The 904,602-nt window shown below is 70.3% G+C and carries 825 protein-coding genes, 1 tRNA gene, 46 pseudogenes and 2 riboswitches (1 of these 874 cut by a window edge); of the genes and pseudogenes, 355 read left to right on the forward strand and 517 right to left on the reverse strand.

The window, feature by feature from the left end; translation table 11 throughout:
• Window positions 1-13 precede the first annotated feature (13 nt).
• Complete coding sequence (locus tag OHB04_RS00585; RefSeq protein WP_326685771.1) at window positions 14-1,336, forward strand: dihydrolipoamide acetyltransferase family protein; 1,323 nt, start codon at window positions 14-16, stop codon at window positions 1,334-1,336.
• A gap of 73 nt (window positions 1,337-1,409) precedes the next feature.
• Here the strand turns inward: OHB04_RS00585 and OHB04_RS00590 are convergent, their stop codons facing one another.
• Complete coding sequence (locus OHB04_RS00590; RefSeq protein WP_326685772.1) at window positions 1,410-2,789, reverse strand: aspartate aminotransferase family protein; 1,380 nt, start codon at window positions 2,787-2,789, stop codon at window positions 1,410-1,412.
• A gap of 24 nt (window positions 2,790-2,813) precedes the next feature.
• Window positions 2,814-4,325, reverse strand: a complete 1,512-nt coding sequence (locus tag OHB04_RS00595) for a CoA-acylating methylmalonate-semialdehyde dehydrogenase (protein ID WP_326685773.1) — start codon at window positions 4,323-4,325, stop codon at window positions 2,814-2,816.
• A gap of 152 nt (window positions 4,326-4,477) precedes the next feature.
• Between OHB04_RS00595 and OHB04_RS00600 the strand changes: the two genes are divergently transcribed.
• Window positions 4,478-6,085 (forward strand): PucR family transcriptional regulator, encoded by a 1,608-nt coding sequence (locus tag OHB04_RS00600; RefSeq protein WP_326685774.1) that lies wholly within the window; start codon window positions 4,478-4,480, stop codon window positions 6,083-6,085.
• A gap of 267 nt (window positions 6,086-6,352) precedes the next feature.
• Here OHB04_RS00600 and OHB04_RS00605 read toward each other — a convergent pair whose 3' ends face one another.
• Window positions 6,353-7,282, reverse strand: a complete 930-nt coding sequence (locus OHB04_RS00605) for a quinone oxidoreductase family protein (RefSeq protein ID WP_326806499.1) — start codon at window positions 7,280-7,282, stop codon at window positions 6,353-6,355.
• 110 nt (window positions 7,283-7,392) lie between these two features.
• Here OHB04_RS00605 and OHB04_RS00610 point away from each other — a divergent pair, with 110 nt between their 5' ends.
• Entirely contained in the window at window positions 7,393-7,836 is a 444-nt protein-coding gene (locus OHB04_RS00610) for a MarR family winged helix-turn-helix transcriptional regulator (RefSeq protein WP_326685776.1), read from the forward strand.
• A gap of 510 nt (window positions 7,837-8,346) precedes the next feature.
• Here OHB04_RS00610 and OHB04_RS00615 read toward each other — a convergent pair.
• Window positions 8,347-9,009, reverse strand: coding sequence for a class I SAM-dependent methyltransferase (locus tag OHB04_RS00615; protein ID WP_326685777.1), 663 nt, complete (start codon window positions 9,007-9,009; stop codon window positions 8,347-8,349).
• A gap of 431 nt (window positions 9,010-9,440) precedes the next feature.
• Between OHB04_RS00615 and OHB04_RS00620 the strand changes: the two genes are divergently transcribed.
• On the forward strand, window positions 9,441-10,667 hold the full coding sequence (locus tag OHB04_RS00620) for an MBL fold metallo-hydrolase (RefSeq protein ID WP_326806500.1): 1,227 nt from the start codon (window positions 9,441-9,443) through the stop codon (window positions 10,665-10,667).
• Window positions 10,668-10,804: 137 nt separating this feature from the next.
• On the opposite strand, the gene OHB04_RS00625 is transcribed toward OHB04_RS00620, so the two are convergent.
• Window positions 10,805-10,972 carry a hypothetical protein gene (locus tag OHB04_RS00625; RefSeq protein WP_326685779.1) on the reverse strand — a complete coding sequence of 56 codons (168 nt, stop codon included), beginning with the start codon at window positions 10,970-10,972 and terminating at the stop codon, window positions 10,805-10,807.
• Between the two features lie 842 nt (window positions 10,973-11,814).
• Here OHB04_RS00625 and OHB04_RS00630 point away from each other — a divergent pair.
• The 4 genes and pseudogenes from OHB04_RS00630 to OHB04_RS00645 all read left to right on the forward strand — a co-directional run.
• Window positions 11,815-12,090: a hypothetical protein gene (locus tag OHB04_RS00630; RefSeq protein ID WP_326685780.1), complete on the forward strand. Its 276-nt coding sequence runs from the start codon at window positions 11,815-11,817 to the stop codon at window positions 12,088-12,090.
• A gap of 399 nt (window positions 12,091-12,489) precedes the next feature.
• Window positions 12,490-12,723 carry a hypothetical protein gene (locus OHB04_RS00635; protein WP_326806501.1) on the forward strand — a complete coding sequence of 78 codons (234 nt, stop codon included), beginning with the start codon at window positions 12,490-12,492 and terminating at the stop codon, window positions 12,721-12,723.
• Window positions 12,724-12,875: 152 nt separating this feature from the next.
• Window positions 12,876-13,340, forward strand: a complete 465-nt coding sequence (locus OHB04_RS00640; protein WP_326685781.1) for a hypothetical protein — start codon at window positions 12,876-12,878, stop codon at window positions 13,338-13,340.
• Between the two features lie 520 nt (window positions 13,341-13,860).
• Window positions 13,861-14,226 (forward strand): annotated as a pseudogene (locus OHB04_RS00645) (DUF1152 domain-containing protein); the annotation flags it as partial.
• Between the two features lie 57 nt (window positions 14,227-14,283).
• Here the strand turns inward: OHB04_RS00645 and OHB04_RS00650 are convergent.
• Window positions 14,284-15,246 carry an IS481 family transposase gene (locus tag OHB04_RS00650; RefSeq protein WP_326693403.1) on the reverse strand — a complete coding sequence of 321 codons (963 nt, stop codon included), beginning with the start codon at window positions 15,244-15,246 and terminating at the stop codon, window positions 14,284-14,286.
• Between the two features lie 131 nt (window positions 15,247-15,377).
• The gene (locus tag OHB04_RS00655) at window positions 15,378-16,289 is read right to left on the reverse strand and encodes a MerR family transcriptional regulator (RefSeq protein ID WP_326806502.1); all 912 of its coding nucleotides are present in this window, start codon (window positions 16,287-16,289) and stop codon (window positions 15,378-15,380) included.
• Between the two features lie 436 nt (window positions 16,290-16,725).
• Here OHB04_RS00655 and OHB04_RS00660 point away from each other — a divergent pair, with 436 nt between their 5' ends.
• Together OHB04_RS00660 and OHB04_RS00665 are read left to right on the forward strand one after the other, a co-directional pair.
• A complete protein-coding gene (locus tag OHB04_RS00660) occupies window positions 16,726-16,941 on the forward strand; it encodes a hypothetical protein (RefSeq protein WP_326685783.1) in 216 nt (71 codons plus the stop codon).
• A gap of 69 nt (window positions 16,942-17,010) precedes the next feature.
• A pseudogene (locus OHB04_RS00665) lies at window positions 17,011-17,778 on the forward strand (transposase); the annotation flags it as partial.
• A 72-nt stretch (window positions 17,779-17,850) separates the two neighbouring features.
• Here the strand turns inward: OHB04_RS00665 and OHB04_RS00670 are convergent.
• Together OHB04_RS00670 and OHB04_RS00675 are read right to left on the reverse strand one after the other, a co-directional pair.
• Window positions 17,851-18,774, reverse strand: coding sequence for an RNA polymerase sigma-70 factor (locus OHB04_RS00670; protein ID WP_326685784.1), 924 nt, complete (start codon window positions 18,772-18,774; stop codon window positions 17,851-17,853).
• A 143-nt stretch (window positions 18,775-18,917) separates the two neighbouring features.
• Entirely contained in the window at window positions 18,918-19,391 is a 474-nt protein-coding gene (locus tag OHB04_RS00675) for a carboxymuconolactone decarboxylase family protein (RefSeq protein ID WP_326685785.1), read from the reverse strand.
• Between the two features lie 176 nt (window positions 19,392-19,567).
• On the opposite strand from OHB04_RS00675, the gene OHB04_RS00680 reads away from it, so the two are divergent.
• Entirely contained in the window at window positions 19,568-19,954 is a 387-nt protein-coding gene (locus tag OHB04_RS00680; protein ID WP_326685786.1) for a DoxX family protein, read from the forward strand.
• 240 nt (window positions 19,955-20,194) lie between these two features.
• Here OHB04_RS00680 and OHB04_RS41630 read toward each other — a convergent pair whose 3' ends face one another.
• Complete coding sequence (locus tag OHB04_RS41630; RefSeq protein WP_442814765.1) at window positions 20,195-20,539, reverse strand: DUF6191 domain-containing protein; 345 nt, start codon at window positions 20,537-20,539, stop codon at window positions 20,195-20,197.
• A 150-nt stretch (window positions 20,540-20,689) separates the two neighbouring features.
• On the opposite strand from OHB04_RS41630, the gene OHB04_RS00685 reads away from it, so the two are divergent.
• On the forward strand, window positions 20,690-21,346 hold the full coding sequence (locus OHB04_RS00685) for a maleylpyruvate isomerase N-terminal domain-containing protein (protein ID WP_326685787.1): 657 nt from the start codon (window positions 20,690-20,692) through the stop codon (window positions 21,344-21,346).
• A gap of 281 nt (window positions 21,347-21,627) precedes the next feature.
• Here OHB04_RS00685 and OHB04_RS00690 read toward each other — a convergent pair whose 3' ends face one another.
• A complete protein-coding gene (locus tag OHB04_RS00690; protein ID WP_326693132.1) occupies window positions 21,628-21,864 on the reverse strand; it encodes a hypothetical protein in 237 nt (78 codons plus the stop codon).
• Here OHB04_RS00690 and OHB04_RS00695 point away from each other — a divergent pair.
• The 4 genes and pseudogenes from OHB04_RS00695 to OHB04_RS00705 form a co-directional block, all read left to right on the forward strand.
• A pseudogene (locus OHB04_RS00695) lies at window positions 21,826-23,342 on the forward strand (ABC transporter transmembrane domain-containing protein); the annotation flags it as partial. The gene OHB04_RS00690 and the pseudogene OHB04_RS00695 overlap by 39 nt on opposite strands.
• Window positions 23,343-23,604 (forward strand): annotated as a pseudogene (locus OHB04_RS41635) (ABC transporter ATP-binding protein); the annotation flags it as partial.
• Window positions 23,594-23,929: pseudogene (locus OHB04_RS00700) on the forward strand (ABC transporter ATP-binding protein); the annotation flags it as partial. The pseudogenes OHB04_RS41635 and OHB04_RS00700, both read left to right, overlap by 11 nt.
• Window positions 23,930-23,985: 56 nt before the next feature.
• Window positions 23,986-24,056: riboswitch (cobalamin riboswitch) on the forward strand.
• A 180-nt stretch (window positions 24,057-24,236) separates the two neighbouring features.
• On the forward strand, window positions 24,237-25,364 hold the full coding sequence (locus OHB04_RS00705; protein ID WP_326685788.1) for an MFS transporter: 1,128 nt from the start codon (window positions 24,237-24,239) through the stop codon (window positions 25,362-25,364).
• A 123-nt stretch (window positions 25,365-25,487) separates the two neighbouring features.
• Here the strand turns inward: OHB04_RS00705 and OHB04_RS00710 are convergent, their stop codons facing one another.
• On the reverse strand, window positions 25,488-26,732 hold the full coding sequence (locus tag OHB04_RS00710; RefSeq protein ID WP_326685789.1) for a cytochrome P450 family protein: 1,245 nt from the start codon (window positions 26,730-26,732) through the stop codon (window positions 25,488-25,490).
• Window positions 26,733-27,390: 658 nt separating this feature from the next.
• Window positions 27,391-28,542, reverse strand: a complete 1,152-nt coding sequence (locus OHB04_RS00715; protein WP_326685790.1) for a S1 family peptidase — start codon at window positions 28,540-28,542, stop codon at window positions 27,391-27,393.
• A gap of 636 nt (window positions 28,543-29,178) precedes the next feature.
• Here OHB04_RS00715 and OHB04_RS00720 point away from each other — a divergent pair.
• The gene (locus tag OHB04_RS00720) at window positions 29,179-29,400 is read left to right on the forward strand and encodes a hypothetical protein (protein ID WP_326685791.1); all 222 of its coding nucleotides are present in this window, start codon (window positions 29,179-29,181) and stop codon (window positions 29,398-29,400) included.
• Window positions 29,401-29,448: 48 nt separating this feature from the next.
• Here the strand turns inward: OHB04_RS00720 and OHB04_RS00725 are convergent, their stop codons facing one another.
• From OHB04_RS00725 to OHB04_RS00735, 3 genes are all read right to left on the reverse strand, one after another.
• Complete coding sequence (locus OHB04_RS00725) at window positions 29,449-29,619, reverse strand: hypothetical protein (protein ID WP_326806503.1); 171 nt, start codon at window positions 29,617-29,619, stop codon at window positions 29,449-29,451.
• A 120-nt stretch (window positions 29,620-29,739) separates the two neighbouring features.
• Window positions 29,740-31,101, reverse strand: coding sequence for a hypothetical protein (locus OHB04_RS00730; protein WP_326806504.1), 1,362 nt, complete (start codon window positions 31,099-31,101; stop codon window positions 29,740-29,742).
• Window positions 31,102-31,379: 278 nt separating this feature from the next.
• Window positions 31,380-31,616, reverse strand: coding sequence for a chaplin (locus tag OHB04_RS00735; RefSeq protein ID WP_326685794.1), 237 nt, complete (start codon window positions 31,614-31,616; stop codon window positions 31,380-31,382).
• A gap of 227 nt (window positions 31,617-31,843) precedes the next feature.
• Here OHB04_RS00735 and OHB04_RS00740 point away from each other — a divergent pair, with 227 nt between their 5' ends.
• Window positions 31,844-32,989: a pyridoxal-phosphate-dependent aminotransferase family protein gene (locus tag OHB04_RS00740; protein WP_326806505.1), complete on the forward strand. Its 1,146-nt coding sequence runs from the start codon at window positions 31,844-31,846 to the stop codon at window positions 32,987-32,989.
• Between the two features lie 58 nt (window positions 32,990-33,047).
• Here the strand turns inward: OHB04_RS00740 and OHB04_RS00745 are convergent, their stop codons facing one another.
• Window positions 33,048-33,692, reverse strand: coding sequence for an HD domain-containing protein (locus OHB04_RS00745; RefSeq protein WP_326809377.1), 645 nt, complete (start codon window positions 33,690-33,692; stop codon window positions 33,048-33,050).
• Window positions 33,693-33,748: 56 nt separating this feature from the next.
• Window positions 33,749-34,195 carry a nitroreductase family deazaflavin-dependent oxidoreductase gene (locus OHB04_RS00750; protein WP_326685796.1) on the reverse strand — a complete coding sequence of 149 codons (447 nt, stop codon included), beginning with the start codon at window positions 34,193-34,195 and terminating at the stop codon, window positions 33,749-33,751.
• A 216-nt stretch (window positions 34,196-34,411) separates the two neighbouring features.
• On the opposite strand from OHB04_RS00750, the gene OHB04_RS00755 reads away from it, so the two are divergent.
• Together OHB04_RS00755 and OHB04_RS41640 are read left to right on the forward strand one after the other, a co-directional pair.
• The gene (locus OHB04_RS00755; RefSeq protein WP_326685797.1) at window positions 34,412-34,627 is read left to right on the forward strand and encodes an EF-hand domain-containing protein; all 216 of its coding nucleotides are present in this window, start codon (window positions 34,412-34,414) and stop codon (window positions 34,625-34,627) included.
• 213 nt (window positions 34,628-34,840) lie between these two features.
• Entirely contained in the window at window positions 34,841-35,377 is a 537-nt protein-coding gene (locus OHB04_RS41640) for an SAV_915 family protein (RefSeq protein ID WP_442814766.1), read from the forward strand.
• 30 nt (window positions 35,378-35,407) lie between these two features.
• Here OHB04_RS41640 and OHB04_RS00765 read toward each other — a convergent pair whose 3' ends face one another.
• The 6 genes from OHB04_RS00765 to OHB04_RS00790 all read right to left on the reverse strand — a co-directional run bounded on the left by OHB04_RS00765 (window position 35,408) and on the right by OHB04_RS00790 (window position 41,709).
• On the reverse strand, window positions 35,408-36,088 hold the full coding sequence (locus tag OHB04_RS00765) for a peptidoglycan-binding domain-containing protein (protein WP_326685798.1): 681 nt from the start codon (window positions 36,086-36,088) through the stop codon (window positions 35,408-35,410).
• 207 nt (window positions 36,089-36,295) lie between these two features.
• A complete protein-coding gene (locus OHB04_RS00770) occupies window positions 36,296-37,660 on the reverse strand; it encodes an MFS transporter (protein ID WP_326685799.1) in 1,365 nt (454 codons plus the stop codon).
• A 53-nt stretch (window positions 37,661-37,713) separates the two neighbouring features.
• Window positions 37,714-38,634, reverse strand: coding sequence for an amidohydrolase family protein (locus OHB04_RS00775; protein WP_326806506.1), 921 nt, complete (start codon window positions 38,632-38,634; stop codon window positions 37,714-37,716).
• A 140-nt stretch (window positions 38,635-38,774) separates the two neighbouring features.
• Window positions 38,775-39,458 (reverse strand): 4-carboxy-4-hydroxy-2-oxoadipate aldolase/oxaloacetate decarboxylase, encoded by a 684-nt coding sequence (gene ligK / locus OHB04_RS00780; protein ID WP_326806507.1) that lies wholly within the window; start codon window positions 39,456-39,458, stop codon window positions 38,775-38,777.
• A gap of 23 nt (window positions 39,459-39,481) precedes the next feature.
• The gene (locus OHB04_RS00785) at window positions 39,482-40,507 is read right to left on the reverse strand and encodes an amidohydrolase family protein (RefSeq protein ID WP_326685802.1); all 1,026 of its coding nucleotides are present in this window, start codon (window positions 40,505-40,507) and stop codon (window positions 39,482-39,484) included.
• Window positions 40,504-41,709 carry a 4-oxalomesaconate tautomerase gene (locus OHB04_RS00790; protein WP_442814767.1) on the reverse strand — a complete coding sequence of 402 codons (1,206 nt, stop codon included), beginning with the start codon at window positions 41,707-41,709 and terminating at the stop codon, window positions 40,504-40,506. The genes OHB04_RS00785 and OHB04_RS00790 overlap by 4 nt, the downstream gene beginning before the upstream one ends.
• A gap of 279 nt (window positions 41,710-41,988) precedes the next feature.
• Here OHB04_RS00790 and OHB04_RS00795 point away from each other — a divergent pair, with 279 nt between their 5' ends.
• The gene (locus tag OHB04_RS00795; RefSeq protein WP_326685804.1) at window positions 41,989-42,648 is read left to right on the forward strand and encodes a GntR family transcriptional regulator; all 660 of its coding nucleotides are present in this window, start codon (window positions 41,989-41,991) and stop codon (window positions 42,646-42,648) included.
• Window positions 42,649-43,273: 625 nt separating this feature from the next.
• Window positions 43,274-44,302 (forward strand): 2,3-diaminopropionate biosynthesis protein SbnB, encoded by a 1,029-nt coding sequence (gene sbnB, locus OHB04_RS00800; protein ID WP_326685805.1) that lies wholly within the window; start codon window positions 43,274-43,276, stop codon window positions 44,300-44,302.
• A gap of 262 nt (window positions 44,303-44,564) precedes the next feature.
• Here the strand turns inward: sbnB and OHB04_RS00805 are convergent, their stop codons facing one another.
• Entirely contained in the window at window positions 44,565-45,143 is a 579-nt protein-coding gene (locus tag OHB04_RS00805) for a helix-turn-helix domain-containing protein (RefSeq protein WP_326685806.1), read from the reverse strand.
• 133 nt (window positions 45,144-45,276) lie between these two features.
• Between OHB04_RS00805 and OHB04_RS00810 the strand changes: the two genes are divergently transcribed.
• On the forward strand, window positions 45,277-45,957 hold the full coding sequence (locus tag OHB04_RS00810; RefSeq protein WP_326806508.1) for a class I SAM-dependent methyltransferase: 681 nt from the start codon (window positions 45,277-45,279) through the stop codon (window positions 45,955-45,957).
• 53 nt (window positions 45,958-46,010) lie between these two features.
• Complete coding sequence (locus OHB04_RS00815) at window positions 46,011-46,520, forward strand: DinB family protein (protein ID WP_326806509.1); 510 nt, start codon at window positions 46,011-46,013, stop codon at window positions 46,518-46,520.
• Between the two features lie 254 nt (window positions 46,521-46,774).
• On the opposite strand, the gene OHB04_RS00820 is transcribed toward OHB04_RS00815, so the two are convergent.
• Both OHB04_RS00820 and OHB04_RS00825 read right to left on the reverse strand, forming a co-directional pair.
• Window positions 46,775-47,350: a transglycosylase SLT domain-containing protein gene (locus tag OHB04_RS00820; RefSeq protein WP_326685809.1), complete on the reverse strand. Its 576-nt coding sequence runs from the start codon at window positions 47,348-47,350 to the stop codon at window positions 46,775-46,777.
• Between the two features lie 424 nt (window positions 47,351-47,774).
• Window positions 47,775-48,875 carry a cation diffusion facilitator family transporter gene (locus tag OHB04_RS00825; RefSeq protein WP_326806510.1) on the reverse strand — a complete coding sequence of 367 codons (1,101 nt, stop codon included), beginning with the start codon at window positions 48,873-48,875 and terminating at the stop codon, window positions 47,775-47,777.
• Between the two features lie 82 nt (window positions 48,876-48,957).
• Here OHB04_RS00825 and OHB04_RS00830 point away from each other — a divergent pair, with 82 nt between their 5' ends.
• Entirely contained in the window at window positions 48,958-49,317 is a 360-nt protein-coding gene (locus tag OHB04_RS00830; protein WP_326685811.1) for an ArsR/SmtB family transcription factor, read from the forward strand.
• Between the two features lie 238 nt (window positions 49,318-49,555).
• Here the strand turns inward: OHB04_RS00830 and OHB04_RS00840 are convergent, their stop codons facing one another.
• The gene (locus OHB04_RS00840) at window positions 49,556-50,107 is read right to left on the reverse strand and encodes a CGNR zinc finger domain-containing protein (protein WP_326806511.1); all 552 of its coding nucleotides are present in this window, start codon (window positions 50,105-50,107) and stop codon (window positions 49,556-49,558) included.
• A gap of 89 nt (window positions 50,108-50,196) precedes the next feature.
• Between OHB04_RS00840 and OHB04_RS00845 the strand changes: the two genes are divergently transcribed.
• The 7 genes from OHB04_RS00845 (at window position 50,197) to OHB04_RS00875 (ending at window position 57,729) form a co-directional block, all read left to right on the forward strand.
• Window positions 50,197-50,889: a haloacid dehalogenase type II gene (locus OHB04_RS00845; RefSeq protein WP_326806512.1), complete on the forward strand. Its 693-nt coding sequence runs from the start codon at window positions 50,197-50,199 to the stop codon at window positions 50,887-50,889.
• Between the two features lie 238 nt (window positions 50,890-51,127).
• Window positions 51,128-52,063 (forward strand): polysaccharide deacetylase family protein, encoded by a 936-nt coding sequence (locus OHB04_RS00850; protein WP_326685814.1) that lies wholly within the window; start codon window positions 51,128-51,130, stop codon window positions 52,061-52,063.
• Window positions 52,064-52,144: 81 nt separating this feature from the next.
• Window positions 52,145-53,164 carry an HAD-IIA family hydrolase gene (locus OHB04_RS00855; RefSeq protein WP_326685815.1) on the forward strand — a complete coding sequence of 340 codons (1,020 nt, stop codon included), beginning with the start codon at window positions 52,145-52,147 and terminating at the stop codon, window positions 53,162-53,164.
• 28 nt (window positions 53,165-53,192) lie between these two features.
• A complete protein-coding gene (locus OHB04_RS00860; protein WP_326806513.1) occupies window positions 53,193-54,536 on the forward strand; it encodes a M20 metallopeptidase family protein in 1,344 nt (447 codons plus the stop codon).
• The gene (locus tag OHB04_RS00865) at window positions 54,533-55,060 is read left to right on the forward strand and encodes a GNAT family N-acetyltransferase (RefSeq protein ID WP_326806514.1); all 528 of its coding nucleotides are present in this window, start codon (window positions 54,533-54,535) and stop codon (window positions 55,058-55,060) included. Before OHB04_RS00860 ends, OHB04_RS00865 begins: the two co-directional genes overlap by 4 nt.
• 409 nt (window positions 55,061-55,469) lie before the next feature.
• Window positions 55,470-56,480 (forward strand): pyridoxal-phosphate dependent enzyme, encoded by a 1,011-nt coding sequence (locus OHB04_RS00870; protein ID WP_326685818.1) that lies wholly within the window; start codon window positions 55,470-55,472, stop codon window positions 56,478-56,480.
• 139 nt (window positions 56,481-56,619) lie between these two features.
• Entirely contained in the window at window positions 56,620-57,729 is a 1,110-nt protein-coding gene (locus OHB04_RS00875; protein ID WP_326806515.1) for a hypothetical protein, read from the forward strand.
• On the opposite strand, the gene thpD is transcribed toward OHB04_RS00875, so the two are convergent.
• Window positions 57,707-58,621 (reverse strand): ectoine hydroxylase, encoded by a 915-nt coding sequence (gene thpD / locus OHB04_RS00880; RefSeq protein ID WP_326806516.1) that lies wholly within the window; start codon window positions 58,619-58,621, stop codon window positions 57,707-57,709. The two genes, OHB04_RS00875 and thpD, sit on opposite strands and share 23 nt — an antisense overlap.
• A 578-nt stretch (window positions 58,622-59,199) precedes the next feature.
• Between thpD and OHB04_RS00885 the strand changes: the two genes are divergently transcribed.
• The 3 genes from OHB04_RS00885 (at window position 59,200) to OHB04_RS00895 (ending at window position 61,744) form a co-directional block, all read left to right on the forward strand.
• Window positions 59,200-60,072, forward strand: coding sequence for a glutamate ABC transporter substrate-binding protein (locus OHB04_RS00885; protein ID WP_326685821.1), 873 nt, complete (start codon window positions 59,200-59,202; stop codon window positions 60,070-60,072).
• Between the two features lie 122 nt (window positions 60,073-60,194).
• Entirely contained in the window at window positions 60,195-60,842 is a 648-nt protein-coding gene (locus OHB04_RS00890) for an amino acid ABC transporter permease (RefSeq protein WP_326685822.1), read from the forward strand.
• A complete protein-coding gene (locus OHB04_RS00895; RefSeq protein WP_326806517.1) occupies window positions 60,839-61,744 on the forward strand; it encodes an ABC transporter permease subunit in 906 nt (301 codons plus the stop codon). The genes OHB04_RS00890 and OHB04_RS00895 overlap by 4 nt, the downstream gene beginning before the upstream one ends.
• Window positions 61,745-61,814: 70 nt before the next feature.
• On the opposite strand, the gene OHB04_RS00900 is transcribed toward OHB04_RS00895, so the two are convergent.
• Window positions 61,815-63,155: an MFS transporter gene (locus tag OHB04_RS00900; protein WP_326806518.1), complete on the reverse strand. Its 1,341-nt coding sequence runs from the start codon at window positions 63,153-63,155 to the stop codon at window positions 61,815-61,817.
• Between the two features lie 365 nt (window positions 63,156-63,520).
• Here OHB04_RS00900 and OHB04_RS00905 point away from each other — a divergent pair, with 365 nt between their 5' ends.
• From OHB04_RS00905 to OHB04_RS00920, 4 genes are all read left to right on the forward strand, one after another.
• Window positions 63,521-64,594 (forward strand): NHL domain-containing protein, encoded by a 1,074-nt coding sequence (locus OHB04_RS00905; protein WP_326806519.1) that lies wholly within the window; start codon window positions 63,521-63,523, stop codon window positions 64,592-64,594.
• Window positions 64,595-65,253: 659 nt separating this feature from the next.
• Window positions 65,254-66,246, forward strand: a complete 993-nt coding sequence (gene dhaK / locus OHB04_RS00910; protein ID WP_326685826.1) for a dihydroxyacetone kinase subunit DhaK — start codon at window positions 65,254-65,256, stop codon at window positions 66,244-66,246.
• A 141-nt stretch (window positions 66,247-66,387) separates the two neighbouring features.
• On the forward strand, window positions 66,388-67,095 hold the full coding sequence (gene dhaL / locus OHB04_RS00915) for a dihydroxyacetone kinase subunit DhaL (RefSeq protein WP_326685827.1): 708 nt from the start codon (window positions 66,388-66,390) through the stop codon (window positions 67,093-67,095).
• 2 nt (window positions 67,096-67,097) lie between these two features.
• A complete protein-coding gene (locus OHB04_RS00920; RefSeq protein WP_326685828.1) occupies window positions 67,098-67,511 on the forward strand; it encodes a PTS-dependent dihydroxyacetone kinase phosphotransferase subunit DhaM in 414 nt (137 codons plus the stop codon).
• 58 nt (window positions 67,512-67,569) lie between these two features.
• On the opposite strand, the gene OHB04_RS00925 is transcribed toward OHB04_RS00920, so the two are convergent.
• Both OHB04_RS00925 and OHB04_RS00930 read right to left on the reverse strand, forming a co-directional pair.
• Entirely contained in the window at window positions 67,570-68,070 is a 501-nt protein-coding gene (locus tag OHB04_RS00925) for an NUDIX hydrolase (protein ID WP_326685829.1), read from the reverse strand.
• A 40-nt stretch (window positions 68,071-68,110) separates the two neighbouring features.
• On the reverse strand, window positions 68,111-68,287 hold the full coding sequence (locus OHB04_RS00930; protein ID WP_326685830.1) for a hypothetical protein: 177 nt from the start codon (window positions 68,285-68,287) through the stop codon (window positions 68,111-68,113).
• Window positions 68,288-68,458: 171 nt separating this feature from the next.
• Between OHB04_RS00930 and OHB04_RS00935 the strand changes: the two genes are divergently transcribed.
• Window positions 68,459-69,628, forward strand: coding sequence for a sensor histidine kinase (locus OHB04_RS00935; RefSeq protein WP_326685831.1), 1,170 nt, complete (start codon window positions 68,459-68,461; stop codon window positions 69,626-69,628).
• Window positions 69,629-69,637: 9 nt separating this feature from the next.
• Here OHB04_RS00935 and OHB04_RS00940 read toward each other — a convergent pair whose 3' ends face one another.
• Together OHB04_RS00940 and OHB04_RS00945 are read right to left on the reverse strand one after the other, a co-directional pair.
• Window positions 69,638-70,294, reverse strand: a complete 657-nt coding sequence (locus OHB04_RS00940) for a hypothetical protein (RefSeq protein ID WP_326806520.1) — start codon at window positions 70,292-70,294, stop codon at window positions 69,638-69,640.
• A 199-nt stretch (window positions 70,295-70,493) separates the two neighbouring features.
• A complete protein-coding gene (locus OHB04_RS00945) occupies window positions 70,494-71,294 on the reverse strand; it encodes a glutamate racemase (RefSeq protein WP_326806521.1) in 801 nt (266 codons plus the stop codon).
• A gap of 83 nt (window positions 71,295-71,377) precedes the next feature.
• Here OHB04_RS00945 and OHB04_RS00950 point away from each other — a divergent pair, with 83 nt between their 5' ends.
• Window positions 71,378-72,532: a glycosyltransferase gene (locus OHB04_RS00950; protein WP_326806522.1), complete on the forward strand. Its 1,155-nt coding sequence runs from the start codon at window positions 71,378-71,380 to the stop codon at window positions 72,530-72,532.
• A gap of 27 nt (window positions 72,533-72,559) precedes the next feature.
• Here the strand turns inward: OHB04_RS00950 and OHB04_RS00955 are convergent, their stop codons facing one another.
• Window positions 72,560-73,981 (reverse strand): TerD family protein, encoded by a 1,422-nt coding sequence (locus OHB04_RS00955; RefSeq protein ID WP_326685835.1) that lies wholly within the window; start codon window positions 73,979-73,981, stop codon window positions 72,560-72,562.
• Between the two features lie 406 nt (window positions 73,982-74,387).
• Between OHB04_RS00955 and OHB04_RS00960 the strand changes: the two genes are divergently transcribed.
• Window positions 74,388-75,029 (forward strand): DUF6643 family protein, encoded by a 642-nt coding sequence (locus tag OHB04_RS00960; protein WP_326685836.1) that lies wholly within the window; start codon window positions 74,388-74,390, stop codon window positions 75,027-75,029.
• Window positions 75,030-75,179: 150 nt separating this feature from the next.
• On the opposite strand, the gene OHB04_RS00965 is transcribed toward OHB04_RS00960, so the two are convergent.
• From OHB04_RS00965 to OHB04_RS00975, 3 genes are read right to left on the reverse strand one after another with little or no spacing between them, the layout of a single operon-like run.
• Window positions 75,180-75,572 (reverse strand): DUF779 domain-containing protein, encoded by a 393-nt coding sequence (locus OHB04_RS00965; RefSeq protein WP_326685837.1) that lies wholly within the window; start codon window positions 75,570-75,572, stop codon window positions 75,180-75,182.
• A complete protein-coding gene (gene exaC / locus OHB04_RS00970) occupies window positions 75,572-77,095 on the reverse strand; it encodes an acetaldehyde dehydrogenase ExaC (protein WP_326806523.1) in 1,524 nt (507 codons plus the stop codon). The genes OHB04_RS00965 and exaC overlap by 1 nt, the downstream gene beginning before the upstream one ends.
• Window positions 77,096-77,151: 56 nt before the next feature.
• Window positions 77,152-78,471 (reverse strand): helix-turn-helix domain-containing protein, encoded by a 1,320-nt coding sequence (locus tag OHB04_RS00975; RefSeq protein WP_326806524.1) that lies wholly within the window; start codon window positions 78,469-78,471, stop codon window positions 77,152-77,154.
• Window positions 78,472-78,573: 102 nt separating this feature from the next.
• On the opposite strand from OHB04_RS00975, the gene OHB04_RS00980 reads away from it, so the two are divergent.
• A complete protein-coding gene (locus OHB04_RS00980) occupies window positions 78,574-80,985 on the forward strand; it encodes a phosphoketolase family protein (RefSeq protein WP_326806525.1) in 2,412 nt (803 codons plus the stop codon).
• A 45-nt stretch (window positions 80,986-81,030) separates the two neighbouring features.
• On the opposite strand, the gene OHB04_RS00985 is transcribed toward OHB04_RS00980, so the two are convergent.
• Together OHB04_RS00985 and OHB04_RS00990 are read right to left on the reverse strand one after the other, a co-directional pair.
• Window positions 81,031-82,416, reverse strand: a complete 1,386-nt coding sequence (locus OHB04_RS00985; RefSeq protein ID WP_326685841.1) for a family 2B encapsulin nanocompartment shell protein — start codon at window positions 82,414-82,416, stop codon at window positions 81,031-81,033.
• Between the two features lie 61 nt (window positions 82,417-82,477).
• Window positions 82,478-83,902 carry a family 2B encapsulin nanocompartment shell protein gene (locus tag OHB04_RS00990; protein ID WP_326685842.1) on the reverse strand — a complete coding sequence of 475 codons (1,425 nt, stop codon included), beginning with the start codon at window positions 83,900-83,902 and terminating at the stop codon, window positions 82,478-82,480.
• A 547-nt stretch (window positions 83,903-84,449) separates the two neighbouring features.
• Between OHB04_RS00990 and OHB04_RS00995 the strand changes: the two genes are divergently transcribed.
• Both OHB04_RS00995 and OHB04_RS01000 read left to right on the forward strand, forming a co-directional pair.
• Window positions 84,450-85,052, forward strand: a complete 603-nt coding sequence (locus OHB04_RS00995; protein ID WP_326685843.1) for an Rv1733c family protein — start codon at window positions 84,450-84,452, stop codon at window positions 85,050-85,052.
• A gap of 185 nt (window positions 85,053-85,237) precedes the next feature.
• Entirely contained in the window at window positions 85,238-87,709 is a 2,472-nt protein-coding gene (locus OHB04_RS01000; protein ID WP_326806526.1) for a right-handed parallel beta-helix repeat-containing protein, read from the forward strand.
• Here OHB04_RS01000 and OHB04_RS01005 read toward each other — a convergent pair.
• Window positions 87,679-90,258: a hypothetical protein gene (locus tag OHB04_RS01005; protein WP_442814768.1), complete on the reverse strand. Its 2,580-nt coding sequence runs from the start codon at window positions 90,256-90,258 to the stop codon at window positions 87,679-87,681. The two genes, OHB04_RS01000 and OHB04_RS01005, sit on opposite strands and share 31 nt — an antisense overlap.
• Before the next feature lie 219 nt (window positions 90,259-90,477).
• Here OHB04_RS01005 and OHB04_RS01010 point away from each other — a divergent pair, with 219 nt between their 5' ends.
• Window positions 90,478-91,341 carry a DeoR/GlpR family DNA-binding transcription regulator gene (locus tag OHB04_RS01010; protein WP_326685845.1) on the forward strand — a complete coding sequence of 288 codons (864 nt, stop codon included), beginning with the start codon at window positions 90,478-90,480 and terminating at the stop codon, window positions 91,339-91,341.
• Between the two features lie 90 nt (window positions 91,342-91,431).
• The gene (locus tag OHB04_RS01015; RefSeq protein ID WP_326685846.1) at window positions 91,432-91,905 is read left to right on the forward strand and encodes an SRPBCC family protein; all 474 of its coding nucleotides are present in this window, start codon (window positions 91,432-91,434) and stop codon (window positions 91,903-91,905) included.
• Between the two features lie 38 nt (window positions 91,906-91,943).
• On the opposite strand, the gene OHB04_RS01020 is transcribed toward OHB04_RS01015, so the two are convergent.
• On the reverse strand, window positions 91,944-93,086 hold the full coding sequence (locus OHB04_RS01020) for a PLP-dependent cysteine synthase family protein (protein ID WP_326692552.1): 1,143 nt from the start codon (window positions 93,084-93,086) through the stop codon (window positions 91,944-91,946).
• A 123-nt stretch (window positions 93,087-93,209) separates the two neighbouring features.
• Here OHB04_RS01020 and OHB04_RS01025 point away from each other — a divergent pair, with 123 nt between their 5' ends.
• Window positions 93,210-93,518, forward strand: coding sequence for a hypothetical protein (locus tag OHB04_RS01025; RefSeq protein ID WP_326685847.1), 309 nt, complete (start codon window positions 93,210-93,212; stop codon window positions 93,516-93,518).
• Window positions 93,519-93,677: 159 nt separating this feature from the next.
• Window positions 93,678-94,307 carry an ATP-binding protein gene (locus tag OHB04_RS01030; protein ID WP_405807640.1) on the forward strand — a complete coding sequence of 210 codons (630 nt, stop codon included), beginning with the start codon at window positions 93,678-93,680 and terminating at the stop codon, window positions 94,305-94,307.
• 20 nt (window positions 94,308-94,327) lie between these two features.
• Here OHB04_RS01030 and OHB04_RS01035 read toward each other — a convergent pair whose 3' ends face one another.
• The 5 genes from OHB04_RS01035 to OHB04_RS01055 form a co-directional block, all read right to left on the reverse strand.
• Window positions 94,328-96,910 carry an ABC transporter permease gene (locus OHB04_RS01035; RefSeq protein WP_326806528.1) on the reverse strand — a complete coding sequence of 861 codons (2,583 nt, stop codon included), beginning with the start codon at window positions 96,908-96,910 and terminating at the stop codon, window positions 94,328-94,330.
• A complete protein-coding gene (locus OHB04_RS01040) occupies window positions 96,907-97,827 on the reverse strand; it encodes an ABC transporter ATP-binding protein (protein ID WP_442814769.1) in 921 nt (306 codons plus the stop codon). The genes OHB04_RS01035 and OHB04_RS01040 overlap by 4 nt, the downstream gene beginning before the upstream one ends.
• The gene (locus OHB04_RS01045) at window positions 97,824-98,144 is read right to left on the reverse strand and encodes an SHOCT domain-containing protein (RefSeq protein ID WP_326806529.1); all 321 of its coding nucleotides are present in this window, start codon (window positions 98,142-98,144) and stop codon (window positions 97,824-97,826) included. Before OHB04_RS01045 ends, OHB04_RS01040 begins: the two co-directional genes overlap by 4 nt.
• A 279-nt stretch (window positions 98,145-98,423) precedes the next feature.
• Window positions 98,424-99,032, reverse strand: coding sequence for a GNAT family N-acetyltransferase (locus OHB04_RS01050; protein ID WP_326685852.1), 609 nt, complete (start codon window positions 99,030-99,032; stop codon window positions 98,424-98,426).
• A 4-nt stretch (window positions 99,033-99,036) separates the two neighbouring features.
• Window positions 99,037-100,269 (reverse strand): ROK family protein, encoded by a 1,233-nt coding sequence (locus OHB04_RS01055; RefSeq protein WP_326685853.1) that lies wholly within the window; start codon window positions 100,267-100,269, stop codon window positions 99,037-99,039.
• A gap of 17 nt (window positions 100,270-100,286) precedes the next feature.
• Here OHB04_RS01055 and OHB04_RS01060 point away from each other — a divergent pair, with 17 nt between their 5' ends.
• Complete coding sequence (locus OHB04_RS01060; protein ID WP_326685854.1) at window positions 100,287-101,522, forward strand: MFS transporter; 1,236 nt, start codon at window positions 100,287-100,289, stop codon at window positions 101,520-101,522.
• A 107-nt stretch (window positions 101,523-101,629) separates the two neighbouring features.
• Window positions 101,630-102,481, forward strand: a complete 852-nt coding sequence (locus tag OHB04_RS01065; RefSeq protein ID WP_326685855.1) for an alpha/beta fold hydrolase — start codon at window positions 101,630-101,632, stop codon at window positions 102,479-102,481.
• Window positions 102,482-102,557: 76 nt separating this feature from the next.
• Here the strand turns inward: OHB04_RS01065 and OHB04_RS01070 are convergent, their stop codons facing one another.
• The 3 genes from OHB04_RS01070 to OHB04_RS01080 all read right to left on the reverse strand — a co-directional run bounded on the left by OHB04_RS01070 (window position 102,558) and on the right by OHB04_RS01080 (window position 105,336).
• Window positions 102,558-103,223, reverse strand: a complete 666-nt coding sequence (locus OHB04_RS01070) for a response regulator transcription factor (protein WP_326685856.1) — start codon at window positions 103,221-103,223, stop codon at window positions 102,558-102,560.
• A gap of 38 nt (window positions 103,224-103,261) precedes the next feature.
• Window positions 103,262-104,539 (reverse strand): sensor histidine kinase, encoded by a 1,278-nt coding sequence (locus OHB04_RS01075; protein ID WP_442814770.1) that lies wholly within the window; start codon window positions 104,537-104,539, stop codon window positions 103,262-103,264.
• A gap of 83 nt (window positions 104,540-104,622) precedes the next feature.
• Entirely contained in the window at window positions 104,623-105,336 is a 714-nt protein-coding gene (locus tag OHB04_RS01080) for a TetR/AcrR family transcriptional regulator (protein WP_326685858.1), read from the reverse strand.
• A gap of 202 nt (window positions 105,337-105,538) precedes the next feature.
• On the opposite strand from OHB04_RS01080, the gene OHB04_RS01085 reads away from it, so the two are divergent.
• Entirely contained in the window at window positions 105,539-106,030 is a 492-nt protein-coding gene (locus OHB04_RS01085; RefSeq protein ID WP_326685859.1) for a nitroreductase family deazaflavin-dependent oxidoreductase, read from the forward strand.
• Between the two features lie 467 nt (window positions 106,031-106,497).
• Here OHB04_RS01085 and OHB04_RS01090 read toward each other — a convergent pair whose 3' ends face one another.
• A complete protein-coding gene (locus tag OHB04_RS01090; protein WP_405807069.1) occupies window positions 106,498-107,928 on the reverse strand; it encodes a geranylgeranyl reductase family protein in 1,431 nt (476 codons plus the stop codon).
• Window positions 107,929-108,009: 81 nt separating this feature from the next.
• Here OHB04_RS01090 and OHB04_RS01095 point away from each other — a divergent pair, with 81 nt between their 5' ends.
• Window positions 108,010-109,491 (forward strand): dipeptidase, encoded by a 1,482-nt coding sequence (locus OHB04_RS01095; protein WP_326806530.1) that lies wholly within the window; start codon window positions 108,010-108,012, stop codon window positions 109,489-109,491.
• An 85-nt stretch (window positions 109,492-109,576) separates the two neighbouring features.
• Here OHB04_RS01095 and OHB04_RS01100 read toward each other — a convergent pair whose 3' ends face one another.
• Together OHB04_RS01100 and OHB04_RS01105 are read right to left on the reverse strand one after the other, a co-directional pair.
• Window positions 109,577-110,614, reverse strand: a complete 1,038-nt coding sequence (locus OHB04_RS01100) for an NUDIX hydrolase (protein ID WP_326685861.1) — start codon at window positions 110,612-110,614, stop codon at window positions 109,577-109,579.
• Between the two features lie 262 nt (window positions 110,615-110,876).
• A complete protein-coding gene (locus OHB04_RS01105; RefSeq protein ID WP_326685862.1) occupies window positions 110,877-111,455 on the reverse strand; it encodes a TIGR03086 family metal-binding protein in 579 nt (192 codons plus the stop codon).
• A 132-nt stretch (window positions 111,456-111,587) separates the two neighbouring features.
• On the opposite strand from OHB04_RS01105, the gene OHB04_RS01110 reads away from it, so the two are divergent.
• Window positions 111,588-112,532 (forward strand): DUF6597 domain-containing transcriptional factor, encoded by a 945-nt coding sequence (locus OHB04_RS01110; RefSeq protein ID WP_326809382.1) that lies wholly within the window; start codon window positions 111,588-111,590, stop codon window positions 112,530-112,532.
• A gap of 142 nt (window positions 112,533-112,674) precedes the next feature.
• On the forward strand, window positions 112,675-113,001 hold the full coding sequence (locus OHB04_RS01115; RefSeq protein WP_326685863.1) for a hypothetical protein: 327 nt from the start codon (window positions 112,675-112,677) through the stop codon (window positions 112,999-113,001).
• A 104-nt stretch (window positions 113,002-113,105) separates the two neighbouring features.
• Here the strand turns inward: OHB04_RS01115 and OHB04_RS01120 are convergent, their stop codons facing one another.
• The 6 genes from OHB04_RS01120 to OHB04_RS01145 form a co-directional block, all read right to left on the reverse strand.
• Window positions 113,106-113,297 carry a hypothetical protein gene (locus tag OHB04_RS01120; protein ID WP_326806531.1) on the reverse strand — a complete coding sequence of 64 codons (192 nt, stop codon included), beginning with the start codon at window positions 113,295-113,297 and terminating at the stop codon, window positions 113,106-113,108.
• A gap of 318 nt (window positions 113,298-113,615) precedes the next feature.
• Window positions 113,616-114,827 (reverse strand): erythromycin esterase family protein, encoded by a 1,212-nt coding sequence (locus OHB04_RS01125; RefSeq protein ID WP_326806532.1) that lies wholly within the window; start codon window positions 114,825-114,827, stop codon window positions 113,616-113,618.
• Between the two features lie 350 nt (window positions 114,828-115,177).
• Window positions 115,178-116,038, reverse strand: a complete 861-nt coding sequence (locus OHB04_RS01130) for a carbohydrate ABC transporter permease (protein ID WP_326685866.1) — start codon at window positions 116,036-116,038, stop codon at window positions 115,178-115,180.
• 149 nt (window positions 116,039-116,187) lie between these two features.
• The gene (locus tag OHB04_RS01135) at window positions 116,188-117,201 is read right to left on the reverse strand and encodes a carbohydrate ABC transporter permease (RefSeq protein ID WP_326685867.1); all 1,014 of its coding nucleotides are present in this window, start codon (window positions 117,199-117,201) and stop codon (window positions 116,188-116,190) included.
• Between the two features lie 6 nt (window positions 117,202-117,207).
• Window positions 117,208-118,554: an ABC transporter substrate-binding protein gene (locus tag OHB04_RS01140; protein ID WP_326806533.1), complete on the reverse strand. Its 1,347-nt coding sequence runs from the start codon at window positions 118,552-118,554 to the stop codon at window positions 117,208-117,210.
• 173 nt (window positions 118,555-118,727) lie between these two features.
• The gene (locus OHB04_RS01145) at window positions 118,728-119,672 is read right to left on the reverse strand and encodes an ROK family protein (protein ID WP_326685869.1); all 945 of its coding nucleotides are present in this window, start codon (window positions 119,670-119,672) and stop codon (window positions 118,728-118,730) included.
• Between the two features lie 275 nt (window positions 119,673-119,947).
• Between OHB04_RS01145 and OHB04_RS01150 the strand changes: the two genes are divergently transcribed.
• On the forward strand, window positions 119,948-120,949 hold the full coding sequence (locus tag OHB04_RS01150; protein ID WP_326692555.1) for a LacI family DNA-binding transcriptional regulator: 1,002 nt from the start codon (window positions 119,948-119,950) through the stop codon (window positions 120,947-120,949).
• A gap of 124 nt (window positions 120,950-121,073) precedes the next feature.
• On the opposite strand, the gene OHB04_RS01155 is transcribed toward OHB04_RS01150, so the two are convergent.
• Both OHB04_RS01155 and OHB04_RS01160 read right to left on the reverse strand, forming a co-directional pair.
• Complete coding sequence (locus OHB04_RS01155; protein WP_326806534.1) at window positions 121,074-121,211, reverse strand: hypothetical protein; 138 nt, start codon at window positions 121,209-121,211, stop codon at window positions 121,074-121,076.
• Between the two features lie 115 nt (window positions 121,212-121,326).
• The gene (locus tag OHB04_RS01160) at window positions 121,327-121,788 is read right to left on the reverse strand and encodes a nuclear transport factor 2 family protein (RefSeq protein WP_326806535.1); all 462 of its coding nucleotides are present in this window, start codon (window positions 121,786-121,788) and stop codon (window positions 121,327-121,329) included.
• A 371-nt stretch (window positions 121,789-122,159) separates the two neighbouring features.
• Between OHB04_RS01160 and egtA the strand changes: the two genes are divergently transcribed.
• The 4 genes from egtA to egtD all read left to right on the forward strand — a co-directional run bounded on the left by egtA (window position 122,160) and on the right by egtD (window position 126,763).
• Entirely contained in the window at window positions 122,160-123,638 is a 1,479-nt protein-coding gene (gene egtA, locus OHB04_RS01165; RefSeq protein WP_326685871.1) for an ergothioneine biosynthesis glutamate--cysteine ligase EgtA, read from the forward strand.
• Window positions 123,635-124,978 (forward strand): ergothioneine biosynthesis protein EgtB, encoded by a 1,344-nt coding sequence (egtB, locus tag OHB04_RS01170; protein WP_326806536.1) that lies wholly within the window; start codon window positions 123,635-123,637, stop codon window positions 124,976-124,978. The genes egtA and egtB overlap by 4 nt, the downstream gene beginning before the upstream one ends.
• A gap of 64 nt (window positions 124,979-125,042) precedes the next feature.
• A complete protein-coding gene (gene egtC / locus OHB04_RS01175; RefSeq protein WP_326685873.1) occupies window positions 125,043-125,795 on the forward strand; it encodes an ergothioneine biosynthesis protein EgtC in 753 nt (250 codons plus the stop codon).
• Entirely contained in the window at window positions 125,792-126,763 is a 972-nt protein-coding gene (gene egtD, locus OHB04_RS01180) for an L-histidine N(alpha)-methyltransferase (RefSeq protein ID WP_326685874.1), read from the forward strand. Before egtC ends, egtD begins: the two co-directional genes overlap by 4 nt.
• Before the next feature lie 99 nt (window positions 126,764-126,862).
• On the opposite strand, the gene OHB04_RS01185 is transcribed toward egtD, so the two are convergent.
• Window positions 126,863-128,719 (reverse strand): serine/threonine protein kinase, encoded by a 1,857-nt coding sequence (locus tag OHB04_RS01185; protein ID WP_326806537.1) that lies wholly within the window; start codon window positions 128,717-128,719, stop codon window positions 126,863-126,865.
• Window positions 128,720-128,817: 98 nt separating this feature from the next.
• Window positions 128,818-130,104 (reverse strand): DUF6986 family protein, encoded by a 1,287-nt coding sequence (locus OHB04_RS01190; protein WP_326685876.1) that lies wholly within the window; start codon window positions 130,102-130,104, stop codon window positions 128,818-128,820.
• 339 nt (window positions 130,105-130,443) lie between these two features.
• Between OHB04_RS01190 and OHB04_RS01195 the strand changes: the two genes are divergently transcribed.
• Entirely contained in the window at window positions 130,444-130,887 is a 444-nt protein-coding gene (locus OHB04_RS01195; protein WP_326806538.1) for a subtilase-type protease inhibitor, read from the forward strand.
• A 109-nt stretch (window positions 130,888-130,996) separates the two neighbouring features.
• Here the strand turns inward: OHB04_RS01195 and OHB04_RS01200 are convergent, their stop codons facing one another.
• From OHB04_RS01200 to OHB04_RS01210, 3 genes are all read right to left on the reverse strand, one after another.
• Complete coding sequence (locus OHB04_RS01200; RefSeq protein ID WP_326685877.1) at window positions 130,997-131,959, reverse strand: electron transfer flavoprotein subunit alpha/FixB family protein; 963 nt, start codon at window positions 131,957-131,959, stop codon at window positions 130,997-130,999.
• Window positions 131,960-132,016: 57 nt separating this feature from the next.
• Window positions 132,017-132,802 (reverse strand): electron transfer flavoprotein subunit beta/FixA family protein, encoded by a 786-nt coding sequence (locus tag OHB04_RS01205; protein ID WP_326685878.1) that lies wholly within the window; start codon window positions 132,800-132,802, stop codon window positions 132,017-132,019.
• 230 nt (window positions 132,803-133,032) lie between these two features.
• Window positions 133,033-133,416: a TlpA family protein disulfide reductase gene (locus OHB04_RS01210; RefSeq protein WP_326685879.1), complete on the reverse strand. Its 384-nt coding sequence runs from the start codon at window positions 133,414-133,416 to the stop codon at window positions 133,033-133,035.
• 179 nt (window positions 133,417-133,595) lie between these two features.
• Here OHB04_RS01210 and OHB04_RS01215 point away from each other — a divergent pair, with 179 nt between their 5' ends.
• The gene (locus tag OHB04_RS01215) at window positions 133,596-134,315 is read left to right on the forward strand and encodes a lysophospholipid acyltransferase family protein (protein ID WP_326685880.1); all 720 of its coding nucleotides are present in this window, start codon (window positions 133,596-133,598) and stop codon (window positions 134,313-134,315) included.
• A 121-nt stretch (window positions 134,316-134,436) separates the two neighbouring features.
• Here the strand turns inward: OHB04_RS01215 and OHB04_RS01220 are convergent, their stop codons facing one another.
• From OHB04_RS01220 to OHB04_RS01235, 4 genes are all read right to left on the reverse strand, one after another.
• Complete coding sequence (locus OHB04_RS01220) at window positions 134,437-135,012, reverse strand: transglutaminase-like domain-containing protein (protein WP_326685881.1); 576 nt, start codon at window positions 135,010-135,012, stop codon at window positions 134,437-134,439.
• 73 nt (window positions 135,013-135,085) lie between these two features.
• Window positions 135,086-136,201 carry a threonine aldolase family protein gene (locus OHB04_RS01225; protein WP_326685882.1) on the reverse strand — a complete coding sequence of 372 codons (1,116 nt, stop codon included), beginning with the start codon at window positions 136,199-136,201 and terminating at the stop codon, window positions 135,086-135,088.
• A complete protein-coding gene (locus tag OHB04_RS01230) occupies window positions 136,180-136,962 on the reverse strand; it encodes an SDR family NAD(P)-dependent oxidoreductase (protein WP_326685883.1) in 783 nt (260 codons plus the stop codon). Before OHB04_RS01230 ends, OHB04_RS01225 begins: the two co-directional genes overlap by 22 nt.
• A 35-nt stretch (window positions 136,963-136,997) precedes the next feature.
• Window positions 136,998-138,401 carry a DUF6421 family protein gene (locus OHB04_RS01235; RefSeq protein WP_326685884.1) on the reverse strand — a complete coding sequence of 468 codons (1,404 nt, stop codon included), beginning with the start codon at window positions 138,399-138,401 and terminating at the stop codon, window positions 136,998-137,000.
• Between the two features lie 362 nt (window positions 138,402-138,763).
• Between OHB04_RS01235 and OHB04_RS01240 the strand changes: the two genes are divergently transcribed.
• A complete protein-coding gene (locus OHB04_RS01240; protein WP_442814771.1) occupies window positions 138,764-139,414 on the forward strand; it encodes a glycerophosphodiester phosphodiesterase in 651 nt (216 codons plus the stop codon).
• A gap of 48 nt (window positions 139,415-139,462) precedes the next feature.
• Here OHB04_RS01240 and OHB04_RS01245 read toward each other — a convergent pair whose 3' ends face one another.
• On the reverse strand, window positions 139,463-140,014 hold the full coding sequence (locus OHB04_RS01245; protein WP_326806539.1) for a GNAT family N-acetyltransferase: 552 nt from the start codon (window positions 140,012-140,014) through the stop codon (window positions 139,463-139,465).
• A 44-nt stretch (window positions 140,015-140,058) separates the two neighbouring features.
• Here OHB04_RS01245 and OHB04_RS01250 point away from each other — a divergent pair, with 44 nt between their 5' ends.
• From OHB04_RS01250 to OHB04_RS01265, 4 genes are all read left to right on the forward strand, one after another.
• Window positions 140,059-140,451, forward strand: a complete 393-nt coding sequence (locus OHB04_RS01250) for a VOC family protein (RefSeq protein ID WP_326685886.1) — start codon at window positions 140,059-140,061, stop codon at window positions 140,449-140,451.
• Window positions 140,452-140,631: 180 nt separating this feature from the next.
• Window positions 140,632-141,300 (forward strand): DUF5134 domain-containing protein, encoded by a 669-nt coding sequence (locus OHB04_RS01255; RefSeq protein WP_326806540.1) that lies wholly within the window; start codon window positions 140,632-140,634, stop codon window positions 141,298-141,300.
• A 142-nt stretch (window positions 141,301-141,442) separates the two neighbouring features.
• Window positions 141,443-142,381 carry a M56 family metallopeptidase gene (locus OHB04_RS01260; RefSeq protein WP_326806541.1) on the forward strand — a complete coding sequence of 313 codons (939 nt, stop codon included), beginning with the start codon at window positions 141,443-141,445 and terminating at the stop codon, window positions 142,379-142,381.
• A gap of 127 nt (window positions 142,382-142,508) precedes the next feature.
• The gene (locus OHB04_RS01265; RefSeq protein ID WP_326806542.1) at window positions 142,509-143,207 is read left to right on the forward strand and encodes a phosphatase PAP2 family protein; all 699 of its coding nucleotides are present in this window, start codon (window positions 142,509-142,511) and stop codon (window positions 143,205-143,207) included.
• Between the two features lie 102 nt (window positions 143,208-143,309).
• On the opposite strand, the gene OHB04_RS01270 is transcribed toward OHB04_RS01265, so the two are convergent.
• Window positions 143,310-144,116 (reverse strand): SAM-dependent methyltransferase, encoded by an 807-nt coding sequence (locus tag OHB04_RS01270; RefSeq protein WP_326685890.1) that lies wholly within the window; start codon window positions 144,114-144,116, stop codon window positions 143,310-143,312.
• A gap of 73 nt (window positions 144,117-144,189) precedes the next feature.
• On the opposite strand from OHB04_RS01270, the gene OHB04_RS01275 reads away from it, so the two are divergent.
• Window positions 144,190-144,975: an HAD family hydrolase gene (locus tag OHB04_RS01275; RefSeq protein WP_326806543.1), complete on the forward strand. Its 786-nt coding sequence runs from the start codon at window positions 144,190-144,192 to the stop codon at window positions 144,973-144,975.
• 191 nt (window positions 144,976-145,166) lie between these two features.
• Window positions 145,167-145,796 carry a TetR/AcrR family transcriptional regulator gene (locus OHB04_RS01280; RefSeq protein WP_326685892.1) on the forward strand — a complete coding sequence of 210 codons (630 nt, stop codon included), beginning with the start codon at window positions 145,167-145,169 and terminating at the stop codon, window positions 145,794-145,796.
• 166 nt (window positions 145,797-145,962) lie between these two features.
• Here the strand turns inward: OHB04_RS01280 and OHB04_RS01285 are convergent, their stop codons facing one another.
• Window positions 145,963-147,450 (reverse strand): LVIVD repeat-containing protein, encoded by a 1,488-nt coding sequence (locus OHB04_RS01285; protein ID WP_442814772.1) that lies wholly within the window; start codon window positions 147,448-147,450, stop codon window positions 145,963-145,965.
• A 215-nt stretch (window positions 147,451-147,665) separates the two neighbouring features.
• Here OHB04_RS01285 and OHB04_RS01290 point away from each other — a divergent pair, with 215 nt between their 5' ends.
• The gene (locus OHB04_RS01290; protein WP_326806544.1) at window positions 147,666-148,472 is read left to right on the forward strand and encodes a DUF305 domain-containing protein; all 807 of its coding nucleotides are present in this window, start codon (window positions 147,666-147,668) and stop codon (window positions 148,470-148,472) included.
• A 114-nt stretch (window positions 148,473-148,586) separates the two neighbouring features.
• On the opposite strand, the gene OHB04_RS01295 is transcribed toward OHB04_RS01290, so the two are convergent.
• Window positions 148,587-149,315 carry a DUF6214 family protein gene (locus OHB04_RS01295; protein ID WP_326685894.1) on the reverse strand — a complete coding sequence of 243 codons (729 nt, stop codon included), beginning with the start codon at window positions 149,313-149,315 and terminating at the stop codon, window positions 148,587-148,589.
• A 190-nt stretch (window positions 149,316-149,505) separates the two neighbouring features.
• Between OHB04_RS01295 and OHB04_RS01300 the strand changes: the two genes are divergently transcribed.
• From OHB04_RS01300 to OHB04_RS01320, 5 genes are all read left to right on the forward strand, one after another.
• Entirely contained in the window at window positions 149,506-150,951 is a 1,446-nt protein-coding gene (locus OHB04_RS01300; RefSeq protein WP_326806545.1) for an FAD-dependent oxidoreductase, read from the forward strand.
• 235 nt (window positions 150,952-151,186) lie between these two features.
• Complete coding sequence (locus OHB04_RS01305; protein ID WP_326685896.1) at window positions 151,187-152,296, forward strand: WD40/YVTN/BNR-like repeat-containing protein; 1,110 nt, start codon at window positions 151,187-151,189, stop codon at window positions 152,294-152,296.
• A 60-nt stretch (window positions 152,297-152,356) separates the two neighbouring features.
• Window positions 152,357-153,034 carry a uracil-DNA glycosylase gene (locus tag OHB04_RS01310; protein ID WP_326685897.1) on the forward strand — a complete coding sequence of 226 codons (678 nt, stop codon included), beginning with the start codon at window positions 152,357-152,359 and terminating at the stop codon, window positions 153,032-153,034.
• A 35-nt stretch (window positions 153,035-153,069) separates the two neighbouring features.
• Window positions 153,070-154,083: an N-acetylglucosamine kinase gene (locus OHB04_RS01315; RefSeq protein WP_405807038.1), complete on the forward strand. Its 1,014-nt coding sequence runs from the start codon at window positions 153,070-153,072 to the stop codon at window positions 154,081-154,083.
• A 154-nt stretch (window positions 154,084-154,237) separates the two neighbouring features.
• A complete protein-coding gene (locus OHB04_RS01320; RefSeq protein WP_326685899.1) occupies window positions 154,238-155,242 on the forward strand; it encodes a hypothetical protein in 1,005 nt (334 codons plus the stop codon).
• Window positions 155,243-155,463: 221 nt separating this feature from the next.
• Here the strand turns inward: OHB04_RS01320 and OHB04_RS01325 are convergent, their stop codons facing one another.
• The 4 genes from OHB04_RS01325 to OHB04_RS01340 form a co-directional block, all read right to left on the reverse strand.
• A complete protein-coding gene (locus tag OHB04_RS01325) occupies window positions 155,464-156,573 on the reverse strand; it encodes a lactonase family protein (protein WP_326685900.1) in 1,110 nt (369 codons plus the stop codon).
• 296 nt (window positions 156,574-156,869) lie between these two features.
• The gene (locus OHB04_RS01330) at window positions 156,870-158,381 is read right to left on the reverse strand and encodes an FUSC family protein (protein ID WP_326685901.1); all 1,512 of its coding nucleotides are present in this window, start codon (window positions 158,379-158,381) and stop codon (window positions 156,870-156,872) included.
• Between the two features lie 206 nt (window positions 158,382-158,587).
• A complete protein-coding gene (locus OHB04_RS01335; RefSeq protein ID WP_326806547.1) occupies window positions 158,588-159,841 on the reverse strand; it encodes an SLC13 family permease in 1,254 nt (417 codons plus the stop codon).
• Between the two features lie 53 nt (window positions 159,842-159,894).
• A complete protein-coding gene (locus tag OHB04_RS01340) occupies window positions 159,895-161,067 on the reverse strand; it encodes a PrpF domain-containing protein (RefSeq protein ID WP_326806548.1) in 1,173 nt (390 codons plus the stop codon).
• Window positions 161,068-161,237: 170 nt separating this feature from the next.
• Between OHB04_RS01340 and OHB04_RS01345 the strand changes: the two genes are divergently transcribed.
• Window positions 161,238-162,206, forward strand: a complete 969-nt coding sequence (locus OHB04_RS01345) for a LysR family transcriptional regulator (RefSeq protein WP_326685904.1) — start codon at window positions 161,238-161,240, stop codon at window positions 162,204-162,206.
• 234 nt (window positions 162,207-162,440) lie between these two features.
• Complete coding sequence (locus tag OHB04_RS01350) at window positions 162,441-163,832, forward strand: DUF4832 domain-containing protein (protein WP_326806549.1); 1,392 nt, start codon at window positions 162,441-162,443, stop codon at window positions 163,830-163,832.
• Between the two features lie 78 nt (window positions 163,833-163,910).
• Here the strand turns inward: OHB04_RS01350 and OHB04_RS01355 are convergent, their stop codons facing one another.
• From OHB04_RS01355 to OHB04_RS01375, 5 genes are all read right to left on the reverse strand, one after another.
• Entirely contained in the window at window positions 163,911-164,345 is a 435-nt protein-coding gene (locus tag OHB04_RS01355) for a pentapeptide repeat-containing protein (RefSeq protein ID WP_326685906.1), read from the reverse strand.
• 270 nt (window positions 164,346-164,615) lie between these two features.
• On the reverse strand, window positions 164,616-165,665 hold the full coding sequence (locus OHB04_RS01360) for a zinc-binding dehydrogenase (RefSeq protein ID WP_326806550.1): 1,050 nt from the start codon (window positions 165,663-165,665) through the stop codon (window positions 164,616-164,618).
• Between the two features lie 14 nt (window positions 165,666-165,679).
• The gene (locus tag OHB04_RS01365; protein ID WP_326685908.1) at window positions 165,680-166,450 is read right to left on the reverse strand and encodes an SDR family oxidoreductase; all 771 of its coding nucleotides are present in this window, start codon (window positions 166,448-166,450) and stop codon (window positions 165,680-165,682) included.
• A 20-nt stretch (window positions 166,451-166,470) separates the two neighbouring features.
• A complete protein-coding gene (locus OHB04_RS01370) occupies window positions 166,471-167,538 on the reverse strand; it encodes a D-2-hydroxyacid dehydrogenase (protein WP_326806551.1) in 1,068 nt (355 codons plus the stop codon).
• Window positions 167,535-168,173 carry an RraA family protein gene (locus tag OHB04_RS01375; protein ID WP_326806552.1) on the reverse strand — a complete coding sequence of 213 codons (639 nt, stop codon included), beginning with the start codon at window positions 168,171-168,173 and terminating at the stop codon, window positions 167,535-167,537. Before OHB04_RS01375 ends, OHB04_RS01370 begins: the two co-directional genes overlap by 4 nt.
• Window positions 168,174-169,054: 881 nt before the next feature.
• Between OHB04_RS01375 and OHB04_RS01380 the strand changes: the two genes are divergently transcribed.
• From OHB04_RS01380 to gdhA, 8 genes and pseudogenes are all read left to right on the forward strand, one after another.
• Window positions 169,055-170,431, forward strand: a complete 1,377-nt coding sequence (locus OHB04_RS01380) for an MFS transporter (protein WP_326685911.1) — start codon at window positions 169,055-169,057, stop codon at window positions 170,429-170,431.
• 21 nt (window positions 170,432-170,452) lie between these two features.
• Window positions 170,453-171,268, forward strand: coding sequence for a LamB/YcsF family protein (locus OHB04_RS01385; protein WP_326685912.1), 816 nt, complete (start codon window positions 170,453-170,455; stop codon window positions 171,266-171,268).
• Between the two features lie 22 nt (window positions 171,269-171,290).
• A complete protein-coding gene (locus OHB04_RS01390) occupies window positions 171,291-172,028 on the forward strand; it encodes a 5-oxoprolinase subunit B family protein (RefSeq protein ID WP_326806553.1) in 738 nt (245 codons plus the stop codon).
• A complete protein-coding gene (locus OHB04_RS01395) occupies window positions 172,025-173,029 on the forward strand; it encodes a biotin-dependent carboxyltransferase family protein (RefSeq protein ID WP_326806554.1) in 1,005 nt (334 codons plus the stop codon). The genes OHB04_RS01390 and OHB04_RS01395 overlap by 4 nt, the downstream gene beginning before the upstream one ends.
• Window positions 173,030-173,101: 72 nt before the next feature.
• Complete coding sequence (locus OHB04_RS01400) at window positions 173,102-173,899, forward strand: SDR family oxidoreductase (protein ID WP_326806555.1); 798 nt, start codon at window positions 173,102-173,104, stop codon at window positions 173,897-173,899.
• A 22-nt stretch (window positions 173,900-173,921) separates the two neighbouring features.
• Window positions 173,922-175,091 carry a pyridoxal phosphate-dependent aminotransferase gene (locus OHB04_RS01405; protein WP_326806556.1) on the forward strand — a complete coding sequence of 390 codons (1,170 nt, stop codon included), beginning with the start codon at window positions 173,922-173,924 and terminating at the stop codon, window positions 175,089-175,091.
• A 32-nt stretch (window positions 175,092-175,123) separates the two neighbouring features.
• Window positions 175,124-175,711, forward strand: a complete 588-nt coding sequence (locus tag OHB04_RS01410) for a TetR/AcrR family transcriptional regulator (protein ID WP_326685917.1) — start codon at window positions 175,124-175,126, stop codon at window positions 175,709-175,711.
• A gap of 223 nt (window positions 175,712-175,934) precedes the next feature.
• Window positions 175,935-177,280, forward strand: a pseudogene (gene gdhA / locus OHB04_RS01415) (NADP-specific glutamate dehydrogenase).
• Between the two features lie 13 nt (window positions 177,281-177,293).
• Here gdhA and OHB04_RS01420 read toward each other — a convergent pair.
• The gene (locus tag OHB04_RS01420; protein ID WP_326685918.1) at window positions 177,294-178,607 is read right to left on the reverse strand and encodes an NAD(P)-binding domain-containing protein; all 1,314 of its coding nucleotides are present in this window, start codon (window positions 178,605-178,607) and stop codon (window positions 177,294-177,296) included.
• A 95-nt stretch (window positions 178,608-178,702) separates the two neighbouring features.
• Window positions 178,703-180,031: a carboxylate--amine ligase gene (locus tag OHB04_RS01425; RefSeq protein WP_326685919.1), complete on the reverse strand. Its 1,329-nt coding sequence runs from the start codon at window positions 180,029-180,031 to the stop codon at window positions 178,703-178,705.
• Between the two features lie 208 nt (window positions 180,032-180,239).
• Here OHB04_RS01425 and OHB04_RS01430 point away from each other — a divergent pair, with 208 nt between their 5' ends.
• Complete coding sequence (locus OHB04_RS01430; protein ID WP_326685920.1) at window positions 180,240-181,367, forward strand: glycoside hydrolase family 26 protein; 1,128 nt, start codon at window positions 180,240-180,242, stop codon at window positions 181,365-181,367.
• Between the two features lie 71 nt (window positions 181,368-181,438).
• On the opposite strand, the gene OHB04_RS01435 is transcribed toward OHB04_RS01430, so the two are convergent.
• From OHB04_RS01435 to OHB04_RS01475, 9 genes are all read right to left on the reverse strand, one after another.
• Complete coding sequence (locus OHB04_RS01435) at window positions 181,439-182,770, reverse strand: GNAT family N-acetyltransferase (RefSeq protein WP_326685921.1); 1,332 nt, start codon at window positions 182,768-182,770, stop codon at window positions 181,439-181,441.
• Between the two features lie 44 nt (window positions 182,771-182,814).
• On the reverse strand, window positions 182,815-183,585 hold the full coding sequence (locus OHB04_RS01440; RefSeq protein ID WP_326806557.1) for a lipopolysaccharide biosynthesis protein: 771 nt from the start codon (window positions 183,583-183,585) through the stop codon (window positions 182,815-182,817).
• Window positions 183,582-184,802: a glycosyltransferase gene (locus OHB04_RS01445; RefSeq protein WP_326806558.1), complete on the reverse strand. Its 1,221-nt coding sequence runs from the start codon at window positions 184,800-184,802 to the stop codon at window positions 183,582-183,584. Before OHB04_RS01445 ends, OHB04_RS01440 begins: the two co-directional genes overlap by 4 nt.
• Entirely contained in the window at window positions 184,799-185,584 is a 786-nt protein-coding gene (locus tag OHB04_RS01450; protein ID WP_326809383.1) for a polysaccharide deacetylase family protein, read from the reverse strand. Before OHB04_RS01450 ends, OHB04_RS01445 begins: the two co-directional genes overlap by 4 nt.
• Window positions 185,585-185,795: 211 nt before the next feature.
• Window positions 185,796-187,523 carry a lipid II flippase MurJ gene (locus OHB04_RS01455; RefSeq protein WP_326806559.1) on the reverse strand — a complete coding sequence of 576 codons (1,728 nt, stop codon included), beginning with the start codon at window positions 187,521-187,523 and terminating at the stop codon, window positions 185,796-185,798.
• Window positions 187,520-188,914 (reverse strand): O-antigen ligase family protein, encoded by a 1,395-nt coding sequence (locus OHB04_RS01460; protein WP_442814773.1) that lies wholly within the window; start codon window positions 188,912-188,914, stop codon window positions 187,520-187,522. Before OHB04_RS01460 ends, OHB04_RS01455 begins: the two co-directional genes overlap by 4 nt.
• Window positions 188,915-188,916: 2 nt before the next feature.
• The gene (locus OHB04_RS01465) at window positions 188,917-190,500 is read right to left on the reverse strand and encodes a sugar transferase (RefSeq protein ID WP_326685925.1); all 1,584 of its coding nucleotides are present in this window, start codon (window positions 190,498-190,500) and stop codon (window positions 188,917-188,919) included.
• Window positions 190,497-191,687: a glycosyltransferase gene (locus OHB04_RS01470; RefSeq protein ID WP_326685926.1), complete on the reverse strand. Its 1,191-nt coding sequence runs from the start codon at window positions 191,685-191,687 to the stop codon at window positions 190,497-190,499. The genes OHB04_RS01465 and OHB04_RS01470 overlap by 4 nt, the downstream gene beginning before the upstream one ends.
• Window positions 191,688-191,748: 61 nt before the next feature.
• A complete protein-coding gene (locus OHB04_RS01475) occupies window positions 191,749-192,837 on the reverse strand; it encodes a DUF3344 domain-containing protein (RefSeq protein ID WP_326806561.1) in 1,089 nt (362 codons plus the stop codon).
• A gap of 859 nt (window positions 192,838-193,696) precedes the next feature.
• Between OHB04_RS01475 and OHB04_RS01480 the strand changes: the two genes are divergently transcribed.
• Complete coding sequence (locus tag OHB04_RS01480; RefSeq protein WP_326806562.1) at window positions 193,697-194,428, forward strand: HAD family hydrolase; 732 nt, start codon at window positions 193,697-193,699, stop codon at window positions 194,426-194,428.
• A gap of 16 nt (window positions 194,429-194,444) precedes the next feature.
• Here OHB04_RS01480 and OHB04_RS01485 read toward each other — a convergent pair whose 3' ends face one another.
• A complete protein-coding gene (locus OHB04_RS01485; RefSeq protein WP_326806563.1) occupies window positions 194,445-195,791 on the reverse strand; it encodes a DUF2716 domain-containing protein in 1,347 nt (448 codons plus the stop codon).
• 127 nt (window positions 195,792-195,918) lie between these two features.
• Window positions 195,919-196,749, reverse strand: coding sequence for a LysR substrate-binding domain-containing protein (locus OHB04_RS01490; RefSeq protein WP_326685930.1), 831 nt, complete (start codon window positions 196,747-196,749; stop codon window positions 195,919-195,921).
• Window positions 196,750-196,824: 75 nt separating this feature from the next.
• Between OHB04_RS01490 and OHB04_RS01495 the strand changes: the two genes are divergently transcribed.
• The 4 genes from OHB04_RS01495 (at window position 196,825) to OHB04_RS01510 (ending at window position 199,345) form a co-directional block, all read left to right on the forward strand.
• Window positions 196,825-197,229: a DUF5997 family protein gene (locus OHB04_RS01495; protein WP_326685931.1), complete on the forward strand. Its 405-nt coding sequence runs from the start codon at window positions 196,825-196,827 to the stop codon at window positions 197,227-197,229.
• Window positions 197,230-197,626: 397 nt separating this feature from the next.
• The gene (locus OHB04_RS01500) at window positions 197,627-198,136 is read left to right on the forward strand and encodes a GNAT family N-acetyltransferase (protein WP_326809384.1); all 510 of its coding nucleotides are present in this window, start codon (window positions 197,627-197,629) and stop codon (window positions 198,134-198,136) included.
• A gap of 11 nt (window positions 198,137-198,147) precedes the next feature.
• Window positions 198,148-198,858, forward strand: coding sequence for a maleylpyruvate isomerase family mycothiol-dependent enzyme (locus OHB04_RS01505; RefSeq protein WP_326806564.1), 711 nt, complete (start codon window positions 198,148-198,150; stop codon window positions 198,856-198,858).
• A gap of 133 nt (window positions 198,859-198,991) precedes the next feature.
• Window positions 198,992-199,345, forward strand: coding sequence for a hypothetical protein (locus OHB04_RS01510; RefSeq protein WP_326806565.1), 354 nt, complete (start codon window positions 198,992-198,994; stop codon window positions 199,343-199,345).
• Window positions 199,346-199,366: 21 nt separating this feature from the next.
• Here the strand turns inward: OHB04_RS01510 and OHB04_RS01515 are convergent.
• Window positions 199,367-199,645 (reverse strand): annotated as a pseudogene (locus tag OHB04_RS01515) (transposase); the annotation flags it as partial.
• 179 nt (window positions 199,646-199,824) lie between these two features.
• Window positions 199,825-200,081 (reverse strand): annotated as a pseudogene (locus tag OHB04_RS01520) (helix-turn-helix domain-containing protein); the annotation flags it as partial.
• 379 nt (window positions 200,082-200,460) lie between these two features.
• On the opposite strand from OHB04_RS01520, the gene OHB04_RS01525 reads away from it, so the two are divergent.
• Window positions 200,461-200,814: a hypothetical protein gene (locus OHB04_RS01525; protein ID WP_326685934.1), complete on the forward strand. Its 354-nt coding sequence runs from the start codon at window positions 200,461-200,463 to the stop codon at window positions 200,812-200,814.
• Between the two features lie 181 nt (window positions 200,815-200,995).
• Here OHB04_RS01525 and OHB04_RS01530 read toward each other — a convergent pair.
• A pseudogene (locus tag OHB04_RS01530) lies at window positions 200,996-201,103 on the reverse strand (MarR family transcriptional regulator); the annotation flags it as partial.
• Between the two features lie 112 nt (window positions 201,104-201,215).
• Window positions 201,216-201,500: a hypothetical protein gene (locus tag OHB04_RS01535; RefSeq protein ID WP_326685935.1), complete on the reverse strand. Its 285-nt coding sequence runs from the start codon at window positions 201,498-201,500 to the stop codon at window positions 201,216-201,218.
• A gap of 312 nt (window positions 201,501-201,812) precedes the next feature.
• Between OHB04_RS01535 and OHB04_RS01540 the strand changes: the two genes are divergently transcribed.
• The 4 genes from OHB04_RS01540 to efeU all read left to right on the forward strand — a co-directional run bounded on the left by OHB04_RS01540 (window position 201,813) and on the right by efeU (window position 206,271).
• Window positions 201,813-202,619 carry an SAM-dependent methyltransferase gene (locus tag OHB04_RS01540; protein ID WP_326685936.1) on the forward strand — a complete coding sequence of 269 codons (807 nt, stop codon included), beginning with the start codon at window positions 201,813-201,815 and terminating at the stop codon, window positions 202,617-202,619.
• Window positions 202,620-202,821: 202 nt separating this feature from the next.
• Complete coding sequence (gene efeO / locus OHB04_RS01545; protein WP_326806566.1) at window positions 202,822-203,973, forward strand: iron uptake system protein EfeO; 1,152 nt, start codon at window positions 202,822-202,824, stop codon at window positions 203,971-203,973.
• A gap of 56 nt (window positions 203,974-204,029) precedes the next feature.
• Window positions 204,030-205,310, forward strand: coding sequence for an iron uptake transporter deferrochelatase/peroxidase subunit (gene efeB, locus OHB04_RS01550; RefSeq protein WP_326685938.1), 1,281 nt, complete (start codon window positions 204,030-204,032; stop codon window positions 205,308-205,310).
• Window positions 205,311-205,380: 70 nt separating this feature from the next.
• Complete coding sequence (gene efeU, locus OHB04_RS01555) at window positions 205,381-206,271, forward strand: iron uptake transporter permease EfeU (RefSeq protein WP_326685939.1); 891 nt, start codon at window positions 205,381-205,383, stop codon at window positions 206,269-206,271.
• A gap of 39 nt (window positions 206,272-206,310) precedes the next feature.
• On the opposite strand, the gene OHB04_RS01560 is transcribed toward efeU, so the two are convergent.
• Complete coding sequence (locus OHB04_RS01560; RefSeq protein WP_326806567.1) at window positions 206,311-207,948, reverse strand: amidase; 1,638 nt, start codon at window positions 207,946-207,948, stop codon at window positions 206,311-206,313.
• Between the two features lie 229 nt (window positions 207,949-208,177).
• Between OHB04_RS01560 and OHB04_RS01565 the strand changes: the two genes are divergently transcribed.
• From OHB04_RS01565 to OHB04_RS01585, 5 genes are all read left to right on the forward strand, one after another.
• Window positions 208,178-209,284, forward strand: coding sequence for a glycoside hydrolase family 43 protein (locus OHB04_RS01565; protein WP_326806568.1), 1,107 nt, complete (start codon window positions 208,178-208,180; stop codon window positions 209,282-209,284).
• Between the two features lie 296 nt (window positions 209,285-209,580).
• Window positions 209,581-210,609, forward strand: a complete 1,029-nt coding sequence (tdh, locus tag OHB04_RS01570; RefSeq protein WP_326685942.1) for an L-threonine 3-dehydrogenase — start codon at window positions 209,581-209,583, stop codon at window positions 210,607-210,609.
• Window positions 210,610-210,689: 80 nt separating this feature from the next.
• On the forward strand, window positions 210,690-211,889 hold the full coding sequence (locus tag OHB04_RS01575; protein ID WP_326806569.1) for a glycine C-acetyltransferase: 1,200 nt from the start codon (window positions 210,690-210,692) through the stop codon (window positions 211,887-211,889).
• Window positions 211,890-211,893: 4 nt separating this feature from the next.
• Entirely contained in the window at window positions 211,894-212,814 is a 921-nt protein-coding gene (locus OHB04_RS01580) for a LysR family transcriptional regulator (RefSeq protein WP_326685944.1), read from the forward strand.
• A 160-nt stretch (window positions 212,815-212,974) separates the two neighbouring features.
• Entirely contained in the window at window positions 212,975-213,484 is a 510-nt protein-coding gene (locus tag OHB04_RS01585) for a class I SAM-dependent methyltransferase (RefSeq protein WP_326806570.1), read from the forward strand.
• Here the strand turns inward: OHB04_RS01585 and OHB04_RS01590 are convergent, their stop codons facing one another.
• From OHB04_RS01590 to OHB04_RS01605, 4 genes and pseudogenes are all read right to left on the reverse strand, one after another.
• On the reverse strand, window positions 213,485-213,784 hold the full coding sequence (locus OHB04_RS01590) for an acyl carrier protein (RefSeq protein ID WP_326809385.1): 300 nt from the start codon (window positions 213,782-213,784) through the stop codon (window positions 213,485-213,487).
• Window positions 213,781-214,059: an alpha/beta fold hydrolase gene (locus tag OHB04_RS01595; RefSeq protein ID WP_326693133.1), complete on the reverse strand. Its 279-nt coding sequence runs from the start codon at window positions 214,057-214,059 to the stop codon at window positions 213,781-213,783. The genes OHB04_RS01590 and OHB04_RS01595 overlap by 4 nt, the downstream gene beginning before the upstream one ends.
• A gap of 46 nt (window positions 214,060-214,105) precedes the next feature.
• A pseudogene (locus OHB04_RS01600) lies at window positions 214,106-214,330 on the reverse strand (2,3-dihydroxybenzoate-AMP ligase); the annotation flags it as partial.
• A gap of 125 nt (window positions 214,331-214,455) precedes the next feature.
• A complete protein-coding gene (locus OHB04_RS01605) occupies window positions 214,456-214,728 on the reverse strand; it encodes a DUF5132 domain-containing protein (protein ID WP_326685946.1) in 273 nt (90 codons plus the stop codon).
• A gap of 210 nt (window positions 214,729-214,938) precedes the next feature.
• Between OHB04_RS01605 and OHB04_RS01610 the strand changes: the two genes are divergently transcribed.
• Window positions 214,939-215,151, forward strand: coding sequence for a hypothetical protein (locus tag OHB04_RS01610; RefSeq protein ID WP_326685947.1), 213 nt, complete (start codon window positions 214,939-214,941; stop codon window positions 215,149-215,151).
• A gap of 120 nt (window positions 215,152-215,271) precedes the next feature.
• On the opposite strand, the gene OHB04_RS01615 is transcribed toward OHB04_RS01610, so the two are convergent.
• Window positions 215,272-215,538 (reverse strand): DUF5132 domain-containing protein, encoded by a 267-nt coding sequence (locus OHB04_RS01615; RefSeq protein ID WP_326685948.1) that lies wholly within the window; start codon window positions 215,536-215,538, stop codon window positions 215,272-215,274.
• 576 nt (window positions 215,539-216,114) lie between these two features.
• Between OHB04_RS01615 and OHB04_RS01620 the strand changes: the two genes are divergently transcribed.
• From OHB04_RS01620 to OHB04_RS01635, 4 genes are all read left to right on the forward strand, one after another.
• Window positions 216,115-217,263: an amidinotransferase gene (locus OHB04_RS01620; protein ID WP_326806571.1), complete on the forward strand. Its 1,149-nt coding sequence runs from the start codon at window positions 216,115-216,117 to the stop codon at window positions 217,261-217,263.
• 845 nt (window positions 217,264-218,108) lie between these two features.
• Window positions 218,109-219,095, forward strand: a complete 987-nt coding sequence (locus OHB04_RS01625; protein WP_326806572.1) for an MsnO8 family LLM class oxidoreductase — start codon at window positions 218,109-218,111, stop codon at window positions 219,093-219,095.
• A 200-nt stretch (window positions 219,096-219,295) separates the two neighbouring features.
• The gene (locus OHB04_RS01630) at window positions 219,296-220,513 is read left to right on the forward strand and encodes an MFS transporter (protein ID WP_442814774.1); all 1,218 of its coding nucleotides are present in this window, start codon (window positions 219,296-219,298) and stop codon (window positions 220,511-220,513) included.
• A 125-nt stretch (window positions 220,514-220,638) separates the two neighbouring features.
• Window positions 220,639-221,469, forward strand: a complete 831-nt coding sequence (locus tag OHB04_RS01635; protein WP_326806573.1) for a S1 RNA-binding domain-containing protein — start codon at window positions 220,639-220,641, stop codon at window positions 221,467-221,469.
• 123 nt (window positions 221,470-221,592) lie between these two features.
• On the opposite strand, the gene OHB04_RS01640 is transcribed toward OHB04_RS01635, so the two are convergent.
• Entirely contained in the window at window positions 221,593-222,000 is a 408-nt protein-coding gene (locus OHB04_RS01640) for a MerR family transcriptional regulator (RefSeq protein ID WP_326685952.1), read from the reverse strand.
• A gap of 49 nt (window positions 222,001-222,049) precedes the next feature.
• On the opposite strand from OHB04_RS01640, the gene OHB04_RS01645 reads away from it, so the two are divergent.
• Both OHB04_RS01645 and OHB04_RS01650 read left to right on the forward strand, forming a co-directional pair.
• Window positions 222,050-222,934: an NAD(P)-dependent oxidoreductase gene (locus OHB04_RS01645; RefSeq protein ID WP_326806574.1), complete on the forward strand. Its 885-nt coding sequence runs from the start codon at window positions 222,050-222,052 to the stop codon at window positions 222,932-222,934.
• A 376-nt stretch (window positions 222,935-223,310) separates the two neighbouring features.
• Entirely contained in the window at window positions 223,311-224,945 is a 1,635-nt protein-coding gene (locus OHB04_RS01650; protein WP_326806575.1) for a pectate lyase, read from the forward strand.
• 194 nt (window positions 224,946-225,139) lie between these two features.
• Here OHB04_RS01650 and OHB04_RS01655 read toward each other — a convergent pair whose 3' ends face one another.
• The 4 genes from OHB04_RS01655 to OHB04_RS01670 all read right to left on the reverse strand — a co-directional run bounded on the left by OHB04_RS01655 (window position 225,140) and on the right by OHB04_RS01670 (window position 229,050).
• Window positions 225,140-226,003: a hypothetical protein gene (locus OHB04_RS01655; RefSeq protein ID WP_326685955.1), complete on the reverse strand. Its 864-nt coding sequence runs from the start codon at window positions 226,001-226,003 to the stop codon at window positions 225,140-225,142.
• A 207-nt stretch (window positions 226,004-226,210) separates the two neighbouring features.
• Window positions 226,211-228,118: a S9 family peptidase gene (locus tag OHB04_RS01660; RefSeq protein ID WP_326806576.1), complete on the reverse strand. Its 1,908-nt coding sequence runs from the start codon at window positions 228,116-228,118 to the stop codon at window positions 226,211-226,213.
• Window positions 228,119-228,406: 288 nt separating this feature from the next.
• Window positions 228,407-228,919 (reverse strand): hypothetical protein, encoded by a 513-nt coding sequence (locus OHB04_RS01665; RefSeq protein WP_326685957.1) that lies wholly within the window; start codon window positions 228,917-228,919, stop codon window positions 228,407-228,409.
• Window positions 228,916-229,050: a hypothetical protein gene (locus tag OHB04_RS01670; protein WP_326685958.1), complete on the reverse strand. Its 135-nt coding sequence runs from the start codon at window positions 229,048-229,050 to the stop codon at window positions 228,916-228,918. Before OHB04_RS01670 ends, OHB04_RS01665 begins: the two co-directional genes overlap by 4 nt.
• Window positions 229,051-229,343: 293 nt before the next feature.
• Here OHB04_RS01670 and OHB04_RS01675 point away from each other — a divergent pair, with 293 nt between their 5' ends.
• Window positions 229,344-230,525 carry a hypothetical protein gene (locus tag OHB04_RS01675; protein WP_326685959.1) on the forward strand — a complete coding sequence of 394 codons (1,182 nt, stop codon included), beginning with the start codon at window positions 229,344-229,346 and terminating at the stop codon, window positions 230,523-230,525.
• Window positions 230,526-230,582: 57 nt separating this feature from the next.
• On the opposite strand, the gene OHB04_RS01680 is transcribed toward OHB04_RS01675, so the two are convergent.
• From OHB04_RS01680 to OHB04_RS01690, 3 genes are read right to left on the reverse strand one after another with little or no spacing between them, the layout of a single operon-like run.
• On the reverse strand, window positions 230,583-231,404 hold the full coding sequence (locus OHB04_RS01680) for an ABC transporter ATP-binding protein (protein WP_326685960.1): 822 nt from the start codon (window positions 231,402-231,404) through the stop codon (window positions 230,583-230,585).
• On the reverse strand, window positions 231,401-232,414 hold the full coding sequence (locus OHB04_RS01685; RefSeq protein WP_326685961.1) for a FecCD family ABC transporter permease: 1,014 nt from the start codon (window positions 232,412-232,414) through the stop codon (window positions 231,401-231,403). Before OHB04_RS01685 ends, OHB04_RS01680 begins: the two co-directional genes overlap by 4 nt.
• On the reverse strand, window positions 232,411-233,469 hold the full coding sequence (locus OHB04_RS01690) for an ABC transporter substrate-binding protein (protein ID WP_326806577.1): 1,059 nt from the start codon (window positions 233,467-233,469) through the stop codon (window positions 232,411-232,413). Before OHB04_RS01690 ends, OHB04_RS01685 begins: the two co-directional genes overlap by 4 nt.
• A gap of 75 nt (window positions 233,470-233,544) precedes the next feature.
• Window positions 233,545-233,756, reverse strand: a riboswitch (cobalamin riboswitch).
• Between the two features lie 248 nt (window positions 233,757-234,004).
• Here OHB04_RS01690 and OHB04_RS01695 point away from each other — a divergent pair.
• The 3 genes from OHB04_RS01695 to OHB04_RS01705 all read left to right on the forward strand — a co-directional run bounded on the left by OHB04_RS01695 (window position 234,005) and on the right by OHB04_RS01705 (window position 237,171).
• Window positions 234,005-234,949 carry an RNA polymerase sigma-70 factor gene (locus OHB04_RS01695; protein ID WP_326806578.1) on the forward strand — a complete coding sequence of 315 codons (945 nt, stop codon included), beginning with the start codon at window positions 234,005-234,007 and terminating at the stop codon, window positions 234,947-234,949.
• 93 nt (window positions 234,950-235,042) lie between these two features.
• Window positions 235,043-236,239 (forward strand): NAD(P)/FAD-dependent oxidoreductase, encoded by a 1,197-nt coding sequence (locus OHB04_RS01700; protein ID WP_326685964.1) that lies wholly within the window; start codon window positions 235,043-235,045, stop codon window positions 236,237-236,239.
• 311 nt (window positions 236,240-236,550) lie between these two features.
• Complete coding sequence (locus OHB04_RS01705; protein ID WP_326685965.1) at window positions 236,551-237,171, forward strand: DUF6058 family natural product biosynthesis protein; 621 nt, start codon at window positions 236,551-236,553, stop codon at window positions 237,169-237,171.
• Here the strand turns inward: OHB04_RS01705 and OHB04_RS01710 are convergent.
• Entirely contained in the window at window positions 237,161-238,075 is a 915-nt protein-coding gene (locus OHB04_RS01710; protein WP_326806579.1) for a LysR family transcriptional regulator, read from the reverse strand. The genes OHB04_RS01705 and OHB04_RS01710 overlap by 11 nt on opposite strands.
• 127 nt (window positions 238,076-238,202) lie before the next feature.
• On the opposite strand from OHB04_RS01710, the gene OHB04_RS01715 reads away from it, so the two are divergent.
• Window positions 238,203-239,714 carry an MFS transporter gene (locus tag OHB04_RS01715; protein ID WP_326806580.1) on the forward strand — a complete coding sequence of 504 codons (1,512 nt, stop codon included), beginning with the start codon at window positions 238,203-238,205 and terminating at the stop codon, window positions 239,712-239,714.
• A 74-nt stretch (window positions 239,715-239,788) separates the two neighbouring features.
• Entirely contained in the window at window positions 239,789-240,355 is a 567-nt protein-coding gene (locus tag OHB04_RS01720) for an ester cyclase (protein WP_326806581.1), read from the forward strand.
• A gap of 244 nt (window positions 240,356-240,599) precedes the next feature.
• Here the strand turns inward: OHB04_RS01720 and OHB04_RS01725 are convergent, their stop codons facing one another.
• From OHB04_RS01725 to OHB04_RS01745, 5 genes are all read right to left on the reverse strand, one after another.
• A complete protein-coding gene (locus OHB04_RS01725; protein WP_326685969.1) occupies window positions 240,600-241,517 on the reverse strand; it encodes a carbohydrate ABC transporter permease in 918 nt (305 codons plus the stop codon).
• Window positions 241,514-242,431 carry a carbohydrate ABC transporter permease gene (locus tag OHB04_RS01730; protein WP_326685970.1) on the reverse strand — a complete coding sequence of 306 codons (918 nt, stop codon included), beginning with the start codon at window positions 242,429-242,431 and terminating at the stop codon, window positions 241,514-241,516. Before OHB04_RS01730 ends, OHB04_RS01725 begins: the two co-directional genes overlap by 4 nt.
• Window positions 242,428-243,867, reverse strand: a complete 1,440-nt coding sequence (locus OHB04_RS01735; protein ID WP_326806582.1) for an ABC transporter substrate-binding protein — start codon at window positions 243,865-243,867, stop codon at window positions 242,428-242,430. The genes OHB04_RS01730 and OHB04_RS01735 overlap by 4 nt, the downstream gene beginning before the upstream one ends.
• Before the next feature lie 3 nt (window positions 243,868-243,870).
• Window positions 243,871-244,695, reverse strand: coding sequence for a PfkB family carbohydrate kinase (locus OHB04_RS01740; protein WP_326806583.1), 825 nt, complete (start codon window positions 244,693-244,695; stop codon window positions 243,871-243,873).
• A gap of 358 nt (window positions 244,696-245,053) precedes the next feature.
• Window positions 245,054-246,088, reverse strand: coding sequence for an SIS domain-containing protein (locus OHB04_RS01745; RefSeq protein WP_326806584.1), 1,035 nt, complete (start codon window positions 246,086-246,088; stop codon window positions 245,054-245,056).
• A 176-nt stretch (window positions 246,089-246,264) separates the two neighbouring features.
• Between OHB04_RS01745 and OHB04_RS01750 the strand changes: the two genes are divergently transcribed.
• Window positions 246,265-247,344: a LacI family DNA-binding transcriptional regulator gene (locus OHB04_RS01750; RefSeq protein ID WP_326685974.1), complete on the forward strand. Its 1,080-nt coding sequence runs from the start codon at window positions 246,265-246,267 to the stop codon at window positions 247,342-247,344.
• A gap of 280 nt (window positions 247,345-247,624) precedes the next feature.
• Here OHB04_RS01750 and OHB04_RS01755 read toward each other — a convergent pair whose 3' ends face one another.
• Window positions 247,625-247,972, reverse strand: a complete 348-nt coding sequence (locus tag OHB04_RS01755) for an AfsR/SARP family transcriptional regulator (RefSeq protein ID WP_442814775.1) — start codon at window positions 247,970-247,972, stop codon at window positions 247,625-247,627.
• A pseudogene (locus tag OHB04_RS41645) lies at window positions 247,929-248,135 on the reverse strand (BTAD domain-containing putative transcriptional regulator); the annotation flags it as partial. The pseudogene OHB04_RS41645 and the gene OHB04_RS01755, both read right to left, overlap by 44 nt.
• On the opposite strand from OHB04_RS41645, the gene OHB04_RS01760 reads away from it, so the two are divergent.
• Together OHB04_RS01760 and OHB04_RS01765 are read left to right on the forward strand one after the other, a co-directional pair.
• Window positions 248,034-248,486 carry a hypothetical protein gene (locus OHB04_RS01760; protein ID WP_326806586.1) on the forward strand — a complete coding sequence of 151 codons (453 nt, stop codon included), beginning with the start codon at window positions 248,034-248,036 and terminating at the stop codon, window positions 248,484-248,486. The pseudogene OHB04_RS41645 and the gene OHB04_RS01760 sit on opposite strands and share 102 nt — an antisense overlap.
• 486 nt (window positions 248,487-248,972) lie before the next feature.
• Entirely contained in the window at window positions 248,973-250,526 is a 1,554-nt protein-coding gene (locus OHB04_RS01765; protein WP_326806587.1) for a phytoene desaturase family protein, read from the forward strand.
• Between the two features lie 241 nt (window positions 250,527-250,767).
• Here the strand turns inward: OHB04_RS01765 and OHB04_RS01770 are convergent, their stop codons facing one another.
• Window positions 250,768-251,469 (reverse strand): TetR/AcrR family transcriptional regulator, encoded by a 702-nt coding sequence (locus OHB04_RS01770; RefSeq protein WP_326806588.1) that lies wholly within the window; start codon window positions 251,467-251,469, stop codon window positions 250,768-250,770.
• A 236-nt stretch (window positions 251,470-251,705) separates the two neighbouring features.
• Between OHB04_RS01770 and OHB04_RS01775 the strand changes: the two genes are divergently transcribed.
• Together OHB04_RS01775 and OHB04_RS01780 are read left to right on the forward strand one after the other, a co-directional pair.
• Window positions 251,706-252,809 carry an FAD-dependent monooxygenase gene (locus OHB04_RS01775; protein ID WP_326806589.1) on the forward strand — a complete coding sequence of 368 codons (1,104 nt, stop codon included), beginning with the start codon at window positions 251,706-251,708 and terminating at the stop codon, window positions 252,807-252,809.
• Window positions 252,810-252,893: 84 nt separating this feature from the next.
• Window positions 252,894-253,385 carry a DUF6640 family protein gene (locus OHB04_RS01780; protein WP_326806590.1) on the forward strand — a complete coding sequence of 164 codons (492 nt, stop codon included), beginning with the start codon at window positions 252,894-252,896 and terminating at the stop codon, window positions 253,383-253,385.
• 10 nt (window positions 253,386-253,395) lie between these two features.
• Here the strand turns inward: OHB04_RS01780 and OHB04_RS41650 are convergent.
• The 10 genes and pseudogenes from OHB04_RS41650 to OHB04_RS01825 form a co-directional block, all read right to left on the reverse strand.
• Window positions 253,396-253,536 (reverse strand): annotated as a pseudogene (locus tag OHB04_RS41650) (hypothetical protein); the annotation flags it as partial.
• Between the two features lie 53 nt (window positions 253,537-253,589).
• Window positions 253,590-253,937 carry a hypothetical protein gene (locus tag OHB04_RS01785; protein WP_326685980.1) on the reverse strand — a complete coding sequence of 116 codons (348 nt, stop codon included), beginning with the start codon at window positions 253,935-253,937 and terminating at the stop codon, window positions 253,590-253,592.
• Window positions 253,938-254,093: 156 nt separating this feature from the next.
• Window positions 254,094-254,303, reverse strand: a complete 210-nt coding sequence (locus tag OHB04_RS01790; RefSeq protein ID WP_326685981.1) for a hypothetical protein — start codon at window positions 254,301-254,303, stop codon at window positions 254,094-254,096.
• Window positions 254,304-254,366: 63 nt separating this feature from the next.
• Window positions 254,367-254,906 (reverse strand): nucleoside deaminase, encoded by a 540-nt coding sequence (locus tag OHB04_RS01795; RefSeq protein WP_326692563.1) that lies wholly within the window; start codon window positions 254,904-254,906, stop codon window positions 254,367-254,369.
• 123 nt (window positions 254,907-255,029) lie between these two features.
• Entirely contained in the window at window positions 255,030-255,824 is a 795-nt protein-coding gene (locus tag OHB04_RS01800; RefSeq protein WP_326685982.1) for a class I SAM-dependent methyltransferase, read from the reverse strand.
• Window positions 255,825-255,878: 54 nt separating this feature from the next.
• Window positions 255,879-257,066 carry a cytochrome P450 gene (locus tag OHB04_RS01805; protein WP_326685983.1) on the reverse strand — a complete coding sequence of 396 codons (1,188 nt, stop codon included), beginning with the start codon at window positions 257,064-257,066 and terminating at the stop codon, window positions 255,879-255,881.
• A gap of 158 nt (window positions 257,067-257,224) precedes the next feature.
• A complete protein-coding gene (locus tag OHB04_RS01810; protein WP_326806592.1) occupies window positions 257,225-257,551 on the reverse strand; it encodes a ferredoxin in 327 nt (108 codons plus the stop codon).
• A 5-nt stretch (window positions 257,552-257,556) separates the two neighbouring features.
• Window positions 257,557-258,813 (reverse strand): cytochrome P450, encoded by a 1,257-nt coding sequence (locus OHB04_RS01815; protein WP_326685985.1) that lies wholly within the window; start codon window positions 258,811-258,813, stop codon window positions 257,557-257,559.
• A gap of 17 nt (window positions 258,814-258,830) precedes the next feature.
• Window positions 258,831-262,232 carry an amino acid adenylation domain-containing protein gene (locus tag OHB04_RS01820; RefSeq protein ID WP_326806593.1) on the reverse strand — a complete coding sequence of 1,134 codons (3,402 nt, stop codon included), beginning with the start codon at window positions 262,230-262,232 and terminating at the stop codon, window positions 258,831-258,833.
• Between the two features lie 49 nt (window positions 262,233-262,281).
• Window positions 262,282-262,791: a pyridoxamine 5'-phosphate oxidase family protein gene (locus OHB04_RS01825; RefSeq protein ID WP_326806594.1), complete on the reverse strand. Its 510-nt coding sequence runs from the start codon at window positions 262,789-262,791 to the stop codon at window positions 262,282-262,284.
• 495 nt (window positions 262,792-263,286) lie between these two features.
• Between OHB04_RS01825 and OHB04_RS01830 the strand changes: the two genes are divergently transcribed.
• Window positions 263,287-264,156 (forward strand): SAM-dependent methyltransferase, encoded by an 870-nt coding sequence (locus OHB04_RS01830; RefSeq protein ID WP_326685988.1) that lies wholly within the window; start codon window positions 263,287-263,289, stop codon window positions 264,154-264,156.
• 100 nt (window positions 264,157-264,256) lie between these two features.
• Window positions 264,257-265,438, forward strand: a complete 1,182-nt coding sequence (locus tag OHB04_RS01835; RefSeq protein WP_326806595.1) for a methyltransferase — start codon at window positions 264,257-264,259, stop codon at window positions 265,436-265,438.
• Window positions 265,439-265,552: 114 nt separating this feature from the next.
• Here OHB04_RS01835 and OHB04_RS01840 read toward each other — a convergent pair whose 3' ends face one another.
• Complete coding sequence (locus OHB04_RS01840) at window positions 265,553-267,916, reverse strand: ABC transporter ATP-binding protein/permease (protein WP_326806596.1); 2,364 nt, start codon at window positions 267,914-267,916, stop codon at window positions 265,553-265,555.
• A 243-nt stretch (window positions 267,917-268,159) separates the two neighbouring features.
• Between OHB04_RS01840 and OHB04_RS01845 the strand changes: the two genes are divergently transcribed.
• A complete protein-coding gene (locus OHB04_RS01845) occupies window positions 268,160-269,017 on the forward strand; it encodes a class I SAM-dependent DNA methyltransferase (protein WP_326685991.1) in 858 nt (285 codons plus the stop codon).
• 69 nt (window positions 269,018-269,086) lie between these two features.
• On the opposite strand, the gene OHB04_RS01850 is transcribed toward OHB04_RS01845, so the two are convergent.
• Window positions 269,087-269,524, reverse strand: coding sequence for a secondary thiamine-phosphate synthase enzyme YjbQ (locus OHB04_RS01850; RefSeq protein WP_326806597.1), 438 nt, complete (start codon window positions 269,522-269,524; stop codon window positions 269,087-269,089).
• 72 nt (window positions 269,525-269,596) lie between these two features.
• On the opposite strand from OHB04_RS01850, the gene OHB04_RS01855 reads away from it, so the two are divergent.
• Entirely contained in the window at window positions 269,597-270,805 is a 1,209-nt protein-coding gene (locus OHB04_RS01855; protein WP_326806598.1) for an NAD(P)-binding domain-containing protein, read from the forward strand.
• A 62-nt stretch (window positions 270,806-270,867) separates the two neighbouring features.
• Here the strand turns inward: OHB04_RS01855 and OHB04_RS01860 are convergent, their stop codons facing one another.
• From OHB04_RS01860 to OHB04_RS01885, 6 genes are all read right to left on the reverse strand, one after another.
• The gene (locus OHB04_RS01860; protein WP_326685994.1) at window positions 270,868-271,887 is read right to left on the reverse strand and encodes a LacI family DNA-binding transcriptional regulator; all 1,020 of its coding nucleotides are present in this window, start codon (window positions 271,885-271,887) and stop codon (window positions 270,868-270,870) included.
• Between the two features lie 69 nt (window positions 271,888-271,956).
• Window positions 271,957-273,036 (reverse strand): rhamnose ABC transporter substrate-binding protein, encoded by a 1,080-nt coding sequence (gene rhaS, locus OHB04_RS01865; protein ID WP_326806599.1) that lies wholly within the window; start codon window positions 273,034-273,036, stop codon window positions 271,957-271,959.
• Window positions 273,037-273,074: 38 nt separating this feature from the next.
• Window positions 273,075-274,109 (reverse strand): ABC transporter permease, encoded by a 1,035-nt coding sequence (locus tag OHB04_RS01870; protein WP_326806600.1) that lies wholly within the window; start codon window positions 274,107-274,109, stop codon window positions 273,075-273,077.
• Window positions 274,106-275,068 (reverse strand): ABC transporter permease, encoded by a 963-nt coding sequence (locus tag OHB04_RS01875; protein ID WP_405807637.1) that lies wholly within the window; start codon window positions 275,066-275,068, stop codon window positions 274,106-274,108. The genes OHB04_RS01870 and OHB04_RS01875 overlap by 4 nt, the downstream gene beginning before the upstream one ends.
• 80 nt (window positions 275,069-275,148) lie before the next feature.
• On the reverse strand, window positions 275,149-276,687 hold the full coding sequence (locus OHB04_RS01880; protein WP_326806601.1) for a sugar ABC transporter ATP-binding protein: 1,539 nt from the start codon (window positions 276,685-276,687) through the stop codon (window positions 275,149-275,151).
• Between the two features lie 191 nt (window positions 276,688-276,878).
• Window positions 276,879-277,025, reverse strand: coding sequence for a hypothetical protein (locus OHB04_RS01885; protein WP_326685999.1), 147 nt, complete (start codon window positions 277,023-277,025; stop codon window positions 276,879-276,881).
• On the opposite strand from OHB04_RS01885, the gene OHB04_RS01890 reads away from it, so the two are divergent.
• The 7 genes from OHB04_RS01890 (at window position 277,018) to OHB04_RS01920 (ending at window position 288,417) form a co-directional block, all read left to right on the forward strand.
• The gene (locus OHB04_RS01890) at window positions 277,018-280,155 is read left to right on the forward strand and encodes a family 78 glycoside hydrolase catalytic domain (RefSeq protein ID WP_326806602.1); all 3,138 of its coding nucleotides are present in this window, start codon (window positions 277,018-277,020) and stop codon (window positions 280,153-280,155) included. The genes OHB04_RS01885 and OHB04_RS01890 overlap by 8 nt on opposite strands.
• 319 nt (window positions 280,156-280,474) lie before the next feature.
• Complete coding sequence (gene rhaI / locus OHB04_RS01895; protein WP_326686001.1) at window positions 280,475-281,686, forward strand: L-rhamnose isomerase; 1,212 nt, start codon at window positions 280,475-280,477, stop codon at window positions 281,684-281,686.
• Window positions 281,683-283,827, forward strand: a complete 2,145-nt coding sequence (locus OHB04_RS01900) for a bifunctional aldolase/short-chain dehydrogenase (RefSeq protein WP_326686002.1) — start codon at window positions 281,683-281,685, stop codon at window positions 283,825-283,827. The genes rhaI and OHB04_RS01900 overlap by 4 nt, the downstream gene beginning before the upstream one ends.
• A gap of 159 nt (window positions 283,828-283,986) precedes the next feature.
• Window positions 283,987-285,528, forward strand: coding sequence for a rhamnulokinase (locus OHB04_RS01905; RefSeq protein ID WP_326686003.1), 1,542 nt, complete (start codon window positions 283,987-283,989; stop codon window positions 285,526-285,528).
• Entirely contained in the window at window positions 285,519-286,271 is a 753-nt protein-coding gene (locus OHB04_RS01910) for a (Fe-S)-binding protein (protein ID WP_326686004.1), read from the forward strand. Before OHB04_RS01905 ends, OHB04_RS01910 begins: the two co-directional genes overlap by 10 nt.
• 20 nt (window positions 286,272-286,291) lie before the next feature.
• Window positions 286,292-287,776: a LutB/LldF family L-lactate oxidation iron-sulfur protein gene (locus tag OHB04_RS01915; protein WP_326692564.1), complete on the forward strand. Its 1,485-nt coding sequence runs from the start codon at window positions 286,292-286,294 to the stop codon at window positions 287,774-287,776.
• Window positions 287,773-288,417, forward strand: coding sequence for a LutC/YkgG family protein (locus OHB04_RS01920; protein WP_326686005.1), 645 nt, complete (start codon window positions 287,773-287,775; stop codon window positions 288,415-288,417). The genes OHB04_RS01915 and OHB04_RS01920 overlap by 4 nt, the downstream gene beginning before the upstream one ends.
• Window positions 288,418-288,612: 195 nt before the next feature.
• Here OHB04_RS01920 and OHB04_RS01925 read toward each other — a convergent pair whose 3' ends face one another.
• The 4 genes and pseudogenes from OHB04_RS01925 to OHB04_RS01935 form a co-directional block, all read right to left on the reverse strand.
• Window positions 288,613-289,209: a histidine kinase gene (locus OHB04_RS01925; RefSeq protein WP_405806962.1), complete on the reverse strand. Its 597-nt coding sequence runs from the start codon at window positions 289,207-289,209 to the stop codon at window positions 288,613-288,615.
• Entirely contained in the window at window positions 289,176-289,997 is an 822-nt protein-coding gene (locus tag OHB04_RS41655) for an ABC transporter permease (RefSeq protein ID WP_405806961.1), read from the reverse strand. The genes OHB04_RS01925 and OHB04_RS41655 overlap by 34 nt, the downstream gene beginning before the upstream one ends.
• A 209-nt stretch (window positions 289,998-290,206) precedes the next feature.
• Window positions 290,207-291,125, reverse strand: a pseudogene (locus OHB04_RS01930) (ATP-binding cassette domain-containing protein).
• 272 nt (window positions 291,126-291,397) lie between these two features.
• Window positions 291,398-292,507 carry a LysR family transcriptional regulator gene (locus OHB04_RS01935; protein ID WP_326686007.1) on the reverse strand — a complete coding sequence of 370 codons (1,110 nt, stop codon included), beginning with the start codon at window positions 292,505-292,507 and terminating at the stop codon, window positions 291,398-291,400.
• A 186-nt stretch (window positions 292,508-292,693) separates the two neighbouring features.
• On the opposite strand from OHB04_RS01935, the gene OHB04_RS01940 reads away from it, so the two are divergent.
• The 4 genes from OHB04_RS01940 to OHB04_RS01955 all read left to right on the forward strand — a co-directional run bounded on the left by OHB04_RS01940 (window position 292,694) and on the right by OHB04_RS01955 (window position 296,423).
• Complete coding sequence (locus OHB04_RS01940) at window positions 292,694-293,284, forward strand: hypothetical protein (protein WP_326806603.1); 591 nt, start codon at window positions 292,694-292,696, stop codon at window positions 293,282-293,284.
• A 246-nt stretch (window positions 293,285-293,530) separates the two neighbouring features.
• Window positions 293,531-294,295, forward strand: coding sequence for an MBL fold metallo-hydrolase (locus OHB04_RS01945; protein WP_326806604.1), 765 nt, complete (start codon window positions 293,531-293,533; stop codon window positions 294,293-294,295).
• A 74-nt stretch (window positions 294,296-294,369) separates the two neighbouring features.
• The gene (locus OHB04_RS01950) at window positions 294,370-295,176 is read left to right on the forward strand and encodes an ABC transporter ATP-binding protein (protein WP_326686010.1); all 807 of its coding nucleotides are present in this window, start codon (window positions 294,370-294,372) and stop codon (window positions 295,174-295,176) included.
• Between the two features lie 80 nt (window positions 295,177-295,256).
• A complete protein-coding gene (locus OHB04_RS01955) occupies window positions 295,257-296,423 on the forward strand; it encodes a questin oxidase family protein (protein WP_326686011.1) in 1,167 nt (388 codons plus the stop codon).
• A gap of 108 nt (window positions 296,424-296,531) precedes the next feature.
• On the opposite strand, the gene OHB04_RS01960 is transcribed toward OHB04_RS01955, so the two are convergent.
• Window positions 296,532-297,044 carry an O-acetyl-ADP-ribose deacetylase gene (locus tag OHB04_RS01960; RefSeq protein WP_326686012.1) on the reverse strand — a complete coding sequence of 171 codons (513 nt, stop codon included), beginning with the start codon at window positions 297,042-297,044 and terminating at the stop codon, window positions 296,532-296,534.
• Window positions 297,045-297,225: 181 nt separating this feature from the next.
• Between OHB04_RS01960 and OHB04_RS01965 the strand changes: the two genes are divergently transcribed.
• Window positions 297,226-298,527 carry an exo-beta-N-acetylmuramidase NamZ family protein gene (locus OHB04_RS01965; RefSeq protein WP_326686013.1) on the forward strand — a complete coding sequence of 434 codons (1,302 nt, stop codon included), beginning with the start codon at window positions 297,226-297,228 and terminating at the stop codon, window positions 298,525-298,527.
• A 189-nt stretch (window positions 298,528-298,716) separates the two neighbouring features.
• Window positions 298,717-299,091 carry a VOC family protein gene (locus tag OHB04_RS01970; protein WP_326686014.1) on the forward strand — a complete coding sequence of 125 codons (375 nt, stop codon included), beginning with the start codon at window positions 298,717-298,719 and terminating at the stop codon, window positions 299,089-299,091.
• A 331-nt stretch (window positions 299,092-299,422) separates the two neighbouring features.
• Here OHB04_RS01970 and OHB04_RS01975 read toward each other — a convergent pair whose 3' ends face one another.
• Window positions 299,423-301,342: an ABC transporter ATP-binding protein gene (locus tag OHB04_RS01975; RefSeq protein WP_326806605.1), complete on the reverse strand. Its 1,920-nt coding sequence runs from the start codon at window positions 301,340-301,342 to the stop codon at window positions 299,423-299,425.
• A 205-nt stretch (window positions 301,343-301,547) separates the two neighbouring features.
• On the opposite strand from OHB04_RS01975, the gene OHB04_RS01980 reads away from it, so the two are divergent.
• A complete protein-coding gene (locus OHB04_RS01980) occupies window positions 301,548-301,985 on the forward strand; it encodes a MarR family winged helix-turn-helix transcriptional regulator (RefSeq protein WP_326686016.1) in 438 nt (145 codons plus the stop codon).
• Between the two features lie 215 nt (window positions 301,986-302,200).
• Window positions 302,201-305,173, forward strand: a complete 2,973-nt coding sequence (locus OHB04_RS01985) for an FAD-binding and (Fe-S)-binding domain-containing protein (RefSeq protein WP_326806606.1) — start codon at window positions 302,201-302,203, stop codon at window positions 305,171-305,173.
• 91 nt (window positions 305,174-305,264) lie between these two features.
• On the opposite strand, the gene OHB04_RS01990 is transcribed toward OHB04_RS01985, so the two are convergent.
• Window positions 305,265-306,629, reverse strand: a complete 1,365-nt coding sequence (locus OHB04_RS01990) for an alpha-amylase (protein WP_326806607.1) — start codon at window positions 306,627-306,629, stop codon at window positions 305,265-305,267.
• Between the two features lie 329 nt (window positions 306,630-306,958).
• On the opposite strand from OHB04_RS01990, the gene OHB04_RS01995 reads away from it, so the two are divergent.
• On the forward strand, window positions 306,959-308,368 hold the full coding sequence (locus tag OHB04_RS01995) for a Gfo/Idh/MocA family protein (RefSeq protein ID WP_326806608.1): 1,410 nt from the start codon (window positions 306,959-306,961) through the stop codon (window positions 308,366-308,368).
• A 135-nt stretch (window positions 308,369-308,503) separates the two neighbouring features.
• Here the strand turns inward: OHB04_RS01995 and OHB04_RS02000 are convergent, their stop codons facing one another.
• Window positions 308,504-309,346 (reverse strand): L,D-transpeptidase family protein, encoded by an 843-nt coding sequence (locus OHB04_RS02000; protein WP_326686020.1) that lies wholly within the window; start codon window positions 309,344-309,346, stop codon window positions 308,504-308,506.
• Between the two features lie 121 nt (window positions 309,347-309,467).
• Between OHB04_RS02000 and OHB04_RS02005 the strand changes: the two genes are divergently transcribed.
• Both OHB04_RS02005 and OHB04_RS02010 read left to right on the forward strand, forming a co-directional pair.
• On the forward strand, window positions 309,468-311,483 hold the full coding sequence (locus OHB04_RS02005) for an ABC transporter ATP-binding protein (protein ID WP_326806609.1): 2,016 nt from the start codon (window positions 309,468-309,470) through the stop codon (window positions 311,481-311,483).
• A complete protein-coding gene (locus OHB04_RS02010; protein WP_326806610.1) occupies window positions 311,452-313,299 on the forward strand; it encodes an ABC transporter ATP-binding protein in 1,848 nt (615 codons plus the stop codon). The genes OHB04_RS02005 and OHB04_RS02010 overlap by 32 nt, the downstream gene beginning before the upstream one ends.
• A 14-nt stretch (window positions 313,300-313,313) precedes the next feature.
• Here the strand turns inward: OHB04_RS02010 and OHB04_RS02015 are convergent, their stop codons facing one another.
• Window positions 313,314-314,111 (reverse strand): metal-dependent hydrolase, encoded by a 798-nt coding sequence (locus OHB04_RS02015; RefSeq protein ID WP_326686023.1) that lies wholly within the window; start codon window positions 314,109-314,111, stop codon window positions 313,314-313,316.
• Window positions 314,112-314,322: 211 nt separating this feature from the next.
• On the opposite strand from OHB04_RS02015, the gene OHB04_RS02020 reads away from it, so the two are divergent.
• Together OHB04_RS02020 and OHB04_RS02025 are read left to right on the forward strand one after the other, a co-directional pair.
• Complete coding sequence (locus OHB04_RS02020; RefSeq protein ID WP_326806611.1) at window positions 314,323-316,851, forward strand: DEAD/DEAH box helicase; 2,529 nt, start codon at window positions 314,323-314,325, stop codon at window positions 316,849-316,851.
• A gap of 52 nt (window positions 316,852-316,903) precedes the next feature.
• Entirely contained in the window at window positions 316,904-317,818 is a 915-nt protein-coding gene (locus OHB04_RS02025) for an acyl-CoA thioesterase (RefSeq protein ID WP_326686025.1), read from the forward strand.
• An 83-nt stretch (window positions 317,819-317,901) separates the two neighbouring features.
• On the opposite strand, the gene OHB04_RS02030 is transcribed toward OHB04_RS02025, so the two are convergent.
• The 4 genes from OHB04_RS02030 to OHB04_RS02045 all read right to left on the reverse strand — a co-directional run bounded on the left by OHB04_RS02030 (window position 317,902) and on the right by OHB04_RS02045 (window position 320,416).
• A complete protein-coding gene (locus OHB04_RS02030; RefSeq protein WP_326686026.1) occupies window positions 317,902-318,891 on the reverse strand; it encodes a DUF6397 family protein in 990 nt (329 codons plus the stop codon).
• A gap of 100 nt (window positions 318,892-318,991) precedes the next feature.
• Entirely contained in the window at window positions 318,992-319,384 is a 393-nt protein-coding gene (locus OHB04_RS02035) for a roadblock/LC7 domain-containing protein (protein ID WP_326686027.1), read from the reverse strand.
• 92 nt (window positions 319,385-319,476) lie between these two features.
• Window positions 319,477-320,058, reverse strand: a complete 582-nt coding sequence (locus tag OHB04_RS02040; RefSeq protein WP_326806612.1) for a GTP-binding protein — start codon at window positions 320,056-320,058, stop codon at window positions 319,477-319,479.
• Window positions 320,039-320,416 carry a DUF742 domain-containing protein gene (locus OHB04_RS02045; protein WP_326806613.1) on the reverse strand — a complete coding sequence of 126 codons (378 nt, stop codon included), beginning with the start codon at window positions 320,414-320,416 and terminating at the stop codon, window positions 320,039-320,041. Before OHB04_RS02045 ends, OHB04_RS02040 begins: the two co-directional genes overlap by 20 nt.
• A 284-nt stretch (window positions 320,417-320,700) precedes the next feature.
• On the opposite strand from OHB04_RS02045, the gene OHB04_RS02050 reads away from it, so the two are divergent.
• Window positions 320,701-321,309 carry a class I SAM-dependent methyltransferase gene (locus OHB04_RS02050; RefSeq protein ID WP_326686030.1) on the forward strand — a complete coding sequence of 203 codons (609 nt, stop codon included), beginning with the start codon at window positions 320,701-320,703 and terminating at the stop codon, window positions 321,307-321,309.
• Between the two features lie 37 nt (window positions 321,310-321,346).
• Here the strand turns inward: OHB04_RS02050 and OHB04_RS02055 are convergent, their stop codons facing one another.
• Window positions 321,347-322,300, reverse strand: coding sequence for an oxygenase MpaB family protein (locus tag OHB04_RS02055; protein WP_326686031.1), 954 nt, complete (start codon window positions 322,298-322,300; stop codon window positions 321,347-321,349).
• A gap of 93 nt (window positions 322,301-322,393) precedes the next feature.
• On the opposite strand from OHB04_RS02055, the gene OHB04_RS02060 reads away from it, so the two are divergent.
• Window positions 322,394-323,179, forward strand: a complete 786-nt coding sequence (locus OHB04_RS02060) for a hypothetical protein (protein WP_405806946.1) — start codon at window positions 322,394-322,396, stop codon at window positions 323,177-323,179.
• Window positions 323,180-323,218: 39 nt separating this feature from the next.
• On the opposite strand, the gene OHB04_RS02065 is transcribed toward OHB04_RS02060, so the two are convergent.
• The gene (locus tag OHB04_RS02065; protein WP_326686033.1) at window positions 323,219-323,401 is read right to left on the reverse strand and encodes a hypothetical protein; all 183 of its coding nucleotides are present in this window, start codon (window positions 323,399-323,401) and stop codon (window positions 323,219-323,221) included.
• 306 nt (window positions 323,402-323,707) lie between these two features.
• Here OHB04_RS02065 and OHB04_RS02070 point away from each other — a divergent pair, with 306 nt between their 5' ends.
• Together OHB04_RS02070 and OHB04_RS02075 are read left to right on the forward strand one after the other, a co-directional pair.
• Window positions 323,708-326,602, forward strand: coding sequence for a DEAD/DEAH box helicase (locus OHB04_RS02070; RefSeq protein WP_326806614.1), 2,895 nt, complete (start codon window positions 323,708-323,710; stop codon window positions 326,600-326,602).
• Window positions 326,603-326,643: 41 nt separating this feature from the next.
• Window positions 326,644-328,011: an SWIM zinc finger family protein gene (locus tag OHB04_RS02075; protein ID WP_442815068.1), complete on the forward strand. Its 1,368-nt coding sequence runs from the start codon at window positions 326,644-326,646 to the stop codon at window positions 328,009-328,011.
• 114 nt (window positions 328,012-328,125) lie between these two features.
• Here OHB04_RS02075 and OHB04_RS02080 read toward each other — a convergent pair whose 3' ends face one another.
• A complete protein-coding gene (locus OHB04_RS02080; RefSeq protein ID WP_326692565.1) occupies window positions 328,126-328,926 on the reverse strand; it encodes an SGNH/GDSL hydrolase family protein in 801 nt (266 codons plus the stop codon).
• Between the two features lie 298 nt (window positions 328,927-329,224).
• Window positions 329,225-329,842, reverse strand: coding sequence for a hypothetical protein (locus OHB04_RS02085; protein ID WP_326686036.1), 618 nt, complete (start codon window positions 329,840-329,842; stop codon window positions 329,225-329,227).
• A gap of 274 nt (window positions 329,843-330,116) precedes the next feature.
• Between OHB04_RS02085 and OHB04_RS02090 the strand changes: the two genes are divergently transcribed.
• Window positions 330,117-333,152 carry a glycoside hydrolase family 2 TIM barrel-domain containing protein gene (locus tag OHB04_RS02090; RefSeq protein ID WP_326806616.1) on the forward strand — a complete coding sequence of 1,012 codons (3,036 nt, stop codon included), beginning with the start codon at window positions 330,117-330,119 and terminating at the stop codon, window positions 333,150-333,152.
• A 99-nt stretch (window positions 333,153-333,251) separates the two neighbouring features.
• Here the strand turns inward: OHB04_RS02090 and OHB04_RS02095 are convergent, their stop codons facing one another.
• The 3 genes from OHB04_RS02095 to OHB04_RS02105 form a co-directional block, all read right to left on the reverse strand.
• The gene (locus tag OHB04_RS02095) at window positions 333,252-334,097 is read right to left on the reverse strand and encodes an SAM-dependent methyltransferase (protein ID WP_326686038.1); all 846 of its coding nucleotides are present in this window, start codon (window positions 334,095-334,097) and stop codon (window positions 333,252-333,254) included.
• A gap of 110 nt (window positions 334,098-334,207) precedes the next feature.
• Window positions 334,208-334,444 (reverse strand): DUF397 domain-containing protein, encoded by a 237-nt coding sequence (locus OHB04_RS02100; RefSeq protein WP_326686039.1) that lies wholly within the window; start codon window positions 334,442-334,444, stop codon window positions 334,208-334,210.
• Between the two features lie 3 nt (window positions 334,445-334,447).
• Window positions 334,448-335,275 (reverse strand): helix-turn-helix domain-containing protein, encoded by an 828-nt coding sequence (locus OHB04_RS02105; protein WP_405807633.1) that lies wholly within the window; start codon window positions 335,273-335,275, stop codon window positions 334,448-334,450.
• 182 nt (window positions 335,276-335,457) lie between these two features.
• Between OHB04_RS02105 and OHB04_RS02110 the strand changes: the two genes are divergently transcribed.
• From OHB04_RS02110 to OHB04_RS02130, 5 genes are all read left to right on the forward strand, one after another.
• Window positions 335,458-335,955: an ATP-binding protein gene (locus OHB04_RS02110; protein ID WP_326686041.1), complete on the forward strand. Its 498-nt coding sequence runs from the start codon at window positions 335,458-335,460 to the stop codon at window positions 335,953-335,955.
• A gap of 85 nt (window positions 335,956-336,040) precedes the next feature.
• Window positions 336,041-336,859, forward strand: coding sequence for a basic amino acid ABC transporter substrate-binding protein (locus tag OHB04_RS02115; protein ID WP_326686042.1), 819 nt, complete (start codon window positions 336,041-336,043; stop codon window positions 336,857-336,859).
• Complete coding sequence (locus OHB04_RS02120; protein WP_326686043.1) at window positions 336,856-337,635, forward strand: amino acid ABC transporter permease; 780 nt, start codon at window positions 336,856-336,858, stop codon at window positions 337,633-337,635. Before OHB04_RS02115 ends, OHB04_RS02120 begins: the two co-directional genes overlap by 4 nt.
• Before the next feature lie 59 nt (window positions 337,636-337,694).
• Window positions 337,695-338,477 (forward strand): amino acid ABC transporter ATP-binding protein, encoded by a 783-nt coding sequence (locus OHB04_RS02125; RefSeq protein ID WP_326809387.1) that lies wholly within the window; start codon window positions 337,695-337,697, stop codon window positions 338,475-338,477.
• Window positions 338,478-338,886: 409 nt separating this feature from the next.
• Window positions 338,887-339,936: a sigma-70 family RNA polymerase sigma factor gene (locus OHB04_RS02130; RefSeq protein WP_326806617.1), complete on the forward strand. Its 1,050-nt coding sequence runs from the start codon at window positions 338,887-338,889 to the stop codon at window positions 339,934-339,936.
• Window positions 339,937-340,142: 206 nt separating this feature from the next.
• Here the strand turns inward: OHB04_RS02130 and xylA are convergent, their stop codons facing one another.
• Window positions 340,143-341,309, reverse strand: coding sequence for a xylose isomerase (gene xylA, locus OHB04_RS02135; protein ID WP_326686045.1), 1,167 nt, complete (start codon window positions 341,307-341,309; stop codon window positions 340,143-340,145).
• Window positions 341,310-341,425: 116 nt separating this feature from the next.
• On the opposite strand from xylA, the gene xylB reads away from it, so the two are divergent.
• The 9 genes and pseudogenes from xylB (at window position 341,426) to OHB04_RS02180 (ending at window position 348,239) form a co-directional block, all read left to right on the forward strand.
• Entirely contained in the window at window positions 341,426-342,877 is a 1,452-nt protein-coding gene (xylB, locus tag OHB04_RS02140) for a xylulokinase (protein ID WP_326686046.1), read from the forward strand.
• Window positions 342,878-343,002: 125 nt separating this feature from the next.
• Window positions 343,003-344,253, forward strand: coding sequence for an ROK family transcriptional regulator (locus OHB04_RS02145; RefSeq protein WP_326686047.1), 1,251 nt, complete (start codon window positions 343,003-343,005; stop codon window positions 344,251-344,253).
• 304 nt (window positions 344,254-344,557) lie between these two features.
• Complete coding sequence (locus tag OHB04_RS02150) at window positions 344,558-345,235, forward strand: N-acetylmuramoyl-L-alanine amidase (protein WP_326686048.1); 678 nt, start codon at window positions 344,558-344,560, stop codon at window positions 345,233-345,235.
• Window positions 345,236-345,944: 709 nt separating this feature from the next.
• Window positions 345,945-346,256 carry a hypothetical protein gene (locus OHB04_RS02155; protein ID WP_326686049.1) on the forward strand — a complete coding sequence of 104 codons (312 nt, stop codon included), beginning with the start codon at window positions 345,945-345,947 and terminating at the stop codon, window positions 346,254-346,256.
• A 55-nt stretch (window positions 346,257-346,311) separates the two neighbouring features.
• Window positions 346,312-346,455 (forward strand): hypothetical protein, encoded by a 144-nt coding sequence (locus OHB04_RS02160; protein WP_326686050.1) that lies wholly within the window; start codon window positions 346,312-346,314, stop codon window positions 346,453-346,455.
• A 114-nt stretch (window positions 346,456-346,569) separates the two neighbouring features.
• A pseudogene (locus OHB04_RS02165) lies at window positions 346,570-346,719 on the forward strand (DUF4239 domain-containing protein); the annotation flags it as partial.
• A 771-nt stretch (window positions 346,720-347,490) separates the two neighbouring features.
• A complete protein-coding gene (locus tag OHB04_RS02170) occupies window positions 347,491-347,769 on the forward strand; it encodes a winged helix-turn-helix domain-containing protein (RefSeq protein WP_326806618.1) in 279 nt (92 codons plus the stop codon).
• A gap of 9 nt (window positions 347,770-347,778) precedes the next feature.
• Entirely contained in the window at window positions 347,779-347,958 is a 180-nt protein-coding gene (locus tag OHB04_RS02175) for a hypothetical protein (RefSeq protein WP_326806619.1), read from the forward strand.
• 35 nt (window positions 347,959-347,993) lie between these two features.
• Entirely contained in the window at window positions 347,994-348,239 is a 246-nt protein-coding gene (locus tag OHB04_RS02180; protein WP_326806620.1) for a hypothetical protein, read from the forward strand.
• On the opposite strand, the gene OHB04_RS02185 is transcribed toward OHB04_RS02180, so the two are convergent.
• From OHB04_RS02185 to OHB04_RS02195, 3 genes are all read right to left on the reverse strand, one after another.
• On the reverse strand, window positions 348,236-348,532 hold the full coding sequence (locus OHB04_RS02185; RefSeq protein ID WP_326806621.1) for a hypothetical protein: 297 nt from the start codon (window positions 348,530-348,532) through the stop codon (window positions 348,236-348,238). The two genes, OHB04_RS02180 and OHB04_RS02185, sit on opposite strands and share 4 nt — an antisense overlap.
• A 255-nt stretch (window positions 348,533-348,787) precedes the next feature.
• The gene (locus OHB04_RS02190) at window positions 348,788-348,976 is read right to left on the reverse strand and encodes a hypothetical protein (RefSeq protein ID WP_326806622.1); all 189 of its coding nucleotides are present in this window, start codon (window positions 348,974-348,976) and stop codon (window positions 348,788-348,790) included.
• A 119-nt stretch (window positions 348,977-349,095) separates the two neighbouring features.
• Window positions 349,096-349,794, reverse strand: a complete 699-nt coding sequence (locus OHB04_RS02195; RefSeq protein WP_326806623.1) for a hypothetical protein — start codon at window positions 349,792-349,794, stop codon at window positions 349,096-349,098.
• 237 nt (window positions 349,795-350,031) lie between these two features.
• Here OHB04_RS02195 and OHB04_RS02200 point away from each other — a divergent pair, with 237 nt between their 5' ends.
• The 4 genes from OHB04_RS02200 to OHB04_RS02215 all read left to right on the forward strand — a co-directional run bounded on the left by OHB04_RS02200 (window position 350,032) and on the right by OHB04_RS02215 (window position 351,066).
• Entirely contained in the window at window positions 350,032-350,304 is a 273-nt protein-coding gene (locus tag OHB04_RS02200; RefSeq protein WP_326806624.1) for a hypothetical protein, read from the forward strand.
• 71 nt (window positions 350,305-350,375) lie between these two features.
• On the forward strand, window positions 350,376-350,594 hold the full coding sequence (locus OHB04_RS02205; protein ID WP_326806625.1) for a hypothetical protein: 219 nt from the start codon (window positions 350,376-350,378) through the stop codon (window positions 350,592-350,594).
• Between the two features lie 41 nt (window positions 350,595-350,635).
• The gene (locus tag OHB04_RS02210; RefSeq protein WP_326806626.1) at window positions 350,636-350,866 is read left to right on the forward strand and encodes a hypothetical protein; all 231 of its coding nucleotides are present in this window, start codon (window positions 350,636-350,638) and stop codon (window positions 350,864-350,866) included.
• Window positions 350,854-351,066: a hypothetical protein gene (locus tag OHB04_RS02215; RefSeq protein WP_326806627.1), complete on the forward strand. Its 213-nt coding sequence runs from the start codon at window positions 350,854-350,856 to the stop codon at window positions 351,064-351,066. The genes OHB04_RS02210 and OHB04_RS02215 overlap by 13 nt, the downstream gene beginning before the upstream one ends.
• A 58-nt stretch (window positions 351,067-351,124) precedes the next feature.
• Here OHB04_RS02215 and OHB04_RS02220 read toward each other — a convergent pair whose 3' ends face one another.
• The 40 genes from OHB04_RS02220 to OHB04_RS02415 form a co-directional block, all read right to left on the reverse strand.
• On the reverse strand, window positions 351,125-351,568 hold the full coding sequence (locus OHB04_RS02220; protein ID WP_326806628.1) for a DUF4031 domain-containing protein: 444 nt from the start codon (window positions 351,566-351,568) through the stop codon (window positions 351,125-351,127).
• Window positions 351,569-351,576: 8 nt separating this feature from the next.
• The gene (locus OHB04_RS02225; protein ID WP_326806629.1) at window positions 351,577-352,626 is read right to left on the reverse strand and encodes a tyrosine-type recombinase/integrase; all 1,050 of its coding nucleotides are present in this window, start codon (window positions 352,624-352,626) and stop codon (window positions 351,577-351,579) included.
• A 4-nt stretch (window positions 352,627-352,630) separates the two neighbouring features.
• Complete coding sequence (locus tag OHB04_RS02230) at window positions 352,631-352,858, reverse strand: hypothetical protein (protein ID WP_326806630.1); 228 nt, start codon at window positions 352,856-352,858, stop codon at window positions 352,631-352,633.
• A gap of 156 nt (window positions 352,859-353,014) precedes the next feature.
• Window positions 353,015-353,473, reverse strand: a complete 459-nt coding sequence (locus tag OHB04_RS02235) for a phosphatase domain-containing protein (protein ID WP_326806631.1) — start codon at window positions 353,471-353,473, stop codon at window positions 353,015-353,017.
• Window positions 353,474-353,759: 286 nt separating this feature from the next.
• Window positions 353,760-353,954, reverse strand: coding sequence for a hypothetical protein (locus OHB04_RS02240; protein WP_326806632.1), 195 nt, complete (start codon window positions 353,952-353,954; stop codon window positions 353,760-353,762).
• Window positions 353,951-354,310: a hypothetical protein gene (locus OHB04_RS02245; protein ID WP_326806633.1), complete on the reverse strand. Its 360-nt coding sequence runs from the start codon at window positions 354,308-354,310 to the stop codon at window positions 353,951-353,953. Before OHB04_RS02245 ends, OHB04_RS02240 begins: the two co-directional genes overlap by 4 nt.
• A complete protein-coding gene (locus OHB04_RS02250; protein ID WP_326806634.1) occupies window positions 354,307-354,747 on the reverse strand; it encodes a hypothetical protein in 441 nt (146 codons plus the stop codon). The genes OHB04_RS02245 and OHB04_RS02250 overlap by 4 nt, the downstream gene beginning before the upstream one ends.
• Window positions 354,747-355,103, reverse strand: a complete 357-nt coding sequence (locus OHB04_RS02255; protein ID WP_326806635.1) for a hypothetical protein — start codon at window positions 355,101-355,103, stop codon at window positions 354,747-354,749. The genes OHB04_RS02250 and OHB04_RS02255 overlap by 1 nt, the downstream gene beginning before the upstream one ends.
• 45 nt (window positions 355,104-355,148) lie before the next feature.
• On the reverse strand, window positions 355,149-356,075 hold the full coding sequence (locus OHB04_RS02260) for an N-acetylmuramoyl-L-alanine amidase (RefSeq protein ID WP_326806636.1): 927 nt from the start codon (window positions 356,073-356,075) through the stop codon (window positions 355,149-355,151).
• An 84-nt stretch (window positions 356,076-356,159) separates the two neighbouring features.
• A complete protein-coding gene (locus tag OHB04_RS02265; protein WP_326806637.1) occupies window positions 356,160-356,792 on the reverse strand; it encodes a hypothetical protein in 633 nt (210 codons plus the stop codon).
• A 9-nt stretch (window positions 356,793-356,801) separates the two neighbouring features.
• Window positions 356,802-357,539 carry a hypothetical protein gene (locus tag OHB04_RS02270; RefSeq protein WP_326806638.1) on the reverse strand — a complete coding sequence of 246 codons (738 nt, stop codon included), beginning with the start codon at window positions 357,537-357,539 and terminating at the stop codon, window positions 356,802-356,804.
• On the reverse strand, window positions 357,536-358,633 hold the full coding sequence (locus tag OHB04_RS02275; RefSeq protein WP_326806639.1) for a DUF5047 domain-containing protein: 1,098 nt from the start codon (window positions 358,631-358,633) through the stop codon (window positions 357,536-357,538). The genes OHB04_RS02270 and OHB04_RS02275 overlap by 4 nt, the downstream gene beginning before the upstream one ends.
• Before the next feature lies 1 nt (window position 358,634).
• Entirely contained in the window at window positions 358,635-360,881 is a 2,247-nt protein-coding gene (locus tag OHB04_RS02280) for a hypothetical protein (RefSeq protein ID WP_326806640.1), read from the reverse strand.
• Between the two features lie 3 nt (window positions 360,882-360,884).
• Window positions 360,885-365,432: a hypothetical protein gene (locus OHB04_RS02285; protein ID WP_326806641.1), complete on the reverse strand. Its 4,548-nt coding sequence runs from the start codon at window positions 365,430-365,432 to the stop codon at window positions 360,885-360,887.
• A 453-nt stretch (window positions 365,433-365,885) separates the two neighbouring features.
• Complete coding sequence (locus tag OHB04_RS02290) at window positions 365,886-366,359, reverse strand: hypothetical protein (RefSeq protein ID WP_326806642.1); 474 nt, start codon at window positions 366,357-366,359, stop codon at window positions 365,886-365,888.
• Window positions 366,302-366,637 carry a hypothetical protein gene (locus tag OHB04_RS02295; protein ID WP_326806643.1) on the reverse strand — a complete coding sequence of 112 codons (336 nt, stop codon included), beginning with the start codon at window positions 366,635-366,637 and terminating at the stop codon, window positions 366,302-366,304. Before OHB04_RS02295 ends, OHB04_RS02290 begins: the two co-directional genes overlap by 58 nt.
• An 84-nt stretch (window positions 366,638-366,721) precedes the next feature.
• A complete protein-coding gene (locus tag OHB04_RS02300) occupies window positions 366,722-367,285 on the reverse strand; it encodes a phage tail tube protein (protein ID WP_326806644.1) in 564 nt (187 codons plus the stop codon).
• Window positions 367,286-367,367: 82 nt separating this feature from the next.
• Window positions 367,368-367,769 carry a hypothetical protein gene (locus tag OHB04_RS02305; protein ID WP_326806645.1) on the reverse strand — a complete coding sequence of 134 codons (402 nt, stop codon included), beginning with the start codon at window positions 367,767-367,769 and terminating at the stop codon, window positions 367,368-367,370.
• Window positions 367,766-368,002: a hypothetical protein gene (locus tag OHB04_RS02310; RefSeq protein ID WP_326806646.1), complete on the reverse strand. Its 237-nt coding sequence runs from the start codon at window positions 368,000-368,002 to the stop codon at window positions 367,766-367,768. The genes OHB04_RS02305 and OHB04_RS02310 overlap by 4 nt, the downstream gene beginning before the upstream one ends.
• Window positions 368,003-368,012: 10 nt before the next feature.
• The gene (locus OHB04_RS02315) at window positions 368,013-368,315 is read right to left on the reverse strand and encodes a hypothetical protein (protein ID WP_326806647.1); all 303 of its coding nucleotides are present in this window, start codon (window positions 368,313-368,315) and stop codon (window positions 368,013-368,015) included.
• 68 nt (window positions 368,316-368,383) lie between these two features.
• Window positions 368,384-368,737, reverse strand: coding sequence for a hypothetical protein (locus tag OHB04_RS02320; protein ID WP_326806648.1), 354 nt, complete (start codon window positions 368,735-368,737; stop codon window positions 368,384-368,386).
• Window positions 368,734-369,297 (reverse strand): mobile element protein, encoded by a 564-nt coding sequence (locus tag OHB04_RS02325; protein WP_326806649.1) that lies wholly within the window; start codon window positions 369,295-369,297, stop codon window positions 368,734-368,736. Before OHB04_RS02325 ends, OHB04_RS02320 begins: the two co-directional genes overlap by 4 nt.
• Window positions 369,275-369,505 (reverse strand): hypothetical protein, encoded by a 231-nt coding sequence (locus tag OHB04_RS02330; RefSeq protein ID WP_326806650.1) that lies wholly within the window; start codon window positions 369,503-369,505, stop codon window positions 369,275-369,277. The genes OHB04_RS02325 and OHB04_RS02330 overlap by 23 nt, the downstream gene beginning before the upstream one ends.
• Window positions 369,506-369,618: 113 nt before the next feature.
• Window positions 369,619-369,831 (reverse strand): hypothetical protein, encoded by a 213-nt coding sequence (locus OHB04_RS02335; RefSeq protein WP_326806651.1) that lies wholly within the window; start codon window positions 369,829-369,831, stop codon window positions 369,619-369,621.
• 10 nt (window positions 369,832-369,841) lie between these two features.
• Window positions 369,842-371,152: a phage major capsid protein gene (locus OHB04_RS02340; protein ID WP_326806652.1), complete on the reverse strand. Its 1,311-nt coding sequence runs from the start codon at window positions 371,150-371,152 to the stop codon at window positions 369,842-369,844.
• Between the two features lie 8 nt (window positions 371,153-371,160).
• Complete coding sequence (locus tag OHB04_RS02345) at window positions 371,161-372,045, reverse strand: HK97 family phage prohead protease (protein WP_326806653.1); 885 nt, start codon at window positions 372,043-372,045, stop codon at window positions 371,161-371,163.
• 2 nt (window positions 372,046-372,047) lie between these two features.
• Entirely contained in the window at window positions 372,048-373,949 is a 1,902-nt protein-coding gene (locus tag OHB04_RS02350) for a phage portal protein (protein WP_326806654.1), read from the reverse strand.
• Window positions 373,950-373,975: 26 nt separating this feature from the next.
• The gene (locus OHB04_RS02355) at window positions 373,976-374,194 is read right to left on the reverse strand and encodes a hypothetical protein (RefSeq protein ID WP_326806655.1); all 219 of its coding nucleotides are present in this window, start codon (window positions 374,192-374,194) and stop codon (window positions 373,976-373,978) included.
• A 12-nt stretch (window positions 374,195-374,206) separates the two neighbouring features.
• Window positions 374,207-375,781: a terminase large subunit gene (locus OHB04_RS02360; protein WP_326806656.1), complete on the reverse strand. Its 1,575-nt coding sequence runs from the start codon at window positions 375,779-375,781 to the stop codon at window positions 374,207-374,209.
• Window positions 375,782-375,890: 109 nt separating this feature from the next.
• Window positions 375,891-376,355 carry a phage terminase small subunit P27 family gene (locus OHB04_RS02365; RefSeq protein ID WP_326806657.1) on the reverse strand — a complete coding sequence of 155 codons (465 nt, stop codon included), beginning with the start codon at window positions 376,353-376,355 and terminating at the stop codon, window positions 375,891-375,893.
• A gap of 114 nt (window positions 376,356-376,469) precedes the next feature.
• Complete coding sequence (locus tag OHB04_RS02370; RefSeq protein ID WP_326806658.1) at window positions 376,470-376,859, reverse strand: HNH endonuclease; 390 nt, start codon at window positions 376,857-376,859, stop codon at window positions 376,470-376,472.
• Window positions 376,859-377,185 carry a hypothetical protein gene (locus OHB04_RS02375; protein WP_326806659.1) on the reverse strand — a complete coding sequence of 109 codons (327 nt, stop codon included), beginning with the start codon at window positions 377,183-377,185 and terminating at the stop codon, window positions 376,859-376,861. The genes OHB04_RS02370 and OHB04_RS02375 overlap by 1 nt, the downstream gene beginning before the upstream one ends.
• Before the next feature lie 9 nt (window positions 377,186-377,194).
• Window positions 377,195-379,237, reverse strand: a complete 2,043-nt coding sequence (locus OHB04_RS02380) for a glycerophosphodiester phosphodiesterase (RefSeq protein WP_326806660.1) — start codon at window positions 379,235-379,237, stop codon at window positions 377,195-377,197.
• A 70-nt stretch (window positions 379,238-379,307) separates the two neighbouring features.
• Window positions 379,308-379,691, reverse strand: a complete 384-nt coding sequence (locus OHB04_RS02385; protein ID WP_326806662.1) for a helix-turn-helix transcriptional regulator — start codon at window positions 379,689-379,691, stop codon at window positions 379,308-379,310.
• A gap of 168 nt (window positions 379,692-379,859) precedes the next feature.
• Complete coding sequence (locus OHB04_RS02390) at window positions 379,860-380,102, reverse strand: hypothetical protein (RefSeq protein WP_326806664.1); 243 nt, start codon at window positions 380,100-380,102, stop codon at window positions 379,860-379,862.
• A gap of 112 nt (window positions 380,103-380,214) precedes the next feature.
• Entirely contained in the window at window positions 380,215-380,475 is a 261-nt protein-coding gene (locus OHB04_RS02395) for a hypothetical protein (protein ID WP_326806665.1), read from the reverse strand.
• A 253-nt stretch (window positions 380,476-380,728) separates the two neighbouring features.
• Entirely contained in the window at window positions 380,729-380,956 is a 228-nt protein-coding gene (locus tag OHB04_RS02400; protein WP_326806666.1) for a hypothetical protein, read from the reverse strand.
• 124 nt (window positions 380,957-381,080) lie between these two features.
• Window positions 381,081-381,377, reverse strand: coding sequence for a hypothetical protein (locus tag OHB04_RS02405; protein ID WP_326806667.1), 297 nt, complete (start codon window positions 381,375-381,377; stop codon window positions 381,081-381,083).
• 11 nt (window positions 381,378-381,388) lie between these two features.
• Window positions 381,389-382,102, reverse strand: coding sequence for a PP2C family protein-serine/threonine phosphatase (locus tag OHB04_RS02410; RefSeq protein WP_326806668.1), 714 nt, complete (start codon window positions 382,100-382,102; stop codon window positions 381,389-381,391).
• A gap of 103 nt (window positions 382,103-382,205) precedes the next feature.
• Entirely contained in the window at window positions 382,206-382,700 is a 495-nt protein-coding gene (locus tag OHB04_RS02415; protein WP_326806669.1) for a hypothetical protein, read from the reverse strand.
• Between the two features lie 113 nt (window positions 382,701-382,813).
• On the opposite strand from OHB04_RS02415, the gene OHB04_RS02420 reads away from it, so the two are divergent.
• Window positions 382,814-383,032, forward strand: a complete 219-nt coding sequence (locus tag OHB04_RS02420; protein WP_326806670.1) for a hypothetical protein — start codon at window positions 382,814-382,816, stop codon at window positions 383,030-383,032.
• A gap of 164 nt (window positions 383,033-383,196) precedes the next feature.
• Here the strand turns inward: OHB04_RS02420 and OHB04_RS02425 are convergent, their stop codons facing one another.
• From OHB04_RS02425 to OHB04_RS02490, 14 genes are all read right to left on the reverse strand, one after another.
• Complete coding sequence (locus OHB04_RS02425) at window positions 383,197-383,454, reverse strand: hypothetical protein (RefSeq protein ID WP_326806671.1); 258 nt, start codon at window positions 383,452-383,454, stop codon at window positions 383,197-383,199.
• Window positions 383,451-383,753 (reverse strand): hypothetical protein, encoded by a 303-nt coding sequence (locus tag OHB04_RS02430; protein WP_326806672.1) that lies wholly within the window; start codon window positions 383,751-383,753, stop codon window positions 383,451-383,453. The genes OHB04_RS02425 and OHB04_RS02430 overlap by 4 nt, the downstream gene beginning before the upstream one ends.
• A 185-nt stretch (window positions 383,754-383,938) precedes the next feature.
• Window positions 383,939-384,394 carry a hypothetical protein gene (locus OHB04_RS02435; protein ID WP_326806673.1) on the reverse strand — a complete coding sequence of 152 codons (456 nt, stop codon included), beginning with the start codon at window positions 384,392-384,394 and terminating at the stop codon, window positions 383,939-383,941.
• The gene (locus tag OHB04_RS02440) at window positions 384,391-384,594 is read right to left on the reverse strand and encodes a DUF4236 domain-containing protein (protein WP_326806674.1); all 204 of its coding nucleotides are present in this window, start codon (window positions 384,592-384,594) and stop codon (window positions 384,391-384,393) included. Before OHB04_RS02440 ends, OHB04_RS02435 begins: the two co-directional genes overlap by 4 nt.
• Window positions 384,594-384,869: a hypothetical protein gene (locus tag OHB04_RS02445; protein ID WP_326806675.1), complete on the reverse strand. Its 276-nt coding sequence runs from the start codon at window positions 384,867-384,869 to the stop codon at window positions 384,594-384,596. The genes OHB04_RS02440 and OHB04_RS02445 overlap by 1 nt, the downstream gene beginning before the upstream one ends.
• Window positions 384,866-385,207 (reverse strand): ParB N-terminal domain-containing protein, encoded by a 342-nt coding sequence (locus tag OHB04_RS02450; protein WP_326806676.1) that lies wholly within the window; start codon window positions 385,205-385,207, stop codon window positions 384,866-384,868. Before OHB04_RS02450 ends, OHB04_RS02445 begins: the two co-directional genes overlap by 4 nt.
• A gap of 189 nt (window positions 385,208-385,396) precedes the next feature.
• Complete coding sequence (traB, locus tag OHB04_RS02455; protein ID WP_326806677.1) at window positions 385,397-387,406, reverse strand: plasmid transfer protein TraB; 2,010 nt, start codon at window positions 387,404-387,406, stop codon at window positions 385,397-385,399.
• A gap of 59 nt (window positions 387,407-387,465) precedes the next feature.
• On the reverse strand, window positions 387,466-387,612 hold the full coding sequence (locus OHB04_RS02460) for a hypothetical protein (protein WP_326806678.1): 147 nt from the start codon (window positions 387,610-387,612) through the stop codon (window positions 387,466-387,468).
• A gap of 1 nt (window position 387,613) precedes the next feature.
• Window positions 387,614-388,135 (reverse strand): plasmid transfer protein TraA, encoded by a 522-nt coding sequence (traA, locus tag OHB04_RS02465; protein ID WP_326806679.1) that lies wholly within the window; start codon window positions 388,133-388,135, stop codon window positions 387,614-387,616.
• Window positions 388,136-388,167: 32 nt separating this feature from the next.
• Complete coding sequence (locus OHB04_RS02470) at window positions 388,168-389,172, reverse strand: hypothetical protein (RefSeq protein WP_326806680.1); 1,005 nt, start codon at window positions 389,170-389,172, stop codon at window positions 388,168-388,170.
• A gap of 99 nt (window positions 389,173-389,271) precedes the next feature.
• Window positions 389,272-389,472 (reverse strand): hypothetical protein, encoded by a 201-nt coding sequence (locus tag OHB04_RS02475; RefSeq protein WP_326806681.1) that lies wholly within the window; start codon window positions 389,470-389,472, stop codon window positions 389,272-389,274.
• The gene (locus tag OHB04_RS02480) at window positions 389,472-389,672 is read right to left on the reverse strand and encodes a hypothetical protein (protein ID WP_326806682.1); all 201 of its coding nucleotides are present in this window, start codon (window positions 389,670-389,672) and stop codon (window positions 389,472-389,474) included. Before OHB04_RS02480 ends, OHB04_RS02475 begins: the two co-directional genes overlap by 1 nt.
• Window positions 389,672-389,893, reverse strand: coding sequence for a hypothetical protein (locus tag OHB04_RS02485; RefSeq protein WP_326806683.1), 222 nt, complete (start codon window positions 389,891-389,893; stop codon window positions 389,672-389,674). Before OHB04_RS02485 ends, OHB04_RS02480 begins: the two co-directional genes overlap by 1 nt.
• The gene (locus OHB04_RS02490) at window positions 389,890-390,201 is read right to left on the reverse strand and encodes a hypothetical protein (protein WP_326806684.1); all 312 of its coding nucleotides are present in this window, start codon (window positions 390,199-390,201) and stop codon (window positions 389,890-389,892) included. Before OHB04_RS02490 ends, OHB04_RS02485 begins: the two co-directional genes overlap by 4 nt.
• Before the next feature lie 243 nt (window positions 390,202-390,444).
• Between OHB04_RS02490 and OHB04_RS02495 the strand changes: the two genes are divergently transcribed.
• From OHB04_RS02495 to OHB04_RS02515, 5 genes are all read left to right on the forward strand, one after another.
• Window positions 390,445-390,699, forward strand: coding sequence for a hypothetical protein (locus OHB04_RS02495; RefSeq protein WP_326806685.1), 255 nt, complete (start codon window positions 390,445-390,447; stop codon window positions 390,697-390,699).
• 126 nt (window positions 390,700-390,825) lie between these two features.
• Entirely contained in the window at window positions 390,826-391,464 is a 639-nt protein-coding gene (locus OHB04_RS02500) for an NUDIX hydrolase (RefSeq protein WP_326806686.1), read from the forward strand.
• Entirely contained in the window at window positions 391,461-391,868 is a 408-nt protein-coding gene (locus OHB04_RS02505) for an NUDIX hydrolase (RefSeq protein WP_326806687.1), read from the forward strand. The genes OHB04_RS02500 and OHB04_RS02505 overlap by 4 nt, the downstream gene beginning before the upstream one ends.
• A 121-nt stretch (window positions 391,869-391,989) precedes the next feature.
• Window positions 391,990-392,322, forward strand: a complete 333-nt coding sequence (locus OHB04_RS02510) for a hypothetical protein (RefSeq protein ID WP_326806688.1) — start codon at window positions 391,990-391,992, stop codon at window positions 392,320-392,322.
• Entirely contained in the window at window positions 392,319-392,582 is a 264-nt protein-coding gene (locus OHB04_RS02515) for a hypothetical protein (protein ID WP_326806689.1), read from the forward strand. The genes OHB04_RS02510 and OHB04_RS02515 overlap by 4 nt, the downstream gene beginning before the upstream one ends.
• A 340-nt stretch (window positions 392,583-392,922) precedes the next feature.
• Here the strand turns inward: OHB04_RS02515 and OHB04_RS02520 are convergent, their stop codons facing one another.
• The 30 genes and pseudogenes from OHB04_RS02520 to OHB04_RS41660 form a co-directional block, all read right to left on the reverse strand.
• Entirely contained in the window at window positions 392,923-393,135 is a 213-nt protein-coding gene (locus OHB04_RS02520; RefSeq protein WP_326806690.1) for a hypothetical protein, read from the reverse strand.
• A 52-nt stretch (window positions 393,136-393,187) separates the two neighbouring features.
• Window positions 393,188-393,379 carry a hypothetical protein gene (locus tag OHB04_RS02525; protein ID WP_326806691.1) on the reverse strand — a complete coding sequence of 64 codons (192 nt, stop codon included), beginning with the start codon at window positions 393,377-393,379 and terminating at the stop codon, window positions 393,188-393,190.
• On the reverse strand, window positions 393,376-394,011 hold the full coding sequence (locus OHB04_RS02530; RefSeq protein WP_326806692.1) for a hypothetical protein: 636 nt from the start codon (window positions 394,009-394,011) through the stop codon (window positions 393,376-393,378). The genes OHB04_RS02525 and OHB04_RS02530 overlap by 4 nt, the downstream gene beginning before the upstream one ends.
• A 51-nt stretch (window positions 394,012-394,062) precedes the next feature.
• Window positions 394,063-394,371 (reverse strand): annotated as a pseudogene (locus OHB04_RS02535) (HIT family protein); the annotation flags it as partial.
• A gap of 78 nt (window positions 394,372-394,449) precedes the next feature.
• The gene (locus OHB04_RS02540; RefSeq protein ID WP_326806693.1) at window positions 394,450-395,277 is read right to left on the reverse strand and encodes a hypothetical protein; all 828 of its coding nucleotides are present in this window, start codon (window positions 395,275-395,277) and stop codon (window positions 394,450-394,452) included.
• A complete protein-coding gene (locus tag OHB04_RS02545) occupies window positions 395,274-395,726 on the reverse strand; it encodes a hypothetical protein (protein WP_326806694.1) in 453 nt (150 codons plus the stop codon). Before OHB04_RS02545 ends, OHB04_RS02540 begins: the two co-directional genes overlap by 4 nt.
• The gene (locus OHB04_RS02550) at window positions 395,726-395,878 is read right to left on the reverse strand and encodes a hypothetical protein (protein ID WP_326806695.1); all 153 of its coding nucleotides are present in this window, start codon (window positions 395,876-395,878) and stop codon (window positions 395,726-395,728) included. Before OHB04_RS02550 ends, OHB04_RS02545 begins: the two co-directional genes overlap by 1 nt.
• Window positions 395,875-397,464 (reverse strand): DNA cytosine methyltransferase, encoded by a 1,590-nt coding sequence (locus OHB04_RS02555; RefSeq protein WP_326806696.1) that lies wholly within the window; start codon window positions 397,462-397,464, stop codon window positions 395,875-395,877. The genes OHB04_RS02550 and OHB04_RS02555 overlap by 4 nt, the downstream gene beginning before the upstream one ends.
• Window positions 397,464-397,676, reverse strand: coding sequence for a hypothetical protein (locus tag OHB04_RS02560; protein WP_326806697.1), 213 nt, complete (start codon window positions 397,674-397,676; stop codon window positions 397,464-397,466). Before OHB04_RS02560 ends, OHB04_RS02555 begins: the two co-directional genes overlap by 1 nt.
• Window positions 397,673-398,170 (reverse strand): hypothetical protein, encoded by a 498-nt coding sequence (locus OHB04_RS02565; RefSeq protein ID WP_326806698.1) that lies wholly within the window; start codon window positions 398,168-398,170, stop codon window positions 397,673-397,675. Before OHB04_RS02565 ends, OHB04_RS02560 begins: the two co-directional genes overlap by 4 nt.
• Complete coding sequence (locus OHB04_RS02570) at window positions 398,167-399,525, reverse strand: DnaB-like helicase N-terminal domain-containing protein (protein WP_326806699.1); 1,359 nt, start codon at window positions 399,523-399,525, stop codon at window positions 398,167-398,169. The genes OHB04_RS02565 and OHB04_RS02570 overlap by 4 nt, the downstream gene beginning before the upstream one ends.
• Window positions 399,525-399,803: a hypothetical protein gene (locus OHB04_RS02575; protein ID WP_326806700.1), complete on the reverse strand. Its 279-nt coding sequence runs from the start codon at window positions 399,801-399,803 to the stop codon at window positions 399,525-399,527. The genes OHB04_RS02570 and OHB04_RS02575 overlap by 1 nt, the downstream gene beginning before the upstream one ends.
• 586 nt (window positions 399,804-400,389) lie before the next feature.
• Window positions 400,390-400,692: a WhiB family transcriptional regulator gene (locus tag OHB04_RS02580; RefSeq protein WP_326806701.1), complete on the reverse strand. Its 303-nt coding sequence runs from the start codon at window positions 400,690-400,692 to the stop codon at window positions 400,390-400,392.
• Window positions 400,665-401,114 (reverse strand): helix-turn-helix domain-containing protein, encoded by a 450-nt coding sequence (locus tag OHB04_RS02585; RefSeq protein WP_326806702.1) that lies wholly within the window; start codon window positions 401,112-401,114, stop codon window positions 400,665-400,667. The genes OHB04_RS02580 and OHB04_RS02585 overlap by 28 nt, the downstream gene beginning before the upstream one ends.
• The gene (locus OHB04_RS02590; protein WP_326806703.1) at window positions 401,114-401,287 is read right to left on the reverse strand and encodes a hypothetical protein; all 174 of its coding nucleotides are present in this window, start codon (window positions 401,285-401,287) and stop codon (window positions 401,114-401,116) included. Before OHB04_RS02590 ends, OHB04_RS02585 begins: the two co-directional genes overlap by 1 nt.
• Complete coding sequence (locus OHB04_RS02595; RefSeq protein ID WP_326806704.1) at window positions 401,284-401,661, reverse strand: hypothetical protein; 378 nt, start codon at window positions 401,659-401,661, stop codon at window positions 401,284-401,286. The genes OHB04_RS02590 and OHB04_RS02595 overlap by 4 nt, the downstream gene beginning before the upstream one ends.
• A complete protein-coding gene (locus tag OHB04_RS02600) occupies window positions 401,658-401,864 on the reverse strand; it encodes a hypothetical protein (protein WP_326806705.1) in 207 nt (68 codons plus the stop codon). The genes OHB04_RS02595 and OHB04_RS02600 overlap by 4 nt, the downstream gene beginning before the upstream one ends.
• Before the next feature lie 66 nt (window positions 401,865-401,930).
• The gene (locus tag OHB04_RS02605; protein ID WP_326806706.1) at window positions 401,931-402,875 is read right to left on the reverse strand and encodes an ATP-binding protein; all 945 of its coding nucleotides are present in this window, start codon (window positions 402,873-402,875) and stop codon (window positions 401,931-401,933) included.
• Window positions 402,872-403,720, reverse strand: coding sequence for a PD-(D/E)XK nuclease-like domain-containing protein (locus OHB04_RS02610; RefSeq protein ID WP_326806708.1), 849 nt, complete (start codon window positions 403,718-403,720; stop codon window positions 402,872-402,874). Before OHB04_RS02610 ends, OHB04_RS02605 begins: the two co-directional genes overlap by 4 nt.
• Window positions 403,717-404,358 carry a 3'-5' exonuclease gene (locus OHB04_RS02615; protein ID WP_326806710.1) on the reverse strand — a complete coding sequence of 214 codons (642 nt, stop codon included), beginning with the start codon at window positions 404,356-404,358 and terminating at the stop codon, window positions 403,717-403,719. Before OHB04_RS02615 ends, OHB04_RS02610 begins: the two co-directional genes overlap by 4 nt.
• Before the next feature lie 110 nt (window positions 404,359-404,468).
• Window positions 404,469-404,849, reverse strand: coding sequence for a hypothetical protein (locus tag OHB04_RS02620; RefSeq protein ID WP_326806712.1), 381 nt, complete (start codon window positions 404,847-404,849; stop codon window positions 404,469-404,471).
• On the reverse strand, window positions 404,849-405,085 hold the full coding sequence (locus tag OHB04_RS02625) for a hypothetical protein (RefSeq protein ID WP_326806713.1): 237 nt from the start codon (window positions 405,083-405,085) through the stop codon (window positions 404,849-404,851). Before OHB04_RS02625 ends, OHB04_RS02620 begins: the two co-directional genes overlap by 1 nt.
• A complete protein-coding gene (locus tag OHB04_RS02630) occupies window positions 405,072-405,461 on the reverse strand; it encodes a DUF4326 domain-containing protein (RefSeq protein WP_326806714.1) in 390 nt (129 codons plus the stop codon). Before OHB04_RS02630 ends, OHB04_RS02625 begins: the two co-directional genes overlap by 14 nt.
• On the reverse strand, window positions 405,458-405,664 hold the full coding sequence (locus OHB04_RS02635; protein WP_326806715.1) for a hypothetical protein: 207 nt from the start codon (window positions 405,662-405,664) through the stop codon (window positions 405,458-405,460). Before OHB04_RS02635 ends, OHB04_RS02630 begins: the two co-directional genes overlap by 4 nt.
• Window positions 405,661-406,350, reverse strand: coding sequence for a hypothetical protein (locus tag OHB04_RS02640; protein WP_326806716.1), 690 nt, complete (start codon window positions 406,348-406,350; stop codon window positions 405,661-405,663). Before OHB04_RS02640 ends, OHB04_RS02635 begins: the two co-directional genes overlap by 4 nt.
• Window positions 406,347-407,012: a hypothetical protein gene (locus OHB04_RS02645; protein ID WP_326806717.1), complete on the reverse strand. Its 666-nt coding sequence runs from the start codon at window positions 407,010-407,012 to the stop codon at window positions 406,347-406,349. Before OHB04_RS02645 ends, OHB04_RS02640 begins: the two co-directional genes overlap by 4 nt.
• Complete coding sequence (locus OHB04_RS02650; RefSeq protein ID WP_326806718.1) at window positions 407,012-407,227, reverse strand: hypothetical protein; 216 nt, start codon at window positions 407,225-407,227, stop codon at window positions 407,012-407,014. Before OHB04_RS02650 ends, OHB04_RS02645 begins: the two co-directional genes overlap by 1 nt.
• Window positions 407,224-407,673 carry a hypothetical protein gene (locus OHB04_RS02655; RefSeq protein ID WP_326806719.1) on the reverse strand — a complete coding sequence of 150 codons (450 nt, stop codon included), beginning with the start codon at window positions 407,671-407,673 and terminating at the stop codon, window positions 407,224-407,226. Before OHB04_RS02655 ends, OHB04_RS02650 begins: the two co-directional genes overlap by 4 nt.
• 86 nt (window positions 407,674-407,759) lie before the next feature.
• Window positions 407,760-408,005 (reverse strand): hypothetical protein, encoded by a 246-nt coding sequence (locus OHB04_RS02660; RefSeq protein WP_326806720.1) that lies wholly within the window; start codon window positions 408,003-408,005, stop codon window positions 407,760-407,762.
• A 2-nt stretch (window positions 408,006-408,007) separates the two neighbouring features.
• On the reverse strand, window positions 408,008-408,247 hold the full coding sequence (locus tag OHB04_RS41660; RefSeq protein WP_442814776.1) for a helix-turn-helix domain-containing protein: 240 nt from the start codon (window positions 408,245-408,247) through the stop codon (window positions 408,008-408,010).
• A gap of 163 nt (window positions 408,248-408,410) precedes the next feature.
• Here OHB04_RS41660 and OHB04_RS02665 point away from each other — a divergent pair, with 163 nt between their 5' ends.
• From OHB04_RS02665 to OHB04_RS02690, 6 genes are all read left to right on the forward strand, one after another.
• Window positions 408,411-408,848 (forward strand): helix-turn-helix domain-containing protein, encoded by a 438-nt coding sequence (locus OHB04_RS02665; protein ID WP_326806721.1) that lies wholly within the window; start codon window positions 408,411-408,413, stop codon window positions 408,846-408,848.
• Window positions 408,849-409,263: 415 nt separating this feature from the next.
• On the forward strand, window positions 409,264-410,550 hold the full coding sequence (locus tag OHB04_RS02670; protein WP_326806722.1) for an integrase: 1,287 nt from the start codon (window positions 409,264-409,266) through the stop codon (window positions 410,548-410,550).
• 35 nt (window positions 410,551-410,585) lie between these two features.
• Window positions 410,586-411,353 (forward strand): bestrophin-like domain, encoded by a 768-nt coding sequence (locus tag OHB04_RS02675; RefSeq protein WP_326806723.1) that lies wholly within the window; start codon window positions 410,586-410,588, stop codon window positions 411,351-411,353.
• 244 nt (window positions 411,354-411,597) lie between these two features.
• Window positions 411,598-413,958 carry a glycosyl hydrolase family 95 catalytic domain-containing protein gene (locus OHB04_RS02680; RefSeq protein ID WP_326686052.1) on the forward strand — a complete coding sequence of 787 codons (2,361 nt, stop codon included), beginning with the start codon at window positions 411,598-411,600 and terminating at the stop codon, window positions 413,956-413,958.
• A gap of 77 nt (window positions 413,959-414,035) precedes the next feature.
• Window positions 414,036-415,901, forward strand: a complete 1,866-nt coding sequence (locus OHB04_RS02685) for an alpha-L-fucosidase (RefSeq protein ID WP_326806724.1) — start codon at window positions 414,036-414,038, stop codon at window positions 415,899-415,901.
• 167 nt (window positions 415,902-416,068) lie between these two features.
• Entirely contained in the window at window positions 416,069-417,523 is a 1,455-nt protein-coding gene (locus OHB04_RS02690) for an acyl-CoA synthetase (RefSeq protein WP_326809388.1), read from the forward strand.
• A gap of 65 nt (window positions 417,524-417,588) precedes the next feature.
• On the opposite strand, the gene OHB04_RS02695 is transcribed toward OHB04_RS02690, so the two are convergent.
• From OHB04_RS02695 to OHB04_RS02710, 4 genes are all read right to left on the reverse strand, one after another.
• Window positions 417,589-418,644: an LLM class flavin-dependent oxidoreductase gene (locus OHB04_RS02695; protein ID WP_326806725.1), complete on the reverse strand. Its 1,056-nt coding sequence runs from the start codon at window positions 418,642-418,644 to the stop codon at window positions 417,589-417,591.
• 82 nt (window positions 418,645-418,726) lie between these two features.
• Window positions 418,727-419,404, reverse strand: a complete 678-nt coding sequence (locus OHB04_RS02700) for a response regulator transcription factor (RefSeq protein ID WP_326686055.1) — start codon at window positions 419,402-419,404, stop codon at window positions 418,727-418,729.
• A 54-nt stretch (window positions 419,405-419,458) separates the two neighbouring features.
• Complete coding sequence (locus OHB04_RS02705) at window positions 419,459-420,784, reverse strand: FAD-dependent monooxygenase (protein ID WP_326806726.1); 1,326 nt, start codon at window positions 420,782-420,784, stop codon at window positions 419,459-419,461.
• A gap of 156 nt (window positions 420,785-420,940) precedes the next feature.
• On the reverse strand, window positions 420,941-423,622 hold the full coding sequence (locus OHB04_RS02710; RefSeq protein WP_326806727.1) for an excinuclease ABC subunit UvrA: 2,682 nt from the start codon (window positions 423,620-423,622) through the stop codon (window positions 420,941-420,943).
• 82 nt (window positions 423,623-423,704) lie between these two features.
• Here OHB04_RS02710 and OHB04_RS02715 point away from each other — a divergent pair, with 82 nt between their 5' ends.
• Window positions 423,705-425,186 (forward strand): lipase maturation factor family protein, encoded by a 1,482-nt coding sequence (locus OHB04_RS02715; protein WP_442814777.1) that lies wholly within the window; start codon window positions 423,705-423,707, stop codon window positions 425,184-425,186.
• A 37-nt stretch (window positions 425,187-425,223) separates the two neighbouring features.
• Here the strand turns inward: OHB04_RS02715 and OHB04_RS41665 are convergent.
• Window positions 425,224-425,421: pseudogene (locus OHB04_RS41665) on the reverse strand (MarR family transcriptional regulator); the annotation flags it as partial.
• Window positions 425,422-425,734: 313 nt separating this feature from the next.
• Between OHB04_RS41665 and OHB04_RS02725 the strand changes: the two are divergent.
• The 4 genes and pseudogenes from OHB04_RS02725 to OHB04_RS02740 all read left to right on the forward strand — a co-directional run bounded on the left by OHB04_RS02725 (window position 425,735) and on the right by OHB04_RS02740 (window position 431,799).
• Window positions 425,735-427,196: pseudogene (locus OHB04_RS02725) on the forward strand (MFS transporter).
• Between the two features lie 132 nt (window positions 427,197-427,328).
• Window positions 427,329-429,242 (forward strand): flavin-containing monooxygenase, encoded by a 1,914-nt coding sequence (locus OHB04_RS02730; protein WP_326806728.1) that lies wholly within the window; start codon window positions 427,329-427,331, stop codon window positions 429,240-429,242.
• A gap of 2 nt (window positions 429,243-429,244) precedes the next feature.
• Entirely contained in the window at window positions 429,245-431,029 is a 1,785-nt protein-coding gene (locus OHB04_RS02735) for a hypothetical protein (RefSeq protein ID WP_326692569.1), read from the forward strand.
• Window positions 431,026-431,799 carry an SDR family NAD(P)-dependent oxidoreductase gene (locus OHB04_RS02740; protein WP_326806729.1) on the forward strand — a complete coding sequence of 258 codons (774 nt, stop codon included), beginning with the start codon at window positions 431,026-431,028 and terminating at the stop codon, window positions 431,797-431,799. Before OHB04_RS02735 ends, OHB04_RS02740 begins: the two co-directional genes overlap by 4 nt.
• Window positions 431,800-431,972: 173 nt before the next feature.
• Here the strand turns inward: OHB04_RS02740 and OHB04_RS02745 are convergent, their stop codons facing one another.
• The 10 genes from OHB04_RS02745 to OHB04_RS02790 all read right to left on the reverse strand — a co-directional run bounded on the left by OHB04_RS02745 (window position 431,973) and on the right by OHB04_RS02790 (window position 462,908).
• The gene (locus OHB04_RS02745; protein ID WP_326686061.1) at window positions 431,973-433,034 is read right to left on the reverse strand and encodes a glycosyltransferase family 2 protein; all 1,062 of its coding nucleotides are present in this window, start codon (window positions 433,032-433,034) and stop codon (window positions 431,973-431,975) included.
• Window positions 433,035-433,503: 469 nt separating this feature from the next.
• Window positions 433,504-433,725: an MbtH family protein gene (locus OHB04_RS02750; RefSeq protein WP_326686062.1), complete on the reverse strand. Its 222-nt coding sequence runs from the start codon at window positions 433,723-433,725 to the stop codon at window positions 433,504-433,506.
• Between the two features lie 165 nt (window positions 433,726-433,890).
• The gene (locus OHB04_RS02755; protein WP_326806730.1) at window positions 433,891-450,543 is read right to left on the reverse strand and encodes a non-ribosomal peptide synthetase; all 16,653 of its coding nucleotides are present in this window, start codon (window positions 450,541-450,543) and stop codon (window positions 433,891-433,893) included.
• Complete coding sequence (locus OHB04_RS02760) at window positions 450,540-455,177, reverse strand: non-ribosomal peptide synthetase (RefSeq protein ID WP_326806731.1); 4,638 nt, start codon at window positions 455,175-455,177, stop codon at window positions 450,540-450,542. Before OHB04_RS02760 ends, OHB04_RS02755 begins: the two co-directional genes overlap by 4 nt.
• A gap of 61 nt (window positions 455,178-455,238) precedes the next feature.
• Complete coding sequence (locus OHB04_RS02765) at window positions 455,239-456,444, reverse strand: cytochrome P450 (protein ID WP_326686065.1); 1,206 nt, start codon at window positions 456,442-456,444, stop codon at window positions 455,239-455,241.
• Between the two features lie 356 nt (window positions 456,445-456,800).
• Window positions 456,801-458,240, reverse strand: a complete 1,440-nt coding sequence (locus tag OHB04_RS02770; protein ID WP_326686066.1) for a phytoene desaturase family protein — start codon at window positions 458,238-458,240, stop codon at window positions 456,801-456,803.
• A gap of 150 nt (window positions 458,241-458,390) precedes the next feature.
• Window positions 458,391-459,743, reverse strand: a complete 1,353-nt coding sequence (locus OHB04_RS02775; RefSeq protein ID WP_326686067.1) for a cytochrome P450 — start codon at window positions 459,741-459,743, stop codon at window positions 458,391-458,393.
• A 165-nt stretch (window positions 459,744-459,908) separates the two neighbouring features.
• On the reverse strand, window positions 459,909-461,465 hold the full coding sequence (locus OHB04_RS02780) for an FAD-dependent monooxygenase (protein ID WP_326686068.1): 1,557 nt from the start codon (window positions 461,463-461,465) through the stop codon (window positions 459,909-459,911).
• Window positions 461,466-461,811: 346 nt separating this feature from the next.
• Entirely contained in the window at window positions 461,812-462,699 is an 888-nt protein-coding gene (locus OHB04_RS02785) for a 3-hydroxyacyl-CoA dehydrogenase family protein (protein ID WP_326686069.1), read from the reverse strand.
• 53 nt (window positions 462,700-462,752) lie between these two features.
• Window positions 462,753-462,908, reverse strand: coding sequence for a hypothetical protein (locus OHB04_RS02790; protein ID WP_326686070.1), 156 nt, complete (start codon window positions 462,906-462,908; stop codon window positions 462,753-462,755).
• A gap of 257 nt (window positions 462,909-463,165) precedes the next feature.
• On the opposite strand from OHB04_RS02790, the gene OHB04_RS02795 reads away from it, so the two are divergent.
• Window positions 463,166-466,246: a lantibiotic dehydratase gene (locus tag OHB04_RS02795; protein ID WP_326806732.1), complete on the forward strand. Its 3,081-nt coding sequence runs from the start codon at window positions 463,166-463,168 to the stop codon at window positions 466,244-466,246.
• Between the two features lie 3 nt (window positions 466,247-466,249).
• Here the strand turns inward: OHB04_RS02795 and OHB04_RS02800 are convergent, their stop codons facing one another.
• From OHB04_RS02800 to OHB04_RS02920, 25 genes are all read right to left on the reverse strand, one after another.
• Complete coding sequence (locus OHB04_RS02800; RefSeq protein WP_326686072.1) at window positions 466,250-467,848, reverse strand: AMP-binding protein; 1,599 nt, start codon at window positions 467,846-467,848, stop codon at window positions 466,250-466,252.
• A gap of 51 nt (window positions 467,849-467,899) precedes the next feature.
• Complete coding sequence (locus tag OHB04_RS02805; protein ID WP_326686073.1) at window positions 467,900-468,601, reverse strand: 2-hydroxychromene-2-carboxylate isomerase; 702 nt, start codon at window positions 468,599-468,601, stop codon at window positions 467,900-467,902.
• A gap of 15 nt (window positions 468,602-468,616) precedes the next feature.
• On the reverse strand, window positions 468,617-469,360 hold the full coding sequence (gene fabG / locus OHB04_RS02810) for a 3-oxoacyl-ACP reductase FabG (RefSeq protein WP_326686074.1): 744 nt from the start codon (window positions 469,358-469,360) through the stop codon (window positions 468,617-468,619).
• Window positions 469,357-469,890, reverse strand: coding sequence for a 3-hydroxyacyl-ACP dehydratase FabZ family protein (locus tag OHB04_RS02815; RefSeq protein WP_326806733.1), 534 nt, complete (start codon window positions 469,888-469,890; stop codon window positions 469,357-469,359). Before OHB04_RS02815 ends, fabG begins: the two co-directional genes overlap by 4 nt.
• Window positions 469,887-470,276: a 3-hydroxyacyl-ACP dehydratase FabZ family protein gene (locus tag OHB04_RS02820; protein ID WP_326686076.1), complete on the reverse strand. Its 390-nt coding sequence runs from the start codon at window positions 470,274-470,276 to the stop codon at window positions 469,887-469,889. Before OHB04_RS02820 ends, OHB04_RS02815 begins: the two co-directional genes overlap by 4 nt.
• On the reverse strand, window positions 470,276-470,536 hold the full coding sequence (locus OHB04_RS02825) for an acyl carrier protein (protein ID WP_326686077.1): 261 nt from the start codon (window positions 470,534-470,536) through the stop codon (window positions 470,276-470,278). Before OHB04_RS02825 ends, OHB04_RS02820 begins: the two co-directional genes overlap by 1 nt.
• A gap of 50 nt (window positions 470,537-470,586) precedes the next feature.
• The gene (locus OHB04_RS02830) at window positions 470,587-471,744 is read right to left on the reverse strand and encodes a beta-ketoacyl synthase N-terminal-like domain-containing protein (protein WP_326806734.1); all 1,158 of its coding nucleotides are present in this window, start codon (window positions 471,742-471,744) and stop codon (window positions 470,587-470,589) included.
• 46 nt (window positions 471,745-471,790) lie between these two features.
• Window positions 471,791-472,186, reverse strand: coding sequence for a hypothetical protein (locus tag OHB04_RS02835; protein ID WP_326806735.1), 396 nt, complete (start codon window positions 472,184-472,186; stop codon window positions 471,791-471,793).
• Between the two features lie 3 nt (window positions 472,187-472,189).
• A complete protein-coding gene (locus OHB04_RS02840) occupies window positions 472,190-472,597 on the reverse strand; it encodes a hypothetical protein (protein WP_326686080.1) in 408 nt (135 codons plus the stop codon).
• A gap of 1 nt (window position 472,598) precedes the next feature.
• Window positions 472,599-472,925, reverse strand: coding sequence for a hypothetical protein (locus OHB04_RS02845; protein WP_326806736.1), 327 nt, complete (start codon window positions 472,923-472,925; stop codon window positions 472,599-472,601).
• Window positions 472,922-473,926 carry a thioesterase family protein gene (locus OHB04_RS02850; protein WP_326806737.1) on the reverse strand — a complete coding sequence of 335 codons (1,005 nt, stop codon included), beginning with the start codon at window positions 473,924-473,926 and terminating at the stop codon, window positions 472,922-472,924. Before OHB04_RS02850 ends, OHB04_RS02845 begins: the two co-directional genes overlap by 4 nt.
• 48 nt (window positions 473,927-473,974) lie before the next feature.
• Window positions 473,975-474,823 (reverse strand): alpha/beta fold hydrolase, encoded by an 849-nt coding sequence (locus tag OHB04_RS02855; protein WP_326686083.1) that lies wholly within the window; start codon window positions 474,821-474,823, stop codon window positions 473,975-473,977.
• Window positions 474,823-475,842 (reverse strand): beta-ketoacyl synthase N-terminal-like domain-containing protein, encoded by a 1,020-nt coding sequence (locus tag OHB04_RS02860; RefSeq protein ID WP_326806738.1) that lies wholly within the window; start codon window positions 475,840-475,842, stop codon window positions 474,823-474,825. Before OHB04_RS02860 ends, OHB04_RS02855 begins: the two co-directional genes overlap by 1 nt.
• On the reverse strand, window positions 475,842-477,017 hold the full coding sequence (locus OHB04_RS02865) for a beta-ketoacyl-[acyl-carrier-protein] synthase family protein (protein WP_326686085.1): 1,176 nt from the start codon (window positions 477,015-477,017) through the stop codon (window positions 475,842-475,844). Before OHB04_RS02865 ends, OHB04_RS02860 begins: the two co-directional genes overlap by 1 nt.
• Window positions 477,014-478,246: a beta-ketoacyl-[acyl-carrier-protein] synthase family protein gene (locus OHB04_RS02870; protein WP_326686086.1), complete on the reverse strand. Its 1,233-nt coding sequence runs from the start codon at window positions 478,244-478,246 to the stop codon at window positions 477,014-477,016. The genes OHB04_RS02865 and OHB04_RS02870 overlap by 4 nt, the downstream gene beginning before the upstream one ends.
• Window positions 478,247-478,275: 29 nt before the next feature.
• The gene (locus tag OHB04_RS02875; protein WP_326686087.1) at window positions 478,276-478,527 is read right to left on the reverse strand and encodes an acyl carrier protein; all 252 of its coding nucleotides are present in this window, start codon (window positions 478,525-478,527) and stop codon (window positions 478,276-478,278) included.
• Between the two features lie 161 nt (window positions 478,528-478,688).
• Window positions 478,689-479,768, reverse strand: a complete 1,080-nt coding sequence (locus OHB04_RS02880) for an HAD-IIIC family phosphatase (RefSeq protein WP_326686088.1) — start codon at window positions 479,766-479,768, stop codon at window positions 478,689-478,691.
• A gap of 15 nt (window positions 479,769-479,783) precedes the next feature.
• Window positions 479,784-480,917 (reverse strand): acyl-CoA dehydrogenase family protein, encoded by a 1,134-nt coding sequence (locus tag OHB04_RS02885; RefSeq protein ID WP_326806739.1) that lies wholly within the window; start codon window positions 480,915-480,917, stop codon window positions 479,784-479,786.
• Entirely contained in the window at window positions 480,907-481,200 is a 294-nt protein-coding gene (locus OHB04_RS02890; protein WP_326806740.1) for an acyl carrier protein, read from the reverse strand. The genes OHB04_RS02885 and OHB04_RS02890 overlap by 11 nt, the downstream gene beginning before the upstream one ends.
• A gap of 99 nt (window positions 481,201-481,299) precedes the next feature.
• The gene (locus tag OHB04_RS02895; protein WP_326686091.1) at window positions 481,300-481,968 is read right to left on the reverse strand and encodes an O-methyltransferase; all 669 of its coding nucleotides are present in this window, start codon (window positions 481,966-481,968) and stop codon (window positions 481,300-481,302) included.
• Entirely contained in the window at window positions 481,961-483,136 is a 1,176-nt protein-coding gene (locus OHB04_RS02900) for a cytochrome P450 family protein (protein ID WP_326686092.1), read from the reverse strand. Before OHB04_RS02900 ends, OHB04_RS02895 begins: the two co-directional genes overlap by 8 nt.
• Window positions 483,133-487,257: a type I polyketide synthase gene (locus tag OHB04_RS02905; RefSeq protein WP_326806741.1), complete on the reverse strand. Its 4,125-nt coding sequence runs from the start codon at window positions 487,255-487,257 to the stop codon at window positions 483,133-483,135. Before OHB04_RS02905 ends, OHB04_RS02900 begins: the two co-directional genes overlap by 4 nt.
• Before the next feature lie 47 nt (window positions 487,258-487,304).
• A complete protein-coding gene (locus OHB04_RS02910) occupies window positions 487,305-492,602 on the reverse strand; it encodes a type I polyketide synthase (RefSeq protein ID WP_326806742.1) in 5,298 nt (1,765 codons plus the stop codon).
• A 28-nt stretch (window positions 492,603-492,630) separates the two neighbouring features.
• Entirely contained in the window at window positions 492,631-493,893 is a 1,263-nt protein-coding gene (gene ccrA, locus OHB04_RS02915; protein ID WP_326686095.1) for a crotonyl-CoA carboxylase/reductase, read from the reverse strand.
• A 784-nt stretch (window positions 493,894-494,677) separates the two neighbouring features.
• Window positions 494,678-495,658 (reverse strand): LuxR C-terminal-related transcriptional regulator, encoded by a 981-nt coding sequence (locus tag OHB04_RS02920; protein WP_326806743.1) that lies wholly within the window; start codon window positions 495,656-495,658, stop codon window positions 494,678-494,680.
• Window positions 495,659-496,781: 1,123 nt separating this feature from the next.
• Between OHB04_RS02920 and OHB04_RS02925 the strand changes: the two genes are divergently transcribed.
• Window positions 496,782-497,261 carry a hypothetical protein gene (locus OHB04_RS02925; RefSeq protein WP_326686097.1) on the forward strand — a complete coding sequence of 160 codons (480 nt, stop codon included), beginning with the start codon at window positions 496,782-496,784 and terminating at the stop codon, window positions 497,259-497,261.
• A gap of 680 nt (window positions 497,262-497,941) precedes the next feature.
• Here the strand turns inward: OHB04_RS02925 and OHB04_RS02930 are convergent.
• Entirely contained in the window at window positions 497,942-499,270 is a 1,329-nt protein-coding gene (locus OHB04_RS02930; protein ID WP_326686098.1) for an NAD(P)/FAD-dependent oxidoreductase, read from the reverse strand.
• Between the two features lie 239 nt (window positions 499,271-499,509).
• Here OHB04_RS02930 and OHB04_RS02935 point away from each other — a divergent pair.
• Window positions 499,510-499,586: transfer RNA gene (locus OHB04_RS02935), tRNA-Pro, on the forward strand.
• A gap of 125 nt (window positions 499,587-499,711) precedes the next feature.
• Here the strand turns inward: OHB04_RS02935 and OHB04_RS02940 are convergent.
• Both OHB04_RS02940 and OHB04_RS02945 read right to left on the reverse strand, forming a co-directional pair.
• On the reverse strand, window positions 499,712-500,242 hold the full coding sequence (locus OHB04_RS02940; protein WP_326806744.1) for a site-specific integrase: 531 nt from the start codon (window positions 500,240-500,242) through the stop codon (window positions 499,712-499,714).
• Between the two features lie 142 nt (window positions 500,243-500,384).
• Window positions 500,385-500,867, reverse strand: coding sequence for a hypothetical protein (locus OHB04_RS02945; RefSeq protein ID WP_326686100.1), 483 nt, complete (start codon window positions 500,865-500,867; stop codon window positions 500,385-500,387).
• An 875-nt stretch (window positions 500,868-501,742) separates the two neighbouring features.
• Here OHB04_RS02945 and OHB04_RS02950 point away from each other — a divergent pair.
• Entirely contained in the window at window positions 501,743-502,153 is a 411-nt protein-coding gene (locus OHB04_RS02950) for a P-loop NTPase fold protein (protein ID WP_326806745.1), read from the forward strand.
• Between the two features lie 201 nt (window positions 502,154-502,354).
• On the opposite strand, the pseudogene OHB04_RS02955 reads toward OHB04_RS02950, so the two are convergent.
• Window positions 502,355-502,689: pseudogene (locus tag OHB04_RS02955) on the reverse strand (transposase); the annotation flags it as partial.
• A gap of 39 nt (window positions 502,690-502,728) precedes the next feature.
• Between OHB04_RS02955 and OHB04_RS02960 the strand changes: the two are divergent.
• On the forward strand, window positions 502,729-502,824 hold the full coding sequence (locus tag OHB04_RS02960; RefSeq protein ID WP_442815069.1) for an aldehyde dehydrogenase family protein: 96 nt from the start codon (window positions 502,729-502,731) through the stop codon (window positions 502,822-502,824).
• Window positions 502,825-503,075: 251 nt separating this feature from the next.
• Here OHB04_RS02960 and OHB04_RS02965 read toward each other — a convergent pair whose 3' ends face one another.
• The 3 genes from OHB04_RS02965 to OHB04_RS02975 form a co-directional block, all read right to left on the reverse strand.
• The gene (locus OHB04_RS02965; RefSeq protein WP_326806746.1) at window positions 503,076-504,386 is read right to left on the reverse strand and encodes a replication-associated recombination protein A; all 1,311 of its coding nucleotides are present in this window, start codon (window positions 504,384-504,386) and stop codon (window positions 503,076-503,078) included.
• A gap of 100 nt (window positions 504,387-504,486) precedes the next feature.
• On the reverse strand, window positions 504,487-504,855 hold the full coding sequence (locus tag OHB04_RS02970) for an MmcQ/YjbR family DNA-binding protein (RefSeq protein WP_326806748.1): 369 nt from the start codon (window positions 504,853-504,855) through the stop codon (window positions 504,487-504,489).
• Complete coding sequence (locus OHB04_RS02975; protein ID WP_326686104.1) at window positions 504,852-505,247, reverse strand: MmcQ/YjbR family DNA-binding protein; 396 nt, start codon at window positions 505,245-505,247, stop codon at window positions 504,852-504,854. Before OHB04_RS02975 ends, OHB04_RS02970 begins: the two co-directional genes overlap by 4 nt.
• An 88-nt stretch (window positions 505,248-505,335) precedes the next feature.
• Between OHB04_RS02975 and OHB04_RS02980 the strand changes: the two genes are divergently transcribed.
• Window positions 505,336-506,250: a helix-turn-helix domain-containing protein gene (locus OHB04_RS02980; RefSeq protein WP_326806749.1), complete on the forward strand. Its 915-nt coding sequence runs from the start codon at window positions 505,336-505,338 to the stop codon at window positions 506,248-506,250.
• Window positions 506,251-506,285: 35 nt separating this feature from the next.
• Here OHB04_RS02980 and OHB04_RS02985 read toward each other — a convergent pair.
• Window positions 506,286-506,861: pseudogene (locus OHB04_RS02985) on the reverse strand (aldo/keto reductase); the annotation flags it as partial.
• On the opposite strand from OHB04_RS02985, the gene OHB04_RS02990 reads away from it, so the two are divergent.
• The 4 genes and pseudogenes from OHB04_RS02990 (at window position 506,769) to OHB04_RS41675 (ending at window position 507,849) form a co-directional block, all read left to right on the forward strand.
• Window positions 506,769-507,218: a hypothetical protein gene (locus tag OHB04_RS02990; protein ID WP_326686106.1), complete on the forward strand. Its 450-nt coding sequence runs from the start codon at window positions 506,769-506,771 to the stop codon at window positions 507,216-507,218. The pseudogene OHB04_RS02985 and the gene OHB04_RS02990 overlap by 93 nt on opposite strands.
• A 39-nt stretch (window positions 507,219-507,257) precedes the next feature.
• Window positions 507,258-507,536: pseudogene (locus tag OHB04_RS02995) on the forward strand (transposase); the annotation flags it as partial.
• Window positions 507,491-507,655: pseudogene (locus OHB04_RS41670) on the forward strand (transposase); the annotation flags it as partial. The pseudogenes OHB04_RS02995 and OHB04_RS41670, both read left to right, overlap by 46 nt.
• Window positions 507,656-507,732: 77 nt before the next feature.
• Window positions 507,733-507,849 (forward strand): hypothetical protein, encoded by a 117-nt coding sequence (locus OHB04_RS41675; protein ID WP_405806893.1) that lies wholly within the window; start codon window positions 507,733-507,735, stop codon window positions 507,847-507,849.
• A 63-nt stretch (window positions 507,850-507,912) separates the two neighbouring features.
• Here OHB04_RS41675 and OHB04_RS03005 read toward each other — a convergent pair whose 3' ends face one another.
• The 9 genes from OHB04_RS03005 to OHB04_RS03045 form a co-directional block, all read right to left on the reverse strand.
• Window positions 507,913-508,704 (reverse strand): SDR family NAD(P)-dependent oxidoreductase, encoded by a 792-nt coding sequence (locus OHB04_RS03005; protein ID WP_326686107.1) that lies wholly within the window; start codon window positions 508,702-508,704, stop codon window positions 507,913-507,915.
• Between the two features lie 163 nt (window positions 508,705-508,867).
• Window positions 508,868-509,680 (reverse strand): sugar phosphate isomerase/epimerase family protein, encoded by an 813-nt coding sequence (locus tag OHB04_RS03010; protein WP_326686108.1) that lies wholly within the window; start codon window positions 509,678-509,680, stop codon window positions 508,868-508,870.
• 251 nt (window positions 509,681-509,931) lie between these two features.
• Window positions 509,932-510,696, reverse strand: coding sequence for an SDR family NAD(P)-dependent oxidoreductase (locus tag OHB04_RS03015; protein WP_326686109.1), 765 nt, complete (start codon window positions 510,694-510,696; stop codon window positions 509,932-509,934).
• Between the two features lie 44 nt (window positions 510,697-510,740).
• Window positions 510,741-512,117: an MFS transporter gene (locus OHB04_RS03020; protein WP_326686110.1), complete on the reverse strand. Its 1,377-nt coding sequence runs from the start codon at window positions 512,115-512,117 to the stop codon at window positions 510,741-510,743.
• Between the two features lie 173 nt (window positions 512,118-512,290).
• On the reverse strand, window positions 512,291-513,274 hold the full coding sequence (locus OHB04_RS03025) for a Gfo/Idh/MocA family protein (protein WP_326686111.1): 984 nt from the start codon (window positions 513,272-513,274) through the stop codon (window positions 512,291-512,293).
• A complete protein-coding gene (locus OHB04_RS03030) occupies window positions 513,271-514,182 on the reverse strand; it encodes a sugar phosphate isomerase/epimerase family protein (protein ID WP_326686112.1) in 912 nt (303 codons plus the stop codon). The genes OHB04_RS03025 and OHB04_RS03030 overlap by 4 nt, the downstream gene beginning before the upstream one ends.
• Window positions 514,182-514,721 (reverse strand): VOC family protein, encoded by a 540-nt coding sequence (locus OHB04_RS03035; RefSeq protein WP_326686113.1) that lies wholly within the window; start codon window positions 514,719-514,721, stop codon window positions 514,182-514,184. Before OHB04_RS03035 ends, OHB04_RS03030 begins: the two co-directional genes overlap by 1 nt.
• A complete protein-coding gene (locus OHB04_RS03040; RefSeq protein ID WP_326686114.1) occupies window positions 514,718-515,716 on the reverse strand; it encodes a LacI family DNA-binding transcriptional regulator in 999 nt (332 codons plus the stop codon). Before OHB04_RS03040 ends, OHB04_RS03035 begins: the two co-directional genes overlap by 4 nt.
• Window positions 515,709-516,704 (reverse strand): Gfo/Idh/MocA family protein, encoded by a 996-nt coding sequence (locus OHB04_RS03045; RefSeq protein WP_326686115.1) that lies wholly within the window; start codon window positions 516,702-516,704, stop codon window positions 515,709-515,711. The genes OHB04_RS03040 and OHB04_RS03045 overlap by 8 nt, the downstream gene beginning before the upstream one ends.
• A 160-nt stretch (window positions 516,705-516,864) precedes the next feature.
• Here OHB04_RS03045 and OHB04_RS03050 point away from each other — a divergent pair, with 160 nt between their 5' ends.
• Both OHB04_RS03050 and OHB04_RS03055 read left to right on the forward strand, forming a co-directional pair.
• A complete protein-coding gene (locus OHB04_RS03050) occupies window positions 516,865-517,506 on the forward strand; it encodes a bifunctional 4-hydroxy-2-oxoglutarate aldolase/2-dehydro-3-deoxy-phosphogluconate aldolase (protein ID WP_326686116.1) in 642 nt (213 codons plus the stop codon).
• Window positions 517,493-518,116: an AAA family ATPase gene (locus OHB04_RS03055; RefSeq protein WP_326686117.1), complete on the forward strand. Its 624-nt coding sequence runs from the start codon at window positions 517,493-517,495 to the stop codon at window positions 518,114-518,116. Before OHB04_RS03050 ends, OHB04_RS03055 begins: the two co-directional genes overlap by 14 nt.
• Here OHB04_RS03055 and OHB04_RS41680 read toward each other — a convergent pair.
• Window positions 518,092-518,289, reverse strand: a pseudogene (locus OHB04_RS41680) (ArsR family transcriptional regulator); the annotation flags it as partial. The gene OHB04_RS03055 and the pseudogene OHB04_RS41680 overlap by 25 nt on opposite strands.
• On the opposite strand from OHB04_RS41680, the gene OHB04_RS03060 reads away from it, so the two are divergent.
• Window positions 518,263-518,448, forward strand: a complete 186-nt coding sequence (locus OHB04_RS03060; RefSeq protein ID WP_326686118.1) for a hypothetical protein — start codon at window positions 518,263-518,265, stop codon at window positions 518,446-518,448. The pseudogene OHB04_RS41680 and the gene OHB04_RS03060 sit on opposite strands and share 27 nt — an antisense overlap.
• Before the next feature lie 275 nt (window positions 518,449-518,723).
• Here the strand turns inward: OHB04_RS03060 and OHB04_RS03065 are convergent, their stop codons facing one another.
• Window positions 518,724-519,284 (reverse strand): TetR/AcrR family transcriptional regulator, encoded by a 561-nt coding sequence (locus OHB04_RS03065; RefSeq protein WP_326686119.1) that lies wholly within the window; start codon window positions 519,282-519,284, stop codon window positions 518,724-518,726.
• A gap of 138 nt (window positions 519,285-519,422) precedes the next feature.
• On the opposite strand from OHB04_RS03065, the gene OHB04_RS03070 reads away from it, so the two are divergent.
• From OHB04_RS03070 to OHB04_RS03080, 3 genes are all read left to right on the forward strand, one after another.
• The gene (locus OHB04_RS03070; RefSeq protein ID WP_326686120.1) at window positions 519,423-520,115 is read left to right on the forward strand and encodes an SDR family oxidoreductase; all 693 of its coding nucleotides are present in this window, start codon (window positions 519,423-519,425) and stop codon (window positions 520,113-520,115) included.
• A 693-nt stretch (window positions 520,116-520,808) separates the two neighbouring features.
• The gene (locus OHB04_RS03075) at window positions 520,809-521,654 is read left to right on the forward strand and encodes an IS5 family transposase (RefSeq protein WP_326686121.1); all 846 of its coding nucleotides are present in this window, start codon (window positions 520,809-520,811) and stop codon (window positions 521,652-521,654) included.
• On the forward strand, window positions 521,651-522,049 hold the full coding sequence (locus OHB04_RS03080) for a hypothetical protein (protein ID WP_326686122.1): 399 nt from the start codon (window positions 521,651-521,653) through the stop codon (window positions 522,047-522,049). Before OHB04_RS03075 ends, OHB04_RS03080 begins: the two co-directional genes overlap by 4 nt.
• A gap of 71 nt (window positions 522,050-522,120) precedes the next feature.
• On the opposite strand, the gene OHB04_RS03085 is transcribed toward OHB04_RS03080, so the two are convergent.
• The 6 genes and pseudogenes from OHB04_RS03085 to OHB04_RS03110 form a co-directional block, all read right to left on the reverse strand.
• Window positions 522,121-522,936 carry an NAD-dependent epimerase/dehydratase family protein gene (locus tag OHB04_RS03085; RefSeq protein WP_326806750.1) on the reverse strand — a complete coding sequence of 272 codons (816 nt, stop codon included), beginning with the start codon at window positions 522,934-522,936 and terminating at the stop codon, window positions 522,121-522,123.
• Entirely contained in the window at window positions 522,933-523,400 is a 468-nt protein-coding gene (locus tag OHB04_RS03090) for a MarR family winged helix-turn-helix transcriptional regulator (RefSeq protein ID WP_326806751.1), read from the reverse strand. The genes OHB04_RS03085 and OHB04_RS03090 overlap by 4 nt, the downstream gene beginning before the upstream one ends.
• A gap of 13 nt (window positions 523,401-523,413) precedes the next feature.
• Window positions 523,414-523,794, reverse strand: coding sequence for a hypothetical protein (locus tag OHB04_RS03095; protein WP_326809608.1), 381 nt, complete (start codon window positions 523,792-523,794; stop codon window positions 523,414-523,416).
• Window positions 523,795-523,826: 32 nt separating this feature from the next.
• Window positions 523,827-524,300, reverse strand: a pseudogene (locus OHB04_RS03100) (MFS transporter); the annotation flags it as partial.
• Complete coding sequence (locus OHB04_RS03105; protein WP_326806752.1) at window positions 524,207-524,482, reverse strand: hypothetical protein; 276 nt, start codon at window positions 524,480-524,482, stop codon at window positions 524,207-524,209. The pseudogene OHB04_RS03100 and the gene OHB04_RS03105, both read right to left, overlap by 94 nt.
• Window positions 524,479-525,429, reverse strand: a complete 951-nt coding sequence (locus OHB04_RS03110; protein ID WP_326686126.1) for an NADP-dependent oxidoreductase — start codon at window positions 525,427-525,429, stop codon at window positions 524,479-524,481. Before OHB04_RS03110 ends, OHB04_RS03105 begins: the two co-directional genes overlap by 4 nt.
• A gap of 96 nt (window positions 525,430-525,525) precedes the next feature.
• Here OHB04_RS03110 and OHB04_RS03115 point away from each other — a divergent pair, with 96 nt between their 5' ends.
• Complete coding sequence (locus OHB04_RS03115) at window positions 525,526-526,095, forward strand: TetR/AcrR family transcriptional regulator (RefSeq protein ID WP_326809390.1); 570 nt, start codon at window positions 525,526-525,528, stop codon at window positions 526,093-526,095.
• A 77-nt stretch (window positions 526,096-526,172) separates the two neighbouring features.
• Here the strand turns inward: OHB04_RS03115 and OHB04_RS03120 are convergent, their stop codons facing one another.
• The 7 genes from OHB04_RS03120 to OHB04_RS03150 form a co-directional block, all read right to left on the reverse strand.
• Window positions 526,173-526,625 (reverse strand): PQQ-dependent sugar dehydrogenase, encoded by a 453-nt coding sequence (locus OHB04_RS03120; protein ID WP_326809391.1) that lies wholly within the window; start codon window positions 526,623-526,625, stop codon window positions 526,173-526,175.
• Window positions 526,626-526,803: 178 nt separating this feature from the next.
• Entirely contained in the window at window positions 526,804-527,055 is a 252-nt protein-coding gene (locus tag OHB04_RS03125) for a hypothetical protein (protein WP_326686128.1), read from the reverse strand.
• Window positions 527,056-527,304: 249 nt separating this feature from the next.
• Complete coding sequence (locus OHB04_RS03130; RefSeq protein WP_326806753.1) at window positions 527,305-528,489, reverse strand: sensor histidine kinase; 1,185 nt, start codon at window positions 528,487-528,489, stop codon at window positions 527,305-527,307.
• A gap of 23 nt (window positions 528,490-528,512) precedes the next feature.
• On the reverse strand, window positions 528,513-529,217 hold the full coding sequence (locus OHB04_RS03135; protein WP_326806754.1) for a response regulator transcription factor: 705 nt from the start codon (window positions 529,215-529,217) through the stop codon (window positions 528,513-528,515).
• Window positions 529,186-529,536 carry a glycosyltransferase gene (locus OHB04_RS03140; RefSeq protein WP_326806755.1) on the reverse strand — a complete coding sequence of 117 codons (351 nt, stop codon included), beginning with the start codon at window positions 529,534-529,536 and terminating at the stop codon, window positions 529,186-529,188. Before OHB04_RS03140 ends, OHB04_RS03135 begins: the two co-directional genes overlap by 32 nt.
• 887 nt (window positions 529,537-530,423) lie before the next feature.
• Window positions 530,424-531,512 carry an amidohydrolase family protein gene (locus OHB04_RS03145; protein ID WP_326806756.1) on the reverse strand — a complete coding sequence of 363 codons (1,089 nt, stop codon included), beginning with the start codon at window positions 531,510-531,512 and terminating at the stop codon, window positions 530,424-530,426.
• A gap of 997 nt (window positions 531,513-532,509) precedes the next feature.
• The gene (locus OHB04_RS03150; RefSeq protein ID WP_326686133.1) at window positions 532,510-532,923 is read right to left on the reverse strand and encodes a hypothetical protein; all 414 of its coding nucleotides are present in this window, start codon (window positions 532,921-532,923) and stop codon (window positions 532,510-532,512) included.
• Between the two features lie 74 nt (window positions 532,924-532,997).
• On the opposite strand from OHB04_RS03150, the gene OHB04_RS03155 reads away from it, so the two are divergent.
• Together OHB04_RS03155 and OHB04_RS03160 are read left to right on the forward strand one after the other, a co-directional pair.
• Window positions 532,998-533,678, forward strand: a complete 681-nt coding sequence (locus tag OHB04_RS03155; RefSeq protein WP_442815071.1) for an alpha/beta fold hydrolase — start codon at window positions 532,998-533,000, stop codon at window positions 533,676-533,678.
• Between the two features lie 117 nt (window positions 533,679-533,795).
• A complete protein-coding gene (locus tag OHB04_RS03160; RefSeq protein WP_326806757.1) occupies window positions 533,796-534,167 on the forward strand; it encodes an antibiotic biosynthesis monooxygenase family protein in 372 nt (123 codons plus the stop codon).
• Between the two features lie 364 nt (window positions 534,168-534,531).
• Here OHB04_RS03160 and OHB04_RS03165 read toward each other — a convergent pair whose 3' ends face one another.
• From OHB04_RS03165 to OHB04_RS03190, 6 genes are read right to left on the reverse strand one after another with little or no spacing between them, the layout of a single operon-like run.
• Window positions 534,532-536,187 carry a (2,3-dihydroxybenzoyl)adenylate synthase gene (locus tag OHB04_RS03165; RefSeq protein WP_326806758.1) on the reverse strand — a complete coding sequence of 552 codons (1,656 nt, stop codon included), beginning with the start codon at window positions 536,185-536,187 and terminating at the stop codon, window positions 534,532-534,534.
• Window positions 536,180-538,240: an acetate--CoA ligase family protein gene (locus OHB04_RS03170; RefSeq protein ID WP_326806759.1), complete on the reverse strand. Its 2,061-nt coding sequence runs from the start codon at window positions 538,238-538,240 to the stop codon at window positions 536,180-536,182. The genes OHB04_RS03165 and OHB04_RS03170 overlap by 8 nt, the downstream gene beginning before the upstream one ends.
• Complete coding sequence (locus OHB04_RS03175; protein ID WP_326686137.1) at window positions 538,237-539,790, reverse strand: FAD-dependent monooxygenase; 1,554 nt, start codon at window positions 539,788-539,790, stop codon at window positions 538,237-538,239. The genes OHB04_RS03170 and OHB04_RS03175 overlap by 4 nt, the downstream gene beginning before the upstream one ends.
• A gap of 16 nt (window positions 539,791-539,806) precedes the next feature.
• Window positions 539,807-540,529, reverse strand: a complete 723-nt coding sequence (locus OHB04_RS03180; RefSeq protein WP_326686138.1) for a maleylpyruvate isomerase family mycothiol-dependent enzyme — start codon at window positions 540,527-540,529, stop codon at window positions 539,807-539,809.
• Window positions 540,526-541,353 carry a fumarylacetoacetate hydrolase family protein gene (locus tag OHB04_RS03185; protein ID WP_326686139.1) on the reverse strand — a complete coding sequence of 276 codons (828 nt, stop codon included), beginning with the start codon at window positions 541,351-541,353 and terminating at the stop codon, window positions 540,526-540,528. Before OHB04_RS03185 ends, OHB04_RS03180 begins: the two co-directional genes overlap by 4 nt.
• Window positions 541,350-542,426 carry a cupin domain-containing protein gene (locus tag OHB04_RS03190; RefSeq protein WP_326686140.1) on the reverse strand — a complete coding sequence of 359 codons (1,077 nt, stop codon included), beginning with the start codon at window positions 542,424-542,426 and terminating at the stop codon, window positions 541,350-541,352. The genes OHB04_RS03185 and OHB04_RS03190 overlap by 4 nt, the downstream gene beginning before the upstream one ends.
• Window positions 542,427-542,545: 119 nt before the next feature.
• Here OHB04_RS03190 and OHB04_RS03195 point away from each other — a divergent pair, with 119 nt between their 5' ends.
• Window positions 542,546-543,313: an IclR family transcriptional regulator gene (locus OHB04_RS03195; protein ID WP_326686141.1), complete on the forward strand. Its 768-nt coding sequence runs from the start codon at window positions 542,546-542,548 to the stop codon at window positions 543,311-543,313.
• A gap of 334 nt (window positions 543,314-543,647) precedes the next feature.
• Here OHB04_RS03195 and OHB04_RS03200 read toward each other — a convergent pair whose 3' ends face one another.
• The gene (locus OHB04_RS03200) at window positions 543,648-544,610 is read right to left on the reverse strand and encodes an amidohydrolase family protein (RefSeq protein ID WP_326686142.1); all 963 of its coding nucleotides are present in this window, start codon (window positions 544,608-544,610) and stop codon (window positions 543,648-543,650) included.
• 694 nt (window positions 544,611-545,304) lie between these two features.
• Here OHB04_RS03200 and OHB04_RS03205 point away from each other — a divergent pair.
• Both OHB04_RS03205 and OHB04_RS41685 read left to right on the forward strand, forming a co-directional pair.
• On the forward strand, window positions 545,305-546,369 hold the full coding sequence (locus tag OHB04_RS03205) for a quinone oxidoreductase family protein (RefSeq protein ID WP_326686143.1): 1,065 nt from the start codon (window positions 545,305-545,307) through the stop codon (window positions 546,367-546,369).
• Window positions 546,370-546,778: 409 nt separating this feature from the next.
• The gene (locus OHB04_RS41685; protein ID WP_442814778.1) at window positions 546,779-546,901 is read left to right on the forward strand and encodes a hypothetical protein; all 123 of its coding nucleotides are present in this window, start codon (window positions 546,779-546,781) and stop codon (window positions 546,899-546,901) included.
• A gap of 191 nt (window positions 546,902-547,092) precedes the next feature.
• Here OHB04_RS41685 and OHB04_RS03215 read toward each other — a convergent pair whose 3' ends face one another.
• Window positions 547,093-547,635: a dihydrofolate reductase family protein gene (locus tag OHB04_RS03215; RefSeq protein ID WP_326686144.1), complete on the reverse strand. Its 543-nt coding sequence runs from the start codon at window positions 547,633-547,635 to the stop codon at window positions 547,093-547,095.
• A 67-nt stretch (window positions 547,636-547,702) separates the two neighbouring features.
• Here OHB04_RS03215 and OHB04_RS03220 point away from each other — a divergent pair.
• Window positions 547,703-547,843, forward strand: a pseudogene (locus OHB04_RS03220) (IS630 family transposase); the annotation flags it as partial.
• 30 nt (window positions 547,844-547,873) lie between these two features.
• Here the strand turns inward: OHB04_RS03220 and OHB04_RS03225 are convergent.
• Window positions 547,874-548,116, reverse strand: a complete 243-nt coding sequence (locus OHB04_RS03225; protein ID WP_326686145.1) for a hypothetical protein — start codon at window positions 548,114-548,116, stop codon at window positions 547,874-547,876.
• Between the two features lie 313 nt (window positions 548,117-548,429).
• Between OHB04_RS03225 and OHB04_RS03230 the strand changes: the two are divergent.
• Window positions 548,430-548,937, forward strand: a pseudogene (locus OHB04_RS03230) (TetR/AcrR family transcriptional regulator).
• Between the two features lie 260 nt (window positions 548,938-549,197).
• On the opposite strand, the gene OHB04_RS03235 reads toward OHB04_RS03230, so the two are convergent.
• The 7 genes from OHB04_RS03235 to OHB04_RS03265 form a co-directional block, all read right to left on the reverse strand.
• Window positions 549,198-550,085, reverse strand: coding sequence for an SDR family oxidoreductase (locus OHB04_RS03235; protein WP_326686146.1), 888 nt, complete (start codon window positions 550,083-550,085; stop codon window positions 549,198-549,200).
• A gap of 65 nt (window positions 550,086-550,150) precedes the next feature.
• Entirely contained in the window at window positions 550,151-551,254 is a 1,104-nt protein-coding gene (locus OHB04_RS03240) for an alcohol dehydrogenase catalytic domain-containing protein (protein ID WP_326686147.1), read from the reverse strand.
• On the reverse strand, window positions 551,254-552,243 hold the full coding sequence (locus OHB04_RS03245) for a hypothetical protein (RefSeq protein ID WP_326686148.1): 990 nt from the start codon (window positions 552,241-552,243) through the stop codon (window positions 551,254-551,256). The genes OHB04_RS03240 and OHB04_RS03245 overlap by 1 nt, the downstream gene beginning before the upstream one ends.
• Window positions 552,244-552,339: 96 nt before the next feature.
• Window positions 552,340-553,083 (reverse strand): hypothetical protein, encoded by a 744-nt coding sequence (locus OHB04_RS03250; protein ID WP_326686149.1) that lies wholly within the window; start codon window positions 553,081-553,083, stop codon window positions 552,340-552,342.
• Between the two features lie 88 nt (window positions 553,084-553,171).
• A complete protein-coding gene (locus OHB04_RS03255) occupies window positions 553,172-554,011 on the reverse strand; it encodes a fumarylacetoacetate hydrolase family protein (protein ID WP_326686150.1) in 840 nt (279 codons plus the stop codon).
• The gene (locus OHB04_RS03260; protein WP_326686151.1) at window positions 554,008-554,652 is read right to left on the reverse strand and encodes a VOC family protein; all 645 of its coding nucleotides are present in this window, start codon (window positions 554,650-554,652) and stop codon (window positions 554,008-554,010) included. The genes OHB04_RS03255 and OHB04_RS03260 overlap by 4 nt, the downstream gene beginning before the upstream one ends.
• Entirely contained in the window at window positions 554,612-555,100 is a 489-nt protein-coding gene (locus tag OHB04_RS03265) for a nuclear transport factor 2 family protein (protein WP_326686152.1), read from the reverse strand. The genes OHB04_RS03260 and OHB04_RS03265 overlap by 41 nt, the downstream gene beginning before the upstream one ends.
• Before the next feature lie 171 nt (window positions 555,101-555,271).
• Between OHB04_RS03265 and OHB04_RS03270 the strand changes: the two genes are divergently transcribed.
• A complete protein-coding gene (locus tag OHB04_RS03270; RefSeq protein ID WP_326686153.1) occupies window positions 555,272-556,972 on the forward strand; it encodes an FAD-dependent monooxygenase in 1,701 nt (566 codons plus the stop codon).
• Window positions 556,973-556,982: 10 nt separating this feature from the next.
• Here OHB04_RS03270 and OHB04_RS03275 read toward each other — a convergent pair whose 3' ends face one another.
• The 5 genes and pseudogenes from OHB04_RS03275 to OHB04_RS03295 form a co-directional block, all read right to left on the reverse strand.
• A complete protein-coding gene (locus tag OHB04_RS03275) occupies window positions 556,983-557,567 on the reverse strand; it encodes a TetR/AcrR family transcriptional regulator (RefSeq protein ID WP_326686154.1) in 585 nt (194 codons plus the stop codon).
• 212 nt (window positions 557,568-557,779) lie between these two features.
• Window positions 557,780-558,028 (reverse strand): zinc-binding dehydrogenase, encoded by a 249-nt coding sequence (locus OHB04_RS03280; protein WP_326692572.1) that lies wholly within the window; start codon window positions 558,026-558,028, stop codon window positions 557,780-557,782.
• Window positions 558,029-558,133: 105 nt separating this feature from the next.
• Window positions 558,134-558,301, reverse strand: a pseudogene (locus OHB04_RS03285) (aldo/keto reductase); the annotation flags it as partial.
• A gap of 27 nt (window positions 558,302-558,328) precedes the next feature.
• Complete coding sequence (locus OHB04_RS03290) at window positions 558,329-559,864, reverse strand: aldehyde dehydrogenase family protein (protein ID WP_326806760.1); 1,536 nt, start codon at window positions 559,862-559,864, stop codon at window positions 558,329-558,331.
• A 287-nt stretch (window positions 559,865-560,151) separates the two neighbouring features.
• Window positions 560,152-560,943, reverse strand: coding sequence for an SDR family NAD(P)-dependent oxidoreductase (locus OHB04_RS03295; protein WP_326686156.1), 792 nt, complete (start codon window positions 560,941-560,943; stop codon window positions 560,152-560,154).
• A gap of 72 nt (window positions 560,944-561,015) precedes the next feature.
• Here OHB04_RS03295 and OHB04_RS03300 point away from each other — a divergent pair, with 72 nt between their 5' ends.
• The 4 genes from OHB04_RS03300 to OHB04_RS03315 all read left to right on the forward strand — a co-directional run bounded on the left by OHB04_RS03300 (window position 561,016) and on the right by OHB04_RS03315 (window position 564,556).
• Entirely contained in the window at window positions 561,016-561,471 is a 456-nt protein-coding gene (locus tag OHB04_RS03300) for a MarR family winged helix-turn-helix transcriptional regulator (RefSeq protein WP_326686157.1), read from the forward strand.
• A 922-nt stretch (window positions 561,472-562,393) separates the two neighbouring features.
• Window positions 562,394-562,786, forward strand: coding sequence for a nuclear transport factor 2 family protein (locus OHB04_RS03305; protein ID WP_326806762.1), 393 nt, complete (start codon window positions 562,394-562,396; stop codon window positions 562,784-562,786).
• Between the two features lie 20 nt (window positions 562,787-562,806).
• Window positions 562,807-563,505: a type 1 glutamine amidotransferase domain-containing protein gene (locus OHB04_RS03310; protein ID WP_326806763.1), complete on the forward strand. Its 699-nt coding sequence runs from the start codon at window positions 562,807-562,809 to the stop codon at window positions 563,503-563,505.
• A gap of 181 nt (window positions 563,506-563,686) precedes the next feature.
• Window positions 563,687-564,556 (forward strand): helix-turn-helix domain-containing protein, encoded by an 870-nt coding sequence (locus tag OHB04_RS03315; protein WP_326686160.1) that lies wholly within the window; start codon window positions 563,687-563,689, stop codon window positions 564,554-564,556.
• Between the two features lie 35 nt (window positions 564,557-564,591).
• On the opposite strand, the pseudogene OHB04_RS03320 reads toward OHB04_RS03315, so the two are convergent.
• Window positions 564,592-565,044: pseudogene (locus tag OHB04_RS03320) on the reverse strand (helix-turn-helix domain-containing protein); the annotation flags it as partial.
• A 351-nt stretch (window positions 565,045-565,395) separates the two neighbouring features.
• Between OHB04_RS03320 and OHB04_RS03325 the strand changes: the two are divergent.
• The gene (locus tag OHB04_RS03325; RefSeq protein ID WP_326686161.1) at window positions 565,396-565,626 is read left to right on the forward strand and encodes a hypothetical protein; all 231 of its coding nucleotides are present in this window, start codon (window positions 565,396-565,398) and stop codon (window positions 565,624-565,626) included.
• A 111-nt stretch (window positions 565,627-565,737) separates the two neighbouring features.
• Here the strand turns inward: OHB04_RS03325 and OHB04_RS03330 are convergent, their stop codons facing one another.
• The 4 genes and pseudogenes from OHB04_RS03330 to OHB04_RS03345 all read right to left on the reverse strand — a co-directional run.
• Window positions 565,738-566,607, reverse strand: coding sequence for a helix-turn-helix domain-containing protein (locus tag OHB04_RS03330; RefSeq protein ID WP_326806764.1), 870 nt, complete (start codon window positions 566,605-566,607; stop codon window positions 565,738-565,740).
• A 347-nt stretch (window positions 566,608-566,954) separates the two neighbouring features.
• Window positions 566,955-567,956, reverse strand: coding sequence for an aldo/keto reductase (locus tag OHB04_RS03335; protein WP_326806765.1), 1,002 nt, complete (start codon window positions 567,954-567,956; stop codon window positions 566,955-566,957).
• Between the two features lie 128 nt (window positions 567,957-568,084).
• On the reverse strand, window positions 568,085-569,074 hold the full coding sequence (locus tag OHB04_RS03340) for an aldo/keto reductase (RefSeq protein WP_326809393.1): 990 nt from the start codon (window positions 569,072-569,074) through the stop codon (window positions 568,085-568,087).
• A gap of 187 nt (window positions 569,075-569,261) precedes the next feature.
• A pseudogene (locus tag OHB04_RS03345) lies at window positions 569,262-569,951 on the reverse strand (NAD(P)-dependent alcohol dehydrogenase); the annotation flags it as partial.
• 384 nt (window positions 569,952-570,335) lie between these two features.
• On the opposite strand from OHB04_RS03345, the gene OHB04_RS03350 reads away from it, so the two are divergent.
• From OHB04_RS03350 to OHB04_RS03360, 3 genes are all read left to right on the forward strand, one after another.
• Entirely contained in the window at window positions 570,336-571,406 is a 1,071-nt protein-coding gene (locus tag OHB04_RS03350) for an NADP-dependent oxidoreductase (protein ID WP_326806766.1), read from the forward strand.
• Between the two features lie 148 nt (window positions 571,407-571,554).
• Window positions 571,555-572,541, forward strand: coding sequence for an aldo/keto reductase (locus tag OHB04_RS03355; RefSeq protein ID WP_326806767.1), 987 nt, complete (start codon window positions 571,555-571,557; stop codon window positions 572,539-572,541).
• 185 nt (window positions 572,542-572,726) lie between these two features.
• Complete coding sequence (locus tag OHB04_RS03360) at window positions 572,727-573,221, forward strand: hypothetical protein (protein ID WP_326686166.1); 495 nt, start codon at window positions 572,727-572,729, stop codon at window positions 573,219-573,221.
• A gap of 80 nt (window positions 573,222-573,301) precedes the next feature.
• On the opposite strand, the gene OHB04_RS03365 is transcribed toward OHB04_RS03360, so the two are convergent.
• Window positions 573,302-574,570, reverse strand: coding sequence for a CoA transferase (locus OHB04_RS03365; protein ID WP_326806768.1), 1,269 nt, complete (start codon window positions 574,568-574,570; stop codon window positions 573,302-573,304).
• A gap of 397 nt (window positions 574,571-574,967) precedes the next feature.
• On the opposite strand from OHB04_RS03365, the gene OHB04_RS03370 reads away from it, so the two are divergent.
• Window positions 574,968-575,840: a hypothetical protein gene (locus OHB04_RS03370; protein ID WP_326686168.1), complete on the forward strand. Its 873-nt coding sequence runs from the start codon at window positions 574,968-574,970 to the stop codon at window positions 575,838-575,840.
• On the forward strand, window positions 575,837-576,664 hold the full coding sequence (locus OHB04_RS03375; protein WP_326686169.1) for an HpcH/HpaI aldolase/citrate lyase family protein: 828 nt from the start codon (window positions 575,837-575,839) through the stop codon (window positions 576,662-576,664). The genes OHB04_RS03370 and OHB04_RS03375 overlap by 4 nt, the downstream gene beginning before the upstream one ends.
• Before the next feature lie 272 nt (window positions 576,665-576,936).
• Here OHB04_RS03375 and pntB read toward each other — a convergent pair whose 3' ends face one another.
• Both pntB and OHB04_RS03385 read right to left on the reverse strand, forming a co-directional pair.
• Window positions 576,937-578,355: a Re/Si-specific NAD(P)(+) transhydrogenase subunit beta gene (pntB, locus tag OHB04_RS03380; protein ID WP_326686170.1), complete on the reverse strand. Its 1,419-nt coding sequence runs from the start codon at window positions 578,353-578,355 to the stop codon at window positions 576,937-576,939.
• A gap of 8 nt (window positions 578,356-578,363) precedes the next feature.
• A complete protein-coding gene (locus OHB04_RS03385) occupies window positions 578,364-579,899 on the reverse strand; it encodes a Re/Si-specific NAD(P)(+) transhydrogenase subunit alpha (protein ID WP_326806769.1) in 1,536 nt (511 codons plus the stop codon).
• Between the two features lie 348 nt (window positions 579,900-580,247).
• Here OHB04_RS03385 and OHB04_RS03390 point away from each other — a divergent pair, with 348 nt between their 5' ends.
• The 3 genes from OHB04_RS03390 to OHB04_RS03400 are packed head-to-tail and all read left to right on the forward strand — an operon-like array spanning window position 580,248 to window position 584,371.
• Window positions 580,248-581,036, forward strand: a complete 789-nt coding sequence (locus tag OHB04_RS03390) for an electron transfer flavoprotein subunit beta/FixA family protein (RefSeq protein WP_326686172.1) — start codon at window positions 580,248-580,250, stop codon at window positions 581,034-581,036.
• Between the two features lie 55 nt (window positions 581,037-581,091).
• The gene (locus OHB04_RS03395; RefSeq protein WP_326806770.1) at window positions 581,092-582,054 is read left to right on the forward strand and encodes an electron transfer flavoprotein subunit alpha/FixB family protein; all 963 of its coding nucleotides are present in this window, start codon (window positions 581,092-581,094) and stop codon (window positions 582,052-582,054) included.
• Between the two features lie 31 nt (window positions 582,055-582,085).
• Window positions 582,086-584,371, forward strand: a complete 2,286-nt coding sequence (locus OHB04_RS03400) for a (Fe-S)-binding protein (protein WP_326806771.1) — start codon at window positions 582,086-582,088, stop codon at window positions 584,369-584,371.
• 27 nt (window positions 584,372-584,398) lie between these two features.
• Here OHB04_RS03400 and OHB04_RS03405 read toward each other — a convergent pair whose 3' ends face one another.
• From OHB04_RS03405 to OHB04_RS03465, 13 genes are all read right to left on the reverse strand, one after another.
• Complete coding sequence (locus OHB04_RS03405) at window positions 584,399-585,466, reverse strand: amidohydrolase family protein (protein ID WP_326686174.1); 1,068 nt, start codon at window positions 585,464-585,466, stop codon at window positions 584,399-584,401.
• A gap of 31 nt (window positions 585,467-585,497) precedes the next feature.
• Entirely contained in the window at window positions 585,498-586,835 is a 1,338-nt protein-coding gene (locus tag OHB04_RS03410) for an MFS transporter (protein WP_326686175.1), read from the reverse strand.
• A gap of 147 nt (window positions 586,836-586,982) precedes the next feature.
• Window positions 586,983-587,777, reverse strand: a complete 795-nt coding sequence (locus tag OHB04_RS03415) for an enoyl-CoA hydratase/isomerase family protein (RefSeq protein ID WP_326806772.1) — start codon at window positions 587,775-587,777, stop codon at window positions 586,983-586,985.
• On the reverse strand, window positions 587,770-589,344 hold the full coding sequence (locus OHB04_RS03420; RefSeq protein WP_326806773.1) for a class I adenylate-forming enzyme family protein: 1,575 nt from the start codon (window positions 589,342-589,344) through the stop codon (window positions 587,770-587,772). Before OHB04_RS03420 ends, OHB04_RS03415 begins: the two co-directional genes overlap by 8 nt.
• A 49-nt stretch (window positions 589,345-589,393) precedes the next feature.
• Window positions 589,394-590,173 (reverse strand): SDR family oxidoreductase, encoded by a 780-nt coding sequence (locus OHB04_RS03425; RefSeq protein ID WP_326686178.1) that lies wholly within the window; start codon window positions 590,171-590,173, stop codon window positions 589,394-589,396.
• Window positions 590,174-590,248: 75 nt separating this feature from the next.
• Window positions 590,249-590,998: an SDR family NAD(P)-dependent oxidoreductase gene (locus OHB04_RS03430; RefSeq protein ID WP_326686179.1), complete on the reverse strand. Its 750-nt coding sequence runs from the start codon at window positions 590,996-590,998 to the stop codon at window positions 590,249-590,251.
• Between the two features lie 65 nt (window positions 590,999-591,063).
• Complete coding sequence (locus OHB04_RS03435) at window positions 591,064-591,423, reverse strand: carboxymuconolactone decarboxylase family protein (RefSeq protein ID WP_326806774.1); 360 nt, start codon at window positions 591,421-591,423, stop codon at window positions 591,064-591,066.
• The gene (locus tag OHB04_RS03440) at window positions 591,420-592,274 is read right to left on the reverse strand and encodes an aspartate/glutamate racemase family protein (RefSeq protein WP_326686181.1); all 855 of its coding nucleotides are present in this window, start codon (window positions 592,272-592,274) and stop codon (window positions 591,420-591,422) included. Before OHB04_RS03440 ends, OHB04_RS03435 begins: the two co-directional genes overlap by 4 nt.
• Window positions 592,264-593,226 (reverse strand): NAD-dependent epimerase/dehydratase family protein, encoded by a 963-nt coding sequence (locus OHB04_RS03445; RefSeq protein ID WP_326686182.1) that lies wholly within the window; start codon window positions 593,224-593,226, stop codon window positions 592,264-592,266. The genes OHB04_RS03440 and OHB04_RS03445 overlap by 11 nt, the downstream gene beginning before the upstream one ends.
• Window positions 593,226-594,437 (reverse strand): acetyl-CoA C-acetyltransferase, encoded by a 1,212-nt coding sequence (locus OHB04_RS03450; protein ID WP_326686183.1) that lies wholly within the window; start codon window positions 594,435-594,437, stop codon window positions 593,226-593,228. Before OHB04_RS03450 ends, OHB04_RS03445 begins: the two co-directional genes overlap by 1 nt.
• Window positions 594,438-594,460: 23 nt before the next feature.
• Window positions 594,461-595,204: an SDR family NAD(P)-dependent oxidoreductase gene (locus OHB04_RS03455; RefSeq protein WP_326686184.1), complete on the reverse strand. Its 744-nt coding sequence runs from the start codon at window positions 595,202-595,204 to the stop codon at window positions 594,461-594,463.
• Window positions 595,205-595,320: 116 nt separating this feature from the next.
• Window positions 595,321-596,481, reverse strand: coding sequence for an MFS transporter (locus OHB04_RS03460; protein ID WP_326686185.1), 1,161 nt, complete (start codon window positions 596,479-596,481; stop codon window positions 595,321-595,323).
• A gap of 401 nt (window positions 596,482-596,882) precedes the next feature.
• Window positions 596,883-597,632 carry a FadR/GntR family transcriptional regulator gene (locus OHB04_RS03465; RefSeq protein WP_326686186.1) on the reverse strand — a complete coding sequence of 250 codons (750 nt, stop codon included), beginning with the start codon at window positions 597,630-597,632 and terminating at the stop codon, window positions 596,883-596,885.
• 383 nt (window positions 597,633-598,015) lie between these two features.
• On the opposite strand from OHB04_RS03465, the gene OHB04_RS03470 reads away from it, so the two are divergent.
• From OHB04_RS03470 to OHB04_RS03485, 4 genes are all read left to right on the forward strand, one after another.
• Complete coding sequence (locus OHB04_RS03470; protein WP_326806775.1) at window positions 598,016-598,981, forward strand: NAD-dependent epimerase/dehydratase family protein; 966 nt, start codon at window positions 598,016-598,018, stop codon at window positions 598,979-598,981.
• 77 nt (window positions 598,982-599,058) lie between these two features.
• Entirely contained in the window at window positions 599,059-600,543 is a 1,485-nt protein-coding gene (locus tag OHB04_RS03475; RefSeq protein ID WP_326686188.1) for an aldehyde dehydrogenase, read from the forward strand.
• Window positions 600,544-600,617: 74 nt separating this feature from the next.
• A complete protein-coding gene (locus OHB04_RS03480) occupies window positions 600,618-601,496 on the forward strand; it encodes an NAD(P)-dependent oxidoreductase (RefSeq protein ID WP_326806776.1) in 879 nt (292 codons plus the stop codon).
• Between the two features lie 667 nt (window positions 601,497-602,163).
• Window positions 602,164-602,898 carry a FadR/GntR family transcriptional regulator gene (locus OHB04_RS03485; protein ID WP_326686190.1) on the forward strand — a complete coding sequence of 245 codons (735 nt, stop codon included), beginning with the start codon at window positions 602,164-602,166 and terminating at the stop codon, window positions 602,896-602,898.
• Between the two features lie 217 nt (window positions 602,899-603,115).
• On the opposite strand, the pseudogene OHB04_RS03490 reads toward OHB04_RS03485, so the two are convergent.
• The 6 genes and pseudogenes from OHB04_RS03490 to OHB04_RS03515 all read right to left on the reverse strand — a co-directional run.
• Window positions 603,116-604,835, reverse strand: a pseudogene (locus OHB04_RS03490) (SpoIIE family protein phosphatase); the annotation flags it as partial.
• 229 nt (window positions 604,836-605,064) lie between these two features.
• Window positions 605,065-605,394, reverse strand: coding sequence for a carboxymuconolactone decarboxylase family protein (locus OHB04_RS03495; protein WP_326806777.1), 330 nt, complete (start codon window positions 605,392-605,394; stop codon window positions 605,065-605,067).
• A 336-nt stretch (window positions 605,395-605,730) separates the two neighbouring features.
• Window positions 605,731-606,561 (reverse strand): ABC transporter ATP-binding protein, encoded by an 831-nt coding sequence (locus tag OHB04_RS03500; RefSeq protein ID WP_326806778.1) that lies wholly within the window; start codon window positions 606,559-606,561, stop codon window positions 605,731-605,733.
• A 3-nt stretch (window positions 606,562-606,564) separates the two neighbouring features.
• Window positions 606,565-607,344, reverse strand: coding sequence for an ABC transporter permease (locus tag OHB04_RS03505; RefSeq protein ID WP_326806779.1), 780 nt, complete (start codon window positions 607,342-607,344; stop codon window positions 606,565-606,567).
• On the reverse strand, window positions 607,341-608,174 hold the full coding sequence (locus tag OHB04_RS03510; protein WP_442814779.1) for an ABC transporter permease: 834 nt from the start codon (window positions 608,172-608,174) through the stop codon (window positions 607,341-607,343). The genes OHB04_RS03505 and OHB04_RS03510 overlap by 4 nt, the downstream gene beginning before the upstream one ends.
• 314 nt (window positions 608,175-608,488) lie before the next feature.
• Window positions 608,489-608,875 (reverse strand): cupin domain-containing protein, encoded by a 387-nt coding sequence (locus tag OHB04_RS03515; protein WP_326806781.1) that lies wholly within the window; start codon window positions 608,873-608,875, stop codon window positions 608,489-608,491.
• Window positions 608,876-609,088: 213 nt separating this feature from the next.
• Between OHB04_RS03515 and OHB04_RS03520 the strand changes: the two genes are divergently transcribed.
• Window positions 609,089-610,018, forward strand: coding sequence for an ABC transporter substrate-binding protein (locus tag OHB04_RS03520; protein WP_326809394.1), 930 nt, complete (start codon window positions 609,089-609,091; stop codon window positions 610,016-610,018).
• Between the two features lie 364 nt (window positions 610,019-610,382).
• Complete coding sequence (locus OHB04_RS03525) at window positions 610,383-611,342, forward strand: aldo/keto reductase (RefSeq protein WP_326806782.1); 960 nt, start codon at window positions 610,383-610,385, stop codon at window positions 611,340-611,342.
• A 612-nt stretch (window positions 611,343-611,954) separates the two neighbouring features.
• Here OHB04_RS03525 and OHB04_RS03530 read toward each other — a convergent pair.
• The 8 genes from OHB04_RS03530 to OHB04_RS03565 all read right to left on the reverse strand — a co-directional run bounded on the left by OHB04_RS03530 (window position 611,955) and on the right by OHB04_RS03565 (window position 620,547).
• Window positions 611,955-613,148 carry an acyl-CoA dehydrogenase family protein gene (locus OHB04_RS03530; RefSeq protein ID WP_326806783.1) on the reverse strand — a complete coding sequence of 398 codons (1,194 nt, stop codon included), beginning with the start codon at window positions 613,146-613,148 and terminating at the stop codon, window positions 611,955-611,957.
• Window positions 613,149-613,438: 290 nt separating this feature from the next.
• Window positions 613,439-613,990 carry a cupin domain-containing protein gene (locus OHB04_RS03535; RefSeq protein WP_326686197.1) on the reverse strand — a complete coding sequence of 184 codons (552 nt, stop codon included), beginning with the start codon at window positions 613,988-613,990 and terminating at the stop codon, window positions 613,439-613,441.
• 79 nt (window positions 613,991-614,069) lie between these two features.
• Complete coding sequence (locus OHB04_RS03540) at window positions 614,070-615,533, reverse strand: aldehyde dehydrogenase (protein ID WP_326686198.1); 1,464 nt, start codon at window positions 615,531-615,533, stop codon at window positions 614,070-614,072.
• A gap of 90 nt (window positions 615,534-615,623) precedes the next feature.
• On the reverse strand, window positions 615,624-616,790 hold the full coding sequence (locus OHB04_RS03545) for an acyl-CoA dehydrogenase family protein (RefSeq protein WP_326806784.1): 1,167 nt from the start codon (window positions 616,788-616,790) through the stop codon (window positions 615,624-615,626).
• A gap of 4 nt (window positions 616,791-616,794) precedes the next feature.
• The gene (locus tag OHB04_RS03550) at window positions 616,795-617,571 is read right to left on the reverse strand and encodes an enoyl-CoA hydratase/isomerase family protein (RefSeq protein ID WP_326806785.1); all 777 of its coding nucleotides are present in this window, start codon (window positions 617,569-617,571) and stop codon (window positions 616,795-616,797) included.
• Window positions 617,559-618,761: a CaiB/BaiF CoA transferase family protein gene (locus OHB04_RS03555; RefSeq protein WP_326686201.1), complete on the reverse strand. Its 1,203-nt coding sequence runs from the start codon at window positions 618,759-618,761 to the stop codon at window positions 617,559-617,561. Before OHB04_RS03555 ends, OHB04_RS03550 begins: the two co-directional genes overlap by 13 nt.
• 56 nt (window positions 618,762-618,817) lie before the next feature.
• Complete coding sequence (locus OHB04_RS03560) at window positions 618,818-619,774, reverse strand: acyl-CoA dehydrogenase family protein (protein WP_326686202.1); 957 nt, start codon at window positions 619,772-619,774, stop codon at window positions 618,818-618,820.
• Entirely contained in the window at window positions 619,771-620,547 is a 777-nt protein-coding gene (locus OHB04_RS03565) for an enoyl-CoA hydratase-related protein (RefSeq protein ID WP_326686203.1), read from the reverse strand. The genes OHB04_RS03560 and OHB04_RS03565 overlap by 4 nt, the downstream gene beginning before the upstream one ends.
• 269 nt (window positions 620,548-620,816) lie before the next feature.
• On the opposite strand from OHB04_RS03565, the gene OHB04_RS03570 reads away from it, so the two are divergent.
• Window positions 620,817-622,340 (forward strand): 3-hydroxyacyl-CoA dehydrogenase, encoded by a 1,524-nt coding sequence (locus OHB04_RS03570; RefSeq protein ID WP_326806786.1) that lies wholly within the window; start codon window positions 620,817-620,819, stop codon window positions 622,338-622,340.
• Window positions 622,341-622,481: 141 nt separating this feature from the next.
• Here the strand turns inward: OHB04_RS03570 and OHB04_RS03575 are convergent, their stop codons facing one another.
• The 5 genes from OHB04_RS03575 to OHB04_RS03595 form a co-directional block, all read right to left on the reverse strand.
• Complete coding sequence (locus tag OHB04_RS03575; protein ID WP_326806787.1) at window positions 622,482-622,829, reverse strand: inner-membrane translocator; 348 nt, start codon at window positions 622,827-622,829, stop codon at window positions 622,482-622,484.
• 309 nt (window positions 622,830-623,138) lie between these two features.
• Complete coding sequence (locus OHB04_RS03580; protein ID WP_326686206.1) at window positions 623,139-624,050, reverse strand: ABC transporter substrate-binding protein; 912 nt, start codon at window positions 624,048-624,050, stop codon at window positions 623,139-623,141.
• A 94-nt stretch (window positions 624,051-624,144) separates the two neighbouring features.
• Window positions 624,145-625,878 (reverse strand): ABC transporter permease, encoded by a 1,734-nt coding sequence (locus OHB04_RS03585; protein ID WP_326686207.1) that lies wholly within the window; start codon window positions 625,876-625,878, stop codon window positions 624,145-624,147.
• On the reverse strand, window positions 625,878-627,062 hold the full coding sequence (locus tag OHB04_RS03590) for an ABC transporter ATP-binding protein (RefSeq protein WP_326806788.1): 1,185 nt from the start codon (window positions 627,060-627,062) through the stop codon (window positions 625,878-625,880). Before OHB04_RS03590 ends, OHB04_RS03585 begins: the two co-directional genes overlap by 1 nt.
• Before the next feature lie 685 nt (window positions 627,063-627,747).
• Complete coding sequence (locus OHB04_RS03595) at window positions 627,748-628,965, reverse strand: ROK family transcriptional regulator (protein WP_326686209.1); 1,218 nt, start codon at window positions 628,963-628,965, stop codon at window positions 627,748-627,750.
• Window positions 628,966-629,226: 261 nt separating this feature from the next.
• Here OHB04_RS03595 and OHB04_RS03600 point away from each other — a divergent pair, with 261 nt between their 5' ends.
• From OHB04_RS03600 to OHB04_RS03640, 9 genes are all read left to right on the forward strand, one after another.
• Complete coding sequence (locus OHB04_RS03600; RefSeq protein ID WP_326806790.1) at window positions 629,227-630,570, forward strand: ABC transporter substrate-binding protein; 1,344 nt, start codon at window positions 629,227-629,229, stop codon at window positions 630,568-630,570.
• Entirely contained in the window at window positions 630,567-631,487 is a 921-nt protein-coding gene (locus OHB04_RS03605; protein ID WP_326686211.1) for a carbohydrate ABC transporter permease, read from the forward strand. The genes OHB04_RS03600 and OHB04_RS03605 overlap by 4 nt, the downstream gene beginning before the upstream one ends.
• Window positions 631,487-632,377 carry a carbohydrate ABC transporter permease gene (locus OHB04_RS03610; RefSeq protein WP_326806791.1) on the forward strand — a complete coding sequence of 297 codons (891 nt, stop codon included), beginning with the start codon at window positions 631,487-631,489 and terminating at the stop codon, window positions 632,375-632,377. Before OHB04_RS03605 ends, OHB04_RS03610 begins: the two co-directional genes overlap by 1 nt.
• Window positions 632,378-632,534: 157 nt before the next feature.
• On the forward strand, window positions 632,535-635,522 hold the full coding sequence (locus tag OHB04_RS03615) for an alpha-mannosidase (protein ID WP_326809395.1): 2,988 nt from the start codon (window positions 632,535-632,537) through the stop codon (window positions 635,520-635,522).
• 24 nt (window positions 635,523-635,546) lie between these two features.
• Window positions 635,547-637,436 carry a glycoside hydrolase family 2 protein gene (locus OHB04_RS03620; RefSeq protein ID WP_326806792.1) on the forward strand — a complete coding sequence of 630 codons (1,890 nt, stop codon included), beginning with the start codon at window positions 635,547-635,549 and terminating at the stop codon, window positions 637,434-637,436.
• Window positions 637,433-639,241 carry a sulfatase gene (locus OHB04_RS03625; protein ID WP_326806793.1) on the forward strand — a complete coding sequence of 603 codons (1,809 nt, stop codon included), beginning with the start codon at window positions 637,433-637,435 and terminating at the stop codon, window positions 639,239-639,241. The genes OHB04_RS03620 and OHB04_RS03625 overlap by 4 nt, the downstream gene beginning before the upstream one ends.
• Before the next feature lie 36 nt (window positions 639,242-639,277).
• A complete protein-coding gene (locus tag OHB04_RS03630; RefSeq protein ID WP_326809396.1) occupies window positions 639,278-639,931 on the forward strand; it encodes a 5-oxoprolinase subunit PxpA in 654 nt (217 codons plus the stop codon).
• Entirely contained in the window at window positions 639,928-640,647 is a 720-nt protein-coding gene (locus OHB04_RS03635; protein WP_326806794.1) for a carboxyltransferase domain-containing protein, read from the forward strand. Before OHB04_RS03630 ends, OHB04_RS03635 begins: the two co-directional genes overlap by 4 nt.
• Before the next feature lie 49 nt (window positions 640,648-640,696).
• Complete coding sequence (locus OHB04_RS03640; RefSeq protein ID WP_326692578.1) at window positions 640,697-641,176, forward strand: hypothetical protein; 480 nt, start codon at window positions 640,697-640,699, stop codon at window positions 641,174-641,176.
• Between the two features lie 163 nt (window positions 641,177-641,339).
• Here OHB04_RS03640 and OHB04_RS41690 read toward each other — a convergent pair.
• The 6 genes and pseudogenes from OHB04_RS41690 to OHB04_RS03665 all read right to left on the reverse strand — a co-directional run.
• Window positions 641,340-641,573: pseudogene (locus OHB04_RS41690) on the reverse strand (hypothetical protein); the annotation flags it as partial.
• A 236-nt stretch (window positions 641,574-641,809) separates the two neighbouring features.
• Window positions 641,810-642,544 carry an SDR family NAD(P)-dependent oxidoreductase gene (locus OHB04_RS03645; protein ID WP_326686216.1) on the reverse strand — a complete coding sequence of 245 codons (735 nt, stop codon included), beginning with the start codon at window positions 642,542-642,544 and terminating at the stop codon, window positions 641,810-641,812.
• Window positions 642,545-642,917: 373 nt separating this feature from the next.
• Window positions 642,918-643,514, reverse strand: a complete 597-nt coding sequence (locus OHB04_RS03650; RefSeq protein WP_326692580.1) for a TetR/AcrR family transcriptional regulator — start codon at window positions 643,512-643,514, stop codon at window positions 642,918-642,920.
• A gap of 75 nt (window positions 643,515-643,589) precedes the next feature.
• Window positions 643,590-643,891, reverse strand: a pseudogene (locus OHB04_RS03655) (transposase); the annotation flags it as partial.
• A gap of 325 nt (window positions 643,892-644,216) precedes the next feature.
• Window positions 644,217-644,705 carry a hypothetical protein gene (locus tag OHB04_RS03660; protein ID WP_326806795.1) on the reverse strand — a complete coding sequence of 163 codons (489 nt, stop codon included), beginning with the start codon at window positions 644,703-644,705 and terminating at the stop codon, window positions 644,217-644,219.
• Window positions 644,706-645,193: 488 nt separating this feature from the next.
• Window positions 645,194-645,829 (reverse strand): TetR/AcrR family transcriptional regulator, encoded by a 636-nt coding sequence (locus OHB04_RS03665; protein WP_326806796.1) that lies wholly within the window; start codon window positions 645,827-645,829, stop codon window positions 645,194-645,196.
• Between the two features lie 67 nt (window positions 645,830-645,896).
• On the opposite strand from OHB04_RS03665, the gene OHB04_RS03670 reads away from it, so the two are divergent.
• Together OHB04_RS03670 and OHB04_RS41695 are read left to right on the forward strand one after the other, a co-directional pair.
• Window positions 645,897-646,664: an SDR family oxidoreductase gene (locus tag OHB04_RS03670; protein WP_326686219.1), complete on the forward strand. Its 768-nt coding sequence runs from the start codon at window positions 645,897-645,899 to the stop codon at window positions 646,662-646,664.
• 145 nt (window positions 646,665-646,809) lie between these two features.
• The gene (locus OHB04_RS41695) at window positions 646,810-647,127 is read left to right on the forward strand and encodes a transposase family protein (RefSeq protein WP_442815073.1); all 318 of its coding nucleotides are present in this window, start codon (window positions 646,810-646,812) and stop codon (window positions 647,125-647,127) included.
• Here OHB04_RS41695 and OHB04_RS03675 read toward each other — a convergent pair.
• Entirely contained in the window at window positions 647,110-647,676 is a 567-nt protein-coding gene (locus OHB04_RS03675; RefSeq protein ID WP_326686220.1) for a hypothetical protein, read from the reverse strand. The two genes, OHB04_RS41695 and OHB04_RS03675, sit on opposite strands and share 18 nt — an antisense overlap.
• Window positions 647,677-647,890: 214 nt before the next feature.
• Here OHB04_RS03675 and OHB04_RS03680 point away from each other — a divergent pair.
• Window positions 647,891-648,270: pseudogene (locus tag OHB04_RS03680) on the forward strand (transposase family protein); the annotation flags it as partial.
• Between the two features lie 611 nt (window positions 648,271-648,881).
• On the forward strand, window positions 648,882-649,337 hold the full coding sequence (locus tag OHB04_RS03685; protein ID WP_326686221.1) for a hypothetical protein: 456 nt from the start codon (window positions 648,882-648,884) through the stop codon (window positions 649,335-649,337).
• 377 nt (window positions 649,338-649,714) lie between these two features.
• Here the strand turns inward: OHB04_RS03685 and OHB04_RS03690 are convergent, their stop codons facing one another.
• Complete coding sequence (locus tag OHB04_RS03690; protein WP_326686223.1) at window positions 649,715-650,320, reverse strand: hypothetical protein; 606 nt, start codon at window positions 650,318-650,320, stop codon at window positions 649,715-649,717.
• Window positions 650,321-651,085: 765 nt separating this feature from the next.
• Here OHB04_RS03690 and OHB04_RS03695 point away from each other — a divergent pair.
• Window positions 651,086-651,682, forward strand: a complete 597-nt coding sequence (locus tag OHB04_RS03695) for a hypothetical protein (RefSeq protein ID WP_326686224.1) — start codon at window positions 651,086-651,088, stop codon at window positions 651,680-651,682.
• Window positions 651,683-651,834: 152 nt separating this feature from the next.
• Here OHB04_RS03695 and OHB04_RS03700 read toward each other — a convergent pair whose 3' ends face one another.
• The 4 genes from OHB04_RS03700 to OHB04_RS03715 all read right to left on the reverse strand — a co-directional run bounded on the left by OHB04_RS03700 (window position 651,835) and on the right by OHB04_RS03715 (window position 656,323).
• The gene (locus OHB04_RS03700; RefSeq protein ID WP_326686225.1) at window positions 651,835-652,077 is read right to left on the reverse strand and encodes a hypothetical protein; all 243 of its coding nucleotides are present in this window, start codon (window positions 652,075-652,077) and stop codon (window positions 651,835-651,837) included.
• A 132-nt stretch (window positions 652,078-652,209) separates the two neighbouring features.
• Window positions 652,210-652,746 carry a hypothetical protein gene (locus OHB04_RS03705; protein WP_326686226.1) on the reverse strand — a complete coding sequence of 179 codons (537 nt, stop codon included), beginning with the start codon at window positions 652,744-652,746 and terminating at the stop codon, window positions 652,210-652,212.
• Window positions 652,747-653,526: 780 nt separating this feature from the next.
• The gene (locus tag OHB04_RS03710) at window positions 653,527-654,606 is read right to left on the reverse strand and encodes an NAD/NADP octopine/nopaline dehydrogenase family protein (RefSeq protein WP_326686227.1); all 1,080 of its coding nucleotides are present in this window, start codon (window positions 654,604-654,606) and stop codon (window positions 653,527-653,529) included.
• 151 nt (window positions 654,607-654,757) lie between these two features.
• On the reverse strand, window positions 654,758-656,323 hold the full coding sequence (locus OHB04_RS03715) for an AbgT family transporter (protein ID WP_326686228.1): 1,566 nt from the start codon (window positions 656,321-656,323) through the stop codon (window positions 654,758-654,760).
• A gap of 340 nt (window positions 656,324-656,663) precedes the next feature.
• On the opposite strand from OHB04_RS03715, the gene OHB04_RS03720 reads away from it, so the two are divergent.
• On the forward strand, window positions 656,664-657,335 hold the full coding sequence (locus OHB04_RS03720) for a GntR family transcriptional regulator (RefSeq protein ID WP_326686229.1): 672 nt from the start codon (window positions 656,664-656,666) through the stop codon (window positions 657,333-657,335).
• A 161-nt stretch (window positions 657,336-657,496) separates the two neighbouring features.
• Here OHB04_RS03720 and OHB04_RS03725 read toward each other — a convergent pair whose 3' ends face one another.
• Window positions 657,497-658,957 (reverse strand): amino acid permease, encoded by a 1,461-nt coding sequence (locus tag OHB04_RS03725; protein ID WP_326686230.1) that lies wholly within the window; start codon window positions 658,955-658,957, stop codon window positions 657,497-657,499.
• A gap of 640 nt (window positions 658,958-659,597) precedes the next feature.
• Between OHB04_RS03725 and OHB04_RS03730 the strand changes: the two genes are divergently transcribed.
• Window positions 659,598-660,995 (forward strand): NAD(P)-binding protein, encoded by a 1,398-nt coding sequence (locus OHB04_RS03730; protein WP_326686231.1) that lies wholly within the window; start codon window positions 659,598-659,600, stop codon window positions 660,993-660,995.
• A 549-nt stretch (window positions 660,996-661,544) separates the two neighbouring features.
• Here the strand turns inward: OHB04_RS03730 and OHB04_RS03735 are convergent.
• Window positions 661,545-661,970, reverse strand: a complete 426-nt coding sequence (locus tag OHB04_RS03735) for a MarR family winged helix-turn-helix transcriptional regulator (RefSeq protein WP_326686232.1) — start codon at window positions 661,968-661,970, stop codon at window positions 661,545-661,547.
• Between the two features lie 163 nt (window positions 661,971-662,133).
• On the opposite strand from OHB04_RS03735, the gene eno reads away from it, so the two are divergent.
• Window positions 662,134-663,441, forward strand: a complete 1,308-nt coding sequence (gene eno / locus OHB04_RS03740) for a phosphopyruvate hydratase (protein ID WP_326686233.1) — start codon at window positions 662,134-662,136, stop codon at window positions 663,439-663,441.
• 74 nt (window positions 663,442-663,515) lie between these two features.
• Here the strand turns inward: eno and OHB04_RS03745 are convergent, their stop codons facing one another.
• The 4 genes and pseudogenes from OHB04_RS03745 to OHB04_RS03760 form a co-directional block, all read right to left on the reverse strand.
• The gene (locus tag OHB04_RS03745; protein ID WP_326806797.1) at window positions 663,516-664,157 is read right to left on the reverse strand and encodes a hypothetical protein; all 642 of its coding nucleotides are present in this window, start codon (window positions 664,155-664,157) and stop codon (window positions 663,516-663,518) included.
• Window positions 664,158-664,168: 11 nt separating this feature from the next.
• Entirely contained in the window at window positions 664,169-664,525 is a 357-nt protein-coding gene (locus OHB04_RS03750; protein WP_326806798.1) for an ATP-binding cassette domain-containing protein, read from the reverse strand.
• Window positions 664,522-664,913, reverse strand: a pseudogene (locus OHB04_RS03755) (GntR family transcriptional regulator). Before OHB04_RS03755 ends, OHB04_RS03750 begins: the two are co-directional and overlap by 4 nt.
• 181 nt (window positions 664,914-665,094) lie before the next feature.
• Window positions 665,095-665,730 carry a hypothetical protein gene (locus tag OHB04_RS03760; RefSeq protein WP_326806799.1) on the reverse strand — a complete coding sequence of 212 codons (636 nt, stop codon included), beginning with the start codon at window positions 665,728-665,730 and terminating at the stop codon, window positions 665,095-665,097.
• 276 nt (window positions 665,731-666,006) lie between these two features.
• On the opposite strand from OHB04_RS03760, the gene OHB04_RS03765 reads away from it, so the two are divergent.
• Window positions 666,007-666,585, forward strand: a complete 579-nt coding sequence (locus OHB04_RS03765; RefSeq protein ID WP_326806800.1) for a dihydrofolate reductase family protein — start codon at window positions 666,007-666,009, stop codon at window positions 666,583-666,585.
• Between the two features lie 165 nt (window positions 666,586-666,750).
• Here the strand turns inward: OHB04_RS03765 and OHB04_RS41700 are convergent.
• Window positions 666,751-666,981 (reverse strand): annotated as a pseudogene (locus OHB04_RS41700) (pYEATS domain-containing protein); the annotation flags it as partial.
• Between the two features lie 1,031 nt (window positions 666,982-668,012).
• Window positions 668,013-668,585 (reverse strand): TetR/AcrR family transcriptional regulator, encoded by a 573-nt coding sequence (locus OHB04_RS03770; protein WP_326806801.1) that lies wholly within the window; start codon window positions 668,583-668,585, stop codon window positions 668,013-668,015.
• 80 nt (window positions 668,586-668,665) lie between these two features.
• On the opposite strand from OHB04_RS03770, the gene OHB04_RS03775 reads away from it, so the two are divergent.
• Both OHB04_RS03775 and OHB04_RS03780 read left to right on the forward strand, forming a co-directional pair.
• Window positions 668,666-669,439, forward strand: coding sequence for an SDR family oxidoreductase (locus OHB04_RS03775; RefSeq protein WP_326686240.1), 774 nt, complete (start codon window positions 668,666-668,668; stop codon window positions 669,437-669,439).
• 35 nt (window positions 669,440-669,474) lie between these two features.
• Window positions 669,475-669,843 (forward strand): VOC family protein, encoded by a 369-nt coding sequence (locus OHB04_RS03780; protein WP_326686241.1) that lies wholly within the window; start codon window positions 669,475-669,477, stop codon window positions 669,841-669,843.
• Between the two features lie 26 nt (window positions 669,844-669,869).
• Here OHB04_RS03780 and OHB04_RS03785 read toward each other — a convergent pair whose 3' ends face one another.
• The 5 genes from OHB04_RS03785 to OHB04_RS03805 form a co-directional block, all read right to left on the reverse strand.
• Window positions 669,870-671,105: an epoxide hydrolase family protein gene (locus OHB04_RS03785; protein WP_326686242.1), complete on the reverse strand. Its 1,236-nt coding sequence runs from the start codon at window positions 671,103-671,105 to the stop codon at window positions 669,870-669,872.
• 347 nt (window positions 671,106-671,452) lie between these two features.
• The gene (locus tag OHB04_RS03790; RefSeq protein ID WP_442815074.1) at window positions 671,453-672,688 is read right to left on the reverse strand and encodes a vWA domain-containing protein; all 1,236 of its coding nucleotides are present in this window, start codon (window positions 672,686-672,688) and stop codon (window positions 671,453-671,455) included.
• A 143-nt stretch (window positions 672,689-672,831) separates the two neighbouring features.
• Window positions 672,832-674,169, reverse strand: coding sequence for an AAA family ATPase (locus OHB04_RS03795; protein WP_442815075.1), 1,338 nt, complete (start codon window positions 674,167-674,169; stop codon window positions 672,832-672,834).
• Between the two features lie 165 nt (window positions 674,170-674,334).
• Window positions 674,335-675,828 carry a hypothetical protein gene (locus OHB04_RS03800; RefSeq protein WP_326806802.1) on the reverse strand — a complete coding sequence of 498 codons (1,494 nt, stop codon included), beginning with the start codon at window positions 675,826-675,828 and terminating at the stop codon, window positions 674,335-674,337.
• 199 nt (window positions 675,829-676,027) lie between these two features.
• Window positions 676,028-676,396: a hypothetical protein gene (locus OHB04_RS03805; protein WP_326686246.1), complete on the reverse strand. Its 369-nt coding sequence runs from the start codon at window positions 676,394-676,396 to the stop codon at window positions 676,028-676,030.
• Between the two features lie 815 nt (window positions 676,397-677,211).
• On the opposite strand from OHB04_RS03805, the gene OHB04_RS03810 reads away from it, so the two are divergent.
• From OHB04_RS03810 to OHB04_RS03820, 3 genes are read left to right on the forward strand one after another with little or no spacing between them, the layout of a single operon-like run.
• A complete protein-coding gene (locus OHB04_RS03810) occupies window positions 677,212-679,221 on the forward strand; it encodes an ABC transporter ATP-binding protein (protein ID WP_326686247.1) in 2,010 nt (669 codons plus the stop codon).
• Window positions 679,218-680,102: an NUDIX hydrolase gene (locus tag OHB04_RS03815; protein ID WP_326806803.1), complete on the forward strand. Its 885-nt coding sequence runs from the start codon at window positions 679,218-679,220 to the stop codon at window positions 680,100-680,102. Before OHB04_RS03810 ends, OHB04_RS03815 begins: the two co-directional genes overlap by 4 nt.
• Window positions 680,099-681,493 carry a phosphotransferase gene (locus tag OHB04_RS03820; RefSeq protein WP_326806804.1) on the forward strand — a complete coding sequence of 465 codons (1,395 nt, stop codon included), beginning with the start codon at window positions 680,099-680,101 and terminating at the stop codon, window positions 681,491-681,493. The genes OHB04_RS03815 and OHB04_RS03820 overlap by 4 nt, the downstream gene beginning before the upstream one ends.
• Window positions 681,494-681,660: 167 nt before the next feature.
• Here the strand turns inward: OHB04_RS03820 and OHB04_RS03825 are convergent, their stop codons facing one another.
• The 3 genes from OHB04_RS03825 to OHB04_RS03835 form a co-directional block, all read right to left on the reverse strand.
• Window positions 681,661-682,938 carry an NAD(P)/FAD-dependent oxidoreductase gene (locus OHB04_RS03825; protein WP_326686250.1) on the reverse strand — a complete coding sequence of 426 codons (1,278 nt, stop codon included), beginning with the start codon at window positions 682,936-682,938 and terminating at the stop codon, window positions 681,661-681,663.
• 48 nt (window positions 682,939-682,986) lie between these two features.
• A complete protein-coding gene (locus OHB04_RS03830; protein WP_326686251.1) occupies window positions 682,987-684,291 on the reverse strand; it encodes an MFS transporter in 1,305 nt (434 codons plus the stop codon).
• 72 nt (window positions 684,292-684,363) lie between these two features.
• Window positions 684,364-685,614: a M24 family metallopeptidase gene (locus OHB04_RS03835; RefSeq protein WP_326806805.1), complete on the reverse strand. Its 1,251-nt coding sequence runs from the start codon at window positions 685,612-685,614 to the stop codon at window positions 684,364-684,366.
• 378 nt (window positions 685,615-685,992) lie between these two features.
• On the opposite strand from OHB04_RS03835, the gene OHB04_RS03840 reads away from it, so the two are divergent.
• Both OHB04_RS03840 and OHB04_RS03850 read left to right on the forward strand, forming a co-directional pair.
• The gene (locus tag OHB04_RS03840; protein WP_326686253.1) at window positions 685,993-687,012 is read left to right on the forward strand and encodes a LysR family transcriptional regulator; all 1,020 of its coding nucleotides are present in this window, start codon (window positions 685,993-685,995) and stop codon (window positions 687,010-687,012) included.
• Between the two features lie 375 nt (window positions 687,013-687,387).
• Window positions 687,388-687,858 (forward strand): hypothetical protein, encoded by a 471-nt coding sequence (locus OHB04_RS03850; RefSeq protein ID WP_326686254.1) that lies wholly within the window; start codon window positions 687,388-687,390, stop codon window positions 687,856-687,858.
• Between the two features lie 130 nt (window positions 687,859-687,988).
• On the opposite strand, the gene OHB04_RS03855 is transcribed toward OHB04_RS03850, so the two are convergent.
• From OHB04_RS03855 to OHB04_RS03885, 7 genes are read right to left on the reverse strand one after another with little or no spacing between them, the layout of a single operon-like run.
• The gene (locus OHB04_RS03855; RefSeq protein ID WP_326686255.1) at window positions 687,989-688,291 is read right to left on the reverse strand and encodes a hypothetical protein; all 303 of its coding nucleotides are present in this window, start codon (window positions 688,289-688,291) and stop codon (window positions 687,989-687,991) included.
• 33 nt (window positions 688,292-688,324) lie between these two features.
• Window positions 688,325-689,182: a phosphogluconate dehydrogenase C-terminal domain-containing protein gene (locus tag OHB04_RS03860; protein WP_326806807.1), complete on the reverse strand. Its 858-nt coding sequence runs from the start codon at window positions 689,180-689,182 to the stop codon at window positions 688,325-688,327.
• A 2-nt stretch (window positions 689,183-689,184) separates the two neighbouring features.
• A complete protein-coding gene (locus OHB04_RS03865; RefSeq protein ID WP_326686257.1) occupies window positions 689,185-690,000 on the reverse strand; it encodes a sugar phosphate isomerase/epimerase family protein in 816 nt (271 codons plus the stop codon).
• On the reverse strand, window positions 690,000-690,761 hold the full coding sequence (locus OHB04_RS03870) for a triose-phosphate isomerase family protein (RefSeq protein ID WP_326686258.1): 762 nt from the start codon (window positions 690,759-690,761) through the stop codon (window positions 690,000-690,002). The genes OHB04_RS03865 and OHB04_RS03870 overlap by 1 nt, the downstream gene beginning before the upstream one ends.
• Entirely contained in the window at window positions 690,761-691,234 is a 474-nt protein-coding gene (locus tag OHB04_RS03875; protein ID WP_326686259.1) for a ribose-5-phosphate isomerase, read from the reverse strand. The genes OHB04_RS03870 and OHB04_RS03875 overlap by 1 nt, the downstream gene beginning before the upstream one ends.
• Window positions 691,235-691,289: 55 nt before the next feature.
• Window positions 691,290-693,023: a dihydroxyacetone kinase family protein gene (locus tag OHB04_RS03880; RefSeq protein ID WP_326806808.1), complete on the reverse strand. Its 1,734-nt coding sequence runs from the start codon at window positions 693,021-693,023 to the stop codon at window positions 691,290-691,292.
• A complete protein-coding gene (locus OHB04_RS03885; protein WP_326806809.1) occupies window positions 693,020-694,396 on the reverse strand; it encodes an MFS transporter in 1,377 nt (458 codons plus the stop codon). The genes OHB04_RS03880 and OHB04_RS03885 overlap by 4 nt, the downstream gene beginning before the upstream one ends.
• 256 nt (window positions 694,397-694,652) lie before the next feature.
• Here OHB04_RS03885 and OHB04_RS03890 point away from each other — a divergent pair, with 256 nt between their 5' ends.
• Window positions 694,653-695,402, forward strand: a complete 750-nt coding sequence (locus OHB04_RS03890) for a FadR/GntR family transcriptional regulator (protein WP_326686262.1) — start codon at window positions 694,653-694,655, stop codon at window positions 695,400-695,402.
• A 272-nt stretch (window positions 695,403-695,674) separates the two neighbouring features.
• On the opposite strand, the gene OHB04_RS03895 is transcribed toward OHB04_RS03890, so the two are convergent.
• Window positions 695,675-696,634: a DUF3152 domain-containing protein gene (locus tag OHB04_RS03895; protein ID WP_326686263.1), complete on the reverse strand. Its 960-nt coding sequence runs from the start codon at window positions 696,632-696,634 to the stop codon at window positions 695,675-695,677.
• 302 nt (window positions 696,635-696,936) lie between these two features.
• Here OHB04_RS03895 and OHB04_RS03900 point away from each other — a divergent pair, with 302 nt between their 5' ends.
• From OHB04_RS03900 to OHB04_RS03930, 7 genes and pseudogenes are all read left to right on the forward strand, one after another.
• Window positions 696,937-697,926 carry an extracellular catalytic domain type 1 short-chain-length polyhydroxyalkanoate depolymerase gene (locus OHB04_RS03900; protein ID WP_326686264.1) on the forward strand — a complete coding sequence of 330 codons (990 nt, stop codon included), beginning with the start codon at window positions 696,937-696,939 and terminating at the stop codon, window positions 697,924-697,926.
• A gap of 200 nt (window positions 697,927-698,126) precedes the next feature.
• On the forward strand, window positions 698,127-698,417 hold the full coding sequence (locus tag OHB04_RS03905; protein ID WP_326686265.1) for a hypothetical protein: 291 nt from the start codon (window positions 698,127-698,129) through the stop codon (window positions 698,415-698,417).
• A 44-nt stretch (window positions 698,418-698,461) separates the two neighbouring features.
• Window positions 698,462-699,118 carry a DUF5819 family protein gene (locus OHB04_RS03910; protein WP_326686266.1) on the forward strand — a complete coding sequence of 219 codons (657 nt, stop codon included), beginning with the start codon at window positions 698,462-698,464 and terminating at the stop codon, window positions 699,116-699,118.
• Window positions 699,119-699,138: 20 nt separating this feature from the next.
• Window positions 699,139-700,215, forward strand: a complete 1,077-nt coding sequence (locus OHB04_RS03915) for an HTTM domain-containing protein (RefSeq protein ID WP_326686267.1) — start codon at window positions 699,139-699,141, stop codon at window positions 700,213-700,215.
• A 167-nt stretch (window positions 700,216-700,382) separates the two neighbouring features.
• Window positions 700,383-701,222: an SGNH/GDSL hydrolase family protein gene (locus OHB04_RS03920; RefSeq protein ID WP_326686268.1), complete on the forward strand. Its 840-nt coding sequence runs from the start codon at window positions 700,383-700,385 to the stop codon at window positions 701,220-701,222.
• A 339-nt stretch (window positions 701,223-701,561) separates the two neighbouring features.
• Window positions 701,562-702,209, forward strand: a complete 648-nt coding sequence (locus OHB04_RS03925) for a GntR family transcriptional regulator (protein WP_442814780.1) — start codon at window positions 701,562-701,564, stop codon at window positions 702,207-702,209.
• A 334-nt stretch (window positions 702,210-702,543) separates the two neighbouring features.
• Window positions 702,544-702,794: pseudogene (locus tag OHB04_RS03930) on the forward strand (transposase); the annotation flags it as partial.
• Between the two features lie 144 nt (window positions 702,795-702,938).
• On the opposite strand, the gene OHB04_RS03935 reads toward OHB04_RS03930, so the two are convergent.
• From OHB04_RS03935 to OHB04_RS03960, 5 genes and pseudogenes are all read right to left on the reverse strand, one after another.
• Window positions 702,939-703,499, reverse strand: a complete 561-nt coding sequence (locus OHB04_RS03935; RefSeq protein WP_326686269.1) for a GNAT family N-acetyltransferase — start codon at window positions 703,497-703,499, stop codon at window positions 702,939-702,941.
• Window positions 703,500-703,955: 456 nt separating this feature from the next.
• Complete coding sequence (locus tag OHB04_RS03945; protein WP_326686270.1) at window positions 703,956-704,459, reverse strand: SRPBCC domain-containing protein; 504 nt, start codon at window positions 704,457-704,459, stop codon at window positions 703,956-703,958.
• A gap of 244 nt (window positions 704,460-704,703) precedes the next feature.
• A complete protein-coding gene (locus tag OHB04_RS03950) occupies window positions 704,704-705,198 on the reverse strand; it encodes an SRPBCC domain-containing protein (protein WP_326686271.1) in 495 nt (164 codons plus the stop codon).
• A gap of 256 nt (window positions 705,199-705,454) precedes the next feature.
• On the reverse strand, window positions 705,455-705,997 hold the full coding sequence (locus OHB04_RS03955; RefSeq protein WP_326686272.1) for an NADPH-dependent F420 reductase: 543 nt from the start codon (window positions 705,995-705,997) through the stop codon (window positions 705,455-705,457).
• A 56-nt stretch (window positions 705,998-706,053) separates the two neighbouring features.
• Window positions 706,054-706,985 (reverse strand): annotated as a pseudogene (locus OHB04_RS03960) (NAD-dependent epimerase/dehydratase family protein).
• Between the two features lie 137 nt (window positions 706,986-707,122).
• Between OHB04_RS03960 and OHB04_RS03965 the strand changes: the two are divergent.
• Both OHB04_RS03965 and OHB04_RS03970 read left to right on the forward strand, forming a co-directional pair.
• Entirely contained in the window at window positions 707,123-708,064 is a 942-nt protein-coding gene (locus tag OHB04_RS03965) for a LysR family transcriptional regulator (protein ID WP_326806810.1), read from the forward strand.
• A gap of 63 nt (window positions 708,065-708,127) precedes the next feature.
• A pseudogene (locus OHB04_RS03970) lies at window positions 708,128-708,292 on the forward strand (IS630 family transposase); the annotation flags it as partial.
• Between the two features lie 52 nt (window positions 708,293-708,344).
• Here OHB04_RS03970 and OHB04_RS03975 read toward each other — a convergent pair.
• The 3 genes from OHB04_RS03975 to OHB04_RS03985 are packed head-to-tail and all read right to left on the reverse strand — an operon-like array spanning window position 708,345 to window position 710,925.
• Window positions 708,345-708,734, reverse strand: a complete 390-nt coding sequence (locus OHB04_RS03975) for a cupin domain-containing protein (protein ID WP_326686275.1) — start codon at window positions 708,732-708,734, stop codon at window positions 708,345-708,347.
• Entirely contained in the window at window positions 708,731-709,522 is a 792-nt protein-coding gene (locus OHB04_RS03980) for a carbon-nitrogen hydrolase family protein (protein WP_326806811.1), read from the reverse strand. Before OHB04_RS03980 ends, OHB04_RS03975 begins: the two co-directional genes overlap by 4 nt.
• 23 nt (window positions 709,523-709,545) lie before the next feature.
• A complete protein-coding gene (locus OHB04_RS03985; protein ID WP_326686277.1) occupies window positions 709,546-710,925 on the reverse strand; it encodes an MFS transporter in 1,380 nt (459 codons plus the stop codon).
• A 139-nt stretch (window positions 710,926-711,064) separates the two neighbouring features.
• Between OHB04_RS03985 and OHB04_RS03990 the strand changes: the two genes are divergently transcribed.
• Entirely contained in the window at window positions 711,065-711,751 is a 687-nt protein-coding gene (locus OHB04_RS03990) for a DUF2848 domain-containing protein (protein WP_326686278.1), read from the forward strand.
• Window positions 711,752-711,984: 233 nt separating this feature from the next.
• On the opposite strand, the gene OHB04_RS03995 is transcribed toward OHB04_RS03990, so the two are convergent.
• From OHB04_RS03995 to OHB04_RS04020, 6 genes are all read right to left on the reverse strand, one after another.
• Complete coding sequence (locus tag OHB04_RS03995; protein WP_326806812.1) at window positions 711,985-712,545, reverse strand: hypothetical protein; 561 nt, start codon at window positions 712,543-712,545, stop codon at window positions 711,985-711,987.
• 40 nt (window positions 712,546-712,585) lie between these two features.
• Window positions 712,586-713,365 carry an SDR family NAD(P)-dependent oxidoreductase gene (locus tag OHB04_RS04000; RefSeq protein WP_326686280.1) on the reverse strand — a complete coding sequence of 260 codons (780 nt, stop codon included), beginning with the start codon at window positions 713,363-713,365 and terminating at the stop codon, window positions 712,586-712,588.
• A gap of 20 nt (window positions 713,366-713,385) precedes the next feature.
• Complete coding sequence (locus OHB04_RS04005; RefSeq protein WP_326686281.1) at window positions 713,386-714,219, reverse strand: SDR family NAD(P)-dependent oxidoreductase; 834 nt, start codon at window positions 714,217-714,219, stop codon at window positions 713,386-713,388.
• A 190-nt stretch (window positions 714,220-714,409) separates the two neighbouring features.
• Window positions 714,410-715,777, reverse strand: a complete 1,368-nt coding sequence (locus OHB04_RS04010; RefSeq protein ID WP_326686282.1) for an MFS transporter — start codon at window positions 715,775-715,777, stop codon at window positions 714,410-714,412.
• 239 nt (window positions 715,778-716,016) lie between these two features.
• Window positions 716,017-716,895 (reverse strand): polysaccharide deacetylase family protein, encoded by an 879-nt coding sequence (locus tag OHB04_RS04015; RefSeq protein ID WP_326686283.1) that lies wholly within the window; start codon window positions 716,893-716,895, stop codon window positions 716,017-716,019.
• 23 nt (window positions 716,896-716,918) lie between these two features.
• Window positions 716,919-718,016: an asparaginase gene (locus tag OHB04_RS04020; protein WP_326806813.1), complete on the reverse strand. Its 1,098-nt coding sequence runs from the start codon at window positions 718,014-718,016 to the stop codon at window positions 716,919-716,921.
• Between the two features lie 221 nt (window positions 718,017-718,237).
• Between OHB04_RS04020 and OHB04_RS04025 the strand changes: the two genes are divergently transcribed.
• On the forward strand, window positions 718,238-719,308 hold the full coding sequence (locus OHB04_RS04025) for a LacI family DNA-binding transcriptional regulator (RefSeq protein ID WP_326686285.1): 1,071 nt from the start codon (window positions 718,238-718,240) through the stop codon (window positions 719,306-719,308).
• A 70-nt stretch (window positions 719,309-719,378) separates the two neighbouring features.
• On the opposite strand, the gene OHB04_RS04030 is transcribed toward OHB04_RS04025, so the two are convergent.
• Window positions 719,379-720,137, reverse strand: a complete 759-nt coding sequence (locus OHB04_RS04030) for an SDR family NAD(P)-dependent oxidoreductase (RefSeq protein ID WP_326686286.1) — start codon at window positions 720,135-720,137, stop codon at window positions 719,379-719,381.
• A 133-nt stretch (window positions 720,138-720,270) separates the two neighbouring features.
• Window positions 720,271-721,491 (reverse strand): PucR family transcriptional regulator, encoded by a 1,221-nt coding sequence (locus OHB04_RS04035; RefSeq protein WP_326686287.1) that lies wholly within the window; start codon window positions 721,489-721,491, stop codon window positions 720,271-720,273.
• Window positions 721,492-721,651: 160 nt separating this feature from the next.
• Here OHB04_RS04035 and OHB04_RS04040 point away from each other — a divergent pair, with 160 nt between their 5' ends.
• From OHB04_RS04040 to OHB04_RS04060, 5 genes are all read left to right on the forward strand, one after another.
• Window positions 721,652-722,824 (forward strand): thiolase domain-containing protein, encoded by a 1,173-nt coding sequence (locus OHB04_RS04040; protein ID WP_326806814.1) that lies wholly within the window; start codon window positions 721,652-721,654, stop codon window positions 722,822-722,824.
• A complete protein-coding gene (locus tag OHB04_RS04045) occupies window positions 722,821-724,416 on the forward strand; it encodes an AMP-binding protein (RefSeq protein ID WP_326806815.1) in 1,596 nt (531 codons plus the stop codon). Before OHB04_RS04040 ends, OHB04_RS04045 begins: the two co-directional genes overlap by 4 nt.
• Window positions 724,417-724,481: 65 nt before the next feature.
• Entirely contained in the window at window positions 724,482-725,378 is an 897-nt protein-coding gene (locus OHB04_RS04050) for a PCC domain-containing protein (protein ID WP_326686290.1), read from the forward strand.
• Between the two features lie 19 nt (window positions 725,379-725,397).
• A complete protein-coding gene (locus tag OHB04_RS04055; RefSeq protein ID WP_326686291.1) occupies window positions 725,398-726,441 on the forward strand; it encodes a 2-keto-3-deoxygluconate permease in 1,044 nt (347 codons plus the stop codon).
• Between the two features lie 5 nt (window positions 726,442-726,446).
• Window positions 726,447-726,698 (forward strand): hypothetical protein, encoded by a 252-nt coding sequence (locus OHB04_RS04060; protein WP_326806816.1) that lies wholly within the window; start codon window positions 726,447-726,449, stop codon window positions 726,696-726,698.
• A gap of 118 nt (window positions 726,699-726,816) precedes the next feature.
• Here OHB04_RS04060 and OHB04_RS04065 read toward each other — a convergent pair whose 3' ends face one another.
• Entirely contained in the window at window positions 726,817-727,482 is a 666-nt protein-coding gene (locus tag OHB04_RS04065; protein WP_326686293.1) for a GntR family transcriptional regulator, read from the reverse strand.
• Between the two features lie 94 nt (window positions 727,483-727,576).
• On the opposite strand from OHB04_RS04065, the gene glyA reads away from it, so the two are divergent.
• The 6 genes from glyA (at window position 727,577) to OHB04_RS04095 (ending at window position 735,308) form a co-directional block, all read left to right on the forward strand.
• Window positions 727,577-728,902: a serine hydroxymethyltransferase gene (gene glyA, locus OHB04_RS04070; RefSeq protein ID WP_326806817.1), complete on the forward strand. Its 1,326-nt coding sequence runs from the start codon at window positions 727,577-727,579 to the stop codon at window positions 728,900-728,902.
• On the forward strand, window positions 728,899-730,119 hold the full coding sequence (locus OHB04_RS04075) for a sarcosine oxidase subunit beta family protein (RefSeq protein WP_326686295.1): 1,221 nt from the start codon (window positions 728,899-728,901) through the stop codon (window positions 730,117-730,119). The genes glyA and OHB04_RS04075 overlap by 4 nt, the downstream gene beginning before the upstream one ends.
• A 34-nt stretch (window positions 730,120-730,153) precedes the next feature.
• Window positions 730,154-730,450, forward strand: coding sequence for a sarcosine oxidase subunit delta (locus tag OHB04_RS04080; protein WP_326686296.1), 297 nt, complete (start codon window positions 730,154-730,156; stop codon window positions 730,448-730,450).
• Complete coding sequence (locus tag OHB04_RS04085) at window positions 730,447-733,422, forward strand: sarcosine oxidase subunit alpha family protein (protein WP_326686297.1); 2,976 nt, start codon at window positions 730,447-730,449, stop codon at window positions 733,420-733,422. Before OHB04_RS04080 ends, OHB04_RS04085 begins: the two co-directional genes overlap by 4 nt.
• On the forward strand, window positions 733,415-734,044 hold the full coding sequence (locus tag OHB04_RS04090) for a sarcosine oxidase subunit gamma (RefSeq protein WP_326806818.1): 630 nt from the start codon (window positions 733,415-733,417) through the stop codon (window positions 734,042-734,044). Before OHB04_RS04085 ends, OHB04_RS04090 begins: the two co-directional genes overlap by 8 nt.
• Window positions 734,045-734,552: 508 nt before the next feature.
• Window positions 734,553-735,308 carry a response regulator transcription factor gene (locus OHB04_RS04095; protein WP_326806819.1) on the forward strand — a complete coding sequence of 252 codons (756 nt, stop codon included), beginning with the start codon at window positions 734,553-734,555 and terminating at the stop codon, window positions 735,306-735,308.
• A gap of 6 nt (window positions 735,309-735,314) precedes the next feature.
• Here the strand turns inward: OHB04_RS04095 and OHB04_RS04100 are convergent, their stop codons facing one another.
• Window positions 735,315-736,094, reverse strand: coding sequence for a hypothetical protein (locus OHB04_RS04100; RefSeq protein ID WP_326806820.1), 780 nt, complete (start codon window positions 736,092-736,094; stop codon window positions 735,315-735,317).
• A gap of 296 nt (window positions 736,095-736,390) precedes the next feature.
• On the opposite strand from OHB04_RS04100, the gene OHB04_RS04105 reads away from it, so the two are divergent.
• The 7 genes from OHB04_RS04105 (at window position 736,391) to OHB04_RS04135 (ending at window position 742,289) form a co-directional block, all read left to right on the forward strand.
• Window positions 736,391-736,516, forward strand: a complete 126-nt coding sequence (locus OHB04_RS04105; protein ID WP_326686302.1) for a lasso RiPP family leader peptide-containing protein — start codon at window positions 736,391-736,393, stop codon at window positions 736,514-736,516.
• An 89-nt stretch (window positions 736,517-736,605) separates the two neighbouring features.
• Window positions 736,606-736,731: a lasso RiPP family leader peptide-containing protein gene (locus OHB04_RS04110; protein WP_326686303.1), complete on the forward strand. Its 126-nt coding sequence runs from the start codon at window positions 736,606-736,608 to the stop codon at window positions 736,729-736,731.
• Between the two features lie 88 nt (window positions 736,732-736,819).
• The gene (locus tag OHB04_RS04115; protein ID WP_326686304.1) at window positions 736,820-738,655 is read left to right on the forward strand and encodes an asparagine synthase-related protein; all 1,836 of its coding nucleotides are present in this window, start codon (window positions 736,820-736,822) and stop codon (window positions 738,653-738,655) included.
• Complete coding sequence (locus OHB04_RS04120) at window positions 738,652-738,909, forward strand: lasso peptide biosynthesis PqqD family chaperone (RefSeq protein WP_326686305.1); 258 nt, start codon at window positions 738,652-738,654, stop codon at window positions 738,907-738,909. The genes OHB04_RS04115 and OHB04_RS04120 overlap by 4 nt, the downstream gene beginning before the upstream one ends.
• Window positions 738,906-739,361: a lasso peptide biosynthesis B2 protein gene (locus OHB04_RS04125; protein WP_326686306.1), complete on the forward strand. Its 456-nt coding sequence runs from the start codon at window positions 738,906-738,908 to the stop codon at window positions 739,359-739,361. The genes OHB04_RS04120 and OHB04_RS04125 overlap by 4 nt, the downstream gene beginning before the upstream one ends.
• A complete protein-coding gene (locus OHB04_RS04130; protein ID WP_326686307.1) occupies window positions 739,361-740,404 on the forward strand; it encodes an LLM class flavin-dependent oxidoreductase in 1,044 nt (347 codons plus the stop codon). The genes OHB04_RS04125 and OHB04_RS04130 overlap by 1 nt, the downstream gene beginning before the upstream one ends.
• A gap of 112 nt (window positions 740,405-740,516) precedes the next feature.
• Complete coding sequence (locus OHB04_RS04135) at window positions 740,517-742,289, forward strand: ABC transporter ATP-binding protein (protein ID WP_326809398.1); 1,773 nt, start codon at window positions 740,517-740,519, stop codon at window positions 742,287-742,289.
• 361 nt (window positions 742,290-742,650) lie between these two features.
• Here OHB04_RS04135 and OHB04_RS04140 read toward each other — a convergent pair whose 3' ends face one another.
• Entirely contained in the window at window positions 742,651-743,523 is an 873-nt protein-coding gene (locus tag OHB04_RS04140) for a glycosyltransferase family 8 protein (RefSeq protein WP_326686308.1), read from the reverse strand.
• A gap of 268 nt (window positions 743,524-743,791) precedes the next feature.
• Here OHB04_RS04140 and OHB04_RS04145 point away from each other — a divergent pair.
• Window positions 743,792-744,388 (forward strand): annotated as a pseudogene (locus OHB04_RS04145) (hypothetical protein); the annotation flags it as partial.
• A complete protein-coding gene (locus tag OHB04_RS04150) occupies window positions 744,385-745,227 on the forward strand; it encodes a class I SAM-dependent methyltransferase (RefSeq protein WP_326686309.1) in 843 nt (280 codons plus the stop codon). The pseudogene OHB04_RS04145 and the gene OHB04_RS04150, both read left to right, overlap by 4 nt.
• A gap of 269 nt (window positions 745,228-745,496) precedes the next feature.
• Here the strand turns inward: OHB04_RS04150 and OHB04_RS04155 are convergent, their stop codons facing one another.
• A complete protein-coding gene (locus OHB04_RS04155) occupies window positions 745,497-746,432 on the reverse strand; it encodes an AraC family transcriptional regulator (RefSeq protein WP_326806821.1) in 936 nt (311 codons plus the stop codon).
• A 190-nt stretch (window positions 746,433-746,622) separates the two neighbouring features.
• Window positions 746,623-747,531: a zinc-binding dehydrogenase gene (locus OHB04_RS04160; protein WP_326806822.1), complete on the reverse strand. Its 909-nt coding sequence runs from the start codon at window positions 747,529-747,531 to the stop codon at window positions 746,623-746,625.
• Between the two features lie 799 nt (window positions 747,532-748,330).
• Between OHB04_RS04160 and OHB04_RS04165 the strand changes: the two genes are divergently transcribed.
• Window positions 748,331-748,588: a hypothetical protein gene (locus OHB04_RS04165; RefSeq protein WP_326806823.1), complete on the forward strand. Its 258-nt coding sequence runs from the start codon at window positions 748,331-748,333 to the stop codon at window positions 748,586-748,588.
• Window positions 748,589-748,727: 139 nt separating this feature from the next.
• On the opposite strand, the gene OHB04_RS04170 is transcribed toward OHB04_RS04165, so the two are convergent.
• Window positions 748,728-749,069, reverse strand: coding sequence for a winged helix-turn-helix transcriptional regulator (locus OHB04_RS04170; RefSeq protein WP_326686313.1), 342 nt, complete (start codon window positions 749,067-749,069; stop codon window positions 748,728-748,730).
• Window positions 749,070-749,322: 253 nt separating this feature from the next.
• On the opposite strand from OHB04_RS04170, the gene OHB04_RS04175 reads away from it, so the two are divergent.
• Entirely contained in the window at window positions 749,323-750,075 is a 753-nt protein-coding gene (locus OHB04_RS04175; RefSeq protein WP_326806824.1) for an SDR family NAD(P)-dependent oxidoreductase, read from the forward strand.
• A gap of 226 nt (window positions 750,076-750,301) precedes the next feature.
• Window positions 750,302-751,627, forward strand: coding sequence for a phytase (locus OHB04_RS04180; protein WP_326686315.1), 1,326 nt, complete (start codon window positions 750,302-750,304; stop codon window positions 751,625-751,627).
• 103 nt (window positions 751,628-751,730) lie between these two features.
• Here OHB04_RS04180 and yicI read toward each other — a convergent pair whose 3' ends face one another.
• The 8 genes from yicI to OHB04_RS04220 all read right to left on the reverse strand — a co-directional run bounded on the left by yicI (window position 751,731) and on the right by OHB04_RS04220 (window position 762,267).
• Complete coding sequence (gene yicI, locus OHB04_RS04185) at window positions 751,731-754,172, reverse strand: alpha-xylosidase (RefSeq protein WP_326806825.1); 2,442 nt, start codon at window positions 754,170-754,172, stop codon at window positions 751,731-751,733.
• Complete coding sequence (locus OHB04_RS04190) at window positions 754,169-755,635, reverse strand: GH1 family beta-glucosidase (RefSeq protein ID WP_326686317.1); 1,467 nt, start codon at window positions 755,633-755,635, stop codon at window positions 754,169-754,171. Before OHB04_RS04190 ends, yicI begins: the two co-directional genes overlap by 4 nt.
• Window positions 755,632-756,498, reverse strand: a complete 867-nt coding sequence (locus OHB04_RS04195) for a carbohydrate ABC transporter permease (RefSeq protein WP_405806784.1) — start codon at window positions 756,496-756,498, stop codon at window positions 755,632-755,634. Before OHB04_RS04195 ends, OHB04_RS04190 begins: the two co-directional genes overlap by 4 nt.
• A gap of 5 nt (window positions 756,499-756,503) precedes the next feature.
• On the reverse strand, window positions 756,504-757,469 hold the full coding sequence (locus tag OHB04_RS04200; protein WP_326686318.1) for a carbohydrate ABC transporter permease: 966 nt from the start codon (window positions 757,467-757,469) through the stop codon (window positions 756,504-756,506).
• Between the two features lie 10 nt (window positions 757,470-757,479).
• Entirely contained in the window at window positions 757,480-758,691 is a 1,212-nt protein-coding gene (locus OHB04_RS04205; RefSeq protein ID WP_326686319.1) for a sugar ABC transporter substrate-binding protein, read from the reverse strand.
• 156 nt (window positions 758,692-758,847) lie between these two features.
• The gene (locus OHB04_RS04210; protein ID WP_326686320.1) at window positions 758,848-759,861 is read right to left on the reverse strand and encodes a LacI family DNA-binding transcriptional regulator; all 1,014 of its coding nucleotides are present in this window, start codon (window positions 759,859-759,861) and stop codon (window positions 758,848-758,850) included.
• A 181-nt stretch (window positions 759,862-760,042) separates the two neighbouring features.
• The gene (locus OHB04_RS04215) at window positions 760,043-760,726 is read right to left on the reverse strand and encodes a hypothetical protein (RefSeq protein WP_326806826.1); all 684 of its coding nucleotides are present in this window, start codon (window positions 760,724-760,726) and stop codon (window positions 760,043-760,045) included.
• A gap of 56 nt (window positions 760,727-760,782) precedes the next feature.
• Window positions 760,783-762,267 (reverse strand): MFS transporter, encoded by a 1,485-nt coding sequence (locus OHB04_RS04220; protein ID WP_326686322.1) that lies wholly within the window; start codon window positions 762,265-762,267, stop codon window positions 760,783-760,785.
• A gap of 168 nt (window positions 762,268-762,435) precedes the next feature.
• On the opposite strand from OHB04_RS04220, the gene OHB04_RS04225 reads away from it, so the two are divergent.
• Window positions 762,436-763,887, forward strand: a complete 1,452-nt coding sequence (locus tag OHB04_RS04225) for an aromatic amino acid ammonia-lyase (RefSeq protein WP_326806827.1) — start codon at window positions 762,436-762,438, stop codon at window positions 763,885-763,887.
• Between the two features lie 59 nt (window positions 763,888-763,946).
• Here the strand turns inward: OHB04_RS04225 and OHB04_RS04230 are convergent, their stop codons facing one another.
• Complete coding sequence (locus tag OHB04_RS04230) at window positions 763,947-764,195, reverse strand: hypothetical protein (protein WP_326806828.1); 249 nt, start codon at window positions 764,193-764,195, stop codon at window positions 763,947-763,949.
• A 558-nt stretch (window positions 764,196-764,753) separates the two neighbouring features.
• Between OHB04_RS04230 and OHB04_RS04235 the strand changes: the two genes are divergently transcribed.
• Together OHB04_RS04235 and OHB04_RS04240 are read left to right on the forward strand one after the other, a co-directional pair.
• Window positions 764,754-765,041, forward strand: coding sequence for a hypothetical protein (locus OHB04_RS04235; protein ID WP_326686325.1), 288 nt, complete (start codon window positions 764,754-764,756; stop codon window positions 765,039-765,041).
• 49 nt (window positions 765,042-765,090) lie between these two features.
• Window positions 765,091-765,249: a DUF7196 family protein gene (locus tag OHB04_RS04240; protein ID WP_326686326.1), complete on the forward strand. Its 159-nt coding sequence runs from the start codon at window positions 765,091-765,093 to the stop codon at window positions 765,247-765,249.
• A gap of 744 nt (window positions 765,250-765,993) precedes the next feature.
• On the opposite strand, the gene OHB04_RS41705 is transcribed toward OHB04_RS04240, so the two are convergent.
• Window positions 765,994-767,424, reverse strand: coding sequence for an Ig-like domain repeat protein (locus OHB04_RS41705; RefSeq protein ID WP_442815076.1), 1,431 nt, complete (start codon window positions 767,422-767,424; stop codon window positions 765,994-765,996).
• On the opposite strand from OHB04_RS41705, the gene OHB04_RS41710 reads away from it, so the two are divergent.
• Window positions 767,354-767,542, forward strand: a complete 189-nt coding sequence (locus OHB04_RS41710; protein ID WP_442815131.1) for a hypothetical protein — start codon at window positions 767,354-767,356, stop codon at window positions 767,540-767,542. The genes OHB04_RS41705 and OHB04_RS41710 overlap by 71 nt on opposite strands.
• A 2-nt stretch (window positions 767,543-767,544) precedes the next feature.
• Here OHB04_RS41710 and OHB04_RS41715 read toward each other — a convergent pair.
• A pseudogene (locus OHB04_RS41715) lies at window positions 767,545-767,997 on the reverse strand (Ig-like domain-containing protein); the annotation flags it as partial.
• On the opposite strand from OHB04_RS41715, the gene OHB04_RS41720 reads away from it, so the two are divergent.
• Window positions 767,927-768,115, forward strand: a complete 189-nt coding sequence (locus OHB04_RS41720; protein ID WP_442815131.1) for a hypothetical protein — start codon at window positions 767,927-767,929, stop codon at window positions 768,113-768,115. The pseudogene OHB04_RS41715 and the gene OHB04_RS41720 overlap by 71 nt on opposite strands.
• Before the next feature lie 2 nt (window positions 768,116-768,117).
• On the opposite strand, the pseudogene OHB04_RS41725 reads toward OHB04_RS41720, so the two are convergent.
• Window positions 768,118-768,867: pseudogene (locus OHB04_RS41725) on the reverse strand (Ig-like domain repeat protein); the annotation flags it as partial.
• Between OHB04_RS41725 and OHB04_RS04255 the strand changes: the two are divergent.
• A complete protein-coding gene (locus OHB04_RS04255) occupies window positions 768,782-768,973 on the forward strand; it encodes a hypothetical protein (RefSeq protein ID WP_326809609.1) in 192 nt (63 codons plus the stop codon). The pseudogene OHB04_RS41725 and the gene OHB04_RS04255 overlap by 86 nt on opposite strands.
• Here OHB04_RS04255 and OHB04_RS41730 read toward each other — a convergent pair.
• Window positions 768,973-769,725: pseudogene (locus tag OHB04_RS41730) on the reverse strand (Ig-like domain repeat protein); the annotation flags it as partial. The gene OHB04_RS04255 and the pseudogene OHB04_RS41730 overlap by 1 nt on opposite strands.
• Here OHB04_RS41730 and OHB04_RS41735 point away from each other — a divergent pair.
• A complete protein-coding gene (locus OHB04_RS41735) occupies window positions 769,646-769,831 on the forward strand; it encodes a hypothetical protein (protein WP_405807668.1) in 186 nt (61 codons plus the stop codon). The pseudogene OHB04_RS41730 and the gene OHB04_RS41735 sit on opposite strands and share 80 nt — an antisense overlap.
• Here the strand turns inward: OHB04_RS41735 and OHB04_RS41740 are convergent.
• From OHB04_RS41740 to OHB04_RS04310, 8 genes and pseudogenes are all read right to left on the reverse strand, one after another.
• Window positions 769,831-771,210: pseudogene (locus OHB04_RS41740) on the reverse strand (Ig-like domain repeat protein); the annotation flags it as partial. The gene OHB04_RS41735 and the pseudogene OHB04_RS41740 overlap by 1 nt on opposite strands.
• Before the next feature lie 783 nt (window positions 771,211-771,993).
• Entirely contained in the window at window positions 771,994-772,995 is a 1,002-nt protein-coding gene (locus OHB04_RS04280) for a proline racemase family protein (protein WP_326686328.1), read from the reverse strand.
• Window positions 772,995-773,933 (reverse strand): dihydrodipicolinate synthase family protein, encoded by a 939-nt coding sequence (locus OHB04_RS04285; protein ID WP_326686329.1) that lies wholly within the window; start codon window positions 773,931-773,933, stop codon window positions 772,995-772,997. Before OHB04_RS04285 ends, OHB04_RS04280 begins: the two co-directional genes overlap by 1 nt.
• A 98-nt stretch (window positions 773,934-774,031) precedes the next feature.
• Window positions 774,032-775,546, reverse strand: coding sequence for an FAD-dependent oxidoreductase (locus OHB04_RS04290; RefSeq protein ID WP_326806829.1), 1,515 nt, complete (start codon window positions 775,544-775,546; stop codon window positions 774,032-774,034).
• Window positions 775,543-775,863, reverse strand: a complete 321-nt coding sequence (locus OHB04_RS04295; RefSeq protein WP_326686331.1) for a (2Fe-2S)-binding protein — start codon at window positions 775,861-775,863, stop codon at window positions 775,543-775,545. The genes OHB04_RS04290 and OHB04_RS04295 overlap by 4 nt, the downstream gene beginning before the upstream one ends.
• Window positions 775,860-777,164, reverse strand: a complete 1,305-nt coding sequence (locus OHB04_RS04300) for an NAD(P)/FAD-dependent oxidoreductase (RefSeq protein WP_326686332.1) — start codon at window positions 777,162-777,164, stop codon at window positions 775,860-775,862. Before OHB04_RS04300 ends, OHB04_RS04295 begins: the two co-directional genes overlap by 4 nt.
• A 118-nt stretch (window positions 777,165-777,282) precedes the next feature.
• The gene (locus tag OHB04_RS04305; protein WP_326686333.1) at window positions 777,283-777,906 is read right to left on the reverse strand and encodes a helix-turn-helix domain-containing protein; all 624 of its coding nucleotides are present in this window, start codon (window positions 777,904-777,906) and stop codon (window positions 777,283-777,285) included.
• Window positions 777,907-778,162: 256 nt separating this feature from the next.
• Window positions 778,163-778,635, reverse strand: a pseudogene (locus tag OHB04_RS04310) (FAD-dependent oxidoreductase); the annotation flags it as partial.
• 5 nt (window positions 778,636-778,640) lie between these two features.
• Between OHB04_RS04310 and OHB04_RS04315 the strand changes: the two are divergent.
• Window positions 778,641-779,168, forward strand: a complete 528-nt coding sequence (locus OHB04_RS04315; RefSeq protein ID WP_326686334.1) for a TetR/AcrR family transcriptional regulator C-terminal domain-containing protein — start codon at window positions 778,641-778,643, stop codon at window positions 779,166-779,168.
• A 178-nt stretch (window positions 779,169-779,346) separates the two neighbouring features.
• Here the strand turns inward: OHB04_RS04315 and OHB04_RS04320 are convergent, their stop codons facing one another.
• The gene (locus OHB04_RS04320; RefSeq protein ID WP_326686335.1) at window positions 779,347-779,592 is read right to left on the reverse strand and encodes a hypothetical protein; all 246 of its coding nucleotides are present in this window, start codon (window positions 779,590-779,592) and stop codon (window positions 779,347-779,349) included.
• A gap of 753 nt (window positions 779,593-780,345) precedes the next feature.
• Here OHB04_RS04320 and OHB04_RS04325 point away from each other — a divergent pair.
• Together OHB04_RS04325 and OHB04_RS04335 are read left to right on the forward strand one after the other, a co-directional pair.
• The gene (locus OHB04_RS04325; RefSeq protein WP_326806830.1) at window positions 780,346-781,890 is read left to right on the forward strand and encodes a hypothetical protein; all 1,545 of its coding nucleotides are present in this window, start codon (window positions 780,346-780,348) and stop codon (window positions 781,888-781,890) included.
• Window positions 781,891-783,487: 1,597 nt separating this feature from the next.
• The gene (locus OHB04_RS04335; protein ID WP_326806831.1) at window positions 783,488-783,847 is read left to right on the forward strand and encodes a hypothetical protein; all 360 of its coding nucleotides are present in this window, start codon (window positions 783,488-783,490) and stop codon (window positions 783,845-783,847) included.
• Here OHB04_RS04335 and OHB04_RS04340 read toward each other — a convergent pair.
• From OHB04_RS04340 to OHB04_RS04350, 3 genes are all read right to left on the reverse strand, one after another.
• On the reverse strand, window positions 783,844-784,659 hold the full coding sequence (locus OHB04_RS04340; RefSeq protein WP_326686339.1) for an SDR family NAD(P)-dependent oxidoreductase: 816 nt from the start codon (window positions 784,657-784,659) through the stop codon (window positions 783,844-783,846). The genes OHB04_RS04335 and OHB04_RS04340 overlap by 4 nt on opposite strands.
• 94 nt (window positions 784,660-784,753) lie before the next feature.
• A complete protein-coding gene (locus OHB04_RS04345) occupies window positions 784,754-785,512 on the reverse strand; it encodes an SDR family NAD(P)-dependent oxidoreductase (RefSeq protein ID WP_326806832.1) in 759 nt (252 codons plus the stop codon).
• 96 nt (window positions 785,513-785,608) lie between these two features.
• Window positions 785,609-785,875 (reverse strand): Atu4866 domain-containing protein, encoded by a 267-nt coding sequence (locus tag OHB04_RS04350; RefSeq protein WP_326686341.1) that lies wholly within the window; start codon window positions 785,873-785,875, stop codon window positions 785,609-785,611.
• A 140-nt stretch (window positions 785,876-786,015) separates the two neighbouring features.
• On the opposite strand from OHB04_RS04350, the gene OHB04_RS04355 reads away from it, so the two are divergent.
• Window positions 786,016-786,867, forward strand: a complete 852-nt coding sequence (locus OHB04_RS04355; protein WP_326686342.1) for a helix-turn-helix transcriptional regulator — start codon at window positions 786,016-786,018, stop codon at window positions 786,865-786,867.
• A gap of 160 nt (window positions 786,868-787,027) precedes the next feature.
• Window positions 787,028-787,375, forward strand: a complete 348-nt coding sequence (locus OHB04_RS04360; protein WP_326686343.1) for a PRC-barrel domain-containing protein — start codon at window positions 787,028-787,030, stop codon at window positions 787,373-787,375.
• On the opposite strand, the gene OHB04_RS04365 is transcribed toward OHB04_RS04360, so the two are convergent.
• Window positions 787,369-787,611, reverse strand: coding sequence for a hypothetical protein (locus tag OHB04_RS04365; protein WP_326806833.1), 243 nt, complete (start codon window positions 787,609-787,611; stop codon window positions 787,369-787,371). The two genes, OHB04_RS04360 and OHB04_RS04365, sit on opposite strands and share 7 nt — an antisense overlap.
• A gap of 80 nt (window positions 787,612-787,691) precedes the next feature.
• Window positions 787,692-788,264, reverse strand: coding sequence for a TetR/AcrR family transcriptional regulator (locus OHB04_RS04370; protein WP_326686345.1), 573 nt, complete (start codon window positions 788,262-788,264; stop codon window positions 787,692-787,694).
• Window positions 788,265-788,348: 84 nt separating this feature from the next.
• Here OHB04_RS04370 and OHB04_RS04375 point away from each other — a divergent pair, with 84 nt between their 5' ends.
• A complete protein-coding gene (locus OHB04_RS04375) occupies window positions 788,349-789,302 on the forward strand; it encodes an NADP-dependent oxidoreductase (RefSeq protein WP_326806834.1) in 954 nt (317 codons plus the stop codon).
• A 168-nt stretch (window positions 789,303-789,470) separates the two neighbouring features.
• On the opposite strand, the gene OHB04_RS04380 is transcribed toward OHB04_RS04375, so the two are convergent.
• Both OHB04_RS04380 and OHB04_RS04385 read right to left on the reverse strand, forming a co-directional pair.
• Entirely contained in the window at window positions 789,471-789,842 is a 372-nt protein-coding gene (locus tag OHB04_RS04380; protein ID WP_326686347.1) for an iron chaperone, read from the reverse strand.
• A gap of 294 nt (window positions 789,843-790,136) precedes the next feature.
• Window positions 790,137-790,595, reverse strand: coding sequence for a MarR family winged helix-turn-helix transcriptional regulator (locus tag OHB04_RS04385; protein ID WP_326686348.1), 459 nt, complete (start codon window positions 790,593-790,595; stop codon window positions 790,137-790,139).
• An 85-nt stretch (window positions 790,596-790,680) separates the two neighbouring features.
• On the opposite strand from OHB04_RS04385, the gene OHB04_RS04390 reads away from it, so the two are divergent.
• The 3 genes and pseudogenes from OHB04_RS04390 to OHB04_RS04400 all read left to right on the forward strand — a co-directional run.
• Window positions 790,681-791,058: a VOC family protein gene (locus tag OHB04_RS04390; RefSeq protein ID WP_326686349.1), complete on the forward strand. Its 378-nt coding sequence runs from the start codon at window positions 790,681-790,683 to the stop codon at window positions 791,056-791,058.
• Window positions 791,059-791,060: 2 nt separating this feature from the next.
• Entirely contained in the window at window positions 791,061-792,014 is a 954-nt protein-coding gene (locus OHB04_RS04395) for a DNA-3-methyladenine glycosylase family protein (protein ID WP_326686350.1), read from the forward strand.
• Window positions 792,015-792,413: 399 nt separating this feature from the next.
• A pseudogene (locus OHB04_RS04400) lies at window positions 792,414-792,629 on the forward strand (Tn3 family transposase); the annotation flags it as partial.
• A 47-nt stretch (window positions 792,630-792,676) separates the two neighbouring features.
• Here the strand turns inward: OHB04_RS04400 and OHB04_RS04405 are convergent.
• A complete protein-coding gene (locus OHB04_RS04405; protein ID WP_326686353.1) occupies window positions 792,677-793,435 on the reverse strand; it encodes an SDR family NAD(P)-dependent oxidoreductase in 759 nt (252 codons plus the stop codon).
• A 148-nt stretch (window positions 793,436-793,583) separates the two neighbouring features.
• Here OHB04_RS04405 and OHB04_RS04410 point away from each other — a divergent pair, with 148 nt between their 5' ends.
• From OHB04_RS04410 to OHB04_RS04420, 3 genes are all read left to right on the forward strand, one after another.
• Window positions 793,584-794,237, forward strand: a complete 654-nt coding sequence (locus OHB04_RS04410) for a TetR/AcrR family transcriptional regulator (RefSeq protein WP_326806836.1) — start codon at window positions 793,584-793,586, stop codon at window positions 794,235-794,237.
• Window positions 794,238-794,638: 401 nt separating this feature from the next.
• Window positions 794,639-794,806 carry a hypothetical protein gene (locus OHB04_RS04415; RefSeq protein WP_326689767.1) on the forward strand — a complete coding sequence of 56 codons (168 nt, stop codon included), beginning with the start codon at window positions 794,639-794,641 and terminating at the stop codon, window positions 794,804-794,806.
• Window positions 794,807-795,110: 304 nt separating this feature from the next.
• Window positions 795,111-795,272 carry a hypothetical protein gene (locus OHB04_RS04420; protein ID WP_326686356.1) on the forward strand — a complete coding sequence of 54 codons (162 nt, stop codon included), beginning with the start codon at window positions 795,111-795,113 and terminating at the stop codon, window positions 795,270-795,272.
• Between the two features lie 6 nt (window positions 795,273-795,278).
• Here OHB04_RS04420 and OHB04_RS04425 read toward each other — a convergent pair whose 3' ends face one another.
• The 3 genes from OHB04_RS04425 to OHB04_RS04435 all read right to left on the reverse strand — a co-directional run bounded on the left by OHB04_RS04425 (window position 795,279) and on the right by OHB04_RS04435 (window position 797,821).
• The gene (locus tag OHB04_RS04425) at window positions 795,279-796,040 is read right to left on the reverse strand and encodes a dienelactone hydrolase family protein (RefSeq protein ID WP_326806837.1); all 762 of its coding nucleotides are present in this window, start codon (window positions 796,038-796,040) and stop codon (window positions 795,279-795,281) included.
• Between the two features lie 134 nt (window positions 796,041-796,174).
• Window positions 796,175-796,588 (reverse strand): Tn3 family transposase, encoded by a 414-nt coding sequence (locus tag OHB04_RS04430; protein WP_326806838.1) that lies wholly within the window; start codon window positions 796,586-796,588, stop codon window positions 796,175-796,177.
• 60 nt (window positions 796,589-796,648) lie between these two features.
• A complete protein-coding gene (locus OHB04_RS04435) occupies window positions 796,649-797,821 on the reverse strand; it encodes an epoxide hydrolase family protein (RefSeq protein WP_326686359.1) in 1,173 nt (390 codons plus the stop codon).
• Between the two features lie 103 nt (window positions 797,822-797,924).
• Here OHB04_RS04435 and OHB04_RS04440 point away from each other — a divergent pair, with 103 nt between their 5' ends.
• Window positions 797,925-798,500, forward strand: a complete 576-nt coding sequence (locus OHB04_RS04440; RefSeq protein ID WP_326686360.1) for a CGNR zinc finger domain-containing protein — start codon at window positions 797,925-797,927, stop codon at window positions 798,498-798,500.
• A gap of 287 nt (window positions 798,501-798,787) precedes the next feature.
• Here OHB04_RS04440 and OHB04_RS04445 read toward each other — a convergent pair whose 3' ends face one another.
• On the reverse strand, window positions 798,788-799,846 hold the full coding sequence (locus OHB04_RS04445) for an aldo/keto reductase (protein ID WP_326686361.1): 1,059 nt from the start codon (window positions 799,844-799,846) through the stop codon (window positions 798,788-798,790).
• A gap of 120 nt (window positions 799,847-799,966) precedes the next feature.
• Here OHB04_RS04445 and OHB04_RS04450 point away from each other — a divergent pair, with 120 nt between their 5' ends.
• A complete protein-coding gene (locus tag OHB04_RS04450; RefSeq protein WP_326806839.1) occupies window positions 799,967-800,797 on the forward strand; it encodes a helix-turn-helix transcriptional regulator in 831 nt (276 codons plus the stop codon).
• 178 nt (window positions 800,798-800,975) lie between these two features.
• On the opposite strand, the gene OHB04_RS04455 is transcribed toward OHB04_RS04450, so the two are convergent.
• Window positions 800,976-801,125 (reverse strand): hypothetical protein, encoded by a 150-nt coding sequence (locus OHB04_RS04455; RefSeq protein ID WP_326806840.1) that lies wholly within the window; start codon window positions 801,123-801,125, stop codon window positions 800,976-800,978.
• 14 nt (window positions 801,126-801,139) lie between these two features.
• Between OHB04_RS04455 and OHB04_RS04460 the strand changes: the two genes are divergently transcribed.
• Window positions 801,140-802,351: an L-talarate/galactarate dehydratase gene (locus OHB04_RS04460; protein ID WP_326806841.1), complete on the forward strand. Its 1,212-nt coding sequence runs from the start codon at window positions 801,140-801,142 to the stop codon at window positions 802,349-802,351.
• 24 nt (window positions 802,352-802,375) lie between these two features.
• On the opposite strand, the gene OHB04_RS04465 is transcribed toward OHB04_RS04460, so the two are convergent.
• Window positions 802,376-802,867, reverse strand: coding sequence for a GbsR/MarR family transcriptional regulator (locus OHB04_RS04465; RefSeq protein ID WP_326806842.1), 492 nt, complete (start codon window positions 802,865-802,867; stop codon window positions 802,376-802,378).
• 135 nt (window positions 802,868-803,002) lie between these two features.
• On the opposite strand from OHB04_RS04465, the gene OHB04_RS04470 reads away from it, so the two are divergent.
• From OHB04_RS04470 to OHB04_RS04480, 3 genes are read left to right on the forward strand one after another with little or no spacing between them, the layout of a single operon-like run.
• Window positions 803,003-804,565, forward strand: coding sequence for a GMC family oxidoreductase (locus OHB04_RS04470; protein WP_326806843.1), 1,563 nt, complete (start codon window positions 803,003-803,005; stop codon window positions 804,563-804,565).
• Window positions 804,566-804,610: 45 nt separating this feature from the next.
• Window positions 804,611-806,035 carry an aldehyde dehydrogenase family protein gene (locus OHB04_RS04475; RefSeq protein ID WP_326686366.1) on the forward strand — a complete coding sequence of 475 codons (1,425 nt, stop codon included), beginning with the start codon at window positions 804,611-804,613 and terminating at the stop codon, window positions 806,033-806,035.
• Window positions 806,032-807,186 (forward strand): amidohydrolase, encoded by a 1,155-nt coding sequence (locus tag OHB04_RS04480; RefSeq protein ID WP_326686367.1) that lies wholly within the window; start codon window positions 806,032-806,034, stop codon window positions 807,184-807,186. Before OHB04_RS04475 ends, OHB04_RS04480 begins: the two co-directional genes overlap by 4 nt.
• Before the next feature lie 81 nt (window positions 807,187-807,267).
• Here the strand turns inward: OHB04_RS04480 and OHB04_RS04485 are convergent, their stop codons facing one another.
• Both OHB04_RS04485 and OHB04_RS04490 read right to left on the reverse strand, forming a co-directional pair.
• A complete protein-coding gene (locus OHB04_RS04485; protein WP_443069755.1) occupies window positions 807,268-808,233 on the reverse strand; it encodes a formylglycine-generating enzyme family protein in 966 nt (321 codons plus the stop codon).
• Window positions 808,230-809,804 (reverse strand): sulfatase-like hydrolase/transferase, encoded by a 1,575-nt coding sequence (locus OHB04_RS04490; protein ID WP_405806754.1) that lies wholly within the window; start codon window positions 809,802-809,804, stop codon window positions 808,230-808,232. The genes OHB04_RS04485 and OHB04_RS04490 overlap by 4 nt, the downstream gene beginning before the upstream one ends.
• A gap of 272 nt (window positions 809,805-810,076) precedes the next feature.
• Here OHB04_RS04490 and OHB04_RS04495 point away from each other — a divergent pair, with 272 nt between their 5' ends.
• The 4 genes from OHB04_RS04495 to OHB04_RS04510 all read left to right on the forward strand — a co-directional run bounded on the left by OHB04_RS04495 (window position 810,077) and on the right by OHB04_RS04510 (window position 814,101).
• Window positions 810,077-811,348, forward strand: a complete 1,272-nt coding sequence (locus OHB04_RS04495; protein WP_405806752.1) for an ROK family transcriptional regulator — start codon at window positions 810,077-810,079, stop codon at window positions 811,346-811,348.
• 16 nt (window positions 811,349-811,364) lie between these two features.
• A complete protein-coding gene (locus OHB04_RS04500; RefSeq protein ID WP_326686370.1) occupies window positions 811,365-812,180 on the forward strand; it encodes an ABC transporter permease in 816 nt (271 codons plus the stop codon).
• Window positions 812,177-812,959 (forward strand): ABC transporter ATP-binding protein, encoded by a 783-nt coding sequence (locus tag OHB04_RS04505; protein WP_326686371.1) that lies wholly within the window; start codon window positions 812,177-812,179, stop codon window positions 812,957-812,959. Before OHB04_RS04500 ends, OHB04_RS04505 begins: the two co-directional genes overlap by 4 nt.
• Before the next feature lie 158 nt (window positions 812,960-813,117).
• Entirely contained in the window at window positions 813,118-814,101 is a 984-nt protein-coding gene (locus OHB04_RS04510) for an aliphatic sulfonate ABC transporter substrate-binding protein (protein ID WP_326686372.1), read from the forward strand.
• 148 nt (window positions 814,102-814,249) lie between these two features.
• Here OHB04_RS04510 and OHB04_RS04515 read toward each other — a convergent pair whose 3' ends face one another.
• Window positions 814,250-814,963 carry a GntR family transcriptional regulator gene (locus tag OHB04_RS04515; RefSeq protein WP_326806844.1) on the reverse strand — a complete coding sequence of 238 codons (714 nt, stop codon included), beginning with the start codon at window positions 814,961-814,963 and terminating at the stop codon, window positions 814,250-814,252.
• A 138-nt stretch (window positions 814,964-815,101) separates the two neighbouring features.
• Here OHB04_RS04515 and manD point away from each other — a divergent pair, with 138 nt between their 5' ends.
• The 6 genes from manD (at window position 815,102) to OHB04_RS04545 (ending at window position 822,981) form a co-directional block, all read left to right on the forward strand.
• Window positions 815,102-816,310, forward strand: a complete 1,209-nt coding sequence (manD, locus tag OHB04_RS04520) for a D-mannonate dehydratase ManD (protein WP_326806845.1) — start codon at window positions 815,102-815,104, stop codon at window positions 816,308-816,310.
• Window positions 816,307-817,785, forward strand: coding sequence for a mannitol dehydrogenase family protein (locus OHB04_RS04525; RefSeq protein WP_326806846.1), 1,479 nt, complete (start codon window positions 816,307-816,309; stop codon window positions 817,783-817,785). Before manD ends, OHB04_RS04525 begins: the two co-directional genes overlap by 4 nt.
• A 106-nt stretch (window positions 817,786-817,891) precedes the next feature.
• Window positions 817,892-819,283, forward strand: coding sequence for an MFS transporter (locus tag OHB04_RS04530; protein WP_326686376.1), 1,392 nt, complete (start codon window positions 817,892-817,894; stop codon window positions 819,281-819,283).
• Window positions 819,280-820,314, forward strand: coding sequence for an L-idonate 5-dehydrogenase (locus tag OHB04_RS04535; RefSeq protein WP_326686377.1), 1,035 nt, complete (start codon window positions 819,280-819,282; stop codon window positions 820,312-820,314). Before OHB04_RS04530 ends, OHB04_RS04535 begins: the two co-directional genes overlap by 4 nt.
• Before the next feature lie 109 nt (window positions 820,315-820,423).
• Window positions 820,424-821,875, forward strand: coding sequence for a cytochrome P450 (locus OHB04_RS04540; RefSeq protein WP_326686378.1), 1,452 nt, complete (start codon window positions 820,424-820,426; stop codon window positions 821,873-821,875).
• Window positions 821,872-822,981: a cytochrome P450 gene (locus OHB04_RS04545; protein ID WP_326806847.1), complete on the forward strand. Its 1,110-nt coding sequence runs from the start codon at window positions 821,872-821,874 to the stop codon at window positions 822,979-822,981. Before OHB04_RS04540 ends, OHB04_RS04545 begins: the two co-directional genes overlap by 4 nt.
• Before the next feature lie 143 nt (window positions 822,982-823,124).
• Here OHB04_RS04545 and OHB04_RS04550 read toward each other — a convergent pair whose 3' ends face one another.
• Both OHB04_RS04550 and OHB04_RS04555 read right to left on the reverse strand, forming a co-directional pair.
• Window positions 823,125-823,709, reverse strand: coding sequence for a flavin reductase family protein (locus OHB04_RS04550; RefSeq protein ID WP_326686380.1), 585 nt, complete (start codon window positions 823,707-823,709; stop codon window positions 823,125-823,127).
• Complete coding sequence (locus OHB04_RS04555; RefSeq protein WP_326686381.1) at window positions 823,706-824,155, reverse strand: ester cyclase; 450 nt, start codon at window positions 824,153-824,155, stop codon at window positions 823,706-823,708. Before OHB04_RS04555 ends, OHB04_RS04550 begins: the two co-directional genes overlap by 4 nt.
• 255 nt (window positions 824,156-824,410) lie before the next feature.
• Between OHB04_RS04555 and OHB04_RS04560 the strand changes: the two genes are divergently transcribed.
• The 5 genes from OHB04_RS04560 to OHB04_RS04580 are packed head-to-tail and all read left to right on the forward strand — an operon-like array spanning window position 824,411 to window position 829,058.
• Window positions 824,411-825,550, forward strand: coding sequence for an LLM class flavin-dependent oxidoreductase (locus OHB04_RS04560; RefSeq protein WP_326806848.1), 1,140 nt, complete (start codon window positions 824,411-824,413; stop codon window positions 825,548-825,550).
• A complete protein-coding gene (locus OHB04_RS04565; protein ID WP_326686383.1) occupies window positions 825,547-826,149 on the forward strand; it encodes an amino acid synthesis family protein in 603 nt (200 codons plus the stop codon). Before OHB04_RS04560 ends, OHB04_RS04565 begins: the two co-directional genes overlap by 4 nt.
• A gap of 5 nt (window positions 826,150-826,154) precedes the next feature.
• Window positions 826,155-826,706 (forward strand): amino acid synthesis family protein, encoded by a 552-nt coding sequence (locus OHB04_RS04570; RefSeq protein ID WP_326692585.1) that lies wholly within the window; start codon window positions 826,155-826,157, stop codon window positions 826,704-826,706.
• Window positions 826,703-827,584, forward strand: coding sequence for an alpha/beta fold hydrolase (locus tag OHB04_RS04575; protein ID WP_326806849.1), 882 nt, complete (start codon window positions 826,703-826,705; stop codon window positions 827,582-827,584). The genes OHB04_RS04570 and OHB04_RS04575 overlap by 4 nt, the downstream gene beginning before the upstream one ends.
• Window positions 827,556-829,058, forward strand: a complete 1,503-nt coding sequence (locus tag OHB04_RS04580; protein ID WP_326686385.1) for an aldehyde dehydrogenase — start codon at window positions 827,556-827,558, stop codon at window positions 829,056-829,058. The genes OHB04_RS04575 and OHB04_RS04580 overlap by 29 nt, the downstream gene beginning before the upstream one ends.
• 90 nt (window positions 829,059-829,148) lie before the next feature.
• On the opposite strand, the gene OHB04_RS04585 is transcribed toward OHB04_RS04580, so the two are convergent.
• The gene (locus OHB04_RS04585) at window positions 829,149-829,874 is read right to left on the reverse strand and encodes a GntR family transcriptional regulator (protein ID WP_326686386.1); all 726 of its coding nucleotides are present in this window, start codon (window positions 829,872-829,874) and stop codon (window positions 829,149-829,151) included.
• 192 nt (window positions 829,875-830,066) lie between these two features.
• Here OHB04_RS04585 and OHB04_RS04590 point away from each other — a divergent pair, with 192 nt between their 5' ends.
• Window positions 830,067-831,578: a purine-cytosine permease family protein gene (locus OHB04_RS04590; protein WP_326686387.1), complete on the forward strand. Its 1,512-nt coding sequence runs from the start codon at window positions 830,067-830,069 to the stop codon at window positions 831,576-831,578.
• A gap of 315 nt (window positions 831,579-831,893) precedes the next feature.
• On the opposite strand, the pseudogene OHB04_RS04595 reads toward OHB04_RS04590, so the two are convergent.
• A pseudogene (locus OHB04_RS04595) lies at window positions 831,894-832,456 on the reverse strand (TSUP family transporter); the annotation flags it as partial.
• Window positions 832,457-832,748: 292 nt separating this feature from the next.
• On the opposite strand from OHB04_RS04595, the gene OHB04_RS04600 reads away from it, so the two are divergent.
• Window positions 832,749-833,816 carry a terpene synthase family protein gene (locus OHB04_RS04600; RefSeq protein WP_326686388.1) on the forward strand — a complete coding sequence of 356 codons (1,068 nt, stop codon included), beginning with the start codon at window positions 832,749-832,751 and terminating at the stop codon, window positions 833,814-833,816.
• Between the two features lie 156 nt (window positions 833,817-833,972).
• Here the strand turns inward: OHB04_RS04600 and OHB04_RS04605 are convergent, their stop codons facing one another.
• Window positions 833,973-835,442 (reverse strand): cytochrome P450, encoded by a 1,470-nt coding sequence (locus OHB04_RS04605; protein ID WP_326806850.1) that lies wholly within the window; start codon window positions 835,440-835,442, stop codon window positions 833,973-833,975.
• A 92-nt stretch (window positions 835,443-835,534) separates the two neighbouring features.
• Complete coding sequence (locus OHB04_RS04610) at window positions 835,535-837,121, reverse strand: NAD(P)/FAD-dependent oxidoreductase (protein WP_326809400.1); 1,587 nt, start codon at window positions 837,119-837,121, stop codon at window positions 835,535-835,537.
• Between the two features lie 580 nt (window positions 837,122-837,701).
• On the opposite strand from OHB04_RS04610, the pseudogene OHB04_RS04615 reads away from it, so the two are divergent.
• Window positions 837,702-838,189 (forward strand): annotated as a pseudogene (locus OHB04_RS04615) (RNA polymerase sigma factor); the annotation flags it as partial.
• Window positions 838,190-838,496: 307 nt separating this feature from the next.
• Here the strand turns inward: OHB04_RS04615 and OHB04_RS04620 are convergent.
• Entirely contained in the window at window positions 838,497-839,000 is a 504-nt protein-coding gene (locus OHB04_RS04620; protein WP_326686390.1) for a DUF6924 domain-containing protein, read from the reverse strand.
• Between the two features lie 255 nt (window positions 839,001-839,255).
• Entirely contained in the window at window positions 839,256-840,005 is a 750-nt protein-coding gene (locus OHB04_RS04625) for a DUF4232 domain-containing protein (protein WP_326806851.1), read from the reverse strand.
• A gap of 745 nt (window positions 840,006-840,750) precedes the next feature.
• On the opposite strand from OHB04_RS04625, the gene OHB04_RS04630 reads away from it, so the two are divergent.
• A complete protein-coding gene (locus OHB04_RS04630) occupies window positions 840,751-841,509 on the forward strand; it encodes a glutamate racemase (RefSeq protein ID WP_326809401.1) in 759 nt (252 codons plus the stop codon).
• Between the two features lie 174 nt (window positions 841,510-841,683).
• On the opposite strand, the gene OHB04_RS04635 is transcribed toward OHB04_RS04630, so the two are convergent.
• Complete coding sequence (locus tag OHB04_RS04635) at window positions 841,684-844,227, reverse strand: Hsp70 family protein (RefSeq protein ID WP_326806852.1); 2,544 nt, start codon at window positions 844,225-844,227, stop codon at window positions 841,684-841,686.
• A 264-nt stretch (window positions 844,228-844,491) separates the two neighbouring features.
• Here OHB04_RS04635 and OHB04_RS04640 point away from each other — a divergent pair, with 264 nt between their 5' ends.
• The 4 genes from OHB04_RS04640 (at window position 844,492) to OHB04_RS04655 (ending at window position 847,220) form a co-directional block, all read left to right on the forward strand.
• Window positions 844,492-845,328: an alpha/beta fold hydrolase gene (locus OHB04_RS04640; RefSeq protein WP_326686393.1), complete on the forward strand. Its 837-nt coding sequence runs from the start codon at window positions 844,492-844,494 to the stop codon at window positions 845,326-845,328.
• A gap of 16 nt (window positions 845,329-845,344) precedes the next feature.
• Entirely contained in the window at window positions 845,345-846,226 is an 882-nt protein-coding gene (locus tag OHB04_RS04645; protein ID WP_326806853.1) for a helix-turn-helix domain-containing protein, read from the forward strand.
• Window positions 846,223-846,642: a helix-turn-helix domain-containing protein gene (locus OHB04_RS04650; protein WP_326686395.1), complete on the forward strand. Its 420-nt coding sequence runs from the start codon at window positions 846,223-846,225 to the stop codon at window positions 846,640-846,642. The genes OHB04_RS04645 and OHB04_RS04650 overlap by 4 nt, the downstream gene beginning before the upstream one ends.
• Window positions 846,643-847,013: 371 nt before the next feature.
• Entirely contained in the window at window positions 847,014-847,220 is a 207-nt protein-coding gene (locus OHB04_RS04655) for a hypothetical protein (RefSeq protein ID WP_326806854.1), read from the forward strand.
• Window positions 847,221-847,482: 262 nt separating this feature from the next.
• Here OHB04_RS04655 and OHB04_RS04660 read toward each other — a convergent pair whose 3' ends face one another.
• Complete coding sequence (locus OHB04_RS04660) at window positions 847,483-848,043, reverse strand: GNAT family N-acetyltransferase (protein WP_326806855.1); 561 nt, start codon at window positions 848,041-848,043, stop codon at window positions 847,483-847,485.
• A gap of 432 nt (window positions 848,044-848,475) precedes the next feature.
• On the opposite strand from OHB04_RS04660, the gene OHB04_RS04665 reads away from it, so the two are divergent.
• The 4 genes from OHB04_RS04665 (at window position 848,476) to OHB04_RS04680 (ending at window position 855,812) form a co-directional block, all read left to right on the forward strand.
• On the forward strand, window positions 848,476-850,152 hold the full coding sequence (locus OHB04_RS04665; RefSeq protein ID WP_326806856.1) for a bifunctional cytidylyltransferase/SDR family oxidoreductase: 1,677 nt from the start codon (window positions 848,476-848,478) through the stop codon (window positions 850,150-850,152).
• Window positions 850,149-851,969 carry a CDP-glycerol glycerophosphotransferase family protein gene (locus OHB04_RS04670; protein ID WP_326806857.1) on the forward strand — a complete coding sequence of 607 codons (1,821 nt, stop codon included), beginning with the start codon at window positions 850,149-850,151 and terminating at the stop codon, window positions 851,967-851,969. Before OHB04_RS04665 ends, OHB04_RS04670 begins: the two co-directional genes overlap by 4 nt.
• Window positions 851,962-854,643, forward strand: coding sequence for a CDP-glycerol glycerophosphotransferase family protein (locus OHB04_RS04675; protein ID WP_326686400.1), 2,682 nt, complete (start codon window positions 851,962-851,964; stop codon window positions 854,641-854,643). Before OHB04_RS04670 ends, OHB04_RS04675 begins: the two co-directional genes overlap by 8 nt.
• Before the next feature lie 83 nt (window positions 854,644-854,726).
• Window positions 854,727-855,812 carry an acyltransferase family protein gene (locus OHB04_RS04680; RefSeq protein WP_405806729.1) on the forward strand — a complete coding sequence of 362 codons (1,086 nt, stop codon included), beginning with the start codon at window positions 854,727-854,729 and terminating at the stop codon, window positions 855,810-855,812.
• A 276-nt stretch (window positions 855,813-856,088) separates the two neighbouring features.
• Here the strand turns inward: OHB04_RS04680 and OHB04_RS04685 are convergent, their stop codons facing one another.
• The 3 genes from OHB04_RS04685 to OHB04_RS04695 form a co-directional block, all read right to left on the reverse strand.
• A complete protein-coding gene (locus tag OHB04_RS04685; RefSeq protein ID WP_326686401.1) occupies window positions 856,089-856,661 on the reverse strand; it encodes a TetR/AcrR family transcriptional regulator in 573 nt (190 codons plus the stop codon).
• 70 nt (window positions 856,662-856,731) lie between these two features.
• A complete protein-coding gene (locus tag OHB04_RS04690) occupies window positions 856,732-858,144 on the reverse strand; it encodes an amidase (protein WP_326806858.1) in 1,413 nt (470 codons plus the stop codon).
• Window positions 858,131-858,364 carry a hypothetical protein gene (locus OHB04_RS04695; protein WP_326806859.1) on the reverse strand — a complete coding sequence of 78 codons (234 nt, stop codon included), beginning with the start codon at window positions 858,362-858,364 and terminating at the stop codon, window positions 858,131-858,133. The genes OHB04_RS04690 and OHB04_RS04695 overlap by 14 nt, the downstream gene beginning before the upstream one ends.
• 100 nt (window positions 858,365-858,464) lie before the next feature.
• Between OHB04_RS04695 and OHB04_RS04700 the strand changes: the two genes are divergently transcribed.
• Entirely contained in the window at window positions 858,465-859,367 is a 903-nt protein-coding gene (locus OHB04_RS04700) for an MBL fold metallo-hydrolase (protein ID WP_326686405.1), read from the forward strand.
• Between the two features lie 84 nt (window positions 859,368-859,451).
• Here OHB04_RS04700 and OHB04_RS04705 read toward each other — a convergent pair whose 3' ends face one another.
• On the reverse strand, window positions 859,452-860,366 hold the full coding sequence (locus OHB04_RS04705) for a serine hydrolase (RefSeq protein ID WP_326686406.1): 915 nt from the start codon (window positions 860,364-860,366) through the stop codon (window positions 859,452-859,454).
• Complete coding sequence (locus OHB04_RS04710) at window positions 860,363-861,235, reverse strand: LysR family transcriptional regulator (protein WP_326686407.1); 873 nt, start codon at window positions 861,233-861,235, stop codon at window positions 860,363-860,365. Before OHB04_RS04710 ends, OHB04_RS04705 begins: the two co-directional genes overlap by 4 nt.
• Before the next feature lie 123 nt (window positions 861,236-861,358).
• On the opposite strand from OHB04_RS04710, the gene OHB04_RS04715 reads away from it, so the two are divergent.
• Window positions 861,359-863,002 carry a penicillin-binding transpeptidase domain-containing protein gene (locus OHB04_RS04715; protein WP_326806860.1) on the forward strand — a complete coding sequence of 548 codons (1,644 nt, stop codon included), beginning with the start codon at window positions 861,359-861,361 and terminating at the stop codon, window positions 863,000-863,002.
• 29 nt (window positions 863,003-863,031) lie between these two features.
• Window positions 863,032-863,985 carry a class A beta-lactamase gene (gene bla / locus OHB04_RS04720; RefSeq protein WP_326686409.1) on the forward strand — a complete coding sequence of 318 codons (954 nt, stop codon included), beginning with the start codon at window positions 863,032-863,034 and terminating at the stop codon, window positions 863,983-863,985.
• A 7-nt stretch (window positions 863,986-863,992) separates the two neighbouring features.
• On the opposite strand, the gene OHB04_RS04725 is transcribed toward bla, so the two are convergent.
• Window positions 863,993-865,000: a DMT family transporter gene (locus OHB04_RS04725; protein WP_326686410.1), complete on the reverse strand. Its 1,008-nt coding sequence runs from the start codon at window positions 864,998-865,000 to the stop codon at window positions 863,993-863,995.
• A gap of 223 nt (window positions 865,001-865,223) precedes the next feature.
• Between OHB04_RS04725 and OHB04_RS04730 the strand changes: the two genes are divergently transcribed.
• Both OHB04_RS04730 and OHB04_RS04735 read left to right on the forward strand, forming a co-directional pair.
• Window positions 865,224-865,616, forward strand: coding sequence for a DUF2267 domain-containing protein (locus tag OHB04_RS04730; RefSeq protein WP_326686411.1), 393 nt, complete (start codon window positions 865,224-865,226; stop codon window positions 865,614-865,616).
• Between the two features lie 77 nt (window positions 865,617-865,693).
• Window positions 865,694-867,073: a PP2C family protein-serine/threonine phosphatase gene (locus OHB04_RS04735; protein ID WP_326686412.1), complete on the forward strand. Its 1,380-nt coding sequence runs from the start codon at window positions 865,694-865,696 to the stop codon at window positions 867,071-867,073.
• 167 nt (window positions 867,074-867,240) lie between these two features.
• Here OHB04_RS04735 and OHB04_RS04740 read toward each other — a convergent pair whose 3' ends face one another.
• The 7 genes from OHB04_RS04740 to OHB04_RS04770 form a co-directional block, all read right to left on the reverse strand.
• On the reverse strand, window positions 867,241-868,401 hold the full coding sequence (locus OHB04_RS04740; RefSeq protein WP_326806861.1) for an NAD(P)/FAD-dependent oxidoreductase: 1,161 nt from the start codon (window positions 868,399-868,401) through the stop codon (window positions 867,241-867,243).
• Window positions 868,402-868,412: 11 nt separating this feature from the next.
• On the reverse strand, window positions 868,413-869,900 hold the full coding sequence (locus tag OHB04_RS04745) for a sodium:solute symporter family protein (RefSeq protein ID WP_326806862.1): 1,488 nt from the start codon (window positions 869,898-869,900) through the stop codon (window positions 868,413-868,415).
• A gap of 86 nt (window positions 869,901-869,986) precedes the next feature.
• Complete coding sequence (solA, locus tag OHB04_RS04750; RefSeq protein WP_326806863.1) at window positions 869,987-871,153, reverse strand: N-methyl-L-tryptophan oxidase; 1,167 nt, start codon at window positions 871,151-871,153, stop codon at window positions 869,987-869,989.
• A gap of 93 nt (window positions 871,154-871,246) precedes the next feature.
• On the reverse strand, window positions 871,247-871,960 hold the full coding sequence (locus tag OHB04_RS04755) for a GntR family transcriptional regulator (RefSeq protein WP_326686416.1): 714 nt from the start codon (window positions 871,958-871,960) through the stop codon (window positions 871,247-871,249).
• A gap of 112 nt (window positions 871,961-872,072) precedes the next feature.
• Window positions 872,073-872,807: an SDR family oxidoreductase gene (locus OHB04_RS04760; RefSeq protein WP_326686417.1), complete on the reverse strand. Its 735-nt coding sequence runs from the start codon at window positions 872,805-872,807 to the stop codon at window positions 872,073-872,075.
• A 150-nt stretch (window positions 872,808-872,957) separates the two neighbouring features.
• Window positions 872,958-873,677: a hypothetical protein gene (locus tag OHB04_RS04765; protein WP_326686418.1), complete on the reverse strand. Its 720-nt coding sequence runs from the start codon at window positions 873,675-873,677 to the stop codon at window positions 872,958-872,960.
• Window positions 873,674-873,838: a hypothetical protein gene (locus tag OHB04_RS04770; protein WP_326686419.1), complete on the reverse strand. Its 165-nt coding sequence runs from the start codon at window positions 873,836-873,838 to the stop codon at window positions 873,674-873,676. The genes OHB04_RS04765 and OHB04_RS04770 overlap by 4 nt, the downstream gene beginning before the upstream one ends.
• A 302-nt stretch (window positions 873,839-874,140) precedes the next feature.
• On the opposite strand from OHB04_RS04770, the gene OHB04_RS04775 reads away from it, so the two are divergent.
• The 4 genes from OHB04_RS04775 to OHB04_RS04790 all read left to right on the forward strand — a co-directional run bounded on the left by OHB04_RS04775 (window position 874,141) and on the right by OHB04_RS04790 (window position 879,914).
• Window positions 874,141-875,514, forward strand: a complete 1,374-nt coding sequence (locus OHB04_RS04775) for a hypothetical protein (protein ID WP_326806864.1) — start codon at window positions 874,141-874,143, stop codon at window positions 875,512-875,514.
• A 398-nt stretch (window positions 875,515-875,912) separates the two neighbouring features.
• Window positions 875,913-877,208 carry a cytochrome P450 gene (locus tag OHB04_RS04780; RefSeq protein ID WP_326806865.1) on the forward strand — a complete coding sequence of 432 codons (1,296 nt, stop codon included), beginning with the start codon at window positions 875,913-875,915 and terminating at the stop codon, window positions 877,206-877,208.
• A gap of 14 nt (window positions 877,209-877,222) precedes the next feature.
• Window positions 877,223-878,728: a M28 family peptidase gene (locus OHB04_RS04785; protein WP_326806866.1), complete on the forward strand. Its 1,506-nt coding sequence runs from the start codon at window positions 877,223-877,225 to the stop codon at window positions 878,726-878,728.
• 94 nt (window positions 878,729-878,822) lie between these two features.
• Entirely contained in the window at window positions 878,823-879,914 is a 1,092-nt protein-coding gene (locus tag OHB04_RS04790; protein ID WP_326806867.1) for an aspartyl/asparaginyl beta-hydroxylase domain-containing protein, read from the forward strand.
• 48 nt (window positions 879,915-879,962) lie between these two features.
• On the opposite strand, the gene OHB04_RS04795 is transcribed toward OHB04_RS04790, so the two are convergent.
• The 12 genes from OHB04_RS04795 to OHB04_RS04850 form a co-directional block, all read right to left on the reverse strand.
• Window positions 879,963-880,514 (reverse strand): flavin reductase family protein, encoded by a 552-nt coding sequence (locus tag OHB04_RS04795; RefSeq protein ID WP_326806868.1) that lies wholly within the window; start codon window positions 880,512-880,514, stop codon window positions 879,963-879,965.
• A complete protein-coding gene (locus OHB04_RS04800) occupies window positions 880,511-881,404 on the reverse strand; it encodes an alpha/beta hydrolase (RefSeq protein ID WP_326806869.1) in 894 nt (297 codons plus the stop codon). Before OHB04_RS04800 ends, OHB04_RS04795 begins: the two co-directional genes overlap by 4 nt.
• Window positions 881,401-882,552 carry an LLM class flavin-dependent oxidoreductase gene (locus tag OHB04_RS04805; RefSeq protein ID WP_326806870.1) on the reverse strand — a complete coding sequence of 384 codons (1,152 nt, stop codon included), beginning with the start codon at window positions 882,550-882,552 and terminating at the stop codon, window positions 881,401-881,403. The genes OHB04_RS04800 and OHB04_RS04805 overlap by 4 nt, the downstream gene beginning before the upstream one ends.
• A 64-nt stretch (window positions 882,553-882,616) precedes the next feature.
• Entirely contained in the window at window positions 882,617-883,858 is a 1,242-nt protein-coding gene (locus OHB04_RS04810; protein WP_326806871.1) for an acyl-CoA dehydrogenase family protein, read from the reverse strand.
• Window positions 883,855-886,362, reverse strand: a complete 2,508-nt coding sequence (locus tag OHB04_RS04815; RefSeq protein ID WP_326806872.1) for a molybdopterin-dependent oxidoreductase — start codon at window positions 886,360-886,362, stop codon at window positions 883,855-883,857. The genes OHB04_RS04810 and OHB04_RS04815 overlap by 4 nt, the downstream gene beginning before the upstream one ends.
• Window positions 886,363-886,493: 131 nt before the next feature.
• A complete protein-coding gene (locus OHB04_RS04820) occupies window positions 886,494-887,639 on the reverse strand; it encodes an ABC transporter ATP-binding protein (protein ID WP_326806873.1) in 1,146 nt (381 codons plus the stop codon).
• A complete protein-coding gene (locus tag OHB04_RS04825; protein WP_405806697.1) occupies window positions 887,636-888,805 on the reverse strand; it encodes an ABC transporter ATP-binding protein in 1,170 nt (389 codons plus the stop codon). The genes OHB04_RS04820 and OHB04_RS04825 overlap by 4 nt, the downstream gene beginning before the upstream one ends.
• Complete coding sequence (locus OHB04_RS04830; protein ID WP_326806874.1) at window positions 888,789-889,757, reverse strand: ABC transporter permease; 969 nt, start codon at window positions 889,755-889,757, stop codon at window positions 888,789-888,791. The genes OHB04_RS04825 and OHB04_RS04830 overlap by 17 nt, the downstream gene beginning before the upstream one ends.
• Complete coding sequence (locus OHB04_RS04835) at window positions 889,754-890,866, reverse strand: ABC transporter permease (RefSeq protein WP_326806875.1); 1,113 nt, start codon at window positions 890,864-890,866, stop codon at window positions 889,754-889,756. Before OHB04_RS04835 ends, OHB04_RS04830 begins: the two co-directional genes overlap by 4 nt.
• Entirely contained in the window at window positions 890,863-892,455 is a 1,593-nt protein-coding gene (locus tag OHB04_RS04840; RefSeq protein WP_326686433.1) for an ABC transporter substrate-binding protein, read from the reverse strand. The genes OHB04_RS04835 and OHB04_RS04840 overlap by 4 nt, the downstream gene beginning before the upstream one ends.
• Window positions 892,456-893,027: 572 nt before the next feature.
• Window positions 893,028-893,870 (reverse strand): hypothetical protein, encoded by an 843-nt coding sequence (locus tag OHB04_RS04845; RefSeq protein ID WP_326806876.1) that lies wholly within the window; start codon window positions 893,868-893,870, stop codon window positions 893,028-893,030.
• A gap of 143 nt (window positions 893,871-894,013) precedes the next feature.
• The gene (locus OHB04_RS04850; protein WP_326806877.1) at window positions 894,014-894,553 is read right to left on the reverse strand and encodes an RrF2 family transcriptional regulator; all 540 of its coding nucleotides are present in this window, start codon (window positions 894,551-894,553) and stop codon (window positions 894,014-894,016) included.
• 202 nt (window positions 894,554-894,755) lie between these two features.
• On the opposite strand from OHB04_RS04850, the gene OHB04_RS04855 reads away from it, so the two are divergent.
• The gene (locus tag OHB04_RS04855; protein WP_326686436.1) at window positions 894,756-895,301 is read left to right on the forward strand and encodes a cupin domain-containing protein; all 546 of its coding nucleotides are present in this window, start codon (window positions 894,756-894,758) and stop codon (window positions 895,299-895,301) included.
• A gap of 151 nt (window positions 895,302-895,452) precedes the next feature.
• Here the strand turns inward: OHB04_RS04855 and OHB04_RS04860 are convergent, their stop codons facing one another.
• Window positions 895,453-896,382, reverse strand: a complete 930-nt coding sequence (locus OHB04_RS04860) for a zinc-binding dehydrogenase (protein ID WP_326686437.1) — start codon at window positions 896,380-896,382, stop codon at window positions 895,453-895,455.
• A 142-nt stretch (window positions 896,383-896,524) separates the two neighbouring features.
• Between OHB04_RS04860 and OHB04_RS04865 the strand changes: the two genes are divergently transcribed.
• Window positions 896,525-897,169: a TetR/AcrR family transcriptional regulator gene (locus OHB04_RS04865; RefSeq protein ID WP_326686438.1), complete on the forward strand. Its 645-nt coding sequence runs from the start codon at window positions 896,525-896,527 to the stop codon at window positions 897,167-897,169.
• Between the two features lie 107 nt (window positions 897,170-897,276).
• Window positions 897,277-899,211: a glycoside hydrolase family 15 protein gene (locus OHB04_RS04870; protein ID WP_326686439.1), complete on the forward strand. Its 1,935-nt coding sequence runs from the start codon at window positions 897,277-897,279 to the stop codon at window positions 899,209-899,211.
• Window positions 899,212-899,302: 91 nt separating this feature from the next.
• Here the strand turns inward: OHB04_RS04870 and OHB04_RS04875 are convergent, their stop codons facing one another.
• Window positions 899,303-899,770, reverse strand: coding sequence for a response regulator transcription factor (locus OHB04_RS04875; protein WP_326686440.1), 468 nt, complete (start codon window positions 899,768-899,770; stop codon window positions 899,303-899,305).
• 161 nt (window positions 899,771-899,931) lie between these two features.
• Between OHB04_RS04875 and OHB04_RS04880 the strand changes: the two genes are divergently transcribed.
• Complete coding sequence (locus OHB04_RS04880) at window positions 899,932-900,369, forward strand: cold-shock protein (protein ID WP_326686441.1); 438 nt, start codon at window positions 899,932-899,934, stop codon at window positions 900,367-900,369.
• Window positions 900,370-900,939: 570 nt separating this feature from the next.
• Here OHB04_RS04880 and OHB04_RS04885 read toward each other — a convergent pair.
• On the reverse strand, window positions 900,940-901,578 hold the full coding sequence (locus tag OHB04_RS04885) for a LysM peptidoglycan-binding domain-containing protein (protein ID WP_326686442.1): 639 nt from the start codon (window positions 901,576-901,578) through the stop codon (window positions 900,940-900,942).
• Between the two features lie 801 nt (window positions 901,579-902,379).
• On the opposite strand from OHB04_RS04885, the gene OHB04_RS04890 reads away from it, so the two are divergent.
• Together OHB04_RS04890 and OHB04_RS04895 are read left to right on the forward strand one after the other, a co-directional pair.
• Entirely contained in the window at window positions 902,380-903,141 is a 762-nt protein-coding gene (locus tag OHB04_RS04890) for a DeoR/GlpR family DNA-binding transcription regulator (RefSeq protein WP_326686443.1), read from the forward strand.
• Between the two features lie 177 nt (window positions 903,142-903,318).
• Window positions 903,319-904,602: the 5' portion of an ABC transporter substrate-binding protein gene (locus OHB04_RS04895; RefSeq protein WP_326806879.1), read on the forward strand. 93 nt of this gene lie beyond the right edge of the window; only the first 1,284 of its 1,377 coding nucleotides appear in the window; it begins with the start codon at window positions 903,319-903,321; its stop codon lies off the right edge, out of view.

The raw sequence follows: 904,602 nt of genomic DNA on the forward strand, positions 1-904,602 counted from the left end.
CCTGGAGGACACGATGCTCGTAACCAGACACTTCCATCTCCCCGACGTCGGCGAGGGGCTCACCGAGGCCGAGATCCTCGACTGGCGTGTGGGACCCGGCGACGCGGTCGGCGTCAACGACACCATCGTGGAGATCGAGACGGCGAAGGCAGTGGTGGAGCTGCCCAGCCCGTACGCCGGGACCGTCACCGAACTCCTCTGTCCCGCCGGCGAGGCAGTGGCCGTCGGTGCGCCGATCATCGCGTTCGAGGTCGAGGACGACAGCGCCCAGCAGGCGGAGATCGAACCCGACACCACGCCCCAAGAGCCCGTCGGTGCGCCCGGCCAGGACGGGCCGCCGCCCGCCCCCGCCCGCGAGCCCGTCCTGGTCGGCTACGGTCCGGCGCACGCACAGACAGCCCGACGCCCGCGAAAGAGGAAGCCCGAGCCACCGGCCGTCACACCTTTCCTTCCTTCCACCCGGAAAGCTCTCGCCACCCCGCCGGTGCGCAAGCTCGCCCGCGACCTCGGAGTCGACCTGAGCCTCGTGACCGCCACCGGCCCGTCGGGACGCATCACGCGCGAGGACGTCCACCGCCTCGCCGAGAAGCAGGCCACCGCGCCGAACGCCCCAAAGCTCCCCGGTGACCGCGCTGACAACGTGACGCGCACGCCGATTCGCGGAGTGCGCAAGCACACCGCGGAGGCCATGGTCAAGAGCGCCTTCACCGCTCCACACGTCACGGAATGGGTCACCGTCGACGTGACCCGGTCCCTCAAACTGCTGAAGAGGGCGCGTGCCGACAAGGCGTTCGAGGGTGTGCGCCTGACACCGCTGTGTCTCGTCATCAAGGCGGCGTTGACCGCCATCGCGCGGCATCCCGGGATCAACGCGAAGTGGGATGCCGCGGCCGGTGAGATCGTCCAGTACCCCGATGTCGGCCTCGGCATCGCCGCGGCGACTCCGAGAGGGCTCATCGTCCCCAACATCGCCGCGGCCCAGCGGCTCTCGCTGAGTGAGATCGCCTTGGCACTCACCGACCTCATCGACCAGGCCCGCGCCGGCAAGACGCCACCCGAGCGGATGAGAAACGGGACGTTCACGATCACCAACATCGGGGTGTTCGGTATCGACGGCGGAACACCGATCCTCAACCCTGGCGAAGCAGCGATCCTCTGCTTCGGCCAGGTGCGGCGAACGCCGTGGGAACACAAGGGACACATACGGCTGCGCGACACCGCGACGCTCACCATGTCGTTCGACCACCGCCTCGTCGACGGCGAGCTCGGTTCGCTCGTCCTGCGCGACATCGCCCGGTTCCTCGAGCGGCCGGACCTGATGGTGCTTGACCACTGACGCGGTCGCGGCTGAACGGCCAGGCAAAGCTTGGCCGTTCAGCCGCGACCGGAAGGGCGCGCCGTGACGCTTCTCAGCGGGAGGAGTCCTCCAGCTCGCCCTGGACCAGGGCATCGACCCGGCCGAGGACCTGGTCCAAGATGCTCAGTCCTTCGCGAGCCTCCGGCTCGGTGACCGTGCACGGCGGCACGAGGTGAAGGCGATTGGAATTGGCGAACGGCAGCATGCCGAGTTCCTTGGCGGTGCGGACGGCTTCGGCCATTACGGGACTGCTGCCCCCGGTCGGTGCCACGGGCCGGCGAGTGTCGCGGTCGGTGACGAGTTCGACGGCCCAGAAGACCCCACGTCCCCGGACCTCCCCGACACTGGGGTGCTTTTCGGCGAGCCGGTCGAGTTCGGGGCCGATCACATCGGTGCCGATACGGCGGGCGTTGTCGATGATCCCGTCGCGTTCCATGACGGTGATGGCGGCGACGGCCGCCGCACAGGCCAGCGGATGCCCGGAGTAGGTGAGGCCGCCCGGGTAGGGGCGGTGTGCGAAGTGTTCGGCGATCCGCTCCCCCATCACGACGCCACCGAGCGGTACGTAGCCGGAGTTGACGCCCTTGGCGAAGGTCAGCAGGTCGGGTACGACGCCCTCGTCGTCGCAGACGAACCAGGAGCCGGTGCGGCCGAACCCGGTCATCACCTCGTCGACGATGAGCACGATGCCATGCCGGTCGCACAGCTCCCGCACCCCGGCGAGGTAGCCCGGCGGGGGCAGCATGATGCCCGCGGTGCCGGGGACGGCCTCCAGCAGGATGGCCGCGACGGTCTGCGGGCCTTCCAGCTCGATGACCTGTTCAAGATGAGCGAGCGCGCGCCGGCACTCCTCCGCCTCGGTCGTCGCGTCGAAGTGGCTGCGGTACAGGTACGGGCCGAAGAAGTGGACCACGCCGGAGTCGCCGTTGTCGTTGGGCCAGCGGCGCGGGTCTCCGGTGAGGTTGATCGCGGTCTGCGTGCCGCCGTGGTAGGAGCGGTAACGGGTCAGGACCTTGGGGCGGCCGGTGGTCAGGCGGGCCATGCGTACGGCGTGCTCGTTGGCGTCGGCGCCGCCGTTGGTGAAGAAGACCCGGTCGAGGTCGCCGGGGGCGCGTTCGCAGATCAGGCGGGCCGCTTCGGAACGCTGGTCGTTTGCGTGCTGCGGGGCGACGGTGGCCAGGGTGCGGGCCTGGTCGGCGATCGCTTCCACCACGTAGGGGTGCTGGTGGCCGACGTTGGTGTTCACCAGCTGGGAGGAGAAGTCGAGCAGCCGGTTGCCTTCGCCGTCCCAGATGTAGGAGCCCTCGGCGCGGGTGATCACCATCGGGTCGAGGCCGGCCTGGGCCGACCAGGAGTGGAAGACGTGGCGGCGGTCGAGCTCGTAAGTCCGCGCGACGGCACGGGTGTTCAGCTCGGGCTGGACAAGGGTCATGGCGGGCCTCCTTCAGAGGGGTCTTCAGGCGGTCTGCGGGAAGCCGAGGTTGAGGCCTGCCTGGCTGGGGGCCCGCCAGCGCGTGGTGACGACCTTGCCCCGGGTGAAGAAGTGCACGCCCTCGGTGCCGTGCGCGTGGGTGTCCCCGAACAGGGAGTTCTTCCAGCCGCCGAAGCTGTAGTAGGCCATCGGTACCGGGATCGGCACGTTGATGCCGACCATGCCGACCTCGACCTCGTTCTGGAAGCGGCGGGCGGCACCGCCGTCGTTGGTGAAGATCGCCGTCCCGTTGCCGTACGGGTTGGAATTGATCAGTTCGAGGGCCTCGTCGTAGGACTCCACCCGCAGGACGGACAGGACGGGCCCGAAGATCTCGTCCGTGTAGCAGCTCATGTCGGTGGTGACGTGGTCGATCAGCGTGGGGCCGAGCCAGAATCCGTCCCGGCCGCCGTCCGCCCGTACCTGGCGGCCGTCCACGACCAGGCTCGCGCCGCCCTCCTCCGCCTGGGCTGCCTTCTCGACGTAGGAGGCCACCCGGTCGCGGTGCGCGGCGGTCACCAGCGGCCCCATGTCGCAGCCCTGGGTGCCGTCGCCGGTCCTGATGTCGCGGGCCCGCTCGGCGATCTTCGCGACCAGCTCATCGGCGACGCCGCCGACCGCCACCACGGCCGAGATCGCCATGCAGCGCTCCCCCGCCGATCCGAACCCTGCGTTGACCATGGCATCGGCGGCCTGGTCCAGGTCGGCGTCGGGCAGGACGACGGCGTGGTTCTTCGCCCCGCCCAGCGCCTGGACCCGCTTGCCGTTGGCCGTGCCCGTGGCGTACACGTACTGGGCGATCGGGGTGGAGCCGACAAAGCTGATGGCCTTGACGGACCGGTGGGACAGCAACTCCTCGACCGCCGCCTTGTCGCCCTGCAACACGTTGAAGACGCCCGGGGGCAGCCCCGCCTCCTCCCACAGCTCGGCCATCCACAGCGCGGCCGAGGGGGCCTTCTCGCTCGGCTTGAGCACGACGGTGTTGCCGGCCGCGATGGCTACGGGGAAGAACCACATGGGCACCATCGCGGGGAAGTTGAACGGCGCGATGATGCCGACGACCCCGAGCGGCTGCCGGACCGAGTGCACGTCCACCTCCGTCGAGGCGCTCTCGCTGAAACCGCCCTTGAGCAGGTGCGGAATGCCACAGGCGAACTCCACCACCTCCTGGCCGCGGGCGACCTCGCCCAGCGCGTCGGACAGGACCTTGCCGTGCTCACCGGTGATGATCTCGGCAAGCTCGTGCTTGCGCTGGTTGAGCAGCTCGCGGAAGCGGAAGACGATCGCGACGCGCTTGGCCAGTGACGTGTCCCGCCAGCCCGGAAAAGCGGCAGTGGCCGCCTCGATCACGGAGCGGGAGTCCGCCTCGTGGGCCAGGGCCACCTCGCGCGTCACCGCGCCGGTCGCCGGATTGGTCACCGCGGCGGCACGTCCACTCGTGCCGGGGAACGCCTTGTTGTTGGCCCAATGCCCGACACAGGCAAGATCGCTGGTCACTGCTGCCTCACTCTCGCTCGATCACTCGCTGCACACGGAGCCGGCAACCCGGCGACCGGCACGGCCGCCCGTCCACCGGCCCGGCTGTGAGGCTGCCAGGACATACGCCGACAGTCTGTACAGCACTGAGAGAGATTCCTTACGATGCGTAAATGCAGCCGACCGTCCGGGAAGTCCTCCAGCTGTCCGCCCTGGCCACCGGGCGGCCACGCGTCGTCGGCGGTCGCGACCACCTCGACCATCCGGTCCGGTGGGTGCACAGCAGCGATCTCCCCGACCTCACCGATCTGCTGGAGGGCGGAGAACTCGTCCTGACCACCGGCCCCACGCTGGCCAACGGCGCGCCCCGGGCCGAGGCCTACCTGAGCATGCTGGCCGCGCAAGGTGTGGCCGGCCTCGTCATCGAGCTCGGCACCCACCTCACAGCCGTGCCGGAACACCTGGGAGCTTTCGCCGACTCCCTCTCGCTGCCCGTGGTGACCCTGACCGAGAGAACCCGTTTCGTCGAGGTCACCCAGCAGGTGCACCGGCTGATCGTGGCCGACCAGTACGAAGAGGTCGAGTTCGCCCGCACCACCCACGAGGTCTTCACCTCGCTCAACATGTCCCGGGCCTCCACCACGGACATCGTCACGCGCGCGGCGCAGACCCTGGGCGCCCCGCTGGTCCTGGAAGACCTCAGCCGGCACGTGCTGGCCTTCTGCGCCCTGGACACCTCGACCACAGCGCTCCTGGACCAGTGGGCCGACCGCTCCCGCCTCCACGACGCGGCGGCCGGCCACGCGGACGCCCCCGCCTGGTCGGCCGTCCCGGTGGGCGTCGGCTCGGAGCGCTGGGGCCGGCTCGTCCTGCCCACCCAGGCCTCCGATCCGTCCCGCGCCCGTATGGTCCTGGAACGCGCGGCGCAGTCCCTCCAGCTGCATCGGATGATCCAGCAGGAGCGCGACGCCCTCGTGGTCCAGGCACTCGGCGGCCTCCTCGACGACCTGTTGAGCGCCCGCTTCAACGAGGGGGACGATGAAAAAGAGGCCATGGCCCGCGCGACCGCCCTCGGCCTCACCCCCAGCAGCCGGTACGCCCCGCTTTCCGTCCGCATCCCCCAGCGCCCCGGCACCGACGCACTGGCACAGGGCGAGGCCGACCGGCGGCTCCTGACCGCCGTCCGCCAGTCAGCCGCCGCCGTCGGCGGCAGCGCCATCGCCTCCATCCGCCGCGAGGGAACCGTCTCGGCGATCATCTCGTGCCTGCCCAAGGGAGCCGACCGGACGCTGGATGCCGTGTGCAGAGGGCTGCGGGACCGCCTGACCGGCCGGAGCGGCACCGAAGGCTGGGCCGCAGGCACCGCCCCCGCCTCCGCCAGCCTCATCGGCGCCGCACACGGTCTCACCGAGGCGGAACATGTTGCCGACGTCGGCCTGACCATGCCCGAAGCGCACCGTCTCTACCGGTCGACCGACGTACGTCTACGCGGACTTGTCGCACTGCTCCGTGGCGACCACCGCCTCCAGGCCTTCGCGGAGACCGAACTGGGCCGCCTGCTCGACCACGACGCCCGCACGGGCGAGAACCTCCTGGCCCTCCTGCGCACCCACCTGGACTGCTCCGGCTCCAAGACACACACCGCCCGCCTCACGGGCCTGAGCCGCCCCACCCTCTACAGCCGCCTGCGCACCCTGGAACGCATCCTGGGCGTCTCCCTCGAGTCCGCCGAGTCACGTACTTCGCTCCACACCGCGCTCATGATCATCGATGCCCGCTGAGACAGTCGGGAGGCTCGCAGGGGTAGCCGTACGGGCTGTCGACGTCGGCGGGACACAGCGGGGCATGGACGCCCGCCTGGAAGAAGAACCGCAGGTGGCAGGGCACACGGCACCTCGCCGCGTTGTCGAAGCAGCCAAGTAGGCCCAGCACGAGGACGCTCCTGCGCCGTGCGATGCTCCCCAGCCGCCGCTGGGAGGCGCCCCCTGTGGGAGGTGCCCCTGCATCTGACGACGCGGCCTGATCCACGAAGATCCAAACGAGCGGCCCTAGCCCCGGGGGACCAGAACGACCTTGCCGAGGTTGCGGCGGGAGTGGATGATCTCGTGGGCTCGCGCCGCTTCGGCGAGCGGGATCTCAGCGGATACGCGGGGGCACAGCGTGCGGTTGCGGTGGCGTTCCCACAGCTCGTCGAGCCAGCGCGCGTACACCTCGGGCTCGCCCCGGGCGATGGCCGCCATCTGGAAGCCGATGGCCGAGGCGCTCCGGATGAGCAGTTCGTACGCGTCGACCGTGCCGCCGCCCGAGCTGTAGGCGACCAGACGGCCGCTGGGGGCCAGTGCGCGCACCGCGGGGCCGAGGAGTTCTCCGCCGACCCCGTCGATGACCATGTCGACCGGATCGCCCCAGGACTCGTTCCCGTAGAGCACGACCTCGTCGGCGCCGAGTGCGCGGACGAACTCCGCTTTGTCCGCACTGCTGATGGCCGCGATCACGCGGGAGGCCCCGCCTGCCTTCGCGTACTGCAGTGCGAGGGTACCGACCGCACTGGCCGCTGCGGTAACCAGGACGGCGTCGCCGGGTTGGGGGCGGCCGGCCTCGTAGGCGCCGCGTGCCACCAGGCCGCTGCGGACCAGGGCCACCGCGTCGACGCTGGTCGCCCGGTCGGGAATGGCGGAGGCCATCGCCTGGTGGATGAGGGCCAGTTCGGCATAGGCGTGGGAGAAGCAGAGCCCGGTGACGCGGTCGCCCACGGCGAAACCGGTGACGCCTTCACCGACGGCGGCGACGGTGCCTGCTACCTCGCCGCTGAGCGGGACGGGCTCGGCGCCCTCGCGCACCTTTCGTACGGTCGGCAGCGTGACACCGACCGCTTCGGTACGGACGAGCAGCTCACCCGGCCCGGGTACCGGAACGGGGGCCTCCTCGGTGAAGAGAACCTCGGGGCCACCGCTGACCTCATAGCGAACACGACGCATGGACACCTCCGGGTATGACACGGCTCCAATAATCATTGGTATTCCCAATGGATCGCCAGCGTAGAGAGAGGTCATTGGGAAGTCCAATGACTTCGGGATAGCCTGCTTCCATGACCCCCACCGAACGCCCGCATGCCCTGGCACACGTCCAGTCCCTGCCGAGCTGGCTGGCCGGCCGGGTAGCGGCGCGCGGCCGGAGCCTGGTCGCCGAGGCGATCGCAGAGGAAGGACTGCGGCTGCCGCATCACGCCGTGCTCGCGGCTGTGTGCGAGTACGGCCCGGTCGCCCAGGCGGATTTGGTGCGCCGGCTGGGCTTCGACGCGAAGGACGTGGTCCTCCTGCTCAACCACCTGGAGGAAGCCGGGCTTGCGGTGCGGGAACCCGATCCGCAGGACCGTCGCAAGAACGCCGTGACGGTGACGCCGGCGGGCGTGCGGACTCTGGAGCGGTGCGCGGGGCTGGCGGAGCGGGCCAACGACGAGCTCCTGGCGCCGCTCAGCGCGGCGGAAGGCCGGCAGCTGATGGAGTTGCTGACCCGGGTGTACGAGGCGTAGCACCGCTCTTCGTGTCTTCTCGGCTGCCGGGGACGGCTGCCGAGGGCCGCTTCTGCCGTGACGCTGGAGGAAGACGGCAACTCGCTCCGGTGAGGGCTCGAAGCCAGTGGTGACACCGCCCGTCCCGGCTCCTGGGCGAGTGACCGACCGAGGGTCCTGCGGCGGAGAGTCTCCGGCGCAAGGCCATCCGCGCCGCTCGACCCTCGACACGTTCCCTGAACGGCCTCTCAGACGGTTGCCGCAGCCGCGCCACGACCGGCGTACTCGGAGCCGGTGACCCTGCCGGGACGGTCTTCCCGCACCACGGCGTTGGAATGACGGTGCCGAGCGATGTCGCCGTCTTGAAGAACCCGCTCGCTCTGCCGTTTTCCCTGTACGGGAGCCACGTCATGATGAGCTTCATCCCGGTGGAGAACTCCACGCCCGCGAAGAGGCCGATCAGACCTTGCGCTGTCAGGCCGAGGGGGATCGAACGGTGACGCCGTGGATGGGATGCGGTCACGCGTCCGGTCAGGCAGCCCCTGACCAGGCTTTGCGGGCGAGCAGTTGAACCTCCCGGAACTGCCGTCGGTCGGTGGGCTGAGGCTCGCGAACCGTCCGGGCCACCTCCGCCAACCCGGACTCGCGCAGCATCGCGGCGAGGTGATCAGGCCACCACCGGTAGGCCGGCGCGACTGCGTGATCGAAGACCTGCGTCGGATGAGAGGGATCATCGCTTGCCGAAAAGCCGACCAGAAGGTGGCCGCCGGGTGCCAGCACACGGTGGAACTCCGCCAGGATGACGGGGAGTTCCGGCGGCGGCGTGTGGATGATGGACCAACGTGAGAGTACGCCGCCCAGCACGCCGTCAGCGATGTTCAACCCGGCCATCGAGCCCACGTCGAACCGCAGGCCCGGATAGGCCTGTCGAGCCAACTCGATCATCGCAGGAGAGGCATCAACACCAAACGCCGCCAGCCCCAGCTCGTCCAGATAGGCGGTGACATAGCCAGGCCCACACCCCAGGTCCGCGACCTGACCGTCCCCACTCGCACTTACGACCTCGGCGAAAACACCCAAGATCCCACGGTCCAGGGGACTGTCACGCAGCGCGTCACGGAACAGCTGCGCATAGGTGAGGGCAGCAGCGTCGTAAGACTCGCGGGTGGCACCGAGGGCATCGTGTTCGACCATGCTCGCAACAGTAGTTCCCTGGCCCCGAGGCGAGCCGAGAGAATCACGATCTTCCCTCCCGCCCGTTCGCCCGTTCGCCCGTCGACACTGGCGGTTGCTGAGGTGCGCCGGCTCGCACCTCTCCTCGATGCGAACGCCGGAGTGCGCCGCGGCGTTTCGACACCCGCCCGGTCCCAGAACGCGGCTTCTTCATCGGTGCCGATGTGACCGCACCCGCAGGGGCGTCATCCACGTCCGCCGCGGCAGCTCCGCCGGCGGGTACGGACGGACACGCTCCCCCGCGAAGGCCGCGAACGGAGGGCTCGGCAATTTTTCACCCGCCCCGGTCGTTGCGGCTGCGGGGGCCTTGTCGAACCCGTGCCCGCGAGGACCCCGTCGCTCCCTGGCCCAAGCCCAGGTGAGGGAATGAAGCGAAGATCCCAGGAGGTCCCGTGGCCAGCTCAGGCAACCCGCAACCGGCACTCTCACGGCTGCGGTCGCTGCGGCCCGCCGCATTCGGCGCCGATCCCACCGGTGAGCGGATGGAGCGGATCCGCCGCTCTCCCCATTTCAGAGGGAAGACGTTCCAGAACCCCGAGGGGACCCCGGCGGTCGAGGCCCCCGGTTCCAAGGCCGAGTTCGCGAAGGTCTACTTCCGTAAAGAAGCGCGCCGACGCCGGCGCCCCGCAGCGCCCATACCGCTCCACACCACCACGTCCCAGGACCTCGCCCGGCCTCCGGCCTCCGGGCTGCGGCTCACCTGGATGGGCCACTCCAGCGTGCTCGCCGAGATCGACGGCCGACGGGTCCTCTTCGACCCTGTATGGGGCCGGCGCTGCTCCCCGTGCACCTTCGCCGGGCCGAAGCGGCTGCACCCGGTTCCGCTGCCGCTGACCTCGCTGGGCCCCCTGGACGTCATCGTCATCTCCCACGATCACTACGATCACCTCGACCTGCCCACGATCAAAGAGCTGGCCTCGACGGACGCGGTCTTCGCGGTACCCCTCGGCGTGGGGGCGCACCTGGAGCGCTGGGGCGTCCCGGCAGACCGGCTGCGGGAGCTGGACTGGGCCGAGTCGACGCACGTCGGCGGCCTGCGGCTGACCGCGACCCCGGCCCGGCACTTCTGCGGCCGTGGCCTGCGCAACCAACAGCACACCCTCTGGGCGTCCTGGGCCGTCGAAGGGCCATCAGGTCACCGGATCTACCACAGCGGCGACACCGGTTACTTCTCCGGATTCCGGGACATCGGTGCCGCGCACGGCCCGTTCGACGCGACCATGATCCAGGTCGGTGCGTACAGCGAATACTGGCCCGACATCCACATGACACCCGACGAGGGCATGCGGGCACACCTGGACCTCCAAGGAGGCCGACCCGCCGGGGTGATGCTCCCGATCCACTGGGCCACGTTCAACCTCGCGCCGCACCCATGGGAAGAGCCCGGCGAGGGCACCGTCAAAGCGGCCACTCGGGCGGGCGCACGGGCGGCACTGCCGCGCCCCGGGGAGCCCTTCGAGCCCACCGCTGAGCACATTCCGTCCGCGCCGTGGTGGCGGGCCGCCGCTCAGACCCCGGCCGAGGACCACTCCACCGGCTTGCCGGCCCCAGGAGCCGCACAAGAAACCACAACCACCGAGCCGGGCCCGGACACTCATGAGGCGGTCACGACGTCGTAAGGGGGGCGAGACCTGCGGCGGGCTGTTGGCAGTGCTTGTCAGGTGGTCTCGTCATGGTGGGTGTCCGTTGAAGAACCTGCGGGCCCGGCTGGCGTGGCGGCGTGGGTAGTTGCCGCCTCATGTGGGGAGTTGCCGCCTCAGCGGAGAAGTGCCCCGCGCACTCTCAGGCCGTAGGAAGCGCGCAGGCGGTGCAGTTCCCACAGGCCCACCACGGTCACCGAGACCGGCGCTCCCATGAGCATGATCACCCGCAAGGACGCGGGAACGCCCGCGTAGGCGCCGGTGAACACGTCGACGAGCAGCATCGAAGCGGTCTTCGGCAGCCTCGCCCTGGTTCTGTGCGAGGCGGTACGAGAAGGACACCCAGAGGAAGGCACCCAGACCCACTACGGTTCGGACCTTTTGGATGTGTCTCACCCGGACGTCCTCCACCCACCCGGGCCGCGACGGCAGAAAGACCCGCCTCCCCACCCCGATCGGTCCCACCGCGCGCCATGCCCGCCTGAGCGGCCCGGCCCGCCGCACCGGCACTGGGCGGAGGGGTAGGGACGCGGGGGCGGATACCGGTAGCCGGGATGCGGGGGGCGGATACGGGTGGCCGGGCGGTGGGGGCGGTGGGATGTACGGAAGGGGAGGGGATGGTTGCACAACCACCACGAGGCCGGCGCAGGTGCAGCGCCTCGCGGTGGCGCCCCGGGGCAAGATTGGGGAGGTTGCCAGGCCGTTGCTGCCGTTGCTGCCGTCGACGGGGGGCGTCCGCAGGCCGGCGGGGTCGCGAACATCGATGACGAGGCGGTCTTCACGCGATCACCTAGGTGTTGGTCAGCGGCTGCGTCTGGCGGGCACTGCCCCCCGGGCTTCGCCGTACAGTCCTCACCTCCTGTCGTCGGTCACCCCTTGTCTGACGGTCCTGTGCCTGGCTCATGAGATGTGCAGGAGGAGCGCGGGGAAGATGTGACCCGGGTCACCTCACATGCCAGTGGCAGCTGCCCCGACCCCCGCTACTCTCTTCGATGTCACCACGGGGGTCCGCCAACTGGCGGTGCACAGCAGGGACATGAGGGAATCCGGTCGTTGCCGCGGGCCTCTCGCCGTGCCGTGTGCGCACTCCCATGGCGTCGTCCGTGTCCTACAGGGAGGAATCCGTATGAGATCCCGTTCGGCCCGTCTCGCCGCCACCGCCGCGGCGGTGGCGATCCTCGGCACCCTGGCCACCGCCGCCCCGGCCGCCGCCGCCACGTCGACGCCCGCCACGGCCGGCACCGCCTCCGTCCAGGGGGCCAACGCCTGGCACTTCATTGACTGGTACCCCAGCAAGGAGGCATGCGAAAGGGGCGGTGCGTACTACCTCCGCCACGGTTACAGCGGCTACCGCTGCGAGATGGACCTGACGCGCGGCTGGGCGCTGATGGTCGCGGACTGACACCTGAGGGCCGGACCGGGTTGACACTGTTGACAAAGGGTCGGGCCCTTGCACGTGACGTCGGTCTTCGCCGCCTTGTTGTGGATGGTGAAGGCCGACGGTTGCGTTTGGGGGAGCGTGCCGGTGTCGCTGCCGGAGCGCGGGCTGGGCAAGGTGCGGCTCGTCCGCGTGGCTGCACAGCGGTCTTCTTTGAGCCCCCTCCAGCAGATCAGGACGCAGGCGGGTGAGACCTGGGACGCGGTTGTCTTTCCGGCCTTGAGGGCCGCGTTTCCGCTGCTCAGGCGGGGGGCCGGGGCCCCGTGGGAGTAGCGGCCTGTCCTGCTGCCGCTCTCCGGAAGGTTGTGGATGCCGTCGGTGGTCGCTCTGCTGGAACAGCGTGAGCGGGGTGCTCGCCTTCGCGTGCACGAGCTGCGTGAGGAGGCCGATTGTATCCAGGCCGAGTTGGCGGTGACCGAGCAGGAATGGCAGGAGTGGGTGGTCGCCCGCAGGCGGGTCGATACGGTGCCGGCTCCGGACGGCGGCGGCACGGCCGGCACGGAGATCACCCTCCGATGCGCGGGATGCGGATGCGCCCTCGACGCCCCGGGATGTGGTGAAGCCGACTTCACACGCGCGATGTGGGTCGAGGACTGAGAGGACAGCCTCAGTCGCCCCCGTCGCCCTGGCGGAACGGAACCGGACTCTGACTTTGTCACAGCAGCTCAACCGCTCCGCACGTCCGGGCAGTTGCTGCGATTTGCTGGTTAGGGTCCCCCTGGAATCACTGGCAGATCAGGGGGGTTTTCATGAGGCTCAAGCGTGTGGGCCGGCTCGGCACCACCGGCGCGTTGGTCGCCGCAGCGTTCGGCGCGTCGATCGTCTTCACTCCGTCGTCGGCATCAGCAGCAAGCGATTGGAAGTGTCACGGCACCGCAGTCAAGCGCTGCGCCACCGTCTGGTGGGACGAGACCGCCGACACCTACCGGGCGCGGGCGAAAATCACCGATGCCGCCGGTGGCGGCACCTACAAGGTGGCGGTCTCCAACGTGAAGCTTCAGCGCACCAGCGGCGCTGACTTGATTACGGTGCGCACCGCCAGGGATGACGACGGCTGGCATGACACCGAGGACTTGGCCGGCACCACCACCATCGACCCGTGTACCTGGCCACGGGAGAGTTTCAGGGTAGTGGCGACGTTCAGCTGGAAGGGGACGGGCTCCGGCAAGGAGACCTGGCGTCCCAACAACTCGTGGGGCCACCTCTGCGACTGACCCGCCGAGCGCGTCCGTCCCACACCGACCGGCGCGGGACGGACGCGCTTCCCTCGGCGCATGCGCCAAGCGCCCCGCGAGCGCAGCGGCGGCAGGCCACGAAGCCGAGACGGCCTGTTGAGCGAACTCCTGAAGCGAGTGTCGGAGTGACTCCAGGCATCCCCGCCGCGCGACGTCTGTTCGTCCAGACAGCTCGGCTGAGGCCGGTGGCCGGCGCGCGGGGCACACGCGCGCCTGGTCGTTCGGCGCTCCCGGCGTCGTGGCGAGCTGTCTGCGGCTGAGGTCCATGCGGGGCGGCTGCGGTACAGCAGCGGAGTACAGCAACCAGAGCAACCACCGTCGTCCGGCGCCGCCTCTCCTGCACCTCGCGGCAGCCGCGATGAGCGTCCCCGCCCCACCCACCTACAGTTTGTAAACAGAAGGTCTGTGTCACACCCGTGCCAGAAGACCCGTTGCCGTCTTCGCGCGCGGTCTTGCGCTCGGTACGTACGAGTGCATCCGGTCCGGCGGCCACCTCTGTCTGCCGTTCGTCGTCGCGGGAAGTACGAGGAGACCAGTTCGACAGCCTCTCCCTCGTCCTCGACGAGGAGGCGGCGAACAAGCACAATACGGCCTCAAGGCCCTCACACCCACCGCCTACGCAGTACCGCGCGACGCGCGGCCGGTGGCCCCCGCCGGCTCGACACTGCCCAGACTCGCAGCGGAGCGCCCTCACACTTTCGCTCTGATCGACCCGCACGCGGGTGTACGGGGAATCACGCAGCAGCTGCAAGAACTCACCGAGCACCTGGGCCCCGACGCGATCGAGCTGCTGGACGTCGGCGGAGACATCCTCGCCAAGGACGACGAGCCCACGCTTCGCAGCCCTCTCGGCCACGCCCTCACCCTCGCGGCGTGCTGCCAGCTGTCCGTTCCGGTCAGTCTTCTGATCGCGGGCCCCGGGCTAGGTGTGTTGTTCGGGGAGGTTGGTGATGCGGCTGGCTGGGGTGTGGCCGCTGATTCCGGTGTGGGGTCGGTGGTAGTTGTACCAGTCCAGCCAGTCGGGGAAGGCTGCCTGTCGCTGGGCGTCTGAGGTATAGGGCTGGTGGTAGGCCCATTCGTCGAGCAGGGTGCGGTGGAAGCGTTCGACCTTGCCGTTGGTCTGTGGGCGCCATGGTCGCGTCCAGCGGGGAGAGATGCCCAGCTCGTGGCAGGTCTGGCGCCAGGTGTTCTTGGTGTAGGCCCAGGCGTTGTCGGTCAGGACACGTTCGACGGTGACGCCTTGTCGGGCGAACCATGCCGTGGCCCGTTGGAGGAAGTCCGCGCAAGTCGGGGCCGTCTCGTCGGGCAGGTCTTCGGTGTAGGCCAGGCGGGAGTGGTCATCGAGCGCGGTGTGGAGGTAGGCGTATCCCATGCCGTGGCGACGGTCCTTGTTCGGGCTGCCCGCGGCCCGGCCGAGGACTTTGTGGCCGCCGCCGTCGGGGATGCGGCCGAGTTTCTTGACGTCGACGTGGATCAGCTCGCCGGGGCGGGAGCGCTCGTAGCGGCGGACGGGTTCACCGGTGGCCCGGTCGAGGACGGCCAGGGCGGGCGAGTCGTGACGTTGGAGGATGCGGTGGGCGGTGGAGGCGGCGACGCCGGTCCGTGCGGCCAGGCGCAGCGGGCCGATCCGGTGCTCGCGCCGCATCCGAAGCACGCGGGCCTCCTTATGAGGCGGTGTCTGCCAGGGGCAGCGGGCAGGGCGGCTGGAGCGGTCGTACATGCCCGTCTCGCCGTGCCGGCGGTAGCGGCCGGCCCAGCGGGCGGCGGTGGTGTGGCTGACCTGGAAGCGCTCGGCCGCCCTGCGTACCGGCCAGCCGTCCTCGACGACACACCTGGCCAGACGCAGCCGACCGGTCGGCGTCAACGGGGCGTTACGGTGGATCACGAGGGCCTCCTGCACTCGGCGGTAGATGTCGCAATCCACACCGAGCCAGAAGGCCCTCACCTCGTTCAAGCACCCACCACGGGCGTGTCACCCGTCACCAACGTCCCGGGACAACACAGCTAGGCCGTGTTTTAGGTAGCGGGTGAGTCTTGGGCGGATAGTTCTTCGGTCAGTTCCATACAGCGCAGGCGGGCTGGGGAGAAGTCGTAGGGCATCTTGCCGATGGCTTCGAACACGCTCATGGAGTCAGCCTCCCGCCTGCCAGAGCTGAGGTCGGCCTCGTCCTCGCCGTCAGCGGCGGTAGCAGGGTGCAAAGTGTCCCAGGCGTCGAAGAGGGCATCGTCGTCCTTCCCCAGGCCAGACTCCTCGATAACGGCCTGCAGGGCGCTTTCGAAAGCGTGCCGCTCGACGGCCACATGAACCACCCGTGGATCATCGACGGCGACGCTGTCATCGAGTGCCTCCTCGGCGTCATCGATGCGGTCGGAGTCCTCCCGCAGAGTGGGATGCGTGGCCAGGACGACGAAGCGGGTGGCCTGGACGGCCGCGCCGAGCGGGCCGAAGATCCGCTCAGTGACCAGCAGACTGTCCAGGTCCGCCTGACGCAAAGAGCCCTCGGGCAGGCTCTTGAGGCGTTCGGTGACGAAGTCGGAGAGCAGGCCCATCCGGCTGCCTTCGGTGCGCATCCGCTGCACAGCGGTCCGCTGCCGCCGCAATTCCGCCTCCTGCTCGGCGAGGGTTTCCTCCAACCGCTCCAGGATGCCCGCGATACCGTCTCCGCTGTCCGCACCGGCGGAAGCCGTGCCGGTGGTAAAGGCGTCACGGATGTCGTCCAGGGCGATCCCGGCGTCGGCCATCTTGCGAATCCACAGCAGGCGGATCATGTCCTCGTACCCGTAGCGGCGGCGGTCATCGCCGCCCCGCTCAGGCTCGGGGAGCAGGCCGATCTCGTGGTAATGGCGAATCGCCCGTGGCGTGCTGCCGGCGAAGGCTGCCGCGTCACCGATCTTGACCTGGCGGGGTGGCATGAAGGACGAACGCATGAGCAGGGACCTTTCCTCAAGGGATCGGGACGTAAGTCCACCGGACCACATGCCGCTACGGAAGGTGCAACCCCATACACCCCGCCTCGCGCCAATGCCAGGAAATGCGCCCTTCCTCCGTAATGACCGCAGGCCCGTCCCTTCCTGCTGGGGCATCCGCACGACGGCAGACTGAGGGTTCACAGCCACTGATGAATCGCCGCGACCTGAACCGTCGCCCCGAACCGAACCGCAAGTTTGTCCAACCGGGTCGCCACGGCCCGGTGCTGCTTGAGACGGCTGATCCCGCATTCGACCGCGTGCCGGGCCTTGCAGCCCTCGCGGTCGAAGACGGGCGGATGCCCGACGTCTGCCGGATGGAAGGGTCAAGGCCTACGACTCCGAGGATCTGTACTGGGCGGGCACCGCCCCACTGCCGTGGCTGACCGCAGAAGAGGTGGCGGAGCACGGCGGCCAAGGCAGCCTGCGGGCTCGGGAGATCAACATAGATGCTGGCTGGTACGCCGGCGCCGGCTTCCGCGTCGTCGTCCTCGACCCCGACTGGGACCATGAGCGGGCTTCCCACACCACTCCTTACCTCGACGAATTTGTCGCCACCCTGGAGGCGTGGATGCGGATGATCACTCAGCAAGATGAGTTCCCTCAGCCGTGAGCTACACCCTCCGGAAAGTCTCCTCAGAGCTGTCCCGTGAGCGATCTTGATGTGCGGCAGTCCTGGACTGTGGCTGGTGTAATCATGGCGTCGGAGTCTTCTTGGATCGCCCCGTTTTACCGGGCTGAGCCCGCGTACCTTCGGAAAGTTGGTGACTCAACTACGCTGCGAGGGCGTCGACGCGCCGGGACGTGGCCGGCCCTGGAAGCTCCCGCTTCAAGACCGGGTGCTGCTGGTGGCCGCGTACTGGCGCACCAACCTGACGCTGAGGCAACTGGCGCCGCTGGTCGGGGTGTCGAAGTCGGCGGCGGACCGGGTCGTCGACCACCTCGGACCGAAGCTCGCGCTCCCGCCGCGGCACCGCTTCCGCAAGGACGACGTGCTGATCGGGGACGGCACCTTGGTACCGACCCGCGATCACACCGTGGCTGAGCAGTCGAAGAACTATCGGTACTCGACGAACCATCAGGTGGTCGTCGACGCCGCCCCCGGCTGGTGGTCGTGGTCGGCCTGCCACTGCCGGGCAACCACAATGACTGCCGGGCCTGGGCCGAGTCCGGCGCGAAGGACGCCGTCGGGAAGACCGCAACGATCGCCGAAGGCGGCTACCGCGAAACGGGACTGGTCATCCCTCACCGCCGTCGCAGCGCGGACGAAGAACTTCCCGACTGGAAGCAGGCACACAACAAGAGCCACAAGCAGGTCCGGGCCCGCGTCGAGCACGTCTTCGCCCGTATGAAGACCTGGAAGGTCTTGCGCGACTGCCGCCTCCGCGGCGACGGCGTGCACCACGCGATGCGCGGCATAGCCCGCCTGCACAACCTCAACCTCGCCGGATGGACGAACCGGCCAACCTGCGCCGCTGACATGAGCTGCCGGTGGACGAGCCGACCCACGCCTGTCCCGAGGTCACTTCGTCCGCTGGCGGGCCTGCTTCACCTCGCGGTCGATGGCCCAGGCGTCAGCGACCGGTCCGAGGTGGCCGAGCTTGTCGGGGTTGATCACCGAGCGGATGGTCTGGATCTGCCCATCGAGCACGTCGAGGGCCAGAGCATGGAGGACCTTGCCGTCCGGGTCGCGGAAGATCGCGCCGGGCTGGCCGTTGACCTCGTGCGGCTCGAACATCACGTCGATCCGGGCCATCAGCGGGAAGACGGAGGCCAGCAGCCGGGCCACGTTCTCGGCGCCGACGACGGCCTTGGCCAGCTGCGGGGCCTTTCCGCCGCCGTCCCCGGCCATCGACACGTCGGCGGCGAGCAGATCCCGAAGGCCGGCGACGTCGCCTTCGCGGAGGGCGTCGAAGAACCGCGTCGCCAGCTCCTCACGCTCGTTGCGGTCCGCTTCGAACCGCGGCCGCCCGGCCTCCATGTGCCGCCGTGCCCGTACCTGCAGCTGCCGGCACGCCGCCTCCGAACGCCCCACCGCCGAGGCGATGTCGTCGAACCCGAAGCCGAACACCTCCCGCAGCACGAAAACCGACCGCTCCAGCGGGCTGAGCCGCTCAAGCAGCAGCAACGCCGCCATCGACACCGAGTCGGCCAGCTCCGCCGAGCGCGCCGGATCCTGATACGGATCGCTGAGCAGCGGCTCGGGGAACCACGGGCCGATGTACTCCTCCCGCCGCACCCGCGCGGAGCGCAGTACGTCGATCGAGATCCGAGTCACCGTGGTGGAGAGAAACGCCTTGGCCGACGTGGGAAGGGTGGGCGAGCCGTCGAAGCGCAGCCATGTCTCTTGCACCGCGTCCTCGGCCTCGCTCACGCTGCCCAGAATCCGGTAGGCGATCGAGAACAGGAGTGGCCGCAGTTCCTCGAATTCCTCGACCTTGTTCACGCCGCATCTCCCTTGAGTTCCCGCCCGGCCGCGGTTCCCGACGCGGGCACATTCTGGTGATCTTGCGGTCCTCGGCGGGGCGCTGTCACAGGCCCCGGGCACGGGGCCTGTGACAGCGCCCCGGGCGGGTCGTCCATGGCCATTCAGTGGAACTGCCCGACCTCGTAGTCGCCGCCCTGCTGATGGGCGATGATATTCATCCGGGTCGCCATGTTCATGAAAGAGACCAGGAGCACCAGAGCGGGTAGCTGCTCCTCGTCGTAGTGCTTCGCGGCACGTTCCCACACCTCGTCGCTGACCCCGCCGGCCGCGTCCGCGACCCGCGTTCCCTGATCCGCCAGCTCCAGCGCGGCACGCTCGGCCTCGGAGAAGACCTTGGCCTCCCGCCACGCCGCCACCAGGTTCAGGCGCACCGCGGTCTCGCCGGCCGCGGCGGCCTCCTTGGTGTGCATGTCGACGCAGACGGCGCAGCCGTTGATCTGGCTCACGCGCAGGGCCACCAGCTCCTGCGTCGCGGCAGGCAATGTCGACTCCTTGAGCGTCTTGCCCGCCGACATGAGGTACTTGAGGGCCTTTCCGGCCGTCGGGCTGGCGAAGTAGTTCAGTCGCGCGTCCATGATGTGCTCCTCCGTGCTCGTCAGTGGCTACACACCAGGGACGAGACAGCCCGACGCCCTGTGACACGGAGGCGTGCGATCCACGTCTCCCGGCCTCGAACGCCCGCAGGCGTCACAGGCGAGGGCGCTGTCTCGTCCCTGGGGGAAGCAGACAATCCCCGTTCAAGGAGCTGTTGATGGACCTCGCACTCTGGATCGTCGCCGGACTGATGGCCGCCGTCTGCCTGACCGGCAGCGCGAAGATGTTCGTGCCCAAGGAAGAACTGGCCGTCGTGGGCGGCACCGCCACCCGATGGGTTGAGGACTTCAGCCCCGGTGTCCTCAAGGCCATCGGCGGCGTCGAGCTCCTGGCCGCGGTGGGCCTGGTACTGCCCGCCGCGCTCGACATCGCGCCGGTACTGATGCCGCTGGTCGCGACCGGACTGGTGCTGCTGTTTGCCGGCGCGCTGACCATGCGCCTCCGCCGTGGCGAGAGAGCGACGATCGCGGGCGACATGGTCTACCTCGCTCTGGCCCTGTTCCTGGCGTGGGGCCGCTTCGGCCCCGATTCCTTCACCGGCTGACCACTCAGCTCAGGGCGAGCCGGTTTGCCGAAGGCACGCGGGCTCATCCCGGTGAACGGGCTCCACAACGGCTCCGGCGCCGTGACCATGCCGGCCGCGACCCATGTTCACCACACGTCGAGATCACTTGCGGGACAGCCCTCAGCATCACCATCAGCAAAATCGACCGCTCCGGATTGAGCTCTGCAACGACCGAGGCGCGCCGCCGGGCGCACCGCGACCGCCCCTCGCCGCAGGCGGTCAGCGGCCGGGGCGGGTGCGGTAAAAACGAGCTCTGCCGGCGTCGAGATCTATGCCGGTCCTCTCGGGTGCGCCATCCTCCTCGTCCTCCCGAAGGACCAATTCGATGCGCTGTTCTTCCAGTTGAACTCGCTTGCCCGGGTAGATCAACGCGTGGAGCTCCTCAACCGCTGTCGCTCCCACGCCCCTGGCCCTGGCCCTGGCCCCGGGGTCGGGATCCCTGAAACGACCTGGGAACCACCCTCGCCGCTGAGCCAGCTGAGCCGCCTTCCGACGTGCCGCCAGCACAAACAAAGGCACAACGAGCACGAGCACGACAAGCTGACTGGTCAACAACTGGAGCATTCGGTGACAACGCCCGGACTTCCGCACGTGTTCCGGCGGCCTGATCGCGAAGGTCAAAGAGGCCGCATCCGTCACCTCGGTCGTCCGGGTACGCGAGGCGCCGTTCAAATGCGGTTGTCCGCGATTGCGGCACCGCACTAGCGTGCCTGCGTGGATCTCTTCTCACGCTCTTGGGCGGCATTGCGCACGGCGGTCGCCGAACTCCCGGACGAGGACTTCGCGCAGCCGTCGGGCTGTGCCGGCTGGCTCGTGCGGGACCTGGTGTGTCATCTGGTCATCGACGCTCAGGACGTTCTGATCACCCTCGTGACCCCCGCCGAGACGGAACCGACCCGCGACGCGGTGACCTACTGGAACGTCGCCGAAACGCCGCCGGCCGGCGACGACCCGCTCGACGCGCTGATCCCCCGGCTGGCTGCCGCGTACGAGGAGCCCGGACTGCTCAAGTTCCACCTCGACGACGTCGGATCCGCCGCCGGCCGCGCCGCCGAACTCGCCGACCCCGGCCTCCGGGTCAGCACCCAGGACATGGTCCTCACCGCGGGTGACTACCTCTCCGCGTACGTCCTGGAGTGGACGCTGCACCACCTCGACCTGGTCGCGCACCTCCCGGGGTTGGCTGAGCCGCCCGCGGAGGGGCTCGCCCGGACCCGTGAGATGCTGGGGAAGATCGCGGGGGCCGCGTTCCCCAAGTCGTTCTCCGACACGGACGCGCTGCTGGTCGGCACGGGACGGCGTGCCCCGACCGACGCGGAGAAGGCCGAACTGGGCGAGCTGGCCGCGCACATCCCGCTCATCCTCGGGTGATCGTCCACCCGGACGTGGGCTTCGGGGTCATGTCATGTCAGGTCCGCCGCGGCAGCACCGGGCGGCGGCAAGTACGGGCGCACCTCTCTTAGTTGTGGTCGCGCCTCGCTCCGTTCCGCCTGTCAGGGGCCTCCCCGGTCAGGTGGGGGCTGTCGTGGTCACCGGGCGGCCGGGGCCGGGGTCGGCGCCGCCGTCACCGGGCCGATCCCCATGCCGATCGAGAGCCCCCGGACGGGGACGCGAGACCCCCGCAGGCAGCCGCCACCTGTCCCCCAAAAATATTAGGTCAGCCTTACCTCTCCCAATGGGGTGGAGGGGAGGGCGTCATGGGTGTGGCACCACGGTGGGGCGACCTCGAACGCCCGTCCGGCCGAGCCGGTCGCTACGTCCTGCGCGGCGTCGTCGCCGGTGAGCGGCGCGATGTCGCCGTCGGCTGCGCGCTCGGCGCCGTGCACCAGATCGGCGAGGCCCTCATCCCGGTGCTGATCGGCTTCGTCGTCGACCGCGCCGTGGTCCACCCCGACGGCGCCTCGCTCGCCCGCTGGGCCCTCGTCCTCGCCGTCGTCTACGTCTTCCTCTCCGGCGGCTTCCAGCTCGGGCCCGCGCCGGCGAGCGGGCCGCCGAACGCGCTGGGCACACGCTGCGGATGCGGCTGGTGCGGCGCGTGCTCGCCCCGTACGGCGGCGCGGCCACCGGTCGGCCGCCGGGCGCGCTGGTCACCGTCGCCACCGAGGACGCCCGCCGCGCCGGTGCCGTATCCCTGGCGCTGCCGCTCGGGTTCGCCGCGGTCGTCGGCCTGGCCGCCGGAGCCGTGCTGCTGCGCGCCTCAGTGCCGCTCGGCGTGCTGATCCTGCTGGGCACCCCGGTGCTGATGGGCCTGGGGCAACTGCTCGCGCGCCCGCTGGAGCACCGCAGCCACGTCGAACAGGAGCGCGCCGCACACGCCTCGGGCATCGCCGCCGACCTCGTCGCGGGCGTCCGGGTGCTCCAGGGCCTCGGTGCCCAGCGCGCGGCTGCCGACCGCTACCGCCGCACCAGCCGCGCCGCGCTCGGCGCGACCGTACGCGCGGCGCGCGCCGAGGCGGTCCAGACAGGTCTGATGCAGGCGCTGACCGGTGTGTTCATCGCCTGCGTCGCGCTGGTCGGTGGCCGGCTCGTGCTCTCCGGCTCGACGGCCGGGCGAGTTGGTGGCTGCCGTGGGGCTGGCCCTCTTCCTTCCGGGTCCGCTCCAGGTCATCGCGTGGGCGGGCGCCGACATCGCCCGCTCCCGTGCCTCGGCGGACCGTATCGCGACGGTGCTGTCCGCCCCCGGCGATCTTCCCGCGGCCCCCGCAGGCCCGGTCGACAGCCCTGCTGACGCGGGCTCCGCGGACGCCGGCTCGCGGGGCGGGCTACGGCTGCGCGGGCTCACCCACGGAGGGCTCGACCGCCTCGATCTTACGGTCGAGCCCGGGGAGTTCCTCGGTGTCGTGGCCACCGAGGCGGCCCACGCGGAGGCACTCGTACACTGCCTCGCCCGGCAAGTGGACCCGGGCGCCGGGCGCCTCGAACTGGACGAGGTGCCGTTCACCGACCTGGCCCCGCGTGAGCTGCGGGCGCGCGTACTGGTCGCCGAGCACGGCGCTGACCTGTTCGCCGGATCGCTGCGGGAGAACGTCGCGGCGGCGGGCGGGGACCCCCGGACGCGGCACTGGCAGCGGCTCTGGCCGCGGCGGGTGCCGACGAGGTCGCGGCGTCCCTGGACGGCGGCGTGCACGCGCCCGTCGGCGAGCGCGGCCGGGCGTTGTCCGGCGGCCAGCGACAACGGGTCGCACTGGCACGGGCCCTGGCCGCCGGCCGGGACGTGCTGGTCGTCCACGACCCGACGACCGCCATCGACTCCGCGACGGAGTCCCGTATCGCCGCCGGGGTCCGCGAGCTGCGCCGGGGCCGTACCACCGTGCTGGTCACCAGCAGTCCCGCGCTGCTGGCCGTCGCGGATCGCGTCGCACTGATCGTGCGCGCCTACTCGTTGGAGGAGGAGCACACCGAACGGGTCGCCCGCCGCTCGCGGGAGGCGGTCGCGCTCAGCCTGCGCGGCGTCCGGCTGGTGCTCGGCTTCTACGGGCGGCTGCACGTGGCCGAATACCCGGGTCTGGTCGCCGTGCTGTGCGCGGGCTTCGTGCTGGGTGCGCGACAACGCCGTGTCGGTGGGCACGGCGACCGCGGCGGCGCTCTACTTCCACAACCTGTTCGGGCCGGTGAACGCCGCCTTGGTGCCTCGACCTCGCCCACCAGATCGACGTGCTCGACCTCGTCGTCGACCTCGACCGGCACGAGGGCCGCACCATCGTGATGGTGCTGCACGACCTCAACCAGGCCTGCCGCTACGCCGATCACCTGGTCGCCATGAAGGACGGCGAGATCGTCGGTGAGGGCACGCCCGACCAGGTGATCACCGCCACCTCTGTCGCGGAGGTCTTCGGGCTGAGCTGCGAGGTGACCACCGACCCGGTCGCCGGAACGCCGCTGGTGATCCCGAAGGGCCGCCACCACGGGGCCGGGGCGCAGGGGGCACGGGGACCTCGCCGCGCGAACGCCTGACCGGATGGCGCGGAATGCGGATACTCCTCGGGTGACGCCCTCCGGTGACGCCCTCGGGGAAGCCGGTGCGAATCCGGCGCGGACCCGCCGCTGTGACCGGCACCGACCGCGGCCTGGCCGGAAGGTCGCGCGGCACTGATCGTCGACGGTGAATCCTCTCTCATCAGACTAATTGGCTCAATGGTGTCTAAATATTGCCCAGTTGGTCTGTGATGGTCTAAATCCCCTTACTCTGGATCGTTATCCGCCCGGCCGCTCCCCGCGTTTTGGGCCGGGTCACGACCCGCCGCACGAGAGGGGTGCCCCTATGCGCGGGCTGCGCTGGGCCGCCGCTCTCGGCAACGCCGACTGGCATGTGGGCGCTCCGCTGCTGGTCGCGCTCGCAGCCGCCTGGCACACCGACATCGCCACCGTCACGGCGGGGATCGCCGCCTATCCGCTGGGACAGGGGCTCGCCCTGCCGCTGTGGGGCTGGCTGGCCGACCGCTACGGGCCCGGGCACTGTCTGCGCGCCGGACTGGCGCTGGCGACCGCGGCCTCCGTGGGTTCGGCGCTGTGTCCGGGGCCGGTGTACTGGGTTCCGCTGCGTGCCGCCGCCGGTGCGGGCTTCGCCGCCGTCACACCCTCGATCTCCCTGTTCTACGAGACGCTGCGCCCGGCAGGCGACCGGCAACGAGCCTTCGCCACCCTCACGACCGTCACCGCGACGAGTGCGATCGCCTCCCCACTGCTCGCTGACATGGCCCTGCGGTGCGGCTCGTGGCGGCCCGCGTTCGCCGTGATCGCCGTACTCACCGCGGTGACGGCGTGCCGGGTGAGCACCGCGCCTCCGGCAGCCGCGGTAGAAGTCACCAGCACCGAGGCACCGGCGGGGACGATGCGGACGTGGCCCTCCTCCACGTACCTGACGGTGATCGGTCTGGGCGCGGCCGAGGGCGCCGTGATGCTCGGGCTGCCCGCGCTCCTCTCCCCCGCCCTCGCCATGGCGGGCGCGGACACGTCGACCTCCGCCGTGCTGGTTCTGTACGCCACAGGCGTGCTGGTCAGCACCCTGCTCCTGCGCCGGCACGCCCGGGCATGGGGCCCGAAACGGCTTCTGGTGACCGGGGGTTGGCTGGGCGCGGCCGGTGCGGGCCTCCCGGCTGTGCTGCCGGGAGCCACCGTCTTGATGCTCTGCGCGGTACTGCTCGGCGTCGCGTGGAGCTACCTCCACACGACGTTGCAGACCTGGTTGCCCCGGCTCCTTCCCGCTCCGGCTCGCGCCCGTGCCGCCTCCCTGTTCTCCGCGGCGGCGCTGCTCGCGAGCTCGGCGGCGGTGGCGCTCACCACCTCCCTGCTCCAAGACGGCCGGCACACAGCCGTGTTCGCCACCGGCGCGGCACTGTGCGGCGCGCTCACGTGCTGGACGGTGCTCGTGGCCCGCCGGTGGACGTGACCGCCGGCCCGCTGCTCGAGGGATCCGACGACGGCCCGGAACGACAGGCGCTCGCCCCGGAGTTCGAGTCCCGCGGGCCGGGAGGGTCGGCCAACGCCCCTGTCGTGGCCGGGCAGTCCGTGGTCAGGCGGTGGGAGCCGGGCGGAGCCGCACCGGGAGGGTGCGGTGGCCGTTGGTTATCAGCGAAGGGATCAGCTCCAGTTCGTCCGCCGGGACCGCCAGCTCCGCCAGGGGGAAGCGGGCGAAGAGCTCCCTCAGCGCCGTGGTGGCCTCCAGGCGGGCCAGCGGAGCGCCGAGGCAGAAGTGGACGCCGTAGCCGAAGGCCAGATGCTCCGGACCCGGCGCCGTGCGGGTCAGATCGAAGGCGTCCGCGCTCTCGCCGTGCCAGTCAGGGTGCCGGTTGGCCGCGGCGTACGAGGCCAGGATGGGTTCTCCGGACGCGATGACCTGTCCGTCGGGCAGCGGGATGTCACGGACGGCGTACCGCAGCGGCAGGTGTTTCACCGCCGACTCCAGCCGCAGGGTCTCCTCCACGACATCGTCCCAGGAGGCGCGCCCCTCCCGGACATGGGCGAGCTGGTCGGGGTGGCTCAGCAGGGCGGTGATGGCCTGGTCCAGGAGGTTGACGGTGGTCTCGTAGCCCGCGCTGATCATCAACAGCAGCGTGTCGCGCAGTTCGCTGGTCGTCAGCGCCGACTTGTCGCCTTCGTCGTCCTGCGTCGCGAGCAGCAGTGAGGTCATGTCCTCGCCGGGCTCGGCACGCCGGGCGGCGATCATCTCCTCCAGGACGGCGTAGAGGCTGACCGTGTTGGCGGCTGCCTCCTCGGAGGTGAGGGTGGTGGAAAAGACCCCGTCGACGAGGGAGCGGAAGGCTTCGCGCTGGGCTTCGGGCACACCCATGAGATGGCTGATGACCCGGATGGGAAGCGGGTAGGCGAAACGTTCCCGCAGATCGGCCGGCTCACCGGGCGGGAGGCTCGCCAGCTCGTCCAGCAGGTCAGCGACGAGCCGCTCGACCGTCTCCTTGAGCGCGGCCACGCGCCGGGCGCTGAATGCCGGGGCGACCAGCCGCCGCAGCCGCCGGTGTTCGCTGCCGTAGGCCGTGAACATGTTGTCGACAGCGACCCACAGCGCGAGCGGCCAGCGGGAGACGGCCTCCTCGTAGCCCGGCCAGTGCTGCCGGGCGTCCTTGGAGACGTCCGGACCGGTCAGCAGCTTCTTCAAGAGCAGGGGATCGGTGACCGACCACGCCGTGACGCCGAGGATGTCCACGCGAGTGGCCGGTCCCCGCGCGCGCAACGCCTGGTGCTCGGCGTCGGGATCGGCACTGGTCGGGTCGAGGACGAGGAGGTCGGGCTGCTCGGACACGGGAAAATCTCCGTTTCGGCACACGGGACAGGACGGATGGCGGGGACATCGCGGGTGCTCCCCATGCCTCCGGGCAGGAGACCGGGGCGCGAGGGAAGGGCCCTTGTCGTCACGCCCGCTCATCCCCGAGCACACCTTGCATCCATGCCCCGTCGATACCAGCCGTAGGCATGGGATTACAGCTGTCCCACGGGGCGGCCGGACCAGGGCAGGGCGGGCGTCCGGGAGACCAAGTCGGCGCGTGCGTCGGGAGGTTGTGCCGGGCGGCGAGGTGTGTGCGCCGCCCGGCGTCCTGGCGTCGCGCACGAGGAGGCCAGGGGCTCCCGCGCCGCTGCCGGCGCCCCAAGGGTGCCGGCAGCGGCCACTTCGCCGCCTCGCCGCCCGGCCGCCGCACACGCCCGCGCACTCGCCCCGTACCGGCCGGAAGCAGGAGAACGAGTACCTGCCACCGGCAGGGTGCGGCCGGCGCCGACGGATCGCCCCGGAGCGGCGGCAGGCAGGGAGGGAGCGGCCACGCAGGCTCCCGCGACGGTATCCAGCTCGCGGGGCCCCGGGGCCGCGCCCGGCCCGACGCGGCCCCGGCCCCCGTTGACGACGACCCGACGGCCCCCGCCCACGGCCCGGTCGGACCGTGCGCAGGAGCAGGCCGAATGCGGGGTCAGGCCGTGTGCAGGGTCAGGCCGTAGCGGGCCAGGATCTCGTTGATCGGCTGGTACCAGGTCTCGCCTCCGCTGCCGCAGTTGCCCCAGCCGCCCGACGTCACGCCCTGGGCCTGGTCGCCGCTGATGAAGGAGCCGCCGGAGTCGCCGGGTTCGGCGCAGGCGTTTGTCTTGGTCATCTGGTGCACGGCGCCCTGGCTGTAGTTGACGGTCTCGTTCTTGGCCAGCACGCTGCCGCAGTGCCAGTGGGAGGTGGATCCCGAGCGGCAGATGGACGCGCCGATCGGCGCCTCGGCCGAGCCGCGCACCAACTGGTCGGACACCGTGCCCCAGCCCAGGACCACCGGGACCGTCCACCAGCCGCTGCCGACGCTGACCCAGGCGTAATCGTTGTCGGGGAACGAGGAGCCCTGGAAGGTACCGATGTGCGACCTGTCCCAGCCGGAGACCGCCGCGCCGGACCCGCCACAGTGACCGGCCGTGACGAATCCACCGTGCACCGAGAAACCGATCGAGCAGCGGACGTTGCCCGTGTAGTAGGGGTCCCCTCCGACGGTTCCGGCCGCGAAGGTGCTGGGCCGGTGAGTCGTCGTCTTCACGGTGAGCGGGCCGGTGTCCCGGGCCTTGGTCAGGAAATCCTCGACCGCGCCGGTACGCCGCTGTTTGGCCAGGACCTCGACGACGATCCGGTTGGACTTCGGATCCACATGCCAGCCGGTCACGCTCCGGGGGGCTTTGAGCGCGTCGAGGCGCTTCTTGGCCGCGTCGAGCTGCTCGGCGCCGCGCTCGACGATCTTGACCTTCGCCCCGGCCGCCCGCACGGTCTCGGCCTTGCTCCGGCTGGTCAGGGCGACGGTCAGCCGGCCCGTGTCAGGCGTGAACCACGAGCCGCCGTACGACGATCCGGCAGCTCGCCGCGCCTTTCGCTCGACGGCGGTCGCCTTCTTCTCCGCCTTCAGCCGCGCCCGGGCCTGGTCGCTGGTGAGGCCGAGGTCGCGGTGCATGGCGGAGAGCAGACCTTCGGTTGCCGGGGCTTTGCCGGCCGGCGCGGCCTCGTCCGTGGCCGAGGCGGGGATCAGCCCGGCCGTCGTCCATATTCCGGCGGCGAGGAGTGCGGACAACGCCGCGTGTAAAACCTTCGTGCGTCTCATGGGTTGGCCCTTCGTTGTTCCAGCTTCGTGGGGGTGGAACAGCAAAGCCTGGGAGCGCTCTCAGGTGATGCTCGGAGCGGAGCCTAACGAAGGACCACCCACAGGTCCAGGCCAATGCGGTGCTGAATCCTCCGGCTGTCCGGGGCTCGGACGCGCAGCCGCGCCGGAGCCCAACGCGCCGCGCTCATCGGTATTGCCGAGCAGGCCCCGGCCGGGAGGGGGCCCGCTGTCCCGCTCCCGCGCCGCCGCACGAAGACGGGCCGGTCGCTTCTCGGCGCCGACGGCATCGGAGAGACCGACGGCACCCCGATGCCATGAGGGCATGAGGAACAGCGCGTCGCGCGGGGAGAGTTGGCTCCCGGCGATCAGCCCTCGCGGTAGACCGGAGGCCGAACGGCTTGGGCCCGCGACAGGAGCCGGGTAGGGGCCGTGGGCCGGGGCTCCTGCCGAAGGGGCGATGATCGAGGGGTGGAGAAACGTATCGACCTTGATCGGGCGGCGGCCCAGGTTGGGGCCCGGCGCCGACAGTGGGAGACCCGCGGACTGGCAGTCGGGCCACTCAGCTGGCGGGACGGGGCCGCGGAGTGGCCTCAGCCTCTGGAGCCGGACCGGTCGCGGGTGCGGGAGCCCGACTCTGTGGGGGTCCGCGTTGCCCTGCACCCGGCGTCGGAGCTGATCGTGGTGCTGTTCCAGGGCGGCTGGGCCGACGTCGACTTCGTCGCGGACTTGACGGGCTTGGACGGAGCCGACGTCGTCAGCGAGAACCCACGGGTGAGCTCACCCACGCTGTTCGGGGAGCTGCTCGACGACTACGTGCTGCGGGCGTTCGGCGCGCCCGGGGCCGGGACTCCCGCGTGAAGAGGAGTCGCCGCCTGAAGCCGGTGGTCAGCGAGCGCCCGCCGGTGGTCAGCGGGCGCCGCCGAGCAGGAGGCCCAGAACCTTGCCGACGGACTGGAGACTCGCCTGTTCCTTCTGGGTGAGAGGGGCACCGGGGTCGTCGGCGGCCACGGCTGTGCCCATGGACAGAACCGTCGCGCACATCAGGGCAGCCAGCGTGGCGGATACTCGGCGCATCATCAAACACTCCCCAAGAGAGCTGGGCTGACAATCAGTCCATCCACCCTCATGTATCGCGACCCGCCCGACCTGCATCCCGCTCTTCTCGCCGGCCGGGTCCACCTCAACGGACCAGGGAGTCTAGGAAGAGGAGACGGCCCCCGGGAGGGACTCCAGGCGTTCTTCCAGCAGGCGGACGGCGCCGGGCTGGCGGCCGGGGACCTGCCGGCGGAGGGAGAGAAGGGTGGGGGCCAGGCGGCGGGCCGCTGCCGGGTCCCGCAGCTGCTCCCACTGGTGGTGTGCTCGGTCGACCGCCGCCTCGACGTCCTGGGCATCCGATGCCTCGCCGCGTTCCACACGCACACGCGCCGCCGCCATCCACAACTCGCAGCTGCGGGCCGGGTCTTCGGCCAGGCGGGCCAGGTCCGCGCGTACCTCCAGCCAGTGCAGGGCGCCGTCGGAGGCCGCTCCCTCCGCGCGTAGCGCGGCGCCCTCCCAGGCCGCCGCTATCGAGGCCGCCTCACCATGACGGCCCGCCCGGGCAGCCGAAAAGATCGCTTCGTGGGGATCGGCGGGCGGGCCCTCTTGCGGGCCGTTGTGGTGGCCGTTGTGCGGCCCCGTCTGCGCGCTGCCGTCCGCCCCCGTCCCCGCAACCGGGATATCGCCGTACATGCCGCCCGTGCCCGCAGGGGCGGGCGGCGGGCCCGAGGCCGGCTCTTGCACGGGCTCCGGGACGGACGCCGGCGCCTGTGCCGGGCCCGGCACGAACCCCGATCCCGGCCCGGGTGCCGGTACCGGACCCAGAGGAGCGTCCATGGGCTGAGGCGCCATCGGCCGGCCGCCTGCGACACCGCCCGCCCCGGGGCCCATCGCCCCGGCCGCCAGGAACACGGCGTCCGCGGGGCCCGCCAGGGCGGCGGCCTGTTCGTGGAGCTGGGCCAGGGGCGGGCGGGCGCCGCTGCGCCACACGCGGACGAACTCCTGGATGTAGGCGGGCGCGGCGGCCGGGCCGCCGGACTTGCGCCGCCAGCGGGACGGGGCGCCGGCGGGGAAGACCCTGCCGTACATGGCTACGCCCTCTCCCATCGGCAGACCCTCACGGCCCAGCAGCTCCCACGCGGCGGGGCCTGCGGCGAGGTCGACGAGGAGCGTGGTGGTGCCTGGCGCGCGGGCCGCGAGTTCGTGCGTCAGCCAGGCCCAGGGCAGGGCGCTGTAGCGGATCGTTGAGGGATTGGTGCGGGCCAGTGCGAGGTGGATGCCGCCCCGCTTGGGGTCGGCGTGCAGCTCTCCGACGATGACCATCGTGAGCGGGCCCTCTGCCGCGGCAGCCGCGCGGAACCGTACCAGCACCGCCTGCGGGTCGACCGGGTCCGCGAGCTCGATCACGCTGGCCGACTCCGTGCCCGTGAACACGCCTGCGGGCACCGCGGCCAGGCCGGGCAGCGCCGACGCGGCGTCCAGCAAACGTGCTTCGGATGCCGGAGCAGCAGCCAGAAGCAGCACCGTCCCCAATACACCCTCCCCCATTGTCCCCACACCAGCACCCTAACCCCGTGGCGGGCGGTGTGGGACGCCGGATGCCCAGGTGACCGTGGGGAGGCCGGCCGTGCCGGGCGCTCCAGCCGGGTTTGTGCGGGATGCGTGGTGTCGCGGGACCGAAGTGTCCGGGGCTCTGGGGGCGGACGCGCGGACGCCCCGCCGTTGTGGCGGGGCGTCAGAGCGGCCGGAGCCGTGGCCCGGAGGCGGAGGACCGTCAGGGCCCCCAGGTGCGTGGCCCGGTCTCAGCCGTTCTTGCAGCGGTTCCCGATCGCGGGGTTGAGGAGCCCGATGATGTTGACGGTGTTGCCGCACACGTTGACCGGAACGTGCACGGGGACCTGGACGACGTTGCCGGAGAGAAGCCCAGGCGAGTTGGCTGCGCCGCCCTGGGCTCCAGAGTCGGCAGACGCGCCGGCCGCCCCGCCGAAGACGGCGGTGGCTGCGAGCGCTGTGGCGATGACCGCGGTACGGATGCGCATGGCGATCCTCCCTTACTGTAAGTGCAGAGTCGGGCCGAACAATGCACGGATCGGCGGGTGCGGAAACCGCTAAGGGGGCGAACGGTCCAAGCGGGTCACCCGATCGTGGTCAGGTTCCGGGGTCCGGGGTGCCGGGAGGCGGTGCTGGGGGTGCCGGCGGGGCGGACGTACAGTCGGGCATTACCCGGGCCGTGGCCGATGCGGCTCGTCATCGCTGGAAGGCGACCGTGACTGCGAACAACGAGCACCTGTCCCTGCTGGATCTGCCGCCGCTCGGTGCGGGCCGCTTCGCGGCCATCGAGGACAAGCTGGCGTCCCTCATGCGGACGCGCTCCGACGTCGTGACCATGCAGGGCGAGGCGCTGCTGCCGCTGGAGGCGTGCATCCGCTCGGCGGCCCGGCCCGGCAGTACGGCGCTGAACGTGGTGACCGGTCCCTACGGGGAGACGTTCGGGGGCTGGCTGCGCGCGTGCGGGGCCGAGGTGGTCACGGTCAGCGCGCCGTTCACGGGTGCGGTCGCCCCGGAACAGGTGGCCGAGGCCCTGCGGGAGCGTCCCGAGATCACTCTGGTCAGCCTGGTGCACGCGGAGGCGGCCACGGGCAACACCAATCCCGTCGCTGAGATCGGTGCTCTGGTGCGCGAACACGGCGCGCTGCTCATGCTCGACGCGGTCGCCTCGGTGGGTGCCGAGCCGCTGCTGACCGACGAGTGGGGCGTGGACCTGTGTGTCATCGGGGGCCAGAAGGCGCTGGCGGGGCCCGCGGGAGTGTCGGCCGTCTCGGTGAGCGAGCGTGCGTGGGAGCGGATCGCGGCCAATGAGCGGGCCCCGCGCCGTTCGTATCTGTCGCTGCTGGACTGGAAGGAGCGGTGGATCGACGCGGGCCGCAGCGCGCTTCCGCACGCTCCGGCGCAGTTGGAGATGCTGGCGCTGGAGCAGGCCGTGGACCGGGTGGCGGCCGAGGGGCTGGAGGCGGGTGTGGGCAGGCACCGGGCTGCCTCGGCGGCGCTGCGCGCGGGGGTGCGCGAGCTGCCGGGACTGGCCCCGTACGTGCTGCGCGACGAGGATGCCGCGCCTGCCGCGACGACGGTGCGTGCCGAGGGGGACGTGGCGGCGGGTGAGGTGGTCGCGGCGGCGCTGGCGGCGGACGCGGATGTTCCGCTCCAGGGCGCGGCGGGCCCGCTGGCCAAGGAGATGCTCCGGGTCAACCACTACGGCCGGGCCGCCGACCGCGCGGTCGTGCTGGCCTGTCTGGAGGCGCTGGCGGCGGGCCTGAGCGCGCTCGGTGTGCTGCGGGGCCAGGACGGCACGGGCACGGCGGAGCGGGCGGTGACCGTCGCGGGCGCGGCGTGGGACGAGACCGTGGGGCGGTAGCCCCAGGCGGTGAGGGCCCGGGGTGAGGGCCCGGAGCGCGGACAGCTGGGGGGGGCGGCTATTCGGGCCAGGGCGAGTCGAGGATGACGCGTACGAAGTCGCCCCGCTGGAAGTGCGGGTCGTAGTGGGCCAGGACGTCGGCCTTGACGTTGCCGAAGGCGGTCTCCGGCTTGGGTCCCACGCCGTCGGCGAAGGCCCGCAGGATGCGCTGCTTGAAGCCGGGCCGCGGATGCATGGCGACGACGGCGGCGCGGTCCTCCTCGCCGATGTCGTCGAAGCCGATGCCCAGGACGTCGTACTCCACCCCCGCCGTCACCAGCGCCACCTCCGGCTCCATGAACGCGGGGATGCCGGGGGTGGTGTGCAGGGCGATGGCCGTCCACACCCGCCGGACGCTGTCCTCGGGGACCTGGCGGGCCTGGAGGAAGCGGCGGGCCTCATCCGCGCTGTCGACCTCGAAGCGGCGCCCGCTGTCGTGGAACTCCTCCCCCAGGCCCAGATCGTGGAAGAGGGCCGCCACGTAGAGCAGTTCGGGGTCGAAGCTCAGGTCGCGGTTGCGTCCTTGCAGCGCTCCGAAGAAGAAGACCCGGCGGGAGTGGTCGAAGATCAGGTCGCTGGTGGTGTCGCGTACGAGGTCGGTGGCCTCGGCCGCCAGCCGTGAATCCGGGACCTGTACGCCCCCGGGTCCGTGCCGCTCGCTCATCGTCCTCACCCGCTTCTCCTGGCCCCAGGGCCCGGCTCGGTTGTGCAGCTGTGGGGTCAGTGGCCGCCGGGGGTGGGCTCCAGGACGAAGACCGGGATCTCGCGGTCGGTCTTGCGCTGGTAGTCGGCGTAGTACGGGAATGCCTCGACGGCGTGCTGCCACCACACCGCCTTCTCCTCGCCGGTCACCTCACGGGCCGTCATGTCCTGCCGCACCGGCCCGTCCTGGAGCTCGACCCGGGGATCGGCGACGACGTTGTAGTACCAGACCGGGTGCTTGGGGGCACCGCCCAGGGAGGCGACGACGGCGTACTTGCCCTCGTGCTCGACCCGCATGAGCGGGGTCTTGCGGAGCTTGCGGCTCTTGGCGCCGTGCGTGGTCAGCACGATGACGGGCATGCCGAAGATCGTGGTGCCCTCCGTTCCGCCGGAGCGCTCGTACTGCTCGACCTGGTCGCGCGCCCGCTGTTCCGGACTCGGCTCGTACTCACCGTGAAGCGGCATGCTGATTCCCGTCCCTCGTCTGCTCGGCTGCCCGTCAAGGTTCCGCACGGCACACGCGTCGTCCGTGCGGTGCTGACTCCCCCCGGCTTATCACGCCGGGCCGATTCGTACACCTACGCCCGCGCGGACGGCCGAGGGTCCGGCGGCGGGATAGCGTACGGGGGCGTGCGCTGAGCACGTGTGTTGTTGTTTGTCGACTCGGAGGAAGTAACTCTCGTGGCCGGTATAGAGGACGCGCGCAAGACGTTTGACAGGTTCGACAAGAACGGGGACGGGTTCGTCACCGCGGTGGAGTTCCAGCAGGCCATGGTGGAGCTGGGCGACAGGCACTACACCGTGGGGCTGGCCGAGGCCATTCTCAAGACGCGGGACGGCAACGGCGACGGCGTGCTGTCGTTCGAGGAGTTCTTCGAGAGGGCCAAGGAGGTCTGAGAACGGCGGCGCCGGCGCTGACGGCCCGCACGGCCCCGCGGGACCCCGCGAGGGGCCGTCGCGCCGTCAGCGCCGCGTCGGCGGACGGGCCCCCGGCGCCGGCATCGTGGCAGAGCCGGGCGGCCACCCCGCGGTTTGGGCATAACGTCACTGGTGATGCCCCGGCCGCCTCCCCGCACCGGGGCTTCCTTCCGCACCGCCAGGAGGAGTCCCATGGACCAACCCCGTCCCGCCGTCGGCCCGTCGTCCGTCCCCCGGTCCGCCGGCGACCCGCTGTTCGTCCCCGTCCGGCGCGGGCCCGACGGGTGCGCCGGAGCCCGGCTGTTCCGTACGCCGGTCGGACACCGTACGGCGGTCGGCTTCACCAGTGAACGGCGGCTGACCGCCGCGCTGGGTCCCGCACAGCCTTGGCTCAGGCTCTCCGAGCCCGCCCTCCGCGCCCTCGCCTCGCCCCTGGGTGTCGGCTCGGTGACGGTCGACCCGCTACAGGTCGGGCGCGCGGTGCGCGGCCCGGTGACGGCGGAGGGCCCCTTGATGACGGCCGGCCCCGTGGGCGGGCGGGGCCCGGCGACCATCCGCGACTTCTTTCCGGTACAGACGCAGGCGCCCGAGCGGGAGCCGCAGGGCACGGCAGCGGGCGCACTGGGTGCAGGCTCCGGCTCCTTGCCGAAGCCGAGGCCGGAGCAGGGGCCAGGGCTGGAGCCGGTCAGCACTTCGACGGTGAACACCGCGACGGAGGCCGCCCGATGAGCCTCCCCACGCGCCCGCGACTCCCGGCGGTTAGGGGATGGGCTCGACGGACGGCGCTTCTCGGGCGAGGAGGTCGCGGGCGAACTGCTCCCACTGCGCGTACCTGTCCGGGTACGCGGAGCGCTGCACCGCCTGGCACACCTCGCCGGGCGGCATCGATTCCCAGCCGCCGATCTGGAGGAGTCCGGGATTGGTGCCGAACGGGGCGACGCCGTAAAAGGATTTCGAGGAGGTGACGACGTCGGTGATCTGCTCGGGCGTTCCCCATCCGGTACTGGGACGCTGCTGGAAGATTCCCAGGGAATCGTGGTCGACCGGTTCGGTGTAGTTGATGAAGTTTGATTCCTGCATTGCCGTCATCAACGCGATGACCTGCCCCTGTTCGGGGATTTGGGCGCCTTTTCCGACACCGATGACGGTGCGGGCGTTCGCGAGCTGCTCGGGCCCCAGGTCGGCGGCCGAGCGGAAGACCTGACGCCGTTCGCTGTCAGGTGCGCCGAGCAGGGCTTTCGCGGTGGCCGGGTCGGCCTCACCCGTACGGTTGAGGCCGTGGTCGGCCTGGAACCGTTCGAGTCCGCGCCCGTCCCCCGGCGTGGGTGCGGAGGCGGCGGTGGAGCCGGGAGACGCGCTGACGGCATGCGGGGCGAGGAGGAGCGGCCCGGCCGCGAGAAGTGCGACGGCCGCCCCTTTCGCCGTTCTTTTTTTCGGCATGCTGAACGGTGACGGGAACCCGTTTTCCTTGTCAAGGGACACGCGCAGCAAGGGAATTGACGGCGATTCACTTTCACCCGGACTTCTCAGCCGAATGGCCGCATGTCATTGCCGGGCGCCGGAATGACCGGAATTCTCAACGCAAATGGTGCCACCTTGGGCTTCTCCACAGCCATGGAACGGACCGGGGAGGACGGCCGCGTCCTCTCAGGACTTCGCCGGTTGTGCCGGGGTGCGTTCCTGTCCGGGTGCCGGCTGTTTCTGGCGCGTCCGGGGGCCGAAGACGGCCAGCGTCACAGCGCCCAGGAGCCAGCTGCCGGTGATGAACAAGAAGACGCTCTGGTAGCCCGTGCCGTTGTAGAGGGCCGCGATGATCAGTGGGCCCGCGGCGTTCGAGAGGCGGCCCAGGCCGTAGGAGACACCGGTGCCGAGCGAGCGTCCGTGGGTGTCGAACAGTTCGGGCGAGTAGGCGTAGGCCAGTGCCGTGTAGCCGCGCTCGAACATGTTGACCAGGAATCCGAAGACGACGATCAGGACCGGGTTGAAGGTGAGTCCGTACAGGAGACCGCAGATCGCGATGACCGTACCGAAGACGACCAGGCACCACTTGCGCTCGAACCGGTCGGTGACCAGCGCGGCCAGGAAGGAACCGAGCGGCGCGCCGACCGTGGTGAGCGCGACGTAGAAGAGCGATTTCTCGACGCTGAGGCCCTCCTGCGCGAGCAGGGTCGGTGCCCAGCTGGAGTAACCGAAGAAACCGATGGTCTGCGTCACCCACAGCACGGTGAGCAAGCCGGTGGGGAAGAGGTATTTCTTCTGGAGCAGGAAGCGGAGCGACGCCTTGCCCGGACGTGTCTCGTCGACCGGCGGGGCGGGCGGGGGAAGCGGCCCCTTCTCCGCCGTGACCTCCGCCTCGATCTCCGTGAGGATGGCGTCGGCCTTGGCGTACTCCCCCTTGCTCTCGTACCAGCGGGGTGATTCCTTCATCCGCCTGGCGAACAGGACGAAGAGGATCCCCAAGGCACCCCACAGGTAGACGAGCCGCCACGACCAGTCGTTGACCGGCACGACCAAGCTGGCGATGAGATTGGTGACCGGCGTGCCGCAGATGCCGATGACGATGGCGTACGCCTGGTACTTGCCACGGTTGGCGGCCGGAAACAGCTCGCTGACGTAGATCACCGCGACGACCGTCATCGCGGACAGGCCGGCGGAGGTGAGGACACGGAACACGCCGAGCGAGACGATGTCCCACGAGAAGGCCGAGACGAGCGAGAACACGCCGAACCACACCGTGGTCAGGGTCAGCGCTTTCTTCCGGCCCCAGCGGTCGGAGATCCAGCCGGCCACCACGGAGCCGAGGAACATGCCGACGAACGACAGCGAGGTGACGTACGCGACCTGGTCGACCGTGACGCCCCACAGCTTGACCAGCCTCGGAGCGGTGGTGGCGAAGCTGTTGATGTCCGCGAATTCGAAGAAGTAGGCGAAGGAGACGGCCACCAGGGCGAACTTGTGGAATCTCGCGATGGGCAAGCGGTTGAGCCGGTTCAGCGCATTGGAGTGCTGCATGGGGACGCCCTTGTCGGAGGAATGGCGGGGCGGGGGCGGAACGGAGCGGACGGTCAGGGGCACTCGTCGGGCCAGTACAGGCGCGTCGGGTTGTGGACGAGGAGCTTGTCCCGCTGATCGGCGGTGACGGCGACGCGGAGTACGTGGTCGGTCAGAAGTCCGTCGTCGGGCATGTGGCCGGTGAGATTGGGGTGCGGCCAGTCGGTGCCCCACAGGGCCGAGTCGGGGAACTCTTCGACGACCCGGCGGGCGAAGGGCACCACGTCGCGGTAGGCGTCACGCTCTCCGTCCAGGGCGGCGGGCCCGGTGACGGTGAGCCGTTCGGGGCAGGTCACCTTGACCCAGACGTCGTTGCGCTCGACGAAGCGCAGGAAGCGGCTGAACTCCGCCCCTCCGGCCGCCTCACGGACATCGGGACGGCCCAGGTGGTCCACCACGAGGGGGGTGGGCAGCGTACCGAAGAACGTTTCCAGTTCCGCCAGTTCGGCGCCCTCGAAGTAGAGGACGACGTGCCAGCCCAGCGGCGCGATCTTCTCCGCGATGACGGCGAGATCGTCCTTGGGGGCGGTGCTGACGAGGCGTTTGAGGAAGTTGAAGCGCACGCCGCGGACACCCGCTTCATCCAGCGCGCGCAACTCGGCCCCGGTGATGTCCGGGCGTACGGTCGCGATACCGCGTGCCCTGCCGCCGGATGCCCGCACGGCGTCGGTCATCGCGCTGTTGTCCGCCCCGTGGCAGGTGGCCTGGACGATGACGTTGCGGCTGATCCCGAGGTGGTCGCGCAGCCTGAAGAGCTGGTCCTTGCCCGCGTCGCACGGGGTGTACTTGCGCTCCGGGGCGAAGGGGAAGGTGTCCCCCGGCCCGAACACGTGGCAGTGCGTGTCGACGGTACCCGGCGGGAGCGCGAAGGAGGGCCGGGACGGATTCTGATACCAGTCCAGCCACCCTGGAGTCTTGGTGAACTGTGAACTCATCGAGTTCCCTGCCTTTCTCACTCGGCCGGTCTCCTTCGACCGGCTGGTGCCTGACGTCCGGCTGCCGGGCCTGCGGCTGCCCCGGCGCCGCGTGTCAGCCGACGCACCTTCGGGGGGGGGCAGCCGACGTGCCTTCGGGGTCAGTCGACGTACCGGAGACCGGCGGCGGCGAGCGGCTCACGCATCGCGTACATGTCCAGGCCCAGTTCTCCGGCCGCGAAGCGGCTGCGCTTGTCCTGCTCGTTCGCCTCGCGCCGGGCCGCTTCCCCGGCCACCTCCCCGGCCCGCTCGGCGGGGACGACCACGACGCCGTCCACGTCCGCGACGACCACATCGCCGGGGCGGACGAGAGCGTTGGCGCAGACGACGGGGACATTGACCGATCCCGGGGTCGCCTTGACGGTGCCCTTGGCGTTGATGGCCCGGCTGAAGACGGGGAAGTCCATCTCCTCCAGGGCCGTGACGTCGCGGCAGCCACCGTCGATGACCAGGCCCGCTCCGCCCTGGGCGCGCACGGACGTCGCCAGCAGTTCGCCGAAGAATCCGTCCTCGCACTCGGTGGTGCAGGCCGCCACGAGGATGTCGCCGTGCCGCAGTTGCTCGGCGGCCACGTGCAGCATCCAGTTGTCCCCCGGCTGGAGCAGCACGGTGACGGCGGTGCCGCAGAGGGCTGCGCCGGGGTAGACGGGCCGTATGTAGGGGCGCATCAGACCGGTGCGTCCCATCGCCTCGTGCAGTGTGCTGACGCCGAACGGTGCCAGCGCGTCGACGTCCTCGCGGGCGGCGCGGGTGATGCCGCGGTGGACGACCCCGATGTCGGTCATGGCTCGGTGCTCCTTCCGCCCGGTCAGCGTCCCTGCTGCGTCAGCAGGGCATCCAGGCGTGGGTAGACGGTGCGGGCGTTGGCTTCCTGGATGCCGGTCAGATCCGTGTCGGAGAGTCCGGCGGCCTCGGCGTAGCGGCGGGTGTCGTCGAAGTGGTGGCCGGTGGCGGGATCGATGTCGCGGACCGCGCCGATCATCTCCGAGGCGAAGAGGATGTTGCGTGCGGGTACGACCTCGAACAGGAGGTCGGCGCCCGGCTGGTGGTAGACGCAGGTGTCGAAGAAGACATTGCCCAGCACATGGTCTTCGAGCGGTGGTTTCCCCAGCGCCATCGCCAGCCCCCGGAAGCGGCCCCAGTGGTACGGGACGGCGCCACCACCGTGCGGGATGACCAGCCGCAGGGTCGGGAAGTCCCGGAACAGGTCTCCCTGGACCAGCTGCATGAAGACGGTGGTGTCGGCGTTCAGGTAGTGCGCACCCGTCGTGTGGAACGCCGGGTTGACGCTGGTGCTCACGTGGACCATCGCCGGTATGTCGTACTCGGCCATTTTTTCGTAGACCGGGTACCAGGAGCGGTCGGTGAGCGGCGGGGCCGTCCAGTGGCCGCCCGACGGGTCGGGGTTGAGGTTGAGGGCGACGGCTCCGTACTCCTCGACGCATCTGGTCAGCTCCGGGACGCAGGTCGCCGGGTCGACGCCCGGTGACTGCGGAAGCATGGCCGCGGGGGCGAAGCGCTCCGGGTAGAGCCGGCTGACGCGGTGGCACAGCTCGTTGCAGAGGGCCGCCCACCGTGCGGAGGTCTCGAAGTCCCCGATGTGGTGGGCCATGAAGGAGGCCCGCGGCGAGAAGACCGTCAGATCGATGCCGCGTTCGTCCATCAGCCGGAGCTGGTTCGGCTCGACGCTTCGGCGCAGGTCGTCGTCGCTGATGCGCAGCTCCCCGGGGCTCGGGGCCGCGGCCGGGTCCGTGAGTCCGGCGATCTGCCTCTCGCGCCACTCCCCCAGCGCCGGTGGCGCGGTGGTGAAGTGGCCATGGCAATCGATGATCATCGCTTGGGCTCCTCGGGGTATGCGGGGTCGTGGGGCCACAGGCGGCCGGGAAGGAGGACCTCACCGGCCATGATCAGTCGCGCGGTGCGGACCAGGGCCGACTTGGTCACGCGCGGCGGCTCGTACGCTGCCGGTCCCGGCCCGGCTCCCGTCTCCGTGCCGTGGGGGGACCCGAGTGCGAGGCCCAGCTCGACGCTGAACTCACCGGCCGGGTGCTCCACGGAGACGGCGACATCGGTACTGTCGGCACCCTCGGCGCCATCGGTGCCATCGGTGCCCGTGGCGGAGGCAGGCGGGCGGATCAGCGCGTGCGCGACCGTTCCGTCCAGTACGCAGGCGGTGGCCACGGTGACGGCGGCCAGGACCCCGATCGACTCGTGGCAGACATGCGGGATGAAGCTGCGTGTGCTGATCGTCCCGCCATGGGCCCCGGGAGCGACGAGGGTCATCTTGGGATAGTTCTTGGCTGTCACATCGCCGAGCCCCATCAGCTCGCCGCAGGCCAGGCGCAACGCTTCGAGGCGGGTCTTGAGTTCCGTGTCGGCGTTCAGCTCGGCGACGGACTCGTAGCCGGTACGGCGCAGGGCGGAAGCCTCGGCGATCACCAGCGGCTGGCCGTTGTCGATACAGGTGACCTCGATGGTGCCGATGCCTTCGACGGCTACGGGCTCGCGGGTGCGGCCGGTAGGCAGCAGGGCGGAGCACACGGAGCCGGCGGTGTCGAGGAAGTTGACGGTGACGGGTGCGGCGCTGCCGGGGACACCGTCGATGCGGGTGTCACCGGCGTACGCCACGTAGCGCCCCGACTCGCCTTGGGGGGTGGGAACGGTGATCTCCGCCGTCAGGCCCGTGTTGAGAGTGCGCACCCGAGCCGTGGTCGTGTCGCCCCGGGGAGTCAGCAGGCCCGACTCGACGGCGAACGGGACGACGGCCGCCAGCATGTTGCCGCAGTTGGGCGTGGTGTCGACGAGGTCGCTGCCGGGCTGGAGCTGCGCGAACCGGAAGTCGAGATCGGCGTCGGCACGGGTGCTGAGGCCGACGATGCCGGCCTTGCTGGTCAGCGGAGTACCACCGCCCAGGCCGTCGATCTGGCGGGGATCCGGCGAACCCATGGCCGCCAGGAGCGCGGCATCGCGGTTCGCGCCGTCGGACGGCAGGTCGGTGGCGCGGAAGAACGGTCCGCGTGAGGTCCCGCCGCGCATGAACCAACAGGGGACCGCCACCTGCTCGCCGCGCCGTCGCGGACGGGAGCCGCCCGTGGACCGTGGCCGGATCGACGTGGGTTGCACCGTTGTTCTCCCTGCTCCGCTGCTCGTGCCGCTCGTGCCGCTGGACCGTGCTGGCTGATTAACGTCAACCTAACCTTCGACAAGATTGTTGACAATATCGTCGCCCAAAAATTTCCCGGCATCGTCAGCGAAGGCTCCACGCTGGATAGAATCCGTGCGACCAAGGGCATCTGAGAAGCGAGGACGGCAGACGTGGCGGACAACCGGGTGACCGGCCAGGAGGGACGGCGCGTGGTCAGCACGGGCATCCGACGGGCACTGTCGTCGGGAGACATGGTGCCGGGACAGCGGCTCGTCGAGCAGGAGCTGGCGGAGACGTTCCGCGCCACTCGCAGCTGCGTCCGCGAGGCGTTGCAGGACCTCGCCGCAGAGGACCTGGTGGAGCTGATCCCCCGCCGTGGGGCCCGGGTCCGGGCCGTCTCCGTGGACGAGGCGGTCCAGATCACCGAATGCCGCGCCTCCCTGGAGGGACTGTGCGCGCGACGGGCGGCCGGTGTGGCCACCGAGGAACAGCGGGACATCCTGCGCGAGACGCGGGAGAACATGAGCAAGGCCGTCGCCGCCGGTGATCCGGAGACCTATTCCGCCCTGAACCGCCGGCTGCACGATCTCATCGCGGAGATCAGCGGACAGAAGGTGGCACAGGGCCTGCTGGACCGGCTCAACGGACAGATGGTCCGCTACCAGTTCCGCCTCTCACTGCGCCCCGGCCGCCCCGCCCAGTCGCTTCCCCAGCACCTGGCGATCATCGACGCCATCCTGGCCGGCGATCCCGAGGCGGCGGAGGCCGCCTCCCGGGCCCACCTCGACAGCGTCGTCGAGGCACTGCGGGCCACTCCCGGCGAGAGCTGAACCCGCGCCGGACGCGCGTCAGGGGGCGCCTTCTCCGTGGCGTGCGGCACGTGGAGGGCGGCCCGCCGCCGTGTCGATCGCGTCGTCCAGCATGTCCCCGGGAGCGGAGCAGACCGTCGATCATCCGGTCGATGCGCTGCCGTTCCACGGTCAGGTCTGCCACCGGTTGTGGGCAGGCGCTCGTGGTCGGTCCGCCCTCCGGCCAAGGCAGGGTCCCGCAGCCGGTGCCCGCGCCCGGTCAGCCGGCCGCCGTGCGTGGCGAGTTCCCGGCGCGGGGTGCGCCGTCGGGCGGCGCCGAGCCCGACACGATCGGGATGTGCCACCGGATGGCCGCCAGGGGCTTCCTGTCCGGCGGTCCCACGGGGACCGTTGTCGGTGGGGCACGCACTGGCTGCGAGAGAAGTACCCGGTCGAGGACCCGGTGGCGGTGGCCACCTTCCCGGAACTCGGCGAGCCCCATCTCGACCCCGTCTGCGAACAGGGCGGGCTGCGCGGGCATTTCGGGCGGCCCGGCCGGTCCGGCCTCCCAGGCCTCCCCGGCCGAGCACGCCCGGCGTACCGGGAGCGCCCGCCCCCGCAGGCACCCGCCCCATCCCGAGCCCACTCACACCCTGGAGCTGGAGACATGTCCCAAGCCCCCTCGTTCGCCGTGATCTCCGGGGAACAGGTCGCCGCCGCCCTGCACGGCAGGGAAGAGCAGGTCATCGCGCTGGTGGAGTCCGCCTACCGGACACACGGAGAGGGCCGGACCGTCAATCCGGACTCCTGCTTCCTGCGCTTCCCCGACCGGCCCTCCTCCCGCATCATCGCGCTGCCCGCCTCGGTGAAGGGCGAGGTGAACGTGCACGGCATCAAGTGGATCTCCTCGTTCCCGGAGAACGTCGACGCCGGTATCCCGCGCGCCTCGGCGGTGCTCATCCTCAACGACCCCGATACCGGCTACCCGTTCGCCTGCCTGGAGAGCTCCATCATCAGCGCGGCGCGCACCGCGGCCTCCGCCGCGCTGGCCGCCAGGACGCTCGCCGGACGGCGCGGGGTACGCCCGCGCAGCGTCGGCCTCCTCGGTGCCGGCCTGATCGCCCGCTACATCCACACATATCTGGCGGGCAGCGGGCTGTCGTTCGACGAGGTGGGCGTCTTCGACCTGCGGCGGGATCACGCCGAGGGATTACGCGACCACCTGCTGCGCACGAAGACCGGCGCCACCGTCACCGTCCACGACTCCGCCGATTCGCTGCTGACCTCGTCGGATCTGATCGTGCTGGCCACCGTCGCGGGCGAGCCGCACATCCTCGACCCCGGGCTCTTCGCCCACCGCCCGCTGGTGCTGCACATCTCGCTGCGCGACCTGGCGCCCGGGATCATCACTGCCTCCTGCAACATCGTGGACGACGTCGACCACTGCCTCAAGGCGAACACCTCGCCGCACCTCGCCGAACAGCGGACCGGCAACCGGGACTTCCTCGACGGCACTCTCTTCGACGTACTCGAAGGCAGGGTCGCCGTCCCGGCCGACCGCCCCGTGGTCTTCTCACCCTTCGGGCTGGGCGTGCTCGACATGGCGGTGGCGAAACACGTTTACGACACGGTCGCGGCATCCGGAGAACTCGCCACCGTGCCCGGCTTCTTCCACGAAATGCGGCGCCACGGCTGATGCCCTCCGGCGTACGCCGGTCCGACCGCCTCGGCCTCGCAGGGAGGTGCGAGCCGGGCGATTCCGTCAGCTGTCCGCCCCCGTCTTCGGACAGCTGACGGAAGCCGGAGCCTGGATCGTCCGGCAGAAGCCGCCCGTTGGCGCGTTCCCCGTGGTGTCCGTCTCGGACGTGTGGCGCCGACCATGTCGGAGCGCTGCCGTCCAGGTGGCGGGGAGATCCCGCCGCCGTGCGTCGAACACGGCCGGCGGCGGGCTGGGACGGTCAGTGCCCGGACGGTGCCAGATGTGCGCGCTCTCCCTGCGCGCCGAACAGGGCGAGCAGCTCCGCGGTCCGGCTGTCGGCGCTGCCGATCCAGTGCGGTATGCGGGTGTCGAACTCCGCGGCCTCGCCGACGCCGAGCCGGAACTCCCGCTCGCCGAGCACGAACCTGACGTGTCCGTCGAGGACGTAGAACCACTCGTATCCCTCGTGGGTCTGGAGGTTCATCGTGGGTGCCCGGCCGGCGGGCGGATAGATCACCTTGTAGGCCTGGATACCGCCGGTCTGCCTGGTCAGTGGCACCATCACCAGCCCGGATCGCCGCACTGGTCGCAGGTGGACGCGCGGGTCGCCGGTGGGCGGGGCCGCGACGAGATCATCGAGCGGGACGCCGTGCGCCCGGGCCAGCGGCAGCAGCTGCTCCAGCGTGGGGCGGAGCTTGCCGTTCTCAAGACGGGACAGGGTGCTCGCCGTGAGGCCGGTTTCGTCTGCCAGCGCCGCCAGCGTGGCGCTCCGCGCCCGGCGCAGGGCACGCAGACGCGGCCCGACTCCGGCCAGAACATCTTCTGCGGGGTTGTCCATGCCCCGATGATGCGGATCCGCAATTTTTCTTGCAAGAGCGGAACGGCGGTGTCGATGCTGTCGGTACATCACCGGCGTCGAAGGCGCGTATCGGATCACGCCCGGCACGTCGGCCGACGAAGGGGCAACTCAGATGGATTCCACCCCACACCGGCGTCCCACCGCCGACGCCGCGGGCGACCAGGGCACGCCGGACGGGGACGCCGAGCTGTTATGGGAGCGGCACTACCGCACGCAGCGCGCCTGGGACACACGCGTCAACCCGCTGCTCGCCGAGACCGCCGCACCGCTGCGCCCCGGCGCCGCCCTGGATCTGGGCTGCGGCGCCGGCGGCGACGCCATCTGGCTCGCCCGACGGGGCTGGCACGTCACCGCCGTGGACATCTCCACCACCGCCGTCGAACGAGTGCGGGAACGTGCCCGCGATCTCGGCGTCGGGGACCGGGTCGTCACCGAACAGCACGATCTGGGCGGCAGCTTCCCGGCCGGCCAGTTCGATCTCGTCTCCGCCCAGTACTTCCACACGCCGCTCCCGTTGCTCCGCGGCCGGGTTCTGCGCACCGCCGCACGGGCCCTGCGGCCCGGCGGTCTCCTGCTGATCGTCGACCACGGCTCCACCGCGCCCTGGTCATGGAACCAGGACCCCGGCATCCACTACCCCGCACCCACCGAGATCGCCGCCGAACTTGATCTCGACCCCGCGCGCTGGTCCGTCGTCCGCGCCGACATGCCCCACCGCCGGGCCACCGGACCCGCTGGTGAGACCGCCACCGTCATCGACAACGTCCTGCTCCTCCGGCTGACCGCCGGATGATCGCCCGATGACCGCCGGAACCACACGACATCACATCGGAACGGAGTGACTCGATGCCAGGAAACCGTGCGCAGCGATCCCGGACCCGGGCGAAGGACACCGGACCTCCGCAGACCGGCGCCGATGAGAAGGCCACTCTGCGAGGCTTCCTCGACTATCTGCGGAACTCGGTGGCGGACAAGGTCGCGGGCGTGCCGGAACCGCAAGTCCGAACGGGCGGAGTGCCCTCGGGCACCAGCCTTCTCGGGCTGCTCAAGCATCTGGCGTTCGTCGAACGGTTCTACTTCCTCGGCGAGGACGCCGAGGACTGGCATGCGACCATGCGGCCGTCCGCGGAGGACAGCGTCGACGGCGTGCTCGCCGACTACCGGAAGGCCGTCGAGCGAGCGAACCAGGTCATCGACGCCTGCCCGGACCTGACCCTTCCCGCTCCGCGCCCCCCGCGCCGGGGGGCGGCACCGTCGATGCGGTGGGTCCTGGTGCACATGATCGAAGAGACCGGCCGGCACGCCGGCCACGCCGACGTCCTCCGCGAGCAGATCGACGGATCCACCGGCCGCTGACAAGCCGGCTACCGGAGCACGGGGAACGGGCCGCCTGGTCATCGGTCGGCAGCGGGGATCTGGGCGATCACCGCGTGACGGGTAACCCGGCAGCGTCTGCCTACGGCTGAGGAAACGCGTGCTGCCCGGCGGCCCCGAGGAGGGGCAGCCGGGCAGTCTCCGGCGGGCGTTCGCCGGGATACAGGAGCAGCCCTGTCGTGGTGACAGGGCTGCGCGGGGTTGCGGGGCCGGGTGAGCTCGTCCGCTCAGGACACTCAGTAGGCGGAGTCGACCTTGTCCATGGAGCCGTAGCGGTCGGCCGCGTAGTTGCAGGCGGCGACGATGTTGGCGACCGGGTCGGTCAGCTTATCGGCGGTGCCCTTGACGTGGTACTGGTCGAAGGTCGGCTGGATCACCTGGAGCAGACCCTTGGACGGGGTGCCCTTCTTGGCGTTGACGTCCCAGCCGTTCATGGCGTTCGGGTCGCCGGCCGACTCACGGATGATGTTGCGCTTGATCCCGTCGTAGGAGCCGGGAATGCCGTGCTTCTGCATGATGGAGCGCGCCTCGCGGATCCAGCCGTCCAGGTTGTCCGAGGACCCCTTGGCCTTGCTGGTGTGCGCGTCGGCCTTGGCGGCCTTCGTGGCCTGGGCGTCGACGTGCTGGGCGGTGGTCGAGGCGGCCTGGATGCTCACCGGCTTGTCAGCGGGCTTGGCCGGGGTCTCGGCGGCGTGGGCGGTACCGGAGAGGGTGGCGGTCGCGATGGCAGCGGCGCCTACGGCGGTGCCGCCGACGGTGGCGAGACGGGCGAGCTTGGCGTTGCGGATGGTGCCGGTGATCGCAGTACGCATTCGAGCGGAAAGCCTTTCGCAGGGGACGTGGCGGTCGCGGGTGCCGGGAGAGGCGGTGGCGGACCGGGTTCGTTCCCGACGCCGTGCGACCTGGCCCCCACCGTGGAGGGCACCCCCCGAAGGGCACAAATATGTGACGTACTATCCGTCTTCGTCCGATTTTGATGACCGAGCCAACCCGGGACACCATGCAACCGTCCGGGGCATATCGGACATACGAAGCCGCTTCGTGAGTGACGTGGCTCCTATGGGTCGCTTCACAATCCAGGGCCCTCACTCTCACCGCACGTCGGCGCACATAAGCGCACCGTCGACACAACAGACCCCCTGGCCGCCGGGACTCACCGCCCCGGCGCCACGGCGACGACGGCTTAGGGGCTGTCGCGCGGACGGAGCCCCGCGTACATGTCGGTGCGTGACGGGGTCAGGCCGGGGCGTGGTGGGCCAGGACGTGATGGGGGTCGCGCTCGTCGGAGGCGGGAGCGGCATCGGCGTGGACGAGGGCCGCGGTCAGTTTGGGTACGGCGTGGAGCAGGGCGTGCTCGGCCTCGACCGCGATCCGGTGTCCGTCGCGGACGCTGAGGTGACCGTCGATGACGATGGAGACCTCCGCGCGCAGGCGGTGGCCGATCCAGCGCAGCCGCAGCTCGCCGACCCCGGTCACACCGGGGACCGTGCGCAAGGCTTCTTCGGCGGCATCGACCAGGGCGGGGTCGACGGCGTCCATCACGCGGTGGAAGACCTCGCGGGCGGCGTCCCGCAGCACCAGCGCGATCGCCGCGGTGATCAGCAGTCCGACCACCGGATCGGCGAGCTGCCAGCCCAGAGCCGCTCCCCCCGCGCCGAGGAGGACGGCCAGCGAGGTGAAACCGTCGGTACGCGCGTGCAGCCCGTCGGCGACCAGCGCGGCCGAGCCGATCCGGCGGCCGACCCGCGTCCGGTAGCGCGCCACCCATTCGTTGCCGAGGAAACCGAGCACGGCCGCGGCGGCGACCGCTCCCGGATGCTCCATCTCCCGCGGGTGCAGCAGCCGGTCGACGGCAGTCCACGCGGCAAAGACGGCCGAGGCCGCGATGGTCGCGACGATGACGAGGCCCGCCAGGTCCTCGGCCCGCCCGTACCCATAGGTGAAGCGCCGCGTCGCCGCCCGGCGGCCGAGGACGAAGGCCACCCCCAGCGGGAGAGCGGTCAGCGCGTCGGCGGCGTTGTGCACCGTGTCTCCCAGCAGCGCCACCGAACCGGACACTGCGACGATCACCGCCTGGACGACCGCCGTGGCACCCAGCACGACCAGCGAGACCCACAGCGCCCGCATGCCCTGCGCGGACGACTCCAGCGCCGCGTCCAGCTTGTCCGCCGACTCGTGCGAATGCGGCGTCAGCATGTGCCCGAGCCGGTGCCTCAGCCTCGCGAGCCGGCCCTCGGCACGACCGTGCTCGTGGCTGTGGTGGTGCTCGTGGTCGTCCGTGTGCTCGCGGTCGTCCTCGTGCTCGTGCTCATGACGGCCGTGGGGGACGGGACTCATACGGCTCCTCCTCGTGCGGCGGGCGGACAGGGCGCGGCTGCCGCAGTTGGACACGGGGCGGCGCCGGATCCATTATGTGCAAATGAACGCACGCATGCACCTATCAACCGCACATGATGCGCACCCGCACAGCCCTGGCGAGGAACAGTTCGCCCTGGCCGCCGAACTCCTCGCACTCCTCGGCGACCGCACCCGACTCGTCCTGCTGCACGCCCTGGCGCAGTCCGAAGCCGACGTCACCACGCTCACGGAACTGTCCGGCGCCCAGCGCCCCGCCGTCAGCCAGCACCTGGCCCGCCTGCGGATGAGCGGACTGGTCGTCACCCGCAAGGACGGCCGCCGGGTGATCTACGCCCTGACCGACGGGCACCTGCGCCGCGTCGTGAACGAAGCGCTCAGCCTCGCTGACCACCGGCTCACCGACCGCCCCGCCCACGACTGACCGGGCATTGACCGGGCGGAGTGCGTGGCCGAGTGCGCGGCGGACACGGTCGCGCGTCGCGGCTGTCCCCCTGGGGCGCCGGGTGCGCTACGCACTCGCAGACGCCCGTCTCGGCCACACGCTTGACGAGCTGCGCACCGCAGTCCCGCTGGAAGGACGCCGCACCCGCGAACAGTGACCGCCGCTCTGGACATCGAGCCTCTCCCCGGGACGAGAAACCCAGCGGCGCGGCCGGCCCTTACCCCTCGGCTGCGGGCGAAACTCGCCTGCGAGCTCGATAGGCCGCGGCCTTGACGCGGTTGCCGCACTCGTCCATCCCGCACCAGGTGCGCCGGGCGCCGCGCGAGCGGTCGAGGTAGATGCGAGTGCAGTCGGTGCGACCGCACTCCTTGAGACAGGCGTGGGGATCGGCGAGCACGGCGATACCGCTTCTGGCCAGTTGGGAGAGCACCGCGCGGAGGTCTCCCAACACACGCAGCCCCGCGTTGCTGAGCTCGACCGTGGGCATCGGCCCGGCGGCCATGTCGTTGACGATCTCAAGGTTGCCCGGGTCGAAGGGCCGAGCGAGCACGCGGTCGAGGGCGAGTCGGTAGGTCGCTTCTCGCAGTGACAGCGCGGACTCGAAGGTCGCGGAGTCGGCGGTGACACGGTCGGGGAGCTCGTCACATTCGGCCACCCACCGCTCAAGGTCTGTGGGCCCGGCCAGGACGTCGACGGGCTCGTCTCGACGAGACCCCAGGGTGCCGGCCAGATCGAGGGCCGGGTTGCCGCTCACGAACGCGAAATACACGTCACCATCTTGACCGGTGACGGGGCCGATGACAAGGTCGTCACCGGTTGAACAGGTGACGGCCAACACGAACAGGGACAGAGGAGCGCATGGCTGAGATCCGCGACATCGAGGTCGTCGTCTTCGACGTCCTCGGAACACTGGTCGACGAACCCAGCGGGCTCCGAGCGGGAATCCGCGACGCGGTGCCCATGTCCGACGATACGGCTGTCGACGAGCTGCTCACCTCCTGGCAACAGCACGTCGAGATCGAGCAGCAACGCATCTCGCAAGGGCACCGCGCGTACGTCAACACCGAGATCATCGACCGAGAGGCCGCTCAACGGGTGGCCGACCAGGCCGGAGTCGCCGATCCGGCGGCCATCGCCCGGCTGGCCTCAGCGGGCCGGCGCCTGCCCCCCTGGGGCGACTCCGTCGCCGGTCTCGAACGGCTCGCACAGCAGCTCCCCGTGCTGGGGCTCTCCAACGCGAGCCGCACCGCTTTGCTGCGACTCAACGCACATGCCGGACTGCGCTGGCACCAAGCTCTCTCCGCCGAGGCCGTCCTGGCCTACAAGCCGGCGCCGGAGGTCTACCAACTCGCCATCGACACCGCGGGATGTCCCCCGGAACGCGTGCTCATGGTGGCCGCCCACGCCTGGGACCTCCGCGCCGCTCAGGCGAGGGGCATGCGGACCGCCTACGTCCAGCGACCGGGCGGGGATCCGCCGGCGGGCTCCGATGACTTCGACCGGCGGTTCGACGGGCTCGACGAACTGGTCACCGCGCTGACGGCGAGGTAGCCGGGCCGATCCGCACTCCTCTCCCCCGGCCCCGCCCCGCCCCGCCCCCAGTCGATGTCACCGCGCCCTGCGACGCTCGCATTCTGTCCAGTTCGCGCTCCTGCCGAGGCGTCGACGCGCTGTCACCATGACGATGACGCCACCCCCGCACCACCCACTCCCGCACCATCCATGGCCCGCCCGCGCGGGCCGTGTCCCGAGTACGAGCGGCACACAACCGCCGTCGTGAGGAGTCGAGATGGAGCCGCCCGGACCACAGGGACACCCGCACACCCGGCAAGAGCGACTCCCTTGGCAGTGGGAGGAGCACGAGTGGCGCCGGCACGTGGAGCGCGCCCGCGCCGGCCGCAGCCTCAAGCCCGCCGTGTGGCCACAGGGCGCCAGGGTCGCGGTGGCCCTGTCCTTCGACCCGGACCACGAGACGATCCCTCTCCGTGACGCCGAGACCAGGCCGGGGAAGCTCTCACAGGGCGAGTACGGGGCCCGGGTGGGCGTACCGCGCATTCTGGCGCTGCTGGAGCGGCACTCCATCCCCGCGACCTTCTTCATGCCCGCTGTATGCGCGTTGCTGCGCCCGGATGAGGCGCGCGGCTACACCGACCGGGGCCATGAGGTCGGCATCCACGGCTGGATCCACGAGCGGAACATGCTGCTGGAGGCCAAGGACGAGCGGGAGTTGACGTTCCGCTGCGCGGACACGCTGGAGCGGCTCTCGGGGCAGCGCCCGCAAGGCATCCGCACGCCCTCGTGGGACTTCAGCGACCACACCCTTGCCGTGATCCGGGAGCTGGAGCTCCTGTACGACTCGTCGTTGATGGCCGACGACGACCCCTACGAGGTCCTGGCCGACGGAGAGCGGACCGGACTGGTGGAGCTGCCACCGGAGTGGATCCGCGACGACGCGGTCTACTTCACCATGGACCGGTACACGGATGTGCGCCCGTACGCCGTCCCCCGGCAGGTAGGAAGCATCTGGCGCGACGAGTTCGACGCGGCGTACGCGGAAGGCGGGATGTTCCAGATGACGATGCATCCCCATGTGATCGGCCACCGGTCACGGATGGTCGTGCTGGAGGACCTTCTCTCCCACATCGCGGGGCACGAAGGCGTCTGGTACGCCACACACGCCGAGGTGGCGGCGTATGTCAAGAATCAGGCCGGGCTCGGTGCCTGAGGAAGTGGGGCTGTGCCAGGACGACTTCAGGCAGCTGTGCCAGGACGGCATCGGACAGGCTGTGCCGGTACGGCATCGGACATGACGTACCTCTCCCCCGACCCGGAAGCCGGGCTCCCGCTGGCCCAGCGGTACGACGCCGCCCTTGTCGACCTCGACGGTGTCGTCTACGTCGGATCCCGCGCCGTGGAGCACGCGGTTGACTCCCTGACCCGGGCCCGGAGGTCCGGGATGCGCCTGGCCTACGTCACGAACAACGCCTTCGGCGCTCCCCCTGCCCTCGTCGGGCGGCTGAACCAGCTCGGTGTGCCCGCGGCCGAGCGGGACATCGTGACCTCGGCACAGGCCGCCGCGCGACTCGCCGCCGATCGCTGTCCGCCCGGCGCGCCGGTACTGGTCGTCGGAGGTGAGGCTCTCGTCGCCGCCGTGCGGGCCCGGGGTCTGCAACCGGTGGGCTCCGCCGATGACCGGCCGGTCTGCGTGATACAGGGATTCGCGCCGACGGTCGACTGGCACGACCTCGCGGAGGCGGGTTACGCGGTCGCCCGCGGGGCCTCGTGGATCGTCACCAACGCCGATCGCACGGCGCCCACCTCCAGGGGAACGGCCCCCGGGAACGGGGCCCTCGCCGACGTGGTCGCCCTCGCCACGGGTGCGGCTCCCACCGTGGCGGGCAAACCCTCCACCGCGCTGCTGCGAGAGGGCGCGGCCCGTACCGGCGCCCGGCGTCCGCTGATGGTCGGGGACCGGCTGGACACCGACATCCAGGGCGCGCACCGGGCCGGTTACGACAGCCTGCTGGTCCTCACCGGCGTGACCACACCCGCGGCTCTCCTGGCCGCACCCGCCTCGTGTCGCCCCACCCATCTGGCCGCCGATCTGCGGGGGCTGCTGACGCCGGGCCGCCAGGTGGCACCGCGCGCGGACGGTTACGCGTGCGGCGGCTGGGTCGCCGTCGTCCAGGAGGGTGAGCTGATGCTGTCCGGGCGGGGGGATCCGACCGACGCGCTGTGGGCCGCCTGCGCCGCCGCCTGGTCGTCACCCGTCCCGCCGACGACGGACAAAGCCCTGGCCGCCATGGCGTCGGGGGTCCGGTCGTGAGTCGCCTGCCCTGAAAGGAGCGCGCGTCATGCCACCCGCCGACGGCGCGGACACGGAGCCCGTGTCCCCCACTTCTCCGGCCCCGACGGTCCCGGCCAAGGTGGCCCCGACGGCCGCGGCAGCTCCGACGGCTTCGTCGTCCCCATCGTCCCCCGCGTCACCGGAGAGCGCTCTGCTGGCAGCGGCCCGGCAATACGCGGCCGGCGCCGTCTCCCTGCGCCGGTCCTTGCACTCCGTACCGGAAGTCGGCCTTCAGGTGCCGGAGACACAGCGACGCGTCCTGCGCGCGCTGGACGGCCTCGGCCTTGAGATCCGCACCGGGCGGCGGCTCACGTCAGTGACCGCCCTGCTTCGCGGAGCGCGGCGGGGACCGACTCTGCTGCTGCGTGCGGACATGGACGCGCTACCGGTGCACGAGAGCACAGGGCGGGAATTCGCCTCGCGGGCTCCCGGTGTGATGCACGCCTGCGGACACGACGCGCACACCGCCATGCTGGCGGGGGCCGCGCGGCTGCTCGCCGGACGGCGGGGGGAGATCGCCGGGCAGGTCGTCTTCATGTTCCAGCCCGGCGAGGAGGGCTGCCACGGCGCCCGCCACATGATCGATGAGGGTGTGCTCGAATGCGACGGCCGCCCGGTGGATGCCGCGTTCGCGCTGCACGTGATGCCCGGCCTGCCCAGCGGCACGCTCCACCTGCGGCCCGGCCCGCAGATGGCCGCCTCCGACAGGTTCCGTGTCGTGGTCCGCGGCCGGGGAGGTCACGCGTCCGCTCCGCACGACACCGCCGACCCGGTGCCGGTGGCCTGCGAGACCGTGCTGGCCCTCCAGACCGCGATGACCAGGAGAGTCGCCGCGGCGGACGCCGCGGTCCTCACCGTCAGCGGGCTGAGCGCGGGCTCGCTCCCCGGAGTCATTCCCGAGACCGCCGAGCTCACCGGGACCCTCCGGACCGTGTCGGCGAGCACCCGCGAGTTCCTGCACACACTGCTCGTCCAGGTGGCCGACGGCGTCGCCGCGGCACACGGTGTGCGGGCCGAGGTGGTCATCGAGCAGGGCTACCCTCCGACGGTCAACGACGCCGGGTTCACCGACTTCGTGCTGCGCGCGGCGGCCGATGTGCTCGGCCCCGGCCGCGCCCGCGTACTTCCGGATCCGGGGATGACCGCCGAGGACTTCTCGTACGTGCTGAACGAGGTCCCCGGTGCGCTGGCCTTCCTCGGAGCCTGCCCGCCCGGCCTGGCGCCGGAGCGGGCTCCGGCCCTGCACTCCAGCCGCGCGGACATCGACGAGGGCGCCCTCGCGGCCGGCATCGCCTGCCACTCCGCCGTGGCGCTGCGCTTTCTGTCCGGCCGCCCGAGGACCGCGTCGTGAGCGCCTTGCGCATCCGCCCGGCCCGCCCGGAGGAGCTGGAGCGCGTGGTGGAGCTGTGGCTGGAGGCGAGCCGATGGCTGGCCTCCCGGGGCAGCGAGCAGTGGCAATACCCGCCACGGAGGGGGCGGATGGCCGAGGCCGTGCGGAACGGGGAGTGCCACCTCGCCTTCCTGGACGGCCACCTGGCCGCGACCGTCACCCTCCAGGAGAAGGGCGACCCCGAGTGGTGGGCGGACGACGATCCCACCGCCGCCCTCTATGTGCACGATCTGACGGTGCGCCGGCCCTTGGCCGGTCAGCGGATCGGGGCCCGGCTGCTGGACTGGGCAGGCGCGGAGGCGGGAGGGCGGGGAAAGCCCTGGCTCAGGCTGGAGGCGTGGAAGACCAACCGCTCGCTGCACCGCTACTACCTGGGCCAAGGGTTCGAGCTGCTGCGGATCGTCGATCTGCCGCACCGCAATTCCGGAGCGCTCTTCCAGCGGCGCTCGGCCATGCGCACGAGGCCCGCCGGTACCCCGGAGTGACGGCGTCGCCGCGCACGTGGGTGTGCGGTGCCGCGCGTCGCACACCCACGAGACGCGCCGCGCGGAACACCCGGGCCACGTCCGCCACTGTCACACGTGAAATACCGTGCCACTCACATATGTTCAAAACACATGCAAACCGATCGGATAACCGACAGAAACATTCTCCGGTGTGGCCAGAATTTACCCTTGTGAGCACTGGAACGAAAATCTACCGTTCGTAAAGTGACCGGGCACCTGTGCGGTTTTCGCGAGCCGGGCCGGGCGGTGTTGACGTGCCACAAAGATCAAGAAGCGGAACCTCCGGAATTCCCCACGCGCCACACCAGCGGGACACCCGATCCGTGGAGTTGCCTTGTTGCAGATCCCCCACACTCAGGCCGTGCCGCTGAAAAACAAATTCATGCATATGCCGCCTACACCTGTCATTCCCCTGCGGCTGGTTGTCGAAGGGGTCGAGCGCACGCTGTGGCTCAAGCTGGAGTGCTACAGCCCTTACGGCTCGATCAAGGGCCGCACGGCGCTGGGGCTGTGGGAGGACGTCGCCGGACGGACGGATCCGGACGTGGGGATCATCGAGTCCACCTCCGGGAACCTCGGCCTGGCCCTGGCGGCTGTCGCCGCCGCTCACCGGGTGCCGTTCACCGCGGTGATGGACCCGCGCACCAGCGTGTCCGTGCTGAGGTCGGTCCAGGCGCTCGGAGCCCGGGTGGTGACAGTGGACCAACCCGACGGTGCCGGCGGCTACCTGCTCAACAGGCTGGCGTACATCGAGCAGCGGATCGACGCCGAACCCCGTCTGGTGTGGCCGAACCAGTACGCGAACCCGGCCAACCCGAGGGTGCACGCCCGTTGGACGGCGCCCGAACTGCACGCCCAGGTACCCACCGCCCCGCTGTGCGTACTCATCGCGGTGTCCACCGGCGGCACGCTCACCGGCTTCCGGAACTTCACCGAGGACTCCGGCTGCGGCTGGGACCTGGTCGGCGTGGACCTCGTGGGCTCCGCCGCGCTCGGTGGCCCCACCGGCCCCCGCGTCCTGTCCGGCATCGGCGCGAGCCGACGGTCCAGCTACCTTCCCGACGGTTTCAGCCCGACGCTGCGCGTCACCTCGCAGGAGGCCGTCAGCACCTGCTTGTGGCTCCTGCGCACCACCGGGATCGCCCTGGGATCGAGCGCGGGAGCACTGGTCGCGTGCGCGCTGCGCATGTTCCGGGAGACACCGCACCTGGTGGACGCGGCCTGCGTGTGCCCGGACGGCGCGGACAGGTACACCGACACGATCTACTCCCTCGCGTGGCGGCACCGCAACGGGCTGGCCGACACCGAAGTCGCACACGGAGTCCGGGTCATCTCTCCGGTGCGTTCGGTACCCGAGACCGCCGCGGTGGGCACTCCGGACGGCGAGGCCCACCGGTGAGCGCCGCAGCCGCGCAGGACGCGCTGTACCGCTTCGATGTCGTCCAGCAGGTCGCGTGGGCGGCGCGCTGCGCCGCCGAGGAGCGCCACCACCGGACGAGCGACGCATCCCCCAGCCGACCGATCAGAGGTGAGACCCGATGCCCTCTCCCCCCGCCACACCGGTCTCCCCGGTGAGTGTCACGGCCGGCGCCTTGGAGCACAGCGTCGATGTCGTCCGCCCGCGCGTCCTCGCTCACCCCCCGGAGCGGATCGCCCTGTATGCGGGGGTGCAGATCAACGGAGCCCCCCACCTGGGGACCAGCGTCATGCAGACGGCGGCGTTCTTGCTGGCGCGAGCCGCCCGTGAGCGCTTCGGCGCGGCGGTCGTGGTGCGCTTCGGCGCCCTGGACAACACCGCGTTCGACAAGCGGGTGTGCGCGGCCACCGGCACCCTCTACGAACGTTCGTACCACCACGTGCTGGGGCCCGACGGGATCGCCGAGTTGACCAAGCGCTACTACGGCGATCTGTTCGACGCGCTGTGCGAGTCCACCGGGGTGCCGTACGAGGTGGAGACCTACACCCATCAGCAACTCGGGGTGCGCTTCCGGGAGGAGTTCCTGGAATCCCTGGCCCGCCGGGAGAGGCTGCGCTGGATCCTGGCCCCGTCGCACGGGAACGTGCCGGTGGGTTTCCCCTGCCCACGGTGCGGCTGGCTCCAGAAACACGGCGAGGACACCGACCTGCTGGCGGCGGACGCCACTGGAGCCCGGTTCGCCGCGCGGTGTCTCGACCACGGCCGGTACGAGGCCGAGGTGGCGCCGGACAACGCGACATTCATCGGGCTGACGACGCTGCACCGCAACCTCGTCAAGGAGCGGGTCGCCGTCCGGGACGAGGCGCTGCCCGTCATCGTCAAGGGCGCCGACTGGGCGGGCGGCTGCCGGTTGGTGGACGAGGCGTTCCTGGACTATGCGGATACGTTGCCTCCGTCGCGGGTGTTCACCCCTGTCGTGCTCTCGGTGTCAGGCGCCAAGCTGTCCAAGACGCTGATCCAGGAGGGCACGGCGCAGCTCTCGCCGGAGACCGAGCCGTGGATGCTCGACACCACCGCCTGGCAGGGATCCAGGCCGGGTTACGCCCGGATGCTGCACGGCCTGGTCACGCTGATGCTCTCCGATCCCCGCCACTTCGAACGCGGTTACACGACGCGTGAGGTGGCCGGGCTCGTCGACAGCCACCGGCTCATCGACGCGGCAGCGGGGTGATGTCGCGACTGGCCAGGTAGCCCGGGCGGGGGGCCGGCGCGGCGAAGGGCTCCCCGAGCCCGTTCTCGACGCTGTTGAAGACGACGAAGAGGTTGGTGCGCGGGAACGGCGAGACGTTCCCGGCGGAGGCGTGCAGGCAGTTGCAGTCGAACAGGACGGCCGAGCCCGCGGGACCGGTGAACTGCCGGATGCCGTGCCGACGCGCCAGGTCGGTCACGGTGGTGCGGTCCGCCGGACCGGCCGGCAGCGCCTTCCCCAGGAGGGAGAGTTTGTGGTAGTCGGGCGGTGTCTCTCCTACCGACGGCACGAAGGTGCGGTGCGAACCCGGGATGATCATGAGTGGTCCGTTGAAGGGTTCGTTCCCGGTGAGGGCGACGGAGAAGCTCAGCGCACGCGGGGCGGGCATGCCGTCCTCGGAGTGCCACGTCTCGAAGTCGGCGTGCCAGCCGAACTTGGAACCGTCGAACGCCGACTTGAGGTTGACGCGGCTCTGGTGCACATACACCTCCGAGCCCAGCAGCTGACGGGCGATGCCGGCCAGCCGGGAACCGCCCACGACACGGGCGAAGGCCTTGCTGAGCGCGTGCACCTCGAAGACGGAGCGGATGCCGTCGGCGACGTCCGGCTCGGGTGCCACCCGCCCCGAGGCCCGCACGTCCGCGTCCCGGCCCAGCCGCTCGGTCTCCGCCAGGCAGGCGGCGATCTCCTCCGCGTCGAGCAGGTCCTTGAAGGCGAGGAAGCCGTCCCGGTCGAACGCGTCCACCTCACCGGCGGCCAACGGTCCTTCGGCCGCCGCGTCCCACACGACGGGATGCCGCCGCGCGAAGGGAACGGACCGGCGCACGGAACGGGTGGGATACAGGTCCTCGACGGAATCTGCTGCGGTGGCCATGGTCGCTCGTTCTCCCTTTCCTCAGCGGACAGGCGAGTTCCCGGGAACTCTGCCCGCCAGGGGTTCCGAAAAACTCTGCGGATAACACACTTCCGGGAAGCAGAACGATTTCCGCCATGGTCAACAAATCCTCGCCCACAGCTCCAGGAACCACTTTGGAAGCCATTCCTCAAAAGCTCAGCAACGAACACCCCGGCTGCCTGGTTCACAGTTCTCACCGCCCCACCATAGGTATTCCCATGAGGCGGTCGTCGCGAGCGGGTGACGAGCGGCGGGAGAGCGGGAAGAGCGACCCCAGCTCACACCGACGGCCGCCGTCCGCCCCGCGACGCGGACGGTCCGGCGCAGGACGCAGCCGCGCGAGACGACATTCCGCACGGCCGTCCGAATCCACGCCAACACGACTGCTTGCGTGATCCCGCACAATCAGGCATAGGTGGTATGATCCGTTTTCCTCTCACATTCCGATCCGCCCCGAATCTCCCTCTTCCTCCCCGCCTTCCGGTCCGAGGAGCGATGTGGCAGCCAGCGGAATCCCACGCCTTTCCTCCCTCGTCACAGCCGTGTGTGCCGTTTTGATGTCCGCTCTCCTGACGGGCTGCGGCAAGGAGGGCTCCCCGCCGGGAAGCGTGGCCTTGCTGACGGGCCGACAGACCGCGCGCCTGGACTATCCGGTCGCGCCCCGGACCCCGGTCCGGGACTCCCGTGTCCTGGCACGCGCGCAAGAGCGGGGCAGCATCAAGGTGGGCGTCAAGTCGGACCACCCCTTCCTCGGGTTCGAGGACCCGATGACAGGCCGTCGCGGCGGATTCGACATCGAGATCGCGACCATGGTCGCGGCGGATCTCGGATTCGGACGCAAGGAAATCGACTGGCAGACGGTCCCTCCGCAGGGCCGCGAAACGGCGATCGCGCAGGGCGATGTCGACTATTACGTGGCGGCCTACACCATCAACGCCGAACGCAAGAAGCAGGTGTCCTTCGCGGGTCCTTACTACATCGCGGGCCAGGATCTTCTGGTGAAGAAGAACGACAGGGAAATCCGCGGCCCCGACGACCTGACGGGAAAGCGGGTGTGCACGGTGACGGGATCCACGCCGTACGAACGCATCAGCCGGCCCCGGTACGGCGCCCAGGTCATCTCCCATGACAGCTATGCCCAGTGCGTGCAGGATCTTGTGACGGGTGTGGCGGACGCGGTGACCGCCGACGACGCGATCCTGAAGGGGTACGCGGCCCAGAACCAGGGCCGGCTGCGGGTCGTCGGAAATCCCTTCTCCCAGGAGCCCTACGGGGTGGGGCTGGCCAAGGGGGACGCGGGGCTGCGCGACGCGATCTCCGGCGCGCTGGCGGCGCACATGCGCGACGGGGACTGGCGCAGCGCCTACGACGCCACGCTCGGCCGCTCCGGGGAGCCGCCCCCGCGGCCACCCGAAGTGCGGCGCGGCTGACTTCCGGCCCGCCGTACGGACCCGGTCGCCGCCCGGGTCCCGTCGCCGTCCGGCCGCCTCCGCGCCACGGCGCGCGGCGCTGGGGCGGCCCCCTCCGCCCGTTCGTCCGCCGGGGAGGCACCGTGCACGTACTGCTGGACAACCTCGGACTGTTCCGCAGAGGATTCGTGGGAACCGTGGAGCTGACCGTGGTGAGCACCCTCGTCGCCCTGCTCCTCGGCGGCGTCCTGACACTCTTCCGCATCGGCCCCGTGCCGCTGCTGCGGGGTATCGGCTCCACGGCGGTCACGCTGCTGTGCAACACACCGCTGACCCTGCTGTTCTTCGGGGTGACCCTCGGCCTGCCGATGCTGGGACTGACGGACCTGAGCTACTTCACGCTGGCGGTGATCGCCCTGAGCGCCTATTCGTCGGCGTTCCTGTGCGAGGCTCTGCGCTCGGGAGTCAACACCGTGGACACCGGCCAGGCCGAGGCCGCGCGGAGCCTCGGCCTCAGCTTCCCCCAGACCGCGCTGTTCGTGGTGCTCCCGCAGGCCGGCCGGGCCGTTCTGCCTCCGATGAGCAGCGTCATCATCACCCTGGCCAAGAACTCCGCACTGGCGGGCGGGTTCAGCGTCTTCGAGATGTTCACCGTGGAGAAGACACTGATCGAGCAGGGCTACGCGGTCACCACGGTCTTCTTGTGGGTCGGTCTGGCCTATCTGGTACTCATCGCCGCCATCAGCGCGGTCTTCCGTTTTCTGGAGCGGCGGTTGGCGGTGCCGCGATGACGGGCGCCGTACCGGTCCTCTTCGACACGCCAGGCCCCCGGGCCAGGCGCCGGCACCGGCTCTACGGCCTGCTGGCACTCGTCGGCGCGCTGACCGCGAGCGCCGCCGTGCTGTTGCGGCTGAGCGACGCGGGGCAGTTCGTCGCCGCCATGTGGGAGCCGTTCACCTACCAGGGGGTGCAGGAGCGGGTATTGCGCGGCGTGCTCGACACGCTCAAAGCGTTCGCACTCGCGGTGGTGCTCTCGCTGGCCCTCGGGCTGCTGCTCGCGCTCGGGCGCCTCTCCGAGCACCGCTTGATCCGCTGGCCGTGTGCCGCCCTCGTCGAGGTGTTACGCGCCTTGCCACTGCTCATCCTGATCTTCGCGCTGTACAACATGGCCGTTCTCCGCGATGCCGTCGAAGGCTTCGCGGGCGCCTTGCGCGACGCGCTCGGAGCCCCCGGGGACTGGCTGGCCGCACACTTCGCCGCACCGACGCTGTGGGCGCTGGCCATCGGGGTCGCGCTCTACAACGGGGCGGTGCACGCGGAGTTGCTGCGCTCGGGTGCGCGGGCGGTGGGCGTCGGCCAGTGGGAGGCCGCGTACGCGCTGGGGATGCGCAAGACACAGGTGATGTCCACGGTCGTACTGCCGCAGACGGTGCGGGCCATGCTGCCGGGCCTCATCAGCCAGATCTCCGTCACCCTGAAGGACACCTCGCTGGGCTTCATCATCATGTACGAGGAGTTGCTGTACGCCGGGAAGCTCCTGGCCCAGAACATCTCCACCCCGTACGGATACCCCTATCTGCCCGTGCTGTGCGTCGTGGGCTCCCTGTACGTAACGATGTGCCTGTTGCTCTCCCTGCTGGCCCGTCAGCTGGCCGGACCCCGGCAGCGCCGCCGGGCCAGGGTGCGGTCGTGACGGCGTACGGGGTCCGCACAGGGGCACCCCGGGCGCCGCGCGCCGAAGCCGCTGCGGCGCCGGCCCGGGGTCATCGACGGTGCGGCCGGTCCACCGGGTCCCCGGCCGGCGCCGCAGGGCGCGGCAGCCGTCGCGGAGGGTCGGCCGCGGCGACGGGCCGCGCGCCTGCGGGGCCGGGGCGCCCGGGCAGTGGCAGTCGACCGCCCCGGCCCAGCGCCGTGAGGGCCGCCGCCGAGACGAGGCCGATCGCCGCGCAGCACACCCAGGGCAGTCCGGACCAGCTCCGGTCGGAGGCGTCCATCATCCAGCCGATGAGGCTGTTGCCCCCTGCCGCCGTCAGGCCCGATACGACGTAGAACAGGCCAAAGTAGGTGCCTGTGAGGTGCTCACCGCCGAATCGGGGGATCAGCTCCATCGCCTGCGGCTGCACGACCATCACCCCCAGGTACAGCAGCAGAGTTCCGGCCACCAGCGGAAGCAGCCACAGCGCGGCCTGTCCCGGCCCGTGCGGGTGCGCGCGGCCGGCCACCAGCAGCGGGGGCAGGAACCCCCCGGCCATCATCAGCAGCCCGCGTGCCATCCACCGGGCCGCACCGCCTCTTCGCGCCAGGCCACGGGTGAGGCGCAGTTGGCAGGTCATGTTGGCGACGGCACCGGCCGCGAGCAGGACACTCACCGCTTCGGGGCGGCCGGTGACCTGCTGTGCGCCGTCGGAGACGAGCAGGTAGAGCTGGTTTTCCAGCGTGGTCATGCCGGCCATGGCGAGTGCGAACAGGAAGAAGCCCCGGCTCCCCAGCGCCTCCCGCCACTCCTGCAAGACGGCCCTGCGCCTCTCCGCCGGCCGGCGGTCGGGCATCGCCCACAGTTGCAGCGCGGACAGCACGGCGAAGACGCCGGCGGCCACCAGCGCGCAGGTGCGGAAGTCGAGGAGCAGCAGCACGCTGCCCAGCAGCATGCCGAGCAACGAGCCAGTCATGGCGAACACGTTGAGCAGTGCGAACGCTTCGGCCTTGCGGTCCCCCGACTCGTGCGCCAGGTAGGAGCGGACGGCGGGGTAGAACAGTGCCCCCGCGAGTCCGCTGAGCACCGAGGCCGTGACCAGGACGGGCAACGAGGTACCGAGCGCGAACATGCCGAAGCCGACGACGCGCAACCCGCAGCCGGTGATGATGACCAGGCGGGGCCCGAACCGGTCAGCGGCGGAGCCGCCGAGCACGAACAGCCCTTGCTGGCTGAGGTTCCGCAGTCCCAGCACCACGCCGACGACGGTCGCCGACAGTCCCAGATCGTGGGAGAGGTAGGTGGCGAGGAACGGGATGAGGAGGTAGAAGCCGACGTCTACGCCGAGTTGATTGATGAGCAGCACGCGCACGGCGACAGGGAAGCCGCGGACGGCACGAAGTGTGTGCATGGGATCCGTCGCGTCGTACCAGCGGCGCCCGGGGCGTTCGCTGGTGGTGGACGGCGGACGCGCGGGGTGGAATGCGCCGAGGCCTCCTGCCGTCACCGCTTCCCGGTCGGCCGGAGGGCCCCGGACCCGCCGTCTCGCGGGAGGGGGGAGGCGTCGCCCGGTAAGGCGGTGCGGAGCATCAGCACACCTCCGATAGAGGGATCACCTTCGCAGAATAGCCAATACGGACTACTCGCCGTAATCCCCCTCAAGTATCAAAATCAGCTGCTGAAGTGTCCGAAAATTGCTGGTCACGCAGCTGCCCTCTGTCCGCGAACCGGGGGCGCTCGTACGGTGAACGCGCCCTTCCCGGACAGGAGGTCCCGATGCAGACACCTGACAACTCCGGTACAGCGAGGACGAGTTCACCCACCCGCCTCTCGGCCGGCCACGCCATCACCTACGCGGGGTCCGGGGAGGCCGCCTCCACGGGTGACGGCGGCCCGGCGCGCGCGGCGGCCCTGAACCAGCCCCGCGCCCTGGCCCAGGACGCGGCCGGCGATGTGTACGTCGCCGAGTGGAAAGGACACCGTGTCCGGCGCATCCACGCCCAGGACGGCACCATCGCCACCGTGTCGGGCACCGGCACCCCGCGCTTCGACGGCGACGGAGGCCCGGCACGGGACGCGTCACTGTACGAACCCGGAGGTCTCGCCATCGACGCCGAGGGGGCCTTGTTCATAGCCGACTACTGGAACCACCGCATCCGCCGGATCGCCCCGGACGGCGTCATCACGACCGTCGCCGGGACGGGCGACCCGGGATACGACGGCGACGGCGGCCCGGCACTGGAGGCGCGGTTCACCGAGCCGCGCGGTCTGGCCTTCGACGCCTCGGGGAACTTGTACGTCGCCGAGTGGGGCGGCCACCTGGTCCGCCGGATCGCCGCCGAGGACGGCACGATCAGCACGGTCGCCGGCACGGGTGAGCCTGCCGACGGCCCGGACGGGGTGCCCGGTCCGGAGTGCGCCCTGCACCACCCCATCGACCTCGCCGCGGGGGCGGACGGGCGCGTCTACATCGCCGACTGCCACAACCACCGGGTACGGGTGATCGCACCCGACGGCACGGTCACCACCGGGGTCGGCACCGGCAGCGCCGGCTGCGACGGACCCGGGCCGGGCAGCGCGACCCGGGTCGACCAGCCTCGCGGGGTCGACCTGGACGACGAAGGACGCCTGTATGTCGCGGACTCCCTCAACCGGCGTGTCTGCGTACTGGATCCGGAGGGCACCCTGCGCACCGTGGCCGGCGGTCCTCCGGGCCACGAGGAGGAGGGCGGGCCGGCCCTCGGCGCCGCGCTCGTGCTGCCGAGGGCGCTGGTGCTGGGCCGGAGCGGCGAGCTGTACATCGCCGAGTCGGACAGCAACCGCGTACGACGGATCGCGCCCGAGCCGTAAGAGCGCGGTGGAGTCACCACCGCTGCTCGTACAGCTCGCACAAGCGGTTCTCGTACAGCGCAGCCGCACTCGAACCCACCGATACGGGGTGTTGCCCGTGAGGGCCTTGAAACAGTGCATGAAATGGAAGAACGGCTGCAATAGGCCGGAAAGCACAGGCCATCAGGCGTAATGGGTTCGGTGAGATTTTCGCGCACATAGGGGATCACCACCCTCGGCTGACGCGGATTCAGTGCTGCGACCTGCTGGTTTTCACCTACCGGGCGGCGCGCGAGAAGATGACCCGCGGTGAACCGCGCGGCCACGGAACGGGGCGGGACGACGAGACCCCTCGGCCAGGACGACGCCCGAGCGCGGCGGAGCGGGTACCGGCTGGGCGACACCAGTGCCCACGCGAGGCTCTGCCGAATGCCTCCACCTGATGAGGCACAATCGCGACGCCACTCTTAACGCAGGGCCCGTCCCCGCACGCCGTCGTCCGCCAACCGCCACAGCTGACGCCCCATCAGGCAAGTCAGCGACAAGTCATTCATCATCAGCCCCGCCGAAAGCCAGCTCCGGACCGCCACGAAGCGACATCATCGAACCCGAGCCATGCTCACCCTGACCAGCGAAGTTCCAGCCGGCAGCCACTACTGCCGGCCCTCCTGGAGGTACCCATGAAGATGCTGATCAACGTCCCCGAGTCCGTGATCCCCGACGCGCTGCGGGGTATGGCGCTGGCCCATCCGGAGCTGACGGTGGACGTGGACAAGCGGGTCGTGGTGCGGCGGGACGCGCCCGTGTCGGGGAAGGTGGCGCTGGTCTCGGGCGGCGGCTCGGGGCACGAGCCGCTGCACGGCGGTTTCGTCGGGCCCGGCATGCTGGACGCCGCGTGCCCCGGGGAGATCTTCACCTCGCCCGTGCCCGACCAGATGGTCGCCGCCGCCGCTGCCGTGGACAGCGGGGAGGGCGTGCTGTTCATCGTCAAGAACTACACCGGGGACGTCCTGAACTTCGACATGGCCGCCGAGCTCGCCGAGGACGAGGGTGTGCGCGTCGCCAAGGTGCTGGTCGAGGACGACGTCGCGGTCGCGGACAGCACCTTCACGGCGGGCCGCAGGGGCACGGGGGCCACGCTGTTCGTGGAGAAGATCGCCGGGGCCCTGGCCGCCGAGGGGGCGCCCCTGGAGCGGGTGGAGGCGGTGGCCCGCCAGGTGGCCGGCTCCGCGCGCAGCTTCGGTGTCGCGCTGAGCCCCTGCACCACCCCGTCGAAGGGCAGCCCTACCTTCGATCTGCCCGCCGGGGAGCTGGAGTTGGGCATCGGTATCCACGGGGAGCCGGGCCGTGAACGGCGGGCGATGATGACCTCGGGTGAGATCGCGGACTTCTGCGTTGACGCGGTGCTGGAGGACCTGGAGCCCGACGGGCCGGTGCTGGCGCTGGTGAACGGCATGGGGGCGACGCCGCTGATCGAGTTGTACGGCTTCTGCGCCGAGGTGCACCGGGTCCTGGGTGAGCGCCGGGTACCGGTCGCCCGTACCCTCGTCGGCAACTATGTGACCTCGCTGGACATGGCGGGCGCCTCGGTCACCCTGTGCCGGGCCGATGAGGAGCTGCTGCGGCTGTGGGACGCTCCGGTGCGTACGCCCGGCCTGCGCTGGGGCGTGTGAGCGCACCGGGCGGGCGGCGGGGCGGCGAGGCCACACGGGAAGCACGCGGAGAAACACACAGAGCAGGACCGGAAGCAGTGCCGGAAGCGGCACCTGATCAAGTACGAGCGCGACAGTGGTGAGGGAGCAGTGGTGAGCAGCATGGTGACTGACGACGCCGGCGGGTCCGGCGGCGGTGGCGAAGGCGCCGAGGCGCTGGACGCCGCCTTCTTCGCACGCTGGATGACCGCGATGGCGCAGGCGGTGGACCGCGAGGCCGACCGGCTGACCGAACTGGACTCCGCGATCGGCGACGCCGACCACGGCGGAAACATGCGCCGCGGCTTCGACGCCGTACGCGAGGAGCTGGGCGAGGACCTCCCGGCGACACCCGGCGCGGTGCTGATGACGGCGGGCAGGAAGCTGGTCTCCACGGTCGGCGGGGCCTCTGGCCCGCTCTACGGCACGCTGCTGCGCCGCACGGGCAAGGCTCTGGGGGACGCGCGGAGCGTGGGCCGCGAGGAGCTGGCGGGCGCGCTGCGTACGGGCGTGGAGGCGGTGATGCAGCTGGGCGGTGCCGCCGCGGGCGACAAGACGATGCTGGACGCGCTGCTGCCCGCCGTCGAGGCGCTGACCGGCGACGGAGGCAAGGACTTCGGTGCCGCCCGGGCCGCCGCCGAGCAGGGCGCGGAGGCCACCGTCCCGCTCCAGGCACGCAAGGGCCGCGCCAGCTACCTGGGCGAGCGCAGCATCGGGCACCAGGATCCGGGTGCGACCTCGTCCGCGCTGCTGCTGGCGGCGCTGGCGGAGGCCGACGGCGGATCCGAGGCCGGGTCCGACAGCGGGTCCGAGTCCGAGGGAGGCGAGTGAGCGTGGCCGCAGCGGAAGGCAACCGGGTCGGCATCGTCCTGGTCTCGCACAGCAAGGAGGTCGCCGACTCGGTGGCCCAGCTCGCCGCCGGGCTGGCCGGAGTGGCGGACGCGCCGGTGACGGGCGCGGGCGGAGGGCCCGACGGCGGTCTGGGCACCAGCGCCGAGCTGGTCACCGAGGCCGCGCACCGCGTGGACAGTGGCGCGGGAGTGGCGATCCTGGTGGACCTCGGCAGTGCCGTGCTGACCGTCAAGTCGCTGCTGGCCGAGGGCGACGAGCTGCCCGAGCCCGCCCGGCTGGTGGACGCGCCGCTGATCGAGGGCGCCGTCGCAGCCGTGGTGACGGCCGCCGGAGGTGCGGACCTGGACGCGGTCGCCGCGGCGGCCGGGGAGGCCTACGACTACCGGAAGATGTGAGGCACCGGGTGGGCCCGGGACGGGGGAACCCCTTGTCCCGGGCCCACCCTCCGGATAGTCAGTCCCCCTCCTCCGCGGAGGTCTCGAACCAGGCGGGCCCCTCCTCCTGGGCCGCCTGCTTGATGCGGAAGTGCGCGAACTTCTTCAACGGCGGCAGCTCGTCCGGGCCGAACCAGCCGACCTCGACAGACTCCTCGTCGTTGACCTTGACCACCTCGGCCGCCTCCCGCGTCGCACGGCAGCGGAAGGTGATGTCCATGAACTGGCAGATGTCGCCGTTGGGGTAGGTGATCGGCTTCTTCAGCCCCGCCACCAGGGCCACGCGCTCGGCGGTGCAGCGCACATTGGTCTCTTCGAAGACCTCGCGCACGGCGCAGTCCGCGGGCTGCTCCCCCGGCTCGGGGATGCCTCCGATGACCGACCAGGCGCCGGTGTCGGCCCGCCTGCCGAGCAGTACCCGCCCCTGGTCATCGAAGACGATGGCGCTGACGCCGGGGAGATAGAGCAGCTGGTGACCTGCGGAAACCCGCAGGTCACGGATGAATTCCGGTGTACCCATGGGAGGACCCTACGTGCCTCGCGGGCGCGTGCGGCAAGGTTCAGTCCTCTCGCCGCTCACGCCGCAGATACAGCTCGGCGCCACAGGCCAGGACGCCGATGCCGATGCCGCTCAGGATGCTCAGCGCCGTCCGGAAAGCGTCGTCACCGACCAAGAAGTTGAGGAAGACGTTGGCGAGGACGCAGAGGGCGAGAACCGTCCAGAGCAGGAGCTTCACGGGTGGTGCCTCCGTAGACGTGGGGCGCGTGTGCGAACGGCCCTCACCGTCTCCCGCGGCGGGCGCGCGCCCCAGAGAGCGGGCTCCCCAATACCCCGGACAGCCTGCTGCCCAACGATGGTGTAGCTGACACCACCGACCTGGCAGCTCCGCCCGCCTAGCCTGATCACCATGCGTCAGGCACTACGGAACGCGGGCCGGGCCTCGCTCCACCTGTTGGCAGGGGCGGGGATGAGCATCGCCTGCTACGTCATGGCCGGCCTGATGATGGCCGGCGCTGCCGGAGCCGCCCTCGTGGTCGGCGCCGGCATGCTGCCGGAAGCCGTGCGGGCGCTGCGCGGGCTCGCGGGGTTCGAGCGGCGCAGGAGCACGGAGTGGACGGGCGAGGCCGTTCCGGAGAACTACCTCCCCCTCGATCACGGCACCCTGTGGGCCCGCGTCCGTGCGGCGGGCACCGACCCCGGCACCTACCGTGACCTGCGTTGGGTGGGTGCCCAGCTCTTCTACGGGCTCCTTCTTTGGTACCTGTCGCTGCTGCTGTGGCCCCTCGCGCTGCTGGTCGACGGCGTCTGGTGCGGGCTCGCGGGGCGGCCCGCGCTGCTGCTGCCCCAGATCGCGCGGCTCGCCTCGCTGGAGGCGCGGCTCTCCCGCACCCTGCTCCTGCCCTCGCGCAGCGAGCGGCTCGCCGAGCGCGTCGTGGAGCTCTCGGCGACCCGGGCGGGCGCCGTCGCCACGCACAGCGCCGAACTGCGACGTATCGAACGCGATCTGCACGACGGCGCGCAGGCGCATCTGGTGGCGCTGTCGATGCGGATCGGCCTGGCGCGCCAGGCCTACGGCCAGGACGCCGAGGCGGCGCGCAAGCTGCTGGACGACGCACAGGACCAGGCCGAGGAGGCGCTGGCCGGCCTGCGGCACGTGGTGCGCGGCATCCATCCCCCGGTCCTGACCGACCGGGGGCTGGCCGGCGCCGTGCGGGCGCTGGCGGCGGGCAGCGGACTGGAGGTGACGGTCACCGTGGAGGGGCTTGCGGACGGGGCCGAGGACGGGACGCGCGCCCCCGCCGCGGTGGAGGCGGCGGCGTACTTCGTCGTCGCCGAGGCCCTGTCGAACGCGGCCAAGCACAGCGGCGCAGCCCAGGCCGCGGTGGAGCTGACCCGCTCGGCGGGGCTGCTGCGGGTGTGCGTACGGGACGAGGGAACGGGCGGCGCCGTCGAGAACGGCGGGACGGGCCTGACGGGGGTGCGCCGCAGGGTGGCGGCCCTGGACGGCAGCGTCGAGCTGACCAGCCCGGCGGGTGGGCCGACGGTGCTGGAGGTGGCGCTGCCGGGCGCGTGGTGAGTGCGCGCCTCAGACGCCGGGCTTGAGGTGGCCCAGCGCGGTGAGGCGGGAGCGGATGTGGTGGACGGCCGTTTCGGCGTCGTCCACCGTGACGGTGAAGACCCGGCCGTCGCCCAGGCGCAGCACGAGGCCCTCGCCACGGCGCACGATGACGGCCGTGCCCTTCTCGGGCCGCCAGCGATAGCCCCACCCGCCCCAGTGTCTGGGGGTGACGCTGGGCGCGTGGTCGGCCTCGACGATGTCGCGCAGGTGGATGCGGCGGCGCGGCAGCCCCGCGTGCCCGCAGCGCACCTCCAGGGTGTCGCCCTCGACCTTCACCTGGACCTGCACGAAGGCGAGGGTGCCGAAGAGGATCAGCAGTCCCGCCCCGACACAGCCGACGACGGACATGACCAGCGGCACGAGGCCGCCCGCCCAGGCGACGTCGACAGCCAGCTCGATGCCCAGGGCAAGACAGGCCGCGCCGAGAGCGGCGAAGACCCACTGGAGGCGGCTGGTCGCGCGCCCCGTCCACACCTCTTCGTCGGCGCCCGGGACGGTGTCCTGGGCGGGTGAGAGGTGTACGTGTCCCGTCGTGTGCGGGGAGCGGGCGCGATGAGCGGTCTGACCGTGGTGACCGGCGCCACCCTCGGCGGGTGTCGCGCCGTCCTGGGGATGGTCCCTCATACCGGGAAGCGTACTCCGCGAGGCCGGCGAGGGCAGCCCGTGCAGGACAGGCCGTCGCCGCTCCCCCTCGAATGCGGGAGCGAGCCGTTCCGGTCCGGACGGGGCTGTCCGGACAGCCCCGTCCGGACAGCGCGGGCCGGGCCGGGCAGAGCGGGTCTGGGCAGGGCGGGGCGTCGCGGGCGGGGCGGGAGCGGGGCCGTCAGCCGCGCGCCGCGCTCTCCGCGGCCAGGAGGCGGCCCTCGGCGTGGACGAGGGCCGCGCCGGGAAGCGCGGAGACCCTGCCGCTGTGCAGCACTGTGAGGCCGCCGGTGGGCGCCGCGTCCGGCTGTCGGGCGGCGCCGTCGCGGCGCAGGGCCTGCGCCGCGACGGCCTCCGCCGAGCCGTGGAGCACCGGGCCCCCGGTGCGGGAGCCACGCAGCGCCTCGCGGATGCGGGTGCCGACCAGCTCGTAGTGGGTGCAGCCGAGAACGACGGTCGAGACACCCGGCGGGGTGCGCTGGGCCGCCGCTTCCACGGCGGCGTCGATCCGCCGCTCGTCGCCGCTCTCGATCGCGTCGGCCAGTCCGTGGCAGGGCACTCCCGTGATGTCGGCGCCGTGCCCGAACTCCTCGATCAGGCGCCGCTGGTAGGGGCTGCCGGTGGTGGCGGGGGTGGCCCAGATGGCGACAGGGCCGCCGGTGCTCGCCGCGGCGGCTGCCGCGGGCTTGACGGCGGGGACGGTGCCGACGACGGGGAGCGCGGGCTCCAGCGTGGCGCGCAGCGTCGGCAGGGCGTGCACGGAAGCGGTGTTGCAGGCGACGATCAGCGCGTCGGGCCCGTAGGAGGCGGCGGCGCGCGCGCATTCCAGGGCGCGGGCCGTGATGTCGTCCGTGTCGCGGGGGCCCCAGGGCATGCCGTCGGGGTCGGAGGAGAGCACGAGGTCGGCGTCGGGGCGTGCGCGGCGCACCGCCGCTGCCGCCGCGAGGAGGCCGATACCGGAGTCCATCAGCGCGATCTTCACGGAGAGCAACTCTAATCGATCGGGCATACGGCCCCGACGCGGCGCGGTGTCCCCGGGGGGTGCCGTACGGCAGACTGCGGCCGATGAGCGCGCTGACCTGGCCCACCCTCGTTCCGCTCGCCTCGCTGGCCGCCTGGCTGTGGCTGCTGCTCGCGCGGGGCTTCTTCTGGCGTACCGATGTGCGGCTGCCGCCGGGCGCCGAGCGTGCCCCGGCGGACGGGGTGTGGCCCTCGGTGACCGTCGTGGTGCCCGCGCGGGACGAGGCGGAGGTACTGCCCGTCAGCCTGCCGTCGCTGCTGGCGCAGGACTATCCGGGGCGCTTGGAGATCCTGCTGGTGGACGACGGTTCGACGGACGGCACCGGCGCGCTGGGCCGGGAGCTGGCCGAACGGACGCCGGGCGGGCCGGAGTTGAGCGTGCTGTCGCCCGGCGAGCCCGAGCCGGGCTGGACGGGCAAGCTGTGGGCCGTCCGCCACGGCGTCGAGCGGGCCCGCTCGGAGGGGACGGAGCCGGACTTCCTGCTGCTGACGGACGCGGACATCGCCCACGCACCCGGCACGCTGCGCCGTCTGGTGTGCGCCGCACTGGCCGCGGACCTGGATCTGGTCTCGCAGATGGCGCAGCTGCGGGTGACCACGGGCTGGGAGCGGATGATCGTGCCGGCGTTCGTCTACTTCTTCGCGAAGCTCTTCCCGTTCCGCTGGGTCAACCGCCCCTCGGGCCGGACGGCCGCGGCGGCGGGCGGCTGTGCGCTGCTGCGCACGGGGGCCGTGGTACGGGCGGGGCTGCCGGACAGCATCAGGGACGCGGTGATCGACGATGTGACGCTGGGCCGTGCCGTCAAACGGTCGGGCGGCCGGATCTGGCTGGGACTGGCCGACGGGATCTCCAGCGTGCGCCCGTACGCGGGCCTGCGCCCGCTGTGGCGGATGGTGGCCCGCAGCGCGTACGCCCAGCTGGGCAACAACCCTCTGATGCTGGTGGGCACGGTGCTGGGGCTGGGGCTGGTGTATCTGGTGCCGCCGGTGTGGTCGGTGGCGGGCTCGCCCGTGGGGGGTGCGGCGTGGCTGGTGATGACGCTGTCCTACGTGCCGATGCTGCGCTACTACCGCCAGCCGCTGTGGCTCGCGCCCCTGCTTCCCGTCACGGCCGCGCTGTATCTGGCGATGACGGTGGACTCGGCCGTACGGCACCACCGGGGCGAGGGCGCGGCGTGGAAGGGGCGCACCTACTCGTGAGCACGGGGCCCCGTAGGTGACACCGGGTCATTTGCGGCCCGGCGTCCACTGCATGCCCCAGCCGTACTCCTGGTCGACGGTGCGCTGGGGACTGACCCCGCGCTGCGGGACGAGGTAGCGGGCCTCACGGCGCACCATCAGCTCACCGCTGTCGTTGGTGATGAGCGCGAGGGCGCACACCGTGGAGGGGATGGTGCACTCGTCGAGGGAGAAGTCGACGGGGGCGCCGTGCTGTGGCTGGAGGGTGACGGTGGCGTGCAGTCCGGCGAAGCTGCGGGCGCCTTCGTAGATGGTGACGAAGATGAGGACCCGCCGCAGGTCCTTGATGTGGTCGAGGTTGATGGTGAGGTTCTCGCCGGTCTCCACACTGCCGGTGCGGTCGTCGCCGTCGAGGTGGATGTAGGGCGGGTGGGCCAGGGAGCCGAAGGAGTTGCCGAGCGCCTGGACGACGCCCTTGCGCCCGTCGGTGAGTTCGTAGAGCGCGCACAGGTCGAGGTCGGGGCCGGTGAGGGCGCCCATGGCGCGGCTGAGCCGGCCCGCGAGACCCTTCTGTGGCTGGGCCTGGGTGGTCCAGTTGAGGTTGACGCGCATCGAGCCGGACGTGCCGCCCTGCTTGGACAGGGAGACGGACGGGGCGTCCTTGGTGAGCGTCACCTTGCTCAGCCGTACGGGCTGGGCGGACTGCTGCGGCTGGGCGGACGGCAGGGACTGCGCGGACCCCGTGTATCCGGTGGGCTGCTGGGGGGCCTGGGGTGTGGGCCCGGGCGCCGAGGGGGTGGGGACGTCGGGCGGCTGCGGCAAGTTGGGCGGGCCGGGCACGTCGGGGGCCTGGGGCATGGTGGGCGGGGTCGGCAAGGTGGGCGAGTCGGGCATGTTCAGGTGCAGCGGGGTGCGGGAGGGCGGCGGCGCCGGGTCGTCCACGGTGATGCCGTAGTCGTTCGCCAGCCCCGCGAGGCCGCTGTCGTAGCCCTGCCCGACGGCGCGGAACTTCCAGGCCCCCTGCCTGCGGTACAGCTCGCCGAGGACGAAGGCGGTCTCGGTGGTGGCGTCGGGGTCGAAGCGGGCGACCTCCTGTCCGGACGCGCCCTCGGGAGCAGCGGCGTCGAGCACGCGGACGTAGAGGCCGGGCACCTGGCCGAAGGTGCCGCCGTCGGCGGAGGCGGCGATGACGATGCGGTCGATGTCCGGCTCGACGGCGGCGAGTTCGACGGTCAGCTCGTCGGTGTAAGCGGCGCCGGGCGACTTCTTGCCTTCGTGGCGTACGGCGGTGGAGACGTGCCGGGGCTGGTTGTAGAAGATGAAGTCGGCGTCGGAGCGGACCTTGCCGTCCTCGGACAGGAGCAGCGCGGAGGCGTCGACGTCGGGCACGCCGGGCCGGGAGCCCCAGCCGATTTCGACCCGTACCGTCGTCACCGGCACCGGAACATTGGTCCCCTTGCGCATCGTCATGCCACTCCCCCTCGGGCTCGCTGCGGTGCGTACCACCTTCCTCCCAACCTATTGCACGGCGTCCCGGCCTCCTATGCCCCTCCACCGAGGTCCCGGAGCCCGAACAGGGAGCCGGAGCAAGGGCGTTCTGGGGCACTGTCGGTGGGCTTATGCTTCTGTCAGCTTTCCCTCTCGCGCGCCCTAATCGGGACAGGCGGGAACAAGCCATGTCCGTGTGCCTGATCGGGTGTCATCCTGGTCGGCATGGGGGGTATTCGCCCTGTTCGCACTCCCCCGTCCGCAGCCTGCGACAAAGGGGTTGTCAAGTGGGCGAAAACCAGCTCCCGCCTGCGGCGATGTGGGTGGGACGGGCGTTCCTTCTGTACCTCTCTAGTGTCGATGCTAATTTTGGGCTTAACTTATGAGCATGACCTCCCCCCGCAGCTCTTATGGCGGCGGCTACTACGCTGCACCGTCCTACCCCGAGACGCCGATCTACGACATGCTGGTCGCCGAGCGGGGCACGCCGCAGATCGCTCCTATCCGGGTGCCTTCGGTGTACGACACCGGGGGCGCGGGAAGTGCACTGGCCGCGCTGCCGCCCGCGCTGCCTTCCGGCCACGATCCCCGTCAGGCGCCCGCGCCGTCCTACGGCTACCAGGCACCCGCTCCGCCGCAGCCGCAGATGCCGCAGCCCGCTCCGTTGCAGAGCGCTCCGGCCCCGATGATGCGGCAGGCGCCCGCCGCGCTGCCGCCCGGCCCGGGTGCGATGCAGCAGGCTCCCACCCCGCTCCAGCACACGCCGGCGCCGCACATTCCGCAGCAGGTGCCGCCGCGTGGCTATCCCGGCCCGGGGGGTCCGGCTCCCATGCAGCAGCAGCCGGTGCAACAGCAGCAATACCAGCAACAGCAGTACCAGCAGCAGCCGGTGCAGCATCAGCCGACGCAGCACATGCGCCCGGTGGCGCCGATGGCACCGGTGGCTCCGCGCCCGGCCCCGCCGCAGCAGATGCAGGACCCCTACGAGGACCCGTACGGCGGCCACCAGTACCCGGGCCGGGGGTACTGACCGCCGGGAGAAGTTCAACGTCCCGCGTGGGCACCGCCGTTGGGGAGACGGCGGTGCCCACGGCCGTATCGGCGCAGGGCCTTGGTGCAGGGGCCCGGATGCTCGCGCGCCCCTGCACCAAGGCGCCCGTGCTCACCAAGCCACCGTTGCTCACGCTTCCATCAGCCGCGATCTGATCAAGAAGCGCACTCCTTCGGGTGCTTCCAGGGAGAAGCCGCTTCCCCGGCCGGGGACCACGTCCACGGTCAGATGGGTGTGGCTCCAGTAGGCGAACTGGCTGACGGACATCCAGAACGGAACGGGGTCGGGCACGCCCTCGACGGACAGTTCGCCCAGCAGTACGTCGGAGTTGCCGGTGCGGAACTCGCCGCGCTCGTAGCACATGGGACTGCTGCCGTCGCAGCAGCCGCCGGACTGGTGGAACATCAGCGGGCCGTGCTTGTCCGTCAGAGTGCGCAGCAGGTCGGCGGCCTCCGCCGTGAGGGCCACGCGCTCGGGCTCTGCTCCCTCCTGCTGCTGCGGAGGCGGTTGTTGCTCGGTCATCAGAACAGTCCGAGCTTCTTGGGTGCGTAGCTGACCAGGAGGTTCTTGGTCTGCTGGTAGTGGTCGAGCATCATGTGGTGGTTCTCGCGGCCGATGCCGGACTGCTTGTAGCCGCCGAAGGCGGCGTGTGCGGGGTAGGCGTGGTAGCAGTTCGTCCACACGCGCCCTGCCTGGATGGCGCGCCCGGCGCGGTAGGCCCGGGAGCCGTCCCTGGTCCACACGCCGGCGCCCAGCCCGTAGAGGGTGTCGTTGGCGATGCTGATGGCGTCGTCGAAGTCGGTGAAGCCGGTGACGGAGACGACGGGGCCGAAGATCTCCTCCTGGAAGACCCGCATCTGGTTGCCGCCCTCCAGGATGGTCGGGCGCACGTAGTAGCCGCTCTCCAGGTCGCCGCCCAGCTCGGCCCTGGCGCCGCCGGTCAGGACCCGGGCGCCCTCCTGCCTGCCGATGTCGAGGTAGGAGAGGATCTTCTCCAGCTGGTCGTTGGAGGCCTGAGCGCCGACCATGGTGTCGGTGTCCAGGGGGTGGCCCTGGACGATGGCCTCGGTGCGCTCGATCCCGGCGTCGAGGAAGCTGCGGTAGTGACTCTGCTGGATGAGGGCGCGCGACGGGCAGGTGCACACCTCGCCCTGGTTGAGGGCGAACATGGTGAAGCCCTCAAGGGCCTTGTCGTAGAAGTCGTCGCCGTCGTCGGAGACGTCCTCGAAGAAGATGTTGGGGCTCTTTCCGCCCAGCTCCAGGGTGACCGGTTTGAGGTTCTCCGAGGCGTACTGCATGATCAGCCGCCCTGTGGTGGTCTCCCCGGTGAAGGCGACCTTGGCGACACGGGGGTTGCTGGCCAGCGGCTTGCCCGCCTCGGCGCCGAAGCCGTTGACGATGTTGACGACGCCGGGCGGCAGCAGGTCGGCGACCAGGCTCATCCAGTAGTGGATGGAGGCGGGGGTCTGTTCTGCGGGCTTGAGGACGACGGCGTTGCCGGCGGCGAGCGCGGGGGCCAGCTTCCAGGTGGCCATCAGGATCGGGAAGTTCCACGGGATGATCTGCGCGACGACGCCCAGCGGCTCGTGGAAGTGGTACGCGACGGTGTCCTCGTCGAGCTGGGATAGCGAGCCCTCCTGCGAGCGGATGGCTGCGGCGAAGTAGCGGAAGTGGTCGATGGCCAGCGGGATGTCCGCGGCCAGCGTCTCGCGTACCGGTTTGCCGTTCTCCCAGCTCTCGGCGACGGCCAGCTCCTCCAGGTGCTCCTCCATGCGCTGGGCGACCTGGTTGAGGATCTGGGAGCGCTCGGCCGGCGAGGTGCGGCCCCAGGGCCCGGCGGCGTCGTGGGCGGCGTCGATGGCGCGCTCGACGTCGTCGGCGGTGCCGCGCGCGATCTCGGTGAAGGGCTGCCCGGTGACCGGGGTGGGGTTCTCGAAGTAGCCGCCCTGCTTGGGGGCGACGTAACTGCCGCCGATCCAGTGGTCGTAGCGCGACTGGTAGGACATCAGTGCGCCTTCGGTGCCGGGTGCGGCGTAGCGGCTCATGCTGCCTCCCTTGCCAGGTCCCGCCGGCGGTCGGCGGGCGCGGTGTGCCGGGGAGGCTAGTGCCGGGAACGTTGCGGATAGGTTGCGCGCCCGGCGGGGTCGCCGAACAGCCCGTAGGCGGCGCGCAGTTCCCGCACGCGCGCCGCGGTGGCCGGGTCGGGGCGCGCGCCGTGCAGGGCCTCCCACATCTCCAGGTCGTCCTCGCCCCAGGCGGTGCACACCCAGCGCTCCAGCAGCGCGGGGTCGGCGCGCGACAGCAGGCGGCTGCGCAGCCGGTTCTCCAGCAGCCTGCGCAGCCGCACGACGCCGGGGGCCTCGGAGCCGGGCAGCAGGGGCCCGCCGTAGGCGGTGAGGGCCGCGTCGGGGTCGGCGGCCGTGAGCGCGTCGGTCACGGTGTCGTAGTCGGTGTGCGGGCGCCTGCGCAGGCGGTAGGGGCGCGATTCCAGCAGCGGTCCCAGCAGGTGGCGCAGCCGCGAGAGTTCGGCGCGCAGGGTGACGGGGGTGACGTCGCGCTCGCCGTACAGCTCGCGGCCGAGGAACTCGCCGGTGAGCCCGTCGGGATGGGCGGCCAGCAGCAGAAGGATCTCGCTGTGCCGGCGGCCCAGCCGCAGCGGGTGTCCGGTGGCGCGGGTGTAGGGGGTGTGCAGCAGCGCCTCGTCGCGGCCGAGGACATCGAGCGCGTAACCGCCCCGGGACGGACCGGACCGTGTGGGCTGCGCTCCCAGCTCGGCGAGGCGGGCCTCGGCGGCGCGGGCCGTGGCCTGGACGAGGGCGAGGCTGTGCGGGGAGGCGAGGTGGTCGCCGCCGGTGATGTCGACGGCGCCGACGACGCGCCCGGTGTGCGGGTCGCGCACCGGGGCGGCGGCGCAGGTCCAGGACTGCACGGGCAGGCAGTAGTGCTCGGCGGCGAAGATCTGTACGGCGTGGCCCACCGCGAGCGCGGTGCCCGGCGCGTTGGTGCCGCTGGCGCGCTCGTCCCAGCGGGCGCCGGGCACGAAGTTCATCCCCTCCGCGCGGTGGAGCACTTGGGGGTGGCCCTCGATCCAGAGCATGGTGCCGCGCTCGTCGCAGACGGACAGCAGGTGGGCGCCGTCGTCGGCGATGGTGCCCAGCAGCTCGCGGAAGAGCGGCATCACCCGGGCGAGCGGGTGGGTCTCGCGGCGTTCGGCGAGCCGGGCGTCGTCCATGTCGACGCGGGCCATGCTCTCGGGGCCCAGACGGGCTCCGGCGCAGCGCCGCCAGGACTCGGCCACCACGTCGCGTACGGGGGCGCCGACGGTGCCTCCGGTCAGGAACCGCTCGTGGGCGCGGCGCAGCTGCCCGGCCCGCTCGGCCGGGTCGGCACCCGCTTCGAGCGACAGCCATGGATTGTGCACCCCGTCATCGTGCAGCGGCGCGGGCCGGCAGACAACGCTCCTGGCAGGTCCGTACGGAATATCGGGGGTGTCGGGCGGGGGCCCGCCTGGTACCCATCGGGCATGCCGGAACACCAGCCCGAACACCAGCCCCTCTCCGAACGTGAGGCCGAACAGCTGGACGCGCACTGGCGCGCCATGAACTACCTGTCGGCCTGCCAGCTCTATCTGCGGGCCAACCCGCTGCTCAGCGAGCCCTTGCGCCCCGAGCACATCAAGCCGAGGCTGCTCGGCCACTGGGGCACCTGCCCCGGGCTCGGCATGGTCTACACCCACCTCAACCGGCTGATCAGCCGGTACGGGCAGCGTGCGATGGCGGTGTGGGGTCCGGGCCACGGCGCTCCGGCGGTGCTGGCGGGCGCCTGGCTGGAGGGCAGCTACGCGGAACTGACGCCGGACGCGCCCCGGGACGCGCAGGGCATGCTGCGCCTCTTCCGTGACTTCTCCCAGCCCTGCGGGATCCCCAGCCACACGGCTCCCGATGTGCCCGGCTCGATCCAGGAGGGCGGTGAGCTGGGCTATTCCCTGGCGCACGCCTACGGGGCCGCGTTCGACAACCCGGAGCTGCTGGTGTGCGCCGTGGTGGGGGACGGCGAGGCCGAGACGGGCCCGCTGGCCACCTCCTGGCACGCGAACAAGTGGCTCGACCCCGTGCACGACGGGGCCGTCCTCCCGGTGCTGCACCTGAACGGGTACAAGATCGCCAACCCGACCGTGCTGGCCCGGTTGCCCGAGGACGAGCTGGCCTCGCTGCTGCGCGGCTACGGCTACGACCCGCTGTTCGTCACGGCCGGGCCGGACACGCCGCCACCGGAGGCACACCGGGCGATGGCCAGAGCGTTCGACCACTCGCTGGTCCGCATCGGCGCGATCCAGGACGAGGCTCGCTCCGGCGGGGCGGGCACTCAGGACGCCTGGGAGAGCCGTCCGCGCTGGCCGATGGTGGTGCTGCGTACGCCCAAGGGCTGGTCGGGCCCCAGGGAGGTGGACGGACAGCCGGTGGAGGGCACCTGGCGGGCGCACCAGGTGCCGCTGGCCGGGGTGAAGGACGATCCCGAGCGGCTGCGGCAGCTGGAGCGGTGGCTGCGCTCGTACCGGCCGCAGGAACTGTTCGACGAGGCGGGCAGGCCGCTCCCCGCTGTGCTGGAGTGCGTGCCGGAGGGTGAGCTGCGGCTGGGCTCGGTGCCGGAGGCGAACGGCGGGCGGCTGCTGAGGCAGCTGCCGCTGCCTCGGCTGGAGCCGTACGCGGTGCCGGTGGAGCGGCCCGGCGCCGGCTCGCACGAGCCGACGCGGGTGCTGGGCCGGATGCTGGCGGAGCTGATGTCGGCGACCGAAGAGCGGCGGGACTTCCGGCTGTTCGGCCCGGACGAGACGGACTCCAACCATCTGGACGGGGTCTACGACGCCACCGAACGGGGCTGGCAGGCCGGGCTCAAGCCCACCGACGAGCACCTGAGCCGGCACGGCCGGGTGCTGGAGGTGCTCTCCGAGCACCTGTGCCAGGGCTGGCTGGAGGGCTACGTGCTGACCGGCAGGAACGGGCTGTTCGCCTCCTACGAGGCGTTCGCCAACCTGGTCGCCAGCATGGCCGCGCAGCACGTCAAATGGGTCCACAGCGCCCGTGAGGTCCCCTGGCGGCGGCCGATCGCCGGGCTCAACTACCTGCTGACCTCGCACGCGTGGCGGCAGGACCACAACGGCTTCTCCCACCAGGACCCGGGCTTCATCGACCACGTGCTGAGCAAGAGCCCGGACGTGGTGCGCGTCTACCTGCCGCCGGACACCAACACGCTGCTGTGCGTGGCCGATCATGTGCTGCGCACACGGGACACCGTCAATGTGGTGGTGGCGGGCAAGCAGTCCTGCTTCGACTGGCTCGACCTGGACCAGGCGCGCGCGCACTGCGCGCGGGGGCTGGGCGTCTGGGAGTGGGCCGGGACCGAGCGCGTGGGCAGCGACCCGGATGTGGTGCTGGCGTGCGCGGGGGATGTGCCCACCCAGGAGACGCTGGCGGCGGCCTCGCTGCTGCGTGAGTGGCTGCCCGGCCTGGCGGTGCGGGTGGTGAACGTGGTGGACATCGCCCGCCTGACCCATCCCGCCGAGCACCCGCACGGGCTGTCCGACACCGAGTTCGACGCGGTCTTCACCCGGGACCGGCCGGTGATCTTCGCGTACCACGGCTATCCGTGGCTGGTGCACCGGCTGGCCTACCGGCGGGCCGTGCACGACCAGCTGGCGGTGCGCGGCTACCGCGAGATGGGCTCGACGACGACGCCGTTCGACATGGTGGTGCGCAACGGGATGGACCGCTACAGCCTCGTCCAGGACGTTGTCGACCGCACTCCGGGGCTGGGCTCGCGGGCGGCGGGGACCAGGCAGGCCGCGGCCGACATGCGTGAGCGGCACCATCGGTACATCCATGAGCACGGCACGGACATGCCGGAGGTCACCGGCTGGCGCTGGACCGGCCGGTGACCCGCGGCTGTTCCCCCGTGCCCCCCCCACCCCGCCTGGCGGGGGTCAGACCTCGACGTCCTCCAGGATGCCGAGCGCGTCGGGCACCAGGACGGCGGCGGAGAAGTAGGCGCTGACGAGGTAGGAGATCAGCGCCTTGTCGTCGATGCCCATGAAGCGGACGTTGAGGGAGGGCTGGATCTCGTCGGGGAGGCCGGTCTGGTGAAGCCCGACGACGCCCTGGTCGCCCTGTCCGGTACGCATGGCCAGCACCGAACTGGTGCCGTCGGGGCGTACGGGGATCTTGTCGCAGGGCAGCAGCGGAATCCCGCGCCACGCGTGGGCCGGGGCGCCCTCGACCTGGGTGCGGTCGGGGTAGATGCCGCGCTTGCTGCACTCGCGGCCGATGGCGGCGATGGCGCGGGGATGGGCGAGCAGGTAGCGGGTCTTGCGGCGCCGGGAGATCAGCTCGTCGAGGTCGTCGGGCGTGGGCGGGCCGGTGCGGGAGTGGATGCGCTGGCTGAGGTCGGCGTTGTGCAGCAGGCCGAACTCGCGGTTGTTGACCAGCTCGTGCTCCTGGCGCTCGCGCAGCGCCTCGACGGTGAGGCGCAGCTGCTCCTGGACCTGGTTCATCGGGTCGTTGTAGATGTCGGCGACCCGGCTGTGCACCCGCAGGACGGTCTGCGCGACGGAGAGTTCGTACTCGCGTGGGCTGCGTTCGTAGTCGGCGAAGGTGCCGGGCAGCTGGTGCTCGCCGATGTGGCCGGAGGCGAGGGAGATGTCGGCCTCGCCACGCCGGTTCTGACGGGGTACGGCGTGCGAGAGCACCTGGTCGAGGTGGCTGCGCAGGGCGTGCGAGCGCTCCGCGATCTCCTCGAAGCGCTGGGCGGGCAGGGCGAGGACGGTGCAGCGGGTGGTGGCCCGCAGGGTGTGTTCCCAGGTGCCGGGTGCGCGGGTGAGGATCTGGTCCCCGACGTGGTCGCCGTCGGCGAGGACGCCCAGGGTGATCTCGTCGTCGTACTGTCCGGCGGCGAGCTTGACGAGCCGGCCGTGGGCGATGAGCAGCAGCTCGGAGGCGGGCTCGCCGCGGGTGGTGAGCACGTCGCCCGGTGCGTACTCGCGCTGGGTGAAGCTCTCGGCGAGGGCGTGCAGCGTCGCCTCGTCCTCCAGCCCGCGCAGCAGGGCGATCTCCCGCAGCTCGGAGGGGATGACGTCGATGTCGGCGCCGGTGGAGACGAACTCGATCCGGCCGTCGCCGACGGTGTGGGTCAGGCGCCGGTTGACGCGGTAGGTGCCGCCTGTGGTCTCGACCCAGGGCAGCACGCGCAGCAGCCAGCGCGGGGAGATGCCCTGCATCTGCGGGGGCGTCTTGGTGGTGGTGGCGAGCTTGCGTGCGGCTGGGGTGGTGAGGCTGGAGGGAGCGGTCCCGAGTGTTTCGGGGTGCGTCGTCATCTGTTCCCTGTTTCTGGTGTTTCCGGGTGCCGGTTCTCGGGTTCTGCTTCGGCTGCTTTTCTCAGTGGCCGATCTCGACGTCCTCCAGAATTCCGAGCGCGTCGGGAACGAGTACGGCAGCGGAATAGTAGGCGCTCACCAGATAGGACATGACGGCCTTTTCGTTGATGCCCATGAAACGCACGGACAGGCTCGGGCTGTACTCGTCGGGAATTCCTGTCTGGTGAAGGCCGACGACGCCCTGCGCCTTCTCCCCCGTACGCATGGCGAGCACGGAGGTGCTGCCCTGCGGGGTGACCGGAATCTTGTTGCAGGGGAGGATCGGCACGCCGCGCCAGGCGGGCACCGAGTGGCCCTCGTACTCGATGGCCTGCGGGTAGATGCCCCGGCTGCTGCACTCGCGGCCGATCGCGGAGATCGCCTTGGGGTGGGCGAGGATGACGCTGGGGTCCTTCCACACGGTGGCGAGGAGTTCGTCGAGGTCGTCGGGGGTGGGCGGGCCGGTGCGGGTGTGCACGCGGTGCTTCATGTCGACGTTGTGCAGCAGCCCGACCTCGCGGCTGTTGACCAGCTCGTGTTCCTGGCGCTCGCGCAGGGCCTCGATGGTGAGGCGCAGCTGCTCCTCCAGCTGGTTCATCGGGTGGTTGTAGAGGTCGGCTACGCGGGTGTGGACACGCAGGACGGTCTGCGCGACCGCCAGTTCGTACTCGCGGGGGCTGAGGTCGTAGTCGACGAAGGTGCCGGGCAGGGCCGGCTCGCCGGCGTGCCCCGAGGCCAGGTCGATGGCGGACTCGCCGTTCTCGGTGCGCTGTGCCGGGATCAGCGCGGGAGAGGCCGCGAGGTGCCCTCGGAGCGACTCCGACTGGGACAGGACACCGTCGAAATCGTCCCTTCCCAGGGTGAGTACGGTGCCGCTGGTGAGCGAGGTGAGGGTGTGGTCCCACAGGCCGGCCTGGCCGGTCAGCCGGTCGTCGCCGGCGAAGTCGCCGTCGGCCAGGACGCCGAGCATGGTCTCCTCGTCGTACCTGCCGCGGCCGGTCTTGCGCAGCTTTCCGTGGGCGATCAGAACGAGCCGGTCGGCGGGCCGCCCGGCCTCCACGATGACCTCACCCGGTCCGAAGTCGCGCTGTTCGCACCGTGAGGCGAGGGCCTCCAGGACCGCGCGGTCCTCATAGCCGCGCAGCAGGGGCAGCTCGGTCAGCTCCAGCGGGATGACGCGGACCTCCGAGCCGGTGGAGACGAATTCCACCCGGCCGTCTCCCAGGGTCAGGCTCAGCCGCCGGTTCACACGGAACGTTCCGCCTGTCACCTGCACCCACGGCAGCACTTTCAGGAGCCACCGGGAGGTGATTCCCTGCATCTGCGGAGGTGTTTTCGTGGTGGTCGCGAGATTCCGCGCCGCGGCTGTCGCGAGGCTGAGCTGCGCCTGCTCGCCCGCTTCGGCCGCGCTCTCGCTCCCAGAATTCCGCTCCGCCGCAGTCGTCATCTGACACCCGCCAATCTCCGTGCCGGTCAATTCGATTCACACGCTGCGGCCAAAAGCTAGTGAGATCCCTCCGCGGTGGGCAATCGCTCAAAAGATGCCCCCGCCCTCCGAATGCACGGGCGCGACACGGGTAACGGGCCGTTTTCCGCGCCCGTTCGTCCACCCAGGGTGACGAAGACGTCTTGATCATCACTGTCCGCGACATCGGAATGCCGTGTGCCCCTTGAGGGCGTGCTCGTGGCCCTCGCAAAGTGCTCGCGGGGCGCAGGAGCACGGGGGCGGCGCGCAACCTCCCTCGCGCGCCCCGCGTCCCTCTTCGCGGATTCGCTCAGTAAACTCGGGGCACCACGAGGGGGATCGAAACGGCCCGCGGAAGGGAGCGTGCTGCCCGGCTCTGACCACGAGGCCGCCCTGACCAGGGGCCGCACCGGTCCGGCCGGCCGAGCGCTCGTCACGAAACGGTGATTTCGCTCTCTTCGGGCTTCTCTCGTGCATGTAACGCTCCCGGCGAGGTACGTACGGACGGGGAGATAGGGGGTGAGCGGTGATGCGAACGATCGTCGGCCTCTGGCGCTGGCGCGGGAATCCGCTGTGCCGCCGCACCGACCGCCGTGAGGCGTGGGCCGCCCTGTGTGCCGCGCTCCTGATCGCCGTGGGCGCCCCGCTGATCGGCTGGCTCGGCGCCGACGCGGCACACCACGCACTGCTCCGGACGGCCCACGAACAGCAGCGCGAGCGCCACCGGACCTGGGCGACGGCCCAGCACGTCAACGTCCGCCCGTCACTGGACTCGAACCCGGAGACCGGCGCGCAGGGCCGCGAGCGCACCCGTGTGACAGCCCGCTGGACCGGACCGGACGGGACGGTGCGCACCGGCACCGTCTCGGTGCACCGCGAGGTGAGTCCCGGCAACCGCTTCCAGGTGTGGACGGACGGGCAGGGCCGTCTGACGGCCCGGCCGATGAGCGCGCGCAGCGCTTCCTCGCACTCGCTGCTCGCGGGGCTGGCGGCGGGCGCCTTCGCCGTCGGGGGCGTGGAGGCGGGGCGGCGGCTGACGGTGCGGATGCTGATGCGGCGCCGGTACGCGCGCTGGGGCGAGGAATGGGACCGCATCGGCCCCGACTGGGGCCGGACCGGCACCAGCAACTGACCACCCCGCGTACCTCTCCCGGAACCCTCCGCGGCATCCCGGGAGGGGTTCACTCGGATGGACCAGTCAACTCGAACCCCCAGCGCACGCTACGGTGGTGCGGCCGGTACAGGCGGCGCGCGGACAGCGCCGCACATCGCGGCACAACGCATCTGAGTACGTACGAGGTTGGGGCACAGCACTCCATGGCACAGGGCTCGGTCCAGGTGACGCACAGCGGCACGTCGCGGTGGCGGCGGCGCACAGGCGAGTACGCCTCGCTGTCCGCAGCGCTGGAGGCGGCGGGCGACGGGGACGTCCTCACGCTCGCCCCCGGCACCTACCGGGAGAACCTGGTGGTCGAGCAAGCGGTGACGCTGCGCGGGCCCGAGCGCGCGGGCGGCGGCTCGGTGCGTATCGCCCCGGCCGACGGAGTGGCGCTCACGGTGCGCGCCGCCGCGCTCGTCCAGGACCTCCAGATCGAGGGCCAGGACTCGGCCGTGCCCGCCGTGCTGGTCGAGGACGCGGCGCCGGAGCTGACGGGGCTGCGGGTGATGACGCGTTCGGCCGCCGGAATAGAGGTGCGCGCCGGGGCCCGTCCGACCGTCCGGCGCTGCACCGTCGACAACCCCGCCGGGCTCGGCATCAGCGTTTCCGGTGCGGCCGGCGGCGTCTACGAGGAGTGCGAGGTGGTGGCCGCGGGCCAGTCCGGGATCGCGGTCCGGGACGGCGCGCGCCCCCGGCTCACGCACTGCCGGGTGCACCACGCCTCCGGCGCCGGGATCACCCTCCAGGGCGAGGGCACCACGGCCGAGGCGGTCGGCTGCGAGGTGTACGAGATCAAGGGCAGCGGCCTGCGGGTGGCGGCCCGTGCCAGCGGGCACTTCACCGACTGCCGGGTCCACCGCACCTCGGCGGACGGGGTCACCCTGGAGACCGACGCCGTGCTGACGCTGGCCGACTGCGACATCCACGAAATTCCCGAGAACGCCGTCGACCTGCGCTCGCGTTCGGTGCTGACGCTGACCCGTTCGAAGGTGCGGCGCTTCGGGCGCAACGGCCTGTCGGTGTGGGACCCGGGCACCCGGGTGGACGCCAACGGCTGCGAGATCCACGACAGTACCGGCGACTACCCGGCGGTGTGGGTCAGCGACGGCGCCACCGCCGTGCTGGACTCCTGCCGGGTGCACACCGTGCCCGACGCGCTGTTCGTCCTCGACCGGGGCTCTCGCGCCGACGTGCTGGACAGCGACCTGTCCCAGGTGCGGGGCACGGCCGTCTCGGTGAGCGACGGAGCGGCCGTGCAGCTCGACGACTGCCGGATCAGCAAGGCCGCCACCGGCGCCTGGTTCCGCGACCACGGCAGCGGCGGCGTGCTCAACGGCTGCACCATCGACGGCGCGGCCACCGGGGTCATCGTCACCAAGGGCGCCGACCCCACCGTGGAGCGCTGCACCGTCAGTGCGGCCGCCGAGGCGGGCTTCTACGTCTCGGCCGAGGGGCGCGGCACCTTCCACAACTGCCGGGTGACCGGTTCGCGCGGCTACGGCTTCCACATCATCGACGGCTGCCGGGCCACGCTGCGCCGCTGCCGTACGGAGCGGTGCGCACGCGGCGGCTACGAGTTCGCCGACGAGGGCCCCTCCGTCGAGGACTGCACCAGCGACGAGAGCGCGGCCCCCGTCAGCGCCACGGCGGACCCCGTGGCGGCGGGCGGGCCCCACTCCCCCACCGCCGCGCCGGGGCTGCTGACCGCGACGGCACCGGTGCCCCGGCAGCGGCGCCCCGACGAGACCACGCCCGGGACGTCGGCGGCTGCCCCGGCCGCGCAGGGGGAGCAGGCCGTCGAGGAGGCGCCCGGGGAGGCACGTCCGCCGAAGGAGGTCCTCGGGGAACTCGACGCGCTGGTCGGGCTGGAGAGCGTCAAGCGTGAGGTCCGCGCGCTGACCGACATGATCGAGGTGGGCCGCAGGCGCCAGGAGGCCGGGCTCAAGGCCGCCTCCGTACGGCGGCATCTGGTCTTCACCGGCTCGCCGGGCACCGGCAAGACGACCGTGGCGCGGCTCTACGGCGAGATCCTGCGCGCCCTCGGTGTCCTGCGGCGCGGCCACCTGGTGGAGGTCTCGCGCGTGGATCTGGTGGGCGAGCACATCGGGTCGACCGCGATCCGCACCCAGGAAGCCTTCGAGCGGGCCAAGGGCGGGGTGCTGTTCATCGACGAGGCCTACGCGCTCTCCCCCGAGGACTCGGGCCGCGACTTCGGACGCGAGGCCATCGACACGCTGGTGAAGCTCATGGAGGACCACCGCGACGAGGTCGTGGTGATCGTCGCGGGCTACACCGCCGAGATGGAGCGCTTCCTGGCCGTCAACCCGGGTGTGGCGTCGCGCTTCTCGCGCACCATCACCTTCGGGGACTTCGCGCCCGAGCAGCTGCTGCGGATCGTCGAGCAGCAGGCCGACGAGCAGGAATACCACCTGGGCGAGGGGGCGCGCGAGGCACTGCTCGGATACTTCACCGAGCTGCCCAAGGGCCCGTCGTTCGGCAACGGGCGCACCGCGCGGCAGACGTTCGAGGCGATGGTCGAGCGGCACGCGGGCCGGGTCGCGCACTTCCCCGACCCGAGTACCGACGACCTGACCCTGCTCTATCCGGAGGACCTGCCGGGCTCACTGTGAGCGAGCTCGGCCACCGGTTCAGCCTCCCCGTCCGGTTCGGGCCCGGCGACCTGTCCGGGCTCGGCGGCCGGTTCGTGCCCGGCCGATGCGGACCGGGGCTGCTGGGGAACACCGGTGTGCGGCTCGCGTCCGGCTGTACGCGCGGACTTGGACTTCAGACGGGTCAGCAGTCCGTCCCGCTCCTGCGCGAAGGCCGGGTCCGCCTGGTAGTCGCCGTGGGCCAGGATCGGCTCCGGCAGCGGCTGTTCGCGGGTGCGCCCGTAGGCGAGCGGGTCCAGCAGCGGGCCCCGGTCGACTCCGTGGCACTGCTCCGGCGGGGCCTGCTCCGGGGCCTCGGCGCGCTCGGGGCGCACCGGGCCGCCGATCGGGTCGGTGAGCCGCCACAGGTTGCGCCAGCAGTCCAGGTCGTTGTGGAGCGCGGCCAGCTGCCGGGGCCCGAAGTAGGCGGGGAACCAGCGCCCGTAGAGCCGCTCCAGGGGTGAGCCGTAGGTCAGCAGCGCGATCTGGCGGCGGGTGCGGGGATCCAGCTGCCACACGGCGGCGGCGGCGAGGACGCTGCCCTGGGAGTGCCCGGAGATCACCAGGCGGCGGCCCGGCTCCTTGTGCGTCCACATCGCCATCCGCCAGGCCAGGTCCGGCACGGCGCGCTCGGCGTAGCACGGCGGTGCGAAGGGGTGGGCGCTGCGGGGCCAGAAGGTGCCGACGTCCCACAGGATGCCGATGGTGCGGCGGGCCGAGGCGTCGCGGTAGGCGCGGCGGCCCCAGGTGAGGAAGAGCAGGAAGCCCAGCCCGATCAGCCAGGAGCCCAGCGCCTGCACCGTGTCGGCGAACCCGGCGACGATGTCGGGGGTGTCCTGGGCTGCTTCGCTGGGGACCTTCCCCGTCAGCAGGGCACCGAGCTGGGCGATACCGCCGAGCGACAGCGTGACGAGGGCGATCGTGGCGACCAGCCAGGGGGCCTCGTCGGTCAGTCCGGCGCGGGCGATCGCCCCGGCGATCTTGCGCGAGCGGGACTCGTCCGGGAGCGACCCGGGGTAGCCCGCCGTCACGTCGCCGGTCAGCCGCCTGGCGTCACGCCACACGCGGAAGGCGAACCAGCACACCAGCAGCAGCACCACCGCGAGCAGCACCGGGATGATGGAGGCCTGCCAGGTGAGGATCGTGGGCGGGCCGCCGATCAGACCGTTGCCGGAGCCGGGCGAGCCGGGGCCGTCCAGCCAGTCCCCGACGCGCTGGGAGATTCCGCCGGAGAGCACCCCGCCCAGGGCGCAGGCGAGCATGGCGATACCGGCGGAAGCGAACCCGGCCAGGGCCGTGCGGGGGACGCGACGGGAGCGGTGGAGCCGTACCCCGACGATGCCGAGCACGACGACGAGGGCTCCTTGGAGCAGTGCCAGCACCCCGAAGGTCTCGTCCCCCGGCAGCGAGCCGCCGGAGACCCAGCCGGGGCGGCTCCAGGCGCTGTGCACCACCGCGAGCACGGCCACGCCGATGGAGGCGCCGGGCAGCGCGCGCACGGCGAGCTTGTCGATCCGGTCGTCCGCCTCGCGCTCCTTGCGGCCCCTGCGGCACACGACGTACAGGACGCACAGCACTCCCACGACGATCAGCCCGGCCAGCAGCCGGCCCAGCACGTCCAGCGTGACGTCGCCGCCCGGCTTGCGGTCGTAGCGTCCGGCCGCGGCGGCCAGGGCGGCGGCGATGGTCAGGAAGGCCGCCGCCGTGTGCGCCGCGCGCAGCCGGGCGACGTGCCGCTTCCCGTACCAGAACCCGGGCAGCGACAGCGGCGGGCGGCCGTTGGCGCCGGGGGCGTCCTCGGGGACGGTGGGCTTGAGCGGCGGCTGGGATTCGTAGGCGCTCCAGGTGCGGTGGGAGAGCCACCACAGCAGCACGGTGCCGGCGGCGGGCAACGCCGTGGCGAGTGCCAGCCTGCGTCCGGGCTGGCTCCACCAGCCACCGGAGCCGGAGCCGGGCACGGCCATGAAGGCGAGCCAGGAGTGTTCCTCGGCACAGCGGGCCTCACCGGCGCACTGCCAGGCGGCCAGGTCGAGCGCGACCTCGCAGGCAGCGGCGGTCAGCAGCACGGTGAGGGAGAGCGCGATCAGGCGCACCAGCAGCCCGTGCAGGCGCACGGCGCCGCGCCGCCCGTCGGCGGCGGGCCGGGTCCAGTGCGCGAGGTTGACGACCATGAACGGCAGCAGGATCAGCCACAGGGCGCGCGAGCCGTTGCCAGAGGTGAGGTTGGACCAGCAGTACGCCTCCGGGACGGACTTGTCGGCGTAGTCCTCCGGGCGGTGCTCGGCGTCCTTGTCCTCCTTGCGCCGGAAGACGGCGGCTGTGCTGTCGCCGGTGACGCGCGTGGTGTGCGGGTCGCCGAGCATCTCCTCGGGGGTGGTGCCCCCGACTCCGTGAACGAGCAGCTCCAGCGACAGCTGTGACCCGGGCCGGTGGCGCCGGTCGTCGGCCGGGGCGGATGGTGCGGATGGTGCAGTGGCGGTTGGTGTGGCGGCACGTCCGGGCGCGCTGGTGTGAGCATGGTCTGACGGCACGGTGATTCCCCCGAGATCCCCCGAAACTGTGTGTCAGCGGTCCTTTCCAGCATCCCCGCCGGGAGGGGCCGTGGGGAGCCCCTCCGGAGTGAACGGGGGGTGCGCGAACCCGAATCGTGACATGCGCGCGCTCGTTGTGCGCGTGCGAAAATGGTCGGGTCGGCGGCCTCCCCACAGTCCCCACGGATCGGTCACGGAAAGCGAACGGAGACAAGGGCAGTGAGCGACAACCAGAACCTCCTCGCCGAGCAGCGGCGCGCGCTCATTCTCGAGGAGGTGCGTCGCCGGGGCGGGGCACGGGTCAACGAGCTGACCCGGAAGCTGAGCGTCTCGGACATGACGGTGCGCCGCGACCTGGACGCGCTCGCCCGGCAGGGAGCCCTGGAGAAGGTGCACGGGGGCGCCGTTCCGGTCGCGGAGGCCAGCACGCACGAGCCGGGGTTCGAGGCGAAGTCCTCGCTGGAGCTGAGCGCGAAGGAGGACATCGCGCGGGCGGCGGCCGTCATGGCGCAGCCGGGGAGCGCGATCGCCCTCTCCGGCGGGACGACGACGTTCGCGCTGGCGCAGCATCTGCTGGATGTGCCGAATCTGACGGTGGTCACCAACTCGGTACGGGTCGCCGACGTCTTCCACTCCGCCCAGCGCTCCTCGGGCGCTCTTCAGCCGGGCCGCCCCGGCGCGGCGACCGTGGTGCTGACCGGCGGGGTGCGTACGCCCTCGGACTCGCTGGTGGGCTCGGTGGCCGACGCCGCGATCCGCTCGCTCCACTTCGACCTGCTCTTCCTGGGGGTGCACGGAATATCCGTCGAGGCGGGCCTGTCGACGCCGAACCTCGCGGAGGCGGAGACGAACCGGCGCTTCGTCGGCTCGGCGCGCCGGGTGATCGTGGTCGCCGACCACACCAAGTGGGGGACGGTGGGGCTGAGTTCGTTCGCCTCGCTGGACCAGGTGGACGCCCTGGTCACGGACGCCGGGCTGCCCGCGGAGGCGCGCGCGGAGATCCAGGAGCATTTGCCGCAGCTGGTGGTGGCGGGCGAGCCGGAGCCCGACGCGGACAGCGGCTCGGAGACCGGCGAGCAGTAGCCCAGGGCCGGGCCCCGGGGTGACGGAGGCGGGCGGGTGAGCGCCGGATAGGCTGTGCACATCCGTTCGCACACTGCTGGGGGTCGTCCCATGGCACGTCAACTGCGTTCTGTAGGGCTGGAGTTCGCCGATACCGCGCCGCTGCGGCTCTCCTTCGCCGCCGACCTGGGCGTGCCGCGCGAGAGGGTGTTCACGGCGCTGGCCGAGGAGCTGGAGGCCTGGCCGCTCTGGTTCACGGCGGTGAGCCAGGTGACGCCGACGGAGGGCGGCAAGGGGCGTCACGTACGGCTGACGGGCGGGGGGTTCTTCACCGAGACGGTGCTGGCCGCGGTGCCCGCCGAGCGGTACACCTACCGGATCGACCGGACGAACGCGCCGGGGATGCGCGCGATGATGGAGGACTGGAACCTCGCGGTGTCGCCGTCCGGCGGGGCGCGGGTACGCTGGACGATGGCGGTGGACGGGACCCGCACGCTGCGCACCGTCATGCGGCTGGGCCGGGCCGGGATCGGCGCCTCCTTCCGGGACGCGATGCGCAAGCTGGACCTCCGGCTGCGCCCCTGACTCTCAGCCGCCCATGCCCATGCGCTCCCGGGAAGGGCTCAGGCCCACTCCCCCGTGGCCAGGAAGTGTTCCAGGGTCGCCGCGTAGGGGGCGATGTCCAGCCCCTGGGAGGCCAGCCAGGTGTCGGAGTAGTACTTGTCGAGGTAGCGGTCGCCCGGGTCGCACAGCAGGGTGACGACGCTCCCCCGCTCGCCGCGCTCCAGCATCTCGGCGACGATCTTGAGGCTGCTCCACAGGCCGGTGCCCGTCGACCCGCCCGCCCTGCGGCCGAGGACCTGCTCCAGGGCGCGTACGGCGGCGACGCTGGCGGCGTCCGGCACCTTCATCATCCGGTCGATGGCCCCCGTCACGAAGCTCGGCTCCATCCGGGGCCGTCCGATGCCCTCTATGCGGGAGGCCTTGTCGCTGGTCGCGTCGGGGTCACCGCGGGTCCAGCCGTCGAAGAAGCAGGAGTTCTCCGGGTCGGGGACGCACACGCGGGTGTCGTACTGCATGTAGTGGATGTAGCGCGCGAAGGTGGCCGAGGTGCCGCCGGTGCCCGCCGTGGCCACGATCCAGGCGGGCTCGGGATAGCGCTCCCGGCTCAGCTGCTGGTAGACGGACTCGGCGATGTTGTTGTTGCCCCGCCAGTCGGTGGCGCGCTCCGCGTAGGTGAACTGGTCCATGAAGTGGCCGCCGCTCTCCGCGGCCAGGGCGGCCGAGACCTCGTACACGGTGCGCGGGTCGTCCACCAGGTGGCACCGGCCGCCGTGGAACTCGATCAGCCGGGTCTTCTCGCCACTCGTCGTGCGGGGCATCACCGCGATGAAGGGCACCCCGATCAGCTTGGCGAAGTACGCCTCACTCACTGCCGTGGAGCCGCTGGATGCCTCGATGACGGGGCCGCCGGGCCGTATCCAGCCGTTGCAGAGCGCGTAGAGGAACAGAGAGCGGGCCAGCCGGTGCTTGAGGCTGCCGGTGGGGTGGGTCGACTCGTCCTTGAGGTAGAGGTCGATCCCCCACTCCCCGGGGAGCGGGAAGGAGAGCAGATGTGTGTCGGCGCTGCGCCCGCTCTCGGCTCTGACCTTGCGTACCGCCTCCTTCAGCCAGCTCCGGTAGGCGTCGTCACTGCGGTCCACATCTGCTGTCGGGACGGCTGTGGCAAAAGGGACGGATTCGGCGGTGCTCACGAAGCCGATCATAAAGGTGCACTGGTAGATGGGCGCGGAGAAGGGCATGCTCCCCCGGAGGGGTACAGGTCCCGGGTGTACTGCGGACGCACGGGGGTACCCCTGCTGGGACGATCCGGTGGGAGGCGGTTTGTTGTGGCGGAGCCGGAATTCGACGCGACTGGGGTACGGATACACCGGATGCTTCGCTCACTCACCCGCGCCGGCCATGTGCTGGTGCGGGACGGCCAGCTGGTGCTGATGACCAGTTACGGCAGTGAGATCGACAGCGCTCCGGTCGACCAGGTCCGCATCAACGGATACGGGCTGCGGGACCAGGCGCTGGCCACGCTGGGCGGGAAGCGGTATCTGCTGCGGCTGGGGCTGGGGCACCGCGAGGGGCTGTTGTCGGCGGTGCGCACGGCCCGCGCCAAGGCCGCCGCCGAACGCGGTGTGCTCGGCTAGGTGACCGCGGCACGCTTGCCGCTTGCGGCCCGGCTCGGCCGCTCCCACGCTGGACCTGTTACGTACATCACATGTGATCCGCTCCCCGCCCCCTCGGGCAGGCCCTCTCAGGGAGTCACAGACGTGATCAGTCCACCGAGCAGTACGAGCACGCAGGCCCTGCCTGGACGGCACTGTGCCGTGGAGTTCCAGGCGCTTCCCTCGCGGATCGGCCAGGTCCGCAGAATCGTGTCGGCGCAGCTGCGCTACTGGCGTCTCGACCCTCTCATCGACGCGGCGGTGCTCGGGGTGACCGAGCTGCTGACCAACGTCCACCGGCACGCGGAGTCCGACACGCACGACAAGCACTGCACGGTGGAACTCGCCCTGGTCTGGGACCGGCTGACGATCTCCGTGCACGACCACGACCCCCGGCTGCCGAGCGTGCGCTCCACCGTGCACGAGCCGGTGGCCACGCCGGAGCGGATGGCCACCAGCGGGCGCGGGCTGGCGCTGGTGGCGGCCGTCAGCGCCAGCTGGGGGATGCGGGCGCAGCGGGACGGTTCGGGCAAGACCGTCTGGTTCTCGCTCCCCGCGGCACCGGCCGCGCCGCGCGCGGCACCGGGGCCCGGGGCGGACGGATGGGGGCGGACCACATCGACGGGGGCTGCCGCTCCGGAGGAGCGAGAGCCCCCTGCCTCCCTGCCTGTGGGGGACACCTCGGCGGGCGCCCCCGTCCTCCCGCGGCACGCCGGCGGTGCCGGCCGGGCGCCGCGGCCCGCCGAGGTGGAGACGGCCGCCACGGGCTGAGGTCCGCGGCAGCCGTCGGCTCATTCCGTGGCGATGGCGCGCAGCACGTCGAGCCCGGCCGCCCGGCGCGCCGGGCGCCAGCCCGCTGCGAGCCCGGCGCCGAGGCCGACGAGCGCCACGACGGTGAGCTGGAGGGGCGGCAGACTCAGCACGCTCAGCCCTCTGCTGTCGGTGGCCCGCACCAGCGCCCAGCCCAGGAAGCCGCCCAGGCCCAGCCCGCCGGCCGTGCCGAAGGCCGCGACCAGCAGCGACTCCCAGCGCACCATCGCGCGCAGCTGGGCGCGGGTCTGGCCGACCGCGCGCAGCAGCCCCAGCTCCCTGGTGCGTTCATGGACGGCGAGGGTGAGGGTGTTGGCGATGCCCAGCAGGGCGATGAGGACGGCCAGGACGAGCAGGGCGTAGACGAGTGTCAGCATCATGTCGATGCCGCCGGCGGCCGACTGGGCGTACTCGTCGCGGGTCTGCACGTCCGGCTCGCCGTAGCGCTCGGCTACCTCGGCGACCGCTGCCTGGCCCTCTTCCTGGGAGACGCCGTCCTTGAAGGAGACGGACAGCAAACTGTCGGCGTCCTGGGTGCGGTGCGGGGCCCAGGCCCGGTGGGTGATGACGTAGTCGCCGGTCAGCTCGCCGGTCTCGTAGACGGCGCGCACGGTGAAGCGCTCTTTCCGGCCGTCGGTGAAGGTGAGCGCGACGGTGGAGCCCGGCTTCCAGCCGTTGCCCTCGGCCTTGCTCCGGGAGACCGCCAGGCCGTCCTTGCCGAGGCGGGCGAGGGAGCCGTCCACCTGGCCCAGGTTCATCACCTCGGGCAGCTTGGCCGGATCGGTCACCGTCAGCTCCTGGCCGGAGCCGTCGACGCGGGCGACGCCCTGGCCGAGGCCGAGCGCGGTGTCCACCTCGGGGAGCTTCTGCAGGGCCGGGCCAAGCTTGGGGCTCAGGCCGCTGCCGCCCGCGCCGAAGCCCGGGGTGCTGACGGCGACATCGCCGGCGAAGTTGCGCCCGACGGTCTCGTCCATCATCGACTTCAGCGACGCGGCGAAGACCGTGAAGAGGGTGACCACGGCGACGCCGATCATCAGCGCGGTCGCCGTGGCGGCCGTGCGTTTGGGGCTGCGCAGCGCGTTGCGCTGGGCGAGTGCCCCGGTCCTGCCGCGCAGCCCGGCGAGGGGACCGCCGAGGGCGCGTACGGCGAGCGCGGCGGCCGGCGGCCCCAGGACGATGAACGCGGCGAGCACGGCGACGGCGCCGGTCGCGGTCATGGGCACGGACCTGCTGCTCTCCGCGGCGCCCACGGCGGCGAGCGCGATGCCGCCCGCGCCGAGCAGCACGCCGGAGGCGGCGCGTCCGTGTGAGACGCGGGTGGTCTCCACGGCGGTCTCGCGCAGTGCCGCCAGCGGTGCGGTGCGTCCGGCGCGTACGGCGGGCAGCAGCGCGGAGCCGAGGCAGACCAGGATGCCGACCCCGAACGGCAGCAGCATGGACAGCGCGCTGATGGCCAGCGAGCCTTCCGGGAAGGGGAACCCGATCGCCGGGAAGAGGGCCTGGAGTCCGGCGGCGATGCCGATCCCGGCGCCGAGGCCAACGGCCGAGGAGACGGCTCCGACGACGGCGGCCTCGGCCAGCGTGGTGCTCAGCACCTGGCGCCGGGAGGCGCCGAGCGCCCGCAGGAGCGCGTTCTCGCGGGTGCGCTGGGCGACGACGATGGCGAAGGTGTTGTGGATCGAGAAGATCGCCACCAGCAGGGCGATGCCGGAGAAGACCAGCAGGAGGCTGGTGAAGAGCGTCAGGAACTGGCCCGAGAGGTTGTCGAGGTTCTCGTCGGCCGCCTGCTGTCCCGTGACGGCCTCGACGCCGTCGGGCAGCCTGGACTCCAGCCGGTCGGCGAGCTGTTGCCCGCTGGTGCCGTCGGTGGCGCGCACCTTGAGGGAGGCGGCCAGGCCGGGTGCGGGCATGAGGTACTTCTCCGCGTCGGCGCGGGTCATCCCCGTGAAGGTGGACTGCGCCATGCCGCTTTCGCCGCCGAAGGTTGCCAGGCCGACGATCTTCACCTTGACCGGGTCGGGGGTGCGCAGGGTGGTGGTGTCCCCGATCCTCAGCTTGCCGGTGTCGGCCGCGCCCTCGTTGAGGACGACCTCGCCGGGTGCGCGGGGTGCGCGGCCCTGGGACAGGTCGTAGGGGTTCAGGCGCGGGTCGCGGAGCCAGTTGCCCGCCGTGGTGGGCGGGCCGTCGCCGCCGACGGGTTCGCCGTCGGAGCCGATGAGCTGTCCGGCGCCCTCGATGCTGGGTTCGGCCGCGGCGACACCGGGGGTCTTACGGACGGCGGCGAGGCTGTCGCGGACCCGCAGCGGGTTCCGGGTGCCCATGGCGTCGTCGGAAGTGGTGATGACGCTGTCGCTGCGGACCACGGCGTCGGTGCCGCTGGTGGCGTTGCCGAACATCGAGTCGAAGCCGGCCCGCAGGGTGTCGCCCATGACAAGCGTGCCGACGAGGAAGGCGACGCCCAGCAGCACGGCGGAGAAGGTGCCGGCGAAGCGTCTCTTGTGGGTGCGCAGCGAGGCGAGGCTGAGCCGGAGCGCGGTGCGGGCGCTGCCCTCGGCGGTGCTCATGTGACCAGCCCCGCGCGGTCGTAGGACTTGAGCTGGTCCAGCACGCGCTCGGCGGTGGGCTTCTCCATGCGGCCGACGAGCCGCCCGTCGGCGAGGAAGACCACCTCGTCGGCGTGTGCGGCGGCCACCGGGTCGTGGGTGACCATCACGACGGTGCGGCCCATCCGGCGCACCGCCTCGCCGAGCAGTCCGAGGACCTCTTCTCCCGAGCGGGAGTCGAGGTTGCCGGTGGGCTCGTCGGCGAAGACGACCTCGGGACGGCTCGCGAGGGCGCGGGCGACGGCGACGCGCTGCTGCTGGCCGCCGGACAGTTCGCCGGGCCGGTGGTGGAGCCGGTCGCCGAGCCCGACGACGTCGATGAGGGACCGGGTCCACTCGGCGTCGGGGCGGCTGCCGGCCAGGTCCTGGGGCAGGGTGACGTTCTCGGCGACGGTCAGGGTCGGCAGCAGGTTGAACGCCTGGAAGACGAAGCCGACGCGCTCCCGGCGCAGCAGCGTGAGCCGCTTGTCGCTGAGGGCGCCCAGCTCGGTGGCGCCGATGTGGGCCTGGCCCGAGGTAAGGGTGTCGAGCCCGGCGGCGCAGTGCATGAGGGTGGACTTGCCGGAGCCCGAGGGGCCCATGATGGCCGTGAAGCGTCCGGTGGTGAAGCCGAGGGTGACGCCGTCGAGGGCGCGGACCTCCGTGTCACCGCTGCCGTAGACCTTCACGGCAGCGGTGACACGGGCGGCTGCGGTGTCACGCGCCCCCTCCTGACCCGCTTCTCCGCCCCCGCGGCCTCCCACAGGCCACACCATCGCCTGCGACCCGGCAGCCGCACGTGCGTCGCGCACCCCCTCCTGACTCGCTTCTCCGCCCCCGCGGCCTCCCACAGGCCACACCATCGCCTGCGACCCGGCAGCCGCACGTGCGTCGCTCATGCGGCACCGTCCTTGGACTCGCCGTGCCGCTCACGGACGCTCTCGTTCAGTACGGAGGCGCGGCGCCAGTACTCGTCCTCGTCGATCTCGCCCTGTGCGAAGCGGCGGTCGAGCATGCCGAGCGCGGTGTCGGGTCCGTGTGCGGAGGCTGCGGCCGGCGCGTGCCGCTGGTGCTGCCAGGGTCCGCGACGGCCGCGCCACACGGTGCGGCGCAGCAGGATGACGCCTCCCGCGATCACGGTCGCCCAGATCAGCGGGAAGAGCAGGATCCAGGGCCCGGGGCCCCCGCCGTCGTGCCATTGCGCCAGGGTCTGCATGGTCCTCAGCTCCTCGGTCGGTGTGGTGCCTTTCACTACCGAGAGTGGCTGTGGAGGGGGGTCCGGGTCGTCGTACGGCCGGCGGCCGTAGGGATACCCCGCCGGGAGTAGCGGGCGGTCTTCGGGCTGCTCCCGGCGGCGGGCAGGAGGTCGGCGGGCGGGTTCGAGGTCCTTGACGAGGAACCCGCAAGCGGGCGGGGTGGCCGGTGAAGCCGCCCTCCGGGCGTGCTCCGGCCCGCGGTTGGCCCTCCGGGGATGACGCGCTCGGGTGTGTCGCGGCTACTTCCCGGGGCGTAGCCGTCCGTGCTGCCCGGCGGGAAGGAGAGCGCGGGTCTCGGCGCGCATGCACACGCGGGGCCAGCGGTCGAGACCGGCCTCCTTCTCCGAGCGGCGGATCTCGCGCAGCCCCGGGGAGAGTTCGTGTACGGCCAGCACGCGGAAGCCGAGTCGCTCGTAGTAGGGCGCGTTCCAGGGGACGCCGGTGAAGGTGCTGAGGGTCAGCGCGGGCACCCTGTCCGCCGCGGCGCGCCGAGCCAGGTGCCGGATGAGGGCGCGTCCGATGCCGCGGCGGGCGTTGTCCGGATGGACGGAGATCTGCTCGATGTGCAGGCAGCCGTCGAGAGGTTCGACGAGCGCGTAGGCGACGGGCAGGTCTCCTGCGCCCTCTTCTCCCCCTGCGTCCGGCGCCTCCGGCGCGTCCCGGGCGGCTTCTCCGCCGCTGACGACCCAGAGCCCCCCGGATTCCGCGTAGCCGCTCAGGGCGGCCGTCGAAGGGGGTTCGTCGTCGGCTATCTCCGTCATGCCGATGTCGCGGAACCACCGTCCCGCCGCGCGTTCGATGTCCTGGAGCCGCCCCAGCTCGTGCCGGGCGCCCGCTCTGATTCGCATGGGGCTATCCTCCCAGCGCCCCCAGCGGGTCATCGAGCACGGGCTGCCAGGCCAGTTCGGCCGCGCCGACCAGGGAACTGTGGTCCAGCGAGCTGGGGATGACGGGCACGCCGCCGCTGCGGCCCCACAGGCTGCGGTCGGCGACCACGCCGCGCAGCCGCTCCCCGTCGGCCTCCACCAGGGCGCGGTGCAGTCCGGCCAGGACGATGCGGTCGGGGTTGAGGATGTTGACCAGCCCGGCCAGGCCCTGTCCGAGCCGGTCGATGAGCGTGCCCGCCGCGCGGCGCACAGCCGGGTCGGTGCCGTACTCCTCGTGCACCATCGTGCTCGCCTGGTGCAGCAGCGAGTTCTCGGGGCCCGCGCGGCGGCCGGCGGCGTCGAAGAGCGCGGTGGGGTCGGTCTCCACGTCCAGGCAGCCCCGGCTGCCGCAGTGGCAGGGGCGCCCTCCCGGGTCGACGGTCAGGTGGCCGACCTCCAGGGCGAGCCCCGAACTCCCGGTGTGCAGCCGCCCGTCGAGGACCAGCGCGCCGCCGACACCGTGGTGTCCCGTGCCGACGACGAGCAGGTGGCGGGCGCCACGGCCGGCGCCGTGCCGGTGTTCGGCCAGCGCGGCGACGTTGAGGTCGTTGCCGGCGAAGCCCGTCACCGGCGGCGCTCCGGAGGGGCCGGGGATGCCGGCGTCGGCGAGGCAGGCTCGGAAGATGTCGCGGACGGGCGCACCGGCCTCCCAGGCGAGGTGCAGCGGGTTGAGCGCGGTGCCTTCCGGTTCGGCGACGGCCGAGGGGACGGCGAGCCCGGCGCCGACGCAGCGCCGCCCGGCGGCGCGCAGCAACTCCGCTCCCGTGGCGACGACTTCGCCGAGCACCTGCGCCGGATCGGCGTCGATGGCGCAGCAGCCGGGCGCGGTGGCGACGAGGTGTCCGCCGAGGCCGACGAGCGCCGCGCGGTATCCGTCCGAGTGCACCTGGGCCGCCAGCACCACGGGGCCTCGCGGGTCGACGGCGAGGCGGTGCGAGGGGCGGCCCTGGGTGCCGACGGGCGCTGTGGGGTGGGCGTCGACGGTGATGAGCCCGAGGGACTCCAGCTCCGCCGCGACGGCCCCGGCCGTCGCGCGGGTCACGCCGAGCTCGGCGGTCAGCACCGCGCGGGTGGGCGCCTGCCCGGTATGGACCAGCTCCAGTGCGGGTCCCAGGGCCGAACGCCCTCTCTCCAACCTTGTTGTACGCGTCTGGGTCACGGCTCTATTCTCTCTTTGTGCCGACACTAAACAAAATACGGTCGGCGCTCGCCGGCTCGAAGGGGCGCGCCAGTCAGTCTCCCACCGCCGCCCCCTCCCCGGACCTGCGCCGCTTCCGTGCCGCACTCACCGCCTTCTTCGCACTCGACGGCTTCGTCTTCGCCGGATGGGTCGTCCGTATCCCCGCCGTCAAGGAGCAGACCGGAGCCTCGGCCGGCGCGCTGGGGCTGGCCCTGCTGGGCGTCTCGGCGGGCGCCGTGGCCACGATGGTGCTCACCGGCCGGCTGTGCTCCCGGTTCGGCAACCAACCCGTGGTCCTCACCTGCGCGTTCCTCCTCCCCCTGAGCGTCGCACTGCCCCCGCTGACGCATTCCGCGCTCACGCTGGGGCTCGTGCTGCTGGTCTTCGGCGTCGCCTACGGCGGGATGAACGTCGCGCTCAACAGCACGGCCGTCGACCTGATAGCCGCCCTGCGCCGCCCGGTGATGCCCGGCTTCCACGCGGCCTTCAGCCTCGGCGGCATGCTCGGCGCCGGGCTCGGCGGCTTTCTGGCGGGGCACCTGAGCGTCACCCGCCATCTGCTGCTGCTGACGGTCACGGGGCTGGCCGTGGCGGCACTCGGCACCCGGCCCCTGACGCGCTACGAGCCGCGGCCCGCACAGCGCGCCGACCGTCCGGGAGACGCCGCGCGGCCGTCCGGGCGGGCGCGCCGGCTGGTCGCGGTGCTCGGGCTGATCGCGCTGTGCACGGCTTACGGCGAGGGCGCGCTGGCCGACTGGAGCGCACTGCACCTGACCGACGACCTGGGCGCGAGCGCGGGCATGGCCGCTTCCGGATACTCGGTGTTCGCGGGCGCCATGACTCTCGGGCGGCTCTCGGGCACCACGCTGGTCGAACGGCTCGGCCCCGGGCGGGTGTTGATCGCCGGCGGCGCGCTGGGCAGCTGCGGGATGCTGCTGGGGTCGCTGGGCCCTTCGGTGTGGCTGGTGCTGGCCGGCTTCGTGCTGACCGGGCTGGGGCTGGCCAACGTCTTCCCCATAGCCATCGGCAGGGCGGGCGACCTGGCGGGCCCCGGCGGTGTCGCCGCGGCCTCCACCTTCGGCTACGGGGGCATCCTGCTGGGCCCCGTAGCCATCGGGTTCCTGACGGACTGGTTCTCGCTGACGGCCGCGCTGCTGACGGTCGCGGTGCTGGCGGCCTTCGCCTCCCTGACCGCCTGGGCGACGCGGCACGCGGTACTGCCGGAAGAGTGAACGGGCGGGCGGACGCCCCGGAGAGAGGCGGGGAGTGGCCAGAATCCATCGATTGTCGTCATCCTGGCCAGTGTTTCCGTACCGCGGTGCGCGGCAGAGTGGTGTGCATGATCAACGAATGGACACTGGCCCGCACCTACGAGAGCGCGAACGGGACCGTGCGCTGGGCCGCGCTCGGGGACCCGGCCCTGCCGCCCGTCGTCCTGCTGCACGGGACGCCCTGGTCCTCGTACACCTGGCGCGAGGTCGCACGGGCCCTCGCGGCGAGCCACCGGGTGTACGTGTGGGACATGCCCGGCTACGGGACGTCGGCGAAGTACGAGGGCCAGGACGTCTCGCTGGGGGCACAGGCGCGGGTCTTCACCGAGCTGCTGGCCCACTGGGGCCTGGAGCGTCCGGCCGTACTGGCACACGACTTCGGCGGCACGGTCGCCATGCGCGCCCATCTGCTGCACGGCGCGGCGTTCGAACGGCTGGCGCTGGTGGACGTGGTGGTGGCCTTCGACTCCTGGGGCTCGCCCACCTACAAGCTGATGGGCGCTCACCCGGAGATCTTCTCCCAGCTGCCGCCCGCGCTGCACCGGGCGCTGGTACGGGAGTACATCTCCTCGGCCAGCTCGCCGGGGCTGCACCCGGACGTGCTCGACCGGCTGACGGAGCCGTGGCTGGGAGAGGCGGGACAGCCGGCCTTCTTCCGCCAGATCGCGCAGAACGACCACCGCTGGACCCGGGAGGCGGAGGTGAAGTACGGCGAGACAGCGATGCCGGTGCTCGTCTGCTGGGGCGCCGACGACACCTGGATCGCGGCGGACAACGCCCATGAGCTGGCCGGCCGGATCCCGGGGGCACAGCTGCGGCTGATCGAGGGCGCGGGCCATCTCGTACAGGAGGACACCCCGGCCCAGCTGACCGCGGCGCTGGTCCGGTTCCTGCTCGACGACGCGGTTGTCCGCCGATAAATGACGGTGGTCGCCAGTGATGGATGTGGCGGCTTCACGGCATCCGGGGGCGCGGCCAGGTTCGGTCCGGCGGCGTTCAGCCGAGCCAGCCGGGGCGGACCAGGCCCGACTCGTAGGCCAGGACAACCAGTTGGGCGCGGTCGCGGGCGCCCAGCTTCACCATCGTGCGGCTCACATGGGTCTTGGCGGTGAGCGGGGAGACCACGAGGCGGCGCGCGATCTCCTCGTTGGACAGCCCTATGCCCACGAGCGCCATCACCTCCCGCTCCCGCTCGGTGAGTTCGGCCAACCCCTCGGCCGCCGCGGGCTCCTTCGAGCGGGCGGCGAACTCCTCAATCAGCCGCCGGGTGACGCCCGGTGACAGCAGCGCGTCGCCGTCGACCACCGCGCGCACCGCCCGGACCAGCTCCTCCGGCTCGGTGTCCTTGACGAGGAAGCCGGAGGCTCCGGAGCGGATCGCCTCGAAGACGTACTCGTCCAGCTCGAAGGTGGTCAGCATGACGACCTTCACCCCGGCCAGCGCCGGGTCGCCGGTGATGCGGCGGGTGGCGGCGAGGCCGTCCACCAGCGGCATACGGATGTCCATCAGGACCAGATCGGGGGCGAGTTCACGCACCAGCGCGACCGCCTCCTCGCCGTCCGCCGCCTCCCCCGCGACCTCGATGTCGGGCTGGGCGTCCAGCAGCGCACGGAACCCCGCACGCACGAGGAGCTGGTCGTCGGCGAGCAGTACGCGGATCACGGTGTCTCCATTCGAGTCCTCGCGGGCGTCCGGCGCGGTCACTGTAGCGGCGGCTCGGCCTCGGCGGCGCGCAGCGGAATCACCGCGCGCACCCGGAATCCGCCGTCGCCTCGCTGCCCCGCCCCGACGGTGCCGCCGAGGGCGGCGGCGCGCTCGCGCATCCCCACCAGTCCGTTGCCCCCGCCGCCGGGGCCGTCGCCGGTCGCGGGTCCGTCGTCGTCGATGAGCAGTTCCAGCTCGCGGGTGCCGTAGCGCAGTCGGACGCGGGCGGTACGGGAGCCGGAGTGCCGTACGACATTGGTGAGCGCCTCCTGGATCACCCGGAACGCGGCCAGGTCCGCGCCGGGGGGCAGCGGCACCGGCGTGCCCTCGGCCTCGGTGGTGACCTGGAGCCCGGCGCCCGCGGCCTGTTCGGTCAGCTCGGGAAGCCGGTCGAGTCCGGGGGCCGGGGCGCGCGGCGCGTCGCCGGGGGTGCGGAGGGTGTCGAGGACCTGCCGCACCTCCCCCAGCGCTTCCTTGCTCGCGCTCTTGATGGTGGCCAGGGCCGTCCGGGCCTGCTCCGGGTCGGAATCGAGCAGGGCGAGGCCGACCCCGGCCTGGACGTTGATGACGGAGATGCTGTGCGCCAGTACGTCGTGCAGCTCACGGGCGATCCTGAGCCGTTCCTCGTCGGCGCGGCGCTTCTCCGCCTCCTCGGCCTCGCGCTGCCGGCGGGCCCGCTCGGCGCGGCGTACGCGGGCGAGCTCGGCGGCCGTGCACAGGGCCACCATCCACACGGCCATGAACAGGTCGGTGCCCCACCCGCCCGCTTCGTGCCCGTCCGGCGGGAGCCAGCGGTGGAAGACGTGGCCGGCCAGGAGGTGCCCCGCCCACAGCATGCCGAGCGCGCCCCAGGTCGCGTACCGGTAACCCGCAACGATGGAGGCGAAGCCCGCCACCACGACGCTGAGCAGGACCGGCCCGTACGGATAACCGGCCGCCAGATACGCCAGCGTGACCGCCGAGGTACCGAAGACGGCCGTGCGGGGCCAGCGGTGCCGTACGAGCAGCAGCAGCGGTCCGAGGGTCAGCAGAGCACGTGCCACGCCGTCCAGGTCGAGACGGTCGACGGGCCGGTTGTGCGCGGCGAAGCCGCTGCCCACCTGCTGGACGACGAAGACGGCGAGCGAGGAGAGCCACGGGAGACGGGCCGCGGCCGGAACCCTTCCGAGGAGCCGGCGCCATGGGGGCGTCGGCACCCCGGGAGGGGCGGCGGGAGTGTCCCCGGAGCCACCGGGAGGGCCGGAAGCGCCGGGAGAACGGGAGGTGCTGGTCACGCCTGTCACGCTAGCCCTGCGTATGGCGTGGCGGCGTCACCCGAGCGCGGTGGCCGGCCCTACTCCCCACGCAGTACGCGGACTCAGCCGCCGCCCAGGCCGACCTGGTCGGCCAGGCGGTCGGCCGCGTGCGCGAAGAACTGCTCCCGCGCCTCGACGACATTGGTGAACTGCCCGAACAGCTCGAAGCTGATCAGCCCGAACAGCTGGGACCAGGCAACGACCAGCTCCGCCGCCACCGCGGGCGGCAGCCGGACGCCCAGACGCGCCACGAGAGCCTCGGCGTCCCGCAGCACCGGCCCGGGCGCGGCGGAGGAGACCGGAATTCCACGGAGCGCGCCGCTGTCATGGGCGTCGCGGACGATCGCGAAGAGCGCGAGCCCGACGCGGGCCGCCGGGCCGACGGTGGACTGCGGCGCGGCGTAGCCCGGGACGGGCGAGCCGTAGATCAGCGCGTACTCGTGCGGATGCTCCAGCGCCCAGCCGCGCACGGCCCGGCACACGGCCTGCCACCGGGCGAAGTGCGAGTCGGCCACGGACTCGGCGGCGGCCAGCGCCTCTTCGGCCGCGGCGCCGACGGCGTCGAAGGAGTCGATGATCAGGGCGGTCAGGAGGTCGTCACGGCTCGGGAAGTAGCGGTACAGCGCCGAGGAGACCATGCCCAGCTCGCGCGCGACGGCGCGGAGGGAGAGGCGCGCCGCGCCCTCGGCCGCGAGCTGGCGTAGCGCCTCGGCCTTGATGGCCGCCGTGATCTCACCGCGGGCCCTTTCCCGTGCTCCCTGGATCTTGCTGCTCATGGAGAGCAAGTGTGCCAGCTTCCAGAGCACTGATCAATAACGAGAGCAGTGCTCTCTAAATGTGAGCAGCGCTCTTGCTTTGGAGCGGCGCGCGGTGCAACACTGCTCCGAAGAGAGAGCAGTGCTCTCGATTTGGAGCACCGCCCCGGCACGTCACCGTCCGCGCCGCCCGCATCGCCGTCCCCGCCACACGGAGGAACACATGTCATCCAGCCCCGGCACGACCCCTGCCCCCGGCTCCGGCTCTGCGCCCTTCGTCAAGCAGCCCGGCTGGTTCACCAGGAAGGCGCTCAACCCCACGGTCGCCTGGCTCTCGCGGCGGGGGATCAGCCTGGCGGGCTCGGGCGTCCTCGCGGTCAAGGGGCGCAAGAGCGGCGAGTGGCGGCGCACCCCGGTCAACCCGATGACGCACGGCGGCGCGGTCTATCTCGTCGCGGCCCGGGGCCACGTCCAGTGGACGCACAACATGCGCGCGGCGGGCGGCGGCGAGATCCATCACGGGAAGAAGAGCCGGGCCTTCAGCGCCGTCGAGGTCAAGGACGCGGAGAAGCCGGAGATCCTGCGGGCCTATCTGCGCAAGTGGAAGTGGGAGGTCGGCGCGTTCTTCGAGGGTGTCGGGCCGGACTCCCCCGACGATGAACTGCTGGCGGCGGCCCCCAGACACCCGGTCTTCCGGATCACCTACACCGACTGACCTCCGGTCGCCCTACGCGGCTCAGGCTTCGCGGAGCCCGCACGCGAGCCCCCGGCACGTACGGGCGAGGCGCGTGCCGGGGGGGGCGCTCTTGAGCACCCCAAAGGGGCGCGGGGAACTGCGCGACCAGCCTGGGGGTACCTCCCTGCTCGAAGAGCTTGGGGAACACCCGCACTCTGCACAGCACAGGCAGTCGCAGCCCCTGCTCAGCACCAGGAAAGAGGGCACCAGGAAGATCCGCCGGACAGGCCGTAGGTCGCGGAGGAGGGCACCCCGCCGGGTCCTCGACACAGACGCCGGGCCCCGGCACAGAGGCCCCGTCGTCCAGCAGCCGGAGGAGCGCCGGACCAGCGAGCCGGCGGGCCTCCGCCACCCCCACCCCACACCTCCGGGCGGGCTCCGCCCGATGCGCGGCGCGCGCGGGCGCCCGCAGCCACCCGGCGGCCCCCCCCCGGAGGGAGAGCGCGTCACGCCGGGCGGTCCACCGCCCTTTCGCCGCCGCGCTCCTCGTCGGGGCCGCCGTCCGCCTCGGCCGCCTCGCCATGGCCCTTGCCGTCCTCGTTGCCGGTGGCCCCCTGCTCGGCCTCACGCCGGTCGAGGGTGTCCAGCGCCCGGCGGGCCACCGGGTGGACGCGGACGATCTCGGAGAGCGAGGTGGCGCCGCGCGTGAAGCGGGCGAAGACGTTCCAGGCGGGGCGGAATCCGGTGAGGGCCGCGTGGAAGAGCCCCGGGCGGCGGGAGAAGATCCGCAGCATCCGGCGCCCGACACCCATCTCGACGCCGAGGCCCGCCTTGATGGCGAAGGCGTAGTTGAGGGCCTGCCTGCGCGCGTCCACCGCGTCGTGCGACTCGGAGACGCGTACGGCCCACTCCCCCGCCAGGCGGCCCGAGCGGAGCGCGAAGGAGATGCCCTCGCGGGTCCAGGGCTCCAGCAGGCCGGCCGCGTCGCCGCAGACCAGCACCCGGCCCCTGGAAAGGGGCGAGTCGTCGGTACGGCAGCGGGTCAGATGCCCCGAGGAGATGCTGGGCTCGAAGCCCGCGAGGCCCTGGCGGGCGATGAAGTCGTCCAGATAGCGCTTGGTGGCCGCGCCCTCGCCGCGTGCGGAGATGACGCCGACGGTGAGGGTGTCGCCCTTGGGGAAGACCCAGCCGTAACTGCCCGGCAGCGGGCCCCAGTCGACCAGCACTCGGCCGGCCCAGTCCTCGGCCACGCTGGGCGGAACCGGGATCTCCGCCTCCAGGCCGAGGTCGACCTGGTCCATCTTCACGCCGACGTGCGCGCCTATACGGCTCGCGCTCCCGTCTGCGCCGACCACGGCGCGGGCCAGTACCGGCTGCTCCTCGCCCGAGAGGACCACCGCGACCGTGCGGCGGTCGGGCACCGAGGGCCCGTGCTGTTCGACCCGCGAGACCGTGACGCCCGTGCGGACCTCAGCGCCGGCCTTGACGGCGAACTCGACCAGGCTCTCGTCGAACTCGGGCCGGTTGATCAGCCCGAAGAGCATGCTGCGGGAGCGCCGGGTGCGGGTCAGCTTGCCGTTCATGGAGAACGTCACCGCGTGCACCCTGTCGCGCAGCGGCAGCTCGAAGCCCGGGGGCAGCGCGTCGCGCGAGGGACCGATGATGCCGCCGCCGCACGTCTTGTAGCGGGGCAGCTCCGCTTTCTCCAGGAGCAGCACTCTGCGGCCGGCGACCGCCGCCGCGTAGGCCGCCGACGCTCCGGCGGGTCCCGCGCCGACCACGACGACGTCCCAGACAGGCCCGGATCCTCCGGTGCCTTCGCCGGCTCCACCGACCCCTTCGGCGGCTCCGCCTTCGAAGTCCTCGTTTCCGGCTGCGTTCTCGCTGCTCACGATGTGCTTCTGCTCCCGCTCGACCTCGGCTCCGGAATGGCCCACCGCATCCTACGGGGCCGCTCATGTGCGATACACATGTCTCCGTACACGTGTGCCAACGTCGCGCCCACAAGGAGCGTTCCCATGCAGCAGCCTCCGTCCCATCCGACGGCTACGCCCGGTTCTTCCGCTTCATCCGGCCAGTCCGTCCCGGAGGTCCCCGGAACCCCGGCGGCCCCGGCCGACACGACCGGCGCGGCCGGCCCGGCAGCGTCGGGGATCGCGGCCACGGTCTCCTCGCTGATGCCGCGCGCCAAGGCCGAGCTGGCCGAGCTGGTGGCCTTCCGCTCGGTCGCGGACCCGGAGCAGTTCCCCCGCAGCGAGTGCGAGGGCGCGGCGGCGTGGGTGGCGCAGGCACTGCGGGCCGAGGGGTTCCAGGACGTGGCGGCCCTGGACACCCCCGACGGCACCCAGTCGGTCTACGGCTTCCTGCCGGGCCCGCAGGGCGCGCCGACGGTGCTGCTGTACGCGCACTACGACGTACAGCCGCCGCTGGACGAGGCGGCCTGGCGCACCCCGCCCTTCGAGCTGACCGACGGGCCCGACGGGCGCTGGTACGGCCGGGGTTCGGCCGACTGCAAGGGCGGCTTTGTGATGCACCTGCTCGCCCTGCGCGCCCTCCAGGCGAACGGCGGGCTGCCCGTTTCGGTCAAGGTGATCGTGGAGGGCTCGGAGGAGCAGGGCACCGGCGGGCTGGAGCGGTACGCGCGGACGCACCCCGAACTGCTTGCCGCCGACACGATCGTCATCGGGGACGCGGGCAACTTCCGCTGCGGGATGCCGACCGTGACGACGTCGCTGCGCGGTATGACGCTGGTGCGCGTCCAGGTCGACACGCTGGAAGGCAACCTGCACTCGGGGCTGTTCGGCGGAGCCGCACCCGACGCGCTGGCCGCGCTGATGCGCACGCTCGACTCGCTGCGGGACGCCGAGGGCAACACGGTCGTCGACGGGCTGGAGGCGGGCGGCTCCTGGGAGGGCCTGGCCTACCCGGACGAGGACTTCCGGCGCGACGCCAAGGTGCTCGACGGGGTCGGCCTGGTCGGCGGCGGCACGGTCTCCGACCGGCTGTGGGCGCGCCCCGCGGTGACGGTGCTGGGTATCGACTGCCCGCCGGTCGTGGGCGCCACTCCTTCCGTGCACGCCTCGGCCCGCGCGCTGGTCTCCCTGCGCATCCCGCCGGGCACGGACACCGAGAAGGCGATCGGATTGCTGGTCGCGCACCTGGAGTCGCACGTGCCGTGGAACGCGCGGGTGGCCACCGAAGTCGTGGGCCAGGGCCAGCCGTTCAGCGCGGACACCAGCAGCCCCGCGTACGCGGCCATGGCGGAGGCGCTGCGTACCGCGTACGACGGGCTGGAGATGCAGACGGCGGGCATGGGCGGCTCCATCCCGCTGTGCAACGCCCTCGCGGAGCTGTACCCGGACGCCGAGATCCTGCTGATCGGGCTGAGCGAGCCCGACGCGCGGATCCACGCGGTGAACGAGAGCGTGGATCCGCGCGAGCTGGAGCGGATGGCCGTCGCCGAGGCGCTGTTCCTGCGTACCTACGCACAGCAGGCGTGAGAGGAGCCGGACCGCGACCGGGCAGTCGGGCAGCGGGCCCGTAGGGCCGTAGGCGCCGCCGCAGCGGACCGTAGGCGGCGCCTCCTCAGCGCAGGAGGTTCCCCGAGCCGACCGGGACACCCGATTCCAGATAGAGCGGGTGTCCCGACCTGCGGGCGCGCAGCGCGCATCGCAGCCGGTCCAGTCGCACCGGCGGCAGCAGCTCGGCGGCTTCCGCCTCCGTGACGAAGCGCCAGCCGCGCAGCTCGGCGCCCGGCAGCAGCAGCGCCGACGCGTCGTCGGCGGCCAGCCGCCCGCCGTCGAAGATCAGCCGCAGACCCCCGTAGCCGGGCGGGCGAGGCGGCTCCCAGTCGACGACGAGCAAGGTGGGCTCGGCGCGCAGCCGCAGCCCGAGTTCCTCGTCCACCTCGCGCACACCGGCGAGCGCCGGAGCCTCCCCCGGCTCCACGACGCCGCCGGGGAACTCCCAGCCGGGCTTGTAGGTGGGGTCGACCAGCAGGAACCGGTCGTGCTCGTCGAACAGAAGCACTCCGGAGGCGACCGTCTCGGCGGTCGGCTCGGGCGTCTGCACGATGTCCATGGCGCCCCGGTCCTGGCTGATTGCCTCGGCCAGGCGTTCGGCGGTCTGGCGTGGGGTGAGCCGGGACGTGTCCACCGTGTGGGCCTCGGCCGTGATCCAGGGCAGCGCTTCGTTATAGGCGTGCAGACGGCTCAGACAGCGGGCACGCGAGGAGCCCCCCTCGGCGGCGGCGCGCTGCTCCATCCGGGCGTGCAGAACCGGTTCCTCGGCGTGCAGCAGCAGGTGGCGTACGGGTATGCGGCGGGCGGCGAGCGCGCCGAACATCTCGTCGCGGTACTCGCGGCACAGCAGCGTGATCGGGGCGATCAGCGGCCCGGGTACCTCTGTCAGCAAGGCGGCGGCCGTGTCCACCACGAGCCGCCGCCAGGAGCGCAGTTCCTGGAAGTCGTCGACCTGCCCCAGGCGCTCCTTGGGGAGCATCCGCCGCAGGCCGGAGCCGATGAGTTCGGGTTCGTAGAGCGTGCTCCCTGGAAGCAGGTCCAGGAGTTCATGGGCCGCTGTGGTCTTACCGGCACCGAAGGCGCCGTTCAGCCAGACGATCACGGTGTGCCCCCCTCATCCGTCGTCCCCCGTTCAGTTGCCCGCATCACCCCGTGCGGGAAACGCGCCGGGGCGGCTCTGCGCGCTCCGAAGGGGGCACGGCGCCTGCGCCCCGGCGCGCACAGCGGGCGCGTGAGACCCCTTGACGGGACCACGACCGGGTCACCGGCCGGACCGCGGCGGACCGCGGCCGGATCACCGGCCGGACCGCGGCGGACCGCGGCCGGATCACGACCCGGCCGCTCAGGGACGGGGAGGAGGAAAGTCAGCCGCGGGTCGCGGGGGTCCAGCCCGGGTCGCGGCCGGTGCCCGCGAGAAGGGTTTCGAAGGGGGTGGCACCGGGTGGTGCGGGCACCTCTTCGCCGAAGACGCCCGCCTTCCGGGCCATCGGGGCCATCTGCTCGAAGGCCGGGATCACTTCGGCGAGGGCCGCCTCGGCGGGCGTGTAGTCCTGACCGGTGGCGCGTGCCAGATCCCAGCCGTGGACGACCAGGTCGCCCAGCACCATGTGCGCGACGGTGCGCTGGGGCAGTCCCATGCCCTGGGAGACGCCCTCCAGCGCGTCGGGGTCCGACCAGGCGGCGGCGAGCCGGTCCGTCTCCTCCTCGAAGCGGGTGCGCCACTCCCCTTCGAGCCGGTCGGGGGTGGTGCTGAAGTCGGCTTCCTGTCTGGCCGCCAGTTTCTGGAACTCGATGACGACGTGGAAGAGGTGGTTGAGCAGCGCCCGTACGTCGTACTCGCTGCACGGGGTAGGGGCGGTGAGCTGTTCGTCGGTGGTACCGCGTACGACGGGGGCCGTGGTGCGGGCGGCGCTGTCGATCAGGGAGGAGATGTCGTTGGTCATGCGGATGACGGTAGGCGTGCGAGGGGGCTGCGGCTTGAAGAAACGCGACATAGCATCGGCGTCATGGCAGGTCAGGAGGGCGCGCCGGCCGGGGGCGCCGGACCCCGTGGTGACGCGGCGACGCCGGGGCCGATGCCGGGGAGCGCGGGGCGTCCGCGCGAGGACACCCGGGGCATCGTGGAGGCCCCGGGGCTGCTGGCGCGGGTCCGCTTCCGGCGCCGGGCGGCGGCCGTGCCGCTGCGCCGCTGGGTCGAGCACTACTGGCTGATCGACTGGGAGCTGGCCGAGCCGTACGTCTCACAGGTGGTGCCGCACCCGTGCGTGAACGTCGTCCTGGAGCGGCGCGGTGCGGCCGGTCTCGCCCCGGACACCGGGCTGGTCGCGGGGATCGGCACCGGCTTGTTCACCACGAAGCTGGAGGGGGCCGGACGGGTGTGCGGGGTGCAGTTCCGCCCCGGCGGCTTCCGGCCCTTCCTGACGCCGCCGCGCCCGCTGTCCGCCTTCACCGGGCAACAGCTCCCGCTGGCACGGGTGTTCCCGGGTACGGAGGGGGAACCGTCCCGCGTTCTGGGTCTGGAGGACGAGGAGGACCGGGCCGCCGCGCTGGATGCCCTTCTGCTCTCCCGGGCACCCGTGACGGATCCGGCGGCGGAGCGCGCGATGGCGCTGGCGCACCGTATCCGTACGGACCGGACCGTGCTGCGCGTCGAACGGCTGGCGGACGAGGAGGGCGTCTCGGTGCGCACCCTCCAGCGGCTGTTCGCCACATATGTGGGGGTCAGCCCGAAGTGGGTCATTCTGCGCTACCGCGTGCACGAGGCGATGGAGCACGCCACGGCCCGGCCCGGCACCGGCTGGGCCACTCTGGCCGCCGAGCTGGGCTACAGCGACCAGGCGCACCTGGTGCGCGACTTCACCGCCGCGGTCGGCGTCCCACCGTCGGTCTACGCGCGCGCCGCGGTCTCCGTACCCGGCTCCACGTCTGACGCCGGGCCACCGCCCGGCTCCGCGTCCCTCGGCTCCACGCCGCCCGGCTCCGCGTCGGGCCCCGCCGCCCCGTCCGGGCAGCCCGAGTGATCGCGGAGGTGTGCGTGGCGCCGCTGCGGTTACCCGCCGGACTGCGGCGCAGCCCGCAGCGCCGCGTCCTGGCGAGGAAGCCCCCTCGCCAGGGAAAGCCACCACAGACCGGAATCCGCGGCACCAAGGAGGCCGGAACCCCATGTCAGCACAGCAGTCGAACGCTCTGCCCCTGCCCGACTACGACCAGTTGCCCGCGGCGAGCGTGGAGCACCGGATCAGGTCGCTGGACAGCGGTGAGGTGCGCCAGCTCCTGGAGTACGAGCGCGCACACGCGGACCGGACACCGGTGAAGGAGATCCTCACCGCGCGCCTGGACCAGCTGGACGCCGGCGCGGAGCCCTCCGGGGGCGACGCCGGCTCACCGGGCCCGGACATCCCCGCGGACAGCTCCGGCTCCTCCCCCGTCAGCCCCGCGAGCGCCGCCGAGCCCACCGAGCCCCTGCGCCACGGCAGCCACGAACTGTGACCCGCGGGGGGGGGGCGCCACCTCCCCCTTCCAGTGACCTGTCGCCGCTCCGCTCCCGCCATCGACAGGGCGGGCGCGGGGCGCGATCGCTGGAACGGGTCGCGTCACTCCCCCTCCGCGTTGAGCCGTTCCGCGATCTCTTCGTCCGCTACGGCCATGGCGGCGTCGGCCCGTTGGTACCAGACTTCACGCCTGGCCGGGGACAGCCCTGCCCAGGGGTGGCGCTCCGCGCTGAACCCGAGTGTGCTGTACAGGGCCACGGCGTACCGCTCACGGCGGGCGTCCTCGTCGGTCACAGGCTGGTTCCCCTCATGAGGTTGGCGTGTCGCGTGTCGACGCGGTCACCGTGAGATCGCCTGCGTCCGGCTTGGTGCGCCGGTGCGTGGAGACGTCCGAGACGGGCTGACCAAGCATCATATGCATCGCGCGCCCGCCTTCGGCCAGCTCGTGGGACGCGGAGGCGTACGGCTGCGGGACGCTGAGGCGTGTGCCCGGTCCCCGTGCCTGTCCGGGTCTGCCCGGCGGTGGCCATCGGCCGCGCAGATCTGCCGCACCCGGACGCTCGTGTCGTCATACACGCGGATGCGGATCGCTCCGGACTGCTGTTGGCGGCACTAGCTCTGCGGGATGTCCTTGACGAACACCATGCCGTCGATTCCGGCGAGGTGGGACGGGTCGAGTGAGGAGTAGCCGAACCAGGGGGATACGCGGGGCGCGGGCCGCGTGTCACCGAGGGCGGTGGCCAGCCGGGAGGCGTCGACGACGTAGCGGTCCTCCGGGAGCGCGTACAGGAGTCCTTCGACGGTGTCCGGCGGCGGCGTGTCCACTCCCTGGTGCCGGATCGTGCCGAGGGCCGTGGCCACGAAGGCGTACCCCTCGCCGAGCTGGGCGCTCACGAGCGCACCGGCGCTCCACCACTCCACCGGCCCCTCCCACATCCGTATCGTGCTCTTCTCCCGCTGGAGATGGGAGTTGTGGGCGTGGACGAGTGCCGGGCCCCGATCAGCGACGGCAAGGAGGTTGTGGGCCATCATCGAATCCCGCAGCGCGCACAGCCGCGTCATGCGGGCCGGTGAGGTGTCGGCCATCCAGTAGTGGTAGCGCAGCAGGCCGGTCGCGGTGCGCCCGTAGAGGCGCGCCCGGTCCCAGCCGTCCCGCGAGGTCGTCGTGATCAGGTGCGGCGTCTGCGCGTCGAGCAGCGCCACCAGATCGTCGGCGAGCAGCCGCAGTTCCCTGGCCTCGGCCGACTGCCCCACGGACTGGGCCGGGTCCATCATCGCGGCGGGATCGGTCCACCGGTCGTCGGCACCGAGCAGGCGGTCGAGCGCTTCCGCGGTGCACGGGAGCAGGTCCGCGTCCACCCGGGCCGCGAGGTAGTCGTGAAGTGCGGTGAGGGCCTGCCGGGGGCTTTCGGCGCCGGTGATCTCCAGCGGGCCGTCGAACCCGGCGAAGCGGAGCCGCTCGGACGCGGGCCGGCCGGCGTTGTGGGCGCGCATCCAGCGCACGAGCTCGCGGTTGGCCTCGGAGGTGCCCAACCCCAGGTCGGGGTGGCTGAATCCGTGCTCCATGACCTCGTCGAGAGTGCCCGTGCCCGAGGTGACGTAGTCGTCCACGACCAGGCCCATCATGCAGTCGCTCTCGATCGCGATCGTCCGGTAGCCCTCCTGCTCGACGAGCTGCCGGAAGAGCTCGTTGCGCAGGTCGAGCAGAGTGTCCCCGGCGTGGGTGGGCTCGCCCAGAGCGAGCAGCCGGGGCCGGGCCGGGAGCAGTCTGAGGACGGCAGCCGCCTCGACGGCATGGACGGTGTCCTTGATGTCAGTAGCCATGCCTTCAACGGTATCTTTGAACCTTCGGTTGAAACTTTTCCACGATATCGTCGGATCCGTTGGACGGAACCTTCAAAACGGCGATCGACTCAGGCCGGTTGATCCGGCCCGCGACGCCGCGCGAATGGGAGCGCGCCGGGCGGGTGCGCTCGCCCCGCGACCCGCTGACCGGGTACCGCGTCTGCGGCGAGGCCGGCGTACGGGACACCCCGGCCGGCCCGCCGACTCAGGGGGGCGGCCACCTGCTGGAGCAGATGGCCCCGCTGACCGCCCGGATACGGAAGGCCCGGCGGGCATCGCACCTGTTGTGGTCACATCCCGTGGAGGGCGGGGTTCGCACAGGTCACGGGTCAGCCTTTGCTCGCGCCCAGGGTCAGGCCCGCGATGAAGTGGCGCTGGAGCAGGAGGAAGACCAGGATCGTGGGGAGGGCGACGAGGACGGAGCCGGCGGCCAGCAGGTTGTAGTCCGTGAAGAACTGGCCGCGCAGGTTGTTGAGGGCGGAGGTGATGGGGAGCTTCTCGCCGTTGGAGATGAAGACGAGCGCCCACAGGAAATCGTTGTACATCCAGGTGAACTCAAGCGTGCCCAGGGCCGCCAGCGCGGGGCGGCACAGGGGCAGGGTGATGCGCCAGTAGCGGGTCCACACCCCGGCGCCATCCACCACGGCGGCCTCCAGGATCTCCTGGGGCAGGGTGCGCATGAAGCCGGACAGCACGAAGACGCAGAAGCCGAGCTGGAATCCGGTCTGTACGGCGATGACGGCCCACAGCGAGTCGTACATCGTCATCGAGTCCGACATCCAGTACGGCAGCGGAATCCGGTTGAACAGCACATACAGCGGCGTGATGATCACTTGCTGGGGCAGCAGGTTGCCCGCGGTGAACAGCACCAGCAGCGCCAACTGGCCGCGCACCCGCAGCCGCGCGATGGCGAAGGCCACGAACGAGGCGAAGAAGAGGGCGAGCAGCACGCCGGGAACCGCGATCAGCAGCGAGTTGACGAAGTAGCGGCCCATGCCGGACTCGGTGAACGCCTGCCGGTAGTAGTCGAAGGACAGGTGGCGCGGCAGCGAGAGGTAGCCGTGCGCGGCCGTCTCCTCGTACGGGCGGAGCGAGGCGTAGACGGCCAGCAGCAGCGGCGCGAGGAAGCCCAGCGAGACGGCGGTCAGGAACACATGGACGCCGTAGCGCCCGGCCCTGCTCCGGCCCACGGGTCCGCTCGGCGGGGTGGACGGGACCCCGCCCCGCCGCGCTTCGGTACGCGTCGCGCTCCCCTCGCGCACCCCACGCCCCGCGCGCTTCGGGCTCGTACCGTTCGTACCGTTCGTATGACCCGTACCGCGAGTACCCCTCGTCGCGCTCATCGGTTCCGCTCCCCTCTCAGCTCCTGCACGAGATAGGTGACGATGAAGCCGAGCGAGACCACGAGCAGCACGGTGGCGATCGCGGAGCCGAAGCCGATGCGGCTGGCTTCGCCGACGATGTTGTCGGTGACGAGGACGGAGAGCAGTTCGAGCCCGTTGCGGCCCTTGTTGACGGCGTAGACGATGTCGAACGCGCGCAGTCCCTCGATGACGGTGATGACACCGACGACCACGTTGACGGGGCGGAGCGCGGGGAAGACGACCCGGAAGAAGATCTGCCGCTCCCCCGCCCCGTCCAGCGCCGCCGCCTCCTTGAGCTCCGGGTCGACGGACTTGAGCCCGGCGAGGTAGATGATCATGACGTATCCGACGTGCCGCCACCCCGCGGCCAGCAGGATCATCCAGAGGTTGAGGCTCGGATCGCCCAGCCAGTCGACCGGGTCGTCGGGGTTGCCGAGCGCCGTGTTGAGCGCGCCCTGGTCCCGGGAGAAGACCAGTTGGGCGATGAAGCCGACGATGGCGAGGGAGAGCACCACCGGCATGTAGAGGGTGGACTGGTAGAAGCGGCTGAAGCGCACGCCCCGGTCGACGAGCACGGCCAGCAGCAGCCCGAAAGGCGTGGCGATCAGGCCGAGGAAGGCGAGCCACAGCAGGTTGTGGCGTACGGCGGGCCAGAAGGGCGGGTAGTCGGTGAACAGGGCGCGGTAGTTGTCCGTGCCGGCCCACTGGATGTCGGTGATGCCGTCCCAGCGGGTGAAGGACAGCCCGACGGAAGCCAGGGTGGGGCCCCAGATGATGACGAGGTCGAGGAGCAGCGGAATGCCCAGCAGAACACCGAGGACGGCGAGATCACGGCGGGTGTAGCGCCGGGTGCCCCGTCGGCGCGCTCTTCCGCGGGACTTTCCGGGTCCGCGGGAGCGGCCGGTCCCGCGTGCCGCGCCGGTCCCGCGTGCCGCGCCGGTCCTGCCTGACTCCCCGGTCCCGCGTACCTTTCCTCCGGTGGTGGCCACGGGTGCTCAGCCCGCTGCGAAGATGGTCTTCTTCTGGGACTCGATGTCTTTGACGAGTCCGTCGATGTCGTCGGGTTCGCTGATGAAGCGCTGGATGGCCTGGATCATCACCGTCGAGGCGAAGTCGGGCCGGGTGTCGCGGTCCATGAACTGCGATATCTGCTTGGCCCCCGCGATGAGCTTCGCGGCGTCCTTCTGGAGCTGGTCGTAGGAGCCGGTGTCGGCCTTGTCGTGCACGGAGATGTTGTTGGGGTCGGTGGCGAGATAGGCCGCTTCCGCGCGCGGGGTGGCCAGGTATTTCATCAAGTCGGTCGCCGCGTCCTTGTTCTTCGCCTTCCGCGACATCAGGAATCCGTCGATGGGCGCTTCCACGGCGTCGGTTCCCACAGCCGGGTCGATCTCGGGGAAGGGGAAGAAGGCCAGGTCGTCGCGGTCCCTCTCGGGGAACTGCTGGCCCGGTTGCGCCAGTCCGAACACGGCCATGCCCGACTTCTTGCCCGCGAGGGTCTGCGCGGCCTCCTGCCAGGTGCGGCCGTTGGCCCCCTTGTGGTGGTACGGCATCAGTCCGCGCCACAGGTCGAAGACCTCGCGTACTCTCTTGTCGGTCCACGCTTCCTTGCCGCGCATCAGGCCGAGGTGGAAGTCATAGCCGTTGGCGCGCATGTTGAGGTAGTCGAAGGTGCCCATGGCGGGCCAGCCGTCCTTGTCGCCGAAGGCGATGGGAATGAGCCCGTCCTTCTCCATACGCTTGGCCAGGGCGCGGTATTCGTCGAGGGTTTTCGGTATGTCGTAGCCGTGCTTGTCGAAGACGCTCTTGCGGTAGAAGACGGCCCACGGATACACGTAAAAGGGTACGAAGTACTGCTTGCCGTCCTCCCCTGTCGACTGCTTGCGCATCGCCTCGGAGAACCCCTGGAAGCCCTTGCCCTTCCACAGATCGCTGATGTCGGTCAGCAGGCCCTGTTTCGCGAAGAACTGCATCCGGTATCCGGCGAACCAGGTGAAGACATCGTCCGGGCTGCCCTTGAGATAGCGGTTGATGTTCTCCTGGAAGGCCTCGTGGTTGACGGTGTTGACCTTCACCTTCTTGCCGGACTTCTTCTCGAAGCCGTCGAAGGCAGCGCGGAACGCCTTGCGCGGGGTCGCGTCCGAGCCGTTGGAGCCGACCGAGACCGTCTTGCCGTCGCCGCCGGGTCCTGTGCCGCACGCGGCGAGCAGTGCCGGCAAGGTGACGGCCGCCGCTGTTCCCGCCGCGCCGCGCAGGAGCGTACGGCGCCGGGCCGGGTGTGCGGCGAGAGCCCCCGCACGTAAGCCTGTCGCTGTGCCGCTCTCGCTGGACGATGACTGCGCCATGGTCTTGCCCTCCCGTGGGGGAACCGCACACAACCGCTCGCGAAGCTGTGATATCACTCCCGAACCCACGCGACGTCAAGACTTCCGACACAAGTCCGAACAATCGTCCTCATCGAACGGCGTCATCGCACCGCGCGAAAGCACCATCCCCCGGGCACCGGCGGCGGGCCGGCTCAGGCCACCTTGTCGTCCAGCAGCTTCCATCCGGCCGCCGCGGCGCCGACCAGCCCGGCATCCGTGCCGGTGGTGGCGGGAGCCAGGTCGAGGCCCTGGACGAAGGAGAGGGTGGCGTAGCGCTTCAGCTCCTCGCGCAGCGGCTCGAACAGCACCTCGCCCGCCCGGGCCACCCCGCCGCCTATGACGGCGATCTCGATCTCGACCAGGGTCGCGGTGGCCGCGATCGCCGCCGCGAGGGCCCGCGCCGCCCGCGCGTACGCGGCGCGGGCGAGCGGGTCGCCCTCGCGGGCCGCGGCGGCGACGCCCGCTGCGGTGGCGTCCTGGCCGGGGGCCGGGTGCCAGCCCGAATCGAGCGCGCGGCGCGCGATGTTGGTGCCGCTCGCGAGGGTCTCCACGCACCCGCGCGACCCGCAGGGGCACAGCTCGCCGTCCATGTCGACGCTGATGTGACCGATGTGCCCGGCGTTGCCGGAGGGTCCGGGGTGGAGGACACCGTCGAGGATGAGGCCGCCGCCGACGCCGGTGGAGACGACCATGCACAGGGCACCCGCGCGACCCCGGGCCGCGCCCTGCCAGTGCTCGGCGGCGGCGATGGCCACTCCGTCCCCGACCAGGGAGATGGGCAGCCCGCCCGCACGCTCGCGCACGCCCGCGACGAGGGGGTGGTCGCGCCAGACCGGGATGTTGACCGGGCTGACCGTGCCGGCCTTCGCGTCCACGGGCCCGGCACTGCCGATGCCGACCGCACGGACCCGGTGCCACTCGGGCGCGGACGTCAGCGCGCCGAGCACCTCGTCGACCGTGGCACTCATCCGCTCCGCGCTCTCCCGCGCCGGGGTGGGCCGCTGTGTGCGGTGGAGCAGCCCGCCGCCGCTGTCCACCAGGGCACCGGCGATCTTGGTGCCGCCGATGTCGAGCGCGGCGACGAGGTCCTGGGGCATGGTCGGTCGACTCCTGCGCTTGCGGTGGGGCGGACCCGCACGGAGCGCGGGCGGACCGGACAAGTCTTGCCACTTCTGACAACGTTGTCCAGCCCGCGCAGGCACCCGGGCTATGCTGCACGTGCCTCCGACCGCCGACAAGGACAGGACCTGTGGCCGACACCACCGACCCCGCCCGTTCCGCAGGCCCCGGCGCCGCCGCTTCCCGAGCCGCGCCCCTTCGCTCGACGGCCCCTCGCACAGGCGGGCAGCGCCGTCACGCGGGCCGTCCGACGATGAAGGACGTGGCGGCCCGGGCGGGGGTCGGCCTCAAGACGGTCTCACGGGTCGTCAACGAGGAGGCGGGGGTCTCCACCGACACCGAGCGGCGCGTGCAGGAGGCCATCACCGCGCTCGGCTTCCGGCGCAACGACAGCGCCCGCGTGCTGCGCAAGGGCAGCACCGCCAGCGTGGGGCTCGTCCTGGAGGATCTGGCCGACCCCTTCTACTCGCCGCTCAGCCGGGCCATCGAGGAGGTGGCCAGGGCACACGGGGCGCTGCTGATCAACGGGTCGAGCGCCGAGGACCCGGCGCGGGAGCGCGAGTTGGCTCTCGCCCTGTGCGCACGGCGCGTGGACGGGCTGGTCATCGTGCCCGCGAGCGACGACCACCGCTATCTGGCCCCGGAGATCGCGGCGGGCGTCGCCACCGTCTTCGTGGACCGCCCGCCGGGGCACATCGAGGCGGACATGGTGCTGTCCGAGAGCTTCGACGGGGCTCGCTCCGGTGTGGCCCATCTGATCGCGCACGGGCACCGCCGTATCGGCTTCATCGGCGACCAGCCGCGCATCCACACCGCCAGGGAGCGGCTGCGGGGCTACCGCGCCGCGATGGCGGAGGCCGGTCTGCCGGTGGCGGACTCGTGGGTGGCGCTGGGCGGGACGGACCCGGACAGGGTGCGCGCCGACGCGGCCAGGATGCTGGACGGGCCGGCCGGCAGCGAACCGGTGACCGCGTTCTTCTCGGGCAACAACCGGGTGACGGTCACGCTCGTGCGGGTGCTGGCGGCGCCCGAGCGGCAGGGACGGGCCGCGCTCGTCGGGTTCGACGACTTCGAGCTGGCCGACCTGCTCTCGCCCCCGGTCACCGTCGTCGCACAGGACCCGGCCGACCTGGGACGCAGCGCTGCCGAGCTGCTCTTCCGGCGCCTGGAGGGGGCGGACGACGAGCCCCGTACGGTCTCGCGGCCGACGAGGCTGATCGCACGCGGCTCGGGCGAAATCCCGCCCGCGAGCTGAGCGTTCGGGCTCTTCGGCACGGTAGGCAACGCGCGAAGCCGCGCGAGGATCGATCCCTGTGGACCCGGCGCACGCCCCGTGCCCACCGGGCTGGTACGCGGCCGGACGCCTCTGCCGACAGGCATCACGGGGTGTCCGCCTCCGCCTCCGCCTCCGCGTGACCGTCGCACGAGTGCTCCGGCTGAAGGTCGCGAGCAGGACCGGCAAGCGCACGGTCGGCGTCCTCGGCACGTCTGATCGTCGAGGCCGGACGCGTTTCCATCAGCTCATGACGGCCTTGGCACTCAAGTCTCCGGAGTGGCCGTCGACGGGAGCCGGCATGAGGCGACGGGAGTCGCTGGAGGAGCAGCCACGCGAGCGGATTCGCGAACGGGTTCTCAGCAGTGGTCGCCGAGACCGGCGACCACGGCGGGCAGCCGGTCCATGGCATGGGCCACGCCGAGCCCGTCCATGTAGTCGCGGACATGCGAGATCTGGCCGTCGCGGACCCGAATGACGAGGAGGCCGGGGATGCTGAAGGAGCGGCCGGTGGTGGTCACGGTCCCGGTGACGACCTGCTCGACGGTGATCACCTCGGGGTCGGTGCTCTCGTGCACGGCGACTTCCCTGATCTCCTGTGGCTGCGCCTGGCTCGCGCCCCAGATCGCCCGGTAACCCTCGCGGACCTCTTCGCGCCCTTGGTAGCGCGCGGGCATGCCGGGGAAGAGGAACGGGAACTCATGAACGGCATCGACCGCGTACAGATCGGCCAGGTCGTCCGCGGACTTGTCGAGCATCGCCTGCTGGTAGCGGGCCAGGACCTCGCGAGGGCCGGGGTCGGCCGAGGTTGTGTCCGGCATGCCGGTCGGGCTCCGTTCGGTCGGCGGGCGGCTGCGCTCATTCGTGCGACGGGCCGGGGCTTCGGGCGTGGGAACGCTGCGAGGGCCGCCAAGGTCCGGTTGCGACGCCCGACTTGGAGACCCTCTCGACCGCACTCTACGTGAAGACCGACGACGGACTCGTAGGAACGTCCTGGAGGGGACGGCGGCGGACGGCCGCCGCGAGAGCCGGCCTGCTCCGGCCCGTGCCGCGGCCCGACGTGGCCGAGAACTGCGGGGAAATGAGATACGGCGGGCGGGGCGGTCTTGTGGCCGGTGGGCGGTTCCGGCTTCAGTGGAGTCAAGGAGCTCACGTCCGGTGTGCTTGACCGCTTGACGCAAGGGGGCGGGCGATGACCGTCATCGAGTCGGGAGAAGCGCGCGGACTGCTGTCCGAGGAGGCCGCGCTGGCCAGGGTCCGGGGCGTCTGTTTCAAGACCGGACCCCCGCGCCGGGTCGGGGTGGAACTGGAGTGGTTGGTGCACCCCCTCGACGGCGCCGGAGCGGCGCCGGGAGAGGGGTCCGGAAAGGGGGATGCGGCAGCCCCCGCGGCAATCTCCGCGACCGCCTTGAGGGCGGCGGTGGACGCGGTACGCGAACTGCCGCTGTCGTCGGCGATCTCGCTCGAACCGGGCGGTCAGGTCGAGTTCAGCTCTCCGCCCGCGACATCCCTCCCCGCCTGCGTCGAAACCGTCGGCGCCGATCTGGCCGCCGCGCGCACCCTGTTGAGCCGCCACGGCATGCGCCTGGTGGGCCGGGGACTGGACGACCGCGCGGCCTGCCGGCTGTTGGACGATCCGCGCTATCGCGCGATGGAGAGCTTCTTCGACCGTACGGGCCCGGCAGGGCGGATCATGATGTGTTCCTCGGCCTCGGTCCAGGTCTGCCTCGACGCGGGAGTGGCGGGACGGGGCCCCTTCGGCCTCGGACGCCGCTGGTTCCTCGCCCACGTGCTGGGCGCGGTGTTCACGGCCGCGTTCGCGAACTCCCCCCTCACCGAAGGACCGTGGGCCGGCTGGCGCTCCGGCCGTCAGGCCGTGTGGGCGGCGTTGGACGGCTACCGGAACCTGGCCCCGGCGGGAATGGGCCGGGGGGATCCGCGCACGCTGTGGGCCAGATACGCGCTCGACGCCCCGGTGCTGTGCGTACGGTCCGAGGACGGGCCGTGGACGGTTCCCGGTGACGGCATGACCTTCCGCGAGTGGATCAACCGCTCGCACACCCCGGGCGGGCCCCGCGGGCGGCCCGCCGGAGGGCCGGGCGAGCCCGGCCGGCCGCCGGACCCCACCGATCTGGACTACCACCTGACGACGCTCTTCCCGCCGGTCCGCCCCCAGGGCCACCTGGAACTGCGGATGATCGACGCACAGCCCGGCGAAGACGGCTGGATCGTGCCGCTCGCCGTGGCGATGGCGCTGTTCAACGACGTGGTCGCGGCCGAGACCGCTTTCCGGGCGGTGCGGCCCCTGGCCGGTCTGGCGGACGGGGCGCCGGCCCCGCGCAACGCGCTGTGGGTGCGCGCCGCGCGGGACGGCCTGACCGATCCAGGGCTGCGTGCCGCCGCCGTGACGTGCTTCGCCGCGGCCCGGGAAGCGCTGCCGAGGCTGGGTGCCGGCCGGGCGGTGCGCGCGGCCGTCGAGGAGTTCTCCGCGCGCTACGTGGCCCGGGGCCGATGTCCGGCCGACGATGTCCTCGACGGGTGCCGCGCGGCCCCGTTCAGTGCCGCGCCATTCGACGCCACCCCGTTCGGCGCCGCGCCATTCGACTCCGCTCCCCCGCCTTCCGCGGATTCCATGCCTCCGCGTGCCGCTGACAAGGAGGGGTCCCCGTGACTTCCCCCGCTCCGGAGGGCGGCGCCGCGCCGCTCCGTACCCGTGCGCTGGACGCGCTGGCACTGGCCCGTGACCGCGTCCTCGGCCTGGCCGGCTGTGTCGATGACACCGAACTCACCGCTCAGCACTCGCCGTTGATGTCTCCCCTGGTGTGGGACATGGCGCACATCGCGAACCAGGAGGAACAGTGGCTGCTGCGCGCGGCCGGTGGCCTGGCGGCCATCCGGCCCGAGATCGACTCCCTCTACGACGCGTTCGAACACCCGCGTGCCGAGCGGCCGGCCCTGCCGCTGCTGCCGCCCGGTGAGGCGCGCGGCTACCTGGCCGAGGTCCGGGGACGCGCCGTCGACGTCCTGGAGACGGCGCGGCTCAGCGGCGCCGGGCGGCTCCTTGAGGACGGTTTCGCGTTCGGCATGATCGCCCAGCACGAGCAGCAGCACGCCGAGACGATGCTCATCACGCACCAGCTGCGGCGCGGCCCGGCCGCGCTGGCCGCTCCCCCGCCCCCGTCGGCGCCGCCCTGCGCGGCGCTGCTCCCGGCCGAAGTGGTGGTGCCCGCAGGTGCGTTCACCATGGGTACCGACGACGAGCCCTGGGCCCTGGACAACGAGCGGCCCGCCCACCGCCGCCGGCTGCCGGCCTTCTCTATCGACACGGTGCCGGTCACCAACGCCGCCTATCAGCACTTCATCGCGGACGGCGGCTACCGCGACCCGCGCTGGTGGGCTCCCGCGGGCTGGGAGCAGGTGCGGCGCAACGGGTGGCGGGCGCCGCTGTTCTGGCGCGACGACGGGGCGGGCGGCTGGTGGCGCCGTCGCTTCGGCGTGTCCGAGCCGGTACCCGCCGACGAGCCGGTGCTGCACGTGAGCTGGTACGAGGCGGACGCGTACGCCCGGTGGGCGGGACGGCGCCTGCCGACCGAGGCCGAGTGGGAGAAGGCGGCCCGGTACGACCCGGCCACCGGGCGCAGCCGCCGCTTCCCCTGGGGCGAGGAGCCTCCCGGGCCGCAGCACGCGAACCTGGGCCAGCGCCACCTGCGGCCGGCCCCGGCCGGCAGCTATCCGGCCGGTGCCTCGGCGACAGGGGCACGGCAGCTGCTCGGCGACGTGTGGGAGTGGACGGCGAGCGACTTCGGCCCGTACCCGGGGTTCGCGCCCTTCCCGTACCGCGAGTACTCGGAGGTGTTCTTCGGCCCGGCACACAAGGTGCTGCGGGGCGGGGGTTTCGGCGTGGGCGCGGTCGTCGCGCGCGCGACGTTCCGCAACTGGGACTACCCGGTCCGCCGGCAGATCTTCTCCGGCTTCCGCACGGCCGGTCTGTTGCCGGCGGAGGACGTGTGAGCGGCGCCTCGGGGACGGCTACGCCACGGACGGCGTGCGGCCAAGGGACGGAGGGGCGTGGCTGATGTGCCGTCACCTGGGTTACGTGGGGCCGGTCCGCGCGCTCGGCGAGGTGCTGACGCGGCCGGAATTCTCCCTGGTACGGCAGTCGTGGGCGCCGCGTCGCCAGGGGCACGGGACGGTGAACGCGGACGGCTTCGGCGTCGGCTGGTACGCCGAGGGCGACCCGCAGCCGGCGCGGTACCGCCGGACCGGCCCGGTGTGGGCGGACGGCTCGTTCCCGGACCTGTGCCGGGTGGTGCGCTCGGACGGGATCCTGGCGGCCGTCCGGGACGCCACCGACGGCTGCGCGGGCGGGGAGGCGGCGGTCGCCCCGTTCGGCGCCGGCCACTGGCTGTTCAGCCACAACGGGGCGATCACCGGCTGGCCGGCGTCCGTGGCCGAGGTGGCCGCCCGCACGCTGGCCACCGGGGAGTTCCTGGACATAGAGGCCCGCAGCGACGCCGCGCTGGCCTGGGCCCTGGTCCTGCACCACCTCCGAGCCGGTGCGGGCCCCGCCCCCGCGCTGGCTCGCGTCGCCGCCGAACTGGCCGCCGCAGCGCCCGGCTCCCGGCTCAACTTCCTGCTCACCGACGGCCGCACCCTGGCCGGTACGGCGGTGGGTGAATCGCTGTGGTATCTGCCCCGGCCGCACGAGTCCCTGACGGTCGCCTCGGAGCCGGACGACACCGATCCGAGGTGGCGACAGGTGCCCGACGGACAGGTCGTCACCGGCGACGCCACACGTGTCGAACTGGCCCTTCTGGAGGATCTGTGAGCACGTCCCGCTTCACGCTCACCCGCGCCCTGCCGCTCGGAGCCACCGCCGCCGCGCTGGCCTCCGACGTGGCCGCGGGCCTGTCGAGCGAGCCGAAGTCGCTGCCGCCGCGGTGGTTCTACGACGCGCACGGCAGCGCCCTGTTCGAGGAGATCACCGCCCTGCCCGAGTACTACCCCACGCGGGCCGAGCACGAGATCCTCACCCGGCGCGCCGCCGAGATCGCCCGGCTCACCCGGGCCCGCACCCTGATCGAGCTCGGCTCCGGCTCCTCCGCCAAGACCGGGCTGCTGCTGGACGCGTTGCCGCCGCACCTGTCGTACGTGCCGGTGGACGTCAGCCAGAGCGCGCTGGAGGCGGCCGGCCGGGGCCTGCTGGCGGACCGCCCCGAACTGCGGGTGCACGCCCTGGTCGCCGACTTCCAGGACGGTCTGGAGCTGCCCGACTGTCCGGGGCCGCGCCTGGTGGCGTTCCTCGGCGGCACCATCGGCAACCTCCTGCCCGCCGAACGGGCGCGCTTCCTGACCTCCCTGCGCTCGCTGCTCGCCCCCGACGACGCGCTGCTCCTCGGCACGGATCTGGTCAAGGACCCTACGGTGCTGGTGGCCGCCTACGACGACGCGCGGGGCGTGACGGCGCGGTTCAACAAGAACGTGCTCCGGGTCCTGGCCCGCGAACTGGACGCCGACTGCGATCCGGCCGACTTCGACCACGTCGCGGTCTGGGACCCGGACCGCGAGTGGATCGAGATGCGGCTGCGGGCCCGTACGGCGCTCACGGTGAAGATCCGCGCCCTGGGCTCCAGCGTCGACTTCAAGGCCGGTGAGGAGCTGCGGACCGAGATCTCGGCGAAGTTCCGGCCCGAGGGACTGCGCACGGAGCTCGCCGCGGCCGGCTGGCGCACGGTCAGGTGCTGGACCGACGCCCGGGACCGCTTCGCCTTGAGCCTGGCCCTTCCCGAGGAGTGAGCGGCCCGACGAGTGAGCGGTCCGAGGGGTGAGCGGTCCGCGAGGGGTGAGCGGTCCGAGGAGTGAGCTGCCGGCCGTTCCGCTGCGGGGCCAGGGTGATCAGCAGACGGGGAGCCCAGGGACGGGCTTGTCGTTGTCGCCGCCCTTGACGTAGACGTCGCTGACGTACACGTTCCTGTTCCCGCTGTCGTCGTCCGTCTTCGCCCACCACACGTTCGTCCAGCGGCCGTAGGTCTCACGGTGGGAGAGCTTCGTCTGGCAGTAGAAGTAGTTCGTCCCGGCGTTGAGCTTGCCGACGGGCTGGTGGCCCGCGTCGTAGGAGGTGGCGCTGCGCCACACCTGGCAGTCGTACTTGCCGCCGCCCTTGGAGTGGCACACGGGCGAGGGTGCCGGTCCGCCGCCTCCGAAGCCGCCGTCCCCTGAGCCTCCGCCCTTCCCGCCTTGGGAGCCGGCCGGCTTCCCGTCGCCGCTCCCGCCCTTTTCCCCGCCGTGGTCCTTGCCGCCCGAGGACCCAGAAGAGGCGTCGCCGGAAGCGCCGGCAGAACGGGAGGGGGAGGGCTCGTCCTCGGACGTGTCCTTGCCGTCCTGTTGGCGCTTGTCCCGCTTGCCGATCCTGTCGTTGCCCGAGTCCTCGCCGCCGCCGGAGCCTGGCGCGCCGGAGCGGGCCCCGCCGGAGGCGGAGGCTTCCGGGTCGTCCTTTCCGCCCTGGCTGAGCGCCGCAAAGGTGACGCCGCCGGCGACCAGCACGGTGGCGACGGCCGCCGCCACTATCCGCGCACGCTGCCGGGACCCGCGAGGGGACGCGACACCGTCGCCGTACTCCCGGGTGGCTCCGGTGGCCCGCGGCCCTCCGGGGTGCTGCGGGTTGGCGGGCTGCTGCGGGCCGCCGGGGTGCTGGGCCGGGCCGAACTCCCCCGAAGGTGCCGGGGTTCCGGCGGAGGGCTGCCCGCTGTGGGAGGTCGGGGTGTACGGCGTCCCGGAGGCGGGCGCCGGTGTGGCCGTGGGGTCCGGCTCCTGCTCACGGCCCGCGCCCGCGCTCTCGGCGGGCGGCACGGGCGCGCCGGTGGCCACCGCCTCCAGCAGCGCGGCGGCCCGTGCGGCGTCCGCGCGCCGCGCCGGGTCCTTGTCCAGCAGTTCGTTGAGCGCCGGCTCCAAGGGGCCGACATTGCGCGGCACCGGCAGCGGCTCGGTCACGATGGCGGCGAGCGTCGACCAGGTCGAGGTGCGGCGGAACGGCGAGACGCCCTCCACCGCCGCGTACAGCGTCGCGCCCAGCGCCCACACGTCCGAGGGCGGTCCCGGATCGCCGCCGGCGGCACGCTCGGGAGCGAGGTAGTCCAGGGAGCCGACCAGCTCGCCGCTGCCGGTCAGCCGGGTGGCGAAGCCGTCGCCCGGGTCCTCCATGGCGGCGATACCGAAGTCGGTGAGCACGACCCGCCCGGTGCCCAGGCTCCCACCGGGTGCCGCTTCCGCGTGCTCCAGCAAGATGTTGCCGGGCTTGACGTCACGGTGCAGCACGCCCACCCGGTGCGCGGCGGCGAGCGCGTCCAGCACCTGCGCTCCTATCCGGGCCGCCTCGTCCGGGCCGAGCGGCCCGCGGCGGTCCAGCACGTCGGCGAGCGAGGCGCCTTCGACCAGCTCCATGACGATGACGGGGCGCCCCTCGTGCTGGGTCACGTCGTGGACGGCGATGACCCCGGGGTGGCGCACCCTGGCGGCGGCGCGCGCCTCGCGCTGCATCCTGGTGTGCAGGGCGGCGAGTTCGGCCTGGCTCGCGTCGCTGTAGGTGCGCAGTTCCTTGACCGCCACCTCGCGCGCGAGCACTTCGTCGACCGCGCGCCAGACCGCTCCCATGCCGCCACGGCCCAGTTGGCCGCGCACCCGGTAGCGGCCGGCGAGCAGCCTGCCTTCGCCCGTGTCCCCGCCCTCGGACTGCTGTTCCCCCGGTTCCCGCACCGCGCCCCGTCCCCTTGCCGCGGCCACTCGGCCGCGTCGTCGTGTGGTGGTGAGGGAGTCAGCTTACGGGCCGAAAGAGGGCCATATGGCAGCTGTCTTCAGCCCCGGGTGCGCCCGGCGAGCGTATCGAGGGCGGTACGGTCCATTCCGCTCGCCTTTTCCACCTCGGCGGCCGACAGCGCGCCGCAATCCAGGCCGCGCAGCAGGTAGTTGCTCAACGCGCGGGCCGTGGCGGGCTCGTCCATGACATCGCCGCCCGCACGGCCGACGTATGCGGCCAGGCGCTCGCCCGCACGGGCCAGGCCCTCGCGGTAGAAGGCGTAGACGGCGGCGTACCGCGTCGGCAGGTGGCCCGGGTGCATGTCCCAGCCCTGGTAGTAGGCGCGCGCCAACGACCGCAGCACCAGCGAGTGGTGGAGCCGCCAGGCGTTGTGGACCTGCTCCTGGCCGCCCACCGGCAGCACGTTGGTGGAGCCGTCCGAGAGCCGCACGCCGGTCCCGGCCGCCGCCACCTGCATGACGGCCTTGGCGTGATCGGCGGCGGGGTGGTCCATGGCCTGGTAGGCGGCGCTGACCCCGCACGAGGCGCTGTAGTCGAAGGTTCCGTAGTGCAGCGAGGTGGCCCGGCCCTTTGCCGCGTCGATCATCCGCGCCACGGTGGCGCGGCCGTCGGCGCCCAGGATGGACTGGGTGGTCTCGATCTGGATCTCGAACCCGATCCGCCCCACGGCGAGGCCGTGCGCCTTCTCGAACTCCTCGCACAGCCGCACCATCGCCCCGACCTGCTCCGGGTAGGTCACCTTGGGCAGCGTCAGCACCAGTCCGCCGGGCAGCCCGCCCGCCTCGGCCAGGGTGGTCAGGAAGATGTCGAGGGTGCGGATGCCCCGGTCGCGTACGGCCGCCTCCATGCACTTCATCCGGATGCCCGCGCAGGCGGGAGCGGGGCCCTCGGCGCCGTCGGCGAGCGTGGCGGCGACCAGGCGCGCGGCCCGCACGGCTGCGGCGTCCTCCTCGTCGTCGGGGCGGGGGCCGTAGCCGTCCTCGAAGTCGATCCGCAGATCCTCGACGGGCTCGCTCCGCAGCTTCTCCCGTATCCGCTCGTGGACCGGACCGGCCAGCTCCTCGTCCATTCCGAGCACCCGCGCGAGCGCGCCCGGGTCGGGGGCGTGCGCGTCCAGCAGGGCGAGAGCCGCCTCGCCCCACTCGCGTACGGTGCTCGCCGTGACGGCGTCGGCGGGGACGTAGACGGTGTGCACGGGCTGGCGCGTCGGGGGCTCTCCCGGGTAGCGCCGGGCGAGTTCGGTGTCCACCGGCGCCAGCGCCCGCGAGATCCCCTCCACCACGGACGTGCCGAAGCTGGTGCTGACCGTACCGCCCTGCGACATCTGCGCTCCTCTTCACCGAACCCATCTCTCAACAAAACGTTGAAGATGCGTGGCGACGCTAATGGCGCTGTGACCTGGGAGTCAAGAGCCGGCCCCGACGGCCGCACCCGGCTGTTTCCGGTCGAGGTGGAGGCCCGGCGATCCGGCCACGGCGGCCGGCCCGCGGAGTCACGGGGGGCATCGCCGCAGGCCGCGGAGAACTCAAGCGTCACTTTGCGCCACTGATTCAATGCGAAACGTTACTGAAACGCGCGGGGTCGATGTGCTTTCCCCCGGCGAACTCGACAGACTCACGCTCGCCGATCCGGCACTTACCTTGAAAGCGGAAGGAAGCACACAATGCGGAAGACCGCACCCCGAAGCACCGCCCTCACCCTGGCGATCGCTGCGATGGGGTCCCTCGGCACACTCGCGTTCATGACCGCGCCCGCCCAGGCCGCGCCCGCGAAGGCCACCTCTCTCTACGCTCCCTCGGCCCTGGTCCTCACAGTCACCCAGGGGGACAGCGCCGCCGCGGCCCCCGAGCGCGCCGTCACCCTCAGCTGTACGCCCACCGCGACCGGCACCCATCCCGCCGCGGACACCGCCTGCGAGCAACTCCGCGCCGCCGGAGGTGACTTCGACGCCCTCAAGAGCGAGGGCGACCTGTACTGCACGAGGGAGTGGCGGCCGGTCGTGGTCACCGCCCAGGGCGTGTGGGAGGGCAAGCGCGTCGACCACGAGCGCACCTACGCCAACACCTGCGTGAAGAACGTCGAGGGCTCGTCCGTCTTCGCGTTCTGACCGGACGGGACGGACCGGCTGCCGCACAGGAGCCGCCCGCACACGGAGGGGCCCCGCACCACGATCTGGTGCGGGGCCCCTCATCCGTGCGCACTCGCGCGGGACGTGCTCAGCCCTTGCGGGTCTTGACCTCGTCCGTGAGCTGCGGAACGACCTCGAACAGGTCGCCGACGACGCCGTAGTCGACGAGGTCGAAGATCGGCGCCTCGGCGTCCTTGTTGATGGCGACGATGGTCTTCGAGGTCTGCATACCGGCCCGGTGCTGGATCGCGCCGGAGATGCCGGTGGCGACGTAGAGCTGCGGCGAGACGGACTTACCGGTCTGGCCGACCTGGTGGGAGTGCGGGTACCAGCCCGCGTCCACCGCGGCGCGCGAGGCGCCGACGGCCGCGCCCAGCGCGTCGGCCAGGTTCTCGATCAGCGGGAAGTTCTCCGCTCCGTTGACGCCACGGCCACCGGAGACCACGATCGCCGCCTCGGTCAGCTCGGGGCGGCCGGTCGACTCGCGCGGGGTGCGCGAGGTGACCTTGGTGCCGGTCGCCGCCTCGCCGAAGCTGACGGCGAGCTGCTCGACGGCACCGGCCGCCGGCGCCGCCTCCGGGGCCGCCGAGTTGGGCTTGACGGTGATGACCGGAGTGCCCTTGGTGATGCGGGACTTGGTGGTGAACGCGGCGGCGAACACGGACTGCGTGGTCACCGGACCCTCGTCACCGGCCTCCAGGTCCACCGCGTCGGTGATGATGCCGGAGCCGAGGCGGACGGCGAGCCGCGCCGCGATCTCCTTGCCCTCGGCGGAGGACGGCACCAGCACGGCCGCGGGCGAGACGGACTCGTAGGCGGCCTGGAGGGCGTCGACCTTGGGGACGACAAGGTAGTCGGCGAACTCGGGCGCGTCGGCGGCCAGTACGCGGGTGGCGCCGTACTCGCCGAGGATCTTGGCGGCGTCCTCGGCGTTCGGGCCGAGGTGCACGGCGACCGGCTCGCCGACCCGGCGGGCCAGGGTCAGCAGTTCGAGGGTGGGCTTGCGGACGGCGCCGTCCACGTGGTCGACGTAGACCAGAACTTCAGCCATGGGACTTCAATCTCCTGCGGTTACGAAGAGTTGGGCGGTTTGCGGGACGGCTGAGGCTCAGATGAACTTCTGCCCGGCCAGGTACTCGGCGAGCTGCTTGCCGCCCTCACCCTCGTCCTTGACGACGGTGCCCGCCGTGCGCGCGGGGCGCTCGGTCACGCCGTCGACCGTGGTCCAGGCACCCTCCAGGCCGACCTCGTCCGCCTCGATGTCCAGGTCGTCCAGGTCCAGCGACTCGACCGGCTTCTTCTTGGCGGCCATGATCCCCTTGAAGGAGGGGTAACGGGCCTCGCCCGACTGGTCGGTGACGGAGACGACGGCCGGGAGCTGCGCCTCCAGCTGCTCGGTGGCGGCGTCGCCGTCGCGGCGGCCGGTCACCTTGCCGTCCTCGACCGAGACCTCGGACAGCAGCGTCACCTGCGGGACACCCAGGCGCTCGGCGAGCATCGCGGGGAGGACGCCCATGGTGCCGTCGGTGGAGGCCATGCCGCAGACCACCAGGTCGTATCCGGTCTTCTCGACGGCCTTGGCGAGCACGTAAGAGGTGCCCAGGACGTCGGTGCCGTGCAGGTCGTCGTCCTCGACGTGCACGGCCTTGTCGGCACCCATGGACAGCGCCTTGCGCAGGGCGTCCTTGGCATCCTCCGGGCCGGCGGTCAGCACCGTGATCTCCGCGTCGTCGGCCTCGTCGGCGATCTGCAGAGCCTGCTCGACCGCGTACTCGTCCAGCTCGGAGAGCAGGCCGTCGACCGACTCGCGGTCGGTGGTCAGGTCCTCCGCGAAGTGCCGGTCACCGGTGGCGTCGGGCACGTACTTCACACAGACAACGATCCTCAAGCTCACGCCGGCTCTCCTACTGCTTCGACTTACGGGTCCCGGTCCGGTGGACCGGCGTCCGTCCACAATATTACTCGTCAGTACACCCAGCATGTTCCCCGTTCTCAAGGGCGTCGAACTGTGACGTTCCCAACGGGGAGAGTGACCGCTCCAACTCCATCACGCAGGGCGGTGCGAAGCGAGAGCCGTGGGAGGGGATCTGGATCACGCCGACCGGGCGGACGCCCCGGCTCCGGTCAGCCGACGGCGGTGCCCAGCGCGGCGATGACGTCGGCGCGGCGCGGCAGACCCGAGGCCCTGGTGACGACGCGGCCCGCCGCGTCGAGCACCAGCACCGTGGGGGTGGCGGTGATCTCCAGCTCGCGCACGAGGGACAGGTGCTCCTCGGCGTCGATCTCCACGTGTGCGACTCCCTCGACCATGGCGCTGACGTCGGCGAGGGTGCGGCGGGTGGCGCGGCAGGGCTGGCAGAAGGCGCTGGAGAACTGCACGAGCGTCGCCCGCTCCCCCAGCGCGGCAACCCCGAGCACCTCGGGCCCGAGCACCTCGGTCCTCAACACCTGGGCCTTGGCCACTTCGGCCCCGGCCGCCCCGGCGTCGGCCTGTTCCCGCTCGTCCACGAAGCCCTCCATTCCCGCGCGCTTATGGACAAGTGTGCCGCGAGGGTAGCCAGGCGCAGGGCTTTGGGGAACGATCTGGTGGAGCCAGAGGTTACGCATGCGTAAGTTCCGGCTGCCTGGACGGCCAGAACGGCCTGGCGGAAATTCCTCCCAGGTACCGAGACGAAGGGTTCCCCGACGTGGCAGATCTCCTCTACCCGCCGGTGATAGGCGCCGCACGAGCGTGGTTCAAGGCTCTCGACCTGCGCTTCGACATCCACGGCACCGAACATGTGCCCTCGCGCGGTGGCGCCGTACTGGTGAGCAACCACATCAGCTACCTGGACTTCATCTTCACCGGGCTCGCCGCCCGGCCCGCCAAGCGCCTGGTCCGGTTCATGGCGAAGGATTCCGTCTTCCGGCACAAGATCTCCGGGCCGCTGATGCGCGCGATGAAGCACATTCCGGTCGACCGCTCGCGCGGGGAGAACGCCTACGCGCACGCACTCAAGGCACTGCGCTCCGGCGAGATCATCGGGGTCTTCCCGGAGGCGACCATCTCCCGCTCCTTCACCCTCAAGGACTTCAAGTCGGGCGCGGCCCGGCTGGCGCAGGAGGCCCGGGTGCCGCTGGTTCCCATGGCCCTGTGGGGGACGCAGCGGCTGTGGACCAAGGGCCACAAGCGGGACTTCGGACGCCACCACCTGCCGCTCTCCATCCGGGTCGGCGAGCCGATGACCGCGGAGCAGGACGAGCCCGCGGCCGGCGTCACAGAGCGGCTGCGCGAGCGCGTCCAGGAGTTGCTGGAGGCGGCGCAGCACGCCTACCCGGCCACACCGAAGGGTGCGGCGGACTCCTGGTGGCAGCCGGCCCATCTGGGCGGCACCGCCCCGACCCCGGCCCAGGCCCGAGCGCTCTGAGACAAAGAGCGCTCGGGGCGTCCTCGGACGGCGGCGAGGCCGAGGCACTCCAGCAGCGCCTCGGCCTCGCCGTACCACTCCGAGCGGTCCCGGCCGCGAAACGGACGAGGCGCGAACGCCGCTAGAGCGCGGTGTCCAGCAGCCGCCACAGCTCGGCGCGGTCGGTGGCCCGGCGCAGCGCCCGCAGGATGACCGGGTGCGGCTCGGAGTGGAGCACCGGGTAGTCGCACTCCCCCTTCTCGGGGCGCACGGGCCAGGCGAGCTGCTCGCGGTCGAGGCGGAACTGCGCGTCCACACCTGGCTTGTTGCCGCGCGGATCCTGCCGGATCCAGCGCCCGCCGGGCAGCCGCATGGCGATCAGGCCGTGCAGGACATCCAGTTTCTGGTAGCAGAACCCCACGGGAACGCCCTCCGCGCGCAACAGCGCTGCCAGCGCGTGGGACTTGGCGTGACAGATCCCGGTCCGCTGCGCGAGGACGTCGGAGGCGCGCCAGGTGATGCGGGGATCGTCGGCATCCGCGGAGTGCGTAATGGTGTCGCGTACGAACTCGTAGGCGGCGCGTGCGTACTCGGCCAGATCGTCGGCGCCCGCACTCAGTCGGGCAGCCGTCTCACGGACGAGCGGGTGGGTGTGATCGACGGCGGAGTCGGCGGCCAGATAGGCCGAGTCGTCGGCGGTGAGCGGTGTCAGCTGCATGCCCGGTGAGCGTAGAGTGCGGCCCGCCGTATCTCAATTCTTTTACGGGTGGTCACATAATTATGCATTCGAATCAGCGGGCCATCTCCTCGCGCAGTGCGTCCAGGAACCCGTCGACGTCCGCCTCCGTGGTGTCGAAGGAGCACATCCAGCGCACGTCACCGGCCGCCTCGTCCCAGAAGTAGAAGCGGTAGCGCTTCTGGAGGCGTTCGCTCACATCGTGCGGGAGCCGGGCGAAGACGGCGTTGGCCTGGACGGGATACAGGATCTCCACCCCGTCGACGGAGCGGACGCCCTCGGCCAGCCTGCGGGCCATCGCATTGGAGTGCCGCGCGTTGCGCAGCCACAGGTCCCCGGACAAGAGCGCTTCCAACTGCACGGCGATGAAGCGCATCTTGGAGGCGAGCTGCATGGACAGCTTGCGCAGGTGCTTCATGTGGCGGACGGCGTCGGGGTTGAGCACGACGACGGCCTCGCCGAAGAGCATGCCGTTCTTGGTGCCGCCGAAGGAGAGGATGTCGACCCCGGCGGCGTTGGTGAAGGCGCGCATCGGGACGTCCAGCGCGGCGGCGGCGTTGGCGATGCGGGCACCGTCGAGGTGGACCAGCATGCCCCGCTCGTGCGCGTGCTCGCACAGGGCGCGTATCTCCTCGACCGTGTAGAGCGTGCCCAGTTCGGTGTTCTGCGCGAGCGAGACGACCTGCGGCATGGCGCGGTGCTCGTCGTCCCAGCCGTACGCCTCGCGGTCGATCAGCTCGGGGGTGAGCTTGCCGTCCTCGGTGGGCACGGTGAGCAGCTTCAGCCCGCCGACGCGCTCGGGGGCTCCGCACTCGTCGACGTGGATGTGCGCGGAGTCGGCGCAGATCACCGCGCCCCAGCGGTCGGTGACCGCCTGGAGCGCGACGACGTTGGCGCCGGTGCCGTTGAAGACGGGGAACGCCTCGGCGCGCCGTCCGAAGTGACTGCGGATGACGGCCTGGAGGTGCTCGGTGTACTCGTCGGCGCCGTAGGCGGACTGGTGGCCGCCGTTGGCGACGGCGAGCGCCGCCAGGATCTCCGGATGCGCGCCCGCGTAGTTGTCGCTGGCGAAGCCGCGCACCTCGGGGTCGTGGCGGCGCCGGGCGTCCGTGGCCGCGGCGGCCCCCGCGGACGACGCGGACGAGGGGTTCAGGGCTTGGGCGTCAGCCACAGGCGGGTTCCGTTCAGCTCTTCGGTGGGCTTGGTCCAGGTACCGGCTACGGCCTCCGCCAGATCCTTGACGTCCGTGAAACCGGCGAACTTCGCGTTCGGCCGGTCGGCCCGCATCTGGTCGTTCACCAGCGCCTTGACCACCAGGATGGCAGCGGCGGCGGGCGGGCCGCTCTCGCCCCCCGCCTTGTGGAAGGCATCACCCAGCGCGAGCGTCCAGGCTTCGGCCGCGGCCTTGGAAGCGGCGTAGGCGGCGTTGCCCGCCGTGGGCTTGCCGGCCCCGGCGGCGCTCACCAGCAGAAACCGCCCGTACCCTGAGCGCTCCAGCGGCCCCTCGAAGGCGAGCGAGGTGTGCTGGAGCGTACGGATGAGGAGGCTGTGCAGCGTGTCCCAGTCCGCGAGGTCGGTCTCGGCGAACGAGGCCGAGCCGCGCCAGCCGCCCACCAGGTGCACGAGGCCGTCGACCCGGCCGAACTCCTTCTCGGTCTTGTCCGCCCATGCCCTGGTCTCCTCCAGGCTCAGCAGGTCGACGGTGTCGCCCGTGACCGTCGCCCCACCGTGGGCGAACCGCGCCGCGTCCACCGCGTCGGCCAGCCGCTCGGCGTCCGCGTCGGAGGCCACGACGACGGCGCCCTCCTCGGCCAGCCGCAGCAGCGTGGCGCGCCCCGCGGGCCCCGCCGCGCCGGCGACCGCGACCACGGCCCCCTGGAGCCTGCCCTCACCGTTTCCCTCGTAGCCACGCTTCGTCGTCGTGTCCGTCATGGTCGCCTCCTCGCGCCCGGCATTCCGCTGTCCGCTCACGCCGCGGCGGCCTGAGCCGGGCTGCTGTGGGCGGTGATCCCCTGCGTCGATGCGATCACACTCCGGAGCTTCTTCGCGAGTGCCTCATAGAACATGCTGAGCGGAAACTCATCCGGAAGCACCTCGTCCACCAGCTTGCGCGGCGGGAGGGTCAGATCGAGCGCGTCGGGGCCCTTGGCCCAGGTGGAGCCCGGGTGCGGCGCCAGGTAGGTGGAGACCAGCTCGTACGCCTTGAACCAGTGCACCAGCTTGGGCCGGTCGATGCCGGCGCGGTAGAGCGTCTCGATCTCCTCACGCAGGGCGACGGTGACCTGGCGGGCGCGGTCCCAGTCGATGCTGAGGCTGTTGTCGGTCCAGCGCAGCGCGTCGTGCTGGTGGAGGTAGGCGAAGAGCAGCTGGCCGCCCAGACCGTCGTAGTTGCGCTTGCGCTCACCGGTGACGGGGAAGCGGAAGAGACGCTCCAGGATCATCGCGTACTGCACGTCGCGACCCTGCGGGAAACCGTCGGCCTCCAGCTTCACGCCCTCGTGGAAGGCGGTCAGGTCGCAGCGCAGCTCCTCCAGGCCGTACATCCAGAACGGCTGCCGCTGTTTGATCATGAAGGGGTCGAAGGGCAGGTCGCCGTGGCTGTGGGTGCGGTCGTGGACCATGTCCCAGAGCACGAAGGCCTGCTGGCAGCGCTCCTGGTCGGCCAGCATCTCCTGGGCGTCCTCGGGCAGTTCGAGACTGGTCACGCCGCAGGCCGCCTGGACGACGCGGCGGAAGCGGGCCGCCTCGCGGTCGCAGAAGATGCCGCCCCAGCTGAAGCGCTCGGGCGCCTCGCGCACGGCGATGGTCTCGGGGAAGAGGACGGCGGAGTGCGTGTCGTATCCCGAGGTGAAGTCCTCGAAGGCGATGCCGCAGAACAGCGGGTTGTCGTAACGGGTGCGCTCCAGCTCGGCCAGCCAGTCGGGCCACACCATGCGCAGCACGACCGCTTCGAGGTTGCGGTCGGGGTTGCCGTTCTGGGTGTACATCGCGAAGACGACCAGGTGCTGAAGGCCGTCGGCGCGCCCCTGCGCGGGCTGGAAGGCGAGCAGCGAGTCCAGGAAGTCGGGGACGCCGAATCCGCCGTCGGCCCAGCGGCTCAGGTCGGCCGCGAGCGCGCGGTGGTACGCGGCGTCGTGCGGCAGCAGCGGGGACAGCTCCTCGACGGCGGCGATCACGCGGTCCAGCTCCTCGCGCACGGCCTCCCGCGTGGGCGCGCCCTCGGCCTCGAAGTCGATGGACCCGTCCTTGGACTGGGCGGGCCTGACGGCTTCGACGGCCGCCTTCAGCGCGCCCCAGGCGGGGTGTGCCACCACACTGTCGGACGGCGAAACGCCGCCCTCGGCGGGCGTCGGCGAAAAAATTTCCGTCATATTGACCCCTCCACAGAAGAAACTCGCGTACAGAAACCGTATACACGAGAGTGTCCTTCTCTCAAGGGGAAGTGCCAGGAGACTATGCGGTGAGACCGGGGTCACCGCCGTCGTTCTTCCTGCACACAGGGGTCACGGCGACAGTCTTTCCCAGTTCCGTCACGGCCCCCGCCGCCTCGCCACCACAGCCGAAGTCTGACGGCCCGCCGCCCCCGCCCGGTGCCGTTAGTCTGGCGGGCGCGCTCCGCGTGCCCCTCCGGGCGGCCCGCCGGCGCGAGCCTGCCACCATTGATCGCCACATGATCACCGCACGAAAGCGAGAGCGCCCCGTGCCAATGCTCACCGTCGGACACCGTGGAGTGATGGGCGTCGAGCCCGAGAACACCCTGCGCTCCTTCGTCCGCGCCGAACGCGAAGGGCTCGACGTCCTGGAGCTGGACCTGCATCTGAGCAAGGACGGCGAGCTGGTGGTGATGCACGACGCCGACGTGGCGCGCACGACCGACGGCAGCGGGCCCATCGGCGACTTCACACTCGCCGAGCTGCGTGAGCTGGACGCGGGCGAGGGTGAGCGGGTGCCGGTCTTCGACGAGGTGGTCGACGCGGTGAGCAGCCCCCTCCAGGCGGAGATCAAGGACAGGGCCGCCGCACAGGTGCTGGCCCGGACGATCGAGAAGCGCGGCCTGCACGAGCGGGTGACCGTGATCTCCTTCCACGCGGAGGCCCTGCGCGAGACCCGCGAACACCTGCCCGACATCCCCCTCGTGCTGGTGGCGGGCCGCTCCTCGCCGACGGCGCCCGAGCGGGCCGAGGAGCTGGGCGCCGGGATGATCTCGCTGGAGCTGGAGCACGTGGACGAGGACGTCGTCCAGCGCGCCCACGCGCGCGGCATCAAGGTCATCAGCTGGACCGTCAACACGGACGAGGACCTCGCCCGCGCCCGTGGGCTGGGCCTGGACGGCGTGGTGACGGACATGCCCGAGATCAGCCGGGCCGTCGGCGCCCTCTCGTGAGCGGCTGCCCCCGGCCCGGCAGGACCGGCCCGGGGGCGCTCCGTCCCGTCAGCTCAGCGGCTTGACCAGCAGTTCGAAGGCCAGGTCGGACCGCTGGGGGATGCCGAAGCGCTCGTCGCCGTAGGGGAACGGGCTGAGCTGCCCCGTACGGGTGTAGCCGCGCCGCTCGTACCAGGCGATCAGTTCCTCGCGCTGCTGGATGACCTGCATCTGCATCCGCTCCGCGCCCCACTCGGCGCGCACGGTGCGCTCCGCCTCGGCCAGCACGGCGCGGCCCAGGCCGCCGCCCTGGAGGCCGGGATCGACGGCGAACATGCCGAAGTAGGCGTCCACGCCGCGGTGTTCGAGCTGGCAGCAGGCGACGACCTCACCGTCGCGCTCGACGACGAGCATGATGCTCTTGGGGTCCCTGACGACGGCGCCGACCCCGTCCGGGTCGGTGCGCTGCCCGTCCAGCAGGTCGGCCTCGGTGGTCCAGCCGGCGCGGCTGGCCTCACCCCGGTAGGCGGACTCGACGAGCGCGGTGAGCGTGGGGATGTCGGCCTCGGCAGCCGTGCGGAAGGTGAGGGACGCGTTGCCCTGCTGTGCGGTGTCGCTCATGTCTGCGGAGCCTATCCGGGTGCGGAGAACTACAGTGCGGGGGCATGGTGCATGTACTGAGCAGCCGGGTGCTGCTGCGGCCCGCCGACCCCGACAGGTCACGGGCCTTCTACGGCGAGCAGCTGGGCCTGGAGATCTCCCGCGAGTTCGGGACGGGCCCCGAGCGCGGGACCGTCTATTTCCTGGGCGGCGGCTTCCTGGAGGTCTCCGGACGCTCCGCCGGGCCGCCCACCCCCACCCTCCAGCTCTGGATGCAGGTCGCGGACGCCGAGGCGGCCCACGAGGAGCTGACGGCGGCGGGCGTGGAGGTGCTGCGGGAGCCCGTCAAGGAACCCTGGGGCCTGATCGAGATGTGGATCGCGGACCCGGACGGGCACCGGATCGTGCTGGTCCAGATCCCCTCGGACCACCCGCTGCGCTCCCGCCCGGGGATCTGAGCGTTCCCCCTGCCCCGCGTACGGCGAGGAGGTGCCGGGGGGGCCTGAGCCGTGGTGCCGGAGACGCCGGAAGCGGCACCGGTGTGGACTTTGGGTGTCTGCTCCCCCGTTGCGTCCGTGCGCTCCCGTATGCCGTGCGGGGGCGGGCAGCCTCTTGCGCAGGCGGGCGGGAGGTGGGCGATGCACGGCCCTGCCACGATCGGCTGGCTGTTGGTGGCGCTCTGCGCGATCACGGGCGTCTCCTGTGCGCTGCGGGCGAGAGAGGCGGCGGACCGGCAGCCGCGCGCGGACGCGGTCAGCGAGGCGCTGATGGGCTTCGGCATGGCACTCATGGCCGTCCCCGCGCTGTGGAGCGCGGAGCCGCTGTCCCCCACGCTGCTGGCCTGGCTCTTCGCCACCGCGTTCGGCGCCCTGGCGGCGCGCGAGCTGTGGTCGCTCGGCGGACGGCGCGGCGCGGGCCCGGGTGAGCGAGGCCCGGTCCATCTGCACCATGTGGTCGGCGCCCTGGCGATGGTCTACATGTCGCTCGCGATGGCCACCGGCGCGTCCCCGGGCACGTCGCAGGGCCCGGCGCCGCCGCACCACGCGGGCGCGGGCGGCATTCCGCTGCTGACGGGCGCGCTGCTGGCGTACTTCGCGGTCTACGTGCTGTGGGGCGGAGCCCGGGTGATGCCCTCCGGCACGGCGGCAGGGGCGCAGTGGGCGGGCGCGGCTGCGGCCACAGGCACCGGCACCGGCACCGGTGCGAGAGGGGCCTGTCCAGGGGGTGTCGCGCACCGGGCCGGGGTGGCCACCGGGTGCAGGGTGGCGATGGGTGCGGGCATGTTCGCGATGCTGCTGACGCTGTGAGCGGGCTGCTGACGCTGCGGGCGGACCGCTGACGCTGCGGGCAGACCGCGCGGCAGGACGAGCCCTGCCCGCACGTGAGGCACGTCACTTCTGCACCGAAGGATGTATGGCGGCGTCGGGCAGGCCTTCTAGGCTGTGGCCCATGATGGTCCCGCTCACGCTGATGGCGCTCGCCCTGCTCGCCGCGGGCCTTGCGCCACGCGTTCTGACCCGCAGTTCGTGGCCGGACCGCGAGCCGGTGCTCGCGCTGTGGGTGTGGCAGTGCGTGGTAGGGGCCGTCCTGCTGTGCTGTCTGCTGGCGATGGCGCTCTCCGGTGCCGCCGCTTTCGAGGTCGTGCGCAGTCACGTCTTCGCGGGTGCTCCGCACGGCGTCGTCGAGGCGTACGCCTCCGGCACCTACGCCCCCTGGGCCGGGGCCCTGTCGCTGCTGCTGGCGTGCGGGGGCGCGTGGACCGGCGCGATGCTGCTGCGGGAGGTCAGGGACGCGCGCGCCCGGCGGCGCGGGCGCCGGGCCGACCTTCGCGAGCGCGCGCCCCAACTGCCGGGTGAGGAAGCTCCGTCGGGCGACCGGCTGGTGGTGCTGGAGGGCGAGAAGCCGGACGCGTGGTGGCTGCCGGGCGCGGCGCCGCAGCTCGTCATCACCACGGCGGCGCTGCGCCGCCTCAAGGGCCGGCAGCTCGACGCCGTCCTGGAACACGAACAGGGCCACGCGCGCGCCCGTCACGACTGGCTGCTGCACTGCTCCTCGGCGCTGGCCACCGGCTTCTCCCGGGTACCGGTCTTCGCGGGCTTCCGCGACCAGGTGCACCGTCTGGTCGAACTGGCCGCCGACGACGCCGCGTCCCGCCGCTACGGACGGCTGACAATCGCCCTCGCGCTGGTCGGACTCAACGAGGACCGGGGCGTGTTCGGCCCGTGCCCCGCTCCCCTGGCGCTGGTGCCCCAGCGTGTGCAGCGGCTGCTCACGCCCCCGTCGAGGCTGTCGGTCGGCCGCAGACTGCGTATGACCGCCGTGGCCTCCCTGGTGCCCGTCGTCCCGGTGCTGGTGGCCTTCGCACCCGGGCTGTCGGCACTGCACTAGATCCGGCCACGGATCCGGTGGACAGCCCCCTGGCGGATCCCGTGCGCACGCACGTCAGGGATTCCGCGCGGCCGAAGTGCGCGCGGGGCTTGTGCCATGACGGGTCCCGCGGGTGATGATCGAGTGCATGTACCGTCCAACTCCGCCCCCGCCAGGAGCACGACACCTGAAGGTCGCCGCCGCGCTCGGCGTCCTCGCGGTCCTCGCCATGGCCCTGACCGCCGTCGAGTGGCGCCCCCTGCGCACTCTCGACACCGACGTCGCGAACGGGCTGCACTCGTCCGCGCTCGACCACCCGGGCCTGACACGGACGGCCAGAGTGCTCACCGACTGGGTGTGGGACCCGTGGACGTTCCGGCTGCTGCTCGCGGTGGTGGTCGTGGGACTGCTGTGGCGCGGGGAGCAGCTGCTCGCGCTGTGGATGGCGGGCACCGCTCTCGTCGGCTCAGGGATCCAGCAGGGGTTGAAGGCCGCACTCGGGCGGGAGCGGCCCAAATGGCGGGAGCCGGTGGACTCTGCGGAGTACGCCGCGATGCCGTCCGGGCACGCGCTGACGGCGGCGCTGGTGTGTGTACTGCTGCTGTGGCTCCTGCGTACCAGGGGCACGCCGCCCGCCGGAATCTGGTGGCCTGCGGTGGCGCTGGCCTGTGTGTCCGTCATCGGCGTGGCCTTCACCCGGGTGTGGCTCGGTGTGCACTGGCTGACGGACACGCTGGTGGGGGTGGCGCTGGGCACGGCGATCGGCCTCGCGGCAGCCGCGGGCTGGACGACGCTGGGGCCGGGAGCCCGGGAAGCGGCACAGCGGGAGCCGCAGGGCCAGGGCTGACTGGCGGCGCGCGCGGCGTTCGAAGCGACGGGGCACCCCGCACCGAACGCCGCGTGTCAGCGGGATCAGCCGCGATCAGCCCGGATCGGCCTTCTCGGCCGGTCAGTTCTTGCGCGCCACGGCGCCCACGTTGTCGACCTCGTCCGGCTCTCCGAAGGGCAGCGCCTCGGGGCGCCAGCGCGAGACGGAGACCAGGCCGGGCTCCAGGACCTCCAGGCCGTCGAAGAAGCGGGCGATCTGCTCCTTCGTGCGGTTGATACGGGGGTTGTCGCTGGTGCGGTTCCACTGCTTCACCATCCTCCGCACGGCCTCGGGGTTGACGACCTCGGCGGAGTCGCTGAAGACAAGACAGCTGCCGGAGGGCAGCGCGTTCATCAGCTTCCCCACCGCCTCGTAGGCGCTGTCGTCCGGGAGGTGGGCGACGACTCCGAGCAGCATGAGGGCGACAGGTTCGCCGAAGTCCAGGATCTGCGCCGCGCCCCGGAGGATCGCGTCGGGATCCCGCAGGTCCGCGTCGATGTAGTGGGTGACGCCTTCGGGCGTGCTGGTCAGCAGGGCGCGGGCGTGGGTGAGCACGAGGGGGTCGTGGTCGACGTAGACGATCCGGCAATCCGGCGCGACGCGCTGTGCGACCTCGTGGGTGTTGTCGACGGTGGGCAGCCCCGTCCCCACGTCCAGGAACTGCCGGATGCCCAGCTCTCCGGCGACGAGCCGGACGGCGCGGCAGAGGAAGGCGCGCTGGGCGCGTGCCGTCTCGACGATGCCGGGGTTCTGGGCGGCGATCTCGTCCCCGACCTGCCGGTCGACGTCGTAGTAGTCCTTGCCGCCGAGCCAGTAGTTCCAGATCCGCGCCGAGTGCGGCACGGTCTCGTCGATCTCCCGGGGATCCGGTTTCGGACTGTCGGTCATGGGTCTTCCCGCCCTCCGCGCGCCTTCCGTCCCGCACAACCTATCCGCGGGCGGGGCTGACATACTCCCGATCATGGCGACATTACAGAACGGCACCTCCCAAGCGTCGGCCGTCATGTTCGACTTCTCCGGAACCCTGATGCGGGTGGAGTCGGTGGCGGACTGGCTGAACGGGGTGCTGGAGAGCACGGGAATCGAGATGTCCCAGCCGCAGCTCGACCGGTGCGCCACGCTCCTGGAGGAGGCCGGGGCGCTGCCCGGAGGCGCGAAGCCCCGCGAGATCCCGGAAGGGCTGCGCGAGCTGTGGCACACGAGCGACCTCAGCTCGCGGGAGCACCGGACCGTCTACACCGCGCTGGCCCGCCAGGTGCCGCTGCCGAAGCCCGAGTTGTACGACGCGCTGTACGACCGCCACATGTCACCGGATGCCTGGCAGCCCTACCCGGACACGGCCGAGGTGCTCCGGACGCTGCACGCACACGGGGTACCAGTGGCCGTCGTGAGCAACATCGGCTGGGATCTGCGGCCCGTCTTCCGGGCGCACGGTCTGGACCCTTACATCAGTGCCTACGTGCTCTCCTTCGAGCACGGTGTCCAGAAGCCGGAGTCCCGGCTGTTCCGCGTCGCGTGCGAGGCACTGGGGAGCGCTCCGGAGCACACGCTGATGGTGGGGGACGACGAGAGGACGGACGGGGGCGCGACGCGGATCGGCTGCGCGGTGCGGATGGTGCGTCACCTGCCGGTCGGTGAGCGCCCGGCCGGGCTGCTGTCCGCGCTGGAGGGCGCCTGGCGGCCCCGGGTCGGTACGCGGGAGGCCGGGGGCGGCGGCGCGAACCCGGGCCGGGACGGGGCTGGTTGAGGCGGATTCCCCTGGAGTCCCGGTCGGGGGGCGACTGCCGTCGGGGCAGACTAAAACCGATACCGGGGCGATCCCCCGCGTCGCCCCGATATCGGCCGCTGCACCGGGCACCTGAACCGTGGCGCGGAGGCGGATACCCGAAGTCGTGCTGAGTATATTGGCTGCCAGCCAGTCAACGCAGGAGTTACAGCATGTCCCCCCGGAGCGCATCGGTCAATGAAGAGTTGCGCCGACGCTCGCGCGAGCGCCTGCTTCAGGCGACCGTCGAGCTGGTTGCCGAACGCGGTTACGAGGCGACGACATTGGGCGATATCGCGGACAAAGCAGGCTCGGCTCGCGGGCTGATCTCCTACTACTTCCCGGGCAAGCGCCAGCTCTTCCAGTCCGCCGTGCACCGGTTGATGCATCTGACGCTGGCCGAGGCGCTGGAGCGGCCCCCGCTGCCCGAAGACAGCGGCTCGGGGCAGGAGTCGCTGGCACGCGCGATCGACGCCGTGCTGGGCCTGGCCCACGACGAGCCGGTGCTCATGCGCGCGCACATGGCCGGGATGCTCCAGCAGGAGGGCTTCGTGCAGTGCGACGAGCAACAGCGCCTGGCGTCCTTGCTCCACTCCACGTTGGCCCGCTACGGCTCTCCCGACCCGGATACCGACTATCCGCTGCTGCGTGCCAATTTGATGGGCGCGGTGGTCGCGGTGCTGCTGCCGGGGGCGCCGATGCCGCTGGAGCGGCTGCGCGGCGAGCTGTTCGCGCGCTACGGGCTCGACTGGGGGCAGGGCCGGCCACCGCCGGGACGCGCCTGGGATGCTTCATCCGGTTGAGCCGCTGCTCCGGGAAGTGCCGCTGCGTCCGGTGGGGTCGCTCCATCCGATGGCCGGTGGGGTCGCTCCATCCGGTGGATCGCTTCGTCCGGCGCCGATGTCGCACCATCCGGGGCCGGCGGCCGTGCGGCCAGGACCGGGGTCCTGAGCCGCACGGCGGGCGGAGTCAGCGGTAGTGGGGCTGTGTCTGGACGTTGAGTTCGCTCATCCGGACGCCCTTGGCGCTGTCGGTACGCCGGTCGTCGATGCGCAGGACGTCGAAGCCCTTGGTCATGTCGTTCGAGTAGATGTGCCCGTTGTAGTAGTAGGCGGACCAGGAGCCGCCGCCCACCAGGGTCGTCTCGGATATCGGGCCGCGCTCGAAGTATCCGATCTCACGGGGCTTGGCGGAGTCGGTGAAGTCCCACACCGAGACTCCGCCCTGATACCACGCCTGCACCATGATGTCGCGGCCCTTGGCGGGTATCAGGGAGCCGTTGTGGGCGACGCAGTTCTCGGTCTCGGCCTGGTGGCGGGGGATCTTGAAGTAACTCTTGAAGACGAGCTTGCGCTTGTCGCCCTTGCCCTTGAGGTCGTAGATGCCGTCGGCACCCTTCTGGTCACCGGTCCCGGCGTTGCAGGTGGGCGCGCCGCCACCGCCGAGTTCATCGGTGAAGATGACCTTGTTGCCGGTCTTGTTGAAGGTCGCGGAGTGCCAGAAGGCGAAGTTCTCGGTGTCCTCCACGCGGTCGAGCACCCGCGGCTTCTCCGGGTTCTTGATGTCCATCAGGATGCCGTCACCCATGCACGCCCCCGCGGCCAGCTTCAGCTTCGGGTAGGAGGTGATGTCGTGGCATCCGGTCGTCGCGCTGGAGCGCGGCTTGTCGGGGTCGCCGGGGAAGCCGCCGTCGGGGAAGAGCACGGGGAAGTCGATGACCTTGGCCTTCTTCGGCTGCGTACGGGGCACCTTGACGATGGAGATGCCGTCGTGCGGAGGCTGGCAGTCGGGGAAGGACGCGTCGGGCGAGTAGGACGACACGTAGACGTACACGTTCTTGCGGTCCGGCACCAGCGTGTGGGTGTGCGACCCGCAGGAGGTCTCCACGGCGGAGACGTACTTCGGGTTCTTCTTGTCGCTGATGTCGAAGATCTTCATGCCCTCCCAGGAGCTCTTCTCCGTGGGCGGCGCCGTCTCGCTGTCGCAGGAGTTGTCACTGCGCGAGGAGTCGGTGGAGAGGAAGAGCAGGTTCCCCGAGACGGAGATGTCGTTCTGGGAGCCGGGGCACAGGACCTGGCTGACGACCTTGGGAGCCTTTGGCCTGCTGATGTCGTAGACGGTGAACCCGTCGTAGTTGCCGGCGAACGCGTACCTGCCCTGGAAGGCCAGGTCCGAATTGGTGCCCTGGAGCGCGCCCTTGGGCAGGTTCGTCAGATGCGAGATGTTGTCGCTGTGCACGATCTCGTCCTGGCCGGGGATGTCGCCCTTGCGGATCGCCTCCTCGGTCTGGGCCCGGTCCCGCTCGGAGACCTTCTTCGGTGCGCGCGGCGAGTCCCCGGGGTCGGGTGTCGCCGCGGCGGGGCCCGCGGTGAACAGCGCGGCCAGCAGGCCGAGCACCACCACGGCCACGGCGCCCGGCCGCCTGCGCGGCCGGACGGGTCTGTGGTTCGAGGTCACTGCTACCTCCCTTGGATCCGCCCGTCTCCCTTCGTGGTGGGACGGCAGCGGATTCCGGCAGTATGACCCGCGCCATGTACATCTCAACAGGGGCAACCGAGGCTGTCATCGGACGTCTTGGCACCCTCGACCGTCTTTACGCCCCGCCCCTCCACCCCCCACTCTCGAAACAGCGCCACCGCTGCTCCCACCCCTTCCGCACCCCGGAGGACCGTGTGACCGACCGTCACAGAGCCCGTAGCCGCCGTACCCAGGGCGCGCTCGGTGCCGTCATGCTCGCCCTGACGCTGGCCGCGCTGCCGGCGCTGTCCGCCTGCTCCAGCGAGGCGGACAGCGAGAAAGCATCGGACCAACCACCCGTCGTGGCGCCGGGGAAGCCCGGTGAGGAAGCGGAGACGCTCTCCCCCGAGAAGGCCAGGGAGAAGTCGGGCGGCGACACCAAGCCGAGCGCGGCGGACTTCACCTACGCGACGATGATGATCGAGCACCACAAGCAGGCCGTGGTGATGACGGATCTCGCACCCGAACGTGCCTCCAGCGCCGCGGTGCGCAAGCTCGCCTCCCGCATCGGGGCGGGCCAGGGACCCGAGATCAAGGCCATGCAGGGCTGGCTCAAGCAGAACCGCAAGGCGAAGGGCAGCCCCTCGCGCGGCGGCGGTCACGAGCAGCACGCACAGCACGACGGCAACAACGACCACAGCGGCCACAGCACCGGCGGCGCGCACGGGAGCGGCGGCAAGCACGCAAGCGGCGGGGACGGGGGCGGGCACGCGGAGCACGAGGGCCACGCGGCAACCATGCCGGGCATGGCCACTCCGGCGCAGCTCAAGCAGCTGCGGGCGGCCGACGGGAAGGCGTTCGACCAGCTCTTCCTCACGTTGATGACCACCCATCACAGGGGCGCCATCACCATGGCCACCAAGCTCATGGAGGACGGCAACGACGTGCGCGTGGAGGAGATGGCGACGGACGTCATGGCCCAGCAGCGCGCCGAGATCACACGGATGGGCAAGCTGCACTGAGGCCCCGCCCCGCCCACCCACCGGAGGCCGGAAGCCGGACGCCGGACACCTACCGTTCAGCCAACAGCCGTCGGACGTGGCTCGGCGTTCAGCGCCCGACGCGGCTCCCCGGGGTCAGCGCCGGGCGTGACGCGGCGTCAGCAGACCGGCGTCGCGTGCGCCCGCGATGACGCGGAGGGACTTGCGACGGCCGTGCCCCGTCGCCCCCATGACGGCCAGCACCGGGTCCTGGCCCCGCTCCTGGGCCGCGCGGTACGCCTCCGCCGCCGCCCGCCGGGCGGCCTGCCCCCTGGGCACCGCCGGACGTGTCCGGGCCCTGGAGCGCACCTCGGGCGCCGCGGTCCGCAGGACACAGGCGCCGGTGACCCGCACGGTCGGCCCGGTCTCCGGAGGCCGGATGGCGGAGGGGCAGACGTCCGCCAGCGGCTCCCCGATCCAGGCGGCCAGCCCCGCGAAGCCCTGGAGCGTCAGCGGCGGATCGGCCCGCAGTTCCTCCAGCCTGACCTTGCCCTCGACGACGGCGGCCAGCACCTCCACGCTGGAGCCGTCCGGGAGCGTCAGCCTGACCTCGAACCAGGGAGGGAGGCCGTCGGCGCTTCCGGAGCTTCGCGGTACGCCGCTTGAGCCTCGTGGTACGCCATGCGGGGCATCGCCGGGCGCGTCGGGGTCCACCGCACTCTCTGCCGCGGCCCCGTGCACGCCGGTATCCGTCCCGGCCCGCGCGCCTGTGCCGTAGCCCTGGAGTTCCCAGACGGGCCACAGCTGTGCGGGGGCCTCCGGCTGTGGCGCGGAACCGCCGGTCTCGTAGGGATAATTCGATGAGTAAGAGGATCTCTCCGACACGTCGGCACCGTAGCCCTCGCCGCTCGCGCCGGTCCGGGCGGCACGCACGGCCCCGGGAGACGGCACCCCTATTGCCGGACGGCGGCACGCCCCGAACGGCCCACCCGCTCCGCCTACACGGGTCTTCCCACCCCTCCCCTCCCCCGTGCTCCGGTGCGATCCTGGAATCCCGGCGGGAAGGAGCACTGCCGTGCCGCCTGTTCCCACGCACTCAGCCCCGTTCCGCGTCGCCGTCGTCGGTGCGGGCCCCAGCGGGGTCTACGCCGCCCAGGGCCTGGTCGGGAGCGAGGAGAGCCCGCTGACCGCGGTCGATGTGCTCGACCGGCTGCCGTGCCCCTACGGACTCGTGCGCTACGGGGTGGCGCCGGACCACGAGAAGATCAAATCGCTCCAGCGCAGTCTCCGCACCGTCCTGGAGCACCCCCGGGTGCGCTTCCTCGGCAACGTCGGGGTGGGCCCCGGCGGGGTGCGCGCCCGCGAACTGCTGGAGATGTACCACGCGGTGGTCTACTGCGTGGGCGCCGCGAAGGACCGCAGGCTGGGCATCCCGGGCGAGGATCTGCGCGGCAGCCACTCGGCGACCGACTTCGTGTCCTGGTACAGCGCTCATCCGGACGCAGCCGACGGCGACTTCGCGCTCGGGGCGCGCTCGGCGGTGGTCATCGGGGTCGGGAACGTCGCGGTGGACGTCGCCAGGGTGCTGGCCAGGGGCGTCGAGGAACTGCGCCCCACCGACATCCCCCAAGCGGCGCTGGAGAGCCTGGAGCGCAGCACCGTGGGTGAGGTCTCCATGATCGGCAGGCGCGGCCCCTCACAGGCGAAGTTCACCACCAAGGAGCTGAGGGAACTGGGGGCGCTGCCCGGTGTCGAGGTCTCCGTACGGGAGGAGGAGCTGGCTCTCGATCCCGCGTACGAGTCACCCGAGGGGCTGCCCGCGGCGGCGCGCCGCAACGTCGCCGTGCTGCGGGACTGGGCGCTACGGGGTGCGGGCGGGGCGACGGTGGCCGGCGGTGCCGCGTCCGGCTCTGGGCCTGGGGCCGGCTCCGGGTCCGGGCGGGTCGCACGGAGGCTCGGGCTGCGGTTCTTTCTGAGGCCGGTGGAGATCCTGGATGACGGCGCGGGCGCGGTGCGTGCCGTGCGCTTCGAGCGGACAGCGCCGGACGGACAGGGCGGCGTCGCGGGGACGGGGGTCCACGAGGAGATCGAGACGCAGCTCGTGTTCCGTTCCGTCGGCTACCTCGGCTCACCGCTGGACGGACTCCCCTTCGACGAGCGGAGCGGCACGGTGCCGCACACCGCCGGCCGGGTGCTGCGCGAGGGCGCGCCCTGCCCCGGCGAGTACGTCGCCGGATGGATCAAGCGGGGCCCGACCGGGGTCATCGGCACCAACCGCCCCTGCGCGAAGGAGACCGTCGGATCGCTCCTCGCGGATGCCGCGGCCCTCCTGGGGACGCGGGGCCCGCTGCCCGGCGACCCGCTGGAGGCGCTGCGCGCGGCCGGGCACCAGCCGGTGGAGTGGCCGGGCTGGCTGGGGATCGAGGCGGCCGAGAGCGAACTGGGCCGCAGCCTCGCCCGCTCCACGGTCAAGATCCCGGACTGGGACGGGCTGCGGGCCGCCGCCGGGCTGGGCATCTGAAGCCGGACCGGGCCGCCTCCATGGTCGGGCCGGGCGCCGCTGTTGCCGGACCGGGCGTCTGTGTGGCCTGGCCGGGCCTGTCCATGGCGGGGCCGGGCGGCCGAGGCCCCCTGTCGGCCGGCACTCGGCGCCCCGTGTGACCTGTGCGGACAACACCATTTGTGGGCGATTGTCAGTGGCCGGGTGCAGACTGTCCGATACCTCAGACAACGACGTCTCGAAGGCGGTGTCCGGCATGGCGGATGTACTGCTCGCGGTAGGTACGAAAAAGGGCCTGTTCCTCGCACGGCGGGAGACGGGGCGCAGGGGCGAGGGCGGCTGGGACTTCACCGGTCCGCACTTCAACGCCCAGGCCGTCTACTCCTTCAGCATCGACCGGCGCGGCTCCGGCCCGCCGAGACTGCTCGCCGGTGGCGACAGCGCGCACTGGGGCCCTTCGGTCTTCCACTCCGACGACCTTGGCAAGACGTGGTCCGAGCCCCAGCAGCCACCGGTCAAGTATCCGGCGGACACCGGCGCTTCGCTGGAGCGTGTCTGGCAGCTCCAGCCCGGCGGGGAGGACGAGCCGGGGGTGGTCTATGCCGGGACGGAGCCGGGCGGGCTGTTCCGTTCGGAGGACGGCGGCGAGTCCTTCGAGCTGGTCCGTTCCCTGTGGGAGCACCCCACGCGTCAGGAGTGGCAGCCGGGCGGCGGCGGGCTGGGGCTGCACACCGTCCTGGTGGACCCCCGCGACTCACGGGCGGTGACGGTCGCCGTCTCGACCGGCGGCGCCTACCGCACGGCTGACGGCGGGGAGAGCTGGGAGCCCTGCAACCGCGGGGTCTCGGCTGTCTTCCTGCCGGAGAGCCAGCGCTATCCGGACTACGGCCAGTGCGTTCACAAGATCGCCCGGGACGCGGAGAACCCCGACCGCTTCTACCTGCAAAACCACTGGGGCGTGTTCCGCAGCGACGACAACGCCACCAGCTGGGAGTCGATCGGCGACAGCCTCCCGTCCGACTTCGGGTTCCCGGTGGCCGCCCACCCCAGACGAGGCGGCGTCGCCTACCTCTTCCCGCTGAACGCGGACGCGGACCGGGTGCCCGCCGAGCACCACTGCCGGGTGCACCGTACGCAGGACGCGGGCGCCAGCTGGGAGGCCCTGGGAGCGGGACTGCCGGAGTCGGCGCACTACGGCCCGGTGCTGCGGGACGCGCTGTGGACGGACGACGCGGACCCGGCGGGCATCTACTTCGGCAACCGCAACGGAGAGGTCTATGCCAGCGCCGACGAGGGTGAGAGCTGGCAGCAGTTGGCCTCCCATCTGCCCGATGTGCTGTGTGTGCGCGCGGCGGTGATCGACTGAGCGGGCCGGTCCGCGGGAGGGCGGACGGGACGCCCGGCTGAGCCAGTAGAGTGACGGCTCGTGGCAGCACGACCGTTGAACGAAATTGTCGAACCCGGCTGGGCGAAAGCGCTGGAGCCGGTGGCCGAACGGGTCGCCGCGATGGGCGACTTCCTGAGAGCGGAGGTCGCCTCGGGGCGGACCTATCTGCCGTCCGGAGCGAACGTCCTGCGCGCCTTCCAGCAGCCCTTCGATGAGGTGCGCGTCCTCATCGTGGGCCAGGATCCTTATCCAACGCCGGGGCACGCCGTCGGCTTGTCCTTCTCTGTGGCACCGGAGGTCAGACCGCTGCCGGGCAGCCTGGAGAACATCTTCCGCGAGATGCACAGCGACCTCGGCGCCTCCCGCCCCTCGAACGGCGATCTGACGCCCTGGACCCACCAGGGAGTGCTGCTGCTCAACAGGGCGCTGACGACGGCCCCCCGCAAGCCCGCCGCACACCGCGGCAAGGGCTGGGAGGAGGTCACCGAGCAGGCGATCCGTGCCCTGGTGGCGCGCGGACGGCCGATGGTGTCGGTGCTGTGGGGCCGGGACGCGCGCAATCTGCGCCCGCTGCTGGGGGATCTGCCGTCCGTCGAGTCCTCGCACCCCTCCCCCATGTCGGCCGACCGGGGTTTCTTCGGCTCTCGCCCCTTCAGCCGGGTCAACGAGTTGCTGGCCCGGCAGGGCGCCGAGCCGGTGAACTGGCACCTGCCGTGAGCCCGGCCCCTCGCGCCGGGGCCGGGAACGCATGGGTGCTCGGCGTGGATTCGGGCGGCTCGGGGCTCAGGGTCGCCCTCGCGCGCCCGCATTCCGACACCGGCCGGGCCCCTCGTCCGGTGGCGGTCACCACCTGCGCCGAGCCGGTGCGGACGGGCCCCGCCGGTATCGATGCCGAGCACATGATGGGGCAGTTGGTACCTGCTGTGCGTGCGCTGCTGGCCGAGGCGGACACGGAGGACGGACCGGGCCCGGCAGCCGGGGGCGCGCGGATCGCGGCGGCCTGCGTGGGCGCTGCCGGGATGGCCACGCTCGGGGACGGGCTGCGGGCCGAACTGCCGGGCGCGCTGTCCGGCGCGTTCGGGATCCGGCGGCTCGCGCTGGCGGCGGACGCCGTCACCGCGTACGCGGGGGCACTCGGGGAGCGGCCGGGCGCGGTGGTCGCGGCGGGCACCGGAATGATCGCCATGGGCACCGACCTGCGCTCGTGGCGGCGCGCGGACGGCTGGGGCCATCTGCTGGGCGACTGCGGCAGCGGCGCCTGGATCGGCAGGGCCGGTCTGGAGGCCGCGATGCGTGACGCCGACGGCCGCACCGGAGGCTCGGCGGCGCTGCGCTCGCGGGCGGAGGAGCGGTTCGGCGCCCCGCTCAGCGGCCTTCCCGCGCAGTTGTATCCGCGCCCGGACAGGCCGGCCGTGCTGGCCTCGTTCGCGCCGGAGGTGGCCCGGTGCGCGGAGAGCGGCGATCCGGTTGCCGGGAGCATTGTGCGGGCGGCGGCCGGCGAGATCGCCGCGAGTGCGGTGGCCGTGTGCCCGCGCGGCCGGGCCCCGGAGGGTGAGCCGGTCACGGTCGCCTTCACCGGAGGGCTGTTCCGGCTGGGCGAGGCGCTGACCGGGCCGCTGCGGGCCGAGCTCGCCCGGCTGCTGCCCACCGCACGGGTGACCGAGGCCGCGGGAGACCCGCTGGACGGCGCGCTGCTGATCGCCGGGCGCCTCGCGGCCGACGGCCTGTCCCTGCCCTCGGACGCGACGCTGCTCGCGGTCTCGTAGCGGGTGTGGCGCGCGCGGCGCGAAAGCCGACAGGCACTGATTGCCAGAAACGGCCAAATAGCGCCACACAAGATGATGAGCAAATCGGGACATACACCCACTGGTCTCCCCCGGCCGAACAGCCAAGCCCATGAAGGCATTAACATGCGGGCGCATGAGCTCCCCCACAGGGCCGGAGAATGGCCTGCCCGTACGAATGCCGCGTCCACGCCAGCCCGGACGGCACCGCCGCCCGGAGCCCGTCGTCGCGCCTGAGAACGCGCCCGCACTGGTACTCGCCGTGCCCGGCGCGCCCTCCAGCGCCACCCGCAGCCTCGCCGAGGAGACGCTGAGCATCGCGCGCTCCGAGCTGCCGGGGCTCAACGCGCGCATCGGTTTCAGCGAGGGCGACGACGAGGAGTTCCCGACCATCCGGTCGGCGCTGACCGAGGCCGTCGCCGAGCGCGCGGCACGCCAGCGGCTCCTGCGGGATGCCCCGGCGCCGGCTCCGCTCCCGGAGGACGCCTCCCCCGAGGAGCGGGAGGCAGCCGAGGCACAGGAGGCCGCGGCCGTGGCGGCGCGTACCGCCGAGGACGACGGGCTCCCGGCCGTAGTGGTGCCCCTGCTGGCGGGGCCGGACGCGGCGCAGCTGCGGCGTATCCGCCAGGAGGTGCTCAACAGCGGCTCAGGTGCCGAGCTGACGGACGTGCTGGGCCCGCACCCCCTGCTGGCCGAAGCCGTGCACGTGCGGCTGTCCGAGGCGGGTCTGGCCCGCGCCGACCGCGCCCGGCTGTTCACGGTGGCGACTGCGGCGGACGGCATCATCCTGGCCACCGTCGGCGGCGAGGAGGCCGTGCAGGCGGCGGGAATCACGGGAATGCTGCTGGCAGCGCGGCTGGCCGTGCCGGTGCTCGCCGCCGCGCTGGACGACGAGGGCGCCATCACCCACACCGCCGAGCAGCTGCGGGGCTCCGGCTCCCAGCAGCTGGCCATCGCGCCCTGCCTGATCGGTCCCGAGGTCGCCGAGGGCCTGCTGGAGGCGGCGGCGGAAGAGGCCGGCTGCGCGACGGCGGAGCCGCTGGGCGCCTACCCCGCGCTGGGCAAGCTCGTGGCCTCCACCTACGCGGCGAAGGCCGGGATCGCCCAGCAGCAGACACCCCAGGGCATGCCGGTGCGCTGAGGCGCGCTCCCGGGCCCTGAGACGGCGACGAGAGCCGGTGTGCGGGTGGCAGAGGCGCGGCACGGTGCCGCGCCTCTGCCGCCCGCACAGCGCGTTCTGGGGCCCTCTCCGCGCAGTCCTCGGCACCACGGCCTGGCCGCCCCGTCGGACGAGCCGGTCACACCCGCTCGGGCGCGCCCGCTTCGTCAGGCGCGCCGTCCCGTCCGAGAGGGAGAACGCGGTCAGGCGAAGAGGACGCAGGAGGCGGCAGGGGCGGTGAGGGAGCCCGCCCGGTGCGGCGTTCCGTCCGTGGGGGCGACGTCGAACCATGTGACGTCCCCCGAGCGCTCGTTGGCGGCGTAGAGCCAGCGTCCCGAGGGGTGCACGGCCAGGTCGCGTGGCCAGTGCCCGCCGCAGGGCACGGTGGTGAGCAGCTCGGGCAGCCCGTCGGCGGTGAGGGCCAGTACGGCGATGCTGTCGACGCCCCGGTTCGCGGCCCAGGCGAAGCGGCCGTCCGGCGAGAGGGCCAGCGCCGAGGGGTAGTTGTCCGAGCCCCTGTGCTCCCGTGGGAGGAGCCGGGTCTCGCCCAGCGGCTCCAGGGTGCCGTCCTCCGCGTCCCAGCGGCAGGCGGTCACGGTCGGGTCCAGCTCGTTGATGACGTAGGCCCGCGAGCCTCCGGGAGGCTGCTCCTCCCCCGCAGGACGCGGGTGGAAGGCCAGGTGACGCGGGCCGGTTCCGGGGCGCAGCGGGATCTCGCGGTGGAGGCGCAGGCCGTGCTCGGGGCCACGGAGGTCGTAGATCCACACGGAGTCGGTGCCCAGGTCGGTGGACAGCAGCCACCGCCCCGAGGGATCCGGTACGACGGCGTGCGCGTGCGGGCCCTCCTGGCGCTCCTCGTTGGGCCCCCGACCGGTGTGCGGGTGGAGGAGCACCTGGCCGCCGAGGCTGCCGTCGGCACGCAGGGGCAGCGCGCTGACATCGCCCGACCCGTAGTTGGCGGTGTAGAGGCAGCCCGCCGCGAGCGCCACATGGGTGGGCGCTGCCCCGTCCACGGGCACGGCGCCGCCCAGCAGCCTCGGCCCGCTCTCAGCGGTGGCGCCGGTCTCGGAACCGGGCGGGGGCAGCGACAGTGCCGCGGCGGCGCCCGGGTCGGTCTCGCTGACCGTGTAGAGAACTCTGCCGCCCGGTGCCAGGGTCAGGAACGAAGGGTTGGCGACGGCGTCTTCCGTGTGGTGCAGCGCCGTGAGCGCTCCGGTCCCGGCGGTGACGGCCGCCGTGGTGATGCCCCGGCCCCCGGCCGAGGTGAACGAGCCGATGTACGCCAGCTGTTGCCGCTCCGTGCCGTCGGTCACCGCACCGCCCCTTCGCCGTTCCAGCTCGCAGTACCAACCCGTCGTCCCGACTTGGGGCACGACCGTAACAGGCGGTCCTGACACCAAGGGGGCGCCGGTGCGCGGACGCCGGCGGTCTCCCCGAGCGGGGCGAGCGCGAAGCCGCGGGCCAAGACCTCTGGAGCGCGTGCGGCGGGCCTCGCCTGCCGCGTGGTGGGCCTGCGCGGCCCTCGGCCGCCCCTCCCGGCGCGAGTGCCCGAACACAGGGCTCTGACCCGTGCGAGGAAAGGCGCCCGCTTGCGAGGAAAGGCGCCCGCTCAGGCGCGGACCGGAACTCGACGGGATCCTCGAAGGGGAACGGCCAGCTCGAGCAGGGCCTGCTCCAGGGCGTGGAGGTGAGCGAGGTGCGGTTCGGGGCCGGCGTCTCGCGGGACGGTCGCCGTGCCGGGCTGGGGGCGAGGACCCGTCGTCGGGGCATCGGTGAGGGCCTCTACGGCGGCCTCGACGCGCCAGCAGGCGGCGGCGAGCCGGGCGTCGTGCGATGCCTCGGGGTCCGCGGCGACGGAGGCGAGCCCGCGCACCTCACCCGCGCAGTCGTCGAGCAGCGCGAGCACGTGCCGCGCCCGGCCCTTGCGCGCCGGCATCGGGCTGAACGGATGCATGAGCGGCGCGAGCGAGAGACGTACGCGACCGAGGATCGACTCCAGTTCGGCGACGCGCGGCGCCGGATCGGCGGACGCGTCCCCCGCGAGCCGTGCCGCGGACTCCGCGGCGCAGGCACGCACGCAGTGCAGCGCCCGCTCGACCCAGGCGTCCGTAATGGCGTGCGTGGTCACCGGCAGGACCACGAGAACGGCGAACACGGCGCCCAGCGCGCCGACCACCGTCTCGCTCATCCGCAGGGCGAGCAGCGCCGGGTCGAGCACGCCGAGCAGTCCGTACAGCATGCTCGCCATGACCGTGACCGCGAGCATCATCCAGGTGTACGAGACGGCGGCGGTATAGAAGATCCCGAAGACGCTGAGAGCGACGATCAGCGCGGTCGCGACCGGCTGCCCGTGCAGCGGCACGGCGACGACGAGGCCGATCACGATTCCGAGGGCGGTCCCGAGGAACCGTCGGAAGCCACGCACGAGCGTCTCGCCGCGCGAAGTAGTGTTCACGAACACCCACCATGTGGCGCCCACGGCCCAGTACCACCGCTGATCGGAGAGCACCTGGCCCATGGCCAGCGCGAAGCCCGCCCCCGCTGTCGCCTGCACCGCCTGCCGCGTCGTGATCCTCGCGAGCCCCCTCCCCCCGGTCGGCGCGGCCACAGCCACCGGGGTCGGCAGCCGCCTCTCGTAACACCACACTCCGAAGCGCGCCGCCGATGCCGCGGCGAGCGAGAGGAGCACAGCCTCGTACAGCTCCGGAAGCTGACCGGGCGCGGCGTGCAGGAACTGGGCCGCGAAGAAGATCATGAACGCGAACACGCCGAGCGAGTGCCCGCGCGGTCCCCATCTCCGTGCGTAGACCCCGGCCCCCACGACCGCGAGGAACGCCAGGTCACGGGCTACGGGTAGATCGTGCAGCACCGCCGCGAGGGCAAGCACCGGAAGCCCGACAGCCGGAAGGAGCGCGGTCGTGACAGCCTGGCCACGCACGGTCGCGTCCGTCACCGTGAACAAGGCGAGCAGTGCGGCCAGACCACCGGTGATCGCCGCCGCCAGCGGATGCCCGGCCAGGCCGCACAACGCGACAGCGAGCCCGACCCCGAGCACGGCCCGGGAAGCGAACCGCAGCCGCACCCGCCCTGGATCCGGTGCCACGAACGCCGTCTTCAGCAAGTTGCCCCGCCCCTTTCCGCGCAGGTGGCGCACGACATGAGAAAGGCGCCGCGGAGATCCGCAGCGCCATCGACATACTCATCTCAGCATGTGGGAGGTCATTGGTGCAACAAGAGCTCAAGCCCCGGGACGGAGGGCCGGGACGGAGGGCCGTCGCGAGGGTGATCGCGCGCGGCGGCCCTCCGTCGTTGCGTCGTCGCCCTGCGCTACGACCAGGGCAGGACCAGGGCACCCCAGGCGACGACGGGGCCGAGGGCGACGATGCTGCCGGTGTAGCCGATGATCTGGCGGTAGAAGCGGCGGGTGTCGACGCCGCGTGCGTTGGCCAGGACCAAGGCGCCGTTGGTGGAGAAGGGGGAGGTGTCGACGATCGTGGTCGACACCGCGAGGGCGGCGATCAGTCCGGCGGCGCTGAGGTGGCTGGAGAGCAGCAGCGGCACGGCCAGGGGGATGATCGCTGTGAGGATCGCGGTGGACGAGGCGAAGGCCGAGGTGATGGCCACGGTGAAGCACAGCAGCAGGGCCACGACGAGCGGGGCACCCAGCTTGGCGGTGTGCTCGGAGATCTCCTCGATGATCCCGGCCTTCTCCAGCATGGCGATGTACGTCATCATGCCGCCGACCAGCAGCAAGGTGGGCCAGCTGATGCCGTCGACGGCCTTCTCCTGCCGCTTCATGTCGACCAGGGCCAGCAGTGCGCCCGCGGCCAGGGCCAGGAAGCCGACCTCCAGCTGGAAGCCGAGCGCGCCGACGACGAGGGCGACCAGGCAGGCGAGGGTGAGCCACTGCCGCCAGTCGGGCATGCCGGAGACGGCGGGCTCCTCGTCGTCGGCCGTCGCTTCGTCTCGCTCGGCCGGCGGGACGGGGCGCTTGGCCAGCAGCATGTATGTGAGCAGTGACAGCAGCAGGTTGATCACGAAGCTGGCGGCGAACAGCGTCACGGGAGAGACGTGCAGCGCGGTCTTGTCGACCAGGCCGAGCACCAGCGCACCGGAGACAGCGAGCGGCGAGAACGCGCCCGCGTGGCCGCCGCTGATCACCATCATGCCGATCACCAGCGGGTTCAGCTTGTAGCGGTAGGCGAAGTTCATGCCGATCGGCACAAGGAGCGCGACGGCGGCGGGGGTGAAGGTGCCGAACGCCGTCAGCAGGGCTGCCACCAGGAACAGCACCCAGGGGATGAGCGCGACCTTCCCGCGGACCAGCCGCACCCCCGCGGTGACGAGCAGGTCGATGGTGCCGTTGCGGCTGGCGACGGAGAAGAGGTACGTGACCCCCACGATCGTCACGAACAGGTCCACCGGAAAGCCCTCGAAGATCTCGTCCTCGGTGAGGCCGAGCGAGGCGGTGCCGACGGCGAAGGTCGCGACGAAGGCGAGAATGCCCAGGTTGATCGGCAGCACGGTGCCCACCACGAACATCACCAGCAGCGCGCCTATGGAGATCACTTCAGGAGACATCTTTGTCCTCGGTGCAGGAGGGGACAGGAGACCGCGCCCCAAGGGGCGCGAGGCTACCCCGCGGCGGACGGCTGGAGGCCGTTCGCCCGAGGTGGGATGCGTGCCGGCCTGGGAGTCCGTGCTCCTGGTTCCGGTACGTAGATGCGCGCGTCGGCGAGCAGCCGGGCTGCCCGCTGGACGGTGACCCGGGTCGGAATGCCGTCGCGGATGTCCGAGCAGCGGACCGCCACGACGCCGGCGGGGGTCCCCAGCCGCAGCCACTCGCCGCCCGGTCCGGCGGCGGCCCGGGAGACGACGGAGCCCTCCAGCAGGCTCGCGGCTGCGACGGCGACAGCGGAGGTGAGGCCGATGGCCGGGTGGGGGGCGTTCATGGAGAGCATGCGCACCGAGACGTCGTAGTCCTCGGCGGCGACCGGCTCACCCAGCGTGGTGGTGTACGGCTCCGCGGGGCCGATCAGGCCCACCTTGGGCACCGCGTCGCCGGGCTCTTCACCCGGCTCGAGGAGGCCCATCAGCGGCGCGGCGGTGTGGCGGACCCCGCGCAGCCAGGGCACGTCGGCGCGCAGCTGCTCCAGGGTCTCGGTGCCGGTGCGGCCGGCGCGGCGCGCGTCCACGAGGACCACGGGGGCGCCGGCGTCCACCATGCTCACCCGCAGCGGCTCGGCGGTGCCGAGCCGCAACTCATCGGCCGCCCGTCCGGTGGGCAGCAGCGAGCCGGTGGAGCCGCCGGCCGGACGGAGGAAGGCGAGGCCGACCGCCACGCCGCCGGCCCGGGTGCCGGGCACGGTCTGGTCGCCGAACTCGTGCACCATGCCGCCCGTGGTGTCCACCACGCCTTCCAGCACCGCGCCGGTGTTGCTGTTCCGCATCACCACGCGGGTGTGGTCACCGGTGATGGGTACCAGCCCCTTTGCTACCGCGTACAGCGCGATGCCGGTGGCGCAGTTGCCGCAGTTGCTGGCCCATTCCACCGTGCCGGTGCCGATGCCGACCTGCGCGAACAGGTAGTCGACATCTGCACCCGGCTCGGGAGAGACACTGACGACGGCAGCCTTGGAGGTGGTCGGGGTCGCTCCGCCCACCCCGTCCAGCTCCACCGGGTCGGTGGAGCCGTACGCGGAGACCAGCAGTTTTTCCAGCTCGCTGCGGTCGGTGGGGACATGGACCTGACGGAACAACCAGCACTTGCTGGTGCCGCCGCGTACCAGGGTCGCGGGAGTGTGCACAGCTGAGGCTCTTCCTGAGTCACGTGGGGAAGGAGAGCGCCGGGCGGACGGTTACGAGCGTGTGGCGCCCTGGTGAACCGCCCAGGCGATGCGAAGACCTTCGCACCCGCGTGGCTTGGGCACAATGGCAGATTCCTTCACCTTCCTTTAGGTCAGCTAAAGTGTCAGGCATGCTCAACGTGCGTCGACTGCTGCTGCTCACCGAGGCCGCCGAGCGCGGCTCGCTCACCGCCGCCGCGGAGGCGATGGGCATGACCACCTCCGCCGCCTCCCAGCAGATGTCACTGCTGGAGCGGGAGGCCGGACAGCCCCTGATCGAACGGTTGCCGCGCGGCATCCGCACCACCCCGGCAGGCGCGGCGCTGGCCGACCGCGGCCGGGCCGTCCGTCGCGAACTGGGCGCCGCCGAGGCCGATTTGGAGTCCTTCGCCGACCTCGACCAGGGCACGCTCAGGCTCGGCTCCTTCCCCACCGCCAGCGCCTCGCTGCTGCCGCTCGCCCTCACCCGGTTCAGCCGCCGCCACCCCGGGGTGCGGACCGTCGTACACGCCGGAGTCCTCGGCCAGTTGCGGGAGATGCTGCACACGGGAGAGGTCGAGCAAGCACTGCTGTGGGACTACGAGTGGAACCGCGTGGACGACGACGCCCTCGCCCTCACCCACCTCGTCGACGACCCGACCGTGCTGGTCGTCCCCGCCGACTCCCCGCTGCGCGCCCTGCCCTCGCCGCGCCTCGGCGACCTCGCCGACCAGGAGTGGATCATCCGCGCCGACAACCACCCCGTCGCCGACGTCCTGCGCCGCAGCTGCCGCCGGGCCGGATTCGAGCCGCGCATCGCCTACGCCTCGCACGACTACCAGGAAGCCCAGGCCATGGTCGCCGCCGGCCTCGGCGTCGCCCTCGCCCCCCGGCTCGCCCTCACCAACCGCCGCAGCGACGTCCGCCTCCTCCCCTTCGGATCCGACGTGCCCGCCCCCACCCGCCGCATCCTGCTCGCCCGCACCGCGTCCCGCGCCCCCACCCCACCCGCCCAGGCCATGGCCCGCGTCCTGAGCGCCGTGGCGCAGAAGTTCACCGGCGCCGGCCTGGACCGCACGCAGCTCGGCGCGGTGCCGAGGGGCGGTCAGGGCCGCGCCTGACGCGGCACCCCTGACCTCGCCGCCGTACCGGCGGCTCCGCAGGGCCAGGGCCACACCGGCTACCTGATCCTCATGGCCGGCTCCCTGCTAGCCTCACTGCCCGTCTTCGCCGTGCTGCCGCGCCGGTTCACCGAAGGCATCGACCACACCGTCCTCACACTGGACGACGCATCCCCACGCAGCCGGCACGACCCCCCACTTCCCACGGCCCCCGGCCGGAAACAGGAGAGTGTCATGGTGAGATCCCCCCACAGAACCGCCCTCGTCTTAGCCGTCCTGGCCGCTTTGTTCAGCACCTCCGCGGCCTACGGAGCGCACGTCTACACCAAGGCTGACAGCGCCGCCGCGGGCGAGGTGACGTACACGCCGTCCACGGCCAACTTCGCCAACCCCGAACGTGGCCTGTACCACCACACCGGCGACTGCGACAAGAACGACTTCTCTCCCGACACGCTCGCGGACTACCGCGACAACCAGGGCATCTCGCAGGTGATGTGCGTCTTCTACCTGGCCGAGTTCAAGTCCGGCCCCATCGACCAGGCCGCACTCACCCAACTGCGGGAGCAGCTCGCCACCGTGCGCGACGCCGGTCTGAAGATGGTCCTGCGCTTCGCCTACACCACCTCCACCGACGGTGACGACGCCCCCAAGGACCGCGTCCTGGCCCATCTGGACCAGCTCGCCCCCATCCTGCGCGACAACAGCGACGTCATCGCGGTCATGCAAGGAGGGTTCATCGGCGCCTGGGGCGAGTGGTATTACACGCAGAACTTCGGCAACGCCGGCTCTGTCAGCGAAGCCGACTGGGCCAACCGCAAGGCGGTCGTCGACAAGCTCCTCACCGTCCTGCCCAAGGACCGCATGGTGCAGCTGCGCACTCCCAAGTTCAAGCGCACTCTGTACTCCCCGGACCCGCTGCCGCCCACGCAGGCGTACGACGGCTCCGCGCGTGCTCGTCTCGGGCATCACAACGACTGCTTCCTCGCGAGCCCGGACGACTTCGGCACCTATGAGGACCCGGCAGTCGAATACCCCTACCTGAAGGACGAGACCAAGTACCTGGCCATGGGCGGCGAGACCTGCGGCCAGAACCCGCCTCGATCCAGCTGCCCCACCGCCCTGGAGGAGTTGTCCGGCTTCCACTGGTCGTACCTCAACGCCGACTATCACCCCGGCGTCCTCGCCGACTGGAAAAGCGGCGGATGCTGGGACGAGCTCACCCGGCGTCTCGGCTACCGCTTCACCTTGCAGAAGGGCAGCTATCCCGACACCGCAGCACCCGGAGGGTCCCTCCCGGTCAAGGTCAGCGTCAAGAACGACGGCTGGGCCTCCCCCTTCAACCCGCGTGACGTCGAACTGGTGCTGCGCAACGATGCCACCGGGAAGCTCCACCGCCTGGCCCTCGACAACGACCCCCGCACCTGGCAGCCCGGCACCACGACCACCCTCGACGAGAAGGTGACCCTGCCTGCCGACCTGGCGCAGGGCACCTACTCTCTGCTCCTGAACCTCCCTGACCCACGCCTCCCCGACCGCGCCGCCTACGCGATCCGGCTGGCCAACGAGGACACTTGGGAGAAGAGCAGCGGAATGAACGACCTCCTGCACAAGGTCACTGTCAACTGACCGTCCCCCGACGCCGGGTGGGGCCGCCGCTTCCGGCGGCTCCACTCACGTCAGGCCGATGAGCCGCCGGGAAAAGCCCTACTCGTTCCCGCCGTGCTCGCGCGGCCACCCGATGACGCCTTCCGCCTGAACATCGCGCAGAGTCGCTCCCTCGAACCGAGCACCGGTGACGTTGGTCAGCCCGTGCGGGGGCATGCCCGTGTTCACGTGTCCGAACCTGGCGTCGGTCAGATCGGTGTCGCGCAGGTCAGCGCCCCTCAGATCGCATCCGGCCAGGCGGACCCCGCGCAGTGAAGCCCCGCGCAGGTCCGCGTCGCTGAGGTCGCACAGCTTGAAGCCGCACCCGTCCAGGGTGGCGTGGCGTAGATCGGCCCCGGCGAACGAGCAGCGGGTGAACCGCAGCCCCGATGTGCGGGCCGAGGCAAGGTCCTGGCCGGTGAAGTCCTCACCGTGCACGTCCACATGGCCGCGAAGGGCGGCAAGTCGTTGTCTCGCGGTCAAGGGCTTGGCCATGTACGTCAGCGTGTCAGCCGGCTCAGCCGCCGTCGCTCGAATTTCGGACAGCCGGACGACCTCCGGCAAGAGCGCATCCGCCGTGCCCAGCACCTGCTGGAGACCACCACGCTGCCCGTGGACCGGAGGCACCCGGACCAAACCGAAACGCCTCGCCCAGCCCGATGTGCGCGCCGAGGCCGGCTCCACCTGCTTCGCCACGAAGCGGAGGCCGGCCGAGCCCCGCGACCAGCAGCCCCGCCCCGGCCTCGCCGGGATCCGGACATCAACTCACCCATCGCCCTCTCGGAACGCAAGCAGGACCTTGCCCGATACCGAGGCGTCCGCGGCGACGGCGAGCGCCTCCAGGGTCTCGTCGAGGGGGAAGGAGTGGGTGATGACCGGGCCGATCGGCAGGGACCCGTCGGCGATCGCCGCGATGACCTCGTCGATCTCGTCGTTGAACCGGAACGAGCCGACCATGCGCAGCTCCCGGGAGATGGCCTGCGCGATCGGCACGGGCTGGTCGCCGCCCGGCAGAAGACCGACCATGACCACCGTTCCGCCCCGGGTGGCGCCCGCGATCGCGGACGCGAGACCACGGTGGTTACCGGAGGACTCGATCACCACGTCCGCGTCCACGGCGGCGATGCCCTCGGCGTCAGCGGCGTCGAGCGTCCGGGTCGCTCCGACCTCGGCCGCGATCTCACGGGGCTTCGTGTGCAGGTCGACCGCCACGATCTCGGCGGCGCCGGCGCGCGCGGCCACCGCGACGGCGAGCGCGCCGATGGGACCGCTGCCGACCACCAGGACGCGCTTGCCGGCGAGGTCGCCCGCCTGCGACACGGCGTGCCAGGCGACGGCGGCGGGTTCGGCGAGGGCGGCGATACGCAGGTCGATCCCCTCGGGCAGGGCGCGCAGCATCGCCGCGGGGAGGACGACCTCGCGGGCGAAGGCCCCCTCGGTGTGGGGGAACCGCGCAGCCGAGCCGAGGTAGCGCACTCCTGGGGAGAGGTTGGGCCGGTCACGGGGGAAGCGGACATCGGTGTCCTCGTGCCTCGCCGGATGGACCGCCACCTCGGTGCCGGCGGCCGGGCCGGTGCCGTCGGCCGCTGCCCGGAGCACGGTGCCGACCACCTCGTGGCCGAGCACCATCGGTGCCCGCAGGACGGACTCCCCTACGGCGCCGTGCCGCCAGTAGTGCAGGTCGGAGCCGCAGATGCCGCCGTATGCGAGGGCGACGACCGCCTCGTGGGGCTCGGGGGACCGCACGGGGACGCTGTCGACCCTGACGTCGTCGGCGCGGTGTGCGACGACCGCGGTGGTGGTGCTGGTGGTCATGGACGTATCCCTTCTCAGACGACGACCGTCATGCCGCCGTCGACGAAGACGACCTGGCCGTTGACGTAGTCGGACGCGCTGGACGCGAGCCACACGGTGGGGCCGACCACGTCGTCCACCGTGCCCCAGCGCCTGGCGGGCGTGCGGCCGAGGATCCACGCGTTGAACTCCTCGTCGTCCACGAGGTTCTGCGTCATCTCGGTGTGGATGTAGCCGGGGGCGATGCCGTTGATCTGCAACCCCTCGCCGGCCCATTCGGCCGTCATGACACGGGTCAGGTTGCGCAGGGCGCCCTTGGCCGCCGTGTAGGGGCCGATGGTGGGGCGGGCGAGGTCGGTCTGGACCGAGCAGATGTTGATGATCTTTCCGGCGTGGCGCGGCAGCATCCGTTTGGCGACGTGGCGGCCCACGACGAAGGCGCCGGTGAGGTCGGTGTCGATCACCCGCCGCCAGTCGTCGAGGCTCACCTCGGTGAGGGGTTCGCGGTGCTGGACGCCGGCGTTGTTCACCAGGACGTCGATGGCGCCCACTTCGGACTCGACGGAGGCGAGGGCCTGGGCCACCGCGTCCTCGTCGACGATGTCGAAGGCCCGGGCCGCGACACGGTTCTCGCCGAAGCGCTGGGCGAATGCCCTGCGCGTCGTTTCGAGGCGGTCCGGGTCCACGCCGTTGAGGACGACGGTGGCCCCGGCGTCCGCGAGTCCTGTGGCGAGACCGCGTCCGATGCCGCGGCTCGATCCGGTGACCAGGGCGACTTTGCCGGTGAGGTCGAAGGGGGAGGTCATGTGCGGGAGTGTCTTCCTGGTCAGTAGAACTCGACGGTGTTCACCTGGTTGAACAGGCGCTCTCCGTCGAGGAGCCGGGTGGCGTTGGCGGCGAACAGTTCGGCTATGAGGCGGTCCTCCGCCGCGTTGAGCGCGGCGGTGTGCGGGCTCACCAGCACGTTGTCGTGGTCCCAGAGCGGGCTGTGGGCCGGCAGAGGTTCGGTCTCGAAGACGTCCAGCGCCGCGAAGCCGACGTGGCCGGAGTCGAGTGCGTCGGCCAGGGCGGCCTCGTCGACGACACTTCCGCGGCCGACGTTGACGAGGGACGCGCCGGGCCGCAGAGCGCCGAAGAACCGCTTGCCGAGGAGGTGTTCGGTCGCCTCCGTACCGGGGAGCGTGTTCACGACGGCGTCCACCGTGGGCGCCACCTCGGCGATCCGGTCGGGGCTCACCACGGCGGAGACACCGGCGACGCTGACGTCCCTTCTGCTCGTGCCGATCACCCTGGCGCCGAGCGCATGGAGCTTCGCGGCGACGACGCGGCCGATGCCGCCGAGGCCGAGCACCAGCACGGTCTGCTCGCTCACCTGCCGCATCGTCCAACGGCCGCTCCACTCGTGGTCGCGCTGCTGGCGGTTGAGACGGGGGAGGTTCTTGGCTGCGGCGAGGACGCCGAAGACGGCGAACTCGGCGAGCGGCGCTCCGTGTACACCGGCCGAAGTGGTGAACCGCACCCGGTCGAGTTCGTCGGCGCGGAGCCCTGCGGCCTTCACCTGGCTGCCTCCGCCCGCGGCCATGGTGTGTACCCAGCGCAGACGCGGATTGGCACGGACGACTCGCGCCAGCGCGGCCGGGTCCACGTCCGGAATGCCATAGAGGGCGTCGGCGGAGTCGAGGGCGGCCTCGAAGGCACGCTGCTGCTGAAGAGTCCGCTGCCAGTTCGGATCGCCGGGAAAGTCCGCGGGCCAGCGCATCGGAGGAAGGAGCGAGTGGTCGACCACGAGGTCGACCCTTGGCTCCAGTTCCCGTATGCGCGCGCGGTTCTCCGTGGACAGCGGTGCGGCGACCGCGACACGGAGCCGCCCCGGCTCCCGCTCCCGGGCAGTCATCGAGCGTCCCTGTTCCGCAGCGCCTCGACCTCGGCGTCGAGCGCCACTTCACGGGCGACGATCTCCTCGACCGCCTTGAGCGCTTCCTCGGCACGGTGTGGCGGGATGACGATGACGCCATCGCCGTCGGCGGCGACGATGTCACCGGGGTTCACCACGACACCGCCGATGGCGACCGGTTCGCCGATCGTGCCCGGCCCGTTCTTGAACGGCCCGGCGGGGGTGAGCCCGCGGGCGAAGACCGGGACGCCGAGCTTCTCGATGATCGCTGCGTCGCGTACGTATCCGTCCACGACCGCCCCGGCGGCACCGAAGGCGGCAAACCGCTGGGCGAGGTTGTCGCCGATGATGGCGCGGCCTTCATATCCGAAGGCGTTGATGACGAGCATGTCACCGGGAAGGATGTGCTCAAGCGCCGTGATCACGGCCTTGTTGTCGCCCGCGACGGTCAGGACCGGCAGCGCCGTACCGACGGCGGTGGCGCCGTTCCAGATGGGTGCGATGCCGCCGTCGGTGATGTTCAGCCGGTCGAGGGCGTCACCGAGGTTGGCCACGGAGTGGGCGCGGAACTGATCGAGCACATCCCCCTCCACGCGTTCCCATGAGGTGTTCACGCGCACGTTGTCCTCGGTCATCGCAGGCTCCTTCAAGTGTGTCGGTGGGGAGGGTGGGCGGGGAGGCCTCCGGCGTCTGCTCGCGCACGGGTCGGGGCGGCGAGGGGCGGGCGAGCGGGTTCGGGACGTCGCCGTACGGGCCTGCTGCGGCTGAGGCGAGCCGCCCCCTCGCCCGTCGGCCCCTGCCTGCCCTGTGAACCGGCCGCCGACGGGGCGGTGCCCCCGATGTTCTGGTGGAGAGGGCCATGGAGCATCCCGTCCCGTCAAGAAAATGCGAAACGTTTCGCGTTTTGCGAGAGTCAGTCTGCATCCATCCACGGCGCAAGACAAGAGGCGGCCTGCGAGACCGGCCTCCGGCGGTGCCCCCCCCCGGGGGCAAGGCCCCCGGTCCGGGGCGATGCGGTCGCACGGCGGGGCGGAGGCGTCGTGCAATGTGGGAGCGCACCCTCCTCCGCGATGTCGAACCGGGGTCGCCGGGGTGACCGACGGCCGCCACGGCCGACCCCGCACCGCCTCGGAGGTGCCGCCGGTCCGGGCGGAAACGCGATGGAATCGCAAGGTTGACTTCGGGGCAACGCAGACCCTTGACCGTCTTCAGAATGCGAATCTATTCTCATTCGCGACTCGAGTCGCAACTTGACTCTGGCGCTGTACCTCAGCCGGACGCGGCAGGCCGACACGTCTGCGGATCCGGCAACGGCACCGCACGTCCCGGATGGACGGGTTCCCGAACAGCGTCGAAGCCGCCGCGGACCTCCTCCGAGGAACAGCCGCCTCTCCCTGTAGGACCTACAGCGTGTGGGTGTACCTCGGCACCGGAGCCACCGCCGGCAGCGACCACGTTCAGCGCACGATTCTCAGGACACCGCTCCCGGAGTCCGCGACACCGAAAGCGAACGAGTATGACGACGTCAGATCGGCTTGACACCACATCGGATCGACTCAAGGTAGCGGCGGATCAGCCGGGCCCGACAGAGGGTGACGTTGTCTCCGTCAACGACAAGGTCGTTCGGAAGGCCACCGTCGCGGGCGCCGTCGGCTCCTTCGTCGAGTGGTACGACTACGGCATCTACGGCCTGCTCGTCACGTATCTCGCGATCAACATCATGGGCGAGGCCGAGGCCGGCGGCCTCTTCCTCACCAACGTCGGGTTCCTGATCAGCTTCGTCGCCCGCCCGTTCGGCAGTGTGATCTGCGGATACCTCGGGGACAAGATCGGACGCAAGTCCCTCCTGGCCACCTTGCTGGTACTCATCTCCGCCGCGACCGCGGCCATCGGCCTGATCCCCTCCTCCACGGTCATCGGCGTCGCCGCGCCCATCCTTCTGGTCCTGCTGCGGGTGCTCCAGGGCTTCTCGGCGGGCGGCGAGGTGGCCGGCGCCATGTCGTTCGTCGGCGAGTACGCGCCGGACGCACGCCGCAACTACATGATGAGCTTCATCGCGGTCGGCTCGTTCGTCGCCCTGATGTTCGGCAGCGTCTTCTCCGCCGTCCTCATCACGACGCTCGGCGACGACGCGATGACCTCATGGGCCTGGCGTGTGCCCTTCCTGCTCGCCGTTCCGCTCGGCTACGTCGGCTTCTACATCCGCCGCCAGCTGGAGGAGACCCCGCACTTCAAGGCGCTGCGCGAGCAGAACACGGTGGTGCGCAACCCGCTGCTGGCCGCCCTGACCTCCCGTCGTCACCTGAAGGCGATCGCGCTCACGATCTTCCTCCCGGCGCTCAACGGCCCCGGCTACTACCTGCTGTTCGTCTACATGCCGACGTACCTGAAGACCTCGCTCGGCGAGCACAACTTCTCGATGCTGCGGGCCCTCATGGTCACCGCGTTCAGCCTGGCCGCCATCGCGATCTGCATCCCGCTCATGGCCCGCCTGTCGGACCGGATCGGCCGCAAACCCGTTCTCACCGCCTCCGCCGTCGCGATGGCCGCCGTCTCCTACCCGATGTTCCGGCTCATCACCACAGGTGAGTTCGGCCTCGCGTGTATCGGCGTGGTGGTCCTCGCGGTCGCGTTCGCCGGCCACGCCGCCGTCATCCACACGGTGCTCGCCGAAATGTTCCCGACCACCGTGCGCTACTCCGCCTACAGCATCGGGTTCAGCATCTCGACGATCATCTTCGGCGGCAGTGCCCCCCTGGTGATGACCGAGCTCATCGAGTCCACCGGCTCCAACCTGATCCCGGCCTTCGCCTCCATCGTCACGGCCCTGATCACCCTGGTCACCCTCGCGTTCGTGCGCGAGACCAAGGGCCAGCCCCTCGCATCCAGCTGAATCCCCCAACCAGGAGACATCATGGCAATCAACTCCGTAGCCGTCGTCGCCGACCTCGGCGAGAGCTTCGGCAACTACACGATCGGGGACGACGACGCCCTCCTCGGCCTCGTCAGCTCCTCGAACATCGCCTGCGGCTTCCACGCCGGTGACCCGCGCATCATGGACCGGACCGTCGCCGATTGCGTCGAGCGCGGCATCGAACTCGGGGCCCACCCCGGCTACCCCGACCTCGTCGGCTTCGGCCGCCGGCTCATCGAGGCGAGTGAGGAGGAGATCCGCACCGACGTCCTCTATCAACTCGGCGCGCTCGACGCCTTCGCGAGGGTGCACGGCGGCACCATCAGCCACGTCGCCCCGCACGGCCGCATGGGCTCGATCGCGCAGACCGACGCCAAGCACGCACGGGCCATCACGGACGCGATCGCCGCGTACAACACCGGCTACATCGTCATCTGTCAGCGCGGCCTGCTCGCCGAGGAATCCCGCAAGCGCGGCCTCGAAGTCGGCTACGTCTTCCTGGCCGACCGCGGCTACGGCGACGACGGCATGCCCGTGCCCCGCTCGCACGAAGGGGGCCTGATCCACGACCCCGAGCTGATCGGCCGCCGCGCCAGGCAGGTCGTACAGGAGGGCACCGTCCGCTCGGTCGACGGCAACGTGGTGCCGCTCGGCCACGACGCCGACGTGCTGCTCCTGCACGGCGACCACCCGACCGTCCTGGAGAACGGCACCGCGCTGCGCGCCGCGCTCGGCGCCGCGGACATCCGCGTCGCCGGCCTGCGGGACGTCCTGGCGGAGAAGGCGCAGCGGGCGGAGGCCGCGCTCGCCCGTTGAGGGCCGAGCGCACTATCAGGCGATGACCACAGCACAGTACGGCGCCATCGCCGTCGAGCCCTTCGGGGACTCGGCGGTGATGGTGACTGTCCCCCATGCCGACCAGGCCGTCCGCAGAGCCGGGATCGCCGCCTTCCGCGACCGGTTCCTGGCACACCGCCCGCACGGTGTGCTCGACGTCGTCTCCGGTCTGGAGTCCCTGCTCATCGAGTTCGACCCGCTGCTGACCGCTCTACAGCATGTGGAGTACGCGGCCCGGCTGGTGGCGCGATGGGCACCGTCGCCGTCGGACGGAGCGGACCGTCCCCGAGCGGTGCGCGAGTTCGCCGTGCCCGTCGTCTTCGACGACGAGACCGGCCCGGACCTGGCGTCCGTCGCCGGGGAACTGGGCCTGGCCCCGGCCGAGGTCGTCGGGGCCATCGCGGAGTCCACCTTCACGATCGCGCTCCTCGGCGCCGCGATGGCCCCGATGATGGGCGGCCTCAAGGTGCCCTGGCCGGTACGCCGGCGTGCCGAGCCGCGCACGGACGTCACCCCCGGAGCCGTCATGATCGCCGGAACCAACGCGATCATCCAGCCGTTCCCCGGGCCGACCGGCTGGCGGGTGGTCGGGCGCACCCCGCACACCATCGTCGACATCTCCCGCCCGGACCCCGTCTCGTTCAGCACCGGCGACATCGTGCGCTTCGTCCCCGTCACCCACGACGAGGCCGCGGCCCTGGAGGGCGGTTTCCTGCTGCCGGTGGAGGGGTCCGTATGAAGACGGTGGCGCTCGACATCACGCGCACCGGATGGGTCACGACGTTCCAGGACCTCGGTCGCCGCGACACGGAACGGCGCGGTGTGCCCACCGGCGGCGCGGCCGACCAGCACTCGGCGGCCGTCGCGAACCTCCTCGTGGGCAACCCCCGCGGCGCGACGCTGATCGAGAACATGGGCGGCGAGCCGGCCCTCGTGCCCGACTCCGACGTCCTGCTCGCCGTGACCGGCGCCCCCGCAGAGGTCACGGTGGGCGGCACACCGGTCTCGAGCTGGTCGCCGCTGGTCGTACCGGCGGGTCACGAAGTACGCGTCCGCGGGGATGTGAACCGGGGGACCCGCAATTACCTGGCCGTCAACGGCGCGCTCACCGCTGAGACTCTGCTGGGCAGCGCGGCACCGGACGCCCGGATGGGCTTCGAGCAGGCCGTCGCCCGGGGCTCACGCGTCCTGCTGGAGACGGAGTTCCGAGGATTCACCGGCCGGCGGTTCGAACCGCCGTTGTTCCGGCTTCCCGTTCCGGTCCCCCGCTTCGAAAACGGGCCCTGGGACATCGACGTCGTCGCCTGCCACGGCATCCACACGATCGCCGGCATCCGTGAGGTGATCGGGGACTCGACGTACGTCGTCACCCCTCGCTCCAACCACGTGGGGCTCCGGCTCGACGGGCCGGTGCTGCACCCGGACTCCGACACCGAGATCGTGTCGCACGGGGTGCCCGTCGGGGCGCTTCAGATTCCGCACGCGGACGAGCTGATCGTGCTGGGCCGCTACCGCAGCCTGACCGCGGGCTATCCGATCGTCGGCGTCGCCTCGCGGACGTCCCTGCCCCTCCTCGGCCAGGCCGGTCCGGGCCAGGAGCTGCGGTTCCGCTGGACCGACCGCGAGACCTCGCTGCGCCGGTTCGCCCGGCGCGAGGCGGAGGTGCGCACGCTCGAACACGCGGTCGCCGAGGCGTTCGGCGCCCTCGGACTCAGCGCACCCTTGCCCCGAACCAACTGAGAATATATTCTCATTTGAAATTTGATTCGCATATCAGTCCTTGATTCACAGACAACCCATGGAAGAGGAACGGTGACGACGTCGACTGACAGGACCGCGCTCATCACAGGTGCGGGCAGCGGGATGGGACTTGAGACGGCGCGGCTGCTCGCCCGCGACGGTTTCACCGTCGTGCTGACCGGCCGCAGACAGGAGGCGCTGGACGCGGTCGCCGCCACGATCCGCGCCGAGGGTGGCAAGGCCCTCGCTCTCGCGGTGGACGTGACCCGCGCGGACGACGTGACCCGGGCCCTCGAGCGGGTGCGCACCGAGATCGGCCCGGTCGACGTCCTCGTCAACAACGCGGGCAGCGCCTCGTCGGTACTCAACCCGCAGTGGCTTCCGCACGACGAGTGGCGCCAGGTCCTCGACGTGAACCTCACCGCGGTCTTCCAGCTCACCCAGGCCGTGCTGCCCGACATGCTCGGCCGGGGCACCGGCACGATCGTCACCGTCTCCTCGCTCGCCGCCGTCAACCCCAACCTGCTCGGCGGGGCCGCCTACGGCGCGGCCAAGGCCGGGGTCCGCAACTTCATGACGTTCCTGCACAACACCTTCCGCAACCAGGGTCTGCGGGCGATCACCGTGCTGCCCGGCGAGGCGGACACCCCCATCCTCGACAACCGCGCCCGGCCTCCAAAGCCGCAGGAACGCGCCGGCATGGTGCAGCCCGAGGACGTGGCAGAGGCCATCCGCCTCGCCGTCTCACTTCCCCAGCGCGTGGTCCTCCAGGAGATCGTCGTCGCTCCCACCCGGCAGCGCGACACCTCCGCCGACCTTGAGATCAGCCGCTGGGCCGGCGCACCCGCCGACGTCGCACCGCAGGCCTGAACACCCGCCACCAGGAGGAGCCATGCCGCCCACCCTCACCACGCAGCCGCCCCGGTTCGCCACCGCGGAGGCCGTCGCACGGATCGCAGCCGCCTCCCGCCGGACGCAGCAACCCCAGTCGCGGGGCGACCTCGTCTCCCTCGCCATGGGCGAACCCGACTTCGACACACCCCATTTGGTGACCGAGGCGGCCCACGCCTCGCTGCGCGCCGGACGCACCCACTACTCACCGCTGCTCGGCGAGGCGGCGCTGCGCGAAGCGCTCGCCGAGAAACTCGCCGCCACCGCCGGGGCGCCGGTCGACGCCGGCGACATCCTGATCACCCAGGGCGGCACCGCCGGCCTCGCCGCCTCGATCCTCGGCATCGTCAACCCCGGTGACAAGGTGGTCGTCCCCGACCCCACCTACTCCCTCTACGCCGATCTGGTCAGCATGGCCGGAGGAACGGTCGTGCCCGCTCCGCTCGGTCCGGACCTGCACTGGGACCTCGACCGGCTTGCCGAAGCCCTCACGGACGCCAGGCTCTTCGTCTTCTGCAACCCCAGCAACCCGACCGGCATCGTGCACAGTCGCGAGGAACTCGACGCGCTTGCCGGCCTGCTCGACGGCACCTCCACGATCGTCATCTCCGACGAGGCGTACTCCGGCCTCGACTACACCGGACGGCCGTTCACCTCGGCGATCTCGCTCGACGCTCTGCGCGACCGTACGGTCTACTGCCAGACCTTCTCGAAGAGTTACGCGATGACCGGCTGGCGCGTCGGCTACCTCTGGGGACCGACGCAACTCATCCAGGCGTCCGCCCGTATCCACAACACCTTCAACGGCTCCGTGAACACCTTCATCCAGGACGCCGCACTCGTCGCAGTGCGAAGCTGCGAGGAGGATGTCGCCCGCATGCGGAGCGCGTACGAGGTCCGGCGCGAGATCATGCGGACGGAACTCGCCGCGATTCCCGGCCTCACCCTCAGCTCGCCGGAGGGAGCGTTCTACCAATTCCCCCGCTACGACATCGACTTGCCCTCCGTGGAGGTCGTCGCGGCGCTGCGCGCCCACGGCGTCGCCGTCCGCCCCGGAAGCGAGTTCGGAGCCCGGGGTGAGGGGCATCTTCGACTGTCGTACGCTGCCAGCCCGGAATCCATCACCGAGGGCGTCCGTCGGCTGGCCCAAGGCCTCTCGGCCCTGCAATGAACGCCGCCTCGCACGCAACGAGGAGTCGACCCATGCGCAGTGACACCGAGCGCAACCGCAGGCACCTGATCAAAGCTGCCGCGCGGCTGTTCGAGAACTCACCGACGCCGGTCAGCTTGGCGGAGATCGCCAAGCACGCCGAGGTGTCCACCGCGACGGCCTACCGCCACTTCTCATCCGTCGAAGAGATACTGCATGCATTCCGGGCCCAAGTAGGCTCCGAGCTGCGTGACTTCAGCGCCCGTCAGACCACGCGGGGCATGGCTCGGCTTGAGGCGGTCTCGCGCTGCTGGGTGTCGCTCGTCCTTGAGCACGGGGGCGCGATGGCGCAGATGCGCTCGCACCGCGGTTATCTTGAGCGGCTGCGGGAGACGACCGCCTACCTCACGCCGCAGGCCGAGGCGCTCGCCGAGCCACTCCGGCAGACCACCGAGGAACTCGGCCTCGGGGACCTCGGAGACGAGGCCCTCTACCTGTGGAACACGCTGTTCGATCCACGGGACATCCTCGACCTCATCAAGAGCGGACGCACCGAGGACGAGGCCGCCACCCGTCTGGTGGCCGCGCTGCGCGGGGCCCTGATCGGCTGGTCCACGGCGGACCAGCAGCGGGGCGAGTGAGGGAGAGCTCCGCGTCGTCGGACGGCCCCTGACATGGGACGTACCCAGGCCCGTGCGGGCAGGTCCACTCCTCAAGAGCGCCGCGCCCGTTCGGCAACGAATCCCGCCCTGATCGCGACGCCACGGGCGGCCGGCCGGCTCGCGCCCGAACCGGGACTCGCGCCTGAACCGGGACTCGCGCCTGAACCGGGACTCGCGCCCGAACTGAGAAGAGAGAGCAGCCATGGACGTCAACGCTTACATCGATGCCGCATACGAGGACCTCCGCAGAAGAAATCCCGGCGAGGGGGAATTCCATCAGGCGGCCCACGAGGTCCTGCACACCATAGCCCCCGTACTTCGAACCCGCCCGGGGTACACGGACGCTCGGATCGTGGAGCGGTTGTGCGAACCCGAGCGGCAGCTGATCTTCCGTGTCCCCTGGGTCGATGACCTGAATGAGGTGCAGGTCAACCGTGGGTTCCGAGTGGAGTTCAACAGCGCCCTCGGACCGTACAAGGGGGGCCTGCGGTTCCACCCGAGCGTGAACCTCGGGATTGTCAAGTTCCTCGGATTCGAGCAAATCTTCAAGAACGCACTGACCGGCATGCCGATCGGAGGCGGCAAGGGCGGGGCGGACTTCGACCCCAAGGGCCGCTCGGACGGCGAGATCATGCGGTTCTGCCAGGCGTTCATGACGGAGCTTTACCGCCATTTGGGCGAGCACACCGACGTGCCCGCCGGTGACATCGGGGTGGGCGGCCGGGAGATCGGCTACCTGTTCGGCCAGTACAAGCGGATCACCAACCGCCACGAGGCGGGCGTCCTGACCGGCAAGCCCGTCGCCTGGGGCGGATCGCACGCCCGTACCGAGGCCACCGGCTACGGCGCGGTGTACTTCGCCGAGGAGATGCTCGCCACCCGCGGTCACGGCTTCGACGGGCGCCGGGTGGTGGTCTCCGGGTCCGGGAACGTCGCCGTCCATGCCATCGAGAAGGTTCACGCCCTGGGCGGCCGGGTGGTGGCCTGCTCCGACTCCTCCGGCTACCTGGTCGACGAGGACGGCCTCGACCTGGACCTGCTGAAGGAGGTCAAGGAGTCGCGGCGCGCACGGGTCTCCGCCTACGCGGAGGCGAAGCCGACAGCGCGGTTCTCCGCCAGGGGATCGGTGTTCGATGTGCCGTGCGAAGTGGCCCTGCCTTGCGCGACCCAGAACGAGCTGGACCAGCAGGACGCCGTCGCGCTGGTGAAGGGCGGGGTGCTCGCCGTCGCCGAAGGCGCGAACATGCCCTGTACGCCCGAAGCGGTCGAGGTCTTCCGGAGCGCACGATCCTCTTCGGCCCCGGCAAGGCGGCCAACGCGGGCGGAGTGGCCACCTCCGCACTGGAAATGCAGCAGAACGCCTCGCGGGACAGCTGGACCTTCGAACAGACGGAGGAGCGACTGGCCGCCATAATGCGGCAGGTTCACACCCAGTGCCGCACCACTGCCGAGACGTATGCCGACGACGCCGACGACTATGTCCTCGGCGCCAACATCGCGGGCTTTCTCCGCGTCGCGGACGCCATGACGGCGCAGGGAGTCGTCTGACGAACTCGACGGTTCAGTTCTCGGTCAAAGAGGGCACGTCGCGGACGGTGGTGTCCCGGGTGCCCGCGTCGGCCGGCGCGGGCACGGGCCTGGGGACGGGCGGGGCCGACTGCGGGATGCGGGGGGTGTGGCCGCCCAGCCGCCGGCGTACGCCGTTCACCAGACGGGACGCGGTGAAGGTCGCGCCGTGGACGAAACGCATCGACGGGCCGAACGAGGGCGCGGCCGGCAATCCGGCGAAGAACAGCCCCGGCCGGGAGGACTCGAAGCGGGACGACAGCTCGGGGGCCTGGCTGGCGCCGACCGTACGCAGTCTCTCCCGTACGGCCGGGTCCAGCAGGCCGAGCCGGTCAAGGCGCGGGCCGAACCCGGTGGCGGCCACGATGTGGTCGGCCTCCAGGCTGCGGGTCTCCCCCTCGGTGGTGGTCAGCTCCAGCCGCACCCGCGACCCGGGCACCGCCGCCGCTCCCCGCAGGCGATGCCCCAGCAGGACCGGTACCCGTGCCTCGAACCGCTCGCGCAGCCACCAGGCACCGGCCGGGCCGAGGGCATGTGCCGCGATGTGCAGCCGGGCGGCGGCCGGCAGCCGGCGCACCGCCCAGGGGGCCTCCGACCACACCCAGCTGGGCCATCCGGTACCCAGACCGCAGTGCGGGTCCCGCAGCGAGCGCAGCAGCCCGCGGTCGAGCGGCTGCGGCGGGGTGTTCCAGTTGAGGCCTTCGGCGCGGGCCACCACCTGGGCGCGGGCGCCGTGTTCGGCCAGCAGCGCCGCCGTCTCCAGCGCGGCCTGGCCGGACCCGATCACCACCACGTCCTGCCCGCGCAGGGCGCTCAGCTCACGCTGGTGGCTGCTGTGCGAGAGCAGTTCGGGCGGCAGCGGACGCAGAGGTTCGGGGATGTGGACGAACGGCATGACGCCGACGGCCAGCGCGACGGCCCGGGAGATGAGGACCTCGCCCTCGGCGGTGCGCAGCCGGTAGCCGTCCGGGTGCGGGCCGACCTCGGTGACCGTCTGCTCCTCGACACCGGGGACCACCTGCCGGCCGAACCACAGCCCGTAGTCGGTGAAGGTGCCGATCGGCAACGGCCGGCCGTGCTCGGCGTGCACGCCCCGGGCGGCGCAGTAAGAGGCCAGGGTGTGGTCGCCGGCCGGGTCGGACAGGTTGGAGGACCACGGCTCCGACTTGAGGAACATGCCCTCCGGCATGTGGTCGCGCCACGAGGCCATGGGGCGGCCGAGGACCCGCAGATCGAGCCCGGCTGCCGCGGCGTGCGCCGCGATCGACAGCCCGTAGGGGCCGGCCCCCACCACTACCAGGTCGTACATGGTCGTTCTCCTTCTCGCGTCGGGCTGCTGAGCCGGCCGGAGTCGTACGTGCTCCGCCGGGGAAGTCTGGGCGGACCGCACCGCCTGGTGCGGCGTCACCGCACCGTGGTGGCCCGGCTGTCGGTGCGCCGGCTCCGTCCGGAGGCGGGCGCGGCGCCGGGCCCGGGGGGCGGTGCGGCGGGCCGCGGGAGGGAGCGCGGCGGGGCGAACGTCCGGCGCAGCCCCTTGCGCAGGCCCCGGCCCAGCCACGCCCGTGTCATGGCCAGGAACGGCGCGGGGTCGTCGGCGGCGAACCAGGCGGTCTCACCCGCGCGCGGTGCGCGGACGTACGGCGGCTGCCGACGCGCCCGGCGGGGTCGGCAGCCGGGGGCGGTCAGCGCGGAGAGCAGGGCGTAGTTCTCCACCCGGAGGACCCGGCCCAGCGCCGCGGTCGTCGCGGGGACGGGGCGGCCGGTCAGGTCCAGGTGCAAGGCGCGGACGACATCCAGTCCGGAGCGGTCGGTGAACAGCCGGAACTGGGCGCCGGGCCGGGGGTTGAAGTCCAGCAGGTGGTAGATGCCGGTGACCGGGTCCAGCCGGAAGTCCAGGTCGAGGATGCCCTGGTAGCCGAGGTGGCCGGCCAGCCGCCGGGCCGCCGCCTCGACCTCCGGATTGGGCAGCCAGCGGCCGACGGCGGTGAGCCCGGCGCGCGGCGGCCAGGCGCGCTCCTTGCGGCCCGCGCCGCCCAGCAGACAGACCGCGTCCCGGGTGAAGCAGCCGTGGAAGAACCAGTCCGTACCCGGACCACCGGGCACCTGGCGCTGGAGCAGCAGCGCGCTGCCGGCCTGCCCGGTGCGTTCGTACAGCCGCCGTACCTGGGCCCCGGTGCGCACAACAGTGGTGCTGCGCAGCCCGGAGGCGGGCGGCAGCAGCCAGGGGCGGCTCCACTTGGCGACCAGCGGGAGGCCCAGCTCCGCCACCGCGTCGGCCGCCTCCTGGGCGCTGCGGGGCCGCACGGTGTCGGGGTAGGCGATGCCGGCGGCGCGGCAGCGCTCGGCCAGCGCCGCCTTGTCGGCGACCGACTCGGGCAGCCCGGCGGGCTGTTCTGGCAGCAGGAAGCGGCCGGCCAGCCGGGGGGCGAGCCGGGCCACGGCGATGGCACCGGCGTCGTCCATCGGGATGAGGACGGCGGGCTGCGCGATCCGTTCGGACACCTGGCACAGGGTCCGCAACAGCGCCGGGTCCGAGATCGGCCCGGGCGGACGGGCGTGCGCCCGGTGCAGGTACCGGGAGCGGGCGGGCGGGCTGTGCGGGGACTCGAGGAGGGCGTGCACCTCGATGCCCGCCCGGCCCAGCGATCTGACGGCGCCCAGGGTCCCGTGGTGGAAGGGGTTGGGATCGAGCAGCACCAGCAGCACGGGCACCTCGGTGTCGAACTCGGGCATGGTGGCCTTTCCTTCACTACGGGGCGGGGCCTTCACTACGCGGGGGCCCTTCACTACGGGGCGGGGTGGTGGCTTCGTGGGGCCGAGCGGGGGGACGCGGGTCGCGAATGGGCTAGTACGGCGCCTTCGGCAGCACACCGGGTGGGGCTCCTGATTACTGTCGAGAAGTGGGCGCACCGGCTCGCGGAGCGTCCCGAGGGGAGTCACCATGCGCCGCCAAGGCCGCTGGCTGGTGGTCAACTGCGTCACAGCGACCTCCGCCGCGATCCTCGTGACCGCCATCACCGGTTCGCCGCCCGACGGCGCGGGTGGCACCGACGACGGCCGGGAACCGTACGCGGCGCCGGCCCGCTCGACCGCCTCGCCCAGCGGCGACGCGCCCGGCGGAGGGGCACCCACCGACGGCGCGCCCAGCGGAGGCACGGATACGGCCGCCCGCACCGGGCCCTCCGACGTTCCGGCCGAATACCGCCGGGCCGAGGGCGCCTTCCTCAGCTCCACCCCCGAGGGGGTGGAGCGCATCGCCGACCTCCAGCTCTGGCTGGGTGGCCGCCGGCTCCAGGTGGGGCACACCTACCTGCCGGGCGATGTGTGGGCGAACATCGAGGGCAAGCCGGACTTCCTGCGGCCCTGGACGAAGTGGCGGCGCACCGACAGCGAACGGATGTTCGTGCTGAACGTCCCGATGCTGGAGCGGAACGAGAAGAACGTCCCCGACGGCAAGGTGCGCTCCCTGCTGCGCACCGGCGCCCGCGGGGCGTTCGACCGCCATTTCCGTACGCTGGCCGAGCGGCTGGTCCGGCTGGGGGCGCCGGACACGGTGCTCGTGCTGGGATGGGAGATGAACGGCACCACCTACACCCACCGTTGCGGGCCCGACCCGAGGGCCTGGAAGAGCTACTGGCGGCGTATCGTCACGACGATGCGCGCGGTGCGCGGGCAGAAGTTCCGCTTCGACTTCGCCCCGAACCGCGGCGAGGACGCCATCGGCTGGACGAAGTGCTACCCGGGGGACGACGTCGTCGACATCATCGGCATGGACTCCTACGACCAGCCGCCGGGCGAGGACTTCACGGACATGGTGAACCAGCCGTACGGGCTGCGGCAGCAGGTCGAGTTCGCCGCCGCGCACCGCAAGCCGATCTCCTACCCCGAGTGGGGGCTGTTCCGCAACGGCGACAACCCCGAGTACATGCGCGGCATGCTGCGGTGGATCGACCGCCACAAGCCGCTCTACCAGACCATCACCGACTACTGCCCGCACGGGGTGTGGCAGTGCCGGGGCAACCCTGAGTCCTCGGCGGTCTTCCGCGATTGGCTTTCGGCCCACCCCTAGGAGGCCGGGCAGCCGGCACGGCCGGACAGCCCCTCCCCCGGCGCGGACACGGCGGGTCGTACCGGGCGTCCTCATGCCCCCGCCCGGCACGCCCGGCGGGCCCCGGCCGCGTCCGCGCGGCGGCTGTTGAGCCGTGAGCGCCACCGGCGCACCGCGGGCAGCCGGGTGCGCACCAGCTCGGCGGCGGCCGAGCGGGCGGCGGCGTGCGCGACCTGGGCCAGCAGCACGGGCAGGCCGACCGGCCGGGCCAGCAGCAGCCGCTGGTTGGTGACGGTGACCGGGCGCAGATGCCGTTTGTACGGCTCGGTGCCGCGCAGCATGCTCAGCGCGCCGCGCCCGGTCTCGGACACGTACCGGGCGTCGTGGCGCAGCAGCATGGCGGTGATGTCCACCTTCCGGGACCGGAGTTCGGGGTGGGCGCCGCTCAGGTAGCCGCCGGCCAGGTCGGCGGACAGCAGCGTCAGATCGAGGGCCATGACCCTGCCCTCCACCCGGTACTCGATCAGCCGGGCATCGCCGGCCCGCACCATCCCGGTGGCGGCCCGGGCCAGATGTTCGGCGAACCTTGGCCGCAGGTGCTCCGGCGTCACCCCCCGCCCCCGCCACTGCAATCCGTGCAGCCGCAGCAGGGCCGCCACGGCCGCGGGCACCTCGGCGGGGGGCACGGCCCGCTCCTCGATGCTCAGCTTGTCCAGCTTGCGCAGCTTGGCGCGGAACGTGCGCGCGGCGCGCCCGGAGAGCCTCGCCACCAGGCCCTCGACGGGCACTCCCGGCAGCTCCAGGCACGCCGAGTCGGGCAGCCTCCGGCGCGGCCCCCGCCAGCGCGCGTACACCTGCTCGGCGGCGGCTCCCGGCCGCACCTCGCGCAGGTCGACGACGGAGCCGCGGGCCGCCTTCCGCATGCCGCGCACCAGCGCGACGGCTGCCTGGGGGGCGCAGCTGTCGTCCAGCAGCACGTCGCAGAAATCGGAGATGTCGCCGCCCAGCGGCACCAGCGCCGGAAGGGGCCGGTAGATCAGCGTCAGCGCTGCCGCCGCGATCAACTCACCGCCCTGGTGGACGAGTACGACGCGCAGCCGGCCCGGGGTGCCGTACGAGAGCCACCACGAGTGCAGCCACGCGTGGCTCTGGAAGGCGGTCGCGCTGGGGCAGCGGCGGTGGAGCGCGGTCCAGTCCTGGGCCAGCGCGGCGAACCGCTCGGGGTCCCGGCACACCGTCACGGCCAGGTCCGCGGCGGCCGGTGCGGCGGGCGATCCGGGGCCGGGCGGCCGGTCCGGGGCGGGGCGCACGGCCGGGGGCGTACGCCCGGCCGGCCAGGCCCGGGTGCCGGACACGGCCCGGGTGCGCGGTGCCGGGCGCCGGCCGAACGGCCGCTGCGACGCCTGGCGCTGGGGAGCTGTCATGACGCCTCTTCCTGGGTCGCGTTCTGCACTGCCGGACACGGCGGCTACCGTGCGGCCGGGCTCGCCGCGGCGGCCGGGCGGTCCTGGGCCGGTGACGGGCGGTCCGCGGCCGGGGCGGGGGTACCGGGTGCCGCGGCCGGGCCCGGCACACCGGGCAGGTCGGCGCGGTGTCCCGGGCGCGGGCGGATCAGCCGGATGAGGCCGCCCAGCAGTCCGCCGGCGCAGCCGCCGACCGCGGCGGCGACGGTCAGCGAGGGCGAGGTGGGCCCGGCGGGGGGTGTGGCCCGGGCGAAGGAGAGCAGCCGCACGGTGGTGCGTTCGGCGGAGTGATTGCCGTGCCGGGTCAGGGCGCGGGAGACGGCGTTGGCGACGACGGCGGCGCGGCCGGGCCGGGCGGCGGTGGCAGAGATCTCGATCATCGGGGCGTCCGGCGAGGTGGCCGAGCGCACGGCGCTCTGGAGGGTGCTCAGCGGCAGCCCGGCGGCGGGCCGCGCCTCGCGCAGGACGGCGCCGCCGGCCGCGACCCGCCCGTACGCCTGGGCGAAGCCGAGCGCGGTGGCCGGATCGGTGTGCGCGGTGGGCACCACGACGACGTAGCTGGTGGCGGTGTACTGCGGTGCCTTCAGCAGTCCGTACCCCGCGCCGGCGCCCGTCCCCAGCAGCAGGCACAGCGCGACGGGCCACCAGGCGGGCAGCGAGCGGCGCCGGGTGCGGGTGCGGCCGGCCCGGGAGGGGGCGAGGCGGGCGCGCAGCCGGGCGAGGCGGCCGGGTGCGGCGCCGTCCGGCGGGGCGGGCTCGGTCGGTTCGGTGCTCATCTGTTCACCTCGTGGGGTCGGCCGGCGCGGGAGCCGGTGAGGCGTTCGGCGGGTGCGGTGAGGCGGCCGGAAGGGGCGTCGGGGCGGGCGGCGGCACCGGCGAGGCGGGTGTAGACGGCCATCAGCCGCTCGGCGGTGCGGCCGATGTCGTAGCGGCGGACGGCCGCGGGGACCGGCAGCCGGTATGCGTCCGCCGCGCGCAGCCCGCGTAGTTCAGCGGTCAGTTCGGCGGTGCTCGCGCCGACGCGGCGGGCGCCGGGTGCCTCGGCGGCGGGCAGTTCATCGATCGCCGGGCAGGTGACATGACGGACGGGCAGTCCGGCGGCGAGGGCCTCCAGCACGGAGATACCGAACGTCTCCTCGCCGGACGGGGAGGCGAACACGTCCATCGCGGCCAGCAGTCCGGGCAGTCCGGGGACCGGCGCACCGCCGTCGGCCCCCGCCGGTCCCTCGCCGCCGCTCGCGCCGGGCAGCAGGACCCGGTCCGGCACGCCGAGCTGCCGGGCCAGCCGTTCCAGAGCCGCCCGTTCCGGGCCCTCTCCCACCAGCAGCAGCCAGGCTCCGGGCAGCGCGGCGACGGACCGGAGGAGGACGTCGAAGCGCTTGCCTGGCACCAGCCGTCCGACGCCGCCCACCACGAAGGCGTCGTGCGGCAGTCCGAGCCGCGCCCGCGCCTCGTCGCGCGCGGCCTGCTCGAAGCGGAAGCGGCGGGCCTCGATGCCGTTGGGGATCGTCTCGATGCGGGCCGCCGGCACGCCCCAGGCCCGCAGCCGGTGCGCGACGGTGTCGGAGACGGCCACCGTCGTCGTGCCCAGCCGCTCGGTGGCCAGATACAGCGCCCGGGCGGAACGGGTCAGCGGGCGGCCCTCGATCTCGGCCTCCCCCAGCGAGTGTTCGGTGGCGACGACGGTCCGCACCCCGGCCAGCCGGGCGGCGATCCGGCCGTAGGCGCAGGCGCGGTACAGGTGGGTGTGGACGAGGTCGTAGCGGCCCTGCCGGATGATCCGGGTGAGCCGCGGCAGTGCGGACAGATCCCGGTTTCCGGCCATGCCCAGGTGGGTGACGGGGATGCCGTCGGACCGGATACCGGCGGCGACGGCGCCGGGATCGGTGAGCGTGACGACCTCGCTCTCCATCGGCAACTGCCGCAGCAGCAGCCTCAGTTGCTGCTCCGCACCGCCGACGCCCAGCCCGGTGATGATGTGCAGCGCCCTCACCTGCGCCCCCCGTCCGCGGTGCCGGTCACGGCGGACGGCGCGGTGGGCGCGGCGCAGGCCGCCGGGGCGGTCGCGGGACCGGCCGACGCCGCCGCCTCTGCGGGCAGCGGACGGCGGCGCATGGGGTGCAGCCGCCGTTTGAGGTGCAGCCGCCATCCGGTGTCGCTCTCGCCGATGTGGGCGCGGGGCAGCGCGTACCGTCCGGTGAGCGGGCCGGGGTCGATGGCGCAGGCGTAGCGGTAGCCGGCGCCGCGTACGGCCTCTGTCGCCCGCTGGTCCACGGTGCCGTAGGCGTAGCAGTAGCCCTCCGGGGGCTGCCCGGTGATCTCGGCCAGGCGGGCGCGGCTGTCGCGGACCTCCGCGCGCAACGCCGCGTCGTCCGCCTCGGGCAGGCTCAGGTGGCGCATGCCGTGCGAGCCGATCTCCACCCCGTCGCGGGCGGCGGTCCGGATCCCGGCGGCGGTCAGCAGCGGCTTGCGCGGGCCCTGCGGGTCCCAGCCGTTGTCGCCGCCGAGCCGGCCCGGCAGCACGAACAAGGTGGCGGTGCACTCGTGCCGGAGCAGCAGCGGCAGGGCGTTGTCCACGAAGTCGGCGTAGCCGTCGTCGAAGGTGAGCCCCACCAGCCCGGAGTCGCGCCCGGCTTCCCGCGCTGCCAGCAGCTCCCGCACGCTCACCCCGCGCAGGCCGTGCCCGCGCAGCCAGGTCAGCTGCTGGTCGAGCCGCGCGGGCGAGACGGTGATCCGGTACGGGTCCTCGGCCCGGTCCGTGACCGAGTGGTACATCAGCACCCACGGCGGCGCGAGCCGGCGCCGCCGGGGCCGGAACCGGGACGCGGTGGCCCCGGCCGGGGATCGGCGGGCGGGCGGGCCGGTTCGCGCGGCGCCGCGGGTCCCGGCCTGGGGTGCGGCGGCGGGTGTGTGGGGCGGTGCGGAGGCGGGGGACGGCGCGGGCGCGGGGGTGGCCGCGGTGGAGGAGAGGGGAGCGGACGCGGACTCAGCGGGCATGGCGGAGCTTTCGTGTGAGGGTGACGATCAGCTGGGGCGCCTCGGGTGCCCGTACGGCGAAGGCGGTGGCGACGAAGACGGCCGGGACGGCGAGCGCGCCGACCGCGGCGGTGAGCGCGGTGTGCGGGATGGCGGGGGCGAGCGTCCAGCCGGCCGCGGCGGCGGCGACGGCCGGCAGGGTGAGCCGCCCCAGGTCGCCCGCGACCCGCCGGGCCCGGATGGCGATCACCCGGGTGCCCAGGCCCCGCAGCAGGAGGCACGCGGTGGTGGTGATCCCGGCGGCGTTGGCCGCGGCGATGCCGTGGATGCCCCAGTACGGGGTCGCCGCCGCGCTCGCCACGACGGTGATCAGCAGCCCGGCGGCCATCACAGCTGCCGGATACCAGGTGGGGCGGGCCGCCGAGAAGAACGGCCGGACCAGCGCGCCGACCAGGCTGTGGCCGAGGAGCCCGAGTGAGTACACGCGCATGACCGAGGCCGTGGCGGCGGTGTCGGACGCGTCGAACTCACCGCGCTGGAAGAGGAGTTCGATGATCTGCGGGGCGTATCCGACGACGTAGGCAGCGCCCAGCAGGACCACCACGGCGGCCAGTGCCAGGTCGCGCTCCACCCGGAGGCGGGCCCGGTCCGCGTCGCCGTCGGCCACGGCGCGGGCCACGGCCGGGAAGGTGACGGTGCAGATCATCAAGGAGAGCACCATCGGCATCTGGGCGACCTTCTGGGCGTAGTTCAGGTGCGAGATCGCACCGGCGGACAGCGAGGAGCCGAAGTGCCGTTCCACCAGCACCTGGGCCTGCCGGCCGAGGGCGAACAGCAGCACCGGCGCGATCCCGCCCAGGCTCAGCAGCCCGATCCGGGCAGCGGGGCCCGGCGACGGGGGCGGGGCCGCGTCAGGAGCGGTCCGAAGGAGATGCGGGCGGCGCATGTTCAGGCGGCGCAGGAAGGAGGGCAGTTGGACGAGCACCATCAACGCGCCGCCCACGGCGACGCCGACGGCCGCCGCGCGCACCCCCAGCAGGGAGTGCAGGGCGAGCATGGTGGCGCAGATGCCGAGGTTGTAGGCCACGTAGATCGCGGCGGGCGGGACAAAGCTGTCGTGGGCGCGCAGCGCGGCGCTGAGGTACCCGGCGATGCCGAAGGTGACGACGGCCACCGCGGTGAGCCGGGTGCAGGTCACCGCGAGCCCCGGGTCGGCGAGGCCGGGCGCGAGCGCCCGCACCAGCACGGGCGCGGTGGCCAGCAGAAGTGCGGCGACGGCCGCCAGCCAGGCGAACAGCCGCGGGAAGGTGGCCGCCGCCAGCTCCCGTACGGGGTCGGGCGCCGCCGGGTCCCGGCCGCTCGCGGTCCGCCGGGACAGCGCGAGGCTGAACGCCGGTACGAGGACCAGCGCCATGGCGTCCTCGATCAGCAAGGTGGCGGCCAGTTCGGGCACCGTCCAGGCCACCAGGAAGGCGTCGGTGTCGCCGTCGGCGCCGAACAGGTGGGCGATGGCCTGGTCCCGGACGAGCCCGAGCAGCGAACCCGCGGCCGTCAGCGCCGCTGTGAGTGCGGCGGCGCGGGCGAGGAACCGCCCCAGCGGGGAGGGTGGCGGGGAGGGCGGGGTGCCCGACGGGGCGGGCCGGACCGGCGGGCCGGCGGTCGGCGTCGAGGGGTGCGCCGCGGGTCTCCGGGGCCCCTGCCCCGGTCCCGGCTGGTCCTCGGTGGCCGTGCCGCTCACCGGGCCTCCGCTCCGGCGCTCAGGGGTGCCCCGGACTCCGGTACCGCGCCCCGGCCCAGCGCCCACCAGGCGGCCAGCCCGAGCGTGATCCCGGTGAGCACGGTGGAGGGGCCGCCGATGTCCGAGTATCCGAAGTCCACCAGGTGCCAGATCAGCAGCCCGGCGGCGATCAGTCCGCAGTCGGTGGCGCGGGCCGGGGACGGGGGCGCCGCCCGCGCCGCCCGCAGCCGGCGCAGCGTACGGGCCATGATGACGGCCCAGCCGCCGGCCACGGCGGTCAGCCCGAGCAGGCCCTGCTCACTCAGCACGAGCAGATACATGTTGTGCGGGGACAGCAGCGGCTCCTTGCGGAAGTCCTGGCCGGCGCCGGCGGTGTCGCTGCCCGAGGACAGGGCGAGCGAGGCGTGCGCGTCGCGGTGGGCGGCGAAGCCCTTGGGGCCGACCCCGGTGGCCGGGTCCTGGCGCCAGATGCTGGTGGCCGCCGCCCACATGGTGTAGCGGTCGGTGACCGACTGGTCGGGGGCGGCCGTGACGTCGGTGATGCTGCTCATCCGCTCCCCGATGAGCTGCGAGCCCACGCCCAGTCCCCCGACCAGCAGCACGGCCGCCGCCGCCAGTACCCCGAACGTCCGCAGGGCGAGCCGGGCGCCGGCCAGCATCAGCACGGCCGCCGAGGCCACCGCGGTGGCGATCCACGCGCCGCGGCTGAAGGAGACGGCGAGCGGCACAAGCAGCAGCGCGGCCCCGCCGAGAGCGGCCGGGCGCAGCCGGCGGGGGCTGCCGGCCGGCGGTGCCAGACCCAGTCCGAGGGCGACCAGAAGGCCGCAGGAGACGACCGCGGACATGCCCATCACGTCCTGCGGCCCGAAGGTGCCCACGGCCCGGATGTCCTGGCCGACGTAGGAGGCTCCGGTGCCGGTGAGGTACTGCCGGACCCCGACCGCGCCCTGGACCAGCGCCAGCACCAGTACGGCCCCGGCCAGCACCCGGAAGCCGTGCGGGTCGCGCAGGACCAGGACCACGGCGGCCGGTACGAGGACGAAGATCTGCGCGTAGCGCACGAAGCCCGGCAGACTGGCGCCCGGGTCGTACGAGGCAGCGGTGGCCACCGCGCAGGCCACGGCGGGGGCCGCCAGCACGCAGGCGGCCGGCCCGTCCAGCGGACGGGTCCGGGTGCGCAGCAGCCACACCGCGCACCCGAGGACGAACAGGCCTGACGCCACATCAGCGGGTGTCGCCTGCCCGGTCCTCGACGCGTCCTCGTGCACCGGCGCGCACAGCAGCAGCACGGTCAGGACGCCGGGCAGTAGCGGGCCCAGCCGGACGAGGTGTGCGCGCACGTGGCCCGGCGGCCGGCGGACCGCCGCCGGCAGGGTGGATGTCACCGCCACGGTCAGCTCCCAGCGGGCCGGAAGAGCGAGGCCGCGGTACGCAGGATGATCCGCACGTCCTGCCACAGCGACCAGGAGTCGATGTAGTGGTTGTCGAAGCGCGCCCGGTCCTCGATCGAGGTGTCGCCGCGCAGCCCGTGCACTTGGGCGAGCCCGGTGACACCTCCCGGCATCCGGTGGCGGGCCGCGTAGCGCGGGTAGCTCCGGCTGAACTTCTGGACGAAGTGCGGACGTTCGGGCCGTGGCCCGACCAGGCTCATGTCGCCACGCACCACGTTCCACAGCTGCGGCAGCTCGTCCAGAGAGGTCCGGCGCAGCATCCGCCCGACGGCGCCCATCCGGTCGTCGTTCGCGATGCTCCACAAGGTGGCCGACTCGTGCGCGTCGACGGGCCGCAGGGTGCGGAACTTCAGCAGCACGAACGGCCGCCCGTCCTGTCCGATGCGCTCTTGCCGGAAGAGCACCCCGGGGCCGTCGGTGCAGCGCACCGCCAGCGCGCAGGCCGTCAGCAGCGGGGCGGCGACCAGCAGCGCAGGCACGGCCACCACCAGGTCCAAAGCCCGTTTGCGCACCCGGCCGGGCGGGTGCGGGGAGAGGGGGGCGACGCGGCGGCAGCGGAACCCCCACAGATGTCCGGCGGCCGAGACGCGGGCCGGGCCCGCCAGCGGTCCGGGGCCCAGCGGCAGGGCGTTGGCGGCGGGCAGATCGACCAGCCACACCGTGCAGCCCTGGCCGGTCAGTAGTCGGAACAGCTCGACGGTACGTGCCTCGTCCGCGCGCGGGTCGGTGAAGACGGCGTCACGCACGGAGTTCTGGATGACCGCGCGGATCACGTCCTCACCCGAGACCAGGAGGGGGAGCGAGGGGGCGCCGGAATCCCCCGGCGGTTCGTCCGGGCCGTCGGCCGCCAGGCGGACCATGCCGACCGGGCGCATGCCGTACTCGGGGTGCTCGTGCAGCGCGTCCACGAGGCGCCGGGCGACCGGTCCGCTGCCCACGACCAGCGTCGAGGCGGGCCGACGGCGGGCGGCGGCGCGCCGTACGCCGTGCACCGCGCCGCGCGCGGCACAGGTCAGCGCGGAGTGGGTGGCGGCCAGGCCCAGCAGGGAGCCCCAGCCCAGCGCGTGGGCCGGCCAGGTCGCGGCCAGCACCGTGGCCAGCACACACCAGATCGCGGCGATGTGGCCCAGCAGCACCGGGAGTTCGTCGAGTGCGCCGGTCAGCGCGGTCGGCCGGTAGAGCCCGCCGCGCGCGTTGAGGACCATCAGTGCCACCAGTCCGGGGGCGAGCACGGTCAGCACGTGATGGCCGCCGGCCGCGACGCCCAGCGCCGTGCAGGCGGAGCCGGCCGCGAGGCCGTCGGCGACCAGCAGCACGGCGAAGGTGCGCCGGCCGCGCGGCCGGCGGCCGGCGGCCGGCTCCGGCAGGCCGTCGCCGGTGCGCGGCTGCGGGAAGACCGCCGTGGGTGCCGACTCGCCGCCCGGGACCTGCCGTGCCGGGGAATCGGCGGCGTGCTCGGCCGGGTCCGCGGCCGGGAGTTCCGTGGCCCGGCCGGACTCGGACGCGTCCAGGTGCTCGGTGGTCATCGTCGGGTGCACTCCCTGTGCTCGGGCTGCGGCAGACCGAGGAGGTCGCGGTACACAGCCGCCACCGCTGCCGCTGTTCGCCGCACGTCGTATGTGGTTCGCACGTGTTCCTCGGCCTGCCGGCCCAGGGCGTCGCGCAGTCGGGGGTTGGTCAGCAGGACCGTCAGCGCGGCTGCCAGGGACTCCGCGTCGCCGGGGGGCACCAGGGTGGCCGGGTGCGGGTCGGGCGGCATGCTCTCCCGGGCGCCGCCGATGTCGGTGCTCACGACGGTCCGGCCGCAGGCCATCGCCTCCAGCGGGACCAGCGCCATGCCCTCCCAACGGGACGGCAGTACCACCAGATCGGCGGCCTGGTACCAGGGCACCGGGTCCCCGACCGGGCCGGCGAACAGCACGCCGTCGGGTGCGACCCGACCCAGCGCCCGCCGCTCGGGGCCGTCGCCGACCAGTGCGAGCCGGGCGCCGGGGACCCGGGCCGCCACCTCGCGCCAGGCCCGGAGCAGCAGGTCCTGGCCCTTTTGGACGCACAGCCTGCCCACGCAGACCACCAGCGGGGTGTCGGGCGGCAGCCGGTCGAGCGCGGGCAGCACGGCGCGGGCCCGCGCCCGGACGGCGGCGGCCTCCTGCGTGCCGGTTGAGGGGAAGCGCTCCAGGTCGACGCCGTTGCGGATGACCTCCCAGCGGGCCCGTACTCCGGCCTCCCGGCCGCGGCGCCGCTCGTCCTCGCTGACGCAGACCACGCGGCCGGACCAGCGGGTGGCATAGCGCTCCCAGCACAGCGCCAGTGCGCCGACGGGCCCGTCCGCCGCCTCGAACGACCAGGCGTGCGGCTGGTGGACGGTCGGTACCCGGCCGCGCGCTGCGAGTCGTCCGGCCAGCCCGGCCTTGGCGCTGTGCGTGTGCACGACGTCCGGTCCGAGGCGGCCGATGAGCCGGGCCGCCCGCGCCACTTCGCCGGGCAGCCGCGGGCCGGGATCGCGTCCGGCGGGCCAGGGAACCACCTCGGCTCCCGCAGCGGCGGCGGTCCGGCTCAGTTCACCGCCGGGCGGGCAGGCCACCACCGCCCGGATGCCGTCCGCGCTCTGGGCGCGCGCCAGATCGGTGACGACCCGGGCCACGCCGCCGTCGACGGGCTGGGACAGGTGGAGCACCGTCAGCGGGCTCATGACACGCGGGGCGTACGCCATGCGCGCTGTTCTTCGGTAACGCACGGTCCGTTGCCTCTCGTTTTCCAGTTTCCCCGGACCGTTATCGGCGTGCGTCGGTCTGGAGGAAAAGCGCACCCGCCTGGAAGCTGTCTTTCGTAGTTCCAAGACGGACGGTGGTGCGGCTTCCGCCGGCCCGCAGCGCGGGCTTGATGTCGAATACGTCCGAGTCGTATCCCAGCGTGTTCTTGTAGGCGGGCTCTCGATTTCCGTCGCTGCGTCCCAGCGTGGTGATCGTGGAATTCGCCACGTCATTACGGGGATTGGCACTGTCGGACATGCGGGCGGTCGCGCGGCGGTCTGTTCCCACGCTCAGCGCATCGCCGCCGGCACCCCGGTCGCCGTCGTAGGCGACCAGCCCGACGCGCCCGCTTGCCCCGGCGGGGATGCGCGGGCCTTTCACCGTCACCGAGCGCCTGCGGCCGGGCGCGATGTTCTCGAAGCCGTCCCACAGGGCGAGGTGGCGCAGCGGTTCGCGCTGGTTCTCGTAGGCGACGACCAGGGTCCAACCGCCCCAGGCCCCGGCCGTGGAGCGGCCCCTGGAGATGTTGATCTGGGCGACCGTGTAGCTGCCGGAGCCGCTGTCACGGACGAGCGGTGTGACGTCGGAGGACGCCTGGAAGGCGTCGGTGCGGGCGCTGGTCCGGTGCCCGGTGACGGTGTCGGCGAGCACTTCTTTGTACTGCCCGCCGGGTTCGGCGATCAGGACCCGCCGGTTGTCCTTGTGCGGCTTCTGCTCGCCGGCCCGGAGGTTACCGCCCCAGTACAGTCGCGCGTGGCTCACCCGGGATCCGGCGGGCAGCCGCAGCTCGGCCCGGCTGGAATTGTAGGTGTTCGGGTCCTTGTCGACGTCCGTGTAGAACATCTCGTAGTCGCCGTTGACACCGCGGCCCGCGCGCGCCTGCGTGCACCGCGCGGCGGCCTTCACGACGGCCTTCCGGCACGTGATGGAGGAATTGGCGGCGCGCGCCATTCCGCCGTGCTGCGTCACCTCAAAACGCTCCGCGAACGGAATCCTGGGCACCTTCCGGGAAGCCGGTGCCGCCACGGCGTTGTTCAGCGCCGCAACAAGTGCCATCGGCGTGAGCACGAACAGCGCAGCACCCCCGGCACGACCCATCGGCATTCCCATGCCCCGTCCTCCGACTCTCTTCTCAGCAGGCCAGGGAAACTTTGACAGAAGAATTCAGACAGACAGTGGGACGCGCCGATCACAACGAAAAATTACTATTCGTTGGCAGAATCCGGACGGTGCGGAAGGTTGAATCGCGCCTTCCCGCAGGCCGCAGCCGAGATCGACGAGCGGATCCGTCAGGCTGCCCGGCCGAGCAGCCTGACGGGGGTCCACCCCAGGAAGGCCGCGCGGCCATGTACTGCCCCGCGTGGCTGCGAACGGATCGAGGGGGTGCGCGTGTCCCAGCCCACCGAAGTCCCGGTCATCGCCGCAGCGACCGGGGGCACCCAGGCCGCCGCGACTACTTCGACGGCGGCGTCGAATCCGTCATCCGGCTCGCTCTCGAGTACCCCGTCGAGACCCTCCAGGAATGGCGGAGTTCAGCCACCCTCCAGGTGGCACTCCCCGAACACACCCGGTCCCAGGCCTCCTTCGCCCCCACCCCGGCCGGGGCGGTCAGGCGGATCCCGGTGACCTCGATCGCGACCCCACGGGACTTCTCATACACGGCTTCTCGTACACGGCTTCCCGCATGCGAGGCGTCCGAGCGGGGATCCGATCCGCTCTCCACCCCAGACTCCCTCTTGTGGGGTGTCACACAGAAAGCCGCGGGGCACAGGCCCGTTGAATGCGTTGAATCCGCTGATCGGTCCCGACGCGTTCCCCGCCTTCAACACCTTCAATACACCAGCCACGCCGACGAAGTGAGGCGGACCGGCGCTCCCCGTCGTCGTCCCCCGGCGCCGCACTCGCTCTCCTTGAGCCGGACCCCGTCCTACCTGCGGCCACATCGGTCGGCTTTGGCATCCTTGACCGCATGATCGCCACTGAGGCCGCCCACGCGGTCGTCTTCGACCTCGACGGCACCCTCGTCGACAGCGAGCCGAACTACTACGAGGCGGGCAGGCGGGTGCTCGCCGCGCACGGGGTATCCGGCTTCAGCTGGGAGGAGCACACGCGTTTCATCGGGATCGGCACCCGGGAGACGCTGGAGATCCTGCGGCGGGAACACGGGCTGAGCACGCCGGTGGACGAGCTGCTCGCGGAGAAGAACCGCCATTACCTGGAGCTGGCCCGCGCGGGTACCGAGGTCTTCCCGGAGATGCGGAAGCTGGTCGAGCGGCTGCACGCCGCCGGGCACCCCATGGCGGTGGCCTCCGGCTCCTCCCGCGCCGCCATCGACGCGGTCCTGGGAGCGACGAGCCTGGACGGTCTGCTGCCGCTGCGGGTCTCGGCCGAGGAGGTGGCGCACGGCAAGCCGGAGCCCGACGTCTTCCTGGAGGCGGCGCGCAGGCTCGAGGTCTCCCCCGGCGACTGCGTCGTACTTGAGGACGCCCCTCCGGGCGCGGAAGCCGCCCGCCGGGCGGGGATGCGCTGCGTCGCGGTGCCGTATGTGCGGGGTACGGAGACGGATCCGGCGTTCGCCGTGGCGGGGCTGCTGTTCGCGGGTGGGCAGCGGGAGTTCGACGCGCGGCGCGCGTACGACTGGATCAACGGTGATCCCGCACCATCCGGTGCGGTCCATTGTCCCGCACCCTCCGGTCACTGACCGTCGGCGAGCCTAGCTATGGAGCGTCCGAGGGCCCGAACGTCCAGACGTTGCCCACGTTCCTGCCACCGCGGCGCATCACCGTGCCGAGCAGTGCGGTGAGGGGCTCTTCCACAGCTTGAAGAAGCTCCTCGCCGAAGACGCACAAGGACTCCTCCCAGGGGTGTCCGAACGTGCCCAGGCGGAGGTCGGCGGTCAGGTAGAGGTAGTAGTCGCCGTCGGGGTACGCGGACCCGGGCCACGGGGGCCGGCCGGGGCCGCCCACCCTGCGCGGGTCGAAGCGGTAGCCCCCGTGGCTCCAGTCGAGCCAGTGGAGGGGCTCATCGGGGCGGGCGCAGGCGAGCAGTCCGCTCTCGATGACGCGCTGAAGGTGCTGGACGGCGTCGCGGTCGAGGCCGTCGCCGAGCGCGGCCAGGTGCCAGGTGACCGAGGCGGACGGCTCACGGATACCCGGATACACCTCGACGCTGGGCTTGAAGGCGAACTGGTCGTAGAAGCGGTCCCACAGCGCCTCGTGCTCCGGCTCGTCGAACAGGCGCTTCACAGGCCGCGAGGAGGCGGGAGCCCCAGCGGGCTTCCAGTGATACGACCGGGCTGTGGTGAGTTCCTGGAACCCGCTCCGGATGAGCGCCGCCTTCAAGGGGCCGTCCGCCGCCTCCGCGACAAGAAAGCGGAAGTCCGGAGGGTTCCAGCCCCGGTGGCGGCCGGGCCCGCCACGGGCCCACCGTGCCCATACCGGGATGAACTCGGCGTGCGGGCCGCTCATCCCGCCGATCGCCACGAACTCCGTCCCCTCGACGAACTCCGCCCAGCCCACACCCAGGATCCGCGCATCGGCCTCCAGGGCCAGCTCGCTCACCTCCCGGTGACGGGTGCGCCCGTCCGCCTCCAGCTCGGCCAGCGGAATCCGGTGCGGGGCTGTCCGGGCGGCCAGGTCGTGCACCCGCTGTGAGACGCGGTCATCCGTCCCTCCCAGCGGCCGGACACTGCGGCCGGGGAGCACGGCGGGCCCGGGGATGTCCCGCACCGGCGCCACCAGTACCGAGCGCTCCCAGCCTGGGGTGAAGCCCGCGGCGCGCAGCCGGTCGCCCAGGGGTGCTGTGTCGTGCGCGAAGGTCTTCCACTCGACCGGTTCGCCGCGCAGGGCGAACGCCGCCTGCTGCTCACTGATCAACGCGTCGACACCGGTGCCCGTGAGACCGCCCAGGTCGCGGTGGTCCACGGTGCCGTGGGTGCCGAAGTGGGTCCGCACCAGTGGCCCGTCCTGCTCCACCACGGCACCGGTCGGCCCAAACCGGGGCACCCTCCCCCGCACCTGCGCGTCGAAAGCGGCCAGCACTTCATGGGACGGCGAGCAAGGCATGATCCGGAGGCTAGGCCAGTACCCCCCGCGCGGTCATCACAGTTTCGGCGGAGCGGACGAGCTCGCGGTGAGCTCGTGGTCGCGGTGAGGGGGACGGGCCGCTGGCTGCTGCTGACGGCCGACGGTGTCAGCGGCGGGGCCTGCCGCGCTTGCCGCTGGTGCGGCCCGCGCCGCTGGGGCGCCCGGCGGCGCGCCGTGGCGGGTTCTTTCCGCCGGTCTTTCCGCTCGCCTTGCCGCTGGTCTTTCCAGTCGCCTTGCCGCTTGGCTTTCCGGTCGTTTTTCCGGGCGTGGACTGGCGTCGCGCGCCGCTCTTGTCGGAGCCCTCGCGCTGCGCCGCCTGATCCGGAGCGCGGCCCCGCGTGCTGTTGACGGTGCGCCCGCGGACGATCCCGATGAAATCCTCCACCAGATCGGTGGTCGCCTCCTCCGGCCACGACAGCGCCACCTGGGACTGCGGGGCGTCGGAGACCGGGCGGTAGGTGAGGTCCCTGCGGTGGTGCAGGCGGGCGAGCGACTGCGGTACGACGAGGACCCCCACGCCCGCCGCGACCAGCTCGACGGCGTCCGCCGTGGTCGCGGGGCGCTCCTTCGCGGGCAGCCCGGGGCGGGTCTCCCAGTCCAGGACGTCGTCGAGCGGGTGCAGCACGATCTCGTCGGCCAGATCCTGGGGCGCGACCTCGTCGACCGCCGTCACGACGTGGTCCTTCGGGACGACGACCACCGTCGTCTCGGTGTAGAGGGGAATCGCGCTGAAGACCGTCCGGTCGACCGGCAGCCGCACGAACCCGGCGTCGGCGCCGCCGTCCCGCAGCACGTCGGCCGCTTCGGCGGCGGAGACCGCGAGGAGGTCCAGCGGGACGTCGGGCAGCCGCTCGTTCCAGATCCGCACCCACTTGGCGGGTGTCACTCCCGGGACATAGGCGAGCCGGAACGGGGGAGATACATCCGAGCCTGTCACCTCGCCAGACTACCGGTCGTGGTCACAGGCACCGCGTGGTCACAGACACCGCGCACGCTCGATACCCTTGACATCATGACGTCGCACAAGACCACCCAGACCATGAAGCCCGCGACCGCGGCGAAGAAGCTGGGTGTGTACCTCGAAGCCACCCCCGCCGAGTTCCAGGAGGGTGTCGTCTCGCGCGACGAGCTGAACGCGCTGCAGGCCGACCCGCCCCAGTGGCTCCTGGACCTGCGCCGCGAGGGCCCGCACCCCCGGCCGGTCGTCGCCGCGAAGCTGGGCGTCTCCATCTCGGGCCTCGCCCGCGGCGGAGTCACCGAAGCCCTCACGACGGAACAGGTCGAGGCGCTGAAGCAGGAGCGCCCCGAGTGGCTGGAGAAGGAGCGCGCCACCCAGGCGGAGGTCCGCAAGGAAGCGGCGCGCATCAAGGCGAAGAAGGCCGAGGCGGACGAGCAGCCCGGCAGCTCACGCACCTGAGCCACGCCTCATAGCCCACACCCCCGGCACGCGGCCGGGGGGGGTTCCCTCCCGCTGTTTCTGACCTTCAAAGCGTGGTGTCGGCAGGGCTGACGGCTCAAGTTCCCTGCGGTATCCCGAGTGCATGAGGTATGCCCAGGGCGGTGGTCTGACCGATGAACGGCGGGCCTTCCGGGAGCGGTTGCGGTTGGGGGCGGCAGCGCGGTTCCGGCACGGCGAGGAGAACGCGGTCATCGCTCATGACCTGCGGGTCAGCGTCCGGTCGGATCAGGACGCTGATCGGGCGCCGCTTCCACAGATCGTCCATGGAGGGGAGGACGACGGTTCGGGTGCACGCCGCGGAGAATGCGCGGAATCGGATGGACACGGCTCGGTACGCTGGCCGATGATCTCCGGCATGATCCGGGCCGCCGCTGTGGACGACATCGCGGAGATCCGCGCGATGATCCGTGAACTCGCTGAGTACGAACGGGCTGCCGAGCAGGTCCGAGTGACCGAGGAGCAGCTCCGCGACGCGCTGTTCGGGGAACAGCCCGCTGCTTTCGCACTGATAGCTGAGGACGACGAGACGGGGCAGGCCGTGGGCTATGCCCTGTGGTTCCCCCGCTTCTCGACCTGGACCGGCACGCGTGGCATGCACCTGGAGGACCTCTACGTACGGTCGCACGCCCGAGGTGGAGGACACGGCAAGGCTCTGCTCGCCTTCCTGGCCGCGGTATGCCAACAGAACGGCTACGAGCGGTTCGAGTGGTGGGTCCTGGCCTGGAACGAACCGACGATCGACTTCTACAAGTCGCTCGGCGTGGAGCTGCTGGACGAGTGGACGGTATGCCGGCTGAGCGGTGAACCGCTCAAGGAACTCGCTGCCCAGGCCCCGGCAGTCCTCGACCAGCCCCCGGCCCTGTAGGACGGAGGGGCATGCAACCTCCTGTCGCAGCTGTGATCGAAGCCCACCGGACGCTGGCAAGGCTCGTGGCCGGACTGAGCGACCAGCAGGTCGCCGAGGCATCCGCCCTTCCGGGCTGGTCACGCGGCCACGTACTCGCGCATCTCACCGACAACGCGAGAATGTTCACCCGTCTCACGGAACAAGCCCTGCGTGGTGAACTCGTAGCGGGCTACGACGGCGGTGTCGACGAGCGCAACGCGATCATCGAGACGACGGCTGGCCGCAGCGCAACCGAGCACCGCGCGCAACTCGCCGCGCACACGGCCGGGCTGGAGGCATCCTGGGCACGCGCCACCGACGTGGACTGGAGCCGACCGGTAACGTTCCGCAACGCGGAACTTGCCGCCACCGTCTTCGCACGCTGGCGCGAGGCATGGATCCACATGGTCGATCTGGAACTCGGCGTGCGGCCCGACGGCTGGCCCGAAGACCTGGCCGCACACGCCATCGACTTCCTCCTCGGCCGACTTCCGGCAGGTACTCGCGTTCATACCGAGGATGTGGGCCGCCAGTGGTCCGTCGGCGACGGGCCGTCGGGCATGGCGGTTACCGGAGGCGTGCGCGACCTGGCAGCCTGGCTGGCCGGACGTACGCCCGTGGTCTCACCGGTGGCGGCGGAGGAGCTGCCTGCTCTCGGGCCCTGGCCGCCCCACCCACCACAGCGCCTGGACCGCCTGTGACCTCGTCACCCGGGCAGGGTGAGGGCGCGCCAATCTCGACCCGGAGGGCGGAAAGAACTGCCTGCATCGCGCCGTGACCGCGTGCCCGTGGCCGGCCGACAGCCGGATTCCGTTCTCGACAGAAGGGAGCGCTATGCGTGCCGACATTGTTTGGTGGGACCTGTCCGTCTCCGGACAGACCATCGAGTCCATGCGTGAGTACCTGCGTGAGGAATCCGTCGCCGCGTTCTCCGAGGTGCCCGGGCTTCGCTTCAAGATGTGGCTCTCCGATCCGGACACCAACCGGTGGGGAGCCGTTCTGTTGTGGGAGTCGGAAGAGGCGTCCCAGCAGGCGCTGCCCAGCCGGGCGCTCGAACTCATCGGCCACCCACCGCAGGTCGCGCACGGGTTCGACGTGGAGACCACGACCGAGGGTCGGTACGAAACGCAACGACTCGCCCTGCAAGGGCTGGCCTTCGTCGAAACAACGCAAAGTAACAACGGCTGACACAGCGAGCGGCTGACACGGCGAGCTGAGTTGTCGGTGGGTGATGAGGCAGCAGGCGAGCTCGAGGAACGCTCCGTGGATGCCGGCTCGCCGTTCCCAGCGGATACGCAGGCGGTGGAAGCCGTGCAGCCACGCGAAGCTTCTCTCCACGACCCAGCGGTAGGTGCCCGGCCCGGTGCCGTGCGGGGTACCGCGGCGCGCGATAGCGGGCACGATGCCGCGGGCCCGGACCTGGTCGCGGTAGATGTCATGGTCGTAGCCGCGATCGGCGAACAGCGAGTCGGGCTTGCGGCGGGGACGGCATTCAAAGCGTGGTGTCGTCATGGTGGCTGGGCATCGAAGGCCGGTGCCGGTGGGGCAGCGGTTGATGACGTCGGGGCGGTACTGGAGTTGGCGTAAGCCGTGTCGGACCGCGGTGACCCAGGTCGTCGGGGTCGGCAGAGGCGCGGTTGGCCGTGGTGGTGCGTCGCAGGGCGGACGGTTCGGGTGGTCGGCGGCGTCATCGAGAAGCCGGCTTCGTCCTCGAAGACGAGCCAGGCGTCGAGCGACGCCACGGTCCTTCCACCTGGGGCCAGGTCTCCTTCACCCAGCCGGCCACCGCGTTCTCGTCCCGCTCGATCGCACGCCGGGCGGGGATCTGGCAGGTCCAGCCGTGCCGCTTGCGCAGGGCGGCCACGCCTTGGACGGCGTAGCTCTTGTGGAAGCAGCGCCCGATCAGCGTCCTGATCCGCGACAACTGCCCGTCGAACTCCTTGAGCAGATTCAGCTCAGGCATCGGCGAATACATGTCACCCATGCCGCCACCTCGGAAAAGAGCGAACGGCCGAGGTGACCCCACGGTGTCGGGCACGCGCCGTGGCAGCCGCAGAAGCCGGCTGCCGAGAGCGGAGTCCGGAGCCCGTCACGCAACCTCCACCCTTACGGGTGGTGTGAGGTTCCCCAGCGGGTGACGACGCCTCGCAAGCCTGTTACGCGTCGGATGTACCTGATGTCCTTGCCCGTGGCGGTAAGTCGCTCATGCGGGAGTTAGGCCCGAGGAGCGAGTACCGCCGACAAGAATCGACGGTGCTCCAGCCCGTACCCCGTGCGGACTGGGTGACTGAGAGGACAGCAGGATGAAGAGCGAAATGACGCGCCGCGCACGGGCGTTCACGGTGCTGGCCGCCCTGGCGACCGCCCTGGTGGGCGTCACGCCGATGTCGGCGATCGCCGGCGACGGACCGGACCACGGGCACAAGCGAGGCTATGTCTGCGACAAGCTCGAACGCACCCACCACAACGGCGCCGTCGGAAGCGGCCACTGTCGCGAGCACAAAGCGCCCCGGCACGGCAAGATCCGCGGCACGTTCACCATCGAAAGCCGTTGGCACCACCACCACAAGGTCATCTGTGTAGCCAAGGGCTGGCGTGACTCCGGCTACGCCAACACGCCCAAGTGGGTCAAGGGAACCCACTGCCACCGCGGCTGAGCCAGCTCGCATAGACCTGCCCGGCCGGAAGCAGGGGCGCCCCACGCCTCCGGCCGGGCACTCGTATTTCCGGCCGGGCACTCACGCTTCGGGCCGGACACTCGTGTTTCCGGCCGGACACCTCGCATCCCGGACGCCCCTCAGCGGGTGCGGCGCCACGCTAGGAGCTGCCGCTTTCCGCGTGGGCCAGCCCGCTCCAGTAGCCGATGGGCTGGCCGGCCGGCGCGTCGTCGGTGGCGGCCGGGTCGGCCGGTGCCTGGTCGGTCGTACTGCCGGTCTGCGGTTTCATGAGGGCGACGCTACGTCGGTTTCATGAGGGCGACGCTACGTCCAGCCGCTACCGCACTCGGGAGCGCCTCCGCGCCCCGCCCGCGATCCCGCCCCGCGATCGGCCCGGCTTCTCAGAACCGCCGTACCGCCCTGGCCGCGGCGTTGCCGACCAGCAGATAGACGGCGGCGGCGATCCCGTAGTTCAGCATCACCTGCCACCAGTCGGGATCGACGGTGAACATGTCGCGGGACCAGCCCGCGAGCCACCCTGCCAAACCGTGGACGAAACCGACGAAGTCGTTCGCTCGATTCGCGTCGAGGAGGAAGAGAAGAATCCACAGGCCGATGATGAGCGCTGCCACGTCAGCGATGACGGCGATCACCGTCGCCGGGCTGGATCCGCGTCGAGTTGACATGCGGGGCGAGTCTCCAGGCAGGGGATCCGTAAACACCTGGACCCGCGAGCCCGGGGAATCGCCTCGCCCGCAGCAGGGCGAACGGTCAGGCCCGCGGCAGGTCGCGCGTCGCCGCGTACACGTCCGCACGTCCCAGCGCCGTACCACTGGGGAGAACATGACAGTCAGTAACCGAAACGGGCTGGCTTGAGATAACGTGACAGACCTCGGGTCCCACCTGACCAGGGTTCAACTGACCCCGTGGGACCGGAGTTCGAGGAGACAGCGGTACATCGGCGGCGGCCGGCCGTCGCCTCATTCCGGGGAGGACAGGTGCACGACGACGTGCCTCATCAGATCAACACCGAGCAGGCGAAGTCGGCGCGCGTCTATGACCACGTGCTCGGCGGCAAGGACTACTACGCGGCCGACGAGCGGGCCGCCGCCGCGATGCTGAAGGCATGGCCTCCGCTGGCCACCAGCATGCCGATCAACCGCGACACCATGCGCCGTATGGCGCGGTGGCTCTCGGACCAGGGCGTCTCGCAGTTCCTCGACATAGGCACCGGGATCCCCAACAGCCCCAACCTGCACGAGGTCGTCCAGCAGAACGCGCCGCACTCGCGCGTCGTCTACGTGGACAACGACCCCTCCGTGCTCCTCCGGGCCCGCGCCCTGCTCACAAGCACCCCGCAGGGCCGCACCGAGTACATCGACGCGGACATGCACGACCCCTACCTCGCCCTCAACTCCCCCGTCCTTCGGGACACCTTCGACCTGACGCAGCCCGTCGCCGTCATGATCATCGCCATGCTTCAGTACGTCGAGGACGCGAGCGGGCTCGTCAGGAAGCTGACGGCCGCGCTGGCGCCGGGCAGCTACGTGGCGCTCACCACGACCACGGCCGACACGGCGCCCGAGCAGGTGACGGAGATGGCGCGCGTCTTCGCCGAGCACGGCACCCGCATGCACCTGCGCACCCGTGCCGAGGTGGAGGCCCTGCTGACGGACGCGGGGCTGGAGATCCTGGATCCCGGCGTCGTGCTGATGCACCGGTGGCGCCCGGAAGACGACAGCGCGGACATACCGGACGAGCATGTGAACATGTACGCCGCGGTCGCCCGGCTGCCCGAAGCCTGACCAGCTTCGCGGCCCGCCCGCCAGGCCCACCCGCCTGGCCTCGCGCCCTGCCCGCCGGACCCCTGTTCCGGCACCTCTCCAGGGTTGATAACGGTGCGAGGTCGAAAGCCGGGGGCGTGGTTCCAGGTCAGGTAAGGCTGAGCTAAGTTAGGTTCGCCTCGCCCGAGGCTGTGCCTCGCTGTCCTGAACCGCTGGAGCCCGTATGCGTCCCCTCCGTCTCTCCGTTGTCACCGCTGTCGCCGCCGCAACAGCTCTGACCGCCGTCACGGCGTGTGCCGAGAAGGAGAAGACCGGAGGGGACGACGCGATCAAGGTGACGGCCACCGACTCCTCCTGCGAGGTCTCGAAGAAGAAGTTCCCGGCGGGGCACGTCCAGCTCGCGGTGGAGAACAAGGGCTCGAAGGTCACCGAGGTCTATGTGCTCTACCCGGACGACCGCATCGTCACCGAGCGCGAGAACATCGGTGCGGGCACCAAGGCGAGCATCTCGGCGGAGATCAAGGCCGGGAACTACGAGATCGCCTGCAAGCCCGGGATGAAGGGCAGCGGCATTCGGCAGAAGGTCACGGTGGCCGGGGGCGGTAAGGCGGCCAAGCGCGACCCGAAGCTGGACGCCGCGGTGGCCCACTACCGCCAGTACACCCTGAAGCAGGCCGAGCAGACGCTGCCGAAGGCCGAGGTCTTCGCGGACGCGGTGAAGTCGGGCGACATCGAGGCGGCGAAGAAGGCGTACGCCCCCTCGCGCATCGGCTGGGAGCGAACCGAGCCCGTGGCCGAGTCCTTCGGGGACATCGACCCCAAGGTCGACCTGCGCGAGGACGGCCTGGAGGACGGCCAGGACCCGGAGAAGGACTGGACCGGGTGGCACCGCCTGGAGAAGTCCCTCTGGAAGGACAAGAAGCTCACCGGCCGCGACAAGGAGCTGGCCAAGCAGCTGATCAAGGACCTCACCGCCTGGCAGAAGAAGGTGGGAACGGCCGAGATCACCCCGACGTCCATGGCCAACGGCGCCAAGGAACTGCTCGACGAGGTCGCCACCGGCAAGGTCACGGGCGAGGAGGAGCGCTACAGCCACACCGACCTGGTCGACTTCAAGGCGAACGTCGAGGGCGCCGAGAAGTCGTACGCGCTGCTCAAGCCGGTCGTGTCCAAGAACGACGCCGCGCTCACCAAGGAGCTCGACACGCAGTTCGGCGCGCTGAACACGCTGCTCGACAAGTACCGCGAGGACAAGACCGGCTACGACTTCACGCCCTACGACAAGGTCGGCAAGAAGGAGCGCAAGGAGCTGTCCGACGCGGTGAACGCGCTCGCGGAGCCGCTGTCGAAGCTGGCCGCCGCCGTCGCCAAGTAGCGGACGTGGGCGATACGAGGGACAGCGGCGGCGGTATGAGCGAGGGAGCGTCTTCCATGGCGGATGAGGTGAGTGGCGAGACCGCCAAGGCCGGCGAAGAGGCATCCGGCCGGACACCGTCCCGCCGCTCGGTGCTCGGCTGGGGCGGCACGGGCCTGGCTCTCGGCGCCGTCGCGGCCGGAGGTACGGTCTCCGCGCTGAGCAGCGGGGACACGAGCGAGCCGGCCGGTTCGGCGGGCGAGGCGGTGCCGTTCCACGGCACCCACCAGGCCGGGATCGCCACCGCGGTGCCCGACCGGCTGCACTTCGCGGCGTTCGACGTGACCACCGAGGACCGCGCGGCGCTGATCCGGCTGCTCCAGGACTGGAGCGCCGCGGCGGCCCTGATGGCCAAGGGGCACGCGGTCGGCGAGGGCGCCTTCGGGCCCGTACCGGAGTCCCCGCCGGACGACACCGGCGAGGCCGTCGGGCTCAAGCCGGCCCGGCTCACCCTGACCATCGGCTTCGGCCCGTCGCTGTTCGCCAAGGAGCGGTTCGGGCTGGAGGGCCGCAGGCCCGAGGCGCTCGTGGAACTGCCGAAGTTCCCCGGCGACAACCTCGACAAGGCGCGCAGCGACGGCGACCTGTGTGTGCAGGCATGCTCCGACGACCCGCAGGTGGCCGTGCACGCCATCCGCAACCTGGCCCGAATCGGCTTCGGCAAGGTCTCGATCCGCTGGTCGCAGCTCGGCTTCGGCAAGACCTCCTCCACCACGCCCGACGCGCAGACCCCGCGCAACCTGTTCGGCTTCAAGGACGGCACGCGCAATGTCGCGGGCACCGACGCCGCGGCGCTCGACAAGCACGTCTGGGTCCGCTCCCAGGACGGCCCCGGCTGGCTGACGGGCGGCTCCTACCTGGTGGCCCGCCGCATCCGCATGCACATCGAGACCTGGGACCGCACCTCTCTCAAGGAACAGGAGGATGTGTTCGGACGGGACAAGCGCGAGGGCGCGGCCGTCGGCAAGTCCGAGGAGCACGACAAGCCGCTCCTGAAGGCGATGCTTCCCACCGCGCACGTACGCCTCGCCCACCCCGACGCCAACGACGGGGCCCGGATGCTGCGCCGGGGCTACTCCTTCACCGACGGCACGGACGGGCTCGGGCGGCTGGACGCCGGGCTGTTCTTCCTGGCCTACCAGCGGGACGTGCGCAAGGCGTTCATCCCCGTACAGCGGAATCTGGCGCGCTCCGACGCGCTCAACGAGTACATCCAGCACGTGGGTTCGGCGGTCTTCGCCATTCCGCCGGGCGTCCGCGACAGGGACGACTGGTGGGGACGGGAGCTCTTCTCGTGAAGCGCACACCCGTGGCGCACACAGACGCGGCGCACCCACACGTGACGTACACCGTGGAAGGACCGGCAGCATGTTCGGCAACTACCTGATCGGCCTGCGTGAGGGCCTGGAGGCCAGCCTGGTCGTCTGCATCCTGGTCGCCTACCTGGTCAAGACCGACCGCCGCGAGGCGCTGCGCCCGGTATGGCTCGGCATCGCGGCTGCCTGCGCCATCTCGCTGGGGTTCGGCGCCGCGCTGGAATTCGGCTCCCAGGAGCTGACGTTCGAGGCGCAGGAGATGCTCGGCGGATCGCTGTCTATCCTCGCCGTGGGCCTGGTGACCTGGATGGTCTTCTGGATGCGGCGCACCGCCCGGCATCTGAAGAGCGAGCTGCACGGCAAGCTCGACGCGGCCCTCCGGATGGGTACGGGCGCGCTGGTCGCCACGGCGCTGCTCGCCGTGGGCCGTGAGGGGCTGGAGACCGCGCTGTTCGTGTGGGCGTCCGTGCGAGCCAGCGGCCAGGGCACCTCCGAGCCGCTGATCGGGGTGCTGCTGGGCATCGCGACAGCGCTCGTACTGGGCTGGCTGTTCTACCGGGGCGCGCTGCGGATCAACCTCGCGAAGTTCTTCACCTGGACCGGCGGCATGCTGGTGATCGTGGCGGCCGGTGTGCTCGCGTACGGCGTGCACGACCTCCAGGAGGCCCGCTTCCTGGGCGGCCTCCAGGACAAGGCGTTCGACATCAGCGCGACGATCCCGCCGGACAGCTGGTACGGGACCCTGCTGAAGGGCGTCTTCAACTTCCAGCCCGATCCGACCGTCGTCCAGGTCGTGGTGTGGGCGCTGTACCTGATCCCGACGATGGCCTTCTTCCTGGCACCGCGACGGAGTACGGCTCCGCGCCGGGGCGCGGCCTCCGGGGCCCCGGCCGCCTCGGAGGGCCAGGTGCCCGCGGACGCTGAGGCCGCCGAGCGCAACTGAACCGCGCGGGCGCGTGATCACGCCGTCGTCACGACCCGCTCAGCGGGCGGCGTCCGGCCCCACCGACGGCAGGTAGCGCGGTGCCCGCCAGGCGTCCAGCCGGTGCTCCACCGCGGCCCCCAGCGACAGGAGCTTGCCGTCCTGGTGATCGCCGGCCATCAGGAGCAGGCCGACGGGCAGCTCGTTCACCGACCCGGCCGGTACCGACAACGACGGGTATCCGGCCACGGCCGCGGGGGTGGAGGAGGGGATCACGTCGTTGTCGCCCCGCGCGCAGTCGGTCGTCCAGGCGGGCGGGTTCGTCGGCGAGGCGATGGCGTCCAGCCGGTGAGCTGCCATGGTCTCGTCGATGGAACGCCGGGAGAGGTCCTTCAGCTCGGCACGCATCGCCTTGTATCCGGGATCGGTGGTGGGAGGCGCGGCGAGTGCCTGCTCGAACAGTTCCTGACCGGCGAAGCAGGTCTGCTCCGCCGGGTGGGTGCGGTTGAACCCGATCAGTCCGGCGAGGTCCGAAGGCCCCTCACGGGTGTCGAGGTAGGCGTCGATGTCCCGGTGGAACTCGCTCAGCAGCGCCGGGAACTCAAGCTCGGCGAGCCGTTTTTGGTACGGCGGCGTCACCTCGACGACCTTGGCGCCCGCCCTGCGCAGTCTCTCCGCCGTACGGGTCATCACGGCATCCACCTTCGGCCCGAGCGAGGGCAGCCGCCACAGACCGATCCGTTCGCCGCGCAGCGTGCCGGGTCGTGCCGGCTCCTCCGGAAGGCCGCCGGAGACATCGCGAGCGCCGGAGACATCGCGAGTGCCGAGGCGTGAGGTGTCGCGCCCGCTGAGCACCGAAAGAGTGAGCGCGGCATCGGTCACGTTGCGCGCCATGGGCCCCGCGGTGTCCTGCTCGGCGGAGATCGGCACCACACCGGCCCGGCTGACCAGTCCGAGGCTGGGCTTGTGGCCGACCACCCCGTTCATCCCGGCCGGGCACACGATGGAGCCGTCCGTCTCGGTGCCGATCGCCACCTGCGACAGCGAAGCGGCGAGCGCGGCGGCGGAACCCGCGGACGACCCGCACGGATTGCGGTCCAGTACGTACGGGTTGTGGGTCTGCCCGCCCACGGCCGACCATCCTGACGTCGGCTTCGCCGCACGGAAGTTCGCCCACTCGGACAGGTTCGTCTTGCCGAGGAGCACAGCTCCCGCGTTCCGCAGCCGGGTCACGAGCGCTGCGTCGGTGTCCGGCGGGCTCCCGGCCAGCGCCTGCGATCCGGCCGTCGTCGGCAGGCCGCGGGTGTTCACGTTGTCCTTCAGCAGGACGGGGATGCCGTCGAGCGGACCACGGGCGCGGCCCTGCCGGTGCCTGGCATCGCTGGCCGCAGCCTGGCGCAAGGCCGTCGGGTCGGTGCGCAGCACCGCGTGGGTCTTGGGGTCGACGGTCTTGATCCGCCGCAGATACGCGGTGGTCAGCGCCGACGACGTCAGTGATCCGCCCGCCATACGAGTCTGCAACTCCGGGATCGTCACCGTGTCGAGATCGACGCCCAGCCTCTCCGGCGACCCGGTCGACGACGAATCACCGGGACCGGCAGCGGTTCCGGCGGCTTCCGCACTCGGGTTCGGCGCACCGGTAAGAAGGGATCCCGCGACCAGGACGGCGACCAGCGTGGCAATTCTCCGCATCCTCATGGGGATCAGCCGACTATATGCCGACACCCGGCGCAAGAGTGCCGCGACGCCACGTGGAGGGAGCTCCGGCCCGGCCCCGGAGAACGCTCCGGTCAAGGGCCCGGGGGAAAAGGCCGTATCCGGTGCACGTACTGCCCGTGTTCGCCATGAGACCCGTAAGGTGCCGTCCCGCACGGTCCGGCCGACACCCCAGCCGGCATCACAGCCGGCACCCCACAAGGAGTGACGCATGAGCCGCGAGAACACACCGGCGCGCAGACTGGTGCTCAAGGGAGCACTTGGCGTCGGAACCGCCGCCGCGTTAGGCACCGCCACACCCGCGCACGCCCGGTCGGGACGCCCGGCCCCCGGCCGCCGCGACGACAAGGCCGCCGCACTGTCCGTCGACCCGCCGTACGTCAACCCGCTGGTCCGGCAGCGTGCCGACCCGCACATCGTGCGCCACACCGACGGCTCCTACTACTTCACGGCGACGGTGCCCGAGTACGACCGGATCGTGCTGCGCCGCGCCGCCACCTTGAACGGGCTCGCCGATGCCGGGGAGTCGGTGATCTGGCGCCGGCACGACAGCGGCGAGATGGCGGCCCACATCTGGGCTCCGGAGATCCACTTCATCGACGGCGCCTGGTACGTCTACTTCGCCGCCGGACGTTCCGACGACGTGTGGGCGATCCGGATGTACGTGCTGGAGAACACCTCCGCCGACCCGTTCACCGGAACCTGGACCGAGAGGGGGCGGATCACGACCGCGTGGGACAGCTTCTCGCTGGACGCGACGACCTTCGTCCACGGCGGCACCCGCTATCTGGCGTGGGCGCAGCGCGACCCGTCGCAGAACAACAACAGCGATCTCTATCTGTCCGCGATGGACAGCCCCTGGGCGGTCACCGGGCCGCAAGTGCGGCTCTCCAGGCCGGAACTGCCCTGGGAGACGGTCGGGTTCGCGGTCAACGAGGGACCGTCCGTCCTCCAGCGCAACGGCCGCGTCTTCCTCTCCTACTCGGCCAGCGCCACCGACGCCAACTACTGCATGGGCCTGCTCACCGCACGCGACTCGGCCGAGCTGCTGGACCCGGCCTCCTGGTCCAAGAGCCCCGAGCCGGTCTTCACCAGCGACGACGGCACCAGCCAGTACGGTCCGGGCCACAACTCCTTCACCGTCGGCGAGGACGGGACCACCGATGTGCTCGTGTACCACGCGCGGCAGTACAAGGAGATCGAGGGCGACCCGCTCGACGACCCCAACCGGCACACCCGCGTCCAGCCCCTCGGCTGGAAGGCGGACGGCACCCCGGACTTCGGGACGCCGGTCGCCGACACGCGCGTTCCACGCTAGGTTCCCCCGCGCGGAGCCCCCCACCCACACTCCGAAGCCCCGTGCTCATTCGCCCTGACGCCTCGTCGCATCGCATCGCGACGCACACCACGGTGCGGTGCGACGCGGCCGGGATGAAGCTCAACTGTTGTCGTGCTTAAGAAATCGTCGATGGACTGAAGTCATGCTGCCGGGCAGATTGGCCCCTGTCCGGCGTGATCACATCGGGAGCCCGCCCTCTCGATGCCCCGCGCCGGCTCTTCCGCCCGGTCCCGCTTCCGCGTGGTCCGGGCCCGCGCGCGCTCAGGAGTTCAACCGTGAAAGCACTGGTGAAGGAAAAGGCAGAGCCCGGTCTGTGGCTGCGGGACGTTCCTGAGCCGGCCATCGGTCCCGGCGACGTACTGATCAAGGTCCTGCGCACGGGAATCTGCGGCACCGACCTGCACATCCGGTCCTGGGACCGCTGGGCGCAGCAGGCGATCGCGACGCCGCTGGTGCTCGGTCACGAGTTCGCCGGTGAGGTCGTGGAGACCGGGCGTGATGTCGCCGACATCACGGTGGGCGACCGGGTCAGCGGTGAGGGGCACCTGGTGTGCGGCAAGTGCCGCAACTGTCTTGCCGGGCGCCGGCACCTGTGCCGCGCCACCGTCGGCCTCGGCGTCGGCCGTGACGGCGCGTTCGCGGAGTACGTCGCGCTGCCCGCCTCCAACGTGTGGGTGCACCGCGTCCCCGTCGGCCTCGATGTCGCGGCGATCTTCGACCCGTTCGGCAACGCCGTGCACACCGCGCTCTCCTTCCCGCTGGTGGGCGAGGACGTGGTGATCACCGGAGCCGGACCGATCGGTCTGATGGCCGCTGCCGTCGCCCGGCACGCGGGCGCCCGCAAGGTATTGATCACGGATGTCAGCGAGGAGCGTCTGGAGCTCGCCCGGAAGGTCGGCGTCAACCTCGCGCTGAATGCCGAGGAGTCGACGATCGCCGACGGGCAGCGCGCGCTCGGGCTGCGCGAGGGATTCGACGTCGGCCTGGAGATGTCGGGCCGCCCCGAGGCGATGCGCGACATGATCGCCAACATGACCCACGGTGGCCGCATCGCCATGCTGGGCCTGCCGTCCCAGGAGTTCCCCGTCGACTGGTCCCGGATCGTCACCTCCATGCTCACGGTCAAGGGCATCTACGGCCGTGAGATGTTCGAGACCTGGTACGCGATGTCCGTCCTCCTCGAAGGCGGGCTCGACCTCGCCCCCGTGATCACCGGCCGGTACGCCTTCCGTGACTTCGAGTCGGCCTTCGACGCGGCGGCGGACGGCCGCTGCGGCAAGGTCATCCTCGACTGGACCGCCTGACCGCACCTGGTGGACCGCCCGACCCCGCCGAGCTCCGGCCGGCCCTCCCCCAAGACCGCGACCCCACCAAGGAAGTGACCATGTTCGACTCCGTACGCGGCGAGCTGCGCACCACCCTCGAAGAGATCCGGGACGCCGGACTCCACAAGCCCGAACGGGTCATCGGCACCCCGCAGTCCGCCACCGTGGGCGTGACCGCGGGCGGGCGGCCCGGTGAGGTGCTCAACTTCTGCGCCAACAACTACCTCGGCCTCGCCGATCACCCGGACGTGATCGCCGCCGCCCACGAGGCGCTGGACCGGTGGGGATACGGCATGGCCTCGGTGCGCTTCATCTGCGGCACCCAGGAGGTGCACAAGGAGCTGGAGGCGCGGCTGTCCGTCTTCCTGGGCCAGGAGGACACGATCTTGTTCTCCTCCTGCTTCGACGCGAACGGCGGCGTCTTCGAGACGCTTCTCGGCCCCGAGGACGCCGTCATCTCCGACGCTCTCAACCACGCCTCCATCATCGACGGCATCCGCCTGTCCAAGGCCCGCCGTTTCCGGTACGCCAACCGCGACATGGCCGATCTGGAGCAGCGGCTCAAGGAGGCCGCCGAGGGCGGGGCGCGGCGCAAGCTGATCGTCACCGACGGTGTGTTCTCCATGGACGGCTACCTCGCCCCGCTGCGCGAGATCTGCGACCTGGCCGAACGCCACGACGCCATGGTCATGGTCGACGACTCGCACGCCGTCGGCTTCGTCGGCCCCGGCGGTCGCGGCACCCCCGAGCTGCACGGCGTCATGGACCGCGTCGACATCATCACCGGCACCCTCGGCAAGGCCCTCGGCGGCGCCTCTGGCGGCTATGTCGCCGCCCGCGCCGAGATCGTCGCCCTGCTGCGGCAGCGCTCGCGCCCGTACCTCTTCTCCAACACCCTCGCCCCGGTGATCGCTGCCGCCTCCCTCAAGGTCCTCGACCTGCTGGAGTCCGCCGGTGAGCTGCGGGAGCGTCTCAACGCCAACACCGCGCTCTTCCGCTCGCGGATGGCCGAGGAGGGCTTCGAGATCCTGCCCGGCGAGCACGCCATCGTGCCCGTCATGATCGGCGACGCGGGCCGGGCAGGCCGGATGGCGGAGCTGCTGCTGGAGCGCGGGGTGTATGTGACCGGCTTCTCCTACCCCGTCGTTCCGCAGGGCCAGGCCCGCATCCGCGTCCAGCTCTCGGCGGCACACTCCACCGAGGACGTGGACCGGGCGGTGGACGCCTTTGTCGAGGCTCGGTCCGCCTTGGCAGGATGACGCCGTGATCGATGCGAGACGGCTGCGGACGCTTCAGGCCGTGGCGGACCACGGGACGGTGACCGCCGCGGCTGCCGCTTTGTATCTCACCCCGTCCGCCGTCTCCCAGCAGATCGCGGCGCTGGAGCAGGAGACCGGTCACAAGGTCCTGGACCGTGACAAGCGCGGGGTGCGGCTCACTCCCGTCGGGGACATTCTGCTGCGCCACGCCGGCGCGGTGCTGGCCGAGCTGGAGCGCGCCGAGGCCGAGGTCGCGGCGTACACCGTGGGTGAGGCGGGCGAGGTCACGGTCGCCGCCTTCGCCACCGGGATCGCCGTCGTCGTGGCCCCGGCCATCAGCGCCCTCGCCCTCAAGTCCCCCGGCATCCGGGTCCGGGTCCGCGACGCGGAGGGGGACGAGAGCCTTCCCATGGTGCTCGACGGGAGCGCGGACATCTCCGTCGCGGTGGAGTACCGCAGCGCGCTGAGTGCCGCCGACCCGCGGCTGCTGCGAGTCCCGCTGTACGCCGAGCCGTTCGACGCCGTACTCCCCCGCGACCACCCGCTCGCCACAGCCGCGAGCGTCCCGCTGTCCGCCCTCGCGGACGACCCCTGGATCGGTCCCTACCCTGGGAACCCCTGCCACGACGTCATGGTCCTGGCCTGTGAGTACGCCGGGTTCCAGCCCCGGCTGGAGCACTCCTCGGACGACTTCCGGGCCGTGGTCGCGCTCGCCGCCGCGGGCACGGGAGTGGCCCTGGTGCCCCGCTCGGCACTGCGCGACATGAACCTGTCCCAGGCGGCGGTCCGGCCTGTCGACGGAGCCGCACCCACGCGCCGCGTCTTCGCCGCCGTCCGGCGCGGCGCCGAGGACCATCCGCTGCTGCGCCCCGTTCTGGAGGCTCTGCGCACCACTGCCGAAACCTTTCCCGCCGCCGGGCATTAGACAGGCCGATTCAGGTTCCCGGCAGTGAGGCCGCTCGCGATGTACGAGTACACCCCGTCCTTCCTCTCCGTCTACGACCTCCTCGTGCACCGGGTGAGCTGTCCGCTGTTCTGGCGGTGCCCGACACGTCACCTCGTCGGCCTCTACCGGAGCCACGCCGGTGACCGGCACCTGGACATCGGTCCGGGTACGGGCTCGCTGCTGCGACGCGCGGCGCTGCCCGCCGGAACGGCCGTGCACCTGCTGGACCGCGGACAGGCCCCCTTGCGGCGGGCGCGCGGCGCTGACGGGCCACCGGGTCGAGACCCATCAGCAGGACATCTTCGACCGCTGGGAGCTGGGCGACGCGAGCGTGGATTCCGTCGCCATGTCCTTGGTCTTCCACACGCTGCCCGGCCAGGGCATCCGGGCCAAGTCCCACGCGGTGGAAGAGGCCGCCCGTGAACTGACGCCCGGCGGGCACTTCTTCGGCGCGACCATCGTCCGCCGCGGCCGGACGGTGCGGGTCCCGGCGCAGGCCCGCTGGCTGATGGACACGTACAACCGACGGGGCTACTTCGCCAACGCCGGCGACGACGCCGATGATCTCGACGCGGCCCTGCACGCGTCGTTCGGCTCCGTGCGCCTCTGGTCCCGTGGCTGCGTCGCGCTGTGGGTGGCCGGGAACTGATCAGGCACGGGGTGCGGTGGAGTCGTCCGCGACCAGGCCGTTCAGGATCCGGGCCGCCTCGGCGAGGGTCGTCCGGGCGTCGAAGCGGGTTCGCGGGACGGGCATGCCGACGCGCGCCGCGATACGGCTGCGGATCTCCGTGGCGGTGAGGGAGTCCACGCCCGCCTCCGGAAAGGAAAGATCCGGCTCCAGCTCAGCGGGGTCCTGGTAGCCGAGCACGGCGGCGGTGCACTCGGTGACGACATCGAGCAGGATGCGCTCCCGCTCGGCGGCGGTCATCCCGCGCAGGCGGGCGTTCATGGACGGGTCCGTGGCCGGCATTCCGGGGCCTCGCTTCCGGTGTGTGCGACCAGTCCGGCAGGCTCGACGCGTTCGGTGGGCTCGACGTATTCGGTGGGCCCGGCGGGCTCGACGGGTTGGAGGGGTTCGACGGGTTCTTCGCCGTTCAGCCACGCCCGCAGCACGGCCATGAAACCCTCCGGCTGGTCGTGATGGAGCAGATGCCCGGCCCCGGGGAGGGTGACGACCGCGAAGCCGCGCCGCTTGAGGTCGGGCTCGTCCAACTCCGGTGCCACACCCGGGAGCCCGGCCCGGAGGACGAGCGACGGGCGCCACGGGCCTGCCCTGGGGCGTGAAGACGACCTCTTCCGGATCGTCGAGCCGGGTGAAGCACAGCAGCCCCTCGCTCATGCCGTACACCTGCTGAAGCCGCCAGCCCAGTTCGGCGTGGACCCGGCGCGCCGTCGCCGGATCAAGACGTGCACCGCCGACTTGCAGTACCAGCCCGTGCCGAAGTGACGCCCTCGACGGCTTTCGGCAGCGCGATCGAGGGCTCCAGATTCGCATTTCAGCAGCCGGTCGAGGGGCTCAGGATTCACATGCGGGCTGTCCGCAGGGAGCGGTGGCCGTCCGGCGCCGTCGTGCCCCGGCGCCCTCCAGCGCTTTATGGGGCATCGAGGTTCTCCCTCAGCTCAGGACGACGCCTTGGCGGGCTCGGGGCGCCTCTTCTTGGGGCTGCTCTGCGGCTGGCCCTCCCCGCCCCGAGGTTCGGACGCCTGGATTTCAGCGCTTGCCTCAGCGGCGATGTCGGAGATCTCCTCGTTCACCTCATGGACGGCACGCTTGGCATCCGCTGCCAGCTTTACGGTTGTCTTGACAGCACCCCGGGTCACCGACCTGAGCATCTTCTTCACGAACGGGGCGGCGATCACTCCGACCGCGAAGACGGGAAATACGGGAGGCATGATATTCGTCCCCTCAGAGCGTTTCCACTGGTCTTCCGCAGAAAGATCGTAAGGGCCGCAGAGGGAACACAACCAGACCGATCCAACGATGTTCACTCTTTCGAGTATCCCCGCCAGGAATTGATAATTACCGTGCCAATGTTGCCCGAGAGACCGATGGGAATATTGTGGCTGCTATTCCCCAGGAAACGCGCAGAAAGGAATCCGACGGTGACAGAACCCACGGCACAGGAGACGGACTCCGGCACCGAGGCCGCTGCGGAAGATGTGCTGTACTCCGCCGAAGTGTGCTGCACCGAGGGCCGTTACACGCTGACGGTGACCGACCACGCGACCGGTACAGAGCACTCCTATCCCGTAGCGAAAAAGATGGTGGACAAGCTCCCCTTCTACCTCAGCATGCTCAGAAGCAAGCTCTCCTGAGCGGCTACGGGGCCCCTGGGGGCAAGGCCCACACAGCCGTTCAGCCCGGCCCCTGCTGCCCGGGCCGGGCTTCGTTCGCGTCCGCTCGCGCGAGACCGCGACAAGCCGGGGGTTCCGGTCTCAGCGGGCCTCGGACGAGGCGGCGGCCCTGCTCTTCGGCACGGTCTTCTTACCGGGCTCCGGCTCGGCGATGTCCTCAAGGAACACTTCGGCGCCTGCTTCCGCGGTGATGTCGCGCAGTTCATCATTGAGTTCGTGCGCCGCCCGCCTGGTGTCAGCAGCCAGCTTCAATGATGTCTTCACCAGACCACGCACAGCGGGTTTCCCCAGCTTCTTCGCGAGCACGGCCGTGAAAATGCCCGCCATATAGGCAGGGAATACAGGCATTGTGATGCGTTTCCTCTCGTGTGACATGGGGTACTGAGAGACGACGCCGAGCTTAAGCGACAGTGCGCGTGAGCTTGCCCGGATTCACTCGTACGGGTATTTGCAGCCCGGAAGTTACCCCTTTCTGATCAACCGGTCGCGCAGCACACCCTCTCCCCGCCAGGTTGTGGGGGCAGTGGTGCCGCCGGGCACGCGCGGTGCTCGGGCACAGGTGCCATGGGACGGCGGGCAGTTCGCGGTGCGGTGCGCCTGCCGCGGTGCCGCGCACCATGCGGCTCCGGCCAGTCCACCGCCCTCGCCCGTTGCGCACGAGCAACCTGTTTCGCGGGGCAGGCACCGGGACGATGCGCCCCTTCCCATGTCATGCGCCCCGGGCGCTTCCGCACCGCCCGCTCGGGGGGTTAGTCCCTTGTTCCCTTGTTCTCCCTTCCCGGCATTTCTCAAATGGATCCGCTGAACCCGTCGATGCGACGGGTTTCCCCCTGCGGTACGGCAGGCAGGAGCAGCCGCCGGAGGGCGGAAGCGGTGGAGCCGACGGCCCAGGTCGTCGAGCCCGACGTCGAGAGGTGAGGCGGCATGACGAGCGAAGCGACACGGCCCGCGATCGAGGGAGAGGAGGTGGGCCCCCTCCCCGCCGTCAACTCCTACACCGAGTGGGACCCGCTGAGGGAAGTGGTGGTCGGCACGCTTGCGGGCGGGGTGTTCCCCACCTGGCAGGATTCGATGGCCCACGTCGTGCCCGACGAGGCCCAGCCGGTCTTCCGGGAACAGGGCGGCCTGCCCTTTCCCGCAGACCATCTCAAGGCAGCCGAGGCGGAGTTGGACGCGCTGGCCGAGGTGCTGACCGCCGAAGGCGTCACGGTGGTGCGGCCCGATCCCGTGGTCCACCAGCGGCCGTTCCGCACACCGGCGTGGGAGAGCCCGGGCGGGCTGTACGCGGGGATGCCCAGGGACCTGCTGATGGTCATGGGGGACGCGATCATCGAGGCCCCCATGTCCTGGCGTTGCCGGTATCACGAGGTGGACGCGTTCCGCTCCCTGATCAAGGCGTATTTCCTGCGCGGTGCCCGCTGGCTGCCGGCGCCCCGTCCACAGCTCACCGACGAGCTGTTCCGTTCGCCCGGAGGCGACCGGGGGAAGGGGGCCAGGTGGGCCCTCACCGAGTTCGAGCCCGTCTTCGACGCGGCCGACTTCTGTCGCTTCGGCACGGATGTGGTGGTGCAGCGCAGCCATGTGACCAACCAGTTCGGCATCGACTGGGTGCGGCGCAGCATGGGCCGGGACTTCACCGTCTCGGTCATCGAGACCAACGATCCGCACGCCATGCACATCGACGCCACGCTCGCGCCGCTGGCCCCCGGCAAGCTGCTGGTGCACCCCGAACGGTACGTCCCCTGTGAGCTGTTCGAAGGATGGGAGATCCTGTCCGCGCCACCGCCCACCCTGCCGTCCACCTGGCCCATGTACTTCTGCAGTCCTTGGGTGAGCATGAACGTCCTGTCGCTGGACCCGGAAACCGTTGTCGTGGAGCGCCAGGAACGGCCCCTGATCGAGGCGCTGACGGGCTGGGGGTTCCGCTGCGTCCCGGTCGACTTCCGCCACGTCTACAGCTTCGGCGGGTCGTTCCACTGCGTCACCCTGGACACCGTGCGCGAGGGAGGCCCCCGGAAGTTCCTGGCCGGCCGGCCCGACACCGGCCCGTCGGCCGGGTACTCGGAAGGGTGAACCGCCCCGGGTTGATCCAGTTGGCCACCCGCGCAGCACCTAGGCTCCGGAGGACTGGTAGCGCCCGATAAGTATGCCGAGTTCGGCTTTGAGCAGCGGGCGCTGTTCTGCGCACCTGGTGGATTCTCGTACATAACACACCTGATGGGCCCGCCGGCGGCGAGCGCACCGTCGTTCAGCCGCTTGGGCCAACGCCCCGATCCGTCCAAGGTCGGTCGTCCCCGGCCGCCAGCGCTGGGAGGTGACGGCCACACGGGGGCAGCCGAACCTCGCCCGGCTGCTCGAAACCACTCTCCAGGCGACACCGGGGATCGACCGGGCACACGTCAACGCGGTCAGCCGCAGCCCAGCGAGCGGGCAATTCTCCGGGCAATTGTCGGCGCCAATATCCTGCGCGCTCATACTCCGCCGCGACGGAATTCGGCCAAAAAAACCTGCCCCACGCGGCGCATTTTCCCCCACCGTGCTCTCTCGCCCAGGAACCCCTTTTCCGGGCTTTCCTGGAGCAACGCTAGCGAGCGAATGGGGCACCGAGGCCGCCGGTGAGGGTTTCTCACCCGATCGAGGTGTGACCGGCGTTCATGCGAAAGGCCGCCCGCCGCCCGGGGACTGCCCGGGCAACAAGACCCGTTGGCACCCCTGTTGGGGCAGCCGACGCAGCACGCCCGCTTCCACGCAACCGGATCGACGGCCGGCCTGAAGGTGGGCCTAGGCCCGCGCGGATGTCATTGAACTGACGCCCGGCTCCGCGCTGTCGGCTCTTCAGGTCCGTCAACCCGCCGGGCCCCCACCGGGAGCGCACGCGATTGCCCCCTTGCCGAACACCCGATCCCTATGCTGACCACATGATCGATGTACCTCTCTCAGCGCTGGAAGTCGCGACGGTCCAAGCGGGTGCCCGGCCCGTGGACACCCTGCGCGACACCGCCGCGTTCGCACAGGGACTGGAATCGCTGGGCTACCACCGGATCTGGTACGCCGAGCATCACCACTCACCCGCGATCGGCGCGTTCCCACCGGTCGTGTTGACCGCGCACTCCGCCGCCTCGACCTCGGTCATCCGTCTGGGTCCGGGTGGAGTACTGGCGCCCAACCACGCGCCCATCACGCTGGCGGAGCAGTTCGGAACGCTGGCCGCCTTGCACCCGGACCGCGTCGACCTGGGCATCGGCCGTGGCCCCGGCACCTTCGACGAGGCCACAGCACGGGCGCTGCGCCGAGGTGCCGGGCCGACGACGGACGCGGACTACCAGGACGATGTCGCCGCGATCCTGACCTTCCTCGTCGACGAAGTCGCCCTCGGTCCGCTTCCGGAGCCGTGGCTCCTGGCCTCCAGCACCGCCGGTGCCGCTCTCGCCGCGGAACTCGGGCTGCCGATCGCCGTCGCACACCACATCCGCCCGGACAACACCCGCGCGGTGCTTGAGCGTTACCGGGCGGCGTTCGCCCCGTCCCGTTGGTGCGAGCGACCTCGGGTGCTGTTGTGTGTGGAGACGGTGTGTGCCGAAACGGAGGAAGAGGCCGAATGGCGGTCCGGACCGATGAACGTCGTCAAAGCCGGGCTCCTCAAGGGAATGAGTGAGATCCCCTTCCCCACCCCCGCGGACGCGGCGGCCCACTCCTTCACGGCGAAGGAGCAACAGGCGCTGGCCGGCTTCCGTGCACAGCAAGCCGCCGGGACGCCCAAGGCCGTCATACAGCGGCTCACGCAGCTGGCCGGTGAGACCGGAGCAGACGAACTGATGCTCACCACGCCCGTCCACGACCTCGGCGACCGCCTTCGCTCCTACGAACTCATCAAGAAGTACTCCGAGGCAACGACAGCACTGTAGGAACAACGTCCGGGCACACCACGGGGGTTCACCGTCATGCGCCCGTGTCGCTGAGTGCGGTGCGGGCGGCTCGGGGACGCATGCCCGCCCTGGGACCCGCCCCGCCTTGTTGAGGTCGCGATTCTGCCAGCGTCTGGTCGGCGCTCTTGATGAGCTGGTTTCTCACGCTCTCAAGAGATGCCCGATCAGAACGGAAATTCATGCCTACAGGCTCCGTGGTTTCTGCCGGAAAGACTGAACCAGCGAATCCCGCTCCCCGCACTTCGTGGCTGTCAGTGATCGCGGTGATGATGGGGATCTTCTCTATCGTCACCACGGAGATTCTCCCCATCGGCCTGCTCACGTCAATCGGCTCCAGCTTCACCGTCTCGGACGGAATGGCCGGGCTGATGATGACCATGCCCGGAATCCTGGCCGCGGTCTCCGCCCCGCTGGTAACCGTGGCCACGGCACGAATCGACCGTCGGCGGATGCTGTGCACCTTCATCCTGCTGCTGGCCATGGCCAATTTCCTTGCCGCCGCAGCATCCAATTACTGGCTGGTTCTTGTTTCTCGGCTACTGGTGGGGATCGTCATCGGTGGGTTCTGGTCGATCGGGGCAGGTCTGGCGAGCCGCCTGGTACCGGCCGAGTCCGTGGGACGGGCTACGGCGATCATCTTCTCCTCGGTGCCCCTGGGGTCCGTACTCGGAGTGCCTCTGGGCACATTCGTCGGAGACGTCGCCGGCTGGCGGATGGCCTTCGTGGTGATGGGAGTGCTCACCGTCGCAGTCTTCGCAGCGCTGCTCTTGGTGCTCCCCCCACTCCCCTGTGAGAAGGCCACTCGTCTGGCTGTGCTCGGCGGCACGCTCCGAAGCGTCAACACGCGCTTCGCCCTGGTCGCGACATTCCTCCTCGTGATCGCCCACTTCGGCGCCTACACATACATCACCCCGTTCCTGGAGCAGATCACTCAGGTGAGCTCGAGCCTGATCACGGTGTTCCTTCTCGTCTACGGAGCCGCGGGAATCGTCGGCAACTTCATAGGCGGAGCCACCGCGACCCCTTATCCGCGCGCCACCTTTGCCGCCGCCGCGACGATGATCGCCACCGCGACCTTGCTCTTGCCGGTGCTGGGTCAATGGCCTGCGGGTGCCGTCGCTCTCCTGGTGCTCTGGGGAGCGGCCTACGGTGCCGTCCCGGTCTGCTCCCAGACGTGGTTCACCAAGGCGGCCCCGCACACCCCGGAGGCGTCAACAGTCATCTTCACCGCATCATTTCAGGCCACCCTTTCGATCGGGGCACTGGCCGGAGGCCTCATCGTCGACCGGTCCTCCCCTTCGACGGTCATGACGCTCGGCGGCACGACCGCGGCCTTGATGACGCTGGTCGTATGGCTCCACCACACAAAGCGAATTACTTGGCCTGGGGCCGACTGACCGTCCCACTCGAAATTCCCGGGCAATCCCGCGGAGCGGCCGGCTGTGGCTCGGGACCTGACGGACGAGCGGTGGAGCCGCCACGCTGTGGGCCGGCGCATCGCTTCTCATGAGAGGCTGTCGGCATGAGCGGACCATCTGATGGTCAGGATTCCCGGCAGTTTCTGGCAGGGCTCCACGTGGGTGAGCTGTGCAGCGGGAGGGCAATTGAAGTCACACGACGCGGGGTGACGGTAGCCCTGGACGGATTTCCCGCGCGTCCGTTGGGGACAGTCGGACCGTTGGAACTGTCCTGGCGCCGGCGTTCGGCTGCGGTCGTGGAGGCCGGCCGGCGCATCACCGCAGAGGTGATCGCGGTTGATCTGGATGAGGGCCGAGTCCGGCTGTCGATGGCTGCCACCGAGAACCCAGAACTCTGGGCATTCTTGAAATCACTGCACTGCGGCGAGATCCTCTCCGGCACGGTCGCGGCGACGGAACGCTTCGGCGTGTTCGTGGCGCTGGACGACGGCCCCGATCACCCGGTCTTCCCCGGCGTGGGGTTCATCACCGTCCCCGAACTGTCCTGGCAGCGCTGCGAAGCAGCTTCGGACGTCGTTCAGGTCGGACAGCGCGTCTCATGTGAGTTCCTCCAATTCGACACCTGGCACGGCGAGGCCAGGCTGTCCTTGCGAGCGACGCAGCCGGACCCCTTCCAGACATTCGCCGACGGCGTCGTGGTGGGCCGGACGCTCCATGGACAAGTCACCAAGCTGATCCCGTTCGGCGTCTTCGTTCAAGTCGCCGACGGGATCGAGGGACTGGTCCATCTTCGAGAACTCACAAGGACGCCCGTGGAAGCTCCGGAGGACGTCGTCCAGGTCGGCGACGCGATCACGGTCCTCGTCACTGAAATCGACCGAGAGCGACGCAGGTTGGTCCTCTCTCGACGACAGGTCTCACCCCACCTCCCCTGACTCCCGCGTGTTGTGGTCACACGGCGGTGGTCTCGCAGACCGGCGGAGTCGTGCCGCTGGCCGAGACGGTCCGCAAGAGGGGATGTCCGCACGACGGGGTGTCCGCACGACGGTCACGGCCGCTCAGACGGGGACGGGATCCTGGTGGGCATCGTCGAAGGGGGGATAGCTCTCCTTGCCCATTCGCTCGGCCGCGTCAATGTAGTCGGCAAGAGCGACGCGGGATTGAGCGAGCCTGTGCATCTGATCGTCCAGTCGCCGCAGCCGTGACCGCATCGCGGCCAGCAACTCGGGACACCCGAGCAGCTCCGGGGCCTCTCCGAGCGCACAGGGCAGCAGGTACGCGATGTCCTCGGAGGACAAACCAGCGCCAAGCAGGTGCCGGATCTGCTTCACCCGCAGCACGGCGTTCTCGTCATACTCGCGGTAACCGTTCGCCCCCCGGTCTGCCTCCAGCAGGCCCTGGGCCTCGTAGTAGCGCAACTGATGGGCGTTGACGCCCGTCCGGCGACTCAGTTCCCCGATCCGCATTGCGACCTCTCTTGACCTTCACACCGGTATCAACGTTGACGATCCTGCCATGGACAACAAAACCGATTTCCCCGTGACAGTCATCGGACTCGGACTGATGGGCCAGGCACTCGCCGGCGCGTTCCTGAAAGCCGGGCATCCCACAACCGTGTGGAACCGTACGGCTTCCAAGGCCGACCAACTGGTGGCCGAGGGCGCACGGCTGGCGCCAACGGTTGACGACGCGTTCAAGGCAGGTTCCCTGACGATCATCTGCGTCACCGACTACGAGGCCGTGCGCGAGTTGCTCGGCGGGAGCGACATCGAGCTGGACGGCAGGATGTTGATCAACCTGACCTCGGGCGACTCGACCCAGGCCCGGGAAACCGCCCAATGGGCCGGGCAACGTGGCGCCCACTACCTGGACGGCGCCATCATGGCCATCCCGCCGGCGATCGGGACCGCCGAGGCGGTGATTCTGCACAGCGGGCCGGAGTCGGACTTCGAGGCACACAGGCCAACACTCGAAGCGCTCGGCACCGTCACCCACCTTGGTGCGGACCACGGGCTGGCGTCCCTGTACGACGTGGCCGGGCTGGCCATGATGTGGAGCGTCCTCAACGCCTGGCTCCAGGGCACCGCCCTGCTCAGGACGGCCGGTGTCGACGCCGCGGCGTATGCGCCGTTTGCGCGGCAGATCGCTGCCGGTGTGGCCGAATGGCTGCCCGCGTATGCCGAGCAGATCGACAGCGGCTCCTTCCCGGCCGAGGTCTCGGCTCTGGAGACCGACGCGCGGGCGATGGCGCACCTGATCGAGGAGAGCGAGGCGGTGGGTGTCAACGCCGAACTGCCGAAGTTGATCAAAGCGATGGCAGACCGCTCGATCGCCGCCGGACACGGCGGGGAGCAGTATCCGGTGCTGATCGAAGAGTTCGGCAAACCCCGCGACGACTGACCGGTCCCGGACACCGGGCCCCGTGTCCGCGCCGAGGGCGGCGGTCGCGGCGTCGCACCGATCAGCCCCTGTTCACATAGAAGAAAAAAATTCTTGTGTGTGACTCATTGGTCAGGGCGTCAGGGCGTAGTAGTCAAGAGACCGACGCACCTGGCGTCGGTCCCGGAATGGAGGCATCGCCCCGATGAGCATGTCCGTGAACCGCCGTACTTTAGCCCAACTCTCCCTGGCTCCAGCCCTCAGCGCCCTGGTCCCCGCCCTCACCCCCGGCCAAGCCGGCGCCGCGCAGGCGGCCACGCGCGCGGCTCGCGGGCCGGCTGCCGGGGCCCCCGGCAAATCCGGCGCCGCGTCGGCGCTGCGGAGGGCCGCTGTCTTCATGGATGAACATGTCTCCTACCGAGGCGCCTACGTGTGGAGCTATCTGCCCGACCTCTCGCAGACCTGGGGCGAGATGGAGGCCCGCCGCACCATGTGCTGGGTGCAGCCGCCCGGCACCCCCTCGGTGGGCCACGCGATGCTCGACGCCTACCACGCGAGCGGCGACGAGGGCTGCTACCGGGCCGCCGAACGCACCGGCCTGGCGCTCGTCGACGCCCAACTGCCCGTCGGCGGCTGGAACTACATCCACGACTTCGCGGGCGAGGGCTCCCTGCGCGAGTGGTACGAGACCATCGGGGCGAACGGGTGGCGGCTGGAGGAGTTCCAGCACCACTACGGCAACGCCACCTTCGACGACGCGGGCACCTCCACCGCCGCCCAACTTCTGCTCCGGCTCTACCTGGAGCGGCGGAATCCGCGCATCGGCAGGGCCCTCGACCAGGTGATCACGTTCATGCTCAAGGCCCAGCTGCGCGGCGGTGTCGCCGACGGGGGCTGGCCGCAGCGCTTTCCCGCGTTCCACGGCTCGGTCAGCCGCATGCCGTGGCCGGATCACGTCCCGCCGTGGCTGCCCTCCGACGTCCGGCACGGCATGGAGGACGGTGACTACACCCGCCATGTCACCTTCAACGACGACGTGCTCGGCGAGAACATCAAGTTCCTGCTGATGTGCGTGTCCACGCTGGGCAGGAAGGACCTGGTGCGGCCCGTGCGCCGCGCGATGGCTTGCCTGCACCGCATGCAGCAGCCGGGCCCGCAGGCCGGCTGGGGGCTCCAGCACCTCGCGCGGGCCGCCCGCGGCAGACCCGCCGGAGCGCCGGCGGGAGCGCGGTCGTACGAGCCGCGGTCGCTGGCGACGCACACCACGCAGACCAACGTCCAGCAGCTGTTCGCCTACTTCCGGCTCACCGGCGACCACGCCTTCCTGCGTCGCGTCCCGGAGGCCGTCGCCTGGCTGGAGAGCTGCCCGCTGACGGACCAGCAGAAGGCCGAGAACCCGCAGCTCGCCTCCCGCACCCATCCGACCTTCGTGGAACTGGGCAGCAACCGGGCCCGGTTCGTGCACCGCTTCGGCTCCAACATCCGCAACGGTGCCTACTACCACGACTACGACCACCACGACACGCTGAGCCACTACTCCGGCGGCCGGGCCGTGGACACGGCGGCACTCCGCCGTACGTACGACAGCCTGATGGCGCTGACGCCGGCCGAAGTGGCGGACCTCAAGGCCCGCTCGCCCCTGACGGCAAAGGGCCGGATACCGCTGCCGCGCTACTTCACCTTCCGTGACCTCACGCTCGACGACCTCTTCCGGGAGGCCACCGTGCCGGTGCCCGAGGTCAGCGACGAGCAGGCGGCCGAGTTGATCTCCGGCCTCGGTACCAGGGGCCACTGGCTCTCGCCCATCGACGCGGTCACCAACCCCTACCGCGGCCCGGCCCCGGCCGCTCCGTACGACGGGAAGGCGTACATGAGCCGGCACGTCGGCGACCTCTACGACACCTCGCCCTACGACCCGCGCACGCCGCCGGACGAGCCGCCCTATGTCCCGCGGGAGCGTCCCGAGGGGATCACCACGTCCGCCTTCACCGCCAACATGGCCCGCCTGACGGCGTATGTGACCGTGCGCTGAGGTACCCCGTCGGCCGCCGCCGCGCGCGGCTTCCTCCGCGCTCGGCGGCGGACCCGGCAGGCGGCGGCCGGCGAGTGCCGGGGACGGGTCAGGGCCGCGCGCCGGGAGCTTTGCTGATCTTCTTCAGCTTGTCCGCGAGACCGGGCCCGACACGGACAGCGGAGCGCGGTCCGTGCGGCCCGGCCGAACGGTCGTCAGCTGCCCGTGGAGCGGACTGTGCTCATGATCTTCTTGATCTCGGCAGCCGTCAGCGCCTTCGGGACTCCTTGGTCCGCGTAGATCACCCAGCCGTGCATGGTGCCGTCGGGGAGCTTCTGCGCGATGCTGTGCACGACTGCCTTCGGCGGGACGCACGAGCCGGGCCGGTTGGTGACGGTGACCTCGGCCGTCGCGGTGTAGCCCTCGATACCGCCCTGCTTCCACGGCTTGGGCTGGCTGACCTTGATCTTGGGCTTGTGCTCCTCACCGCCGTAAGCGGCGAAGCCCCAGTTACCGGCCCAGTTACGAGCGTTCTCCTGGAGGGTGCCGGTCTTGCCGCCACCTGTGGTGCCGACTGTGGCGAGTTGCCCCTTGCCCGCCTCGCCGAACGCCTTGGGGTTGGGACTCGACCCGCAGCCGCCCTCACGGTAGTTGGCGGTTCCGGTCATGACGACGATCGGCTTGCCGTTCTTGTCCGTGTAGGAGAGGGACGTGCCCTCGTCGAGGACCTTCCACTTCTTGGCCTTGGCGGGCACGTCGAAGCGGAAGTGGTGCTTCTGCGCGGTCTGTGTCTGCCACCCCGCGACCAGCGGCTTCTTGCCCGTCGGGCTGACCGGGGCAGAGGTCTTGGACGACCCCGTCGAGGGGGCCTTCGACCCCGCGGCGCCGGTGTCCTTGTCCGCGGTCTTGCTGGTGCGCTTTCTTGCGGACTTGCCGGTGTCCTCGTTGCACCCGCTCAGAGCGACGGCCATACCGATGCCGAGGGCCGCCGCGATCAGGGTCTTCTTCTTGCGTCGGGACGGCATCGTGGCCGACTGTCCGGGCTGAGCGATTCGCTGGAGGGTTTTTGACGAAAACATGATCGGCACCCTATGTGAAGAGCACTTCCGGCCATTGACCAGGTGGACGCCTCTGGGCCGAGGTATACCCGCTCGTGACCCATGCCTGCCCGCGACCCGTCGCGCCGGCCGGCACGCGCGACGCGCGAAGTGCCGCCGGCTCTCGTCGGCCTGCTGATGGAGGCCCCACGAGCCCTCGTGTCCGCACGCACGTGGAGCTGCTTCCTGCTACTCCGTGTCCGGTCGTCCGCCCAGGTGGCGGGCGAGGAAGCGGTCGGCCGCGCGGTAGATGTCGATGGTGTTCGCCGGGTTCGCGAAGCCGTGGCCCTCGTTGTCCTTGACCACATATTCGACCTCCACTCCGCGGGTGCGCAGCACGTCGATGATCTGCTCGGCCTCGGCCTTGACGACGCGCACGTCGTTGCGGCCCTGAACCACCATCAGCGGGGTGCGGCTCTTCCCCACCGGGCTGACGGGCGAGCGGGCCGGCATGTCCGCCTTCTGCTCCGGGCCGTCAGGGTTGCCGGCGAAGAGGTGCTGATTGCCGGCCGGCTGCGGCGTGGCGAACTCCGGTACGGTCCGCAGGAAGGCGACGAGGTTGGAGATGCCGCACAAGTCGATCGCGGCGGCGAAGACGTCGGGGGTGAAGGTGACCCCGATCAGGGCGGCGTAACCGCCGTGGGAGCCACCGAAGACCGCGACCCGGTCCCGGTCCGCGTACCCCTGATCGACGGCCCACTCGACGGCGTCGATGAGATCGCCGTGCGTCTTCCCGGCCGGCTCCCCGGTGCCGGCCTCGAGGAACGCCTTGCCGAAACCGGTCGAGCCGCGGAAGTTGACCTGCAACACCGCATATCCGCGATTGGCCAGCAGCTGCACCACGGGGTTGAAGCCCCAGTGGTCCCGGGCCCCGGGGCCACCGTGGACCAGCAGCACCATCGGCAGCCCGGCCGGCTCGGTCCCGGGGGGCAGGGTCAGGTACGAGGGGAGGTCCAGTCCGTCGCGCGAGGGGATCGTGACCGGCGTCATGGGGGCGAGGACCCCGGGATCCAGGTGCGGAAAGGACCGGAACAGCAGCCGGCTGTGGCCCGTGGTGTGGTCGTAGTAGTAGGTGACACCCGGGTCACGGTCATGGGTGAAGCTGACCACCCAGCGCTGCCCGCCCGCGTCGGACGACACGTCGGACAGGTCGCCCTCGGACAGCATCTCCAGGTTCTCCAGCACCGCGGCGAAGTGCGGGTCCAGGGCATGGATCACCTGCCGTCCGCCGAGGTAGCGCACCCCGATCAGCTCACCGGTGTACCGGTCGCGGATGAACGGCGAGGCCAGCGTGGGGAAGACGGCGGAACGCGCGTCCAGGTCGAGGGTCGGATGGCTGTCCACAACGGTCTCCTCCCCGGTGGCCAAGTCGAGTCTCACCAGCCGGGTCCGGTCGGCGCCCCGGCCGGAGCCGAGCCACACGCCGGTCCCGTCGGGTGTGAGCTGGATCGGCTGGATGCCCAGCGGGCACTCGCCGCCGTCGAACGTGGCAACCGGGCGCAGCGTCTCCGTCCCGGTGTCCCACCGCGCCAGCTCGATGTCGCCGTCGTCCGTCCACGTCTGGGCGAACAGGCCTCCGCCGGGCGGGCACAGCCAGCCCGCGACATGGCCGGGGTTCTGCGCCAGCACGGTCAGCTCACCGGTGGCGATGTCCAGCTCGCAGAGGTCGAAATCAGCGGGGTTCCTGCGGTTCACACTCAGGATCGCCTTTCCCGGCCGGGTGACGGTCGTCTCGCAGTCCATGACCGTGACCCCGGGGGAAGGAGTGAGATCGACCGCCCCGGCCTCCGGGTTCTCCAGGTCGACCCGGTAGAGGTGCCAGTTCTCCTCACCATCACCGCCTTGCTCGTAGAGCAGCCAGCGCGGATCGTCGCTCCAGTGGTAGGCGAGCACGCTGCGGTTCTCGTCCGCGGTGACACAGCGCGCCTCCTCATCCTCCGCGTCGACGCTCTCCACCCACACGTTCAACCGCTCCCGCCACGGCGCCAGATAGGCGATCCTGGTCCCGTCCGGCGAGATCGACGCGCCGACACGGCTGGGTGCGCCGAAGAATTCCTCGACGGCGAGGCGCGGGACCTCGCGCGGTATGGCGGACATACGGATTCTCCTTCTGGGGTTGTCCCGGTTCGGTCGGTGTGCTTCGCGGGGCCCGATGCCCTGGCGACGGGGTCGCCGACGACTTCGCGAAAGCAGAAACGGATCCTCCCAACTCATCCGCGTCGGCCTCGCGGAGGTCAGACGGCTGATCACCGACTCACCGGCTGCCGGCACGTGATCGCTGACCACATCCTGCACTGGTCACACCGGCGCCGCAGACGCCAACGCCAAGCCCGCACCAGCCACTACGGGCGACGCGGACACAGCCCCTGAGAAACTGCCCACCAATCAGCACAAAAACCGTCGCGGCACCAGCCGCATCGAGTGGCGCGTGCTCGACGCAGGAGGGGACGACGCAGGGGGTGATGACGCAGGGGGTGATGCCTCGCGCCCGGGCCCTCTTCGGGGGGCCGCGGTTCGCGCATGCTCCAGTCCGGCCGGGCGCCGGGCAGCCTCGATCATGCCTGCCGCGCGGGCCAGTTGCATCAGGAGACTGCCCAGGCCGCCGCCGGCACCGGTGATGAGCGCCCATTCGCCCAGGCGGACGCCAGTGCTGTCCATCAGGCCCATGGCGGTACGTCCGTCGCGCGGCAGGGCCGCCACCTCCTCGGCTCCGGGCCCGTCGGGTATCGGCACCAGATGCCCGATTCCCGCGCGGGCCTGCTGCGCGTAACCGCCCTCCGACGTCGTGGCCACGGCATGCCGGCCGATCCGGGAATCCCACCTCGCGGACGGTTTCCCGACGTCCTGGGCGACCAGCACCTCGGGGCAGCCGGAACCGGACGCTACGACCGCCTTCATGAGCCCGACGTCCGCACAACACGCCGTCGCAGACCTTCGGTTGAGGGGTCGATGGACCAGGAGAAGACGGTCGCCGACCGCCCCAGCGGCTGGGAGCGCGGGTAGGAGATCTCGGCTTCGGAAGAGTTCATGCCCGGACCGTAGAACCTGAACCACACTTCAAGTCAATTGATCCGGAGCTGGTAGCGGAGCAGGTCAGGCCACGGACCGGCTCTCGTGCACGCGCGCGAGCCCGCAGACGCACCGGGTGACCGACCACCGACCGGCACAGCTCCTGAAACCGCCGGCGTGACGGGGTCGACGCCGAGCTGTCGGTCGGGCCGATCGTAGGGGGGCAGCGGAAGCGCAGTCCGTAATGGCCGTACGCCCCGGCCGCCGGACCGCCATACTGGGGACCGTACGCGACCCCCCACAGATCGACGTCATGCCGAAAACCAATCATTCCGCCCCTCTCGTCCCCGACACGATGTGGCTGGGGCACGGGCGCCACATCGGGCCCTCGCCCGAGCAGGACATCCGCCGCAACCTGATCGCGCTCCAGGCCGCCGGGGTGATCGACGGTTTCCTCGACCTCTCCCCCTCCGACGCCGCCTCATCCGCTGTCGGCGGCATGCCCGACCCCTTCGACGGCCAGGACGGCGCCTTCGCGCTCGACGCCTCTGCCCGGCGGGTCTTCGAGGCCCGCTGGCGCGTGGAGGACGAGGTCACCGTGCGTGCCCAGTTGTCCACGTACGACGTCGCGGAGCGGCGCAAGCGAGGCGAGACGGTCACATGGGTGCTCACCTCCGAGGCGGAGCGCCCATGGGATCAGCACTGGCCGTCCCCCGCCACCATGTTCTGGCCCGACAGCGACCTCGTCGCGTGGGACCACGACATGGTGCCGGGCCCCCGTCTGCGGACCACGCACCGGCTGCCGGAAGACGACAAGGAGATGCGGCGCCTGCTCAAGGACTGCGCCCGCGAAAGCTGGAACATCCACGTAGTCATCCACGAGGCGATGACCCCCGACGAGCAGGGCCGCCGCCCGCTGGCCTCGTTCCTCCCGCCGAGCCTGCGCCACCGCGTGGTGGAGCACCGGGCGGCGCCGGAGCAGGCCCAGATCGTCAACTGGGCGCTGAAGGACCTGCGCGTACACGTGCCGCGCGGCGGGGCCGTCGTGCTGCCCACGCTGCCGCCGGACCCCGCCTACGACGCGGACCGCTTCGTGGTGCGCAACCTGTTCCTCGACAGTTCCGAGCCGACGGAACTGATCTGGAGGATCACGGCGTTCGCGGCGCTGCCACGGGCGCTGACCGCGGAGGCGGAGCAGGTCGTACGCCTCCTGCGGCAACGCTGGCATCTCCTGACCCCGGAGGAGGAACTGGCCCGCGCCCGAGGGATCGTCGACAAGTACGCCGAGGCGCTCGGCGCCATGACCGAGTCCCGCGACCTGTACCGGAAGGAGGCGGAGCGGGTCCGGGGCGAGCTTGCCGCGGCAGGCGGCGCGACGCCGGCACCGCAGCCGCCCGCGGACCCGGCCGCCCGGCCGGACGACTCGCCCCACGGCACCCTCAGCCAGGTGCTGGGACGCTTCAAGGGCGCGACGAGGCGTCCGCCGCGGCAGTGACCAGCTCCTCACGCAGCGGTGACGGTCCCCGAGTGCCCCCTTCGGGAAGGGGCACTGTCAGGCCCGCGTCGGCGTCCCTGTGGCCTGGCGCAGGAAACGGATGACCGGGTGGCCGGGGTGGTGCGTGACCTCGGTGCGGACGCCGTAGACCTCCTCGATGAGGGACGGCGTGAGCACCTCGGCCGGGCTGCCTTCGGCGACGGTGGTGCCGCCGCGCAGGACGAGCAGGCGGTCGCAGTACATCGCGGCGAGATTGAGGTCGTGCAGGGCGATCACGGTGGTCACCGGCAGACTCACGACGAGGTCGAGCAGGTCGAGCTGGTGCTGGATGTCGAGGTGGTTGGTCGGCTCGTCGAGGAGGAGTTCGCGGGGCTCCTGGGCGAGTGCGCGGGCGATCTGAGCGCGTTGGCGTTCGCCGCCGGAGAGGGTGTGCCAGGACTGCGCGGCCCGGTCGGTCATACCGGTGCGTTCCAATGCGGCCGTGACGGCTCGTGCGTCGGAGTCCGAGGCCGGCGACCAGGTGCGGCGGTGCGGGATGCGGCCGAGGGCCACCACGTCGTGAACGGTCAGTTCTGTCTGGGTGTGCGTGTGCTGTTCCACGGTGGCGACGCGGCGCGCGGTGGCGCGACGGCCGACCGCGGGCAGGGGGCGGCCGTCCAGGGTGACGACACCGGTGGAGGCGGTGAGAACACCGGAGAGCAGGCGCAGCAGTGTCGACTTGCCCGAGCCGTTGGGACCGAGCAGGCCGACAGTCTCGCCGGGGCACAAGGACAGGGTGACACCGTCGACGATGAGACGGCCGTCGGTGTGACGGCCCACTCGCTCGGCGTGCAGCCCGGGTGCCGTCTCCGGCCGTTCGGGCGGCCGGTTCCGGCTCATGCCTTCCTCCGGTCGCGGTAGAGGACGGCCACGAAGGCCGGTACGCCGATGAGGGACGTGACCACGCCCACCGGAACCTCCTGGGGGTCGACCACGATGCGGGCGAGCGTATCGACCCACACCAGGAACACGGCCCCTGCCAGCGCCGCGACCGGCAGCAGGCGCGCGTGGCCGGAGCCGGTGAGCGCCCGGGTGGCGTGCGGCAGGACGAGGCCGACGAAACCGATCGCACCGGCACAGCTGACCAGGACCGCGGTCAGCAGCGCCGTCGCGCACAACAGCACCAGGCGGGCCCGGGCGACCCGTACGCCCAGACCGGCGGCGGCCTCCTCACCGAAGGCGAAGGCGTCCAGGGTGGTGGCGTGGCCGAGGCAGACCACGAGGGCGACGGCGAGTACGGCCGCGCACAGCAGCACCTGGTCCCAGTCGGCGCCCGAGAGCGAGCCGAGCAGCCAGAACAGCACGCCCTTGGTGGTCTCCGCGTCCGCGGACGTGAGGACGATGAACGAGGTCAGTGCGGAGAAGAGCTGCATGGCGGCCACACCGGAGAGCACGACGCGGTCGGGGCTCGCGCCGAGGGTATGGCTGAGCAGCAGGACCATGGCGAAGGACAGCAGCGCCCCGATGAAGGCGCCCGCCGACAGCGACAGGGCTCCCGCTCCGGTCCCGAGCACGGCCACAGCCACAGCGCCCGTGGAGGCCCCGGAGGACACACCGAGGACGAAGGGATCGGCGAGCGAGTTGCGCAGCAGCGACTGCATGACGGCGCCGCACAGCGCGAGTCCGGCACCACAGATCGCGGCGAGCACGGTGCGGGGCATGCGCAGGTTCCACACGATGCCGTCCCGCAGCGGCGTGAGGCTGCTCTCGTCCCCGCGGAAGTGCGCGGCGACCGACGCCCACACGTCGCCGGTGGAGATGTCGGCTGGGCCGATGGTCACCGCGAGGGCGATGGAGACCGCCAGCGTCGCGAGGCCGCCTCCGGACAGCAGCAGGATACGGGCGCTCACTTGGCGAGCCCGAAGTCGCGCAGGCCCTTTGCGACCTGCTCGATCCCTTCGACAGTGCGGATCGAGGGGTTCATCGCCTGGCCGCTGAGGAGGATGTAGCGCTTCTTCTTGACCGCGGTGAGATTGCGGGTGGAGGGGTTGCTCTCCAGGAACTTGATCTTCGCCTTGGCGCTCTCGGCGGTCTCGGACTTCCGGGTCAGATCGCCGAGGACGATGACATCCGGGTCACGGTCGGCGACGGTCTCCCAGTTGATCTGGGGCCACTCGTCCTTGTCGTCGGAGAAGGCGTTCTTCGCGCCGACGGCCCGGGTGATCGCGCCGGGGGCGCCGCAGCAGCCGGCGAGGTAGGGCGACTGGGCGTTGGCGAACCAGTACATGAGGGAGGTGTCGGAGGCGTCCACTCCTTCGGTGGCCTTGCGCACCCGCTCCTTCAGTCGCGCGACGAGCTCGTCGCCGCGTTCGACGACGCCGAACGCCCGGGACAGATCACGTATTTCGCCGTAAACGGTGTCGAGGGCAAGCGGCTTGCTGCGGGAGCCGTCGCCGCCGCTGTCGTTGTCCTTCCCCGCGGCGCAGTCGGACGGGGAGACATATGTCGGCACGCCGAGCTTCTCGAACTGCTCACGGGTGGCGACGCCGCCCTTGCCGAGCGTGGAGACGAAGGAGGAGGTGACGAAGTCGGGTTCGGCGTCCAGGACCTTCTCGAAGGAGGGGTTGTTGTCGGCGAGGCGCGGTACGGACCTGTTGGCCTTCACCAGCCCCTTCATCACCGGGTCGGTCCAGGTCGCCGTGCCGGCCAGGCGGTCTTCGAGGCCGAGGGAGAGCAGGATCTCCGTGGTGCCCTGGTTGAGGGAGACGGCCCGACGCGGAGCCGACTTCAAGGTGACCTCGTGACCGCAGTTGCCGATGGTGCGCGGGTAGCCGGCGGTTGCCGACTTCTCCCCGCCGGACCCGGCCTCGCCCTTGCCGGTGCCGCCGCACGCGGTGAGCAACAGGGCCGGGCCGAGCAGGAGAGCCGCCCCATGGCGGGCACGGAAGGGGTGGATGCGGAACACGTGCACGACCTTGCGATGTCGGGGCTCGGGACGCGGAGCCTGGCCTACGGGGTCCTCCTCACCGATGGCAAAACCGATGGCAAAGAGGTGCCAGCAGGTCTTCGGACTCGGGTTCGCGCGGACGGAGCGCCTTCCCGGTGTCGTGCGCATCGGTCATCCGACCGCCTCGCACCACCCCAGTGGCGTCGAATGCCCCGCCCGTCCCCCTCACCGCTGCGCGTCAGTTCCGGATTTCCACCGGATTCCCTGGCCTCGGATACGGCACGACTGGCTTCTGCACCTTATCAAGATTGAATTCTCTACAGACCGGCACACCGGCCGGCCGCCACGGGGCAGGGCTGATGCGCCGCCCGGACATGGAATCCGCCGCGCTGGCCGGCCCGGAACAGCTCGGGGCTCCTTTGGCCGCATGCCGCGCCTGCGCGGTTCCGGCATCGACAGCGGCGCGGACATGAGCTCTGCGCGGCAGGGAGACAATCGAGGTGCTCACCGCACTGGAGCGGCGCGGCCCGCTGCGAGAGCTAGGATCAAGGCCATGTCGCTGACTGCGGACGACGTGAGCCGGTTCGAGGTGTCCCGGCCCCGCCTCGAGGCCATCGCCTACCGCCTCCTCGGCTCCGCGAGCGAGGCCGAGGACGCCGTGCAGGAGACGTTCCTGCGCTGGCAGGCCGCCGACGTCGACCGCATCGAGACCCCCGAGGCGTGGCTGACGAAGGTCCTCACCAACTTGTGCCGCAACCAGCTCACCTCTGCCCGTGCGCGGCGCGAGACCTATGTGGGCCAATGGCTTCCCGAGCCGCTGCTCCCCGGGGACCCGATGCTCGGCCCGGCCGACACCGTCGAGCAGCGCGAATCGGTCTCGTACGCGGTCCTCACCCTCATGGAGCGTCTCTCCCCCAACGAGCGGGCCGTGTACGTGCTGCGGGAGGCCTTCGACTACCCGCACCGGGACATCGCCGAGACGCTCGACATCACCGAGGCCGCCAGCCAGCAGATCTTCCACCGCGCCAAGAAGCACGTCGCGGACGGCAAGGCCCGCACCGAGGTCGACGAGGCCGCCGCCCGGCGGATCGTCGAGGAGTTCTTCACGGCAGCGGCGAGCGGCCGGACCGAGCCTCTCGTACAGCTGCTCACCAAAGACGCCATCTCGATCGGGGACGGCGGCGGGAAGGTCCCGGCCCGCACCAAGGCCATCGAGGGCGCCCTCGCGGTCGCGAAGTTCCTGCGGGGCCTGTTCAAACCCGGCGAGGCCAAGCGCGCCATGGCCGGCGGCTCACCCGAGCTCCACGTCACCACCGCCAACGGCGCCCCCGCCGTCGTGGCAGTCGTCGACGGCCGGGTCATCGGTGTCGTGTGCGTGGAGGTCACCGCCGAGGGCATCGCCGCGTTCCGCAACCAGGTCAACCCCGACAAGCTCGAACGCGCAACGGAGCGGTGGGCGGCAACCGACCACGGCGAACCCCTGTGCAACATCTTCTGACACTGGTGTGAGGTGCTTCACATCGCGTTCCTGTCAGGAAACGGCGGGCCGCCCGGTTCAAGTGGCGAAGCCGTCCATGACAGGAGCACGAAAATGCAGCACCGCATCATCGTCCTCGGAGCCGGATACACGGGAGCCGTCGCAGCCGGACGCCTCGCCAGGCGACTGCGCCGCGAGGACGTCGCCCTCACCCTCGTCAACGCCGAGCCCGACTTCGTCGAGCGCGTCCGGATGCACCAACTGGCGGTCGGCCAGGACCTCAAGCCCCGGCCCTTCAGCGAGATGTTCGCGGGCACCGGCGTCGAGCTGAAGCTCGCGAAGGCCACCGGCGTCGACGTCGACCGCAAGACCGTCAGCGTCACGGGCGCGAACGGCGCCGAGGAGCTGGAGTACGACACCCTCGTGTACGCCCTCGGCAGCGGCTGGAGCACCCAGGGCGTCCCCGGCACCGCCGAGCACGCCCACGAGATCGCCAGCCGGCCCGGAGCGCTCCGGCTGCGCGCGCGGCTGGCCCGCCTGGACGCCGGAGAGCCCGTGGTCGTCGTCGGCGGCGGCCTCACAGGAGTGGAGGCCGCGACCGAGATCGCCGAGGCCCGCCCCGACCTCGATGTCGCCCTCGCCGCCCGCGGCGGTCTCGGCGACTGGCTCTCGCCCAAGGGCCGTCAGCACCTGCGGAGGGTCTTCGACAAGCTCAGCATCACCGTGCACGAGCACGTCGCCGTCACCGGCGTCGGGGCCGACCGCGTCACCACCGGTGACAGCAAGGATCTCCCAGCCGCCGTCACCGTGTGGACCACCGGCTTCGCGGTCCACCCGATAGCGAAGGCCACCACCCTGGAGGTCACCGGCACAGGCCAGATCGTGGTCGACAGGACCATGCGCTCGATCTCGCACCCGGACGTGTACGCCATCGGCGACGCGGCCATGGCGATGGGCCCGGGCGACAAGCCGCTACGGATGTCGTGCGCCTCGGGCATCCCCACCGCGTGGCAGGCCGCTGACACCATCGCCGCGCGCCTGACCAGCGGGAAGCTCCCGAACACACCACTGCGCTACTTCAACCAGTGCATCTCGCTGGGCCGCAAGGAAGGCGTGATCCAGTACGTCACCGCCGACGACCGAGCCGTCCGGGCAGCCCTGACCGGACGGCTCGCCGGCATCTACAAGGAACTGGTCTGCAAGGGCGCGGCCTGGGGCGTCGCCAACCCGATGCTCGGGATGCCGACCCGGCGTCGCCACGTCGTGCGGGAACAGGCCCGGACGGGCTCGACGGTCAAGGCGCTGCCCTGAGAGGTTGTCACCTCCCGACAGCCCGCGCCCAAGCCCGGACAGAGCGCCAACCGAATCAGCGGAGACAACGGCGGCGTGGTGCTGCTGGATCGCACGTCGGTCCGCACCCGCCGCCGCACCGGCGCCGGGCGGCGCCACTGCTGATCCGGCAGGCACAAGTCCCGTGCGAGCGGGGCGGGAACGAAGACGTGCCGTACGGTCGCGTCCGCCGCCGCTTCCGGCGGAGTTCGATGAGGGCCGAACTATCCAGCTCCTAGCATGCGCGGAACCCTGCGGGAGACGCCCGTGCGGGCGAACGCGAAGGGCCTCTGATGCCAGGGACAGACCTCGAACAGCAGCTTGCCGACCGCTTCCGCGAGGTCAATGGCGACCATCCGATGACCGCTGCCGACGACGCCTACGTGAGCGTGCAGTTCGTCGTCCTGGACGAACTGTGCGCGGCCCAGGGCCGCGATACCGACGAGGTTCGCCGGCTGATGCTGGAGCAGCGCCTGCCGCTTCCGGGATACCTGCGCTCCGACGGTGCGGAAATGGTGCCGCCCGACCTGTTCTCCCTCGCCGACGAGGCGGGCGGCATCGACGGGCTCGAAGCCTGGTTCACCGCTCACCGGGACGGCCCGGCCCTCGGCAAGGAGGAGTGGAATGCCTACCTCAGCGGACAGTACGTGTGCCTGCGCTCGGTCACCCCGGCCACCATCCAGCGCAAGGATCACTTGACGACAGCGATCAGCGCCGCGCCGGACGAGCCGGCTGCCGGTTCAGCACCGTGGTCCGCCCGGCTGCACGCTCTGATCGACGAACTCGACGCGCTGGAGCCTGCCTTCACCGCCTACGACCGTCTCCGCTTCAACGGCCCTACGTCCCGGGACGCCTGCATCGATGCGATGCGCACGCGCTTCCCGCGCCCCGGTCCGCCACCTGTCAGTGCTTAGGGAGCAGTTGGGTGGCGGTCGCGGTGATGGTCTCGACGGCGTGGGTGAGGGTGGGGATCTCCCGGGCGCCGAGGCGGGTGACGGCCATGATGCGGCGGGCCGGGGCCGGTTCCCCGTGCAGCGGGATGCGTGCCACCGGTGAGTCCTCGCGCAGCTGTGCCAGGCGCGGTACGAGGATCACTCCGAAGCCGTGGGCGACCAGCGCGGTGCCGGTGTCCCACTCGTCCGCGTAGTGGGCGATATGGGGTGTGAAGCCCGCGCTCATACAGGCCGCGAGCACCAACTGGTGGTAGGTCGTACCCGGGTTGCCCAGGATCCACGGCTCCCTGGCGGCATCGGCGAGCGTCACCCGCTGCTGCCGGATCAACCGGTGACCCTGTGGGACGACCAGGTCCAACGGGTCGTCCAGCAGTGGCTGTTGGTCGAAGCGGTGGTCCGTCATGGGCGGCGAGTCCGCCGTGACGACCAGCAGCGCGAGGTCGGCTTCTTCGGAGAGCAGCAGGTCGAAGCAGCGGTCGGGTTCGGCTTCGATGATGCGCACCGTCAGTTGGGGGTGGGCGTCGCGCAGGCCGGCTGCGGCGGCCGGCAGCAGGCGGCTGGCGGCGGTGGAGAAGCCGCACAGCGTGACCTGGCCCGTGGGCTCGGTGCCGACGGCGGCCAACTCGGCGCGGGCGAGTTCCCACTGCTCCTGGAGACGTTCCGCGTGGCGCAGCAGGGTGCGGGCCGCGTTCGTCAGGCGGATGCCCCGGCCTTGGTGCACCACCAGCTCCACGCCGACCTCGGCCGCGAGCTGGCGGAGCTGGTAGGAGACGGCCGAGGGCGTGTAGTGCAGTACCTGCGCCGCGGCTGTCACCGTGCCGTGCTCGGCGACCATCTGGAGGATCCGGAGCCGGGAGTCAATCATGCAAACAGTTTGCACGGTCAGCACCAGAACCGTTTGATTCCCCTCGTCCATCTTCGACCGCACACTGGCGAACGTGACTGATCAGCGTGTTTCATCGGAGCGAAGCGCATACCCCCACACCACCGTCATGTTCCCCCCGGCCGCACGGGCCCGGTGGCGTGGCCGACCGGAGGGGCGCGCCGACCGGCGGGCCGTGCGGACCGCCGGGTGCCTGGTGGTGGTGTTGACCGCGGGTGCCTATCTGCCCAGCCCGCTGTATCCCGAATACCAGCGGCTCTTCGGCTACGACGACTTGGTCATGACGCTGCTCTTCGCCACGTTCGCTCTGGTCAGCGGCCCGGCGTTGCTGCTGTGCGGGCCGGCGGCGGACATCGTGGGGCACCGGCCCGTGCTGCGGCTGAGTGTGCTGCTCGCCGCTTCCGGCTCTGTCTGCTTCGTCCTCGCCGACAGCCCCGCCTGGCTCTTCGCCGGACGCGTGGGCCAGGCGCTGGCGCTGGGCGCCGCGACCGGTGCTGCCCAGGCGCTGATCACCTGGCACCGCAGCCCCGCCGCCCGCGTCGGAGGGCCGCTTCTTGCGAGCCTGGCCTTCGCAGCGGGCACCGCGGTGGGGCCGGCCGCCTCGGGCCTGCTCGCCCGGTACGTCCCTGGGCCGCTGGTCACCCCCTACCTGCTGCATCTGGCCCTGCTGGCATGGGTGTGGCACCGGCTGCACCGGACCGTGCCCGAACCGAACGCCACCCGCGGGGCACAGCGTGGGTGGCGCCCCGCCCGGCCGCACATCCCGCGCGCCGTCCGGACACTCTTCATCGTCGCGGGGCTCAACGGGTTCCTCGCCTGGGCCGTCGTCGGGATCTACCTTGCGCTTGTCCCGGCCCTCCTCGGGCGGGCGCTGCACAGCGACCATCCGGCCCTGACCGGAGGAGTGCTGGGAGCGGTCCTGGCATGGTCCCTGCCGGCCCAGCTCATCGGCTCACGCCGCACCGCACAGACCGCCCAGCAGCTCGGCGTCGTAGCGCTCACCGCGAGCCTGCTGCTCCTCGCCGGCACCGGAGCCGCCTCCCTCCCGGCCACGCTCGGCTCCGCACTGCTCGCCGGTGCCGGGCACGGTCTGGCCTTCAGCGGCGCCGCCCGGGCCGTGGACGCGCGGACCCCGGCCGGAGATCGCGCCGGAGTCGGGGCGGCGCTGTATCTCCTCTTCTACCTGGGGTCCGGGACACCTGCCGTCACCGTCGGGCTGCTGACCACGTGGATGCCGCTGACCGTGTCGGTGACCCGGCTGAGCTGGGCCGGTGCGGCCCTGGGTGTCCTCGCCCTGCTGGCCACCTCCTGCCTCACCGTCTCCGCGCGGCGCGGGAGGAGCGGGAGCAGCCGTCCGGGCCCGGGTACTCCCGTTCCGGCCCAGCGGCGTCGAACTGTCAGCAGCGAGAACGTCGGCGCGGCCGGATGCCTGACACCGGACACCCCAAGCTCCCGGGGCTGGCAAGATGGAGCCGTGCCGGGGAGCACGATGCCGTCCCCAATGCCAACGCCATCGAGACCACGGCCGGCCGGTACGACTCGGTCGTCCTTGAGGAAACGCTCGCCGATCCGAGCCGGAGAGACTCGCGCTTCCTGCAATTCTTCCCGTCCAGCGAGCTGACCGGCGCCTGGGCGAATCCCGGCACGAAGCCGACGCTCAGCCACCGCTCCATCCCCCACACACGTTAGCGAGCCATGACCACGAACCGCTTTGTTCTGCCCGACGAGTCCGTGCTCCGGGCCCGGGAGGAACTCGTCCTCGACCACTTCCGCAACGAGGTGGCCCAGGACTGGGACGCCACGCTGTCCACCTTCCCGCATCCGCACTACGAACTCATCGCGCAGATGAGGGTGCATGACGGCGACTCGGACGTGCGCGCGTACTACGACGACACGCGCGTCGCCTTCCCCGATCAGCATCACGAGATCATCGCGTTCCGCCACAGTGTCGACGCCGTCATAGTCGAGTTCTGGCTACTGGGCACGCACCTCGGCCCTCTCGGCGAGATCCCGCCGACAGGTGGCCGGCACCGCACGCGCATGAACGCGTACTTCATCTTCGACGAGAACGAGAAGCTCGTCACCGAGCGCGTCTACTTCGATCAGCTGACCATCCTCAGACAACTGGTCGCAGGGGTCGACAAGGGCAAGCCAAGGGGTCTGCTCAAGCTCGCCCGAGTCCTCAAGGGGGCTCTCTCCACGGCAGGCGGCAAGCCCGATCCGCGGCTGCTGGACACCACCCCGCCCGACTTCATCCACTGACTCGCCCATCCCAGCCGAAGGACAGGACAACCCGCGAGCCCATGGGCGCGCTCATCGGCGGAAGGGACGAGGCTGGAGCGCCGAGGACTTCGATCGCCCCGGGCAACCGGGGCGATCCGTGTTCGAGTGAGGGCCGTCGAATGATCGCCTGATGTCGCGTCCCGCAAGGTCCTGGCGGCTTGCGGTGCGGTGGGCGGGTTGGCGGCCATCAGCGGGCCGCGCCCGCGAGGCCGGCCGGCAAGGATCACTTCCCTGCCCCCTCTGCCAGGCCCCGGATGAAGTGCCGCTGGCCCAGCAGGAAGACGACGATCATGGGGAGTGCGGCGATGGTCAGTCCGGCGAACAGAATGGGCCAGTCGGAGTTGAGCTTGCCCGCCATGTCGGCGAGGCCGACCGGAAGTGTCTTCAGCCGGTCATCGGTGACGAAGACCAGCGCGAAGGCGTACTCGTTCCAGCAAAAGAGAGTCTGGAGCATGGCGGCGGACACCAGGACCGGCCGGGACATGGGGACGACGACCTGCCAGAAGGTCTGCCAGCGGCTCGCCCCGTCGATGTGGGCGGCCTCCTCCACCTCGGAGGGAAGACTCAGCAGGTAGGCACGGATCAGGAAGGTCGTGAACGGGATTTTGAACGCCGTGTAGAGGACGATGAGCGCCCAGTACGTGTCGTAGATGTGCAGCGCCTGAAGGAGTTGTGCCAGCGGGACCAGTGCGACCGTCGGCGAGAGCATCATGCCGCCGAGCACCAGCAGCAGTGCCGGGCGGGCCAGGGGGATGTCGAGGCGGGTCAGCCCGTACGCCGCCCAGGCGCTGATGAGTACCACCGCCAGCACGCTCGCGCTGGTGACCAGCGCGCTGTTGAGGAGGTAGCGCAGTGTGCCCTCGTTCCAGGCCGCCGCGTAGTTGTCCCAGCGCGGGTGCGCGGGCAGCGACCAGGGGGCGGTGAACAGTTCGCTGTTGCTCTTGAGCCCGGACAGCGCCATCCAGCACAGGGGGTAGAGCACCGCGACCGCCAGCGCGGCGAGACCGCAATAGGCGAGGACTCTCGGTATGACGCCGGTCCGCCGTCGGACGGCGGCGCCGCCCGTCCGCGAGGGGTCTTTGGGCCGGGACAGTGTCCGCGCCGCGGGGGCGGGGCCTTTCGGGTCCATTGTGAGGGTCATGCCTCCACCGCCTTCCGCCGTGAGTAGCAAAGCTGGGCCGCTCCGGCGGCGAAGGTCAAGGCGAACAGCACGGTGCCGACCGCAGCCGCATAGCCCATGTCGTCGCCGGTGAAGGCGCTGGTGTAGAGCCAGGTCCCCAGCACCTGGCTGGAGTTGGAGGGTCCGCCGCCGGTCATCACCATCACCTCGTTGAAGACCAGGAAGGCTCCGGAGACGGTGAGGATCACCAGCAGCGTGGTCATCTGACGCACCATGGGAACGGTGACCGTGAAGAACGTACGGACGCGGCCCGCGCCGTCGACGTACGCCGCCTCGTACAGCTCGCGCGGTATCCGCTGCACGGCGACGGTGAGCAGCATCGTGGTGTAGCCGAAGGACTGCCACTGGCTCATCCCGATGACGCCCCAGATGGCGGTGTCAGGCTGCCCGAGCCAGTCGCGTTGCCAGCCGTCCAGGCCCACGGCGCCCAGCAGGCTGTTCACCAGTCCGGCGTCCGGCTGGTAGAGGAACTGGAAGAGGAGTCCGGCGACCGTCATCGAGACGGCGGCCGGCACCACATAGAGGGTGCGCAGCAGTCCCCCGAGCCGGCGTCCGACCAGCTCCTCCAAGGCCGCGGCGAGCACCAGCGCGGCGCCCACCTGGAAGGTGACCGACGTGACGGCGAAGAGGAGGTTGTTGGCCAGCGCCTTCCAGAAGACCGGGTCGGCGAACGCCTGCCGGTAGTTGTCCAGCCCGACGAACCGGGTGCCCGGCTGGAAGACGCTGAACTTGAGCAGGCTGAGGCGGACGTTCTCCGCGATGGGGTAGTAGACGAAGACCGTGATGAGCGCGAGGGCGGGGGCGGCCCAGAGCGCGTGCCGCATGCGGCGGACGGTGCGGGCCCCGGCTGTCGGAAGACGGTGGAGTGTGGTCATCTCGTCCCTCCCTGGTCCGTGTGGCCGTCTCGACTGTGCTCGAACCGGGAGGCCTCGCCACGGGAAGCCTCGGAGCGGGAAGCCTCGTCGTGGGAGGACTCGCCCCGGGACGAGAAGCGGTGTGCCTGGTCGGCGGCCTCCCGTAGCCGGCGCCCGGCCTCCTGGGGGCTCACCCGGCCGCCGAGCACTGAATCGGCCGTGGCGAGCGTGGGATTGACGATCTTGTTGTCGGTACGGGTGTCGAGCCAGACCGATATCCGGCGCCCGTCGATCAGCCGCTGGGCGGCGCGGAGCCCCTTGACCCGGCCGGCTCGGGAGGTGCCCTGGACGGCGCTGAGCCAGCCCAGTTCCCGTACCATCTCCCGCGCCTGGGGGCGCGCGGTGAGGAACTTCAGGAAGTCGACGGCGAGGGCCTTGTTCGGCGAGTTGTTGGACACCATCAGCCCGTCCGTGCCGCCGGCGAGGGCCCGGGGATCGCCCTGTCCTTCCGGGTCGCGCGGCATGGGGAAGAAGCCCCAGTCCCGCTCGAAGGAGGCCGGAGCTCCGCCCTTCTCGGTGAGGAAGGGGAACTCGACCGTCTCCAGGTACTGCATGGCCGCCTTCCCGTACACCAGCTTGGTCTGCGCGTTCTCGTGGCTCACGCTGGAACCGCCGGGCGCGAAGCACCGTTCCTTCAGCCGGCGCAGGTCGGTGAACGCGCGTACGTAGCCGGGGTGCCGGAAGCCTCCGCTCTTCCGCGCCGCGTAGTCCGCCGCGAGGGTGTCCGGCGGCACGTTCATCGCGTTCAGCTGGGTGAGCAAATGGCCGACGGGCCAGCCGTACTGGTTGCCGAAGGTGATCGGGGTCCGGCCGGCCTTCCTGATCCGGTCGCAGGCCGAGAGCAGTTGCGGGAAGGTCCGCGGCACGCCTTTCACCCCGGCCTCGCGGAAGATCCGCTTGTTGTACGCGAAGACCTTGGCGTCGAGGGTCACCGGGACCCCGTAGTCGCGCCCGCCGTAGCGGTAGGCACGCAGCGCGTCCGGCGCGAAGGAGCGGCCCCAGCCGGTGTCACCGAGCTGGCTGGTGAGGTCGGCGGCGAGCTTTCCGTCGGCGAACCTCCCGGCGTACTGTCCCGGCCAGGCGAAGTAGATGTCCGGCAGATCGCGGGAGGCGGCCAGGGCGGCGATGCGGTCCTTGTAGGGCTGGTCCCCGACCGCCTGGAGGTCGATGGTGACGCCGGGATTGCGCCGTTCGTACTCCTTCGCCATCCGCTTGAAGTACGGAGCGTATTGCGGGTCGGCCCACTTCTCCAGCACGACGAGGTGCCCCTTGGGACGGCCGTGCAGGGTCAGGTCGTTCGGAGTGGTGCGTACGGGCGCCTGCCCGCAGCCGCTCAGCGAGAGGACGGCGGCGAAGGCGGTGGCGAGCAGCGCCGGGGTTCGCAGGAAGCGCAGCACGGGTCACCTCACGGGTGCGATGTGCGGGTCCGAACAGACCCGGGGATGTCCGAAGGCACCTTCGTGGGTGCAGACCTCGGCGGCATACGCGGCGGCCTGCGCGGCGGCAGACGGCACCGCGGCACCGTCCAGCAGCGCCACCATCAGCCGTGCGACGAAGGAGTCGCCGGCGCCGAGGGTATCCACGACCTCGACGGGCGTCACGGGCTGGAGGTGCGGAACCCCGTCGCGCGAGACCAGCGCGCCCCCACCGCCCCGGGTCACGATCACGGTCCCCGGCCCGGCCCGGTGCGCGGCATCCGCGAGCGCGGCGGCTTCGCGGTCCCCGGCGCCGGGCCGGGAGAACACGGCGTATCGGACGTGCGGCAGGAGTGGTTCGGCATACGGCCAGGGGCGGTCGGAGAAGTCGTAGCTGAGCGGGCAGGCGCGGGCGAGGAGCGGCAGCGCGTGCTCCAGTCCGCTGCAGTCTCCGGTGTGCAGGAGGTCGAAGCCGGCCAGCCAGTCCAGGTCGGCGTCGTCCGGCGTGAACCGGGAAACCCCTTCGTCGGAACCGGCGAAGTGCCGGTTGCCCTCCGCGTCGAGGCGCACGGTGGCGTAGGCGTTGGGGCCGTCGGCGGTGCGGACCCGGTCAGTGCCGACCCCCTCGGCGTCGAGCGCGGTCCGGATGTGCCCTCCGGCCTCGTCGGTGCCGAGGACGCCGAGGTAGGCGGCCTCGGCGCCGCAGCGAGCGGCGTGCACGGCGACGTTGACAGCGTTGCCGCCGGGATACATCAGGCCGCGCTGCGGGTATCGGTCGACGACGTTGTCGCCGACTCCGCAGATGCGCATGGTCTCTCCGTTCCGTGTTGGGGAAGGGTGTGTGGGAGGGACGGGCGGCGCCCCCGGACCGGGGGCCCGGGACAGCCGAAGGAGCCAGGTGTCCGCAGGGCCGGGCACGGAGGGCCTTCGGCCCGAGCCGTTCCGGCCGGTCGGGGGCGGCTCGGCCCGGTCCGGTCCGATGCGATCCCGCGCCGGACCGGGCCGGGGAACGGATCACCGGGCGGAACCGGCCCGGTCCTAGCCCCCGGCGCGCGCCGGTGCCGTGCGCACCTTGGTACGCGCCGGGTTGAGGAACGCCCTTGCCGTGGGCGTCCTCTCCGTGCTTCTCAGACCGGATTCGTACGTCTCAGTACCGGATCCGTATGTCTCAGTACTCGACCTTGAACATGTAGCGGCGCTGGTCCAGGTCGTGGCCGCGCACCGCCTCGTAGTGGTGCGCGAGCCGGCTGGCGAGGGTGTTGAGCGCGATCGGGCTGATCTCGCCGCGCAGGTCCTCCGGGACGCCGGGCAGCGAGAGCGACCGGGTGTCGATGTAGTGCGCCTTCCGCGTGTACTTGTCGAGGAAGGTCTTCGCCCGCTCGGCCATCGGCCGGGTGCCGTCCTCACCGAGCATCAACAGCACCGGCTGGTCCTCGGTGACGATCTCGAAGGCGCCGTGGAAGAACTCGCCGGCGTTGTAGCTGCCGCCGTGCTTCCACTGCATCTCCATCAGGTAGCACATGGTGAAGCCGTATCCCGCACCGTAGTTGGGGCCGGCGGACAGCACGTAGGTCACGTCCTCGTCGGCCAGCGCGGCGGCGATGGAGTGGCACAGCTCCTCGGACTCGAGCTGCGCCGCGTGCAGCGCCTCGGGCAGCGCCTCATAGGCGGCGCGCAGCCGCGCGTAGTCACCGAGCACCCCGGTCTGCTCCAGCAGCGCGTGGCCGAGCTGACCGAACAGCACGTGCTTGGGTGCGGCGACGGTGTCCTCGCTGCCGTAGGTGAAGGCGGCGTGCGCGGCCTTGGCCAGGGGGCTGTCCGGGAGCCGGGTCACGGCGGCGACCGTGGCCCCGGCGGCCCTTGCGAACTCGGCGGCGGCGACGGTCTCCTTGGTCGTGCCCGTGTGCGAGGCCACCACGACGAGCGAGCCCTCGCCGAGCAGTGCGGGGTCACGGAACTGGAACTCGGCGCTGTTCATGTGGAAGACCGGGAACGGGGCGCGGGTCTCCAGCATGTGGTGCACGGCGTACGAGGCGACCAGCGAGCCGCCGCAGCCGACCAGGAAGACGTTGCGCAGCCCGGTCCTGGAGCCGGTGATGCCCTCGACGAAGGTACGGGCGGCCTCGCGCTGGCCCAGCGCGAAGGAGACGGTCTCCTTGAAGTCCGGGTTGATGGGCTTGAGCGGCAGAGTTGCGGTGGTCACGCGGTTCTTCTCCACATCTGACGAGGGTGAACGAACGAAGGGAAGACCCGGGATGGGAACGTTCCCAATTCCATGAACGGTGAACTTTGGGAACGTTCCCAATCGCGGTGTTGAGAACCTTCCCACCGCTACTCCGACAGCGTCAATACCGTTGCGCCGGATAACCTGTTGCCGCCATGACCAGTCACAGCAGCCAGCGCCCCGCGACCATCCCTGATGTGGCCCGCGAGGCCGGAGTCTCCCGCTCCACCGCCTCCCGGGCGCTCGCCGACTACGGCTCCGTGAGCCCGGAGACCCGAGAGCGGGTGCAGGCCGCGGCCACGAGACTCGGCTACCGCCCCAACCAGCTCGCCCGCAGCATGATCACCGGGCGCACCCACACGCTGGGCGTGGTGGTCGCCGACATACAAAACCCCTTCTTCGCAGGCGTCACCCGCGGCATCACGGACACCGCGCGCGCCGCGGGCTACCAGGTACTGCTGGCCAACACCGACGAGGACCACGCCCAGGAGCGCTCCGCCGTGAAGATGCTCCGCGACAAGCACGTCGACGGCGTCATCATCGCTCCGGCCTCGCCCTCCAGCACCGCACACCTGGCCGCCTTGCGAGAGGACCGCTGCCCCCTCGTCCTGCTGGACCGCGAGGTTCCGTCACTGAGCACGGACACGGTGACCGTCGACAACCGCGGAGCCGCCGAGGACGCCGTACGCCGGCTGCTGGAGGCCGGACACCGGCGGATCGGCATGGTGACGCTGGGCGGCAGCGGCGAACACTGGCCCGGCCCGGAGGGTGCGGAGCCGCCCGCGCAGGTCTCGACGGGCGTCGAGCGGGTCAAGGGCTTCCGTGCCGCCCTGCACGCGGCCGGCCTCAAGGACCCGGACACCTACGTACGGCTCGGTGTCCACGGCCAGGAGCCCGCCGCGCTGGCAGCCGAACTCCTCGGACTCCCCCAGCCGCCGACCGCTCTCTTCACCACCGACAGCCTGATCGCCCTCGGCACCCTCTCCGCCATTCAGGAGGCAGGGCTGCGGGTGCCGGATGACATCTCCCTGGTCACGTTCGACGACGCCGACTGGACCAGAATCATCCGCCCGCGCCTCTCCGTGGTGGCCCAGCCGGTCCAGGAGTTGGGCGCCCGTGCCGTGCGGGCTCTCGTCGCCCGCATCGAGGGCCACACGGAGGCCCGCCCCGAACACATCGTCCTGGACACCGCGTTCATCTCGCGGGACTCCATTGCTCCACCGCCCTCCCGCTGACCGTCGGTCGCGGTGAGGCCACAGGTGGGCCGCACGACCGGCCGTGCCCCCTCGGCTCGGCACTTCCGGGACGCCCGTCCGGAAACCGTTCGCGCACCTGCTGGGCCCAGGACAGGGCGAGCGTGGTCTTGCCGATGCCCGCGCTGCCGGCGATCGACGCGACGACCACCGTCGTCCCGTCCTGCCCGGCCGCGCCGAGATGCCGGTTCAGCACCTCCAGCTAGCTCGTGCGTGCGGCCCGCCAGACGGCGTACGGACGAGGGCAGTTGGCTGGGTACGGTCAGCGGCGGCCGGGTCCCGGGGGCGCGGGTGGCGGCGGGGGATGCGGTGTCGGGGGTGCCGGGGACCAGGTGGGGTCGGCGCTCAGGATCCGCTGGTGCAGCCGCTGTAGCGGATCGCCGGGGTCGATGCCCAGTTCGTCGGCGAGCCGCACGCGGGTGGAGCGGCAGTGGTCGAGGGCTTCCGCCGCACGCCCGCAGCGGTACAGGGCCAGCATCAGATGTCCGGCCAGGCGCTCGTCCAGGGGGGTGCTCCCGCGCCCGTGCCCGCAGCTCGGCCAGCTGCTCCCGATGCCGGCCGCGCCGCAGCGCGACATCGTTGCGGTCCAGTTCGGCGGCGAGCCGCTCATGGTGGGGGGCCGGGCGCAGGGTGTCCAGCCAGAGGGATTCCAGGGTGCCGAACGGCTCGCCGTGCCACAGCCCGATCGCCTGCTCGAACAGGTCGGCGGCCCGTTCGTCCTCCTCCGTGGCGCGCACCCGGCCGACCAGGTCCCGGAAGCGGTGCAGATCCACGTCCAGGGCGTCCGTGGTCAGCGTGTAGCCGTCGGGCCGGCGCACGATGGCCGGGCCGACGCCGCCGTGGGCGAGGGCGGCGCGGAGCCGGGACAGGTAGCCGTAGAGGGTGTCACGGGCGCGCCGCGGCGGGTGGTCGCCCCACACCCGGTGGACGAGTTGGTCGACCGGGAGCGGGCGGTTGACCTGCACCAGCAGGGCGGCCAGCACACACCGCTGCCGGGCGTGCCCGAGGTCGAGGGGCCGACCGCCGACGACCGCCTCGACGCCGCCCAGCAGCCGGAACTCCACCGCCTCGTCCCCTCCCGTTCCCACCCGCCTCGTCAGGCTTGCACGGCACTCTCCGCGTGACCAGTGCATTACAGGTCCCCCGCGGGTTTGTCCGGGACCGCGCTCCCACGAAGGTGCTCGCCGCGGCGCTCACGGCCCGGACCGGGACGGCTGGCCGGCCCGGCCGACTCGAAACCGCACCGAGCTCGCACCGCGCCGCCGCACGATCCTCTGAAGCTCCTGTCCCTGCTCGGTCAGCCCGCGGACCCTGAGCCGGTGGGCCAACGCCGCAGCGGCAGCCCTGAGTTCGGGCACCGTGATCGAGGTATGGCGGGACGGGCACGGCTTCCGACGGGAGCTCGCGGGCATCCGACCGATCGGGAACCCCAGGAGGCCGATCCTCCAGCGGGTGCCGGAACGCGGGTGGCCTTCGAGCCGCAGCGGGCTCGACGGACAGCACCACATCGGCTACGACCACGCGGGGACCGTCCCGCCGGGTCGGCGATGACCTGCACGTTCACCTGCGGGATCCGCCCGCGCCCAGCGCCCGCGTGCTAGGAAGAACCCATGCCCGCACACGAGCGATACGACGCCGTCATCGTCGGCGGCGGCCACAACGGTCTGGTCGCCGCCGCCTACCTCGCCAGGGCGGGCCGCACCGTGCTGGTGCTGGAACGCCTGGGCACCACGGGCGGCGCTGCCGTCTCCACGCGTCCCTTCGCCGGGGTGGATGCCCGCGTGTCCCGCTACTCGTACCTTGTGAGCCTGCTCCCGCGCAAGATCGTCCGGGAGCTGGGGCTGGACTTCACGCTCCGCAAGCGCACGGTGTCCTCGTACACCCCGGTCCACCGCGATGGCCGCCCGACGGGCCTGCTCGTAGGCGGTGGCCCCGACCGCACGCGGGAGTCGTTCGAACGGCTCACCGGCGGCACCGCCGAGTACACCGCGTGGGAGGCTTTCTACGGCATGACCCGGCGCGTGGCCGAACGCGTCTTCCCGACCCTGACGGAGCCGCTGCCCACTCGGGACGAACTACGCCGCCGCGTCGGCGACGACACGGCCTGGCGCATGCTCTTCGAGGAGCCCGTCGGCGCCGCGATCGAGGCTCACTTCAGCGACGACCTGGTCCGCGGCATCGTCCTCACGGACGCCCTCATCGGCACCTTCGCGGACGCCCACGACCCGTCCCTCAGACAGAACCGGTGCTTCCTCTACCACGTGATCGGCGACGGCACCGGCGACTGGGACGTGCCCGTCGGCGGCATGGGGGCATTCACGGACGCGCTGGCCGCCGCCGCGCGGTCGGCGGGCGCGGAGATCGTCACCGGCCACCAGGTGACCCACGTCGAGACCGACGGTCAGCAGCACGCCGAAGTCACGTACCGGACGCCGGAGGCCGAAGGCCGGGTCAACGCCCGTCACGTCCTCGTGGGCGCCTCGCCCCGGGAGCTTGCCGCGCTGCTGGGCGAGGACCCGCCCGCTCCCGCCGAGGGAGCCCAACTCAAGGTCAACATGCTGCTGAAGCGGCTGCCGAGGCTCCGCGACGCGGCCGTCGACCCGCACGAGGCGTTCGCGGGCACCTTCCACATCGCCGAGGGCTACGACCAGCTGGCCGCCACGTACGCCGATGCCGCCGCCGGCAGGCTGCCCGCCGCCCCGCCCTCCGAGATCTACTGCCACTCGCTCACCGACCCCACCATCCTCGGACCCGAACTCGCCGAACGGGGCTGCCACACCCTCACCCTCTTCGGCCTTCACACCCCGGCCCACCTGTTCACCGGCGACAACGACGCCGTACGCGACGCGTTGCTGAACTCGGCCCTGGCCCAGCTCGACGCCCACCTCGCCGAGCCGTTCGCGGACTGTCTGGCCACCGACGCCGACGGCAGGCCCTGCATCGAGGCGAAAACCCCGCTCGACCTGGAACGCGACCTCCAACTTCCCGGCGGCAACATTTTCCATCGCGATCTCGCCTTCCCGCACGCCCAGGAGGGCACAGGACGCTGGGGCGTGGAGACCCGGCACGCCAACGTCCTGCTCTGCGGCGCGGGCGCCGTGCGCGGCGGCGGCGTCAGCGGCATCCCGGGCCATAACGCGGCCATGGCCGTGCTGGAACGCTAGGGCGGTCCGGCGGATCTTCCAGTTGCCCTCTTTCCTGGTGCTGAGCAAGGGCTGCCCCTGCCTGTGCTGTGCAGGGTGCGGGTGCTCTCCAAGCTCTTGGAGCAGGGAGGTACCGCCAGGCTGGTCGCTCCCCCAAGCTCTCGGCCTCTCCCCCAGCCTTCGGCCGGGAGGGGCCCCAGAAACGAGGACTCCGTCCGGTCGGGCATGAGCGAACGTCTCCGCCTCGGCCCCACAGTTGCCCCTACAGGCCGAGGACGCCGGCCAGGTCGCGTAGGCATTCCTCGAAGACGGGTTCCAGATCGGAGTAGGCGAAGTCCAGTTGGTGCAGGACTTCCATGCACAGCAGGCCGTACAGCCTGGTCCAGCAGGACAGGAAGACGTGCGCGGCCTCGGGCGGCAGGCGCCCGTCGATGGTGGCGGAGTAGGCGGTCAGCTGCCCGCGCAGTGACGCGGGCAGGCCGGCCAGATCGGGCACCGGAAACGGTCGCGTCTTCCACAGCTCGACCGTCAGGTCCAGCAGAACCTGCTCGAAACGCTGCGCGGCCTGGTGGCGTGCCGAGTCCGGCTGCCGGTTCGGCGGGGTGATCGGGCTGGCGAAGATCCAGCCGAACTCGGCGGGATGGGTGCTCGCCCAGGCGCGCATGGCTCGGCAGGCCGCGAGTATGCGCTCCCCGACCGGCGCGTCGGTGTGGGCGTCACGGGCGTGTTCCATGGTGGTGGCCAACTCGCGGAAGAAGTCCGCTGTCACCGCGCCGACCAGCTCGTCGTGGCTGGCGTAGTAGTGGTACAGGGCCGGGCCGCTCATGCCCACCTGCCTGGCGACCGCGTTGATGGTCACCGCGGTCGATCCCTGCTCGACCAGGAGCTTGCGCGCGGCCGTGTGGATCTCCCCGAGGGTCGCCCGGCGCAGCCTCTCCCGCCTGCTGCTGGTCCCTGCGGACATCGTCACCCCTCTTGTCGCTCCGTTAGCACCGTTGACATCCTAGGGCATCTATGTTTCCTTAATGCCTCTAAGTAAATCTAGAAGCTCTAGGGAGTGCGTATGGAGCGCCGTCAGTGGGTCCTTCTCGTGGCTGTGCTGCTCGCTATGGCCGTGTGGTGGCGGTTGTCCAGATCCGCTCATGTCCGCCGCAGCCCGCGCTGCCCCCGGCACACGACGACCACGGAGGAGACTCGACGATGAAGGTGATCATTGCTGGCGGTGGCATCGGCGGGCTGACCGCAGCTGTCGCTTTCCATCAGCGTGGCTGGCAGGTGGAGATCCTTGAACGCGCTCCGGAGTTCACCGAGATCGGTGCGGGAGTGTCGATTCAGCCCAACGGCTTACGCGCGCTGGACACGCTGGGCCTCGGCGATCTCCTGCGTTCCGGCGGGCTGGCCGATCCGCTCGCGGGCATCCGTCGTGCGAGCGGGGGCTGGCTGATCCGCAACGACATCGACGACCTGAAACGCCGCTTCGGCCAGTGGGTGACCGTGCATCGGGCCGCCCTGGTCGACCTCCTGCGCGCGGCCGTGCCCGCACAGGCGCTGCGGCCCGGCACCGAGGTGTGCCATGTGCAGCCCGATGGCACAGTCCGCCACAGCGGCGGCACCTCCACCGCGGATCTCGTAGTGGGCGCTGACGGCGTGCACAGCGTGACACGGCGTTCTCTGTGGCCACACATCCCCGGACCGCGCTACGTCGGATACACCACCTGGCGCTTCATCGCGCCACCCCAGCCCGTCGAGGGGAGCGTGGAAACGTGGGGGCGAGGCGAGCGATTCGGGCATGTGCCGATGCCAGATGGCCGCGTCTACTGCTACATGCTGGCCAACGCCCCGATCGGCTCCCACACCCACCTGGACCAGCTACGCGAACGCCTCACGCACTGGCACGGCCCCATCCCCACACTACTGAACACCGCGGGCGAGGACGCGGTGTTGCAGCACGACACATGCGAGCTGCCGAAGTTGCCCACCTACGTCTCCGGAAAGGTCGCGATCCTCGGAGACGCCGCGCACGCCATGACCCCCAACCTGGGGCAGGGCGCCTGCCAGGCACTCGAGGACGCAGTCACCCTCGCCGCAGCAGCGGACACCCTCGGCGTGCGTGCGGGGCTGGAGGAATACGACCGCATCCGCAGGCCGCGCACCCAGATGATCACCCGCCGCTCCCGGCAGGCCGGCGCTCCCGCGCACTGGACGTCCCCGCCACTGACCGCCCTGCGAGACGTGGCTCTCCCACTCCTGCCCAATTCACTCTTCAACCGCTCGATCACTTCCGCCTACGCCTGGACGCTCTGACACACCCGCCCAGTGACCCCATCGGCCCGACTCCGCGAAAGCGTGTCATCCCCGGGAAACCACCGAACCCCAAGAGGTCAACCCATGCCCCTCCCGCGAATCCTGATCGCCCTCGTCGCCGCGATCACAATGGTCAGCGCCGTGCTCGCCGATCTCGTCATCCCGGACCTGGCCGCCCAGCACGCCTTCAACCCCGGCTGGCCGCCCCACGCCAAGTTCCACGACGCCCAGTACATGGTGATGACGGTGCTCCTCGGCCTCATCGGCCTGGTCCTCGCCCTGCGGCAGGGCCGGAACACCCGCGGTCGGCTGCTGTGCGCAGCCGCGGTCCTGGCCACCCCCTGGCTCAGCATGATCGGCGCACTCCTGTTCCCCGGCACCGCCACCTACGACCCGGAGTTCTCCAACCAAACCCTCTTCATCCTCGGCGTGCACGGCCAGGTCTTCATGGCAATCACCCTGGCCCTGGCCCTGCTTGGCGCGACAGCGGCAACACTGCGCACACCCACAGACCCACCAAACCCGGCAGAGTCGTCTGCCAGTCGTGCAGGTAGAGCATCACCAGTGAGGCGGTGACGAGGTCGAACTCGGAGTCGGGGAAGTCCAGAGGCTCAGCGATGCCGCCGAGTGAGAAGGTGGCATGCGGGCTGTGCCGCCGATGGGCCTGCTCGCGCAGCGGTCGGCTGCGATCGATCGCGTTCACGCGCGCCGCCGTCGGCAAAAGCACGAGCCAGCGAGCCCGCCGCGCTGCCGAGGTCCAGGACTTTCAGGCCCGCCACCTCACCCGGGCTGCGACAGCGTCATCGTCTGCACTTGCTGGACCGCTTCCGTCGACGCGAGGAGCAGCGTTCGTGACGACTCCACCGCACTTTCACTGTCGCTCCAGCCGTCCGGAGTGCGGGCCTGGGCACTGAACAGAGTCCAGTCGTCCTGGGGAGTCCGGCTGACTGATTCCAGTTCTGCCGAATCGAGTAGCCGCTCCAGTTCTTCTCCGGAGCGCTCGTGACCGCCCAGCGCGCACAGCATGTCCAGGTCCAGGATCTTGGCCAGATCCCAGGCATTGCCCGGGACTACGCAGTGCTCCAGCGCAGCGCCAAGCCGGGGGGATTGCAGCGCACCCTGAAGCACGAGGTGAGGTCCCGCACACTGTTCTCGTGATCCCGCTGCAAAAACCGGGCCGGCGGGGTCAGCGCGAGCTGCCCGGCCTCGTCTTCACGGAAGATCCCGCACCGGGCGGGACAGCGGCGCACCCGATACAGCGATGAAGCGTGGCAACCTGAACAGTCAGCCGACGAGTTGACGCTGCGCGGTCCCGCAGCGGGTATCCCGGCGATATCCACATGTTGCCACGGCGTGCAGGGCGGCGGCCGAGCGCCGGCCGAAGGCCGGCGCTGTCACCTTGTCCGCCTCCGCAGCACCCCGGTTCAGCGCACCGAACAGGTCACCCGGCGCTGTTTGCGGAATGATTTCCTCGCTTACCGCGTGCTCACGCATCACTTCCTTGTCCCCGCAGTTGCTACTGGGCAGTCTTGATTCTCGGCAGAGCGCCAGTGGGGGCTACGTACTCCGATTCAGGAACTCGTGCCACAAGTCCACGGCCTCACGCAGGTCCGTGGGGCCGACCAAGCGCGTCGGCCGCTGGCCCGCTGCGAACACCGAGCGGCAGGGCAGGTTGAGGAACGGATACTCCTCGTCATGACCGAACATGGCGGACAGCTGCCCTACCCCGACCGCGTAGACAACGCGGCCGATCCCGGACCAGTACACCGCCGCGGCACACATGGCGCAGGGCTCGGCGGTGCTGTACAGCGTGGCGCCACGCAACTCCCGGGCCGGCATCGTACGAGCTGCCTGGCGGGCGGCATCGAACTCCGCATGCGCCATGACATCTGCTGTGCTGATCTGCGTATTGCCGATGCTGACACGCTCCCGGCCCGCGGCGTCCGTGATGACCGCCCCGAACGGCGGGTCGCCGCGCATAAGGGCCGCACGAGCCGTGCGCACGGCACGCAGGAGTCCCTCGCGATCCCGCTCGGTGTATTCCTCCTCAACCACGAACGCCCCGAGAGACGGTGCCACTTGTTCGCCCCGGGACATGGACACGGAGTGCTCCTCAAACATCAGATCGTGTCCGGTAGCTGGATGCGTGGCGTACTACAGGGCGCCTACCACAGGGCGTGAGCTTTCTCGTGCTCGGCCGTCCGACCCCAGCGGCCGGCCTCATTTGACCGCGGTGAACAACAGGAAGGGAGGTGTGCTCTGTTCGGGTTTCCAGGGGCGTGAGGCCAGGAGCGACGGATCAGCCACCCCATGGGCGTCGGCCAACACCGGGGCTTCGCACCGCACGCTGCTGAATCCGGCCTTCCGCAACAGCTCTTCATAGACTTCGCCGGGCCAGAAGACATCCGTGATGGAGAACCAAGAGCCGTCCTGCTGCTTCAGGCGGACGGGGAACGGATCCCCCGGCTCGTACTCGACGCCTGGCTCGCCGAGTTCGAAGCAGTCGAACTCCACACCGACGCGTGCATGGTCCGGGTTGAGGACGGTGAAGGTCCCGCCGGGCCGAAGCAGCCGGTACACCTCGGCGAAGATCTGCGCCAGTCGTTCCTGGCTCGGGACACACACCAGGACGAAGTTGCACATGGCACGGTCCGCGCAGCCGTCGGGCAACAGGGCGAGCCGGTCGTCGCTGATCAGGTGGTGGTCCAGTGCTGGGTTGGCGCGGGCCCGGGACTTCTCCAGCATGGCCTCGGAGATGTCGGCCGCGAGGACCCGCACCCCGTACCGTCGGGCCACCAGGTCGGCCACCGCGCCGGGACCGCTGCCGTAGTCGAGCAGCGTGCCTCCGTCGAGTCGCTCCAGTCCCAGGGCCCGGAAGACGAAGGGGTATCCGAGGGCCCAGTCGGTCGAGCCCGAGATGGTGGCATAGGAGGTTGCCACCGCCTCGTCCGTCCACGACGTCGCGTGGGAGTCGTCGGTGGCCGGGGTGTGGAAGGAACAGTTCTGAGTGTTCATCTCTTCCTTATGGAGGAGCGCCACGAGGAGCGCTGGCCGGTCAGGGTGGGCAGCTCAGCAGGTCACCGGAAGCGCACGGGGCTGGAGCACATGCCGGTCGGGGATCCATTCCAGTTCGTGAAGGGCCCTGGCCAGCCGGATGTCGGGCAGCGTGGTCAGCAGGCTGTCCAGCGCTGCGATCAGGATGTTTCGGTTGAACTGAGAAGCCGGGCAGTAGTGCCGTCCGCCGCCGAAGGCCAGATGCCCCGAGGCGTTCCGGCGCTCCAGAGCGAGCCGGTCGGGGTCGTGGAAGACGGCGGAATCGAAACCGGCGACGTCGGTGGCGATCAGCACCAGATCACCCGCGCTGATCAGGACACCGCCGAGGCGGACGTCCTCCACCGCGACCCGGGCCAGACCGCCACCCACGGTGACGACGTGACGCAGGAGTTCATCCGCCGCTCCCGGCCAGGCTCCGGGCTCCGCCCGCAGCCGCCGGACCGCCTCGGGGTGCCGGAGAAGGACGATCGCGGCGCCGGTGAGCACGGCCATCGGGTTGGCGACCGCGGAGATGACGAGCATGGCCGAGATGTCCACAAGTGTCTGCTCGGACGGCGCCCCGCGCTCCCGTGCCCCCCTGGCCAGATCGCCGAGCAGCCCGTGCGCCGGTTCGCTTCCTGGCAGCAGCCGCTCTGGCAGGTAGGCGTAGAAGCCCGCCCAGACGTGTTCGTCCGGTCCGCTCGTACGCGCTCCGAAGTTGATGTCGTTCTCGACCTGCTCGGCCAGGAAGTCGCCGTCCTCGCGTGGCAGCCCCAGCAAACGGCACGCGATGTCCAGCGTGAGGGGACGGGCGAAGTGAGCGATCAGATCGACCGGCCGGCCTTGCCGCGCCATCTCGGTGGCTCGTTGCCGGGCACGGTCGGCGACCCACCAACTGGGCACGGTCTGCTGGCCGGGCCCGAGGTGCCGCATCACCTCATCCCGCAACCCGCACTCGGTGAGCGTGCGCATGCTGCGGACGGCGACGGGCGGGAAGGGAGCGGTGTCCCGCTGGGGGGCCGACTGGTCGGCGGTCCTGCTCAGGCTGAACCTGGTGTCTTTCAGGACGGCGCTGACCAACTCGTAGCTGGTGACCAGCCAAGCGGGGGCTCCGTCCTCGGCCTTTACCCGGGTGACCGGCTCCCCGGTCTGGAGGCGTCGTAGTACGGGTGGGATCTCGTCGCCTCGATAGCCGAACGGAAAGGTCAGGGTCGATACATCCACTACGGCGGGCCCTTCGGTGCTTTCGGGTGCTTTCGGGCAGGGACGGTGGGCGGTAGGGGCGAGGACGGCGGAGCCCGGCGCCGGAGCCCGGCCGTAGAAGAGGGCAGGCGCGTCCGGGCAGCGGCCGACGTGGTCCCATGACGGGCGGAGGGGCCTGGTCACTGGACGACGTGGTCACGGAGCGCGGGTGCGTCCGCACCCGCGCGGACTTCGTCTCCGCCCCCGGGGTCCAGCCGTACGGTGAGGGCGCGAGCCGGGCACAGGTCAGCGGCCGTTTCTGCCTGGCTCCGCAAGCGGACTGGCGGTGTGGCGCTCAGAAGCCGTACGAGGCCGTCCTCCTCGTCCTGTTGGAAGATCTCCGGCGCCTCCAGCACACACTGGCCCGCGCCGCAGCACGCCTCCCGGTCCGCCCGCACCCGTAGCACCGGCGGTGGACCGCCGGAGTCCGGGGCTTTCCCGCGCTCCTTCGTACCGTGGTCGGACACCGGCCTCACCACCTCACAGGGACGGCAGCGGGACCGTCGACAACGCCGCGTTCCTGGAAGGCGAGCGTCTCCACGGGCACGGCCAGCCGCAGGCCGGGCAGCCGTCGGAACAGCTCCCGGAGCGCGACCGTAAGTTCCAGCCGGGCCAGGTGCTGCCCCAGACACTGATGGATGCCGTAGCCGAAGCCGAGGTGGTGGCGCGGCCGGTTCCGGGCGCAGTGCAGGCGGTCGGGTTCCTCGAAGACCCCCGGATCGTGGTTGGCGGCCTGTAGGGAAACCAGCACGCCCTCGTCGGCCCGTACGGTGACCCCACCGACGGTGACGTTCTCGGTGGCCTGCCGGAAAGCGGTGTGGAACGGCGACAGGAAGCGGAGCAGTTCCTCGACCACCCCGGAAAGCCGCTCCGGGGCGGCGCACAGTTCCCGCTGCAACTCGGGCGCCTGGAGCAGTTGGACGACGGCCAGTCCGAGTGCTTTGGAGGACGGGTCGTGTCCGGCCACCAGCAGCACCATCGCCACGCCGACGGTCTCGTCCAGCGCCAGTTCGCCAGTGTGGACTTGGTCGGCCATCAGACGGCTCAGCAGGTCGTCCCGCGGCTCGGCTGCCTTCGCCCGGAGCAGGTCGCGCAGGTACGCGTCGAATTCCTCGACAGCGGTGCTCACCTCGTGCGACGGGGCTGTGAGACTGCCGATCAGCCGGCCCCACTCGTGGAAGAGGTGCCGGTCCTCGTAGGGCACCCCCAGCACCTCGCAGATCACCGCGACCGGCAGGGGCAGGGCGAAGTGCTCCACCAGGTCGGCGGGTGGGCCGTGCGCACACAGTGCGTCGAGGAGCCCACCGGTGATGCGCTCTACAGCCGGCCGCAGGCCGGCGACCCGTTTGGGGGTGAAGTCCTTGGTCAGCATGCGGCGGAGGCGGCCGTGTGCGGGCGGGTCGTACTCCAGGAAGGCGCCGGGCACCGACTGGATGGGTTCGGCCTGGACGGTGGGGAAACCGGGCCGCTCGGACATCGAGCTGAACCGTGGGTCGGTCAGCACGGCGCGGGCGTCGGCGTAGCGGGTCACCAGCCAGGTGTGCCGCCCTCCGGGGAGAGCAACCATGTGCACGGGTTGCTCCTGCCGCCAACGGGCGAGTACCGCCGGTGGGTCGAGCAGGCTCTCGCGCGGCAGCGGAAAGAAGACGGGGGGCACGCTTCCGGCAGCCCCGGCGGCGTGGGGCGCAGTCTCCGCTGTCTCAGAGTCGGTGGTGGTGGTGTCGGTCATCACGACTCCCAAGTCGTTCAGCGAACTGGCACAGGCGAAGCGGCGGACCGTGGACGAGGCAGGTACTCGATCTGGAAGAAGTGCTCGAGATACCGGTCCAGCAGTGTGTCGTCCACCGGAGGACAGTGCAGCCCCGAGCCGCTCAGTGCCCGCTCGACGTTGCGGCGGTCGAGCTGGGGGAAGACACCGTTGACGTACAGCTCCTTGACGCTCAGCCGGGACTTGTGCGCCTGGTCCACGCACAGCGGTACGAAGGGCGCGGTCGGACTGGTGGGATTCTCGGCCACGTGCCGGACCAGTGCGCCCACCCAGTCGGCGTACGGCAGCGTGGCGATGCGATAGCCCGCGGCGCGCATCTGCTCGACCATGTCCGCCAGGACGGCGGGGCGGGGGTTCGTCAGGTGGTAGACGTGGCGCTCCGTGGGGCGGGTCAGCGCGATATGCGTGAGAGCGTCCGCGACGTGGTCGACCGGTACGAAGTCCAGCGGCAGGTCGAGATCGGGGGCCAGACCGATCTCCGCGATGGCACGGAAGAGCGAGCAGATGGCAGTCCGGGTGTTGCAGATGCCGGTGTGCCGTTCACCTGTGATTTCGTACGGACGGTGGACAGCCACCGGAAGACCGGCGTCCGCCGCGTGCTGGAGCAGCCGCTCTCCGACCCACTTGGACTCGGCGTAGCCCATGGTCAGCCGGTCGGCGTGGTCGAGCGGCCGGTCCTCCTCGATGTGCCGTACTCCGGCGCTGCCGAAACCGGCGACCACCGCGACGCTGGAGACGAAGTGCACGGGCACGCGGCGCGGCGCCGCCAACCGCACGATCTCCCGGGTGCCCTCGACGTTGGCGGCACGGAGTTCTTCGTACGGGTACAGGAAGTTGACCTGGGCAGCCGCGTGCACGATGAGGTCGAGATGTGCGGACAACTCGTGGGCTCTCTCCTCGCCGAGCCCGAGCCCGGGTGCCGACAGCTCGGCCGGGAAGCACACCACCCGTCCCGGTGGCCACTCGGCCGGTCCAGGCAAGCGGTAGCGGGCCATGGTGCTGCGGAGGCGGCGCAGGGCGTGTGCGGCGTCACGGGCGCGTACGGGGAGATGAATGCGAGCTGTGGAACGGCTCAGCAGCCGGTCCAGGAGAAAGGCCCCCACGAATCCGGTGGCTCCCGTGAGCATGATCTCGCGGGGCGGCTGATGTGCGAGCGTCCCGGCCGGCTGAGGCAGTGTCATGCCAAGCCGTGCGTCGGCTTCGAAGTCGACGGCGCGCCGGCCGCCCCGGTCCGCCGCAGTGGCAAAGGTGCGCTGGGCCGGGCTCGTGGCCGTCCCGCTCCGGGCGGCCGACGGGCCGCGCCGGTGTTCCCGCACGGCCTCGCCGAAACTGCGCAAAGAGGGCGCCCGCAACAAGCTCCGCACCAGTTTGCTGGCGACGCCCGCGTCGAGCTGGAACAACCGCAGCGCCCGGGTCACCATCTCGGAGGCCTGGAGGGAGTCACCGCCCAGCGTGAAGAAGCTGTCGTCGGGGCCGACGGGTACGCGCAGAACAAGCTCCCACAGCTGGGCCAGCGCTTGGCCCAGAGGATCGTCGAACTGTCCCTCCGCTTCGCGGTGGCGGCCGTTGTCCCCGTGCGGCACGTGCGCAGGCCCTCCGGCGCCGGGGCTCTGGTCCAACCGCCCCGTGGCTCCGGTCGTCCCAGCCTCCCCCCGCACCTCGCCGCAGGGCCGGGCCGCTACCGCGAGGCGGGCACACGCGCCGCGGTCGACCTTTCCGTTGGCCGCGACCGGGAACTCGGGCAGCACCGTGATCTCCACCGGGACCGCGTGCCTCGGCAGCCACTGCGCCAGCGACGCGCGAAGCTCCAAGGGAACAGCGGGCCGGTCCGGCACGGCCGAGGTCACATACGCGGTCAACCGTGCGGAGCCGGGGTCGCCCAGGACATCGACGACCGCCTCACCGACCGAGGGATGAGAGCGCAGCGCGTTCTCGACCTCGTCCAGCTCGATGCGGAACCCCTGGAGTTTGACCTGCCGGTCGAGGCGCCCGTGGAACTCGAGGGTGCCGTCCGGCCGCCAGCGGGCGAGGTCTCCGGTGCGATACACCCGTGCCGACCGGCCGCTGTACGCGTCACCGCTCCGGAAGGGGTCCGGGATGAAGCGGGCGGCGGTGAGCGCTTCCTCGCCGAGGTATCCCAGGGCCAGGCCGTCCCCGCCGACGAGTAGTTCACCGATCTCACCGACAGCCGCGTGCGTGCCGTCCGGACGCACCACGTAGCAGTGGGAGTTGGAGACCGGGCGGCCGATCGGGACGCTGGTGGCACCCTGCGGCACCTCTTCCACCAGGTGCGCGGTGGAGATCACGGTGTTCTCGGTCGGGCCGTAGAAGTTGACCAGCCGCCCCGGCCGGGACCGCGCCAGCACCTGCCTGGCCAGGTCGGGGTCGAGAGCCTCACCGCCTGCGGAGAGAAACCGCAGGCCGGAGAACGTTCCGGGGCCGGTCCGTGCGATGTGGTGCAGGACGCCGGTGGTGAGGAAGGCCACCGTGACACCGGACCCCTCGATCTCGGCCCGCAACGCCTGCGGCGTGAGCAGGACCTCGGTGTCCACCAGTACCAGGCACGCTCCGTTCACCAGCGCGGACCAGATCTCGATGGTGGAGGCGTCCGACGAAGGACTGTAGCCGTGCAGAATCCGGTCCTGGGGGACGACGGTGAGGTGACTGGTCCCCCTGGCGAGCCGTACGACGCCCCGGTGCGGCACTGCCACCGGCTTCGGCCGGCCTGTGGTCCCGGAGGTGAACATCACGTAAGCGCAGTCGTCGGCGGTCACCTTGGGCTCCTCGGGCCCGGCCGCATCGCGGTTGCCCGCCGGCCTGCCGGGGATCCTGCCGAGCGCGCGCGGCGGACCACCGTGCGGGGCAGGGGCCGGGGCCGGGAACACGCCGTCCGCACCGGAGGACGGGGCACTCGCGGGGGTCCGACCGTCCTCCACCGGTTGCAGCTGGAGGCGAGCGTCCACATCCCGCAGCGGGCACACGCTTCCGGGAAGTGTCACCACCGCGCGGACCTCGGCGTCTTCCGCCATGGCGCGCAGCCTCGCCACCGGGTGTTTCTGGTCCAGCGGTACGTACGCAGCGCCGGCCCGGAGAATGCCCAGCAGCGCGACCAGTGCCTCCAGGCTGCGCCCGCCGCTCACGCCCACGAAGGAGCCCTCGTGCACCCCGGCCGCGCGCAACCGGTGTGCCAACGCGAGGGACTGCTCGTCGAGTTCGCCGTAGGTGAGTCGGCGCTCTCCATGCCTGGCGGCCAACGCTTCCGGGTCGGAAGCGGCGCAGCGTGCGAACAACTCGTGCAGGCACGCGTCGCGTGGATACTCGGTCGCTGTGTCGTTCCATTCCTGGATCTGCGCGGACACGCTCCCGGAGTCTTTCGTCATCAGCCGTGTGCTCCCGGTGCACCTGGGTGGACTGCGTCCTCGGTCAACGTCATGAGGGTTGCGGGACGGGCCGCGGACTGTGCGGGGCCGTCTCGTGATGGGGGCTCTGCTCGGTCGCGGGTGTGCGGGAGAAGTCGGCGGAGTACCAGCGTCGCGGACGCATCTGGACCGTCACCGTCGCGGAGAGGTCGAAGTCCGCTCCGCTCAGATAGTGTTCCGCGGCGTCCGGCTCCAGGTAGCGATAGGCCAACGCGCGGTGCTCGGCCATGTTCCCGCCGTCGTGGAGGACGGTGGCGGGACCCTGCACGCTCACGTACCGGTACGGCTCGCTCTCTTCCTGCACGCACAGGGAGAACTCGCCGGCGGCTTCGATGAGCCGCGCCTTACGTGAATCGCTCCCCATGACGCATACGACCTCACCGCCCGGCTCGTACCTGTACCAGACCGGAACCGTCAGTGGAGCTCTGCCCGTCTCCGCCGCGGACGCCACGCTCAGCACGCCGACGTGCACGCTGGAAAGGAAGTCCTCCCGCTGCTTCGAGTCCATGACGGTAGACATGCATAACTCCTCAGAAATGTAGTCCGTGGGCGTACACAAGGCCGCCTGCTCTCCAGGACGAGAGCACGGCCCAAGGGGTGTGGAACAGCCAGGAAATCAGGATGAAGAATGCGATGAAGTCTCGTCTTGTCGGTCACGAGTCGACCGCTCGGCAATACTGCCCGACCGATTGCGCGGTGATACACCAGGCGGTGCACCATCATACGATCCAGTGAAGAGTGCGCCGTGTCCATTGAACCGCCGATCGGCCGGGTAGCCACCGTGGGCGCGGTCATCGCGTGCTTTCTCCAAGTAGCGCCTCACCTGCGGAACTTGCCCTCCCGGGCGGCGGCTTCGCCGCTCACGGCGGACGGGTGCCGGGCAGCAGCGACTGGTCGCTCGGAGTGCCGCGCCGGCCTGACATTCGCCGGTGCCCCCTCTCGGCGGCCGGAGGGTTCCACCGGAGCGCTCTTCGCTGGAGAAAGCGATATGAAAAAACGAGAGTCGGGAGACTGCGTGAGCGTCGTCGATAATCCGTCCGCGTCTCTTTACGAGGACGCGGGAATCGATTTCTTCGCCGGGTGGATGGACTCCCGGATCACCATGAGTTGTGCGCTCTGGGGCGCCGACAACGACCCGGCACCCGACCTGGAGACGGCACAGCACCGGAAGCTCCGGGAGTTCGCCGATCTCGCCGGTGTGGCCCCGGGGCACCGGGTCGTCGACATCGGCTCGGGCTTCGGCGGCATGCTCGACTACCTGGCCCGGGAGCGCCGGGTATCCGCAGCGGTCGGGCTCAATTCCTCGGCCGTGCAGTGCCGGGAGTCACTCGGGCAGGAGCTGCCCGCGGTACGGGTACGGCACACCGAGTACCAGGACTACCTGCCCACCGAACCCTTCGACGCCGCGGTCTGCGTCGAGATGATCGAACACCTGGCGCTCCCGGAGGACTTCGCCGCCGGCACCCACATCGACCGGTATCGGGACCTCCTTCAGCGGGTGCATGCCTGGACCCGGCCAGGTGCCCGGTTCGTGATCGAGGCCACGGTGAATCCGGGAGCGGCGCGCCGTTCCCGGAGCGAGTACGAACGCCTGATGGCGGACATGCAGCTGACCGGTCAGCCGCCGCACCTGGCGGATCTCCTGCACGCGGCGGACGGGCTGTGGGAACCCCTGCGCGTGGAGACCCATCGGGACGACTACCTCCGCACCTACGACGCCTGGATCGAGAGCATCCGCGACCAGCAGGAAGCCGCCCGCGCCCGGTGGGGCAAGAGTCTGGTGGACGGGAACCTCGAACTGATCCGTTTCGAGCGTGAGGCTTTCCGGGCCGGCGCACTGTCGGTCGCCTTCCTGACTCTCCGGAGGATCGATGCCTCCTCGTGAGCCGGGACCGGCTCTGCCCACCCCGGCGGCGTCCAGGAGCCCCCGCACACCGGCGGGCACGGCCTCGCCGCCGCCGGGCCCCACGGGCAAGGCGGCAACGGTGGCAACCGATCCGGAGCCGCACGCTGCCCCGGAAACCCATCAAGACTCTCCCGCACCTGTCATCCGGTTCCTTGCGCAGCAAGCCAGTACGGCCGACCAACTCCTGCTGTTCGCCAACGGCCAACGGATCGCCGCCGCGCTCCATGTCGTTGCCCAGCTCGACATCGCCGCTCTGCTGGCCGATGGTGAGTGCGACGTCGAAACTCTGGCGCGGGCAACGGGCTGCCGCGCCTCCTCGCTGGAACGCGTGCTCCGGTGCACTGCCCTGATCGGGGTGTTCACCGAGTCGTCTCCCGGACGCTTCTCGCTCACCCCGGCCGCCGAACTGCTGTGCAGCGACCGGCCGGACAGCCTGCGACCGGTGGTGCTGCTCGACAACTCGGTCTCCCTGGCGCGCTCCCTGACCCGCCTGCTGTCCAGCGTGCGTGAGGGGAAGCCGGGCTTCGCCCAGGAGTACGGCGCCTCCTTCACCGGCCCACCGCAGGAGGGTGTACCCGAAAGCGTGCGGACGGCGCGCTCCTTGCACGCGCAGGTGACCACGGCGCTCTCCCGTGGTGCGGCCGAGCAGTGCCTGGCGCACCACCAGGAACTCGGCGCGTTCGGCCGGGTCGCGGACCTCACGCCAGGAGACGGGCGGTTCCTTCGCGAACTGCTGCACCGCCGCCCCGAGGCGACCGGCGTGTTCGTCGGCCCCGCCGACCAAGTGGCCGTCGCACGCCGCCCCTTGCGGAGCCCAGAGACCTCAGAACGTATCGAAGCGCTGGCCGTCGACATCCTCGACCCGGAGGACACGGGCGCCCTGCCCCAGGACTGCGACGCCTACCTGCTGCGGGCGGTCCTGCACGCACTCTCCGACGAGGCGGCCGGCGCCGTGCTGCGCCGAGTACGGGAGGCCATCGGCGAGCGGAAGGCGCGATTGCTGGTTCTCGACCACGTCGTCGCCGCTGGCGACGCCTGGGATCCCGCGAAGATCCTCGACATCGACATGCTGGCGGTCTACGGCGGACGCGAACGCAATGCCGCCCAGTGGCACCGGCTCCTTCGTGCAGCCGGTTTCGCCGCGGTCGACCACCGCTGCCTGGGCACCGGGCCGACGCGGCCCGCCCATGAGCAGGGCCCGGCCGCCTCCTCATCAGAGGAGCCGGCCGCCTGGTCGCTCCTGGTGGCTCACCCGGACTGAGGTCAGGCGCCCGCCCCCTGGGCCGCCGACGTGTGAAGACGATTGGCCTGCAAGGTGCCGGAAGCCGATCGGCTTCCGGCACCTTGCAGCGACGTCATGCAACCGAGCGCCGCCTCAGCCCGCGTTCCGCCGACTCGGCTCTTCGCCGGCCTGCAAACGCCACAGGGCGGCGTATCGGCCGCCGCGCAGTACGAGCTCGGAGTGGGTCCCCTGCTCGCTCACTCTGCCACCGCGCTCCAGGACGTAGATCGCGTCCGCGTTGCGGATGGTGGAGAGCCGGTGGGCGATGACAAGGAGGGTCCGCTTGTGCGCGAAGGTGTCGAGGCCACGCTGGATGGCGGCTTCGGTCTCGTTGTCGACGGCGGACGTGGCCTCGTCGAGGATCACGACGGGGGGATTGCCGAGGATGGTGCGGGCGAGCGCGACACGCTGTTTCTGGCCACCGGACAGCGCTGCGCCGCCTTCCCCGACCTTGGTGTCGTAGCCGTCGGGCAGCGCCTGGATGAACAAGTCCGCACCCGCCGCCTCCGCTGCCTGGGCGACACCCTTGTCGTCGGCGTCGAAGGTGCCGTAACGAATGTTGTCGGCAATCGTGCCGTCGAAGAGAAACGGTTCCTGGGAGACGTAACCGATCGCACCGCGCAGCTGACGCAGGGGCATGGTGCGGATGTCGACGCCGTCGAGCTGGACCTCTCCTTCGGTCGGGTCCACGAAGCGCATCAGGAGCCGGGCGATGGTGGTCTTGCCCGCTCCGGTCGTCCCGACGATACCGGTGATCTGCCCCGGGGCGATTCGCATCGACAGGTCACGTAGCGCGGGCGGGCGTCCGGAATAGGAGAAGTTCACCCGTTTCAGGGCGAAGCCCCCGGCAAGGTCCGTCGGAACCGGAGACGCGGGGATGTCCTGGGGCTCGACGGGCAGCTCGTGCAGGCGCCGTACGCGGTCGAAAGCGGCGCGGGAACGGTGGTAACTGCTGGTCATGGCACCGAGCCGGTTCAGCCGGAAGAGCACTGACACCGGCATGTCCACGAGCGGAGTGAAGCGGTGCAGGGGCAGTTCGTTCCGCAGCACGGCCTTACTGCCCAGCAGCAGAGTGCCGGGAATGGCGGACAGAGCACACATCCGCACGAGCTGAGCGTGGCGTGCCGACCTGCGATTGGTCTGGTGCTCGGCGAATCCGTACTCCTCACTCAACTCAGCGGCCAGCTTCGCCTCGTACTCCTCGGTGCACGATGCTTTGACGGTCGCGTGCGCTTGCAGACTGCCGGCCATCCTGCCCTGGAGCCGGGAGCGCGCTCCGGAAGACGCCTCATAGGCGGTGGCGGTACGCTCCTGGAACCGGAACGAGAGCCAGGCGACAACCGGCACAGGGGCGAAGGCAACCCAGGCGAGCTGCGGAGCCAGAAGAAGGAACGCCGGTACCAACACCGCGAGACTGGTGGCCAGCTGGACCACTTCGTGCAGGGAGCGTCCGACGAAGCACCCCACCTCCCCGATATCCTCGGTCAGCACCTGAAGGGTCTGGGTGGTCCGCTCACCTTCCATGTGCATCGTCGTCAATCGCAGCACGTGCTCGTAGGTGGCAGTCCGCCACTCGTGTTCAACCGTCTGCCCGAGCCGGTCCCAGGTGGCCTCGGCGCCGTACGTCAGCCCTGCGGAGCAGGCGGCGGTCAGCGCGGTGGCACCCGCCAGGAACGGCAGCTGCGAGGCCAGACCGACCAGCCCCATACCGGCGAGTGCGGAACTGCCGCCTGTGAGGAGAACGCTGACCCCGTACGCCATGAGCGAGTACAGGCCCATCTCCGTGATCTGAGCGAGCCCGGAGAGCACCGCCGCAAAGCCGAACCTGCCTCGGTGCTTGCCGACGAGACGCGTCAGGAAGGGGCCGCGCGAGGGCGCCCCGGAGGAGCCCGTGCGGTCGGATCCGCGCCAGGCCCTCCGGACGATGCCCACTGTCGCCGCGGCGGCGATGCCCAGACTGACCCAAGGGCGGGCCAGGAACCCCAGACACAACTTCCCGCACCCCAGGGTCACGGCGGCAGCCCCACCACCGAGCAGCAGCACCGAGCTGCGGGAGGAGTGCGGTCCTTCGCGCCGCTGACTGACGCGGGAAGACGGACCGGCGTCCTCGCCGTGGTCCTCGCGTGGTGCCGCCTGCGGTGCCCGGCTGCGGGGGACCAGGGTCCGGCTGAACACCTGGAGCGCGGTCCGGCGCAGGAGTTCGGCTGCCTCGCGGGGCGTCAGCGCTTGATCGTGGCGGAACAACACCCGTCCGGTGACCGGGTTGGCCTCTGCCCCCTCAACTCCCGGAGCCGCCTGGAGAATGCGCTCCAGCAACCGGGCGAGGTGGGGACGGCCACGGATCGCCACCACCTCCCAGCGTTGCCGTCCCGGGATGACGGACCGCGCGCGGATCGGCGCCGCGGTCAAAGGGAGCGATGAGCTGGCGCCCGCCGGAGGACCCATCAGAAGAGACATGCGGGAAGTCCACCAAGGGCCGCGTGTCTCGGCCTCGTTTCTGTACGGCAAACCGCTCAGAAGGAGGCAATCGCAATCGGCCATGAGACGGTAGGGCGATTTTCAGGCCCGATGCGGTGCCGACCGGATCGGCCCAGTCACTCACAAGAGTGCAGGAACCCGAGTCATCGCATCGCATGACGGGCCTCGGGCAGCGTGTCACAGAACCGGACCACCCGTACGCCCGACATGTGGAGCCTCGCTGTGACACTTGCCCAAGCCCACGGAGAACCCCCGGCCGACGGCCTCGACCACGTACGCGACCAGTACGACCGCATGGCTGCGGCTTACGACGTGATCAGCGAATGGGACGACTACGCCCACTGGGTCGCCCTCTACCACCAGCTGATCGACCAGCACGGTGCTCCGGGCAGGGAGCTGGTCGACCTGGGATGCGGCACCGGCAAGGGAACCCTGCGACTTGCGGCGTCCGGCTTCACCGTGACCGGCATCGACCTGTCCCCGGAGATGATCCGCGCGGCGCGGGCAAAACCCGGAGCGGAACAGGTCCGCTTCCTCATCGGCGACGTGCGAAAGCTCCCGCAGGTGGGGACCTTCGACGTGGCCGTCACGCTGGGCCTTCCGCTGAACCACCTCGAAGACGACACAGAGCTGCTCGAAGCCTTCCAGGGGGTCGCCCGCCTCCTGAGGCCGGGCGGACTGTTCGTCTTCGACCTCAACACAGCCGGGTTCTGCCGCGGCTGGGCCGAGAGGCCGACGGTGGTGTCGGAGAAGTCCGACAGGTACACGGTGATGCGCGGCAGCTCATCGCCGCGGCATCCTGAAGCCGTCGATGTACGCATCGATCACTTCAGCACCTCAGACGGTGCCACCTGGGAACGCTCCAGCGCTGAATACTCCCTCAGCTACTTCTCGCCCCCGGTCGTCGCGCGTCTGCTGGCAGCAGCCGGATTCACGCAGGTGGCATGCCACGGTCTCGACCACGACGGGCTGCACTCCGACGACGACCAACAACGCGACACAACGCGGCTGGTGGTTGCCCGCGTAAAAAGGGCAGACGCCACTGCGGACCCGCCGCCGGCGGGTCGACCGCGTCGTTGAGCAACTCCTCGGCACCGGTGTTGCAGCCGCGCGCCTTGCATTCGGCGCGGCCGGACGTCGTCTCTACAGTCAGTGCTCGCCAACGCCACCAAGGAAGGACAACCGAACCTGACGGTTGACGTTGTCACCGTTCGTGTCGACCAGGCAGACCGACTGCCAGGTGCCCAGTTCCAGGTGGCCGGCGAGGACGGGGAGGGTGGCGTGGGGTGGGACCAGGGCGGGGAGTACGTGGTCTCGGCCGTGGCCGGGGGTGCCGTGCTGGTGGCGCCAGCGGTTGTCGGCGGGGAGCAGGTCACGCAGCGCGGCGAGCAGGTCGTCGTCGCTGCCCGCGCCGGTCTCCAGGACCGCGATGCCGGCGGTGGCATGGGGGACGAAGACGTTGAGCAGCCCGTCCTTGCCGTTCGCCGCGTCGGCCAGGAATGCCTCGCAGTCCCGGGTGAGGTCGAAGACGGTCTCGGAGGAGCCGGTGGTGACGTCGAGGACGTGGGTGCGCAGTGCGTCGGTCATGGTCTCCATGATGACCGCACCCGTGAGTGGGGGTGCGGGAAGGATCGAGGGGGCCGCATGGTTCTTACGCGTATGAACGATGTGCAGGCCGTGGTCATCGGCGCGGGGCAGGCTGGGCTCTCCAGCGCGTACCACCTGCGGCGCACCGGGTTCGTACCGGGCGAGGACTTCGTGGTGCTGGACCACTCACCGCGTCCGGGCGGTGCCTGGCAGTTCCGGTGGCCGACGCTCACCTACGGCAGGGCACACGGGATGCACGCGCTGCCGGGCATGGAGCTGACGGGAGCTGACCCGGAGCGGCCGTCCTCCGAGGTGATCGGCGAGTACTTCGCCGCCTATGAGCGCACGTTCGGGCTGCGCGTGCGGCGGCCCGTGGATGTGCGGGAGGTACGTGACGCAGGTGAGGGTGTCGAGGGCGGGGAGGGCGAGGGCGGGCGGCTGCTCGTGCGGACCTCGGAGGGTGACTGGTCAGCGCGTGCGGTGATCAACGCGACGGGGACCTGGGACCGGCCGTTCTGGCCGCGCGTCCCCGGGCAGGAGACCTTCCGGGGGCGGCAGCTGCACACCGCGCAGTATCCGGGGCCGCGCTCGGCCGCCTTTGAGGGCAAGCGGGTGGTCGTGGTCGGCGGGGGCACCTCCGCCGTGCAGCATCTGATGGAGATCGCCGAGGTCGCGCACGGGACCGTGTGGGTCACCCGGCGTCCGCCCGCCTTTCGGGAGGGGCCGTTCGACGAGGAGCGGGGGCGTGCGGCCGTCGCGATGGTCGAGGAGCGTGTACGGGAAGGGCTGCCGCCCCGCAGTGTGGTCTCGGTGACCGGATTGCCGATGACGGAGCAGGTGCGGCGCGCCCGCGAGCAGGGGGTGCTGGAGCGGCTGCCGATGTTCGCGCGGATCACCGAGGACGGCGTGGAGTGGGCCGACGGTACCCGGGCACAGGCTGACACGATCGTGTGGGCGACCGGTTTCCGTCCTGTCATCGACCATCTCGCACCGCTGCGGCTGCGCGAGCCGGGCGGCGGTGTCCGCCTGGAGGGCACCCGGGCGGTGCGGGATCCTCGCGTGCATCTGGTCGGCTACGGGCCTTCGGCCAGCACCATCGGCGCGAACCGGGCCGGCCGGTCAGCCGCACGGGACATCCAGGCACTGCTCGCGGAGCGGCCCGGGTCTGCCGAACGGCCCGCGGCGGAAGAGCGGGCGGCGGCGGGAGAGCGGCCCGCGGCGAGGGCTCCGGCGGTCGAGGGGACCTCTGGGCCGCGTCCTGCCCAGCCCGTCGCCGCCTGACCGGCTGCTCGCGACTGACCGACTGCCCGGCTGGTCCCGTCCGCACGGGCGAGGCGCCGCGCTCAGGTTCGTCCCGGCAGACTGGAGGCGCGGACCACCAGTTCGGGCTGGAGGACGATGCGCCGGTGCTCGTGCCGGGCCGCGTCCTGGCCGGTCTCGTCGATGAGCAGGTCCGCCGCGGCGCGGCCCATGCGGTAGGCGGGCTGCCGTACGGAGGTGAGGGGGACGGCAGCGGCGGCGGCGAACTCGATGTCGTCGTAGCCGACGAGCGCCACCTCTTCGGGGACGGAGACTCCGGCGCCGTACAGAGCCTGGAGCACGCCCAGGGCCATCAGGTCGTTGGCGCAGAAGACGGCGGTGGGGCGGGGGGACATGCCCAGCAGCCGGGCGCCCGCGTCGCGCCCCGCCGCGACGTCCATCCGTTCGCCCTCGATGTGCCGCAATCCCGCGTCCACGCCCGTTTCCCGCAGCATCCGGAGGGCTCCGGTGTGGCGGTCGCGGCACTGGCTGAGCTGCATGGGTCCACTGACGTAGGCGAGGTCGCGGTGTCCGCTCTCCAGCAGGTGGCGTACGGCCAGGCCCGCGCCCTCGATGTCGTCGACGGAGACCGAGCAGCCTTCCGCGCTGGGCACCACGCGGTCGACGGACACGAAGGGGATGCCGTGCCGCTGGAAGGCGGCGAGGTTGCGGCCCGTGGTGTCGGTCGGGGTGACCAGGACGCCGCGTACCCGCTGTTCGGCGAACAGGGCGAGGTATTCGGCCTCTTCGGCGGGGCTCTGCGCGCTGTTGCAGAGCATCACTCCCAACCCCGCGGCGCGCGCGGCGCGTTCCGCGCCGGAGGCGACGTCGACGAAGAACGGGTTGGCCATGTCCAGCACCAGCAGCGCGATGATGCGGCTGTGCCCGGCGCGCAGGTGCCGGGCGGCTTCGCTGCGTACATAGCCGAGCCGGGCGATGGCGGACTGCACCCGCAGGCGGGTCTCCTCGGCCACCATGCCGGGGCGGTTGATGACGTTGGAGACCGTTCCGACGGATACTCCGGCCGCGCGTGCGACCTCCTTGATGCCGACCGTCCGGCTCACCGAAGAGCCCCGGTCGCTTCCGGTCGCACGCGCCGCACCGTCTTCTCAGCCCCTCCGGGGTAGGTCGACTCAGAAGTCGAAGTCGTCGATGTTCTTCTTGTCGAAGACCGTGGGGGGACCGAGAATAACCTCGCCGTCCTTGCCGACCGTATAGTTCCCGAGCTTTCCTGCCTTGAACTTCTCGCCCTGCTTGCCGGTGATCTGCCCCGAGGAGAGCGCGGCTGCGGCGTACGAGCCGAGATAGCCGAGCTTCTCCGCGTCCCACAGCAGGAACTTCTCGACCGTCTTGTCCTTGACGTACTTGCGCATCTGGTTGGGCGTACCGAGGCCGCCGAGGACGACCTTGCCCTTGTAGGAGGAGCCGCTGACGTAGCGGGCTGCGGCGGCCAGACCGACGGTGGTGGGCGAGATGATGCCCTTGAGCTTGGGGTAGGCCTTCATAAGACCCTGGGTCTCCTGGAAGGATTTCTGGTCGACGTCGTCCCCGTAGGCGGTCTTGACCAGCTTCATGTCCTTGTAGGCGGGCTTCTTCAGCTCGTCCTTCATGATCTTTATCCAGGTGTTCTGGTTCGTGGCGTTCTGCGTCGCCGACAAGATCGCGAACTGGCCCTTGTGGTCGATCTGTTCGGCCATGTCCTTGACCATCTTGCGGGCCAGTTCATCGGAGCCGGCCTGGTTGATGAAGACGTGGCGGCAGTCCTTGCCGGCGTCGGAGTCGAACGAGACGATCTTGACGTTCTGCTTCATCGCCTGCTTGAGCGGGCCGCACACGGCATTCGGGTCGTTGGCCGCCAGCAAGATGGCGTTCTGGCGCTGCTGCGTCAGCGTGTTGATGTAGCTGACCTGGGAGGACGCCTTGGCGTCTGAGGGGCCGACCTCCTTGGCCTTGCCGTCGAACTCCTTGGCGGCCTTGATGCCCGCCTTGTCCACCACCGTGAAGTACGGGTTGTTGATCTGCTTGGGCAAGAAGGCGATCTTGAGCCCCTTCTTGAGCGGCGCGTCGGGGTTCGCCTTGGCGCTCTGCGCCTTGTCCTTGGCGTCGTCCTTGGAGTCGCTCTTCGTCGTGCCCGAGCAGCCCGCCAGTGTGACGGTCAGGGCGCAGGCGGTCGCCGTGAGGGCGAGGGCGCGCGAGCGGTGGTACGGTCGCATGGACATACCTTTCGGGGTGGGTGTGCGGGGGGAGCTGGTCAGGGGGCTTCGCCGACGGCGAGCCTGCGGTGCCGGCGCGCGGTCAAGGCCGCGCTGACCCGGGGGGTGAGGACCGAGATGATGAGCAGCACGCCGGTGACGATCACCTGGATCTCGTGGGACACGTCGTTGAGGGTGAGCAGGTTGTTGAGCACGCCGATCAGCAGCACGCCCGCGACGGCACCGCCCAACGTGCCCCGGCCGCCGTCGAAGTCGACCCCGCCCAGCAGGACGGCGGCGACGACGGTCAGCTCCAGGCCAAGGCCGTTGTCGGCGCGCGCGCTGCCGTAGCGCAGGGTGTAGACGATCCCGGCGAACGAGGCGACGAAGCCGCTGACGGCGAAGAGGATGAGCTTGATCCTCTTGACCCGTATCCCGGCGAACCAGGCGGCGTCCTCCTGCGCCCCGACGGCGAACAGCGCCCGGCCGAAGCCGGTGCAGTGCAGCACCACGGCGGCGAGGACGGCAAGGACGGCGAACAGCGCGATCGGGTACGGCACGAAGGTGCCCGGCACCGTCTCGGTGTTGCCGGCCCACTGGGCGTAGGTCTCGGGGAAGTCGGCGACGGCCTTGTTGCCGAGAACGACGGAGGCCAGCCCCCGGTAGAGGGTCAGGGTGCCGATGGTGACGGCGAGCGAGGGCAGTCCCACCCGGGTGACGAGCCAGCCGTTGAGCAGACCGCCCAGCAGCCCGACAAGCAGGCAGACCGGCACGAGGGTCTCGAACGTCCAGCCCGCGTCCCACAGGGAGCCGGCCAGCGCGCTGGAGAGGCCGAGCATGGAGGCGACCGACAGGTCGACCTGGCCCGCGACGACCAGGAGCGTCATCGGCAGGGCGATCAGCGCGATCTCGGCGGTGTCGTTGAGCGCGGCGGACAGGTTCGCGGTGTCGGAGAAGCCGTCCGTGGTGCCGGTGCCGACGAGGAAGGCGGCCACCAGGAGGGCGCCGACGGCCGCGTCCCATCGCAGGAAGCGTCCGGGCCCACGACGGGCCTCGCGGGGCCCGGCAGCGGGGGTGGCGGGTGGTGCGTTCACTGCCTTCTCCTCTTCCTGAGCGCCCGCGTGCTGCGGCTTCGTACGACGCGGTCGGTGCTGATGGCGGCGAGCAGCAGCGCGCCGGTGATCGCCTGCTCCCAGAAGGAGCTGACCTTCAGCACGACCAGGGCGCTGCCGATGGTGGTGAGCAGCAGTGCGCCGAGTGCGGCTCCCCAGACGGTGCCGACGCCGCCGGTGATGGCGATGCCTCCGACGACGACGGCGCTGACGACGGTCAGCTCCCAGCCGTTGGCCGCGTCCGCGACGACGGTGCCGAAGCGGGCCAGCCACAGGGCCCCTGCGAAGCCGGCGACGGCACCGGAGAACGCGTAGGCGGCGAGCACCCTGCGCCGGATGGGAATTCCGGCCAGCAGTGCGGCCTCGGGGTTGGAGCCGATGGCGTACAGCTCTCTGCCGCTGCGGTAGGCGCGCAGGTAATACGCCGTGCCCGCGAGCACCAGCGCGGAGAGGATGGGCAGGTAGGGGATGCCCAGGACGCTGCCGCTGCCGAGGGTGAGGACGTCGTCGGGCACGTTGGTGGCGTTGATCTGCTCGCCGTGCGCCCAGGCGTGGTCGAGGCCCTGGATGACGTAGAGCATGCCGAGGGTGACCACCAGCGCGGGCACGCGTCCGAAGCTGACGAGGGCGCCGCTGACCAGTCCGCAGACGGTGCCCAGGGCGATGCCGAGCAGGACGACGGTCACCGGGCTGTGGTCGGTGCCCGAGACGAAGGAGCCGCAGGCGAACGCGGTCAGCCCGACGACGGAGCCGACGGACAGGTCGATGTTGCGGGTGAGGACGACGACGGACTGGCCGGTGGCGAGCAGCACCAGGATCGAGGAGTTGAGCAGGAGGTCCTTGATGCCCTGGTCGTCGAGGAAGGAGGGGTTGACCAGCCAGGTGACGAGGATCAGCAGCATGAGGGCGCCGCCGATGCTGAACTCCCGTACGCGCAGCACGGTTTCGGCCGCGGAGCGGCGCGCCGGTGCGGGCTCGGGGCGGGTGGTGGCCGGGGGTGGGGCCTCATTCGCGGGGGCGCTCACGCGGCCTCCCCCTCCGGGCGGGTGCGGCCGGTGGCGGCGGCCATGACGGTCTCCTCGTCGGCGTCCTCACGGGGTATCTCGGCGACGAGCCGGCCCTCGTGCATGACCAGGACACGGTCGGCCATACCGAGTACCTCGGGCAGGTCGGAGGAGATCATCAAGACGGCGAGGCCCTCGGCGGCGAGGGAGGAGAGCAGCCTGTGCACCTCGGCCTTGGTGCCGACGTCGATGCCGCGGGTGGGCTCGTCGACGATGAGGACGGAGGGCTCGGTGGCCAGCCATTTGGCGAGGACGACCTTTTGCTGGTTGCCGCCGGACAGCACGCCGACGGAGTCGGAGAGGCGGTCGTACTTCAGGCGCAGCTTCAGTCCCCAGTCCGAGGCGCGGGTCCGCTCCTTGGCGCGGCGTACGAGTCCGGCGCTGCCGAGGTCGCTGAGTCCGGTGAGGCCGATGTTGCGCTCGATGGAGGCTTCCATGACCAGGCCGCGCTGTCTGCGGTCCTCGGGTACGAGAGCGAGGCCCGCGCGCATGGCCGCGGTGGGCGAGCCGGGGCGCAGGGCGGTGCCGCCGACGCGTACTTCTCCCGCGTCGGGCCGGTCGACGCCGAAGACGGCCTGGGCGACCTCGCTGCGCCCGGCGCCGACCAGGCCGGCCAGGGCGACGATCTCGCCACGGCGCACGTCGAAGGAGACATCGCGGAAGACGCCCTCGCGGGTGAGGCGGTGCACGCTGAGCGCGCTCTCGCCGGTGTGCGCCTCCTGTTTGGGGTACAGCTCGCCCAGGTCGCGGCCGACCATGCGGCGCACGAGGTCGTCCTCGGTGAGTCCGTCGAGGGGTTCGGAGGCGACGAGTTGGCCGTCGCGCAGGGTGGTGACGCGCTGGCACAGCTCGAAGATCTCGCCGAGCCGGTGGGAGATGAACAGCACCCCCGCTCCCTCGGAGCGCAGCGCCTCGACCACGGAGAACAGGCGGGCGGTCTCGGTGCCGGTGAGCGCCGCGGTGGGCTCGTCCATGATGAGCACGCGCGCCTCGAAGGAGAGCGCCTTGGCGATCTCGACGATCTGCTGGTCGGCGATGGAGAGGCCGCGCGCGGCGCGGTCGGGGTCGAGGTCGACGCCGAGCCGGTCCATCAGCGCGGCCGTCGCTCTGTGCACGGCGGCGTGGTCGATGCGGCCGAGGCCGCGACGGGGCTGACGGCCCATGAAGATGTTCTCGGCGATGGACAGATCGCCGAAGAGGGTCGGCTCCTGGTAGATGACGGCGATTCCGGCGTCACGCGCGTCGGCGGGGCCGTGGAAGGCGGCCGGTGCTCCGTCGAGCAGGACGGTGCCGGTGTCGGGCGTGTGCACTCCTGCCAGAATCTTGATCAGTGTGGACTTGCCCGCTCCGTTCTCTCCCGCCAGCGCGTGCGCCTCTCCGGCGTACAGCTCCAGGCCGACGCCGCGCAACGCGCGCACGCTGCCGAAGGACTTGTTCACCCCCTCCAGCGCGAGGACCGGCGCGGGGCTCCCGCCGGCCGGTGCGGTCTTGCTCATGCTGCTCCTCCTGTGCTCAGCAGATGAACTGACTGAGACTCAGAAATGAAATGTTTCAAGACAGTGGAGGGGAAGCTAGCTTCGTGTCCGAGGGCAGTCAAGGGGGTGCGAGGCAGGTAGAGGCAGGTAAATACCCGTGTTTCCAAGGCTCTTGACCCGGTACCGCCACCGCCTCTACGTTCCAGGCGCCATCAACTGAATCGTTTTAGGCCCCCGGAGGCGAACGTGATCAGCAGGCGCCGCTTGATCGTCACAGCCACCGCCACCGCGACCGCCGCCGGCGCGAGCACGGCAGCCCAGGCGCTGCCCGCGCCGTCCACCGTCGCGAAGATGAGCACCGCAAAGGACGCCGCCGCGGGACTGCGCGTCGAGAACACCACCACGGAGTACGCGCACCGGCCGCTCGGCCTGGATGTCCCGCGCCCCCGGCTGAGCTGGACCCTCAGCTCCGGCGCGAGGAACCAGAAACAGACCGCCTACCGGGTACGGGTGGCCACCTCCGAGGACAAGCTGGCCTCCCCCGACGTGTGGGACAGCGGCAAGCGTGCCTCCGGCCGCTCCGTGCTCGTCCCCTACGAAGGCCCGGCCCCGCGGCCCTGTACGCGCTACCACTGGTCGGTACGGGTCTGGGACAAGCACGGCCGCCCCTCCCCCTGGAGCGAGCCCACCTGGTGGGAGACCGGGCCGCTGGGCGAGGACCGGTGGCATGCCGGGTGGATCACCGCTCCCCCGCGGTCGGTGGCGCCGCCGTCCCTGGAGGGCGCCTCCTGGGTGTGGTTTCCCGACGGCGGCGATGCCGGGCAGGTACCGGCCGGGACGCGGTACTTCCGGGGCACCTTCGAGGCGCGGGGAGACAGCACGCGCGCCCGGCTGGTGATCACCGCTGACGACGGGTTCACCGCATGGGTCAACGGCGCCGAGGTGACCGCGCGCGAGGCCGTGGGCACCCAGAAGTCCTGGGGCCATCCGGCGCGCGCGGAGGTCACCGCCCAACTGCGCGAGGGCGGCAATGTGCTGGCCGTCGCCGCCACCAACGCCGGGGCCGGGCCCGCCGGGCTGCTCGCCGTGCTGGAGCTGACCGCGGGCGGGGGCACCACCCGCCTCACCACGGGCACCGAGGGCTGGCGCACCACGGACGGCCGGCCGGACGGCGAGGCGTGGCGCTCCCCCGGATACGACGACAGCGCCTGGCGGCAGGTGCGCGAGGTGGCCGCATGGGGTGCGGATCCCTGGGGCAAGGTCGCGGCCCAGCAGAGCCCGGCGCTGCTGCGGCGCTCCTTCCGGCTGCCGCGTAAGCCCGTGGCCGGAGCCCGGCTCTACGCCTCGGCCCTGGGGCTGTACGAGGCACGGCTCAACGGCGCGAAGGTGGGCGACGATCAGCTGACCCCGGGCTGGACGGACTACACCAAACGGGTCGCCTACCAGGCGTACGACGTCACCGAGGCGGTGCGCGCGGGTGAGAACGCGCTCGCCGTCACCCTGGCCCCCGGCTGGTACGCGGGCAACATCGCCTGGTTCGGGCAGCACGTGTACGGGGAGCATCCGGCGCTGCTCGCCCAGTTGGAGGTCACGTACCGGGACGGCAGCACCGAGCGCGTCGTCAGCGACGGGAAATGGCGCGCGAGCACGGGGCCGCTGCTGACGGCCGACATGATGATGGGCGAGGAGTACGACGCGCGCGCCGAGCAGCGGGGCTGGGACGAGCCCGGCTTCGACGACGCCGGCTGGCAGGAGTGCGCGGCGCTGCCGGGGAAGGCTCCCGAAGTGGTCGCCATGACCGACGCGCCGACGCGGGTGATGAAGGAGATCCGGCCCGTGGACGTCAAGGAGGTGCGCCCCGGCGTCCACCTCTTCGACCTCGGCCAGAACATGGTGGGCTCGGTGCGGCTGAAGGTCGAGGGGAAGGCGGGGCAGCGCGTCACGCTGCGGCACGGCGAGGTGCTCGACAAGGACGGCTCCCTCTACACCGCCAACCTGCGCACCGCGCGTCCGGTGGACACCTACACGCTCGCGGGCGGTGGCACCGAGACGTTCGAGCCGCGCTTCACCTTCCACGGCTTCCGCTACGTGGAAATCTCCGGGTATCCGGGCACGCCGTCCAAAGCCTCCGTGACAGGGCGCGTCATGCACACCTCCGCACCCTTCACGATGGACTTCTCCACCGACGACCCGATGCTCAACCAGCTGCACAGCAACATCACCTGGGGCCAGCGGGGAAACTTCCTGTCCGTCCCGACCGACACCCCGGCCCGCGACGAGCGGCTGGGCTGGTCGGGCGACATCAATGTGTTCGCTCCGACGGCGGCCTATGTGATGGAGTCCGCGCGCTTTCTCACCAAGTGGCTCCAGGACCTGCGCGACGGGCAGGGCACCGAGGGCGACCGGAGGGGCGCCTATCCGAATGTGGCGCCGGCCCTCGGCTCCGTCGGCGAGGGCGTCGCCGGCTGGGGAGACGCCGGGGTGACCGTCCCCTGGAGCCTCCACCAGGCGTACGGGGACGTGCGGGTGCTGGAGGAGAACTGGGAGGCGATGCGGGCCTGGATCGCGTACCTGGAGCAGCACAGCGACGAACTGCTGCGGCCCGCCGAAGGCTACGGAGACTGGCTCAACGTCGAGGACGAGACCCCCAAGGACGTCATCGGCACGGCCTGCTTCGCGTATGTGACGGATCTGGTCGCGCGCACCGCCGCGCTGCTGGAGAAGGAGGCACAGCCCTACGAGTCGCTGCTGAAGCGGATCAAGAGCGCCTTCAACGCCGCGTACGTGAGCGCGGAAGGCCGGATCAAGGGCGATACCCAGACCGCGTACGTGCTGGCCCTGTCGATGGATCTGCTGCCCTCGGCCGCGCTGCGCAGGGCGGCGGCCGACCGGCTGGTGGAGCTGATCGAGGCCAAGGAGGGGCATCTGTCGACCGGCTTCCTGGGCACGCCGCGCCTGCTGCCCGCACTGGCGGAGAACGGGCACACGGAGGTGGCCCACCGGATGCTGCACCAAAAGACGTTCCCCTCCTGGGGCTACCAGATCGGCAAGGGCGCCACGACCATGTGGGAGCGCTGGGACTCCATCAAGCCGGACGGCAGCTTCCAGGACGTGGGGATGAACTCCTTCAACCACTACGCCTACGGCTCGGTGGGCCAGTGGATGTACCAGAACATCGCCGGTATCGCGCCCGCCGAGCCCGGCTTCCGCAAGATCACGGTCAGACCCCGGCCGGGCGGCGGTGTGCGCCGGGCAGCGGGGCGGTTCGCCTCCCCCTACGGCACCGTCAGCACGCGCTGGGCACAGGGCGCTGACGGCGGGTTCACGCTCGATGTGACGGTCCCGGTCAACACCACGGCCGAGGTGTGGGTGCCCGCGAAGCGGCGAGGTCAAGTGGCACAGGAGGGGGCGGAGTTCCTGCGCCTGGAGGAGGGCCGCGCCGTCTTCACCATGGGCTCGGGATCGTGCCGCTTCAGCGTCGAGGGCTGAGGGACGGTCTGCCGCCCCCGCGTGGAAGCGGCTGTCGCCCTGAGCGGGCGGGCCCGCCGCCCCGGGGGCGGGGACGGAACTGCCGGCCCGGGGCGGCGGCGAGGCTGTTGTCCCGGCGGGGGCGGGGGCTCTCGTCCTGGGCGGGGGCGGGGCTCAACAACCCCTCCCCCGCTGCCTCTTGACGCCTGCGGCGACACCGGCTTAGTTTCGGCCCGAACCCGACCTTGAATCGTTTCATGACCGCCTCGCCACTTCTCTTTGCTTATCCGTTCGACCCTCGCGTCAGACCTGGTCAGACCCCGTCAGTTCTAGGAGCCGTATGCCAGAGCAGAACCTCGCGGCCGTGAAGTCCGCGCTCAGCGAACAGCGGATCGAGACGCCGTCGTGGGCGTACGGCAATTCCGGCACGCGCTTCAAGGTGTTCGCCCAGCCCGGGGTGCCGCGCACCGTGCGGGAGAAGCTGGATGACGCCGCGCGGGTGCACCGTCACACCGGAGCGGCGCCCACCGTCGCGCTGCACATCCCCTGGGACCTCGTCGAGGGGCCCGGCGCCTACGCCTCGCTGGCGTCCTACGCCGAAGAGCGCGGACTGCGGCTGGGCACGGTGAACGCCAACGTCTTCCAGGAGGACGCCTACAAACTGGGCTCGGTCACCAACCCCGACCCGTCGGTGCGGCGCAAGGCGCTGGACCACCTCATGGAGTGCGTCGACATCATGGACGCGACCGGCTCCCGCGATCTGAAACTCTGGTTCTCCGACGGCACCAACTACCCGGGGCAGGACGACCTGCGCACCCGCCAGGACCGGCTCACGGAGGCACTGGAGGCGGTCTACGAGCGGCTGGGCTCCGGGCAGCGCCTCGTGCTGGAGTACAAGCTGTTCGAGCCCGCCTTCTACGCGACGGACGTGCCCGACTGGGGCACCTCCTACGCGCACTGCCTCAAGCTGGGCCCCAAGGCAGTGGTGTGCGTGGACACCGGTCATCACGCGCCGGGCACCAACATCGAGTTCATCGTCGCGTTCCTGCTGCGCGAGGGGAAGCTGGGCGCGTTCGACTTCAACTCCCGCTTCTACGCGGACGACGACCTGATGGCCGGCGCCGCCGATCCCTTCCAGCTCTTCCGGATCCTGTACGAGGTGCGTGTGGGAGGCGGACTCGAAGGCACCCCGGAGAACGCCTCGCAGGGCGAGGAAGGGCCCGGTATCGCATTCATGCTCGACCAGTGCCACAACATCGAACCCAAGATTCCAGCCATCATCCGGTCGGTGATGAACGTGCAGGAGGCCACGGCCAAGGCCCTGCTGGTGGACCGCGAAGCCCTCGCCCAGGCACAGCAGGCGGGCGACGTCCTCGGAGCCAACGGCGTGCTCATGGACGCGTACCACACGGACGTAAGGCCCTTGCTGGCCGAGGTGCGCGAGGAGATGGGCGCCGACCGCGATCCCATGGCGGCTTACGCGGCATCCGGTTGGGCGGAGACGATCGTGAGCGAGCGCGTCGGAGGACAGCAGGCGGGGTGGGGAGCGTGAGCGCGCGGGATCAGCGAGGTGACGGGCCCGGGAGCCCGCAGGAGGGGGCGGAGAACCGCCCGCGGGACGGCGCGGAGCACCGGCAGAGCAGCCCGAGGGAGGCCGGGGAGCACCCCGGGGTCGCCGCGCTGCTGGCGCGTTCGCACCGGCTCGGGGCCGATCCGCGCAACACCAACTACGCGGGCGGCAACACCTCGGCCAAGGGCACGGCCACCGACCCCGTCACGGGCGAGGGTGTCGAGCTGATGTGGGTCAAGGGCTCGGGCGGCGATCTGGGCACCCTCCGGCCCGAAGGCCTGGCCGCGCTGCGCCTGGACCGGCTGCGCGCCTTGACCGGCGTGTATCCGGGTGTCGAGCGCGAGGACGAGATGGTGGCCGCCTTCGACTACTGCCTGCACGGCAAGGGCGGGGCCGCGCCTTCCATCGACACCGCCATGCACGGACTGGTGCGGGTCGCGCACGTGGACCACCTGCATCCCGACTCGGGCATCGCGCTCGCCTGCGCGGCCGACGGGGAGAAGCTCACCAGGGAGTGCTTCGGCGACAGCGTCGCGTGGATCCCCTGGCGGCGCCCCGGCTTCCAGCTCGGCCTGGACATCGCGGCGGTGCGCGAGGCCCGTCCGGAGGCGATCGGCTGCGTCCTGGGCGGCCACGGCATCACCGCCTGGGGCGACACCAGCGAGGAGTGCGAGCGCAACTCGCTGCACATCATCCGGGCCGCCGAGCGCTTCCTCGAAGAGCGGGGCGACGCCGAGCCGTTCGGGCCCGTGCGGGAGGGCTTCGGGCCGCTGCCCGAGGACGAGCGGAGGGAGCGGGCCGCCGCGCTGGCCCCGCTGGTGCGCGGCCTCGTCTCACGCGACCGCGCCCAGGTCGGGCACTACGACGACGCGCCGGAGGTGCTGGACTTCCTCTCGCACGACGAGCACCCCCGGCTGGCCGCGCTGGGCACCTCCTGCCCCGACCACTTCCTGCGCACCAAGGTCAGGCCGCTGGTCCTCGACCTGCCCGCGCGGGCCCCGCTGGAGGACGCGGTGGCCCGGCTGAAGGAGCTGCACGAGGAGTACCGCGCGGACTACCGGGCCTACTACGAACGGCACGCCGACGCGTCCTCTCCCCCGATGCGCGGGGCGGACCCGGCGATCGTGCTGGTGCCGGGCGTGGGCATGTTCAGCTTCGGCAAGGACAAGCAGACCGCGCGGGTGGCCGGCGAGTTCTACCGCAACGCGATCCAGGTCATGCGCGGCGCGGAGGCCGTCTCCTCGTACGCGCCGATCGAGGAGTCGGAGAAGTTCCGCATCGAGTACTGGGAGCTGGAGGAGGCCAAGCTGCGCCGGATGCCCCCGCCCAAGCCGCTGGCCACCCGCATCGCGCTGGTCACGGGCGCGGGCTCGGGGATCGGCCGTGCGATCGCCCGCCGGCTGGCCGCCGAGGGCGCCTGCGTGGTGGTGGCCGACGTGAACGGGGCGAGCGCGCGAGAGGTCGCCGGGGAGCTGGGCGGGCCCGACCACGCCGTTCCCGTGACGGTGGACGTCACCAGCGAGGAGCAGATCGCGGCGGCCTTCCGGGCGGCGGTGCTGGCCTTTGGCGGGGTGGACCTGGTGGTCAACAACGCCGGGATCTCCGTCTCCAAGCCGCTCGCGGAGACCACGGCCGAGGACTGGGACCGGCAGCATTCGATCATGGCCCGGGGATCCTTCCTCGTCTCGCGCGAGGCGGCCAGGGTGATGGGCGAGCAGGACATGGGCGGCGATCTGCTCTACATCGCCTCCAAGAACGGCGTGTTCGCCGGACCCAACAACGTGGCCTACGGCGCCGCGAAGGCCGACCAGGCGCACCAGGTGCGGCTGCTCGCGGCTGAGCTGGGCGCGTCGGGCATCCGGGTCAACGGGGTCAATCCGGACGGCGTGGTGCGCGGTTCGGGCATCTTCGCCGGAGGCTGGGGCGCACAGCGTGCCGCCGTCTATGGCGTGCCGGAGGAAGAGCTGGGAAAGTTCTACGCGCGGCGGACCCTGCTGGGACGCGAGGTGCTGCCGGAGCATGTCGCCAATGCGGTCTTCGCCCTGACCGGCGGGGACCTCAGCCATACGACGGGGCTGCACATCCCGGTCGACGCGGGCGTGGCGGCGGCTTTCCTGCGCTGAGCGGCGCGCCGCACCGTACCGTCACGCCACCCCCTCCGGTGGCGGGCCGAGCCGTGGGGGCCGCCCGCCACCGGTCGCCCCTCCCCTCCCCCCTCGCGACCGCCACCCGCCCGGTCGGCGGCGTCCGTGTTCGCCACTCGCCTGCCCCATCCGCACGACATGAGGTTCACCATGCCGCCTTCCGGCCCTGGCCCGTCCGCCGCCACGGGCGCGTTCGCCGCCGTAGACCTGGGCGCGTCCAGCGGGCGCGTCATCCTCGGCCGTCCCGCCGACGGCAAGCTCGCCCTGGAGGAGGTCCACCGCTTCGAGAACCGCCCTGTCCGGGTACACGGCACGCTGCACTGGGACATCCTCGGGCTCTACCGGGGAGTGCTGGACGGGCTGCGCGCCGCCGGCGCGGCGGCGGGCACGGCGCCCGGGCAGCTCGCCTCCGCGGGTATCGACTCCTGGGGCGTCGACTACGGCCTGCTGGACGCGGACGGCGCGCTGCTGGGCAATCCCGTGCACTACCGGGACGCGCGTACGGAGGGGATGGAGGCCGAGGTCGACAAGCTCCTGCCCGCGCGGGAGCTGTACGGGTACACGGGTCTACAGCACCTGCCGATCAACACCCTGTACCAGCTGGCCGCCGCCCGTGGCTCCCGTCGGCTGGAATCGGCGCACCGGATGCTGCTCACGCCCGACCTGATCTCCTACTGGCTGACCGGACAGAGCGGCACGGAGATCACCATCGCCTCCACCACCCAGCTGATCGACCCCCGGGCCCGCACCTGGGCGCGCCCGGTGGCCGAGGCGGTCGGCCTCGATCTGTCGCTGTTCCCCGCGCTGCGCTCGCCCGGCGACCCCGCAGGGGTCCTGTTGCCCGAAGTGCTGGCCGAGACGGGCCTGGAGGGGCCTTTGCCGGTCACCGCCGTAGGAGCGCACGACACCGCGTCGGCTGTCGCCGGGGTGCCCGCGACGGGGAGCAGGTTCGCCTACATCGCCACCGGCACCTGGTCGCTGGCCGGGGTCGAGCTGGATGCCCCCGTGCTCAGCGAGGAGAGCAGGCTGGCGAACTTCACCAACGAGCTGGGCGTGGACGGCACCGTGCGCTATCTGCGCAACATCATGGGCCTGTGGCTGCTCCAGGAGTGCCTGCGCACCTGGGAGGCGGAGGGCGGCCCGCACGGCCTGGAGGCGCTGCTGGAGGGCGCCGCGCGGATGCCCGGACTGCGTTCGGTCGTCGACGCGGGAAGCGCGGAGTTCCTGGCGCCGGACCGGATGCCCGAGCGGATCGCCGAGGCGTGCCGCCGGACGGGCCAGCCGGAGCCGCGCGACCCGGCGGAGACGGTCCGCTGTGTCCTGGACTCCCTCGCGCTGGCGCACCGGCAGGCGGTACTCGACGCACGGCGGCTGTCGGGCCAGGAGGTGGAGACGGTGCATGTCGTGGGCGGCGGGGCGCGCAACGCGCTGCTGTGCCAGCTGACGGCCGACGCCTGCGGCCTGCCGGTGGTCGCGGGCCCGGTGGAGGCGGCGGCGTACGGGAACGTGCTGGTCCAGGCACGTACGGCCGGGGCGGTGAACGGGCCGCTGGCCGCGCTCCGGGGCCTGGTGCGCGACAGCCTGCGGCTGCGACAGTATGCCCCGACGGGTGATCACACGTCCTGGGAGCGGGCCGCCGCCCGCGTCCGTGAGCACGGGAAGGAGGCGGCGTGCGCGTAGCGCTCTTCGTCACCTGCGTCAACGACGCGCTCTATCCGCGCACGGGCCGGGCCGTGGTGAGGCTGCTGGAGCGGCTGGGCGTCGAGGTGGACTTCCCCGAGGCCCAGTCCTGCTGTGGGCAGCCACAGTTCAACACGGGATACCGGCACGCGACCGAGCCGCTGGTCCACCGCTACGCCGCCGCGTTCGAGGGCTACGACCACATCGTCGTACCCTCCGGTTCGTGCGCCGCGATGGTGCGGGACAACTACCCGCGCATCGGGGCGAAGGCGGCAGCCGAGGGCCGGGGCGGAGCGCTGAGGGCGGCGGCGGAGCGGATGGTTCCGCGTACCTACGAGCTGACCGAGTTCCTGGTCGACGTGCTGGGCGTCACCGATGTCGGCGCGTACTACCCGCACACGGTCACCTACCACCCCACCTGTCACGGCCTGCGGATGCTGGGCCTGGGCGAGCGGCCCAGGCGGCTGCTGGAGCGGGTCAAGGGGCTGGAGCTGCGGGAGCTGGAGGGCGCCGAGGAGTGCTGCGGGTTCGGCGGCACCTTCGCCGTCAAGAACGCGGCAGTCTCGGCGGCGATGGGCGCCGACAAGGCCCGGCACATCGAGGAGACCGGCGCCGGCGCGGTGTGCACGCTCGACAACTCCTGCCTGATGCACATCGGCGGGACCCTCTCGCGCGCCGGCTCCACGGTGCGTCCCGTCCATCTGGCGGAGATCCTGGCGAGCACCGAGGAGGCACCTCTGTGAGCACCGTGACCTATCTGGGGATGCCGCCCTTCCCGCAGGCCGCCGAGATCTCCACCAAGGACGAGCGGCTGCGCGGCAATCTGCGCCACGCCACGCACACCATCCGCGACAAACGGGCCAAGGCCGTGGCCGAGCTGACGGACTGGTCCGCGCTGCGCTCGGCCGGCGCGCGCGTCAAGGACCACACGCTGCGCCACCTCGACCACTATCTGGAGCAGTTGGAGGAGGCCGTCACGGCGGCGGGCGGCACCGTGCACTGGGCCGCCGACGCCGAGGAGGCCAACCGGATCGTCACCCGGCTGGTGCGCGAGACCGGCGAGCGCGAGGTCGTCAAGGTCAAGTCCATGGCCACCCAGGAGATCGGCCTCAACGAGGCGCTGGAGCGGGCCGGGATCTCCGCGTACGAGACCGACCTGGCCGAGCTGATCGTGCAGCTCGGTGAGGACCATCCGTCCCACATCCTGGTCCCGGCCATCCACCGCAACCGGGGGGAGATCCGCGAAATCTTCCGCACCCGGATGGAACGTTGGGGACGCGCCGCACCGGAGGGTCTCACCGACGACCCCGCCGACCTGGCGGAGGCGGCGCGGCTGCATCTGCGGGAGAAGTTCCTCAACGCCAAGGTGGGAGTGTCCGGCGCGAACTTCATGGTGGCCGAGAGCGGCACTCTGGTCGTCGTCGAGTCCGAGGGCAACGGCCGGATGTGTCTGACGCTGCCCGAGACGCTGATCTCGGTCGTGGGCGTCGAGAAGGTCGTGCCCACCTGGCGCGATCTGGAGGTCTTCCTCCAACTGCTGCCGCGCTCCTCGACGGCCGAGCGGATGAACCCCTACACCTCGACCTGGACCGGCACCACCGAGGGCGACGGCCCCCGCCGCTTCCATCTGGTACTGCTCGACAACGGCCGCACCGACACCCTCGCCGACCAGGTGGGCCGCCAGGCGCTGCGCTGCATCCGGTGCTCGGCCTGTCTCAACGTCTGCCCGGTCTACGAGCGCGCCGGAGGGCACGCCTACGGGTCCCCCTATCCGGGGCCGATCGGGGCGATCCTGACCCCGCAGCTGGACAGCATGGAGACCGAGCTGGACGCTTCGCTGCCGTACGCCTCCTCGCTGTGCGGTGCCTGCTACGAGGTCTGCCCGGTGGCCATCGACATCCCCGAGGTCCTGGTGCATCTGCGCGAGCGGGTGGTGCAGGGCGGGACCGTCACCGTGCGCGGGCAGCGCACGACCGTGAAGCCCGCCAGGGGCCACGCCGCCGAACGGGCCGCGATGCGCGCGGCGGCCTGGACCTTCGACCATCCGGGCGTGCTGCGCGCCGGGGGACGGCTCGCGTCGCGTGCCCGCCGGATGGTGCCGCGCAGGCTGCCGGGGCCGGGCAGCGCCTGGACGGACACCAGGGACCTCCCGGAGGTGCCGCCGGAGTCCTTCCGCGACTGGTGGCGCCGTACCAGAGGCCCGGGAACGGGCAGCGGATCCGCGAGGCGCGAGGGAGACGTCAGGTGAACCACCGCGACATCGTGCTCGGCCGGGTGCGCCGCGCGCTGGCCGACGTACCGCGCGGGGAGCGGCCGGACTCGCCCGGGACGCCTCGCGAGTATCTGCGCGTCCACGGCGAGCGCACCGAAGAGGAGACGACGCGGCTGCTGGCCGAGCACCTGGCCGACTACCGCGCCCAGGTCCACCACTGCACCCTCCGGAAGCTGCCGGAGACGATCGCCGGTCTGCTCACGGAGCGGGGCTCGCGCAGTGTGGTGACACCGGCCGGCGTGCCGGATGCCTGGATTCCCGGGGATGTTCAGCATGTGCGGGACTCCCCCGGCCTGACGCCACACGCTCTGGACGAGACCGACAGCGTGGTGACGGGCTGCGCGGTGGCCGTCGCGGAGACGGGGACCCTGGTCCTGGATGCCTCCGAGGACCAGGGCCGGCGGCGCATCACGCTCGTGCCCGATCACCATGTCTGCGTGGTACGGGTACCCCGGCAGGTCGTCGGCTCCGTTCCGCAGGCCCTCGAACGGCTCGATCCCGGACGCCCGCAGACCTGGATCTCCGGTCCCTCGGCGACCAGCGACATCGAACTCGACCGTGTGGAGGGCGTGCACGGGCCGCGCACGCTCGATGTCGTCCTGGTCTCCGAGGACTAGTGACCGGGGGGTCATGCGTGCTCGGCACCGGGACGAGCCCCAAGGGGCGCGGGGAACCGCGCGACCAGCCCCCGGTCACTCGCACCCTGCGCATCACAGCCAGGGGCAGCCCCTGCTCAGCACCAGGAAAGAGAGCGACGCAAAGATCCGCCGGGCAGACCGTAGCCCGCTGAGGCGGGCATCAGGTTCTCGTGGTCACTCCGGGTTCACCAGTCCCGTGTTGTACGCGAGGATCACCGCCTGGACGCGGTCGCGGGTGCCCGTCTTGGCGAGGATCCGCCGGGTCGCCTCGATGCCGTCGAGGCCGGGCATCCGGACGTCCATCAGCACCACGTCCGTGTCGGTGACCTCGACCTCGATGCTGTCCCGCCCGTATGCGACGGTCACGGCTGCCGTGGCCCCCGGGGCGCCGTGCTTCAGGGTGTTGGTCAGTGCTTCCTGGACGACGCGGTAGACCGCGAGCTGGCGGCCCGCCGACTGCTCGCCCGCGCCCAGGGCCGAGCCTTCGACAGCCGAGCGTACGGGCAGTCCGGCCGCCCGTACCCTGTCCAGGAGCGGTCCCAGCTCCAGCAGGCCCGGCTGCGGGGCGAGTTCACGCGCGGGTTCCCTCAGCTCTTTGGCCTGTTTGAGAATGCCGAGCAGACCCCGCAGGTCGTCCAGTGCCTGGCGGCTGGTGGCGGCGATGGCCTCAAGCGCCTGACCGGCCCGCTCGGGAGAGCGGCGGGCGGCGTACGAGCCGCCATCGGCGAGGCTGGTGATCACCGAGAGGTTGTGGGCCAGGAGGTCGTGCATCTCCCGCGCGATCCGTGCGCGCTCGGCCGCCGCCGCGAGCAGTGCCCGCTGGTCCCGCTCGATCTCCAGCCGGGCCGCCCGCTCCAGCAGCGAGGCCAGGTACTCGCGCCGGGTACGGACCCGATGCCCAGCGCCGTGATCGCGGCCGTGACCAACGCCCAGGCGCACAGTGCGAGCAGCCCGGCCAGCGGACCCGGGAAGTCCGGCTGCGGCACCACCGCCATCAGTCCCTGCCCGGCGGGCAGTGGTGTATAGCTCACCGCGGTCTTCACCCAGTCGTACGGCAGCGCGCCCGCAAGCTGTGGCAGCACGGTCAGGACGACCACGAAGGCTCCGATCCCCGCCGCGATACTGCGCAGCAGTGCGCCCAGTGCGAGGCCGAGTACTCCGATCAGCGCGACGGATGCCGCCGACCCGAACAGCGCTCGTACGACCCCCGGGTCGGAGATGGACGCCGCGAGCGGCGTGTCCGAGAGAAAGACCTGCGCGAGAGGGAAGACCGTGAAGGCCATGGCGAGGACGGCCACGAAGACGACCGCGCCGAAGACGGCTGTCTTCGCCCACAGGACAGGCAGCCGTCGCGGCACGGCGGCCGTGGTCGCCCGGATCACGCCGGTCGAGTGCTCGCCCGCCGTCAGCAGTACGCCCATGACCGGGATGATGAGTTGCACGAAGTTCAGTCCGAAGAGGCTGACTTCGACGGGGTCGGAGGTGTTGCTTCTCCTGCCGTCGGTGACGATGCCCGAGATCACACCGAGGACGACGGTCAGCGCGACACAGCACGCCAAGCCGTACCAGGTGGAGCGCAGCGACCACAGCTTGGCCCACTCCGAGCGCAGAACACGGGGGTAGGAGATGCGGTACGTCTGTGTCTGTGTCTGCGCCCGCGGCTGTGTCTGTGTCTGCGCCCGCGGCTGTGTCTGTGTCTGCGCCCGCGGCTGTGTCTGCGCCCGCGGCTGTGTCTGTGTCTGTGCCCGCGGCTGTATCTGTGTCTACGTCATACCGCCACCGCCGTTCCCTCGTACTCGACCACGTCGCGGGTCAGCTCCATGAACGCGTCCTCCAGTGAGGCAGTCCGCGGGGTGAGTTCGCACAGCGCGATGCCGTGCGCCGCGGCGATACGGCCGATGCGGGCGGCGTCGGTTCCGGTCACCCGCAGGGTGTCGGGCGCCTCGGCCGCGGCCTCGACGCCGGGCCCGGGGGTGAGCAGCCCGGCGAGCCGCCCCGCCTCCGGTGAGACGATCTTGACCGTGCCGAGCCCCGCTTCCCGGACGAACCGGTCCACCGATGTATCGGCCAGCAGCCTGCCTCGCCCGATGATGACCAGGTGCTCGGCGGTCTGTGCCATCTCGCTCATCAGATGGGAGGAGAGGAAGACGGTACGGCCCTCGGCGGCCAGGACTTGAGCAGTTCACGGACCCACAGCACGCCCTCCGGGTCGAGGCCGTTGACCGGCTCGTCGAGGAGGACGGTGTGGCCGGGTCGGCGAGGAGCGCGCCGGCGATACCGAGCCGCTGGCCCATGCCGAGCGAGAACGCCCCGGCCCGCTTCCCCGCGACGTCCCCCAGCCCCACCATCCCGATCACCTCCTCGACGCGGCGGCGCGGGATGCCGTGGGTATGCGCGAGCGCCATCAGGTGCTGGAAAGCGGATCGACCTGGGTGCACCGATCTGGCCTCCAGCAGCATGCCGACCTCCGCCAGGGGCGCGGGAAAATCGGCGTAGTGGCGGCCGTTGACGGTGACACTGCCGGAGGTCGGCGCGTCCAGGCCGGTGCTCAGGCGCATGGTGGTCGACTTTCCGGCCCCGTTGGGGCCGAGAAAGCCGGTCACCACGCCGGGCCTCACCGTGAAGGTGAGCGCGTCCACGACGGTCTTGTCGCCGTAGCGCTTTGTGAGTTGCTGAAACTCGATCATGTACTCGACGCTACGGCGCGGCCGACGGCCGGGCGTCGGACCGCGGCCGGATGTCGGGGGCCCGGTGTAGTACCGGAGTACGACGCTTCGTCGTCGCCGCCCCTGTGTGGCCTCGGGCAAGCGCCGCCGGGACCTCTGGGAGCACTGGCCCCTCGCCGACGGCAGGGCCCGTGGCCCGGCAGCCGGGCCGTCGCCCGGCAACTGGGCCTTCACCCGATGGCGGGTCCTACCGCCGAGGACCGGCGCCGTGTACCGGCGCCGGTCGCTCACGGCTAGGACATGGCTCCCACACCCGCCCCCGCAGCCTCGTAGGGTCGCGCCTGCGGGGGCTGTTCCCGGAACCGGGGCGGGGCGATCTCGCTGTGGATGCGGGCGTTCTGCCGCGCCAGCGCCTCCCACAGAAGGCTGACCGGATGGCCGGGAGCGAGGGTTTCGGGATCGCGCCTGCGGAACGCGCCGACGAGCACGCACTGCGGGGGTCCCATGTCCTCCACCAGTCGCAGGGTCCGCAGTCCGCGGGCCTCCGGGAGCAGGCCCTCGGCCACGGCCTCCCCGATGCCCTGGGTGACCAGCATGCTGCCGCTCAGGACACCCGAGCTGAGCAGTTCGAAACCGTAGTGCGCCGAGTCGATCTCCGCGGCTATGCGCATCCTTCGGCGGTAGTCCGGGCCGAACCATCCGCGCAGGAAGTCGGGGATCAGCCCGTCGGCCGACACCACGAGCGGCATCGCCGCGAGCGAGCGCACTCCCACGCCCTCCCAGGGCAGTGCGCCGTCGTCCTGGTTGGTGACGAGGGACAACCCGCTGCGCCGCCACTCCATGACTTCGTAGTCTTCGAAGCGTGCGTCGTTCTCGGCGGCCCCCGCGGACGCCGAGGTGAGGACGCTGCCGCACACCAGGTCGAGTTCGTGTGTACGCAGCTTCTCCAGCAGGGTTCCGCTGCGTACGTGCGCCATTCTCAGCTCCACGCCCTCGCGCGCGAACCGGTCGTTGACCTGTTCGACCGCGTCCAGGAGGTAGCCGAGGGTGTAGCGGGTCGAGCCGACCTTCAGGCTGCGGCCACTGCGTCTGCGGGCGTCGTCCAGGCCCTCGCGCCACTGGTCGAGAGTGCGGCGGGCGAGCCGCGCCAACTCCTCGCCGGTGCCGGTGAACTGTACGCGCTCGCCGCGTCCCCGCTTGCGCAGAAGGGGCTCGCCGCAGTGCTCACCGAGCTTGCGGTTCATCGTGTCGAGCTGCTTTTGGATGCTGGATTGCTCGCGGCCGAGCAGCCGGGCGGCACCGAGCGCCGTGCCCTCCTCGTGCACGGCCAGCAGGGTGCGCAGTTGGTCCATCGTGACGTCAAGCAATCCGGGTGGGTATTCGCCGTTGCCAGGCAGTGGCATAGGCCCTTCTCACTCTCCTCTCGGGCTTGTTCGGGCCCAGCAGCCTAACTCTCGGATGATGTCCAAGAGTTCAGAGGGAATGTTCTCCAGATTCCTTACCGGAAGGTCTGGTTCGACACACGATGCCCATGCAAGGGTCATGCCAAATATCCCCCAGTAGGTCATCTTCACAAGGAGTACCCGAACGTGAGCTACCCCCAGACCGCCCCTCCCCAGGGCGGTACGCACCCCGGCGTTCCGGGCACGCGCCGGGCCGCCGCGCCGCCGCGGAGACCCGGGCTCGTGGTCGCCATGCTGGTCACCGCGGTGCTGGCGGCCTTGTCCGGAGCCATCGGTTCGATGCTGGTCTTCGTCGGCGGCAAGGACCTGGCCGATGAGAACGTCCGCAAGGCCGTGGACAACGACCCCTCTGCCGTGGGTCTGCCCTCGGGCACGACCGCGGCCGACATCGAGAAGCTGAGCGGCACCATGTGGGACGACGTGGTCACCGAGTGGCAGGGCACCATGTCGGCGCGCGCCACGATCGCGCTCGTCTTCGCCGTGGCGCTGCTGCTCTTCGCCCTGTTGGCCCGCAACGGCGCCGTATGGGCCCGGGTGATGATCACCATCGTGGCCCTGCTGGCTGCCGCCTTCCCCCACGCTCTGATCCTCCGTGACGCGGCACCGAGCGGGCTCTACATGACGAGCATCGCCGCCATCCTCCTGGGCCTGCTGGCGCTGGTGATGTGCTGGCTCCCGCCGGTGGGCCGCTACAAGAAGGCGCTCAGGAACAGCTGAGCGCGCTCCTGGGGTGAGCGGTACGCCCGGAGTACGCCTGAAGGACGCGTAGCGACCGTCGGCCACGGGGGCCGACGGCAGCCGTACCTCATCCGGACGGCGGACCACGCACTTCGGCACCCCGCACCCCGCACTTCCGAACACCCTCTGCCCTGTGCCGGCGAGGGGTGTTCGCTGCCCGCGCAACCGCTACGCTCCGGGCGCAAGGCCCTCGTCGTCGCACCGGAGGATGCATAGGTTCCCGGCATGGAACCCTTGGTGATTCGCCCGTCCTTGTACGTGCTCCCTTTTCCCGTCGGCCAGGCGTACCTGTGGTGCGACGGCGAAGGGCGCGATGCCGGGCTGACGCTCGTGGACACCGGTCCGCCCGGCTCCGCCTCCGAGGTGGAGGACGCCATCCGACGCACCGGTGCCGACCCTGGCGCGCTGCGCCGGATCGTGCTCACCCACTTCCATCCGGATCACGCCGGTTCGACGGCGGAGCTGGCCGCCCGGCACGGCGCCGAGGTGATCGCCCACCGGCTGGACGCTCCCGTCGTCCGAGGCGAAGCCTCCGCCCCTCCTCCGGACTTCAGGGACGCGCCGGAGTGGGAACGTGACCTCTTCGACCAGGTGCACGAGCCGTTCGGGATCACCTCCGACGCTCCAGCCGTCCCGCCTGCCCGGCCCTCGCCCGTGGACACCGAGGTGACGGAGGGAGACCGCGTCGAGTTCGGCGGGGGCGCCATGGTGCTCTCCGTTCCCGGCCACACGGAGGGGAGCATCGCGCTGCTGCTGCCCGAGCACGGGACGCTGTTCACCGGGGACACGGTGGCCCGGGTCGGCGGGGAGCCGGCGCCCGGGGTCTTCCACCAGGACAGGACAAGCGCCCTCGCCTCGTTCCGGCGGCTGTGCGCGCTCAGTTCCGGGGACGCGCCGTCCGCTGTGGAAACCGTGTGCTTCGGTCATGGCGAGCCGCTGCCCAGGGGCGGCGGTGAGACGCTGGCGCGAGCCGGTGCAGCGTACAGCTAGTCTGTTCGCCCGCACGGTCGCGCGGGGCGCCGCACGTGCCGTGTCCGCCCGCAGTACGCCCCGGGAGGCCCGCGATGAACCAGCCCTCGCCCCGTCAGGTCGCTTCCATCGAGGGGGTCGGTGTCCGCCGCCTCACCACCGACCAGGTCATCCTCGACGGGATCGACTGGTCGATAGAGGCCGGTGAGCACTGGGCGCTCCTGGGGGCCAACGGCGCGGGCAAGACGACGCTGCTCAAGCTGGTCGGTGCCGTCATGTTTCCCACGACCGGCAGCGTCGAGGTGCTGGGCAACAGGCTCGGCCGCGTGGATGTGCGCGAGCTTCGGGCCCACCTCGGCCATGTCTCCGGCTCTCAGCGCGTCCCGCAGGACGCGACGGCGCACACGGTCGTGCTGACCGGTGCGACGGGTACGGTGCAGCCGCTGTGGCGCGAGTACGACGAGGCGACCCGGCAGCAGGCCAGTGACCTGCTGTCCGAGCTGGAGTGCAAGGAGCTGGCCGACCGGCCGTTCGGAGTGTGCTCGGGAGGGCAGCGGGCCCGCATCCTGATCGCCCGCGCGCTGATGCCCTCACCGTCGCTGCTGCTGCTCGACGAGCCGTTCAACGCGCTGGACCTGCCCTCCCGCGAGGACTTGATCGACGCGCTGCGCCGCCTTGCGGTGGACCGTCCCGGCCTGTCGACGGTCACGGTCACCCACCACCTGGAGGAGCTGCCTCCCAGCACCAGCCACGCGCTGTTGCTGCGCGAGGGCAGGGTGTGCGCCCGCGGGCCCGCGTCCGAGGTGCTCACCGGCGAGCTGATGACGCAGTGCTTCGGCCGCCCGATCGAGGTCACCTCCCAGGACGGCCGCTGGCTGGCGCGCTCCGGCCGCAGTGCCTGAACGGTCCTAGGTCTCCCGTAGGCGGCGGTTTCGTTCGCGGGTCCGTTACCCGCGCGTCCCGCCGTATCTAGCGTCCTCGTATGGACACAGAGAAGAACGGCGTGGACTCGGCGGGGACGGGCCCTGATCCCGACGCCACGGGCACGCTGGACGAGGCGCTGGAGCGGCTGCATCTCAGCGGCCCCGAGCGCGAGGGCTGGCTCAGCAACCACGCGCCGATGGCCGTGGAAGCGCTGGTGCGGCACGGCCACGCGCGGGCCGTGCACCGCTGGGTCGACCGCTACCGGACCAAGCTGGAGGACATGCCGGGGCAGGACTTGCCGGTGACCGGTGCCAACTGGCAGGAGGCGCTGGGCGACCCGCGCCGCCTCGGCGACTGGTCCGGCTTCTTCACCCTCCAGATGGCCGAGCGTCCCTGGCGCGAGGTACTCGCCGAGTGGTGGCCCAGGCTGCTGCCCGGAATCTCAGGGGCGGCCACGCATCCGGTGATCCGCACCGGGCACGCCGTACGCACGCTCCTTTCCGAGGGCGGAGAGACGGCGCCGCGCCGCACCGAGCTGGCCCACGCGCTCGGATACTGGGCCGCGCGGCACAGCGTCCTCCCCGGTGTCACCCGGCTGCCCGCCGCCGCCTCGGCGGAAGCGGGGCTCGCGGCGGTTCCCCTGATCGACGACCAGAGCGGCGGCATCCGGGACCGGCTCTCCCGGATCGGCGCCCTGCCGGACCGTCCGGCCGCGCCTGGCGGCTCCGTCCCGGCAGCATCCGGTGCGAGCGGCGAGGCGACGTCCACGGCGCGCAACGAGGCGGCATCCGGTGCGGGCGGCGAGGCGGCGCCTGAGCGGGTCCGAGCGGCGCTGGAGGAGGTCGTGCGGGCGTCGGCGCACCGCTACGCCACGCACGCGCACGGCTCGCCGGTGATGCTGGTGCACACGGCGACGGCGCCCAACGCGGTACTGCGCGTCCTTCCCGCGCTCCCCCGCCCGCTGTGGGCGGCCGGCGCGGACGCCGCCTGGGCAGCGAGCACGGCCGTATGGGCCGTATACGGCCCGGCCGACGGCACGCCGGCCGCCTCCGCTGCCGGGCACGCCCCCGAGGAGGTGTTCGCGCGCGCGGCGGCACACGGAGACGAGCACGCCATCAAACTGGCCGACACCGTGCTGGACGTGGCGGTCCGTACACCGGGCGGGGATCCCCTCGCGCTGGCGGCCTCGCTGCGCTCGGTGGAGCTGATCGAGCCGGTGTTCTGAGCCTCTCCTCAAGGGCGCCAGAGGTCCTCAGGACGCCACAGGCCGGGCCGGGGCCCGCGCAGGGCCCGACGGGAGCGGACGGGCCGGCCGGAGAGGCGCAGAGCGGCCTCAGAGCGCCGCCCTGAAGCTGTCCAAGGCGTTCTTGTCGAACAGGACGATCCGCAGCTCGGTGAAGCCCTCGCCCTCCTCCCGGAGCGTGCTGACCGCGATGCGCGCCGCGTCCTGGAGCGGCCAGCGGTAGACGCCGGTGGAGATCGCGGGGAACGCGACGGTGCGGGCGCCGAGTTCGCGTGCGACGCGCAGCGACTCGCGGTGGCAGGAGGCGAGCAGCTCGGAGCGGTCCTCCTCCTGGCTCCATACGGGCCCGACCGTGTGGATCACCCAGCGCGCCGGCAGTTTGCCCGCGGTGGTGGCCACCGCCTGACCGGCGGGCAGTCCGTCGGGGAGCCGCTCCGAGCGCAGCTTGCGGCACTCGGCGATGATGTCCGAGCCGCCCCTGCGGTGAATCGCGCCGTCCACCCCTCCTCCGCCCATCAGCGAGGAGTTCGCGGCGTTGACGACGGCGTCGACATCCTGCTCGGTGATGTCGCCCTGAACCGGATTGATATGGGGTTTCGGCATACGGCCCATCCTCACGCGGCGCGTGACGGAACGCATCCGGGTTGCCCGCCGCGCGCACCCTGGTCGGCAGTGACACCTTCGTATTAGCTTGCCCCACCAGTTCGTACGAGCTTGCTCCAGCGGCCTCACCGGCCCCCGCCGGAACCGGCCGTACCGTGTCGCCCCGGAAGGACGGTCTGTCATGGCCAGCGCTCCCTCTCGCCGTTCACTGATGGCCGGCGGCACGGCCGCCGCTCTGACAGCGCCACTGTTCGCCCATGGCGCGGCTGCCGCCCCCTCAGCGCAGGACCGGGACGGGCACGGGCCGCACAGGGTCACCACGGGCGCCGAGTCGGCGGCTGCCGGAGGGTGGCGGATTCTGCGCGACCGCAAGGTGGGCGTCGTCAGCAACCCGACGGGCGTCCTGCGCGACGCCCGCCATGTGGTCGACTCGATGGCGGCGCACAAGGAGCTGAACATCGTCGGGGTCTTCGGGCCGGAGCACGGCTTCCGGGGCAGCGCGCAGGCGGGAGAGTCCGAGCCGGAGTTCAAGGACCCGCGCACCGGACTGACGGTCTACGACGCGTACGGCGCCGACGCGCGGAAGATGGCAGGCCTGTTCAAAAAGGCGGGCGCGGACACGATCGTCTTCGACATCCAGGACGTGGGGGTGCGCTTCTACACCTATGTCTGGACGATGTACCACGCCATGGTGGCGGCCCGCTCCCTCGGCGCCTCCTTCGTCGTCCTGGACCGGCCCAACCCGGTGGGCAGGAGAGCGGACGGCCCGCTGCTGACACCGGAGTTCGCCTCCGGCGTCGGGCTCAAGCCGATCATCCAGCAGCACGGTATGACCGTCGGGGAACTGGCGCGTTACTTCAACGGTGAGCTGCTGCCGAAGGAGGGCGACGGCGGCAGGGTGGAGCTGGAGGTCGTGCGGGTGGGCGGCTGGGATCCGGACACCACCGCCCAGCAGACGGGGCTCCCCTGGGTGCCGCCCTCCCCGAACATGCCGACGCCCGACACGGCGACGGCTTACGCGGGCACCGGATACTTCGAGGGAACGAACCTCTCCGAGGGCCGGGGCACCACACAGCCCTTCCAGTTCATCGGCGCGCCCTTCCTCGACTACCACTACAGCGACCGCCTCAACGCCCTGCGGCTGCCCGGAGTGCGCTTCAGGGAGGGCTATTTCGTGCCCACCTTCAGCAAGCACGAGGGCAAGACCTGCGCCGGCGTACAGCTGCTGGTGACCGATCCGGCGCGCTACGAGCCGGTGCCGACGGCGGTCGCCATGCTGGTGGAGGCCAGGAAGTACGAGGGCTTCGCCTGGCGCGAGGATCCTGACCCCGAACGGCCGTTCTGGATCGACAAGCTGTCCGGCTCTCCCCGGCTGCGCGAGATGATCGACGCCGGAGACAACGTGGAAAAGATCACCGCCGCGTGGCGGGCGGAGGTGCGCGACTTCGAGCGGACGCGCCGGGGGTATCTGCTCTACCGGTGACCCTGGCCGGCCTACCGGTTCCCCTGGCCGGTCTTCGTTTCCCCAGCGCTGACCTGCCGCTGACCTGGTCCGATCTCCGCCGTGTTCCAGCAGATCTCCGCCCGGTGTCCGCCGGTATCCGGTCCGCCCGCCCGTCCGCCCTGCCGCCGGGCGGGCGCCGCCGGAATCTTCTGGCCTTAGGCTCACCTCATGCCCGCACGTTTCAAGGCCCTCGCCCTCGACGCCAAGGACCACCAGACGCTCGCCGACTGGTGGTGCGACGCGCTGGGGTACGAACGGCGCGAACCACCCGCCGGATACACCGAGCAGCCGCCCGAGTGGCCCGTCCCGATCTACGACCCGGAGGGTCCTGGCCCGCTGATCTGGATCAATCCGGTGTCCGACGCCAAAACCGTCAAGAACCGTGTGCACATGGATGTCTTCGGCAACACCCAGGAACTCCTCGCGATGGGTGCGGTCCTGGTGCGTGCCAGGGACGAGGAGATCGGCTGGGACATCCTCCAGGACCCGGAGGGCAACGAGTTCTGCGTCTTCGACCCGAAGCCCCGCGCGGTCCGGGGCTGACGACGCCGGGGACGGCCCGAGGCCCGGTGGCCCCGACCGGTCCGGGAACGGCGGTCCTGGGCCAGGCTGTAGAGCGTTTCGGTCCCGTCGGGCCTGCACACCCCACCGAGCCGCGCGAGCCTGTCGGCGACCTCCCGCTCGCGCAGCACCAGCACGGCGTCGGAGGGTGCGTGGGCGCCATCCGGATGAAGCCACGACGGGCCCCCGCCGTACTGCTCTTCGTCCGCACCGCCGAGCGTGTCCATACCACCACCCCGAGAACACCGCGGCTCGCTCAAGGATCCTGCACAGCGGTGGTGGGGTCGAGCGCGCGGCAGCCACAGCCCGTCGTTCAGCCCACCGTGGCGCCCGCCTCTGAGGGCGCCGTGACACCGGCCTCCGGGCGCACAGCGGCGTCGCCGGCCTCCGAGCGCGCTGCGGCGTCGGTGGTCTGCGCGTCGCGCCGTACCAGGGCGGCGTACCGGCCCCGCAGCGCGAGGAGTTCCTCATGGGTGCCGCGTTCCGCTGTCCGGCCGGCGTCCAGGACGACGATCTGGTCGGCGTCCCGGATGGTCGACAGGCGGTGGGCGATGGTGAGGGTGGTGCGTCCGGCGGAGAGCGCGTCGATGGCTTCCTGGACGGCGCGTTCGGTGCGGGTGTCGAGCGCGCTGGTGGCCTCGTCCAGGATCAGCACGGGCGGGTCGCGCAAGATGGTGCGAGCGAGGGCCAGGCGTTGCTTCTCACCGCCGGAGAAGCGGTACCCGCGCTCTCCCACGAGCGTGTCGTAGCCCTCGGGCAGCGCGGTGATCTGGTCGTGGATCTGGGCGGCGCGAGCGGCTTCGCGCAGTTCCTCGTCCGAGGCATCCGGCTTGGCGAAGCGGAGGTTGTCGGCGACGGTGGCGTGGAAGAGGTAGGTCTCCTGGGAGACCACGCCCACGGCGCCGGAGAGGGTGGCGAACTCCAGGTCGCGTACGTCGACCCCGTCGAGGGTGACCCGCCCCGAGGTCACGTCGTACAGGCGCGGGACCAGATAGCTCAGGGTGCTCTTGCCGGAGCCCGTCGCGCCGACGACGGCCAGGCTGGTGCCCGCCGGGACGGTGAGGTCGATGCCGTGCAGCGTGTTTCCGGTGCTGCCCTTGGCACGGGTCCCCGAGGGCTCTGTCGTGTCGTAGGAGAAGTCGACGTGCTCGAAGCGGACTTCACCCTTCACCTTCGGCAGGGCGACCGGGTGGCTGGGCTCGGTGATGTCGACGGGCAGGTCGAGGTATTCGAAGATGCGCTGGAAGAGCGCGAGCGAGGTCTGCATCTCGACGCCGGTGGTCAGCAGGGAGACCGTGGGGCGCAGCAGTCCTTGCTGGAGGGTGACGAAGGCGACGAGGGTGCCGATCGAGAAGGCGGGGCCGCCGAAGTTCACCAGTACTCCGGCGGTCCAGTACAGCAGGGCGGGGATGGCGGCCATGACGATGCCGATGGTGGACATCCGCCAGCGGCCCGCCATGCTGGAGCTGACCTCCAGGTCGACCAGACGCTCGGACTCGTCGGCGAAGGTCCTGGTGAGGGAGTCGGCCCTGCCCATGGTGCGGCCGAGCAGGATGCCGCTGACCGAGAGGGACTCGGTGACGATGGCGGACATGGCGGCCATCTGCTTCTGCCGCTCCGTGGTGATCCGCTTGCGCTCGCGGCCCACCCGGCGGCTCACCCACACGAAGAAGGGCAGCAGCACCAGGGAGGCGATCGTCAGCCGCCAGTCCAGGGCGAGCATGGCGACGACGGTCGCTATGACGCTGGTGAGGTTGGAGACCAGCGAGGTCGCCGTGGAGGTGACGGTAGCCTGCATCCCGCCGATGTCGTTGGCGATGCGGGATTGGACCTCGCCGGTGCGCGTGCGGGTGAAGAAGGCCAGCGGCATCCGCTGGAGCTTGGCGTAGACGCCGGTGCGCAGGTCGTGCATGACGCGCTGGCCGACGGTCGTGCTGATCAGCGTCTGGAGCACGCCGAAGACGCTGGTCGTCACGGCGGTGACGATCATGCCCAGTGCGAGCAGCGAGAGCAGCCCGGTGCGCCGGTCGGGGATGGCCACATCGAGGATCTCGCGCAGCAGGAAGGGGGAGGCGACGGAGACCAGCGAGGAGGCGCCGACCAGCAGGCCGACCAGGGTGAGGCGTCCTCGGTAGGGGCGGAAGAGGCGGAGGATCCGGCGCACCTGGGCCGGTTGCTCGGTGGTCAGCTGGTCCTTGGGAGACGGCGTCCAGCCGGGGGTCTCATGACGCAAGGGGCTCCTTGGTGGGTGTCGAGGGGTGCGTGTCAGTGGGTCTGGAGGGGTGCGTGCGTCGGAAAGGGGAGGCGGTGCGCGGGCACGAGGCCGCGCGCAGGGTGTGCGCGGGCCGGAGGCGGACACCTGTCTCCGGCGACGGTTAGCGAGCATAGTTCATCGTTACCTATACTCACAATGAACCACGTCCTGATAGCCTGCGGGCATGGTCCACCACCCCGCTGACGAAACCGCCGGAGATCTGGCGGACCAGCTCCTGCGCCTGACCAAACGGATCAACCACGCACACCGGCAGAATCTCGCCCCTGTGGGCGTCACCCCCGCCCAGGCCCGGCTGCTGCGCACGGTCTCGCACAGCCCGGAACCGCCCAGGATGGCCGACCTCGCCGAGCGCCTGGGAGTGGTGCCCCGCCAGGTGACGAGCCTGGTGGACGCCCTGGAGGAGCGCGGCCTGGTACGCCGGGCGCCGGATACGGCCAACCGCCGGGTGATCCGTATCGAGTTGACCGAGGGAGGCACCAGCACGCTCAAGGAGCTGCGCCGGGCCCGCAGGTCGGCGGCCGAGGAGCTGCTGGGGCCGCTCTCGTCCGGCCAGCGCGAGGAACTGAGCAGGCTGCTGACGCTGCTGGACACGGGCTGCTGACCTCCGCCCGCCCCTCATCCGGAGCCCCACGCGGCGGCTGCCGACAACCCCACGTAGCGGTGCCGACAACCCGAGTGGTCGGTGCCAACAGCCCCACCGGCCGCAGCTGTCGGCGCTCGGGCCCGAACTAGCATGTGAAGCTAACAAGAGCCCCTGGTCCGGTTCCCCCGCCCCGGGAACCCCCGCCCCGCCCCTCCGTGTGCCCAGGAGATGCCATGCCGCTGCTCGAACCGAAGCCCGGCGCACTGCGCCCGCAGACCGGCGCGGGGCACTCCCCGGCCGCCGACCGGGTCTCCGACGGCCGGGCCCAGGGCACGGCCCAGCCGCTGCGGGGCGACCTGGAGCGGCTGCTCGGCCCCGGCAAGGTGCTCTCCAAGGTGTCCGACCTGGTGCGCTATGCCTCCGACGCGAGCCCCTACCGCTTCGTGCCCCAGGTCGTGGTGCTGGCCGAGGACCTGAGAGACATCTCGGCCGTGCTCTCCTACGCGCGGGACAACGGCCGCGACGTTGTCTTCCGCTCCGCCGGCACCTCGCTCAACGGCCAGGCGCAGGGCGAGGACATCCTCGTGGACGTACGCCGCCACTGGGCGGGCGTCGAGGTACTGGACCCCGACGGCAGGCGCGTGCGGGTCCGGCCGGGGACGACGGTGTTCCGCACCAATGCCGCACTGGCACCGCACGGAAGGCTGCTCGGGCCCGATCCGGCCAGCGCCATCGCCTGCACGGTGGGAGGCGTGGTCGCCAACAACGCCTCGGGCATGACAGCCGGCACCACGCGCAACTCCTACCGCACGGTCGCCTCTCTCACCGCCGTCCTGCCAAGCGGCACGGTCGTGGACACGGCGAGCCCGACGGCCGAGGAGGACCTGGCACGGGCCGAACCGGCGCTGTGCGAGAGCCTGATGGCGTTCAAGACCGAGATCGAGGCGGACGAAGAGCTGGTCGCCCGTATCCGCGCCAAGTACGAGCTGAAGAACACCAACGGATACCGCCTGGACGCCTTCCTCGACGGCGCGACACCGGTGGAGATCCTGCGTGGCCTCATGGTCGGCTCCCAGGGCACGCTGGGCTTCCTGGCGGAGATCGTCTTCGACACGCTCCCCCTGCACCGGCGCACCTCGACGGGGTTGTTCTTCTTCCCCACCCTGTCCGCCGCCGCTGCCGCCGTGCCCCGTTTCAACGAGGCGGGCGCGATGGCCGTCGAACTGATGGACGGGAACACTCTGCGCGCCTCCGTCAGCGTCTCCGGAGTGCCGCAGGACTGGGCCCGGCTCCCCAAGGAGACCACCGCACTCCTGGTGGAGTTCCGCTCCCCCGACGACGCGGCACGCGAGGAGTGCGAACGGGCGGCGCGCGAGGTGCTCTCGGGGCTGGAACTGGTCGCTCCGGTCCCGTCGGTCACCAACGAGCTGACGCGCGACGCGAAGACGATCGCCGGATACTGGAAGGCGCGCAAGGCGTTCGTCACCGCTGTGGGCGGCTCACGGCCCTCCGGTACGACCCTGATCACCGAGGACTTCGCCGTACCGCCCTCCCGCCTGGCGGAGGCGTGCGAGGCGCTCCTGGAACTCCAGCGCGGGCACGGCTTCGACGCGGCCGTCGCGGGGCACGCTGCGCACGGCAACCTGCACTTCCTGCTGGCCTTCGACGCGGCCGACCCGGGTGATGTCGAGCGGTACGCCGCCTTCATGGACGAGTTCTGCCGGATGACGGTGGAGCGCTTCGACGGCTCCTTGAAGGCCGAGCACGCCACGGGCCGCAACATCGCGCCCTTCCTGGAGCTGGAGTGGGGCGAGCGGGCCACGGAGCTGATGTGGCGGATCAAGCGTGTGCTGGACCCGGCCGGGGTGCTGGCGCCAGGGGTGCTGCTGGACCGCGACCCCAAGGCCCACCTGCGCGGTCTGAAGTCCATCCCGAGCATCGAGGCGCGGGCCGACCCGTGCATCGAGTGCGGCTTTTGCGAACCGACCTGCCCCAGTGAGGATCTGACGACCACGCCGCGCCAGCGCATCGTCCTGCGCCGCGAGATGACGCGCCAGGCCCCCGGCTCCCCCGTCAACGACCGCCTGCTGGACAGCTACGGGTACGACGCGGTGGACACCTGCGCGGGCGACTCCACCTGCAAGCTGGATTGCCCCGTCGGCATCGACACCGGCGCCCTGATGAAGGAGTTCCGGCACGCCCGGCACTCCCCCCGCGAGGAGCGCACCGCCGAGCGCACGGCGCGGCACTTCGCGAGCGTGGAGCGCTCGGCGCGCCTCGCGGTGGCCGCCGCCGACCGGCTGCGCAAGCGCCTGGGCGGGCGCGGCGGCGATCTGGGCGACCGGATGCTCGGCAGGATGACGGGCGCGGCCCGCAAGGCCGTACGCCCCGACCTGGTGCCCGAGTGGCTGCCGGAGATCCCGGGCGCCGCCGCCAGGAGACTGCCCGCGACCGCCAGGCCGATGGCCGCTGCCGTCTACTATCCGGCGTGCGTCAACCGCATCTTCGGCGATCCGGAGGGCTACGAGGGCCTCTCCCTCCCCGAGTCCATGGTCATCGTCTCGGCGCGCGCCGGGCGGCCGGTGTGGATCCCGGAGGACGTCTGCGGCACCTGCTGCGCGACGATCTGGCACTCCAAGGGCTACAAGTCGGGCAACACCTTGATGGCCAACCGGATGGTGGAGGCCGCCTGGCGGTGGACGGACGGCGGCGAGCTTCCGCTGGTGGTGGACGCCTCCTCCTGCACCCTGGGAGTCGCGGAGGAGGTGGTGCCGTATCTGACGGCGGCCAACCGCAAGCTCCACGAGCGGCTGACCATTCTCGACTCGCTGGTGTGGGCCGCCCAGGAACTGCTGCCGCGGCTCACGGTCGAGCAGCGCGTGGCCTCCGCCGTCCTCCACCCCACCTGCTCCATGCGGCACTTGGGTGACGAGGCGGAACTGCGGCAGGTGGCCGAGGCGTGCGCGGAGGAAGTCGTCGTGCCGCTGGATGCCGGATGCTGCGCGTTCGCGGGCGACCGGGGGCTGCTGCACGAGGAGCTGACCGCCTCCGCCACGGCCCGCGAGGCCGCGGAGGTGACCGCCCGCTCCTACGACGCCTACCTTTCGGCCAACCGCACCTGCGAGATCGGCCTCGATCACGCGACGGGCAACCGGGGCTATCACTCCGTCATCCAGGAACTGGAGCGGGCGACCAGGCCCCGCTGAGGCGTCGTCCCGGCGAGCCCTGTGCCGGACCCGCGACGTGGCGTCGTCGGGGCCGGACCCGTGCCGGGCCCGCCCCGACGCGTCCTGCGCGCTATCCGGTGGCGTCCACGTACAGGGCGACCGCGCTCCGGGCAGGGAGCGTCAGCTGCGCCGTGCCGCCGTCGGTGACCTCCACCTTCTGGTCGCAGCCGCCCTGCGCCGAGGCCACGTTGCAGTAGCTGCCTGCGGGCAGCGAGGTCTGGAAGGTCCTGCTCAGCTCCCCGTCGCCGTTGTTGACCGCCACGAAGCCCCGGTCGTCCCGGCTGAAGGAGAGCGCGGCCCCCTCGGACCACCAGTCCTTCAATCCGGCGTCACCGACGGCGTTGCGGAAGCCGACCATGCCGGTGATCTCGGGCTTGGCGTGGTTGCCGGTCCAGCCGCTGCCGCCACTGGGCGGTCCGGCGTCGTTGCCGCTGAACTCGTAGCCGGAGTAGACGTTCGGCGAACCGTAGGGGTGCGCCAGCATGAAGAGGTTGGCCAGGGTGTAGGCGGCGCCGTCCTTGTAGCTGAGGGTGGATCCGTTGCGCTCGGTGTCCCAGTTGTCGACGAACGTACGGGCCGAGCCGCCGGCCAGCTTGCCGTCCCCGATGTTCTGGAGCGAGCCGAGTCCCCCGCCCTGGAAGGCGCTCTTGACGTGACGGCCGTAGCGGAACTCGTCGACGTCCCCGAGGCCGGTGTACTCGTCCGGCTGCACGGCCTCGCCCTCGCCGTGGATGACCTCGCTGACCCAGAAGCCCGGACCCTGGGCCATCTTGCCCTTGATGGCCTCGACATCGGCCGCCGCCATGTGCTTGGCCGCGTCGATGCGGAACCCGGCGACACCGAGGGAGCGCAGGTCGTCGAGGTAGCCGGCGATGGCCGAACGCACCTTGTCGCTTCCGGTGTCCAGGTCCGCGAGGCCCACGAGTTCGCAGTTCTGCACATCGTCGCGGCTGGTGTAGTCCTTGATGTCCCGACGGCACGCGTGGAAGTCGCCGTCCTCATAGGTACCGGGGTAGCCGTACTTGGTGTATCGAGTGCCGCCGGTGCCGGTGCCCGAGCCGGAGGACATGTGGTTGACGACCGCGTCGGCGATCACCTTGACGCCGGCCGCGTCGCAGGCCTTGACCATGTTCTGGAAGTCGGTACGGTCGCCGAGCCGTCCAGCGATCTTGTAGCTGACCGGCTGGTAGGAGGTCCACCACTGGTCACCTTGAATGTGCTCGGTGGCGGGTGAGACCTCGACGTAGCCGTATCCGGCGGGGCCGAGCGTGTCCGTGCACTCCTGGCCGACGGACGCGTACGGCCGCTCGAAGAGGGTGGCTGTGACGGTCTTCTCGCCGGGCGGGTCCGCCTGAGCGTGCCAGGGAGTGGCCGCCATCAGGCCGCCCGCCGCCAGCACTGTGGCCGTACTCGCCCCGAGCAGACGTTTTCTCATCGTGCGGCTCCTTCGTCGTACGGGCACGTGGGGTGCCCGGGAAGGCAGCCAGGCGCCTGGGCCGCCGTGGGGGGTGCGAACGGACCCTGGGGAGCGTGCCGTTCGCGGAGGGTACGGTCCGGAGCCTGCCGCCCGCCCATGGACCCGTCAAGAAGCCGTGCAAAATTTTCCAACTTATTTCTGCAAGAATTTGCGACACGGAAGTCCATCCACGGGCAAAGAGAGTCCAAGTCCCCGCCCTTGCGCATCACTGGTCTCAACCACCAGGGTCCTCAGCGGAGTTCTGGAGTTCCACGCATTCCGACATGCAGAGATCTGCGGGAGGCCCGATGAACGACGACCAAGGATTCAGCCGCCGCTCGGTGTTGCGCACGGCCGGCGCCGCCGGTGCCGGGCTCGGCATCGGCGCACTGGGGACGGGGGCCGCCGAAGCCGCTCCCGGCTCGGCGGACGGCGCCCAGGCGGGACAGACACCTGCCGCACCGCCCCGGCAGGGCAAGACGATGATCGGTGTCCCCTTCGAGAGACGCGGCACCGTCCGGGTCGGCATCATCGGCCTGGGACAGCGCGGCGGCAGCATGATCGACCTGTTCCTCGCACTGGAGGGCGTGAGGGTCACAGCCCTGTGCGACCCGGTGCGCGAGAAGACCGAGAAGGCGGCGAAGAAGGTCACCGCCGCGGGTCAGCCCGCTCCCGCCGTCTACACCAAGGGAGACCACGACTTCGAGAAGCTGTGCGCACGCGGCGACCTGGATTTCGTCTACGTCGCCACCCCGTGGGACTGGCACTTCGAGATGGCCAAGATCGCCATGAAGGCCGGCAAGCATGTGGGCGTCGAGTGTCCCATCGCGCTGGAACTGGACCAGCTGTGGGAACTGGTCGACCTCTCCGAACGGACCCGTAAGCACTGCATGCAGCTGGAGAACTGTGTCTACGGGCAGAACGAGATGCGCGTACTGCGCATGGCACATGAGGGACTCTTCGGAGACCTGCTGCACAGCGCAGGCGCCTACCTCCACGATCTGCGCGGGCTGATGTTCGACCCCGACTACTACGAGGGCCCATGGCGCCGCCTGTGGCACACCCGGCTCAGAGGCGACCTCTACCCGAACCACGGCTTCGGCCCCGCCGCCAACTACATGGACGTCAACCGGGGCGACCGCGCCGTCCGCATCTCGACGTTCGGCTCGCCCTCGCTGGGCCTGGCGGCGTACCGCAAGGAGAACATGCCGCCGGACCACGAGAGCTGGAAGGAGACCTATATCGAGAGCGACATGTCGATAAGTCTTGTCCAGACGGCAAAGGGCCGCGTCATCCGGCTGGAGCACGGCGTCTCCAACCCGCACCCTTACTCCCGCCTCAACGTCCTCGGCGGCACCAAGGGCGTCTTCGAGGACTACCCGCCCCGCATCTACCTGGAGCCGGACATGTCAGGGGACGAGTGGGGCGACTTCGACAAGTACAAGGACCTCGACCACTGGCTCTGGAAGGAGCATGCCAATCCGCCCGGCGGGCACGGCGGCATGGACTACATCATGCTCTTCCGGCTGATGCAGTGCATGCGGCTCGGGCTGGTCCCGGACTTCGACGTCTACGACGCCGCGACCTGGACCTCGCCCGTGCCGCTCAGCCACGCCTCCATCAAGGCACACGGCAAGCCTCAGGAGATCCCCGACTTCACCCGGGGACTGTGGAAGAAGGAGCGCGACGGGGTGGACTCGTCCAAGCCCAAGGAGTGACCGCCGGCGCCCGCCCCGGCCGCGGGTGCCGGGGCGCGTCCGGAGGACCTGGACCCATCCGGGCCTGGGCTCATCGGGGGGCCGGGCTCATCCGGAGCCTCGGTGCATCCGGGGCATGGGGCATGGGGCATGGGCTCATCCGGTGAGCGACGCCTTGTCGCCCATCACGACCACCGGATGCTTGGCCGGATCGAGCGTGCGCAGGAGCGTGCTCATGCCGGATTTGGAGAGGCTCACACAGCCTGACGTGCCGCTGCCGTGATCCATATGCAGCCAAATACTGCCCCCCTTGGCCTGACCCTGCGGACGGGCCGGGTCGAGGGGGCTGGTGCCCTTGACGCGGTTGTAGTCGATGGCGATGACGTGGTCGAAGTCGTGCCGCGTCTTCTTCGGCCAGTACGTGGGCGGCGTGAAGGCCGCGGTGTGCGCGTACGGCAGCTTGGCACCCGGGTCGGAGAGTACGCCGCCCGCGTCGGAGAGGGTGAAGACGCCGACCGGGCTGCGCTTGTCGCCCTGGCGGTGGCTGGGCGTCCAGCCCTTCTTGCCATTGTGCGCGGGCCAGCTGCGCTCCTGGCTCCACTTCTTGCCCTGCCGCGAGTACAGGCGGACCTTCGCGTCGGCCGAGTCCTTGCCCCGGCCCTCCACGGCCACGACCTGGTCGCTCTTGGCCGGGATCTTGGACTGGTACTTGTCACCCACACCGGGGATCTTCGTCGGGTCCTGGACGCGCTCCGCCTTCGCGGACGGCTTGGCACCGCCGGAGCCCCCGGACCCGCCGCCGTCCGCGCCACAGCCGGAGAGTACGACGGCCAGCGCCGTGCCCGCCGCTCCCGCGATGAGGGCCGCCTTGGCCTTGGACCGGGCTCTGACCCTGGCTCCGTCCAGGGCACCTGTCCCTCCCCCGGCCGCCCGGCCCCCGCTGATGGCTGCCGGCGCTGCCGCCTTGCCCTTTGTCCGTCCTGCCCCAGGTATGCGCATGTCCTCCATCGTCGCATTGGCCGGATGCTTGCCGCCGCCGGGAAAACCCGTTGATATTCGGCACGTCACGAAGTCAGCCTTTCACGGCACACCTGGCGCTTTCGAGACGATCTGGAACTCCGTGCAGATTCGCGATCTTCCCTACCCCGACCCGGGTGTTCCGGATGTCCGGTCCGGGTTCCGGCTGCTGCTGTGGCTGGGGCGCGGCCAGCTGGGCGGCCAGCTCAAGGCGCTCGCCTGGGGTGTGCTGCATCTGGCCGCCATCGCCTCGTTCCCGGTGGTGGCGGGGGTCGCGGTGAACGCCGTGGTGGACCGCTCGGGTGACCGGCTCGCGCTGACGGGTGCCCTGCTGCTCGCCGTCACTTTGGCCGTGGCGGTGGGCGAGACGATGCTGCACCGCGTGGCGGTGACCAACTGGATCACCGCAGCCGCGCGGGTCCAGCAACTGCTGGCCCGGCGCACGGCGGAGCTGGGCGCGACGCTCACCCGGCGCGTGGCGGCGGGTGAGGTGGTCGCGGTCTCCACGGGTGACATCGAGCGCATCGGATGGTGTGTCGAGGCCGTCTCACGGTTCAGCGCGGCGCTGCTGACGACACTCGGTGTCTGCGCGGCGCTGACGGTCTACCAGCCGCAACTGGGACTTCTCGCCTGTGCGGGAATGCTCGCCCTGGCGCTGACCGTACTGCCGCTGCTGCCCAGGGCCACCCGGCGCGCCGACGTGCAGCGCGAGCGGGCGGGGCGGGCGACAGAACTGGCCGCCGACACGGTCGCCGGGCTGCGCGTCCTGCGCGGCATCGGGGGCGAGGACCTCTTCCTCACGCGGTACCGCGCGGTCTCCCAGCAGGCACGGCACGCTGCCGTGCGGACGGCACGCATGTGGTCGTTCATAGAGGCGCTGCAAGTCGCCCTGCCGGGGCTGCTGTTGGTGGGGGTGGTGTGGTACGGCACACGGCTGGCCCTTGAGGGCCGCATCGCCGTCGGCGAGCTGGTCACGGTCTACGGCGCGGTGACCTTCCTGCTGGTGCCTCTCCAGCTCTTCAGCGAGTTCGCCATGTCGTACTCCTTCTCCCGCCCCTCCGCCGCCCGCGCGGCCCGCGTACTGGCGCTGCGCAGGCCGGAGGCGACGGACGCGGGCTCCGCCAGTGCCGGCGGGGACGCTGACGACGCCGGGAGGCGTGCGTCGGACGGTGAGAAGGGGGAGAAGGAGGCGTCGGACGGCGAGAGGCGGGCGCTGGACGGCAAAGGACAGGTGCTGGACAGCGAAGGTGCGGTGCTGAACAGCGAAGGTGCGGTGCTGGACAGCAAAGGGCCCGAGGCTCTTCGCGAAGGAAGTGCGGGCCGTGGGGGGCTCTACGATCCGGTCACCGGTCTCCATGCCCCGCCGGGGCGGCTCACCGCTGTGGTGTGCGACCCCGACGCGGCCGGACGCCTCGCCGAGCGGCTCGGAGGCCACCCGCTCTCGGTCTCCCCGGAATCCGCCGCCTCGGCAGTGCTCGACGGAGCTCCTCTGGACGCGATGCCTCTGGAGCAGGCCCGTACCCGCGTACTCGTTCAGGACAAGGACCCCGTCCTGCTCTCCGGCACTCTCGCCGAGCTGTTCGACGTTCCCGCCTCCGGTGCTGTGCCGGCCGAGCAGGCCCTGGAGACGGCACAGTGCGCCGATGTCCTGACGGCGCTCGTCCAAGGCAGCCCCGACGCGGAGGGCGATCCCATGCGGGCGCGCATCACCGAACGGGGGCGCTCCCTGTCCGGCGGGCAGCGCCAGCGCCTCGCCCTCGCACGGTCGCTGCTCACAGACCCGGAGGTGCTCGTGCTGGACGAGCCCACTTCCGCCGTCGACTCCCACACCGAGGCCCGTATCGCCCGCGCTCTGGGACAGCTCAGGTCCGGCCGTACCACCGTGGTTCTCACCTCCAGTCCGCTGCTGCTGGACCGAGCCGACCACGCCGTCCTCATCCTCGACGGCACCGCTGCGGCGAGCGGCACCCACCACGAACTGCTCCGCTCCGACGCGGCGTACCGGGCCGCCGTCACCCGCGCACCGGAGAACCACGAATCGGAGCGCCACCGAACGGAGAACCCCAGACCGAAGGAGCCGAGTCCGCATGAGCGCGAACACCGCACGGCACGCGCCTGAGGGGCGGGGCGCGGAGCAGGCGCGGCGCCCCCGCGGGTTCGGCGTGCCCGCGCCCGAGTACGACCCCTCCGCCCCGGAGGACGTCACCACCCTCCCGGTGGGCTCCCCCGCCACGGTCCGCTCCTATGCGAGAGAGCTGCTGCGGCGGCACCGCCGTACGTTCGTGCTGCTGGTCCTCGTGAACAGTGTCGCGGTCATCGCTTCGATGGCGGGGCCACTGCTGCTGGGCGGGCTGGTCGACGATCTGGCCGCCGGCCATCGCGATCTGGGGCTGGGGCGGGTCACGCTGGTGTTCGCCCTGGCGCTGCTCGTCCAGACGGTCTTCACCCAGCAGGTGCGGCTGCGCGGGGCGATGCTGGGCGAGGAGATGCTGGCCGACCTGCGCGAGGACTTCCTCGTACGCTCGGTCGGTCTGCCACCGGGAGTGCTGGAGCGCGCGGGCACCGGGGATCTGCTTTCCCGCATCACCACCGACATCGACCGGCTGGGCGACGCCATGCGCAAGGCGGTACCGCAGCTGGCCATCGCGGTGGTGTGGACGGCGCTGCTGCTGGCTGCCCTCTGTATCACCGCGCCACCGCTGGCACTGACCGTGCTGATCGCGCTGCCCGTGCTGGTGCCCGGCTGCTACTGGTATTTCCGCCGCGCGGCGCACGCCTACCGCGCCGAGTCCGCCGGCTACGCGGCCGTGGCCGCCGCCCTCGCGGAGAGCGTGGACGCGGGCAGGACGGTGGAGGCGCACCGGCTCGGCGGCCGGCGGGTGGCGCTGTCCGAGCGGAGGATCGCGGAGTGGACGGCTTGGGAGCGCAGGACGCTGTGGCTGCGCAGCGTCCTCTTCCCCACCGTCAACCTCAGCAACATGCTGATCATGGGCGGGGTGCTGGTGCTCGGCGGGATCCTCGTCCTCCACGGGTGGCTCGGCGTCGGACAGCTGACCACGGGCGCGCTGCTGGCCCAGATGCTGGTGGAGCCGGTCGGGCTCATCCTGCGCTGGTACGACGAACTCCAGGTCGCCCAGGTGTCGCTGGCCCGCCTCGTCGGCGTGCGGGAGATCGAGCCGGACGGTAGCGACAGCGCGCGCTCTCCCCAGGACAGGACGATGCAAGCTTCGAGGGTGCGGTTCGGCTACCACGAAGGCGTCGACGTGCTGCACGAAGTCACCCTGAAGGTCGCGCCGGGCTCGCGGGTGGCGCTGGTCGGTCCCTCGGGCGCGGGCAAGTCCACCCTGGGACGGCTGCTGGCCGGGATCTACGCTCCGCGGCGCGGGGAGGTCACGCTCGGCGGCTCGGAGCTGAGCGGGATGTCGGCCGAGGCGATCCGCCGCCATGTCGCACTGGTCAACCAGGAGCACCACGTCTTCGTCGGTTCCCTGCGCGACAACCTCCTCCTGGCCCGCCAGGACGCCGGGGACGCCGAGCTGTGGGCCGCCCTGGGCGCCATGGACGCGGACGGGTGGGCGCGGGCGCTGGGCGCCGGGCTGGACAGCGAGGTGGGCTCGGGCGGGCTCGTCGTCACCCCGGCCCAGGCCCAGCAGATCGCGCTGGCCCGGCTCGTGCTGGCCGACCCGCACACGCTCGTGCTGGACGAGGCGACCTCGCTGCTCGATCCGCGCGCCGCACGGGACTTGGAGCGTTCGCTCGCACAGGTCCTGGAAGGGCGGACGGTGGTGGCCATCGCACACCGTCTGCACACCGCACATGACGCGGACGTGATCGCCGTGGTGGAGGACGGCCGTATCAGCGAACTGGGCAGCCACGACGAGCTGGTGGCCGCCGACGGCCCGTACGCCGCCTTGTGGCGATCCTGGCACGGGTGAGGGTGCGGCCCGGCTCAGCCTCCTATGAACCCCAGCGCGACCAGGCTGCCGACGCCACCGAGCAGCATGAAGGCGGGCATCAGTATGTTGCTCTCCACCCAGGCACCCGCGCGGAAGCGCATGAACCGGGGTGTGCCCAGCGGATACCAGCGCTTGCCCGCTATCGGGATCGGCCACAGAAACGGGCAGCCGGAGACCGTGAGGGCGTCCCCGATGTTGTGCACCATCGACCCGAGCACGATCGGCAGGCCCAGCCAGAGATATTCCTGACCGTCCCCGGTGAACAGCCAGTCCGAGCCGTTGCCCGGCTGGTCCAGCACCCCAGCCAGGATCCAGGCGCCGGCGGCACCCAGCAGCCACACCAGCACGTCGCTGGAGACCCGCGCCATCCGCCACAGCAGCCCTTCGACGGCCAGCACCATGTGGATGAACAGGATGACCAGCACAGCCCACCGGTCCCAGAAGACAGCAGCGGCCGAGAAACCCGCGCCTATGAAGACGGCCCAGGGCCAGGTGTGGGTGAGCGTGCGGTGCCCTCCTGAACGGCGTCGCTCCCCTCTGGAGCGGGTGCCGTTGTAGACGGCGGTGGACAGCACGTCGATCACCCCGCACAGCGCGTGCGAGATCGGTCCGAAGGCCCGTGAGATGGTCGCGGACTTCTGGTCCAGGTCCGGAGCCAGAGCGGCGCCGGCGCAGATCAGCGCGCCCACGACCACCACCGGCCACGGCATCGGATGATCCAGCGCCGCCGCCGCTGCCCCCACTCCCAGCCAGGCAGCGGCTCCCGACAGCGAGTGCGCCGGTCCCATCATGCGTATCCCCGCCCTGTCCTGTGTGTCGCGTCTGTCGCGGTTCCGCCGCCGGGCGCGTGTCTGCCGTCAGGGAACCGTCCGGTACGCGGAAGGTGCCCGGCGCACTCGTCCCGCGCTTCTCAGGTTCTGACGCCCGGTCGGCGACACAGCGTAGCGCTGAATGATCACGCGCAGACCACCGGTTCCCTGATCGGAGACCACAGAAGGCAGTATGGGGGGCGTGACAGCCACCCTTATCGATCAGATGCCGAGCGACGCCGATCCTGATGCCCTCTTCGAGACCTTCTCCAGTTGGGCGGAGGAGCGCGGTATCTCTTTGTACCCCGCCCAGGAGGAGGCGCTGATCGAGGTGGTCTCGGGGGCGAACGTGATCTTGTCGACCCCGACGGGCTCGGGCAAGAGTCTGGTCGCCGCGGGGGCTCACTACACCGCGCTCGCCCAGGACAAGGTCACCTTCTACACCGCGCCGATCAAGGCGCTGGTCTCGGAGAAGTTCTTCGACCTGTGCAAGCTCTTCGGCACCGAGAACGTCGGCATGCTCACCGGTGACGCCTCGGTCAACGCGGACGCGCCCGTCATCTGCTGCACGGCCGAGGTGCTGGCTTCCATCGCGCTGCGCGACGGGGCTGACGCCGACATCGGCCAGGTCGTGATGGACGAGTTCCACTTCTACGCCGAGCCGGATCGTGGCTGGGCCTGGCAGATCCCGCTGCTGGAGCTGCCCCAGGTGCAGTTCGTTCTCATGTCGGCGACGCTGGGTGATGTCAGCCGCTTCGAGGAGGACCTGACGCGCCGCACGGGAAAGCCGACCGCCGTGGTGCGCTCCGCCACCCGCCCAGTGCCGCTCTCGTACGAATACCGCACGACGACCCTGACCGAGACGCTGACCGAACTTCTGGAGACCCATCAGGCTCCGGTCTACATCGTGCACTTCACCCAGGCGCAGGCGGTGGAGCGGGCGCAGGCCCTGATGAGTATCAACATGTCGACCCGCGCGGAGAAGGACGAGATCGCCAAGGTCATCGGCAACTTCCGCTTCACGACGAAGTTCGGCCGTAACCTGTCGCGCTACGTCAGGCACGGCATCGGCGTGCACCACGCGGGCATGCTGCCCAAATACCGGCGCCTGGTGGAGCGCCTCGCCCAGGCCGGCCTGCTGAAGGTCATCTGTGGCACCGACACTCTGGGCGTCGGGGTCAACGTCCCCATCCGCACCGTCTTGTTCACGGCTTTGTCCAAGTACGACGGCAGCCGGGTACGGACGCTGCGTGCCCGCGAGTTCCACCAGATCGCGGGGCGCGCGGGGCGCGCGGGATTCGACACCTCGGGTTTCGTCGTCGCCCAGGCGCCCGAGCACGTGGTGGAGAACGAGAAGGCGCTCGCCAAGGCCGGGGACGATCCGAAGAAGCGCCGCAAGGTCGTGCGCAAAAAGGCACCCGAGGGTTTCGTCAACTGGAGCCACCAGACCTTCGAGAAGCTGATCGCCTCCGAGCCGGAGCCGCTGAACTCCCGCTTCCGGGTCACTCACGCGATGCTGCTGTCGGTGATCGCCCGGCCCGGCAACGCGTTCGTCCAGATGCGGAAGCTGCTGGAGGACAACCACGAGGACCGCCGCTCCCAGCTGCGGCACATCCGGCGGGCCATCGCCATCTACCGCTCCCTGCTGGACGGCGGCATCGTCGAGCGGCTGGAGGAGCCGGACGCCGAGGGCCGCACCATCCGACTGACCGTGGATCTCCAGCAGAACTTCGCCCTCAACCAGCCACTGTCCACCTTCGCGCTCGCCGCCTTCGAGCTTCTGGACCCCGAATCGCCCTCCTACGCGCTGGACATGGTCTCCGTCGTGGAATCCACTCTGGATGATCCGCGTCAGATCCTGGCCGCGCAGATGAACAAGGCCAAGGGCGAGGCCGTGGCGCAGATGAAGGCCGACGGGATCGAGTACGAGGAGCGGATGGAGCGGCTGATGGACATCGGCTACCCCCAGCCGCTGGAGGAACTGCTCTTCCACGCCTACGGGCTGTACCGCAAGTCCCACCCGTGGGTCGGTGACCACCCGCTGTCGCCGAAGTCGGTCATCCGCGACATGTACGAACGGGCGATGACCTTCGGCGAGTTCGTCTCCTTCTACGAACTCGCCCGCACCGAGGGCATCGTCCTGCGCTACCTGGCCAGCGCCTACAAGGCCCTGGAGCACACCGTCCCGGACGACCTGAAGTCGGAGGACTTCGAGGACATCATCGAGTGGCTCGGAGAGATGGTCAGGCAGGTCGACTCCAGCCTGCTGGACGAGTGGGAGCAGCTGGCCAACCCGGAGGACGAGACCGCCGAGGAGGCCCAGGAGCGCGCCGACCAGGTCAAGCCGGTCACGGCGAACCCGCGCGCCTTCCGGGTCCTGGTGCGCAACGCGATGTTCCGCAGGGTGGAGCTGGCCGCCCTCGACAAGGTGGCGGAGCTGGGCGATCTGGACGGTGAGGCGGGCTGGGACACGGACGCCTGGGCCGAGGCAATGGACTCCTACTGGGACGAGTACGAGGACCTGGGGACGGGCCCCGACGCCCGCGGTCCGAAACTGCTGCGGATCGAGGAGGTGCCGGAGGACCGGCTGTGGCGCGTCCGGCAGACTTTCGCCGATCCTCGTGGCGATCATGACTGGGGCATCTCGGCCGAGGTCGATCTTGTCGCCTCGGACGAGGAGGGGCGCGCGGTGGTCAAGGTGACCGACGTGGGCCAGCTGTGAGCACGGCACCGCACGCGGGGAACGCGTCGCAAGCGAGAGAGGACCTGATGACATGACCGGGCCCAGTCCCGCCGAACGCCTTGTCGACCTGCTGAACCTGGAAGAGATCGACCTCAACATCTTCCGTGGCCACAGCCCCGAGGAATCCCTCCAGCGGGTCTTCGGCGGCCAGGTCGCGGGGCAGGCGCTCGTGGCGGCAGGCCGCACCGTTGACGACCGGCGGCCGGTGCACTCGCTCCATGCGTACTTCCTCCGCCCGGGCATCCCCGGGGTCCCCATCGTGTACCAGGTGGAGCGGGTCAGGGACGGCAGGTCTTTCACCACCCGCCGGGTCATCGCCGTCCAGCGCGGCCGGACCATCTTCAATCTGACTGCCTCCTTCCACCATCCCGAACCTGGGTTCGAGCACCAGCTGCCGATGCCCGACGTGCCCGATCCCGAGAGCCTGCCGAAGCTCGCGGACGAGATCCGCGAGCATCTGGGCTCGCTTCCTGTGCCGTTGGAGCGCATGGCCCGCCGCCAAGCCTTCGATCTGCGCTATGTGGAGCGGCTGCGCTGGAGCCCTGCCGAGCTGAAGGGCGTCGAGCCGCGCAGCGCCGTGTGGATGCGCGCCATCGGCTCACTCGGTGAGGACCCGCTGGTGCACACCTGCGCGCTGACCTATGCCAGCGACATGACGCTGCTGGACGCGGTGCGCCTCCCCGTCGAGCCGCTGTGGGGGCCGAGGGGCTTCGACACCGCCTCGCTGGACCACGCGATGTGGTTCCACCGGCCGTTCCGCGCCGACGAGTGGTTCCTCTACCAGCAGGAGTCACCCATCGCCACGGGTGCGCGTGGGCTGGCGCGGGGCCAGATCTACGACCGCGAGGGCAAATTGATCGTTTCGGTGATGCAGGAGGGGCTCTTCCGCCCGCACGCGCCGGACCAGCCCGCACCTCCTCAGCGGCAGCCCCAGCCTCAGCAGTAGGGCCGGACACCCCGCTGACCGGCCAGCGCGCGCTCGCCCGCTCCGTCGGCCTTTTCCACGGGCGCCGCGCCCGCGTAGGCCGTTCACCGAGCCGGGCGCACTGCGGGCTTCTCCCTCCGCCCTCGCAGGGACCAGCGCCTTCGCTGCCCAGCCGCCGTCGGAGGCGCCGTCACCGGATGCGGAGTGCCGGGATCCGGCCGTGCGGAGCCGGGCGCGGCCTCGGGCAGCGCCGGGTCCGCGAGTGCAGGCGCGGGCGCGCCTTCGGTGACCGGCCTCTCCTCGGGTTCCGTACGCGCGTCCGCGGCGCGGGCGGTCTCCAGGTCGGCGTGGAGCATCAGCCGGAGCCAGCGAATCTCCTCCTCGCCTTCGGCCAGGCAGACTTCCTCCAGCGCGTCCCTCGTGGCCTCCGACTCGCTGCGCCCCTCCACCAGCCGCGGCCGAAGCACCGCCAGCCGCGCACGCTCACCGGGGTCGGGCACGGTCTGTGCCAGCGTGTCGTCATCCAGCACACTCGCCCGCACCGCCGCACGCTCCCACGGGCTGCCTGCCTGAGAGGCGAGCTGCCGCACCCGGCGGCTGCGCCAGCGGCCCGCCCGGTGATCGGCACCGTGATCCAGCCCGGCCCGCAGCCCCTCGGCCAGCCGCCCTGCCAGCAGCGCCGGGTTCCGCTCGCCGAATTCCCTCAGCTCCTCGGCGAGATAGAGCCAGACGACGTTGCGATAGCGGTTGACGTAGAGCTTCACCGGGCTGAAGCAGCCTGCCCGCGCCAGACGTACGAAGCGGGAAGGACTGATGGCCAGCAGCTCCGACGCCTCCCCCGTCCCGACGACCCGCAGCCGCTCGCGCAGACTGTCGGGGAAGCCCTCTGCGCTGTGCAAACGGTCGAGCTCCTCGCGCGCCACCCTGCGGGGACCTCCCGGAGCCCCTGGCACGGTGCGGACCTCGCCCGTCTGCACCGCCAACTCCAGCTCCCTGGGCCGCAGACCCAACTCCTTCGCAGCCGCGCGCAGCCCTACGTTCGCCGTGCTCCCCACGGCGCTTCCGGCACGGTCCTGTGCGAACTCCATTCGCATGTCGTCATCCCCCGCTGTCGTCCAACTACCTTGCGCAACGACGATAGCGGGCCGCCGGCCTCCCCCGCAGAGCCTGTGGATAACTTTGCAGAACCGCAGCTCAGGTGCCGTTCCGCACTCCAACGCCCAGGTGTTCACCGACCCGGTTCACCAACAGCGTCATCTCGTAGGCGACCTGGCCGATATCGGCTTCGGCGCCCGCGAGCACGCACAGACAGCTCCCGTCCCCCGCCGCCGTCACGAAAAGCACTCCCTCATCGAACTCGATCATGGTCTGGCGTACCCGCCCGGCTCTGAAGTGCTGTCCGGACCCCTTGGCCAAGCTATGGAGGCCGGAGGAGACCGCCGCCAGGTGTTCCGCGTCCTCGCGGTCGAGGTCGTGACTGCTGCCCGTTACGAGTCCGTCGTTGGAGAGGACCAGCGCGTGCCGGACCGACGAGATCCGCTTCGTTAGGTCGTCCAGCAACCAGTCGAGTCCCGTGTTCAGTGCCACCCCGCTGCCCCCTAATCCTCTGCATCTGCCGTGCCACCCTTACCCACGAGAGCACCCTGAGCAACCACTGGGCATCCTTCGGCCGGGCCTGGTTACACCCCTGTCGCTCCTGTCACAGACACGTCGAAGAAGGGGGACCCGGACCGCCGTCGCACGGCATGTTCGAGCAGGCGGACGAGTACCTCCTTGGCCGCGTCGCGATCACGCGCGTCACACAGCACCACGGGGGTCCCACCCCGCAGGTCCAGCGCCGCCAAGACCTCCTGGGCCGAGTGGGAGCGGTCGGTGGCACAGCAGTTGACGAGGACGACGAATGGGATACTCCGGTGCTCGAAGTAGTCGACGGCCGGGAAACACCTCTCCAGGCTGCGGGTGTCCGCGAGCACCACCGCTCCCAGCGCGCCGGCCGCCAGTTCGTCCCACAGGTACCAGAACCGTTCATGGGCGCATGCGGCGAAGAGGTACAGTGCAGGACCGTCGGCCAGCGCAACCCGTCCGAACTCCAGGACGACGGTGCGCCCTCCCGGCGCTTCGGCACGCAGAGCGTGCGGTGAGCTCAGGGCACGGATAAAGCTGGTCTTGCCCGCTCCCGGTGCACCCGCGACCAGCACTTTCAGCGCCGTTCGTCCCTCCTCGAACCGTGTGCCCGCTCCGTCAGAGTGCCCGGATGCCATCAATGACCTCGCTCAGAACAGCTGCATCTGCCGGGCGGCTGGGCACGAACGAACCGGGTGGGCGGACGCTCACATGGCCGCGCCGGTGCAGATCACCGAGCAGGACCCGCACCACGCCCAAGGGCAGGGCCGTAGCCGCCGCCAGCTCGGCCAGCGAAAGCGGTCCCTGCGCGCAGATGTCGAGCAGCGTCTCGTGCTGAGGGCCGAGCATCCGGTCGGCCACCCCTTTGGAGACGGCCTCTATCCCGGCCAGCAGATCCAGCTCCACGGGCTCCCCGCCCTCCTCGTCCGCGGTGTAGGGGCGAGCGACCGGACCGGCCGCCGCGTCGTACCACCGGTCCTCTCCGCGGCCCCTCACCGGCCGAGGACGCCTGGGAACCGGAGAGCGGGAACATGCGCCGGGCTGGGCCGGGACCGCGACGAGAGGATTCCGGATGCCCTCGAACGCTCAGGGGAATCAGCCGTTCTGCGTCCGTGCGGATCGGTCAGGTGTCTCATGGTGAGGGACGCTAGTTCGGAAGGGAGAGCACGCCGGGGGCATTACGGAAGCAGCCGGAATTCGACAGGGAGATGTACGCCGTCGACCGGTCTGGTTCCGTACCTGAAGATCTGAGGCGCGATGATGGCCGGATGGAGCACCGCATGACAGAAGGCAGAGCAGCGGTACGGGCATTCTTCACCGAGCGGGCCGCCCACTGGGACGCGCGCTTCCCCCACGACGGACCGGCCTACGCGGCGGCGGTGGCGGCGCTGGATCTGCCACGCGGGGCCTCGGTGCTGGACGCGGGCTGCGGCACCGGGCGGGCGCTGCCCACACTGCGGCAAGCTGTCGGGCAAGAGGGCACGGTGCTGGGCGCCGATCTCACCCCGGCGATGCTGGACGAGGCCGTACGCAAGGGACGCGGTCGCGACGCCGCCCTCGTGATCGCGGATGTCTCCCAGCTTCCGCTGGGCGACGATCGGCTGGACGCCGTCTTCGGCGCCGGACTCATCTCACACCTGCCAGGTGCGGAGAGCGGACTTCGGGAACTCGCCCGCGTCGTACGCCCCGAGGGGCAGCTCGCGCTCTTCCATCCGGTGGGACGAGCCGCCCTCGCGGCCCGTCAGGGGCGGCAGATCACCCCCGACGATGTGCGGGCGGAGCCTGTGCTGCGCCCGCTGCTGGCCGCTGCCGGATGGCGGCTGGTGTCGTATGTGGACGAGGACGACCGCTATCTCGCACTGGCGGTACGGGAGTCGCGGGGCTCTTGACGGGTCGAAGCGCATTCCGCCCCGTCAGGTCCCTCCTTCAGGGGTTCTTCTGTCCCCTGATGTGCCGCACCGGGCAAGCGGAAGGCCCCTGGCCGCCCTTGCCCTGGGCACGGCCGTCCTCCCCGGGTTCCTGGCCGTTGCCCGGGAAAGTGCCGAGGCCTGCGAGACGGTAGCCCTTCGGGTAGCCCGGGTAGCTCTTGATCTCCGGGTTCTGCCGCGCGAAGTGCGGGCGACGGCGGGGCGGCATCAGCCGCACGCCGCGCCCCCGCAGCCTCAGCGCTGCGCGTACCAGCCGACGGGTGGCCGCACTGGGCTGCTCATAGCGGAAGGCCCGCAACAGCGAGTCGTCCAGCAGTGCCGTGCTCGCGCTCCGTACCAGCGGCGCGAGCGGAGCCGGGTACCAGGAAGCCATCAGTGCGAGTGTGGCGTCCGAGACCTGCCGTGCGCGCTCGTCCCAGCCGAAGTGCGCGTCCTCATAGTCATCCAGACACTTCTCGAACTCCTCATAGGTGCGCGGCGGCTCCTGGATTCCCATGTGCCGTCCCAGGGTGCGGTAGTAGTACGCGGTCGCGCTCAGTTCGTGGCCGGTGAGGCGGCGCCATCCGAATGCGTCGAGCCAGCGCTTCGGCATCACCACGAAGGTGCACAGCACGTAGCGCATGTCGTCGTTGGAGATCTCGTAGGAGCGGTGCATCCGATTGATCCGCCGGATGGCGGTGCGTCCGTTGACGCTGTCGAAGCCGTGCTCGACGACGGCGTCCAGGAGAAGCACGGTGTCGTCGTAGCGCTTCTGGGGCCGGTCCGTCAGCTCCGCCGTCTCGGCCAGCAGCCGTCCGATGCTGGGCACGGCGTAGGTGCGGTAGAGGGCTACTTCAAGTGCACGGGCGAGGTCCCAGGGAAATTCGTACACCGCGATCAGACGGTAGATCTCGTGACAGTCCTTCTCCGGGTCGAGCCGCAGAATGTGCTTCAACCGGTCGTAACGCCGCACGTCACGTCCTCCTCCTGTCGGATTCCCGCGTCTGTTGCGGAACCGCTCTTGAGGCTATGGTCACCGGAATCCGATGCGAAGGGGAGACTGTTGGTGGCCGCCGACGAGGAAGACGCGCTCTATGTGCTGACCGCCGTGCTGCTGACCCCGGCACAGTTCCCCAGCGTGCTGGGCGACGACTACCCGGAGGTCTGCGCCACGCTGGGCCTGGAGCCTTACGCCGAAGGCTACGGGCTCGTACTGGGGCAGGACGGGGCCGGAGCGCGGTGGACCGTGGTGAGCGAGGACGTGACTCTGGTGGCGTGCGCCATCGCCGCCTGGGACTGCGGGATGGACTACGACCTGTCTCCCGATGACCGCAGCGTCGTCGCGGTCATGCCGGGTTGGCCCCTCTCGCTGGCGGTAGCGGCACCGGACGTCCCGGAGCCGCACGACCCCCCGCCTGAGGAAGGGCAGGCCGGCGAATGGGCGGTGCTCTCTCCTCCGGACACCTCTCGATGGGGCCCGGCGCAGCGGCGGCTGGGTGCTGACGAGATTGCGCTCCAGTGGGCGCAGTGGCGCGAACAGGCCGAGGCCGACGTGGAGTTCGTCGAGACGGGTGAGGAGCTCGACGGCGAGGTGCGGCGAGTACTGGAGGAGGTGTGGGCGTATATCGAGACCCCGCCACCGCCCGGGCGGATCCGGTCCGCCTTCGCCTCGGGTGAGGCGCGCACGCTGCGCGCGGACGGCCCGGGATGGAGCGTCGTCGCGCGCACGGACGACATCGCGTTCGTCCTGCTCGACGGGGCGCCCGGCGAAGTACAGCCGGTGGGGCGAGGCCGCGAGCTGCCGCGACTGCTCACAGCCCTCGACGGCATCGCGGTGCGCCCCGCCGCGTGATGACGCTCGCCACGGCTCCGGACGAAGGCTCGCCCAGAGTCAGCGGCCGAGCTCCTTCCGGCCGACCCTGCGGAGCCTGCGCCGCTGCGAGGGGTCCAGCGTCAGGTAAGCGACTGCCGGCACGCCGACGATCACCAGCAGCGCGATCCAGAACGACGTCAGCCACCACAGGAGCAGCCCTACGGCCACCCCGCCGACGGCGATCTTGCCTCGGTTGGTCATCTCGATCCCTCCTCCCGCGCGGCTGCGGCTGCCGCTCTTCGAACAGCAACACCCGCCACTCATTCCATTGAACGCCATCCGGGCCGGATAGGTTCCATTCGCGTTTCCCGCCGCTGCCGCGTGTGGGGTACCCTCGGCCGCTCGTTCCCGCTAGTCAAATTTGAGGAATGCTTCAGTACTGTGGCAGAGATCCTGGCAACGCCCTCCTGGACATCCCATCTCACCCACTGCGCGGCGGTGCTTCTCCCCGCCGATCCACCACGCAGCTCACAAATCGCCTTCTGGCACCCGGACGGTGCACCGCCCGTGTCTGCCACCGCCGAGGAAAACCTCCACCGGATGCCTGGCGCGCCCGAAGAGCACCCGGCATCCGGACAGCCGGGCCGCCTCCGGGAGCTGACCGTCGTGGTCCCCGATGACGGGGGCACCCCGGGCATCCGCACAGTGCCCGCCGTATTGCTGTCCGTGGACGAGGCCCTGCCTGTGCTCACCCGGGCGCACGCCGCCGGTCCGGGCGACGCCTCCGGCACCGGAAGCAGCGCCGCCTTCTGGGGCGCTCTCGCACTGCACGCGCTACGGCTCGCCGCTCTGGGCAGACTGTTGCCCGGCCTGAGCCCGGCGGGGCACGACGCCTGGCGCTTCGGACCACTCGGCGCCGAGGACAATTCCGTACTGGAGGAGTTCGCCGCCGCGATGCCGCCGTACGCACACGCGGTGCCGCTGTCCGCCGCCGGGCCGCCGCGGATGCCTTCTCCCGGGCCGCTGGTGCGCGCGTTCCTGGACGCCGTCGCCGACGGGCTGCCCCGCACACCCGCCGCGCCGCTGGCCGCCGGGGGTCCGGCCTTCGCCGGTGAACAGCCGCGGAAGATTCCCGAGCTGCGGGAGTGGGCCGCCGACGTGGCCGCCGGAATCGACGCCGGCGTGCGGCTGTCGCTCCGCGTCGAGATCAGTGGAATCCCCTCGGCTGAGGCAGCCCCGGGCGAGGCGGCAGAGCAGGGCGCAGCGCCGGGGACGGGCCAGGAGGCTCCCGGCCGTTTCCGTGGCGTTCTGCAACTGCACTCGGCGGCGGACAGCACCTTGGTCGCCGACGCGGCCGAGGTCTGGGCCGGTACGTCGCACACCGCCGTGCGTTTCGGCCCAGGGGTGCGCACCGAGACGCTGCTGACCTTGCGCAGGGCTGCGGCGGCCTGGGAGGCGCTCGCGCCACTGCTGTCCGCCGCTGTGCCCGATGCCATCGAGCTGGCCGACGAGGAGATCGCCGAACTGCTGAGCGGCTCGGTGACACGGGCTTTGGCTGCGGCAGGTGTGCGCGTCCACTGGCCACGTGAGTTCGCCCGCTCCCTGACTGCCCGTGCGGTGGTCGGCCCCGGCGACAGTGCGGCCGAGGACGCCGCAGCGGGCAGCGACGACCGGGCCGAGGGCCCGGGTCTGCCCTCCGTACTCTCACCCGACGCGCTCCTCAGCTTCGACTGGCGGTTCGCGATCGGCGGCCAGGAGGTCTCCCGCGAGGAGCTGGACCAGCTGGCCGAGGCAGGCCGGCCCTTGGTCCGGCTGCGTGACCAGTGGGTGCTCATCGACCCCGAAGAGGTCCGCAGGGCCGGGAGCCGCCAGGACCACAAGGTCCGCACGCTGGACGCGCTCGGCGCTGTCCTCACCGGCGCCACGGAGCAGGACGGTGAGCGGGTCGAGGTCCAGGCCACCGGATGGCTGGAGGCGCTCCGCGAACGCCTGGCCGACCCGGAACGCCGCGACGAGCCCCCGCTGCCGCCTCCCGCGCAGCTGAGGGCAACGCTGCGGGACTACCAACTGCGGGGCCTGGACTGGCTGCACCGGATGACTTCCCTCGGCCTCGGCGCCTGCCTCGCCGACGACATGGGGCTCGGCAAGACCATCACGCTGATCGCCCTGCACCTGCGCCGCCAGCACACCCCGGCCACCGCGGGTCCGGCGCTGGTGGTGTGCCCCGCCTCCCTCATGGGCAACTGGCAGCGCGAGATCGAACGGTTCGCACCGGATACTCCGGTACGCCGCTACCACGGTGCCGCACGTGGTCTGGAGGATCTGCGCGACGGCGAGTTCGTGCTGACGACCTACGGGACGATGCGGCTGGACGCCGAACGCCTGACAGGCGGAGCGGACGGCTCCTGGGGCATGGTCGTCGCCGATGAGGCACAGCACGTCAAGAACCCCTTCGCCGCGACGGCCAAGGCCCTGCGTACCCTGCCCGCGCGTGCCAGGGTCGCGCTGACCGGCACGCCCGTGGAGAACAACCTCTCCGAGCTGTGGTCGGTCCTGGACTGGACGACGCCCGGCCTGCTGGGCCGGCTCGGCACCTTCCGCAGGCGCTACGCCGACGCTGCCGAAGGCGGCGACCCGGCAGCCGCCGAACAACTGGCCCGGCTTGTGGGGCCGTTCCTGCTGCGCCGCCTCAAGACGGACCCGGGCATCGCCCCCGAGCTGCCGGCGAAGACCGAGACCGACCGCGCTGTCGCGCTGACCCCCGAACAGGCCGGGCTCTACGAGGCCGTCGTCCGTGAGAGTCTCGCCGAGCTGAGCGGAACCGACGGCTTCGCCCGGCGCGGCCTGGTGGTCAAGCTGCTCACCTCGCTCAAGCAGATCTGCAACCATCCGGTGCAGTACCTCAAGGAGGAGAGCGGACGGCTGCCGGGCCGCTCGGGCAAGCTGGAGCTGCTGGACGAGTTGCTGGACACGATGCTGGCCGAGAACACCGGTGTGCTCGTGTTCACCCAGTACGTCCAGATGGCGCACCTGCTGGAGCGTCACCTGGCGGACCGGGGCGTTCCGACGCAGTGCCTGCACGGCGGGACGCCCGTCGCCCGGCGCGAGGAGATGGTCCGCCGCTTCCAGGAGGGCTCGGCCCCTGTCTTCCTGCTCTCCCTCAAGGCGGCCGGGACGGGGCTCAATCTGACCCGGGCCAGCCATGTCATCCACTATGACCGCTGGTGGAACCCCGCCGTCGAGGCCCAGGCGACCGACCGTGCGTACCGCATCGGCCAGACCCAGCCCGTGCAGGTCCACCGGCTCGTCGCGGAGGGGACGATCGAGGACCGTATCGCCGAGATGCTGCGGCGCAAACAGGCGCTGGCGGATGCCGTGCTCGGCTCGGGCGAGGGCGCGCTGACCGAGCTGTCCGATGCGGAGCTGGCCGAACTGGTGGAGCTGCGGAAGGTGGAGCGTTGAGCGACGACGACTGGATGCTCGCGGAAAACCGCGACGCCCGGATGCCCAAGACACACGAGGAGGAGTACGACGAGCGCGAGGAACGCGAGGACTCCACGGAGCAAGCGGGTGTGGCTGCCCGCGAGAAGGTGTTCGCGCCCTTGCCACCTGCCCAGGGCCGTGGATTCGCGCGCACCTGGTGGGGTCAGACGTGGCTCAAGGCGCTGGAGGACACGGCGCTTGACGGCGCACAGCTCAAGCAGGGCCGCAAGTACGCGCGGCAGGGGGCGGTGGGTGCCGTCTCCGTGCGCCCCGGTCGCATCACGGCCGTGGTTCTGGGCGCGGACCGCACGCCGTACCGCGCCGACGTGCTGCTGCGCGAACTGGAAGAGGAAGAGTGGGACCGGATGCTGGACATGATCGTGGACGAGGCAGGCCATATCGCGGCTCTGCTCGACCGCGACATGCCTCCGCGACTGGTGGAGGACGCCGCCGAGGTCGGGCTCGAACTGCTTCCCGGTATCGGTGATCTGGATCCCGAGTGCGCGTGCGGGGCCTGGGACCACTGCCCGCACTCGGCCGCACTGAGTTATCAGATGGCACGGCTGCTGGACGAGGACCCGTTCGCGCTGCTGCTGATGCGCGGCAGGGGCGAGCGGGAGCTGCTGGACGCCCTCCAGGAGCGCAGCGCCGCCCGCGCGGCACCCGAACCGCACAGCTCCTCCTCAGCTCCGGACGGGACGGAGGAGGAGGCAGGGGTGGACGCGGCCGAAGCGTTCGCCCTGGGAACGCTGCTGCCACCTCTGCCAGGCCCTCCGCCGCTGGTGCGGGAGCCAGGGGAGATCGCTGCTTTGGACGTCGGCACGTCCGCGGCCCCCGGTGTGGACATCGACGCGCTCACCTTCCTCGCCTCGGATGCCGCGGCACGGGCCCGTCGCACGCTCACCGAAGCGGAATCCCCCGGGCACGGCTCCAGGCCCGTGCCGCGGCCCCTGTCCGCCTGGGAGGACGCCGTACGGCTGGCATCAGGGCATCCCGGACGCGCCGTGACAGCGCGACTGGCACAGGGAAGCGGGCGCAGCGAGCGGGAGCTGGGGGCAGCCGTGCGGGCATGGGAGTTCGGAGGCCAAGAGGCGCTTGCCGTGCTCGATGAGACGTGGTCACCTTCGTCGGCGGATCTGGAGCGCGCAGCCGCCCGGTTGGACGCCGCGTGGGCGGATGGCGAGGAGCGTCCCCGGCTGCGGGCGGCTGGCGCCCGCTGGACGGCGGTGGGAGCGCACGCGCAACTGCGCTACGGCCCGGACGGCCTGTGGTGGCCTTTCCGCAAGGAGGGCCGGTCCTGGTGGCCCGCGGGCGCTCCGGAGCGCGACCCGGCGGCGGCTTTGGCGGTCGCGCTGGCGGGGGACGAGGAGCCGGCCGAGGTCCGCTGAACGAGCACACTCGCTGTCCCGCCGGTTGCCCGATGTTCCCGGAGCGGCCTGAACAGCCGTGTGCCGTCGCTCCCCGGCGGGAAGCGACGGCACACGTGTCCATGGGCCGCCCGGTCAGGCGAGTTCCTCCAGCACCGGGAGGTAGCCGCCGGACTGGCCCGCGGCAGTGGGGTGGTAGGACTCGTCAACCGGCAGGGTGACGCTGTGCAGCCACTCGTCGCCGCTACAGATCTCGTGACCGGTGAAGGCGGGCCGCACGTCGCCGAAGCTGTAGCCGTGGTCGGCCACGCGCTTGGCGGTGACGTCGTTGAGCGCGTCGGCTGCCGAGTTGATGGCCTCCCGCGACTTCTCGCTGAGGCCGACGTTGCATTCGCCGCCGAGCTTGTAGATGTGCGGGTATCCGAGCACGACGACCTTCGCGGAGGGTGCCTTGCCCCGGATGGCGTCGTAGACGGAGTCGAGCTTGCCCGGGAGCGTGTTCGCGATGTAGTCCTTGGCCTGCTGAATGCGGGTCAGGCAGGCGCTCTCGCCCTGGAGTACACAGGTGCTCATCGCGTCGGCGAAGCCCGCGTCGTTGCCGCCGATGCTGATGCTGACGAGCCCTGTGGAGTCGTTGAGGGGGCCGAGCTGGCCGGCGAGCACGTCGTCGGTGCGCGCGCCGGAGCAGGCCGTGAAGTCGAAGGAGGAGGGCGAGTTGGCAGCACTCCAGAGCTTGGGATACGCGTTCGCGCTCCGCTTGCAGTCGCCGGAGTCGTAGTCTCCGGCGCCCACACCGGAGGAGTAGGAGTCGCCCAACGCTACATAGCCGGTGGCGGCGGTCTCGTCCGCGGCGGCCGAAGTGGCTCCCGTCAGGGTCGACAGTCCGAGGAAGACGGCGACGGCTGTGGCCGTTGACGCCCATCTGCGCAGCTTCATGGAACCTCTCATGGATGGCATGGAAGGAACACCTGTCACATCGGTCACGGCAACTTACCCCGCCGAAGATGTGTCCATGCCAGACGGAGAGGGCGCAACTACACGCGTATACCGCCGTGTTGGCATCGAGCGGCCCGGTGGGGGACGTGCCGAAGAGGAGCTTCCGCAACCATAAGATCCCTACACGCGTAGCTTCCTGGAAGACACGCTGCACCTGTTGCACGTCAACGGCGCGCCGGAGTGCGGCGGCAGCCGCCCGGCGCCGGCCCGCCAGAGCGTCATGCGGGGCCGCGAGAGGTCACACCAACGGCTTGTGGAGCTTCTTGCCCTTGCCCGCCGTCAGGCTGCATGTCACCGAGTTGATGCCCCCGTTGACGCCGCTGGCCTTCGGATACGAGATGAGTGTGCCTCCGATGACGCCGCCCGGCTGCTTGGCCGCTTTGTCCTTCAGCGAGCTGCGGCAGAGGGAGTCCGCCTTCCGGCGCACGGCGCTGTCCGTGCCGTAGTCACCGGTGATCTTCTTACGGCTGACGACCTCCGCGTCGTGCGCGCCGTCGCACTCGCGCGTCTCGACCGAGCCCGCCTTGTCGGATCGGTCATAGCAGTCGCCGACCTGGAGCATGAAGGAGGGCAGGGGAACGTCGCTGGCGCTCTCGTCCGGATCCTTGTCCGGCCCCTTGGAAGGCAGTCCGTCCTCCCAGTCAGGGGTGGGAAAGTCGGTGGCCGAGCCATCGTCCGCCGGACCGTCGGAGGACTCCTCGCTCCGCTCGCCCGACGGCTTCTCCGTACTCGAAGCGGGAGGCTCGCCCTTGCCGGCCGTCTTGTCCTTCCCGTCGTCGGCTCCGGTCAAAAAGACCACCCCCGCCGTGACCAGTGCCACGGCGACCACGGCGGCGGCGACCACAGCAGCGATCAACTTCCCCCGGCGCGGCCCCTGCGGGGGCACCGGCGGCGGCCAGCCACCGGGCTCCGGCGGACCGAACCCACCTGATCCGGGCGGCCCGAATCCCGGCGGCTGCGCGGGAGGCGGCGGGGTGCCTGACGGCGGCTGGCTCGGTGGCGGCGGCATCGTCATTTCGCCACTCTGTCATGTCGTCCTCACCGTCCGCAGTTGGGTTTGCCACTCACGCATGGCACCGTGCCGGATGGTGGGAAGGAAGCCGCAGGAATTGACGCAACCGAGGAGACGCATGAGCACACCCGATCCGGGCGGCACGCATCAGACTGTCTCTGCTCCGCCCGTGCCCTACTACGAGCACGTCTCCCCCGGCACCGGCTGTCTGCCACCACGTGCCTGGATACCCCGGTCCGACGCACCCAGGCTGGAACTGACCGGGACAGCCTGGAAGTTCCGGCTCTCCCCCACGGCGGACAGCCACGGGGACGACTTCGCGCGGCCGGACTTCGACGACACCGGATGGGCCGGCCTTCCAGTGCCCTCCCACTGGGTCCTGCACGGGCACGGCTCGCCCGCGTACACCAACACGCCCTATCCGTTCCCCGTCGACCCGCCGCGCACGCCGGACGAGAACCCCACAGGGGATCACCGCCACGTCTTCGGCCTGCCGGACGGCTGGCCGCTGGAGGCCGACGCCGCGGCGGGTGCAGGCGAGACGCTGCTCCGCTTCGAGGGCGTGGAGTCCTGCGCGCGGGTGTGGCTCAACGGGCAGGAACTGGGCACCTTCCAGGGCTCGCGGCTGCCGCACGAGTTCGCCGTGGGGCGCCTGCTCCGGCGCGAGGGCAACGTCCTGGCGGTGCGCGTCCACCAGTGGTCGGCCGGCAGCTATCTGGAGGACCAGGACATGTGGTGGCTGCCCGGGATCTTCCGGGAGGTCACCTTGGTGCACAGGCCGCCCGGCTCGGTCGTGGACCACACCGTGCACGCGGGGTACGACCACACCACGGGCCGCGGCACCCTCCGGGTCGAATCCGACCCGCCTGGCCGGGTCCTCGTGCCCGAACTGGGCCTCGACCTGCCCACCGGCCAGGAGACAACCGTTCCGGTCGAACCGTGGACAGCGGAGACGCCGCACCTCTACGAGGCCGAACTGGTGACCGAAGGCGAGCGAGTACCGCTGCGCCTCGGATTCCGTTCGGTGGTGGTCGAGGACGGGCTCTTCAAGGTCAACGGGCGCCGAGTCCTGCTGCGCGGGGTCAACCGGCACGAGTTCCACCCCGAGACCGGCAGGACCCTGGACATCGGCACGATGCGCCGCGACCTGGAACTGATGAAGCGGCACAACATCAACGCCGTACGGGCGAGCCACTATCCGCCCCACCCCGCCTTCCTCGATCTGTGCGACGAGCTGGGCCTGTGGGTGGTGGACGAGTGCGATCTGGAGACCCACGGTTTCCTCGCACTGGATGGTGTGAGAAATCCCGTCGACGACGAACGGTGGACCCCGGCCCTCCTGGACCGCGCGGCCCGGATGGTCGAACGGGACAAGAACCATCCCTCGGTCGTCATCTGGTCGCTCGGCAACGAGTGCGGCGGCGGCTCGGGGCTGACGGCCATGGCGCACTGGATACGGGAGCGCGACCCCTCGCGGCCCCTGCACTACGAGAACGACCACGCGTATCCGGACAGCGACTTCTACTCGCGGATGTATCTGCCCCACGACCAGGTCGAACAGGCCGGCCGGCGGGAGGAGCCCGCGATGGGGGACGCCGCACAGGACGAGCGGCGCCGCTCGCTGCCGTTCATCCTGTGCGAGTACGCCCACGCCATGGGCAACGGCCCCGGTGGACTCAGCGAATACCAGCGGCTGTTCGAGACCCATGAACGCTGTCAGGGCGGTTTCGTGTGGGAGTGGATCGACCACGGGCTCTCCCGGCGCACCGAGGACGGCCGGTCCTTCTTCGCTTACGGGGGTGATTTCGGCGAAGAGCTGCACGACGGGAACTTCGTCTGCGACGGGCTGGTCTTCCCCGACCGCACCCCGTCCCCCGGGCTGATCGAGTACAAGAAGGTCATCGAGCCGGTGCGGATCTCGCCCGGGACGGCGTCGGGGACCGTGCTGGTCACCAACGGCCACGACTTCGCCGATCTTTCCCACCTCGCCTTCGAGTGGTCCTACGAGAGCGGCGGGGAGCAGGTCAGCGGTGGCATGCTGCCCCTGCCCGAGGCGATCGTGCCGCCCGGAGGCTCCGTCGAACTGCCCCTGCCCTCACCGCCCGAGACCGGCAGGGCCGGTGAGGCGTGGTGGACGGTACGGGCGGTACTCGCGGGCGACACCGAGTGGGCAAGCAGCGGGCATCCGGTCGCCTGGGGGCAGCTGCCCGCTCCTGAACCCGAGTGCGCCCCGACCGCCACGCTCCCCTCGGCTCCCGCCACACCTCGCCGCGTGGAAGCCTCCCAGGCCCCTGATGCGGCCGTGGAAGGCGGGGATGTCATCCGGTTGGGTCCGGGTCTCTTCTCGGCCCGCAGCGGCACTCTGCTGAGCTTCGGCGCGCTCCCCGTGCGGGGGCCGAAACTGGATGTGTGGCGGGCGACGACCGACAACGACGACGGTGCGTCCTTCCAGCCCGATGTGCGAATGGGCCCGCTGTGGCGCCACCATGGCCTGCACCGGATGCGGCACAGGACCGACGGCGTCCGGATCGTCGAGGACGCCCTCGTGGTCCGCTCGCGGGTCGCCCCGGCCGCTTCGTCGCTGGCCCTGCGCACCGACTACCGGTGGACAGGCAGCGTGGACCGGCTGAGGCTCACCGTGACGGTCGATCCGGAGGGCGACTGGGACTTCCCCCTGCCACGTCTGGGCCTGCGCCTGGGACTGCCCGCCGCGTACGGGTACGCCGCCTGGTTCGGCAGCGGCCCCGGAGAGTCCTACCCCGATACGGGGAGCGCCGCGCGTGCCGGGCTGTGGCGGAGCACGGTGGACGCGCTCCAGACCCCTTATGTGCGGCCCCAGGAGAACGGCGCACGCGCGGATGTGCGCTGGGTCGAGCTGACGCGGGGCCCCGGCGGGGCCGGACTGCGGGCCGAGGCCGACGGCGCGCGCTGCTGGTTCACCGCGCGCCGCTGGACGAGCGAGCATCTGGATGCCGCGGAGCACACCACGGACCTCGTGGCGAGCGACACCGTCTGGGTCAACCTCGACCATGGAATGCACGGCATCGGTTCGCAGTCCTGCGGTCCGGGCGTACTGCCGGCGCATCAGCTCACGGCAGGACGCGCGCAGTTCTCGTTCACCTTCCTCGCCGTCGCGCCCGCCGGGGAAGGATGAAGCATCCGGAGGTGAGACGGCCGGCCGGACGAAGAGGCACCGGCCGGTGAGGTACAGGAGCGGGCGGGCGGGTCGGAACGCTTCCGGCCCGCCCGGTGCTCACTTGACTCCGACGCCGCCGTAGCCCATGTGGTACGTGAGTTCCTTACCCGCCGGCACCGGGCCGTCCGGCCGCCACAGGGGCAACTGGACGAGCCCGGGCTCCAGCAGTTCGAAGCCCTCGAAGAAGCGACGGACCTCGTCGCCCGAGCGCCACTGGGCGCTGGCGGTCGACTCCTCGTTGTAGACCTTGGCCACATGGTCGAAGCCCTTGTTGCTGTTGAAGTCGTCGGTGGCGTGGCTCAGGATGAGGTGGCTCCCGGCGGGGAGCCGCTCGGTCAGGGTCCTGACGATGCCCTCCGCGTCCTCGGCGTCGGTGATGAAGTGCAGGACCGCCAAGAGCATCAGCGCGACGGGCTCGTCGAAGTCGATAAGGTCCTGGGTGACCGGATGGTCGAGGATCACCTTGGGGTCGCGAATGTCGGCCAGCACCATGCCGGCGTTGCCGGAATTGGTGAGCTTGGCCGCCGCGTAGGTGGCGACGATCGGGTCGTTGTCCACGTAGGCGACGCGGACGTCGGGGTGCACCTCCCTGGCCACCTCGTGGGTGTTGGGCGAGGTGGGGATGCCCGTGCCGATGTCGATGATCTGGCGCACCCCGGCGCCCACGGCGGTCCGTACGGCCCGGTGCATGAAGTCGCGATTGCTGCGGGCGGTTATCCCGATGTCGGGCAGGGCGCTCAGGACACGTCCGGCCGCGTCCCGGTCCGCTTCGTAGTTGTCCCTGCCGCCCAGGTAGTAGTCGTACATCCGGGCAGGGTGCGGGGTGGTGGTGTCAATCTGCTCCGGGGTGAAGCCGGCCTCCGACACGCTCTTCTCCGTCTCATTCGTTTCGTCGTCGCCCACGCGTCCTGGAGCGGACGAGCGGCATGCGGTGCGGTGCTGAGGTGGTTCCGGTCCGCGGGTGCGACGCCGGCGGGTGTAGCGCCGGCCCGCGGTTGTGGTGCTGGTCCGTATCAGGCGACCAGGAAGTCGGCCTTGCCTGCCTTCGCCGCCTGGATGAAGACCGAGATGTCGCTGTGGCTCCAGATGAGGGCCGGTCCGTCCGGGTCGGTGGACTGGCGCAGCGCGACCCGCCCGTCGGCGAGCTTGAGCGCCTCGACGCAGCTGCCGCCGTTGCCTCCGCTCCAGGGCTTGCGCCAGCCTTCGGAGCCCAGCTGTTTCGCGGGCATCCCGTTGTAGATACGACCCATGGTTCAAAACTCCTTGCGCAGTGCACTGAGAACCGCCCTGGTCCGCGCCACCGGCACGGCCTGGGCACTCATCCGGTCCAGCGCTTCCAGGAACGTGGACACGTCGTCGCGCTGGTCCAAGTAGACCGCGCCCACCAGGCTCTCGGAGCAGACGACGTCCGGAAGCTCTTCGATCGGGAACCGGAAAAGGTGGAAGGGGCCGTACATCGCCGGATGCGGCCCAGCGCTGAACGGCATGATCTGCAGCACGACGTTCGAGCGCTCGGTGGCCTGGAGCAGGTGATCGACCTGCTCCCGCATCACCTCCGAGCCCCCGATGTGGCGGCGCAGTACGGTCTCGTCCACCACGGCCCACAGCAGGGGCGGTTCCTCGTCCCGCGTGAGGACGGACTGTCTCTCCATGCGCAGCGCGACGCCCCGTTTGATCTCTCCCTCGGGAGCGTGGGGCATCCCGGCGCGCAGCACCGCGCGGGCGTAGCTCTCGGTCTGGAGCAGTCCGGGCACATAGTGCGGCTCGTACGCGCGGATGACCTGCGACTCGCTCTCCAGACTCACGAAGACGCTGAACCACTCGGGCAGCACATCTCGGTAGCGGTGCCACCAGCCGGGCTGGTTCGCTTCGCGGGCGAGCGCCACGAAGGCTTCCAGCTCCTCCGGTTCTTCCACCCCGTAGGTACGCAACAGCTTCTCGACATATGGGACTTTGAGGCCGACCTCGGCCTTCTCCATCCGACGGATGGTCGCGTGGGTGACGTCGAGGGCTCTGCCGGCCTGCTCGTAGGTCACACCCGCGCTCTCACGCAGGTGCTGCAGCCTCTTGCCCAGCACCATGCGCAGAACGGTGGGTGCCCCACCGCCCGTCCGCGAGTCCACCACTGTCGCTCCCCTCCAACTGACGTTATGCAGGGAAAGTTTGGCATGACACCATCCACGTGCACACCCTGTCATGCGTGCTTCTGCAATTCACAGATTGATCCTTGCCATACGCGAGTGGCGAACCGCATAGTGGAGATGTGGCTGCCCCCCATGACGCCCTGCCTTTAGACCACCGGCTCGACGGTGCACCGACGACCCGTCCCCTACGGGACGCCTTTCACCTTCCCGCCAGAGACACCTCCGTAGCTGCGGCACGTTCGCGTGTGCTGGAGCGATTGCGCGAATGGCTTGTCGACGACGAGTCGAGCGCCGACGCCCAGTTGCTGATGTCCGAGCTCTTCACCAACGCCGTGCGCCACACGGACAGCGAGAAGATCACCTGCGAGCTGTGGGTCATCGGCGTACGGCTGCGCCTGGAGGTGGCCGACGAGGGCTGCGGGTCCGACCGGATTCGCGCCGACTGTGCGGAGAGCACCCCGCTTGGCGACAGCGAAGGCGAGAGCGGACGGGGACTGCTGCTGGTGAGTGTGCTCGCGGATGACTGGGGCATACGCCCGGCCCGCGCCGACGGCCCCGACGGAATCACGGGCCACGCGGTGTGGGCCGAGCTGGAATGTCACCGGACGCCCCACTGACATCACCCGGCGCCAATGGCAGGATGCACGGCACTTACCGGCCTGATCGGGCTCTCTTGCCGACCTGTCACCTCCTGGAGGCGCTGTGTCCGCACGATCCGCACGCAAGCGCAAGCACAGCAAGCCACTGGCCGCGGCGCTCGCAGCCGCACTCCTGGCGTCCCTCACAGCCTGTTCCAGCACCAAGACCTCCGGTGGGGACGGCACCGAGGTGGAGCTGGTCACGTCGGGCAAGCTCAAGACCTGCACTCATCTGCCCTACACGCCTTTCCAGTTCAGACAGGGCAAGAAGATCGTCGGCTTCGACGTCGGGCTGGTGGACCTGGTCGCCAAGGACCTCGACGTCTCCCAGGAGATCGTGGACACGCCCTTCGAGGGCATCCAGTCGGGCGAGGATCTCAACGCCGGCAAGTGCGACCTGGCCGCGGCGGGAATGACCATCACGCCCGTCCGCGCCAAGAACCTCGACTTCTCCGCGCCCTACTTCGACGCCACCCAGGCCCTGCTCGTCAAGAAGGGCAAGAGCGTCACCTCCTTCAAGGATCTCAAGGGCAAGAAGCTGGGCGTCCAGCAGTCCACCACGGGCGAGGAGTACGCGAAGAAGCACGCCAAAGGCGTGACGACCGTCCAGTTCGAGGACCTGGGGCTGCTGTTGACCGCGGTGAAGACCGGCCAGGTCCAGGCGGGCATCAACGACAACGGCGTGCTCTACGACTACGCGAAGAAGAATCCGGACACCAAGGTCACGAAGGAGTTCGACACCGGCGAGCAGTACGGCATCGGCGTCCGGCGAGGCAACGACGCGCTGCGCAAGCAGATCAACAAGACCATCAAAAAGGCCAAGGCGGACGGCCGTTACGACAAGCTCTACAAGAAGTGGTTCGGCACGGAGCCGGAGAAGTGACGCGCCGCAACCGCACCCGCCTCATACGCACCGCGCAGTACGGGATCCTCGGCGCCGCCGTGCTCGTGCTCGCGCTGGCCGCCGACTGGGGCGAGCTGCGCCGCGCCTTCTTCGACCTCGACGTCGCCAAGGAGCAGTTCCCCGAGGTCGTCACGACGGCTTTGGTGAACACCGTCATCTACACCGCCCTCGGCTTCAGCTTCGGGCTCGGGCTGGGCCTGTTGCTGGCGCTCATGCGACTGTCGAAGGTGCCGCCCTACCGATGGCTGGCCGTCGCCTACATCGAGTTCTTCCGGGGTGTTCCGGCGCTGCTGGTGTTCATCGCGCTCGGCTTCGGCGTCCCCCTGGCCTTCCAGGTGTCCATCAACCAGTACGTCACCGTGATGCTCGCCCTCGGGCTCGTGGGCGCCGCCTACATGGCGGAGACGATTCGCGCGGGCATCCTGGCGGTACCCAAAGGGCAGACGGAGGCGGCGCGTTCGCTGGGGATGTCACAGCCGCGTGCGATGGTCTCCATCGTCATCCCGCAGGCGTTCCGCATCGTTCTCCCGCCGCTGGCCAACGAGCTGATCCTGCTCACCAAGGACTCCTCGCTGGTCTATCTGCTCGGCCTGTCCATGGACCAGTACGAGCTGGCCAAGTTCGGCCGGGACGCGCTCAACCAGCACCGCAGCCTCACCCCGATCCTGATCGCCGGACTGTTCTACCTGGCCATCACGCTGCCCCTGGGCCACCTGGTGCGGCGCCTGGAGGCCCGCACGGCGAGAGCGAGGTGAGCGCGATGGCAGCGGATGACGGCGAGAGCCCGAAGACCGCCGGGGACCCGGGCGACGGGATGGGCACTTCCGGCACGGTGGCCATCGAGGTGGCGGGGCTGCACAAGTCCTTCGGCGAGCTGGAGGTGCTCAAAGGCATCGACCTGACGGTGCGCGGCGGCGAGGTGGTCTGCGTCATCGGACCCTCCGGTTCCGGGAAGTCGACGCTGCTTCGCTGTGTGAACCTGCTTGAGGAGCCCACATCGGGGACGGTGCGGGTGGCGGGCACGGAGGTCACCGGTTCCGAGGTGGACATCGACCGGGTACGGCGCCGCATCGGCATGGTCTTCCAGGCGTTCAACCTCTTCCCGCACCTGACGGCGCTGGACAACCTCACGATCGCCCAGCGGCGAGTACTGCGCCGCGGCAAGGCGGAGGCGGAAGACGTCGCCCGGCGCAATCTGCGCCGCGTGGGGCTGACCGAGAAGGAGGCGAGCTATCCGGCCCAGCTGTCGGGAGGCCAGCAGCAGCGGGTGGCCATCGCACGGGCGCTGTCCATGGGCCCGGAGCTGATGCTGTTCGACGAGCCGACCTCGGCGCTCGATCCGGAACTGGTCGGGGATGTGCTGGCGGTGATGCGTCGGCTGGCGGACGAGGGGATGACGATGCTGGTCGTCACCCACGAGATGAGCTTCGCTCGGGAGGTCGCCGACCGGGTGGTGTTCATGGACGACGGGAACATCGTGGAGGAGGGCCCGCCGGAGCAGCTGATCGGCGAGCCGCGCCTCGCCCGCACCCGTGCGTTCCTCGCCCGGGTGCTGGATCCCGCCGCGGCCGAGGTGCTGGAGCAGGAGCAGGAGTAGCCGGCCCGCCGGGAGACGCGGCTGTCGCGGGAGCCAGGGTGCAGGACTGTCCGGTCGAAATCCGGCCCGGGAATCGGCCGGGAAATCGGCCGGGAATCGGGCCGGTCCAGGCACCAACCGGGCGCGTAGCTCCCCTGCGCGCGCCGGGCGCACACGGCGCGTATTTCGCCTGGATCGGCGGAAAACAGCTCCTTGCGCCGCCCTGGAAGGAGCAGACTGAGCGGCGTCGGCACGGTGGAGGCCGGGCCGGCGGCGTAGTGGGCCGGGTGCCGTGGGGTGCGTGGGCCGGGCACTGCGGAGTGCGTAGGCCGGGCAGCTGTCAGACCCTTCCTCTAGATTCGGACCCAATCGGATCGATGTGTCTTATCGGTACCTCTCGGTGGCCGGTGAAGGACGAAAGGCAACGACGATGGCTGACAGGTCTCCCACCGCAGAGGCGCCCGGCCGCCCTCCTGGCGATGACTCCACGCCGGAGGAACTGCTGGAGCAGGCCAAGCCGTACCGCAACGAACTGCTGGCGCACTGCTACCGGATGCTCGGCTCGGTGCACGACGCCGAGGATCTCGTGCAGGACACCTACCTGCGGGCCTGGCGGGCGGGCGACAAGTTCGAGGGCAGGTCCTCGCTGCGCACCTGGCTCTACCGCATCGCGACCAACGCTTGTCTCACCGCCATCGAGCAGCGGGGCCGCCGCCCCATGCCCTCGGGGCTCGGCGCCCCCAGTGACGACCCCCGGAGCCCGGTGACAGAAGCCCCCGAGGTGTCCTGGCTGGAGCCGATACCCGACACGATGTTCACGAGCGAGAAACCCTCGGATCCGGCGGCCGTCGTGGTCACCCGTTCGTCCATGCGGCTCGCGCTCGTGGCCGCCCTCCAGCATCTGCCCGCCCGCCAGCGGGTCGTCCTGCTGCTACGGGACGTCCTCAAATGGCGGGCCGCCGAGGTGGCCGAGCTGCTGGGGACAAGCACGGCGAGTGTGAACAGCGCGCTCCAGCGGGCGCGGGCCCAGCTCGATCAGGTGGCCCCCGTCGAGGAGGAGCTGGCGGAGCCCACGGATGCGGCCTCGCGGGAGCTGCTGGACAGATACGCCGCCGCGTTCGAGAAGTCGGACGTCAGCGCCATCGTCGACCTGTTCAAGGAAGACGCCGTCTGGGAGATGCCCCCGTTCGAGCAGTGGTTCCGCGGCCGGGAGAACATCGTGCGACTCATCACGGCCCAGTGCCCGATCGGCCGCGACGAGGGCCTCATGCTGCCTACTTCGGCCAACGGCCAGCCCGCTTTCGGGCTCTACAGCCTCCAGGAGGACGGCACCTACCGCCCGTTCCACATCCAGGTGCTCACCCTGCACGAGGGCCAGGTCTCTCATGTGGGCGCGTTCTTCGGGGAGGAGCTGTTCGAAAAGTTCGGACTGCCCACCCTGGTGCGTGCGGAGGAGGCCAAGGACGCCGGGCGCGGCTGACGGCGCGCGGCGGAGAGCGTAACGGCTTCAGGGCCGAGGACATGGCGTGCTCCATGCCCGTCTGCGGCGCGTGCCTCTGAGCAGGGGCACGCGCCGTCGGCCCGGTCCTGGTGCCGAACGAGGCCGCAGGCCCGCATCACGGAGCCACGGCCACGGAGCCACGGAGCCACGGAGCCACGGGTCAACCGTCACGCGTCAAACCGGGATCACACGCCCAGCAGGTGGTCCATGGCGAGCTGGTCGAGGTGCTCGAAGGCCATCCCCCGGGCTGCCGCCGCGTCGACGTCGAAGTCCTCGTACGCCGTGCGGTCGGTCAGCAGGGTCCTGGGAGTCTCGTCCGGATCGAGCGTGGGCCGGGACAGTTCCTCCAGGCGGGATACCCGCAGGGCCTCCTGGACGGCGGGGTCCGCGCGGAAGGCGGCGGCCCGGTCGCGCAGGATCAGATAGTTGCGCATGCAGCCCGCGGCCGAGGCCCACACACCGTCGGTGTCCTCGGTGCGCGGGGGCTTGAAGTCGAAGTGCCGCGGGCCGTCGTAGCCTCCGGTCTCCAGCAGGTCGACCAGCCAGAAGGCGGAGCGCAGGTCGCCGGCGCCGAAGCGCAGATCCTGGTCGTACTTGATGCCGGATTGCCCGTTGAGGTCGAGATGGAAGAGCTTGCCCGACCACATGGCCTGGGCGACGCCGTGCGGGTAGTTCAGCCCGGCCATCTGTTCGTGTCCGACCTCGGGGTTGACGCCGAAGAGCTCGGAGCGCTCCAGGCGTTCGATGAAGGCGAGGGCGTGGCCGACGGTCGGCAAGAGGATGTCGCCCCGGGGCTCGTTGGGCTTGGGCTCCAGCGCGAAGCGCAGTCCGTAGCCCTGCTCCGTGACGTACTCGGCCAGCAGGTCGAAAGCTTCCTTCATCCGGTCGAGCGCTGCCCGTATGTCCTTCGACGCACCGGATTCCGCGCCCTCCCGGCCTCCCCAGGCCACATAGGTGTGAGCGCCCAGCTCGGCGGCGAGGTCGATGTTGCGCATCGTCTTGCGAAGCGCGTAGCGGCGCACATCCCGGTCGTTGGCGGTGAAGGCGCCGTCCTTGAAGACCGGGTGGGTGAACAGGTTGGTGGTCGCCATCGGGACCGTCATACCGGTGGCCTCCAAGGCTTGTCGGAAGCGTTTGACCTGGGCGTCACGCTCCCCCTCCGGGGCGCCGAAGGGAATGAGGTCGTCGTCGTGGAACGTCACGCCGTACGCGCCCAGTTCGGACAGCCGGTGCACCGACTCGACCGGGTCGAGCGGCGCCCTGGTCGCCTCGCCGAAGGGGTCGCGGCCCTGCCAGCCCACGGTCCACAATCCGAAGCTGAACTTGTCCGCCGGTGTCGGCTCGTAGCTCATTCTGCCGCCTCTCCCCCGCGCCGACGGCCGTTCGGACGGGCGCGAGGCTATTCGTCATGGCCGTTCACAAATTAGTATGCGCGCAGCATCCGCAACGAGGGAAGGGAACGGTCCGCATGACCGCACCGGAAGGGCCGCTCGTCATTGGGGTCGACAGCTCGACGCAGTCCACCAAGGCCCTCGTGGTGGACTCGGCGACCGGAAGGGTCGTCGCACAGGGCCAGGCGCCGCACACGGTCTCCACGGGCGAGGGGCGCGAGTCCGACCCCGAGGAGTGGTGGCAGGCGCTCAAGGCGGCCGTGGGCCTGTGCGGACGCCCCGCGCTGGAGGCCGCGGCGATCTCGGTCGCGGGACAGCAGCACGGCCTCGTCACGTTGGACGGCGGGGGAAATCCGGTACGACCCGCGCTGTTGTGGAACGACGTGCGTTCCGCGCCGCAGCGCGATCGTCTGGTGGATGAGCTGGGTGGCCCCAAGGCGTGGGCCGAACGGGTCGGCAGTGTGCCCGCCCCGGCCTTCACCGTCACCAAATGGGCCTGGCTGAAGGAAAACGAACCGGATGCCGCACGTGCCGCCGAAGGCGTGCGCCTGCCGCACGACTTCCTCACCGAGCGGCTGACCGGCCGGGCCACGACGGACCGGGGCGATGTCTCCGGCACCGGATGGTGGGCCTCGGCCACGCAGTCCTACGACGAGGAGATCCTCCGGCTCGCAGGGATGGATCGCGCGCTGCTGCCGCGAGTGCTGGAGCCGGGCGAGGCCGCGGGGACGGTACGGGAGGCGGACGGCGGCTTCCTCGCGCCGGGGACGCTGGTCGCCACGGGCACCGGCGACAACATGGCCGCCGCGCTGGGCCTGGGGCTGCGGCCGGGGCAGCCGGTGCTCAGCCTCGGCACCTCGGGCACGGTCTACGCCGTCTCCACGCGCCGTCCCGCCGACCCCACGGGGACGGTCTCCGGCTTCGCCGGCGCGCACGCGGACTGGCTGCCGCTGGCCTGCACCCTCAACTGCACGCTGGCCGTCGACCGGATGGCCGCGCTCCTCTCCCGCGACCGGGAGGACGTGGAGGCGGGCGGCGGGGTCACGGCGCTGCCCTTCCTGGACGGCGAGCGCACCCCCAATCTGCCCCATGCGACCGGCCTGTTGTCGGGGCTGTCGCATGCCACCACCGGCGGCCAGGTGCTCCAGGCGGCCTACGACGGAGCCGTGTTCGCCTTGCTGCGTGCGCTCGAACTCGTTCTCAACGAGGAGTCGAGGGGCGCTCAAGAGCCCGGGGATGAACCGCTGTTGCTGATCGGCGGCGGCGCCAAGGGTGTCGCATGGAGGGAGACCGTGCGACGGCTCTCGGGCCGGCCCGTCCAGGTGCCGAGGGCGCAGGAACTGGTGGCGCTGGGTGCCGCCGCACAGGCTGCCGGGCTGTTGCTGGGCGAGGATCCGACTGCTGTCGCCCGGCGCTGGAACACCGCCGAAGGCCCCTCCTATGAATCGGTGGAGCGCGACGAGGCCGCCCTCGCCCGGCTCACAGGCGTGCTCGACGACGCGGATACGCTCCTCAACCGGCAGCGCTGAGCCGCCGCTTCACACCGTCGGGAGCCGGACCTCCTCCATCCGGTCACCGACGAAATCTCCGTCATCCGGTGAAGCCCTTCAGCTCCCGGTCATCACTTGGACCATCCGGTCGAAGGGAACCGCGCATGGCAGTCCCGGCTCCCGGCTCTCAGCGGGAGATACGCAGGCGCAATCTCTCGCGTGTGCTGTACGCGGTCGCCGAGCACGGGCCCTCCTCCCGGGCCTCCGCCGCCGCGCGGCTGGGGCTGACCCGGACGGCCGTCTCCACGCTGGTCGACGAGCTGCTGCGAGGCGGCCTGCTGACCGAGCAGGGACCCGAGTCGTCCGGCGGTGGCCCGGGCCGCCCAGGAACCGCGCTCGCGCTGGCCGACAGTGGCCCGTGCGGGCTGGGGGCCGAGATCGGCGTGGACCACCTGGCCGTGTGCGCCGTCGACCTGCGCGGACGGGTGCGCGCGCGTACCCGCGTGGAGTCCCGGAGCCGGGACAGCGGCCCCGAGGCGACACTCGGCCGACTGGGAACGCTGGTGGACGAGGTCGCGAGCGCCGCCCGTACGGCGGGACTGCGGCCCTCCGGCCTCGGGGTCGCCGTCCCCGGCCTGGTCGCGCGCGGGACATCCACCGTCGTCCGCGCCCCCAACCTCGGCTGGCACGACACCGACATCGCTTCCGCGCTCGCCCAGGCCACGCCGGGGGCGGAAGCCGGTCCCTCGGGATCGGGAGCCGGGCCTGGTGCCTCGACACCGCCCCTCACGGTCGACAACGAGGCCAATCTGGCCGCCCTGGCGGAGCTGTGGCTGGGCGGTGCCCGGATGCCGCGCGATTTCGTCCACGTCTCCGCCGAGGTCGGGATCGGCGCCGCGGTGGTCCTCGACGGCGAACTGTTGCGCGGCACTCGTGGGTTCGCGGGAGAACTGGGCCATACTCCGGTACGTCCCGACGGGCCGCGCTGCGCGTGCGGAGGGCAAGGCTGTCTGGAGCAGTACGCCGGGGAGAGGGCGATTCTTCGCGCCTCGGGCGCCGACGAGGCGGATCCCCGAGGCCCGGCCCTCACCGCGCTCGCCGAACGTGCGGCATCCGGTGAGGCGAAAGCGCTCCAGGCACTGGACGGCGCCGGTGAAGCGCTCGGTATCGCGCTGGCTGGAACGGTCAATCTGCTCGATCCCGGCGCGGTGGTCCTCGGCGGCACACTGGCCCGTTTCGCTCCCTGGCTGCTGCCCTCCCTGGAAGAGCAGCTGACGCACCGTACGGCCGCACCCGGCTCGCTGCCGGAGCTGCTGGTGTCCCAGCTGGGTTCTGAGGGGCCGTTGCTGGGGGCCGCACATACCGGCGTACGTGCGGTCCTGGACGACCCTCCTGCCTACGCGGCGCGGCGCTGAGCCCGTCCGGGGGCCGCCCGGCACCCGGCCGGACAGCCTGGCCCCGCCGGGCCGGGGCAGCAGAGCTGAAGCCGGCCCTCACACGCGGCCAAGCCCGGTCTGCGTCCCTCGGGACACGGTGAACCGCGCGTACGCTGCTCCTCCGAACAAGCTGAGGCGCTCACTGGTCGGTCCAATGGCACGCGCGGCCGACTCTTGGCAGCTCCTGGCGGGGCTGCCATCATCAACGCGCGTCAACTTGACACGCACGTGCCCCCATTGCCTCTACTCCCCCTCCCCTCTTCCCCCCCCACCGGGAGACACGATGGACTCAGCACGCCCGCACTCCACGGACGACCACGTACACCCACACCTGCCTTCGCGCCGGACGCTGCTGCGGGGCGGCGCGGGCCTCACCGTAGCGGCGGGCTTCGCCGGGGCGGCCCTGCTGACAACGGGCTCTGCGTCGGCCCGCCCCAGAGTCGCGCGCCCCAGAGCCGCGCGCCCCAAGGGCGTCGATTACCCCAAGGCCGAGTGGGTGCCGGCGGCCTCGGCCAACTTCACCGTCGCCGACCGGCCCTCCGAGTATCCGGTGGAGTTCGTGGTCATCCACGTCACGCAGGAGACGTACGACGACGCGCTCGCCATCTTCCAGAACCCCGACAAGCAGGTGTCTTCGCACTACGTGGTGCGCTCCGCCGACGGGCACGTTGCCCAGGTGGTACGGGAGAAGGACGTCGCCTGGCACGCGGGCAACTGGGACTACAACACGCGGAGTGTCGGCGTCGAGCACGAGGGCTGGATCGACGAGCCGGACAAGTGGTTCACGGACGCCATGTACGAAGCCTCGGCGGCGCTGACGGCGAATGTCTGCGCCCGGCACGGCATCCCCGTGGACCGCGAGCACATCATCGGTCACAACGAGGTCCCCGGAGCCGACCACACGGACCCGGGCCAGTACTGGGACTGGGACCGCTACATGCGGCTGATCCAGGCCCACTAGGAGGCCAGAAAGGCGAGACCCGCACCACGGGCTCGGCGTCCGGATGCCCTGGTGTCCCGGTGCGGTCATCTGCCGTTTGCAGGGCCATGGTTCGGCTCGGCCCCAAACCGCACGTTCGACCCGTTCAGCCCATCGTGTGACTACCGGCCGGAAGCCTTCTGCCGGCCCCCGGCCACCCCCATGCTCAGCGTGTGAGGGGACGCAAGCGACGCGAGTGGCTGACAGCGGCAGCTCTGGCCTGCACGGCTTTCGGGCTGGCCGGGGGCACGGCCGCCCTGTCGGCCAGGCCGTCGGATTCCACGGGATCAGCACCGACACGGTCGCCGGCGAAGCTGGCCGCGGCCGTACCGGCGGCGTCGGAGGAGACACTTTCCGGGGAACAGCCCCCGGGGCCGCGGCCAGATCCGCGCTCCGGGCCCGGGCTCTCCGACGCCGCCGAAGGGCCGAGGGCACCCGGACAGGACACGCCACGGAGGGACAGCACCTCCAAGCTCCCGTCGGGCCCTGGGCCGGGCTCCTCCGTGGCGCGCCCGCAGTTGGGTGCCGCGCACCACACGCCCCGCCCGGGCAAGGGCGCCTGGCTGTCCGTCGACGCGGGCAACGCTCAGGTGCACGCGTCAGCAGGCCGGGGCAACGGCTGCTCCGGGGCTTCCCTCACCGTCGAGGCCGGCCAGGGCGTCTCGGTCGAGATGACGGCGGGGCACCACCCGTGCCCCCCGCCTCCGCCCCCTCCCAGCTCGCCACCGCCGCCACCACCACCGACGCCGTCCCCCACCCCGACGCACACGCCGTCTCCGGAACCGCCCGCTCCCACGCCGTCTCCGCGGCCTCCGTCGAGCCCGGCGCCCGAGCCGCACAGCCCGCCGGCTCCCCGGGTCGCTCCGGCACGGCATCCGGTGCGCCCTTCCGCGCAGCCCCCGGCACCGCAGCCCCCGGCGCCGCAGCCGCCGAGTCCGCGCTCGCCCTCTCTTTCGTCGCCCGAGCTTTCGTCACCCGAGCCCGCGCCCGAGCCCTCCCGTAGCGCCCTCGTGGCTCCCGCGCATGCGGCACCGGAGCGTCAACGGCCGGACGGCGGCATGTCGATGGTCACCCGCACGTTGCTGGTGATCGCCCCTGCCGTGCTGGCGGCTGCCGCTTTGCGGCCCCGCGCGAGTGGCGGGCAGGCGTCGGCCGGAGCATCCGCGCAGCCGTCCGGCCCGGGCGGTCCGGGCAGCGGCTGACGCCCAGCTCTGCCCGCTAGGCGGGCCCACCGGTCAGGGCCGGGCACCGCTCGCGGGTGTCACCAGCCCGCCGTCCGCCCCTCCTTACCAGTTCGCGATCCCTGGAGGCTTCCCTTGTCCGAATGGCTCGTCCTGACCCTCGGCATGCTCGCCGCCTGCGCAGTGGTCATCGTCGTCGTCCTGCTCAGACAGCGGAGACATGGGGCCGAGGTCGATCCCTCGGAGACGCCGGACGTGATCGAGTACATGACCATGATGATCGGGAAGACTGCTGGTAGTGGCAGGAACACCCAGATCGGAGCCCCGAGCTTTAGCAACTACGTGTAGTTACTGGCAGTTTCTCGCAGGGCAAAGCGCTAGATTGCTTTGATCGTCTCCCACCTGTCTCCCATCTCCCATCTCCGGGCAGCAGAAAACCGGCCCGTGGTCGCCCACTTGGGAGGTGGTTTTGGCAACCGCGGGCCGACTCCCTGGGCCAGAGTGCGAGTCGTCTGGCGTCGCAGGGTGGGCAGGGTGTGGCTTGGAGACCTCGACCGCTCCTACTGGGGTGCTGGAGCGGTCGAGGCCGTGCGTTCCAGCGTGACGCTGGAGTCTCGGATTCGACACCTGCCGGCGGCGCATTCATGTGTGCGCCATCTACGCAAGGTGTGAACGGCGGCCAGCCTGTCGGCGCCGGGGCTCAACTACGAGCGCCGCGGGGCGGTAACGGCTCCGGCCGCGACCCCTGGGTGGTGTACACGCAGCGGCAGTCGCCACAGAGCCACACCGTCCACCCGGGTCCACTGCCTTGCTCGATGTGGCCTTGCGTTTCGAGGTCGTCTCTTCGCCGTCGGCAGTGGGCGCAGATGCCGCACGTTTGTGCGGGTGGCGGGGTAGGTTCTGGCATGTCGACTCCAAGGTGGTCGGCCATGCCCCCGGGCCGGTAGCGCGGTCGCGGGGGTCTCTTTGAGCGTAACTGCTCTATGGAGCAGTGTGCAGCAGTAGGTAGCTACCCATGCATCTGTGCAGCTCAGGGCGGCTCTAGTCTGTGGCATCATGGGAGATGATCTTGGTGGGAGAGTTGATCCGGCGGCGCCGGTCTACGTCTACATTCAGGTAGCCGACGACATCGAAGCCCGCATCAACACCGGCACTCTCCGCCCTGGGGCGCGACTCCCCGGCGAGCGAGACCTCGCCGAGCAGTACGGCGTCGCCTACGGGTCCGCGCGACGCGCCATCGAGGAGCTGCGCGACCGCGGGCTGGCCATAACGCTGCCGGGCAAGGGCACGTTCATCCAGACGCGAACCGGGTCGGCTGACAGTGGCGACGCCTAGACTTCGGGCATGACCACGCCATCGGCTGGGGGTTGCGAGCGGTGCCAGTCGGCAGCCGCCGCGAACGAGGCGATCCGCCGCTTCGTGGCCGGCCGCGCCGTGTGGACTCCGGAGGCCCTGGCGGAGCTGGACCGGCTATGGGCGGTGTGGCGGGCAGCGGTGGCCCGGGAGATGACGACAGCGGCCTGACGGGGCTCGTCAGAGGCTCGTCGTAGGCTCCGAGCATGGCATCTGTGATCGACCCCGACAGACACTCCGACCTGATCCGGCTCCAGCTCGCCGTCTTCCAAGCAGACCGTGAGCTGTACACCTACACCGGGGATGACGCAGGGCCGCTGCGGGAGAAGGTGCGGCAGGCTGCCGCCATCAAGGACGCGGCGCTTCGGGAGTCGGGGCTCGTGACGGAGCACGGCTGGTACACCGCCGAGCAGGACCTCAAGCGCGCCGGAGCAGCCGAGACGGCGGGCTAGCGGCGCTTGCCTCGCATGCCTCGGCGCAGGCCCTGCCGGTAGGGCGAGGTGGCGGCCGAGTTGATGCCAGGTGGGGCCGGCCGCTTGTAGCGGCCCTCTCGCAGCCAGCGGGCTTCCGCCGTCATGCCGAGCGCTTCGGCTTCGTCGGGGTCGGTGATCTGCTTGCCGGGCGACAGGGCGACGAGCACCGAATCGTCGTCCTTCCGGGCGGGCCGAAGCACACCGCCGCGCGCACGGCGATACGGGACACCGCCAAGCAGGCGGCGCAGGAACGCCACCAGGTCAGCCGTCATGCCGGATGGCCACCTCCCGCACGTCGGCCCCATCTCCGTCGTCGTCCACTCGCTCCTGCTGACAGAACGACGTGTGGGGGATCTCCCCACCCATGACCTCTACGGGCTCGCGGTGGGAGCGGCCCCCGCAGTCAGGACAGACCCCGGGTCCGTTGCAGCAGCAGGCAGGGCAAGGCCCTTCCACCACGTGCCCCCGGCTCCACCGCCACTCCCCGCCGTCGTAGAGCTTCCACTGGAACGCCACCAGGTCGCCGGTCACAGTTCGTCCAGGGCCGAGGTATCGATCAGGTCGATCTCGTCCTGGAAGGCCAGAACGGTTGCGGCTCGCCTGATCTGCTCGGGGGTGGCGTTGAGCGGAACCATCGGGATGCACTTCCACGGGTGGGTGTTCACCACCGTCCAGGAGGACTCCGTAGGCAGGTAACCCCCGGGCTTGAAGTCCATCACGGTCCCCTCTCTACGGCTTCGGCCCCGCCGCGCTGGGCGGGGCCTGCCGTCCACATGCAGCCAGCATCATGGATGTGATGGTGCCAGTGTCGCAGGCAGCAGTGACAGGCGGCGGGTTACGAGATGCCCTGCGCGCGGGCGTTGGCGATGAGCGCCTTGACCCCGTTCACGTCGTAGCCAACGAGCTTCCCTGCGTTGCTCGTGCTGTAGCCGCCGTTCGGGCTGCACATGATCGGCTTGTTGCCGTAGCTGGTGGCCACGCACTCATGCGGCTCGATCACGCCGTCCTTGTCGAGGTCGGTGTTGGGGTGGTCCAATCCGAGGGCGTGCAGAATCTCGTGCGGGATCGTGTTCTTCAGGTGCACCTGGGTGATGGGCCACGACCCGTCCCAGTACTCCGAGTCGTAGATGACGAGGCCGCCGACTCCGAGGCCCTTCGGCTGATACGGGCAGGGCACGCCCTTCGACCAGCCCGGGGTGCCGACGGGCCGGTACCGCTCGGTGACCTGGATGTGGTTCTTGGGCCCGCATTTGTTGATGTCGACGGGTTCGACCCCGCCCACCGTGATGTGTAGCCCGGCGGCGTTGATCTGCTTGAGCGCCTCCGTGTAGTACGGGGCGTAGCGGGTCTTCATGGCCGCCGTCTCGAACGTGATCGTGTAGGTCGTCGAGGGGCTGGCGGCGTACACGCCGATCTGGCTGGTGAGCTTCCAGCCGCTGCCGGAAGTCTGCACGGTGGCGGCGGATGCTTGGGGCGCGAGGGCCACGGCGGCGGCGAGTGCGCCGGCTGCGGCGGTGGCGAGGGTTCTGCGCAATTGATCTCCTTATGAAGTTGTGGGGGGTCACGCATGGTGTGCGTGCTATTCGCCGATACCTGCCAGACGAACAGGCGGGGTGGATGGTTGCGGGTTCAATCAAGATTGTTTAAGCCGCTCCGCTTCTCACGCTAAAGAATCATGGGGTGACCCCTTGCGACATTGCCTCACCGTGAGGCATAGTCGTGAGTGTCAGGCAGAGGGAACAACCCGAAGCCACCGGAGAAGGAGCCTCCAATGACCGCCACCGAGATCGGCACCCAGGTCACCAACTACGACCTCCTCGGCGAGATCGAGGGCCTGTTCAACACCCGGCAGGAAGCCCACGAGGCAGTGCAGACCACCCTCAGCCAGATCATCGAGAACGACGGAGACGACGTGGTCCTGTCCCGACGCGAGATGAAGAACGGCTCCGGCCGAGTCATCGGCGAGTGGCTCACCGTGTCCACCGAAACCGCGCAGGAGATCCGCGACGCGATCGGCGACCAGGTCGCCATCGAGACGAACTGACCCCTGAGCAGTGAGTGGCCCGCCCCGGGTGCACGGGTACGGGCCACTCCGGCACGGAAGGAGCCCGCACCATGAGCGACCCTACCGAGCGTTGGACAATCACCGAAGTCGCCGAATTCCTCGGCGCCACCAGCACCGGAAGCGCGCGACGCACCCTCTCCCGCTGGGGAGTCCATGCGGTTGGACGACGCCCCGGACGCGGCGGCGAAAGCGAGTACGACGCCGCCCAGGTCCGCGACGCGCACGCCTCCCGCCCCGGACGCGGACACCGCACCGACCTCGCCAGCTAGCCCAGGATGCGGGCCGACGCGTCCTGTCGCAGCCTGGGCTTATGGCTGCGCCCGTCACCGTGTACCCGCCCGACGAGGACGGCGGGCGCCGTGTGCGCCTGGGTGACGCGATCCTCGGCCGCGCCCACGGGCCACAGGACCTCCTCGCCCTGTTGGAGCGGGCAGGCTGGGAGCCGGACGAGGTGGCCCTCGACGGGCCACTCATCGAGTGGCGGGGTGGCGGACCCGCCGTGTGGCGGCCTGACGGGAGCGACCGCCGATGGCCCCGGTAGTCGTCCACGCCCCCGATGCCGAGGGTGGCCGGCGCGTCGTCGCCCGAGGCCGGATCCTCGGCGTCGCCTACAACGCCATGGACGTGCTGGACCTGCTGGAGACCATCGGCCTGGAGCGGGCAGACGTGCGGCTCGACGACGCCGACCTCATCGACTGGCGCGGCGGCGGCTCGTATGAGTGGACGCCCAGTAGCCGGTAGCCTCACACGGCGGTGCCCCCGCCACTACGACTGGCGGGGGCACCATGCTGCGGTGGGGTCAGTGCTTCCGTGCTTCGAGGTGCATCTTGAACTCCTCGACCGCCTGCCGGTCCCTTGCGGTGAGCTTCACGTTCGGGTTGTTACCGCAGTGGGGCCCGACCGTGCCGGCTTCTTCGTTGCGCCGGTCGAGGGCGCGTTCAACCACGGCCGCCCCCGGTTCCATCCCGAGCGCGGCGCGTCGGGCGTCGAGGATCGGCAACAGCCCGTGCCGGTCAATCTCCTGGGCGCCCAACCGAACGGCCTGTGCCCGCTTGCTCGGCACGATGTCATAGTGCCAGCGGTAGTCGCGCTCGCTCTTCTTCTGGAACCACGACCGCTTCAGCCCGAGCCGAGCGGCGAACGCGTGCAGTTCCTCCTCGGTGTCAGCGGTCATGTGACACCAGTGCGTGTGCCGTAGCCCGCGCATCTTCGCGAGCCGCGTCCAGTCGCGGGTCTCATCCACGTAAACGGTCACACCTTCTCCTCTTCTTCTTCGTTGAGCCTGGCGGCGAGTTTCGCGGCGAGGCTGTAGGTGGGGTGGTCGTCGAGCTGGCGGCGGCGTCGGTTGTAGCGCTGGGTGGTGCGCGGGTCGGAGTGGCCGACAGCGTCTTGGACTCGTTCGAGGGGGACGCCTGCTTCGAGGCTGTCGGTGATGAAGCCGTGGCGCAGGGCGTGGGGCTTGATGGTTTTGGCTTGGGGGATGCCGGCTCGGCGGGCCAATACCCGCAGGTGCTTCCACACTTCGGGTTGTGTCCAGCGGCGACCGGTGTCGGTGGTGAACATGGGCCCGTCTTCGCGGCCGTCGAGGTACGTCAGCAGGGCGTCGAGGGCGAGCGGGGGTACGGGGGCGTTGATGCGCTTGCCCCGCTTCAGCGTGAGGGGCAGGGTGCGGTGGCCCCGGTCGTAGCCGATCTGGTCGGCGTTCAGCGACAGGATTTCGTCGACGCGGGGGCCGAGTAGGTAGAGCAGGGCGATGAGTGCGTAAGAGCGGGGGTTCCAGTCGCGGGCGGTCTGGATGAGCCTGCCGGTCTCTTCGGCGGTGAGGCCCTGCGTCGGGCTGTAGTCGGGATCGATGGTGGGACGTTGGACGTGGGTGAAGGGGTCGACGGTCATGGCTTGGACGCGGACGGCGTAGGTGTAGAAGCTCCCGGCCGCCGCCAACGCCTGTGCCTGTGCGGACGGTGAGAGTGTTCCGCCGCGCGGGGATGGGGTGTTGGTGAGGTGGTTGGCGTAGGCGTCCGCGAGAGGCAGCTTCACCTCGAGGGGGTGGATGCGGGAGGAGCGCGTGTACTCCTCCCAGCGCTTGAACCCTCGGCTGTAAGCCCGCCTGGTGTGGCGGGACTTCTGCCGAGCGATCCACGCCCCAGCAAGCGTCGGCAGTGGGTCGCGTTCGCCGTACAGCTCCGTGAGGTAGTCACGGAGCTGCTTCGCTTCGTCGGGCCAGTCGTCACGCGGATCACGGCGATCCGTCGAGACCTCCGCCGACTGACGCGGGACAAGGGCGGCGGACTCGTCGGTCACGGCGTCACTTCTTCTGACGCGCGATGGCGAGGCAGTCCTCACACCAGCGCTCGTCCTTCTTGTCGAGATTCAACGGGACATCCATCTTGTGGCCGCGCATGACGATCCCGTCCTCGTCGCTGCATGCGATGGGCTGGAACGTGGCATCCGGATCGGGGCCGACCGGCTTGTGCCAGACCAGTTCCTGGGTGCTGCCCCACTGCCCCTTCACCCGTTCTGAGACTGCAAGCATGTCACTCCTCCTTGTGTTGGATAACTGTCATTATCAACCATGCCGCTGGTTGATCGCCAGCACTTCAACGCAGCAAGGAGCCCCGCCTCGATGAGGCGGGGCTCCCGGTCGTCGGACTGGCTCAGGGAGTTCGGTGCGCCGTCCCGACCCCTCGGTTTACCGGGCGGCAAGCTTCGGGGCGCTCGTGTCCCACCCGGGCACGACCGTCGTCGGAATGCTCTCCTCGGACCAGAGCGCGAGCACGTTGGGGTTGTCATCCCAAGCATGTACCGGCACGTACCGTTCACGAATCCGGGAGAGGACGTCTCGCTTCACGTCATAGTCCGGCCGCCCGTCTCCGGCTGCGCGCATCCACATGGCGTCGGAGGGGACGTCGTGCAGAGCGAGCCACATGGCGGTGTGCGGCCGGTAGCGGACGGAACGGGCCGTGACCACCAAGACAGCGAGACCAGCGGCGCGGGCGGCGCGGGCGGCTTCGACGACATCCGTGTGGGGCGGGCAGTCCACGGACGCGGTGTGGAAGGCGTGGAATCCGCCGGGCCCATCGAGGAGGTGCCGGATGCTACGGACGTCGCACAGCGTGCCGTCCACATCGAAGATCACAGCCTCACGCATGATGCCCCCTGCCCCTCTCTCTGCTCGGCGCGCCGCCAAGCGCACGCCGAAGAGCCCCGCCCTCCCGGAGGAAGGCGGGGCTTCGAAGTCGCTCCCGGGATCCCACCCCGGGTTGGTTCGCCGTTCTGGCTCTTACTCGCGTTCGGGTGTGCACGCCCTCGCGGTTTCGGATCCATCTCAGCCGGGACGGCACCGGCGATCAACCCGATGCCCCTCGCCTGCACGAGGATGTGTTCAGGGTATCGCTCACGCGTGTTCGTCCGCTGGCATTTCCGGCGGGGCGTTGTCATGCCGCCTCGTCCGGCGGCGGCTCGACGGGAGCCTCGACGGAGAACGGGTTGTTGGACGGTGGCGGCGGCGGCTCCGGGGACGGTTCGGGTGGTGGGTCGACCCAGCCCATGTCGACCTGGGAGCCGAGGTCGGCGCCCGCCGGATCGGGGCGCGGGGTCACGGGGCGGGGCGGGTCATCGGGCATGGTCATACTCCAGTCCTGTTGTAGTCCTTGACCAAGTCGTGCGGCTCCGGTGGAGAACCCTGCGGGCTGCGCGCCCACCGGTACAGCTCATCCACCGTCCAGCTGAAGGCTCGCAGTACGGCCTCCAGCCTCGACTGCCGTGCCCGTAGCTGCCCGTTCTCCACGTCGACCCGCTCGACGGTGGCCTGAAGCACCGACAGGTCGGCGGTCCGCTTGGCCGGTTCCGCTGCGGCGAGCGCCGCCGCGCTCTGCGCTGCCGCGGTCGCGCTGGCCGCGCGCACGGTGGCCCGCGCCACGAAGATGCCCCCAAGGATGGTGCCGACCGTCCCGATCACCGACACCACAGCAGCCCATACCGTCACGCCGCACTGCCTCTCCGGCGCCGCGGCGGTGGGGGCACCGAGTGCTCGGGCACCGTGGCAGCCCACAGAATCACCCCGACATGCGAGGTCAGATACCAGATCGCGACATACGCGCCGCGAGAGTAGTCGCCACCGAGGACGGCAGCCATGTAGGCCGTAGCCCACACGATGGGGGGAACCAGAGCTGCCGCGAATCCGGCCCAGTCGCGGCCGACTCGCAGAAACGCGGAGCTGCCGGTCACGATCCCCGCCGTGATCCACAGCCACGCCCAGTGCCGGATGTCGCACACATTGGTCAGCAGCTCAAGGCCCTGCGTCGGCGGTGGATCGACAAGAAATGAGATCCCCCAGCACGTCTTGCCCGCACCGATGATGAGGAGGAACGCGCCGCGGCGGCCCAGGTGCCAGCGCAGCCGCCGGGCCGCCACATCCCACATCAGCCGGCCGTTGCCTCTCCGGAAGGAGCGGACGGCTTGGACGGGGTGACCTGTCCGCGGGTGAGGAGCGCGAGGCCGGCGAGGACGAGGCCGTTGACGGCGCCGACGGTCTCGGGGGCGACGTCGAAGCCGAAGGCGGCGGTGAGTGCGGCGACCGCGGCGACGAGGCCGGTGAACGCGTTGGGTGCGATGGGTCGGGTGACGGCGGCGGCCACCGCGGCGAATGCGGCGGATACGACGGCGACGATGGTGCCTGCCTGCTCGCCGGAGAGGCCGAAGTTGAGGGTGACGAGCAGTGAAAGCAGTGCGCTGACGCTGTTGATGACGAGTGCGGGTTCGCGGCCGAAGAGTCTCACGGCAGGATCCGTTCTGGAGAAGAAATGGTGATCGAGGGTTCCGGTTCAGGCGACCGTGTCGAAGCGGCCAGAGCCAAGCGCGGCGAGGGAGGTCATCCCGGGCACGCCATCGGCGTCAGCACCGGAGTAGCCGAGGCTCCGCTGGTATGCCGAGTAGCCGTTCTTGGTGGGCACGTCGAAGATGCCCCTGATGAAGGAGCCCTTGGCGAGCTTGCTCTTGGCGACGAGCGCGTCCTGCACGCGGGCGACGTCGTCCGCGTAGCTCGCATGCTTCTTCTCGTCGGCCATGGCGTGAGTGGCCCCGTACACGACGGCCTTCAACGACACCTTCGGCAGGGACGGCGTGGGCCCTCCGCCCTTGGCGGCGTTGAGGATTGCGGCCATGGGGAAGGCGCCGGGGTCGCCGTGGTCGTTCTCGGGGACGTGCTGGTGTCCGCAGTGCCCCTTGAACCGGTTCCAGGTGGCGCCGGACATGCGGACACCCGAGTTGCCGTAGGAGCCGGGGTACGCCTTGAACGTGAGCCCGGAGGACAGCGGCACGCCGTGCTTGTCGTGGGCCCATTTCGCGAATGCCCCGAGGTCGCGGATCGCCCAGTCGGGCAGGTCAGCCATGTACAGATGGGCGTAGCCGGCCCTCTTCCACTTCGCGTGGGTGCCCGGGTCGCAGGTGCCGACGACCTCGACCTGGCAGACGTTGAGGGTGTTCGTCTCCACGCCGCCCGCCTTGTTGACGAGGGCTCGGGCGGAGGTGTCGAAGTCGAAGTGCTGGTACCAGACCAGCTTCTTCTTCGCGAAGTCCGGCTTCGCCGTCAGGTTGGGCGCCGAGGTGCCGCCGCCGTAGGAGGGCAGGGACGTTCCTTCGGTGCTGTGCCAGACGATGACGTTGGTCTCCATCGACGAGCCGGGGTAGCGGTTGCCGTACCAGTACGACGTGCTTGCGCCCGCGTACTTCTGCGGGCCGGTCTTGGCCATGGGGACTCCAGGCATGAGAAAGGCCCCGACTCGCGGCGGGGCTGGTGAGAGAGGGGTGCTTCGGGGCGCCCCGAAGTGTGCAGGTCAGAGGCTGTAGTACAGCCCATTGAAGCTCACCCAAGGCGGCTGGATCTTCGGGTTGGCCGTGGAGGTGGTGGTGCCGACGATCTGTATGTGCCCGCCAGGCTGCGCATCGATCTTCACGGAGAGCACGTCCGAGTTGGTGGTGGAGCAGGCGCCCGTCACGGTGCGCAGGTCCGTCGGCCTGGCCGAGGTGGGCAGCGCGCTGGCGGTGATGACACCGCTGTTGGGAATGACGGACGGCGACCCGCTGTACGTGATGCCGACCCCGCCGCGCAACATCACCGTCGGCTCACCGAAGAGCGACACCACCCGGTACTGCAAGGTCCCGTTCGAGTTGCCGTCGTGCGTGAAGCCGGACGCCAGGCTGACGGTCGCCCACGAGGACGTGCCCGCGGCGAGGACGACCCAGCCGGCGCCGTCATAGCCGGTGAACAGCTGCTCCGAGGCGAGGAACGCGACCATGCCCGCTACCGGCGAGGTGATGGTGGCGTTGCGGTCCGCGGCGTTTGTGAACCGCATGACGGACCTCGGTGTGAGGGCGTCGACGATGCCCTTGGTGCCGACGCGCAGGTCGGGGGTGTCGCCGTTGTCGAGCCAGGGGACGTCCTGGTCGTAGTCGTCGGTGCCGGGCAAGGGGGCCTCCTACATGATGCGGGTGGCCCGCATCCACGAGCCGAGGCCCACGCGGGCCGCAGTGGCATTGCTGGCGTTCTGCGCCCAGGAGAGGGCGCAGGTGCCGCCGGTGACCGTGGAGACGGTGCCGGTCTCGACGGCGTACACGAGGTTGCTGAAGACGTTGCGCCGGCCGTATACGACGGCGGTGCCGTAGCCGTGGCTGCCGGCCCGCATGTTGATGTCGTCCGCCCCGGAGTCGGTGGCTGTCGACGCCGGGCCCTGTACGCCTTTGAGTCCGATGGCGTCGCCGGGCACGGTCCACGCGGTTTTGATGAGGCCGGCGGTAGGGCCGCCGACGAACAGGTGAAACTCGATCAGGTATGTCGAGCCCGCGTCGAGGGCCATCGTCAGGTCGGGATCGTCGGCCAGGGTCGTGGTCGATGCCCGGTCGGTGTGGGCCGCCTTGTAGCGGGGCGGCATGGGTGCGCCGAGCGCTCTTGCCGCTGAGGCGGTGAGCCCGAGGGCCAGCCAGTTGCCCGCCGAGTTCTGCGTCAGCATGATCTGGTCGCCCACAAGAGGCTGCGGGTAGGAGCCGTCGATACGGCGGGCCCGCACGTCGCCCACATCGACGGTGCCGTCAGTACCGACCGCAGTGACGACGCCGATGCGCCAGTCGGCGCCGCGCACACTGGGGGCGGTCTGGCCCGCGGAGACGGCGGCGCCTCTGATGGCGGCGGCTACCTGCCGGCTGGTGGCCTCGCTCACGAGTCCTCCCGTCCGCCGATGCAGGCGACGCCGAACTCGCCGCCAGCCAGGTCGAGGCTGAAGCTCTCGACCTGGAGGAGGTCGCGGTCGCCGTTGGCGTAGGTGACGCGGAGGATGTCGCCCGGCTCCAGGCACGGGTTCGGCACGCTGGACAGGTCCGCAGTGGCGTTCGGCTTCAGCGAGTCCCGCAGGAGCTTGTTGGCGGCGGCCTGCGCGAGGTTCGTCGTAGTGAGCGTTGCCGACGAGTAGAAGGTAGGCACCCTGCCGAACGACCCATACACGTAGGTCGGCGAGGTGGGATCCTCATCCGCGGCGTAAGCCGAGACCGGCGGCGTATCCTCCTCGGTGTTCTCCCCCGTCGCGACGACCCAGTTGTACATGCCGTCCCGGGAGTAGCCGCGGGACGCGGAGACGAGCGCCCCGCGGTCGCCAGCGTCGACCTCCCACGAGATTGCCGCCGTCAGCATGTCGGGCAGCTCCCGAACGATGAACTGGCCGTCAGGGTCCGCGTACAGCTGGGCGCCGATGGCGGTCGCGCATTCGACGGCCGCCGCCCACCGGTCGCCTTCTGCGTCCCAGGTGCGGACCCCCACGACCTGGTCCGTCGCGTAGTTGACGATGACGGCGCCGGGGATCGCGCCCTGGATGAGGCCGGTGATGGCGGTGACCGCCGACGTTCCGCCGCGGGTCGAGTACGCCGCCACGAACTTGTCGTCGGCGACGACCGCCTCGAGGCCCGACGCTTTGATGTCCACCGGCCCGTAGTCGGGGTCTCCGTCGACCGCGTCCACCCGCCCGAAAAACACCGGCACCAGCTCGATGTGGCCGTCGCCGTACCGGATGCCCCGCTCGATGCGCAGACGCGACCCGTAGATGGCCAGCTGCTCCGTCGGCGTCCTCGGGATGAAGGATGTGTCGGGCACGGTGACGGAGGCGGTGCGGCGCACAGCTTGGGACCGGTCGACCGTCACCGAGCCGGCCGTGTGCTCCAGCTCCACCACCGTGCCGTCCGTGCGGTGGAGCTGGACGACGGTGACCGGCGCGTGGGACTCCACCAGCGTCGGCAGGAACCGGTCCGACGGAGGCGGGTACACGTCACATCCTCCTGTCGATGGCCAGGTCGAAGACGGTGGCGTACCGGTCCAACACGTCGTAGCCGGTGGCGTATTCGAGGACCACGTCGTAAACGGTCCAGTGAGCGCTGCCGGCCTGCCCGCCGGTGGGCATGTCCACCTCGGTCATGGGCAGCGTCCATTCCCGCCACGGCTCGGTTGCAAGCGGCACCACGCGGGGGAACTGGGTCTCGGCGACGGCGACGTACACGTCGGTTTCGCCCGACCCTGGCGGGCACCGCCACAGCAGGACGTTCCCCGTCGACAGGAGGAAGCGCAGCGTTTCTCGCTGCTCGTCCGTCTCGGTCCAGCACAAGAGGTCCCCGGTGCGGGAGCCTCGCGAGTCGGACAGGATGACCGGGGTGGCACGTCCGCGCACCTGGAAGGCGGTCTGCTCGATGGCCTGCTTCCACTCCGGTGCGCTCTTGACCAGCACTCGCAGCCCGATGCCCGGTCTGCCGGGGTCCGTGAGCCACGTGTAGTTGCGGTCGCCGGGGTCGAGGGTGACTTCGCTGGTGGTGCGGTAGGAGCGTCCGGTGCCGTCCGGCCACACGGTTTCGATGCGGTAGTAGACCGGCACGCCGAGGGGTGCCTCGTAGTCCTCGACGATGAGGCTGTCGGTGTCGACCACGGTCGTGCCGTCGTACAGCCCGTCAGGGCCGCGCACATGGCGGCGGATCCCGTCGGGGGTGACGCGCCACACCGTCAGGAGGGTGCCGGGCTCGAGCTCGCGCAGCACCAGCTGTGTCGACGCCGACTCGGGGAAGGCTTCGACGGTGGCTGTGGCCACGGTCTGCCACAGTGCCGGGCGGTCGATCTGGAGGATGCTGCTGGTCGAGGTGGCGGCCAGTGTCACCTCAAGCTGCGCTTTCACCGCCCCTGCGGGGGCTGTCTGGTCGGTCCATCGGGACCACCAGTCGGGGGTGTCGACCGGGTCCGCCACGCTGGCCGTGGTGGAGATCAGGGTGTCGGAGGCGTCGAACCAGCGGATCCCAAGCGTCATGTTCCAGCCGCCTGCCGCGACCTTCGTGTAGATCTCGTGACGCCAGTTCTGCCCGGCGGCGTCACCGACCGGGTAGATGCCGGAGCGGATGACGCTGGTTGTAGCCGTCGCCGAGGTGACCGTCAGGCTGTAGTAGTCGTAGAAGTGCTGGGCTCCCCACGGTGTGGAGCGGGCCAGGGTGGCGGCGCCGGAGGCGACGGTCCAAGCGCCGATGCCCATCTCGAAGTCCCAGTCCGCCATGGGCAGGACGTTGCCGGTGCGGAGAGACGGCGACCGGGACGCTGTGATCGGGCCGACGAATACGCCCTCGATACGCGTCACCTGCCCGGCGCTGGCGCCCGTGATGCCCACCGCCACGCTTGCGGAGGCGGCGTTGGAGGGTGCGACGGCGGACGTCAGCTGGCGGTACAGGCCGGTCCCCGGCGGGGCGAGCGTCGACCGGTGCGCGGACAGCTGTGTGCCCGTCGCGTCGTAGAAGCGGAGCTCCACCCACACGCTGCTGCCCGATGTGGGCGGCCCGAGGTAGGAGAGGGCGACGTATTCGACGCCGGGTGTGATGGGTGGCTGCTCCGTGCACAGGGCGCTGGCGTTGCCTGCTCCGGTGGTGGTCAGCGCGATCTGGCAGCCGCCAGCGCCATAAAAGTCCGCTGCCCAGATGGATACGGGAGCGATCCGCGACACGGTGCAGCCCGCTTCCGCAGCCCAGCCGGAGACGTCGACCTCCCCGCCCGCTTCCGCGTTGAAGGACAGCAGGTTGCCTGTGTAGCGCATCGGCAGGCCCAGGTACACGTTCTCCCAGTAGTGGAGCACCAGGGCGCCGCTGACGGTCGCTGACAGCAGCACCTGGGCGCGCACCGTGCCGACCGGGGCGTAGCCCGCCACGCTGACACGGTGCCAGCTGGCGGACGCTGTCGCTGTCGTCGGCGACCAGGTGACGCTGATTTCCGTCCCGGCCACGTCGAGCCAGCGGATACCGATCCGCTCCGCCTGGGTGGACGCACTGGCGTCAGCGAACGTCCAGTACAGCTCGCCGGCTGTCACCGGTACCGACGAGAAGGCGCGGGCTTGCATCTCGCCGGCCGCCACGGATTTGACGGCGAGGACGGCGGCGCCGACCCGGCCGCCGGAGCCGAGCAGCAGCGTGCAGTTGAGCTTGGCCGCCCAGCCGGAGCCGTTCGGTTCGATCGACGAGGTGGTGACGCTGAGGAGGTTTCCGTCGATTGCCACAGGTCACCTCCCGGCCCGTGCGCCCAGCGCCGTCAGCAGCTCGCCGTTGCCGCGCCGCACCTCGGCGCGCGCGATATCTGTGATCTCCCTGTCGCCCACGAACACGGACACGTGCAGGTCTCCACCTGTGTCCGAGGTGGCCGCCGCGGTGGAGATGTCGCGCCACTGGGCGGCGGTGAGGATGGCTTCCGGCTGGCCGGTGCCGTTCATCGCCATGGTGGCGCCGGGCTGGAGCCAGCCGCCTGCGTCGTACCAGTGCGGGCTACGCGACTTCCATTTCGACCAGGCCCTCGACGGGCTGCCGTAGTCGGGGCGGTGCTTGATGTAGCCGAGGCCCCACTTGATCTGCGTGGCCGGGTTCGTTTTCCAGTCCGCCCCAGCGGACCGCATCTTCCGTCCCGGGAGCGCCTGCGGGATGCCGTAGGCGTCGCTGGACGGGTTGTCCGCGTTCCAGCGCCAGCCGCTCTCCTTCTGCCACAGGGATTTCAGCGATGGCCACTGCTTCTGCGACCAGCCGAACTCGCCCAACATCTGCCGGGCTGTGGCCTGCGCTGCGGCAACGGACTTGCCGCTCGTGCCGCCACCACGAGCCGGAAGGTAGCCGTACCAGTTCGACCCGAACAAGGAGCTGTTGTAGCCGCGTGCGCGGGAGCCGACAACGACACCGTCCCCGCCACGCGACTCGATTTTGGTCCCGGCCAGGGTTCCGGCCGTGTGCCCCTTGCCCCGGTTTGTGATGCCGATCTTGTAGGGGCTTTGTGCGTGGTACTTCCACCCTGCGGGTGCGCGCTTCCCCTGGAAGGAGAAGGTCGACCACAACCTGCCCTTGGGGTTCTTGCCCTGGATGACTTTCTGGGTGCTCGACAGCAGGCCGGAGCAGTCGAAGCTGGGGTTGCCCGCGCCGCCCCACTGGTAGGGCTTGCCTGCCTGCTTCTTGACCCACTTCAGGGCGCGGGCGACACCGGGGCTGCCGCCGCCGCCCATCTCGCTGTCCTCGCTGCCCTTGATGGCAGCGAGTGCCTCGTTGAGGATGCCGGTCGGCACGGCCTTGCCCAGTTGGCCCCAGCCGCTCGTCCCGCCAGGGATCTTGTTGATGAGAGATCGGAGCGGCTTGGCTGCCGCGCTGGCAGCCTTGTAGACCCCGCCGAGCGCGGCGTCTTTCAGTTTGCTGAGGCCCTTGCCTACGGCGCCCGTGACGGCTTTGGCTCCGCGTCCGAGGGCGCCGACGGTGTTGTCGAACCAGCCTCCGTTGGCGAAGCCCAGTACTCCCCCGCGGGCGGGCACGGGGCCGCCTGTGGCGAAGGCCCGCCCGCGTGCCGCCGTGCGGAGTGACTCGACGGCGCCGTGCCCGCCGGCGCCCTGTACTTCTCGGGCGGTCCACACGTGCTCGCCGCGGGACAGCCGTGCGGGAATGCTGTCGGAGGTGGCACTGCCCGGACCGTTGACGGGGCCGCCTGTGGCGAAGCCCTTCGGCTTGTAGGCGGGCAGCTTCTTGATGGGAAGGACGGATGCGGCGGTATTCCAGAGACCGCGGACGCCCTTGTTGTAGACGACGTCGATGACCCATTTGATGGGTTTCTTCGTCAGGTCTTTGATCTTGTTCCAGGCTTTGCCGATCGCGGTCTTCGCTTTGTCGAAGGCGGTCGCGACCAGGTGAACGCCCCGTTTCAGTGCGTTGAACGCAGGCTTGATCCCCTTGTTCCACACCGACGAGATCACGGCTTTGATGGCGTTCCAGACGGGGCGGACGATCTTGTCTCGCAGCCACCTGAAGACCGCGCCGAGAGCCCGCAGACCAGCCTTGATGGCGTTCCACACCGGCTTGAGTACCGTGTTCCACAGCCACCGTCCGAGCCAAGCGATGCCACGCATCGCGGGCTGGACGACGCTGCGCCACAGCCAGCGGAACACCACGCCCAGCGCACGGATCCCGGCCTTCATCGCACCCCACACGGGCTTGAGCACCGTGTTCCAGAGCCAGCGGCCCAGCGCGGCAATGCCACGGAACGCGGGCCCGATGGCGACCCGCCACAACCAGCGGGCCACTGCCGCGAGCCCGCGGAAGGCGAGCACGATCGGCCCGACGATCAGGACCGCGATAATGATCGCCAGCCACTTTCCGATCGTGACGATCCCCCGGAACGCCGGGCCGATCGCGTTCACCCACAGCCAGCGAGCGGCAGCACCGATGGCACGTATCGCCGTCGTGATCGCACCAAATATGACCTTCAGCACGGCCCAGGCGACGGAGATTGCGGTCTTGATGCCGCCCCACACGGCCATGGCAATGCCCTGGAAGAACCGGAACGCAGGCCCGAGCTTGGACACGAGCCACCCAACAAGCTGGGCCACCCAACGGATGACGGTGGCCAGCCCTTGCGCGAACACCGCGATGAGGAACGTTGCGATCTTGATGATGGGTGGCAGCAACCACGACAGCAGGCCGATGCCCAGCTTGAGCGCCATCGCGGTGAGCTTCACCAGGGCGGGCAGCAGCGGAATGATCGCGACGAACATCTGCATCCACGCGTCAATGAGCTGCTTGAACGACGGCATGAGCGCCGCGAGGACCTGGAGTGCCAGGCGAACGAGAAGCCCGACGAGTTCCACAATGACCGGCATGAGCGGCTTGAGCGCCACCATGGCCTGCTGGACGAGGATGACGAAGACGTCTGCGAAGACCTTCGCCAGGACGCCAATGATCTGGACGAGTGGGGCGAACAGCGGTGCCAGGGCGCCGAAGATCTGCCCGAACATTTTGCCGAGCATCCCGATGTACGGCACCAAAGCCTTGATGATCATCGTGAGGGGTCCGACGAGGACCTTCACCAGCTGCACGATGATGCCGATAACGGGACGGAGGACCGGCATCAGAGCCGAGATGATCGAGGCGATCAGCTTGCCGATAGGCCGCAGCAGCGGCATGACTGCCGCAACAACTTCCACCAGAACATCGCCCAGCAGTCCGACAACCGGCAGCAGCGCCTTGATGATCGGCATCAGTGCGGCGCCCAGCTCGCCCGCCAGCTTCGCCAGTACCGGGCCGAGCTTCGCCGCCAAGTCTCCGATCACAGGCGCGATCGCCGCCAGCAGCGGCATGACCGCCTTGATCAATGCGCCGATCACCGGGGCGATAGCGCCCGCGATCTGCGCCACCGCGGCGAAGACCGACTTCAGCGCGGCCTGCACTTCCGGCATGGCGGTGATGCGGCGGATCTCCGCAACTACCTCGCCGATGACACCCAGGATCTGACCGCCCGCCGACGCGGCGGACTTCATGATGTTGCCGACCGCGCCGAACGCGTCCGCGAGGATGCCGCCGACCTGCTCCAGGATGTCGAAAGCCGTGCCGATGGCCTGCTCCAACTGGCCCGACTTGAACGCGCCGGTGAGCTTCGCCGAGATGCGGTCCGCGAACCCGCCGGCCTGCACCAGCAGCCGCTCGAAGCCGGGCTGCGCCGCCACCGAGAGCTGCCCGAACGCGGTGACCATCTGGCCCGGAATTCGGCGCAGGGCCGCGAGGTTGCGGTTCGCGCCGGCCAGGATCTGCGACAGCATCCCCGTCTTCTGAAGGTTCGCGACCGCGTCGAGGGCAGACTTCGCCATCAGGTTGAGCTGCGTCGCTGTACCTGTGAGCCCCTGCTTGAGGGTGGGGATCGTGGAACGCCCCAGCGACGAGATGCGGGAGTCGAGCCCTGCGAACAGGGCGTTCTGCACGCCGAGGCGCATGCCGTCCCAGGCTGGGGCCAGGCCCCGGATCGCGTTGACGAAACTCCTCGCGTTCGGGGCGAGGTTCGCCATCGCCTGGTCCAGGGCAGACGTCTGCGCCGCAGCGGCGGCCTGGGCAGCGGCGAGCGCGGCGGACGCCTCCGCTACGGCGCGCTGCGCGTTGGCGATCTGCCGCTGCCCGTCCCGGCGGGCCTTGTCCACGCCGGCCTGCGCCTCGGCCAGACCGCGCTGAGCGTCGGCAACGGAGCGGGCGCCCTCAACGGCAGCCTGGTCGGCGGACCGGCGGGCAGCGGCAAGAGCACGCTGCCGGTCGCCTACGGTCCGGTCGGCCGATGCGATCCGCTCGCGCGCGGCCCGCACCTGCTCGGAGCCGTCGACGCCCGCCTTGTTGGCGGCGGCGACATCCGTCTTGAGGTCTTTGTAGTCGCGTCGCTGTTCGGCGAGGTTCGCTTTGGCTCTGTCGAAACTGAGCTGTGCCTGCTCGCGCTGGAGAGAGCTCGCCTTGGGGTCGGCGAGGATTTTGTTGAGGTCCTGCTGGGCCTGCTTGAGGCGGAGTGTGGCCTCACGCTGGTCGAGCTGCCCGTCCTGGAGGCGTTCGTTCATTTCCGCGAGGGAGCGGGTGGCGTCGCGGCGGGCCTCCGTCAGGTCCTGCTGTGCGTCGCGGGCCTCCCGCTGGGCGTCCCGCAGGTCCCGCTCGGCGTCACGGACGGACTGTTGTGCGTCTCGCTGCCGCTGCGCCGACTCCTGCACGGCGTCGGCGAGGGCACGCTCGGCGTCGACGACAGCCTGCTGGGCCGCCTTGACCCGCTCGGCGGCCTGCACCCGGGCGTCGGCGACACCGCGCTGCGCATTGGCGAGGGCCCGCTGTGCGGACTCCACCTGGCGCGTCGCGGTGGCCGCCGCCTGGGCGTCCTTACCCGAGTCGTCGAACGCCGCCTTGAACGCGTCGCCGACGCCGCTGAGCCCGAGCTTGAGGGCTCCGGCGGCGGCGCCGACGGTCGCCAAGGCAGGGGCCGCCGCAGCCGCAGCAGCGGTCGCGCCGGCCAGATGGGAGACCACCGCGACCTCGGCGAGCTTCCCCACGCCCGCCAGTGCGGCGCCGAGCCCCTTCGACAGGGCGCCGCCAAACGCCCGAGCGAACCCGTTGCCGCCGGACTGTCCAGCCGCGCCGGCACGCGCGCTGACCTGACGGGACCAGTCGCCCTCGAACTCCGGGCGGATGGACACGTATCCGCGTCCGACGAGCACACCAGAGGCCACCGCGCACCCCCTTACTCACTGGGTTGCGGCGCCCCCACGGAATGCGGCGGCAAGCTCTGCGGGCTTCGACGGGTTGCGTCCGCCGAGGCGGATCACCTTCGCGTCGCGCGGCTGCTCCACCCCCGGCCTGGGGATCGGCTTCGGCGGCTTCAGGCGGCGCGTCTTCTTCGGGTCACCGCCGAGCTTGACCGTGGCGAACGTGTTCTCACGCACGGCGTCCACGACCGTCGCAATCAGGTGCCGGTCGGGAGTCCAGAACTCCTCGTCGGGTTTCTTCGGCCGCACCGCCCGGTGCGTGGCCGAGCCCTCCGGCAAGTACCGCAGGAAGACGCGCAGCTCACGCCACGACATCTCGCCCCGGTACAGCTCCAGCAGGCTGCGGCCCGGCCAGTAGTGCGCCATGTCCCACTCGACGGCCTCGCCGTGCTCTCTCAGGAGCTGAGCGAGGCCGTGGATTCCCCCGGCTCCATACCGGACCGCTTCTGCCACTCCTCCGCAATCAGCTCCAGGTCACCGAGGGTGTATCCGGCGCCGACCATCTCGGCGACCTTCTCCGGGCCGAGGGTGAGCTTGAGGATGCCGAGGCCGTCCTCCAGAGAGCCGACCCGCTCCTGCAAGTCCATGGGCAAGGTCTTCATCGCGGGCAGCGTGAACTCCACGCCCGCGAGCGCGAACGTCGTCGGCTCCGGGAGCGCGTCGCGGCGCTGCTTCGCCAGAGAGTCGAGTTCGACGACCTCGGTCCCGGCGGTCTTGGCGGTGGTGGCCATGCTGTTCTCCTCTGCTGCGGTTGCTGCGGGCTGCGGTATAGGCCCGGTGGGAGCGCCCCGCAGCAGTGCGCGCCCACCGGGGGATCAGGCGGGCGCCCAGGACGGGTCGTTGGACAGCCAGGTGGCCAGCTCGGGCGACGAGGACGCGTAGGCCGACACGGTCATGCCGAGACCCACGGGCTCCCCACGCTGGAAGTTGACGCTTTCGCGGTCGGTGACCTCGCCGCGGGGGATCACGACACGGTTGGTGATGTCGCCGTCTACCCACTCGAAGCCGAACGCCATCTCGGCGCTGCCCGGGGCGCTGGGGATGTCGAGCTTGAAGACGGTGTCCGCCGTCACCTCAGTGATCGTGCTGTCAGGGAAGTACAGGGTCACCACGCTCGCGCGCAGCTCGATCGCCGTGAACGCCAGCGTCAGCTCCACCGAGGTGAGGACACGCCGCACCGGAGAGAGGGACTGCCACGCCATGATGTCCTCGACGTCCGTCCCGTACTCCATCTCGACACCGTCGTCATTCAGGTAGCCCAGATCTACCCAGGCCGGATCCCACGCGGACGTCAGATCGGCCGGCGCGGTGGACCCCTTCGGGGCGACGTACACGTTGCCGTTGAGCCCCACGCGCACGTTGTCGGCGTTGAGCGCCATAGCTGCCTCCAGGCATGCCAAGGACCCGCACGGCAGCACCGGCGGGAGAATCGGAAATGGATGCGGGAGGGTGTTGTGCTACTCAGGCAGGACGCACGCGCAGAGACATGACCAGCACGTATCGCGGCGAGGCCGTGGTCGGGTCCGGCAGCCAGATCAGGCTGCTGTCCTCAACGCGGCAGATCAGTACGTCGCCGAGCCGCGTGCCCTCGGCGGCGAAGATGTGGCCCCGCACCTGCTGTGCGAGGTCGTGCGCGGCAGCCTTGTCGGTGGCCAGCACGTCGATATCGAGCGTCGGCTCATCCAGGACCAGCCGCGCGTAGGTGGCGCCGCCGCCACGGGACACCGCCACCACAGGCAGATTCTCAGCGAGATCCTCGGGCCACTCCGTGCCCACCGTCACACCGATGTCGAGCTGCTGCCGCAGATAGCCGGTGACGGCCGCCTCCACATCAGGGAAAACGACCAGCGGCGGCGTGCTCATCCGCTCTTGCCGCGGCGGCGAGGCAGTGGCGCCTCAACCGGCTCGTCTACCGGCGGCACCGGTTCGGTGGCCGGCCCGTCCACGGGCGCGTCGGCCACGGCCTGCGGCTCATCCGCCACCACCTCCGCCACCCGGCCATCCCGCCGCAGCCCCGGCACCTGATCGTCGGGAACCTCCACCACCTCGCCCGGGGCATGCCCCCCGTGCCAGGTCGCCAGTCTGATGCGTGCCATGTAGTGCTCCTCAGATTCGGAGGGCGTCCAGCGCCCGGCCGAGCACTCGGGTCCTCGGAGAACGCCCCTCCTGGGGGCGCTCCTGCGACGTTGCCGGGCGACCGGAACCGAACTCGACCTGCAAGGTATAGGCGACGTTCGCGCCGAACTCCCCCTGCCACGCGAACCCGTTATGCACAAGCGACGCGTTCAGGGACTTCTTGTAGTCGCCCGCCCGCGCCACGTTGGCCCAGGTCGGGCCCGTGTAGGTGGGGGCGAGCGCAGAAGCGATAGCCTTCCCCCGCTCCGCTATGGACAGCAGGTATGCGGCCATCTCGGCGCTCGACGCAAACTCCCGGAACGCCCCACGGTCTATCCGTATGCGTACCTGCGACCGGGCCACTAGTCGATCTCCTTCAGTCGGGCCTCCACATGGTGCACGCCAGGCCCGAAGGGGTCAGGCCAGCGGCCCACCTTGCCGTCGACCTCCAGGGTCATGCCGTCGTGCTCGACCCTGTCGGTCTCCAGCAGGTCGAGATCCATACCCTCTGGGGTCTGCAACTCCCAGCCGGTGACGGTGGTCTGCCGGTCGATGGTGTCCTCGTCCGACTGCGGTGGCGACCCGGCGGGCTGGATGTTCACGCCGGAGAAGACGACACGCTCGGCGCTGGGCCAGTCCCGCTTCTTGTTCTGGTAGCGGTCCACCATCAGAGGCGCCCGCACCCGAGTGAACGACTGATGGAACAACAGGCTCACGGCCGGTCCCCCCGGTTCAGACGGTGCCGCTCCACCGCAGCCGACCACTGCGCCGTCACACCGATCGACGCCTGCGCCCCGAACTTCAGCGCCTGCCCGCCCACCTGCACGCTCTCCACACCCGGCCGCACGGCGTACATGGCGCGGGCCTGGTCGATGACCGCCTCGGCCACGTCATCAGGAACCTGCGCATGGCCATGACTGTAGGTGACCACGACGCAGCGCAGCCGGCCCGGCCACACCTGGCAGCCCAGGCGCCGCAGGAACCCGTCAGCCGACCAGTCGAAGCCCTCCCCTTCAACGAGGGGCTCACCGTCCAACTCCAGCGAGGCCACCGACAGCACCGGGGCGGCCGGAAGTATCAGCGAGACGCACCCCGTGCCGTCCAGCGTGACCGTGTCGCCCGCCACCAGTGTCACCGGATGACGCACGGCCCCCCGGAAGCGGCTCGTGGCCGCAGCCAGCGCCTGAATCAGCTTCGGATCATTCTCCGGTACACCGAGCCACGCGGCCAAGTCGGCAGGGTTGGCCAGGTAGTCAATCGTCGCCACCGCCCGCACCGCCCTTGTCCGCCGCGGCACGGCTCTTGTTGCTGACGGCCCGCTTCTTCGCCTGCGGCTTCTCCGGCGCCGCTTCCTGCTCCTCACCGGAAGGCTCCGAACGGCAGTCGCCGACACGGTGGAAGCGGGCATCCGCCTCATTCAGCTTCATCACCGTCTCCACGCCGCTGGCCGTGGTGACGGTGTACTTCTTCAGGGGTCCGCCCACGGCGGCCACCTCCAGGTACTCAAGTACGGATTCGCTGGTCGAGGGCGGGCCGCACGCCGCATGCTCGGCGCCGCACGGGCACCGCCCCCGGACCATCCTCGAGTTGATGAGCGTCACGGCGCGAGCTGGCCGGACGTGCGCATCGCGGCCAGCAGCGCGTTGACCTTGGTTCGCAGCGCCAGGTAGTCGGCGCGCAGGGCGTCGTACTCGGCCTTCGTCGGGGTGGCGCCAGCGGCAACCACCGAGGTGGCCGCACCAGCATCCGCTACCGCCGCCGTCTGCCGGCCCTCACGGGCCGCGCCGGCGGATGCGTTCAGATACGCCATGTCAGCCTCCTCATGCAGTCAGGTCAACCTCGACGAAAGCGTTCGGCTGAATGACGCCGAACGCGGCCCGCATCTCGGCGAGGATCGCGACGAGGTTGCGGACGAAGAAGTCGGCGTGGGAGTCGGTGACCGTGATGGACGCCTGCTCGCGGTCCCACAGGATCGCCTTGCGGAAGTCGCCCACATACCCGGTGCCTGCTGGGACGGCTTCGGTCTCGATGACCGGCAGACCCCACAGGACGCTCGCCGAGCCGACCCCACCGGGCCCGCCGAAGTAGTAGCGGCCCTCGTTGTCCTGGAGGAGATCCACGGTCTCCAGGTCGGCGGGGTTGAGCAGGTAGGCGTTCGCCATCGACCGGCCTACGGTGCGGACCTTCGTCTTGGCCTTGCGCAGGGTCGTGAGCGCATTGGTGTCCCACGCCTGCGCCTGCACGCCCGAGACATTCGACAGGCCCTCGAAGTTCTCGCCAGTGCCGTCACCCGACACCATCTGGTCTTCCAGCTCCTCCTCCAGGCCGTACCTCAAAAATGCATCGATGAGGGTGCGGATCTGCGCGGCGTCCGACAGGGCCCGCTTCGTGATCGGGATCCAGTGCGCGATCGTCCGCACCGGCGTGGTCACCTTCGCCGCCGCCAGCGCGCTCTCAGGCTTGTAGCCGCCGCCAGCGTTGTTGACCAGCGCGCCCGCACCGCCAGGCGCGGTCGGCGCCGCCGACGAGGTCGCCTCAGCGACCGGTGCCGCAGCATTGGTGTAGCTGGTCATCCGCACGTACTCGACCGTGTCGGACGTCGTCGAACCGGCGGTGACCACGTCCCGCAGGGCCAGCGGGCGCTGGAAGGCGTCGGCGGCGACCTGAAGACCCAGGTAGTCGTTCTGCACGAACGCGCCCGCAGAGGTGTCCGAGCCACCCGTGACGAGGCTCTTGAAACCGGTGGGCAGGGACTGCACCCGCTGCTTGGCGCCGAACCCGCCGTTCGGAGCGGTGGCCAGCAGGCTCTTGTACTCGGTCGACTCGACGTAGTGCTCGCCGATGGACTTCCGCTCCGGCACGATCAGCCCGGACGGGGTGGCCCGCTCCCCCTGCGGCTCGTTGAGGGAAATGCTGTCGCCCAGCTCAGAGATGGCCTTGAGCATGTCGCCGTCGGCCTTCGCCTTGGCCAGGGCCTCCTTGGCGGTCTTGGCCTTCTCCATGTGCTCGACGACGAGCGCCCGCTCCTCCTCGGTGAAGTCGCGGTCCTCAGTCTCGGTCTTCTCCGAGAGGGACTTCAGCTCCGTCAGGTGATGCGTCAGCTCTTCCGTTAGCTGCTTGACCTTGCTCATAGCTCTCCTCAATCCGTGAGCGTGGAGGCATCGAGGCACAGCACCTCGATGTCGGTGCGCAGACGGGATGAGGCGGTTCCGGGCCGGGCCTCGCCCGCCTTGGCCGCAGGCTCCTGCGGCGAGGCGGACTCAGGCGGGGCTGGCGTGGCCTTCTCGGCGTCTTCCGTGCTGGAACTCACGGAGTCCAGCAGCTCCGTAGAGAGGCGCGCGATCTCGCGAACACGCTCCTCGTTCGCGGCCGACAGCGTCCTGCCAGCCTTGGTGTCGATGGCCGCGTCCACGGCCTCACGCACGCGTGTGATGTGGTCGTCCATGGCCTTCTCGACTGCGGACCGCACGGCGTCTCCGGATGCGAGTGCGGGCCCGTTGAGGGTGACGCGCAGGGTGTCCCCCAACGCGGACTTCACATCGATCAGTTCGGTGGACTGGTTCGCGCCGATCAGGCACGGGCCGACCTCGTACAGCTTCAGCTTGCGCAGCTCGTAGTAGCCGGGCCCGTCCTTCTGCTCGACCCACGAGCCCTCATCCACGTCGTAGGCGAAGGAGAACTGGGTGACGCGGCGCCCCTTCATCAGCTTGTACACCTGCGCGGCCTTGGTGCCCTCGTCCAGGTCGACGCGTGCCTTGATCCACAGGCCTTCCGGGCGCTCCTCGGCCTCCAAGACTTCCCCGATGTGGTACTCCGGGTCGTGGGACATGTGGGACCACAGGACGGGGATCGGGTCGCCGCGGCTCTTCCACTCTGCGAGGGTCTCGGCAAACGCACCGGGGGCGATCTTGTCGCCGACGCTGTCGAGGTTGTAGGCAGCGACGATGGCCTCGAACGTGCCCTCGTCGGTGCCCTCGTGGGTGCCCGCGGCTTTGATCCGCACCGGGCAGGATTTGATCCGCATGGTCACTCCGTCTTCGAATACGTCAACTCGCAGCGGCAATTCGCCGTCTGGGCGGCGTCGCCACTGCCGTCACCCGGCCACCGCAGCCCGTTGGAGAACACGTCATCGACCGGCACCTTCTGCCCGTTGAGAGCCGCATGCTCGGCGCGGGGGTTGGCGCTAGTCGTGCGCCACGTCTTGAAGCGCAGCCCCGAGGCACGCGCAGCATCGTGACCGCCGAAGGACAGGGCCTCCGTAGCTGCGGTCTCCGACCGCAGGAGGGCCACGGCTGCCCAGGCGGCGCCGGCCAGCAGCAGGGCCGCCGCGACGCCACCCTCGGGCGGCGGGGTCTCGGCGGCAGCGATCGCCTCCGTTTCCCCAGCCATATCGTGCAGCTCGGCATGGTGCAGGGCCGCGGCCAACAGCCACGGCTCCATCACCTCAGCCGACCAGCCCTCCTCATCGGGGTTGAACTCCTCCAGCACCTGGCGGGCGCCCAGCAGGCCGAGCCGCACCATGAACTCGCGGATGACCGCCAGGAACCGGGCCTGCTTCTCCGCCCGGCCCGACGCCCACCACCCGCGCACCGCATCCACGCCGTCCGGTGCCGCAGCCACGAGACGCGCAGCCTCTTCCTCGGTCAGTGCGCCGAGCGCCGCCGCGAACTGCGCACGCAGATCATCCTGCGGAGTCGAGGGCTGCCCGGCCTTGGCCTTCACCGGCCGGGCTCGCCCTTTTGGGAGCTGCTCCGCCTCCGGCGCCGTGTCCCGCGGGGAGGCCCGGCCTCCTTCGCTCACATTCAACGGGGTGATCAGTTCGTCGCCGTCCGGGAGCTGCGGCAGGTTGAACCGGGCCCGCTGCTCGTTGACCGTCATCCACGGCCGGCCCGTCGCAGTGGATGCGGCGACAGCCTGCTCCTCGAAGGAGCCGCGCATCTTCTCCGCGATGTTGAACTCGACGTACACGTCCTTGCTGTCGGCCAAGTCGGGCAGCAGGTTCGCGGCGATCTCCTGCTGCACCATCGTCAGCCACGGCCCTAGCGTGTCCTGGTAAAGGATCTTGTGCTGCTCGGTGATGTTGCTGTACGTCGCGTGATCCAGGATCCCCACCAGCGGCGGAGGAATGTGGTACGCCGCCGCGACCTCCTCACGTGTCAGCTTCCGCGACTCGATGTACTGGGCCCGCTGCGGATCGATCGCGATCTGCTCATACGTCATGCCGTCCTCAAGGATCGGCGTACCACCCTCCGCGCCGCCGCCCTGCGAGAAGCCCCGCCACATCTCCCCGAACCGGCGCTTCGCCTCCGCCGACCACGGCTCCGCATCCGCCGGCCGCACCAGCACACCCGTCGCCCGCGCACCGTTACGCCACATCGCCGCCCGCTGCCGCGTCGACTCCGACTCCTCCAACAGCAGCGCACGCAGCGCCTCCAACGGAGACGAGCCCACCACCAGATCCTCCGGCGAATAGCCGTGGAAGTGCATCACCTGATCCGGAGTGAACCGCATCCCCCCGGCAGCCACGTAGTACCTGGGGGTAATCCAGTTGCCCTCCGCCGGGCAGATCAGCGTGGGCGGCACCGGCAGCAGCAGGCGTCTGCCTTCCGCCTCCCACTTGATCCAATACGCCTCGTCGTAGATCGCGAGATCGCAGATGAGCCGCTCCACCAGCCGGAACGTCGTCACCCGTGGCAGCGGATCGCCAAGCAGCAGCGCCAGAGGATGATCCGTCAGCCGCTCCCGGTCCGTATCCGACACCCGGCGAAACACGTGCAGCCCGAGCTGAGCGATGTTCCGCGCCAGGAAGTTCACCACCGTGCGCACCTGCGGCTGCGCCCGCCAGATCGCCGCGTACTCCCACGACACCGTCGACAGCGACGTCATCGCCCCATACGACATCAGCGACCCGGCGCCGGTGAGCTGCAACTGCCCGGAGGAGACCACGAACGCCATCAGCCACCGCCCGCCAGCACCTGCGTGAACTCGACCTTCGCCCGCTCGATGACGACCTCACCATCCACCGACTGAGGCTCACGGCCCGCCTCCAGCAGCTCCACATCCCGCAGAACCAGCAGCGGACCGCGCCGCGCCCACAGGATCCCGGAGAACGCCTTGTCCGCCAGGTTGACCACGACCCGTTTGCGCAGCGCAGTGCGACGCCAAGCGAACACAACCCACCCCCGTCACACGATCATCATCTCGTCGGCGTCCTCATAGGCGGACCGCCGCCTCGGAGGCCGCGCCACGATCTCAGCCATCGCCGTCGCCAACGCAGACACGCCGTCGATCTTGTCGCCGGAGTTCGCCTTGTCGGGCTTCACATTCCCGGCCGGATCCATCGCCACAGCCAGGTTGTCCACACACCAGCGCACCACCGGATGCCCGCCATGCCGCAACGCCGGCGCCTGCGGGGTGCCCTGAAGCGTCAGCCGCTGGATCTCCTTCAAGACCGGCGACATGGTCGCGAAACCCTGCCGCACCTTCACCATCGGCGCCCGCTCGGCGACCAGCGTGTTCGTCATCTGTGACGCGTTCCACGGGTCATAGCCGATGCTCTTCACGTTGAACTTGTCCCGGTCCCGCTGGATCTGCTCGACGATCCAGTCGTAGTCCGCGACATTGCCGGGCGTTGCCGTCAGATAGCCCTGCCGTACCCACTTCGTTGCCGCGCCCGCCGTGCGCTTGTCGAGCGCCTTGAGGTTGTCCTCGGGCGTCCAGAACCGCCACAGCGCGTCCAGCGTGCCGTCTTCATCGTTCGGGAACAGCCAGCACAGCGCACACAGGTCAGACGTAGACGCCAGGTCGAGTCCGCCCCAGGTGTCCCGGCCGGCCAGCGCCTCCTCGTCGACCATGCCCGCGTTGTTGTCCCACGCGTCCATCATCAAGAACCGCGTCGACTGCTTCGTGCGGATCCCCAGATGCAGCCGCAAGAATTTCGCCAAGTCCGCCGGGGACTGCTGCGCCTCCGCCGACGCCCCCCGCAGATACGCGGCCGACGGGCTCACCCCGTAGCCCGGGTTCGCCTTGCGCCACGTCGCCTCGGCGTAGGGGTCGTCCGACTCGTCCGCGCCCCACACCACGCCGTAGGTATCCAGGTCGTGCAGTGCGCCGCGGGCCAGCTGCTCGATGTACTGCCGCTTCCGGTCGTAGATCGACTCCTGCTTGCCCTCGTCCGCCGTCGTGATGATGATCACCAGCGGCTGACGGCGTGAGCCGGTGCCCGTCTCGATCGTCTCCACCAGATCAGGGGACTTGTGGACATGCAGCTCGTCGATGATCCCCCCGTGAACGTTGGCGCCGTGCAGCGCCTCGGCCACCGACGAGACGACGGTGAAGTACGAGCCACTGGCCGGGTGTGTGATCTTCTTCGTGTACGCCTTGACGTTGCCCTTCAACGCCGGCGCCCGCTCCGCGATCGTCTTGATCGGATCAAACGTGTACCGCGCCTGCTTCTCCGACGTGGCCGCCGCATACACCTGCGCGCCCGGCTCCGAGTCCGCAGCCATCAGATACACCGCGATGCCGCCGCTGAGCGTCGTCTTCCCGTTCCTGCGAGGCACGTCCACGTACAGCTTGCGGACGATCCGGACGTAGCCCTCGGCCTCGTCATCCCACCGCACCCACCCGAACACCGGCGCGATGATGTACGCCACCTGCCACGGATCCGGATCCAACGGCTTCCCAGCCCACTTGCCCTGCGTGTGCCGCAGCAGATGGAAGCTCTTCAGCACCCGGTCCACCCGGTCCGGGTCGAACACCGCCCCGGAAGCCTCCCCAGGGCTTGGGGTCTGCACCTTCGGCGGGCAGTCCGGCAACGGGATCCCCCGCTCCTGCATGTACCAAGCAACCTCGGCAGAGATACCCAGATCAGCTTGAGCCGGCGAAGGGGTTCGCTTCGTCGCCATCGTCGCCCCCGCTTCGCGCCAAGGCCTGCTCCGTCGACGGCGTCAGGCCGAAGTGAGCCGCCCACGAGCGCATTTCCCGCCCGGCGCTGCGAGCGATCGCGACGCACGGGTGAGCAAGCTTGCCCTGCCGCGCGTTAATGACCAGACCCTCCTCTTGCACCACCCGAGTCGCGGACACGAACGTCGCCCACGCCTCGCAGTACGCAGCCAGCGCAGCCCGGTCCTGCTCCTTCACCAGATCCAGACGGGACAGCTCCGGGATGACCCGCTTCCACTCAGCCGCCGCCTCACGCGACAGCCACGTCGGAGGCTTCGGCGGCAGCCGCTTGAATGCCGGGCCGGCCTCCACCTTCCGCCCGCCCGAGTCCCGGCCCGGCGACCGCCCAGTGATCAGCTTGAGGGTTGCGGGAGCAGCAGTTTTCGGCATCACAAGCCCCCTATCAGCGAAATGAGCGCGCGCCTTCCGCTCTGGCCGAGGCGGTCCCCAAAAGATCTTCCGTCGTGATTTTGACTCCCCTACCCGCCCGCGATCACGCGATGATCACTGGGTTCGATCTTGACTTTGGGTCTTGATCTCGCGGGCTCTTCTTGATCCTTCCAGGGCCTCGCGGGCAGTCTTCTCCCGGTGGCACGGCTCGGAATGGATCAACCCGAGGTTGTCGAGGTCACGCGCTGCTCCACCTTGGCTGACGGGCACGATGTGCTCCAGTTCATCAGCGTCCTCGCCTCCGCACACGTAACAACAGCCGTAGTCACGCATGGCCACACGCCTCTTGAGTGATCGCATGGTGCCACTGCTCATGCCATAGCGCTTGGATGGTGCTGGTCTGCCTCGCCAAGGCTCGGGCTGATGCCCGTCGCACAGGCCACGCTTGGTGGCCATCTCATAGCAGTCCACGCGCGCGCATCGCGTGGGTGGAGCAGTAGGCATCAGACCCTGATGACGTTGATGGTGAGCTCAGCGTGCGCGACGTCGAAGGCCAGCGTGGTGCCGTAGTCCGTGGCAGGGAAGGGCCCAAGCACTTGGGTCTCGCCTGCGGGTATGGCTTCCACGCGCGTGGGTGTGGTGAGCCCATCCACTGAGCGCACAGTCTGGAACGTGATGTTCCTGCTGCTGGCCCCTGTGTTCTTGACGATGAGTACGACCCTGCCGTCGTTGGCGATGCTGTTGCCGTTGACGGCGTCGCCTGCCGCAGCTGTGGGCAGTACGGTTCCCGCGCGCGTGGCCTGCGTGGGCGTGAGTGCAGTGCGAGGCATGGGCTTCTCCTACGTGATCGAGATGGCCCGCCAGTGGGGTCGGTTGGCGAGGTTGTCGACGGAGCCGGTACTGACGTGCAGGTAGCCGCCGCGATAGGTGCTGTTGGTGACGGTGAGCGTCACGTCCGGTTCGACGTCCGTGCGGGTGAGGATGAGCTGCGTCGGCGTGATCTGAAGCTCGAACGTCATCCAGTTGCCTGCCGTCGGCGCCGTTGTGGCGATGGTGCCGAGCTGCGTACCGGAGGTCACTCCGGCGGTGTGGCTGTAGAGCTGCATGTCGCCGTTGCCGCGTAGCAGCATGTGATAGCCGCCGGTGGCGTTGGCGCTGTTGAACGCATACTTCGAATCGTCGGGTTTGCAGAACGCGATCCCCGAGTGCTGCGTGCTGCCGGGCAGCCCGTCCCACATCATCGACCACCTGATCGTGTAGCCCGACGCCAGCGTCGGGCACAGGCTCCCAAGCAGAGCCGCCTGATTGGGCAGCACGTCAAGGTACGCGTCCGAAGCCGCGCCATACTTCAAGGCGTACACGGGATCGTAGTTCGCGGCGCCCAAGTCACCCGGCGTCTTGATCTTGCTGGCGAAGTCATCGGCAGTCCGCACCGGCGTCGACCGCGACAGGTACAGCAACTGCGAGCACATCAGCCCTTGGACACCCAGCCCCGTCAGCCGCGTCACCTCGGACCTCCTGTGCACCTCCCAGCACATGACCGGCTTCCCGCGCGCTACGACAGCCGCGATCCGCGCGTCCGACATGGTGTGCGGGACGCCCCAGAGATCGACGTTGCTCGCGACTGCGTCCATCTGCCCATCGGTCGTGCCTGCGTCCACATAGGCCCACACCGTGTACCCGTTGGACTTGGCCCAGGTCAGCGTGTTGCTGGCGTAGTACGCCTTCCACACCACCGACTTGGCGGCCCCGGGGTACTGCGAGAGCAGCGCCTGCACAGCGGGTACGGAGGGGTTGCTCTTGGCTTCGAGGAAGATGACGACGCGGCCGAGGAGGCGGTCGAGGACCTCGCGCAACGTGGGGAGCTTCTGGTTCGACCAGCCGGCCCCCAGCAGCGAGGCGCCGATGTCGACGGTCACGGTCTCGCGCAGCGCCGCATACGGCTTGTCGCTGACGTTCCCGGTGCCGTTGGTGGTGCGGTCGAGGGTCTGGTCGTGGATACACACGGGCACGTTGTCGGCCGTGACGTTGACCGACACCTCGATGGCTCTCGCGCCCGCGTTCACGGACGCGTCATACCCGACCAGCGTGTGCTCAGGGAACTCGCCGCCGCTGCCTCTGTGGGCAACGTAGAACGGGGTCGTAGCCAGCAGGCTCGTCACGGACGCGGCGTCGAACTGCGAGGCCCCGACGAGCCCGAGGTTCGTGCGGGCGGACGCTGCGGATGAGAGGTCGCTCAGGTTGGCGGTCTTCGCGAGACGGCCACCCACAGCGGTGTCGGTGTAGGCGGTGGCGTCGGTCTGGAGCGAGTCGAGCCACTGCTGCTCGGTGCCGACGAAGCCCTCGTCGACGGCGACCTGGTAGGCCGAACGGCCGTCGGTGCCGTCCTGCCCGTCGTCACCCGCGGGCCCGCGCAGAGACGTCAGCCATTCTTCCTCGGTGCCTTCGAAGCCGTCCGCGACGGCGAGGACGTAGGCGGAGGCCCCGTCGATGCCGGGGAGACCTTGGGGCCCGGCAACGGTGAGGTACTCACCCTCGGCGGGGTCGGTGGGCGCCACTTCGGCGAGGTCGACGAGGGGTTCGGCGAGGGGCAGTGCGAGCGGGTAGGAGCGTCCGGGCTCGTCGTACCAGTGCTCGGTGACCCTGTACGTCCAGTCGACGGGGGTCACGTCGGGGTCGTCGGTGGCGAGGAGCTCGGCCTCTATCTCGCCGTCGGCGTTGGCTTTCGCGGTGATGATGCCGAGGATGATGACGCCGTGCGTCGCCGACGTGAGGACGGCCGGCTCGGGCCGGAAGGTCACGCCTCCGGTACGCGGGCCGCCGTCCGGCTTCAGATACGTGCCAGTGACCGTGACCGTCGCGAGACCAGCAGGGAGAGCCATTGGGCCTCCCCTCGGCGTGCATCTGGGTCCTGCTGCCCGGCCCCTCCCAGAACCGGGCAGCAGGGGTCTGTCAGCAGCCCAGCTCGTCGAGTGGGACTTCAGTGCGGAAGGGTCGCGGGTTCGTGCCGGGCAACGGCTCTGCTCCACGTATCCACGCGCGGGCCCTTGAAGTCGGCACCGTTTCATTTGGCGTCACGTTGAAGACATCCGCATCGACGACAGGGACGAGCAGGTGGATTGGTGCGACATCGAACACTCGGGCCAAAGCCAGCGATTCGTTGACGGTGATGTTGGCTCGCTTGCCGTTCTCGACGTTGGTCACGATCTGCCGGTCCCACGGAATTCCAACCTTGGCCATGTGCTTAGCCAGTTCTGATGCGGTCCAGCCGTGGCGTCCCCGCAGGGCTCGTATGCGCCGCATGATGATCTTCGTTGTCTCGGAGACTTCAGCCATTTCCACTCCAGGGTGTGGCGGAAGCCCCGGTCCCTGGATGGCTCGGGGCTTCCTTCCCGCGCGGATCAAGCGCGGGCGTCAACGGGATGGTGGTGGCCGCCCCGAGCCCTCGACGGGGCGGCCACCTACGGGGCTCAACAGACCAGGGGGAAGGCCGGAGCACCCGAGTCAGGCAGCGCGGGGTGCGCGCTGCGGTGTGGGCCGGTAGGTGCGGGCCAGTTGCTCGATTTCGGGGAGGGCGTACATGGTGCGGGCGAAATGCCCGTTACCGAGGGGCCGACCGTCACCGTCGAACCGCCGGACCTTGCCGCGTGACGCCCACTTGCGGATCACCTGAGCGGGCACCCCGGTCCGGGCTTCGGCTTCGTGGACGAACACGAGGTCTTCGACCTGGAGGTAGATGACGTCCACAATCCACCCCCTGGCATGACGAAACCCCCGCGCGTTGGCGGGGGCTCGGTGGCTTGAGGGCGCAATGAGCCCGTCTGCGACGAGTGTGACATGACCCGGGATCTTCCGGCAACTACCGCCGCGCGAGGCGCCGCTGGCGGCTGGCGTTCTCGCACACCGCCCCATACAGGGGCAGGCCGACGGCGGCGATCAGGTTGAAGATGAGCGTGTCGTGCCCGGCAGCTGCGACCCCGAGCCCGACGCACACGTACAGGACAACGACGGCCCCGAAAACGACCAAGGGCTCGACACGCTCAAAGGTGGCGTGCTTGAACGCGCACCACAGACGGATGTTGAGCCTGAAGCCGGCGCGGGCGAGGCGGACAGCAAACATGGCGGGCTCCTTCGGGTCAGGTCCAGTGTGCCGGGTTTCATTCCGGCGAGGAGGGCGGGCGGGGCCGACTGCTCTGTATGGGTCTCTCGTTCACGGTGCAGGCGTCGTCACAGGCCTTGTGCGCGCGTGAACTGGCCCGCCTGTGCCAGGCGTTGGGTGCAGCGCCGTGTCTGTCGCCTCGTGAGATTTTGCCGGGCAGCGGGCGGTGGATCGCCCGCGCCCGGCCCGAGCCCTGTGAGCCCCAGCGCCCGGGTCAGTCCTCTTCGGGGTAGGCGATCTCGATCAGTTCCCACTGCCCGTAGGGGACGGACCATTTCTCGACGCGAATCCGTTCGGTGCGGCTCTCCCCTGCGGCGATCCGCTCCTTCTCTGCGATGACTTCGCGGTAGGTCGCGGGCTCGGACCGGTGCTTCGTCTCGTGCAGGCCGGAGGGGATCGTGTACAGCAGACGCCACGGCTTCGACGGTCGCTTCGCGGGCATGATCAGGTCTCCTTGGTGAGTGCGAGGCAGTCGGTGCACCAGGTCTCGCCGGGCTTGTCGAGCTTCAGCGGCACCTCCCGTTTCCCGCCGCTCATGACGATGCCGTCCTCGTCACTGCACGCGATCAGTCCTCGTCGTAGCCGCCATAGTCCTTGATCGACTCCGGTCGCGGGATGAGGGCGGGAGCGTGATCGTCGTCGGGGGCGGCCCAGATCATGCGGACCTGCACACCGCTCGTGATCTCAGGCATGTAGCGGGGCTCGTCCGCAGGCCATACATCGGGCCACGCGCCGGTGAGCCCTCCCGCAGCGTCCACCTTCTGATTCTGCGGAGGCCAGAACGCCTTCGGTTCCCACCGGGCCTGGCCATCCCAGGGCCCACCGATGTATGAGATCTTCCGCTCGAAGTCGGGGTCAGGCATCGAACTCCTCCTCAATCCGTTAGGTCCGCGACGAGCACGGTCGCGTTGTCGGCGTGTGCCGGTGCCCGGTCGTTCGCCTCCCGGACCACGGTTCGGGCAGCCAGGCCCGGTGTGCCGTCGAGGAAGTCGGCCACGTCCAGGCAGGAATCCTCCAGCGGCTCATACGCCCCGTCGGACGCCAGCAGCAGCCGACCCGACATGGGCCGGGACACGGCCCCGATCAGCGGCTGCTCGCCCAACTCGGGGACGACCGACGTGTTTCCCAGCCACGATGTGACCTGGTTTCGCGAGTACACGCCGGCCGCCTGCCCGCGGTCGAGGAGTACCTGCCGCATGTTGTGGTCGACGGTCAGCCGCTCCGCCTTCCCGTCGACGAGGAGGTAGGCGCGGGAGTCGCCGCACCAGGCGACGGTCAGGCGATGCCCGGGTCGGGCAACGGCGACGACGGCCACTGCGGACGGCAGGTCGTTGTACGGATTGCCGCGGCCCTCCTCGGCGGCGGCCTGGGCGTAGGTGCGGGTGAGGCCGGCTTCGGCGTCGGCGAGTGTCGCGGCGGCTCGGGCGAGGCGGCGGGCCATGGTTCGGGTCCAGCCGCGGATCTCGTTGCTGGAGCCGATGCCGTCGAGGAGGGCGTAGGCGCGGACGTGGTTGTGGGTGTAGGTGGCGGTCGCGTCGCACTGGTGGGAGCGCGTCCCGATCGTCTGGTGGCTGGCGTGCGTGGACATGGCGGCTCCTGTGTGGCCAGTGCTGGGAGAAGGGTTGTCGCGGAGTCTGGCGGGGGCTGGGGCGGGCCGCCGCGCGGGGGAGGTACGCGGCGGCCCGAGGTCTTCAGGCGACCTGCACGGGAGTGACCCGCAGGCCCGGCGCCGGGCGGCAATCCCTGTCGACGGGCGCCGGGTACAAGGTCACCCCTTCGCCGATCGGCGCGTTCCGTTCGTGCACGTCGCGCAGCATGCCCGGGACAGCGGCCTCGTCGTCGTCGCCCGCCTGATCGATGAGGACCCACTCGCCGGGGTGGCGGCGCCAGATACCGTCCCGGTCGGGGTACAGGTCGTCGTCGGTCACGGTCCGGAACACGTCGACCCCGAACTCGGCCGCGTGCGACGCTGCGTTGCAAGTGGCGACGATCAGCACGTCCCCGACGCGGGCCGCAGACAACACCGTCACCTCGGGCCCGGTTACGCCGTGCGCGGCGAGCGCCGCAACAGCCTGCCCACGAACCAGGTTGGCCTGCTGGAGGGCGTACAGCTCACGGGCACAGCCGGGGCAAGTACGAAGGAAGCGCCCGGAGGCGGGGTGACGGCGGCAAGTCTGGAGCTGCATGGTGGTCCCCTTCAGGCGGCGAGCAAGAGGCGGGCGGTTCTCATTCCGTGGTGGCTTGCCACCATCATGGCACTCCACTTGACCGGTGGCAAGCCACCATAGAAGATTGCCCCATGACCAGCCAAGAAGACCGCCGCAAACAACACCGTCACCGGCACAAGCAACGCGCCCTAAGAGGCATCGACGACCAACTCGCCGCCGACTTCGACGCAGCCGCCAAACCCGCCGGAGGACGCTCCGCAATCACCCGCGCATTCTGGGAGTGGTACGTGAACCGACCCGGCGCCCAACTCCCCGACCGCCCGGAACCCGACAACCACCCCCAGCCGTAAACGCGAAGTGCCCCCGTCGAGCTGGGGGCTCGACGGGGGCCACGAGGGGGCGATGGGCCCCTGTCCTACGGTGCGGGCCCGCTTGTGCGGGCTGGTAGGGCCGGACGGTCCCGGACTACAGTGCGGACACCGCCCCTCCCGCTAACCCCGGGAGGGGCGGGCCGTCATGCGGCGGCCTGGGGCCTGGGGTCGACACCGGTGGCGGATACCCGCAGCCGCTCCCGCATGTACTCGGGAATGTCGGCGTCAGGGTGGTCGGCGACATACCGCTGAAGCTTCGCGATGCCATCCTCAGCGGCGAGGTACGCCTCCACGTCCTCCTCCTCCGTGCCCTCGAACGCGTAAGCGTCCGGGAACGCGACCACGAGCAGATCGTGCACGTACTTCCTCGGCGTCCAGCCAGGCGGAATCCAAGCGGTCATGCGGCCATCTCCATGTACTCGTCGCACATGTCGTCGAGGCCCCGCAGGCACTTACCGGCTCGCTTCAACAGCACCTGCTGCTCCGCGCCCTCGCTCTGCACCGCGTCGGCGAGACACTCGGCGCCGGTGGCCAGGTCGCTGGTGTCGAACTGGGCCTTGTCGAGGTTGTGGAGCGCGTCGCCGAGGTGGCTCAGGAACGCGCTCGTGGTCCGCGCGCGCTGCTTCCGCTCCGCGACGGACGCAACACCCGTGCCGTACCTGGAGATGAATGCTTCGGGGGTGAGGGACTTGTTGGTCATCTTGCCTGCTCCTTCAGTTGATGTTGGTGGTGCTGTTCAGAACGGACACACAGCGGCGTCGGACGGGGGCAACGGCTCAGCCACCGGCGCATCGAACGCCAGCTCCGCAACCCACTCGCAGGCCGGGCCGCAGTACTGCCCGCAGCAAGGCGCCCCACAGTTCTCGCACTCGTTCACGTCTCCTCCTACTTGTTGTTGGTCTTGGCCCACACGCCGTTGGTGCGACTGGTGCGCTGGTCCTGGTGGACCGGGCCCGAGTAGTGGTGGTGGTGCTCGGCCGGCGCAGCCTCCACGGTCTCCTTGGCCCGCCTGAACACCCGGGAGAGTGCGAGCATGAACGCGGGGGGCGCACCGGCGACGAGGCCGATGACGACCGGGTCGGCGTTCCCCGACGCCCACAGCACCGCGGTCGCAGCCCCGCCCACAGCCACCGTCAGGACACTGCCCGACAGCATGAGCGCGCTGGCGTCCGTGGCACGCTGGCTCATCGGCGGCCGGCCCGGTTGCGCCACCGGCAGCGCGTCACCGACCAGCGGCGGCTTCGTGTCGTCCCGGTACGACGTCGGCGTGGCCTCGGCCAGCGCCTCCTCGACAGCGGCGACCAGTCGCCGGGCCTCGACGCGGTCGGCTGGCGCGGTCACGACTCCCCCCTGCGGCGGGTGCTGGTGTGCCGGTAGCCGAAAGGGCCCGGCAAATCGACGGATGTGGTGCGGCGCCCGGTCGACGACCAGGTGCGCTTCGGCCCGTTCTTCGGGCCGACGGTGATCGACCACGAGCGGCGGCCCACGTTCAGGCGGACACCGGGCAGGATGCGGATCGAGCGGCGGAACGTGACCGGCATCAGGCACCGTCCCCCAGGCTGACTGCCAGGCCGGCGGCGGCGCGCTGTGTGTTGATCTGCTCGATCAGTCCCGACAAGTCCAGCGACACCGTCAACGTGACGGGCGCGGTCTTCGCTGTTTGGAGCTTCTCGCCACCGCCGCGCGGCACGAGGGTGGCCAGGTGGGCTGCGATCAGGTCCTGCACGGCCTGCAAAACGTTGTCGGCCTCACGCGCTGTGGTGGCGGTCCAGGTGTAGCGGGGTGGGTTGAACTCGTGCATGTCGATCTCCTTCATCGGTCGAGTAGGTCGTAGGGAAAGGGCGTGTGCTCGATCCGGGCCCGCGGTCCGGTGATGCGGAACCACTGGAAGTGGAAGTGCCGGACTCGCAGGTTCATCAGGGCGACGGCACGGTGGTGGCCGTCGCTGAGATACACGCCGCCGTCATCGCCGACGGCGAGGCAGAGCGGCTGCTGCAGCCCCTTGGTCTTGATGGAGGCGGTCACCTCCTCGACGATCTGCCGGTCGTAGGCACTGCGGGCCAGTTCGCGGCGAACGTGGCGCCACGTTGGGTAATCCGTCGGCTGGATGGTGCGTAGCTGAGCCGTGGCCATGCGCCCGGTCCAACGACCCATCGCGTACTCCTTTCATCCTGGTTTGTACCGACTGACAGGGCTGGGGGTGTCAGGGAGGTGTCAGAAGGGGGTGTCAGCTCGCGCGCGCACACGCGTTGACCTATAGAAACGGCGGCCTCGAGGGGGTCTGACACCCCGGCTGACATGTCAGAAGGTGTCAGCCGGGTGTCACCGCAGGTCAGGCCGGTGTCAGGCGGCGGCCATCTCCGGGTACAGCAGCCGGTACACGCCGGCGGTCTCGGTCTCCTCCAAGTGCAGCCCGGCGTCGGCGAGGTCGTTGAGCTTCTCGGAGATCCAGGGCCTGCTCTTGCCAATGCGCCCTTCCTTGCCGTAGGGCTGGAAGTGCTTGGGTCCGACCTCTTCGAGGCCCTGCTCGCGGTACTCGTCGAGCATCGCCATCAGCTCGGCCAGGGCCTCGTCCTGCGACTTCTCCTTGATGGGTTCGGCCTGCGCGAACTGCCACTTCGCTTCCGGCTTGGCGATCTCCTTGTCGGGGTCGATGCCGGACAGGTCGTCGGCGCCTTCGTCGTCACCGACTCGGGCGGCAACGTCCCGCTCGATCTGCCGCTCCAGCAACTGCTCCGCCTCGGCGGCCTTAAGCTTGTCGTGCTGCTCCTTGCCCATCACGATCCTTTCGGTGTCAGCGCTGGTCACAGGCGTGTCAGCGTCGTATCGGGTCCGGTTCGCATACGCCTCACCAGCGGCAGCCGCAGTGACCGGGTCGGCCGAGGTCCAGGGCGCGCTGGCGAGCACAGCAGCGATCTCCTCGTCCGAGGGCGGGTCGAAGGTGCGGGCCTTCATCGCGTACCGCTCCTCGTCAACACCAGGCGCCACCAGGTAGTTGTAGCCGGGCCGCCGGTTCTCCCACGCCTCGGGGCGGGCGCCGGCGTCACGCACGTCGTCGGGCAGGGCCATGTCGGCGGTGGTGCCGTTCTTGACGCCGAAGCAGAAGGCGCCGCCGAGCTGTTCCCGCACGTCAGTGGGCATGGACGTAGCCGACGGCCGCTGGAGACTGATGATGACGGAGATCCCCGCCGAGCGGGCCTCCATGACGAGGCCTTCCAACTCGGTGCCCTCACGGAAGAACTTGGCGGCCTCCTCGATCCACACGACCATGTACGGCATGCCGAGCCGGTCGAAGGCGTCCGGAGACCAGTTCTTGAACCCGGCGTCACCCAGCGCGTCGGCGCGGGCGGTGATGACCTGCGTCAGGGCGTCGATCATCGCTTCGCCTCCGGCGATGGTCATCTCGGCCCAGTCCAGGTAGGGCAGGAACGGGGCGAACGTCTGCTTTCCCTTCGATGGGTCGACAGCCCACACGATGCCGTCGGTCCTGGTCAGGGCCTCAACGACGCCGATACCGATACCGACCGACTTGCCGGAGCCGTTCATGCCAGCGGCGAGGAAGTGCGTCGCGTTACGGTCGGTCTTACTGTCGTGGGGGAACCAGAACTGCTGCGGGTCGCCGTCCTCATAGCGGCCCACAACGATCGGCTCGGTGATGGAGCCGCCCATCGAGGACGGGCCCGGCCACGGGGCCTTCTCGGTGAGCATGTCCTTCGGAACGAAGACGAACTCGCCTTCTGCGCCGTTCTCCGGGTTCACGACGTTACGGATGGCGTTAGGCGAGATCCCCAGCTCCGTAGCAATGTTCTCCGAGCGTCGTCCGATCTCAGCGTTCGTCAGCGATCCGGGGTCGGTGATCCGATAAGGGGCGGTGACCTTGTTGGGCTCGACCTTCGGTTCGCCCCGCAGCATCAGCTTCGCCTTACCGAGGGACTTCTCCAACACCCCGGTCTGGCTGGCCTGCTGCTCGCCGCCCTTGGCTTCGGGGTTGACGCGGAGGGTCTTGCGCACATTCCAGCTTGCGGCGAGCGTCGCACCGCCGATGGCCAGCCACGACAGCTGGGTACCGCCGAGCGGGTCGGTGAACGTTGCGACGGTCAGGTATCCGGTGGCCGCCGCTGTCGTCGCGGTCGCGTGGAGCCGGCGGGCCTCCTTCGTGTCCTTCCCGGCCCACCAGGTGGCGGCGGTCAGGGCACCAGAGGCGATGGTCATGCCCACGGCGGCGATGGGCTGGTCGGCCCAGGCGATGTGGGCGGCGAATGTTGCGGGCACCTCGCCAACGAGGGCCAGCCACGGCCGAGCATGGGGGCTCTTCAGAGCCTTCCATGCATCGTGCTTCGGGGTGTCAGCCACGGAACTCTCCAGGTGTCAGAACAGATGTCAGCGAGGTGTCACCGCAGATCAGAGGGGTGTCAGCCCAGTTGGGCTTGGACGAGCAGGTAGAGGAGGAACAGAACACCGGCGACCATGAGGCCGTCGCCGACCAGAACGTAGAACTGGAGCCGGAGCCACACCGCGAACACGAGCGCGGCCCCGGCAGCCACGTAGAGGTCGAGCACGTCACCGCCAGCCGAATCGGGCCTGCGGCTTCTGCTGACTACGGCCCTTGCCGATCTTCATCAGCTCGGCCTCGTACTCCCGCTCGAACGCCGAGTACAGGGCCGCATACCACTTGGCGATCAGCTTCTCGGCCTGCGCGATCCGGTTCAGCCACCGCACCACCCGACGGGCACGGGCACGAGCACCCGACATCGACCCGGTGACGTCCGGAATGTTCCGCAGACGGCCCTCCAGCATCTCCGCGTCCAGCGACCGCTCCACCGCACGCTGCCGGGCCTTCTTCCGCCCGTCCTCGCAGAACTTCTGGATGTCCTCGTTCGACATGAAGTCCCCACCCGGCGGGCCCTTCGGCCCCTGCTGGGCCTGGCCACCACCCCCCTTCACAATGTTGATGTTGAGCGTGCCGTTCAGTGCCGGATTCAGCGACTTGGACTTGTTCACGTTCTTCGGCTGGGCCGACTTCGCCGGCTTCGGAATGAACGCCGGCGGCGACATCGGGCGAGGCGGTGCAGTTCCGTTCACGGCCACAGAGGGCTCCTCTCACAGGGTTCAGATCAGGCGGTCTTGGTCTGGTCATTGAGCGCCCGCACGTTGTCCGTGCCGAGCGCGGCGAGCGCGGGCTCGTCCTTCTCGATGGCGTCGCGGACACGCTGTATGGTCGGCCGCGAAACGTCTGCGGTGGCGAGCTTCTCGGCGACGAGAACGTCACGAATCTCGGTCCACTCGGGGCGGCGCCCAAGCTCGTCGTACAGGCGCCGGGCACGCTCACGACGGCGGGCCGCGAAGGTCTTCGACGCGCTCGCCGTGGCGCTCTTCTTCGGCTTCTTCTGAGCGCGCTCACGACGCTCACCCGAAGGCTTGCGAGCGCGCTCACTCTGACGCTCACGAGGCGGCTCCGCTGAGCGCTCACTGGGGCGCTCATCCTTGCCGCCGTGAGCGCGCTCACGCTGCGGCTCGGTGAGCGCCTTTGGCTGCTCCTGTGAGCGCTCATCGACGGCCGCCGATGTGCTCTCAGCTGACGGCTTCTGGCGCTCTCGTCGGGGAACGCTCATGCGGTGAATGCGCCACATCACGAACGGCGCGATCGACGCCACACCAACGACGAGCTGCCACGTGGGCTGTGGAACGCCGTGCGCGTTCAGGTGTGCCCCGAACAGACCCTTAGCCGCCAGGTGGTAGATAGCGTTCGCGAGGACCATCAGCGCGAGAGCCGGAGCGACGTCACGGTGACGGCGGAACGCCTGCACCACGTACACGTCGATCGCGACTGGCAGCAGCCACGCCAGCTCCCGAGCCCAGCCGGCGAGCTGCGCGAGGGCGAACTCGCCGGAAGCGGTGAGCCCGATCGTCGCCGCCAAAGCGATACGCAGCGACCACCCGTCGAAGCCCGGCTTCTCCTTCTCCACCGGAGGCGTCGCCTCGGCACGGAGGTCGCGTACCTGCTGCTCCAGCTCCGCGATGCGCCGCACATCCTCCGGCCGCGGCTGCACATCAGCCGGGACCGGCGGCGCCGGGTCCCCTATCGGCTGAAACTCGCCGAGAGTCGGCAGGCTGGTCATCGGTAGTCCCTTCGGGTCAGCGGGCGAACAAATAGATGACGAGGACCAGCGGAAACTGGACGACGGCCAGCAGATACAGGGCGCGCATGCTGGGCTCCTTCAGAGCTGGTCGGGTTCGAGTGAGAAGAAGACGACCAGCCCGCCAGCAAGGAGGGGGCGGCGGCGCTCCACATCGGTTTTGATCGCCAGGTAGGCGTCCTGCCGGGTCGAGCCCTCCGGCGGCGTGTAGGTGCCCTGATCCGTAGACCGGCTGACACCAGGAACCTCCAGCGTCAACACCCAGTGGTACGAGCGGTTCATCACGCCCACCCCCCGACCCGACGCCGGTCCGGCACCATCAGGCACCAGACGACCGTTGCCGCCAGGGCGGCACCCACCATGAGCGGCTGCTGCACCGACCACACGACCGCCGTCAGGGCCACCGTCAGCGCCTGCGGGGCCAGCAGCACCAGCACCACCGCGAGAACCTCGGCCAGCACCAGCGCGGGACGGGACGGCATCACCGGCCACCCGCCTCGGGCTGCTCCTGCTCGACGATGCGCACGACGCGGGCCTCCGGAATGGAAACCTCCACACCCTGCTCGAAGTTCAGCACCACGTAGTCGCCCTCGTGGGAGTACGACCCCAGCCGCACCTCACTCACACCCAGCTCCAGGAACGACCGACTGGTGCCCTTGCTGTACTGGTCGTCGTCCGTGACGATCACGAACCGAGCGCTCACGCCGCCACCCCCTCGACCGGCTGCGCGCCGAACAGTTCGATCGCGTGCAGCTCGTCGAACAGCGGCGCCTCATCCGGGTGGGCCAGGTCGTACTTCGTGGCGTCCGCGTACAGCCGCAGCTCGGCGGCCAAGTCGCCCCGCACCGCCACATACTCGGTGATCAGCTCGGCCCGGTAGGCGGCATCCGCGTCAGCGACGATCGTCGACGCACGACGGCGGGCGGACAGGTCCGAGACCGACGCCAGGTCGGCATCGAAGAGGGGGGAAACGGTGCGGGTGATCGCACCGGTAAGCTCAATGGCATCCATCAGGGGTCCTCTCAAAGATCCTGGTGGTCAGGGCCGGTGCGTGCGCGATGTAGGAGTCGCAAGCGCCCGGCCCGCTTTTGTGTTGTGGGGGTGCCCGACGGACTGGGTCCGGTAGGAGTGGGCACCACGCGGATCTTCAAGTTGCGATTTGAAGCACCGCGATGAGAAAGACGTTAAGGGGCTCCCAGGTACCTCGTCAAGCCTGGGCTTGAAAGTATTTCGGTTCGCTGCCATCCTCTGGATATGGCAGACCACAACGCACCTCTCGCCGAGCTGATCGCCAGCCTCGACACCGTCGAAGACCCGATCCAGCGCTACGAGGACGTCGTCACCGTGGAAGCACGGTTCGACGAAGAACTGCGGGGTGTCCGCCAACGCATTGCCATGCAGCTGTACGCGGGTGGGCGCGCAAAGGGAGGCCGTACCTTCGCCGAGGTCGGCCAAATCATGGGCGGGGTCACCGCCCAGAGAGCCGAACAGGTCGCCAAGGGGCGCTGAAGTTGCCATGCCATCGAGTCAACGCGTCCTCGCGCGGGGACGGGATGAGCACCCAGTGCAGTACCGACGCAGGAACCGATCATTTGCAGTGCACATGGCCGCCGATCAAGGCCCGGGGGCACCACAGTGGACGTCGTAGATCCGTGGACGGGGCAGTCCGCAAGCGCCTTGCAGGCCGCCCTCCGCGACAGCAACGAGGGATTCGCCGAACGATTGGGGGTGGCGGTGCGCACAGTCGCCGCATGGCACAAGGGGCCGCGCATCGTGCCCCGCCCGGAGATGCAACAGGCGCTCGACACCGTGTACGAGAAGGCAGGCGAGCATGTACGGCGCCGGTTCGCGGCGCTGACCCGTCCACCGGCTGATGAGGTGCAGCCGCAGGCGCTCCGCGTCGCGATCGCCGTGGTGGTTCGCGGCGGGGACGTACTCCTCGTCTGCCGACGCGGAGACGGAGCCCTCACATGGCAGTTCCCCGCCGGGATGATCAAGCCCGGCGCTTCCGCTGAGGCCATCGCCGTACAGGAAACCCACGCTGAGACCGGCGTGCACTGCGCCGTCCGCGAGCACCTCGGCAGCCGCATTCACCCAGCCACCGGGGTCACGGCCGATTACCACCTCTGCGAGCACCTGGCGGGCGAGGCCGAGAACCGCGACGTCGTCGAGAACACGGACGTCGCGTGGGTGCCGATCGCGGCACTCCCCCGCTTCATCGCCGCAGACCGCATCTACCCGCCAGTCCTTGCCGCCCTGGAGGCACACGCATGACCGACAACGAACCGAAGCCGGGCATCTCGGCCGCCATCATCGTCGACGGCACCCGGGTGCTAATGGTCCGCCGCCGCGTGAAGGAGGGCGAGCTCATGTGGCAGTTCCCCGCCGGCGGCATCGAAGGTGGCGAGACCGCCGAGGAAGCGGCCGTGCGGGAGACCCAGGAAGAGACGGGGCTGACCGTGAAGGCCGAGCGACTTCTCGGCGAGAGGGTCCACCCGAAGACCGGCCGGTCCATGAGCTACACGGCCTGCTCCCCCGTCGACGGCGAGGCACACGTCGCCGACGACGACGAGCTGGACGCCGTCGCCTGGGTCGCCCTGGCTGAGATCCCCGAGTACGTGCCCTACGGCCTGTTCGAGCCCGTGCAGGAATACCTGGACAGCGAGCTCGGCCGCTGAGTCCAGACACAGACCAGCGGCCGGGTTCCGTCGTGTGGCTGCACGACATCCCGGCCGCTGAACACCGGCAGGTGGCTGCCTGCCGATCAACGAGTCCAAACCGTCAAGAAAGGACCGCCCCATGAGGGTATCCGCTGCAAGCCATAAGAGTCACCCTGAAACCTCTGACCAGCAGGTTTCCGCCTTCCTCCCCCTCCCTCGTATCGCGTCGGCTCCGCTGCCGGATCTGCTGGCGTCGGTGAACGGCGAGATCGTCGTCCTGGACGAGCTGGACGACCCGAACTTGTTCGGTGGGATTGTGGAGCGGCGGGACACTGGCCGTGTGCTGTTTGCGATGCCGCCGCGGCGGCCGACGGGCGAGCGTGAGCGCTGCGTGCGTGTTCTGCTGGCTCATCGGGAGGGCTACAGCCGGGATCAGGTGCGGTCGGCGTTCGCTGGGGGGTGCGTGGCGTGAGCGGCTCGGTGGGCTTCCATGAGGTGATCGCGTCCCCGGAGCGCGTCGCGGAGATCGATGCGGCGGTGTACGCGGATCCGAAGCGTGCGGCTCGTTTGCGGACGCTGTGCCGGTTGGCGGAGTCGACATCGTCGCTGGCCGAGATGCGGGCGATCTGCGCGGAGCTGGCTGAGCTTCAGCGTGAGGGTCTGGCGGAGCTGAACGAACGCCGGGCGGCGGATGGACTGCCGGTGTGGAGGGCGCAGCCGCCGCAGGTGTGACCCGCCACGAAAGGAGGCCCCCACCGTCTGGTGGGGGCCTTCGTCGTGCTGTCAGTCGCGGGTTCGCACGCACCTGGGGCAGATCCATCGTGCGCCGAGGATGCGCCGCATGCGGGTGTCGGGGTGGTCGGGGCACGCGGGTGTGGTGCTTCCGTCTGCGGCCCGGGGGGCTGGCCGGTGGAGGTAGGGGGCGGCCCATTTGCGGCCGTCTTCATTCCTCTTCATCGCCGCCGTCCTCGTTTTCGGGTTCGGGTGCGGTGACGGTCTCTTCTTCGAACAGGTCGTAGCCGTTGCCTTCGTCTTGTCCGCCCATGTGACCTCCCGGCTCGGTCACTCCAGGTTAGCCCGGCGGCACGGGCGGTACAGAGGATTCGTCCCCTTCGGGCCGCGCGTAGAGCCACACGCGCACGGTGCCGTCTCCGGCCGGCTCAGGATCAGAGGGCCCTCCCCCGCCGGTGAGCATGGCGAGGTGGTAGCCGGTGCGGACGGCGAGCTGCGGGTCGGCGGCTTCGATGGTGATCCGGACGGTGCCGGGCTGGTCGAGGGGCGTCATGCCGAGGTGGACAGCCGAAGGCCCCCGCCGGGTTGCTGGCGGGGGCCGGAGTTCACTCGGTCGTGGCGGGCTGAGCGATCCACCACCAGTGGGTGGGCTCGAGGTCGGGTTCGCGATCGGCTTGGTCGAACGAGGCGTCGAGGCACACCTGGCAGACGGGGAAGCTGTAGCCGCTGCGGGTGCGGACGAGGGCGACGACGCTGGTGCAGGATCCGAGACGTGCGGGGCAGACGGACGTGTTCATGCGGCGGCCCTTTCCGCCAACGGCAGCTGCCTCAGTTCCGCCCACCCGTACTGCTGGCCGCAGCCGCAGCGCCGTCCGGGGGTGTCGAGGGTGATGCGCAGGTGGGCGCCGCACACGCAGGCGACGGTGACGCGACGGGGCGGGGTCTCACCGGACACCTGCGCCTTGCACGCGCCTGCGAGCTGCCCGACCTCGCGCACGAACTCGTCGAACGCCACGTGATTTTCGGCGGCCCAGGGCAGGAGGTTGCGGAGGCGCTGCACGGTCTGGTCGCACTGCTGCTGGAGACCGCCGGCCCATCGGGGGTGGGTGTAGCCGAGCTGCTCGTGCCAGTCGATCAGCCACGTCTGGAGGACGGTGACGACGCCGCCGCGGGCCTGGAGTGAGAGCGGCGCCAGGCGGACCGGTATGGGCGCGGTCTTACTGCCGGACACTCGCCCTCCCTCCCCGCTCCTGCCGGGGGCCATGACGTAGCTGAGTTGGGCGTACATGCCGCGCGGGCCGGCGAGGTCGGCGAGGTTCTCGTCCACCCTACGGACGCAGATGCTGCATCCGTAGTGGCCGATCTCGTGGTCCCACAGGCCGCGTCCGCACGAGACGCAGGCGGTACGGATATCGAGGTCGTCGTACATCGAGTGCTCCTGTCGTACCGGGGGGGTGCCGGTGGGGCGGCCGGGCGGGGTTCAGGCGGCTTGGGTGTAGCCGTCGTCCCAGGGGAGGGCGAGGCCGTCTCCCCAGACGCGGGGGACGAGGTGAACGTGCAGGTGGAACACGGTTTGGGTGGCTTCGGGGCCCATGCTCGTGAGTCCGTTGGCGGCCTGGAGTTCGAGGTCGCGGGCGAGGGTGGCGGTCCGCTGCCAGGTGGCGCCGGTGATGGCGGGGTCGTCGGCGAAGTCGCGGACGTGGGTGCGGGGGATGACGAGGAGATGCCCGGCGACGACGGGCCCGAGGGGCACGATGGCGAGCGCGTCGGGCCATTCGCGGACGATGGTTGCGGGGGCGCGGCCGGCGGCGGGTGACGGGTGCGACGGGGATACGGGGCCGGTACGGGCCTCGGTCCACGGTCGTGGTCACCATTCGCCGTCCAGGTCGTCGTTGGGGATGGTCTCGCCGTCGAGGACCCGTGTGGTGGTGCAGGGCCAGGTGGCGGGCTGCGCGGGCCAGCTGCCGTCGCCTTCCCAGCCGGAGCAGTGTCCGCAGATGTCGCTCGGGCTGAAGTGGCGCGGCTGGTGCAGGGCGCGCAGGGCGGCGAGTTGGTTCTCCAGGGCGACGGCCCAGTCCCGCGCCGACTCCCGCTCGGCGCGGAGCCGGTCGAGTTCGGGTTGGACTGCGGCGAGCATGAACGCGGCGATGCCGGGCCGCACGGTGGAGCTCGGGAGCTCTTCGTGGGCGGCCCTGTTGCGTTCGAACTCCCACTGGGCGACGAGGAGCCTGTCCGCCAGCGTTGCGGTGGCCGTCGCCGTGGACGCGTCGGGGTGGTTGCCGGTGGGGCAGTCGTCGGCGTGGGTGAATGCCCCGGTGTCGGGGTCGCACTCGCCGGTGCACACGCCGAGGTCGCCAGCGCCCGCCTGCGGGCCTGTGGTGGCCTCGGGCGTCTCCGTGCCCGCCGGAGGGGCTGCGGGGCCGTCAGACGCCCGCGTGGGACCCGTGGCGGGGGCGGTGGAGGAGTCGGCGGCTGCCCAACGGCCGGGCACAACCGGCTCCCACGGCCCGTGCGTTACGCGACGGCGAATCACCGGGACCGACTGCCCGTTGACGCGCGGCCGGTCACCGGGCACCAACGTGTCGCCGTCCACCCACCGGAAGAACTCCCACTCGGACGGCGGCGTGGGCGGAAGCTGACCGGGATCCAGCGGCTTCGGGGCCGGTTCGGGGGTACCGCTCGGTGTCAGGGTCATCGGGACGTCTCCCAAGCGGTGATCGCGGTGACCAGGGCGGGGGAACCGTGCCACTGGCCGGGCCGGTGTTTGACCGCCTGACCGGCGGTGGCCAGCTCCCCAGCGGAAGCGGCCACCTGGGCCGGGTTCGCGTACCCGTCGACCGGCAGCACGGCCGGATCACTGTTGGATCCGTCGCGGAGCTTCTTCGCCCACAGCCAGACGGGGCCGCGCTCGGCCTCGCCTTCCTCGCGACCGGGGTGCCACTCCCAGATCAGCAGCAGCCCCTCGGGCCACCGCTCGGCGTCAAGCCCGGACTCCTCCAGGGTGAGGACGGCGTTGAGGATGCAGTGGAGGCCACGGGTGTCGGCGGCCGAGGTCCAGGTGTCACCCACGTCAAGTCCGACGGCGGTGAGCGCATCGGTGACGGCGTCGATGTACGGGTCGTGCGGCAGGGTGCGGTCGTTCATCAGGTCTCCTTCGGCTGGTAGTTGGCGATGTCGGGCAGGTCGTGGATGCGGGGGATGCGGCCGAGGCGGATCGCGAGCTGGGCCAGACGCGTGCGGCGGCGACGGGGTGTGCGGGCCGGGGACGGCCGACGCGGCGTGGGCGGGGCGGTCACGCGGCCATGCCGATCTCGCGCTGCGGTTCGGCATGCCGGTCGATCTCTTCGCCGGTGACGGCCTCGACGAGGGCGCACAGGAGGATCTCGGCGGCGTTCGGGGTGACGGCGTTCCCGTACTGCCGCACCCGCTCCCGCTTCGAGCCGATCACCGTGTAGTCGTCCGCGAACGACATGGCGCGGCCGATCTCCTGCGGCTCCAGCATGCGGAACAGCACGTCGTCGATCGCGGGCTGGCCGTGGACGACGGCATACCGGTCGCGGGTCGTCAGCGCACCCACCGGTGCGGCGGCCGGACGCGAGGTGCCGTTGCCGTAGTACGGGAGCAGCATGTGCTCGGCGACATGCTGCGGGGTGACGAGGCCGTGGTGGTTCCCGGAGGCGGTCACCGTTGCCAGTGACTCGGCGACGGACCGGGCCACGGAGCCACCGCCGCGCAGTTCGGCGATGAACGGCAGCCACGCGAGGCCGGTCTCGTTGCGGGCGGTCTGGGCCCGCAGGGGACGGTGCGCATCGGCGGCGACTTTCCCGTCGCGGCCCTCGACCGGGACCATCAGGGGCGGGATGGCGAGGGCGTCGTTCTCACGGGTGGTGCGGGCCGGCATCGGGTCGAGGATGCTCGTCGCCGAGTTCCTCCACGTCCCGCCGGCGGGGACCATCATCGGCTGCGCGAACCGCTTCAGCCCCTCCTCGATGCGTTTGAGGGTCTTGTCCGCGAGAGGCTTGGCGCGGTCGCCGATGCGCTGCCCGGGGAGAGACCAGTCGATCGCCGCCAGGGCCGGAAGCGCCTCGGGCTCGACCACCGAGTTGCGGCAGGCGGTGTTCGGGCACCGGTACACGTACTGCGAGCGGTAGCGGCCCATGTCCCGGCCCGGGGCCTTCCACGCCTGGATCGCCTGCACCGGCCCGCACGTGTCGCACAGGGCGCGGGGCCGTAGCCACTTGTCCCAGTCGGGGGTGCGGCCCAGGGACTCGTGCCAGTAGCCGACATACAGCCTGTCCCTGGACTGCGGGGCGGCGTGCACGCTGCGCGGGTTGGCGTGCATCGAATTGAGGGCGATGACCCGTGTCTTGTAGCCGAGCTTGTGGATCTCGCCGATCCACCGGTCCCAGTCGGTCCAGGCGCGGACGTCGGTGACGTTCTCCACGATCCCGGCCTTCACGAGGCCACCGCGCTCGATGACGCCGCGCAGGTACAGCGGCACCTCCTCCATCAGGGCACGGGACTCTTCCTCGAGGGTGGGCTCCTCCTCGTCGTCCTGCGCCGCGAGGAGGGAGAACAGGTCGCCCTGCATGGCGTTGTCAAAGGAACGCTTCTTGCCCTTCGCCACGCTCCAATTGGTACATTCCGGACTAGCCCAGAAGATGTCGGTGACGGGCCAGTCCCACACCGGGGCTTTGCGGATGTCGCCCTGGTAGTGGTCGGTGGTGGGGAAATTCGCGGCGTGCGACTCGATCGCGCGGGCCCAGTGGTTCGCCGCGCGCTCGACCCGGACACCGGGCACGGCGTGCGCACCCTGCGAGCTGCCACCCGCACCACAAAACCAGTCCATAACCGTCAACGCGTCGTTGTCGTTGCGGAACATCAGGCGGCTTCTCCTTCGGCTCGGATCTGGGGTGCGGGCGGGAGTTGGCGGCCGGGCACGAGCGCCCAGGAGCAGGACCAGACGTGGCGGCAGGCGGGGCACCGGTAGGCGGCGGTGAGGGAACCGCCCGTGGCAATCCCCGACGCGGGGCGAGTCGGACCGGCCAGGCAGCGGGGGCAGCAGTCCGCGTAGTGCGGGTTGTGGTCGCTCACGCCGCCGCCTCCACGAGGCGCTGGTATTCGGCATCGGCGGCGGCGATGTCGCGGCATACCCAGTCACAGCGCTGCCCGTTGTAGGGCTGCCGCACATCGGATCCGGTGCGCTGCCGCTGGATGTCGTGCTCCCGCTGGTGAAGCTGCTCGGGAGTGGTCCAGTCGACATCGCCGGGGGTACGCCCCGGGGTGCGCCCGCAGCCGTTGAACTTCATGCTCGCGAGCCCGGCGACACGGTCGGTGTAGGCGTCGCCGTTGCGCTGGGCGTACAGCCAGCGGGCGAATGTGGGTTCCAGTCGTGCGGCGGGCTGCCGTCCGGAGCCGGGACAGGTGGTCACCCAGTAGCCGGCGCTGTCGCAGACGATCGGGGCGTCCGAGTCGAGCGGCTGGTCGTGCTTGTACAGCCGCCCGTTCTTTCGGATGCGGATCTCGCCCTCGCACGCCGGGCACAGGCCGAGGCTGGGCAGCGGGTGTGTTGCGGTGATGGTGTTCACCAGATGGCTCCTGTCTCGCTGTAGCCGGTGTAGGGATCGGCGTCGATCGGGATGTAGGGGACCCAGGGCCAGTCGGCGCCCTGCTTCACGAACTTGGGCCAGTCGCGTTCATCGCGGGAACCACGCCAGGGGATGACGGACCTGCCGCGGGCGCCGTCGACGTTGGCCGCGGACTTGTCGTCCGTCACCGGGCGCAGGCCGAAGCCGAACTCAGGCCAGCGCATCCACAGCGACGAGCCGAGGGGGCGCAGGGAGCGGGGTCCGATGTTGCCGCCGTGGGGGCTGTGGGCCTCCATCAGGACGGCACAGTTCGCGGTCGCCCTCGCCTCGTCGATAACGACGGACACCTTGCGGGCCAGTTCCTCGGAGTTGGGGTCGCCCGCGTGGAGCCGGTAGACGGGGCCGATGACGAGGACCTCGGGCTTGATGCGCTCGACGTTGCGCATGACCCACGCCCGGTCTTGGGCCCTCGTCAGGTCGACGCCCTTGGGTCGGCACTCGATGTGGAACATGCCGCGGTACAGCCCGCGCTTTGCCCGCTGGGCGGCGTTGAGAAGCGGCCGGTACTTGCGGCGGGATGCCGGTTTGCCGTTCTCGCAGTCGAGGACGAGGACGCTCACCGGGTCGGGCCGAGTGTTCGGGTCGAAGGGGTGGATGCCGGCGCCCATCTGGACGGCCATCTGCCGAAGCAGGGTGGACTTGCCGCCGCCTTCTGCCGCCGTGAGGATCAGCCGGTCGCCGCGTTCGATGAGGCCGTCGACGAGCCAGTCGTAGGTGTCTTCGTGCTGGACGAAGTCGAGGAGGTCTTCGACGGGGAGGTCCTCGCCGGCGCGGCCTCGGTCGCGGATGTCGCGGGCCATGGCGACGGCCTGCTCGACGAGGTCGAAGGTGTCGCCGTCGGTGCTGTAGCCCATCTGGACGAGTCGGGTGCCGAGCTCGACGAGGGCGCGGCGCAGCGCCCGGTCGGTGATGATCTCGGCGTAGTACTCGGCGTTGGCGGCGGTGGGCACGGCCTGGACGAGGCTCTGGATGTAGCCGGGGCCGCCGACGTGGGTGATGTCGCCGCTGTCGGCGAGGTACTTGCAGAGGGTGATGGGGTCAACGGCCAGTTTGTCGGCGTGCATCTTTCCGATGGCGGCGAGGATGGTGCCGTGTGCGGGCCGGTACATGGCGGCGGGGTCGAGAGTGTCGAGGACTGCCTTGCAGGCGCGGGCGGAGAGCATGCAGGCGCCGAGGACGCTCATTTCGGCGTCGATGTCGTTGGGCGGGATCCGCTCGAAGCCGGCTACGGGGGCGGGCTGCGCGGGCTCGTCGTCCCAGTGGATGTCGGTGGGGCGGGTGTCGAGGTCGGTCATCAGAAGATTCCTCGTTCTTCAGGGCTCTGGTAGGCGCCGACTGCGCGCAGATGCGGGGCGGGCTTACGCGCAGCTGTGCCTTCGGGCGGCTTGGGCGGGAGTTCCTTCCAGCCGGGCAGGAAGTACTTGGCGGATGCGATCGGGCGCTGGCTGTTGCCGGAGGCCCGGAGGGCGTAATCGACCATGGCGTCGACGCCGCAGCGATGAATGATCGCGATGATCGGGAACCAGCCGTTGCCTTCCCACGGCCATCGGACGTTGACGCCGCTAGCGGTCATGGTGTGGACGAGAGGCAGGACATCGGCCGGGTAGCGATCGCCGTCGGGCCCGTCGCCCCTAGCTAGCTGGCTGGGTGTAGTTGGGTAGTGGGGGTCAGAATCCGGCCCACTAGCACCCGCTAGAGGGTCAGAATCCGGCCCACTAGGGTTTTTCTCTTGATCTCGTAGAGGGGCAGATTCTGACCCTCCTTGATCTCGTAGAGGGTCAGAATCCGGCCCTCTAGGTTCCGTACCTTGATCTCGTAGAGGGTCAGATTCTGACCCTCTAGCGGCGCGGGGGCGCATGTATCCGACGGCCTTCGACAGCCGGTACAGGGCTGCGCGCGTCCCCTTCCCCGGCTCAACGATCTCCAGTTCGCCGCTCTTCACTGCCACCCGGACGGCCAACTTCACGCTCGACCGCGGAGCGTTCAGGGCCCCCTCAAAGTCCATGTAGCTGAGCCGTGCTTCGGCTGCCTGAGTGCGCACCTGGTCGGCCACGAAGAGCAGCGCGATCCGGGTGTTCCCCTTTGACTGGGAGTGGTTCCACACCCAGTCCATGGCGTCCAAGGTCACGGCGTTTCCTCCGGGTCTGACGGCGGTTCGGCTATGCGGCGGCGGGTGCGGCGGTGCGGGTGGGGTCGAGCTGGGCCCGTTCGCGGGGTCCGTGGCCGCCTGCGATGCCGTGTCGTGCGCTTCCGGGCCGCCCGGCTTCGATGCGCAGCGCGTGGGCGAGGCACTGGGTGCGGACGGGGCACCGGTCGCGGCAGATTTCTTTGGCTTCTTCGGCGTCGGCTTTCCACGGGCCGCTGGTGTCGGCGGGCTGCCACAGGTCGGGGTCGTCGGCGCAGACGGCGCGGGCTGTCCAGTCGTAGAGGCTCATCACGCCGCCGCCCGCGTGCGGTGCCACTGGGTGATGTGTTCGTTGTTCGCCCGCTTGCACGCGAGGCAGGGGGTTTCGCCGCGGGCTCGGTGCCGTCGGTAGGCAGCCCTGGTGCCGCAGGGCCGTAGCTGTCGTACCTCTGCTTCCTTGCCGGGGGTGCGGGGCTTGAGGGGGGCGCGCTTCCACCGGTTGACCTGGCGCTGTTCGATACGCAGCGCGGCGGCGATCTTCAGTTCGGAGAGGCCAGCGTTGGCGAGGGCGAGGACTGCGGCATGCCGCTCGTCGACGGTGAGGAGTTGCGGGTCGTAGTCGCCGTTGACGGCCCGCTCGACCGCGATCCAGTCGATGCCGGTGTCGTCGCTGTAGGTGTCGGTGCCGGGGGCGATCTGTTGGAAGGCGGCGCCGAGGGGTTTCGAGGCGGTGAGAGAGCGGGCTACGTAGCGGGTCATCACTGGTTCTCCTTCCGGGTGTTGCGGCGGGTTGCGGCGGGGCGCCGGTAGATGGCTTCGAGTTCGGCGAGTTGGATGGCGCGTTGGTCGGGTGTGGTGGCGGCTTGGTGTCGGATGTGCCGGTCGTGGAGGACGGCAGCGGTACGGCGGAGGAGGGCGAGGAGCGCGGTCATGCGGCGGCCCTGCCTTCGCGTGCGGCGCGGGTGCCGATCCAGCGGCGGACTCCGGATTTGTCGCGGGTGAGGCCGAAGCCGTTGGTGCGGATGAGTCCGTCGTGGTGGAGGCGGGCCATGAGTCGGCCCCAGTCGTGGTCGCGGTCGGGCGGGTCGGGCAGGTTGTGGTCGCGGGCTATCTGCCAGCAGAGGAAGCTGCGGCCCGAGGCGGCGGCGTCTTCGAAGACGGGGCGGACTTCGTTGATCCACGTTTCGTAGTCCTCGACGCGGCGCCGGGCCTTGCTGACGCTGGCGGCGGGGATGGTGCCGTCCAGGGCGGGCTGCACGATGTCCGTGGCGGCCAGGCGCTCGGCCGGGGTGAGGCGGCGGGTCATCGCGATGCCTCCTGGTCGAGTACGCGGGTGCAGCGGCGGCAGGTGACGTCGGTGTCCTCGTCGAGCCAGTGGTTGTCGGCGAGGACGTCGATGAAGTGGCCGCAGGCGGTCTCGACGCCGCCGGGGATGGCGAGGTAGTGGACGGCGTGGACGATGCGTCCGCCGTACAGGCGAACCCGCAGCGGATGCGCGGTCGTCGGCATGTCGTGGTCTCCTTGGGACTGTGGGCCGCCCCGCCTGTTAGCGGCGGGCGGGGCGGCCCGAGGCGGTTACTGGTTCTTGAGGGCGGTGCCGCGTGCCTTGATCAGCTCGCCCAGCGAGGTGGGCTCGTCGCCGTCGAGGTGCGGGGTAGCCAGGAGCCCGCGGGCCTCAACCTCGCCGTACAGGGCGAGCAGCCCTTCGTAGGTGGCGTCCTTCGCGGTGGCCCGCTTGATGTACTCGGCGGGGTCCACGGCCGCAGCGCCGTCGTTGAGCCACGCGAGCAGTTCCTTCGCCAACTGGCCGCCGTCGGGCTTCTCCAGCACGCGGTTGTGGAGGGCGGGGCAGCGGGACTTGATGACGGTGAGGGTGTTGTTGATGTCCATCTGGCCGACGACGTCGAACTCGTACTCGATGCCTTTGCGCTGCTCGGCGCGGGTACCGACTCGCTTCGGCTCCAGCACGCCCTGCTGGTTGCGTTCCAGTGACCACTCGGTGTGGGAGCGCATGGTGGCGATGACATGCCCGGGGTACGAGAGGAGGGCGTCGACCATCTCGTTCTGCATCGGCGTGCCTTCCTTCCAGCCGCCGAAGCTGTTGCCGCCGTAGCGGGCCTTGGCCTTGTCGACCTGGTCGAGGGTGCCGTCGGCGCCCTTCCAGTAGTGGGTGAGGGAGTCGATGAGGACGGTGCCGTAGCCGGCCTGGGCTGCGGCGGCGAGCGCCTTGACGAGGTCGCGGGGGTCGTACTTGGACATCTGGAGGACGTCGAAGTGGATGCCACGCTGGCCGACGTACTTGGAGGCGGCGCCTCGCTCGGTGTCGATGACGGCGAGCTTCTCTCCCAGCCCGTGCGCGAGAGCGAGGGATGTCCAGGTCTTGCCGGAGCCGGAGATGCCGTGGATCGCAACGCGGGCCTTGATCTGCTCCTTGGTGGCCGGGCGGAAGGTGAACCCGCCGTCGGCGAAGTCGTCGCCCTGCGGTCCGCGGGCGCGGTGCTTGGGCTGCGAGAGGGTCATTTCACGTACTCCTCAAGGTCGTTCTTCTCGGCGTAGGCGGGCAGGGGGACGGTCCAGATCTGCTGGTCGTAGGCGGGCCAGTTACCGGTGCGCTGGCACTCGCGGTAGATGTGCCGGGCCCGCCGGTTGCGTGCTTCGCCGATGAGGCAGGAGGTGACGTCGGGCTCGACGACGGTGATGAGGTAGGGCGGGGTCTTGGCGATGAACACGAACCGGAATTCGGGCTCTTCACCCCAGATGGCGCGGTGGCCATCGACGTACCAGCAGCGCTGCTGGTGGTAGCCCCATTTGTGGATCGACTTGATGACCGCTTCGAGGCTGACGTCGGTCGTGGTCTTCAGGTCGACGATTTCGCCGGGGCGGACGTAGTCGAGGCGGGCCCGGCACCAGATGCCGGTCTCCTCGTCGCGCCACAGGTAGGTCTGCTCGGCTTCGCCGCCGGTGAGGAGTTCACCGGCTTGGGGGTGGGCGATGAGCGCGGCGGCCATGTCCTGGGCTTGCTGCATTTCGGCGGGCAGGAGTGGTATGGCGCCCTGTGCGCGGGCCTGCTCGGCTGCCTCCTGGGCGGCCTTGGTCTTGTAGCTGTCGGCGTCGATGCGGACGAGTCCGGGACCGTCACCGAGGGCCAGCGTGTGGAGGGCGGTGCCGAATTCGAGGTGCCGCTTGGGTGCGGTCTGCTGGTGGCCCTGCTCGTACCGGTACAGGGCGGGGCAGCCAGGCGGGAGGAGCTTGCGGGCGCCGGTGGAGGAGAGGCTGCCGCCGGGGACCGGGTCGGCGTGGTAGTCGTCGGCGGTGATGTCGTACACGCCGGGCACCACCTCGGCGACCTCCGGAGCCGCGGTCACGCTGCTTCCTTGCGCGGTTCAAGGGCGGCGTGTGCGATGGCGTCGTACACGTCCCTGGCCCAGCGGGCGTCCCCGAGCGCGGTGTGCGCCACGCTGTCACCCGGCGGCTCGACACCGACGGCACGGGACAGGCCGCGGGAGGAGTAGGGCACCGCCGGTACCGCTTCACTCTCGGGGTATTGCGTGGCGTCAATCGCGCCGTGGACGTAGCCAGCGGCGAGGGTCGCGATGTCGACGGTTCGGTAGTGCCAGGGCGCGGCCCCGAGGAACGCCTGAAGGAAGGCTGCATCGAACGCCGGGTTGGAGCCGATCAGCACGGCTCCCGTGACGACCGTCCTGACGTCGGCGTCAAGCTGTCCGAGGGACAGGCCATGCGGCTGCTCGCATGCGTGGCTGAGGCTCGCGGCGTATTGCACGTCCGGAACCGCGAGGCGTTCGGCGTAGCGGTTGATGCGTAGCGCTTCGGGGTCGGCGTCTTCGAGTTGGTGGTCAGTGAGCCGCCTCTGCCACAGGTGTTCGGTCTCGGTGCCGTCCGTCTCGCGGCGGATGACGGCGATCTCCCACACCTCGTGGCGTGCTGGGTCAAGACCTGTGGTTTCCGTGTCGACGAAGGCGAGGGGGATTGGTCGAGCGCTCACTGCGTCTCCTTTCTGGGTGTGGTGTGCCGGGGCCGCCGCTCGGCGTCCCTGCGGGGTGGTGTTGGTGGCCCGCCCCGGGGCCCGGTGTCATGCGCGGGGGCGGGCCCGTCTCAGGCGGCGCGCCAGCGGCCGGTGTCGGCCCAGTGGTCGCCTGCGGGGATGGGTGCGGTCGCTTCGTCGGCGGGTCCGTCGATGGGCCGCACCCAGGCGGCGACGTCGACCGAGCCGGCGGTGGCGAGCTTCGCGCGGAGCTGGTGGTTCTCGGCGATCTCCGCCGCGAGCTGCTCGGTGAGCGTGGCGACTGTGGCTTCGGCGTAGCGCCGGTCTTCCCGCGCGCCGGACAGGTCGATGGCGGCCTCGTCGAGCTGCCGGGTGAGGGTGTTGATGTCGGTGGCGGCGGCGACGAGTTGGCAGACGAGCTGGTCGTTTTCCCTCTCCAGGCGGCGCCTGTTGCGAAGCCGGGCCCGGGGCGCGAGGCGGTGTGCGGCCATCAGGCGGTCTCCCCTTCGGGTAGGTGGATGGTGGTGGTGCGGGGCAGTGCGCGTGTCGGCCGGCTGACGCCGTAGAGGCGTGTGTGCTGGTGGGATCGCTGTTCGTCTTCGACGGCCTGCCGGGCGCTGGTGACGTCGTCTTCGAGGTCGGCGATGCGCTGCTGGAGGCGGGCGATCTCGGCGATCGTGGCGAGGGCCAGGAGCAGGGCGAACGCGTAGCAGTCAGCGGCACTCATGAGCCGCACCGCCGTTCGCGAGACGGAGCAGGACCGCTGCGTGGCAGTGGTCGGGCTCGCCGGGCTCGGGCAGCGGACACCAGCACATGAGGTCCCGGCCTGCCAGCTCGCGGCGAGCGCGGTCGACCAGCTTCGGCCGCTCGTCCAGCCAGCCCCGGAAGAGGAGGACCGCTTCGCCGCGGGCGTCGCGCTCGTGGTCGAACGTGGCCCAGGGGCCGAGGCTGTCGATCGGGTCGGGGATGCCGTAGAGGCCGTCGGCCTGGCGAACGACCGCGTAGGGGTTGCCCCAGACCGTGCCGCGCCCGACATAGACGGCGCCGTCGGGGGCGCGCCATCCACGAGTACGGCGGCGTTGGATGCGGGTCGGGGTGCTCATGCGGCCACCGCCCCGGTCGCGGGGTGGGGTCCGCCGTTCCACACGGCCGAGATGGCGGCGTCGTAGGCGTCCCAGGTGCGGCTGCTCCACGAGTCCTCTGGGCCGAATGTGAGGTGCCAGGTCTCGTCGACTTCGGCGAGTTCGTACTGGATGCGGTCGGCGGGCGGCAGACCGAAGAGGGTGATGGCGTCGAGCGTCGTCACGACCGCTCACCCGCCTCGGCCAGCGCAGCGCGGCCCTCTCGGATCGCGGTCGGCGCGTCAGGCCAGCAAAAGAGCCGGTCCACGCTCAGCGCGCTGATTACCTCTTGCCAGCCCTCCCGGGTCCAGGCACGGCCGCCGCCGTACTGGGGCTCCGACACCGCCCAGCCGGCTCCGAAGCCCGGCCCCTGGCGGCGAACGCGCAGTTCCTTACCTCCCAGGTCGGGCAGCAGCACGCGATACTCAGTGGCGTCGGCGACCAGTGCGCGGAGGGTGTCCAGCTCGGCGCGCAGACGCTCAACCTCGCGGGTGAGGTGCTGTTCTGAGGCGTAGTAGGCGTCCCGCGCGGCCTCCCACTCGGCGTTGTCGGCACGCAGCCGGGCCACTTCGGCGGCCAGCGCGGGCACATCCTGGCGGGCGTGGGCGGTGAACTCGGCATCGGCCTGGACCTGGTCCCAGTCCTCCTCGGCTGTCCACTCCCTGTGCGCCGGATCGTTGTCGAGGGGCTCCTCCTCGAAGCGGGCGATTCCACGGCGGGCCGTGTATCCGCAGCCCGTCTCCTTCAGGTCGGCAGCGATTTCGACGAGACCTCCGCCGAACTCGTAGGCGCCCCAAGGGCCGGGCGTCGCAGCCTCAGCACGATCGCGGATCTCGGCAAGCTGCTCGGGTGTCATGGGTGTCTCGTTCATGCGGCACCTCCGGGGGTCCATCCGGGGTAGTCGTCGGCGGTGTGGCAGGCCTCGGGGTGTTCGACGGCGAGCCGCGCGAACACGGTGTCGGCCGGGTCGAGGAGGTGCTGCTGTTCGGCGAGGAGCCCGGCGGCTGCGACCCGCTCGGCGGAGAAGCCGGTGAGGAGCGACAGGCTGTGCTCCAAGCCGCGCCGCTCGTGCACGTTCCGCGTTGAGGCCCCAGGCCCGGTCGTCATGTAGACCTCCAGGGCCGTGACTGCGGCGGTGACCTCCGCGACCGGACGCCCCAGTTCCAAGGCGTCAGCGAGGCCGCGTAGATCCTCGACGGACAGCGCCCGGTACTGGCGGAGCAGGAAGGTCAGCGCTGTGCCCACGCCCTGGCAGTGCTCCCGCCAGTCCCAGAAGACCTCTCGGCTGTACTTCCTCCGGTACTCGCGGATCAGGTCGAGGCTGTAGCCGTCGGGCCCGTAGGCCAGGGGCCATCCGATGCGCCTGATGCTGTCGCTGTCGTGGGCCTCGCCGGGAGTCCAGATGCGCAGCTGTGCCTCGCGCTCCTCCACGGCGTCGGCGGCGAGCCGCAGGGTCTGCGCCAGGGAGGGGGCAGTGAGGGCGCCGTCGGTGTCGTGGCTGCCGGACTCGGGTGCGGGGATCGTGAGGGCCATCACCGGTCACCTCCGAGGCGCTGCGGCACCGTGGCGAGCTGCTTGTCGGCCCAGGCGATGTCAGCGAGCACGTCCTCGCGGGTCGCCGTGTCGAGCAGCAGCGTCAGATTGCGCTCCGCGTCGGCGCGGGCCAGAACCGCGTCACGCACGGCCGGGGGGAACTGGCGGGCCTTGAAGTCGGCGACCGCATCCGGGATCGGGGTCGGCGTCGTCATCGCGCACCGCCCTCGGCGTTGATGAGGCGGGCGATGGTCAGGGCGTGATCACCGCTGAGGTCGACGGCATACTCGTCAGTGCCGTGCTCGGCAATACGCGCTTCGGTGATGTCGGCCTCAAGGTTCAGCCACTCCGCCAGGGCGGCACCGACGGCGGGTTGCATGAGGGCGATGTACTCGGCGTTCCACGGTTCGCGGATGCCGCCATAGCCGGAGCGGATGCTGCCCGAGGCGACGACTTCCGACTCGACGGAGCCAGCCGGATGCGCGTAAGAGTAGACGGCGCTGAGGCCCGGGGAGTCTGGCGACCAGACCGGCCGGGAGTGCCACGGGCTGTCGGTCGCGTGCTTGACGTGCTTGCGCAGCTTGGCGACAGCCGCGCGGATCTCGGCTACCGGGCTGGTCTGCTGCTTGTCGGGTTCGGTGGGTGAGATCATGTGACGCACGGGGCGCCCCTTTCACTACGGGTGGGTGTTTCCGAGGCCCCGGCTGCCGGTGTGTGGAAGCCCGGCGGTTGGGGCCGTTTGCCGCGCTAGGCGGCGCGGGCAGCTGGCCGTGGCTTGCTGCGGAAGCGGGCCGGCTGCCGGTTCATGGCGCGGATCTCCGCACGGTCCTGGCGGCTGAACTGGAGGCTCTTGCCAAGGCGGTGGTGGGGGAAGCCGCGGTGGTTGGCGCCGTCGCGCAACCATCGTTCGCTGCACTTCAGGTCCTTAGCGGCGGCGGCGGGCTCCATGAAGTCGTCGTGCTCGACGGTGGGGGACGTCTTCGGGGCGGACATGATCACCTCTCTTCACCCTCCTCTCCTACGAGGAGTCGGTTATCGGTCACGTTCAGTGACCGACGTAATGCGTGGTATGTGGCCGGTCTCATGCGGGCGCGGACCCCGGTTTCCAGGCGACTCAGGTAGCTGGCGGTTATCCCGGTGGCGTCGGCAGCTTCTTGCAGGCCGAAGCCCTGATCCATACGTGCGGCGCGGAGGGCCGACCCGTTCACCTGGAAGGTGGCTGGGGGTCTTTCCATGACGAGAATCTAGCCGTTTCTGGTAGGTGTATCTAGTAGTACCTAGCGGTAACTTGCCGTTTCTCGCAATTCCTAGCCGTCATCCGCACCTGAGTACCTGTCAGCTTCTGGCCAAAGCTCTGAGTTCCTAGCCCTACCTGGCACTTCCTGGGAGGATGAGCGCATGCCCTCCCACAGCCAGGCGGCAGACCTGAAGCGGCTCGCTGACCTCGTCATTCAGCGCCGCACCCAGCTCGGCCAGACGAAGGTCGCCGTCGCCCGCACCGCAGGCATCACGATCACCACCTACAGCCAGGTGGAAGCTGGACAGTCCGTGCGCGACAGCACCTACGGAAAGCTGGAGCCCGCCCTCGGCTGGGCCAGCGGGTCCTGTCGTGAAGTCCTACGCGGAGACGACCCGGTCCTTACCGCGCCCGGGGAGAACGGCGCCATCGTGTCGCCCCTCACCGCCGAAGATCTTCAAGGAGCGGTGGAGCAGGCGGTACAGAACGCCGCCATCGCCACCACAGACCTTCCTGCGAGTGAAATCCGCAAGGTGAAGCAGCGGGTAATCGAAGAGCTACGCCGAGCAGGCAAGTTGCCCAAAACTGATCGCGATTGACCACTTCTGTCGTACAACCCCTCTTGCACTCCAGATTATTAGCGAATCCACTACATCTGCCGTATCAAACCCGGTCACACGGCTCGTACAACATGGCACTATCTAGAGTCACTTGGGAGGTTCCCTCCGAGTCTGAGAAGGGGGAGCCATATGCACGAAATGATCATCGCTGACCTGGGTCCCGAGTTCTACGGGTTCCACGGCCAGATAGATGGCAAGATCGTGTGTGTAGCGACACCGGCGGTCGAGCACGACACCAAAGCACGCGGCATCGTGCGAGGCCTAGTACGGAGTCAAGGAGGAGACTGCGCCTCATGCAAGGGCTGCCTCATCGGGCAGCACGAGTAGCGCAGCGAGCGGGATGCGCGGCGGACAGGGGTGCTCCGCCGCAGTCCGCTGGCCCAAGGGGACACATATGCCGTACATCGAGTGGCGCGGCGGCAGCTGCCGAGTGAAATGGTGGGCGGGCGGATACCTGCCCAGCGGCAAGAAGAAGTACGAGTCCGCCAGCGGTCCAGCGCCCGGCGTCCCCTTCCAGGATGAGACCGCGGCGTACAACTACGGGCTCGACCGTGAGCACGACGTGCGACACGGCAAGCACATCAGCCGCAGCGACCGGACCACCCCCATGGAGTCCTACTGCTGGACGTGGCTCGCCGCCCAAGACCTGCGCCCCGAATCCGTGCGCCGCTACACCTCGATTCTCACCAACTGGATCGTGCCCTACTGGCGGAGCCACGGGGTCGGCGAAATCACTTCCCTTGAGTACGACGCATGGAAGAAGTACATCCAGGGCAAGGTCGGGGCCTCCCACGCTATCGGCATCCTGAGCGTTTTCAGCATGCTCATGGAAGACGCCGTCCTCGAGGGGATGCGCAGCAGCTCCCCTGTCGTCAAGCGCCGTCGCCGCGGCCGGTACGTCAAGAAGGCACGGGAGAAGAAGCATCCCCTGGACGTGGAGACCGTGTATCGGCTCGCGGTCAACGCGCACACGGTGTGGGGCTACACGGGGTGGACGTACATCTGGACGATGGCGTTCACGGGGATGCGGACCGGGGAGATGTGGGGTCTGCGGCGAGAGTTCGCGCCGCCCAACTGGCCGGCGTCGGACCCGGATCCGGAGCGGCGAGAGGAGTGCGTCTCCCGTTACACATCCATGCAGGCGATCCGGGTGCAGCACCAGCACCAGTACGTCGAGGGCGTGGCGACGTTCACCGGCCCCAAGTACGAGTCGCACCGCACCCTCGTCGTGCCGCCGTTCCTGGCCGAGATGCTCGGTGCGCTGCTGGCCTCGCACGACAAGGCGGTGGTGTTCCCGTCGATGAGCGGTGGCTATCTGTTGGGTGCCTGCAACTTCGGGGCGACCTACTGGTGGCCGATCAGCAGGGGCGCCTCTGCCCGCGTGGGGCGAAAAGACACCGCGAGGCCGGAAATTCCATCCGTTCCGGCGATGTCCGGCAAAAGGATCTACCTATTGCGGCACGGTCATAAAGAGTGGCTGGAGGACGACGGTCACTTGGAGACCCCGACAGAGGCACGCATGGGACACGAGATCGCTGGCGTGAAGGGCCTGTACGGCAACGTCACGCCCGGTATGGAGTTGCGCATCATCGAGACGCTTCAGGCCCGCTGGGAGAAGCTGCTCACCTCGGGTGTGTGGCTCCCACCGTTTCCCAGTCGTCTCCCATCGCAGGGCTCCTAGGCCGTCCGTGGCATCGGTAGAACTAGGAGCGGTGGATGTCCGTGTGGGCGATTCTCGTGATCATCATGGTCGTGACCTGCGGTGTAGTCTTGGGGGCGGTCCTGCTCAGACAGCGGAGACATGGGGCCGAGGTCGATCCCTCGGAGACGCCGGACGTGATCGAGTACATGACCATGATGATCGGGGTGGTCTACGCGATCGTCCTCGGCCTGGCCATCGCGGGGGTCTGGGAGGCCCGCAGCACCGCCGACGCGGCCGTCTCCCAGGAGGCGCAGGCGTTGCACGAGGTCAGCGAGCGGGTCCGGGTCTATCCCGCCAAGGAGCGCGAGCGGGTCCGGGACGACGTCGACGCATATGTGCGCTATACGGTCAACAAGGAGTGGCCGTACATGGCCGAGCACGGCTCCCTCACCGACAAGGGCAGGCGCATGCTCGGCAAGCTGCGGCAGAACGTGACGTCCTACGAGCCCTCGACCACGCAGCAGGCGCAGTCCTACCAGGCAGCGGTGGACCAGGTCGCCGAGGCGGACACCGCGCGCACGGACCGGGCCGCGAGTGCGGAGCCGACCATGCCGGGCGTCGTGTGGTTCGGGCTCGTCGCCGGTGCCGTGGTTTCGGTGGGGATGCTCTTCGCGCTCCAGATCCAGCGCTCCGGGCGGGAGTTGGTGCTGGCGGGGCTCTTCAGCGCCCTGCTCGCCTTCCTGCTCTTCCTGGTCTGGCACTTCGACACCCCGTTCGCCCACGGCCTGGACGATTCCGGGGGAGCGTTCACCACGCTGTTCCCCAAGGCGGCGGGGTCCTGAGACGGGAGCCCCGAAACTCGGCGTCCAGAGGCCCCGGAGCCTGGAGGATCACCCACCGAAGCGCGCTCTTAGGTCCGAGGAATTCCGCAGATCAGCCCCCGGAAGGGCAACTTCCGGGGGTTGATGGCATGTTGACGTCCGATGTTTGTGCTGCAAGAGGTCTTCCGTTCCGGCTGAGGCGGTTGCACTATGCGGGAGGGGTCCACAGGTCGGAACCACCGGCGCATATGTGACTGGAGGTCGCATGCTCAGCCACCCGCACTCCCCTCCCTCCCGAAGAGCTGTGCTCGGCACTGCCGCCGTCGCGACCGCCACCGCCGCCACGACCGCCGGCGCCACCGGTCTGCTCAGCGCTCCGGCGCAGGCGGCAGGACCGGCCGACGGTCCACACCGCCCGCGCGAGCCCCGTCCCGGGATCTGGCACGAGGTGCTCGACGACGCGGACCTGGTGTGGCGGAAGATGCCCACCGCCTGGTTCGAGGGGCCGTTCCTCGGCAACGCGCTCCTGGGCAGCACGCTCTACGCCGAGCCGGATGCCGCGGACCGTGCCGTGCGGCTGACCGTCCAGCACAGCGAAGTTCAGGACCACAGGCCCGAGTTCGGCTCGCTGTTCGGCCTTGCCCGGCTGCCGATCGGACACTTCACCCTGGAACCGGCCGGGAAGATCACCGCAGTCGACTGGCGCCTGCGGCTGTACGACGCCGAACTGACCGGAACCATCACCACCACGGCCGGGAGGATCCGGCTGCGTGCCCTGGTGCACAACTCGCGCGCCGTGCTCGCGGTCGAGGTCAGCCCCAGTGCGGGCGAGCGTGACGTGCGGTGGACCTTCCATCCGGCCGAGGCTGTCAGCCCGCGCGGCGCCTTCAAGGAACCGCCCGAGGGCTACACCGCCAACCCTCCGGCCGAGATGGAGCGGCACGGCGATACGAGCGCGGCCGTACAGCCGCTGCACGCCGGCGGCGAGCATGTGACGGCCTGGCGCGAGAACGGTGGCGGTGGCGGTGTCCGGACCCTGTATGTGGCCGTCGCCCACTCGCATCCGGCACGGACCGCGCGCGAGGCCGCGCTCAAGGCGGTGCGCTCGGCCGCCGGGCGGTCCTTCGACGCTCTCGCCGCCCCGCATCGCGCCTGGTGGCACGCGTACTACCGCAAGAGCTTCCTGTCCGTACCCGACGCGAGGATCCAGCGTTTCTACTGGATCCAGCTCTACAAGGTGGCTTCCGCCGCGCGGGCCGACGCGCCAGTGATGGCCACCAGCGGCCCCTGGCTGGAGCCCACTCCGTGGCCCGCGACCTGGTGGAACCTCAATGTGCAGCTCGAATACTGGCTGATCCACGGCTCCAACCACCTCGAACTGGACGCCGTGACCCGCGCCCTGAGCGAGCACCGGGACCAGCTCTCCGCCGCGCTCGCCGCCCCGTACCGCAAGGATTCGGCGGGTATCCCCCGCACCACGGACATCCGCCTGCGAAACGGCGCCGACGCGTCCAACGGAGGCTACGGCGTCGGCATCCCCGGACAGTCCTCGCCCACCCCGGAGGTCGGAAATCTGACCTGGGCACTGCACAATGTGTGGCTCAGCCACCGCCATACCATGGACGAGGGCATCCTGCGCGAGACCCTCTTCCCGCTGCTGCGCAAAGCGGTGAACTACTACCTGCACTTCCTGGAGCCCGGTTCGGACGGGAAGCTGCATCTGCCGCTGACCTTCTCGCCCGAATACCCCTCGTCGGGGCCGGACTGCAACTACGATCTGATGCTGTTGCGCTGGGGCTGCCGCACGCTCCTCGACGCGGCCGAGACCCTGGGCATCAAGGACGAACTGGCTCCCCGCTGGCGGGACGTGCTGGCACGCCTGACGCCCTATCCGCAGGACGAGAACGGCTTCATGATCGCGGCGGGCGTGCCGTTCGCGCAGTCGCACCGGCACTACTCGCACCTGCTGGCCGTCTACCCGCTCTACGAGGTCACCTGGGAGCAGCCCGCCCACCGCGAGGTCATCGAGACGTCCCTCGAGCACTGGGTCGGCTTCGAAGGGGCGCTCCAGGGCTACACATTCACCGGCGCGGCCTCCATGTCGGCCCAGATGGGACGCGGGGAGAAGGCCCTGGAGTACCTCGGGGAGCTGATGGAGCGCTTCATCCAGCCCAACACCATGTACAAGGAGTCGGGGCCTGTCATCGAGACCCCGCTGTCGGCCGCGCAGTCCCTGCACGACATGGTCTGTCAGAGCTGGGGCGGCACCATCCGGGTCTTCCCCGCGGTGCCGGAGGCGTGGCGCGATGTGAGCGTCCACGATTTCCGCACCCAGGGCGCCTTCCTGCTGAGCGCGGCGCGGCAAGGGGGACGTACGCGGTGGGTCAAGCTGCGCAGCGAGGCCGGAGCGCCCTGTGCCGTACGGCATTCGCTGCCGGGCCCGGTGGAGGTCCGCGACGCGCGGGGCCGGCCGCTTCCGCACGAGGAGGAGGCGGAGGGCACCCTCCGTATCGGCCTGCGCGAGGGCGAGGAGGCGGTCCTCACCGTGCGCGGTGAGCGCCCTGACATGAGCGTGGGTCCGGTGCGGCCCAACACCGGGGCGCCGAGGTGGGGGCTTCCCTCATGAGCGCCGCCTGGACGAGCAGACGGGGTGTCCTGGGCTCGGAGCAGCCCTCCGGAGCACTTTGACCAAAGGAGTGAGCGATGCACCGCGCATCACGAAACCGCCTGCGCACCGTGGGCGTCCTGCTGGGAGCCGGACTGCTGGCGGCCTCCCTCCCCTCCGGCTCCGGCGCCGCGGAGCCCTCGCCGTCCGCCGGGGCGAAGAGGCCGCTGTCGGGGCCGGGAACCAACTACGCCGTGGACGACGCGTTCACCTCGGACCGCACCGAGGCATGGCGGCAGGACCGCTTCGGGATGTTCATCCACTTCGGCGCCTACTCCAACCTGGAGGGGGAGTACACGAGACCGGACGGCACGGTCTGTCAGGACGCCGAGTGGATCATGCGGCAGTGCGACATCCCCAAGAAGGAGTACGAGAAGCAGGCCGCGACATTCGACCCGGCCGGGTTCGACGCCAGGAAGGTCGTCAAGGCCGCCAAGGACGCCGGGCAGCGCTACTTCGTCATCACCTCCAAGCACCACGACGGCTATGCGATGTGGCCGACCAGGGCGAACAACTGGAACCTGCGCGACCACTCCTCTTTCGACAAGCGCCGCGACATCCTCCGGGAGCTGAAGACCGAGGCCGACCGCGCGGGCATCAAGCTCGGCTTCTACTACTCGATCTGGGACTGGCACGACCCGGACTTCGCCGACCCCGCCACCTTCCCCCAGTACAAGAAGCGGATGTACGCGCAGCTCAAGGAGCTGGTGGACGACTACGACCCGGCACTGCTGTGGTTCGACGGGGAGTGGGACGCGGACAATCCGGTCAACCGCTGGTCGCCCAAGGACGGCGCGGAGCTGGAAACATACGTCAAGGGACTCAAGCCCTCGCTGCTGGTGAACAACCGAGTGGGCAAACGGCGCGTCTCCGACGGTGACTTCGGCACTCCCGAGCAGGAGATCCCGGACGGTCCCGTGGACGGACAGCCGTGGGAGAGCTGCATGACACTCAACGGGCACTGGGGATACGCCCGCTACGACCACGAGTGGAAGTCTCCCGCCGAGCTGATCCGCAATCTGCTGTCCACGGCCGGCCGCAGCGGCAACTACCTGCTCAACGTGGGCCCGGACAGCAAGGGACGCATCCCCCACGAGTCGGTGTCCCGGCTGCGCGCCGTGGGCGACTGGCTGCGCTCGAACGGACAGGGCAGGGCCGTCTACGGCGCCGGCTACAGCGGGCTCGTGGAGAAGCCGGAGTGGGGCGAGATATCCCGTGAGGGCTCCGTATCCCGCGAGGGCCCCAAGAAGCTGCACGCCGCCGTCACGGACTGGCCCGAGGACGGCAAGCCGCTGCACCTGAAGGCCAGGACACCGTTCGAGATCCGCGGCGCGCGGGTGCTCGGCAGCGACCAGAAGGTGAAGGTCACCCCCTCGGGTGACGGCTTCGACATCACACCCTCCGGTGCGCCGGTCAACGACACCGCGACGGTCATCGAGCTGTCGGTCACCTCCCCCGCGCCCAGGCACGGCAGCGGAGGCGGCCTGAAGGCCCGGATCTGGGACAACGACGCCTTTGCGGGCAGGCCCGCGGTCACCCGGACCGACCCGTCGGTCAACTACGCCTGGCGCTTCGACGGCTCACCCGCACCCTCCGTACCGGCCGGCCGGTTCAGCACCCGCTGGACCGGCTCCCTCCAGCCCCGCTACACGGACACCTACTCCTTCACCACCGTCTCCGACGACACCGCGAAGGTGTGGATCGACGGCAAGCTCGTCATCGACTCCGGGGAGCCGCACGATCCCCGCGTCGACAAGGGCACGATCGCTCTCAAGGCGGGACAGAAGTACGCCATCAAGGTCGAGCACCGGCAGCAGGGCGGCGAGGCCCACATGAAGCTCCTGTGGTCGAGCCCGAACCAGCAGCAGGAGATCGTGCCCCGCTCCCAGCTCTACAAGGACTGACCGCTCCCCCGGATGGCACGCCGTGCGGAGTGACAGCGGCCGTGCGGTTCCCCTCCTGCTCCCGTACACGGTCTCTCTCCTCCTCCCCGCCACCACCGCGTCTCCCGTCCCGGGGGTGGGTGAGATGCTGGCGGTCCCGAAGGCGAGAGATCATGAAGGAGTTCCGGGTGTCCCTGCTCTTCCCCGCTCTGCACACGGCGTCCTCGCACACCGCTCTGCGCTTCGGCGACCGGGCCCTCAGCTTCCGCCAGCTCGCCGCGGCGGCGAGCGGCACGGCCGCCCGGCTCGACAGCGCGGCGCGGGTGGCCGTCTGGGCGACCCCCACCCTGGAGACCGCCGTCGGCGTGGTGGCCGGGCTGCTGGCGGGCGTGCCCGTCGTACCGGTGAACCCGAAGAGCGGCGAGCGCGAGCTGGCGCACATCATCGCCGACAGCACACCCGCGATGGTGCTGACCGAGCCGGGAGCGGAGCTTCCCGAACCGCTGGCCGCGCTGCCGCGTACGGAGGTCGACGTCAGCGAGGAGGCCACGGAGGCCACCTGGGCACTGCCGCCCGAGCCGAACGCCGAGTCGCCGGCGCTCATCGTCTACACGTCCGGGACCACAGGACCGCCCAAGGGCGTCGTCCTCTCCCGGCGCGCGATCGCCAGCAATCTGGACGCGCTGGAGGACGCCTGGCAGTGGACCTCCGACGATGTGCTGGTGCACGCCCTGCCGCTGTTCCATGTGCACGGCCTGATCCTCGGCGTGCTCGGCCCTCTGCGGCGCGGCAGCACCCTGCGCCACCTGGGCGGCTTCAGCACGCAGGCCGTGACGGAGGAGCTGGCGGGCGGAGGCACGATGCTGTTCGGGGTGCCGACGATGTATCACCGCCTCGCCAACGCGTGCGAGGGCGATCCGGATCTGGTGGCGGCGCTGGCCGGCGCGCGGTTGCTGGTTTCCGGCTCCGCCGCGCTGCCGCTGCACGACCACGACCGCCTCACGGCCGCGACCGGCAAGCGGGTCATCGAGCGCTACGGCATGACCGAGACGCTCATGAACACCAGTGTCCGCGCCGACGGAGTGCCCCGCCCCGGCACGGTCGGGGTGCCGCTGCGCGATGTCGACGTCCGGACTGTGGACGAGACAGGCAGGCGCGTCCCCGCCGAGGACACCGAGACGGTCGGCGAGCTCCAGGTGCGCGGGCCCAACCTCTTCACCGAGTACCTCAACCGCCCGGACGCGACTACCGAAGCCTTCGACGGCGGCTGGTTCCGCACCGGCGACATGGCCACACGGGATGCCGACGGGTACGTGCGCATCGTCGGCCGTAAGGCCACCGACCTGATCAAGAGCGGCGGATACAAGATCGGCGCGGGCGAGATCGAGAACGTCCTCCTGGGTCACCCGGCCGTGGCGGAGGCAGCTGTCACCGGCGAGCCGGACGAAGACCTGGGCGAGCGCATCGTCGCCTGGATCGTGCCCGCCCATGCCCAGCAGCCGCCGGACGGAAGAGAGCTCACCGACCTGGTGGCCCAGCAGCTCGCGCCGCACAAGAGGCCCCGGGAGGTGCGCTTCCTGGACGCTCTGCCGCGCAACGACATGGGCAAGGTGATGAAGCGGGAGCTGCCGGGGCAGGGCTGAGGCTGAGACGGAGGCCGAACCGGGGGGCCTTCGGCTGGACGGCGGGCCGCCTACGGCCGACCGGGTCAGGAGTGGGCGACCGTCCGGCTCGGGCCGGAGGATGCCGCTGCCCCGGTCCGCCGCTCTCCGGTGCCGGCGGCGCGGGCCAGGCGACGGTAGGAGTCGAGGCGGTCGGCCGGGTCGTAGGTGTTGAGGGTCAGCAGGATCTCGTCCGCGCCCACGCGCTCCGCGAGCCCGGCCAGCGCCTCCGTCACCTCGGACTCGGTGCCGTGCAGTTGAGACAGGCGCGCCTCCTCGAGGGCTTCACGCTCCTTCGGCGTCATCGTGCGGGCCAGCACCTCATCCGCCGGGATGAGCGGGGTGAAGGAACCACGCGTCCTGGATACGGCCGTCGACCATGCCTCGGGGATCTGGAGCCGCGCCGCCTGTTCGCGGGTGTCGGCGACGGCGGCGTTCACCGCGACGACGACGTAGGGCGAGCCGCCCTCCTCGCGCGGCCGGAAGGCCTCGCGGTAGGTCCGGGCCGCCTCGCGCGTGCGCTGCTCGTCGCGGGAGGCACCGATGACCAGCGGCAGTCCGTGCTCCGCCGCGATGGCCGCGCCCGAGCCGACCGCGAGGACGAACGGCGGCACCCGCAGTCCCTCGGCGGGCCGGGCCCGCACCGGACCCGTTCCCTCGAAGTAGCCGAGGAGCTCGGAGATCTGCTCGCCGAAGCCCTCCGCCGCGTCCTTGCCGACGCGCAGGGCCTTGCGTATCCCGTCGGTGAAGCCGACAGAACGCCCCAGACCCATGTCGATGCGGCCGGGAAAGAGCGACTCCAGCACACCGAACTGCTCTGCGACCACCAGGGGCTGATGGTTGGGGAGCATCACTCCCCCGGTGCCGACGCGGATACGTGAGGTCGCGGAGGCTACGGCTGAGGCCAGGACGGTCGGCGCCGAGCCCGCGATGCCGGGCACCGCGTGGTGCTCGGAGACCCAGAAGCGCAGGAACCCCAGCTCCTCGGCCTGCTGCGCGAAGCGCACCGTCTCGCGCAGGGCCTGGGCCGGGTGCTCGCCCTCACGGGTGAGGGAACGGTCGAGGACCGACAGGTGCACCGGGAGCCGCCGTAGTGAAGTCACCTCTGTTCCAACAGCCGCACCCGCTCAGGATTCCCGTCCGGCCCGCTCCGGCCCTCCCCTGCCCACAACCCCTCCCCCGCTCTCAGCCCTCTCCCGCCTCGGCTTCCTCCAGGAGGCCGGCGTCGTGGACGAGCAGCGCGATCTGGACGCGGTTGTTCAGGTCCAGCTTGGTCAGGATGCGGGAGACGTGCGTCTTGACCGTCGGAACGCTCATGTAGAGAGTCCTCGCGATCTCGGCGTTGGCACTGCCTGATCCGACCGCCACGGCGACCTCCCGCTCGCGCCCGCCGAGCCGGCCCAGGGCCTCGCGGGCGCGGGTCCTGCGGCTGTCCTGGCCGGCCGGAGTGACGTGGTGGATGAGCTGACGGGTCACCGCGGGCGAGAGCACGGCCTCGCCCGCGGCCACCTTGCGTATGGCGGCGAGGATCTCCGCGGGCGGGGTGTCCTTGAGCAGGAAACCCGCCGCCCCGGCGCGCAGGGCCCGCAACACCTGTGCGTCCGCGTGGAAGGTGGTCAGGACGATGACCTCCGGCGACTGGTCGCGCGCACGCAGTGCCTCCGTCGCCGCCAGCCCGTCCATGGTGGGCATCCGGATGTCCATGAGGACCACGCCGGGCCGGTGCTCGTCGATCAGCGGCAGCACTTCGCTGCCGTCCGCCGCCTCTGCGACGATCTCGACGTCCGAGGCTCCGTCCAGCATCAGCCTGAGCCCGGCTCGTACGAGCGCGTCATCGTCAACAAGGAGCACACGGAGGGTCATGCGCCTACGGTAGCCACCCCCGATGGGAAGTCAGCCGGGGCGTCCGGGTACGCGTCAAGGGTGCCCGGCTCCGATCGGCGTCTCCCAGTCGATGCGGTAGTGGAGCAGCCAGTTGGCGTCGCCGGTCCGCGGGGTGCCCGGCACAGGGGCGGTCCTGGGGACGTCGTCGGGGGTGTCACGGTGGCCGTCGGAGCCGCCAGGGCCCGAGGCGCCCGGACCCGAACCGTCCGGGCCCGGTGCGCGGGGCTCGGCCCGCCTGCCAGGGACGACACGGTTGTTCAACTGGGCGCTGCGCTCGACCACGGCCTCGACCCGCTCTCTGCGCAGCCGTTCGAACTCCGCGAAGGCCTCGCTCGGGGTGCCCAGATCGCGCAGGCACTTGGCGAGCACCACGCTGTCCTCGATCGCCATGGAGGCGCCCTGGGCGGCATTCGGAGCGGCGGCGTGCGCGGCATCGCCCAGGACGATCAGCGGGCCCTGGGACCAGACCGGAGTGCTGGCGATGTCGTAGGCGTTGCTGGCGACGATCTCGTCCCCCGTGGCCCGGACGATGTCGGCGGCCGGCGAGGCGTCTTCCGCGAAGAGACCCGCGACATGCTCCCGCCACCGCGCCTTCTGCGCGGGCGTTTCCGTCGCCAGCTGTTCGCGGCCCAGCTCCCGGCCAGGGGTGTTCGCGAACCACCAGACCTCTCCCCCTGGCGCCATGGTGCAGCCGAGGAAGGCCCGCGTCCCCTGGATCATCCGGTAGGTGCCCGGCACCGGAGCGGCCTCGGGCTGGACGTTCGCGGCGTAGCCGCACACCGTGGTCTGGCCGGTGTGGCGCGGCGTGGGTGCCTGGGGGTCGATGAGGCCGCGGGTCACCGAGTGGATGCCGTCGGCGCCGATCAGCAGGTCGCCCTCGGCGCTGCTGCCATCGGCGAACCGTGCGGTCACCCGGCCGTCGGATGCCTTGTCCGCGGAGACGAGGCGCTTGCCGTGCTCGATCCGGATGCCCCGGCGGGCCGCCTCGTCGTGCAGGGCGCGGTAGAGGGCGGCGCGTCGGAGGGTGCGCGGTTCGAGAACCTCGCCGCCTCCTCCCGGCTCCCCCGCCTTTCCGGGGGATGTCCCGCGGCCGGAGACGGGCCGGATCCCGAGGCTGTCTCCTGTGTGCGAGAGCATCTCGATGCGCTCGGCCGGGAAGGACACATCGAGCACGGGCTGGTGCGCGTCGACGGTGCGCAGCGCCTCCAGGCCGTTGTGGAAGAGCACGAGGAAGGCACCCACGTCGTCCGCGCCCGTCGGATAGGACTCGTAGACGGTCGAGTCGATGCCCGCCTTGCGCAGGGACATCGCCGTCACCGCACCCGCGATGCCGCCGCCGACGATGAGGGCATGGGTCATTCCGCCTCCAGATGTGCCTTGCCGTTCCGTCCGTCCGTCTGACCGTACGGACCTCGCTCGGAGCCCCGAGGTTGCCCGGGTCCGCCCGCCTCACTCTTTCCGGGCGGATCTCAGGCTCTTTCCAGCGCGGCCCTCGGGACGCTTCAAGGACAGGGCTCAGGACTCTGCCAGGACAGCGCCCAAGTAGGGCGCTGTGGCGCTGGTGGTGGAGCGGGCCACCTCGGCCGGCGTGCCGGCCGCGACGATCCGCCCGCCACGGTCCCCTCCCCCGGGCCCGAGGTCGATGACCCAGTCGGCGCCCGCGACGACGGTCAGGTCGTGTTCGACGACCACGACGCTGTGCCCGGCCCGCACCAGCCCGTGCAACTGCCGCAGCAGCACGTCGGTGTCGGCCGGGTGCAATCCGGTGGTGGGCTCGTCCAGGAGGTAGAGCGTGTGCCCGCGCCGGGTGCGCTGGAGTTCGCTGGCGAGCTTGATGCGCTGGGCCTCGCCGCCGGACAGCTCGGTCGCGGGCTGTCCCAGCCGCAGATAGCCGAGCCCGACCCGCCGCAGCGCGTCCAGCCCGCGTACGGCGGCGGGGACGTCGGCGAGGAACTCGGCTGCCCTGTCCACCGTCATCTCCAGCACGTCCGCGATGGTCGCGCCCCGGTAGGTGATCTGGAGGGTCTCGGGGTTGTAGCGGGCCCCGTGGCAGTCGGTGCAGGGGGCATAGGTGCCGGGCAGGAAGAGCAGCTCGACGGCGATGTAGCCCTCACCCTGACAGGTGGGGCAGCGGCCCTCGGCGACGTTGAAGGAGAAGCGGCCCGCGCCATAGCCGCGTTCCCTGGCCTCGTCGGTGGCGGCGAAGACCTTCCGCACCGCGTCGAACAATCCGGTGTAGGTGGCCAGGTTCGATCGCGGCGTGCGACCGATGGGCTTCTGGTCGACGCGCACGAGCCGGTCCACCGCCTCCAGCCCCTTGGCCGCGGCGACCCCCGCCTCGCGGTCCTCGACCGGAACGGGTCCCTCCGCACCCTCCGCTTCCTCGTCCTCCTCCGCCCCGGCACCGCCGCGCCGGGCGGCACCTGCCCGCGCACCGCCGCCGGTTCCGGTGCTCGCTCCGGTGCCGGTGTGGTCGGCGACGAGCCCCGCCAGCACCTGGCTGATCAGAGTCGACTTCCCGGACCCGGAGACCCCGGTGACCGCTGTGAAGACCCCGAGCGGAATCTCCACGTCCAGCCCCGTGAGGTTGTGCCGCGACACGCCTTCCAGGATCAGCCAGCGCTCCGGTGCCCGGTGCCCGCCGCGAGCGGGCCCGTCGGTCCTGCCGGTGCCGGAAGGCCCCCCGTCGGCGTCGAAGGTGGCGGAGTCAGCGGCATCGGCGCCCGTGCCGGAACGTTCCAGCCCTGCCCCCGTCCCCGGCCCGGTGCCTGGCCCCGTCTCCGGGAAGAGGTAGCGCCGAGTGGCCGACGCCGCCACCTGGGCCAGCCCCGGGACAGGCCCGCTGAACAGCACCTCTCCCCCGTGCTCGCCCGCGAGCGGGCCCACGTCCACGACCCAGTCGGCCCGCCGCACCACCGCCATGGCGTGCTCGACGACGAACAGCGAGTTGCCCGCCACCTTGAGCCTGTCCAGCACGGTCAGCAGCGCCTCCGTGTCGGCCGGGTGGAGACCGGCCGAGGGCTCGTCGAGGACGTAGACGACTCCGAACAGCCCCGAACGCAACTGCGTCGCCAGCCGCAGCCGTTGCAGCTCGCCCGCCGAGAGGGTGGGGGTGGGCCGGTCCGTGCTCAGGTAGCCGAGGCCCAGCTCGGTGAGCACCTCGATACGGGAGACGAGGTCGCGGGAGAGGGTGGCGGCGACGCTCTCCCGGATCCCGCCCTCCCGGTGCCCCTCTCCCTCCCCTCCCTCCGTGCTGGGCCGGAGGATCTCGGCGAGCCGCTCCAGCGGGAGTGCGGCCAGCTCGGCGATGTCCCGGCCCGCGAACGTCACCTTCAGGGCCTCGGCGCGCAGGCGCCTGCCGCCGCAGACCGGACAGTCCGCACTCACCAGAAAGCGCCGCACCCGCTGCCGCAGGGTCGCGCTCTTCGTATCGGCGAAGGTGTGCAGGACATAGCGCTTCGCGCTCTGGTAGGTACCTTGGTACGGCCGGTGGATCCGCCCGGCCTCCCGCACGGGGTGGACGGTCACCACGGGCTGCTCGTCCGTGAACAGCAACCACTCCCGCTCCTCACGCGGCAGCTCCCGCCAGGGCCGGTCGATGTCGTAGCCCATGGTGGCCGTGATGTCGCGCAGATTCTTGCCCAGCCACGCGCCGGGCCAGGCCGCGATGGCGCCCTCCCGGACGGTGAGGGAGGGGTCGGGCACCAGCGAGTCCTCTGTGACGCGGTGGACCGTCCCCAGCCCATGACACTCGGGGCAGGCCCCGGCCGCGGTGTTCGGCGAGAACGCGTCGGAATCCAGCCGCTGCGCACCCTCCGGATAGCTCCCGGCGCGGGAGAACAGCATGCGCAGCGAATTCGAGAGCGTCGTGACGGTGCCGACCGACGAGCGGCCCGTCGGCGCCGAGCGCCGCTGCTCCAGCGCCACCGCCGGGGGCAGCCCCGTGACCTCCTCCACCTTGGGCGCTCCGACCTGGTGGATCAGCCGCCTGGCGTACGGAGCTACGGACTCGAAGTAGCGCCGCTGTGCCTCCGCGTACAGCGTTCCGAAGGCGAGCGAGGACTTGCCGGAGCCGGAGACGCCGGTGAAGGCGACCAGCGCGTCCCGTGGGATGTCCACATCGACGCCCCGCAGATTGTGCTCACGGGCGCCGCGCACCCTCACGTAGCCGTCGTCCACATAGCCGTCGTCGCTCATACGTCCATGATCGGCCACCGGCCCGGCGGTCCGCAGCAGGGGTGGGGCTCGTGGGCGTGAGAGGAGGCCGCGGGTGGTACCCATGGCCGCCATGGAGTGGTTCACGCCTTGGTTCTCCGCGCCCGGGTACGGGCTGAGCCGACTGGTGCTCCAGCGCGCCCTCGCCGGTGTCTACCTCGTCGCCTTCCTCTCGGCCGCGTTCCAGTTCCGGGCGCTGCTGGGCGAGCGGGGGCTGCTGCCCTCGGCGGCGTTCGTGCGGCGCGTGCCTTTCCGTGCTTCGCCGAGCCTGTTCCACTGGCGCTGCTCGGACCGTTTCACCGGAGGCTGCGCCTGGGCCGGGGCCGCGCTCGCCGCCGCTGTGGTGGCGGGCGCGGCGGACGCTGTGCCGCTGTGGGCCGCGATGGTGATGTGGGCGCTGCTGTGGTTCCTCTACCTCTCGTTCGTGAACGTGGGCCAGATCTTCTACGCCTTCGGCTGGGAGTCCCTCCTGCTCGAAGCGGGCTTCCTCGCGATCTTCCTGGGCAACGCGCACACGGCCCCGCCCGTGCTGATGCTGTGGCTGATGCGCTGGCTGCTGTTCCGCGTGGAGTTCGGCGCCGGTCTGATCAAGTGGCGCGGCGACCGCTGCTGGCGCGATCTGACCTGCCTGTACTACCACCACGAGACCCAGCCGATGCCCGGCCCGCTGAGCTGGTACTTCCACCATCTGCCCAAGCCTCTGCACCGTGCGGAAGTGGCCGCCAACCACTTCGCCCAGCTCGTCGTCCCCTTCGGGCTGTTCTTCCCGCAGCCCGTGGCCACGGTCGCGGCGGGGCTCGTGATCGTCACCCAGCTCTGGCTGGTCCTTTCGGGCAACTTCGCCTGGCTGAACTGGCTGACCATCATCTTTGCCCTCGCCGCCGTCGATCCCTCCCCCCTCGGCGGCACCCCTTCCTACGATCCGACGCCGCTGTGGTTCGCCGTTGTGGTGTGCGCGGCCTCCCTCCTCGTGGTGGTGCTCAGCTACTGGCCGGCCCGCAATCTGCTCAGCCGTACCCAGCAGATGAACCGCTCGTTCAACTCCCTCCATCTGGTCAACACCTACGGTGCCTTCGGCAGCGTGACCCGCGTCCGGCAGGAGATCGTGCTGGAGGGCACGGACGCGGAGCGGGTCGGCTCCGGGACGGTGTGGCGCGAGTACGAGTTCAAGGGCAAGCCCGGCGATGTGCGGCGCATGCCACGGCAGTTCGCGCCGTACCACCTCCGGCTGGACTGGCAGATGTGGTTCGCCGCGCTCTCCCCCGCCTACACCCGCGGCTGGTTCGAGCCGCTCGTCGCCCGGCTGCTGGAGAACGACCGGGCGACCTTGCGGCTGCTGCGTACCAACCCGTTCCCGGACCGGCCACCCACGCATGTGCGCGCCGTGCTGTACCGCTACCGCTTCAGCACTCGGGAGGAGCGGCGCGAGACCGGGGCGTGGTGGCACCGCACGCTGGTGCGGGAGTTCCTGCCCCCGGTGCACGCGGTGAGCCACAGCACGGGAAGCGGTGCGGGAAACGGTGCGGGGAGCCACCCGTACCGGTGACGGGGTGGCCCGGCCCCGGTGCGGGAGTGTCCGGGTCAGGGCGGGGCCAGGGCCGTCCGCCGATGCGTTCGATGTCCGCGTTGAAGCGCCGCAGGTAGGCGGCGAAGGCGGCGATGTCGCCGTCCGGCCAGCCGGCCATGACCCGGTCCAGGGAGCGCACGACACCCTCACGCTCCTCGTCGAGCATGCGCGCGCCCTTGTCGGTGACGCGGAACTTGCGGGCCATGCCGCCCTCAACGGGCCATGTCGCCCTCACCATGCTTCCCGCCGTCTCCTCTCCCGCCGTCTCCTCTCCCGCCGCTTCCGCTTCCTGGCGTTCTCGCTTCTCGCCGCGTTTGTTTCCCGCCGCGTTTGTTTCCCGCCGCGTTGGTTTTCGCAGCGTTGGCTTCCCGCAGCGCGTCGGCTTCCTGCCGAACCGCCGGCTGCTCGCGCCGGACGCGAGGTCCCGGGACACCTCCCGTTCAATGTGCACCCGCCACATGATGTGCTTGATACATGTGACATGTACGATGCATATCAATCCCCCAGCAGAGTTGAGGAATCCCGCCATGGACGCCTCCCGGCCCGCCGCCCGCGCGGACGGCGTGGTCACCACGCTCGCCTTCGCCGGTATCACCGCGGCGATCATGCAGACACTGGTCACCCCGCTCCTCGCAGACCTGCCGAAGCTGCTGCACACCACCCCTTCCAACGCCGCCTGGGTGATCACCGCCACGCTCGTGACGGGTACCGTCTGTCTGCCGGTCTTCGGCCGCCTCGGCGATCTCGTCGGCAAGCGCCGCATGCTGCTCGCGTGCGCCGTACCGCTGTTCGCGGGCTCCGTGGTGTGTGCCCTCTCCTCCTCCGTGCTGCCCGTGATCATCGGCCGGTGCCTCCAGGGCATGGGGATGGGCATGGTGCCGCTGGCTGCGGGACGTGGTGCCCCAGGAGAAGCTCAGCTCCTCCATCGCCCTGGTCAGCGCCTCCATGGGAATCGGCGGCGGGCTGGGACTGCCCATCGCCGCCGCCGTCGCTCAATACGCCACCTGGCGCGCGCTGTTCTGGGGCTCCGCCGGTCTGGCCGCAGTGGTCACCGTCCTGTTGTGGTTCTGCGTCCCCGACGTCCCCGCCGCCGCCAAGGGCCAGCGATTCGACCTGCCCGGCGCCCTCGGGCTCGCGGTGGGGCTCGGATGCCTGCTGCTGGCGATCTCCAAGGGCGGCGACTGGGGCTGGACTTCGGGGACGGTCCTCGGCCTGTTCGGTGTCGCGATCGTGATGCTGCTCGCCTGGGGCGGCTGGGAGACGCGCACCCGGGACCCGCTGATCGACCTGCGCACCACGGCCCGCCCCCGGGTGCTCCTCACCAACCTCGCCTCGATCTTCGTCGGCTTCGGCATGTACGCGAGCATGCTCGTGCTCCCGCAGCTGCTCCAGTTCCCCGAAGCCACCGGCTACGGGCTCGGCCAGTCCATGCTCGCGGCCGGTCTGTGGATGGCGCCCGGCGGCATCATGATGATGCTCGTCTCGCCCCTGGGCGGAAAGCTCACCAACGCCCGCGGCCCGAAGACCACCCTGATCAGCGGGGCTCTGGTCATCGCCGCCGGCTACGGGCTGTCCCTGGCGCTGATGGGATCCGCCTGGGGGATCACGCTGACCATCATCGTCGTCAACAGCGGTGTGGGCCTCGCGTACGGCTCCATGCCGGCGCTCATCATGGGGTCGGTCCCGCTGTCCGAGACCGCCGCCGCCAACGGTTTCAACGCCCTCATGCGCTCGCTCGGCACCTCGGTGGGAGCCGCTGTGATCGGCGTCGTCCTCTCCCAGTCGACGACCACCATGGGCGGCCACACCTTCACGTCCGAGAACGGCTTCCGGACCGGCCTGCTGGTCGGCTGCGGCATCGCGCTGGTCGCCGTCGCGATCGCGGCGGCCATCCCCGCCGCGCGCACCGGGGCGTCCGACGCCGTACCCGACGCCGGGGCGGACCCCGCCACCGGTACCGGCCCCGAACAGGCCGTCGTCAGGGCCTGACCCCTTCACAGACGGAACCGGCGCGGGCCACCGCCCGCGCCGCCGGCAGATCGCCCGAGAAATACGCGCCGCCGCGCGGACACCGCGTGCGCCCAGGCGGCGGCACCGCCCACAGAGAGGAAGAAGGACTCCATGTCTTCCCCCCGCACCTCGCCCGCTTCCACCCCCGTCGACCCGGCGGAACCCGGGTTCGACCCGGATGCCTTGCGGGCCCGCTACCGGGCCGAACGGGACCGCAGGATCCGTCCGGAAGGCAGCAGGCAGTACCAGCCGGTCAGCGGCCGGTTCGGGTACTACGACGAGGACCCCTACGCCGAGGACGGCCTCGTACGCGAGCCGCTGCACGACCGGGTCGAAGTGGTCGTTGTCGGGGGCGGGTTCGGCGGCCTGCTCGCGGGCGCCCGGCTGCGCCAGGCGGGCGTGGACTCGATCCGGGTGATCGAGAAGGGAGGGGACTTCGGAGGCACCTGGTACTGGAACCGGTACCCCGGAATCCACTGCGACATCGAGTCCTACATCTACCTGCCGCTCCTGGAGGAGGTCGGCTACGTCCCGAAGTGGAAGTACGCGCCCGGGGAGGAGATCCGGCAGCACGCGCGGGCGATCGGGCGGTCCTTCGACCTGTACCGCGAAGCCTGCTTCCAGACCCAGGTGACCGAACTTGAGTGGGACGAGGACGCCGGTGAATGGCTGGTCGGCACCGACCGGAACGACCGGATCCGGGCGCGGTACGTGGTAACGGCCAGCGGCACGCTGAGCGAGGCAAAGCTCCCCGGCATCCCGGGGATCGAGACCTTCCGGGGACACACGTTCCACACCAGTCGCTGGGACTACGCCTACACCGGCGGCGACGCCAACGGGAATCTGCACAAGCTCGCCGACAAACGCGTCGCGCTGATCGGTACCGGCGCGACGGCCATCCAGTGCGTGCCGCACCTGGGCGCCGACGCCGCCGAGCTGTACGTGTTCCAGCGCACCCCCTCCTCGGTCGACGTGCGCGGCAACCGCCCCACGGATCCCGACTGGGCCGCTTCGCTGGCCCCCGGCTGGCAGCGACACCGCAGGGACAACTTCCTCACCCTCGTCACCGGCGGCCACGTCGAGGAGGACCTGATCGACGACGGCTGGACCGGGAGCGCACGCCTCCAGCAGAAGCTGATCCCGAGCGACAATGACCAGGACGTACCGCCCGAGGAGCGGGAACGCGCCTACGAGACCGCCGACTTCCAGAAGATGAACGAGATCCGCGCACGGGTCGACGCCGTCGTCGCGGACCCGGAAACAGCCGAGAAGCTGAAGCCCTGGTACCGCTACATGTGCAAGCGGCCCACCTTCAGCGACAGCTACCTGGAGACCTTCAACCTGCCCAACGTCACCCTGGTCGACACGGCCGACAGCCACGGGGTGGAGCGCATCACCGAGAGCGCCGTCGTCGTCGGCGGCACGGAGTACGTGGTCGACTGCGTCATCTTCGGCACCGGTTTCGAGGTCGGCCGCTCGGGGATCACCTCCGGACGGCTGCCGGTGCGGGGCGCAGGAGGCGTCCCCCTGACCGAAGCCTGGCGGGAGGGCCCCCGGACGCTCCACGGCTTCTACAGCCACGGCTTCCCGAACCTCTTCCAGCTCGGGCCGCTGCAGAACGCCAGCGCCGTCAATTTCGTCCACGTCCTCGACGAGCAGGCCACCCACGTGGCCGAGGTCGTCGCCGAGGCGCGCAGGACCCGGGCCCGCCGGGTGGAGCCGGACGCGAAGGCCGAGGCGGCCTGGGTCGCGACGATCCGGGACAAGGCCGCCGACCTCTACAAGTTCCACGCCGAGTGCACCCCCGGCTACTACAACAACGAGGGCATGCCCAGGCAGCGCAGCGAGTCCTACGGCGACGGTCCGCTCGCCTTCCACGCCCTCCTCCGGGACTGGCGCGCGAACGGCGGCATGCGCGAAGTCCTCGTCGACACCGGCTTCGACACCGACGCCGGCTTCGACACCGATGCCGGAGACGGAGCGGGCACGGAGCCGGGCGGGGCCGCGGCGGGGAGGGGGAAGTGACGATGACACGACCCTCCAGCCGCTACGGCGGGACCACATCCGAACCGGCCACCAGCTCTCGCTGGGATGTCCGGCGGCTCAACGCGCCCAACCCGCTGTGGGGTTCGAACGGCGTCGTCTTCGGGCCCGACGATCGGCTCTACGTCGCGCAGTTCCTGGCCGGCCGGATCAGCGCCGTGGACCCGGTGGGCGGGGACATCGAGGCGGTGGTGCCGATGGACGGCCCGGTCCAGTCACCGGACGACCTCGCCTTCGGCGCCGACGGCTCGATGTACATCGCCGACCTGGTGCCGGGAAGGGTGTGGCGCCGTAGTCCGCAGGGCGAGTACAGCCTGGTCTCCGATCAGGTGAAGTTGCCCAACGGCATCACCTGCGTCGGCGAGCGGCTCTTCGTCAACGAGATGCGGATGAACGGACGGCTGATGGAGCTGTTCCCCGAGGGAGGCGAGCCCCGGGTGCTCGCCGAGGGGCTGGCCCTGGGCAACGCCATGCAGCGCGGCCCCGACGGCCACCTGTACTACCCGCACATGCTGACCGGTCAGGTGTGGCGCGTATCCCCGGACGGTGGGGCGCCCGAACTGGTCGCGGAGGACGTGCACGAGCCGGTGGCGGTCCGCTTCGACCTGGGCGGCGTCATGCTCGTCCTCTCCCGGGGTCAGGCCGGCCTCGTCACCCGTATCGACCTGCACGGAACCGGGTCCCGCTCGCTGATCACCAGCGGGCTGACGGGGCTGGACAACGCGGCGTTCGACGCGGAGAACAGGATGTTCGTCTCCAGCTTCGCCGACGGCGGCATCACGGAACTGCACCCCGACGGCCGGACCCGGGATCTGGTGCCGCGCGGCTTCGACGGCCCGTACGGGGTGACCGTCGACCTGGCGGGCACGGTGTACGCGGCGGACCACTATCGCCTGGCGGGCCCGGAGAGCCGCGCGGAGCACGAACGGGAAGCACCCCCTGGACCGCACGCACGGGAGGCACCGCCCGGACCGCACACCCCCGAGGAACCGCAGCGGGAACCGCACCACGGATCCGGCGTACGGGACGTGGCAGACGGACCGGCCGGAGTGACCACGTACGAACTGCGGCCCTTCGCCCACGGCATCAGCGCCGAGGGCGGACTCCTGCACCTCACCTCCCAGTACGGCGAGGTGCGGACCTATGACCCCGAGCACGGCACGCACCGCGTCCGGGCCAGCGGTCTAGGACAGCCCATGGGCATCTCCGCCCTGCCGGGAGGCGATCTCCTCGTCGCCGAGACGGGCGCGGGACGGGTGCTGTCCCTCGATGGGGACGACACCGTCACCGTGCTGGCCGAGGGGCTATCGCATCCGGTCGACGTGGCCCATGACGCGGCGGGACGCTGCTATGTGAGCGACGACCACGCCGGTGCGGTGTTCCGGATCGAGGACGGGCACGCCGTCCCGGTCGCGGACGGACTCGCCGCGCCGCAGGGACTGACGGTGCTGGGCGACGAGGTGTTCACAGTCGAGACCGGCGCGCGGAGGCTGCGGGCGATCTCGCTCGCGACAGGAGAGAGCCGCGTCGAGGCGGAAGGCCTGGCGCTCGGACTCCCCCTGGACACCGTTCCGCGCGCCCGGCCCGCGCTGTTCAGCAACGGAATGCCCGGCGTACCCGACCTGTTCGCGGGCCTCACCACCGCACCCGACGGCACCCTGCTGCTCTCGGCCAACGGGGAGGGAACCCTGCTGCGCCTTTCGCCGCGGGCCCCGACCCCCGAGAACCACACGACCGGTGATCACACTTCCCCGGGAGGAAATCCATGACGAGTACGCGTACGGGTCTGACGGGACGGGTCGTCGTCGTCACCGGAGGCGCGTCCGGCATCGGCCGGGCCGCGGCCTTGAAGTTCGCGGCGGAACACGCGAAGGTGCTGGTCGCCGACCTGAACCGGGAGGGAGCCGAGGAGGTCGTCCGCGAGATCGAGACTGCCGGGGGCGCCGCCCTCGCCGTCGCCGGTGACCTGAGCGACCAGCGGGTGGTGGACACGGTCGTCGAGCGGGCCGTCACGGACCTCGGCGGGCTGGACGTGCTGGCCAACAACGCCGGAATCATGGACCGCATGTCAGCGCTCGGCGAGACCGACGACGCGGAGTGGGAGCGGGTCATGCGGGTCAACCTCACCGCGCCGTTCCTCCTTACCCGTGCGGCGCTGCCGCACATGCTTGAGGCCGGACGGGGCTCGATCGTCTTCACGGCCTCGGAGGCGAGCCTGCGCGGCAGCGCGGCCGGTGCGGCCTACACCGCCGCCAAGCACGCGGTGGCCGGACTCGTGAAGAGCCTCGCCGTCACCTATCGGGAGCAGGGCGTCCGGGCCAACGCCATCGCTCCCGGGCCCACCGCGACCAGCATCCGGGTCGACTCGTCCCCCGAGGCACAGGGGCCCGCCCTGATCGGCCGGCTCATCGGCGCGACGATCGGCCGCATGGGCAGCGCGGAAGAACAGGCCGCCGCTCTCGTCTTCCTGGCCTCCGACGACGCCGCCTTCATCAACGGTGCCATCCTCCCGGTCGACGACGGCTGGGCCGCCGTCTGAGTCACCCGTAGACCCGTAGGAGCGAGAGGACACTCCTCACCACGGCCTTCGCGCGATCCAGTTGTCTTACTCGACTTGGCACACGACCGCGCGAAGGCCGCCCGCACACCCGGTCAACCGGGCACAGCTGCCTCAGCTTCGAGACCCGTTCAAAGCCCGCGGGCAATGAACAGCTAAGCGGAGCTTCCCAGTGGCGCCCGGCCCTTCTCGTAGACAGTCAGACCGCGGGACAGCCGCAAGGGCACCAATACCAGCTCGACCAGCACGGCCTTCCACGCGTAGCAGAGGTTGACGATCTTGGTGGGATAGACGCAAGGGAGGTCGGCAAGCACCTTTTTCAGGCGCAGCCCTCGCCGTCGCGCGGCATACACCAGCGGCGGCACGGTGAAGACCAGCTCGGCACCCAGCCACCAGGCCAGCGTCGGTACCACCGGATATCCCAGGCCGACGATCAGCACCAGTGGCGTGCCCCACCACAGCGGCGCCGTGAGGATCTCCACCAGTGCCAGCAGCACCCATACCGCCAGCATCGGTTTGTGCAGGACCAGCTCCCCCGCATGGAGGCGCACGTTCTGACAGAAGCCGGCCATCCAGCGCCATACCTGCTTGCGCAGATACAGCAGCGACTCAGGGTCGGCGGCCCAGGCGACCGCGTCGCTGACATACCGGGCCCGGCGGCCCGAGATCTGCTGACTCCATGTGTAGTCCATATCTTCCACGATTGTTGCTTCCGGGAATCCTCCCGCCGCCGTCAGCTCCTCACGACGGAAGGCGGAGCAACACCCCGAGCAGACCATCGGGCTGTTGACTCGCTCTTGAATGGGGCGATTCCAGTGAAACCCGAACAGATACTCCACCGAGCGGCCTCGCTCCCACACGGTCCTGGCGAAGCGTGTTTGCACGTTCCCAGCAGCGACTACGACAGACGGGTCATCGAAGGCCGGCAGCAATTGCTCGATGTAGTCGGGTGCCAGGACGGTGTCGGCGTCGACAGCCAGGACCAGGTCACCCCGGCAGTGCGGCAGGGCGTAGTTCTGAGCTTTCGCCTTGCTGCCGAGATTGGCCGGGGGCCGCAGCACCTCGACACCGTAGGCCCGCGCCACCTCGCCCGTACCGTCCTGCGAGGCGTCGTCCACCACGATCACCTGCCCCGGGGGCACGGTCTGGGCGCGGATCGACTCCAGGGTGGCGGGAAGCCCCGCCTCCTCGTTGTGGGCGGGAACGATCACGGTCACACGGCCGGGCATGATTGCTCACTCCCCCGCCTCTTCTGCCGCCGCCCGCTCCGGCAGCCCGTGCGGCTCCTTGAGGGATGTCCGCTGCCGGCCCTGGCTCCTGGCCCGCTCCCGCTCCTCCCGTTCCCGGACAGGCGCCCCCGGCACCGGGCAAACAGGCCCTTGGCCAGGGCTACAGCTCCTACGAGCCCGTACACGAGCACGCTGAGCCCGATAAGTGGCAATCCCCCGTGCATCCGTCACTCCCCTTCTCCATACGCTGCGGTCCGGCCGACGCCGATCGGCATCGGCCGGACCCGGTAGGAGAAAGCTAGCCACGATTGTCGCAGCGCGTTCCGGGTGCTCACTTTCTGTGGACTACCCGGCCGTTGTGGACAACTCCGTCACCCTGCACAGCGGCACACCAGGAGCCCCCGGGCGCGCCCGGCCGCTCACCGTGATCAGGCGGCGCGCGAACCCGCTGATCTCCTCACTCCGCCTTCATCTTCTCGACCAGGCTCCGGGGCCGAAGATCGGTCCAGTTGGTCTCGATGTATTCCAAGCAGGCCTGCCGGGTGTCCTCGGGGTGCGCGATGTGCCACCCGGCAGGCACATCGACGAACGATGGCCACAGCGAGTGCTGGTTCTCATCGTTGACCAGGACGAGAAATGTGCCGTTCTCATCGTCGAAGGGATTCGTCGAGCTGCTCATCGCATGCCTCCCGGTGATCTGTGGAAATGCGGTGCGTCCGATCGGCGGACGCGGTTCTCGTTCTGCCCCATGCCTGCGGTGGTACCGGCGGCTGCCGGTCTCCCGGCCCGGGTCCGCCGGGTCGTGCGCCTGGAACGCCGATCGGCCCTCCGGGCGTTCGACCGGTCACCGGTCACTTGGTGAACCAGCTCGTTCCCCGGTGCCGGGCTGTCCGTCGAGCCGGTCGGCCACCACCGGCGCGATGCGCGACAGGGCCTCGGTGCGCATCAGGCGGTCGTGCCCGCTGTCGACCTCGTGCACCTCGATCCGCCCGCCGACGAACGGATGCCACGCCTGCGAAGTGCGCCAGTTTCCGCTGCCGTCGCTTCCTGGCTCACCGGTGGCGACGAACAGCAGCAGGTCGCCGTGGAACCGGCCGGGCCGGTGCTCCGCGAGGGCTCGGCCGTGGCGCTCGTGGCTGCGGCAGAGGCGGTCGAGGATCGCATCGTCGAGGGCGTATCCGCCCGCTCCGCCGCTCTCGGCACCGAGCACCTCGACGAACATGTCGCGGACGTCGCCGGGTGCCGCAGGCAGCAGGTCCCGTTCGCCGGTGGGTGGTGGCGGGAACGCGTCGAGCACCGCGAGCAACTCGACCTCGTCGCCCTCGTCCTGGATCGTCGTCGCGATGGCGTGCGCGACGACGCCGCCGAACGACCAGCCGAGCAGCCGGTACGGGCCGGTCGGCTGCACAGCCCGAATGCGCGCCAGGTAGTCCGAGGCCATTCCCTCGACACTCGTGGGTGCGGAACTGCCGTTGGAAAGGTCAGGAGCCTGTAGCCCGTAGACCGGTTGCCCGGGATCGAGGTACGGGAGGAGCCCCGCGTACGGCCAGCTGATCCCGCCCGCCGGGTGAACGCAGAACAGTGGCCGGCTGCTTCCGGTCGCGCGCAGCGGCAGGAGAGCGTCGAGGCCGCTGCCCGCCTCCTCCGCGTCCAGCCGACGGCTCAGCTCGGCCACGGTCGGCGCGGAGAACAGCGCTCCCACGCCCAGTTCCACACCGAAGCCGCCACGGATGCGGGACACCAGGCGAGTTGCCAGCAGGGAGTGTCCTCCGAGGTCGAAGAAGCTCTCGTCGACGCCGACCCGCTCGACGCCCAATACCTGGCCGAACAGATCGCACAACTCTTCTTCGGTCGGTGTGCGCGGCCCCCTTGCCCCGGCGCGGCGTGTGAACTCGGGCGTCGGGAGCCTGGCGCCGTCCAGCTTGCCGTTCGCCGTGACCGGCAGTTCGTCCAGGGCCACGACGACGGCCGGGACCATGTACTCGGGCAGGCGCTCTCGTACGAAGCGCCGCACCTTGTCGGAGTCGATCTCCGCACCCGCGTCGGGCACCACGAAGGCGACCAGCCGTTTGTCGCCGGGCCGGTCCTCGCGCATGACCACCGCAGCCCGTGCGACGGCGGGATGTTCGAAGAGGGCGTTCTCGATGTCACCCGGCTCGATGCGGAATCCGCGCACCTTCAACTGATCGTCGGCCCGTGCCACGTAGTCCAGTTCGCCGTGGTGATTCCACCGCACGAGATCCCCGGTGCGGTACATCCGCGCCCCGGCCGGGCCGAACGGGTCGGCCACGAAGCGCTCCGCGGTCAGTCCCGGGCGCTTCCAGTACCCACGTGCCAGCCCGGCGCCACTGACGTACAACTCTCCCACCACGCCCGGTGGGGTCTGCCGCAGCCACCGGTCCAGCACACACAGTCGCGTGTTGGCGATCGGCCGGCCGATCGAGGGTGGTCGCGTGTTGTCGCACCAGGCCAGGGTCGACCACACTGTGGTCTCGGTCGGGCCGTACAGGTTCCCGACCCGGCGCCTTGTCGCACGCATGTCGGCGGCGAGTTCCGAGGGCAGTGGTTCACCGCCGGACAGCATCGTCAGGTTCCCGGCCTCCGCGTGGCAGGAGCCGATCAGCGCCTGCCACAGCGATGGCGTGGCCTGCACGAAAGAAATGCGCTCCCGTTCGACCACACCGGTCAGCAGCGCGGGGTCGCGGACCGTCTCGTCGTCGGCGACCACAACGGTGCCGCCCGCCAGCAGCGGGCCGAGCAGTTCCAGCACGGCGATGTCGAACGCCAGTGTAGTGACGGCCAGCCAGCGGTCCGAAGCGTCGAACCGTAGGGCCTCCCCCATTCCGAGCAGCAGGTTCCGCAGCGCCGACTCGGGCACCGCCACGCCTTTGGGCCTGCCGGTGGAGCCTGACGTGTAGATCAGGTATGCGGGGTGCGAGGAATGCGGCTCGGCCGGGAGGTCCTCGTCGGTGAGGTCGACCGCGGGAAGCCGGTCGACCGTCTGGCGGACCGCAGGGTCGTCCAACCGCACGCGCCGGGAGGTACCGAGGTGCGGGGCGGTTTCGGTGGTGGTGAGCACGAGGAGGGGGTCGGCGTCGTCGAGCACGTGAGCGATACGTTCCGCCGGGTGTGCCGGATCGATCGGCAAGTACGCGCCACCAGTCTTCAACGTGGCGAGCAGCGCGACCACCATGTCCACCGAGCGCGGCAACGCGAGGGCGACGACTCGCTCCGGTCCCACGCCACGGGCTGTCAAGTAGCGGGCGAGCCGGTTCGCGCGCGCGTTCAGCTCTGCGTAGGTCAGCCGTTCCTCGCCGGAGACGACCGCCTCACTCCCCGGGGACCTGCCGGCCCGGGCCTCGAACAGCGCGGGCACCGACAGTGCGGGCCACGCGGCATCGGTACCGTTCCCCTGTGTCAGCAGTCGGTCCCGTTCGACTGCGGTGACCGCGTCGATGGTGTTCACCGCCCGATCCGGCATGTCGACCACCATCCGCAACAGCGCGCTCAGCCCGTCGAGCATGGCCTCGGCCCTCGGCCGGTCGAAGACATCCGTCCGGTGGTCCAGATGCAGTTCCACCCGCTCCCCCTGCACAACGACGAGACTGAGCGGATAGTGGGTGCTGGTGTGGCTGTAAGCCTCGCGAATCCGCAGGCCACCTCCCGCCCGTTCGAGGACCTCGCGATTGACGGGGAAGTTCTCGAACAGCACGAGACTGTCGAACAGAACGCTGTGGCCCGTCATCCGCTGGATGTCGTTGAGCCCCACGTGCTCGAACTGCGCCATCCGCAGCTGATCTTCCTGCACCCTCGACAACAGGGCGGAGACGGGCTCGTCGGCGGTGAGGCGGACGCGGACGGGCAGGGTGTTGACGAACAGGCCCACCATGTCCTCGATGCCCGCCACCTCCGGTGGGCGTCCGGCGACGGTGGCGCCGAAGACCACGTCATCGCTGCCGGTCAGCTGGCCCAGCAGCAATGCCCACGTGCCGCGCACGAGTGTGTTCAGCGTCCAGCCGCGCTCCCGCGCGAGGGCCTCCAGAGAGCCGGCCAGCTCCGGCGGCAGTTCCTGGGTGACCCGGTCGCGCCCGCACCGCGCCTGGACGACCTCCGCTTTCGGCGCGATGCGGGTCGGTGCCGGCAAGCCGCGCAGCATCTCCTGCCAGGCGGCTGCGGCCTGCTCCCTGTCCTGCGCGGCCTGCCACGCCAGGAATTCCCGATACGGCGTGGGCTGCGGCAGCCCGTCCGCGCTGTTGTGCTCGTACACATGGAACAGATCTCGCAGAATCACCGGCGTGGACCACCCGTCCAACAGCAGGTGGTGGTGCGTCAGTGCCAGGAGATGGGCCCGTTCGCCGAGCCGGATCAGTACGAAACGCAGCAGGGGGGGCACGGCCGGGTCGAACCGCTGCGAGCGCTCCGCGGCCAGCAGACGCGTGAGCTCGGCCCGCTGCTCGTCGTCACCGAGGTGCCGCAGGTCGACTTCGCGCCAGGGCAGCGTCGTGGCGGCGGGTACGACCTGAACCGGCTGTTCGACGCCGTCGAGCCAGAAAGCGGCGCGGAGGTTCGAGTGGCGCCGCAGTACGGATTCCGCCGCGTCCCGCAGCGCCCTGCGGTCCATCGGCCCGACCAGTTCCAGGGACAGCTGGACCGTGTAGTCGTCGGGGTCGCGCGCGTCGTACAGCGCGTGGAACAGCAGCCCTTCCTGGAGCGGAGTGACCGGCAGGACCTCGTCCGCTCCTCCGTGCCGCGCGTACTCGGCGCGCACCCGGGCGAGCTGCTCCGCGGTGAGGTCGGTCAAAGGCGCTCGCGCTTCCACTGCCGCGGGCGCGGGCGGCTCCCGCAACTCGGCTGCCCCTGCCAGCGCGGCCACGGACCTGTACTGGAACACGTCCCGCACGGTGATCGTCAGTCCCGCGGCCTGGGCCCGGCTGACGAGCCGTACGGAAGAAATGCTGTCGCCGCCCAGGTCGAAGAAGTTGTCGTCCACCCCGACCATCGTGATGTCGAGGACCTGGCCGAACAGATCGCACAGGCGAGCTTCGAGTGGTGTGCGCGGGCCGCGGTCGCCGACGGACTTCGTGAAGTCCGGCTTGGGGAGGGCTTTCCGGTCCAACTTCCCACTCGCCGTCATCGGAAGACGGTCCAGCTCCACCACGGCCGAGGGCACCATGAACTCCGGCAACCGCGCACGTACGGACTCCCGCAGCCGACCGGTCTCCAGCTCACCGCCCGTCTCCGCCACGACGTAGGCCACTATGCGCCTGTCACCCGGCTGGTCCTCACGCACCACCACCGCCGCCTCGGACACCCCCGCCTGCCCGGCCAGCACATTCTCGATCTCACCAGGCTCGATCCGGAAACCCCGCACCTTCACCTGGTCATCGGCACGCCCCACAAACTCCAGCACACCACCCCGACCCCACCGCACCAGATCACCCGTCCGGTACAACCGCCCACCCGCGGGGCCGAACGGGTCCGCCACGAACCGCTCCGCACTCAACCCCGCACGACCCCAATAACCCCGCGCCAGACCCACACCCCCCACATACAACTCACCCACCACACCAACAGGCACCACACCCAACCGACCGTCCAGAACATAGACCCGCGTATTGGCGACCGGCCGACCGACCTTGACGGGGCCGTCCTCGGCCTCCCAGAACAGGCTGTCCGCGCTGGCCTCGGAGGATCCGTACAAGTTGAGCAGCAGCGAATCGGGCAGGACGTCGCGGTGGCGCTCGACCAGCGCGCGCGGCAGTGCCTCGCCACTGACCACCCAGCAGCGCACGGACGAGAGGGAGCTGGAGAAGGTGTCGTCCAGCAGCAGCCGGAGCAGGCTCGGGACCACGGTCACCCGCTCGATCTCGTACGCGGAGACCAGTCGCACCAGGGCTGCTGGATCTCGCAGGGCGTCGTCCCCCGCCAGCACGACCTTACCCCCGTGCAGCAACGTGCCCAGCACTTCGGTGGCGCTGTCCAGGAAGCTCAGCGAGCTGCGCGCGAGGACCGTGGAGGACCGCCACTGCGGATACCGGCTGCTGAACCACTCCCAGCGGTTCGCGAGGCCGGCGTGGAGACCCACGAGCCCCTTCGGCACACCCGTCGAACCGGAGGTGTAGATGACGTACGCCGGATGCTGCGACGTCAGCGGCATCGTCCGCTCGGCGTCCGCGACGTTCGCCGACGACTGGCTTCCCAGGCCTGCCGGGTCGTCGGCCAGCAGGCAGGTGGCATCCGTCCTCGGCAGGCCGGCGCGCACCGCCGAAGTCGTCACCAGCACCGCGGGCTCGGCGTCGGCCAGCATGAATGCGATCCGGTCGACGGGGTACGCCGGGTCGATCGGCAGGTAGGCACCACCGGCCTTCAATACGGCCAGGACCGCGATCACCATGTCCACCGAGCGGGGAAGCGCCAATCCCACAACCCGCTCCGGCCCCACGCCCAGCCCCACCAGACGGCGGGCGAGCTGGTTCGCCCGAGCGTTCAGGTCGCGGTAGGACACCTCAACGTCTTCGAACACCAGCGCCACGGCATCCGGTGTGCGCCACACCTGCTGTTCGAACAGATCGGGCAGCACCCGCGACGGTGGGAGCGCCATCGCCGTGTCGTTCCAGGAGTCCAGCAGCCGGTGCCGCTCGACAGCGTCCACGACGTCGATGCCGCTGATACTCCGATCCGGGTCGTCGGCCACCGTCTCCAGCAAGCGGCGAAATCGGGACAGCAAGCCCTGCGCGGTAGGGCCCTCGAAGATGTCGGTGTTGTACTCGACGGTCAGCGAGATTCCCTCATTGGGCGCGCCCTCGTTGACGCTGAACAGCAGATCGACCCGGGACGCGCCGACGCTGACGGGCATCAGCCGGCCGCTCGTGTTCGGCAGGCCCAGCTCGGCGTCCAGCGAGTCCTGCAAGGTGAGCATCACCTGGAACAGTGGGTGGTGCGCCAGGGTCCTGGTCGGGTTCAGCACATCGACGAGCTGCTCAAAGGAAACGTCCTGGTTCTCGTAAGCCCCCAGATCCGTGTCCCGAGCGCGGCGGACGAGCTCGCGGAACGTGGGGTCGCCGGAGGAGTCGACCCGCAGGACGAGGGTGTTGACGAAGAAGCCCACAAGATCGTCCAGGGCCTCGTCGGTACGGCCCGCCACGACGGAGCCGAGCACCACGTCCTCCCCGGTGTTGAGCCGGGTCAGCAATGCGACCAGGCCGGCATGGAGCACCATGAACAAGCTCGCGTCGCTCGATTTGGCCACCTGCCGCAGACGTGCGCAGAGCTCGGCAGGCCACTCAACGACCAATGTGTGTCCGCTGTGGGAGGCAACCGTCGGTCGGGGTCGGTCGGTGGGCAGTGGCAGCAGTTCCGGTGCGCCGTCGAGTTTGCTCTGCCAGTAGGCGAGTTGTTGCGCTATGAGACTGTCCGGGTCTTCCTCGCTGCCCAGGTGCTCGTACTGCCACAAAGCGTAGTCCGCATACTGCACCGGCAACGGCACCCAATCCGGCACACCACCAGCCGACCGGGCGCGGTAAGCATCACACAAGTCCCGCCACAACGGCCGCAAAGACCAGCCATCCGCCGCAATATGGTGCACCACCAGCACCAACACCCGCTCACACCCCGACACCACCAACAAACCCGCCCGAACCGGCAACTCACCACCCAGCTCAAACCCATACCGCACCAGCCCGGCTATCTCCTCATCCAGCCGACCGGCAGGAACCCGTGCAGTGGTCAGCCCACCCCACACACCATCCAGATCCTCAAGCGGCACCACCTTCTGACACGGCACCCCGTCAACCTCGTCGAAAACGGTGCGCAAACTCTCATGCCGGGCGACCACATCACCCAACGCCGCCCCCAGCGCCCCCTCATCAACAGCACCCTCCAACCGCACCACCAACGGAATGTTGTACGTCGCCGACGGCCCCTCCAACCGATGCAAAAACCACAACCGACGCTGCGCAAAAGACAACGGCAACCGCCCCGGCCGCACCACCGCAACCACACCACCCCGCGCACCCCTCGCACCCTCCACCCTCCCCGCCAACAAACCCGGCGACGGAGCATCAAACACCGCACTCACACCAAGCTCAACACCCAAAACACCCCGCACCCGCGACACCAAACGCGTCGCCAACAAAGAATGACCACCCAAATCAAAAAACCCATCACCAACCCCCACCCCCTCCACACCCAACACCTCACCAAACAACTCACACAAACAAGCCTCAACCGCAGTACACGGGCCACGATCGCCGACAGATGCCGTGAACTCCGGCCTGGGAAGGGCCTTCCGGTCCAACTTGCCATTCACCGTCACCGGCAGACGGTCCAGCTCCACCACGGCCGAGGGCACCATGAACTCCGGCAACCGCCCACGCATAAACTCCCGCAGCCGACCGGACTCCAGCTCACCGCCCGCAGCGGCACCCGCACCCACCACATACGCGACCAGCCCACGCCCGCCCGGCAGATCATCACGCACCACCACCGCCGCCTGCCCCACCCCCGGACAAGCCCCCACCACACGCTCAACCTCACCAAGCTCGATCCGGAAACCCCGCACCTTCACCTGATCATCGGCACGCCCCACAAACTCCAGCACACCACCCCGACCCCACCGCACCAGATCACCCGTCCGGTACAACCGCCCACCCGCACCACCGAACGGGTCCGCCACGAACCGCTCCGCACTCAACCCCGCACGACCCCAATAACCCCGCGCCAGACCCACACCCCCCACATACAACTCACCCACCACACCAACAGGCACCACACCCAACGAACCATCCAGAACATAGACCCGCGTGTTCGACAACGGCGTGCCCATGGGCGGGGACTCAGAGCCGGAAAGCTCCTCGGTCATCGTGAGGTAGACGGTCGCCTCAGTGGGACCGTAGGCATTCACCATCAGCCGCCCCGCCGACCACCGCTCCACGAGTTCGCCGGGGCAGGGTTCAATTCCGGTGACCAGGACACGAAGCGAAGGCAGATCCTGTGCCGGAACACTCGACAGCACCGTAGGCGACACAACGGCATGGCTGATGCGCTTCTCGGCCAGGACAGTGGCCAATTCCGCGCCGATCAGCTTCTCCGTTTCGGGCACGACGAGCGCACCTCCGGTCATGAGAGCCATGAGCAGCTCCATCACCATCACGTCGAAGCCGGGTGATGCCAATTGCAGCACCCGACTGCCGACACCGGCGTCGAGCCGCTCTCGCTGCACCTCGGCCAAGTTGGCCACTGCGGCGTGCGGAATCACCACGGCTTTGGGAACACCGGTGGAACCAGACGTATAGATCACGTACGCCGGCGACTCCGGCCTCAACGACACCCGTCGGTCGGCGTCGGCGAGGTCGTCACCGTTGCTGAGGCCAAGTTGGCGCCGGTATTCCGCGTCGCCAAGGAGGAGGATCGGAACCCCTTCGGGGAGCACGTGATCCCCGATGCGGTCCGCCGCGATCACGACTGCGGGATCCGCGTCTTCCAGCAGGAACCGGATCCGGTCGGCCGGGTATGCGGGGTCGATCGGCAGGTAGGCGCCACCGGCTTTCAACGCGGCCAGGACGGCGATCACCATGTCCGCCGAACGGGGCAGCACCAGTGCCACGACCCGTTCCGGCCCCACGCCGAGCTCCACCAGATGGTGGGCGAGTTGGTTGGCGCGGGTGTTGAGTTCCGCGTAGGTGAGGTGGGCGTCCCCGTGTTCCAGAGCGGTGGCCTGCGGCGTCCTGTTCACCTGATTCTGGAACAGGTCCGGCAACGGCACAGCGGCGATATCGGGCCTGTGGGTGTCGTTCCGCCGCACCAGCAGCTCGTGCTCCTCAGCCGGATCAAGGAGCCGCAGCTGCCCCAGACGCAGGTCAGGAGCCTCCGCCAACTGGCCCAGGACACGGACCAAATAGCTGCCGAGCCGCTGCGCGGTCTCACGCTCGAAGAGATCCTCGGCGTACGTCAGCGACAACTCCAAGCCGGCCGGAGCCCCGTCAGCACTCCGAAACTCATCGAACACGAAAGACAAATCGAACTTCGCCGGACTGAAGTCATGCGGGCGCAGACCACCGGTCGTGTTCGGCAGCGCAAAATCGTGGTCCTCGGAAGTGTTGAGAGCAAACGCCACTTGGAACATGGGGTGCTGCGCCAACGACCGGACCGGATTGACGACCTCCACCAAACGCTCGAACGGCACATCCTGATGCTCATAAGCCGCCACATCCGTGTTCCGGACGCGGCGGACGAGCTCGCGGAACGTGGGGTCGCCGGAGGAGTCGACCCGCAGGACGAGAGTGTTGACGAAGAAGCCGACGAGATCATCCAGGGCCTCGTCGGTACGGCCCGCCACGACGGAGCCGAGCACCACGTCCTCCCCGGCGTTGAGCCGGGTCAGCAATGCGACCAGGCCGGCATGGAGCACCATGAACAAACTCGCCCCACTGGAGGCGGCTATCCTGGCCAACCCGTCATGCACTTCGCTGTCGACATCGAACGACACGACATCACCGCGATAGCTGGGCACACGCGGCCGGGGCCGGTCGGTGGGCAACGACAGCAATTCCGGCGCGCCCTCCAACTGTCGCTGCCAATAGCCGAGCTGACCTGCTATCAGGCTGTCCGGGTCTTCCTCGCTGCCCAGGTGCTCGTACTGCCACAAAGCGTAGTCCGCATACTGCACTGGCAACGGCACCCAATCCGGCACACCACCAGCCGACCGGGCGCGGTAAGCATCACACAAGTCCCGCCACAACGGCCGCAAAGACCAGCCATCCGCCGCAATATGGTGCACCACCAGCACCAACACCCGCTCACACCCCGACACCACCAACAAACCCGCCCGAACCGGCAACTCACCACCCAGATCAAACCGGTACCGCACCAGCCCGGCTATCTCCTCATCCAGCCGGCCGGCGGGGACGCTCGTAGTAGTCAGACCACCCCAGAGAGGGCCCAGCTCTTCCGACGAAATCACCTTCTGACACGGCACCCCGTCAACCTCGTCGAAAACGGTGCGCAAACTCTCATGCCGGGCGACCACATCACCCAACGCCGCCCCCAGCGCCCCCTCATCAACAGCACCCTCCAACCGCACCACCAACGGAATGTTGTACGTCGCCGACGGCCCCTCCAACCGATGCAAAAACCACAACCGACGCTGCGCAAAAGACAACGGCAACCGCCCCGGCCGCACCACCGCAACCACACCACCCCGCGCACCCCTCGCACCCTCCACCCTCCCCGCCAACAAACCCGGCGACGGAGCATCAAACACCGCACTCACACCAAGCTCAACACCCAAAACACCCCGCACCCGCGACACCAAACGCGTCGCCAACAAAGAATGACCACCCAAATCAAAAAACCCATCACCAACCCCCACCCCCTCCACACCCAACACCTCACCAAACAACTCACACAAACAAGCCTCAACCGCAGTACACGGACCCCCGCCACTCACAGAACTCGCAAAGTCAGGCCGGGGAAAAGCCTTCCGATCCAACTTCCCACTCGCCGTCATCGGCAGACGGTCCAGCTCCACCACGGCCGAGGGCACCATGAACTCCGGCAACCGCCCACGCACAAACTCCCGCAACCGACCGGACTCCAGCTCACCGCCCGCCTCCGCCACGACGTAGGCCACTATGCGCCTGTCACCCGGCTGGTCCTCACGCACCACCACCGCCGCCTCGGACACCCCCGCCTGCCCGACCAGCACACTCTCGATCTCACCAGGCTCGATCCGGAAACCCCGCACCTTCACCTGATCATCGGCACGCCCCACAAACTCCAGCACACCACCCCGACCCCACCGCACCAGATCACCCGTCCGGTACAACCGCCCACCCGCACCACCGAACGGGTCCGCCACGAACCGCTCCGCACTCAACCCCGCACGACCCCAATAACCCCGCGCCAGACCCACACCCCCCACATACAACTCACCCACCACACCAACAGGCACCACACCCAACGAACCATCCAGAACATAGACCCGTGTATTGAAGGTGGGATGGCCCATGATCGGCTTGTCCGAGTCCGTGCCCACCTCTCCTGCGGTGACCCAGACCGTCGCTTCAGTCGGCCCGTACAGGTTCAGCATCAGGCGGCCAGGGGCCCATCGGCTGATCAGCTCGCTGCCGATGGGTTCCCCTCCGACCAGCAGCGTGCGAAGCGACGGCAACTCCACTACCGGCATGGTCGCCAGCACCGACGGGGACAGCAACGCATGGGAGATCCGGCTCCCGGCAAGCTCGTCGGCCAGCTCCCCACCGGTCAACCCCATCGAGCCCGACGGGACGACCAGGGTTCCGCCGGAGGCGAAGGCCATCAGCATCTCAAGCACCGCGGCATCGAAGCTCTGCGAGGCCAGTTGCAATACCCTCGACGCACCTGTGAGCACGAAGCGTTCCACCTGGGCTCGCGCCAACGCAGCCAATCCGGCGTGCGAGACCACTACGCCCTTCGGTGTTCCCGTCGAACCCGATGTATAGATCACATACGCGGCAGCCTCGCAGGGCACCTCCACGTCGGGCGAAGCGGTCGAGCACCTTTCGGCCGCGCGAACCACTTCCGGCTCGTCAAGCACGAGCTTCGGCGTGTCCGCCGGTAGCAGCTGACTAAACGCGGATTTGGTGAGCACCAGCGCAGCGTCGCTGTCCGCCACCATGAAGCCGACCCGCTCCCGCGGGTAGGCAGGGTCGATCGGCACGTACGCTGCGCCCGTCTTCGCCACTGCGAGGATGGCGACGTTCGCCTCTACCGATCGCCCGAGCAGCAGAGCAACACGTGACTCCACTCCGATGCCGTACGTGCGGAGATGGTGGGCGAGTTGGTTGGCGCGGGTGTTGAGTTCCGCGTAGGTGAGGTGGGCGTCCCCGTGTTCCAGAGCGGTGGCCTGCGGCGTCCTGTTCACCTGATTCTGGAACAGGTCCGGCAACGGCACAGCGGCGATATCGGGCCTGTGCGTGTCGTTCCGCCGCACCAGCAGCTCGTGCTCCTCAGCCGGATCAAGGAGCCGCAGCTGCCCCAGACGCAGGTCAGGAGCCTCCGCCAACTGGCCCAGAACACGGACCAAATAGCTGCCGAGCCGCTGCGCGGTCTCACGCTCGAAGAGATCCTCGGCGTACGTCAGCGACAACTCCAAGCCGGCCGGAGCCGCGTCAGCACTCCGAAACTCATCGAACACGAAAGACAAATCGAACTTCGCCGGACTGAAATCGTGGCGACACAGACGCCCGATGGTGCCCGGCAGCGCGAAGTCATACTCCGCCGTGTTGTTGAGAGCAAACGCCACTTGGAACAAGGGGTGCTGCGCCAACGACCGGACCGGATTGACGACCTCCACCAAACGCTCGAACGGCACATCCTGATGCTCATAAGCCGCCACATCCGTGTTCCGGGCCCGATCGACGAGCTCACGGAATGTCGGATCGCCCGAAGCATCCACGCGCAGGACAAGGGTGTTGACGAAGAAGCCCGCCAGGTCCTCAAGCGCGCTGTCGGTCCGCCCCGCGATCGGACTGCCGACGACGACTTCTTCCCCGGCGTTGAGCCGGGTCAGCAATGCGACCAGGCCGGCATGGAGCACCATGAACAAACTCGCCCCACTGGAGGCGGCTATCCTGGCCAACCCTTCATGCACTTCGCTGTCGACATCGAACGACACGACATCACCGCGATAGCTGGGCACACGCGGCCGGGGCCGGTCGGTGGGCAACGACAGCAATTCCGGCGCGCCCTCCAACTGTCGCTGCCAATAGCCGAGCTGACCTGCTATCAGGCTGTCCGGGTCTTCCTCACTGCCCAGGTGCTCGTACTGCCACAAAGCGTAGTCCGCATACTGCACCGGCAACGGCACCCAATCCGGCACACCACCAGCCGACCGGGCGCGGTAAGCATCACACAAGTCCCGCCACAACGGCCGCAAAGACCAGCCATCCGCCGCAATATGGTGCACCACCAGCACCAACACCCGCTCACACCCCGACACCACCAACAAACCCGCCCGAACCGGCAACTCACCACCCAGATCAAACCGGTACCGCACCAGCCCAGCTATCTCCTCATCCAGCCCATCCCGGCCCACATGAGAAACGGCCATGCCGCCCCACACAGCACCAAGCTCATCGACCGGCACCACCTTCTGACACGGCACCCCGTCAACCTCGTCGAAAACGGTGCGCAAACTCTCATGCCGGGCGACCACATCACCCAACGCCGCCCCCAGCGCCCCCTCATCAACAGCACCCTCCAACCGCACCACCAACGGAATGTTGTACGTCGCCGACGGCCCCTCCAACCGATGCAAAAACCACAACCGACGCTGCGCAAAAGACAACGGCAACCGCCCCGGCCGCACCACCGCAACCACACCACCCCGCGCACCCCTCGCACCCTCCACCCTCCCCGCCAACAAACCCGGCGACGGAGCATCAAACACCGCACTCACACCAAGCTCAACACCCAAAACACCCCGCACCCGCGACACCAAACGCGTCGCCAACAAAGAATGACCACCCAAATCAAAAAACCCATCACCAACCCCCACCCCCTCCACACCCAACACCTCACCAAACAACTCACACAAACAAGCCTCAACCGCCGTACACGGACCCCGATCGCCGACAGATGCCGTGAACTCCGGCCTGGGAAGAGCCTTCCGGTCCAACTTCCCATTCACCGTCACCGGCAGACGGTCCAACTCCACGACCACAGACGGCACCATGAACTCCGGCAACCGCCCACGCACAAACCCGCGAACCTCCCCCTCCCCCACATCCGCACCCACCACATACGCCACCAGCCCACGCCCGCCCGGCAGATCATCACGCACCACCACCGCCGCCTGCCCCACCCCCGGACAAGCCCCCACCACACGCTCAACCTCACCAAGCTCGATCCGGAAACCCCGCACCTTCACCTGATCATCGGCACGCCCCACAAACTCCAGCACACCACCCCGACCCCACCGCACCAGATCACCCGTCCGGTACAACCGCCCACCCACACCACCGAACGGGTCCGCCACGAACCGCTCCGCACTCAACCCCGCACGACCCCAATAACCCCGCGCCAGACCCACACCCCCCACATACAACTCACCCACCACACCAACAGGCACCACACCCAACGAACCATCCAGAACATAGGCACACATGTTGTCCGTGGCCCGCCCGATCGGGACGGTGTTCCCGATCGAGGCCGCGGTCCTGACCTCGTGATACGTGCAGAACGCGGTTGCTTCGGTCGGGCCGTAGACGTGCACGAATGTGGTGTCCGGACAGGTCTCGACCGCGCGCCGGAACGCTGGTGCCGACACCGCCTCGCCACCGGTCCACACCTCGCGCAGGGCAGAGAACAGGTCGACTCGCTCGTCGACTAGATGGTTGAACAAAGCCGTGGTGAAGAAGGCGTGCGTCACCCGCTCGCGCGCGATGGTCGACCGCAATGCGTCCAGGTCGAGCTCGTCCGTCGGGGCCAGCACCAATCGCCCGCCGTGGAGCAGCGGAACCCACATCTCGTAGACCGACGCGTCGAAGGCGAGCGTCGAGTGAACCAGCACGCGCGCATCGGCGTAGCCGGCGAACGCACGGTCCCCGGCCAGCTCGACGATGCCTTCGTGCGTGACCGCGACGCCTTTCGGTGTGCCCGAGGAGCCAGAGGTGTAGATGATGTAGGCGGGTTGCTCGGCGTGCAGTCCGTGACCGCGTTCCTCGTCGGTGAGGTGCGCCGTTGGCCGGGCGGAGATCTGCTGCCGCACCTCCGGTGAGTCGAGCTCGACGATCGGCGTGTCGCCGACCTCGACCGCAGGCCGTAGGGCCTTCGTGGTGAGCACCAGCGCGGGCTTCGCGTCGCTCAGTATCAGCCGGACCCGTTCAGCGGGGTTGCCGGTATCGATCGGCAGGTACGCGCCACCGGCTTTCAGCACGGCCAGGACCGCGACGGTCACGTCCGCCGAGCGGGGCAGTGCGAGCCCGACCACACATTCCGGGCCGACGCCCGCCGCCACCAGCAGACGGGCGAGCTGGTTGGAGCGGGCGTCGAGGTCGGCGTACGTCAGTTCCTCGCTCCCGGACACCACCGCGACCGCCCCGGGCCGGCGAGCCACCTGCCGGCCGAACAGCACCGGCACCGGGGCCGACGGCGCCGTCACCACGGCCTCGTTCAACCCCAGCAGTCGCGCCCGCTCGGCGTCGGTCGCCGGGTCGATGTTGCCCACAGGACGCTCCGGACGCGTGCACATCGCCTCCAGAAGGCATTCCAACCGTCCGAGCAGCGATTCCGTCAAGGGCTGGTCGAACATCTGCGGGTCGTGGTCCAGCCGGAGCCGCATCCGCTCTCCCGGGAACACAACGAGACCCAACGGGTAGTGCGAACCGTCGTGGCCCGCGATATCGGTGACCCGCAACTCGCTGCCGTTCGGCGTGATCCTCGCCGTGTCCAGCGGGTAGTTCTCGATGACGACCAGGGAATCGAAGAGCTTCCCGTGCCCGCTCAGCCGGTGCACGTCCACGAGGCCGAGGTGCTGGTGATCGGCCAGCGCGGCCTGTTCGTCGCGGAAGCGGCGGAGCAACTCGACCACCGGTTCGCCCGGGTCCAGCCGGAGCCTGACGGGCACTGTGTTGATGAACAGCCCCACCATCGATTCCACCCCGGGCAGGTGAGGTGGGCGCCCGGCCACGGTGAGGCCGAACACGACGTCGGAGCGGCTGGTCAGCGACCGGAGGAGGAGGCCCCAGGCGGCCTGCAACAGGGTGCCTGGGGTCAGCTCCTGGCTGCGTGCGAAGCTCCGCACCTGCGCGGTGAGTTCCGCGGAGAGCTCCAGGGTCGTCTGTTCACGGTGCTTCGTCGCGGCCGGTCCCACCACCGAGGCGAGCAGTGTCGGCTCGCTCAGCCCCTCCAGGGCGCGCTGCCAGGCGTGCTCGGCTGCCTGCCGGTCCTGGGCACCGAGCCATGCCAGGTGTTCCCGGTACGGCGTGACCCGCGGGAGTCCGCCGTCCGCACCGCCGTCCCGGTAGAGCTGGAACAGCTCGCGGAGGAGGACGCCGTACGACCAGCCGTCCATCACGATGTGGTGGTTGGTCAGCACCAGCAGGTGCCGTTGTGGCGCGAGCCGGACCAGGGCGAACCGAAGCAGCGGTGGGTCGGCCGGGTCGAACCCGGACTCCCGCTGTGCGGCCAGCAGTCGCTCGCGCTCGGCCCGCTGGTCGGCTCGGGCGCGGCCCTGGAGGTCGAGTTCCACCCACGCCAGCGGCACCGAGCGGGGGATGATCTGGACAGGGGCGTCCAGGTCGTCGGACAGGAAGGCGGCGTTCAGGTTCGGGTGGCGGCGCAGGAGTGCTTCGGCTGCGGTACGCAGCTCGGTGGCGCGCACCGGTCCCGCCAGCTCCAGTACGACCTGGGAGACGTACTCGTCCGGGCTGCTCTCCTCGTGGAGGGCGTGGAAGAGCAGGCCCTGCTGGAGCGGGGTCAGCGGCAGTACGTCGATGATGCCGGACTGCTTCGTCACGGCCTCCTCCACTTCGCCTCAAGCCGGTCGACCTGTTCCTGGGTGAGTGGAACCAGGCCGAAATCGGACGGTGTGTGACCGCCGGCACCGGGTCGGTCGATCGATGCCGTGATGCCGCGGAGCACGTCGAACCAGGTCTCCGCGAGCGCGGTGACCGCCTCCCCGGCGTGTGGGGACCGCCAGGACCAGGTGGCGACCAGCCGTGGTCCCCGGGGTGTCGCGAGCACGGCCGCGTTGAGGTCGATCAGGTGGATCGGCGGCATCCCTGGCCCGTTCCTGGTCGCGACCCTCAGGGTGTGCCCCGCGCGGTCCGCGAGCGGGGTCCAGGGGGCGCCTTCGGCGTCGTCGGCCACCGGGAGCCTGCCCAGGTAGTTGAAGCCGATCTCCGGGGTGGGCAGGTGGGACAGTTCTCCGGCGGTGTCCGGGTTGAGGTAGCGCAGCAGCCCGTATCCGAGTCCCTGTCCGGGGACGGCCCGGATCTCCTCCTTCAGGTGCTGAACGGTGCGCCGCAGTTCCGGGCCGCCCTGCCGGACGTCGCCGGGGTCCACCGGACCGGGGGTGAGCCGCACCGGGTACATGGTGGTGAACCAGCCGACTGCGCCGGACAGGTCCAGGACTCCGGCGAGTTCGTGATGCCTCCCGTGGCCTTCGACCTCGACCACCACCGGCCGGCCCGGCCGGCCCCTGTGCTGCCGCCACTGCTCGACGGCAGTGCCCAACGCGGCCAGCAGCACCTCGTGGGTGTCGGCGTGGTATGCGGCGGCCATCCGCCGCAGCAGCGGCTCGGTGTCCGCGACGGGGAGCTCCACGGTCAGTTCACCGAATCCGTGCTGCGGCGCCTCGGCGGCTTGCGTGTGCTCGGGCCCGGCGTCCGCCAGGCTGTTCTTCCAGTGGTCGAGCTCGGCGATCCGGTCCGGGCGGCGGGCTTCGGCGGCGAGGATCCGCGCCCAACGGCGCAGGTACGTGCCGCGCGGCGGAAGCTCCGCTGTGCGGCCAGCGGCGACGGCCTGCCACGCGGTGGCCAGGTCCGCCAGCAGGATGGGCCAGGACACCGCGTCGACGGCCAGGTGGTGGATCACCAGCAGCAGCCGCCCCGCTCGTCCGGGTCCGGCGTCGAGGAACACGGCCTGCCAGACCTTCCCGGATGCCGGATCCAGGCGCTGCCGGGCGGCCTCGAAGTGCTCCTCCGCCGTGGTGTGCGACTTCTCGTCGGAGAGGCCGCCCACCTCCTCCACGCAGGTCACCTGCTCCGCGATGTCCTGCTGCCCGGCGGGCACCACCCGCGGACCGGTGTCGTCCGCGCTCCAGCTCAGGCGCAGTGCGTCGTGCCGCTCCCGCAGGATGTCCAGGGCGGCGGTCAGGCCCGCCCTGTCGACGGCGGCCGGCAGCGTCAGCAGCATGGCCTGACACAGTCCCTCGAACCTCTGGCCCGCGCCTCGGAACCACTCCACGATCGGCGTCGGCCCGAGGGGGCCGACGCCGTCGTCGTCACCCGGTTCGGTCCCGGTGTGCTCGGCGGCGACCGCGGCGATGCCCGCAACGTCCCGGTGCGTCAGCACGTCCTGCGGTGTGAACGTGATCCCGGCCGCCTGGGCCCGGCTCACCAGCTGAATGGTGGTGATGCTGTCCCCGCCGAGGTCGAAGAAGCTGTCACCGATCCCCACATCCGGCACGCCGAGCAGCTCACCGAACAGCTCGCACAGCGTTTCCTCCGTCCGGGTCCGCGGCGGGCGGGCCGAGGCGGTGCCCGAGAACCGCGGCGCGGGCAGGGCCCGGCGGTCCAGTTTGCCGTTGGCGGTGAGCGGCAGCGTGTCGACGGGCACGAACGCCGCGGGCACCAGGTGATCCGGCAGCCGGCTGCGCACGGCCTCCCGCAGCTCGCCGGTGTCGAGCGCTCCGGCCGCTTCGGGCACCACGTACCCGACGAGGAGCCTGTCCCCGGACTCGTCGTCGTACGGGGCGACAGCGGCGCCCGCGACGCCCTCGAGCCTGGTCAGGACGCTTGCGACCTCGCCCGGTTCGATCCGGAAGCCGCGGATCTTCAGCTGGTCGTCGGCTCTGCCGACGTACTCCAGGCAGCCGGGCCCGCCCCACCGGACGAGGTCCCCGGTGCGGTACAGCCGCCCGCCCGCATGTCCGCCCGTGCCGAAGGGATCGGCCACGAACCGTTCGGCGGTCAGCCCCGCCCGTCGCCAATAGCCCCGTGCCACCCCGAGACCGCCGAGGTACAACTCGCCGACCGCGCCCTGCGGCACGAGACGCAGGCGGTCATCCAGCACGTACGCGTGGGTGTTGTCGACCGGCCGGCCGACCGGCGCCCCGCCGCCGTCCGCGTTCGCCGCACCGCACCAGCCCGCCGTCGCGTACACGGTCGCTTCGGTGGGTCCGTACGCGTTCATCACCCGGCCTCCCGGGAACGCCGTCTCCAGAGCGTCCACCACACGGGTCGGCAGCGCCTCACCCGCGCATACGACGACGCCCGAGAACTCCGTGGTCCGCACCGCGGCGGCCACCTGGGCCAGCACCGAGGGGACTCCGCTGATCGCACTCGGCGCCGGTCCGGTGGACAGCCGCTCCACCAGGGCCAGGCCGTCTCGCACGACCTCGGCGCACCCGCCGCACGCCAGCGGCGCGAGCAGCTCGAACACCGACACGTCGAAGCTCAAGGACGTGGAGACGAGCACCCGGCCGAGATCGCGCTCACCGAGCGTACGAACTGCCCAGGACAGCAGATTCACCGCGTTCACGTGCGGCACCACCACCCCCTTCGGGGTGCCGGTCGAGCCCGAGGTGTAGATCACGTAGGCGGGATGTGTTCCGTGCGGCGGCCGTCGCTCTTCTTCGCCGAGCTCCGAGCTCGGCTGTTCGGCGAGGCTGCGGCCCACCTCGCCGCTGTCGAGCACCACGACGTCGACGGTGCTGTCCTCGACGCACCCGGCGGTCTCGGAGGTGGCCAGCAGCAAGGCCGGCTCCGCGTCGGCGAGCATGAACGCAACGCGATGAGCGGGGTAACCAGGGTCGATCGGCAGATACGCACCGCCGGCCTTCAGTACCGCGAGCACCGCGACGACCATGTCCTCCGTGCGGGGCAGCACCAGGCCCACCACCCGTTCGGGACCGACCCCGCGCCGCACCAGATGACGCGCCAGCCGGTTCGCCCGCGTGTGCAGTTCCTCATAGGTGAGGCTGGATTCCCCGCACACCACGGCGACCCGCTCCGGGGTCCGCGCCGCCTGGGCTGCCAGCACCTCGGGCAGTGTGTCGGAGGTCAGCTCGGCTGCCGCGCCCTTCCATCCCTCCAGCAGCCTGCCGCGCTCCGCGGCTCCCAGTACGTCCACCTCGCCGACCGCGACGTCGAGATCGGTGACCAGCGTGTCCAGCAGTGCGAGGAACCGGTCCTGGTGGATGCGCAGTTCCTCGTCGCTGTAGCAGTCCGGGTTCCCGTTGAAGTCGAGCCGGACGGCGCCGTCCGCCTGCTCGTAAGCCATGACGGACAGGTCGTCGGTCAGCCCGTTGGACACGTTGTGCAGCTTGGCGGCGCACGGTCCGAAGTCCAGGTCGACGTCGACGGGCATCACGTTGATCTCGGGGCCCATGAGGTGCCGCATTCCGCTCGTCAGACCGAGCGCACGGGCCAGGTCCTCCGCGCGGTAGCGCTGGTGGGCCAGCGCGCCGCGGACCTCCTGCGAGACGCTCCGCAGCAGCTCCCGCACGGTGGTCCCGCGGCCGACCCGCACCCGCAGGGGCAGCACGTTCGCCATCGTGCCCGGGTTCGTACGCGCGACCGCGCCCTTGCGGGCCGCGGCTGCGAACCCGACCGCCATGTCGTCCTCCCCCGTCAGCCGGTGGAGGTACGCGGTGGTCGCGGCGATCAGCACGACCGACCAGTGCGTACGGACACTGCGGGCGGCTTCTTTGACACGCTCCACGACTGCCGCGGGGATGTGGCCGGTGCACCGCAGGAAACTCCTCGGTGGCTCCTCGGCCACATCCGAGAGCCGGGCAGCGGCGGGCCGGTCGGCGAACTTCCCGAGCCAGTACTCCCGGTCCCGCTCGAACTGGCCGGAGTCGCGGTACTCGACGTCCTGCTCGACGAGTTCCCGCAACGACGAGAACGGGGAAGGCCCCGGGGACAGCCCCGCCAGGGCCGACTTGTAGCGGTGCGCGGTGCGTTGCGCCAGGAGCAGACCGCCCGCCGCGTCGACGACCAGGTGGTGCCAGCCCTGGTACCAGTAGAAGCGGTTCGGGCCCAGCTTGAGCAGCGCGTTGGAGAAGAGCCGATCCCGGGTCAGGTCCATCGGGACAGCGAGGTCGTCGTACATCCAGCGTTCCGCCGCCGCGTGCGGGTCGGCTTCGGTACTGAGGTCGAGCACCGGGAAATCCCAGTCCGCGCCGGGTTCCACCGTCTGACGGGCGACACCGTCCACCTCGTGGACCCGGCAGTGCAGCGTGTCCGCCTCGGCGACGGTGTCGCGGACCGCGGCCTCGAACCGGGCGGCGTCGAGCGGGCCGTCGAGATCGACGTACTGGCCCACTCGGAAGTGGAGACTCTCGGGGTTGAACCGTTGCGCCAGCCAGATCTCCCGCTGGGCGTCCGACAACGGGAATGCGGAGCCTTCCGCAGATCGTTCCATGATTCCCCCATCGGCTCGACGTGTGCCGTGTCCTCGGGACCGGACGAATGCGGTGCTCGCCTCACCACACGACGGGCAGGCGGGACACCCCGAGTACGGGTTTGGCGGCGCATACCTCGAGATCCTCCGCGGCCTCGGCCAGCCTCAGCGCGGGGAACCTCCGGAACACCGCCGCGTAACTCGTGCGGAGGATGTGCCTCGCGAGATGCTGGCCGAGGCACTGATGCACGCCGTAGCCGAACGCGAGGTGGCCGACCGGCGAGTTGTCGATGTCCAGTGCGGCCGGGCAGGCGAACTGCTGGGGGTCCCGGTTGGCCGCCGGCAGGGCGATGGACACCGAATCGCCCGCCTTGACCTTCTCGCCGCCCAGTTCGACGTCCTGCAACGCGGTGCGGATGGGGCCGATATGGGTGACGCTGAGGTAGCGCAGCAGTTCCTCGACGGCCCGCTCCAGCCGGTCGGGGTCGGAAAGCGCCTTCGCCCGCTGATCCGGGTGCTCCAGCAGCGCCAGCAGGCCGAGGGCAAGCATGTTGGCCGTCGACTCGTATCCCGCCGTCAGCAGCACCATGCCGACGGTGGCCACCTCCTCGTCGGGCAGTTCGCCCGAGCCGGCGAGGTGCCCGAGCACGTCTTCCTGGGCGCCCGCCCGTTTCTTGGAGTCGACGAATTCCAGGAACTGGGTGTGGATGGCCCGGGTCGCCGCCGCGACGTCCTCGGCTGCCGATTCCTGGTCGAAGAGGACCGAGACATGGCGCACGAAGCGGTCGTGCTCGTCCTCGGGGACGCCCAGCACCTGCGAGACCACGTGGAGCGGCACGACTTTCGCGAAGTCCCGCATCAGGTCCGCCGGCGGTCCCGCCTGCTCGACGGCGGTCAGCCGGTCCTCGACGACCCGCTCCACGTCCGGCACGAGCGACTCCATCTTGCGCACCGTGAAATGCCCGACGAGCAGCCGGCGGTACCTCGTGTGCTCCGGTGGGTCCATGCGGTGGAACACACCCGGCGGGATGTCCTTGCGAGCCTGTTCGGCCTCGGCGGACAGCTTGACGGGGATACGGGCGAGGTCGGCCCGGCTGCTGAAGCGGCTGTCGGCGAGGACCGTGCGGGCCAACGAGTAGCTCGTCACGAGCCAGCCCACATGCCCGTCTCCGTAGACCATCCGGCCGATCGGCCGCCGCTCGCGCAAGTTCTCAAGTTCCGGGGGGAGTTCGAAGATTCGCTCGCGGTCGGTGGGGATGCCGATGGGGACTGCCGTCGTGTCGGACAATGCGGACTCCTTCAGCGAATCGCGAGGCTACGGTTCGAACTCGCGGGGATGCTGTGCCCGGCGACCGCGCCCAGAGCCGGGCCGGCGACGGACGCCGGTGCGCCGGGCTCGCCGGGGGTTCGCGGCATCGGGCGGCGAACGGTGCGTCGGACCGGCGGAAGCAGGGCTCGGGTGTGACTCTCGGGGTTCTGGCGCGGTCTTCGGGCTCGACGGATGTCGACGCTACGCATCGCCCGATCCGGCGCACAAGGCTCACGGCCGCAAGCTGCCACCGACGGCCCGCAAGGGGCGAACGCGGACCGCAACAGGTCAATCCGGCGGCTCGACGGGCGGCGCCGGGGCAGGTGGGAACGGCCTCAGCCAGGTACCGTGCCGTCTTCGCCGGTTTCGAGGAAGCGCAACGCGGAGCGTGCCGCCCGGTGACCGCACATGCCGTGCACTCCGGCTCCGGGCGGGGTGGCGGCCGAGCAGAGGAAGACCCCCGGCACACCGGTGCTGTAGGGGTCGAGTGCCGGACGCGGGCGCAGCGCCACCTGGAGCGGGGTGTTCGCCCCCGTCAGGATGTCGCCCCCGACGAAGTTGGTGTTGTCACAGGCCAGTTGGGCCGGCGAGCGGACACTCGTTGCGAGGACCCGCTCCCGTGCCCCCGGTGCGAACCGCTCCAGCTGCCGCAGAACGGCTTCGGTCGCGTCACCGCGATAGCCATGAGGCACATGGGCGTAGGCGTCCACCGGGTGGATGGTGCCGTGGGAGCGGCCGGCGTCGGCGAGGTACTGCTGGGCGAGCAGCACGAACGGACGCTCGGGCATCCTCCCGCGTGCGATCTGCGCCTCGGAGTGCCGGATCTCCTCCAACGTGCCTCCCAGATGCACCGTCCCGGCGCTCCGGCAGGCCTCCGCGGTCCACGGCACACCGCCCTCCACGGCCAGATGCACCGTGAAGGCCGCCGGCCCGTGTCTCCAGCGTGCGTAGGCGCGACGCACTCCGGGGGGCAGCCAGTCACCGAGCAGCGCGGCGGCGGCCCTGGGAGCGAGGTCGAGGAGGACGACGTCGCTGCGCGGCAGTTGGGCCGGGGAGGTGACGCGTGCGTCCGTTTCGATGGTGCCGCCGAGGGCCCGGAGCATGGCGGCCAACGCGTCCGTGACCGACCGGCTGCCGCCGCGGGCCACCGGCCATCCCACGCTGTGCCCCGCCACGAGGTGGAACAAGCCCACCGAGGAACTCATCGGCCGGTCGAGCCGCGCCAGCAGGTGGGCCGCTGCCCCGGCGAACAGGGCACGGGCCTTCTCGGTCCGCCAGCGGCGGGCCAGGAGGGTCGCGGGCTGCGCCGCGAACCATCCGAACCGCGCGTAGGCGAGCGGATGCGCGGGCACGTGGACGGCGGGCCCCATCACGTCCGGTGCCAGTGCGTCGAAGGAACCCGCCAGCGGGCCGAACAGCCGTCGCCAGGCGGGGCCGTCCCGCCCCAGGTCGCCGGCTGTGCGGGAGAGGGAGCGCCACATCACCGCGGCGTCGCCGCGATCCAGCGGATGGGCCAGGTCGACGTCCGGCCATGCCCACTCCAGGCCGTGGCGCTCCATCGCGAGCGAGCGGAGGAACGGGGAGCCTGCCCCGGAGGGGTGCACGGCGGCGCAGTGGTCGTGCGTCAGTCCGGGGAGGGTCAGCGCCCCGCTGCGGGTCCCGCCGCCGATCTCGCTCTCGGCCTCCAGAACGGTCACCTTCACCCCGCGGCGAGCGAGGGTCACCGCCGCGGCCAGCCCGTTGGGGCCCGCGCCCACGACGACTGCGCCGGTCATGAACATCCCCTCGTTCCCTCGGCGATCCGCGCCGATCTTCGCGGACCATACTCGCTCCGCGACTCCCGGGCGAGCACGGAGAACGCCCGCGCGCCATCGGCGGCTGCCCGCCGCCGCGGTGGGTCCCCGCCGCTCGTGCGGCGCGGCCCCTCACCGTGGCGTCACCCGGCATCTGACCGGTCCCTCGGTCTGGAGGAGCATCTTCTGGACGAGCCGTACCTCGGTGTCCACCGCTTCCAGCTCGAACTTCTGGAGGGCCGCGGCAACGGCGAGCACGCTCTCCAGCATTCCGAAGTACTGCCCGATGCAGGCACGGGGGCCGCCGCCGAACGGGAACCACGCGTAGCGGGGTCTTTCGGCCTCCTCCTCGGGCAGGAAGCGTTCGGGTGCGAAGACCCCGGGGTCCTTCCAGTAGGCGGGGTGCCGGTGGGTGACCCACGGGCTGAGGAAGACGGTCGCGCCCGCGGGAATGAGATAGCCGGAGACCTCCGTCTCCGCCGTTGCCCGCCTCGTGATGCCCGGGGCGGAGGGATACAGCCGCATGGCCTCCTTCAGCACCATCTGGACGTACTCCAGTCGGTCGAAGTCCTCGACCGCGGGCGGGCGCGACCCCAGAACGCGGTCGACCTCGTCGCGGGCCCGTGCTTGCACCTCCGGGGAGCGGGCGAGCAGATGGAGCGCGAACTTCATCGCTGTCGCGGTGGTCTCGTGTCCGGCGAGGAAGAAGACCAGTACCTGGTCGCGGACCTCCTCGCTGGAGAACCGGTCGCCGGTGGCGTCGTCCGCGTTCAGCAGGAGTCCCAGGAGATCGTTGTCGCTGTCCATGGCGCCGCGCTCACGGATGATCCGGTCGCACACGCCGTACAGCTCCCGGCGCGCGCTCATCGCTCTGCGGTTGGCCGGGGTGGGCCAGCTGCGCGGGATGGACAGCGGTGCGAAGGCCCGCTTGAGCATGTAGGTGCCCAGTATCGGAAAACAGCGGTCGACGACCTCGCCGGCCTCCTTGCTCGCGCCACCGAACAGCACGCGCATCGTGATGCGTTGCGTCAGCCGCGTCATTTCGTGGGCGATGTCGATGGTGCTGCGGCCGTGGTCCGGGTCCCTCCACCGAGCCAGCATGCGCAGCACCTCCTCGCACATCGTGGCTGCGTAGAGGTTGACCTTCCGGCGGGTGAACAGCGGCTGGATGAACCGGCGCTGGCGTAGGTAATCGTCGTCCTGGCTGGTCAGAAGGCCGTTCCCGAAGAGGGTACGGATCTCGTCGTAGAAGGAGTCTTCTTTACGGAACCCCACCGACCGGGCCAGGAGCTGCTGGGCGCCCTCTGCCGAGAAGACAGCGAAGATCTCCTGCCGCAGGCCGGGCGGCCCGGCAGCGAACCGCACCACGTCGCCATGGTCGCGCCGGGCCCGCAGGTAGGTACCCAGAGGGTCGCGGCGCAGTGCGTTCATGGAGCCGGTCAGCCGGGAGCCGTCAACGGTGGGGATCGCCATGGTGTTTGTCATCAACGCAACTCCCGTAGCAAACAAGCGCGACAACGCGTGCGGGCAGCCGGGTGCCGTCCGGGCGGCATCGCCATGGGCGGGGAGGTCCTCGCGGGCCGGGGCTCGCGAGGACCTCCCCGCTGAGGGCGCCTCAACGGAACTCGGCGGGGCCGGCTGCGGTCCGCCTCACTTGTTCGTCCGGCCGTACCTCAGCATGCCTTCCAGCCACTCATCGAGACCGGGCGACTCGGGTTCGCCGCGCCATGCCAGGTGGCCGTCCGGGCGTATCAGCCACACCTCGCGGGCAGCGGCCTGGTCCTTCTTGCCCGACGACTGAGCGCCCTTGCGTTCCAGGACCACGAATTGGTCGTCGTCCAGGTGCTGCCGCACCACGTCGACACACGGGTCGGCGCCGCCCCTGGGTACGAGCAGCACCCACCGGCCGTGGAACTGCTCGTACAGCCTGGTACGGCGGCGATCCGCCGAGTGGACGCATTCGAGGTCGCCCACGGTGTCGCCGGGCCGCGGTTTGGCGGCGAACCGGGCGCCACCGCCCAGCGGGCCGGTCCGATAGGTCTCCCACAGCTTCGCGTGCGAGAACGTGGTCAGCTGATCGAACCCGGGCGTCTTGACGATGGGCGCCACGACGTGGTCCCGCAGGACGCGGACAACCGGGTTGCGCATCTTCTCGATCTGGCTGGGCGCCGACTTGCCGAGGACGATTTCCTCCGCGATGGGGCGCCGCTCGCCCTGGTAGGTCTCCAGCAGCGCCTCGCCGGCCTTGCCGCCGATCACGAGCGCGAGCTTCCAGGCGAGGTTCTCCGAGTCGCCCATTCCGGTGTGGATGGCGGGACCGCCGAAGGGAACGTGCGGGTGGGCCGCGTCACCGGCCACCAGCACGCGGCCCTCACGGTAGTTCTCCACGATCCGGCCCTGCCCGACGAACGTGAGCTTGGTCGTGGTGTCGAGGAACTCCACTCCCCCGTAGGGGGAGCGTTCGGCCAGCACGGTACGCACCCGGGAGACGATCTCGTCCTCGTCGGGCTTCTCCGTTCCCTGTTCCGGGTCGAGCGCCAGGATGCGCCACAGGTTGTTGCGCCCGTCGGGGTCGACCATCGGCATGGCCCCGATCTTTCCGTCCGGGTGGAGCCAGCCCGTCAGCCCGTTCCTGTCGAGGTCCCAGTTGACGTGCGCGTCGACCATCAAGTAGCGGCTGCTGCGGCCGATGGAGCTGATCCCGGCCGCCTTCCGGACCATGCTGTCGGGCCCGTCGCAGCCGACCAGCCAGCTCGCGTGGACGCGCTCACCGTTGCTCAGCACCGCGGTCACGCGGTCCGCGTCCTGCTCGATGTCGACCAGGACGCTGTTCCACTCCACGGCTCCGTCGCGGTCGGCCCAGTACTCCCGCAAGGCTGCCTCGATCTTGCCCTGGTTGATCAGCATCGGCGGAGCCAGGTTGACCTTGCCGGGCGTGGTGTAGCGCAGCCTGATCGGCTGCCGTCCCAGGTGCGCGGTGGCGTTGGTGAGCATGGGCGTCTCGTTGGGCAGATTGCCCAACGACCCCATGCGCTGCATGACTTCCGACCCCGGGCCGTGGACCGAACTCGACAGCCGCTCGGGCGGCCCGGGAGCCCGCTCCAAGAGGCGCACCGATACGCCCTGGAGGGAAAGGTAATTGGCGAGGGTCAAGCCCGCGGGCCCGGCGCCGATTACCAGTACGTCTGTCGTCTCTTCACTGCTCATTCTCGCTCCAGGTAGTGATGCGTCGATACCTTGCGATGATGACCATTGGCGCAGTAGCCGGACGTCCTCCAGCAGCCGGTGAGCGATTGACGGGGGCCAGGTCCACAAACCCAGTGTGCCCACGACGCGCGCCGCTTCACTTTCTTGAAGAGGGCACTAGCTGCCTGTCCTCAAGGTGCAATGCGACAGCCGACTTCGAGAACACCGTCAGTTCCAGCCGAACGTCACAGTGGCGTTGTGCTTTCGCTTTCCCTTTTGCTCACAGCTCATGGCACCGGCGGCGCGGAAGGGACCGGGCGCCCCGAACAGCCGGAATTTCGCCGCGCGGCCAGGCTGAAGTGAATTGCTAGGCGGGCTGCTCCGGCAGCTCGACACCGTTCTCGTTGTACTGGTAGAAACCGCGGCCCGACTTCCGGCCCAGTTCTCCCGCCGCGACCTTCGCGACCAGCAGATCGCAGGGCCGGCAGGACGGGTCACCCGTGCGCTCGTGAAGGGTGTTGAGGGAGTCGACCAGGTTGTCCAGGCCGATGAGGTCCGCGGTGCGCAGCGGACCGGTGGGGTGCCCCAGGCATCCCTGCATCAGGAGGTCGGCGGTCCGGGCGGTGGCCGTGCCCTCGGCGACGAGCCGCGCGGCAGTGTTGATCATGGGGTGGAGAAGACGGCTGGTGACAAAGCCGGCGGTGTCCCCCACGGTGACCGGCCTGCGGCCCAGTGCCTCGAGGAGACGGCGAGCGGCGGTCACGGTGCGCTCGGAGGTGTGCGGTCCGGGAACGAACTCGACCATGGTGATGAGGTAGCTGGGGTTCATGAAGTGCGTGCCGACCAGGTCCTCGGCGCGCGAGATGCCGTCGGCGAGTTCACCGATGGGGAACCCCGAGGTGTTCGAGATCAGCGGTGTCCCCGGCCGGACCAGGTCCGACGCTCGCATCAGGGCCTTCCGCTTCACTTCGAGCACTTCTGTGACCGCTTCGATGACGGCCGTCGCGTCCGCCGCCTCGGCGAAGGACGTCGTGGTGGTGAGGGCGCCCGGGTCGCGTCCGGCCGGCAGCGCCCCCAGGAGTTGCGCGTGGCGCAGCTCCTGGGCGACCCGGGCACGCGCCCGGTCCAACGTCGCGTCGTCGAGGTCGACGAGGCATACGGGAATGCCGTGCCCGAGGGCTGTGACCGTGATGCTCGTGCCCATCACCCCGGCGCCGAGGACGGCCAGATGGTGCGTGAACTGCTCGGACTCCATCGTTCCCTCCTCAGCGGGGCCGATGCCCAAGGGGCCGGGCTCCGAGGCGTCCGTCAGCCGCAGTTGCACCAACTGGGGCCACCGGACGTGCCGGTCGGGGACAGCGGGCCGTCGAACGTCTCGGCCGACTCGATGACCTTGACATCGGCTCGGAAGTCGTCTTCCCTGCGGTCTTCGGAAGCGGCGAAGAGAGCTTCAGGTATCGGCATGCTTTCTCCTGTATTTGCTTCAGTCCGACGAGGACGTGCGGAGTGGCGGTCCGGAAAATGGGCGCCTTGGAAAACGTAACTCACAGCCGGGCCGTGTGGACAGCGTATGGCATCAAGATGACAGCACCGGCCGGGAAAAGCGCACGATCCGCCTGCTCTCTTCATATGGCATCTTGCGGACACGGAGCTGTCTTGCGACCGGCTCCGCACCCGGAGACCCTTTCCCGGGGCAGCCGCAACGCGAGGAGAGACGGATCATGTCTGCTTTTGCCGCACTGGACACGGCATTGTTCCGGATGGCCACCGTAGCGGCCCGCGACGACCTGGAAAACCTTTACTCGGCCTGGCGGGGACGGGACATCAATGAGGCCGCCGACACCGATATAGCCGAGTACATCAGCGATATCGCCGACGATCCGGTACTCGCAGAAGGCATCGCGCTCTCCAGCGAGGGACTTTCCAGCGCCTTGAGCAGGATTCGCCGAGGTGATCTGCCGAGCAGGAAACGGCTCCTGCGGATGGCGCACTCGGTCACCAAGTACGCCCTGCGGATCTCGGGACGGCCCACTCCCTTCGGGATCTTCGCAGGAGTGGCCAGGGCCAGGGTCGGAGAGGGCGCGCACGCCAAGTTCGGTACGGGCCACCAGAAACGGGTCCGGCCGGACGCGGGCTGGCTGACGGGGGCCGCCGAGGAGCTGTTCCTGTCCGGCGGAAATCTGAGCGGGTTCGCGGTGGCCCTCAACGATCTGTGCGCCGAGCACGGCAACGAACTGCTCTGCCCGTGGGCCAGGACCACCGAAGGCACCAAGGGCAAGGTGAACCAGGTCTCGATAGTGCGGAACGACGCGGTCGACCGCGTCTGTGCGCTCACCAGGACCCCGCGGGAGGTCTCCGAAGTGGTCCGCGCCGTTGCCCGTTCGACGGAGCCGCCCGCACCGCCGTCCGCCGTGGAGGGGCTGGTACGGACCCTCATCCGCAACGGCTTCCTCATCACGACGATGGTGCCGAGGAACATGGGCGGTCAGGCTCTGCGAACGGTCCTGGCAGGCTCCGCCGGGGACGCCGCCCTCCGGGCCGGATCGGCCCTGTCCGAGTACGCCGCTGCACCGGTCGGCCAGGGGCTTTCGCAGCTCACCGCGCTGTCCGGGCTCATGCAGGAGGTCCACCGGTACCCCCGCCAGGCCGTACAGGCCGATCTGCTGCTGGACGCGGACGTACAGGTCCCCCAGGCCGTCGGGACGTGCCTTGAGGAGTTCGCGGACGCCATGTGGCGCATGGGCCCGCAGGAGTCCGGTGCGCGCCATATGGAGGGCTACACACACGAGTTCACCGAACGCTACGGGATACAGGTCCCGGTACCCGTCGTGGAGTTGGTCGACCCCGTCCGCGGCCTCGGTTACCCGGCTGCCTACGGGGACGGCCGGCCACCCGAGCGGGCGCCGTCCGACTCCGGCCGTGAAGCGCTGCTGAGCGAGCTGTACGTCCAGACCGTCAGGTCCGGCAGCCGCGAGGTATCGGTCACCGAGGACCTCGTGGCCCGCTTCGAGTCCCTGCGCGAGGCTCCCGCTTCCGCGCCGCCCGCCTCGTTGGAACTGTGCGTCCAGATTCTCTCCCGGAGTACGGAGGACCTGGACCTCGGCGACTTCGAGCTGCTGCTCTCCCGCTTCACGGGGTCGCGGACCGCGGGCGCGACAGCCGGGCGTTTCGCCGACGCGTTGGGTATCGCGGACGACCTGCACCAGATGATGGGCGCCCACCGGGACGACGGGCCGCTGTACGTCCAGCTGGACTTCGACCCCAGCTATCCGGGTGCGCTCAACGTCGCGCAGGTGCCCCGGCTCCTCCCCCGGCAGATGCCGATCGGTGTGCTCGCGGACGCCGGCGGTTCGGCCCACCTCGACTGGCGGTCGCTGGCCGTCACCTCGGACGGGAAGACCCTGCGGCTCATCCACGGGGAGAGCGGTCGCGAGGTGGTGCCCGTCGCCCCGCACGTCCTCAACCTCGAACGCATCGCGCCGGACATCGTCCGGTTCCTCGTCGACGTGTCGGCCGGCGGGTTTCCCGCGTGGTCGACCTGGAGCTGGGGCAGCCTGGAGAGCATGCCGTACCTGCCTCGGGTGCGTTACGGCAAGCTGATCGTGAAGCCGGCGCGGTGGAAGCCGTCGGAGACGCTGCTCGACCCGAAGCTCACCTGGCAGACGTGGCGGGGCGAACTGCGCCGGTGGCAGGCCGAGTGGGACGTCCCCCGGCGCATCGACATCTCACTCGGAGACGAGTACTGCTCGCTCGATCTGGACAACTCCCTCCATCAAGCGGTGCTGCGGCGCGAGCTCCAGGGCCGCGGGGTCCGTATCAGCGAAAGTCTGGCCGCCGACCCGTCCGTGTACGGCTGGACGGACCTGCACGCGCACGAAGTCGTCGTCGGTCTCGCGCGGCGTGCGACGATCCAGCGCCCGGCACCGGCCCTGATCAGCGGTGCGCCGGCGGCGGCGTCCGCACACCAGGAGGCTCTGCCGGGCGGCGAATGGGTGCACGCGAAGATCTACGCCCCGGAGTGGGCCCATGACGAGCTGATCGCCGACGTCCTGCCCGGACTCGTCGCCGAGGTGGCCGACTCCGTCGACCGGTGGTTCTTCATCCGCTACCGCGACCCGGACCCCCATCTCCGCCTGCGGTTGCACGGGCCGCAAGAGGAGTTGCGCGGCCCGGTCCTCGGCGCCCTGCACGACGCGATGCGGCACCTCCGCCGTCAGGGCCTGATACGCGACTTCGTACTCGCGGGCTACGTTCCGGAAGTGCACCGGTACGGCGGAGCCGAGCTGATGCCGCTGGCGGAAGAGGTCTTCGCGCAGGACAGCTGGTCGGCGATCTGCCAGATCAGGTCCCGCAGGCGGGGCGGTACCGACTGCTCCGAGGAACTGCTCGCGGCAGCCCACCACGGTGTCCTTCTCGAAGCGCTGGGCTCTTGGCCCTGGTGGGAGTGGGTGGCGCAGTCGTACGCGAAGAACGAGAAAACCAGGTCGTTCTACCGGGAGAACTCCGCGGAGGCCCTGCGGCTGATCCGCCCCGGGAACGTTCTGGGGTCTCTCCTGGACTCCGGGGAAGTCCCCGGCATGCGGTCCGTGTGGACGGAGGGCGATGCCGCACACCGGTACGGCAGCGCCCTGCTCGGGTCGGCGGAGCAGCGGACCGTCGACATCGCTGTGCGCGGGCTGCTGCACATGCAGCACAACAGGTTGCTCGGCATCAAACCGGACCGGGAGGAGCGGGGTTACGGGATTCTGCGCGGTATCGCCCGGCAGCATCTGGGCGAGCTGACCCACCGGCGGAGCGGATGACCCTCATTCCCCGCCCCCCTCGGCCTCCGTGTCCGCGCTCTCCCCTCCGGTGCTCAGCCACTCCCGCAGCGCGGCCTTGTCGACCTTTCCGCTGCCGCCCCTCGGGAGCCTGGGCAGGTGGTGGACGGCCGTAGGAAGCTTGTAGCGGGCCAGCCGCTCGCCGGCGAAGTCGCGCAGTTGCTGGAGAGCCGCCCTGCCGGGGCCGTCCTGGCACAGGACCGCCACCGGTGTCTCCTCCCACTCGGGGTGCGGCGCACCGACCACGGCGACCTCCCGGACTCCCGGGTACTCGGCGAGAACCCGCTCGATCTCGGCGGGGTAGATGTTCTCGCCGCCGCTGATGATGACGTCCTTGCTGCGGTCCACCATGTACAGCAGCCCGCGCTCGTCGCGCTGCCCGATGTCGCCGGAGCGGAACCAGCCCGCCTCGTCCTTCGCGAGCCGGGTGGCTTCCGGGTCGTTCCAGTACTCACGGAACACGTTCGGGCCGCGGACGAGCACCTCGGCGGGCACGCCGGGCTCGGTGACCTCCGCTCCCGTGGCCGGATCGACGAGCTTGATGTCCGTGTACGGCAGCGGGTACCCGGCCGAGCCGGGGTGGGTGCCGACCAGTTCGGAGGGCAGGCAGGCGGCGAGCGGCGCGGTCTCGGTGAGCCCCCACGCCTGCTGGAGGGTGAGGCCGCGTGCCGCGTAGTCGCGCACGAGCTGGGGCGGCACGGGTGCCCCGCCGACGAGGGCCGTCCGCAGGCTGGACAGCTCGGCCTCCGCGAAACCCGGGGCGCGGGCGATGGCGGTGAACATGGCCGGCACGGCGATGACGTTCACCGCGCGGTGGGCAGCCATGTCGGCGAGGGCCTGCTTCGCGTCGAAGGCACGCCGGACCACGACCGTACCGCCGTGGACGAGGGTGCCCAGGGTGAAGCCGCTCAGCCCCGCGACGTGGAACATGGGGGCGAGCACCAGCGTGGTGTCGCGCAGGCTGGAATCGATGACGGCTGTGGTGGCGACATCGTGCCACCACAGGTTCCCGTGGGTCAGGACAACTCCCTTGGGGTGGCCGGTGGTACCGGAGGTGTACATCAGCAGCGCGGGGTCGTCGGCGCGTACGGTCGCGGGCGGGCGCCCCTGGTCGGGTACCACGGCGGTGGACAGGGGCTGCCACGGGGCGGGGGCCTTCGCGGGCGAGGGGCCCCGCGGATCCGTGTCGACGAGGAAGTGCCTGCGTACGGGCAGGTCGTCGGCCCCGGTGTCGACGGCGTCCGTGTACTCCGGCTCTGCGAGAAGGGTGTGGGTGCCGGAATCCCGGAGCAGCGCGGCCAGTTCCGCTGAGGTGAGCCGGAAATTCAGCGGCAGGAAGACGGCCCCGAGGTGTGCTGCCGCCAGCGCGGTGCGCAGCAGCAGTTCGCTGTTGCGGCCGAGCCAGGCCACGCGGTCGCCGGTGCGGAGGCCTCCGTGTGCCAGGACGTCGGCCAGGGCCCGCACGTCGGCGGCGAACCGGTCGTAGCTGACAGGTACGTCTTCGTACCACACGGCCGTGGTGTCCCCGGACGTCCGGGCCCATCGGTTCACGGCCACGGCAGGGCTGAGGTTGGTCTGGTGCATCAGTCGGTCCACCCGTCTGCGTCGCCGCGAAGGTAGGGGAAGGGGCGGAGGTCAGCCGCAGCCGCCGGCGTGGCCCTGGTCGCCGTCGGCGCCGAGGACGAGCTCCGGTGGCGGGGCCGGGTCGTGCGGCCGGGCACCGAGGACGGACGCCACGAAGGCGCCCAGCCTGTCCAGACCCCAGAACTTGTCGCGTCCGTGGACGAAGAACGGGACGCCGAAGACCCCGTCCCGGTCGACGGCGCGCAGGGCGGCGATGCCGCGTGCGCGCAGCCCGGAGTCGTCGGACGCCGCCGCGAGCCGACCGGCGGGCAGGCCGAGTCCGGCCGCTGCCTCCGCGACGACGGCGCGGTCACATATGTCGCGGCCCTCCTCCCAGCGCAGCTCGTAGAGCCGCCGGAGAAGATCCGGCCCGCGGCCCTCGTCCACCGCGGCGAGGTACGCGAGGTGCGGCACCTCCCACACCGGATCGCGGTCCACCGGCCACACGGGGGTGAGTCCCGCGTCCCGGGCGCAGCGCCGGACGTCCTGGAGGATGTAGAGGTGCTTGTCCCGGGACATGTCCGTGTACGGGAAGTGGCCGCCGGCCTCCCGGAGCAGGGCCGCGCTGTCCGCGTCGGGCTCGAAGAAGGGCCGCCACTCGACGGACGCCGCGACGTCGGGGTGATGTTCCGTCAGGCGCCGGTACGCCAGCCAGGAGTACGGGCTGCGCAGGGAGAAGTAGAAGCGCGGGACGGCCTGCTGTGACGAGGCCATGGAACACACCCTCTCTCAGAGAACGATGCCGCCGTCGATGTGGAGCACGCTGCCGGTCACGTACGCGGCGGTGGACACGTAGGCGACCATGTCGGCCACTTCCTCCGGCGTGCCGAAGCGCCCCAGCGGGATGCTCCCCACCGCGTCCTCCCGGGCACGGCCCGGCATGGCGGCGACCATGTCGGTCTCGACGAAGCCGGGTGCGACCACGTTGGCGCGTATGCCGTACCGTCCGACTTCCTTGGCGAGTGCCTTTGTGAAGCCGATGATCCCGGCCTTGGAGGCGGAGTAGTTGGTCTGCGTGGCGTTCCCGTGCACTCCGGCGACGGAGGAGATGTTCACCACGCAGCCGCGCCTGCGCTTCATCATCTCGAAGACCGCCGCGCGGCAAATGTGATACGTGCCGTCGAGGTTGGTCGCCACGACGGCCCGCCAGTCCTCGTCCGCCATCGTCACCAGCGGACCGTCGCGGACGATCCCCGCGGAGGTGACCACGACATCGACCGGACCGAGCTCCGTCTGCGCGCGCTTCACGAAGGAACGGGCCTCGTCCGCCCGCGAGACATCGGTACGGCAGGCGAGGGCGCGCCCTCCCAGCTCGCCGACCTCCTTGGTGAGCGTGTCCGCTGCCGCCCGGTCCGAGGCGTAGCAGAACGCCACGTCATGGCCGTCGGTCGCGAGCCGCCGGACGACGGCCCGGCCGATACCGCGCGTGCCGCCGGTCACCAGGGCGACCGGACGCGGAGGCGCTGCGGTCATGCTCGGCTCCTTCCCTGGCCGGCCGGGGCGACCGCCCCGGCCGGATCGGCTGAATCGGCTGAATCGGCCGGACGGCGGGCGATCATGACCTGGCCCACCTCCAGGACTGTGGCCCCGTCCACCCGGCTCTCCCCCTCGAAGGCGACGGTGTCGTCGAACGCCCGGGTCACCCGTGCCTGATGGACCACCGCGTCGCCGGGCCGGACGGCGCCGGTGAAGCGCACCCCCGACATCCCGCCGAACAGCAGGACGCCGGCGGCGCGGGCTTCCGCGTCCGGCTCCCCGGCGGCCATGAGCGCCGCCGCCGACTGGCACCACGACTCCAGGAGCAGTGCCGCGGGGTAGGTGTAGGCCTCGTCGTCGGCGTCGTCGGGAAGCCCGCCGTACCAGGGCTCGTCGCAGGTGACCGCCTTCAGTGCGGTCAGCCGCTCCCCCGGCACCAGGTCCGTGATGCGGTCGATGAGCAGGATCGGGTGGCGGTGCGGAAGCAGTTCCTTGATCCCGCTCGGCCCGGTCTGAGGACTCCTCATGTGCTCCTGCCTTCCGCCAGGCTGATCCTGATGTGGGCGACGGTTCCCCGGGCGGTCGAGACCGCCGCGGCACACCGCCACCCCGCCTCCCGCCGCTGCCAGCCGAGATCGGCGGTGAGCCGGTCCCCGGGCAGCACCGGTTTGAGGAAGCGGGCCTTCTCGACGGCGTCGAGCCGCCAGGGGCGCTCCGGTTCCGGGACGACGGCCAACGCGCCCCGGTACACGAAGTCGAGGAGACACACGCCGGGAAACACGGGAAAGCCCGGGTAGTGGCCCGCGAACACCGGCTCGTTCGGGGAGACCGTCAGATGCACCTGCCGCGTGGCGCCGGACACGGTGCCGATCTCCACGGCGCCCGCGACGGGGCGTCCCGGCAGCCCCGTCATCAGACGGCCGCCAGCTTCGCGGCGAGCAGGCCGTGGGTCTCGGCGAGTGTGCGGAGCATCCGCAGCTCGGACTCGTCGAACTTGACCCCGTACCTCTTCTCGAGGACCACGATGACTTCCAGGGCCAGCAAGGAGTCACCGCCCAGGTCCTCATTGAACCGGGCGTCGTCCGTCACGTCGGAGGTGTCGAGGTCGAGCACCTCGGCCACGATGCCGCGCAGTTCGTCGCGGTCCGGGGCCTTCGCCGGCTTCTCGGGCATGGTGGAAAGCCTTTCGCCTGGGGGGATGGGGGGCCGGGCAGCCCGGCGGGTCAGCCGGCGGCCGTGCCGTCTCCGGGCAGGTGGAGCAGCGCGGCACCGACGACCCCGTCCGGCTCGGCGGAGGTGACCAGGACGGGGCCGTCCAGCGTGCTGGCCCCGGCCAGCGCCAGCACGGACGTGATCTGGAAGGCCGCGGAGGCGGCGCAGGTGTCGCCGAAGGCCTCGGGGCAGCCGATGTCCGGGGGGCGGCGGACCTCGAAAACCTCCTGGAGGGCGGCGCGTTCCGCCTCCCCCTCACCACTGCCGCGAGGCTGTGACCCGGCCACCGCTGTGACCGAGCCCGCGTCGACGCCGGTGCCGTCGAGGAGCCGACGGACGCAGGCGGCGAGGGCCGGCCGGACCTCCCCGCCGTCGCGGGCGAAGCCGAACTCCAGGCCGAGAGGGGTGGCGAGGGTGCGCCGGCCGTGAGCCGCCGCGTCCTCGGAACGTTCGAGCAGCCACATCGCCGCGCCCTCACCGAGCACCCGGTCTCCGGGCGCTCCGCCCGAAGCCGCCTCTTCGGTGCGGGCGGTGGCCCGGCGGGCGTGCCACTCCAGCCAGGCACGGGCGCGGGAGAACTCCTCGACAGCGCCGCACAGCATGGCGGGTGCCCGGCCCGCCCCGCACAGCCGCAGCGCGAAACGCAGGGAGAGCAGGCCGGTGGCCCTGCCTCCGGCGAGGGTCGCGTTGGGGCCCCTGAGCCGGTGCCAGATGGCCGACTGTCCGGCCGCACAGTTCATCACCGTGTTGGGGAACCGCGCCGGATCCACCAGGTAGGGGCGGGCGCTGGTGAGCGAGTCCCTGGTGAAGTCCATCATGCTCTGCGCGCTTCCCATGCTGGTGCCCAGAGCGAGACCGGTCCTCTCCCCCACTCCGCCCAGGCGCTCTCCCGAGTCGTCCGTCAGGAGCCGGCCGACGGCGGAGACGGCCATGCCGCTGATCCGGTCCATCGAGCGTGTCCCCTTGCGGCCGAGCACGGTTCGTACGTCGAAGTCCGGGACGAGAGCGGCCCCGTCGAAGGGCACGTCCCACTCGTCGGGGTCCAGCGGGGCCACGGCGCTACGGCCGGAGGTCAGTCCGGCGGTGAACGCGGCGCGGCCCATGCCCCAGGGGGACACGGCCGACCAAGCGGAGATCACGGGGCTGCCGGGGGCGGTCGCGGGGATCATTCCGGTGCGCTCCTTCCTCGCTGAACTGGGCATGCGGGCCGGGCATTCAGAAGAACCAGATCCGTCGGTACTCGGGCCAACGGGACGTGACGGCGTGCCGGGCGACGGTGCGCACGCCGGGCAGGAGCCGCTCGCGGGCGCTGGGGCCGAGCGCGGCGACGTCCGGCTCCTCGACCCACACCGCGGCGCCGTCCTCGATGAGCTTGCGCAAGGAGCGCTGCGGGTGGGGCAGGGTGTCGAGCTTCCGGGCGGCGATCCGCAGCGCTGGGCGGAATCCGGTGCCCACGGCGAAGCCCGCGGCGAGGCCGCGGAGCAGGACGTCGACGCCGCCGCTCTGCCGGTGCAGCTCCCGTGCGAAGAAGAGCGTGTTCGCGAACTGCGACTCCACCGCGCCCCGGTGTGCCCGCTCGATGACGAGGAGGGTGTTGCCCGTACCGTTCACCGTTCAGCACACCCCCATGGCCAGGACCTTGTCCGACGCCTCCACATGCGCCCAGAACCGGGCCGGGGGCCGCTCGCGCACCTCGGACAGCTGCACTCCGGCTCCCCTGTCCGCGCGGCAGAAGCGGCAGACGTACCAGTACAGGGCGTCCGGATGGGCAGCGAGCAGCTCGCGGACGAGCTGGGCGGTCGAGGGGTGGTCCGTCCCGGGGTCCGTGAGGTCGGGCGGCTTGCTGTCGCCGAGCGAGGTGCTGGTCAGCGTGGTGGCGTCGCCGCACGCCCAGATCTGGACCCGGGCGCCCCGGTCGAGGAGCGCCTGGGTGAGCCGCAGGGCGCTGGTGACCAGCTCGGTCCTGTGCGGTGCGCCGAGCAGTTTGATCAGGACGTCTGTCCGTGGAACCTGCCACACCATGTCAGTGCCACACCGCCCGCACGTTCGCTCGCAGCAGCCGTTCCGCGACGGCCGCCATGTCGACGGCCCGCGCGCCGTCGGCCATGTCCCCGGGGGCCACGCCGCGCTGGTGCAGGCTGAAGTCGTCCGCCCACAACTCGCCGCCGAGCCGGAGATAGGTCTCGACGCCCGGTGTCAGGGGGGACACCGCGCCCACCACACCGTCCTCGATGAGCAGCAGCGCGACGTCGGCGCCTTCGCGCAGCAGGCAGCACGCGTCGCCCACGAACCGTTCGGCATCGGCCGCGAGCTGCGGCCCGCTGCTCTCGATCAGCAGGAACTCGTTCATGGACGCACCCGGTCAGCCGGTTCGGGGCCGCTGAGGGCGTGCACGACACGGTCGTCGAACTCGACGAGGCTCCAGTCCCGACGGCTGTCGATGACGGCGTAGCCGTGGGTGATGCGGCCGGTCGCGGCCCGCACCGGATGCCCGTCGCGGAGCGCGTAGCAGTCCATGCGGGAGGTGTACGTCAGAGTCTTGAAGATCTCCTCGACGGTGTAGACCGTGTACAGGTCCTCCTCCATCAGCACCTCGTCGAGGATCTGGATCCGCGAGTGCGGCACGACGGGGATCCACCGCCGGGCCTCGAGAAGCTGCCGGATGGAGATGCCCCGGTCCGCGAGAAAGAGTTCGACGACCTCCTCCATCACACGCAGGTACCCGGACATCTGGAGCCGCTCGCTGAAGTGGCAGTACGGGTAGGGGATGCGCCACTTCCAGCCGAAGGCGTTCTCACCCGCGGTGAGCCGCTCCAGCAGGCCGTCGCCGTCCGCGTGCGGAGCCTGGCCGGTGGGGCTCCCGGGGCCGGACGCGGACTCGTGCCGGCCGAGGACGGGCACGGTGTAGGGCCTGAGCGGGGAGGGCGGCTGGCCGGCCTCCCCGGGTCCCTCCGCGGTACGCAGGGAGACCCGCACCTTGGAAGTGGCTGCCTTGACGCGCCGCCCGCCGCGCTCCAGGGTCAGCGTGACGCGGAAGCGGAGGACCGGGTCGCCCTCCCGGGTCACGGGCACGACCTCGGCGTCCACGGAGTCGTCCATGTGAAGGGCGTGCGGGATACGGGTGTCCAGGTCGACGAGGTCGACGCCGAGGCCGTACTCCTCGTAGAGGCCGCGGGCGGGAAGTCCGGCACAGCGGAAGTGCTCCAGGACCGCCTCTTCGACGAGGTAGTTGACGTGCTTGAATCCGATCCAGGTGCAGATGTTGGAGCCCTCGTAACGTGGGCGCAGCGGCACCCTGGTGGTCTCCGTCAGCAGGTGCTTCGCCCTTACCGGCAGGGTTTCGGTGCTCATGGGCTTCACTCCGGGTCCAGGTGGGAGGACGGCTGCGGGGCCGCGTCGTCAGGCGGACAGCGAGCGCAGGAACGTATTGGTGAGGCTGGCGAAGGACTCCGCCGAAGCCACCATGGGGAAGTGCTCGTTGCGGGGCAGGATGTGCACGGAGGCGTCCGGCAGGGAGGCGCCCAGCGCTCTCGCGTCGGTGGGGAAGGCCACGAAGTCCCTCTCTCCGCCGACGATGAGGAACGGCATCGGCATCTGCCGGGTACGGATCTGGGGCATGCGCAGATAGGTGTCGAAGAACCGGATCCAGCCGTACGGTCCGATGAAGTCGCGGACCTTGAGGGCCACGGCGAGCTGGCGTTCGCTGACGCCCGGTGCCTTGCGGTGGGCCCGCATTCCCGTGGCCAGGATCCGGTCGAAGTTGTTCAGGTAGTAGGCGATCGACTCCCAGTCGAAGTCGTCGGACGTGGCGCGGTAGAGCGGGGAGACGAGGACGGCGCCGCGCAGCTTCCGGCCGCCTGCGACGAGGGCGTCGTGCGGCCCGGTGATCTGCTGGTCGAGCCAGCTCAGCACGGTGCTCGTGCCGAACGAGTGGGCCATGAGGACGTCGACCCCGCCGGGCACCCGGGAGACCGCGAGATCGACCCACTCCTCCACCGACCGAAGGGTCCAGTCCCGCACACCCGTGCCGCGCCAGGGCATGTCGGCCTCCCAGAGCTCGCAGCGCGGGTCGGCCCGGGTCACAAACGGGCTCCAGACGGTGGAGTTGCTGCAAAGCCCGTGGACCAACAGCACGCGCACCGGTTCGGGCGCCTCGGCAGGACGGGCGAGCCGTACGAGCACGGGCTCTCCCCCGGAGTCCGTGGTGCCGTCGTCGTGGGGTGTCGATGCAGCGGTGCCGGAAGCCATCACCGGTCTCCTCCCACCGGGCTGATCAGCATGGCCGCGACCGCGTCCGCGTCGTCGCCGTCGCCGTTGGTGAGCAGCGCGCTGCCCGCGTCGTGCGACGGGAACCAGCCCACGGCCGCGGCGCACTGAAGGACGCCGAGCGCTCCGGACGCCTCGCCGTGGTCCGCGGAGAGGTCGTAGCGGGGCAGGGCCGGCGCCCCGCCGGCCGCGTCAGCGCCGTCGTCGGCGCCGGTGCCGGTGCCGGTGCCGGTGCCGGTGCCGTGCGCGGGCCCGCTTAGCCAGAGCCCGGCCGCCCCGGGAGCCTCCCGGTCCTGGCCGGTCAGGTGGTGCACACAGGCCGCCAGGCTGCCCTCCCTGCGGTAGGGCCCGAGCCGGGCCACCGGCTCGGCGCCACGGGCCCGTGCGGTCTCCTCGTCCTCCAGGAGCAGCGCCACGGCACCGTCGAAGAGACGGCGCCCGGAGCTGCCAAGGAGGCGTTCGACCACCGTGTTGGAGGTCTCCACGCCGACAACGAGGCTCTGCGAGCCGCGGTTGGCGGACAGCAGGGACATGCCCCAGTGCACGGCATCCAGGCCGGAGGTGGGGCCGTTGCAGAGCATCAGGCTGGGACCGCGCAGCGAGAACCGCGTCGCCACGGCGGAGGCGACGACGTTGCTGGAGGCGACGGGCAGCCTCATCGGACTGATGCGGTCCGTGCCCTCCTCGGCGATGTCCGCGGTCACCGTGCAGACGGTGTCCAGGTTGCCGAGGTTCGAGCTGGCCACGACCGCGACGGAGGCCCCGCCTTCGTTCTCGGAGGCGGCGGTGGGCAGCGCCGCCTCGCGCAGCGCGTCGTGGGCCGCACAGAGCGCGAGCTGCGATGCCCGGTCCAGGTAGCGCAGTCCCCGGCGCCCGATCCGCTCGGCGGGGTCCACGGGACCGGCCGAGGGGGCCGGCGGGCGCATCAGGTCAGCGGGGGCCGTGACGCCCGGGACGGCGAGTCCCACCCCGGTCACGGCGATGTTTCCCGGAGGCGGCATCAGGCGGCTCCTTCCAGGAGGGCGACGGCGTTGACCCCGCCGAAACCGAAGGCGTTGACCTGAGCGACGCGGAGGCCGGGCTCCGCCCGGGCAGCGTGCGGGACGAAGCGGAAGTGTTCGGATCCGGGGGCCGGGTCCTCCAGGCCGAGCGTGGGCGGCACCCTGCCGGTGGCCAGCGCCCGTGCGGCGACGATCAGGCTGAGCAGACCCGAACCGCCGGACGTGTGGCCGGTGGCCCCCTTCAGCGCTGTCATCAGCGGATGCCCGGCGGCTTCCCCGAACACCTCGGCCATGGCGGTGATCTCGGCCTCGTCGTTGAGGGGTGTGCCCGTGCCGTGCAGCAGTGCGAGGTCGATCTCCGCCGGCTTCACCCGCGCTGTCGCATGGGCCAGGCGGATGGCGGCGGCGATGCTTCGGGGGTCGGGCGCGGTCGCGTGCCCCGCGTCGCAGTTGAGGCTCACGGCGCGCAACCGGCCGCAGGGCCTCGTCCCAGTCGCCGGTCCTTCCCTGGAGAGGACGACGGCCGTGGCCCCGTCGCCCATGAGCGTGCCCCGGCGCGTCCGGTCGAACGGCCGCACCCGGTCGGGCGGAGTCAGCTGCACACGGTCGAGGAGACCGAACATGCTCTCGGTGATGGCGTCCACTCCCGCGACGACCACGGTGTCGGCGGCTCCGGCGCGGAGCATGTCGCTGCCCATCGCCAGGGCGTACAGCGAAGCAGAGCAGGCGTTGGAGACGGTGTACGTGCGGGTGGCTCCGAAGCGCTCCCGCAACGCCGTGCCGAAGTGCAGCCGCTTCACATCGAACGGCGTGTCGTCGCGCCACGAGAGTTCGGCCGAGCGCAGCTCGCGCAGGCCCGTTCCCACAATGACCGGGACGTCGCCGAGGTCGTCCCCGAGGTCCGCGTCCGCCAAGGACTCCTCGATCGCCTGGATGAGCCAGCGCGTGGCGCGCAGGGGGACGTCCTGGCCGGGCGCGGGCCTGTCGTCGATCTCGTAGGCGCTGTCCGCGCGGTAGCGGTCCGGACGGAACCCGCGCAACGGCGCCAGTCCGTCGCGGCCTTCGCACAGGGCGTCGAAGATCTCGGTCACCCCGCGGCCGACGCTGGTCACCGCGCCGCTGCCGGTCAGCAGCCATCCCGTCGGCGGTGTGTCCCGTTCGCTCGGCCGGGTCACGCGAGCTCCTGGTCGTAACGGCCGTAGATGAGGACCGCGTTGTTCCCGCCGAAGGCCAGACCGTTGTTCTGGACCACGCGGGGCCGGGCCTCGACGGCGTGGTTGGGGACGCAGTCGAGACCGCACTCCGGGTCGGTCTCGACGTGGTTGACGGTGGGCGGGATGAAGCCCTCCGTGATGGCGAGGACGCACCCGATGGAGGCCAGGGCGCTGGCCGCGCCCATGCTGTGACCGAGCATCGACTTGACGGAGATCGTGGGCGGCGCGGTTCCGGAGCCGAAGACCCGCCGGATGGCCGTCGCCTCCGTCACGTCGTTGGCCCTGGTCCCGGTGCCGTGCGCCGAGATGAAGTCGACGTCCTCGGGCTTCACGTCCGCGTTGTCGAGTGCGAGCCTCATGCAGTGGGCCACGCTGTCTCCGTTGGGGGCGACGGGGTGGTCGGCGTCGCAGTTGAGCCCGAAGCCGAGGACCTCCGCATGGATGCGGGCTCCGCGCGCGAGGGCGGATTCGAGACTCTCCAGGACGAGGACCCCGGCCCCCTCGCCGGTGAGAATCCCGCTGCGGTTCTTGTCGAACGGCTGGCAGCGTTCCGGGGCGATGGTCCCGATCCGGTAGAAGCCCGTGAACGTCTTGCGGCACAGCGCGTCCGCGCCACCGCACAGGGCCATGTCGACATCGCCCGCCCTGATGGCGTCGAAGCCGTATCCGACGGCGTAGTTGCCGGCCGCGCAGGCCGTGGGGAGAGTGACCGCCTCGACTCTGTCCAGGCCCAGTTCGTGGACGACCGCGGCGGACAGCCGGTCCGCCGTCACCCGGGCGGCCACGGCCGGGTCCAGGGCCCCCGGACCGTGGGCCAGCTCGGTCTCGACCAGCCCGTCGAGGTCGCGGGCCTCACCGTCGGTGGTGCCGACGGCGACGAGGCAGGAGCGCTCACGCAACTCGGCCGTGTCCAGTGCGGCGTGCCCGACCGCCATCCGGGCAGCCGCAGCGGAGAACTGGCCGGCCCGGCCCAGGCTCTCCGGCGGTGTCCGTATCCAGTCCTCGGGGGAGAACCCGACGACTTCGCACCCCATCGCGTGGTCGAAACCAGAGGTGTCGAAAGCGCTGATATGACGCACCGAGCTGCGTCCGGAACGGAGACCGTCCAGGAATTCAGCGACTTCGACACCAATGCTCGAAACGACCCCCATTCCGGTTACCACAACACGGCCCGTTGATTTGTCGAGCATGGTGCGCCGCCTCCGAGAATGAGCAGGTGCTACTTTTCGGACGCTTTCGAAACGACACTGTAAACGCCTTCGAGGTTGACCATTCCGGCCAGCTCCGACTGTTCGATCGTCACGTCGAACTCCTTCTCCAGAGCGGCGAGTATCTCGATGGCCCGGAGCGAGTCTGCGTCATGTTCCTCTTTGAAGCGACTGGTTTCGGAGAGTTCACCGGAATCTATCTCAAGAATTTCACACACGATCTCCTTGATATTCTCCCGGTCTTCCTGGGTGAGCGAACTCATGTTGCCTCCCGGGTCTGCTGTGCCTCCGGATCCACCAGATCAAATACTATGGGGGCCGGTCCCACGAGTGAAGGAATATGGCCTTAAGCTGCCATCCGGGATTGGCCGACCCGAACGGCCGCGCTCTTTCCCCTGAAGGGCCGGGCTGCGAAGTCGCGCTCTTATGTGCCGGAGGGCTGACCGAGATCCGGTGCGTCGAACCGCATTGTGGGAGGCAGAGTCCTCGGCTCGGGAAGCATGTGCAGCCGCTGAATGTCCGCCGCCGACGGCAGGGAAGCGGCGCACTCGCAGGATTCGTCGGTGAAACCTGCAAAGCGGTAGGCGATGTCCATCATCCGGTTGCGGCTGGTGGCACGGAAGTCAGCAACCAGATGCACACCGGCCCGGAAAGCCTCGGTCGTGAGCCAGTTGAGAATCGCAGCGCCGACACCGAAGGAGACCACCCGGCATGAAGTTGCCAAAAGCTTGACGTGCCAACGGCGGGGGTCGGTGTTCAACAGCAGCACGCCGATGGCACCGTGCGGCCCGAACCTGTCGGTGAGCGTGGCCACGAGCACCTCGTGAGCGGGGTCGGCACAGAGGTCACGCAGATCCGCGTCGGAGTAGTGCACGCCCGTCGCGTTCATCTGGCTCGTGCGCAGGGTCAGTTCCTCGACGCGCGAGAGCTCGGCGTCGTCCGCCCTGCGCAGGCGGAGCCGGAGGCCGAGCGTGCGCAGGAACTGCTCGTCCGGCCCGGGGTATGCCTCCCGTCGGGTCTCCCGCTCGATGTTGGCCTGGTACATCTCCCGGCGCCGCCGGGAGTCGACCGTGATCGTCCGTGGGCTGAACTCCTGGAGCTCCAGCAGGGTGGGCGCGTGCTCGGCGGGGTAGCAGCGGACCTCCGGGAGGTGGAAGGAGACCTCCGCGCGTTCGGCGGGCTGGTCGTCGATGAAGGCGAGCGTGTCCGGGGAGAAGTTGAGCTGCTCCGCGATGCGGCGGACGGCTTCCGACTTCGCTCCCCAGCCGATCTGGGGGACGACGAAGTACTCGGCGAGGCCCAGCGATTCCAGGTGTGCCCAGACCGGCTCGTACTCGTTCTTGCTGGCCACCGACTGGAGGATGCCCCGGGAGTCGAGTCCCTTGACGACGGCGGCGATGTCCTCGCCGAGGTGCGCCTCCCCGTCCTCCAGCAAGGTGCCCCGCCACAGCGTGTTGTCCAGGTCCCAGACCAGGCACTTCACGACGGGCTGTTGACTGTTCATCGGTCCCCCAGACGGTCATCGCGCGACAGTGGTCAGCGCGTGCTCGGCCAGAATGAGCTGGCAGATCTCGCTGCTGCCCTCGATGACTTCCATCAATTTCGCGTCCCGGTAGGCGCGCGCGACCACATGCCCGTCGCGGGCGCCGGCCGAGGACAGCACCTGGAGCGCCGAGGCCGCTCCCTCGACAGCCTGTCCCGCGCTCACGTGCTTGGCGAGGACCGTGGCGACCGCGGCATCGGGTGCTCCCTCGTCCCAGCAGGAGCTGGCGTGTTCACAGGCTCTCGTCGCCACCTGCTCGGCCACCAGCAGCTCGGCGAGGCGGCGGGCGACGAGCTGGTGTTCCGCCAGCGGCTTGCCGAACTGACGCCGAGCCGCAGCGTGGCGGCAGGCGGCGGCCCGGCAGGCCCGCAGGATTCCGACGCAACCCCAGCCCACCGACATCCGGCCGGACGCCAGAGCGGTCGTGATCAGCAGGGGCAGCGGCATCCCGACCCCGCCCAGCACATGATCGGCCGGCAGCCGTACGGACTCGAAGCGCACGTCGGCGTGCCCGGCGGCGCGGCAGCCGAGCGGGGCGGTGATCCGCTCCACACGCACCCCGGGCGCCGTGGCGGGCACGACGACGGCGGCGGCCCCGCCATCGAAACGGCCGAAGACCACCAGCAGGTCGGCGTAGTGGGCGGCGGTCATCCAGACCTTCCGCCCGTCCACGACGACGGTGTCACCGTCCTTGCGGATCTCGGTGCCCATGGCGGACAGATCGCTTCCGGCCTCCGGTTCGCTGAGCCCGACAGCCGCCCGCTTCGTCCTGGCCAGCTGCGGAAGATAGGTACGTCGCTGGGCGGGGCCGCCGAAGCGCTGGACCGTCCAGGCCGCCATGCCCTGCGAGGTCATCACGCTGCGCAGCGATCCGCACAGGCTGCCCACCTGGGCGGTGAACTCCCCGCTGCTGAGGCTGTCCGCGCCGAGCCCGTCGTACTCCTCGGGCACCTGGGGGCACAGAAGGCCCCGGTCACCGAGCTCGCGCAGCACCTTCTCGGGCAGCAGGCCGGTCACATCCCACGACTCGGCCTGGTCGCCCACCAGCTCCGCGGCCAGCGGACCCGCGCCTGCCAGCGGACCCGCGCCTGCGAGCGGATCAGGACCCATCGCCGGACGCCTCGTGCCGGAGCCGGTGGACGAGTTCCGCCATGGAGGCGACAGAGCGGAAGTGGTCCATCTTCAGGTCCGGGCCGACGATCGACACATCGAACGTCTGCTCAAGCCGTACGACCAGTTGCATCGCGAACATCGACGTGATCAGCCCCGCGTCGACCAGGTCCAGGTCGCGCTCGACCGGGCTGCGCAGCTGCTCTTCGAGGAACGACATCAGGTCGCGCTCGATCTCCGCGTGGGAACCCGGCCCGGTTGTGGCCGGCCGCTCTGCCGTCATGACGTCATACCTCCTGGGTCGGGAAGGCTTGCCGGTGCTGGATCCCGGGCCCTCCGTCGGTCACGTTCTCCTGCCGCGCCCCGCCCGGCCGGGCGGGTCTCACGGCGTCTTCTTGCGGATGAGGGAGATGCCGTCGGCCATGGGCAGCATCGAGAGATCCACCCGGTCGTCCGCGTGGACGCGCCGGTTGAGCTCCCGTATCGCCGTGGTGTCCGGGTCCCGCGCCTCCGGATCGGTGACCCGGCCGAAGAAGACGGTGTTGTCCAGCACGATCAGTCCGCCGGGCCGGACGAGGGCGAGAGCGTCCTCGTAGTAGGAGGGGTGGTTGCGCTTGTCCGCGTCGATGAACACCAGGTCGACCGTGTCCGCGCCACCGTCGGCGACGAGACCGGCGAGCGTCCTCCGGGCGTCGTCGATGCGCACTTCGATGCGGTCCTCCACCCCGGCACGTTTCCAGTACGGACGGCCGATGTCCGGCCATCTGGCCGTGATGTCGCAGGTCACCAGGCGTCCGCCGGAAGGCAGCGAGCGTGCCATGCACAGCGTGCTGTAGCCCGTGAACGTGCCGATCTCCAGTACGGAACGGGCACCGGTCAGGGCGACCAGCAGCGTCAGGAGCTGTCCCTCCTCCGGCATGACCTGCAACGTCCGCCCCATCGGGTAGGTCACCGTCTCCTCGCGGAGTTCGCGCAGGATCTCGTCCTCCTGGAGCGAGACCTCGCGCACATAGGCGAGCAGTTCCGGCGGGAAGCCGGTCTGGTCAGCCATCCGTCCGCCGCCCTTCGCCCTTGTGGCCGCCACGTCGGCCGAGCCGTACGGGGAGCCGTTCGAGCCCGCGCATCACCACGCTGAACCGCCACTCCAGTTGCTGGTGCGGCACCGCGAGATCGATGCGGTCGTACCTGTCCAGCAGCTTGGTGAAGGCGATCTGCGCCTCCAGCCGGGCCAGGGGCGCACCGAGGCAGTAGTGGATGCCGTGGCCGAAGGCGAGATGGCCGCCGGTCTCACGGCCGATGTCCAGCACGTCGGGGTTGTCGTAGACGCATGTGTCGTGGTTGGCGGAGTCGATGCTGAGGATCACGAACTCGCCCTCCGGGATCTCCACCCCGCCGATTTGTACGGGCTCCGTGGTGAACCGCAGTGTCGCCTGGTTCACCGGGCTGTCGTAGCGGAGGAACTCCTCGACCGCCCTGGGCAGTTGCGACGGGTCCGCGCGCAGCGCCGCGAGCTGGTCCGGATGGGTCAGCAGGGCGAGGAGGCCGTTGCCGATCAGGTTCACCGTCGTCTCGTGCCCGGCCGCCAGCAGCAGGCAGGCCATCGACACCAGTTCGTCCTCGCTGAGCCGGTCTCCGGAGTCCTGGGCATGGACCAGCGCGGACAGCATGTCCTCCCGCGGTTCCTTCGCCTTGGCCGCGACCAGGCCGTACAGGTACCGCTCCATCGCTGCCGAGGCCTCGTTGACCACCTCTGGGGGCAGAGCCGACACGAGCGTGTTCGACCACGACCGGAACATCTCCCGGTCGGCCTGGGGAATGCCCAGAAGCTCGCAGATCACCTTGACCGGCAGGGGGACGGCGAAGGCCGCCAGCAGGTCGGTGTGGGTCTCGCCCTCCAGCGCGTCCAGCAGCTCGTCACAGATCTCACCGATGCGGGGCCGGAGCCGCTCCACGGCCCGCGGGGTGAACGCCTTGTTGACGAGGGTGCGCAGTCTGCCGTGTCCCGGCGGATCCGTGTTGAGCATGTGGTGCAGCAGGGACTGCCCGAACACGCTGTCGCTGCCGGACAGGGAGTACCGGTCCAGCAGCTCGGCGACCCGGCGCGAGTCCTTGGCGAATCTCGGGTCGGCCAGTACCGACCGGACCTCCGCGTGGCCGGTGACCAGCCACGGCCGGAAGCCGGACGACATGACCGTCTGACGGACCGGGACGTCTGTCATGACGCTCCTCCTCGCGTGAGCCAGGATGCGAGCGCGGCAGCGGTCGTCGCCGCGTGGTCGCGCATCATCGTCGCGTGATCGCCGGGAACGGTGAGCGTCTCGGCCACCCCGTCCGGCCCTTCGGGGATCTCCCCGCCGGCGGCGTCGAGGTGCGGCTGTTCCGCCGCGCGCAGCAGTACGGCCGATACCGTGACCGCCCGTGGTTCCCACTGCTGGAAGAGCCGCAGGTACCGCCCCATGGCGGTGAGTTCCGCGCTGTCGATGTCCAGCGTCCGCAACAACGGCGCGTTGGCCGTCATCAGTTCGTCGAAGACCTGGTGGGCTTGGTGCGGGTCCGGCCGGAAGGTGTCCACCAGCGCCAGACCGCACGGAGTGCGGCCGATGTCCGCCAGGTGCGCCGCCACCTCCTGGGCCACCCAGCCGCCGGAGGAGTAACCGAGCAGGACGAACGGCGCGTCACCGGCGCACTCCAGCACCGTGGCCGTATGTGCCCGGATCAGAGCCTCCCTGTTCTCGGGCAGATCCTCCCCGCTGCCGAATCCGGGATGCGGCAGCACCCACAGCTCCTGCCTGCCGCGGAACGGCGCGGCGAACTGGACGAACTGGTGGGCCCCGGCCGGTGTGACGAACGGAGGGAAGCAGATCAGCACGGGCCGCCCGGGGCCCCGCGCCAGGTGCAGGGGGGAGGCCCGGACCCGCTGTTCCCCGGGGCTGCGGAAACTCGGGCGCAGTTCCGCGGCTTCCTCGAGCATGGGTACCGCCCTCATGGCTCTGCCGTTCTCGCAGGCTCGGCGATAGAGCTCCACCAGGGTGTCGGCCGGACGCTCCCCTGTGCCGTTCCCACCGGGGCCGAGCAGCGCGGAGCGCAGATGGTCCGCGAGCAGTGCGGGCGACGGGTACGTCAACGCCAGGCTGGTGGGCAGTTTGAGGCCGGTGGCGGCGGACAGCCGCTTGCGCAGCTGGACGGAGGTCAGTGAGTCGAGGCCCAGTTCGGTGAACCGGTCCGCGGGCTCCACGTCCTCCGCCGAGTCGTGGCCGAGGACGGTCGCGATGTGGCCGCGGACCAGGTCGAGAAGCGCCTGCTTCTGGTCCTGGGCGGAGAGCCCGGCCAGGTCGCCGGCCAGGTCGGCGGCAGCGACGGGCGGCTCCTCCGGCTCCCGGGAGCGCGCCGTCGGCACAGGCTTGCGGTGCTGGGCGTGCCAGGCCGACAGGAGCGGAAGAGCCGGTTCGAGCACGGCGACGTCGTCCGTGCCGACGCCCATGGCCGCGGCGAGCGCGGGCAGGTCGGAACGCTGGACCAGGTCCCAGAACTCGCCGTCGGCGGTGTGCTGGCCACCCGCCCCCAACGGCACGTACTCCGGCCAGTACGGCTTGCGCTGGAAGGGGTAGGTCGGCAGATCGACCCTCCGGGGGCTGCTGCCGGCGAACGCGGGCTCCCAGTCCACCTCCACACCGCGGACGTACATCTCTGCGGCGGCGAACAGGAACCGGTCGAGGCCACCCTTCGCGCGGTGCAGCGTGTCGCCCACCACGGGGTCGGCGTCGGCGGTGTCCGCGATCGCCTCGATCATCTCCACGAGCAGGGGGTGCGGGCTGATCTCGACGAACGCCTCGTGGCCGCGGGTGATGAGCTGACGCACCGCCGTTTCGAAACGGACCGTCTGCCGGGCGTTGCGGTACCAGTAGTCGGCGTTCAGCTCGGTGGTCTCCAGGAGATCGCCGGTGACGACGGAGAAGAACGGGATGTGCCCCGGCTTCAACGAGATCCCGTCGAACGCCGCCAGCAGGCCGTCACGCAGGGCGTCGACCTGGGCCGAATGGCCGGCGCCGGTCGCGGCACGGATGAGGCGCGTCCGGACGCCCTCGCCACCGAGCTCGTGCAGCAGGGCGTCGACGGCCTCCGGGTCACCGGAAACGGTGAGGGAGGACGGCCCGTTCTCCGCGGCGACGGAGAGCCGGTCACCGAACGCCTCCAGCCGGCGGTGGAGCTGCTCGGCGGGCATCGCGACGGCCGCCATGGCGCCCTTGCCGTGCAGCGGCATCAGCGCGTCGATGCGACGGGCGATGAGCCTGGCGGCGTCCTCCAGCGTGAGGGCTCCGGCGATGTGCGCCGCGGCGATCTCCCCCTGCGAGTGCCCCACCACGGCGGCGGGCTGCACCCCGTAGGACTGCCACAGGCGCGTGAGCGCCACCATCACCGAGAACAGCACCGGCTGGACCACTTCGCCGCGGTCGAGCGACGGCGCCTTTGGTGCCTGCCGCAGTACGTCGATGACGGACCAGCCCATCAGCGGTGCGAACGCGCGCGAGCACTCCTCCAGGGCCGCCGCGAACGTGGGCGAGGAATCGAGGAGTTCCACCCCCATGCCCGCCCACTGCCCGCCTTGCCCGGGGTAGACGAAGACGGGCCTGCCCAGATGGTGCCGCGCGAGGCCACTGACGACGTCAGCCGAGGGCTCTGCCTGCTCGACGGCGGCCAGTCCCTCGCACAGCTGCTCGCGGTCCCGTCCCACCACCACCGCACGGTGCGGCAGCGCGGACCGGGATGTGACGAGGGACCAGCCCATATCGGCGATGCCGACGTCCGCGTCCGGCCCCGCCCGGCCGCGCAGGTTGCGGGCCTGCGCGCGCAGCGCGGCACGGCCCTTGCCGGACAGCACCCATGGCACGACGGCGGGTGTCACGCGCTCCTCACCCGGCTGCTCCGGCTCCGGTGCGGCCGGGACGGGGGCCGGAGCGGGGGCCTCCTCCAGGATCACGTGCGCGTTCGTACCGGCCCCGCCTATGGACGACACGGCGGCGCGGCGGGGGTGTTCCCCGGCGGGCCATGGGCGGGCCTCGGTCAGCAGGCGTACTCCTCCGGAAGACCAGTCCACGTGCGAGGACGGCTCCTCCGCATGCAACGTCCGGGGCAGCACACTGTGCCGCATCGCCTCGACCATCTTGATCACACCGGCCACACCCGAAGCGGCCTGCGTATGCGCGATGTTCGACTTCACCGACCCCAGCCACACCGGCCGATCCGCCGACCGCCCCCGCCCATACGTCTCCAGCAACGCACCCGCCTCGATCGGGTCCCCCAACCGCGTCCCCGTCCCATGCGCCTCAACCGCATCCACCTCCACCGCCGAGACCCCCGCACCGGCCAACGCCGCACGAATCACCCGCACCTGCGCCGGACCATTCGGCGCCGTCAGACCATTCGACGCCCCGTCCTGGCTCACGGCGCTGCCGCGCACCACCGCCAGAACCCTGCGACCCTCCCGCAACGCATCCGACAAACGCTCCACCAACACCACACCAACACCCTCACCCCACCCCGTACCATCCGCCGACTCCGCGAACGCCTTGCACCGACCGTCCACCGACAGGCTGCGTTGCCGTGCGCCCTCGACGAAGACCCGCGGGGAGACAATCACCGCGGCGCCACCGGCGAGGGCGAGGTCGCACTCGTGGGACCGCAACGCCTGACACGCCTGATGCAACGCCACCAACGACGACGAACACGCCGTATCCAACGTCACCGCAGGACCCCGCAGCCCCAGCGTGTACGCCAACCGCCCCGACATCACGCTCTGGCCGTTGGCGGCCAGCAAGTACCCCTCGTCGGCTTGGGGACTGCGGTCCAGCAAGCTCAGGTAGTCGTCGCCGGACGCGCCGACGAACACACCCGTCGACGTGCCGTGGGCCGACGTGGGTGCGATGCCGGCCTTCTCGAAGGCCTCCCACGCCGTCTCCAGAAGCAGCCGCTGCCGCGGGTCCGTCATCAGCGCCTCGCGCGGGGAGATCCCGAAGAACGCGGGGTCGAACCCGGCGGGGTCGTCCAGAAAGGCGCCCTCGCGCACATAGGAGGTGCCCTGCTGATCGGGGTCCGGGTCGTACAGGCTCTCCAGGTCCCATCCGCGGTCCGCCGGGAAACCCGTCACCGCGTCACGGCCGGACTCCACCAGCTCCCACAGATCCTCCGGAGAAGCCACCCCACCGCCGTACCGGCACGCCATCCCCACAATCGCGATCGGCTCCCGCGCGCGCTCCTCCAGCTCGTGCACGCGCTGTTTGGCATCGCGCAGGGCCGCGGTGGCCCGCCTGAGGGAATCAAGGGTCCTCGCGTCTTCCGCCACGTCAGTTCACCTGTCTGATCGCATCGATGTCCTGGGCCGGTCCCGGGTCACGGTGTGCCCAGTTCGCCGTCGAGGAGGTCGAGCAGCTCGTTGACACCGGCCGCTTCGAGGTCGTCCGCTGTCCGGTCGTCCGCCTCGGACCGCCGCGCGCCTCCCCACTTCCGGACCAGGCCGGTGAGCCGGGCCTCGATGGCGCGGCGTTCCTCCGGCCCGTGGGAGGCGGCGGTCAGCGCCTGCTCGAGCTCGTCGATCCTCAGCAACGTCTCGTCGGCCACCGGCTCCTCCGGGACCAGCCGGGTACGCAGGAAGGCGACGAGCTCGGTGGCGGTGGGGTGGTCGAACACGACCGTGGCGGGCAGCCGCAGACCGACCGCGGACCCGAGCTGGTTGCGCAGCTGCACGGCCGTCACCGAGTCCAGGCCCGCGTCCAGGAACGTCTGCCGCGGGTCCAAGGCCTCGGGCTCGGAGTGCCCGAGCACAGTGGCCACCTGGGTGCGGACCATGTCGAGAAGCAATCTGTCCTGTTCCTGCCGTGAGGATCCCGCCAGCCGGTCCGCGAGCGACGACGGCTGCTGCCCGCTGGAGACGTCCTGTTCCCCGGCGGCGCCGTGCAGTGTCTCGACCGCTTCCCACGCCTCGGGCAGTTCCCGCAGCAGCGGGCGCCGACGGGCCAGGGCAAAGCCGGTGACGAACCGCTCCCAGTCCATGTCCGCGACCGTCACCAGGGTCTCGTCGGCGTCCAGGCTGTACTGCAACGCCGCGAGCAGCTGCTCGGGTTCCAGCACATGGACGCCCCAGCGGTGCAGCGTCTCGTCCGCCGCCTCCTGCCGGGTCAGCCCCGCCTCGGCCCACGCGTCCGCCGGCAGCCCACGGCGACGCAACGTCTCCTGCGCGGCGTCACGGACCGCCATGCCGTCGCCCGCCCAACCGCCCCAGGCGATTGCCGTGGCGGGCAGACCGTGTGTCCGACGGTGCTGCGCGAGCGCCTCCAGGTACGTGTTCGCCGCGCCGTAACTGCCGTGCCGCCCCACCCCCCACGTCGCGGTGACGGCGGAGAACAGCACGAAGGCGTCCAGGCCGAGGTCCTCGGTCAGCTCGTGCAGATGCCGCGCACCGACGGCCTTGGCCTCCACGATGTCGGCGAGGTCCGCGGGGCTCGTGTCCTCCAGCTCCTGGAGCCGGCCCACCCCCGCGGTGTGGAAGACCGCCGACAGCGGCAGATCCTCCGGTACGGCGGCCAGCACCCGGCGCAGGGCCTCCCGGTCGCGTACGTCGCAGGCCGCCACGGTCACCCGGGCGCCGAGCGCTTCCAGTTCGCGCACCCGTTCCGGCATGCCGGGAGCCGCGTCGCCGCGCCGCCCGAGCAGCAGCAGGTGCGGGGCCCCGTCGCGGGCGAGCCGGCGGGCCACGTGCCCGGCCTGCACCCCGGTGCCCCCGGTGATCAGTACCGTGCCGTCCGGCCGGGGACGCCAGGTGTGCGGGCGGTGCGAGGCGTCGCGGGGTGCCCGGACCAGGCGGCGGACGTGCACCCCGTTGTCGCGGATCGCGAGATGGTCCTCGTCGGTGGCCGCACCGAGCACTCCGGACAGGTGCCGGAACACCCCGGCGTCCAGCGCGGGCGGCAGGTCGACCAGACCGCCCCACCGCTCCAGGTGCTCCAGGCCGACGACCCGGCCCAGCCCCCAGGTCAGCGCCTGCGAAGGGTGGTCCAGCGGATCCTTCCCGCCGACGGACACCGCCCCCCGGGTGAGCAGCCACAGCGGCGCCCGCACCCCGGCGTCACCGAGGGCCTGCCCACACGCCAGCGTTCCGGTGACGCCCGCCGGTATGCCCGGGTGCTCCGGGTCGGGCTCCTCGTCCAGCGCCAGCAGCGACACGACGCCGGAGATGTCCGACGCCCGCAGACCGGCGCTGTCGAGCGCGGAGCGGAGCCTGCCGAGCAGTTCCTCCCGCCGCTCTCCGACGGTTGTCACCAGCGGCAGCACCACGGCACCGCTGTCGGACAGCCCGTCGAGCAGCTCGCGCCCCCACTCGTCCGCGGCCCGGCTGTCGGGGATGACGGCGAGCCAGCTCCCCGACAGCCGCCGGCCGGTGAACTCCGCCGGCGACCAGGTGACGCGGTAGCGCAGCCGGTCGAGCGCGGCACTCGCGCGGTCCCGAAGCCGCCAGGCGGTGAGCGCGGGCAGTGCCTCCCGCAGCGAAGCCGCCTCCCGCTGCTCCGCGACCTCCAGCAGTGCCGACAGCTCCGCCGGGTCGCCCCCCTCGACCGCCTGCCAGAACCGCTGTTCGGCGGGCGAGCCGTGGGCCGCGGCGTCCGGGGAACGCCGTACCTTCTCCGGCCAGAACCGCTGCCGCTGGAACGGGTACGTCGGCAGTTCAGCGCGGCTGCTGGGGACGCCCACGAACGCCGGTTCCCAGTCGACCGGTGTGCCCGCGACGAAGACCGCGGCCAGGGAACGGTACAGCTGGTCCAGGCCGCCGTTGTCGCGCTGGAGGGTGGCCGCGACGAGCAGTTCGCCGTCCACGGCGTCGGCGTTCTGCTCCAGCGCGTCCGTCAGCGCGGGGTGCGCGCCGACTTCGAGGAAGCCCCGGTACCCCTGCTCGGCCAGTGCGACGACCGCCGGTCCGAAGCGGACCGTCTCCCGCAGGTTGCGGTACCAGTAGTGCCCCTCCAGCTCCGGCCCGTCCTGCCAGGCCGTGTCCACCGTGGAGAAGAAGGGAATCCGTGCGGTGGCCGGCCGCACCGGTGCGAGCGCCTCTTCCAGTTCGGCCGACAGGTCCTCGATGTGCCGGGAGTGCGCCATGAACTCCACGCCCGGCACCCGCCAGCGCACCACGCGGTGCGCGGAGAGCTGACGCTCCAGTTCGGTCAGCGCGGCGTCCTCCCCCGAAACCGAGACGGAGGAGGGCCCGTTGACCGCCGCGATCGCCAGACGGTCCCCCCAGGGGACGATCATCTCCCGCACCCGGTCCGGAGGAGCCATCACCGACACGATCCCGCCCGTACCGGCCACCTTCAGCAGCGAACGGCTGCGCGCCACCACCACACGCGCGCCGTCGTCCAGCGACAGCGCACCGGCCACGCATGCCGCGGCGACCTCACCCTGCGAGTGGCCGAGCACCGCGCCCGGCTCGACCCCGAAGGCGCGCCACGTCCTGGCCAGCGCCACCATCACCGACCACAGCACCGGCTGGACAACGTCCACACGCTCCAGCGCCTCGGCGTCCGCCAGCACCTCGAACAGGTCCCAGTCCACCCACGGCCGCAGGGCCGCCGCGCACTCCTCCATCCCCTGCGCGAACGCCGGCTCCGAGCGGAGCAGGTCCCGGCCCATCCCCACCCAGTGCGAGCCCTGGCCGGGGAACACGAACACGGGGGCGGCGGTGTGACCGGCTGCGCCGCGGAGCACATGCGCCGCCGGGACCCCAGCGGCCAGCGCCTCCAGCCCGGACACCAGACCGGCGCGGTCCTCGCCGACGACGACCGCCCGGTGCTCGAAGACGGACCTGTTCCTCACCAGCGCGGCGCCCAGTTCCGCGACGTCCAGGTCCGGGTCCTCCCCGACCCTGGCCAGCAGCCGCGCCGCCTGTTCCCGGAGCGCCGGCTCGGTCCTGCCGGACAGCACCCATGGCACGACGGCGGGTGTCACGCGCTCCTCACCCGGCTGCTCCGGCTCCGGTGCGGCCGGGACGGGGGCCGGAGCGGGGGCCTCCTCCAGAATGACGTGCGCGTTCGTGCCGCTGACGCCGAACGAGGACACGGCGGCGCGGCGGGGGTGTTTCCCGGCGGGCCATGGGCGGGCCTCGGTCAGCAGGCGTACTCCTCCGGAAGACCAGTCCACGTGCGAGGACGGCTCCTCCGCATGCAACGTCCGGGGCAGCACACCGTGCCGCATCGCCTCGACCATCTTGATCACACCAGCCACACCCGAAGCGGCCTGCGTATGCGCGATGTTCGACTTCACCGACCCCAACCACACCGGCCGATCCGCCGACCGCCCCCGCCCATACGTCTCCAGCAACGCACCCGCCTCGATCGGATCCCCCAACCGCGTCCCCGTCCCATGCGCCTCAACCGCATCCACCTCCACCGCCGAGACCCCCGCACCGGCCAACGCCGCACGAATCACCCGCACCTGCGCCGGACCATTCGGCGCCGTCAGACCATTCGACGCCCCGTTCTGATTCACGGCGCTGCCGCGCACCACCGCCAGAACCCTGCGACCCTCCCGCAACGCATCCGACAAACGCTCCACCAACACCACACCAACACCCTCACCCCACCCCGTACCATCCGCCGACTCCGCGAACGCCTTGCACCGACCGTCCACCGACAGGACACGCTTGCGGGAGAACTCGACGAACGCTTCCGGGGTCGAGAGCACCGACGCGCCGCCGACGAGGGCGAGGTCGCACTCGTGGGACCGCAACGCCTGACACGCCTGATGCAACGCCACCAACGACGACGAACACGCCGTATCCAACGTCACCGCAGGACCCCGCAGCCCCAGCGTGTACGCCAACCGCCCCGACATCACGCTGGCGGCGTTACCGGTGATCACATAGCCCTCGCCGGCCTCCGGGATCTCGTCGAAGGCGTAGCGATAGTCCTGGTAGTTGGTGCCGATGAACGTGCCGGTGGCCGTCCCCTCCAGGCTTCTCGGGTCGGTCCCGCAGCGTTCCAGCGCCTCCCACGCGGTTTCCAGCAACAGGCGCTGCTGGGGGTCCATGACCGCGGCCTCACGTGCGGACACGCCGAAGAATCCGGCGTCGAAGCCCGCGATGTCGTCCAGGAACGCTCCCGCCCGGGTGTAGGACCTGCCCCTCCGGCCGGAGTCGGGGTCGTAGAGGTTCTCCAGATCCCACCCGCGGTCCGCCGGGAAACCCGTCACCGCGTCACGGCCGGACTCCACCAGCTCCCACAGATCCTCCGGAGAAGCCACCCCACCGCCGTACCGGCACGCCATCCCCACAATCGCGATCGGCTCGCCGCTCCACGCCGGTGGCCGGGCGGGCGCCGACGAGTCCGCCGCGGGCCGGTCCGAGAGACGTTCCCCGAGGTGGCGGGCGACCGCGAGCGGGGTCGGGTAGTCGAAGAACACCGTGGGCGACAGGTCGACACCGGTTGCCCGGGTGAGCTGGTGTCGCAGCGTCTCCCGCGCCTCCTGCTTGATCCCGATCTCCCGGAAGGGCCTGTTGTCGGCGATCCCCGGCCCTGGCGTACCGCCCAGCGCGGAGATCATCCGCTCACGTACCAGGTCCAGCAGGATCCTGGTACGGCGTTCACCGGACTCACCGGCAAGCCGCTCCCGCAACTCGGCGGCGGTCGACCAATGACTGTTCACCACATACCTTCCGCTCGATCGAACGGGGTCAGCGGGCGCCGGCTGACGGTTCGAGCGTGTTCGTGCCGCGTTCCCGCGCGTTGACGAGCACCGCCATGTTGCCCACGGGGTGCGCGTTGTCGAACAAGAGCTGGTGCAGGGAGCCGATGTCCTCGAACCGCTCACAGGTCGAGAGGCAGGGATCGAGCAGGCCCGCGTCCACCAGGCTCACGACATCCCGGAACTGACGGGCGTTGGCACCGTGCGAGCCTTGCAGCCGCTTGGAGCGCATCCACAGATGCCGAAGGTCGATGGTTCCGTCGAAGCCGGTGGTCGCGCCGCACGTCACCACCATGCCGCCGCTGGCGCACAGGTAGACAGAAGTGGGCAGTGTGTCGCGTCCCGGATGCTCGAAGACGATCTGCGGCGACTTCTTGGCCCCGACGATCTCCCAGATCTGTTTCCCCATCGCCCGCGCGCCTTTCAGGAACTCCGCCGTGGCCTCCATGTCGTCGATCGCGGGCAGCCTGCCCCAGTGGTCGAATTCAAGACGATTGATGACGCCTTTCGCGCCAAGGTCACGACAGTACTGGGCGCGGGCCTCGCCGGAAGCCACGGCGATAGGCACTCCGCCGGCCATTTTGACCAGCTGAATGGCCATCGATCCCAGGCCGCCGGCACCGCCCCAGATCAGCACCGGATCGCCAGGCTGCACCGTATTGCCCTGCCAGCCGAACAGCTGCCGGTAGGCGGTGGAGGCACACAGCACGAAGCCCGCGGCTTCTTCCCAGGACAACTTCTCCGGCATCGGATGACACTGATAATCCCGCACCAAGCAGAATTGGGCGAAGGAACCGTAGTTGGTCTCATAGCCCCAGGCACGACCGCTCTTGGATGTCGCGACATCAGCGCCGAGCATGATGTCTTCGTCCTTCTCGTCGTATTGCCCGCCGGAGAGCACTACGCGGTCGCCGACCCGGACGTGCCGCACCCCCTCCCCCACCGCCCACACCACACCGGAGCCATCGGTGCCACCGATATGGAAGTCCTCCGTGAGCCCCTGGCGTTGCCGCATGCCGATGACGTCGACGGGCAGGCCCAGGGATGCCCAGACGTTGTTGTAGTTGATCCCGGCTGCCATCACGTACACCAGCACTTCGCCCGCTCCTACCGCGGGCACGTCGACGACCTCGGTCCGGAAGGCCTGCTTCGGAGGGCCGTACCGCTCCTGGCGTATCACCGAGGCGTACATCCGCTCGGGCACCTCGCCCAGTGGCGGCGTCTCTCCGAACTCGTAAAGGGATTTCGGCATGGCTTCTCCTCTTTCCGGCGGTCGCTCCGGATCCCGAGCGACGCCGATAGGTCCGGGGAATACAGACGGGCTGTCACGGCCGACCTGGCGCCGTCCCGTCCCCATGAGCCGGAGGGTGCGGGCGAGGGAACGGCCCGTTACCGAAAACGAGCACCGTGGACCTGCGCAGGCCGAGAGGCTGCCGCCCGGCAGCCGGGTATTCGGACTCGGTGACAGTGAAGATGTGTTCCGTACGGACGGCGCGTCGAAGGGATCGCCGGTCGGCACGGTGCTTGCTGCAAACCGCTGCCGTCGCGATTCCGCGCAGGAAAATACGACGCCCGACCGACAACTATCCCTCTGCGCTTGGGAAGAGATCCGATCGTCAGCGGTTTCTCATCATGATGTCGGGACGTCGGGCCCCGGGGGTGAGACCTTTGGTTTCACCGGACGAAGTGCCATCCGAAAGTTTTCTCTGCGACTCGCCCATCTCAGCTCCCAGAATTCTCCGCTCACCGGGCATCCAGTTGCCTTCGCGCAGCCCATCCTCTACGAAGCCCCCCGGCCCTGTCCACAAATCGAAACTGCAGCAACAGGCCTGACAAGTTGATGCCACGCCGACCTCGGCGCCGCGAGTTTGGACAGGGCCGGACGGCCTGTCAGGACCTTCCCCGGACCACGCACCGGTCAGCGTTCTCCCGGCCCACCCGCCGGTCCTGGAGCCGAAAACGAGTGTGGCCGTGCCGACCCCGCGGAAGCGGAGAACGGGCACGGCCAAAGAAGCCGGTCGGCGCCGACCGGGCGGTCAGAGCCAGCCGGAGCGAGCGGCCTGCACGCCGGCCTCGAACCGGCTTCGCGCGTTGAGCCGTCGCATGAGGTCCGCGACTCTCCTGCGCACGGTGCGCAGGGATACACCGAGCCGTCGGCTGATGAACTCATCGGTGTTGCCCATGGCCAGGAAGTGCAGCAACTCCCGGTCACGGCGGCACAGTCCCCTGGTGTCCACATGAGACGCCTCGTGCCAGGGAGTGGCCGCCTTCCAGAACTGCTCGAAGAGGGACCGCATGGCGGCCACGGCCCCCTGACTGCGCAGTTCGAGTGCGCCCGCCTGACAGTTGTCGGGGTCGAGGGGCACCAGGGCAACCTCGTTGTCGACGGTCACCACCAGCATGGGCAGCGTGGGGACTGTGCGGGTCAGCCCTCCATAGGACGCCAGCCAGCGCACGTGGCGCAGGGCTGCCGGATCGTTCCGGAAGCTTTCCTGGTAGATGGTCCGGATGGAGACTCCCCGCTCCAGAGCCTTCTGTTCGAGAGTCTTGCCGGCCTCCGTGGTGTCCGCCGCCTGCACACCGGTGGGGGCAAGAGAGAGACACTCGTCCCGCGCCTGGTCCGTCAGTTCTTCCAGACGCTTGTGCACGACGTCGGCGCCGACCAGTCTGTGCACCACTTCGGGGGCGTAACCGGATTTGTTCGCGTATCGCGCGGTCAGTGACGACACCGCCGCGCGCGTGGCTTCGAGTTTCCGCTGTCGGGAACTGAGTTCGAGCTCGTGCTGGGCGAGCAGACCGGTCAGGCGCACTTCAGGGCTCACCGGCTGTACATCGTCGGGGGATTTCGTGCTCCGGTGCAGGAGTTGGAGGTCTGCGAGTTCATCGAACGCGCGGCGCACCTCGCACTCCGACAGGCCGGACAGTCGGGCGACCTTCTCGATCTCCGCGCGGGGATGTTCGAGGGTGACCCGGTAGACCATCTCGACGTCCGCGCTCAGTCCCAGGACTTCAAGCACGGCATGCCCTCAGATCCGCCGATCGGCCTCCCGCCCTGGACTCAGGGGTTAATGCACCGTTGAGAAACGGCGACCGATGTTCACGCTGCCCCTCGCTCGCAGGGGCGTCGCGCGGGAAGGCGATGGCCTTGGCGCGGAGAGGGGCTAAGGCCCCGTCCACGTGCGCGGGGTCCGATTCGGTTCGGCGGTACCGCCAGGCCGGCCGCAGAGGTGCGGCGAGCTCCGGGCGCGGCCGATCGATCGTTCCCACGACGCCCCGGGCGTCGCGCGGGGCCACAGAAGGCCCCACCTCCCTGCCGCGGAGCCGACCGGTCAGCGCGTGGCGGCGGTCACGGCACATGATGTCCGAGCCGAGCAGGGCACATATGCGATCGAATCGGAAAGGAAATTCACTCACGGTAAGCCTCCTTCAGAATTTTCTCGCGAATTCCTGAAGCGAAGACAATTGAAACACCGACCTCAGAGAGCAAGAACGCCTCGTAGATGACCCGTCACGCTCAGCAAAATAACCCGTACAAAGTCGAGTCGTTCTGCCGAAACGTTTCCCTGGGCGCCGACCGACGTGAACTTTCTTGCTTCCACGAGGAAACATGCTTCAAGGCTCAGCCTGTAATCGGCGTCATATCCACTAGCCTCCAGATGACCCCTCCTTCTTGATGGGTCTTACTGAAAACGACGTCACGCAGCACCGGCCGACTACCAGCTCGGGCAGTGCAGGAATTTTTCACGTGTGGATGACCACATGATGGAGGCCGCCACTAGCGGCCAGAAGTTAGATTCTTGTTCTCAAATCGGCGACCATCACCTTGATGTGCGCCTCAGAGGAAAGAGCGACGCCCCTCGCAGCGCCCTCGACCTCGCCCCGTACACTTCGTCCTTTCGCTATCCGATTACATTCCGGAGTCCTCGATCACCATCGAAGCAGCCCTCCGGCGGGCTATAGGAGAGCGGACGGCGGGCCTCCGTCACAACCACTTGAGCGGATGATGGCTTGTTTTGCACGCACTGGCCGAAAACCGTCCCTTGTCCATTGAAGCGAATGCCCTGTATTCATGAGGTCATACCATTTTCCCTTTTCGGGCCGACCTCCACAGACGACCCTCGAAGCGAAGGACCACGCACAATGCGCGGCCAGTCAGAACATCGCGGCGCCCATCGCTCGTTGCTCCGGAAGTTCGACCAACGCCTCAATGCACTGATTGAGGCAATATATCCCGACCCACGCAAACGTCCCGGCTTTGCCCGACTTGCCGCTGAGATCAGAGAGGCGACGGGCGGCACGATCTCCGCCACGTACCTGTGGGAACTGTCGACCGGGAAGAAACGCAACGTCACGCTTGAGCAATTGGACATACTGGCGGAGTTTTTCGGGGTACCACCCGAGTATTTTCTGAATGAAGAAGCATCCAACCGCGTCAACTCCCAATTGCCCCTGCTCTCCGCCTTGCGTGACACCAGGATCAGGAATCTGGCGCTGAGGTCCGAGGGCCTCTCCCCCTCCACTCTTGACGCATTTTTGGTCATGATCAACGAAGCGCGCAAGGTGCAGAATCTATCAGATACCAGCGACGTAGAATTTGACAACGAGGGAACACTCGAATAACCGTTGGCCTCGCATACCCCACTGGCGGCTCCAGCGAATCGCTCGACACCGTGAACGGTGGCAGACCCACTGCCCGCAATCCCTGCCCACACATGCTCCATCACCGTTACACGTGGATCAGAAAAATAGATAGCTGCTATGGGAATTTATCGAAATACGTAAGCGCTGCGAGCCAATGGCAACCAGTATGCGGCTCCCGTCCCGTTCAATATGGACGTGCCCAGCCGCAGCGCGGTGGAGCGGCACAGAAGCCCCCGCAGCCGCGCTCCCTGCCACGAGAGGCTGCGGCAGCCGGTATCCGCGGACAGCGGATCGCCTCCCGGGCGAGGAGGGGCCGCCACACCACCTACGGCACCCGCCCACAGACCCAGACAACCGCCAGTTCCTCGCGCACTCCTCGCCGGCACGACAGAAGATGACCAGGGTCATCACAGCCCGTTCCGGGCATTCACTTTCCGTGGATCACTCGCCGCTGTGGACAACACCACCGCCCCACAGTCACAGCAGCCACCAGGGCCCCGGCATGACCGGCTCGGCTGCACCAGGCGGAGGCGGGACGAACACGGATGGCGGGACGGCACGAGGACGGAGGACGGGGCGGGCGGCCCGGGACGGGCCACGTCCCCGCCCCAGCAGCCGCCCCGATCCGCAACCCCCGCAACCCCGCCCTACCGCCCTTCTCACCGCTTGAGCACGCGGGCGACCTCCGGAGAGGACGACTCCAGCGGCACCGAGCCCGACCGTACGAGCCCGAGCTGTGCGGCCTGCCTGGGCAGCAGCGCGTCCAGCATCCAGTCCGCGAGCACCCGGACCCGGTTCCCCGGCATCGTCGCCACGTGATAACCGCGGGTGACCAGGTTGGCGACCGGTCCCGACAGCGGCACGTGCAGCGGGTTCGCGGCTCCCTGCACCCCGCCGAGGTCGACCATGAAGCCCAGGTCGTGGTGCTTGTACTGGCGCATCGTCCCGTAACCATAGGTGGCAGCCACGTTCCGCGCCGCGACCTTCCCCTGCCGCACGGCGTGCTGCGCCGTCATCGGCGTGAGCTCCCCCGGCCGCGTCAGGTCGGGCACGGCAGCCGCGTCGCCACAGGCCAGGACGTCCGGATGGCCCGGAACGCGCAGGAATTCGTCGACCACCAGACGCCCTTGCTCCGTCTCCAGCCCGACGTCCTGCACCAGGGGGTCGGGCCGCACCCCCACGCACCAGATCAGCGAGCGGGTCGCGATGAACTCCCCGTTCTTCAGCAGCACTCCCTCGCTGGTCGCCTCCTTGACCGACATCTCCGTACGGACATCGACGCCGCGTTTGGTCAGCACCCTGTGCGCGGTCTTCGAGAGGCGCTTGTCCAGCTCGGGCAGGACGCGCGGCGCGACGTCCAGCAGCATCCAGCGAGGACTGCGGTCATCGCGCGGCCCGGACCTCTCGTCGCTGCGGCCGTGCTGCCGGGCCAGGGAGTCGGTGAACATCTTCCCGTGCGCCGCGACCTCCGTGCCCGTGTAGCCGGCGCCGACGACCACGAAGGTGCGACGCGCCTCGGCCTCCTCCGGGTCGTCGCTGGTGGCAGCCATGGCGATCTGTCGGCTGATGTGGTCGCGCAGGTAGAGGGCCTCCGGCATGCCGCGGAAGCCGTGCGCGTGCTCGGCGACGCCGGGAATCGGCAGCAGTTTGTTGACACTTCCGACGGTCAGCAGGAGCCGGTCGTAGCCCAGCTCACCCGTGCCACCCTCGGGGTCCGTGTAGCGCAGCCGGCGCTCGCCGAAGTCGACACCGTCCACCTCGCCGAGGACGAGCCGTACGCGGGGCAGCGTCCCGGCCAGCGATACGGACACGCGCCGTGGCTCCAGGACACCGGAGGCGACCTCGGGCAGCAGGGGCAGGTAGAGGAAGTAGTCGTTCGGGTTCACCAGCACGATCTCCGCCGCACCACGAAGCGTGCGCGACAGGGTGCGGGCCGCCTGGTATCCGGCGAACCCGGCACCGACGATCACAATGCGGGACCGGCTCACAGCCGCGACCTCCTCACGGGAGAGGGGCGGAGGCGGCACCTCCGCCCGTGGAAACTCAGGACCGCCGAGGTTCCCGCACCCCAGGCCGCCAAACGTCTCCGCTCCCGCTCACAGCTCCGGCGCCGCCGAAGAACACCCCTCCAGCCGCACATGGGAAGGGGTGCGCGAGCACCCCCTGAAGTGCTGTATTGTTCTTTGTGCGCGAGCGGCAAGGGAAAAACCCCGAGCCGAACGAGCACCGGGACGTGGCGCAGTTTGGTAGCGCACTTGACTGGGGGTCAAGGGGTCGTGGGTTCAAATCCCGCCGTCCCGACCAGCGTTTTCGCAGGTCGCATAGGCCACTTCCGCCGGAAGGCGGGAGTGGCCTATGCGTGTTCCGGGGGGTGGTGATCGCATGGTGGTCTCAGCTCCTCCCTCTCTGGCACGGCTATTGGTTGACTGCTATGCGCCATCAGGGGGTTGAGGCGCGTCGGGCGGTGGAGGTGGTCGCGAAGTGGTCGCGTCCTCCGGGCGTTGGCGCGTGGGTTGTCCGGCGTGGTCGAGGCTGCGGCTGATCTGGTCGACGGCCTGGCTGGTCAGATGGCTGTAGATGTTGGCTGTTGTCGAAAGCGTGGAGTGGCGCAGGGTCTTGGAGACGACCACCAGTGGCACGCCTTCCGTGATGGAGATCGTCGCGGCCAGGTGCCGCAGGTCGTGCAGCGTGATCACGGGGACCCCAGCCCGTGCACACAGCAGGTGGAAGTGGTTGAGGGTGTACTCCGGATGCAGCGGACGCCCATCAGCACGGTGGAAGACCAGCCCATCCGGTGACTCTCCCGCCGCGGCCCGGCGCTCCAGGGCCTGGGTGACGCGGCCGGAGAGGGCGACCCAGTTGCGGCTGGCGCGAGTCTTCGGCGCCGTCAGGACCAACCGATTGTTGTCGACAGCCGACAAGGTCCACCGCACCCGCAGCACACCCTCGTCCAAGTTCACATCCGCTCAGTGCAGCCCCAAGGCTTCACCCTTGCGGATCCCCGTACCGATGAGGAGTTCCACCAGATCCGCGGACTGCGGATCATGCGCATGACAGTAATCCAGGAACTGAGCAGTCTCGGCCATCGTCCAGATCCGCCGCTCAGCCGACGCCGGCCGGGGAATGACCGTCGGCCGCGCCGGATTGTGGATCAGCCGGTGCTGGCGCACCGCCGCGCCCAAAGCGCTGGAGAGCGTAGCCAGACACCGGTGCAACGTGACTCTCCCCCCGCCCCAGCGCCAGCTGGGCGTGCGCAAACCCAGCAATGTGCCCGTAGCAAAGATCATCCAGCCGCACCCCACCCAGGTGGGGAATCAGGCCGGCGTGCACGTAGGCGCGATAGCGCGCATAGGTGGTCGGCTTCAGACTCAGCTCTTTCGCCGCCAGCCGGCTGCGAAGGTACTCGGCCACAGTCTCGTTCGGATCGGCCCGGAATCCGGCGCCTTCCCCTTCCAGAAAGCGGCGCAGCGCTGCCTGAGCCTCTTCCCGGCTGGTAAAGCCACCACGGCGCACCGTGGCCCGTCGTCGCCCCGGATCGAACACGTCCACCGCGAAGGACCACCGGCCGTGATCCGGATCGGACATCAGGCGCGGGCAACGCGCCCCCAGCTGCCGCCGCTGCCCATCCCGGCACCGCACCGCCGATACACGCGGCCCCGATCTCGTACCGACCGCATCGCACTCACCACCGATCACCCTGGGGAGCCCTACTTCCAGTTTCGCTCAAGCCCCCCGAACCCTGCGATCACCCCGCGATCACCAGCCCCGTCATAAGCCTCTGGCCTGCGCCGACCCCTTGTCTTGCGGCCCTGTGCGGAATCGCTCGCCTTCAGTTGTGGTACGCAGCCGACGCGGCGCCGCAGGCGGTCTCAGCTCCTCACGGCGGCAGTGTGGCCCAGCGCGACGGTCGGAAGAGGCGTCAGGCCAGGCCCAGTCCCCGCCACGCACTCCGTGTGATGCGTCAATGGGCCGCCCCGCGTGGGTCAAGGGGTCGTGGGTTCAAATCCCGCCGTCCCGACCATGCTTTAGCTGGTCGAAGGCCGTTTCCATCGAGGAGTGGGAGCGGTCTTTTGTGCTCGTGGTCGTGGAGTGGTCGTCATCCGGGCGGTGCGGGCATGCAGGTCCGGGTGAGGCCGTGGTGCGACCACAGCAGCAATGGCGTCGACGCATTCGCGATCATCGCCCCCACGGTCCGCCGTCCCGCTCCTGAAGCCGTCTCGGCCTGGGCACGGAACCTGACCCACGGAATCAACACGAACCACATGCGAAAAACTTAGGTGACCCATCTGCGGCGGCCGAGTCGTCGGCACCCCAGCGCACCCGAGAAACCGACGGGCCCGGGCTTCACGTCTCCGGGCGGCCCCACCCCGCAGCCCTGGCGGGACCCTTGCGCGTCAAGGTGGCCAGGCATCCCCATCCACCCACTGCCGCACTTGATCGCCTAAAGATCCGTAGTATCAGTGCTTATCGAGCAACTTCACAGGGCGGGTGTGGCGGTGGGCGGAAGAACGTCGCGGATCATCGAGGACGTAGCGATCAGCCAGCGTGACGAGGACCGGTTCGATCATGCCTCGGTCGCGCGCGAGCTCGCCGACATCACCCGCAACTCCAAAGAGGCCCTGGCTATTGGCCTGCTGGGCCGCTACGGCACCGGCAAATCGTCGGTCGTACGGCTGCTGAAGGACGAACTGTCAAACGACATCGACTACCCGTCCATGGAGGCGGAGCAGCTGCTTGCCGAGGTCCGCACCCGGCAGGAGCTGCCGGGTCATGTGAAGCTCAACGGAGAAACGCCGCTGCACCAGTGGCCTCTCGCCTGGGCCCTGCAGCAGTTCGCCCTCGAGCGTTCATCGGTCGACTCCGCCTCGTAATGCGTAGTCACGACGCCGCCGTTGCCGCAGAGAGCGGAGCGCAGCTGAGTAGTTTCGGTCAGCTTGAGACCTGACTCGCCACACGTGATAGGAGTCAACGAGACGTACGGGCGCGCGCCGGGTAGCCGGTGCGCGCCCCGCGGCGGCGGGAACGGCCCGTCCGCGTCCGGGATCACCAGGGCGGGCTGGGCAGATCCGAAGCCCGCAGTCGGCGAACAGCGAGTCCGGCCTGCGTCGCGGGTGGCGGCCCCGCCGCGGATGGGCGGGATCGCGTCCAGGAGTGGCATCAGCTGGGTGACGTCGTTGCGGTTACCGCCGGTGAGGAGGACCGCGAGCGGGTGCCGTGCCCGTCGGTGATCAGATGGTGCTTGGAGTCTGCCCGGCCCCGGTCGACCGGCGAGGAGCCCGTGTTGTGGATCCCCTTTTAGGGCCCTGACGTGGGAGGAGTCGACCACGCAGCGCGACCGGTTGAGCCGGGCTGCCGCGTTCAGTCCGGCCAGTAGCGCCTCGTGGAGCCGCTACCAGACGCCGGCCTGGTTCTAGGGCCTCGACCACCTTCAACGTCGCCCCGACGGCTGGCGACCGGCCTCGTCGGCATCAACCAGACCGTACCCTCCAACGCCGCAGCCCCGTTCGGCGGCGTCAAGCAGTCTGTCCTTGGCCGCGAGTGAAGCATCGAGAGGCGCGAGGAGTGCCAGGAGATCCGCCTCTACAACCTCACACTCCGGCCGGGCAACGGATTCGCTTGCTCGTCGCCGCATCGTCGGAATGCGGATCCATGGCCGTCCGCCGAGGCGGCGGCTTCTTACGCTCCGCCGAGCAAGCGGAAGCCAGAGCTGCTTTTCGGCAGCACGGGCGCCCTCGCGCACAGGGACACCCCGGTGCTCCCACATCGGGACACCGGGCGGGGCCAGAACGGGCCTCAGCCCTCGGGGTTTCGGCGTTGCCCGCGTAGGCCGGCCCAGTGGCGCAGGCGTTCGCTGATCTGGGCTTCGTAGCCGTTGCGGGTGGGCTGGTAGTACGTCTCGCGGTCCATGTCGTCGGGGAAGTAGTCGGCTCCGGAGAAGCCGTCTGTGGTGTCGGGGTCGTACTGGTAGTCCTTGCCGTAGCCGAGGTTCTTCATCAGACGGGTCGGGGCGTTGAGGATGTGAGCGGGTGGCATGAGGGAACCGGTGCGACGGGCGGCGCGGTGTGCGGCGTTGAAGCCGCGGTAGACGGCGATGGACTTGGAGGCGGTGGCGAGGTAGACGACGGCCTGAGCGATCGCCAACTCACCCTCGGGGGAGCCCAGTCGCTCGTACACGTCCCAGGCGGCAAGCGTCTGCTGGAGGGCGTGAGGGTCGGCGATCCCGATGTCCTCACTTGCGAAGCGGACCAGGCGGCGGGCCACGAACAGGGGGTCCTCGCCGCCGTCGAGCATGCGGGCGAGCCAGTACAGGGCCGCGTCCGGGTCGGAGCCGCGCATCGACTTGTGCAGTGCGGAGATCAAGTTGTAGTGGCCCTCCTGCGCCTTGTCGTACACCGGGGCGCGCTGCTGGATGTGGTGGGCGAGCGCGGCGGTGTCCAGCGGTGTCCCGGTCTTGGGGAGGGCGTGGAGCTGTTCGGCCATGTTGAGGAGGTAGCGGCCGTCGCCGTCGGCCATGGCGATCAGGGCGTGGCGGGCGTCGTCGTCCAGGGGCAACTGGTGGCCGGTGAGGCGCTCGGCGCGGTCGAGGAGCGTGGACAGTACGGCTTCGTCGAGGCGTTTGAGGACGAGGACCTGGGTCCGGGAGAGCAGGGCGCCGTTGAGTTCGAAGCTGGGGTTCTCCGTGGTGGCGCCGATCAGGATGACCGTGCCGTCCTCGACGTAGGGCAGGAAGCTGTCCTGCTGGGCGCGGTTGAAGCGGTGGATCTCGTCGACGAACAGCAGGGTGCTCTGGCCGATGGTGCGCCGACTGCGTGCGGCGGCGAAAACCTTTCGCAGCTCGGCGACGCCGGAGAAGGTGGCCGACACCGGCTCGAAGGCCAAGTTGCCGGCGTCCGCGAGGAGCCGGGCGATGGTCGTCTTCCCGACGCCGGGCGGCCCCCACAGGATGGCGGAGCCGAGGCGCTGCTGGGCGACCATGCGGCCCAGCGGGGCGTCCGGGGCCAGGAGGTGGTCCTGCCCGACGACATCCTCCAGCTGGGTGGGGCGCAGGCGGTCGGCGAGTGGCCGGGCGGGCTCCTCGTCGAAGAGCGGCAGAGTCGGTTCCATCGGTCTCTCGGGTTGCAGGCGGAGGTGTGCGGGCGTGGCAAGCCTTGCACGGGGCACTGACAGGCGTGGGCTCAGCAGATCGTGGGCGCGCTTGCGGTGCTCATCGGGCGCGGGGGCGGTCGCGCCCGGGCAGCCGCTCGAAGACGAGGTCGTAGGAGTCCTCGACCGCGTCAGTGACCAGTCGCTTGGTGATGCCGGGTCCAGGACCGAGCGAGATCCAGTGGCGTTTGTCGAGGTAGCGGCCCGGTGTGATCGATACGTAGCGACATACTTGCGCGCGGGCGTGTTCGGGTTCGCACTTGACCGTGATGATCTGCTCGTCCGGGTCGTCGGTGACGATCAGGAACACCTTGCCCGCGACCTTGTACACGTCCAGGTGCTGGGTGAACGGGTAACCATGGTCCGTCCCGGGTAGCGCGAGGGCCGCCTGGCGGGCGGTGCCCTGGAGCCGGTCGCCGGCCGCGCTCACCGGGCCGCCCGCGTGCCGCTGCCGTAGGTATGCGGGTCAACGGGCCGCTCGGCCTTGGGCAGGTGAGCGACCACGAGCCGGTAGGAGTCGGTGACGAGCTCATCGACGAGCTCCTTGCCGACGCCGTCCCCGCCCTCCAGCGTGATCCAGTGCTTCTTGTTCATGTGGTAGCCGGGCGTGATGTGGCTGTACTGCTCCCGCAGGGCGAGGGCCTCACCGGGGTCCGCCTTGAGGATCACGACGGGACGCCCCGGGACCTCGGTCATCAGCATGAACACCTTGCCACGCACCTTGAAGACCTCCCAGTCGTAGCCGAAGGGATGCTCCAGCTGGGCTCCGGGAAGCTCCTCGGCGCAGTCGGCGGCGGTCTTGTGCAGCGTCGTTCCGTTCATGGGGCGTTGCCTTTCCTCAGAGGTGGTCGCGGAGGCACATCCCATCCTTCCCTCGAAGCCGACAAAAAGGGCAGTAGGCTGCGGACACGTGATGGTCGACAAGCGACACTCCAGCCCGAGCGGACAGGCCAGGCCGGCCGCGGTCCCGTTGTTCGGATTCCACCCCCCGGTCGGCACCCCGTACGGCCTGGAGGTGAGTACCGTCGAGGACTTCTTCGCCCAGCACGACGACTGGCCGTGGAACCCGCCCCGGCCGGGCCGCGCCACCTTCCACTACCTCATCACCGTCACCGAGGGCGAGCTGCGGCACGACGTCGACCACATCACCCGGACCGTCGCCCCCGGCCAGTGGCTGTGGGTGCGTCCCGGACACACGCAGTGCTGGCACCCGCCCGGCGCCGCCCGCGGCCCGTTCATCCTGTTCGAACCGGACGTGCTGCGGCCCGACATCGCCCGCCTGCTGGCCCCGCTCACCGCGCACGAGGCCCCTGCCGTGCTGAGCCCGCACCCCGACGACGACGCCTGGCTCCAGCAGACGGCACTCCAGCTTCTGAGCGAACACCGCGCACTTGGACGCCGACCCCTCGACGTCCACCACGCCCTGCGGCGCAGCCTGCTCGAATCGCTGCTGCTGCGCCTCGCCAACGCCCCCGGGATCACACCCGCCGGCACGAGTGCCGGCAGGAGCCACGGTGACACCTACGGACGGTTCGCGGACGCCCTGGAGCTGCACTTCCGCGAACTGCACCGGGCCGCGGACTACGCCGAGCTGATCGGCTGCTCGGTCCGCACCCTCAGCCGCGCCGCCCGGGAAGCCACCGGCAAGGGAGTGCGTGAACTCATCGACGAGCGGCGCCTCCTCGAAGCCCGGCGCCTACTGGGAGACGCCCGGTGGGACGCCCGGTCCGTGGCCGTCCACCTCGGCTTCACCGATCCCTCGAACTTCGGCCGCTTCTTCCGCGACCGCACCGGTCTCACCCCGGCCGCTTTCGCGGCACGGTAGGCAACGCGCGGGTAGGGGTACCGATCGGGCTGGGGTCACACCCAGTTGGGGATGTGCTCTTCGGCGTAGCGGGCGCCGAATCCGCCGGTCGGGAGGATCTCGTGGATCGCGGCGAGATCGGCCTCGGTGAGGGTGACGTCGGCCGCGTGGGCGTTCTCCTCCATGCGGGCGACGCGCCGGGTACCCGGGATCGGGACGATGTGCTCGCCCTGCGCGAGCAGCCAGGCCAGGGCGAGCTGGGAGACGGTGATGCCCTTGGCGGTGGCCAGCCGGCCAAGTCGCTCCACGGCTTCGACGTTCTTCTCGAAGTTGCCGGGCTGCCAGCGCGGGTTGGTCTTGCGGAAGTCGGTGGCGTCGTACTCTGCCGCGGGCTTCGCGCTACCGGTGATGAAGCCGCGGCCGAGGGGCGAACGGGGAACGAAGCCGATGCCGAGCTCCTGCAGGACCGGAAAGAGCTGCTCGACGTCGCGCTCGAACAGCGAGTACTCGGTCTGCAGGACCGAGACCGGCTGGACGGCGTGCGCCTTGCGGATGGTCTGCGGGCCGGCCTCGCTCAGGCCGAAGTACTTGACCTTGCCCGCATCGATGAGCTCCTTGACGGTGCCCGCGACCGCCAAGGCCGAGTTCTCCCAGCACGGGATCGCCGGGGAACCGACCCGCATGGACCCCACGACCTGCCCGGTTACGCAGGCCGCCTCCACGACTACTTCACCGACCATCCCGACCGCTTCCGGCTCATGAGCTGGGGGCAACTGGAACTTGACGCCGGCGATTCCCTCCCCCACGACACCTTCCGGGAATCGGTGGCCAGCAAGATCGAGCAACTCCGCGAGGCCCAGGAAGCCGACCAGCTGGAGGCCCCCTGGGACCCGGTCGACATCCTGGTCCTCGTCCACCAGATCGCCACCGCCTGGGCTGCACAGCCTGACCTGCTGCCCCGTCCGGCGAGGGCCGCGCCACGTTCCTGACGGCGCGCCGAGCTGCCATGGTCGCGGCCCTCGAGCGTGCAGTTCGTGAACCAGTCGACGTGGGATCCGGTGGCGGTGCGGCAGCGGGGTGAGCGGATGCTGCCACTGACCCGGCCGACGGCATGGGTGATCGACGATGTGTCGGTGCCCAAGGACGGCCAGATGTAGGTCGGGGTAGCCCGCCAGTACTGTGAAGCGGTGGGCAAGCGCGCCAGCTGCCAGGTCGCGGTCAGTGTCCACACCGCCACCGACACCGCCTCGCGCCCGCTGCAGTGGCGGCGGTTCACCGCCGTGTTGGAAGCGATCCGCGTGCCCCGCCTCGGACCCGGGCGACCCCGCCCCGGCCCGCTCACGTCCTGGGCGACAAGGGCTACATCTCGAAAGCGATTCGAAGCTGGCTCCGCCGCAAGCGCATCACCCACACGATCCCCGAGCGGGCCTACCGGGCCCGGCGCGGCAGCCGGGGAGGCGCCCGCCAGCCTTCGACCGAGAGGCCTACAAGCACCGCAACGTCGTGGAACGCTGCTTCAACCGCCTCAAGCAGTGGCGCGCCATCGCCACCCGCTACGGCAAGACCGCCCAGTCCTTCGAAGCAGCCGTCGCCCTCGCCCCACACCTGATGTGGGCGTGAAATTTGACCACAGAACCTAGGGGGCACCGCCGTGTGACTGTAAAGCCGGTTGAACAGTTCCCATCAGGACTTGGAGCTGGGCCGACCGGGAATGTGACTGAGAATGGACTTAGAGAAACCCCCATCGACGCAGAAATCTTGGCCGGTGACATATCCTGCCAGCGGGCCGACAAGAAACTCGATCACGTTTGCGATATCCATCGGGTCGCCAATTTTCGACAGCGGGATGATTTTTTCCCTTGCCTTCTTTACTTCGGGATCGAGGTACATTTGTTCAGTCATCTGCGTGCGAGTCATGCCCGGGGATACCACGTTCACGCGGATTCCGTCAGGTGCCCATTCCAGTGCGAGTGTCTGAGCCAACATCGTGAGTGCAGCCTTGGTCGGACTGTAAGCACCCGATCCGGCATGTGGGAGCTGGCCGGACATCGAAGAGGTGAAACAGGCGGACCCGCGACTGTCCTTCAGGTGCGGGTAACTTGCTTTGGCAAGTAGCCACGCCCCGCGGAGGTTGACGGAGAACATGCCGTCCCAGTCCTCGAGGGAGAGATCCTTGAGTGCGCCAGGGTTGGCGATTCCGGCATTTGCCACCAGCGCATCCAAGCCGCCGAACTCGTCGACCACAGCGGTTACCAGCTGACCGGGCACGTCGGGATCACCCAGATCCCCTGTCAATGCAATGGCTTTGCCGCCCATCGACTGGACCGATCGGACGACCTCGTCTTGTCGCGCGTTCGCAGTAAGGCCGGATACCGCGATCATCGGCTGTTCGCCACGGGCAATCGCTGCCTCTGCGAGCCTCAGGCTTGCAGACGCGCCGATGCCGCTGCTTCCGCCACTGACCAGAACTCTCATCGCACACTCTCCTTGTATACTCCCAGCGGGCATACTCAGCAGGTCACACGTGGCAGCTGTATCTGATGCGTTTCGAAGCACTTCGACTCACACCGGTGATCGAGAAATGCCACCTTACTGTTCGACGACCCTCGGAGTCACTCTGAACCCCGAGGCATCGAAATCACTCTCCGAGATTCCAACCCTCTTCACTGAGGTCACGCATCGCCTTCGCGAATTCTTCAAGGGTATTCTCTTCGCGGATGACTTCGAGCACGACGTTGTCTACCCCGATCGTTTCGTTGACTGCTTTACACAGCTCGTTCCAATCGATCACCCCAGTGCCGATGGGGTCGTGGCCCCACGTTTCCGTACCCGTGTCGGAGATATGCATGAGCGCAACCGATCGGTGGTGCGAGCGCAGACTCGATACGGGATCCTCCCCGATGTAAGCAGCGTTCGCGACGTCGTACACGATTTTTAGTGCATCATCATTGACCGTGCCGACGATATCTATCAGTTCTCCAATCGTTGGTGCAAAGCAGTAGGGGGTGTTCTCGAAGAGGAGTCGTTTTCCCGCCCGCTTGGCCAGCGGGATCAGCTCTTCCAGGCTTTCGTGCATCCACCCGTGGACATTCTCGAGCGAGGGGGAGATCATAGGACGCCGCGTGCCGGGTGAGATCACAATTTCCGGGACATCCCAAGCTACCGCAAGATCGATCACCGACGTGATGTGCTCGATGCTCTTCCGGCGCATGCTGGCACCAGGACTGGCCAGATTGATGTCGTATCCGCCGGCATTCAAGGATCGGATCTTGGCGCCGTTCTCGTTGAGCGTCGCCAGGATTGTCGAATGCTCGGAGCTGGAGATCTCTTCCGGCCAGCAATGCGGAGAACTGATGGGAACCTCGAAGGTATTGTACCCATTCTGGACCAACTCGGATATCGCATCGATCGCCGTTGTCGACCAAAGATATGAAAAAGTGTTGATGATCATGTGGATTTCCGTTCAACCTTTGAGGTGTCCCCATCGCGCGCTCGGCAGCAGGGGCGGCTACGACCGGGATTCCTTGTATTGTTCAGGGGCTGAACTGGCAGCAGTGAGCTCTTCATACTCCGCCGCGAGCGAGTCCAGGCTTCGCTGAGCCCACGTCCCCACTGCTCGAGCCGGGCAGCAACGGCCGGCTGAACTCCCATTCCGCATCGGACAGTTCATGACGACTCCGTGCTCAGGGTGGAGCCGCTCCATCAACTGCCCATCCCGAGCCGGGCGCCGCCGGCGACATCCAGGCTCAGACCGGTCAGGTAACGGTTTGCCGGGTCAGTGAGGAAGGCGATGGTCGCCGCCACCTCCTCCGGCTCGGCGAACCGGCCCATCGGGATCTGCGCGGACCGGGCCTCGCGGGCGCGCCGGTCCCCCTCAGGGTCGCCGCCGCCGGCGCGGTCGGCGAGCTGGTCCCACATGGCGGTGTTGACCGGGCCGGGGCACACACAGTTGACCGACACGTTGTCCGGGCCGAGTTCCAGGGCGAGCGACCAGCAGATGTTCAACACCGCCGCCTTGCTGGCGTTGTACGGCACGTATGCACGACGGGCCTCCTTCGCGGCGACCGAGGCCACCGCGACCATGGAGCCGAAGCTCTGGGCCCGCATCACCAGGCCGACTTCGCGCAGTACCGAGAAGGATCCTGTGGCGTTGATTGCCATCACCCGGGCGAACTCGGAGCTCGGGGTCGTGAGCAGGTCCGGCTCGTTGCCGAGGATTCCGGCGGCGTGCACCAGGACGCCGATCGCCCCGTACTGCGCCCGGATCCCGGTCACGGTGTCGTGCACCGCCTGCTCGTCGGTGACGTCCAGTTCACGGAAGTCCGCGAGCCACTTCGGGAGACTCTCCGGTGCCGTGCGGTCGCAGCCGATGACCGTCGCGCCGGCTGCGTGCAGCCGTTCGGCGGTAGCGGCTCCAATACCTCCGCTGGAACCGGTGACAAGCGCGATCTGGGACGGGGCGGTCATGGGGCGTCCTCCGTAGATGCCGTGGATTTCGTGGATGCTGAGCATTACTCGGCTTCAGATGCCGCAGGGGGCGTGGTGTCAGTGGTGTGCGTGCCCGCGCGGCCCGTCTCCGGCAGCGTCAGGTAGACGATGAGGCAGATCAGGACGATGGCCGTCATGTACACCGCCACGCCCATGGGGTGGCCCGCCTCGACGAATGAGCTGGCGATGAGCGGGGCCGTCCCACCGAGGGCCGCGATGACGATCTGGTGGGCCACACCGATGCCGGACACGCGGACGGCGGCGGGGAACAGTTCGGCCTGGATCGTCGGGTAAACGCCCTGCCAGATCGCCAGGACCACCCAGCCGCTGACGGTCACCGTCACGTATACGCCGAATCCCGGCTGCTGCAAGAGCAACAGCAGCGGGTAGAAGAGCACCACCATGCCCACGGCCCCGATGATGGGGAAGGGCTTGCGGCGGCCGATGCGGTCGGACAGGGCGCCGCACAGCGGCACAATGATCACCAGCAGGCCCAGCCCGATGGCGTTCCCCGCCAGGGCGGAGTCCAGGTCACGTCCGGTGGTCAGGTGTGCGTAGGTGGGAAGGAATGTGGCCCACGTGTAGTAGGCGACGGCGGGGGCCGACAGAGCCGCGGTTTGCAGCAGTGCCTTGGGGTGCCTGCGCAGCAGTTCCCGCAGGCGCAGGTTCTCGGGTTGGCCGTCGGCGGCGGACTGCTCGACGGCGGCCTCGAACTCGGGGGATTCGTCGGCGCGCGAGCGCAGCAGCAGACCGACGACGCCGAGGAGGCCGCCGATGGCGAACGGGATGCGCCAGCCCCACGTCTCCAGGTCGTGGGTGCTCAGGGTCGAGGTGACGATCGCCCCCATGCCGGTGGCGGCCAGCGTCGCCAGGCCGCTGGCCATATTCGACAGCGAGCCGAACAGGCCGCGCCGGTCGGTCGAGCCGTTCTCCACCATGTAGGCGATGGCGCTCTGCGACTCGCTGCCGGCCGAGATGCCCTGCAGTACGCGGGCGATCAGGAACAGCAGCGGTGCCGCGTAGCCGATGGCGGAGAACGGCGGGGTGAGCGCGATGATCAGGCTGCCCGCGGTCATGCCGCCGACCGCTACGGCCATCACGACGCGACGGCCGTAGCGGTCGGCCAGAGGGGAGATGATGACGCCGCTCAGCGGCCGCACCACGAACCCGACCGCGTAGGTCAGCAGGGCGCTGATCAGCGACATCGCCGGGCTGCTGCCGGGAAAGATCTGGCTTGAGAAGACGGCGGCCAGGAGGCCGTAGATGTACCAGTCGTACCACTCGATGAAGTGGCCGACGGTTCCGGCCAGGATGTTCAACCGCCTTCTGCGGGGCGGGGTTTCTCCTTTGCCCGTGTTGGAGGGGGAGTTCGGTGAGGTTATTCTTGGTGCGTTCGCCATTGAGCGCTCCTCAGTGCAGTGAGGGATGGGATCTGTGCGAACAAGCGGCGGGTGAGAGCGCCGCGGTCCAGGTTGTTGGGCCGAAGGTGTCGGCGGTTCCGGAAGCTTTCTTCGAGCGTGGATGCCGTCGACACCTGCCTCGGTGCGGTGCCGTTCGAGGCTCGGGGGGGGGATCAGCGCGTTGCGTGGCTGGCCCAGGTGCGGCCCTCCTGCTCCTTCACGGGAAGACCGGCGGCCTGCAGGATGTCGTCGAGGAGCGCCTGCGTGCGGGCGGCTTCCCGCCCCGACGTGAGCGGCGTGCCACGGTCTCGTGCACGGTCGAGGAAGTGGTGGACGGCGGCGGCGAAGCCGAAGGTGTTCGTGGCCGTGGCCCAGCCGAAGGCCTCTGGGCTCATCGAGCGCACGGTGCTCACACCGTCGCGGGTGAGGGCCACCGTGTCCGGGGCCACCACCTCGGCCGAGCGTTCGGCGCCGTAGGCATCCAGCTTTTCCGCCCAGGCGCCGGCGGTCCGTGCCGCCGTCAGGACGCCGGTACCGCCGTCGGCGAAGCGGACCAGGGCGGAGACGCCGTCCTCCTGCCAGGGGTCGTCACCGGCGGCGTGGGCGGAGACGTCGACCGGTTCGCCCGGGCAGAACCAGCGCAGTAGGTCCACCATGTGGATGGCGTTCTCGAAGGTCGCGCGGTACTCGCTGCCGCGGCGATTCTTCTGCGCGACGCAGAACGCGGCGCCGGCGTCCCCGAACTCCTCGCGGGCGGCGACGTAGGTCGGCGCGAAGCGGCGGTTGAAGCCGACCATCAGGACGCGCTCGTGCTCGTCGGCGAGGTCGGCGAGCCGCTCCGCGTCGCTGGTCGCGGTCGCGAGGGGCTTCTCGCAGAAGACATCCACGTCCGCCTCCAGCGCGCTGCGCACGCCGGCGACATGCTCCGACCTCGGGGTCAGCACGAACAGGGCGTCCAGGTCACGTTCCAGGGCCTCCTCTACGGTCCGGACCGCGGTGGAAAACCCCCACCGGCGGACCAGTTCGGAGGGGTCCTCGCGCCGGGACACCAGCACGTCGAGCTCGATGTCGTCCCGTGCCACCAGGGTGGGCAGCTGCGCGATGTGCGCGATGTTCCCGGCGCCGGCCACGCCGACACGCAGCGGGGTCGTGCTCATCGGGACACCTCCGCGGGCGTGAGACCGGCGGCCTGGTCTAGGAGAGCGCGGAGCGCGCGGGCGGACCGGGCGAAGCCCTCCTCCGGAGCCGGGAGGTCCTGCGGGTGCCACCGGTACTCGTACTCGAGGCTGAGGACGTCGTCGTAGCCGTGCTGCTTGACCGCCCGAAGGATGTCCGACCAGGGCACGATGCCCTCGCCGACGACGCGGGAGCGTACCGCCCGCTCGTCCGCCTTCACCCGGGCCGTCTCGGAGGCCACGAAGGGGGCGTTCGGGTCGGTGAAGATGAGGTCCTTCACGTGGACGTGCCCGATCAGGTCGCCCTGTTCCCGCAGTGCCTCCGGCCATGCCTCCTCATGGGTGAAGGTGAGATTCGCCTGGTCGTAGAGGACGCGCACCGCGGGCGAGTCCACCTCGCGTATCAGCCGGGCCGTGTCCTTGGCCGACTGCGTCAAGGTGCCGAAGTGGTTCTCCACGCACAGGAGCGCTCCGGCGTCGGCGGCGAGCGGTGCAAGCTCCGTCAGTGCCGAGCGCAGGCGCTCCCAGTGTGCGGCGTGGTCGGTTCGATCGGATCCCCAGGAACCCGCGTACACCCGGATCCGGGTGGCGCCCACGCGATGGGCGCAGTCGATGGCCGACCGCAGTTCGTCGAGCGCGGCGCGGCGCTGTGCCGGGTCCTCGTGGTTGATGCCGGTGGTGTACGGAGCGAGTCCCATCACCGGTACGCCGAGATCGCCCGCCACGCGGGCCGCCTCGGCCGCGGCGGCATCGTCCCCGATGGGCAGTCCGCTGCGGTAGTCGTTCTGGTAGATGACCTCGGCTCCCTCCAAACCGGCGGAGGCGAAGAGTTGCAGCGCCTCCGGGAGGGTCTGTTCCGGTGTGCCGAGGGTGTGGCCAATGATGCGCATTACAGGTTCTTTCCGGTTCGGGAGGGGTCGGTCCAATCGTCGGGGCCGACCAGGGGTGGCGGGTTGTGGACGCGGGAGCGGTCGACGAGCTCGATCAACAGGCCCCAGGGCGCCCGGAGATAGGTCCACCGGTTGCCCGCGACGCGCGGGCTGTCTGGGCCGACCTCCTTGGTTCCGCCCAGCACACGGGCGCCGTGCGACCGGAGGTGTTCGACGGCGGTGTCGACGTCCGCCACGGTGAAGCACAAGTGGTGGCCACCCGCGTCCGAGTGGCGCGGGTAGTCGCTCCGCTGGTCGGTGCTCCACCACTGGAACAGCTCGACGTTGAGGTTCGGCGGCATGCGCAGCATGGCGAGTTCCAGATGGGCGTCGGCCGGGACCTCGAAGTGCGCGGGCATGAAGTCGGCGTCGGGCCCTCTCGTCGAGCGGTAGAGCTCCTCGGCGCCGAAGGCCTCTGTGAAGAAGGTGACCGCTTCGCCGAGGTCGGGCACCGTAAACGCGACATGGTCCACGTGCTGGAATCCTGCGGGCAGACTCATCGGGGGACCTCCGCGGTCGACTCACGAACCAGTAGATCGGGGGCGAGGACGACATGGCTCGTCTCCCCGTCCTTGAGGAGTTTCTCTGCGAGGTCGATGGCGATCACTCCCATGTCGGCGATGGGCTGGCGGACGGTGGTCAGCCGCGGGTTGAACCGGGCGCCGAACTCCAGGCCGTCGAAGCCCATCACCGACACCTCGTCGGGGACGGACACACCGCGCACACCAAGAGCGGAAATGAGGGCGAAGGCGACCATGTCGTTGGCCGCGATGACTGCTGTCGGGCGCTCCTCGCGTGCCATGTCCACCAGGCGCTGGGCGGCCCGCTCCCCCACATCCGGCCCGGTGCCTCCGTCCAAGACCACCGCCGGCATGCCCAGCTCCGCGGCCAGCCCCTCGTAGGCGGCCAGGCGATCCCTGGACGTGTACGCCCCGGAGATGCCGGACACGTAGGCGATGCGCCGGTGCCCCAGGCCGCGCAGATGGTCCACGGCGAGGGCGATGCCTTCGGCGCTGTCCACCGTCACGGTCGGCACCTGTGCCTCCTCGACGCGGTCGACGACCACGACCTTGCTGCCGAGCGCGACGTTCTGCAGCTCGTCGAGGTCGACGGTGGTCGACGGCGCGACGATCCCGAAGGGCGCGTACATCTCCTGAAGGGACGTCAAATAGGCGTTGGTCTGGGCGACTTCGCCGCCGGTCACGCACAGCACCAACTGGTAACCCCGGTCGGCCGCCGCTGCCGCCATGGTCCTCGCCAGCTCCCCGTAGAAGGGGTTGGTGATATCCGGGACGATCAGCGGAACCAGCCTGCTCGCACGACGGCGCAGGGCTTGCGCCAGCGGGTTCACCCGGTAGCCGAGGCTTTCCGCCACCTCCAGGACGTGCTTGCGAGTCTTGGCGTTCACGGCTTCCGGCCGGGAAAAGGCCCGGGAAACCGTTGAGCGGTGCACGCCCGCCCGGGCGGCGACGTCATCAATGCTCACCTCAGCCATGGCTGACCTCCAGGGAAGCAATGGAAGACCGCCCGTACGCGGCCCAGATGAGGCTCATTGTGTCGGCGAGGTCGTCCAAGGTCGGCAGCCCGGCGAAGCCGTCCGCCCACGTGTCGGCCACCTGCCGGACGAACACGTCGTACAACGGGTCGCTGTCCACTTCGATGGTGCTCGATTCGGTGACACCGTCCGCGGCGTGCGTGAACGAGACATGGCCTGATGTGCCCACATCGACGTATCCCTCGCTGCCCGCACTGGTGAAGGAGCAGTACCGCTTGGCGGGGCTCGACGGGAAGGCGTAGCCGACCTCGATGATCGCCTCGCTGCCGTCGTCGCCCGCCAGCACGAGGGTGGCGTGGTCCTCGACGCCCTCGCCGTGCAGGCTCGCGGACACGTTGGCGGCCACGAGTTCCACACGGCGGGCGCGGCTTCGCCGCAGGAAGATGTCGATGAAGTGCGGCGCCAGGTTCACCAGACACCCCCCGCCGGAGCGTGCGGGGTCGAGCATCCAGGAGCAGCCTGCCGCGTGATAGCGCTGCGGCGGGCCGGCAACGAAGCTCGTACGTTGATACGTCGGCGCACCGGCCAGGGACAGCGCGTGGTCCACGGGGCCGCCGCGCTGGACGAAGGGGACTGTCGCCGCCACCCCGGCTGCTGCGGCCGCATCGCGAATCCGCTCCACGTCCTCGGGCCCCGTGCCACCCGGCTTCTCGACCACGAACGGGATGCCGCGCTCGACCAGGGCCAGACAGGTCTCCACCATGCGGTCGTGCGGGACGAAGACGTAGGCCAGGTCCAGGGGGCCGGCGTCCAGCGATTCGCCGACTTCCCCGTAAACGGCCGCGTCGAGGCGTCCGGCGATGTCGGTGACCTGGTCGGGCTCCTCGTCCTGGACCAGCACGACATCGTGAGTGTCCCCCCAGGCACTGACATGCAGGGGTACGTGCCAGTGCCGGGCACCCAGCACGGCCGTTCGCGGACGTCTCACGATGCGTCTCCCAACTGTCGATACAGCGCAACTTCTACTGATTGTGCTCTTCAAGACCGGTCACTGCAATCGATTGCTGCGATCGATTGCAATACCGAAACAGAGCTGCTTAAGCTCTGTCAACACCCCCCGACCATCCGATTTCCTTGAGGTGACCCCCATGCGCAAGCTGCGCACCTTGAATGCCATCTGTGACACGGGGACGGTGCTGATCGTGCGCCTACCCACCGCCGAGGCCTCCTACGAAGTGGCCTGCGAGGCCATCGCCGGAGGGATACGCGCCGTCGAGGTCACGCTCACCACGCCGGGCGCCCTGGACGTGATCCGCCGACTGAGCGCGGAATATCCCGAGGCCGAGATCGGCGCCGGCAGCGTCCTCGACGCAACATCGGCGTACGCGAGCATTCAGGCCGGGGCACGCTTCCTGGTCAGCCCCCAGGTCGACCTCGGGATGCTGGAGACCGCCGGCCGCTACCAGGCCGTCAGCATCTGCGGTGCCGCGACGCCCACGGAGATCGTCCAGGCCGCCACGGCGGGCGCCGACCTCGTCAAGCTGTTCCCCTCGTCGGTCCTCAACCGCGACTACGCCCGTGCAGTGCTCGAACCGCTCGGACACATCCCTCTGGTCCCGGCCGGTGGCGTGTCCCCGGACAACGTGTCGGAGTGGTTCGACGCCGGAGTCGCGGCAGTCGGTGTCGGAAGCTTCATCACCAAGGCGGCGCGGCGCGACGACGGGGGGCCGCACCCTGTCCGCGCGGCGGCCGGGACCTTCCTGGAGGCGGTGGCCGATGCCCGCGCCTGACCCGGCGTCCCCCGCGCCCGTGACACCACCGGCCTTCGTCGCGATCGGCCCTGCGGGCTCGGGAAAGTCCCATGTCGCCCGGGAGCTCGCACGCCGACTGCGGGCGGCCTACCTCGACAAGGACTCCCTGGTCGGCGACCTTGTGGACGCCGCTCTCGAACTGGTCGGCCGGCGCGCGGGAGGCCGCGAGGACGACCCGACCTACGTCGAGCGGTTGATGCCGGCCGAGTACAAAGCACTGTTCGCCACGGCGGCGGACAACCTGCGGCTCGGCCTGCCCGTCGTCCTGGACGCGCCCTTCGCGGCGTACCTCGGCAACCCCGACTTCTTGACTGTCTCCGCCGACCGGGCCTCCTGGCCAGCGGAGACACCTGTCGTCGTGGTCGAGGTGCGGGCCTCCGCGGAGACCGTTCGTACACGACTGACGCAACGAGGTCTGCCACGCGACCGGGCCAAGCTGGCCGACTGGTCTGCATTCTGGCAACGGCTGGGGACCCAGGGCTGCGCCTGGTCCGGGGCCCGGCACATCGTCGTGGACAACGACGGGGAACCGGACCTCGATGATGTCGTGGCGCTCGCGCGCAGTCAGCAGCTCTCGACGTTCTCGTAGGGCTCCACGCGGCCGACACTCTCCCTGATGACGAGGTCGAGCAGTCAGGGGAACCGCCGGTCCAGCTCTTCCTTGCGCAGCGTGTTGATGCGGCGGGTGCCGACGTCGTGCCGCCGGATGAGGCCGGCCTCGCGCAGGACGCGGAAGTGGCGGGTGAGCACGGAGGCGGCGACATCGGTTCCACCGGCGTTCCCGGCGACCTGATGACCGAGTACTACCAGCAGCAGGCGAGCGCCGGACTGATCATCAGCGAGTGCACCGACCCCGACCACGGGTCACAGGGATGGGTCGGTGCGCCGGGCGTCGCCACCGACGAGCAGGCGGCCGGCTGACAAGAGGCGACCGAGGCGGTGCACGCCGAGGGCGGACACATCTTCCTGCAGATCATGCACAACGGCCGCCGCATCCTGGCCCCAGCGCGATCGCCATCGACGGCAGGACGTTCACGGCGAAGGGCGAACAGCCCTTCGTGGGCCACACCTCACCGAGGCCGCCCGACCGGCCGCCGACGACGAGATCGCGCGCGACATCCGACGGCGGGTCGCGGTCCCGCTGCCGCACTTCACCACTGAGGCGGCCCCGGCAACCTCGGCGGCGGCACCGCTGGTCAGTCGGTCTCTGTCAGGGCCTCATGCGCAGCGGCCAGAATCCGTTCGGAGAGTTCGGAGCCCTTGGTGGCGCGGGCCAGGACGAGCGCGCCGAACAGGGTGCTCAGGCGGGCGAGGCCGTCCTGGTCGTCATCGCCGAGGAACTCGGCGAAGTCGGCCACCCCCTCGGCATAGACGCGGCGGGCCTCCTGATCGTCGGGGGTGCGGGCGATGTCGGTGGCAAGCGCGGCGATCGGGCAGCCGCCTGCCGCGTTGTCCCGGTGCTCGACGGAGAGATAGGTGTCGATCAGCGTGCGCTGGGCGGCGTCGCGCTGCCCGTCGTACCGCTCGAGCCCGGCCGCGTACCGCTGGGTGAGCTCGTCGATCGCATGGGCGGTGGCCTCGTCGACGAGTGCCTCCTTGGAAGCGAACTGCTTGTAGAAGGCGCCGTGGGTCAGACCGGCCGCCTTCATCAGGTCGGCGACGCTGACCTGCGTGCCCTGCTCCCGGAAGAGCCGGGAGGCGGTGTCCACGACCCGTCTGCGGTTCTCCTCCGCCTGCGCCTGCGATACCCGGCCCATGACCACCTCCTACGCGAAACCGGTTTGTATGTCGACTGGCATCTATCGTATTCCGGTGTTTAGATTGTCATCGTAATCTAAATCAGCTGGAGGCGGGTCACCGGACGGCGCCCGCCACAACCGGGAGCAGGATCAGACATGGAGCTCGAGAACACGGTCGCGGTCGTCACCGGCGCCAACCGGGGACTCGGACGGCATCTCGCCGCCCAGCTCGTGGAGCGCGGCGCGAAGGTCTACGCGGCGGCCCGCCGCCCCGAGACGGTCGACCTGCCGGGGGTCACCCCGCTGCGCCTGGACGTCACGGACGAGGAGTCGATCCGGGAAGCCGCCCGCACCGCCTCCGACGCGACACTGCTGATCAACAACGCGGGCATCTCCACCGGCGCCACGCTGGTCGACGGCGACCTGGACGAGGTTCGCCGGGAGATGGACACCAACTTCTTCGGCCCGCTCGCCGCGACCCGCGCCCTCGCCCCGGTCATCGAGGGCAACGGCGGCGGCACCGTGCTCAACGTCCTGTCCGTCCTGTCCTGGTACCACCCGGCAGGCCTCGGCTCCTACGCCGCGTCCAAGGCCGCCGCCTGGGCGCTGACCGGCGCGAGCCGCGAGGAGCTGGCGCCCCGCGGCATCACCGTCTCCGCACTGCACGTCGGATACATGGACACCGACATGGCCGCCGAGGTCCCCGCCGACCAGAAGGTCTCCGCCTCCGACGTCGCGACCCAGGCCCTCGACGGCATCGAGACGGGCCTGCCCGAGATCGTCGCCGACGAGTTGACCCGGCAGGTCAAGCAGAGTCTGGCCACCGTGCCGCAGACGAACGCCGCCTGAACCTTCCAGGGCGCTCCCGAAACGAGCGGAATCCCCGGCCTCTCGCGGACGGGAACAGAAACGGAGACGGCTATGAAGGCCTTCATAGCCGAGAAGTACGGCGGCGCGCAGGCATGCGCGCCGCCGAGATCCCCGACCCCGTCGTCGGCGCCGACGACGCCTCCTGGTCAAGATCCATGCAGCGGCCTTCAACCCACTGGACATGAGGATCCGCAACGGCAACTTCAAGACGTTCCTGCCTTGCCGACTCCCCCTCGCCTGGGCAACGACCTCGCCGGACGATCGTCCAAGTAGGCGCCGACGTAACCGAGTCCGCGGTCGGCGACGACGTCTACGCACGCCCCGACAAGAACCGCATCGGCACCTTCGCCGAGCTCATCGCCGTCCACCAGGACGATCTGGCACCCAAGCCCACCACGCCCCGGATGCGGCCCGACAGGCTGGAGATCGCCGCAGTGGTCGCCCTCATGGTGCTACAGGAACCCCTGCTCGGCCGCGTTCTCGACGCCGCAGGCATCGCGAGCCTGGTGGATCAGGTCCTGATGCCCCTCATTGGCGGACCTGAGTGGGCGGTTCGTGAGTGTTTGAGCGATTCTGTGATCGCCCGATGGTGTGGGTCTGGGGCGGATTCCTCCGGTCTGGGGTCTGGCGGATTCCCCCGGTCTGGGGTCTGTGGTCTGGTGGGCTGGCCGGGTGAGTGAACGGAAGCCGTATCCGAGTGACTTAGCGGACGAGCAGTGGGCCCTCATCGAGCCGGTGATCACCGCGTGGAAAGACCGGCATCGCTCGGTCAGCGGCCACCGGGGCGCCTATGACATGCGGGAGATCGTGAACACGATCCTCCACCAGGGGCGAACCGGATGCCAGTGGGCCTATCTCCCGCACGACCTGCCGCAGAAGAGTGCGACGTACTACTACTTCGCCGCGTGGCGGGACGATGGAACCGATCAGGTCATCCACGAGCTCCTGCGCTGCCAGGTCCGTGAACGCGCCCGGCGATTAGAGGACCCGGCCCTGGTGGTCCTGGACACCCAAAGCGCCCACGCGGCCGCCGGGGTCCCCGTCTCCACCACTGGCCACGACCCGGCGAAACGGGTGCCGGGCCGCAAACGCGGCCTGGTCGTCGACGTGCTCGGGCTGGTCACCGCTGTCGCTGTCTTCGCCGCGAACACGCACGACAATGCTGCGGGCACCGCCCTGCTGAGCGAGGTTGCCGAGAACGCCGGCGGCACCGTCAGCAAGGCTCTGGCCGACCAGGGCTTCAAGACCCAGGTCGTCACACACGGAGCCGGCCTCGGCATCGACGTGGAGATCGTCCAACGCAACCCGCAGCACAGGGGGTTCGTCCCGCAGCCGAAGCGGTGGAGGGTCGAGCAGACCCACGGAATCCTGATACTGCACCGGCGCCTGGTCCGCGACTACGAACACCGCCCTTCCTCCTCGACCTCCCGCGTCTGCTGGGCGATGACCCATGTGATGGTCCGACGCCTCACCGGCGCGAACACCCCCACCTGGCGCGAAGCGGCGGTGGCCGCGTGAACATCCAGCCTCTCCTTCAGGCACTGGACATCCAGGAGGAAGCCGCCCGGGCCCAGGCCGACGACCTCCGCACTCGGATCGACGGCCTGCAGATCCGGCTGCGGGAGGCCGAGACACACCTCGAGCACCTCGCGATCACCCGCAAGACCGTCACCAGCCTCGCCGACCGGATCCCCGCATCCCCACCGGAACTGCCCGAGCATCCGGACTACGCCCGCATCCTCACCGCGCTCAACGAGGCGACCGGGCCACTGCGGGCCAAGGACGTCTGCCAGATCCTCGGCCACGAACTCCTGCCCAAGATCGTCGAGGGCACCCGAGCCAAGCTCAAGCGTCTGGTCAAACTCGGCGTCCTCACCGAAGCCGACACGGGCAGCTTCACCAGGAAGCAATAGCCACCCGCCACGACCAGCATCCCTGACGCAACCCTCACCCGGAAACGGACATCACGTCACGAACCGTCCACTTACAGCAGGCCGTCGCGTTGTGCCTGGTAGACGGTGGGGACGGTGGCGGTGAAGCCGAGGGTGCGCAGGAGGGTGCCGTCGGCGCGGCCCATCCAGGGATCGTTGAGCGGTTCGGCGGAGGGCTCGTAGAGGGCACCGACGATCTGAGCGATCTCGTAGATGCTGGTGGGAGCCTCGTCCACGACGTTGACGGTGTGTCCGTCGAGCGCGCCGGTGAGGGCGAGCCTGACGGCGGTGGCGATGTCACGGTGGTGGATGAGGTCGAGGGTCTGGGCGGGGTGCCACTTCCAGTTGGCCATCAGGGCAGGGGCGGATTCGAGGTGGCCGTCCTTGTCGCCGTAGACAAAGCCGAAACGCAGGATGCTCCAGTTGAGCCCGCTGGCCTTGAGGTCGGCCTCGGCGAGGATCTTGCTGGCCGGGTAGGGGAGGCCGGCGGTGGCGGGGTCGTCCTCGCGGGCGGGCCGGTTCAGGCCGGAGCCGTAGACGAGGCCGGTGCTGGCCATGGCGAAGCGCGCCTGCGGAGCCTGGGCCTTGGTGGCTGCGATGAGGTTGCGCGTGCCCTCGACGTTGGTGCGGTGGATGGCGTCCGCGTCCTGGGTGCGGAACAGAGCGGCCATGTGCACGACGTCGGTGACGCCGTCGAGCGCGCCATCGAGCGAGCCAGGGTCGAGGATGTCGCCCTCAACAGGCGTGACGCCGTCGGGGGCGGACTTGCCGGGACGGACGAGGGCGCGGCAGTCGACGCCGGCGTCGACGAGGCGGGGCAGGAGGCGGGTGCCCACCAGTCCGGTGGCACCGGTGACGAGGATGGTCATGAGGGGGGTGTCTCTTCCTTCAGATGGTGTGCGAGTCGTTCGGTGGCCACACGCAGGATGCGAGCGACCTGTGCCTGCTCCTCCTCGCTCACGCCGTCGAAGGCGACGGCGAGGATGCGGGCGATAGGGTCGGGCAGCCGTGTCCACAGTTCGCCGCCCGCTTCGGTCAGGCGCAGCGTCTTCTGCCGCAGGTCGCCGGGGTCGGGTGTCTGTTCCACGAGCCCTTTGCGGACCAGGGCGCCGACGACGCCGGTCATCGTGGCGCGCTCTACACGGAGCGCGCGTACGAGGTCGCGCTGCTTGGTCGGACCCTCGTGAGCCAGGTGGTAGAGCACGTACCACTGGGTCGGTCCGAGTCCGTAGGGGCGCAGGATCGATTCCAGAACCGCTTGGCTGGTCTGGTAGTACCGCTTCGCCCACGCGCCTGCTGATACATGCTGGTCACGCTCGTTTTCGCTAGGCACCTAACCAATATTGCTAGGCGGCTAGCGAAATGTCAAACGGGACGGGGATGATGGCGTATGCGCCAGCCAGAACGTGCCAACGCACCGTGGAGCGCGAAGGGATGCCCTGGCCGGGGCGCAGGAGGCACACGGGTGCGGCCACGGTGGTGAAGGCGATGGCCCACCGGAAGGCGTTGCCGAAACCGTGGCCGTCCAGTCCGTGTCCCTCGGTTGAGGCGTGCTGGAGTACGACCGCGTGCTCCATGCCGATGAAGGATGCCCCGAGCAGCGGGATGATCGCCACGCCCATTCCGAAGCCTCGCACCAGGAGCGAGACAAAGGCGGCCAGGAGGACCACGCCGACGACGAGCGGGACCAAGACACGGCTGCTGGCGAACCCGCCACTGCCCGCCACCTGGGAGAGGCCATAGATGCCGCGGTGATTCCCGGGGAGACGAGTGCGAGGCCGATCACATCGAGGCGGACGCGTCGTCTGGGTGTTTCGGAGGGCAGGTTGCGGCGGGCCAGCCACAAACCGAGCAGGCAGAAGGGAACGTTGACGAAGAAGAGCCAGCGCCAGCCGGCGACGGCAAGGATGACCCCACCGATTACCGGTCCGAGGATCAGGCCCAGCGTGGTCGGCAACGTGATCGCAGCCATCACCCGACCGACGTTGCGACCGCCCGCCGCCTGCATGATGAGCGTAGTCATCAGTGGCAGCATGACGCCGCCGCCGATGCCCTGGGCCACCCGGAAAACGATCAGACTGGGGGCGTCCCATGCCATGGCGCACAGGACAGAGCCGAGCAGGAACGTCGCCAGCGAGATCAGCCATAGGGTCTTGCCACCGAGTGCGGTCTGCGGCCAGGGGTCACGGGGATCATGACGAACATCGCGAGCAGGTGGCCGGTGCTCACCCACTGGATCGTGCTCAGCGACGCGTGGAGGTCGGTGGTCAGGTCGTGGACGGCGACGCTGACGACGGTGGCGTCGAAGACGACCGCCATCGCGCCGACGATGATGGCGAAGGCCGTTACCCAGACGGTTGGGTTGATGTGGTCTGGATCACCGGGGGTGGTCGCGGCTCTGGTCCTGGTTCTCATGCGAGGTCGATTACGACCTTGCCGTGCACGTGCCGGCCTGCCTGCAGCTCGACGGCGGCGCGGACCTCGTTGACGGGGAAGGTCGCGGCGATCGGCACTCGGAGTCGGCCCTCCGCGGCCAGACGGGCGATCTTCTCGATGGCGCCGGGGGCGGCGCTGGCGCCGTTGGCCGGCGTGACGCCGTCCACAGCGGCGGCGATCGTGGCCATGCGGGCGTCCGGTACGCCGAGCTCGCGTGCCACCGCGATCGTGTCGGTGCCGTGCAGGTCCATGGCCGCGGTGATGCCGTCGGGAGCCAGCTCGCGGAGTCGGTCGGCCAGGCTCTCGCCGTAGGTTACCGGCTCGGCTCCCAGTGCCCGAAGGGCGTCGGCCGAGGCGGCCGATCCCGTCCCGATGACTCGCGCGCCGGCGAGGCGAGCGAGTTGGACGGCGAACACGCCGACCCCGCCTCCAGCGCCACCGATCAGCAGCGTGTCAGACGGGCCGGGGTTGACGATGGCGAGTGCGGCGGCGGCCGTGCATCCCGCGATGGCCAGGGCGCCGGCGATGCGGTCGTCGAGGCCATCGGGCGTGTGGTGCGCGTCGCCGCCCTTGCCGATGTGACCGGGGGCGTCCACGACCACGTAATCGGCGACGCTTCGCGAGAAGGCGCCGCCGAACACACGGTCTCCAACGTTGAACTCGCCGACCCCGTCGCCGACCTCGTCCACGACGCCCGCGTAGTCGTTCCCGAATCCGCACGGCAGGCTCAGCCCGAAGCGGGCGGCAGTGTCTGCGTCGGAGGTCATGAACCAGTCCATAGGGTTCAGCCCGGCCGCGATGACCCGCACGCGGATCTGGCCAGGGCCGACGTCTGGGACGGGCACCTCGCGCAGGTCGAGGGCTTCAGGTCCTCCGAACGACTCGACGAACTGGACAGCCCTGCTGGTGTTGGTCGACATGCTCATGCCGGTCTGACTCCTCGAGAAGACTAGGAACGGAGAAACGGACTATGATCCGTTTCTCAGGACCGTAACACAACCGGAGCGTGATCCGTTTTGAAGGTGACACCCTCACCACCCGCACCCCGGGCGGACGCCGCACGCAACCGCAAGCACCTCCTCGAAGTCGCCACCCGCGCCTTCATGTCCGCGGGCACCGAACCGTCACTTCGCGAAATCGCGCGCGAAGCCGGAGTCGGTATCGCCACGCTTTATCGGCACTTCCCCACCCGAGAAGCCCTGGTCGCCGCGGTCTACGCCGACCAAGTGGCCCGGCTCACCGAAGGCGCCCGCGAGCTCCTCGCAGCGCTCCCCCCATCCCAGGCGCTGCGGCGCTGGATGAACCTCTTTGGGGATTGGATCGCGACCAAAGACGGCATGCTGAACACGCTGCTCGCAATGATCGAGTCCAACGAGCTCGCCCACGACCAGACCCACACCGACCTAATCGCCGCGATCGACGACATCCTCCGCGCCGGACACGCGACCGGAGAGCTGCGTACCGACGTCACCGCCGAAGACCTCGCCGCCCACCTGATCGGCATTTTCACCGTAGCCCCTCTGCCGGAGCACCGTGCCAGAGCCGATCGCCTACTGGACACCCTGATGCACGGCCTCCGCCCCAAGCCTTGAACCGATCGTCACGCGTCGTTGAGTGCGTGACGCATGCGCCATGGGGCATTCGTGCCGCCCCCGGTTGCGCAGCGGGACTACGTCATTCGTGTCCTCAAGTCGTCTACACCCTGGATTGGGAAGAGCCCGTTTTCCGGTTCGAAGTCATCGCCGGTGCCGATCCACAGCATTCCGTCGGGGCCGATCACGAGGGGGCCACCATGGTGGCGGTCCGCTGTCCGGATACCGTCGAGCAGGACACGGCCGACAGCGAGCGAGGCGTAGTCGTCCGCGATCGTCAGCAGCGACGATGCGGTTCTCCTCGGCCCCCGACACAGAGGCGAACACGGTCCGGTCGTCGTTGAACGTGGAGACGCGACGATTCCGAGCAACCCTCCCTCGGAGGACACATCGACGTCGGGCACGACACCCACAAGGGTCGCGTCACCTCCGCGAGCGGGCACTCTCAGGATCTCACCCGTGATCCTCTCGGAGACGAGTGCGGATCCGTCGGGAAGGAACATCAGCCCCCATGGAGCCTCAAGTCCGATGGTGAGGACGGTCGTTCTCCCTGGGGTCGCGAACGATGTGGCCGCCGGAGCTCACCCGTGCGCCCCGGCCGTGGCGACGGGGTAGAGTCCGGCGCCGCGCACCCGGCCAGCGTGATGACGGCGAGCAGCGCCGCCGTGGCGGGTGCGCACCTCACTCGGGGTTCACGCCTCCCCCGGTTCATCGCTTCAACTCCAGAACCTCCTCGAAGCCGAGGCGGCGGACGAACGCCTCACGAGTGAGGTCGCTGAACGCCATCACATGGTCGACGCCGGCACGCGCGGCATCCACGACGGAGCGGAACGGTTTGCAGCCCTCGGGAAGCGTCAGGATTCTGGCAACCTCGTCGGCGACACTCTGCGGGTCGGCCGGGCGCTCCGGGTGGAAAAGTCCATCATGCGCTTCGTTGGTACGCGCCACCAGCGCGTCCAAGTCAGCGTACGCCGAGCATCTCTCACCATCGCCCGTCGAACGCGGCGGAAACTTACTCAGGACGCCTCCCTGCCCGAGGAGCGTCTGACGCCCGCTCACCCGCTGTGGAACTGCTGACCGCGCACCGGGAAGGCACGCGGACCGAGCGATTTCCCGGGACGCTGGCCGGGTCACGCACCGCGGCAGCCGGACGCGCCCTCGCCGTCTCCGAACACGGCGACGCGCACTGAGCGCACTGCTCGGCGTCCTTCACGACCGCGACGTGCTCATCACCGCCGCTCCCGGGTCGATGGGTCGATGGTGGCAGCGGGAGAGCTGAGGCATGCCGCCCTCGGGGGCGGGTTCCTGCGGTAGGCGCAAGGTGAACGTTGCTCCCTTGCCCGGCCCGGCGGATTGCGCGGTGATGTCTCCGCCGTGGGCTCGGGCGATGCCCCGGGCGATGGTCAGGCCGATGCCGCTGCCGCCGGCGGCAGCGGGTCGGCCGGGATGATCAAGGCGTTCGAATCGGTGGAAGATGCGTTCGAGTTCGTGTTCGGCGATGCCAATGCCGTCGTCCATGACGCGGACGATCACGTGGTGCACGGGAGACGGTTCGGTGTGCACGGACAGCGCCACCTGTCGGTACCGATCGCACGCGGCCAGTGCGTTGCCGAGCAGGTTCACCAGGACCTGGGTGATCCGGTCCGGGTCGCAGAGGGCGACGACGGGGGTGCCTGCGTCCACGGCGAGGGTCACCATCTGGTCGTCGTACTGGGGGCGCAGTCGCTCGGCCGTGGTCCGTGCCAGCGTGGCCACATCGGTGGACTTGCGGTGGAGATCGAGGGCGGCCTCCTCCGACCGGGACAGGCTGGAGAGGTCGCCCGCCAGGCGCTGCAGCCGGTGAAGGTCGTCGGCGAGGGAGGCGAACATCGCCTCATCGGGGATGAAGATGCCGTCGGCCATGCCCTCGATCTGGCCGCGTAGGAGGGTGATGGGGGTGCGCATCTCGTGGGCGACCTCGGAGATCAGGCGGGCGCGGCGGCGTTGGGTGTCGGCGAGGGCTGCCGCCAGTGTGTTGACGTCTTCGACCAGCGCTGCCAGGCCCGGCTCGCTGGGGAGTTCGAGGATGTCGTCGTAGTGTCCCTCAGCGAGCCGGCTCGTGGCGGCGCGCACCCTGTCGAGCGGACGCAGCAGAAACCGGGACAGGGCGACGGACGCCGGGAAGGCCGCGGCCACTCCGGACAAGAGGCCGATCTGCAGGACCACGTCGCCTTCGACGTCGTCGAACCCGAGCCACACCTCGATCAGCGCGCTGATTGCCGCCATAGCCAGCAGCGCCAGGAGGAGCACCATGACGTGCGAGAGCACCAGCCGGTTGCGGAGCGATAGCCGCTCCTGGATTCGGCGCAACCGCGCACGGCACCGGTGGTAGGCCGGGAAGCCGGAGGGAAGCATGGGCGAGGTGTCCTTCCTGGCCCCTAGACGCGGTGCCCGACAAACCGGTAACCGATGGTGCGGACGGTGCCCACGAACCGGGGTGTGCTCGCGTCGTCGCCCAGCGCGCGCCGCAGAGTGCGGATGTGCACATCCACGACGCGCTCGTCGCCGAAGAAGTCCTCGCCCCACACCTGGGCCAACAGTCCGCGCCGGGTGAAGACCCGCCCAGGGGCCCGGGCCATCGCGAACAGCAGATCGAAGTCGAGAGCGGACAGCTCCACCGTCCGGTCGGTGTCGACAAGGACGGTCCGTGTCTCGGGATCGACAGTCAGTCCGTCGAAGCGCAGCATGTCGTCCTCGTGGGCCGCCTCGGGGCGGCTGTCGGTGCGCCGCAGGATGGCGCGCACCCGTAGTGCCAGTTCGCGGGGGCTGAACGGCTTGGTGACGTAGTCGTCGCTACCGGTGGTGAAACCGATCAGCCGGTCGACCTCCTCGTCCCGGGCGGTGAGCATGATCACCGGGATCTGGCTCGCCTCCCGGATGCGGCGCAGGACCTGGAATCCGTCCAGCCCGGGGAGCATCACATCGAGCACCACGAGGTCAGGCCCGTCGCGGGTAACGGACTGCAGGGCGGCCGGTCCGTCCGCAGCTTCGATGACGTGGATCCCGTCCGCCTCCAGGTAGCCGCGCACCGTCATGCGGATCTTGGGTTCGTCATCGACGACCAGAACGCGCTGCGTGCTCATCGTGCTCGCTTTCCATCGCCGAAGTGGGAAGGGGTAGGGCCGTCGTGGCCGCGGGGTGACCGGCGGCATGGAGGTGGAAGGCCTCGAATGCGGCCAGCGTACGGTGGCTGTCGTGGTCGGTGACGATCTCCCGGCGGCCTCGCCATCCGCCGCGGGCCGCCGGGTCGTCGAGCAGCTCCATGAGGCGGTCGGCGAGGGCACGCACGTCACCGGGCGGGAAGAGGTAGCCGTTGCGGCCGGGGTGGACCGGGTGCGGCTGGGCCATCGCGTCGGCCGCGACGACGGGCTTGCCCGCAGCCATGGCCTCCATGGTGACCATGGCTCTGCAGCTCCGCGGTGCCGGGCATGCGGAAGATGTCGCAGCGGGCGTAGGCGACAGGCGAGCGTGACCTCCGGCGGGCCGGCGGCAAGGGCGCTCTGGGCCAACCGGAAGCCCGCGAGGCCGGCCGCTGTCAGGCCGCCGAGTGTGCCGCACAGCGCCGTTCGACGTGAACTTCTCACTTACGGAGCCCCGATCAGCACAGGCATACACCCGTACGCGATCCCGGCATCGACAGCCTGCACCAGGAACCGTCCATGACCGCACAGCAGTACCCGAGTCCGCTGCGGCCGAGGACGCCAGCGAGACCAGAGCGATGAAATCCCGCCCTCCGTCTCGTGTCGGCTCCGTGTCCCGGCCATCCCCGAGGCGAGCACGGTCGGCTGGACCGGGAGCCCGTCCGCCAAGCCGCCTGCCGGCCTCGGCGCCTTGTGGTTGGGCGACTTCGCCGAGCACCGGCATCCGCCGCTCGTGCTGGACGGTGGTCGGCTGCCGACCACGGACGACATCGTGGCCGCTGCCGGCCGGCTACGTGCCCGTGGCAGGCACAGGGTTGAGGCCACCAAGATGTGAACGACTTCCATGCCGGTGCTGTCAGCCCGGTGCACGGCCTGGCATGCGCAAGAAGGTTGACCTGGCCCGGCACCGCCGCAGGAGCCGGGCTTGGGGTTGTCGCGGTGGTCTCGCTGCGGCAGGAGCGACGACCCGCCATGTGCGAAGCGGACCTACGCAGCCAGGGTCCCATCCTGCGGGTCGCGTTCGCCCGGCCAGGCGACATCGATTTCCGTCGGTGGCCCCTCCGTCGGCCGGCGCTGACCATTGCACGGGGTGCCGCCCGCGCCTCGTCGGAGGGGCATCGGGCGGCGGGCTTGGCGTGCGGTCGCGGCTCAGCGCGAGCCGGCGCGGCGTATGCGCGCCCGCAGCTTCGGGAACTGCTCGAGGGCGTTGGTCCGCTCCAGAGCGATCCGCCGGCGCCGGCTGTAGACCTCATCAACGGTCGGTTCAGGGTCGCCTGTCTTGAGGAGCGGAAGGCTGCCCTTGAGGAAGGGCATCGTTTCGACGTTGTCGGCCGCGTAGAGGTGGCGGGTCGCGGGCCAGTCGCTGCCGAACATGATGTGGTCGGCGGGCACCAGCGACGACAGCGGCTGCAACTGCGCGGCGGTGAACGCCTGTGCGTCGTCGAAGTACATCCGCTTGATGTACTTGAGGGGGCCTTCCGGCAGCACCTCGTTGAACGGCGGGAAGGCCGAGTGCCGTGTCGCGAGCCGGTAGGCCAGGAACGGCAGTGCCCCGCCGCAGTGCGTGAAGTGCCAGCGGATGTTCGGGTAGTCCCGCAGGACACCGTTGTAGATCAGGCTCGTCATCGCACGGGTGGCGTCGAAGGTGTACTCGAAGACGTTGTTCCCGGCCGGGATGTCAGGGCCGAAGCAGAGCTTCGGAGCCGGGTTCACCTCCGGACCCGTCGGGTGGACGTAGACATAGGCACCGCGGTCATTGAGGATCTCGTACAGAGGCGCCAATGAAGGATCCCCCAGGTAGGTGCCTTTGTAGTTGGTGAGCAGACAGATGCCGTCGAGATCCAGTTCGCCGAGCGCGCGGTCCACCTCGGCCACCGAGCTCTTGATGTCGGGCATCGGGGTGACCGCGAAGATCCCGAACCGGTCACCACGCGTCTGCACCAGGTCGCGGGCGTAGTCGTTGACCGCGCGGGCGGTGGCGCGCCGGTCGTCGACCGGGCCGACGGTGACCTGGAGGTCGCCGAACGACAGCACGCTGGCCTGGATCCGGTATTTGTCCATGAAGGCCAGGTGCCGATCGACCGACCACGGACCGTACGCCTCGGTAATGGCGCCGAGCAGGCCGTAGCGCTTCAGGTAGTCGTTGTACACGTCGGGGGCATAGTGCGCGTGCGTATCGATACGCCAGTTGCCCTTCGGCAGCCCCGGGCCGGACGGTGCCGCCTCCGGACCAGCCACGGCAGCCGGCACCGTGGCCGCCGCCCCGACAAGCGCTGCGGCCGATGCCCCTTCGATCATCCTTCGACGCGAGATGTTCCGTCGCAGGTTCATTTCCAGTTCCCCTCTTCATTCTGTGTGCGAGTCAGGACGTATGTGCGTGCGTCACGGCGCCGTCGTCAGGCCGGCAGGGCCTGCGCAGGACGGCGATGCTCCCCGCCGTAACGGAGACCGCTGCCTCCACGCGCGGGCGTGCGCGCGGTCCAGGCCGTCGGGGAGCGCAAGGCGAGAGTCGCTCCTCGGCCGGGCCAGTCGCCGCCAACAGGTCGATCAGGCGCTCATGCGTGGGAACCCCATGGCGCCGACGTAGCCGCGCCGGGCGGCAGTCGGCTGTGGAGCGGACCCGCGAGCAGCGCCGCCGACCCTGCCGGCGCTGCCCCCGCACAGGTCGACAGGCCGCCGGTTCCTTCATGCACGGCGTCATCGCCGACCTCATGCCCAGCGAGGTTCACGCGCCTGGCCCGCCCCAGACGAAGGAATGCGCCGATCACGACGGAACCCGGACAGCGCGGCGTCAACTGCCGTAGTCAGGTGCCGCACAGCGTGGTGATCAACGCTGTCCACCGGCCCGATGAGGATTACGTGCATGACCGCCAGACAACGGCCGCCTCATAAAGCACCTACCACTCAGCACATGAAGCTTCCATGAAGCCAACCGCCGGACCGGCGCCCGTGCCTTCGAGAGCCTCGTAGCGGTGCAGGGCCTCGCTCAGGTGGTGGTCGACCACACAGGCTCGACCAACCGGCGTCGCCGAGCACGTCCGGGAGTACCTGACGGCGCTCCACATGCGGACGCGGGCAGCTGGCCGACGGCCATGCAGGGTCTAGCAGTAGCGCTCGGCAGCGGGGCGGCGAGGCACACTCGGCGGGGGTGACGATGACGGGTTGACACGAGTCCGGTTTCGCTGCCTGAACGCACGTGTCCCGGTTGGCCTCTGCCAAGAGCTCTCGGTGACCACTACGCGGAGTCCTGCGGTGCGTCGGCACGCTGCAGCATGGTGAGCCACTGGGCCACGACGGCGTCGATGAAGGCGTCGGTGACCTGACCGCGGTCGAGGAAGAGCCGGGCCAGGACGGGCCCGTACAGCAGGGTGAACTCGTCTTCGCTGATCCGGACACCCGCAGGCTCCAGCAGCCTGTTGAAGCCGGCGTAGCGGTCTTCGCCGATGCGGACGAGTGCCCGGGCACTGTCGGGGTCGTCGTCGGCCTGGGCGGTGACCGCCAGAGCCGCGGTGCGCACGGACGGCACGCTGACCCCGGCGCGCAGGCTCTTCAGCCAGGCGGTGGCCACGGCGCCCACGTCGCTGCCCGGTTCCGGATAGGTGCCGAGGTCGGGGCCCTCGGTTCCGGCCCCGGCCTGCTCCTCGCCCACGGCGCTGGCAGCAGCTGGCCGGCACCTACGGCCCCGTCCTGGAAGCTCTCACCGCCCGCCACACCGTCGCCGGCATCGACTACCCCGGCAGCGGCGACACCCCCCGCTCCACCACCCCGCTGTCCGTCGACGACCTCGCCGACCAGCTCATCGCCGCCGCCGACGCAGAGGGTCTCGCCCGCTTCGCCGTGTCCGGCTTCTCCCTCGGCGGCCCGGTCGCCATCCGCGCCGCCAGCCACCCCGAGCGCGTCACCGCACTCGTCCTGACCGCCGCCTTCCCGCACCGCGACAACCGGCTCGCTCTCGCCTCCTCGGTCTGGAGCAAGATCGCCGCGTCCCACGACCGCGAGCTGCTCGCCGAATTCCTGCTCCTGATGGCCCTCGGCACCCAGGCGCTGGAGTCGATGCCGGCCGAGCAACTGCAGCAGAACCTCGGCTACACCGCCGCCACCGCGCCCGACGGCAGCTCCGAGCAGACCGACCTCGTCGGCCAGGTCGACGTCCGGGACGACCTCGCCGGCATCAAGGTCCCCACCCTGGTCGTTTCGACCACCGACGACCGGCTCACCTCCACCGCCCTGCACCGCCACCTCGCCGAGACCATCCCCGGCGCCCAACTCGCGGAAATCCCCACCGGCCACCTGCCGATGCTGGAGCGGCCCGAGGAGTGGCTGCAGCTCATCACCGACTTCCTCGACAAGCACCACGCCGGAACGCACACCACGAGTGGGACCACGCGGCGGCCATCGGCGTAACCCCTCACCCGGACCACCCACTGATCACGACTCACCAGCACGCAAACGGGCCGCCTCCCGGTCCCGGATCCCTGTGGGTTCGTAGACCCACTTCCCCCTCGATCTCACGGAGAAATCATGCTCAAGTTCGGCCACATCGACGCGTCCACCCACTTCCACGACCAGCAGAAGGAGAAGGCCCGCCCGGTCACCGTCATCAACACGTTTGTCGCCCCGGAAGGCAAGGAGGAGGAGGTGGTGGCTGCCTGGACGGACGACGCGGAGTACATGAAGAAGTCGGGAAGCCTTCTTTCGGTGCAGCTGTACCGGGGCATCGGCGGCAGCCGGCTGTTCACCGACGTCGCGGTCTGGAAGTCCGCCGAGCACCTCCGTGCAGCGCTCGGCACACCGGAGTTCGCCTCGCACCTGGAGCGCTACCCTGCCCGCACCGTCGCCTATCCGCACCTGTACCAGAAGTTCGCCGTCGAAGGCGTCTGCGAAGGGGAATGACGACTGCTCCCCGATTCCGGCCTGCCCTTCGCCACGCACACGACGTGTGGCGAAGTGCGATCCCTGGGCGGCGGACGACTCGCGCCGATGACGCCGACCTGTTCCCTCTGACCGACCGGCCGGTGCTCGAAGTGCTCGGCCTGGTCCGCGCAGAGAAAGCGCAGCGGCAGGACGTACGCGAGGACTCATGAGGCCAATTGCCAGGAGGCGGGCACTTCCCGTTGCTGGTCCAATGGCCGGGACGGGTCGACGGCGACGGCGGTAGCTGGAGTTGTTCCCCAGGTACCGCCGGAAGGCCGGCAGGACAGCTTTGACTCCCCCAGGGGACGCGGGGCCAGCACCGCAACGTCGCCGGCTCGCCCTGTCACACCGCCTCGACGGATCCTGCCTTGCCACGGACGACATCCCGCAGACGCTTCTTGTCGATCTTGCCGACCTTCGTCAGCGGCAATTCGTCCATGACCAGCAGGTCTTCGGGAAGTTTGTAGCGGGCCACCTGCATCGCGGTGAGGGCGGCGCGGACCGATTCGAGGGTCAGGTCGGCCCCCGGTTCGACGACCACGACCGCGCACACCCGCTCCCCCAGGTCGGGGTCAGCCTTCGCGACGGCCGCGACACGGGCGACACCGGGCAGGCGGTAGATGAGGTTCTCGACCTCCTCGGCGGAGATCTTCTCTCCGCCCCGGTTGATCAGGTCCTTGTCTCGTCCTTCGACGACGAGATTGCCCGAGGGGTGTAGCCGGACGACATCGCCGGTGCGGTACCAGCCGTCGGGCGTGAACGCGCGAGCGTTGTGCTGGTCGGCCCGGTAGTAGCCGCGTGGGGTGTACGGGCCGCGGGTGAGCAGAGCGCCCATCTCGCCGGGCGGGACCGGGTTGTCGGAGGCGTCGACGACGAGGATCTCGTCTTCCGGGCACATGGGGCGCCCCTGGGTCTCGATCTTGATGTCGTCGGGGTCGTCCGGGCGCGTGTAGTTCAGCAGCCCCTCTGCCATGCCGAACACCTGCTGGAGCGTGCCGCCGAGCACGGGTTCGGCGCGGCGGGCGACCTCCGGGGCGAGTCGGGCGCCGCCGACCTGCAGCAACCGCAGCGCGGGCGCGGCGTGGCGGCCGGAGGCGACGGCGTCGATCCAGCGCTGGACGACGGCGGGCACGGCTGCGGTGGCCGTCACGCCCTCGGCGGCCATCAGCGGCAGCACCTTGTCGGGGTGCGGCGTGCCGGCCAGGACCACGCGGCCACCGTTCATGAGGGTGCCCAGGATCCCGGGGCAGGCCAGCGGGAAGTTGTGTCCGGCGGGCAATGCCACCAGGTAGACGGTGTCGGAGTCGATGCCGCAGACCTCGGCGCTGCGCCGCGCGTTGTACTCGTAGTCGTCGTGGGTGCGGGTGATGAGCTTCGGCAGTCCGGTGGTACCGCCGGAGAGCAGGAAGACGGCGATGTCGCTGCTCTGCGGGGCGAGCCGGTCGAGCCGGGCCCGTGCGGTGGCCGGGTCGTCGGCCGGTGCGGCCAGTGCGCGCAGCTCCGTGGCTGCGATGCCGACCGTGCCACCTGCGACAAGCAACAGCCGTACGCTCGGCGTGGCTTCGGCGACCTCCAGACCCAGGGCCTGGTGGTCGAAGTCGCCGAGTCGGTCAGATACGGCGATCGACGTGACCTCGGCATGCTCGGCCAGGTAGCGCAGTTCGTGACCGCGGTGCGCGGGCATCGCCATCACCGGAGCGATTCCCGCCCGCAAACACGCCAGGGTGAGCGTGACGAACTCCCAGCCGTTGGGCAGCTGGACGAGCATCGCGTCACCGGGGTTGAGACCAGTGTCCAGCAGGCGGCACGCCAACCCGTCGACTCTGTCTGCGAGTTGACTGTAGGTCAGGCGCGTGTCGCCGTCCACGACGGCCACCGCGTCGCCGTAGGTCGCAGCCCATTCGTGGAGGTACGACCCGAGCGGCCTGCCACGCCAGTGCCCAGCCTCGCGGTAGCGGTCGGCGGCCTCCTTGGGCCAGGGAACGAATCCCTCACGCATCGTCGGATCCTCCTTGATCCCGGGAGTCACGCAGCAGCAATACGGAGTCGAGCGCGACGACGTCGCCGTCGGGTAGGACGCGCAGGGGGTTGATCTCGCACTCGGCCACCGTCTTTTCGGCGGCCAGGGACGAGAGGGCGAGCAGCACGTGGGCGAGTCGCGCACGGTCGACCGGGGTGGCGCCGCGCGCTCCCAGGAACACCTCACGGGTGGCGAGCTCGTCGAGCATCGTGTGGGCCTCGTTCACGGGCAAGGGCACGAGACGCAAGGAGACGTCGCCGAGGATTTCAGCGGCCGTTCCCCCGGCGCCCAGCGCCAGCACGGGGCCGAAGACCGGGTCACGGCGTACGCCGACGATGAGTTCGGGGCCCGCGGGGGCCATGCGCTCGACCAGCAGGGCGGGGCTTGCGGGCAAGCGGGCGAGGGCGTCGTCGAGTTCCTGGTGCGTGCGGATGCCGACCTGGACCCCGCCGACTTCCGTCTTGTGCAGGATCTCCGCGTCGAAGATCTTGATCACGACCGGTCCGCCGAGCTCGTCGAGAGCCGCATGCGCCGCGGCGGGGTCGGCGCACACGCGCCGTACCGGCGTACGGATGCCCAGGTCCGCGAGGACACCCTTGGCGGTGTGCTCGTCGACAGCGCCGGACAGAGGCAGCGTGGGTGCACTGGGCTCGGTGACGCCGGCAGCCTCTAGACGAGTGCGGGCCGCCGCGTCCTCGACGAGCGCACGCACCATGACCGAACCAGAGGCCGGCGTGGCCGCGCAGGGAATGCCGGCTTCCCCAAGTTGTCGGCGCGTCTGCCGTGTCTGCTCCAGGGGTCCGCCGACGACGGCGACGAGCGGGGTGGCGGTGCGGGCGGCGGTCAGCGCGGCCGGGAGGTCCACCGCGGTGGGTTCCAACAACCCGTACACGGCGGTGACGTCGATGCCGGGGTCCTCCGAGACCCGCTCCACGACCTGCGTGAGCGCGGGCGAGGGGCGGCCGGTGTCGACGGGGTTGTTCAGGTAGGTGAGGGCGGGAAGCAGCTCGCGCAGTTCCTTCACCGACCGTTCGGCCAGGGGCGGAACCTGGATGCCGTGCGAGCGCAGGTCGTCGGTGAGCAGCAGTCCGGGTCCGGCCTGTGCGGTGACCAGGCCGATGCCCGGGCGTGGGTTGGCGGGGAGCCGTAGGCGGCTGGGGGCGGTGACGGCATCGACGAGGTCGCGTTCGTCGTCGACGAGGACGGCTCCGGCCTGGCGCAGGGCCGTCCTGGTCACGCGCCAGGAGGTGGCCAGGGCGCCGGTGTGGGAGCGGGCGAAGTCGCCGATGTCGCTGCGGCCCACGACCAGGGCCACGACGGGGACACGATCCGTCAGGCGGCGTACGGCCCCGGTGAGACGGCGTCCTTCCGCCGCCGTCTCCACATGCAGGGCGACGGCCCGTACGCCGTCGTCGTCGGCGAGGTGGTTGAGAACGTCGGCCTGGGTGACGTCCAAGCTGTTGCCCAGCCCAACCCCGAGGCGCAGGCCGACCCCGGCCTCTGCCAGCGCGAAGGCCAGCGCGTGGTTCACGCCGCCGCTGGCGGCCACGACTGCCACCGGCCCCCGCTCCAGGTCGGCCGCGCCCGGGACGAAACTGGCGGTGAGCCGTCGGTGGGGCGCGAGGAAGCCCGAGGTGTTCGGCCCGAGGACGCGGATGCCGGTGTTCCGCACCACCTCGGCCAGCGCTTGTTGGTACAGCGCACCGTCGCCGCCGGCTTCGGCGAACCCGCCTGCACACACGAGGGCGGCGCGGGCCCCCGTGGCCGCCGCCTCGCGCAGGGCGTCGGCGGTCACGGCGGCCGGGATGCAGGAGACAGCCAGGTCCGGCGTGATGCCCTGGGCTTCGGCCGCCTCGTCGGCGGTGGGAAAGAAGCCCCGGTCGGGATCCGGGCGGCCGGAGTTGACCTTCATCACCGGCCCCGGGAAGGAAGCCAGGGAGTCGGTCATCGCCGCGCCGAGCTTCCCGGGCGTGGCCGATGCGCCGAGCACGGCGATGGCTCGGGGTGCGAACAGTGGGTTCAGCCCGGTCACTTGGTGCCTCCGACGAGGTCGGCTCGGCCGGACAGCACGAACGTGGTCAGCGTGTCGTCGTCATACGCGCCGATGACCGCGGCAGGCAGTCCGTGCACGAGCCGGGCCTCCTCCGCGACCAGTACGCGAGTCAGTGCCGTACCGCCGCGTACGCCGATGAGCGGTGTGCCCGCCTGTGCTGTCTCGCGCACCTGATCGAGGGCGAGCGGCAGACCCTCCTCCGTGCCCGGCGCGTCGATCCACACGCCCGCGTGCGACGGCCGGCCGTCGAACGGAACCATCGGGATGCGGGTGCCGTCAGCCCCGGTCAGCCCGTCGTCGCCGGCCGTCACCCGGCGCGAGGGAAGGCGGAACGGGCCGGCACGGAAAGGCGTCTCCAGGGGCTCCGCCTCGTGGCGTCGCCGCCACCATCCGTCGACGCGGTCCACGTACGACGCGTCGCGCACGGCGAGTTTGCGGCGCGGGATGCTGCGGGTGAGGAAATGGAAGGCGAACCGCGTGGGATCGTCGAACGAGCGGACGTAGCGGCCGAAGTGTTCCCACCAGGACAGGCTGGGACGTGCCGAGTTCTGGATCCTCGCGACCTCGGGGCGGCGACGCTCCTCGTAGATCCCGAGTGCCTCCGGCACGCTGTGCGACGCCTCCCCCAGGGCCTCGGCCAGTACGACCGCGTCCTCCATGGCCATCTTGGTGCCGGACCCGACGGAGAAGTGCGCGGTGTGCGCCGCATCGCCCAGCAGCACCCACTTGCCACGCCGCCACGAACGGGCCCTGCGGGTAGCGAAGTTGGCCCAGCGGGAGTTGTTGCCGACCAGCGCATGCCCGTCGATCTGCTCGCGGAACAGGTCCTCCAGGTAGCTCTTGGTCTTCTCGTCGCTCGGGCCCGGCGGGGTGGAGGGATCGAAGGCGTCGAGGCCGGCTGCGGCCCAGGAGTCGGCGCCGGTTTCGACGATGAAGGTGCTCAGCGAGTCGCTGATCGGATACGCGTGGGCGGCGAAGACACCGTGCGGGCCGCCCTGGTGGACGAAGGTGAGCCCGTCGAACATGTAGGTGGTGCCGAACCAGATGAACTTCGCGCTCGCCACCTCGGCGGTCGGCCCGAAGTCGTCGGCGAACATGGTGCGGAAGCGGCTGTTGGCGCCGTCGCACACCACGACCAGGTCGAACTCGTCCAGCTCGGCGGGATCGCGGACCTCGTGCTGGAAACGCATCTGCACGCCCTCGGCGCGGGCCCGCTCCAGCAACAGGCTCAGCAGCGTCTTGCGGACCACGGCCGCCATGCCCATGCCGCCGACGCGCTCCCGCGTACCGTGCACGCGGACCTCGATGTCGTCCCAGTGCCGGCCGTGCTTCTCCAGCGCCTCGCTGAGGACGGGGTCGGCGGCGTCGATGGCGTCGAGTGTGGCGTCGGAGAAGACCACTCCGAAGCCGAACGTGTCGCCGGAGCGGTTGCGTTCGAAGACCACAACCTCGGCGCCGGGCCGACTCCGCTTCAGCAGCGTGGCGAAGAAAAGTCCTCCGGGACCTGCGCCGATGCAGGCAACTTTCATGGCTTTCCCTTCGTGCTCACAGCCACGCGGGCAGCTTCGGCAGGGATCCCCCGCCGGTCGGGTACAGAGGGCCGGGCACGGGGCGCCCGGTCGCGTAGGCGGCCAGGCTGGGAAGGCCACCGCTCACCGCGACCGGCTCCGCGCCGCCGGGCGCGCCCAGGAGCCAGGTGCGGACATCCCTCTCGGTCCGCAGCTCGACAGGGGGGCAGTCCGGGCGGGCCCGGAAGGCGGCGGCCACGTCGTCGACGAGCGCCGCGCACACCTCGTGCGGGACATCGTCGAAGGTGGTGATGTTCAGATCGACGGTGTGGACCCACACCTCGCGCACGCGCATCCAGGGCACCTGGGAGGCCGGCACCTCGCGTCCCCGTGCCGTGCGCACGGTCGCGCCCCAGCACTCGTCCGGCAGGCCGGCGAACGCCTCGGCCAGTCGTCCGTCGGCCGCGAGGAGTTCCTCACGCAGCACGCCCGCCGGCCGGCGGGCGCCGTCCTCGATCCCGTCGGCACGCTGGTCGGCACTGGCGTACATCGGGTTCTCCACACCCGTACGCGCCCAGGTCATCAGGTTGACGAGCGCGTCGGCGTTCCGGGCCACGTGGGCGACGACGTGGGCCCTGCTCCAGCCCGGCAGGTACGACGGTCGGGTGAGATCCGCGTCGGTCAGCCGGTGCACGGCCGCCTCGAAGGCGGCCGTCCCCTTGGCGGCCCACTCCAGCACCGGGTCCGGGCGTGCGCTCACCGCATCTCCCGGTGGCAGGTGTTGCGGCACTCGCCGATCCCCTCGATGCGGGTGACGAGGCGCGTACCGTCCTGGAGATAGCGAGCGGGCTTGCGGGCGTGGCCGACCCCGCCCGGAGTACCGGTGGCGATCACGTCGCCGGGCACCAGCGTGATGATCTCGGACAGGTACGCGACCAGCGTGGCCGGGTCGAAGACGAGGTCGCCGGTGTCGGCCTTCTGGACCGTGTCGCCGTCGACTTCACAGGTCAGGCTCAGGCCCTGGGCGGACACCGCGGGGTCGTCGGCGGTCACAAGCCACGGTCCGATGGGGGTGGTGGCCTCGAAGGTCTTGCCCTGGTCCCACTGGGTGGTGCGGTACTGCCAGTCGCGGGCGGTGACGTCGTTGAGCACGGTGTACCCGGCGATCGCGGCCCGCGCCTGCGCCGTGTCGGCGTGCCGGACCTCGGCTCCGATGACGACGCCGAGCTCGGCCTCCCAGTCCATCTGCGTGGACGCGGCGGGCAGGGTCACGCCGTCGTAGGCACCGACCAGGGCCCGCGCATACTTGTTGAACAGCGTGGGGTGCGAGGGGAGTTCGCGGCCCATCTCCAGAATGTGGGTGCGGTAGTTGAGGCCGACGCACACGACCTTTTCCGGCGCGACGACGGGGGCGTAGTCCAGGGCGCCTTCGTACGTTTCGTCATCGGCGGTCGCGGCACGCGTCGCCCAGTCGCTGTGGCGCAGGAAGGCCACCAGGTCGCTCTCACCCAGGTCCACCGCCCTGTCGTCATCGATGCGGACGGCGCGCGTGACGCCGTTGACCCGGATGGTGGCGAGCTTCACTTGTGTTCTCCTCGGGAGGTACGGGCGAGGCCGAGCGCCTCGTAGACGGGCTCGTCGCTGAACCGGAACAGGTCGACCTGGGTGCGGGCTACGAGGGAGACCTCGCACCAGGACGGGACGACGAACAGGTCTCCCTTGGCGATCTCGAAGACCTTGTCGCCGACGTGGGCGACCGCCTCACCCTCGAACACCTGCCAGATCGAGGAGCCGACCTGGCGCACCGGGGTGGTCTGGGCGCCGGCCCGCAGTCGGCGCATCTCAGTGCGCATCGTGACCAGGGCGTCCCTGCCGGTGGTGGGGTTGGAGAAGCGGATGCCGGCGTGTCCGGGTTCGATCACGCCGGGCACGCCTTCCTGCTCCAGTTCCAGCTGGGCGGTCAGCGCGGCGTCGGTGTGCTCCCAGCGGTAGGCGGCCAGCGGGGAGTTGGGCTGGTCGGGCAGGCCCATCGGGCGCAGCCCGGGGTGGCCCCACAGTCGTTCGCCGCGCGAGCGCTCGGGGGTTTCGCGGGTGGAGAGCTCATCGGGGCCGAACTCGAAGAATCCGGCGTCCAGTTGGGAGACGAGCGGGATGTCGAGGCCGTCGAGCCAGGCCATCGGCTCGTCGGTGACGTTCTGGTGCTCGTGGAAGGCCCAGCTCGGCGTGAGCAGCAGGTCACCGCGCTTCATGGCGACCGCGTCCCCGTCGACGTTGGTCCACACGCCCTCGCCTTCGACCACGAAGCGGAAGGCTCCCTGGCTGTGCCGGTGCGAGGGGGCGACCTCGCGCGGACCCAGGTACTGGATCGCGGTCCACAGCGTGGGCGTGGCGTATGGACGGCCCGGGAGGCCGGGGTTGGACAGGGCCATGGCGCGGCGCTCGCCGCCACGTCCCACCGGCACCAGGTCGCCGGAGCGCTGTGCGATGGGCAGCAGCTGCGCCCACCGCCACAGGTGCGGGACGGCTGCGGACTGCGGCGACATCGGCATGAGGCCGTCCACCTGGGTCCACAGCGGGATCAGGCCCACGTCCTCGAAGTCCGCGTAGAGCTCGTCGAGCAGCTTCTGCTCGGTCTGCTCGCTGGTTGTGTCGGTCAAGACAACCTCCACGTAGTGCGTTCTGTGTAACCGCCCGAAGGCGCGCTCACTTGCGCGCTGCAGAGGACGCTACGCCGCCATTTCCCTTTTTCGGAATCTTCTATGGATAGAATTCCTCTATGGAGAATTCGGAAGAGCCTGGCCCCTCGTATCCCGTGAGTGCAGCCGGCAACGCCCTACGTGTCGTCCGGCTGCTGCACGAGCTCGACGAGCTGCGGGTGATGGACGTAGCCGACCGGCTCGGCGTCGCGCGCTCGACCGCCCACCGGATCCTCGCGATGCTCGTCCACGAGGGATTCGCGGCGCAGGACCGCCGCAAGGTGTACCGGCCGGGGCCGGCTCTGCAGGCGATCAGGGGAAGTCAGGCGGCCCCTCCCCCGGATCTGATCACCATCGCCCACCCCCACCTGCAACAACTGGCGGACGCCGTCCGTGAGACGACCCACCTGATGGTGCTCGAGGGCAACGGAGCCCGCTTCCTGGACGGCGTGGAGGGCCCCCAGGCCCTGCGTGTCAGCTACCGCACCGGCACGCTCCTTCCCGCCCACGTGACCTCGGGCGGGAAGGCCCTGCTCGCGGCGATGCCGGCGGACCGGCTCCTGGCCCTCTACCCCAACGGACTCCCCGAGGACCGGGCCAAGGCTCCCAAGGACTTCGAGAGCCTGATGAACGAGCTAGCAGCAGTGCGCCGGGACGGCTACGCGACCAACCGGCAGGAGAGCGAGCGCGGAGTGCACGCCGTCGGTGCGTGTGTGCGCGACCGCACGGGCACCGCCATAGCTGCCGTGGTCGTGGCGGCTCCGTCCGTCCGTTGCACCCGCGCAAGGCTCGCTGACCTGTCCCAACCTCTGCTCACGACCGCGCGGGACATCGGTCAAGGTCTGTGAACGGCAGCGGCGAACGCCACCGTCAAGCAGCATGGTGGCGTGCGCCGTAGCAGTCTTCGAGGCATGTCATACGGCCTCTGCGAAGGGCATCCCGGTGAAGGCGCAGTGCAGTTGTTCCCAGGGCGGTCCCACCCGGCGGCCTGACCCGAGGGGAACGTCGCCGGAAACCCGTCGTACAGGAACCCCTGCCGGATCGCGGCCCCGCAGGTTGATCCCGGCGGCTGCCATCCCGACGAGTGACGGTCCTTCACCGGGCCCGGGCCGTTCGACATCGCCCACGTTCAGTACGCCGATCCCTACTCCACGAATCGCGCCCTTTCGGCATCGCGTCTCCTCACCGTCTCAGAACGCGCTCGGCGTTGCCGTGCGCGATGCTCGCGAGGTCGGCCGGCGCGTACGGTGCCGAACGCAGGAATCCCACGGCCTCGGCGCTCGACTCGAACGGGTAGTCGATGGAGAACAGCACCCGGTCGACGCCGACGGTATGGACGGCTCCCAGCAGCGCGGCATGCGACATGACTCCGCTGGTGGTGACATACACGTTGTTCCGCAGGTAGTACGAGGGCAGGTGTTGCACCCTGTGCTCGGCAGGCACCTGGTCGTAGCGGCTGTCGAGCCGGGCCATCTGGAACGGCAGCAGCTCGCCCATGTGCCCCAACATCACCGAGGCGCCCGGGAACTGGTCGAACACACCGCCGTAGATCAGCCGGAGCGCATGGGCACCCACCGTCGCGGTCCAGCCCCAGGACGGCCCGACCAGCACGGGATACCCGTCGAAGACCCGCCAGTTGTCCGCCGGCACAACAGCCGGATGCAGATACAGCGTCACGCCGAGGCGCTCCAGCTCGGCCCATACCGTTCTGAACTGCGGTTCGTCCAGGTAGTGCCCCCGCACATGGTCGTTGTACAGCACGCCCTTGAACCCGAGCTCCGTCACCGCCCGACGCAACTCCACAACCGCGGCCTTGGGGTCCTGCAACGGAAGGGTGGCAAAGCCCGCGAACCGTTTCGGATGTGCGGCGACCGCCTTGGCGAGATCGTCGTTGATTTGCCGCGCGGCCACCACGGCCTCCGCGGGATCCTCGATCACTTCCACGCCCGGCGTGGAATACGAGAGGACCTGGACATCGACCCCGTTGGCGTCCATGTCCGCCAGCCGCAGCTCGGTCAGATCGTCCAGGCGACGGAACCACTCCTGCTTGATCGCCCCCGGCACCGCCATGCGCTGACGGATCGCTGCCTCCTGCCGGATGGCTCCGGGAATGGAGAAGGCCTCTTCCACGGCCACGATGCGCATCTTTTTCTCCTTCTTGGCGTTTCGATGGCCCTTCGAGCCGCCGGGCGTGGCGGAGGCACGGCTGCCGGGCGCCGTCTCGGCGGCGAGCCCGGACTGCCCCGTGACCAGACCGCCGCATGGCGGCAGTCAGAGGGTGGGCTGTCGTGACCGGCTGGTCCTGCTCTGCTCGCAGAGCCGACGGGCCGCATCCGGCGACCGGGGCCGAGGGCAAATGCACCCTCTCGGGCCGGGACCAGCCCGAACGAGGTCAGGCAGTTGTCCCGGCAAGTCGCTGACGCCCACCCCTGCGGGGCCGCCTGACCACCAGCGCCTGAGCAGAGGAGGTGCTGACTCTTGCCGCTCCAGAGCGCTCCTGGGTGACGTGGGGCTGCTGCCCACTCCCCCTCTCTTGAACTGGAGCCAAGCTAGTTCTAGGGTATTTTCCAGTCAAGACCAGTGAGGAAGTCAGATAGACGCAGCCTCGACTCATGACTCGCAGTCAAGAACCCGGGCGGTCTGTCAACCTGTGCCGATTGCCACGGCCAGGCCACGCAACGGGCCGCCCCGGATCGTCGGACTGTTCGGTTTCGTGTTCCGGTCCTGGTGAGCCGTCTGGCCGAGGTTCGCTCCCACACGTTCTGACCGGGGCGGGTGAGGCGCAGGCGGCGCCATGAAGCCCTAGATGAACCGCGTAACGATGTGAAGGGACGTGAGAGTGGAGCAGACCATGATGGCGGTCCGCCTGTTCGAACATGGCGAACCCGAGGTGCTCAAGTACATAGAGGCGCCGATTCCCGAGGTCGGCCCCGACGACGTCTTGATGCGCGTACACGCCACGGCCGTCAACAGCTGGGACCTGCGCTACCGCGCGGGCAACCTGCCGCAGCCTCTGCCGGGACGGCCGCCGTGGCCTCTGCCGTTCCAGCTCGGCAGGGACGCGGCCGGTGAAATCGTCGCCACCGGCGAGAACGTCACCCGGTGGAACCCCGGCGACAGGGCGGTGCAGCTTCCGCACCCGCCGTGCCGTAACTGCGCCCTGTGCGTACGCGGCCTGGAAAACCTGTGCGTCGACACCGCCTACCCCGGACACCAGGTCTTCGGCGGATACGCCCAGTACGTCGTGCGCCGCCAGGACGCGATCCTGCCCATCCCCGACGGCGTCGACTTCGAGACGGCCGCAGCCACCATGTGGACCTACACCACTCCCCTCAACTGCGCACGCCAAGCACCCGTCGGCCCCGGCGACACCGTGGTCATCACCGGCGCCAGCGGCGGGATGGCCATCGCCTGCGCACAACTGGCCAAACTCAGCGGAGCCACCGTCATCGGCACCACCACCAAGCCGGACCGCGACGAAGCGCTCAGCAAGCTCGGCTACGACCACATCCTGCACTCCACCGATCCCGGACTGCCGGCGCGAGTCCGGGAGCTGACGCACGGTCTGGGCGCCGACGCCGTCTGGGACTGTGTCGGCGGCAACGACTTCTTCCAGCTCTCCCTTTTCTGCACACGGCTCGGCGGCACGGTCATCGTCCTGGGCACACCGACCGACCAGGGCTCACGCCTCGAACTGGACGCACTCGCCCTCATCGGCCGACAGGTCAAGATCGCCAGCGTCCGCGGCGCCACCCTGCGCGACCAGCAACTCTGCCTGGAACTGCTGGCAGACAAAAAGATCAACCCGATCATCGACCGCGCCTACCCCCTGGAAGAAGCCGCCGAAGCCCACGCCTACCTCGAAAGCCACCGGCAGACCGGCAAAGTACTCCTCCTGCCCTAACACCCCGAGCCGCCTGCCGAACGGGGGAACTGCCCCAGGTTGGGTGGAGCCGAGTTACTTGGTTTCATGCTGCCGGCGGTGTACGGAGTTCGTACTCCACCGGACTGATCATGACTCGTCAGTCGCCATTGCCCTAAGCTCGCGGATCCGTCTAGTGCGTTGACCACGAACGTCGGCCGGGTGTGGTGATACGCGGTTCAGTATTCGCGGCACGGGGTTCTGTCGGCCTCACTCTCGATGGCAACGTGGTCGCTGTTGAGGGTGAGGCCGAAATGGCAGAGCCGGTCAGAGCACGGCGGTTGACCGATGAAGAGGGCCGGAAGCTGCAGCAGATCGTCCAGCGGGGCAGACACGAGTCCGTGCGGTCCGCCGGGCGTTGATCGTTATGGCGTCGGCGTCGGAGACCCCTGTGACGGCGATCGCGCGGTTGGTTGCCGCGCATGAGGACACCGTCCGGGATGTGATCCACCCCTTCAAGGCGAGGGGCCTGGCCGCGTGGACCCTCAGTGGGCGGGAGGCCGTCCTCGCCTGATCAACTCCAGGACTACCTGTGGTGGCGCAACGCCAATGCCCGCCACCCCGACGTCCTGGCCGCCCCACGTCGCGAGCGCGCCAAGGTCCGCAGCGAACGCCAACAACGCTGGGGACGCCCACGGCCCACAGTCGCCTGATCAGACCCGGCGAACGTCCGTGGTCAACGCACTGGCTGCTTGAGGGCCGCGCCTACTTTCGCACGCGGAACCGGAGCATCGTGACGGCGCCCGACTGGGTGTTGCTGAAAGGTTCCAGGTCGATCCTGTCGAGGCTTGAGGGCGAGAAGCGGATACCGTCGCCGAGTAGCACCGGTAGGACATACACCAGGATCTCGTCGACGAGCCCGCGCCGCAGGCACTGGGCGGCCACGTCGGCACCGAGGATCTCCAGGTTCTTGCCGCCCGCGGCGCTGTGTGCCGTGGCAACGGCTTCCTCAAGTCCACAGGTGAGGAACGTGACGGCAGGGTCCGGTTCGTCGGGAGGCTCGTGGGTGAGGACGAACTGTGCTCCCCCGTCGTAGGTGGCGTCCTGGCCGGCCATACGCTTGGCGACCTCGTACGTGCCCCGGCCGACGAGCATGGCGCCTGTGGCCGCCATGATCTCCGGGAACACGTCCGCAGTCAGGTACTCGGCGATCCAGTCCATCGCGTGGCCAGGACCGGCGATGAAGCCGTCCAGCGACATCGCCCTGTTCACGACCACTTTGCCGGTGCCGGTGCTCACGTCGCTCATGCGTACTCTCCAAGAATTTTGGAAGCCCGAGGCCGAATCATAGTTCGGCCGGCGGGGAGGGCGAGGGCGGGAGTTGCACGCGTATCTGCGGTGGCGCAACGCGAACAACCGGCACCCGGATGTGCTGGCCCCGCAGCGTCGGGAACGTGCCCGGGTACGGAGTGAACGACACCGCTGGCGGGGTCGCTCTCAGTCCCGGGCCGCGTGACCAACCCGGTGATCGTTTGTGGTCACCGCACTAGCGGGCCGCAGGTGTGGGCTGGTTGCCACCCGCGACAAAGGTGGTCTCCGTGGTGAACAAAGCATCCACGGCGGAGTCCTGACCCTCCAGGCCCGAGGCACGGACGGTCTCACCAAGGCGCGTGGCACCCTTCGCGGCGACGTACAGAGTGCGCCGGGGTGCTCGCGGGTCCATGAGGCCCGCGCTGAAGGCGAGGAGCTGGGCGGCGGTGCCGATCGTGCCTTCGCCTGCCGCGGGCATTGCGGAAAGCCGTGGGGCCACACCGCTGAAGAGCCGCCGCAGCATGCGCCTGTTCGCGACCGCCGAGGACATGCGGTGGCCGCGCTCGTGCCACGTCGATCGCGAGGCGGATCGAACGGGAGACGACCTCGCCGCTCTCCCCGGATGACAAGGATGCCATTCACCGGCTGCTCTACCGTCTGGTCGAGGAGCTGAACGCCGACGCCCTCGCCATCGACGGTCGATCCCTGAACTGACCCGGGCCGTCCAGCCGAGCCACTTCCGGATCCGACTCGGCGAGGTGAGGAAGAGACGTTGAAAGGCTGGCGTCCCCTTGGCCGATCTCTCCGTCGACCCATCGCCCGCACCGCCGGCGTCGGCAAGGCAGCCATCGACCGCCGCTGGAGCGACAAGGAGGACCTCTTCGTCGACGTCATCCGCGCCGCCGAGCCCCCTGAACGCGACCTCCCCGGCAATCGATGCGGGACGACCTGGACGTTCTGCTGGAGTCGCTGCGTCAACGCAGCCTGTCCGGCCGCTCGTCGGCGATCCTGCACACCGCGCACGCCCAGATGAGAAGCAGCCCGAAGATATGGGCCGCCCGCCACCCCGGTGTGATCACTCCCCGGCTCGACCTCGGACTGGAGACTCTCCGGCGAGGCCAGCTGAACGAGGACCTCCGTACGGGCATCGACCTGGAACTGACCATCGACATGTTCGTCGGCCCCCTGCTCATCCGCACGTTCGTACGCCACGACCCCGGCCTCCCGGATGGGCTGCCCGAACAGATCGTCGACGCCGTCCTCCATGGCCTACGGCCCGTCAGCTCCCCGCGCGGTTGAACGCGTGGGCGCCGGGGGGGCGACCGCTGTCACCCGCGTCTGCCGCACCGCACCCGGTAGGAGCGCGAACCCGACTTGGTGGTGCCCCGGCCGCTTGCCTGAGGAGAACTTGCGCATTCGCTGGACGGCGTAATGCCGCGGGTCACCGTGCTGCCGCGTACCGAGCAGCCGTTGGCCCCGTGGTGGTGTTCCGTCGCAGTTCCTGCGCGGGGTGTCTCCCCTCCACCTGGGGAGACACCCCGCGACTGCGTCGGGAGCGCTCAGCCTCGCGCGGCGAACGCGGTGGCCGCTTCCTCAAAGGACGCGGGTTCACGGCCGAGCAGCATCCGCAGGACGTTGCTGTTGCCGCGCAGGCCGTGCCGGTCATAGTCCTGCCACATGGCGCGCATGTCCGAGGCCCGGGACGCAGAGTCGGCAACTCCCGGCGGGAGCGGTGCGTCCGCCCAGTCCACCGTCCTCGCCTCCAGATCCACTCCTCGTGCACGTCCGGCGAAGCGCACCGCGTCGGCCAACGTGAGGGTAGGTCCCGCGAGTTCGTAGGTCGCCGAGTCGTGGCCTTGCTCGGAGAGCACCTTGACGCCGGCTTCCCCGAGGTCACGCAAGTCGATGAACGAGAACTCGTTGTCGACGTTGAACGGCACCCCGACGGGGCCGGCCGGAGCCCTCCCCCACGTCGACAGGACGATCTGCGCGAACATCGAGGGCTGGAGAATCGTCCAGTTCAGGTTTGAGGCCCGCACGGCGGCCTCGGCGTTCGCCTTGCGCAGGTGGTGGCGCAGCCCAGGGGTGTGCGGGTGGAGGACGGACAGGTACACGAACCGGCGCGCGCCCTCGTGCTCAGCCGCCTCGAGCGCCCTGATCGCGAGCACGTCTTCCTCAGGGTGGAACGCCGGCGGAATCATGAACACGAAGTCGGCGTTCTTCAGCGCCTGACGGACGGCGTCCGGCTCCTCCAGGTCGGCCTCGACGGTATCGCCCACGCCCAGCGCAGCCACTCGTTCCCGCCCTGACGGGCCGTGCACCACGGCCCGGACCCGGAATGGGGTTCGCAGCGCGGCCTCCAGCACGTACGTACCGCAGAGCCCTGCCGCCCCGATCACCGCGATCAGGGGCTGCTCCTTGCTGCGTACGGCTTCTGACTCGGACACTTTCCCGGTTTCCTCTCGCTGTTCTGAGGTGACTCCGCGGCGCCGTGACGCGCGCGTGCGTCGGGTCAGGGGTTGATCACGGTCATCCACATGGGGTCGTCGGACCGTTGCTGTATCGCGTCCATGGCCTTGAGCGCTTCGGCGAGCGGGAACCGATGGGTGATGAGCTCGTCGGCGGTGAGGGCGCCCGTCTCGAGCAGACGCAGGACATCCGTTGCATCCCGGCGGGTGTAGGCGCGAGTGGCGACGAAGCGCCAGCAATGCATCATCAGGGCGATGGGGGGAAGCGACAGCGGGGTGGAGTTGCCGCCCATGTGCACGAGTGTGCCGCCGGTGGCCATGCCCGCCATGGTCTGGCCGAGGGCGGGACCCTCCGGGATGAAGTCGATGACGGCATGGGCTCCCTCGGGTGCCAGCTCGCGCAGCCGACGGGTGAGAGTGCCGTCGGTCGACCAGTTCTCAGGGAGTTCGTCGAGTGCGACGACACTGGCCGGTATGCCGCCGGCGAGCCCGGCGACGCGGTGGAGACGCTCGGTGTCGCGGCCGACGAGGATCAGACGGGCGACTCCGAAGTGCTCCGCGAGTTTGACCGTCGCGGTTCCCATGGTGCCGGTCGCGGCGGTAACCACGAGAGCGGCCCGTTCCGGAAGGTCGGCGCACTTGAGCGCGCGCATGGCGTTGGCCAGATCCTGGACCTTGGCCGCGACGTCGAAGCCGACGGAGTCCGGCAGGGAATCGATCAGCCAGTGCGGGACACGGACGTACTCCGCGAGTCCGCCGTCGTGGTACTGCTCGTACAGCGGCATCGGACCATCGCCGAATGCGGCGTGGCCGAGCATGGCCTGCTGGGCGCACATCATGTCCCGGTCGGTACGGCAGTAGTCGCATTCACGGCAGTTCAGCAGGGGGTGGACCCGCACCCGGTCGCCGACCGCGTGGCCCGTGACGTCCCGGCCGACGGCGGAGACGACGCCTGCGGCCTCGTGGCCGAGGGTGGTGGGCAGGTGCTTGAGCGCTCCCATCCGCAGCAGGCGCATGATGCCCGGCGCCAGGCCGGCGGAGGCGACCTTCACGACCACGTCGAGCGGACCTGGCTCGGGGACGGGCACCTCGTCCAGGGCGAGTGCTTCGGCGCCTTGGTGCGCTCGCAGGGCGAGCATCGTGGCCATCAGCGGACCTCCACCGAGAGGCTCGGGAGCCGTTCGGAGGTGTAGGCATCCGCTGTACGCGTGGTCTCGGCGACCTGGGGCAGTTCCTGGTGCGAGAGGAGACTGACGTAGTCACCGGGCTCGGTCACGACGCTGGTGTGGGAGATGCCGAGCGGGACGCGCACGAAGTCGCCCGGCTCGAGGTCGGCGACGCCCCGCTGGGTGATCAGCGTGCGGTGACCATGGGCTTGGTACTGGATCTCGTCGGCGTCGAGGGTGCGCCGGTAACGGCGCTGCCCGCCAGGAGTGGTGGTGACCATGCCGAGGCGGATGCGATCGGTCGTGTACAGCCAAGTGACGTCCTGACCGGAATCGGCCCGCAGCACCGCCATCCGCCTGTCCTCGTGGTGCACCTGCTCGAGCAGGAGCTGTTCGTCGACCCCGAAGACGGTGATGTCGTGGCCGAGCGCGGCCATGCACTGAGTGATCGCCTCGTTGGCCTCGCCGGGCTGCCAACCGGGGAACGGCGGGAACATGGCCCCGGACTCCCGCTGGGCCGACGCCAGTTCGGTGACCGGCGCGGAGATGTAGAACAGCAGGTGGCTGTCCTCGCGGCCGTAGTTGTCATGGGCGACGCCGCGCGGGATACGGGAGAACTCGCCGGGCTGGAACTCGATCACACCGAGCTCGGACATCAGTGTCCGCTCGCCGCCGATCTGGTAGGAGATCTCGTCGACGTCGCAGTTGCGGTGGTAGAACGGCTGCCGTCCGTCGAGTTTCTGCCACTCGACGCGGATCTCGTCGTTCTCGTAGACGCCGCGCGGCGGGGCGAATGCCTCCGGCTCGTACTGCTGCGGGTAGTGCACCACGGTCAGCGGCGGGTGCTCCTGCCACAGTTTGACGGGCACCTTCGTGGGATGCGGCGGCGAGAGAAGCAGGTGCTCGTCGCGGACGATACTGCGCAACGGATGGTCGGAGCCCAGGACCATGACGTCTTCAACGACGCTCACGGGGACCTCCTTGTCCTTGGGTGAATGAGAGGATCGACTCGGGTGAGGGGGAGGGAATGTGTGCCGGAGCCTGTTGCCTGAAGCCCACGGCAGTGTTCACCTCTTTCGGCCCCAGTACATCTCGATACCCTTCCATTCCATCAGCTGAGGGCTGTCGACCTTGTCCCCGAACGCCTCGCGGATCTGCTCTCCGGAGTAGTAGGGAATGTCGTCCACGGGGACGTGCGCGAAGAGTTTGTCGAACCACTGCCGAAGGTGGACGTCGGAGTTGATACGGGAGGAGAACGTCGCTCCCTTCAAAACCGATTCGGCCAGCACGATGCGCCGGCCCGGCTTCATCACCCGCAGCAGGTCCGCGGCCGTCTCGTGCCAGTCGTCACAGTGTTGTGTCGCCTGCAACACGGCGACGCAATCGTATGCCTCGTCGTCCACCGAGTCCGTGTACGACCAGCGCCAGCAGCCGATCTGTCCGTTCCGGCCGGGGACCTTGCCGAGGACGGCGTTTCGTCCGTCCTTGATGATCTCCACGGTGTCGATGACGCCCTCCGGTCCCACCAGGGCCCGCATGTCCTCGACCCATCCGGAGGGCGCGATGCCCTCACCGATGAGCAGAATCCGGTCTCCGGGACGGAGTTCGAGCAGACCGTAGACGATCTCGGAGATCGGCCGGGCCAGCTCCTGCCAGATGTACGGCAGGCCACCGGCGATGGCCATGGCCATTTCCCATTTCACCCGCAGGGTGACGTCATGGATTTCCGGCCCGAAACGCTCCTCGTCCCACGGCTGGATGTACTCCCACGGGTCTCCGCCACCGAATCCGTTCTTCACTTCCGTGCTCACTTCGTTGCCTCCTGTGCAGGATGCCGGAGTCGAGGGGTGAAGGCGCCATTCCTCCGGCCGAAATGCCGCCTCCGACGCGCCCGGTCCGTCAAGCGCAGATGTTGGCAAGGGAGCCGATGCCCTCGATCTCGATGCGGACCTCGGTGCCGGACTGCAGGAAGCGTCCCTGCTTGTGTCCGACGCCGGCCGGCGTTCCGGTGGCGATCACGTCGCCAGGCTCCAGGGCCGTCTGCCGAGACACATAGGAGACCAGCACTGGAACGGGATGGATGAGCTGCGAGGTGCGGGCGTCCTGACGGAGCTCGTCATCGACCCAGGTGCGCAGGTGCAGGTCGTCGGGATCGGCGAACTCGTCGAGCGTGGCCAGGGCGGGCCCCATGGGCGTGAAGGTGTCGAAGCTCTTGGCCGCGGTGACATTGGCCGCCCGTCCGGGGATGCGGCCCTTCTGCACGTCACGGGCGCTGACGTCGTTGACGATCGTGAAGCCGGCGACGAACGCGTACGCCTCCGCCTCGGACACATCGGTCGCACGCCGGCCGATGACGACCGCGAGCTCGCCTTCGTAGTCGACCTCGTCGGGGGCTGCCTCCGGGAAGCGGATCTGCCCGCCCGTGCCGATGACCGAGGACGGCGCCTTCAGGAAGACGACCGGCTCCTCGGCCACGCCGTTGTAGCCAACCTCGGTGCGGTGGCCGGCGTACGCGTAGCCCACCGCCCAGATCTTGGAAGGTCTGGGGACGGGGGCGATCAGCTGAGCCTGAGCCACGGGGACACGGTCGCGGACCGAGGCCGTGGCGATGGACGCGATGCAGAGGCCGGCCTGCAGGGCGGCGCCGAGGTCCGCCGCGTCGAGGTCGAGAAGGGCGACGGTTTCGCCGTCGTCCTCAAGTCTGCCGATTCCCTTGGCCGTGCTGACGAGCCTGGTCACAGGGCCACCGCCTGGTTGTCGAGGCGCAGCAACTCGCTCTCGGGGTCACCGGCACGGTAGCGGGCGGTGAAGCGATCCGGGTCGAGCTCCCGGCCGGAAGGGTTCGCCGCGAAGACGGGACCGGACATGAAGGCCACCTCCTCCTCGGTGGTGGCGAAGTTGGCGCAGGAGAACTCGATGATGTTCCCGTCCGGGTCTCGGTAGTAGAAGCTGGTGGCCTGGCCGTGGTTGGCGGCACGGTGCGGGCGCGCGCCGATGGAGGCCATGTGTTCGTGCTGGGAGATAAGGTCGCCCAGGGTGCTGACGCCGAACTGGAAGTGATGCAGGCCCGGCCCGGAGGCGTCGGTCCCGATCAGGCTGTCGATGCCGAACAGCGCGAGGACCTGGCTGTGCGGGGAGTCATGCACACGGAAGAAGCCCAGTCGGACGTCGACCGCTCGCTCGGGCATCCCCGCGGGACGCGGCGGGGCGTCGGGATCCGGGGTCCGCTCGTAGAACGGGCCGTGTCCCAGTACGTGCGCGTAGAAGGCGGCCATGTCGTCGTAGCGGCCGGTCTTGAGCACGAGCTCGGAGAGCTGCAGCGCGACGGCTTGCGTTCCGTCAGCCCCTGGTCCGGTCTCGGTCTGGGGGGTCGTCGTCATCGTGGGGGCCTCCTTGCCCGTCAACGGTGGGGTGCAACGGCCTTGAGGTACGGCGCGTGATGCGCCACTTGCCGCCCGCACGGCGGAACTGGTGGGTGGTGTTGAGGACGCGGTCGAGGACGTAGGCACCATCGGGCTGCCACACGTGCAGCAGGATCAGCGCCGGCAACTGGACGGACTTGCCGTGGGGCCCGCCGGCCTGGGCGGTGGTGACCTCATTGGCAAGTACGTGGACGGTCTGCCGCGCCGTGTCGGCCTCCCGCGCACGGAGGAAGTCGAGAATCTCGCTGCGACCACGGAAGACCCTGCCGTGTGCCTCGAATTCGGCATCGTCCGCGAACACGTCGGGCTCGGCAGTGGCCCGGCCCTCTTCGATGTCGTGGTGGCCTCCGACAACCAGAGCCAGGGAGCGGCTCCCGGCATCGTCTTGATCAGCAGGAGTCACCATGGCGTTTCCTGCCTCTTGAACCCAAGACGAGCGTAGCACCGCATATGACCCCTCAAAAGTCTTGTGTTTTTCCAGGTCTTCCGTGCAGCGGCATGCGCATGCGACTCTGACCCCGGTTCAAGAGTTCGGGTCATGAGCGGTCCGCCCCTTGCTCAGGAAGGCAGATCTTTGATGTCTGACCAGCACGAGAGAGCCGGATCTCGGCGCGTCCTGGTCGTGGGAGCGGGGCCTGTGGGCCTGGCCCTCGCGACCGAGTTGGGGTGGCGTGGTGTACCGGTCACCGTGATCGATCAGGGCGACGGCCGCGTGCCCTTTCCAGCAGGCGAGGCGATCTTTTCGCGCACCATGGAACACCTTCGGCGCTGGGGTTGCGCGGAAGAGGCACGCACGGAGTCGGCACCGCCCCCGGACTACCCGCACCGTACGGTGTTCGCCACCTCCGCAACGGGGAGCGTCCTCACCGAGTTCGACTACGGGGTCACCAACCGGTCTTCGGGCGTGTACACCTCGCTGACGCCGGAGGGTCCCGCCTTCTTGTCCAAGTTCTCCTTCGTGCCGTTGCTCGCACGCACGGCGAGTGAACTGCCAGGAGTCGAGATCAGGTACGGCACCCGCCTGGAGACGATGGAGCAGGACTCCGAGGGTGTCCTGGCCGTGGTGCGCGACATGGCGAGCGGTGCCACCGAGAAGCTGGCCGGCACGTACCTGGTGGCCTGCGACGGAGGCCGCAGCGGCATCCGTCGGGAGCTCGGCATCGAGTTCGAGGGCATGTTCGCGCAGGGCTACAACTTCGCTGTGCACTTCCGTGCGCCCCAACTGCTCGGCCTGCTGCGGGAGCGGCTGGACGGCCCCGCGGTGCAGATCCACACCCTGTCGTCGGCGCGCAGGCCGTACATCACGGTGGTCAACGGTGTGGACGAGTGGCGCCTCTCGGTCTACCTGGACGAGGAGCCCGACCCCGATGACGCGGTCGCCTGGATACGCGAGGCCGTCGGTGCGCCGATCGACGTGGAGGTCCTCGCAGCGCAGCCCTGGAGCGGGCACTGCGTCGTGGCCCGCACCTACCGTGCGGGGCGGGTGTTCCTCGCGGGCGACGCGGCGCATCTGCTGTGGCCCAAGGGGGGCTTCGGCGCCAACACCGGGATCGGCGACGCCGTGGACCTCGGCTGGAAGCTCGCCGCGACCCTCCAAGGATGGGGAGGCCCGGCGCTGCTGGACAGCTACGAACAGGAGCGGCGGCCGATCGCCGTCCGCAACGTCACGGAAGCCTCCAGCAACTGGAGGGCCGACGCGCGGCTCGTCCCCGATCCAGTGCTCGACCGCATGGACGCGGAAGGCGAACAGGTCCGACGTGAGATGGGCCAGGAGATCCGCCGGTCCCGCGCCAAGGAGTTCCGCTGCACGGGCGTCCAGCTCGGCTACCGCTACAGCGGCTCCCCGATCTGCGTACCGGACGGCAGCCCGGAACCACCCGACGAGCCGGACGAGTACGTACCATCGACCTGGCCCGGCTGCCGCGCACCGCACGTCTGGCTGCCCGACGGCAGCTCGGTGCTCGACCACTTCAGGCGCGGGTTCACGCTCGTGGTCTCGGGTTCCGCGAACCCGACGCCTCTGGTGCAGGCCGCGCGCCGGTGTGGTGTGCCATTGACGGTGCTGCGCCTCGCCGACCCGGCCGCCGCGGAACTGTACGAGCGGCCACTGGTGCTCGTCCGCCCGGACGGTCACGTCGGTTGGCGGGGCCGGCAGGCTCCCGCGGACCCCGTCGCCGTGCTCGACATGTTGCGCGGGGCGGCGGTCCGGACTCCGGACGCGAAAGCGCCCGGAGCGGCGCGAGCGGTATCAACGGGAGTCGGGGCTCACCTCGTCTGAGGTGCCGCGCTCAGCGCTCCCGCCCCTTGGCCCCCGCACTCCTGGCCATGACGGACTCCATCAGGAACCGGATCATCTCGTGGGCCGGTCTGTTCCGGTCGTTGGGCACGTTCGCCCCTTCGAACACGGCGAGCGCGACATCGCGGACGAGCGCGGCATCGACGGCTGGATCGCGATCGAGACCGCGCTCGGCCATGAGCTCGTCGACCAGTCCGACGATCCAGTTCAGGAAGGAGTCGTGGGCCTCGCGGACTGCCTCCGAATGGGGAAGCCGGTCGTGCATGGCCTGGTGCAGCGGCCGGGAATAGCGCATGTCGGACAGCCCGCGCACGAGGCGGCTCAGTGGGTCGGCACCGGCCTGCTCCTCGTTGAGGATGCGGATCTCGCGACTGAGCAGGCGGTTCATGACGGCGGCGAAGATGTGGTCCTTGGAGTCGAAGTACCAATAGACGTTGCCCCGGGCCACGCCGACGGCGGAACTGATGTCCGCCATCGTGGTCTTGGCGTAGCCCTTCTGGAGAAAGAGCTCGGTGGCCGCGGCTAGCAGATCACCCGTGCGCTCCTCCCGGGGGATCTGTTGGCGGTTCCGCGGCATCCCGACTCCTCCCATGAGTTCACTACATCTCACGTGAGTGTAGACACCCGGCAGGCCCCGCCCGGCTGAGGAGAAGGGAGTGCTGTGACCATCGGGTCCCGGCGAAGAGTCCCTGGAGATCGTTTGCCGAGGAAGAGGCGGCGCGTTCCGCGCGCAGAAGGCGGCGCGGGCTGGAAGGGGTCATCGCGCGGGCGAGCAGCTGAAGTGAGTCCTCAAGGGCTCACGCAGCTGGGATACGGCACCAGGACGATCTTTCCGGTGGTGTGGCCGGCCATACTCTCGCGATGGGCTGCGGCGGCGTCCCGCAGCGGGCAGCTGGACGCGATCAGGATGCGCAGTTGTCCTGCTGCCGCAACTTCCGCGAGCCGCAGGCGGGCGGCCGATCCCTGATCTCGGTGCCGAGGTCGGCGCCGGGCTCGCCGCCGAGGAGTTCGATCCCGGTCTGGGCCCTGCGCTGGAATGCCGCGACGGTGGCCTGCGGGAACGGTCGGTCACGAATTCCCAGGTGCGGTTCATGGTGGATCAGGGGAGCCAGCGCTTGCCGCTCGTCGATCTCGGGGTTGGCCAGGGCCCAGGTTGGCGATGACCAGGTCGGACGCGTAGGGATGGAGAGCCTCGCGGATCAGAGTGTTCGCGCGCACCACACCACCGGAGCTGATGTGGAAGTCGGCGGTGTCGATGTGGTTGACGCCCAGCTCTACGGCTCGGCGCAGTACGGCACGGCCGGTCCCGGGTCGGACCAGCCATGCCCGTGAGTTGAATCAGTCCGACTTCTCGCCGCTCTCGGCCAGGATCCTGTTACGGACGCCAGCGAGGGCTCCCGCCATGGCACCCGCGGGCCTGCCGAAGGTCGAGGCGGAGAACCGGGCGGGGCCGGTCTTAGCGGTGAAGGAGTGCGCGTAGGCGAACTCCCGCAGTCCCTCTTCGCCCTGCTTGCGCCCGTAACCGCTGTCGCCGCGACCACCGAAAGGCACTGCGGGGTTCATGGAGAACACCAGTGCATCGTTGATGCTGGTCATTCCCACGCGGAGACGACGGGCGATGGCTTCGCCGCGATCGCGGCTGAAGACTGCGCTGCCCAGCCCGTACCGGCCGGCGTTGATGTGAGCGACGGCCTCATCGGCGTCGGCGACCTTGATGACCGCCAGTGTCGGCCCGAACGTCTCCTCCGTCGCCGCGAGCGCGTCGGGGGCCACTCCGACCAGGATGGTGGGCGCGACATAGCGGTCACCCACCGCGTCGAGGCCGCCTACGGTGGCTGTCGCTCCGCGCTCCAGAGCGTCCTGGATGTGTTTCCAGATGATCGAGGTCTGGCTCGGCAGCGGAACCGGCCCGATCTCCGCATCCTCGTCGCTGCCGACGCGTACCTGCCCGGCCAGCTCGCTGATCTTCTGGACGAACTCGTCGTGCACCGACTCGACGACGTAGGCCACTTCGAGACTGATGCAACCGTGCCCGGTGTTCTGCATGGCGCCCCACACGATGTGAGCGGCGGCTTCGTCCAGGTCGGCGTCCTCGGCAATGATGACGCCGTCCTTGCCGCCGAGTTCCAGCAGAACGGGGGTCAAGGTCTGAGCGCATTGGGCGGCCACCGTCCTGCCCGTGGCGACGCTGCCCGTGAACGCGAGCTTGTCGAGGCCGGCCTCGATGAGCTCTTGCCCTGTGGCCCCGTATCCGTTCAGGTTCTGCAGGACGGCGGGGAGGTCCGGAACGGCACGCTGCCAGGTCCGGATGAGCCATTCAGCGACGCCGGGCGTGATCTGACTGGGCTTGAGGACGACGGCGTTCCCGGCCGCGAGCGCGTCGGCGAGGATGGCCGCGGGGGTGAGCAGGGGGAAGTTCCACGGGCCGATGACGCCGACCACGCCGTAGGGCTGGTACTCGACCCACGCACGCTGGTTGGGCGTGGTGGGGCCGGCCGGGACCTCCCGGCGCTCCAGGACGCGCGCGGCGTTGTCAGCGGCGTACTGCAGGTGCTCGAGAGTCCCGAGCACTTCGACGCGGGCGTCGTCGAGGGGCTTGCCGTTCTCGGCGTGAATGAGAGCGGCGCCCTCCTCGCCACTCAGGGCTATCTGCCGCCGCCACGCGCGCAGCCGCTCCGCGCGGCCCTCGAAGCCGAGGTCCCACCAGGTCCCGGTCACCGAGCGTGCGGCGGCGACGGCCGCGGCCGTCTCTTCCTTGCCGGCCACGGGGTATCGCGCGAACTCGGCTCCGGTGGCCTGGCTGATGGTGACGATCTCGGTCGCGTCGTATGCGATGGCGCCGTCACGCGTGATCGTCGGAGTGTTGTCGGTCATAAGCCTTCCCCTACTTTCTTACGCCCGCCCGCGTAAGCCGCACCCGTGGGTGAGGGCAGGTGGCGGACGTGGTCTTCGGCACGAGCGGCCGCTGGACTGCAGTCGGCGCGGACCGACATGAAGGACCGCGCGGACGAGATCATTGAGAAACGTGTGCCATGCCAACCGTTTGGCAGTTGGGCACGGGTAGCCGCATATCCGGAAAGCGCCCTCGGCGGGCGGACGTATCGCAGCCGTCGGAAGGTGACCCACGGCAGGGTCGGGGCAGCGCCGAGGAGGCGCCCGCTCTACGCCTGCGGGCCGTGGTAGCGAGCCGCAGGCGTGGGCTGGTTCCCGCCGGTGACCAGAGCGGACTCCGCGGCCAGCAAGGCATCAAGGGCTGCGGCCTGGCCCTCCAGACCAGGCGTGCAGACGGTCTCCCCCAGACGCAAGCCGGCAAGGCTGGCCGCAGCGACGTCCTGCGGGGCCATCGCCCAGGGGATGTCACGGCCGGCGCCTTCGTTCCACTCCGTGGCCACGACGCCGGGCAGCAGCACTTGCGTACGGATGGGCGTGTCGGCGAGCTCACCTGCGAGGGTCCGGGTGAAGGCGACGGTGGCGGCCTTCGCCGCCGCGTAGAGAGTGCGTCGGGGTGCGCGGGGATCCTCGAGACCCCCACTGAAGGCCAGCAGCGAGGCCACAGTGATGATCGCGCCTTCTCCGGCGCCGAGCATTCCGGGAAGCGCGGCGCGGACCAGCTGAACTGGGGCTACGGCGTTGAGGGTGAGCAGGCGGTCGATGTCGGCGGGGTCGACATCGACGAGCGGGGCGTAGCCGCCGGCGCCGGCGTTGCTGACCAGCAGGCGCACGTCCCCTGCGGCCAGGCGATCGGCGACAGTGGTGATGCCCTCATGGGTGCCAAGATCAGCGGGCAGTACGTCCACAGCTGCACCCCGGGCGCGGAGCTCCTCTGCGGAGTCGCCGAGCCGGTCCGCGCGGCGCGCCACCAGGACGAGGTCATGGTCGTCCGCCAGGAGACGGGCGTATTCGGCGCCGACGCCAGAGGACGCGCCAGTGATGAGAGCGATCGGGCGAGTCATACCTCGAGCGTGCCTCAAGCGTTAGCTTCATGTCAAACGCTTGACTGTTATGAAGTGTCGTACCCTTGGCGGGTGCTACGTGATGACGAGGAGCCTGTCGGGCTCGGCGCGCTTGACCGGGTGACCTGGGCATTGCGCCGCGCGGAACTGGCGTTGCAGACACTCAAGGAACAGCGGCTGCGCCCACTGGGCATGGCCGCCGCGCACTACACACTCCTGATCTCGGTGCACAGCGAACCAGGGCTGGCCGGCGCCGAGCTGGCCCGCCGCCTCAATGTGACCCCCCAGGCTGTCGCCTCACTGGTGGCACGCCTCGAGGGCCGCGGGCAGTTGGAGAGGCGCGCACACCCCCGTCACCGGCACGTGCAGGAACTGCACCTCACCGATGCCGGACGGGAGGCGCTGCGCGCGGCCGACCAGGTGATCGCCGACATCGAGCGCCACATCACCGAGGGCCTTGGACCGGACGAGAGCGCGCAGCTGCGGACGCTGCTCGACCGTGTGAGCAAGACGGTGCGCGACGCCTGAGCCCGTCGGCCGGCCGTGATTGCGCGTCGGGGTGGCCTCGGCGGGGCGCGGCGCACGCTGACTCCTCCCTCTCGGTCTCGGCGCATCGTGCGTCGGCCGCCAGGGGGTTCCGCCCGCCTGCGGCACCGCTCAGCCAGCCGCGAAGGCAGCGGCCACTTGCTCGAAGGACGCGGGTTCACGGCGAGCAGCATCCGCAGAACGTTGCTGTTGCCGCGCAGGCCGTGGTGGTCGTAGTCCTGCCACCTGCATGTCCGATGCCCGGGAGGGAGAGTCGGCCACGCCGGGCGCAAGCGGCGCTTCCGCCCAGTCCGCGGCCCTCGCCACCTCAAGGTCGACTCCTCGTGCGCGCACGGCCTCGGCGAGCGGGACGGGCCGTCCCGCCAGTTCGCAGGCCGCCGAGCCGTGGCCCTTCGCGCACAACACCCGTGTGCGGGTGGAGGGCGGACAGGTACACGAACCACGTGCGCGCCCACATGGTGGGCCGCTGCGAGCGCCCTGATCGCGAAGGTGTCCTCCTCCGGGTGGAATGCCGAAGGGATCATGAACACGAAGTCGGCCGTCTTCAGCGCCTGACGGGGGTTGCGCACGCCGGCCGCCGACGGGCCCACCGCGTTGCAGGGCCCGGCACCGGACTGGGCGGAACTCAGCGAACTGTGGAACGTCTCCGAGGGCTGATCCCGTCGCCCACATAATCATCGCAGCGCCCACATGGCTTTGGGCACCAGCGGCCTGCCCTTTTCATTCGCTGCCAAGGGCTGAACCGGATACCCGGAAAGTGGCATGCCAGGGAAAAAGTCTTCCCCCTCACAAGGCGCCCTTCCGATGCCATGCTTGATCACACGGCGAGCACGGAATTCGGGAAGCCGCCTCACCATGCTCCGTTTCAGGGCCTCCATCCGATTCCCACTCCGCGAGGAGAACCATGTCCGATTCCCCGCACCTCGCCCTCGTCCGCCGGCTCTACGAATCCGGAATGGCCCCGGAAGTGACCGCCGAGATCATGGCGCCGGACCTCGTCTGGGACATCGCCCCGGGCTTCCCGAACAGTGGCGTGTACCACGGCTGGGACAGCGCGGCGAAGGATTTCTTCGGCGCAATGATGCCGAACTACGAGTCCTTCGGTGCTGTGCCCGAGGAGTTCTACGCGGACGACGACAGCCACGTCTTCGTATATGGCCATTACCACGCCGAGACCAAGACCGGGAAGAAGGCCGACGTCCGGTTCATCCACCTGTGGACCGTCCGCGACGGCAAGGCCGTAGAGATGCGGCAGGCCGCCGACAGCCACATCCTCCAGCAAGCCCTCAAGGACTGAGACCACCACCGGAGCTCCCCATGGCGAAGATCCTCTTCGTGATCACCGCGTCCGACCACTGGACGCTGGCCGACGGAACCCGGCAGCCCGCCGGCTTCTGGGCCGAAGAAGCGCTCGGCCCGTACCAGGTCTTCAAGGAGGCCGGGTACGAGATCGCCGCCGCGACACCCGAAGGGGTGCCGCCCACGGCCGACGCGCTCAGCCTCAGCCCGGAGTTCAACGGCGGTGAGGAAGGCGCGCAGCACATGTGGACCGCGCTGCGCGAGGCGACCGAGCTGGCACAGCCGCTGCGCATCGAGGACGTCAACATCGACGACTACGCGGCCGTCTTCTACCCTGGCGGCTGGGGCCCGATGGAGGACCTGCCCGACAACGCCGCCTCCGGCAAGCTGCTCACCAAGTGGCTCGCCTCAGGCAAGCCGGTGTCCCTGGTGTGCCACGGCCCCGCCGCGCTGCTGGCCACCATCGGCCCCGACGGGACATCTCCGTTCACCGGCTACCGCCTGACGGGTCTGTCCAACGCCGAGGAGAAGCAGAACGGGCTCGCGGACCGCGCGAAGTGGCTACTGCAGGACCGTCTCGTCAACGAGCTCCAGGCGGACTACCGCGAGACGGACCCGTTCGCCCCGTACGTCGAGGTCGACCGCACCCTCTTCACCGGCCAGAACCCGGGCTCGGCGGTTCCGCTGGCCCAGGAACTGCTCAAGGCACTGAGCTGACGCCGCAGCGGTGCGCTCACTCGGCGGCCCATGACGCGCAGCGTGCGGGACTGGGCCGCCGAGTCTCGCTGCGTGCGGATATAAGGGTGGAAACTACATGTTTTCTCCATGCTGGCCAAGCGCAAGGTAGGAAGAATCCTTCCCCCTCACAGCTCCGGTCCTCTGTGCGACGCTGGAGATCATGAACCGCAACCCGCACCTGAACGAGCTGGGCGAGTTCCTCAAGGCCCGCCGTGCCGAGCTCAGCCCCGAGGAGGTCGGACTGCGCGGCGGCCAGCGGCGGCGGGTGCGGGGTCTGCGCCGCGAGGAAGTGGCCCTACTCGCCGCGATCAGCACCGAGTACTACGCACGGATCGAGCAGGGCCGTCTCCAAGCGTCGAGTCCCCTGCTGAACGAGATCGCCCAAGTGCTCCGCCTCAACGAGGACCAGCGCGTCTACATGTTCGAGCTCGCGGCGAGGGAGACGGTGCGCCCGTCCAGGCAACATGATCGCCAGCAGGTGGACACCCAGCTGCGGCGCATGCTGGACGACCTCACCGCCACTCCGGCGTTCGTGATCGGTCGGCGGACCGACATCCTGGCCTGGAACCAGCTCGCCGCCGCCCTGTGGACCGATTTCGGGCGCTACCCGGAGCAGGAGCGCGTGTTCGTCCGGCTGCTGTTCGCCGAACCGTGGATGCGCGAGCTGTACGCGGACTGGGAAGAGGTCACCCGCCTGGCCATCGCGCAGCTGCGTATGGAGAGCGCGCGCTACCCCGGCGACCAGCGCCTCACCGATCTGGTCGAAGAGCTCTCCGCCCGCGACTCGCAGTTCCGGCGGTGGTGGACCGAGCACGATGTCGCCGCGCGGGGCAAGGGCACCAAGAAGCTTCGTCACCCGGTGGTCGGGGAGCTGACGCTCGACTGGGACACGCTCACGTGTGCCACGGATCCTGAGCAGCACATCATCGTGTGGACCGCAGCACCCGGTTCCCCTTCGTACGACGGACTGCGTCTGCTGGCGTCCTGGGCAGCGGACCAGAAGCGGACGGAGTCCGGCTCCGTCGGGTGAGCCCTTTCCCAGGGTCACCGTGGTCGGAGTCACGTCTCCGGCACCTTCGCGAAATCGGTGAGCAGGGCGGCTGCGAGCGGATTCCACGCCAGGCTGTCCATGCGGAGGCCGATCACCGTACCGGGGGCCGCGGTGAGACCGTCAAGCAGGCGGCGCAGCTGCGGTTGCACCTTCTGTGTGGCCTGGCGGCGCGGGCGTGCCACCCTGCGGCCGGCCAGCTCGAAGAGGTGGTCCCGTTGATCATTTTTCAGGTGCCGGACCCTGACGAGAGCCGCCGGCACCGGCGCGGACGGCTGGATGCGGCCCTGCTCCAGCCGTGTGTAGTAGTCGGTGCTGATGGTGGCGAGCGGAGCGACCTCCTCCCTGCGCAGACCGGGCAGACGTCGCGGGCCACCGGTGTCGGGCAGGCCGACGGTGCGTGGGCTCAACTCGGCCCGCCGCTGCTTGAGAAATTCTCCCAGCTCGTTCAGATGCGCGTCGCTGGACATACCGGCCAGTCTCGCACCGTCCCGTCCTGGCAAGGAGGGGGAAGGATTCTTCCCTGGATAAGCCTTGCCCAGGGTGGAATTCTCCCCCTTGCGGGTTCACGCGATGGTGGCAGGGTCGAAGACATAGCTGGCGAGCAAAATCGGACCACGGAAAGCGGTCACCCGAGCAGGCGGGCTGTCAAACCCTGAGTTCGGGATTGCTTGCTTTCCGAATACCACTCACATTCCGCGGTTCCATGTGGCTGGCGGAGGAGGCGAGCGAAGCCAGTGCGGACCGATGTCACGTCTCCCGGTCGCCTCCCCACCCACCTGTGCCGGTCAGCCGCTGCACATGACGGTGATCGTCCACCCGTGGGGCGGTACGACATGGCGGGCACCGCCTTCCCACGCCAGGTGCCGGCACTGTTGAAGCTCGTCGATCCGGACCGTCTGCTCTTCGGCAGCGACTACTGCTGGACGCCGTCCCCGCTGGCCGACGCGCACATCGCGGCGATCGACGCCGCCGAGCCACCGGCGGAAGGCACCACGTGGCGATCGCTCACGACGGCGAACGCCAAGCGTCTCTTCCAGAGCACTCCATAGTGAATGACAGCAAGTCGTGTGCCGACGCGGCCATGAAACAGACGTCGCCGGTCCGACGGCGGAGACCACGTCTTCAGAGCCCAGGTCCGCTCTGCCTGCTCGGCGCACGCGTCACGGGGCGCAGTCCAGTCCCCCCTGCGCCCTCTCGATCGTGGACGCCAGAGAGCACAGAGCCTCGTACGTCGGGCTTCCGGGCTCCGCGGTCCACACGACGAGTTGCTGCTCGGGATCCTCGGCGCACATGAATGTGGACCGCTCAAGGGCCAGGTCGCCGGCCACGGGATGCCGGAGCAGCCTCGTGCCGCCGGCCCGCACGGCGACATCGTGCGAGGTCCACCACAGCCGGAACTGCGGATCCAGCGCGGAAAGCTCCTCGACGAGGGCGGTCAGCCGAGAGTCGTCAGGGTTCCGCCTGCTGTCCATGCGCAGGTGGGACAGTGCCAGGCGAGCCATGTCCTCCCAGTCCCGGTACAGCACGCGGATGGCCGGCTCGGTGAACACCAGGCGGACGTAGTTCCGCTGTTCCTCCGGGACACGTCCGAAGTCCATCACCAGGGCGGCAGCCATGGCGTTCCATGCCAGCAGGTCCGTGTTGCGCCCGATGACGAAGCCCGCGGTCAGGGAGAGGTCGTCCAGCAGATGCTGCATCTGTGGCTGGACTCGTTGGCGAACGCTCCGGCCGACGGTGGTCGAGGCCGTCTTCCCCGCGAGGGTCAGGAGGTACTCGCGCTGATCGCCGTCGAGGCGGAGCACCTGCGCGAGCACGTCGAGGACGGCCGCCGATGCCTGGACACGTCCCTGCTCGAGCCGGGTGTAGTAATCGTTACTGATCGCGGCCATCTGAGCGACTTCCTCACGCCGCAGGCCGGGAACACGTCGGGACTCGCCATTGTCGGGCAGCCCGACCCCGAGGGGACTCAGTTGTGCGCGGCGCGCTTTGAGGAAGGCCCCCAGTTCCTCCAGGCTCGGATCGCGTCGCATACTCACAGCTTGGCACGTTGCCGCGATCCCGCGCACCAAACGCCCCTCCACCACCAGCCCTGCCGTCACCTGGAGGTCGAGTGTTCGAAACCGGCAGAGAGGTCGGCGGCGCCCAGCCTGAAGACGCTTTCGGCACTCTTGCTCGCCGCCGGCTCCAGGGCACGGGCTGCTCAGTGCCTGACGATCGCCGCTGCCGTGGTGATCGTTGGCGGACTCGGCCTTGCGGCTTGGACGACACGTACAGGCCCCTGCAGCGACAGCCAGTAGCCCACCGGCCACGGTTCGGGGTCCTTCCCCTCTCGGTCCATGGCGGCAGCAGCGATTCGATCAGGGCGGGTTACGTGCCATCAGCGCGCCGGTGGACGGTCGGCGGCGCTCATGCCAGTTGCCAGCCGAGGCGTGTAGTGCTCCTCGAGCGCGGCGATCTCTTCGTCCGTCAGAGTGATGTCGAGAGCCGCGGCGGCATCCACTAGTTGCCGCGGCTTGGACGCCCCGACGATCGGGGCGCTGACCACTGGATTCGCCAGGACCCACGCGAGGGCGATCGTGGCCATGGACACCCCGCGAGCCTGGGCTACCGACTGCACTGCGTTGACGATCTTCCCATTCGACTCCTCTTCGACGAAAAGGCGCCCGTATGCGGGGTCGGTTTCAGATCGGCGGGTCTCCTCACCCCATGGCCGGGTAAGCCGACCGCGTGCCAGCGGACTCCAGGGAACGCTCCCGACACCTTGATCGGCGAGCAGGCCGAACATCTCCCGTTCCTCTTCACGCATGAGGAGGTTGTACTGGTCCTGCATGGACACAAACCGCGTCCACCCGTGCAGGTCAGCGGTGTACTGCAGCTTGGAGAACTCCCACGCCAGCATCGACGATGCGCCGATGTAACGCACCTTGCCCGCCTTCACGACGTCATGAAGGGCCTCCATCGTCTCCTCTGCGGGCGTCTCGTAGTCGAGGCGATGGATCTGGTAGAGATCCACGTAGTCGGTGCCGAGCCGGGTCAGCGACGCGTCGATCTGCTCCATGATCGCCTTGCGGGACGTTCCGGAGCCACCTGGGCCGGTGTGCATCGGGTAGAAGACCTTGGTGGCGAGCACGATGTCCTCGCGGCGCGAGTACTTCTTGATCGCGTGCCCGACAATCTCTTCCGAGCTGCCGAAGCTGTAAGCGTTGGCGGTGTCCCAGAATGTGATGCCCAGTTCGACGGCCTGCCGGAAAATCGGCTCCGATTCCTCTTCGCCAAGTGCCCATTTACTGAAACCGCTCGAGGTGTCCCCGAAAGTCATACAGCCGAGCGCAAGACGACTGACAATGAGCCCCGAGGTTCCAAGTCGCGTGTATTCCATAAATACTCCAGTTGAAGAGAATGGCTAATTCTGCGGAATGCGGCCGACCCAGGCGACCACCAGAGCAACGGGCGTCGTCCTTGGAGTCGCGGTACTCTGCGGCCGTCCTTGACGCCTTGCTCGCCGAACTACCAGGCGTACGCTTCGGGAGCCTCGCCTCCGGGGCCCGGCCAGATCTCGTCGAGCTGCCGAAGGGTGTCCGGTGTCAGGGTCAGGTGCGGGGCTCGAAGCGTCTGGCACAGCTGCTCGGAGGTCCGCGGCCCGACGATCGTGGTCGCGACCGCCGGGTTGTGCAACAGCCAGGCGAGGGCGACGTCCGCCGGTCGCTCGCCGAGGTCCGCGCACAGGGCTTCGTACCGTTCGAGCTGTGACCGGTACTGCTCGACAGTGGCCAGGAAGCCGGGAGACGAGCGTCGACCGCTGTCGGCTTTCTGCAAGGCGCCGCCGAGCAGCCCGCCGCCCAGCGGGCTCCACGGGATCAGGCCGAGGCCATAGTGGCGCAGGGCGGGGATCAGTTCGAGTTCGACCGTGCGGGCGTTGAGGTTGTAGAGGCTCTGCTCGGAGACGAGCCCGAGGAAGTGCCGCTTTCCGGCTTCCTGCTGGGCGGTGGCGATGTGCCAGCCGGCGAAGTTGCTGCTGCCGATGTAGGTGACCTTGCCCTCGCGGACGAGTTGCTCCATGGCCTGCCAGACCTCGTCCCACGGGGTCGAACGGTCGATGTGGTGCATCTGGTACAGATCGATGTGGTCGGTCCGCAGCCGTCGGAGGCTGTCTTCAGCAGCCTTGCGGATCTTGTAGGCGGAGAGGTACTTGTCGTTCGGGCCGGTGCCCATGGGCTGGTAGAGCTTGGTCGCCAGCACGATCTGGTCGCGCCGGCCACCGCCTTGGGCCAGCCACCGGCCGATGATCTCTTCGGAGAGGCCGTAGCCCACTTCCATGTCGGGCGACTGCGGGCCGCCGTACACGTCGGCTGTATCGACGAAGTTGATGCCTTCCTCGACTGCCCGGTCGAGTATGGCGAAACTGGTGGACTCGTCGGTGACCCAGCCGAAGTTCATGGTCCCCAGGCCGAGCTTGCTCACCTTCAGACCTGTCCGGCCGAGGTGGTTGTACGTCATCGTCATCGGTGGTTCTTCCATCTGGTAGTGGCAGTACGTCGGATACGGAGGCCATCAGGTCTCGGTCATCACCAGCGGGGCGTGATCGGTCAAAGGCATGCATGCCGGCCCGTGACGCTTCCTGTACGCGGACGCCCCGATGCAGAGCGAGGGGGACGCCGCAGCGATCTCACCCCTCGCGGCCGAGTCAGGCCAGCGTCGCAATGTCGATCACGAACCGGTAACGCACATCGGAGGACAGCACTCGCCCGTACGCCTCGTTGATCTTCTCGACCGGGATGGTCCCGGTCTCCGCGCCGATGCCGTGCTCGCCACAGAAGTCCAGCATCTCCTGCGTCTCCCGAATCCCGCCGATCGACGAACCGGCGTACGACCGGCCACGCGCGAGGAGGGAGAACACGTTCAGCGACAGCGGTTCCGCCGGAGCACCGACGTTGACCATGGTGCCGCCAACGGCCAGCAGGGAGAGGTAGGCGTCGACATCGAGCTTGGCACTCACCGTGTTGACGATCAGGTCGAAGGTGCCCGCCAGCTCCTCGAACGTGGCAGGGTCGCTCGTTGCGTAGTAGTGGTCCGCACCGGAGGCGCAGACCGTCGTCCACCTTCTTCAACGACTGGGACAGGACGGTGACTTCCGCACCCATCGCATGCGCGAACTGCACGCCCATGTGACCGAGTCCGCCGAGCCCGACAACGGCTACCGTCTTGCCGGGGCCGGCGCCCCAGCGGTGCCGCGGCGAGTACGTGGTGATTCCCGCACACAGCAGCGGGGCGGCCTGGTCCAGGGCGACGCCGGCGGGGATACAACGACGAAGTCCTCGTCGACGACGATATGAGTGGTGTATCCACCCTGGGTGGGGGTGCCGTCCCGCTCCACATCTCGATGAGCACATCGTGCGGGCCCACGTCGCGGCGCTCGACGGTGGTCTGAGTGAGCGGTTCGGTCGCGGACGTAGCGGCGTACGCGTTGACGGTGAACACGGTTCTCCAAACGGGGGTGGAACTCAGTCGTGGCCTCGGCAACCACGGTTGTCGCGGCATGCCTGCCGGCAGCCCTTGCCGCCACGGGTCGGGTCTTGGCGGGTCTATTAATCTCCGGCCCGATGCATGCGACATTCATCCGGACGCGAGAACCCCTGCCGACGCCGACACTGCCACACATATGAGGCTTGCACGGTCGACCATCTCTGTACAGGGGAAGGATTCGTCCTGGGAAAAATCCTTCCCCCCTTCAGAGTGGAGTGCCTGGGTACGATGATTGATGAATCTGCGCGGGAAATACAGGAAAAGCCTCGCCATGTCACACCGCGATAAGTTGGGAAACGGCCGGATGAAAGTAATTGGACTGAGCGAGTTCGGCGGACCGGAAGTGCTGCAGTCGTTCGAACTCCCCGAGCCGCGTCCTGAAGCCGAGGAAGTGCGGCTCCGTGTTCACGCCGCCGGAGTGAATCCCGTGGACGCAATGGTCAGGTCCGGGCAGCTGGAGCAGCTGTACCAGGGCCTCACCCCGCCCTTCGTCCCCGGGATGGAGGTCGCCGGTACCGTCGAAGAGGTGGACAGCGACGTCGATCCTCGCTGGGGCCTGGTGCCAGGCACACGCGTCGTGGGATTCGTCGACAATGCCGGGGGGTGGGGCGGCTACAGCGAATATCTCGCCCTTCCCGCGCGGTCCGTGGCCATCGCTCCCTCGGGCGCCTCGGCTGCCGAGACGGCCGGTTTCCTCAACAATGCGCTCACCGCGCAAAATGTGCTCGACGAACTCAAGCTGCCAGAAGGCGCCACGCTCTTGGTGACAGGCTCCGCGGGGTCGGTCGGCGGATATCTCGTGGAACTCGGCAGCGCGGCGGGCCTTCACGTCGTGGCCGTCGCTGCAGAGGAAGATGCCGTCTTCCTGCGCTCACTCGGCGCGCACGTATGCATACCGCGCGGCCCCGAGATCGCCCGCCGGGTACTCAAAGAGCTCGGTACCCCGGTGGACGCAGTGGCTGATGCCGCCTTGCTGCACGAGCAGATCGTTCCCGCCGTGCGTGACGGCGGTCAGATCGGCATCCTGCGTTCCTGGGACGGCGATCCAGGGCGCGGAATCAAGGTCAAGCACCTCAATGTGCGAGAGCGGCGGACGGACCGGGCCGCGATCGTACGTCTGCGCGACCAGGTCGAAGACGGCACCGTCACGCTGCGCGCCGCCATGGCCTTCGATGCTAATGACGCGGTTGCCGCCCATACCCGGCTCGAGCAGGGCGGCCTGCGCGAACGGATCGTCCTCGAATTCGACGACGAAGCGTGGCAGCCCGGCCCATCAGACACCACTTCGCTCACCTGGAAGCCCTGAACACCGCCTTGCCCAAGCACCGTTCCGACCGGCGACGCGCCAGGGACCGACCGCGCGCCGGGGTCGCCAAGAACGGCACAGGACGCTGCGGCCAGCCGTCCTGCGATAAACACCGGTCGGCCGGTGTCGGCCTCGACAAGGAGAAACCATGCACACCCGAACGCTCGGACGCGACCTGCGTGTCTCCGCCATCGGCCTCGGCGCCATGGGAATGTCCCAGAGTTACGGACCGAACCCCGGTGACCGAAGCGAGATGATCGCCGTACTCCGTTGCGCCGTCGACCGCGGGGTCACGTTCTTCGACACCGCTGAGGTGTACGGCCCCTACGTCAACGAGGAACTCGTCGGTGAGGCCCTCGCTCCGTTGCGTGACCAGGTCGTGATCGCCACCAAGTTCGGATTCCGCATCGAGAACGGTGCCCCCACCGGACTCAACAGCAGGCCCGAGCAGATCCGTGCCGTCGCCACGGCCTCCCTCAAACGGCTCGGGGTCGAGCGGCTCGACCTGTTCTACCAGCACCGAGTCGATCCGCAAGTACCGATCGAAGACGTCGCCGGCACCGTGGGCGAACTCGTGCGGGAGGGCAAGGTCCGCTGCTTCGGGCTCTCCGAGGCCAGTGCGGAGACCATCCGCCGTGCGCACTCGGTCCACCCCGTGACGGCGGTACAGAGCGAGTACTCACTGTGGACCCGGGACCCCGAGCCGGAGGTCCTGCCGACATGCGCGGCGCTCGGAATCGGATTCGTGCCCTTCAGCCCGCTCGGCAAGGGATTCCTGACCGGCGCGGTGGACGCCTCAACATCGTTCGCGGACGGCGACGTCCGAACGACCATTCCACGGTTCACGGCTGAGAATCGAGCGGCCAACCAGGCTCTTGTGGAGCACATCGCGACGCTAGCGCAGGCCAAGGACGCCACACCGGGGCAGGTCGCACTCGCCTGGCTGCTCGCGCAGCATCCGTCGATCGTTCCGATTCCCGGAACGCGGCGCCTCGCGCGCATCGACGAGAACATCGGCGCCACCCAGCTGCCGCTCTGCGCCGACGAACTGGCCGACCTCCACGAACTCGCTGATCGGGTCGGGGTACAGGGAGACCGCTATAACGAGCACCACATGTCGCTGGTCGACAAGTAGCAACGTCCGCAGCCGTCTCGCTGATCGGGTCGGGGTACAGGGAGACCGCTATAACGAGCACCACATGTCGCTGGTCGACAAGTAGCAACGTCCGCAGCCATTTTCCGCGAGTGGCGAGTCGCACAAGTCCGGTTCCGTCCGGCGTGGCAGCCTCGCAGACGAGGGTGCCATGCCGGACGGCTCGGATGGAACGCAACGGCATCGGCCTGGCCGCCCAGGCGAACGCCTTCGACAAGCTGAAGGCGATCCTGCTGGACGCGAACCGGCTGGGACTGTTCGACGACAACCCGGTGGCAGGAATCAAGCCGCCGCAGTACGACCCCAAGCGGGTGGTGATCCCCTCACCCGAGCAGCTGCAGCAGATGCGTACCGCCGGCGACGACAGCTTCCTGCTGGTCGCCGATCTGATGAGCGGGTGCGGCATGCGCAACGGTGAGGCGTTCGCGGTGAACCTCAACAACATCGTCGCCGACGATGTCTACCGCATCACCGAGCAGGTCAACCGGACGACCTGCCAGTACGAGCGGCTCAAGCACCGCAAGGTGGGTGAGTACCGGGACGTGCCCCTGCCGGCACGGGTGCGCCAGAGGATCGAGATCACCTTCAAGATCTACCGCCACCTCATGCCCGGCGCCGTTGGCACAGCCGCCAAGGTCCTCAACCACGCCCTCGCCACATAGGGCAGAGCACGCAGGTCGCGTCAAACGTGGCGCGTGAGCCCGTCGGCCAGGAAGTCGTGGGGTCACGTCCTGCGGTTCGCTCAGACCACCGTCCACGCTCCCTCCGGGATGGCAGCAGCACCGATGACGCCCTCTTCGTGCAGCCGACCTACCTCCTTGGTGGAGAGACCGAGGACATCCAACAGCACTTCCTCGGTGTGCTCACCGAGTCGTGGCGCCGGGACGGGAGGCGCCCCCGCTCCGTCCCAGCGCAGCGGTCGGCCTGTGGCCAGCACCCGGCCTATGCCAGGCTGATCGATCTCCGCTGCCACCGAAGTTTCGTCCGCACGGGCGACGTCGGCCACCTCCTGCATGCCGAGGTAGGGGCTCCACAAGACCCGTGCACGGTCCAGCAACCCGCGTACTGTGCCAAAGTCTCGCTGGGCGAACCACGGACGCAGCACGGCGGCGATCGTTTCGCGCAGCCGATACCGTTCGCTTTCCTGACTGAAGTCCGCGCCGAGGACGCGTTCAAGTGCGGCGAAGACGGCATCCGTCTCGGTGACCTCGCGGAGTGCCCTCCACTGTCCCTCGGTCAAGGCGACCACCATCACCCGACGACCGTCCGAGGTCTCGAAGTCCACCCCGAACGAGCCGTACATATGGTTTCCCTGCCGGGCCCGCGGGCCGCCCATCGCCTCCGCCTCCGCCAGCCAGCCCATACCGCCGACGCCGGCCAGCGCCACATCGGCCAGCGCGAGTTCGAGTTGCGCCCCCTGCCCCGTCCGTTCGCGGTGGAGAACGGCGGCCAGGATCCCCGAGGCCGCGACCATGCCGGACACGAGGTCCCAGGCAGGTAGTACGTGGTTCACCGGCCGGTCGGTCCCCTGCGGACCCGTCATCTGCGGCACTCCGACCTCAGCGTTGATCGTGTAGTCGACAGCCGGAGACCCGTCGGCCCTGCCCTGAAGATGTACGTGGATGACGTCCTGCCGCCGAGCCCGTAGATCCTCGTACGCCAGCCGGTGCCGACCCACCATGTTGTCGAGGAAGATCCCGGACCCTCGCCCGGGCGCCGAGGCCAGGGCGATCAGGAGCTCGCGCCCCTGAGCACTGCGGTGGTCTATGGTCACCGACCGCTTGCCCTTGTTGAGGCCGGTCCAGAACAGGCTGTCACCCCCGGCGGAGAGCGGCCAGCGGCGGAAGTCACTGCCGCCGCCCGGCGGGTCGACCCGGATGACGTCCGCTCCTAGTTGCGCCAGTGCCATCCCGGCCGAGGGAGCGGCCACGAAGGAAGCCCCTTCGACAAGGCGCAGACCACAGAGCGGCTGAAGAGCTGATGTCAACGTGCTTCCCTTCACGGAGGACATGGTCGATGGGCGCGCTACGACGATCGGTCCGGCCGGCCTGGTGTGGAGTGTGTGGGGCCGGCACCCCGCACCTGCATCGCCGCTGCGGGAATGGACAACCTCGCTCAGGCCTGGGACCGGATGGGTCAGGCGACAGCCGAACCTTCCACGCCACTGGGGCGAGCCTGCTGCAGTCTGGCCACCCACTGGCCCTTCAGACTGTCACAGACAGAACATGACTGCTGATGGTTGACAACGCTTACATTGTCTTACAATGATGTCAAGGTAACTAGTCGACGGGCGGACGAGCGCGAGGCGCGATCGGCGGAACAGCAGAGCATCCTCAAGATGCGCGTCCCGCCGAGGACTTCCCTTGTCAGAACCCGGCGCTCATCACACGGTTCCCGAGGACAGACCGATGCAGCTGAGCACGAGTCCCCTTCAGGCGTACGTAGAGTCGTGGACACCCGGCGTGGTCACCTGCGAGGACCAGATACTCCCCGGCCCCGTCGCGGCACTGTCGGCGCTGCTTGACGAACCAGAGCCCGTAGCCGACGCCGACACCCCACTGCCACCGCTGTGGCACTGGCTCTACTTCCTGGACTGGCCCGCCCAGAGCAACCTCGGGGCCGACGGCCACCCAGCGGACGGCCACTTCCTGCCGCCCCTGCCCGACCGGCAGCGCATGTTCGCCGGAGGACGTTGCATCATCGCCGAACCCCTGCGTCTTGGCGAGACGGCAGAGCGCATCAGCAGCTTGCACAACGTCACCGTCAAGCACGGCAGGACCGGCGAACTCCTCTTCGTGACCCAGCGCAACGAGTTCCGCCAGCAGGGCCGCACCTGTCTGGTGGAAGAGCAGGACATCGTGTACCGCTCCGGCCGCGGCCCTGCACGGTACGCCTCCGTGGTGCTCGACCGGTCTGCGCCTCGGGAGACCGACGAGGCGTGGCAGCTCGCCCTGCAACCGGATGCCACTCTGCTGTTTCGGTTCAGCGCGCTCACCGCCAACGCCCACCGCATCCACTACGACCTGCCGTACGCCCAGAAGGAGGAGGGCTACCCCGCGTTGGTGGTCCACGGCCCGATCCTGGCCTTGCTGATGATGGAGCTCGTCCGCCGCAACGTCCCGTCCGGCCACGTGCAGTCCCTGTCCTATCGGCTCCGCAGCCCTGCCTTCGCGAGCGAGCACCTTCTTGCCTGCGGCACCCGCGCAGACGGCCGGGCCAAGCTACGCGTCGCCACCCACCGGGAGGCGCAGCACGCCACGTCCGAGGTGACGTTCAAGTGACCCGGCTCAGCAGCCGCATCGCATCGGCCCGTAGCTGGCTCTTCGTGCCCGGGCACCGGCCCGACCGCTTCGCCAAGGCCGCCAGCTCAGGCGCCGACATGGTCATCATTGACCTCGAGGACGCGGTGGCCGGCGAGGACAAGGCCCGAGCCCGCTCCCATGCCGGCACCTGGCTCGCCCAGGGCAATGACGCGGTCGTCCGGATCAACCCTCCGGGGACCCCCTGTTTCGAGGACGACTTGGCGGAGGCGGTCCGCCACGGCAGCCCGGTCATGGTGCCCAAGTCCGAGGATCCCGAACCGCTCACGGAGATTGCCGCCCGCGTCGCCGGGCGAAGCGAAATCATCCTGCTCATCGAGACCGCCCTCGGCGTGGAACGGGCTGCGGAAGTATGCGCTGTCGTTGGGGTCGCCCGCGCGGCATTCGGCAACGTCGACCTTGCCGGACAGCTCGGGGTCGCCCCGGATGACCACGCCGCCCTGTCGTACTCACGCTCCAAACTGGTCTCGGCCTCCGCTGCGGCGGGGCTCAGCTCTCCGGTCGACGGTGTCACCGCCGCGCTGAAAGACCCTCAGATCCTGAGCAGTGACATCGCCCACGCGCGCCGCCTGGGCTTCACCGGCAAACTGTGCATCCACCCGACCCAGCTCCAGGCGGTCGCCGACGGACTCGCCCCGTCGCAGACCGAGTTGACGTGGGCAAGGAAGGTTTTGGCAGCCGGTGACTCCGTCACCGCAGTGAACGGCCAGATGGTCGACAAGCCGGTGCTGGAACGAGCCCGCCAGATCCTGGCACGAGCTCACGAGTCTCACTCCGCGCCCTGACCCTGCTGCCGACGAGCCTTGCCCCGCACAGCGAGGCTCGGAACGGTGGGTACGGTGTGTGAGCCGGAGGTAGGCGGTGGTTGAGGGTGCCGCCTACCTCCGGAAGGGCGTGTCTTCCCGCAATACGGTTCACTTCCGGCACACAGCCGCCTCAGCGACGTCCGAACGACGGCCCCCATGAACTGCTCGACCGTCATCTCGAGACTCGAAAATGGCGGTATTGTCACGCACCGGGCCCCGAAAATGTGGACGTGGCCCGGTGGCGTGTGGAGTCAGAGTGCGCGGAGGATGTCTTCGACTCTCTCCTTCGCGTCACCGAAGAGCATCGCCGAGTTCTCGCGGAAGAAGAGCGGGTTCTGTACACCGGCGTATCCGGACGCCATCGAGCGCTTGAAGACCACGACGTTGTCGGCCTCCCAGACCCGCAGCACGGGCATGCCGGCGATCGGGCTGCCGGGATCCTCGGTAGCGGCCGGATTGACCGTGTCGTTGGCGCCGATCACGAGCACGACGGAGCTGCTGCGGAAGTCGTCGTTGATCTCGTCCATCTCCAGCACGATGTCGTAGGGAACCTTGGCCTCGGCCAGAAGCACGTTCATGTGTCCGGGCAGACGGCCGGCCACGGGGTGAATACCGAACCGCACATCGACGCCCATCTCGCGCAATGTGCGCGTCAGTTCGGCCACTCCGTGCTGCGCTTGGGCGACCGCCATGCCGTAACCAGGGGTGATGATCACCGAGTCGGCACCGAGGAGTGTCTCCGCCACTCCTTCGGCCGTGATCTCGCGGTGCTCACCGTAGTCCTGATCGCCGCCAAGGCCGGCCTCGATGCCGAATCCGCCGGCGACGACGGAGACGAAGGACCGGTTCATCGCCTTGCACATGATGTAGGACAGGTACGCACCCGAGGAGCCGACCAGGGCACCTGTGATGATGAGCAGGTCGTTCTCCAGGAGAAAGCCGGACGCGGCCGCCGCCCAGCCGGAGTAGCTGTTCAGCATGGACACCACGACCGGCATGTCGCCCCCGCCGATCGAGGCGACGAGATGCCAACCCAGCAACAACGCGATCGCTGTGACCGCCACCAGCAGCCCAGGTCCCGGCTCGATCACGAACCAGGCGGTGAGGACGGTGAACGCAACCAGAGCGCCGAGGTTCAACATGTTCTTGCCGGGCAAGGCCATCGGCGCGGACTTCATACGGGCGGACAGCTTGAGGAACGCGACGATCGATCCGGTGAAGGTCACCGCACCGATGAACACGCCGACGAACACCTCGGCGTGGTGGACGCCCAGGGTGTCCGCGGCTCGCAGCCCCTGCGCGGCAGCACCGTCGAGGTCCGCCTCGACATGAAGGTAGCCGTTCCAGCCGACCATGGCCGCGGCCAGGCCGACGAAACTGTGCAGGAGGGCGATCAGCTCCGGTATGCCGGTCATCTCCACCGCCCGGGCCCGCCACAGGCCGATGGCCGCGCCTATCACGGTGGCTCCGATCAGCAGGCCGAGTCCGAGCGGCTCGATGTCCTGGTCCAGGGCCAGCATGGCCGTGGCAGCCAGAGCCAGTGCCATGCCCACGATGCCGAATGCGTTGCCGGCCTTGGCGGTTTCGTGCTTCGACAGGCAGGCCAGGGCCAGGATGAACAGCAGCGCAGCGATGATGTATGCCGCCTGTGCGGCGGCGTCGACAGACATGGTGGGGGTCAGCTCCTGGAGAACATGGCGAGCATGCGCCGGGTGACGGCGAACCCACCGAAGATGTTGATGGCGACGAGCAGGATCGCCACGAATGAGACCGAGGTGATCGCCGTGTCGCCATGGCCGATCTGCAACAGTGCGCCGACCACGATGACCCCGGAAATGGCGTTGGTCACCGACATCAGTGGGGTGTGCAGGGCGTGGTGCACATGCCCGATCACGTAGGAGCCGACCACCACCGCCAGGACGAAGACCGTCAGGTGGCCCAACAAGGCCTGTGGAGACAGAGCCGCTGCCAGGAACAGCAGTGTGCCGATGACGGCAACCGCGCCGAATCGCTTCGCCGGAGAGATCTGCTGCTTGTCCTGACCTGCGGCCGGAGTGCCCGCCGCCGCGCGGGCAGGCGGCGCGGCAGGTGCCGCCGATACCTGTACGGGCGGTGGTGGCCAGGTCAGGTCGCCGTCGCGGACCACGGTCATCGAGCGCAGCACCACGTCATCGAAGTCCAGCACCAACCTGCCGTCCTTGTCCGGCGTCATCAGCTTCATCAGGTTGACCAGATTGGTGCCGTACAGCTGGGAGGCTTGGGCCGGCAGCCGGCCCGCCAGATCGGTGTAGCCAACGATGCTCACCCCATTGGCGGTGACCACCCTCTTCCCCGCGACGGTGCCTTCCACGTTTCCGCCGTTGGACGCGGCCATGTCCACGATCACGCTGCCCGGCTGCATGGCGGCCACCATCTCGGCGGTGATCAGCCGAGGCGCCGGCTTCCCCGGGATCAGCGCGGTGGTGATGATGATGTCGATGTCCTCGCACTGCTCCGCGTACAGCTCTGTCTCACGCGCCTGGTAGTCGTGTCCCATCTCCTTGGCGTATCCGGTGGCACTGACCTCCGCCTCCGCAGATTCGATCGCCAGGTACTCACCACCCAGCGACTTCACCTGGTCGGCGACCTCCGGCCGCGGGTCGGTGGCACGCACGATCGCGCCCAGACTGCGCGCCGCGCCGATCGCCGCGAGGCCTGCGACACCGGCACCTGCGACCAGCACCTTCGCCGCAGGAACCTTGCCCGCGGCCGTGACCTGGCCGGTGAAGAAGCGGCCGAACTCATGGGCTGCCTCGACCACTGCACGGTATCCGGCGATGTTGGCCATGGACGAGAGCACGTCCAGTGACTGGGCCCGCGAGATGCGCGGCACCGCGTCCATCGACAAGGCGGTGATGGGCCGCCGGGCCAGATCCTGCACCAGCGCGGGGTCAAGGGCCGGGCTCAGCAGGCTGATCAGCGTGGCGCCCTCGCGCAGCCCGTCCAACTGCTCCTTCGAGGGCGGGTTCACCCCGAGCACGATGTCGGCCGACAGCGCGTCACCGATGTTGGCTCCCGCTCCGACGTATGCCTCGTCGGAAAACCTGGATGCCGCGCCAGCCCGCGGTTCGACCACTACCTCGTAGCCCAGCTTCACCAGTTGGCCTGCCGTGGCCGGCGTTGCCGCCACTCGCGTCTCCCCCGGTCTGGACTCCTTCACCACACCGATGAGCACGGCGACCTCCTCTGCGGTTGAGCACGCCAAAGGTCAGAGGTTCCGGGGGCGTTGGCGTGCATCCGCCCATGGGAACGTGCAGCTCACTGTTCTTCGCGCCAGGTGAGAGGGCTTCACGGCTGTGTCTTCGATCCGCTGCAGCGCCCCGGCGATGGCACCTGACGTGGGGCGCGCCCGGCTCTGTCAGGCGCGTCCAAAGGCGTCGCCGGCCTTCCGGCCGCACCGCCGATTTATACAACCTAGCACTATTCTCCTAGAAGTCTAATTGTCAAACTCTTGGACTCCTGTAAAGAATATGCTTCTCTGTTACCTCAGCCTCGGATACTGATCAACGCGAAGGGATGTCCGTTGAGTTTGAGGATCGTTGTCACTGTGAAGTACGTGCCCGACGCCACTGGCGACCGGCACTTCGCCGATGACCTGACCGTCGACCGGGACGACGTGGACGGTCTGCTCTCCGAGCTCGACGAGTACGCGGTCGAGCAGGCGCTGCGGATCTCCGAGAACTCCGACGACGCCGTGGAGATCACCGTTCTGACGGTGGGCCCCGAGGACGCCAAGGACGCCCTGCGTAAGGCGCTGTCCATGGGCGCCGACAAGGCGATCCACGTCGAGGACGACGACATTCACGGCACCGACGCCATCGGCACCTCGCTGATCCTGGCCAAGACCGTCGAGAAGGCCGGCTACGACCTGGTCATCTCCGGTATGGCCTCCACCGACGGCACCATGGGCGTCGTCCCCGCGCTGCTCGCCGAGCGCCTGGGCGTCCCGCAGGTCACCCTGCTGTCCGAGGTGTCGGTCGAGGACGGCACGGTCAAGGGCCGCCGCGACGGCGACGCCGCCTCGGAGAACCTGGAGGCCTCCCTGCCGGCGGTCGTGTCGGTGACCGACCAGTCGGGCGAGGCCCGTTACCCCTCCTTCAAGGGCATCATGGCGGCCAAGAAGAAGCCGGTGGAGTCCTGGGACCTGTCCGACCTGGACCTGGAGGCCGAGGAGGTCGGCCTCGAGGGTGCCTACACCACGGTCGACAACGCGGCCGAGCGCCCGGCCCGTACCGCGGGCACGATCGTCAAGGACGAGGGCGAGGGCGGCAAGCAGCTCGCTGAGTTCCTCGCGGGCCAGAAGTTCATCTGAGCCCGGCATTCGCTGACCGCCCCTCATCTTTCGCAAGCAGGAGAGAAGAAGTCCCATGGCTGAAGTTCTCGTCTACGTCGACCACGTGGACGGCTCCGTCCGCAAGCCCACCCTGGAGCTGCTGACCCTGGCCCGCCGCATCGGCGAGCCGGTCGCCGTCGCGCTGGGCAACGGCGCCGCCGACACCGCCGCCACGCTCGCCGAGCACGGCGCGGTCAAGGTCCTCACCCACGAGGCCGCCGAGTACGCCGACTACCTGGTCGTACCGAAGGTGGACGCCCTGCAGGCCGCGCACGAGGCCGTGTCCCCGGCCGCCGTGCTGGTCCCGTCCTCCGCGGAGGGCAAGGAGATCGCCGCCCGTCTGGCGCTGCGTCTGGGCTCCGGCATCATCACCGACGCCGTCGACCTGGAGGCCGGCGACGAGGGCCCGGTGGCCACGCAGTCGGTGTTCGCCGCGTCCTTCACCACCAAGTCCCGTGTCTCCAAGGGCACCCCGGTCATCACGGTCAAGCCCAACAGCGCGGCCGTGGAGCCCGCCCCGGCCGCCGGTGCGGTCGAGGCGCTGAACGTGACGTTCTCCGACACGGCGACCGGCACCAAGGTCACCGGCCGTACGCAGCGCGAGTCGACGGGCCGTCCGGACCTGACCGAGGCCGCGATCGTGGTCTCCGGCGGCCGTGGCGTCAACGGCGCGGAGAACTTCGCGATCATCGAGGCGCTGGCCGACTCGCTCGGCGCGGCCGTCGGTGCCTCGCGTGCCGCGGTGGACGCGGGCTGGTACCCGCACTCCAACCAGGTCGGCCAGACCGGCAAGAGCGTCTCTCCGCAGCTGTACATCGCCTCCGGCATCTCCGGCGCGATCCAGCACCGCGCCGGCATGCAGACCTCGAAGACGATCGTCGCGATCAACAAGGACGCCGAGGCCCCGATCTTCGACCTCGTCGACTACGGCATCGTCGGCGACCTCTTCGACGTCGTCCCGGCCCTCACCGAGGAGATCAGGACCCGCAAGGGCTGACCCCCCTACGAGAAGGCGGAAGGCGTTATCCATGCAACTCGCCGCGATCATCGTGTCGCTGGTTCTGACCGTGATCGGCGTCGCGCTGCTCGCACGCGCGATCGGCCAGTTCGTCCGGTACTTCAAGCTGGGACAGCCGGTCCCGGCAGGCACCCGGACCGACAACCCCTACCAGCGCAGCGTGACCCTGGTGAAGGAGTTCCTCGGGCACACGCGCATGAACCGGTGGGGCATCGTCGGTATCGCCCACTGGTTCGTGGCGATCGGCTTCCTGACGCTGCCGCCGACGATCATCACCGCGTACGGCCAGCTGTTCCAGGCCGACTGGACGCTGCCGGTCATCGGCGGCTTCCTCTCCTATGAGCTCTACATCGAGTTCATCGCCGCGATGACGACCGTCGGCATCGCCACGCTGATGGTGATCCGCCTGCTGAACCTGCCGTCGCGCCGGGGCCGCAAGTCCCGCTTCACCGGTTCGAAGATGGGCCAGGCGTACTTCGTCGAGTACGTCATCCTCACCATCGGCCTGGCCATCTACGTGCTACGGGGCCTGGAGGGCGCGCTGCACCACGTGGAGGGGTACGAGGCCGCGTACTTCGCCTCGTACCCGCTGGTCCTGGTTTTCAAGGGACTGAGCGTCGCCGCGCTGCAGAACCTCGTCTACTTCTTCGCGATGATCAAGCTGGGCACGACCATGATCTGGATGATCACGGTCAGCCTGAACACCAACATGGGTGTGGCCTGGCACCGCTTCCTGGCGTTCCCGAACATCTGGTTCAAGCGCGAGGCGACGGGCGGCACGGCCCTCGGTGCCCTGCAGCCGATGACGTCCGGCGGCAAGCCGATCGACTTCACCGACCCGGGCGACGACGACGTCTTCGGCGTCTCCCAGGTCGAGCAGTACTCGTGGAAGGGCCTGCTGGACTTCTCCACCTGCACCGAGTGCGGGCGCTGCCAGTCGCAGTGCCCGGCGTGGAACACGGGCAAGCCGCTCTCCCCGAAGCTGCTGATCATGTCGCTGCGCGACCACGCGCACGCCAAGGCGCCGTACCTGCTGGCCGGCGGCGGCAAGACGATGGAGGGCGAGGAGAAGGCGTCCGAGGAGCAGCTGGCCGGCGTGCCCGCGGCTGCTCTGGCGGAGGCCGAGCGCCCGCTGATCGGCACGCACGAAGAGAACGGCGTCATCGACCCGGACGTCCTGTGGTCCTGCACCACCTGCGGCGCCTGCGTCGAGCAGTGCCCCGTCGACATCGAGCACATCGACCACATCGTCGACATGCGCCGCTACCAGGTGATGATCGAGTCCGCGTTCCCGTCCGAGGCGGGCACGATGCTCAAGAACCTGGAGAAGAAGGGCAACCCCTGGGGCCTGGCCAAGAAGCAGCGCCTCGAGTGGCTCAAGGAGCTCGACTTCGATGTCCCGGTCGTCGGCAAGGACATCGAGGACCTGACCGAGGTCGAGTACCTGTACTGGGTCGGCTGCGCCGGCGCCCTGGAGGACCGCGCCAAGAAGACCACCAAGGCCTTCGCCGAGCTGCTGAACATCGCGGGCGTCAAGTTCGCCATCATGGGCGGCGACGAGAAGTGCACGGGTGACTCGGCCCGCCGCCTGGGCAACGAGCCGCTGTTCCAGCAACTCGGCCAGGAGAACGTCATGTCCCTCAACATGGCCTTCGGCGAGGAGTACGACGACGACGGCAAGGTGACCGAGGAGTCGCGCAAGCCGAAGACGGCGAAGAAGATCATCGCGACCTGCCCGCACTGCCTCAACACGCTCGGCAACGAGTACCCGCAGCTCGGCGGCGACTACGAGGTCATCCACCACACCCAGCTGCTCCAGCACCTCGTCGACGAGGGCAAGCTGATCCCGGTCACGCCGGTCGAGGGCATCATCACCTACCACGACCCCTGCTACCTGGGCCGCCACAACAAGATCTACACGCCCCCGCGCGAGATCATCGCCAGCGTCCCGGGCATCCGCACCGAGGAGATGCACCGCCACAAGGAACGCGGCTTCTGCTGCGGTGCGGGTGGCGCCCGCATGTGGATGGAAGAGCGCATCGGCAAGCGCATCAACAACGAGCGCGTCGACGAGGCACTGTCGCTGAACCCGGACATCGTCTCCACGGCCTGCCCGTTCTGCCTCGTCATGCTCACGGACTCCGTGAACGGCAAGAAGGCGGCACCCGACGGCGGCTCCACCGCGGGCGGCAAGGCCAAGGAGTCGATCACCGTCGTGGACGTGGCCCAGCTCCTGCTGGATTCCGTCAAGACGCCGGTCCAGGACGACGGTTCAGCGGAGCCGGCGCCCCGGTGAAGCAGGCGAAGAACGCGGGGGCGTCGATCAGACGAGCCGGTAGGTGCGCCGGGCGGTCTCGGAGAACAGCCACCGCTTTTCGTCGTCCGAAGCGGAGGACACCACTGCCTTGAACGCGTTCCACAACGTCGTGTAGCTGGTCCCCATCTTCTCGACTGGGAAGTTGCTCTCGAACATGCATCGGTCGGCACCGAACGCTTCGACGCATGTCTCGAGCCACGGTGCCCACGTACGGGCGAGTTCTCCGGACGCAGGGGGGACCGGCGCGTTCAGATAGTCGAATGCAGCACCGCGGGCGAGGAGCCCACCGAGCTTGCACACGACATTCGGTCGGAGTGCGACTTCCAGGAGACCCTCGCGCCAACGGGCGAAGTGTTCCTCCTTGTTCGTGGCATACGGCCCGTAGCCGAGAGGGCCACCGCAGTGGTCGAGCACGATTCGGAGGCCGGGCAAGTCATCGGCCAGCTCGGCGACCTCCGAGAGCTGCGTGTGAAAGAGCCAGACGTCCAGGGACAGGTCGAGCTTTTCGAGTTCGCGTGCGCCCGCGCGAATCTGGCGTTCCGCGAGCATGTTGGGCCGTTTGGCCGACTGGGTATTCTCGATCACGGGACTGTCGTCCCGGCCCGTGCCGAACCTGATGCCTCGAAAGCGGCCCTCACCGGCGTCGATGTGGCTCTCGAGTACCTCCTCGACCGCTTCCCCGAGTCCCAGGTCGGCGAAGCCGATGATGCCACTCGCGACCTGGGGCGCATGCTCCTGGGCCTGGATATCTCGCGCGACTTTGGCGACGTGCTCCGTCTCCCCGACCGGCCGGAGCGCCTCGGGCCCTGTGGTCCGGTAGCCCACCGCACATTCGACGTACACCGTGGCGGCAACACGATGGCTGGAGGCGAGGTCGGCCGTGAAGTCCTGCGGACGGTACGGGTACGGCCGTTCCCACAGGTGATGATGAGCGTCCACGATGACGAGCTCCGGCTCCTGGACCACTTCTGGTGCCGTCAGTGCGAGCCACGCGTCATCCGGTTGGTAGATCGCACCGTATTCGGAAGGCCGCCCGGAAGAAGAGCTCCTGAAGAACCGTGAATCCACTGCCACGCCCCATTCCTCGGGCCATGAGGGTCATTTCCTAAAGAGAGGCACCCTGGGCCGGCACGAAGTCCTTGGCTGCGGCCGCGGACTTCCTCGCGGCAGGATGGAGCAGCAGCGCGCCGACAAGGCCGGCGACGCAGATGAGGGACAGGAAGCCGGCCGCGTACCAGGGAGCCCCGTCGGCCGCGCCGACCAGGATTTCGCACACGATGGTGACCGGGCCCACGAGGAGCGCGGCCGAGACCTGGTAGCTGATGGCTGACCCGCTGTATCGCAGCTCGGGGGGGAACAGCTCCGTGAAGAACACGGCTGCCACCGCCCAGGCGCAACCGTGGCCGACGCCGAGCGCGACCGCGATCGCGAGCACGTAGAGCTCCGGAACACCGGTGTTGATCAGGGCGAAGACCGGGAACGGCGCCATGACCAGGAACGCCAGGGCGGCCACGAAGATCTTCATCCGCCCGATCGTGTCCGAGAACCACCCCACGACGCCGACACAGGTGATGTGGACCAGCCCGGCCAGGAGGACCGATAGGAGCGCGACCGTACGCGAGAGGTTCATCTGGGCGGTCGCATAACTCACCGCGTAGGTGCCGTAGGCGTAGAACGAAGCGCCCATCGCACCGTTGGCGAACATGAGAGCAAGGATGGTGCGCCAATGCCCCCTGACGACGTCGACCAGGGGGCGCCGGACAAGGGCGTCGGTCTCCTGTGCCTCGACGAACGCGGGAGATTCGTGGAGCTTGCTCCGGATGTAAACGGCCACCGGGAAGATCAGACCGCTGACCAGGAACGGAATGCGCCACCCGTAGGAGTAGAGGGCCTCGTCAGGCAGGTGGTAGGCAAGGAGACTGACCGCGTTCGCCCCGATGAGCGCTGCCGGGATGCCCATCTGAGCCAAGCTGCTGTAGCGGCCTCGGAGCTCGGCGGGGGCGTGCTCGATCGACATGGTGGCCACGCCGGAGAACTCGCCCCCCGCCGACAGGCCCTGCACCATGCGGAAGACGATCAGGAGAACCGGCGCCCAGACGCCGATGGCCTCATAGGTCGGCAGGAGGCCCGTGCCGATGGTGGCTATTCCCATGCCGATCAGCGTCAGGTACAGCACGCGCCGACGGCCGATGTGATCACCGAGATGCCCGAAGATGAACGCTCCGAGCGGACGCGTGATCCAGGCCGACGCAAAGGTTCCGAAGGCGAGGATGGTGCCGACTGTCGGGTCGTAGGTGGGGAAGAAAAGCTTGTTCAGAGCGAGTGCCGCGGCAGCGCCGTAGACGAAGTAGTCATACCACTCCAGAGTGGTACCGACGAACAAAGCAGCGCCGAGCTGGCGCAAGCTGTTCTTCTGCGGCGCACCGCTCCTGGTTGCGGCCATGACGGATCCTCTCTTCCTGGAGCTGGATCGCCCCGTGTCGAGGTTTTGAGGAAGCTCGAACCGGCCGCCGGTCGGCAACATGCGACAGGCGGGGAGTTCATGGTCAGGCAGGCGCGACGCTCATGGCGTTCAGCCCGCTCAGTGGTGTCAGCGGCTCGAGAGGCTGAACCGCTCCATGACGGAAAGGATGCGTTTCCTGACTTCCGGGCGGGCGATCAGTGCGATGTTCGCCTCGAGGCTCTCCCGCAGGGCGACCTCGAAGGCCGGTGTCGACGGGCCGCGGGCAATACGCTTGACCCGGACGAACGTCTCAGCGGGGCCATGGGCCAGGTCGGATGCCAACTGGCGGGCCCTCGCGTCGAGTTCCTCGGGCGCGCACACCTCGCTCACGATGCCGAGTTCGAGGGCCCGGGCAGCGTCGACGAACGCTCCCGATGCCAGCAGCGTCGTGGCGGCGGGCAAGCCCGCGACCAGAGGGAGCAGGAAGGCTCCCCCGGCGACGGGGACCATGCCGAGGTTGACGTAGCTCTCGGCGAATCGCGCCGTGGACGCGGCGACGCGGGTGTCACAGGCCAGGCCGAAGTCGAGACCCCCGGCCGTGGCAGCGCCGTTGAAGGCGGCGACGATCGGCTTCGGAGCCCCCCAGATGCTACGGACGGTCCGCTGCACGGCCGGCATCCACACATCGGCCAGGTAGTCCATCAGACCGTCGGGCCCTTCACCGTCGTAGACGTCGTGCATCTCCCTGACGTCGGCGCCGGCACAGAACACGGGGCCGGTTCCAGTGATCACGACCGCGCGAACACTGTCCGTGTCACACAGTCTTTGGACGGCTTCACCGAGTTCGGTGACGACGGCGGGTGTCACCGAGTTGCCACGGTGCGGGCGATTGAGCCGCACCGAACCGACCAGGTCCGTCCCGTCGACGACGACCTCATCCACGAGGGTTCACCACCTTTGTCACGTTGGGAGGGACGCGGCCAGGGTCATCGACCCAGGCGCGAACCATTCGCTTGATGTCGCCACGCGCGATCTTCGACTCACCGGAAGCCCGTGGAATCGGGTCGGCCGACAGGTAGACGTGGCGTGGACGCTTGAACCCGGCCAGTCGGCCGCGCATCCAGTCGTTCAGGTCCTCAGCGGTGAGTGCGTCGAGGTCAGGCGCGTGGACCAGTGCCGCCGGGGTCTCGCCCCACTCTTTGTCGGGAACGCCGACGACGACGGTCTCGCGAACCTTTGGGTGTTCCTCAAGAGCGCGTTCGATCTCGACGGGCTGAATATTGGTGCCGCCGGTGATGATCGTCTCGCTCGCGCGGCCGACGATGAAGACGCGCCCCTCCTCGTCGAAGTGGGCCAGGTCCGCGGTTCGCCACCACCCCTCCGAAAGAAGGCGGTCGGCGTGCTCGGACTCCGAACCGATGAGCTCGGTGGTGATACTCGGAGTGCGGATCACCAGCTCCCCCTGGATTCCCGGAGCCACCTCGTCGAGCACCTCACCGCCGACGAGCAGCGAGAACTCCACTCCGGGGACGGGCCGCCCGATCGACGGCCACAGCGCGGGCGACTTCATCTCCTGGCGGCTCAGCAGTGTGGTGGACGCGGGTGCCTCGGTCTGGCCCCAGCACTGGACCAATGCGTCCGTGTAGTCGCTCACGGTCTCGAGCGCCGGGACGGCGGCGGGCTCCCCGGCCAGCATGAGACACGACAGCTGCGCGTCACGCAGCTGTGCGAGTTCGCCGGAGGCACTCATCCGGCGCAGCATGGTCGGGACGGCGAACATCCAGTCGATCCGCTCTTCCTTGACCGTCCGCAGCGTCTCGTCGGCGTCGAACCGCGGGAGGACCACGTTCGTTCCGCCGCAGAGCAGAGTGGGCAGGACGCTCCACCCTGCGGCGTACGCGAGCGGCGCTACCTGCAACGTGCGAGGAGCGAGCGTCGGCCCGCTCGTGCTCATCACCCATGTGTTCCCGAGGATCGCCGCGCGTGCCCCGCGGTGCGAGATGGCGATGCCCTTGGGCTTTCCGGTCGAGCCTGAGCTGAATCTGATGTGGTAGAGGTCGTCGGGTCCGACGTGGACCCGCGGTCGCGTCGGCGCCCCGTCGGTCACCACTGCGTCGAACGAACGCCAGCCCGGCCGCTTTCCCATGACGACCTTGATGGGCTCGTCCCCCTCGACGACCTCGTCGATCGACGCAGCCGCACCAGGGTCCGCGACCACTAGCCGGACGTCGGCGAGTTCCATGCACCGACGGAGCTCGTGGGGGGCGAATCGATGGTTGAGCGGAACCTTGACCAGTCCGGCCTTGAGCAGCGCGAACTCGAGCACGACGTAGTCGACGTGGTTCTGCGCGACGTACGCGACGCGGTCGCCCGCGGCGAGCCCGAGGCCGGCGAAGGCATTGGCCAGGCGGTTCGACGCCTCGGTCAGATCGGCGATGGTGATCCGCCGAGCACCGCCGACCCCCTCAACCGCGACGGAATCGCGGGGTCGACGCTCGATCTGGCTCATGAGCTGGACAACCGTCTGTGCCGCGACATTCATGGCTGTCACCACCTGTTCAGTCCTGCCGGAAGGACATCGGCATCGTGGCGAGCGACAGACCACCGTCGACGACGATCGTCTGGCCGTTGATGGGCGCGCTGCGCGGCGAGCAGAGGAACGCCATGATCTCGGCGACCTCCTCGGGCGTGGGGTATGCGCCGGAGGGCGTCATGTCGAGCCACTGGCGCTCGTATTCCTCCCACGCCTCACCGGCGTAGAAGCGGAAGGAGTCGGTGTCGATCGCCCCCGGGCAGATTCCGACAGAGGTGATTCCCCGCGCGCCCAGCTCGATCGCGAAGTACTTCACGATCGTCTCCATGGCGGCCTTCGCGGCTCCGAGGAGTCCGTGGCCCGGCAGGACACGGAAGCTGTCCCACCCCGAGACGGCCACGATCCTCCCGCCCGGCGGCATGTGCTCGACGGCGGCACGGGCCAGGTCGAGAAAGCCCTGGACCGTGATCCCCATCGTCTTGCCGATGTGGTGGGAGTGGATCTCTGTCAGCGGTTTGAAAGCGCTGGCGGCGGCGTTCGCGACGATGACGTCGATCTTCCCGAAACGATCAGCCGCCGTCGCGACGAGCGCCTCGACGGCCTCGGTGTCCGAGACGTCGGCCTGCACCGCGAGGGCTGTGCCGCCGGACTGCTCGATCTGGGCGGCGGTCTTGTCCGCCGCATCGGCATCACGCCGATAGTTCACGACCACATTGGCACCTTCGCGACCGAGGCGGAGCGCCAGTCGCTGCCCCACGCCACGAGAACCCCCCGTGATGACGATCGTCTTGCCAGTCAGTTCCATCGTGTCCTCACCATCGGGAGTAGTCGGTACGCGCCGCGCGGGCCGCGCGGCACTCCGGGTATGCCGCTGGGCCGGTCACGACCCCATGGTCAGACCGCCGCCGACGCAGAGGGTCTGTCCGGTGATGTAGCTCGCGTCGTCGAGTGCCATGAACGCAAGTGCGGCGGCGATCTCTTCGGGCTCGCCCGCCCTGCGCAACGGGACGTGCCGGACGATGCCGGCGAGCAGGGAATCCCCGCCCTGGCTCTCGAGCAGGGGCGTCGCCGTGATTCCCGGAGCTACCGCGTTCACCCTGATGCCGTGTCGTGCCCACTCCCGGGCGAGTGACTTGACAAGCGCAATGACTCCGGCTTTGGCCGCGGAGTAGACGGTCTCCCCCGACGTTCCCACCGTCCCTGCCTCAGACGAGGTGAGGACGATGCTCCCGCCGTGATCGCGAAGCACCCTTCCCGCCGCCGCGGAGAGGTAGATGCTCGACATCAGGTTGACGTCGATGATCCGTCGCCAGTACTCCGGCGACTCCTCGAGGAACGGCGTGATGGCCGTCCAGCCGACGGTGGAGATCACGTGGTCGACCCGGCCGAGGACGCCGACGGCCTCCTCGAGCATGCGCTCACAGGCCTCGGGGTCTGTTGCGTCCCATGACACATCGCCCAGGGCGACGATGTTCTCGTGCTTCTCGGCCAGCTCCTGGGCGGCCTCCGAGTTCAGGTCGGCTGCGGCTGTGGTGACGCCCTGCTCGGCGAGGCGCAGAGCCGTGGCACGGCCGATGCCGGAACCGGCGCCCACCACAAGAGCTCGCTTGGGCTCATTCACGTCGGCCATGTCTCCTCCAGTCGGTTCCTGCGTCCGAAAAGTCGTTGGTGCGAGTTGCCGGTCGTGGCTTTCGCCTATCCGAGTTCGTCACGCGCCCAGCTGAGCGCTTCGACGACCGGGACGAGTCCCAGGGTGGTGCCGAGCATGAGGATGACGACCTGCTCGACCTCCTCCACGGTCGCGCCGGCCTCCGTCGCGCGGGTGCAGTGGACTCGGAACCCACCCTCGTTGCGGGTCGCGGCGAACCCGGCCAGCAGACAGAGCTCACGCTGCTTCGCCTCCAGGGGGCCGTGGGCGTCAGCGGCACGTCGAATACCGCGGAACGCGTCTGCCACGGCGTCCGAGGTCTGCCTCAGCCGGTCGAGGTTCGACACGAAGGTGCCCTGCCTACTCAAGGGGTAGACCGGCGGCCCGTCAGGGTTGCTCGTGGTCACAGCTCCTCCTCTTCCGGTTCGGCCAGCCGCCCGAGGGCGGGCAGCCCGTAGCTCTCTGCGTATTCGGCGGCGGCAGACCTGATCACCTCGGAAGGGGCCTTGGCGTACAACCGTCGCCGGCTGACGAAGGACCCCGTCGCGGCGCCGATCCGTACGGCCGACTCCGTCATGGCCAGCAGCGATGCCGTGCCGTCGAGGACGGGCGCGCCGTCCACCTCTCGCAGGCCGATGGAGTTGAGGAAGGCCGTTACGCGACCGCCGGCCGGGATGATGACCTCGGCACCACGCGCCAGGGTCGCTCGAGCCGCCGCCAGGAACGAGTCGGTGGCCCGCTGCCGGCCTTCGTCGTCGGAGAAGCAGGCGTCCAGTTCGTGCGGCGTGAGATCCATGCACTCGATGCCGGCCAACCGCTCCCGCAGCCCGTACTTGGCGACGTTCTCCTCGAAGCGCCCACCGAAGTAGGGGTTCACTCCGACCAGCGAGAACTGGCTGCCCATGAGGCATGCCGTCATCATCGACGTCTCACCGAGCCCGAGCACGGGAATGTCGACCATGGAGCGGGCCTCGCGCAGCGCCGGGTCGAGGATGTTGCCGATCGCGACCGCGTCGAAGCCCGACTGCTCCGCGTCCAGCACGGAATCCAGGATCGACACGGAGTCCAGGCTTTCGAAGAAGCGGAAACTGTCGATCCGCCCCACCCGTGCCCCGCGCAGCTCGACCTCGGTGCCCTCGGTGACGAAGCCATCGATGTACCGGCGCAGGAACGGGAAGTAGTTCGACGAGTATGTCGCGTTGGACAGGCTCAGATACAGGATGCGGGTCACAGGTTTCGTCTTCCGATCACTGGTCATGGTCGACGCTCTTGACGTATTGGCGATACCACTCGACGAACTCTCGAAGGCCGTCGGTCAGGTCGGTCGTGGTGACGAGGCCGAGCTCCGACGCCAGCCGCGCGGAGCTCACGTACTGGTACCTGGTGCGCTCCTCGCGCCAGTGGATACCGGCCGGGTCACCACCGCCCACGCGCACGAGCGCCGTGTAGAGCTCCTCCGCCGTGACCGGGGGCCCGACGACATTGACTGCCATTCGCTCGACATTGGCTGCCTCGATGGCACGGACGGTGGCCAGCGCCGCGTCGTCGACGTGGACGAGGGCGTGCACGGCGTCCCGCTTCCAGGGCACTGCAGGCCGTCGGCCCTGGTCGATCGCGTCGAGGATGTCGATCAGAATGCCGGCGTTGGAGTCACGGTTGGCCCGAGGTCCGTAGATGGTGCCGTACCGGAGGATCACGTACGGCGCGCCACCGGCGTTCGCGAAGGCCTCGGCGAGGGCCTCAGCGGCCAGTTTGCTCGCCGCGTACATGCTCAAGCCACGGCGAATGGACGCCTGGTCCTCAGTGAAAGCCGGTGCGGCGGGGTCGCTGAAGGACCCGTACACGCTGTGGGTCGAGCCGAGCACCAGGCGTTCCACCCCGAGACGGGCGGACAGGCTCAGGAGGTCGTACGCGGCGCCGACGTTCACGTCGTGAGCCACCCGGGGCGACGCCGCGGCGGTCTGGGTTCTCACGGCGGCCAGGTGAACGACGATGTCGCATCCGGCCATGGCCGCCTCGAGTGCCGGGGTGTCACGCAGGTCCATGGCGGTGAACTCGACGCGCTCGAGGTCGGCCAGCGCTTCGGCGGGCTCGGTGCGGACCACGTCCGTGGCCACGATGTCGTAGCGGCCGGACACGCTGAGTCGCTCGACGATGTGCGAACCGAGGAACCCCGCGGCGCCGGTGACCAGGACGCGTCGATGCGACATCACTCGACTCGCTCGAAGATCGCGGCGAGGCCCTGGCCTCCGCCGATACACATGGTCTCCATTCCGTAGCGGGCGTCGCGACGCTCGAGTTCGTGCAGGAGGTTGGCGAGGATGCGCCCGCCGGTGGCGCCTATGGGGTGGCCGAGGGAGATCCCCGAACCGTTGACGTTGACCCGCTCCAGATCGCTTTCGGTGAGCTTCCATTCGCGCAGGCAAGCGAGTACCTGAGCAGCGAAGGCCTCGTTGAGCTCCACCAGGTCGAGGTCCGACCACTGGAGTCCGGCACGTTCGAGTGCTCTGCGCGCCGCGGGAACCGGGCCTATCCCCATGCGGTGTGGCTCCACCCCTGCGAGGGACCAGCTCACCAGCCGGGCGTAGGCACGCAGCCCGAGTTGTTCGGCCCGCTGCGGCGTCGTGACGATGGCGACGGCAGCCGCGTCGTTCTGCCCGCTGGAGTTGCCGGCCGTCACGGTCGCGCCTTCGATCGCGTTGCCGAGTATCGGTCGCAGGCGGGAGAGTGACTGGACGGTCGTACCCGGCCGAGGATGCTCGTCCGTTTCCACGGTCGTGTCGGCGCCCTTGCTGACGGGCACCACCACCGGGATCGTTTCGTCCGTGAAGAGGCCCCGCTCCATCGCGCTGACGGCGCGTTCGTGCGAGCGGACCGCCCACTCGTCCTGCTCCGTGCGGCTGATCTGGTACTCGGCGCGCAGGTTCTCGGCGGTTTCAATCATTCCGCCGGGCACGGGAAAGCGTCGACCGCCCGAGTTGCTGCGCGGCTGCGCGAGACGGTCGAGCAGCTGCGGCTGGCGGCCTTGGTTCCATCGCATGCCGGGGATGTAGTACTCGGCCTGGCTCATGCTCTCGGCGCCACCGGCGAGCACGAGTTGCGAACCGCCTGTCGCGACCTGCATGCAGGCGTAGAGCACGGCCTGCAGTCCCGATCCGCACCGCCGGTCGATCTGCAGGCCGGGGACGGTGATGTCCAGGCCGGCGTCCAGTGCCGCGATCCGGCCGATGGCTGCCGCCTCTCCATTGGCATATCCCTGGCCGAACACGACGTCGTCGATGTCGCCGGCGGTGATGCAGGTGCGGTCGACCAGGCCCTTGACCACCGTGGCGGCCAGGTGGGTGACCGGGACGTCCTTGAAGACGCCCCCGTAGCGCCCGACCGGGGTGCGAACGGGTTCACAGATGACTGCCTCGAACATTTTGCGACTCCTTCGGAACGTGGTCAGACGCTGGACTCTCCGCCATCGATGGCGATCGTCTGCCCCGTCAGGAAGTCAGGGGCGTCGAGAGACAGGTAGGTCACCAGGCCGGCGAGCTCCTCCGGGCGGCCCATACGACGCGCCGGAATCCTTCTGAGCACCTTGGCGACAGCGCCCTCGTCGTCACGCAGCTCGGCATTGATGTCTGTCGCGAAGTAGCCGGGTGCCACGGCGTTCATCTGCGCTCCGAACTTCGCCCACTCCGCTGCCGCCGCACGGGTGAAGTTGATCACGGCACCCTTCGACGCGCCGTAAGCGGTGAACCCGGGCCGGCCGAGCAGTCCGAACACTGAGGCGATGTTGATCGCCCGGCCGGAACCCGCCGGGGCGAAGACGCGCGCTGCCGCTCGGCTGCACAGGAACATGCCTCGTGTGTTGATGTCGAAGATGCGGTCCCACTCGTCCTCGGTCATGTCGGCAAGGCCGACCTGAGCCGTGACTCCGGCATTGTTGACCAGCACGTCAAGGCGCCCGTATGCAGAGAGGCATGTCTCGAAGAGGCCCTCCACCGAGGCGGCGTCGGACACGTCGGTCGGCACGGCCATGGCGGCCCCGCCCTCGTCGAGCACGGCGTCCCGGACTTCCTCCAGGTGCTTGAGGGAGCGTCCGGCAAGGACGACGGCGACCTTGCGGCGGGCCAGCCCCTGGGCGACGGAGCGGCCGAGTCCTCGACCCGCACCCGTGATGATGGCGACCTGTGTAGGCATGACCAAAAGATGTCTGACATAAAACTGACTGTCAAGAATATGACCGAAGTTTATTTGAAGGACACACCTGCCGACCTGCTGATCGTCAGATGCGAGAGCGCACCCCGGAAACGGAGTCAGTCGCGCAGCCGCGACCGGAAGACCAAGAAGCCCGCCGTGACCAGGAGGACGGCGGGCGAAAGGAACGCGGCTGCGAGGCCGACCGACCCCGCCACCGCACCGACCGCCATCGGGACGAGGGTCTGACCCAGCCGATTGCCGCTCAGCCGCACACTCATCGCGGTGCCCTTGAGCCCGTCCGGGGCATGATCGGCCACCCAGGAAAGGGTGATCGGCTGTCCGAGGCCCAGCCCGAAGCCAATGACGACCATCAGCAGATAGAGCCCCGGCAGCCAGTCGACCAGCGGCAGCACGGCGAGCCCGGCTGCCGCTGCCACCATACTGAGAGTCAGAAGCCGACGCCGGGTCAGCCGGCGGATCAGCCGGAGCATGCCGACACGAGCCACCAAGGACGCTACGCCCTGCACGGCCAGGAGCAGACCCACGGTCTGCACGGACAGCCCTCGCGCCGCGCCATAGGCCGGGAGGTAGACGATGAGCAGGTCGACGGCGGACAGTACGGTGAAACTGGCCAGCAAGGCGTTGGGCATGCTCCGCACCCTCATCACCGTACGGAAGCCTCCTGGCGGCAACCGCACACCACCGCGCTGCGGACCGCTGCGACCCCTGCGGGACAATCCAAGACCCAGGGCTGCCATCAGTCCGATGACGGCTACGACGGAGGCCGCGATGTACGCCCTGCCCCCGGCGAAGGAACCGGCCGTGGCGTGCGCACCGGTGACACCACTGGCCAGCAGTCCTGCTGCGGCCGGTGCGAGCAACTGGCCGGCGGAATTGACGATGGTGAAGGCCGCGAAGCGGCTGTGGCGGACTGCGGGATCCTCTGTACGCGCGATCAGGGTCTGGATGCCCACCGAGGCCCCCATGTGGCCGAGGCCCAGCATGGCGCTCACGACCACCAGGCTCGCGATCCGCTGGGGCATGAGCAGGGCCAGCGAGACCGCCGCCATGACGAACGGGCCCGCGATCAGGAACTGGCGCTCGCCCCACCTGTCGACCGCGCGCCCCATGGGCACCGCGGCGGCGAGGGACAGCACGGAGAACGATGCGGTCAGCAGACCGAGGTCGCGCGGACCCGCGTCGAGCGCAAGGGCCTCGTAGGACAGCAGGGGTCGTACTCCGTAGACGACCATCTGCACCACAGCGGTGACGATCATCAATCGCGGAAACCATCGCAACACGCGTGCCGGCTCCTTCGGACGTGCAGCCCGGGCCGGCAGGCAGGCGCGCAGCCGCAGGGTTCAGGCCGTGGCACCGAGGAGCGAGGGAGCACCAGGCCCCTGATTCAGGGGCTTACAGTAGCCTAAAAGTCAAACTATTAAGCCCGTGTAAGGGCATGGCTGTCGACACCCGATTTCAGCTGCGGACAGGAGGGTGGATCCCTTGGCGCGAGTTCCACGAGGCGCGAGCTATTTATGCGAGGCCGGGCCTGCCGACCACCACCTCGGGCGGCTGTGACCCGGCCGGACCCGCCCCGGGTCCCCAACCGACCGGTCAGGGCACTCCGGCCGACGGCGCACGCGCCCCCTCGATGCCCGTCAGCGCGGACTACGCGATATCAGCCCTGCTTCTTGGGCAGTGTCGTGGAGTAGCGAAGGACGTAGTCCAGGTGCGATTCCATGGCTTCCGCGGCCACAGCCTCGTCCCCACTCTCAATGGCGGCGAGGATCGCCATGTGCTGCTTGACCGTCCGCCGGCCCACCTCGTCGGTGACATCGAGGAACTGCGCCGGATGCGTGGCATCGTGCACGGCTGCGATGAACGCCGCCAACAAGCGATTGCCGGACGCCTGCCCGATCGTGGTGTGAAAGGCCAAGTCGTAGCCCGGGATCCCCGGGTCATCGATCGTAGTAGTCCGCTGCCGCTCCACGATCGAACGGAGCTCCCCCAGGTGCACATCGGTCCGGTGCTGGGCGGCCAGACGAGCGGCCGGGACCTCCAGCACACGCCGGACCTCGGTCAACTCCAGCACATCCAGCGCGCCCAGGCGCAGAATCGTGTCCACCGACTCCCCGAGCATCCGACTCAGCGAATCCGGATTCACCGTGTTGACGAAACTCCCACCCGACACCCCGGGGATCTTCCGGATCAGCCCGGCACTCACCAACGCACCGAGCGCCTCCCGCACAGTAGGACGACTCACCCCGAACTGCCTCGCGAGCTCAGTCTCCGCCGGAAGCTTGTCCCCCTGGGCAAAATGCCCTTGCAGGATCGCCTCCCTGATCTGCTGCTCCACCTGATCACGCGGACGAGTCACCTGCCGCGCTTGGAACTGCTGCCCCGACCCCACCCCAGCCACCTCGGCCATGCCATGCCTCTCGTCTCGTCTGACATTAACGCCATGGTAAGTGCGCGCGCGAGACGACAGGCAAGTTCAGCGCAAGAAGAACAGTGGACAAAAGCATAATAACCGACAGAATCCCCTCGATGATGCCTGCGACAGAGCCGCCAGACACCAAAGAGCTAGTCATCACTGGCCAGATGTCAGTCCGATTTGGCAGAGGTGATTCATGTCTGACAGTTGACCCTCTGAAGACTCGAGACTAGATTCACTCGCAGCTTGGCATCGGTCATGCGTCGGCTCCGCGAGGGCGCACCACCTGCCACGCTTGGATCTGCCGATTCATCGGAGGACGCCTTGCCCATGTGTCTGACAGAACTCCCGACGAGGTTCGACTGGGAGGGCGCACCGTGACCGCAAAGGAAACCATCCTTGTCACCGGGTCCTCCGGCTTCATCGGATCCCACCTCGTGGAGCTGCTGAGCACTTCCGGCCGATACCACGTCATCGCTGCGGATGCACAGCGGTCAGCCCGCTCGGCCTCCTTCGCCGCACTCCCCGACGTGGAGGTCTGCGAGCTCGACCTTCGCGACAGGGCGGCGATGGAAGCGGTGGTCTCGCGCTGCCAGAGCATCGTGCACCTCGCGGCCCTGCGGCCGGCGGCCGCCTCCGCCAGGCCGCGAGCCGCCTTCGAGGTCAATGTCGTAGCGGCTTACGACCTGATCGAGCTCGCCACCCAGCACGGAATCCGCCGTATCGTGTTCGGCTCCTCACACAGTGTGTACGGCGCGTTTCGGGAACGACGCACGTTCCGACACCGCGAGCACGAGACGGCCGAAGGGTGCGGACTCGGCATGTACGGGGCGAGCAAGCTCGCCGTCGAGGCTTACCTCGAGGCCCACGCCAACAACGGTGGCCCCGAGTTCCTCTCGCTACGGTTCGGCACGATCTACGGCCCGCGCGTCAATCGGGACAACTCGCTGGGCGGGATGATGATGGACGCCATCGACGCAGTCCGGGCCGGCGGACGACCGGAAGTCCGCTGGGCACCTGATGCCCTGCACGACCTCGTCTACGTGGCCGATGCCGCGAAGACCATCGTGGAAGCGCTCCACGTCCGCACGGACGAGAAGGCGATCAACATCGTGGGTGAGCCGGTGACGACCACCGAGCTCTTCGGCACCCTCGTCCGGACGGCCGGGGGCGCCCCGTCGACGATCGACTGGAAGCCCGAGCAGGTGCGATACCAGCAGGTCAGTCAGGACCGCATGTTCGCGGTGTTCGGACGGATCCTCGAGACGGGGATGACCGACGGCCTCCGCGCCTTCGTGGAGTGGCACCTGAGCGGCGACCTGGTCACACCCACCGCGCGCTGACCGCCGTCGCACAGGCCGCCACGCGTACCCAGCCGGGTACCGCATAACGAGCACACCCCGAGAAAGGAAGGTTCCAGATGCCGATCGAGAGCTTCTCGATGCTGATCGACGGTCAGTGGCAGGCGAGTGCCGACGGCTCGGCGTTCCGGTGCACGAGTCCGTTCACTGCTGAGGACTGGGCCGAAGTGCCGGCGGCGACCGCGGACGACGTGGACGCGGCGGTGGCCGCGGCGCGGCGAGCTTTCGAGGAGGGCCCGTGGGCGGTTTCGACTCCGCTGGTGCGTGCGGGGCTGTTGCGTCGGCTCGGTGACCTGATCACGCAGAGCGCCGCCGAGTTGGCGGCTGTGCAGGTGCGTGAGAACGGCAAGCTGATCCGCGAGGTGGCCGATCAGGCCAAAGCTCTGGCGAACCACTGCTACTTCTTCGCGGGCGTGGCAGAGAGCCCGACCGGTGAGACGCTGGCGACCAGCGTGCCGAACATGCAGGCGTTCACGGTCCGTGAACCGATCGGCGTGGTGGCCACGATCACGCCGTGGAACAGCCCGTTGATGTTGCTGATGGCCAAGCTGGCCCCGGCACTGGCGGCCGGGTGCACGGTGGTGGTCAAGCCCTCGGAAGTGACTCCCGTCTCGACGTTGATGTTCGCGCGTCTGATCAAGGAGGCGGGATTCCCCGACGGCGTGGTCAATGTGGTGACCGGGGCCGGTGAGACCGGAGCCGAGCTGGTGGCCCACCCCGGGGTGGACAAGATCTCCTTCACCGGTTCGACCGAAGTCGGCAAGCAGATCGCGGCCACCGCGGCCACTCGGATGGCGCGCGTGTCGCTGGAGCTGGGCGGGAAGTCGCCGAACATCGTCTTCCCCGACGCTGATCTGGACAACGCCGTCAACGGCGTGATGGCCGGGATTTTCGCCGCCACCGGGCAGACCTGTCTGGCGGGTTCCCGCGTCCTGATCCATGAAGACATCTACGACGACTTCGCGAAGGCGCTCGCGACCCGTGCCGCACAGATCCGGCTCGGCGATCCGAGCGACCCCGCGAGCGAGATGGGCACGCTCGCCAGTCGGGCCCAGTACGACAAGGTGCTGGGGTACATCGAGATCGCCAAGGCCGAGGGGGCGGTGCTCGCCGCCGGCGGCAAGCGCCCGGACGACCCGGCCCTGGAGAAGGGGCTGTTCGTCGAGCCGACGGTCTTCACCGAGGTCACCAACGACATGCGTATCGCCCGTGAGGAAGTCTTCGGACCGGTGGCCTCGCTGATCCGGTTCCGCGACGAGGACGACGCGGTCCGCATCGCCAACGACACCAGCTTCGGCCTGGCAGCGGGAGTCTGGACCCGCGACCTCGCACGGGCCCACCGGATGATCCGGCGCCTGCGCGCCGGCACGGTGTGGATCAACAACTACCGCAAGGTCAACTATGTCGCACCGTTCGGCGGGTTCAAGGAGAGCGGCCTCGGACGCGAGCACGGCATTCACGCCGTCGACGAGTACACCGAGATCAAGACCGCCTGGATCGACACCGGCAACACCATCAAGGATCCCTTCAACCCGCGGGCGTAGTCACAACGAGCGAGTCTTTGTCGGACAGACGGTCGGCCTCGGGCCGGCCGAGAGATGAGTGAGGTGTTCCCGCAGTGACCGAGAAGGTGGGGTTCATCGGTGTCGGCGCCATGGGTTCGGCGATCGCAAGCCGTCTCGTGGAGACCCACGAGCTGTACGTGAACGACCGGAACAAGGAGGCGGCCGACGAACTCGTCGGCCAAGGGGCGACCTTCGTATCGGCAGCTGAGATCGCGGAGCAGTGCACCTACGTCTTCCTGTCGTTGCCGGGGCCGGTGAACGTGGTCGAGCTGCTCCTCGGGAGCGCGGGCATAGCCCGGCACTTTACTCAGGGCACGGTGGTCATCGACACGACCACCGGGACGCCGACTGCTGACACCGAGATCGTCGCGGCGCTGGCCGAGCTCGGGGTCGACTTCGTCGACGCACCGATCGGCGGCGGTGTCCGGCGGGCCCGGGCGGGCACTGCCACGCTGATGGTCGGCGGCTCCCAGGAGGCGTTCGCCAAGGTGCGTGAACTGTTGCTCTGTGTGACACCCGACGTGTACCACGTCGGGCCGGTCGGCGCGGGACACGCGATGAAGCTGGTGAACAACCTGCTCAACAGCTGCAACCGTTTTGCCGCGCTCGAGGCGGTGCGACTCGGCCAGGCCTGCGGCATCGACCAGGACACCGTGGTCAACGTGCTCAACAAGTCGACGGGCCGCAACTACACGACCGAGTACACGTTTCCGCAGCTGCTCAGCGGCGACACATACAAACCACAGGGTTTTGTCCTGCAGTTGATGCTCAAGGACATCCACCTGGCCAACGAGCTGGCGGAGAGCCTCAACCACGGCACGCCCATCGGTCACCTCGTCGAGCAGTTCACCGAGGAAGCCATCGAACGCTTCGGCGGCGACACGGACCAGAGTCAGCTCATGGCCGAGTGGTATGCGCCCCGCGCCGAGTAGAACTCCTTCTCGGTGGGCTCACCGCACCGCTGTCACGGTGAGCCCGCCGTCGCCTTCACCCGCCCGTCACCGAAATGCGGGTAACCCCGGGACGCTCCTCGATACGGGGCCGCCCGGTTTCATCACTTTCGAAGCGCCAGCCCTAGCTGCAGCTCGACCCGGTTCAGCAGCCGCGGGATACGGTCCGGCCGGCATGGTTGGCCTCCTCGGCCGGGGCCCAGCCGTTCCCGCGCGGCAAGTGGCCGGAGCCGCGTTCCCCTCTGTCACGGTCTGGGGACGCACGCCTGCTTCATGGGGATGGACGGTGGAAGTTACCGAGGCCGACGTCACGCGCGTGGACCCCCTCGATCTTCGAGCCCTCGCGCGGCGTGGACTACGCTGCCCGGCGCCAACTCCCGGTCCCGGATCTCTGCACGGACCGCCGGCAACTCAGCGAGGCCGGGCCGCCTGAGCCGAGTTCGACCTGCAAAGCAGCAGGCAAGGCGTCTTCCCCTTCCAGCGCCGTGCGGGCACGCGCCCTGGCCTGTGCCAGAACCAGTGGCCTGATCGGTCAGGCCCCCGGGGCAATTGGCCGTGCCCTGCCACCTCAGCCCTGCCGTGAATCTGTCCTGTAAAACATTTACCCAGCGAGCACATATGCTACAGGTAATCAGGTGAGAGGCAGGGCATGACTGAATCCGCAAGCACGAAGTTCCGGGCGCAGCAGGTCACGCGACCCCGTGACCAGGTCGAGCAGCAAATCCGCGAGGCGATCCTCGAAGGCAACTTCGCACAAGGCGAGAAGCTACCGCCCGAGACGGTACTCGCCCAGCAGTTCGGCGTCAGCCGGCCTACGGTGCGCGAGGCTCTTGGGGCTCTGGTGAGCGCCGGCCTCATCCGGAAGATCCCCGGGGTAGGCGGGGGGAGCTTCGTCAACACCGTGACTCCGGACTCGCTGAGTCAGATGCTCGGCGACTCCATGGACACCATCCTGCGGCTCGGTGCGCTCGATGTCGGCGAACTGACGTCGGTGCGCCGGGTCCTCGAGGTTCCAGCCGCCCAGTGGGCCGCCAGAAACCGGTCACAGGAACACCTCGAGCGCCTCCACGCGATCGTCAAGCGGCAGCGTGAGACGACCATCAACGACCCGGAGATCCCCGGGTACGACCTGGCGTTTCACACCACGATCGGCCAGGCATCAGGGAACCGCCTCCTGGCCGCCTTCACCGCCGCCGTCCACGGCGCCACCCACCCCGCGCAGTACCTTGAGGTCACCGAAGAGGTCGGCCGCAGGACCGTCAAGCAACACATGGCGATTCTCGCGGCCATCGAGGAGCGCGACGAAGACGCCGCACGCAATGCCATGGGAGCCCATCTTGACTACGTTCTGAGGTACTCGCACAGCATGACGAACTCCAGCTGACTCAAGAGGGCCTTCGCCGGGACCGCCGCGGCTCCGGGGGATGCGACCGGCGATCGGAAAGCGGTGGCCCATCTGTCCTTCACGGACCAGCCATCCGTACGCCGAGAGCCGACGCCCGTCCGACTCATCGCCCCAGGATCAGTAGCGACTTGGCACTCACACGGAGTCATCCCATTGACTGAGGAGGAGTTCGCCCAGGTCGGGGCCATGTTTTTCCCGTGTACATCACGATCCGCGATCCCTCGGGCACGAGGAACTCTGCCGTCTCCACCGGCAGGCCGGCTCCCAAGCCCAGAGGCGGGGAGACAGGTATGCCTGGGAACCGAACGGTTCCATCGGGGCCGCCGGCGGCGGGCCCGAGGTGACCGGACCGGGCAACGGTGACCCGGCCGAGGCCAGGGTCATAGATCGCGTACAGGCAAGTGGCGCCAGTGATACCCGTGCCGTCGTCCCCGTTCTCTTCGCCATCAATTCGGCTCACCAGCTCGTCCAGATGCACCAGGAGTTCGTCGGGGGGGCAGGTCGAGAGCGGAGAAGTTGTGCACCGCTGTGCGCAGAGGGCCCATGGTGGCCGAGATGCAGTCCATGGCCCACAACGTCTCCGGCCACCATTGCCACCCGGGCGCCGGGGAGCGGGATGACATCGAACCAGCCCCCGCCCACCCCGGCTTGCGCAGGCAGGTAGCGATAGGCCACCTCGAGGGCGGACTGTTCGGGAACCACCTGCGGCAGCAGCCTGCGCTGCAGGGGGACAGCCATGGTGTGCTCACGGGTGTACGTGTGCTCACGGGTGTAGCGGCGAGCGTTGTCGATGGCCATCGCTGCCCGGGCAACCAGCTCCTCGGCGATCGACACGTCCTCGCGTTCCAAGGCAGGCTTCCCGGACCGCCTGAAGCATGCGACGCCCATGAGAACGCCCCGCGCGCACAAGGAGACCACGATCATGGATCGGATGCCGTAGTCAATGATCCTTTGTGCGGCAACGGGGTCCCGGTGTTGCCATCCCGCGAGGGACGGAAGGCCCGCTTCCAGCTGGAGCTCCCCCGTCGCGAATCCGATCGCTTGCGGCGTTGCCGGCCCGAAGTCGATCAGCTTGCCGACCGCGTACGGAGGATGGTCCCTGCGGATCCCGGCGACGGCGACTCGGCGCATCGTCGCGCCTTCCGGCTCGCCGCCCTGGAAAATCGGGCCGCCCAGATCGACGGTGGCGAAGTCGGTGAATCGTGGGACCGCGTACGGCGTCAACTCCTCGGCGGTACCGAGGACGTCGAGGCTGGTGCCGATCTCGGTCATGGCGTCGTAGAGCAGCCTCAAGCGTCGCTCCGCCACGGCGGCCTTGCCCGAGATGGCCTACAGCTCAGTGGTGTCGCGCAGCGTGACCACACCGCCGGCCAGCCCGCCGTGAGGCTCCGTCGGCCACGCGTTCACCGCGAGCAAGCGTTTGCCTGCCGTGTGCACTTCATCCGAGGCCTCACGACCCAAGAGCAGTATCCCGGCGATTCCGGGAGGCAGCCCCAGATCCACGGCATGGCGCCGCTCTGCGTCCTCGGGAAGTCCCAGAAGTGTCCGCGACTCGTCGTTGGCCAGAGCAACCATCCGTCACCCCCGATGACGATCACGCCCTCACGCGCCGCATGCAGCACCGCGTCATGGTGCTCGTACATCCTCCTTAGTTCGGTCGGCTCGAGGCCGTGAGTCTGCCGTCGCAACCGCCGGCCCACCAACGCCGCCCCGGCCGTCATCAGGATGAGCGCTGCGCACCCGGACCCGAGCAGGAGCGGAAGTTGGTGCCACACCCTCTCGTTCACGCTCTCGACCCCGATCCCGGCGCCCACCAGCCCGAGGACCGTACCGTCCTTGTCGATCACTGGCACCACAGTCACCACGGCTTTGCCGACCGGGCTGTCGAAGGTGCCCGAGTAGGCCCGGCCTGCGAGCCCTCCCCTGTGAGCGAGCCAGCGGGGACCGGCGACGGCGCCCTGAAGCAAGAGGCGCCGCCCCACTGCCGGTGCGCCACCGGCATGCCCGGAATGGGCTGAATATCACGCCGCATTTCTTGCACGGCCACAGGCCAGGGCGGCCCGCTCACGTCTCCCACGTCGGACCTGCCCGGGGCGTGGAAGCCGGAATCCGGATGCTGGATTTGTACGGAGTTGCCTGAAGAGATCAGTCTTCGTCATCGCGGAGGACGTCCTTGGCGACGACCATGGCCGCCATTGCCTTGGGCCACCCGGCGTAGAACGCCAGGTGGGTGATCGTTTCGACGAGCTCGTCGGTCGTGGCCCCGTTGTCGCGCGCCCTGCGCAGGTGGTACGGAAGCTGGCCGGCGTTTCCCGCCGTGACGAGACATGCAAGCGTCACGAGGCTGCGCTCTTTGGGACTCAGCACCTCTCGTGCCCAGACCTGGTCGAACAGAACGTCATCGGTGAACTCGATGAGCGCAGGGGCGAACGTACCGAGGGGGTGCTGTGCGCCTCTGGGTCGTGGTGCAGACATGGTCGGCTTGGCTCCTTTCACTCGGCGGCGCAACACAGTCCCCGACTGGAACGACGCCGGTCGCCGCGGCCGGGATCTCAACTGCTGTCAAGGACACGTGATCAGCACCCGCACTGTGTGTGGATCAGCGCCTCCGGCATGGACGGCGGCCGGACGGCACGGCCCCATGGAGCCTGGCATCGCCGACGCCTGCACGCTCGTGAGTCCCGAGACCTGCAGTGCGGTGACAGCGGCACTACGGCGTGTGACGCCATTGTTCTTGTGGGCCCCTTCCCCCCCCCCGCAGCCACGACCCGCCGCCTTGCACTCGGGACCGCTCTCGGGAGCGAAGGGCCGCTACCGTACGCCCCGCTTGGCGTCCTGGATCCGGGCGTACACGTGCGCGCGAAGCGTCGCGAACCTGGGATGTGATCGTGTGCCGAGCTGGTCACGTTCGCCGGGCAGGTCGATCTTCACGTCGTCCAGGACGACGGTCGGCCGGTTGGACAGGACCAGTACGCGCTGGCCGAGGTAGACCGCCTCGTCGATGTCGTGCGTCACGAACAGCACGGTCACCCCGAGCCGGCGCCACAGCTCGCGGACGAGGTCTTCGAGTTCGGCCCGGGTCTGGGCGTCGACAGCGGCGAAGGGCTCGTCCATAACCAGGATGTGGGGTTCATAGGCGACGGCCCGGGCGATGGCGACCCGCTGCTGCATACCACCGGACAACTGCCAGGGGTAGGAGCTGGGACAGTCCGCGAGTCCGACCGCTTCGAGTGCCTCGTCGGTGAGACGCTCACGCTCTGCCTTCGGACCCCTCTTCTCCTTGAGCGGCAGCATGACGTTCTGGCGCACGGTCAACCAGGGAAAGAGGCTGCGCCCGTACTCCTGGAACACGACCGCCATGCCGGCCGGTGGCTCTGTGACCTTCTTGCTCTTGAAGACGACGGCGCCCTCGGTGACGTCGAGGAGACCCGCGATGCAGCGCAACAGAGTGGTCTTTCCCGCCCCCGAAGGACCGACCACGCACACGAGCTCACCGGCTTTGACCTTGAAGTCCAGGTCACGGATGGCTTCGACGGATCCGTCCCTGGAGGTGTACGTCTTGCCGACGTGACGGATCGCCAGGATCGGCTGGGCGGCGTCACTTTTCTCGCCGGGCTTCTCCGACAGAGGAGTTGCGGTCATGGATCAAGCCTTCCGCTGGGTGTGACGGATTCCCAAGTACCAATGCAGGATGCGACGTTCCGCCAGCTTGAACAGCAGCGACAGGAGGACCCCGATGATGCCCAGCAGGATGATGCCCGTCCACATCTGCGGGATCGCGAACGTGCGCTGGAATTGAATCGTCGTAAAGCCGAGGCCGTTCGTCGCCGCGAACATCTCGCTGATGACCATCAGGATGATGCCAATCGACAAGGCCTGACGGGCGCCGGTCATGATCTGCGGGCTTGCGCCTGGCAAGGTCAGCTTGGTCAACGTGGTCAGGCGCCCGAGCCGGTAGGTGCGGCCGGTGTCGCGCAGCACCTCGTCCACGCCGCGGACACCTTCGACGGTGTTCAGCAGGACGGGCCATACGCACCCGAACGCGATCACAGAGATCTTCATCGTGTTGTCGATGCCGGCGAAGAGCATGATGACGGGGACGAGCACCGGTGCCGGTACGGCCCGGAGGAACTCGAGAACCGGTTCCAGTACCTCTCGCACAACGCGTGAGGACCCGATGGCCGTGCCGAGGGCGACACCAACCACGATCACTGCGCCGTATCCGGCAGCGAGCCGGAGCAGACTCGGCACCACGTCGCTGGTCAGGCGCCCTTCCAACCAAGTCGGACCGAAGGCCCGCAGGATGTCGGCAAGGGGAGGCCAGAAGACACTGGTGCTGTCGCGTGTGGCGAACCACCATGCCGTCAGCAGTACGGCGGGAAGCCCCGCTACGAGCAGGACGCGACGTGCGCGATCGAGGATCATGCGTGCTCCCCCCGGACCGAGGGGTGCCACCGGAGCACCCGCGTCTGGACAGACCTCGCGACTGTGTTCATCAGTACGCCGAGCAGACCGGCCACGATCACCAGTCCATACATCGCGGGAGCGGCTCCGGACGACTGCGCGACACCGATGCGATTGCCCAGCCCTGGCGTGCCGATGATGAGCTCACCTGTGATCTCGAGGATCAGTGCGACCGATGCCGCGAGACGGAATCCGGTCATCACGTACGGCAGCGCCGTCGGCCAGATCACCGTACGCACCTGGGTGAGGGGACGGAACCGGTAGGAACGTGCGGTCTCCCGCGCCACCGGGTCCACGTCCTGGACGCCGTACAGTACCTGCACCAGCACCTGCCAGAACGACGCGTAGATGACGAGCAGCAGGGTGGCCTGCATGTCGGTGCCGAACATGAGCACCGCCAGGGGGATCAGTGCCACCGACGGGATCGGGCGCAGGAACTCGATGGTCGAGGCGGTCGCGTCCCGCAACCACGCGATGCTTCCGATCACGATGCCGAGTGTCACGCCGGCGACCATCGCGATCGAGAACCCGATCGCCCACCCCAGCAACGTCTCCCCAAGGGCCGTCCAGAACTCGGCGGTCGCCCCCTGCCGCGACAAAGCCTCCATCACGGTGCTGAACGGCGGGAGGTAATCAGCGTTCACGATGCCGACGCGCGGCACCACCTCGATGAGCGTCACGAAGAGAAAAAGGCCGAGGACGCCGCGCCTGACAGCTGACGCCGGCCGCCAACGCCGACGTCGGCGCGCGGCCACCACGACCGACGGTTTCTCCAACGGTGCAGCGGTCACGGCTTCACTCCTGTTCCTAGAGTCAGCTCGACACAGCTCCATCAGCCGCATGGCGTGGCGCCCGCCACAGCACAGAAAAGCACGACCTTTACAGGCTGGCAAGAGTTTTACTTTGATCGAGTTGTCACGTCAGTAATGGCCACGTGCCCGTCCGCCACACCTCTGCGGGACGCTCCCCCCTGATCCGCTGCACACCCGAGCTCGCCACCCGCCGCGACCGGGAACACCGCCGCTTCCCTGCCACCCCGTCACCACAGGAGCAGACCGTGGCCTGGCGAGCCGTGGTGAACCTCGCCGGCGACGGCGACGCGGCCTCAGCCGGTCGAGCCGGCGTATTCCGAGTCCGAGACGGCGCCTTCCCAGTTGGTGTCACCCACGGTGACTGCGGTGTGAATCATGTATCGATCACTCGACGCCCCGTGCCAGTGCCGGACACCTGGTGGCGTCCAGATCATGTCGCCCACCCTGACGATGACGGCCTCGTTCTCATCGGCTACGAACCCCTCTCCCGCGAGGACCATCAGGAGCTGGCCACCTACATGGGAGTGCCAGTAGGTCCTTGAGCACGGCGCGAAGAAGACGTTGCCGACGGCCACGCCGTCTACCGGCGACATGAGCATGTCACGCCACGCTTCACCGGTGAAAGTTCCCTCGGCGAGCCCTGAGGGCTGGCCGCTTCCGCCTCGAATCACTGTCAGCATGACCGGATCATGTGAGGCCAGATAGCTAATGTCAAGTGTTTTACCGACTGTAAATGATCGAACTCTTGCGCACCTGTTCACCCCGTGGTTGCATGTGCGCCACATGCGGACTTGTGGGCGACTTCACACAAGCGCCCCCAATGGCCAATACATCGCCTGAAAGGGTGCAAGATGAGACGGCTTCTCTCAGCGGCAGCTTCCGCAGCCCTCCTGATGTCAGTGGCGGCGTGCGGTGGAAACAGCGCGAGCACGACCGGCACCGGATCCGGTGCCGGTGGCCTCCGGAAGGTCGTCTTCGGTGCCGCGCCCGTGGCGCCGACGGGCGCGTTGCAAGTGGGCATCGACAAGGGCTTCTTCAAGGAAGAGGGCATCGAGGTCGAGGTCAAGATGGTCCAGGGCGGCGCTGCGGTGCTTCCCGGCGTCATGGCTGGAAACCCGCAGTTCTCCACGTCGAATGCGACCACGCTGCTGACCGCCCGTGACCGGGGCCTCGGTGTAAAGATCATCAGCCACTGGTCCTCGGACCGAAAGCCGCCACAGAAGGGCATGTACGGCGTGGTGGTACCGAAGGGGTCCGCCATCAAGTCGCTCACTGATCTTCAGGGCAAGAAGGTCGCCGTGAACACACTGCGCGGGCTGGGAGACTTCACCGTCGGTGAGGCCGTCCGCAAGGCAGGCGGCAACCCCGACAAGATCAACTTTGTGGAGCTGGCCTTCCCGGACATGTCGGCAGCGCTCAAGGGCGGTCATGTGAACGCCGTTTGGGTGCCCGAGCCGTTCCTTTCCCGACTGCTCAACGACGGATCGGGCAGACTCGTGGGATACACGACTCAAGAGTCGGTGCCCGGCCTCGCCTCGTACGTCTTCACCTCGGACAGGCTGCAGAAGTCCGATCCCAAGCTTGTGGCCGCCGTGACCCGAGCTCTCAACAAGACGCTCGAGTACGCCCAGGATCACACGGCAGAGGTCCAGTCGGCCGCAGCCAAGATCACCGATATCCCGAAGGCCACCCTCAAGGCCAGCGGCATGGAGTCCTTCGGTACGGACCTGCGCAAGCCGCAGCTCGAGGAGACCGCCAAGCTCATGCAGGAGCGTGGCTGGATCAAGAACGGCCCGAAGGCTGCCGCTGACGTCCTCCCCTGACAAGACGTTCGCGTCGCGTACGAGATTCGCGGAGGCGAAATCAAGTGTGTGAGCCCGTCGCACGCAAGGAGATCACTCGGCTGCTCCCCCGCCGAAGCAGGGAGACGCAACCGGAGCGGACCGCACGTACTGCCTTTCACGCGGAGGCTGACGAGCTACTCCGGCTGCATGGACGTGACATACCCACTCCCGTGGTGTGCTCTCGGGCCGGATCCTCGATCCTCCCCGAGAGCACACGAACACCGCTCGACCGCGGGAGGTCAGTCCCGGGACCCTCCTGGCTGCGGGTCGTTTTCCCCCTGCCGGCTCCGCAGGTGTCCGATTCCCCCCGCCTGAATGCGGGGGCACCCATGGAGGAACCCTGATGAAGTACTGCCAGCTCGGTCGGTCGGGGCTCACGGTGAGCCGCCTGTGCCTGGGCACCTTGAACTTCGGTCCCGAGACGAGCGAGGAGGACAGCCACACAATCATGGACCGGGCCCACCAACTGGGGCTGAACCACTTCGACTCCTCCAACGTCTACGGGTGGAAGCGCGGCGACGGCTGGACGGAGCAGATCATCGGTCGTTGGTTCGCTCAGGGCAGGGGACGGCGGGAACGGACTGTACTCGGAACGAAGGTCTATGAGCCGACGAGCGACTGGCCCAACGACGGTCGGCTCTCGGCCCGTCACATCCGACAGGCATGCGACGACTCGCTCAGGCGGCTCAAGACCGACTACATCGACATCTACCAGATGCACCATGTCGACCGGAACACGCCCTGGGACGAGATCTGGGAGGCGATGGACGTCCTGCGGACCCAGGGCAAGATTCTGTACGTGGGCTCGTCGAATTTCGCGGGGTGGCATCTCGCACAGGCTCAGGACGCCGCCACAGCACGTTCGATGCTCGGCCTCATCAGTGAGCAGTCCATCTACAACCTCGCGACCCGCGACATCGAGCGCGAGGTGATACCCGCCGCCCAGGCGTACGGCATCGGGGTACTCGCGTGGTCTCCGCTGCACCGCGGGATGCTGGCCGGAGTGCTCCGGTCGGAGGTCGCCGCGACCCGGTACAAGCCCGAGCACCTCGCGAAGCACCGTGCCCAGCTGGAGCAGTACGAGGCGCTCTGCGACGAGATCGGCGCCGAGCCTGCCCAGTTGGCGCTCGCGTGGCTGCTTTCCCGCCCTGGGCTGACCTCCCCGGTGATCGGGCCGCAAAGCGTCAAGGACCTCGACAGTGCCGTCGCGGCGCTCGACATCCACCTCGACGACGCCGTCCTGACGCGGCTCGACGAGATATTTCCGGGTTACCTTCCGGCGCCGGAGGACTACGCCTGGTAAGACGCTGTCAGCCACCAGCAATGCTCCCGAGTTCGATCCGTCGCTGGTCCGCGGCCTGCTGCCCTTGAGAGAGCGGCCACTGTCCACGTGATCGGTGATTCGGAGACGTAGTCGACCCGGCCGCCTTCCTGAAGACGGCGATAGCCTGGCGTCCGCTCTGGCAGCCGTGGATCATCCGCTCGACATCTTCCTGCTCTTGCGGATCGCCTTGTCAAGGCCGGTGGATCGGCCGCCCATGCTGCCGCGCCGCCGGGGTGGTCGGGGCGGGGTCGCCCGCCTCCCCTGGCGAGATGAATCTTGCTGGCCGAGCCGCCCCCGAAGCGCCTCGTCCGGGGCTGTGCTGCCGAGGTGAGTCCTGCTCGTCGGCTCGACGGGAAGCGGAGGCCACGCTCACCATCGGCCGGTCGACGCGGCCCTCCGCCCGGGCATCGGCCGGGACGGCCGTGCACTCTCGGTCCAGGTGCCGTCCGCCGACCGACGTCCGTGCCGCTCGTTCCCCGTCACACCCGCGGCTGTTCAGACCACTCAGCTGTGAAGCCGGCCTGGAGCAATGCGGCCGGCCACCGGAACGTGGGTCTCAAGCTCATCCAGTAGGGCCCGACGTCCGGCGCGTCACACCGCGTACTCCTTGAGCAGGCTGCGCCCGATGATCATCTTCTGGATCTCGGAGGTGCCCTCACCGATCAGCATGAACGCGGCCTCGCGGTAGAGCCGTTCGATCTCGTACTCCTTGGAGTAGCCGTAACCGCCGTGGATACGGAAGGACGCCTCGACGACTTCCTTGCAGTACTCGCTCGCGAGCATCTTGGCCATCCCGGCCTCGACGTCGTTGCGCTGACCGGAGTCCTTCTTACGGGCTGCGCGGACCATCATGGCGTGCGCGGCCTCGACCTTGGTCGCCATCTCGGCCAGCCGGAACAGGATCGACTGGTGCTGCGCGATCGGCTTGCCGAACGTCTCACGCTGCTGCGCGTACGCGATGCCCAACTCGAAGGCGCGGTTGGCGATGCCGCAAGCCCGCGCAGCGACGTTCACCCGGCCCACCTCGACGCCGTCCATCATCTGGTAGAAGCCCTTGCCGGGCTCGCCCCCGAGGATCTGGTCAGCTCCGATGCGGTGATCATCGAAGATCATCTCGGTGGTGTCGATGCCCTTGTAGCCCATCTTGTCGATCTTGCCCGGGACCGTGACGCCCTGCACGGGCTCACCGAAGCCGGGTTCCTTCTCGACGAGGAACGTCGTCATGTTCTTGTAGACCGAATCCGCGCCCTCATCCGTCTTGGTCAGCACGGCGACCAGGTTCGACGAGCCACCGTTGGTCAGCCACATCTTCTGGCCTGTGATCGAGTAGGAGCCGTCGTCGAGCCTGCCGGCCTTGGTCGACACCGCCGAGACATCGGATCCCAGGCCCGGCTCGGACATCGAGAAGGCGCCTCTGACCTCGCCGGTGGCCATGCGCGGGAGGTACTTCTGCTTCTGCTCCTCGGTTCCGTGCTGCATGAGCATGTGGGCGACGATGAAGTGCGTGTTGATGACGCCGGAGACGCTCATCCAGCCCCGTGCGATCTCCTCCACGCACAGGGCGTACGTCAACAGCGACTCACCGAGACCGTCGTACTCCTCCGGGATCATCAGGCCGAAGATGCCGAGCTCCTTGAGGCTCTCGACGATGTCGGTCGGGTATTCATCCTTGTGTTCCAGCTCTGTCGCGACCGGTATCACCTTGTCCTCGACGAACTGCCGGACAACCTTGAGGATCTCCTGCTGTTCCTCGGACAGACCTTCGGTACGGGCGAGACGATCCATCTGATGGGTCCTTACGTTGAAGGCGGGACGGTTTCGATCACTCGTGGGAGCGACGGATTCGGGGCTGCCGGGGAGCTCAAGTTCTCGGCACCCGAGCGCACTTGACCGGGCCACTCGGCCGCTCGGCCGCTCGGCCGCTTCCGACGACGTGATCGCGCAGTTACCGGCCGAAACCTGACACACCACCGTCGCGGGCCGGAACGCAAGGTGTCACCGAGGGTGCCGGCCGGGCCCCGCCCGCCCGACGCAGCAGGAGGACGGAGCCCGGCCGGCCCGTTGCGGCTCGCCGCTCAGGAGGGGCGGCTCGCCGGGAGCATGGTGGTGACGACAGTCGTGGGGCGGTCACTGCGGTTGCGCCAGGCATGCCTGGTGCCGCGCTGCACCATCGTGTCACCGGCGCGCAGCAGCGTCTCTCCCTCCTCCATCACAGCCCAGATCTCACCATCGATCACGGTGGCCACGTCGATGGTCTCGGTGCTGTGCATGCCCGGGATATCGTCAGAGCCGCCACCCGCGTTGCCTTGCTCGCCGTAGATGTCCTTCATCGCCGCCGCGTACGCCGCTGAGGCCTCCTCGGAGATCGAGCTGTCGGGAGGGAACACCGTCGTCCTGATGGCCAGACCGTGCGGTGGAGGCTGGAGCACCACCTCGTCGGTCGCGGTCGAGTCGGCGTCGGCCGAGATCGGCAATGCGTCGGCGCGCCACAGGTCCATGACCAGGGTCCCTGTCGGTCGCTTGACCCAGGGCCGAGCCGGACCATCGCTCTCGACCACCGAACGGCCCTCGGCATTGACACCCGTGACCACGACTCGGGCCAGCATGGGCTCGTCCGTGTCAGACATGAACAACTCCTTCGTGTGAGCGGCGTAGAGCGCCGTAAGGAATGTGCTGGCGTGTGCTGCGGAGACTGATCACCGACGCTCACGCGAGCGATGCCGCGATGGCCGGGGGCAGCCCGATCGACCTCGGCTCGGTGTAGGCGTCGAGACCCTCGGGGCCGTTCTCCCGGCCGATCCCGCTCGCTTTGAACCCGCCGAACGGCGCTCGCAGGCCTACCGGGTGGCCGTTCAGCTCCACGACGCCGGTGCGCATCCGGCTCGCGAGTTCGAGTCCGTGATCGTGGTCCGACGTGAACACAGCCCCGTTGAGGCCGTAGGGCGAGTCGTTGGCGATCTCGAGCGCTTCCGCCTCGTCACGATAGGTCATCACAGCGAGGACCGGCCCGAAGATCTCCTCCCGGGCGATCGTCATGTCATTTTGGACACCGGTGAAGAGGGTCGGCTCCACGAACCAGCCGCGATCCAGCCCCTCGGGCCGGCCGCCTCCCGTGACAAGGGTGGCTCCCTCCTCACGGCCGGAGGCGATGTAACGCTCCACCGTCTCGCGCTGCCGGGAGCTGAAGAGCGGTCCGATCTGCGTGGCAACGTCGTGGGGATCACCGACGGGCATCGAATCGATCAGGGTTTTGAGCCGTTGGACGAGCTCTGCTTCCCGTCCCGCGGAGACCAGGACCCTCGTCTTCAGGGTGCACACCTGGCCGTTGTTGCGGAACGCACCCAGACGCAGGGCTTCGGCAACCTGGTCGAGGTCGGCGTCGTCAAGGACGATGGCGGCCGACTTGCCGCCCAGCTCGAGCGTGACGCGGCGCAGGTCGTGTCCGCACAGCGCGGCGATCCGGCGTCCCGCAGCGGTAGATCCGGTGAAAGACACCTTGTCCACGCCCGGATGCGAGACGAGGTACTCACTGCTCTCGCGTTCAGCCGGAACGATGTTGACCACGCCTGGAGGGAACCCCGCCTTCTCGATCAGCTCCCCCAGGACATATGCGTCCAGGGGAGTCTGTGGAGCCGGCTTCAGTACGACCGTGCATCCCGCGAGTACCGCTGGGACGATCTTCTGGACGCTGATCCCCATGGGCACGTTCCACGGGACGACCGCGGCGACCACCCCTACCGGCTCGCGCGTGACGAGTGCGTTCGCCGCCCCTGACGCGCGGACCGACCGAAACGGGTAGTCCGGCGCGAGGTCGAGACAGGCATCGATCACCCGGACCGGGTTGAGAGCCTGGATCGCCCGCGACTGTGTGATGGGGCACCCCATCTCTTCAGTGATGAGCCGAGCGATCGGCTCCTGACGGTCGGCGATGAGCCTCCCCAGTTCTCGCAAGGCCGACATGCGCGCCTCCAGCGGCATGCGTGGCCACGGCCCGTTGTCGAACGCGTCACGCGCCGCCGCAACAGCGCGATCGATATCGCTTGCGGCCGCGGACGGCACCTCGGCCAGGACCTCCTCGGTGAAGGGCGATATCACCTCGAGATGTTCACCGTTTGCCGGAATCCACTGACCACCGATGAACAGACGGTCGTGGCGGCCCTCCCACACCATGGATCTCTCCTTTTACCCATGCGGAACCGCGCGAATGTGTCGTGGACGTGGAACGTCAGATGGTTGCTTTCATCTATGACCCGTCTGCGGTCAGACGGTTGCCGAGATGCGGATGTCGCGGGCGACGAGCATGCTCTGCACCTGGTTGGTCCCGTCGTAGATCTCGGTGATCTTCCCGTCACGAAGCCGGCGCTCCGCACCCATGTCGTCACGATCGCCGTCTTCGCCGAGCAGTTCGACACAGGCCGAGGCAACTCGGACGCCCAGCGCGGTGCAGTGCATCTTGACCATCGCGACCTCGGCCGTCGGGTCCTCATCGCTGGCGTCGACCAGATCGCAGACCTCCCTCAGCATCGACCGTCCGGCTGCGGTCTCTGCCCGCAGCCGCGCCAGTTCGAACTGGAGGTCCTGGGCGGCGCGGGTTCGCGAGGACAGCAGGTCTCGCTCCGCGCAGTAGCGCACTGCGTCATCGAAAGCGCCCTGCGCGAATCCGATCCCCTGGGCCGCCGCGCTGATACGCGACTTCGTGACCGATCGCAGAAGCAGGGGATAGCCCTCGCCCTCGTCGCCGAGTCGGGCAGCCGCGGGAATCCGGCAGTCCTGGAAGCTGAGCGTGACAGTAGATGCGCCTTTCTGGCCCAGCTTCTTCATCGGCTTACCGGCTTCGAGCCCCACGGTGTTCGCCGTGTCGACGAGGAAGGCGGTGATGCCGTCCTTGCCGAGGCTCGGGTCGACCGTCGCGAAGAGAACGATGACATCGGCGACATCACCGTTCGAGATGAACGTCTTCTCGCCGTTGATCGTGTAGGAGTCGCCGTCACGACGCGCCGTCGTGCGCATCGTGGCGACGTCCGAACCGGCCCCGGGCTCGGTCAGAGCGATCGCTCCGATCGCTGTTCCCCGGCAGATGGCGGGAATCCAGCGGGTGTGCTGATCGGGCCGCCCCTGCAGGTGGATCGGGTGCGCGCAGTGCATCTGCGTCATGTAGACCGTCGATGTCGAACCACAAGCAGCCGCGATCCGGGAGAGAGCTTCGGCGTACGTCGTCGTGGAGGTCTCACAGCCGCCGAGCGACGCCGGCATCAGCAGTCCCCCGAGGCCAGCCTGAGCGAGCTCCTGGATGGACGACGACGGGAAGGCGCCGGTCCTGTCCACCGCCAGGGCGGCCGGGGCCACGGTCTGTGCGATCACTCCGTCGAGAGCACTGATCACGGTGGCGTGATCTGCCGGGAGAGGCGGGTGAGCGGCGGGATTCACGGTGTCACTCCTCGGTGAAGACGGGCTTGCGCCGTTCGGCGAAGGACGTGATGCCCTCCTGCCCGTCAGCGGATGCGATCGACAGGGCGGCCAGCGCCGCCTCGTGTTCCAGGCTCGGCCCAGACGTGCCCTGCCGCGCGGCTTCGAGCAGGTTGGCCAGACCGGTGCGGCTGCCGGACGCGATCTGGCCCGCCGTCGCCTCGGCCTCGTCGCGCAGCTCGGCGGCCGGGACGGGCGGGACGGACAGCAGTCCGATCTCCCAGGCCCGGTGTGCGTCGATGCGCCCACCGGTCAGCATCAGGTGGAACGCTGCCGCCTTGCCCACGGCCCTGGACAGACGCTGGGTGCCGCCGAATCCCGGGATGCAGCCGATCCGGGCCTCTGGGAGGCCGAACTGGCTGCGGTCGGAGGCGATGACCACGTGGCATGCCAGCATGAGTTCGAATCCACCGCCGAGCGCGAAGCCGTCCACCTCGGCCAGCACCGGAACGGGCGAGTGTTCGATCGCGGTCATGGCGCGGTGTCCCCGACGGATGAAGGCATGCGCTTGGTCGGCGTCGAGGCCTCTGATCTCCTCGAGGTCGGCGCCGGCACTGAATGCCCGGTCTCCCGCGCCTCGGATGACCAGGCACCTCACCGCTGTCGTTTCCTCGGTGACGCGCCTGATCTCATCAGCAAGGTGATCCAGTACGGCACCGTTCAAGGCGTTGAGCCGGTCCGGACGGTTCAGAGTGATGCTGCGCACCTGCGCGGTCTCGTCCACCTCGATCAGGGAATCCATATGACATCCGCCTCCACGAGGTCTGCGATCTTCTCCTCGTCGAATCCCGCTTCCGCCAGGATCTCACTGCCGTGCTCTCCCCGGAGTGGGGCCGGCAGGCGGGGTGCCCGGCTGCTCTGCGAGCCGAGGCGCCACGGGCTCCCGACGCCTTGGAAGGTGCCTGCCCGAGGGTGAGCCTGATTGACGATCGCCTCACGAGCCTTCACCTGAGGATCGTCGACGACCTCGGACAGCGAGTTGATCTGTGCGCAGGGCACGCCGACGGTTTGCAGGGCCTTGAGTGCCTCTTGCGAGGTCATCGTGCTCAGGACCGACTGGAAGGCGTCGACGGCCTCGGCTCGGCGGGCGCGGCGTCCGGCGTTCGTGGCCAGGTCGGGTCGCTGAGCCAGCTCATCAAGGTCAAGAGCCGCGCAGGCACGCAGCCAGAGTCGATCGTTCCCGACAGCGACCACGATGGGGCGGTCACTCGTCTGGAACGTCTGGTAGATCGCCACCACGGAGTCGGTGCCACCACACGGACGGGGTTCGGGTTCACCGGCGAGGTAGCTGGCGATGCGGGGCGACATGAAGGCGAGGTCGGCCTCGAGCAGGGAGACGTCGATGACTTCGCCGACACCGTGCCGCTGCTGCCTCACCAACGCGGCGGCGACGGCGTACGCGGCGACGGTGCCCGCTGCGACATCGGACAGGGCCGTGCTTACGCGTTGTGGAACGCCGTCCGCGCCGGTGACGCTCATCATTCCGGAGCGGGCCTGGGCGATCAGGTCGTATCCCGGCAGTGCGGCATCGGGACCATCGATTCCGAACCCCGAGAGCGCGCAGATCACCAGCCGCGGAAAGCGTTCGCGCAGTGCGTCGAGCCCCAATCCGTGCCGCTCCAGCTTGGCCGGGTTCAGGTTCTCGATGAACACGTCCGCGGCTTCCAGCAACCGGAAGAGCACCTCGCGCCCCTGTTCGGTGCGGATGTCGAGGCAAAGGCTCTTCTTGTTGCGGTTGACTGAGAGGAACCACGCTGCTTCCCCGTTGAGAAAGGGCGGCCCCCACCCACGGGCGTCATCTCCGCGCACGGGCTCGATCTTGATGACCTCCGCCCCCATGTCGCCGAGGTACATCGACGTGGTCGGCGCTGCGTACGACGACGAGATGTCGACCACGGTGACGCCGTGCAGGGGGGCAAGGGGTTCATTCATGAAGCCTCCGTCCTCGGGTGGTGGTTGGTCGCGGGGCGGGACGCGAGTCGCGGCCCTCACGCCTCCCCCTCAGCCCTGCCCAGACGCCGTGCGGCGACCTGTGCCACGAGAGCCCGACGGCCGCCCCCGCGCGCCCGTACGCTCAACGCGTCGCGCAGCAGGCCCGCCACGGGGTATTCGTCGATGTATCCGTAGCCGCCATGGACTTGGATCGCGTCCAGGCACACGTCCACGGCGGCCCGGCCGGCAAGGGCCAGTACCTCAGCTGTGTCGAGGTCGCCGGCAGCGGCGCGGCCGAGCATCGAGCGCACAGCGCAGATACGGATCTGCATCTCGGCGAGCATGGCGCGCAGACCGGCGAACGCGCTGATCGGGGACCCGAACTGACGCCGTTCGGCGGCGTATGTCTCAGCCGTGACCAGCGCGCGCTCCGAGAGGCCGAGGGCCACGGCGCCTGTGAAGAGATCCCAGTCCCGCGCGATGGCCAGTGCGACGGTGTCCGGCAGCTCTTCGGTGGTGTCGCCGAGCCGTACGGTCCTGAGGGCGGCTTCGCTCAATCCGCTGCGCCGCGCTCCCTCCGCGCCCTCCACCACGAGTGAGTCCCAGGGGGCGAGGGTCGCCGAGCCCGTGCCGCGGTCGAGGAGCACCACAGCGCGGGAAGCGATCAAGGTGGGCACAGCTGCCGTCCACGGGTCAGCCGAGGGATTGATGACCGCGGAGGTCACGTCCCTGGTGTCGGCGTCGGCCGTGTCGAGGGCCGCGAGACCACGTTGTGCGGCGAGCCGGCCGGCGAGGGCGAACGCGGCCGAGGGCGAAAAGTGAGCGGTCGTCCGAACAGTGCCGATGAGCCAGTCGAGTGCATCGTCGAACTCGGCTGTCTCGCGTGCCAGGTCGAGGACATCGGCAGCCTGCAGCGTCGCGCGGATCACGTCGGCGTCGCTCCCGTCAGAGGAAACGAGCCTCTTCCGCAGGACGTCGAGGAAGTCGTCGAGTTCGGGGTTGCGCCCGGTCATCGGTAGAACCTGTCGCGGCTGGGGGCCCGGCGCGCTTCGAAGGACTCCGACATTTCGGTGGCCTCCTCGGTGCTTCGGTAGGCGGTGAGCAGGAGGTCGTGGGCGAGACGTGCCTGTCCGGCCACGCCGGTGTGGCGGCTTGAGAAGGCTGTCTTGAGGGCCGCCAGGGCGAACGGACCACGCTGACGCAGCTCCTGGGCGACCTCGACGGCCCGGCCGGCCACGGGGCGGTCGGTCGCCACCTCGTTGACCAGACCCATGGCCAGGGCTTCCTGGGCGGAGTACTTGCGGTTCAGGTACCACATCTCCTTCGCCCGGCGGCGGCCGATCGTCTCCTCGAGGTACCAGGTGCCGAAGCCCGCGTCGAAGCTGCCGACGAGTGGGCCCACCTGGCGGAAGACGGCGTGTTCGGCGGCGATCGTGAGGTCACACACGACCTGGAGCACGTTGCCACCGCCGACGGCGTACCCATTGACCGCGGCGATCACTGGCTTGGGCATCGCATCGATGAACTCGTAGAGGTCGATGACCGGCATCACGCTGGAGTAGTCGAGCGACTCGACCTCCTCGTGCTCTCCCCCGATGCAGAAGAACTTGTCACCGGCGCCGGTGAGGACTGCGACGTCGATCTCCGGGGTCTGCCGTACCGTCTGGAACGCTGCGAGCAGCTCCCGCGCTGTCTCGAACCTCAGCTTGTTGCCACGGTCAGGTCGGTTGATCGTGATCACCGCGACGCCGTCCTCGACGGCGACAGTGATGTCCTCATAGCTCATGGACTCAGCTCCTGGTTCGACGAGTTGCCCCGTTCAGGCTTCCTCTGTAGCGAGTCGCGGCGGGCAGCCACTGGCAGAACGTCTGGCGGCTCTGCTGCTCAGGCGACCTCACTGGCCCTCTACGCCTCGACTACTTGATCGGTTTTTCATACACGCGAAAAAGTTTGACAATAGAATAGCTTGTCCAAGAACCTTGTCAAGAATCTTGGAGATCGCCGGCGCTGACCACGGCGCGGCGATTCGGGCACGACGACGTCGAGGAGACGCTGATGTCACAGCCGCTGGTCCCCATCTGCGTGATCGGAGCGGGCACGATGGGCCGGGGAATCGCACAGGTTGCCCTCGCATCCGGCCACCCTGTGCACTTGGTCGACCCAGACGCGGCGCAGCTGGCCGCAGCAGAGTCCGAGATCATCACCCGCCTCACCCGGAAGGACCCCGCGGCGGGCGCCCTGGTCGAGGAGCGCCTGGACCTCCTCACCGATCTCACACAGGCGCGGACGGACCCGCGGACCATCGTCATCGAGGCCATCCTCGAGCGCCTGGACGTCAAACAGACCGTCCTCCGGCGCGCCGCGGATCACTTCGGGACGTCCTGCATCCTCGCTACGAACACCTCGTCGCTCTCGGTCACCGCCATCGCCGCCGGTGTCCCGGACCCGTCACGAGTGGTCGGCATGCACTTCTTCAACCCGGTCCCCGTCATGAGGCTCGTCGAGGTCGTGAGAGGCCTGCAGAGCGACGACGAAGCCGTGGACGCCATCACCGAGCTCGCCGAGCGGTGGGGGAAGTCGGTCGCTCACGTCCGGTCCGTGCCCGGATTCATCGTCAACCGGGTCGCCCGGGCGTTCTACGGGGAGTCGCTCAGGCTCGTCGAGGAACGTGCCGGCACACCGGAGACGATCGACGAGCTCATGCGCGCGGCCGGCGGATTCCGCATGGGCCCCTTCGAGCTGATGGACCTGATCGGCAACGACGTCAACTTCGCTGTCACGCGGACGGTCTGGGCCTCCTACGACTACGACCCGAGGTTCGCGCCCTCGCTCATTCAGAGCGAAATCGTCGCGGCCGGACGCCTGGGCCGAAAGACAGGACAGGGCTTCTTCGAGTACGGCGAGTCGGTTGAGCGACCGCTCCCCCGGGCCGCGGATGTCGATGCCGCGGCCCAGGCACGCGATATCACCATGATTCTCCACGGGTCGGACGACCAGCTGGGGACACTCCTGACCCGGGCCGGCGTCGAGTTCGGCCGGACGGAGAGCGAGGACCCCCACATCGAGTTCGTCGGCGCGGGCTCCGTCCTGATCACACGGGGGCTGACCGCACGCGAGGAAACGTCCCGGCGAGGTGAACCCGTGCTCCTGCTCGACCGCTGCCTCGCTCCCTCGACGGCGACGGCCGTCGCCCTCGCATCGACGGACGCTCCACTCGCCGACGCTGTCATAGCTCTGCTGCACCGGGCCGGGGTGCGCGCCTTCCCCGTCGCCGACGTACCCGGTCTCGTCGTCGCCAGGATTCTCTCGATGATCGCGAACGAGGCGTGGGAGACCGCCTATCACGACGTCGCGAGTCCTGGTGACATCGACAACGCGATGGTCCTGGGCACCAACTACCCGATGGGCCCGTTCGCTTGGAGCGCGCAGTGGTCATCGCACAGGGTCCTTGAGCTGCTCGACGCACTGTGGTCGTCGTATCACGACCCTAGGTACCGTGCCAGCTTCGCGTTGCGCACGGCTGCTCCGGCCTCGTCGCTCGCCAACCGCCAGGCTAAGGAAGCGAGGAGCCACGTCTGAACCGGGGTGCCGCACCACCGGCACCCTGCTCGATGCCCTGCCGCGGCGGCGGCACTCTTCGACGCGAGGGTTCCAAAGCGCCTCCGGTGGCTGTGCCAATGAGCAGCGCTCACTGGCACAGCTACTCCGACTGCATCTGGGTCAGGGCCAGGACCCCGGTGTGTGGACTGCCAGGAAAACGCAGAGCGTCAGCTGCACCGCCCCGTTAACTCGGTGCCCGATCCGCAGCAGCACGACGGCCGTTACGCCGCCCGCCACGGCCAGAGCGCCGAAGCCCAGCACTGGCGCCCGGTCCAGGGGCGGCACGCTGTTCGCTGTCTGTCCGGCGCCAGCGTCCATCCGGCCCAGTCCCCGGACGGCGAGCACGATGACGACCAACAGCCCGGCCGCCACGTCCGCCACGTCCGCCACCAGTACGAGAAGCAGGAGGCAACCTGCGGTGAGGGGACCGTTTCCGCTGGAGGGCTGCTTGTCCGCAAGTTCGGGCATGGCTCAACGATCGCGCGGAATCCACCCTGCCGAACGGCCCGTCGCCGACTCGCAACCCAGGCGCACTCCGCTCCTTATAGGCCTGCCCGGCCCCGGTGACCGCTCCGATTCCGGCAACGCACGACCAATACTCGCCGGCAAGGACGACACCGTTCCTCAGGACGAGTGGCCATGGCCTGCTCGACGAGCACACGGTTCTGCGAGCGTCGGCCAGAGACGAGGAGGCCCCCGGCCTCCTCCGGCCACCGACGCCAGGGGCCTGACTGCCACAGCCCCCGTCGCGAATCCTGCCGCACGCGAATGGAGGACCTATCCGCGCCCGAAGATCTCGCGCAACTTGGTCGCCCATGCGGCCACGCGCTCCGGTGGTGTCTCCTTTTCCGAGAGCATGGTCATGTTGCTGACGTCGAGGGTCCCCGGCACGTCCGGTAGCGAACTGCCGGCATCGCCGCCTCCGTTGAACGCCGCCTGGCCTTCGGGCGAGAGCATGAAGTCGATGACTTCCTGTGCGTCGTCCTGGCGCGGCGACTTCTTCAGGAGGCCCGCGATGAACGGCGTCGCCCACCCCTTGTCGATCAGCACCGAGTCGATGGGCGCCCCACGCTCCTCGAGGTCGTGGACGACCGCAGGGCTGGCCGTGTAAGCGACGCCTATCTCACCGGAGGCGACCGCCTGAGCCATGGGAATCAGCGAGGGGTAGAACTTGGGGTCCTGCTTCGCCAGGGCCGGAAGGTAGTCCCGCCCGTTGGTGTTCTCGAGGTACTGCAGGTAGGACGCCAATACCGCACTCATCGTGTCGCGCACGCCGAGCCGCCCCTTCACCTCAGGAGCGAGCAGGTCCTTCCACGTCTTGAATCCCTCAGGGAAGACATCGGTGTTCCACACGATCATGCTGAACGGCGAGTAGGAGACGACCGGCGCGTACCCCTTGACGCCCCAGCCGGGGTAGCCGGCCGCGGACGGCGCCTTGATCGGCACCAGGTTCTTCTTGTTCTTCCGGAACCAGCTGTCCCCGGACATGATGAAGATGTCAGCGCCGTCCGCACCGCTCGCGATCTCGGCGTCCACCTTCGGCACCAGGTCGGACGCACCGCGAGTGATCTTCAGCGTGATCCCCGGGTGGGCTCGGTTGAACGCCTTCTCGAAGCGCTCGTTCTGCGACGGCGCCGCGACGCTATAAGCACGAACTGTCTTGCTGTCGGCACCGAACGCGTCGGTCACGGCTCCGCATCCCGCGAGACCGGGGAGCGCGAGCAGGACGCTGGAGACCGCCACGGCCCTTCGGACGTTCATCGACTTCTCCTTGAACCTTCGGTCAGAGCTTCTCGAGAGCACGGCTGCCTCCGAGCATGAGAGCGACAGATACACCCACCGCGGTGATCACAGTCATCGCGAGCGCGATCACCGCGACCTGCGGGTAGCCGCCCGCGTCGTACTGCTCGAAGAGAACGACGGACATCACGTTGGCCTCGGCCGAACGAATCAGCAGCGAGACGCCGAACTCGTGGATCAGGAGCACGAACATGATCGCCGCCGAGGAGGCCATCCCGGCACGCGTCAGCGGGAGCACGATCTGGCCGAACGTCCGGAACGGCCCCGCGCCGCTGACCCGTGACGACTCCACCGTGGTACGGCCCAGCGCCACGAGTCCGGCCAGCTGGTAGCGCACGGCATACGGGATCATGATCGTGACGTAGGCGATCACCAGGCCCGTTCTCGTGCCGTAGAGCCCCACGGCGGGGTTGGAGTATGCGAAGAGGAACCCGAAGCCGAGCAGCGCGGCGGGCATCGTCAGCGGCATGTTCGCCGCCACGTCGAGAAGGGCGGGCAGCGGCCGCCAGAGCCGGTCACGGTTGTAAATGCCGAGAGCGATCATCATGCCCAGCGGCAGGACGATCACGACGGCCAGCAATGAGGTGCTCAGGCTGGTCACGATCGATTCGGCGAAGACGCGGTCGTTGAACACCTGCGCGAAATTCTGGCCGGTGAGAGATCCGATGGAGATCGAGCCGCTCCAGAACGGCGACAGCGCGACGAAGACGAGCGCCACCAGCGGAGCGAGTGCCGAGACCACGCTGAATCCGAGCACGACCGAGACGGCACCGATGTTGGTCCACCGGCTGGGGGTGGCGGCACTGGCAGTGGCCATCGTCCCGACGAACCGGTTCTGGTTTCCGATCAGGCGTCGCTGGATCATGACCATCGCGAGAGCCACAGCGATGAGGGGCGTCCCGAGCGCCGCGACGACGGCGTAGTCGATGGGGTATTGGGCGGACAGTTCGAACATCCGGACCGTGAGGACGTCGAGCCCTTGGCGTCGTCCGAGAATCAGCGGACCGGTGAACTGGCCGAGTGCGAGCAGGAAGCAGACCGCGCCGGAGTAGACGAACACCGGCCGGAGCAGGGGCAGCGTGACGGTCAGGAGTACGCGCAACGGTCCGGCCCCGTTGACCCGGGCCGCCGACGCGTAGTCATTGCCGAGGTTGCGCAGCCCGGCGTAGACGAACAGGTAGACGAACGCCGCCAGATGCACGCCGGTGTAAACGATGATCCAGAAGGTGCTGTACACATTGATCGGTCCGGTGTCGCCGCCGAAGAACGGTGTGGCCCGGAGCACGGTGTTGATGTAACCGTTCTCGGGCGAGAACAGGAAGATGAACCCGACGACATGCGCCACTCCGGGGATCACCATCGGCAGCACCGGAAGAAACGCGAGAAACCTGCGGGCCCGCGGCGACATCGCGTGCATGCACAACGCCAGCGACGTGCCGAGAAGCAGAGCAACGAGCAGCGCGCCGACGCCGAGTGCGAACGTCGTGACGAACACCGAGCCGATGCCCTCGAGTTGAAGCGCTCCGCGGATTCCGGCCGCGCCGTCCGCGTAGGCCCGCCGCTGCAGGGGGATGACCGGCAGCAGCACGAGGACGCTGGCCAGGAGTGTGAGCAGCAGCCACCAAACCTGATCGCGGAATCGCCGCAGGAACGCGCCCCCGCGTATCGCCGGCACCCGGCCGCGCACGTCTACTCTGCCGGTGGTCTCGGCGCTCATCACCGACCCCCCTCGGCCGTCTCGGTCGCGCACCACTCGCGGACGAGATCGCCGTCTTCGTCGTAACACGTCGTCTTGTCGACCACGATCCCGATGTCGACCTGGTCCCCCGGCCGCACATCGACGAGCCCGGTGTCCAGTCGCGCGTAGAACATCTGCTCGTCGAGTTCGACGACGCACGTGCTGGTTTCCACCCCCGGAAGCAGTTCGATGACCCGGCCACCGGAGAGCCATGCCGTCCGCGGTGCCCCGGGGCCTCCGGCGGAGCGAACCGCGAGGTGCTCGTCGCGCATACGCAACACGAATGCGCCGGTCAGGCCCGCCCGCACCACCCCGTCGACGGTCCGGCCGGCGATTCGGGCGGCGGAGGAATCCACCCGCATCTCGATCCGGTTTCGAGCGCCGAGGAAGTCTGCGACGTACTCCGTGGCAGGGGCGCGGTAGACCTCGACCGGGTCACCGATCTGCTCGACCTGCCCTTCCTTCATGACGGCGACCCGCGTCCCCAGGGCGAGCGCCTCCTCCTGGTCGTGGGTGACGTGCACGGCGGTGAATCCCAGCTTCCGGTGCAGGACTCTGAGTTGGGCGCGCAGTTCCAGGCGGAGCAGCGCGTCGAGATTGCTGAGGGGCTCGTCGAGGAGCAGCAACGCGGGACGCGGGGCGAGCGCCCGAGCAAGGGAGACGCGCTGTTGCTGACCACCACTCAGTTCCGGCGGGTAGCGGTCGGCGAGGTGGCCGCACTGGACGATGTCCAGCACCTCCTCGATCCGCCCTTCGCGCAGCGCCGCGCCCTGTTTGCGAGAGCGCAACGGATAGGCGACGTTCTTGCGCACTGGCATGTGCGGCCACAGGGCGTAGTTCTGGAAGACCATGCCGACGTCGCGGTGGTTCGGAGGAGCGAACACACCGCGCTCGGCATCGACCATGCAGGTGTGTCCGAGATCGATACGACCGGCGTCGGGACGCTCCAGCCCGACGAGACAGCGCAGCAGGGTGGTCTTGCCGCAACCGCTGGGTCCCAGCAGCACGAGGAACTCTCCCTCCGCCACCTCCAGGTCGATCTCGCGCAGCACCCGCACCTCGCCGCCACGGCGCCGGAAGGTTTTGGAGAGCCCCCCTACCCGAACGAGCGGCTGGCCCTGGGGCGAGGTCGACGGTGCCGACTCAGTAGCGAGTAGCGCCACGGTGTGCTCCTTCCCGAGTGACTGAAATCACGGGCAGGCAATCACATCTTTGACTCCACAGCAAGAGTCAGGTCTTTTCTCACCTGCTGAAATAGTACAGCTTGTAAAGGTGGGGAGCGATCAGTGATCGCGTCGCTGATACACGTACAGGCGGTGGCCACCGAGCTGGGCACTCGACGCCAGCTCGCAGTCCGCCCAGGTCTTTTCCGGCAAAGGAACTTGGACTCCGCCGGCCTGGCGGACGGCGGCGAAGTCGGCCCGGGACGCTGGCGGCTCGCCCATGAGGCCGGGCGATGCGGCACGCCTGGCACTCCGGGCACCGACTCTGGCACGAGGAGATGATCTGGTCCGGCGAGAGTGCAACGGGCCACTGACCGGTGTTCGAAGAACTCGACGACCGGCGGGCTGTGGTCTTCCTGCACCCCACCTCACCGGCGTGCTCGGAACAGCCCGCACTCGGCCGACCGCGGCCGATGGTCGAGTGCATCTTGGCCACAGCCCGCCTGCACAGCGCTGCAACACGAACCGTTCGCAGCCGGTTCTTACGGCGCGTCGGCCACGTCGCAATGCGCGCCGTCGACGACAAGAACGCATCGTTCCTGAACTCCGCCGGATACGGAGACTTACGTCCCGCCAGGGCGCCTCCCCGGAGTGTCCACACCTCAGAGGTCGGCGCAGGCGCGTTTCAGCCCACCATCAGTGCGGACGCGCGAGGTGCGAGGAAGTGGTCCATCACCAGTTCGGCAGCGCCCTGCGCGGCCACGCGGTCACCCACGGCGGATCCCTGGACCTGGACCCTCCCGCGCGCCGCCACAAGTTCATGGGCGACGAGGCCGGGGATGACGGGGAGGAACGCCGGACTGAGCCGGTTCCACAGCGGTCCGCCGATCACCACCCGCGGTACGTCGAGCAGGTTCACCAGTACGCCGAGGCCGACGGCGACCCGGCGTGCCGCGCGATGAAGGAGGCGGGAGGCCACGGCGTCGCCCGCCGCCGCGAGGTCGCACAGCGCTGAGCACGCGTCGTCCACGGCGACATAGTCGTTCAGGTCCGGCAGCGGCATCAGGCCCACCCGGGCCGCCTGGAGAACGAGCGCCTCCGGAACGCAGGCGGCAGCCAGGCCACCGCGTCGGCCGCTCCACTCCAGCTGTTCGGCATCGGGGTCGACGAGCAGGTCGCCGACCTCGCCCATGTTGTTCGTGGTGCCGCGTACGACCTGGTTGTCCAGCACGACCGAGGCGCCCACGCCGGAGCCCAGGTAGAGGAAGACGAACGTGTTCGAGGCCTCCGAGGAGCAGCGAAGCTCCGCCGTGGCGGCGGCGGTGACGTCCTTGTCGAGGAGCACGGGCAGTCCGGTCGCTTCGTGAAGGTCCGCGCCCAGCCGGACGTCACGCCAGTTGGGCAGTTGGGGCGGGTCGAGCAGGACCCCGGCGTCGACGTCGAGCGGTCCCGGAGCCGCGATGCCCAGTCCGAGCACCCGGTCCCGGGCGATGTCGGCCTCGGTGATCAGGCTGTGGACGGCGTCGCCGATGAAGGTGGTCACCTCCGACGGGTTCGTGGCCTGCGGCGTACGTTCCTGGCGTCCCAGCCGGACCTCGCCGGCGAGGTCGAGGAGCACGACGGTCAGCCGTGCGGGGTCGATGTGCACACCGACCGAGTAGGCCCCGTCGGGCTCGGTGACCAGCGGAATGCTCGGGCGACCACGGGCGCTGCCGCCCGGCGTGCTCTCGCGTATCAGATGCTCGTCGATCAGCCGACGGGTGATGTTGGAGATGGTCTGAGAGCTGAGACCGGACTCGCGCTGCAGGTCGGCCCGGCTGGCTCCGGGTGACCGGCGGACCAGTTCCAGCACCACCGCCTGGTTGTAGTCCGCCAGCCGGAGCTGGTTGCTGCCGCGTCGCATGCGCATCCCCCTTGAGCCCGCCGAACGTTGTGTCTGCCGAAGTCTGCCCAAGACCAGCGATCGCCGGGGGCCGCGCAGCACTTAGTCCACCAGATCGATGATTGATGCCCGACTCAGCGGGCTCAACTGAGCGTGACAGGCCCCTACGAGCCTGTGCGTGAACCCTTGACGAGGCACAACTCGGTACTTACGATCACTGAACTTTATCCGATCCGCTTGATAAAAGCACGAGGGCGGACCACAGTCGGGAGAGGTGAAGCGATGAGCCGCAAACGTGTCCTTGCATCTGCCGCCGCCGCGGTGCTGCTCGTAGGGGCACTCACGGCCTGCTCGGACTCCGGCTCCGGCGAGGACGGCCCGGTGACCATCAAGCTGCTGGAGTACCAGGAGGCCCGCGCCGACGTCGTCAAGGCGCTCATACCGGAGTTCGAGAGGGCGATGGCCAAGCGGGGGAAAGAGGTCAAGGTCGAGCTGGTCGCCGACACCCTGACCGACGACCAGTTCCGCACGAAGATCACACAGCAGCTCCACTCCGGCACCGCGCCGGACGTCATCGACATGGGCGGCAGCAACGTGACCGGCCTGGCCGGCGCGGGTTATCTGCTGAAGCTCGACAAGTACCTGGACAAGTGGGACGGCTGGGACCAGTACTACGGGTCGGTGAAGGACGGCGCACGGCAGCCCGACGGCGGTTACTACTCCCTCCCGCACGAGGCGAGCCTGCAGAGCCTCTTCTACCGGAAGGACGTGCTGGAGCGCCTGGGCGTCGACACCTCGCAGCCGCGCACCTGGGACGAGCTGATCGGCAGGATGAAGCAGGTCAAGGCCAAGACCGGCGAGGCCCCCATGGTCCTCCCCGCGGGAACCGCGTGGGGTGCCGGATCGTGGACGGAGGGCCTGCTCCCCCTCGTCGCCAACACCGGCAGCCCTCTCTTCGACCGCGAGTCCCGGAAGTGGACGCTCAAGAGCAAGGGGCTGTCGGCCACCTTCGACCTCTACGAGGACCTCGTCAAGGAGGACCTGCTCCCGGTCCGGGACCTGCAGAACCCGAACCCGTGGGAACCGACGAAGTACAAGAAGTTCCCCGATGGCAAGATCGTGGTGGCCGCCCAGGGCAGTTGGGGATGGAAGTACGACTGGGGACCCGAGGGCGCGGCGCCGATCAAGAACGTGCGCGAGAAGGTCGGCACCTGGGACTACCCGGCCCTGGTACCGGGCACCGAGCCGCACTCGATCAGCGGTGGCGGCTACGTCTTCAGCGTCAACGCGAAATCCGAGCACCCCGATGCCGCGGCCGAGCTCGTGAAGTGGCTGAGTTCCGGTAAGCCCCTGGCGAAGCAGCTCACCGCGGTCGGGGCGCTCGCGCCGCGCAAGGACCTCTCCGGCACCGCGCCGTACAAGGACGAGCCGACGCTGCGCGAAGCGGAGCGCAAGCTGACGACCAGCGTCCAGCCCACGCTGGGGGACGGTGAGGACCAGGTGTCCCAGGCCGTCCAGGGGGCGACGGCGAAGATCGTGACCGGCGACGCGGACGGCAGCCAGGCAGCCGCCGACTTCGCGGAAGAGGCCGAGGAACTGCTCGGCCGCCCCCGGGTGGCGAGGTGACTGTGACCACCACCGTCAAGACCCCCGCCGGCCCGCGGAACCGACGGTGGCGGGAGCGCGGCGCGCTGTCGCTGCTGCTCGGCCCTTCGGTCCTCCTGATAGTGGTCTTCGTGATCGCCCCTGCCTGCTACGGCATCTATCTCGGCCTCACCGACACACAGTTGACCGGCTGGGCGGCGCGCGACCCGCAGTTCGTCGGGCTGGAGAACTTCCGGCATCTGCTCGGATCCGAGGACTTCCTCGCGTCGCTGGGACGCACGGGCGAGTTCGTGTTCTGGTCGGCGATCGTCGGGCAGACGGTGCTCGGCATGTTCGCCGCACTCCTGCTGCGCGCGAAGTGGCTGCGCGGCAAGGGCCTGTTCGGTGCGCTGGTGCTGCTGCCGATGGTTGTGCCCGAGGTCGTCGCGTCGCTGACCTGGGCGAGTGTGCTCTCCTCCGACGAGGACGGCACCTTCAACCGGCTGCTGGGGCTGTTCGGCTCCGGCGCTGCGGCTCCGCTGCAGGACTCACCGATGCTGTCGGTGATCATCATCAACGTCTGGCGGGGCATCGCACTCGCCATGATCATGTTCCAGGCCGCGCTGGAGGACGTCCCCGACGAGCTGATCGAAGCGTCGCGGATGGACGGCGCGAGCGCGCTCCAGGTGTTCCGGTACGTCACCCTGCCGCTGATCCGCGGCCCGGTCTTCCTCTACCTCCTGCTCACCACCATCACGACGGTCGGGGTGTTCGGCCTGGTCTACTTCCTGACCCAGGGCGGCCCCGGACAGGACACGGAGCTGTCCTCCATCTACATCTTCCAACGCGCGTTCAAGTACTCCCAGATCGGCCTGGGCAGCGCCGTGTCGGTGGTTCTGCTCGTCCTCCTGATGATCCTGGGCCTGACGTACGCCCGGCTGGCGAAGGTGAAGGTCTGATGACGACGACGACAACGGCGCCGGCCGAGCCCCGGACACCCGCCGCACTCCCCGGCCCGCGTCCTCGCACGCCGGGGTGGAAGCGCCTCCAACGAGCGGTGCAGTACGCCCTGATGGTGCTGCTGGCACTGTTCTGCGTCGTACCGTTCGCCTGGGTCGTGTTCACGGCCGTGGACGCCGACGGCGGACCCACGATCGGCCTCCCGGCGTTCACCCTGGACAACTTCGTACGGTTCTTCACCGACGGCGGCACCCCCCGGCTGCTCCTGAACAGCGTCATCGTGTCGTTCTCGGCGACCGCGCTGAACCTGGCCTGCGGCGTCTTCGGCGCCTACGGGCTGTCCCGGTACCGGTTCAGGGGACGTACGACCTTCATGTTCGCCATCTTGCTGATCCGGGTGATCCCGCCGCCGGCGACGATCGTGGCCCTGTACCTGCTGATGGTGAAGATGCACCTGGACGACAGCTACATCGGCCTGATCCTGGTCGAGGCCGCGGCGGCGCTGCCGATCACGCTGTGGCTGCTGAAGGGCACCATCGACGCCGTCCCGTACGAGCTGGAGGAGGCGGCCTGGCTCGACGGGAACTCCCGGTTCGGTGCGATCCGCCGGATCGTCCTGCCCTTGGTCGGACCCGGTCTCGGTGCGGCGGCGATGCTGTCGTTCATGGCGGTATGGGGGGACTTCCTCACCCCGCTGGTGCTGCTGCAGTCACCGGACCTCTACCCGCTCTCGATCGGCCTGTTCCGCTCGTTCACCGCCTTCAACCAGGTCGACTGGGGGGTGCTCGCCGCGAGCGCCGTCGTCTACATGGCGCCACCGGCCGTGCTCTACCTCTTCCTGCGCCGGCACCTGATGCGTTCGAGCCTCGGCGGCGCCCTCAAGGGCTGACGCGCCTGTCCAACTGTCCCGACGCACCACCGCCCCGCCATCGGCGACGAGCCGACGTGTCCTGCCCGGAACCACCCAGCGACAAGTACGAGGAGACGCTCTCTTGGTTGACGACAATCCGAACGGCCGGGTGCAGCTCGACGCCACCGCCCTGACGATGCTCCGGGTCCGCCGGTTCACCAAGTTCCGGATACGGCCCGCCGTCTACCGGGACAGCCGTCCGACGCGTATCTCCGCGTGGACGGTCGGCGGCGAGCCGGTGCCGTTCGCCGACGCCGTCACGCAACGGTTCGAGCCGTTCGCGCTCGGCGGGTTGTGGGGGCGTCCCTGGGACACGACCTGGTTCGACGTCTCCGGTGACGTGCCCGCCGACTGGGCGGCCGGAGGAGAGGCGGAGCTCGTCGTGGACCTGGGGTTCACCGGCGACCAGCCGGGCTTCCAGGCCGAGGCGATGGTGTACCGGCCGGACGGAGAGATCGTCAAAGCGATCGAGCCGTACAACTCCTGGGTCCCGTTGCCCGAACCCGGCCCCTTCCGGCTGCTGATCGAGGCGGCGGCGAACCCGATCGTCCAGGTGCCCTACGAGTACGAACCCACGGCGATGGGCGACAAGGCGACCGCGGGTGAAGCGCCGCTGTACCGGCTCACCGAGCTGTCGGTCGCCCTGCGCGACCGAGAGGTGTGGGAGCTGCTCCAGGACGTGACCACCCTCGACGGGCTCGTCGACGTCCTCCCTGCTCAGGGAGCGCGGCGCGCGGAGATCGTGCACGCCCTGGAGCGGATGGTCGACGTCATGGATCCCGACGACGTGGCCGGAACCGCCGCGCGCGGACGCGAGGCCCTCGCACCGGTCCTGGCCGGCCGCGCCGCGGACAGCTCCCTGATCGTGTCGGCGGCCGGTCACGCCCACATCGACTGCGCCTGGCTGTGGCCGACCCGGGAGACGGTGCGGAAGGTGGCGCGGACGTTCGCCAACGTGCTGGACCTCAGCGAACGCCACCCGGATTTCGTGTTCGCCGCCTCGTCGGCGCAGCAGTACGCCTGGCTCAAGGAGACCCAGCCGGGCCTGTTCGAACGGGTGCGCAAGGCAGTGGCCGACGGCGTCATCCGCCCGGTCGGCGGCATGTGGGTCGAGTCCGACACCAACATGCCCGGTGGCGAGGCGCTGGCGCGTCAGTTCGTGCTCGGCAAGCGCTTCTTCTTCGAGGAGTTCGGGGTGGACAGCGACGAGGTGTGGCTGCCCGACTCCTTCGGATACACCGCGGCGATGCCGCAGATCGCCCGGGCCGCGGGCACCCGCTACTTCCTCACCCAGAAGCCGTCCTGGAACGAGACCAACCCGATGCCCCACTCCAGCTTCCACTGGGAAGGCGTCGACGGCTCCCGGGTGTTCACCCACTTCCCGCCGGCGGAGACCTACAACTCCGACCTCGGCGCAGCGGACCTCGCGCGCACCGAGCGGACGTTCCGGCAGAAGGGGAAGGCACGGCACGTCCTCGGGCTGTACGGATGGGGCGACGGCGGTGGCGGCCCCACCCGGGAGATGCTGGCCGCGGCCCAGCGCAAGCAGGACCTGGACGGCTCGCCGCGGGTGCGGCTGGCCGATCCGGACAGCTTCTTCCGCGCCGCCGAGGCGGAGCTGGAATCACCGCCGGTGTGGGTCGGCGAGATGTATCTGGAGCTGCACCGCGGCACCCTGATCTCGCAGGCGCGGAGCAAGCGCGGCAACCGGCACAGCGAGGCCCTGCTCCGCGAGGCCGAGCTGTGGGCGGCCACAGCGGCCGTACGCCGCGGGGCCCCGTACCCGTACGAGGAGCTGCGACGGATCTGGGAGACGGTGCTGCTGTTGCAGTTCCACGACATCCTGCCCGGTACGTCGATCGCCTGGGTCCACCAGGAGGCCGAGCGGGACTACGAGCGCGTGGCGGACGAGCTGACGACGCTGATCACCACCGCGCTGGACGCGCTTCGCGGCGACGGCGGTGACTCCCCGGACAACGGCACTCCGGTCGCCGCCAACGCCGGCCCGTACCCGCGGCACGGCGTACCGGCGATGGGCCTCGGACCGGTGACTCCGCCCACGGCGGCAACACCGCGCCGGGCGGGCGACCGGATCGTGCTCGACGACGGAAAGCTGCACGTCGAGATCGACGGGCGGGGCACGCTCGTCTCGGTCGTCGACCTGGAAGCGGATCGCGAAGTGCTGCCGCGCGGCGTCGCGGGCGGTGTCCTGCAGCTCTTCCGCGACACCCCTCGGGAGTGGGACGCGTGGGACATCAACGACGAGGACAAGCGCAGCTGTCGCGACCTCACCGAGCCTGCGTCGGTCGACATCGTCGACGATACGGTGGTGGTGCGGCACGAGCGCGGCCGAACGGCGATCGCCATGTCCGTGCGGCTGGCTGACGGCAGGATCGACTACGCCTTCGACATCGACTGGCACGAGTCGCAGAAGCTGCTCAAGCTCGCCTTCCCGCTGGACGTCCGCGCCGACCGGTCCACCTCGGAGATCCAGTTCGGTCACCTGCACCGGCCGATCCACCAGAACACCTCTTGGGACGCCGCCCGCTTCGAGACCGTCGCGCACCGATGGATCCATGTCGGCGAACCCGGTTACGGGGTCGCCCTCGCCAACGACGTGGTCTACGGCCACGACATCCGCAACGCGCAGGCGCCCGACGGCCGGCCGATGACGACGGCGCGGCTCTCGCTGCTCCGCGCGCCGCGCTACCCGGACCCTTCAGCGGACCAGGGGCGGCACACCTTCTCCGTGAGCCTTCGCCCCGGTGGGATCCCCGACGCGGTCGCGGACGGGTACGCCCTGCACCTCCCGCTGCGCACCGTGCCGGGCGCCGCCGCTGAGCCGCTGCTCGACGTCACGGACCCCGCCGTGGTCGTGGAGAGCGTCAAGCTCGCCGAGGACCGCTCCGGAGACCTCGTCGTGCGGCTGTACGAGGCGCACGGCAATCGCTCCCGCGCGGCCGTACGGACCCGGTTCTCCTGGCGCGAAGCCGTCGCCACCGACCTGCTGGAGCGCGCCGTGGAGGGCGAGGCGGTCCACGGTACGACGCCCGGCGCCGAGGTCCAGCTCGAACTGCGCCCGTTCGAACTGCTCACGCTTCGCTTCCGCGACCTGGTGGCCTGAGAGCCCAAAGGAAAGGTTGTTCCCATGTCGCTCGACCGGTCGGATCTGCCCCGGCCCGAATATCCGCGCCCGCAATTCCGGCGCGACCGCTGGCTGAATCTCAACGGGAGATGGGAGTTCGAGATCGACCGGTCCGACACCGGCCGGGAACGCGGTCTGGTCGAGCGTGACCTGACCGACGGGATCACGGTGCCCTTCGCCCCCGAGGCCAGGTTCTCGGGCGTCGGGGAGCAGGACTTCATGCGCGCGGTCTGGTACCGCCGTACGGTCACCGTGCCCGAGCAGTGGGACGGTGACCGGGTGCTGCTGCACTTCGGTGCGGTCGACCACGACGCGACGGTGTGGGTGAACGGCATCGAGGTCGGGCGGCACCGGGGCGGGTTCTCCGGTTTCACCTTCGACATCACCGACGCAGCGCCCGCCGGGGTGCCGGTGCCGCTGGTGGTACGGGCCCGGGACGAGCCGGAGGGGCCACAGGCCAGGGGAAAGCAGTCGGCGGAGTACACACCGATCGCGGCCAAGTACTGGCGCACGACAGGCATCTGGCAGACCGTCTGGATGGAACCGGTGCCGCCGACCCACCTGCGCCGCCCCCGCATCACCCCGAACGTCGCGGGCGGGGCACTCGACGTGGAGGTGCCGCTCTCCGCGAACCTGCCCGGCGGTGCGGTGCACCTCCGGGTCCGCGACGCCGCGGGCGACGTGGCCGAGGGCACCGTCCGCGCCGACCTCGACCTGGCCCCGCGGCTGAGCCTCGTGCTGCCCCAGGAGCGGATACGCCTGTGGTCGCCGTCCGACCCGCATCTCTACGACGTCGACATCGAGCTGCGGGACGCGGAGGGACGGGTCGTCGACACGATGGAGTCGTACGCCGGTCTCCGCAGCGTCGCCATCACCGGCAAGCAGATCCGAATCAACGGCGACGTCGTCTTCCAGCGGCTGGTCCTCGACCAGGGCTACTACCCCGACGGGCTGATGACCGCGCCCAGCGACGCCGACCTGGTCCGTGACATCGAACTCGGCCAGGCGGCCGGTTTCAACGGCGCGCGGCTGCACCAGAAGGTCTTCGAGGAGCGCTACCTCTACCATGCCGACCGGCTGGGCTACCTGGTGTGGGGCGAGTTCGGTGACTGGGGCTGCAACACCGACCTGGGCCAGAGCACCAACCAGCAACCGGACGCGTCGTACGTACAGGAGTGGCTGGAGGTGCTGGAACGGGACCACTCCCACCCGGCGATCATCGGCTGGTGCCCGATGAACGAGACCTGGCAGGACTACGGCGACCGGGTCACCGCGCTGGACGACGTGATGCGCGGGATGTTCCTGGCCACCAAGGCGCACGACACCTCCCGGCCGGTGCTCGACACGTCCGGCTACGCGCACCGGATCCGCGAGTCCGACGTGTTCGACAGCCACGACTACGAGCAGGACCCGGAGGTGTTCGCGGCCAACTACCGGGTGCTCTCCGACGGCCTCCCCTACGTGAACCGGTCCGACAGCACAGGTGAGTCCTGGTCCATCGGCTACCGGGGGCAGCCCTTCTTCGTCAGTGAGTTCGGCGGTATCTGGTGGAACCCTGCCGAGGCCGACCGTCCGCAGTCGGCCACCCGGTCCGGGTCCTGGGGGTACGGAGACCGGGTGCGTACCCTCGACGAGTTCTACGCCCGCTTCGACGGGCTCGTCGGCGCACTGCTCGACCACCCGGACATGTTCGGCTACTGCTACACGCAGCTCACCGACGTCTTCCAGGAAGAGAACGGCATCTTCGGCTTCGACCGCTCGGCGAAGTTCGACACCGAGCGCATCCGGGCGGCCCAGCTCCGGCCCGCGGCGATCGAGACCGGAACACGGCAGACCAACACACGGCAGGAGGCCGACGCACGGCAGCGGGACACGAAAGGGCCTCACGCATGAAGGCCATCATGGTCATGTTCGACAGCCTGAACCGCCGCATGCTGCCTCCCTACGGCGCGGACTGGGCGCACGCCCCGAACTTCACCCGCCTCGCCGCCCGCTCGACCACGTACGACAACTGCTACGTCGGCTCGATGCCCTGCATGCCGGCGCGGCGGGAACTGCACACGGGCCGGCACAACTTCCTGCACCGGAGCTGGGGCCCGCTGGAGCCGTTCGACGACTCCATGCCGGAACTCCTGAAACAGCACGGTGTGTACACCCACCTGGTCAGCGACCACCAGCACTACTGGGAGGACGGCGGCGCCACCTACCACGGGCGCTACAACACCTGGGAATTCTTCCGGGGCCAGGAGGGCGACGCCTGGAAGGGGCAGGTGGCCGACCCGGAACCGCCGGAGGACCTGCGCAGCAACCGCAACGACCTCTGGCGTCAGGACTGGGTCAACCGCGCCCACATGGACACCGAGGAGATGCATCCGCAGACGCTCACGTTCGACGCGGGGCTGGAATTCCTGCGGGTCAACCGGGATGCGGACGACTGGTTCGTCCAGATCGAGACCTTCGATCCGCATGAGCCCTTCTTCGCGCACAAGCAGTACAAGGACCTCTATCCGCACGACTACGAGGGCCCGCACTTCGACTGGCCGGACTACGGGAAGGTCACCGAGACCGAAGCGCAGACCGCCCACGCGCGCCTGGAGTACGCCGCCCTGCTGTCCATGTGCGACCACTCGCTGGGCCGGGTGCTGGACGCCATGGACGCGTACGGCATGTGGGACGACACACTGCTGTTCGTCTGCACCGACCACGGCCTGCTGCTCGGCGAGAAGGGCTGGTGGGGGAAGCTCGTCCAGCCCTGGTACAACGAGCTGGCGCACATCCCGCTGTTCGTCCACGACCCGCGCCGGCCGGCGCACGCGGGCCGCCGCCATTCCGGCCTCGTGCAGACGATCGACATCGCCCCGACGCTCCTGGAGTTCTTCGGCGTCGACCGCACCCCCGACATGCGGGGCCGCCCCCTGAGCGAGGCGTTCGACGACTCCCCCGGCAAGGTGCCGCCGCCCCGCGGATCCGTGCTCTTCGGTATGTTCGGCGGTCACGTCAACATCACCGACGGCCGTTGGGTCTACATGCGCTCCTGTCACGACTCGACCAACCAGCCGCTCTACGAACACACCCTGATGCCCACCCACGGACGGGGCCGCTTCGCTCCGCACGAGCTGGCCGACGCCGAACTCGCGGGGCCCTTCAGCTTCACCAAGGGCGTACGCACGCTGCGGGCACCCGCCAGAACCGGCCCCGGCTTCGACCCCTCCCGCTTCGGTGCCCTGCTGTACGACCTGGCCGACGACCCCCGGCAGGAGCGGCCGGTCCTGGACGACGAAGTGGAGCTTCGTATGATCCGCCTGCTGGTGGAGCAGCTCGGGGACAACGACGCTCCACCGGACCAGTACGCGCGCCTGGGCCTGCCCCGGGAACCGGAGCAGGTGACTGCCGCCCATCTTCAGGTGGCCGCGCACCGCGAGCATCCGGAGCAGGCGGCGGCGTTGGGTCCCGCCCCGCGGGCCGACGACTTTCCCGAGGGAAAGCTGAGCCTGCGTACACCGCTTGCTGTGCTGTTGTCCGATCCGGTGGCCGTAGAAGCGGTGCGCCGTTTCGTGCCCGGTCTCACCGACTCCGAACTTCTGACGATGCGGAGCAGCGTGTCGCTGCTCCAACTGGCCGCCGGCACAGGGCAGCCCGGCCGCGATCAACTCACCGGGCTGGCAGACGAGTTGGCGCGCCTCTTCCCCAGGAGCTGAACCAATCTCCGGCTGGCGCACGTCAGCCAGTTCTGACTGAGGGCCGACACGTTCGCCGCGGCGAACGCCGCTGCAGGTTTCCCGGACCTCAACGGCTTCGGGCGCCGCGCCATGGACCTGTCCTACGACGAGGTCCGCACCGACACGCTCTACCAGGTCGGCGCCCTGGACGCGTTCGCCCGCGCGGGTGGCGGCCGACTTTCCCACATCCTCCCGCACGGCCGCCTCGGCAACCTCGTCGTCACCGACTCCGAGTACGCTCGCGCTGTCACCGACGCTGTCGCCGCCTACGACGACGACTTGATTGTCGTCACGCAGGAGGGGGAACTCGCCCGAACTGCCCGGGAGATAGGGCTCAAGGTCGGCATCATGTTCCTGGCCGACCGGGGCTATGAGGACGACGGAACACTCGTCCGCCGAACCGAGCCCGGGGCCCTGATCCACGACGCCGATACCATCGCCGAGCGGACTGTCCGGATGGCCACCGAAGGCGTCGTCACCTCCATCCATGGCACCGACGTCCACGTCGACTGCGATGTCGTCCTGCTCCACGGCGACCACCCCGAAGCCCTCGCCAACGGCCGCGCCCTGCGCACCGCCCTGGAGTCGGCCGGAGTCCGCATCGCCCCGCTCCGCACCGTCCTCCACGGCAAGGACCGCGAAACGACCGAGGCCTGCGCAGCAGTATGACCACCGCCACGTCCCCCAACACCGATCGCATCTCGACGTTCACCACCGAGCCCTACGGTGATGCGGCCGTCATGGTGCACGCGCACCATCCTGATCCAGCCGCCCGACGCTCCCTGGCCCGCCGACTGCGCACCGCCCTGCTCGACGATCTCCCGTACGGCGCCCACGACGTCGTCTCCGGCTTCGAATCCGTCCTGGTCGAGTTCGACTGCACGCTCACCGCGCACCCGCACGTCGAGCAGGCCGTGCGCGCGGCGCTGCGCACCCTGCCCACCAAGGCCCGCGCAGGTGGCCTGCTCTTCGAGATCCCCGTCGTCTTCGGCGGCGAGTACGGCCCGGACCTCACGGACGTAGCCGCCGAGCACGGCCTCACCGAGCAAGCCGTCGTCGACGCCTACACCACACACCCACTCACCATCGACCTCCTCGGCACGGCCATGTCCCCGATGATGCACGGTGCTGACCTTGGCGGCGAGACCACCCGACGGGCCGAGCCCCGCACCCGTGTCGAACGCGGTTCACTCCCTCTCGCCGGCCCGAACGCGCTTCTGTATCCCGTCACCGGCCCGACCGGCCGGCGTGTCATCGGCCCCGCACCCCGCTCAGCCTCGTCGAGGTCGCCCGCGACCCGGCGGTCCCCTACGGCCCCGGCGACCGCCTCCGGTTCGTGCGCCTCTCGCCAGCTGACTGGAACACATGGGCCGACCGACCCCTGACCGCAGGAGCCCACGTTGCTCGCTGAGTCCGTCCTGACCGTCACCGACCCTGGCTGGCTACCGTCCAGGATCTGGGACGCACGGGCAGCGAACGGACGGCCCGGAGACAGCGGCCGTCCGTGGCATCCGCGAGCTGCTCACCTCCGCCACCTACACCGTCGGCGAACGCAGCGACCACGTCGGCCTGCGTCTGACCGGACCGGTCCGCCACCCCGCTCCCGGCAGCCCTGAGATCGTCTCTCACGGCGTCCCGATCGGCGCGATCGAGCTCCCGCCATCCGAGGAACTGATCGTCCTCCAGCGCTCCCGGGCCCTCACCGCCGGCTACCCGGTCGCCGCCATCGCAACGCGCGCTTCTCTCCCCCTCCTCGGCCAGGCCGGCCCCGGACGCCGTCTGCGATTCCGCTGGCGCACGCTGGACCAGGCGGTCGCCGACGAGCGGGCCGCCGCACGGGAACTGGACGTGGTGGAGGCACGACTGGCATCGGCGTACTCGGCGATGGGGTTGACTCAAGTGGCAGAAGGGTGACGACGACCCCCGCGCCCACTGCCGTCACCGCGAACACGGCCCTGGGCGGCCGAGCGTGCCGGAACGGGCCCCAGCGAAGATCCCCAGGGGCGGCCCCGGCTCCGCTTCCCGGCCGGGCAGGCCCGGGACGGCGGCGATGGAGCTGCGGGGTGAAGTGGTGGAGGTGCTCGTAGGCGAGGTCGTCGAGGCGGATGGCACCGAGGGCGGGGATGAGGTCGTTGCGGGTGTAGTCGCGGTAGCGGACCCACGTGGTGGGCTTGAGCCGCAACTTCTGCGCGGCAAGCCAGTCCGTGAGGTACTCCCCCACGGTCTGGTTGGGATCGCCGCTGATACCGATACGCCGGCCGGCGAGGTAGCGGTGGAGCGCGGCGCGGGCGAGGTCCTTGAGCCAGACCATCGAGGCGCGAAGGTAGAGGCCGGAGAGGTAGCTCGCGTGTGTCTTGTCGTACCGGGTGGCGGTACCTCGCCACGCCTTCAGCTTCCGGCCAACCGTGCGCTGGGCACGATGCGCGCCATCGCCATGCACGTGGGTGTCCGCGCGCCGTCAGGTTATCGAGACACGCCTCCTCCAAGCCACCGCCCCAGCCCCGGACCGTGCGTGAGACACACCTGAATCGGCGCTTACGAGAGCGCTCATACCTGCGCGTATCCACCGTCGGCGAAGAACTCGGCACCGTTGACGTAGCTCGACGCGTCCGAGGCGAGGAACGTCGTCACGGCGGCGATCTCCTCGGGCTCGGCAAGCCGGCCGAGGGGAACAGCGACTTCGGCCTGCTTGAGGATCTCGGGTGGGACCAGCTCAAGCAGACCGGGGGTACGCGTACCGCCCGGGGATACGACGTTGACCCGGAAGCCGTGTGTGCGCGCGCTGCGAGCCCAGCCGCGGGCGAGCGTGCGGATTGCGGCCTTCGACGCTCCGTAGACCTCAAGTCCCGGGTCGGGCCGTGTCGCAGCGGTCGAACCCGTCAGGATTACCGAAGCGTTTGTACTGAGCAGCGGCAGTGCCTGCTGGAGAGTGAAGATCGCTCCCTTGACGTTGGTGGCGAACACCGAGTCGATCAGATCTTCCGTCACCTCGCCGAGCGGCGCCGCGGTGCCGACGCCGGCGTTGGCGACCAGCACGTCGATGCGTCCGGCCTGGTCGCGCACGGTGCTGTAGAACGCATCGAGCTCTGAGGGCACCGAAGCATCGCAGACCACGCCGGTCACGCCAGGTCCGAGCTCGGCCACCGCGGCGTCGAGCGCGTCTTTGCGGCGACCAGTGATGAACACCGTGGCGCCCTCGTCGCGGAATGCGCGCGCGGTCGCGAACCCGATGCCGATGCTGGCCCCGGTGACCACCGCGACCTTGTCTTCCAAGACGGCCATGCCGCCCTCCTTCAAGTTGTGGACTGTTGCGTCCACAACCTTCCCCGATATGGACCGCACAGTCAAGATTGCTTCGGCATCGGGGCTTCCCGGCGCGGCCCCGTGGACGGGCTGCGCAGGCTGCGGGCAGTTGTCCCGCACCCGCGACCTCTGGTCGGACAACTGCGGGACCACACCACCGGCAGCGCCGACCGCCGCGGCGGTATCGGCCTGCCGGGTCGCGGTACGAGTCGCCCGACGACTGGCAGCGCGCAGGAGCCCGGCCTGCGGAGCGCGGCCCTCCGCAGGAGCCGCAGCGCACAGCTTCAGGGCGCGCCCAGGGTCCGGAGCCGGTTGCGGGCCGTGGCGGTACAGGTCGGCCGGCGCGTTGCCGCTACTGCGCCGGAGTGGGCAGCAACCGTGCCAGGGCGGACCGGGCCATCGCGGTGAGCGCTCCGATGTCCATGCCGGTGCGCCCGAGAGCGATGAGGCCGAGTTGCGCGACGAGGGCCGCGCGGGCGGTCTCAGAAGGGTCGATGCCGGGGTCGAGGTCACCTTCGCTCTGGGCGCGCTCCAGCGCCGCGGTGAGGACGGTGGCGATCGCGTCGTAACTGCGGCGAGCCTCAGCTGCGACGTCCGGAGTGCTGGCGGCAAGCTCGGCGTTGCTGTTGGCCAGCAGGCAGCCCCGACGCGCAACCGCCCCGGTCGGATCGCCGGTCAGGCCGAGTACGAACTCGCGCACCACGTCGATCCCCCGCGCCGCGGAAACCAGGCGCTCGCGCAGCATCAGCAGGTTCGCGTCGTCGTAGTCGCGCAGCACCCGCAGGAACAGGCTGCGCTTATCCCCGAACGCCCCGTAGAGGCTGCCTTTGCCCAGCCCGCTCACGCGCAGCAGGTCGTCCATCGATGTCGCCGCGTAGCCCTTGTCCCAGAACTCGTCACGGATAGCGAGAAGCACACGATTTTCATCGAACTCACGAGGTCGAGGCATGCCCGCACAATACAAGTTCTGGACCGCGTGGAACACAATGGACTCGGGGCCGCCATGTGCCCGGCTCAGCTCGGGAAAGTCCAGCGCGTTCGCGCCGCGAAGCCTGGCGAGGAGGGCCTCGTGCAGCCGGGGCCATACCCCGGCCTCGGTCCACTCGGCCAGGCGGCGCCAGCAGGTCATGCCCGAGCCGAAGCCGAGTCCCTGCGGCAGGTGTTCCCAGGCGATCCCGGTGTGCAGCACGAACAGGATGCCCTGGAACACCAGCCGGTCCGGATGCCGCTTGCCTTCCGGATGCCGGGTCCGCTCGACCGTGGGCAACAGCGGCTCGGCCACCTCCCACAAGGCTCATCGACATCCCACGGCTTCGGCCGAGCCACCCCGCACCCCGGATCAACGGCCCCGGAGTGATCCAACCACTCCCGAGATCATTCTGTTGGGAGTTCTCAGGGGTGGGACAGATTCGCTCACTTGGATTCCCCACCCGCACCGTGCTGACCTGGGACGGAACGTCGCATCGCCGGGTTCGCCCGACAGCCGGCCGAACTTGGGACCGGACGAGCCGTCCAGGGCGGGCGTTGCCCGTCGCCCGCGACGCCGAAGACGCCCATTGACGAGCGGAGTTGCCCTGAACCCTGTACTGGCGGGCGAATCCCGCCTCGTACTCCAGCCGGAGATCATGTGACGTGGTCTCCGGTTGGAGTGCTACGTGCTGTGGCGTTCGGTGAGTGGGCCGACCTCAAGATCTTCGCGCATGAACTTGCGCATCTTGGCAGCCGCTTTGCCGCGTGCCTCCCAGCGCGCGTGATCCTCTGGGCTGCTGACAGCAGTGCCGTCGATGTAGCCGTCGCAGATGCGTCGCAGGCAGTGGAAGACGCTGTTGGAGGCCTTGACGACAGGTTGGGGCGCGATGAGCCACATCCGTTCGGATGCGATGGCGATGTCCGATTTCCGAAAGGCTTCGCGCAGCGCAAGCGCCCGCTCGTCGTCGGAAGGATGCTCTCGCTCGGCCAAGGACCGCAGGGTCTCACCGAGGACCTTCACGGCGGTGGTGTACTGCGTGTAGATGTCGAGCCGCAGCCGAAGAGCTTCTTTGGCATCCTCGCGCTTCCACCGGTTCCGATCCGCGATGAGAGTAGCGACGATGCCGATCGCAGCCCCGGCCAGGGTGGAAAGCAGTGGCAACCAATCCATGCGGGCCAGCTTGCGTCATACGTAGCGGCGGCACCAGATGGGCTTCGGGGCCGGACCTGTGCCGCCGGGCTGTGGTACTCGTCGACCCGGGCAATCGACTGGGGAACGATGAGCACAACCGGCCATTTTCAAGGCTCTGGCCGCGCTTCCGTGAAGGATTGACTCGATGAGGTACAGCCCGGCGATGCATCTGCCCCAGCAGTCATGGAAGCGCGGCCGCAACGATCTCCGGCGAGCGGATCCGGTTTCGGGTTCCGACGAGGGTGGATCAGGGCCCGGCCGGTCGCACGGAGACAGTCGGCCAGCGCTTCGGGCCGGTACTGCAGCTTCTTCAGCTTCCTGACCGCCACCCGGGCCCTGTGATCCGGAATGTATTGAAAGGGACGCTTCGGTGGCCAGCTCGCTCTCGCCGAGACGTCGTGGGACGCGACTGTGAGACCGACCTGACCGGAGTCGGTCGCTTCCGACGAGTGCTCGGAAGGTCTCTCTCACGCGTCCGGACCGGTGTCGACGACGTCATCGCCGAAGGCGGCAGTAAGCGCCTTGGCGATCAAGTTGGGCAGTTCGGTCTGTCCGTCGTCCTCGGCCCAGCGCACCAGTGCCGTGTGCATTGCGGCCAGGCAGGCGCCGACCGCCGCTTGGGCGTGGAACGCCGTGTCTGGATCGGTGGTATCGGCCCCGAGGGCGTCGACGATTGCCTGTTGAAGGGCGTAGTGGTTGTCCAGGTGCTTGGCCCGCAGGGCCGGCGTCGAGATCATGAGCCGGAGGCGGGCGAGCAAGAACTGCTCGTTCGCTGTCAGGTCGTCTCCGTGGCCGCCCCTGGTCAACGTCGCGGCCGCGTCGATGAGCGCGCTGCCGATGCGACGGACCAGGGGCTGCGTGGCGGACGACGCGGCGATCTGCTCAGCGACGAGCCGGCCGTGCTGGTCGACGAGCACGAGGTCTTCCTTTGTGGGGAAGTGCCGGTACACGGTCATGGGCGACACGCCTGCGGCTTCGGCGACGTCGGTCACGGTCGTGGCGTCGTATCCGCTATCGGTGAACAGCCGTACCGCGTGTGCCTGGATCGTGCGCTGCGTCTCGGCTCGCCGTTGGACTCGCAGTGTTGAGTGCTGGTCGGGCATGTGATAGACCCTACCGGAGTGGTAGTGACTACCAAAACGGTAGTCACTCACATGACGGGTGGTGGAGATGAGCGATCTGACCGGCAGGACAGCTCTGGTGACCGGAGCATCGCGCGGCATCGGCAGGGCGATCGCGGTCCGGCTGGCGGAGAAGGGGGCAGTGGTCATCGTGCATTTCGGCACGGACGAGGACGGCGCGACGGCGACGGTCGACGAGATCGAGCGTGCCGGTGGAACCGCGCTCGCCGTCCGGGCGGAGCTGGGTGTGGACGGCGACGTCGAGACGCTCTTCGCGGGAGTCGAGGCCGGCCTGGCCGGGCGGCCACTCGACCTCCTCGTCAACAACGCGGCGGCTGCGCCCGCCGGCCCGCTCGGAGCCACAACCCGGAAGGAGTTCGACCACCTCTTCGCGGTGAACGTGCGAGCGCCGTACTTCATCATCCAGCGAGCATTGCCATCGCTCCGCGACGGTGGCCGCATCATCACGATCTCGTCCGTGGCGACCCGGATGGCCAACCCCACCCAGACGTCCTTCGCCATGACGAAGGGCGCGGTCGAGACGATGAGCATGACCTTGGCCAACGAGCTCGGGGTCCGAGGAATCACAGTGAACGCGGTTGCTCCCGGCGCCACTCGGACGGCGACCAACGGATCGTTCTTCGAAGCGCCTGGCCTGGCCGAACTCATCGCCGGAACGACGGCGCTCGATCGGCTGGGCGGGCCCGACGACGTCGCCGACGTAGTCGCGTTCCTCGCCTCCGACGCGGCGCGCTGGATCACCGGGCAGGTCATCGACGCAAGCGGTGGACTGTTCCTCGGACCGCGCGCCGGTTAGCAAGAGACGGCCCCGGCCCAGCCAACTGTGACGACCACGGAGAGCCTGGTCCGGCAGCGCCGGATGCGGGGCCGTTCCACCAGGGAATCCCTTCCTCATGCGAGTGGAGACACTTGAGGACGTCCTCTGGCCCGGCATGTACCTCATGGTGCGGCAACTCAAGGCCGTGGACGGCCACTTGGTGGTCGACGCGGCGGGATGCGGGCCGCCGGGCAGGTGTCCGCAGTGTGAGCATCCTGCCACGCGGTTCCACAGCCGATATTGGCGTCAGATATCCGAGTTACCCGTCAGCGGGCGGGGGCTGATCGTCCGCCTGCACGTGCGTCGGTTCTTCTGCGATCAGAGCCAGTGCCAACGCCGGACGTTCGTGGAACAGGTGACGGGCCTATTGACGCGGCGTCCGTTCGAGGTCGGTGTTTCAGCGGCGGAGCCTGCGCCCGTGGTGTCAGGCGGTAGTGGGTGAGCGGGAGCGTGCCCTCGCTTCGCTCAGCCCGAGGGCCTCCCCGACCGCCTCCGCGGGCACCTCTCCGGCGCGGATCTCGAAGGCGGCTGTGCTGCCGACATCGGCGGCCAGGCGCTCCAGTGCGCCCAACGCCCTCAGCGCTGCGGTCGGCGACTGCTCGGCCAGCGCGTGCAGCCGCTCCGCCAGCACTTCCAGCCCGTCTGTCACCTCGGCCGGGAGCGGTACTGCGCGGGCTGCGACCTCGTCGATATGCGCCGACCAGTCCTCGTAGGACTCGGAGTCGAAGGCGGCGGGCCCGGTTTCCTTGATGCGGTCCCAGTCCAGCTCGATGCGGCGCGGGCCGCGCCAGCCACAGGTGCACGCGGCCCGCGCCTGGGCGGCCACCGGCCTGTTCAGGATGCCGCTGTAGGCCCACCACGCGCTGGTCTTCTCCATGTGGCTGCCGCTGCCGGCATCCAGGTACACCGGCTTGGGCTCGCTCCCGTCGGCCAGGAGCGCCCCGGTCCATCCCTTGCGCGAGTCCCCGAACTCTTCACTCGCCCACCCCATCGCTTCTCCTCACCTTGCCGGGCCTGCTGCGAGGACACGCGGCGTGACGACGATGAGCGCCGCGTGTCCCAGGAGTCGAGCATGACCGAGGAGCTCGGGCGAATACCCGAATCAGTGGTGCCCGAACGCTTCTCCCCGCCGGGCTGTACGCCCGGGGCTCTGGCACGCCGGGCCGGGTCGCAGCGCACCAGGCCCAGGGGGACGCCTGGCCCGCGGCGAGGACATCGGCGTCATCGAGGCCGTCGCGGGCTCGTTCGACGCCGGCACGCACGACCTGACCGCGGCCCGCACTCCCCACATCCTCCGGGTCTGCGAACGCCAGGGCGTGGCCCTCCTGGCCGACTGCGCCTACATCGATGCGGGGTCGGCATCGGTGCGGGGTCGTAGGTGACCACGCCACGACGACGTCCGCCCAAGGGCGAGCTGTCCCCGACGCGGCGGACCGTCAACCGGGCGCTGTCCCAGGCCAGGGCAGCCGTCGAGCGTGGCCCGGCCCGACTCAACAGATGGCAGATCTTCCGCAAGGCACGGTGCAGTCCGAATCGAATGACATCAATCGCCCGAGGGGTCCTCACTCTGGAGCGGCATCACTGAAAGAGCTCACTCCCTCACGTGGGACGCCATCCGACCGGCTCCGGGGCTATTACACAAACCGGCAGGTGTCCGTCGAGGATGCCGATGCGGTCACATCACCGACCACGACACGATGATCCTCATTGCGGGTGTTACGCAGATAGCAGGCCCGCGAGTTGATGCCCCGGTGCAGCAGGTATTCGAACTTCTTGCCCGCGCCCTCACCCCCTCTTGGGTGCCGTTGCACCACCGGTGGTACGTCTTACCGCAGTAAAAATCAGCGTCCCGGTAGGCCGGACGCTGTTCCCACACCGGCTTCATCTGACTGTTGTCCCAGGGCTCGGTATTGAAGTCACCGCCCAGCAGTGTGTGCTGGTAGGGACGCGCCGCATCGATCAGGTCCCTTATTGCTTGAGCCGAGTTGTGGCGCCTTTAGAACTGTTCAAGTGCGTGTTGAAGACCGTCACGGTCCGCCCGGCGAGCGTGGTCGTGAACCTGCTGCAACGTGCACAAAGCCAGGCAGCCGACTGAATTCGGCCTCACCCGAAACACCTGGTGCTGTCCGCGCGGGCGCCCCTAACGTTGGACAGGTCGGTCTGAACCAGCTGATCGACCGTACAAGGGGGAAAGGCATGGCAATGCCTGGAAAATCTGCACTCAAGCACGTCAGGTCCGCAGCCGCCGTGGTGGCGATCGCGACCGCCGCCACCCTGGCGGGCCCGGCGCCCAGCGCGAGCGCGGGCGGTTCGTGCGACCCGGGTTGGTGCTCCCAGACCTGGAACGACAGTGGCAAGGGCTTCTACGCACTGAAGAACTGGTGCATTGACCACACCGGCACCGGCGACACCACCACCAAGAAACCGACCTGCGGAAACCAGAAGTGGAACTACCTCAAGGCCGGCGAGCGGACCAAGGGCACCAAGGACTGGGACGTCTTCCAGGTGAAGAAGGGACGCTGCTTCAAGGTCGACTTCGAGATCTCTTACGGCAAGGACTACTCGATCACGTACAACCGCAAGAACAAGAAGACCATCTACGTCAAGGTCGCCAACGACGCCTTCGCGAAGGTCCGCAGCTCCACCTGCTGAACGCGGCGCGTGTACGGGGGCGTGCAGCAACCGCACGGGGCACTGCGAGCCACTCGGCTCGCGGTGCCCTGCCGTATGCGGCTACGAAGCCGCCATCGCCGCCGTGCGGTACACCGCGCCCGCGGGCCCGAAGGCATTGCGGGCCCGAAGGCATTGCGGGCCCGCGTAGACGCAGGTCCGCTTCGTGAACGACAGATCAGTGTGACCAACCCACGCGCTCACGATCGTGTCCGGCGCCCCGTTGTTCGCCGTCCACGTCAGCTCCGTGCCACGCACCTGCGCACTCCGGCCTCCTCCATCAACGTGTACACCGCGCGGCGCGGCTTGTCGGGAGGGCGGGGACGGCCGAGTTCATCGACGAGGACATACCGCTGTCCTCACCTGTCCTCGGCGGGCGGGCCTTCGGTCGAGCCGGTGAAGCCGACGGTCTGCCGCCAGCTGAGTTCCTCGCCCCCGTCCCGGAAGACCACTCGCAACCCGCTCCACGAGAATCGCGGTTTTCCCCAATGAAGCCATCCCGCACTGAGGTGCTTGTCCCATTCGTCGAGGTCGCCGTCGCTGACCGCGACGATCACTACCTGGGCCTCGGAATCGGCGTAACATGCGGGTCCGAAATAGTCTGCGATCACAGTGACGGTGTTCCGGTACGTGCTGAGGCTGACCCCGCATTCGGGGTCTCCCCCTTTGGGATAGAGCACCCTTGGTCGTGACCAGGGTCGCCCTTTGGCATCCTGGTGCCGCTCGACCAGGCCCTTTTTCGTGAACTTGACCAACACCCGGCGCCCGTCCTCCAGCTGAACCGGTTTGTCCCCGAAGTGTGACGACTCACCCGTCGCTGTCGGGGCCTTGTTGACGGGCCACTCGACACACCGCACCCACGCCGCCATCAGCGTGAGCGACAGCACCCCCGCCACCAGAACACTTCTCCTGCGCATAGCACCTTTACCTGCCCGGTCGGCTTCCGAGGTGACGACGCCGTCCACCGCCGTCCGGTTCCGACACCGACGACGGCGCCCCGTCATCCTCACGGAGCACGAGCTCAGCGTTTGGCCTCACCAGACAGCACAGGTTCGACCTCTGACCTGTTACTCGGGCCATCGAAGCCGAGAAACCGCCCGACCGCGTCACCATACTGCGGCGCGACGGCAAATCACGTCGTGCCCGTACGGGCCTCCCGGCGGGCACGACAGCGGTACCCGTACACACGACCGCCCGGGGACGCGGACAGGCGCCGGGCTCCTTGCCCCAGGCCGACATGCCGATGAGCCGTTCCAGTAACCGGGTTCGGGCCTTCTTGCGGGCCACCCGATCCGAGCTGCTGACTCGCACTCGTGATGTCGGTCGGATCGTGGTGTCGTGCAGGCCGGAAGCCGCTGGACGCCGGCGGTCCGGGATCAAGAGCGTGGCTGCGGCCAGTGACGCGCGGCGGCCGGTGTCACCTCGATGTCGTCGCGCCATGAACGGACTTCCAGCCACGACAGGTAGCCGCCCTGTGTGAAGACCAAGACCTCGCCGGGGCACTCACCGGCCTCGGTGACGAGCTGGGCTCCGCTCGTCCGGGCTGGCGGCCATTCCCCCGGCCGCCGGCCCGGACGACGTGGGCCCCACCCGCCGCTTCCGCTTCCTTCTCCGCCGGTGCCGGGGAGCTGCGCGCTGATTCGGCCTGGTCCGAAACACGGCGCGGCATCCCGTTCGCGTATGCACCCTGGTCCTGAGTGACAGTCCGATACGAGACAGCAGGAGGAGTCATGAGCAAGACACGAGCCGTGCGGGCGGCTTCGCTCGCCGTGGCCGCGATGTCGATGATCGCGCTCGGCACCGGCACCGCCCTCGCGGGAAACAACGACGGTGCCCCGGGTAGCGGCAGTTTCGCCCCCGAGGACGAAGGCGCCGACTCCCCGGGCGGCGCCGGGCCGGTATCCGCGGGATCCGCGTCGAGCAAGGCCGCACGGTGCCAGGATGCCGACGGCCTCTTCCTGAAGACTTACAAGGCGGTCCACTACAAGGGCCGGACCGCAGAGCTGCAAACCGAGGCGCTCGATGACCAGCAGGCGATCGGCTACGCCAAGGACATCGCCACAGGCGACACGGTGTACGTCCTGCGCAGCAAGAAGAAGTACGAGATGGAGAACGAGCCCCAGTACTTCAAGGAGATCAAAGGCGGCCACGTGGGATGCTCCCGCACCGCAGACTGGTTCGAGGCCAACATCAAGGACTACGTGACAAGCCCGGCGGTGCAGCTCCAGATCCCCGGCAAGAACCTCAGCCACGCCGTGAAGATGTGCGTCGCCCCCCAGGAGGGCGGCCTGAAGTGCCAGAAGAAGTGGGTCGTGGACCACAAGTGAGCTTGAGTTTTAACCTCCACCCGGTTATCAGGAGGCGCTGGGTGGCGTGAACGGCTACGAGCAGGTCCGGCTGTGGTGGACCAAGAGCGGGCCGGCTTGGTGATGACAGCCGCCGTCGGGGCCCCGCGCTGGGGGCCCGACAGCGGGTGACGTCAGGCGGACCGGCCGACGTCGTCGAAGTCGGTGGAGGCCGACAGCTCGGACCATGCCAGCATGTCGCGCTCGAAGGCGTCGAGTCCGGCCTGGACGAGCCGAAGCGCGTCGGGGCCGAGCAGCAGGCGCGTCGGCGGCTGGTCCGCCGCCACGATGCGCAGCACCGCAGCCGCGGCCTTGTCCGGGTCGCCCGGCTGGCGCCCGCTGCCGTGGAGGCGCCGCGCGCGCTTCGTGCCGCGCAATAACTCTCAACACGTAGTCAGAGGCTAAAACTCAAGCTGAGCTTGAGTTTTAGCCTTCAGGCGGTTGCGTTCGATGCTCGCGGGGTGGGCGCCGACCCATAGTGGGAGAAGGCCGCCCGAGGATGCGGCACGTCAGTCGTCGTCCGAACTGGACAGAGCCTCTGTGATCAGGCGGGTGGCGAAGTCGGGGTTTTCGGTGATGCGGTTGATGTGATCCGCGAGCAGGAAGGCGGTGACTTCCAGGGGAGTCATCTCCGCCTCGGTCCAGTCTCCGTACTGCTTGCGCCACAGGTTGGGGCTCAGGCCGGTACCCGCGGCGACGACCAGGCCGGCCATGGTGGGGACGGCCTCGGGGCGGACGCTCTTGGGCATCATGCGCATCGTGGCCACGAGGTTGGGCACCACGTACTCGATGACGTCCTTGTCGTGGTCCTCGTGGGCCTTCCGCAGCCACGTCATGAACATGAAGATGAGCGAACACGCGCCGTCCAGCACGTCATTGACTCCCTTGGGGCCCAGTGACGCGGCGAACTGGTCGATCAGCGCCTGTTGTTCGGGGTCGGTCTCGGTCTTGCCGTCGTGGATGCCTTTGAGCCGAGAGTCGATCATCATGAGCGCTGCGCCCACATCGCCGGCGGGAGCGTGCTCGGGACCGTAGGGCGATGACACAGGATTCCTCCTCGGAGGCCGCGATGGGCTGCGCGGCGTATCCGTACAGTAGACGGCCAATGCGACGGGCCGGTGGTGTATCACCTTTACGGCGACGGAGTGGTGGGTGGTACCAGGACGCGCCCAGGGTGCCTACTCGCAGGATGCCGGCGGGGCGGTCACGTTACGGCTCCAGGCCGGCCTCGGTCAGCCCGCGGACGATCTGGCCGACGTAGCCGCGGAGTGCGAGCACCCGCGGCCGGGAGGCGGCGGCCCTCAACGCACCGCGCCGGCCGGGCTGACACCCTGGCGCTCGGCGAACTGGGCCGTGTTGACGGCCAGGTGACGGCGGCCTGCGCGGATCACGGGCCTCTCCCGGGGCCAGGGGTTGGCCGCGGCCGGTCCGGCGCGCGGGGCATTTCCCCCGCCGGCCACATACCGGCGTGCGGTAGCGCCGGCGCTCCTGGCAGACCGCCGGCGCTCTTGGCGGACGAGGACACCCCGGCGGAGCTGGGCCGGGAGTACTCGCTCCGGCGTCTTTGCCCGGCAGTAGACCACCCGGAGTTGCGACACTCAGTGATCATTGAACATGTGTCCGCGCTACCCTCACGGCCGACCGCACCACTCCCGGACCAAGGCACAGTCCTACCGCCCGAGCAGCCACTCGGCCTGCGAAGCGGACCTGCGGCCCGCCGTGCAAGGCGCACGCTGCCCCAGCTGGCATCGCGCCTTCCGGGGCAGCGTGTGCCTTGCCTGGCGGGCGACTCCGACGCGCGTCGGATTACGGCTTGTGGCGCACGTCTACACCGCGCCGTCGATGAACGCGGCGCGGATGCCGTCGACGTCGGAGCCGAGCAGGCCCAGCGTCTGCGCCGTGCGGCCACCGGCCACGAAGTCTTGTCCGCAGAGGGGCCCGCTCAGGGCGACGAACGAGTCGGTCAGGGGCAGGGAGAGGCCGACCTGCGCGGCCAGCGAACTCCAGATGACCAGTCCGAAGGAGATGTCTTCGGTGAAGTACCGGTGCTTGACCGAGTCGGGTTCGGGGAATCCCTGACGGCCGTAGCCCTGCACGATGCGCTCGACGAAGCTGCCCTCGGTCACCCCGTAGGCGGTGTTGAGGAAGTCCCAGAAGCTGGCCGCCTTCACTCCGAGGACGTCCGCCAGGGCAAGGCGTTCGCGGTCCAGGGCGTCGATGACCTCGGCGATACGCGGTGTCACCAGGCTGTGCAGCGGGTGGCAGTCGGCGTCTTCGACCGTCTTGAAGTTCAGCAGCGCCGGCGGAACATGGTAAATGGGGTTGCAGTTGTTGAGTCCGACGGTCAGCGCGTCCTCGCCCGGGACGTACCGGTCGCCGAAGTACGCCCGCAGGATGTCGAGGGCCCGGGGCGTGTCCGCACTGGGTACGGCGGCCAGCGGGACGGCGTGCTTGATCGCCCCGATGTAGACGTTCGCGGGGCGGCGCAGCCGGCACGTGTACAGACTGGTCGGCGTCTCCGCGATGAGGCAGGGCTGCCGGTCGGCGAGCGCGAACATGCGCGCGAGCTCGACGCCGCTGCCGAGCACGCCCGGCTGGAACAGGACGAGCTGGTCCGGATCGAGGACGAACGCGAGTTCCTTGGACAGGTAGGCGTGTGCGAAGGCGGGCGCGGCGATGATGACCACCTCGGCGCCGCTGACGGCCTGCTCAAGGTCGGTCGTCAGCACCGAGGGTGTGCCGTGGCCCTCCACGTCGCCGGTCATGTCGATGCCGTTGTTGGCCTTGATCGGTTCGAGATCGCGGCCCCACCTGTCGAAGATCCGTACGTCGTGTCCCTTGACGGACATGTGACCGGCGATTGCCTGGCCGACGTTGCCTGCGCCGATGATGGCGATGCTGCCCATAGTGCGTGACTTTCCGTTCTGAAGTGGTGCGGGAGTGGGCTCGGTCGTTCCGAGGTGCCGAAGTCGTGATGTCGTGGCAGCCGTTCGCGGCTTCCTTTCGGTCATCGGGCGCCAGTTGCCGGCGGGATACCGCCGGGACGGGCGGCGGAGGTCATCTGACGGGCACCCCTGGGCCGAGCGGGATTCCCAGGGCGTACCAGAGGGCGAAGAAGGACGACCACGAGACGAGTACGGCGAGAGCCACGGGAACCGTGAAGGACAGCATGGTTCCGATGCCCGCGTCCTTCCGGAACTGCTGGAGGAATCCCAGGGCCAGGACGAAGTAGGCGTTCATGGGCGTGGTGTTGGTGACCGAGTCCCCGATCATGAAGGAGACCATCGTCGCCTGGGGGGAGAGCCCGATGTACATCGCCAGGGGGATCAAGACGGGGGCGAGGATGGACCACATCGCCGAACCGCTGGTGATGATGATGTTCAGTCCGCTGATGGCCAGGATGATCACCAGCAGGATGATGAGGTGGGGCGCGTCCAGGGACTTCAGGAGCCGGGCACCCTCGACGGTGATCACATTGCTGATGCCGGTCCAGGTGAAGTAGGCGAGGAACTGCGAGACCACGAAGAACAGCACGATCACGGGAACGAAGGACTTCACCCCGTCGGCCATGGCGGAGGGGACGGACGACAGCGAGGGGATCGTGCCCACCTGCCTGCCGTAGACGATCCCGAGGACCGCGAACAGCAGCGAGATGAACACGGCGATGTTCACCACGACCACGGACTGGACGATGCTGCCGCCCTCGCCGCGGAACGGGGATCCTGGCAGCAGGAGCGCGGCCACTGCCAGGCCATAGAGCACGAGCACCGCGCCGGACAGTCTCATGGCGCGTTTCTCGACGGCGCTCAACGTGAATTCGGAGGGGGCCTCGGCGGCTTGCCTGCCGCGCTGTGGTGCCTCGCCTTGGGTGGCGGTGTTGAAGAGCCTGTCAGCAGCCTCAACGTCCTCGGGCGTCGGCACGAACTCGGGCCGTCGGGCCAGGACGCGGTCGACCGTGAGGGCGATGACGGCGGCGAGGAACACCGATGAGGCCGCGGTGAAGAAGTACGTGGCCACCGGAGTGATGACGTAGTCCGGATCGACGGTGTGTGCGGCCTCGGCCGCCAGGGACGACCTGACCGCGTCGGCCGGTGTCACCAGCGGGCTGGCGTTGAAGCCGATGGCTGTCGAGGCGTACGCGACCATCAGACCGAGCACCGGGCTGCGGCCCACGGTCCGGAAGGCCAGCGCCCCCAGCGGAATCATCACGATGTAGGCCGAGTCGCTCATGATGTGCGCGATCATGGAGCTGAACGCGATGGAGAAGGTCAGCCACCGAACGGGCAGACGGCCGATCGTGACGCGAAGAAGCGCGGTGAGAAGGCCGCTCTTCTCGGTGACGCTGACGCCGAGAAGAACCACCACCACGACCGACAGCGGTGCGAACCCGGCGAAGTTGTCCAGGGCCGACTCCGCGGCGAACTTGGCTCCCTGAAGAGAGAGCAGGCTCTTGACCGCGACGGAGTCACCCGTCGACGGCAGGGTGACAGACATGCCCGCCCCGGCCAGCACGGCACTGACCACAGCGAGCAGTGCCACGAAGATCCAAAACAGCCAGAACGGATGGGGAAGCTTGTTCCCTGCCCGTTCCAGGGCGCTGAGCGCCCGGAACAACCGGTTCATGGAGCCGTCCGCTCTCGGACCGCTGCTTCGAAGTTGCGTCATCTGGGGCCTTATCGGGTCGACGGTGAACGCGGCTCATAGGGCGATGTGTGCTGCTCCGGCTGTTACGCAAGGCCGACCGCGAGGACGCCCGGCGCCGCGATGGCCAGGCCGGTACGCGTCCGGCTCAGCAGATGCTTGCGAGAGAGATCCGCTTCTGTTCAGGACGAGCCAGCCCGTGCAATCCCTGTGATATTTCACAGGGATGATACGCTGCGGAAGGTAGATGTCAACAGGTCTTCGCGCAGGTGGACGCCGGAAGACGAGGGCCACCACACAGTGCTTGAAGAGGAGCTGTGGTTTGAGTTCGGGACCGTCGATGGCGGAGCAGGCGTACGCATCCCTCAAGCGCGACATCATCCGGTGCCACCTCCGCCCCGGCGACGTCATCGTCGAAGCGTGGCTCGCGGAGCGGTACGGGATGAGCAAGACCCCGGTGCGCGAAGCCATCAACGCGCTGCGCAGGGAGGGCCTTGTCGTAGTCGTCCCCCGGCGCGGCACATTCGTCAAGCCGACGGACCTCGGCGACCTCCAGGACACCTACCGCCTGCGACGGCTCCTTGAGCCGGAAGCGGCCGTGCTCGCCTCCCAGCGAGCCGGCGCCGAAGACTTGGACCGCCTGGGCGCCCTCAGCGCCGCGACCGTAGCGGCGAACGCCTCACGTCCCGACTTGAACGAAGCGAACCGGCTGCTGCACGTGGCGATCGCCGAGGTCGCGCGCGTGTCGCTGATGATTCCAATGATCAACACGCTGCACGAAGAGATCGAACGCTTCCTCAACCTCCGGGGGGAACTCGGCCGGCCTCCCTACACAAGCGTCAACCATGGACGGTTGGTCGAGACCATCAGGAAGGGCTCGGAGGAAGAGATCAGACAGGTCGTCCTCGAAGGCATCGAACGCTCGCGCAAGTACATGCTGGACACCCTGCTGTCCGGAGGGAGCGGGACGAGCGGCGCGGAGAAGCCTGTGTGAGGCTCCCGCCCTTCTTCCGGGTGATCGCGAGGTGATCGGGGTGGGTCCGGGCCTCCCCGCCCGCCGCGAGGAGGTCGAGGAACTCCCCGCCCGCCACCCACGCTGACGGCCCCACCGAAGCGGGGCCGTCACGGCACTACGGAACGAGCGGGGCGGCGCCGTCAAGGACGAGTCGGGGCGTCCTCGTTCCTGCCCTTGGCGATCCGGTCGCGCACGAGCGAGATCCCGACCACGAGCGCGGCGACCAACAGCGACAGCACCAACTGCTCGCGGGCATCCGGGTCGGTGAGCATGTACACCAGCACGAACGAGATCATCCCGATCGTCGCCCACGTCAGATACGGGAACAGCCACATACGGACGACGAGCTTGTCCGGTGCCTCCCGCAGCACGATCCCCCGCATCCGCAGCTGCGTGAAGCAGATGACGAGCCAGACGAACAGCGCGACGGCGCCCGAGGAGTTCACCAGGAAGGCGAAGACCGTCTCGGGCCACTTGTAATTGAAGAAGACGGCGACGAAGCCGAACAGCACGGACATGAGAATTGCCGCCTGCGGTACGCCTCGGTGGTTCGTACGGGCGAAGGCACGCGGCGCGTCGCCGCGCTGCCCGAGCGAGAACGCCATGCGGGAGGCGGTGTAGAGGCCGGAGTTGAGGCAGGAGAGCACGGCGGTCAGCACGATGACGTTCATGATCTGCCCGGCGTGCGGGATCCCGACGGCGTCCAGTGCCGCCACGTAACTCCCCTTCTTGATCAGCGCATCGGAGTTCCAGGGCACCAGGCAGAGCACGACGAAGATGGAGCCGAGGTAGAACACGGCCACCCGCCAGATGACGCTGTTGGTGGCCTTGGTGACCGCGCGCCGTGGGTTGGGGGACTCGCCCGCCGCGAGGGTGACGATCTCGCTGCCCATGAACGAGAAGACGACGAGCAGCACACCTGTGAGGATGCCGCCCGGCCCGTGCGGCAGAAACCCGCCGTGCGAGGTGAGGTTGCCGACGGACGCCGAGTCCGCGTCCCCGGGCAGCAGCCCGAACACGGCGAGACCGCCGAGCACGATGAACGCCGCGATCGCGACGACCTTGATCCCCGCGAACCAGAATTCGAACTCGCCGAAGGAGCCCACCGAGATCAGATTGGTGCCGGTGAGCACCACCATCACGATCAGCGCCCAGGCCCACTGCGGTACGGCCGGTATCCAGCCCGCCAGGATGGAGGCGCCCGCGGTGGCCTCGACCGCGAGCACCACGACCCAGAAGAACCAGTAGAGCCAGCCGATGGAGAAGCCCGCCCAACGCCCCAACGCCCGGTCTGCGTAGGCGGAGAAGGAGCCGGAGGCCGGGTCGGCCGCGGCCATTTCGCCCAGCATCCGCATGACGAAGACGACCAGCATGCCGACCAGGGCGTAGGAGAGGAGGATGCCGGGTCCCGCGGCGGCGATGCCGGAACCGGATCCGACGAACAGGCCGGCGCCGATGACACCGGCGATGGCGATCATGGACAGGTGACGGTTCTTGAGACCGGCCTGCAATCCGCCCTGGCCCGTCTGCGGGCCCGGGTCGGAGGCAGAGGTCTCTGCCTTGGTGGTCGTCGGCTGCGCGTTCATGGATTCCTTCGACATTCGACGGAGTTCAGGGCACGGAACAGCACCCCTGATCAATACGCACTGTGAGGACCGCGCACTCCCGTGGGCGCCGCGGCAGGCCGGTCGCGGCATTCGCCTTTCCTGCTGATACAGCCGCTCGGCGACCGGGATCGTAAGCACATCCAACACGGCAAGAAAAGAGGTGTGAACGAATTCGGGAAACTCCCGCTGAACTCGCGGTTGGCGTTGTACATCTGTAGGAAACCTCGGCGCCGACGGTGTGACACTTGCTCATGGCGCCGGGCGTGACCTGCCCCTATCTTCTGGGGAACGTGCGACGCGCAGGACAACCTCCACCGCTCGCACAGCGGGCGTACGGCACGACATCACCCATCGGACACACCGCTTCATCCGATGGGCCCCGCAGCCCCGCCTCCCTGTCTTGCACTCCCCCGCCCTCCCGGATTTCCGGAGCATCCGGCGCCACGGAATGTCCTGGATTCCTCTTTTCCGTAGACACCTGGCATTCACCCGGTAACCCTGCACATCTGCTGGATCCAGCGCGCGGGTTTCCCTGGAACGCCGGACGCGCGCGAGGAATTCACGAGCTACGCGACGCCATTCCGTCGTCCCCGGATAAATTCCCCGCCTTCTTTCCGTACCCTCTGCTGAGCTGATGTCTGCACCCGACTCTTCCGAGAATTTCCCTACGGATATATCGAGCACGGCCTCGTCACTCACCGACACATCGCCCACCGGCCCTTCGCGGCACTTCGTCGTGATCGGCGGCGACATGGCCCGCAGGGTCTGCGGCTCCCTACAGGCGACGGGGCACCTGGTGAAGCACCTGGCCCAGCCCACGGACGAGGAGTTGCGCGGCGCGCTGCACGACGATGTGGCAGGCGCCGCGGTGCTCCTCGACGACGACGCCGAGTCGCTGCGCTACGCGCTGGCCGTGGAGCACATCCGCCCCAGCCTGCGGCTGGTGGTATCGATCTTCGACCGTACGGTCGGGGAGCAGCTCGTCCGCTACGTGCCCAACTGTCGCGTCACCTCGCCCGCCGACGTCGCCGCCCCGGTGCTCCTCGCCGCCTGCCTCCAGCCCGGCCTCCTCGCCCTCACACACACCAGCGGCGGTCACGCCGGCATCTCCTGGAACGGGGACGACGGCAGCGTCCGCCGGGAGCCGTACCGGACGCCGCGCTCACTGACGTACCAGGCACGGATCGGCAAGATCCGCGGCCAGTTCCGTCCGCATGACGGCAGTTCACGGATCATGCTCACGGGCATCGCAGGCCTGTTCGCCGTGCTGTTGTCGGACTGGACCTTGCTGGTGACCTTCCATCACCGCCCGCCGGTGGAAGCCCTGTTCGATGCGACGCGCACGGTCGCCACGGTGGGCCCGGTCTCCGCACACGGAGAGGGCCTCGCCTATCCCGTGTTCGCGATCGTCGCGATGCTCATCACCCTCGTCTTCACCGCCGTTTTCACCGCGGGCATGGTCGACCGCCTGCTGGCGCCGCGCTCGGTCGGCATCGTCGGCCCGCGGGCCCAGCCCCGGGCCGGTCACGTGGTGGTCGTGGGGCTCGGGCAGGTGGGACTGCGGCTGTGCACCCGGCTCCAGGAACTGGGCGTCGGAGTCGTCGCCGTCGAACGGAATCCGGCTGCCCCGAATCTGCGCCTTGCCAAGGCACTTGGCGTGCCCGTTGTCGTGGCGGACGCCAAGGACAGGTTCGTGCTCCGCGAACTCGGCCTCGGCAAGGCCCAGGCCCTGGCCGCCGTGGCTTCCGACGATCTGGACAATATCGCGGTGAGCGTGACGGCCCGGGCGGTTGCCCCCGAGCTACACGTGGTCATGCGCGCCGGGGACCACGAGGCCATCGAGGAGACCCGCTCGCTGTTCCGGATCGGCCAGGTCCACGACCTCGGCAGCCTCACCTCGGCGTACACCACCGCCGGGCTCACCGGCATGCGGCCACAGGGCGTACTGGCCCACGATAAACGCCTCCTGGTGGAGCTGCCGGACGGGGAATTCATCACCTGGCCACACGCCGAACGGTGCGACCACCCGTAAGGCCGGGGCCCGGTTGCGCGGTCCCGGTCCGCCCCTGAACCACCTGGCGACGCGTCGGGACAGCGGCCGACGGCCGCCTCGTCGATCACGACGCGGTGGTGGTGGGTCTTGCCCACGTCGATGCCGGCCCGGATCGCGGCCAGGTCCTCCTCCCGGCTGCGGTCGAGGTGCTGCTCCAGCCGGGCTTCCTCGCTGGGCGGCGACGTGGCACGTCCGTTCCCGCACCACGAAGCGCAAGAGGGCCGAGGTAAGAGCTACAGAGCGCGTGGCGGTGCGCGATTGTCCGGAAACCCGGGCGGGACGGAAATCCCTCTTTCCTGTCCTGACCGGTGATGAGAACCGACGCGCGTGAATCTCTTACCGAGACCAGGGAGGGGACTGTCCACCAGGCGGCCCCGAGTGCGGAGGTGGAGTCCGGCCAGGCAGACGGCCGCGGTCTGCTGTGTCACCGCGGTGCGTGCTCGAAGGGGGTACCTCCCCGCGCGAGCGAAGCCGAGAGCTTGGGGGCGCGGGCCGGGCGTCGCGGCAGGGCGAACGTGGCCTGTCGGGTCACCAGCGTGTGGCGAGCCGCTCCAGCAGGGCGGCGCTCCGTGCCAGCAACGCCCGTTCCTCATCCGTGAGTTCGGCCTCGATGGCCTGCGCGAGCCAACCGGCCCTGCGACCGCGCTCCGCTTCGAGCGCGGCGCGGCCCGCGTCCGACAGCTCGACCAGCGACTTGCGGCCGTCCGTGGGGTGTGCCCGGCGCGTGATCAGGTTCTGTTCCATGAGCAGCCCCACCGCGCGGGTCATCGACTGGGGGCGTACGCGCTGATCGGCGGCGAGGTCGCTGGTGGTCATGGCGCCGTCGCGGTCGAGTGCACCGAGCACCGCGACCTGGCCCAGCGGGATGCGGTCCTCGTGTTTGACGCGTCGGGTGAGCTTGCCCATCGCGGTGCGCAGTTCGGCGGCGATGGCGGCGGCTTCCGAGGTGGGCATAGGGCATTTTACCCCGTTGGTCAGCAATGCTGTGCACCTGGCCTGCACAGCAATGCTGTACAGCAAAACTGATCAGCTTGGCTGTATGGTTTGACGTTGTCGGGCTCAGCGCCAACGGTGTCGCAGCCGGGGCCACGGCACACGACAACGGGAAGGAACTCCCATGTCCGCAAAGGCAGTCGAAACCGTCAACGCCGCCATCGAGACCGTCACCGCCCGCCGGATCATCGACAGCCGGGGCAACCCCACGGTCGAGGTCGACGTCGCCCTGACGGACGGGTCCCTGGGGCGCGCGGCTGTCCCCTCCGGCGCCTCCACCGGTGCCCGGGAGGCCGTGGAACTGCGCGACGGAGACTCCGCGCGCTGGCACGGCAAGGGCGTCGACCGCGCGGTGGCCCATGTCAACGGGGAGATCGCGGCGTCCGTGCGCGGCCGGGACGCGGCGGACCAGGCAGGTCTCGACGCCGCGCTGGTCGCCCTCGACGGCAGCGCCACGAAGTCTCGACTCGGCGCCAACGCGATCCTCGGCGTCTCCCTCGCCGCCGCCAAGGCCGCCGCGGCGGCCCACCGCCAGCCCCTCTACCGCTACCTCGGCGGCGCCGACGCCCGCCTCCTGCCGCTGCCGATGATGAACATCGTCAACGGCGGTGCCCACGCCGACAATCCGCTGGATTTCCAGGAGTTCATGATCGCGCCCTTGGGCGCGGACACTTTCGCCGAAGCCGTCCGCATGGGCAGCGAGGTCTTCCACACCCTGCGCCGCGATCTGCTGGCCGCCGGGCACTCCACGGGCGTCGGCGACGAGGGTGGCTTCGCGCCCGCGCTGCGTACCGCTGAGGAGGCGCTCGACTTCGTGATAGCCGCCATCGAGCGCACCGGCTACCGCCCCGGCACGGACATCGGCCTGATCATGGACCCGGCGTCGTCGGAGTTCTTCCGCGACGGGGTGTACGACTACGCGGGCGAGGGCGTGCGCCGCACCCCGTCCGAGAACGCCGACTACCTGGCCAAGCTCATCGACGCCTACCCGGTCGTCTCCATCGAGGACCCGATGGCGGAGAACGACCTGGAGGGCTGGCGCGAGCTGACCGCCCGCGTCGGCGACCGCTGTCAGCTCACCGGCGACGACGTCTTCTGCACCAACGAGACGCTGCTGCGCGAGGGCATCCGCACCGGCGTCGGCAACTCGGTTCTGGTCAAGGTCAATCAGATCGGGACCCTGACCGAGGCGCTGTCCGCGGTGGCCACGGCCCACCAGGCGGGCTGGACGGCTGTCATGTCGCACCGCTCGGGCGAGACGGAGGACACCACCATCGCGGATCTGGCGGTGGCGACCGGCTGCGGTCAGATCAAGACCGGCTCGCTCTCCCGCTCCGACCGCACCGCGAAGTACAACCAACTGATCCGGATCGAAGAGGAGTTGGGCGACTCGGCGCGCTTCGCGGGCCGCTCCGCACTGCGTCGGGCGTGAACAGCAGGCAGAGGTAGAGACCAAGCGGGCCCCTCGTTCACGACCGGGGCCCGCTCGCGTGCCGGGGGACTTTGTCAGGTCAGCCGGCGGCGGATCCACCAGGTGCAGAATCCGGTCAGGGCCAGGGCGAGGGCGAGGTAGAGCCCGGTCTCGGCCGCTTGCAGGGCCCAGAAGTTGTCGGCGGGCTGGTAGGTGACCTGTTGTCGGTAGCCGGCCTTGGTGAGGGTGGCGGCGCAGTCCGACATGGAGGAGCAGTCGGTGAGCGATGCCGGCAGGGCGGTTGAATGACCGGAGGCGTTGACGGTCTGTTCGGACAGGACCCAGGCGCCCGGCTGACCGAAGTCCACCTCGCGCACGGCGTCGACACCGATGTTCACCGGCTTGGCCTCGGTGAAGGACAAGGTGGCATCGACGGCGGGGGCCAGGTGGAGCCGGACCCACAGGGGCGTGGCGATCTGGACGGCGGCGAAGGTCGCCAGGGTGGCGGCCATCGCGGGCACGGTGCGCCGGATGAGCGCCCCCAGGGTTACGCCGAGGATGAAGGCGAAGGCGGCGTAGCCGATCGGGACGATGCCGCGCCCGCCGAAGACCAGGGGATCGATGCGTGGGTAGAAGGGGTCCGCGCCCGCTCCGCCACTGTTGACGGCCTGGTCGATCGGGCCGCTCCACCAGGTCACCGCCAGGGTGGTCAGTGCGGCGGCGACCATGGTGGCCACGCCGGTGAGGATCAGTTTGGTGGCGAGCCAGCGGGTGCGGGTGAGCTCGCGTGTGATGAGCGGCGCCTGCCGAAGTCCAGGTGATCGGCGACGCTCAGGGCGGCGTAGGTCGGGGCGTCCTGGGCGACGAAGCCGACCTTGGCCAGCTGTTCCACGCCTCCGGCGGGACGGCAGCCGCACACCTCGATGGTGCCGGCCGTCGGAGTCAGCATGCCGGAGGCCAGGTTCAACAGGGTGGACTTGCCTGCTCCGTTGGGGCCGACCAGGCCCACCACCCGGCCGGCCGGCACGTCCAGGTCGCAGTTCTGCAGCGCCCAGCGCTGCTTGTACCTCTTGCCCAGGCCCTGGGCACGCAAGACGGCGCTCACGCCACGTCCTCTCCGGCCGCGCCACGAAAGGTGTTCATGAACAGCGCCTCGATGCTCTCCTCATCCAGCCCGGCCAGGCGGGCCTTGGTCAGCCAGCGCTCCAGGTCCTTGCGCAGCGGTCCGTGCGCGGCCAGCGTGGCGTCGGCCAGCGTCCGGGTCACGAACGTCCCCACGCCCGGGCGGGCGGCCACCAGGCCGTCGTGCTCCAGCTCGCGGTACGCCTTCAGAACGGTGTTCGGGTTGACCGCCATCTGCTTCGCCACATCCTTGACCGTCGGCAGCCGGTCCCCCTCCTTCAGCAGACCCAGGCGCAGCGCATGACGCACTGCTGGACCAGCTGCTGGTACGGAGACAGGCCGGACCGGCCGTTCAGGTGGAACTCAATCACCGGTTCCTGGTCTCGCTGAGGACCGGGGCGGGCAGGTCGCCGGCGAACGCGAGCAGGGCGGTGTCACGGCCCGGGTGGGCAGACAGGCCGTGGCTGCGAAGCTTGCGGGCGAGGGTGGCGGCGGAGTGGCGCGTTCCTGCCGCGTAGCCGGGGAAGAGCCGTGCGGTGCGTGGGGTGACGCTCAGCCCGACACGGCCCCCATCGGGTACCGCTCCTGGATGAGAGCACTGAGCTCTGCTCGGACGGTCTCCAACTTGTCAGCGGTAACGGTCATCTCGTGCCGCACCCTTGAAAGCCGTCCGTCTCCCCGCCTGCTGTTGATGACCTCATTGAGCTCGGCGTGGTGGCTGTCCACCCAGGCCACCCGTGCTTCAACGGCTCTGTCGAACTCGCTCAGCAGGTCGGGGCAGTAGACGTGCATCATGCTGCGCAGATTACGGCGAGCGGCTTGGCGGCGTCTTGTCCCGCTCCATTTCTGGGCGAGGGGCGCAGAGGGTGACATCAGGGCATCGATTTCGCGTCGAGTGCGCCGAGCAAGGGTGCGTCGGGCAAAGGAGCGCCGGAAAGGTACGGGGCCGGCGTAATGGTTGCTGTGGGGGTGTGCGGCCTTGGCCAGGTGAGGCTGATCGGTAAGGATCAGCTCCACCACTTTGCTCGTGCTTCTTGCCGCCTCGCACCATTCTCGCAAGATCTCGTGTAACTCGATCAGCCCTTCATGCATGTTCGGCAACGATGGTGTGCCTGATGCCTGATTCACAACGCCGCGCAGCACGCTGCTACTGGCCCTGACGACAGCAGCCGCCTCCGGTGCCACCATGGCGAGCCCCGCTCTCAGTGTCTGTGTGGATGCTCAAGGATGCCCAGCCTCATGATGGTGAGCAAGGTCGTGAGGAATAGTCAGACCCGTGGATCGGCGTGCCAGGCTCTTCTTCCCGCCTGCCGTGTTGCTGACCACGCTGATCTTCGCCACCGTCTTGGCCATGGTGAAGCCCTGGGGCCGCATCCGGGGAGGCCGGACACGGCGGGGATGAATTTCGCCGTGGTTTCCAGTCTGTATCCACACACCCGGTCAACCACATTCAAGGAGAACATCATGACCGCTGGCTACACCTTCGACGTCTTTTCCAGCCTCGACGGCTACGGCGCCGCCAGCGGCAGCTGGACCGGCTACTGGGGCAAGCAGGGCCCCGAGCTGCTCGACCACCGCCTCGCCCTGTACGACGAGGAGCAGCGGATGGTCTTCGGAGCCAACACGTATCGGGCGTTCGCGCGGATGCTGGCCACGAGCACCGAGGAGTCCGACGTGCGTGACCCATGGGTCACGCGGATGAGGAGCCTGCCGGCAACGGTGGTGTCGACCACGCTGGAAGGGCCCCTCGACTGGCCGGATGCGAATCTCGTGAGCGGTGACGCCGTCGACATCGTCGCCCGGCTCAAGGAGGAGTCCGACGTGCCGTTGCGCTCGCACGGCAGTCTGTCGATGAACCGGGCGCTGATGGCCGCCGGTCTGGTCGACCGCGTCCAGGTGACGCTCTTCCCTGTGATCACCGGTCGGACCGGAGTGGACCCGATCTTCCAGGGTGCGGCCGACTTCGACCTCGAGCTGATCGAGCGCCGGACGCTCGACGGTCACATCCAAGAACTCATCTACCGGCCCACCCTGCATGTCTGAGTCCATCCGAGCACCCCACCCTGGCAAGCAGCCGAACCTGGCCACGGCTACGGCGCTTTGACCGACACTTCGAAGCGGCTGTCCGCGGCCGGGATGGACTGGCACAAAGCCGCATGTGAAAACGACCCCGCCCGGGTGTCCGGCAGGCTCAGAATTGAGGTATCGCTCAAGCCTCAAAGGCTCCTGTCGGCCTTCCACATGGACGTCTGCCGTCAGCGTGAATTCTCCCCATGCCGACACCCTCAGTTCGAACTCTGTTGCCCGGTCCGTGACGACACGATCCGGCTCGGGGAAGGTCGGATGAAGGTGGTGAACGATCTCCTGGACCGAGGGCCGCCCGCAGCTGTGGGAGACGGTCGTAGACCTGCCGCGCCGACCGGGGGCGCTGTCCGCGATCGCGTCGCAGAAGCTCGGCGACGAGCGCGGTCACTCCAGGCCGCAGGTCAGAGCGGAGCACGTCCAGGCGGGGGGCTTCTTCTTCATCTTTGCGCCGGATGACCGCCGGCCAGTTGTGACCGGTGAAGGGAGGTCGGCCGGCGAGCAGGGCGAACAGCACCCCGCAGAGTGCATACAGGTCGGAGCGTTCATCCCCGCGCTCGGCGAGGAATTGTTCGGGCGCGCCGTACTCCACGGTGCCGGCAGGTTCCAGCTGGGAGGAGCGCGCCACGGAGAACGCGGTCCGTCTGCTCGACGCGCTCGGTTCGGCCGACTTGGCAGGGCGCCTCGACGGCCCGGCTCAGGGGGCCTGCCAGGACCCAGACCGCGTGCAGCATCAGCAGGGAGCCGGCCCGCGCCGGGCCTCGGGGCTACAACGTCCGGGAGTCGAGGCCCCGTGGGCCGGTTCAGCTTCCCCGAGGAGCCCGCGCTCCCCCAGCCCTTGTTGCTTCCGCTCCCGCTGCGCGCTGGAGTGCGGACAACTCGGCGACAAGCCTGAGCGCAGCGGCCTTCGAGCCGGCGGTCCCGGCGTGTCACGCCGGCTCCTCCATGCGGCGGGCGACGCCCAGACGTTCGGCCGCTACGCGGTGTCCACGGCCCCGGTGAGGGCGTCGGCCACCGACGACGAGGTCAGCGCGCCGCCGCCATGCCGACGGCCTCGGCCGGCTCGCTGACCGAGCAGGGGCCCGGTGTGCTGCGGTCGGTCTAGTGCCCCTCCCGGCAAGCTTTGCCCCGTCGCGCCGCCCGGCACGCACCGCACTCCCCCAAGCTCTCCGAGCAGGGGGTGCCCCCAGCCGCGTTGGCCAAAAGCCCTGGTAGCTCCTTCCCCAAGCTCTCAACTTCTCCCCCGGCCTTCCCCCAGAGCAGGGGAGACCCCGATCAAGGACTTCCGGCCGCCTTGCGACCGCACGCTCCCCCACGCTCGGCCCCGCTCGCGCGGGCGGTGCCCCCACGACGACGCTCCTTCCGGGCAAACATTGCCGGTCACGGCACTAGCCATGGTTCGCCGCGCCGTAGCGCAACCCGTCATAGAGGATCGTGGCGATGCGTACCGCGTCGTCCTTCCAACCGTTGGCACGCATCCCGCAGATGCCACCGAGGGCGCGCAGGACGATGCGTCCGCTGATGCCACTGCGGACGACGCCGGCCGCAACGCCCGCGGCGAGCAGTTCGTCCAGGGCACGGGCCATCTCGTCGCGTGTGTCGTCGAAGACCGGCGAGTCGGTCGCCATGATGCTCTCCAGCACTTCACCCATCCCTCTGCCGACTGCCGCGTGCTCCACGAGCAGCAGCAAGAAGGCGCGCAGGGCTTCGTCCGGAGCCTGTTGGGCGAGCAGCCGGGCGGGGGCTTCGCAGAGCTCGGCGACCTCTTGGCGGTAGACCTCGGCGACGAGCGCTTCGCGCGTTTCGAAGTGGCGGTAGAGCGTGCCAACAGCCACGCCGGCCCGACGGGCGATCTCCTCCACATGGGCGTCGTCGGCGGCGAGGAACGCTTCACGCGCCGCGGCCAGAAGGGCTTCGCGGTTGCGGCGGGCATCGGCGCGCAGCGGACGTGATGACGGCAACAGTCCTCCATAAGGTGAGCCAGACTCCGCTTATGTGTACAGTTCCGGAGCCAGGTTCACTTTACTCAAGGAGTACGCCCATGACGGTCGAGGACGAGAGGCTTGACGGCCTGCGAGTACTGGTGACCGGCGGTAGCCGAGGGCTGGGGAAAGCGACGGCCCGCCGCTTCGCCGCTGCCGGCGCCACCGTGCTGACGGCCTCGCGCACCGCGCCCCCGGAAGACCTGCCTGCCACCTTCATCCCCGCCGACCTGCGGTCCGAGGAGGGAGTGCGGGAACTGGGGCGGCGCGTGCTGGACAGCGTCGGGGGCGTTGATGTCCTGGTGAACAACGCGGGAGCCACGACCGGACCGATACCGACCCTGGAGCGGTCCGACGCGTCCTGGCTCGCCGACCTGGAGATGAACCTGCTCTCCGCGGTCCGTCTCGACCGTGCTCTGGTCCCGGGGATGGTCGAGCGCGGTTCCGGCGTCGTGGTGCACGTCTCCTCCATCGCCAGCCACCTCCCCCAGCCTGCCGACGCCTCGTACGCGGCATCGAAGGCGGCGCTCAACGCCTACAGCCGCGAGCTGGCGACGGCGATGGGAGAGCACGGCGTACGGGTGGTGTGCGTTCTGCCGGGCTTCGTCGTCACCGAGGGAGCGGCCAACCACCTCCAGCAGAGGGCCGACAGCCAGGGCATCGGCGTCGACGAGGTCAAGCAGCAGATCGTGGACCACCTGAAGCCGCCGATGGGGCGCCCCGGCGAGCCCGAGGACGTCGCCGAGATGATCGCGTTCCTCGCCTCCGGCCGCGCCAAATGGCTCACCGGCGCCCAGTTCCGGGTCGACGGCGGCATCATCCCCACGGTCTGAGCCGCGCCCCCACGAACACGGAACGGAGCATCACCATGAACTTCAGCCTGATGTCACTGATCGTGGACGCCGCGGACCTGGAGAGCGAGAGCTCGTTCTGGCACCGGCTGCTCGGCGGCTCGATCACGAGGACGGCAGCACACCACTTTCTGCGGGCCGACGGCCTCCCCGTGATCGTGATCCAGCACGCTCCGGGACATGCGCCGCCGCAGTGGCCCGACGGCACTCCCCAGCAGCTGCACTTCGACCTCGCCACCGACGACATGGCGGTCGCGGACGAGCGGGTGCTTGACGGCGGCGGCCGACGGCTGCGGCCGACGGACGACGTCGTCGCCTCCGCCCAGCAGGGCTCCCGGGTGTACGCCAGCCCCGCCGGACACCCCTTCTGCCTCCGCTCAGCCTGACCCGCCGGACGAGCCCGCAGGGTCGTTCAGGGCCTGCGGCCGTGGAAGGTGCGGCGCAGGTCGCTCACCCAGGCGTCGGGGTTCTCCCAGGGGATGAAGTGGCCGCCGTGGTCGTGGGCGTTGACGTTGACGTGGTTGAACGAATCGGCCAGCGGGCCGGTCTTGAAGGCCCGGACGCGCTCGTCGGCGGTGTGGATGCCGGGCGGGTTCTCGTACGTGACGAAGGTGAGGCCGGCCGGGGCCTGCACGACCGGGGTGCGGTCGTGGGCTGGGGCCCAGGGGTAGCGGTTGGCGTTGGCGTAGTAACGCATCGAGGTGGCGATGGAGTTGTTCACCCAGTAGATCGTGGCGTGGGTGAGCAGGTCGTCCTTGGTGAAGACGGACTCGACGTCGCCGCCGTTGTCGCTCCAGCCGTTCCAGCGCTCCAGCAGCCAGGCGAGCAGTCCGGCGGGTGAGTCGCTCAGCCCGTGGGCCAGGGTGGCGCCGTCGAGCATGTGCGCGGCGAGGTGGGACGCGAAGTGGTGGTCCAGCTCGATGATGCGGTCGCGGACGTCGGCGGGCTGGTCGTCGGTGAGGGGCCGATTCCGGGCGAAGTCCCAGGCGCGGGGACCGGTGAAGAAGTCGAGCGGCAGCCCGGAGCCGATGTGGATGCCGTACAGCTCGTCGGCGTACTTGTGGCCGAGCTGGCTGGAGACGATCCCGCCGATGTCGCAGCCCCCGGCGGCGTACTTCTCGTATCCCAGGGTCTCGGTCATCAGCGTGTGCCAGAGGTCGGAGACCTTCCAGAAGTTGACGTCCGAAAAGCCGGTGAGCGGGCCGGGGAAACCGAAGCCGGGCAGGGACGGCACGATGACGTCGAACGCGTCGGCGGGGTCACCGCCGAACGCGGCCGGGTCGGCGAGCGGGTCGATCACCTTCGACCAGTGCCAGAACGTCCACGGCCAGCCGTGGGTGAGGATCAACGGGATCGGGCGGGGGCCGCGGCCGGGCTTGCGCATGAAGTGCACCGGGACACCGGCGACGCTCACCTCGTAGTGCTCGTAGGCGTTGATGGCGGCCTCGGCCTCGCGCCAGTCGTAGCCGTCCCGCCAGTAGGCGACCAGCTCACGGAGATAGCTGTCCGGGACGCCGTAGGACCAGTCCCCGTTCCCCTCGTCCAGCGGCGGCCGGGTCAGTGCGAGACGGGTGCGCAGGTCATCGAGGACCTCGTCCGGCACATGGATCGGGGTGGGCTCCAGGGGGAAGGCGTGCGGGGTGGTCATGGCATGGTTCCTCACTGGGTGTGGGCAGCGGTGCCGTCGGCCTGTTGGGGGGGGTCGGCGGCCCGGCGTCACCGACAACGACATGCTGTCCATGGCCCTCCAGCTCCGCAACCAGGATATGAGCCTGCGCGACACCGCAGAGCGCCTCGTCATCACCACGGGCACGAGGATTGGGAACGCTCGCTCGACGATGTCCGGCTGGAACACCAGGCGGATTCCATTCGACCAGTCCGCGCACGCCGGAGGAAGATGTCCGCGATGTCAGGACCGGCCGGCTGGATGGCCGGGGGCCGCTCGTAACGGGTGGCGGCGCGCCGGCCCGCTTCTCAGGCGCGCCGGCCCGCTTCTCAGCTGATGGTGACGACGCGCGCCCAGGGCGGCGGAGTGTCCGGGACGTAGTCGGGGTTCTCCTCGTCCGCGGCGCGGGTGGGACGGGGGAAGAGACCGACGACGGTCCGGCAGGGCGGCTGCGCGGAGGGCCACGGTGTCTGACCGTCCGTCAGGGCAACGATCACGTCCGGGCGTGGCCCGGAGCGGAGCGCTCGGGCGAAGCCGGAGCGCAGATCCGTTCCCCCGCCGCCGACCAGCTCGATGTTCTCGGCGCGGCAGAGCGGGACAGCGACTCCGGCCGCCGCGTCGCAGGAGATCACCGAGACCAGGTCGCGCCGCCCGCCCACCGTCCGTGAGATCGCCGCCACCTCCAGCAGCGCGCTGCCCAGCTCGGCGTCACTCACCGACCCGGAGGTGTCAATCACGACGCAGACCCGGGGCGGTGTGCGGCGCAGGCTCGGCAGCAGCACACCGGGGACACCGGCCGAGCGCCGGGACGGACGCCGGTAGCTGTGGTCCTCGCCCACCCCCGGCGCACTCGCCGCCGAGCGGATCGCCGCTCCCAGCAGCTGCCGCCACGGCTGCGGTGGACGGAACGCCTCGTCAGCCCATCGGCGCCACCCCTCCGGCGCGTCGCCCGGCCGGCCCTTGATCCCCTCCGCGACCCGGAAGCGGACCGCGTCCCGCTGCTGCCTGCTCAGCCCGTGCGCCCCGTCGGGCCCCAGCTCCCACGGCCGGACCTGCCCGTCGGCGCCACTTCCGCAGTCCAGCCAGGCCAGGTCCGCGGCGAGCCCGGACATCGACGCCGTCCGCAGGTACTCCTCCATCAGCAACCCGTCGGGCAGCCGCAACAGCGACGGCAGTACCGCCCCCTCGGGCTGGGGCAGACCGTCACCGTAGATGTCGTCGTTGATCTCGAAGTCGGCGGCGATGTTCCGCCGCAGCCTCCCCCCGCCTTCGCCCGGGGGGACCCCTCCCTCGCCCGGCCCGTGCTCCTCGTGCGCCCGCGCGTACCGCTCGCCCCGCCCATGGTGGTCCCGGAGCAGATGGGAGACCTCGTGCACCCAGACCCCCGCCAGCTCCTCCACCGGGGTGCGCGCCACGAAGCCGGGGGAAACGTAGCAGCGCCAGTGCGCGTCCACCGCCATCGTCGGCACGGACCGGTCCTCCACCACGTGCAGCGCGAAGAGCGCGTCGGCCAGGTAGGGACGGACCTTCACCGCGTGCAGCCGGGCGGCCAGCAACTTCTCCATGTCCAGCGGAAGTCCGGACCGGCCGGCCCGCCCGTCGGAGCCGGACAGCGGCCTCGGCACGGCGGCCCGCACCGGGCGCGGCGGGGCGGGCCGGGACATCGGGCGCGGCAGCGGGCGCGGGCCCGGGCGTTTCGCGGGCCCCGTCATCGGCGCGCACCCGTCGCAGGCCCGGCGTCGGCCGCCGCCGCGGCCCGCCCGACCGACCGGTCCGCCCGCCGGGCGAGGCCGACCACCCCGGCCAGCCGCTCCAGCGCCTCCGGCACCTCCCAGTCGTCGCGCCGCAGCGCGGACAGCGCCGTCGCCGGGGCGACCAGCAGGTCCGGGGTGCCGGTCTCCAACGCCCGGACCAGCACCGCCCAGCCCGCCTCCCACCTCTCCCGCTCCGGCCGCGCCCCGACGGCGGCCACCACCGCCTCCAGCGCGGCCTGACGCAGATCGCCGCGCGCCGGCAGCTCGGCGGAGGCCGGATCGGCCAGCAGCGACTCCGGGTCGGGCAGGTCCATCCGGTCCAGATGGGCGAGGAGTTCGAGCCCCGGCCCGTCCCCCACCGCGCCCCGCACCAGCAGCGCCAGCACCTCCCGGGAGACGGAGGCCGCCGTGCCGAAGGCCAGCAGGGTCAACGCGGACTCCCAGCTCCGGGGCGAGGGCCAGGCACCGCCGCGCCGCGTCTCGGTGCTCGGCAGCCGATGGATCAGCGTCGGCCGGACTTCCAGGAAGCCGCAGAGCGCACGCCGGGCGAAAGCCACCGCCTCCGCAAGCCGCTCCGGCACCAGCCGGGGCAGCTCAGCGCGGGGCCAGACTCCGCCCAGCCCGCGCACCACCACCTCCTGGTCGTGCACCCAGTGCAGATGCACGAACCGGTTGGCCAGCGGCGGGCTCAGCTCCCATCCGTCCGCCGCCGAAGCGCGCGGATTGGCGGCGGCCACGATCCGCACCCCCGGAGGCAGTCGCAGCGCACCGACCCTCCGCTCCAGGACGACCCGGAGCAGCGCGGCCTGGACGGCCGGAGTGGCGGTGGAGAGCTCGTCCAGGAAGAGCAGCCCCCGCCCGGCGCGCACGAGCTCCACGGCCCACTGCGGCGGCGCCATCGGCACCCCCTCCACCGCCGGGTCGTCCCCCACGATGGGCAGCCCGGAGAAGTCGGACGGCTCGTGGACGCTGGCGATCACGGTCGTCAGCGGCAGATCGAGGGAGGCGGCGAGCTGCGTCAGGGCCGCGGTCTTGCCGATACCCGGCTCGCCCCAGAGCAGCACGGGCAGGTCGGCCGCGACAGCCAGGGTGAGCGCTTCGAGCTGCTCGTCGGGGCGCGGCTCGGTGGTGGTCGTCCGCAGGCGGGTCAGAAGGTCATCGGCGAGGGCAAGGTGAGTGCCGGTTCCGGATGAGCCGGCGGGAATGGGCGCGGGCGTGCCGGTGGCCGGGACGGGGGCAGGGGCAGAGGCAGAGGCAGAGGCAGGGCGAAGGGTGCTGGTGGTCATGGGCATCACCTGGGGTGGGATAAGGGAACGGGACGGGCCCGTACCGGATGTCGTGGGGGCGTACGGCGCGGAGACGCGCGGTGCTGGTGGGGGCTCCGAGGAGGGCAGCCGGTCAGCAGGTTTAAGGGCAGGTGGTAGGGCAGCTGGTCAGCAGGCGGTGGGGGCAGCCGGTCAGCAGGTCAGGCCGGTGCGGGGCCGGGCCCGGCTGCTCAGCTTGCCGCGCCTTGCCCGAGGCGTACGGCGGTCGAGCCGGAGACGGTGGCCGGCGTCCGGGTGCCCCACGCCCGAGGCGCTCCCGCCCCCTGCCGCACCGGCACCGGGGTGCGCGTCGACCAGCCCGGAGCGGAAGAGCCCGTGGTCGATGCGGCGGGCCGCGGCCGACTCCAGTTCCTCTCGGAGCGGCCCGTCGCGCAGGACCGCGCCGGGACCGAGCAGCCCCTCGACCACGGCCAGCGCCCCCGCGACATCACCGTGGCCGAGCCGCTCCCGGACCGCGGGCAGCGCCTCCGGATTACGGTGCACCGCGTCGATCGCCCGCAGGCAGGGCAGCCCCGGCCCGCCGAGCGCCACCAGCAATGCCTCCCGGCGCAGTTGGGCCGGGCCGTGGTCGATCGCCGTCAACACCCCGTCCCGCAGCGCGATCCGGTGGACCTCGTCCCCGCACTCCACCCGGTGCGGGTCGCCGGGCTCGGGGGCGGGGCCGGCCACCGGTGCCGGTCCGGACTCAGCCAGTGCTGCGGCGACGAGCGGATGCAGCCGCTCGGCCGGGACCAGCCCGGCCCGCAGCAGCTCCAGGTCCGGGAGGACCCGGGCCGCCGCCTCCGGCAGCACCGGAAGCGCCGCGATCTCCTGCGGCGGCAGCGCCTCCCGCAGCGGCCGGAACGTCGGGGCATGGCTGTCGTCGGGGGCGACGAGTTCGAGCGCCGTGCGGCTCCGCGTACCGAGCCGCACGGTGAAGGCGCCGCGAGGGCGCCCCTCGGCCCGCAACAGCAACTCCGCCTCGGCGGCCCAGCTGGTCACCGCCCATGGGGAATCGTGATGGGTGGGCCGATCCGGCAGATCCGGCAGGACCGACCGGCCGGATGTGTGGGGCCGGCCGGGCGACGCCATGGACGGTGCCCCGGCGGCACCGCACCGCCGCGCCAGTTCGCCGCTTCGCCCGGAGTCCCAGAGATGACGGTGCAGGTCGAGCCGGAAGCGCCGGTCGGGATGCGGGTGTGGATGGTGCTCCGGGCCGTCGTCCCCGGACCCCTCCCACAGGGCCAGGGACATCCGCTGTCCGGCGTCCGCCCAGGCCGGCGGTGTCCGCACCACCAGCCGCAGCGGCGTGACACCGGAACTCCGGTAACCGGCGAGAGGGATGGTGAGGCCGGGCCGGAGCCGCCCGTCGGGGGCGATCCGGGGCATGTGCCATCGGAGCAGATCCGGCGCCAGCCGACGCAGATCTGCACGAAGGCGGGAGACGAGATCGGTGCCGTGGCGGTCGCGCACGGCGCGCAGATCGAGATCGACGTCGATACGGGCGGCGGCACAAGCCCCCGCCCAGTCACCGACCGCACACCGTGCGGTCGCGGTCTCGATCATGGACGGTGGCACGGCGTACTCGCGCACGCGCTGCCACATCAGCAGGCGGGTCGGAATCCTGTTCGCGAAGTGATGTGCCATCAGCACTCACCTTGCGCGAACGATTCCCCCAATCCGTACAGGGAAGAGTTCATCATCGCCAGCATCGTAACCATCCCGACGGTGATCTGTCAGTCCCCTTGTTACTCCAGTTGCCGTTCGCCATCGTTGCTGGTCAGCGGGATACCTTCGAGCACCCCTGCCTGACGGGCCGCCATGTGGCGGGAGTTCACGCGGCCGGTCACAGCTCCTCCTCCAGCCGAATCGCCTGCCGTAGCGAGTCCCTTGCCCGGTGCGACTCGCCCTCCTGGGCCTCCAGCATGGCCGCCGCGATCGCGTCCAGCTTGCGCTGGAGAGCGTCTTCGGCCCGCCGTTCGGAGTTCTTGAGCAGGGCCAGCATGACCAGGTTGACGGAAGTGAGTACGTCGCCCGCGAAGATCAGCCAGGGAACAGGCAGATGCACCAGGTGGACGATGACCATCCCGGTGATCAGGATCAGACAGATCAGGAAGAAGAGCGGCGAGCTGGTCAGGTTCGAGGCGGCCTCCGCGAGGCGGGCGAACCGGCCGCGGCGGTCGCCGCCCCGATGGGACGGGTGCTGGAAGATCATGCACTCCGTGTTCCCCCGACGCCAGGGATGAGGCACCCCGTCTGTCACTCACGCATCAGCCGGGGGCATCACCCCCAACGGAAACGAGGGCTCCACGGTCTCGTCCGCGCCGGCGAGCTTGCTCATGCGTTACGCGTTCGACGCCCCGCTGATCCGGCAGTGGGCCCGGGAGCCGGGTCGAGCGCTGTGCCCGACGACGCGGTCGTCGGCCGCGTCACCGAGCGCCGGGCCCGCCAGGTGCTGACCACTTTGGGAAGGCGGCTCCGGGAAGGCGGCTCCTGCGCAAGCTCCGCTGCTCCACCACCCGCACCACCAACCTCGTCCAGGCCGTCCTCACCCTGCCTCGTTCGAATGGCCCTGGAAATCCACGGGCCCGATACGACAGGCCAAGCGCCGCAGAACGGAACTCTTGTTCGCCGCGTACCCGTAACGGCACCCGTTTCGGGTCCGTTCTTAGAGCACCAGTACCCCTCGTGCGCCCATCCGGAGGACACCGTGGCTCGCAGACCTGCTCCAGCGTCTCCTTTCACCGCAATCGAACAGAACCGTCCCGGCAGCCCCTCCGCCATGGACGCGTGGCGCGGCGTTGACGCCGCCGCGCTCAGCGCCGCCGGCCCCGGATGCTGCGAGACAGGGGTCCAGACCCGCGGCGGGCCTGGCCGGCGAGCCCACAGCGTGCCGGACCGGTGTGCCGATGAGTCCTTGTCCACGGGGGCCGCCCCGCACCTCACCGCAAACGCGAGGCCCGCGCCGGCGACCTCACCCTTTCCGGGATCGGACCGGTCCCTTCCTCCCGCGACACAGGGACGGTGTGCATGAGGCTGCGACGGAAGCCGGACCGGACCGCGCGCGGGATCTCGGACGCGGAGCGGGAGCTGTACGGGGGCCGGCTGCGCTATGACATGTCGTTCGTGCACCACGAGGGCGCGCTGACCCGGATGGGCTTCGGGAAGATGGCCGCGGCGCTGCCGCGCATGGCGGGGATGGTTCTGCGCACCGGATGGGCCGCAGACCGCCGTGCGCTGGCCGGTGTCGTGGTGGCACAGCTCGGGCAGGGCGTGACCGCCGCCTGGGGCCTGGTCGCGGTCAACAGCGTCCTCACCCAGCTGTTCTCCCGGGGCCCGACCGCGGACAAGCTCCGCGAGGCCCTCCCCTCGCTGGTGGTGCTGGCGCTGGTGTCGGTGGGGGCAGCGGTGCTGGCGGCGTGGTCGACGGCGATGTCCGGCCGTCTGGAGCCGCAGGTGGAACGGGCGGTCTCCGCCCGCTACTACGAGGCCGTCACCCGGGTCGAGGTGGAGGCGACCGAACGCCCGGAGGTCCAACGCGTCCTGGAAGCGGGGAAGTTCGGCACCGACTCCGCTCGCAACATGCTCCGGCTGTCAGTGGGTGTGGGCAATGTGCTGATCAGCATGGTGGCAGCCGCGGCCGTGCTGGCCTCGCTGCACCCTCTGCTGCTGCCGATGCTGCTGGCCATCGCCCTGCCCAAGGGATGGGGCGCGGTGCGCTCGGCCCGCCGCGAGTACACCTCACGGCTGAACTGGGTCGATCACCGGCGTGCCATCGCCTCGCTGCTGGCGTACCTGACCCGGCCGCACGCCGCGGGCGAGATCCGCGCGCACGCGGCCGGTGCCAGGCTGCTGCGCGGCTATGAGGAGATGTCCCGGCAGACGGAAGGCGAACAGCGGCGGCTGGCGCGGGCACAGGCCCACACCGATCTGGCGGCGGGAGGCTTCTCCGGGCTGGCGTCCCTGGCCTGCTACGGCATGCTGTGGTGGCTGCTCACCAGCGGCGCGCTGCCGCTGGCCGTCGGCGGCACCGCGGTCATCGCCATCCGCAACTCCACCGCGCGGCTCACCTCCCTCGTCCAGCAGGTCAACCGCCTCTACGAAGAGACCCTCTTCCTGACCGACACCAAGAACGCCACCGAACTGGCCGCGCGGCACGCCATCCCGCGGACGGGCACGCCACTGCCCTCCCCCGTACAGGCCATCCACGTCGAGGATGTCTCCTTCACCTACCCCGGCGCGGAAACGCCCTCGCTGGAGGGCGTGAGCGTGTCCGTGCGGCGGGGTGAGGTGACGGCGCTGGTCGGGGCGAACGGTTCGGGCAAGACCACGCTCACCAAGATCCTCGCCGGTCTGCTGCTTCCCGCCGACGGGAACGTGTGGTGGGAAGGTGCGGCCGGCAACCGCGTCGAGATCCGCGAAGCGGACCGCACCCAGGTCTTCGCCTCCGTCGGGCTGCTGAGCCAGGACTTCCCCCACTGGGAGATGACCGCCGGCACGAACGTGGCCATCGGCGCCGGAGACCGGCCCCGGGACATGGACCGGATCAAGGAGGCCGCACAGGCCGCCGATGTGAGAACGCTGATCGAGGGCCTGCCCCACGCCTGGGACTCCATCGTCTTCAAAGGCTACGAGCGCGGGGTCCAGCTCTCCGGCGGGCAGTGGCAGAAGCTGGGAAACGCTCGGAGCCGATACAGGAACGCACCGTTCTTCCTCGTCGACGAACCCACCTCCGCACTCGACCCCCATGCGGAAATCGAGGCGTTCGAGGGGCTGTGGACCCTGGCTGACAACGGTGCCGCGGTCGTCCTCGTCACGCACCGGCTCGCCGCGACCGCGAAGGCGGACCACATCTACGTCCTCGACCAGGGCGCCGTCGTCGAAAAGGGCACCCACGGGCAGCTCATGGCCCGCGACGGTGGCCGGTACCGCGAGATGTTCGAGGCCCAGGCCGCCCAGTACGGGGCCGGCCCGGCGCCCGCAGAGTACCTCCCCTCCCCCCGCCGCGGCGCCACCCCCCAGCCCAAGGAGAACCAGTGAGCACGCACCGCGCCCCGATGCCGTCTCAGGGCGAAGCCCGGCGGCCTGCCACCACGCGCGAGCCCGTGAACGCCTCGGCCCTGATCCGCAACGACGAGGGCCAGTACCTGCTGCACCTGCGCGACCATCTGCCGGGCCTGATCCGGGAACCGGGTGCCTGGTCGCTCCTGGGCGGCTGTCGTCAACCGCAGGACCAGTCGCTGGAGGAGACCGTCCGCAGGGAACCGCGGGAAGAAGCCGGCCTGGACATCGCCGTACTGGAACCGCTCGCCATCGAGGAAGCCCGCGGCAGCGACGGTGAGACCGTCCCCATCGCCGTCTACGCGGGCCGGTGGAACGGTGAACCCGCCGATCTCGCGCTGACCGAGGGAGTGATGCTGCACCGGTTCACCCCGGACGTGTTCCCCCGCCCGCGGATCAGCCCCTCGACCCTCGCTCTGGTGCGTCGCCACGCCGTCGGCGGAACCGAGCCCGCCTGCGGCGATACGTCACCACAGGCCGAGCCCTTCGCCTCCGGCGAGCCTCCTGGAGCCCGACAAATGCACCGGCTGGGGCTGGTGGCACCCCGACGCGCTTCCCGAGCAGGTCGTGCCCTACACCCGGGCAGCCATCGAAGGCATCCGAGCGGGACGCCGCTACACCGAGCTGGGCTGGTCATGACCGCCCAGCCGACTCCGGGTGCAGGCCGAACCGGCCTGCACAAGGGCACACTTCCCCGGCGAGCCCCGGGCACGCAAACGGGAGCCGCGCCTGAGACGGCCGCTGCCCGGGCAGCGACGGCCGGCCGGCTTGAGGCCACCGGCGCCCTCGGCCCCGGCCTGGTGCGCGAGGACCTGCGCGCGCTGCCGCGCGAAGTGCACCCCACCCGAGGTGAAGTATGAGCAACGCTCCACAACGGCACACGGAGCCCGTCGACGTGCACGTGATCCTGCGGCGCGAGGGCACGGTGGGCCCGGAGGTACTGCTCTCACGTCGAGCCGGCACCGTGTACGCGTCCGGGCTGTGGCACCTGCCGAGCGGGCACCTGGACGGCCCGCACGAGGACGTCGTCGAAGCGCTGGTGCGCGAGGCGCGCGAGGAGACCGGCGTCGTCATCGACCCCGTCGATGTCCGTACGGCCGCCACAGTGCACCACCGCAGCCCCGGCGGGGACGCCCGGCTCGGGCTCTTCTTCGAGGTCCGGCGCTGGCAGCGCTCACCACACATCCGAGAGCCGCAGGTGTGCGACGCCATGGGCTTCTACCGGCTGGACGAGCTTCCAGCGCCGATGGTGGCCTACTGCCGGGCCGGGCTGGACGCCTACCGCAGCGGTGGACGGCTCGCGGTGCACTTCCAAGAGCCGGGGGACTCGATCGCCTGCAACCCTGCGCAAGACCGGCTCCGCCTCATCCCCGCCACCGGCGAACCGCCCGAGGGGAACCGGCCGAAGACAGCGGTGCGGGAGTTCGCGGAGCGGGCGGTCGGACCCGTCGCCACCTGGACGGACACCTCCTGGTCCCGTGAAACCAGCCAGGTGTGGCGGGCCAGCGGTAGGGCGGGGGGAACGTGGTACGTCAAAGTCCACGCCGGCGACCGCTTCCACGGCCGGGAGGTGACCGCCTACCGGACCTGGATCCCACACCTGGGCGCGGCCGTGCCCAGGCTGGTGGCCGCTGACGCACAACTGCGTGCCATCGTCGTCACCGCGGTGCCCGGCCGCCCACTGCACGGCGCCGTACACCCGCCCGAGGAGCAGCAGCGGCTCTTCCGCCGGATCGGCGCCCTCGCCTCGGCCATCCACCGCAGCGCGTCCTCGCACCCCGCCGCGGCCGACCACGGCCCGAACCTGGGAAAGGTCGACCGTCATCTGCGAGGAGCACGCCCCCACCTCGGCCCAGGAGACGAGGAGTTCATCCGCACCCTCATCCAACGGGCTCAGGATCTGCCGGGCCTGGAGCAGGTGATCACTCACGGGGACTTCCAGCTCCGCAACCTGCTACGGGCCGAGGACGGCTCTGTCACCGTGATCGACTTCGAAAGAAGCGAGCCCGCCCCGGCCGTACGGGATCTGGTCCGCCTCTCCGACGCGTGGGCCGGCCGACCAGACCTCTTCGACGCGTTCCTCACCGGCTACGGCCGCAAGCTCACCCCTCTCGAAGAGCGGCGTCTGGTCACCGACTCCGCCCTCGATTCCCTCTCCGGGATGCGGTTCGGCACCGCCCACGGCGATCCCGAACTGGTTGAGCGAGGGCGCCGCACCCTGACGCACCTCCGCGCCGAACACCGGCTGTGAACGACCGTCTCCCACCGCCCCGCCGGGCGGGACCGCGAGCGCCACATCCAGCAGGATCTTGCCCGGATCACGCACCGCCCGGGGCTTCCGCCATGGCGCCGGTGCTGACGACAACGCCGAATCCAGACCGCTCGGTGACCCGGTACGCCGGGCACCGTGCCTGGTGCTCAGCGCAGCGGGTCGAGGTGCCGCAGGAGCGGTGGCACTTCGCCGTTGCCGGTCATGGCGTCGGCGAGGAGCCTGCCGGTGAGCGGCCCGAGCACCATGCCCCACATCCCGTGTCCTCCGGCTATCTGCACCCGGGGTGAGCGGCTTGGACCGACCAGTGGCAGCCCGTCCGCGGTGCAGGGGCGCGATCCGACCCACTCCTCGTGGCGGTCGTTCCAGTCGATGCCGGAGAACATCGGCCGTGCGGATTCGATGATGGTGCGAATACGCCGGGGATCCAACGGCGCGTCGGGCGCGCGGAACTCCATGCTGCCGGTGACCCGGAAGCGGTCGCCCAGCGGATTGCAGGCGATCCGCTGGCCCGACAGGTAGATCGGGTGCGTGGGCATCACCCGCGGTCGTACCGTGAAGCTGTATCCACGTCCCGCCTGCACCCGCATGCGTACGCCGAAGGGTTGTGCCAGGTCGTTGAGCCAGGCGCCACCGGCGAGTACGACGGCGTCGGCACGTACCGTGTCCGTCGCCTTCGAGGTGGCGGAGGGGACCAACTCGACGCCGGTTTCACCCAGATCGTGGACCCGGGCCACGGAGAAATCCTCGACGATCTCGCCACCCCGGTCGCGGATGTCTTCCGCGAGAGTGCGCATGAATTCGGGCGGGTTGATGAAGCGTTGCCCGTACACCCGCAGTCCGGTGCGGACTTCGGCACTGAGTACGGGCTCGAGTTCCCGCAGCTCCCCACCGGTGACGGTCTCGTACCGGGCCTCGTCGCCGCCGCTCGCGCTCATGTGCGCGAATTCCTCCAGTATGTGCTCCCGGTCCTGACGGTTCCGGCAGGCGATGACGAGCGGGTCGGCGCTCTTCACCGGCGCGCTCACGCCGCCCTCGGCGAGCTGCTCGTACGCCGCGAGACAGGCGCGGTTGAGTTCGTTGAACACCGTCATCGTGCGCTGCCACTGCCGTGCCGTGCAGTTGCGTGCGAACGACAGGAGAAACGACCAGAGTTGCCGGTCGATCGCCGGCGGTATGGACACCGGCGAGGAGCGGTCGAGGAACGACCTGAAGCCGTAGCGCAACACGGAAGGTTCCGGAAGCGGCACGGTGAACGCGGGATTCAGCATGCCCGCATTACCCCAGGAACTGCCCGCGGCAACTCCCGTACGGTCCAGCACGGTCACGCGCACACCGCGTTCCTGGAGGAACCACGCGGTGGAGAGTCCGGCCATGCCGGCGCCGACGACGGCAACATGCTCGGGGGCGGTACGGGTTGTGTTCACGATCACCTCAGAATGCGCTGGAGAGGGAATACGGTCTGCGGGCACCTGTCAGTCGAGAGGTTTTCCGGCGGTCTCCGGCATGAACGCCACAGGAATCAGCGTCACCAACGCCACCAACATCAGGTAGAACGCGGGTATGTTCAGGTTTCCGGTCTTCTCGACCACGAAGGTCATCAGGAGAGGAGCCGTACCGCCGAAAATGGCGAAGGATACGTTGTAGCCGATGGCCACGCCCGTGCCGCGCACCCGGGCGGGGAACAGCGCGGGCAAGGTGGCGGTGGTGGTCCCCAGAATCGGGATGTGGCAGAGCGTGAGAATGAGTATTCCGGCGAGCACGGGGGGCCAACTGGCCTGCTGAATCAGCTGGAAGGCCGGATAGGCCAGCACGGCGTACGCGAGGGCCGCGCCCATCAGCATGGTCTTGCGTCCGACGCGGTCGGAGAGCATGCCCGCGAAGGGAATGGCCACGGTGAGCAGTGCTCCGGCGATGAACACCAGGAACTGCGTGGTCGCCGAGGCCATGCCCAGCTCTTCGGAGAGGTAACTGGGCAGATAGGTGAGCAGCACATAGGTGCCGATGCTGGAGCAGATGACGATGCCCCCGCAGATGAGCACCCGCAGTCGATGCTCTGTGAGTGCCTCCCGGACGGGGGCGCCCGGTTCGGCGTCCTGCTCGACGAGTGCGTGGAAGCTCGGCGTATCCGTCAGGCGCATCCGGAGGTAGAGGCCGATGGTGCCGAGCGGCAGGGCGATCAGGAAGGGGATCCGCCAACCCCAGGATTCCATTGCCGCGTCGGACAGCAGATAAGTGAGCGCGGTGGTGAGTCCCGAGGCCAGCAGAAAGCCGGCGAGTGCCCCGCACTCCAGCCAGCTCGCCCAGAATCCGCGGCGCCGGTCGGGGGCGTACTCGACGACGAAGGTCGAGGCTCCGCCGTATTCGCCGCCCACCGCGAAGCCCTGCACCATCCGGGCCAGGAGCAGCGCGAGGGGAGCGAACACGCCTGCTGTGCCGTAGCCGGGCAGCAGGCCGATGACGCTGGTGGCTCCGGCCATGGTGAGGATCGTCAGCGAAAGTGTCTTCTTACGGCCGATCTTGTCGTTCAGCGGCCCCAGTACAAAGGCGCCCAACGGCCGGACGGCGAAGGCCAGCGCGAAGGTGGCGAAGGATGCGAGCAGTGAGAGACTGGATTCCGACTGCGGGAAGAACACCTTCGCCAGCACCACGGCGAGATAGCCGTACGTGGCGTAGTCGTACCATTCGGTGGCATTGCCGATCATCGCGGCTGTCACCGCACGGCGCTGCATCGCTCTGTCGGTCTGTGGGCGAGGGCCTTTTTCCCGCAGTTCGCTCATCCTGGGCTTCCTGTCCGACTGTTCCGGGTGTTCCGGCGCGTACGCGCCGGAACGGTTCAGGTCATTGCGGATTCACGCTTCGATGATGTCCGCCGGCCCGTGGGTGAGTACTCGGGTGCCGTGCTCCTCCACCACGAAGGTCTGGCTCAGTCCGACCATCGACTTGCCGAAGGAACGGAACGAGCCCGGAATGTGGAACACCATCCCGCTCACCAGAGGTTCGTGATTGTCGGGAGTGAGATAGAACGGGGCACCGTCCATCCAGTGCGGCTTGTGGGCCAGGCCGACGGGATATCCGAAGAGCTGGTGAAACATGACGTCGTCCGGGAGCCGGCCGAGCGCCTTCCCCGCCTGGACGGCGACCTGCGAGGCGGTGACGCCGTCCGCCGCGGTCTCCAGCACGGCGGCGACGGCGGTACGCGCGAGCTCGGCCAGCCGCTGGTCCGCGGCGCCCAGCGCGCCGCCTCGCACCACGGTGCGCATCACCGGCGCGTGGTAGCGCGACCGGGTGCCGGCGAACTCCATGAAGGTGGGCCCACTGCCCAACTCCCGTCCCACCCAGCTCGAATGCGGAATGCCGCTGCGCTGCCCGGTGACGACGAGCGGCCCCCAGGCGGAGGGCGAGTCGGCCTCGGCGTACAGCGCCGCGGCGATCGCGGCGGCCACGGAAGAGTCGGTGGCGCCGGGGACGTGGGTGGCGGCCACTCCCGCCTCCACCCCCCGCTGCGTCACCGCGGCTGCCTCCTCCACCCGGCGCAGCTCGGCGGAGGAGAGCACCAGACGGGCCCGCTCGACGAGGTAGTCGGGGTGCACGACCGTCAGACCGTGCTCGCGCAGGATGTCCAGCGCGCGCGGGGGTGTGGAGGCATGCCCGATCTCGACGCCCACGCGGGCGCCCTCGGGGAGCACCGATGCCGCGTGCTGAAGGAAGAGTTCGAGCCCGACCAGCGCGTCCGCGTAACCGCAGAAGTGGAGATTCCCGGCCACCGAACTGGCCAGCGCCCTGCCGACTTCCAGGTCGGGAAGGTAGAGATGGGTGTCGGAGGCGGTGACCAGCAGCGGTTGGGGAGCCGTCTCCGCTGTGTGATAGCCGCACAGGTACTCCACGCTGGAGGGGCGGAAGACCAGCATCGCGTCCAGCGGCAGCCGGTCCATGCGACCGCGCAGCTCGCTCAGCCGCGCACCGTACTCGGCCTCGTCGAAGGCGGGGCCCTCGGCGGCCCGTACCGCCGCCGCGGACTCCTCGGTGAGCCAACCCGGCGACGGAGCGTTGCCGAGCCGGGTGATGTTCGGGCCGTATCCGCTGTGCTCTGAGGTACCCATGTGACCCTCTTCCTGATGAAGGATTTCCCGTGGCTCGTTCGGTGGCCGCACGCCCTGCCTGCCGCGGCATGCGTGCCGCGGCGGGCTGCGGGACATTCGGGCGGCCTGGTGCTCGTGCTCTCCCCGGCGTGCGGCTACGGGCCGGGCCGCGTTCGGCCGTTTCCCGGCCGTGCCGGCTGTGCTGACGTATGCGAGGGACCGGCGTGATCGCTGAGACAGGTGGATGACGCTGAGACAGGTGGATGACTGAGATCGGGCTGCCCGGGCTGCGCGAGCGAGGTCAGCCGACCTTCGCTTCTCGCTGTGCACGCAGTCTGGTTCACCGAATTCCTTCACGTCTATTGGGAAATCCTTCAGTCATCACTTTAGATTTGGTTAATGGAACTCTCGCTGAACCGTCTCCGGATGCTCCGGGAGCTGGCCCGCTGCGGCACCCTCACCGAAGCGGCGGCGGCGCTCCACTACACGCCCTCCGCCGTCTCCCAGCAGTTGGCGGCGCTGGAGCGTGAGGTGTGTGTGCCGCTGCTGGAGCATGTCGGGCGCCGCGTGCGCCTGACGGAGACCGGGCGTGTGCTCGCGCAACACGCCGAGGAGATCCTGGCCGCCGAGGAGCGCGCCCGGATAGCGCTCGAGCAGGCCCGGGAAACCCTCACGGCCGACCTCACCGTGGGCGTACTGGCGACCCTCGCGGGCACCCTCGTGCCACCCACGCTGGCCACCCTCGCCGAACGGCACCCCGGCGTACGGGTCAAGACCAGGGAGGTCGTACCGGAGGAGACGCAGTCGGCCGTACGGGACGGCGACCTCGACCTGGCGTTCGTGCTGGACTATCCAGCCGCACCCGGCTCCGCCGTCCGGGACAGCGCCCTGGAGTGCACGCTCATCGGCGTGGAACAGCTCCACCTCGTCGCCCCGCACGGGAGCCTGGGCGCACCGACGGATCCCAGGGGGTCCGCCGAGCGGCCTCCCCCGGCTGCCGCTTTGCCGCGGCATACCGGCGAGGACCGTACGGTTTCGGGCGCCCCGGTGGAGCTCGCGGACCTGGCCGAGTGCTCCTGGGTCGCGTCCGGGACCGACACCGAGTTCGGCCGCGCCCTGTTGTCGGTGTGCCGGGCGGCCGGCTTCACGCCGCACATCGCGCATCAGATCGACGAGCAGTCGACAGCGATGGCGATGGTGGCGATGGGTCTCGGCGTCACTCTGGTCGCCGAACTCGCGTTGCCGCTGCGGCCCGTGGGCGTCGACGTCTTCCCCTTCCGCGAGCCGATCAGGCGCCGGATCACCGTCATCCGGCGGACGTCGACCAGGGACCGCCCGTCGGAGCGGGCCTTCGTCCGTGCCGCTCTGGACACGGCCACCTCGCTCCGGTTGCTCAAGGATCCGGCCGACGAAGGCTGACCTCAGCACCGCGACACCGGCCGGGCAGTCCCCGCCCAGGGCAGTCGCGAGCGCCAAGGTCCAGCGGGGTCTTGCCCGGGTCACGCACCGCCCGCGGCTCGCGCCACGGCGCGAGCGCCGCCGGCAATGCCGCGTTCACGCCACTCTTCCGAGCCGTCTCCACCAGCGGGACCGGGGATGACCCCGCGGCGCGGCACGGGCTGCGATCTCCCGGGCACAGCGGATCGGCGAATTGTTTTGGACATGATGAAAAATCCTGGGATCGGCCTTGCCCTCTCAAGATCGCGGTGACTCAATGGGACCGCTTCCGGAAGCTGACCAGCCATCAGATCTGGGGTGCGCACCCACCCCACCCCCACACGAAGGCGGGACTTCATGAGACACGGCAGACTCGCAACAGGCACGGCCCTGAGTATCGGCGCCGCCGTCGCCGGCACGCTCGCCCTGGCACCGAGCGCCTACGCGGTGGAGCCGCAGACCGCCACGATCTCCTTCGACTGCGGAACATGGGGTTCGGGCGAGGCCACGCTCGACGCGACCCAGGACGGCACCGCCGCGACCATCACGGTCACCACCGACGCGATCACTTCACCCATCGACGTGGCGGCCGGCTCCGTCTCCTCGACGCTCACCCTGAGCAAGAACGAGACCGGGACCACGCAGTTCACCGGTAGCGCCAACCCGGCCCTCCCCGCCGGCAGCCCGGTCTCCACCGGCCCACTGGACGGCACGGTCGCCTCCGGCGACGCCCTGGAGGCCCAGTCACTGACGATCACGGTTCTGGGTGTCACCGTGACCTGCGACGCCACCTCCCCGCAGACTCCCGGGCCATTCGTGTTCGACTGAGCGCCCGACCGGGCCTAGGACACCGTCCCGGCACCGGGGCCCCCGGTGCCGGGACGACTGCGCGGCGCACAGCGTGCCACCGGCTCACGCCCCGGTCCCGGCGTCGTGGCCACTCCGGTCCGCAATCTCGTCAGCGTTCCAGCAGGACCCTGACGTCCCAGGCGTTCAGCCTCAGTTCTTCCCCCGCCTGGTGATCCGTGCCGTCGGGCACGTCCCGGACGACGGCGGGGCGCCGGACCGGTACCTCGGCCCAGGACCAGTTGTGCACGAAACGCAGCCTGCGGCCGTCGGGAGCGGTGGCACCCGTGCTGGTGACGCTCTCCTGCCCGAACCTCCAGCCGTCGTCCTGGCCGGGGACGGTCCACCGGAGCAGTGAGGCGGCGAACCGGGTCCGGTACGGTGCCGTCTTCGCCGTAGGCGACGCCCCGAACACGGCGCAGGGGCTGCTGGAGTGCCAGGTGTCGCGTCAGCGCTTGATCTCCTTGATCTTCAGCATGCGCGTGATGACCTTGTCGAGCTCGGCGTCGTCGAAGACCTTCTTCCAGTCGTCGCGGACGATCGATTCGCGGCCGTAGTCCATGGCGATGAGGCAGGCGTCGGAGAACGGGTTGGAGCCCTTGAGCGTGTTCGCGAGCGCGACCTGCGTGTGGCCGAGCAGCATGGCGCGGGCGGCGTTCTCGGGGACGCCGACGGTGTGCACGGTCTCGTGCAGCGCCTCGGTGAGCAGAGCGCCGACCATGCAGGCGATGGTCTCGACAAGGGTCGGCTCCAGGACGGCGAGCTGCTTGACGGTCACCCAGTGGACGTCGACGACCGGGGCGTACATGACGCGGATGACGGACTCGGCGAGCGCCTGCTTGTCGGCGTCGCCGCCCTCGTACGCGGCGACGACCTCCTGCGGCGCGGCGATACCGCCGAAGGTGTCCTGCCACTCCTCCTTGGTGGTGCGCTCCAGGAAGACGGACGGGTGGCAGGGGTGCGCGCAGGTGTAGTGCACGTCGTCGCGGGCGAACAGCAGGCCCGCGTAGGCGGCGGCCGGGTCGAGGGTGAGGACGACGGCGCCCGGCTTCATCAGCGGCACCAGCTGCTCCGAGACGGTGCCAAGGACGATGTCCGGCACCGCGAGGATCACGACGTCGGCCTCCTTGGCGGCGGCGTCGGAGTCGGTCAGCTCGCGGCCGAGCGAGCGGATCAGCTCCTGCCCCTTCTCGGATGCCTCGCTGAAGAGCACCCGGAAGTCGCTCCCGACCAGGTTGTCGGAGACACGCTGGCCCATCTTGCCGGCGGCCCCGATGACGGCGACGGTCTGGTTCGCGGTGGCCATGGTCATTCGCTCCTCAGAAGGGTGTTGCTGGAAAGGGTGCTGATGCTGTGCCGGGTCCACTGGTCTTCGAGGCGGGCCGTCGTGTCGAAGCCGTCGTCCTGCCACGGGAGCCAGTGCTCCACGATCTGGTTGATGCCGCGCTCGTGCGGCCGGACCGCGGCGGTCATGGCGGCGTAGTCCAGCAGGCCGGTACCCAGCGGGCAGCCCGCGTAGGTGAAGCCCACCCAGCCGTCGCGCCGGGTGAAGGCGAAGTCCTTGACGTGGACGTTGACCACGTACGGGGCGGTGGCCTCGACGACGTCGACGGGCCGCTCCAGGCGGGCGACGCTGTTCCCGGGGTCGAGGACGACGCCCAGCCGCCGGCTGCCCACGTTCTCCACCACGGTGACGAGGTCGTCGGTGGAGACCTGCTCGTAGGTCTCCAGGCCGAGGGTGACACCTGCCTCGGTGCAGGCGGGCAGTGCCTGCCGCAGCAGGGTCGTGGCCTCTTCGACGGTCGGCCGGTGGTCGGCCGTGTTCATCATGGAGCGGACGAGCGTGACGTCCAACTGCCCGGCGATATCCAGGTACTTGGCCAGATGTCCGGGGCGTACGCCCCGGGTTCCGAGCTCCAGGGTCAGCCCCAGGTCGCGTGCGGCGTCGCGGACGTCGGCCAGGCGGGCGGCGTCGTAGGACTCGATGGGCGGGTAGTCGCAGATCTGGAAGACCCGGCCGCCGAGCTGATTGGTGTCCACGAGCATGTCCAGGAGGGACAGCGGCTTCGGAGCGCGTTCGGAGATCCGCCAGAAGTACGCGTACGTGCTGATGCCGTATGCCATCACGCCACCGCCGCACGGGGGTTGATCTCGTCGAGGATGTTCCCGACGGCCGACGAGTTGTGCGCGAAGCGCCCCAGGAACAGACCGCCGACCGAACCACCGAGGCGGGTGAGCAGGCCGGGCCCGGCGCTGCCGCCGTAGATGACGGTCGAGCCGGCGTACTGGGGACCGGAGTTCAGCCACTCCGCCAACGCCTCGCACACCGTGGTGATGTGCTCGGGCGAGGCCGGCTCGGGCGCGCCGATGGCCCACTGCGGCTCGTACGCGAGGACGACCTTGCCGCTGAGCCCGTGCAGCAGGCGCGCCGCCTCGGCGACGGTGCGGCGCGCGGCCTCCTCCGGCTCGACCGGGTCCAGTTCACCGACGCACAGGACGGGGGTGAGCTTGTTGCGCAGGGCGGCGGCCGTCTTCCCGGCGACGACCGTGTCGCCCTCGCCGTAGAGGCGGCGCCGCTCGGCGTGGCCGACCTCGGCGTAGCGGCAGCCGATCTCCCTCAGGTACGGGCCGGAGACCTCGCCGGTGTAGGCGCCGGTGTCCTCCGTGGCGATGTCCTGCGCGCCGATGTCGACGCCGCTGCGCGCGAGGACCCCGGCCACCGGCACGATCGCCGGGAAGGCGGGGAGCACGAACAGGCGGGCCGCGCCGCTGGTGACGGCGGGGTGCTCGTCGGCCAGTTGGACGATCTTCCGCGCCCAGTTGAGGGTCTCGTGGTGGCCGAAGTACATCTTCAGGCTCACCCCGAGCAGGACGGGGGCGTTCATCAGGCGGCCTCGGACTCGTTCTCGTAGTCGCTCATCAACTGGACCTTCTCGGCGGACGGCGAGGCGTCGTCGAAGCGGTAGGTCAGCCACTCGGCGGCCAGCCGGCGGGCCAGTTCCAGGCCGACGACGCGCTGCCCGAAGGTGAGGACCTGCGCGTCGTTGGAGAGGATCGCGCGCTCCACGGAGAACGAGTCGTGAGCGGTGACCGCGCGGATCCCCTTGACCTTGTTGGCGGCGATCGCCACGCCCAGGCCGGTGCCGCACACGAGCAGCGCCCGGTCGGCGTCGCCGCGCGCCACCATCTCCGCGGCGGCTATGGCGATCTCGGGGTAGGGGGTGTGCCCGTCGGCGTCCACGCCCACGTCGGTCACGGAGGCGACAAGGTCGCTGGCCTGGAGGTCCTTCTTCAGTACCTCCTTGTACTGGTGGCCGGCGTCGTCGCTGCCGACGACCATCCGCAGCTGCTCACTCATGTGACATGTCCTTACGGGGAGTCAGGGGGTCAGAGGGTTGGAGAGGGTCGGGGTGTTACCGGCGGTGGGCGAGCGCGCTGTGGACGGCGCGGACTATCAGGGCGAGGGAGTGTGCGCCCGCGTCGGGGGTGCCCAGGGACTTCTCGGCGTGCGGACGGGCCCGTCCCATGCGGGGCAGCAGGCGCGCGGTGTCGCTGGCGGCCGTCTCGGCGGCGTCGGCGGCGACGTCCCAGGCGGCGGGCAGCGCGGCGCCCTCGGAGATCTGCCGGCCGAGCGTGTCGGCGAACGGTACGAGGACGTCGACCATCGTCTTGTCGCCGACCTCGGCGCCGCCGGCCTCGCGCACACCGTCGGACGCCCGCACGACTCCGCGGGCGACGGTCGCCGGGGTTGGCCGGTCGGTGTCGCCGAGCGCGTCGGCCATCGAGCGGAGGATGACGCCCCACAGAGCGCCGGAGGTACCGCCGGCCTTGTCCGCCCAGGCGTCGGCGGCCTCGGTGAGCAGGCTGCGGGCTCCGGCCCCCGACTCCTGGGCGCGCAGCGCCGCCTCGTGGGCGCCGCCGGCGCCGCGCTGCATGCCGATGCCGTGGTCACCGTCGCCGGCGACGGCGTCGATGTGTCCGAGTTCGTCGGTGTGCGCGTCGACGGTCTCCTTGATCAGCCGCAGGGCGTCGAGTGCGATGCCGGCGGCCCGGCGGGAGTCGTCACTCGCGCGGTACGGCTCGGGGCCGCTGTCGGTCTCCTGCGACGTCTCCTCCGCGTCGGCGGCGGCCACCTGCGGCACAGCGCCCTTCCGGTAGGCGGGTGTGTCGGCGGGCGCGGTCCACAACGCTTCGAGCGTGTCGTCGAGCCAGGTCACAGAGAGGGAGACGCCGGCCATGTCGAAGCTGGTCACGAGCTCGCCGACCTCGGGATCGACGGTCTGCACGCCCGCGTCGTCGAGCAGCTGGGCCACGCGCCGGTAGACGACGAAGAGTTCCTCGTACTTGACGGAGCCGAGGCCGTTGAGGATCACGGCGGCGCGCTGTCCGCGCGACCCGGCCACGCCGTCGGGGAGTTCCTTCAGGAGGGTCGACACCAGGAGCTCGGCGGCCTCGTCGGCGGTGGGCACGGCCTGTTCGCCGATGCCGGGTTCGCCGTGGATGCCGAGACCGACGGCCATCCGCCCCTCCGGGACGGTGAACAGCGGGTGGTCTGCACCGGGCAGGGTGCAGCCGGAGAAGGCGATGCCGAAGGAGCGGGTGCGGGCGTTGGCGTGCTCGGCCACCCGCGCCACCTCGTCGAGCGGCAGGCCTTGCTCGGCGGCGGCGGCCGTGACCTTGAAGACGGGCAGGTCACCCGCGATGCCACGGCGCTTGTGAGCCTCCTCGGGCGCGGCGCTGGACAGGTCGTCGGCGACGGCGAGGGTACGGGCCGGGATGCCGTCGGCGGCCAGTCGCTCGGCGGCCTGACCGAAGTGCAGGACGTCGCCCGCGTAGTTGCCGTACAGGAGCATGACCCCGCCGCCGGACTGCGCGGCCTTGGCGACCGTGCGGATCTGTAGCGCGGAGGGGGAGGCGAAGACATTGCCCACGGCGGCACCGTGCGCGAGGCCCTGTCCGACCAGGCCGGAGAAGGCCGGGTAGTGGCCGGAGCCACCACCGATGACGACGGCCACCTGGCCGGGGACCTTCGCGGTGGCCCGGACCACACCGCCGGGGACGGGGCGCACCCAGCGGCGATGGGCGGCGGCGAACCCTTCGAGTGCTTCGTCGGCGAAGGCAGCGGGGTCGTTGTACAGGCGGGTCATCGCTGGGTCTCCGCGGGAGCTGAGGGGGCGGACGGGGACTGGGGGGCACGGGAGGCGAGGAAGATCATCAGGGCGGCGGACAGGAGCATGAAGGCGCCGACGAGGTAGAGCGGCACGGAGTAGTCGCCGGTCCAGTCCTTGAGCCAGCCGGTGATGTAGCTGGAGGCGAATCCGGCGATGTTGCCCGCCGTGTTGATCAGGGCGATGCCGACCGCGGCAGCCGCGCCGGTCAGGAAGCGGGAGGGGACGGCCCAGAACACCGGCAGGGCGGCGAAGATCGAACAGGCGGTGACCGTGATGACGGCGACGGTGGCCCCCGGGGAGCCCATGTAAAGGGCGAGGGGGATGGAGACGCCGCCGACGATCGCGGGCCCGGCGACGTGCCGGGTGCGGGTGCCGTTGCGGGTGGCGTGCCGGCTCCAGAAGTAGAGGACGACGGCGGCCGGCAGGTAGGGAATGGCGGTGATCCACGCCTTGTCCATCACGCTGAAGGTGGTGTCGAACTCCTCCTGGAAGCCGTTGATGATGGTCGGCAGGAAGAACGCGAGCGCGTACAGGCCGTAGACGAACCCGAAGTAGACGAGGGCGAGGATCCACACGCGGGCGTTGGTGAAGGCGGCCTTCAGGTCGCCCTTGGCATGCTTGCCCTCGTGACCCGTCTTCTCGGCGTTCTCGGCGGCGAGCTCCGTGGTGAGCCAGTCCCGCTCCTCCGGCGTGAGCCACTTGGCGTCGGCCGGGCGGTCGATCAGGTAGAACCAGGCGACGACGCCCAGCAGGATCGCCGGGACCGAGACGAACAGGAACATCACGCGCCAGCCCTCGAGCCCGAAGAGGCCGTGGTGGCCGATGAGCCAGCCCGCGAGCGGGGCGCCGAGGACCGTGGTCAGCGGCTGGGCCAGGTAGAAGAGACCCAGGATCTTGGTGCGGTGGCGGCTGGGTACCCACTGGCTCAGGTAGAGGATCGCGCCCGGGAAGAAGCCGGCCTCGGCGACGCCCAGCAAGAAGCGCAGCGTGTAGAGCTGCTCGGTGCCGTTCACCCAGGTGAACAGCAGTGAGACGACGCCCCAGGTGACCATGATCCGGGCCAGCCAGCGGCGGGCTCCGAAGCGGTGCAGGGCCATGTTGCTGGGGATCTCCAGCACGATGTAGCCGAGGAAGAAGATCCCGGAGGCGAAGCCGAACTGGGCGGCCGTGAGCGCCAGGTCCTCCCCCATCCCGTTGGGTTCGGCGAACGACACCGCGGTGCGGTCCAGGTAGTTCACGAAGAACATCAGGGCCACGAACGGGACGAGACGGGTCGAGATCTTCCTGATCGCCGACGCTTCGACGGCTGACCTCGGTTTCGCCACGGGCGACGCGGGACTGACAGGCATGGCCACTCCTCGGCTCTCCGGACAGCTCTGTCCGGACTTGGGGCACTCTCGGCACACGAAGGGGGTCAGCGGGGCTGGCCACGCCGGACGGGGCCGATCTGCGATTCACGCTAAGCCCGGTCCAGCAAATTGGTCACCAATTTACCAATGTGGCGAGGATCGCACTTCCTCCTCGCGGTGAACCCTTGACAAAACGGGCGCGATAAGACGCCATACACGCTCCCTGAGCAGGAGCGACGCGCCATCTGGTCTACTGGTGACCGTGACGAGTCAGCCCTCCAGCACCGACGAGCCCCAGCCCGACCTCGCCCAACTCCTGCGCCCCGTCGTACGGGAGTCCTCCGTGAGCGAGGTCGCCAAGCGCCTCCTCGACCACCTCTCCGCGGGCAACATCAAGCCCGGGGCACGGCTGCCCGCCGAGCGCCAGCTCGCCGAGGCGCTGGGGGTGGCGCGCTCCAGCGTCCGCGGCGCGCTGTCCGCGCTCGACGTGCTCGGGATCATCGAGATCCGGCCGGGTTCGGGCTCGTACGTGCGCGAGGGCACCTCGGAGTTCCTCCCGCGGGCCATCAACTGGGGCCTGATGCTGGGTCAGCGCCGCACGCAGGATCTGGTCGAGGTGCGGACCTACATGGAGAGCGTCTCGGCCCGGCTCGCCGCGGAGCGGGCGACGGAGGAGGACGTGGCCCGGCTGGAGGAGCATCTGCGGCACATGCGGGAGGCGGGCAGTGACGTCAAGGCGTTCATCGACGCCGACATCGCCTTCCACCTGGAGTGCGCGGCCATCGCGCGCAACACGGTGCTCAGCGACATCCTGCACAGCATCCGCGCGCTGCTCCAGGTGTGGATGGAACGCGTCAGCGACGTCGAGGGAACCGTCAGCGGCACCCTGTGCGAGCACGACACGATCCTCAAGGCGATCCGCGACCGGGATCCGGAAAGCGCGGACCGGGCGATGGCCGAGCACATGCGGATGGCGAGCGCACGACTGCGCGAATCGGTGGGGTGAGCCCTTCCCCGCACCGCCGCCCGCGGTGCGGCTCCACCAGCGCCCGGGAGTGCGCCCGCTCGACCAGCACGTACTCGTCGAACAGCCCGGTCCCGGTGAATGACTGTCCGCTCAGGAACGTGTCAGCGTGCTCCTCGGCGCCTTGTCCCACCAGCGGATACTTTTCCTGCTCAACGTCCTGTCCTGCGCCTCGCATTGGACATTCGCTGTCCGCGGTCTCTGGGTGTGCCGCCCGCTGCTCCGGGGGCGGCCGGACCGCAGGTCCCGCCCGGTCAGGCAACCGGCGGCCCCGTCAGGTAGGTGCCGTCGCGGTCGTAGGGCCACGGGTTCGCCACGCAGCCGTGCAGCCCCTTGATCTGCTGCATCATCGCCGGAGCGGGCCGGCCCGGCCCGGCACACGTCCGGTGCTGGTAGCCGAGGAAGTGTCCCACCTCGTGGTTGACCGTCAGCGCGTGGTAGTCGGACAGGCTGTGCTGGTAGTACGGGTTGGCCAGCAGCCAGCGCTTGACGTTGACCACCACGTTCTTGCCTACGCGGCAGTTGACCTCGCCCCCGGTGTCGAGACCACCGCGCCCGCACATGCGGTCCACGGTGTCAGGCGTGGCGACGACCACGGTGAAGTCGTGCGCCCCGCCTGTGACCTGTTGAAAGGAGGCCGCGTCACTGGCCGTCCAGCCGCGCGGGTCGGCGAGGATCCGACGCACCTCGTTCGAGATCCCGTCCGGGGTCTGCGCCAGGTTGTTCTCCACCTTGACCTTGTAGCGAAAGAGCCGGCCCGCGCTGCCGATCCGCTTTCCTGAGACCGTCGCCGTGCGGAATTCCCCGGGGCCGTCCGCCGGGTAGCGCGCGTCCGGGTCCACGGCGTCGCCGCTGGGGGGCGGGGAGGTGCGCGGCGACGCCTTGGGTGCGGAGCGGCTCGGCTCCGGGCTGTCCGACCGTGGGGCGTCCTCCGCCACCTCGCCGGGTGTGTGGGACGGCGACGCGGCCACCTCGCCGCCGCCGGCCCGCCCGGGGTGGTGCTCCGGGAGCAGGACACTGCCCACGAGCGCGGCCGAGGCGACCACCGTGACGCCGGACACCGCCAGCAACACGGAGCGTGACCGCGAGCGGCGTCTGCGCCGACGGCCGTGCCCCCGTGACGGCGACACGGCGCGCCAGGCTACGCGCCCCGCCCCGCTGGTGGGGATGACGCCGGTGTTGCCGTACTGCTCATTCATCGTGCCCTGTCCCATCTGCAGAGGCACTCCAACCTCGTGCAGATGGTCAGATGCACGCACAGCGGCGAAAGTTCACGGGGAATCGCACCACTGCTCTCGGCCATGATCCCCGCACGAGTACCTCCACCCAGCCTGACCTGGACGGATGATGATTCGGCACCCGCACGGTCCGGCGTCGGCAATGTGGCCGTCCCACAGCGGCGCACCAAGACGGCTGGCGGGTCGGCACGTTCGCCCGCCTCGGTCCGCGCCCTAGGTTGCGGCTGACCGGGCCCCGTGCCCGCACTCCCCCACGAGCACCACGGAAGGAACCCCTCATGCGAACCTCCGTGCGCACCGCGGCAGCCCTGCTGGCCGCTCTCACCCTCTCCGCGCTGAGCGTCTCCGGTACGTCCTCCGCATCCGACGGGCAGCAGCGCGTCAGCACCGCCGCCCTCGAACAGGTCACCGACTTCGGCTCCAACCCCGGCGCCCTGTCCATGTACCGCTACACACCCGACGGGCTCGGTGCCGGGCGCCCCGTGGTCGTCGTACTGCACGGCTGCACCCAGAACGCGGCGACGTACTTCGACGGCTCGGGCTGGCAGCAGGCGGCCGACAAGCACGGTTTCACCGTCGTCGCGCCGCAGCAGGAGACGGCCAACAACGCCAGCCGGTGCTTCAACTGGTTCCAGTCCGGCGACACCGAGCGGGGCAGCGGCGAGGCGCTGTCCGTGCGGCAGATGGTGGACCGCACCGTACAAGACCTGGGCGCGGACCCCTCCCGGGTGTACGTCACCGGGCTGTCCGCCGGCGGCGGGATGACCTCCGCGCTGCTCGCGGCCTACCCCGACACCTTCGCGGGCGGCGGCGTCATCGCGGGGCTGCCACACGGCTGCGCGGACTCGCTGCCCGACGCGTTCGGCTGTATGAACCCCGGCGTCACCAAGTCCCCGCCCGAGTGGGGCGACCTGGCCCGCGCCGCCCACCCCGGATACGAGGGGCCCCGGCCACGCGTCTCGGTCTGGCACGGCACGGCCGACACCACCGTCGCACCCCGGAACGCCACCGAGTCCGTCAAGCAGTGGACGAACGTCCTCGGCGCCGACCAGACCGCCGACGCCACCCACCAACTGCCGGGCGGCACCACCCAGTCCGACTACCAGGACGGCAACGGGCAGGTGGCGGTGCGCAGCTATCAGGTGGACGGGATGGGCCACGGAACGCCCGTCAAGCCCGGCGAGGGGTGCGGAAAGGCGGGTGCGTACTTCCTGGACACCGTCTGCTCGACCTCCTACCTCACCCGGGACTGGGGGCTGAGCGGCTGAGCCTTGGGCTCCTTTTCAGGGTGACCGCTGCCGCCCCCGACCAGCCGGTCATCCTCTACGACTTGAGTACCAAGTCTGTGATCTCGCCCACTTCTCGTCGACCGGCAAGGGGACTCCATGTGCGAACTGTTTCCATTGCGGGGCGAGTTACCTGCGGGTGGCTTATCGACCATGGCAGCACAGTGCCGCAAGGAGTTCCCATGAAGAAGAAATCAGCTGTCTCCGCCGTGTCCGCATTCGGCGTCGCCCTGGGCGGTGCGGCCCTGGTAATCACCGCACAGGGATCCAGCCAGGCGACCCCGGCACCCGCGACCAAGACGGCGACCACCAGCGAGGCGGCGGCCAAGGCCGACGGCGACAAGGCGAACGTCAAGGAAGCCCGCGCCAACGACAAAAGGATCGCAAAGGGCGGCGAAAGGGGCGGCCTGCACGTCGAGGAGTTCAGCGACCAGAACGGTAAGGCCGCGTCCGACACGGCATTTGATAAGTGACCGACCGACGAATGGCTGGTGCGTGACGGAAAAGTGAGGGAAAGGTGACGCAGCAGCACCGAGGCGTCCGGCGGGCGGCGTTCCTCATCGGCGCCGCCCTCCTGGGCATCCACTTCACCTTCGCCGCGCTCTCCCAGGCCCCGCTGAGCCCGGCGAAGGTGCGCTACCACGAAACCGTCAGCGCATATCTGGAACCGTATTTCGCACAGAACTGGATGCTGTTCGCACCCGACCCGCTCACCGAGGACCGGGGCATTCTCACGCGGGCGAAGTGCGCCGACGGCAAGGTGACCAGTTTCTACGACGTCACCACCCCCTACCTCAAGGAGGAACAGGGCAGCCTCCTCTTCCCCTCGCGGATGTCGCGCCTGGTCACCACCGGACTTGAAAGGTTCAACGACAGCGACGCTCTGGTGGATCGCGTCCGCAAGAAGTCGCGGAACGACAAGAAGCCGCTGCTCCCGCGACTGCCCCACGAGAAGAAAACCCGGCAGGAGTCCATCGCGTTCCTGTCCCGCTACTCGCTGGATCAGACAGCCCGGATTCCGGGGGCCTGCAAGGGGAAGCCGCACGCCGTCCAGGTCCGCATGTACAACCACAGACTCCCCCCGTGGTCACAGCGCAACGCCCCGAAGGCGTCGAACGGGGACAAGGTCGAGGTGGAGGACCTCCCCTGGCGGAAGACGGAGTTCCTGCGGTGACGGCATCGGAATCAAAACCCATGGCGGGTCCGGGAGCCGGACTGCTGGGCACCCTGGACACCTGGTCCAGCCGCCCGCTGAGCATCCTCGGCGTATCGGCGGCACGCGCCGTACTCGGCCTGGTCGGCTTCATGTACTACGTGAGCCAGTACGCCGACCGCCACTATCTCTTCGGCCCCGAGGGCGTCCTGCCCCACGACGAATTCCTCCACGAACTCCGCGAGTCCGGCACCTTCAGCCTCTACGCGTGGAGTTCCTCCCCCGCTTGGGCCGAATTCGTCTTCCACGCGGGAGCACTCGCCGCGCTGGCCGTGCTGCTGGGTATCGGCGGACGCGCCGGCCTCGCCCTCCACTGGCTGTTTCTCTGGTCTCTCTACCAGCGCCAGTCAGCGCTTCTCGACGGCGGCGACAACCTCGCCTATCTCGTCATCCCCATGCTGCTGCTCACCCGCTGCTACGACCGGCTCGCCCTCTCCACCGGCCTGTCCCGCCGCCTCACACGCCACTTCCCCGGCAGCGTCAGGGCCCTCGAGGCCCCGCTGCACAACCTCGGGGTCCTCGCCATCACCGCTCAGATCTGCCTGGTCTACATGGTCAGCGGCCTGTACAAGGTCCATGGCCAGGTCTGGCAGGACGGCACCGCGCTCTTCTACATCCTGAGAGTTCCCGAATTCACCCAGCCCGGCCTCTCGAACCTCGTCTACGACAACGACCTGCTGGTCTATCTGGGCACCTACGGCTCCGTCCTCTTCCAGGTCTACTTCCCGCTGGGCATCCTCGTCCCCCGCCTCCGCCCCTGGGCAGCCGCCGCCTCCATCGCCTTCCACCTCTCCATCGCCCTGCTCATGGGCCTGACCAGCTTCGCCCTCACCATGATCGCCTGCGACCTGGTCTTCCTCACCGGCCCCTTGGAAAAGACACTCACGCTCTGCCGCCGCGTGCACGAGCGGCTGCGACAGAACCGAGAAGACCGGCATCACGAGGGCGGCGGACCCCACCAGGAGGAGAGCGGGAGCGAGAGCGAGAGCGCGCTCGCACGCCGCCGAGGGCGCGAACGCTCCCCCGGGGAGCGGACGACCAGCACTCCAGGGAACTGAGCGGCTGACCGGGCAGTTCCCCGGGCGGACAGAGCCGCACAAGCTGAAGGCCGAGCCAGGAGCGTGAGCCGTCGACAGTCGACACCGCTCCCGCTTAAGGTCCGGTAGCGGATCAGGACGAGTTCCCGCACATGGGCGCCGAGTTCTGCGTACGAGGGAGGCCGACCGTGACCGTGCCGCACGCCGAGCACCAGGACCAGGGCGACCAGCGCCGCCGGTACCTGCGCTATGTCGCGCTGGGCGACAGCACGACCGAAGGTATCGGCGACGGTGACGAGGAGTCCGGGTACCGCGGCGTGGCCGACCGGTTCGCCGACCGCCTCGCGGCCACCTCCCCGCAGCTGCACTACGCCAACCTGGCAGTACGAGGATGTGGCACCGACCACGTCCGCACCGTGCAACTACCGGCAGCGCTCGCCCTGCGCCCCGATCTGGCCACCGTCGTCGCGGGGGTCAACGACTTCCTGCGGCCCCGGTACGACGTGGACCGGGTCGCGGGGCACCTGGAGGCGACGTTCGCAGCGCTCACCGCCGCCGGGACGCACGTGGTCACCCTCACCTTCCCCGACATCGGGAAGATCGCGCCCCTCGCCCGCCCGATCGCCTCCCGCGCCCGCGAGCTCAACACACGTATCCGTGACGCCGCCGCGCGGCACGGCGTCACCGTCGTGGACACCGCTTCCCACCCCGTCACCGTCGACCCACGCCTGTGGAGCGCGGATCGGCTGCATCTCTCCCCGCTCGGGCACGACCGCTCCGCTGCGGCCTTCGCACAGGCGCTCCAGCTCCCCGACGCCGACGACTCCTGGACCCTCCCGCTCCCCGTGCTGCCCGCGCCGAAGCCGTGGCAGGCCCTCCGGGTGGAACTCCACTGGGTCGCCACCTTCCTCGGCCCCTGGGTCCTGCGCCGCCTGCGCGGACGCTCCTCCGGCGACGGCCGCACCCCCAAACGGCCACAGCTGACACCCGTCGCGGCCACCCCACCGCAGAACCGCACCGCGCACTAGCCTCGCGCTTTCGACACCGCCGTCGGCGGTCGCCTGCTGGTGCACGAGGGCGGGCCGCGCCGCCTCGCCCACGAACTGTTCGCCGCCTGGTCGGCCGAGTCCGTACCAAGCGATCTACGGACGTGCCCCCGGCCAACCGAGTTCCCCGAAGCCCGCGGGCGCCGGGGAGAACGCGGGCGCAGCGCCGTCGGACGTCATCGATGCCCCGAGGCGACCAGCTGATTGACCCAACTGGGCCGCGTACGCTGCTGCTTCTCACCGCCGGAGGCCCGTTCCTGGGACCCGTGGTTGAGGCCTTCCGTCACGGAAAACGCATGGTAGCGTCCGTATACACACTGTATGCGAGGTCTGGGGGTTGCCGTGGCGTCCGGTCGGGAGAAGGCGTACGCGTATCTCAAGGACACGGTGCTGACGGATCCCGAGATGCAGGGGGCCTTCCTGTCGGAGCAGGAGCTGGCCGACCGCATCGGCGTCTCCCGCACCCCCATCCGGGAAGCGTTGCTGCTGCTCGCGGCCGAGGACCTGGTCGAGCTCGTACCCAAGCGGGGCGCCCGGGTGGCGTCTTTGACGGGACGGGAGATCCGCGAGCTGATGGAGCTGCGGGGCATCGTCGAGCGGTACGCCGCCCAGCAACTCGTCTCCGGTGGCCGGCCGCCGGTGGAGGAGCTGCGGTCCCTGCTGGAACGCCAGCGCGAACTGACCGGCGTCGAACAGGCCCGGGAGTTCATCGCCGTGGACCACCGGTTCCACTCGGTACTGGTGTCGGCCGTGGGAAACGCCCTCCTCGACCGGCACTACGACGGGCTGCGCAGCCGCCAGGTGCGCGCGGGCGTGGTGGCCGTCTTCAGCCAACAGGGGCGCCAGGAAGGTGTGCTGGAAGAGCACGGGGCCATCCTGGACGCCCTGGCCGCCGGCGACGCGCAGTCCGCGTGTGCCGCGATCGACCACCATCTGGAGTCGACGCTGAAGGTACTGCTCGCGGGCTAGTGCCGTGACCGGCAATGTTTGCCCGACAAGGAGCGTCGTCGTGGGGGCACCGCCCGCGCGAGCGGAGCCGAGCGTGGGGGAGCGTGCGATCGCAAGGCGGCCGGAAGTCCTTGATCGGGGTCTGCCCTGCTCTGGGGGCACCTCCCGGCCGAAGGCCGGGGGAGAAGCTGAGAGCTCGGGGAAGGAGCTACCAGGGCTTTTGGCCAACGCCGCTGGGGGCACCCCCTGCTCGGAGAGCTTGGGGGAGTGCGTGCCGGGCGGCGCGACGGGGCAAAGCTTGCCGGGAGGGGCACTAGGTCGTGTCTCTTTGATGGGTTGGTTCAGTTGATCGGATGTGTCTGTCCGGTTGGTGATCACTGATGCGATGTGGGACCGGATCGAGCCGCTGATGCCGGCCGAGCCGGTCCGTGGACGGCGGTGGGCCGATCACCGCCGCACCCTTGAAGCCATCGCGTGGAAGTACCGCACCAGCTCGCCCTGGCGAGACCTGCCCGACGAGCTCGGCTCGTTCCGGACCGCTCACAACGGCTCATCAGATGGGCTGTCGACGGCACCTGGGAGAGGATCCTCGCCGCGGTCCTGGCCGACCGCGCCTACTCCTTCCGTGCCATCGCCTACCAAGCCGCACTCCACCTCGCCGGCATCCTCATCTGGACCCGACCCTGACCAAAGAGACAGAACCCAGGACTCCGGGGCCGGATCCTGATCCTGCCCAAGAGGGCCGGAAGATCACATCAATTCCATGAGGATGTCGGCGCGGGCATAGTAGTCGGACACGGGGAGACGGTCGCGGGTGATTCTGACGAACCCCGCGTCCTCGTAGAGGTGAATGGCGGGGGCCAGCTTGGTGTTCGTGCCGAGGAACAGCCGGGTCCCACCGAGCGCCCGGGCGCGGTCGATCGCTGCGGCTATGAGTCGGCGACCGATGCCGCGTCCTTGCACGGCGGGAGCCACGGCCATCTTCGCCAGCTCGAGCACGGCATCCGGATAGGCCAGGAGTGCGATGCAACCGACTACAGTTCCGCTGCCCGATTCGCGCGCCACGAGCACGTCGCCGCCTGGGGCCACGATGCGGCCGAACGGATCGCCGAGCACAGCTCGGTCCTCGTTCTTCAGGGTGAACAGGTGCGAGATCCACTCCTCGTTCAGCGCGTAGAACGCGTCGGCATCACTTTGTGAGGCGATTGAGGAAACCATGATCGGGGCGGAGGCGTGCGGCATAAGGCGGGTTCCCTTCCGGTGTGGCTCCCGCAGCTTCTGGTCGGCCTGGGCGGCATCTGCGGAATGCATGCCACGGAGGGCCGGCAGAGCGAAGCAAGAGAGATCACTGCCATCCTCTTCGACGGCCTACGTTTCGGCGCTCGACCGGCAACCTGAGCGGCCTTCTGGCAGGATGTCAAGCCCTGGGCTTTGCAGAGACTGCGTTAGCTGGTTTTCTGGAGTGACGCAGGGGGTCCGACCGCGAGGTGATGGGCGGCCTTGTGTTCGGCAGGGGTGACGTGGCCGAGCTCCCCGTGGAGGCGTCGCTGCTTGGATCAGCCGATGTACTCGGCGACGGCGACCTCGACGTCGTAGATGCCGGTCCACGGCCCCTTGTTGCGGATCAGTTCGGCCTTGAACAGGCTGTTGAACGTTTCGGCCGCCTCCCGCGTACCGCGTACCGCTGCGGAATTCCCTTACGCTGCCGACGATGCCGACAGCGTAAGGGTTCAAGGGGACCCGCCCATGCCCATGTATCTGTGCGCGTCAGGCCGCAGGCTTCGCCACTTCCGCTTCTGCGGCACGGGCGAGGCGTTCGACCCAGTCCTGGTGATAGTGGTAGAGCGCACCGGGACGCTTATGGCCGAGCTCATCGAGGAAGAAGGGGCCCTGCTGCGTTTCCTCGGTCAGCACGTGACAACCATTGTCTGTGGGCGTGATTACCCAACCGTGGTACGCGCTCGAACCGGTTTCGTCGCCGTCGACTTCCGTCTCCCACGAGAGCCTGGTGAAGGGCTCATACTCCGTTACGTTGAGAGTCATGGGAAATCCAACCGTCACCCGGCTGTACTTGGTTCCGAGCGCCAGTACCGACTCACCGTCCAGGATCTTGACGTGATCTTCGGGAGGAAAGTAGCTCGACCAGTTCTCGGCGTCGACGAGCAGCTTCCATACCACTTCAGGTGGCGCCTTCACGTCGATATCGTTGAGCGCGTAGAGAGCCGACAATTTCGGGTCATACCGTTCGGGCCAATTCACCTTGTCATACATCGGACACTTTTCCTTTCTGAACGTTTCGGAGATAATGCTCCAATGCACCAACTGCCGCCTTGGGTGTCTGGATGGACAGGTCCGTTCACCGGGCTGAGCCCGAGCTGCTTCGGGAAGTCGGTCACTGCGGTTCGATGTGAGGCTGCGGGTGATCCGCAGCGAGGTCGACCCTGGCGCTGTCGCTGGAGGACCGCATCCTGCTGGCTACTGAATCCCGCCTCCACTCGTCCGCCATACCCACGAGTCAACCGGGGCGATTTTCACGCTCGATCGCTACCTTGGCGAGCCCCGCGAGAAGATTCTCGTGTGTGCGCCAAAAAACTTCAGGGTCCTGCTTCGCCAATTCGATCCAGAGCGGGCCCCGCATCGTCTCTTCGGTCCAGAGGTGGCTCCCGTTCGGCGTGAGTGTGATGATCCAGGCGTGGTAAGCCCTGGACGCTTCCGACACCTTGGGATAACCACCCCAGGCGATACGCGTCACAGGTTGGTACTCCTGTACGGATGCGAAGACGTCTTGGCCGGCCAGGTTGGTTTCGAATCGAGTTCCGAGGCTCAGCGAGTCATGGCCGTCAAGCAGTTGGACATGTTCCACGCCTGGGTAGAAGGTGGGCCAGGTTTGGGGGGCCACGAGCAGGGACCAGATCGTTTCAGGAGAGGCTTCGACCTCGAGCTCGTTGGTGAAGTGGATCGGGGAGCGGCTGGGCGCCATGACCTCCGGCCAATTTATTGCTTCAAACATGAAAGCTCCAGACATTGGACCGCTCCCTGGCGGGGATGCCCGATCGAGGGAACGCGCAAAAGAAGTACTCTGCTACTTCTCGAATTCAGGATGCGCGTTGCATTGCCAGTCGAAATGGGGGAACGCACGCAAGCGTATTCGTGACGATGGATACGCCTCGCCCAGGATTCATCTGGGCTGAACAGCTGCATTCGAGTGGAAACTCCGGAAGTGCATACCTGTCCTGTGGGCAGAATGCACTGCCCAACCGGTTCGTTCAGAGTTCACCGGGAACGGCAAACCGGTAAAATACGCCGCCGGCCGGCTGGATGCCCATGAGAAGCCAGACCGCGTTTTCGAAGTCGCGGGCTCGTGAGAGGTCTCCGACGCGCACCGGGTCGTAGCCGGCGTCGCGGATGAGCTGCTCGGTGACGTCGAGGGCTCCCTCGTCAGCGACGTACCAGTTGCTCGGCCGCACTCGCTGCTTGCGCACTTCGCCGTACAGGGCTCCGAAGTTCATGTTGAAGCTCTTGGCCACCGGGGCGTGGGTGAAGGACTTCACCTCCTCGGCGTATGACGGAAAGTTGCCATGACGTGCAGGCATGATGTTGGTCGCGTCGATCGCGATCTTCCCCTCGAGCCCTGTCACCTTGCTCAGGGCGTCCGAGATCGTTGCGCCGGGTACTGCAACCAGGACGGCGTCGGCGTCCGAGGCATCCCCGCCGTCACGGCCGAGCTCTTCGACCTCGTGGCCTGCGGCCCGCCACAGGGCGGCCAGTCCTCCGCCGATCATTCCTCTTCCGATCGTGACGATCTTCATTCTGTGTCTTCCCTCGGTTGAACGGTGACGTATGCCGGTCGAACATGGATGGCGCTTCACGCGCGGCTGACGGCCACCGAGTCTCTGACGGCGTCCAGACCGGCAGCGTGCGGAACAACGGGCTCGTATCCGAGCTCGGCTACGGCCTTGCCCGTCCGCAGGGTGCACTGCTGCCCGAGGAACCATCGAGCGGGAACGGGGACCTCGCGGGCGGCGGTCTCGGCGTCCAGGTCGGGGATCGGGACATCGACGCCATAGATCTCGAACTGGGCTTCCAGGAACTCGCGCAGGACGACGCGGTGCCGGTCGGTGACGAAGTAGGCCTGACCTGGTCGGCCGCGCTGCCACCCGAGCATGAGCCCCTCGGCAGCGTTCTCGACGAACGTGACGTCGGTCGTGTGCCGGCCTCCGCCGATCCAAGCGAACTGCCCCGCCTTCGCCGCAGCTACCAGGCCTTCGACGAGGAAGCTGTCGGGACCCCAGACGAACCTCGGGCGGATCGACACCGTGGCGAAGTCCGGGGCATTCGCATCGAGCACGATCTTCTCGGCCACGGCCTTCACCGCGCTGTAAGCGGCTTCCGAGTCGGGCCGCAGCGGCGCGGTCTCGTCGACGTCCACGAGCGGGGCACCGGCGAGGAGCGCGGCTTCGCTCCCGCAGTGGACGAACCGTGGAACCTGCGCGTAGCGGGCCGCATCGACGGCTGCCTGGGTCCGCGAACCGTTACAAGCTGATGACGCTCACGGTCAGCGGTGACGTCCGTCTCGGCAGCGAGGTGGAACACCACATCACTGCCCGTCAATTCGTTGCGCCACGTGCTCGGGTCGGTCAACTCGCCCCGCACGGGCTTGGCGCCCAGCGCCGAGACCTTTGCAGCCGATGTCTCACCTCGAACCAGAACACCCACCGAATGCCCCTCGTCGAGGAGCCGGCGCACCAGCACCTGGCCGATGAACCCCGAACCGCCCGTGACGAACGCCTGTGCCATGAATTTCTCCCTTCGCTCTGTGCGAGCCCCTCTCGCCTGCCTTGAGCGAGAGGGTGTCGTGGGTTAGAGCAATCGGAGGTCCAGAGGTCTTCCCTCGACTTCATTCATGCTTTGAAGGCTTGCGATAAAATTTTTGGATGGCTTCTCTTCGGGCACTGGAGTGCCTCGTCGCGGTCGCGGATTCCGGGTCGATCACACAGGCCGCACAGCTGCTGCACTCGTCGCAACCCGCTGTCTCTCATCAGCTCGCTTCGTTGGAACGCGAGACCCGAACGCTCCTGCTTCGCCGCGAGCCCCGAGGGGTCAAGCTCACTCCTGCGGGGCGTGCCGCCGTCGCGGATGCCAGACGAGCGATCGAAGCAGCCGCCTCTGTGGTGAGGTCAGCACGTGCGGCGGGTCAAGCGGCTGGAGGGGTCTTGCGGTTGGCCTGTGCGCAGAGCCTCACGGTGCCGCTGCTCGCTGCGGTCATTCGCCAGTGGCATCGCCGCTACCCAGAGGTCGCGATCACGCTGCGCGAGTCCACGGCGATGGACGAGGCGCTCGGTCTCGTCGACTCCGACGAAGTCGACGTGGCGGTGCTGACGGCTCCCTCGGCCGGCCGCTTCACGATCACCCCGGTCGCCGAGGAGGAGATCGTGCTGGCGGCACCCAGCGGCCACGTGCTGGCCGGGCAGTCGGCTGTACGCCTTGAGGACCTTGAAGGTGCGCCGCTCGTTCACTTCACACCGGTCAACGGCCTCAGCGCCTGGCTCGACCAGTCCTTCGCCCGTGCCGGAGTCCACCCGGAGACGGTGATGAGGACATCGGTGACTGCGGCGGCACCACAGCTCGCGGCTGCCGGTCTCGGGATCGCCGTGTGCCCCGTGAGTGCGGTCAGCCATGGCTTTCCGGGAGCGGTGCGATCGTTCTCGCCGCGGTGGGTCAGGCAGCTGGTGGCGGTGACGTCCGCGGAACCGGACCCGCTCGTCGCGCGATTCATCGGCGACCTGCGCAGTCGCGGCATGCGTGTGCCTCACAGCGTGCGGACTCAGCTCGCACAGGACGGTCCTCCGGCCGAGACACCACGACCGTCCTCCTGAAACTCGCCGCGCAGCCGGCGACCAGGTCGAGCACGGCCTTGAACGCACGGTTGCGCCGACGGGGTATGGGCGCACGTCAAACGCAGCCTGGCCAACCTCGCCGTGGTCGCCCACGACCGGCTTGAGGCCATCGTCCGCAACCGGCTCAAACGGCTTCAGTACCGGCCCGACACCCTCAACGGGTTCATAGCCGGCACCGGCCTGACCCTGAACATCCCAGAGTCGCCCAGACCGGCCGAAGTCAGGTGGCGCGCCCAGCCACAGCCTTCTGCAACACGCTTCAGGGTCTCTCGTTTGGATCTTCGCGGCTCCTGTCGTCGCCGGGCGGGCTGTCCGGGTAGGTGATCACGAGCATCGTGACGCCGTCCCGTGCGGTCCAGGGGCCGTGCGGCATTCCCGGTGGGCGGCAGGCGTACATCCCCGCGGTGAAGGTCCGGCCGAGCGTCACGTCGTGCAGCGCTCCCTCGAGGAGATAGACCTCCTCCCAGAAGTCGTGGCGCGCCACGCCCTGGCCCGAGGTGTCGGTGCCCGGCGCCCAGCGCACGAGCACGGTCCGGCGTCCACGGCCGGGGTCCTGCGCCAGGACGCGCTCCTCGACGCCGGGGCCGGCGCCGGCCGGGGTGTGCCACGGTCCGTCCGGGAGGTGGAACTCCAGCTCGGGCTTGTTCATCGCCACGCGTCCGGCCGACGGTTGGCCAGCACGGAGGTCTTCTCCCGGACCGCGGTGACCTCGTCGGCGTCCAGGTCGGCCACCAGCAGCTCCGGTTCGGCGCCCGCAGCGTGCCGGACACTCCCGTCGGGCCCGACGACGCGGCTGTGCCCGATGCCCGTCGGCGCGGCGCCCGGCCCGGTGCCGGGGTCCGCCTGGCCGACGGCGGCGAGCCAGACGGTGGCGTCCAGGGCGCGCGCTCGCACCAGCAGCTCCCACTGGTCGAGCTTGCCGGGCCCCGCGCCCCAGGAGGCCGCCAGCAGCGTGGCGACGGCTCCGGCGTCGGCGTGGGCCCGGAACAGCTCCGGGAAGCGGACGTCGTAGCAGGTGGCCAGGCCCAGTCGTACGCCGTCCACGTCGATCACCGTGGTGCCGGAGCCCGCGGCGACGGTGTCGGACTCGCGGTAGCCGAAGGCGTCGTAGAGGTGGATCTTGTCGTACGAGGCTTCGACCCCGGGTCCGGTGGCCAGCAGGGTGTTGGCCACCCTGCCTGCCGGGGCCGGGGTGAACATGCCTGCCACGACGACCGTGCCGGTGGACCGGGCGATCTCCCGCACCCCGTCGGCCCACGGCCCGTCCAGGGGCTGGGCGAGCGGGGCCAGCGGAGTGCCGAAGCAGGCCATCGACGCCTCGGGGAAGACGACGACGCGGGCTCCGGCGTCCGCGGCGCGCCGCGTCCACTCCTCGATGAGCCGGAGGTTCTTCTCAGGGTCGGGGCCGGTGGTGAGCTGGCTCAGGGCGATCCGCATGGTGCGGCTCCTCCGTTCCGGGATCAGCGGGGTGTGGGGTCAGCGGGGAGAGTGGCGCCTGCTGCGTCCCGGGCTGTCGGTGCGGCGAGCCGGTCGTCCTCGTCGACAGCGGCTTCGGGGCCGCGTCCCAGGCAGACCCCGGCCAGGGAGACCGCCGAGGCGATCGCGATGTACGCGGCCAGCGGTACCCAGGTGCCGTAGGCGCTCAGCAGCGTGGTGAACAGCAAGGGAGCGATGGCGCCGCCGATGATCCCGGCCAGGGTGTAGGCGAGGGATGACCCGGTGTATCGCAGCCGGGGCGAGAACTGCTCGGCGATGAAGGCGGCCTGCGGTCCGTAGAGGCAGCAGTGGATCACCAGGCCCACGACGACGCCAGTGGCGAGCGGTATCCAGGTGCCGCCGCCGATCATCGGGAAGAACACGAAGGGCCACACACCGGCGGCCACTGTGGCGCAGCCGTACAGCAGGCGGCGATTGATGCGGTCCGAGACGGCGCCGGCCAGCGGCATGAGGAAGACCTGGAGCGAAGAGCCGATGAGGACGGCCGCGAGGGCGGAGCCGCGCGACATGCCGAGTTCCTCGGTGGCGTACGTCAGGACGAAGACGGTGAACAGGGCGTACAGCACGTCGGGGCCGACGCGGCAGAGGATCGCGGCGATCAGGGCGCGGGGCTGGGTGGTGAAGACCTCACGGATCGGCGCCTCGGGCCGGGTGTGCTCGGCCTCCATCGCCTTGAACACCGGGGTCTCTTCGAGCTTCGCCCGGATCCACAGCCCGAACGCGACGAGGACGCCGGAGAACAGGAACGCCACGCGCCAGCCCCAGGACTCGAACTGCGCCTCGGTCAGCAGCGCGCCGAGGGCGGCCAGGACACCGTTGGCCAGCAGGTTGCCGGCGGGCGGGCCGACCTGCGCGGCGGACGCGTAGAAGCCCCGCCGTCGTGGGTCCCCGAACTCGCTGGACAGCAGTACCGCGCCGCCCCACTCGCCGCCGACGCCGACGCCCTGGGCGAAGCGCAGCACGACCAGGGCGATCGGGGCGGCCACGCCGACCGTCGAGTACGCGGGCAGGATGCCGATCAGGAAGGTGGCCACGCCGATGAGCAGCAGGGTGGCGATCAGCACCTTCTTGCGGCCGATCACATCGCCGAGGCGACCGAAGACGAACCCGCCGAGCGGGCGGGAGACGTATCCGACCGCGTAGGTGGAGAACGCCAGGAGTGTGCCGGTGAGCGGGTCCTCCGAGGGAAAGAACAGGTCGCCGAAGACCAGGGCCGCGGCGGCGGAGTAGACGGCGAAGTCGTACCACTCCAGGGCCGTGCCGGTCAGGCTCGCGACGAAGGCCCGGCGGATGCCGGACTGCTTCTCGGACGCCTTCGCCTCGTCCTGCGGGGTGTCGTGCATGGTTCCCATCCTTGCTCGGAGACATCGACCTTCCGGCATACTTCTTGTATACAGGAGGTATGCGCAAGCCCTGCGCGTGAAGTCAACCGCGGAGAAATCCGGATCCGCGTGCCGTCACCCGATCTCTGGGAGTGCCCTCATGGCCGTGCTGACCTTCGAACTTCCCGACGGATCGACCCGCGAGGTCGACGTCGTCCAGGTCCTCAACGCCGGGTACGCCGGGCGCAGCCAGGAGGATGTCGCCGCGCACGTCGCGGAGCTCGCCGAGCTGGGCGTGCCCGGCCCGTCCGTGACGCCGGCCCTCTACCCGGTCTCCCCCTACCTGGCCCAGCAGACCGACCGGATCCAGGCACAGCACGGGCACACCTCCGGTGAGGCGGAGTGGGCCCTCGTCGTGGCGGACGGCGGGGAGCTGCTGCTGACGGCCGCCTGCGACCACACCGACCGCGACCTGGAGGTGCACGGCGTGGCCTGGAGCAAGAACGCCGGACCCGATGTCCTCGCACGGCGCGCCTGGCGCCTGACCGATGTGGAGTCCCGCATCGACGAGCTCACCCTGCGTGCCTGGGTCATCCACGGCGGCACGCGGACGGAGATCCAGCACGGCACTCTCGCCGAACTCCTGACGCCCGCCTACTGGGTCGACGTCCTGCGCTCCCGCGACGCGCTCACGCCCGGCACCGTCCTGATCTCCGGGACCATCCCCATGACCCCCGGCGTCGACCAGTTCGCGGACGGCTGGAGCGTGGAGCTGACCGATCCCGCCACCGGGGATACCATTCGCCTCGCCTACGACGTCCAGCCCATGCCGGCACCCATCGGCTGACGCGCCACCCGCCCACGATCAGGCAGGCGACGGTCCTCCACGCCGTCGAGGACTGCCGCCTCCCTTGGTGTGCCGACGCGGAAGACGCCGCTGACGGGCGCCGGCCGGCGGGCCGGGCGGGAGGGTACGCCTGGGTCAAGGGCATCTCCCGGCAGTCGCAGGGCTGCGGGAGAGCGTGCGCACGTCGAGCCGTCGTCCGGGCAGCCGGGCAGCCGGGCAGCCGGGCAGCCGGGTCAGACCCGGAACACGCGCAGGGAGGTTGCCCAGTGTTCAGCCAGCCCGGAAGCTCCCTGCTCGCGGTATACGGCCGGGTGGGCGCCGCCGCCCTCGTGCACACTGCCACGCCCCTCGCGCAGTACGACCGTCCAGGCGCACAGGTCGACGGTCACCGGGGAAGGCCGTGCCGCGCCCGAGGCGAGGATCGCCGCACACCACACGGCGGCGGCCTCGGCCCGTACCGCGAACGGCAACCGGCGATGCGCGGCTTCCGGCGGCCCGGCCTCCGCTCCCCCAGCCCCGTCACCCCGCACCGCAAGCGGAACAAGCGGCCCGTAGCGCTCTGTCAGCGTCCGCACCGCTGAGAGCAGCGAGGGGGCGAACTCCCAGCCGCCCGGACGCGTCAGCCGCAGCCCGCCCCCGGGCCAGGCGGTCGCCGCGGCCCGGTGCGCTCGCGGCGACGGGGCGGCGCGCAGCACGGCGGTCAGCGCCTCGGCCCGCCGCCGGGCCGAGGCCGGATCCATAGGGGCCAGACGCTCCGTCCACTCGGTGGCCGCCGCGCCACAGGCTCCGCACATCTGCCCTCACCTGCCCTCACCAACTCGCCCCGGCCACCCGTTACGCCATCACATCGCCGCTGTTGGGACCGAGTGTCTGCCCGGTGTACAGATTGCCGCCGGGGTCGGAGGCGAGCAGCACCGCCGTCGGCGCCACCTCTTCCGGTGTGCCGAACCGGCCGAGGGGAAGTTCCGCCTCCTTGTCCCGCTTCCACTCGTCGCTGAGGCCTTCGACCAGCGGAGTGCTGATCGGTCCCGGCGCGATGGCGTTCACCAGCACGCCCTGCCCGGACATCTCCCGCGCGAGCGCCTTGGTGAACCCGAGGACGCCCGCCTTCGCCGCGCTGTAGTGCGTCAGACCCGCTCCGCCCTTCTGCCCGAGCTGGGAGGCGACGTTGATGATCCGGCCGTTCCCCGCGGCGACCATGCCGGGGATCACCGCGCGGCAGGTCAGGAACACACTGGTGAGATCCACATCCAGCGTCCGCTGCCAGGTGGCCAGTTCCATTTCGGCCAGCGGCGACTCGGTGAGAATGCCGGCACAGTTGACCAGCACGTCGATCCCGCCGAGGTGTTGGGACGCGGCACGGACCAGCTCCAGCACGTCCGCCGGATCGGCCACGTCGGCCGGGTGCGCGGTGCCGCCCAGTTCCTCGGCCACGCGTGCCAGGCCGTCGGCATCGAGATCGGTGAGACACAAGCCGGCGCCGGCCTCCGCGAAGGCGGCGGCGATGGCGCGTCCGATGCCGCTGGCGGCGCCGGTGATCAGACAGCGCCGGCCCGCCAACGGGCGGCCCGGGGCTGCCGGTTCATGGGCGAAGGGCTGCTTCGACACGTTCACTGTGGGCTCCTGGGCTGTCATCAGTCGGGGAATCGGGTGGTCAGCCCGCCGTCCACGACGAGCTGCTGACCGGTGACGTACGAGGCGTCGTCGGATGTCAGGAAGCGGATGGCGCGGGCGACTTCGGACGCCCGGCCCACGCGGCCCGCCGGGATGCCGCGGCCCGCAGCTGCCAGCCCCTCCGGGCCCAGGGAGTTTTCGGCGTCGAGCGACTGCGGCGTCTCGATCAGGCCGGGGATCACCGAGTTGGCCCGGATGCCGTGTGGTGCCAGCTCCACGGCCAGCGAACGCACGAGGCCCAGTACGCCGGACTTGGCCGCCGCATAGTGCGCGTGGTCGGCCCAGCCGTAGACGCCGCCCGCGATCGAGGAGACCGCCACCATCGCACCGCCGCCGGTCATCCGCCGTGCCGCCGAGCGCAGCAGCCGCAGCACTCCGGTGAGGTCCACGGCGAGCATGTCGTCCCAGCGCTCGTCGGTCAGTTCGGCGAGAGGTGCCCGACGCAGCACGCCCGCGTTGGCGACGGCGATGTCCAGCCGTCCGAACCGCTCGACGGCGGTGTCCACGAGCGCGTCGACGGCGGCCGGGTCCCGCACGTCGGCGGGTACGGCGACGGCGTGCCCGCCCAGCCCCTCGATTTCGCGGATCACTTGGGTGTGGTCATGCGGATCGCCCGGGTGGTAGCCGACGACGCTCGCCACGCCCGCGCGGGCGTACGCGACGGCCAGCGCCCGTCCGATGCCGCTCGCTCCGCCGCTGATCACGGCGACACGTCCGGGTAGTCCGTCGTCCCGGGCGGGGGCGGGCGTCGCGGGTTCCGCCCCGGGTCGCACGTCGTGCTGGTCCGCCGGCATGTGGTGCCTCCTGGTTGATTCGGTACGGGCCACGGCCTGTCCGGGGGACTTTCCGTCGCCCTCTTTCCTGGCGCTGAGCAGGGCGGCCCTGGTGCTGAGCAGGGGCTGCCCCTGCCTGTGCTTCGCGGAGTGCGGGTGCGTATGCGCTGGTCGGCGCAGTTCCCCGCGCCCCTTCGGGGGCTCGCGAGGCTCAAGGCGTGGTGCCGGTCGCGAGGGGTGTGTCCCCGCCCGGTGCCTCACCGTCGCTGCGCTGGTCGACCTTGCGCGTGCCGAGCATGGCGATCGCGGACCCCAGCAGCCCGAGCGAACCGGCGCAGAACGCCGCCGCCGTCATCGACAGCCCGGCCCCCACCAGCACCGACAGCATGGCCGAGCCGATGATCGCGCCGACGGGACCCATGATGTGCGCGGTGTTCGGGCCGATGCCGCGCACATGCGGCGGGAACGACTCACCCATGTAGAACAGCAGCGCCGCGTAGGGCCCCAGCAGGAAGAACAGCCCCAGCGCGTACATCGGGATCACGAAGCCCGGCTCGGCCGGCCCGAACAGCATCGCCGTCATCGCCACGGATCCCACGAGCCAGCCGAGGATGATGGTGGTGCGCCGGCCCAGCCGGTCGCCCACGTACCCGTGCGTCAGATAGCCCGCGAACCCCGCGGCGTTCCCCAGGATCAGCACGACCAGCGCGTTGTCGAACGTGACGCCCTTGCCCTCCGTCAGCACCGTCGTGCCCAGGACCGAGAACACCTGGATGGCCATCCAGTTGAGCAGCCAGGCGGCCGACAGGCTGAGCGTGTGCTTTCGCAGCCCCGCGGCGAACACGTCGCGCAGGGTGCCGGTGCGCTCATCGCGGATGCCGGCCTCGGCGGCGGTGGCGTCGGCTTCCGCGGTACGGCCCTCGGCGCGCAGCCGCCGAATGTGCCGCATGGTGACGAAGACCGGTGACTCCGGTATTCGCCAGGCGAGCAGGACGATGAGCACGGCAGGGAGCGTCGCGAACAGGAAGACACCGCGCCAGCCGATGGACGGCAGGAAGACCGCCGTGAGCGCGGCGCCCAGCAGCGCGCCGACCGGCCAGCCGCTCTGCACAAAGCTGTACATGAAGCCCCGCTTGGCGCGCTTGCCGTACACCTCGTTCAGATAGACGCTGTTGACGACCTCTTCCGAGTAGCCGAGCCCGGAGAACGAGCGCACCAGGATCAGTGACAGCTTGCCTCCGGTGAGGGCGCTGAGCCCGGAGGTCAGTGCGGCGCCCGCGGTGGTGATCATCAGCGTGGGCTTTCTGCCGAACCGGTCGAGCATCGGCCCGACAGCCAGGGACACCACGAAGGTGCCGGCCGTGACCCAGGTCGCGACTGCCGTGCTGGTGCCGGCATCCCAGCCGTAGTCGGCGGATATGCGCGGCAGCAGCGTGCCGAACAGCGTGTGGTCGAAGACGCTGAACACCCAGGCGAAGAAACAGACGACGGAGACGCGGCGGATCGTCCGCTGCGTGAGCGGAGCCCCGCCGGGCGGCAGCAGACCGGATTCCGGGGGCTGCGGGGACTTGACGGACATAGCGGTTCTCTTTCGGGGAGAGGTGACGGAGCAGAGCGGCGCCGCGCCGCCGGAGGGAGAGGGACGGGAGGCGAGGCGGCGGGGAGCGGTACGGCCGGGCCGGGGGATGGCGGGGAGCGGTGCGGCCGGGCCGGGGGATGGCGGGAGCGGTGCGGCCGGGCCAGGGGCGGCGGGCCGGAGCCCCGGCGGCACCCGAAACTGCCGTGCACCGCCGGGGGGTGAGAACGGGGGTGAGAGCGTCAGCCGCGCGGTGCGCGGCGCAGGAAGTCGTCGGCGATCTCGTCGAAGGTGACCCACCGGACGCCTTCGTGGCTACCGATGTGGTCGATCAGCCGCTCGTGCATCAACAGGTTCTGGGGGCGTCCGGAGACATCCGGATGCACGGTCATGGTGAACACGGCGTAGTCGGACTCGCGGTACACCCAGTCGAACTGGTCGCGCCAGAGCTGTTCCAGGTCGCGGGGGCTGACGAAGCCGTGGCTGTTCGGGCTGGACTTGATGAACATCATCGGAGGCAGGTCGTCCAGATACCACGACGCCGGGATCTCGACGAGGTCGGTCTCCTCCCCGCGTACCAGCGGCTTCATCCAGGTGTCCGCGGGCCGGTCGTAGTCGATCTTCGACCAGGTGTCGCCGACGCGCACGTAATAGGGCTCGAAGTCCCGGTGCATCAACGAGTGGTCGTACTTGATACCGCGCTCCAGCAGCAGTTCGTTGGTCACCGGTGAGAACTCCCACCAGGGAGCGACGTAGCCCGTCGGGCGCCTTCCGGTGCGGTCGCTGATCAGATCGATGCAGTGGTCGAGAATCGCCGACTCCTGCTCCCGGCTCATCGCGATCGGGTTCTCGTGGCTGTAGCCGTGCACGCCGATCTCGTGGCCGGCCGCATGACAGGCGTCGAACTCTCCGGGAAAGGTCTCGATCGAATGGCCGGGCCAGAACCAGGTCGTGGTGAGCCCCTTGCGGCGGAACAGTTCGAGGATCCGCGGCACACCGACCTCGCCGGCGAACATCCCGCGGGAGATGTCGCACGGCGAGTCCTCACCGCCGTACGAACCCAGCCAGCCGCCGACGGCGTCCACGTCCACGCCGTATGCCACGAGGATTTCCTTGGCCATAGGGTTTGCCCTTTCTTGCTCTCTCACTGAGTGGCTTGTCCTGGCGTGCCGCCAGGGCGAGTTGGAGTGAATGCGGGATCGGGGAGGGGGGAGCGCGCCGGGTCCTCGCGTGGCACGGCGCCGGTCGCCCGGAGCCAGTCCCGGCAGCGTCGGGTGACGCGTTCCATACCGTCCGCACCGCGTTTCGTACTGTCTTCGGCAGCCAGCGCAGCCGCGAGCAGCAGCCGCGCCTGCCAGGGCGACAGATCGCCGGCGAACACCGCGTCCGCCGCGGCCAGTTCGGCGCTGCCGCCCGCGTACAGACCGGTCACCGCCCCCTCGCCCGTACGGGAGGAGACCAGCACCGGAACGCCCTCGCCGAGCAGGTGCACGCACGCTTCGGTGGTGGCGGGTGTGGTGTTGCCGGAACCGAACCCGGCGACGACGAGCCCGCGGGCTCCCTCGCGGACGGCGTGCCGGACCGCGGACCCGTCGACGCCGAGGTACTGGCCGATGACGTCGACCCGCGGCAGATCGGCCGTGTCCGGCGGCAGCAGCACTTCCCGCGGCGCGCTGCCGTACCGCCTCACACCGCCTTCGTCGACCCGTCCGACCGGGCCGCGGCCGGGGGCCCCGAAGGCGTCCACGGCGAGCGCGTGCGTCTTGCGCACCCCGACCGCGGGCCAGATCCCGTCGGCGAACGCGACGGTGACGCCGGTGCCGTCGGACTCGGCGGTCGCCGCCCAGCGCAGCGCTGTGGCGAGATTGCGGGGACCGTCCGGCGCCGGGTCGTCGAAGGGCCGCTGCGCCCCGGTGAACACCACCGGCTCGGGGCCGCCGTGGGTCAGCGCCAGCAAGAACGCCGACTCCTCCAGGGTGTCGGTGCCGTGCGTGACGACGACGGCGTCGGCCTCGGCGGTGGCCTCGCGGACGCTTTCGGCGAGGGAGAGCGCCTCCGGGATGCCGGCCGCGAAGCTGACGAAGGAGGCGGCATCCCGTGCGTCGATCCGCACCCCGTCGAGCCAGGGGGCGCCGCTCTGGGAGCCGAGCAGTTCCCGGGCCCCCACTTCGACCCGGCGGCCGGCGGCACCGTTGCGCGTGGCGATGGTGCCGCCGGTACTGAGAAGAACGATGTGACGCACAAAGCCTCCGCTAACGATTGCGCAATCGATTGCGGAACATAATGTGCGCTGGCACACTGACGGTCAATAGGGGAAATCGGAATTTCACCTGAAGACGGCCCCGCACCTCCAGCAGCCCGTCGCCGCGCCGTATGCCAGGTAGGAGACAATGTGGCGGACGCGCGAGCCGGGCGCGCCAGAGCTGGGGGCGGTCGGCACGCACGGGACGAGAGGACCTTCAGGTGAGCGGCGGCAAGACCGGACAGGGGCGGACGGGCGCACAGGGGGACCCGGCGGATCCCGGGGCCAAGGCAAGGCCCGCGACCCTCGCCGACATCGCCCGCGCAGCCGGTGTCCACACCACCACCGCGTCCCGCGCCCTGCGCGGCAGTGACGGCGTCGGCCGCCGTACCGCCGAGCGCATCCGCGAGGTCGCCGAACAGCTCGGCTACCTCCCGCACCCCGCAGCCGCCAGCCTGCGCACGGGGCGGTCGAAGCTGATCGGCGTGGTCGTCCCCCGGCTGACGGACCTGGTGCTGGCCACCATCTACGAAGGCGTCGAGCACGGCTCCAACGACTGCGGCTATCAGACCGTCGTCGCCAACAGCGGCGACGACCGCGACACCCAGCGGCTGCGCGTCGAGACCCTGCTCGGCGCCCGGGTCGACGGTCTGATACTCGGGGACGCCCGCAGCGACGCCAGTCTCGTCCGGGAACTGGTCGACCGGGGCACCAAGGTCGTGCTCACCTCGCGCCGCCTGACCGATGTCGACGTCTGCTCGGTCACCTGCGACGACACCCTCGGCGGCCGGCTCGCGGCCGAGCATCTGCTGGAACTCGGGCACCGCGAGCTGGCCGTGATCGCGGGTGAGCCTTACGCCTCCACGGGCGCGGAGCGGACTGCCGGCTTCGTCGCCGCCTGCCGGGAAGCGGGCATCCGCATACCGGAATCCCGGGTCCTGCACTCCCGCTTCGACGTACAGGGCGGTCGGCAGGTCGCCGAGGAACTGCTGACCCGCACGCCGCGCCCGACCGCCCTCTTCGCCGTGAACGACTTCGCCGCCATCGGCGCCATGGGAGCCGTTCGCGACGCGGGATTGCGGGTCGGCGAGGATGTCGCCATCGTGGGCTTCAACGATGTGCCGCTCGCCGCCCAGCTCCCGGTCGCCCTGAGCACCGTGCACTCGCCGATGCGCCGCATGGGATACGAGGCGGCCCATACGCTGGCTCGGCTCATCGACGGTCAACCTTGCGAATCACTCCGCCTGGAGCCCACTTTCCAGCCCCGCGCCTCCTCCCTCGGTGGCCAGTAGAGGCGGGGACGGGCGCGACTCGTGGCGCATCGGGGCCTCCCCGGAACCGGCTGGAAGCCGACCCGGGCGCTTATGCGCGAACGAGCCCGCCGTCCACGTCGACGACGGTGCCATTGACGTAGCGGGCACCCTCGCTCGCGAGCCAGGCGACGGCGTCGGCCACCTCAGCGGGGCGGCCCTGCCGCCCCAGCGGGATCTCTTCGACGTGGTAGCTCTGGCCCTCGGTCATCCGGGTTTCGATCGGCCCCGGGGCGACCACGTTGGCCGTGACGCCGGTGCGCCCGGCCTCCCGGGCGATCCAGCGGGTCAGGTTGATCACGCCGGCTTTGGCCGACGCGTAGCCGGGGCCGGAGCGGCCCGCCGAGCCGTCCGGAGACACCGGTCCCGTACCGCCGGTCTTGCCGGAGATCGAGGCGACGTTGACGATGCGGCCCCTCCCGGCCCGGGTCATGTGGGGGAACACGGCGGCCTGGCACATCAGGAACGTGCCGAGCAGGTTGGAGCGGACGTCGGTCATGAACTGGTCGGCCGTGGTCTCGGCGAACGAGGCGCGGTGGGCGGTACCGGCGCAGTTGACCAGGAGGTCGACCCGGCCGAACTCGGCGGCGACCTCGTCGACATGGCGCCGCACCTCGTCGGCGGAGGAGACGTCGACGATGCGGGCCGAAGAGACGGCGGGATCGTCTTCACGAGGTGCCACCGCGTCGAACCCGGCCACGCGGTGACCGTCCTTCGCCAGCCTGGCGACGATGGCGGAGCCGATGCCCCCGCTGGCGCCGGTCACGATGGCAACGGGGTTCGAAGAGCGGAATCCGGTCGATGCGGTCATCCTCGATCGTCTCCTTCAGCCGGGCGTCACTGTCGGCCCCAAGAATGGGCGGCGACGATTCCGGCATGCGACCACGCTGTGTCGCGAAGATGCCGATGACCATGCTCGTTCTGTTGAAACCCGCTGCTCAGCGTCAGTGGGGAAGGACGTCCTCCAGGCGCAGCGCGAGGTGGAGCACGAGGCGATCGCACCCGTCGTCGAGATCCATCCCGGTGATCTCCTGGATCTGGCGCAGCCGGTAGTACAACGAGGTCCGGTGGAGGTTCAGCGCCGCGGCGGTGCGGGGAGCCGAGCCGGCGTTGTCGAGGTAGGTCCGCAGGGTCTTGAGCAGGCGCGGCCCCGCCTCGTGGTTCCAGAGGGCGCGCAGACCTCGTGTCACCGGGGAGTCCGGCGGTGTGTCGTCGGGGATACAGAGCAGTACCGCGAACTCCCCGAGCTGGTCCCACAGGCCGACACCGTCCAGCTGAGGCAGTCTCCGGGCGGCGCGGAGGGCGACCTCGGCCTGCCGGAAGGAGCCGCGCGCATCCGCGAGGCCGACGACGTGCGCCCCGACACCGACCGCGGTGCGGGCGTCCGGCCCCAGCGCACGACGCAAGGTGGTCTGGATGCCCCGGGACTGTCCGACGAGGTGCGCCGGGGAGGCCGGGGCGGGGTGCTGCTGGACGAAGACGGCGTGGTTGCCCCGCACCGAGCCGATGGCGGGCACCCGGCTCGACGCCTCGACGGTGGCCTGCGCTGAGCGCAGCGCGAGCTCGATCTGCGCGGTGGTGTGGGTCTCGCTGACCACCTCTGCCACCGTCACGATCGCATTCCCCCGGTCGGGAAAGCCGGCGTCCTGCAACTGCTCGAGCCCCGCGTCGCGTTTCTTGCCGTCGGGAGAAAGCAGTGCACGCACCGCGCGTTCACGGACAGCGCGGGCGGTGTCCGATGCCGCCGCGCGCGCCGCGAGCAGTGCCGAGACGGTGGTGGCGGTTTCCCCGATGGAGGAAATCTCGGCCTCGGACAGGCTGCTGTCCGCGTCGATCACCATGAGCGTGCCGAGGAACTCGCCGTCGCCGCGCAACGGCGCACACAGGCGGGGCAGCAGGCCGAGTTCCGGTACGGCGGGCAGGACACCGGTTCCCGACCATCGCTGGAGGTCCTGCCCGAGGACGTACGCGACGACGGCGGCACCGGCATCCCGCTGGAGGACCGCGCGGACGCGGACCGGGTCCTCATCGTCGAAGTGCCGGCTCGAGTACACCTGCCGGACCAGCGGATCGTTGACGACCACGGAACGCCCCAGGGTCTCGGCCAACTCGTCGACCAGCACCTGTATCTCATCCGTGGACCCGTGCCACCCGGCTCCCGCCATCCCACCACGCCCTCAACCTGGGTTTTCTTCAGGCCTTTCTACAGACCGAGAAATCATGGAGGCAAGCTTGCATCGGCGCGTGCTTACGTCGCTGCGGCCTCCGAGCGGAGTATTGCCTCGCTGCTTCGCGGGATGAATTCCCGTTTTCTGGAGGTCGACGATGACAACTTCCGCACAGCTGACCGGGTGGGCCCACACGCCCTTCGGCCGGTCATCAGCCCCGGATGTGGAGTCCCTCATGGGCGAGGTCGCCGCCGTGGCCATCGCTGACGCCGGGCTCGACGCGACCGACATCGGCTTCGTCTCGGTCGGCGTGTACGGCTCCGGGTTCTCGTCCCAGAGCTTCGACGCCGCACTGGTCGGCTCCGCGACCCCCGAGCTCGCGAAGGTCCCCGCGGTCCGTGCGGAGAACGCCTGCGCGACCGGTAGCGCGGCGCTCTTCGCGGCCCTGGACGCCGTGGCGTCCGGGCGGGTCCGGGCCGCACTGGTGATAGGCGCGGAGAAGATGACCGGGGTCAGCGGCGCGGAGGCGAACGAGGCGCTGCTGGGGGCCTGCCTGCGCCGCACCGAAGCCAGGTACGGCAGCTTCGCGGCGATCTTCGCCGAGCTCGCCCGCCGCTACGCCGATCGCTACGGCGACCAGCGTCCGGCGCTCGCGCGGATCGCGGCGAAGAACCACCGCAACGGGGTCGACAACCCGTATGCCCACGTCCGTAAGGACCTGGGTATCGAGTTCTGCGCGACGGAGTCGGACCGCAACCCGCTCGTCGCCGCGCCGCTGCTGCGCACCGACTGCTCGATGATCTCCGACGGCGCGGCGGCCGTCGTCGTCGCATCGGCGGATGTGGCCCGTACGGCCCGGCGCGCGGTGGCCTGGCACGGCCGCGCCCAGGCGAACGACCCGCTGGCCATCGACGCGCGAGCGGACCCGCTCGCGTTCGACGGGGCCCGCCGCGCGTTCACCGCGGCGCTCGCCGAAGCGGGTGTGAGCCTGGCCGACCTCGATCTCATCGAGACGCACGACTGCTTCACACAGGCCGAGCTGTTGCAGTACGAGGCATTCGGCCTGGCTGAGCCGGGCAAGGGCGCCACGGTCCTGGCCGACGGCATCACCCACCGCGACGGGTCCCTTCCGGTGAACGTCTCGGGCGGTCTGAAGGCCAAGGGGCACCCCATCGGCGCGACCGGGGTGTCCCAGCACGTCATGGCCGCCATGCAACTGGTCGGCGAGGCCGGTGCGATGCAGCTGCCGCGAGCCGACCGGGCCGCGGTGTTCAACATGGGCGGCGCTGCCGTAGCCAACTACGCGTCGGTGCTGGAGGTGGCCCGGTGAGCCCCCGTAAGCGCGCAGTCAACCTGGCAACGCTCCTGACGCAGACCGCCCGTCGGCTCCCCCGGCACGACGCGCTCGTCCATGGGAGCACCCGCTGGAGCTGGCGGCAGCTCGACGACGCCGTGAGCGCCCTCGCGCGGGCTCTGCGTGAACGCGGGATCCGGCAGGGGGACTGCGTGCTCCTGCACAGCGCGAACCACGCCGAGTTCGTCCAGACCATGTTCGCGACCTGGCGCATCGGTGCGGTCCTCGCGCCGACCAACAGCCGGCTGACGCCCTCGGACGTCACCGCCGTTGCCCAGGTCTGCCGTCCCGCGCTGATCGTCTGCCACGGCGCTCAGCCGGACCACGCCCGGGCAGTGGACACGCTGTGCGAGAACACCCTTTGGATCGACGCGACCGGGCCCGACGCCATCGCCGAGATCGCACCGCTCGGCGCGGAATCCGGTGGGATGCCCGATGCGGAGGTCGCCCCCGGGGACGCGGCCTGGTATTTCTTCACCTCCGGCACCAGCGGCAGCCCGAAGGCCGCGATCCTGACGCACGATCAGATGGGGTTCGTGGTCAACAACCATCTGGCCGATCTGATGCCGGGGACCACGGAGGAAGACTCTTCGCTCGTGCTGGCGCCCCTCTCCCACGGCGCGGGCGTCCACCTGCTGCCACAGATCGCGCGGGGCGCCCGGTCGGTGCTGACCGCCTCGCGGGGCCTCGACGGCGACGAGGTGTGGAGCCTCGTCGAGCGCGAACGCGTCTCCAACATGTTCACGGTTCCCACGATCCTCAAGAAGATCGCCGAGCACCCTGCCGCGCGGACGAGCGATCGATCGAGCCTGCGGTACGTCATATACGCCGGCGCTCCCATGTACGCCGCGGACCAGGACAACACCCGGGCGGTCCTCGGCGACGTCCTGGTCCAGTACTACGGCCTGGGCGAGGTCACCGGGAACGTCACGGTCCTTCCGGCCCGGGAGCACGGCCGTCCGCGCCCTGACGGCGTGGAGTTCGGCACCTGTGGCCGCGCCCGCACCGGGATGCAGATCGCCATCCGCGATGCCGACGGGCGCGAGCTGCCCGCCGGCGAATCAGGGGAGATCTGCGTGGCCGGGTCCGCCGTCTGCGCCGGCTACCTGAACAACGCGCGGGCGAACGTGGCGGCCTTCCGGGACGGCTGGTTCCACACCGGCGACCTCGGCCTGCTCGACGAGCACGGCTACCTCTACATCACCGGGCGCGCCTCGGACATGTACATCTCCGGCGGGTCCAACGTGCACCCCCGTGACATCGAGGAGAAGCTGGCAGACCACCCCGCGGTGGCCGAGGTCGCCGTGCTGGGCATGCCGCACCCTGTGTGGGGCGAGGTCGGCGTCGCCGTCTGGGTCGCCGACCCCGGCCACGACGGCGAACCCGCCGGATCCGAGGACCTGTTGGCATGGCTCGAACCGCGGCTCTCGCGCTACAAGCTGCCCCGCCACTTCGTCCGCTGGCCAGAGCTGCCCAAGTCCGGTTACGGAAAGATCGTGAAACGGACCATCCGCGACGAGCTGCTCACCGCCGGATGGTCCGACGGGGAGCCCGGAGGTGCGCGATGAGCACGCCCGGCACGATTTCACCCCTTGACCACCCCGGACCGCCGCAGTTCCCCCGGGTGCGGACGGTGCCGGCACGTTCCGAGGCCGTGCCGGTATCGCTGCCCGCCGGGGCGCCCCTGGCCGACGCCCTGGCCGAGCTCACCGTCGGCCACGGGGCCACCTCCGCCCAGGCCGAGCTGCTGGGCGGGACACTGGGACACGTCTCCTACTGCGTACCGGCCGTCTGCACCGACGGCAGCGCCGCCGTCGGCTTCAGCGCCGCACGGACCGCACGCGGGCCGGCCAACGTCATCGCCGGGTCGGTCACCGTGGGCCTCCGCGACGACGCCCCCTTCGTCCACTGCCACGCGGCGTGGATCGACGCGGGCGGCGTCATTCAGGCCGGGCACGTCCGGCCGGAGACCACGGTCGGCCGGGTCCCGCTCCACGCCGTCCTCCATCCGCTCCCCGGCGTGCGCAACACGAGCGCGGTCGACCCGGAAACCCGCCTGCCGGTCTTCACCCCGACCGCGGCGCGCGCTGACATCCCCGCCGGCGGTGGGCGGGTGGCGTTCAGCCGCGTGCTTCCCGGCGAGAACGTCCGCGACGCCGCCGAACAGGTCTGCCGCGACCAGGGCTTCCGACGCGCCGTCGTGCGCGCGACGTTGGGCAGCCTGGTGGGGCCGACCCTGCGCCGCGACGACAGCCACCACACGCTGGAAGGACCGGCCGCCGAGGTCATATCCCTCCTCGGGGAGGTCGGCCCGGACGCCGATCCGGCCGGGCAGCTCCACACCCTCGTCGTCGACTCCGCAGGTGCCGTTCACGGTGGTGTCCTCGTCGCCGAGAACAGTCCGGTCGCCGTCACGATGGAACTCCTGATCATCGAGGACGAGCACATCCAACCGGGGGCGGCCCACGCAACGGAGTTGTGGACGGCCCTGCCCGCGTCCCCAAGCACCTCATCGCCCTGGATGCAATGACGCCCTAGGAGCGCACCACATGAACGCCATGAAGTACGTGAACAAGGTCCCCGGCGGCATGATGCTCGTCCCGCTCGCCATCGGGGCCGTCATCCATACCGCGGCACCGAACGCCGGAGAGTTCTTCGGCTCGTTCACCTCGGCATTCTTCACCGGCCTCCCGCCGATCCTGGCCGTGTTCTTCTTCTGCCTCGGAACGACGCTCGATCTCCGGTCCACCCCCTACATCCTGCGCAAGGGAGGGGTTCTGCTCGGGACCAAGATCCTTTTCGCCCTGGTCGTCGGTATCGCCGCCGGCCGCCTCCTCGGCGAGGCGCCGGTCTCCGGTGGCGTTCTCGGGGGGCTGTCGGCGCTCGCGATCGTAGCCGCGCTCAACGACACCAACGGCGGGATCTACGTCTCGCTCATGAGCCAGTACGGGCGCAAGAAGGACGCGGGCGCCTACTCCCTGATGTCGCTGGAGTCGGGGCCGTTCCTCACCATGGTCACGCTCGGCGTCGCGGGGCTGTCCGCGTTCCCCTGGCAGGCGCTGGTGGGGGCCATCCTCCCGCTGGTGCTCGGCCTGGTCATCGGCAACCTCGACCACTCCTTCCGCGACCTGTTCGCGCCCGTCGTCCCCGGATTGATCCCCCTCCTCGGGCTCGCGCTGGGGCTCACGATCGACTTGCGCGCCGTCGTATCCGCGGGTGCGCTGGGCATCCTCGTGGGACTGTTCGTCGTGCTGGTCGGCGGCGCCGTCCTCGTCCTGGCCGACCGCCTCACCGGAGGTGACGGTGTCGCGGGGATAGCAGCCGCGACGACCGCCGGCAACGCGGCAGTCGTCCCCGCCGCCGTAGCCGCTGCCAACCCCGTGTACGCGCCCGCCGCCGGGCAGGCCACGATCATCGTCTCCGCCTCGATGGTCGTCACCGCGCTCCTCTGCCCGATCGCCACCTCGTTGTGGGCGCGGCACGTATCCCGGCACGACGAACGAGGCCGCGTGGAAGACCCGGCCGGCCCTGGGACCCACGCGGACGCCCACGACGGCGCCGAACCGAAGACCGGTTCACGCACCCCGCTTTAGGTTCTTTGCGGCACCTGTCCAACCCGTCACCCGCCGACGAGTGCGATACCATCGCCGACGAGGCCACCGCCGTCCACGACGCGTTGCGAGACGTCGACGGAAACGAGGCGGCCCGCCTGTGGCGGGTCAAGATCGAACGCTGCGTCCGCTACATGATCGTCCAACTCCCCGAGGACGGCGCCGCCCCGCGGCTGTGGACCGCCCTGGCCGGCAGGCCCCGTCCGCGCCGGAAGGATCCGCGGGGCACCGCGCACTGACGCGAAGGGCCCTCGGCGACATACACCGGAGGCTCGTCCAACTCGTCCAACTCGTCCAACTCGGCGAAGCACAGAGCGAGTTGGCGTTCTCCCGTCGGACGGCGTCTCGCACGGCGTCTCAGACGGCGTCGCGAATGGCCCGTTCGAAGCCCTCGACGTGGCTGCGGGCGAACTGTGCCGCCTTCTCGGCGTCACCGGCGACGATCGCCTCGATCAGCGGTCCGTGTTCTTCCACGTGACCGGCCATGTCGGACAGCCGGTCGATGAACAGGCACCAGATGCGGGTGGCCAGGTTGTCGTGGCGGACGAGGGTGTCCTCCAGGTACGGGTTGTGCGTGGCGGCGTAGATGGCGCGGTGGACCTGAAGGTCCAGGCGCATGAGCTCGGCGGCATCGCGCCGGCTCGAATCCACGCTCTCCAGCTCCCGCAGTGCGGCGGTCAGGGCCGCACGGTCCGTGGCCGTGGCGCGCCGCGCGGCCTGGGCAGCTGCCAGCGGCTCCAGTTCCTGGCGCACCTCGGAGATATGGGCCAGGTCGGTGATGTTGACGTCGGTGGCGAAGGTGCCGCGTCGGGGGTAGGTCGCGATCAGCCGCTCGTACTGGAGCCGTTTGAGCGCCTCGCGCACCGGTGTCCGCCCGACGCCGAGGGACTGTGCCAACTGGTCCTCGTTGATCGGCGCCCCCGGGCGGATCTCGAGCATGACGAGCCAGTCACGGATGGCGCGGTAGGCCCGCTCGGCGAGGGACAGCTCCTCGCCCCCGGGCTCGGTCGCCGCATGCCGCATGAAGCCCCCTTGACCTGTCCGGCGAGCTCCCATACCTTACCGCAGAGGCTGATATATCAATTGCCCATTAGTTGGCTCTCAGGATGGGGCACAGATGGCAACGAACCCCTCGATCACCACGGTCACCTCTCCCCTCTCCCTCCCGCTCGGCAGGCTCGACCCGGATGTCGCCTCCGCGGTGGATGCCGAGCTGCACCGTCAGCAGTCGACCCTCGAGATGATCGCCTCGGAGAATTTCGCCCCCTCCGCCGTCATGGAGGCCCAGGGCTCGGTGCTGACCAACAAATACGCCGAGGGCTACCCGGGCCGCCGCTACTACGGCGGCTGCGAACACGTCGACGTCATCGAGCGGCTGGCCATCGCCCGGGTGAAGGAACTGTTCGGCGCCGAGGCCGCGAACGTACAGCCGCACTCGGGCGCCCAGGCCAACGCAGCCGCGATGTTCGCGCTGCTCAAGCCCGGCGACACGATCCTCGGCCTCGACCTGGCGCACGGTGGGCACCTGACCCACGGAATGCGCCTCAACTACTCCGGCAAGCTGTACAACGTCGTGCCGTATCACGTGCGCGAGTCCGACATGCGCATCGACATGGACGAGGTCGAGCAGCTCGCTCTCGCGCACCGGCCCAAGATGATCGTCGCCGGCTGGTCGGCCTACTCCCGGGAGCTGGACTTCGCCGCGTTCCGACGGATCGCCGACGAGGTGGGCGCGTACCTGATGGTCGACATGGCGCACTTCGCCGGGCTGGTGGCCGCCGGCCTGCATCCGAGCCCGGTGCCGTACGCCGACGTCGTGACGACCACCACGCACAAGACCCTCGGCGGCCCGCGCGGCGGTGTGATCCTCAGCCGTGCCGACCTGGCCAAGAAGATCAACTCTGCGGTCTTCCCCGGCCAGCAGGGCGGCCCGTTGGAGCACGTCGTCGCGGCGAAAGCGGTGGCCTTCAAGGTGGCGGCGAGCGAGGAGTTCAAGGAGCGCCAGCAGCGCACCCTGGACGGCGCCCGCATCCTCGCCGGACGGCTGCTGGCCGACGACGTGGCCGAGGCCGGGATCACGGTGCTGACCGGCGGCACCCAGGTCCACCTCGTCCTGGTCGACCTGCGGAGCTCAGCGCTCGACGGCCAGCAGGCGGAGGATCGGCTGCACCGCATCGGCATCACCGTCAACCGCAACGCGGTGCCGTTCGACCCCCGCCCGCCGATGATCTCCTCGGGGCTGCGGATAGGCACCCCGGCCCTGGCCACCCGTGGCTTCGGCGAGGCGGAGTTCCGGGAGGTCGCCGACGTCATCGCCCAGGCCCTGAAGGACGAGCAGCTCAGCGACGAGGGCGCGGGCCTGCTGCGTGACCGGGTCGGAAAACTCGCCGGCACATTCCCCCTCTATCCCCACCTGCCCCAGCTGAACGGAGGCGCGGCATGACCACCGAGCCGCTGCCGGAGCATCCGGACTTCCTCTGGCGCAACCCCGAGCCGCGCTCCTCGTACGACGTCGTCATCGTCGGCGCGGGAGGCCACGGCCTGGCCACCGCCTACTACCTCGCCAAGAACCACGGCATCACCAACGTCGCCGTCCTGGAGAAGGGCTGGCTGGCCGGCGGCAACATGGCACGCAACACCACGATCATCCGCTCGAACTACCTGTGGGACGAGAGCGCGGCGATCTACGAGCACGCACTGGGGCTGTGGGAGCGGCTCCCGGAGGAGCTGGACTACGACTTCCTGTTCAGCCAGCGCGGCGTCCTCAACCTCGCGCACACCCTTCAGGACGTCCGCGAGGGCGTGCGCCGCGTCAACGCCAACCGCCTCAACGGAGTCGATGCCCAGTGGCTCGAACCGGACGAGGTCGCCAAGGTCTGCCCCATCCTGAACGTCTCGCCCCACACCCGGTATCCGGTACTCGGCGGCACCTTCCAGCCGCGGGCCGGCATCGCCAAACACGACCACGTCGCCTGGGCGCTGGCCCGCCGGGCCGACGAGATGGGCGTGGACCTGATCCAGGGATGCGAGGTCACCGGCTTCCTCAAGGACGGCGACCGGGTGGTGGGCGTCGAGACCAGCCGCGGTCGCGTCCTCGCCGGCCGGGTAGGCCTCGCGACCGCCGGGCACAGCAGCGTGCTGGCCGAGCGGGCGGGCGTACGGCTGCCGGTGCAGTCACATCCCCTGCAAGCCCTGGTCTCCGAACTGCACGAACCGGTGCACCCCACCGTGGTGATGTCGAACCACGTGCACGTCTACGTCTCCCAGGCACACAAGGGCGAGCTGGTGATGGGCGCGGGTGTCGACGCCTACAACGGATACGGGCAGCGCGGCTCCTTCCACCTGATCGAGCATCAGATGGCCGCCGCCGTCGAGCTGTTCCCCGTCTTCGCCCGTGCGCACGTGCTGCGGACCTGGGGCGGCATCGTCGACGTCACCCCGGACGCCTCCCCGATCATCGGCGCCACTCCCATCGAGAACCTCTACGTCAACTGCGGCTGGGGCACCGGCGGATTCAAGGCCACCCCGGCCGCCGGCTGGACCTTCGCGCACACCATCGCCACGGGCGAGCCCCACCCGCTGAACGCCCCCTTCGCCCTCGAACGCTTCACGACGGGCGCGTTGATCGACGAACACGGCGCCGCGGCCGTGGCCCACTGAGCGCCCGCCCCGGGCCCGCTGAGAGAAGGACACCGTGCTGCTGATCACCTGCCCATGGTGCGGTCCCCGTGACGAGACCGAGTACCACTACGGGGGACAGGCCCATGTTCCCTACCCCGAGAACCCCGCGGACCTCACCGACGAGCAGTGGGCCGAATACGTCTTCTACCGCGACAACCCCAAGGGTCCCTTCGCCGAGCGGTGGATGCACAGCATCGGCTGCCGCCGCTGGTTCAACGTCCTGCGCGACACCGTCACCTACGAGGTGCTCGCCGCCTACCGGCTCGACGATCCCCGCCCCGAACTGCCCCAGGCCGGAGGGAACCCATGACCGACCAGCCCGACCAGCACCGCCGGCCCGACCAGCCCGACCAGCCCGACCAGCACCGCCGGCTCCGGCAAAAGGGCCGCATCGACCGCGGCACCGTGCTGCACTTCACCGTCGACGGGCGGGAGCTGACCGGGCACCCCGGAGACACCGTCGCCTCCGCGATGCTGGCGAACGGGCTCGTCGAGGTCGCCCCGTCGCTCTACCGCGGACGCCCGCGCGGCATCGTCGCCGCGGGCGTGGAGGACCCGAACGCCCTGTTGCAGATCGACGGACCGTGCACGGAGGGCATGTTGCCGGCGACGACGGTGGAGCTGTATGACGGCCTGTCCGCCACGACGCTGTCCGGGATGGGCCGGCTCGACGCGGCCCCCGACCCCGCCGTCTACGACAAGAAGTACGTCCACACCGACGTCCTGGTCGTCGGTGCCGGACCGGCCGGACTCGCAGCCGCCGCCGCTGCCGCCGGCTCCGGCGCCCGCGTGATTCTCCTCGACGACCAGCCCGAGCCCGGCGGTTCGCTGCTCTCCGGGCGTACGGAGAGGGCCGGCGGGCGGAGCGCCCTGGAGTGGATCGCCGAGGTCCGCGCGGCACTCGACGCCGCCCCCGAGGCCGTAGTCCTGCAACGCACCACGGCCTTCGGGTCGTACGACGACAACTACGTGCTGGCCCTCCAGGGTCGCACCGACCACCTCGGAGCCGGCGCCCCCGAACCCTCCACGGGCGTCTCGCGCCAGCGGCTGTGGCACATACGGGCCCACCAGGTGATCCTGGCGACCGGCGCGCACGAGCGTCCGCTGGTCTTCGCCGGCAACGACCGGCCCGGGGTGATGCTCGCCGCGGCCGTGCGCACATACCTCAACCGGTACGCCGTGGCCCCGGGCTCGCGGGCCGTGGTCGGCACCACCAACGACAGTGCGTACGAGACGGTCGCCGATCTCCACGCCGCCGGGATCGACGTCGCCGCCGTCGTGGACGCGCGCCCCGGGCTGTCCCACCGGGCCGCCGAGGTCGCCGTGGCGACCGGGGTCCGGGTGCTGACGGGCAGCTCGGTGGTCGACACCGCGGGCGACGGCCGGCTCACCGGCGTCACCGTCCAGGGCCTGGACGAGAGCGGTCGACTCACCGGTGACCCGGAGTCGTTCGACTGCGACCTGCTCGCCGTCTCGGGCGGGTGGAGCCCGGTGGTGCACTTGCACAGCCAGCGCCAGGGCCGGCTGCGCTGGGACGAGGACCTGGTCGCCTTCGTCCCCGACGGCACCGTACGGGACCAGCAAGTCGTCGGTGCCGCGCGCGGGACGTACGGCCTCGACGGCTGTCTGGCCGAAGGGGCGCGGGCCGGTGCGCGGGCCGCGACGGACGCCGGGTTCCCCGCTCCCCCGCCCGCACCGCCGTCCGAAGACGCGCGGCCCGGGGCCGGAGCGGGCCCGGTGCGCGCACTGTGGCTCGTGCCTGCCCCCGACCACGGATCCGACAGCAGTCGCGACAGCGACCCCGGAACGTGGGACACCCACTTCGTCGACCTTCAGCGCGACGTCACCGTCGCCGACGTCTGGCGGTCCACCGGCGCCGGCATGCGCGGCGTCGAGCACGTCAAGCGCTACACCTCGCTCGGCACGGCCAACGACCAGGGAAAGACGTCGGGCGTCAACGCGATCGGTGTGATCGCCGAGGCCCTCGGCGCGGGTGCGTCGCCCGGGGAGATCGGCACCACGGCCTACCGGGCGCCGTACACGCCGGTGGCTTTCGCCGCCCTGGCCGGTCGTGAGCGCGGCGAGCTGTTCGATCCGGAGCGCACGACCTCCATCCACAGCTGGCACGTCGCCCACGGCGCGGAGTTCGAGGACGTCGGGCAGTGGAAGCGCCCCTGGTACTACCCCCGGTGCGGTGAGGACATGGACACGGCTGTGGCCCGCGAGTGCCGCGCGGCCCGTGAGGGTGTGGCGTTCATGGACGCCTCCACCCTCGGCAAGATCGAGATCTGGGGCGCGGACGCGGGCGAGTTCCTCAACCGCGTCTACACCAACGCCTTCAAGAAACTCAAACCGGGCCTCGCCCGCTACGGCGTGATGTGCAAGCCCGACGGAATGATCTTCGACGACGGCGTGACGCTGCGCCTGGAGGAGAACCGCTACTTCATGACCACCACGACCGGCGGCGCCGCCGGTGTCCTGGACTGGCTGGAGGAGTGGCTACAGACCGAGTGGCCCGGACTCGACGTCCACTGCACCTCGGTGACCGAGCAGTGGGCGACGATCGCCGTCGTCGGCCCCGACTCGCGCGAGGTCGTCGCCCATCTCGCCCCCGAGGTCGACCTGTCGAACGAGGCCTTCCCGTTCATGGCCTTCCGCGAGACCACCCTGGCCTCCGGCGTCCCCGCCCGCATCTGCCGGATCTCCTTCTCCGGCGAACTCGCCTACGAGATCAACGTCTCCGCGTGGTACGGACCGGCGGTCTGGGAAGAGGTGTACGCGATCGGCCGGCCGTACGACATCACCCCGTACGGCACCGAGACCATGCACGTCCTGCGGGCCGAGAAGGGCTTCATCATCGTCGGCCAGGACACCGACTGCACCGTCACCCCGCAGGACGCGGGCATGTCCTGGGTGGTCTCGAAGCGGAAGGACTTCATCGGAAACCGGTCCTATTCCCGCCCCGACACCTCCCGCACCGACCGCAAGCAGTTGGTCGGGCTGTTGCCGAGCGACCGGGTGACCCGGCTGCCCGAAGGCACCCAACTCGTCGCACCGGACGTACCCCTCACCCCCGAGGCCGGGCCGGTGCCGATGCTCGGCCACGTCACCTCCAGCTACCGCAGTCCGGCCCTCGGCCGCCCCTTCGCCCTCGCCCTCGTCACCGACGGGCGGGCAAGGATCGGCGAGACCTTGCTCGCCCCGGTGGGCGAGGACCTGGTGCCCGTCCAGGTGGCCGGCTCCGTCCTCTACGACCCCGAAGGGACCAAGCGCGATGGCTGAGCCGACGATCGACGCAGGCGCGGGCCCGGTGGCACTGCGCAGAAGCCCGCTGGCTCACCTGGAGGAGCGGATGCGCGCCGCCGCCGTCACCGGCGCCCGCGGCGTCGCGCTGACCGAGTGGCCGTTCATCATCATGGTGAACCTGCGCGTGGACCCCGCTTCCGATGCGGCCGGCCGCATCGAGAAGACCCTGGGGGCGCCGCTCCCGCGACAGTGCGGCCACACCACCGCGTCCGGCCCCCACACGGTCGTCTGGCTCGGCCCCGACGAATGGCTCGTACTGTCCCAGGCCGACACGACCGCTGTGGCCACGGGGTTGCGGGAGGCGCTCGGATCAGACCCGGGGTCGGTGGTGGACGTCTCGGCGAACCGCACCACGCTGGAGCTGAGCGGCCCCGCCGCCCGGCAGGTGCTGGAGAAGGGCTGCCCGCTGGACCTGCATCCTCGCGCCTTCGGCCCAGGCCGGGCGGTGACGACCACGGTGGGGCCTGTCGCGGTGCTGCTCTGGCAGATCGACGACCTGCCGGCGTACCGGCTGCTCCCGCGGTCCTCGTTCGCCGACTACCTGGCGCTCTGGCTCCTCGACGCGATGAGCGAGTACCGCGGACCGGAGGTGCCCTGATGGCGTTGACCTCACGCTTTCCCGAGGGGTGCCCGTCCGGCAGGTGATCACATCGACAGAAAACGCCCCTGACCAGCGAGAATGAGGATTGCCGAGGCTCTTGTTCCGCGGCCTGCGACACGTCGGCATCACCTCGTACGACATACCCGCCCCGGGAACGACGCTGCCCCTTCCGGTGACGGACGCCGGCGTTCCTCGGCCGGGGCGTCAGCTCATCTGTTTCGGAGCTGTCCGAAACACCTCCCATGACAGGGTTGGGGTGTGAAACATGGGTATGTCAGTGCGATATGGCCAGGGGAGGCATGCTGATGAGGAAATCGGCGGAACGGTCAGTAGCGGTCGCACCCATGACGACGAGTGGCGCGATGCTCAGGACGGACAACGCCGTAATCCAGGATGCGGGCGGTCCGGGAGTCGGCGGGGGCCGGTCGACGGGCACGGGGAGCGGCACCATCGCCGGATCCGGTTCCGCACTGCCGGATACCGGAGAGTTACAGGCCGGCACCGCATGAGCGAAGTGGCTCGCGAGGAAGGCGTCCTCACCGGTCCTTCACGGAGCCGCCCCGCCGGCCTGACGGTGCACGAGGCCCGAAGTGCCGTACGGGTCTTCCTGCTGGACGGCCACCCGTTGTTCCGCAATGGAGTCCGATCAGCGGTGGAGAACATCCGCGACATGCGTATCGCGGGCGAGGCCGCCACTGGCAAAGAGGCGCTTGACGCCCTCCGCGACGGCACTTGTCGGCACCCGGACGTGATTGTCGCCGATCTGCCGTCCGTGGGGATCCCCCTGGCCGAATTCATCGGTCTCGCCGCTGAGTTGTCGGGCCCTCGCCCGGTGAGGGTTCTCATCGTCTCCACGGCCGACTCCGATGAGGCCGTTATCGAGGCAATTCGAGCCGGTGCCCACGGGTTCCTCAGAAAGTCCACCGACCGCGATGAACTGATACGCGCAATACGCACTGTGACGAGCGGCGGAGCGGTCTTCGGCCCAGTGATAGCGGAGCGTTTGCAGCGCTACTTCACCAAGATCCGCCACGACCGCGGGCCCGAAGCGTTCCCGGAACTCACCTCGCGGGAGCGGGAAGTGCTCGACCTGCTTGCACGGGGGCATTCGAACCGCGATATCGCACGCCGCCTCTTCCTCGCGGAAAAGACGGTGCGCAACCACGTTTCCCACATCTTCGCCAAGCTTCACGTGAAGGACAGATCGGCTGCGGCGGCCCGTGCCCGGAGCACCGGTCCGTGGGTCGGAAGCCCCGGCTGAACCAGGTCAGCCCGCTGGGGACGGCCCCGAGCGGTGGAACTCCAGCAAGCGGGCGTCGGTGCGCTCCGGACCGCCCGGCAGCCAGGAGGCCGCCAGCCGCGCCACGACCTTTCTCGGCTGCGCGGGGTTGACCTTCCGGGTGTCGGGCTTCGCCCGCAGCTGGAGCCCCCAGGCGAATCCGTTGAGGGGGATGAACGCGGCCCAGAAACGGCGGTCGATTCCCAGTAGTACGTTCGCGTAACAGTAGGCGTGCCAGGTGTGGTAGTTGAGGGGCGGGTCACCGTCCATCGTGTGCACCTCGGACTGCACCGGCGCCCGGCGCGGGTCGAAGAGCACACCCTGCGCGAAATACGACATCGTGTCGAAGACGCCGTGCGGGCTCTTCCCGTAGTACGCCTCGAAGACTCCGGTCTGCGCCGACGACACCACCTGGAGCGCGTCCCGTACGGGTCTCAGGAAGGCGGCGTAGGAAGCCGGGTAGCCGGAACTCCCCGACAGCCGGATCCACGCCTCTCGCACGCCCTTCAGCGGGTTTCCGCCCACGTGCTTGCCGATTTCCTCGTACGCCGCTTTGAGCTGCGGCGACTGCTTGAAGTAGGTGACTTCGTCGAACTGGTACCAGAACTCGTTGGCGAGCCGGTCACCCGACATCCCCGGAACGTCCGGGAGATCCGGATCTCCGCGGACCTGTTTCCGCTGACTCTGCCCCGCCCACGACGGTCCGCTCAGCACCGTCGTCGCCATACCGGCGGCACCGGCGAGTCCGAGAGTGCCCCGCAGAAGCACCCTTCGACTGTGCGGAACTTCAGGCGAAGATTCCGATTCCCATTCCGATTCCACGTAGAACTGCCCCCTCTTCCCGTTGTCAGTCATCGATCGGGTGCCGACGCTTCCCATTCCACTGTGCCGGTGCGGTATTTCGCCTGTCCATGTCCCGGGACAGCTTCGGGACATTGATGGGGCCGCATGCCCCGGGCGTTCGGGACTGAAGGGTTCTTAGGTTTCCTGATGTCCGGCGCAGCGCCGCGAAAGACGGTGCCCCGCCGGGACTTCAGAGGTCACCGAATCAAAGGATGGTCGAGATGACGGAAGAGACCGTGTATGAGGCGCCCGCGCTGGTCGAGGTCGGGGACTTCACCGACGTGACCCTTGGCGACGGTAGCTGGGGCTGGGACGACGACGACCTGTGCTGGTTCCTCGGCTGCTGACCTGACTCAACAGGGCTGGGGTGCCGGGCAGCGCGCGCCGTCCGGCACCCCGTGCTGACACCGGGCGCCGAGAAGAAAGGCAGAGACCAGTGGAAGAGCACCAGAGGTACGAGTCCCCGACGCTGGCTGAGGTCGGCGACTTCACGGACCGCACGTTGGGGCCCGACGGGTGGGGCTGGGAATCGGAGAGCTACTGCTGGTTCATCGAGTGCTGACCCTCTTCAAGGGCCGGGTGCCGGGCGGCGCGATCCGCCCGGCACTCGCACTCCGGTTCCTGCCGCCCTCACCAAGAGCGGAGACACCATGAAATTCCTTGTTCTGCCCGACACTCAGGACGCCGCTGCCACCTTGGAGAGAACCCCCTTCGTGGAGAGGGAACGCAGCCTGCTCCATGACTCGGGTCGTCCGTGGATCGTCGGCTCGTGGGATGACGGTGAGGTGGTCACCGGCACGTTCGGAAGCAGCCGCGTCGCGCTGTTCGGCTCTGCCCTGACAACATCGTCGAGTCTCGACCGGGCACTTGCGCGGCGCCAGGGGCTTGAGCAACTCGACGCCATCGCCCGATCGGTGCCGGGGAGCTACCACTTGATCGCATCCGTTGCCGGCGTGACGCGGGTGCAGGGCTCTCTCTCGGGCACGCACGAGGTGTTCTGGACCACCGCTGGTGGCACGGCGCTGGCGGCCGACCGGCCGGATGTCCTCGCTGAGCTGACGGGCGGTGCCATCGACGACATCGGTCTGCTGGGGCACTTCATGTCACGGTCCCCTTGGCCGCTGAGCGCCCGGACGGTCTGGCAGGAGGTCGAATGTCTGGGACTCGGGGAGTATCTGCACCTCGCCCTCGACGGCACGGCCCGACCGGTGCGCTGGTGGACTCCGCCTGCCGAAGAGCTGCCGCTCGCCCAAGCCACTGAGCGCGTCAAGACCGCGTTGCGGAACGCCGTTGCCGCACGGGCCGCTTCGGCCGCACGGCTCGGATGCGACGTTTCCGGTGGCATGGATTCCACGAGCGTGGCCTTCACCCTGCACCAACTTCAGTCGAATACCGGCATGGTGACGGTGCGTCACGGTGCCAGGGACGCCGCCAACGACGATGCCGAGTGGGCCGCTCGTGCGGGAGACTCGCTGACCGACAGCGAGCCGCTGGTCGTCGGAGTGGCGCAGTGTCCCGCGTCGTTCGCCGACCAGCTCAGCCTGGACGACGACCTCGAAGCACCGTACGCCTGGTCCAAGACGAAGGCTCGGGTCGCCCACATAGCGGGGAGACTGGCGGATCGTGGGGTGTCCCTGCATCTCACCGGGCACGGCGGAGACGAGCTTTTCTTCCCCGCGCCATCCACGTACCACGTGCTCCCGCGCCGCTACCCGCTGCGATCGGTCCCGCACATGAGGGCCGCACGGAGCATGTTCCGCTGGCCCCTGGGCGCCATGACGAGCAACCTGCTGAGGAACCCCACCTACGGGGAATGGCTCACTACCGCCGCCCGGGAACTGACCTCGGCGGAAGGCGGCCCCCGACAGCCGCTCACGAGCTGGGGCGGATATCCACGCCTGCCCGCCTGGGTCACCGCCGATGCGGTGGACGCCTGCGGCTCGATGCTCCGCACCGCCGCTCAGGAGACGGATCCGTACTCGTGCGACCCGGTACAGCACGATGTGCTGCACGGCGTTCGCCAGTGCGGCAGCAAGATCCGCCTTGCCAACCGGCTCACGCTGCGGCACGGAGTCGGGTATGACACGCCCTACCTGGACGCCCAAGTCGTCGAAGCGGCGCTCTCAGCCCGGCTCATCGACCGGTTCAGCACCGCTCGCTCCAAGCCCGTGCTGGCCGCCGCCATGCGCGGCACCGTCCCCGAGGCGATCCTCGGCCGCACCACCAAGGGCGAGTTCAGCGCCGACGTGTACGCCGGCGTCCGGCGGCACAAGGAGGAACTCCTCGAACTCTGCGACGGCATGCGCCTCGCCGAGCGGGGACTGGTCGACGAAGAGGCGGTCCGCGCGGTGCTGATGGCGCCGCACCCGATGGCGCGGACCTTCATTCCCATGGTGCCCACCCTCGCCTGCGAATCGTGGCTGCGCTCGGTGGAAGCCGCGCGCGGGCAGCGGCGCCGCAGCACGGAAGGAGCCCGAGCCTCATGACGTACGCACTCCCACCCGACGTGATCGCGACCAGGACCGAGGACGGCATGGTGCTGCTCCAGGAGACGACGGGGCGCTACTGGATGCTCAACGGCACCGGCGCCGCCGTGGTCCAGCTCCTCACCGAGGGAAAGACCGTCCCCGCCATCGTGGCGGAGCTGGGCACGCACTTCGGTCAGGACCCCGAGCGGGTCGCCGCCGACGTGCGCGCGCTGCTCGAACAGCTCGGCAGGGCCCGGCTGGTGACCTCATGAGCTTCTCCGTCGTACCCGAACAGCGCAGCACGAACGTTCCGTTCCGCCTGCGGCTGCTCGCCCGTCTCACGGTGACGGTCGCCTGGCTGCTGATCCGTCTGTCGCCGGGGCGGCAGCGCCGGGTGCTGAGCGTAGCCGCGCGCCGGGCGCGCCCCGCGACATATGAAAAGACGCTGGATTGCCGCCAGGCCGTGGTGACCGTCAGCCGTAAGTGCGCGGGCCTGGGGTGCCTTCAGCGTGCCGTGGCAACCGCACTGCTGTGCCGGATGCACGGCACGTGGCCCGAGTGGTGCACCGGCGTGCGCACCGAACCGTTCCGGGCGCACGCCTGGGTCGAGGCGGAGGGCCGGCCCGTGGGCGAGGGCGACGACATCCGGCTCTTCCACAAAATGCTGCACATACCCGCGACCACGACCGGATCAGCCGCCACCACCGAATGCCGGAGGCCGTGATGACCTCACACAACGACATCAGGTTCGGGCTCATGCTGACCACAGCCCGCCGGGCGGGCGAGGACGAGAGCGAGGTCTTCGCGCGTACGCTGCGGCTCGCCCGGCATGCCGAGGAACTCGGCCTCGACGACCTGTGGGTGTCCGAACACCACTTCAACCCCGCCGCGATCGGGTCCTCGGCGCTCACCCTCGCCGGCCATCTGCTGGGCGCCACTTCCCGTATCCACGTGGGTACGGCCGTCACGGTCCTCTCACTGCACGATCCGGTGCACGTGGCGGAGCAGGCGAATCTGCTCGACCAGCTGTCGTCGGGACGGTTCACCCTCGGGGTCGGGCGCGGTGTGCCGAGCGTCGAGTTCGACGTCATGGGCGGCGGGCTGGACGCCTGGCGCACGGGGATCACCGGACCGCTTGACCGCGTGCTGGCCGCGCTGCGCGGCACGGTCCCCGACGTCCCCGGCTACGACGGGCCGGCACTGCGCCTGGTCCCGGCCGCCCGGACACTGCCGCACCTGCCCGTGTATGTGGCCGCGGGCTCGCCGGCGTCGCTCGGCGTGGCCGCCGGACGCGGGCTCCCGGTGATGCTGTTCTTCGACAAGGACGCCGAGGCCAAAGCCGAGATGAGCGCTCTCTACCAGCGCGCCGCACAGGACGCGGGCCTGCCCGTACCGCCGCACGGCCATGCCTTCGCCGTCTTCGCGCAGGTCACCGAGACGGAGCAGGAGACGGCACAACTGATGCGGGACCAAGCCGAGTTCACACTGGCGCTCAACAAGCGCTCGGGCGACTCCCCCACCACGCCGCAGGACCTGGAGCATCTCACGGACAAGCTCCTGACCACCCAGCCGGTGGGCCGTACCCGGACCTGCGTGGACCGGCTGCTGCACCACATCTCGGCCTCGGGCTGCCGGCGCGTGATGTGTCAGGTCGAGTCGGCGGGCGACACCGCATCCGTTCTGCGGAACCTGGAACGGCTCGCCACCGAGGTCTTCCCCGTCGTACGGCAGCGGGCAGGAGCCGTACCGGCCGGGGCCGGTGTCTGAGCCCGCGCGGGCGGTGCCCCCGCACGGCCGGGGACACAAGCCGCGCGGGCGGCGCGGCGCCCCCGCGCGTCCCGCGCCCCCCGCGCCGCTCTCGCTCCGGGAGACCTTCCGGGTGCTGCTGGGGCACGTGCGCCAGGTCCGTGGCCGGCTGATCCTGGGCGCACTGCTGGGGCTGGGTGGCGCGGCGGCGATGCTCGGCCAGCCGCTCGCGGCCAAGGCCCTCATCGACCGCCTGGGGCGCCAGGACGCACTCGCCGGCACCCTCGCCGTACTCACCGGGCTGGTCCTGCTGGGCGCCGCGCTCAAGGCGCTGGGTCAGTATCTGCTGGCGCACACGGCGGAGTCCGTGGTCCGTGGCGCCCGGCGGCAGCTCATCGCGCGGCTGCTGCGCCTGAAGGTGCCCGAACTCGACCGCAGCGAGCTCGGTGACCTGCTGGCACGGGTCACCTCGGACACCACGCTGCTGCGGCAGATCACCACACAGTCCATCGTCTCCGCCACCACCAGCGTGCTCGGCCTGGGCGGGGTGCTGGTGATGATGGGGATGCTCGACGTGGTGCTGCTGGGCGTCAGCGTCGGCGTCGCGGCGATGGTGAGCGGGGTGGTGGTCACGGCCATGCCGCGCATCTCCGCCGCCACCGCGCGTGCCCAGGCCTCGGTCGGGGACATGGGCGCCGACCTCGAACGCGCCCTGGGTGCCTTGCGCACGGTCAAGGCGTCGGGTGCCGAGGAGAGGGAGACCGCCGCCGTCCACCGGGCGGTCGACGAGGCCTGGCGCGGCGGAGTGACGGCGGCCAAGTGGCAGTCCCTCATGGGGACTTCCGCCGGGCTGACCGTCCAGCTGTCGTTTCTCACGGTGCTGGCCGTCGGGGGCGCGCGGGTCGCCTCCGGGACCATCGACGTATCGACTCTGGTGGCGTTCTTGCTGTTCCTCTTCTACCTGATGGACCCGATCTCGCAGCTCATTCAGGCGACCAGCCAGTTCCATGTCTCGGCAGCCGCTGTCGCACGGCTGCGGGAGATCGACCGGCTGGAGATCGACCCCCTGGACGCTCCCGCACCCGCGAGGACGAAGGCGGCTCCCAGGCCCCCGCACACTGCCGCGACGTCGTCGGTGTCACCGCTCAAGAAGCCGAGCACGCCCGCCACCGTGGTGTTCGAGGACGTCGTCTTCCGCTACCGCCCCGAACTCTCCGACGTCCATCAGGGAGTCGCCTTCGCCGCGGCCCCCGGCGGCATGACCGCGGTGGTCGGCCCCTCGGGAGCGGGGAAGACCACGCTCTTCACCTTGCTGGAAAGGTTCTACGAGCCGGCCTCGGGCCGTGTCCTTCTGGACGGTATCGATGTCAGGGACCGGCCGCTCGCCGAACTCAGGGCCGCGCTCGGGTACATCGAGCAGGACGCCCCCGTACTTTCCGGCACGCTCCGTGACAACCTGCTGTTCGCGGCGCCCGACGCCAGTGAGCGGCAGCTGGAGGACGCCCTGGTACGTACGCGTCTCTCGGGGCTTGTCCATGGCCTGCCGCAGGGGCTGGACACGCCGGTCGGGCACCGTGGCACCCGGCTGTCCGGAGGCGAGCGGCAACGCGTCGCCATCGCGCGTGCCCTGCTGCGTACCCCCCGCGTCCTGTTGCTGGACGAGGCCACGTCGCAGCTCGACGCCGCCAACGAGCACGCCCTGCGCGAGGTCATCGCGGACGTGGCCCGTGAGACGACGGTGCTGGTCATCGCGCACCGGCTGTCCACCGTCACCATGGCCGACCGCATCGTGGTGCTGGAGTCCGGCCGGGTCCGCGCCATCGGCGCCCATGACGAGCTGGTGGTCACGGACTCGCTGTACGGCGAACTCGCCGCCACGCAATTGCTCACCGCCCGCCTGGCGTGAATCCGGCATCGACGCGGAGCGATGGCGCGAGGCGGCCCCGCCGGTGGCATTCGCCTGGGCCCTCCAGAACACGGCCCTACCGGCGATGGACGAGATCAACCCGCCCCTCCCGGCGTACCGTACGGTCTCTCTCGGCACACTGGCTTACCCGGACCACTCGTCAACTGGACCGTGACTTCCAGTGGTTCCCCGCCCCACCCGGCCTGCCGGAGCACTGAGCTTGCCGCCGCGAACGGCTCTCCACGCCCTCGGCGCTCAGCATGCGGAAGCGTCGAGCTCGCCGACTCGATTTTCGAGATCAGACTCGATCTCAACAGTTCGGCAGGGCGGCCGGTCAGAAGCGTGCGCTCATCCGCTCGGTTCACTCATGGTCGTCCGGCGCCCACTGCGTGCGCCGCAGGTAGTCCAGGTATGCGGCCTGACAGCTCGTGGCCGACAACTCGTCGAGCCAGGGCTTCCGGGGGCCCAGGAAATGAATGATCCTCGGGTCCATCGCATGCTGTTCATCGAGGAGCTCGTCCTCGACCGGACAGTTCCATTCCATGGGGAACTCGGTCCATCTTCCGCCGATGACGGCGTTGAGCGCTTCTTGGTCGGCGAAGCGCATGAAGGGGTGAGTCCGTGCATAGTGAAGAGCGCGCTCGCGGATGCGCGAGGCTTTCCAGCGGTCGAGATCGATGACCATGACACCAGCGTTGAAGTACTTGGCGCGGGCAGAGAGCCGGAGCTCCCGGTAGTCCGGCACACCGTACTGTGAAGAGACGTACGGGATCCCCTTGTCCTGCGCGGCGGCGAACGGGTGATCTCCGAGGCCGAGGTGCCACAGCCGGGACACGTCGCGCACCACCAGCACATCCGCGTCCAGGTAGATCATGCGCCGGTACTCCTCCGGCAAGAGTTCGGGGAGGAACCACCGTCCGTAGACGTTGCGGTTGAGGTGCAGCACGAACTCATGGCTGGAGAGCGGTAATCCGTCCAGGCTCAGGTTCTTCGAGGGAAGCCGCAGGAAGCTGACCTTCGCCGGACCAGGCCACGACGTGGCGATGCGGTGCCGTGACAGCTCGGATATGCCGAGATCAAGAATTACGATCTCCAGGGCTTCATTTCCCGCGTAGTTCTCTATGAGCGACCGCCCCGCGACAGCCAGCGGAAGCGCATACGCCTCATCCACGGCGAACCCGACGCATGTCCTCGCGTTTTCGGCCACCCATCCCCCAATCGGTGCCTGCGTCAACAAGCATGCTCCTGCGCGTGTGCGCATGACACAAGACGGGACGCCGAAGCCGGCCATTCCCGGCTCGGCTACTCTCGGCGCCACTGACGTTCACTCTGCGATCCGGGGCGAACCGCCACCGGATCGTCACCCGGGAGACGCCAACGCATGAATACGCCGCCATCACCTCCTGGCAAGGAGCGGGCCGACGAATCAGCCGTCCGGATCGGCGCTCTCGTTCCGCTGACTCGGCCTGGCTGGGTCGAGGCGGGCCAGCACTTGCTCGCGTGCGCTCGCCCCCACGGACGTGTGCGACGAACTTGTCGGCAATCGCGCGACAGCCCTCCTTCTTCTGGTCGGCCACCCCGAGCCGGCGGTGTCGATCGTCAGGTCCGTCCGCCACGACCAGCGCCTCGCCGAGACCATGATCGGCGCTCCGGCCGGGCAACCGGAGTTCATCGAATGGGCGACGTTGCTGGGTGACGACGGCGCCGCGATCCCGTTCTTGCGCTACCTGCCCGAGCGCCTCAGCCCACTCGGCGCACGAGTCGGGACGGCCCTGTGCGAGCGGCTGGCCGAAGCGCCCTCCTTCGAGGGCTACGACACGGTCGCCGTCCTCGCCGATGTACTGCGTTCTCACGGCACGGACCGGGCGCGCACCGCCGAATCCTGGCCGCGCGTCGCAGTCGAAGGCACCCGCGGGCAGATCCAGTTCTCCCGCACGCCAGGCATCAGCGTTTGGCAATGGGCTCGGACGCCGATCCAAGTCGTCGACCGAGATCCGGCGGAACCCGGTCGCTTCCGCATCCTCCACGCCACGCACGCATCCGGCAGGCCCGGCCGTCGGACAACCGCTGCACCGACAGGCACGAGAATGAACTCATGACGACGCCGCCTCCTGGCTCTCCCGACAAGACCGGCTATCTCCTCGACAACGCCCAGCCCGAAGCCGGCACTCGCTTCGACGCGCTCGGCGCCCTCTTCGACGCCTCCACCTTCCGGCACATCGAAGAGCTGGGAATCGCCCCGGGGTGGCGCTGCTGGGAGGTCGGAGCCGGCGGCCCGTCGGTGGTGACCTGGCTCGCCGACCGGGTCGGTCCGGCCGGCCGGGTGCTGGCGACCGATGTCGACACCTCCTGGGCCTCCGGCGCTGCCGGCGGCGTCGTGGAGGTACTGCGTCACGACGTCGGCCGCGACGCGCCGCCCGAGGGCGGCTTCGACCTCATCCACGCCCGGTTGGTGCTGGTGCACGTGGCCGACCGGGACCGAGCGCTGCGCTCGATGGCCGAGGCGCTGCGGCCGGGTGGCCACCTTCTGCTGGAGGACGCCGACCCCGCGTCGCAGCCGTTGATCTGCCTGGACGAGTACGGACCTGAGCAGGTGCTGGCCAACCGCCTTCGAACCGGCTTCCGCTCCCTGCTGGCGGCCCGCGGCGCCGACCTCGCCTACGGCCGAAAACTCCCCCGCTTGCTGCGCGAGGCGGGACTGGCCGACGTCACGGCGGACGCCTACTTCCCGGTCACCTCCGCGGCCTGCGCGGTGCTGGAGGCCGCGACGGTCCGGCAGGTGAGGGACGAGCTGGTCGCGGCAGGACTGGCGACCGACGAGGAGATCGACAGCCACCTTGCGAACGTCACCTCCGGCCGTCTCGATCTGACCACCTCCCCGATGATCTCCGCGTGGGGCCGTCGCGTCGCTTTCCTCCCTTCCGACGACGCCGCGTAATCACCGGCCAGGACGTGGTCCTCGACGGCGGCCTCGTCGGCCCGGTACCGGCCGGACGAACGTGCCGGTGACGGCGGCGATCCTCTGTTCGCATCGGCGGTCCGGTCGGGCATGGGAACCGCCCGAACGCCCTTCCAAATGCCTCTTCCAGGCGCCGGTGGCGCTGAGGCCGAGCTTGGGATGTGACCTCGCGTGACACCGAGCCGTGTGAGGGTGCGGGAGTCCAGACGCCTGCCGGTCAGGTGCGCGATCATGAACGAGCCTGCGGACTACGGGCCGACGCTCGCCCGGCCGCGTAGGCGGGAGCGGTACTCGCCGGGGGCCATGCCACGGGCACGTCGGAAGGCGCGGCTGAAAGCGTGTGGGGACCCGTATCCGACCGCGCCGGATATCGCCTCGACCGGCTCGTCGGTATCGCGGAGTCGGACGGACGCCAGGTCTATGCGCCACTGCGCCACGTACGCGCCCGGCGTCTGTCCGAGGGCGGTCCGAAAATGCCTGGACAGCGTCGCTCGGGAGACGCTGATCGCGGCAGCCAGGGTCTCCGTGGTCCACGGGCGTCCCGGTTCACGATGGACACATGCCAGGGCGTCGCGCACGACCGGATTTCGTATCGCCTCCAGCCATGAGCCGGATTGTTCCTTCGGGTGGCGGGCCAGCCAGGCGCGTACGAACTGGACGAGCAAAAGGTCGACGATGCTGTTGACCGCGGCGGTGGTGCCGATCTGCGGCTGTGCGAGTTCCGCCGCGAGAAGGTCGACGGTCCTCTTGAGTTGTGGGTTTTCCCGGGCTGCGACGTGCATCGGCCGGGCCAAAGCGGTGAGCACCGGTGTGCTCACCTCCGGGTCCTGCTCATAGTGCAGAGTGATCAGTTCCGTCTGCGCCGGCGACGAACCCAGCCGGACGACGCTGCCATGGGCCTGTGCTTGGGCCGCCGCTTTCTGGTCGCAGGGCCCCATCGTCACACCGGAGCCGCTGGCTATCCCATGTGCGGTGCCCGGCGACAGCAGGACGGCGTCCCCGGCCTGAACCTCCAGGGGTTTCTCACCCGAAATGTGGAGCCACAGTGCCCCGCGGGACACCACGTGCAGTGTCGCACCCGGGTAGGAGTCCAGCCACTGGCCCCACGTTCCTCCGGCTTCCAGCCTGACCCCGAGCGCTCCTCGCGCGCCCGAAACACGCAGAGCCTCCGCAAGCACGTCCATGGGCCCATTCTCGTCCATCGCCGGGGACCGGGGTGAAATACCGTCGAGATCTTCGAGGTGCCGATGCTCTGGGCAGCCCGCTCCGCCATGAACGCGGACGACGTCCAGGCCAACACATTCTTTTCCCGGGACTGTGCGGCCTTGTACCGTGACTGTGCGGCGGAGCGGGACCCAGGTGCATCCGGTCTTGTCAGGACACCTCAAGGACGATCTTTCCGTGGACTTTCCGGGCGAACAGCGCGCCGATGGCGTCGTCCACGTCTTTCCAGTCGCCTCGCAGCCCGATCGGTGCCGACAGTCTCCCGGCGGCCACAAGGCCCAGCAGGTCCGTCATTTCTTTACTGGTCGGTGACGTATCGCCGAAGGTGGCGATGGTGCGGGGCTCGCCGAATGCGAACAAAGACCCCTGGGGGAACGTCGTGTCCTGGCCCGAGGCGAAACCGACCAGATGGATGGCGCCGCCCTCGGCGAGGAGACTCCACACCCGGGCCAACTGCGGCCCGCCGACCGTGTCCAGGACGAGGTCGAACCGACCCTCGATCTTCGCCAGGTCGGTCACGACGGCGTCGGCTCCCAGCTCCCTGAGTCCGGCGGCCCTGTCGGGAGAGCCGACGAGTGCCGTCACCCGTGCGCCTGCCATCGCCGCCAGCTGAACGGCGAAGTGCCCCACTCCGCCGCTGGCGCCAGTGATCAGAACATCGCGTGCCAGCAGGGAACGCTTCCGCAACACGCGCAGTGCGGTGACCCCGGCGATCCCCAGCGCGGCGGCGTCGGCCAGCTCCACGCCCCCGGGGACGGTGCCGAGCCACGCGGGACTGACCGCTATCCGCTCCGCCCAAGCGGACGGGGCCATCCCGAGCGCGACACGAGCGCCTTCCGGCGGCCCCGAGCCGTCGGAGGCCGCGCGCACCACGACGCCGGCCGCGTCGTGCCCGTGAACGGCGCCTGCCGGCCACTGGTCCGCGAACTTCACCTCGCCGAGATTGAGACCGATGCACCGGATCTCGACCAATGCCTCATTGGTGGCCGGCTCGGGTTCATCGACATCGGCGAACCGGACAGGCCCGGCCTCGCTGTGATCGACCACTAGGGCCCGCATAGATGTTTCCTTCTCTCGAAAGCGCGCCGTAATGCCCGGCGCAGCAGCAATTCGAGGGCACGAGGTCCCTCTCCGAATTACCCTACGCACGATCAGAGGAGACAACAGTCCCGTATGAATCAAACTGTTGACTATCTGTATCAGCGCGACCTGGTAATTCTTGGAGGCGGCCATCGACGTTCTCGCGGCCCTCGTGGCGCTGCGGCGCCGCACGGATGGATCACGTGCAACAGGCGCTCAGTGCCCGGCTGAGTCCGTCAGCGTCCGAAGGCGTAGGCAGAACAGGGGCTGTGGGAAAGGGCAGTTCAGGGCCGCTCGGCGAGCGGTGGTGGATGGCGCGCCGGATGCGCGCGGATCGGGGCGTGGATCTCCTGACGCAGGCGTGATGCGAGGGGGTCTGGAACCTCTCCGTGCCGGCCGGCCCAGGAGTGGATGACGCCGGCTGCCGTTGCGGCGTCCACGGCCTCGTAGGCGTCGGGGGTGATGCGGTCGAGCCACCACTGGCCGTGCCGAGGCCGGTCCTGAACGCCGGCTCCGTCGTACGTGTCCGGAACTGAGCGTGTGCGATCAAGGCTGCCAACACGGCTCGGTCGTCCGGCGCCCCGGAGGACAGCTGGAAACGCTTGGCGTCGATCCAACGGTATCCGTGGGCGCCCTCGCCGAATTCGAAGTCGCGGAAGTTGATGAAGGGGCTGTCCCGGGTGGACGAGGATGGGCGATGACATCAGCGGCTGTCCGCACGGGAGATGAAGGCGGCTGTTCGTGCCCACATTTCCGGTGCGTTGGAGTACATCGGGAAGTGCGCACTGCGGCTTATCCGGGCGAGCTCGACACCGTCTGCTGCCAGGGCCGGCAGGCAGGACAGGGCGTTGTTCTGCTCGCCGTACATGAACATCCTGGGCGGGGGGAGCGCGAGAAAGCGGTCGAGCAGCTTGCCGTGGCCGGAGAGCTCGACCTTGGAATCGAAGATCGGCTTGACCGGCTGCCCAGCTTCACCCTGCTGTCGGTTTCAGGAGCTTTCGTCACCGAACGGCGGCCATCGAGCTCACCGTCATGACCAGGTCCGAACCCGGCCCCCTGGTCCAGCAGCTGACCACGCTCGCCACACACCTCGCCACGACGCGAGCGCGACCGTAGGCCTGGGAGGTGTTCGCGCACCCGGCGGGAATGCCGATTCCGTGGATCGAGCGGGAGCGTCAGGCCGGTTTCTGTGCCGGGTGTGCGGCGTCGTAGCGGTGTCGGTTGTTGTTGATCTCGTGGCGGTGCGTGGTGGCCCATTCTCCGAGGGTTGCGACGGAGTCCACCAGGGTCGCGCCGAGTTCGGTGATCGTGTAGTCCACGCGTGGCGGAACGCTGGGGTGGACGGTGCGGGTCAACAGGCCGTCGCGTTCGAGTTGCCGCAGTGTCAGGGTGAGTATGCGCTGGGAAATGCCGTTGAGGGTGCGGTGCAGTTCACCGAAGCGCAGGCTACGGCCGCGAAGTTGCCCGATGGTCAAAAGGCTCCACTTGTTGCCGATCAGCCCGAGGATCTGGAGCACCTGCCGGCACGCTTCGTCGTCCGGCTCACGGTCGATGTCCGCTGTCGGAGGCTGCCTGGAGTCGCGACGTGGCGACGCGGGTGAGGTGTTCCTGCGAGGCGCCAACGGTTACCTCCGTGTGTGTCACTGACATAAATGTGCCGTCTTGCTGCGGCCCTCCCCGCCACAAATCATGGGCCACGAACAGACATTAAGTGACCGCGTCGGGCCGGGGTAACACCGGTCCGATCGCGGTGTTCGGAGAGGATTCCTCGTGGTGAAGACGCTCGTTGTCGTCGGTGCAGGACCGGGGCTGGGGATGGGGGTGGCTCGCGCGTTCGGCCGTCAGGGGTTCCAGGTCGGGTTGATCGCCCGTACGAAGGAGAAGCTGGACGCCCTGGTCGGTGAGCTGGCCGAACTGGGCGTCACCGCCGCCGCGTTCCCTGCCGATATCCGCGACCGTGACGCGCTCACCAGCGCCCTCACCGCGGCGAGGGACCGGCTGGGACCGATCGACGTGCTCGAATACAGCCCCAGTCCGACCGGGCCGATCACCCATGCCACGCAGACCACGGTCGACTCCGTCACCGCGCAGTGGGAGTTGCATGTGCTGGGCGCGGTGACGGCCGTCGGCCAGGTACTGCCGGAGATGCTGGCCCGGGGCGACGGCACACTGCTGTTGACCACCGGCGTCTCCTCGACGGTCCCCGCACCCTTTCTGGCCAACGTGGGTATGGCCATGGCCGGCCTGCGCAACTGGGCTCACACCCTGCACGCGGAACTCAAGCCGCACGGAATCCACGCGGGCACGGTGACGATCGCCTCGGGGATCACCCCTGGCGGCGGCGAAGCCGACCCCGACGCCATCGGCGCCCGTTATTACAGCATGTACCAGCAGCGGAGCCCCGCCGAAGAGGTCATCGGCGACCTGGACGCTTTCCGGTCCCTCGTCTCCCGGACGGGCGGGAGCGGCGCGCCTGCCACACCGATCAGCGCCGAGCCGCCGCAACGGACAAGCAGTCCCTGAACGGTCGCAGTTGAGAGCCGATAGGCGCGCCACTCCACCAGCGGGCGGGCAAGCAGGGGGCGGCACAACGGGGCTGGCGGGGAGCGGAGTTGGGTATTCCATTCCCCGTCGCCCGGGGTTCATGACGTGCACACGCCGCTATCGTGCGCCGGATACCGGGCCGCCACAACGGGCTTCCACGCTTGCTCGGTTGATCATCACGTTTCCGCGTATCGAGGAGTGATTCGTGAACAGACCCCGCCCTGCCAGGTTAGCCGCGTTCGCGCTGGCCACGGCCCTCGTCGCCCTCACCGCAGCTGCTCCCGCCACGGCACGGCCGCACGGTTCCGGCTCCCTGCCCACCGTCACTCCGCGGGCGGAGACCTCCACGCTGTACGACGACGAGACGGGCGGCAACGCCAACGCCGACGACCCCGCGATCTGGCGCGACCCCGCCGACCCGGACCGCAGCCTGGTGGTCGCCACCGCCAAAGAGGGCGGCCTGCGGGTCTACGACCTGAAGGCGCGGCAGGTGCAGTCGGTCCCCGCCCCGCCCGCACCGGGCCCCGACGACGCCCCCGGCCGGTTCAACAACGTCGACCTCGTGCACGGCCTGCGCACCTCGTCCGGGCGCGCCGACTACGCCGTGACCACCGACCGGGGCCACGACCGGCTGCGGGTCTACCGCATCGACCGCGACCGCCCCGGCGGCCCGCTCGCCGACGTCACCGATCCCTCGGCGCCGACGGTGTTCTCCACCGGCCAGGACGAGGTCAACGAGCAGCAGACCGCTTACGGGCTGGCCACCTGGACCGACAAGGCGAGCGGCCGGTCGTACGCGCTGGTCAGCCGCCGCAACCGGACCGGCGTCGCGCTGCTGGAGCTGACCGCGGGCTCCCACGGCACCGTCGGCTACCGCAAGGTGCGCATCCTGGATCTGCCCTCCTCCTTCCGGCTGCCCAACGGCTCTTCCTGGAGCCCGTGCGGCGAGCCCGGCGAACTGCCCCAGGTCGAGGGCATGGTCGTGGACCCGGCGAACGGCACGCTCTATGCCGGCCAGGAGGACGTCGGCATCTGGCGGATGCCCGCCGATCTCACCGGCAGGCCCGAACTCGTCGACAAGGTCCGCGAGTACGGCGTCCCGGGCACGTACGACGAGGAGACCGAGGAGTGCGTCGCGGGCGCCGACCCCGGCTACGGCGGCTCGCACGTCGCCGCCGACGTCGAGGGCCTGACGCTGCTCACCGAGGCCGAGGGCGACGGCTACGTCCTCGCCTCCAGCCAGGGTGACAACACCTTCGCCCTGTACGACCGCGAGCGCGGCGACGAAGACGACAACGGCGGGGCCAACGAGTACGAAGCCGGCTTCCGCGTCGGCTCGGCGGACGGGGCCCTCGACGGCTCCGAGGAGTGCGACGGCGCCGCCGTGCTCAACGCGCCCCTCGGCCGGACGTACCCGAACGGTCTGCTCGTCGTCCAGGACGGGCATGACACGCCCGCCGACGGCGAACGTGAGGGCACCGGTTTCAAGTTCGTGGACCTCGGCGACGTCATGGACCACGTGGACGACTGAGCTCGCACCCCACCTCCGGGCCTGCCCCCTGCGGGCCAGACATCACCGAGGGCGCTCACCGCATCGTCGCTCCCGCCGAGCCGGTGAGCGCCCTCGGTCTTTCTCAGCCCTCGCCCTCCCCCTCCCCCTCGCCCTTCCCCTCGACGAGCAGCGCCGTCAGCTCCGTCGTGCCGGGGTGAGCCGTCAGCAGCGTGCCCTCGTCGGTGTGCTGGGCCGTCACGTCGGCTCCGTCCCGTACGGCCGCGCGCACCCCCACCAGCAGGAGGCGCCACGGCCCGGGCGCCCCGGCGGCCTCGACGGCGATCCGCCGCCCTTGCCGGGACGTGCGGAAGACAGCGTCTCGGCGCCGGTGGCCTGCCGCGCCTTCGCCGGCCTCCGGCCGGGAGGTATCTCCATGGCGTGGCACCCGGGTGGTCACCGTGGCGCCGTCCGCCAGGCCGTAGGCGCGCAGGGTGACGCCGTGCGCCCAGTCGTGGTCGGCGCGCTCGTCCCGCTCGCCGTACGGGAGCACCGCGCCGGCGCGTACCAGCAGCGGCAGGCTGTCGAAGCCGTACTGCTCGCGCCGCCAGCCGGGGCCGGGTATCCGCTCGCCGGACAGCAGGTGGGTCCACTCGCCGTCCGGTACGTAGTACTCGACGGTGCCGTCGGCGGTGAAGACCGGGGCCACCAGCAGGTCGTCGCCGAGCATGTACTGCCGGTCGAGGGTGTGGCAGGCGGGGTCGTCGGGGAACTCCAGCAGCATGGCCCGCATCACCGGGGTGCCGTGCTCGGCGGCTTGCCGCGCCGCACGGTAGAGGTAGGGCATCAGCCGGTGCTTGAGCCTGGTGAACTCGCGGGTGACGGTGACGGCTTCCTCGTCGTAGGCCCACGGCACCCGGTAGGACGTGCTGCCGTGCAGTCTGCTGTGCGAGGAGAGCAGTCCGAACTGGACCCAGCGCTTGAACAGCTCGGGGCTGGGTTTGCCCTCGAAGCCGCCGATGTCGTGGCTCCAGAAGCCGAACCCGGACAGGCCGAGGGAGAGTCCGCCGCGCAGCGACTCGGCCATGGCACCGAAGGTGGACTCGCAGTCGCCGCCCCAGTGGACGGGGTATTGCTGGCCGCCGGTGGTCGCGGAGCGCGCGAAGAGTACGGCCTCACCCTCGCCGCGCTCCTCGGTGAGGGTCTCGAAGACAGTGCGGTTGTACAGCTGGGTGTAGTAGTTGTGCATCCGCTCGGGGTCCGAGCCGTCGTGCCAGACGACGTCGGTGGGCACCCGCTCGCCGAAGTCGGTCTTGAAGCAGTCGACGCCCTGGCCGAGCAGCCCGCGCAGCTTGTCCGCGTACCATGCGCGCGCTTCGGGGCTGGTGAAGTCGACCAGGCCCATGCCCGCCTGCCACAGGTCCCACTGCCAGACGCTGCCGTCCGGGCGCCGCAGAAGGTGGCCGAGCCGGGCCGCCTCGTCGAACAGCGGGGACTTCTGGGCGATGTAAGGGTTGATCCACACGCAGATCTTCAGGTCTTGTTCTGTGTTGTCCTCCTTGAGCCGCCGCAGCATGCCCTCCGGGTCGGGGAAGACCTCGGGGTCCCAGGTGAAGTCGCACCACTGGTAGGCGCGCATCCAGAAGCAGTCGAAGTGGAAGACGCCCAGCGGGATGTCGCGTTCGGCCATGCCGCGTACGAAGCCGCGTACCGTCTCCTCGTCGTAGGACGTGGTGAAGGAGGTGGACAGCCACAGCCCGAACGACCAGGCCGGGGGCAGTGGCGGGCGGCCGGTGAGCGCGGTGTAGCGGTCGAGGATCTCCTTGGGGCTCGGGCCGTGGATGAGGTAGTACTCCAGCGTCTGGTCCTCGACGCTGAACTGCACCCGGCCGACGGCCTCGGAGCCGACCTCGTAGGACACCTTGCCGGGGTGGTTGACGAAGACGCCGTAGCCGCGGTTGGTGAGGTGGAACGGGACGTTCTTGTAGGCCTGTTCGCTGGCGGTGCCGCCGTCCGCCTGCCAGATGTCGACCCGCTGACCGTTGCGGACGAACGGGGTGAAGCGCTCGCCGAGCCCGTAGACCAGCTCGCCGACGCCGAGGGAGAGCTGCGCGAGGGAGTGGTGGGCGCCGTCGGGGGCCGTCGTGGCGTAGCCGGTGCCGCGTGCCTCGACGGTGGTGAGGGTGTGGCCGTCGGCGGTGAACTCCAGCCGGTACGGCGCCGCTGTGTCCACCCGCAACGCCAGCCCGCCGCTGGCCAGTTCGAGCAGGGTGCCGTCGCGGGTGACCTTGCCCGCTGCCGCGGTGTTGTCCTGACTGTCCTCCTGGCCGGGGCGCAGCGCGAAGTGCGGGCCGCGGTCGACGGTGCCGGCGTGGTGGGTGGCGCGGACGCCGATCACCCCCTCGGCGGGTGAGAAGCACTCGACGGTCAGCAGCGGGCCGTTGAGTGTGTCGCCCCGGCGCAGGATGTGCCGGACGGGGGCGTAGAGGGTGAAGCGGTCGTCGTGGACGCGGGTGTCGGCGATCTCGGTGGCGTACGACGCCTGGACGCCGTCGCGCATCAGCCAGTGACCGTCGGTGAACTTCATCGGGCGGCCTGCTCTCCGGTGTGCTGTGCGGTGGGGGGTGGGGGCTGCTGTGCGGTGGGTGCGTGGTGCCGGGTGGGCCCGGTGCGGTTCTGGCGGTGGGCGGCGATCAGGTCGCGGTACCAGTGGTAGCTGTCCTTGGGGACGCGTTGCTGGGTCGCGTAGTCGACGCGGACCAGGCCGAAGCGCCGGGCGTAGCCGTACGCCCATTCGAAGTTGTCCAGCAGCGACCAGACGTAGTAGCCGCGTACGTCGACGCCGGCGCGGATCGCTTCGGTCACGGCCGCCAGGTGGTCGCGCAGGTAGTCGATACGGTCCCTGTCGTGCACCCTCCCGTCGGGCGCCGGGGCGTCGGCCTCGGCCGATCCGTTCTCGGTGATCAGCAGCGGCGGCAGCGCCGGGTAGCGGGCGCTCAGGTCCGTCAGCAGGTCGGTGAAGGTGTGCGGGTCGACGGGCCAGCCCATGGTGGTGTGCCGTACGTCGTCGCGGGCGCACTCGGCGACGCGGATGTCGGTGGCCGTCCGGGTTGCCGGGTCCGGGTCACGGTAGGGCGCGTCGGCGAGGGTGATCGGGCGGTAGTAGTTGATGCCGAGGAAGTCCAGCGGGGCGCCGATCAGCTCCAGGTCGCCCTCCCGGCGCCAGGAGCCGTCGGCCTGCGGCCCCCAGGTCTCCGCCTCGCCGCGCGGATAGCGCCCGGCGAACAGCGGGTCGAGCCAGGTCTCGTTGTGCAGTGTCTCGGCCCGCCGTACGGCATCGCGGTCGGCCGCCGAGCCGGTGGCGGGCAGCAGCCGGTCGGGGTTGAGGGTGATGCCGGCCTCGGCCACGCCTGCCGCCCGCAGGGCGCTGACGGCGAGGCCGTGTCCGACCAGCAGATGGTGCGCGGCGGCGAGGGCTCCGCGCCCCTCCCGGGCACCGGGTGCGTGCCGGCCGGTGGCGTAGCCGAGGAAGGCGGTGCAGAACGGCTCGTTGAGGGTGATCCAGCGGGGTATCCGGTCACCGAGCCGGGCGGCGACCAGCGCCGCGTACTCGGCGAAGTGCCGCGCCGTCTCCCGCACCCGCCAGCCGCCCCGGTCCTCCAGCGCCTGGGGCAGGTCCCAGTGGTAGAGCGTGGCAGCGGGCGTTATCCCCGCGGCGAGCAGTTCGTCGGTGAGCCGGTCGTAGAAGTCGAGGCCACGCTGGTTGGCGGGCCCGGTGCCGGTGGGCTGGACGCGTGGCCAGGCGACGGAGAAGCGGTAGCTGTCCACGCCCAGCTCCCGCAGGAGCGCGACGTCCTCACGGTAGCGGTGGTAGTGGTCGCAGGCGATGTCACCGCTGGCGGCGCCCTCGATGAGGCCGGGCCGGCGGCAGTAGGTGTCCCAGATGGAGGGGCCGCGCCCGTCCTCGTCGTGGGCTCCCTCGATCTGGTAGGCGGCGGTGGCGGCCCCGAAGACGAAGTCCGCCGGAAGCCCGGAGTCGGAAGTGGTCATTTGACGGACCCCCCGGTGATTCCGGCGGAAATGTATTTCTGCGCGACGACCAGCAAGACCGCCGCGGGCACGGCGGACAGCACGGCGGTGGCCATGACGGCACCCCAGTCGCTGACGTGGGCGCCGACGAACTGGTAGATGCCGAGCGTGACCGGCTTGACGTCGTCGGTGGTGTTGAGGGTGAGGGCGAACATGAAGTCCGACCAGGCGAACAGGAAGGTGAACAGCCCCGCTGTGATGAGGGCGTTGCGGCTCATCGGCAGTACGACACGGACGAACGCGGTGAACCGGTTCGCACCGTCGACCAGCGCGGCCTCCACCACCTCGCCGGGGATGGAGACCATGAAGGCGCGCAACAGCACGATGGAGAACGGCAGCCCGAGCGAGGCGTCGGCGAGGATCAGCCCGAGGTAGGAGTTGACCAGCCGCAGTTCCGCGTAGGCGCTGTAGAGGGCGTTGGCGATGACGATGCCCGGCACCATCTGGGTGATGAGCGTGGTGAAGACGACGGTACGGCCGCCGCGCAGCGAGAAGTGCGCCAGCCCGTAGGCGGCGGGCGCCGCCAGCGCGAGGCAGACCGCGACGGCGCCCAGTGCCACGACGAGGCTGGTGAGCAGGGAGCCGCCCTGGCTGTCCAGCGCCGCGCGGAAGCTGTCGAGCCCCGGCGAGGTGGGGAACCAGTCCATGTCGATGCCCGAGGACGGCTGGAGCGCGGTGACCAGCATCCAGTAGACGGGGAAGAGCAGCACGGCGAGGATCAGCAGCGCGGCGGCGGTGTTCCAGGCGCCGCGCACCCGGCGGGCGGTGCCCGGTGCTGGGGTGCGGGGGGTGTTCGGTGCCGTACGGATGGTTGTCGGAGGCATGGTGCTCACTTCCTGTTACCGAAGTCGGCGCGGTTGGCCCGCAGGTAGAGCACCGCGAAGACCGCGCTGATCAGGATGAGGACGTTGCCGACGACGGCGCCCTGGCCGAAGTCGAGGCGCTGGAACGACATCTGGTAGGTGACGGTGCCCAGGGTCTGGGTGGCGTCGGCGGGGCCGCCCGAGGTGAGGGCGAGGATCAGGTCGAGGATCTTCACCGTCGACATGAACCCCAGGACGAGCACGACGGTGATCACGGGCCGCAGCAGCGGCAGCGTCACGGAGCGGAAGACACGCCACGGCCCGGCTCCGTCCAGCGAGGCCGCCTCGTACAGATCGCGGGGGATCTCCTGGAGGCCGCCGTAGAGGATGACCATGTTGAACGGGATGCCGATCCAGATGTTGACCAGCACCGCCGCCAGCAGCGCCACATCGGGGCTGCTCAGCCACGGCACGCCGCCGTCGGTCAGACCCAGTGTCCGCAAGGCCGAGTTGAGGACACCGTGCTCCTGGTCGAGGATGCGCCGCCACACCACGGCGGCCACCACCATCGGCACCAGCCACGGCAGCAGCAGTACGGCCCGTATGAAGCGGGAGAGGCGGAAGCGGCGGGAGAAGAAGACGGCAAGCGCCAGCCCCAGGGTGAACTGGCCCAGCAGCGAGCCCACCGTGAACAGCGCCGTGTGCCACAGCGCGTCCGTGAACAGCGGATCGGCGAACACGGCCCGCCAGTTGTCGAGGCCGTTGAAGGGTGCCTCGCCGGTGAAGTAGGTCGTGGGCGTGAAGTGCTGAAAGCTCATCAGCACGTTGCGCACCAGCGGGTAGCCGAAGAAGGCTGCCATGTAGAGCAGCGCGGGCGCGACGAAGAGCCAGCGCAACAGCGCGGTGCGGCGTCTGCCGGACCGGCCGGCGGCGAGGGCTCCGGAGGCGCCTGGGGCCGGCGCTGAGACGGGCGGGGCTGTGACGGTACTCATGCTGGGCTCCTCACTCCCCCGCCGTCGCCTGCCGCTGGGCACGGCGCAGGGCCGCCTCCGGGCTGCTGCCGCCGGTGAGTACTGACTGGAACGCCCCGGCGAGCGCGTCGCTCACCGCGGGCCAACGGGTGCCGACCTTCGCGGTGCGGGAGCGCGCCGTGGTCACCAGATCGGCGAACGGGGCGAGCTTGGGATTCTGTTTCGCGTACGTCCGCGCGGCGGCGGCGCGGGTGGGAACGTTGTTGACGGCCTCGCCCCAGTCGAGCTGATTGCCGGGGATGTTGAGGCAGTTGAGAATCTTGGCGGCGTTCTTCTCGCGCTCGCTGTCGTCACTCTTGGGGACGGTCATCACGGTGCCGCCGACGGGTGGCACGGCCTTGCCGTCCGCCTCGGGGACCGGGAACTTGGCGACGGCCCAGTCCACCTTGTCCTGCGCGTCCAGCACCGGCACCTGCCACGGCCCGTTGACCATCATGGCGGCGCGACCGGCGACGAACTGGTCGTTGACGTCCTGCTGGTTCCAGTTGACGACGGCCTTGGAGACGGACCTGTCCGCCACCATGTCCTTCCACAGGCTCAGCGCCGCCTTCCCCTTGCCACTGTCCAGCCGCGCCTCGTCACCGCCCGCCGACCAGAAGAACGGCAGGAACTGATAGACACCGTCCGCGTCCGGGCTGGCGCTGAAGGCGAGCCCGTAGGTGCCGTGGCCGGAGAGCTTCTTCGCCGCCGTCCGCAGCTCGTCCCACGTCCGGGGCACCTCGACGTCCGCCTTCTTCAGCAGCTTCGGGTTGTAGTACAGCGCCAGGGAGTTCACGGAGCGGGCGATGCCGTAGCGGGTCCCCTCGAAGGAGCCGAGGGAGACCCCGCTGCGGGACAGCCCGGAGGTGCGCACCCCGAGATCCCGCAGCCCGCGCAACCCGCTGGTCTGCGCGAACTGCGGCAGCTCGGAACCGTCGAGTTCGAGAATGTCGGGCAGCGAGTGCGAGGACGCCATCCGCAGCGCCTTGGAGGACACCTGATCGGCGGGAACGCTGTTCTGCTCCACCCGCAGCCCGAACTTCTTGCCACAGCGGTCGAAGAACTTCTGATTCTTGGTGTGCTCGGCCGTATCGGTGGCCGAGTTGAGCACGGTGACGGTGCCGGGCTCGGGTGCGGCAGCACACCCGGTGAGCCCGAGGGCGGCCACCGTCAAGAGCACGGAGAGTGCCGGACGGGATGGCATTGAAAAGGGTCTCCATTCCAGTACGAGCCTCAACGGGACGCGCCCCGAAGTGGGGCGCCCCGAAGTGGCGCGGGGAGCGGCGCGCGCAACCACAACGCACCCGCACATTCCCAGGCGAGGTTCACAAACGCGGCGGCGGCGCTGTACGAAAGGCGGTCATGAAGGGAAGCCGCACACCGAGGTACTGGCACGCGCGGTAAGCCGCGGGGGCAACAAGGTGGCGTCCGCCACGGACGAACCGTTCAACTTGGCCATCAGCAGTTGAACGGCCCGCTCCCCCACCTCGTCCGCCGGGATGGCTACGGAGGTGACCGGCACCGCGGCGTTCTCCGCCAGCTCGTCCGGGCACACGGCGACCACCGAGAGGTCCTGCGGAATGCGCATTCCCGCCTGCTGGAACGCCTCCATGAGCAGGGGCAGCGCGGGTTCGTTGTGCACGACGACCCCGGTCAGTCCGGGATGGTCGTGCAGCAGTTTTTCGACGGTCCGGCGTGCGGCGGGCCTGGAGGGCTCGCACGGGAGCACCGTCGAGGTCATGCCGTGGCGGTGGGCGGCGGTGGTGAAGCCCGCCGCGGTGCGCTGCGCGAAGCCGGTGCCGCGCACGTACACCGCGGGCGGGGAGCCCAGCAGCGCCACGCACCGGTGGCCGAGCTGGGCGAGGTGGCCGACGCAGCTCTCGCCGGTCGCGGTGAAGTCCAGGTCGATACAGGTCAGCCCGTCCGACTCGGTGGGGAAGCCGATGAGGACCGAGGGCAGTGGCAGCGCGCGGAGCAACGGGGTACGTGCGTCGCGCAGTTGTACGTCCATCACGATCAGCGCGTCCACGAGCGCGCTGTCCGCCACCCGCCGCAGCCCGTCCTCACCCTCCTCCTGGGTGAGCAGCAGAACGTCGTGGTCATGGGCGCGCGCGGCGGTCGCCACCGCGCCGGCGAACTGCATCTGTACGGGCACATGGATGCCGCTGCGCAGCGGCATCACCAGGGCCAGCACGTTGGAGCGGCTGCTCGCCAGCGCCCTGGCGCCGGCGTGCGGCCGGTAGCCGAGTTCGCGGATGCTCTCCTCGACGCGGCGCTGGGTCGCCGCCGAGATGGAGCGCTTGCCGCTCAGCACGTAGGAGACGGTGCTGGGTGAGACCCCGGCGCGCCGGGCCACGTCCGTGATCTTGACCAACGCCCCCTCCTCGAAGCTGATTCCGCGGGATTGTCGAATCGTTTCGACTGGGTATGCCGAAGCGATTCGGCGCGGAACAGTAAGGAGGGGGCAGGAGCCTGTCAACGGTTGTGACAGAAGTGCTCCGCCGCCCCCATCGGCGGCCTTCACGGGCCGAGGCGCCCGCTCGTCCCGGGTCCGGTCAGGTGAGGCGTTTACCGGGGGCGAAGCGGTCGACGGCGCGGGAGAGCGCGCCCATGTCCTGGGCCGCGTCGTCGAGTTGGATCACGTAGCGCCTGCCGCGCAGGCCCGGTGCGGCGGGATCCGAGGTGACCAGGCGGCTGCCGAGCGGGGTGTCGGGGTCGCCGTCGGCCTTGGCCACCGGATACAGGTCGACGTAGGGCGCGCGCGCGAGCCCGGCCCGCACGAGAGGGTCCCCCTCGGCGCGGCCTTCGGCCACGATGTTGACGGCCGCGATGTCCGGCCAGGCCAGGAGCTGTTGGCGGTGCCGCCCGCGGCCCAGCCAGGCGCCTCGCCCGTCGACGGTGAGGCTGGGCGGGCCGAGCCTGCGCAGCACACCGAAGCCGAAGAGGGCGACGAGCGCGGCGGCCCACAGTCCGCCTATCACGGCTGCCACTACCCGGTCGCCCGTCGGCGCGGGCCCTTTGGGCGGTCCCGAGGCGTTGACCAGGAACGGCGCGTCCGTACCGACCGCGGCGTAGGCGAGCCCCGCCACCGGCACCGCGAACATCACCGTCAGCGCGAAGATCCCCAGCGGGACGCCGACGAGCAGCTCTCGCCGGTGCATCCGGCGCCGCCGCCCCCGCACCACCTTGACCCGTACCGCCTCCGGCACCGTTCCCGCCGACCCCCGTCGCATCGTCATGCGGGGAACTGTAGGGCGGCCCGGTTCGGGTGAACCAGCCCGCCCCTTCCTCCCCGCTAGTGCAGCGCCAGCCCCTTCGTCTCCGGTGCCCAAGCGGCGGACACGGCGGCTCCGATCACCAGAAGTACCGTCAGCGCGATCATCGATGCCGAGAACCCGTAGGCGGAGAGGCTGATGGGCAGCAGGAACGTGCCGATCGCGGAGCCGATCCGGCTCAGCCCGTTCAGCAGTCCTACCCCCGAACTGCGCAGGGCCGTCGGGAACAGCTCCGGCGGATAGACCTGGTCCAGGTTGGAGGACGCCGACATCATGAAGGTGAAGACGAGGAACAGCGGGAAGAGCAGCAGCGTCGGCGCGTGCGGCCACACCCCGATCGGCGCCAGGGCGAGCGCCATCACCACGAACGACCAGATGACGAAGCCCCGCCGGGAGAACCGGGCCACGAACCACAGCCCCGCCACCCCGCCGAGCAGCAAGAAGACATTCAGCAGTCCGTTGCCGAGGAAGTCCTCGCCGCCCAGCCCCACCCTCGCCATGACGACCGGGAGGAACGTATAGATGGCGAAGTACGGAATGACCTGGCAGTTGTAGTAGAGGACGCCGAAGAGCGTGCTCTTCCGGTGCTGTGCGCGAAACAGCTCCCGGTAGTCGTACGACTCTGCCGTCCGGCTGCTCCGCAGCAGGTCCGAGAAGTCGACGCGCGGCCCGATGTGCTTCGCCACCACCGCCCTGGCCTCATCGATGCGGCCCTTGCTGATCAGCCAACGCGGTGACTCGGGCGTGCCGAAGCGCACCGCCAGCACGAACACCGCGGGCAGCGCGCTGGAGGCCAGCAGCCAGCGCCAGCTGTCCCCTCCGAAGCCGACCACGTAGTTCCCGAAGAAGTACGCCGCCGTGTAGCCAACCGTCCACATCGCGGTGAGGGACGCCAGCAGCCCTCCCCGGTAGCGGCGGGGACAGAATTCGGCGACCAGCGTCGGCCCCAGCGCGTAGTCGGCGCCGATGCCGAAGCCGATCAGCAGCCGCAGCACGAACAGCTCCGCCGGCCCCGTCACGAAGAACTGCGCCGCCGAGGCCACGGCTATGAGCAGGAAGTCCAGCATGTAGAGCAGCTGTCGCCCGAAGCGGTCCGCGGCCCAGCCGAGGACGATGCTTCCCGCGAAGATCCCGATGAGCGCCGAGGCGCCGAGCAGTCCCTCCCACGCGGCGCCCAGCTCCATCTGCGGGCCGATCAGGGTCAGCGCGATGCCGATGATGCCGAGGTGGTAGCCGTCGGAGAAGTTCGCACCGAACGTCAGCGCCGTGATCTTGATGTGGAAGCGGTTCAGCGGGGCGTCGTCCAGCGAGTGGGTGGCCGCGTCGCCCTCCTCGCCGTGCCCGCCGCCGGCCCCGGCGTCGTCGGCGGGCCGGGCCGGGCCCTCCGTATCGCCGGACCGAGCGCGCGGGAGCGGGCCCGCCTTCTCCGTCGTACCTCCGGCTTCCGCCGTGCCCGCGGCTTCCGCCGTACCCGCCGAGCGCTCCGTGTCCGGGACGTCTTTCACGCGCTCTCCCCTCGTCGCCGCCTGCCGGCTGCGGCCTGTATCGGCTGTGGTCCGCGGCACCTCGCCGGGGTCACGGTCTCCCGGTCTTCCCGCGCTGCTTGCCAACCCGCCTGAATGAACGATTTCATGAAGCCTCAGAGGTGAATAGATCTATGTCAAGGGGTGATGATGAGCGACACCAGCCACGTCCACGTCGACGGCCGCCGGCTGAGCTGCCAGGACGTCGTACGCGTGGCCCGATGGAGCGCTTCGGCGGAACTCGACCCGTCGGCGCTGAAGCGGGCCCACCAGTCCTACCTCGTGGCCGAGGACCTCGGCGCCAAGCGGGCCGTGTACGGACGCACGACCGGCGTCGGCGCCAACCGCCACCACGTCGTGGACCCTGACACCGCCGACCAGCATGGCCTACGCCTTCTCAGCAGTCACGCCGGAGGCACCGGGCCCACCGCACCTGACAGCCTCGTACGCTCCACCCTGCTCATCCGGCTCAACCAGCTCGCCGCCGCCGGCAGCGGCGTACACCCTCGCCTGCTGGGCGCCCTCGAAGCCGCCCTGCGGGTCGGTGCCGTACCCCGCGTCCACACGCGCGGCGCCATCGGCACCGGCGACCTCAGCGCACTCGCCGAGATCGCCCTGACCCTCGCGGGGCGCCGGCCCTGGGCCGTCGGCTCGCTCGAACCGGTGCCCATCAGTCCGGGGGACGCCCTCGCGTTCATCTCCAGCAACGCCGCGACCCTCGCGGAAGCCGTCCTCGCCTGGCACGACCTGCGCGAACTCCTGTACGCCAGTCACGCGGTGGCCGCCCTGTCCTACTGCGCGCTCAGCGGATCCCCCGAAGCCTTCTCCGAACGCGTCCACGCCCAACGTCCGCACCCCGGCTCCACGCGGTGCGCCGCCGAAATGCGCCGCATCCTCTGGGACGACGGCGAGCCGGGCCCTGGCAGCCGCATCCAGGACCCCTTCGGGCTGCGCGCCTTCCCCCAGGTCCAGGGTCCCGCACTCGACGCCGTCGACACGCTGGAGAACATCCTCACCATCGACCTGAACGCCGCCGCCGAGAACCCGTTCATCGACATCGAGACCGAGAACGCCTATCACCACGGCCACTTCTCCACGGCGCACCTGGCGCTCTCCCTCGACCACCTGCGAGCCGCGCTCCACCACGTCGCCGAGCTTTCCGCGGCACGCCTCAGCGACCTGGTCGAACCCGAACTCACCGGTCTCACGCCGTTCCTCTCCGACGGCCCACCGGGCAGCTCCGGCATCATGATCCTCGAATACGTCGCCCACGACGCGCTCAGTCAGCTACGTCATGCCGCCGCGCCGGTCACCCTCGGCACCGCCGTCATCTCCCGTGGCCTCGAAGACCACGCCAGCTTCTCCACCCAGGCCGCACGCAGCACCTCGGCGGCCATCAGCGCCTACCGCACGATGCTCGCCTGCGAGCTCATCGGCGCCGTACGCGCTCTGCGGCTGGGTTCCGCGGAGCTTCCCGGAACCGCCGTGGCGGAAGCCTTCCGCACCGCCGGAAAGGCACTGCCGATGATCGCCGAGGACCACCCGCTCACCGAGGAGATCGCCGCCGCCGAACAGGTACTCGCCCGATTCGGCACCCTCTGACGGAGACCCGGGGCGATCGGGCTGCCGACCGGGCCGTCGCAGCCGTGAGCACGACCGCGTCACGCCTCCCGCACGCTGATGTCGACGCGGTGATGACGGTGCGCATCGTTCCCGTCGAGCTCATCGAGCAGCGCGATCGCGAAGTCGGCGTACGTGATCCGGCTGTCCGGGTCGCCGTGCTCGGCGATCCGGTACCGGCCGGTGCGCGCGCCGTCATGGTCGAAGTCACCCGCCGGGGCCACGTACACCCAGTCCAGGTCGCAGGTCCGAAGCACGTCGAGGCCCGCCGCCCAACTCCGGCTGATCATCACGCATATCATCGCCACGGCGACCACGCAGTGGGCACTGACGCGGTGTGCACCATCCACGTGCTGCCCGTCGGCACCGCGTCTCCAGCGCGCACGACCGAGCCCGCAGCCGCAGCGGGAAACGAACTTGCTGGCACAGCAGCCCCATCAACAAGGCGGCATTACGAGACAACCTGTGAACCTTACCCAGCAGAACATTAGGCCAAAAGGGTGGTTTTCTGCACTCAGCATGGTGAATCCTCCCCGGCGGTAGCTGTACTGGTCCTATCGAGTGGAGTGTCCATTCCCCTATCGGGGCGGAACGGAGATCGCTTCAACGTTCTCCGCTCCGTCCCCTCGGGCGCCCCGGCAGCGAGTGGCAGCCCTGCGCCAAGTCACACTGACTCGAAGGGGCTTCATCATGCCAGTCGCCGTCATTCCCCCCTCGCCCGTGGCCTGTGGCCTGTGGCCACGTTCACGGCGCACGTCCAAAGGGTTGTCCCCCATAGCGCGCCTACGGGGGACAGCCTGACATTCGGACTTCCAGCGTCATGCGCTACTGACCGTAGGACGGTTTCCATGAGCCTCGCGGACTTCCTGCTCGCTCTCGGCGCCACCTGCCGCATCACGAGGTTCATCACCAAGGACACGCTCGCCGCGGGTTTCCGGATCTGGATCGCCGACCGTTTCGGTGACGACTCCAGACCGTCGTACCTGATCACCTGCGGCTGGTGCACCAGCATCTGGGTCGCCGTCGCCACGACCGGCAGCACCCTGACTCTGGGGGACTCGCTATGGCTCCGCGCCCCGGCGATCGCCCTGACGCTCTCCTACCTCACGGGCATCGCCTCAAGATGGCTCGACTGACACAAGAAGACAAGAAAACAAGAAACACCTACGGGGAAGGAACCCGGATATGGCCTGCAACTGCGGTGGAGGAACTCCACGAACCGTCGTCATCTACCAACTGACCCTGCCGGACGGCACCGTCCGCCAGTACGTCACCTACCAGGAAGCCGAAGCCGCCAACCAGCGAGCAGGCGGCACCGGCACCATCAGCACCGTCGTCCAATGACGCAGCGCGCCCGGACACGGTGCCGGACTCCGAGTTCCGGCCGGCTCGAAGATGCCCTTCCGTCCTGCCTGCTCAAGGCGCTGTGGGGCCAGTTCGCGGCACTGCTGCCGTCACGGGACGGGTTCGCGCCCCCGGCCATCCATGGGACTGCCACCGCCGCATCCCGGACAGGGTGGCCTTCGAGCACCTCACGCAGGCCCTGGCACTGCGAGCCTACGACCGCGTGATCGGCCTCGGGCTGAATGAAATCTCGGTCGACGACTGCATCACCAAGGCACCCTCCAGAGGCGAAAAGCCGCACGCTCCCCGGTCTGCCGGGGCAAGCAGAGCCTGAATGCTCCGCGGCTTCCGATGTAACCGGTGCGCCGCTCGGGAGCGGCGCACCGGCCTTTTGCCCGAGCTTCAACGATCCAAGCACCGCCAATGTCTGGGGCATCCAACCCAGCTTCCAGCCGTTGGCGGTGTCGCCATGTCGCCCCGGATTCCGATCGCACTTCTCTGGTCTTCTCCCGGGCCTGGAGCCGCCTTCCTGTCGTCAGATAGGTCTTCTGGGCGGGCCATACAGCGTGGATGGTGTCCTCAAGGCGGTGCGAGGGCAAAGGCCCGGCTGATCCAGGAATCCACTTGAGGAACGAGATCGCGTTCCGGCAAGTACATGTTCCGGCAGGGGCCAGGGCCGGAGATCTCGCTGGGCATGACCATGCCGGGGCACGAGGCCCCGGCATGGCAGGAGTGAATGTACGGTCAGGGAACGAGCGGGAATCGTTGGGTGGTCAACGGCGCTGTGCCGGAGGACGGGTTGAGACAACTCGCCCCGGCGAACGACGCCGTGTAGGTGTTGGCGGTGGTCACGAGAGGCGACACCGTGACCATGGGCGGCGCCAGAGTCGCCACCCCGCTGGCATTGGTGACCGCAGTCCCGAGCGTCATCGGCCCAACCGCCGTGTTAGCGGTGAACACCACCGGCTGGCCGGGGATTCCGGCGTTGGTCACCGCGTTCTTGAGCGTGGCGCTCATCGCGAGGATGACCCACGTCCCGTTGGTGCGCAGACGCACCTGCGTCGCAGCGACTGTGATCGTCGTGTTGACGGCGGTGGAGCTGATGCTCACCGTTCCCGAAGAGCCCGCGAAGCACGAGGCTCCGTTGTAGGTGGCGGTGATGGTGCCCGACGCGAGCGCGGTGCTGCTGAAGCAGGCCTGGCCACTGGCATTGAGCGGCACGGTCTGATTGAGCCCACCAGGACCGGTGAAGGTGACCGTGCCCGTCGGCGTACCCGACCCGGGGGCGTTCGTTGTGACCTGGGCGCAGACCGTCACCGACTGCCCACAGGTCGAGGGGTTGGGGGTCGCTGTCACCATCGTGGTGGTGGATGCCGGGTTCACCGTGACGGTGGCCGTGCCGGTGGAGGAGTTGAAGCAGCTCGCTCCGTTGTACGTCGCCGTGACCGTCCCCGACGCGAGCGCGGTGGTCGTCAGGCAGGCTTGGCCGCTGGCGTTGAGCGGCACGGTCTGATTGAGCCCACCAGGACCGGTGAAGGTGACCGTGCCCGTCGGCGTACCCGACCCCGGCGCACTTGTCGTCACCTGCGCGCAGACCGTCACCGACTGCCCACAGGTCGAGGGGTTGGGGGTCGCTGTCACCATCGTGGTGGTGGATGCCGGGTTCACCGTGACGGTGGCCGTGCCGGTGGAGGAGTTGAAGCAGCCCGCTCCGTTGTACGTCGCCGTGACCGTCCCCGGCGCGAGCGCGGTGGTCGTCAGGCAGGCTTGGCCGCTGGCGTTGAGCGGGACAGTTTGGTTGAGTCCGCCAGGTCCGGTGAAGGTGACCGTGCCCGTCGGCGTACCCGACCCCGGCGCACTTGTCGTCACCTGCGCGCAGACCGTCACCGACTGCCCACAGACTGAGGGGTTGGGGGTCACGGAAACCGCGGTGGTGGTGGATGCCGGGTTCACGGTCACCGATGCGGTGCCCGACGAGCCGGCGAAGCAGGGCCCTTCGCCGTTGTACGTCGCGGTGACCGTCCCCGACGCAAGCGCCGTGCTCGTCAGGCAAGCCTGACCACTGGCGTTGAGCGGGACGGTCTGATTGAGCCCACCAGGACCCGTGAAGGTAACCGTGCCCGTCGGCGTACCCGACCCCGGCGCACTTGTCGTCACCTGCGCGCAGACCGTCACCGACTGCCCACAGACTGAGGGATTCGGCGTTACCGAGACCGCAGTCGTTGTCGCCGCCTCGTTCACCGTCACCGACGCCGAACCGGTGGAGGAGTTGAAGCAGCCCGCTCCGTTGTAGGTGGCGGTGATGGTGCCCGACGCCAGTGAAGTCGTCGCCAGGCAAACTTGGCCGCTGGCGTCCAACGCCAGTGTCAGGTTGAGTCCGCCAGGTCCGGTGAAGGTGACCGTGCCCGTCGGCGTACCCGACCCCGGCGCACTTGTCGTCACCTGCGCGCAGACCGTCACCGACTGCCCACAGACTGAGGGGTTGGGGGTCACGGAAACCGCGGTGGTGGTGGATGCCGGGTTCACGGTCACCGATGCGGTGCCCGACGAGCCGGCGAAGCAGGGCCCTTCGCCGTTGTACGTCGCGGTGACCGTCCCCGACGCAAGCGCCGTGCTCGTCAGGCAAGCCTGACCACTGGCGTTGAGCGGGACGGTCTGATTGAGCCCACCAGGACCCGTGAAGGTAACCGTGCCCGTCGGCGTACCCGACCCCGGCGCACTTGTCGTCACCTGCGCGCAGACCGTCACCGACTGCCCACAGACTGAGGGATTCGGCGTTACCGAGACCGCAGTCGTTGTCGCCGCCTCGTTCACCGTCACCGACGCCGAACCGGTGGAGGAGTTGAAGCAGCCCGCTCCGTTGTAGGTGGCGGTGATGGTGCCCGAGGCGAGCGTGGTGGTCGTCAGGCAGGCCTGGCCACCGGCGTTGAGCGGCACGGTTTGATTGAGCCCACCAGGACCGGTGAAAGTGACCGTGCCTGTGGGAGTGCCCGACCCGGGCGCGTTCGTTGTGACCTGGGCGCAGACCGTCACCGACTGCCCACAGACTGAGGGGTTGGGGGTCACGGAAACCGCGGTAGTGGTGGATGCCGGGTCTACGGTCGCCGACGCGGTGCCGGTGGAGGAGCTGAAGCAGCTCGCTCCGTTGTACGTCGCCGTGATCGTGCCCGAGGCGAGCGCGGTGGTCGTCAGGCAGGCCTGGCCACTGGCGTTGAGCGGCACGGTTTGATTGAGCCCACCAGGACCGGTGAAAGTGACCGTGCCTGTGGGAGTGCCCGACCCCGGCGCGTTCGTTGTGACCTGGGCGCAGACCGTCACCGACTGCCCGCACACCGACGGATCAGGGACCACCGACACCGCAGTAGTAGTGGACGCCGGGTTCACGGTCACCGACGCGGTGCCTACCGAACCCGCCGCACAACCGTCACCGCTGTACGTCGCCGTAACCGTCCCCGACGCAAGCGCCGTACTCGTCAGGCAAGCCTGACCACTCGCATCCAACGCCACAGTCTGATTGAGCCCACCAGGACCCGTGAACGTAACCGAACCCGTCGGCGTACCCGACCCCGGAGGATCAACGCTCACCTCAGCGCAGACCGTCACCGACTGCCCACACACCGACGGGTCAGGTGTCACCGACACCGCGGTAGTGGTGGATGCCGGGTTCACGGTCACCGACGCGGTGCCCGACGAACCGGCGAAGCAGGGCCCCTCACCGTTGTAGGTGGCGGTGATGGTGCCCGAGGCGAGCGTGGTGGTGGTCAGGCAGGCCTGGCCACTGGCGTTGAGCGGCACGGTTTGATTGAGCCCACCAGGACCCGTGAAAGTGACCGTACCCGTCGGCGTACCCGACCCCGGCGCACTTGTCGTCACCTGCGCGCAGACCGTCACCGGCTGCCCACACACCGACGGATCAGGCGTCACCGAGACCGCGGTCGTTGTCGCCGCCTCGTTCACCGTCACCGACGCCGAACCGGTAGAGGAGCTGAAGCAGCTCGCTCCGTTGTACGTCGCCGTGATCGTGCCCGAGGCGAGCGTGGTGGTCGTCAGGCAAGCCTGGCCACTGGCGTTGAGCGGCACGGTTTGATTGAGCCCACCAGGCCCGGTGAAGGTAACCGTGCCCGTGGGCGTACCCGACCCCGGCGCACTTGTCGTCACCTGCGCGCAGACCGTCACCAACTGCCCGCACACCGACGGATCAGGTGTCACCGAGACCGCGGTAGTGGTGGATGCCGGGTTCACGGTCACCGACGCGGTGCCGGTGGAGGAGTTGAAGCAGCTCGCTCCGTTGTACGTCGCCGTGACCGTTCCCGACGCAAGCGTGGTGCTGCTGAAACACGCCTGACCACTCGCATCCAGCACCACGGTCTGATTGAGCCCACCAGGACCCGTGAACGTGACCGTGCCCGTCGGCGTACCCGACCCCGGAGGATCAACGCTCACCTCGGCACAGACCGTCACCGACTGCCCACACACCGACGGATCAGGTGTCACCGAGACCGCGGTAGTGGTGGATGCCGGGTTCACGGTCACCGACGCGGTGCCCGACGAGCCGGCGAAGCAGGGTCCCTCACCGTTGTAGGTGGCGGTGACCGTCCCCGACGCAAGCGCCGTGCTCGTCAGGCAAGCCTGACCACTCGCATCCAACGCCACAGTCTGATTGAGCCCACCAGGACCCGTGAACGTGACCGTGCCCGTCGGCGTACCCGACCCCGGCGCACTTGTCGTCACCTGCGCGCAGACCGTCACCGACTGCCCACACACCGACGGATCAGGTGTCACGGAGACCGCAGTCGTTGTCGCCGCCTCGTTCACCGTCACCGACGCCGAACCGGTAGAGGAGCTGAAGCAGCCCGCTCCGTTGTACGTCGCCGTGACCGTCCCCGACGCAAGCACCGTACTCGTCAGGCAAGCCTGACCACTCGCATCCAACGCCACAGTCTGATTGAGCCCACCAGGACCCGTGAACGTAACCGAACCCGTCGGCGTACCCGACCCCGGCGCGTTCGTCGTCACCTCAGCGCAGACCGTCACCGACTGCCCACACACCGACGGATCAGGCGTCACCGAGACCGCAGTGCTCGTGGACGCAGGATTCACAGTGACCGTGGCAGTGCCTACCGAACCCGCCGCACAACCGTCACCGCTGTACGTCGCCGTAACCGTCCCCGACGCGAGCGCCGTACTCGTCAGGCAAGCCTGACCACTGGCGTCGAGCGGGACAGTTTGGTTGAGCCCACCAGGACCCGTGAACGTGACCGTGCCCGTCGGCGTACCCGACCCCGGAGGATCAACGCTCACCTCAGCGCAGGCCGTCACCGACTGCCCACACACCGACGGATCAGGGACCACCGACACCGCAGTAGTAGTGGACGCCGGGTTCACGGTCACCGACGCAGTGCCTACCGAACCCGCCGCACAACCGTCACCGCTGTACGTCGCCGTGACCGTCCCCGACGCGAGCGCCGTACTCGTCAGGCAAGCCTGACCACTCGCATCCAACGCCACAGTCTGATTGAGCCCACCAGGACCCGTGAACGTAACCGAACCCGTCGGCGTACCCGACCCCGGCGCGTTCGTCGTCACCTCAGCGCAGACCGTCACCGACTGCCCACACACCGACGGATCAGGGACCACCGACACCGCAGTGGTCGTGTCAGCGAGGTTGATCACCTGGTTGACCAGGTTCGAAGACGAAGGGTCGAACGTGCCATCACCGCTGTACGCGGCGACAGCCTGATGAGTCCCCACCGTCAGATCGCTCACGGCGAATTGAGCCTGTCCCGAGGCGTCAAGGGGCGCTGTCAGTGTGGGTCCGTCCGCGCTGATGATGACGGAGACGGTGCCGGTCGGGGTGCCGACAGCCGGTGGTACAGGGGAGACCGTAGCGGTGAAGGTGATCGTCCCGCCGCAGACTGATGGGTTGGGTGCTGAGGTCAGGGTAGTGCTGGAACTGGCCATCGTGCGGTCCTTCTTTCGCGGTTCCACATGATGCGGACGCCGTCAGTCCGCTCGCCGCAGCCACTCGACTCGCCTATTCGTGCTGGCTCAGAGAGCATCAAGCCACTGAACAAGATGGGTTGGCTCCGGCGCTGTAATCATCAGTAGGCAACTCCGCTAGGCATCTCACTAGATGAGTGGACCGAATGGCACTCGTATGACCGAGCGCCCGCAGTGGTGCGAGTAAGCATTCCGGACGGTCCGTGGTGCGACCGGCGCGAATTGGGGGCGCCACCAACTACGCTGCGTCAAACGGCAGTTGTCAATTAGCGAGGCACTGGTTGCCCATCCTCGGCTTCCCCCGCCCAGTCCGGCATTTCAGCCATGCATGCCGACTGACGCGGTGAGAACGAATGGTGTGCGCCGTGGGGCGCACAGGGGCGTGCGACCTCAACTACCGTATGATCGCGTCGGGTTGACAAATGGCCGGCCTCTATCCCGGCGCAAGGAATTCGTTGTACATCGATGGCAAGCCGTGAGCAGGAGTGACGTTCCCTCAGCATTTGGAGTGGGCAACGTAATTCCGCGCGCTGGCGCATCCGCATGGATGACGCATACTCGGGGCGTGCGCCCCAGGCGGCCGACGGCGCCCGGCAGCTATGTCGTGCCAAGCCGCTTGAGAGTGATGTTCCGCGGCCACCGTATGCCTTCGATCAGCTGCCGCCCGGCCCGCCGTGCCTCCGCCAGCTCTCCACCTGTCACGAAAACAAGATCATCCCGCCTCAAGATCCACCGATACGCGCCCTAGAGGACGAAGCCGTGGGGGAACGGGTCTCGGGGATCCAGCAGGTAGTTCGCGGTGCCGGTGATCCAGGCGCGGCCGGAGAACTCCGGTACGACGCCGGGCAGTCCGCCGACGTCGGTCGTATCGAGGAGTCTCCCGACGAAGCGCGTGCCGATGAACGACTCGTTGACGAAGTCGGTGTGCAGCGGAAGCTCCCCGCGCGCGTGCAACTGCGCCATGCGCGCCGAGGTGCCCGTGCCACAGGGCGAGCGGTCGAACCAGCCGGGGTGGATGGCCATGGCGTTGCGCGAGTGGCGCCCGTCGGAGCCCGGCGCGAGGAACTGCACGTGCTTGCAGCCGCCGATGAGCGGGTCGACCGGGTGGACCGGCCGGTCCCGCTCGTTCACGGCCCGCATGATCGCCAGACCGGCGGAGAGGATCTCGTCCTTGCGGGCGCGGTCGAAGGGCAGCCCCAGGCTGTCGAGTTCGACGACGGCGTAGAAGTTGCCGCCGTACGCCATGTCGTACGCGACCTCTCCCAGCCCGGGCACCGGCACGCTCGCGCCGAGGCGCAGCGCGAACGCGTCGACGTTGCGCAGCGTGACCTTCTCGGCCGCCCCGTCCCGCACCGTGACCCGCGCCTCCACCAGGCCCGCCGGGGTGTCCAGCCGCACCACGGTCTCCGGCTCGGTGACCTCGACCATCCCGGTCTCCACGAGCACGGTCGCCACGCCGACGGTGCCGTGCCCGCACATCGGCAAGAACCCGCTGACCTCGATGTAGACCACGCCCCAGTCGGCGTCCGGCCGGGTGGGCGGCTGGAGGAGCGCACCGCTCATCGCGGGGTGCCCGCGCGGCTCGTCCACCAGGAACCGCCGCAGCTCGTCCAGGTGCTCCACGGCGTAGCGGCGGCGCTCGGCCATCGTGTCGCCGGGGATGGGTGCCACGCCCCCGGTGACGACCCGGGTCGGCATGCCCTCGGTGTGCGAGTCGACGGCGCTGATCGTGCGCGCTGAACGCATCAGGCGGCCCGGGTGCCGTCGAGCGCCGCGACGGCGCGGGCCATATCGGCCTCTACCTGCGCCCGGTGCTGGGCCGACAGCGGTCCGCGCGGCGGGCGGCACGGGCCGCCGAACCGGCCGACCAGCTCCATGCCGAACTTGATGGCCTGGACGAACTCGGTGCGCGAGTCCCACCGGAAGGCGGCCACCAAAAGCTCGTACATCGCGCGGGCCTCCTCCAGCCTGCCCGCGGTGGCCAGTTCGAACAGGCGGGCCGACTCGGCGGGAAAGACGTTGGGGAACCCGGCGAACCATCCTGTTGCGCCCATCAGCAGGCTCTCCAGTACGACATCGTCGGCTCCGCTGATCACCTCAAGGCCGGACGTGCGCTCCTTGATCTCCAGCACCCGCCGCACGTCGCCGGAGAATTCCTTGATGGCGACGACGTTGTCGATCTCGGCGATCTCGGCGACGAGGCCGGGCGTCAGGTCGACCTTGGTGTCGATCGGGTTGTTGTAGACCATGACCGGAAGTCCCACGGAGGCCACCGCTTCGAAGTGAGCGAGTATTTCTCCCCGGTTGGCCCGGTACATCGTCGGCGGCAGACACAGCACGCCGTCCGCGCCGTCCTCGGCGGCGGCCTCGGCCCAGTGCCGGGCCTGGTGGGAGCCGACGCCGTGCACGCCGACGACGACCGTGCCGGAATCGCCCACCGCCTCGATCGCGGTGCGGGCGACGGCGCGCCGCTCCTCGTCGGTCAGCGAGGAGTACTCCCCCAGCGAACCGTTCGGCCCCACGCCCCGGCAGCCGCTGTCCACCAGCCACCGGCAGTGTTCGGCGTACCGGTCCAGGTCCACCGCGAGTCCGGCGGGCGCGGATGCCTTCTCGTAGTACGGCAGCGCGGTGGCCACGACGACTCCGCCGAGGTCGGCCGTCCGCTTCGGTGTGCTGTCACTCATGTGCTGCTCTCCAGTGAGTTCGCGTCGGTCGGTCGTGGAGGGAGAGGGAGGAAAGGGAGAGAAGGAAGGCCACAGCGGGCTGGGGGCCGGAGGATGCGTCAAGAGGGGTCAGGGGGACCAGGGAGATCTGGGGGGAACGGAATCGGGGAGGCGGCGAGTTCGCCGAGGCGGATGGGCTGGGCCACCGGGCGGCGGTGCGGGCTCGCAGCGGGCAGGCCCTCGGCCGGCCGGCCGCACGGCGCGCCGCCGAGCCGGCGGCTGAGCTCGGCGACGGTGGGCCCGCACACACGCGCCTGGCACGGCCCGAGCCCGGCCCGGGTTCCCAGCTTGGCGGTGCGCGGGGCCGCACCCGCTTCGCTGGTGACGGCCGCGCACAGCTCGCCGTAGGTGGTCTCCTCGCAGCGGCACACCGTCGTCCCGGGCCGAAGCCAGCCGGGCCAGGCCGCACCGATGGGATGGGCGCGGGTGAGCCGTTCGGCGAAGGCGCGGCCCTGATCGCGGGCGCGGCGCAGGGCACGCAGGGGGTGCGCGGCGGGATCGCCACCGGCGGCGGTCCAGCCCGCGACCGCGCCCTCGGCGCGGGCGGCCGGTGCCCCCGCGACGCCGGTGACCTCGCCGGCCGCGTAGACACCGGGGACGCTGGTGCGCTGATCGCCGTCGACTTCGACGAACTCACCCTCGGGGCAGGCGACTTCGGCAGAGCAGGTCGCGGCGCCGGGCACTCGCAGGGCGCAGCCGGCCGCCAGGGGGAGTTCGAGCTGCGGGCTGAAGCCGTGGCTGACGCAGACCGCGTCCACGGCCCGCGTGCGCTCGCTGCCCGGCACCACGGACCAGTCGGGCCGCAGCCGCGCGGTGACGACCTCTTCGACCCGGCCGACCCCACGGGCCTCGACAACCGTGCGGCCGAGCCGGTACGGCACCCGGTCGCGGGCCAACGCCCAGGTGTATGCGGCCAGTTCCGCCGCCTTGCCGAACTGGCCCGCCAGCTCCCAGGGGCGTCGGGACCAGCCCCGCGCCGCGGTGGCCGACGTGTTCGCCTCCAGTACCTCCAGCACACGGGAGCCCGCCTCCAGCAGTGAGGCGGCCACCGGCAGCAGGAACGGGCCGCTCCCGGCCACCACCACCCGGTCGCCGACGGCCACGCGCTCGCCCTTCGCCAGGGCCTGCGCGGCACCGGCGGTGAACACACCCGGCAACTGCCAGCCGGGGAAGGGCAGTACCCGGTCGTGGGCGCCGGGGGCCAGCACGAGCGCGTCGGGGTCGAGGGTGCGCCGGTGGCGCCCGGCGCCGTCAGCCGGACCGCACAGCACGTGCACCCTCGGCCCGCCCGGCGACTGAGGCCGCTCCAGCGCCCATACGGCCGTCTCCGGAAGCCAGACGCAGCGCGGATGCCCCAGCACCTGGCGCCGGCGGCGGTCGAAGGCGGACCATCCGTGCTGGAGCCGTTCGGGGCGGTCCGCGGCGTACGCCTCGGGCAGCATGCGGTGGTACTGACCGCCGGGCTGCTCGGCCGCGTCGATCAGCGTGACGCGGGCGCCCGCGGCCAGCGCGGTGCGGGCGGCGGCCAGCCCGGCCGGGCCCGCGCCGACGACGGCGACGTGCCGGGGGCTCATCGGTGCTCCTCGGGGGGTGTGGCGCGGGACTGCGTACGGACGGTGTCGCCGTCGGCCGCGCGGCGCCGGCAGGCGCGAACGTCCCGCTCGCCGTTGACGGTCACCAGGCAGTCGAAGCAGACGCCGATTCCGCAGAACACGCCGCGGGCGGCTCCGGAGGGCCCGTCGCGCCAGGCCGTCCGGCCGGACGCCAGCATCAGCCCCGCCAGGCTCTGGCCCTCGATCCCGTCGGCGGGCTCGCCGTCCACGGTGATGCGCAGCGGCCGGTCGCGGCGCCCCACGCGGTCGTCGGCGGCGCGGACGAGTCGCGGACTCATGGCCCCTCCTCCTTGTGATCCTGGTGACCGGCCCTGTGTGACTGGTGGCCATCCCTGCCGTCCTGCTGACCGGCCCTGCGGTCCTGGTGATCGTCCTGGTGGACTTGACGATCGTCGGTCGCCAGCACGGCCGGCCGCTCCACCCGGAAGGCGGCGACGGCGTCCGCGTCCAGCTCGGCCGGCTCGTCGAGGATCAGGTTCCGCAGCAGGCGCGCGGTGCCCACCGACAGGCCGATCCCGGCACCTTCGTGGCCCCCCGCGTGCCAGAGACCCGCCAGCCGGGGATCGGCCCCGATGACCGGCAGATGGTCGGGCACGTAGGGCCGGAAGCCGCCGTAGGCACGCATCACCGGCACACCGGCCAGCGTCGGGAAGAGCCGCAGGGCCTTGGCGGCGACGGCCGAGAGGACCTCGGGCCGCAGCCGGTCGTCGAAGCCGACGCGGCGGCGCGAGGAGCCGAGCAGCACGCTGCCCGCCCGGGTGGATTCCACCACGGCGGAGGTCTGGAGGTCCTCTTCGGCACTGCCGACCGCACCCACGTAGTCGGCGTCGTAGACCTTGTGGAAGACCGTGGGCGGCAGCGGCGTGGTCACCAGGACGTCGCCGCGCCGTGGCTGGATGGTGACGGGTGCGCCCAGGCGGGCGGCGAGTCCGCCCGCCCAGGGACCGGCCGCGTTGACGAACAGGTCGGCCTCCAGCAGCCCGCGCGAGGTGCGGACGCCGGTGAGCCGGCCGCCCCGGGCCACCCCGGCGAGCACCTCTTCTCCGGTGCGCAGCCGGGCGCCCGCCGCCAGCGCGTCGGTGAGCAGGGCGACCGCCGCTCCCGCGGGCTGCACCTGAGCGTCCTCGGGGTAGTGCACAGCCGCCGTGTGGTCCGGTGTGAGGTGCGGCTCGGCGGCGAGGAGGGCGGCGCTCGTCAGGCTCTCGGCCGTGACGCCGGCGGCGCGTTGGGCGTCTGCGAAGTGGGCCAGTCCGCGGGCCCCGGCGTCGGTGGTGGCGACCACGATGCCGCCCTTGGGGTCCCACTCGGCGGCCGGCACGGCGCGTGCGCCCTGCGCCGATCGCCCGGCGACGGCCGTGAGGATCTCGGGCCACAGGCGCCGCGAGAGCTGGGCGAGGCGCAGCTCAGGCCCCGGCCCCTTGTCCGAGACCAGGACGTTGCCCTCACCGTGCGAGGTGGTCGCGGCGGCCGGGCCGCCGCGGTCGACGACCGTGACAGCGCAGCCCGCCAGGGCGAGTTCGCGAGCGCAGGCGGAGCCGATGATCCCGGCACCGAGCACCAGCGCCCGCGTTCCGTCCATCGAACCCTCCCTTGTTCGTCAAAGCGAACGATAGGGACGTTATGGCAGCGCCTGGAGAGTGTCAACGGTTTCGCGGCGCGGCTGTCTGACGCACGCTCAATCGCCCCGTGGCCGCACGTCAGTCGCCGCATCCCACACGGTCCTCGGCCGACGGGCCGGGCGCGTGCGGGTGCAGCCGCTGGTCAGCGCGGTACTGGAGCAGCAGCACCGAGCGGACGGTCTCCTCCTGGGCCGCGTAGCCGTGCGGCAGGGCGGCGTCGAACCCGACGTAGTCGCCGGGCTCCAGCTCCACCTCGTGCCCGTCCACACTCACGCCCAGCCGCCCGGACTGGACGATGGTGTGCTCGATGCCCACGTGCCCGAGCGAGTCCCGTCGGCAACCCGCCCTGACCTGCTGGTCGTAGACCTCGAACACGGCGTCGCCGGACTCGATCCGCTGCAACGGACGGAGATCGACGGCGTCACCGCTGAGGACCTCGACCTCCTTGGCCCGCACCACCCGCAGCCCCGCGGGCGGCCGGGTGTCGAGCAGGTCGGAGATCGGCAACTCCAGCACCCGGGAGAGACTGAAGACCGTCTCGATCGTGGGGTTGCCGGTACCGGACTCCAGCTGGGAGAGCGTCGCCTTCCCGATCTTGGAACGTCTGGACAGCTCGGAGAGCGAGAGCCCCCGCTGCCCCCTGGCCCGCTTCAGGTTGAGTGCCAGCATTCCCCGGATCGACCTGTCAGGACTGTCGCTCACGGCCCCTCCTTCCCCTCGCAAAGTGTTCGCTATACAGAACAATAGCGTTCCGTCACACGGCATTATCCTGAACACTGGCTTCGTGGGGTCCGGACAGGCGGGAAGCGGACCGCCCGGCCACCGGGCGCCCCCCTCGCCCACCGCTCCCCTTCCTTCCGCGTCCAGCGGCAGCCGGTCCGAGAGCACGTCGGAGCCGTCCGGCGTGACCAGGATGTCGTCCTCGATCCGCGGGCACAGGGCCCGTCGGCGGTGTGGCTCAGGACTGCCCCCGTGCCCCGTCCTGACTGTGGGGGCCGCCGTTGAAGAGATCGATGAATCCGAACGGTGCGCGGTCGCCGAGACAGAGGTCCAGCACTTCGTGCGCCTCGGCGTAGAAGGGTTCGGTGCGCGGGAACAGCGCTCTTCGTAGGCGGTGAGTGCGGCTCCGAAGTCGTCGGGGTGAGCGGCGATCGCCTTACCGAGTTCGGCGCCGTCGGACATCGCCAGGTTCGCGCCGTCGCCGGACGGCGGCATCAGGTGTGCGGCATCGCCGAGGAGCGTCACTCCGGGCACGCGCTCCCATCGGTGTCCGTCCGGGAGTGTGTGGATCATGCGCGCGACCGGAGCGGTCTCGCCGTCGGTGATCAGCGCGGTGAGTTCCGGTGCCCATCCGTCGAACCCGGCCGCGACGCGAGCAGTCGCGGCGGCGGCGTCGGTGAAGTCGATGGCGGCGATCCATTCGGCGGACCGTGCACGTGACGAACAAGGACGAGCTCGTCGCCCTGGCCGCCGATCAGGTGCTCGGCCACACCTTCGCCGCAGCCCCACGCCCCGAGGAAGGCGCTGACGCCGAGCCGCGCGCGCTTGCCATCGCCGTCTTCGATGCCCTTGATCGGCACCCGTGGGCAGCGTTCCACGTCAACACGCCGCCCACGCTGGCGAACGCACTGCACCTGCTCGACCGCGTCGGCACCCTTGTCGCACGAACCGGGCTGCCCGCCGAACAGCATTTCGCGGTCTCCACCGCGATCTCCTACTACATCACCGGCGTCAGCGCCCAGATCGTCGCCCCACGCGCCACCGCCGGCGCGGCCACCAGCCGCGACGCCTTCCTCACCCAGACCGCCGAAAGCGGGGAAAAGCTCGACCCCGCCGACTACCCCTTCCTGACGCGCACCACCACGGAACTGCGCGACCACGACGACCGCGACCAATTCACCACCGGCCTCGACCTGTTCCTGGACGGCCTCAGCTCGACCGCAGATCCGCGACCCTCCGCGTGATGTACGCGATCCAGGCGATGCGGTGGGATCGTTCGGCCGTCCGCGCCGCCGTACACCGTGGCGAACCGTGAGCAGTGGAGTCTGACGACGCGTCTGGAACCACAGCAGCGCCAAGGGCCGAGACATCCCGGGCAATGGCGTCTTCACCACGGCTCCGGCCAGGCCTGGAGCCCGGGGGTCACGCCGGGGCTGCGGCTGCCTCACCCTGCTGGGTGCGCGGGCCGGGCAAGGTCGCCCGGATGAACAGGGCCAGATCGAGGCGGCTGTTCATGTCCAGCTCGAACCGGCCGTACGGATTCACGTGGGTCCAGAACAGCGGCGACAGCGCCCTGCGGTTCGTGTCGGCGAGGTAGTGCAGACGAACGAGGTCCGCACCGCCCGGCCCGGTTCTTCGATCGCCCGGTACGCCGGGTACTCCGGGCACCGTTGTCTCCATCCCCCATGACCACCCGGCGCGCGGCGCTGGCGTCGCCGTTGCTGCCGGTCTCGCAGACACGGGACCGGACGCGGTCGGTCCGGACACCCTGTCGAGCGGGATCGCCGAGCGGAACGGCGTGCGGGAACTCGGTCCGCCCGCAGGGCTGTTCGCGGAGCGCCTGAAGGACTCGGCCGTGCCGTCCGCACGCTCTTCGGGTGCGACCACCTCGCCGACGAGGACAAGGAGCACACCGAAACCTCGATGCCCGCGCTCCAACTCCTTGCGCCCGGTCCTGCCCGCATCAACACCCCACCGGCGAGGCTTCCAGGAAACCGTGTTGTTGACAGGGGTGTGGTGATAGTTGAACTCTTAGTGGCGTAGGGCCGTTGTGGGGGTGGCAGGACAACTCCTGCCGGCCTCCGTCTTGGATACGGAGATATACGAATCGCGCTCGTCAGGTCGGAGATGGAGGGCTTGTGGCTAAGGCTTCGCGGCTCCTGAGCAGTGATTCGGTTGCGGCAACGTCAGCACAGGATGCCCTTGCCTTAGACAGCGCCCAGTGCCCGCAGCGGTCAGGCTGAAAACGGCTTGCTGGTCACCGGCGCGGCACCAAACCAGATGACAGCTCATTGAAGCTGTTCGACGGCGTTCACATATAAAATTCACTTGATCCGTACGGAAATCCCTGGGCGCGCAGACCACTTGCAGCGCGGCAAGTGCAATTCCCATGTTTCCGGGGTCAAAGCGGGAGGCGCTCTCATGGCTGACTCAGCTAATCGACCGCAAGGAGCCACTCAAGCCCAAGAAGGGGCGGAGGTCAATTTGAGGGCTCTGGAGGAGGGGCGATCTCCGGAATCAACCACCGAAGACGAGACGCAGCGCGATGCGAGCGCGGTTAAAAGCGCTTACTGGTGGGATGTGACCCAAAAGATCACCATGACAAAGACCATGACCTGGGTGTCCGCTGGCTACGGGATGAAGAACAGCACTTTCAAGGCGATCGGCTTTGGCATGCTTGCCGGCCACAGTGCGGAAAAAGCAGCGGCGGCTTGGCCCAAAGATCGCGAGTCGGTCGCAGCGAACCTGGTCAATACCGTCGGTACCACTGTGTGGTCAGCTGGGATAGGGACCGGCAACCTGGCCACGCAAACCGTGGGACCGGCTATCAATTTCGCCGCAAATATCACCTCTGCGGGATGGAAGTATCACCAGGGAAAGGAGGGTTGGACCAGAGATTTGGTCGATGCGGTCGAGATGGCTGCATTCACGATTGCGCCTTACACAGGAAGTTCCGCGGCTCGCGCAGTGGGATTTGGGACTACGGCGCTGGGATACTTTTGGGACGCCACGCAGGACAAAGGTCTCGTGGCGCATGGAATCGGCGCAGGCGCGTGGGCTGTAGGAGCCGCGATGGAAAACGACTCCGTGCAAGCCGTCGGGGCGGGGGTAGTGGCGGCTGCCGAAGCCGCGCGGCTTGCCTACCCCATCTATGAGAAATACGTTCAGAAAACTTCATCCGAAGTAACTCCGCAACAGCCTGGTAGCGAGCCGATTCCTGTACACAGCTCCGCCCCCACGGTTGATCCCTCACCCGAGCCGAATACTCATCTCTCTGTCAATTCGGTCGCGGCAGCGTCCAATTCGATCACCCCGGTGACGTCGGTGGCGTCGGTGGCGCCCGACCCGGCGGCGCCCGACCGGGTGGCACCGGTGGCATCGGTTGCGCCCAACCCAGCTGCGCCCGACCCGGTGGCGGCGTCGTCCAATCCGATCGCCCCGGCAGCGCCCAGCCCGGTGGCGTCGGTGGCATCGATTGCGTCGGTGACGCCCAACCCAGCTGCGCCCGACCTGGTGGCGGCGGCGCCCGAACCAGTCACCCCAGCAACACCCAACCCGACCACGTCGATGGCATCGATTGCGTCGGTGACGCCCAACCCAGCAGCGCCCAACCCAGCGGCGGCGACGCCCGAACCAGTCACCCCAGCAACACCCAACCCGACCACGTCGATGGCATCGATTGCGTCGGTGACGCCCAACCCAGCGGCGCCCACCCCGGCGGCATCGGCTGCACCCAACATAGCTGCGCCCGACCCGGCGGGGCCCAACCCGGCGGCGCCCAGCCCAATCACCCCAGCAGCACCCAACCCGACCGCGTCAGCAGCACCCCAGCAGTTTGCGCCGCCCACCCCCATCCCCAGGCCGCATTCGGCACATGGTGTCGGTGAGGGCATTTCCTCCCGGCCCAGTACTGGCCAAGCCTTGACGCCGCTTCCCGCAAAAACTGCCCGCAGGCGCAGCATGTGACCTCCGCAGCGAGGTAACTTCCGCGAAACCGCTCGGCTTGGACCGCAGACTGGACGGGCACCAACGTCGCTGCCCGTCCGGCTCTCGCAGGCGGTCCGGAAGTCCCGCCGGTACCGAAACTCCCTGGCCTGGCCGGAGCGCTTTCCCAGCCCGTTGACGGCGGTTGACAGGGGATGGGGCAGCCGACCGTGGTTGTCACACCTATGGCGGCACATCCCGCAGAACGCGGCGGTCCCGTCCTCGCTTCAGGCTGCCGGGTCCCGGAGTCCGCCGGCCTCGCCGTGGCCGAGGTGTTCGGCGGTGGACGCCGGCTTCCAGACGATGACGGAACGGCACCCCTCCAGCGCCTGGATCTGCGCATCGACGCGCAGCCGGTGGGTGGCGGGGAGCTGAAGATGTTCAGCCTCGTTGCCCGGACCGTGGCGTACCAGTCCGGCGAATTGCTTGAGCCGGCGAGCGGCCTACCGGATTCGCGCGACTTGACGCAGATGGCGATACAGGCGATGCGCAGCCCGTGCCTCGTGGCCGGTGTTGCCCGCATGCGTCTGGTGCCACAGCCGTTGACAGTCGTAGGCCGGCCCCACCGGCGCCGACCGACCCCGCGTCGTCACCGGAGCCCGCCACACTCACCCCGTCTTCGCCGCCCCTCTCCCCTCGACGGGACCACGTCCACACACCGCATGTTCGTCATATCGAACGATGACTTCAGCGCCCCACCGGCGGGAGTAGTGCTGCGACAGGTGCCACAGAAGGCCCTCCACCCCTCATAACAGCAGATCTACCCGCTTCCAACTCCGCACGCACACACAAGTGTTGACACCCCTCAACCTCGACCCTACGTTGCCGATGTTCGACATAGGGAACGGTCAATGCGTGTGTGCGCCGTCGAGATCGCGTTCGCATGACGTCGCCCGCCCCGTCGGGAGACGGAAGAGCCCCGCGCCCCACTCCCGCGATACGGAGGGGGACCTTGGTGCCGTCGCCGAGCCAGCCGTCGAGACGGTCACCGACGGCGAGCCCGCGCTGCCGGGCGTGGGTGCGGCTGACCGCGACCGTGCGCCCGTGCCGCAGGCTCGCCAGCGACCCCTCGCGTACCCCGAGGTCGAGCACCCCGGCCGCGGAGCGCGGGTCGAGGACCTGCGTGGCGGCGCTCGGACTTCGGCCACGGAGTCGGCCTCCGGGGGGTACGCGGGACCGGCTTCCGGGGCGTACGCGGGTCCCGCGGAGGGGCTCGCCGGATACCGGACCGGTGGATACCGGACCGGTGGATGCCGGACCGGTGGATGCCGGACCGGTGGATGCCGGACCGGTGGATGCCGGACCGGTCGACGGCCCGCTGAGCCGTGCCGTGCCCGCCGCCGAACGGGCTCGGCGATCCAGCCGTCCTCACGATGGTCGGCGCGCTGACCCTGACAGCCCGCGTACGGCAGGAGCGCCCGGCCGAGGCCCGCGAGGCCGCGCGGCGCACCGAACAGGCGTTGGACGAGCGGTCGCACCCCTGGGAGACAGGGCTGTGGCGGCTCTTCCACAGCGAGCTGCTCGTGGCCGGGGCCCGGGGCGACCTCGACGGCGCGGAGCGCCTGCACCGGCGCGCGCCGTGGAGCGCTACCGCGCCGAGGACCGCCCCGAGTACGAGGCCCACCACCTCGCCATGCTCGGCTCACTGGCCGCCGCGCGCGGCGAGTCCGAGCTGGCCCGGGTCCGCCTGGAGCGCGCACTCGACGCGGCACGGCGCTCCGGCCGCCGCCACGCGGAGCTGCTGCCGCTGCGGGGGCTGCTCGCCCTCGGCGGCAGCTCACAGGCCCCCGAACTGCGCGCCCTCCTGGAGCGGACCGAGGCCGAGGCGTCGCCGCCGCGCGCGACCGACTGCCCGTTCCACCTCGCCGTGCCGCCCGGCTCGCCCCTCCTCCCCCGCCTCTCCTCACCCGTCCTCGACGTCCACCGGCACCCCGTCTAGAGCGCGGTGAAGCCGCCGTCGGCGGCGACCACGGCTCCTGTGACGAAGCCGGCGCGTGGTGAGGCGAGGAAGCACAGGACCTCGGCGATCTCTTCGGGCCGTGCCACCCGGCCCAGCGGCTGCGCGTCGGCGAAGGAGGCCAGGTACGCACGGCTGTCGGAGCGGAACGTGTCGAGGAAGTCGGTCTCGATGACACCCGCGGCAACGAGGTTGGCGCGGATGCCCAGCGGCCCGCCCTCGACGGCGAGCACCTTCGTCAGCTGGGCCAGAGCGCCCTTCGACGCGCTGTAGGCGGCGCCTTCGGGCAGGGCCACGGTGCAGGTGTAGGAGCCGGTGCTGACGATGGCTCCGCCGCCACGGGTCTTCATGGCCCGGAAGGCTTCGCGGGCGAAGAAGAAGGAGCCCCGGGCGTTGACCGCCATCACGGCGTCCCAGTCCTCGGCGGTGGTTTCGGTGACGGGCTTGTTCAGGGTGCGTCCGGCGTTGTTCACCAGAATGTCCAGCCCGCCGAAGGCGTCGACGGCCGACCGCACCGCTCGGGCAGCGGTCTCCTCCTGTGCGATGTCGCCGGTCATCGTCAGCACGCCGGGAAACTCCTCCGGCAGGGTCTGGACGTCCGGCCGCAGGTCGACAGCCAGGACGCGGGCGCCACGGGCGGTGAGAAGCGCCACGGTCTCCTTGCCCACGCCGCGCGCGGCGCCGGTGACGACGGCGACCTTGCCGGTGAACTCGGCGGCCCCGGTGGCTTCGGCAGCTTCAGCAGCTGCGGCCTCAGCGGCTTCGCTGGACAGCGTTGTGGATGTTGCGGGCATTGCGGATGTTGCGGGCATTGCGGGTGTCATGGTGCGTCGCGTTCCTTGGAGGGGGTGAGTGCGGGCGCCCCCTGCGGGACGCCTGAGGTGCTGTTCAGTGCGCGGTGAGCCCGCCGTCGACCACGAGCTCCGAGCCGGTGACGAACGAGGAGTCGTCGCTGGCGAGGAAGAGGATCGCGGGTGCGATCTCCTCGGCGCGACCGGCCCGGCGCATCGGGGTGCGCTGGATGTCCGGCTGCTGGTCGCCCTGATCGTCCAGGAGGTCCTGGATCATCGGCGTGGCGATCACACCGGGGTGCACCGAGTTGATCCGCACTCCCTGCCGTGCGTACTCGACCGCTGCCGTCTTGCTCAACAGGCGCACCGCGCCCTTGGACGCCTGGTAGGCCGCGGCTGCGCCGCTTCCCACGAGCCCGAGCACCGACGACGTATTGATCACCGACGCGTTGCCGCTCGCGCGCAGCAGCGGCATCGCCGCCTTCATCCCGAGCCACGTACCTTTCTGGTTCACGTCGATGACGCGGTCCCAGTCCTCTTCCCGCGTGTCCTCGATACCCGGCCAGTCCACGATGCCGGCGAGGTTCACGAGCACGTCCAGCGTTCCGAACCGGTCGCGTACGACGGTGATCACCTCGTCCCACTCCCGCGCCGAGGAGACGTCGAGGCGAGCGGCGACGACCTCGGCGCCGCCTGCCTCGATCCGGTGGGCCAGGTCCCGCAGGGGCTCCTCGGCGACATCGGTCACCACCAGCCGGGCGCCTTCGCGGGCGAAGAGTCCGGCGATCGCCATGCCGATGCCGCCGGTCGCGCCGGTGATCAGCGCGACCTTGCCGTCAAGTCGTCGTCCTGTCATCGAAATGGTCCTCTTTCCTCGTTGCTGCTGACTGTTGTGCCGGCGCCCTGTCCGCCCCGTCCGATCTGTCCGATATGGGCGGTCCGGGCGCCTCCGTCATGGCGACTTGCGCTCCCGGTACAGCACGAGGTGCTCGTGGTGGAGCACTCCGTCCCGGATGTCGCCTGTCGCGGTGAAGCCGGCGTCATCGATGTAGTCCAGGTGGCTGCCGGTCACCGTGTACCGGCCCGTGTACGCGCTGCGCCGCTCGCCGCGGGCCTCGTCGTAGCGGCCGTCCGCCAAGAGTTCCTGACGGATATGACCGTCCGCGGTCACCCACATACCGACCACGTCGACGTGGTCGTCCTCAGCTGTCCCGGCCATGGCGGACTCCTCTCCTCGGTTGGTGCGGCTCTGCCCTGCTCCATCGAGTCTGCGCAGGTCAACGGCCATCAGCCAGGACGCGTGCTGCCTGGGTGCGGCACACCCAGGCAGCGCGTCGGGCCGCCGCCTAGCCTGGACACATGGACGACAACCACCTGGGAGACTTCCTGCGCGCACGCCGCGCCGGCCTGCGGCCGGAGGACGTCGGCATGGCGAGTTACGGGGTCCGCAGAGTGGCCGGACTGCGCCGTGAGGAGGCCGCTGTCCTGGCCGGGGTGAACGCCGACTACTACACCCGCCTGGAACAGGGGCGCGAGCGCAACCCCTCACCCCAGGTACTCGACGCCCTCAGCCGCGCGCTGCGCCTGGACGCGGATGCCCGAGCACACCTGTTCCGGCTGGCCGGAACCGCACCCGGCGACCAGCCCTCCGTCCACACGGCCGAGCGGGTCAGCCCCGCGCTGCGCCAGCTCATGGACGGCTACCCGAACACTCCGGCGTTCGTCATCAACCGGACCCTGGACATCCTCGCCGCCAACGCCCTGACCGACGCCCTCTACGCCCCGTTCGATCCGGCGGACAACCTGGCCCGGATGACCTTCCTCGACCCGGCGGGCCGGCACTTCTACCCCGAGTGGAACCGGACGGCCCAGGCTGCCGTGGCCAATCTGCGCCAGGCGGCCGGATTTGACCCGGACCACCCGCGGCTACGCGAACTCGTCCGGTCCCTCACGGAGCACAGCACGGAATTCACCCGCCTCTGGGACGCCCACACCGTGCGCGGCAAGACCCAGGACGCCAAGCTCCTCCTCCACCCGGACGTCGGCCGGCTCGCCCTCACCTATCAGGCCTTCGACGTACGGGACGCGCCCGGCCAGCAACTCGTCATCTACCAGGCCGAACCAGGCAGCCCCAGCGCCGAGGCCCTCAACCTTCTCGGCTCCCTCCACGCCACCCGCCATCCCACGGAGCCCCGTCCCCACCAGTACTAGGCCGTGCCCCTGGTGGTCCGTGTCCCGGCAGGGCCCCGGAGCGCGTGTGATGGATCCTGTGCGGGGCACTCGCTTCCGGGCGAGGGCGGCCGGCGCCTCCGGGTGAGGGCCGGCCGGACAATCCGGCCCTCTTCGCAGACCAACGGCCCGGGAGAGCTTCGTGACCGAGAACTTGTGGAACTACGTCCCGACCGCCGGGCACACCCCGGACGCCGACCTGACGGGTTACCGCGTGGAGGCGGAAGACGGGCACATCGGCAAGGTCGACGAGCACTCCAACGACGTCGGCTCCGCGTACCTCGTCGTCGACACGGGACCGTGGATCTTCGGTAAGCAGGTCCTTCTACCGGCCGGTGCGGTCACGCGTATCAGCAACGAGGACAAGACCATCCGGGTCGCCTGGTCCAAGGACCGGATCAAGGCCGCCCCCGAGTTCGACAAGGCCAAGCACCTCGGGGACCCGCGCTACCGGGACCAGCTCGGCGGCTACTACGGCTCCGGTCACTGAGCGGCCCGGGGCCCACGGCGGGCGGCGATGAGGCCGAGCGCCTCGCGGGCCTGATCCCAGTAGGTGCCGCCGGTGTAAGAGCGCCGGCTCTCGAAGTGGGCGACGACCCGCTCGACAGCCACCTCCTTGTCGGTGCGTGCGAGGGCACGCACCGCGTCACCGCGCCAGAAGTACTGGGTGCGCGGATTGATCCAGCACTCCGAAACCTTGATCACCTGGGCCGCGATCACCCTCATGATCAGACGTCTCACCCGGGAACAAAGAGCCTGAACCGTCGCTGCCCGCCATTTTGGGCGCTGCCCCTCTTGCGACAGTCTCAGCCGACTGTCGGGGGCGGCGGCGCGACCGCCTCACGCAGTTCGGCGGCGGTCCGGGTGACGAGCTCGGAGAGGGTCGCGTCCGGGTCGGCCAGCCAGCGGGACGTGGCGCGCCGGGAGACCGCTATCGCCACGTCGATGATGAAACGTGCCTTGCCAGGCTCGACGCCGCGGTGTTCGAGCGCCCGCGCCAGCGCGTCGGCGATGTCGGCGAGCTTGATCAGATCGCGCTCGGCCAGTGCCGGGCTGGCGGCGATCACCCTGACGCGGCGCAGCAGGAACGCGCGCGAGTGAAAGACCTCGTCGGCGGTCCCCAGCGCGGTCAGCAGCGCCTCGATCGGCGTGAGGCCGGGGTCTGCCGCCTCGACCCGGGCGGCAAGGTGGGCTTCGAGTTCGTTGCCGGCGAAAAGGACTTCCCGCTTGTCGGGGAAATAGCGGTAGAAGGAGCGCTCGGTCAGACCGGCGGTTCGCGCGATCTGCGCGACCGTTGTGCGCTCGAACCCCTGCGTCTCGAACAACTCGAGCGCCGCGCGCTCGAGCCGCCCCTGTGCGTCTGACTCCCATCTCGGCATGCCCACCAGGATATGACAGCAGAGGCTGTCGTCACGACGCTAAGATCGATGACAACAGATGCTGTCATCACATAGGAGATCGTCATGAAGGCTCTTCAGTTCGACCGGTTCGGATCCCCGGACGTGATCGTGCTCCACGAGGTCCCGAAGCCGGAGCCGGGACCCGGCCAGATCCGGACCGCCGTGCGGGCGTGCGGACTGACACCGGGCGACTGGGCGGTGGTCGACGGCCTACTCGCCGACCAGTTGCCGCCACTGCCGCGCGGGCTCGGCGTCGAGGTCGCGGGCACCGTCGACGCGCTCGGTGAGGGCGTCATCGGCGTCGAGATCGGCGACCGGGTGTTCGGCCCGGCGGCCTTCGACGGTCCGACGGCCGGGGCCGCTGAGTATGCGCTGATGGCGGTCTGGGCTCACATTCCCGCGGGCGTCACCGCCGAGCAGGCCGCCGCGCTGCCGATGGCGGCCGAGACGGCATGGCACGCGCTCGACGACCTCGGCGTCCAGCCGGGTGAGCTGCTGCTCGTCCACGGCGCAGGCTCCACCGTGGGTGAGGCGGCGGTGCGCTTGGCGCTGCACCGGGGTGTCCGGGTGATCGCCACCGCCGGGCCGACGCGGGCCGCAGCCCTGGGAGAGATCGGCGCCCGGGTGACCGGCCACGGCGACGGCATGGCCGAACGCGTCGCCGCATTGGCCGGCGCCCGCGTCGACCGCGCCCTGGACACGGCCCCGACCGGCGGCCGGATCGACCGCGCCCACCAGGCCAGCCCGGGCGGCGGCTCGCTGCCGTCCCTGATCGAGCTGACCGGGGACCCCGACCGCGTCCTCACCGTCTCGGACTTCGCCGCCGCAGCCGAGCTGGGCACCCGGATTACCCAGATCGAGATGCGCTACGACCGGATGAGCGAGTTCGCCCGGCTGGCCGACGAAGGCGTTCTCGTCGTATCGGTCGCCCGCACCTACACGCTCGACCAGATCCAGGAAGCGGCCAAGCTCAGCCAGTCCCGTCGGCCCGGCGGCAAGCTCATGCTCGTCCTGTGATCGGGTTACTGGACTGATCAGAGGCCACCGCACGATCTTCAGGAGTCCATACAACTCCCGATGATCACGCGGCGGCTGTACCCGTTCCCGACCAGGATCCCTAGATCGCGAGGTCGCACTGGAGCACCAGGGTCCAACGACCCTCCACAGAAGTTCAGAAGCAGGCACTCACATCCACAGCACACCGTCGTTCTCGTGCTCGCGCACTCGGAACGCAATCATCTGGCGCAGCAGGTCGACCGGCACGGGCTGGCCGTAGGGGAGCTTGACCGAGCCCTTGCCGGTGGCAAAGCCGGCAAGTTCGGTGTCGAACGCCTCGCGGGTGCTGGGCGTGAACACGACGTTCGCGTGCTTCGCGTGGCCGCTGAGCATGAAGAGGATCGTCCCGGACGGGTGCACCCACGCGGGATTGCCCCACTTGATCGCCTCGCTCGCTTCCGGGACCGCCTCGTGGGCCAGCGCGCGCACCTGCTCAAGCAGCTCGCGGTCCTGCCCGGCGAAGCTGCCGATGTACTCATCGATCGTCTGCGGCTTGCCCATGGTGGCAGTGTGGCACGGTCCACCCCGGTCGCAGACGGACCTGAGAACCCCGTTTCCGAACCCCGAACCAGCAGGTCGGCGCCGAATACGGTCCGGTCTTTCGCTGCGGTCCGGGAGTACGCCGGGCGCGAGGACCAGCCGAAGGGGTTCTCCCCTCCTACAGGCGGTCCCGTTCTCGATCACCGCCCGGACGCGGCCCGCGCCCGTCACCGGGGCGAGGCGACACCGGGACCGGCCGATGACCGTTCAGCCTTACGGCGGCACACGGCGCCCGCTCATCGAGCTCAGACCGGTTCACCCACCGAGTGTCTCCGCCATGCGGTCCAGGTCGGTGAGAAAGGTGGCGAGGCGTTTCGGCGGGATGGCGTCGGTCATCCGCTGGTCGATGGCGTAGATGGCAGAGCGTGCCGCGGCGAGGCGGCGGTGGCCCTCCTCGGTGAGGTGGGCGGGCAGGGCGCGGCCATGGTCGGTAGTGGTCGCGCGGCTGATCAGGCCGTCGTCCTGCAACCCACGCAGGACGACGTTCATGGACTGCCGGGTGACGAAGGTGCCGCGGGCCAGTTCGGCGTTGGACAGCCCGGGTTGCTGGTCGAGCAGTTCGAGGCAGGCGTATTGCGGCACGGTCAGTCCGTGTTCGCGCAGGGCCCTGTCCATCGCGCCGCGCAGCGCAGCCGCGGCGCGTTTGAGGCGGTAGCCCAGTCGCTCGGTCACGTCGGCGGCCGGGATCGGGTCGGTGGTTTTTCCCTCACTCATGTCAGGAGTTTGACATAGGTGAGCGGGGACGCCTACCTTCACTCATGTCAAAGTCCTGACATCGAGCAAGTTTGAGGAGCACCCCATGACCACCGCCGTTTCCGTCACCGGGCCCGACTTCATCGCACTACAGGTGCGTGACGTCGACACGGCCGCCGCTTTCTTCGAGACGCAGCTCGGGCTGCACCGGGCCCCCGCCTCACCCCCCGGCGCCGTGGTGTTCACCACCGAGCCGATCGCGTTCGCCGTCCGCGAGCCCCTGCCGGGTGTGGACCTCGACAGTGTGGAGCGGCCCGGCCTCGGCGTCGCCCTGTGGTTCAAGACCAGCGACGCCCAGGCGCTCCATGACCGCCTCCAGGCCGCCGGGACCCCCATCGTCAAGGCGCCGGAGGACGGCCCGTTCGGCAGGATGTTCACCTTCCTCGGCCCCGAGGGCTACGCCATCACCGCGCACGGGAACTGACCGTGCACGCCTTCACCATCACCCCGCAAGGGCCCTTCTCCCTCGCAGCCGGTCTCAGCTTCCTGAGGGGCTTCACCCCCGCCGGGTATCACGACACCGCACAGGACCAGACGCTGCGCCTGGCATTCCCCGCCGACGACGGCCACTCGACCGTCGGCGTCGAAGTGAGGCAGGCGGACGGCCCCCAGGGCACCGTGGAGGCGGAGGCCGTCGTGCACACCGGCCTGCCCTGCGAGGGGCGGGCCGGGACGGCCACGGGAACCGGGCCCGCCCCGCCATCCCCCGGGATGGATGCGGTGCGGCAGCAGCTGGCGCGCATCCTCTCACTCGACGTCGACGGCAGCGGGTTTCCCCAGCTCGCCAACAGCGATCCCGTCATGGCCGAGGTCATCCCGGCATACCCGGGACTGCGGCCGGTGTGCTTCCACTCCCCGTACGAAGCAGCGGCCTGGGCGGTCATCGGCCACCGCATCCGCATGGTCCAGGCCGCCGCAGCCAAAGCCCGCATCGCCGAACGCCACGGACAACACGTCACCGTCGCCGGCCGCACCCTGCACGCCTTCCCCACCCCGCTGGTCCTGCGCCAACTCGACCGCATCCCCGGGCTGCCCGACATCAAGGTCGAACGCCTGCGCCACCTCGCGGACGCTGCTCTCGCCGACCACCTCAACGCCGGCCAACTGCGGGCGATGCCGGCCCAGGACGCCCTTGCCCACCTTCAGGAATTGCCGGGCATCGGCCCGTTCTCCGCCGAACTGATCCTCATCCGCGGCGCCGGGCACCCCGACGTCTTCCCACGGCACGAACCCCGGCTGCACGCCGCGATGGCGCGCGCCTACGGTCTGAGCGATGCGGATGCCTCCGACACGAACCGCCTCGCCGACATCAGCAACCGCTGGGCGCCCTACCGCAGCTGGGCCGCCGTCCTGTTGCGCACCTGGTTTTCACGGATCTGACCGCGGTTGCGTGAAGGGACATGCCCCGCGCAAGCGTGCCCATGGCTGCCTCGTCCGCGAGGTCGGCTGTCAGATCTTGTCCTGGGTAGGTCCGCTTTTGCCCCGGGCAGGTCGCACCGGAATGATCGTCGCTCACGCGTCTCGATGAACTTGGTGCTGCTGAACGCCAGTTGTGGAACTCCTTCACGCGGGGCATTGCCGTCGATGTCCGCGACGGCACGTCATCGGCTGAATCCACGGTACGGGCCGACGTCATCGAGGCACTGTTGCTGGGTGCCGGCGCCGATCCCACCCCGGGTGACCGCCCGGCGCTCCGCCTCACCGGCGCCGGCATCACAGGCAGCCTGGATCTGCGATTCGCCGAGATTGCCATGCCGGTCGTCCTGGCCGACTGCCGCTTCGACGAAGTACCACGCCGCCGTCGCTCAGCTCCAGGCTCAGGGCCACGAACTCCGCGAGGAGGACATCGCCCGGCTCTCCCCGCTCAAGCACCGCAACCTGAACCTGCTCGGCCGCTACAGCTTCACCGCCTCCACCCCCGCCGCCGGCGTCCTGCGCCCGCTTCGGGACCCTGATGCGCCGGAGCTGGACGAGGACGAGACCGGCTGGGAGTGAGTCGGGGCCGTCGCTGCCTGCGTCTCTATGGGCCGTCGCCCGGTCACTCAGAGGAGGGCACCGCCGGAGACCTCGATGCGCTGGGCGGTGACCCAGCGCAGGCCCTCGGAGGCCAGCGTGGCGATGGCGTCGCCGATCTCCTCAGGTTCGCCGACGCGGCCTAGCGCGGTCTGTCCGGCCAGAACCTGGCGCATCTCGGCGTCGTCCCGCATCGCTCCACCGTTGAAATCGGTGGCGGTCGGTCCCGGAGCGATGGAGTTGACCCGGACTCCGCGCGGGCCGAGTTCTGCGGCGAGGGTACGGCTCAAGGCTTCGACGGCGGCCTTCGAGGCGGAGTAGACCGAGGTGGCGGGGCTGGTGTGGCGGGTCAGTGACGTCGAGACGTTGATGACGCGGCCACCTCGGGTCAGCAGCGGTACAAGTGACTGGATGAGGAAGAACGTGCCCCGGACGTTGGTGCCCATCACCGTGTCGAAGTCGTCGATCGTGACGCCCTCCAGCGGTCCGAAGATCCCCACTCCCGCGTTGTTGACCAAGATGTCGAGCCGCGAAGTACCCCAGCGCTCCAGCTGCTCGCTCAGTTCGGAGGTGAAGGACGTGAAAGAGGAGACGTCGCTGATGTCGAGCCGGAGAACAGCGGCAGTCCCACCCACCGCCTGCACCTGTTCCACCGTCTTCTCAGCCCCGGCCGCATCACCGCGGTGGGTGACCAAGACCCGCACCCCGCGTGTGGCCAGAGCGATGGCCGCGCCACGTCCGAGGCCGCGATTCGCACCGGTCACCAAAGCGATCTTATCGATCGTCATGAACTGTTCCTCCACCGCGCGGCTACCGGAATTCACCCGGCGCCACAGACAGGATGCGAGTCACTCGACTCGCCTTGCTCTCGTACCGTAAGCAGGACCATCGAGGCGAGTCAAGTGACTCGCCTCGGGTCTGCGGCATACTGTCCGCATGGCAGCAGAACTCTCCGCACACCACCGCAGACTCGCTCAGCAGAAACGCGAGGCGATCACCACCGCAGCCACAGAACTGTTTTTGGATCGCGGCTACGACGGCACCTCACTGGCCCGGATCGCCGAAGCGGCCGGGGTCTCGAAGTCCACCCTGTTCAAGCAGTTCCCCACCAAGGCGGCCCTCTTCGAGGCCATCGTCACCGAGTCCTGGCAGCGTGACGCCGGCGACGCTGCCGCGCGGCCACAGACCGGAGATCTGCGCTCCGGACTGACAACCGTCGGCCACCGCTATGCCGACCTGATCGGCCGGCCCGGCATGACAGCCCTGTTCCGGATCGTCATCGCCGAACTGCCTCGTTTTCCCGAACTGGGACGGATGCAGTTCCAGCTCGGCAAACTGCCCTACTTCACCTCCGTCCAGCGCTACTTGGAATCCGAGCACGAGGCGGGCAACGCTGATGTCCCGGACGCGGCGAGCGCCGCGAACCAGTTCCTCGGCATGATCGCCAACTACGTCCTGTGGCCCCGCATGCTGCTGACCGACTGGAACCCCGCAGCCTCCGACATCCACGACGCCGTCGAACAGGCCGTCCAGACCATGCTCGCCAGATACACCCCGACCCGCCGGCCTGACCCGAAGCCGGAACGTTGACACTGGCGCGCAATGCTCAACATCCGCGACGCCTCCACTCAGCGGCGCATGTCGGTAAACGGTGGCGAGCTCAAGCGGCCGGCGCGTCCGATGAACCCGTGCGATCCGGGGGTTCGCGGCGGCTCGAATCCAAGCAGATCCGATGGTGATCGCTGACAGGGTTTGACGACAGACAGGGTCCGATCCTCCGTACGGAAGGGGCCCTTCGGTGGCGAACCTGGTCTACAAGCGGGTCTCGACCGACCAGCAGTCGACCGCCCGGCAGAACCTCGTCCTGGACGAGGCCGGGGTCGAGGACCCGGTGGTCTTCGAGGAGGCCCCGGGCACCTCCAGCCGCCTCTCTCTCCCTCCAGCGCCCGAAGTTCGGCGAACTGCTCACCTACGCGCGGCCGGGCGACACCGTGCACATCTCCGAGATGTTCCGCCTCGTACGCGGCACCGGCCACATCCTCGACGTGCTCGACGTCCTCCACCGCGACCGCCTCGCCCCGCGCATCCACGACGGCGCTTCTCCGCGATGGACCTCACCACCCGCCACCCGCGCACCGGCGAACTCCTGCCCACCGTGAAGTTCACGGTGCAAACCCTCGCCGCCGCCGGCCAACTCCAGCGCGACCTCCAGCGTGAACTCACCTACGACGGACTGCGCGCCGCCGAGACCAAGGGCAGCAAGGACGGACGCAGCCCCGCCGTCCCGGCCGACAAGACCGACACCGTACGCACCACGTACCTGGAAGGCCGCTCCATCGCCGCCCTCGCCCACGAACACGGCGTCAGCCGCGGCGCCATCCGCACAGCCGTCGCCGACCTCATGCCCGACCACACCGCCATCAAGGAGGACGCCCCCGCCCCGGAGCTGCCGGTCACCCTCGCATGCCCGGCAAGGTCGCCGACGTCCTCCGCGCGGCCGGCCTGGAGCCCGCCGAGCGGGCCGCGCTCGACGGCGGCCAGGGTGTCCCGGCTGTTCCGGCCCAGCGCAAGGCCCGTCGCGAGTACGAGATCCGCGTCAGCACCCACGCACCGATCGGACCGTGATCGTTCTCAGCGCCAACCGCTGTACCGATGTTCCCCGAGGCCGTCCTCCGTCACGGGCAGGCACTCGGCGAGCAGGTCGACGACGTCGCGCCAGGCTCGCTGCGCGTGCTGTGGGTGGTAGCCGACACCGGGGACCATGGGGTGGTCGACCGGCGGGTGGTGGAAGGCGTGCAAGGCGCCGCCGTAGACCACGAGGCGCCAGTCGACGCCCGCGGCCTGCATCTCAGCGGCGAACGCGTTCCGTTGCGCGGGCGGCATGATCGGGTCTTCCGACCCGACCCCGGCCCACACCGGGCAGCGAATGCGCGCCGCCTCGCCCGGTCGGCCCGTGGTCGTTGCGTTGACCGTCCCGATCGCGCGCAGGTTGACGCCATCGCGCCCGAGTTCCAGCGCGATGGCGCCCCCGGTGCCGTAGCCGACGGCGGCTATCCGGTCGGGGTCGGTCCGCGGTTCGGTGCGCAACACGTCGAGCGCCGCGTGGCCGATGCCTCGCATCCGGTCGGGGTCGGCGAGCAACGGCATGCAACGGGCCAGCATCTCCTCGGGGTCGCCCAAATAGCGCCCACCGTGAAGGTCGAAGGCCAGCGCTACATATCCCAGCTCGGCGAGAGCATCGGCCCTGCGGCGCTCGACGTCGCTGAGCCCCATGCCCTCTGGTCCGAGCAGCACCGCGGGCCGGCGGTCGACACCGGCCGGGAGCGCGAGGTGCCCGATCATCGTCAAACCGTCGGCCGGATACTCGACCGTACGCGTCGTAATCGTCGTCATAAGTCTGGACTGTAGTGATCGTCGAGCCCGGTCCGGCCGGTGTTCTGCCGCTGGCAGAACAGCCCGGGTATCCCAAATACGGCGAGGGCTCACAAGAACCGTCACACCCCCCGCCCCCACGGCAGCGGCGGGGGTCAGGTCCTGCTCGCAGCGGGGTGAAGTCGACGTCGAGTTTCGGGTCGTACACGTCGGGCTGGATGCCGAGTTCGTGGGTGCTGTACTCGCCGAACCGGTTGATGTGCTCGGTCAGGTACGGCGAGATGTACGCCAGGTCCTCCAGGTCGATCCCCTCCCTCCTCCAGCAACTGCCGCACGATCTCCGCGATGTCCAGGGCGTTGTGGAAGATCACCGCGTTCGTGAGCAGGGCGTTGAACTTCATCGCCTTCTCCTGCTCGATGGGGTCGTTGTCGGCGAGGACGCCGCGATTGCCGAAGCCGATCCACTGGGAGAACCGGTTGAACGACTCGACCTTGTTGGTCGCCGCGGTCACCCGTCGGCGCAGCGGAGCGTCGGAGAGGTAGCGCAGCAGCTGGACAGTGCGGATCACACGGCCGGATCAGCTATCCGCGACTCCGTGCCGTGACCGAGTGCCGGCGCCCGGCCGCGTTCACCGATCAGCGGCCAGCACTGCCGCGAGGCCCTCTTGCAGATCTTTGACGAAATACTCGGGAACCTCCAGCGACGGGAAGTGTCCCCCGTTTTCGGGCGACCCCCATCGGACGATCTGTCGGTACCGCTCCTGCGCCCAGGGGCGCGGACACTTCTCGACGTCGCGAGGATACATAGTGAGTGCTGACGGGACGTCGACCCGAAGTTCGGGATCGAGCGAGTTGTGGCTTTCGTAGTAAATGCGGGCCGCCGACGCGCCGGTCCGTGTGAGCCAATACAGGGTGACGTCGTCGAGAATGCGGTCTCTGGAAATCGTCTCGAACGGGCTGTCTTCGGTATCTGACCACTCGGCGAACTTGTCAAGGATCCAGGCGAGGAGCCCGATCGGTGAGTCGACGAGCGAGTAGCCGATGGTCTGCGGTCGGGTCGCCTGCTGCTTCGCGTACGCCGCTCGGTGGCGCCAGAAATCACGGGTTTCCTCGGTCCACTTGCGCTCGGCCGCCGTCAGCCCGTCCGTTGTCAACCCGGGCGGCGCCTCCGCGAACGTTGTATGGATGCCGAGAACGTGTGCCGGGAATCTGCCGCCGAGAACCGTGGTGATATTGCCTCCCCAGTCGCCGCCGTGGGCTGCGAACTTGTCGTAGCCGAGCCTTCCCATCAGTTCCACCCATGCGGCTGCGATCTTTTCGGTTCCCCACCCGGTGGTGGCCGGCCTGTCGCTGTAACCAAAGCCTGGTAGCGACGGGACCACGACGTGGAACGCCGGCGCGTCTGCATCTTTCGGATCTGCCAGCTCGTCCACTACATCGATGAACCGAGCAATGCTGTCCGGCCAGCCGTGCGTCAAGAGCAGAGGAGTGGCATCCGCGCGCGCGGATCGACGGTGCAGGAAGTGGATTCCCAGATCATCAATGATCGTGCGGAACTGGCCGATCCGGTTGAGGCGCTCTTCGAACGACCGCCAGTTGTACCCGGTGCGCCAGTAGTTCACGACATCGACGAGGTCGGCGAGAGGAACGCCCTGTTCCCATCGGCGAGGGTCGGGCGCGGCGCGATGGACCGTCTCAGCCTCCGGCAGCCGCGCAGCGGCCAGTCGCGCGCGCAGATCATCGAGGTCAGCGTCAGTCGCGTGGGCTTCAAATGCTTGCACGTCGCCGGTTGGACGGGGCATGAGACCTCCTGGCCATCGTGGAGCCGGCTACGATCTATCGCGAACCGGCTAAGGAGGTTTTAGCAGCCCTCCGAGTCATGCTGCAACCTGCTAAGGTGGTTCTATGCGTACTGGGTTCCCTGACTTCCGCCTCGGTAGCGTGCTGGCGACGAGCTTCACGGGGACTCTGTCGGAGCGTCATGGCAACGCCGTGGAGCGCATTCCCACGCCGCACCGGCTCATCGACTGGCTGGCAGTGAACGGACTCGCCGTGGACTCCTGCACCACTGCCCAGCTCGACCTCGCTCGGGAACTGAGGGAGTCGATTCACGCTGCCGCGACAGCGGCGGCGATCCAGGACGCTCTCCCTGCGCCTGCTGTCCAAGTCATCAACGACTGCAGCGCTCAGGGTCGGGCCGCGGCGATCCTGACGCCCGAGGGCAAGCGGCGATGGCGGCTCAGCTCGGCTTCCCGCGTGGAAGATGCCCTCAGCGTGATCGCCGCCGACGCGATCAGCATCATCGCAGGCGAACGAGACGGAAAATTGGCCTTGTGCGCATCATCAAGCTGCCAAGCCGCCTTCTTCGACACCAGCCAAAGTCGCACCCGCAAATGGTGTGACATGAACACGTGCGGGAATCGTCAGAAGAGGGCGCGCTTCATTGCCAACCAGCGCAAAAACCTCAGATCAGCAGAGTGATCGCTACCTCGGTACAGCCAAGTGGGCCCCACGCCTGCGACGCATCTGTCGCGTTGGGTGCACCCCAACGGCACCGCTAAGAGCCATCCGTCGCCGTCGGTCCGTCGCCGTCGGAGGGCGCGGTGCGGGGCACAGTCACGCGGCGGCCGGAGCATGAGCCGTTCGGGCACCGCCCCACGACGCCGCTGGTGCGGGTACGCCGCATCGGTGCTCGGCGGCACGGCAGCAGTGTGCCGGTGATCGCGCCGAGGGCAGCGGTTGTGCTGCCCTCGGCGCTCGACCGGGTATCAGCGGCGGGATTCGATCTTCAGGTCGCCGCGGGTCACCACGCGCATCGCGTCCCCGGCGAGCATGTCGTGCGGGAAGCCGAGTTCGATCGCGCTGGCCTCGTCGAGGCGGGCCAGTTGGGAGGCGGTGAAGTCGACCTCCAGGGCGCCAAGGTTGTCCTCCAGCTGCGCGGGGGTGCGGGCGCCGATGATCGATGCCGTCACACCCGGGTTCTGCAGGGTCCAGGCCAGCCCGACCTGGGCGGGTGTGCGGCCCAGCTCCGTTGCGACATCCTTCACCACGTCCGCGATGGCGAAGTTGCGCTCGGTGAGCCCGCCGGTGGCGATGGTGAGGTTCTTGCGGGTGCTGTCGGCGACGTTCTCCGCGGTCAGGTCGTCGCGGCTGTACTTGCCGGTGAGCACCCCGCCGGCCAGCGGTGAGTACGGGACCACGCCCAGCCCCATCTCGCGTGCCATGGGGATCAGGTCACGTTCCCCGGTTCGCTCGATCATGTTGTATTCCATCTGGAGCGCGACCAGCGGCGACCAGCCGCGCAGGTCGGCGATCGCCTGCATGCGCGACACCTGCCAGGCCGGGGCGTTGCAGATCGCCACGTACAAGACCTTGCCCTGCCGGACCAGATCGTCCATTCCGCGCAGGATCTCCTCGACCGACGTCGTGGTGTCCCACACGTGCAGGTAGAGCAGATCGATGTAGTCCGTATTGAGCTGTCGCAGACTCGCTTCCACCGACGCGAACAGGCTCTTGCGGTGAGGGCCCCCGGAATTCGGGTCGCCGGGCCGGCGCAGCGTCGTGTATTTCGTTGCCAGCACCAGGCTTTCGCGGTTGTCGCGGGTGAATTCGCCCAGCAGGCGCTCGGAGCTGCCATTGGTGTAGGTGCTGGCGGTGTCGATGAAGTTGCCACCGCGCTCGATGTAGAGATCGAACAGCTTGCGCGCCTCGTCCTGCTCGGCGCCCCAGCCCCACTCGGTGCCGAAGGTCGCCGCGCCCAGCGCCAGCGGTGAGACCCGCAGCCCGGAGCGGCCCAGCAGCCGGTAGGTGTCGAGGGTGAGCGACATCTTGTCCTCCTGTGCTTGTGATCCGTTGTCGAAAACAAGCCTGTGACCGCCGCGAGTCGGGGATAAGGGAAAGAAGTTCCTGGGAACGCCAGTCCTACCCTGGCTGTAGGATCGAAGCTGATGACCCGCACCGTGGACACAACACAGGAGTTGGCCGCGTTCCTGCGGACCCGACGCGAACGCCTGGACCCGCACGATTTCGGCCTGCCCTCGCGTCGGCAGGCCCGGCGGACCCCGGGATTGCGCCGCGAAGAGGTCGCCGAACTGGCCGGGGTCAGCATCGACTACATCGTGCGGCTGGAACAGGCCCGCGGGCTGCGGCCCTCAGCGGACGTGGTGGAGGCGCTGGCCCGGGCGCTGCGCCTGCCCCCCGACGAACGCGCCTACCTCTTCGACCTCGCCCAGCAGCGCCACCGCAACGCCGACAAGCCCGCCACCGCTGCGGCGCCGCAGCTGGCCCGGCTGGTCGCCGACCTGTCGCCGCTGCCGGCCATGCTGATGAACCACCGCTACGACATCCTGGCCTGGAACAGCGAAATAGCGAAGCTGCTGATGGATTTCGACACCCTGCCGCCGTCGCAGCGCAATTCGATGTGGCTGTGCCTGATGTATCCGAAGATGCGTGACTTCTATGTCGACCGCGAACGCATCATGCGGGAGGGTATCGCCCACCTGCGCGCTGCGTGGGCCGCGCATCCGGAGGATCAGGCGTTGACCGACCTCATCGCCGAATTCACCACCGGTGACGAGGAATTCGCGCGACTGTGGGCCGAGCGGGACATCAAGGTCAAGGGCCGCGGGCGCAAGGTGATGCGGCATCCTGACGTCGGTGTGATCACAGTGCATTTCGAAACGCTTACGCCACTTCAAGACCCGGACCAGCTGCTGGTGATCTACCGCGCTGCGGACGATGAGAGCCAGTCGGCATTGGACCGGTTGTGCGCACGGTGATGTCGAACCGTCCATTCGCGCACTGAGCCGAACCGTCGTTCTCGTATGGCCGAACCGTCATTCCGGCGTGTTTTCGGAATCCATCGGTGAGATCAGGGCCGAAAGCAATGCCGGGATGCCGGACCGGCCGCGCCGGGCAGCGATCACCCTGTCACCGAGGACCGCGGTACGGGCAGGATCACGCGTCGGCGACCCGGCTCGCGCCCGCCTCCCCGAGGGCATCGACGTCGCCGTCGGCAACCTCGACGACGGCGGCCCCACGAGGCCGGCCACCGGGGCTGTCGGGGTGTGCGGGGTCTGTGCTGGACTTGGGGTCTCGCCTAGGCAAGGGAGAGCCCCGTCATGCCGCAGTCACTGCCGGACGATCCGGAGACGGCGACCACGCCGTCCACGGCAACCGGCGCCGCGCGCACCGCCGGTGAGTCGACGCTCGACCGGATCTCCTGGCTCCGGCTCTCCTCGGTCACCCTGCCGCTGACCAGCCCCATCAGTGACGCCAAGGTGTTCACCGGCCGCCAGAAGCCGATGACGGAAGTGGCCTTCCTCTTCGTCGAACTGGCCACCGAGCAGGGCCATGAGGGTCTCGGCTTCAGCTACTCCAAGCGGGCCGGCGGGCCCGGCCTGTTCGCTCACGCCGGTGAGATCGCCGGGAACCTCCTGGGTGAGGACCCCAGCGACATCGGAAGGCTGTGGACCAAGCTGATGTGGGCCGGGGCCTCGGTGGGCCGCAGCGGGCTGGCCACCCAGGCGATAGCCGCCTTCGACGTGGCCCTGTGGGACCTGAAGGCCAAGCGCGCCGGGCTGCCCCTGGCCAAGCTCCTGGGCGCCCACCGCGACTCCGTCCGCTGCTACAACACCTCCGGCGGCTTCCTGCACACGCCCACAGGGCAGCTCCTCGACAACGCCACCGCCTGTCTGGCGGGCGGCATGGGCGGCGTCAAGATCAAGGTCGGGCACCCCGACGGCAAGTGGGACCTGCGGCGCGTCGCCGCTGTGCGCGAGCGCGTCGGCGACGACGTTCCTCTCATGGTCGACGCCAACCAGCAGTGGGAGAGGCCGACCGCACAGCGCATGGGCCGGGCCCTGGAGGAGTTCGGCCTGGTGTGGATCGAGGAACCCCTGGACGCCTACGACACGCAGGGGCACGCCGCGCTCGCGGCGTCCCTCGACACTCCCGTCGCCACCGGTGAGATGCTGGCCGGCGTCGCCGAGCACTACGAGCTGATCCGCCACCACGCGGCCGACGTCATCCAGCCCGACGCGCCCCGCATCGGGGGGATCAGCCAGTTCCTCAAGCTCAGCGCGCTCGCCGAGCACCACCATCTCCAGCTCGCCCCGCACTTCGCCATGGAGATCCACCTCCACCTGGCCGCCGCCTATCCGATCGAGCCCTGGGTGGAGCACTTCGACTGGCTGGAGCCGCTGTTCAACGAGCGCACGCACATCGAGGACGGCCGGATGCACGTGTCCGCGCGCCCCGGCCTGGGCGTCACCCTGAGCGAGCAGGCTCGCGCCTGGACGACCGCGGACCACGAAGTGGGCACCCGCCCCTGACGCACCCGCTCCTGAAAGGGAAGGTCACGGCTGCGCCGTGCGGGACTCCCGGGTGGCGGTGTACTCCGAAAGCAGGGGCTCAAGACGGCTCACCATGAACTGGTAGTACTCACGCATCTCGTTCAGCCGGTCCCGCTGCATCGCCGACATCCCGGCGCCTTGTTCCCGCGCGCGTTCGGCGAGCTCGCGCAATCGCGTCGTCGATGTGACGACGTGTTGCAGGCACCCGGCCCACGCGTCGTTCCGCCAGCGGTAGACGTAGTGGCGCTGCCCCGCTTCCTTGTAGCGCTCCACGGTGCCGTTGGCGATGAGCAGCCGGGTCATCTCCGAGGCCGACCCCTTGCTCGCGTCGAGGGCGTCTTGGAGTTGGGCCAGGGTCATCGGCTCCTCGCTCAGCATCAACAGGCCGGCTGCCCGGCCGGCCATCCGTGGCCAGCCCATCGCCCGGCCGACGTGCAGGCCGAACTCCTCGACAAGCGCATCGTGGGCGTCGACGCTCTCGGCCGCCTGGGACACGGGGGCCTCCAAAGAGTCAAGGAAAATTGAACGTTCAGTCTTGACTGAACTAACGCTGGGGCGGAGAGTACCAGCTCACAGCCTTCGGCCAGCACCGAGGCCCGCGTCTGATCACCCTATGGCGGGAGAAAAGAAATGACGAGCGTCGGTTGGGACGTCATCGTGGTGGGGGCGGGATCCGCCGGCGCCGCGCTCGCGGTCCGCTCCGCAGAGCAGGGGAAGCGGGTCCTGCTGCTGGACGCGGGCCCCGACTACCGGTCGGCGCAGATGCATGAGGCATGGCGCTCGCCGAACCCGGCGGTCGCGCTGATGGACCCGGCGGCGGCGGAGGGCCTGCTCTGGACGGGGCTGAACTCCTCGCGCACCGACAAGCAGCGGCAGGCGCCCTACTGGCGGGGCCGGGGTGCCGGTGGCAGCTCGTCGGTCAACGGGCAGATCGCCATCAGGCCCCCGATGGCGGACTTCGAGGGCTGGTCGGGGCAAGGGTGTTCGGGGTGGTCCGCGCAGGATGTACTGCCGTACTTCGCCAAGCTGGAGGACGACGAGCAGTTCGGTGACGAGCCGTACCACGGCCGTGGGGGGCCGACGCCGATCCACCGGATGCCGCAGGAGGAGTGGGGCGGGGTCGACACAGCGCTGGCCCGGTCCGCTCTCGCCGCGGGGTTCGGCTGGGCTCCGGACGTCAACGCCCCGGACGCCACCGGAGTCTCGCCCTATCCGATCAACTCGCGTGACGGACGGCGGGTGTCGGTCAACGACGCGTACCTGGAGCCCGCTCGGGACCTGAACCCCCTCACCGTCCGGGGAGACGCCCTGGTCGACCGGGTGCTGTTCGAAGGGAACAGGGCAGTCGGGGTCCAGCTGGTGTCCGGCGGGCGGGTGGTGACCGAGCACGCCGACACGGTCGTCCTCAGCGCCGGCGTCATCCACTCCCCCGCGATTCTTCTGCGCTCGGGCGTCGGCCCGGCGGAGCACCTGCGCACGCTCGGCATCGACGTGCGCCACGAACTTCCGGTGGGCCTCGGGATGCAGGACCATCCGATGGCGCTGGTGTCGATCCCCCTGACGGACGCGGCAGCCGTCAAGTCGCCGCACGACCGGCACACCAACGTCTGTGTCCGGTGGACCAGCGGCCCCGGCGCCCCGCAGAACGACGTGATGTTCGTGTCGCTCAACCAGAACGTGCTGGCGATGGCCACCGCCTCCACCAGCACCGGTTCAGGCGCTTTCGGGGTCTGGCTGAACCAGAACCACTCCCGGGGCGTGCTGCGGCTGACCTCGACGGACCCCGAGGACCAGCCGCTGGTGCGGCAGCGGATGCTGTCCGACGAGCGGGATCTCGCCCTCCTGCGCCACGGCGTACGCACGCTGGTCGGTCTGGCGCTCCGGCCCGAGGCGGCGGCCATCACGGAAGGCTCCGTCGAGAAGGAGAACGAGGCCCTGTTCGCCGTCCTGGACAGCGACAGCCGACTCGACGGCCATCTGCTGGACACGGTCGTGGACGCGCAGCACGGCACCAGCACCTGCCGGATGGGCGCTGCCGACGACCCCGGCGCGGTCGTGGACAGCGAGTGCCGCGTCCTCGGCGTCGAGGGCCTGCGCGTGGTCGACGCCTCGGTGTTCCCCTCCGTGCCGCGCGCCAACACCAACCTCGCCACGATCATGGCGGGGGAGCTCATGGCCGACCGGATCGCCTGATACAGCCGCGTCCGCCCGTTCCCCGTACCGAAGGAGACCCTCCCGGTGAAGACCTTGCAGAATCTGATCGGCGGCAGTTGGGAGGACTCCCTGGGTGACGCGCTGCTCGATGTCGTCAACCCCGCGACCGAGGATGTCATCGCCCACATCCCCGGCGGCTCACCGGAAGACATCGGGCGAGCGGTGGCCGCGGCCGAACGGGCCCAGCCCGCATGGGCGGCCCTGCCGGTGGCCGAACGCGTCGCCCGCATCTCGGCCTGGGCCGACACGGTGGCCGGGCACGCGGAGGAGCTGGCCGAACTGGAGTGCCGGGAGATGGGCAAGCCGGTCGGCGTCGGCCGCACCTTCATCGAGGGAGCGGTCGCCGGTCTCAAGGCGTCGGCCGCCCAGGCACTGTCGTACAGCTTCGAGGAGACGGTCGACCACCCCGACGGCAGCTCGACACGGCTGCTTCGCCATCCCCTGGGGGCCGCCGCGGTGATCACGCCGTGGAATTTTCCGGTCACCATGGTTCTCGGCGCGCTGGGCCCGCTGCTGGCAGCCGGCAACACCGTCGTCGTCAAGCCCTCGGAGCGGTCGCCGCTGTCGGCCGTACGGCTCTTCGAACTGCTGGACCTGCCGCCCGGCGTGGTGAATCTGGTTCTTGGCGACGCACGTGCCGGAGCACCGCTGGCCGAGCACGAGCGGATCCAGCTCGTGCACTTCACCGGGTCCGTCGAGGCGGGCCGGCAGGTCGGCGCGCGCACCGGCGACATGCTGCGCCGCGCGGTCCTCGAACTCGGCGGCAAGGACCCCGTCGTCATCGACTCGGGGGTCGACCCCGTCTCGACGGCGGCGGCCGTCGCGTTCGGCGCCTTCATCAACACCGGTCAGATCTGCACGTCCATGGAACGCGTCTACGTGCACCAGGACGTCGCCGACGAGTTCGTCGCCGCCCTGGTGGAGGAGGCGGAGGCCTACGCCTTCGGCGACGGTCACGACGAAGGCGTCATGATGGGGCCGCTGGTCGACGAGCGTCAGCGCGGCATCGTCCGGCGCCACGTCGCGGACGCCGTCGAGCGCGGTGCGACGATCCGCGCGGGAGGAGCCGAGCCGGACGGCAAGGGCTTCTTCTACCCGGCCACGGTGCTCACCGGTGTGGACGAGTCGATGCTGGTGATGAGCGAGGAGACCTTCGGTCCGCTCGCGCCGGTCGTGGTCGTCTCCTCCTTCGAGGAAGGCCTGGAGCGCGCTTCCCGGTCCCGCTTCGGGCTCGGCGCGACGGTCTACACGGACGACCCCGCTCACATGGCCGCCGCCGCCCGGATTCCCGCGGGCGTCGTCTGGATCAACCAGTGGCAAGGCGGTGGCCCCGAGCGCCTGTACGAACCGGCCGGTGACAGCGGGCTGGGCGCCACGGGATCGACCGCGGCCTATGACGCGGCCACCCGCCCGGCCTCCGTCCACCTCGCCGCGCGGAGCGCCTCGTGAGCGCCGCGCCGAGGGACCCCAAGAGCGTGATCGAGCGGCGGATCCGGGCCGCGGAGGCCGGCCTGGTCGGCCTGTCGCACCGTGTCCACGCCCACCCGGAGTTGGCGTTCGAGGAGGTCCGGGCCAGTGCCTGGGTCGCCGAGGAGCTGAGCGAGGCCGGGTTCGACGTCGAACACGGCTGCTACGGGCTGCCCACCGCGGTACGCGCCAGCGTGGGCTCGGGGCCGCTGCACATCGCCGTCTGCGCGGAGTACGACGCCCTGCCGGGGATCGGCCACGCCTGCGGGCACAACGTCATCGCCGCCGCCGCGGTGGGCGCCGGGCTGGGACTCGCCGGGCTCGCCGACGACCTCGGGCTCACGGTCACGGTGCTCGGGACACCGGCCGAGGAGGGCGGCGGCGGCAAGGCCTTGATGCTCGGACGCGGAGCGTTCGACGGGCTGGACGCCGCCATGATGGTGCACCCCGCCGCCGTCGAGATGACGGCCATGCCCGGCTCGGCGGTCTCCATGTTCGACGTGTCCTACCGCGGCACACCAGCGCACGCGGGCGCCTACCCCGAGCAGGGGGTCAACGCCGCCGATGCCATGACCGTCGCCCAGGTGGCCATCGGCCTGATGCGCCAGCAGACCACGGGCACGGACCGCGTCCAGGGCATCGTCACCGAAGCCGGCAGCGCGGCGAACGTCATCCCGGACGCCAGCCGTGGCCGGTGGATCGTCCGTACGGACGCCCTGGAGGCGCTCGCACCCCTCACGGCGCGCGTACGGCGCTGCTTCGAGGCCGGGGCGCTGGCCACCGGATGCGAGCTGTCGATCACCCCGGCCGGCCCCGACTACGCCGACCTGCGCCCGGACCCCGGGCTCCTGGCCCTGTACCGGGCCAACGCCGAGGCACTGGGCCGCACCTTCCCGGACCTGCCCGGCGGCGCGGCCGTCGGAGCCGCCACCGACATGGGCAACGTCTCCCACGTCGTGCCGGCCATCCATCCCATGCTCGGCCTCGACTGCGCACCCGCGGTCAACCACCAGCCCGAGTTCACCGCCGCATGCGTCACACCGGCCGCCGACCGGGCCGTCACCGACGGCGCCCTCGCCATGGCCTGGACCGCCGCCGACCTCGCCGCGCGCACAGAGCCCGCGCACGCATAGGGTCCGCGCACGCGGGGAGTCCGCGCCGCACGCGGGGAGTCCGCCTCGTGGGCATGGATCCGCGCGGGCAGCGGGACGCACTCAGGAGCCGGGTACGGGAGAACGGGCCACGCGGAAGCCGAGGTTGCCCGTGGTGCTGTCCGGGGTGTTGGCGGTGCGCGCGGCGACGCGGTAGCGGTTGCAGTAGGAGTCGTGGCACAGGTACGAGCCGCCGCGCATCGCCCGCAGTCCGGGCTCCTTCGGGTGCCAGGTGCCGGCCGTCCACTCCCACACGTTGCCCGAGACGTTGTAGAGGCCGAAGCCGTTGGGCGGGTAGGCGTGCACCGGCGCTGTGCCGGTGTAGCCGTCCTCGGCGGTGTTCTTGGCCGGGAATGCGCCCTGCCAGATGTTGCAGCGGTGCTCGCCGCCGGGGGTGAGGTCGTCGCCCCACGGGTAGCGGGCCTGGTCGAGTCCGCCGCGCGCCGCGTACTCCCACTCCTCCTCGGTCGGCAGGCGCCCGCCGTCCCAGGCACAGAAGGCACGGGCGTCCTCCCAGCTGACATGGGTGACGGGGTGGTCCCAGCGACCGTCCAGGCAGCTGCCGGGCCCTTCCGGCGCGTCCCAGCGGGCCCCCTCCACGCCGCACCACCACGGTGTGGCGTCCGGGCGCGGTGAGACCTTGCGCAGCCGCCCGGGAAGGAACTTGGCGAAGACGTAGCTCCAGCCGAAGCGTTCGGCGTCGGTGCGGTGGCCGGTCGCCTCGACGAAGGCGGCGAAGCGCGCGCCGGTCACGGCGTGGGCGTCCATGACGAACGGGTCCACGGTGACCTCGCGCATGGGTCCTTCGGCGTCACCGGGGTTCACGTCGCGGTCCTCGCTGCCCATCCGGAACGTGCCGCCGGGCAGTTCGGCCGCGGTCCGGTACGCCTCGGCCGCGCCTGCCGGTGCGCGGGACACGGCCGCCTCCGAAGCCGCGGCTTCGGCTCCGGCTCCGGCTTCGGCTTCGTCCGGACGGCGGGCGGGGGCGCAGCAGGAGCGGGCCCCGGCCCCGGGGCCCGCCCGGCTCACGAGTGGTCCTCCGCTGTCCGCCCCGGCACACCGGCGGTCGCGGGCTCGCTCTCGAACGCCGAGAGCGTGGTGTCGTAGTCGGTCTCCACGTCGTACATCGGTGTCATCCAGTGGAAGAAGTTGTCGCCCCGCTCGCGCAGCAGGCCGTACAGGGTGCGGGTCAGCTCCGCCCGGACGTCCCGCAGTTCGGGGTGGTCGTAGCGGTTGTGCAGCTCGTCGGGGTCGGCCTTCAGGTCGTACAGCTCGTTGCGCGACTCGGGGTTGACCACCAGCTTGTGGCGGCGGGTGCGCAGCATGCGCTGCGGATACGGGAAGTGGTGGCCGTGGAACTCCGCCAGGTGGTGCTCGTCCCACTCGGGCCGCTCGCCCGCGGCCAGCGGCAGCAGGCTGCGGCTGTCGACGGCCGGCTTGGTGTCGCTGCCCGCGAGGTCGAGGATGGTGGCGGCGCAGTCGGTGAGCGAGACGAACTCGTCCCGCACCTGGCCGCGCGGCGCGCCGGGGACCTTCAGGAGGCCGGGGATCCGGTAGATGTCCTCGTACATCGCCGGGCCCTTGTCGTGCAGCCGGTGGGCGCCGGTGAACTCGCCGTGGTCGGCGGTGAAGAACACCGCGGTGTGTTCCTCCAGCCCCAGTTCGCGCATCGCGTCGAGGATCCGTCCGATCTGTTCGTCGATGAGCGTCACATAGCCCCAGTAGACGGCGATCAGCTTCCGGCTCTCCTCCAGCGGCATCGTGTCGAAGGCCCACAGCTTGCTGTAGTTGCTCTGCACCGGCGGCTTCGCGGCGAAGGTCTCGCTCACCGACGCCGGCAGCTCGACCAGCGCGGGGTCGTACATGTCGTAGTAGGCGTCCGGGAGGATGTAGGGCAGGTGCGGTCCGAAGAAGTGGGTGGCCAGGAAGAACGGCCTGTCCTCTCCGGCCGCTCCGGCGGCAGCTCCCGTTCCGCTCCCCGCTCCCGTTCCATCCCCCGCTCCCGTTCCGTCCCCGGCTCCCCCCACCCCGTCCTCCGCCCAGCGGCGCATCATCTCGATGGTGCGGGTGGCGAGGTAGTACTCGAAGGTCGCCTCGACGGGCTGGTGCAGCCGGGCGGCGAGGAGGTTGCCGGGGCTGCCGTTGGGCGTGGTGCCGCGTACGTGGTCGGTGATGCGGTACGGCGGGAGGCCGTGCTCCTCCAGGTAGGCGAGGTAGTCCGGGTGGTCCACGGGGTTGTGCCAGCCCGCCAGGTCCGGGCCCTCGAAGCCGTAGTCGGCGGCGGTGCGCCGCACGCCTCCGTGCCACTTGCCCATCAGCCCCAGCCGGTAGCCCTCGGCGCGCAGTTGCCCGGCGAAGGTGAACTGGTCGTCGGCGAGGTCCTCCAGGTAGCCGACATTGCGCTCGTAGTTGGCCAGCAGCTTGTGGCGGAACGGCGCCGCGCCGGTGAGCAGGCTGGCGCGGGCCGGGGTGCAGATGGCGGTGGGGGTGTAGAAGCTGTCGAACCGGGTGCCCTCGGCCGCGAGCCGGTCCAGGTGGGGGGTGCGGACATGGGGGTTGCCGTAGGCACCGAGGGTGTCCACCCGGTGCTGGTCGGTCATGAGGAAGAGCATGTTGGGGCGCACGGTGACCCTTTCGGTTCGGACGGCATGGGGTCAGCGGGAGCGACCGGGTAGTGCCATGCGAGGCATGGTCCGGCCCGCTCCGGATTTATGTCAATAGTGCGAACATAAATCTGCCGGCAACCGCCGCTCCCCCGCCCGCCGGAGGCCGGTCGGCCCCGGAACAGCGCGGCGACGGCCCCCGGTCCGCCTCGGCACATCCCGGAAATCTTTTTGTTCCGACTCATTGACGAAAAACGTCGGCGCTCTCCATGCTGTCCGGCATGCAGGCACACGACGGTCCCACTCAGGCGCCCGACGGTCCGCTGACGCGGCTGCGCAAGAGTCATGAGCAGTCCGTCCTGGACCTGCTCCGCAAGCACGGGCCGCTCAGCCGGGCTGAGCTGGGAGCGCACAGCGGCCTGTCGCGCACGACGTTGTACGACATCGTCGCGGGCCTGGTGGAGAGCGACACCGTGGTCGCCTCCACCCCGCCCGCCGAGGTGCGGCGCCGCGGCCGGCCGGTCGAGAAGCTCAGCCTCAATCCGGACGCCGGAGAGGCGATCGGCATCGACTTCGCCCGCCGGGCCGTGCACGTCTCCGCGGTCAACGTCGCCCACGAGATGCTCGGCTCCGCCAGCGAGGCCCACCCGCCGGACCTCACGTGGTCCGAGCGGGCCGACATCGCCGAGCGCCTCCTCGGCTCACTCGGCGGCGGCTCCCCGTCCGGTGCCTCCGGCGCGTCCGACGGCCGCGCCGCCCGGCGCGGCACGCTGCGGCTCGGCTCGCTCAGCGCGATCGGGGTCGGCGTGGTCGGGCCGATCGCCGACCCCGGCTGCGAGGACACCCCCGCGCTCAGCGCCCACGTCCTGCCCGGCCTCCTGCGCGAGCGGTTCGGGGTCCCGGTGCTGCTCGACAACAACACCAGACTCGCAGCGCTGGCCGAGGCCGTGTGGGGCGCGGCGGCCGACGCCGGGGACGTGCTGTATCTGCGGCTGTCCCACGGTGTGGGCGGCGGTCTGGTCGTCGGCGGGTCGCTGCACCGCGGGATGTACGGCATGTCGGGCGAGTTCGGGCACATCACCGTCGACCCTTACGGCGCACCGTGCGAGTGCGGCGGCACCGGCTGCCTGGAGACCGTCGCCTCGCTCGACGCCGTACTGCACCGCTACCGCTCGGCCGGCGGCCGGGCCGAGGACATCTCCGCGTTCCTCTCCGCCGCCGCGTCCGGCGACGAGACCGCGCACGCGGTACTGGACCGGGCCGGCACCGACATCGGCACCGTACTGGCCGCCGTCTGCAACGCGGTCGGCCCCGGCGTCATCGTCATCGGCGGCGAACTCGCCGAGGCCGGCGCCGCCTTGACCGACCCCGTGGAGCGGGCCCTGCACACCCACGTGATGCCGATGGCCCGGCACCGGGTGCGGGTACGGCGCGCCACCCTCGGCGAAGCCGGCAGCGCGCTGGGCGGCATCGCCCTCGTCCTCCACGAAACCCCCCTGCTCTCCCGCTACCCCCAGCCCGTCTCCGAGGAGCACGCGTGAACCCAGTGAGGCACCCATGGCCGTGATCGTCCCGCCCGAGAAGACCGCCGTGGCACAGGCCCCGCGGCGCACCGCGCGCCGCTCCCGACGACGGCCGCTCGCCCTCAACGCCGCCGCGCTGGTGGCCGGTGTCGTCGTCTGGGCGGTCGTGGCCGCGCTCGGTCTGGTCGAGAACCTGCCGACCCCGCTCGCCGTGGCGCAAAAGGCCGGTGACATGGTCGCCGACGGCACCCTGACCACCGACACACTCGCCAGCTTGCGCCGGGTCTTCCTCGGCTATGCCCTGGGTGTTGTCGTGGCCGTGCCCGTGGGCTTCCTCATGGGCTGGTACTCGACCGTGCGTGCCCTGGTCGAGCCCTACATCCAGTTCTTCCGCACGATCCCGCCGCTCGCGCTCATCCCGCTCACGGTCGTGCTGCTGGGGATCGGCGAGGTCCCGAAGATCGCGGTGATCTGCCTCGCCTCCTTCATGGCCTGCGTCGTCGCCTCCTTCCAGGGCGTGGTCGACGTGGACCGCACTCTCATCAACGCCGCCCGGGTCCTGGGCGCCTCGGACCGGGTCATCTTCGCCAAAGTGGTCGTCCCGGCCTCCACGCCGTTCATCCTCGTCGGCATGCGCATCGGGCTCGGCGCCTCCTGGGCCACGGTGGTCGCGGCCGAACTCATCGGCGCCCAGGAGGGGCTGGGCTATCGGATGCAGAAGGCGTCCACCTGGTTCGAGATGGACACGATCTTCGTGTCCCTGATCACCATCGGCGTGCTCGGCCTGCTCATGGACCGGCTGCTGCTGCTCGCCGAACGACGGCTCACCGGCTGGCAGGAGCGACGATGAACAGCAAGATCAGTTTTCAGGACGTGGTGAAGACCTTCCCGCTGAAGGGGACCGAGTTCACCGCCCTGGACAGGGTGTCCCTGGACATCGCCGACCAGGAGTTCGTCACCGTCGTCGGCCCCTCCGGCTGCGGCAAGTCCACCCTGATGAGCATGGCCGCCGGACTCCAGGAACCCAGCGCGGGCCAGGTGCTGGTGGACGGGAAGCCGGTGACCGGGCCGGGCCCCGACCGAGGGGTGATATTCCAGCAGTACGCCCTCTTCCCCTGGCTGACCGTGCGGCAGAACGTGGAGTTCGGCCTCAAGCTCGCCTCCGTGCCCGCCGAGGAGCGGCGCCGCCGCGCGGAGCAGGCCATCGACCTGGTCGGGCTGGACGACTTCGCCGACGCGCTGCCCAAGACCCTGTCCGGCGGCATGAAACAGCGCTGCGCCATCGCCCGTGCCTACGCGGTGGACCCACAGGTCCTGCTCATGGACGAGCCGTTCGGCGCGCTCGACGCCCTCACCCGGGTGCAGTTGCAAGATCAGCTGCTGGCCACCTGGAGCCGCGAGAAGCGCACCGTGCTGTTCATCACCCACGATGTCGACGAGGCCGTCTATCTGGCCAGCCGGGTGGTGGTCATGGCCGCCAGGCCCGGCCGTATCCACCGCGTCATCGACGTGGATCTGCCCTACCCCCGCACCGAGGAGATCCGGCTCTCCGCGGAGTTCCGGCAGATCCGCAACACGGTGTGGACGTCCGTCTACCACCAGGAGCCCGCCGCGGAAGCGCTTCGCTGATGCGGGAGTGTCCGCCGGTAGCCGGTACTCCCCCAAGCTCTTCGAGCAGGGAGGTGCCCCGTGGTCACGCCCGCGCGACGCAGCCGCCCGCACAACAGACATAGCCCCGCCCCCTTCGGGGCGCTGCCCTCCCTCCCCTCCGATAGGACACCTCCGTCATGCCCGGAAGCACCATCCGCCGCACTGTGACCGCGCTCTTCTCCGTCACCGCCCTCACCTTCGCCATGAACGCGTGCTCCACCGGCGCTTCCGGGGACGACAACACGGTCAACTTCGGCTACATAGGCGACTACAACGGCGCCAGTCTGCTGGCCATCGCCCAGAAGCAGGGCCTGTGGAAGAAGCAGGGCCTCACCGCGAAGACGAAGGTGTTCAACAACGGACCGGTGCAGATCCAGGCACTCGGCTCCGGCGACCTCGACTACGGCTACATCGGCCCCGGCGCCATGTGGCTGCCCGCCTCCGGCAAGGCGAAGGTCATCACGCTCAACACGCTGACCTATGCCGACCGCGTCATCGGGCAGCCCGGCATCAAGACGATGAAGGACCTCAAGGGCAAGCGGGTCGGCGTACCCGAGGGCACGTCCGGCGACATGATCCTCAACATCGCGCTGGAGAAGGCCGGGATGACCACGAAGGACATCCAGAAGATCGCGATGGACCCGTCCACCGTCGTCTCCTCCTTCACCTCCGGGAAGATCGACGGCGCCGGCATCTTCTACCCCGCCATCGACACCATCAAGAAGAAGGTCCCGAAGACGGAGGAGGTGGCCAGCACCAAGGACACCAAGGACTCCTTCCCCACCGCCTTCGTCGCCGGCAACAGGGTGCCGGAGGGGAAGAACAAGAAGGTGATCAAGGTGCTCCAGCAGGCCAACGACTGGCGCAAGAAGCACCCGGAGGAGTCCATCGCCCTGTCCGCCAAGATGCTGCACGTCAGCAAGGCCCAGGCGAAGGCCGACGCCTCGCACGTCGAGACGCTCTCCACCGACGATCTGGCGGCGAAGACCAAGAGCGGCGAGGCGGGCCGCTGGCTGAAGAAGCTCGGGGACTTCTTCGTCCGCAACAAGCAGCTGGACAAGAACCCCGACCCGGCCGACTACTACACCGGCGACCTCTACCAGAAGGCGCACACCGGCTGAGCGCGCTGAGCGCTCCGCGGAAGTCCGGTAGGCCGTCTGCGGGAACATCGTGGCTTGTCGCGCAGTTCCCCGCGCCCCTTCGGGGCGCACCTCTCGTCCCCCGCGGCCGGTCACCCGGCCGCGGGGGACGTTTCTTGTCCCGGCGCCCCTACTCCCAGACCGCGACGCTGCGGCGGACCGGAACGGTGCCGGAGTCGGCGGCGAACAGGTGGGGGGAGTGGGCGCGGATGCGCTCGATGTCGCTGAAGACCGCGCGCAGATGGGTGCGCATGGCGGTACGGGCGCGGTCCGTGTCGCCGCTGACGGCCGCCTCGAAGATCTCTCCGTGCTGGGCGGCGAACTCGGCCGACGACGCGTGCTCGTAGAGCCCGAGCCTGCGGGCCCGGTCCAGATGTCCCTTGGCGGCGGCGACGGTCGTCCAGGCGTTGAAATGGCCGCTGAGCCGCAGCAGCCCCTGGTGGAACGCCTCGTCCAGGGCGAAGAAGTCCTCCAGCCCGAGGCCGGGGCCGCGCTGGTGCTCCAGGTTCTCGCGCAGCTCCTCGACCAGGCCGGGGTCCAGCTCGTCGGGCAGATCCTCCAGCGCGGCCAGTTCGACCGCCTCGCGCAGGAACTGGGCGTCCGCGACCTGGGCCGGGTCCACCCGGGAGACGAAGGAGCCGATCTTGGGGAAGATCTGCACCAGCCCGTCCTGGGCCAGCATGATCAAGCTCTCCCGGACCGGGGTGCGGCTCACCCCCAGGGAGGCCGCCAGCTCGTTCTCGGAGATGGCGGCGCCCGGGGCGAGGTCGAGGGTCAAGACCTTCTGGCGCAGCTGTTCGTAGATCGCGCGCCGACTGGTCGCCCGCCGGTTCGAGTCAGCCATGCGGCCCATCGTATCGGGGCCGGCGGCCCCCCAGGTCCACGGAGAATCCACAGGTGAGCTTCACGGATCCCTTGCCCATCTATTCGACAAGTGCTTCCATACAAGCACTGCCCGACACTTCGAAGGAGAAGGGACGCCGTGAGCAAGATCGAGCGCGCCGAGGTGTTCGTCGCTTCCCCAGGACGCACGTTCGTGACCCTCCGCATCACCACCACCGACGGGGTCACGGGCCTCGGCGACGCCACCCTCAACGGACGGGAGCTGGCCGTCGTCGCCTATCTGCGCGACCACGTGGCACCCCTGCTGATCGGCAAGGACCCGGCCCGTATCGAGGACATCTGGCAGTACCTGTACAAGGGCGCCTACTGGCGGCGCGGCCCGGTCACCATGACGGCCGTCTCCGCCGTGGACACAGCGCTGTGGGACATCAAGGGCAAGACCGCGGGCCTCCCCGTCTACCAGCTGCTCGGGGGTCGCTCCCGCGACGGCGTCCTCGTCTACTCGCACGCCAGCGGCACCGACACCCCCGCCCTCCTCGACGATGTCGAGCGCTTTCTCGACCTCGGCTACAAGGCCGTCCGCGCGCAGGCCGCCGTCCCCGACGTCGGCGGCACCTACGGCGTGCGCAAGGGCAAGCTGTACGAGCCGGCGGCCACCGCCCTCCCGGACGAGCAGCCCTGGGACACCGAGTCCTACCTCCGCTTCGCCCCCACCTACCTGGAAGCGGTGCGCGAGCGCTTCGGCTTCGGCTTCCACCTCCTGCACGACGTCCACCACCGGCTCACGCCCATGGAGGCCGCCCGCTTCGGCAAGCGCGTCGAGGACGTCGGACTGCTGTGGATGGAGGACCCGACCCCGGCCGAGAACCAGGAGTCCTTCCGCCTCATCCGGCAGCACACCACCACACCCGTCGCGGTCGGCGAGGTGCTCACCTCCATCTGGGACGTCCAGCACCTGATCACCGAGCAGCTCATCGACTACGTCCGCACCACCGTCGCCCACGCCGGCGGCATCACCCACCTGCGCCGCATCTTCGACCTGGCCGCCCTCTACCAGGTGCGCACCGGCTCGCACGGCGCCACCGACCTCTCCCCGGTCAGCCTCAGCGCCAATGTCCACCTCGACCTGGCCGTCCCCAACTTCGGCATCCAGGAGTACATGGGCCACCCCGAGGAAGCCGCCGAGGTCTTCCAGGGCGGGGTCACGTTCGCCGACGGCATGCTGCACCCCTCCGAGGAGCCCGGCCTCGGCGTGGAGTTCGACGAGCGGGCCGCAGCCCGCTTCCCGTACGAGCCGCGCTATCTGCCCGTGGCCCGGCGCCTCGACGGATCGGTCCACGACTGGTGACCGCCGCCGACCCCACCCGCCTCGGCCGCGCGGCCCTGCGCGGCCTCCCGCCCGAGTGCCGACCGGCACTCGACCCGGAAGCGCTGCGCACCCGCGTCGTCCACCTCGGGCTCGGCGCCTTCCACCGGGCCCACCAGGCCGTCTGGACCGAGCAGGCCGCCGCCCGCTCCGGTGAGCCCTGGGGCATCACCGCGGTCGCGCCCCGCTCCCCGGGCACCGCGCGGGCGCTGCGCGAGCAGGACTTCCTCTACTCGCTCACCGAGCGCCGCCCGGACGGCGCCGCCACCCGCGTCATCGCCGCGCTGACCGGGGCGCTGGTGATGTCCGACGACGCCGCGCGCGTCGACGCGCTGCTCGCCGACCCCGCCGTCACGGTCGTCACCCTCACCGTCACCGAAAAGGGCTACCACCGCCGCCCGGGACGCGCCGGGCAACAAGGCACCGCCTTGGACCGGGCCGCACCGGCCGTCGCGGCGGACCTGGAGCGCACCACGGCCGGGGACGGCCACGCGCGGCTGACCACCGTCATCGGACGGCTCGCCGCCGGACTGGCCGCGCGGATGCGGTCCGGCGCCGCGCCGGTCACCGTCGTCTCCTGCGACAACATGGCGGACAACGGGGCCGTACTCGGCGCGGCCGTGCGCGAGTTCACCGCCGCCAGTGGCTGGCCCGACCGGCAGACCGTGCTCGACCGCATGGCCGAAGCCGTCGCCTTCCCCGCCACGGTCGTCGACCGGATCGTGCCCGCCACCACGGACTCCGACCTCGACCGTGCCGCGGCGGCGCTCGGTGTGCGGGACACCGCGGCCGTGACCGGCGAGCCGTACCGGCAGTGGGTGCTGGAGGACTCCTTCGCGGCGCCCCGGCCGCCCTGGGAGCTGGACGGCGCGCTGTTCGTCCCCGATGTCGCGCCCTACCAGCTCACCAAACTGCGGCTGCTCAACGGCTCCCACTCGGCCCTCGCCCACCTGGGGACAGCCGCCGGACGCGACACCGTCGCGGACGCCCTGGACACGGACTGGGGCGCGCCGCTGGTACGGGCCCTGTGCGCCGAAGTGGCCCCCACTCTGCCGCCGGGCGGGCCCGATCCCGCGGCCTACGCCGCCGACCTGGTCACCCGCTTCAGCAACCCGGCGATGGGCCACCGGCTGGACCAGATCGCCGCCGACGGCTCGTTGAAGCTCCCCGAACGCTGGCTGCCCGCCCTGCGCACCCTGCGCGCGGCCGGCGCCGCCACGCCCCTCCTCGAACTCGCCCTCGCCGGATGGGTCCACGCCACCCACCCGGACGGGAAGGCCGCCGACCCCGCGGCCGAGGCCCTCGCCGCCTGCTGGCACTCCCATCCGGAGCCCACCGGCACCGTCCGCGCCCTGCTCACCGCGCTGGGCGCCCCCGACCTCGCCGAGGACACCGCGCTGACCGGCGCCGTGGCCGCGAGGCTGCCCGCGCTACGGGCGGGCCGGATCGAGGTCTGACGCCGCACGCCCGCACCGCCGCTCCCCTGCCACGCCACTCCCCCGCACCGCCGTCCCGCCCGTCTCACCGTCCCCCCAAGTCCCCGTATGAACAACGGAGTTCACGATGACCCACAGCGCCGCCACCGAGGAGCCATCCGGCGCCGGTACCGCGCCGCGCACGACCCGCGACCTGACCAGAGCCGCCGTCTCCGGATGGCTGGGCACCGCCCTGGAGTTCATGGACTTCCAGCTCTACTCCCTGGCCGCGGCGATCGTCTTCAACAAGATCTTCTTCCCGGGCGCGAGCCCCGCCCTCGGTCTCCTCGCGGCCATGGCCACCTACGGCGTCGGCTACGTCGCCCGCCTGGTGGGTGCCGTCTACTTCGGCCGCATGGGTGACCGCCTCGGCCGCAAGAAGGTCCTGGTCATCACCATCGTCATGATGGGTGCCTCGACCACCCTGATCGGCGTGCTGCCCACCTACGCGCAGATCGGTCTGCTGGCTCCCGCGCTGCTGGTGGCGCTGCGCCTGGCCCAGGGATTCGGCGCCGGTGCGGAGATCGCGGGCGCCACCGTCATGCTCGCCGAGTACGCCCCGGTCCGCCGCCGCGGCCTGGTCGCCTCGCTGGCCTCGCTGGGCACCAACTCCGGCACCCTGGCCGCCTCCGGGCTGTGGGCCCTCCTGCTCGGCGTCCTCAGCGAGGATCAGCTCCTCTCCTGGGGCTGGCGCCTGCCGTTCCTGCTGAGCTTCCTCCCCCTGCTGTTCGCCATCTGGCTGCGCCGCAACCTCAAGGAAAGCCCGGTCTTCGAGGAACGCCCCGACGTCGTGGACGGGGTGGCGCTCAACAGCGGTGACCTGCGCTCCGCCGCCGGCGAGAAGCCCGCCGCCACCTTGGAGGCGGGGCTGCGGCAGCGCAAGGGCCGGGCCTTCTTCCTGACACTCGGCCTGCGCTTCGGGCAGGCCGGCAACTCCGGCCTCGTGCAGACCTTCCTGGTCGGCTACGTCGCCGGGAGCCTGGCCGTCGACCGCTCCGTGCCCACCGACGCCATCCTCTACGGCTCCCTCGTCGGCTTCGCCACCGTGCCCCTGGTCGGGATGGCCGGCGACCGGTGGGGCCGCAGGCCCGTCTACCTCGCGCTGACGAGCTTGATGGCGGTGCTGGCGTTCCCGCTCATGCTGATGATCGCCCACGGCAGCACCGTGGCGCTGACCCTCGGGATGATCCTCGCGCTGAACATCGGCGTGCTGGGCCTGTTCTCGCTGGAGAGCGTCACCATGGCCGAACTCTTCGGCTCCCGCACCCGCTTCACACAGCTGGCCGTGGCCAAGGAGATCGGTGGCGTCCTGGCCACCGCGGTCGGCCCGGTGCTGGCCGCCGCGCTGACCGCCGCGACCGGCAGCTGGTGGCCGATCGCCGCCATGCTCGTCGTCTACTCCCTCATCACCCTGATCTCCGCCCTGCTCGCCCCCGAGACCCGCGGACGTGACCTGGTCCGCCTGGAGGACGCCGTATGAAAGCCGTCGTGGTCCACGGGCCCCGTGACGTACGGATCGACGAGCGGCCCGACCCCGTGCCCGGTCCCGGTGAGGTACTGCTCGCGCTCGAATGGGGCGGCGTCTGCGGCTCCGACATCTCCTACTGGAAGCACGGCGCCTCCGGCACCGCCACCCTGGCCCACCCCCTGGTGCTGGGCCACGAGGTCGCCGGGCGGGTCGCAGCGCTCGGCCGGGGCGTCACCGGGATCGAGGAGGGCGCCCCCGCCACCGTGCACCCCGCGAGCCCCGTCGGCGACACGGCCTTGCCCGAGCGTCTGGCCGGGCGGACCAACCTGCTGCCGAAGGTGCGCTATTTCGGTTCGGCCGCGTTCGACCCGCACACCGACGGCGGCTTCTGCGAGTACCGCACCGTGCCCGTCGCACAGCTCAGGCCGCTGCCCGAGGGCGTCACCACCGAACACGGCGCCCTCGCCGAGCCGTTGGCCGTAGCCCTGCACGCCGTCGGCCGCGCTCCCGGGGTGCGGGGGCGTACTGTCCTGGTCAACGGCGCGGGACCGATCGGCTCTTTGCTCGTCGCCGCGCTCCGGCACCTCGGCGCCGCCCATGTGATCGCCGCCGATGTGGCCCCCGCCGCGCTGGACCTCGCCCGCGCCATGGGCGCCGGGGAGACCAGGGACCTGTCGGCAGGGCAACGGCTGCCCGACGATGTCGAAGTGGTCTTCGAGGCGTCCGGCGCGCCCGGGGCCCTCGGTCCGGTGCTGTCCGCCACCGCGCGCGGCGGCCACCTGATCCAGGTGGGCAATCTGCCCGGCGCCCCGGCCCCCGCCGTCCTCGGCGACCTGGTGACGCGGGAGATCACCTGGAGCGGCTCGTACCGCTTCGCGGAGGAGATCGACGACGCGCTCCGTGCCCTGCACGACGGTCTCGACGTCGCCCCCCTCATCAGTCACCGCTTCGGCCTGGAGGAGGGCGCCCGTGCCCTGGCCGTCGCCGCCGACCCGGCGGGCGGCTGCGGCAAGGTGATGCTCCGGCTCGGATCGCCGGGCTGACCGCCGGGGGGCGGTGGAGCGATCTGCCGTGCCCGGGACGACGGCAGGACGCACACCCGAAGCCCTGTCGCGGTTGTCCCGGAGAGCGCAGCCCTACAGGATGTTCGCTGTGTCAACTTATGCCTCAGCAAACCCTCTTGGTGACCCCTGGCCCCGCGTCCGTTCGCCGTGGCCCGCACGCGGCGCCCCGCTCTACGGGCAGGATTTCGCCCGCGATCCGTTCTCGTACTACGAAAGCCTCCGCAAGACCTTCGGCCCTGTGGCTCCCGTGGCGCTGGAGGAGACCGGCGCCCTCCGCGGCTATCTCGTCCTGGACCACGCCTACCAGGTGGAGATCCTCCAAAACCGCGGCCATGTCTGGACACGGGACTCCCGCTGGTACCGCGACCTGGCCGAGGGGGTACTGCCCCCCGACCATCCGATGATTCCCCAGTTCGCCTACCGGCGCAGCCGCCTCAACGCCGAGGGCCCGGAGCACGCGCGCCTGTCGGGGCCCGGCAACAAGGCGCTCGGCGAGCTGGATCTGCTCCGTACCCGCGACCTCATCGAAGACCTGGCCAACCAGCTCATCACCGCGTTCTTCCCCGACGGGGGGCCCCGGGAGCAGAACGAGGCCGACATCCTGGACCAGTACGCGCTACAACTGCCCCTGCTGGTCATGATGCGGCTGATGGGCATGGACGAGGGCAGCGCGCTGGCCACCGGCAACGCCATCCACGAGATGCTCAGCGGCGGACCGGGTGCCGAGAACGCCGCCGCCGAACTGGATACCCGGATGCGGGCCCTGGTCGAGGAGAAGCAGCGCGCGCCGGGGCCCGACCTCGTCTCCTGGACACACCATTACAACCGGCTCACGCAGCAGGAGCTGGACACGCACGAGCTGGGCGAAGACGTGTGGCTCCAGATAGTCGCCGGGCGCGGCGCCAGCACGACCTGGATCTGCAACACCGTGCTGGAGCTGCTGACCAATCCGGACCTGAACGCCGACGTCATCGCCGGGCGCTGTCCGATGGACGAGGCGATGAACCGCGTCATGTGGGTCAACGCACCGATCCAGAACCTCATCGGCCGCTGGGCCACCCAGAACACCTCGCTCGGCGGATACCCGGTGAACGCGGGTGACATGGCGATCATCTGCCTCGGGGCGACCGGTGCCGACCCGGCGATGCGGTCTGCCAGCTTCGATGTGTCCCGCACCAACAGGTCACATCTGGCCTGGGGCGCCGGGTCCCACGGGTGTCCGGCGCAGGAGCTCGGCACGCTCATCGTCCGGGCCGGACTTGAGGTCCTGTGGAACAGGCTTCCGGGGCTCCGGCTGGCGGTCCCCGAGGAGGAGCTCGCCTGGGACCTGCCGTACGTTGCCCGCTCCCCCACCGCACTCCCTGTGACCTTTCCCCTCCCCCCGACTCCACCGACGAATGGACAGCAGTGGACAGCCCTGCCCAGGTTCATCTCGAACCCGCCCCGGCCGATCTCCACAGAACCGAAGGAGCAGCACTCCGAGCCGCAGGGCCGGTTGCCGCTGTGGCGCTCCCTGGTGGCGTGGTGGCCAAAGCGGTGACGACCCGGGAGGCCGCCACCCTGGTGCTGACCGATCCCCGCTTCTCGAAGGACATCAAGCACTGGGGCGCACACGCGCGCGGGGAGATACCCCCGGACTGGCCGCTGCTGTTCATCGTGGAGGGCAAGGGCCTGCTCACCACCGACGGCGACACCCACCGGCGCCTGCGGCTCCCCGTCCAGCGCGCCATCTCCCCCCGCCGGGTGCAGGCGCTGCGTCCTCATATCGAGGCCATCGTCGACCGCCTGCTGGCCGAGCTGAGCGCCGTGCCCGCCGGTGAGGAGACGGACCTGCACGCCGGCTTCGCGCTCCCGCTGCCGCTGGAGGTCATCTGTTCCCTGCTCGGCGTGCCCGAGGACGGTCCGCTGCGCGAGGAACTGCGCGAGCTGTCGGCCGCGGCGATGAACTCCGAGGCCGACGTGGAAGAGGTCCAGAACACCGTCGGGCGTGACTTCCCGGTGGCTCTGCTGTCCCTGATCGAGCAGAAGCGCGCCCGCGGTGACCGGGACGACCTGATCATGGAACTCGTCGCGGCCATGGACGAGGGGCAGCTGACGGAGGCGGAGGTCATAGGGAACCTCGTGGTCACCGTCATCGGCGGCCACGAGACCACGGCCAACCTGATCTGCCATGCCGTCAGAGGGCTGCTGACGCACCCCGGGACGCTCGCGGACGCCAGGGCCCGGCAGGACGCGGGCGAGAACCCGTGGCCCGACATCGTGGAAGAGGCCCTGCGCTGGGAGTCCCCCAGCCGCAACCTGATGTTCCGCTACGCCACCGAGGACGTGGCCGTCGACGACGAGGTCATCCGCGAGGGAGAGGCGGTGCTCGTCCCGCTGCCGGCCGTACAGCGCTGCCCGCGCTCCTTCCCCGACCCCGATCCCGAGGTCTTCGCCCCCGGCCGCCCGGACGTCTCCCGCCACATCGCCTTCGGCGTCGGTCCCCACCGCTGTCCGGGCGCGTCCCTCGCCAGGCTGGAGGCCGAGATCGCCCTGCGGCGGCTGTTCGAGGCCTTCCCCGGGCTGGGGCTCGTCCCCAGACCGGCCGCGCGCGTGCCGTCCCTGGGCATGAACGGCTACAAGGAGCTGCCGGTCCTGCTGCGCTGAGCCGGCCCGCGCCCCGTACGGGCGTCTGCCGCCGAGCGGCAGGCCCCGCGGGCGCGCCCGGCAGGGCGAGGTGGGCGTCCCGGACGGTCCGGGGGAGGCCCACCTCCGCCGGCCGGGGGGTCAGAAAGTGCCTGGCCCGCTGGTCAGGAGGCCGCCTGGTCGAGGCGGCCTCCGTCGTAGAAGCCGCCGGCGCTGTAGATGAGCGGCGGCCGGTCCGAGTGAGCTGCCTCGACGACGCGTCCCACGAAGATGGTGTGGGTCGTGGTCTGGAGTCGCTCTTCGATGCGGGCTTCCAGGGTGGCGGAGCTGTGATCGATCAAGGGTGAGCCGTGCGCCGCCGGGGTCCAGCGCAGTTCGGCGAACTTGTCGCTGCTCTTGGTGGCGAACACCGAGGCCACGGGGAGCTGGTCGGCGGCGAGGATGCTGATGCCCATGTGGCGGGAGCGGAAGAGGGGCTCGTAGGTGGAGGAGGTGCGCTGGACGCACACCATCACCAGCGGCGGGGACAGCGAGATGCTGGAGAAGGCGTTGACGGCGAGGCCGCGGGGGCGGTCACCGTCCATGGTGGTGACGATGGTGACGCCGGTGACGAACTTACGGTGCAGCCCCTTGACCTGGTCCTCGGGCACCTCGGGCGTCTCCGGTGCCTCTGGCGTCTCCGGTGCCTCGGCGGCGGTTGCGGCGGCCGGGGCGTGGTCCGGGGCGCGGGTTCCGGTGCGGGTGGTCATGCGGTGGTCGCCTCCAGCCGGGAGTTCTGCTCGAACGCGCTGTCCAGGGTGATGATCCCGAGGGCCTGGAGCATCTGACGCGGGTCCCAGGTGACCCACTCCTCGGTGATCAGCCCGTTCTCCACGCGGGAGAAGGTCGCGCCGGAGACCGTCACCCGCCGGCCGGTCGCCGGCACGTCCAGGAGCGGTCCGGTGTGTGTGCCGCTGCTGTGCCAGCGGGTGGCGGCCCGGCCGTCGGCGACGAGGCAGTCGTCGATGACGGTCCGCAGATCGGGCAGTGCCGTACGGCAGGCGGCGATTCCGGCTTTGAGGTCCTCGCGCGTCTGGGCGGTACGGCCGTGGCGGACGTACCCGGGGGCGAGCAGCTGGTCCAGCGCTTCCGTGTCGCCGTGGTTCCAGGCTGCCGCCCAGGCCGCCTCGATCCGGCTCTTGAGGTCGGTGCTCATCCTCTTCCCTCCCGTGGCAACGGAGAGTCTGCGTTGTGTGGCAGGAAGCTATGAACGTCGAGCTTGCATGTCAATAGTTCGCACACTAGAGAGGCTGACCCCTGGGCGAGAATTCCGCTCTATCCCGCTTCTACCTGCATGTATGAGGAATCCAGCGACCCCGGTGTCGAACCCCTTGACGCGTTGATGGTGGCCTCCCTAGGTTCCTTCTTGCATGCAAGAGACGTCACACGTTGAGGGATGAGGGGCAGATCCATGCGTTTCTCGATCTTCCACGCGCTCGGGGCTCCAGGTGGGCTCGGCGACTACCACCGCCTGATGCAGGAGGCCCGCGAGTACGCCGTGGCGGCGGAACAGGCGGGTTTCTGGTCGGCCTGGTATACCGAGCACCACTTCGGCCACGAGGGGCAGGAACTCACCCCGAACCCGGTGCTGATGGGCACCGACATCGCAGCGCGTACGGAGCGGCTGCGCATCGGACAGGCCGCGAACATCGTGACGTTCTGGCATCCGCTGCGCCTGGCGGAGGACCTGGCGCTGCTCGATCAGCTCTCCGGTGGCCGCGTCGAGGTCGGCGTCGGCCGCGGCCTGTACGGGCGGGAGGCGATGAACCTCAACCCGCTGGCCGACCCCCGCGACCAGGAGCAGAACCGGGCCCTGTTCGAGGAGACGATGGAGATCCTGCGCAAGGCGTGGTCCGGGGAGTTCTTCGAACACCACGGCCGCTTCCACGACTTCCCGGCGCCGGACGTGCGGTGGAACCACCCGCTCTCCCCCGCGACCGAGGAGTTCACGCACGACGGCGTCATCGACAAACTGGCCGTGGTGCCGAGGCCGTACCAGCGCCCGCACCCGGCGCTGTGGCAGGTCGTCGACTCGCCCCGTTCCATCGAGTCCTCGGCCCGTCAGGGCATGCAGGGGATCTTCTGGCTGCCGCCCGTCTCCGCCCTCAAGAAGCGCTTCGACCTGTACCGGCGTACCGCCTCCGAGGCCGCGGGCCGCCCCTTCGCCCCGGGCGAGGGGCTGGCCCTGGTGCGGGACGTGTACGTGGCCGACACGATGGAGCAGGCCCGAGCCGAGTTCGAGCACGCCCTGTTGCAGACCTACCAGTGGGTGACGCACTGGCGGGGCCTGGCGAACCTGATGGAGGACGGCGAGGAGCTGGGCCCCCAGCACGAGCTGAGCTTCGACTTCCTCAACGACCGCAACCTGCTGGTGGGCACACCCGATCACGTGGCGGGAAAGATCGAGGAGCTGCGGGACGAAGTGGGCCTGGAGCACCTGATGCTGTGGACCACGCACCCGGGATTGCCGCACAAGCACGCCATGCGCAGCCTGGAGCTGTTCTCCGAGCACGTCCTGCCGCGGTTCTCGGGCGAGGGTGACCGCCCGTGAACCCGATACGGCGGATCGTCTCCTCCTGCGAGGAACTGACCACCGAGCTCGGCGCACCCGTGAACACCCCCGTACGCCGCGGTGCCGTGGCCCTCGCGGTGCGCAACCCGTGGGCCCGCCGCGGCATCGTGCCCGACCTCCAGCCCGAGGTGGAAGAGCTGGCGCCGCTCCTGGCCCGGGAGATCGCCGACCGGCTGACCGCCATGCTCGGCGGCGCCGAGTCCATCGCCGCCTTCGGCAAGGCCGCGCTCGTGGGCCTGGACGGGGAGGCGGAGCACGGCGACGCCCTCATCCACACCCCGTACTTCGGGAACGTGCTGCGCGAACTCCTGGACGGCACCTCGATCATCGCCTTCAGCGAGGAGCGGGCCGCGGCCGGCACCACCGTGACGGTGCCCGTCTGGCACAAGACCGACGCGGCGACCCGCTCGCACTACGCAGCGGCGCAGATCCGCGTGCCCGACGGTCCACGGCCCGACGAACTGCTGATCACCGCAGCCGCGGCAACGGGCCCGCGCCCCAACGCCCGCATCGGCGACCGCCGCACCGACCCCGTCGTCACCCTGCAAACCCTGGAAGACCTGGAAGGAACCCGGTGAAACCGATGAACCTCCGCAAGACCGTCACCCTGCTGGACGAGATCCACACCGAGGGCGGACAAGCCGTCTCGCCGACCGCGCGCACCGCCGTCGTCGCCGCTGTCATCGACAACCCGTGGGCAGGGCAGGGCTTCGTGGCGGACCTCGCCCCCGGCATCGACGAGATCGCCCCACAACTGGGCGCTCTGCTGGCCCCGCTGGTCGTCAAGGCGCTCGGCTCCCCGGTCGAGGCGTACGGCAAGGGCGCCGTCGTCGGCCTCGACGGCGAGGTCGAGCACGGCTCGGCGCTCATCCACACCCTCAAGTTCGGCGACCACTTCCGCGAGGCGGCGTCGGCCACCACGCTGCTGCCCGCCGTGGAGAAGCGGGCCGCGGCCGGCACCGTCTTCGACATTCCGCTCAAGCACATCACCGACGCCACCGTCCGCTCCCACCACCAGAGCGTGGAGGTCCGCATCCCCGACGCGCCCCGCGCCGACGAGATCGTGATCGCCCTGGCCGCGGCGGCGCAGGGCCGCCCGCAGGCCCGCCTCGCGCCGCTGAAGAGCGAACAGTGAGCGACGGGACGAATAGCGCGCAGGGGGGTGGCAGCGGGTCCGGGCGGAACCCGGCCCGGGGTCTCGGCCACGTCGACGCGGGCCTCGCCTACGACGACGCGGGTCACGGCACCGGCCTGGTGCTGCTGCACGGTGTCGGCCTGGACCGGCGCATGTGGGACCGCTGCCGCCCCGCGCTCGCCGCCCGCCACCGCACCCGCGCCGTGGACCTGCGCGGCCATGGAGGCTCCTCGCCCGCGCCCGGGGGCGTCACCCTGACAGAGCTGGCCCATGACGTCCTCGGCACCCTGGACGGCCCCGACGGCCTGACGGAACCGGCCCACCTGGTCGGCTTCTCCCTCGGCGCCCTGGTCGCCGCGCGGGCCGCCCTGCTGCGCCCGGAGGCGGTGGCCTCGCTGACGCTCGTCAGCTCGGTGGCCCGGCGCACCGAGCAGGAGAGCCGCGAGGTCCAGCGCCGGCTGGAGACGGCCCGCCGCGACTTCCCCGCCTCCGTGCACGCGGCCGTCGAGCGCTGGTTCACCACCCCGTGGAAGGCGGCGGAGCCGGAGCTGGCCGCCGCCGTACAGGCCACGCTCCTCGCCCAGGACCACTCCTCCTACCTCGCCTGCTACGAGGTGTTCGCCCGCGCCGACCGCGAGCTGTGGCCCCGGCTGCCCGAGATCTCCGTACCCACCCTGGCGGTGACCGGCGAAGCCGACCCCGGCTCCACCCCGGAGATGACCCGGCAGCTGGCCGGCGCGATCCCCGGCGCGCGCGACGTCGTCGTTCCCGGCGCCCGCCATCTCCTCCCCCTTGAGGCCCCCGGCCCCCTGACGACCGAGATCATCCGACACACCACGGAGGTGGACCGTGACCGCACCACGGCTACCGCGCCATGACCACTACATCGGCGGCGCCTGGGTGCCGCCCGCGGGCGGCACGTACCTGCCCAGCACCAACCCCACCACCGGCACCACGTGGTACGAGACCGCGCGCGGCGACCTCACCGACGCCCATCGCGCCGTCGAGGCCGCCGGGGCGGCGTTCGAGGACCCGGCCTGGCGGGACCTGCCCCAGCCCCGGCGCGGTGCGCTGCTGCGCCGCCTGGCCGAACTGATCGGCGAACACGGCGAGGAACTGGCGCGTACCGAAACTCTCGACAACGGCAAGCTGCTCACCGAGATGCGCGCCCAACTGGCGAGCCTGCCGGAGTACTTCCACTTCTACGCGGGTCTGGCCGACAAACCTCATGGCCAGACCATCCCCGCCGCCCGCCGGGAGATCCTCAACTACACCGTGCGCGAACCGCTCGGGGTGGTCGTCGCCATCACGCCGTGGAACTCACCGCTGCTGCTGACGGCGACCAAGATCGCGCCGGCGCTGGCGGCGGGCAACACGGTGGTGATCAAACCGTCCGAGCACACCTCGGCCTCGCTCCTCCAGCTGGCCCCGCTGTTCGAGAAGGCCGGGTTCCCGCCCGGTGTCGTCAACGTCGTCACCGGCTACGGCGACGAGGTCGGCACCCCGCTGGTGGAGCACCCGCGGGTCGCCAAGGTGTCCTTCACCGGCAGTACGGGCACAGGCGCGCGGATCGCGGCCGGCTGCGCCTCGCGGTTCGTCCCCACCACCCTGGAGCTGGGCGGCAAGTCCCCGAACATCGTCTTCGACGACGCGGACGTCGCCAACGCCGCCGCGGGCATCGTCGCCGGGGTGTTCGCCGCGGCGGGCCAGACCTGCGTGGCCGGCAGCCGCGTCTTCGCGCAGCGCGCGGTCTACGACGAGGTGGTCGAACGGGTCTCGGCCCGTGCCGAAGCCATCCGTCTCGGAGACCCGCTGGAGCCCGCCACCCAGCTCGGGCCCCTCGCCATCGAAAGCCAGCGCGACCGCGTCGAGGAATACGTACGGCTCGGCCGCTCCGACGGGGCCCGGGTCGCGGCAGGCGGCCTGCGGCCCGGTCCCGACAGCGGCCTGGACAAGGGCTTCTACTTCCGGCCGACCGTCTTCGTCGACGCCACCAACAGCATGCGGCTGTGCCAGGAGGAGATCTTCGGCCCCGTCGTGGCCCTCATGCCCTTCGACACCGAGGAGGAGCTGATCGAGCTGGCGAACGACACCGTCTACGGGCTGGCCGCCGGGGTGTGGACCCGCGATCTGGCCCGCGCACACCGGGTCGCCTCCCGGCTGGACGCGGGCACCGTGTGGGTGAACACCTACCGCTCCATGTCACCCATGTCGCCGCGCTCGGGCTTCAAATCCAGCGGCATGGGCGTGGAACACGGCACCGAGGCCATGGAGGAGTACACACGGCTGAAGAGTGTCTGGATCGACACCGGCGAAGGGCCGGCCGACGACCCGTTCGTCCTGCGTTCGTGACCCGGAATGCCGGATGAGCACACCCACATCCGTGCGGCGCGGGCCGGTTTCCGTGACAACGGGCCGGCGTCCGTGACGCGGAGGCCGCGCTCAGTCGGCCGCCCGCGGTGCCGTGGGGGGAGCCTGCGGGTCCAGGCTGTCCATCAGGGCACGGTGGCTGGCTCGCACGTGCTCCCGCATCACCCGCTCCGCGCCGTCGCCGTCCTTCGCCCGCACCAGCTCCAGCACGTGGTGGTGCTCGGACTCCGAACGGGTCGGACGGCCCGGCTGCGACAGGGAGGTGTGCACCAGCCGGTGGTAGGCGAGCTGGTTCATCAGCGTGCGGTAGTGATCCGCGAGCTTCGCGTTGTCCGCACCCCGCATCACCAAATCGTGGAACTCGTGGACCAGTTCGGCGTACCGCTCCTGATCTCCGTCCGCGACGGCGGCGTCGGCACGGGCGAGGTTGTCCTCCAGCTCCTCCAGCTCGGGCACCCGGCCGCGCTGGGCCAACAGCCGGGCCGCGGCCCCCTCCAGCAGCTCCTTCATCTGGAACAGCTCGGTGATCTCCCGCCGCGAGGGCGCCGAGACGAACGTCCCCACCCGGGGCCGGATGTTGACCAGGCCCTCGGTCTGGAGCTGCTTGAGCGCCTCGCGTACCGGCGTACGGCTCACGCCGAACGCCTCCGACAACACGATCTCCGACAGGCTCGTCCCCGGGGCCAGCTCACCGGAGATGATCCGCCCGCGCAGCTCACTGATGACCCGGCTGCGGACGCTGGTGCCCCGCAGAGGCTGCTTACGGAACGCCTGCTCCGCATCTCTTGTATCTGGCATGGCACAAAAGCTAGAGACACCTCCCCTGTACGTCAAGGCGACTGAACAGGGCTTACCGAAAACCTGCGAACGGGCCCGATCCGCTCCCGCGTTGGGAGCGGAAGGACCGAGGAGCCACATCGAGGGACCCCGCCCCCTCCCCTACCACTGGCATGCAACACGCGCGAAATCTGGACCGAAGGAGCTCCACACATGGAAACCGCACCCACCGGCGACGCCGGGGCAACGCAGCAACCCGACCACGGCTACCGGGACAACATCACCCAGATCGAGCCGTACGGCATCGACCACATCCCCGACGCGGAACGCCACGGCAAGGCCAGCTCCCAGTTCTTCATCTGGTTCGCCGCCGGCCTCAACTTCCCCATCATGCTGCTGGGGTTCAGCGCCGCCTCTCTCGGTCTGTCCCTGAGCGCGGCGATCTGGGCCATCATCGTCGGCGCGCTCATCGGCTCCGTCGCCATGGGAGTCATGTCCCGGATGGGAGTGCATCTGGGAGTTCCCCAGCAGATGCAGGCCCGCGGCCCTCTCGGCTTCGTCGGGAACCTGCTCCCGGTCGCCTACATCAACGTCTTCGCCGGGGTCGGCTGGGCCGCCGTCACCATCATCCTCGGCGGCAAGGCCCTCGGCGCCCTGATCGGCATCCCCTTCTGGGTCTGCGCGGTGGTCCTCGCCGCTCTCCAGCTGACCGTGGCCGTCTTCGGCTACAACATGATCCACTATCTCCAGCGGATCCTGACCTTCGTCCTCTTCGGCCTGTTCCTGCTGGTCACTGTCGTGGCCTTGCAGCGGGGCAGCTCCGTCCTCGACGCCAATCCCTCAGCCTCGGGCTACACCGGCGCCACCGGAGGCTGGGTCACGCTCGGCGGTCACTTCCTCGCCTTCCTCATCGCCTGGCTCCCGTTCGCCTCCGACTACTCCCGCTACCTGCCCGGCACGCCCCGCGTGAGCCGCAACGCAGGCATCTACACCGCGGCCGGCAACTTCCTCACCCTGTCCTGGCTGGGCATCACGGGGGCGATTCTCGCCGGAACGACCGACTCCAGCGACCCGATCGCGGCCCTCAAGGAACTCACCGGGCCCTGGGCCGTGCCGGCGATGCTCGCCATCTTGCTGTCGTCCTTCTCGCAGAACTTCCTCAACGTCTACGGCGGCGCCATCTCCCTCCAGACCCTGGGCCTCCCCCTGCGCCGCAGCACCTCCGTCACCCTGATCTGCCTCGCCGCGCTCGGAGTCAGCCTGTGGGCGGCGGACGGCATCTACACCTCCTTCGAGGTGTTCCTCAACCTCACCGCCTACTTCATCGCCCCCTACGTCGCCGTCCTGCTCATGGACTACTACGCGGGCCCCCGCAGGGACCGCTCCCGCCTCCCCGAGCTCTACGACCGGGGCCGCGTCCTCGAATGGGGCGCCGTCGCCTGGGTCGTGGGCACTCTCAGCTCGGTGCCGTTCTGGAACTCGTCCCTCTACACCGGCTTCGTCGCCGAGAACCACCCCGAGTGGGGCGAGGTCTCCTACTACGTCGGCTTCGTCGTCGGCGCCCTCGTCTACCTCCTCACCCGTCGGCTTCCGCCGCTGTGGCACCGCTCCCCCGGCCGGCCGGCGGCCGGTGCCGCTCTCCCGGCCGGGAACACCCCCGAAGCCCCGGACGACGCCCGCCCCGGGACCGAACTCACCACCGACCGCCCCGGGCCCACGCCCTGACGCCGTCCGAGGCACCCAGCCGCCGGCCGGAAGATCCCGTCATGATCTTCCGGCCGGCGGCACGCACGCCGCACCTGCGCTCGCCTGCCCCGGCACTTGAACCGCTCGCCGACTCGCGATGAGCTGGAGTGGGCGGCCGATGCCGCGGACTGCGATGAGCATCATCGGCCCGAAACCCGACGTCGACTTCACCCCGCTGCGCGAGCAGGACCTGACCGCCGTCGGCCTCGGTCAGGCCGCTTGACCAACCGCAAGCCTGCTGGTGTGAGCACCGGCCGTACGGTCGAAGCAGCGCCCGGCGCCGGATGGCCTGGTTCAGGTGAGGCCGTCGATGAGCATGAAGGCGGCCACGGCCCCGGCAGCACGACGGCGAAGGTGCGTTGCGGCAGGGTGCCGGTGACCTCGGCAGCCAGGCGTTTGCCGTCCCGGACGCCGAGGATTGCCGTGCCCGTGAAGGGGCCGATCACCGTCCAGTCGATGCCGGCGGTGGTGGCGCCGCGGGTGGCCAGGGAGGCCATGGAGTTCGCCGGGATGACCAGCAGGCTGGTGCCGACGGCGGCCCGCATCTCGAATGCAAGCACGGTGACCAGGGCGGGGACGGCGAGGAATCCTCCGCCCACCCCGAGGAGCCCGGTCGGCGCACCCGGCCCCGCGCCGGTGCCGGCGGCCTTCGCGGGTTGCACCACAGGCGTCTGACCGGTGCTCGCCTGGCTGGGACGCAGCGTTCTGACGGCGGCAAGTGCGGCGATGGCGGCGAACGTGGCGGTCAATACCGGTTGGGGCAGGCGGGAGGCGGCGGCTCCGGCTGTGGCGGCGGGCAGGTGTCCGGCCGCGGCGAACAGGGCGCCGGCCCTCCAGCGGACGTTGCCGGTGCGGGCGCTCTCTACTTCCACATCACCTGCACAGGGCATCAGTTTGTCTCCGTCACCTCCTGAGACTCTCCTCTCTCCTGCGCAACCCTCCCCATGATCCACATCACATGACGCTCCCTCATGTTGATCTCTGTCCGCGTCGGGGCAGGATTGCCGCTGGCAATTTGAGCGGTTGGGAATTCAACGACTGTCACCAGGAGGGTGGGAGCCGCATGGCAACAGAGCGCTTTGACGTCTGCGCAGGTCCAAAGGGTCTCGGCTGCGGGACCCGGCCCATACCCGGAGGACGGGCTGCCATATGACGGGAAACCCGGCGGCCTCGACGCTGCACGAGCAGCTTCCCTCCCCTCCCTTTTGGTGCCCCCTGCCCTCCGCGAGACATCCGGAGGCGGGCTCCCTCGGCGCGGACGCCCTGGAGTGGGCGCGTGAGCGGGGCGTCACGACGGACCCCGCGCGGCTGAGGCGCCTGGAGCAGGCGGATCTCGGCGAGTTGACGGCACGGACGATGCCCCTCGGCCACTCCGCTCCGCTGGGACTCGCCGCCAGGGTGCACGCCGTGCTGTTCGCGGTGGACGACGACATCGACGAGGGCGCCGTCCGGATGCAACAGCTGGCAGCGCAGACCTCACGGACCCTGGCCCTGCTGGAACCGTCGACCGTGCCGCGCCCCGATGACACCGCGCGGGCCCTCGCCCTGCGGGAGATACGGCTCGCCCTGGAAACCCACGGGACGCCGCAGCAGGTCCGGCGCTGGGTCGCCGGGATGGACACTTACCTCTCCGCCGTGGTGAGGGAGGCGGCCCTGCGGCAGCAGAACCAGTTGCCCAGCCTCGCCGACTACGTCCCCATGTGGATGGGAGCGATCGGCATGGCTCCCTCTACCGCTCTGATACCGATCGTCTCCGGACATGAAGTGCCGGAAGACGAACTGGACCGGCCGCAGGTCCGTGCGCTCACCGAAATGACCTGGGCCCTCGTCGCCTTCGACAACGACCTCTACAGCCGCTCCAAGGAACTGGAGCGTGCGGGGGACGACCTGAATCTGGTCGACGTCCTCGCCCACGAGAACGGCTGGTCCCCGCACCGCGCCCAGCAGGAGGCCATCGTCCTCCGGGACCGCGTGATGACCTTGTTCCTGCGGATCCACAGCCGCATCATGCCGGACGCGGGCCCCGGGCTCCGGAATTACCTCACCGCGCTGGGCCAGTTCGTCCGCGGGCACCTGGACTGGGCCGCCGAGTGCCGCCGTTACACCGAGATCGCCGCCAGGAACGGGTCCTGGTGGAAGCCCGAGGCGGACGACGACACCTTGCGCCCCGTCCCGGTGCCGTCCATCGCCTGGTGGTGGCAGCAGGCGGAGAACTGAGCACCGCGGCCGGAGCGCTGCGGCGTGGGGCACGTGAGTACGTGGAGCGGATGAGTGCGTGGAGTACGTGCGGGTGAGCGGGTGAGCGGGTGACTGAGCGTGAGTTATTGACTGAGCGGGGGTGGGACGTCCACCCCCGCTCTTCGGCTGTCTCCCCTACCGCCGTCCGGCCGCGGCCCTGTCGGCCCCGGCGGTGGGCGGGGTGCGCAGGATGTGAACGCGCTTGCCCGGGGTGAAGGTGACCGGCAACTTGTTGAGGTGGCGCGACATCAGGGCCTGCTCCTCGCGCACCTCGCTGCTGGGCACGGCCAACCGCAGGTCTCGCAGCCGTTCGTGCAGGACGTCGATGCCGACCGAGGCGATCCCGCGGACAAGGTCCTGGCCCGGGCATTCGTGCGCGCCGGCGGAGAAGGAGACGTGCGACTTGTTGCCGCGCAAGGGCTCGTTGATGTCGGGCCGGATCTTCGGGTCACGGTTGGCGGCGCCGATGGCGTGCACCAGCAGGTCGCCCTTCTTGACCAGCTGACCGGCCAGCCACGTGTCCACCAGGGCCCAGCGTCCGATCAGCCGGATCATCGGCGGGAAGTCCCAGAGGACCTGCTCCACCGCGTCCGGCAACGTCATCTGAAGGCCCGCCAGCTCGCCGCGGAAGCGCGAGTCGGTCAGCATCATGCGCAGGGTACTGGCGAGGACGGCGGGCATGCTGGAGTGGGTCATCGTGAGGATCATCCGCAGGTGCTCCGCCACCTCACGCCGCAGGTCATCTCCCCCCAGCCCTTCCCGGACCTTGTGGGCGATCAGACGCGAAGTGATGTCGTGGCCCGGGGCATGGGTCTTGCGGTCGACAAGGTCGTACAGCAACGCGGTGACCTGCCGGTTACTCTCGACGGCCGTATCCGAACCCGTGATCGTGTCGGGGACGGAGCCGACGAGCGCCGGTACATGCTCCTCGGACAGGCCGAGGAGGTGAGCAATGACCTGCAACGGCAGGAGGTCGGCGAACTGGGAAACGAGGTCGGCTTTTCCCCGCTCGATGAATTCATCGATGAGCAGACGTGCGCGCCGCGCCACATACAGCTGGATGCCGTGTCCCGCAGATTCCGTCATCGACGCCGAAGAGTTGAAGTTGGACAGGCTCTTCACCACCGCCTTTCGCAGACGGGTGTGTTCCTCGCCGTCGGTGAGATTCAACAGCGGCTGCCAGGCCGTGAGCGGAGCGAGCGGGTGCTGGTCGTCCAGCTGAATGTTCCAGGCCCGTGAATCACGGGTGAAACGCCCGGCATCGCGCATGACTTCGAGATTCTCCTCGTATCCCAGCACCAGCCAGGCAGGAACACCGCCTTGCAGAGTCACCGGGGCGACGGGCCCGTAACGGGCACGCAGGGATTCCTCCGCCGCCGTGAAGTCCGATTCCACGTCTGCTCCGTACAAGGGCGGGGCCTGCGGCCCCAGAGCATGGGCTGGGCATCCGGTGAGCGGGCCCTCCGCTGGCGAGGAGTGCGGCTGGTCTGCTGGCGACGTGTTCACGGGGTGGAACTCCAAGGAACATAGAGCGCTGATCCGACGGACGGGCAGCATATCCCTTACGCCGCAGGTCGTTTGGGGCGCCGCGGGCTGCTCGGGCACTCCCGGAGCGGGCCGGGCCGGGGTACCGGTGGCAACCCCGGCCCGGCCCGCGGACCTCGCCTCGTGAAAGGGGGATTCCGAGGTGACGCCCGTCAGCCCGACGCACGGGAGGGACGCGGGCTGGAGGCCCGCAGCAGTACCTTGGCCAGAATGCGCGGACTCCCCATGGCAGCGGGCGAGGCGAGCATGTGATAAACGCGCATGAATGTCTTCACAATGTGCGGATCCCGTTCATTCACCGCCAGATACAGCAGGCGCTGCTTGTACCAGGCCGTTGCCCGCAGAAGCGCTCCCGGGCGCTCCGAGCGCATGAAAGCCGCCCACACCCGGTCCTCGCTGGTGGACATCAGCCACGGATCCCGCGCGATCCCGGCCACCGTCCGCTGGATCCGACGGGCGAGGCCGTCCAGTTGCGCGTGCTTGTCCAGCGCCTCCCCCAGGGCGACGGCTTCACGGATGGCGACCGTCATCCCCTGCCCGAACACCGGATTGTAGGCACAGTAGGAGTCACCCAGCGCGATCAGCCGGTCCGGCATACGACGCATTCGCGTGTACTCACGCCGCAGATTTTCCGTTCTCTTGTACTGATGGGGCCCCGACTCGGGGGTGGCCTTGTCCAAGAGGGCGTCGAGGTGGCTGTTTTCGAGGTCTCGGGCGAACCGCATCCATTCCGCCTCGTCGCCGGCCCGCCCAGGCGGGTGCGCGCCACCGGCGCCGAAGAGCGTGACGATCCAGCGGCCGTTTCCGATATCGGCCGCGTAGACCCCGCCCGGCCGGTCCGGTGCCTGGTTCATCTGCTGTAGACCGTGAATTCCCCGCGCCGGCGGTTCGGTCACCTTGAAGACTCTGGTCGCATATGCGAGTCCGGCGTCCACCCGGGTTTCCGCCGGGCGTGCGTACCCGGCCGCCTCCAGCCAGTCGGGAAGCCGGCTGAAGCGCCCGGAGGCGTCGACCACCAGTTCCGCAGGCACCGTCTCGGGCTCGCCTTCCGGCGTGCCGGGCTCCAGACGGACCCCGGTGACCGCCTCGCGGCCCTGGTCCACCTCCAAGCCCGCTACGGCGGTGTCGTCCCGGACGGTCACACGCGGCAGCGCCAGGACCCTCCGCCTGACCGCGCCTTCGAAGACGTCCCTGTGCACCGTCTGGACCTCGACCCCGGCCGTCACCCCGGGGAGCGTTCCGGCCCACACCTGCGTGCGGGCGCCCGCTCCGTGATCGAAGACCGGCGCTCCCGCATCACTCAACTCGGCCCGCAGGCCGGGAAAGAGGTTCTCCAGGTGTTCCGCTCCCCGGGCCAGCAGTCCGTGCACGTGCTGCGCCTGTCCGACGCCTGGACGGTGAGCGTCGTCCGGAGGGAGAGCATCGCGCTCCACCAGCACGACCTCCTCGAACCGGCGCGCCAGTACGGCCGCCGTCACCAACCCGCCTATGCCCGCGCCTATGACGACCGCACTGCCCTGTCGACCCTGTCCATCCGGCATGGCCACAACTCTCCTCGCTCCAACGACCCGGAGATCAACCCGAAGACCGGCTTGCAGACCGGCCTGAAGACCAGCTCGGAGGCCGGTCAGCGGATCAACCTGAAGATCAAATACTGCCCCTTCACGACCGATTGAATGCCTGGCGGGAACAGCCGGTGTCCCCTTCCGACCAGCGGCGGTCCAACAGACGACAGCCATGGTCAGCGGTCGGAGCGGTGGTGCAGGCCGTCCGGCACCGGCTCCGGATGGACCCTGGCCGCAGGCGCACGCCTCCTGCGCCAGACCGGAGCCGACCAGGTACCCCCACTCGTCCTCGCCCCGGCCGGGTTGACGACACTGGCCCGGATCGGCCAGGTGATCGTTGAGGTGAACAGCGTCGCCCTGCACGAGAGATGCCGGAGTGTCACTTGTCCACGCGTCGCTCGTCGTAGTGACAGCGGGCGGCTTCGACCACGTCGAGGTGATCGACGGCCCATTCCAGTGACGCAGAGCGCCACCTTGAGGCTCATGCCGACGAGATCGCCTGAGACCGTGTCAGGTGGATGACGTGGTCGCGGATCTCGCGTGCCTGCGGGCGCCTGCGCGTGCCTGCGGTGAGGAGCGAGGGGGCGGCGGATGACGGAGAGGGCCGTGGTGGTGCGACGGCCGTGTCGGGCCGCTTCCGGCGGGCCGCCGGCCGCCGGCCCCGCTCCCGTCGATGGGCCCGCACCGGCGCGGGAGACCCGGGAGGTGACGCAGGACACAGGAACTTCTCCCGTACCGCGGAGAGGGAACGGGTGTGAGGGACTCAGAAAACGAGGTACGCCGCCGCGTACGCGAGGGGGACCGCGCGGCGTTCGCCCAGCTGTACGAGGACTACGCGCGCGCCGTCTACAACCATGCGCTGCGCCTGACCGGCGACTGGTCGACGGCCGAGGAGATCATGTCCGATACGTTCTTGACCGCGTGGCAGACCCGCGCAGGGTGTTGGAGGAGGGCGGCTCTCTCCGGCCCTGGCTGCTGGGCATCGCCACCCACAAGGCGGACAACGCCCGGCGGGGGCAGCGCAGACGGCTGCGGTTCCTCGCGCGCCAGCCGCAGCCGCGCGCGGTGGAGGACTTCGCACCCCGGACGGTCGGGCGCATCGATGACGCACGGCGCCTCCAAGCCGTGCAATCCGCGCTGGGCCGGCTGCGGCACCAGGAGCGGGAGGTGCTCTCCCTGTGCGTGTGGTCCGGCCTGGACTACCAGCAGACCGCCGACGCGGCGGACAAGCCGGCGGCGACCACGGGAAAGAGCTGACCCGTCCGCCCGGCCGGCGCGTGTCGGTTCTCCGCTCGCGGAGGGCGGGCGCTCGCCGGCCCCGGTGGGGCGGGGAGGTGGGCTTCGGCGCACTCACGGAAGGCCGCCACGAGGCGGCTGCGATCCTCGGCGCGGTCCTCTCGCTGGACACCCCGGCCTCGGGCGCCCTGACCCGGAAGCGGATGGACTGGCGTCCCGAGCACCCCACGCTCCTCACCGACCTCGACGCGGGCCACAACTTCACCGCCTGGTCATGCATTTCGCCGCCTGGTCGAGGATCAGCCCGGCACCGTCAGGCGTGGCTCTTCCACCACGAGCGGAACACTCCCGAGGGGTCGGCCTGGGCCGCCGCGGCGAAGTCCTGGAAATCCATGTTGGCGAGCGCGAGATTCGTATGGATCTCGTGGACCCCCGTCGAGACCGTACGGAACTCACAGCCGAACTCGACCATTTCCTCGTACGCCTCGTCGTCGTTCAGGTCCTCCCGGGTGAACGCGGGCACCGCCAGCAGCGGGTGGTGACCGGCCCGCATCGTCGTACGGTCGGCGAGGAAGACCACGCTCAATTCGTCATGCAAGCGTGCGTCCGCGGCGATGGCGGCCAGGACCTCCTCGACGCCGGCACCCGCCCAGGCGGGGTCGTCGACGAGGCAGGGGGTCGGCGCCTCGTGCGACTCCCCCGAGGGCTCCGCCAGGGCCGCTTTCACGGCCTGCCATGCCTGCTCGTCGTCGTAGTCCGTCCTGACGACCACGGCGTCGAAGTCGCCGCGATCGCCCAGGTCCAGAAGCGCCTGCATCTTCCTGTCCGTTCCGTTTCCGTTCCGCTTCCAAAGCACGCGATGGATTCCGGGCGGGAGCGCGGTGGCGTGCGTCTGTGGGTTCCTCGTATGGGGGTTGAGGTTCCGTGGACGCGGTACGGGTGCCGGCCGCGCTCCTGCCCGGGCCCCGCGGTGCACCTTGTTGCCCGGGAGGCTCCCGTCCGACCGGGCGGGTAGGTGGTGCGGGGGGTGTGTGGGCCGGGGGCCTGTTGGTTTCCCTGGGGTGGGTGCTGGTCAGGTGCCGGTGCCTGGGTTGAGGGTGCCGATTTTTGGTGTGGAGGCTTTGCCGGTGGTGAGGGGGCCGTTGTTCCAGGTGGTGCGGAGGGGGGTGTGTTGGCCGGGCAGAGTGATGAGGGCGGTTTTGGGGGTGGTGGTGGGTGTGCCGGTGGTTTTGGGGTTGGGGTAGGACAGGGGCGCCCAGGCGCTGTGTCCGGTGGTGAGTGTGAGGGTGCGGGCGGGGGAGCCGTCGTGTTCGGGGTCGATGGAGGTTTTTTCGTCGTTGTTGTTGAGGAAGGCGAGGCCCGCGTAGCCGCGCAGGGTGCAGGAGTGGCCGGATTTATTGGTCAGGACCAGGGTGTGGTTGTGCTGTCCGGCGCCGGGGTGGTTGGGGCCGATGGTGGCTTTGAGGTCCTGGGTGGTGCAGCTGCCTGGTGTGCTGGTGCTGTGGTTGGCGCTGGAGGTGCCGCTCTTGGAGGTCAGCGTCTCGGTCTTCTCCGGCCCGCCGGTCCGGGCCCTGCTGTGGGAGTTGGAGTCGTTGACGGGGGCGGCGACACCCCGGACCTTGAGGGGGCCGGAGGCGCTGTTGTTGTTGCCACCGCAGCCGGCCAGGAGGACTCCCGCTCCCAGCACGGCCGCCGCGGCTGCGGCGGCCCGCAGCGCCCCGCCCGGCCGGCTTGGCCGGGCCGGTGCGGGGACCAGGCCGGTGCCGGCACGGCCGTCCTCCCGCGCACCGGGCCCGTTGGTCATGTCCTCATGCCGTGCCATCGCCTGCCCTCGACTCCCTGCTCCACGCTGCCACCGCCCCCGGTTACCGGGCCGTACACAACATTCGATGACGAGCACGACAAGAAAGTTCACCCCAACCACAAAAAACTTTCCGACAGGCACACCCGCGGTCTTCGAGCCACCCCGCGGGGGCCCTTGCCACGTTCCCGCTGTCGGTGCCGCGTCCGACGCGGCGGACGAGGGCGCGCAGCAGGTCCACAACTTGGCAGCGCAGCCAGGCGCACGGTCTGCGGGCAAACGTCGGGCTGTGGGCCGACAGTTGGCGCCGCCCGGTCACCCCGGCGCCCGAGCGCCCGGCGCTCGTAGGTCTCGGCGTACGAACTCGGTAACCGCCGCGTTCGTCCGCACCGGCGGACACCACCGGCCCCGGGCCGGTGGCCACTCGGGAACAGCGTGAACGCGCCCGGTGCCGGGCTTCATGGGCGTCGACGACCGGTCCGCACCTGTCAGCACACCCGCGCCGGCCCTTGGAGCCGTAGGACCACTCACCCCGAATTGGTTATGCCATCCGCGCCGCTCAGCGGTGAGACTCGCCGCCGGTGACTGTCGAGGCACACGAGCCCATGAGCCACGCGAGCACGCGAGGCACACGAGGCACACGAACACTTAGGAGGCGACGCTCATGGAGCGCGAGATCACGGAACACGCCGGGCATGGACGTCAGCGCGTCGGGCCGGAACGCGCCGCAACAGCAACTGCGTCCGGGCGGCCCAAGATCGCGCTCATGGACGCCGGGATCGGTCTGCTGGCCGCGGCTGCCGCCGTACGACGGCTGCGGTCCGACGCCGACCTCGTCCTCTCCTCGGACCCCGACGGCATGCCCTGGGGGCCGCGCACTCCGGAGGACATCACGGAACGCGCCCTCGCCGTCGCCGAAGCAGCCGCCGCGTATCGCCCCGACGCGCTGATCGTCGCCTGCAACACCGCCTCCGTCCACGCCCTGCCCGCCCTGCGTGCCCGGCTGGAACCGGAGCTGCCGGTCATCGGTACGGTCCCGGCGATCAAGTCGGCCGCCGCCGGGGGCGGGCCCATCGCCATCTGGGCCACCCCGGCCACCACCGGCAGCCCCTACCAGCGCGGACTCATCCGGGAGTTCGCCACCGGGGTGGCCGTCACGGAGGTCCCGTGCCCCGGGCTCTCCGACGCCGTCGAGTACGCCGACGAGGCGGCCGTCTCCCGCGCGATCGCCGCCGCGGCGGAGCGCACTCCCGCCGGTGCGAGGGCCGTCGTTCTGGGCTGCACCCATTACGAACTCGTCGCGGAACGCGTGCGCGCGGCCCTGCGGCGTCACGGTGCGCCGCCGCTCGTCCTGCACGGCTCGGCCGGCGCGGTCGCGGCGCAGACCCTCCGCCGCACCGGCACCGGCACCGGCACCGCTCCCGAAATCCCCGCCGAGCGCGGCACTTTGACCGTGCTGCTCAGCGGGCGTGCGGCTCCCCTTCCGGCCCCGGCCCTGGCCTATGCCGAGGGCCGATTGCTGTGATCAGCCGGCCCCGCGCACAACCGGGCCCGAACGGCGCGCTCCTTGTCGGCCGCACAGCCACTGGCGTCGAACTGGAAGACCGCTTCGTCGCGGGCACCGTGTGTCGAGACCGGCGGTGAGGTCGAGCCGGACTGAAGCGGGGTACGTGATGGCCATGAGCCGGCACGCGGGCCCTCACCACGAGACGGGAACGGGGACGTGACGGCGCAGGTCGGGCCATCGGGAGGAGCTGACCAGAGCAACGGCCGCGTGGTCGACGGTGCCGGTGGTCGTGTTGCCGGTGCCCAAGTCCTTGGCCGTGACGTGGAGAGTGCCGCCCGGATAGAGGTCGAAACCGACCTCTATCCGGGGCACGCCCTTGGGGGCGGGCGGGAGGGACACTTCGAGGACCGCGAGGGTCCTGTTCCGTGACGCCTCGCCACGTTCGCCCTGCACGACGTGGATCACCGCAGTGGGCTGGTCGTCCATGTGCGTGGTGAAGATCTCGCTGCGTTTCGTGGGGATCGTCGTGTTCCGCTCCACCAGCTTCCGGTTGACGCCCCCCTCGGTCTCGATGCCTATCGACTGGGAGCAGACGTCGAGCAGCAGCACGTCCTTCACAGCGCCGGTCAGGATGCCGGCCTGGATGGCGGCGCCGGTGGCGGCGCCTTCTGGGCCGAGGCCGCGATAGGGTTCCCGGCCGCCGGTGAGCCGGCGGACCAGTTCGCCCACTGCGGGCATCCGGGTGGCACCGCCCGTCAGGATGACCCGGTCGACGTCGGAGAGCGTGAGCCCGGCATCGTGGAATGCTTGCTCGACGGGCCGGCGGCAGCGTTCCAGCAGATCCCGGGTGAGGGCCTCGAACTCCTCACGGGTGAGGACCTCGTCGAGGTGCACGGGACCGTGCGGGCCGGGGGCGAGGTAGGGCACTTGGAGGGAGGTGGCGTGTGCCGCCGACAGTTGCTTCTTCGCCGCTTCGGCCGCCTCCCGCAGCCGCTGCGTCGCCACGGCATCGCCGGCGAGATCCAGGCCGTACTGCTGCTGTACGCGCTTGATCATGTGCTGGACGATCCGCAGGTCCCAGTCGTCACCGCCGAGCTGGGGGTCGCCCGCGGTCGCCGCGACCTCCACGACACCGTCCCCGAGGGTTGTCAGCACGACGTCCAGCGTCCCTCCGCCGAGGTCGAGGACGAGCACAGTGGCGTCGTCGCGATCCGGGGCGTACGCCATCGCCGCGGCAACGGGTCCGCTGATCATCCGCGTGACGGAGAGCCCCGCCCTTTCACCGGCCCGGGCCAGAGCCGCCCGCTGGTCCAGCGCGAAGCAGGCGGGCACCGTCAGCACCGCCCCGTTCAGCGGCCCTCCGAAATGGGCCTCGGCGTCCTCCCGCAGGCGGGTGAGGAGCAGCCCGACGGCGTCCTCCGCCGTGAGCCGTACGTCGCCTCGCGTGATGCTCCAGTCCGTCTCCAGATTCCGCTGTGCCGCACGCACGGTGTGGTCGGGGTTGGTGACAGCCTGCCGCTCGGCGGCCGTGCCGACGAGGATCTCTCCCTGGGCGGTGACGGCCAGCAGGCTCGGTGTCCTCACCGCTCCCTCGGCGTTGGGGATCAGCCGGACCTTCCCGTCCTCCAGGACACCGGCCGCCGAGTTCGTCGTACCGAAGTCGATACCGATGACAGGCAGGCGCCTCGCGTCCGGTCCGCGCCCCGACGGACGGGCGGCGCCCGGAGGGTCCGCAGGCCGGCGGGGCCGCCGTGCCCTGCCGTCCCGGCCGACCGGGTCTTCTCGTCGCGGCGCCGTGGCAGTGGGGGCGTCGTGGGCCGGTGTGGGGCCGGCCGTTTGGGTGTACGAAGCGGTCGGTGTCGTGGTGCGGTTGTGGATGAAGGTGTTCACGGCGTGGGGCCAGGGGGAGACGCCGGGGAAGTGGTCCGGCGGGGTCCAGTGCGAGGAGATCCGCTCCAGCAGTTCCGCGAGTTCGGGCCGCTTTTCGGGATCTTTGGCCAGGCAGGCGGCGGCCAGGTCGTGGAGCGGTCCGTGGAGTGTGTCCAGGCGCGGCGGGTCGTTGACGACGCGGTGCAGGATCGCGGGGGGCGGGCCTTGGCCGAACGGTTCGACACCACTGGCGGCGAAGGCGATCAGCGCTCCGAGTGCGAAGACGTCGCCGGCCCGGCCCACCCGGCCGCCTTCGGCCTGCTCCGGGGACATGAAGCCGGGCGTGCCGATCGCAGTACCGGGGGCTGTCAGGGCGGTTGAGTCCAGGGTCTGGGCGATCCCGAAGTCGATCACGCGGGGCCCGTCGGCGGCCAGCAGCACGTTCGAGGGTTTGAGATCACGGTGGAGCAGGCCGACGGCGTGGATGGCCTGCAATGCCTCCACCAGCCCGGCCGCCAGCGGCCACACAGAGTCCTCCGGCAGCGGCCCGGCCTTGGCCACGGCCGTGGCCAGGTCCGGCCCGGGAATGTAGACGGTCGCGATCCACGGCGGGTCATCCTGCGGTCCGGCGGCCACCACCGGAGCGGTGAACGCCCCGCCCACCGCCCGAGCCGCCTCCACCTCCCGGCCGAAACGACGCCGGAACTCGGGCTGCCGCGCGAGAAATGGGTACACGACCTTCACCGCCACCGCCCGCCCGCCCGGCGACCGGCCAAGGAACACCTCGCCCATCCCCCCGGCGCCCAATCGGCCGCGCACCACGAAGTCCCCGACCCGCTCCGGATCCCCCGTCTCCAACGGCTCCACCCCGCACCCTCCCCCGTCTGGAACACACGAGCCCACCCGACCCCTACCCCACCACCAAAACCGCCACCCCGACACCCGATCGGCGCCCCCACCAGCAGCTCCCGCCCCCTCCGGGGTTGGTGGTGTGACGGTGCCCTGCTGGTTGCGCAGAGGGGTGGAAGGCCTGGCTTTCGAGCGCTCGCCGGAGCGGAGTCCGGCGGTCGTCAGCCGCACGACGACATTTGTACAAGACCGACAGCCGGCAGCCCATGCAGCATCCCTCGCATGAGTGAGTACGACGTTGAGTTCTCGCATGGAATGCACGTGGTCCATGACGGCCCGCGGAAGGCGCCGCCCCTGTTGCTCATCCACGGATCGGGGGCCTCGGGCGGCTCCTGGAGCCCGATGGTGCCGGCGCTCGCCGGCCACCATCACGTCATCCGGGTCGACCTCCCGGGCTGCGGCCAGTCCCCGCCCGCGGCGTCATACGACGTGGCCGATCAGGCGGGCCGGGTGGCGGCGCTGCTCGACGACCTCGGACTTCGTCAGGTCGCCACGGCCGGGCACTCCAGCGGCGGCTACGTCGCCACCGCGCTTGCCGAACAGCGCCCCGACCTGGTGGGGTCGCTCGCGCTGATCAGCACCGGCCCGAGTCTCGACGCGCTCCTTCCGCAGCCGCTCATCCTTCGGGTCCTCTTGGGCCCGCCTCTCGGCCCGCTCCTCTGGTCGATGCGTTCGGACGCGTGGATCCGCGGCGGGATCAGGGCGACGACCGTTCGCCCGGTGGACATCCCGGACGACCTGGTCGCCGGGGTACGGGGCATCACGTACCGCGCGTTCCGCACGGTGGCGCGCCGGTACACCGCGTACATCACCGAGCGGAGCGTGCCCGAGCGTCTCGGTGCCCTGGAGTTCCCGGTGCCGGTGCTGGTGCTCTTCGGTGCCGCCGATCCCCGCTGGGATCCGTCGTCGGCACGTCAGTACGGCACGGTGCCGACGGCGCGGGTCGAACTGCTGCCCGGCGTCGGGCACATACCCCTGCTCGAAGCGCCGGAGAAGGCCAGCAAACTGCTGCTGGCCTTCACATCAACGGGCCTCGGCACCCCGCCCGTTGTCCCCTGAGACCTAGACTGGTCGCATGCCGCCGACCGGGCCACCACCCGACTGGGCCACGGTGGACATCGCAGTCCCGCGCCCGTCAGATCGGCTGCCGGGGATCAGCATGGCCGGGTTCCGGCAACAAGTTCCCGCGTCCGCGGACATCGCCATGGTCGCGCACCCGTCCGTCACCCTGCTCGTCGACCTGAGCGAGGGAGAAGGCTTCGTCTATGACACCCATGGCCGGCGCGGGCGCGGCAGTGCCGTCGTCGGGCTCCTCCCCGGCGATCTTCGAGCAGGCGGTCGGGTGGACGAGTTGCTCCAGATCCGGCTGGAGCCGGTCGCGGCGGCTGCCGTGCTCGGCGCATCGACCGAGCTCAGCGGGACGGTGGTGTCGCTGGAGGACGTCTGGGGCCGCGACGCCGGGCGAGCCGAGGACAGGCTGCGCGCCGCCGGGTCGTGGGACGAACGGTTCACGATCGCGGGGGAATTCCTCGGCCGACGACTGAGCGCCCGCCCACCGGTCGACCCGGAGGTCGCGCACGCCTGGCGACGGACGCTCACCAGCCGGGGGCGGGTGCGGGTCGACGGGCTGGCGGACGAGGTCGGCTGGAGCCGCAAGCGCCTGTCGGCCCGTTTCCGCTCGCAGCTCGGCATCACACCCAAACGCGCCGCCCGGCTGGTGCGGTTCGACCACGCCGCCCACCTCCTCGCGGCGGGTCACGCCGCCGCCGACGTTGCCACCGAGAGCGGCTACGTCGACCAGTCCCACCTCCACCGCGAGGTCAAGGCGTTCGTCGGGCTCACGCCCACGGCCGTGGCCGTCGCGCCGTGGCTCGCGATTGACGACGTCGCGTGGCCGGCTTCCTCGCCGACCCGGCGCCCTGTGACGGGTGGAGAACGCGTCCCCGCCCCTCGTTGAACGGCCTGCCTGGCGGCGACCGGCTGCGCGCGCTGCGCAAGGCGCGGCACCGGACCCTGCGGACCGTCGCCGAAGCCGCCGGGATCAGTGAGGGCTATCTGAGTCAGATCGAGCGCGGGCAGGCGAACCCGAGCATCGCCACCCTGCAACAGATCGCCTCGGCGCTCGGGCTGAAGGTGGCCGACCTGTTCGGCGACGACTTCGCCAGCGGGCCCGGGTCCTGCGCGCCGACGAGGCACCCCGGCTCGCTCTCGGGGTGCTCGGCGGCCGGAAGTTCAGGCTCACCCCTGGACCGCAGCCTGCTGGCCCGCTCCCGCGCGGGGATGGGAACAGAGGCGGACGGGGCGGAGCCGAAGCGGGAACAGGAGCACGCGCCGAAGCAGGAGCAGGCGACCAGTGGAGGGGGCGGCGTGTGAGGCTGCTCGGCGACGCGGTCGGGGTCGCGGGTCGCGGGCCCCGAGCCGTCGCCGTCGGGCCGGAGACCAGCCACTTCGCCCCCTTCCCAGGGCCCTCCCACAGCTGTCGGAAAGTTTTTTGTGGTTGGGGTGAACTTTCTTGTCGTGCTCGTCATCGAATGTTGTGTACGGCCCGGTAACCGGGGGTGGCAGCAGCGTGGAGCAGGGAGTCGAGGGCAGGCGATGGCACGGCATGAGGACATGACCAACGGGCCCGGTGCGCGGGAGGACGGCCGGGCCGGCACCGGCCTGGTCCCCGCACCGGCCCGGCCAAGCCGGCCGGGCGGGGCGGTGCGGTGCGGGCCGCGGCGGTCACCGCGGCAGCAACAACGATGACGACGCCTCCGGGCCCTCACGAGGTCCGGGGACACGACTCCAGCACACCAGGCAGCCGCACCACCCAGGACCCCAAAGCCGCCCTCATCACCCCACCCGGCCAACACACCCCCCTCCGCACCACCTGGAACAACGGCCCCCTCACCACCAGCAAAACCTCCACACCAAAAATCGGCACCCTCAACCCCGGCACCGGCACCTGACCAGCACCCACCCCAGGGAAACCAACAGGCACCCGGCCCACACACCCCCCGCACCACCTACCCGCCCGGTCAGACGGGAGCCTCCCGGGCAACAAGGTGCACCGCGGGGCCCGGGCAGGAGCGCGGCCGGCACCCGTACCGCGTCCACGGAACCTCAACCCCCATACGAGGAACCCACAGACGCACGCCACCGCGCTCCCGCCCGGATTTCCGGCCCATGAGGGCATGAGGGAGGACCATCCAGGGGGGAGCCCAACGGGTCTCAGGCGGGGCGGGTGCCCGCGCGCCACTCCGGTGCGAGCACCGACCAGATCTCTATGTCGTACCACTTTCCCCGGTGGAGACGGCTCTCCCGCAAGGCGCCGTCCTTCGTCATCCCGAGGCGGCGGGCGACGGCGATGCTGGGCTCGTTGGCCGCCGCGACCTGCCACTCCACGCGGTGGAAGCCCCGTTCCTCGACGACCCAGTCGATGATCACGCGCGCGGCTTTGGTCACCAGGCCCCGGCCGGACGCGGACGGCTCCAGCCAACAGCCCGCCTCGGCGGTACCTGCGGCGACGTCCATCGTCCGGAAGAGGACTCCTCCGACCAGCTTGCCGTGCGTCCAGATCCCGTAGATCCGCCCGCTGTCGGCGGCGGTCTTCTCGGCGTACCCCTGAAGGAAGGCGCGGCTCGACTCCAAGTCCGTGGCGGCGTCGGGCAGTCCTATGTACTGCCCGATGAACTCCCGCCCCCGGTCCATGTGGTTCAGGAACTCCTCCGCCTGCCACGGCTCCAGCGGGCGCAGTTCCGCACCATCTTCATCGAGGGATATGGCGTACACCGTTGTCCTTGTCCTCCACCGTCGATCCCGTCCCGCTGCGCCGGGATCCTCCCACGGCCCGGCGACCGGTCGCGAGGGGGTTTCTTCTCCGGCTGCCACCACACGGTCAACGCCCGCCGCACCCCCCGAAGTCCCCGCCGGCCGGGGCTCCACAGCCCGGCCGACGGGGACTTCGGGGGCGCCTGCGTGGGCCGGAAGGGACGGAACAGGACGGAGTCCTCCCGTACCGATAAATGCGCCCCGTATCCATGGCGTGTGAGGAACCGGTCACAGTTCGTACTGTCACCCACACATCTCAAACGTCATAAACACGTAACTGACCACAACCGTTTACCTATCTGGGTGATCAAAGATGCGCGCGGTTCAGGTTGACCCCCCGACCGCGTCGTTTTCTCCCCCCAGCTCGACCTCACAGTGCAAGGCAGGTTTCTCGTGGCTTCTCATATACGCACGACCGCTGTCGTCCTCGCGGGCGGCACAGGGCAGCGCGTCGGTCTGTCCATACCGAAGCAGCTCCTGAAAATCGCGGGAAAATCTGTGATCGAGCACACGCTGACCGTGTTCGAGCAGGCTGAGGACATCGACGACGTGCTCGTTCTGATGACACCCGGCTTCGTCCCCGAGGTCGAAAAGATCGTCGAGAAGGCCGGACTGACCAAGGTGCGCCAGGTGCTGGAGGGCGGCGCCAACCGCAACGCCACCACGGAGAACGCCATCGCGGCGCTGAGTGAGGGGCTGGCCGGGGGCGAGGAGCGGTATGTGCTGTTCCACGACGCCGTGCGCCCCCTGCTCTCCCAGCGGGTCATCCGCGAGTGCGTCGCGGCGCTGGGCCGCTACCAGGCGGTGGATGTCGCCATCCCGTCCGCCGACACGATCATCGTGACCCGCCGGCACGGCGCGGACGGGGAGTTCATCACCGATGTGCCGGACCGCTCGCGGCTGCGCCGGGGCCAGACCCCGCAGGCGTTCCGGCTCTCCACGATCCGCCGCGCGTACGAGATCGCGGCCCTGGACCCCAATTTCCAGGCCACCGACGACTGCTCCGTGGTGCTGCGCTACCTGCCGGACGTTCCCATCCACGTGGTGGAGGGCGACGAGTACAACATGAAGGTCACCCAGCCCGTCGACGTCTTCCTCGCCGACAAGCTGTTCCAGCTGGCGTCCGCCGCGGCGCCCGAGCGGTCCGACGCGGAGGGGTACGCCGAGGCGCTGCGCGGGCGGACGATGGTCGTGTTCGGCGGCTCCTACGGGATCGGCGCCGATGTCGCCGCGCTCGCCGAGGGCTTCGGTGCCCAGGTGTTCGCGTACGGCCGCTCGACCACCGGCACCCACGTGGAGGACGCGGAGCAGGTGGCCGAAGCGCTGCACCGGGCCTACAGCGCGACCGGCCGCGTCGACTATGTGGTCAACACCGCCGGGGTGCTGCGCGTCGGGCAGCTCGCGGAGACCGACCTGGACACCGTGGAGGAGGCTCTGCGGGTCAACTACCTCGCCCCTCTGCACATCGCGCGTGCCGCGCACAAGTACCTCGCCGAGACCGGTGGCCATCTGCTGCTCTACACCTCCAGCAGCTACACCCGGGGCCGCGCCGGCTACAGCCTCTACTCCTCCTCCAAGGCGGCCCTGGTCAACCTGACGCAGGCGCTGGCCGACGAGTGGGCGGCGGACGGAATACGGGTGAACTGCGTCAACCCGGAGCGCACCGCCACCCCGATGCGCACCCGCGCCTTCGGCCAGGAGCCTCCGGGCACGCTGCTGAGTTCCGAGGCTGTCGCGCACGCCTCCCTCGATGTGCTGCTGTCCACCATGACCGGCCATGTCATCGACGTCCGCCAGCAGGACCCCACCCGCTCCCCCGCCGCGGCATCCGCGTTCGAGAAGGCGCTCGCCGCCCAGCTCGACGAGAGCCTGAGCGAGGGCATCGGCGCCGATCTGGGCAAGAGGCCCGAGCCGAGTGAGAGGCCCGGTCCGAGCACCGAGGCCGCGCCGAGCATGACCGAAACGCTGAGCACCGGCACCACGCTGAGCACCGACGCCGTGCTGAACGTGAACGTGAACGCCACGCTCAGCACGGACGCCGATCTGAGCAAGAACGAGGTCGTCGCATGATCCGCATGGCCGAAGAACGGCGCGAACGGCTGCTGCACGCGGCACGCGTCGGCTCCACCGGTGAACTGGCCGCTGCCGTGGTGCTGGTGTGCGGCTTCCCGCTGCTGCTGACCGCGTCGCTGCTGGGGCAGGTGGGACTCTTCGCGGCGGTGGGCGCCGCCACCTACCTCGCCGACCACTTCCTGCACCGCCGCGCCAGCTACCTGCTGAGCAGGATGGCGAAGGCGCGTGCGGGGCTGGGTGTCCGGTTCCTGCTGCGGCATCTGATGCTGGTGCTGCTGTTGACCCGGCTCGACCTGGCCGACAGTACGGCCCTGGCCGCGATTAGCTGCTTCGTCGCCTTCCACGGGCTCCAGGTGCCGCACAGCGCGCTGTCCACGCTGCTGCGCAACCGGCACAAGCTGCCGGTGGCCACCGTCAACATCGACCTCACCCGGCTCGGTGTCCCCGCTCCCCCGCCCCAGGCGCTGCTGCACCGGGGCGCGGAGAAGATGCAGCACCTGGACCTGTTCGCGGTGGCCGGAGTGCTGGCCGCCGCGGCGGGCGCGCCCGAGGTCACGGCGTACGCCGGAATCGGTGCCACGCTCGGGCTGGCCACCTTGTACGTCCTCGCGCTCGCGGCCTATCTGCGCCGCGGCAAGCTCCCGCCGCGCCGCGAGAAGGTGCTGGAGTGGTTCGACGGGTGGCTGGCCGAGCACCAGCCGGACACCGTGCTGTACTTCTCCGGCTCACCCGAGTCCACCTACCAGGTCTCGATGTGGCTGGAGACGATGGAGGACCTGACGCGCCGTGGGCTGCGCCCGCTGGTGCTGCTGCGCGAGCGGTACACGCTGGAGACCCTGGCACCGACCACCGTGCCGGTCGCCTGCGTGCCCTCGGCGGTGCACCTGATGAACTTCGACCTGTCCATGCTGCGCGTGGCGCTGTACCCGGCGAACGTCGGCAAGAACATCCACCTGCTGCGCGAGCCGACCATGAAGCACGTCTTCGTCGGCCACGGCGACAGCGACAAGATCGCCAGCGTCAACCCGTACAGCAAGGTCTACGACGAGGTGTGGACGGCCGGGCGGGCCGGGCGGGACCGGTACGCCACGGCGAACGTCGGCGTCCGTGACGAGGACATCGTCGAGGTGGGCCGCCCGCAGCTCGCCCCTGTGATGGGCGGACCGCTGCCGCGCGCGGACTCCGTCCCGACCGTCTCGACCGTGCTGTACGCGCCCACCTGGGAGGGATGGACGGACGATCCGGGCAACACCTCGCTGATCCTGGCCGGGGAGCACATCGTGCGCGCCCTGCTCCAGTCGCCCGACCCGGTGCGCGTGATGTACAAGCCGCACCCCTTCACCGGCACCCGCTCGCCGCTCGCCCGCGAGGCGCACGAGCAGATCACCGCGATGATCCACGCGGCCGGCGGCGACCACCAGGTGATCACCGGCCCCGAGCCGAAGCTGTACGACTGCTTCAACGCCGCGGACGCGCTCGTCTCCGACATCTCTTCCGTCGTCTCGGACTGGATCGCCAGCGGACGCCCCTACGCCGTCACCGACTCAGCCGAGCTGGGTGAGGAGGAGTTCCGGCGGCAGAACACCGCGGTGCGTGCCGCGGTCATCCTGGACAACAGGGCGAACGGCGTCGGGCAGCTGCTGGCCGCCCTGCGCGACCCCGCCTCCGATCCCCTGGCCGCCGCACGCACCGAGTTGAAGACCTATCTGCTGGGCCCCACCGGCACCGACCCCCTGGCCCGCTTCGAGCTGGCCGTCAAGGAGCTGGCCACGAAAGCGGGCCTGCGCAACCTGGAGTCCCTGACCCATGAGTGACACGATCCCCGAAGAACTCGCCCGCGGCCTGCGCTATTTGCCGGAGGCGAACGAGGAGGAGCGGGCCGCCTTCCTCACCGCCGCGCGCGCCCACTGGAGCGCGGAGAACGGTCCCGAGCGGCTGGCGCCGCCCGAGCGGCTCGCCTGGACGCTGGTGCGTCAGGGCCGGCTCGATGACGTGGTGACGCTCCTGCGGTTCCAGCGCCAGCACCCCGGCGGCTTCCAGGTGCGCGGACTGCGCCGCGCCCGCGCCGTCTTCCCCGACGTGGGTCAGGTGCCGCTGCGCGGCGCGGAGGACCTGCCGGTGCGCACGAAGCTGACGGAACTGGAATGGCAGCCGGACGGACGGCTGCTGGTGCGCGGCTGGGCCTATCTGGCCAACGTGCCGGTGGCCGAACGGCCACGGCTGCCGAGGATCGGCCTGCTGTGGCGCAAGGGCAGCCGGCGCCGCGCGCCGTTCACCGTCCGCGCGGTACGGATGCCGGAGGCGACCGCGGCGTCCAAGCAGGCGCTGCACTGCTACGACTGGTCCGGCTTCGAGTTCCTCCTCGACCCCGAGAAGCTGCCGGGAGGCGGCAAGCCCGGCGTCTGCCACATCGGCCTCGTCCTGCCGGGTCCGGGCGGGCCGCACGGGGCGCAGCTGGTGAAGAACGTGGTCGGCTCCGGCGGCCACACCCAGGTGCGGCACACCACCGACGGCCGCCGTCTGGTGGCCGGGTTCGACTCCAAGGGGCGGCTCCAGGTGACCCTGGACGCGGTGCCGGCGGAGATCACCGGCCACCGGCAGGACGACACCGTGCTGGAGCTGACGGTGCGCCGGTACGGGGTGGACGTCAGCAAGCTCCAGATCGGCGAGCACCACTACACCGTGGCCGAGGACGGCACCGCGCGCATCCCGCTGGCCCGGCTGCACGAGGTGGAGAGCCCGCACGGCAAGACCCACGACTGGCACTGTCACCTGCTGCTGCCCGACGGCAGCAAGCGGCGCGCCACCGTCTCCCGGGACTTCGCCGCCGGCGCCTACGAGCTGCCCGGCGGGCGGGAGGTGGCGCTCACCACGGACGGTCCCGGCCTGCTGAAGCTGCACGACCGGGCCCGCCAGCCGGTGGTGGACACCCTGTCCTGGACGCCGGAGGGCACGCTGCTGCTGGAGGGCGTCTACACCGGCCCCGGCGAGGGGGCGCGGCTGGTGCTGCGGCACGGCGGCCAGCACGAGGAGAAGCACCTGCCGCTGAGCTACGACCCGGCCACGCGCCGCTTTTCCGCCGAGGTCCGGCCGCTGGAGATGGACACCTACGAGCCCGACGTCACGCTGCCGCTGCGCAAGGGCCGCTGGTACTTCTCCTTCCGCGCCGAGGGCGTCACCACGCACCGGCGCGACGTGCCGGTGAAGCTGCGCGCCGACCAGGTGGGGCGGCTGCCGCTGGAGCACGACGCGGGGCACCGCGGCTACCGGGTGGAGCGGCGCTACTTCGACCGCATCTATCTGGAGGCCCGCTCCCCGCTGGGCGAGGACGAGCGGGGCGCCTACCGGCAGCACCTGCTGCGGACCGAGTTCACCCCCCGGCAGAAGCAACAGCCGCTGCGCGAGGCCGTCTTCTACAACAGCTTCGGCGGCAAGCAGTTCTCCGACTCCCCCCGGGCCGTCCATGAGGAGCTGAAGCGCAGGGGTGTGGAGGTGGAGCACCTGTGGTCCGTATCGGACGGCCAGGTGCGGGTGCCGGAGGGAGTCACGCCGCTGGAGTGGCACTCGAAGGAGTGGTACGAGGCGCTGGCGCGCAGCCGGTACGTCGTCACCAACGTGGGGCTGGGCGACTGGTACACCAAGCGGGAGGGGCAGACGGTCGTGCAGACCTGGCACGGCACTCCGCTGAAGAAGATCGGCGCCGATCTGCTGGGCACCCCCAAGGCCAACCCCGCCTACATCGCGTCCCTGCCGCACCGCTTCCGGCAGTTCGACATCACCGTCTCTCCCAACGCCTTCTCCACGCCGATCATGAAACGTGCCTTCTGCGCCGAGGGCGAGGTGCTGGAGTCGGGCTACCCGCGCAACGACCTCTTCCACTCGCCGGAGCGGGTCGCCCTCGCGTCCCGGGTACGCAGGACGCTCGGCATCCCGGAGGGCAAGAAGGTGGTGCTGTACGCGCCGACCTGGCGGGACGATCAGCGGCACGGCGGGCAGCGGTTCAAGCTCGATCTCCAGGTCGATCTGGCCGCCGCCGAGCGTGAGCTGGGCTCCGACCACGTCTTCCTCTTCCGCAAGCACCCGAAGATCCTGGACGCCATCCCCGGTGCGGGTGAGGGGTTCGTGTACGACGTGTCGGGCTACCCGGACATCGCCGAGCTGTACCTGCTCGCCGATGTCCTCATCACCGACTACTCCTCCGTGCTGTTCGACTTCGCGCACTCGGGCCGTCCGATGCTCTTCTTCACCTACGACCTGGAGCACTACCGGGACACCCTGCGCGGCTTCTACTTCGACTTCACCGAGCGGGCCCCCGGGCCGCTGATCAAGACGAGCGAGGAACTCATCGCCTCGATCCGTGACATCGAGGCCGTGGCCGCTGCCCACAAGGACCGGTACGCGGACTTCGTCCGGGACTTCTGCGAGCCCTCCGACGGGCTCGCCACCACCCGGGTCGTGGACCGCATGCTGGAGCTAGGGCGCCTGTGAGGGTACCGCTGCCTCCCGCGGTGGCCCGGGGCCGGTCCGGAGAGCAGGAACAGACCGGACCGGCCCCGGCCCCCGCGGGAGGCGTGCGAGAGACGGCGGGACGCGGTGCGGGCGTCGCCATGCGGGACCCGTACTTCGACAACGCGAAGTACCTGGCGATCGCGCTGGTCGCCGCCGCCCACTCCTGGGAGCCGTTCTGGGACGACAGCCGGGCCGCCACCGCGCTGTACCTGTTCGTGTACGCCTTCCACATGCCGGCGTTCATCATGATCTCCGGCTACTTCTCGCGCGGTTTCACGCTGACGCCGCACAGGGTCAAGCGGCTGGTGGCCGGGGTCGCGGTGCCGTACGTGGTCTTCCAGACGGCCTATGTGCTCTTCCGGCGCTGGGCGCACGACGAACCGGACTACCCGCTCAACTACTTCGAGCCCTGGTTCGTGATGTGGTTCCTCCTGGCGCTGTGCGTCTGGCGGCTGCTCACGCCGGTGTGGGAGCGCCTCCGGTGGCCCGTGACGGTGTCGGTGGTGATCGCGGTCATCGCTTCGGTGTCGCCGAGCGTGGGCAACGATCTGGAGCTGCAACGGGTGCTGCGGTTCATGCCGTTCTTCGTGATCGGGCTGAAGCTGCGCGGGGAGCACTTCGCGCTGGTACGGCGGCGGTCGGCCCGGCTGTGGGCGCTGCCGGTGCTGCTGGGTGCCGTGGCGTTCGCCTACTGGGCTGCGCCGCGGATGAACCACCAGTGGCTCTTCCTCCGTGACCCGGCGCAGGATCTGGGCGTCTCGGCGCCGGCGGGCGTGGTGATGTCGCTGGCGATGGCGGCCTGTTCCCTGGTGCTGAGCGCCTGCTTCCTGGCCTGGGTACCGGGGCGGCGGCTGTGGTGTACAGCGCTGGGCACCGGCACGCTCTACGGCTTCCTGCTCCACGGCTTCCTGGTCAAGGGCAGCCGCTGGTGGGGCTGGTATCGCCCGGACCGGGTCCACACCCCGCTGGGCATGGTGGCGGTCACCGTGCTCGCCGTGGCCGTGGTCACCGTCTTGTGCACCCCGGCGGTCCGCCGCGCCCTGCGCTTCGTGGTCGAGCCCCGCATGGACTGGCTGTTCCGGGACCGGGCCCCGCGCTCCCGGGCCGACCGCCCGGCCGGCGGGCGGGCCGAGCGGCTGAGGAGCTGAGCGGCGGTGCCGGACGCGGCTCCTTTCCGCCCTACCGCGTCCGGCACACCCGTTCCTACCCTGGGACACCCCAGGAGAGGAGACACCTCATGCCCCTGCTCACGCCGGTTGCCGACAAGGCCAAGCCCTACGGCGACGACGACGAAGACGCCGAGCCGCAGAAGAGGCAGGAAGACGAGGACCGGGAGCGGCAGTCCGAGACGGAGTAGCGCCCTGTCCCTCGCGGCGGATCTGCCCCCGGCCCCCGGCCCCCGCGCGCCCCGGCCCCGGGAGGGGTCAGGGCAGCGGCAGGAAGCGGTAGAAGACGGTGACGACCAGATCGCGGGCGTACTGCGAGTCGAGGAGCCCCGGGCGGAAGAGGATGCGGTACATCATCGGCGCCACGACATGGTCCACCACGACGTCGAGAGCCGGGGCGACCTCGCCACGCTTCGCCGCGCGGTCGCGGATGATCTCGATCTGTTCGACGGCGTAGGCCGAGCAGCGCCCCGCGTTGCCGCCGTCCGGATCGCCCGCGAGGGCGTCCCGGATGTAGGAGCGGCCCGCCGGGGAGGACATCTCCTCAAGGAAGCCGACGGCCCAGTGCTCCAGGTCCTCCCGTACGCTGCCGAGGTCGGCCGGGCCCGCCTCGGGCCGCAGCCGCTCCACGGCGACGTCGGCCAGCAGTTCCTGGAGGTCTCCCCAGCGACGGTAGATGGTCGACGGGGTGACGCCGGCGCGGGCCGCGACGAGGGGGACGGTGAGGGTGTCGCGGCCATTTTCGGCCTCAAGCTCACGCACCGCCGTGTGGACGGACTGCTGGACGCGTGCGCTGCGCCCGCCGGGGCGGGCTGCCGGTCTGGGGCTCATGATTTCATCTTAACGCAAAATCGTTGCTTGAAGCGTGGGTCCCGTTGACCGGCCCCGGCCCGCCGCCCGTTCACCCGGCGGGGGCGAGCGCCGCCACCACTCCCCGGGCCGCCGCCTCGTAGGCCCCGCCGACATCCAGGAGCGTGGCCTCGCCGAGCGGCCTGCCGATGAGCTGCATGCCGACGGGCAGCCCCTCCCCGTCGAGGCCGACGGGAAGGGAGAGCGAGGGGACGCCCGCGATGTTCGCGGGGGCCGAGAGCCGGACGTAGGTGTCGCTCACGCTCTCCTCGGTCCCGTCCGGCCAGCGCACGCTGTGCTGGTCGCTGCGGGCAGCGGTGGAGGTCACCGTCGGCGCGGCGATGACGTCGACCTCGTCGAACAGCCCGGCCCACGCCTGCCGCATGAGCGTGCGGGCACGCTGGGCGCGCAGATAGTCGCCGGCCGGGACGAGCGCGCCGGCTTCGAGCAGGACGCGGACGTCGGGGGCGTACCGCTCGGGCGAAGAGCGCAGGGTCTCCTCGTGGTAGGCGGTGGCCTCGGGCACCATCAGGCCCCAGTGGGTGGCCTGCACGTACTCGGACATCGGGATGTCGACGTCCACGAGTTCGGCGCCCAGCTCGCGCAGGTGCCCGATGGCGTCGCGGACCGCCTTCTCCACCTCGGGAGCGACCCGGTCGAAGTAGTAGTTGCGCGGGACGCCGACACGCAGCCCGGTCAGGCGCTCCCCCGCGCGGCGCTCCCCCGCACGGGGCGGCCCGAGGGCGGGCCGGCCGGGCAGCGAGGCCGGGTCCCGGGGGTCGTGCCCGGCGATGGCGGCGAGCACGAGTCCGGCGTCCTCGACGGTGCGGGTGAGGGTGCCGACGTGGTCCAGGGACCAGGACAGGGAGGTCACCCCGTGCCGGGGGACCAGGCCGTAGGTCGGCTTGAGGCCCACGACGCCGTTGAGGGCCGCGGGGACCCGGATGGAGCCGCCGGTGTCCGTACCCAGCGCGAAGGTGGCCTCGCCCGCGGCGACCGCGACCGCCGATCCGCCGCTGGATCCGCCCGCGACGCGGCCGGGGGCCCACGCGTTGCGGGTCTGCGGGGTCGTCAGCCCGAAGGCGAACTCGTGGGTGTGGGTCTTCCCCAGCAGGACCGCGCCCGCGCCTTGGAGCCGGGCCGCGACGGTGCTGTCCTCGACGGCCATGTGGCCCTCGCGCACCCGGGAGCCGGCCGTGGTCGGCAGGCCCGCGACATCGATGAGGTCCTTGAGCCCCATCGGGATTCCGTGCAGCGGGCCCCGGTGACCACCCGCCGCGATGTCCCGTTCCGCCTGGACCGCGGCGCGGCGCGCGGAGTCCGCGGCCACCGAGACGTAGGCCCCCAGGCGCGCTTCCACCGCCGCGACACGGCCGAGGACGGAGTCGGTCAGCTCGACCGGCGACAACTCCCCCGAGTCGATCGCCCTCGCCGCGTCGGCGAGCGTCAGCTCATACGGCTGCATGGCCGGCCCCCTTCGTCCCGTCCTCGTCCTCGGTGCGCACGGCGCGGTACGCGGCGGCCGGGACGGTCTCGCCGAGGTCCAGGTTCCGCAGGACCGCGAGGACGCCGTGGATGTGGTTGGCCGTGGCGGCCACCGCCTCGTGCCGCCCGGTTTCGAGGGGCACGCCGGCGCGCAGCGCCCAGCGGGCGCCTTCCGCCGGGGTGAGATCCGGGGTGGTCATGGTGCACCTTTCCTTAAAGCGGAATGTTTGCGTTAACGGCACCGTACGGCCTACCGTGCCGTTAACGCAAAAGAATCGCTTTAGAAGGAGATCCCGGGGCATGCACCAGACCTGGACCGTGGGCGACCTGCTCGTCCACCGCATCGACGAAGTCGCGCTTCCCGCACAGACCGGCCCCTGGCTCCTGCCCGAGGCCACCCCCGACCTCGTCGGCCGCACTCCGTGGCTCCAGCCGCACTTCGCCGCCCCCGACGGCGTGCTCCGCCTGGCCAGCCACAGCTTCGCCTTCACCGTGAACGGGCTGCGCGTGCTCGTGGACACCGGCATCGGCAACGGCAAGACGCGGGCCAACCCGGCCTGGCACGACCTCGACACCGCCTACCTCCAGCGGCTCACCGAGGCCGGTTTTCCGCCCGAGTCGGTCGACCTGGTCCTCCTGACCCATCTGCACACCGACCACGTCGGCTGGAACACCCGCTCCGAGGGGAGCACCGACGGCGCTGACGGCCCCTGGGTCCCCACCTTCCCGAACGCCCGGTATCTGACCTCGCGCGCCGAGTGGGACCACTGGGCGTCGGCGGAACTGGAGGAGCCCCGGAAGCAGATGTTCCGCGACTCCGTCCACCCCGTGCGTGACGCGGGCCTGCTGGACCTGGTCGACGTACCGGACACCGGCACCGAAGTGGCACCCGGCGTCCGCCTGTTGCCCACGCCGGGCCACACCCCGGGCCAGGTCGCCGTCGAACTCAGCAGCGCGGGGCGTACCGCCGTCATCACCGGCGACTGCGTCCACCATCCTGTGCAGCTGCGGCATCCCGATATCACCAGCTGCGTGGACACCGACCCGGTGCGGGCCACACGGAGCCGGCGCGAGCTGCTCGCCAGGCTCGCCGGCACCGAAGCCCTGCTCCTGGGCAGCCACTTCCCGCCGCCGACCGCCGGGCTGGTCGTCCCCGAGGGGAGCGACTACCGCTTCGAGCCCGTCGCGGGCACACCGGCTTGACCGGTGACGCTTTGAGCCCGTCACCCCGTCACCCCGTCAAGGGCGTCCCCCCTGTCACCCCGGCACCCGCATCCGCACCCGGCATCACGTGCCCTCGTTGCCGCGCAGCTCCTCCACAGCGGCGCGGGCCGCCGCGCCGATGACGGCGTCCGCGCGCGGCAGCTTGCTGTCCGCGCGGGCCGCCTGGGTGAAGACCACGGCGGTGTACACGCTGCCGTCCGCCAGCTCGACCACTCCGGCCTCGTGGCGCATCGATCCGAACGTCCCGGTCTTCCCGAAGACGGTCACGTCGTCGTAGGGGAACCCGGAGGCGAGCCGGTGCGACCACGCCTGCCTGCCCATCGTCTCGCGCATGAAAGCGCAGCTCTCGGGAGAAGCTGCCGTGCCGGTCCAGATCGCCCGCAGCAGCCGGGACATGTCGGCAGGCGTGGTGGACGCCTTGGACCAGGGCTTGTAGACGACGGCGGGCACCGTGGTGTCGTTGTCCGACATGCGCTCCATCGCGGCGCTCAGCGATTCGGCCCCGGTCTCCGTCACCAGCTGCTCGAACGTGGTGGCGGCCCCGCCGAGGACATGGGTGTCCGGCATGCCGAGGTCCTGGCACACCTCGTCGACCGCGGCGGTGCCGACCCGTCGCAGCACCACGTCGGCGGCGGTGTTGTCGGAGATGCTCATCATGAGGACAACCAGGTCGCGCAGCGACACGGTGACCGGGTCCCGCAGAACGGAGATGCCGGTCGGCCCCGGCATCCGGTCGGACGGACCGAGCGTCACCCGCTGGGCGGGGTCGATCCTTTCGGCGTCCGCCAGCCGGCAGAAGGTGACCATCAGCGGCACCTTGTAGACGGACCCCACGGGGACCGCTTCGTCGGGGTCGACCGTCACGCATGCCGTCGGACGGCGCAGCTCCGCCACGTGCAGCCAGCCGCGGACCCCGGCGTCGGCGAACATGCCGCGGATCGCCCGCTGGGCGTCGCTCTCCCGCCCGGCCCCGCTCACTCCGCCACCTGTGAGGACAGCGCGTCCACCAGGAGCTGCGCCGTCCGCGCTGTCGCCTCGCCGCCGGGCCGCCGGGCGTCCCACACCACCCGCAGCCGCAGGGGCAGCGGGGGGTCGGTGGCCGGGGTGCTCTCGACGCCGTCGGCACTCAGCGTGGTGTCGGCGGTGACCAGCGTCGCCTGGCCGGCCGCCACCAGGGCGAGTCCGGCGCGTTCGTCGGAGACCACGACGGTCTCCACCCGGCGCCCGCGGCTGGCCAGGGTGTCGACGAACAGGTCGTGCGCCGCGGGAGCCTCCTCGCGCGGGCGTACGGCGACGGGCAGACCACTCCCGCTCCCCCGCGGCCCGGCCAGGGACTCCGTGGGGGTCAGCAGCCGGGTCGGGAAGAGCACCACCGGGCCGGCGGCCAGCCCGGGCAGCACGGCGGGATGCCGGATGACGGCGAGGTCGAGCCGCCCGGCGGCGGTCTCCGCCAGCAGCGTGGCGGTCGGCGCCGTGGAGACCACCAGCCGGGTGCGCTCCCCGGCGCGGGCCGGGGCCGCGGCGACGGCTGCCGCGACCCACGCGGGCACCTCGGGCGCGAGCCCGAGCCGCAGCCGCCGGCCTTCGGCCTGTTCGCGTGCCCCGGCCTCCCGCAGCTCCGTGAGCGCGGCCAGGGCCCGGCGCGCGTGGGGCAGCAGCAACGAGCCCTCGTCGGTGAGGGTGACGCCCCGGCTGCGGTCGAAGAGGCGGACGCCCAGCAGCGCCTCCAGCCTGCGCAGCCCCTGGGACAGGGGCGGCTGCGTGATGCCCACGCGCTGCGCGGCGGCGCCGAAGTGCTCCTCCTCGGCCAGCGCGACAAAGATTTCCAGGTGTCGTTCGGTGAGCAACGCGCTCCCCTGACGTGCGTGGATATGCAGATCGAATCGATTCGACGTCGAGAGTGTATTCGACATGGCGACAAACTGCCGCCTTGACTGTGATCGGCTCCCGGCACACCGAAGGAGGACGCCTTGTCGCACCCGGAATACCCGATACGGCCCGCACAGGACCGCCCTCGACGCGGCCGGCGTTGGGCCTTGGGCATCCTCGCCTTCGTCCTGCTCATGACGGGCGGTGGTTACGCCGGCTATCGGCTTCTCGGCGACGGCTCCACCGACCCCCAGGTCACAGCCGCGCAGGAGCGCCTCCAACCCTTCCTGCGGGCCTGGCAGAAGAAGCAGGCCAAGCAGGCCGGCGAGTACACCGACAGCCCGACCGAGGCCGAGTCGCTTCTCGACTCGGTCATGACGAACCTCAAGCCGTCCCGGACGAAGATCACCACCGGGGACGGTGAGCGGAAGGGCGAGGGCGACGTGCGGGTGCCCTTCAAAGTGAACATGCGCATACCCGGGGCCGGCGCGTACGCCTGGGACTCCGAGGCCCGCCTGCGCGAGCGGTCCGGCAAGTGGACCGTGATGTTCTCCTCGCCGATGGTGCATCCGAAGCTGCGGCCGGGCCAGACACTGGCGCTCTCCGGCAAGGACGCCCGGGGAAAGATACTCGACAGCAAGGGCGATGAGCTCCAGGCCGCCTCGCTGACCGGCGGGGTCGACGGCACGAGCGGCAAGGGCACCTCAGGGCTCCAGGCCCGCTACGACGACCAACTCTCCGGCGGGAAGGGCCCGCGCAAGGCCGTGGTGGTCGCGGACCGCAACACCGGGAAGGCCGTGAAGAAGCTGACGGCCACCAAGGAGGCCAAGGGCCGTCCGGTGCGTACGACCATCGACCCGCGCGTCCAAAAGGCAGCCGCCGACGCCCTGTCGGGGGTCAAGAAGAACGCGGCGCTCGTCGCCGTCAACCCGCGCACCGGGAACATCCTCGCCGCCGCCAACAAGCCCGGCGGCATGAACCGGGCACTGGAGGGGCGCTACGCGCCCGGCTCCACCTTCAAGGTCGTCACCGCGGCGGCCCTCCTGAACAAGGGAATGCGCCCCGCCGACGCCGGCCCCTGTCCCAAGTTCGTGCAGGCCGACGGCCGGCGCATGGAGAACCAGGGCCAGTTCAGCCTGCCCGCGGGCACGACGTTCGAGGAAGACTTCGCGCAGTCCTGCAACACCTTCTTCATCGGGGCCAGGGACAAGCTGTCCGACTCCACCCTGCGCACCACCGCCGAGTCGTTCGGCATCGGCGGCAAGTGGGACGTGGGCGCCGCCACCTTCGACGGCAGCGTCCCGGCCAACACCAGCGACGGTGACAAGGCCGTCGCCGTCATCGGCCAGGGACGGGTGGAGGCATCCCCGCTGGTGATGGCGTCCCTGGCCGGCACCGTCAAGAACGGGACGTTCCAGCAGCCCGTGCTCGTGCCGGACGGGGTGCGCAAGAAGCACCGTGCGCCCCGGAACCTGGATACGCGGACGGTGTCCGACCTGCGCTCCATGATGCGCTCGGTGGTGACCAAGGGTTCCGGAGACGCGCTGAAGGACGTGCCGGGCGGGCCGCACGCCAAGACGGGCACCGCCGAGTTCGGGACGGACAAGCCCCCGCGCACCCACGCCTGGATGATCGGCTACCAGGACGACTCCCAGCTCGCCTGGTCGGTGCTCCTGGAGGACGGCGGCTCCGGCGGCAAGGACGCCGGTCCGGTCGCGGCGCGGTTCCTGAAGAACCTCTCCTGAAGAACCTCGGCCGGTAACGCGACCACGCAATGCGACCAGGCAAAGCGACAAGAAAGAGGACGACCGTGCGTCTGACCCGAGCTGCTCCGTCCCGCCGGACCCTTCTGGCCCTCGGCGCCGGTACGGCGGTGGCCACACTGGTGCCCACACCCGGTATCGCGTACGCCTCGACGTCCGAGGAGGGGATTTCCGAGCGGCTGCGGGCACTTGAGAAGGAGTACGCGGCCCGGCTCGGGGTCTTCGCCCTGGACACCGCCACGGGCGCGACGGTCTCCTACCGCGCCCACGAACGCTTCCCGATGTGCTCCGTGTTCAAGGCGCTCGCCGCGGCGGCGGCCTTGCGGGACGTCGACCACGACGGCGAATTCCTCGCCAGGCGTATCCGTTACACCGAGAAGTTCGTCAAGGACTCGGGCTACATCCCGGTCACCGGAAAGCCGGAGAACATCGCCAACGGCATGACCGGCGCCGAACTGTGCGCCGCCGCCGTCAGCGAGAGCGACAACGGCGCGGGGAACCTCCTGCTGCGCGAGCTGGGCGGCCCCACGGGCATCACCCGCTTCTGCCGTTCGCTCGGCGACACGACGACGCGGCTCGACCGCTGGGAGCCGGCGCTGAACTCGGCGGAGCCCGACCGGATCACGGACACCACCAGCCCCAGCGCCGTAGGGAAGACGTTCGGGCACCTCGTCGCCGGGCGCGCGCTCCAGCCCGAGGACCGCAAGCGGCTTACGGGCTGGCTGGTCGCGAACACCACCAACAGCGAGCGCTTCGGCGCGGGGCTGCCCGACGACTGGATCCTGGCGGACAAGACGGGCGGCGGCGACCAGTACGGCGTCGCCAACGACGTGGGCGTCGTCAAGCCCCCCGGGCGCTCCCCGCTGGTGCTGTCGGTCCTCTCCACCAAGTACGACCCACAGGGCCCTACGGACAACCCCCTGGTGGCCAGGACCGCCGAGCTGGTGGCGGCGGAGCTCACCTGACGCTCCGTCACTGCTGCGCGGTGCCCTCCCGCTCCCCGGCCAGGTGTCCCTGTCCGGGGAGCGGCCGTGCCGCGGCGGTGCGCCGCGAGAGGCGCCCCTGGAGCGCGGCGAGGACGGCCCCCGCCAGCAGCACCAGCGCCCCCGCCGCCTGCACGGGACCGAAGGTCTCCCCGAGAAACAGGGTGCCGCACGCGGTGTTGACCACCGGGACGGTGAACATCATCAAGGAGGCCGAAGCCGGCCCCACGGCTCCCACCCCCCGGTAGTAGAGGAGATTCGCGACGGCCGCGGCGCCCAGGGCCAGATAGACCGCGTTCAGCCACACGCCAGGCGGCAGCTCGCCCCACTCCACGCGCGGGATGTCGGGCGCGGCCATCACACCCAGCAGCAGGGCTCCCGCGCAGGTGGCGTACGTGGTGGCCCGGAGCGGATCGATACCGGCCAGTACCCGGGGCCCGGCGAGCGTATAGGCGGCCCAGCACACCGCGCTGAGGAGGAACAGGGCGTCTCCGGCGAGCCGCGACGGATCGCCGTGTGTGCTGCCTCCGGCCCCCAGGAAGAAGAGCACGGCCCCGGCCAGCCCCAGTCCCAGCCCGGCCACCCGCATCCCCGACGCCCGCTCCCGCCCCGTGACCAGCAGCAACAAGCTGGTGAGCACGGGGCTCATGACGGGAATGAGGATGCCGGCGTCCAGGGAAGGCGCGAGCGAGAGCCCCCAGAAGAAGAAGCTGTTGTAAGCGAAGACCCCCAGGACGCCTGCGAGCGCCGCACGCCCGCCCACGCGCGGTGAGATCTTCGGCCGCGTTCCGCCCCGCCCACCCGGTCCGCCGCCACCGCCGAGGAGCGCCACCGCGACGAGAAGAGCGAGGGCGGCGCCTCCGAACCGCAGCAGGGCGGCCACGGAGTGCGGTACGTGGTCCACCACGGATTTGGAGCTGGAGAAGGCGCTCCCCCACAGCACCATGGTGACCGACAGCGAAAAGTACGGGCTGTGTACGCCCTTCTTGCTTGGCATGGCCCGACCCTGGCGGACAAGGGCCCCGCCGTCTTGAACGGTGGTGCGCCGGGCCTGCCCGGGAGGAACCGCTCGCCCGCCTCCCCAGGTCACAGGCCTGGGACCACAGCCGTTTTCGCCGCCTGCGCGCAGGGAACTCCGCGGAGAGCCAGGAGCGGGGGCCCGAATCGGGGAGCCTCGAAATCGGGAGCGCGAAAGCCGGGGGGCGCGAGAGGAGGCGGCGATGCAACAGGAGGAGTTTCTGGCCCGGGTGCGTGAGCGCGGGGAGTACAGCGACACCAAGGAGGCGGCCATGGTCACGGAAGCCGTACTGTCCGTGCTCGCCTCACGGCTGACCCCGGGCGAGGCGGCGGATCTGGCCTCACAGCTCCCCGACCCCATGCCGGAGTGGATGGACCTCGACCCGGACCGGAAGGCCGAGTCGTACGGGGTCGAGGAGTTCCGTCACCGGGTGGCCGACCGCGTCGGCGCGCGCCCGCACACCACTCAGTGGGACGCCTCGGCGGTCCTCACCACCCTGGCCGACGCCGTGTCCGGCGGCGAGGTCAACCAGATCATCAGCCAGCTGCCCTCCGGCTACGCCGCGCTGTTCGGCAAGCTCGACCTGAGCGGCTGACGCCGGTCCCCCCAGAAGCCGTCGTCCGGTACTGGGCCTGTTTCCATGAGGAGGGCCCGTACCTGAGAGGGGCCTGTATGAGCAGCGCCGAAGCCCGGCTACGGGTGCTGGGCGATCTCATCGGGGCGAGCCATGTGGTGCTGCTGGAACAGGTGCCCTCGGTGGTCGCCGAACACGCGGCGCGGGCCGGGTGGTCGCAGGTGCTCATCTACCTGGCCGATCTCCAGGAGGATGTGCTGTTCCTGCTGACCGGCCAGGGCCCGGACGCGGGGCGGCTGGCGCGGGGGAGCCCGGCGGAGTTGCCCGTCGAGGGCACCGTGGCCGGCCGGGCCTTCCAGCTGGGCCAGGTCCTCGCCGCCTCGTCCGGGCCGACGCGCGAGTGGTGGGTGCCGCTGGTGGACGGGACCGAGCGCATGGGCGTGCTCCGTATGACGGAGGAGACGGGCGAGGACGCCGGGCCCGGAGGTGCGGGGGACGCCGGGGCCGGGGGTGAGGAGCGGGAGAGCGGTGGGGGCGGCGAGGAGTCGCTGCGCAATCTGGCCGGGCTGGTGGCGCTGCTCCTCGTCAGCAAGCGCGGGACGAGCGACTCCTACGCCCGGCTGGTGCGGCGGCGCCGGATGAACGTCGCCGCCGAGATGGAGTGGCGGCTGATGCCGCCGCGCACGATGGCCACCGACCGGGTGCTGCTCAGCGCGCTGATGGAGCCCGCCTACGAGGTCAGCGGGGACGCGTTCGACTACGCGATGGCCGCCGACACGGTGCATCTGGACCTCTTCGACGCGATGGGCCACGACACGGCCGCCGGGCTGACCGCCAACCTGGCCGTGGCCGCCTGCCGGAACCACCGGCGCCAGGGCGGCACCCTCGAAGGGGTGTCCCAGGCGGTCGAGCGGGCGCTGGTGGAGCAGTTCGCCGGGGAGCGCTACGCCACCGGTTTCCTGGGCGAGCTGAACGCGAACACCGGCGAGCTGCGCTGGGTGAACCGCGGCCACCCCACGCCGGTCATCATCCGGGGCGGGCGCACGGTCGTCCCCCTGTCCGGCGAACCCACTCCGCCCATGGGCACCGACCTGGGCATGCGGGACACGGTGTGCGTCGAGCAGCTGGAGCCCGGTGACCGGCTGCTGGTCTACACCGACGGGTTCACCGAGGCCCGCAACCCGGAGGGCGAGGAGTTCGGGCTCGCCCGCTTCACCGACTTCCTCGCCCGGCACCACAGCGACTTGCTGCCTGCGCCCGAGACCCTGCGCCGTCTGGTGCGGCACCACCTCGAATACCACCAGGGGCAGTTGCGCGACGATGCCAGCGTCATGCTGGTCGAGTGGCACGGGCCCACCCCGTACACCCTCTCCTACATGGAGTCCTTCGCGGGGCTGCCCGCGCGCACCGCCACTCCCGAGGTCCTTCCCTCGACCTGGGGCGCGTCCTCCGAGACGGACGAGCGCCCGCCCGTCTGACGGCTCCGGCGGCGATCAGCGCGCGGCGGGCTCCTGCGCGCGGGGGCGGTCGCGGCGGTCCAGCACGGCGTCGAGGTACTCGCCGATGGCGTCCCGGTTGCGCGTCAGGCAGCGGATCCGTTCGAGGGTGCGGGCCCCGGCCAGCGGGGGCCGGGGCCCGCACCGTCCTACTGTTGTCCGGCGAAGCGGGCCGGGGCGAGTGGGGCCAGGGACTCCTTGTCCACGCCCGCGAACCGTTCGGGCCGGAACCCCGCCAGCAGGGGGCTCGTCCTCCGAGAGACGATTTCCTGTGCCGCGAGCCTGCCCAGCAGGGGGCCGAGCGTGATGCCGCTGTGGGTGGCGAGCGCGTAGACGGAGCCCGTGGCGCTGAATCCGGCGACCGTCTTGCCGTCCGCCGGCATGGAGCGCTGGCCGACGCGGAGGGATTCCAGGCGTGCCCCCTCGGTGCCGTCCACCAGTGCGCGGAGGCGGGCGCACAGTTCGCGGGCGTGCTCGCCGTCGGCGGGCGGGACGTGCGCCGGGTCCGCGTCGGCGTCGAGGTCCAGCCCCTGCACCACGAGCCGGCCGCCGCCGTCGGGCCGTACGTTCAGCTCGGGCGTCGTCAGGACCCGGCCGACGCGCGCGGGCAGCGGTGCGGTGTAGCCGAGGAGGCCGACGGAGGCCGAGCCCGCGGCCTCCGGGTCGGCCATGGGCAGCGGCAGCCCGCAGGACGCTGCCAGCGGTTCGCTCCAGCGGCCCGCCGCGAGGACGACCGCGTCGAAGCGCTCGGTGGCGCCGGACGCCAGCGTCACACGGGCGCCGGCGCTCTCGTCGGTGACGCCGGTGACCTGCGCGGGGCAGCGCAGCTCGGCACCGAGGTCCCTGGCTTCGCCCCACAGGCGGGCCAGCAGCGCGACCGGCAGGACGTGGCCCTCCTTCGGGTACCAGGCGACGTCGGGCACCCCGGGCGGCATCCGCAGGTCCGGCACGAGTTCACCGGCGCGTTCGGCGGTGATCCACTCCACCGGGTAGCCGCGGCCCCGCAGCCCGTCGACGTCGGCCGCGAGGCTCTCCATGCCGGCACCGCGTGCCCATTCCAGGTTTCCGGTGCGGAAGAACCAGTCGCCGCCGTCCTGCGCCAGGGCCTCGTGTTCGGAGATTCCGGCGACGTTGAGTTCGTGGTAGGCGAGCGGATTCTTCTTGTGCGAATTGATCCAGGCGAAGGAGGTCCCCGTGGTGCCCGCGCCCGGCGCTGTGCGCTCGAACACCGTTACGTGGGCGCCGGCGAGCGCCAGTGATCTGGCGGTGCTCGCGCCGATGATTCCCAGTCCGACGATCGCGACTCGCATGTGCTCTTTCCTCACTTTTCCACGGTGGACAGGCTGTTGGCGGCATCGGGCCCGGTGTCGGTGCCGGGGCCGGGTTCGGGGCCGGAACCGACGCCGGGTTTCCTGTGGAGGCCGGGTACGAGCAAGACCAGCAGCGCGACGACGGAGGCCGCGATGCCGTAGACCGCGTAGGGAACGGTCGTATCGGCGAACTGGGCGAGGGCGCAGCCCGCGATGCCGGCGAGCATGCTGCCCAGCGCGGCGACGGGCCGCAGCGCGAAGCGTTTGCGGAGCAGATAGCCGACGAAGATCGGGGCTGCCAAGGTGGCGGCCGAGTAGGCGTAGCTGGCGACGAGCCAGTCCAGCGCGCTGGGGAAGACGATGGCGAGCGCGGCGGCGAGGAGGGCCACCACGACGGTGAACATGCGGGAGAGCGACACCGTTTCGCGGTCGCCCCTGGTACGGCCGAACACGTTCTGGTGCAGATCGCGGATGATGTTCGCGACGACCGACTGCAAGGCGGCGCCGGTGGTGGAGATGATCGTGGCGACGAGGAACGCACCGTAGATGACCAGCAGTGTCGCCGGCAGGCGGGTGATCAGCCAGCCCGCCGCGTCCTCGGGGTTGCCGAGTCCGGGATTCATCGCGCGGACCGCGAGGCCGATACAGCCCGCGTACAGGCCGCCGACGAGGATCGTCAGCCCGGAGAGGACCAGTCCGCGGCGGGCGTCGGAGACCTTCTTCGTGGCGAAGACCCGCTGGTAATACAGCTGGTTGGTGAGCGTGCCCGGGACGATGGCCGCCACCCACAGCCATATCTGCTCTCCCCCGGCGGCGGTGATCCCGCTCGGCTGCCACAGGCCGTCGGGCACCTTGCTGGTGATGCCGCCCCAGCCGCCCGCCAGGTATATCGCGTAGCCGGCGACGAAGAGCGACATCGCTATCTTGAAGATGCCGAAGATGAAGTCGGTCCAGACCACCGAGGTGAGTCCGCCGGGCAGGACGAATATCAGCGAGCCCACCATGATCGCCACGATGAGGATGTTGGCGTGGATTCCGGTGAGTTCGCCGAAGAGCTTGGCGAAGGCGACGAATTGGGTGGCGAGCCAGCCGAAGGGCACGATCAGCGCCGCGATGCCGGCGACGCCGGTGACCGCTTTGCTGGTGCCGAAGAGTTTGCTGACGATGTCGGGGACGGTGGTGAACTTCTGCTCGCGCAGCCAGCGCGCGATCAGGGCGAGGCCGAGGAATCCCAGCAGGACGCAGCCCTCATAGGCGAAAACGGACCAGCCCGACGCGTAGGCGATGCCCACGTGGGCGATCAGCACCCCGCCGCCGACAGCGGTGGCGAACTGCGTGATGACGACGACGCCGAGCGGGAGCGATTCGGGGGCCGCGAGCCAGTCGGCGGAGCTTTTCGCACGCTTGCCGAAATACATCGACAGCAGTGCGCCCAACGCGATGATCAGCAGGCTCGCGATGACGATGGCGATGATCTGGCCGGTCGAGTTTCTGGGCATGGCCTGCCTCCGTGGGGCATGACGGGACCAGCACGCGCGGTCCGGGAACGCCGCGCGCGTGTTGGGGGATGTGGGACTTGTGCTGGTTATGCTCCCTGCGTGAACCGCTGCGGGTTCAGTTCGCCGATGTCGTGCTCCGTCTTTCCGCGCAGCGCCAGATCGGCAGCGATCTCCCCGAATACCGGGGCGAGTTTGAAGCCGTGTCCGGAGAATCCGGTGAGAACGGTGGCGTTCGCCGCCCCGGGAAGCGGGCCGACGACGGCGTGTTCGTCGGGCGTGAAGCCCTCCGCGTAAGTGCCGATGCGCACGGGTTGCGGCACCAGTCCGGGAAGAAGCCGCGCGACCGCCGCGGAGGCCGCTTGCGCGAATTCGGGGGCCGCGCTGCGCGGAAGTCCGTCCGGGCTGTCGATGACGGGCCAGCCGAGGTGGTGCGGCACGATCTTCACGGCGACCCCGTCGAGCAGGGGAAAGCAGGAGAATCCGGCCTCGGGGTGCCGCCGGATCGCGATCGGCAGCCGTTCGGGCCGGTGTGCGGCTACGTCGCGCGCGGCGAACCAGCACGCGGTGATCAGCCGGGGCTCCACCGGGATCGCGGCCGACGGGCCCAGCGCCGTGGCCCAGGGCCCGGGGGTGAGGACGACGTGGTCGACCGTGTGCGTCTCGCCGCCGGCCCGCAGCCGCCAGCCTCCGGGGGTCTCTTCGAAGCCCTCGACCGGGGTGTAGGAGAGGATCCTCGCCCCTGCCTCTTCCGCCGCGTCGAGCGCGCCCTGGACGGACGGCTCGGGGCGCAGGACGCCGGCGTTCGGGTCGAGAAGGGCGATTTCGCCGGGGTCCAGGCGGTGTTGGGGAAAGCGCCACGCCGCGCTCGCGCTGTCGAGAATGTCGTGCGGAAGTCCCGTCTCCTCCGCGCAGCGGCGCACCGCGAGCACATCGGGTTCGTCCGGCGCACCGATGGTCAGTCCGCCGCACATGGTCAGCAGTTGCCTGCCGCTGACGGCCTCCAGTTCCCTCCACAGTTCTCCCGCGCGCCGCAGAAGCGGCACATAGGAGCCGCCTTCCTTGTAGGCGGTGCGGAAAATGCGGGATTCGCCCGCGGAGGCACCACGGTCGTGGCCCCGTCCGTAGCGGTCGAAGGCGAGGACTTCCGCGCCGCGGGCGGCGAGTTGCCACGCTGCCATGGCGCCGATGACGCCGGTTCCGATGATCGCGACACGAGGTGCCGAAGCCGGGACAGGGGGTGCCGAAGCCGTCATGAAAGCTCCTTCGGGAAACGGCGCGGCCTCACCCGGCGCTTGTGAGGTCACACGTGTGACATGAATGCCTGGACGACAGGCTCCGGTCCGTTCTCAGTCCGCGCGGACGGACTGCTCGATGTAGAAATCCATCAGCCCGGGGCGCATCAGAAACGCCGCCGATTCGGCCAGCTCGCCGTTCTCCAGCCAGGTGAGCCTGCGTTGCCGGAGCAGGGGGGTCCCGGGCTCGCAGGCGAGCAGTTCAGCGGTCGGCAGGTCGAGCAGAAAGGGGTCGAGATACATCCGCGAGGTGGCGAGCGGAACTCCCTGCCTGCGGAAATAGGGAATCATGGTGAGGTGCGCCAGGTCCTCGTCGAGGAGATGAGGGGCGAGCGCGAAGGGCACCGTCGCGTATTCGAGGGCGATGGGGGTTTCCTCGACATCGAACTTGCGGCGAATCAGGTGGATGACGGGGGTGTCGTCGGGGAGGCCCGGCACCGGGGGTGTGACCTTGGAGGCTGGGACGACCGAGGCGCTGTACACCTCGTGCCGCCCCGGAATCTCCGGACCGGACAGTCGTGGGTTGACGAACCTGAGCAGGTTTTCCTGACGCACGCCGTCCGCCACGAAAGTGCCCCGTCGCCGGTGCCGTTCGACGAGGCCGGCCTGGGCCAGTTCGTGCAGGACCCGCTGCGCGGTGGCGCGGCCGACCCCGTACTGCTCCTGCAACTCGGCCTCGGTCGGCAACCGGGAGCCGGGCGGCAGTTCTCCGGAGCGGATACGGCCCTCGAACTCGTTCCGGATCCGGAGGTACAGCGGCGCTGTCATGGATTGACCGTAGTAGTCGCTCAATTGACCGGTCAATACCCGGGCGACGTTCGGCCAGCGGTGATTTGCCGAGGTGGGGCGGGACCGGGCCGGCCGCTGTCCGCCGGGCGTCCTAGCCGACCTGAGCGGTCGAGGCGAGCACCACCTCGCGCAGTGTGACGCGCTGCGGCTGCTGGTAGGCGAAGAGGACGGCGGCGGCCACGTCCTCGGGGACGAGCAGCTCGATCGAGTCCTTGAACGCCTGGTATCCGGCCTTGACCCCCTCGTGGGTGGTCTGCGCGAGGATGTCGGTCTCCACGGAACCGGGGGCGACGATGATGACGCGCACCCCCTGCCCGGAGACCTCGGCGCGCAGGCTCTCGGACATGCCCTGCACGGCGAACTTGGTGCCGCTGTAGACCGTGTGGTTGGGGTAGACGTTGCGGCCCGCCACGGAGCTGACGTTGATGATGGTGCCGTGCCGCCGCTCGACCATGCCGGGCAGCACGGCGCGCACACCGTTGAGGAGCCCGTGGACGTTGACGTCGACCATCCGCTGCCACTGCTCGGTCGGCTGGTCGGCGATGAACCCCAGGAACATCTGGCCCGCGTTGTTGACGATCAGATCTGCCGGCCCGTACCGCGCCTCGGCCTCCTGGACGGCGGCGGTGACGGCCTCGGCGTCGCTGACGTCGACGGATCGGCACAGCGCGTCCGGCAGGCCGAGCGCCTCCATCTCCTCGACGCGGCGGGCCAGGAGCAGCAGCGGGTGGCCCGCCTCGGACAGGGTGCGCGCGACGGCGGCGCCGATGCCCACGCTCGCGCCGGTGACGATGGCCAGCGGCGGTCTGTCGGTGTCTGCGGTCATGTCCGTATCGAGTCCTCGGGCGCGGAAGGAAGCGGCGTGGGGCGGGGCGGGGCGGGGCGGGGCGGGGCGGGGCGGCCCTACGGTATGCGAACCGGGCCGCCCCGCACAGGGGGAGGGATCCGTTCGGCGCGGGGAGGACCGGCCGGGCGGCTAGCCGCTCCTCGTCAGGGGGAAGGAGGCCCTGTTGAGGACGTCCGCCCAGTGCCGGATACCGGGCTTCTGTTTCGAGGGGCCGCTGATACTCAGCGCGCCGACGACACGGCCCTCGTGGCCCAGCGCCGTGGCCAGGGAGTCCCAGCCGTCGGCGCTGTGGTGGACGAGGCCGGAGCGCCGCACGCTGGTGACGTTCTCCAGCGGCGTCCCCCGGCCGGGCGCCGGAAAGGCGCGGTGGCCGAGGCGGTGCAGCGCCGCCAGGAGCACGCGGCCCGCCGCTGTCCTGGTCGGCTCCCGATGGGCCAGGATGCCGACGGCGGGAGTGCGTTGTTCCGGTGCGCAGACCATGTCCACGAGTTCGCACCGCAACCGGGCGGCGGACAGCAGGCGCGGCAGGTGCAGTGCCGCGACGTGTCCGCCCGCCTCGTCCCGCACGCTCAACAGCAGGTCCCTGCCCGGGGAGCCGGACAGCTTGTCCGCGCCGCCTGCCGGGACGCCGCCGTCCCCGGCCGTCCGGGCGGCCACGGTCAGTTCGTACCTGCCGTATCCGGCGCGGTGGACCAGTCCGTGCGCCTCGGCCTGGGCCAGGAGTTTGTTGGTCTGGGAGGCGCCGAGGCCCGCGCGTTCGGCGATCACACCGAGGCGGTGGATGCCCGGACTCTCCCGCTCCAGTGCCGACATGGCCGCGAGCAAGGCGAACCCCCGCTCCGCGCTCATGAGCGGGACCCGTCGCGCTGTACGCCGTTGTGCCGGGTGGAGTGCCGGGTGAGGTGCCCTGTGGGGTACCGGAAGTCGCGCCCCGTGGGGTGGCCGGGGCCGGGTGCGAGCTTGTGACCCGCACGGTCGGTGCCGCGACGTGCTGCCTGCCGTTTCGTCATCGGTAAACACCTTTGGTCGTCGACAGGGACGAAGCCTCTCACGACGACTCCGGGTGTCCGCGAGGACTTTGCACATTCGCGCCATGACCAACTTGACGCCCGCCAACTTGACGCCCGCCACAGAAATGTCCACCTTTCACTTTTCCGTGCGCGGAAAAGTCCCGCCATCCGGGGTGACGCCCCCTTGCGCGGGCGGCGGGGGTGTCGGAGGGTGACCAATCGACGGCAAAACCGTGCACACCGAAGTCCCAGTTTCCGGGTAATCCACGGGGAAGGCGGACATGCGAGTTTCTCTTGTTTCCGTGCCATGGCAGCTGCTCGCCACGCCTTCCCTTCCGCTCGGCGCTCTCAAGGCCCGGACCCGCGCATGCCGCAATCACCACGAGATCCGGACGCGCCACGCGAACCCGCACCGTCCCGAATATCTACGGGAAGCCAGCGGCGGTCCCCTCGCCCCGGAGTGCTTCGACTACTTGGCCAATACCGGGGTGTGGCACGGCATGGGCGACCGGGTGTTCACCCCGGCGCTCCACGGAGCCGGGAACCGGCGCCGGGAGCATTACCGGAGTTACCCGGCCGAGCACGGTGTGGACCCCGGCGAGCCCGAGGGCACGGCCACCCGTGCCGTCCGCTTCATCTCCGCGCCGGCCCGGGAGACCGTGGCCGCCGGGCCCGGGGTCATCGGCTTCAGCAGCACCTTCCAGCAGAACGTGCCCTCCCGCGCGGCGGCCAGGTCCGTCGAGGGACCGGCGCCCGGCACGCCCGCGCTCTTCGGCGGCGGCTGCTGCGAGGCGCCGGTGGGCCCGGCCATCGCGCGGAACTTCCCGTTCGTCGGCCACGTCATCAGCGGCGAGGCCCGGCGCTCTTATGTGGAATTCCTCGGACATCTCGAGGGACTGCGCGCCGTGGAAGAGGTCGGGAGGATTTCCTGGACGGCGGAGGAAGGCAGCACGGTGACGAACGCCTTCGGCGCCCCGTCGGCAATGGGCGAGATTCCCTGCCCCGAGTTCGACACCTGTTTCCAGAAACTCGAAGAAAGGCCGCTCAGGCCGTCCGTGAAACCGACCCCGTTCTACGAGGCGGCCTTTGGCTGCTGGTGGGGTGAAAAACACACCTGCCCGTTCTGCGGCCTCTACGGGTTGACAATGAAGTTCCGCTCCCGTCCTCCGGAACGGGTCAGGACGCGCCTGGGGGACCTGGTGCGGCGCCATCAGATCCCCGACATCGTCACCGTTGACAACATTCTCGACATGGAGTATTCGAAGACGCTCCTGCCGGAACTCGCGGGCGCCGACATGGACCTGAATCCCTATTGCGAGATCTCTCGCGACCGGGTCCTCGCGCCCGGTGCCGACGGCACCGGCACCGGCACCGGCGCCCGCACCCGCACCCGCACCCGCACCCGCACCCGCACAGGCGCCCATACCCGCGCCCCCGGCCCCGGCCGCGCCCGCCGACGCCGGGCCGGTCTGCTTCAGCGGCGGCCCTCACCGACCCCAGACCCTTGCGCTCGTCCGCGCCCTGCGGGAGCACACCGCGCGGGCCGAGCACCTCACTTGGCGGGCCCGCCTGGGGAGCCGGGCCACGCTCGCGGCATGGCGGGCGCACTTCAGGCCCGGCCTCCCGCACTGCCGGCGCGGCCCCGGCTTCGTCCTCGTCCTCGTCCTCGTTCATGACGCCCGGCCCGCGGCTTCTCCGGCGGGGACCGAAACCCCGGCCGGATGAAGGGAACTCCCCGCATCCCGCTCCCCATCGAGGTGCCGGGCCACGGCTGAGCCCTCGGTACACCCGGCCGCACCGCCCGCCGGCGCCTGCCCCCGAACTCGTCGTCGGAGCGCCCTGCACGGCTCCACGACGGCCCCCGACCCCTCGCAGAGAGGAGAACGCCATGCGTTACATCCACTGATGCGTTGGCTGTCGCGGCCACGCCCACGCGGGCGTGGCCGCGGCACAGGCTCCGCACGTGCGCACCACGTGCGAGTCCCACGTGCGAATCCCCCGAGCTACCTCCTGGGGCGATCTCCAAGGCAGTCCCCAGAGCGATTCCCTGGGGCACGAGGCAGAGAGGCTGGTCATGACGGGAGCGACGCAGACACCGCGGGACCCGCTCTACGACCCGTTGGCTCCGGCGGTCATCGCTGCCCCGCACCCCTACTACCGGCGACTCCGGCAGCACAAGAGGGTCTACTGGCACGCGCAGCTGGACTCCTGGGTGCTGACCGGATACGCGGAGTGCCGTCAGGTCCTCGGCGACACGACCGCCTTCGGCTCGGACTTCCGCCGGGTCGGCGAGGACATCCCCGAGGCCCAGCTGAGCGTGCAGTCCCTCGACCCGCCCGAGCACGGCGCGATCCGGCATCTGCTGGTCTCCGCGCTGCACGCCCGCTCCCCCGCGTCCATGGCGGAGGCGACGGCGAGGCTCGCGGAGCGGCAGGTGGCCGGACTACGGGACAGCGGCCATCCCGTCGACCTCGTCAGCGAGTTCGCCCGGCCTCTCGCGCTGCGCACGATGTGCGGATTCCTCGGCGTGGAACCGCCCGACGGGCCCTGGTTCGAGGAGATGTCCAACGCGATCGTCCGCAGCATGGACGCCGGGCTGGACCCCGCACGCGCCGAGCCCGGCACCAAGGCCAGGGGCGAGCTGAGCCGGATGGTCGGCGACTGGCTGGAAACGGCCGGTGGCGACGGCTTCCTGGGCGCGGCGCGTGCGGCCCGCGACAGCACGGCACCCGCGGCCGACCGCGGGAGCACGCCGCGCGCGGCCGGCGAGGGCACGCCCGGCGTGCCCGAGACCGTGCTGGCGAACTCGCTGCGCGCGGTGCTGCACGCGGGCTACGAGTCGGTCAGCCGCCTGCTGGGCAACGCGCTGGCCCGCCTGGTGGCCGAGCCCGCGCTGCTGGCCCCCGTCGGCGGCGGCGCCCCGTCGAAGGGTGGCGCCCCACCGGAGGCGCTGGACGCGCTGGTCGACGAGCTGCTGCGGCTGGAGGGCCCCGTGCAGGCGGACGCCCGGGTCTGCGTCAGCGACACCGACGTCGGGGAGGAGCGCGTACGGCGCGGCGAGGTCGTCGTACTGATGCTGGGGGCCGCCAACCGCGACCCGGAGGTGTTCGCCGCCCCCGACACCGTCGGCCTCAACCGGCGCCGGGGCGTCCACCTGGCCTTCGGGCGGGGCGCCCACGCCTGTCTGGGCGCCGCCTTCGCCACCTTGCAACTGCGCGCCGTGCTGAGCGCGCTCGGCGACGCGGGCCTCGTCCTCACCGCCCGGGGGCCCGCGGTGTACGAACCGACAGCCACCCTGCGCGGGCTGCGGTCCCTGCCCGTGTCCGTCAGCGCTCCGGCGGCGAGGCCGCACGCGCACCGCACCGCGTGAAGGGAACACTCCCCGTGTCCACAGCCCTTGCCCGGCGCGCGCTGATCGGCGTGGCCGCCTTGCTGCTGACCTGTCTGGCGTGGCAGCCGTCCGCCGCGGCCCCTCCGCCGGACGCCCCGCCCGCAGGCCCCGCGTCCTCCTCCGGCAGCCCCGCGTCCTCCTCCTCACCGGGGCTCGCCGAGCGGCTGGAGTCCGGGGTGACGGGGCCCAAGGTCGCCCGGCATCTGCGGGCCTTGCAGGACATCGCCGATGCCGAGGGCGGCAACCGGGGCTACGCGCGCCCCGGGTTCACCCGCTCGGCGGCCTACGTCAGCGGGCAGCTCACCGACGCCGGATACAAGGTCACCCGGCAGTCCGTCCCGTACACCGACTTCGATGTACGGAAGGAAGACCTGTCGGTTCAGGCGGGCGGCGGCAACCGGAAGGTGCGGGCGCTGATGACGCGCTTCACGCCGTCGACAGCCAAGGAGGGCATCGACGCGCGGGCGGTGTCGCTGCCCGAGGGGCGGACCGGCTGCCAGGTCTCCGACTACGACGGGGTTCCGGTGAAGGGCGCCGTGGTCGTGCTCGCGCGCAACGCCTGCGGTTTCGGCCACCAGCAGAAGACGGCCGCCGAAGCGGGCGCCGTCGCCGTGCTCCTCTCCTATCCGACGCCCTCGCCCCGCAACATCTACCGGCTCATCGGCATGCCGGCCTCGGACTTCGTCCTCCCCATGGCCTCGGTCTCCCAGGAGGACGGGGAGCGGCTGGCACGCGAGGCGGCGCACGGCGACGCACGGGTCCACCTCACCCTGCGGGCGCGCGACATCGAGCGGACGACGGTGAATCTCATCGCCGAGACCCGTGGCGGCGACCCGGACGACGTGGTGCTGATGGGCGGCCACCTCGACAGCGTGCCCGAGAGCCCCGGCATCAACGACAACGGTTCGACGGCGGCGACCGTCCTCCAGACCGCCCTCGAACTCGCGCCCCACCAAGGCGCGGTACGCAACAAGGTCCGCTTCATGTGGTGGGGCGCCGAGGAACTCGTCAACATCGGCTCCAGCTACTACGTCGACCGGCTCTCCGAGCCGGAGCGGCAACGGATCGCGGCCGTCATCAACGGCGAGCTGCTCGCCCCCTCCAACCACGCCCGCTTCGTCTGGGATCCGGGCTCCGGCGGCGGCCACGCGCTCGCCGGGCTGTTCACCGGGTACTTCGACCGGCACCAACTCCCCTACGACATCCAGGACCCGAGCGCCATCGGCTCCGATCATCTGGCGTTCGAGGCGGTAGGCATTCCGACCGGCGGCATCGACGGCGGCAACCTCGGCGTGAAGACACCGGAACAGCAGGCCCGTTACGGGGGCCACTCCGGGCAGATGTTCGATCCTTGCTATCACCAGACGTGTGACCGGCTCGACCGCATCGACCGCCGGGTGCTCGGCCAGAACGCGCCCGCCCTCGCCTGGGTCGTCGGCCATCTGGCCACGGACGATTCCGCCGTACGGTCCGTCCGGCAGCCCTCGGGGAGGAGGTGAGCGCCGATCTCAAGGACTCCGGACTCACGCCGCCGCCCGCCCTCGACGACCGGCGGATCGGCGGTGAACACCCGCTCGCAGCCAGGAGAGACGCATGCCCCGCGCACTCACGGACGCTCTGGACACGTCCACGCGACACGCACCGGACCCGCACGCCCACCCGGCGGCCGTGCGGCTCGCTCCCGTCTTCGACGCCGAACGGCTGCGCGCCGAACTTGAGATCCTCACCGGTGACAGCTGGCGGCGGCAGCGGGCCTACTCCGAGGCGGGGGCGAGCGACGAACACCCCGCCGACTGGCGGGTCCTGGCGCTGCGCAGCCCCGGCGGGGACCCCGCGCGTACGGACGCCGGAGGCCCCGGCCCGCTCCCCTACCGCGACACCCCCTGGCTGGAGCGCGCCCCGTACTTCGCGGAGATCCTCGCCTCGCTGCCGCCCGGGCTGCGGGCGGCGCGGCTGATGTCGCTGGGGGTGGGCGCTTCGGTCGAAACGCACCGGGACACGCCGCTGGGCTTCACCAAGGGCACGGTGCGGCTGCACATCCCCGTGACGACCAACGAGGGCGCGGTGCTCGTCCTGGACGGGGAGGCCTGCCGGTGGCAGCCGGGCACCTTCTGGTACGGCGACTTCTCGCGCCCGCACTCCGTCGCCAACCACGGCGAGTACGCGCGGGTGCACCTCGTTCTCGACCACGCGGTGAGCCCCGCGCTGTTCGGCCTCTTCCCGCCCGGCTTCGCCGAAGAGGTCGGCCTGGCGAACGTCCTGTTCGAGCGGCCGGAGGTCCCGCTGGGGCCCGTCGAGCGGGCCACCTTCGCCTGCGGGTTCACGGTGCCGGCCGACTTCCGGCACTGGTGGGGCGAGGCGCTGGACGAGACGGCCGACGGGCCGGGCGACACCGAGGCAGCTGTCGTGCCCCGGCCTGACGGCCTCTTCCTGACCGAGGCCGAGGCCGAGGCGGACGTCGGGGAAGGGGACGTCGGGGAAGGGGACGTCGGGGAAGGGGACGGGGGCAGGCGCGACGGGCCGGGCATCGGGCTGGTCCATGTCGGCGGCGGGGAGTTCCGGCTCCAGGGGTGGACGCAGGAGCGGACCCTCCACCTGGACCGCGCGGCACGCACCGTCCGCTTCACCGTCCGCGACGGGTCCTCCCGCCGCACCTGCGAGCATCCGATGACGCCGAAGGTGTGAGGGGGGTACCAGGGGCGGAGGCGGAGCAGCTCGGGCCCCGCCGCCTCGTCACTCTCTTCGCGCGGGCCCCAGCGGAGCGGCCTCGCGGAAGCCGCCCTCGTGGTGGACCAGGCCGGTCGGGCCGCCCTCGCCACCGCTGTCCTCCACCTCGCCGACGACGAGCAGATGGTCGCCGATCTCCCTCAGCAGCGTGGTGCGCGCGGTGAGCCAGAGCGGCGCCGCGTCGAGGAGCGGCAGCCCGCCTGGCCCCGGCGTCCACGGCACACCCGCGAACCTGTCGACGCGGCTGCGCGCGAACTGTTCCGCCAGGGCCTCGTTCCCCGGCCCCAGCACATGGACCGCGAAGCGCTCGGCCGCGCGTACCGCCCGCACGGTGGAGGCGGAGAGGCCCAAATAGAAGGAGACGAGCGCCGGTTCGAGCGACACGGAGGTGAAGGAGGTCGCCGTGAAACCGGCGGGCCCGGGGACGGTGATGACGGTGACCCCGGCAGCGTGCTGGCGCAGGGCGCGGCGCAGCGTCCCCGCCGGGTCGGCGGCGGAGCTCTGCGGTTTCGCGGCATACGCCGACGGGTGGGCCGTGTGGTGGGTGGAGACGCTCACGCCTTCCCCTCTCGTGTTCCGGTCGGCGCGGTCGGTCCGGTCGGTCCGGTCGGTCCGGTCGGTCCGGTCTCGACGGTCAGTACCGGCGGGGCCGACGGCCCGCCCCGCAGGCGTTCGAGCCACAGCACGAGGGTGGCCGCCGTGCTGCGGTGCGACGCGTCGTTGAGGACGTCGTGCCGGCCCTCGCGCAGCACGCCCAGCGTGGCCAGCGGCAGCCGTGCGGCCAGGGCGCGGGCCTGGGTGAGGGGTGTGACGGGGTCGGCCGCGCCGTGCAGCACCAGCACGGGCAGCGCGGTGTGCGCCTCGCCGCGCAGCCGGTCGGGTACGGGGGTGTTGAGGGCGCCCCGCTCGAAGGAGGCATCGGCCGTCAGCCGGGCCCGGTGGGTCGGGCAGGCGGAACGGGCGTCGAGTTCGCTCTCCCAGGCGGCCTCGGCCCCGCTCCCTCCGCCGTCCGTTCCGGCCGCAGGGGCGTCGGCCGAAGCCGGTCCGTCCCCCGGCGCGGCTCCGGCCGCCGGCGCGGCTCCGGCGACGACCACACCTGCGAGGGGCAGTCCGGGCAGGGCCGGAACAGCCGCCGTGTGCAGGGCCTGGAGCGCGCCCGTGTCGCTGCCGACGAGGACCAGCGGCGCGGCCGGTTCGTCACCGGTGGCCGGCCGGATCACGGCCGCCGCCTCTTCGGGACCCGCGTCGGGCGGGAGCTCCAGCGCGTGCACCACATAGCCGTCGGCGGCCAGCCGCCGCCCGAAGCGCTCGTAGACGCCGGGGTGTTCGCCCCGGCCGGGCAGCACGAGCAGCGTGCCGCGCGGTGCGACGGCGGGCGGCGGGTACCAGGCGGTGGCCTCCTGCTCGGGTACGGGTACGGGTACGGGTGCGAGTGCGGGCTCTGTCATCGGGCGCTCCCAGCGGTGACGGAGGCGGAGGCCGTGGCCGTGGCGCGGTGGGCGAGTTCCTGGCGTACGAGGGGCAGCAGGTGCCTGCCGTAGTCGACGGCGTCGTCCAGCGGGTCGTATCCGCGGATCAGCAAGGTGGTGACGCCGATGTCGACGTAGTCGAGCAGGGCGCGGGCGACGGTCTCCGGGGTGCCCACCAGCGCGGTGGTGTTGCCGCCCGCGCCGCTGGCGGTCGCCGTGGGGGTCCACAGGGCCCGGTCGTGCAGGTCCTTGCGGGCGGCGGCGGCCAGCAGCCGCTGGGACCCGGCGTTCTGCGGGCCGGCGTCGGAGGCTCCGACCCGCTGCTGGCGGACCTGGTCGAAGAAGGGGCTTCCCACTCCGGACTGGATGGTCTCCAGGATGCGGTGCGCCCGCTCCCACGCGGCGTCCTCGGTCGGGCCGAGGATGGGCCGGAAGGAGACGCTGATGCGCGGCGGTGTGGACCGCCCGGCCGCTTCGGCCGCCGCCCGTACGGCGGCGATCTGTTCGGCGGTCTCGGCCAGCGGCTCGCCCCACAGGGCGAAGACGTCGGCGTGTGCGCCGCCCACCCGGTATGCGGCCTCGGAGGAGCCGCCGAAGTACAGCGGTATCCCGCTCTCCCGGTGGGGCAGCACGGCGGGGGCGTAGTCCTCGAAGCGGTAGTGCGCACCGGAGTGGCTGAAGGGCTCGGTGCTGCTCCAGGCGCGGCGCAGGATGCCGAGGTATTCGTCGGTGCGCTCGTAGCGCTCGTCCTTGCCGAGATAGTCGCCGTCGCGGCGCTGTTCGGTGTCGTTGCCGCCGCTGATGGTGTGGACGGCGACGCGGCCCTCGGTGAACTGGTCGAGGGTCGCGAAGGTCCGCGCGGCCAGGGTGGGTGCGACGAATCCGGGGCGGTGGGCGACGAGCAGCCCGAGCCGTTCGGTGCGGGCCGCCACGTGCGCGGCGACCTGGGTGCCGTCGGGGCGGCCCGAGCTGTATCCGATGAGGACCCGGTCGAAGCCCGCGTCCTCGTGCGCGCGGGCGAACCGGACGGTGTACGCGGGGTCGATCAGCGGGCCTTGGCCGGGCCGGGTCTCGGAGGAGTCCTGGGTGCCGATCATGCCGATGAACTCGATGTCGGGCGGGGTCATGGGCGCGTGCCTCTCTGTCTGGATCTGTCTGGGCTGTGGGCCGGTGGGGCTCTGCGGGGTGGGATCAGGCCGGCGCGGGGCCGGGCGCCGCGCGGTCGAGGGCCCGGCGGCCCGCATCCGCGAGGGCCGCGTCGTCCTGCGGGGTGTGGACGCGGGAGCAGAGCACGTCGCGGTAGTGGCGTTGCAGCGGATTGGCGCGGGTCAGCCCGTGGTTGCCGGTGAGGGTGAGGGCCTGCTCCACGGCGGAGACGGCGGCGCGGGTGCCCAGGACCTTGGCGGTTCCGGCATGTGCCGCGGCCTCCTCGGCGGCGGCGCCGCCCGTGTCGAGGCGGGCGGCGAGCGCTTCCACCAGGGTCCGGGCGCCGGTCAGCCGCGCCTCGATCTCTCCGACTGCGGTCTGGAAGCGCGGCAGGGTCGCCAGCGGGGCGCCGAGTGCCGTGGGAACGCGCTCGTGCAGGAAGCGGGTCAGCCAGTCGCGGGCCGCGGAGGCGACGCCCAGGTAGAGGGCGGTCAGGCCGAGCGCGTTCCAGGCTCCGGTCGCCGGGTCCGGCCGGGCTCCGGGGGTATCGCCGGGCACGTCGAGGCCGATGACGTCGTCCGCCTCGACGCGGACGCCGTCCAGGACCACGTCGTCGCTGCGGCTGGCGCGCAGCCCGACATGATCCCAGGTCTCCTCGACGCGCAGCCCCGGGCTGCCGGAGCGGACGACGAACGTGCCGACGCGCACGGGGTCTTCGTCGGTACGGGCGAACACCAGCATCCGGCTGAGCCCGACGGCGCCGGTGGAGTAGATCTTGCGGCCGGTCAGCGTCCAGTGCCCGTCGTGGCGGCGCGCCGTGGTGGCGGGCAGCCCGCCGCGCACCGGGCTGCCGAGTTCGGGCTCGACGCGCAGCGCGTTCACCAGCGCCGGGGCGCGCCCTGACTCGGCCAGCAGCTGGGCGTAGGAGGCGGCGGGCCAGCGGGGGCCGCGGGCCTCCTCGGCGTGGGCGAACAGGGTCATGGCGGTGACGAGGGCGACGGCGGGGTCCCCGGCGCCCAGTTCGCGCAGGATGCGCACGGTGTCCGCGAGCCCGGCGCCGTGGCCGCCCCAGCGGGTGCCGACGGTGGCGGTCAGCAGCCCGGCCTCGTGCACGAGGCCGAAGCCCTCGGTGGGGAAGCTCGCGTCGCGGTCGTGCTCGGCGGCACGCTCGGCGAGGGCCGCACGGAGGGCGGGCAGCTGGTCCAGGTCCACCGGCGGCAGCGCGGAACCGGCGTCCTCGGTAGGGCTGTTGAGGGCGTGGGGGGCGTGGCTCGTGAGGGAGGTCATCGGGTCTCCGGCCGGTCGGTGTCTGCGTCGGTCGATACGTCGGAGGGCGCGTCGTGGGATACGTCCGGGGATACGTCGCTGGATACGGAAGCGCGGGCCAGGAGGCGGGGCGGCCGGTGGACGGTGACCGGGGGTGGCTCGCCCTCGTAGCGCTCCGCCTGGACGAGGGCGTGCTGTCCCGTGCTGCCCTGGCTGAGCCGGGAGCTGGGGACGTCGGCGGTGAGGGTGTTGGGATTGCCGTGCGCGCACAGCGGGGCGCCCTCGTCGCCGTCCCGCGGTACGGGGCCGGAGTCCTGCGGTACGGGATCGAACCAGGCGCCGGTGGGCAGCCGTACGACACCCGGCCGCAGCCCCTCGTGCAGCAGGGCTCCGGCGAGTACGGCGCCACGGTCGTTGAAGAGCCGGACGACGTCCCCGTCGCCGATGCCGCGGGCGCGGGCGTCGTGCGGGTGCAGCTCCACGGCCTCGCGTCCGGCGACCTTCCCGGCGAGGCTGACCGCTCCGGTGTCGGACTGGCTGTGCAGGCGGGTGGCGGGCTGGTTGGCGATCAGCAGCAGCGGGTGGCGGGCGGCGGCGGGGCTGCCGGGCCACTCGTCGGGGGCGAGCCAGGAGGGGTGTCCTGGGCAGTCCGGCAGCTTCAGTGCGGCCAGCGCGGCGCTGAAGATCTCGATCCGGCCGCTCGGAGTGTCCAGCGGGTGCCCGGCAGGGTCGCGGCGGAAGTCCTCGAAGAGCGTGAACTCCTCGGTGTCGCCCGGCAGTTCGTACTCCTCCTCGGCCCAGAACCGGTCGAAGCGAGGCGGGGGCTCTCCGGCGGCGGCGCGCTCCTCGCGCCAGGTGCCGTAGAGGTGCTGGAGCCACTGGCGCGGTGTGCGGCCTTCGGTGAAGCGGTCGGCGAAGCCCAGGCGGGCCGCCAGTCCGGCCAGGATCCCGTAGTCGTCGCGGGCCTCTCCGACCGGGTCGAGGGCCTGGTGCATGGCGATCAGATGGGTGTCCCGGCGCCCGCCGCCGATGTCCTCGCGCTCCAGGGAAGTGGTGGTCGGCAGCACGAGGTCCGCGTGGCGTGCGGTGGCCGTCCAGTGCGGCTCGTGGACGAGGACGGTGTCGGGCCGGGCGAAGGCACGGCGCAGCCGTCCCAGGTCCTGGTGGTGGTGGAAGGGGTTGCCGCCCGCCCAGTGCACCAGCCGGATGTGGGGGTAGGTGCGGCGCTCGCCGTCGTAGTCGTAGCTCTCGCCGGGGTGCAGCAGCATGTCGGAGACGCGCGCGCAGGGGATGAAGTCCGCGACGGGGTTGGGGCCTTGGGGCAGCGTCGGCAGGCGCAGTTGGGGGCCGTGGTCGCCGACGTCGCCCATGGAGCCGTAGCCGTGGCCGAAGCCGCCGCCGGGCAGGCCGATCTGGCCGAGCATCGCGGCGAGCGCCAGTGCGGCCCACACCGGCTGTTCGCCGTGCTGCGCGCGCTGGAGCGACCAGGTGACGGTGACCAGGGTGCGGGTCGCCGCCATCCGCCGGGCCAGCCGCACGATGTCCCCGGCCTCCAGCCCGCACAGCTCGGCGGCCCACCGGGCCGACTTGGGGGTGCCGTCCGCGCGCCCGTCGAGGTAGCGCGCGAAGGTGTCGAAGCCGGTGGTGCAGCGGTCGAGGAAAGTGCGGTCGTGCAGGTTCTCGGTGAGCAGGGTGTGGGCGAGGCCGAGCATCAAGGCGGTGTCGGTGGCGGGACGTACGGGGTACCAGGTGGTGTCCAGCTCCTCGGGCAGGTCCGCGCGCAGCGGGCTGACGAGGGCGACGTGGGTGCCGGAGGCGGCGAGCGCCGCCAGGCGCTCCGGGGTGCGGTGCTGGGTGACGCCGCCGGGGGTGACGTGCACGTTCTTGGCGGGGATGCCGCCGAAGGCGACGATCAGCCGGGTGTGCCGCACCAGTGTCGGCCAGCTGGAGGCGGCCCGCAGCACGGCTTGGGCCCCCCGCGCGCCGACCAGATGGGGCAGCAGCACCAGCGAGGTGCCCAGGCTGTAGGAGTTGCGCGAGGAGGTGTAGCCGCCGAACAGCGAGAGGAACCGGTGCAGTTGGCTCTGGGCGTGGTGGAAGCGGCCCGCGGAGGCCCAGCCGTAGGAGCCGCCGAAGACGGCAGCGGGCCCGTAGGTGTCGCGTACACGGGTGAGTTCGGCGGCTGCCAGATCGAGCGCCTCGCTCCATTCGACCTCGACGAAGGGCTCGGTGCCGCGCTTGTCGCCCCCTCGCGCGCCGCCGCCGGGGCCGTGTTCCAGCCAGCCGCGCCGCACGGCGGGCCGGGCGACCCGGGTGGGGTGGTGCACGGATCCGGCGACGTTGCCGAGCAGGGGCGAGGGCGAGGGGTCCTTGGGGTGCGGCCGGATGACGGGGCGTCCGTCCGCGCCGGGGTGGACGCGGTAGGCGCCCCAGTGGGAGGTCGTGGGCACCGGCCGGGTGCGGCGTGGGCCGGTGCCGCTCTCGTCGGCCTCCCGGCCGGTGGCGCGGGGGATTGCGGGGGTCAAGGTCTCTCCTGGGTTCTTCGGACGCGCCGTCGGGGTGTCACGCGGGCCGGGGCAGCGGCTCTCCGGTGCGGCGGCGTGCGGGCCGGTGCGGCGGCGGTGGGCCGGGACGGCCGCGTGTGGGCCGGGGCCGGTCAGCGGCGCGCGGGGGCGAGCGTGTGCCGCAACTCCTCGGCGTGGTGGCAGGCGGCGGCGTGCGCCGCCGCCTGCCCGCTGCCGGGGCCGGGGCCGGGCAGCAGGACGGGCTCGGTGCGGCACGCGTCGTCGGCGAAGCGGCAGCGCGGTGCGAAGACGCACCCCTGGTCGTCCGGCCAGGGTTCGCGGTCCTGGGGCGGGCGCAGCTCGGCGGGGCGCGGGCCGTCCGGCTCGCCGCTGTCGCGCACGCGCGGCGCCGAGGCGGTCAGCAGGGCGGTGTAGGGGTGGGAGGGGCGCTCCAGCACCTGGCTGACGGTCCCCTGTTCGACCAGCCGGCCCCGGTAGAGGACGGCGACCCGGTCCGCGATCCCGGCCAGCGAGCTGAGGTCGTGCGAGATGACGACGACGGCGAGGCCCATCTCCTCGCGCAGCCGGTCGAGGAGGCGCAGGACGAGGTTCCGGTTGGAGGCGTCGAGCGCGCTCACCGGCTCGTCGGTGATCAGCAGCTCGGGACGGGTGACCACCGCGCGGGCCAGGGAGACGCGCTGGCGCTGTCCCCCGGAGATCTGCGCGGGGGTCCGGTCGCCGAGCAGGTCCGGGTCGAGCCCGGCCAGCGCGAGCGCCTCGTCCGCCCGTTCGGCCCGCGTGCGGCGATCCCGCGTCCCGGCCGCCGCGAGGGGTTCGGCGACGATCCGGCGCACCGTCAGCTCAGGATCCTGGGAGCGCAACGGGTCCTGGAACATGTACTGCACCCGGCCCGAGCGGCGGAAGTCCCGCAACTGTCGGGCGCGCAGCCCCGCCAGATCGTGCCCGGCGCAGGTGATCCGCCCGGCGCCGGGGCGCACCAGCCCGACGGCGGCGCGGGCCAAGGTGGTCTTGCCCGAGCCGGTCTCACCGATGATCCCGACGATCTCCCCGGCCCGTACGGTCAGGTCGACCCCGGCGAGCACCCGCTGGTCCCCGGCCCGTCCGGGCCCGGAGCGCACGCTCGTGCGGCGGCCGTAGGAGACGTCCAGCCCCGCGATGTCGAGCAGAACGTCCCCCGCCTCCCCCGTCTCCCCCGCCTCGCCCCTCCCGGCGGGTACGCGTGCGGACGCGGACGTGGGTGCGGGAGTGGGTGCGGTCGCGGCGAGCCCTGCGGTCATGGCTGCGCTCCTTCCGTGAGGGCGGTGCGGGCGGCGGGCGCGGGGGTGGCGGCGGCGCGACGCCCGTCGGGTTCGGGCGAACCGGCGGCGTCGTGGGAGCCGGCGGCGTCGTGGGAGCCGGCGGCGTGAGGCTCATCGGCGCCCCGACGTCCGTCGGCGCCGGGGGTCAGCAGGCAGCGGGAGCGGCGCCCGTCGGCGCTGACGGCCAGCTCCACCGGGGCCTCGGTGCACCGGGGTTCGGCGTACGGGCACCGGTCGGCGAAGCGGCAGCCGGGCAGTTCGGCCCCGGCCTCGGGGGGCTGTCCTTCGATGACTTCCAGTTCGCGGCGGCCCCAGGCGCCCAGCGAGGCGACGCGCAGCAGGGCTTCGGTGTAGGGGTGCGCGGGTGCGGCGAGGACAGCCTCGGTCGGACCGTCCTCGACGATCTCCCCCGCGTACATCACCACGACCCGGTCGCAGCCCTCGGCCACCACGGCGAGGTCGTGGGTGACCAGCACCAGAGCGAGGCCGTGTGCGGTGCGCAGGGACTGGAGAAGTTCGAGGATCTCGGCCTGGATGACGACGTCCAGCGCGGTCGTCGCCTCGTCGGCGATGAGCAGTTCGGGCTCGCAGGAGACGGCGATGGCGATCAGGACGCGTTGCAGCATGCCGCCGGACAGCTCGTGCGGGTAGCGGTCGTACAGCTCGTCCGGCCGGTGCAGCCCGACGGCGCCGAACAGTTCGACGGCCCGCTCGCGCGCGGCCGGACGGGACAGTCCGCGTCCGACGCGGAGCTGTTCGGACAGCTGGCGGCCCACCGTGAGCGAGGGGTTGAGGTAGGAGGCGGGGTCCTGGAAGACGGCCGCCACCCGGCGCCCGCGCACGGTGTTCCACCGCGCGCGGTCCAGGCCGGTCAGCTCGGTCGTCCCGTCGCCGTCGGGATCGGCGAGACCGATGCGTCCGCCGGTCACGGCGATGCCGTCCGGCAGTACGCCCAGGACGGAGCGGCAGGTGAGGCTCTTGCCGCTGCCGGACTCCCCCACCAGGCCGACGGCCTCGCCACGGTGGAGGGTGAGGTCCACCCGTCGGACGGCGCGCGCGGCGCGGCCTCCGGACCCGATGGTGACGTCGAGTCCCTCGACGGTCAGCACGGGCGGGGCGCCGGTCGGTTCAGCCGGTCGTGACACGGGAGTCGGCCTCCTCGGTACGGGGTGTGCCGGGTTCGGGGGCGCCGGCGGAAGCGGACGTGCCGCCGGGATCGGGAGCGCTGTCGGCGGAAGCGGGGACAGGGGCAGGGGAAGCGGCGGAGAGCGGGGCGAGGGCGTCGCCGGTGCCGCTGTCCCTGACCGCGTCGGCCAGCAGGTTGAGGGCGCCGACGGTGAGCATGATCGCCAGCCCGGGAAAGAGCGGGGACCACGGCTGCTGGGCGAGATAGCCCAGGTCGGAGGCGAGCATGCCGCCCCAGGTCGGATGCGGCGGCTGGACGCCGAGGCCGAGGAAGGTCAGCGAGGAGACCACCAGCAGCGCCTGGCCGATGGCCTGCGCGGTGGTCACGGCCACGGTGGGCAGGATCTTCCCCCAGATGTGGACCCGCAGGATCCACCACCGCGAGGCGCCCATCAGCTCGGCGGCCTCCACGTACTGCGCCTGCCGCAGGCCGAGCGCCGCGGCGCGGGTGACGCGGAAGTAGAGGGGAGCGAACAGCACACCGAGGGCGAGCATCGCCTGGTGCATGCCGTTGCCGAGCGCCGCGACGACCGCGATGGCGAACACCGTGAACGGCATGACCATCAGCGTGTCGGCGACGCGTTGCAAGCTCCACTCGACGGTCCTGCCGAGCCAGACCGAGGCGAGTGCGGGCAGCACTCCCAACAGCATCGCGGCGCCGACGGCCTCCAGGGCCCCTACGACGGACAGCCCGGTGCCCGCCACCAGCCTGCTGAGCACGTCCCGTCCCAGGTAGTCGGTGCCCAGCGGGTTGCCGAGGCTGGGCCCGCGCAGCATCTGTCCGGGGTGCTGGGCCAGCGGATCGTGCGGGACCAGGGCGCCGCCCGCGAGGGCGAGCAGCGCGATCAGCGCGAGCACGGCGAGGGCGGCCCGTGCGGAGGGGAGCCGCAGGGCGCGGCGCAGCGTCCTCATGAGGTGCTCCCTTCGCCCGGGGTGCTCCCGTGGCGGGCCCCGGTGACGCGTACGAGACGGCCCGGGCGCCCGGCACGCGGGGCGCCTTCGGCTCCTCGGGCTCTTCCGGCTCCTCGGGTCTTCCCGACTCCTCGGGCCTTCCCGGGCCCCGTGCGCCGCACCGCCGCCGGGTTGAGCGCGGTGAGCGCCGCGTTGACGGCGAGGTTGGCGACGACGACCACCGCGACGGTGACCAGCAGCGTGCCCTGGACCACCGGCACGTCGTGCTGCTCGGCGGCCTGGAGGGAGAGCTGGGCCATGCCGGGGAGGTTGAAGATCTTCTCGGTGACGACGGCGCCTCCGAGGATGAGGGGGACGCTCATGCCCAGGACCGTCAGCGCGGGTCCCGCGGCGTTGCGCAGCACGTGCCCGAACAGCACGCGGCGCGCCGAGAACCCGCGCATCTCGGCGCCGGTCACATAGTTCTCGCGCAGCGCGCCCACCAGGGAGGTGCGCAACTGCCGGGCGAGCGAGGCCGCCGCGTCCAGGCTCAGCGCGAAGGCGGGCAGGATCGCGTACCGCAGCCACTGTCCGGGCCCGGTCTCCAGCGGCTGGTAGCCGCCCGTGGGAAGGGCGCCGAACTGCACGGCGAAGATGATGATGAGCACGATGCCGATGAGGAACGGCGGCAGCGTGGACAGCACGGAGCAGACCAGGGTGACGGCGCGGTCGATCCGGCCGCCGTTGTTCAGCGCGGCGGCGATCCCGGCGCCCCCGCCCATGAGTACGGCCAGCAGCAGGGCGAGTCCGGCGATGGACAGGTCCACGGGGAGGGCTTCGGCGATGCTGTCGGAGACCGGGACGCCGGTGAACCAGGAGATGCCCAGGTCGCCGGTGACGGCGCCGCCCAGCCAGTGGAGGAACTGTTCGGGCAACGGCTTGTCGAGCCCGAACTGCGCCTCCATGCGGGCGATGTCGGTCGGGGTGGCGAGGTCCCCCAGCACGGCGGCTGCCGGGTTGGCCTCGGAGAGCGCGCCGAGCGCGAAGGTCAGCACGGAGGCGAGGAGCAGCACGGTGACGGTGGTCACCAGCACTCTTCCCAGCGGCCGTGCCGCGGCGGTGGCACTCATGAGACGGTGACCCCCTCGAAGCGCTGGACGACGGGATGGGCGGGGATCTCGGATACCTGCGCGTTGCGGGCGAGGATGCGCGGGATGGTGTAGAGGAAGACGTTGGGCATCTCGCGCACCGCGATCCCGCTCGCCTCGCGCAGCACCTTCGGATAGTGCGGCGCTTCGAGCGGGGTGCGGCGCACGGCGTCCAGGGCCTTCTCCAGCTTCGGCGAGACCTGGCGCCCCGGGTTCATCAGCCCCTCCTTGCCGAAGAGGACCTGGAACCCCTGGGTGGCGGACTCCCGGCCGGCGAACTGGTCGACGTAGAGCGCCTTGGCGCGCTGGACGTACACGATCTGGGTGGCCTGCGCTGCGGGGATGGTCTCGATCTTCACGTCGATGCCGACGCGTTTGAGCTGTGCCTGGAGCAGTTCGGGGACGCCCTCGGCCTGCTGGGTGGTGAGGGTGATCTCCAGCCCCTTGGCGTGTCCGGCCTTGGCGAGCAGCTTTCTGGCCTTGGCCGGGTCGTAGGGGAAGAGCCGGTCGAGCGCCTTGTCGTGGCCCGCGTACCCATCGGGGAAGGGCTGGCGGGTGACCTCGCCGTGGCCGAACAGCGCGGTCTTGAGGAGCTGTTCGCGGTCGACGGCGTACTTCAGGGCGAGCGCGACATCGGGGTCGTCGAACGGCTTCTTGCCGGTGTGCACGTCGAGGACGGCGACCACCATGGAGGGGATGACCTGCACCTGGAGCCCGGCCGCCCGCGCCGCCTTGACCTGACTGCCGGGTATCTGGGCGACGTTGTACTGCCCGGAGGTCAGCGAGGCCACAACGGTGGAGCCCTCCGGCAGCGGGTACAGCTCGAAGTTGTCGACCTTGATGTGCCGTGCGTCCCAGTAGCGCGGGTTGCTGCGCAGGATCGCCCGGGAGTTCTGGACGTAGGAGGTGAGGGTGTAGGGCCCTGCCCCGGCGGGCTGGGTGGCCAGGGCTCCGGGGTCCTTCTTGAGCGCTGCGGGGTTCACGATCATGCCGGTCTTGCCCGCCAGCAGCGCCGGGACCTGGTAGTCCGGCTCGGAGAGCCGCAGTTCGACGGTGCGGGGGTCCGGCGCGGCGATCGTCTTCACCCCCACCAGCTGCGCCGCGACGAGCGACTTGGGGTGATCGCGCCCCCGCTTGAGGCTCTTGACCACGGCCTCGGCGTCCAGCCGGGCCCCGTCGCTGAAGCGCAGCCCCGGCCGCAGCCGGAAGCGGACGACGGTGCCGCCGTGGCTGTACGACCACGAACTGGCCAGCGCCGGGACGGCCTTGCCCTCCTGGTCGAGCTTGGTCAGCCCGGCGTAGACGAGGGACAGTCCGTGCACGTCCCAGCCGGCGGAGGAGGTGACCGGGTCCCAGGATGTCGGCAGGTCCCACCCCCACTTCAGCGTGGAGGTCTCCCCCGCCGCCGCCGTGGTGGCCCGGCCGCCGCAGCCGGACAGGGCGAGGGCCGCGCCCGCCCCGAGCGAGGCGCCGAGGAGGGAGCGCCGGCGCCACAGCTGAGGCGGTGACGGCGGCGGTTGCGGTGGCGCGGAGCGCGAACGGGTCGGAGGGGTGCCGTCTTTCTCGGCCATGGGGTGGGGGCCTTTCGGATGCGCCGGCGTATCGAGGAGGGGTCCAGGGGCGGGGTCGGCCCTGGAGCGTTTCCGCGAGGACGGCGGCCGTCACGAGCGGGAAGGGGTTCAGAGGGGCCTGTCCTGACGGGCCGTCATCAGTGACGGCCCGTCAGGCGCGGGAAGGCGCGGGACGCTGATGCGCCGGGGGGGTGACGGCGCCGCACCGACTCGCACCCCTGCGGGAGCAGCCGTGCGGGCACGCTGACGGAGCGCGAGGGGCGCAAGGGGCGCAAGGGGAGGGGTGCCGGCGCCGACGCGGTGAGCGACGGCGGGAGGCAGACGCTTCCCCGGACGCGAACACGGACACGAAGCGGACTCGGGCCCGGCGGCCGGGAAGCCTTCGGGTACGCAGGGGGCGTCGGGTCGTCAGCGGTGGCGCGTCGGGAGGGACCGCGGGGTCAGCGACAGAGCGCGCTGGATGTGTGCCGGAAGTCCACGTAGCGACAGACCACACCGGGGTGCGTCGAATGCATGCCCAGTATCCTCACGGCGCGCCGCGGCCCTGTCAATGGACACCTACAGGTGTCTCATCAACTGAGACCCGTATGACCTGCGCTTTCTCCCTCGGCAGGGCGGTTCCGGGTCGCGGGGTGGGTGCGGGCCTCCTCCGGATGGAGCCACAGCGGACCGTTGCCGGTGGCCAACCGCACGGCGCCGGGCGGCGGTTCGCCTCCGGTCGTGAGCGCGGCCAGCTCAGGGCCGGTCAGGGTGCGCCAGCGCTCCAGCGCGACGGCGGGCGGCAGCCGCACCGGATCCGGCAGCGGCACGCGCGCGGCGTCGCGGGCCGCCGCCAGGTACGCGCTCAGCGGGCGGTGGCCCGGGACGCACACCGTGCCGCCGGGCCCCTCGAAGAGCAGCGTCGGCAGCGCGTACCGGTGCCCCTCCTCCAACTCCTTCGCCCCTCCCGGGTGCGGGCCCGGCTCTTTCAGGCCCCACACCTGCGGGTGGGGCCTGCGGGCCTCGGCGTGGTCCGCGCGCACCGCCGCGTCCACGGCGCGCTGCGCCATCTCCCGCGTCAGCCGGGCGGCGTCGAGCCCCGGCACCCCGCTGACCGCCTCCCGTACCCCCTCCGGCGTGTCGGCGGGGGTGCCCAGCACGAACGTCGTCTCGCGCAGCCGCCGCAGCACGCGCGACGCGGCCTCCTCCCCCTGCGCCGAGGCAGCCTTCACCGCGCGCGAGGCGGGCCAGCTGGTACGCGTCAGCCAGTGCAGCCGCTCGGCACAGGGCGCCCGGGTGTGCGCCGTCACCTCCCGGATGAACCCCTCGTACCAGCGCGCCTCGGCATCGGGGTCCGGGGCCGGATCGTCGTCCTCGTCGAAAAGGATCCCGAAGACCCGCCGCCACGAGGCGCCCGCACCAAGGGTCTGCCGCAACAGCCGGAAGGTGGGCTCGGCCCCCCACGCCCAGGGACACGCGGCGTCGGTGAACTCGGTGACACGAAGCGGGGCTTGGCCACCGGGGCCGCCCACGCCCGGGGCGCGCCCCGAACCTTCGCCGTCCGCGTCGTGCCGGGGTTTCATACCGAGGCGGCCGACTCGGGGACCTGGCGCCCGACATGGGGCTCGACATCGCGAGGCTCGGTCACGGGCACGGCTCCCACGGGCGCGGCCCCCGCGGGGGCGGCTCCCGCGGGGGCGGCTCCCGACTGCGCGGGGCGCGGGTGCGAAGCCAGGTCGGCGATGGTCGTGGCCCGGAGCCGGGCTTCGGCGGTGGTGGCCAGGTGGTGCCACAGGTCCGCGACGCCTTGCGCGGCGCCGGGGTGGCGCAGGCGGTCGGGGCGTTCGCCGCGCACGGTGAACAGCTCACCGTCGACGGCCGTCATCACCTCGGCGACGGTGATGGCGGCCGGGTCGCGGGCGATCCAGTAGCCGCCCTCGCAGCCGCGCTGGCTGCGCACGAGGCCCTCCCGCCGCAGGTCACGGAAGACCGATTTGAGAAAGCGGAAGGGGATGTCCTGCGAGGAGGCGATGGCCTCACACGTGAGGGGCCTGGCGCTGTCGGCGGCGAGTTCCACCAGCGACCGCACCGCGTAATCCGCCTTCGCCGAGATCTGCATGCGCACCGTCTTCCACGGGATCAGGTTCGGTTGAGCCGCCCGGTGACCGGCCGCGGAGCCGGCCCGGCGGCAATGGACACATCTTGACATCCTTTCCCGGCGCTCTCTACGGTCACTTTCCCGGCGCTCTCCACGGCCGGCGCCGAGCACAACCCACCACCCCTCCCCCCCCGCCCCTCCGTCCCGATGAGGCAGCACCGCCATGACCTCGCCCTCCCAGCCGCCCGCCGCCGGGCACGACGCCTTCCACCCCGACCTGCCGGACGGCCCGCCCGAGGCGGCGGCCACCAGCCCGCTGCGCGCACGTCTGCACCACGTCCGGGCCGACGACCTCGACGACGGGACGGCGCAGACGGGCGGCATGCGGCGGTTCGCCGCGATCAGCGGCGGCACCACCGGCTCGGAGCGGATCTGGATGGGTCAGACACATGTCGCCCCGGACACCGCCTCCGCCAACCACCACCACGGCGTGTCGGAGACGGCGATCCATGTGGTCAAGGGCCACCCCGAGTTCGTCTTCCTCGACGACTCCTCGGGCACGGCGGAAGAGGTCCGCATCCGTACCGCACCGGGCGACTACATCTTCGTTCCCCCTTATGTGCCCCACCGCGAGGAGAACCCGAGCCCGGACGACGAGGCCGTGGTGGTGATCGCCCGCAGCACCCAGGAGGCCATCGTCGTCAACCTCCCGGAGCTGTACGTGCTGGGGCAGGAGGGCCCGGACGGGGGCCAGGACGTGCGGAGTTGACCTCGCCGGGCCGGTGCTCCCTCGAACCGGTCACCCCCTGAACCGGTGACGACTTGAAACCGGTACCCCCGTTGGGCCGGTGACCCCGTCGGGCCGGTGCCCTCGCGGGCCGGTCACTCGGTGGAGCGGTGCCGGCAGCCGCCCCCCACGCTCAGTCCACTTCGAGCACGGCCTTGCCGTGCAGGCGGCGGCCGGTCAGGGCCTCGGCCGCCTCCGCCACCCGGGACCAGCTGCCCCGCCACGCGATACCCGGGTCGAGCTCACCGGCCGCCACCCGCCCGGCGAGCCACGTCAGGTCGCGAGTGAGCCCGGCGCACTCCAGCAGGTAGAAGCTGGCGATCATACGGTCGTGGCGCCCGCCGTTGCCGAGGAAGGCACCGAACGGGAAGGTCTCGGCCGCCCCCGCGGAGTGCCCGACCGATACCAGGGTGCCGCCCGCGGCCATGGCCTGATAGGCCGTCACCATCTGGGAACCGCCGACCAGTTCGACCACGCCGTCCACCGGCGCCGCGAGTTCCGACGGGTCCGCGACCACCTCGTGGGCGCCGAGCGCGCGCAGTTCCTCCCCACGTCCCCGCGGATCGCCGGTCGTCGCCGCGACCTGGGCGCCGCCGAGCCGGGCGAGCTGCACGGCGTAGCGCCCCACGCCGCCGGTGGCGCCGGTGACGAGGATCCGCCGGCCGAGGAGCGGACCGGTGCGGTGCAGTGCGCGCAGGGCGCTGGCACCCGCGACGGGGATCGTGCCGAGGGCGCCGGGGTCCGCGCCGGCGGGCGCCGTGCCGATCCGGGCGGTGTCCACCGCGCGGAGTTCGGCCCATGCCCCGTCGATGCCCACTGTCGTGACGGGGGTACCCGCCGCCGGGCCCGAACCGTCGGCCGCCGCCCGCTCCACGACTCCGGCCGCGTCCCAGCCGAGGACGGAGCCCTCGGACGCGTCCGGCACCCCGTGCGCGATCTCGCCGTGGTTCAAGGAGACGGCCGTCACCCGGACCAGAGCCTGGTGCGGGGCGGGTTCGGGGTCCGGGGCCGCACCGAGGCGCAGCCCGGCGGCGGCGGATCTGTCGGTCAGGAGAGCACGCATCGGGCGCACCTTTCACGGGAGGGAACTTCCACAGGGAGGGGAGGGGACGCCTCAAGGACGCCGGACACATTATTGCCACTGAGTGGCGTTAGCCGTCAAGAGGCAATCGCCTGTCCAGGGCGTGCACGGTTACACTCCCCGTATGGCCGAAGCTGTGCACAAGCCGCTGCCGCTGCGCGAGCGCAAGAAGATCCGGACCCGTCAGGCGCTGGTCGACACGGCGCTGGAGCTGTTCACCGCGCGCGGCTTCGACGGCACGACGCTGGACGAGCTGTGCGAGGCCGTCGAGGTCTCCAAGCGCACCTTCTTCCGCACCTTCGCCAGCAAGGAAGACGTCGCCATGGCCCCCACCCAGGACCTGTGGGAGGCGTTCCTCCTCGACCTGGAGACCCGGGAGCCGGAGAAGGGCGGCACCCTCCTGGAGATGCTGCGGGCCGGCGTGCTGGCCACCGTCGAGCGGATGCCGGACGAGGAGTGGCCCCGGCGGGTGCTGCTCAGCCGGCAGCTCGCGGCGAAGACACCGTCGATGGACGCGCACGGCCTGCACTTCTGCGACCGCACCAGCCGCGCGGCGCTCGACCTCCTCCGCCGCAGGCTCGACCTCGGCGACCCCGCCGACCTGCGTCCCCGGCTGGCCTTGGACCTCCTGGTCGCCGCGTTCAGCCACGCCCTGGAGACCTGGGCGGCCATCCCCGAGGAGGCCACCTGTGAGCGGCTCGCGGACGAGCTGCGCACGGCGTTCGCCGCGATCCCCGGCAGCCTGACGCTCCGCGCCGAACCCCGGTAGACCGCCGGCGCGCCGAACCCCGGTGGACCGGCGCGGGGCCCACGGGGCCCACGGGACCCACCGGCGCCCGGGTGGCCCGCCCGTGAGGCCCGTGGTACCGAGGATGAATGGGCCAATCTCCTCCAGACGGGCACGGCGGCAAGGAAGCGGCTGGGCCGTCGACGGCACGGGCGAGCGAGCCCGTCTGCTCCGCCGACGACCCGGATCCCGGCTACCTGCCCATCGCCGAGCACGGCCTCATCGGCGACCTGCGGACCGCGGCCCTGGTGGGCAGCGACGGTCGCATCGACTGGTTCTGCGCCCCGCGCTTCGACTCCCCCAGTGTTTTCGGCGGGCTGCTCGACGCGAAGAAGGGCGGCTGCTGGCGGGTCGGGCCGCTGTGCGAGGTCACCTCGGTGCAGCAGTTCTACTTCCCCGACACCAACATCCTCATCACCCGCATGCTGACCGTGGAAGGCATGGTCGAGGTCCAGGACTTCATGCCCGTCCTCACCGAGCGGGACCCGGACCACCGGCAGCGCCTGGTGCGCCGGGTGGTCAGCGTGCGGGGCCGGATGCGGATGCGCACCCGCGTCGCGCCCCGTATGAACTACGGGCGCGACACCCACCGCGTGGAGCGGATGCCGGACGGGGTGTGTTTCACCGGTGAGACTCTCGCCCTCCACCTGCACGCCGGACCCGAGCTGCGCCCGGACGGGCAGGACGCGGTGGGCGAGTTCGACCTGGCCGAGGGCGAGGTCGCGCTGTTCGTGCTGGAGGTCGCCCACCGCTCGGCCGACGCCCCGGCCGTGCAGCCGGTCGGGCCCGAGGACGCGGAGGACCTCTTCCGGGCGACGGTGCGCTTCTGGCGGAAGTGGCTCAGCGGCTCGAAGTACAAGGGCCGGTGGCGCGAGACGGTGCAGCGCTCCGCGCTCACCCTCAAGCTCCTCACCCACGAGCCGTCCGGCGCCATCATCGCGGCCCCCACCCTGGGACTGCCCGAGCGGATCGGCGGCGCGCGCAACTGGGACTACCGCTACGTCTGGATCCGGGACGCGGCCTTCTCCCTCTACGCCCTGCTCAGCCTGGGCTTCACCCAGGAGGCCGAGGCGTTCGTCGAGTGGCTCACCCGGTGTCTGCGGGACGCCTCGTGCGAAGAGGGCGGGCCGCTGCGGGTGATGTACTCCATCGACGGGCACGACGCCGATCTGACCGAGCACGTCCTCGACCACCTGGAGGGCTACCGGGGCTCCCACCCGGTGCGCGCGGGCAACGCGGCGGCCGGCCAGCTCCAGCTCGACATCTACGGCGAACTCATCGACTCCATCTACCTGTTCAACAAGTACGGCGCGGGCATCTCGCACCAGGCGTGGACCGACCTGTGCGAGATCCTGGACTGGCTCCTCGAACACTGGGACAGCCCGGACACCAGCATCTGGGAGACCCGCGCGGGGCCGCAGCACCACACGTACTCCCGCCTGATGTGCTGGGTCGCCGTCGAGCGCATGATCCGCATGGCCCACCAGCGGGGACTGCCCAGCGATCTCGCGCGCTGGACACAGGTGCGCGACCGGATCTACCACCAGATCATGGACCGCGGCTGGGACGCCGAGGCCCGCACCTTCGTACAGCGCCTCAGCGAGGAGGAGGGGAAGCCCTCGGCCAGGGTCGTGGACGCGGCCCTCCTGCTGATGCCGATGGTCAAGTTCGTCTCGCCGGCCGACCCCCGGTTCCACTCGACGCTGGAGGCCATCCAGCGCAGCCTGGTCGCCGACACCCTCGTGTTCCGCTACGACCCCGAACTGGCCCCGGACGGCCTGACCGGCGCCGAGGGCACCTTCTCCATCTGCTCCTTCTGGTGGGTCGAGGCGCTCACCCGCACCGGGCAGGTCGAACAGGCGCGGCTGGCGCTGGAGAAGATGTTCACCTACGCCAACCACGTGGGCCAGTACGCGGAACAGATCGCCCTCACCGGCGAGCACCTGGGCAACTTCCCCCAGGCGTTCACCCACCTGGCGCTGATCAGCGCGGCCATCAACCTCGACCGCGCGCTGGGCAGTTGAGCCCCCGGGGGCCGACGCCATGCTCCCGGCCCCCGGCGCGGCGGACGGCCGTCTCAGTCGCGAACGGCCGCTTCAGCGGCGGACCGCCGCCTCAGCAGCCCGCCGGGCGGACGAGGCCCGTCTCGTAGGCGAAGACGGCGGCCTGGGTGCGGTCGCGCAGGCCGAGTTTCACCAGGATCCTGCTCACATGGGTCTTCACCGTCTGCTCGGCGACCACGAGCTGCTCGGCGATCTCCTGGTTCGACAGGCCCTGCGCGATGAGCGAGAGGACCTCGGTCTCGCCGTATTCGTCGAGGTCGAAGGTCGTCAGGACGAGGACCTTCAAGGCGGCGTCGTCCCGCTCGGTGAGGCGCCGGGTCGCGTCGATGCCGCCCGGCCGTGGCATCCGTATGTCCACCAGGACCACGTCGGGGGCGAGTTCGGCGGCCTTGTCGACGGCGTCCAGTCCGTCCACCGCCTCCCCCACCACTTCGATGCCCGGTTCGGCGTTGAGCAGCACCGTGAAGCCCTGGCGGACCATCTTCTGGTCGTCGGCGATCAGCACACGGATGGTCGTCATGCGGTGTCCCCGGTGTCCTCAGCGTTCCCGCCCGGCAGTACTACGAACCGGCGGCCCCCGGTCCCCGCACCTCCGGGCGCTGTCAGGAGCACCGCCCGGTGGCGCTAAGATCCTGGTCAGCTGTTCGGGCAAGGGGCCCGGGATCGTTGGTGGGGGTGCGTATGGTCGCTGGTCGGGTTGTCCGGTTCGACGGGGCGCGGGGTTATGGGTTCATCGCGCCGGACCACGGCGGTGAGGACGTCTTCCTCCACGCCAACGATCTGCTGATCCCGGAGTCGTTCGTGCACACGGGCGTGGCGGTCGAGTTCGAGATCGAGGACGGTGACCGCGGGCTGAAGGCGTCATCCGTCCGCCTGCCGCACGGCGCCGAGGTGCCGGCGACGGACTCGCCCTTCCACGCCTCCGCGGTGCCCTCCTCGGGCCCGAGGTCCGAGGACGGCGAGGACCCGATGTGCGACGTGCTCAGCGTCGCCGAGTACACGAGGTCGGTCACCGAGCTGCTGCTCGCCGCCGCCCCCGCGCTGACAGGCGAGCAGATCCTGGAGATCCGCCGCCACCTGGTGCAGTTCGGCAAGAACCACGGCTGGGCCGAGGACTGATCCGCCCGCGGCACACCCGCCGCGAGCGCGCCCCGGGGCTCACACGTACCCGCGTCGGGCGAGCGTCGGCGTAGCGCTGCCCGTCGGAGGATTCTCCGTACCTCCACAAGCGCGATCCCGAAAGGGAGAACGCCAAATCCCCGCTCGGCCCCGCTGAGGCCCGTAGTCGGGACGTGGAAGGCAGCAGCTCGCTCATGGTCGGATCCCAGCCGGTGCCGGGTGCGGTGTCCAAGACCGGTTCGCGGGATCTGGGCGGCGAGGCGCACGTCCGTCCGGTCGCAGAGCTGCGGTTCGTGGTGCTGACGCCCCCGGACGGGCGGTTCGGGGGCGGGTGCGGTCATGCGGTCGTGCGGTCATGCGGTCGTGCGGTCGTGCGGTCGTGCTGCGTGAGCAGCTCGCCGGGCAGCGGCTGCTCGTGGGACGGCAAGGCACGGGGGTGCGCGCCTATGTGGACGGGCTGCGGTTCGACGCGTCGTCGCCTCGAACCTCTTCGGTGACATGTGTGAGGCGGCTGGTACGGGTTCGGACCCCGGCCACTCGCGGGCTGGAAGGGGCCGGGATCCGGACGGGTCAGTACCAGCCGTGGCGGTTGTGGAAGCGGAGGGCCGCTTCCCAGGAGCCGTAGCGCTCGCGAACGTAGCGCTCGGCACCCGCGTGCTGTTCGGCGACCGTGCCACGGCCCCAGGACTGGTCCGTCTGGAACAGGCCGTGGTACTTGCCGTTCTGGGCGCGCGGGTTGCCGCTGGACTCGCGGCGGATGATCTCCGCCTTGGCGCCGCCCGCACTGGGCACCGCCGCCGAAGACTGCCTCTTGGGGCGGGCCTGCGGCGCATGTGAGGACTGCTGCGGCACCTGTGACGACTGCCGCGGGGCCTGTGCCTGTGACGTCTGCGGAGACGACTGCGCCTCCGACTGCGACTCCGGCTGCGACGACTGCGGCGCCTGCTGCTGCGGGGGCGGCGCGGTGGCCTTCGGGCCCGGCTGGGGTGCACCTCCTTCACCGATCTCAAGGTGCTGGCCAGGGAAGATCCGGTCGGGGTCGCGCAGGCCGTTGGCCGCGGCAAGTTCCTGCCACGTCGTCCCGTGCCGCTCGGCGACTTCCGAGAGTGTGTCGCCAGACTGGACGTCGTACGCGAACGCAGGCGTGGCCGGAACCACGATCATGGCCGCGGCGAGGACGCCGAAGGTGGCGATCTTGGTCTTACGCATCTGAATCAGGTCCTTACCGTCGAGTCCATGGACTCTCTGTTGGGGTCAGAGGAAAGCCCGTCAGTGCGGTAGCAAACTCTCTCGGATCCGCTCCGGGCTGAAGATCCGTTCAGCTTCGCCGATCTTTCACCCGTCCAGAGGTACCGAAGGGTCCCGCTCGGCGGTACGCGGTGGCCCGGTCGACAGCTACGTCCGCCTCGATTCGCGGGCTCCCGGCCGTCGGGACGCCGCGACACCAGGGAACGCGGCCGGTCCAGCAGCGTGTCGTGCGCGTCCGGAGCCGCGGCGCCCGCTCGCGGTCGGCCGGCGGCTGCCGCACACCGCCGCCCCACGGCCTGACGGGACGGGGCACCACGCGACGTGATGGGCCGGGGCGCCCCCGCTCGCGGGACACCCCGGTCGTGTCGGGCGCACGGCGGGCCAGTTCCCCCGCTCTCCATGCCCGCAGCTTTTCCGTGCCCGTTTCACCTGGCGGATGTGCCCGTTTCGCCTGGATTAAGGGCATATTGAGCTCGGCCCCGACCGGCGAAGTCAAGGCCCTCTCCGCTCCCCCGCCGGAACCGCCCGGGAGATACGGGCGGGGAACGGGCAGGTCCGCCACACGAACGGGCAGGGGCACGGGACTCCTTGGGGCCGGACGCCGCAGGGCGTGGGGTCTTGCGGCATGCGGAGGGACGGGCATAAGCGGGCACGATCCGCCCCATGGGGAGGCTGGTCGCACGCGGCGAGGGCCGGTAGAACTTTCCACACGGGCAGGAACGGGCAGCCTCGTGACCGAACGGAGAGAGGTGCGCGCACGTCATGAGTGCGGTGGAGCGGCAGCGGAAGATCGTGGGCACGGCCCGGCGGATGGGTTCCGTCGATGTGGCCGCACTCGCCGATGACCTCGGCGTGGCCAAGGAGACCGTTCGCCGCGATCTGCGTGTGCTGGAGTCGCACGGTCTGCTGCGCCGCACCCACGGCGGTGCCTATCCCGTGGAGAGCGCCGGCTTCGAGACGACGCTCGCCTTCCGCACCACGATGCACGTGCCGGAGAAACGGCGGATCGCCGCGGCCTCCGTCGAGTTGCTCGGGGACGCGGAGACCGTCTTCGTCGACGAGGGCTTCACCCCTCAGCTGATCGCTGAGGCCCTGCCGACGGACCGTCCGCTCACCGTTGTGACGGCGTCACTGCCGGTGGCCAGCGCGCTGGCGACCGCGGGCGACTTCACCGTTTTGCTGCTCGGCGGACGGGTGCGGGGCGGGACGCTCGCGACCGTCGAGCACTGGACGACGAAGATGCTCGCCGGATTCGTCATCGACCTGGCGTTCATCGGCGCCAACGGCATCTCACGCGACCACGGGCTGACCACCCCCGACCCCGCCGTGAGCGAGGTCAAGGCGCAGGCGATCCGGGCATCGAGGCGGAGGGTCTTCGCGGGCCTGCACACCAAGTTCGGCGCTGTGAGCTTCTGCCGCTTCGCGGAGGTGGGGGACTTCGAGGCCATCGTCACCTCCACCGCGCTGCCCGGCACCGAGGCCCACCGCTACGCGCTCCAGGGACCGCAGGTCATCCGGGTCTGACCTCCGCGCACCCCTCCCCCTTCCACTCCCGCTCGTTCCACCCGCTCGCCCCCCACCCCTGTCCCCGTCCCCCGACCAACCCGTTCCCCCGTTCCTTCTTCCGTCCGCCGCCGGGCACCACATGCGAGGCCCCGCGCCCGGTTGGCGGCGTTTTGTACCTATTCGCCAGGAGCCCCGATGCGAAGTAAGAGCCGCAAGAGGACACGCAGGACCCGAGCCGCCGCAGCCGCTGTCACAGCGGGCGCGCTGCTCACGCTCCCCGCCTGTGCGGGTGCCGGAGCCCTCGGGTCAGGGGGCGACACCATCAACATCCTGATGGTGAACAACCCGCAGATGACCGAGTTGCAGAAGCTCACCGCCAAGCACTTCACCAAGAAGACCGGCATCAAGGTCAAGTTCACGGTGCTGCCCGAGAACGACGTCCGCGACAAGATGAGCCAGGACTTCGCCAACCAGGCGGGCCAGTACGACGCGGCCACGATCAGCAACTACGAGACGCCGATCTACGCCAAGAACGACTGGCTGCGCCCGATGGACGCCTACACCCGCAAGGACAAGAAGTTCGACCAGAAGGACATCCTGCCCTCGGTGCGCGAGTCGCTCACCGGCGAGGACGGCAAGATCTACGCGCAGCCCTTCTACGGTGAATCCTCCTTCCTGATGTACCGCAAGGACGTCTTCAAGAAGGAGGGCCTCAGCATGCCGAAGAAGCCCACCTGGCAGCAGGTGGCCAAGCTGGCGGCCAAGGCGGACGGCTCTCAGCACGGTATGAAGGGCATCTGCCTGCGCGGGCTGCCCGGCTGGGGCGAGCTGATCGCGCCGCTCACGACGGTCGTCAACACCTTCGGCGGCACCTGGTTCGACAAGGACTGGAAGGCGCGGCTGGACGACCCCGCGTTCAAGAAGGCGACCAAGTTCTACGTCGACCTGGTACGCAAGCACGGCGAGTCGGGCGCGGCACAGGCCGGGTACGCCGAGTGCCTCAACAACATGACGCAGGGCAAGACCGCCATGTGGTACGACGCGACGGCCGGCGCCGGCTCCCTCGAAGGTGCCAAGTCGCCCGTCCGGGGCAAGATCGGCTACGTCCCCGCGCCGGTGGAGAAGACGAAGAGCTCCGGCTGGCTCTACAGCTGGTCCTGGGGCATCCAGAAGGCCAGCCGCAACCCGGACAAGGCCTGGAAGTTCATCTCCTGGGCCTCCAGCAAGGAGTACGAGCGCCTGGCCGGCAAGGAGTTCGGCTGGCCCAACGTCCCGGCGGGCAAGCGGGCCTCCACGTATGAACTGCCCGAGTACAAGAAGGCGGCTGGCGCCTTCCACGAGGTCACCCGCAAGGCCATCACCGAGGCGAAGCCGCGTGACCCCGGCGTGCAGAAGCGGCCGACCATAGGCATCCAGTTCGTCGACATACCCGAGTTCTCCGACCTTGGCACCAAGGTCTCCCAGGAGATCAGCGCGGCC

The sequence above is a fragment of the Streptomyces sp. NBC_01775 genome (genome assembly GCF_035917675.1).
GTDB lineage: Bacteria > Actinomycetota > Actinomycetes > Streptomycetales > Streptomycetaceae > Streptomyces.

Excerpts from the sequence above, each read along its gene's own strand:
- OHB04_RS04355 (WP_326686342.1), top strand. The coding sequence starts at position 786,016 with ATGGACGACAACCACCTGGGAGACTTCCTGCGCGCACGCCGCGCCGGC.
- OHB04_RS02660 (WP_326806720.1), bottom strand. The coding sequence starts at position 408,005 with ATGTCCGCCCCGAAGACGTCCCCCACCGTCGAGCACGACGACTTCATG.
- OHB04_RS01250 (WP_326685886.1), top strand. The coding sequence starts at position 140,059 with ATGGTGCATGTACTGAGCAGCCGGGTGCTGCTGCGGCCCGCCGACCCC.
- OHB04_RS00900 (WP_326806518.1), bottom strand. The coding sequence starts at position 63,155 with ATGCACACACTTCGTGCCGTCCGCGGCTTCCCTGTCGCCGTGCGCGTG.
- OHB04_RS02775 (WP_326686067.1), bottom strand. The coding sequence starts at position 459,743 with ATGACAAACACCATGGCGATCCCCACCGTTGACGGCTCCCGGCTGACC.
- OHB04_RS04510 (WP_326686372.1), top strand. The coding sequence starts at position 813,118 with ATGCCCGGAAGCACCATCCGCCGCACTGTGACCGCGCTCTTCTCCGTC.
- OHB04_RS41630 (WP_442814765.1), bottom strand. The coding sequence starts at position 20,539 with ATGCTCCAGTTGTTGACCAGTCAGCTTGTCGTGCTCGTGCTCGTTGTG.
- OHB04_RS03785 (WP_326686242.1), bottom strand. The coding sequence starts at position 671,105 with ATGACCACCCCGCACGCCTTCCCCCTGGAGCCCACCCCGATCCATGTG.
- OHB04_RS04390 (WP_326686349.1), top strand. The coding sequence starts at position 790,681 with ATGACCACCGCCGTTTCCGTCACCGGGCCCGACTTCATCGCACTACAG.
- OHB04_RS03560 (WP_326686202.1), bottom strand. The coding sequence starts at position 619,774 with ATGACCGGGCGCAACCCCGAACTCGACGACTTCCTCGACGTCCTGCGG.
- OHB04_RS02170 (WP_326806618.1), top strand. The coding sequence starts at position 347,491 with ATGGGAGATGATCTTGGTGGGAGAGTTGATCCGGCGGCGCCGGTCTAC.
- OHB04_RS02380 (WP_326806660.1), bottom strand. The coding sequence starts at position 379,237 with ATGGCTCTCCCTGCTGGTCTCGCGACGGTCACGGTCACTGGCACGTAT.
- OHB04_RS03790 (WP_442815074.1), bottom strand. The coding sequence starts at position 672,688 with ATGGAGAAGTTGCTGGCCGCCCGGCTGCACGCGGTGAAGGTCCGTCCC.
- dhaK (WP_326685826.1), top strand. The coding sequence starts at position 65,254 with ATGAAGATGCTGATCAACGTCCCCGAGTCCGTGATCCCCGACGCGCTG.
- exaC (WP_326806523.1), bottom strand. The coding sequence starts at position 77,095 with ATGAGCCGCTACGCCGCACCCGGCACCGAAGGCGCACTGATGTCCTAC.
- OHB04_RS02715 (WP_442814777.1), top strand. The coding sequence starts at position 423,705 with ATGGCCGCCATGGAGTGGTTCACGCCTTGGTTCTCCGCGCCCGGGTAC.
- OHB04_RS03430 (WP_326686179.1), bottom strand. The coding sequence starts at position 590,998 with ATGGCCGACGTGAATGAGCCCAAGCGAGCTCTTGTGGTGGGCGCCGGT.
- OHB04_RS00875 (WP_326806515.1), top strand. The coding sequence starts at position 56,620 with ATGCCCTCTCCCCCCGCCACACCGGTCTCCCCGGTGAGTGTCACGGCC.
- OHB04_RS02200 (WP_326806624.1), top strand. The coding sequence starts at position 350,032 with ATGACCGCCACCGAGATCGGCACCCAGGTCACCAACTACGACCTCCTC.
- OHB04_RS03140 (WP_326806755.1), bottom strand. The coding sequence starts at position 529,536 with ATGGTCACCATGGAGGCCATGGCTGCGGGCAAGCCCGTCGTCGCGGCC.
- OHB04_RS03620 (WP_326806792.1), top strand. The coding sequence starts at position 635,547 with ATGTCGCTCGACCGGTCGGATCTGCCCCGGCCCGAATATCCGCGCCCG.
- OHB04_RS02420 (WP_326806670.1), top strand. The coding sequence starts at position 382,814 with ATGACCAGCCAAGAAGACCGCCGCAAACAACACCGTCACCGGCACAAG.
- OHB04_RS00845 (WP_326806512.1), top strand. The coding sequence starts at position 50,197 with ATGGCTGAGATCCGCGACATCGAGGTCGTCGTCTTCGACGTCCTCGGA.
- OHB04_RS02410 (WP_326806668.1), bottom strand. The coding sequence starts at position 382,102 with ATGTCCACGCACGCCAGCCACCAGACGATCGGGACGCGCTCCCACCAG.
- OHB04_RS04425 (WP_326806837.1), bottom strand. The coding sequence starts at position 796,040 with ATGACGACGATTACGACGCGTACGGTCGAGTATCCGGCCGACGGTTTG.
- OHB04_RS04490 (WP_405806754.1), bottom strand. The coding sequence starts at position 809,804 with ATGACCGACCAGCACCGGGTGGACACCCTCGGTGCCTACGGCAACCCC.
- OHB04_RS02345 (WP_326806653.1), bottom strand. The coding sequence starts at position 372,045 with ATGCGGATCAAATCCTGCCCGGTGCGGATCAAAGCCGCGGGCACCCAC.
- OHB04_RS02785 (WP_326686069.1), bottom strand. The coding sequence starts at position 462,699 with ATGGAGTCCGAGCAGTTCACGCACCATCTGGCCGTCCTCGGCGCCGGG.
- OHB04_RS04150 (WP_326686309.1), top strand. The coding sequence starts at position 744,385 with ATGACGACGCCGCCTCCTGGCTCTCCCGACAAGACCGGCTATCTCCTC.
- OHB04_RS02185 (WP_326806621.1), bottom strand. The coding sequence starts at position 348,532 with ATGACGGCTGACCTGGTGGCGTTCCTGCGCCGCCTGCTTGGCGGTGTC.
- OHB04_RS01795 (WP_326692563.1), bottom strand. The coding sequence starts at position 254,906 with ATGTCCCGGGGCGAACAAGTGGCACCGTCTCTCGGGGCGTTCGTGGTT.
- OHB04_RS02585 (WP_326806702.1), bottom strand. The coding sequence starts at position 401,114 with ATGACCCGCTACGTAGCCCGCTCTCTCACCGCCTCGAAACCCCTCGGC.
- OHB04_RS04500 (WP_326686370.1), top strand. The coding sequence starts at position 811,365 with ATGGCCGTGATCGTCCCGCCCGAGAAGACCGCCGTGGCACAGGCCCCG.
- glyA (WP_326806817.1), top strand. The coding sequence starts at position 727,577 with ATGGCAACGAACCCCTCGATCACCACGGTCACCTCTCCCCTCTCCCTC.
- OHB04_RS03410 (WP_326686175.1), bottom strand. The coding sequence starts at position 586,835 with ATGGCCGCAACCAGGAGCGGTGCGCCGCAGAAGAACAGCTTGCGCCAG.
- sbnB (WP_326685805.1), top strand. The coding sequence starts at position 43,274 with ATGTCCCAAGCCCCCTCGTTCGCCGTGATCTCCGGGGAACAGGTCGCC.
- OHB04_RS04610 (WP_326809400.1), bottom strand. The coding sequence starts at position 837,121 with ATGGCTGTCGTCTGTTGGACCGCCGCTGGTCGGAAGGGGACACCGGCT.
- OHB04_RS01525 (WP_326685934.1), top strand. The coding sequence starts at position 200,461 with ATGAAGAGCGAAATGACGCGCCGCGCACGGGCGTTCACGGTGCTGGCC.
- OHB04_RS03805 (WP_326686246.1), bottom strand. The coding sequence starts at position 676,396 with ATGATCTTCCAGCACCCGTCCCATCGGGGCGGCGACCGCCGCGGCCGG.
- OHB04_RS03795 (WP_442815075.1), bottom strand. The coding sequence starts at position 674,169 with ATGCCCATGACCACCAGCACCCTTCGCCCTGCCTCTGCCTCTGCCTCT.
- OHB04_RS03305 (WP_326806762.1), top strand. The coding sequence starts at position 562,394 with ATGTCCGATTCCCCGCACCTCGCCCTCGTCCGCCGGCTCTACGAATCC.
- OHB04_RS03980 (WP_326806811.1), bottom strand. The coding sequence starts at position 709,522 with ATGCGGATCGCCCTGAGCCAGCTCACCACCGGCCCCGACCCTGAGAAG.
- OHB04_RS41660 (WP_442814776.1), bottom strand. The coding sequence starts at position 408,247 with ATGGAAAGACCCCCAGCCACCTTCCAGGTGAACGGGTCGGCCCTCCGC.
- OHB04_RS01450 (WP_326809383.1), bottom strand. The coding sequence starts at position 185,584 with ATGTACCACTCGGTCACGGACCGGGCCGAGGACCCGTACCGGATCACC.
- OHB04_RS01790 (WP_326685981.1), bottom strand. The coding sequence starts at position 254,303 with ATGCGTGAGCACGCGGTAAGCGAGGAAATCATTCCGCAAACAGCGCCG.
- OHB04_RS03550 (WP_326806785.1), bottom strand. The coding sequence starts at position 617,571 with ATGGATTCCCTGATCGAGGTGGACGAGACCGCGCAGGTGCGCAGCATC.
- OHB04_RS01665 (WP_326685957.1), bottom strand. The coding sequence starts at position 228,919 with ATGAAGGCGGTCGTAGCGTCCGGTTCCGGCTGCCCCGAGGTGCTGGTC.
- OHB04_RS03715 (WP_326686228.1), bottom strand. The coding sequence starts at position 656,323 with ATGAACCGGTTGTTCCGGGCGCTCAGCGCCCTGGAACGGGCAGGGAAC.
- OHB04_RS02020 (WP_326806611.1), top strand. The coding sequence starts at position 314,323 with ATGGGGGGCGTGACAGCCACCCTTATCGATCAGATGCCGAGCGACGCC.
- OHB04_RS03895 (WP_326686263.1), bottom strand. The coding sequence starts at position 696,634 with ATGGGACAGGGCACGATGAATGAGCAGTACGGCAACACCGGCGTCATC.
- OHB04_RS02150 (WP_326686048.1), top strand. The coding sequence starts at position 344,558 with ATGGACTCAGCACGCCCGCACTCCACGGACGACCACGTACACCCACAC.
- OHB04_RS02105 (WP_405807633.1), bottom strand. The coding sequence starts at position 335,275 with ATGGTGCTGGGCAAGAGGCTGCAGCACCTGCGTGAGAGCGCGGGTGTG.
- OHB04_RS01270 (WP_326685890.1), bottom strand. The coding sequence starts at position 144,116 with ATGACCGACAGTCCGAAACCGGATCCCCGGGAGATCGACGAGACCGTG.
- OHB04_RS03495 (WP_326806777.1), bottom strand. The coding sequence starts at position 605,394 with ATGTCTGCACCACGACCCAGAGGCGCACAGCACCCCCTCGGTACGTTC.
- OHB04_RS01655 (WP_326685955.1), bottom strand. The coding sequence starts at position 226,003 with ATGTTTTCGTCAAAAACCCTCCAGCGAATCGCTCAGCCCGGACAGTCG.
- OHB04_RS04420 (WP_326686356.1), top strand. The coding sequence starts at position 795,111 with ATGCCCGGCAAGGTCGCCGACGTCCTCCGCGCGGCCGGCCTGGAGCCC.
- OHB04_RS04215 (WP_326806826.1), bottom strand. The coding sequence starts at position 760,726 with ATGACGATGCGACGGGGGTCGGCGGGAACGGTGCCGGAGGCGGTACGG.
- OHB04_RS04855 (WP_326686436.1), top strand. The coding sequence starts at position 894,756 with ATGACCTCGCCCTCCCAGCCGCCCGCCGCCGGGCACGACGCCTTCCAC.
- OHB04_RS02160 (WP_326686050.1), top strand. The coding sequence starts at position 346,312 with ATGTCGATGGTCACCCGCACGTTGCTGGTGATCGCCCCTGCCGTGCTG.
- OHB04_RS04865 (WP_326686438.1), top strand. The coding sequence starts at position 896,525 with ATGGCCGAAGCTGTGCACAAGCCGCTGCCGCTGCGCGAGCGCAAGAAG.
- OHB04_RS01630 (WP_442814774.1), top strand. The coding sequence starts at position 219,296 with ATGCCTACAGGCTCCGTGGTTTCTGCCGGAAAGACTGAACCAGCGAAT.
- OHB04_RS03050 (WP_326686116.1), top strand. The coding sequence starts at position 516,865 with ATGCGCAAGCTGCGCACCTTGAATGCCATCTGTGACACGGGGACGGTG.
- OHB04_RS04125 (WP_326686306.1), top strand. The coding sequence starts at position 738,906 with ATGAGCTTCTCCGTCGTACCCGAACAGCGCAGCACGAACGTTCCGTTC.
- OHB04_RS01125 (WP_326806532.1), bottom strand. The coding sequence starts at position 114,827 with ATGGCTACTGACATCAAGGACACCGTCCATGCCGTCGAGGCGGCTGCC.
- OHB04_RS03995 (WP_326806812.1), bottom strand. The coding sequence starts at position 712,545 with ATGTGCGGAGCCTGTGGCGCGGCGGCCACCGAGTGGACGGAGCGTCTG.
- OHB04_RS02065 (WP_326686033.1), bottom strand. The coding sequence starts at position 323,401 with ATGACCAACCGAGGCAAGATCGCCGTCGGCGGGGTGGCCGTAGGGCTG.
- OHB04_RS02130 (WP_326806617.1), top strand. The coding sequence starts at position 338,887 with ATGGCTGACAGGTCTCCCACCGCAGAGGCGCCCGGCCGCCCTCCTGGC.
- OHB04_RS01825 (WP_326806594.1), bottom strand. The coding sequence starts at position 262,791 with ATGTCTACCGTCATGGACTCGAAGCAGCGGGAGGACTTCCTTTCCAGC.
- OHB04_RS04105 (WP_326686302.1), top strand. The coding sequence starts at position 736,391 with ATGACGGAAGAGACCGTGTATGAGGCGCCCGCGCTGGTCGAGGTCGGG.
- OHB04_RS02475 (WP_326806681.1), bottom strand. The coding sequence starts at position 389,472 with ATGAACCGCTCGTACCACTGGGTGTTGACGCTGGAGGTTCCTGGTGTC.
- OHB04_RS04450 (WP_326806839.1), top strand. The coding sequence starts at position 799,967 with ATGACCCGCACCGTGGACACAACACAGGAGTTGGCCGCGTTCCTGCGG.
- OHB04_RS03055 (WP_326686117.1), top strand. The coding sequence starts at position 517,493 with ATGCCCGCGCCTGACCCGGCGTCCCCCGCGCCCGTGACACCACCGGCC.
- OHB04_RS03455 (WP_326686184.1), bottom strand. The coding sequence starts at position 595,204 with ATGCCTACACAGGTCGCCATCATCACGGGTGCGGGTCGAGGACTCGGC.
- OHB04_RS04800 (WP_326806869.1), bottom strand. The coding sequence starts at position 881,404 with ATGACAGAGCCCGCACTCGCACCCGTACCCGTACCCGTACCCGAGCAG.
- OHB04_RS03860 (WP_326806807.1), bottom strand. The coding sequence starts at position 689,182 with ATGGCCACCGCGAACCAGACCGTCGCCGTCATCGGGGCCGCCGGCAAG.
- OHB04_RS03540 (WP_326686198.1), bottom strand. The coding sequence starts at position 615,533 with ATGGTGTGGGAGGGCCGCCACGACCGTCTGTTCATCGGTGGTCAGTGG.
- OHB04_RS00675 (WP_326685785.1), bottom strand. The coding sequence starts at position 19,391 with ATGGACGCGCGACTGAACTACTTCGCCAGCCCGACGGCCGGAAAGGCC.
- OHB04_RS03265 (WP_326686152.1), bottom strand. The coding sequence starts at position 555,100 with ATGGTGACTCCTGCTGATCAAGACGATGCCGGGAGCCGCTCCCTGGCT.
- OHB04_RS01505 (WP_326806564.1), top strand. The coding sequence starts at position 198,148 with ATGCAACCTCCTGTCGCAGCTGTGATCGAAGCCCACCGGACGCTGGCA.
- OHB04_RS01065 (WP_326685855.1), top strand. The coding sequence starts at position 101,630 with ATGATCAACGAATGGACACTGGCCCGCACCTACGAGAGCGCGAACGGG.
- OHB04_RS04765 (WP_326686418.1), bottom strand. The coding sequence starts at position 873,677 with ATGAGCGCGGAGCGGGGGTTCGCCTTGCTCGCGGCCATGTCGGCACTG.
- OHB04_RS02235 (WP_326806631.1), bottom strand. The coding sequence starts at position 353,473 with ATGCGTGAGGCTGTGATCTTCGATGTGGACGGCACGCTGTGCGACGTC.
- OHB04_RS04010 (WP_326686282.1), bottom strand. The coding sequence starts at position 715,777 with ATGTCCGTCAAGTCCCCGCAGCCCCCGGAATCCGGTCTGCTGCCGCCC.
- OHB04_RS02145 (WP_326686047.1), top strand. The coding sequence starts at position 343,003 with ATGGCAGTCCCGGCTCCCGGCTCTCAGCGGGAGATACGCAGGCGCAAT.
- OHB04_RS01765 (WP_326806587.1), top strand. The coding sequence starts at position 248,973 with ATGCCCGCACACGAGCGATACGACGCCGTCATCGTCGGCGGCGGCCAC.
- OHB04_RS01615 (WP_326685948.1), bottom strand. The coding sequence starts at position 215,538 with ATGCCTGTATTCCCTGCCTATATGGCGGGCATTTTCACGGCCGTGCTC.
- OHB04_RS00870 (WP_326685818.1), top strand. The coding sequence starts at position 55,470 with ATGCCGCCTACACCTGTCATTCCCCTGCGGCTGGTTGTCGAAGGGGTC.
- OHB04_RS03200 (WP_326686142.1), bottom strand. The coding sequence starts at position 544,610 with ATGCGCATCGTGGCCGTGGAAGAGGCCTTCTCCATTCCCGGAGCCATC.
- OHB04_RS00585 (WP_326685771.1), top strand. The coding sequence starts at position 14 with ATGCTCGTAACCAGACACTTCCATCTCCCCGACGTCGGCGAGGGGCTC.
- OHB04_RS01470 (WP_326685926.1), bottom strand. The coding sequence starts at position 191,687 with ATGGCGTACGCCCCGCGTGTCATGAGCCCGCTGACGGTGCTCCACCTG.
- OHB04_RS01815 (WP_326685985.1), bottom strand. The coding sequence starts at position 258,813 with ATGACCGACACCACCACCACCGACTCTGAGACAGCGGAGACTGCGCCC.
- OHB04_RS01465 (WP_326685925.1), bottom strand. The coding sequence starts at position 190,500 with ATGACCACCGAGCACCTGGACGCGTCCGAGTCCGGCCGGGCCACGGAA.
- OHB04_RS02545 (WP_326806694.1), bottom strand. The coding sequence starts at position 395,726 with ATGAACGACCGCACCCTGCCGCACGACCCGTACATCGACGCCGTCACC.
- OHB04_RS01040 (WP_442814769.1), bottom strand. The coding sequence starts at position 97,827 with ATGAGCGACGCACGTGCGGCTGCCGGGTCGCAGGCGATGGTGTGGCCT.
- xylA (WP_326686045.1), bottom strand. The coding sequence starts at position 341,309 with ATGAGCTACGAGCCGACACCGGCGGACAAGTTCAGCTTCGGATTGTGG.
- OHB04_RS04090 (WP_326806818.1), top strand. The coding sequence starts at position 733,415 with ATGGCTGAGCCGACGATCGACGCAGGCGCGGGCCCGGTGGCACTGCGC.
- OHB04_RS04620 (WP_326686390.1), bottom strand. The coding sequence starts at position 839,000 with ATGCAGGCGCTTCTGGACCTGGGCGATCGCGGCGACTTCGACGCCGTG.
- OHB04_RS01715 (WP_326806580.1), top strand. The coding sequence starts at position 238,203 with ATGTTCCCCCCGGCCGCACGGGCCCGGTGGCGTGGCCGACCGGAGGGG.
- OHB04_RS03850 (WP_326686254.1), top strand. The coding sequence starts at position 687,388 with ATGAGACACGGCAGACTCGCAACAGGCACGGCCCTGAGTATCGGCGCC.
- OHB04_RS03635 (WP_326806794.1), top strand. The coding sequence starts at position 639,928 with ATGACCACCGCCACGTCCCCCAACACCGATCGCATCTCGACGTTCACC.
- OHB04_RS03015 (WP_326686109.1), bottom strand. The coding sequence starts at position 510,696 with ATGACCGCCCCGTCCCAGATCGCGCTTGTCACCGGTTCCAGCGGAGGT.
- OHB04_RS03595 (WP_326686209.1), bottom strand. The coding sequence starts at position 628,965 with ATGCGACGCGGCAGCAACCAGCTCCGGCTGGCGGACTACAACCAGGCG.
- rhaI (WP_326686001.1), top strand. The coding sequence starts at position 280,475 with ATGCCAGAGCAGAACCTCGCGGCCGTGAAGTCCGCGCTCAGCGAACAG.
- OHB04_RS02205 (WP_326806625.1), top strand. The coding sequence starts at position 350,376 with ATGAGCGACCCTACCGAGCGTTGGACAATCACCGAAGTCGCCGAATTC.
- OHB04_RS02575 (WP_326806700.1), bottom strand. The coding sequence starts at position 399,803 with ATGACCGCTAGCGGCGTCAACGTCCGATGGCCGTGGGAAGGCAACGGC.
- OHB04_RS00965 (WP_326685837.1), bottom strand. The coding sequence starts at position 75,572 with ATGACCGAGCAACAACCGCCTCCGCAGCAGCAGGAGGGAGCAGAGCCC.
- OHB04_RS00750 (WP_326685796.1), bottom strand. The coding sequence starts at position 34,195 with ATGCCGCTTCACGGTGAGTACGAGCCGAGTCCGGAACAGCGGGCGCGC.
- OHB04_RS03925 (WP_442814780.1), top strand. The coding sequence starts at position 701,562 with ATGCGAGGTCTGGGGGTTGCCGTGGCGTCCGGTCGGGAGAAGGCGTAC.
- OHB04_RS02520 (WP_326806690.1), bottom strand. The coding sequence starts at position 393,135 with ATGACGCCCCTCGACCAGCCCGGCACCGTCCGGATCACCATCGAAGCC.
- OHB04_RS03570 (WP_326806786.1), top strand. The coding sequence starts at position 620,817 with ATGTCACAGCCGCTGGTCCCCATCTGCGTGATCGGAGCGGGCACGATG.
- OHB04_RS03990 (WP_326686278.1), top strand. The coding sequence starts at position 711,065 with ATGGCCGTGCTGACCTTCGAACTTCCCGACGGATCGACCCGCGAGGTC.
- OHB04_RS01435 (WP_326685921.1), bottom strand. The coding sequence starts at position 182,770 with ATGACAGCTCCCCAGCGCCAGGCGTCGCAGCGGCCGTTCGGCCGGCGC.
- OHB04_RS03575 (WP_326806787.1), bottom strand. The coding sequence starts at position 622,829 with ATGCCCGAACTTGCGGACAAGCAGCCCTCCAGCGGAAACGGTCCCCTC.
- OHB04_RS02790 (WP_326686070.1), bottom strand. The coding sequence starts at position 462,908 with ATGCCGATACCTGAAGCTCTCTTCGCCGCTTCCGAAGACCGCAGGGAA.
- OHB04_RS02385 (WP_326806662.1), bottom strand. The coding sequence starts at position 379,691 with ATGGCTGAAGTCTCCGAGACAACGAAGATCATCATGCGGCGCATACGA.
- OHB04_RS03935 (WP_326686269.1), bottom strand. The coding sequence starts at position 703,499 with ATGCATTCCGCAGATGCCGCCCAGGCCGACCAGAAGCTGCGGGAGCCA.
- OHB04_RS41640 (WP_442814766.1), top strand. The coding sequence starts at position 34,841 with ATGGACCAACCCCGTCCCGCCGTCGGCCCGTCGTCCGTCCCCCGGTCC.
- OHB04_RS03730 (WP_326686231.1), top strand. The coding sequence starts at position 659,598 with ATGTCTGCACCCGACTCTTCCGAGAATTTCCCTACGGATATATCGAGC.
- OHB04_RS03365 (WP_326806768.1), bottom strand. The coding sequence starts at position 574,570 with ATGTCCTCCGTGAAGGGAAGCACGTTGACATCAGCTCTTCAGCCGCTC.
- OHB04_RS02480 (WP_326806682.1), bottom strand. The coding sequence starts at position 389,672 with ATGCCGTCCCGTCCCGCGCTGGTGCTGGCCGAGGTTCTCGCGGTGGTG.
- OHB04_RS01350 (WP_326806549.1), top strand. The coding sequence starts at position 162,441 with ATGGTGAGATCCCCCCACAGAACCGCCCTCGTCTTAGCCGTCCTGGCC.
- OHB04_RS00950 (WP_326806522.1), top strand. The coding sequence starts at position 71,378 with ATGAGCGCGCTGACCTGGCCCACCCTCGTTCCGCTCGCCTCGCTGGCC.
- OHB04_RS01985 (WP_326806606.1), top strand. The coding sequence starts at position 302,201 with ATGCCGCTGCTCGAACCGAAGCCCGGCGCACTGCGCCCGCAGACCGGC.
- OHB04_RS02430 (WP_326806672.1), bottom strand. The coding sequence starts at position 383,753 with ATGACCAACAAGTCCCTCACCCCCGAAGCATTCATCTCCAGGTACGGC.
- OHB04_RS03330 (WP_326806764.1), bottom strand. The coding sequence starts at position 566,607 with ATGCGACGCGATCCGAGCCTGGAGGAACTGGGGGCCTTCCTCAAAGCG.
- OHB04_RS01000 (WP_326806526.1), top strand. The coding sequence starts at position 85,238 with ATGGCACAGGGCTCGGTCCAGGTGACGCACAGCGGCACGTCGCGGTGG.
- OHB04_RS03475 (WP_326686188.1), top strand. The coding sequence starts at position 599,059 with ATGCCGATCGAGAGCTTCTCGATGCTGATCGACGGTCAGTGGCAGGCG.
- OHB04_RS00790 (WP_442814767.1), bottom strand. The coding sequence starts at position 41,709 with ATGCGCGGCGGGACCTCACGCGGACCGTTCTTCCGCGCCACCGACCTG.
- OHB04_RS00810 (WP_326806508.1), top strand. The coding sequence starts at position 45,277 with ATGGATTCCACCCCACACCGGCGTCCCACCGCCGACGCCGCGGGCGAC.
- OHB04_RS03290 (WP_326806760.1), bottom strand. The coding sequence starts at position 559,864 with ATGACCGACAACACTCCGACGATCACGCGTGACGGCGCCATCGCATAC.
- OHB04_RS00655 (WP_326806502.1), bottom strand. The coding sequence starts at position 16,289 with ATGCGTTCGTCCTTCATGCCACCCCGCCAGGTCAAGATCGGTGACGCG.
- OHB04_RS02015 (WP_326686023.1), bottom strand. The coding sequence starts at position 314,111 with ATGATGGGACCGGCGCACTCGCTGTCGGGAGCCGCTGCCTGGCTGGGA.
- OHB04_RS02675 (WP_326806723.1), top strand. The coding sequence starts at position 410,586 with ATGTCCGTGTGGGCGATTCTCGTGATCATCATGGTCGTGACCTGCGGT.
- OHB04_RS04190 (WP_326686317.1), bottom strand. The coding sequence starts at position 755,635 with ATGACCACTTCCGACTCCGGGCTTCCGGCGGACTTCGTCTTCGGGGCC.
- OHB04_RS02975 (WP_326686104.1), bottom strand. The coding sequence starts at position 505,247 with ATGAACGGAACGACGCTGCACAAGACCGCCGCCGACTGCGCCGAGGAG.
- OHB04_RS03615 (WP_326809395.1), top strand. The coding sequence starts at position 632,535 with ATGCTCCGGGTCCGCCGGTTCACCAAGTTCCGGATACGGCCCGCCGTC.
- OHB04_RS03670 (WP_326686219.1), top strand. The coding sequence starts at position 645,897 with ATGAGCGATCTGACCGGCAGGACAGCTCTGGTGACCGGAGCATCGCGC.
- OHB04_RS02780 (WP_326686068.1), bottom strand. The coding sequence starts at position 461,465 with ATGAGCAGTGAAGAGACGACAGACGTACTGGTAATCGGCGCCGGGCCC.
- dhaL (WP_326685827.1), top strand. The coding sequence starts at position 66,388 with ATGGTGACTGACGACGCCGGCGGGTCCGGCGGCGGTGGCGAAGGCGCC.
- OHB04_RS02400 (WP_326806666.1), bottom strand. The coding sequence starts at position 380,956 with ATGCCCGCGAAGCGACCGTCGAAGCCGTGGCGTCTGCTGTACACGATC.
- OHB04_RS04410 (WP_326806836.1), top strand. The coding sequence starts at position 793,584 with ATGGCAGCAGAACTCTCCGCACACCACCGCAGACTCGCTCAGCAGAAA.
- OHB04_RS02405 (WP_326806667.1), bottom strand. The coding sequence starts at position 381,377 with ATGCCTGACCCCGACTTCGAGCGGAAGATCTCATACATCGGTGGGCCC.
- OHB04_RS04600 (WP_326686388.1), top strand. The coding sequence starts at position 832,749 with ATGACGGGAAACCCGGCGGCCTCGACGCTGCACGAGCAGCTTCCCTCC.
- OHB04_RS01115 (WP_326685863.1), top strand. The coding sequence starts at position 112,675 with ATGTCAGCACAGCAGTCGAACGCTCTGCCCCTGCCCGACTACGACCAG.
- OHB04_RS00775 (WP_326806506.1), bottom strand. The coding sequence starts at position 38,634 with ATGAGTTCACAGTTCACCAAGACTCCAGGGTGGCTGGACTGGTATCAG.
- OHB04_RS01260 (WP_326806541.1), top strand. The coding sequence starts at position 141,443 with ATGATGGTCCCGCTCACGCTGATGGCGCTCGCCCTGCTCGCCGCGGGC.
- OHB04_RS03505 (WP_326806779.1), bottom strand. The coding sequence starts at position 607,344 with ATGATCCTCGATCGCGCACGTCGCGTCCTGCTCGTAGCGGGGCTTCCC.
- OHB04_RS02030 (WP_326686026.1), bottom strand. The coding sequence starts at position 318,891 with ATGCGAATGGAGTTCGCACAGGACCGTGCCGGAAGCGCCGTGGGGAGC.
- OHB04_RS03610 (WP_326806791.1), top strand. The coding sequence starts at position 631,487 with ATGACGACGACGACAACGGCGCCGGCCGAGCCCCGGACACCCGCCGCA.
- OHB04_RS00605 (WP_326806499.1), bottom strand. The coding sequence starts at position 7,282 with ATGCGTCGTGTTCGCTATGAGGTCAGCGGTGGCCCCGAGGTTCTCTTC.
- OHB04_RS01770 (WP_326806588.1), bottom strand. The coding sequence starts at position 251,469 with ATGTCCGCAGGGACCAGCAGCAGGCGGGAGAGGCTGCGCCGGGCGACC.
- OHB04_RS01380 (WP_326685911.1), top strand. The coding sequence starts at position 169,055 with ATGACGACGTCAGATCGGCTTGACACCACATCGGATCGACTCAAGGTA.
- eno (WP_326686233.1), top strand. The coding sequence starts at position 662,134 with ATGTCCGCAAAGGCAGTCGAAACCGTCAACGCCGCCATCGAGACCGTC.
- OHB04_RS04095 (WP_326806819.1), top strand. The coding sequence starts at position 734,553 with ATGAGCGAAGTGGCTCGCGAGGAAGGCGTCCTCACCGGTCCTTCACGG.
- OHB04_RS02495 (WP_326806685.1), top strand. The coding sequence starts at position 390,445 with ATGGCAGACCACAACGCACCTCTCGCCGAGCTGATCGCCAGCCTCGAC.
- OHB04_RS01840 (WP_326806596.1), bottom strand. The coding sequence starts at position 267,916 with ATGTCTCTTCTGATGGGTCCTCCGGCGGGCGCCAGCTCATCGCTCCCT.
- OHB04_RS04230 (WP_326806828.1), bottom strand. The coding sequence starts at position 764,195 with ATGATCAGCCGGAGTTGGGCGGCGGGCCTCGACGTGCTTCGGACCTGC.
- OHB04_RS00630 (WP_326685780.1), top strand. The coding sequence starts at position 11,815 with ATGAGATCCCGTTCGGCCCGTCTCGCCGCCACCGCCGCGGCGGTGGCG.
- OHB04_RS03800 (WP_326806802.1), bottom strand. The coding sequence starts at position 675,828 with ATGGCACATCACTTCGCGAACAGGATTCCGACCCGCCTGCTGATGTGG.
- OHB04_RS01355 (WP_326685906.1), bottom strand. The coding sequence starts at position 164,345 with ATGGCCAAGCCCTTGACCGCGAGACAACGACTTGCCGCCCTTCGCGGC.
- OHB04_RS03665 (WP_326806796.1), bottom strand. The coding sequence starts at position 645,829 with ATGCCCGACCAGCACTCAACACTGCGAGTCCAACGGCGAGCCGAGACG.
- OHB04_RS00925 (WP_326685829.1), bottom strand. The coding sequence starts at position 68,070 with ATGGGTACACCGGAATTCATCCGTGACCTGCGGGTTTCCGCAGGTCAC.
- OHB04_RS00615 (WP_326685777.1), bottom strand. The coding sequence starts at position 9,009 with ATGGTCGAACACGATGCCCTCGGTGCCACCCGCGAGTCTTACGACGCT.
- OHB04_RS01800 (WP_326685982.1), bottom strand. The coding sequence starts at position 255,824 with ATGAACACTCAGAACTGTTCCTTCCACACCCCGGCCACCGACGACTCC.
- OHB04_RS00610 (WP_326685776.1), top strand. The coding sequence starts at position 7,393 with ATGACCCCCACCGAACGCCCGCATGCCCTGGCACACGTCCAGTCCCTG.
- OHB04_RS03775 (WP_326686240.1), top strand. The coding sequence starts at position 668,666 with ATGACGGTCGAGGACGAGAGGCTTGACGGCCTGCGAGTACTGGTGACC.
- OHB04_RS01150 (WP_326692555.1), top strand. The coding sequence starts at position 119,948 with ATGAAGGACGTGGCGGCCCGGGCGGGGGTCGGCCTCAAGACGGTCTCA.
- OHB04_RS02555 (WP_326806696.1), bottom strand. The coding sequence starts at position 397,464 with ATGTTCCGCAACGACAACGACGCGTTGACGGTTATGGACTGGTTTTGT.
- OHB04_RS00960 (WP_326685836.1), top strand. The coding sequence starts at position 74,388 with ATGACCTCCCCCCGCAGCTCTTATGGCGGCGGCTACTACGCTGCACCG.
- OHB04_RS03520 (WP_326809394.1), top strand. The coding sequence starts at position 609,089 with ATGTCAGTGGCGGCGTGCGGTGGAAACAGCGCGAGCACGACCGGCACC.
- OHB04_RS04205 (WP_326686319.1), bottom strand. The coding sequence starts at position 758,691 with ATGCCATCCCGTCCGGCACTCTCCGTGCTCTTGACGGTGGCCGCCCTC.
- OHB04_RS01265 (WP_326806542.1), top strand. The coding sequence starts at position 142,509 with ATGTACCGTCCAACTCCGCCCCCGCCAGGAGCACGACACCTGAAGGTC.
- OHB04_RS03650 (WP_326692580.1), bottom strand. The coding sequence starts at position 643,514 with ATGCCTCGACCTCGTGAGTTCGATGAAAATCGTGTGCTTCTCGCTATC.
- OHB04_RS01880 (WP_326806601.1), bottom strand. The coding sequence starts at position 276,687 with ATGAGCAAGACCGCACCGGCCGGCGGGAGCCCCGCGCCGGTCCTCGCG.
- OHB04_RS02845 (WP_326806736.1), bottom strand. The coding sequence starts at position 472,925 with ATGAACGAGTTCCTGCTGATCGAGAGCAGCGGGCCGCAGCTCGCGGCC.
- OHB04_RS04035 (WP_326686287.1), bottom strand. The coding sequence starts at position 721,491 with ATGGCGGGAGCCGGGTGGCACGGGTCCACGGATGAGATACAGGTGCTG.
- OHB04_RS01695 (WP_326806578.1), top strand. The coding sequence starts at position 234,005 with ATGTCGCTGACTGCGGACGACGTGAGCCGGTTCGAGGTGTCCCGGCCC.
- OHB04_RS03840 (WP_326686253.1), top strand. The coding sequence starts at position 685,993 with ATGGAACTCTCGCTGAACCGTCTCCGGATGCTCCGGGAGCTGGCCCGC.
- OHB04_RS02875 (WP_326686087.1), bottom strand. The coding sequence starts at position 478,527 with ATGAGTTCGCTCACCCAGGAAGACCGGGAGAATATCAAGGAGATCGTG.
- OHB04_RS03645 (WP_326686216.1), bottom strand. The coding sequence starts at position 642,544 with ATGGCCGTCTTGGAAGACAAGGTCGCGGTGGTCACCGGGGCCAGCATC.
- OHB04_RS01320 (WP_326685899.1), top strand. The coding sequence starts at position 154,238 with ATGAGCTCCCCCACAGGGCCGGAGAATGGCCTGCCCGTACGAATGCCG.
- OHB04_RS00995 (WP_326685843.1), top strand. The coding sequence starts at position 84,450 with ATGCGAACGATCGTCGGCCTCTGGCGCTGGCGCGGGAATCCGCTGTGC.
- OHB04_RS03370 (WP_326686168.1), top strand. The coding sequence starts at position 574,968 with ATGCAGCTGAGCACGAGTCCCCTTCAGGCGTACGTAGAGTCGTGGACA.
- OHB04_RS04195 (WP_405806784.1), bottom strand. The coding sequence starts at position 756,498 with ATGCCTCCGACAACCATCCGTACGGCACCGAACACCCCCCGCACCCCA.
- OHB04_RS01995 (WP_326806608.1), top strand. The coding sequence starts at position 306,959 with ATGAACGACGACCAAGGATTCAGCCGCCGCTCGGTGTTGCGCACGGCC.
- OHB04_RS02040 (WP_326806612.1), bottom strand. The coding sequence starts at position 320,058 with ATGGCATCCGGGCACTCTGACGGAGCGGGCACACGGTTCGAGGAGGGA.
- OHB04_RS02850 (WP_326806737.1), bottom strand. The coding sequence starts at position 473,926 with ATGAGCACCGAAACCCTGCCGGTAAGGGCGAAGCACCTGCTGACGGAG.
- OHB04_RS01950 (WP_326686010.1), top strand. The coding sequence starts at position 294,370 with ATGAACCAGCCCTCGCCCCGTCAGGTCGCTTCCATCGAGGGGGTCGGT.
- OHB04_RS02215 (WP_326806627.1), top strand. The coding sequence starts at position 350,854 with ATGGCCCCGGTAGTCGTCCACGCCCCCGATGCCGAGGGTGGCCGGCGC.
- OHB04_RS02645 (WP_326806717.1), bottom strand. The coding sequence starts at position 407,012 with ATGGCCCTCACGATCCCCGCACCCGAGTCCGGCAGCCACGACACCGAC.
- OHB04_RS00895 (WP_326806517.1), top strand. The coding sequence starts at position 60,839 with ATGACGGGCGCCGTACCGGTCCTCTTCGACACGCCAGGCCCCCGGGCC.
- OHB04_RS00640 (WP_326685781.1), top strand. The coding sequence starts at position 12,876 with ATGAGGCTCAAGCGTGTGGGCCGGCTCGGCACCACCGGCGCGTTGGTC.
- OHB04_RS04345 (WP_326806832.1), bottom strand. The coding sequence starts at position 785,512 with ATGACAGGACGACGACTTGACGGCAAGGTCGCGCTGATCACCGGCGCG.
- OHB04_RS00735 (WP_326685794.1), bottom strand. The coding sequence starts at position 31,616 with ATGCGCATCCGTACCGCGGTCATCGCCACAGCGCTCGCAGCCACCGCC.
- OHB04_RS02900 (WP_326686092.1), bottom strand. The coding sequence starts at position 483,136 with ATGACAGACGTCCCGGTCCGTCAGACGGTCATGTCGTCCGGCTTCCGG.
- efeO (WP_326806566.1), top strand. The coding sequence starts at position 202,822 with ATGCGTCCCCTCCGTCTCTCCGTTGTCACCGCTGTCGCCGCCGCAACA.
- efeU (WP_326685939.1), top strand. The coding sequence starts at position 205,381 with ATGTTCGGCAACTACCTGATCGGCCTGCGTGAGGGCCTGGAGGCCAGC.
- OHB04_RS00905 (WP_326806519.1), top strand. The coding sequence starts at position 63,521 with ATGCAGACACCTGACAACTCCGGTACAGCGAGGACGAGTTCACCCACC.
- OHB04_RS01510 (WP_326806565.1), top strand. The coding sequence starts at position 198,992 with ATGCGTGCCGACATTGTTTGGTGGGACCTGTCCGTCTCCGGACAGACC.
- OHB04_RS02805 (WP_326686073.1), bottom strand. The coding sequence starts at position 468,601 with ATGGCCTCGTCACAGCAGGCCGTCCCGCGCTTCTACTTCTCCCTGCGC.
- OHB04_RS01045 (WP_326806529.1), bottom strand. The coding sequence starts at position 98,144 with ATGCAGACCCTGGCGCAATGGCACGACGGCGGGGGCCCCGGGCCCTGG.
- OHB04_RS04840 (WP_326686433.1), bottom strand. The coding sequence starts at position 892,455 with ATGGCCGAGAAAGACGGCACCCCTCCGACCCGTTCGCGCTCCGCGCCA.
- OHB04_RS01980 (WP_326686016.1), top strand. The coding sequence starts at position 301,548 with ATGGTCCACCACCCCGCTGACGAAACCGCCGGAGATCTGGCGGACCAG.
- OHB04_RS03275 (WP_326686154.1), bottom strand. The coding sequence starts at position 557,567 with ATGCCGCGGAACCGCCAACAGATCCCCCGGGAGGAGCGCACGGGTGAT.
- OHB04_RS02490 (WP_326806684.1), bottom strand. The coding sequence starts at position 390,201 with ATGGATGCCATTGAGCTTACCGGTGCGATCACCCGCACCGTTTCCCCC.
- OHB04_RS04625 (WP_326806851.1), bottom strand. The coding sequence starts at position 840,005 with ATGGCACGGCATGAGGACATGACCAACGGGCCCGGTGCGCGGGAGGAC.
- OHB04_RS04850 (WP_326806877.1), bottom strand. The coding sequence starts at position 894,553 with ATGCAGATCTCGGCGAAGGCGGATTACGCGGTGCGGTCGCTGGTGGAA.
- OHB04_RS03010 (WP_326686108.1), bottom strand. The coding sequence starts at position 509,680 with ATGATCATCAACACTTTTTCATATCTTTGGTCGACAACGGCGATCGAT.
- OHB04_RS01485 (WP_326806563.1), bottom strand. The coding sequence starts at position 195,791 with ATGCCTTGCTCGCCGTCCCATGAAGTGCTGGCCGCTTTCGACGCGCAG.
- OHB04_RS03515 (WP_326806781.1), bottom strand. The coding sequence starts at position 608,875 with ATGCTGACAGTGATTCGAGGCGGAAGCGGCCAGCCCTCAGGGCTCGCC.
- OHB04_RS03160 (WP_326806757.1), top strand. The coding sequence starts at position 533,796 with ATGCTCAAGTTCGGCCACATCGACGCGTCCACCCACTTCCACGACCAG.
- OHB04_RS03530 (WP_326806783.1), bottom strand. The coding sequence starts at position 613,148 with ATGGATCGTCTCGCCCGTACCGAAGGTCTGTCCGAGGAACAGCAGGAG.
- OHB04_RS02300 (WP_326806644.1), bottom strand. The coding sequence starts at position 367,285 with ATGGCGCTCAACGCCGACAACGTGCGCGTGGGGCTCAACGGCAACGTG.
- OHB04_RS00600 (WP_326685774.1), top strand. The coding sequence starts at position 4,478 with ATGCAGCCGACCGTCCGGGAAGTCCTCCAGCTGTCCGCCCTGGCCACC.
- OHB04_RS04725 (WP_326686410.1), bottom strand. The coding sequence starts at position 865,000 with ATGCCAAGCAAGAAGGGCGTACACAGCCCGTACTTTTCGCTGTCGGTC.
- OHB04_RS01395 (WP_326806554.1), top strand. The coding sequence starts at position 172,025 with ATGAAGACGGTGGCGCTCGACATCACGCGCACCGGATGGGTCACGACG.
- OHB04_RS03465 (WP_326686186.1), bottom strand. The coding sequence starts at position 597,632 with ATGGCCGAGGTGGCTGGGGTGGGGTCGGGGCAGCAGTTCCAAGCGCGG.
- OHB04_RS02770 (WP_326686066.1), bottom strand. The coding sequence starts at position 458,240 with ATGACCGGCGCAGTCGTCGTGGGCGCGGGCCCCAACGGGCTGGCCGCG.
- OHB04_RS03030 (WP_326686112.1), bottom strand. The coding sequence starts at position 514,182 with ATGCGCATCATTGGCCACACCCTCGGCACACCGGAACAGACCCTCCCG.
- OHB04_RS01575 (WP_326806569.1), top strand. The coding sequence starts at position 210,690 with ATGTTCGACTCCGTACGCGGCGAGCTGCGCACCACCCTCGAAGAGATC.
- OHB04_RS02620 (WP_326806712.1), bottom strand. The coding sequence starts at position 404,849 with ATGGCCGCACACCGCCTCGCGCCCCGGGCCCGGCTTCGCAACAGGCGC.
- OHB04_RS03675 (WP_326686220.1), bottom strand. The coding sequence starts at position 647,676 with ATGGGGTGGGCGAGTGAAGAGTTCGGGGACTCGCGCAAGGGATGGACC.
- OHB04_RS03240 (WP_326686147.1), bottom strand. The coding sequence starts at position 551,254 with ATGGCCACGATGCTCGCCCTGCGAGCGCACCAAGGCGCCGAAGCACTC.
- OHB04_RS01425 (WP_326685919.1), bottom strand. The coding sequence starts at position 180,031 with ATGCCCGAGTTCGACACCGAGGTGCCCGTGCTGCTGGTGCTGCTCGAT.
- OHB04_RS04555 (WP_326686381.1), bottom strand. The coding sequence starts at position 824,155 with ATGAGCACCGACCTCAAGAGCCGGATCGAGGCGGCCTGGGCGGCAGCC.
- OHB04_RS03395 (WP_326806770.1), top strand. The coding sequence starts at position 581,092 with ATGGCTGAAGTTCTCGTCTACGTCGACCACGTGGACGGCTCCGTCCGC.
- OHB04_RS03835 (WP_326806805.1), bottom strand. The coding sequence starts at position 685,614 with ATGGGTACCTCAGAGCACAGCGGATACGGCCCGAACATCACCCGGCTC.
- OHB04_RS02370 (WP_326806658.1), bottom strand. The coding sequence starts at position 376,859 with ATGCCTACTGCTCCACCCACGCGATGCGCGCGCGTGGACTGCTATGAG.
- OHB04_RS00625 (WP_326685779.1), bottom strand. The coding sequence starts at position 10,972 with ATGCTGCTCGTCGACGTGTTCACCGGCGCCTACGCGGGCGTTCCCGCG.
- OHB04_RS01955 (WP_326686011.1), top strand. The coding sequence starts at position 295,257 with ATGGACACAGAGAAGAACGGCGTGGACTCGGCGGGGACGGGCCCTGAT.
- OHB04_RS04495 (WP_405806752.1), top strand. The coding sequence starts at position 810,077 with ATGCTGTCCGGCATGCAGGCACACGACGGTCCCACTCAGGCGCCCGAC.
- OHB04_RS00885 (WP_326685821.1), top strand. The coding sequence starts at position 59,200 with ATGTCCGCTCTCCTGACGGGCTGCGGCAAGGAGGGCTCCCCGCCGGGA.
- OHB04_RS04240 (WP_326686326.1), top strand. The coding sequence starts at position 765,091 with ATGGCCTGCAACTGCGGTGGAGGAACTCCACGAACCGTCGTCATCTAC.
- OHB04_RS03555 (WP_326686201.1), bottom strand. The coding sequence starts at position 618,761 with ATGAATGAACCCCTTGCCCCCCTGCACGGCGTCACCGTGGTCGACATC.
- OHB04_RS04285 (WP_326686329.1), bottom strand. The coding sequence starts at position 773,933 with ATGAGTGACAGCACACCGAAGCGGACGGCCGACCTCGGCGGAGTCGTC.
- OHB04_RS02395 (WP_326806665.1), bottom strand. The coding sequence starts at position 380,475 with ATGTTTGCTGTCCGCCTCGCCCGCGCCGGCTTCAGGCTCAACATCCGT.
- OHB04_RS03225 (WP_326686145.1), bottom strand. The coding sequence starts at position 548,116 with ATGCCCGCGGCAGGCGAAGGCACGATCGGCACCGCCGCCCAGCTCCTC.
- OHB04_RS01625 (WP_326806572.1), top strand. The coding sequence starts at position 218,109 with ATGATCGATGTACCTCTCTCAGCGCTGGAAGTCGCGACGGTCCAAGCG.
- OHB04_RS04820 (WP_326806873.1), bottom strand. The coding sequence starts at position 887,639 with ATGACCGCAGGGCTCGCCGCGACCGCACCCACTCCCGCACCCACGTCC.
- OHB04_RS03565 (WP_326686203.1), bottom strand. The coding sequence starts at position 620,547 with ATGAGCTATGAGGACATCACTGTCGCCGTCGAGGACGGCGTCGCGGTG.
- OHB04_RS00590 (WP_326685772.1), bottom strand. The coding sequence starts at position 2,789 with ATGACCCTTGTCCAGCCCGAGCTGAACACCCGTGCCGTCGCGCGGACT.
- OHB04_RS02760 (WP_326806731.1), bottom strand. The coding sequence starts at position 455,177 with ATGGAACGATCTGCGGAAGGCTCCGCATTCCCGTTGTCGGACGCCCAG.
- OHB04_RS04880 (WP_326686441.1), top strand. The coding sequence starts at position 899,932 with ATGGTCGCTGGTCGGGTTGTCCGGTTCGACGGGGCGCGGGGTTATGGG.
- OHB04_RS01190 (WP_326685876.1), bottom strand. The coding sequence starts at position 130,104 with ATGTCGCAGGGCGGTACGGTCAGCACCAGCTTCGGCACGTCCGTGGTG.
- OHB04_RS01680 (WP_326685960.1), bottom strand. The coding sequence starts at position 231,404 with ATGAGCCGGAACCGGCCGCCCGAACGGCCGGAGACGGCACCCGGGCTG.
- OHB04_RS04405 (WP_326686353.1), bottom strand. The coding sequence starts at position 793,435 with ATGACGATCGATAAGATCGCTTTGGTGACCGGTGCGAATCGCGGCCTC.
- OHB04_RS03685 (WP_326686221.1), top strand. The coding sequence starts at position 648,882 with ATGGCAATGCCTGGAAAATCTGCACTCAAGCACGTCAGGTCCGCAGCC.
- OHB04_RS04875 (WP_326686440.1), bottom strand. The coding sequence starts at position 899,770 with ATGACGACCATCCGTGTGCTGATCGCCGACGACCAGAAGATGGTCCGC.
- OHB04_RS02880 (WP_326686088.1), bottom strand. The coding sequence starts at position 479,768 with ATGAACAGTCAACAGCCCGTCGTGAAGTGCCTGGTCTGGGACCTGGAC.
- OHB04_RS03445 (WP_326686182.1), bottom strand. The coding sequence starts at position 593,226 with ATGTCGCATCGACGCGTCCTGGTCACCGGCGCCGCGGGGTTCCTCGGT.
- OHB04_RS02000 (WP_326686020.1), bottom strand. The coding sequence starts at position 309,346 with ATGCGCATACCTGGGGCAGGACGGACAAAGGGCAAGGCGGCAGCGCCG.
- OHB04_RS03360 (WP_326686166.1), top strand. The coding sequence starts at position 572,727 with ATGGAACGCAACGGCATCGGCCTGGCCGCCCAGGCGAACGCCTTCGAC.
- OHB04_RS02470 (WP_326806680.1), bottom strand. The coding sequence starts at position 389,172 with ATGACCAGCCTGCCGACTCTCGGCGAGTTTCAGCCGATAGGGGACCCG.
- OHB04_RS03335 (WP_326806765.1), bottom strand. The coding sequence starts at position 567,956 with ATGGAATACACGCGACTTGGAACCTCGGGGCTCATTGTCAGTCGTCTT.
- OHB04_RS03585 (WP_326686207.1), bottom strand. The coding sequence starts at position 625,878 with ATGAGCGCCGAGACCACCGGCAGAGTAGACGTGCGCGGCCGGGTGCCG.
- OHB04_RS04380 (WP_326686347.1), bottom strand. The coding sequence starts at position 789,842 with ATGGGCAAGCCGCAGACGATCGATGAGTACATCGGCAGCTTCGCCGGG.
- OHB04_RS01670 (WP_326685958.1), bottom strand. The coding sequence starts at position 229,050 with ATGAACTCTTCCGAAGCCGAGATCTCCTACCCGCGCTCCCAGCCGCTG.
- OHB04_RS03870 (WP_326686258.1), bottom strand. The coding sequence starts at position 690,761 with ATGAACGCCCCCGTCCTGCTCGGGGTGAGCCTGAAGATGTACTTCGGC.
- OHB04_RS04535 (WP_326686377.1), top strand. The coding sequence starts at position 819,280 with ATGAAAGCCGTCGTGGTCCACGGGCCCCGTGACGTACGGATCGACGAG.
- OHB04_RS01740 (WP_326806583.1), bottom strand. The coding sequence starts at position 244,695 with ATGCGCATCTGCGGAGTCGGCGACAACGTCGTCGACCGATACCCGCAG.
- OHB04_RS04065 (WP_326686293.1), bottom strand. The coding sequence starts at position 727,482 with ATGCGGCATGCGGCGACCGAGCCCGGGGGCGAGGAGCTGTCCCTCGCC.
- OHB04_RS00955 (WP_326685835.1), bottom strand. The coding sequence starts at position 73,981 with ATGACGATGCGCAAGGGGACCAATGTTCCGGTGCCGGTGACGACGGTA.
- OHB04_RS04780 (WP_326806865.1), top strand. The coding sequence starts at position 875,913 with ATGACGGGAGCGACGCAGACACCGCGGGACCCGCTCTACGACCCGTTG.
- OHB04_RS01960 (WP_326686012.1), bottom strand. The coding sequence starts at position 297,044 with ATGCCGAAACCCCATATCAATCCGGTTCAGGGCGACATCACCGAGCAG.
- OHB04_RS03955 (WP_326686272.1), bottom strand. The coding sequence starts at position 705,997 with ATGAAGATCGTCACGATCGGAAGAGGAATGATCGGCGGAGGACTGGCC.
- OHB04_RS04005 (WP_326686281.1), bottom strand. The coding sequence starts at position 714,219 with ATGCCGGCGGACCAGCACGACGTGCGACCCGGGGCGGAACCCGCGACG.
- OHB04_RS03830 (WP_326686251.1), bottom strand. The coding sequence starts at position 684,291 with ATGAGCGAACTGCGGGAAAAAGGCCCTCGCCCACAGACCGACAGAGCG.
- OHB04_RS01675 (WP_326685959.1), top strand. The coding sequence starts at position 229,344 with ATGCCGAAAACCAATCATTCCGCCCCTCTCGTCCCCGACACGATGTGG.
- OHB04_RS01945 (WP_326806604.1), top strand. The coding sequence starts at position 293,531 with ATGGAACCCTTGGTGATTCGCCCGTCCTTGTACGTGCTCCCTTTTCCC.
- OHB04_RS03065 (WP_326686119.1), bottom strand. The coding sequence starts at position 519,284 with ATGGGCCGGGTATCGCAGGCGCAGGCGGAGGAGAACCGCAGACGGGTC.
- OHB04_RS02750 (WP_326686062.1), bottom strand. The coding sequence starts at position 433,725 with ATGAGCAGCTCGACGAATCCCTTCGACGATGAGAACGGCACATTTCTC.
- OHB04_RS03460 (WP_326686185.1), bottom strand. The coding sequence starts at position 596,481 with ATGATCGTCACCGCTGTGGTGCAGATGGTCGTCTACGGAGTACGACCC.
- OHB04_RS02735 (WP_326692569.1), top strand. The coding sequence starts at position 429,245 with ATGACACGACCCTCCAGCCGCTACGGCGGGACCACATCCGAACCGGCC.
- egtA (WP_326685871.1), top strand. The coding sequence starts at position 122,160 with ATGACCGTCATCGAGTCGGGAGAAGCGCGCGGACTGCTGTCCGAGGAG.
- OHB04_RS04160 (WP_326806822.1), bottom strand. The coding sequence starts at position 747,531 with ATGCGGGCCCTAGTGGTCGATCACAGCGAGGCCGGGCCTGTCCGGTTC.
- OHB04_RS04655 (WP_326806854.1), top strand. The coding sequence starts at position 847,014 with ATGACGACGCCTCCGGGCCCTCACGAGGTCCGGGGACACGACTCCAGC.
- OHB04_RS02335 (WP_326806651.1), bottom strand. The coding sequence starts at position 369,831 with ATGGCGTATCTGAACGCATCCGCCGGCGCGGCCCGTGAGGGCCGGCAG.
- OHB04_RS04585 (WP_326686386.1), bottom strand. The coding sequence starts at position 829,874 with ATGCCAGATACAAGAGATGCGGAGCAGGCGTTCCGTAAGCAGCCTCTG.
- OHB04_RS01230 (WP_326685883.1), bottom strand. The coding sequence starts at position 136,962 with ATGACGGACACGACGACGAAGCGTGGCTACGAGGGAAACGGTGAGGGC.
- OHB04_RS04225 (WP_326806827.1), top strand. The coding sequence starts at position 762,436 with ATGAGCGACACCAGCCACGTCCACGTCGACGGCCGCCGGCTGAGCTGC.
- OHB04_RS03215 (WP_326686144.1), bottom strand. The coding sequence starts at position 547,635 with ATGAGCGACGTGAGCACCGGCACCGGCAAAGTGGTCGTGAACAGGGCG.
- OHB04_RS02080 (WP_326692565.1), bottom strand. The coding sequence starts at position 328,926 with ATGAAGCTGCGCAGATGGGCGTCAACGGCCACAGCCGTCGCCGTCTTC.
- OHB04_RS03040 (WP_326686114.1), bottom strand. The coding sequence starts at position 515,716 with ATGGCTGAGGTGAGCATTGATGACGTCGCCGCCCGGGCGGGCGTGCAC.
- OHB04_RS03130 (WP_326806753.1), bottom strand. The coding sequence starts at position 528,489 with ATGCTTCCCTCCGGCTTCCCGGCCTACCACCGGTGCCGTGCGCGGTTG.
- OHB04_RS02945 (WP_326686100.1), bottom strand. The coding sequence starts at position 500,867 with ATGTCCGATCCGGATCACGGCCGGTGGTCCTTCGCGGTGGACGTGTTC.
- OHB04_RS01650 (WP_326806575.1), top strand. The coding sequence starts at position 223,311 with ATGGATGAACATGTCTCCTACCGAGGCGCCTACGTGTGGAGCTATCTG.
- OHB04_RS03340 (WP_326809393.1), bottom strand. The coding sequence starts at position 569,074 with ATGACGTACAACCACCTCGGCCGGACAGGTCTGAAGGTGAGCAAGCTC.
- OHB04_RS01145 (WP_326685869.1), bottom strand. The coding sequence starts at position 119,672 with ATGCCCCAGGACCTCGTCGCCGCGCTCGACATCGGCGGCACCAAGATC.
- OHB04_RS02100 (WP_326686039.1), bottom strand. The coding sequence starts at position 334,444 with ATGGGTCGTATCTACAACGGGATGCCCGCGAAACAGCTGGGCTCCGAA.
- OHB04_RS01565 (WP_326806568.1), top strand. The coding sequence starts at position 208,178 with ATGAGCCGCGAGAACACACCGGCGCGCAGACTGGTGCTCAAGGGAGCA.
- OHB04_RS01195 (WP_326806538.1), top strand. The coding sequence starts at position 130,444 with ATGCGGAAGACCGCACCCCGAAGCACCGCCCTCACCCTGGCGATCGCT.
- OHB04_RS02440 (WP_326806674.1), bottom strand. The coding sequence starts at position 384,594 with ATGCCGGTCACGTTCCGCCGCTCGATCCGCATCCTGCCCGGTGTCCGC.
- OHB04_RS04700 (WP_326686405.1), top strand. The coding sequence starts at position 858,465 with ATGCACCAGACCTGGACCGTGGGCGACCTGCTCGTCCACCGCATCGAC.
- OHB04_RS03695 (WP_326686224.1), top strand. The coding sequence starts at position 651,086 with ATGAGCAAGACACGAGCCGTGCGGGCGGCTTCGCTCGCCGTGGCCGCG.
- OHB04_RS04675 (WP_326686400.1), top strand. The coding sequence starts at position 851,962 with ATGAGTGACACGATCCCCGAAGAACTCGCCCGCGGCCTGCGCTATTTG.
- OHB04_RS01855 (WP_326806598.1), top strand. The coding sequence starts at position 269,597 with ATGAACGATGTGCAGGCCGTGGTCATCGGCGCGGGGCAGGCTGGGCTC.
- OHB04_RS02375 (WP_326806659.1), bottom strand. The coding sequence starts at position 377,185 with ATGCCTCGCACTGCACTCACGCCCACGCAGGCCACGCGCGCGGGAACC.
- OHB04_RS01915 (WP_326692564.1), top strand. The coding sequence starts at position 286,292 with ATGCCGCCCTTCCCGCAGGCCGCCGAGATCTCCACCAAGGACGAGCGG.
- OHB04_RS00715 (WP_326685790.1), bottom strand. The coding sequence starts at position 28,542 with ATGAGACGCACGAAGGTTTTACACGCGGCGTTGTCCGCACTCCTCGCC.
- OHB04_RS04505 (WP_326686371.1), top strand. The coding sequence starts at position 812,177 with ATGAACAGCAAGATCAGTTTTCAGGACGTGGTGAAGACCTTCCCGCTG.
- OHB04_RS41695 (WP_442815073.1), top strand. The coding sequence starts at position 646,810 with ATGGTGCGGCAACTCAAGGCCGTGGACGGCCACTTGGTGGTCGACGCG.
- OHB04_RS01140 (WP_326806533.1), bottom strand. The coding sequence starts at position 118,554 with ATGGCGCAGTCATCGTCCAGCGAGAGCGGCACAGCGACAGGCTTACGT.
- OHB04_RS01635 (WP_326806573.1), top strand. The coding sequence starts at position 220,639 with ATGAGCGGACCATCTGATGGTCAGGATTCCCGGCAGTTTCTGGCAGGG.
- OHB04_RS02530 (WP_326806692.1), bottom strand. The coding sequence starts at position 394,011 with ATGTACGACGACCTCGATATCCGTACCGCCTGCGTCTCGTGCGGACGC.
- OHB04_RS02425 (WP_326806671.1), bottom strand. The coding sequence starts at position 383,454 with ATGACCGCTTGGATTCCGCCTGGCTGGACGCCGAGGAAGTACGTGCAC.
- OHB04_RS04890 (WP_326686443.1), top strand. The coding sequence starts at position 902,380 with ATGAGTGCGGTGGAGCGGCAGCGGAAGATCGTGGGCACGGCCCGGCGG.
- OHB04_RS01365 (WP_326685908.1), bottom strand. The coding sequence starts at position 166,450 with ATGACCTCCCCCTTCGACCTCACCGGCAAAGTCGCCCTGGTCACCGGA.
- OHB04_RS02450 (WP_326806676.1), bottom strand. The coding sequence starts at position 385,207 with ATGGGTCGTTGGACCGGGCGCATGGCCACGGCTCAGCTACGCACCATC.
- OHB04_RS02595 (WP_326806704.1), bottom strand. The coding sequence starts at position 401,661 with ATGACCCGCCGCCTCACCCCGGCCGAGCGCCTGGCCGCCACGGACATC.
- OHB04_RS01015 (WP_326685846.1), top strand. The coding sequence starts at position 91,432 with ATGGCACGTCAACTGCGTTCTGTAGGGCTGGAGTTCGCCGATACCGCG.
- OHB04_RS02685 (WP_326806724.1), top strand. The coding sequence starts at position 414,036 with ATGCACCGCGCATCACGAAACCGCCTGCGCACCGTGGGCGTCCTGCTG.
- OHB04_RS00785 (WP_326685802.1), bottom strand. The coding sequence starts at position 40,507 with ATGATCATCGATTGCCATGGCCACTTCACCACCGCGCCACCGGCGCTG.
- OHB04_RS04760 (WP_326686417.1), bottom strand. The coding sequence starts at position 872,807 with ATGACCGCAGACACCGACAGACCGCCGCTGGCCATCGTCACCGGCGCG.
- OHB04_RS02630 (WP_326806714.1), bottom strand. The coding sequence starts at position 405,461 with ATGAGCACCCCGACCCGCATCCAACGCCGCCGTACTCGTGGATGGCGC.
- OHB04_RS01820 (WP_326806593.1), bottom strand. The coding sequence starts at position 262,232 with ATGACGAAAGACTCCGGGAGCGTGTCCGCGCAGATCCAGGAATGGAAC.
- OHB04_RS02190 (WP_326806622.1), bottom strand. The coding sequence starts at position 348,976 with ATGGACTTCAAGCCCGGGGGTTACCTGCCTACGGAGTCCTCCTGGACG.
- OHB04_RS03525 (WP_326806782.1), top strand. The coding sequence starts at position 610,383 with ATGAAGTACTGCCAGCTCGGTCGGTCGGGGCTCACGGTGAGCCGCCTG.
- OHB04_RS02125 (WP_326809387.1), top strand. The coding sequence starts at position 337,695 with ATGGGCACTTCCGGCACGGTGGCCATCGAGGTGGCGGGGCTGCACAAG.
- OHB04_RS01275 (WP_326806543.1), top strand. The coding sequence starts at position 144,190 with ATGGCGACATTACAGAACGGCACCTCCCAAGCGTCGGCCGTCATGTTC.
- OHB04_RS01775 (WP_326806589.1), top strand. The coding sequence starts at position 251,706 with ATGAAGGTGATCATTGCTGGCGGTGGCATCGGCGGGCTGACCGCAGCT.
- OHB04_RS01590 (WP_326809385.1), bottom strand. The coding sequence starts at position 213,784 with ATGAACGCCCGCCTGCGCGGGATGACCGCCGCCGAGCGGGAGCGCATC.
- OHB04_RS04805 (WP_326806870.1), bottom strand. The coding sequence starts at position 882,552 with ATGACCCCGCCCGACATCGAGTTCATCGGCATGATCGGCACCCAGGAC.
- OHB04_RS04075 (WP_326686295.1), top strand. The coding sequence starts at position 728,899 with ATGACCACCGAGCCGCTGCCGGAGCATCCGGACTTCCTCTGGCGCAAC.
- OHB04_RS03025 (WP_326686111.1), bottom strand. The coding sequence starts at position 513,274 with ATGAGCACGACCCCGCTGCGTGTCGGCGTGGCCGGCGCCGGGAACATC.
- OHB04_RS03820 (WP_326806804.1), top strand. The coding sequence starts at position 680,099 with ATGAGCAACGCTCCACAACGGCACACGGAGCCCGTCGACGTGCACGTG.
- OHB04_RS01335 (WP_326806547.1), bottom strand. The coding sequence starts at position 159,841 with ATGTCTCCTGAAGTGATCTCCATAGGCGCGCTGCTGGTGATGTTCGTG.
- OHB04_RS03085 (WP_326806750.1), bottom strand. The coding sequence starts at position 522,936 with ATGACCATCCTCGTCACCGGTGCCACCGGACTGGTGGGCACCCGCCTC.
- OHB04_RS03760 (WP_326806799.1), bottom strand. The coding sequence starts at position 665,730 with ATGGTGGCACCGGAGGCGGCTGCTGTCGTCAGGGCCAGTAGCAGCGTG.
- OHB04_RS03865 (WP_326686257.1), bottom strand. The coding sequence starts at position 690,000 with ATGGCATACGGCATCAGCACGTACGCGTACTTCTGGCGGATCTCCGAA.
- OHB04_RS04870 (WP_326686439.1), top strand. The coding sequence starts at position 897,277 with ATGGGCCAATCTCCTCCAGACGGGCACGGCGGCAAGGAAGCGGCTGGG.
- OHB04_RS01420 (WP_326685918.1), bottom strand. The coding sequence starts at position 178,607 with ATGTACGACCTGGTAGTGGTGGGGGCCGGCCCCTACGGGCTGTCGATC.
- OHB04_RS03355 (WP_326806767.1), top strand. The coding sequence starts at position 571,555 with ATGCACACCCGAACGCTCGGACGCGACCTGCGTGTCTCCGCCATCGGC.
- OHB04_RS01160 (WP_326806535.1), bottom strand. The coding sequence starts at position 121,788 with ATGCCGGACACAACCTCGGCCGACCCCGGCCCTCGCGAGGTCCTGGCC.
- OHB04_RS04365 (WP_326806833.1), bottom strand. The coding sequence starts at position 787,611 with ATGAGGGTGATCGCGGCCCAGGTGATCAAGGTTTCGGAGTGCTGGATC.
- OHB04_RS03625 (WP_326806793.1), top strand. The coding sequence starts at position 637,433 with ATGAAGGCCATCATGGTCATGTTCGACAGCCTGAACCGCCGCATGCTG.
- OHB04_RS02340 (WP_326806652.1), bottom strand. The coding sequence starts at position 371,152 with ATGAGCAAGGTCAAGCAGCTAACGGAAGAGCTGACGCATCACCTGACG.
- OHB04_RS00825 (WP_326806510.1), bottom strand. The coding sequence starts at position 48,875 with ATGAGTCCCGTCCCCCACGGCCGTCATGAGCACGAGCACGAGGACGAC.
- OHB04_RS04235 (WP_326686325.1), top strand. The coding sequence starts at position 764,754 with ATGAGCCTCGCGGACTTCCTGCTCGCTCTCGGCGCCACCTGCCGCATC.
- OHB04_RS02965 (WP_326806746.1), bottom strand. The coding sequence starts at position 504,386 with ATGGAACCGACTCTGCCGCTCTTCGACGAGGAGCCCGCCCGGCCACTC.
- OHB04_RS02525 (WP_326806691.1), bottom strand. The coding sequence starts at position 393,379 with ATGAACACGTCCGTCTGCCCCGCACGTCTCGGATCCTGCACCAGCGTC.
- OHB04_RS02665 (WP_326806721.1), top strand. The coding sequence starts at position 408,411 with ATGCCCTCCCACAGCCAGGCGGCAGACCTGAAGCGGCTCGCTGACCTC.
- OHB04_RS01240 (WP_442814771.1), top strand. The coding sequence starts at position 138,764 with ATGGGCGTCGAGCCCGAGAACACCCTGCGCTCCTTCGTCCGCGCCGAA.
- OHB04_RS03165 (WP_326806758.1), bottom strand. The coding sequence starts at position 536,187 with ATGCGTGAGGGATTCGTTCCCTGGCCCAAGGAGGCCGCCGACCGCTAC.
- OHB04_RS01605 (WP_326685946.1), bottom strand. The coding sequence starts at position 214,728 with ATGCCTCCCGTATTTCCCGTCTTCGCGGTCGGAGTGATCGCCGCCCCG.
- OHB04_RS01710 (WP_326806579.1), bottom strand. The coding sequence starts at position 238,075 with ATGATTGACTCCCGGCTCCGGATCCTCCAGATGGTCGCCGAGCACGGC.
- OHB04_RS01890 (WP_326806602.1), top strand. The coding sequence starts at position 277,018 with ATGAGCACCGCAAAGGACGCCGCCGCGGGACTGCGCGTCGAGAACACC.
- OHB04_RS01370 (WP_326806551.1), bottom strand. The coding sequence starts at position 167,538 with ATGACTGCCCGGGAGCGGGAGCCGGGGCGGCTCCGTGTCGCGGTCGCC.
- OHB04_RS02010 (WP_326806610.1), top strand. The coding sequence starts at position 311,452 with ATGAGCGCGAACACCGCACGGCACGCGCCTGAGGGGCGGGGCGCGGAG.
- OHB04_RS02365 (WP_326806657.1), bottom strand. The coding sequence starts at position 376,355 with ATGCCGAAAACTGCTGCTCCCGCAACCCTCAAGCTGATCACTGGGCGG.
- OHB04_RS01220 (WP_326685881.1), bottom strand. The coding sequence starts at position 135,012 with ATGCAGCTGACACCGCTCACCGCCGACGACTCGGCCTATCTGGCCGCC.
- OHB04_RS02840 (WP_326686080.1), bottom strand. The coding sequence starts at position 472,597 with ATGGTGTGGCAGGTTCCACGGACAGACGTCCTGATCAAACTGCTCGGC.
- OHB04_RS03105 (WP_326806752.1), bottom strand. The coding sequence starts at position 524,482 with ATGAGAACCAGGACCAGAGCCGCGACCACCCCCGGTGATCCAGACCAC.
- OHB04_RS04740 (WP_326806861.1), bottom strand. The coding sequence starts at position 868,401 with ATGCGAGTCGCGATCGTCGGACTGGGAATCATCGGCGCGAGCACCGCC.
- OHB04_RS03440 (WP_326686181.1), bottom strand. The coding sequence starts at position 592,274 with ATGACCAGTGATCGGAAGACGAAACCTGTGACCCGCATCCTGTATCTG.
- OHB04_RS04300 (WP_326686332.1), bottom strand. The coding sequence starts at position 777,164 with ATGGACGGAACGCGGGCGCTGGTGCTCGGTGCCGGGATCATCGGCTCC.
- OHB04_RS01905 (WP_326686003.1), top strand. The coding sequence starts at position 283,987 with ATGAGGTTCACCATGCCGCCTTCCGGCCCTGGCCCGTCCGCCGCCACG.
- OHB04_RS02680 (WP_326686052.1), top strand. The coding sequence starts at position 411,598 with ATGCTCAGCCACCCGCACTCCCCTCCCTCCCGAAGAGCTGTGCTCGGC.
- OHB04_RS04690 (WP_326806858.1), bottom strand. The coding sequence starts at position 858,144 with ATGCAGCCGTATGAGCTGACGCTCGCCGACGCGGCGAGGGCGATCGAC.
- OHB04_RS02210 (WP_326806626.1), top strand. The coding sequence starts at position 350,636 with ATGGCTGCGCCCGTCACCGTGTACCCGCCCGACGAGGACGGCGGGCGC.
- OHB04_RS00985 (WP_326685841.1), bottom strand. The coding sequence starts at position 82,416 with ATGACGACGCACCCCGAAACACTCGGGACCGCTCCCTCCAGCCTCACC.
- OHB04_RS01730 (WP_326685970.1), bottom strand. The coding sequence starts at position 242,431 with ATGACCACACTCCACCGTCTTCCGACAGCCGGGGCCCGCACCGTCCGC.
- yicI (WP_326806825.1), bottom strand. The coding sequence starts at position 754,172 with ATGAAGTTCACCGACGGTCACTGGCTGATGCGCGACGGCGTCCAGGCG.
- OHB04_RS04640 (WP_326686393.1), top strand. The coding sequence starts at position 844,492 with ATGAGTGAGTACGACGTTGAGTTCTCGCATGGAATGCACGTGGTCCAT.
- OHB04_RS01035 (WP_326806528.1), bottom strand. The coding sequence starts at position 96,910 with ATGAGCACCGCCGAGGGCAGCGCCCGCACCGCGCTCCGGCTCAGCCTC.
- OHB04_RS04770 (WP_326686419.1), bottom strand. The coding sequence starts at position 873,838 with ATGACGAAACGGCAGGCAGCACGTCGCGGCACCGACCGTGCGGGTCAC.
- OHB04_RS03975 (WP_326686275.1), bottom strand. The coding sequence starts at position 708,734 with ATGAACAAGCCCGAGCTGGAGTTCCACCTCCCGGACGGACCGTGGCAC.
- OHB04_RS02650 (WP_326806718.1), bottom strand. The coding sequence starts at position 407,227 with ATGACGACGCCGACCCCGATCCCGGATGCGGTCGCCGACTTCAAGGCC.
- OHB04_RS04860 (WP_326686437.1), bottom strand. The coding sequence starts at position 896,382 with ATGCGTGCTCTCCTGACCGACAGATCCGCCGCCGCCGGGCTGCGCCTC.
- ligK (WP_326806507.1), bottom strand. The coding sequence starts at position 39,458 with ATGACCGACATCGGGGTCGTCCACCGCGGCATCACCCGCGCCGCCCGC.
- OHB04_RS03710 (WP_326686227.1), bottom strand. The coding sequence starts at position 654,606 with ATGGGCAGCATCGCCATCATCGGCGCAGGCAACGTCGGCCAGGCAATC.
- OHB04_RS02505 (WP_326806687.1), top strand. The coding sequence starts at position 391,461 with ATGACCGACAACGAACCGAAGCCGGGCATCTCGGCCGCCATCATCGTC.
- OHB04_RS04280 (WP_326686328.1), bottom strand. The coding sequence starts at position 772,995 with ATGCGTTCAGCGCGCACGATCAGCGCCGTCGACTCGCACACCGAGGGC.
- OHB04_RS03500 (WP_326806778.1), bottom strand. The coding sequence starts at position 606,561 with ATGACCGCAACTCCTCTGTCGGAGAAGCCCGGCGAGAAAAGTGACGCC.
- OHB04_RS00860 (WP_326806513.1), top strand. The coding sequence starts at position 53,193 with ATGCCACCCGCCGACGGCGCGGACACGGAGCCCGTGTCCCCCACTTCT.
- OHB04_RS04040 (WP_326806814.1), top strand. The coding sequence starts at position 721,652 with ATGACAACTTCCGCACAGCTGACCGGGTGGGCCCACACGCCCTTCGGC.
- OHB04_RS02230 (WP_326806630.1), bottom strand. The coding sequence starts at position 352,858 with ATGCTTGCAGTCTCAGAACGGGTGAAGGGGCAGTGGGGCAGCACCCAG.
- OHB04_RS03310 (WP_326806763.1), top strand. The coding sequence starts at position 562,807 with ATGGCGAAGATCCTCTTCGTGATCACCGCGTCCGACCACTGGACGCTG.
- OHB04_RS02830 (WP_326806734.1), bottom strand. The coding sequence starts at position 471,744 with ATGATCCCCGCGACCGCCCCCGGCAGCCCCGTGATCTCCGCTTGGTCG.
- OHB04_RS03295 (WP_326686156.1), bottom strand. The coding sequence starts at position 560,943 with ATGACTCGCCCGATCGCTCTCATCACTGGCGCGTCCTCTGGCGTCGGC.
- OHB04_RS03735 (WP_326686232.1), bottom strand. The coding sequence starts at position 661,970 with ATGCCCACCTCGGAAGCCGCCGCCATCGCCGCCGAACTGCGCACCGCG.
- OHB04_RS03875 (WP_326686259.1), bottom strand. The coding sequence starts at position 691,234 with ATGAGTGAGCAGCTGCGGATGGTCGTCGGCAGCGACGACGCCGGCCAC.
- OHB04_RS04445 (WP_326686361.1), bottom strand. The coding sequence starts at position 799,846 with ATGTCGCTCACCCTCGACACCTACCGGCTGCTGGGCCGCTCCGGGCTG.
- OHB04_RS02860 (WP_326806738.1), bottom strand. The coding sequence starts at position 475,842 with ATGCCGCCTCCGGGAAACATCGCCGTGACCGGGGTGGGACTCGCCGTC.
- OHB04_RS02710 (WP_326806727.1), bottom strand. The coding sequence starts at position 423,622 with ATGAGCGACGACGGCTATGTGGACGACGGCTACGTGAGGGTGCGCGGC.
- OHB04_RS04745 (WP_326806862.1), bottom strand. The coding sequence starts at position 869,900 with ATGCCCAGAAACTCGACCGGCCAGATCATCGCCATCGTCATCGCGAGC.
- OHB04_RS02540 (WP_326806693.1), bottom strand. The coding sequence starts at position 395,277 with ATGACCCTGACACCGAGCGGTACCCCCGAACCGGCCCCGAAGCCGCTG.
- OHB04_RS00935 (WP_326685831.1), top strand. The coding sequence starts at position 68,459 with ATGCGTCAGGCACTACGGAACGCGGGCCGGGCCTCGCTCCACCTGTTG.
- OHB04_RS01255 (WP_326806540.1), top strand. The coding sequence starts at position 140,632 with ATGCACGGCCCTGCCACGATCGGCTGGCTGTTGGTGGCGCTCTGCGCG.
- OHB04_RS04290 (WP_326806829.1), bottom strand. The coding sequence starts at position 775,546 with ATGAGCCCCCGGCACGTCGCCGTCGTCGGCGCGGGCCCGGCCGGGCTG.
- OHB04_RS03135 (WP_326806754.1), bottom strand. The coding sequence starts at position 529,217 with ATGAGCACGCAGCGCGTTCTGGTCGTCGATGACGAACCCAAGATCCGC.
- OHB04_RS02890 (WP_326806740.1), bottom strand. The coding sequence starts at position 481,200 with ATGACGGCAGAGCGGCCGGCCACAACCGGGCCGGGTTCCCACGCGGAG.
- OHB04_RS00940 (WP_326806520.1), bottom strand. The coding sequence starts at position 70,294 with ATGAGGGACCATCCCCAGGACGGCGCGACACCCGCCGAGGGTGGCGCC.
- OHB04_RS04790 (WP_326806867.1), top strand. The coding sequence starts at position 878,823 with ATGCCCCGCGCACTCACGGACGCTCTGGACACGTCCACGCGACACGCA.
- OHB04_RS01345 (WP_326685904.1), top strand. The coding sequence starts at position 161,238 with ATGCTCAACGTGCGTCGACTGCTGCTGCTCACCGAGGCCGCCGAGCGC.
- OHB04_RS01725 (WP_326685969.1), bottom strand. The coding sequence starts at position 241,517 with ATGACCCTCACAATGGACCCGAAAGGCCCCGCCCCCGCGGCGCGGACA.
- OHB04_RS01500 (WP_326809384.1), top strand. The coding sequence starts at position 197,627 with ATGATCCGGGCCGCCGCTGTGGACGACATCGCGGAGATCCGCGCGATG.
- OHB04_RS01020 (WP_326692552.1), bottom strand. The coding sequence starts at position 93,086 with ATGATCGGCTTCGTGAGCACCGCCGAATCCGTCCCTTTTGCCACAGCC.
- OHB04_RS01480 (WP_326806562.1), top strand. The coding sequence starts at position 193,697 with ATGATCGCCACTGAGGCCGCCCACGCGGTCGTCTTCGACCTCGACGGC.
- OHB04_RS01925 (WP_405806962.1), bottom strand. The coding sequence starts at position 289,209 with ATGCACGACCTCCTGGCCCACAACCTCTCGGTGATCACCAGCCTCGCC.
- OHB04_RS02795 (WP_326806732.1), top strand. The coding sequence starts at position 463,166 with ATGTCTGCTTTTGCCGCACTGGACACGGCATTGTTCCGGATGGCCACC.
- OHB04_RS04835 (WP_326806875.1), bottom strand. The coding sequence starts at position 890,866 with ATGAGTGCCACCGCCGCGGCACGGCCGCTGGGAAGAGTGCTGGTGACC.
- OHB04_RS01110 (WP_326809382.1), top strand. The coding sequence starts at position 111,588 with ATGCCGGGGAGCGCGGGGCGTCCGCGCGAGGACACCCGGGGCATCGTG.
- OHB04_RS01245 (WP_326806539.1), bottom strand. The coding sequence starts at position 140,014 with ATGAGCGACACCGCACAGCAGGGCAACGCGTCCCTCACCTTCCGCACG.
- OHB04_RS01780 (WP_326806590.1), top strand. The coding sequence starts at position 252,894 with ATGCCCCTCCCGCGAATCCTGATCGCCCTCGTCGCCGCGATCACAATG.
- OHB04_RS04670 (WP_326806857.1), top strand. The coding sequence starts at position 850,149 with ATGATCCGCATGGCCGAAGAACGGCGCGAACGGCTGCTGCACGCGGCA.
- OHB04_RS04295 (WP_326686331.1), bottom strand. The coding sequence starts at position 775,863 with ATGAGTCCGCGACTCGTCCGCGCCGCCGACGACCGCGTGGGGCGCCGC.
- OHB04_RS03070 (WP_326686120.1), top strand. The coding sequence starts at position 519,423 with ATGGAGCTCGAGAACACGGTCGCGGTCGTCACCGGCGCCAACCGGGGA.
- OHB04_RS04340 (WP_326686339.1), bottom strand. The coding sequence starts at position 784,659 with ATGCCCGCAACATCCACAACGCTGTCCAGCGAAGCCGCTGAGGCCGCA.
- OHB04_RS01430 (WP_326685920.1), top strand. The coding sequence starts at position 180,240 with ATGCGCCGCCAAGGCCGCTGGCTGGTGGTCAACTGCGTCACAGCGACC.
- OHB04_RS04755 (WP_326686416.1), bottom strand. The coding sequence starts at position 871,960 with ATGACAGCGCCGCTGTACCTCCGGATCCGGAACGAGTTCGAGGGCCGT.
- OHB04_RS02590 (WP_326806703.1), bottom strand. The coding sequence starts at position 401,287 with ATGACCGCGCTCCTCGCCCTCCTCCGCCGTACCGCTGCCGTCCTCCAC.
- solA (WP_326806863.1), bottom strand. The coding sequence starts at position 871,153 with ATGACGGCTTCGGCACCCCCTGTCCCGGCTTCGGCACCTCGTGTCGCG.
- OHB04_RS04385 (WP_326686348.1), bottom strand. The coding sequence starts at position 790,595 with ATGAGTGAGGGAAAAACCACCGACCCGATCCCGGCCGCCGACGTGACC.
- thpD (WP_326806516.1), bottom strand. The coding sequence starts at position 58,621 with ATGGCCACCGCAGCAGATTCCGTCGAGGACCTGTATCCCACCCGTTCC.
- OHB04_RS01935 (WP_326686007.1), bottom strand. The coding sequence starts at position 292,507 with ATGCCACTGCCTGGCAACGGCGAATACCCACCCGGATTGCTTGACGTC.
- OHB04_RS00830 (WP_326685811.1), top strand. The coding sequence starts at position 48,958 with ATGAACGCACGCATGCACCTATCAACCGCACATGATGCGCACCCGCAC.
- OHB04_RS01390 (WP_326806553.1), top strand. The coding sequence starts at position 171,291 with ATGACCACAGCACAGTACGGCGCCATCGCCGTCGAGCCCTTCGGGGAC.
- OHB04_RS04375 (WP_326806834.1), top strand. The coding sequence starts at position 788,349 with ATGAAGGCTCTTCAGTTCGACCGGTTCGGATCCCCGGACGTGATCGTG.
- OHB04_RS04460 (WP_326806841.1), top strand. The coding sequence starts at position 801,140 with ATGCCGCAGTCACTGCCGGACGATCCGGAGACGGCGACCACGCCGTCC.
- OHB04_RS03900 (WP_326686264.1), top strand. The coding sequence starts at position 696,937 with ATGCGAACCTCCGTGCGCACCGCGGCAGCCCTGCTGGCCGCTCTCACC.
- OHB04_RS00855 (WP_326685815.1), top strand. The coding sequence starts at position 52,145 with ATGACGTACCTCTCCCCCGACCCGGAAGCCGGGCTCCCGCTGGCCCAG.
- OHB04_RS03985 (WP_326686277.1), bottom strand. The coding sequence starts at position 710,925 with ATGCACGACACCCCGCAGGACGAGGCGAAGGCGTCCGAGAAGCAGTCC.
- OHB04_RS02640 (WP_326806716.1), bottom strand. The coding sequence starts at position 406,350 with ATGAACGAGACACCCATGACACCCGAGCAGCTTGCCGAGATCCGCGAT.
- OHB04_RS04530 (WP_326686376.1), top strand. The coding sequence starts at position 817,892 with ATGACCCACAGCGCCGCCACCGAGGAGCCATCCGGCGCCGGTACCGCG.
- OHB04_RS03450 (WP_326686183.1), bottom strand. The coding sequence starts at position 594,437 with ATGTTCGAGGCAGTCATCTGTGAACCCGTTCGCACCCCGGTCGGGCGC.
- OHB04_RS02870 (WP_326686086.1), bottom strand. The coding sequence starts at position 478,246 with ATGCTCGACAAATCAACGGGCCGTGTTGTGGTAACCGGAATGGGGGTC.
- OHB04_RS01720 (WP_326806581.1), top strand. The coding sequence starts at position 239,789 with ATGACCACGAACCGCTTTGTTCTGCCCGACGAGTCCGTGCTCCGGGCC.
- OHB04_RS00805 (WP_326685806.1), bottom strand. The coding sequence starts at position 45,143 with ATGGACAACCCCGCAGAAGATGTTCTGGCCGGAGTCGGGCCGCGTCTG.
- OHB04_RS02705 (WP_326806726.1), bottom strand. The coding sequence starts at position 420,784 with ATGACCCATGCCCTCATCGTCGGCGGCGGCATCGCGGGTGCGGTGACG.
- OHB04_RS04055 (WP_326686291.1), top strand. The coding sequence starts at position 725,398 with ATGAACGCCATGAAGTACGTGAACAAGGTCCCCGGCGGCATGATGCTC.
- OHB04_RS03195 (WP_326686141.1), top strand. The coding sequence starts at position 542,546 with ATGGAGAATTCGGAAGAGCCTGGCCCCTCGTATCCCGTGAGTGCAGCC.
- OHB04_RS04630 (WP_326809401.1), top strand. The coding sequence starts at position 840,751 with ATGGACGCCGGGATCGGTCTGCTGGCCGCGGCTGCCGCCGTACGACGG.
- OHB04_RS03765 (WP_326806800.1), top strand. The coding sequence starts at position 666,007 with ATGACCGCTGGCTACACCTTCGACGTCTTTTCCAGCCTCGACGGCTAC.
- OHB04_RS01645 (WP_326806574.1), top strand. The coding sequence starts at position 222,050 with ATGGACAACAAAACCGATTTCCCCGTGACAGTCATCGGACTCGGACTG.
- OHB04_RS01095 (WP_326806530.1), top strand. The coding sequence starts at position 108,010 with ATGCAGCAGCCTCCGTCCCATCCGACGGCTACGCCCGGTTCTTCCGCT.
- xylB (WP_326686046.1), top strand. The coding sequence starts at position 341,426 with ATGACCGCACCGGAAGGGCCGCTCGTCATTGGGGTCGACAGCTCGACG.
- OHB04_RS00770 (WP_326685799.1), bottom strand. The coding sequence starts at position 37,660 with ATGCAGCACTCCAATGCGCTGAACCGGCTCAACCGCTTGCCCATCGCG.
- OHB04_RS03110 (WP_326686126.1), bottom strand. The coding sequence starts at position 525,429 with ATGAGCATGTCGACCAACACCAGCAGGGCTGTCCAGTTCGTCGAGTCG.
- OHB04_RS04435 (WP_326686359.1), bottom strand. The coding sequence starts at position 797,821 with ATGCCCCGTCCAACCGGCGACGTGCAAGCATTTGAAGCCCACGCGACT.
- OHB04_RS03005 (WP_326686107.1), bottom strand. The coding sequence starts at position 508,704 with ATGAGAGTTCTGGTCAGTGGCGGAAGCAGCGGCATCGGCGCGTCTGCA.
- OHB04_RS02855 (WP_326686083.1), bottom strand. The coding sequence starts at position 474,823 with ATGGCTTCCGGCACCGCTGCATCGACACCCCACGACGACGGCACCACG.
- OHB04_RS03780 (WP_326686241.1), top strand. The coding sequence starts at position 669,475 with ATGAACTTCAGCCTGATGTCACTGATCGTGGACGCCGCGGACCTGGAG.
- OHB04_RS03965 (WP_326806810.1), top strand. The coding sequence starts at position 707,123 with ATGGCTTCTCTTCGGGCACTGGAGTGCCTCGTCGCGGTCGCGGATTCC.
- OHB04_RS03660 (WP_326806795.1), bottom strand. The coding sequence starts at position 644,705 with ATGGATTGGTTGCCACTGCTTTCCACCCTGGCCGGGGCTGCGATCGGC.
- egtC (WP_326685873.1), top strand. The coding sequence starts at position 125,043 with ATGTGCCGTCACCTGGGTTACGTGGGGCCGGTCCGCGCGCTCGGCGAG.
- OHB04_RS01965 (WP_326686013.1), top strand. The coding sequence starts at position 297,226 with ATGGCCAGCGCTCCCTCTCGCCGTTCACTGATGGCCGGCGGCACGGCC.
- OHB04_RS02700 (WP_326686055.1), bottom strand. The coding sequence starts at position 419,404 with ATGACCCTCCGTGTGCTCCTTGTTGACGATGACGCGCTCGTACGAGCC.
- OHB04_RS01375 (WP_326806552.1), bottom strand. The coding sequence starts at position 168,173 with ATGACCGAGGACAACGTGCGCGTGAACACCTCATGGGAACGCGTGGAG.
- OHB04_RS03915 (WP_326686267.1), top strand. The coding sequence starts at position 699,139 with ATGGCGGGTCCGGGAGCCGGACTGCTGGGCACCCTGGACACCTGGTCC.
- OHB04_RS00815 (WP_326806509.1), top strand. The coding sequence starts at position 46,011 with ATGCCAGGAAACCGTGCGCAGCGATCCCGGACCCGGGCGAAGGACACC.
- OHB04_RS01305 (WP_326685896.1), top strand. The coding sequence starts at position 151,187 with ATGGCGGATGTACTGCTCGCGGTAGGTACGAAAAAGGGCCTGTTCCTC.
- OHB04_RS01970 (WP_326686014.1), top strand. The coding sequence starts at position 298,717 with ATGCCCGCACGTTTCAAGGCCCTCGCCCTCGACGCCAAGGACCACCAG.
- efeB (WP_326685938.1), top strand. The coding sequence starts at position 204,030 with ATGGCGGATGAGGTGAGTGGCGAGACCGCCAAGGCCGGCGAAGAGGCA.
- OHB04_RS04350 (WP_326686341.1), bottom strand. The coding sequence starts at position 785,875 with ATGGCCGGGACAGCTGAGGACGACCACGTCGACGTGGTCGGTATGTGG.
- OHB04_RS01620 (WP_326806571.1), top strand. The coding sequence starts at position 216,115 with ATGACGAGCGAAGCGACACGGCCCGCGATCGAGGGAGAGGAGGTGGGC.
- OHB04_RS01050 (WP_326685852.1), bottom strand. The coding sequence starts at position 99,032 with ATGCGAATCAGAGCGGGCGCCCGGCACGAGCTGGGGCGGCTCCAGGAC.
- OHB04_RS02250 (WP_326806634.1), bottom strand. The coding sequence starts at position 354,747 with ATGTGGGATGTGGCGGCCCGGCGGCTGCGCTGGCACCTGGGCCGCCGC.
- fabG (WP_326686074.1), bottom strand. The coding sequence starts at position 469,360 with ATGACCGCAGCGCCTCCGCGTCCGGTCGCCCTGGTGACCGGCGGCACG.
- OHB04_RS04695 (WP_326806859.1), bottom strand. The coding sequence starts at position 858,364 with ATGACCACCCCGGATCTCACCCCGGCGGAAGGCGCCCGCTGGGCGCTG.
- OHB04_RS04515 (WP_326806844.1), bottom strand. The coding sequence starts at position 814,963 with ATGGCTGACTCGAACCGGCGGGCGACCAGTCGGCGCGCGATCTACGAA.
- OHB04_RS03270 (WP_326686153.1), top strand. The coding sequence starts at position 555,272 with ATGTCTGACCAGCACGAGAGAGCCGGATCTCGGCGCGTCCTGGTCGTG.
- OHB04_RS03810 (WP_326686247.1), top strand. The coding sequence starts at position 677,212 with ATGAGGCTGCGACGGAAGCCGGACCGGACCGCGCGCGGGATCTCGGAC.
- OHB04_RS01155 (WP_326806534.1), bottom strand. The coding sequence starts at position 121,211 with ATGGAAACGCGTCCGGCCTCGACGATCAGACGTGCCGAGGACGCCGAC.
- OHB04_RS04440 (WP_326686360.1), top strand. The coding sequence starts at position 797,925 with ATGCGTACTGGGTTCCCTGACTTCCGCCTCGGTAGCGTGCTGGCGACG.
- OHB04_RS01475 (WP_326806561.1), bottom strand. The coding sequence starts at position 192,837 with ATGGGAATGCCGATGGGTCGTGCCGGGGGTGCTGCGCTGTTCGTGCTC.
- OHB04_RS02415 (WP_326806669.1), bottom strand. The coding sequence starts at position 382,700 with ATGCAGCTCCAGACTTGCCGCCGTCACCCCGCCTCCGGGCGCTTCCTT.
- OHB04_RS02670 (WP_326806722.1), top strand. The coding sequence starts at position 409,264 with ATGCCGTACATCGAGTGGCGCGGCGGCAGCTGCCGAGTGAAATGGTGG.
- OHB04_RS02025 (WP_326686025.1), top strand. The coding sequence starts at position 316,904 with ATGACCGGGCCCAGTCCCGCCGAACGCCTTGTCGACCTGCTGAACCTG.
- OHB04_RS03425 (WP_326686178.1), bottom strand. The coding sequence starts at position 590,173 with ATGGAACTGACTGGCAAGACGATCGTCATCACGGGGGGTTCTCGTGGC.
- OHB04_RS01280 (WP_326685892.1), top strand. The coding sequence starts at position 145,167 with ATGTCCCCCCGGAGCGCATCGGTCAATGAAGAGTTGCGCCGACGCTCG.
- OHB04_RS03485 (WP_326686190.1), top strand. The coding sequence starts at position 602,164 with ATGACTGAATCCGCAAGCACGAAGTTCCGGGCGCAGCAGGTCACGCGA.
- OHB04_RS00745 (WP_326809377.1), bottom strand. The coding sequence starts at position 33,692 with ATGAGCGAGCGGCACGGACCCGGGGGCGTACAGGTCCCGGATTCACGG.
- OHB04_RS02815 (WP_326806733.1), bottom strand. The coding sequence starts at position 469,890 with ATGAGGAGTCCTCAGACCGGGCCGAGCGGGATCAAGGAACTGCTTCCG.
- OHB04_RS02570 (WP_326806699.1), bottom strand. The coding sequence starts at position 399,525 with ATGACCGACCTCGACACCCGCCCCACCGACATCCACTGGGACGACGAG.
- OHB04_RS03420 (WP_326806773.1), bottom strand. The coding sequence starts at position 589,344 with ATGAGCCAGATCGAGCGTCGACCCCGCGATTCCGTCGCGGTTGAGGGG.
- OHB04_RS01385 (WP_326685912.1), top strand. The coding sequence starts at position 170,453 with ATGGCAATCAACTCCGTAGCCGTCGTCGCCGACCTCGGCGAGAGCTTC.
- OHB04_RS02445 (WP_326806675.1), bottom strand. The coding sequence starts at position 384,869 with ATGAAGGAGATCGACATGCACGAGTTCAACCCACCCCGCTACACCTGG.
- OHB04_RS00820 (WP_326685809.1), bottom strand. The coding sequence starts at position 47,350 with ATGCGTACTGCGATCACCGGCACCATCCGCAACGCCAAGCTCGCCCGT.
- OHB04_RS03905 (WP_326686265.1), top strand. The coding sequence starts at position 698,127 with ATGAAGAAGAAATCAGCTGTCTCCGCCGTGTCCGCATTCGGCGTCGCC.
- OHB04_RS02305 (WP_326806645.1), bottom strand. The coding sequence starts at position 367,769 with ATGAGCACGCCGCCGCTGGTCGTTTTCCCTGATGTGGAGGCGGCCGTC.
- OHB04_RS04885 (WP_326686442.1), bottom strand. The coding sequence starts at position 901,578 with ATGCGTAAGACCAAGATCGCCACCTTCGGCGTCCTCGCCGCGGCCATG.
- OHB04_RS02605 (WP_326806706.1), bottom strand. The coding sequence starts at position 402,875 with ATGACCCTCTCGCAGCCCAAGCACCGCGCCCGCGGACCGCAGGGCGAC.
- OHB04_RS03725 (WP_326686230.1), bottom strand. The coding sequence starts at position 658,957 with ATGTCGAAGGAATCCATGAACGCGCAGCCGACGACCACCAAGGCAGAG.
- OHB04_RS03880 (WP_326806808.1), bottom strand. The coding sequence starts at position 693,023 with ATGACCCGCCTGTACAACGACCCCGCTGCCTTCGCCGACGAAGCACTC.
- OHB04_RS04590 (WP_326686387.1), top strand. The coding sequence starts at position 830,067 with ATGGAAACCGCACCCACCGGCGACGCCGGGGCAACGCAGCAACCCGAC.
- OHB04_RS02885 (WP_326806739.1), bottom strand. The coding sequence starts at position 480,917 with ATGGGTCCTGATCCGCTCGCAGGCGCGGGTCCGCTGGCAGGCGCGGGT.
- OHB04_RS02510 (WP_326806688.1), top strand. The coding sequence starts at position 391,990 with ATGAGGGTATCCGCTGCAAGCCATAAGAGTCACCCTGAAACCTCTGAC.
- OHB04_RS01440 (WP_326806557.1), bottom strand. The coding sequence starts at position 183,585 with ATGAGCACCGAACCGACCGAGCCCGCCCCGCCGGACGGCGCCGCACCC.
- OHB04_RS01560 (WP_326806567.1), bottom strand. The coding sequence starts at position 207,948 with ATGAGGATGCGGAGAATTGCCACGCTGGTCGCCGTCCTGGTCGCGGGA.
- OHB04_RS01640 (WP_326685952.1), bottom strand. The coding sequence starts at position 222,000 with ATGCGGATCGGGGAACTGAGTCGCCGGACGGGCGTCAACGCCCATCAG.
- OHB04_RS03260 (WP_326686151.1), bottom strand. The coding sequence starts at position 554,652 with ATGACGACGACCCCCCAGACCGAGACCGGACCAGGGGCTGACGGAACG.
- OHB04_RS02925 (WP_326686097.1), top strand. The coding sequence starts at position 496,782 with ATGCGCGGCCAGTCAGAACATCGCGGCGCCCATCGCTCGTTGCTCCGG.
- OHB04_RS04120 (WP_326686305.1), top strand. The coding sequence starts at position 738,652 with ATGACGTACGCACTCCCACCCGACGTGATCGCGACCAGGACCGAGGAC.
- OHB04_RS02295 (WP_326806643.1), bottom strand. The coding sequence starts at position 366,637 with ATGGCCACCACCGCCAAGACCGCCGGGACCGAGGTCGTCGAACTCGAC.
- OHB04_RS02315 (WP_326806647.1), bottom strand. The coding sequence starts at position 368,315 with ATGGCCGCATACCTGCTGTCCATAGCGGAGCGGGGGAAGGCTATCGCT.
- OHB04_RS01705 (WP_326685965.1), top strand. The coding sequence starts at position 236,551 with ATGCCAGGGACAGACCTCGAACAGCAGCTTGCCGACCGCTTCCGCGAG.
- OHB04_RS04015 (WP_326686283.1), bottom strand. The coding sequence starts at position 716,895 with ATGGCCAAGGAAATCCTCGTGGCATACGGCGTGGACGTGGACGCCGTC.
- OHB04_RS02895 (WP_326686091.1), bottom strand. The coding sequence starts at position 481,968 with ATGGCTGACCAGACCGGCTTCCCGCCGGAACTGCTCGCCTATGTGCGC.
- OHB04_RS02740 (WP_326806729.1), top strand. The coding sequence starts at position 431,026 with ATGACGAGTACGCGTACGGGTCTGACGGGACGGGTCGTCGTCGTCACC.
- OHB04_RS04085 (WP_326686297.1), top strand. The coding sequence starts at position 730,447 with ATGACCGACCAGCCCGACCAGCACCGCCGGCCCGACCAGCCCGACCAG.
- OHB04_RS04200 (WP_326686318.1), bottom strand. The coding sequence starts at position 757,469 with ATGAGTACCGTCACAGCCCCGCCCGTCTCAGCGCCGGCCCCAGGCGCC.
- OHB04_RS01410 (WP_326685917.1), top strand. The coding sequence starts at position 175,124 with ATGCGCAGTGACACCGAGCGCAACCGCAGGCACCTGATCAAAGCTGCC.
- OHB04_RS00705 (WP_326685788.1), top strand. The coding sequence starts at position 24,237 with ATGCGCGGGCTGCGCTGGGCCGCCGCTCTCGGCAACGCCGACTGGCAT.
- OHB04_RS04155 (WP_326806821.1), bottom strand. The coding sequence starts at position 746,432 with ATGGACGTGCTTGCGGAGGCTCTGCGTGTTTCGGGCGCGCGAGGAGCG.
- OHB04_RS02260 (WP_326806636.1), bottom strand. The coding sequence starts at position 356,075 with ATGGCCAAGACCGGCCCGCAGAAGTACGCGGGCGCAAGCACGTCGTAC.
- OHB04_RS04550 (WP_326686380.1), bottom strand. The coding sequence starts at position 823,709 with ATGACCACCCGCACCGGAACCCGCGCCCCGGACCACGCCCCGGCCGCC.
- bla (WP_326686409.1), top strand. The coding sequence starts at position 863,032 with ATGCGACCAGGCAAAGCGACAAGAAAGAGGACGACCGTGCGTCTGACC.
- OHB04_RS03020 (WP_326686110.1), bottom strand. The coding sequence starts at position 512,117 with ATGGCGAACGCACCAAGAATAACCTCACCGAACTCCCCCTCCAACACG.
- OHB04_RS04560 (WP_326806848.1), top strand. The coding sequence starts at position 824,411 with ATGCGTTTCTCGATCTTCCACGCGCTCGGGGCTCCAGGTGGGCTCGGC.
- OHB04_RS03950 (WP_326686271.1), bottom strand. The coding sequence starts at position 705,198 with ATGTTTGAAGCAATAAATTGGCCGGAGGTCATGGCGCCCAGCCGCTCC.
- ccrA (WP_326686095.1), bottom strand. The coding sequence starts at position 493,893 with ATGCCGAAATCCCTTTACGAGTTCGGAGAGACGCCGCCACTGGGCGAG.
- OHB04_RS04130 (WP_326686307.1), top strand. The coding sequence starts at position 739,361 with ATGACCTCACACAACGACATCAGGTTCGGGCTCATGCTGACCACAGCC.
- OHB04_RS00850 (WP_326685814.1), top strand. The coding sequence starts at position 51,128 with ATGGAGCCGCCCGGACCACAGGGACACCCGCACACCCGGCAAGAGCGA.
- OHB04_RS03035 (WP_326686113.1), bottom strand. The coding sequence starts at position 514,721 with ATGAGTCTGCCCGCAGGATTCCAGCACGTGGACCATGTCGCGTTTACG.
- OHB04_RS04470 (WP_326806843.1), top strand. The coding sequence starts at position 803,003 with ATGACGAGCGTCGGTTGGGACGTCATCGTGGTGGGGGCGGGATCCGCC.
- OHB04_RS00725 (WP_326806503.1), bottom strand. The coding sequence starts at position 29,619 with ATGATGCGCCGAGTATCCGCCACGCTGGCTGCCCTGATGTGCGCGACG.
- OHB04_RS01750 (WP_326685974.1), top strand. The coding sequence starts at position 246,265 with ATGACCAGTCACAGCAGCCAGCGCCCCGCGACCATCCCTGATGTGGCC.
- OHB04_RS00990 (WP_326685842.1), bottom strand. The coding sequence starts at position 83,902 with ATGACGACTGCGGCGGAGCGGAATTCTGGGAGCGAGAGCGCGGCCGAA.
- OHB04_RS04735 (WP_326686412.1), top strand. The coding sequence starts at position 865,694 with ATGAGCAGCGCCGAAGCCCGGCTACGGGTGCTGGGCGATCTCATCGGG.
- OHB04_RS04570 (WP_326692585.1), top strand. The coding sequence starts at position 826,155 with ATGAACCTCCGCAAGACCGTCACCCTGCTGGACGAGATCCACACCGAG.
- OHB04_RS02730 (WP_326806728.1), top strand. The coding sequence starts at position 427,329 with ATGTCTTCCCCCCGCACCTCGCCCGCTTCCACCCCCGTCGACCCGGCG.
- OHB04_RS04370 (WP_326686345.1), bottom strand. The coding sequence starts at position 788,264 with ATGCCGAGATGGGAGTCAGACGCACAGGGGCGGCTCGAGCGCGCGGCG.
- OHB04_RS02175 (WP_326806619.1), top strand. The coding sequence starts at position 347,779 with ATGACCACGCCATCGGCTGGGGGTTGCGAGCGGTGCCAGTCGGCAGCC.
- OHB04_RS04685 (WP_326686401.1), bottom strand. The coding sequence starts at position 856,661 with ATGAGCCCCAGACCGGCAGCCCGCCCCGGCGGGCGCAGCGCACGCGTC.
- OHB04_RS04645 (WP_326806853.1), top strand. The coding sequence starts at position 845,345 with ATGCCGCCGACCGGGCCACCACCCGACTGGGCCACGGTGGACATCGCA.
- OHB04_RS03535 (WP_326686197.1), bottom strand. The coding sequence starts at position 613,990 with ATGTCTGACACGGACGAGCCCATGCTGGCCCGAGTCGTGGTCACGGGT.
- OHB04_RS01360 (WP_326806550.1), bottom strand. The coding sequence starts at position 165,665 with ATGACCACCAGCACCACCACCGCGGTCGTCGCACACCGCGCCGACGAC.
- OHB04_RS02240 (WP_326806632.1), bottom strand. The coding sequence starts at position 353,954 with ATGACCATGCCCGATGACCCGCCCCGCCCCGTGACCCCGCGCCCCGAT.
- OHB04_RS01405 (WP_326806556.1), top strand. The coding sequence starts at position 173,922 with ATGCCGCCCACCCTCACCACGCAGCCGCCCCGGTTCGCCACCGCGGAG.
- OHB04_RS01200 (WP_326685877.1), bottom strand. The coding sequence starts at position 131,959 with ATGGCTGAAGTTCTGGTCTACGTCGACCACGTGGACGGCGCCGTCCGC.
- OHB04_RS02800 (WP_326686072.1), bottom strand. The coding sequence starts at position 467,848 with ATGCACCAGACCAACCTCAGCCCTGCCGTGGCCGTGAACCGATGGGCC.
- OHB04_RS02180 (WP_326806620.1), top strand. The coding sequence starts at position 347,994 with ATGGCATCTGTGATCGACCCCGACAGACACTCCGACCTGATCCGGCTC.
- OHB04_RS01105 (WP_326685862.1), bottom strand. The coding sequence starts at position 111,455 with ATGACCAACGACATCTCCTCCCTGATCGACAGCGCCGCCCGCACCACG.
- OHB04_RS03315 (WP_326686160.1), top strand. The coding sequence starts at position 563,687 with ATGAACCGCAACCCGCACCTGAACGAGCTGGGCGAGTTCCTCAAGGCC.
- OHB04_RS02600 (WP_326806705.1), bottom strand. The coding sequence starts at position 401,864 with ATGCCGACGACCGCGCATCCGCTGCGGGTTCGCCTGTACGGCGGACGC.
- OHB04_RS03400 (WP_326806771.1), top strand. The coding sequence starts at position 582,086 with ATGCAACTCGCCGCGATCATCGTGTCGCTGGTTCTGACCGTGATCGGC.
- OHB04_RS01990 (WP_326806607.1), bottom strand. The coding sequence starts at position 306,629 with ATGAGAAAACGTCTGCTCGGGGCGAGTACGGCCACAGTGCTGGCGGCG.
- OHB04_RS01755 (WP_442814775.1), bottom strand. The coding sequence starts at position 247,972 with ATGAGCGGCTCGCCGCCGAACTGGACCGCAACGATGTCGCGCTGCGGC.
- OHB04_RS01085 (WP_326685859.1), top strand. The coding sequence starts at position 105,539 with ATGTCATCCAGCCCCGGCACGACCCCTGCCCCCGGCTCCGGCTCTGCG.
- OHB04_RS03600 (WP_326806790.1), top strand. The coding sequence starts at position 629,227 with ATGAGCCGCAAACGTGTCCTTGCATCTGCCGCCGCCGCGGTGCTGCTC.
- OHB04_RS04030 (WP_326686286.1), bottom strand. The coding sequence starts at position 720,137 with ATGACCGCATCGACCGGATTCCGCTCTTCGAACCCCGTTGCCATCGTG.
- OHB04_RS01235 (WP_326685884.1), bottom strand. The coding sequence starts at position 138,401 with ATGACGGAAATTTTTTCGCCGACGCCCGCCGAGGGCGGCGTTTCGCCG.
- OHB04_RS02075 (WP_442815068.1), top strand. The coding sequence starts at position 326,644 with ATGCCCAAGACACACGAGGAGGAGTACGACGAGCGCGAGGAACGCGAG.
- OHB04_RS01700 (WP_326685964.1), top strand. The coding sequence starts at position 235,043 with ATGCAGCACCGCATCATCGTCCTCGGAGCCGGATACACGGGAGCCGTC.
- OHB04_RS01535 (WP_326685935.1), bottom strand. The coding sequence starts at position 201,500 with ATGTCAACTCGACGCGGATCCAGCCCGGCGACGGTGATCGCCGTCATC.
- OHB04_RS03175 (WP_326686137.1), bottom strand. The coding sequence starts at position 539,790 with ATGAAAGTTGCCTGCATCGGCGCAGGTCCCGGAGGACTTTTCTTCGCC.
- pntB (WP_326686170.1), bottom strand. The coding sequence starts at position 578,355 with ATGTCTGTCGACGCCGCCGCACAGGCGGCATACATCATCGCTGCGCTG.
- OHB04_RS04830 (WP_326806874.1), bottom strand. The coding sequence starts at position 889,757 with ATGAGGACGCTGCGCCGCGCCCTGCGGCTCCCCTCCGCACGGGCCGCC.
- OHB04_RS02090 (WP_326806616.1), top strand. The coding sequence starts at position 330,117 with ATGAGCACACCCGATCCGGGCGGCACGCATCAGACTGTCTCTGCTCCG.
- OHB04_RS04730 (WP_326686411.1), top strand. The coding sequence starts at position 865,224 with ATGCAACAGGAGGAGTTTCTGGCCCGGGTGCGTGAGCGCGGGGAGTAC.
- OHB04_RS01660 (WP_326806576.1), bottom strand. The coding sequence starts at position 228,118 with ATGTCCGCCATACCGCGCGAGGTCCCGCGCCTCGCCGTCGAGGAATTC.
- OHB04_RS01080 (WP_326685858.1), bottom strand. The coding sequence starts at position 105,336 with ATGAGCAGCAAGATCCAGGGAGCACGGGAAAGGGCCCGCGGTGAGATC.
- OHB04_RS03350 (WP_326806766.1), top strand. The coding sequence starts at position 570,336 with ATGAATCTGCGCGGGAAATACAGGAAAAGCCTCGCCATGTCACACCGC.
- OHB04_RS00765 (WP_326685798.1), bottom strand. The coding sequence starts at position 36,088 with ATGCCGAAAAAAAGAACGGCGAAAGGGGCGGCCGTCGCACTTCTCGCG.
- OHB04_RS04115 (WP_326686304.1), top strand. The coding sequence starts at position 736,820 with ATGAAATTCCTTGTTCTGCCCGACACTCAGGACGCCGCTGCCACCTTG.
- OHB04_RS03885 (WP_326806809.1), bottom strand. The coding sequence starts at position 694,396 with ATGCCTGTCAGTCCCGCGTCGCCCGTGGCGAAACCGAGGTCAGCCGTC.
- rhaS (WP_326806599.1), bottom strand. The coding sequence starts at position 273,036 with ATGCGACCGTACCACCGCTCGCGCGCCCTCGCCCTCACGGCGACCGCC.
- OHB04_RS02820 (WP_326686076.1), bottom strand. The coding sequence starts at position 470,276 with ATGACGGGGCTGCCGGGACGCCCCGTCGCGGGCGCCGTGGAGATCGGC.
- OHB04_RS02310 (WP_326806646.1), bottom strand. The coding sequence starts at position 368,002 with ATGGCACGCATCAGACTGGCGACCTGGCACGGGGGGCATGCCCCGGGC.
- OHB04_RS04810 (WP_326806871.1), bottom strand. The coding sequence starts at position 883,858 with ATGACCTCCCTCACGAGCCACGCCCCCCACGCCCTCAACAGCCCTACC.
- OHB04_RS01495 (WP_326685931.1), top strand. The coding sequence starts at position 196,825 with ATGACGTCGCACAAGACCACCCAGACCATGAAGCCCGCGACCGCGGCG.
- OHB04_RS00680 (WP_326685786.1), top strand. The coding sequence starts at position 19,568 with ATGGACCTCGCACTCTGGATCGTCGCCGGACTGATGGCCGCCGTCTGC.
- OHB04_RS02625 (WP_326806713.1), bottom strand. The coding sequence starts at position 405,085 with ATGAGTGCCGCTGACTGCTACGCGTTCGCCCTGCTCCTGGCCCTCGCC.
- OHB04_RS00980 (WP_326806525.1), top strand. The coding sequence starts at position 78,574 with ATGCCGGAACACCAGCCCGAACACCAGCCCCTCTCCGAACGTGAGGCC.
- OHB04_RS01850 (WP_326806597.1), bottom strand. The coding sequence starts at position 269,524 with ATGACCGACGCACTGCGCACCCACGTCCTCGACGTCACCACCGGCTCC.
- OHB04_RS04325 (WP_326806830.1), top strand. The coding sequence starts at position 780,346 with ATGGCTGACTCAGCTAATCGACCGCAAGGAGCCACTCAAGCCCAAGAA.
- OHB04_RS03945 (WP_326686270.1), bottom strand. The coding sequence starts at position 704,459 with ATGTATGACAAGGTGAATTGGCCCGAACGGTATGACCCGAAATTGTCG.
- OHB04_RS02825 (WP_326686077.1), bottom strand. The coding sequence starts at position 470,536 with ATGCCCGAGAAGCCGGCGAAGGCCCCGGACCGCGACGAACTGCGCGGC.
- OHB04_RS02050 (WP_326686030.1), top strand. The coding sequence starts at position 320,701 with ATGACAGAAGGCAGAGCAGCGGTACGGGCATTCTTCACCGAGCGGGCC.